This window comes from Agromyces molybdatiresistens, from assembly GCF_052748445.2.
This window is the reverse complement of record NZ_CM188258.1, coordinates 1,020,035-1,927,458: the sequence shown is the minus strand read 5'-3', so window position 1 is coordinate 1,927,458 and position 907,424 is coordinate 1,020,035. Positions and strand designations below refer to the sequence as shown.

Annotated in this window: 839 protein-coding genes, 7 tRNA genes, 3 rRNA genes, 1 other RNA gene, 5 pseudogenes, 1 riboswitch and 1 other annotated feature (2 of these 857 running past the window's edge); of the genes and pseudogenes, 297 read left to right on the top strand and 558 right to left on the bottom strand. The window is 71.9% G+C overall.

Annotation, left to right across the window (positions count from 1 at the left end):
* Nucleotides 1-375, bottom strand: the 5' end (the start) of a protein-coding gene (locus tag ACULK2_RS08905; RefSeq protein ID WP_445969504.1) for an epoxide hydrolase family protein. 828 nt of this gene lie to the left of the window's left edge; only the first 375 of its 1,203 coding nucleotides appear in the window; its start codon is at nt 373-375; its stop codon lies beyond the left edge, outside the window.
* 240 nt (nt 376-615) lie between these two features.
* Between ACULK2_RS08905 and ACULK2_RS08900 the strand changes: the two genes are divergently transcribed.
* From ACULK2_RS08900 to ACULK2_RS08875, 6 genes are all read left to right on the top strand, one after another.
* Nucleotides 616-1,692 (top strand): alpha/beta fold hydrolase, encoded by a 1,077-nt coding sequence (locus ACULK2_RS08900; protein WP_501044982.1) that lies wholly within the window; start codon nt 616-618, stop codon nt 1,690-1,692.
* 40 nt (nt 1,693-1,732) lie between these two features.
* Nucleotides 1,733-2,656 carry an NADP-dependent oxidoreductase gene (locus ACULK2_RS08895; protein WP_445969506.1) on the top strand — a complete coding sequence of 308 codons (924 nt, stop codon included), beginning with the start codon at nt 1,733-1,735 and terminating at the stop codon, nt 2,654-2,656.
* 31 nt (nt 2,657-2,687) lie between these two features.
* Entirely contained in the window at nt 2,688-3,290 is a 603-nt protein-coding gene (locus tag ACULK2_RS08890; RefSeq protein ID WP_445969507.1) for an NADPH-dependent FMN reductase, read from the top strand.
* Between the two features lie 13 nt (nt 3,291-3,303).
* Complete coding sequence (locus tag ACULK2_RS08885; protein WP_445969508.1) at nt 3,304-3,846, top strand: carboxymuconolactone decarboxylase family protein; 543 nt, start codon at nt 3,304-3,306, stop codon at nt 3,844-3,846.
* A gap of 48 nt (nt 3,847-3,894) precedes the next feature.
* Nucleotides 3,895-4,959, top strand: coding sequence for a thioredoxin (locus ACULK2_RS08880; protein ID WP_501044981.1), 1,065 nt, complete (start codon nt 3,895-3,897; stop codon nt 4,957-4,959).
* Between the two features lie 226 nt (nt 4,960-5,185).
* On the top strand, nt 5,186-5,578 hold the full coding sequence (locus ACULK2_RS08875; protein WP_445969510.1) for a hypothetical protein: 393 nt from the start codon (nt 5,186-5,188) through the stop codon (nt 5,576-5,578).
* 288 nt (nt 5,579-5,866) lie between these two features.
* Here ACULK2_RS08875 and ACULK2_RS08870 read toward each other — a convergent pair whose 3' ends face one another.
* Entirely contained in the window at nt 5,867-6,253 is a 387-nt protein-coding gene (locus ACULK2_RS08870) for a sigma-70 family RNA polymerase sigma factor family protein (RefSeq protein WP_445969511.1), read from the bottom strand.
* Nucleotides 6,254-6,410: 157 nt separating this feature from the next.
* Between ACULK2_RS08870 and ACULK2_RS08865 the strand changes: the two genes are divergently transcribed.
* A complete protein-coding gene (locus ACULK2_RS08865; protein WP_445969512.1) occupies nt 6,411-6,656 on the top strand; it encodes an alpha/beta fold hydrolase in 246 nt (81 codons plus the stop codon).
* Between the two features lie 434 nt (nt 6,657-7,090).
* On the opposite strand, the gene ACULK2_RS08860 is transcribed toward ACULK2_RS08865, so the two are convergent.
* Complete coding sequence (locus ACULK2_RS08860) at nt 7,091-7,429, bottom strand: type II toxin-antitoxin system HicB family antitoxin (RefSeq protein ID WP_445969513.1); 339 nt, start codon at nt 7,427-7,429, stop codon at nt 7,091-7,093.
* Complete coding sequence (locus ACULK2_RS08855) at nt 7,426-7,680, bottom strand: toxin HicA (protein ID WP_445969514.1); 255 nt, start codon at nt 7,678-7,680, stop codon at nt 7,426-7,428. The genes ACULK2_RS08860 and ACULK2_RS08855 overlap by 4 nt, the downstream gene beginning before the upstream one ends.
* A 52-nt stretch (nt 7,681-7,732) precedes the next feature.
* On the opposite strand from ACULK2_RS08855, the gene ACULK2_RS08850 reads away from it, so the two are divergent.
* Together ACULK2_RS08850 and ACULK2_RS08845 are read left to right on the top strand one after the other, a co-directional pair.
* The gene (locus tag ACULK2_RS08850; protein ID WP_445969515.1) at nt 7,733-11,791 is read left to right on the top strand and encodes a helix-turn-helix domain-containing protein; all 4,059 of its coding nucleotides are present in this window, start codon (nt 7,733-7,735) and stop codon (nt 11,789-11,791) included.
* A gap of 168 nt (nt 11,792-11,959) precedes the next feature.
* The gene (locus tag ACULK2_RS08845) at nt 11,960-12,481 is read left to right on the top strand and encodes a hypothetical protein (protein WP_445969516.1); all 522 of its coding nucleotides are present in this window, start codon (nt 11,960-11,962) and stop codon (nt 12,479-12,481) included.
* A 603-nt stretch (nt 12,482-13,084) separates the two neighbouring features.
* On the opposite strand, the gene ACULK2_RS08840 is transcribed toward ACULK2_RS08845, so the two are convergent.
* Nucleotides 13,085-13,876, bottom strand: a complete 792-nt coding sequence (locus ACULK2_RS08840; protein WP_445969517.1) for a hypothetical protein — start codon at nt 13,874-13,876, stop codon at nt 13,085-13,087.
* Between the two features lie 112 nt (nt 13,877-13,988).
* Here ACULK2_RS08840 and ACULK2_RS08835 point away from each other — a divergent pair.
* The 5 genes from ACULK2_RS08835 (at nt 13,989) to ACULK2_RS08815 (ending at nt 19,928) form a co-directional block, all read left to right on the top strand.
* Nucleotides 13,989-15,226 (top strand): IS3 family transposase gene (locus tag ACULK2_RS08835; protein WP_445969682.1). Its coding sequence is split into 2 segments (ribosomal slippage): nt 13,989-14,274 and nt 14,274-15,226, totalling 1,239 coding nucleotides; the frame shifts between segments, so codons are not numbered across the junction.
* Nucleotides 14,261-14,376 (top strand) — a sequence feature (AL1L pseudoknot). (Overlaps the previous gene by 116 nt.)
* A 400-nt stretch (nt 15,227-15,626) precedes the next feature.
* Nucleotides 15,627-16,535, top strand: a complete 909-nt coding sequence (locus tag ACULK2_RS08830; protein ID WP_445969518.1) for an ASH domain-containing protein — start codon at nt 15,627-15,629, stop codon at nt 16,533-16,535.
* Nucleotides 16,532-17,677 (top strand): caspase family protein, encoded by a 1,146-nt coding sequence (locus ACULK2_RS08825; RefSeq protein WP_445969519.1) that lies wholly within the window; start codon nt 16,532-16,534, stop codon nt 17,675-17,677. The genes ACULK2_RS08830 and ACULK2_RS08825 overlap by 4 nt, the downstream gene beginning before the upstream one ends.
* On the top strand, nt 17,677-18,753 hold the full coding sequence (locus ACULK2_RS08820) for a hypothetical protein (RefSeq protein ID WP_445969520.1): 1,077 nt from the start codon (nt 17,677-17,679) through the stop codon (nt 18,751-18,753). Before ACULK2_RS08825 ends, ACULK2_RS08820 begins: the two co-directional genes overlap by 1 nt.
* Complete coding sequence (locus ACULK2_RS08815; RefSeq protein ID WP_445969521.1) at nt 18,750-19,928, top strand: MBL fold metallo-hydrolase; 1,179 nt, start codon at nt 18,750-18,752, stop codon at nt 19,926-19,928. Before ACULK2_RS08820 ends, ACULK2_RS08815 begins: the two co-directional genes overlap by 4 nt.
* Before the next feature lie 550 nt (nt 19,929-20,478).
* Here the strand turns inward: ACULK2_RS08815 and ACULK2_RS08810 are convergent.
* From ACULK2_RS08810 to ACULK2_RS08800, 3 genes are all read right to left on the bottom strand, one after another.
* Nucleotides 20,479-20,552: transfer RNA gene (locus tag ACULK2_RS08810), tRNA-Ile, on the bottom strand.
* A gap of 10 nt (nt 20,553-20,562) precedes the next feature.
* Nucleotides 20,563-21,804, bottom strand: coding sequence for a glycosyltransferase (locus tag ACULK2_RS08805; RefSeq protein ID WP_445969522.1), 1,242 nt, complete (start codon nt 21,802-21,804; stop codon nt 20,563-20,565).
* A 196-nt stretch (nt 21,805-22,000) separates the two neighbouring features.
* Nucleotides 22,001-22,918 (bottom strand): DMT family transporter, encoded by a 918-nt coding sequence (locus tag ACULK2_RS08800; protein WP_445969523.1) that lies wholly within the window; start codon nt 22,916-22,918, stop codon nt 22,001-22,003.
* Nucleotides 22,919-22,958: 40 nt separating this feature from the next.
* Between ACULK2_RS08800 and def (ACULK2_RS08795) the strand changes: the two genes are divergently transcribed.
* Nucleotides 22,959-23,525 (top strand): peptide deformylase, encoded by a 567-nt coding sequence (gene def / locus ACULK2_RS08795; RefSeq protein ID WP_445969524.1) that lies wholly within the window; start codon nt 22,959-22,961, stop codon nt 23,523-23,525.
* 19 nt (nt 23,526-23,544) lie between these two features.
* Here def (ACULK2_RS08795) and ACULK2_RS08790 read toward each other — a convergent pair whose 3' ends face one another.
* The 12 genes from ACULK2_RS08790 to dusB all read right to left on the bottom strand — a co-directional run bounded on the left by ACULK2_RS08790 (nt 23,545) and on the right by dusB (nt 37,091).
* Nucleotides 23,545-23,850, bottom strand: coding sequence for an AzlD domain-containing protein (locus ACULK2_RS08790; RefSeq protein WP_445969525.1), 306 nt, complete (start codon nt 23,848-23,850; stop codon nt 23,545-23,547).
* A complete protein-coding gene (locus ACULK2_RS08785) occupies nt 23,847-24,563 on the bottom strand; it encodes an AzlC family ABC transporter permease (protein WP_445969526.1) in 717 nt (238 codons plus the stop codon). The genes ACULK2_RS08790 and ACULK2_RS08785 overlap by 4 nt, the downstream gene beginning before the upstream one ends.
* Nucleotides 24,564-24,675: 112 nt before the next feature.
* Nucleotides 24,676-24,748, bottom strand: a tRNA-Asn gene (locus ACULK2_RS08780).
* 83 nt (nt 24,749-24,831) lie between these two features.
* Complete coding sequence (locus ACULK2_RS08775) at nt 24,832-25,881, bottom strand: D-isomer specific 2-hydroxyacid dehydrogenase family protein (protein WP_445969527.1); 1,050 nt, start codon at nt 25,879-25,881, stop codon at nt 24,832-24,834.
* Nucleotides 25,878-26,741 (bottom strand): ATP-binding cassette domain-containing protein, encoded by an 864-nt coding sequence (locus ACULK2_RS08770; RefSeq protein WP_445969528.1) that lies wholly within the window; start codon nt 26,739-26,741, stop codon nt 25,878-25,880. The genes ACULK2_RS08775 and ACULK2_RS08770 overlap by 4 nt, the downstream gene beginning before the upstream one ends.
* On the bottom strand, nt 26,738-28,432 hold the full coding sequence (locus ACULK2_RS08765; protein WP_445969529.1) for an ABC transporter ATP-binding protein: 1,695 nt from the start codon (nt 28,430-28,432) through the stop codon (nt 26,738-26,740). Before ACULK2_RS08765 ends, ACULK2_RS08770 begins: the two co-directional genes overlap by 4 nt.
* Nucleotides 28,429-29,511, bottom strand: coding sequence for an ABC transporter permease (locus tag ACULK2_RS08760; RefSeq protein WP_445969530.1), 1,083 nt, complete (start codon nt 29,509-29,511; stop codon nt 28,429-28,431). Before ACULK2_RS08760 ends, ACULK2_RS08765 begins: the two co-directional genes overlap by 4 nt.
* A 1-nt stretch (nt 29,512) precedes the next feature.
* Nucleotides 29,513-30,607, bottom strand: a complete 1,095-nt coding sequence (locus tag ACULK2_RS08755) for an ABC transporter permease (RefSeq protein ID WP_445969531.1) — start codon at nt 30,605-30,607, stop codon at nt 29,513-29,515.
* 95 nt (nt 30,608-30,702) lie between these two features.
* The gene (locus ACULK2_RS08750) at nt 30,703-32,334 is read right to left on the bottom strand and encodes an ABC transporter substrate-binding protein (protein ID WP_445969532.1); all 1,632 of its coding nucleotides are present in this window, start codon (nt 32,332-32,334) and stop codon (nt 30,703-30,705) included.
* Between the two features lie 217 nt (nt 32,335-32,551).
* A complete protein-coding gene (dnaG, locus tag ACULK2_RS08745; RefSeq protein WP_445969533.1) occupies nt 32,552-34,624 on the bottom strand; it encodes a DNA primase in 2,073 nt (690 codons plus the stop codon).
* A gap of 48 nt (nt 34,625-34,672) precedes the next feature.
* Nucleotides 34,673-35,932 (bottom strand): deoxyguanosinetriphosphate triphosphohydrolase, encoded by a 1,260-nt coding sequence (locus ACULK2_RS08740; RefSeq protein WP_445969534.1) that lies wholly within the window; start codon nt 35,930-35,932, stop codon nt 34,673-34,675.
* A gap of 4 nt (nt 35,933-35,936) precedes the next feature.
* Nucleotides 35,937-37,091: a tRNA dihydrouridine synthase DusB gene (gene dusB / locus ACULK2_RS08735; protein ID WP_445969535.1), complete on the bottom strand. Its 1,155-nt coding sequence runs from the start codon at nt 37,089-37,091 to the stop codon at nt 35,937-35,939.
* A 93-nt stretch (nt 37,092-37,184) separates the two neighbouring features.
* On the opposite strand from dusB, the gene ACULK2_RS08730 reads away from it, so the two are divergent.
* Nucleotides 37,185-37,670, top strand: a complete 486-nt coding sequence (locus ACULK2_RS08730; RefSeq protein ID WP_445969536.1) for an aminoacyl-tRNA deacylase — start codon at nt 37,185-37,187, stop codon at nt 37,668-37,670.
* Nucleotides 37,671-37,811: 141 nt separating this feature from the next.
* On the opposite strand, the gene ACULK2_RS08725 is transcribed toward ACULK2_RS08730, so the two are convergent.
* The 3 genes from ACULK2_RS08725 to recO all read right to left on the bottom strand — a co-directional run bounded on the left by ACULK2_RS08725 (nt 37,812) and on the right by recO (nt 40,180).
* Nucleotides 37,812-38,477: a DsbA family oxidoreductase gene (locus ACULK2_RS08725; protein ID WP_445969537.1), complete on the bottom strand. Its 666-nt coding sequence runs from the start codon at nt 38,475-38,477 to the stop codon at nt 37,812-37,814.
* 156 nt (nt 38,478-38,633) lie between these two features.
* On the bottom strand, nt 38,634-39,446 hold the full coding sequence (locus ACULK2_RS08720; protein WP_445969538.1) for an isoprenyl transferase: 813 nt from the start codon (nt 39,444-39,446) through the stop codon (nt 38,634-38,636).
* A complete protein-coding gene (gene recO, locus ACULK2_RS08715) occupies nt 39,443-40,180 on the bottom strand; it encodes a DNA repair protein RecO (protein ID WP_445969539.1) in 738 nt (245 codons plus the stop codon). Before recO ends, ACULK2_RS08720 begins: the two co-directional genes overlap by 4 nt.
* Before the next feature lie 151 nt (nt 40,181-40,331).
* On the opposite strand from recO, the gene ACULK2_RS08710 reads away from it, so the two are divergent.
* Both ACULK2_RS08710 and ACULK2_RS08705 read left to right on the top strand, forming a co-directional pair.
* Nucleotides 40,332-41,078: an SDR family oxidoreductase gene (locus ACULK2_RS08710; protein WP_445969540.1), complete on the top strand. Its 747-nt coding sequence runs from the start codon at nt 40,332-40,334 to the stop codon at nt 41,076-41,078.
* A gap of 36 nt (nt 41,079-41,114) precedes the next feature.
* Nucleotides 41,115-41,774, top strand: coding sequence for a trimeric intracellular cation channel family protein (locus ACULK2_RS08705; RefSeq protein ID WP_445969541.1), 660 nt, complete (start codon nt 41,115-41,117; stop codon nt 41,772-41,774).
* A gap of 98 nt (nt 41,775-41,872) precedes the next feature.
* On the opposite strand, the gene leuA is transcribed toward ACULK2_RS08705, so the two are convergent.
* The 5 genes from leuA to ACULK2_RS08680 all read right to left on the bottom strand — a co-directional run bounded on the left by leuA (nt 41,873) and on the right by ACULK2_RS08680 (nt 48,006).
* A complete protein-coding gene (gene leuA / locus ACULK2_RS08700; protein WP_445969542.1) occupies nt 41,873-43,648 on the bottom strand; it encodes a 2-isopropylmalate synthase in 1,776 nt (591 codons plus the stop codon).
* A gap of 243 nt (nt 43,649-43,891) precedes the next feature.
* Nucleotides 43,892-45,292, bottom strand: a complete 1,401-nt coding sequence (locus ACULK2_RS08695) for an ABC transporter permease (RefSeq protein WP_445969543.1) — start codon at nt 45,290-45,292, stop codon at nt 43,892-43,894.
* A complete protein-coding gene (locus tag ACULK2_RS08690) occupies nt 45,289-46,050 on the bottom strand; it encodes an ABC transporter ATP-binding protein (RefSeq protein ID WP_445969544.1) in 762 nt (253 codons plus the stop codon). Before ACULK2_RS08690 ends, ACULK2_RS08695 begins: the two co-directional genes overlap by 4 nt.
* Nucleotides 46,051-46,141: 91 nt before the next feature.
* Entirely contained in the window at nt 46,142-46,810 is a 669-nt protein-coding gene (locus tag ACULK2_RS08685) for a response regulator (protein WP_445969545.1), read from the bottom strand.
* Nucleotides 46,807-48,006 (bottom strand): sensor histidine kinase, encoded by a 1,200-nt coding sequence (locus ACULK2_RS08680; protein WP_445969546.1) that lies wholly within the window; start codon nt 48,004-48,006, stop codon nt 46,807-46,809. Before ACULK2_RS08680 ends, ACULK2_RS08685 begins: the two co-directional genes overlap by 4 nt.
* 217 nt (nt 48,007-48,223) lie before the next feature.
* Here ACULK2_RS08680 and ACULK2_RS08675 point away from each other — a divergent pair, with 217 nt between their 5' ends.
* Nucleotides 48,224-48,814 carry a dihydrofolate reductase family protein gene (locus ACULK2_RS08675; protein ID WP_445969547.1) on the top strand — a complete coding sequence of 197 codons (591 nt, stop codon included), beginning with the start codon at nt 48,224-48,226 and terminating at the stop codon, nt 48,812-48,814.
* Nucleotides 48,815-48,830: 16 nt separating this feature from the next.
* Here ACULK2_RS08675 and era read toward each other — a convergent pair whose 3' ends face one another.
* The 8 genes from era to hrcA form a co-directional block, all read right to left on the bottom strand.
* Nucleotides 48,831-49,724, bottom strand: coding sequence for a GTPase Era (gene era, locus ACULK2_RS08670; protein WP_445969548.1), 894 nt, complete (start codon nt 49,722-49,724; stop codon nt 48,831-48,833).
* A complete protein-coding gene (locus tag ACULK2_RS08665) occupies nt 49,721-51,040 on the bottom strand; it encodes a hemolysin family protein (RefSeq protein ID WP_445969549.1) in 1,320 nt (439 codons plus the stop codon). Before ACULK2_RS08665 ends, era begins: the two co-directional genes overlap by 4 nt.
* Before the next feature lie 2 nt (nt 51,041-51,042).
* Complete coding sequence (ybeY, locus tag ACULK2_RS08660; protein ID WP_445969550.1) at nt 51,043-51,504, bottom strand: rRNA maturation RNase YbeY; 462 nt, start codon at nt 51,502-51,504, stop codon at nt 51,043-51,045.
* Entirely contained in the window at nt 51,501-52,535 is a 1,035-nt protein-coding gene (locus ACULK2_RS08655; protein ID WP_445969683.1) for a PhoH family protein, read from the bottom strand. The genes ybeY and ACULK2_RS08655 overlap by 4 nt, the downstream gene beginning before the upstream one ends.
* A gap of 76 nt (nt 52,536-52,611) precedes the next feature.
* Nucleotides 52,612-52,968, bottom strand: coding sequence for an HIT domain-containing protein (locus tag ACULK2_RS08650; protein WP_445969551.1), 357 nt, complete (start codon nt 52,966-52,968; stop codon nt 52,612-52,614).
* 24 nt (nt 52,969-52,992) lie between these two features.
* Nucleotides 52,993-53,727 (bottom strand): 16S rRNA (uracil(1498)-N(3))-methyltransferase, encoded by a 735-nt coding sequence (locus ACULK2_RS08645; protein ID WP_445969552.1) that lies wholly within the window; start codon nt 53,725-53,727, stop codon nt 52,993-52,995.
* Nucleotides 53,728-53,746: 19 nt separating this feature from the next.
* Nucleotides 53,747-54,850: a molecular chaperone DnaJ gene (gene dnaJ, locus ACULK2_RS08640; RefSeq protein ID WP_445969553.1), complete on the bottom strand. Its 1,104-nt coding sequence runs from the start codon at nt 54,848-54,850 to the stop codon at nt 53,747-53,749.
* A 57-nt stretch (nt 54,851-54,907) separates the two neighbouring features.
* On the bottom strand, nt 54,908-55,927 hold the full coding sequence (gene hrcA / locus ACULK2_RS08635) for a heat-inducible transcriptional repressor HrcA (protein ID WP_445969554.1): 1,020 nt from the start codon (nt 55,925-55,927) through the stop codon (nt 54,908-54,910).
* A gap of 204 nt (nt 55,928-56,131) precedes the next feature.
* On the opposite strand from hrcA, the gene ACULK2_RS08630 reads away from it, so the two are divergent.
* Together ACULK2_RS08630 and ACULK2_RS08625 are read left to right on the top strand one after the other, a co-directional pair.
* Nucleotides 56,132-56,545, top strand: coding sequence for a DUF4870 domain-containing protein (locus ACULK2_RS08630; RefSeq protein ID WP_445969555.1), 414 nt, complete (start codon nt 56,132-56,134; stop codon nt 56,543-56,545).
* Nucleotides 56,546-56,785: 240 nt separating this feature from the next.
* A complete protein-coding gene (locus ACULK2_RS08625) occupies nt 56,786-57,109 on the top strand; it encodes a DUF4870 domain-containing protein (RefSeq protein WP_445969556.1) in 324 nt (107 codons plus the stop codon).
* Nucleotides 57,110-57,112: 3 nt separating this feature from the next.
* Here ACULK2_RS08625 and hemW read toward each other — a convergent pair whose 3' ends face one another.
* Genes hemW through lepA form a run of 3 tightly spaced genes read right to left on the bottom strand, consistent with a single transcriptional unit; the run spans nt 57,113 to nt 60,854 of the window.
* A complete protein-coding gene (gene hemW, locus ACULK2_RS08620; RefSeq protein WP_445969557.1) occupies nt 57,113-58,339 on the bottom strand; it encodes a radical SAM family heme chaperone HemW in 1,227 nt (408 codons plus the stop codon).
* Nucleotides 58,339-58,989, bottom strand: coding sequence for a DUF1990 domain-containing protein (locus tag ACULK2_RS08615; protein ID WP_445969558.1), 651 nt, complete (start codon nt 58,987-58,989; stop codon nt 58,339-58,341). The genes hemW and ACULK2_RS08615 overlap by 1 nt, the downstream gene beginning before the upstream one ends.
* 8 nt (nt 58,990-58,997) lie before the next feature.
* Entirely contained in the window at nt 58,998-60,854 is a 1,857-nt protein-coding gene (gene lepA / locus ACULK2_RS08610; protein WP_445969559.1) for a translation elongation factor 4, read from the bottom strand.
* 79 nt (nt 60,855-60,933) lie between these two features.
* On the opposite strand from lepA, the gene ACULK2_RS08605 reads away from it, so the two are divergent.
* The 4 genes from ACULK2_RS08605 to rpsT all read left to right on the top strand — a co-directional run bounded on the left by ACULK2_RS08605 (nt 60,934) and on the right by rpsT (nt 63,976).
* Complete coding sequence (locus tag ACULK2_RS08605) at nt 60,934-62,160, top strand: sensor histidine kinase (protein ID WP_445969560.1); 1,227 nt, start codon at nt 60,934-60,936, stop codon at nt 62,158-62,160.
* On the top strand, nt 62,157-62,783 hold the full coding sequence (locus ACULK2_RS08600) for a response regulator (protein WP_445969561.1): 627 nt from the start codon (nt 62,157-62,159) through the stop codon (nt 62,781-62,783). Before ACULK2_RS08605 ends, ACULK2_RS08600 begins: the two co-directional genes overlap by 4 nt.
* A gap of 3 nt (nt 62,784-62,786) precedes the next feature.
* A complete protein-coding gene (locus ACULK2_RS08595) occupies nt 62,787-63,551 on the top strand; it encodes an alpha/beta fold hydrolase (protein ID WP_445969562.1) in 765 nt (254 codons plus the stop codon).
* A 164-nt stretch (nt 63,552-63,715) separates the two neighbouring features.
* Nucleotides 63,716-63,976, top strand: coding sequence for a 30S ribosomal protein S20 (gene rpsT / locus ACULK2_RS08590; protein WP_166548528.1), 261 nt, complete (start codon nt 63,716-63,718; stop codon nt 63,974-63,976).
* 106 nt (nt 63,977-64,082) lie between these two features.
* Here the strand turns inward: rpsT and holA are convergent, their stop codons facing one another.
* From holA to ACULK2_RS08575, 3 genes are read right to left on the bottom strand one after another with little or no spacing between them, the layout of a single operon-like run.
* Nucleotides 64,083-65,099 (bottom strand): DNA polymerase III subunit delta, encoded by a 1,017-nt coding sequence (gene holA, locus ACULK2_RS08585; protein ID WP_445969563.1) that lies wholly within the window; start codon nt 65,097-65,099, stop codon nt 64,083-64,085.
* Nucleotides 65,100-65,127: 28 nt separating this feature from the next.
* Entirely contained in the window at nt 65,128-67,542 is a 2,415-nt protein-coding gene (locus ACULK2_RS08580; protein WP_445969564.1) for a ComEC/Rec2 family competence protein, read from the bottom strand.
* On the bottom strand, nt 67,543-67,704 hold the full coding sequence (locus ACULK2_RS08575; protein WP_445969565.1) for a ComEA family DNA-binding protein: 162 nt from the start codon (nt 67,702-67,704) through the stop codon (nt 67,543-67,545).
* On the opposite strand from ACULK2_RS08575, the gene ACULK2_RS08570 reads away from it, so the two are divergent.
* Both ACULK2_RS08570 and ACULK2_RS08565 read left to right on the top strand, forming a co-directional pair.
* Nucleotides 67,691-67,963: a hypothetical protein gene (locus ACULK2_RS08570; RefSeq protein WP_445969566.1), complete on the top strand. Its 273-nt coding sequence runs from the start codon at nt 67,691-67,693 to the stop codon at nt 67,961-67,963. The two genes, ACULK2_RS08575 and ACULK2_RS08570, sit on opposite strands and share 14 nt — an antisense overlap.
* Entirely contained in the window at nt 67,963-69,429 is a 1,467-nt protein-coding gene (locus ACULK2_RS08565; RefSeq protein WP_445969567.1) for a recombinase family protein, read from the top strand. The genes ACULK2_RS08570 and ACULK2_RS08565 overlap by 1 nt, the downstream gene beginning before the upstream one ends.
* A gap of 252 nt (nt 69,430-69,681) precedes the next feature.
* Here ACULK2_RS08565 and ACULK2_RS08560 read toward each other — a convergent pair whose 3' ends face one another.
* From ACULK2_RS08560 to ACULK2_RS08550, 3 genes are all read right to left on the bottom strand, one after another.
* Nucleotides 69,682-70,257, bottom strand: coding sequence for a hypothetical protein (locus ACULK2_RS08560; protein WP_445969568.1), 576 nt, complete (start codon nt 70,255-70,257; stop codon nt 69,682-69,684).
* A 133-nt stretch (nt 70,258-70,390) separates the two neighbouring features.
* On the bottom strand, nt 70,391-71,305 hold the full coding sequence (locus ACULK2_RS08555) for a DUF8370 family protein (RefSeq protein ID WP_445969569.1): 915 nt from the start codon (nt 71,303-71,305) through the stop codon (nt 70,391-70,393).
* 158 nt (nt 71,306-71,463) lie between these two features.
* Nucleotides 71,464-71,868 (bottom strand): hypothetical protein, encoded by a 405-nt coding sequence (locus ACULK2_RS08550; RefSeq protein WP_445969570.1) that lies wholly within the window; start codon nt 71,866-71,868, stop codon nt 71,464-71,466.
* 734 nt (nt 71,869-72,602) lie between these two features.
* Here ACULK2_RS08550 and ACULK2_RS08545 point away from each other — a divergent pair.
* From ACULK2_RS08545 to ACULK2_RS08530, 4 genes are read left to right on the top strand one after another with little or no spacing between them, the layout of a single operon-like run.
* Entirely contained in the window at nt 72,603-72,905 is a 303-nt protein-coding gene (locus tag ACULK2_RS08545) for a hypothetical protein (RefSeq protein WP_445969571.1), read from the top strand.
* Nucleotides 72,902-73,030 (top strand): hypothetical protein, encoded by a 129-nt coding sequence (locus ACULK2_RS08540; protein ID WP_445969572.1) that lies wholly within the window; start codon nt 72,902-72,904, stop codon nt 73,028-73,030. Before ACULK2_RS08545 ends, ACULK2_RS08540 begins: the two co-directional genes overlap by 4 nt.
* On the top strand, nt 73,030-73,299 hold the full coding sequence (locus ACULK2_RS08535) for a hypothetical protein (RefSeq protein ID WP_445969573.1): 270 nt from the start codon (nt 73,030-73,032) through the stop codon (nt 73,297-73,299). The genes ACULK2_RS08540 and ACULK2_RS08535 overlap by 1 nt, the downstream gene beginning before the upstream one ends.
* Nucleotides 73,296-74,129 carry a hypothetical protein gene (locus ACULK2_RS08530; RefSeq protein ID WP_445969574.1) on the top strand — a complete coding sequence of 278 codons (834 nt, stop codon included), beginning with the start codon at nt 73,296-73,298 and terminating at the stop codon, nt 74,127-74,129. The genes ACULK2_RS08535 and ACULK2_RS08530 overlap by 4 nt, the downstream gene beginning before the upstream one ends.
* A gap of 105 nt (nt 74,130-74,234) precedes the next feature.
* Here ACULK2_RS08530 and ACULK2_RS08525 read toward each other — a convergent pair whose 3' ends face one another.
* On the bottom strand, nt 74,235-74,426 hold the full coding sequence (locus ACULK2_RS08525) for a hypothetical protein (protein WP_445969575.1): 192 nt from the start codon (nt 74,424-74,426) through the stop codon (nt 74,235-74,237).
* Nucleotides 74,427-75,350: 924 nt separating this feature from the next.
* On the opposite strand from ACULK2_RS08525, the gene ACULK2_RS08520 reads away from it, so the two are divergent.
* Nucleotides 75,351-76,280: a hypothetical protein gene (locus ACULK2_RS08520; protein ID WP_445969576.1), complete on the top strand. Its 930-nt coding sequence runs from the start codon at nt 75,351-75,353 to the stop codon at nt 76,278-76,280.
* A gap of 8 nt (nt 76,281-76,288) precedes the next feature.
* On the opposite strand, the gene ACULK2_RS08515 is transcribed toward ACULK2_RS08520, so the two are convergent.
* From ACULK2_RS08515 to ACULK2_RS08480, 8 genes are all read right to left on the bottom strand, one after another.
* Nucleotides 76,289-77,179 (bottom strand): AbiTii domain-containing protein, encoded by an 891-nt coding sequence (locus tag ACULK2_RS08515; RefSeq protein WP_445969577.1) that lies wholly within the window; start codon nt 77,177-77,179, stop codon nt 76,289-76,291.
* A gap of 64 nt (nt 77,180-77,243) precedes the next feature.
* Nucleotides 77,244-77,852, bottom strand: coding sequence for an SLBB domain-containing protein (locus tag ACULK2_RS08510; protein ID WP_445969578.1), 609 nt, complete (start codon nt 77,850-77,852; stop codon nt 77,244-77,246).
* 109 nt (nt 77,853-77,961) lie between these two features.
* Nucleotides 77,962-80,535 (bottom strand): leucine--tRNA ligase, encoded by a 2,574-nt coding sequence (gene leuS / locus ACULK2_RS08505; protein ID WP_445969579.1) that lies wholly within the window; start codon nt 80,533-80,535, stop codon nt 77,962-77,964.
* Nucleotides 80,536-80,615: 80 nt separating this feature from the next.
* The gene (gene pabB / locus ACULK2_RS08500; protein ID WP_445969580.1) at nt 80,616-82,148 is read right to left on the bottom strand and encodes an aminodeoxychorismate synthase component I; all 1,533 of its coding nucleotides are present in this window, start codon (nt 82,146-82,148) and stop codon (nt 80,616-80,618) included.
* 9 nt (nt 82,149-82,157) lie between these two features.
* Complete coding sequence (gene cydC, locus ACULK2_RS08495) at nt 82,158-83,924, bottom strand: thiol reductant ABC exporter subunit CydC (protein ID WP_445969581.1); 1,767 nt, start codon at nt 83,922-83,924, stop codon at nt 82,158-82,160.
* The gene (gene cydD, locus ACULK2_RS08490) at nt 83,917-85,563 is read right to left on the bottom strand and encodes a thiol reductant ABC exporter subunit CydD (protein WP_445969582.1); all 1,647 of its coding nucleotides are present in this window, start codon (nt 85,561-85,563) and stop codon (nt 83,917-83,919) included. The genes cydC and cydD overlap by 8 nt, the downstream gene beginning before the upstream one ends.
* 1 nt (nt 85,564) lies before the next feature.
* Nucleotides 85,565-86,569: a cytochrome d ubiquinol oxidase subunit II gene (gene cydB / locus ACULK2_RS08485; RefSeq protein ID WP_445969583.1), complete on the bottom strand. Its 1,005-nt coding sequence runs from the start codon at nt 86,567-86,569 to the stop codon at nt 85,565-85,567.
* A gap of 12 nt (nt 86,570-86,581) precedes the next feature.
* Nucleotides 86,582-87,994 carry a cytochrome ubiquinol oxidase subunit I gene (locus ACULK2_RS08480; protein WP_445969584.1) on the bottom strand — a complete coding sequence of 471 codons (1,413 nt, stop codon included), beginning with the start codon at nt 87,992-87,994 and terminating at the stop codon, nt 86,582-86,584.
* 113 nt (nt 87,995-88,107) lie between these two features.
* Here ACULK2_RS08480 and ACULK2_RS08475 point away from each other — a divergent pair, with 113 nt between their 5' ends.
* The 3 genes from ACULK2_RS08475 to ACULK2_RS08465 all read left to right on the top strand — a co-directional run bounded on the left by ACULK2_RS08475 (nt 88,108) and on the right by ACULK2_RS08465 (nt 90,248).
* Nucleotides 88,108-88,479 carry a BlaI/MecI/CopY family transcriptional regulator gene (locus tag ACULK2_RS08475; protein ID WP_445969585.1) on the top strand — a complete coding sequence of 124 codons (372 nt, stop codon included), beginning with the start codon at nt 88,108-88,110 and terminating at the stop codon, nt 88,477-88,479.
* Between the two features lies 1 nt (nt 88,480).
* Nucleotides 88,481-89,404 (top strand): M56 family metallopeptidase, encoded by a 924-nt coding sequence (locus ACULK2_RS08470; RefSeq protein ID WP_445969586.1) that lies wholly within the window; start codon nt 88,481-88,483, stop codon nt 89,402-89,404.
* 94 nt (nt 89,405-89,498) lie between these two features.
* Nucleotides 89,499-90,248, top strand: a complete 750-nt coding sequence (locus tag ACULK2_RS08465) for a DedA family protein (RefSeq protein WP_445969587.1) — start codon at nt 89,499-89,501, stop codon at nt 90,246-90,248.
* Here ACULK2_RS08465 and ACULK2_RS08460 read toward each other — a convergent pair.
* The 5 genes from ACULK2_RS08460 to ACULK2_RS08440 form a co-directional block, all read right to left on the bottom strand.
* Entirely contained in the window at nt 90,245-91,171 is a 927-nt protein-coding gene (locus tag ACULK2_RS08460) for an ABC transporter substrate-binding protein (RefSeq protein WP_445969588.1), read from the bottom strand. The two genes, ACULK2_RS08465 and ACULK2_RS08460, sit on opposite strands and share 4 nt — an antisense overlap.
* Nucleotides 91,168-91,911 carry an ABC transporter permease gene (locus ACULK2_RS08455; RefSeq protein ID WP_445969589.1) on the bottom strand — a complete coding sequence of 248 codons (744 nt, stop codon included), beginning with the start codon at nt 91,909-91,911 and terminating at the stop codon, nt 91,168-91,170. Before ACULK2_RS08455 ends, ACULK2_RS08460 begins: the two co-directional genes overlap by 4 nt.
* Nucleotides 91,908-92,594 carry an ABC transporter permease gene (locus tag ACULK2_RS08450; protein WP_445969590.1) on the bottom strand — a complete coding sequence of 229 codons (687 nt, stop codon included), beginning with the start codon at nt 92,592-92,594 and terminating at the stop codon, nt 91,908-91,910. The genes ACULK2_RS08455 and ACULK2_RS08450 overlap by 4 nt, the downstream gene beginning before the upstream one ends.
* Complete coding sequence (locus ACULK2_RS08445) at nt 92,591-93,403, bottom strand: ABC transporter ATP-binding protein (protein WP_445969591.1); 813 nt, start codon at nt 93,401-93,403, stop codon at nt 92,591-92,593. The genes ACULK2_RS08450 and ACULK2_RS08445 overlap by 4 nt, the downstream gene beginning before the upstream one ends.
* Nucleotides 93,404-93,506: 103 nt before the next feature.
* Nucleotides 93,507-94,166 (bottom strand): TetR/AcrR family transcriptional regulator, encoded by a 660-nt coding sequence (locus ACULK2_RS08440; RefSeq protein ID WP_445969592.1) that lies wholly within the window; start codon nt 94,164-94,166, stop codon nt 93,507-93,509.
* 108 nt (nt 94,167-94,274) lie between these two features.
* On the opposite strand from ACULK2_RS08440, the gene ACULK2_RS08435 reads away from it, so the two are divergent.
* Entirely contained in the window at nt 94,275-95,333 is a 1,059-nt protein-coding gene (locus ACULK2_RS08435; RefSeq protein ID WP_445969593.1) for an App1 family protein phosphatidate phosphatase, read from the top strand.
* A gap of 27 nt (nt 95,334-95,360) precedes the next feature.
* Here ACULK2_RS08435 and ACULK2_RS08430 read toward each other — a convergent pair whose 3' ends face one another.
* The 24 genes from ACULK2_RS08430 to ACULK2_RS08315 form a co-directional block, all read right to left on the bottom strand.
* Complete coding sequence (locus tag ACULK2_RS08430; protein WP_445969594.1) at nt 95,361-96,416, bottom strand: quinone-dependent dihydroorotate dehydrogenase; 1,056 nt, start codon at nt 96,414-96,416, stop codon at nt 95,361-95,363.
* 44 nt (nt 96,417-96,460) lie between these two features.
* Entirely contained in the window at nt 96,461-96,934 is a 474-nt protein-coding gene (nrdR, locus tag ACULK2_RS08425; protein ID WP_129233566.1) for a transcriptional regulator NrdR, read from the bottom strand.
* 24 nt (nt 96,935-96,958) lie between these two features.
* Nucleotides 96,959-98,272 carry a histidinol dehydrogenase gene (hisD, locus tag ACULK2_RS08420; protein WP_445969595.1) on the bottom strand — a complete coding sequence of 438 codons (1,314 nt, stop codon included), beginning with the start codon at nt 98,270-98,272 and terminating at the stop codon, nt 96,959-96,961.
* 48 nt (nt 98,273-98,320) lie between these two features.
* On the bottom strand, nt 98,321-101,791 hold the full coding sequence (gene dnaE, locus ACULK2_RS08415) for a DNA polymerase III subunit alpha (RefSeq protein ID WP_445969684.1): 3,471 nt from the start codon (nt 101,789-101,791) through the stop codon (nt 98,321-98,323).
* A 131-nt stretch (nt 101,792-101,922) separates the two neighbouring features.
* Nucleotides 101,923-102,843: an RluA family pseudouridine synthase gene (locus tag ACULK2_RS08410; protein ID WP_445969596.1), complete on the bottom strand. Its 921-nt coding sequence runs from the start codon at nt 102,841-102,843 to the stop codon at nt 101,923-101,925.
* Between the two features lies 1 nt (nt 102,844).
* On the bottom strand, nt 102,845-103,453 hold the full coding sequence (lspA, locus tag ACULK2_RS08405) for a signal peptidase II (protein ID WP_445969597.1): 609 nt from the start codon (nt 103,451-103,453) through the stop codon (nt 102,845-102,847).
* Nucleotides 103,443-104,114, bottom strand: a complete 672-nt coding sequence (locus tag ACULK2_RS08400; RefSeq protein ID WP_445969598.1) for a DivIVA domain-containing protein — start codon at nt 104,112-104,114, stop codon at nt 103,443-103,445. Before ACULK2_RS08400 ends, lspA begins: the two co-directional genes overlap by 11 nt.
* A 115-nt stretch (nt 104,115-104,229) precedes the next feature.
* Nucleotides 104,230-104,547, bottom strand: coding sequence for a YggT family protein (locus ACULK2_RS08395; RefSeq protein ID WP_445969599.1), 318 nt, complete (start codon nt 104,545-104,547; stop codon nt 104,230-104,232).
* Between the two features lie 10 nt (nt 104,548-104,557).
* Nucleotides 104,558-105,037, bottom strand: coding sequence for a cell division protein SepF (locus ACULK2_RS08390; protein WP_445969600.1), 480 nt, complete (start codon nt 105,035-105,037; stop codon nt 104,558-104,560).
* Between the two features lie 33 nt (nt 105,038-105,070).
* Nucleotides 105,071-105,742 carry a YggS family pyridoxal phosphate-dependent enzyme gene (locus ACULK2_RS08385; protein WP_445969601.1) on the bottom strand — a complete coding sequence of 224 codons (672 nt, stop codon included), beginning with the start codon at nt 105,740-105,742 and terminating at the stop codon, nt 105,071-105,073.
* Nucleotides 105,743-105,788: 46 nt separating this feature from the next.
* Nucleotides 105,789-106,988 carry a cell division protein FtsZ gene (gene ftsZ / locus ACULK2_RS08380; protein ID WP_445969602.1) on the bottom strand — a complete coding sequence of 400 codons (1,200 nt, stop codon included), beginning with the start codon at nt 106,986-106,988 and terminating at the stop codon, nt 105,789-105,791.
* 149 nt (nt 106,989-107,137) lie between these two features.
* The gene (locus tag ACULK2_RS08375; RefSeq protein ID WP_445969603.1) at nt 107,138-108,028 is read right to left on the bottom strand and encodes a cell division protein FtsQ/DivIB; all 891 of its coding nucleotides are present in this window, start codon (nt 108,026-108,028) and stop codon (nt 107,138-107,140) included.
* A 205-nt stretch (nt 108,029-108,233) separates the two neighbouring features.
* On the bottom strand, nt 108,234-109,640 hold the full coding sequence (gene murC, locus ACULK2_RS08370; RefSeq protein WP_445969604.1) for a UDP-N-acetylmuramate--L-alanine ligase: 1,407 nt from the start codon (nt 109,638-109,640) through the stop codon (nt 108,234-108,236).
* Nucleotides 109,641-109,683: 43 nt separating this feature from the next.
* Entirely contained in the window at nt 109,684-110,784 is a 1,101-nt protein-coding gene (gene murG / locus ACULK2_RS08365) for an undecaprenyldiphospho-muramoylpentapeptide beta-N-acetylglucosaminyltransferase (protein ID WP_445969605.1), read from the bottom strand.
* Nucleotides 110,781-112,028: a putative lipid II flippase FtsW gene (gene ftsW / locus ACULK2_RS08360; protein WP_445969606.1), complete on the bottom strand. Its 1,248-nt coding sequence runs from the start codon at nt 112,026-112,028 to the stop codon at nt 110,781-110,783. The genes murG and ftsW overlap by 4 nt, the downstream gene beginning before the upstream one ends.
* A complete protein-coding gene (gene murD, locus ACULK2_RS08355) occupies nt 111,985-113,541 on the bottom strand; it encodes a UDP-N-acetylmuramoyl-L-alanine--D-glutamate ligase (protein WP_445969607.1) in 1,557 nt (518 codons plus the stop codon). Before murD ends, ftsW begins: the two co-directional genes overlap by 44 nt.
* A complete protein-coding gene (gene mraY, locus ACULK2_RS08350) occupies nt 113,526-114,620 on the bottom strand; it encodes a phospho-N-acetylmuramoyl-pentapeptide-transferase (RefSeq protein ID WP_445969608.1) in 1,095 nt (364 codons plus the stop codon). Before mraY ends, murD begins: the two co-directional genes overlap by 16 nt.
* On the bottom strand, nt 114,617-116,029 hold the full coding sequence (locus tag ACULK2_RS08345) for a UDP-N-acetylmuramoyl-tripeptide--D-alanyl-D-alanine ligase (protein WP_445969685.1): 1,413 nt from the start codon (nt 116,027-116,029) through the stop codon (nt 114,617-114,619). Before ACULK2_RS08345 ends, mraY begins: the two co-directional genes overlap by 4 nt.
* Complete coding sequence (locus tag ACULK2_RS08340; RefSeq protein WP_445969609.1) at nt 116,026-117,570, bottom strand: Mur ligase family protein; 1,545 nt, start codon at nt 117,568-117,570, stop codon at nt 116,026-116,028. The genes ACULK2_RS08345 and ACULK2_RS08340 overlap by 4 nt, the downstream gene beginning before the upstream one ends.
* A 13-nt stretch (nt 117,571-117,583) precedes the next feature.
* Entirely contained in the window at nt 117,584-119,377 is a 1,794-nt protein-coding gene (locus ACULK2_RS08335; RefSeq protein ID WP_445969610.1) for a peptidoglycan D,D-transpeptidase FtsI family protein, read from the bottom strand.
* 50 nt (nt 119,378-119,427) lie between these two features.
* Nucleotides 119,428-120,009 carry a cell division protein FtsL gene (ftsL, locus tag ACULK2_RS08330; protein WP_445969611.1) on the bottom strand — a complete coding sequence of 194 codons (582 nt, stop codon included), beginning with the start codon at nt 120,007-120,009 and terminating at the stop codon, nt 119,428-119,430.
* The gene (gene rsmH / locus ACULK2_RS08325; protein ID WP_445969612.1) at nt 120,006-120,959 is read right to left on the bottom strand and encodes a 16S rRNA (cytosine(1402)-N(4))-methyltransferase RsmH; all 954 of its coding nucleotides are present in this window, start codon (nt 120,957-120,959) and stop codon (nt 120,006-120,008) included. Before rsmH ends, ftsL begins: the two co-directional genes overlap by 4 nt.
* Nucleotides 120,960-121,064: 105 nt before the next feature.
* On the bottom strand, nt 121,065-121,496 hold the full coding sequence (mraZ, locus tag ACULK2_RS08320) for a division/cell wall cluster transcriptional repressor MraZ (RefSeq protein WP_445969613.1): 432 nt from the start codon (nt 121,494-121,496) through the stop codon (nt 121,065-121,067).
* Nucleotides 121,497-121,944: 448 nt separating this feature from the next.
* Nucleotides 121,945-122,331: an SCO2097 family morphological protein gene (locus ACULK2_RS08315; protein WP_445969614.1), complete on the bottom strand. Its 387-nt coding sequence runs from the start codon at nt 122,329-122,331 to the stop codon at nt 121,945-121,947.
* 77 nt (nt 122,332-122,408) lie between these two features.
* Here ACULK2_RS08315 and ACULK2_RS08310 point away from each other — a divergent pair, with 77 nt between their 5' ends.
* On the top strand, nt 122,409-123,521 hold the full coding sequence (locus ACULK2_RS08310; RefSeq protein WP_445969615.1) for a polyprenyl synthetase family protein: 1,113 nt from the start codon (nt 122,409-122,411) through the stop codon (nt 123,519-123,521).
* A gap of 12 nt (nt 123,522-123,533) precedes the next feature.
* On the opposite strand, the gene ACULK2_RS08305 is transcribed toward ACULK2_RS08310, so the two are convergent.
* Nucleotides 123,534-123,818 (bottom strand): Rv2175c family DNA-binding protein, encoded by a 285-nt coding sequence (locus ACULK2_RS08305; protein WP_501044996.1) that lies wholly within the window; start codon nt 123,816-123,818, stop codon nt 123,534-123,536.
* A 188-nt stretch (nt 123,819-124,006) separates the two neighbouring features.
* Between ACULK2_RS08305 and ACULK2_RS08300 the strand changes: the two genes are divergently transcribed.
* Nucleotides 124,007-125,227 (top strand): LysM peptidoglycan-binding domain-containing protein, encoded by a 1,221-nt coding sequence (locus tag ACULK2_RS08300; protein ID WP_445969617.1) that lies wholly within the window; start codon nt 124,007-124,009, stop codon nt 125,225-125,227.
* Nucleotides 125,228-125,351: 124 nt separating this feature from the next.
* A complete protein-coding gene (pknB, locus tag ACULK2_RS08295) occupies nt 125,352-127,232 on the top strand; it encodes a Stk1 family PASTA domain-containing Ser/Thr kinase (RefSeq protein ID WP_445969686.1) in 1,881 nt (626 codons plus the stop codon).
* 133 nt (nt 127,233-127,365) lie between these two features.
* Here pknB and ACULK2_RS08290 read toward each other — a convergent pair whose 3' ends face one another.
* From ACULK2_RS08290 to ACULK2_RS08280, 3 genes are all read right to left on the bottom strand, one after another.
* Nucleotides 127,366-128,736 carry a class II 3-deoxy-7-phosphoheptulonate synthase gene (locus ACULK2_RS08290; protein WP_445969618.1) on the bottom strand — a complete coding sequence of 457 codons (1,371 nt, stop codon included), beginning with the start codon at nt 128,734-128,736 and terminating at the stop codon, nt 127,366-127,368.
* Between the two features lie 99 nt (nt 128,737-128,835).
* Nucleotides 128,836-129,531: a lysophospholipid acyltransferase family protein gene (locus tag ACULK2_RS08285; protein WP_445969619.1), complete on the bottom strand. Its 696-nt coding sequence runs from the start codon at nt 129,529-129,531 to the stop codon at nt 128,836-128,838.
* Nucleotides 129,532-129,581: 50 nt separating this feature from the next.
* Nucleotides 129,582-130,529 (bottom strand): ROK family glucokinase, encoded by a 948-nt coding sequence (locus ACULK2_RS08280; RefSeq protein WP_445969620.1) that lies wholly within the window; start codon nt 130,527-130,529, stop codon nt 129,582-129,584.
* 143 nt (nt 130,530-130,672) lie between these two features.
* Between ACULK2_RS08280 and ACULK2_RS08275 the strand changes: the two genes are divergently transcribed.
* Nucleotides 130,673-132,508, top strand: a complete 1,836-nt coding sequence (locus ACULK2_RS08275) for an AMP-dependent synthetase/ligase (RefSeq protein ID WP_445969621.1) — start codon at nt 130,673-130,675, stop codon at nt 132,506-132,508.
* Between the two features lie 90 nt (nt 132,509-132,598).
* Here ACULK2_RS08275 and def (ACULK2_RS08270) read toward each other — a convergent pair whose 3' ends face one another.
* The 3 genes from def (ACULK2_RS08270) to ACULK2_RS08260 are packed head-to-tail and all read right to left on the bottom strand — an operon-like array spanning nt 132,599 to nt 137,908.
* Nucleotides 132,599-133,090, bottom strand: a complete 492-nt coding sequence (gene def, locus ACULK2_RS08270; RefSeq protein WP_445969622.1) for a peptide deformylase — start codon at nt 133,088-133,090, stop codon at nt 132,599-132,601.
* Nucleotides 133,091-133,103: 13 nt separating this feature from the next.
* Nucleotides 133,104-134,465: a MinD/ParA family ATP-binding protein gene (locus tag ACULK2_RS08265; RefSeq protein WP_445969623.1), complete on the bottom strand. Its 1,362-nt coding sequence runs from the start codon at nt 134,463-134,465 to the stop codon at nt 133,104-133,106.
* 38 nt (nt 134,466-134,503) lie between these two features.
* Nucleotides 134,504-137,908: a pyruvate carboxylase gene (locus ACULK2_RS08260; protein ID WP_445969624.1), complete on the bottom strand. Its 3,405-nt coding sequence runs from the start codon at nt 137,906-137,908 to the stop codon at nt 134,504-134,506.
* Nucleotides 137,909-137,988: 80 nt separating this feature from the next.
* On the opposite strand from ACULK2_RS08260, the gene ACULK2_RS08255 reads away from it, so the two are divergent.
* Nucleotides 137,989-138,831 carry a ParA family protein gene (locus tag ACULK2_RS08255; protein WP_445969625.1) on the top strand — a complete coding sequence of 281 codons (843 nt, stop codon included), beginning with the start codon at nt 137,989-137,991 and terminating at the stop codon, nt 138,829-138,831.
* 103 nt (nt 138,832-138,934) lie between these two features.
* On the opposite strand, the gene ACULK2_RS08250 is transcribed toward ACULK2_RS08255, so the two are convergent.
* From ACULK2_RS08250 to ACULK2_RS08230, 5 genes are all read right to left on the bottom strand, one after another.
* Nucleotides 138,935-139,489: a MerR family transcriptional regulator gene (locus tag ACULK2_RS08250; RefSeq protein WP_445969626.1), complete on the bottom strand. Its 555-nt coding sequence runs from the start codon at nt 139,487-139,489 to the stop codon at nt 138,935-138,937.
* Between the two features lie 110 nt (nt 139,490-139,599).
* Entirely contained in the window at nt 139,600-140,292 is a 693-nt protein-coding gene (ftsR, locus tag ACULK2_RS08245; RefSeq protein WP_445969627.1) for a transcriptional regulator FtsR, read from the bottom strand.
* On the bottom strand, nt 140,289-140,789 hold the full coding sequence (locus tag ACULK2_RS08240) for an FHA domain-containing protein (protein ID WP_445969628.1): 501 nt from the start codon (nt 140,787-140,789) through the stop codon (nt 140,289-140,291). The genes ftsR and ACULK2_RS08240 overlap by 4 nt, the downstream gene beginning before the upstream one ends.
* 17 nt (nt 140,790-140,806) lie before the next feature.
* Nucleotides 140,807-141,427: a CDP-alcohol phosphatidyltransferase family protein gene (locus tag ACULK2_RS08235; protein WP_445969629.1), complete on the bottom strand. Its 621-nt coding sequence runs from the start codon at nt 141,425-141,427 to the stop codon at nt 140,807-140,809.
* Between the two features lie 9 nt (nt 141,428-141,436).
* Complete coding sequence (locus ACULK2_RS08230) at nt 141,437-141,904, bottom strand: NUDIX domain-containing protein (protein WP_445969630.1); 468 nt, start codon at nt 141,902-141,904, stop codon at nt 141,437-141,439.
* Between the two features lie 161 nt (nt 141,905-142,065).
* Between ACULK2_RS08230 and idi the strand changes: the two genes are divergently transcribed.
* The 9 genes from idi to ACULK2_RS08185 are packed head-to-tail and all read left to right on the top strand — an operon-like array spanning nt 142,066 to nt 148,509.
* A complete protein-coding gene (idi, locus tag ACULK2_RS08225) occupies nt 142,066-142,608 on the top strand; it encodes an isopentenyl-diphosphate Delta-isomerase (protein ID WP_445969631.1) in 543 nt (180 codons plus the stop codon).
* On the top strand, nt 142,601-143,647 hold the full coding sequence (locus ACULK2_RS08220) for a polyprenyl synthetase family protein (RefSeq protein WP_445969632.1): 1,047 nt from the start codon (nt 142,601-142,603) through the stop codon (nt 143,645-143,647). The genes idi and ACULK2_RS08220 overlap by 8 nt, the downstream gene beginning before the upstream one ends.
* Nucleotides 143,644-144,567 carry a phytoene/squalene synthase family protein gene (locus ACULK2_RS08215; RefSeq protein WP_445969633.1) on the top strand — a complete coding sequence of 308 codons (924 nt, stop codon included), beginning with the start codon at nt 143,644-143,646 and terminating at the stop codon, nt 144,565-144,567. The genes ACULK2_RS08220 and ACULK2_RS08215 overlap by 4 nt, the downstream gene beginning before the upstream one ends.
* Entirely contained in the window at nt 144,564-146,180 is a 1,617-nt protein-coding gene (crtI, locus tag ACULK2_RS08210; RefSeq protein WP_445969634.1) for a phytoene desaturase family protein, read from the top strand. Before ACULK2_RS08215 ends, crtI begins: the two co-directional genes overlap by 4 nt.
* Entirely contained in the window at nt 146,177-146,536 is a 360-nt protein-coding gene (locus ACULK2_RS08205) for a lycopene cyclase domain-containing protein (protein WP_445969635.1), read from the top strand. Before crtI ends, ACULK2_RS08205 begins: the two co-directional genes overlap by 4 nt.
* Nucleotides 146,533-146,883, top strand: a complete 351-nt coding sequence (locus tag ACULK2_RS08200) for a lycopene cyclase domain-containing protein (protein WP_445969636.1) — start codon at nt 146,533-146,535, stop codon at nt 146,881-146,883. Before ACULK2_RS08205 ends, ACULK2_RS08200 begins: the two co-directional genes overlap by 4 nt.
* Nucleotides 146,880-147,782: a prenyltransferase gene (locus ACULK2_RS08195; RefSeq protein ID WP_445969637.1), complete on the top strand. Its 903-nt coding sequence runs from the start codon at nt 146,880-146,882 to the stop codon at nt 147,780-147,782. The genes ACULK2_RS08200 and ACULK2_RS08195 overlap by 4 nt, the downstream gene beginning before the upstream one ends.
* Before the next feature lie 29 nt (nt 147,783-147,811).
* Nucleotides 147,812-148,183: an RNA-binding S4 domain-containing protein gene (locus tag ACULK2_RS08190; protein ID WP_445969638.1), complete on the top strand. Its 372-nt coding sequence runs from the start codon at nt 147,812-147,814 to the stop codon at nt 148,181-148,183.
* A gap of 35 nt (nt 148,184-148,218) precedes the next feature.
* Nucleotides 148,219-148,509 (top strand): GNAT family N-acetyltransferase, encoded by a 291-nt coding sequence (locus tag ACULK2_RS08185; protein WP_445969639.1) that lies wholly within the window; start codon nt 148,219-148,221, stop codon nt 148,507-148,509.
* A 49-nt stretch (nt 148,510-148,558) separates the two neighbouring features.
* Here the strand turns inward: ACULK2_RS08185 and ACULK2_RS08180 are convergent, their stop codons facing one another.
* Entirely contained in the window at nt 148,559-149,398 is an 840-nt protein-coding gene (locus tag ACULK2_RS08180; protein WP_445969640.1) for an aggregation-promoting factor C-terminal-like domain-containing protein, read from the bottom strand.
* A 170-nt stretch (nt 149,399-149,568) separates the two neighbouring features.
* Here ACULK2_RS08180 and ACULK2_RS08175 point away from each other — a divergent pair, with 170 nt between their 5' ends.
* Both ACULK2_RS08175 and ACULK2_RS08170 read left to right on the top strand, forming a co-directional pair.
* Complete coding sequence (locus tag ACULK2_RS08175) at nt 149,569-149,973, top strand: YchJ family protein (RefSeq protein WP_445969641.1); 405 nt, start codon at nt 149,569-149,571, stop codon at nt 149,971-149,973.
* A 240-nt stretch (nt 149,974-150,213) separates the two neighbouring features.
* On the top strand, nt 150,214-150,858 hold the full coding sequence (locus tag ACULK2_RS08170; protein WP_445969687.1) for a GTP pyrophosphokinase: 645 nt from the start codon (nt 150,214-150,216) through the stop codon (nt 150,856-150,858).
* Nucleotides 150,859-150,861: 3 nt separating this feature from the next.
* Here the strand turns inward: ACULK2_RS08170 and ligD are convergent, their stop codons facing one another.
* From ligD to ACULK2_RS08155, 3 genes are read right to left on the bottom strand one after another with little or no spacing between them, the layout of a single operon-like run.
* Nucleotides 150,862-151,890 carry a non-homologous end-joining DNA ligase gene (gene ligD / locus ACULK2_RS08165; protein WP_445969642.1) on the bottom strand — a complete coding sequence of 343 codons (1,029 nt, stop codon included), beginning with the start codon at nt 151,888-151,890 and terminating at the stop codon, nt 150,862-150,864.
* A 36-nt stretch (nt 151,891-151,926) separates the two neighbouring features.
* Nucleotides 151,927-152,205 (bottom strand): DUF2277 domain-containing protein, encoded by a 279-nt coding sequence (locus ACULK2_RS08160; RefSeq protein ID WP_445969643.1) that lies wholly within the window; start codon nt 152,203-152,205, stop codon nt 151,927-151,929.
* Between the two features lie 10 nt (nt 152,206-152,215).
* Nucleotides 152,216-152,773 (bottom strand): nitroreductase family deazaflavin-dependent oxidoreductase, encoded by a 558-nt coding sequence (locus ACULK2_RS08155; RefSeq protein WP_445969644.1) that lies wholly within the window; start codon nt 152,771-152,773, stop codon nt 152,216-152,218.
* A 156-nt stretch (nt 152,774-152,929) separates the two neighbouring features.
* Between ACULK2_RS08155 and ACULK2_RS08150 the strand changes: the two genes are divergently transcribed.
* The gene (locus tag ACULK2_RS08150) at nt 152,930-153,121 is read left to right on the top strand and encodes a hypothetical protein (RefSeq protein WP_445969645.1); all 192 of its coding nucleotides are present in this window, start codon (nt 152,930-152,932) and stop codon (nt 153,119-153,121) included.
* 56 nt (nt 153,122-153,177) lie between these two features.
* Here ACULK2_RS08150 and ACULK2_RS08145 read toward each other — a convergent pair whose 3' ends face one another.
* From ACULK2_RS08145 to ACULK2_RS08135, 3 genes are all read right to left on the bottom strand, one after another.
* Nucleotides 153,178-154,245, bottom strand: a complete 1,068-nt coding sequence (locus tag ACULK2_RS08145) for a YihY/virulence factor BrkB family protein (RefSeq protein ID WP_445969646.1) — start codon at nt 154,243-154,245, stop codon at nt 153,178-153,180.
* 32 nt (nt 154,246-154,277) lie between these two features.
* Nucleotides 154,278-155,432, bottom strand: a complete 1,155-nt coding sequence (locus ACULK2_RS08140) for an AI-2E family transporter (RefSeq protein WP_445969647.1) — start codon at nt 155,430-155,432, stop codon at nt 154,278-154,280.
* Nucleotides 155,433-155,535: 103 nt separating this feature from the next.
* A complete protein-coding gene (locus ACULK2_RS08135; RefSeq protein ID WP_445969648.1) occupies nt 155,536-156,468 on the bottom strand; it encodes a DMT family transporter in 933 nt (310 codons plus the stop codon).
* Between the two features lie 40 nt (nt 156,469-156,508).
* Between ACULK2_RS08135 and ACULK2_RS08130 the strand changes: the two genes are divergently transcribed.
* Nucleotides 156,509-157,033, top strand: a complete 525-nt coding sequence (locus ACULK2_RS08130) for a MarR family winged helix-turn-helix transcriptional regulator (RefSeq protein ID WP_445969649.1) — start codon at nt 156,509-156,511, stop codon at nt 157,031-157,033.
* Nucleotides 157,034-157,057: 24 nt separating this feature from the next.
* Here ACULK2_RS08130 and ACULK2_RS08125 read toward each other — a convergent pair whose 3' ends face one another.
* From ACULK2_RS08125 to ACULK2_RS08100, 6 genes are all read right to left on the bottom strand, one after another.
* Nucleotides 157,058-157,987, bottom strand: coding sequence for an aggregation-promoting factor C-terminal-like domain-containing protein (locus ACULK2_RS08125; RefSeq protein WP_445969650.1), 930 nt, complete (start codon nt 157,985-157,987; stop codon nt 157,058-157,060).
* A gap of 187 nt (nt 157,988-158,174) precedes the next feature.
* Nucleotides 158,175-158,336 (bottom strand): hypothetical protein, encoded by a 162-nt coding sequence (locus tag ACULK2_RS08120; protein WP_445969651.1) that lies wholly within the window; start codon nt 158,334-158,336, stop codon nt 158,175-158,177.
* A 169-nt stretch (nt 158,337-158,505) separates the two neighbouring features.
* A complete protein-coding gene (locus ACULK2_RS08115; protein ID WP_445969652.1) occupies nt 158,506-160,182 on the bottom strand; it encodes a SulP family inorganic anion transporter in 1,677 nt (558 codons plus the stop codon).
* Nucleotides 160,179-160,619 carry an ArsR/SmtB family transcription factor gene (locus tag ACULK2_RS08110; protein WP_445969653.1) on the bottom strand — a complete coding sequence of 147 codons (441 nt, stop codon included), beginning with the start codon at nt 160,617-160,619 and terminating at the stop codon, nt 160,179-160,181. The genes ACULK2_RS08115 and ACULK2_RS08110 overlap by 4 nt, the downstream gene beginning before the upstream one ends.
* A gap of 54 nt (nt 160,620-160,673) precedes the next feature.
* Complete coding sequence (locus ACULK2_RS08105; protein WP_445969654.1) at nt 160,674-161,261, bottom strand: mismatch-specific DNA-glycosylase; 588 nt, start codon at nt 161,259-161,261, stop codon at nt 160,674-160,676.
* A gap of 13 nt (nt 161,262-161,274) precedes the next feature.
* Nucleotides 161,275-162,129: an NUDIX domain-containing protein gene (locus tag ACULK2_RS08100; RefSeq protein ID WP_445969655.1), complete on the bottom strand. Its 855-nt coding sequence runs from the start codon at nt 162,127-162,129 to the stop codon at nt 161,275-161,277.
* A 122-nt stretch (nt 162,130-162,251) separates the two neighbouring features.
* Here ACULK2_RS08100 and ACULK2_RS08095 point away from each other — a divergent pair, with 122 nt between their 5' ends.
* On the top strand, nt 162,252-162,719 hold the full coding sequence (locus tag ACULK2_RS08095) for a hypothetical protein (RefSeq protein WP_501044980.1): 468 nt from the start codon (nt 162,252-162,254) through the stop codon (nt 162,717-162,719).
* Between the two features lie 54 nt (nt 162,720-162,773).
* On the opposite strand, the pseudogene ACULK2_RS08090 reads toward ACULK2_RS08095, so the two are convergent.
* A pseudogene (locus ACULK2_RS08090) lies at nt 162,774-163,096 on the bottom strand (GyrI-like domain-containing protein); the annotation flags it as partial.
* A 502-nt stretch (nt 163,097-163,598) separates the two neighbouring features.
* A complete protein-coding gene (locus tag ACULK2_RS08085; RefSeq protein ID WP_445969657.1) occupies nt 163,599-163,784 on the bottom strand; it encodes an NUDIX hydrolase in 186 nt (61 codons plus the stop codon).
* Between the two features lie 123 nt (nt 163,785-163,907).
* On the opposite strand from ACULK2_RS08085, the gene ACULK2_RS08080 reads away from it, so the two are divergent.
* Nucleotides 163,908-164,072, top strand: a complete 165-nt coding sequence (locus tag ACULK2_RS08080; RefSeq protein WP_445969658.1) for a hypothetical protein — start codon at nt 163,908-163,910, stop codon at nt 164,070-164,072.
* A gap of 114 nt (nt 164,073-164,186) precedes the next feature.
* Here the strand turns inward: ACULK2_RS08080 and ACULK2_RS08075 are convergent, their stop codons facing one another.
* From ACULK2_RS08075 to ACULK2_RS08055, 5 genes and pseudogenes are all read right to left on the bottom strand, one after another.
* On the bottom strand, nt 164,187-164,687 hold the full coding sequence (locus tag ACULK2_RS08075; RefSeq protein WP_445969659.1) for a hypothetical protein: 501 nt from the start codon (nt 164,685-164,687) through the stop codon (nt 164,187-164,189).
* Between the two features lie 153 nt (nt 164,688-164,840).
* Nucleotides 164,841-164,991 (bottom strand): annotated as a pseudogene (locus ACULK2_RS08070) (AraC family transcriptional regulator); the annotation flags it as partial.
* Between the two features lie 255 nt (nt 164,992-165,246).
* A tRNA-Pro gene (locus tag ACULK2_RS08065) sits at nt 165,247-165,320 on the bottom strand.
* A gap of 113 nt (nt 165,321-165,433) precedes the next feature.
* Nucleotides 165,434-166,090: a hypothetical protein gene (locus ACULK2_RS08060; RefSeq protein ID WP_445969660.1), complete on the bottom strand. Its 657-nt coding sequence runs from the start codon at nt 166,088-166,090 to the stop codon at nt 165,434-165,436.
* Nucleotides 166,087-166,566, bottom strand: coding sequence for a MarR family winged helix-turn-helix transcriptional regulator (locus tag ACULK2_RS08055; protein WP_445969661.1), 480 nt, complete (start codon nt 166,564-166,566; stop codon nt 166,087-166,089). The genes ACULK2_RS08060 and ACULK2_RS08055 overlap by 4 nt, the downstream gene beginning before the upstream one ends.
* 87 nt (nt 166,567-166,653) lie before the next feature.
* On the opposite strand from ACULK2_RS08055, the gene ACULK2_RS08050 reads away from it, so the two are divergent.
* Both ACULK2_RS08050 and ACULK2_RS08045 read left to right on the top strand, forming a co-directional pair.
* Nucleotides 166,654-167,163 (top strand): nitroreductase family deazaflavin-dependent oxidoreductase, encoded by a 510-nt coding sequence (locus ACULK2_RS08050; RefSeq protein ID WP_445969662.1) that lies wholly within the window; start codon nt 166,654-166,656, stop codon nt 167,161-167,163.
* Nucleotides 167,164-167,173: 10 nt separating this feature from the next.
* A complete protein-coding gene (locus ACULK2_RS08045; protein ID WP_445969663.1) occupies nt 167,174-167,809 on the top strand; it encodes a GNAT family N-acetyltransferase in 636 nt (211 codons plus the stop codon).
* 41 nt (nt 167,810-167,850) lie between these two features.
* On the opposite strand, the gene ACULK2_RS08040 is transcribed toward ACULK2_RS08045, so the two are convergent.
* On the bottom strand, nt 167,851-168,789 hold the full coding sequence (locus ACULK2_RS08040; protein ID WP_445969664.1) for a CHAD domain-containing protein: 939 nt from the start codon (nt 168,787-168,789) through the stop codon (nt 167,851-167,853).
* Between the two features lie 80 nt (nt 168,790-168,869).
* On the opposite strand from ACULK2_RS08040, the gene ACULK2_RS08035 reads away from it, so the two are divergent.
* Complete coding sequence (locus tag ACULK2_RS08035; RefSeq protein WP_445969665.1) at nt 168,870-169,667, top strand: YqjF family protein; 798 nt, start codon at nt 168,870-168,872, stop codon at nt 169,665-169,667.
* Here the strand turns inward: ACULK2_RS08035 and ACULK2_RS08030 are convergent.
* The 22 genes from ACULK2_RS08030 to tyrS all read right to left on the bottom strand — a co-directional run bounded on the left by ACULK2_RS08030 (nt 169,639) and on the right by tyrS (nt 195,370).
* Nucleotides 169,639-169,875 carry a DUF167 domain-containing protein gene (locus tag ACULK2_RS08030; protein WP_445969666.1) on the bottom strand — a complete coding sequence of 79 codons (237 nt, stop codon included), beginning with the start codon at nt 169,873-169,875 and terminating at the stop codon, nt 169,639-169,641. The genes ACULK2_RS08035 and ACULK2_RS08030 overlap by 29 nt on opposite strands.
* An 83-nt stretch (nt 169,876-169,958) precedes the next feature.
* Nucleotides 169,959-171,470, bottom strand: a complete 1,512-nt coding sequence (gene der / locus ACULK2_RS08025) for a ribosome biogenesis GTPase Der (RefSeq protein WP_445969667.1) — start codon at nt 171,468-171,470, stop codon at nt 169,959-169,961.
* Nucleotides 171,471-171,523: 53 nt separating this feature from the next.
* A complete protein-coding gene (gene cmk, locus ACULK2_RS08020; RefSeq protein WP_445969668.1) occupies nt 171,524-172,219 on the bottom strand; it encodes a (d)CMP kinase in 696 nt (231 codons plus the stop codon).
* Nucleotides 172,216-173,298: a prephenate dehydrogenase gene (locus ACULK2_RS08015; protein WP_445969669.1), complete on the bottom strand. Its 1,083-nt coding sequence runs from the start codon at nt 173,296-173,298 to the stop codon at nt 172,216-172,218. The genes cmk and ACULK2_RS08015 overlap by 4 nt, the downstream gene beginning before the upstream one ends.
* Nucleotides 173,299-174,048: a pseudouridine synthase gene (locus ACULK2_RS08010; RefSeq protein ID WP_445969688.1), complete on the bottom strand. Its 750-nt coding sequence runs from the start codon at nt 174,046-174,048 to the stop codon at nt 173,299-173,301. It abuts the gene before it with no gap.
* A 64-nt stretch (nt 174,049-174,112) separates the two neighbouring features.
* Entirely contained in the window at nt 174,113-174,859 is a 747-nt protein-coding gene (gene scpB / locus ACULK2_RS08005; protein WP_445969670.1) for an SMC-Scp complex subunit ScpB, read from the bottom strand.
* Entirely contained in the window at nt 174,849-175,748 is a 900-nt protein-coding gene (locus ACULK2_RS08000; RefSeq protein ID WP_445969689.1) for a segregation and condensation protein A, read from the bottom strand. Before ACULK2_RS08000 ends, scpB begins: the two co-directional genes overlap by 11 nt.
* 19 nt (nt 175,749-175,767) lie before the next feature.
* A complete protein-coding gene (locus ACULK2_RS07995; RefSeq protein ID WP_445969671.1) occupies nt 175,768-176,655 on the bottom strand; it encodes a ParA family protein in 888 nt (295 codons plus the stop codon).
* A gap of 45 nt (nt 176,656-176,700) precedes the next feature.
* Nucleotides 176,701-177,606: a site-specific tyrosine recombinase XerD gene (locus tag ACULK2_RS07990; RefSeq protein ID WP_445969672.1), complete on the bottom strand. Its 906-nt coding sequence runs from the start codon at nt 177,604-177,606 to the stop codon at nt 176,701-176,703.
* Complete coding sequence (locus tag ACULK2_RS07985) at nt 177,603-178,289, bottom strand: NUDIX domain-containing protein (protein WP_445969673.1); 687 nt, start codon at nt 178,287-178,289, stop codon at nt 177,603-177,605. Before ACULK2_RS07985 ends, ACULK2_RS07990 begins: the two co-directional genes overlap by 4 nt.
* A gap of 1 nt (nt 178,290) precedes the next feature.
* Nucleotides 178,291-179,952, bottom strand: a complete 1,662-nt coding sequence (gene pyrG, locus ACULK2_RS07980; RefSeq protein ID WP_445969674.1) for a CTP synthase — start codon at nt 179,950-179,952, stop codon at nt 178,291-178,293.
* A gap of 193 nt (nt 179,953-180,145) precedes the next feature.
* A complete protein-coding gene (gene recN, locus ACULK2_RS07975; protein WP_445969675.1) occupies nt 180,146-181,843 on the bottom strand; it encodes a DNA repair protein RecN in 1,698 nt (565 codons plus the stop codon).
* The gene (locus tag ACULK2_RS07970; protein ID WP_445969676.1) at nt 181,836-182,792 is read right to left on the bottom strand and encodes an NAD kinase; all 957 of its coding nucleotides are present in this window, start codon (nt 182,790-182,792) and stop codon (nt 181,836-181,838) included. The genes recN and ACULK2_RS07970 overlap by 8 nt, the downstream gene beginning before the upstream one ends.
* A complete protein-coding gene (locus ACULK2_RS07965; RefSeq protein ID WP_445969677.1) occupies nt 182,747-183,550 on the bottom strand; it encodes a TlyA family RNA methyltransferase in 804 nt (267 codons plus the stop codon). The genes ACULK2_RS07970 and ACULK2_RS07965 overlap by 46 nt, the downstream gene beginning before the upstream one ends.
* A gap of 9 nt (nt 183,551-183,559) precedes the next feature.
* Nucleotides 183,560-183,748 carry a hypothetical protein gene (locus ACULK2_RS07960; protein WP_445969678.1) on the bottom strand — a complete coding sequence of 63 codons (189 nt, stop codon included), beginning with the start codon at nt 183,746-183,748 and terminating at the stop codon, nt 183,560-183,562.
* Nucleotides 183,749-183,865: 117 nt separating this feature from the next.
* On the bottom strand, nt 183,866-184,894 hold the full coding sequence (locus ACULK2_RS07955) for an HAD-IIA family hydrolase (RefSeq protein ID WP_445969679.1): 1,029 nt from the start codon (nt 184,892-184,894) through the stop codon (nt 183,866-183,868).
* Nucleotides 184,891-186,672 (bottom strand): hypothetical protein, encoded by a 1,782-nt coding sequence (locus ACULK2_RS07950; protein WP_501044995.1) that lies wholly within the window; start codon nt 186,670-186,672, stop codon nt 184,891-184,893. The genes ACULK2_RS07955 and ACULK2_RS07950 overlap by 4 nt, the downstream gene beginning before the upstream one ends.
* A 151-nt stretch (nt 186,673-186,823) precedes the next feature.
* Nucleotides 186,824-186,940: ribosomal RNA gene (rrf, locus tag ACULK2_RS07945) — 5S ribosomal RNA — on the bottom strand.
* A gap of 209 nt (nt 186,941-187,149) precedes the next feature.
* Nucleotides 187,150-190,253: ribosomal RNA gene (locus tag ACULK2_RS07940) — 23S ribosomal RNA — on the bottom strand.
* A 473-nt stretch (nt 190,254-190,726) separates the two neighbouring features.
* Nucleotides 190,727-192,260, bottom strand: a 16S ribosomal RNA gene (locus ACULK2_RS07935).
* The 16S, 23S and 5S rRNA genes sit together here, the layout of an rRNA operon.
* 437 nt (nt 192,261-192,697) lie before the next feature.
* Complete coding sequence (locus ACULK2_RS07930) at nt 192,698-194,062, bottom strand: CoA transferase (protein WP_445969076.1); 1,365 nt, start codon at nt 194,060-194,062, stop codon at nt 192,698-192,700.
* Between the two features lie 6 nt (nt 194,063-194,068).
* Nucleotides 194,069-195,370: a tyrosine--tRNA ligase gene (tyrS, locus tag ACULK2_RS07925; protein ID WP_445969077.1), complete on the bottom strand. Its 1,302-nt coding sequence runs from the start codon at nt 195,368-195,370 to the stop codon at nt 194,069-194,071.
* A gap of 135 nt (nt 195,371-195,505) precedes the next feature.
* Here tyrS and ACULK2_RS07920 point away from each other — a divergent pair, with 135 nt between their 5' ends.
* Nucleotides 195,506-196,123: a DNA-binding protein gene (locus tag ACULK2_RS07920; protein WP_445969078.1), complete on the top strand. Its 618-nt coding sequence runs from the start codon at nt 195,506-195,508 to the stop codon at nt 196,121-196,123.
* Nucleotides 196,124-196,267: 144 nt separating this feature from the next.
* Entirely contained in the window at nt 196,268-196,864 is a 597-nt protein-coding gene (locus tag ACULK2_RS07915) for a hypothetical protein (RefSeq protein ID WP_445969079.1), read from the top strand.
* A 33-nt stretch (nt 196,865-196,897) separates the two neighbouring features.
* Here the strand turns inward: ACULK2_RS07915 and ACULK2_RS07910 are convergent, their stop codons facing one another.
* The 18 genes from ACULK2_RS07910 to infC all read right to left on the bottom strand — a co-directional run bounded on the left by ACULK2_RS07910 (nt 196,898) and on the right by infC (nt 214,636).
* A complete protein-coding gene (locus tag ACULK2_RS07910) occupies nt 196,898-197,539 on the bottom strand; it encodes a DNA-3-methyladenine glycosylase (RefSeq protein ID WP_445969080.1) in 642 nt (213 codons plus the stop codon).
* Between the two features lie 32 nt (nt 197,540-197,571).
* Complete coding sequence (argH, locus tag ACULK2_RS07905) at nt 197,572-199,005, bottom strand: argininosuccinate lyase (protein WP_445969081.1); 1,434 nt, start codon at nt 199,003-199,005, stop codon at nt 197,572-197,574.
* A gap of 2 nt (nt 199,006-199,007) precedes the next feature.
* Nucleotides 199,008-199,937, bottom strand: a complete 930-nt coding sequence (gene argF / locus ACULK2_RS07900; protein ID WP_445969082.1) for an ornithine carbamoyltransferase — start codon at nt 199,935-199,937, stop codon at nt 199,008-199,010.
* Between the two features lie 94 nt (nt 199,938-200,031).
* Nucleotides 200,032-201,231, bottom strand: a complete 1,200-nt coding sequence (locus ACULK2_RS07895; protein WP_445969083.1) for an acetylornithine transaminase — start codon at nt 201,229-201,231, stop codon at nt 200,032-200,034.
* On the bottom strand, nt 201,228-202,241 hold the full coding sequence (gene argB / locus ACULK2_RS07890) for an acetylglutamate kinase (RefSeq protein WP_445969441.1): 1,014 nt from the start codon (nt 202,239-202,241) through the stop codon (nt 201,228-201,230). Before argB ends, ACULK2_RS07895 begins: the two co-directional genes overlap by 4 nt.
* A 17-nt stretch (nt 202,242-202,258) precedes the next feature.
* Entirely contained in the window at nt 202,259-203,416 is a 1,158-nt protein-coding gene (gene argJ / locus ACULK2_RS07885) for a bifunctional glutamate N-acetyltransferase/amino-acid acetyltransferase ArgJ (RefSeq protein WP_445969084.1), read from the bottom strand.
* Nucleotides 203,413-204,456, bottom strand: a complete 1,044-nt coding sequence (argC, locus tag ACULK2_RS07880) for an N-acetyl-gamma-glutamyl-phosphate reductase (RefSeq protein WP_445969085.1) — start codon at nt 204,454-204,456, stop codon at nt 203,413-203,415. Before argC ends, argJ begins: the two co-directional genes overlap by 4 nt.
* 263 nt (nt 204,457-204,719) lie before the next feature.
* Nucleotides 204,720-205,133 carry a DUF1801 domain-containing protein gene (locus tag ACULK2_RS07875; protein WP_445969086.1) on the bottom strand — a complete coding sequence of 138 codons (414 nt, stop codon included), beginning with the start codon at nt 205,131-205,133 and terminating at the stop codon, nt 204,720-204,722.
* A 179-nt stretch (nt 205,134-205,312) separates the two neighbouring features.
* Nucleotides 205,313-207,838, bottom strand: a complete 2,526-nt coding sequence (pheT, locus tag ACULK2_RS07870) for a phenylalanine--tRNA ligase subunit beta (protein WP_445969087.1) — start codon at nt 207,836-207,838, stop codon at nt 205,313-205,315.
* Between the two features lie 2 nt (nt 207,839-207,840).
* Nucleotides 207,841-208,881, bottom strand: coding sequence for a phenylalanine--tRNA ligase subunit alpha (gene pheS / locus ACULK2_RS07865; RefSeq protein ID WP_445969088.1), 1,041 nt, complete (start codon nt 208,879-208,881; stop codon nt 207,841-207,843).
* A gap of 41 nt (nt 208,882-208,922) precedes the next feature.
* Nucleotides 208,923-209,831: an amino acid ABC transporter permease gene (locus ACULK2_RS07860; protein ID WP_445969089.1), complete on the bottom strand. Its 909-nt coding sequence runs from the start codon at nt 209,829-209,831 to the stop codon at nt 208,923-208,925.
* Nucleotides 209,828-210,475, bottom strand: a complete 648-nt coding sequence (locus tag ACULK2_RS07855) for an amino acid ABC transporter permease (protein ID WP_445969090.1) — start codon at nt 210,473-210,475, stop codon at nt 209,828-209,830. Before ACULK2_RS07855 ends, ACULK2_RS07860 begins: the two co-directional genes overlap by 4 nt.
* Before the next feature lie 81 nt (nt 210,476-210,556).
* Entirely contained in the window at nt 210,557-211,432 is an 876-nt protein-coding gene (locus ACULK2_RS07850; protein ID WP_445969091.1) for a glutamate ABC transporter substrate-binding protein, read from the bottom strand.
* A gap of 55 nt (nt 211,433-211,487) precedes the next feature.
* Nucleotides 211,488-212,273 carry an amino acid ABC transporter ATP-binding protein gene (locus tag ACULK2_RS07845; RefSeq protein WP_445969092.1) on the bottom strand — a complete coding sequence of 262 codons (786 nt, stop codon included), beginning with the start codon at nt 212,271-212,273 and terminating at the stop codon, nt 211,488-211,490.
* Nucleotides 212,274-212,358: 85 nt separating this feature from the next.
* On the bottom strand, nt 212,359-213,159 hold the full coding sequence (locus ACULK2_RS07840; protein WP_445969093.1) for a TrmH family RNA methyltransferase: 801 nt from the start codon (nt 213,157-213,159) through the stop codon (nt 212,359-212,361).
* Nucleotides 213,160-213,351: 192 nt separating this feature from the next.
* Nucleotides 213,352-213,738, bottom strand: a complete 387-nt coding sequence (rplT, locus tag ACULK2_RS07835; protein WP_430646277.1) for a 50S ribosomal protein L20 — start codon at nt 213,736-213,738, stop codon at nt 213,352-213,354.
* Nucleotides 213,739-213,770: 32 nt separating this feature from the next.
* Nucleotides 213,771-213,965, bottom strand: a complete 195-nt coding sequence (gene rpmI, locus ACULK2_RS07830; protein WP_067949205.1) for a 50S ribosomal protein L35 — start codon at nt 213,963-213,965, stop codon at nt 213,771-213,773.
* Between the two features lie 56 nt (nt 213,966-214,021).
* Nucleotides 214,022-214,636 (bottom strand): translation initiation factor IF-3, encoded by a 615-nt coding sequence (infC, locus tag ACULK2_RS07825; RefSeq protein ID WP_445969442.1) that lies wholly within the window; start codon nt 214,634-214,636, stop codon nt 214,022-214,024.
* Nucleotides 214,637-214,901: 265 nt separating this feature from the next.
* On the opposite strand from infC, the gene ACULK2_RS07820 reads away from it, so the two are divergent.
* Complete coding sequence (locus tag ACULK2_RS07820) at nt 214,902-215,297, top strand: DUF1844 domain-containing protein (protein ID WP_445969094.1); 396 nt, start codon at nt 214,902-214,904, stop codon at nt 215,295-215,297.
* A 37-nt stretch (nt 215,298-215,334) separates the two neighbouring features.
* Here the strand turns inward: ACULK2_RS07820 and ACULK2_RS07815 are convergent, their stop codons facing one another.
* From ACULK2_RS07815 to ACULK2_RS07770, 10 genes and pseudogenes are all read right to left on the bottom strand, one after another.
* Complete coding sequence (locus tag ACULK2_RS07815) at nt 215,335-216,111, bottom strand: DNA-formamidopyrimidine glycosylase family protein (RefSeq protein WP_445969095.1); 777 nt, start codon at nt 216,109-216,111, stop codon at nt 215,335-215,337.
* Nucleotide 216,112: 1 nt separating this feature from the next.
* Nucleotides 216,113-220,798: an Lhr family ATP-dependent helicase gene (locus tag ACULK2_RS07810; protein ID WP_445969096.1), complete on the bottom strand. Its 4,686-nt coding sequence runs from the start codon at nt 220,796-220,798 to the stop codon at nt 216,113-216,115.
* Between the two features lie 63 nt (nt 220,799-220,861).
* Nucleotides 220,862-222,286: a pyridoxal phosphate-dependent decarboxylase family protein gene (locus tag ACULK2_RS07805; RefSeq protein WP_445969097.1), complete on the bottom strand. Its 1,425-nt coding sequence runs from the start codon at nt 222,284-222,286 to the stop codon at nt 220,862-220,864.
* Between the two features lie 64 nt (nt 222,287-222,350).
* Entirely contained in the window at nt 222,351-223,193 is an 843-nt protein-coding gene (locus ACULK2_RS07800; protein WP_445969098.1) for an SseB family protein, read from the bottom strand.
* On the bottom strand, nt 223,177-223,923 hold the full coding sequence (gene priA, locus ACULK2_RS07795) for a bifunctional 1-(5-phosphoribosyl)-5-((5-phosphoribosylamino)methylideneamino)imidazole-4-carboxamide isomerase/phosphoribosylanthranilate isomerase PriA (RefSeq protein ID WP_445969099.1): 747 nt from the start codon (nt 223,921-223,923) through the stop codon (nt 223,177-223,179). The genes ACULK2_RS07800 and priA overlap by 17 nt, the downstream gene beginning before the upstream one ends.
* Before the next feature lie 112 nt (nt 223,924-224,035).
* The gene (gene hisH / locus ACULK2_RS07790) at nt 224,036-224,674 is read right to left on the bottom strand and encodes an imidazole glycerol phosphate synthase subunit HisH (RefSeq protein ID WP_445969100.1); all 639 of its coding nucleotides are present in this window, start codon (nt 224,672-224,674) and stop codon (nt 224,036-224,038) included.
* Nucleotides 224,671-225,285: an imidazoleglycerol-phosphate dehydratase HisB gene (gene hisB, locus ACULK2_RS07785; protein ID WP_445969101.1), complete on the bottom strand. Its 615-nt coding sequence runs from the start codon at nt 225,283-225,285 to the stop codon at nt 224,671-224,673. The genes hisH and hisB overlap by 4 nt, the downstream gene beginning before the upstream one ends.
* A gap of 44 nt (nt 225,286-225,329) precedes the next feature.
* Nucleotides 225,330-226,424 (bottom strand): histidinol-phosphate transaminase, encoded by a 1,095-nt coding sequence (locus ACULK2_RS07780; RefSeq protein ID WP_445969102.1) that lies wholly within the window; start codon nt 226,422-226,424, stop codon nt 225,330-225,332.
* 45 nt (nt 226,425-226,469) lie between these two features.
* Entirely contained in the window at nt 226,470-227,771 is a 1,302-nt protein-coding gene (locus tag ACULK2_RS07775; protein WP_445969103.1) for a Fic family protein, read from the bottom strand.
* 107 nt (nt 227,772-227,878) lie between these two features.
* Nucleotides 227,879-228,101: pseudogene (locus ACULK2_RS07770) on the bottom strand (RNA-binding S4 domain-containing protein); the annotation flags it as partial.
* Nucleotides 228,102-228,229: 128 nt separating this feature from the next.
* Between ACULK2_RS07770 and ACULK2_RS07765 the strand changes: the two are divergent.
* On the top strand, nt 228,230-228,421 hold the full coding sequence (locus ACULK2_RS07765) for a hypothetical protein (protein ID WP_445969104.1): 192 nt from the start codon (nt 228,230-228,232) through the stop codon (nt 228,419-228,421).
* A 250-nt stretch (nt 228,422-228,671) separates the two neighbouring features.
* Here ACULK2_RS07765 and ACULK2_RS07760 read toward each other — a convergent pair whose 3' ends face one another.
* Together ACULK2_RS07760 and ACULK2_RS07755 are read right to left on the bottom strand one after the other, a co-directional pair.
* Entirely contained in the window at nt 228,672-229,265 is a 594-nt protein-coding gene (locus ACULK2_RS07760) for a GNAT family N-acetyltransferase (RefSeq protein WP_445969105.1), read from the bottom strand.
* Nucleotides 229,266-229,586: 321 nt separating this feature from the next.
* A complete protein-coding gene (locus ACULK2_RS07755; protein WP_445969106.1) occupies nt 229,587-229,967 on the bottom strand; it encodes a LysM peptidoglycan-binding domain-containing protein in 381 nt (126 codons plus the stop codon).
* 271 nt (nt 229,968-230,238) lie between these two features.
* Between ACULK2_RS07755 and lexA the strand changes: the two genes are divergently transcribed.
* Entirely contained in the window at nt 230,239-230,916 is a 678-nt protein-coding gene (gene lexA, locus ACULK2_RS07750; RefSeq protein WP_445969443.1) for a transcriptional repressor LexA, read from the top strand.
* Between the two features lie 101 nt (nt 230,917-231,017).
* Here lexA and metE read toward each other — a convergent pair whose 3' ends face one another.
* The 3 genes from metE to hflX form a co-directional block, all read right to left on the bottom strand.
* Nucleotides 231,018-233,357: a 5-methyltetrahydropteroyltriglutamate--homocysteine S-methyltransferase gene (gene metE, locus ACULK2_RS07745; RefSeq protein ID WP_445969107.1), complete on the bottom strand. Its 2,340-nt coding sequence runs from the start codon at nt 233,355-233,357 to the stop codon at nt 231,018-231,020.
* Complete coding sequence (locus ACULK2_RS07740) at nt 233,354-234,346, bottom strand: methylenetetrahydrofolate reductase (protein WP_445969108.1); 993 nt, start codon at nt 234,344-234,346, stop codon at nt 233,354-233,356. The genes metE and ACULK2_RS07740 overlap by 4 nt, the downstream gene beginning before the upstream one ends.
* A gap of 309 nt (nt 234,347-234,655) precedes the next feature.
* Nucleotides 234,656-236,182 (bottom strand): GTPase HflX, encoded by a 1,527-nt coding sequence (gene hflX, locus ACULK2_RS07735; RefSeq protein ID WP_445969109.1) that lies wholly within the window; start codon nt 236,180-236,182, stop codon nt 234,656-234,658.
* A gap of 43 nt (nt 236,183-236,225) precedes the next feature.
* Between hflX and ACULK2_RS07730 the strand changes: the two genes are divergently transcribed.
* Nucleotides 236,226-236,837 carry a class I SAM-dependent methyltransferase gene (locus tag ACULK2_RS07730; protein WP_445969110.1) on the top strand — a complete coding sequence of 204 codons (612 nt, stop codon included), beginning with the start codon at nt 236,226-236,228 and terminating at the stop codon, nt 236,835-236,837.
* A 31-nt stretch (nt 236,838-236,868) separates the two neighbouring features.
* Here the strand turns inward: ACULK2_RS07730 and dapF are convergent, their stop codons facing one another.
* The 16 genes from dapF to ACULK2_RS07650 form a co-directional block, all read right to left on the bottom strand.
* Nucleotides 236,869-237,750, bottom strand: coding sequence for a diaminopimelate epimerase (gene dapF, locus ACULK2_RS07725; RefSeq protein WP_445969111.1), 882 nt, complete (start codon nt 237,748-237,750; stop codon nt 236,869-236,871).
* A 28-nt stretch (nt 237,751-237,778) separates the two neighbouring features.
* On the bottom strand, nt 237,779-238,699 hold the full coding sequence (gene miaA / locus ACULK2_RS07720) for a tRNA (adenosine(37)-N6)-dimethylallyltransferase MiaA (RefSeq protein ID WP_445969112.1): 921 nt from the start codon (nt 238,697-238,699) through the stop codon (nt 237,779-237,781).
* Nucleotide 238,700: 1 nt separating this feature from the next.
* Nucleotides 238,701-240,287: a tRNA (N6-isopentenyl adenosine(37)-C2)-methylthiotransferase MiaB gene (gene miaB, locus ACULK2_RS07715; protein WP_445969444.1), complete on the bottom strand. Its 1,587-nt coding sequence runs from the start codon at nt 240,285-240,287 to the stop codon at nt 238,701-238,703.
* 43 nt (nt 240,288-240,330) lie between these two features.
* A complete protein-coding gene (locus tag ACULK2_RS07710; RefSeq protein WP_501044979.1) occupies nt 240,331-241,086 on the bottom strand; it encodes a RecX family transcriptional regulator in 756 nt (251 codons plus the stop codon).
* Nucleotides 241,087-241,100: 14 nt separating this feature from the next.
* Nucleotides 241,101-242,168 (bottom strand): recombinase RecA, encoded by a 1,068-nt coding sequence (recA, locus tag ACULK2_RS07705; protein ID WP_445969114.1) that lies wholly within the window; start codon nt 242,166-242,168, stop codon nt 241,101-241,103.
* Between the two features lie 281 nt (nt 242,169-242,449).
* Nucleotides 242,450-242,683 (bottom strand): DUF3046 domain-containing protein, encoded by a 234-nt coding sequence (locus ACULK2_RS07700; RefSeq protein ID WP_445969115.1) that lies wholly within the window; start codon nt 242,681-242,683, stop codon nt 242,450-242,452.
* Nucleotides 242,684-242,744: 61 nt separating this feature from the next.
* Nucleotides 242,745-243,059 (bottom strand): helix-turn-helix domain-containing protein, encoded by a 315-nt coding sequence (locus tag ACULK2_RS07695; protein WP_430646256.1) that lies wholly within the window; start codon nt 243,057-243,059, stop codon nt 242,745-242,747.
* 165 nt (nt 243,060-243,224) lie between these two features.
* Nucleotides 243,225-243,794: a CinA family protein gene (locus ACULK2_RS07690; RefSeq protein ID WP_445969116.1), complete on the bottom strand. Its 570-nt coding sequence runs from the start codon at nt 243,792-243,794 to the stop codon at nt 243,225-243,227.
* Nucleotides 243,791-244,393, bottom strand: coding sequence for a CDP-diacylglycerol--glycerol-3-phosphate 3-phosphatidyltransferase (gene pgsA, locus ACULK2_RS07685; RefSeq protein WP_445969117.1), 603 nt, complete (start codon nt 244,391-244,393; stop codon nt 243,791-243,793). Before pgsA ends, ACULK2_RS07690 begins: the two co-directional genes overlap by 4 nt.
* Before the next feature lie 20 nt (nt 244,394-244,413).
* Nucleotides 244,414-247,332: an FtsK/SpoIIIE family DNA translocase gene (locus tag ACULK2_RS07680; protein ID WP_445969118.1), complete on the bottom strand. Its 2,919-nt coding sequence runs from the start codon at nt 247,330-247,332 to the stop codon at nt 244,414-244,416.
* A gap of 110 nt (nt 247,333-247,442) precedes the next feature.
* On the bottom strand, nt 247,443-247,934 hold the full coding sequence (locus tag ACULK2_RS07675; RefSeq protein ID WP_445969119.1) for a GNAT family N-acetyltransferase: 492 nt from the start codon (nt 247,932-247,934) through the stop codon (nt 247,443-247,445).
* A 75-nt stretch (nt 247,935-248,009) separates the two neighbouring features.
* On the bottom strand, nt 248,010-249,686 hold the full coding sequence (locus tag ACULK2_RS07670) for a ribonuclease J (protein WP_445969120.1): 1,677 nt from the start codon (nt 249,684-249,686) through the stop codon (nt 248,010-248,012).
* A gap of 134 nt (nt 249,687-249,820) precedes the next feature.
* Nucleotides 249,821-250,744 carry a 4-hydroxy-tetrahydrodipicolinate synthase gene (gene dapA, locus ACULK2_RS07665; RefSeq protein ID WP_501044994.1) on the bottom strand — a complete coding sequence of 308 codons (924 nt, stop codon included), beginning with the start codon at nt 250,742-250,744 and terminating at the stop codon, nt 249,821-249,823.
* A 238-nt stretch (nt 250,745-250,982) separates the two neighbouring features.
* Nucleotides 250,983-251,348 (bottom strand): DUF559 domain-containing protein, encoded by a 366-nt coding sequence (locus ACULK2_RS07660; protein WP_501044993.1) that lies wholly within the window; start codon nt 251,346-251,348, stop codon nt 250,983-250,985.
* Between the two features lie 777 nt (nt 251,349-252,125).
* On the bottom strand, nt 252,126-252,653 hold the full coding sequence (locus tag ACULK2_RS07655) for a dihydrofolate reductase (protein ID WP_445969123.1): 528 nt from the start codon (nt 252,651-252,653) through the stop codon (nt 252,126-252,128).
* Nucleotides 252,650-253,498 (bottom strand): thymidylate synthase, encoded by an 849-nt coding sequence (locus ACULK2_RS07650; protein ID WP_445969124.1) that lies wholly within the window; start codon nt 253,496-253,498, stop codon nt 252,650-252,652. Before ACULK2_RS07650 ends, ACULK2_RS07655 begins: the two co-directional genes overlap by 4 nt.
* 101 nt (nt 253,499-253,599) lie before the next feature.
* Between ACULK2_RS07650 and ACULK2_RS07645 the strand changes: the two genes are divergently transcribed.
* The 4 genes from ACULK2_RS07645 (at nt 253,600) to ACULK2_RS07630 (ending at nt 256,057) form a co-directional block, all read left to right on the top strand.
* Nucleotides 253,600-254,103 carry a thioredoxin family protein gene (locus ACULK2_RS07645; protein WP_445969125.1) on the top strand — a complete coding sequence of 168 codons (504 nt, stop codon included), beginning with the start codon at nt 253,600-253,602 and terminating at the stop codon, nt 254,101-254,103.
* Nucleotides 254,084-254,635, top strand: a complete 552-nt coding sequence (locus ACULK2_RS07640) for a DUF4395 domain-containing protein (protein WP_445969126.1) — start codon at nt 254,084-254,086, stop codon at nt 254,633-254,635. Before ACULK2_RS07645 ends, ACULK2_RS07640 begins: the two co-directional genes overlap by 20 nt.
* An 88-nt stretch (nt 254,636-254,723) precedes the next feature.
* Nucleotides 254,724-255,149 carry an OsmC family peroxiredoxin gene (locus ACULK2_RS07635; protein WP_445969127.1) on the top strand — a complete coding sequence of 142 codons (426 nt, stop codon included), beginning with the start codon at nt 254,724-254,726 and terminating at the stop codon, nt 255,147-255,149.
* A gap of 2 nt (nt 255,150-255,151) precedes the next feature.
* On the top strand, nt 255,152-256,057 hold the full coding sequence (locus ACULK2_RS07630; RefSeq protein WP_445969128.1) for a TIGR01777 family oxidoreductase: 906 nt from the start codon (nt 255,152-255,154) through the stop codon (nt 256,055-256,057).
* Here ACULK2_RS07630 and ACULK2_RS07625 read toward each other — a convergent pair.
* Nucleotides 256,029-256,472, bottom strand: a complete 444-nt coding sequence (locus ACULK2_RS07625) for a tetratricopeptide repeat protein (protein WP_445969129.1) — start codon at nt 256,470-256,472, stop codon at nt 256,029-256,031. The two genes, ACULK2_RS07630 and ACULK2_RS07625, sit on opposite strands and share 29 nt — an antisense overlap.
* Nucleotides 256,469-257,218 carry a 4-hydroxy-tetrahydrodipicolinate reductase gene (gene dapB / locus ACULK2_RS07620; RefSeq protein ID WP_445969130.1) on the bottom strand — a complete coding sequence of 250 codons (750 nt, stop codon included), beginning with the start codon at nt 257,216-257,218 and terminating at the stop codon, nt 256,469-256,471. Before dapB ends, ACULK2_RS07625 begins: the two co-directional genes overlap by 4 nt.
* A gap of 78 nt (nt 257,219-257,296) precedes the next feature.
* Between dapB and ACULK2_RS07615 the strand changes: the two genes are divergently transcribed.
* Nucleotides 257,297-257,773: a GNAT family N-acetyltransferase gene (locus ACULK2_RS07615; RefSeq protein ID WP_445969131.1), complete on the top strand. Its 477-nt coding sequence runs from the start codon at nt 257,297-257,299 to the stop codon at nt 257,771-257,773.
* 28 nt (nt 257,774-257,801) lie between these two features.
* On the opposite strand, the gene ACULK2_RS07610 is transcribed toward ACULK2_RS07615, so the two are convergent.
* The 3 genes from ACULK2_RS07610 to ACULK2_RS07600 form a co-directional block, all read right to left on the bottom strand.
* Nucleotides 257,802-258,407: a histidine phosphatase family protein gene (locus ACULK2_RS07610; RefSeq protein ID WP_445969132.1), complete on the bottom strand. Its 606-nt coding sequence runs from the start codon at nt 258,405-258,407 to the stop codon at nt 257,802-257,804.
* 27 nt (nt 258,408-258,434) lie between these two features.
* Nucleotides 258,435-259,820, bottom strand: coding sequence for a M16 family metallopeptidase (locus ACULK2_RS07605; protein WP_445969133.1), 1,386 nt, complete (start codon nt 259,818-259,820; stop codon nt 258,435-258,437).
* Nucleotides 259,821-259,935: 115 nt separating this feature from the next.
* Nucleotides 259,936-261,042 (bottom strand): aldo/keto reductase, encoded by a 1,107-nt coding sequence (locus ACULK2_RS07600; protein WP_445969134.1) that lies wholly within the window; start codon nt 261,040-261,042, stop codon nt 259,936-259,938.
* A gap of 219 nt (nt 261,043-261,261) precedes the next feature.
* Between ACULK2_RS07600 and ACULK2_RS07595 the strand changes: the two genes are divergently transcribed.
* Nucleotides 261,262-262,230, top strand: a complete 969-nt coding sequence (locus ACULK2_RS07595) for an ABC transporter ATP-binding protein (protein WP_445969135.1) — start codon at nt 261,262-261,264, stop codon at nt 262,228-262,230.
* Complete coding sequence (locus ACULK2_RS07590) at nt 262,227-263,024, top strand: ABC transporter permease subunit (protein ID WP_445969136.1); 798 nt, start codon at nt 262,227-262,229, stop codon at nt 263,022-263,024. Before ACULK2_RS07595 ends, ACULK2_RS07590 begins: the two co-directional genes overlap by 4 nt.
* Nucleotides 263,025-263,081: 57 nt before the next feature.
* On the opposite strand, the gene ACULK2_RS07585 is transcribed toward ACULK2_RS07590, so the two are convergent.
* The 9 genes from ACULK2_RS07585 to ACULK2_RS07545 all read right to left on the bottom strand — a co-directional run bounded on the left by ACULK2_RS07585 (nt 263,082) and on the right by ACULK2_RS07545 (nt 273,606).
* Nucleotides 263,082-264,557 carry a cytochrome b/b6 domain-containing protein gene (locus tag ACULK2_RS07585; RefSeq protein WP_445969137.1) on the bottom strand — a complete coding sequence of 492 codons (1,476 nt, stop codon included), beginning with the start codon at nt 264,555-264,557 and terminating at the stop codon, nt 263,082-263,084.
* Nucleotides 264,558-264,887: 330 nt separating this feature from the next.
* On the bottom strand, nt 264,888-265,874 hold the full coding sequence (locus tag ACULK2_RS07580; RefSeq protein ID WP_445969138.1) for an electron transfer flavoprotein subunit alpha/FixB family protein: 987 nt from the start codon (nt 265,872-265,874) through the stop codon (nt 264,888-264,890).
* Between the two features lie 10 nt (nt 265,875-265,884).
* Nucleotides 265,885-266,661, bottom strand: coding sequence for an electron transfer flavoprotein subunit beta/FixA family protein (locus tag ACULK2_RS07575; protein ID WP_445969139.1), 777 nt, complete (start codon nt 266,659-266,661; stop codon nt 265,885-265,887).
* Nucleotides 266,662-266,714: 53 nt separating this feature from the next.
* Nucleotides 266,715-267,539, bottom strand: a complete 825-nt coding sequence (locus ACULK2_RS07570) for an HpcH/HpaI aldolase/citrate lyase family protein (protein ID WP_445969140.1) — start codon at nt 267,537-267,539, stop codon at nt 266,715-266,717.
* Nucleotides 267,536-268,057, bottom strand: a complete 522-nt coding sequence (locus ACULK2_RS07565) for a MaoC family dehydratase (RefSeq protein WP_445969141.1) — start codon at nt 268,055-268,057, stop codon at nt 267,536-267,538. Before ACULK2_RS07565 ends, ACULK2_RS07570 begins: the two co-directional genes overlap by 4 nt.
* A gap of 29 nt (nt 268,058-268,086) precedes the next feature.
* Nucleotides 268,087-269,250: an acyl-CoA dehydrogenase family protein gene (locus tag ACULK2_RS07560; RefSeq protein WP_445969142.1), complete on the bottom strand. Its 1,164-nt coding sequence runs from the start codon at nt 269,248-269,250 to the stop codon at nt 268,087-268,089.
* 8 nt (nt 269,251-269,258) lie between these two features.
* Nucleotides 269,259-271,316, bottom strand: a complete 2,058-nt coding sequence (locus tag ACULK2_RS07555; protein WP_445969143.1) for an acetyl/propionyl/methylcrotonyl-CoA carboxylase subunit alpha — start codon at nt 271,314-271,316, stop codon at nt 269,259-269,261.
* Nucleotides 271,317-271,321: 5 nt separating this feature from the next.
* Nucleotides 271,322-272,929 carry a carboxyl transferase domain-containing protein gene (locus ACULK2_RS07550; RefSeq protein WP_445969144.1) on the bottom strand — a complete coding sequence of 536 codons (1,608 nt, stop codon included), beginning with the start codon at nt 272,927-272,929 and terminating at the stop codon, nt 271,322-271,324.
* A gap of 110 nt (nt 272,930-273,039) precedes the next feature.
* Complete coding sequence (locus tag ACULK2_RS07545) at nt 273,040-273,606, bottom strand: TetR/AcrR family transcriptional regulator (protein ID WP_445969145.1); 567 nt, start codon at nt 273,604-273,606, stop codon at nt 273,040-273,042.
* A gap of 57 nt (nt 273,607-273,663) precedes the next feature.
* Between ACULK2_RS07545 and ACULK2_RS07540 the strand changes: the two genes are divergently transcribed.
* The 3 genes from ACULK2_RS07540 to ACULK2_RS07530 all read left to right on the top strand — a co-directional run bounded on the left by ACULK2_RS07540 (nt 273,664) and on the right by ACULK2_RS07530 (nt 275,545).
* Nucleotides 273,664-274,392: an MBL fold metallo-hydrolase gene (locus ACULK2_RS07540; protein WP_445969146.1), complete on the top strand. Its 729-nt coding sequence runs from the start codon at nt 273,664-273,666 to the stop codon at nt 274,390-274,392.
* A gap of 92 nt (nt 274,393-274,484) precedes the next feature.
* Complete coding sequence (locus ACULK2_RS07535) at nt 274,485-275,081, top strand: SACE_7040 family transcriptional regulator (RefSeq protein WP_445969445.1); 597 nt, start codon at nt 274,485-274,487, stop codon at nt 275,079-275,081.
* Nucleotides 275,060-275,545 carry a GNAT family N-acetyltransferase gene (locus tag ACULK2_RS07530; protein ID WP_445969147.1) on the top strand — a complete coding sequence of 162 codons (486 nt, stop codon included), beginning with the start codon at nt 275,060-275,062 and terminating at the stop codon, nt 275,543-275,545. The genes ACULK2_RS07535 and ACULK2_RS07530 overlap by 22 nt, the downstream gene beginning before the upstream one ends.
* Nucleotides 275,546-275,576: 31 nt before the next feature.
* Here the strand turns inward: ACULK2_RS07530 and ACULK2_RS07525 are convergent, their stop codons facing one another.
* The 5 genes from ACULK2_RS07525 to pdhA form a co-directional block, all read right to left on the bottom strand.
* Nucleotides 275,577-275,900 (bottom strand): histone-like nucleoid-structuring protein Lsr2, encoded by a 324-nt coding sequence (locus ACULK2_RS07525; RefSeq protein ID WP_445969148.1) that lies wholly within the window; start codon nt 275,898-275,900, stop codon nt 275,577-275,579.
* A 234-nt stretch (nt 275,901-276,134) separates the two neighbouring features.
* The gene (locus tag ACULK2_RS07520; RefSeq protein ID WP_501044978.1) at nt 276,135-276,443 is read right to left on the bottom strand and encodes a 4a-hydroxytetrahydrobiopterin dehydratase; all 309 of its coding nucleotides are present in this window, start codon (nt 276,441-276,443) and stop codon (nt 276,135-276,137) included.
* A 124-nt stretch (nt 276,444-276,567) separates the two neighbouring features.
* Nucleotides 276,568-278,013 (bottom strand): dihydrolipoamide acetyltransferase family protein, encoded by a 1,446-nt coding sequence (locus tag ACULK2_RS07515; RefSeq protein ID WP_445969446.1) that lies wholly within the window; start codon nt 278,011-278,013, stop codon nt 276,568-276,570.
* Between the two features lie 2 nt (nt 278,014-278,015).
* The gene (locus tag ACULK2_RS07510) at nt 278,016-279,026 is read right to left on the bottom strand and encodes an alpha-ketoacid dehydrogenase subunit beta (RefSeq protein ID WP_445969150.1); all 1,011 of its coding nucleotides are present in this window, start codon (nt 279,024-279,026) and stop codon (nt 278,016-278,018) included.
* A complete protein-coding gene (gene pdhA, locus ACULK2_RS07505; RefSeq protein ID WP_445969151.1) occupies nt 279,023-280,153 on the bottom strand; it encodes a pyruvate dehydrogenase (acetyl-transferring) E1 component subunit alpha in 1,131 nt (376 codons plus the stop codon). Before pdhA ends, ACULK2_RS07510 begins: the two co-directional genes overlap by 4 nt.
* A 166-nt stretch (nt 280,154-280,319) precedes the next feature.
* Here pdhA and ACULK2_RS07500 point away from each other — a divergent pair, with 166 nt between their 5' ends.
* From ACULK2_RS07500 to ACULK2_RS07485, 4 genes are all read left to right on the top strand, one after another.
* Complete coding sequence (locus tag ACULK2_RS07500; protein WP_445969152.1) at nt 280,320-280,778, top strand: Lrp/AsnC family transcriptional regulator; 459 nt, start codon at nt 280,320-280,322, stop codon at nt 280,776-280,778.
* A gap of 75 nt (nt 280,779-280,853) precedes the next feature.
* Complete coding sequence (locus ACULK2_RS07495; protein WP_445969153.1) at nt 280,854-281,510, top strand: ArsR/SmtB family transcription factor; 657 nt, start codon at nt 280,854-280,856, stop codon at nt 281,508-281,510.
* A complete protein-coding gene (locus ACULK2_RS07490) occupies nt 281,507-281,731 on the top strand; it encodes a hypothetical protein (protein ID WP_445969154.1) in 225 nt (74 codons plus the stop codon). Before ACULK2_RS07495 ends, ACULK2_RS07490 begins: the two co-directional genes overlap by 4 nt.
* A gap of 111 nt (nt 281,732-281,842) precedes the next feature.
* A complete protein-coding gene (locus tag ACULK2_RS07485; protein ID WP_445969155.1) occupies nt 281,843-282,709 on the top strand; it encodes an SDR family NAD(P)-dependent oxidoreductase in 867 nt (288 codons plus the stop codon).
* Nucleotides 282,710-282,806: 97 nt separating this feature from the next.
* On the opposite strand, the gene ACULK2_RS07480 is transcribed toward ACULK2_RS07485, so the two are convergent.
* Nucleotides 282,807-285,089, bottom strand: coding sequence for a polyribonucleotide nucleotidyltransferase (locus tag ACULK2_RS07480; protein WP_445969156.1), 2,283 nt, complete (start codon nt 285,087-285,089; stop codon nt 282,807-282,809).
* A gap of 321 nt (nt 285,090-285,410) precedes the next feature.
* Nucleotides 285,411-287,489 carry a glycosyltransferase gene (locus ACULK2_RS07475; RefSeq protein WP_445969157.1) on the bottom strand — a complete coding sequence of 693 codons (2,079 nt, stop codon included), beginning with the start codon at nt 287,487-287,489 and terminating at the stop codon, nt 285,411-285,413.
* Between the two features lie 196 nt (nt 287,490-287,685).
* Between ACULK2_RS07475 and ACULK2_RS07470 the strand changes: the two genes are divergently transcribed.
* Nucleotides 287,686-287,892, top strand: coding sequence for a dodecin family protein (locus tag ACULK2_RS07470; RefSeq protein ID WP_445969158.1), 207 nt, complete (start codon nt 287,686-287,688; stop codon nt 287,890-287,892).
* 75 nt (nt 287,893-287,967) lie between these two features.
* Here ACULK2_RS07470 and ACULK2_RS07465 read toward each other — a convergent pair whose 3' ends face one another.
* The 8 genes from ACULK2_RS07465 to ACULK2_RS07430 all read right to left on the bottom strand — a co-directional run bounded on the left by ACULK2_RS07465 (nt 287,968) and on the right by ACULK2_RS07430 (nt 295,890).
* A complete protein-coding gene (locus tag ACULK2_RS07465) occupies nt 287,968-288,456 on the bottom strand; it encodes a hypothetical protein (RefSeq protein ID WP_445969159.1) in 489 nt (162 codons plus the stop codon).
* Between the two features lie 303 nt (nt 288,457-288,759).
* Nucleotides 288,760-289,389: an FMN reductase gene (locus ACULK2_RS07460; protein ID WP_445969160.1), complete on the bottom strand. Its 630-nt coding sequence runs from the start codon at nt 289,387-289,389 to the stop codon at nt 288,760-288,762.
* Nucleotides 289,386-290,612 (bottom strand): LLM class flavin-dependent oxidoreductase, encoded by a 1,227-nt coding sequence (locus ACULK2_RS07455; protein ID WP_445969161.1) that lies wholly within the window; start codon nt 290,610-290,612, stop codon nt 289,386-289,388. The genes ACULK2_RS07460 and ACULK2_RS07455 overlap by 4 nt, the downstream gene beginning before the upstream one ends.
* A 75-nt stretch (nt 290,613-290,687) precedes the next feature.
* The gene (locus tag ACULK2_RS07450) at nt 290,688-291,455 is read right to left on the bottom strand and encodes a fructosamine kinase family protein (RefSeq protein WP_501044992.1); all 768 of its coding nucleotides are present in this window, start codon (nt 291,453-291,455) and stop codon (nt 290,688-290,690) included.
* 81 nt (nt 291,456-291,536) lie between these two features.
* On the bottom strand, nt 291,537-293,165 hold the full coding sequence (locus tag ACULK2_RS07445) for a M28 family metallopeptidase (RefSeq protein WP_445969163.1): 1,629 nt from the start codon (nt 293,163-293,165) through the stop codon (nt 291,537-291,539).
* Nucleotides 293,166-293,284: 119 nt separating this feature from the next.
* Nucleotides 293,285-293,983, bottom strand: coding sequence for a hypothetical protein (locus ACULK2_RS07440; protein WP_445969164.1), 699 nt, complete (start codon nt 293,981-293,983; stop codon nt 293,285-293,287).
* 50 nt (nt 293,984-294,033) lie between these two features.
* Nucleotides 294,034-294,921: an LLM class flavin-dependent oxidoreductase gene (locus ACULK2_RS07435; RefSeq protein ID WP_445969165.1), complete on the bottom strand. Its 888-nt coding sequence runs from the start codon at nt 294,919-294,921 to the stop codon at nt 294,034-294,036.
* A 9-nt stretch (nt 294,922-294,930) separates the two neighbouring features.
* Nucleotides 294,931-295,890 (bottom strand): EamA family transporter, encoded by a 960-nt coding sequence (locus ACULK2_RS07430; RefSeq protein ID WP_445969166.1) that lies wholly within the window; start codon nt 295,888-295,890, stop codon nt 294,931-294,933.
* Nucleotides 295,891-295,985: 95 nt separating this feature from the next.
* On the opposite strand from ACULK2_RS07430, the gene ACULK2_RS07425 reads away from it, so the two are divergent.
* Nucleotides 295,986-296,540 carry a CGNR zinc finger domain-containing protein gene (locus tag ACULK2_RS07425; protein ID WP_445969167.1) on the top strand — a complete coding sequence of 185 codons (555 nt, stop codon included), beginning with the start codon at nt 295,986-295,988 and terminating at the stop codon, nt 296,538-296,540.
* 16 nt (nt 296,541-296,556) lie between these two features.
* Here ACULK2_RS07425 and ACULK2_RS07420 read toward each other — a convergent pair whose 3' ends face one another.
* Both ACULK2_RS07420 and rpsO read right to left on the bottom strand, forming a co-directional pair.
* Nucleotides 296,557-297,720, bottom strand: coding sequence for a M24 family metallopeptidase (locus ACULK2_RS07420; RefSeq protein ID WP_445969168.1), 1,164 nt, complete (start codon nt 297,718-297,720; stop codon nt 296,557-296,559).
* 241 nt (nt 297,721-297,961) lie between these two features.
* On the bottom strand, nt 297,962-298,231 hold the full coding sequence (gene rpsO / locus ACULK2_RS07415) for a 30S ribosomal protein S15 (protein WP_344374752.1): 270 nt from the start codon (nt 298,229-298,231) through the stop codon (nt 297,962-297,964).
* A 202-nt stretch (nt 298,232-298,433) separates the two neighbouring features.
* On the opposite strand from rpsO, the gene ACULK2_RS07410 reads away from it, so the two are divergent.
* The 5 genes from ACULK2_RS07410 (at nt 298,434) to ACULK2_RS07390 (ending at nt 302,456) form a co-directional block, all read left to right on the top strand.
* Nucleotides 298,434-298,979, top strand: a complete 546-nt coding sequence (locus ACULK2_RS07410; protein ID WP_501044977.1) for a hypothetical protein — start codon at nt 298,434-298,436, stop codon at nt 298,977-298,979.
* A gap of 81 nt (nt 298,980-299,060) precedes the next feature.
* Nucleotides 299,061-299,306, top strand: a complete 246-nt coding sequence (locus ACULK2_RS07405; protein WP_445969170.1) for a hypothetical protein — start codon at nt 299,061-299,063, stop codon at nt 299,304-299,306.
* 87 nt (nt 299,307-299,393) lie between these two features.
* On the top strand, nt 299,394-300,506 hold the full coding sequence (locus ACULK2_RS07400) for an NAD(P)-binding domain-containing protein (RefSeq protein WP_445969171.1): 1,113 nt from the start codon (nt 299,394-299,396) through the stop codon (nt 300,504-300,506).
* A 70-nt stretch (nt 300,507-300,576) separates the two neighbouring features.
* Nucleotides 300,577-300,945 (top strand): DUF488 domain-containing protein, encoded by a 369-nt coding sequence (locus tag ACULK2_RS07395; RefSeq protein ID WP_445969172.1) that lies wholly within the window; start codon nt 300,577-300,579, stop codon nt 300,943-300,945.
* Nucleotides 300,946-301,079: 134 nt separating this feature from the next.
* Nucleotides 301,080-302,456, top strand: a complete 1,377-nt coding sequence (locus tag ACULK2_RS07390) for an HNH endonuclease signature motif containing protein (RefSeq protein WP_445969173.1) — start codon at nt 301,080-301,082, stop codon at nt 302,454-302,456.
* A gap of 66 nt (nt 302,457-302,522) precedes the next feature.
* Here ACULK2_RS07390 and ACULK2_RS07385 read toward each other — a convergent pair whose 3' ends face one another.
* Nucleotides 302,523-303,518 (bottom strand): NAD(P)-dependent alcohol dehydrogenase, encoded by a 996-nt coding sequence (locus ACULK2_RS07385; protein WP_445969174.1) that lies wholly within the window; start codon nt 303,516-303,518, stop codon nt 302,523-302,525.
* 72 nt (nt 303,519-303,590) lie between these two features.
* Between ACULK2_RS07385 and ACULK2_RS07380 the strand changes: the two genes are divergently transcribed.
* Nucleotides 303,591-304,058, top strand: a complete 468-nt coding sequence (locus ACULK2_RS07380; RefSeq protein WP_445969175.1) for a hypothetical protein — start codon at nt 303,591-303,593, stop codon at nt 304,056-304,058.
* A 20-nt stretch (nt 304,059-304,078) separates the two neighbouring features.
* On the opposite strand, the gene ACULK2_RS07375 is transcribed toward ACULK2_RS07380, so the two are convergent.
* Entirely contained in the window at nt 304,079-304,924 is an 846-nt protein-coding gene (locus ACULK2_RS07375; RefSeq protein WP_445969176.1) for a CPBP family intramembrane glutamic endopeptidase, read from the bottom strand.
* A 104-nt stretch (nt 304,925-305,028) separates the two neighbouring features.
* Between ACULK2_RS07375 and ACULK2_RS07370 the strand changes: the two genes are divergently transcribed.
* Both ACULK2_RS07370 and ACULK2_RS07365 read left to right on the top strand, forming a co-directional pair.
* A complete protein-coding gene (locus ACULK2_RS07370) occupies nt 305,029-306,216 on the top strand; it encodes a M4 family metallopeptidase (protein ID WP_445969177.1) in 1,188 nt (395 codons plus the stop codon).
* Between the two features lie 10 nt (nt 306,217-306,226).
* Nucleotides 306,227-306,610, top strand: coding sequence for a protealysin inhibitor emfourin (locus tag ACULK2_RS07365; protein ID WP_445969178.1), 384 nt, complete (start codon nt 306,227-306,229; stop codon nt 306,608-306,610).
* Here ACULK2_RS07365 and ACULK2_RS07360 read toward each other — a convergent pair.
* The 11 genes from ACULK2_RS07360 to ACULK2_RS07310 all read right to left on the bottom strand — a co-directional run bounded on the left by ACULK2_RS07360 (nt 306,579) and on the right by ACULK2_RS07310 (nt 317,338).
* Entirely contained in the window at nt 306,579-307,319 is a 741-nt protein-coding gene (locus tag ACULK2_RS07360; RefSeq protein WP_445969179.1) for a lysoplasmalogenase, read from the bottom strand. The two genes, ACULK2_RS07365 and ACULK2_RS07360, sit on opposite strands and share 32 nt — an antisense overlap.
* Before the next feature lie 12 nt (nt 307,320-307,331).
* Nucleotides 307,332-308,165 (bottom strand): anti-sigma factor, encoded by an 834-nt coding sequence (locus tag ACULK2_RS07355; protein ID WP_445969180.1) that lies wholly within the window; start codon nt 308,163-308,165, stop codon nt 307,332-307,334.
* Nucleotides 308,146-308,814, bottom strand: coding sequence for a sigma-70 family RNA polymerase sigma factor (locus ACULK2_RS07350; protein ID WP_501044976.1), 669 nt, complete (start codon nt 308,812-308,814; stop codon nt 308,146-308,148). Before ACULK2_RS07350 ends, ACULK2_RS07355 begins: the two co-directional genes overlap by 20 nt.
* Nucleotides 308,815-308,861: 47 nt before the next feature.
* A complete protein-coding gene (locus ACULK2_RS07345; protein ID WP_445969182.1) occupies nt 308,862-309,527 on the bottom strand; it encodes a class F sortase in 666 nt (221 codons plus the stop codon).
* 32 nt (nt 309,528-309,559) lie between these two features.
* The gene (locus ACULK2_RS07340) at nt 309,560-310,393 is read right to left on the bottom strand and encodes a DUF4397 domain-containing protein (protein ID WP_445969183.1); all 834 of its coding nucleotides are present in this window, start codon (nt 310,391-310,393) and stop codon (nt 309,560-309,562) included.
* 208 nt (nt 310,394-310,601) lie between these two features.
* On the bottom strand, nt 310,602-310,973 hold the full coding sequence (locus ACULK2_RS07335) for an FKBP-type peptidyl-prolyl cis-trans isomerase (RefSeq protein ID WP_445969184.1): 372 nt from the start codon (nt 310,971-310,973) through the stop codon (nt 310,602-310,604).
* A gap of 245 nt (nt 310,974-311,218) precedes the next feature.
* Nucleotides 311,219-311,638 carry a DUF779 domain-containing protein gene (locus ACULK2_RS07330; RefSeq protein ID WP_445969185.1) on the bottom strand — a complete coding sequence of 140 codons (420 nt, stop codon included), beginning with the start codon at nt 311,636-311,638 and terminating at the stop codon, nt 311,219-311,221.
* Between the two features lie 13 nt (nt 311,639-311,651).
* Nucleotides 311,652-313,175, bottom strand: a complete 1,524-nt coding sequence (gene exaC, locus ACULK2_RS07325; RefSeq protein ID WP_445969186.1) for an acetaldehyde dehydrogenase ExaC — start codon at nt 313,173-313,175, stop codon at nt 311,652-311,654.
* Nucleotides 313,176-313,311: 136 nt separating this feature from the next.
* Nucleotides 313,312-314,595 carry a GAF domain-containing protein gene (locus ACULK2_RS07320; protein ID WP_445969447.1) on the bottom strand — a complete coding sequence of 428 codons (1,284 nt, stop codon included), beginning with the start codon at nt 314,593-314,595 and terminating at the stop codon, nt 313,312-313,314.
* A 94-nt stretch (nt 314,596-314,689) separates the two neighbouring features.
* Nucleotides 314,690-315,877 (bottom strand): PrsW family intramembrane metalloprotease, encoded by a 1,188-nt coding sequence (locus tag ACULK2_RS07315; protein ID WP_445969187.1) that lies wholly within the window; start codon nt 315,875-315,877, stop codon nt 314,690-314,692.
* Between the two features lie 9 nt (nt 315,878-315,886).
* The gene (locus ACULK2_RS07310; RefSeq protein WP_445969188.1) at nt 315,887-317,338 is read right to left on the bottom strand and encodes an FAD-binding oxidoreductase; all 1,452 of its coding nucleotides are present in this window, start codon (nt 317,336-317,338) and stop codon (nt 315,887-315,889) included.
* A 173-nt stretch (nt 317,339-317,511) separates the two neighbouring features.
* Between ACULK2_RS07310 and ACULK2_RS07305 the strand changes: the two genes are divergently transcribed.
* Nucleotides 317,512-319,020: an AlkA N-terminal domain-containing protein gene (locus tag ACULK2_RS07305; RefSeq protein WP_501044991.1), complete on the top strand. Its 1,509-nt coding sequence runs from the start codon at nt 317,512-317,514 to the stop codon at nt 319,018-319,020.
* Nucleotides 319,021-319,091: 71 nt separating this feature from the next.
* Entirely contained in the window at nt 319,092-319,967 is an 876-nt protein-coding gene (locus ACULK2_RS07300; RefSeq protein ID WP_445969190.1) for a fumarylacetoacetate hydrolase family protein, read from the top strand.
* 103 nt (nt 319,968-320,070) lie between these two features.
* On the opposite strand, the gene ACULK2_RS07295 is transcribed toward ACULK2_RS07300, so the two are convergent.
* From ACULK2_RS07295 to ACULK2_RS07250, 10 genes are all read right to left on the bottom strand, one after another.
* Nucleotides 320,071-321,582 (bottom strand): aspartate ammonia-lyase, encoded by a 1,512-nt coding sequence (locus tag ACULK2_RS07295; RefSeq protein WP_445969191.1) that lies wholly within the window; start codon nt 321,580-321,582, stop codon nt 320,071-320,073.
* A gap of 219 nt (nt 321,583-321,801) precedes the next feature.
* A complete protein-coding gene (locus tag ACULK2_RS07290) occupies nt 321,802-323,181 on the bottom strand; it encodes an adenylate/guanylate cyclase domain-containing protein (protein ID WP_445969192.1) in 1,380 nt (459 codons plus the stop codon).
* Nucleotides 323,182-323,308: 127 nt separating this feature from the next.
* Complete coding sequence (locus ACULK2_RS07285; protein ID WP_445969193.1) at nt 323,309-323,599, bottom strand: hypothetical protein; 291 nt, start codon at nt 323,597-323,599, stop codon at nt 323,309-323,311.
* Nucleotides 323,600-323,767: 168 nt separating this feature from the next.
* Nucleotides 323,768-325,264, bottom strand: coding sequence for an NCS2 family permease (locus ACULK2_RS07280; RefSeq protein ID WP_445969194.1), 1,497 nt, complete (start codon nt 325,262-325,264; stop codon nt 323,768-323,770).
* A 102-nt stretch (nt 325,265-325,366) separates the two neighbouring features.
* Nucleotides 325,367-325,705, bottom strand: a complete 339-nt coding sequence (locus ACULK2_RS07275; protein WP_445969195.1) for a peptidase — start codon at nt 325,703-325,705, stop codon at nt 325,367-325,369.
* On the bottom strand, nt 325,702-326,880 hold the full coding sequence (locus tag ACULK2_RS07270) for an inorganic phosphate transporter (RefSeq protein WP_445969196.1): 1,179 nt from the start codon (nt 326,878-326,880) through the stop codon (nt 325,702-325,704). Before ACULK2_RS07270 ends, ACULK2_RS07275 begins: the two co-directional genes overlap by 4 nt.
* Before the next feature lie 91 nt (nt 326,881-326,971).
* A complete protein-coding gene (locus ACULK2_RS07265; protein ID WP_445969197.1) occupies nt 326,972-327,478 on the bottom strand; it encodes an 8-oxo-dGTP diphosphatase in 507 nt (168 codons plus the stop codon).
* Between the two features lie 31 nt (nt 327,479-327,509).
* Entirely contained in the window at nt 327,510-328,541 is a 1,032-nt protein-coding gene (locus ACULK2_RS07260; RefSeq protein ID WP_445969198.1) for a 6-phosphofructokinase, read from the bottom strand.
* 154 nt (nt 328,542-328,695) lie between these two features.
* Nucleotides 328,696-330,819, bottom strand: coding sequence for a DEAD/DEAH box helicase (locus ACULK2_RS07255; RefSeq protein ID WP_445969199.1), 2,124 nt, complete (start codon nt 330,817-330,819; stop codon nt 328,696-328,698).
* Between the two features lie 223 nt (nt 330,820-331,042).
* On the bottom strand, nt 331,043-331,774 hold the full coding sequence (locus ACULK2_RS07250; RefSeq protein ID WP_445969200.1) for a ZIP family metal transporter: 732 nt from the start codon (nt 331,772-331,774) through the stop codon (nt 331,043-331,045).
* Between the two features lie 96 nt (nt 331,775-331,870).
* Here ACULK2_RS07250 and ACULK2_RS07245 point away from each other — a divergent pair, with 96 nt between their 5' ends.
* A complete protein-coding gene (locus ACULK2_RS07245) occupies nt 331,871-332,083 on the top strand; it encodes a hypothetical protein (RefSeq protein WP_155051787.1) in 213 nt (70 codons plus the stop codon).
* Nucleotides 332,084-332,092: 9 nt separating this feature from the next.
* Here ACULK2_RS07245 and ACULK2_RS07240 read toward each other — a convergent pair whose 3' ends face one another.
* Nucleotides 332,093-334,075 (bottom strand): DUF2207 domain-containing protein, encoded by a 1,983-nt coding sequence (locus ACULK2_RS07240; RefSeq protein WP_445969201.1) that lies wholly within the window; start codon nt 334,073-334,075, stop codon nt 332,093-332,095.
* A 139-nt stretch (nt 334,076-334,214) separates the two neighbouring features.
* On the opposite strand from ACULK2_RS07240, the gene ACULK2_RS07235 reads away from it, so the two are divergent.
* Together ACULK2_RS07235 and ACULK2_RS07230 are read left to right on the top strand one after the other, a co-directional pair.
* Entirely contained in the window at nt 334,215-334,493 is a 279-nt protein-coding gene (locus tag ACULK2_RS07235) for a metal-sensitive transcriptional regulator (protein ID WP_353828857.1), read from the top strand.
* 7 nt (nt 334,494-334,500) lie between these two features.
* Nucleotides 334,501-335,052 carry an O-acetyl-ADP-ribose deacetylase gene (locus ACULK2_RS07230; protein ID WP_445969202.1) on the top strand — a complete coding sequence of 184 codons (552 nt, stop codon included), beginning with the start codon at nt 334,501-334,503 and terminating at the stop codon, nt 335,050-335,052.
* A gap of 37 nt (nt 335,053-335,089) precedes the next feature.
* Here the strand turns inward: ACULK2_RS07230 and ACULK2_RS07225 are convergent, their stop codons facing one another.
* From ACULK2_RS07225 to ACULK2_RS07190, 8 genes are all read right to left on the bottom strand, one after another.
* Nucleotides 335,090-336,052, bottom strand: a complete 963-nt coding sequence (locus ACULK2_RS07225; protein ID WP_445969203.1) for a glycerophosphodiester phosphodiesterase — start codon at nt 336,050-336,052, stop codon at nt 335,090-335,092.
* Between the two features lie 78 nt (nt 336,053-336,130).
* On the bottom strand, nt 336,131-337,630 hold the full coding sequence (locus ACULK2_RS07220) for an SDR family oxidoreductase (RefSeq protein ID WP_445969204.1): 1,500 nt from the start codon (nt 337,628-337,630) through the stop codon (nt 336,131-336,133).
* A gap of 76 nt (nt 337,631-337,706) precedes the next feature.
* The gene (locus ACULK2_RS07215; RefSeq protein ID WP_445969205.1) at nt 337,707-337,946 is read right to left on the bottom strand and encodes a hypothetical protein; all 240 of its coding nucleotides are present in this window, start codon (nt 337,944-337,946) and stop codon (nt 337,707-337,709) included.
* Between the two features lie 10 nt (nt 337,947-337,956).
* Entirely contained in the window at nt 337,957-338,817 is an 861-nt protein-coding gene (locus tag ACULK2_RS07210; protein WP_445969206.1) for an aldehyde dehydrogenase family protein, read from the bottom strand.
* The gene (locus tag ACULK2_RS07205) at nt 338,814-340,376 is read right to left on the bottom strand and encodes an aldehyde dehydrogenase family protein (protein WP_445969207.1); all 1,563 of its coding nucleotides are present in this window, start codon (nt 340,374-340,376) and stop codon (nt 338,814-338,816) included. The genes ACULK2_RS07210 and ACULK2_RS07205 overlap by 4 nt, the downstream gene beginning before the upstream one ends.
* A gap of 20 nt (nt 340,377-340,396) precedes the next feature.
* Complete coding sequence (deoC, locus tag ACULK2_RS07200) at nt 340,397-341,404, bottom strand: deoxyribose-phosphate aldolase (RefSeq protein WP_445969208.1); 1,008 nt, start codon at nt 341,402-341,404, stop codon at nt 340,397-340,399.
* A gap of 33 nt (nt 341,405-341,437) precedes the next feature.
* On the bottom strand, nt 341,438-342,382 hold the full coding sequence (locus tag ACULK2_RS07195) for a sugar-binding transcriptional regulator (protein ID WP_445969209.1): 945 nt from the start codon (nt 342,380-342,382) through the stop codon (nt 341,438-341,440).
* Nucleotides 342,383-342,500: 118 nt separating this feature from the next.
* Entirely contained in the window at nt 342,501-343,730 is a 1,230-nt protein-coding gene (locus tag ACULK2_RS07190) for an MFS transporter (protein ID WP_445969210.1), read from the bottom strand.
* 170 nt (nt 343,731-343,900) lie between these two features.
* Here ACULK2_RS07190 and ACULK2_RS07185 point away from each other — a divergent pair, with 170 nt between their 5' ends.
* Nucleotides 343,901-344,578: a hypothetical protein gene (locus ACULK2_RS07185; RefSeq protein WP_445969211.1), complete on the top strand. Its 678-nt coding sequence runs from the start codon at nt 343,901-343,903 to the stop codon at nt 344,576-344,578.
* Between the two features lie 47 nt (nt 344,579-344,625).
* On the opposite strand, the gene ACULK2_RS07180 is transcribed toward ACULK2_RS07185, so the two are convergent.
* The 4 genes from ACULK2_RS07180 to truB are packed head-to-tail and all read right to left on the bottom strand — an operon-like array spanning nt 344,626 to nt 347,337.
* Nucleotides 344,626-345,555: a bifunctional riboflavin kinase/FAD synthetase gene (locus tag ACULK2_RS07180; RefSeq protein ID WP_445969212.1), complete on the bottom strand. Its 930-nt coding sequence runs from the start codon at nt 345,553-345,555 to the stop codon at nt 344,626-344,628.
* Nucleotides 345,552-346,040 (bottom strand): hypothetical protein, encoded by a 489-nt coding sequence (locus tag ACULK2_RS07175; RefSeq protein WP_445969213.1) that lies wholly within the window; start codon nt 346,038-346,040, stop codon nt 345,552-345,554. Before ACULK2_RS07175 ends, ACULK2_RS07180 begins: the two co-directional genes overlap by 4 nt.
* A 26-nt stretch (nt 346,041-346,066) precedes the next feature.
* A complete protein-coding gene (locus ACULK2_RS07170; protein WP_445969214.1) occupies nt 346,067-346,435 on the bottom strand; it encodes a hypothetical protein in 369 nt (122 codons plus the stop codon).
* Nucleotides 346,432-347,337, bottom strand: a complete 906-nt coding sequence (gene truB / locus ACULK2_RS07165; RefSeq protein ID WP_445969215.1) for a tRNA pseudouridine(55) synthase TruB — start codon at nt 347,335-347,337, stop codon at nt 346,432-346,434. Before truB ends, ACULK2_RS07170 begins: the two co-directional genes overlap by 4 nt.
* Nucleotides 347,338-347,396: 59 nt before the next feature.
* On the opposite strand from truB, the gene ACULK2_RS07160 reads away from it, so the two are divergent.
* A complete protein-coding gene (locus ACULK2_RS07160) occupies nt 347,397-348,401 on the top strand; it encodes a ketopantoate reductase family protein (protein WP_445969216.1) in 1,005 nt (334 codons plus the stop codon).
* Between the two features lie 73 nt (nt 348,402-348,474).
* On the top strand, nt 348,475-349,551 hold the full coding sequence (locus ACULK2_RS07155; RefSeq protein WP_445969217.1) for a hypothetical protein: 1,077 nt from the start codon (nt 348,475-348,477) through the stop codon (nt 349,549-349,551).
* A 35-nt stretch (nt 349,552-349,586) separates the two neighbouring features.
* Here ACULK2_RS07155 and ACULK2_RS07150 read toward each other — a convergent pair whose 3' ends face one another.
* Nucleotides 349,587-350,255 carry a nucleoside/nucleotide kinase family protein gene (locus ACULK2_RS07150; RefSeq protein WP_445969218.1) on the bottom strand — a complete coding sequence of 223 codons (669 nt, stop codon included), beginning with the start codon at nt 350,253-350,255 and terminating at the stop codon, nt 349,587-349,589.
* Between the two features lie 116 nt (nt 350,256-350,371).
* Here ACULK2_RS07150 and ACULK2_RS07145 point away from each other — a divergent pair, with 116 nt between their 5' ends.
* Entirely contained in the window at nt 350,372-351,280 is a 909-nt protein-coding gene (locus ACULK2_RS07145) for an iron-sulfur binding domain-containing protein (RefSeq protein WP_445969219.1), read from the top strand.
* A gap of 67 nt (nt 351,281-351,347) precedes the next feature.
* Here the strand turns inward: ACULK2_RS07145 and ACULK2_RS07140 are convergent, their stop codons facing one another.
* The 4 genes from ACULK2_RS07140 to ACULK2_RS07125 form a co-directional block, all read right to left on the bottom strand.
* Nucleotides 351,348-352,025 carry a hypothetical protein gene (locus ACULK2_RS07140; protein ID WP_445969220.1) on the bottom strand — a complete coding sequence of 226 codons (678 nt, stop codon included), beginning with the start codon at nt 352,023-352,025 and terminating at the stop codon, nt 351,348-351,350.
* A gap of 112 nt (nt 352,026-352,137) precedes the next feature.
* A complete protein-coding gene (locus tag ACULK2_RS07135) occupies nt 352,138-353,538 on the bottom strand; it encodes an adenylate/guanylate cyclase domain-containing protein (protein ID WP_445969221.1) in 1,401 nt (466 codons plus the stop codon).
* Nucleotides 353,535-355,337 (bottom strand): NAD(P)/FAD-dependent oxidoreductase, encoded by a 1,803-nt coding sequence (locus tag ACULK2_RS07130; protein ID WP_445969222.1) that lies wholly within the window; start codon nt 355,335-355,337, stop codon nt 353,535-353,537. Before ACULK2_RS07130 ends, ACULK2_RS07135 begins: the two co-directional genes overlap by 4 nt.
* Before the next feature lie 202 nt (nt 355,338-355,539).
* Nucleotides 355,540-356,910 carry an MFS transporter gene (locus ACULK2_RS07125; protein WP_445969223.1) on the bottom strand — a complete coding sequence of 457 codons (1,371 nt, stop codon included), beginning with the start codon at nt 356,908-356,910 and terminating at the stop codon, nt 355,540-355,542.
* Nucleotides 356,911-357,033: 123 nt separating this feature from the next.
* On the opposite strand from ACULK2_RS07125, the gene ACULK2_RS07120 reads away from it, so the two are divergent.
* Complete coding sequence (locus ACULK2_RS07120; RefSeq protein WP_445969224.1) at nt 357,034-357,963, top strand: LysR family transcriptional regulator; 930 nt, start codon at nt 357,034-357,036, stop codon at nt 357,961-357,963.
* Nucleotides 357,964-358,023: 60 nt separating this feature from the next.
* Here the strand turns inward: ACULK2_RS07120 and rbfA are convergent, their stop codons facing one another.
* From rbfA to nusA, 4 genes are all read right to left on the bottom strand, one after another.
* A complete protein-coding gene (gene rbfA / locus ACULK2_RS07115; protein WP_445969225.1) occupies nt 358,024-358,482 on the bottom strand; it encodes a 30S ribosome-binding factor RbfA in 459 nt (152 codons plus the stop codon).
* Nucleotides 358,483-358,612: 130 nt separating this feature from the next.
* Nucleotides 358,613-361,447, bottom strand: coding sequence for a translation initiation factor IF-2 (gene infB, locus ACULK2_RS07110; protein ID WP_501044975.1), 2,835 nt, complete (start codon nt 361,445-361,447; stop codon nt 358,613-358,615).
* A gap of 44 nt (nt 361,448-361,491) precedes the next feature.
* Nucleotides 361,492-361,737 (bottom strand): YlxR family protein, encoded by a 246-nt coding sequence (locus tag ACULK2_RS07105; protein WP_445969227.1) that lies wholly within the window; start codon nt 361,735-361,737, stop codon nt 361,492-361,494.
* A gap of 54 nt (nt 361,738-361,791) precedes the next feature.
* Complete coding sequence (nusA, locus tag ACULK2_RS07100; RefSeq protein ID WP_445969228.1) at nt 361,792-362,790, bottom strand: transcription termination factor NusA; 999 nt, start codon at nt 362,788-362,790, stop codon at nt 361,792-361,794.
* 176 nt (nt 362,791-362,966) lie between these two features.
* Between nusA and ACULK2_RS07095 the strand changes: the two genes are divergently transcribed.
* Both ACULK2_RS07095 and ACULK2_RS07090 read left to right on the top strand, forming a co-directional pair.
* Nucleotides 362,967-364,097, top strand: coding sequence for a glycosyltransferase (locus ACULK2_RS07095; protein ID WP_445969229.1), 1,131 nt, complete (start codon nt 362,967-362,969; stop codon nt 364,095-364,097).
* 71 nt (nt 364,098-364,168) lie between these two features.
* Complete coding sequence (locus tag ACULK2_RS07090; protein WP_445969230.1) at nt 364,169-365,674, top strand: alanine/glycine:cation symporter family protein; 1,506 nt, start codon at nt 364,169-364,171, stop codon at nt 365,672-365,674.
* A gap of 78 nt (nt 365,675-365,752) precedes the next feature.
* Here the strand turns inward: ACULK2_RS07090 and ACULK2_RS07085 are convergent, their stop codons facing one another.
* Nucleotides 365,753-367,801, bottom strand: a complete 2,049-nt coding sequence (locus tag ACULK2_RS07085) for a PhoX family protein (RefSeq protein WP_445969231.1) — start codon at nt 367,799-367,801, stop codon at nt 365,753-365,755.
* A 288-nt stretch (nt 367,802-368,089) separates the two neighbouring features.
* Between ACULK2_RS07085 and ACULK2_RS07080 the strand changes: the two genes are divergently transcribed.
* The gene (locus ACULK2_RS07080) at nt 368,090-368,896 is read left to right on the top strand and encodes a DUF1206 domain-containing protein (protein WP_445969232.1); all 807 of its coding nucleotides are present in this window, start codon (nt 368,090-368,092) and stop codon (nt 368,894-368,896) included.
* 71 nt (nt 368,897-368,967) lie between these two features.
* Here ACULK2_RS07080 and ACULK2_RS07075 read toward each other — a convergent pair whose 3' ends face one another.
* The 17 genes from ACULK2_RS07075 to ACULK2_RS06995 all read right to left on the bottom strand — a co-directional run bounded on the left by ACULK2_RS07075 (nt 368,968) and on the right by ACULK2_RS06995 (nt 385,677).
* Nucleotides 368,968-370,734, bottom strand: coding sequence for a proline--tRNA ligase (locus tag ACULK2_RS07075; RefSeq protein ID WP_445969233.1), 1,767 nt, complete (start codon nt 370,732-370,734; stop codon nt 368,968-368,970).
* Nucleotides 370,735-370,804: 70 nt separating this feature from the next.
* Nucleotides 370,805-371,020, bottom strand: coding sequence for a hypothetical protein (locus tag ACULK2_RS07070; protein ID WP_445969234.1), 216 nt, complete (start codon nt 371,018-371,020; stop codon nt 370,805-370,807).
* Nucleotides 371,021-371,127: 107 nt separating this feature from the next.
* A complete protein-coding gene (gene ispG, locus ACULK2_RS07065; protein ID WP_445969448.1) occupies nt 371,128-372,258 on the bottom strand; it encodes a flavodoxin-dependent (E)-4-hydroxy-3-methylbut-2-enyl-diphosphate synthase in 1,131 nt (376 codons plus the stop codon).
* Nucleotides 372,259-372,364: 106 nt separating this feature from the next.
* Nucleotides 372,365-373,408 (bottom strand): YihY/virulence factor BrkB family protein, encoded by a 1,044-nt coding sequence (locus ACULK2_RS07060; RefSeq protein WP_445969235.1) that lies wholly within the window; start codon nt 373,406-373,408, stop codon nt 372,365-372,367.
* Nucleotides 373,409-373,549: 141 nt separating this feature from the next.
* Nucleotides 373,550-374,284, bottom strand: coding sequence for a hypothetical protein (locus ACULK2_RS07055; RefSeq protein WP_445969236.1), 735 nt, complete (start codon nt 374,282-374,284; stop codon nt 373,550-373,552).
* A 106-nt stretch (nt 374,285-374,390) separates the two neighbouring features.
* The gene (locus ACULK2_RS07050) at nt 374,391-375,470 is read right to left on the bottom strand and encodes an alpha/beta fold hydrolase (protein ID WP_445969237.1); all 1,080 of its coding nucleotides are present in this window, start codon (nt 375,468-375,470) and stop codon (nt 374,391-374,393) included.
* A gap of 45 nt (nt 375,471-375,515) precedes the next feature.
* Nucleotides 375,516-376,172, bottom strand: coding sequence for a CoA transferase subunit B (locus tag ACULK2_RS07045; RefSeq protein ID WP_445969238.1), 657 nt, complete (start codon nt 376,170-376,172; stop codon nt 375,516-375,518).
* A gap of 1 nt (nt 376,173) precedes the next feature.
* Complete coding sequence (locus tag ACULK2_RS07040; RefSeq protein WP_445969239.1) at nt 376,174-376,965, bottom strand: CoA transferase subunit A; 792 nt, start codon at nt 376,963-376,965, stop codon at nt 376,174-376,176.
* Between the two features lie 33 nt (nt 376,966-376,998).
* Complete coding sequence (locus ACULK2_RS07035; RefSeq protein WP_445969240.1) at nt 376,999-377,940, bottom strand: alpha/beta fold hydrolase; 942 nt, start codon at nt 377,938-377,940, stop codon at nt 376,999-377,001.
* Nucleotides 377,937-378,719: a 3-hydroxybutyrate dehydrogenase gene (locus ACULK2_RS07030; protein WP_445969241.1), complete on the bottom strand. Its 783-nt coding sequence runs from the start codon at nt 378,717-378,719 to the stop codon at nt 377,937-377,939. Before ACULK2_RS07030 ends, ACULK2_RS07035 begins: the two co-directional genes overlap by 4 nt.
* Nucleotides 378,716-379,378 (bottom strand): TetR/AcrR family transcriptional regulator, encoded by a 663-nt coding sequence (locus ACULK2_RS07025; protein ID WP_445969242.1) that lies wholly within the window; start codon nt 379,376-379,378, stop codon nt 378,716-378,718. Before ACULK2_RS07025 ends, ACULK2_RS07030 begins: the two co-directional genes overlap by 4 nt.
* Nucleotides 379,375-380,994 (bottom strand): class I adenylate-forming enzyme family protein, encoded by a 1,620-nt coding sequence (locus tag ACULK2_RS07020; protein ID WP_445969243.1) that lies wholly within the window; start codon nt 380,992-380,994, stop codon nt 379,375-379,377. Before ACULK2_RS07020 ends, ACULK2_RS07025 begins: the two co-directional genes overlap by 4 nt.
* On the bottom strand, nt 380,987-382,078 hold the full coding sequence (locus ACULK2_RS07015) for a branched-chain amino acid ABC transporter permease (protein ID WP_445969244.1): 1,092 nt from the start codon (nt 382,076-382,078) through the stop codon (nt 380,987-380,989). The genes ACULK2_RS07020 and ACULK2_RS07015 overlap by 8 nt, the downstream gene beginning before the upstream one ends.
* A complete protein-coding gene (locus ACULK2_RS07010) occupies nt 382,075-382,950 on the bottom strand; it encodes a branched-chain amino acid ABC transporter permease (RefSeq protein WP_445969245.1) in 876 nt (291 codons plus the stop codon). The genes ACULK2_RS07015 and ACULK2_RS07010 overlap by 4 nt, the downstream gene beginning before the upstream one ends.
* A complete protein-coding gene (locus tag ACULK2_RS07005; protein ID WP_445969246.1) occupies nt 382,950-383,678 on the bottom strand; it encodes an ABC transporter ATP-binding protein in 729 nt (242 codons plus the stop codon). Before ACULK2_RS07005 ends, ACULK2_RS07010 begins: the two co-directional genes overlap by 1 nt.
* On the bottom strand, nt 383,675-384,430 hold the full coding sequence (locus tag ACULK2_RS07000; protein WP_445969247.1) for an ABC transporter ATP-binding protein: 756 nt from the start codon (nt 384,428-384,430) through the stop codon (nt 383,675-383,677). Before ACULK2_RS07000 ends, ACULK2_RS07005 begins: the two co-directional genes overlap by 4 nt.
* Before the next feature lie 50 nt (nt 384,431-384,480).
* A complete protein-coding gene (locus tag ACULK2_RS06995; RefSeq protein ID WP_445969248.1) occupies nt 384,481-385,677 on the bottom strand; it encodes a substrate-binding domain-containing protein in 1,197 nt (398 codons plus the stop codon).
* A 153-nt stretch (nt 385,678-385,830) separates the two neighbouring features.
* On the opposite strand from ACULK2_RS06995, the gene ACULK2_RS06990 reads away from it, so the two are divergent.
* On the top strand, nt 385,831-387,015 hold the full coding sequence (locus tag ACULK2_RS06990) for an acetyl-CoA C-acetyltransferase (protein ID WP_445969249.1): 1,185 nt from the start codon (nt 385,831-385,833) through the stop codon (nt 387,013-387,015).
* 90 nt (nt 387,016-387,105) lie between these two features.
* Nucleotides 387,106-388,410, top strand: a complete 1,305-nt coding sequence (locus ACULK2_RS06985) for a low temperature requirement protein A (protein WP_445969250.1) — start codon at nt 387,106-387,108, stop codon at nt 388,408-388,410.
* 144 nt (nt 388,411-388,554) lie between these two features.
* On the opposite strand, the gene ACULK2_RS06980 is transcribed toward ACULK2_RS06985, so the two are convergent.
* The 6 genes from ACULK2_RS06980 to ACULK2_RS06955 form a co-directional block, all read right to left on the bottom strand.
* Nucleotides 388,555-388,845, bottom strand: coding sequence for an SHOCT domain-containing protein (locus ACULK2_RS06980; RefSeq protein ID WP_445969251.1), 291 nt, complete (start codon nt 388,843-388,845; stop codon nt 388,555-388,557).
* Between the two features lie 135 nt (nt 388,846-388,980).
* On the bottom strand, nt 388,981-389,643 hold the full coding sequence (locus ACULK2_RS06975; RefSeq protein WP_445969252.1) for a response regulator: 663 nt from the start codon (nt 389,641-389,643) through the stop codon (nt 388,981-388,983).
* Nucleotides 389,640-390,818: a sensor histidine kinase gene (locus ACULK2_RS06970; protein ID WP_445969253.1), complete on the bottom strand. Its 1,179-nt coding sequence runs from the start codon at nt 390,816-390,818 to the stop codon at nt 389,640-389,642. Before ACULK2_RS06970 ends, ACULK2_RS06975 begins: the two co-directional genes overlap by 4 nt.
* 185 nt (nt 390,819-391,003) lie before the next feature.
* Nucleotides 391,004-392,329, bottom strand: coding sequence for a M50 family metallopeptidase (locus ACULK2_RS06965; RefSeq protein WP_445969254.1), 1,326 nt, complete (start codon nt 392,327-392,329; stop codon nt 391,004-391,006).
* 135 nt (nt 392,330-392,464) lie between these two features.
* Complete coding sequence (dxr, locus tag ACULK2_RS06960) at nt 392,465-393,550, bottom strand: 1-deoxy-D-xylulose-5-phosphate reductoisomerase (RefSeq protein WP_445969255.1); 1,086 nt, start codon at nt 393,548-393,550, stop codon at nt 392,465-392,467.
* Between the two features lie 24 nt (nt 393,551-393,574).
* Complete coding sequence (locus ACULK2_RS06955) at nt 393,575-394,216, bottom strand: 4'-phosphopantetheinyl transferase family protein (RefSeq protein ID WP_445969256.1); 642 nt, start codon at nt 394,214-394,216, stop codon at nt 393,575-393,577.
* 85 nt (nt 394,217-394,301) lie between these two features.
* Here ACULK2_RS06955 and ACULK2_RS06950 point away from each other — a divergent pair, with 85 nt between their 5' ends.
* A complete protein-coding gene (locus ACULK2_RS06950; protein ID WP_445969257.1) occupies nt 394,302-395,063 on the top strand; it encodes a lysophospholipid acyltransferase family protein in 762 nt (253 codons plus the stop codon).
* An 85-nt stretch (nt 395,064-395,148) separates the two neighbouring features.
* Nucleotides 395,149-396,063 carry a hypothetical protein gene (locus ACULK2_RS06945; protein ID WP_445969258.1) on the top strand — a complete coding sequence of 305 codons (915 nt, stop codon included), beginning with the start codon at nt 395,149-395,151 and terminating at the stop codon, nt 396,061-396,063.
* A gap of 50 nt (nt 396,064-396,113) precedes the next feature.
* Here ACULK2_RS06945 and ACULK2_RS06940 read toward each other — a convergent pair whose 3' ends face one another.
* Nucleotides 396,114-396,593 carry an OsmC family protein gene (locus ACULK2_RS06940; RefSeq protein WP_445969259.1) on the bottom strand — a complete coding sequence of 160 codons (480 nt, stop codon included), beginning with the start codon at nt 396,591-396,593 and terminating at the stop codon, nt 396,114-396,116.
* 115 nt (nt 396,594-396,708) lie between these two features.
* Between ACULK2_RS06940 and gabT the strand changes: the two genes are divergently transcribed.
* On the top strand, nt 396,709-398,094 hold the full coding sequence (gene gabT / locus ACULK2_RS06935) for a 4-aminobutyrate--2-oxoglutarate transaminase (RefSeq protein ID WP_445969260.1): 1,386 nt from the start codon (nt 396,709-396,711) through the stop codon (nt 398,092-398,094).
* 3 nt (nt 398,095-398,097) lie between these two features.
* Nucleotides 398,098-399,087 (top strand): asparaginase, encoded by a 990-nt coding sequence (locus ACULK2_RS06930; RefSeq protein WP_445969261.1) that lies wholly within the window; start codon nt 398,098-398,100, stop codon nt 399,085-399,087.
* Nucleotides 399,088-399,183: 96 nt separating this feature from the next.
* Here the strand turns inward: ACULK2_RS06930 and ACULK2_RS06925 are convergent, their stop codons facing one another.
* The 14 genes from ACULK2_RS06925 to ACULK2_RS06860 all read right to left on the bottom strand — a co-directional run bounded on the left by ACULK2_RS06925 (nt 399,184) and on the right by ACULK2_RS06860 (nt 422,723).
* Nucleotides 399,184-399,987 carry an ABC transporter permease gene (locus tag ACULK2_RS06925; RefSeq protein ID WP_445969449.1) on the bottom strand — a complete coding sequence of 268 codons (804 nt, stop codon included), beginning with the start codon at nt 399,985-399,987 and terminating at the stop codon, nt 399,184-399,186.
* A gap of 95 nt (nt 399,988-400,082) precedes the next feature.
* A complete protein-coding gene (locus ACULK2_RS06920; protein ID WP_445969262.1) occupies nt 400,083-400,994 on the bottom strand; it encodes an ABC transporter permease in 912 nt (303 codons plus the stop codon).
* A gap of 3 nt (nt 400,995-400,997) precedes the next feature.
* The gene (locus ACULK2_RS06915) at nt 400,998-402,197 is read right to left on the bottom strand and encodes an ABC transporter ATP-binding protein (protein WP_445969263.1); all 1,200 of its coding nucleotides are present in this window, start codon (nt 402,195-402,197) and stop codon (nt 400,998-401,000) included.
* The gene (locus tag ACULK2_RS06910) at nt 402,197-403,432 is read right to left on the bottom strand and encodes an ABC transporter substrate-binding protein (RefSeq protein ID WP_445969264.1); all 1,236 of its coding nucleotides are present in this window, start codon (nt 403,430-403,432) and stop codon (nt 402,197-402,199) included. The genes ACULK2_RS06915 and ACULK2_RS06910 overlap by 1 nt, the downstream gene beginning before the upstream one ends.
* Nucleotides 403,433-403,531: 99 nt before the next feature.
* Nucleotides 403,532-406,549 (bottom strand): FtsK/SpoIIIE domain-containing protein, encoded by a 3,018-nt coding sequence (locus ACULK2_RS06905; RefSeq protein WP_445969265.1) that lies wholly within the window; start codon nt 406,547-406,549, stop codon nt 403,532-403,534.
* Between the two features lie 102 nt (nt 406,550-406,651).
* Nucleotides 406,652-407,230 carry an FHA domain-containing protein gene (locus ACULK2_RS06900; protein WP_445969266.1) on the bottom strand — a complete coding sequence of 193 codons (579 nt, stop codon included), beginning with the start codon at nt 407,228-407,230 and terminating at the stop codon, nt 406,652-406,654.
* A complete protein-coding gene (locus ACULK2_RS06895; RefSeq protein WP_445969267.1) occupies nt 407,227-409,566 on the bottom strand; it encodes a transglutaminase TgpA family protein in 2,340 nt (779 codons plus the stop codon). Before ACULK2_RS06895 ends, ACULK2_RS06900 begins: the two co-directional genes overlap by 4 nt.
* Nucleotides 409,563-410,897: a DUF58 domain-containing protein gene (locus ACULK2_RS06890; RefSeq protein ID WP_445969268.1), complete on the bottom strand. Its 1,335-nt coding sequence runs from the start codon at nt 410,895-410,897 to the stop codon at nt 409,563-409,565. The genes ACULK2_RS06895 and ACULK2_RS06890 overlap by 4 nt, the downstream gene beginning before the upstream one ends.
* The gene (locus ACULK2_RS06885; RefSeq protein ID WP_445969269.1) at nt 410,894-411,865 is read right to left on the bottom strand and encodes an AAA family ATPase; all 972 of its coding nucleotides are present in this window, start codon (nt 411,863-411,865) and stop codon (nt 410,894-410,896) included. The genes ACULK2_RS06890 and ACULK2_RS06885 overlap by 4 nt, the downstream gene beginning before the upstream one ends.
* A 19-nt stretch (nt 411,866-411,884) precedes the next feature.
* Entirely contained in the window at nt 411,885-417,752 is a 5,868-nt protein-coding gene (locus ACULK2_RS06880) for an Ig-like domain-containing protein (protein ID WP_445969270.1), read from the bottom strand.
* A complete protein-coding gene (locus ACULK2_RS06875) occupies nt 417,749-419,224 on the bottom strand; it encodes a serine/threonine-protein kinase (protein ID WP_445969271.1) in 1,476 nt (491 codons plus the stop codon). The genes ACULK2_RS06880 and ACULK2_RS06875 overlap by 4 nt, the downstream gene beginning before the upstream one ends.
* Before the next feature lie 34 nt (nt 419,225-419,258).
* Nucleotides 419,259-420,065, bottom strand: a complete 807-nt coding sequence (locus ACULK2_RS06870) for a PP2C family protein-serine/threonine phosphatase (RefSeq protein WP_445969272.1) — start codon at nt 420,063-420,065, stop codon at nt 419,259-419,261.
* A 25-nt stretch (nt 420,066-420,090) separates the two neighbouring features.
* Entirely contained in the window at nt 420,091-421,263 is a 1,173-nt protein-coding gene (locus tag ACULK2_RS06865) for an FHA domain-containing protein (RefSeq protein WP_445969273.1), read from the bottom strand.
* Between the two features lie 29 nt (nt 421,264-421,292).
* On the bottom strand, nt 421,293-422,723 hold the full coding sequence (locus ACULK2_RS06860; RefSeq protein WP_445969274.1) for an aminobutyraldehyde dehydrogenase: 1,431 nt from the start codon (nt 422,721-422,723) through the stop codon (nt 421,293-421,295).
* A 197-nt stretch (nt 422,724-422,920) separates the two neighbouring features.
* On the opposite strand from ACULK2_RS06860, the gene ACULK2_RS06855 reads away from it, so the two are divergent.
* The gene (locus tag ACULK2_RS06855; protein WP_430646097.1) at nt 422,921-423,403 is read left to right on the top strand and encodes an Lrp/AsnC family transcriptional regulator; all 483 of its coding nucleotides are present in this window, start codon (nt 422,921-422,923) and stop codon (nt 423,401-423,403) included.
* 28 nt (nt 423,404-423,431) lie between these two features.
* Complete coding sequence (locus ACULK2_RS06850; RefSeq protein WP_445969275.1) at nt 423,432-424,847, top strand: aspartate aminotransferase family protein; 1,416 nt, start codon at nt 423,432-423,434, stop codon at nt 424,845-424,847.
* A gap of 198 nt (nt 424,848-425,045) precedes the next feature.
* On the opposite strand, the gene ACULK2_RS06845 is transcribed toward ACULK2_RS06850, so the two are convergent.
* Nucleotides 425,046-426,287, bottom strand: coding sequence for a DUF4192 family protein (locus ACULK2_RS06845; RefSeq protein WP_445969276.1), 1,242 nt, complete (start codon nt 426,285-426,287; stop codon nt 425,046-425,048).
* Between the two features lie 198 nt (nt 426,288-426,485).
* On the opposite strand from ACULK2_RS06845, the gene ACULK2_RS06840 reads away from it, so the two are divergent.
* A complete protein-coding gene (locus ACULK2_RS06840; RefSeq protein WP_445969277.1) occupies nt 426,486-426,977 on the top strand; it encodes a methylated-DNA--[protein]-cysteine S-methyltransferase in 492 nt (163 codons plus the stop codon).
* On the top strand, nt 426,974-427,615 hold the full coding sequence (locus ACULK2_RS06835) for a DNA-3-methyladenine glycosylase I (protein ID WP_445969278.1): 642 nt from the start codon (nt 426,974-426,976) through the stop codon (nt 427,613-427,615). Before ACULK2_RS06840 ends, ACULK2_RS06835 begins: the two co-directional genes overlap by 4 nt.
* 111 nt (nt 427,616-427,726) lie before the next feature.
* Here ACULK2_RS06835 and ACULK2_RS06830 read toward each other — a convergent pair whose 3' ends face one another.
* The 15 genes from ACULK2_RS06830 to ACULK2_RS06760 form a co-directional block, all read right to left on the bottom strand.
* Nucleotides 427,727-428,485 carry a YaaA family protein gene (locus ACULK2_RS06830; protein ID WP_445969279.1) on the bottom strand — a complete coding sequence of 253 codons (759 nt, stop codon included), beginning with the start codon at nt 428,483-428,485 and terminating at the stop codon, nt 427,727-427,729.
* Nucleotides 428,485-429,057: a P-loop nucleotide/nucleoside kinase family protein gene (locus ACULK2_RS06825; protein ID WP_445969280.1), complete on the bottom strand. Its 573-nt coding sequence runs from the start codon at nt 429,055-429,057 to the stop codon at nt 428,485-428,487. The genes ACULK2_RS06830 and ACULK2_RS06825 overlap by 1 nt, the downstream gene beginning before the upstream one ends.
* Before the next feature lie 10 nt (nt 429,058-429,067).
* Nucleotides 429,068-429,328, bottom strand: a complete 261-nt coding sequence (locus ACULK2_RS06820) for a F0F1 ATP synthase subunit epsilon (RefSeq protein ID WP_445969281.1) — start codon at nt 429,326-429,328, stop codon at nt 429,068-429,070.
* 2 nt (nt 429,329-429,330) lie between these two features.
* Entirely contained in the window at nt 429,331-430,788 is a 1,458-nt protein-coding gene (gene atpD / locus ACULK2_RS06815) for a F0F1 ATP synthase subunit beta (protein WP_445969282.1), read from the bottom strand.
* A 27-nt stretch (nt 430,789-430,815) separates the two neighbouring features.
* Entirely contained in the window at nt 430,816-431,724 is a 909-nt protein-coding gene (locus ACULK2_RS06810) for a F0F1 ATP synthase subunit gamma (protein ID WP_445969283.1), read from the bottom strand.
* A gap of 92 nt (nt 431,725-431,816) precedes the next feature.
* A complete protein-coding gene (atpA, locus tag ACULK2_RS06805; RefSeq protein ID WP_445969284.1) occupies nt 431,817-433,454 on the bottom strand; it encodes a F0F1 ATP synthase subunit alpha in 1,638 nt (545 codons plus the stop codon).
* A gap of 97 nt (nt 433,455-433,551) precedes the next feature.
* Nucleotides 433,552-434,343, bottom strand: coding sequence for a F0F1 ATP synthase subunit delta (locus ACULK2_RS06800; RefSeq protein WP_445969285.1), 792 nt, complete (start codon nt 434,341-434,343; stop codon nt 433,552-433,554).
* Nucleotides 434,344-434,346: 3 nt separating this feature from the next.
* A complete protein-coding gene (locus tag ACULK2_RS06795) occupies nt 434,347-434,910 on the bottom strand; it encodes a F0F1 ATP synthase subunit B (RefSeq protein WP_445969286.1) in 564 nt (187 codons plus the stop codon).
* Nucleotides 434,911-434,938: 28 nt separating this feature from the next.
* A complete protein-coding gene (atpE, locus tag ACULK2_RS06790; protein WP_022888426.1) occupies nt 434,939-435,172 on the bottom strand; it encodes an ATP synthase F0 subunit C in 234 nt (77 codons plus the stop codon).
* 45 nt (nt 435,173-435,217) lie between these two features.
* Nucleotides 435,218-436,015 (bottom strand): F0F1 ATP synthase subunit A, encoded by a 798-nt coding sequence (atpB, locus tag ACULK2_RS06785; RefSeq protein ID WP_445969287.1) that lies wholly within the window; start codon nt 436,013-436,015, stop codon nt 435,218-435,220.
* A 253-nt stretch (nt 436,016-436,268) separates the two neighbouring features.
* Nucleotides 436,269-436,748, bottom strand: coding sequence for a Cg1360 family ATP-synthase-associated protein (locus ACULK2_RS06780; protein ID WP_445969288.1), 480 nt, complete (start codon nt 436,746-436,748; stop codon nt 436,269-436,271).
* Complete coding sequence (locus ACULK2_RS06775; protein WP_445969289.1) at nt 436,745-438,091, bottom strand: MraY family glycosyltransferase; 1,347 nt, start codon at nt 438,089-438,091, stop codon at nt 436,745-436,747. The genes ACULK2_RS06780 and ACULK2_RS06775 overlap by 4 nt, the downstream gene beginning before the upstream one ends.
* On the bottom strand, nt 438,088-438,996 hold the full coding sequence (locus ACULK2_RS06770; RefSeq protein ID WP_445969290.1) for an L-threonylcarbamoyladenylate synthase: 909 nt from the start codon (nt 438,994-438,996) through the stop codon (nt 438,088-438,090). Before ACULK2_RS06770 ends, ACULK2_RS06775 begins: the two co-directional genes overlap by 4 nt.
* 101 nt (nt 438,997-439,097) lie before the next feature.
* Nucleotides 439,098-439,919, bottom strand: a complete 822-nt coding sequence (locus ACULK2_RS06765; protein ID WP_445969291.1) for an ABC transporter permease — start codon at nt 439,917-439,919, stop codon at nt 439,098-439,100.
* Nucleotides 439,916-440,839 (bottom strand): ATP-binding cassette domain-containing protein, encoded by a 924-nt coding sequence (locus tag ACULK2_RS06760; RefSeq protein ID WP_445969292.1) that lies wholly within the window; start codon nt 440,837-440,839, stop codon nt 439,916-439,918. Before ACULK2_RS06760 ends, ACULK2_RS06765 begins: the two co-directional genes overlap by 4 nt.
* 107 nt (nt 440,840-440,946) lie before the next feature.
* On the opposite strand from ACULK2_RS06760, the gene ACULK2_RS06755 reads away from it, so the two are divergent.
* Nucleotides 440,947-441,873, top strand: coding sequence for a TetR/AcrR family transcriptional regulator (locus ACULK2_RS06755; RefSeq protein ID WP_445969293.1), 927 nt, complete (start codon nt 440,947-440,949; stop codon nt 441,871-441,873).
* 25 nt (nt 441,874-441,898) lie between these two features.
* Here the strand turns inward: ACULK2_RS06755 and prmC are convergent, their stop codons facing one another.
* Nucleotides 441,899-442,783 carry a peptide chain release factor N(5)-glutamine methyltransferase gene (gene prmC / locus ACULK2_RS06750; RefSeq protein WP_445969294.1) on the bottom strand — a complete coding sequence of 295 codons (885 nt, stop codon included), beginning with the start codon at nt 442,781-442,783 and terminating at the stop codon, nt 441,899-441,901.
* Between the two features lie 90 nt (nt 442,784-442,873).
* Between prmC and cysK the strand changes: the two genes are divergently transcribed.
* Both cysK and epsC read left to right on the top strand, forming a co-directional pair.
* Nucleotides 442,874-443,809, top strand: a complete 936-nt coding sequence (cysK, locus tag ACULK2_RS06745) for a cysteine synthase A (RefSeq protein ID WP_445969295.1) — start codon at nt 442,874-442,876, stop codon at nt 443,807-443,809.
* A gap of 29 nt (nt 443,810-443,838) precedes the next feature.
* Complete coding sequence (gene epsC, locus ACULK2_RS06740) at nt 443,839-444,432, top strand: serine O-acetyltransferase EpsC (RefSeq protein ID WP_445969296.1); 594 nt, start codon at nt 443,839-443,841, stop codon at nt 444,430-444,432.
* A 40-nt stretch (nt 444,433-444,472) separates the two neighbouring features.
* On the opposite strand, the gene ACULK2_RS06735 is transcribed toward epsC, so the two are convergent.
* The 9 genes from ACULK2_RS06735 to ACULK2_RS06695 all read right to left on the bottom strand — a co-directional run bounded on the left by ACULK2_RS06735 (nt 444,473) and on the right by ACULK2_RS06695 (nt 455,975).
* Nucleotides 444,473-444,967 carry a GNAT family N-acetyltransferase gene (locus tag ACULK2_RS06735; protein ID WP_445969297.1) on the bottom strand — a complete coding sequence of 165 codons (495 nt, stop codon included), beginning with the start codon at nt 444,965-444,967 and terminating at the stop codon, nt 444,473-444,475.
* Nucleotides 444,964-446,040 (bottom strand): peptide chain release factor 1, encoded by a 1,077-nt coding sequence (gene prfA, locus ACULK2_RS06730; RefSeq protein WP_445969298.1) that lies wholly within the window; start codon nt 446,038-446,040, stop codon nt 444,964-444,966. The genes ACULK2_RS06735 and prfA overlap by 4 nt, the downstream gene beginning before the upstream one ends.
* 3 nt (nt 446,041-446,043) lie before the next feature.
* Complete coding sequence (gene rho, locus ACULK2_RS06725; protein ID WP_445969450.1) at nt 446,044-448,179, bottom strand: transcription termination factor Rho; 2,136 nt, start codon at nt 448,177-448,179, stop codon at nt 446,044-446,046.
* A 329-nt stretch (nt 448,180-448,508) separates the two neighbouring features.
* Nucleotides 448,509-449,480: a homoserine kinase gene (thrB, locus tag ACULK2_RS06720; protein WP_445969299.1), complete on the bottom strand. Its 972-nt coding sequence runs from the start codon at nt 449,478-449,480 to the stop codon at nt 448,509-448,511.
* The gene (gene thrC, locus ACULK2_RS06715; RefSeq protein ID WP_445969300.1) at nt 449,477-450,574 is read right to left on the bottom strand and encodes a threonine synthase; all 1,098 of its coding nucleotides are present in this window, start codon (nt 450,572-450,574) and stop codon (nt 449,477-449,479) included. The genes thrB and thrC overlap by 4 nt, the downstream gene beginning before the upstream one ends.
* Nucleotides 450,571-451,881, bottom strand: coding sequence for a homoserine dehydrogenase (locus tag ACULK2_RS06710; protein WP_445969301.1), 1,311 nt, complete (start codon nt 451,879-451,881; stop codon nt 450,571-450,573). The genes thrC and ACULK2_RS06710 overlap by 4 nt, the downstream gene beginning before the upstream one ends.
* The gene (gene lysA / locus ACULK2_RS06705) at nt 451,878-453,293 is read right to left on the bottom strand and encodes a diaminopimelate decarboxylase (RefSeq protein WP_445969302.1); all 1,416 of its coding nucleotides are present in this window, start codon (nt 453,291-453,293) and stop codon (nt 451,878-451,880) included. The genes ACULK2_RS06710 and lysA overlap by 4 nt, the downstream gene beginning before the upstream one ends.
* A 194-nt stretch (nt 453,294-453,487) precedes the next feature.
* Nucleotides 453,488-454,291 (bottom strand): LmeA family phospholipid-binding protein, encoded by an 804-nt coding sequence (locus ACULK2_RS06700; protein WP_445969303.1) that lies wholly within the window; start codon nt 454,289-454,291, stop codon nt 453,488-453,490.
* A 10-nt stretch (nt 454,292-454,301) separates the two neighbouring features.
* Nucleotides 454,302-455,975, bottom strand: coding sequence for an arginine--tRNA ligase (locus ACULK2_RS06695; RefSeq protein WP_445969304.1), 1,674 nt, complete (start codon nt 455,973-455,975; stop codon nt 454,302-454,304).
* A gap of 39 nt (nt 455,976-456,014) precedes the next feature.
* On the opposite strand from ACULK2_RS06695, the gene ACULK2_RS06690 reads away from it, so the two are divergent.
* The 8 genes from ACULK2_RS06690 (at nt 456,015) to ACULK2_RS06655 (ending at nt 463,489) form a co-directional block, all read left to right on the top strand.
* Nucleotides 456,015-456,647 carry an iron ABC transporter ATP-binding protein gene (locus ACULK2_RS06690; protein WP_445969305.1) on the top strand — a complete coding sequence of 211 codons (633 nt, stop codon included), beginning with the start codon at nt 456,015-456,017 and terminating at the stop codon, nt 456,645-456,647.
* An 84-nt stretch (nt 456,648-456,731) separates the two neighbouring features.
* Nucleotides 456,732-456,804: transfer RNA gene (locus ACULK2_RS06685), tRNA-Arg, on the top strand.
* A gap of 215 nt (nt 456,805-457,019) precedes the next feature.
* On the top strand, nt 457,020-459,014 hold the full coding sequence (locus tag ACULK2_RS06680) for a TPM domain-containing protein (protein WP_445969306.1): 1,995 nt from the start codon (nt 457,020-457,022) through the stop codon (nt 459,012-459,014).
* A 112-nt stretch (nt 459,015-459,126) separates the two neighbouring features.
* On the top strand, nt 459,127-459,864 hold the full coding sequence (locus ACULK2_RS06675) for a PspA/IM30 family protein (RefSeq protein ID WP_445969307.1): 738 nt from the start codon (nt 459,127-459,129) through the stop codon (nt 459,862-459,864).
* Between the two features lie 83 nt (nt 459,865-459,947).
* Nucleotides 459,948-460,553, top strand: a complete 606-nt coding sequence (locus ACULK2_RS06670; protein ID WP_445969308.1) for a DnaJ domain-containing protein — start codon at nt 459,948-459,950, stop codon at nt 460,551-460,553.
* Between the two features lie 88 nt (nt 460,554-460,641).
* Nucleotides 460,642-461,484 carry an arginase family protein gene (locus ACULK2_RS06665; protein ID WP_445969309.1) on the top strand — a complete coding sequence of 281 codons (843 nt, stop codon included), beginning with the start codon at nt 460,642-460,644 and terminating at the stop codon, nt 461,482-461,484.
* A gap of 134 nt (nt 461,485-461,618) precedes the next feature.
* A complete protein-coding gene (locus ACULK2_RS06660) occupies nt 461,619-463,076 on the top strand; it encodes a dihydrolipoyl dehydrogenase family protein (RefSeq protein ID WP_445969310.1) in 1,458 nt (485 codons plus the stop codon).
* Complete coding sequence (locus ACULK2_RS06655; protein ID WP_445969311.1) at nt 463,073-463,489, top strand: Fe-S oxidoreductase; 417 nt, start codon at nt 463,073-463,075, stop codon at nt 463,487-463,489. Before ACULK2_RS06660 ends, ACULK2_RS06655 begins: the two co-directional genes overlap by 4 nt.
* A gap of 65 nt (nt 463,490-463,554) precedes the next feature.
* Here the strand turns inward: ACULK2_RS06655 and ACULK2_RS06650 are convergent, their stop codons facing one another.
* From ACULK2_RS06650 to ACULK2_RS06595, 12 genes are all read right to left on the bottom strand, one after another.
* A complete protein-coding gene (locus tag ACULK2_RS06650) occupies nt 463,555-464,583 on the bottom strand; it encodes an iron-siderophore ABC transporter substrate-binding protein (RefSeq protein ID WP_445969312.1) in 1,029 nt (342 codons plus the stop codon).
* Nucleotides 464,584-464,656: 73 nt separating this feature from the next.
* Nucleotides 464,657-465,526 (bottom strand): ABC transporter ATP-binding protein, encoded by an 870-nt coding sequence (locus tag ACULK2_RS06645; protein WP_445969313.1) that lies wholly within the window; start codon nt 465,524-465,526, stop codon nt 464,657-464,659.
* On the bottom strand, nt 465,523-466,605 hold the full coding sequence (locus ACULK2_RS06640; RefSeq protein ID WP_445969314.1) for a FecCD family ABC transporter permease: 1,083 nt from the start codon (nt 466,603-466,605) through the stop codon (nt 465,523-465,525). Before ACULK2_RS06640 ends, ACULK2_RS06645 begins: the two co-directional genes overlap by 4 nt.
* Nucleotides 466,605-467,633, bottom strand: a complete 1,029-nt coding sequence (locus ACULK2_RS06635) for a FecCD family ABC transporter permease (protein WP_445969315.1) — start codon at nt 467,631-467,633, stop codon at nt 466,605-466,607. The genes ACULK2_RS06640 and ACULK2_RS06635 overlap by 1 nt, the downstream gene beginning before the upstream one ends.
* 71 nt (nt 467,634-467,704) lie before the next feature.
* Entirely contained in the window at nt 467,705-468,595 is an 891-nt protein-coding gene (locus tag ACULK2_RS06630; RefSeq protein WP_445969316.1) for a siderophore-interacting protein, read from the bottom strand.
* Between the two features lie 164 nt (nt 468,596-468,759).
* A complete protein-coding gene (locus ACULK2_RS06625) occupies nt 468,760-470,196 on the bottom strand; it encodes an amidase (protein ID WP_445969317.1) in 1,437 nt (478 codons plus the stop codon).
* Nucleotides 470,197-470,243: 47 nt separating this feature from the next.
* Nucleotides 470,244-470,822 (bottom strand): GNAT family N-acetyltransferase, encoded by a 579-nt coding sequence (locus ACULK2_RS06620; protein WP_445969318.1) that lies wholly within the window; start codon nt 470,820-470,822, stop codon nt 470,244-470,246.
* Between the two features lie 68 nt (nt 470,823-470,890).
* Nucleotides 470,891-471,583: a uracil-DNA glycosylase gene (locus tag ACULK2_RS06615; RefSeq protein WP_445969319.1), complete on the bottom strand. Its 693-nt coding sequence runs from the start codon at nt 471,581-471,583 to the stop codon at nt 470,891-470,893.
* Entirely contained in the window at nt 471,583-472,308 is a 726-nt protein-coding gene (locus tag ACULK2_RS06610; RefSeq protein WP_445969320.1) for a Type 1 glutamine amidotransferase-like domain-containing protein, read from the bottom strand. The genes ACULK2_RS06615 and ACULK2_RS06610 overlap by 1 nt, the downstream gene beginning before the upstream one ends.
* On the bottom strand, nt 472,305-472,832 hold the full coding sequence (locus tag ACULK2_RS06605) for a phosphoribosyltransferase (RefSeq protein ID WP_445969321.1): 528 nt from the start codon (nt 472,830-472,832) through the stop codon (nt 472,305-472,307). The genes ACULK2_RS06610 and ACULK2_RS06605 overlap by 4 nt, the downstream gene beginning before the upstream one ends.
* A gap of 9 nt (nt 472,833-472,841) precedes the next feature.
* Complete coding sequence (locus tag ACULK2_RS06600; protein WP_445969322.1) at nt 472,842-473,651, bottom strand: potassium channel family protein; 810 nt, start codon at nt 473,649-473,651, stop codon at nt 472,842-472,844.
* Entirely contained in the window at nt 473,648-474,436 is a 789-nt protein-coding gene (locus ACULK2_RS06595; RefSeq protein ID WP_445969323.1) for an SDR family NAD(P)-dependent oxidoreductase, read from the bottom strand. Before ACULK2_RS06595 ends, ACULK2_RS06600 begins: the two co-directional genes overlap by 4 nt.
* A gap of 64 nt (nt 474,437-474,500) precedes the next feature.
* Here ACULK2_RS06595 and ACULK2_RS06590 point away from each other — a divergent pair, with 64 nt between their 5' ends.
* The 6 genes from ACULK2_RS06590 (at nt 474,501) to ACULK2_RS06565 (ending at nt 481,713) form a co-directional block, all read left to right on the top strand.
* The gene (locus ACULK2_RS06590; protein WP_445969324.1) at nt 474,501-475,715 is read left to right on the top strand and encodes an acyltransferase family protein; all 1,215 of its coding nucleotides are present in this window, start codon (nt 474,501-474,503) and stop codon (nt 475,713-475,715) included.
* 96 nt (nt 475,716-475,811) lie between these two features.
* Nucleotides 475,812-477,137, top strand: a complete 1,326-nt coding sequence (locus ACULK2_RS06585; RefSeq protein WP_445969325.1) for a bifunctional o-acetylhomoserine/o-acetylserine sulfhydrylase — start codon at nt 475,812-475,814, stop codon at nt 477,135-477,137.
* A 119-nt stretch (nt 477,138-477,256) separates the two neighbouring features.
* The gene (gene metX / locus ACULK2_RS06580; protein ID WP_445969326.1) at nt 477,257-478,465 is read left to right on the top strand and encodes a homoserine O-acetyltransferase MetX; all 1,209 of its coding nucleotides are present in this window, start codon (nt 477,257-477,259) and stop codon (nt 478,463-478,465) included.
* A 134-nt stretch (nt 478,466-478,599) separates the two neighbouring features.
* On the top strand, nt 478,600-479,757 hold the full coding sequence (locus tag ACULK2_RS06575; protein WP_445969327.1) for a sensor histidine kinase: 1,158 nt from the start codon (nt 478,600-478,602) through the stop codon (nt 479,755-479,757).
* Nucleotides 479,754-481,058: a hypothetical protein gene (locus tag ACULK2_RS06570; RefSeq protein WP_445969328.1), complete on the top strand. Its 1,305-nt coding sequence runs from the start codon at nt 479,754-479,756 to the stop codon at nt 481,056-481,058. The genes ACULK2_RS06575 and ACULK2_RS06570 overlap by 4 nt, the downstream gene beginning before the upstream one ends.
* Before the next feature lie 16 nt (nt 481,059-481,074).
* Nucleotides 481,075-481,713, top strand: coding sequence for a response regulator (locus tag ACULK2_RS06565; protein ID WP_445969451.1), 639 nt, complete (start codon nt 481,075-481,077; stop codon nt 481,711-481,713).
* Nucleotides 481,714-481,738: 25 nt separating this feature from the next.
* Here ACULK2_RS06565 and ACULK2_RS06560 read toward each other — a convergent pair whose 3' ends face one another.
* The 4 genes from ACULK2_RS06560 to ACULK2_RS06545 form a co-directional block, all read right to left on the bottom strand.
* Nucleotides 481,739-483,013, bottom strand: a complete 1,275-nt coding sequence (locus ACULK2_RS06560; RefSeq protein WP_445969329.1) for an MFS transporter — start codon at nt 483,011-483,013, stop codon at nt 481,739-481,741.
* 128 nt (nt 483,014-483,141) lie between these two features.
* The gene (locus tag ACULK2_RS06555; RefSeq protein ID WP_445969330.1) at nt 483,142-483,450 is read right to left on the bottom strand and encodes a thiamine-binding protein; all 309 of its coding nucleotides are present in this window, start codon (nt 483,448-483,450) and stop codon (nt 483,142-483,144) included.
* A gap of 44 nt (nt 483,451-483,494) precedes the next feature.
* Nucleotides 483,495-484,763: a glycosyltransferase 87 family protein gene (locus ACULK2_RS06550; RefSeq protein ID WP_445969331.1), complete on the bottom strand. Its 1,269-nt coding sequence runs from the start codon at nt 484,761-484,763 to the stop codon at nt 483,495-483,497.
* 36 nt (nt 484,764-484,799) lie between these two features.
* Entirely contained in the window at nt 484,800-485,651 is an 852-nt protein-coding gene (locus ACULK2_RS06545; protein ID WP_445969332.1) for an ADP-dependent NAD(P)H-hydrate dehydratase, read from the bottom strand.
* Nucleotides 485,652-485,675: 24 nt separating this feature from the next.
* On the opposite strand from ACULK2_RS06545, the gene ACULK2_RS06540 reads away from it, so the two are divergent.
* Together ACULK2_RS06540 and ACULK2_RS06535 are read left to right on the top strand one after the other, a co-directional pair.
* Nucleotides 485,676-486,320, top strand: a complete 645-nt coding sequence (locus ACULK2_RS06540) for an HAD family hydrolase (RefSeq protein WP_445969333.1) — start codon at nt 485,676-485,678, stop codon at nt 486,318-486,320.
* Between the two features lie 56 nt (nt 486,321-486,376).
* Nucleotides 486,377-487,477 (top strand): NADH:flavin oxidoreductase/NADH oxidase, encoded by a 1,101-nt coding sequence (locus ACULK2_RS06535; RefSeq protein ID WP_445969452.1) that lies wholly within the window; start codon nt 486,377-486,379, stop codon nt 487,475-487,477.
* 27 nt (nt 487,478-487,504) lie between these two features.
* On the opposite strand, the gene ACULK2_RS06530 is transcribed toward ACULK2_RS06535, so the two are convergent.
* From ACULK2_RS06530 to guaB1, 4 genes are all read right to left on the bottom strand, one after another.
* The gene (locus tag ACULK2_RS06530; protein WP_445969334.1) at nt 487,505-487,927 is read right to left on the bottom strand and encodes a VOC family protein; all 423 of its coding nucleotides are present in this window, start codon (nt 487,925-487,927) and stop codon (nt 487,505-487,507) included.
* A gap of 58 nt (nt 487,928-487,985) precedes the next feature.
* A complete protein-coding gene (locus ACULK2_RS06525; protein WP_445969335.1) occupies nt 487,986-489,023 on the bottom strand; it encodes a hemolysin family protein in 1,038 nt (345 codons plus the stop codon).
* Complete coding sequence (locus tag ACULK2_RS06520) at nt 489,020-490,381, bottom strand: hemolysin family protein (protein ID WP_445969336.1); 1,362 nt, start codon at nt 490,379-490,381, stop codon at nt 489,020-489,022. The genes ACULK2_RS06525 and ACULK2_RS06520 overlap by 4 nt, the downstream gene beginning before the upstream one ends.
* Nucleotides 490,382-490,519: 138 nt before the next feature.
* On the bottom strand, nt 490,520-491,959 hold the full coding sequence (guaB1, locus tag ACULK2_RS06515; protein ID WP_445969337.1) for a GMP reductase: 1,440 nt from the start codon (nt 491,957-491,959) through the stop codon (nt 490,520-490,522).
* 260 nt (nt 491,960-492,219) lie between these two features.
* On the opposite strand from guaB1, the gene ACULK2_RS06510 reads away from it, so the two are divergent.
* On the top strand, nt 492,220-496,059 hold the full coding sequence (locus ACULK2_RS06510) for a multifunctional oxoglutarate decarboxylase/oxoglutarate dehydrogenase thiamine pyrophosphate-binding subunit/dihydrolipoyllysine-residue succinyltransferase subunit (protein WP_445969338.1): 3,840 nt from the start codon (nt 492,220-492,222) through the stop codon (nt 496,057-496,059).
* Nucleotides 496,060-496,152: 93 nt separating this feature from the next.
* On the opposite strand, the gene ACULK2_RS06505 is transcribed toward ACULK2_RS06510, so the two are convergent.
* From ACULK2_RS06505 to ACULK2_RS06495, 3 genes are all read right to left on the bottom strand, one after another.
* Nucleotides 496,153-498,495, bottom strand: coding sequence for an MMPL family transporter (locus ACULK2_RS06505; protein ID WP_445969339.1), 2,343 nt, complete (start codon nt 498,493-498,495; stop codon nt 496,153-496,155).
* 138 nt (nt 498,496-498,633) lie between these two features.
* The gene (locus tag ACULK2_RS06500; protein ID WP_445969340.1) at nt 498,634-498,891 is read right to left on the bottom strand and encodes a zf-HC2 domain-containing protein; all 258 of its coding nucleotides are present in this window, start codon (nt 498,889-498,891) and stop codon (nt 498,634-498,636) included.
* The gene (locus ACULK2_RS06495) at nt 498,888-499,547 is read right to left on the bottom strand and encodes a sigma-70 family RNA polymerase sigma factor (RefSeq protein WP_445969341.1); all 660 of its coding nucleotides are present in this window, start codon (nt 499,545-499,547) and stop codon (nt 498,888-498,890) included. Before ACULK2_RS06495 ends, ACULK2_RS06500 begins: the two co-directional genes overlap by 4 nt.
* Before the next feature lie 107 nt (nt 499,548-499,654).
* Here ACULK2_RS06495 and aroA point away from each other — a divergent pair, with 107 nt between their 5' ends.
* The 3 genes from aroA (at nt 499,655) to bcp (ending at nt 502,643) form a co-directional block, all read left to right on the top strand.
* On the top strand, nt 499,655-501,025 hold the full coding sequence (gene aroA / locus ACULK2_RS06490) for a 3-phosphoshikimate 1-carboxyvinyltransferase (RefSeq protein WP_445969342.1): 1,371 nt from the start codon (nt 499,655-499,657) through the stop codon (nt 501,023-501,025).
* Entirely contained in the window at nt 501,022-502,062 is a 1,041-nt protein-coding gene (rsgA, locus tag ACULK2_RS06485) for a ribosome small subunit-dependent GTPase A (protein WP_445969343.1), read from the top strand. The genes aroA and rsgA overlap by 4 nt, the downstream gene beginning before the upstream one ends.
* A gap of 104 nt (nt 502,063-502,166) precedes the next feature.
* The gene (gene bcp, locus ACULK2_RS06480) at nt 502,167-502,643 is read left to right on the top strand and encodes a thioredoxin-dependent thiol peroxidase (protein ID WP_445969344.1); all 477 of its coding nucleotides are present in this window, start codon (nt 502,167-502,169) and stop codon (nt 502,641-502,643) included.
* Nucleotides 502,644-502,740: 97 nt separating this feature from the next.
* Here bcp and ACULK2_RS06475 read toward each other — a convergent pair whose 3' ends face one another.
* Nucleotides 502,741-503,154: a hypothetical protein gene (locus ACULK2_RS06475; protein ID WP_445969345.1), complete on the bottom strand. Its 414-nt coding sequence runs from the start codon at nt 503,152-503,154 to the stop codon at nt 502,741-502,743.
* 196 nt (nt 503,155-503,350) lie between these two features.
* On the opposite strand from ACULK2_RS06475, the gene ACULK2_RS06470 reads away from it, so the two are divergent.
* Complete coding sequence (locus ACULK2_RS06470) at nt 503,351-503,599, top strand: WhiB family transcriptional regulator (RefSeq protein WP_055859573.1); 249 nt, start codon at nt 503,351-503,353, stop codon at nt 503,597-503,599.
* 144 nt (nt 503,600-503,743) lie between these two features.
* Here the strand turns inward: ACULK2_RS06470 and ACULK2_RS06465 are convergent, their stop codons facing one another.
* Genes ACULK2_RS06465 through ACULK2_RS06455 form a run of 3 tightly spaced genes read right to left on the bottom strand, consistent with a single transcriptional unit; the run spans nt 503,744 to nt 507,168 of the window.
* On the bottom strand, nt 503,744-505,237 hold the full coding sequence (locus tag ACULK2_RS06465) for a sensor histidine kinase (RefSeq protein WP_445969346.1): 1,494 nt from the start codon (nt 505,235-505,237) through the stop codon (nt 503,744-503,746).
* Between the two features lie 30 nt (nt 505,238-505,267).
* Entirely contained in the window at nt 505,268-506,536 is a 1,269-nt protein-coding gene (locus tag ACULK2_RS06460; protein ID WP_445969347.1) for a CpaE/TadZ family protein, read from the bottom strand.
* The gene (locus tag ACULK2_RS06455) at nt 506,536-507,168 is read right to left on the bottom strand and encodes a hypothetical protein (RefSeq protein WP_445969348.1); all 633 of its coding nucleotides are present in this window, start codon (nt 507,166-507,168) and stop codon (nt 506,536-506,538) included. Before ACULK2_RS06455 ends, ACULK2_RS06460 begins: the two co-directional genes overlap by 1 nt.
* Before the next feature lie 124 nt (nt 507,169-507,292).
* Between ACULK2_RS06455 and ACULK2_RS06450 the strand changes: the two genes are divergently transcribed.
* A complete protein-coding gene (locus tag ACULK2_RS06450) occupies nt 507,293-507,586 on the top strand; it encodes a helix-turn-helix domain-containing protein (RefSeq protein ID WP_445969349.1) in 294 nt (97 codons plus the stop codon).
* Nucleotides 507,587-507,592: 6 nt separating this feature from the next.
* Here the strand turns inward: ACULK2_RS06450 and ACULK2_RS06445 are convergent, their stop codons facing one another.
* Nucleotides 507,593-508,174, bottom strand: coding sequence for a hypothetical protein (locus ACULK2_RS06445; RefSeq protein WP_445969350.1), 582 nt, complete (start codon nt 508,172-508,174; stop codon nt 507,593-507,595).
* A 173-nt stretch (nt 508,175-508,347) separates the two neighbouring features.
* On the opposite strand from ACULK2_RS06445, the gene ACULK2_RS06440 reads away from it, so the two are divergent.
* The gene (locus ACULK2_RS06440) at nt 508,348-508,797 is read left to right on the top strand and encodes an Rv3235 family protein (RefSeq protein WP_445969351.1); all 450 of its coding nucleotides are present in this window, start codon (nt 508,348-508,350) and stop codon (nt 508,795-508,797) included.
* A gap of 50 nt (nt 508,798-508,847) precedes the next feature.
* Complete coding sequence (locus ACULK2_RS06435; protein WP_445969352.1) at nt 508,848-510,191, top strand: adenylate/guanylate cyclase domain-containing protein; 1,344 nt, start codon at nt 508,848-508,850, stop codon at nt 510,189-510,191.
* Between the two features lie 9 nt (nt 510,192-510,200).
* Here the strand turns inward: ACULK2_RS06435 and secA are convergent, their stop codons facing one another.
* The 6 genes from secA to mtrA form a co-directional block, all read right to left on the bottom strand.
* Nucleotides 510,201-513,005: a preprotein translocase subunit SecA gene (gene secA, locus ACULK2_RS06430; protein WP_445969353.1), complete on the bottom strand. Its 2,805-nt coding sequence runs from the start codon at nt 513,003-513,005 to the stop codon at nt 510,201-510,203.
* A gap of 182 nt (nt 513,006-513,187) precedes the next feature.
* Complete coding sequence (gene hpf, locus ACULK2_RS06425; protein ID WP_445969354.1) at nt 513,188-513,895, bottom strand: ribosome hibernation-promoting factor, HPF/YfiA family; 708 nt, start codon at nt 513,893-513,895, stop codon at nt 513,188-513,190.
* A gap of 105 nt (nt 513,896-514,000) precedes the next feature.
* Entirely contained in the window at nt 514,001-514,693 is a 693-nt protein-coding gene (locus ACULK2_RS06420; protein ID WP_445969355.1) for a ComF family protein, read from the bottom strand.
* A 100-nt stretch (nt 514,694-514,793) separates the two neighbouring features.
* Nucleotides 514,794-516,494 (bottom strand): LpqB family beta-propeller domain-containing protein, encoded by a 1,701-nt coding sequence (locus ACULK2_RS06415; RefSeq protein ID WP_445969356.1) that lies wholly within the window; start codon nt 516,492-516,494, stop codon nt 514,794-514,796.
* Nucleotides 516,487-518,187 (bottom strand): MtrAB system histidine kinase MtrB, encoded by a 1,701-nt coding sequence (gene mtrB / locus ACULK2_RS06410; RefSeq protein ID WP_445969357.1) that lies wholly within the window; start codon nt 518,185-518,187, stop codon nt 516,487-516,489. The genes ACULK2_RS06415 and mtrB overlap by 8 nt, the downstream gene beginning before the upstream one ends.
* Nucleotides 518,188-518,200: 13 nt before the next feature.
* Nucleotides 518,201-518,881, bottom strand: coding sequence for an MtrAB system response regulator MtrA (gene mtrA / locus ACULK2_RS06405; protein WP_445969358.1), 681 nt, complete (start codon nt 518,879-518,881; stop codon nt 518,201-518,203).
* Nucleotides 518,882-519,212: 331 nt separating this feature from the next.
* Here mtrA and ACULK2_RS06400 point away from each other — a divergent pair, with 331 nt between their 5' ends.
* From ACULK2_RS06400 to ACULK2_RS06380, 5 genes are read left to right on the top strand one after another with little or no spacing between them, the layout of a single operon-like run.
* On the top strand, nt 519,213-520,229 hold the full coding sequence (locus ACULK2_RS06400) for a DUF7847 domain-containing protein (RefSeq protein ID WP_445969359.1): 1,017 nt from the start codon (nt 519,213-519,215) through the stop codon (nt 520,227-520,229).
* A gap of 1 nt (nt 520,230) precedes the next feature.
* Nucleotides 520,231-520,905, top strand: coding sequence for a DUF4129 domain-containing protein (locus tag ACULK2_RS06395; protein WP_445969360.1), 675 nt, complete (start codon nt 520,231-520,233; stop codon nt 520,903-520,905).
* Nucleotides 520,902-522,233: a DUF4350 domain-containing protein gene (locus ACULK2_RS06390; protein WP_445969361.1), complete on the top strand. Its 1,332-nt coding sequence runs from the start codon at nt 520,902-520,904 to the stop codon at nt 522,231-522,233. Before ACULK2_RS06395 ends, ACULK2_RS06390 begins: the two co-directional genes overlap by 4 nt.
* The gene (locus tag ACULK2_RS06385; RefSeq protein ID WP_445969362.1) at nt 522,230-523,213 is read left to right on the top strand and encodes an AAA family ATPase; all 984 of its coding nucleotides are present in this window, start codon (nt 522,230-522,232) and stop codon (nt 523,211-523,213) included. The genes ACULK2_RS06390 and ACULK2_RS06385 overlap by 4 nt, the downstream gene beginning before the upstream one ends.
* A gap of 2 nt (nt 523,214-523,215) precedes the next feature.
* On the top strand, nt 523,216-524,550 hold the full coding sequence (locus ACULK2_RS06380; protein ID WP_445969363.1) for a DUF58 domain-containing protein: 1,335 nt from the start codon (nt 523,216-523,218) through the stop codon (nt 524,548-524,550).
* Nucleotides 524,551-524,598: 48 nt separating this feature from the next.
* Here ACULK2_RS06380 and ACULK2_RS06375 read toward each other — a convergent pair whose 3' ends face one another.
* Nucleotides 524,599-525,594, bottom strand: coding sequence for a stage II sporulation protein M (locus tag ACULK2_RS06375; RefSeq protein ID WP_445969364.1), 996 nt, complete (start codon nt 525,592-525,594; stop codon nt 524,599-524,601).
* 17 nt (nt 525,595-525,611) lie between these two features.
* Here ACULK2_RS06375 and ACULK2_RS06370 point away from each other — a divergent pair, with 17 nt between their 5' ends.
* Nucleotides 525,612-526,454, top strand: coding sequence for an RDD family protein (locus tag ACULK2_RS06370; RefSeq protein ID WP_445969365.1), 843 nt, complete (start codon nt 525,612-525,614; stop codon nt 526,452-526,454).
* A gap of 78 nt (nt 526,455-526,532) precedes the next feature.
* Here ACULK2_RS06370 and ahcY read toward each other — a convergent pair whose 3' ends face one another.
* Genes ahcY through ACULK2_RS06355 form a run of 3 tightly spaced genes read right to left on the bottom strand, consistent with a single transcriptional unit; the run spans nt 526,533 to nt 529,701 of the window.
* Nucleotides 526,533-528,020 (bottom strand): adenosylhomocysteinase, encoded by a 1,488-nt coding sequence (gene ahcY / locus ACULK2_RS06365; RefSeq protein ID WP_445969366.1) that lies wholly within the window; start codon nt 528,018-528,020, stop codon nt 526,533-526,535.
* A gap of 35 nt (nt 528,021-528,055) precedes the next feature.
* Nucleotides 528,056-529,489, bottom strand: a complete 1,434-nt coding sequence (locus ACULK2_RS06360; protein WP_445969367.1) for a phosphomannomutase/phosphoglucomutase — start codon at nt 529,487-529,489, stop codon at nt 528,056-528,058.
* Entirely contained in the window at nt 529,486-529,701 is a 216-nt protein-coding gene (locus ACULK2_RS06355; RefSeq protein WP_154345184.1) for a DUF3499 family protein, read from the bottom strand. The genes ACULK2_RS06360 and ACULK2_RS06355 overlap by 4 nt, the downstream gene beginning before the upstream one ends.
* Before the next feature lie 45 nt (nt 529,702-529,746).
* Between ACULK2_RS06355 and ACULK2_RS06350 the strand changes: the two genes are divergently transcribed.
* Entirely contained in the window at nt 529,747-530,190 is a 444-nt protein-coding gene (locus ACULK2_RS06350; protein ID WP_445969368.1) for a hypothetical protein, read from the top strand.
* A 60-nt stretch (nt 530,191-530,250) separates the two neighbouring features.
* Here ACULK2_RS06350 and ACULK2_RS06345 read toward each other — a convergent pair whose 3' ends face one another.
* The 5 genes from ACULK2_RS06345 to ACULK2_RS06325 form a co-directional block, all read right to left on the bottom strand.
* Nucleotides 530,251-531,672, bottom strand: coding sequence for a DUF5719 family protein (locus ACULK2_RS06345; protein ID WP_445969369.1), 1,422 nt, complete (start codon nt 531,670-531,672; stop codon nt 530,251-530,253).
* Nucleotide 531,673: 1 nt separating this feature from the next.
* Nucleotides 531,674-534,769 carry a glycosyltransferase gene (locus tag ACULK2_RS06340; RefSeq protein ID WP_445969370.1) on the bottom strand — a complete coding sequence of 1,032 codons (3,096 nt, stop codon included), beginning with the start codon at nt 534,767-534,769 and terminating at the stop codon, nt 531,674-531,676.
* 101 nt (nt 534,770-534,870) lie between these two features.
* Complete coding sequence (locus ACULK2_RS06335; RefSeq protein WP_445969371.1) at nt 534,871-535,191, bottom strand: WhiB family transcriptional regulator; 321 nt, start codon at nt 535,189-535,191, stop codon at nt 534,871-534,873.
* Nucleotides 535,192-535,355: 164 nt separating this feature from the next.
* Nucleotides 535,356-536,324, bottom strand: coding sequence for a UDP-glucose 4-epimerase GalE (gene galE / locus ACULK2_RS06330; RefSeq protein WP_445969372.1), 969 nt, complete (start codon nt 536,322-536,324; stop codon nt 535,356-535,358).
* A gap of 54 nt (nt 536,325-536,378) precedes the next feature.
* Nucleotides 536,379-536,528, bottom strand: a complete 150-nt coding sequence (locus ACULK2_RS06325) for a hypothetical protein (RefSeq protein WP_155051933.1) — start codon at nt 536,526-536,528, stop codon at nt 536,379-536,381.
* Between the two features lie 121 nt (nt 536,529-536,649).
* On the opposite strand from ACULK2_RS06325, the gene ACULK2_RS06320 reads away from it, so the two are divergent.
* Nucleotides 536,650-537,606, top strand: a complete 957-nt coding sequence (locus ACULK2_RS06320) for a GlxA family transcriptional regulator (protein ID WP_445969373.1) — start codon at nt 536,650-536,652, stop codon at nt 537,604-537,606.
* Between the two features lie 73 nt (nt 537,607-537,679).
* On the opposite strand, the gene manA is transcribed toward ACULK2_RS06320, so the two are convergent.
* Nucleotides 537,680-538,924, bottom strand: coding sequence for a mannose-6-phosphate isomerase, class I (gene manA, locus ACULK2_RS06315; RefSeq protein WP_445969374.1), 1,245 nt, complete (start codon nt 538,922-538,924; stop codon nt 537,680-537,682).
* Nucleotides 538,925-539,053: 129 nt separating this feature from the next.
* Between manA and ACULK2_RS06310 the strand changes: the two genes are divergently transcribed.
* The 3 genes from ACULK2_RS06310 to ACULK2_RS06300 all read left to right on the top strand — a co-directional run bounded on the left by ACULK2_RS06310 (nt 539,054) and on the right by ACULK2_RS06300 (nt 542,949).
* Complete coding sequence (locus ACULK2_RS06310; RefSeq protein ID WP_445969375.1) at nt 539,054-540,232, top strand: acyl-CoA dehydrogenase family protein; 1,179 nt, start codon at nt 539,054-539,056, stop codon at nt 540,230-540,232.
* Nucleotides 540,233-540,316: 84 nt separating this feature from the next.
* Entirely contained in the window at nt 540,317-541,681 is a 1,365-nt protein-coding gene (locus tag ACULK2_RS06305) for an O-antigen ligase family protein (RefSeq protein WP_445969376.1), read from the top strand.
* Nucleotides 541,678-542,949, top strand: a complete 1,272-nt coding sequence (locus ACULK2_RS06300; RefSeq protein ID WP_445969377.1) for an O-antigen ligase family protein — start codon at nt 541,678-541,680, stop codon at nt 542,947-542,949. The genes ACULK2_RS06305 and ACULK2_RS06300 overlap by 4 nt, the downstream gene beginning before the upstream one ends.
* 63 nt (nt 542,950-543,012) lie before the next feature.
* On the opposite strand, the gene ACULK2_RS06295 is transcribed toward ACULK2_RS06300, so the two are convergent.
* Both ACULK2_RS06295 and ACULK2_RS06290 read right to left on the bottom strand, forming a co-directional pair.
* Nucleotides 543,013-544,050, bottom strand: coding sequence for a glycosyltransferase family 2 protein (locus ACULK2_RS06295; RefSeq protein WP_445969378.1), 1,038 nt, complete (start codon nt 544,048-544,050; stop codon nt 543,013-543,015).
* Complete coding sequence (locus ACULK2_RS06290; protein ID WP_445969379.1) at nt 544,047-545,219, bottom strand: glycosyltransferase family 2 protein; 1,173 nt, start codon at nt 545,217-545,219, stop codon at nt 544,047-544,049. The genes ACULK2_RS06295 and ACULK2_RS06290 overlap by 4 nt, the downstream gene beginning before the upstream one ends.
* Before the next feature lie 56 nt (nt 545,220-545,275).
* Here ACULK2_RS06290 and ACULK2_RS06285 point away from each other — a divergent pair, with 56 nt between their 5' ends.
* The 3 genes from ACULK2_RS06285 to ACULK2_RS06275 are packed head-to-tail and all read left to right on the top strand — an operon-like array spanning nt 545,276 to nt 548,471.
* The gene (locus tag ACULK2_RS06285; protein ID WP_445969380.1) at nt 545,276-546,154 is read left to right on the top strand and encodes a glycosyltransferase family 2 protein; all 879 of its coding nucleotides are present in this window, start codon (nt 545,276-545,278) and stop codon (nt 546,152-546,154) included.
* Complete coding sequence (locus ACULK2_RS06280) at nt 546,151-547,389, top strand: hypothetical protein (RefSeq protein WP_445969381.1); 1,239 nt, start codon at nt 546,151-546,153, stop codon at nt 547,387-547,389. The genes ACULK2_RS06285 and ACULK2_RS06280 overlap by 4 nt, the downstream gene beginning before the upstream one ends.
* Nucleotides 547,386-548,471: a glycosyltransferase family 4 protein gene (locus ACULK2_RS06275; RefSeq protein WP_445969382.1), complete on the top strand. Its 1,086-nt coding sequence runs from the start codon at nt 547,386-547,388 to the stop codon at nt 548,469-548,471. Before ACULK2_RS06280 ends, ACULK2_RS06275 begins: the two co-directional genes overlap by 4 nt.
* Before the next feature lie 53 nt (nt 548,472-548,524).
* Here ACULK2_RS06275 and ACULK2_RS06270 read toward each other — a convergent pair whose 3' ends face one another.
* From ACULK2_RS06270 to ACULK2_RS06250, 5 genes are read right to left on the bottom strand one after another with little or no spacing between them, the layout of a single operon-like run.
* Nucleotides 548,525-549,718, bottom strand: coding sequence for a glycosyltransferase family 4 protein (locus ACULK2_RS06270; protein WP_445969383.1), 1,194 nt, complete (start codon nt 549,716-549,718; stop codon nt 548,525-548,527).
* Nucleotides 549,715-551,298 (bottom strand): DUF2142 domain-containing protein, encoded by a 1,584-nt coding sequence (locus ACULK2_RS06265; protein WP_445969384.1) that lies wholly within the window; start codon nt 551,296-551,298, stop codon nt 549,715-549,717. The genes ACULK2_RS06270 and ACULK2_RS06265 overlap by 4 nt, the downstream gene beginning before the upstream one ends.
* A 10-nt stretch (nt 551,299-551,308) precedes the next feature.
* Entirely contained in the window at nt 551,309-553,393 is a 2,085-nt protein-coding gene (locus tag ACULK2_RS06260) for an acyltransferase family protein (RefSeq protein WP_445969385.1), read from the bottom strand.
* A 47-nt stretch (nt 553,394-553,440) separates the two neighbouring features.
* Nucleotides 553,441-555,495, bottom strand: a complete 2,055-nt coding sequence (locus ACULK2_RS06255) for a LasA N-terminal domain-containing protein (RefSeq protein WP_445969386.1) — start codon at nt 555,493-555,495, stop codon at nt 553,441-553,443.
* Nucleotides 555,495-555,926 carry a hypothetical protein gene (locus ACULK2_RS06250; RefSeq protein ID WP_445969387.1) on the bottom strand — a complete coding sequence of 144 codons (432 nt, stop codon included), beginning with the start codon at nt 555,924-555,926 and terminating at the stop codon, nt 555,495-555,497. The genes ACULK2_RS06255 and ACULK2_RS06250 overlap by 1 nt, the downstream gene beginning before the upstream one ends.
* A gap of 183 nt (nt 555,927-556,109) precedes the next feature.
* Here ACULK2_RS06250 and ACULK2_RS06245 point away from each other — a divergent pair, with 183 nt between their 5' ends.
* From ACULK2_RS06245 to ACULK2_RS06235, 3 genes are read left to right on the top strand one after another with little or no spacing between them, the layout of a single operon-like run.
* Entirely contained in the window at nt 556,110-557,627 is a 1,518-nt protein-coding gene (locus ACULK2_RS06245; protein ID WP_445969388.1) for a hypothetical protein, read from the top strand.
* Between the two features lie 43 nt (nt 557,628-557,670).
* Nucleotides 557,671-558,612 (top strand): glycosyltransferase, encoded by a 942-nt coding sequence (locus ACULK2_RS06240; protein WP_445969389.1) that lies wholly within the window; start codon nt 557,671-557,673, stop codon nt 558,610-558,612.
* A 1-nt stretch (nt 558,613) separates the two neighbouring features.
* Complete coding sequence (locus ACULK2_RS06235; protein WP_445969390.1) at nt 558,614-559,534, top strand: NAD-dependent epimerase/dehydratase family protein; 921 nt, start codon at nt 558,614-558,616, stop codon at nt 559,532-559,534.
* A 7-nt stretch (nt 559,535-559,541) separates the two neighbouring features.
* On the opposite strand, the gene ACULK2_RS06230 is transcribed toward ACULK2_RS06235, so the two are convergent.
* Nucleotides 559,542-560,732: a glycosyltransferase gene (locus ACULK2_RS06230; protein ID WP_445969391.1), complete on the bottom strand. Its 1,191-nt coding sequence runs from the start codon at nt 560,730-560,732 to the stop codon at nt 559,542-559,544.
* A gap of 112 nt (nt 560,733-560,844) precedes the next feature.
* Between ACULK2_RS06230 and ACULK2_RS06225 the strand changes: the two genes are divergently transcribed.
* The 6 genes from ACULK2_RS06225 to ACULK2_RS06200 all read left to right on the top strand — a co-directional run bounded on the left by ACULK2_RS06225 (nt 560,845) and on the right by ACULK2_RS06200 (nt 567,176).
* Nucleotides 560,845-561,828, top strand: coding sequence for a lysylphosphatidylglycerol synthase domain-containing protein (locus ACULK2_RS06225; RefSeq protein ID WP_445969392.1), 984 nt, complete (start codon nt 560,845-560,847; stop codon nt 561,826-561,828).
* Nucleotides 561,829-562,136: 308 nt separating this feature from the next.
* Entirely contained in the window at nt 562,137-563,222 is a 1,086-nt protein-coding gene (locus tag ACULK2_RS06220; protein ID WP_445969393.1) for a glycosyltransferase family protein, read from the top strand.
* Between the two features lie 12 nt (nt 563,223-563,234).
* Nucleotides 563,235-564,152 (top strand): ABC transporter permease, encoded by a 918-nt coding sequence (locus tag ACULK2_RS06215; protein WP_445969394.1) that lies wholly within the window; start codon nt 563,235-563,237, stop codon nt 564,150-564,152.
* Between the two features lie 11 nt (nt 564,153-564,163).
* Complete coding sequence (locus ACULK2_RS06210) at nt 564,164-565,060, top strand: glycosyltransferase (protein WP_445969395.1); 897 nt, start codon at nt 564,164-564,166, stop codon at nt 565,058-565,060.
* 56 nt (nt 565,061-565,116) lie between these two features.
* Nucleotides 565,117-566,346 (top strand): ABC transporter ATP-binding protein, encoded by a 1,230-nt coding sequence (locus ACULK2_RS06205; RefSeq protein ID WP_445969396.1) that lies wholly within the window; start codon nt 565,117-565,119, stop codon nt 566,344-566,346.
* A 5-nt stretch (nt 566,347-566,351) separates the two neighbouring features.
* Complete coding sequence (locus ACULK2_RS06200) at nt 566,352-567,176, top strand: hypothetical protein (RefSeq protein ID WP_445969397.1); 825 nt, start codon at nt 566,352-566,354, stop codon at nt 567,174-567,176.
* Nucleotides 567,177-567,183: 7 nt separating this feature from the next.
* On the opposite strand, the gene rfbA is transcribed toward ACULK2_RS06200, so the two are convergent.
* Entirely contained in the window at nt 567,184-568,053 is an 870-nt protein-coding gene (gene rfbA / locus ACULK2_RS06195) for a glucose-1-phosphate thymidylyltransferase RfbA (protein WP_445969398.1), read from the bottom strand.
* Between the two features lie 3 nt (nt 568,054-568,056).
* Nucleotides 568,057-568,668 (bottom strand): dTDP-4-dehydrorhamnose 3,5-epimerase family protein, encoded by a 612-nt coding sequence (locus ACULK2_RS06190; RefSeq protein ID WP_445969399.1) that lies wholly within the window; start codon nt 568,666-568,668, stop codon nt 568,057-568,059.
* A gap of 137 nt (nt 568,669-568,805) precedes the next feature.
* On the opposite strand from ACULK2_RS06190, the gene rfbB reads away from it, so the two are divergent.
* Together rfbB and rfbD are read left to right on the top strand one after the other, a co-directional pair.
* Nucleotides 568,806-569,804: a dTDP-glucose 4,6-dehydratase gene (gene rfbB / locus ACULK2_RS06185; protein ID WP_445969400.1), complete on the top strand. Its 999-nt coding sequence runs from the start codon at nt 568,806-568,808 to the stop codon at nt 569,802-569,804.
* A 2-nt stretch (nt 569,805-569,806) separates the two neighbouring features.
* Nucleotides 569,807-570,655, top strand: a complete 849-nt coding sequence (gene rfbD / locus ACULK2_RS06180; RefSeq protein WP_445969401.1) for a dTDP-4-dehydrorhamnose reductase — start codon at nt 569,807-569,809, stop codon at nt 570,653-570,655.
* Between the two features lie 62 nt (nt 570,656-570,717).
* Here rfbD and ACULK2_RS06175 read toward each other — a convergent pair whose 3' ends face one another.
* Both ACULK2_RS06175 and ACULK2_RS06170 read right to left on the bottom strand, forming a co-directional pair.
* Nucleotides 570,718-572,235, bottom strand: a complete 1,518-nt coding sequence (locus ACULK2_RS06175) for a glycosyltransferase family 2 protein (protein ID WP_445969402.1) — start codon at nt 572,233-572,235, stop codon at nt 570,718-570,720.
* Nucleotides 572,232-572,516: a hypothetical protein gene (locus tag ACULK2_RS06170; protein WP_445969403.1), complete on the bottom strand. Its 285-nt coding sequence runs from the start codon at nt 572,514-572,516 to the stop codon at nt 572,232-572,234. Before ACULK2_RS06170 ends, ACULK2_RS06175 begins: the two co-directional genes overlap by 4 nt.
* A 43-nt stretch (nt 572,517-572,559) precedes the next feature.
* On the opposite strand from ACULK2_RS06170, the gene ACULK2_RS06165 reads away from it, so the two are divergent.
* Both ACULK2_RS06165 and ACULK2_RS06160 read left to right on the top strand, forming a co-directional pair.
* Complete coding sequence (locus ACULK2_RS06165) at nt 572,560-573,540, top strand: glycosyltransferase (protein WP_445969404.1); 981 nt, start codon at nt 572,560-572,562, stop codon at nt 573,538-573,540.
* Between the two features lie 116 nt (nt 573,541-573,656).
* The gene (locus tag ACULK2_RS06160) at nt 573,657-574,793 is read left to right on the top strand and encodes a glycosyltransferase (protein ID WP_445969405.1); all 1,137 of its coding nucleotides are present in this window, start codon (nt 573,657-573,659) and stop codon (nt 574,791-574,793) included.
* 91 nt (nt 574,794-574,884) lie between these two features.
* Here the strand turns inward: ACULK2_RS06160 and ACULK2_RS06155 are convergent, their stop codons facing one another.
* The 3 genes from ACULK2_RS06155 to ACULK2_RS06145 all read right to left on the bottom strand — a co-directional run bounded on the left by ACULK2_RS06155 (nt 574,885) and on the right by ACULK2_RS06145 (nt 577,945).
* The gene (locus ACULK2_RS06155) at nt 574,885-576,249 is read right to left on the bottom strand and encodes an LCP family protein (RefSeq protein WP_445969406.1); all 1,365 of its coding nucleotides are present in this window, start codon (nt 576,247-576,249) and stop codon (nt 574,885-574,887) included.
* Entirely contained in the window at nt 576,246-576,713 is a 468-nt protein-coding gene (purE, locus tag ACULK2_RS06150; protein ID WP_445969453.1) for a 5-(carboxyamino)imidazole ribonucleotide mutase, read from the bottom strand. Before purE ends, ACULK2_RS06155 begins: the two co-directional genes overlap by 4 nt.
* Nucleotides 576,714-576,802: 89 nt before the next feature.
* Nucleotides 576,803-577,945, bottom strand: coding sequence for a 5-(carboxyamino)imidazole ribonucleotide synthase (locus ACULK2_RS06145; protein ID WP_445969454.1), 1,143 nt, complete (start codon nt 577,943-577,945; stop codon nt 576,803-576,805).
* Nucleotides 577,946-578,010: 65 nt separating this feature from the next.
* Here ACULK2_RS06145 and ACULK2_RS06140 point away from each other — a divergent pair, with 65 nt between their 5' ends.
* On the top strand, nt 578,011-578,637 hold the full coding sequence (locus ACULK2_RS06140; RefSeq protein ID WP_445969407.1) for a GtrA family protein: 627 nt from the start codon (nt 578,011-578,013) through the stop codon (nt 578,635-578,637).
* Here ACULK2_RS06140 and ACULK2_RS06135 read toward each other — a convergent pair.
* From ACULK2_RS06135 to ACULK2_RS06125, 3 genes are all read right to left on the bottom strand, one after another.
* Complete coding sequence (locus ACULK2_RS06135; protein ID WP_445969408.1) at nt 578,604-579,458, bottom strand: DarT ssDNA thymidine ADP-ribosyltransferase family protein; 855 nt, start codon at nt 579,456-579,458, stop codon at nt 578,604-578,606. The two genes, ACULK2_RS06140 and ACULK2_RS06135, sit on opposite strands and share 34 nt — an antisense overlap.
* 95 nt (nt 579,459-579,553) lie before the next feature.
* Nucleotides 579,554-580,114: a PH domain-containing protein gene (locus ACULK2_RS06130; RefSeq protein ID WP_445969409.1), complete on the bottom strand. Its 561-nt coding sequence runs from the start codon at nt 580,112-580,114 to the stop codon at nt 579,554-579,556.
* 7 nt (nt 580,115-580,121) lie between these two features.
* Nucleotides 580,122-580,961: a biotin--[acetyl-CoA-carboxylase] ligase gene (locus ACULK2_RS06125; RefSeq protein ID WP_445969410.1), complete on the bottom strand. Its 840-nt coding sequence runs from the start codon at nt 580,959-580,961 to the stop codon at nt 580,122-580,124.
* Between the two features lie 113 nt (nt 580,962-581,074).
* On the opposite strand from ACULK2_RS06125, the gene ACULK2_RS06120 reads away from it, so the two are divergent.
* On the top strand, nt 581,075-582,700 hold the full coding sequence (locus ACULK2_RS06120) for an acyl-CoA carboxylase subunit beta (RefSeq protein WP_445969411.1): 1,626 nt from the start codon (nt 581,075-581,077) through the stop codon (nt 582,698-582,700).
* Between the two features lie 8 nt (nt 582,701-582,708).
* Entirely contained in the window at nt 582,709-582,939 is a 231-nt protein-coding gene (locus ACULK2_RS06115; RefSeq protein ID WP_445969412.1) for an acyl-CoA carboxylase subunit epsilon, read from the top strand.
* Nucleotides 582,940-583,258: 319 nt separating this feature from the next.
* On the opposite strand, the gene ACULK2_RS06110 is transcribed toward ACULK2_RS06115, so the two are convergent.
* The 4 genes from ACULK2_RS06110 to ACULK2_RS06095 all read right to left on the bottom strand — a co-directional run bounded on the left by ACULK2_RS06110 (nt 583,259) and on the right by ACULK2_RS06095 (nt 587,542).
* Complete coding sequence (locus ACULK2_RS06110; protein ID WP_445969413.1) at nt 583,259-584,269, bottom strand: DUF8320 family protein; 1,011 nt, start codon at nt 584,267-584,269, stop codon at nt 583,259-583,261.
* A complete protein-coding gene (locus ACULK2_RS06105; RefSeq protein WP_445969414.1) occupies nt 584,266-585,501 on the bottom strand; it encodes a sensor histidine kinase in 1,236 nt (411 codons plus the stop codon). The genes ACULK2_RS06110 and ACULK2_RS06105 overlap by 4 nt, the downstream gene beginning before the upstream one ends.
* The gene (locus ACULK2_RS06100; RefSeq protein WP_445969415.1) at nt 585,488-586,195 is read right to left on the bottom strand and encodes a response regulator transcription factor; all 708 of its coding nucleotides are present in this window, start codon (nt 586,193-586,195) and stop codon (nt 585,488-585,490) included. The genes ACULK2_RS06105 and ACULK2_RS06100 overlap by 14 nt, the downstream gene beginning before the upstream one ends.
* 75 nt (nt 586,196-586,270) lie before the next feature.
* Nucleotides 586,271-587,542 (bottom strand): class I SAM-dependent RNA methyltransferase, encoded by a 1,272-nt coding sequence (locus ACULK2_RS06095; protein WP_445969416.1) that lies wholly within the window; start codon nt 587,540-587,542, stop codon nt 586,271-586,273.
* Between the two features lie 206 nt (nt 587,543-587,748).
* Here ACULK2_RS06095 and ACULK2_RS06090 point away from each other — a divergent pair, with 206 nt between their 5' ends.
* Nucleotides 587,749-588,393 carry a Maf family protein gene (locus ACULK2_RS06090; protein WP_445969417.1) on the top strand — a complete coding sequence of 215 codons (645 nt, stop codon included), beginning with the start codon at nt 587,749-587,751 and terminating at the stop codon, nt 588,391-588,393.
* Between the two features lie 135 nt (nt 588,394-588,528).
* Nucleotides 588,529-590,298 carry an acetyl/propionyl/methylcrotonyl-CoA carboxylase subunit alpha gene (locus tag ACULK2_RS06085; protein ID WP_445969418.1) on the top strand — a complete coding sequence of 590 codons (1,770 nt, stop codon included), beginning with the start codon at nt 588,529-588,531 and terminating at the stop codon, nt 590,296-590,298.
* A gap of 161 nt (nt 590,299-590,459) precedes the next feature.
* Here the strand turns inward: ACULK2_RS06085 and ACULK2_RS06080 are convergent, their stop codons facing one another.
* Nucleotides 590,460-591,890, bottom strand: coding sequence for an NAD(P)H-quinone dehydrogenase (locus ACULK2_RS06080; RefSeq protein ID WP_445969419.1), 1,431 nt, complete (start codon nt 591,888-591,890; stop codon nt 590,460-590,462).
* Nucleotides 591,891-592,060: 170 nt separating this feature from the next.
* Between ACULK2_RS06080 and ACULK2_RS06075 the strand changes: the two genes are divergently transcribed.
* Both ACULK2_RS06075 and ACULK2_RS06070 read left to right on the top strand, forming a co-directional pair.
* Complete coding sequence (locus ACULK2_RS06075; RefSeq protein WP_445969420.1) at nt 592,061-592,888, top strand: purine-nucleoside phosphorylase; 828 nt, start codon at nt 592,061-592,063, stop codon at nt 592,886-592,888.
* Nucleotides 592,889-593,000: 112 nt separating this feature from the next.
* On the top strand, nt 593,001-594,746 hold the full coding sequence (locus ACULK2_RS06070) for a phospho-sugar mutase (RefSeq protein ID WP_445969421.1): 1,746 nt from the start codon (nt 593,001-593,003) through the stop codon (nt 594,744-594,746).
* Nucleotides 594,747-594,801: 55 nt separating this feature from the next.
* On the opposite strand, the gene ACULK2_RS06065 is transcribed toward ACULK2_RS06070, so the two are convergent.
* From ACULK2_RS06065 to ACULK2_RS06015, 11 genes are all read right to left on the bottom strand, one after another.
* Nucleotides 594,802-595,086 carry a PTS sugar transporter subunit IIB gene (locus ACULK2_RS06065; protein WP_155051976.1) on the bottom strand — a complete coding sequence of 95 codons (285 nt, stop codon included), beginning with the start codon at nt 595,084-595,086 and terminating at the stop codon, nt 594,802-594,804.
* Complete coding sequence (locus tag ACULK2_RS06060) at nt 595,083-595,571, bottom strand: PTS sugar transporter subunit IIA (protein ID WP_445969422.1); 489 nt, start codon at nt 595,569-595,571, stop codon at nt 595,083-595,085. Before ACULK2_RS06060 ends, ACULK2_RS06065 begins: the two co-directional genes overlap by 4 nt.
* Nucleotides 595,572-595,673: 102 nt before the next feature.
* Nucleotides 595,674-596,795, bottom strand: coding sequence for an adenosine deaminase (locus ACULK2_RS06055; protein WP_445969423.1), 1,122 nt, complete (start codon nt 596,793-596,795; stop codon nt 595,674-595,676).
* A gap of 92 nt (nt 596,796-596,887) precedes the next feature.
* On the bottom strand, nt 596,888-598,189 hold the full coding sequence (locus ACULK2_RS06050) for a thymidine phosphorylase (protein WP_445969424.1): 1,302 nt from the start codon (nt 598,187-598,189) through the stop codon (nt 596,888-596,890).
* A complete protein-coding gene (locus tag ACULK2_RS06045; RefSeq protein ID WP_445969425.1) occupies nt 598,186-598,605 on the bottom strand; it encodes a cytidine deaminase in 420 nt (139 codons plus the stop codon). The genes ACULK2_RS06050 and ACULK2_RS06045 overlap by 4 nt, the downstream gene beginning before the upstream one ends.
* A 16-nt stretch (nt 598,606-598,621) precedes the next feature.
* A complete protein-coding gene (locus ACULK2_RS06040) occupies nt 598,622-599,935 on the bottom strand; it encodes an ABC transporter permease (RefSeq protein ID WP_445969426.1) in 1,314 nt (437 codons plus the stop codon).
* Nucleotides 599,932-601,236: an ABC transporter permease gene (locus ACULK2_RS06035; protein WP_445969427.1), complete on the bottom strand. Its 1,305-nt coding sequence runs from the start codon at nt 601,234-601,236 to the stop codon at nt 599,932-599,934. Before ACULK2_RS06035 ends, ACULK2_RS06040 begins: the two co-directional genes overlap by 4 nt.
* Nucleotides 601,233-602,774 (bottom strand): ABC transporter ATP-binding protein, encoded by a 1,542-nt coding sequence (locus tag ACULK2_RS06030; RefSeq protein WP_445969428.1) that lies wholly within the window; start codon nt 602,772-602,774, stop codon nt 601,233-601,235. The genes ACULK2_RS06035 and ACULK2_RS06030 overlap by 4 nt, the downstream gene beginning before the upstream one ends.
* 164 nt (nt 602,775-602,938) lie before the next feature.
* Nucleotides 602,939-604,036, bottom strand: coding sequence for a BMP family lipoprotein (locus ACULK2_RS06025; protein ID WP_445969429.1), 1,098 nt, complete (start codon nt 604,034-604,036; stop codon nt 602,939-602,941).
* Between the two features lie 171 nt (nt 604,037-604,207).
* Nucleotides 604,208-605,266 (bottom strand): BMP family lipoprotein, encoded by a 1,059-nt coding sequence (locus ACULK2_RS06020; RefSeq protein ID WP_445969430.1) that lies wholly within the window; start codon nt 605,264-605,266, stop codon nt 604,208-604,210.
* 22 nt (nt 605,267-605,288) lie between these two features.
* Nucleotides 605,289-606,407, bottom strand: coding sequence for a mannose-1-phosphate guanylyltransferase (locus ACULK2_RS06015; protein WP_445969431.1), 1,119 nt, complete (start codon nt 606,405-606,407; stop codon nt 605,289-605,291).
* Between the two features lie 158 nt (nt 606,408-606,565).
* Here ACULK2_RS06015 and sdhC point away from each other — a divergent pair, with 158 nt between their 5' ends.
* From sdhC to ACULK2_RS05975, 8 genes are all read left to right on the top strand, one after another.
* The gene (gene sdhC, locus ACULK2_RS06010; protein WP_445969432.1) at nt 606,566-606,988 is read left to right on the top strand and encodes a succinate dehydrogenase, cytochrome b556 subunit; all 423 of its coding nucleotides are present in this window, start codon (nt 606,566-606,568) and stop codon (nt 606,986-606,988) included.
* 10 nt (nt 606,989-606,998) lie between these two features.
* The gene (locus tag ACULK2_RS06005) at nt 606,999-607,445 is read left to right on the top strand and encodes a succinate dehydrogenase hydrophobic membrane anchor subunit (protein WP_445969433.1); all 447 of its coding nucleotides are present in this window, start codon (nt 606,999-607,001) and stop codon (nt 607,443-607,445) included.
* A 7-nt stretch (nt 607,446-607,452) separates the two neighbouring features.
* Entirely contained in the window at nt 607,453-609,276 is a 1,824-nt protein-coding gene (gene sdhA, locus ACULK2_RS06000) for a succinate dehydrogenase flavoprotein subunit (protein WP_445969434.1), read from the top strand.
* A gap of 1 nt (nt 609,277) precedes the next feature.
* Nucleotides 609,278-610,036 (top strand): succinate dehydrogenase iron-sulfur subunit, encoded by a 759-nt coding sequence (locus tag ACULK2_RS05995; RefSeq protein WP_445969435.1) that lies wholly within the window; start codon nt 609,278-609,280, stop codon nt 610,034-610,036.
* 207 nt (nt 610,037-610,243) lie between these two features.
* Nucleotides 610,244-611,614 (top strand): YihY/virulence factor BrkB family protein, encoded by a 1,371-nt coding sequence (locus tag ACULK2_RS05990; RefSeq protein WP_445969436.1) that lies wholly within the window; start codon nt 610,244-610,246, stop codon nt 611,612-611,614.
* Nucleotides 611,615-611,624: 10 nt separating this feature from the next.
* Nucleotides 611,625-612,461, top strand: coding sequence for an exodeoxyribonuclease III (locus tag ACULK2_RS05985; protein ID WP_445969437.1), 837 nt, complete (start codon nt 611,625-611,627; stop codon nt 612,459-612,461).
* Between the two features lie 23 nt (nt 612,462-612,484).
* Nucleotides 612,485-613,495: a tryptophan--tRNA ligase gene (trpS, locus tag ACULK2_RS05980; protein ID WP_445969438.1), complete on the top strand. Its 1,011-nt coding sequence runs from the start codon at nt 612,485-612,487 to the stop codon at nt 613,493-613,495.
* Nucleotides 613,492-614,310 carry an HAD family hydrolase gene (locus ACULK2_RS05975; protein WP_445969439.1) on the top strand — a complete coding sequence of 273 codons (819 nt, stop codon included), beginning with the start codon at nt 613,492-613,494 and terminating at the stop codon, nt 614,308-614,310. Before trpS ends, ACULK2_RS05975 begins: the two co-directional genes overlap by 4 nt.
* Nucleotides 614,311-614,375: 65 nt before the next feature.
* Here the strand turns inward: ACULK2_RS05975 and glpK are convergent, their stop codons facing one another.
* From glpK to ACULK2_RS05960, 3 genes are all read right to left on the bottom strand, one after another.
* Nucleotides 614,376-615,890 (bottom strand): glycerol kinase GlpK, encoded by a 1,515-nt coding sequence (gene glpK, locus ACULK2_RS05970; RefSeq protein WP_501044974.1) that lies wholly within the window; start codon nt 615,888-615,890, stop codon nt 614,376-614,378.
* A 60-nt stretch (nt 615,891-615,950) separates the two neighbouring features.
* Nucleotides 615,951-616,676, bottom strand: a complete 726-nt coding sequence (locus ACULK2_RS05965; RefSeq protein ID WP_501044990.1) for an aquaporin — start codon at nt 616,674-616,676, stop codon at nt 615,951-615,953.
* A 239-nt stretch (nt 616,677-616,915) separates the two neighbouring features.
* Nucleotides 616,916-618,664, bottom strand: coding sequence for a glycerol-3-phosphate dehydrogenase/oxidase (locus ACULK2_RS05960; protein WP_445970332.1), 1,749 nt, complete (start codon nt 618,662-618,664; stop codon nt 616,916-616,918).
* Between the two features lie 121 nt (nt 618,665-618,785).
* On the opposite strand from ACULK2_RS05960, the gene ACULK2_RS05955 reads away from it, so the two are divergent.
* From ACULK2_RS05955 to ribH, 6 genes are all read left to right on the top strand, one after another.
* Complete coding sequence (locus ACULK2_RS05955; RefSeq protein WP_445970334.1) at nt 618,786-619,811, top strand: sugar-binding transcriptional regulator; 1,026 nt, start codon at nt 618,786-618,788, stop codon at nt 619,809-619,811.
* 93 nt (nt 619,812-619,904) lie between these two features.
* The gene (locus ACULK2_RS05950; RefSeq protein WP_445970331.1) at nt 619,905-621,212 is read left to right on the top strand and encodes a hypothetical protein; all 1,308 of its coding nucleotides are present in this window, start codon (nt 619,905-619,907) and stop codon (nt 621,210-621,212) included.
* A gap of 135 nt (nt 621,213-621,347) precedes the next feature.
* Nucleotides 621,348-621,493, top strand: a riboswitch (FMN riboswitch).
* Nucleotides 621,494-621,569: 76 nt separating this feature from the next.
* On the top strand, nt 621,570-622,634 hold the full coding sequence (ribD, locus tag ACULK2_RS05945; RefSeq protein WP_445970330.1) for a bifunctional diaminohydroxyphosphoribosylaminopyrimidine deaminase/5-amino-6-(5-phosphoribosylamino)uracil reductase RibD: 1,065 nt from the start codon (nt 621,570-621,572) through the stop codon (nt 622,632-622,634).
* 5 nt (nt 622,635-622,639) lie between these two features.
* A complete protein-coding gene (locus ACULK2_RS05940; RefSeq protein ID WP_445970329.1) occupies nt 622,640-623,341 on the top strand; it encodes a riboflavin synthase in 702 nt (233 codons plus the stop codon).
* The gene (gene ribA / locus ACULK2_RS05935) at nt 623,338-624,639 is read left to right on the top strand and encodes a GTP cyclohydrolase II (RefSeq protein ID WP_445970328.1); all 1,302 of its coding nucleotides are present in this window, start codon (nt 623,338-623,340) and stop codon (nt 624,637-624,639) included. Before ACULK2_RS05940 ends, ribA begins: the two co-directional genes overlap by 4 nt.
* Complete coding sequence (gene ribH, locus ACULK2_RS05930) at nt 624,636-625,106, top strand: 6,7-dimethyl-8-ribityllumazine synthase (protein WP_445970327.1); 471 nt, start codon at nt 624,636-624,638, stop codon at nt 625,104-625,106. The genes ribA and ribH overlap by 4 nt, the downstream gene beginning before the upstream one ends.
* A 15-nt stretch (nt 625,107-625,121) precedes the next feature.
* Here ribH and ACULK2_RS05925 read toward each other — a convergent pair whose 3' ends face one another.
* Entirely contained in the window at nt 625,122-627,845 is a 2,724-nt protein-coding gene (locus tag ACULK2_RS05925) for an AMP-binding protein (protein WP_501044973.1), read from the bottom strand.
* 333 nt (nt 627,846-628,178) lie between these two features.
* On the opposite strand from ACULK2_RS05925, the gene ACULK2_RS05920 reads away from it, so the two are divergent.
* Complete coding sequence (locus ACULK2_RS05920; RefSeq protein WP_445970325.1) at nt 628,179-629,678, top strand: MFS transporter; 1,500 nt, start codon at nt 628,179-628,181, stop codon at nt 629,676-629,678.
* A gap of 205 nt (nt 629,679-629,883) precedes the next feature.
* Nucleotides 629,884-630,309 carry a four-helix bundle copper-binding protein gene (locus ACULK2_RS05915; RefSeq protein ID WP_445970324.1) on the top strand — a complete coding sequence of 142 codons (426 nt, stop codon included), beginning with the start codon at nt 629,884-629,886 and terminating at the stop codon, nt 630,307-630,309.
* Between the two features lie 10 nt (nt 630,310-630,319).
* On the opposite strand, the gene ACULK2_RS05910 is transcribed toward ACULK2_RS05915, so the two are convergent.
* From ACULK2_RS05910 to ACULK2_RS05895, 4 genes are all read right to left on the bottom strand, one after another.
* On the bottom strand, nt 630,320-630,670 hold the full coding sequence (locus ACULK2_RS05910) for a hypothetical protein (RefSeq protein WP_445970323.1): 351 nt from the start codon (nt 630,668-630,670) through the stop codon (nt 630,320-630,322).
* A gap of 95 nt (nt 630,671-630,765) precedes the next feature.
* On the bottom strand, nt 630,766-631,590 hold the full coding sequence (locus ACULK2_RS05905; protein ID WP_445970322.1) for an ABC transporter permease: 825 nt from the start codon (nt 631,588-631,590) through the stop codon (nt 630,766-630,768).
* Nucleotides 631,587-632,483 carry an ABC transporter permease gene (locus tag ACULK2_RS05900; protein WP_445970321.1) on the bottom strand — a complete coding sequence of 299 codons (897 nt, stop codon included), beginning with the start codon at nt 632,481-632,483 and terminating at the stop codon, nt 631,587-631,589. The genes ACULK2_RS05905 and ACULK2_RS05900 overlap by 4 nt, the downstream gene beginning before the upstream one ends.
* Complete coding sequence (locus ACULK2_RS05895) at nt 632,480-633,406, bottom strand: ABC transporter ATP-binding protein (RefSeq protein ID WP_445970320.1); 927 nt, start codon at nt 633,404-633,406, stop codon at nt 632,480-632,482. The genes ACULK2_RS05900 and ACULK2_RS05895 overlap by 4 nt, the downstream gene beginning before the upstream one ends.
* Before the next feature lie 43 nt (nt 633,407-633,449).
* Between ACULK2_RS05895 and ACULK2_RS05890 the strand changes: the two genes are divergently transcribed.
* The 6 genes from ACULK2_RS05890 to ACULK2_RS05865 all read left to right on the top strand — a co-directional run bounded on the left by ACULK2_RS05890 (nt 633,450) and on the right by ACULK2_RS05865 (nt 639,155).
* A complete protein-coding gene (locus tag ACULK2_RS05890; RefSeq protein ID WP_445970319.1) occupies nt 633,450-634,370 on the top strand; it encodes a pseudouridine-5'-phosphate glycosidase in 921 nt (306 codons plus the stop codon).
* Nucleotides 634,354-635,286: a carbohydrate kinase family protein gene (locus ACULK2_RS05885; protein ID WP_445970318.1), complete on the top strand. Its 933-nt coding sequence runs from the start codon at nt 634,354-634,356 to the stop codon at nt 635,284-635,286. Before ACULK2_RS05890 ends, ACULK2_RS05885 begins: the two co-directional genes overlap by 17 nt.
* A gap of 32 nt (nt 635,287-635,318) precedes the next feature.
* A complete protein-coding gene (locus ACULK2_RS05880) occupies nt 635,319-635,546 on the top strand; it encodes a hypothetical protein (protein WP_445970317.1) in 228 nt (75 codons plus the stop codon).
* An 88-nt stretch (nt 635,547-635,634) separates the two neighbouring features.
* Nucleotides 635,635-637,692: an ABC transporter ATP-binding protein gene (locus ACULK2_RS05875; protein ID WP_445970316.1), complete on the top strand. Its 2,058-nt coding sequence runs from the start codon at nt 635,635-635,637 to the stop codon at nt 637,690-637,692.
* A 141-nt stretch (nt 637,693-637,833) separates the two neighbouring features.
* On the top strand, nt 637,834-638,637 hold the full coding sequence (locus ACULK2_RS05870) for a hypothetical protein (protein ID WP_445970315.1): 804 nt from the start codon (nt 637,834-637,836) through the stop codon (nt 638,635-638,637).
* A gap of 47 nt (nt 638,638-638,684) precedes the next feature.
* Nucleotides 638,685-639,155 (top strand): 2'-5' RNA ligase family protein, encoded by a 471-nt coding sequence (locus ACULK2_RS05865; protein WP_445970314.1) that lies wholly within the window; start codon nt 638,685-638,687, stop codon nt 639,153-639,155.
* 19 nt (nt 639,156-639,174) lie between these two features.
* Here the strand turns inward: ACULK2_RS05865 and ACULK2_RS05860 are convergent, their stop codons facing one another.
* Both ACULK2_RS05860 and ACULK2_RS05855 read right to left on the bottom strand, forming a co-directional pair.
* Nucleotides 639,175-639,363, bottom strand: a complete 189-nt coding sequence (locus ACULK2_RS05860) for a hypothetical protein (protein WP_445970313.1) — start codon at nt 639,361-639,363, stop codon at nt 639,175-639,177.
* 9 nt (nt 639,364-639,372) lie between these two features.
* Complete coding sequence (locus ACULK2_RS05855; protein WP_445970312.1) at nt 639,373-639,771, bottom strand: DUF1622 domain-containing protein; 399 nt, start codon at nt 639,769-639,771, stop codon at nt 639,373-639,375.
* Between the two features lie 149 nt (nt 639,772-639,920).
* Between ACULK2_RS05855 and ACULK2_RS05850 the strand changes: the two genes are divergently transcribed.
* On the top strand, nt 639,921-640,433 hold the full coding sequence (locus ACULK2_RS05850; RefSeq protein ID WP_445970311.1) for a CHRD domain-containing protein: 513 nt from the start codon (nt 639,921-639,923) through the stop codon (nt 640,431-640,433).
* Between the two features lie 188 nt (nt 640,434-640,621).
* Here ACULK2_RS05850 and ACULK2_RS05845 read toward each other — a convergent pair whose 3' ends face one another.
* Nucleotides 640,622-642,490 (bottom strand): phosphoenolpyruvate carboxykinase (GTP), encoded by a 1,869-nt coding sequence (locus ACULK2_RS05845; RefSeq protein WP_445970310.1) that lies wholly within the window; start codon nt 642,488-642,490, stop codon nt 640,622-640,624.
* Between the two features lie 128 nt (nt 642,491-642,618).
* On the opposite strand from ACULK2_RS05845, the gene ACULK2_RS05840 reads away from it, so the two are divergent.
* From ACULK2_RS05840 to ACULK2_RS05830, 3 genes are all read left to right on the top strand, one after another.
* On the top strand, nt 642,619-644,061 hold the full coding sequence (locus tag ACULK2_RS05840; RefSeq protein WP_445970309.1) for a helix-turn-helix domain-containing protein: 1,443 nt from the start codon (nt 642,619-642,621) through the stop codon (nt 644,059-644,061).
* Nucleotides 644,062-644,131: 70 nt separating this feature from the next.
* Nucleotides 644,132-644,473, top strand: a complete 342-nt coding sequence (locus tag ACULK2_RS05835) for a PadR family transcriptional regulator (RefSeq protein WP_445970308.1) — start codon at nt 644,132-644,134, stop codon at nt 644,471-644,473.
* Entirely contained in the window at nt 644,470-645,459 is a 990-nt protein-coding gene (locus ACULK2_RS05830; protein ID WP_445970307.1) for a permease prefix domain 1-containing protein, read from the top strand. The genes ACULK2_RS05835 and ACULK2_RS05830 overlap by 4 nt, the downstream gene beginning before the upstream one ends.
* A gap of 16 nt (nt 645,460-645,475) precedes the next feature.
* Here the strand turns inward: ACULK2_RS05830 and ACULK2_RS05825 are convergent, their stop codons facing one another.
* Nucleotides 645,476-645,898: a nuclear transport factor 2 family protein gene (locus tag ACULK2_RS05825; protein ID WP_445970306.1), complete on the bottom strand. Its 423-nt coding sequence runs from the start codon at nt 645,896-645,898 to the stop codon at nt 645,476-645,478.
* Nucleotides 645,899-645,991: 93 nt separating this feature from the next.
* Between ACULK2_RS05825 and ACULK2_RS05820 the strand changes: the two genes are divergently transcribed.
* The gene (locus ACULK2_RS05820; protein ID WP_445970305.1) at nt 645,992-646,813 is read left to right on the top strand and encodes an SDR family NAD(P)-dependent oxidoreductase; all 822 of its coding nucleotides are present in this window, start codon (nt 645,992-645,994) and stop codon (nt 646,811-646,813) included.
* A 107-nt stretch (nt 646,814-646,920) separates the two neighbouring features.
* Here ACULK2_RS05820 and ACULK2_RS05815 read toward each other — a convergent pair whose 3' ends face one another.
* The 4 genes from ACULK2_RS05815 to ACULK2_RS05800 all read right to left on the bottom strand — a co-directional run bounded on the left by ACULK2_RS05815 (nt 646,921) and on the right by ACULK2_RS05800 (nt 651,096).
* A complete protein-coding gene (locus ACULK2_RS05815) occupies nt 646,921-647,709 on the bottom strand; it encodes an SDR family NAD(P)-dependent oxidoreductase (RefSeq protein WP_445970304.1) in 789 nt (262 codons plus the stop codon).
* A 96-nt stretch (nt 647,710-647,805) separates the two neighbouring features.
* Nucleotides 647,806-648,981, bottom strand: a complete 1,176-nt coding sequence (locus tag ACULK2_RS05810) for a thiolase family protein (RefSeq protein WP_445970303.1) — start codon at nt 648,979-648,981, stop codon at nt 647,806-647,808.
* A gap of 96 nt (nt 648,982-649,077) precedes the next feature.
* Complete coding sequence (locus ACULK2_RS05805) at nt 649,078-650,610, bottom strand: glyceraldehyde-3-phosphate dehydrogenase (protein WP_445970302.1); 1,533 nt, start codon at nt 650,608-650,610, stop codon at nt 649,078-649,080.
* Nucleotides 650,611-650,793: 183 nt separating this feature from the next.
* Complete coding sequence (locus tag ACULK2_RS05800) at nt 650,794-651,096, bottom strand: hypothetical protein (protein WP_445970301.1); 303 nt, start codon at nt 651,094-651,096, stop codon at nt 650,794-650,796.
* Between the two features lie 220 nt (nt 651,097-651,316).
* Between ACULK2_RS05800 and ACULK2_RS05795 the strand changes: the two genes are divergently transcribed.
* From ACULK2_RS05795 to ACULK2_RS05755, 9 genes are all read left to right on the top strand, one after another.
* Entirely contained in the window at nt 651,317-652,984 is a 1,668-nt protein-coding gene (locus ACULK2_RS05795) for a thiamine pyrophosphate-binding protein (protein ID WP_445970300.1), read from the top strand.
* 553 nt (nt 652,985-653,537) lie between these two features.
* Nucleotides 653,538-654,290, top strand: coding sequence for a phosphotransferase (locus ACULK2_RS05790; RefSeq protein ID WP_445970299.1), 753 nt, complete (start codon nt 653,538-653,540; stop codon nt 654,288-654,290).
* 185 nt (nt 654,291-654,475) lie between these two features.
* Complete coding sequence (hpaH, locus tag ACULK2_RS05785; RefSeq protein WP_445970298.1) at nt 654,476-655,261, top strand: 2-oxo-hept-4-ene-1,7-dioate hydratase; 786 nt, start codon at nt 654,476-654,478, stop codon at nt 655,259-655,261.
* A complete protein-coding gene (locus ACULK2_RS05780; protein ID WP_445970297.1) occupies nt 655,246-656,130 on the top strand; it encodes an aldolase/citrate lyase family protein in 885 nt (294 codons plus the stop codon). The genes hpaH and ACULK2_RS05780 overlap by 16 nt, the downstream gene beginning before the upstream one ends.
* A 79-nt stretch (nt 656,131-656,209) precedes the next feature.
* Nucleotides 656,210-657,787: a fumarylacetoacetate hydrolase family protein gene (locus tag ACULK2_RS05775; RefSeq protein ID WP_445970296.1), complete on the top strand. Its 1,578-nt coding sequence runs from the start codon at nt 656,210-656,212 to the stop codon at nt 657,785-657,787.
* Nucleotides 657,784-658,473 carry a GntR family transcriptional regulator gene (locus ACULK2_RS05770; RefSeq protein WP_445970295.1) on the top strand — a complete coding sequence of 230 codons (690 nt, stop codon included), beginning with the start codon at nt 657,784-657,786 and terminating at the stop codon, nt 658,471-658,473. The genes ACULK2_RS05775 and ACULK2_RS05770 overlap by 4 nt, the downstream gene beginning before the upstream one ends.
* A gap of 71 nt (nt 658,474-658,544) precedes the next feature.
* Complete coding sequence (hpaE, locus tag ACULK2_RS05765; RefSeq protein ID WP_445970294.1) at nt 658,545-660,038, top strand: 5-carboxymethyl-2-hydroxymuconate semialdehyde dehydrogenase; 1,494 nt, start codon at nt 658,545-658,547, stop codon at nt 660,036-660,038.
* 66 nt (nt 660,039-660,104) lie between these two features.
* Nucleotides 660,105-661,229, top strand: a complete 1,125-nt coding sequence (gene hpaD / locus ACULK2_RS05760) for a 3,4-dihydroxyphenylacetate 2,3-dioxygenase (RefSeq protein ID WP_445970293.1) — start codon at nt 660,105-660,107, stop codon at nt 661,227-661,229.
* A 262-nt stretch (nt 661,230-661,491) separates the two neighbouring features.
* Nucleotides 661,492-661,656: a hypothetical protein gene (locus ACULK2_RS05755; protein ID WP_445970292.1), complete on the top strand. Its 165-nt coding sequence runs from the start codon at nt 661,492-661,494 to the stop codon at nt 661,654-661,656.
* A 36-nt stretch (nt 661,657-661,692) separates the two neighbouring features.
* Here ACULK2_RS05755 and ACULK2_RS05750 read toward each other — a convergent pair whose 3' ends face one another.
* From ACULK2_RS05750 to ACULK2_RS05725, 6 genes are all read right to left on the bottom strand, one after another.
* Nucleotides 661,693-662,286, bottom strand: a complete 594-nt coding sequence (locus tag ACULK2_RS05750; protein WP_445970291.1) for a MarR family winged helix-turn-helix transcriptional regulator — start codon at nt 662,284-662,286, stop codon at nt 661,693-661,695.
* Nucleotides 662,287-662,311: 25 nt separating this feature from the next.
* The gene (locus ACULK2_RS05745; RefSeq protein WP_445970290.1) at nt 662,312-663,082 is read right to left on the bottom strand and encodes an alpha/beta fold hydrolase; all 771 of its coding nucleotides are present in this window, start codon (nt 663,080-663,082) and stop codon (nt 662,312-662,314) included.
* Nucleotides 663,079-663,744: an isochorismatase family protein gene (locus tag ACULK2_RS05740; protein ID WP_445970289.1), complete on the bottom strand. Its 666-nt coding sequence runs from the start codon at nt 663,742-663,744 to the stop codon at nt 663,079-663,081. The genes ACULK2_RS05745 and ACULK2_RS05740 overlap by 4 nt, the downstream gene beginning before the upstream one ends.
* 95 nt (nt 663,745-663,839) lie before the next feature.
* On the bottom strand, nt 663,840-665,438 hold the full coding sequence (locus ACULK2_RS05735; RefSeq protein ID WP_445970288.1) for a D-alanyl-D-alanine carboxypeptidase/D-alanyl-D-alanine-endopeptidase: 1,599 nt from the start codon (nt 665,436-665,438) through the stop codon (nt 663,840-663,842).
* A gap of 72 nt (nt 665,439-665,510) precedes the next feature.
* On the bottom strand, nt 665,511-666,476 hold the full coding sequence (locus ACULK2_RS05730; RefSeq protein WP_501044972.1) for a M20/M25/M40 family metallo-hydrolase: 966 nt from the start codon (nt 666,474-666,476) through the stop codon (nt 665,511-665,513).
* A 269-nt stretch (nt 666,477-666,745) separates the two neighbouring features.
* Nucleotides 666,746-667,735 (bottom strand): Gfo/Idh/MocA family protein, encoded by a 990-nt coding sequence (locus ACULK2_RS05725; protein ID WP_445970287.1) that lies wholly within the window; start codon nt 667,733-667,735, stop codon nt 666,746-666,748.
* A gap of 101 nt (nt 667,736-667,836) precedes the next feature.
* On the opposite strand from ACULK2_RS05725, the gene ACULK2_RS05720 reads away from it, so the two are divergent.
* Both ACULK2_RS05720 and ACULK2_RS05715 read left to right on the top strand, forming a co-directional pair.
* A complete protein-coding gene (locus ACULK2_RS05720) occupies nt 667,837-668,655 on the top strand; it encodes an SGNH/GDSL hydrolase family protein (protein WP_445970286.1) in 819 nt (272 codons plus the stop codon).
* 10 nt (nt 668,656-668,665) lie between these two features.
* Complete coding sequence (locus ACULK2_RS05715) at nt 668,666-669,580, top strand: SGNH/GDSL hydrolase family protein (RefSeq protein ID WP_445970285.1); 915 nt, start codon at nt 668,666-668,668, stop codon at nt 669,578-669,580.
* Nucleotides 669,581-669,683: 103 nt separating this feature from the next.
* On the opposite strand, the gene ACULK2_RS05710 is transcribed toward ACULK2_RS05715, so the two are convergent.
* A complete protein-coding gene (locus ACULK2_RS05710) occupies nt 669,684-670,418 on the bottom strand; it encodes a hypothetical protein (RefSeq protein ID WP_445970284.1) in 735 nt (244 codons plus the stop codon).
* Nucleotides 670,419-670,589: 171 nt separating this feature from the next.
* Here ACULK2_RS05710 and ACULK2_RS05705 point away from each other — a divergent pair, with 171 nt between their 5' ends.
* Both ACULK2_RS05705 and ACULK2_RS05700 read left to right on the top strand, forming a co-directional pair.
* Complete coding sequence (locus tag ACULK2_RS05705; RefSeq protein WP_445970283.1) at nt 670,590-671,744, top strand: sensor histidine kinase; 1,155 nt, start codon at nt 670,590-670,592, stop codon at nt 671,742-671,744.
* On the top strand, nt 671,741-672,436 hold the full coding sequence (locus ACULK2_RS05700) for a response regulator (protein WP_445970282.1): 696 nt from the start codon (nt 671,741-671,743) through the stop codon (nt 672,434-672,436). The genes ACULK2_RS05705 and ACULK2_RS05700 overlap by 4 nt, the downstream gene beginning before the upstream one ends.
* Before the next feature lie 32 nt (nt 672,437-672,468).
* On the opposite strand, the gene ACULK2_RS05695 is transcribed toward ACULK2_RS05700, so the two are convergent.
* Entirely contained in the window at nt 672,469-673,035 is a 567-nt protein-coding gene (locus ACULK2_RS05695; protein WP_445970281.1) for an ArsR/SmtB family transcription factor, read from the bottom strand.
* Nucleotides 673,036-673,102: 67 nt separating this feature from the next.
* On the opposite strand from ACULK2_RS05695, the gene ACULK2_RS05690 reads away from it, so the two are divergent.
* On the top strand, nt 673,103-673,672 hold the full coding sequence (locus ACULK2_RS05690) for a dienelactone hydrolase family protein (RefSeq protein ID WP_445970280.1): 570 nt from the start codon (nt 673,103-673,105) through the stop codon (nt 673,670-673,672).
* An 85-nt stretch (nt 673,673-673,757) separates the two neighbouring features.
* Here ACULK2_RS05690 and ACULK2_RS05685 read toward each other — a convergent pair.
* From ACULK2_RS05685 to topA, 5 genes are all read right to left on the bottom strand, one after another.
* Nucleotides 673,758-673,830, bottom strand: a tRNA-Thr gene (locus tag ACULK2_RS05685).
* Between the two features lie 130 nt (nt 673,831-673,960).
* Nucleotides 673,961-675,490: an alpha/beta hydrolase gene (locus tag ACULK2_RS05680; protein ID WP_445970279.1), complete on the bottom strand. Its 1,530-nt coding sequence runs from the start codon at nt 675,488-675,490 to the stop codon at nt 673,961-673,963.
* Nucleotides 675,487-676,662, bottom strand: a complete 1,176-nt coding sequence (locus tag ACULK2_RS05675) for a DNA polymerase III subunit delta' (RefSeq protein ID WP_445970278.1) — start codon at nt 676,660-676,662, stop codon at nt 675,487-675,489. Before ACULK2_RS05675 ends, ACULK2_RS05680 begins: the two co-directional genes overlap by 4 nt.
* A gap of 89 nt (nt 676,663-676,751) precedes the next feature.
* Nucleotides 676,752-677,372, bottom strand: coding sequence for a dTMP kinase (gene tmk / locus ACULK2_RS05670; protein WP_445970277.1), 621 nt, complete (start codon nt 677,370-677,372; stop codon nt 676,752-676,754).
* Nucleotides 677,369-680,188: a type I DNA topoisomerase gene (gene topA / locus ACULK2_RS05665; RefSeq protein ID WP_445970276.1), complete on the bottom strand. Its 2,820-nt coding sequence runs from the start codon at nt 680,186-680,188 to the stop codon at nt 677,369-677,371. The genes tmk and topA overlap by 4 nt, the downstream gene beginning before the upstream one ends.
* 197 nt (nt 680,189-680,385) lie before the next feature.
* On the opposite strand from topA, the gene ACULK2_RS05660 reads away from it, so the two are divergent.
* Complete coding sequence (locus ACULK2_RS05660; protein ID WP_430645855.1) at nt 680,386-680,619, top strand: hypothetical protein; 234 nt, start codon at nt 680,386-680,388, stop codon at nt 680,617-680,619.
* 133 nt (nt 680,620-680,752) lie between these two features.
* On the opposite strand, the gene prpB is transcribed toward ACULK2_RS05660, so the two are convergent.
* From prpB to ACULK2_RS05620, 8 genes are all read right to left on the bottom strand, one after another.
* On the bottom strand, nt 680,753-681,652 hold the full coding sequence (gene prpB, locus ACULK2_RS05655; protein WP_445970275.1) for a methylisocitrate lyase: 900 nt from the start codon (nt 681,650-681,652) through the stop codon (nt 680,753-680,755).
* 13 nt (nt 681,653-681,665) lie between these two features.
* Complete coding sequence (locus tag ACULK2_RS05650) at nt 681,666-683,204, bottom strand: MmgE/PrpD family protein (protein ID WP_501044971.1); 1,539 nt, start codon at nt 683,202-683,204, stop codon at nt 681,666-681,668.
* Between the two features lie 107 nt (nt 683,205-683,311).
* Entirely contained in the window at nt 683,312-683,995 is a 684-nt protein-coding gene (locus ACULK2_RS05645) for a GntR family transcriptional regulator (protein ID WP_445970376.1), read from the bottom strand.
* Nucleotides 683,996-684,192: 197 nt separating this feature from the next.
* On the bottom strand, nt 684,193-684,636 hold the full coding sequence (locus ACULK2_RS05640; protein ID WP_501044970.1) for an Rv3654c family TadE-like protein: 444 nt from the start codon (nt 684,634-684,636) through the stop codon (nt 684,193-684,195).
* Nucleotides 684,633-684,941: a TadE family type IV pilus minor pilin gene (locus ACULK2_RS05635; protein WP_445970378.1), complete on the bottom strand. Its 309-nt coding sequence runs from the start codon at nt 684,939-684,941 to the stop codon at nt 684,633-684,635. Before ACULK2_RS05635 ends, ACULK2_RS05640 begins: the two co-directional genes overlap by 4 nt.
* 16 nt (nt 684,942-684,957) lie before the next feature.
* On the bottom strand, nt 684,958-685,248 hold the full coding sequence (locus ACULK2_RS05630; protein WP_445970379.1) for a DUF4244 domain-containing protein: 291 nt from the start codon (nt 685,246-685,248) through the stop codon (nt 684,958-684,960).
* 58 nt (nt 685,249-685,306) lie between these two features.
* Entirely contained in the window at nt 685,307-686,338 is a 1,032-nt protein-coding gene (locus ACULK2_RS05625) for a type II secretion system F family protein (RefSeq protein ID WP_445970380.1), read from the bottom strand.
* Between the two features lie 17 nt (nt 686,339-686,355).
* Complete coding sequence (locus ACULK2_RS05620) at nt 686,356-687,594, bottom strand: TadA family conjugal transfer-associated ATPase (RefSeq protein WP_445970381.1); 1,239 nt, start codon at nt 687,592-687,594, stop codon at nt 686,356-686,358.
* A gap of 586 nt (nt 687,595-688,180) precedes the next feature.
* On the opposite strand from ACULK2_RS05620, the gene acs reads away from it, so the two are divergent.
* On the top strand, nt 688,181-690,136 hold the full coding sequence (gene acs / locus ACULK2_RS05615) for an acetate--CoA ligase (protein ID WP_445970382.1): 1,956 nt from the start codon (nt 688,181-688,183) through the stop codon (nt 690,134-690,136).
* 131 nt (nt 690,137-690,267) lie between these two features.
* Here acs and ACULK2_RS05610 read toward each other — a convergent pair whose 3' ends face one another.
* The 3 genes from ACULK2_RS05610 to sp36 all read right to left on the bottom strand — a co-directional run bounded on the left by ACULK2_RS05610 (nt 690,268) and on the right by sp36 (nt 692,394).
* A complete protein-coding gene (locus ACULK2_RS05610) occupies nt 690,268-691,203 on the bottom strand; it encodes a DUF559 domain-containing protein (protein WP_501044969.1) in 936 nt (311 codons plus the stop codon).
* A gap of 487 nt (nt 691,204-691,690) precedes the next feature.
* Entirely contained in the window at nt 691,691-692,167 is a 477-nt protein-coding gene (locus ACULK2_RS05605; protein ID WP_445970335.1) for a RidA family protein, read from the bottom strand.
* Nucleotides 692,167-692,394, bottom strand: coding sequence for a Sp36 family protein (gene sp36 / locus ACULK2_RS05600; protein WP_445970336.1), 228 nt, complete (start codon nt 692,392-692,394; stop codon nt 692,167-692,169). The genes ACULK2_RS05605 and sp36 overlap by 1 nt, the downstream gene beginning before the upstream one ends.
* A 134-nt stretch (nt 692,395-692,528) precedes the next feature.
* Between sp36 and ACULK2_RS05595 the strand changes: the two genes are divergently transcribed.
* From ACULK2_RS05595 to ACULK2_RS05585, 3 genes are all read left to right on the top strand, one after another.
* Nucleotides 692,529-695,111, top strand: a complete 2,583-nt coding sequence (locus tag ACULK2_RS05595; protein WP_445970337.1) for a transglycosylase domain-containing protein — start codon at nt 692,529-692,531, stop codon at nt 695,109-695,111.
* Nucleotides 695,108-696,085 carry a metallophosphoesterase gene (locus ACULK2_RS05590; RefSeq protein ID WP_445970338.1) on the top strand — a complete coding sequence of 326 codons (978 nt, stop codon included), beginning with the start codon at nt 695,108-695,110 and terminating at the stop codon, nt 696,083-696,085. Before ACULK2_RS05595 ends, ACULK2_RS05590 begins: the two co-directional genes overlap by 4 nt.
* Before the next feature lie 112 nt (nt 696,086-696,197).
* Nucleotides 696,198-696,274, top strand: a tRNA-Pro gene (locus ACULK2_RS05585).
* Nucleotides 696,275-696,379: 105 nt separating this feature from the next.
* Here ACULK2_RS05585 and ACULK2_RS05580 read toward each other — a convergent pair.
* From ACULK2_RS05580 to ACULK2_RS05540, 9 genes are all read right to left on the bottom strand, one after another.
* Nucleotides 696,380-697,483 carry a DUF418 domain-containing protein gene (locus tag ACULK2_RS05580; protein ID WP_445970339.1) on the bottom strand — a complete coding sequence of 368 codons (1,104 nt, stop codon included), beginning with the start codon at nt 697,481-697,483 and terminating at the stop codon, nt 696,380-696,382.
* 21 nt (nt 697,484-697,504) lie between these two features.
* A complete protein-coding gene (locus tag ACULK2_RS05575; RefSeq protein WP_445970340.1) occupies nt 697,505-698,806 on the bottom strand; it encodes a UDP-glucose dehydrogenase family protein in 1,302 nt (433 codons plus the stop codon).
* Between the two features lie 164 nt (nt 698,807-698,970).
* Nucleotides 698,971-700,800 (bottom strand): DUF4012 domain-containing protein, encoded by a 1,830-nt coding sequence (locus ACULK2_RS05570; protein WP_445970341.1) that lies wholly within the window; start codon nt 700,798-700,800, stop codon nt 698,971-698,973.
* A gap of 67 nt (nt 700,801-700,867) precedes the next feature.
* Nucleotides 700,868-702,346, bottom strand: a complete 1,479-nt coding sequence (locus tag ACULK2_RS05565) for a sugar transferase (protein ID WP_445970342.1) — start codon at nt 702,344-702,346, stop codon at nt 700,868-700,870.
* 174 nt (nt 702,347-702,520) lie between these two features.
* Complete coding sequence (locus ACULK2_RS05560) at nt 702,521-703,138, bottom strand: thymidine kinase (protein ID WP_445970343.1); 618 nt, start codon at nt 703,136-703,138, stop codon at nt 702,521-702,523.
* Nucleotides 703,139-703,831, bottom strand: a complete 693-nt coding sequence (locus tag ACULK2_RS05555) for a response regulator transcription factor (RefSeq protein WP_445970344.1) — start codon at nt 703,829-703,831, stop codon at nt 703,139-703,141.
* Nucleotides 703,821-704,948 carry a hypothetical protein gene (locus tag ACULK2_RS05550; protein ID WP_445970345.1) on the bottom strand — a complete coding sequence of 376 codons (1,128 nt, stop codon included), beginning with the start codon at nt 704,946-704,948 and terminating at the stop codon, nt 703,821-703,823. The genes ACULK2_RS05555 and ACULK2_RS05550 overlap by 11 nt, the downstream gene beginning before the upstream one ends.
* A gap of 8 nt (nt 704,949-704,956) precedes the next feature.
* Nucleotides 704,957-706,318, bottom strand: a complete 1,362-nt coding sequence (locus ACULK2_RS05545; protein WP_445970346.1) for a sensor histidine kinase — start codon at nt 706,316-706,318, stop codon at nt 704,957-704,959.
* Nucleotides 706,319-706,459: 141 nt separating this feature from the next.
* Entirely contained in the window at nt 706,460-707,599 is a 1,140-nt protein-coding gene (locus ACULK2_RS05540; protein ID WP_445970357.1) for an Rv2578c family radical SAM protein, read from the bottom strand.
* A 102-nt stretch (nt 707,600-707,701) separates the two neighbouring features.
* Between ACULK2_RS05540 and ACULK2_RS05535 the strand changes: the two genes are divergently transcribed.
* Nucleotides 707,702-708,241, top strand: coding sequence for a VanZ family protein (locus ACULK2_RS05535; RefSeq protein ID WP_445970347.1), 540 nt, complete (start codon nt 707,702-707,704; stop codon nt 708,239-708,241).
* Between the two features lie 10 nt (nt 708,242-708,251).
* On the opposite strand, the gene ACULK2_RS05530 is transcribed toward ACULK2_RS05535, so the two are convergent.
* The 3 genes from ACULK2_RS05530 to ACULK2_RS05520 form a co-directional block, all read right to left on the bottom strand.
* Nucleotides 708,252-710,069, bottom strand: coding sequence for an ATP-binding cassette domain-containing protein (locus tag ACULK2_RS05530; protein WP_445970348.1), 1,818 nt, complete (start codon nt 710,067-710,069; stop codon nt 708,252-708,254).
* Nucleotides 710,070-710,392: 323 nt separating this feature from the next.
* Nucleotides 710,393-711,823, bottom strand: coding sequence for a malate:quinone oxidoreductase (locus ACULK2_RS05525; protein WP_501044989.1), 1,431 nt, complete (start codon nt 711,821-711,823; stop codon nt 710,393-710,395).
* 221 nt (nt 711,824-712,044) lie between these two features.
* Nucleotides 712,045-712,464 (bottom strand): hypothetical protein, encoded by a 420-nt coding sequence (locus ACULK2_RS05520; RefSeq protein ID WP_445970350.1) that lies wholly within the window; start codon nt 712,462-712,464, stop codon nt 712,045-712,047.
* A gap of 89 nt (nt 712,465-712,553) precedes the next feature.
* On the opposite strand from ACULK2_RS05520, the gene ACULK2_RS05515 reads away from it, so the two are divergent.
* The gene (locus tag ACULK2_RS05515) at nt 712,554-713,177 is read left to right on the top strand and encodes a MerR family transcriptional regulator (protein ID WP_445970351.1); all 624 of its coding nucleotides are present in this window, start codon (nt 712,554-712,556) and stop codon (nt 713,175-713,177) included.
* Between the two features lie 128 nt (nt 713,178-713,305).
* On the opposite strand, the gene ACULK2_RS05510 is transcribed toward ACULK2_RS05515, so the two are convergent.
* Nucleotides 713,306-714,367 (bottom strand): aspartate-semialdehyde dehydrogenase, encoded by a 1,062-nt coding sequence (locus ACULK2_RS05510; RefSeq protein WP_445970352.1) that lies wholly within the window; start codon nt 714,365-714,367, stop codon nt 713,306-713,308.
* Between the two features lie 256 nt (nt 714,368-714,623).
* Entirely contained in the window at nt 714,624-715,898 is a 1,275-nt protein-coding gene (locus tag ACULK2_RS05505) for an aspartate kinase (RefSeq protein WP_445970353.1), read from the bottom strand.
* A gap of 119 nt (nt 715,899-716,017) precedes the next feature.
* Between ACULK2_RS05505 and ACULK2_RS05500 the strand changes: the two genes are divergently transcribed.
* Entirely contained in the window at nt 716,018-716,539 is a 522-nt protein-coding gene (locus ACULK2_RS05500; protein WP_445970354.1) for a hypothetical protein, read from the top strand.
* On the opposite strand, the gene ACULK2_RS05495 is transcribed toward ACULK2_RS05500, so the two are convergent.
* From ACULK2_RS05495 to ACULK2_RS05480, 4 genes are all read right to left on the bottom strand, one after another.
* A complete protein-coding gene (locus ACULK2_RS05495; RefSeq protein WP_445970355.1) occupies nt 716,540-716,893 on the bottom strand; it encodes a nuclear transport factor 2 family protein in 354 nt (117 codons plus the stop codon).
* A 62-nt stretch (nt 716,894-716,955) separates the two neighbouring features.
* A complete protein-coding gene (gene recR, locus ACULK2_RS05490) occupies nt 716,956-717,552 on the bottom strand; it encodes a recombination mediator RecR (protein WP_438855482.1) in 597 nt (198 codons plus the stop codon).
* Nucleotides 717,553-717,555: 3 nt separating this feature from the next.
* On the bottom strand, nt 717,556-720,003 hold the full coding sequence (locus ACULK2_RS05485) for a DNA polymerase III subunit gamma and tau (RefSeq protein ID WP_445970356.1): 2,448 nt from the start codon (nt 720,001-720,003) through the stop codon (nt 717,556-717,558).
* 137 nt (nt 720,004-720,140) lie between these two features.
* Nucleotides 720,141-725,144 (bottom strand): carboxypeptidase regulatory-like domain-containing protein, encoded by a 5,004-nt coding sequence (locus tag ACULK2_RS05480; protein ID WP_501044968.1) that lies wholly within the window; start codon nt 725,142-725,144, stop codon nt 720,141-720,143.
* A gap of 245 nt (nt 725,145-725,389) precedes the next feature.
* Here ACULK2_RS05480 and ACULK2_RS05475 point away from each other — a divergent pair, with 245 nt between their 5' ends.
* Nucleotides 725,390-725,764, top strand: coding sequence for a TraR/DksA family transcriptional regulator (locus ACULK2_RS05475; protein WP_445970214.1), 375 nt, complete (start codon nt 725,390-725,392; stop codon nt 725,762-725,764).
* Between the two features lie 7 nt (nt 725,765-725,771).
* On the opposite strand, the gene ACULK2_RS05470 is transcribed toward ACULK2_RS05475, so the two are convergent.
* The 4 genes from ACULK2_RS05470 to pta form a co-directional block, all read right to left on the bottom strand.
* A complete protein-coding gene (locus ACULK2_RS05470; protein WP_445970215.1) occupies nt 725,772-727,280 on the bottom strand; it encodes an MFS transporter in 1,509 nt (502 codons plus the stop codon).
* Nucleotides 727,277-727,870 carry a helix-turn-helix domain-containing protein gene (locus ACULK2_RS05465; RefSeq protein WP_445970216.1) on the bottom strand — a complete coding sequence of 198 codons (594 nt, stop codon included), beginning with the start codon at nt 727,868-727,870 and terminating at the stop codon, nt 727,277-727,279. Before ACULK2_RS05465 ends, ACULK2_RS05470 begins: the two co-directional genes overlap by 4 nt.
* A 178-nt stretch (nt 727,871-728,048) precedes the next feature.
* Nucleotides 728,049-729,248 (bottom strand): acetate/propionate family kinase, encoded by a 1,200-nt coding sequence (locus ACULK2_RS05460; protein ID WP_445970217.1) that lies wholly within the window; start codon nt 729,246-729,248, stop codon nt 728,049-728,051.
* Nucleotides 729,245-731,377: a phosphate acetyltransferase gene (gene pta, locus ACULK2_RS05455; protein WP_445970218.1), complete on the bottom strand. Its 2,133-nt coding sequence runs from the start codon at nt 731,375-731,377 to the stop codon at nt 729,245-729,247. The genes ACULK2_RS05460 and pta overlap by 4 nt, the downstream gene beginning before the upstream one ends.
* A 149-nt stretch (nt 731,378-731,526) precedes the next feature.
* Here pta and ACULK2_RS05450 point away from each other — a divergent pair, with 149 nt between their 5' ends.
* The 7 genes from ACULK2_RS05450 to ACULK2_RS05420 all read left to right on the top strand — a co-directional run bounded on the left by ACULK2_RS05450 (nt 731,527) and on the right by ACULK2_RS05420 (nt 736,557).
* Complete coding sequence (locus tag ACULK2_RS05450; protein ID WP_445970219.1) at nt 731,527-732,918, top strand: flavin-containing monooxygenase; 1,392 nt, start codon at nt 731,527-731,529, stop codon at nt 732,916-732,918.
* A complete protein-coding gene (locus tag ACULK2_RS05445; protein WP_445970220.1) occupies nt 732,915-733,874 on the top strand; it encodes a bile acid:sodium symporter family protein in 960 nt (319 codons plus the stop codon). The genes ACULK2_RS05450 and ACULK2_RS05445 overlap by 4 nt, the downstream gene beginning before the upstream one ends.
* Nucleotides 733,871-734,833 carry an NAD-dependent epimerase/dehydratase family protein gene (locus ACULK2_RS05440; RefSeq protein ID WP_445970221.1) on the top strand — a complete coding sequence of 321 codons (963 nt, stop codon included), beginning with the start codon at nt 733,871-733,873 and terminating at the stop codon, nt 734,831-734,833. Before ACULK2_RS05445 ends, ACULK2_RS05440 begins: the two co-directional genes overlap by 4 nt.
* A 6-nt stretch (nt 734,834-734,839) precedes the next feature.
* Nucleotides 734,840-734,936, top strand: an RNA gene (gene ffs, locus ACULK2_RS05435) — signal recognition particle sRNA small type.
* Nucleotides 734,934-735,021: transfer RNA gene (locus ACULK2_RS05430), tRNA-Ser, on the top strand. The genes ffs and ACULK2_RS05430 overlap by 3 nt, the downstream gene beginning before the upstream one ends.
* 267 nt (nt 735,022-735,288) lie before the next feature.
* Complete coding sequence (locus tag ACULK2_RS05425) at nt 735,289-735,870, top strand: hypothetical protein (RefSeq protein ID WP_445970222.1); 582 nt, start codon at nt 735,289-735,291, stop codon at nt 735,868-735,870.
* Nucleotides 735,871-736,056: 186 nt separating this feature from the next.
* Nucleotides 736,057-736,557, top strand: a complete 501-nt coding sequence (locus ACULK2_RS05420; RefSeq protein WP_445970223.1) for a hypothetical protein — start codon at nt 736,057-736,059, stop codon at nt 736,555-736,557.
* Nucleotides 736,558-736,584: 27 nt separating this feature from the next.
* Here the strand turns inward: ACULK2_RS05420 and ACULK2_RS05415 are convergent, their stop codons facing one another.
* Both ACULK2_RS05415 and ACULK2_RS05410 read right to left on the bottom strand, forming a co-directional pair.
* Nucleotides 736,585-737,244, bottom strand: a complete 660-nt coding sequence (locus ACULK2_RS05415) for a GNAT family N-acetyltransferase (protein WP_445970224.1) — start codon at nt 737,242-737,244, stop codon at nt 736,585-736,587.
* Complete coding sequence (locus ACULK2_RS05410; protein WP_445970225.1) at nt 737,241-739,145, bottom strand: helicase HerA-like domain-containing protein; 1,905 nt, start codon at nt 739,143-739,145, stop codon at nt 737,241-737,243. Before ACULK2_RS05410 ends, ACULK2_RS05415 begins: the two co-directional genes overlap by 4 nt.
* A 49-nt stretch (nt 739,146-739,194) precedes the next feature.
* Between ACULK2_RS05410 and ACULK2_RS05405 the strand changes: the two genes are divergently transcribed.
* Nucleotides 739,195-740,046 (top strand): aminoglycoside phosphotransferase family protein, encoded by an 852-nt coding sequence (locus ACULK2_RS05405; protein ID WP_445970226.1) that lies wholly within the window; start codon nt 739,195-739,197, stop codon nt 740,044-740,046.
* Between the two features lie 13 nt (nt 740,047-740,059).
* Here the strand turns inward: ACULK2_RS05405 and ACULK2_RS05400 are convergent, their stop codons facing one another.
* Entirely contained in the window at nt 740,060-740,485 is a 426-nt protein-coding gene (locus ACULK2_RS05400; protein WP_445970227.1) for a rhodanese-like domain-containing protein, read from the bottom strand.
* 44 nt (nt 740,486-740,529) lie between these two features.
* Here ACULK2_RS05400 and trxA point away from each other — a divergent pair, with 44 nt between their 5' ends.
* From trxA to ACULK2_RS05380, 4 genes are read left to right on the top strand one after another with little or no spacing between them, the layout of a single operon-like run.
* Nucleotides 740,530-740,910 (top strand): thioredoxin, encoded by a 381-nt coding sequence (trxA, locus tag ACULK2_RS05395; RefSeq protein WP_445970228.1) that lies wholly within the window; start codon nt 740,530-740,532, stop codon nt 740,908-740,910.
* A complete protein-coding gene (locus ACULK2_RS05390; RefSeq protein ID WP_445970229.1) occupies nt 740,907-741,182 on the top strand; it encodes a YgaP-like transmembrane domain in 276 nt (91 codons plus the stop codon). Before trxA ends, ACULK2_RS05390 begins: the two co-directional genes overlap by 4 nt.
* Nucleotides 741,183-741,242: 60 nt before the next feature.
* Entirely contained in the window at nt 741,243-742,124 is an 882-nt protein-coding gene (locus tag ACULK2_RS05385; RefSeq protein ID WP_445970230.1) for an endonuclease/exonuclease/phosphatase family protein, read from the top strand.
* Nucleotides 742,124-742,762, top strand: a complete 639-nt coding sequence (locus tag ACULK2_RS05380) for a DUF2238 domain-containing protein (RefSeq protein WP_445970231.1) — start codon at nt 742,124-742,126, stop codon at nt 742,760-742,762. Before ACULK2_RS05385 ends, ACULK2_RS05380 begins: the two co-directional genes overlap by 1 nt.
* A gap of 2 nt (nt 742,763-742,764) precedes the next feature.
* On the opposite strand, the gene menC is transcribed toward ACULK2_RS05380, so the two are convergent.
* From menC to ACULK2_RS05335, 9 genes are all read right to left on the bottom strand, one after another.
* A complete protein-coding gene (menC, locus tag ACULK2_RS05375) occupies nt 742,765-744,063 on the bottom strand; it encodes an o-succinylbenzoate synthase (protein WP_445970232.1) in 1,299 nt (432 codons plus the stop codon).
* A gap of 70 nt (nt 744,064-744,133) precedes the next feature.
* Entirely contained in the window at nt 744,134-745,756 is a 1,623-nt protein-coding gene (locus ACULK2_RS05370; protein ID WP_445970233.1) for a LuxR C-terminal-related transcriptional regulator, read from the bottom strand.
* 73 nt (nt 745,757-745,829) lie between these two features.
* A complete protein-coding gene (locus ACULK2_RS05365; protein ID WP_445970234.1) occupies nt 745,830-748,037 on the bottom strand; it encodes an alpha/beta hydrolase-fold protein in 2,208 nt (735 codons plus the stop codon).
* Between the two features lie 180 nt (nt 748,038-748,217).
* Nucleotides 748,218-749,255, bottom strand: coding sequence for a LacI family DNA-binding transcriptional regulator (locus ACULK2_RS05360; protein WP_445970235.1), 1,038 nt, complete (start codon nt 749,253-749,255; stop codon nt 748,218-748,220).
* Nucleotides 749,256-749,330: 75 nt separating this feature from the next.
* Entirely contained in the window at nt 749,331-750,719 is a 1,389-nt protein-coding gene (locus tag ACULK2_RS05355) for a glycoside hydrolase family 5 protein (RefSeq protein ID WP_445970236.1), read from the bottom strand.
* Entirely contained in the window at nt 750,716-752,227 is a 1,512-nt protein-coding gene (gene arfA, locus ACULK2_RS05350) for an arabinosylfuranosidase ArfA (RefSeq protein WP_445970237.1), read from the bottom strand. The genes ACULK2_RS05355 and arfA overlap by 4 nt, the downstream gene beginning before the upstream one ends.
* A 58-nt stretch (nt 752,228-752,285) precedes the next feature.
* Nucleotides 752,286-753,167, bottom strand: a complete 882-nt coding sequence (locus tag ACULK2_RS05345; protein ID WP_445970238.1) for a carbohydrate ABC transporter permease — start codon at nt 753,165-753,167, stop codon at nt 752,286-752,288.
* A complete protein-coding gene (locus ACULK2_RS05340; protein ID WP_445970239.1) occupies nt 753,164-754,105 on the bottom strand; it encodes a carbohydrate ABC transporter permease in 942 nt (313 codons plus the stop codon). The genes ACULK2_RS05345 and ACULK2_RS05340 overlap by 4 nt, the downstream gene beginning before the upstream one ends.
* Before the next feature lie 80 nt (nt 754,106-754,185).
* Entirely contained in the window at nt 754,186-755,529 is a 1,344-nt protein-coding gene (locus ACULK2_RS05335) for an ABC transporter substrate-binding protein (protein WP_445970240.1), read from the bottom strand.
* A 234-nt stretch (nt 755,530-755,763) separates the two neighbouring features.
* Between ACULK2_RS05335 and ACULK2_RS05330 the strand changes: the two genes are divergently transcribed.
* From ACULK2_RS05330 to ACULK2_RS05320, 3 genes are all read left to right on the top strand, one after another.
* Nucleotides 755,764-757,080 (top strand): fumarylacetoacetate hydrolase family protein, encoded by a 1,317-nt coding sequence (locus tag ACULK2_RS05330; protein WP_445970241.1) that lies wholly within the window; start codon nt 755,764-755,766, stop codon nt 757,078-757,080.
* A complete protein-coding gene (locus ACULK2_RS05325; protein ID WP_445970242.1) occupies nt 757,077-758,789 on the top strand; it encodes an IlvD/Edd family dehydratase in 1,713 nt (570 codons plus the stop codon). Before ACULK2_RS05330 ends, ACULK2_RS05325 begins: the two co-directional genes overlap by 4 nt.
* Nucleotides 758,790-758,921: 132 nt before the next feature.
* Nucleotides 758,922-760,019, top strand: coding sequence for a LacI family DNA-binding transcriptional regulator (locus tag ACULK2_RS05320; protein WP_445970243.1), 1,098 nt, complete (start codon nt 758,922-758,924; stop codon nt 760,017-760,019).
* On the opposite strand, the gene ACULK2_RS05315 is transcribed toward ACULK2_RS05320, so the two are convergent.
* The 9 genes from ACULK2_RS05315 to aceB all read right to left on the bottom strand — a co-directional run bounded on the left by ACULK2_RS05315 (nt 759,947) and on the right by aceB (nt 769,461).
* Nucleotides 759,947-760,801 (bottom strand): hypothetical protein, encoded by an 855-nt coding sequence (locus ACULK2_RS05315; protein WP_445970244.1) that lies wholly within the window; start codon nt 760,799-760,801, stop codon nt 759,947-759,949. The genes ACULK2_RS05320 and ACULK2_RS05315 overlap by 73 nt on opposite strands.
* Nucleotides 760,802-761,099: 298 nt before the next feature.
* Nucleotides 761,100-762,377: a saccharopine dehydrogenase family protein gene (locus ACULK2_RS05310; RefSeq protein ID WP_445970245.1), complete on the bottom strand. Its 1,278-nt coding sequence runs from the start codon at nt 762,375-762,377 to the stop codon at nt 761,100-761,102.
* A 55-nt stretch (nt 762,378-762,432) separates the two neighbouring features.
* Nucleotides 762,433-763,332: a factor-independent urate hydroxylase gene (pucL, locus tag ACULK2_RS05305; protein ID WP_445970246.1), complete on the bottom strand. Its 900-nt coding sequence runs from the start codon at nt 763,330-763,332 to the stop codon at nt 762,433-762,435.
* A 2-nt stretch (nt 763,333-763,334) separates the two neighbouring features.
* On the bottom strand, nt 763,335-763,697 hold the full coding sequence (uraH, locus tag ACULK2_RS05300; protein WP_445970247.1) for a hydroxyisourate hydrolase: 363 nt from the start codon (nt 763,695-763,697) through the stop codon (nt 763,335-763,337).
* Nucleotides 763,694-764,188, bottom strand: a complete 495-nt coding sequence (gene uraD, locus ACULK2_RS05295; protein WP_445970248.1) for a 2-oxo-4-hydroxy-4-carboxy-5-ureidoimidazoline decarboxylase — start codon at nt 764,186-764,188, stop codon at nt 763,694-763,696. The genes uraH and uraD overlap by 4 nt, the downstream gene beginning before the upstream one ends.
* A complete protein-coding gene (gene allB / locus ACULK2_RS05290) occupies nt 764,178-765,638 on the bottom strand; it encodes an allantoinase AllB (protein ID WP_445970273.1) in 1,461 nt (486 codons plus the stop codon). The genes uraD and allB overlap by 11 nt, the downstream gene beginning before the upstream one ends.
* A gap of 74 nt (nt 765,639-765,712) precedes the next feature.
* Nucleotides 765,713-766,567 carry a bifunctional allantoicase/(S)-ureidoglycine aminohydrolase gene (locus ACULK2_RS05285; protein WP_445970249.1) on the bottom strand — a complete coding sequence of 285 codons (855 nt, stop codon included), beginning with the start codon at nt 766,565-766,567 and terminating at the stop codon, nt 765,713-765,715.
* Nucleotides 766,564-767,859, bottom strand: coding sequence for a DUF6986 family protein (locus ACULK2_RS05280; protein ID WP_445970250.1), 1,296 nt, complete (start codon nt 767,857-767,859; stop codon nt 766,564-766,566). The genes ACULK2_RS05285 and ACULK2_RS05280 overlap by 4 nt, the downstream gene beginning before the upstream one ends.
* Nucleotides 767,860-767,862: 3 nt before the next feature.
* Nucleotides 767,863-769,461, bottom strand: coding sequence for a malate synthase A (gene aceB, locus ACULK2_RS05275; protein ID WP_445970251.1), 1,599 nt, complete (start codon nt 769,459-769,461; stop codon nt 767,863-767,865).
* A gap of 157 nt (nt 769,462-769,618) precedes the next feature.
* Here aceB and ACULK2_RS05270 point away from each other — a divergent pair, with 157 nt between their 5' ends.
* The 3 genes from ACULK2_RS05270 to xdhC are packed head-to-tail and all read left to right on the top strand — an operon-like array spanning nt 769,619 to nt 774,574.
* Entirely contained in the window at nt 769,619-771,187 is a 1,569-nt protein-coding gene (locus ACULK2_RS05270; protein ID WP_445970252.1) for a xanthine dehydrogenase small subunit, read from the top strand.
* Nucleotides 771,184-773,703, top strand: a complete 2,520-nt coding sequence (xdhB, locus tag ACULK2_RS05265; RefSeq protein WP_445970253.1) for a xanthine dehydrogenase molybdopterin binding subunit — start codon at nt 771,184-771,186, stop codon at nt 773,701-773,703. The genes ACULK2_RS05270 and xdhB overlap by 4 nt, the downstream gene beginning before the upstream one ends.
* A gap of 13 nt (nt 773,704-773,716) precedes the next feature.
* Entirely contained in the window at nt 773,717-774,574 is an 858-nt protein-coding gene (xdhC, locus tag ACULK2_RS05260; RefSeq protein ID WP_445970254.1) for a xanthine dehydrogenase accessory protein XdhC, read from the top strand.
* A 37-nt stretch (nt 774,575-774,611) separates the two neighbouring features.
* Here xdhC and ACULK2_RS05255 read toward each other — a convergent pair whose 3' ends face one another.
* The 3 genes from ACULK2_RS05255 to ACULK2_RS05245 all read right to left on the bottom strand — a co-directional run bounded on the left by ACULK2_RS05255 (nt 774,612) and on the right by ACULK2_RS05245 (nt 778,302).
* On the bottom strand, nt 774,612-775,439 hold the full coding sequence (locus ACULK2_RS05255) for a phosphatase PAP2 family protein (RefSeq protein WP_445970255.1): 828 nt from the start codon (nt 775,437-775,439) through the stop codon (nt 774,612-774,614).
* Nucleotides 775,440-775,579: 140 nt separating this feature from the next.
* Complete coding sequence (locus ACULK2_RS05250; protein WP_445970256.1) at nt 775,580-776,851, bottom strand: multidrug effflux MFS transporter; 1,272 nt, start codon at nt 776,849-776,851, stop codon at nt 775,580-775,582.
* A gap of 251 nt (nt 776,852-777,102) precedes the next feature.
* Nucleotides 777,103-778,302, bottom strand: coding sequence for an ROK family protein (locus ACULK2_RS05245; RefSeq protein ID WP_445970257.1), 1,200 nt, complete (start codon nt 778,300-778,302; stop codon nt 777,103-777,105).
* A gap of 135 nt (nt 778,303-778,437) precedes the next feature.
* On the opposite strand from ACULK2_RS05245, the gene ACULK2_RS05240 reads away from it, so the two are divergent.
* The 6 genes from ACULK2_RS05240 to ACULK2_RS05215 all read left to right on the top strand — a co-directional run bounded on the left by ACULK2_RS05240 (nt 778,438) and on the right by ACULK2_RS05215 (nt 785,084).
* The gene (locus ACULK2_RS05240) at nt 778,438-779,733 is read left to right on the top strand and encodes an extracellular solute-binding protein (RefSeq protein WP_445970258.1); all 1,296 of its coding nucleotides are present in this window, start codon (nt 778,438-778,440) and stop codon (nt 779,731-779,733) included.
* 7 nt (nt 779,734-779,740) lie between these two features.
* The gene (locus ACULK2_RS05235) at nt 779,741-780,775 is read left to right on the top strand and encodes a carbohydrate ABC transporter permease (RefSeq protein ID WP_445970259.1); all 1,035 of its coding nucleotides are present in this window, start codon (nt 779,741-779,743) and stop codon (nt 780,773-780,775) included.
* Nucleotides 780,772-781,662, top strand: coding sequence for a carbohydrate ABC transporter permease (locus ACULK2_RS05230; protein WP_445970260.1), 891 nt, complete (start codon nt 780,772-780,774; stop codon nt 781,660-781,662). Before ACULK2_RS05235 ends, ACULK2_RS05230 begins: the two co-directional genes overlap by 4 nt.
* On the top strand, nt 781,659-784,118 hold the full coding sequence (locus ACULK2_RS05225) for a beta-xylosidase/alpha-l-arabinosidase (protein WP_445970261.1): 2,460 nt from the start codon (nt 781,659-781,661) through the stop codon (nt 784,116-784,118). The genes ACULK2_RS05230 and ACULK2_RS05225 overlap by 4 nt, the downstream gene beginning before the upstream one ends.
* 79 nt (nt 784,119-784,197) lie before the next feature.
* Complete coding sequence (locus ACULK2_RS05220; protein ID WP_445970262.1) at nt 784,198-784,602, top strand: RidA family protein; 405 nt, start codon at nt 784,198-784,200, stop codon at nt 784,600-784,602.
* Complete coding sequence (locus tag ACULK2_RS05215; protein ID WP_445970263.1) at nt 784,599-785,084, top strand: SRPBCC family protein; 486 nt, start codon at nt 784,599-784,601, stop codon at nt 785,082-785,084. The genes ACULK2_RS05220 and ACULK2_RS05215 overlap by 4 nt, the downstream gene beginning before the upstream one ends.
* Before the next feature lie 3 nt (nt 785,085-785,087).
* Here ACULK2_RS05215 and ACULK2_RS05210 read toward each other — a convergent pair whose 3' ends face one another.
* The gene (locus tag ACULK2_RS05210) at nt 785,088-785,594 is read right to left on the bottom strand and encodes a MarR family winged helix-turn-helix transcriptional regulator (RefSeq protein WP_445970264.1); all 507 of its coding nucleotides are present in this window, start codon (nt 785,592-785,594) and stop codon (nt 785,088-785,090) included.
* A gap of 163 nt (nt 785,595-785,757) precedes the next feature.
* Between ACULK2_RS05210 and ACULK2_RS05205 the strand changes: the two genes are divergently transcribed.
* Nucleotides 785,758-787,014: an MFS transporter gene (locus tag ACULK2_RS05205; RefSeq protein ID WP_445970274.1), complete on the top strand. Its 1,257-nt coding sequence runs from the start codon at nt 785,758-785,760 to the stop codon at nt 787,012-787,014.
* A gap of 12 nt (nt 787,015-787,026) precedes the next feature.
* On the opposite strand, the gene ACULK2_RS05200 is transcribed toward ACULK2_RS05205, so the two are convergent.
* Together ACULK2_RS05200 and ACULK2_RS05195 are read right to left on the bottom strand one after the other, a co-directional pair.
* Nucleotides 787,027-787,194: a hypothetical protein gene (locus ACULK2_RS05200; protein WP_445970265.1), complete on the bottom strand. Its 168-nt coding sequence runs from the start codon at nt 787,192-787,194 to the stop codon at nt 787,027-787,029.
* A gap of 187 nt (nt 787,195-787,381) precedes the next feature.
* Complete coding sequence (locus ACULK2_RS05195) at nt 787,382-788,080, bottom strand: hypothetical protein (RefSeq protein WP_445970266.1); 699 nt, start codon at nt 788,078-788,080, stop codon at nt 787,382-787,384.
* 171 nt (nt 788,081-788,251) lie between these two features.
* On the opposite strand from ACULK2_RS05195, the gene ACULK2_RS05190 reads away from it, so the two are divergent.
* Both ACULK2_RS05190 and ACULK2_RS05185 read left to right on the top strand, forming a co-directional pair.
* Nucleotides 788,252-789,397: a sensor histidine kinase gene (locus tag ACULK2_RS05190; protein WP_445970267.1), complete on the top strand. Its 1,146-nt coding sequence runs from the start codon at nt 788,252-788,254 to the stop codon at nt 789,395-789,397.
* Nucleotides 789,394-790,131 carry a response regulator gene (locus ACULK2_RS05185; protein WP_445970268.1) on the top strand — a complete coding sequence of 246 codons (738 nt, stop codon included), beginning with the start codon at nt 789,394-789,396 and terminating at the stop codon, nt 790,129-790,131. Before ACULK2_RS05190 ends, ACULK2_RS05185 begins: the two co-directional genes overlap by 4 nt.
* 6 nt (nt 790,132-790,137) lie before the next feature.
* On the opposite strand, the gene ACULK2_RS05180 is transcribed toward ACULK2_RS05185, so the two are convergent.
* Entirely contained in the window at nt 790,138-791,175 is a 1,038-nt protein-coding gene (locus tag ACULK2_RS05180) for a LacI family DNA-binding transcriptional regulator (protein WP_445970269.1), read from the bottom strand.
* 126 nt (nt 791,176-791,301) lie between these two features.
* Between ACULK2_RS05180 and xylA the strand changes: the two genes are divergently transcribed.
* The 3 genes from xylA (at nt 791,302) to ACULK2_RS05165 (ending at nt 794,491) form a co-directional block, all read left to right on the top strand.
* Nucleotides 791,302-792,492 (top strand): xylose isomerase, encoded by a 1,191-nt coding sequence (gene xylA, locus ACULK2_RS05175; protein WP_445970270.1) that lies wholly within the window; start codon nt 791,302-791,304, stop codon nt 792,490-792,492.
* Between the two features lie 17 nt (nt 792,493-792,509).
* Entirely contained in the window at nt 792,510-793,922 is a 1,413-nt protein-coding gene (gene xylB / locus ACULK2_RS05170; protein ID WP_445970271.1) for a xylulokinase, read from the top strand.
* 302 nt (nt 793,923-794,224) lie between these two features.
* Nucleotides 794,225-794,491, top strand: a complete 267-nt coding sequence (locus ACULK2_RS05165; RefSeq protein WP_445970272.1) for a hypothetical protein — start codon at nt 794,225-794,227, stop codon at nt 794,489-794,491.
* A gap of 108 nt (nt 794,492-794,599) precedes the next feature.
* On the opposite strand, the gene ACULK2_RS05160 is transcribed toward ACULK2_RS05165, so the two are convergent.
* From ACULK2_RS05160 to ACULK2_RS05145, 4 genes are all read right to left on the bottom strand, one after another.
* Entirely contained in the window at nt 794,600-795,697 is a 1,098-nt protein-coding gene (locus ACULK2_RS05160) for a glycerate kinase (protein ID WP_445970358.1), read from the bottom strand.
* Nucleotides 795,694-796,443 carry a ThuA domain-containing protein gene (locus tag ACULK2_RS05155; RefSeq protein ID WP_445970359.1) on the bottom strand — a complete coding sequence of 250 codons (750 nt, stop codon included), beginning with the start codon at nt 796,441-796,443 and terminating at the stop codon, nt 795,694-795,696. Before ACULK2_RS05155 ends, ACULK2_RS05160 begins: the two co-directional genes overlap by 4 nt.
* 34 nt (nt 796,444-796,477) lie before the next feature.
* Entirely contained in the window at nt 796,478-798,511 is a 2,034-nt protein-coding gene (locus ACULK2_RS05150) for a beta-galactosidase (protein ID WP_445970360.1), read from the bottom strand.
* A gap of 127 nt (nt 798,512-798,638) precedes the next feature.
* Nucleotides 798,639-799,931 carry an ABC transporter substrate-binding protein gene (locus tag ACULK2_RS05145; RefSeq protein ID WP_445970361.1) on the bottom strand — a complete coding sequence of 431 codons (1,293 nt, stop codon included), beginning with the start codon at nt 799,929-799,931 and terminating at the stop codon, nt 798,639-798,641.
* Between the two features lie 326 nt (nt 799,932-800,257).
* Between ACULK2_RS05145 and ACULK2_RS05140 the strand changes: the two genes are divergently transcribed.
* Together ACULK2_RS05140 and ACULK2_RS05135 are read left to right on the top strand one after the other, a co-directional pair.
* Nucleotides 800,258-801,568 (top strand): cellulase-like family protein, encoded by a 1,311-nt coding sequence (locus ACULK2_RS05140; RefSeq protein ID WP_445970362.1) that lies wholly within the window; start codon nt 800,258-800,260, stop codon nt 801,566-801,568.
* Complete coding sequence (locus ACULK2_RS05135; protein WP_445970363.1) at nt 801,565-803,961, top strand: beta-galactosidase; 2,397 nt, start codon at nt 801,565-801,567, stop codon at nt 803,959-803,961. Before ACULK2_RS05140 ends, ACULK2_RS05135 begins: the two co-directional genes overlap by 4 nt.
* A gap of 47 nt (nt 803,962-804,008) precedes the next feature.
* Here the strand turns inward: ACULK2_RS05135 and ACULK2_RS05130 are convergent, their stop codons facing one another.
* From ACULK2_RS05130 to ACULK2_RS05085, 10 genes and pseudogenes are all read right to left on the bottom strand, one after another.
* Nucleotides 804,009-805,220 (bottom strand): alpha-L-fucosidase, encoded by a 1,212-nt coding sequence (locus ACULK2_RS05130; protein WP_445970364.1) that lies wholly within the window; start codon nt 805,218-805,220, stop codon nt 804,009-804,011.
* Nucleotides 805,217-805,945, bottom strand: coding sequence for a hypothetical protein (locus ACULK2_RS05125; RefSeq protein WP_445970365.1), 729 nt, complete (start codon nt 805,943-805,945; stop codon nt 805,217-805,219). Before ACULK2_RS05125 ends, ACULK2_RS05130 begins: the two co-directional genes overlap by 4 nt.
* Before the next feature lie 10 nt (nt 805,946-805,955).
* Complete coding sequence (locus ACULK2_RS05120) at nt 805,956-806,879, bottom strand: carbohydrate ABC transporter permease (RefSeq protein ID WP_445970366.1); 924 nt, start codon at nt 806,877-806,879, stop codon at nt 805,956-805,958.
* Nucleotides 806,876-807,871: a carbohydrate ABC transporter permease gene (locus ACULK2_RS05115; RefSeq protein ID WP_445970367.1), complete on the bottom strand. Its 996-nt coding sequence runs from the start codon at nt 807,869-807,871 to the stop codon at nt 806,876-806,878. Before ACULK2_RS05115 ends, ACULK2_RS05120 begins: the two co-directional genes overlap by 4 nt.
* A gap of 69 nt (nt 807,872-807,940) precedes the next feature.
* On the bottom strand, nt 807,941-809,245 hold the full coding sequence (locus ACULK2_RS05110; protein ID WP_445970368.1) for an ABC transporter substrate-binding protein: 1,305 nt from the start codon (nt 809,243-809,245) through the stop codon (nt 807,941-807,943).
* Nucleotides 809,246-809,360: 115 nt separating this feature from the next.
* Nucleotides 809,361-810,392 carry a glycoside hydrolase family protein gene (locus ACULK2_RS05105; RefSeq protein ID WP_445970369.1) on the bottom strand — a complete coding sequence of 344 codons (1,032 nt, stop codon included), beginning with the start codon at nt 810,390-810,392 and terminating at the stop codon, nt 809,361-809,363.
* A complete protein-coding gene (locus ACULK2_RS05100; RefSeq protein ID WP_445970370.1) occupies nt 810,389-811,495 on the bottom strand; it encodes a Gfo/Idh/MocA family protein in 1,107 nt (368 codons plus the stop codon). The genes ACULK2_RS05105 and ACULK2_RS05100 overlap by 4 nt, the downstream gene beginning before the upstream one ends.
* A complete protein-coding gene (locus ACULK2_RS05095; protein ID WP_445970371.1) occupies nt 811,492-812,232 on the bottom strand; it encodes a cupin domain-containing protein in 741 nt (246 codons plus the stop codon). Before ACULK2_RS05095 ends, ACULK2_RS05100 begins: the two co-directional genes overlap by 4 nt.
* Entirely contained in the window at nt 812,229-813,215 is a 987-nt protein-coding gene (locus ACULK2_RS05090) for a DUF6807 domain-containing protein (protein ID WP_445970372.1), read from the bottom strand. Before ACULK2_RS05090 ends, ACULK2_RS05095 begins: the two co-directional genes overlap by 4 nt.
* 469 nt (nt 813,216-813,684) lie before the next feature.
* A pseudogene (locus ACULK2_RS05085) lies at nt 813,685-814,068 on the bottom strand (bleomycin resistance protein); the annotation flags it as partial.
* A gap of 198 nt (nt 814,069-814,266) precedes the next feature.
* Here ACULK2_RS05085 and ACULK2_RS05080 point away from each other — a divergent pair.
* Nucleotides 814,267-814,971: a 4a-hydroxytetrahydrobiopterin dehydratase gene (locus ACULK2_RS05080; RefSeq protein WP_445970373.1), complete on the top strand. Its 705-nt coding sequence runs from the start codon at nt 814,267-814,269 to the stop codon at nt 814,969-814,971.
* 159 nt (nt 814,972-815,130) lie between these two features.
* On the opposite strand, the gene ACULK2_RS05075 is transcribed toward ACULK2_RS05080, so the two are convergent.
* Together ACULK2_RS05075 and ACULK2_RS05070 are read right to left on the bottom strand one after the other, a co-directional pair.
* Nucleotides 815,131-816,228, bottom strand: coding sequence for a M24 family metallopeptidase (locus ACULK2_RS05075; protein ID WP_501044967.1), 1,098 nt, complete (start codon nt 816,226-816,228; stop codon nt 815,131-815,133).
* Nucleotides 816,225-817,253 carry a substrate-binding domain-containing protein gene (locus tag ACULK2_RS05070; protein ID WP_501044966.1) on the bottom strand — a complete coding sequence of 343 codons (1,029 nt, stop codon included), beginning with the start codon at nt 817,251-817,253 and terminating at the stop codon, nt 816,225-816,227. The genes ACULK2_RS05075 and ACULK2_RS05070 overlap by 4 nt, the downstream gene beginning before the upstream one ends.
* Nucleotides 817,254-817,454: 201 nt before the next feature.
* On the opposite strand from ACULK2_RS05070, the gene ACULK2_RS05065 reads away from it, so the two are divergent.
* From ACULK2_RS05065 to ACULK2_RS05045, 5 genes are read left to right on the top strand one after another with little or no spacing between them, the layout of a single operon-like run.
* Nucleotides 817,455-818,510: an NAD-dependent epimerase/dehydratase family protein gene (locus ACULK2_RS05065; protein WP_445968654.1), complete on the top strand. Its 1,056-nt coding sequence runs from the start codon at nt 817,455-817,457 to the stop codon at nt 818,508-818,510.
* Nucleotides 818,507-819,505, top strand: coding sequence for a 5-dehydro-4-deoxyglucarate dehydratase (locus ACULK2_RS05060; RefSeq protein ID WP_445968655.1), 999 nt, complete (start codon nt 818,507-818,509; stop codon nt 819,503-819,505). The genes ACULK2_RS05065 and ACULK2_RS05060 overlap by 4 nt, the downstream gene beginning before the upstream one ends.
* Nucleotides 819,502-820,614 (top strand): mandelate racemase/muconate lactonizing enzyme family protein, encoded by a 1,113-nt coding sequence (locus tag ACULK2_RS05055; protein WP_445968656.1) that lies wholly within the window; start codon nt 819,502-819,504, stop codon nt 820,612-820,614. Before ACULK2_RS05060 ends, ACULK2_RS05055 begins: the two co-directional genes overlap by 4 nt.
* Complete coding sequence (locus tag ACULK2_RS05050; protein ID WP_445968657.1) at nt 820,611-822,128, top strand: aldehyde dehydrogenase (NADP(+)); 1,518 nt, start codon at nt 820,611-820,613, stop codon at nt 822,126-822,128. Before ACULK2_RS05055 ends, ACULK2_RS05050 begins: the two co-directional genes overlap by 4 nt.
* 8 nt (nt 822,129-822,136) lie before the next feature.
* Complete coding sequence (locus ACULK2_RS05045) at nt 822,137-823,327, top strand: MFS transporter (RefSeq protein WP_445968658.1); 1,191 nt, start codon at nt 822,137-822,139, stop codon at nt 823,325-823,327.
* Between the two features lie 84 nt (nt 823,328-823,411).
* Here ACULK2_RS05045 and ACULK2_RS05040 read toward each other — a convergent pair whose 3' ends face one another.
* Together ACULK2_RS05040 and ACULK2_RS05035 are read right to left on the bottom strand one after the other, a co-directional pair.
* A complete protein-coding gene (locus ACULK2_RS05040; RefSeq protein ID WP_445968659.1) occupies nt 823,412-824,485 on the bottom strand; it encodes a DUF2510 domain-containing protein in 1,074 nt (357 codons plus the stop codon).
* Between the two features lie 66 nt (nt 824,486-824,551).
* A complete protein-coding gene (locus ACULK2_RS05035) occupies nt 824,552-825,898 on the bottom strand; it encodes a Gfo/Idh/MocA family protein (protein ID WP_445968660.1) in 1,347 nt (448 codons plus the stop codon).
* Nucleotides 825,899-826,151: 253 nt separating this feature from the next.
* On the opposite strand from ACULK2_RS05035, the gene ACULK2_RS05030 reads away from it, so the two are divergent.
* The 5 genes and pseudogenes from ACULK2_RS05030 to ACULK2_RS05010 form a co-directional block, all read left to right on the top strand.
* Nucleotides 826,152-827,195 carry a LacI family DNA-binding transcriptional regulator gene (locus tag ACULK2_RS05030; RefSeq protein ID WP_445968661.1) on the top strand — a complete coding sequence of 348 codons (1,044 nt, stop codon included), beginning with the start codon at nt 826,152-826,154 and terminating at the stop codon, nt 827,193-827,195.
* A 521-nt stretch (nt 827,196-827,716) separates the two neighbouring features.
* Nucleotides 827,717-828,904, top strand: a complete 1,188-nt coding sequence (locus tag ACULK2_RS05025; RefSeq protein ID WP_445969067.1) for a Gfo/Idh/MocA family protein — start codon at nt 827,717-827,719, stop codon at nt 828,902-828,904.
* Nucleotides 828,905-828,906: 2 nt separating this feature from the next.
* Entirely contained in the window at nt 828,907-830,163 is a 1,257-nt protein-coding gene (locus tag ACULK2_RS05020; RefSeq protein ID WP_445968662.1) for a DUF993 family protein, read from the top strand.
* Entirely contained in the window at nt 830,160-831,050 is an 891-nt protein-coding gene (locus ACULK2_RS05015; RefSeq protein ID WP_445968663.1) for a sugar phosphate isomerase/epimerase family protein, read from the top strand. Before ACULK2_RS05020 ends, ACULK2_RS05015 begins: the two co-directional genes overlap by 4 nt.
* Before the next feature lie 106 nt (nt 831,051-831,156).
* Nucleotides 831,157-831,507 (top strand): annotated as a pseudogene (locus ACULK2_RS05010) (alpha-L-arabinofuranosidase family protein); the annotation flags it as partial.
* A 174-nt stretch (nt 831,508-831,681) separates the two neighbouring features.
* Here the strand turns inward: ACULK2_RS05010 and ACULK2_RS05005 are convergent.
* Nucleotides 831,682-833,451: an ABC transporter ATP-binding protein gene (locus tag ACULK2_RS05005; protein WP_445968664.1), complete on the bottom strand. Its 1,770-nt coding sequence runs from the start codon at nt 833,449-833,451 to the stop codon at nt 831,682-831,684.
* A gap of 203 nt (nt 833,452-833,654) precedes the next feature.
* Between ACULK2_RS05005 and ACULK2_RS05000 the strand changes: the two genes are divergently transcribed.
* The 4 genes from ACULK2_RS05000 to ACULK2_RS04985 all read left to right on the top strand — a co-directional run bounded on the left by ACULK2_RS05000 (nt 833,655) and on the right by ACULK2_RS04985 (nt 838,415).
* On the top strand, nt 833,655-834,716 hold the full coding sequence (locus ACULK2_RS05000) for a sugar ABC transporter substrate-binding protein (protein WP_445968665.1): 1,062 nt from the start codon (nt 833,655-833,657) through the stop codon (nt 834,714-834,716).
* 145 nt (nt 834,717-834,861) lie between these two features.
* Nucleotides 834,862-835,614, top strand: coding sequence for an ATP-binding cassette domain-containing protein (locus ACULK2_RS04995; RefSeq protein ID WP_445968666.1), 753 nt, complete (start codon nt 834,862-834,864; stop codon nt 835,612-835,614).
* Nucleotides 835,611-836,903 (top strand): sugar ABC transporter permease, encoded by a 1,293-nt coding sequence (locus ACULK2_RS04990; RefSeq protein WP_445968667.1) that lies wholly within the window; start codon nt 835,611-835,613, stop codon nt 836,901-836,903. Before ACULK2_RS04995 ends, ACULK2_RS04990 begins: the two co-directional genes overlap by 4 nt.
* A gap of 75 nt (nt 836,904-836,978) precedes the next feature.
* A complete protein-coding gene (locus tag ACULK2_RS04985) occupies nt 836,979-838,415 on the top strand; it encodes a GNAT family N-acetyltransferase (RefSeq protein ID WP_445968668.1) in 1,437 nt (478 codons plus the stop codon).
* 18 nt (nt 838,416-838,433) lie between these two features.
* Here the strand turns inward: ACULK2_RS04985 and ACULK2_RS04980 are convergent, their stop codons facing one another.
* From ACULK2_RS04980 to ACULK2_RS04965, 4 genes are all read right to left on the bottom strand, one after another.
* Nucleotides 838,434-839,567, bottom strand: a complete 1,134-nt coding sequence (locus ACULK2_RS04980; protein ID WP_445968669.1) for an AI-2E family transporter — start codon at nt 839,565-839,567, stop codon at nt 838,434-838,436.
* A 75-nt stretch (nt 839,568-839,642) separates the two neighbouring features.
* Complete coding sequence (locus ACULK2_RS04975; protein ID WP_445968670.1) at nt 839,643-840,746, bottom strand: serine/threonine-protein kinase; 1,104 nt, start codon at nt 840,744-840,746, stop codon at nt 839,643-839,645.
* A gap of 331 nt (nt 840,747-841,077) precedes the next feature.
* A complete protein-coding gene (locus ACULK2_RS04970; RefSeq protein ID WP_501044965.1) occupies nt 841,078-841,635 on the bottom strand; it encodes a MarR family transcriptional regulator in 558 nt (185 codons plus the stop codon).
* Between the two features lie 82 nt (nt 841,636-841,717).
* Nucleotides 841,718-842,434: an NUDIX hydrolase gene (locus ACULK2_RS04965; RefSeq protein ID WP_445968672.1), complete on the bottom strand. Its 717-nt coding sequence runs from the start codon at nt 842,432-842,434 to the stop codon at nt 841,718-841,720.
* 36 nt (nt 842,435-842,470) lie between these two features.
* Between ACULK2_RS04965 and ACULK2_RS04960 the strand changes: the two genes are divergently transcribed.
* Nucleotides 842,471-843,292 (top strand): MBL fold metallo-hydrolase, encoded by an 822-nt coding sequence (locus ACULK2_RS04960; protein ID WP_445968673.1) that lies wholly within the window; start codon nt 842,471-842,473, stop codon nt 843,290-843,292.
* A gap of 12 nt (nt 843,293-843,304) precedes the next feature.
* Here the strand turns inward: ACULK2_RS04960 and ACULK2_RS04955 are convergent, their stop codons facing one another.
* From ACULK2_RS04955 to ACULK2_RS04940, 4 genes are all read right to left on the bottom strand, one after another.
* Nucleotides 843,305-844,114 carry a TerC family protein gene (locus ACULK2_RS04955; RefSeq protein ID WP_445968674.1) on the bottom strand — a complete coding sequence of 270 codons (810 nt, stop codon included), beginning with the start codon at nt 844,112-844,114 and terminating at the stop codon, nt 843,305-843,307.
* A gap of 53 nt (nt 844,115-844,167) precedes the next feature.
* Nucleotides 844,168-845,730: a lipase maturation factor family protein gene (locus ACULK2_RS04950; RefSeq protein WP_445968675.1), complete on the bottom strand. Its 1,563-nt coding sequence runs from the start codon at nt 845,728-845,730 to the stop codon at nt 844,168-844,170.
* A 48-nt stretch (nt 845,731-845,778) separates the two neighbouring features.
* Nucleotides 845,779-846,096, bottom strand: coding sequence for a hypothetical protein (locus tag ACULK2_RS04945; RefSeq protein ID WP_445968676.1), 318 nt, complete (start codon nt 846,094-846,096; stop codon nt 845,779-845,781).
* Between the two features lie 174 nt (nt 846,097-846,270).
* Nucleotides 846,271-846,846: an NADPH-dependent F420 reductase gene (locus tag ACULK2_RS04940; RefSeq protein ID WP_445968677.1), complete on the bottom strand. Its 576-nt coding sequence runs from the start codon at nt 846,844-846,846 to the stop codon at nt 846,271-846,273.
* A 111-nt stretch (nt 846,847-846,957) separates the two neighbouring features.
* On the opposite strand from ACULK2_RS04940, the gene ACULK2_RS04935 reads away from it, so the two are divergent.
* Both ACULK2_RS04935 and ACULK2_RS04930 read left to right on the top strand, forming a co-directional pair.
* The gene (locus ACULK2_RS04935; RefSeq protein WP_445968678.1) at nt 846,958-847,479 is read left to right on the top strand and encodes a MarR family winged helix-turn-helix transcriptional regulator; all 522 of its coding nucleotides are present in this window, start codon (nt 846,958-846,960) and stop codon (nt 847,477-847,479) included.
* Nucleotides 847,480-847,641: 162 nt separating this feature from the next.
* Entirely contained in the window at nt 847,642-848,859 is a 1,218-nt protein-coding gene (locus ACULK2_RS04930) for a hypothetical protein (protein WP_445968679.1), read from the top strand.
* A 26-nt stretch (nt 848,860-848,885) separates the two neighbouring features.
* On the opposite strand, the gene ACULK2_RS04925 is transcribed toward ACULK2_RS04930, so the two are convergent.
* Nucleotides 848,886-852,698, bottom strand: coding sequence for an adenylate/guanylate cyclase domain-containing protein (locus ACULK2_RS04925; RefSeq protein WP_445968680.1), 3,813 nt, complete (start codon nt 852,696-852,698; stop codon nt 848,886-848,888).
* A 149-nt stretch (nt 852,699-852,847) separates the two neighbouring features.
* Here ACULK2_RS04925 and ACULK2_RS04920 point away from each other — a divergent pair, with 149 nt between their 5' ends.
* Together ACULK2_RS04920 and ACULK2_RS04915 are read left to right on the top strand one after the other, a co-directional pair.
* Entirely contained in the window at nt 852,848-853,471 is a 624-nt protein-coding gene (locus ACULK2_RS04920) for a ClpP family protease (protein WP_445968681.1), read from the top strand.
* On the top strand, nt 853,468-854,094 hold the full coding sequence (locus ACULK2_RS04915) for a ClpP family protease (RefSeq protein WP_445968682.1): 627 nt from the start codon (nt 853,468-853,470) through the stop codon (nt 854,092-854,094). The genes ACULK2_RS04920 and ACULK2_RS04915 overlap by 4 nt, the downstream gene beginning before the upstream one ends.
* Here ACULK2_RS04915 and ACULK2_RS04910 read toward each other — a convergent pair.
* The 8 genes from ACULK2_RS04910 to ACULK2_RS04875 all read right to left on the bottom strand — a co-directional run bounded on the left by ACULK2_RS04910 (nt 854,076) and on the right by ACULK2_RS04875 (nt 863,422).
* On the bottom strand, nt 854,076-854,543 hold the full coding sequence (locus tag ACULK2_RS04910) for a helix-turn-helix domain-containing protein (RefSeq protein ID WP_445968683.1): 468 nt from the start codon (nt 854,541-854,543) through the stop codon (nt 854,076-854,078). The genes ACULK2_RS04915 and ACULK2_RS04910 overlap by 19 nt on opposite strands.
* 111 nt (nt 854,544-854,654) lie before the next feature.
* Entirely contained in the window at nt 854,655-854,957 is a 303-nt protein-coding gene (locus tag ACULK2_RS04905) for a DUF1540 domain-containing protein (RefSeq protein WP_445968684.1), read from the bottom strand.
* 95 nt (nt 854,958-855,052) lie between these two features.
* Nucleotides 855,053-855,808 (bottom strand): hypothetical protein, encoded by a 756-nt coding sequence (locus ACULK2_RS04900; protein WP_445968685.1) that lies wholly within the window; start codon nt 855,806-855,808, stop codon nt 855,053-855,055.
* A gap of 86 nt (nt 855,809-855,894) precedes the next feature.
* Nucleotides 855,895-858,081, bottom strand: a complete 2,187-nt coding sequence (locus tag ACULK2_RS04895) for an alpha-galactosidase (RefSeq protein ID WP_445968686.1) — start codon at nt 858,079-858,081, stop codon at nt 855,895-855,897.
* A 9-nt stretch (nt 858,082-858,090) separates the two neighbouring features.
* Entirely contained in the window at nt 858,091-859,422 is a 1,332-nt protein-coding gene (locus tag ACULK2_RS04890) for an ABC transporter substrate-binding protein (protein WP_445968687.1), read from the bottom strand.
* Nucleotides 859,423-859,470: 48 nt separating this feature from the next.
* Nucleotides 859,471-860,409 (bottom strand): carbohydrate ABC transporter permease, encoded by a 939-nt coding sequence (locus tag ACULK2_RS04885; RefSeq protein ID WP_445968688.1) that lies wholly within the window; start codon nt 860,407-860,409, stop codon nt 859,471-859,473.
* The gene (locus ACULK2_RS04880) at nt 860,406-861,356 is read right to left on the bottom strand and encodes a carbohydrate ABC transporter permease (RefSeq protein WP_445968689.1); all 951 of its coding nucleotides are present in this window, start codon (nt 861,354-861,356) and stop codon (nt 860,406-860,408) included. Before ACULK2_RS04880 ends, ACULK2_RS04885 begins: the two co-directional genes overlap by 4 nt.
* On the bottom strand, nt 861,353-863,422 hold the full coding sequence (locus ACULK2_RS04875) for a beta-galactosidase (RefSeq protein ID WP_445968690.1): 2,070 nt from the start codon (nt 863,420-863,422) through the stop codon (nt 861,353-861,355). The genes ACULK2_RS04880 and ACULK2_RS04875 overlap by 4 nt, the downstream gene beginning before the upstream one ends.
* A 142-nt stretch (nt 863,423-863,564) precedes the next feature.
* Between ACULK2_RS04875 and ACULK2_RS04870 the strand changes: the two genes are divergently transcribed.
* Nucleotides 863,565-864,587: a LacI family DNA-binding transcriptional regulator gene (locus tag ACULK2_RS04870; RefSeq protein WP_445968691.1), complete on the top strand. Its 1,023-nt coding sequence runs from the start codon at nt 863,565-863,567 to the stop codon at nt 864,585-864,587.
* A gap of 36 nt (nt 864,588-864,623) precedes the next feature.
* Here ACULK2_RS04870 and ACULK2_RS04865 read toward each other — a convergent pair whose 3' ends face one another.
* Nucleotides 864,624-865,457 carry a helix-turn-helix domain-containing protein gene (locus ACULK2_RS04865; RefSeq protein WP_445968692.1) on the bottom strand — a complete coding sequence of 278 codons (834 nt, stop codon included), beginning with the start codon at nt 865,455-865,457 and terminating at the stop codon, nt 864,624-864,626.
* 93 nt (nt 865,458-865,550) lie between these two features.
* Between ACULK2_RS04865 and ACULK2_RS04860 the strand changes: the two genes are divergently transcribed.
* Entirely contained in the window at nt 865,551-866,492 is a 942-nt protein-coding gene (locus ACULK2_RS04860; protein ID WP_445968693.1) for a phytanoyl-CoA dioxygenase family protein, read from the top strand.
* Between the two features lie 27 nt (nt 866,493-866,519).
* Here the strand turns inward: ACULK2_RS04860 and ACULK2_RS04855 are convergent, their stop codons facing one another.
* Nucleotides 866,520-867,161 (bottom strand): SDR family oxidoreductase, encoded by a 642-nt coding sequence (locus ACULK2_RS04855; RefSeq protein ID WP_445968694.1) that lies wholly within the window; start codon nt 867,159-867,161, stop codon nt 866,520-866,522.
* 279 nt (nt 867,162-867,440) lie between these two features.
* Here ACULK2_RS04855 and ACULK2_RS04850 point away from each other — a divergent pair, with 279 nt between their 5' ends.
* Entirely contained in the window at nt 867,441-867,920 is a 480-nt protein-coding gene (locus tag ACULK2_RS04850; RefSeq protein ID WP_445968695.1) for an NUDIX hydrolase, read from the top strand.
* 25 nt (nt 867,921-867,945) lie between these two features.
* Here ACULK2_RS04850 and ACULK2_RS04845 read toward each other — a convergent pair whose 3' ends face one another.
* Genes ACULK2_RS04845 through ACULK2_RS04835 form a run of 3 tightly spaced genes read right to left on the bottom strand, consistent with a single transcriptional unit; the run spans nt 867,946 to nt 870,364 of the window.
* A complete protein-coding gene (locus tag ACULK2_RS04845) occupies nt 867,946-868,761 on the bottom strand; it encodes a nitroreductase family protein (protein ID WP_445968696.1) in 816 nt (271 codons plus the stop codon).
* 5 nt (nt 868,762-868,766) lie between these two features.
* Nucleotides 868,767-869,162, bottom strand: a complete 396-nt coding sequence (locus tag ACULK2_RS04840; protein ID WP_445968697.1) for a hypothetical protein — start codon at nt 869,160-869,162, stop codon at nt 868,767-868,769.
* Nucleotides 869,159-870,364 (bottom strand): AI-2E family transporter, encoded by a 1,206-nt coding sequence (locus tag ACULK2_RS04835; RefSeq protein ID WP_445968698.1) that lies wholly within the window; start codon nt 870,362-870,364, stop codon nt 869,159-869,161. The genes ACULK2_RS04840 and ACULK2_RS04835 overlap by 4 nt, the downstream gene beginning before the upstream one ends.
* A 201-nt stretch (nt 870,365-870,565) precedes the next feature.
* Here ACULK2_RS04835 and ACULK2_RS04830 point away from each other — a divergent pair, with 201 nt between their 5' ends.
* Complete coding sequence (locus ACULK2_RS04830) at nt 870,566-870,937, top strand: VOC family protein (RefSeq protein WP_445968699.1); 372 nt, start codon at nt 870,566-870,568, stop codon at nt 870,935-870,937.
* Nucleotides 870,938-870,949: 12 nt separating this feature from the next.
* A complete protein-coding gene (locus ACULK2_RS04825; protein WP_445968700.1) occupies nt 870,950-872,014 on the top strand; it encodes a PHP domain-containing protein in 1,065 nt (354 codons plus the stop codon).
* A 45-nt stretch (nt 872,015-872,059) separates the two neighbouring features.
* Here ACULK2_RS04825 and ACULK2_RS04820 read toward each other — a convergent pair whose 3' ends face one another.
* Together ACULK2_RS04820 and ACULK2_RS04815 are read right to left on the bottom strand one after the other, a co-directional pair.
* Nucleotides 872,060-872,254, bottom strand: coding sequence for a hypothetical protein (locus tag ACULK2_RS04820; protein WP_445968701.1), 195 nt, complete (start codon nt 872,252-872,254; stop codon nt 872,060-872,062).
* 40 nt (nt 872,255-872,294) lie between these two features.
* Nucleotides 872,295-873,236 (bottom strand): cytochrome b/b6 domain-containing protein, encoded by a 942-nt coding sequence (locus ACULK2_RS04815; RefSeq protein WP_445968702.1) that lies wholly within the window; start codon nt 873,234-873,236, stop codon nt 872,295-872,297.
* Between the two features lie 216 nt (nt 873,237-873,452).
* On the opposite strand from ACULK2_RS04815, the gene ACULK2_RS04810 reads away from it, so the two are divergent.
* Together ACULK2_RS04810 and ACULK2_RS04805 are read left to right on the top strand one after the other, a co-directional pair.
* A complete protein-coding gene (locus tag ACULK2_RS04810; RefSeq protein ID WP_445968703.1) occupies nt 873,453-874,214 on the top strand; it encodes an EI24 domain-containing protein in 762 nt (253 codons plus the stop codon).
* Between the two features lie 27 nt (nt 874,215-874,241).
* The gene (locus ACULK2_RS04805; protein WP_445968704.1) at nt 874,242-875,624 is read left to right on the top strand and encodes an MFS transporter; all 1,383 of its coding nucleotides are present in this window, start codon (nt 874,242-874,244) and stop codon (nt 875,622-875,624) included.
* 239 nt (nt 875,625-875,863) lie between these two features.
* Here the strand turns inward: ACULK2_RS04805 and ACULK2_RS04800 are convergent, their stop codons facing one another.
* Both ACULK2_RS04800 and ACULK2_RS04795 read right to left on the bottom strand, forming a co-directional pair.
* The gene (locus tag ACULK2_RS04800) at nt 875,864-876,583 is read right to left on the bottom strand and encodes an NAD-dependent deacylase (protein WP_445968705.1); all 720 of its coding nucleotides are present in this window, start codon (nt 876,581-876,583) and stop codon (nt 875,864-875,866) included.
* On the bottom strand, nt 876,580-877,188 hold the full coding sequence (locus ACULK2_RS04795) for a class I SAM-dependent methyltransferase (protein ID WP_445968706.1): 609 nt from the start codon (nt 877,186-877,188) through the stop codon (nt 876,580-876,582). Before ACULK2_RS04795 ends, ACULK2_RS04800 begins: the two co-directional genes overlap by 4 nt.
* Before the next feature lie 80 nt (nt 877,189-877,268).
* Here ACULK2_RS04795 and ACULK2_RS04790 point away from each other — a divergent pair, with 80 nt between their 5' ends.
* Nucleotides 877,269-878,009: a maleylpyruvate isomerase N-terminal domain-containing protein gene (locus ACULK2_RS04790; protein WP_445968707.1), complete on the top strand. Its 741-nt coding sequence runs from the start codon at nt 877,269-877,271 to the stop codon at nt 878,007-878,009.
* 116 nt (nt 878,010-878,125) lie between these two features.
* On the top strand, nt 878,126-879,391 hold the full coding sequence (locus ACULK2_RS04785) for an endonuclease/exonuclease/phosphatase family protein (RefSeq protein ID WP_445968708.1): 1,266 nt from the start codon (nt 878,126-878,128) through the stop codon (nt 879,389-879,391).
* 168 nt (nt 879,392-879,559) lie between these two features.
* On the opposite strand, the gene ACULK2_RS04780 is transcribed toward ACULK2_RS04785, so the two are convergent.
* The 4 genes from ACULK2_RS04780 to ACULK2_RS04765 form a co-directional block, all read right to left on the bottom strand.
* Nucleotides 879,560-881,251, bottom strand: coding sequence for a glycoside hydrolase family 13 protein (locus tag ACULK2_RS04780; RefSeq protein WP_445968709.1), 1,692 nt, complete (start codon nt 881,249-881,251; stop codon nt 879,560-879,562).
* 76 nt (nt 881,252-881,327) lie between these two features.
* Nucleotides 881,328-882,254: a carbohydrate ABC transporter permease gene (locus ACULK2_RS04775; protein WP_445968710.1), complete on the bottom strand. Its 927-nt coding sequence runs from the start codon at nt 882,252-882,254 to the stop codon at nt 881,328-881,330.
* Nucleotides 882,254-883,219 (bottom strand): carbohydrate ABC transporter permease, encoded by a 966-nt coding sequence (locus tag ACULK2_RS04770; RefSeq protein WP_445968711.1) that lies wholly within the window; start codon nt 883,217-883,219, stop codon nt 882,254-882,256. Before ACULK2_RS04770 ends, ACULK2_RS04775 begins: the two co-directional genes overlap by 1 nt.
* A 26-nt stretch (nt 883,220-883,245) precedes the next feature.
* Entirely contained in the window at nt 883,246-884,538 is a 1,293-nt protein-coding gene (locus tag ACULK2_RS04765) for an ABC transporter substrate-binding protein (protein ID WP_445968712.1), read from the bottom strand.
* A 129-nt stretch (nt 884,539-884,667) separates the two neighbouring features.
* Between ACULK2_RS04765 and ACULK2_RS04760 the strand changes: the two genes are divergently transcribed.
* Nucleotides 884,668-885,912 carry an ROK family protein gene (locus ACULK2_RS04760; RefSeq protein ID WP_445968713.1) on the top strand — a complete coding sequence of 415 codons (1,245 nt, stop codon included), beginning with the start codon at nt 884,668-884,670 and terminating at the stop codon, nt 885,910-885,912.
* A 35-nt stretch (nt 885,913-885,947) separates the two neighbouring features.
* On the opposite strand, the gene ACULK2_RS04755 is transcribed toward ACULK2_RS04760, so the two are convergent.
* On the bottom strand, nt 885,948-886,544 hold the full coding sequence (locus tag ACULK2_RS04755) for a TetR/AcrR family transcriptional regulator (protein WP_445968714.1): 597 nt from the start codon (nt 886,542-886,544) through the stop codon (nt 885,948-885,950).
* 139 nt (nt 886,545-886,683) lie between these two features.
* Between ACULK2_RS04755 and ACULK2_RS04750 the strand changes: the two genes are divergently transcribed.
* Entirely contained in the window at nt 886,684-887,517 is an 834-nt protein-coding gene (locus ACULK2_RS04750; protein ID WP_445968715.1) for an alpha/beta hydrolase, read from the top strand.
* Nucleotides 887,518-887,566: 49 nt separating this feature from the next.
* Here ACULK2_RS04750 and ACULK2_RS04745 read toward each other — a convergent pair whose 3' ends face one another.
* Entirely contained in the window at nt 887,567-888,118 is a 552-nt protein-coding gene (locus tag ACULK2_RS04745) for a hypothetical protein (protein WP_445968716.1), read from the bottom strand.
* 102 nt (nt 888,119-888,220) lie between these two features.
* Nucleotides 888,221-888,865, bottom strand: a complete 645-nt coding sequence (locus ACULK2_RS04740) for a histidine phosphatase family protein (protein ID WP_445968717.1) — start codon at nt 888,863-888,865, stop codon at nt 888,221-888,223.
* Between the two features lie 120 nt (nt 888,866-888,985).
* On the opposite strand from ACULK2_RS04740, the gene ACULK2_RS04735 reads away from it, so the two are divergent.
* A complete protein-coding gene (locus ACULK2_RS04735) occupies nt 888,986-889,603 on the top strand; it encodes a dihydrofolate reductase family protein (RefSeq protein WP_445968718.1) in 618 nt (205 codons plus the stop codon).
* A 12-nt stretch (nt 889,604-889,615) separates the two neighbouring features.
* On the opposite strand, the gene ACULK2_RS04730 is transcribed toward ACULK2_RS04735, so the two are convergent.
* The 7 genes from ACULK2_RS04730 to ACULK2_RS04700 all read right to left on the bottom strand — a co-directional run bounded on the left by ACULK2_RS04730 (nt 889,616) and on the right by ACULK2_RS04700 (nt 898,064).
* Nucleotides 889,616-890,077 carry a VOC family protein gene (locus ACULK2_RS04730; RefSeq protein WP_445968719.1) on the bottom strand — a complete coding sequence of 154 codons (462 nt, stop codon included), beginning with the start codon at nt 890,075-890,077 and terminating at the stop codon, nt 889,616-889,618.
* The gene (locus tag ACULK2_RS04725) at nt 890,074-891,618 is read right to left on the bottom strand and encodes an ATP-dependent DNA ligase (RefSeq protein WP_445968720.1); all 1,545 of its coding nucleotides are present in this window, start codon (nt 891,616-891,618) and stop codon (nt 890,074-890,076) included. The genes ACULK2_RS04730 and ACULK2_RS04725 overlap by 4 nt, the downstream gene beginning before the upstream one ends.
* A 73-nt stretch (nt 891,619-891,691) precedes the next feature.
* Nucleotides 891,692-891,979 carry a hypothetical protein gene (locus tag ACULK2_RS04720; RefSeq protein WP_445968721.1) on the bottom strand — a complete coding sequence of 96 codons (288 nt, stop codon included), beginning with the start codon at nt 891,977-891,979 and terminating at the stop codon, nt 891,692-891,694.
* A gap of 92 nt (nt 891,980-892,071) precedes the next feature.
* Complete coding sequence (locus ACULK2_RS04715) at nt 892,072-893,274, bottom strand: HupE/UreJ family protein (protein ID WP_445968722.1); 1,203 nt, start codon at nt 893,272-893,274, stop codon at nt 892,072-892,074.
* Nucleotides 893,271-896,801, bottom strand: a complete 3,531-nt coding sequence (locus ACULK2_RS04710; RefSeq protein WP_445968723.1) for a metallophosphoesterase — start codon at nt 896,799-896,801, stop codon at nt 893,271-893,273. The genes ACULK2_RS04715 and ACULK2_RS04710 overlap by 4 nt, the downstream gene beginning before the upstream one ends.
* Before the next feature lie 240 nt (nt 896,802-897,041).
* Nucleotides 897,042-897,521 carry a peptidase associated/transthyretin-like domain-containing protein gene (locus ACULK2_RS04705; RefSeq protein WP_445968724.1) on the bottom strand — a complete coding sequence of 160 codons (480 nt, stop codon included), beginning with the start codon at nt 897,519-897,521 and terminating at the stop codon, nt 897,042-897,044.
* Between the two features lie 108 nt (nt 897,522-897,629).
* Nucleotides 897,630-898,064, bottom strand: a complete 435-nt coding sequence (locus ACULK2_RS04700; RefSeq protein ID WP_445968725.1) for a VOC family protein — start codon at nt 898,062-898,064, stop codon at nt 897,630-897,632.
* Between the two features lie 119 nt (nt 898,065-898,183).
* Between ACULK2_RS04700 and ACULK2_RS04695 the strand changes: the two genes are divergently transcribed.
* From ACULK2_RS04695 to ACULK2_RS04655, 9 genes are all read left to right on the top strand, one after another.
* Nucleotides 898,184-898,669, top strand: coding sequence for a DUF3806 domain-containing protein (locus tag ACULK2_RS04695; protein WP_445968726.1), 486 nt, complete (start codon nt 898,184-898,186; stop codon nt 898,667-898,669).
* Between the two features lie 117 nt (nt 898,670-898,786).
* A complete protein-coding gene (locus ACULK2_RS04690; RefSeq protein WP_445968727.1) occupies nt 898,787-899,512 on the top strand; it encodes a hemerythrin domain-containing protein in 726 nt (241 codons plus the stop codon).
* A gap of 49 nt (nt 899,513-899,561) precedes the next feature.
* Nucleotides 899,562-900,269, top strand: a complete 708-nt coding sequence (locus ACULK2_RS04685) for a GntR family transcriptional regulator (protein WP_445968728.1) — start codon at nt 899,562-899,564, stop codon at nt 900,267-900,269.
* A 9-nt stretch (nt 900,270-900,278) separates the two neighbouring features.
* Nucleotides 900,279-901,301, top strand: coding sequence for a 1-aminocyclopropane-1-carboxylate deaminase (locus tag ACULK2_RS04680; protein ID WP_445968729.1), 1,023 nt, complete (start codon nt 900,279-900,281; stop codon nt 901,299-901,301).
* A 144-nt stretch (nt 901,302-901,445) separates the two neighbouring features.
* On the top strand, nt 901,446-901,763 hold the full coding sequence (locus ACULK2_RS04675) for a hypothetical protein (RefSeq protein WP_445968730.1): 318 nt from the start codon (nt 901,446-901,448) through the stop codon (nt 901,761-901,763).
* A 43-nt stretch (nt 901,764-901,806) separates the two neighbouring features.
* Complete coding sequence (locus ACULK2_RS04670; RefSeq protein ID WP_445968731.1) at nt 901,807-902,223, top strand: hypothetical protein; 417 nt, start codon at nt 901,807-901,809, stop codon at nt 902,221-902,223.
* 62 nt (nt 902,224-902,285) lie between these two features.
* Nucleotides 902,286-903,167, top strand: coding sequence for a 3-methyladenine DNA glycosylase (locus ACULK2_RS04665; RefSeq protein WP_445968732.1), 882 nt, complete (start codon nt 902,286-902,288; stop codon nt 903,165-903,167).
* Between the two features lie 103 nt (nt 903,168-903,270).
* Entirely contained in the window at nt 903,271-904,119 is an 849-nt protein-coding gene (locus tag ACULK2_RS04660) for a VOC family protein (RefSeq protein ID WP_445968733.1), read from the top strand.
* Nucleotides 904,120-904,122: 3 nt separating this feature from the next.
* The gene (locus ACULK2_RS04655) at nt 904,123-905,076 is read left to right on the top strand and encodes an NAD(P)/FAD-dependent oxidoreductase (RefSeq protein ID WP_445968734.1); all 954 of its coding nucleotides are present in this window, start codon (nt 904,123-904,125) and stop codon (nt 905,074-905,076) included.
* Between the two features lie 18 nt (nt 905,077-905,094).
* On the opposite strand, the gene ACULK2_RS04650 is transcribed toward ACULK2_RS04655, so the two are convergent.
* Entirely contained in the window at nt 905,095-905,265 is a 171-nt protein-coding gene (locus tag ACULK2_RS04650; RefSeq protein ID WP_445968735.1) for a hypothetical protein, read from the bottom strand.
* A 157-nt stretch (nt 905,266-905,422) separates the two neighbouring features.
* Between ACULK2_RS04650 and ACULK2_RS04645 the strand changes: the two genes are divergently transcribed.
* Complete coding sequence (locus tag ACULK2_RS04645) at nt 905,423-906,202, top strand: DUF2306 domain-containing protein (RefSeq protein ID WP_445968736.1); 780 nt, start codon at nt 905,423-905,425, stop codon at nt 906,200-906,202.
* Nucleotides 906,203-906,240: 38 nt separating this feature from the next.
* On the opposite strand, the gene ACULK2_RS04640 is transcribed toward ACULK2_RS04645, so the two are convergent.
* Both ACULK2_RS04640 and ACULK2_RS04635 read right to left on the bottom strand, forming a co-directional pair.
* Nucleotides 906,241-906,720 carry a GNAT family N-acetyltransferase gene (locus ACULK2_RS04640; protein ID WP_445968737.1) on the bottom strand — a complete coding sequence of 160 codons (480 nt, stop codon included), beginning with the start codon at nt 906,718-906,720 and terminating at the stop codon, nt 906,241-906,243.
* Nucleotides 906,721-906,806: 86 nt separating this feature from the next.
* On the bottom strand, nt 906,807-907,424 hold the 3' portion of the coding sequence (locus ACULK2_RS04635; protein ID WP_445968738.1) for a hypothetical protein. It continues 1,746 nt past the right edge of the window; 618 of the gene's 2,364 nt are visible here — the last part of the coding sequence; its start codon lies off the right edge, out of view; the stop codon is at nt 906,807-906,809.

Below are 907,424 nucleotides of genomic sequence, written 5' to 3'. Positions count from 1 at the left end.
GTCGGTCAATGGGCCGATCGTCTCCAGCATCTCGATCACCGACCCGGGCCAGCCGTGCGTCATGATGAGCGGAAGGGCGTTCTGGTGCCGGGATCTGACGTGGATGAAGTGGATCTCGACCCCGTCGATCTCGGTTGTGAACTGGGGTAGCGCGTTGAGGCGAGCCTCGCATCGACGCCAGTCGTACTCTTCGGACCAGTACTGAGCGAGCGCCTGTGCCGTCGACAGCTGCACGCCCTGCGCGCGGTCCGGAACGAGCTCCTTCGTGGGCCAGCGCGTCGCAGCGACGCGCTGGCGAAGGTCGTCGATCTGCTCGTCCGCGATGTCGATGTGGAACGGGCGGATCCCGGTGGGGGCTTCGATGATCGTGCTCATGACGACGTCTCCCTTCGTGAGACCTGATGAGGATGGTGACACCGCCGAGCCTGCTCCCGCCCCATCCCCCATCGCACCCGTGAATGCCACGGGTGACTCACTGGTGTCGGCACCGAGCCCGGCGCCAGTGCCTCGACCAGTGGCACTCACGGGTGCGAGCTGCCGTGCACTGGGTAGACCTTGGACGTGCCGACTCTCGGCAGGGAACTCACGATCCGTTCGCACGGAAAGGGGACCGCCATGTCCATCACTCACCGAGGTCACGCCGCCCCCGACCTGCCGACGAACGGCGGCGATCAGCTGCTGTCACGCCGGGGCCTCGTGGGTGGTGCGGCGGTCGCGGCCGGCATGGCGATCCTCGCAGGCTCATCATCCGCGGCATCCGCGGCGAAGGGAGGATCGACCGGGTCAGTGTCCGACGCCCCGGACCTGCCCAAGGGGTTCACCGCCACGTTCGAGGATCGATTCGTGCAGGCCAACGGAGTCCGGCAGCACGCAGTCGTCGGCGGCGATGGTCCCCCACTGCTGCTGGTCCACGGGTGGCCGGAGAACTGGTACGCGTGGCGATTCCTGATGCCCACGCTGGCCCATGACTTCACCGTCATCGCCGTCGATCAGCGCGGGATCGGGCTGACCTCCACTCCGGCCGTCGGCTACGACTCGGCGACCCTTGCCGACGACCTCGCCGCGTTGATGGAAGAACTCGGCCACGAGCGGTTCTCGTTGGTCGGACACGACACCGGCTACATCATCGCGTACGCGCTCGCCGCGGACCATCGAGACCGCGTGGAGCGCATGGCTGTCGCCGAGATCCCCGGCCCTCCCGGCGTCGAGCATCCCGAGATCCCTGCACCGCCGCTCTTCGTGCCCGACTTCCTCAACAACCGGCTGTGGCATATCCCGTTCAACCGCGTCGACGACGAACTCATCGTCAACATGGTCCGCAGCAACGCCGAGGAGTTCTATCGGTACGAGTTCGCCATCCAGGGCGGCGGAGAAACGCTTCCCGATCCCACGATCAAGTACTACGTCGACCTCTACAACCGCAGCAAGGATGCCCTTCGCGCGAGTTTCGGGCTGTACCGAGCTTGGGACGCCACTCTGGAGCAGAATCGCCAGCGCCAGCACGACAAGCTGACCATCCCGGTCCTCGGGATCGGTGGCGCGAACAGCTGGGGCCCGGCGGCGGCAGAGGGCATCAGGCCGGCAGCGACCAACGTCGAGACCGCCGTGATCCCGGACACCGGTCACTGGGTCGCAGAGCAGGCACCCGAGCAGATGCTGGAGCTCCTGTCTGCCTTCCTCAAGGGCGCATGACGCCGTATCCGTAGGACTGGCCGGAGCGAGGAGTTGCGTCATGAAAGCCATCACCGTGGCCGAGTCGGGGCTCGGCGTGGAGGCCATGACCTGGACCGACATCGACTATCCGCACGCTGCAGAGAACGACGTCATCGTCGGCGTTCATGCCGCGGGTTTCACACGCGGTGAACTGACGTGGCCGGGCACCTGGATCGACCGCGCCGGCCATGATCGTGCCCCCAGCGTCCCAGGTCACGAACTGGCGGGGGTGGTCGTCGAGCTCGGGTACGGCACCACGGGACTCACCGTCGGCCAGCGGGTGTTCGGCCTCACGGACTGGACTCGCAACGGGTCCCTGGCCGAGTATGCCGCCGTGGAAGCGCGCAACCTCGCACCACTTCCGGCCGGCGTCGATTTCGTCACCGCGGCCGCCCTGCCCATCTCGGGACTCACCGCATGGCAGGGGCTCTTCGACCACGGCCACCTGGAGACCGGTCAGTCGGTTCTCATCCACGGAGCAGCCGGAGGCGTCGGATCGACCGCAGTCCAAATCGCTCGCGATGCCGGCGCGCGGGTCGTGGGCACGGGCCGCGCGGGAGACCGGGAATCCGTCCTCGAGCTCGGAGCGGACGAGTTCGTGGACCTGCAGTCCGACCGACTCGAGGAACGCGATCAGGTCGATGTCGTCTTCGACGTGATCGGCGGTGAGGTCTTCGAACGTTCGCTCGATGTCCTCCGGCCCGGAGGCAGGATCGTGACCATCGCCGGCCCGCCGCCGCGACAGCCCGAGGACGGTCAGGCGATCTTCTTCGTCGTCGAGCCGGATCGTTCCCGTCTCGCCGATCTGGCACATCGGCTCCAGCTGGGGCGCATCAGGCCGATCGTCGGAAGCGTGCGGCCCCTTGCCGAGTCCGCGGCCGCCTTCGCGTCCGGCGTGCGCGTCCGGGGTAGGACGATCATCTCGGTCGCCGAGAGCGACTGAATGCCGCCATGACGGAAAGGGAACCACGCTCATGCACACACACAAGATCGGATACTTCGTCGGAAGCCTGTCGAGCACGTCGATCAACCGAACGCTCTCGAAGGCGCTGCTCGAGCTCGCACCCGACGATCTGGAGTTCACCGAGATCGCGATACGCGACCTGCCGCTGTACAGCCAGGACTTCGATGCGGACTTCCCGCCGCCCGCTCGAGCACTCAAGGAGGCGATCGAGGCATCTGACGGCATCCTCTTCATCTCGCCGGAGTTCAACCGCTCGATCCCGGGAGCGTTGAAGAACGCCATCGACTGGGGTTCGCGCCCGTGGGGATCGAACTCCTTCGCCATGAAGCCGACCGGCATCATCGGAGCTTCGCCCGGCGGCATCGGAACCGCAGTCATGCAGGCGTCGATGCGAAGCGTGCTGAGCTTCCTCGATGCCCCCCAATTGAATGCGCCCGAGGCATACATCACGTTCCGCGACGACGTGTTCGGCAGCGACGGTGAGGTTCGCGACGAGGCCACGGCGAAGTTCCTTCGTCACTTCATGGAGGAGTACGACGCATTCGTGCAACGGGTACTCGCCGTCACGGCGCCGGGGCACATCGGCGACGAACTCCCCGAGATCCGGCGTTGAGCGTCCGACGCTCATGACGACGACGTCGCCACCGCCCTCGGCCGCTGAGCCGGACCGGGAATCCCGGTCCGAGATTCGGTTCGTGAACACGCGCTTCGATCCCGACCTCACGCCGTTCCACGCCATCGCGATGGAGATGGCCGCGAGGTTCGGGTACTCGGCCGCGTTGTCGTTGGATCCACGGCTTGCCGAGTTGCTGCGGCTTCGCGTGGCCCAGCTCGATCCGTGCTCGTACTGCCTGATCCTGCACAGCCGGGTAGCGGACCAGCTGGGTATCCCGGCCGAGGTCGTCGCGCACCTGAGCGGATGGCGCGAGAGTGCCATGTTCTCGCCGGCCGAGAGGGTCGCGCTCGCCTACTGCGAGGGTCTCACGACGTACGACATCGCACGGTTCTCGGAACTGCACGACGCGCTCCGGGCACATTTCGACGAGCAGGAGGTCGCCGAGATCGCCGCGGTGATCATCAACATGAACGTCTGGACTCGGCTCAAGCTCGCCCAGGGCGCCATCCCCACTGCGGGCGAGGCGTCGCATCCTTCGAGCCCTTCTGCTTGACCGACCAACTTCTCCTGGAGGTGTCCCATGCACGATGAGCGGAATCCGATGAACGACACACGTGCCACGACGACATCGGAAGAGCCGGCGCGAACCGGCATCATCCGTTCCATCGCCCACTGGTTGGCAGACGACGACGGCGTACTCCCGGATGAGGGGCGCCTCGCACCATTCGATGGGGCGACCGCGTGGCTCAACTCCGAGCCGCTGACACCAGAGGGACTTCGCGGGAGAGTGGTCCTCGTCGATTTCTGGACCTACACCTGTGTCAATTGGCTCCGCACGCTCCCCTACGTCCGGGCATGGGCATCGAAGTACGAAGAGGCGGGCCTGACCATCGTGGGTGTGCACACGCCCGAGTTCGGCTTCGAGAGCGACCTCGACAACGTGGTCGCGCAGACCCGCAACCTGGGCGTCGAGTACCCCGTTGCGGTCGACAGCGGCTACCGGGTGTGGGGCGCCTTCGCGAACCGGTTCTGGCCGGCGGTCTACATCGCCGACGCGGATGGGCGTATCCGGCACCACCACTTCGGCGAGGGCGAGTACGCGCAGACCGAGATGGTCATCCAACGCCTCCTCCTCGACGCCGGGGCACAGGATGTCGACCTGGACCTGGTGGCGGTCGAGTTTCGCGGACTCGAGGTCGCAGCTGACTGGCGGGCGCTGCGATCACCCGAGACGTACCTCGGGTACCTCCAGAGCAGTGGCTTCGCGTCGGAGGGAAGAGCGCCGCTCGACCTGCCGTACGCGTACAGGGTGGCCCCCGTGCTGCCGCTCAACTCGTGGGACCTGTCGGGGAACTGGACCGTCGCCCGGCACGCGGCCGGCTCGAACGCACCCGGCGCACGGATCGCGTTCCAGTTCCACGCCCGCGACCTCAACCTCGTCATGGGACCACGCGCCAGAGGCGCTGCCATACCGTTCCGCGTCACCCTCGACGGCCGGGCCGTGGCCGACGCCCACGGTTCCGACGTGGACGCCGACGGCCGCGGCATCGTCCGCGATCAGAACACGTACCAGCTCATCCGCCAGCCCGGTCCGATCACGGACCGCAGGTTCGAGATCGAATTCCTCGAGACCGGAGCAGAGGTCTACTGCTTCACGTTCGGCTGATCACGGCCGGGCACGAGCACTGCGAGAACCCGCGATCATCCGCACGCATCTGGTCAGTCAGTCGCACGGATCGTGCGAAACGAGAGAGGAGCACCTGATGGGTCTACTGGAACGCATCTTCGGTCGGAAGGTCGAACTCGAACCCGAGCCTGCACCTGCACCTGCACCTGCACCTGCCGGCATCCCGCACCCAGACGCCGCAGCCGTCGAACGATACGAGCAACTGTTGCGCACCGCGCCACAGGACGTCCTCGAGCAGGCGCATGTCGAAGCATTCGAACGACTCACCCCCACCCAGCTCGACCTGCTCTACGAACGGCTCACCGCAACAGCAACCACGGACGACGAACGACCAGCCGACGCCCGCCCCGAGAGCCTCGCCCGATCGGCGGCCAGAGCTGAACGGCGCCGACCCGGCACCATCACCCAGACGCTCGACGAGACACAGGAGCGAGCAACGACGAACGCGGTGGTGGGATACTCCATCCTCGACGCCGTCATCTGGTACTCGCTCGCCTCCGTCGCCTGGAGCACCTGGAGCCCTCCTCCCGATGACCTCACGGACGCGCCCGCGACCGACGAGTTCGACGCCGGCGGCGGGTTCGACCTCGGCTTCTGATCACGGAACCATCCCGATGCTGAGGTGCGCGCGGACCACGGCGGGCATGGCCACGCGCTCCCGCGGGGTGCGACTTCAACGGGCCCGACAGCTGGACGTCAGACCGGGTCGAAACCATGGTCGAGGGAGCCGCCATTCGCCAGGGCATTCGAAGCCGAAATCAAGCCGCAAGGATGTCACAGGTTCGAATCCCGTATTCCGGATCGAGTCCTTTCGCGGCGATTCCGCCGGCATCAGCCCGCATGCGAGCTCGATGCGCTCGACTGCCGCCTGAGATCGCCCATCCCGTCAGACCTCCCTCCAGTGCCGCAGCTTCTCCGGACGCAAGCGGATCCACACCACGCTGATGAGCCCGCGTGTGAAGTCGAGAGTCATCGCAGCGATCGTCTCGCCGTCTCGGCTGAGCGTGAGCCCGGCCTGAGCGTTGACCGCGCGCTCGTCGATGATGAGGCCCGGCTTGGCCGCCATGCCGTGCATGAGCAGGGCGATCGCCTCGTAGACGCCGTGGACGACTCTGACCCTGGGCTGATCCCGATCACCGGCATCGACCACCACGGCGACCCCGGGATCCAGCAGCGCGGCGAGTCGTTCGCCGTCACCGCATTCGGCCGCGCGGCGGAACACATGCACCGCTCTGTGGTGCAGAGGGCGGTGCAACCAGTCGAGCACGCTCATGGTCTTCCCTTCGAGCCTCGGCCCAATGTCGAGGACCCTGTACATAGGACACGACGGGCGACCGTCCTGTGACATCGGATCCGGGTCGTGAAGTCCGTCGATCCCACGACATGGACGGCAGGCAGGACCGAAGACCATCAGGGCTGGGATATCGCGGATGAACGCAGTCGTTCGGATCCTGATCGGCGACAAGGACCTCGCACCCGGACCCCTGGTTGCAGCCGAACTGGTCAAGCTCTTCCATCGAGCCCTCGTCACCGTGCTGCCAGGCAGTACACACTTCCCGTGGGTCGATCAGCCAAGCGCGTTCACAGCGGCCGTCGCGGCCGCACTCACGACCGCCCCTGCGAACGCCTCGGCCGGTCTGTTATCAGAGGTCGAAAGCCGATCCTCTTCCGGATGATCTGCGCCGATTGAACGCGTACGGGGGGGTGAGGCAGTCCTGATGGGTCAGGGCGGTGATCAAGGCCCGACCTAGGATGTTGGGAAAAGCCCAGATCAAATTGTGAAAACAAAATGTAGGGCGGACGGGACTTGAACCCGTGACCGATGGAACTACCCGGCCCGAGCTCGTAGTCTCGGCCCGGGACGGGACATCTCGAACATTCTCGGCTTGATCAGTAATTCCTTGCCGCGATCATGATCGTCGAGTCTCGATGATACCCGTTGACCTCGAGGATCCTCGGTGCATCTCGAGTCAAAAGTGCTGGATAAACGTGCGCGGATCAAGTCATCGCTCGGCCTGCCAGATCGGCGCGCTCGGTGTGGTCGTCCCCCGCCCCCCTCGAGGCGGATCGTGACACCGGCCGCACGCTGCACCGACCAGCTGCGCAGCGGTCAGGTGAGCTTGCTAATTACCCAACGATTGAGTGAAACCCTGTTGCGCTGGGCTTCCAATGCGAGCCTCCGATGAAGGGACGGGTCGACTCGTAAGTTGAGCCGCCCAGAGTAACTGGCGTCGGCAAGTGGTTCAGGGACGGGTTCTCCGCTTTCGATCAGGTCATCGATCACTGTTTCGAGAAGTTGCTCCATCCCGCGGAGCGCTTCGGCTTGACCTGAGGCGAGCCAGGAAAGCGACGGGAACTCTGCGACGGTAGCAACGAACTCGCCATCCTCCGGCGACCAGGACACGACGTACTGATAGTGCTCGACGTTCGGTCGCGTAGCGGTGTTCACCGTTCCTCCTTCAGCTTGTCGATCGCCTTCACGAGCTGCTTCACTTGGTACTCCTTGGCAGAGCCTCCGCCACCGGCCTGCAGATTGATGCGCGGGTCACCCTGCCACGGCATCTTGAAGATCGCAACATGGCTCCCCTGACCCGATCGGGGCGCCCCGAAGTGGTGCTCTGCCAGTGCGACTGCTTCCGTGAAACTGAGTGAACCAGGCGTCCGGCGAGCTTTCGCTTCGATCTTCTCGATGCTCGGCATACGTTCCTGCCTATCAATATGGTGCCACTATTGGCACCAGTAATCAACATGGATGGCCACGCTCGTCGCCCGTTCCTTCGTCGCGCCCATCCTCGGACGAGGCGGCGGTGGCAACAAGTCCACAATACACACAATCTGCTACGCTGTTGGCATGAACGGTGAATCGGGCCTCCCGGAGTTTCTTTCCGTAGGCGAGACTGCGCGACTGCTTGGCGTCCACGAGAACACAGTCCGCAACTGGGTCAAGTCAGGAGCGCTTCTCACCGCACGTCTACCCGGCGCAAAACAGCACCGCTTCGCACGTGATGAAGTTCTGCGACTGCTGCGCGAGCGCGGAGAGTCGGCGTCCTCGGTTGGGCCGCAACTTCGCACGGACGGCCCGGAACTCGTCACGGCGATCGAACTCGATGGGTGGGCCGCTCGTAGCGACGCGAAGACGGTATTTCCTGATTTGATGCGTAGGCTGCTCGCCAACACGCCAGGCGTAACCAATATCAGGATTCGAGCTCACGAAGGTGTCGCGGCACCCGAGTGGGATGGCACAGCTACGTCCAGCGGGAGCAGTTTTCTCCCCGCGGGTGAGCTCCGATTCGAGTTCGGGACCGACCTCAACCCGAAGGGCAAGGCGCAGAAGGACTACGACAAGCGCGTCACCGGATCGACGCGTGCCGACGAGGTCTTCGTCTTCTGCACTCCCCGCAATTGGGCCAACGGTGCGACCTGGGCAACGGATCGAGCGGCAGAAGGCGAGTTCGGGGGGGTCGAAACCATAGATGCGCACGTCCTCGAAGGATGGCTCCGCGCAGTTCCCTCGGTTCACTACTGGATCTCGGAACGCCTTGGCTTCCTTCCGCGGGATGCGCGTTCTCTCGAACGGTGGTGGGACTCGTTCCAGGGGCGCATCACACTCGAGCTCCCGCGCGCCTTCTTCCTCGCGGGGCGGGCAAAGCAGGCGGAGGAACTCACCGCGGCACTCACGGCCGCAGAGGGCTTGGGTTCGTCGATCGCAGTGAAAGCCGCCTGGCCCGATGATGCGCTGGCATTCGTAGTTGCCGCTCTGGCTCCGAGCATTGCGCTCACGAGCAGAGCGGTCGTCGTTACTGCGGCGGAGGCCTGGCATCGCTTGGTTGAGAGCAAGGAACCCCTGATACTCATCCCCCTCCTCACGGAGACCCCGGACCTGAAGGCCGCCCTCGATCTCGGGCACCGCGTCATCCTCATCGCCGGGGGCGACGTCGTCGTGCGAGGCGACCAGAACATCGATCTCCCTAAGGTGGACCGCGTTGCGGCGCGCGAGATCGTCAGGAGTCTCGATGTCGACGCGCACAAGGCCGAGCGAATCGTAGCCCTCGCACGACGGAGCATGCCGGCACTCTTCAGGTACCTCGCGCGAGACGTTCGTCTTCAGAAGCCGGACTGGGCTCGCGACCCGGACATGACAGCGATCCTGGCGCCGCTTGCGCTCGTCGGCTCTTGGGGCGTCTACGACGGTGACAGGTCAATCCTCGAGATGATGACGGGCTCGAGCCTCGAGAAGGTCGAACGGCTGCTCCGGTCGCTCGCGGATCGGCCCGAAGCCCCGTTCGTCAAGTCCGGAGGGCGCTGGAGGCTCGCGGACCCGCAGGAGGCCGCATACCTGCTGTTCGGCGATCTCAGCGACAGCGAACTCGACCGATGGCAGGACACCATCATGCAAGTCCTACTCGACGCGGACCCCTTCGCCGGCATGGATAGCGTCGCGCGCCTCACCGCCAGTGCGACCGGCACTGCACCTACCTACTCAGAGACCCTCAAGAAGCATCTCGGGCACAGTCTGGCCCTCGCCGGCGCCGCATCGGACGACCTGCCACCGGACCTTCAGCTGCAGGCTCGGGTGAACCGAATCGTACGAACGCTGCTCGAACGAGCAAGCGAGGACGAGTCTGGCACGACGTGGGCCTTGCTTGCACCATCACTTCCTGCGTTGGCCGAGGCCGCCCCGGAGATCTTCCAAGATGCCGTCGAACATGACCTCGAGCGGCCGAATCCCCTCTTGCGGACGCTGTTTAGAGACGAAACCGACGGAGGCATGTTCGGCTCCAGCTCTCCTCACCCCAACCTCCTCTGGGCGCTCGAGAGCCTCACGTGGTCACCGGAACACTTCGGACGGTCGACCAGTCTCCTTTCAGGTCTCGCCGCGATCGACCCGGGCGGCCGACTCAGCAATCGACCGATCGCGAGTCTGGAACGCGCCGTCCTGGGGTGGATCCCGCACAGCGGCGGAAGCGTCGACGACAAGCTCGCTGTCATCGACCGCGCACTCCAGCGGGTTCCGGACGTCGGCTGGAAGGTCATCCTCGGGGTCTGGCCGAGCAGCCACGCTACCGCCTTCGAGCCGCACATCCCGATGTTCCGGGATTGGTCACCCGTGAAGTCGAACGTCACGTACGCAGAATGGGGACGTTACATCCATGGTCTTGTGGCTCTCGCCATCGATGCCGCCGGCGATCGCGCGGACCGTTGGGAGGAGCTGATCCCTGGCGTCGACAACCTTGCCAAGCCCGATCGCGACAAAGTCCTCGAGATATTCCGCGAGCGCATCGCCAGCGCCGCATGGAACGAAGACGAGCGATACAGACTCTGGGAATCGCTGACTGCAGAAGCCGATCGGCATGAGAAGTACCCTGACGCGGATTGGGCCATGTCCACAGAGGACATCGCTGTTTACCGCGAAGTCGCCGCCGAACTTGCACCGACGACGGATCCGCGGCGGTACTCCAACCTGTTCAGTTGGCGCGCCGTCGTGCCTGGCAGAAAGCTCGGCGACGAAGGCTACGACGAGGACCTTCTGAAGCTACAGCGATCGGCGATCACGGAGGTACTGGCCCAGGGCATGGCGGCAGCCGAAGAGCTCGTGCTCGACGTTGATCTGCCAATGGTCGTCGGACGCCGTATCGCTGAGGTGCCTTCCGTCAGTGACAGCAGTGTCCTCGGCTGGCTCTCCAGCGACGAGTCAAAACTTCGGGAGGCGGCAATGGACTTCGTGAACTACCGCGTAGAAAATGAGGGCGGCGTCGATCGAATGATGGCCATGCTCGCGAACCCAGAAGCTACCGCCCCGGGGGCTCGGGAACTCATGGCTGCGATCCCCACGACAAGGCCGTACTGGGAAGCGGTCGCCGGGCTGGGAGGTGATCTGGAGGCTGCGTACTGGCGACGCGTATCCCACTACCGATTCGCGGCCGAGGACCGCGCCGACGGCGCGCGCTTGCTGCTCGAGCACGGGCGCCCTTGGGCTGCCGTCGGGCTCCTGTGCGACATGGTGATGCAACAGCAGGCGCCCGCGCTGGAGCTGCTCAAGTCCACCTTGACCGCCCTCATCACGGTATCGACTCCTATCGAAGACCCGTCCATGACCTCGTTCTACATCGGCACGCTCCTCGAGTACATGGAACGCGAGCTCCCCGACGACGGGGATCTCCCGCTCTACGAATTCGCGTTCTTCGACCTGGTCCACGATCACCAACCGTCCGGCGCGCTCTACCGCTGGCTCTGCGCAGATCCCGACCAATTTGTGGATCTCGTCAGCCGTGTGTACCGGGCCGACAACGAACCGAAGCGCGAACTGTCTCCCGGCGAGCAGACGATGGGACGCCTCGCCTGGAGTGTGCTTCACGAGTGGGACGTGCTGCCTGGCCTCCGCAAGGACGGAATCGTCGATGGGGCTCATCTGACTGACTGGGTCCGCCGGGCACGCCTTGCGTTCAGCGATAGTGGACGCGGCTCCATCGGCGACGAGCAGATCGGTCAGGTGCTTGCTGCCAGCCCGACCGGCCCTGACGGTGTGTGGCCCGTCGAAGAGGTACGTGAACTCGTCGAGAGCATCGGCAATGCGCGCATCGATACCGGCCTTCACATCGGAAAGACCAACAAGCGTGGCGTCACGTCGCGAGACGTCTACGACGGAGGCGAACAGGAGCGAGAACTCGAGCAGCATTACCGAGAGATGGCCAGCAAAATCGCGACGAGGTGGCCGCGGACCGCGCGAGTACTCCGTGGCATCGCTGACAGCTATCAAGCCGAGGCACGACGGAACGACGCCGAGGCCGAGTGGCGCGGCGACGATGGCTGATCCGACACGCGCCAGCGAAAGAGGACGATGCAACGGGCCCGTTCCGACGATCCGGGACCCTGTACACGACCTAAGGCACCGTGAACCTCACCGTCAACTCCGCCCGGGCAACAGGGCGAGGCTCGTTGGTAGCGTGTCCTAAAGTGTGTTCTCTCCAACGGAGCGGGTATGTCCTTCGCGGATCAGTGGGCTAAGCCAGACCTCGGCGACGAGCTCCTAGTCGCATTGGGCGCTGTCGCGTATTGGTCGGGCAGGCTCGAGGAGCGACTGTTTTGGCTCGCCGCGTCACTCCTTGATCCTTGGTACAGCGGCTTCGACGATCCAGACGAGCGAGCGCTCGCTGCCACGAGGGGCCTTGGCTTCGACGCACTTCGACAGCTCGTGATCCGCGTTCTCGATGTAGAGGGCCGAGACTCGCACCCGGAGCTCCGCAGAACTCTTCGAGACGCTGAGACCCTCATGAAGGAACGGAATCGCGTTGTTCACGGAGAGTGGTGGCCCTACGAGGAGGAAGAACGTCCGATCATCACGCACCGCAATTGGCGTTCCGTCGGGCTAAGTGACGTTCGGGTCGAAGACCTCCGTGACCTTGCAAACAAACTTGCGGCAGTGACAGATCGGGTCGAACTCGCGCAATCGGAAGGACATCCCAAGACCAGAGGCGGAACGTCCGGAGGCCTTAGTCAATGAGACTCGCGATGCCACTTCGGTGCCGCGGGCAAAATGCAATGAGCCCTTCAGCGCTGCCGGACGAGAATTCGGCGACCGATCACCATGCCAATCGAGACCGTGCCAGATGGCTCGAACGCGATTCATGGACACACCCTCGAGAATAAGCGACGCTCGGAAAAGACCTGATCAAGAGGCTTTTCGTAGGGCGGACGGGACTTGAACCCGTGACCGATGGAACTACCCGGACCGGGTCCGCCGTCTCGGCCCGGGCCGGGATGCCTCGAACAATATCGACGTGATCAGGATTCTCTTGCCGCGACTTTGGCTATCGAACCTCAACTCTACCCATCCACCTCGGCGGCCTTCGAGGCATCTCGGGTCAAAAGTGCTGGATAAACGTGCGCGGTTCAAGTCGTCGGTCGGGCCAGTGAGAATGAGCTCGATCACGGCCTGTCGCTGGTCGAGCAGGTCGACGCGTACCGGCACGACTACAATCACGTCCGACTGCATGAAGCGATCGCGTGGAAGCGGTCCGCCGACGTCCACGCGGGCCTGGCCAGCCCGACCATCCCCAACTTCGAAATCGAAGAACCCTAGCCAAGTGGCTGACGCGGGACATGATTACCGACGCAGAGACGCCGCAGCGTCGGGCTGGACGTATCCTCGGATTAGAGCAACGAGACGATCCCTTGCCTCCAGCAGACCGCGGTCGTAGATGCCGACACCCCTGATCCACTCGATATCCGCACCGAACAACGAAGTCAGATCCGGATAGTGACTGTCGAGATCTGCCGCCGCTCCGATGGCATCATCCACGATCTTCTCGGTTGTCCGGCGCATCTCTGACATGAGTCGGATAACTGCATCGCGGATGTCCGTCGGAAGAAGAGGATCCGCTGCAGTCTTTCCGAGTTGCTTCATCACCAACTCTTGCTGCGGCGAGAGCACGAGGTCGACCCACGGTTGCGCGAGGAACTCCGCTTTGCCTGGCCTCCTGTACGTCGGGTCGTCGCCGTCCAAGACCCGCTCGAGCCAGGCAAATGCACCGATCTGCGCAAGGCCATCGGCGTCCCGATCCTTGAGGCGTTCTTCCAGGCCCTGATTCAACCCACCGAGTACGTGCGTGCCCCACGACCAAATCAGAAGCCACCAAGTCAATTCCTCGGTGTCGCTGATCCCGAGTCCTTTCCTCAACTCGGCGGTCCCATTGCCGTATGTGGCGCCGGTCAAGGACGTCAAGAGATCCAGTTGGCGTTTGTATACCTCTGCCCTGTGCGGTTGAAAGAACGTCCGTCTGGCGTGTAGGTACGTGAGGATTGTCAGCAGTCCAATGACGCATGACAATACGATCTGGACCCAATCCGTCAGTTCTAGGTTCGCGAAGATGTCATCTTCGTCCAGCGCGGTGACCATGGCCCATGCTGGCATGAATCTTGCTCTGATGTCCTCGCGTCGGCGACGCTCGAAAACTGCTCACTGATTCGGCCTGGGTTTCGTTCCGTCCTCTAATTCAGGATGGATGACGATGCCGAAGAAGTTTGAACCCGAGATGCGTGAGCGGGCGTTGCGGATGCTCGCTGAGGCGATGCCGGCGCATGTGAACAAGAGCGCCGCGGTGCGGCACGTTGCTGACCTGCTCGGGATGAGTCCTGAGACGCTGCGGACCTGGGCGCGGCGGGTCGAGGTCGATGAGGGACGTGTCGCGGGCACTCCGACGGATGTGCTGGAGGAGAATCGTCGCCTCAAGCGGGAGGTCGCCGAGCTCCGCAAGGCGAACGAGATCTTGAAGGCGGCGAGCGTGTTTTTCGCCAAGGAACTCGACCATCCCACGACGAAGTGATCCGGTTCATCGACGAGCATCGGGATCAGTTCGGGGTCAAGGCCATCTGCCGGGTGCTGCGCCCGGCGATCCGTGGGTTCCTCACCGCCCGCGGCTACCGCGCCGCGAAGACCCGCATCCCCTCGGCCCGGGCGTTGCGTGATGAGCTGCTGGTGCCCGAGGTCGCGCGGCTGCATGCGGAGAACTACGGCGTGTATGGGCGGCGCAAGATGCACGCCTTGCTGCGCCGGCAGGGCTGGGCGGTCGGCCGGGACCAGACCGAGCGGCTGATGAGGTTGGCCGGTGTCCGCGGCGTGCGACGCTCGAAGAAGGTATTCACGACCAAGAGCGATCCCGCGGTCGAGAAGCCGAAGGATCTCGTGCAGCGACGCTTCACCGCGCCTGGGCCGCGGCAGCTGTGGGTGGCCGATGTCACCTACGTTGCCACCTGGTCCGGGTTCGCGTACGTCGCGTTCGTGACCGATGTGTACTCGCGCCGGATCGTCGGCTGGAACGTCGCCGCGACCTTGAAGGCCGACATCCTGCCGTTGCAGGCGCTGAACATGGCCGCGTGGGCCGCCGGCGGGAACCTCGACGGGCTGGTCCATCACGCCGATCACGGGTCGGACTACCTCGCTGTGGTGTACACCGACCGGATCGTCGAGCTCGGCGCGCAACCGTCCACCGGAACCGTCGGCGACTCGTACGACAATGCCCTCGCCGAGGCTGTCAACGGGCTCTACAAGACTGAGCCGATCCGCCGTCAGGGACCGTGGCGGACCGTCGAGCAGGTCGAACTCGCCACCCTCGAGTACGTGTGGTGGTGGAACAACCAGCGCCTGCACGGCGAACTCGACCTGCGCACCCCGATCGAGGTTGAGCAGGCCTACTACGCTGACCAAGAATCAGGCCTGGCGGCGACCGCCGGACAGGGAAACCGATAGGAACGAAACCCAGGCCGAATCATTGTCCAGGCATGGGTGACCGACCTTCCTGCGCGGCTGCCCGACGAGGACCGGCGTCGGTCGAAGCGGCCACGACCGGGGCAATGGCCTCAGCGGAACGTTCTTCGGCGTCTCGACCGTGCTCCTCGACGACGGCGACACGTCGACGGGTTCGTCTGCAGCCCGTCGGTTTCCGGGTCGTGCTCGAAACATTGCGGCCGAGCCGGCGGCGCCTCACGTGCTGCCTGTCTGACAGGTCTTGCGCGGTCTCTACGAGGATCGAGACACGGCGTCGTGGACACAACGCTCGAATCAATATCCATCCAGCTATTGCGGGCGTACCGCAATAGCGGTACGAAAGGCATCGAGTCAGTCTTGTGAGGATTCGTTCGCCATCCCGATGGAACTGGAGGGCGGTGACGCAATGACGCGTGGTATTGCTGGGCTGCGGCCCGGATGGATTCTGTTCATTCTGGGACTGCAGTTTGCAGTCCTGCTCGCGCTGTTGGTCGTGTCATTCCTTGATCTCTCATGGTTCCCCTCAACCGGCGCGGTGATCGGTGGAGTGTTCCCGTGGATCGTTCCATGGGCTGCGGCTCTGGGCGGCGCGAGTCACGCGATGTACTCAGTGAGCTATCACTGGAAGAATTTTCGTCGATCAACGCCATTACAGCGCCGACAGGCCGAGCGCCAGGGGTGGGAGTGGAACGCCTTCTACCTCGTCCGCGTGCTACTGGGCTGCGTGTTCGGCACCGTGGCGGCGCTCATTGTGGTGTGGGTGACGAAGTCGATCGACGTCGGTCTGACTGCTGAGCAGGGCATCTCGACGTCCGGAAAGATCGTGCTGTTCGTTATCGCTTTCGTCGTGGGCTTCCAGCAGGATTACTTCAAGGAGCTGCTGAAGCGCGTGGCGGCCATTCTTCTGACGAAACCCGAGACTGGACCCGGAAGCGGAAAGGTCTCGCCTGATCAACCGCCACTGCTTGAGATTCGCGGTGACCTGCAGTTCGGTGACGTTGACGAGCGCACGCGGGTCACACGAGATGTCAATGTGGCGAATCTCAGCGATGCCGAGCTCAGTGATCTCTCGGTTGTCATCGCCGACCCGTCGCGCGGGTTCAGCGTCACCCCAGACACGATCCCGTCTCTGCCGGCGCGTGCCGCGGCAGCGGTGACGGTGACCTTCGCGCCAACTACCAGAGGCCGCAGATCGACAAAGCTCTCGGTCATCCACGATGGTGACACCCTCGACTACCTTCCGATCGAAGGAAGCGGACGCAGAGCCACTGCAACCGGGGGCAAGTCATGAAGCTCGACTTCGCGGTGGATGCTGCGGCCGCACAGAGAACGCACGCTCTTGTGATCGGAGTGAGCAAGTACCCGTTTCTCGATGGCCCAGACCAGACGGACTTCGGCGCGGAGTTCGGGATGACCGAGCTCAGCAGTGCGGCATCCTCGGCGGCCGACGTCGCCTCGTGGCTGATCTCGGAGTACGACAGCGATGCGCCTTTGGCCACACTGCGGATCCTGCTCTCGCCGGCCGACGGCGAGACGATCGGTGGAACGATCGCGGCGCACCTCGCGTCGCCTTGCCCCGCGACGCGCAGTGCGGTCGACGAGGAGATGGAGGGATTCGTCGAAGATTGCCGAGACCCCGATGCCGTCGCTTTTGTCTATGTGGTAGGGCATGGAATCCAGTTCACGAAACGAGGCGCTGTGCTTCTCCTGGAGGACGTTGCCCGGACCCGGGTACAGGAGTTGAGAGGGGCCCTTGACGTAGCCGGCTGCTTCGAGGCCTTTGATGGGCCGGAGTTCGCGTCGACGCAATTCTGGTTCTTCGACGCCTGCCGCGAAAGGCTGCAAAGTCCCAACCTCGAGACGCTCGCCGGCGCGTATGCGCTCTCCATCCCAAGCGGCTACGCCGCATCTTCAACCCTGTACCTCGGCTCATCGACTCGTGAAGCGGCATTCTCTGTCCCCGACGATCGGTCGATATTCAGCAGAGCGTTGCTTGAAGCGTTCCGCGGCGCCGGCGCGGACGGTCCGACCGACCTGACAACCGACGACTGGTGGGTGACTACCACCAAACTGCTCGACGCGGTTCGACCGGCGGTGAGGCGCCTTGCCGCACAGTACGCTGCTGAACAGAACGTCGAAGTGGTCGGGCTCAGTGCACGCACCCGAATCCACCGCCTCAAGGGTGTCCCACAGGTGCCGGTCCGACTCACGGTCGACCCGGAGGCCGCCGGCGGCACCTCCGTGCTGTCTCTGCTGTTCAACGCGACCGAACCACGCGTCACCGACAGTGCGACGTGGCCATTCGAGTCGACGATGCCGGCAGGCTACTACAAGATCAAGGTCACGACACAGTCGCCGTACCACGACTTCGACAAGCTGCATCGGCTGGAGCCTCCGGGATTCGACGGCTCATTGCGACTTGGGGGTGCGTAGTGGGTGATGCGGCCGCCCCGGTCGAGCTCGGTCAGCTGTCAGTTGAGATAACGAGCGAGTCCTACCTACTCGCGTCCAACCTGCCGATCGAGGTGCGAGACGCGAGGGAACGCTTGGTCGGCCAAGGCCATGGTTCGATCGATATCAGGGTGCGCCCTGGGATCTATCGAATCGTGGCCACCCTGCCTGACGGCGGACGAGCAGACGAACTCGTCGAGGTGCAAGGACCCGAAGGGTTCCATGTGCACTTCGGGAAGGAACCGGTGTCGGACGCGACGCGCGAGACTGCCGGCGCCGGAGAAGACTCTCCAATGTTCTACCTAGACACTTCTCCAGGTGATGAGCCAAGCTGGCCCGCGGAGCTCGTCTACACCAAGGGAGCCAGCGCACGCGTCCTCCAAGGCTCGTGGCTCTTTCAGCCCGATGATCTCGATGACCCGCTGACCGATGCTCCGCACTGCGCGTTCCGAATCGGCGAAACGACCGTCACGGCATCCCTTCCCATCAATCCCGTCGGGTGGTTCCCGACGGACACCTGCATCGTTACGCCGGTCGACGACGGAGGCGTCCGCCTCGACGTCCGGTTCGCGCGGCAGCGCCTAGTTGCCTCCAATCTCGAGGGTCAGCTTCGGTCGGGTGCTTATGCGTCGCCGACATCGTTTCTCGACTCGGCGGCGGGGCTGCTTCTAGATAAGTACCGGGATCCGACAGCCGCCGCACTGGGTGGACTGACCTTGCATCGACTGGGGCGACTCCGCGAACGCGAAGAGTGGGTTGCGAACCTCGCGAGGGACTTCGCCTGGCTGGCGGACGGACGCGTCCTCGAGATCGCGCTACACGCGCAGGATGAGGACGAATACGAACGTGCCCGCTGGCTTGACCGGCTGCTCGAGGTGGCCAAAATGCGCCCGATGTTCGCGGACGGTTATGCGCTCCTGCTCGACCTGCTCCGGCGTTGGCCCGACGGCTCGGGCGAAGCCTCGCGAGCAGAAGCCGTCGCCGACATCACGAGCCGGATCGTCGGCGTCGACTGGAACGCTATCGCGCTGACCGAATACGCGGTCGATCAAGCATGAGCATCGAGCTGAGGTTTCTGCCGGCGCAAGCAGGCGATGCCATCTGGATCCGCTGGACAGACGACGATGGGACTCGTCGCCAGATCCTCGTGGACATGGGGCAGGGCGCGACCGGCAAACGCATCCGCCAAGAGGTCGCTGAGCTACATGAGACGGAACGCCACTTCGACCTGCTCGTAATCACCCACGTCGACGCCGACCACATCGGCGGCGCAATCACCGGAATCGCGGAGACGGTCCCCCTAGACGGATGGACGTTCGACGACACGTGGTTCAACGGTTGGCCGCACATGCTGGGCTTCGCCGCCCCGCGCAATCCCCCCCTTGAGGCGCAAGGACCGGTCCAAGGCGAGGTCCTGGCGAAGTGGCTCGGCGATAGCCCGTGGAACGAGGAGTTCCACCGCAAAGCCGTCGAGCGCACAACGCCTCTGCAGACCTCCGCGTGCGGGGACGTTCTCATCACCGTCATCGGCCCCCCTCATCGTCGGCTCGAGCGGTTCAAGACGACGTGGGCCGAAAAGGTGAACGAAGCCGTCGACAAGGCGCGGCTGCCCCAGTCCGACCGACGCGACGCCACCAACGCTGTCCCTCAGGGCGGACGGCGCCGACCAGTCGCGCCGGTGATCGCCGACGACAGGCAACTTGACCAGCTGGCAGACCGGAACCGCGCGGAGGACACCGCCCCCGCCAACGGCTGCAGCATCTGCCTGGTGCTCGAGTGGAACAACCAGCGCGTGCTCCTGACGGGTGACGCCTGGCCGACGGACGTTTGCGAGGGTCTCGACGTGTACGCGGCTGAGCGGCATCTTCAGTCACCCCTAGATTTCGCCCTCGTGAAGCTCCCCCATCACGGCAGCCAAAACAACGTGTCGGATGAGCTGCTCGACCGCATACGCTGCAGCGAATGGGTCATCTCGACCAGCGGGTCGATCTACTACCACCCCGATGCCCCAGCCATCGCGCGACTGCTGCGCTCCCGCCGCCGACCGCGGCCTCGCGTGCACTTCAACGTACCCAGCGAGTTCAACCAGTGGTGGTCCTCTCCGCCCCTCGGTCAGCCCGAGGACTGGACGAAGCGATTCAACTACTCAACGACGACCGGCACCGCTGCTGACGGGCTGACGTGCACCGTGTTTGCCGACGGCTCCGTGACGACCAGCGGCGAGACCTCCTAAGAACGAGCGGACGGCACCCGGTGGCCGCGGCAGGCAATCGGCACCTGCGGTTGCCGCCAAAATGTTCATGCAGAGCGGATGTTGCCGCTGGAAAGCCGCCGGAGCACGCAGATCGATCGCCTCCGGCCGCGAGAAGATCTCATACGATGCAGAGTGCTTCGCGCTGATTCGGGTTCACATCGGAAAGCTGGACGTTCGGGCAGATGGCGATCCCCACCCTCATACGGGTCGCGAGCGCAATCGCAGTTAACGAGCAGGTACGGACCGGCCAGAAGGCCGTCGGCGAGTCCGGCATCGACGGCGGCGGCAGCAAATTGAGTTCGCCGCTAACGACGTGCCGCCTCGAGTGCCGTGGAAGGTGACATGCCGGGCCTTCCCTTTACAGCACGCGAACGGACGTCGCCCTCAAGACAGCCCGAGCTCACTCAAGACGCAACCAACTCAACCGCCTACATCTCCAGCACGCTCGAACACAGTTCGAGTGCGCTTGCACTTGCCGCGAAGAAGAGCGGATGGTGGGTGCAAGAATCCCTGATCAAGTGCGGTTTTGTAGGGCGGACGGGACTTGAACCCGTGACCGATGGATTATGAGTCCACTGCTCTAACCGGCTGAGCTACCGCCCCTGGAGCGATCTCAGTCGGGCAGGATGACCGGGATCGACTCGGTGACCGGATCGGTCACGCGCTCACCACGATACAGACTCTCGAACGTGTCGAGCGTGCGGGTGATGTCGTGCGCCTTGATGAGCTTGAGCGACTGCGACTTCATCGCGTTGTACTCCTCGGGCGAGGCCTCGAGGACCGTGCGGAGCTTCGCGGCGAGGTCCTCGGCGCTGCCCGGCTCGAAGAGGTAGCCGTTCTCGCCATCGTGGACGAGGTGCGGAAGCGCCATCGCGTTCGCCGCGACGACCGGGAGGGCCGAGGCCATGGCCTCCATGGTGACGATGCTCTGCAGTTCGGCGATCGAGGGCATGGCGAGTACCGATGCCCGGTGGTACGCCTCGCGCAGCTCCTCGTCGGTGACGTAGCCCGTGAAGTTCACGCGGTCGGCGATGCCGAGCTCGACCGCGAGGTGCTCGAGGTTCCGCTTCTGGTCGCCACCGCCGACGATGTCGACCTTCGCGTCGAGCTCGGCCGGCAGGAGCTTCACGGCGCGCAGCAGCACGTCGATCTGCTTCTCACCCGTGACCCGGCCGACGAACACGATCCGGTTCTCGGTGCGCGGCTCCCAGTTCGGCGAGTACTTGTGCGCGTCGATGCCGCACGAGATGGCGTGCACGCCGCGAAGGCCCGTGTACCGCTCGAGGAAGTCGGCGGCCCGGCGCGTCGGCGTCGTGACCGACTCCGCTCGGCCGAACGTGCGACGCGCCGCCTTCCAGGCGAGCCCGACGGCCCAGTCCTGCCACGCCTTGGGGATCAGCGTGAACTCGAGCATGTTCTCGGGCATGAAATGGTTGGTGCCCACGATCCGGATGCCGCGCTTCGCGGCCTCGATCGACAGGCCTCGGCCGACGACGATGTGCGACTGGAAGTGCACGACGTCGGGCTTCACCTCGTCGAGGATGCGCGCGCTGTTCTGCTTGATCCGCCACGGCAGGGCGAAGCGCAGCCAGTCGTGCGGGTACCAGCGCCAGCTGAGCAGGCGGTGCGCGGTGACCTCCTGGCCCTCGTGCACCTCCTTCCACGTGCCGTGCTTGCGGCTCGCGGCGGGGGCGACGACGTGCACGTCGTGACCGCGCTCGACGAGACCGGCGGCGAGCCGCTCGGCGAAGCGGGCGGCGCCGTTGACGTCGGGCGCGAAGGTGTCGGCGCCGATCAGGATCCGGAGCGGGCGCTCCGGGCCGGGTTCGGCGGACACGCTCGGTGAGTCGGACACGTGGTGCTGTACCTCGCTGTTCGTGGAACGGGGTGGTCGGCCCGGGACGAGGCCGCAGGATCAAGGGGACGGGCCGCGTGGGCTGGATCCATCCGACCCTAGTCTACGAGAGGGTCCTCCGCAGCGCTGATCTCGCGCGCCCGATCCTGCTCGGATGAGCAGGTGCGATGTGCCGGCGGTGCGGGGCGTGCGTCGGTCAGAGCCTCGTCTGCGGATGGTTCTTGGCGAGCAGGAACACACCCCAGACCGCGACGGCGCCCGTGACGGCGAACGTGACCATCGCCCACGGCGGCGCCTGCGACGCCTCCCCGAGCACGATGATGCCGATGAGCACCGCGACCATGGGGTCGACGACGGTGAGGCCGGCGATGACCAGGTCGGGCGGGCCACTGGCGTAGGCGTTCTGCACGAAGTACGCGCCCAGGGCGGTCGCCAGGAGCAGCGCGATCACGCAGACCAGGGTCAGCCAGTCGAACTCGCCCTGGTCGATCCGAGAGAGCACGACCTTGGCGAGGGTGGCCACGAAGCCGTACAGCACGCCGGCCATGAGCACGTAGAAGATCGCACGGATCCGGCGGCGGAACAGGGCGAACGTCACCGCGGCGGCGGCGAGCACGACGGCGAGGACGATGAGGATCGTGATGAGCTGGCGAGCCATGACCGGCCTGTCGACGGCGGTGAACGCCGCCACGCCCACGAACACGAACACCCCGCCGACGCACATCACGATCGCGGTGATCGACTTGGAGTTGAGCTTCACCTTGTTGATGCGCGAGTTCAGGATCGACGTGATGACGAGCGCGAGCGCGCCGAGCGGCTGCACGACGATGAGCGGTGCGAAGTAGAGACTCGCGAGCTGGAACACGATCGCGAGCCCGAGCATGAGGGTGCCGAGCACCCACGAGGGCCGCGCGAGCAGCAGCGCGAGCTGCTTGCCGTTCAGGCCCTTGCCGAGCGTGTCGGCCGTGTTCGCCTCGACCTTGACCACGCCGCGGTGCTGGAACTGCGCCCCGAGGGACAGGAAGACGGCGCCGACGAGCGCGAGCGGGATGCCGATGAACTGCGTCGGATCGAGTGGAATCAGCTCGGTGAGCTCGCTGAGGTCCGGATCCACCCCTCGACCCTACCGGCTCCGCCGTCGATATCCTTGGCGAATGGCCGTGCTCCCGATCCGAATCACGGGCGACCCCGTGCTCCATGCTCCGGCATCGCCGGTCGAGACCATCGACGACGAGATCCGCATGCTCGTGCGCGACATGTTCGAGACGATGGATGCCGCGCCTGGCGTCGGCCTCGCCGGCCCCCAGGTCGGGGTGCCGCTGCGCCTGTTCACCTACGGCTGGACCGACGAGGACGACCGTCCGTGGCGCGGCGTGGCGATCAACCCCGAACTGTGGATCTCGCCGCCGGTGCCCGGCATGCCCGACGAGGACGACGAGTCCGAGGGATGCCTCTCGTTCCCCGGCGAGCGGTTCGCACTCCGACGCGCGGAGCGCGCCATCCTTCGCGCCACCGACCTCGAGGGCGAACCCTTCGAGATCGTCGCCGACGGATGGCTCGCCCGCATCTTCCAACACGAGTACGACCACCTCGACGGCGTGCTCTACATGGACCGGCTCGACGACCACGACCAGCGCATCGTGCAGAAGATCACGCGCAAGCGCGGCTGGGGCCGGCCGGGCTCGAGCTGGATGCCGGGCGTCGAGGACCTCGAGGCGTGAGCCGCGGCATCCGCCCGGCTCAGACGAAGAGGCGGATGCCGGCAGCCACCGCCGCGGCCACCGCGACCACGACGATGAAGGGCGTGCGTACCGCGTAGAGCGCCGCGGCGACCACCAGCGCCGGCACGCGCGCGTCGACGACGAGCGTCTGGCCGACCGCGAGGGTCTGCACGGCGATCAGCGCCGCCAGGAGCGCGACGGTGAGCAGGTCGGCGATGCGTGCCGGTCGCTCGCGCTCGAGGAAGGACGCGGGGACGAGATGACCCGTGAGCTTCAACGCGAGCGTCGCCGCGGTCGCCAGGAGGATCACGTGCCATACGGTCATCGGGCCGCCTCCCGCCTGCGGAACAGGTCGAACCAGCCGACGACGAGCGCGACGACGGCGGCCACGAGAACGGGCAGGCCCGGCGTGAGGACCGGCGTCGTGATCGTCGCGACGACGGCCGCGAGCACCGCGGTCGCCCCCGCCTGGACGCGCTTCAGCCGCGGCCAGAGCAGCCCGAGGAACGCGGCGGCGGCCGCGGCGTCGAGCCCGTAGGCGCGCGTGTCGCCGAGTGCGTCGCCGATGAGGGCTCCGAGGAGCGTCGTGAGGTTCCACCCGACGAAGATCGCGACGCCGGTCACCCAGAAGCCGACGCGGGCCGCGCGCTCGTTCGTCTGAGCCAGCGCGACCGCCGTCGACTCGTCGATCGTGAGCCACGCCGCGGCGAGCCGATGCGCCAGTCCGGGCTCGCCGACGACCGGGCTCATGCGCATGCCGTAGACCACGTTCCGCACGCCGAGCAGGGCCGCCGCGGCGATCGCCGAGCCGCCCGCCGCGACGCCGCCCGAGCCGACGACCCCGACGAGCGCGAACTGCGACCCGCCCGTGAACATCACGAGACTGAGGAAGCAGGTCTGCCAGACGTCGAGGCCCGACGCCACGGACAGCGCGCCGAACGAGACGCCGTACGCCGCGGTCGCGAGCCCCACCGCGATGCCGTCGCGTCGGGCCCCGCGGATCGAGGCGTCGACGTCGGATTCGGGCACGGGTCCCATTCGACCCGCACGTGCGGGTGCGCGCAAATCGGCGCCGAGTGGGATCCGGCCGACCGCGCGCCGCACCGGCGGAGACGAGAACGGCCCGGACGGAGGGTCCGGGCCGGGGAAGCTCCCCCACTTGGACTCGAACCAAGAACCTATCGGTTAACAGCCGATTGCTCTGCCAATTGAGCTATGGAGGATCACGCTGGGCGCAGAGATACTGTAGCAAAGCGAGCGCCGGACTCCCAATCCGAGCCGGGCTCGGCTCGCTCTTCTCGCGACCTCAGTATCCCGCGTCGAGATCGACGCGTCCCTCGAACGCGGAGCGGCCGACGAACGCAGCGACATTGGCCATGATCCGGCTCGCGAAGAGCGGCGCGGTCATCGCCTCGGTGTCGGCCACGTGCGGCGTGACGAGGCAGTTCGGCGCGTTCCAGAGCGGATGCCCCGGCGGCAGCGGTTCCGGATCCGTGACGTCGAGTCCGGCGCCGCCGAGCCGCCCCGACTCGAGCGCGTCGAGCAGCGCATCGGTGTCCACCAGTCCCCCACGAGCGACGTTCACGAGCACGGCACCCAGCGGCATCGCGGCCAGCTCGTCCGCGCCGATCAGCCCGCGCGTCTCGTCCGTCAGCGCGGCGACGACGAAGGCGATCTCCGCGGTGCCGAGCACGTCGGCCAGACGGTCCGTGGTCACGGTCCGCGCGGCGCCGGGCACCGCGGCATCCGCTCGCCTCACGACGGTGGCCCGCACGCGGAACGGTTCGAGCAGCCGCAGGAGCTCGACCGCGATGCCGCCGGCGCCCACGATGACGACCTCGCTGCCGTAGAGGCTGCGACCCCGCTCGTCGACCTCCCACGAGTCCGCGCGCACGCGTCGCGGGAACTCGCGCAGCACCGCGAGCGCGAGTGCGAGCGCGTGCTCGGCGACGGGTTGCGCGTAGGCGCCCTTGGCGCTCGTCCAGACGCGACCGTCACCTCGATGCCGTCGGAGCAGGCCGGCGAACGCGTCGACGCCCGCCCACGGCAGCTGCACCCAGGAGATCGACGGGTGCTCGGCGAGCACGGACTCGAGGCCGCCCTCGCCGGAGGAGCTGGTCCAGATCAGGCCGCGCGTGGCCGCCGAGAGCGGGGCGACACGGCCGCCGCCGGCGACGACGGCGTCCCGGAAGGCCTCATGGGCCCCGCGGGCCTCGTGGGCCTCGGGCAGGATCGCGATCGGGCCGGCCTCCGGTCGCGCGTCCGTCGATGCCGCCGCACCCGCAGCACCCGCGTCGGGGCCGGGCGCGCCCGCCACCGGCTCGTGCCGCGGGCGCCCGCCGTCGGCTGCGGTCACCGCGCGCCGTCGGACACGTCGTCGGTGGCGGCGTGCCCGTCGTCGATCGCGCCCGCGAGCGCCTTGACGTACGGATGCAGCGGGTCGTGCAGGACATCCTCCATGGTGCCGTCGGCGACGAGCTCGCCGCGATCGAGCACCGCGATCCGGTCGGCCACCCGGCGCAGCACCGGCAGATCGTGCGAGATCACGATCGCCGAGAACGTCTGGCCGTCCCGCAACTCGATGAGGAGCCCCGCCACCGCGTCGCGCACGGTCAGGTCGATGCCGGCGGTCGGCTGGTCGGCGATGAGGAGCTTCGGGCCGAGCACCAGCGCACGTGCGAGCGCAACGCGCTGCCGCTGCCCGCCGCTCAGCTCGTACGGGAACTTCTCGAGCATCCCGAGCGGGAGCCGGACCGAGTCGAGCATCGTCGCCACGCGCGTCGCGAGCGCCGCGCGGTTGTAGCGGTGATCACGCTCGAGGATCGGCTCGCCGATGATCTCCGCGATGGTCCGATCCGCGGGCAGCCGCGCCGCGGCATCCTGTGCGAGGTACCCGACGTGGAAGCGCAGCGCATTCAGCTTGCGACGGGAGACGCCGCGGAGCGGCGTGCCGAGCACCAGCGCCTCGCCCCCCGTGATGACCGGCCGGACCTCGCCGCTCGCGAGCGTCGGCTCGAACGCGGCACCGGAGAGCACGCGCGCGAGCGTCGAGGCGCCGCTCCCGGCGGACCCGATCAGGCCGACGACCTCGCCCGGCGCGACCCGGAGATTCACGCCGTGCAGCGCGACGTGCGCGGCACTCGGCCCGCGCCCCGGGTACTCGACCGACAGGTCGCTGACGACGACCGGATAGCCGTGCGCAGCGTCGGGGCTCATCGTACGGCCTCCTCGCGCAGCCGCCGGAGCTGCTCGCGCCGCTCCGCCTGCGCGACCGGGTCCGGCACGGGCAGTGAGGCGAGCAGCCGCTGCGTGTACGGGTCCTCGGGCGAGCCGAGCACCTCGGCGCCGGTGCCCTCCTCGACGAGCCGGCCCCGGTAGAGCACCGCGATGCGGTCGGCGAGCAGGTCGACGACCGCGAGGTCGTGGCTGATGAACAACGACGCGAACCCGAACTCGCGCTGCAGCTCGGAGAACAGCTCGAGCACGCGCGCCTGGACCGACACGTCGAGCGCCGAGGTCGGCTCGTCGGCGATGAGCAGCTCGGGCTCGAGCGCGATGGCGCGGGCGAGGCTCGCGCGCTGCCGCTGCCCGCCCGAGAGCTCGTGCGGGTACCGGTCGCCGTACGACGCCGGCAGCTGCACGGCCTCGAGCAGCTCGTCGACGCGCGGGCGCGCGTCGCGCGCGTCGACCGCCCGGTCGTGGATGACGAGCGGCTCGGCCACGCACTCGGCGATCGTGAGCAGGGGGTTGAAGCTCGACGCGGGATCCTGGAACACGAAGCCGATGCGGCTGCGCGCCGGACGGAACCGCCGCTCGCGGATGCCGAGCATCTCGTGGCCGAGCACCTGGAGCGAGCCGCCGGTGACCTTCGTCAGGCCGGCGATCGCGCGACCGATGGTGGTCTTGCCCGATCCGGACTCGCCGACCAGTCCCAGCACCTCGCCGGGGCGGATCACGAGGTCGACGCCGTCGACGGCACGGAAGGACGGTCGGCCGAACCGGCCCGGGTACTCGATCTCGAGCCCGCGCGCCTCGACGACCGGGCTCTGCTCGACCCAGTCGGCCGGTCGGGCGGCGGCGCGCTCGGCGGCGCGCGCGACCCCGTGCCCGACGTACGGCACCGCGGCGAGCAGCGCCTTGGTGTAGTCGTCCTTCGGATCGGCGAACAGCTCGCGCGCGGTCGCCTCCTCGACGACCCGGCCCTGGTACATCACGGCGACCCGGTCGGCGAGGTCCGCGACGACGCCCATGTTGTGCGTGATGAGCACGATCGCGGTGCCGAACTCGTCGCGCACGCGCCGCAGCAGGTCGAGGATCTCGGCCTGCACCGTCACGTCGAGTGCGGTCGTCGGCTCGTCCGCCACGATGAGGCCGGGCTCGAGCACGAGGGCCATGGCGATGACGATGCGCTGCTTCTGCCCGCCCGAGAACTGGTGCGGGTAGTAGTCGACGCGATGCTCGGGGTCGGGGATGCCCACCCGGCCCAGGATCTCGATCGCCCGCGTCCGAGCCTCCGCCTTCGAGACCTGGCCGTGCGCGCGCAGGCCCTCCATGATCTGCCAGCCGACCGTGAACACCGGGTTGAGCGCCGTCGACGGCTCCTGGAAGACCATCGCGACATCGGTGCCGCGGATGCCTCGGAGCTCCGCTCCGCTCAGCGACACCACGTCCTGCTCGGTCGTGCCGTCGCGGTTCGACAGCACGACCGCGCCGCCGGTCGTCGCGGTCTCGGGGAGCAGGCCGAGGATCGTCTTCGCCGTCACGGTCTTCCCCGAGCCGGACTCGCCCACGATCGCGAGCACCTCGCCGCGTTCGACGGAGAGGCTCACGTCGTCGACGGCCTTGACCGCACCGGCATCCGTCGAGAACGAGACGCCGAGGTTCCTGATGTCGACCACCGTGCTCATGGCTTGACCTCGATTCCGTGTTCGTCGAACGTCTCGCCGTCCTCGAGGCCCGCGAGCCCTCCCGGACCGGCGATGAGGGTGCCGCCGGGCACCACCGAGGTCTCGGCGACCTCGCCCGCCGCCTGGGCGACGCGCCGCCGGCCGCGCAGGCGCGGGTCGGCGAGGTCGTTCAGGCTCTCGCCGACCAGCGTGATCCCGAGCACGGTGAACACGATCGCGAGACCCGGGAACAGCGCCGTCCACCAGATGCCGCTCGTCACGTCGGACAGCGCCTTGTTGAGGTCGTACCCCCATTCGGCGGCCGCCGTCGGTTCGATGCCGAACCCGAGGAAGCCGAGGCCGGCGAGCGTGAGGATCGCCTCCGAGGAGTTCAGCGTGAAGATGAGCGGCAGCGTGCGGGTGGCGTTCCGCAGGATGTGGCGGAAGATGATGCGCGGGTTCGACGCGCCGAGCACCTTCGCCGACTCGACGAACGCCTCCGACTTCATGCGGACGGTCTCCGCGCGGATGACGCGGAAGTACTGCGGGATGAACACCACGGTGATCGAGATCGCCGCGGCGAGGATGCCGCCCCAGAGGCTCGACTGTCCGCCTGAGATGACGATGGCCATCACGATCGCGAGCAGCAGCGACGGGAACGCGTAGATCGCATCGGAGAGGACGACGAGCACGCGGTCGAGCCATCCGCCGAGGTACCCGGAGACGAGGCCGAGGAACACGCCCGCGAAGATCGAGAGCGTCACGGCCACGATGATCACGAGCAGGGCCGTCTGGGTGCCCCAGATCACGCGCGAGAGCACGTCGTAGCCGCCGACGGTCGTGCCGAGCAGGTGCTCCGCCGACGGCGGCTGCTGTGCCCCGAAGGGGCCGTCCGGGCCGCGGAGCTGGTTGTAGCCGTAGGGCGCGATCAGGGGCGCGAAGATCGCCGTGAGCACGAAGATGCCGGTGATCACGAGGCCGGCGACGAGCATCCCCCGCTGGAGCCCGACGCTCTGCCGCAGCTGGTGGACGACGGGGATCCGGTCGCGCCAGCGGTGGCCCGGGCGTGCCGTCGCGGGAGTGGTGACGATCTCGGACATGTCAGTACCTCACCCTCGGGTCGATGAGCGCCGCGAGGATGTCGACGATGAAGTTGGTGATCGCGACGATGACCGCCAGCAGGACGACGATGCCCTGGACGGCGACGAAGTCGCGAGCCTGGAGGTACTCAGCGAGCTGGAAGCCGAGGCCCTTCCACTCGAAGGTGGTCTCGGTGAGGACCGCGCCGCCGAGCAGCAGCGCGATCTGCAGGCCGATCACCGTGATGATCGGGATGAGGGCCGGGCGGTACGCGTGGGTGCGCACGAGCCGGAACTCGCTGACGCCGCGCGACCGGGCCGCATCGACGTAGTCCGTCGCGAGCGTGCCGATCACGTTCGTCCGCACGAGGCGCAGGAACACGCCGGCCGTGAGCATGCCGAGCGCGAGCGCGGGGAGGACGGCGTGCGCGAGCACGTCGCCGAGCACGGCCGGATTGCCCGTGCGGATCGCGTCGATCGTGTAGAGGCCCGTCGGGTTCGGAAGCAGTTGCATCTGCAGCTCGGCGCTCGTCGACGCGCGCCCGGCGACCGGGAGCCAATCGAGCCAGACCGCGAACACGAGCTTCAGGAGCATGCCCGCGAAGAACACCGGGGTCGCGTAGCAGAGGATCGCGAACACGCGGAGGAACGCGTCCTGGCCGCGGTCGCGGAAGTACGCGGCGACCATGCCGAGGGGGATGCCGACGATGAAGGCCACGATGAGCGAGTAGAAGACGAGTTCGAGCGTGGCCGTGCCGTAGGTGAGCAGCACCTCCACCACGGGGCGGTTGTCGCTGATCGTCGTGCCGAAGTCGCCGGTGAAGACCTGGCCGAGGTACTCGACGTACTGCACGATGACCGGCCGATCGTAGCCGGCGGCCTGGATGCGCTCGGCGAGCTGCGCGGCGGTCAGCCGGTCGCCGAGGGCGGCCGTGATCGGATCGCCCGTCGCGCGCATCGCGACGAAGACGATCGTCACGAGGATGAAGACGGTGGGGATGATGAGCAGGGCGCGGACCAGGATGTATCGCCCGAGTCCACCCCCCGCAGGTCGTGAGGTGCGCCGGGTGGGCGCGATGCCGCCGGAGGAAGGCGGCGCGGTCGCCGTTGAAGCCATGTTCGCCATTCTGGACTCGAATGCGGGCGGCCCGCTCCGTGAGAAGCGGGCCGCCCGTTCCTGTTCGTGTACGAGACTCTAGTGCCCCGCCGGGATCACCCCTTCGAGATGGCTCCGTAGCGGAACTTGAACGACGCGTCGAGCGTGTTCTCGGTGCCCTCGACGTCGGAGCCGACGACGGCGACCTGCGCGCCCTGGAGGTACGGCACCGTCGACAGGTCGGCGGCCACCTTCTCCTGGATCTCCTCGATGAGCGCGGTGCGGGCGCCCTCGTCCTCGGTCACCGACTGCTCGAGGATGAGGTCGTTGACCTCCTGGTTCGAGTAGTGGTTGCCGAGGAAGTTCTCGTTGAGGAAGAACGGGCTGAGGTAGTTGTCGGCGTCGGAGTAGTCCGGGAACCAGCCGAGCTGGTACGCCGGGTAGACGTCGGCCGTGCGGTCCTTCGAGTACTGCACCCACTCGGTGGTCTGCAGGTTGACGGTGAAGAGACCGGATGCCTCGAGCTGGTCCTTGATCAGGGCGTACTCGTCACCCGAGGACGGGCCGTAGTGGTCGTTCGAGTACTGCAGGTTCAGCTCGACGGGGACCTCGACGCCGGCGTCCTCGAGGGTCTGCGTCGCCTTGTCGACATCGGCACCGCCGTCGCCGTCGCCGTAGAGCTCCTTGAGCGGCTGGATGGCGCCCGTGAGCCCGTCCGGCACGTAGGAGTAGAGCGGCGTGTAGGTGCCCTTGTAGACTTGGTCGGCGATCTCCTCGCGGTCGATGAGGTCGGCCACCGCCTGGCGGACCGCGAGCGCCTTGGCCTCGTCGGCCTCAGGGGTCTCGGCGCCGTACGGCTGCGTGTTGAAGTTGAACACGACGTAGCGGATCTCGCCACCGGGGCCCTCGACGACCTTGACGGCGTCGTTCCCGCGGAGGTCGTCGATGTCGGTCGCGGAGAGGCTCCGGAACGCGACGTCGATGTTGCCCTCCTGCACGTCGAGCTTCATGTTCGACGCGTCGGCGTAGTACTTGACGTTCACGACGTCGGTCGCCGGGGCGCCGAGGATGCCCTGGTAGTCCGGGTTCGCCTTGTAGGCGACGAGGTTGTTGAAGTCGTAGCTCGTGATCGTGTACTGGCCGGCGAACGCCTCGCCGTCGACGATCTCTTCGTCGGGGGTGAGCTCGTCGGCCGCGAAGACCTCCTCGTCCACGATCGGGCCCGCCGGGCTCGAGAGGATCTGCGGGAAGATCTGGTCGTTCTCGCTCTTCAGTGTGAACACGACGGTCGTGTCGTCGGGCGTCTCGATCGAGTCGAGGTTGTAGAGCAGGGCCGACGGCCCGTTCTCGTCGGCGATCGCGACCTGGCGGTCGAAGCTGAACTTCACGTCGGAGCTGGTGAGCTCGTTGCCGTTGGCGAACGTGAGGCCCGACTTCAGCGTGACGGTGTACTCGGTCGGCGAGGTGAACTCGGCCGACTCCGCGATGTCGGGCTCGACGTCGGACGTGCCGTAGGGCGAGTTCATCAGGAACGGGAACACCTGGTTCATGACCGCGAAGGAGCCGTTGTCGTACGAGCCCGCGGGGTCGAGGGTGGTGACCTTGTCGGTGGTGCCGATGGTCAGCGTGCCACCGGCGGTGTCCTCGTCGCCGCCCCCTGCGGAGCAGCCCGCGAGCGCGAGCGCCGCGGCGGAGAAGCCCGCCGCGAGCGCGAGACCGCGCCGGCGGTTCGTGGATGCGGATGCCATATCCGTCTACCTCTTCCTGTCAGTGAACGCGCGCGGGTTCGCCGCGTCGCGATCGTGTATCTCTCAGGGATAGCACCCGCTGCCCGTGACTGCGCCCCGAGCGGGGGCCACCACGGCCCGAATGTGATCGATCTGCAACCTTGCCGCCCCGAGTACGTGGACACGATGAGCAGTCCTCGGATCCGATCGCCGTCGATCCGCCCTGCCCGGCCGGCTGTCAGTCGCCGCGCAGCGCCCGCCGCTCGCCCTCGATGTCGACGAGCGCGCGCTGGATCATCGCGTAGGTCGCCGTGTCGGCCCGGTCGGTGCGCTGCAGCCGGCCGAGCAGCTCCTGCTTCTGCCGCAGCAGCTCGCGGTCGACGAGCGCACCCACGACGCCTCGCACGTACGCCGTGAGCTCGGCTCCGTCGCGCTGGGGCACCGGGAGCACCGCGAGCTGCTGCACGATCGATGCGAACGGCGGCGGGACCTCGCCGATGACGCGGTCGACGGTGACCGTGCGGGTCGCGACGGCGGATGCCGCGGCATCCGGTGAGTCGCCCGAGGCGAGGGATGCCGCGGCGAGCACCGAGGCGATCCCGTCGCGCACCACCGCGAGCGTGCCGTTGCCGAACCGGCAGTCGACGCCATGGCGCAGCAGCTCGTCGCCGACCAGCTCGGGGTACTGCAGCATCACCTGGAGCGCGTCGCGCTCCAGTCGCGTCGCCGGATCGTTCGGCAGCATCGTGATCGAGAAGGGCCGATCGGATGCTGCGGGCTCGCCGCCATCGAAGGCCGGCGCGCGGGCATCGCCGACAGGCGGTCCAGGGGCGGGACCGTCGGCACGACCCGGCGGTCCCCCGTCCTGGCCGCCGGTCCCACGCGACCCGCCGGACTCGCCCTGCCGGCCGCGCGCCTCGGGTCGACGGTCGCCATGAGACCGGTCGCCACGTCGCTCGCGCTCGCCTTCGCGGCCGCGCTCGCCGTCGCGCGCCCGGGCGCCCGCCGACCGCACGGCGCGCCCGACCTCGTCGAGCTCCATGCCGAGCATGCGCGCGAGCTCGCGCGTGTATCCGGGCCGGAGCGCGGGATCGCGGATGTCCGCCACGACGGGTGCGGCGGCCCGCAGTGCGGCGACGCGCCCCTCGACGGTCTCGAGGTCGAACCGGGCGAGCGTCGTGCGGATCACGAACTCGAACATCGGCGTCCTCGTCTCGACGAGCGAGCGCACCGCGGCGTCGCCGCGCGCGAGGCGCAGGTCGCACGGGTCGAGCCCGTCTGGTGCGACCGCGACGAAGGTCTGCGCCGCGAAGCGGCGCTCCTCGGCGAATGCGCGCATCGCGGCCTTCTGCCCTGCGGCGTCTCCGTCGAAGGTGAAGACGACCTCGCCGACGCCGGAGTCGTCGCCGAGCACGCGCCGGAGCACCTTGATGTGGTCGACGCCGAACGAGGTACCGCACGTCGCGATCGCGGTCGTGACGCCGGCGAGGTGGCAGGCCATGACGTCGGTGTAGCCCTCGACGACGACCACGCGGTGCGACTTCGCGATCTCGCGCTTGGCCAGGTCGAGCCCGTAGAGCACCTGCGCCTTGTGGTACACGGCGGTCTCGGGGGTGTTCAGGTACTTGGGGCCCGGGTCGTCGTCGAGCAGCTTCCGGGCGCCGAATCCGACGGTCTGGCCCGTGACGTCCCGGATCGGCCAGATGAGCCGGCCGCGGAACCGGTCGTACACGCCGCGGTCGCCCTGCGAGACGAGGCCCGAGGCCGCGAGCTCCTCGGTCGTGAAGCCCTTGCCCCGCAGGTGCCTGGTGAGCGTCTCCCAGCTCTTCGGCGCGAAGCCGACCCCGAAGTGGCGGGCGGCCTCGGCGTCGAAGCCGCGCTCGCCGAGGAACCGGCGTCCGACCTCGGCCTCGGGCGTGCCGAGCTGCTCGAGGAAGAACTCCTCGGCGGCGCGGTTCGCGGCGAGCAGCCGGGCGCGATTGCCAGCGCCCTCGGCCGGCCCGCCGTCCTCGTAGTGCAGCTCGAAGCCGATGCGGCCCGCCAGCCGTTCGACGGCCTCGGTGAAGGTCACGTGGTCCATGCGCTGCAGGAACGTGTATACGTCGCCCGATTCGCCGCACCCGAAGCAGTGGTAGAAGCCGAGCTGGGGCCGGACGTGGAAGCTCGGGCTGCGCTCGTCGTGGAAGGGGCAGAGGCCCTTCATCGAGCCGACGCCGGCCGACTTCAGCGACACGTGCTCGCCGACGATGTCGGCGATGTTCGTGCGGGCCTTGACCTCTTCGACATCGCTCTGTCGAATGCGGCCCGCCATGTCGTCAATCCTATTCCGCGGATGCCGCCAGGCGGCCCCGCACGCACATCACTGCTGCACGAGCCGTTCGTACCAGCTCAGGGCGGACTGGTCGGTGAGGCTCGCGACCTGGTCGACGACGACGCGGCGGCGCGCCGCGTCATCCGTCGCCGATCGCCAGTCCTCGGCGAATCCGGCGTCGAGGTGGGTCTCTCCTGTCTCCCAGAGCACATCGGCGAGGGAGGCGAGCACCTCCCGCTGCTGCGAGTAGATCGGCTGGCGCGTGTTCCTCGACATCACGAACGCGGCGACGATGCCCTTGAGCACGGCGATCTCGGCCTGGATCGACCGCGGAACGACGACGTCGGCGTCGAACCGGATGAGGCTCGCGACCGGGTTATGCGCTCGGGTGGCCTCGGTCGCGGCGTGCGCGAACCGGCCGATGAGCTGGCTCGTGAGGTTCTTCAGCGCCGCCTGGTCGCGGCGGCTGCCCGTCCACTCGGAGATCCACACGTCGAGCGAGTCGAGGCGGTCGAAGGCGGCGATCAGCTCGTCATGGCCGAACGCGCCGCCGATCCACTCGACCATCGCGTCGACGAGCTCGTCGTGGTCGACGCGGCGGCCGAGCGCGGCCACATCGATGTACCCGCCGACGATCGCATCCTCGAAGTCGTGCACCGAGTAGGCGATGTCGTCGGAGAGGTCCATGACCTGCGCCTCGATGCAGAGCCGGCGTTCGGGCGCGCCGCGGCGCATCCACTCGAACACGGCGAGGTCGTCGGCGTAGAAGCCGAACTTCGTCCGGCCGCTGGGGTCGCCGACTCCCGAGACCTCGGGCCAGGGGTACTTGCAGCTCGCGTCGAGGCTCGCGCGCGTGAGGTTGAGCCCGACCGAGCGCCCGTCGGTCGAGAACACCTTCGGCTCGAGGCGCGTGAGGATGCGAAGGGTCTGCGCGTTGCCCTCGAAGCCGCCGATCTCGGCCGCCCAGGCGTTCATGGCCCTCTCGCCGTTGTGGCCGAACGGCGGATGGCCGAGGTCGTGCGCAAGGCAGGCGGTGTCGACGACGTCGGGGTCGAGGCCGATGCTCGTCGCGAGTTCGCGCCCGACCTGTGCGACCTCGAGCGAGTGCGTGAGCCGGTTGCGCGCGAAGTCGAGCCCGGACGTCGGGCTCAGCACCTGCGTCTTCGCGGCGAGCCGTCGCAGCGCGCTCGAGTGCAGCAGGCGCGCGCGGTCGCGGGCGAAGTCGCTGCGGCGCCGGTTCTCGTGCTGCTCGGGCAGGAAGCGCTCGGCGTCGGCCTCGTCGTAGCCGCCGAAGAGTCGGTCGCGCACGCGATCAGCCGCCGCTCGTGTCGAGCTCGGCGTCGACGAGGGTCGCCCGGTCGTGACCCGCGAGGTCCTGCGAGTCGAGCCAGCCGTCGGGCAGCGCGGGGTTCTTGGGCGTGCCCGCGCGGCCGCGCGGACCCTCGGCGCCCTCGCCCGGGTACGGCGTCGACCAGTCGAGCGTGCCGAGCAGGTCGTCGAGTTGCGCGAGCGACTCGACGGTCGCGAGCTTCGCACGCAGGTCGCCGCCGACCGGGTAGCCCTTGAAGTACCACGCGACGTGCTTGCGGATGTCGCGGCAGCCCCGTTCCTCGCTGTCGAAGAACTCGGTGAGCAGCTCGGCGTGCCGCCGGAACGTGCGCGCCACCTCGCCGAGCGTCGGCTCGGCCTTGGCCTGCTCGCCGCGGAAGGCTGCGGCGAGGTCGCCGAAGAGCCACGGCCGCCCGAGGCATCCGCGCCCGACCACGACGCCGTCGCAGCCGGTCTCGTCGACCATGCGGAGCGCGTCGTCGGCGGACCAGATGTCGCCGTTGCCGAGCACGGGAACGCTCGTCACGGTCTCCTTCAGCTTCGCGATCGCGGACCAGTCGGCGTGGCCCGAGTAGAACTCCGACGCGGTGCGGGCGTGGAGCGCGATCGACGCGACGCCCGCATCCTCGGCGATGCGCCCGGCCTCGAGGTAGGTGAGATGGTCGGCATCGATGCCCTTGCGCATCTTCACCGTGAGCGGCACGTCGCCCGCGGCCTTCACCGCGCCCTCCACGATGTCGCGGAACAGGCCGGATTTCCACGGCAGCGCCGCTCCCCCGCCCTTGCGCGTGACCTTCGGCACGGGGCATCCGAAGTTCAGGTCGATGTGATCGGCGCGATCCTCGGCGACGAGCATCGTGACGGCCTCGGCGACGGTCTTCGGGTCGACGCCGTACAACTGGATGGAACGGGGCGTCTCGGACTCATGGTGCGTGATGAGGCGCATCGACTCGGGCGTGCGTTCGACGAGCGCGCGGCTCGTGATCATCTCGGAGACGTAGAGGCCGGCGCCGAACTCGCGGCAGAGCCGGCGGAACGCCGTGTTCGTGATGCCCGCCATGGGCGCGAGCACGACCGGCACCTCGAGGTCGAGGCCGCCGATCGTGAGCGGGCGGGCGGGGGTCGTGGTCGTTGGCATCGTCATCGATTCTCCCAGACGGCGGGACCGATCGGCCCGGCGGCGCGGCGCCGGCGCATAGGATGCGGGCATGACGGCAGTGGGGAGGACGGCATGACGCGCTTCGCCGGGTTGAACGGGGTCGAGCGGGTGCAGGCGGATGCCGCGGCACGCGGCCTCGACGTCGAGGTGATCGAGCGCCCCGCCGCGCGCAGCCTCGAAGAGGCCGCCGAACTCCTCGGCATCGAGCCCCGCGACATCGTCAAGTCGCTCGTCGTCAAGCGCAGCGACGACACCTACGTGTTCGCGCTCGTTCCCGGTGGCCGCAAGATCAGCTGGCCGAAGCTGCGCGCCCTGCTCTCGGTGAACAAGCTGCAGCTGCCGGACGCCTCGCTCGCGCTCGCCGCGACCGGCTACGAACGCGGCACGATCACCCCGCTCGGCTCGACCGTCGACTGGCCGGTGGTCGCCGACGAGACCCTCGTCGGCCGCCGCGTCTCGATGGGCGCCGGGGAGCACGGCCGCAGCCTGTTCGTCGACGCCGACGCGCTCATCCGTGCGCTCGACGCGACCGTCGCCGACATCAGCGACCCCGAGTAGCCCGTACCGAGCGCGACGCCCGCAGCGTGCGCTACTCCGACGCCGGAAGCACGCAGGCGTCGCCCTCGCAGACGGCGGCCTCCGGGTCCCCGGCGATCATCGTGAACGGCGCGGGCGTGGCATCCGTCGCCTGATCGCGGCTCACGCCGCGGCCCCCTCGCGCTCGCCGGCGACCTGGGCGAGCACGTTCGAGAACACCTCCGCGGGCTGCGCGCCCGAGACACCGTACCTGCCCTCGAACACGAAGAACGGCACGCCCTGGATGCCATAGGCGCGCGCCTGCGCGATGTCGGCCTGCACGTCGTCGGCGTAGCGGCCCGACTCGAGCGCCTCGCGCGCCTCGGCGCCGTCGATGCCGAGCTCCTCAGCCCAGCCGACGAGCTCGTCGATGCGGTTCACGCGGCCGCCCTCGGTGAAGTAGGCCCTGAGCAGGCGCTCCTTCATCTCTTGCTGCTTCCCGTGCGCCTTCGCCAGGTGCAGCAGCTCGTGGCCCTTCAGGGTCTTCATGTGCGCGACCGTCTCGAAGTGGTACTCGAGACCCGCCGCCGCGGCGACGCCGGTCACGTGCTCGAGCATCTGCTCGACGCGGTCGAGCGGCAGGCCCTTGGCCTTCGAGAGGTACTCGGTCGTCGAGCCCTCGAAGTCGAGCGGGGTGTCGGGCGAGAGCTCGAACGAGTGGTACTCGATCTCCACGTCGGGCGCGTCGTCGCCGAGCGCGGCGATCCCGGCTTCGAGGTGGCGCTTGCCGATGTAGCACCAGGGGCACGCGATGTCGGACCAGATGTCGATCTTGATGGGGGAACTCACGGTGTATGCGAACGGATGCTTCACCCTGCGTATTCCGCATCGTTTCCGCGGATACACGATCGGGCGCGCCGAGACTCGCTCCGCGAAGGCGGCGCGCCCGATCCCATGTCCGCAATGCGGGACGGGAGTGCGCCGAGGCGGCAGCGCCCCCGCAGGTCAGGGTGCCGCGGCGGTCGGCGCATCGACCGCCCCGCCGAAGCGGCGGTTGCGCGAAGCGTAGAGCTCGATTGCCTTCCACAGTTCGACGCGCGAGAAGTCGGGCCAGAGCGTGTCGAGGAAGACCATCTCTGCGTACGCCGACTGCCAGAGCAGGAAGTTCGACGTGCGCTGCTCCCCCGAACTGCGGACGAACAGGTCGACGTCGGGCATGTCGGGGACGTAGAGATGCCGCTCGATGAGCTTCTCCGAGACGGCGGACGGGCGGATCCGGCCCGCCGCGGCATCCTCGGCGATCGCGCGGACCGCGTCGACGAGCTCGTTGCGGCCGCCGTAGTTCACGCACATCGTGAACTGGAGGCCCGTGTTTCCCGCGGTCAGGCGCTCGGCGACCTGCAGCTCGTCGATGACCGACTTCCAGAGCCTGGGCCGGCGGCCGGCCCACCTGATGCGCACGTTCCACTCGTTGAGCTGGTCGCGCCGGCGGTGCAGGACATCGCGGTTGTACCCCATCAGGAAGCGCACCTCCTCGGGCGAGCGCTTCCAGTTCTCGGTCGAGAACGCGTACACCGACAGGTGCGTCACGCCCGCCTGGATGGCGCCCGCGACGACGTCGAGCAGCACCTCCTCGCCCGCCTTGTGGCCTTCGATGCGGGTGAGGCCCTGGCGGTTCGCCCAGCGGCCGTTGCCGTCCATGACGATCGCGACGTGCCCGGGCACCGAGCCCTTGGGGAACGCGGGCGGGGTGAGGCCGGTCCAGTCGAGCGGTCGGTAGGGAACCGCGTCCTTGTGGGTGTAGGGCTTGGGGGTCACTCTGGGGCCGTTCCTCGGGAGACGTGGGAGAGGGAGCGCAGGCCGCGCTCGAGATGCCATTGGGCGTACGCGGCGACGATACCGCTCGCCTGGGCGCGGTCGCGCTGCGACGACGCCTCGGCGATCCCCCAGTCGCCGGCGAGCAGGGCGCCCAGCAGGTGCACGGTGGTCGCCGCGATCCGCGGGCTGCCGGGCGGCGCGCACGCCTCGCAGACGACGCCGCCGAGCTGCACGACGACCGCCGTGTGGGGCCCGGGGGTGCCGCACCGCGAGCAGTCCTCGAAGCTCGGCGCCCAGCCGGCGATCGCGAGCGCCCGCAGCAGGTAGGAGTCGAGCGTCAGGTCGGGCCCGTGCTCCCGCCGCGAGAGCGAGCGGAGCGCGCCCACGAGCAGCAGGTACTGCTGCAGCGACCCCTCGGCCTCGGTGAGCCGGTCGGCGGCCTCGACCATCGCGTTCGCGGCCGTATAGGCGGCGTAGTCCTGGCTGATCTCGGCGCCGTACGCACCGATCGACTCGGCCTGGGTGATCACGTCCAGGGTGCGGCCCTCGTAGAGCTGCAGGTCGGCGACCATGAACGGCTCGAGCCGCGAGCCGAACTTCGACGCCGTGCGCCGGACGCCGCGCGCTACCGCGCGTATCTTGCCGTGGCGGCGCGTGAGCAGCGTGACGATCCGGTCGGCCTCGCCGAGCTTGTGGGTGCGCAGCACGACGGCGTCATCTCGATACACGGGCACCCGTCGATTCTCCCACCGACCGACGGCGCCGGGCCCGTGCGCGCGCCGCCCTGCCGGAGCCCGGCCCGGTCCCACTCCGAACCCGGGGGGCGACGGATGCCGCGTGGCGGACGCGGCGCGCACGCCTCCGCCGGGACGGCAGAATGGTCGGGTGACCACGTCGTCCGCACCCGTACTCGTCACCGGCGGCACCGGCACGCTCGGCAGCGCCGTGGTGCGTCGGCTCGCGGCCCGCGGCGACGACGTGCGCGTGCTCAGCCGATCCGGCGCGCCCGGGACCCTGCGCGGCGACCTCGAGACCGGCGAGGGCCTCGAGGCCGCGCTCGAGGGCGTCGGCGCCGTGATGCACCTGGCCACGACGAGTCGCGACGACACCGAGATCACCCGGCGCCTCGTCCGGGCGTCCGAGCACGAGGGCCGGCCGCGGATCCTGTACTCGTCGATCGTCGGCATCGACCGCATCCCGCTCGCCTACTACGGCGGCAAGCGCGCCTCGGAGCGGATCATCGCGGAGTCGCGCCTGCGCTGGACCACGCTCCGGGCGACCCAGTTCCACGACTTCGTGGCGACCCTCTTCCGCGTGCAGCGCTTCTCCCCCGTGGTGTTCGCACCCGCGTTCTCGTTCCAGCCGATCTCGGTCGAGGACGTCGCGTCACGGCTCATCGAGCTCCTCGACGACGACGTGCTCGGCATCGCTCCCGACATCGGCGGGCCCGAGGTGCGCACCGCGCGCGACCTCGCCCGGGCCTGGCTCGCCGCGCGCGGCTCGCACCGCCCCACGGCCGCGTTCCGACTTCCGGGCACGCGGTTCGGGGCGTTCCGATCGGGCGCGAACCTCGTGCCGGGCGAGCCGTACGGGACGGTGACCTTCGAGGAGCACCTCGCCCGCGCGCGCTGACCGGAGCCGCGGCATCCGTCGTGGTAGAACCGGTGCATGACGGTCGCGCCCTTCACGATCCCGCTCTGGGCCGACCTCGCGGCGGTCGGCATCGGCGCCCTGCAGGGTGCGATGTTCGCCTCGCGGATCAAGGAGCACCGCATCGACCTGCTCGGCGTCGCGCTCATCGGCATCATCGTCGGGCTCGGCGGAGGTATCCTGCGCGACCTGCTGCTGAACCAGCTTCCGGCGGCGATGCGGAGCAACTGGTACCTCGTCGTCGCCACGGCGGCGGCGCTCGTCGGCATGCTGCTCATCCGGCTGTTCGACCGGCTGAACTCCCTGATCATCGCGCTCGATGCCGTCACGATCGGCCTGTTCGCCGCGATCGGCACCACGAAGGCGCTCGCGTACGGCGTTCCCGAGGTGCCCGCGATCTTCGTCGGCGTGGTCTCGGCGGTCGGCGGCTCGATCCTCCGCGACGTGACACTCAACCTGCCCATCGCGCTCATGCACGTCGGCTCGCTCTACGCCGTCGCCGCAGGCGTCGGCACGGCGCTCCTCGTGATGATGGTGTTCGTCGGCGCGAACATCCTCGTCGCGGCGATCACGTGCGTGATCGTGACGACCGTCATCCGGCTGCTGTCCGTGAGGTTCGGGTGGAGCCTGCCCGAGCAGCGCGCGATCGGCAGCTGGCGTGTGTGGCGCCGCGCCTGATCCCGGCCGGAGACGTCCGCGTCGCGCGTCGCGCCGACGGCGCCGCGTGATCGCCGGCGGGCGAGGACGGATGCCGCATCCGCCCGCGCACGGCTGGATCAGGCCAGGGCGGGCTCCTGGGCCTCCTCGCGCACGCGCACCGCGCGGAGCGCGCGGTTCACGGCCGACACGACGGCCTTGAGCGACGCCGTCGAGATGTCGGCGTCGATGCCGACGCCCCACAGCGTGCGACCCCCGACCTGGCACTCGACGTAGGCCGCGGCGATCGCGTCGCCGCCGGCCGACATGGCGTGCTCGCTGTAGTCGAGCACCCGGACGTCGACGCCCTCGGCCGCGAGCACCGAGAGGAACGCCGCGACCGGCCCGTTGCCGGAGCCGTCGGCGTCGACGCGCTCGTCGCCGTCGCGGAGGCCGACGCGCACGCGCACCTCGCCGGTCAGGTCGCTCTCGCTGCGCATCGACAGGAGCTCGAACCGGCCCCACTTCTCGTCGGGACGCTCCTGCGGCGCCGGCAGGTACTCGTCAGTGAAGATCGACCAGATCTGGTCGCTCGTGACCTCGCCGCCCTCGGCATCGGTCTTCGCCTGCACGACGCCGGAGAACTCGATCTGGAGTCGGCGCGGCAGGTCGAGCGAGTGGTCGGTCTTCAGCAGGTACGCGACGCCGCCCTTGCCCGACTGCGAGTTCACGCGGATCACGGCCTCGTAGTTGCGACCGATGTCCTTCGGGTCGACGGGCAGGTACGGGACGGCCCAGACCAGGTCGTCGACCGAGACGCCGCGGTCGGAGGCCCTGGCCTCCATGGCCTCGAAGCCCTTCTTGATCGCATCCTGGTGCGAGCCGGAGAACGCGGTGTAGACGAGGTCGCCCGCCCACGGGCTGCGCTCGGGCACGGGCAGCTGGTTGCAGTACTCGGCGGTGCGCTTGACCTCGTCCATGTCGGACAGGTCGACCTGCGGGTCGATGCCCTGCGTGAACAGGTTCATCGCGAGGGCGACGAGGTCGACGTTGCCGGTGCGCTCGCCGTTGCCGAAGAGGCAGCCCTCGATGCGGTCGGCGCCGGCCATGTAGCCGAGTTCGGCCGCCGCGATCGCGGTGCCGCGGTCGTTGTGCGGGTGCAGCGAGAGGAGCACGTTCTCGCGGTGGGCCAGGTGGCGCGACATCCACTCGATCGAGTCGGCGTAGACGTTGGGGGTCGCCATCTCGACCGTCGCGGGCAGGTTGATGATGACCTTCCGCTCGGGGGTGGGCTCGAGGATCTCGAGGACCCGGTTGCAGACGTCGACCGCGAACTCGAGCTCGGTGCCGGTGTAGCTCTCGGGCGAGTACTCGTAGTAGACGGTCGTGCCGGGCACGGTCGCCTCCATCTCGCGGCACTTCCGCGCGCCGTGCAGGGCGATGTCGATGATGCCCTGCCGGTCGGTGCGGAACACGACCTCGCGCTGCAGCACGCTCGTCGAGTTGTAGAGGTGCACGATCGCCTGCTTCGCGCCGCGGATCGACTCGTACGTGCGCTCGATGAGGTGGTCGCGCGCCTGCGTCAGCACCTGGATCGTCACGTCGTCGGGGATCGCGCCCTCGTCGATGAGGCTGCGCACGAAGTCGAAGTCGGTCTGGCTGGCGCTCGGGAAGCCGACCTCGATCTCCTTGTAGCCCATCTTCACGAGCAGGTCGAACATGATGCGCTTGCGCTCGGGGCTCATCGGGTCGATGAGCGCCTGGTTCCCGTCGCGCAGGTCGACCGCGCACCAGCGCGGGGCCCGCTCGATGCGCTGAGACGGCCACGTCCGATCCGGCAGGTCGACGCGGATCTGCTCGTGGAACGGGCGATACCGATGGACGGGCATCGGGGACGGCTTCTGATGGTTCTGCATGGGGTGCTCTTCTCGCTCTTCCGGGTTTTCAGCCGACGACGAACTCCGCAGCGAGGGAGGCCTGTGAACTAGGACTCGCTGCGGCAGCTAAGGAGAAGCAGGCCGTGAAGCACGGACCTAGGCTAACACCGCCCGCGCGGTCGGGCGCAACCATGACGACGGATGCCGCGGGCGGTCCGGGCACGCCGGTGGCGGGTGCCGCCCCCCATGGCCCGGCACCCGCCACGCGTCATCCGCTCGGCCTCACTCGATCGCGAGCGCCGCGACCGGCGAGACCGACGTCGCGCGGCGCGACGGCGCGATCGAGGCGACGAGGGTGAGCACCCCGGCGGCCACGACCAGCACGCCGACCACGCCCCACGGGATCGACGGCAGGATGACGAGCGGCTCGCCCTGGACGCTGCCGAGCATCGCCTGGGCACCCGCCCACCCGTAGAACATGCCGAGCACGAGGCCGGTGACCGTCGCGGCGGCGGTGAGCGCGGCCGCCTCGGCGAGCACCATCGTGCGCAGCTGCCGCTGCTCGAAGCCCAGCGCGCGGAGGAGGCCGAGCTCGCGGGTGCGCTGCAGCACGCTGAGGGAGAGGGTGTTCACGAGTCCGACGGCCGCGATGAGCGCGCTGAACCCGATGAGGACGCCGAACACGGCGACGGTCGCGGACACCATCTGCTCGAGCGCGGCCCGGAGCTCGGGCCGGTCGTCCGTCGCGGAGAGGAGCAGGTCGCGGTACGACTCCATGGCGACGGCGAACATCGTGACGAGGGTCACGCCGATGACCAGCCCGATCGTCATGCGCGAGCTCCGTTCGGGGTGGCGCACGGCGTTCTCGGCCGCGAGCCGGGCCGACGGCGATGCGCCGAGTGTCCGGCCGACCATCCGCAGGATCGGCGGCATGATCACGTGCGCGCCGAGCACGATGCCGGTGAAGGACAGCACGCCTCCGGCGAGCCCGACGAGCACGCCGAGCGGCGTGACGAGGCCGAGCGCGACGCCCGCGAGGAGCAGCAGCGTGCCGATGATCGCGAGCGTGACCGCGGTCGCGGTGCGCCCGCGCCGCGATGCGAGCTCGTCCTGGGAGCGCGCCGCCGAGTTGCCGAGCGCCTCCGAGGGGCGCACCGCGAGCACACGCCGGGAGCCCGCCCATGCGGCGAGCCACGTGGTCAGGATCGCGGCGATCGCCGGCGGGAGCACGGCCGGGTCGGCCCACGCGTGGTCGGTCCTCGGCAGTACGTCGGCCGCGGCCGCCCACTCGGCGAGCCCGATCGCGACGAGCGTGCCGATGACGAGTCCGAGCACGGCGCCGATCGCGCCGATCGCGAGCCCCTCACGGGCGATCGCGCCGCGCTGCGCGCGGGCGGTCGAGCCGAGGAGGCGCAGCAGGGCGATCTGGCGAGTCCGGCCGGCCACGACCGTCGCGACGGTGTTCGCCGTCACGACCCCGCTGACGTACACCGCGATGACGATGAACACCCAGGCGATGATCGCGAGCATCAGCGCGACCGTGCCGCTCGACCCGGTGACGTCGTCGGCGCGCATCGCCGAGCCGAGGTAGCCGGTGACCTGCAGGAGCGCCACGCCGAAGGTCGAGGCGAGCGTCGCGACGACCAGTGTCGGACCGTGCTCGGTGCGGAGCCGGGTCGTCATGCGGCACGCTCCATCGAGAGCATGTAGGTCGCGATCTCCTCCGCGCCGGTGCGCTGCGCGTCGCGGACGATCCGCCCGTCGGCGAGGAAGAGGATCCGGTCGGCGTGACTCGCCGCGATCGGATCGTGCGTGACCATCGCGATCGACTGCCCGCGATCGCGGCTCGCATCGGCGAGGAGCGCGAGCACCTCCCGGCCGGTCCGCGAGTCGAGGTTGCCGGTCGGCTCGTCAGCGAAGACGAGGTCGGGGCGGGTCGCGAGCGCCCGCGCGATCGCGACCCGCTGCTGCTGCCCGCCCGACAGCTCGTGCGGCCGGTGCCGGAGCCGGTCGGCGAGTCCGAGGCGATCGATCAGCGCGTCGATCTCGGCGCGCTCCTCCCGGTTCGGGCGGCGCCCGTCGAGCTCGAACGGCAGCAGGATGTTGCCCTCGACGTCGAGCGTCGGCACGAGGTTGAACGCCTGGAAGACGAATCCGACGCGCCGCCGCCGGAGCACGGTGAGCGCGCCGTCCGGGAGCTCGGTGATGTCGGTGTCGCCGAGCCAGACCCGGCCGCCGGTCGGCGAGTCGAGTCCCGCCATGATGTGCATGAGCGTCGACTTGCCCGAACCCGAGGGGCCCATGATGGCGGTGAACTCGCCGCGGCGCAGGCCGAGCGAGACGTTCTCGAGTGCGGTGACGGTGCCGGCGCCCGAGCCGTAGCGCTTGCCGAGGCCGGCGACGCGGGCGACGAGTCCGAGGTCTGAGGGTTGGATCTCCATGTCCGCGACGCTACGGAGGTGGCCGGAGCGTCCGCGTCCGCCGGACGTCGCGCCCTCGTCATCCGCTCGGATGATGCTGGACCGGCGCGCCTCAGCCGCTCGGCAGGTCGTGCTCGTAGGCGAAGACCACGAGCTGCACGCGGTCGCGCAGCCCGAGCTTGCCGAGCACGCGGCTGAGGTGCGTCTTGACCGTCGCCTCGCTGAGGAACTCGGCCGCCGCGATCTCCGCGTTCGAGAGGCCCTTCGCGGCGAGCGCGAAGATCTCGCGCTCGCGGGCCGTGAGGTCGTCCCAGGCGGCGGGCGCGGGGCGACGGCCGCTCCCCGGTGACGCGTGCGCGATGAGGGCGCGCGTCGCGTTCGCCGCGATGACGGCGTTGCCTCGGTGCACGGTCCGGATGGCGGCCAGCAGGAACTCGGGATCCGCGTCCTTCAGGACGAACCCGCTCGCACCGGCGCGGATCGCACGCGCGGCGTTCTCGTCGAGGTCGAACGTGGTCAGCACGAGGATGCGCGGCGGCTCCCGGCCCTCGCGCTCGGCGTCGGCGAGGATGCGCTCGGTCGCCGCGATGCCGTCGAGCTGCGGCATCCGCACGTCCATCAGCATCACGTCGGGCCGGCTGCGCTCGGCGAGGGCGATCGCCGCGCGACCGTCGGCGGCGTCGCCGGCGAACACGAGGTCGGGTTGCGACTCGACGAGCATGCGGATACCGGCCCGGAAGAGCGCCTGGTCGTCGACGAGGGCGACGCGGATGCCGCTCATGCGGCCGCCTGCGCCGGGATCCGGGCCGTGATGCGGAAGCGTCCGTCGCCGTGGAGGTCGGCGGCGAACGTGCCGCCTGCGAGCTCGGCCCGCTCGCGCATGCCTGGGATGCCGTGGCGGGGGCCGGGCGTCGCGTCGTGGATCGGCGCGCCGTCCGCGGCATCCGCGACCGCGTTCTCGACCTGTACGGCGACGCCGCCGGGGCTCCAGTCGAGCGTCAGGTGGACCGGCGCCGTGGTGTCGCCGTGCCGGAGCGCGTTCGTGAGGCCCTCCTGCACGATCCGGTACACGGCGATCTGGTGGCCCGCGCCGAGCGGCACCGGCTCGCCGCGGTCGGTTCGCCGGACATCGAGCCCGGCGGCACGCACCTGCTCGAGGAGGTCGTCGAGGTCGTCGAGCGCGGGCTGGGGCGACTCGCCCTCGCGGTGCCTGAGCTCGCCGAGGAGGAGCCGTACGTCGCCGAGCGCCCCGCGTGCGACACCCGAGATCGTCTCGAGCGCCTCGACGGCCGCCGCGGGCCGGGTGGGCGCGGCGAATCTCGCGCCGTCGGCCTGCGCGATCACGACGGCGAGCGAGTGCGCGACGACGTCGTGCATGTCGCGCGCGATGCGGGAGCGCTCCTGCTCGACCACGTACCGGTACTCCGCATGCTCGCGCTCCCTCCGATCGAGCTCGGCTCGCCGGCGTTGGTCGCGGGAGTCGCGGACGGTCCGCACGAGCAGCCCGATGGTCCAGGCGAGCACGAGCCCCGCCAGCGCGGCGCCGAACAGGAGACCGGCCCACATCAGCCGGCCGAGCGCGTCGGCGGTCGGCGCGACGCCGGAGCCGTTCACGATCGGCATGACCACGGACAGGTACGCGGAGACCAGCACCGCGCCCGCGCCCGCCGAACCGAGCCCCCACCAGCGCACCGCCAGGGAACCGTGCGCGGAGGTGGAGTACACGACCGCGAACACGGCGGCATCCGCCGGCTGCAGCTCGCGCAGCATGAGCATCTGCGCGCACGCCGCGACCCAGGCCACGACCAGTGCCGCGCCGGGCGCCACGCGGCGGAGCACGAGCGCGGCCGAGAACAGCACCGCCACCACGAGGTCGGGCCAGCCGCCCACCAGCGCGTACAGCGCACACACCGCGAAGAACAGCGCGGCGAGGATGCCGTCGACGATGAGCGTGGTCCGCTGGCTCGAGATGCTCACCGACCCACGGTACGCCCCGGGTGGAGCCCAGCCGACGTCAGGCGACGGGAATCATCCTGCAGGCTGACGCTCGGGCGAGGGCGACCGCGCCCGTTCGCCGCGAGCGTGCGGTTCACCCGCCCGGCCGGCGGCGGCCCCCGTCAATTCGATCGATCGATCGCTGGATGGTCGAGGACCCACGCGCTACCGTGGGGGCACGCACAGCAGAGGAGCACCCGTGGGCAAGGTGGTGATGTACGCCTCGGTGTCCGTCGACGGCTTCATCGCGGACGAGCACGACCAGCCCGGACCGCTGTTCGACTGGTTGCTCGGCGGCGACGTCCCGTTGGACGACAGCGGCGTGCTGCGGGTGTCGCAGGCCTCCTACGACTACGTCAGGCCGTACTGGGACGGGGTCGGCGTGACCGTCGCCGGCCGCCACGTGTTCGATCTGACGGACGGCTGGGACGGGACGCCTCCGAGCGGCGTCGACCACGTGGTCGTCGTGACCCACCGGCCGGCGCCCGACGGCTGGAACCCCGATGCGCCGTTCCACTTCGTCGACGGCATCGAGGCCGCCGTAGCCACGGCGCAGCAGCTCGCGGGCGATCGCATCGTCGAGGTCGCCGCCGGCGACGTCGGCGGCCAGGCGCTCGCCGCCGGCCTGGTCGACGAGGTGCGCATGGACGTCGTCCCCGTCGTCTTCGGGTCCGGCACCCGCTACTTCGGGTCGGTCGACGCGCAGCACCTGTTGGAGGATCCCGACGTGGTGATCCGGGGCGAGCGGGTGCTCCACGTGCGCTATCGCGTGCGCCGCCGATCGAGCTGAGCGGCCGCGCGGAGGATCAGAACCCGAGCCGACCGAGCTGCTTGGGATCGCGCTGCCAGTCCTTCGCGACCTTGACGTGGAGGGCGAGGTACACCCTGCGGCCGAGCAGCGCCTCGATCTCGGCGCGCGCCCGCTCGCCGACCTCGCGGAGGCGCGAACCGCCCTTGCCGATGATGATGCCCTTCTGGCTGTCGCGCTCGACGTACAGGTTGGCGTAGATCTCCAGCAGGTCCTTGCCGTCGCGTTCGATCATGTCGTCGACCGTGACGGCGATCGAGTGCGGCAGCTCGTCGGAGACGCCCTCGAGCGCGGCCTCGCGCACGTACTCGGCGATCCGCTCGGCCGTGTCCTCGTCGGTCGTGGTCTCGGCCGGGTAGAGCGGATGCTCCGACTCCGGCATGAGCTGCAGCAGCTCGTCGACCAGCACGTCGAGCTGCTCGCCCTTCGGCGCGGACACCGGGATGATCGCGTCCCACTCGCGCAGCTGCGAGACCGCGAGCAGCTGCTCGGCGACCTTGGCCTTGCCCGTGGCATCCGTCTTGGTCACGATCGCGACCTTCTTCGCACGCGGGTACTGCTCGAGCTGGTCGTTGATGTAGCGGTCGCCGGGGCCGATCGCCTCGTTGGCCGGCACGCAGAAGCCGATCACGTCGACGTCGCCCAGCGTGGTCTGCACGAGCGAGTTCAGGCGCTCGCCGAGGAGCGTGCGCGGGCGGTGCAGGCCCGGTGTGTCGACGACGATCAGCTGGCCGTGGTCGCGGTGCACGATGCCCCGGATGGCGCGTCGCGTCGTCTGCGGCTTCGAGCTCGTGATCGCGACCTTCTCGCCGACCAGGGCGTTGGTGAGCGTGGACTTGCCGACGTTCGGACGGCCCACGAAGGAGACGAATCCGGCGCGGTACTCGGTCATCGGTGCATCTCCTCGTGGGTGGCCGGCTCCTCGTCGGCGAATGCCGCGCGGACGTCGATCAGGGCCTGGTCGGCCTCGACGAGGATCGTCGCGATGCGCTTGCGACGACCCTCCGTGCGCTCGGCCTCGAGCAGCAGCCCGCTGACGCTCGCGCGGTCGCCTCGGACCGGGAGTCGGCCGAGCTCCTTGGCGAGCAGGCCGCCCACCGAGTCGACGTCCTCGTCCTCGAGGTCGAGGCCGAACAGCTCGCCGAGCTCGTCGACGGCCAGGCGCGCGTTCACCCGGAATCGCCCCCCGCCGAGGTCCTCGACCTGGGCCGCCTCGCGGTCGTACTCGTCGGAGATGTCGCCGACGAGTTCCTCGATCAGGTCCTCGAGCGTGACGAGGCCCGCGATGCCGCCGTACTCGTCGACGACGATCGCGAGGTGGTTCGACTCGAGCTGCATCTGGCGGAGCAGCGCATCGGCGCGCATCGACTCCGGCACGAACGCCGCCGGGCGCGCGAGATCCGAGACGGTCAGCGTCGCCGCGTCGAGCGGGCGCTCGAAGCCGAGCCGGGCGAGGTCGCGCAGGTAGAGCACGCCGACGATGTCGTCCACCTCGCGGTCGATGACCGGGATGCGCGAGTAGCCCTCCTTGAGGAACAGCGCCATCGCCTGCGGCAGGTGCGCGGTCGACTCGATCGTGACCATGTCGGTGCGCGGCACCATGACCTCGCGCACGAGCGTGTCGCTGAACTCGAACACCGAGTGGATGAGCTCGCGGTCGGCCTGCTCCAGCACCTCGAGCTCGGTGGCCTCGTCGACCATGCTGAGCAGCTGCTCCTCGCTCGAGACGCCCGCGAAGCGGATCCGGCCGGGCGTCACGCGGTTGCCGAGGGAGACGAGCGCGTTCGCGAAGGGGCCGAGCAGCACGCGCACGAAGCGGACGAGCGGGGCGGAGAGCCGCAGCACCGTGCCCGGGTGGGCGCGTCCCACGCTCCGGGGGCTCGCGCCCACCAGCACGAACGAGACCGCCGTCATCACCGCGGCGGAGACGAGCAGGACCAGCCACACCTCGTCGATGAAGAACGTGAAGGCGAGCGTGACGAGCACGGCCGCGGTCGTCTCCGCGAGGATGCGCATGAAGTTCACCGCGTTGACGTGGGCGCCGGTGTCCTCCGCGATCGCGAGCAGTGAGCGGCGGGCACGCGCGCCGATCGCGAGGTCGACGAGGTCGGCGCGCGAGGTCACGCCGATCGCGGAGTCGACGGCGGCCATGAGGCCGCCGAATCCGACGAGGACGAGGGCGGCCGCGAGGAAGAGCCAGGGCAGCATGGTCAGCGGCGGCGCTCCTGCATCGAGAAGCCGACGAGGATGTCGCGCTGGATCCCGAACATCTCCTTCTCCTCGTCGGGTTCGGCGTGGTCGAAGCCGAGCAGGTGGAGGATGCCGTGCGTCGTGAGCAGCAGCAGCTCGTCGAGCAGGGCGTGCCCGGCGGCCCTCGCCTGCGTCTCGGCGACCTGCGGGCAGAGCACGACGTCGCCGAGGAGACCGGGCGGCGCCGGTTCGTCGGCGGTGCCGGGGCGCAGCTCGTCCATCGGGAAGCTCAGCACGTCGGTGGGGCCGGGCTCGTCCATCCACTGGACGTGAAGCTGCTCCATCGCGCCCTCGTCGACGAGGACGATCGCGAGCTCGGCGTCGGCGTGCACGTGCATCGTGTCGAGCGCGTAGACCGCGAGGCGCTGGAGCGCCGACTCGTCGACCTCGATGGACGACTCGTTGTTGATCTCGATGCTCACGGCTGCCTCTTCCTCGGAAGGTGGTCACGGGGGCCCGGCGCGCTGCGCCGCTCGGCGCCGCGGCGCTCGGCGCGGTTGGCGAACTCGCGCGCCTGCTCCCGCTCGTATCGCTGCGCCTGCGAGCGCTGGTCGTACTCGGTGTACGCGTCGACGATCCGGCCGACCAGCGTGTGGCGGACGACGTCGTCGCTCGTGAGCCGCGCGAAGTGGATGTCCTCGACGCCGTCGAGGATCCGCGTGACGAGGCGGAGCCCGCTCGACCCGCCCGGCAGGTCGACCTGCGTGATATCGCCGGTCACGACCATCTTCGAGCCGAAGCCGAGCCGCGTGAGGAACATCTTCATCTGCTCGGGCGTCGTGTTCTGCGCCTCGTCGAGCACCACGAACGAGTCGTTGAGCGTGCGGCCGCGCATGTACGCCAGCGGCGCCACCTCGACCGTGCCGGTCGCCAGCAGCTTCGGCACGACCTCGGGGTCCATCATCTCGTTCAATGCGTCGTAGAGCGGACGCAGGTACGGGTCGATCTTCTCGGTGAGGGTGCCCGGCAGGAATCCGAGCCGCTCCCCCGCCTCGACGGCGGGTCGGGTGAGGATGATCCGGTTGACCTCCTTGCGCTGGAGCGCCTGGACGGCCTTCGCCATCGCGAGGTAGGTCTTTCCCGTGCCGGCCGGTCCGATGCCGAACACGATGGTGTGCTCGTCGATCGCGTCGACGTAGGCGCGCTGGCCCTCGGTCTTCGGCCGGATGGACTTGCCCCGGCTGGAGACGATGACCTGGCCGAGCTGTTCCGACGGTCGGGCATTCGGATCGGCGTCGAGCATGCGGGCGGAGCTCCTCACTTCGATGGGTGTCGGGTCGCCGCCGCCGCGGACGAGCTCCAGGAGCTCCTCGACGAGGCGGCGGACGCGCAGGCGGTCCTCCGCCTCTCCGCGGATGGCGATCTCGTTGCCGCGCACGTGCACGTCGACCCCGGGATACTCCCGTTCGATCGTCGTGAGGAGGCGGTCCTGCGGCCCGAGGAGCCGCACCATGGCGATGCCGTCGATCTGCAGTCGCTCCTCGTCGGAGCGGGTCTCGGATCCGGTGAGCGGGAGGTCCCCCGCGTCGTCAGCCGCCAAGCGATCCCTCCCTGAGGCCGCCCGCCAGGACGTGGGCGTGCACGTGGAACACGGTCTGGCCGGCCTCCGGGCCGGTGTTGAAGACGAGGCGGAACTCCCCGTCGGCGAGCTCGTCGGCGATGCCCTTGGCCACGGAGACGAGCTCGGCGAGCAGCTCGGGATCGTCGGCGGCGAGTTCGACGACGTCGCGGTGCCGACCGTCGCGCGGCGTCACGATCACGTGGACCGGCGCCTGCGGTGCGATGTCGTGGAACGCGATCACGCGGTCGGTCTCGGCGACCATCCTCGCGGGGATCTCGCCCGCGGCGATGCGCTCGAAGACCGTGGGCTCCACCGTTCCGCTCATCCCTCCATCGTAGCGACGGATGGCTCACCACCGCCCGAGCGCGACCGACAGCACGGCGATCGCGGCGGGGCCGGCGGTCGAGGTGCGCAGCACCGGGTCGCCGAGCCGCACGGGCTCGGCGCCCGCCTCGTGCAGCCGGTCGATCTCCGCAGGGTCCATCCCGCCCTCGGGCCCCACGACGAGCGCGAGGTCGCGACCGTCGGAGCGGATGGCGGTGAGGGGGGTCTCCGCGCCGGGCACGAGCAGCAGCATCCGCTCGCCCCGCAGCCGCGCGGTCAGCTCCCGGGTCGACGTCACGGGCTCGACCACCGGGATGCGCGAGCGGAGGGACTGCTTCACGGCCTCCCGGACGATGCTCGCCCAGCGGGCGCGGCCCTTCTCGGCCTTCGGCCCCTCCCAGCGCGACACCGAGCGCGTCGCCGACCAGGGCACGATCCGGTCGACGCCGAGCTCGGTCGCCGCCTGGACGGCGAGCTCGTCGCGGTCGCCCTTCGCGAGCGCCTGCACGAGCGTGATCCGAGGCGAGGCCTCGGGCTCGTCCGAGACGGTCTCGACCTCGATCTCGAGCCGGCGCGGTTCGGCGGCGGTCACCGGTCCGCGCACCACGCGCCCCCGGCCGTCGCCGATCGACACGACCTCGCCGACGCGCAGCCGCGACACGGTCACCGCGTGCCTGGCCTCGTCGCCGCCGAGTTCGATCGCGTCGCCCGGCGCCGTCGAGGCGAGCTCGAGCGTCTCGTCGAGGTAGAGGTGGCTCATCGCGGCATCCGCCCGGTGCTCAGCCCAGGAACCGGTCGCGCAGGCGTGCGAACAGGCCCTGCTGGAAGTGCCCGAGCTGCGGCGGCTGCGCCTTGCGCTGCTTGGCCAGCTGCTCGACGAGCTCCCGCTCCCTGTGGCTGAGCTTGGTCGGGGTGACCACGTGCACCGCGACCTTGAGGTCGCCGCGGCCGCTGCCGCGCAGGTGCGTGATGCCGCGGTCCTTCACCGTCAGGATCTCGCCCGACTGCACGCCGGGCTTCAGCTCGAGGTCGACGTCGCCGTCGAGCGCCGCCACCTTCGTGGAGGTGCCGAGCACGGCATCCGTCATCTGCACCTCGAGCGTGCAGAGCAGGTCGTCGCCGTTGCGGCTGAACACCTCGTGGTTCCTCACCTTGATCTCGAGGTACAGGTCGCCGTTCGGCCCGCCGGCGGGGCCCGCCTCGCCGGAACCCGGCATCTGCAGTCGCACGCCCGTGTCGACGCCCGCGGGCACGTCGATCGGGACCGTGCGGCGCGCACGCACCCGCCCCTGCCCCTGGCAGGTCACGCACGGGGTCGCGATGATGGTGCCGTAGCCGCGGCACGATCCGCACGGGCTCGAGGTCATCACGTTGCCGAGCAGCGAGCGCACCGCGCGCTGGATGTGGCCGCTGCCGCCGCAGATGTCGCATCTGACGGGCGAGGTGCCGGGCTTGCAGCACGAGCCGTGGCACGTCTCGCACACGACGGCCGTGTCGACCTCGAGGTCGCGGTGCGTGCCGAAGATCACGTCGTCGAGCCCGACCTCCAGCCGGATCAGCGCGTCCTGGCCGCGCTCGCGGCGGGACCGCGGGCCGCGGCTCGTCTGCCCCGCGCCGAAGAACGTCTCGAAGATGTCGCCGAACCCGCCGAATCCGCCGCCGGCACCGCCGAACCCGGCCTGGCCGCCGAGGTCGTACTGCTGGCGCTGCTTGGGGTCGGAGAGCACGTCGTACGCGTGCGTGACCTCCTTGAACCGCTCGGACGCCTCGGCGCCGGGGTTCACGTCGGGGTGGAGCTCGCGTGCGAGCCGGCGGTACGCCTTCTTGATCTCGTCCGGGGAGGCGTCGCGTGCGACGCCGAGGACCTCGTAGTGGTCGGCCACGTGAGGCGGGTTCCTTTCGATTGCCGGTGACGGATGCCGCGGGGCGGCCCGTGCGGTTCAGCTCTCGCCGAGCGTGCGGGAGAGGTAGCGGGCGACCGCGCGGACCGCGGCCATGCTCTGGGAGTAGTCCATGCGCGTGGGTCCCACGACGCCGAGCCGCGACACGTCGCGGCCGGGGACGGCGAAGGACGTCGACACCACCGAGGTGTCGCCGAGCCCGTATGCGGCGTTCTCGCGGCCGATGCGCACGGCGATGCCGTCGTCGGCGGCCATCTCGCCGAAGAGCCGGAGGATGACGACCTGCTCCTCGATGGCCTCCATGACGCCGAGGATGTTGCCGGCGAAGTCCTGCTCGGTGCGCACGAGGTTCGCGGCGCCGGCGACGACGAGCCGGTCGGAGCGTGTGATCTTCGCCTGGTCGGCGAGGGTCGCCGCGAGCGTGTGGAGGACCTCGGCGTGCGCCCGGTCGGCGTGCTCGGTCTCGGCGGACAGGGCCGTCGCGGCATCCGCCATCGTGAGGCCGGCCGCGACCTCGTTCAGGCGGTCGCGCAGCCGCGCGAGCGTCGACTCGTCGACCGGCTGGTCGAGTTCCGCGAGGCGCTGCTCCACCTGGCCGCTGTCGGAGATGAGGATGCACAGCACGCGCGTCGGCGCGAGCGAGACGAGTTCGACGTGGCGCACGCGCGCCCGCGCGAAGCTCGGGTACTGAACCACGGCGAGCTGGCGCGTCAGCTGCGAGACGAGGCGGACCGTGCGGCCGAGCAGCTCGTCGAGGTCGTTCGACTCCCCGAGGAAGGTCTCGATCGCGTGCCGCTGCGTCGCCGAGAGGGGTCGGATGTCGGCGAGCCGGTCGACGAACACCCGGTAGCCCTTGTCGGTGGGGATCCGGCCCGACGAGGTGTGCGGCGCCGCGATGAGCTCCTCCTCCTCGAGCAGGGCCATGTCGTTGCGGATCGTCGCCGCGGAGACGCCGAAGTGGTGGCGTTCGACGATCGTCTTCGAGCCGACCGGCTCGCGGGACTCGACGTAGTCCTGCACGATCGCGCGGAGCACGGCGAGACTGCGCTCGGAGACCATGATCCTCGCTTCCCTCGACCGACCGGACCCGGACGACGCGTGCTTGGCACTCCGCCCACGTGACTGCTAATCATATCGCGAGATTCAGGGGCTGCACCGTTGCCGGTCGGTCCGCCGCGCCGATAGCGTGTCCATCGTCCCGCACCCCCGACGGCCGCGTCCGGCCGCGACGCGTGCGCTTCCCCTCATCGAAAGGCTCCCGCCATGACCGACTCCAACCTCCCTCCGCAGGATCCGAACGCCGCCCCGCAGCCGGCGCCCGCCGCACCGCTCTCGCACGAGCAGGACGTGCAGTGGGGTTCGTTCGCGCACCTCGGCGGCATCCTCGGCATCCTGCCGTCGCTCATCATCTGGCTCGTCTTCAAGGACCGCGGTGCGTTCACGAACACCGAGGGCAAGGAGGCGCTGAACTTCCAGATCACGCTGGTGCTCGCCACCATCGCGCTCTGGGTGCTGACGACCATCATCACCGTCGTGACCTTCGGGTTCGGCGCGTTCATCGCCGTCCTCACGTACATCCCGTGGATCCTCGGCGTGGTCTTCTCGATCATCGCGTTCCTGCAGGCGAAGGACGGCAACCACTACCGCTACCCCTTCGCGCTGCGTCTCATCAAGTAGTCGCGACGAGCCTCCGACGCGCCGGTCGAACGTCCCTCGACCGGCGCGTCGTCCTGTGCCAGCATGAGGGGACGTCCCCTGTCCGGGCGCGACCACAGAGGAGCACGCATCATGTCCGACGCACCACCTCCCACCCCGCCCACGCCGCCCGCAGGCGGCCCGCCGCCGCCCCCACCGCCCGGCTCGACTCCTCCGCCGCCGCCGGGCGCTCCCGGCCCCGGCCCCGAGCAGAACGTCGCGATGAGCCCTCAGGACCAGCGGCTGTGGGCGACCCTCATCCACATCGGCGGCATCTTCTTCTCGTTCGTGCCGGCCCTCGTCGGCTACCTGGTGCTGCGCGACCGCGGACAGTTCGTCCGCGATCACTCGGCGACCGCGCTGAACTTCCAGATCACGATGCTCATCGCCAACGTGGTGGCCGGCATCCTCTGGGTGGTCGTCATCGGCATCTTCCTGTCGATCGCCGTCTGGATCGTCACGATCGTGTTCAGCATCATCGCGGCGGTCAAGGCGAATCAGGGCGAACCGTACGTCTACCCGGTCGCGATCAAGTTCGTCAGCTAGAGGTCAGTCCTCCAACAGTCGTCGAACGACGGCGTCCGCCAGCAACCGCCCTCGCCGGGTGAGCGTCAGCCGCCCGGCGAGGGCGGTTCGCGCGTCCACGAGCCCATCTGCGATGAGCCCCGCCACGCCGTGGCGGCCGCCGGAATGCAGGCTCGAGACGTCGATCCCCTCGCGGATGCGGGTCGCGAGGAGCACGCGCTCGGTCTCACGGGCGGGCGCGTCGAGCGTTTCGCGCCCGACCGCCGGCGAGACGCCGGCCGCGAGGCGCTCCGCGTAGGCTGCGGGGTGCTTGGCGTTCCACCAGCGCACGCCGCCGACGTGGCTGTGCGCGCCCGGTCCGACGCCCCACCAGTCGTCCCCGCGCCAGTAGCCCAGGTTGTGGCGCGATCGGTGCGAGGCATCCGTCGCCCAGTTCGACACCTCGTACCACTCGTATCCGGCCTGCGCGAGCGCCTCGTCGGCGAGCTCGTACATGTCGGCGGCGAGGTCGTCGTCGATGGCGGCGAGCTCGCCACGTCGAATGCGTCGTGCGAGCTGCGTGCCGTCCTCAACGATGAGCGAGTAGGCGCTCACGTGGTCGGGACGCTCGGCGAGCACGGCGTCGAGGCTCGTCCGCCAGTCGGCGAGCGACTCCCCCGGCGTGCCGTAGATGAGGTCGAGGCTCACGTCGAGCCCGGCGTCGCGCGCCCAGCCGACCACGAGCGGAATGCGCGCCGGATCGTGGGTGCGGTCGAGCGCGGCGAGCACGTGCGGGACCGCCGACTGCATGCCGAACGAGACGCGCGTGAACCCGCCGTCGGCGAGCCTCCTCAGGTCGTCGGCGTCGACGGAGTCGGGGTTGGCCTCGGTCGTCACCTCGGCACGCTCGGCGAGGCCGAACGCATCGCGGACGGCCGCGAGCATCCGCACCAGGTCGGCGGCGGGCAGCAGCGTCGGCGTGCCGCCGCCGAAGAAGACCGTCGAGGCGGGCCGATCCGGGACACCGGATCTCGCGAGCACGTCGCGCGCGAACCGGACCTCGGCCGCGGCCTGATCGGCGAAGTCCTCCCGGCGCGCGCCGCGGAGCTCCCCGGAGGTGTACGTGTTGAAGTCGCAGTAGCCGCATCGCACCCGGCAGAACGGCACGTGCAGGTAGACGCCGAGGGCGCGGGAGGCGGCATCCGTCGTCGCGCTCTCGGGGAGCAGTCCGTCGGCCGGCGCCGGATCGCCGAGCGGGAGCGGCCCCGCCATCAGACCGGGAACGCGGGGTGCAGGGCGCGCAGCTCGCGCCTGGTCAGCTCGCGGCGCCGGCGGCGCACGAGCGGACCGAACACGCGGCGCACGCCGCCGTTCGGCTCGAACGCCGAACGGATCGTGAGCCACACCGAGTCGTCGTCGCGATGCTCGAGGATGAACGACTCCTCGCCGTTCTCCGACGCGTCACCGGTCGTGCCGTAGGCGAAGCCGATCCGGTTCGGCTCGTCGACGACGTACACGACGAGCACGGGCGTGGATCGCGTGCGGAGGCGGCCGCGGCGCTGCAGCGTCGCCGTCATCCCCGCACTGATGTACGGCGTGCCATCGGGACCGAAGCGCTGCTCGACGCGCGGCGCCGGCTGCTCGGCGAGCGGTGCACCGGCCTCGTCGTACGCGATCCCGGTGTACTGCGCGCCGGTGCCCGGTGCGGCGTCCGCGACCGTGAAACCCGCGCCCTGCTGGATGCCCCACGTCATGAGCGCGTCGGCCGACGATTCGAAGCGCTCACGCCCGGACCCGAGCCGGACCGAGTCCTCGGACGGCGTGAACCCCTCCGGCGGATAGCGCAGCAGGTCGGGGTCGAGCGTCGCGCCGATCGCGCCGTAGGTGACGGACTGGTCGGTGAAGGTGCGTCGACGGGTCATCGTTCCCCCTACTTCTTGGCGTCCTTCTTCTCGGTCTCCCCGCTCAGGGCGGCGATGAACGCCTCCTGGGGGACCTCGACGCGGCCGACCATCTTCATGCGCTTCTTGCCCTCCTTCTGCTTCTCGAGGAGCTTGCGCTTGCGCGAGATGTCGCCGCCGTAGCACTTCGCCAGCACGTCCTTGCGCATCGCCCGGATCGACTCGCGGGCGATGATGCGGGCGCCGATCGCCGCCTGGATCGGCACCTCGAACTGCTGGCGCGGGATGAGCTCGCGGAGGCGCCCCGTCATGAGGACCCCGTACGCGTACGCCTTGTCGCGGTGCACGATCGCGCTGAATGCATCGACCTGCTCGCCCTGCAGCAGGATGTCGACCTTCACGAGGTCGGCGGCCTGGTCGCCCGCGGGCTCGTAGTCGAGCGAGGCGTAGCCGGCGGTCTTCGACTTCAGGTTGTCGAAGAAGTCGAAGACGATCTCGCCGAGCGGCATGTTGTAGCGGATCTCGACCCGGTCCTCGCCGAGGTACTCCATGCCGAGCAGGGTGCCGCGGCGCGACTGGCAGAGCTCCATGATCGTGCCGACGTAGTCCTTCGGCGCGAGGATGGCGGCCTTCACGATGGGCTCGCGCACCTCGGCGATCTTGCCGCCGGTCGGGAACTCGCTCGGGTTGGTGACGGTGACGGTCTTCCGGTCCTCGGTGGTGACCTCGTAGACGACGGACGGCGCCGTGTTGATGATGTCGAGTCCGAACTCGCGCCGCAGTCGCTCGGTGACGATCTCGAGGTGCAGCAGCCCGAGGAAGCCCGCACGGAACCCGAAGCCGAGGGCGACCGAGGTCTCGGGCTCGTAGACCAGCGCGGCATCGGACAGCTTCAGCTTGTCGAGCGCCTCGCGAAGCTCGGGGTAGTCGCTGCCGTCGATCGGGTACAGGCCGGAGAACACCATCGGCAGCGGCTCCGTGTAGCCGGGGAGCGGCTCGGCCGCGGGCTTCACCGCGGTCGTCACGGTGTCGCCGACCTTCGACTGGCGCACGTCCTTCACGCCGGTGATGAGGTAGCCCACCTCGCCGACGCTGAGGCCGTTCGTGGGCGTCGGCTCCGGCGCGCTCACGCCGATCTCGAGGATCTCGTGCGTCGCCTTCGTCGACATCATCTGGATCCGCTCGCGCGGGTTCAGCCGGCCGTCGACCATGCGGACGTAGGTGACCACGCCGCGGTAGCTGTCGTACACGGAGTCGAAGATCATCGCCCGCGCCGGGGCGTCCGCATTCCCCGTCGGCGCCGGGATGCGCTCGACCACGCGATCGAGCAGGTCCTCGACGCCCATGCCGGTCTTGCCCGACACGCGGAGCACGTCGTCGGGCGATCCGCCGATGAGGTCGGCGAGCTCGCGTGCGTACTTCTCGGGCTCGGCCGCGGGCAGGTCGATCTTGTTCAGCACCGGGATGATCTCGAGGTCGTTCTCGAGCGCCAGGTAGAGATTGGCGAGGGTCTGCGCCTCGATGCCCTGCGCGGCATCCACCAGCAGGATCGCGCCCTCGCACGCGGCGAGGGAGCGGGAGACCTCGTAGCTGAAGTCGACGTGGCCCGGGGTGTCGATCATGTTGAGCGCGTACCCGGTGCCGCCGAGCTCCCAGGGCATGCGCACGGCCTGGCTCTTGATCGTGATGCCGCGCTCGCGCTCGATGTCCATGCGGTCGAGGTACTGCGCGCGCATGTCGCGGTCGGCGACGACGCCGGTGATCTGCAGCATGCGGTCGGCCAGCGTCGACTTGCCATGGTCGATGTGCGCGATGATGCAGAAGTTGCGGATCAGCGCGGGATCGGTGGCGGCGGGCACCGGTGGGTGGGCGGCTCTCGGAGACATCCTGTCGATTCTCCCATGCGGGCGATCGCACTTTCGACGGATGCCTCCCGAGGGGCGCCGGACTACGCTGAAACGCACCATGACCGTGCTCGATGCCCCACTCGTCGGACGGGTGCAGCCGTCGGCGCTCCGTCCCGTGTTCACGTCGCTCCGCGTGGGCCTCCACGTCCTCGTCGTCGGCCTCACGGTCTTCGTCCTCGCCCGGGCGGTGATCCTCGGCGGCGAGCAGGTCGTCGCGATCTCGATCCTCTCGATCGCCTTCATCGGCGCCTACCTCGTCGGCGTCGTGAGCGCGCACCAGGTGGTGACGCCGTGGATGCGCGCGGCGTGGCTGATCATCCTGCTCGGGCTGTGGCTCGGGCTCAGCGCGCTGACCCCGGACGCCGCGTTCCTGGCCTTCCCGCTGTTCTTCCTCGAACTGCACGTCCTCCCCGCCCGCTGGGCGGTCCCGCTCGTCGCCGTGACCTTCCTCATCAGCGTCTGGAGCTCGACGTCGCAGCTCGGGTTCGAGGTGGGCAGCGTGGTGGGCCCCCTCATCTCAGCGGGCGTCGCCGTGATCATCGGGCTGGGGTACCGCGCGATGGCGGTCGAGACGCGCGAGCGCCAGTCGCTCATCATCGACCTGCTCGCGACCCGCGAGGAACTCGCTGCGGCGAGCCGCGAGGCCGGCACGCTCGCCGAACGCGAGCGCATCGCCCGCGAGATCCACGACACCGTGGCGCAGGGGCTCTCGAGCATCCAGATGCTGCTGCACGCCGCCGAGCGCGACATCGCCGACGAGGGCACGCGCGACAAGCTGCGCCTCGCCCGCGAGACGGCCGCCGACAACCTGCAGGAGACGCGTCGGTTCATCCGCGAGCTCACGCCGCCCGCGCTCGACGAGCAGACGCTGCCCGGCGCGCTCCGCCGGCTGGCGGAGGCCACCAACGAGCAGGCGACGCAGTCGGGCACGCGAACCCGCATCGCGTTCTCGATGAGCGGCGTCCCCGTCGCGCTGCCGATGTCGATCGAGGCGACGCTGCTGCGCATCGCGCAGGGATCGCTCTCGAACGTGGTCAAGCACTCCGACGCGGGCCGGGCCGAACTCACCCTCAGCTACCTCGGCGACGAGGTCGCGCTCGACGTGGTCGACGACGGCGTCGGGTTCGACCCGTCGGTGCTCTCGGGCGCCGACGAGTCCGCGCCGTCCTTCGGGCTCCGCGCCATCCGCCGCCGTGCGGAGAGCCTCGGCGGCACGGTCGACGTCGAGTCGACGCCGGGTGGCGGTACAGCGCTCTCCGTGCGGATCCCGGTGGTGCCGGCATGATCCGGCTCCTGTTGAGCGACGACCACCCGGTCGTGCGCGCCGGCATGCGCGCCCTGCTCGAGGCCGAGGACGACCTGCACGTCGTCGGCGAGGCGTCGAGCGCCGAGGAGGCCGTCCGTCTCGCCGCCGAACCCGGCATCGACCTCGTGCTCATGGACCTGCAGTTCCCCGGCGCCCTGCAGGGCGTGGACGCCACCCGCCGCATCCGCTCGCAGGCGGACGCGCCGCGCGTGCTCGTGCTGACGAACTACGACACCGACGCCGACATCCTCGGCGCCATCGAGGCGGGTGCCAGCGGCTACCTCCTGAAGGACGCGCCGCCCGGCGAGCTCGTCGCGGCGATCCGCGCGGCCGCCGCGGGCGAGTCGGCGCTCGCGCCGGCCGTCGCCTCCCGGCTCGACGAGTCCCAGCGCGGCGGCGACCAGCGCCTGACCGTCCGGGAGGCCGAGGTGCTCGCGCTCGTCGCGGCCGGACGGACGAACCGCGAGATCGGCCAGTCGCTGTTCCTCAGCGAGGCGACCGTGAAATCCCACCTCGTGCACATCTTCACCAAGCTCGGCGTGGGTTCCCGCACGGCCGCGGTCGCGCGGGCGCGCGAGCTCGGGGCCATCCGGGCGGGCTGACGGATGCCGCGCGCGCGAGTGGTCCTCGTCCACGGCATCCGCACGTCGGCGACGATGTGGCGCGGCCAGGTGACGCGTCTCGCGCGCCACGACCTGGAGGTCGTCCCGGTCGACCTCCCGGGGCACGGCGCGCGCCTCGGCGACCCCTTCACGATCGACGACGCCGTGGCGACCATCGGCGCGGCGCTCGGCGAGCCGGTGCCCGGCGTGCCGCGACTGCTCGTCGGCCTGAGCCTCGGCGGGTACCTGTCGATCGAGTTCGCGGCGCGGCATCCGCATGGCCTCGAGGGCCTCGTCGCCGCCTCGTGCGGGACCCGGCCGCGCGGCGTCGGCCTGCACGGCTACCTGCGCCTCTCCGACGCGATCGGACGCCTCCCCGACCGGGGCCGGGCCCTCAACGACCGGATGGCGCGGCTCTTCCTGCCCGCCTCGGCCGTCGACGACATCATCGCCGGCGGCGTCGCCCTCGACGTGATGCGCCCCGCGATCAGGGCGGTCGGCGAACTCGACCTCGAGTCGTCGATCGCGGCGATCGAGGTGCCGATCTGGTTCGTCAACGGGAGCCTCGACCACTTCCGGTTCGAGGAGAAGCGGATGCTCCGCGCCGCTGCCGACGGACGGCTCGTGCACGTCGAGGGCGCCACCCACCTCGTGAGCCTCGCCCGGCCGGACGCCTTCGCCGCGGCGGTGCTCGGCGCCGTGGCCGAGCTGGAGCTGCGGGAGCTGCGTCGCGGGGTCGGTCCGGACCGGGCGACCGCACGATCCTGACTCCCGCATCGCGACGCGCCTCGCGCTTTGGCACCGCCGTGTCGATGCTGGTATCGTTGCCTGTTGGCTTGCGTGTGGGTCCCACCCCGCACGATGCGCCGCGACGGCCCCTCTACCGATTGCGGCAACTCCGGTACCCGCAGAACACACGAAAGACGAACCACGTGGCAAACATCAAGTCGCAGATCAAGCGCATCCGCACCAACCTGAAGGCGCAGGAGCGCAACAAGGCCGTGAAGAGCGAGCTCAAGACCGTCATCACCGCCACCCGCAAGGCCATCGCCGAGGGCGACAAGGAGAAGGCCACCGCTGCCCTCCGCGTCGCGAACCGCAAGCTCGACAAGGCCGCGAGCAAGGGCGTCATCCACAAGAACCAGGCCGCGAACCGCAAGTCGGCCATCGCGAAGCAGGTCGCCGCGCTCTGACCCGAGTGTCGTTCGAGGGCCCCGCACCGGGAGGTGCGGGGCCTTCGTCGTTTCCGGCGCGGGTGGTGGAGCGGACCGGGGAGCGACCCGGTCCGACCCGAGCGGGTCAGGCGAGCGCGCGCCCGCGTGCGGCGATGATGCCGACGAGTCGCTCGAGGGCGAACACCGGGTCGCGCTCGGCGCCCTTCACGGCGGCGTCGGCGGCGGCCAGCGCCTGCACGGCGACGCCGAGCCCCTCGTCGCTCCAGCCGCCGAGGTCGCGGCGGGCGCGGTCGACCTGCCACGGCGCCAGGCCGAGCGCCGACGCGGGCGCGCCTCGCGAGCCTGCAACCTTCGCCATCGTCCGGATCTTCATCGCGAAGGCCGCGACGATCGGCACCGGGTCGGCCCCGGAGTCGAGCGCGTGGCGGAGCGCGATCAGCGCATCGCCGTGACGGCCGGCGATCGCGGCGTCGGCGACCTCGAACGCGTTGGTCTCGACGCGGCCGCCGTAGTACGTGCGGACGGCCGCCTCGTCGATGTCGCCCGCGGCGTCGGCGATGAGCTGGCGACACGCCGCGGCGAGTTCGCCGAGGTCGTCGCTGAACGCGCCGACGAGCGCGCGGAGCGCGGCCGGCGCGATCCGCCGGCCCGCGAGCCGGAACTCGGCGGCGGCGAAGTCCTGCTTGTCGGCGTCGCGCTTGAGCTCGGCGCAGGCCACCTCGATGCCGTCTCCCTCACCGCCGCGGACGGCGTCGAGGAGCTTCTTGCCGCGGTTGCCGCCGCGGTGACGGAGCACGACGGTCGTGCCCTCGGCGGGTGCGGAGAGGTACTCGAGTGCGTCGAGCAGGAACTCGTCGCTCGACTTCTCGACGCCGGTGACCCGGATCAGGCGCGGCTCGCCGAACAGCGACGGGCTCGCGAGCGTCAGGAGCGTGCCCCGGGTGTAGCCGTCGGCCTCGAGGTCGCTCACCTCGAGCGCCGGGTCGTCGGCGCGGAGCGTCTCGCGCAGCATGGTGAGCGCGCGCTCGGCGAGCACATCCTCACCGCCCGAGACGAGCACGATCGGCGCGGGCCGAACCTCGCTCCATCCCAGCTGCGGGATCGCGGTCTTCGACCTGCCGGTGCCCGAGCGTGCCGCCACGGCTCTCCTTCCGTCGTGCCCGTCCAGTCTACGGAGGCCCGCCGACACCCAGCGCCCGCTCGGTCCACAGTTCGAACCCGCCCGGCACGGCCCGGAGCGCCGACGCCCCCGAGGCGTCGCTGCGGACCGGCGTCGTGCGCGCCTCCTCGAGCAGTCCGAGCAGCGACGAGGTCGGGTGCCCGTACCCGTTGTCCGCGCCGACGCCGATGAGCCCGACCGGGGCCGCGAGCTCCCCGTAGAGCTCGGCGCTCTGGTCGGCGCTGCCGTGGTGCGCGACCTTCACGAGGTCGACCGCTCCGAGCTCCGTCGCGCGCCGCATCGCATCCTGCGCGTCGCGGCCGAGGTCGCCGAGGAAGACCGCCCGGTAGTCGGGGGTCACGAGGTCGAGCACGACGCTCGCGTCGTTGCCCGGCACGGCGCCGGCGCGCGGCCACACGACCCGCCATCGCGCGTCGCCGAGCGTTCCGGTGGCGCCCGTCGCGACCTCGGTGTGCGCCGCCCCGCCGTCGACGAGCGGGGCGAGCGCCCGCGCGGAGCGCGTCCCGTCGAGCGGGCCGTGCAGCACGGCGTCCACGCGCCCGGCGAGCGCCGACGTGCCCGTCACGTGGTCGGCGTCCCAGTGCGTGAGGACGAGGAGATCGATGCGGTCGACGCCCGCGCCCACCAGGCAGCGGTCGAGCGCCGCCGGATCCGGGCCGGCATCGACCAGGAGCGTCGCGCCACCGGTCCGCACGAGCACGGCGTCGCCCTGTCCGACGTCGCACTGCCAGACGTCCCAGTCCGCGGGCCGTGCCGCACTCGCGAACAGCGGCGGGCCGGCCGCGAGGCCGAGCGGGACGCCGAGGCTCAGGCAGAGGATGACGGCAGCGACGCCCCGGATCGTCCGCGCGCCGTGGCCGCCACGCGGGCGGGCACCGAACGCGACCACGAGACCGGCGCCGATCGCGATCGCCGCGAGCAGTGCGCCGGGCAGGTCGGGCGGCCACGGCACGCCGGTGAGCGGCATCCGCTCGACGCCGCGGGCCAGGAGCGCGATCCACGATGCCGGAAGCCAGGCCACCTGCAGCGCGGCGAGCCCGGCCGACGGAAGCACCGGCAGGAGCAGGCACCCGATGAGCCCGGCCATCGTCGCGATCGGCGCCGCCGGCGCCGCGAGCAGGTTTGCGGGCACCCCGTACACCGGGATGATCGGCTCGAGCACGACGAGCACTGGCTGGCAGGCGAGCTGCGCGGCGAGCGGGATCGCGACGACCGCGGCGAGCGGCCGCGGCATCCATCGCGAGAGCAGGCGCGAGAGCGGGCCGGACAGGAGTACGAGGCCCGCCGTGGCGCACGCGGACAGAGCGAATCCCGCGTCCGCCGAGTACCAGGGATCGAGCGCGAGGAGCGCGATCACTGCGAGGCCCAGTGCGGGCACCCCGCCCGCCGCCCGCGCGGTCGCGCACGCGACGAGCACGACGACGGCCATCGCCGAGGCCCGTACGACGCTCGCCTCCGGGGTCACGAGCGCGACGAACCCGGCGAGCGTCGCGAGCGCCGCGATCACGCGGGCCGCGCGCGGCAGGCCCGAGAGCCCCGCGGCCCAGAACGTCGCGGCCGTGATGATCGCGCAGTTCGCGCCCGACACGGCGGTGAGGTGCGTGAGGGACGCGGTCGTCATCGCGCCGTGCAGGTCCTCGGTGACACGCGAGGTGTCGCCGATCGCGAGTCCCGGCACGAGCGCGCCGCCGTCGCCGCCGAGACGGGCGGATGCCTCGGCGAGCCGCTCGCGGAGCGGATGCGTCCAGGCGAGCCAGGGCGGGGCCGGCGACGCCTCGGCGATCGCACTCGCGTTCAATCGGAAGGCGGCGCGGGAGGCGGCGGGGAGCTCGGACAGCCGGCCCTCGACCACGACGGTCGATCCGAATCCGAGCGCGTCGCCGGTGTCGGGGAACGAGAGGTCGAGCCGGACGGCCCCGCCGTCGACGGCGACCGACCGGGCCTGCGTCGACGTGCCCGTCAGCTCGACCAGGGTGGCGGCTGCGCGGAGGCGGCCCTCGCCCGACCAGGCCGCGGGGCTCGCACGACGCGGCGCGGCGTCGAGCCGCACGGTCGCCCGGACGACCTCGCGCGAGGCCGCCGCGGCGACGACGACGCCGGGCTCACGCCGCTCGATCGCGACCCAGGCAGACGTCGCGACCAGCCCGCACGCGGTCGCCGCGAGCAGCAGCCCCGCGACCGCCGACCGCCTGTAGGCCCGCGCACGGCAGCCCGCCGTCACGTCGGTGCCGCGGGGCCCCGCGCGCCGGAGCACCGCGGCGACGAGCGCGGCACCGGCGATTGCCCAGCACACGGCCGGGACGGCCCACGAGGGGATGCCGGCGTCGGGTGCGGTCGTCGAGACCCAACCGGCGAACCATGCCGCGGCGGCGGGCGCGAGCAGTCGGAGATCGTGACCGCGCACTCAGAGGCTCACGAGGTCGACGAGGCCCGAGTACACGGCGTCCCCGATGCCGGCCACCTCCATCAGCTGCGACACCTCGGTGAACGGCCCGTTCGCCTCGCGCCAGTCGATGATGCGCTGCGCGAGGGCAAAACTGTAAAATTGACATATGGCAGTCCTCAATAAGTACCCACTGTCGCCCCTGGTCTACCTGGTGGTCGAACCGACGTCCGACGGGCGCTACAAGATCTTCGCCTCGTTGTCGACGAAGGCGGCGGCTGAGCGTGTCCTTGAGTCCTACCGCCGGGCTGATCGATTGCACGGCAGCCACTACGGGGCGGACAATTGGTTCGTTCAGGTAACACGACTCCCGAGCGTTCGAGCGGCCATCGAAGAGGGCTACATCGTCCCGGGCGGCAAGATCGAATGGGCTGCCGACTGATGTCGGATCAAGTGCCCGCTGCGATCTACGCCCGAATCTCGAAGGACCGCGAGGGTGCCGGTCTTGGTGTCGAACGGCAGGAAGCGGACTGCAGGCTGCTCGCGGACCGGCTCGGGTGGGACGTGGTAGCTGTCTACGTCGACAACGACATCAGCGCCTATTCGGGCGCTCCGCGACCGCAGTATCGGGCGATGCTCGACGCGATCCGCGGTGGCGAGGTCCGCGGCGTGATCGCGTGGCACACCGACCGCCTGCACCGCCGACCGGTCGAGCTTGAGGAGTTCATCACGCTCGCGGAGACGCACAATCTCGCCGTGCAGACGGTAAAGGCTGGCGACCTCAACCTGTCAACAGCGAGCGGCCGCATGGTCGCGCGCATGCTCGGCGCAGCCGCTCGCGCCGAGGTCGACAACACGCGCGACCGGATCAAGCGAAGCCGCGAGCAGATGGCCGGCGCCGGGAAGTATCGCGGCGGCCAACGCCCCTTCGGCTATGAGAAGGACGGCGTGACGGTGCGCGCCGGAGAAGCGGCAGCCGTGCTCGACGCCGCGCGAGCCGTGCTCGCCGGGCGTTCGCTGCGCTCGATCGCGCACGAGTGGAACGAGCGCGGATTGAAGACGTCCAAGGGCCGGGAGTGGAACGTGAACCGTCTTCGCGACGTGCTCATGCGCCCAAGGAATGCTGGCATCCTCGCGCACGGTCTGCCGGGCAAGCCGAAGGGATCGACAGGCACAGGGCGCACGCACGACTACGAAGAGGTCGGCAAGGCCGCGTGGCCTGCCATCGTGCCCGAGGAGGAGTGGCGAGCCCTCGTGGCGCTCTTCCTCGATCCCGCACGGCGCAAGCATGCGGGCACTCAGGCACACTGGCTCGGCTCGGGTATCTATCGGTGCGGCATCGATGGATGCGGCGCAGTGCTGCGTCCGCAGGGCCACGGCGGCACGGGATCATCGAAGGGCTCGCACGGCGGGCGTGCGAGGAAGTACCACTACCGCTGCTCGGCGGCGAACCACCTCACCATTTCGTGCGAGCCGACCGACGAGTACGTCCGCGGCAGGGTTTCAGAGCTCGTGCGCGACCCCGACGTGATCGCGAGGCTGCACCCAAGCGACCCCCGCATCGCGGCGGATCGGACCGAACGCACCGTCCTGGCTGCGCGTCTCGCGCAATTCGAGGAGGACTACAGCGCGGGAAGGATCCCCGCGTCGCTGTGGCAGAAGTCCACTGCGAAGGTGGCGGCGGAACTCGCCGAGGTCGACGCCCGCCTTTCTCGCGCGGTGCAGCGCTCGACAGCCTCTCCGATCCTCCGCTCTTCCGACCCGGGACAGGCTTTTCTCGACGCGCCCATCGACATTCAGCGCGCCGTTGTGGCTGCCCTGTACCGCATAGACGTGCTTCCTCGCGTGGAAATCAAGCGTGTGTGGACGCCGGAGCGGCTGCGGTTGTCACGCATTGCGGAGGCCTAACGCTACGCATAACCGGAGGCCTTGCCATGGATCCGGCGAGTTCGATGTCGGGAACGCTTTGCGCCATCCATTGGCATCTATCCACGGTCTTGCCGCTTGCTCACATGAGCCTTCGCTCGCATGGAAGGATCGCTAGATGCTCGACGACTTGGCCCCCACAGAGCCCGATTGCCCGTCGTGCGGCACACGCTGCGTCAGCGGTCCCTCGGGAAGGAATCGGTGCCGCAACTGTCGGGTGTCGGTTCTACCACTTCAGGACAGCGTTATGTCGGCGAGTGTCTTGGGCACGCCGAGCCGAGCGACAATATCCGCGCCCTGCTTCACCAGCACCTGATCGCCCAGATTGCCGCTGAGCCATCCGGAGAAGGTCTCGAGCGTGGTTTGCGCCCATGTGCGGGGCGGAGACATGATGCTGTCTAGTTCATCATCCCCAAGGGCACCGGGCCCTCCGCTTTCGTCAATCGTGTGCATGGCCACCGACCACAGCCATACGCCTTGTTGGTACTGCAGCGCCAACCAGTCGCCCGCCAGCACTTCCTTACCTGAGGAGGCTCGAAACACCGCCACGCTGCCGCGCAGGTCTCGAAGGGTGTCCCGCATCGGCTCGGCTACACCGTTCATCGTCACCATTCGCGACAACACACGAAGGATCTCGGATCCGGCGGCCAGGCGACGTTCGATAGCGTGGCTCCGCTCGGCGGCCACACGCTCGTTGCGGGCAAGGTAGATCGCGATGGAGGTCGGGATCAGGATGCCCAGTGCAGGCAGCAGGACATCCTTGATGACGTCCCACCAGTTAACCGACTCGAGCCACTCAACGAAGTCCATGCGGCGATTCTGGCCCATGCATGCCGCATAAGCAGTGCCACAACGCGTCGACGATGCCAAGTCCGCTGCGCACGGGCCTCTGAAAGACGGAACGGGGTGCCGCCGCGCAGCGCACGGCGACACCCTCCAGAACCTAGGCCGCCTCTTCCTCGTCGCGGATCCCGGCTTCGAAGCGGGCGTCCACGAACGCCTTGAACGCGCGGATGAGATCCTGTTCGGTCTCGATGGCGCGCTTGGTGACGCGGAGGATGGTCCCACGCCCGCGCTCGAGCCCGGGCTGCACCTTCAGCTTGTCCTTCGGGGTCTTCAGGAGCTTCCCATCCGACGTGACCACGGCTTGCTCGAGCTGCGCGAAGGACAGGACCGTGGTCTCGTAGTACCGGGTCGCCGACATGAGGAGCGTCGGACGCGCCCAGCCCTTCGGGACGAGCAGAAGGGGCTTCCCGTTGGCCACCGGGAGGGTGAACTCCTCGACGTCCCATTCGCGCAGGACCGGGTTCCAAACCTGCCGACGATACGACTTGGTCGTGTGGCCCGCAGACGAGAACTCGGGGTAAGTCGCCAGCATCTCCTCCGTGAACCGGGCGAGCGGTGCGAACACGATGCGCGTGGTCACGTCAGACGTGATGTCCCGGTCGATGCCCTTGACGAAGAGAGGCAGATCTTCGAGTTGCCGCAGGGCACCGATGCGAACGAGGGCCTCCACGTCCCCGGTCACGGTGTTCCAGATCCACTCGCCGACCACCTCGGCACCCCCATGTCCGCGGAACCCCTCCTCGGACATTCCGAGGCGCGTCTCCCACGGCTCGACGAAGTGCTGGAGCAGATCCTTGCCACGACGGTGGAACGACGGCCCACCGATCACGCAAGACGTCACCTCGTGCAGGAAGGTGTCCATGCACTCGACGGCTGCCGCCGCGTACGGGTTCGGACCGCGGAGCAGCCTGATGGCGTGGGGGTCCAGGTAGAGGGGGTTGTCGGCGGTGACGTCGACATCCACGAACGGCACGGGTCCAGTGATCCCGTAGTAGCTGGTGATGACCCTCATGGGGTACCTCATTTCTCTCAAGTGGTGGCCCTTGGGAGAAGCAGAGGCTGGATGTCTCAGGAAACTTCTGTACGCTGAGGTGACTAGGCAAGTCAACCGCCGCGCCTTCGGGCCGGCTCTGGCCTGATACCGCGCCAACGGTGTCAGGCCAGAAGTCTTTAATTGTCCGGAGCGTCATGCTCCTCTCGCTTGGCACGGTTGCCAACGACCTCGGCACTGGGCCCGTTCAGATCGACCCACAGCATCCCGTCCCGCTCGATGGGCTTGTACCTTCGGCTGACGGTGGTGTCGATGTCGTAGTACTGCGTGAAGGCCGTGGCCGACATGATCATCTGCCCGGTGTCGCGGTTCGACGCCGGTCGGATCTGGTACGCGTGGGGCTCTTGTGAAGGACGGAGCGCGATGATGTTTTCCTCGCGGTCGAACAGCAACTCCACGGACTCGGCCTCGCCGATCAGCTTGTGCGCCGCCTTGTTGATCGAGAAGATGCCGCGCTTCTGAATGGTCACGCTCGGCGCCTTGGCGAGCGGCGCCATGCGCTTGTCGAAGACCTCGAATCCCATTTGGGCCTCCTTCCGTGACGTGAACGGCCTGTACCTCTCATTGTACACCCTGCCGCTGCGACCCAGGCGTCTAAGTTATTGAAATTCACGATCACGACCCCGTGGATCCACAGGATCCCGTGGATCCGGCGGATCCAACGGCTCCCTGCCTGGCCGGGCCAACGTGACACCAACGTGTCATGTCATGACACCCAGGTAACGCCCCATGGCACCCAGGTGACATGAAGGGGATACGAAAAGTGCTTCGGTTCCATCCAAAATCTTGGTACTTCACAGGGTTTCTCTGCGTGACACAGTGTCGGTGGGTTCCGATAGCGCGAGCGAACGCAAGCTAAAGAATTTATGCGCTGAAGCAAGCAATCCGCACAGACGGGCGAGGCACGCATCGCGCGTGCGACCCGCGGTGAGAAACAGGCACGAGGCGAAGATGGTCATGTGCCGCTTCGTGCGTGCCTTGCATGATGTTGAGACGCAACATGGAAACCGGGCCTTGCAAGGTACGTACGAAGCGGCACATGACCATCTGCGAACCTTCAATCTCCACTTGAAACATGAGATAATCGAAAGGTGGATGAAGCCCGTACCGGGCTGAGTCCACTCCCCCCGGGGTGATGCCGTCAGTGCGCTCGGGACCAGGGACACGACGTGCATGACAGCATCGACCCGCCTAGCGGTCGCTCTCAGATCGGCACGAGAACGACGGATACGAAACCTCTCTCTTGAGGAGTATCCGCATGTCCCCGTCCATCCCTAGTCCCCTCCCCCGTCGGTTCGGCACGTTCGAACAGCTCGCCAAGCAGGAAGGCACCAGCGAGCGGACCGTCCGCAATCAGGCTGGCAAGGGCTACTTCCCCGTCTACAAGCGCCCTGGCACTCGCGGCTATCTCGTGGACCTCGACGAGGCAGCCGAAGCCCTCGCCAAACTGCCGCCGACAGCAGTGCGTCGTGGCTTTGGCACGCTCGGGCCGGAAGCGAAGATCGTCAACCTCCCTGCTCGGGCCGAGATCGTCCGCCCCACCGACGGCGGCGACCGATGAGCGCGCAGCCGATGACGCCGTTCGAGTTGGGCCAGCGGGACGCCCAGAACGACGTCCCGCTCACCGACGCCCAGTCCACGCGGGTGGCCGTGCTTCTGAGCCTCGCGAGTGAGAAGGCACGCTGATGGTCGGTCAGGACGAGTGGCGCACAGCGCGGCGGTATCGCTGTCAGTGGTGCGGCGAGCCGTTCCATGCCAACAAGGGCGGCAAGAAGCTCTTCTGCGGCAATCCCTGCCGGGCTGCATTCAACAGCCACCGGCACAAGCGGCTCCGCGAGTTGCAGGAGGCCGCCTCCAACAAGGCGATGACGCCGCGGAAGATCGTGGCCGGACTCGCCGCCCTGCACGTCCAGCCCGCACTGTGGGACGAGACGATGACGGAGGCGACATCATGAGCGCGGCGCTGGAGGCGGTGGAGACAGCACTGATCGAGTGGGCCGTGAACCTCAGTCGGCTGAGCAAGCCGCTCAAGGCCCAGATGGTGGTTGACGCGTGGATCGCTGGCCTTAGAGAGGCCGGCGTGAAGGCCGACAACGCCAGGGCGTGGAGCCGCGGGACCAAATGGCCGAAGAAGCTGCCCCTCGTTATCGAGATGCCTTGCCCGTACGAGCACCGAACGCCGGACCGGCACGACTTCGCGAAGGTCTGGCTTCTCGTGGAAGACGACGGCTGGATCAGTCTCGACCCCGAGTCGCCGTGCGTGGAGTGCTCACAGAGCGGACTCGAGCGGTGGCTGCTGACGTGCCCGAGATGCTTGGTCGGAGAGGAGAGCCTGGAACATTGGACGCCCCACGATCTCGGACCCGACGTGGCGATCTCGGACGAGGGAGACGAGTTCGAGGGCGGCAGCTACTCGCCGCTTTCCTTTGTCATCCGGCAGTTCGAGCAGCTGAGCCTGCTTGCCACGGCCAAGTGGTGGGTAGAGCACACCGCCGAGGCGAGCGAGGAGTACGGCGACGTCCCGCTGCACCGCCGTCAGGACGCGATCGAGAGCCGCGTGGAGTGGGCTCGCAGGATGCTCGCACAGGCACCGCCGCGGAAGGCGCGGAGCTCGCCCGGGGCGCCCGCGGAAGGCTGGACGCAGCAGAGCACCCGGACGTGGCTGGACCAGCACGACATCGCCGACGCGCTGACCTCACGCGGCGCCTGGGAACGAGCGAAGGCGATCGCCGGGCATCCGCCCAAGAACGCGATCGAGGCCGCTCGACGCCGCAGCGAGTCGTGAGCCGCCCGGTCCGGTCCTGACCTGTCCCGTCCTGACCTGTGCACCCGAAGGGTGCACGTCAGGACAGGACGGGCAGGACGGGACGGGACTGGGCGGCGGGCTCGACTAGACGCGGGGCGCGAGCGAGAACGCCCCCGATGCGACGAGGGCGTCGACCTGTCGCAGGTGCGCGTCGCGGATATCGCGCTGGCGCGGCGTAAGGTCGGCCTGCACCGTACGGATGTGCTGGACGGCTGACACGATCGGGTTGGCGCTGGCCTGACCATACCGGTGCTGGGCGTGCGGCTCGTGCTCCATTGAGTGACCTCTCCTTGTAGCTGCACTACATCTTCCAGATGCATCCGTAGTACGCTTCTTAATATACGCCTCCGGGCGTCGCTGCTGGCAGTAGGGCCGGGCCGAGAGATTGGACCGCCCCTCATGCCCTCTGTCGAACCGACCGCCAGCGTGTTCCGCTCAGCGCCCGCCAGAGCCGTCCCGGATCTCCGTGGTACTCGTGTAGCACCCGAAGCCGCGCGCCTGTCCACGGCTGCGCAGTGGCGCGCAGGGCCTGCGGAGGGGCCGACGCCGCCGAGTCCTGCGCTCGACGCGAGGGCAGCTCAGCGCCGGGCGCTCGACCTCGCGCTGCAGGTGCGTTGCCCCGACCGGCTGCATTGGCAGGCCCAGGTCGGCGTGCCGTGTACGCCGCCGGACGCCGCCCACGAATGGGGCTGGGTCTGCCTAGCCCGCATCGAGCATGAGGTGACCACCCGTGCCAAGCGCGAACGCACTGCGGCCGAGCGCCGCGCGCGTGCTGTCCGGCGGCGCTGGCTCGCTCGTCGGGCCGCGCGGCGATCGGCGGAGCGGGCGCGCATCGCGGCGCTGATCCACGAGGCGGCACAGCGATGAGGTACGAGCCGAGCCCGTGGGAGGTGGCGCAGGACGCTCGAAATCGTGCCCAAGCCATCCGACGCGAGGCGGCGACCCGCTGGGATCCGCCTCCCCCGCCGGAGCCTCCGACTTCCAAGCCGCTGCCGAAACCGAACCTGAAGCCGAGGCGGAAGCCCGAGCCGCCGCCTCCCCTGCCTCCGCCCGCGCCCACGATCCCCGAGGGGTCGGTGATCCTGTCGCGCGAGGAGTACCAGGCCGTGAAGGCCCTCATGCGGGCGGTGCCGGAACTGAACACCGAGACCCGTGCGCGCCGCCACCGCGGCCGCACCCAGCGATTCTGAGCGAGGAGCCATGACCAACACCGTCCCCATGACGATCACGACCACCGTGCCCCTCGGGGCCGATGACCTCGCCTGCCTCGCGTGCGGCCAGGCCGTGGCGCCGCCGCACGCCGAGCGGGTCGATTTCGACGGCTGGCACTGGGCGGCGCTGGACGACCCCAGGCCGCGCGCTCCTCAGACCGTCACCCTGACCCGCTGCGAACACTGCCGCGAGGTGCACGACCGCGCCGCGAGCCTGCTCGACGCGCACCCGCGAGTGCAGGCCCAGATGGGCAGCCGCAGCGTGGGCACGCACCGCGTCGAGGCCGCACTCAACGCGCTCGACGCGCTGAAGCGGAACCTCCCGATCCATACCGACGGAAGCCTGAGGCTGCTCGTGGAACACATGACCGCGGCCGGTGTTGCCGCCCGATGGGCTGCCCGGTACTCGCCCGTACGGACAAAGGACGCGAACGAGGGCGAAGCTCCCTCGCAGCCCTGGGGCCATGTCACCGACTGGCAGTGGCACGACCTCCGCAAGGCGTTCGCAGGGCTGCTCAACGCCCGCGTGGAGCGCCCGCTGCCCTACTCGCCGCCGATCGGGGGCGGGTGCATGCTCTGCGGCGTCGAGACCGTTTCAGCGCTCCCGTCGCAGGCGGCCGGCCTGTGGACTCCAGCCACGGCCAGCCCCACTGCAATCGGTGGACGACCGTCGCCAGAACTCCTCGCGGGCTACCTCTGCCCGACCTGCGAGCGAGCGCACGAGGAGATCGGCGCGATCGGACCGACCACGATGGAGCGCAGCATCATGCTCCACTTCGACGTGCGCCGCCGTTCCCTGACCGCCACGGAGCTCGTCGGGCTCGTCGGCTGGCTCGCCTCCGGCCTGGACGAGCCGAACGAGCGCCCCTGGCAGCACGTGCCAAACCTGCCGGAGATCCTCCCCGTGCTGGCTGGGTGAGAAATGCCCTACCCGAGACCGAGGAACGCCTTGCCGAGTTCCACGAGCGTTCCCGCGACGACGTCGGACGACAGACTCCCTGCGACCGTGATTGCACCGGCGCGCACCTTGTCGATGAAGCCTCTTGTGCGCGGAGCATCAACGTTCGACTCAGCCTGCAGTGCGGCGACGAACTCCTGCGCGTCGGACGCGGATATGCCAAGGGCGGACAGCTCGCGCTTCAACCCCTCAGTGTCACCCTTCTGGATCTTCGATCGTTGGGTGATGTGAGAGCCTGTCGCGACGTTGGTACCGTCGCCCGTGATGTTGTTGGTGATGTAGTAGACCGCAGCGGCTAGAGCCGGCTCGCTCTCGACGGTAGGTCCGCCGACGGCTCCTGCCTCGGGGAATTGAGCTTGAAGCTCGAGCGCGAACTCCAGGGCCTTCGAACGGACAATGTCGATCACCCCGCGAAGGCTCTGACGTGTGATGACCTGCTCGGCGGAGAAGAGGTCGTGCATCTCGATTCGATAGACGCCTGACGCCTCGTATCGGCCAACCGCGTTCGGCGGCCAACTGAGGGTGGGGTCGTTCTCGCCCTCCGCAAGGCCCTGGAGCTCCAGCAACGGCTGCCGCAGTTCTACCGTCCAGTACTTGGCTAGGTCGTTTGGCCTACTGATCAGCGGCTGCTGAATGAAGCTTCGCATGGGTCCAGCGAACGTCCCGAGGACGTTCGTATTCATCACTCGGTACTCAGGAAGGTCGGCGGATTGTGGGTACCCAGCCAGTTCCTGTTTGACCCATTGAACGACTTCAGCTGCACCCAGCCGATGCGCCACCACCTGAACCTTGCGCAGCAAGTCTGTTGCCGGGATTGAGGAGTTCGTCGCGGCGTCGATGATGTCGTCGAGTAGGGTCATTCCGACAAGGTACAGGGACGGCGAGAGAACCCAGAAACTTCCAAAATCCCTGATCAGAAATATGTCAATTGCTAGGTTTCGAGAGCGCCGGGCCGATCCGCGGCAGCGTGTCGAGCGCCGCGACATCCGCTCGGTTGATGCTGATCCGGTCGCTCGCGCCGCCGGACGCTCCGGACCCGGCGCCGCCGGCCGACTCGGCGCTCGGCGGCGGCACCTCGCCCTCGCGGGGCACGACGATCTGCTCGCCGTCGACGAGCGGGCGCGCGAGGTTCACCCCGCCCGGATCGGCGTCGGCCGCGAGGCCGCCGGCCGCGGCGACGGCGTCGACGACGCGCGCACCGCTCACGAGCTCGACGATCCCCGGCTCGGCCACCGCGCCGAGCACGTGGACGAGGATCGTGGGCGCCGCGACCGACGATGCGGGGCCCGAGGCATCCTCGTCGATCGCTCCCCCGCCGATCCCGCCCGCCGCGGTCTCGACGTCGCCCGAGCGGATGACATCGCCCTGGGCTCCCCCACCGCCCGCACCGAACGAGAGCACCGCCGACACGGCGACCGCGGCCACGAACAGTACGACGGCGGCGCCGACGGCGACGCGCGAACGCGGGCGCGCCCGTGCTCCCGTGAGCGGGGCGAGGGGGTCGGGCGGCTCCGCGCGGCGTTCGTCGGTCACGACGCGACGCTACGTCGCGACGTCGGCGGTGCTGCCGGTCGCAGGGGCGCGCGTCACCCGAGCGGCCCAGCCTCCATCCTGTGGAGGACGGCTCGGCGACCGGACGCGACTAGCCGCGCGTGGCGATGTTGACGAGCTTCGGCGCGCGCACGATCACGTTGACGATCTCGCGCTCGCCGACCGACCGGGCCACCGCCGCAGACGCGCGAGCAAGCGTCTCGAGCTCGTCGGCGCCGATCTTCGGCGAGACCTCGAGCCGGTCGCGCACCTTGCCGTCGACCTGCACGATCGCCGTGACCGACTCCTCGACGAGGAGCGCCGGGTCGGCCTTGCGCCACACGACGTTCGCCACCGTGGGCTCGTAGCCGAGCCGCTCCCACATGTCCTCGGCGGTGAACGGCGCGAACAGGTCGAGGATCATCGCGGTGACCTCGGCCGCCTCGCGGACCGCCGCATCACCCGCCCCGGGGCCGGAATCGATCGCCTTGCGGGTCGCGTTCACGAGCTCCATGAGTCGCGCCACGATGACGTTGAACTTGAACGACTCGGCGAGCCCGGGCGCGTCCGCGAGCAGCCGGTGCGTGACACGCCGCAGTGCGGCATCGCCCGACTTCCACTCGACGTCCGGACTCGAGCTGACCTCGCCCGCGATGCGCCAGGCGCGCGCGAGGAACTTCGCGGCGCCGACCGGCGAGACGTCCGCCCAGTCGATGTCGTCCTCCGGCGGGCCCGCGAAGGCCATCGTGACCCGCAGCGCGTCTGCGCCGTGCGCCGAGAGCTCGGACGCGAACTCCACCAGGTTGCCCTTGGACTTCGACATCTTGGTGCCGTCCATGATGACCATGCCCTGGTTGAGCAGCGACGTGAACGGCTCGGTGAAGCCGAGGTAGCCGAGGTCGAAGAGCACCTTCGTCACGAAGCGCGAGTAGAGCAGGTGCAGGATGGCATGCTCGACGCCGCCGACGTACTGGTCGACGGGCATCCACTTCTCGGCCTCGGCCGGATCGAACGCCTTCGTGTCGTCGTTCGGGTCCAGGTAGCGCAGGTAGTACCACGAGCTGTCGACGAACGTGTCCATCGTGTCCGAGTCGCGCCGCGCCTCGCGTCCGCACTGCGGGCACGTGACACGCGCCCACTCCTCGGCCGCGCCGAGCGGGCTCGCACCCTTCGGGCTGAGATCCAGCCCCGCGGCATCCGGGAGACGCACCGGCAGGTCGGCCTCGGGGACCGGCACCTCGCCGCAGTGCTCGCAGTGGATGATCGGGATCGGCGTGCCCCAGTAGCGCTGGCGCGAGATCAGCCAGTCGCGCAGGCGGAAGTTCTTCGCGGCACGGCCGACGCCGCGCTCCTCGAGGATCTCGATCGCGCGCCGGATCGCGTTGGACTTGCTGAGGCCGTTGAGCGGGCCCGAGTTCATCAGGCGTCCCTCGCCGGCCAGCGCCGTGCCGGTGCTCGCCGGGTCGAGCGCGGGCAGGTCGTCGAGCGGCAACGGCACGCCGTGCTCGTCGACCGGGATCACGGGGATCACGCCGGTGACGGGCGCGTTCGTGTCGACCACGACCCGCACCGGCAGCTCGAAGGCGCGAGCGAAGTCGAGGTCGCGCTGGTCGTGCGCGGGGACCGCCATGATGGCACCGTGCCCGTAGTCGGCGAGCACGTAGTCGGCCGCCCAGATCGGCAGTCGCTCCCCGTTCAGCGGGTTGGTCGCGTAGCGCTCGAGGAAGACGCCGGTCTTCGGCCGGTCGGTCGACAGCCGGTCGATGTCGCTCTCGGCGCGCACCGAGTCGAGGTAGTCCTCGAAGCGCGTGCGCACCTCGTCGGAGGCGCCCGCCGCGAGCTCCTCGGCCAACGCGGAATCGGGCGCGACGACCATGAAGGTCGCGCCGTAGAGCGTGTCGGGCCGCGTCGTGAACACCGTGACCGGCTCGTCACGGCCCTCGATCGCGAAATCGACGTCGGCGCCCGACGAGCGGCCGATCCAGTTGCGCTGCATGGTCAGGACCTTGTTCGGCCACTTGCCCTCGAGCTGGTTGAGGTCGTCGAGCAGGCGGTCGGCGTAGTCGGTGACCCGGAAGTACCACTGCGTCAGCGCCTTCTTCGTCACGAGGAACCCGCAGCGCTCGCAGTGCCCGTCGACGACCTGCTCGTTGGCGAGCACGGTGAGGTCGTTCGGGCACCAGTTGACCTGGCCGTCCTTGCGGTACGCGATGCCCTTCTCGTAGAGCTTCAGGAACAGCCACTGGTTCCACTTGTAGTACTCGGGGTCGCTCGTGTGGAGCTCCCGCGTCCAGTCGAACGACGGCGCGTACTGCTTGAACGACCGCTTCTGCTGCTCGATGTTGGCGTAGGTCCACGCCTTCGGGTCTGCGCCGCGCTTGATGGCCGCGTTCTCGGCGGGCAGGCCGAACGAGTCCCAGCCGATGGGGTGGAGCACGTCGAAGCCCTGGTGCCGCCAGTACCGCGCGGCGGCGTCGCCGAAGCCGAACGCCTCGGCGTGGCCCATGTGGAGGTCGCCGGACGGGTACGGGAACATGTCGAGGATGTACTTGCGGGGTCGCGTGTCCCCGGGCCGGGCCGCGCGGAACGGCGCGAGCTCCTCCCACACCGGAAGCCACTTCGCCTGGATCGTCGCGAAGTCGTAGATGCCTGCCTCGGCCTGGGTGGTGTCCTGCTCGTGTGCCACGTGACTCTCAATCGTGATGCGCGGGGGGTCGGGCGGAGCCCGGGATGCGGGCGCGCGCGACGGGCGCCCGGGCATCAAGCCTACTCAATGGCCGGAGGCGTGCGACGGGCGTTCGCGCCCGGCGCAGCAGCGGACGGGGATGCGGCGGGAGACGTCGACGGCCCGCCCGTCCACGCGTCCGGCGCCTCGCCGCCGAGCACCGCGATGAGCGCGCGGGCCTTGATGCGCGTCTCCTCGACCTCCTCGTCAGGGTCGGAGAGCGCCGTGATGCCGCCGCCGGTTCCGATCGACGCGCCCGCCGGGGTGAGCACGATCGAGCGGATCACCATGGCGAGGTCGGCGGTCCCGTCGGCCCCGAGGCATCCGAACGCCCCGGAGTACACCCCGCGCGGCCCGCGCTCGAGGCCGTGCAGGATCGTCATCGCCGACAGCTTCGGCGCGCCCGTCATCGAACCGGCGGGGAACGCCGAGCGCACGGCGTCGAGTGCGGTGAGCGGATGCCTCAGCCGCGCCGTGACCGTCGAGACCAACTGGTGCACGTGCGGGTACTCCTCCACCTCGAGCAGGTGCGGCACCCGGACGCTGCCGAGCTCGGCGATGCGGCCGAGGTCGTTGCGCATGAGGTCGACGATCATGAGGTTCTCGGCGCGCTCCTTCTCGCTCGCGTGCAGCTCGGCGCGGAGCGCGGCATCGGTCGCCGGATCGGCCGAGCGCGGCCGGGTGCCCTTCATCGGCTTCGTCGCGACCGTGCCGTCGGGTTCCACGAGCAGGAACTGCTCGGGCGACGCGCTCAGCAGTGCCACGTCGTCGACGCGGACGAAGCCGCCGTGGTGGCTCGGGCTCGAGGCGCGCAGGGCGAGATACGCGGCGACCGGATCGGGCCGCACGTCGACGTCGACGCGATTGGTGAGGCAGAGCTGGTACGCGTCTCCGCGCGTGATGGCCGCCTGGCACTCGCCGATCATGCGCCGGTACTCGTCGGGGTGGTGGCGCCACCGCGTGCGGGCGGGCGGTGCGGGCGCCGCGTCGGCCGGTCCGGCCGGTGCAGCGCTGACGGATGCCGCGGCTCCAGCGTCCGCGGCCGGAAGACGGCGGATGGCGGCCGCCGTGCGATCCGCCCACGCATCGGTCGCGTCGGTCGTCCCGGTCGCGCCGTGCCCTCCGTCGTGTCCCTCGATCCACTCGAGCCGCACGCGTCGCGACCCGTGCTCGAACACCACCACCCGATCCGCCCAGAAGAACGCGACCTCGGGCGTCTCCGGTCGCGCGGCCGGCACGCCGAGCGCCCGCGCGCCGAACTCGTACCCGAACCAGCCGTGCCATCCGACCGCCGCGCGCTCGGCATGGTGCGCGACCGTCTCGGGAGTCGCAACGGGGAGCGTCGCACCGAGTTCGGCCCGAAGGGCGTCGTGCACGGCGTCCGGGTCCGCCGACGAGTCGGCGACGACCAGCGCGGCCGAGTCGGTCGCGACCGCGATCACGCTGCGGCCGACGGTCGCGTCGATTCCCCCGTCGAGCCAGGCCACGCGGGGCGCGCCGGCCGCGAGGGCGAGGAACACGTCGGCCGGATCGCGCCACTCGGGCAGCACGAGACTCCGGATCCGGCGGGGCATCCCCTCAGCCTATGACGGTCGCGATCCGACCGTGACCTCCCGGTCGACGAGCCCATCGGGGGCGCCGGTGTGCGAGATGAGGACGACCGACCGCTCGCCGTCCGCGGCGGCGAGGAGGTCGCGCAGGAGCGCGTCGGCCAGTTCCGGATCGACGCTCGCCGTCGGCTCGTCGAGCACGAGCACCGGGAAGTCCGCCAGCATCGCGCGGGCGAGCGCGATCCGCTGCGCCTGGCCGCCGGAGACGAGGTCGCCGCGCTCGCCGACGCGTGCGTCGAGGCCGCCGCGCTCGGCCGCCCATTCGGAGAGGCCGACGCGCTCGAGCACGTCGAGCAGTTCGGCATCGGTCGCGGTGTCCCGCGCGAAGACCAGGTTCTGCCGGAGGTCCTCGTCGAAGAGCCACGGCCGCTGCTCCACGAGGCCCACCATGCGCCGCACCTCGCGGGGGTCGAGGTCGCGCGCCTCGACCCCGTCGAGCCGGTACGAGCCGCCGTACTCCAGGAACCGCACGAGCACGTGCGCGAGCGTCGTCTTGCCCGATCCGGACGGTCCCGACACGAGCACCCGCTCCCCCGGGGCCAGGTCGAGGTCGAGCGGCGCGAGGGCATGGCCGGACTGCTCCGCGCCATCCGGCGCCGTCTCGTCCCCGCCGATCGCCGGCCACCGCGCGCTCGCGGCCCGGAGCCGGACCGACGGGACGCGCCGTTCGGGCGAACCCGCGGTCTGCGCGGTGGACCGCCCGGCCCCGGGGGACGACTCCTGCGAGAGGTCGGCGCGACCGGTCGGCGACGTCGGCGTGGACACCACGGGGATCTCGTCGGGCACGCGCGCGGGCACCGCTTCGGCGACGCGCCGTGCGCTCGCCCGGACCACCCGGAGCGAGCCCACCGCGACGGGGATCGCCGCGGCGACCTCGGCGATCGCGAGCGGCACCAGGCAGAGGACCGCGAACGTCGGGCCGTCGATCCGCCCGCCCTCGAGGAGCGGCTGCGCGGCGCCGAGGCTCGCGGCCGCCGCGAAGGCGCCGACTGCGCCCATGGCGGCCGCTGCGAGCCCGACCGCCGACGCCCGCGCCCGCGTCGCGCGTTCGAGCCGCGCGCCGAGGCGACGGATGCGGGCGCGCCCGGCCTCGGCCTCGTCGAACGCGACGAGCACGTCGAGCGCGTGCACGTGCTCGACGATCGCCGCCTGGAGGTCCCCGCGGAGCGGCGCGAGTCGCTCGTCGGCCCGGGCGGCGAGGATCGACTGCGCGAACGTGGCGGCCCCGACGCCCACCACCAGGACCAGGCCGACGGCCAGGGCCGTCGGGGGCGCGAGCCAGGCGAGTCCCGCCAACGCCGCGACGAGGACGACCACGGCACTCGCGACCGGCTGCACGATGCGCAGGCTCACGTTCTGCAGTTCGTCGACGTCGCCGACGAAGCGCGCCAGCAGGTCGCCGCGACGAGCGGAGACGAGCCCGTCGGGCGCGTGCGGCAGCATCCGCTCGAACACCCCGACCCGGATCTCCGCGAGCTGGCGGAACGCCGCGTCGTGCCCCGCGAGGCGCTCGAGGTAGCGGAACACGGCGCGCCCGAGCGCGAACGCGCGGACGCCGACGACGCCGAGCTGCAGGAAGAGGACCGGGGGCTGCTCCGCGGCACGGGCGATGAGCCACGCGCTCGCCGCGAGCAGGGCCACGCTCGAGAGCCCGGCGAGGACGCCGAGGAGCACCGACGGCAGCAGTCGACGGATCGGCGGGATGGCCCGCCGGAGCACGGAACGGGTCGGGTCAGGCACGGACGACCTCCCGCATCGCCACCACGCGGTCGGCGGCGTCGGCGAGCGCCCCGCGATGCGTCGTCACGAGGACGATCCGGCCCGTTCGTGCGAGTGCGACGAGCGCCGCGGCCATGGCCCGCTCCCGCTCCGGGTCGAGCGCCGACGTCGGCTCGTCGAGGAGGATGAGCGGGGCGTCGGCCGCGAGGGCGCGATGCACGGCACGCGCGACCGCCACGCGTTGGGCCTGCCCTCCCGAGAGCCCCGCGCCGGCGGGCCCGAGCCGCATCGCCGGGTCGACGTCGACCTGGCCGACGAGGAGGGCGCGCTCGAGCAGCGACGGATCGGCCCCGGCCGTGCCGAGTCGCACGTTCTCCGCCACGGTGCCCTCGAGCAGCTGCGGGCTCTGGCCGGCCCACGCGACGAGGTGCCGGGTGCCGTCGCCGAGCGCGGCGCCGTCGAGTTCGAGGACGCCGCTCCGGTCCGCGAAGCCGAGCACGGCGGCGAACACCGAGGACTTGCCCGAGCCGCTCGCGCCCGTCAGGGCCACGAGCTCGCCGCGCGCGGCGTCGAGGTCGAGTGGTGCGGTGACCGGGCGGCCGTCCCTGACGACGACGAGGTCGCGGGCTCGCAGGCCGGCGGCTTCCGGCGTGGCGCCGTTCCCGGTGACGGATGCCTCGGCATCCGTGCTCGCCCGGGCCTCGTCGTCGGCGTCGGCGGCGTCCAGCAGGTCGAGTGCGTCGCGCGACGCCTCGAGCCCGGCGGTCGCGGCGTGGAAGGCCGCACCCACGTTCCGGATCGGGAGGAAGACCTCGGGCGCGAGGACCAGCACGAAGAGGCCCGGCGCGAACGACATGTCGCCGGCGACGAGTCGGAGTCCGATCGAGACCGCGACGAGCGCGACCGAGAGGCTCCCCGCGAGTTCGAGCGTGAATCCCGACAGGAACGTGACGCGGAGGACCTTCATGGTGCTCGAGCGATACCCGTCGGTCACGGTGCGGATGCGACGCGACTGGCGTTCCGCGCGACCGAACACCATCAGGGTCGAGAGGCCGCCGAGCACCTCGAGGAAGCCCCGGGAGAGCGCCTGCAGCCGGTCCCACTGCCGGCGCTGGACCACCTCGGTCGCCATGCCGATGAGGGCCATGAACACCGGGATGAGCGGGAGGACGATGACGAGGATCAGCCCCGACACCCAGTCGGCCGCCCAGGCCGCGGCCACGAGCACGGGCGTCGCGACGGCGGTGAGCACGAGCTGGGGCAGGTAGCGCCCGAAGTACTCGTCCAGTGCGTCGAGACCGGGACCGAGCAGCGTGGCAGCGCGAGCGGTCGTCACGTCCCGGCGACCGCTCCGGTCCTCGAGGCGCGCGAGGAGCGCGTCCCGGAGCTCCGATTTCACGCGCATCGCGCCGGCGGATCCGAGCCACTCCCACAACCAGCCCGAGAGCGCGCGAACGGATGCCGCGGCCAGGAGCACCCACACGACTGCGGCCGCATCGCCCGCCACGTCGGCCTCGATGAGGCCGACGACGAGCGTCGACAGCGCCCACGCGAAGGCGACCGTCGCCCCGGCCTGGACGAGCGCGAGCGCGCCGCCTGCGACCATGAAGCCGCGAGCGGCGCGCGAGCGCCGGAGCAGTCGGGGATCGAGCGGGCGCACGTCAGTGCGCGGCGGCGTCGATCGACTGCCGGGTGACGCGCTTCCGGAACACCCAGTAGGTCCAGCCCTGGTACGCGAGGATCAGCGGCAGGAAGATGAGCGCCGTCCAGCTCATCACGGTCAGCGTGTACGGCGTGCTCGACGCGTTCTCGATCGTCAGGCTGTTCGCCGGGTCGTTCGAGGCGGGCATGACCTCGGGGAACAGCGCGGCGAAGAGCGCGAGCACCGCGGTGCCGATCGTCACGGCCATGAGCGCGAAGGCGAGCCGCTCGGACCCGCGTCCGTTGGCGATCCACGAGCCGATCAGGGCGAGCGCGGCGACCGCCGCGAGAGCCCAGAACCAGGCCGTGCCGTGCGCGAGACCGGTCCAGACGAGGAACAGCGCGGCGATCACGATCGTCACGAGGCCCGCCCGCGTCGCGAGACGGCGCGCCCGTCGGCGGATGTCCCCGTCGGTCTTCAGGGCGACGAACACCACGCCGTGCGTGAAGAACAGCAGCAGCGTCGTCAGCCCGCCGAGCAGGGCGTACGGGTTCAGCAGGTCGAACAGCGTGCCCGTGTAGTTGTGGTCCGCGTCCAGCGGCACGCCCTGCACGATGTTCGCGAACGCCACGCCCCAGAGGAGTGCGGGGACCGCCGAGCCGACGATGATCATCCAGTCGAATCGCCGCTTCCACTCGAGCTCGGGCCGCTGGTGGCGGTACTCGAACGAGACGCCGCGCGCGATCAGCGCGAGCAGGATGAGCAGGAGCGCGAGGTAGAACCCCGAGAACAGCGTCGCGTACCACTCGGGGAAGGCCGCGAACAGGGCCGCGCCGGCGACGATGACCCACGTCTCGTTGAGGTCCCAGACCGGGCCGATGGTGTTGATGAGCACGCGACGATCGGTGTCGTCCTTCCCGAGGAAGGGCAGCGACATCCCGACGCCGAAGTCGAAGCCGTCGAGCACGAAGTAGCCGACGAAGAAGAAGGCGACGATCCAGAACCAGAGCACTGCGAGATCCATGTCCGTCTCCTCCTAGTAGACCGTTGCAGCGTGTTCGACCTCGCCCGTCTCCGGGTCGGGCGGGGCGATCTCGGGCGGGCCCTTCCGGACGGCCCGGATGATCAGCTTCACCTCGACGACGGCGAGGATGCCGTAGATCAGCGTGAAGGCGGTGAGCGAGATGAGCACCTCGAGGCCCGTGACGTTCGGAGAGACCGCCGATTCGGTGGGCAGCAGGCTGAACACGATCCAGGGCTGCCGGCCCATCTCGGTGAAGACCCAGCCCACGATCATCGCGGCGAGCGAGAGCGGGAAGCTCCAGACGGCGACGGTCCAGATCCAGCGCTGCCGCGGCATCCGGCCCTTGCGGGTCAGCCAGAGCCCGACGGCCGCGATCAGCACGTGGAGCATGCCGAGGCCGATCATCCAGCGGAAGGCCCAGTAGGTGACCCAGATGATCGGGGCGTAGTCGCCGGGGCCGTAGAGCTCGGTGTACTCCGCCTGCAGGTCGTTGATGCCCTCGACGCAGCCGTCGAGGGAATGCGTCGAGAGCAACGAGAGCAGGTACGGCACGCGGATGGAGAACAGCTCGCTGCTGCCGTCGGGCGTGCCCAGCGTGAACAGCGAGAACGAGGCATCCGCGCCGCACACGGTGTCGTAGGTCGCTTCGGCGGCCGCCATCTTCATGGGCTGCGTGGCGACCATCGCGAGGCTCAGCTGGTCGCCGAAGAACGTGGTGAGCGCACCGGCGACGAGCATGCCCCAGAGCCCGAACTTCAGCGCCGGGCGCATGGTGTCGAGGTGCTGGTTGCGCGCCAGGTGCCACGCGGCCGCGCTGATGATGAGCCCCGAACTCACCATGAAGCAGGCCGCGATCGTGTGCGGGAAGGCGGCGAGGGCGACCGGGTTCGTGAGGAGCGCCCAGATGTCGACGAGCTCGGCACGCCCGCGCTCGGCGTTCATCTCGTACCCGACCGGATTCTGCATGAACGCGTTGGCGGCGATGATGAAGTACGCCGACAGGATGGTGCCGATCGCCGTCGCCCAGATCGTGGCGAGGTGCAGCTTCTGCGGCAGCCGGTTCCAGCCGAAGATCCAGAGGCCGATGAACGTGGCCTCGAGGAAGAAGGCGAGCAGGCCCTCGAGCGCCAGCGGCGCGCCGAACACGTCGCCGACGAAGCGCGAGTACTCCGACCAGTTCATGCCGAACTGGAACTCCTGCACAATGCCCGTGACGACGCCCATCGCGAAGTTGATCAGGAAGATCGTGCCGAAGAAGCGCGTGATGCGCAGGAACTCGACCTTGCCGGTGCGGACCCACGCGGTCTGGAAGATCGCCGCGGAGGTCGCGAGCCCGATGGTGATCGGGACGAAGAGGAAGTGATAGACCGTCGTGAGACCGAACTGCCACCTGGCGAGCAGCAGCGGATCGAGCAACTCGTTCACTTGCGGGGGCCCCTTTCGTGGGAACGATCGCCGACGCGATTCTTCTACCGAGCGTAGAGCATCTTTTCTACGCCATGTAGAACCGATGGGCTCTTGCGCGGTATCCTCGAGATATGGCAGGCCTCGGAGAGTTGGAGCGTTCCGTCATGGAGCAGCTCTGGGTGACCGATTCCGCGCTCACCGCCAACGAGCTGCGCGATCGGCTGGCACTCGTGTCCGCGCCGGGCAGGGCCCCCGCGACCACGACGGTGCTCACGGTCCTCTCCCGCCTCGAGCGCAAGGGCTTCGTCGGCAGGAGCCGCGACACCAGGCCGCACCGGTACGCGCCCCTGCTCTCCCGCGCCGAGCACACCGCCGAGCTCATGCACGAGGTGCTCTCCGCATCCTCCGATCGCGACGCCGCGCTCGCGCGCTTCGTCGGCACGGTGAGCGACGGCGAGGCGAACACGCTTCGGCGTCTGCTCGACGACCTCGTGCGCCACTGACGTGATCGCCGCCGCCGTGGCGCTCGGCGCCCTCGCGCTGGCGCTCGCTTGGCCGGTTCCCGTCGCGCTCGCCGGGGCGAAGTGGCCGAGCCGCTCCCCCGCAACGGCGCTCGCGCTCTGGCAGGGCATCGCGCTCGGTGGCGGCCTGGCCATGATCGGCTCGCTCCTCGTGTTCGCCGCAGCGCCCGGCGGCTCGCTCCTCGGCGCCGCGACCGACCTCGTCCCGGCCGTCTTCGCCGGCCCGATCCCCGACGCCTACGCGGTCGTGCAGATCGCCGCGTTCACGCTCGCCGTCGGCCTCGCGGTGCACCTCGCCCTCAACCTCCTCACGACGGCGGTCCGCGCGGAACGCGCGAGACGCCGCCTGCACCAGCTCGTGGACCTCCTCGCCGAACCCGCCGACTCCTCAGGCGCCCGCGTGCTCTCGCACCCGGTCCCGGTCGCCTACTGCATCCCCGGCATCCGGACCGCCACGGTCGTCACCGACGGCCTCGTCGAACTGCTCGACGAGGCAGAGCTCCGTTCGGTGCTCGCCCACGAACGCGCCCACCTCGACCAGCTCCACCATCTCGTCCTGCTCTCGTTCCGCGCCTGGCACGCGGCATTGCCGTGGTTCCCGATCGCCAATCGCGCGGAACGGGCCGTGGCGGTGCTGACCGAGATGCTCGCCGACGACGCCGCGCGTCGTCGGGCGGGCACCGACCCGCTTCGCCGTGCCCTCGAGCGCCTGGGCGCGGTCGCCGAGCCCGGGCCCTACGCCGACGCCGGCGGCATCGCGCCCGACGCCGAGATGCTCGAGGCGCGCCTGGACCGGCTCTCGACGGCCGTGCGGCCGCTGCCCGGAGCGGCCCGCGGCGCCGGGTGGGCGGCGGCCGCGGCACTCGTCGCGATCCCGCTCGGCACGCTCGCGGCCGTCGCGGTCTGAACCGGGCACGGGCGCTGCGCGCCGGCGTGCCATCCTGCGGCACGGGGTGGGAGGGCCGCCGCACGACGCACGGTCACCGCATAGGCTCGTTCCCGTGAACGAGCTGCTCGACGGCATCCTCGACACCGTGGCGAGTGTCGACCCCGTGCTGCGCACGCTCCTCGCGACGCTCGGGGTCATGCTCGAGACCTCGGTGCTGATCGGCCTCATCGTGCCCGGTGACACCATCGTCATCGTCGCGGCGACCGCCGTCGAGACGCCGACCGGGTTCTTCGCCCTGGCGTTCGGCATCATCATCGGCGCGCTCATCGGCGAGAGCATCGGCTTCGCGCTCGGCCGCTGGTTCGGGCCGCACATCGAGCACTCGCGCCTCGGCCGTCGCATCGGCGCCCACAACTGGCGTCGCGCCAAGCGCTACCTCGCTCGCCGTGGCGGACCTGCCGTGTTCATCTCGCGTTTCCTGCCCGTGCTGCACTCGCTCGTGCCGCTGACCGTCGGCATGAGCGACATGTCGTACCGCCGGTTCCTCGCATGGACGGTCCCGGCGTGCGTGATCTGGTCGTTCGCCTACGTGAGCGTCGGCTCCGCCGCCGCCGAGGGCTACCGCGAGCTCAGCGACGAGCTCCACTGGGCGGGCTACCTGTTCGTCGGCGCGATCATCCTGTTCCTCGCGCTGGCCTGGGCGGGGAAGAAGGTGCTCCTCCGCCTCGAGGCGCGCCACATGACCGATGCCGCCGCACCGACCGTGCATCCGGCGGTCCCGCCGCACATCGCGCCCTCGGACCGACGCGAGGGGCCGGCCGCCGAAGCGACCGACCCCTCGCCCGAGGATCCCCCGGCTTAGAAGAGGGACTGCTCGGCGAGCCAGTCGCTCGCGATCTGCTCCGCCGACTGCTGCTCGTTCACGCTCAGCGAGTTGAGCGCCACGAGATCCTCCGCGGTGAGCGCAGCGCTCACGGTGTCGATGATCTCCGCGATCTCGTCGGTGACCTTCTCGCTCACGACCGGAACCACGTTCGACGCGAGGAAGAGCCCTTCGGGATCCTCGAGCGTCACGAGGTCGTTCGCGGCGATGTTCGGGTCGGCGCTGTAGATGTTCACCATCTGGACCTGGTCGTCGACGAGCGCCTTGAGGGTGAGCGGCCCGCCGCTGTCCTCGATCGGCGTGAACGCGACGTCGACGCCGTAGACCTCCTTCAGGCCCTCTGGCCCGTACGGCCGGGTCTCGAGCTCGGAGTTGCCGCCGAGCGTGATCGACGCGTCCACGTCGGCCAGGTCGGCGAGGCTCGTGACGCCGTACTCGTCGGAGAACGCCTGCGTCACGTTGTACGAGTCCTGGTCGGTCGCGGGCGACTGCTCGAGCACGCGCAGCCCCTCGGGCAGCGAGGTCGAGAGCTCCTCGTAGACGTCGTCGCTCGTCGTCGCCGTCGTGTCGGGCACGTAGTACTGGAGCAGGTTGCCCGTGTACTCCGGGAACACGTCGATGGCGCCGGACTCGATCTCGGGGATGTACACCTCGCGCTGCCCGATGCGGAACTGCCGGTCGACCGTGTACCCGTTCTCCTCCAGCGCCTGGGCGTAGATCTCGGCGATGATCTCGTTCGAGTAGTAGTCCTGCGAGCCGACGACGATGGTCTCGCCCGTCGACTCGCCGTCACCCGATCCGCTGTCGAGCGGATCGCCCGATGCACACCCTGCCAGGGCCACTGTCGCCCCGACCGCGGCCGCTGCCAGAGCAACGAGCCGGCCTTTTCCTGCTGTGATCATTCTCGATTCCCTTCGGTGTCGGGTTGCCCCGTGGCCGCTCGCGACCGGGCCGGTCGCGAACGGAGCTCTGCGGCCCGCGTCACCCGGACGCCGGCGGGGACGACGACGCGCTGCGCGAGCGCGAAGCATCCGTCGATGACGAGTGCGAGCAGGATCACGAGGATCGATCCGCCCAGCATCTCGCCGTAGTCTCGGGTCTTCAGGCCGGCGAAGATGAAGCGACCGAGCCCCTCGTCGGCGATGTACGCCGCGAGCGTCGCGGTCGCGATGATCTGGAGCGTCGCCGAGCGGATGCCGCCGACGACGATCGGCATCCCGAGCGGCAGCTCGACCTTGCCCACGACCTGCAGTTCGCGCATGCCCATGGCGCGCGCGGCGTCGATCGTGCGACGGTCGACCGCCTCGAATCCCGCGTAGGCCCCGGCGAGGAGCGGCGGGATGGCGAGGATCACGAGCGCGATGACCGGCGCCGCGAGGCCGATCCCGATCCAGATGCCGAAGAGCGTGAGCACGCCGAGCGTCGGGAGCGCTCGGAGCCCTCCCGAGACCATCACGGCCGGCTCGCGGCCTCGGCCCGTGTGGCCCACGAGTGCGCCGATCGGCAGGGCGATGGCCGAGGCGATCACGAGCACGAGGGCCGAGACCCAGAGGTGCTCCCAGATGCGCTGCGGGATGCTGCCGGGCCCGGTCCAGTTGGCCGGGTCGCCGAGCCAGGCGAACGCGTCGAGGAAGAGGTTCATGCCGCCCCCTCGGTGACGCGACGCCCGGGCGCGGCCCGGCCGTTCGCCCGGCTGGGCCGGGTCCACGGCATCAGCAGGCGGCCGAGGAGCACGCTCAACGCGTCGAGGCCGAGCGCGAGCACGATGGTCGCGACGATGCCCGTGATGATCTCGATCTGGATGCCTCTCTGGAAGCCGTCGGTGAAGAGGCTGCCGAGGCTCTGCACGCCGATGACCGCGCCGACGGTCGCGAGGCTCACAGTGCTGACGATCACGACGCGCAGGCCCGAGAGGAGCACCGGCCCGGCGAGCGGGAGTTCCACGCCCCAGAACCGTCCCGCCGCGGAGTACCCCACGGCGGTGGCCGACTGCCGGATGTCGCGCTCGACCGAGTCGAAGGCGTCGGCGGACGTGCGGACGATGACCGCGATGCCGTAGAGCGTCAGTGCGATGACGAGGTTCACCGGCGAGCGGAGGCTGAGCCCCGTGAAGGCCGGCAGCGCGATGAACAGCGCCAGCGACGGGATGGCGTACAGCAGTCCGCAGATGGACAGCAGCACGCCCCTCGACCACCGGTACCGGTGGGCGAGCCATCCGATCGGCACGGAGACCACGAAGCTCAGTATGATCGCGGGCACCGACAGGGCCAGGTGGACGAGCATGAGCTCACCGACCAGGTCGAGGTTCGACCAGAGCCAGTTCACGAGGCCAGGACCCCTGCCGCCCTGCCGTCCGCGTCGACGACGACCCGGCGCCCGTCGACCTCGGTCACGTGGAGGGCGCGTTTCCCCCGGTCGGCGCCGACGAAGTCCGCGACGAACTCGTCCGCCGGGTGCGCGAGGATCTCCGCGGGCGACGCGGCCTGCGAGATCAGGCCGCCCTGCTGCATGATCACGACCTGGTCGCCCAGCAGGAACGCCTCGTCGATGTCGTGCGTGACGAAGACGACCGTCTTGTCGAGCTCGCCCTGGAGACGCAGCAGCTCCTGCTGCAGTTCGGCACGGACGATCGGGTCGACGGCACCGAACGGCTCGTCCATCAGCAGGATGTTCGGGTCCACGGCGAGCCCGCGGGCGACGCCGACGCGCTGCTGCTGCCCGCCCGAGAGCTGCGCGGGGTACTTGTCGGCGAGCGAGCGATCGAGTCCGACCGTGTCGAGCAGCTCGAGCGCGCGGGCGTGGGCCGCCCGCCTGGATTCACCGCGGAGCAACGGGACGGTGGCGACGTTGTCGATCACCTTCCGGTGCGGCAGCAGGCCGGAGTTCTGCATGACGTACCCGATGCCACGGCGCAGCTTCACCGGGTCGACGGTCGCGACATCCGTCCCGTCGATGAGCACCTGTCCGGAGGTCGGGTCGACCATGCGGTTGATCATTCGCAGGAGGGTCGTCTTCCCGGAACCGGAGGACCCGACGAGCACCGTGGTCTTGTGCGGCGGGATGACGATGTCGACGTCGTGCACGGCGACGGTGCCGTCGGGGAACTGCTTGGTGACGCCGCGGAACTCGATCATGCTGCCTCTCCGTCGGTCCCGGGCGCCGTCCGGCGCCGCATCACAAGCCAAACACCTCCGTCGCGGCGGGGCAACGGTGTCCGCGGCGGTTCCCCGCGGATCGTCAGGCAGCGGACGATTCGGCGAGCCGGTCGGCGAGCTCCCGGTCGAGGTAGTCCCGCACGACGCGGTGGGCCTCGACGAGGTAGCGCTCGTCGCCGGCGGCGTCGCGCACGAACGCACGGTGGATGAGCGTCGCCCCGATCTCGAGTGCGACGCCGAGCCGCAACCGGACCTCGGCGTCGTCGTTCACGCCGAACTCGTGCTCGAGGAGCTTCGCCACGCGGTGCGCGATCTCGGGCTCGCCGTCGACGTCGGATGCCTCGCGGGGCGCCGCGTACACGACGGCGAAGCCGGGCTCCTCGCGGTAGAGCGCCGTGCACACGTCGAGTGCCACGTCGATCACATCCCACCACGCGGCCAGTTCGGCCCGCTCCACGGCCTCGGCGAGGCGCTCGCGGTACCGGCGCACGCTCCGCTCGCGGAGCGCGTGGAGGACGGCGACGCGATCCGGGAAGTACCGGTAGACCGTGCCGATCGAGGCGCCGGCACGCTCGGCGACCATCTGGGTGGTCAACCGCTCGAATCCGAGCTCGTCGACGATCTCGGCGGCGGCATCCAGCAGTGCGTCGAGCCGCTGGGAGCTGCGTCGCTGCGTGGGCTCGGTTCGCACCGAGCGCCTCCGCCCGTGATCGGCCCCCAGGATCAGGTCGATGTTCGGCACGGGTCCTCCTTGTTCGCCGCCCCACTCTACCCGGCTCCGAGCGGAAGTCCCGCCTTCGGGGGCCGGTGCGTTTCGCATCCGTTCGCAGGTCCATGAAAGACTGGCCCGATGCCGGTGAGTTCCCCCGACCCGGCCGGTCCCCGGCTTCGGCCGACCCGGCACGGCGCAGCGCGCGTCGAGGACTGGATCCACGACGTCCGCGAGCGCTGGGCGCGCAGCCGCGGTCATGTGCCGACCGTCGTCCCCTACACCGGCTACGGCTCGACCGAGTGGGTGCGGGTGCTCTGCCGGGTGCTGCTGTCCAAGCCCATCCGGCCCGACGAGACCTCGCGACGACGACGTCGCCGCCGTGAGCAGGGCATCCGCGGGTGGCGGAGCTTCACGAGCGTGCCGGTCGGCGACGTGCCGGTCACCATCGAGGTCGGCGGCCAGCGCATCGAGGTGCTCGCCGACCGCGGCGGCGTCGTGGACACGAAGGTCCCGGTCCGCCTCGAACCCGGGTGGACCCATGTGATCATCAGCACCCACGGCGCCGAGCCCGTGGAGGCGCCGATCCTCGTGGTCGGGCCCGACATCGACTTCGGCGTCCTCTCCGACGTCGATGACACCGTGATGGTCACCGCGCTCCCGCGACCGTTCGTGGCCGCGTGGAACACGTTCGTGCTCGACGAGCACGCGCGCAGCCCGACCCCGGGCATGGCGGTCCTGTACGAGCGCCTCGCGCGACGCCACCCCGGCTCCCCCGTCGTCTACCTCTCCACGGGCGCATGGAACGTCGCTCCCACGCTCACCCGATTCCTCTCGCGCAACCTCTACCCCGCCGGTCCCCTGCTCCTCACGGACTGGGGGCCGACGCACGATCGGTGGTTCCGGAGCGGCCGCGAGCACAAGAGCGACAACCTCCGCCGACTGGCGGAGGAGTTCCCGCACATCCGGTGGCTCCTGATCGGCGACGACGGCCAGCACGACGAAGACCTCTACGCCGCGTTCGCCGCCGAGCATCCCGACCAGGTCGCCGCGGTCGCGATCCGCGAGCTCTCGCCGGGCGAGGCGGTCCTCGCCGGCGGGCGCTCGAAGTCGGAGCAGCACGGCGCCGACGTCCCCTGGGTCTCCGCGAGCGACGGCGCCACCCTCGCCGACCGTCTCAGCGACGTCGGCATGCTCTGACCTCCTGCCCGGCGAGGCGGGTGAGGATCAGGCGACGGATGCCGCGGCGCGCCGTTCGCGGCCGAGGCGCTCGAGCCCCCGGTTGACCTGGCGGGCCCACAGCGGTCCGCGGTAGATGAACGCCGTGTAGCCCTGCACGAGCGTCGCGCCCGCGTCGAGGCGCTCCTGCACGTCCTCCGCCGTCTCGACGCCGCCGACCGAGACCACGCAGAGTTCGGCCGGCACGTGCTCGCGGATGAGTCTCAACACGGCGAGCGAGCGAGCGGCGAGCGGTGCGCCGGAGAGCCCGCCCGCGCCGATCGCCTCGACCTCGGCCGCCGGCGTGGCGAGCCCGTCGCGCGAGATCGTCGTGTTGGTGGCGATGACGCCGTCGAGGCCGAGCCGAACCACGAGCTCGCAGATCCGGACGACCTCGGCATCCTCGAGGTCGGGCGCGATCTTCACGAGGAGCGGCGTGCGGCCCGCGGCCGCACGCACGGCCTCGAGGAGCGGTGCGAGCGAGTCGAGCTCCTGCAGGCCGCGCAGGCCCGGGGTGTTCGGCGAGCTGACGTTGACGACGAGGTAGTCGGCGTGCGGCGCGAGCACCTTGGTGCTCCGCACGTAGTCCTCGGTGGCCTGCTCGACCGGCGTCACGCGGCTCTTGCCGATGTTGACGCCCAGCACCGGCCGGTGCCGCAGGCGCGACAGTCGCGAGATGCGGCCGGCCGCGGCATCCGCACCGCCGTTGTTGAACCCCATGCGGTTGACGAGGGCGCGATCCGCGACCAGGCGGAACAGTCGAGGCCGGTCGTTCCCCGGCTGCGGCAGCGCGGTGATCGTGCCGACCTCGACGTGGCCGAAGCCGAGGTTGCCGAGGCCGCGTACGCCGAGCGCATCCTTGTCGAAGCCCGCAGCGACGCCGAACGGCGACGGGAAGCGCAGCCCCAACGCGTCCACGGCGAGCTCGGGCGCGGGCCCCGTGACGCGCTCGACGAGGCGGCCGATGCCGAACGTCGGGAGGGCGCGGATGACGCGGAACGCGAGGTGGTGGGCGCGCTCCGGGTCCATGCGCGAGAAGCCGAGGGAGAAGAGGATGCGATACATGCCTGGATCAGGCTACCGGAGCACCGTCGACCCGCCCGACGGGGTCACTCGGCAGGACGCGCCGGCAACCGACCGTGCTCCTCGCGCAGCGCCTCGATCGCGCTCTCGAAGTCGTCGAGCGACTCGAACGCCTGGTACACGCTCGCGAAGCGGAGGTACGCGACCTCGTCGAGCTCTCGGAGCGGCGGCAGGATCGCCAGGCCGATGTCGTTCGCCTCGATCTGGGATGCGCCCGTCGACCGGATCGTCTCCTCGACCTTCTGCGCGAGCACCGCGAGGTCGGAGTCGGTCACGGGCCGACCCTGGCACGCCTTCTTGACGCCGAGCACGACCTTCTCCCGGCTGAACGGCTCGATGACGCCCGACCGCTTGATGACCGCGAGGCTCGCCGTCTCGGTCGTCGAGAACCGGCGGCCGCACTCGGGGCACTGACGGCGACGCCGGATCGAGAGGCCGTCGTCGCTCGTCCTCGAGTCGATGACGCGGGAATCGGGGTGGCGGCAGAAGGGGCAGTACATGGTGCTCCCAGCGTAGCGGCGGGATCAGGCCCGCTCGCCGAAGCGAGCCGTGACCGCCTCGCCGTGGGCCGGCAGGTCCTCCTCCTCGGAGAGCGTGGCGATCACGGGCGCGACCTCGCGCAGGGCCTGCCTGTCGTACCTGACGACCTGCTGCGGGCGCAGGAAGGTCGCGGCCGAGAGTCCGGCCGCGTACCGCGCCTGACCACCCGTCGGGAGCACGTGGTTCGAGCCCGCCGCGTAGTCGCCGAGGCTCACGGGCGAGTACGGCCCGACGAAGATCGCCCCGGCGTTGTCGATGCGGGCGAGCACCGCGTCGTCGTCGCGCACCTGGATTTCGAGGTGCTCGGCGCCGAAGGCGTTCGCGAAGTCCGCCGCCTGCTCGAGGTCGTCGACGAGCACCACGGCCGACTGGGTGCCCTCGAGCGCCGCCCGGATGCGCTCGGAGTGCCGGGTCTCGGTCGCCCGGATCGCCAGGCGCTCGAGCACCCGCTCCGCGAACGCGCTCGAATCGGTCACGAGGACGGCCGCGGCCAGTTCGTCGTGCTCGGCCTGGCTGACGAGGTCGGATGCCACGAAGTCGGCGTCGGCCGCATCGTCGGCGATCACGAGGATGTCGGTGGGCCCGGCCTCGGCGTCGATGCCCGTCACGCCCTGAACGACGCGCTTGGCGGCGGCGACGAACACGTTGCCCGGTCCGGTGACGCGCTGCACGGGTTCGAGCCCGAGGTCGGGCACGCCGTACGCGAACGCGCCGATGGCGCCGGCACCGCCCATCGCGTAGACCTCGTCGATGCCGAGCAGCCCGGCGACGCCAGCGATCGTCGGGTGGACGCGGCCGCCGTGGGCCGCTTGCGCCGGCGAGGCGAGGGCGATCGACCTGACGCCGGCCACCTGCGCCGGGACGACGTTCATGACGACGCTCGAGGGGTACACGGCCTTGCCGCCCGGGACGTAGAGTCCGACACGGCCCACCGGCTGCCACCGCTGCTCGACGACCGCACCCGTGGCGAGCACCGTGCGCTCGGCCGCGGGCACCTGCGCGGCGCTCGCGGCGCGCACCCGCTCGATCGTCGACTCGACGGCGCGGCGCACGTCGGGGCGGAGGGCGTCGCGCGCGGCCGCGAGTTCGTCGGCGCCCACCCGCACGGCCGTGGGCCGCACGCGGTCGAAGCGCTCGGCCTGGTCGAGCAGCGCCGCCTCGCCGCGTGCCCGGACGTCGTCGATGAGCGCGCGCGCGGGCTCGAGGGCAGCAGCGACATCGGTCGCCGCCCGCGGGACGAGCGCGAGCAGTTCGGACGGAGACGGACGGGTGCCGCGGAGGTCGATCGTGCGAAGCATGGTGCGCTCAGCGTAGCGAGCCGAGCATCGATGGCGCTGGGAGCGAGGTCACGTGAGGCAGTTCGGGCCGAGCAGGCTCTTCAGCTCGCCGTAGAAGTCGGCGCTCACCGCGACCGGGTACGGGAGTTCGAACACCCGCGCGGTGCGGCCCTTCGTGAGCTTCAGCCGGACCTCGGTGTCGCCCCGGTGCCGGATGAGCACGTCGCCGAGCGCCGTGATCGTGTCGGTCGTGGCGCGCACGTCGGGCAGGGAGATCACGACCGGCCCCGTGCCGTCGTCCTGACCGACCTCGGGCTCGAACACGCTGTACGCATGCAGGTTCATGCCGTCGTCGCGCAGGCTGACCCTGCCACGCACGACGACGATCGAGTCGCCCTTCAGCGCCGGTGCGAACTCCTGGTAGGCCTTGCCCATGAACATGACGGTGATCTCGCCCGAGAAGTCCTCGACCTGGATCATGCCGTACTGGTTGCCCGACTGGCGTGCGACGCGGTGCTGCACGCTGGTGACGAGACCGGCGATCGTGGCGACGTCGCCGTCCTGCGTGGCATCCGAGCTCATCAGGTCGGTGATGGTCGTCGAGGCATGCTTCGCGAGCGTCGCCTCGAGCCCCGCGAGCGGGTGGTCGGAGACGTAGAGCCCGAGCATCTCGCGCTCGAAGGCGAGCTTGTCGCGCTTGGCCCATTCGGGCCGGTCGGGCACGGGCGACGGGGCCGACTCCTTCTCGTGGTCCTCGAAGAGGCTGTCGAAGTCGAAGCCCACGTCGCCGTTCTCCTCCGCCCGCTTCTCCTTCACGGCCGCCTCGACGGCGCCCTCGTGGATCTCGACGAGCGCGCGACGCGTGTGCCCCAGCGAGTCGAACGCACCGGCCTTCACGAGCGATTCGACCGTGCGCTTGTTCGCGACCTGCGTGGGCACCTTCTTCAGGAAGTCGTGGAAGGTCTCGAAGCGGCCCTTCGCATCGCGCGCGGCCCGGATCGCGTCGACCACGTTGAAGCCGACGTTGCGGACCGCGCCGAGGCCGAAGCGGATGTCGTCGCCGACGGCGGCGAAATACCCGATCGACTCGTTCACGTCGGGCGGCAGCACCTTGATGCCCATGCGGCGGCACTCGTTGAGGTAGAGGGCGAGCTTGTCGCGCGCGTCGCCGACGCTCGTGAGGAGGGCGGCCATGTACTCCGCCGGGTAGTGCGCCTTGAGGTAGGCGGTCCAGTAGCTGAGCACGCCGTAGGCGGCCGAGTGGGCTTTGTTGAACGCGTAGTCGGAGAAGGGCAGCAGGATGTCCCACAGCGTCTTGATCGCTGCATCCGAGTAGCCGTTGGCCTTCATGCCGCCCGAGAAGCCCTCGTACTGCTTGTCGAGCTCCGACTTCTTCTTCTTGCCCATCGCGCGGCGCAGGATGTCGGCCTGGCCGAGGCTGAAGCCCGCGACCTTCTGCGCGATGGCCATGACCTGCTCCTGGTAGATGATGAGGCCGTAGCTGGTGTCGAGGATGTCGCGCAGCGGCTCCTCGAGTTCGGGGTGGATCGGCGTGATCGGCTGGAGCCCGTTCTTGCGGAGCGCGTAGTTGATGTGCGAGTTCGCGCCCATGGGGCCGGGGCGGTAGAGCGCGATGACGGCCGAGATGTCCTCGAAGTTGTCGGGCTTCATCTGGCGGAGGAGCGAGCGCATCGGCCCGCCGTCGAGCTGGAACACGCCGAGCGTGTCGCCGCGCGACAGCAGCGCGTACGCCTCGGGATCGTCGAGCGCCAGGTCTTCGAGCACGGGCCGGAAGCCGCGGTTCGCCTCGATGTTGTCGAGCGCGTCATCGATGATCGTGAGGTTCCTCAGGCCGAGGAAGTCCATCTTGATCAGGCCGAGCGACTCGCACGCCGGATAGTCGAACTGCGTGACGATCTGGCCGTCCTGCTCCCGCTTCATGATCGGGATGATGTCGATGAGCGGCTCGCTCGACATGATGACGCCCGCTGCGTGCACGCCCCACTGGCGCTTGAGGTTCTCGAGCCCGAGCGCCGTCTCGAAGACCGTCTTGGCCTCGGCATCCGTCTCGATGAGGGCGCGGATGTCGCCGGCCTCCTTGTACCGCGGGTGCTCCGTGTCGAGGATGCCCGAGAGCGGGATGTCCTTGCCCATGACCGCCGGCGGCATCGCCTTGGTGAGCTTCTCCCCCATGCCGAACGGGAATCCGAGCACGCGGCTCGAGTCCTTCAGGGCCTGCTTGGCCTTGATCGTGCCGTAGGTGACGATCTGCGCGACGCGCTCGTCGCCGTACTTGTCGGTCACGTACTTGATGACCTCGCCGCGCCGACGCTCGTCGAAGTCGACGTCGAAGTCGGGCATCGAGACGCGGTCGGGGTTCAGGAACCGCTCGAAGATGAGGCCGTGCTGGAGCGGGTCGAGGTCGGTGATGCGCATCGCGTACGCCGCCATCGATCCCGCACCCGAACCGCGACCGGGGCCGACCCTGATGCCGTTGTCCTTCGACCAGTTGATGAAGTCGGCGACGACGAGGAAGTAGCCCGGGAACCCCATCTGCGAGATGACGCCCACCTCGTAGTCGGCCTGCCGGCGCACCTCGTCGGGGATCCCGCCCGGGTACCGGTCGTGCAGGCCCCTCTCGACCTCCTTGACGAACCAGCTCTGCTCGTCCTCCCCGGCGGGCACCGGGTAGCGGGGCATGTAGTTCGCGCTCGTGTTGAACTGCACGTCGCAGCGCTCGGCGATGAGGAGCGTGTTGTCGCACGCCTCGGGGTGGTCGCGGAAGAGGTGCCGCATCTCGGCGGCCGACTTGAGGTAGAACTCGTCGGCGTCGAACTTGAACCGGTTCGGGTCGTCGAGCGTCGACCCCGACTGCACGCAGAGCAGCGCCGCGTGGCTCTTCGCGTCGTGCGCGTGCGTGTAGTGCAGGTCGTTCGTGGCGACGAGCGGCAGGTCGAGCTCCCTCGCGAGCCGCAGCAGGTCGTCCATGATGCGCTTCTCGATGCCGAGCCCGTGGTCCATGATCTCGGCGAAGAAGTTCTCCCTGCCGAAGATGTCGCGGAACTCGGCCGCCGCCTGCACCGCTTCGTCGTACTGACCGAGCCGGAGCCGCGTCTGCACCTCGCCGGACGGACAGCCGGTCGTCGCGATGAGGCCCTTCGCGTAGGTCTGCAGCAGCTCGCGGTCCATGCGGGGCTTGAAGTAGTAGCCCTCGATGGAGGCGCGACTGGAGAGCCGGAAGAGGTTGTGCATGCCCTCCGTGGTCTCGGAGAGGAGCGTCATGTGCGTGTACGCGCCGGCCCCCGAGACGTCGTCGCCGCCCCCGTTGCCCCAGCGCACCCGCGTCTTGTCGCTGCGATGCGTGCCGGGCGTGAGATAGGCCTCGGTACCGATGATGGGCTTCACCCCGGCATCCGTCGCCTGCTTCCAGAAGTCGTAGGCGCCGAAGACGTTGCCGTGGTCGGTCATGGCCACGGCGGGCATGCCCTCGGCCGCGGCGGCCTTCATCAGCTCGCCGACCCGGGCCGCTCCGTCGAGCATCGAGTACTCGGAGTGGACATGCAGGTGGACGAAGGAATCGGCGGCCACAGGGCTCCTCATCGGTGGTGCTTCGGGGGTGCTCACAGTGTATTCCGGGCCCCGGACGTCGCGTCCTTCGAATCGCCGCTCGGTCAGTCGCCGCCGAGCACGTCGAGCGCGTGCCGGAGGTCGGCCGGGTACGGGGACTCGTACGTCGACCACTCCCCGGACCCGGGATGGACGAATGAGAGCTGTCTCGCGTGCAGCCACTGCCGGGTCAGCCCGAGACGTGCGCTCAGCGTCGGGTCGGCGCCGTACATCGTGTCGCCCGCGCACGGATGCCGCTGGGCGGACATGTGCACGCGGATCTGGTGCGTCCGGCCGGTCTCGAGGTGGATCTCGAGCAGCGAGGCGTACGGGAACGCCTCGATCGTCTCGTAGTGGGTGATCGCGTGCTTGCCGTCGGTCGTGACCGCGAACTTCCACTCCGAGCGCGGGTGCCGCCCGACGGGCGCGTCGATCGTGCCCGCGAGGGGGTCGGGGTGGCCCTGGACGACGGCGTGGTAGATCTTCTCGACCTCGCGATCGTGGAACGCGCGCTTGAGCGCCGTGTAGGCCGCCTCGGACTTCGCGACCACCATGAGCCCGCTCGTGCCCGCGTCGAGTCGGTGCACGACGCCCTGCCGTTCGGGTGCCCCCGAGGTCGAGATCCGGTAGCCGGATGCCGCGAGGGCGCCGACCACCGTCGGTCCCTCCCATCCGAGCGACGGGTGCGCCGCGACGCCCGCCGGCTTGTCGACGACGACGATGTGCTCGTCGTCGTGGACGATGCCGAGGTCGGGAACCGCGATGGGCTCGACCTCGAGCGTGCGCGGCGGTGCCCAGCTCAGCTCGAGCCAGGCGCCCGCGCGAAGCCGGTCGGACTTGTCGACCGGGCGGCCGTCGAGGGTGACGCCGCCGGATTCCGCGATCTCGGCCGCCTGCGTGCGCGAGAAGCCCAGGAGCTTGGCGAGCCCGGCGTCCACGCGGACGCCCTCGAGCCCGTCCGGGACGGGCAGCGCGCGATGCTCCACGTCAGGACTCGCGGGCGAGCTCGGCGGGTGCGCCGCCGCCGCGGGCCTCGCGGCCGGGATCGACCGCCGGCTCGGCGGCTTCGGCGCCACCGTCGCGCGCCGGGCGCGAACCGTCGAGGCCGATGCCGCGGATCGTGAGGATCATGAACAGGATCATGCTCGACACGATCGCGATGTCGGCGACGTTGTAGATCGCCGGCAGCATCCACGGCGTGGAGATGAAGTCGATCACGTGCCCGATGCCGAAGCCGGGCTCGCGGAACAGGCGGTCGGTGAGGTTGCCGAGCACGCCGCCGAGCAGCAGGCCGAACACGAGCGCCCAGGCGATCGAGCGGATGCGGCCGGCGAACCAGATGATGAAGGTGATCACGCCTGCCGCGAGGATCGTGAACACCCAGGTCATGCCGCTCGCGAACGAGAAGGCCGCACCGGGGTTCCGGACGAACTGCCAGTGCAGCACGTCGCCGAGGACCTGCACGATCTCGCCCTCGGCGAGCGTCGTGACGACGACGTGCTTGCTGACCTGGTCGACGGCGTACACCGTGATCGCGACGCCGACCAGGATCAGCAGTGCGGTGACGCGGAGCCTGGCCCCCCGCTCAGCCGCCAAAGCCCTGGAAGGTCGGTGCGGGCTGCTCGCCGGACACGGTCTGGCCGCCGAAGCCGGCACCGCCGACCTGGACCGGCTGCGCCGTGTCGAGGTCGCGCAGCTGGCCCTCGATGTAGCTCTTCAGCTTGGCGCGGTAGTCGCGCTCGAACACGCGGAGCTCGTCGACGCGCTTCTCGAGCGCGACACGCTCCTGGTCGAGGATCCCCATCTGCGCACGCTGCTTCGCCTCGGCCTCGGCCACGATCCGTGCGGCGGTGGCGTGTCCCTCGGCGATGAGCGCATCGCGCTTCTCGACGCCCTCGCGGACATGCTCCTCGTGGAGGCGACGCGCGAGCTGGAGCAGGTTGGTGGTGCTCGTCTGCTCGTCGATCTCGGACTGCGGCACGGCCGTCTGCGTCGGCACGGCGACCGTCGGGGCGGACGTGACGGGCTCCGCGTAGGTGGGCACGGGAGCGGCCGCTGCGGGGGCTCCGGTTCCCTCGGCGGCGCGCGACTCGGCGGCACTGAGGCGCTGACGCAGCTCCTCGTTCTCCTGGTTCAGCCGGCGCAGCTCGACCACCACCTCGTCGAGGAAGTCGTCGACCTCGTCCTGGTCGTAGCCCTCCCGGAACTTCGTCGCCTGGAAGCGCTTGTTGACCACATCTTCCGGAGTTAGCGCCATGGCTTCCCATCCCTCGAATCTGTCGAACTGTCGATCACGTTCAGCTAACGGTAGCAAAGAGAACCTGAGTGAGGCAGTGCGCCGCCCCCACGGCGCGCCCCGCCCGGGCTCGTGCTCAGGCGGCGGCGGCGGAGCCGGCGGCGAGCCACGACACGACGGTCATGGCGATGATCACCACGAGCATCGCCACGCTCCAGCCGAGGTCCAGGGCGACCTGTCCGAGCCGGATCGGCGGGATGAGTCGACGGAAGAATCGCACGAGCGGATCCGTGACCGTGTAGACGGCTTCGACGAGCACCAGCACGACGCCTCGCGGCCGCCACGACCGGTTGAAGGTCCGCACCAGGTCGAGGACGAACCGCGCCCACATCACGAAGAAGTAGATGAGCAGGAGGGTGTAGACGAGGTTCCAGACGACGGCGAGTGCGCTCACGTCCGGGAGTCTACGCGTGCGTGAAGAAGGAGGCGTCCACGTCGCCGTCGGCCTCGCCGGCCTCGCCGGAGACGACCACGTGCGCCGGCGAGAGCAGGAACACCTTGCTCGTCACGCGCTCGATCTTGCCGTACAGGCCCTGCGAGAGACCGCTCGCGAAGTCGATCAGGCGACGCGCGTCGGCGTCGGACATCTGGGACAGGTTGATGATGACCGGGACGCCCTCGCGGAACGACTCGGCGATCACCTGGGCATCTCGATACTGGCGCGGGTGCACCGTGAGGATCTCGTTCATCTCCGCCTGCGGTGGTGTCGGTTGCACGTGGTGCTTTCGGAGGGGGGTGACGGCGGCTCCGCCCTTCGGTGCCGTCGCGGGCGCGGCGTGCACGACGGGCGCGGGCGCGGCCGTCGCCGCCGTGGTGGGCTCCGGCTCGAGCTCCTCGTCGGCGAGTCCCAGGTAGACCATGGTCTTCTTGAGCGGGTTCGACATCGCTGCCTCCGTCAGTGGTTCCGTGTTTCGAGGCTAGCCTCGGGCCGGCCGGTTCCCCGTGATTGCCGTGCCGATGCGAAGGTGTGTCGCGCCCTCGAGGATCGCGTCGGCGTAGTCGTGGGACATCCCCATCGAGAGCGCCGTCGCCTCGGGGGCGACGGCGCGGATGCGCTCGGAGAGCGCCCGCACCCGTGCGAACGCCGGACGTGCGGGTTCGTCGAGCGGCGCCACGGCCATGAGGCCGAGCAGCCTGATGCCGGGCGTGGCGAGCACCCGCTCCACCATCGGGTCGAGTGCGTCGGGAGCGACGCCGCCGCGATGGGGATCGTCGGTGAGGTTGACCTGGATGAATCCGTCGACCTCGACCTCCTCCGAGCCCAGCGCGTCCACGAGCGACTCGCGGTCGATCGAGTGGATGACCGACGCGTACGCCCGCACCTGGCGCGCCTTCTTGCTCTGCAGCTGCCCGACGAAGTGCCATCGGACGTCCAGGTCCGCAAGGGCTCGGGCCTTCGCCTGCGCCTCCTGGTGCCGGTTCTCGCCGATGTCGCGCACGCCGAGGCTCACGAGCTCTCGGATGAGCGACTCCGGGTGGAACTTGGTCACCACGATCGTGGTGACCTCGGCGGGGTCGCGGCCGGCCGCGCGGGCCGCATCCGCGACGCCGGCCCGGACCGCTTCGAGGCGCCCCTCGAGCCCGCTCACGCGACGCCGCCCCACGGGTCCGGGCGGCGCCGCGGCGCGCGGACGATCACTTCAGGAAATCGGGGATGTCGAGGTCGTCCGAGTCGTCGCCGAACGCGGGGTCGGACACGATCTGGTCGGCCGTCGTGCTCGCCTCGCCCCAGTTCGCGGTCTCCACGAGCTCCTCGATGTCGATCTCGGTGATGCCCTCGACCGTGTCGCCGCCGAGTACGCCTCCGGCGGCACCCCCGGCGGCCCCTGCGCCGACGGCGGCCGGCACCGCGCTCGGCTGCCGGACCTCCGCGGGCCTCGGCGTCGGATCGCCGCCGTCGAACCCGGCGGCGATGACGGTGACCCGAACCTCGTCGCCGAGGGTGTCGTCGATGACCGCGCCGAAGATGATGTTGGCCTCTGGATGGACGGCCTCCTGCACGAGCCTCGCCGCGTCGTTGATCTCGAAGATGCCGAGGTTCGAGCCGCCCTGGATCGAGAGCAGCACGCCGTGCGCCCCGTCGATGGAGGCCTCGAGCAGCGGACTCGCGACGGCGAGCTCGGCCGCCTTGATCGCCCGATCCGCTCCCCTCGAGGATCCGATGCCCATGAGCGCCGATCCCGCCCCCTGCATGACCGACTTCACGTCGGCGAAGTCCAGGTTGATCAGGCCGGGCGTGGTGATGAGGTCGGTGATGCCCTGGACACCGGCCAGGAGCACCTGGTCTGCCGTGGCGAACGCCTCGAGCATCGAGATGCCGCGATCGCTGATCTCGAGGAGGCGGTCGTTCGGCACCACGATGAGGGTGTCCACCTCCTCCTTGAGTCGGGCGACGCCCTGCTCGGCCTGGGTCTGGCGCCGCTTGCCCTCGAAGCTGAAGGGCTTGGTCACGACGCCGATGGTCAGCGCGCCGATCGACTTCGCGATCCGCGCCACCACCGGGGCTCCGCCGGTTCCGGTGCCACCGCCCTCGCCGGCCGTCACGAAGACCATGTCGGCACCCGCGAGCGCCTCCTCGATCTCCTCCGCGTGGTCCTCCGCTGCGCGCCGGCCGACCTCGGGATCCGCGCCCGCCCCGAGGCCGCGCGTCAGGTCCCGGCCGACGTCGAGCTTGACGTCGGCGTCGGACATGAGCAATGCCTGGGCGTCGGTGTTGATCGCGATGAACTCGACGCCGCGAAGGCCGAGTTCGATCATGCGGTTGACGGCGTTGACGCCGCCACCGCCGATGCCGACGACCTTGATGACGGCGAGGTAGTTCTGGTTTGTCGACATGTCCGGCCCTCTCTGCGAACTCTGAACCCTGAACCTCTACTCGAAGGTTAAAGTTTTGCCGAGTATGCAATTCCTGAGTCGAACGTAGGCGGCAGCGACGCGCCGCCCGCACGGCGGCCCCGGCGTGTCGCGATCCGAGGCGTTCGGGATCACCCGGTGACCGGGTTGAGCGGCGCGGAGACGTCGTACCGGCCCACCTGATCGGGCGGCACCGCCGCCATGAGGTCCTGCAGCACGGACGTCTTCAGCGCCGCCTCGTCCGGGCTCCCCCAGATCACGGTCGCACCGCTCTCCAGCTCGAACCTGACGTCGTCCGACGACGCCGCCGACGCGGTCGAGATCGCGCCGCGCAGGTCGGCCGGCAGGCTCCGGAGCGCGCGGCCGGCGGCGAGGAACGCCGGATCGTCGACGCCCCCCTCGACCTCGATCATCGGGAGCTCGTCGGGCTGCGCGTCCAGGCGCTCGACGACCACCCCCGCGGCATCGACCGAGACGAGACCGCCGGACGTGTCGATGACGCCGACCGGTGTGCGCTCCACGATCCGCACGACGAGCGTGCCGGGCGGGACGGTCTCGGTCGAGTACGTCTCGATGAGCGGGAACTGCGAGAGCGCGCGCTGCACCTCGTCGGGGGCGATGAGGGGCAGGGGCGTGCCCACCCGGTCGGCGAAGGCGGCCCGGACCTCGGCCGCGGCGATGCGCGAGGCACCTTCGACGCGCACCTCGCGGAGTGCCATGAGCGGCGAGTAGGCGATCGCGACGGCCGCCGCCGCGAGTCCGACCACCGATGCCAGCACGGTGATCCACGTGGCGCGGCGCAGTCGACTCCGCTTCGTGAACCGGCGCACCTCCTGCCGCTCGTATCTGCGCCGGGCCCGTTCAGCGGCGGCGAGGCCGCGCCGTGCCGCGCGATCGTCGCGAGCGGGCCGGGCCGCGCCATCCGACGGCGGCTCGTCGACCGTCCTCGCCTCCAGGTCGACCGTCCTCGCCTCCAGGAGGCTCGCTACGCCGTCGACCGGCAGCGGGATCGGCTCCGTCACGTTCCGATCGTGCTCGACGGCGACCCTCCCGCCCGTCGCCCCCGGGCGCGATCGAGACTCATGCGTCGTCGCGACGGGTGCCGAAGCGGCCGACGACCTCAGCGACGCTCCGGCCCCGTCGGCCGTCTCCTGCCGGCCGGTCGACGTCGTCGCGCGTGCGGGCCGGGCCCCGTCGAATCCCTGCGGCCGCTTCACCGATCCCCGATCAGTCGTTCCGCTCGCGCTCGAGCGATCCGAGCAGCTGGGGCACGATCCGGTACACGTCGCCGCAGCCGAGCGTGATCACGAAGTCCCCGGGTCGCGCGATGCGCGCGGTGTGGTCGGCGGCCTCCTGCCAGTCGGCGATGAACGCCACCTTCTCCGGCTGCTCGAAGCGCTGGCTGACGAGGGCGCCCGTGACACCCGGCTCCGGGTCCTCACGAGCTCCGTAGACGTCGAGCACGACGGTCTCGTCGGCGTAGCGCTCGAGGACCTCCGCGAACTCCTTCGCGAAGAGCCTCGTCCGGCTGTACAGGTGCGGCTGGTGGACCGCGATGATGCGTCCGTCTCCCACGACCGTCCGCGCCGCCGCGAGCGCCGCGGCGACCTCGGTCGGATGGTGCGCGTAGTCGTCGTAGACGCTCACGCCGTCCACGACGCCGTGGAGTTCGAACCGTCGGCCGGTGCCCGCGAACCGCGAGATGCCCTCGAGCGATGCGGCCGGCTCGAAGCCGAGGCCGACGAGCACGGCGAAGGCGCCCGCGGCGTTGATCGCGTTGTGCCGGCCCGGGATCCGCAGCGTCGCGCGGTACGTCTCCCCCGCATGGTCCACGGCGAACGACACGGGGCCGTCGGTCTCGATCGAGTGCACGCGCACGGTGGCATCCGCCGCCTCGCCGAAGGTGAGCACCCGATCGTGCGAGAGCCGCTCGCGCACGCGGGTCGCCCCGGTGTCGTCTGACGAGATGACCACGAACTCGTCCGCGCGGTCGGCGAAGTCGACGAAGGCCTGCTCGAAGGCGTCGAGCGAACCGTAGTGGTCGAGGTGGTCGGGGTCGACGTTCGTGATGAGCGCGACCGACGTGTCGTACAGCAGGAAGGATCCGTCGGACTCGTCGGCCTCGACGACGAACAGCTCCCCCGAGCCGGATGCCGCGCTGACGCCGAGCTCCTCGATGACGCCGCCGTTGACGAAGCTCGGGTCCTCGCCGAGCGCGAGGAGTCCGGTGATGATCATGCCGGTCGAGGTGGTCTTACCGTGCGCACCCGCGACCGAGACGAGACGCTGCCCCGCGATGACGGACGCCAGCGCCTGCGACCGGTGCAGCACCGGCAGGCCGCGCTCGAGCGCGAGCCGGTACTCCGGGTTGTCCTGCCAGAGCGCGCCCGTCACCACGACGGTGTCGACGTCGTCGGGCAGGTTCTCGGCCGCATGGCCGATCGCGATGCTCGCGCCGAGGTCGCGCAGCGCCTGGACGTTGTCGGAGTCGCGGACGTCGGAGCCGGTGACGCGGTGGCCCGCGCCGAGGGCGAGCCGCGCGATGCCGCTCATGCCCGAACCGCCGATGCCGACGAAGTGCACGGCGCCGAGGTCGGCGGGGATCTCGATGGAGGGGTCGGGCTTGATCGTCACGGTGTCGCGATGCTTCCTGGAGAGGGGTTCGGTCGATTCAACGTTACGCGCCCGCGGCGCGGGCGCCGCCGTCGGGGTGCAGCGCGCCGTCGACGAGGGCGATCATGCGGTCGGTGCCGTCGAGGGCTCCGACGGATGCCGCGGCTCGCGCCATCCGTTCGAGGCGGTCCCGATCGGCGAGCAGGGGCACGAGTTCGGGTGCGACCCATTCCGGCAGGAAATCGGCGTCGTCGACGAGGATGCCGCCGCCGGCCGCGACGACGCCCGCCGCGTTGAAGCGCTGCTCGCCGTTGCCCACGGGGTAGGGGACGTAGACGGCGGGGATCCCGAGCGCCGAGAGCTCGCTCACGGTGGCGGCGCCGGCGCGGGAGACCGCCGCGTCGGCGATCGCGAGCGCGAGGTCCATGCGGTCGGCGTACTCGATCATGCGGAAGTCGGCGATGCCGGGGTCGACGACCTCGGACTTCGCCCCGGTGACGTGCAGCACCTGCCATCCGGTGCCCGTGAGCGCGTCGGCGCTGTCGACCGTTGTGCGGTTGATGCGGCGGGCCCCGAGCGAGCCGCCGGTCACGAGCAGGACCGGCCTGGCCGGATCGAGCCCGAAGAGCTCGGCGGCCTCGGCGCGGCGGGCCGGGCGGTCGAGGGTCTCGATCTCGCGGCGCAGCGGCATCCCGACGACCTCCGCACGCGGGAGCGGCGTGCCCTCGAACGCGACCCCGACCCGGGCCGCGAAGCGCGCGCCCAGCCGGTTCGCCAATCCCGGCCGAGCGTTCGCCTCGTGGATGGCGACGGGGACGCCCGCGCCCCGCGCCGCGAGGTAGGCGGGCGTCGCGACGTAGCCGCCGAACCCGACCACCACGTCGACCCCGCGCGCGGCGATCATCTCGCGCACGTCGGCGATCGAGCGGCGGAACCGGGACGGGAAGCGCAGCGCCGACCCGTTCGGCCGCCGCGGGAAGGGGACCTTCTCGATCGTGAGCAGTTCGTAGCCGCGAGCGGGCACGAGTCGCGACTCGAGCCCCTCGGCCGTGCCGAGCACGAGCACGACGGCCCCGGGGTCGCGCTCGCGGATGCGGTCGGCGACGGCGAGCAGGGGGTTCACGTGGCCGGCGGTGCCGCCGCCGGCGAGGAGGTAGGTGGTCATCGCGTCCGGGTCGCCTTCGACGTGCGTCGTGCGGTCGCCCTCGTCGTGGCGCGCGCGGGCGCGCCCGGGTCGCGGGCGACGGAGAGCACGACGCCGATCGCGAAGAGCGTGGTGAGCAGGGCGGTGCCGCCGGCCGACACGAGCGGAAGCGGGACACCGAGGACGGGGAAGACGCCGAGCACGACACCGATATTGACACACGCCTGCCCGACGACCCACACGAGGACGGCTGCCGACACGGTTCGGCCGAACGGCGTCGTCGCCGACCGCATGACCCGCGCGAGCGCGATCGCGAGGACGACGAAGAGGCCGATGACGACGACCGCGCCGATCAGTCCGAGCTCCTCGCCGATGATCGCGAAGATGAAGTCGTTGTCGGCCGCGGGCAGCCACGACCACTTCGCGGCGGAGTTGCCGAGTCCGACGCCGAAGATGCCGCCGTTCGCCATCGCGAAGGTCCCGTGCTGGATCTGCCAGCAGTCGCCGAGGTTGTACTTCGCGCAGTCCTCCTCGAGGAACGCGGTGATCCGGCGCATCCGGCTCTCGCTCGAGACCGCGACGAGCGCGAACGCCGTGGCGCCGAAGAGGACGGGCACGGCGAGCAGCCGGAGCGGCACGCCGATGAGGAACAGCGTGCCGATGAGCATCGCCGCCATGACCATGACCGTGCCGAGGTCGCCGCCGAGGAGCACCAGCCCGATCGCCCCGCCGCCGACCAGCAGGATGGGCATGATCCCCTTGCCGAAGTCGCCGAGGTGGCCCTGCTTCTTGGTCACGATGAGCCCGAGCCACAGCACGAGGGCGACCTTGATGAGCTCGGACGGCTGGAACTGCACCGCGCCGAAGCGCAGCCAGTTGGTGTTGCCGCCGACCTCGACGCCGAGCGGCGTCGCGACGACGAGCAGCTGGAGCACGCACGACACGCCGAGCACGAGCCAGGCGATCCGCATCCAGAAGCCCTCGGGCATCCGGCCCGCGAGCAGCATCACCGGCACGCCGATCAGGGCGTAGGTCGCCTGCTGCGCCGCCCGGGAGGTGAAGTCGCCGTCGTTCGCGAGCGCCGACTCGACCTGGGAGGACGAGAGCACCATCACGAGTCCGAGGACGACCAGGAAGAGCACCGTGCCGAGCAGCAGGAAGTAGTCCTTCGACTCGGGCCGGAACGCACCGAGCCGGATCCGGGCCGCGAGCCCGGTCGGCTCAGTCCCCCTGGCCGGTCGGGTCGTCCGAGGCGGGCTGGTCATGCCCCTCCCCTCCGAGCCGGTCGCGGACGGCGTCGTGGAAGCGCCGGCCGCGGTCGGCGTAGTCCGCGAACTGGTCCATCGATGCCGCCGCGGGCGCGAGGAGCACGGTGTCCCCCTCCTCTGCGACCGAGGCCGCGAGGGCGACCGCGTCGGGCATCACGCTCTCAGTGTCATCCGCGACGACTTCGAAGAGGGGCAGTGCCGGCGCGTGTCGGCGGAACGCCCCGACGAGCGCCGTCCGGTCGGCACCGATCACGACCGCCGCGCGCAGTCGCGGCGCGTGGCGGCGCACGAGCTCGTCGGCGTCGACGCCCTTGAGCAGTCCGCCGACGATCCAGACGACGGGGCTGAAGGCCCGGAGCGACGCCTCGGCCGCGTGCGGGTTGGTCGCCTTGGAATCGTCGATCCAGCGGATGCCGCCGACGGTCGCGACCGTCTCGATGCGGTGCGCGTCCAGCCGGAACCCCGCGAGCGCGTCGTGGATCGCGGTCACGGGCACGTCGATCGACCGGGCGAGGGCCGCGGCCGCGAGGATGTTCGCCACCACGTGCGGCACGGCGAGGCCCAGCGGCTCGAGCTCCTCGAGCGTCGTGAGCTCCAGGGCGGCGGTCCGTCGGTCATCGAGGAACGCGCGGTCGCAGAGGATCCCGTCGACCACGCCGAAGTCGCTCAGGCCGGGCGTGTCGAGGCCGAATCCGATCGCGCGGGCGCCCTCCTCGACCTCGGCATCCTCGACCATGGAGCGGGTGGCCTCGTCGGCGCGGTTGTAGACGCACGCCACCTTCGTGTTGGCGTAGACCTTCGCCTTCGCATCGCGGTAGGCCCCGGGCGAACCGTGCCAGTCGTAGTGGTCGTCGGCCAGGTTCAGGCACACGCTCGCGACCGGATGGATCGCGCCCGGCCCCGTCGTCGGCAGGTGGTGCAGCTGGAAGCTCGAGAGCTCGACCACGAGCACGTCGTAGCCGAGCGGATCGCGCACGGCGTCGAGCACCGGCACCCCGATGTTCCCGCACGGCGCGACACGCGCTCCGCCGCCGGCGATGAGCGTCGCGGCCAGCTGCACGGTCGTGGTCTTGCCGTTCGTCCCGGTGACGAGCATCCACTCGGACGCCCTGACCTTGTCGCGCACGCGCCACGCGAGCTCGATGTCGCCCCAGACCGGCACCCGGGCTTCCGCGGCCCAGCGCAGCATCGGGTGGTCGGGTCGGAACCCCGGCGAGACCACGATGAGCTCGGGGGCGGATGTCGCGAGCTCGTCGGGCACGCGGTCGAGCGGATGCACGACGAACCCGACCCCGATCACGTCGAGGATCCGTGCGCGCTCGTCGTCGGGCGTCGCCGCGTAGACGGTCACCCGGGAGCCGAGCTCGGCGAGCGTGTCGGCGACGGCGAAGCCCGTCACGCCGAGACCGAGCACGGCGACGCGGAGGCCCCGCCACCCCTCGGAGTGCCAGCTGGTCAGCGCGTCCACGCGTGCGGCGCCGGCCGCGGCATCCGTCACCGCTGGAGCCACTCGAAGTAGAAGGCGCCGACGCCCGCCGCGACGAACAGGCCGCCGATGATCCAGAACCGCACCACGATCGTGACCTCGGCCCACCCCTTGAGCTCGAAGTGGTGGTGGATCGGGCTCATGAGGAAGATGCGCTTGCCGCCCGTGACCTTGAAGTACGCGCGCTGCACGATCACCGAGCCGGCCTCGATGACGAACAGGCCGCCGATGATGAGCAGCAGCAGCTCGGTCTGGCTCGTGACCGCGAGCGCGGCGAGGGCGCCGCCGAGCGCGAGCGAGCCCGTGTCGCCCATGTAGATGTGCGCGGGATTGGTGTTCCACCACAGGAACCCGACGACGGCGCCGACGATCGCGGTGGCCACGATCGCCAGGTCGAGCGGATCGCGCACGTCGTAGCTTCGGTACAGGTCGCTGGGGTTCAGGTTCTCGCTGAACCGCGACTGGTTGAACTGCCAGAAGCCGATGATGATGAACGAGCCGATCGCCAGGATCGACGCGCCCGACGCGAGCCCGTCGAGCCCGTCGGTGACGTTCACGCCGTTCGACGCAGCCGCGGTGATGAGCACGATCCAGACGACGTAGGCGATGATCCCGACGACGGTGCCGAGCACCATGAAGTCGAGCGGCAGGTCGCGGATGAACGAGATCTTCGTCGAGGCGGGCGTCGCCCCCTCCTCGTTCGGGAACTGCAGGGCGAGCAGCGCGAACACGGCCGCGACGAGCGTCTGGCCGGCGATCTTCGCCCAGCCGCCGAGGCCCAGGCTCTGCTTCTTGCGCGTCTTCAGGAAGTCGTCGAGGAACCCGACGAGGCCGAGGCCGACCATCATGAACAGCACGAGCAGCCCGGAGGCCGTCGGTCCGTCCCCCACGAGCGTCGTGGCGACGAAATACCCGAACAGCGTGCCGAGGATGAAGATGATGCCGCCCATCGTGGGCGTGCCGCGCTTGACGTGGTGCGTCTTCGGACCGTCATCGCGGATGAACTGGCCCCACCCGAGTCGCGTGAACAGCCGGATGAACAGCGGCGTCAGGAAGAGGGTGAACGAGAGCGACAGGGCTCCGGCGGTCAGAAGTGCTCTCACGCGAACCATTCTCCCAGTCGGTCGCCGACGTGGCGGAGGCCCGCCGAGTTCGACGATTTCACGAGCACGGTGTCCCCCGGCCGGGCGGTCCGGGTCACGAGCTCGAACGCCTCGTCGGCGGTGTCGACGTACGCCGACTCCCCGTCCCACGAGCCCTCGTTGATGGCGGTGATGTGCAGGCGCCTGGCGCCCTCGCCCACGACGACGAGCTGCGAGATCCCGAGCCGGACGGCCAGCAGGCCGATGCGGTCGTGCTCCTCCCCGGAGAACTCGCCGAGCTCGCTCATCTCGCCGAGCACCGCGATCGTGCGGGCGTCGGGGCGCCTGACCTGGGCGAGCGTCTTCAGGGCGGCCGCCATCGAGTCGGGGCTCGCGTTGTACGCGTCGTTGATGACCGTGATGTCGTCGCGTCCGCCCATGACCTGCATGCGCCACTGCTCGGCGAGCGTGACGCGCTCGAGCCCCGCGACGATGGTGGCGAGCGGCACGCCGAGTTCGAGGGCGGCGGATGTCGCGGCCAGCGCGTTCATGACATGGTGCTCGCCGAGCACCGCGAACCGCACGCGGGCGGACTCGCCGCCCGGCACGGCGATGGTGAACTCGGTGCCCTGCGGGTGCACGACGATATCGGCGGCCCGGACGTCGGCACGGTCGCCGAGACCGAACCACACGACTCGGGCGGCGGTCCGCTCGGCCATGGGGACCACGCGCGGGTCGTCGGCGTTCAGCACCGCGACATCCGTCGCGAGGAGGTCGGTGACCATCTCGGACTTGGCCTCGACGGTCCGCTCGATCCCGCCGAACTCGCCGGCGTGCGCGAGTCCGACCTTCAGGACGATGCCGACGTCGGGCCGCGCCATCCGGATCAGTCGGGCGATCTCGCCGACGCCCGACGCGCCCATCTCGGCGACCAGGAACTCCGTGTCGTCGGTCAGCTCGAGCATGGTCGTCGGCGCGCCGACCTCGTTGTTGTAGCTCTTGCGCGCGGCGACCGTCGGTCCGACCTGCTCCAGCACGGTGCGCAGCAGGTTCTTCGTCGTCGTCTTGCCGTTGGAACCCGTGACGCCCACGATCTTCAGTCGGCCCAGGGCGCGCACGCGCGCGACGACCTCGGTGGCGAGCGCGCCGAGCGCGTCGACCGAGTCGGCGACGACGATCTGCGGGACGGCGAGGTCGAGCGGGTGCTCGACGATGAGGAGCGCCGCCCCCTGCTCGACCGCCGCGGGTGCGAACCGATGTCCGTCGTCGGACTCGCCGCGCTTGGCGACGAAGATCCCGCCGGGCTCGACCTCGCGCGAGTCGGTCGTCACCGCCCCCACGACGACCGTGTCGGCCGCGGTCTCCGTGCCACCGGCCTCGAACCGCCCCGAGGTCGCCGCGGCGATCTCGGCCATGGTCAGCGCGATCATCCGAGCCACCCCGCTTCCTGCAGTGCGAGCCGGGCGTCGTCCCTGGCCGAGTACGGATGCTTCACTCCCGCGACCTCCTGGTAGTCCTCGTGTCCCGGTCCGGCGTACAGGATCGCGTCACCCTCGCCGACGAGCGAGAGCGCGTGCCGGAAGGCGGCGCGCTGGTCGGCGATCTCGTGGATCTCGCGATCCGGGACAGCAGCCCGGGCTCCGTCGATGAGGGCGGCGCGGATGGCCGCCGGGTCCTCCCAGCGGGGATGGAAGTCGGTGATGACGAGCACGTCGGCGCCGCGTGCGGCGATCGCGCCCATGTCGGCGCGCTTCGTGGTGTCGCGATCGCCGTCGGCGCCGAAGACCATGACGACGCGACCGTCCGTCGTGCGCCGGATCGCCTCGAGCGCCTGCGCGAAGGCGTCGGGCGTGTGGCCGTAGTCGATGTAGACGACCGGGCCGCGCTCGCCCGAGACGCGCTCGGTGCGGCCGGGGATGTACGCGTCGATCCCATGGTCGGCGACGGCCGCGGCGATCAGGCCGAGGTCGTGGCCGGCCTCGACGAGCATGACGATCGCGAGCGCCGCGTTCGCCGCGTTGTAGCGGCCGATGAGCGGGATGCCGGTCTCCAACGAGCGCCCGTCGGGCCCCTCGAGCCGGAAGGTCGTGCGCTTCGGCGTCTCCTCGAGCACCGCAAGGCGCCAGTCCGCGTCGACACCGGGTTCCGTGGCGAGCGTCGCGACGGGGATGCGGGACTCCGCGACGAGTCGCTCGCCCCACTCGGAGTCGACGATGACGACGCCCCGGCGCGCGCGCTCCGGCGTGAACAGCTCGCGCTTGGCCTCGAAGTACTCGAGCATCGACGCGTAGTCGTCGAGGTGGTCGTGGGAGAGGTTCGTGAAGCCCACGACGTCGAACACGATGCCGTCGACGCGGTGCCGGCTGAGCGCCTGCGCGGAGACCTCGATCCCCACCGCTCGGACGTCGACCTCGCGCATGCGCGCGAGCAGAGCGTGCAGCTCGCTCGCCTCGGGCGTGGTGAGCGAGCTCGTCACCGCCTCGTCGCCGATGCGTCGCTCGGCCGTCGACGTGAGTCCCGCGACGACCCCGAGCTGGCGGAGGATCGCGAAGAGCAGGTAGACGACGCTCGTCTTGCCGTTGGTTCCGGTCACGCCGAACAGCGTCGCGGGGTTCTCGGCCGTGCGGTGGATCCAGGCCGCCACATCGCCGAGCGCGGCGCGCGCGTCCGGGGTCACGAGCACGGGCAGGCCCGAGTCGCCCGCGCGCTCCGCGCCCGCGGCATCCGTCAGCAGGGCGACCGCACCGTTCGCCGCCGCCTGGGCGGCGTAGTCGGCGCCGTGCGCGTGGCGACCGGGGACGCCCACGTAGAGGTCGCCGCCGTGCACCGTGCCCGAGGCGATCGCGACGCCGGTCACGTCGAGGTCGTCGATCCCGCCGCGCACCTCGAATCCGAACGCTTCCGCGAGGCCGCGGAGCGATCGGGGACTCGGGTGCTGCGGCCGGAGTGCCGTGGGAGGCGATCCGGTCACGAACCCAACTTTCTCACCAGGTTGCTGGCAATTCGGGCGCCTGGGCGCCGGACGGAACGGTCCGATACTTCTTCAGCACCTGGCTCATCACCTGTTGGAAGACGGGAGCCGATGCGGCGGACGAGTTCATCTTAACGGGGTTCATGATGCTGACCGAAACGACGAACTCGGGGTCGTCCGCCGGTGCGAAGCCGGACACCGAGACGAGGTAGCCCGCCTGGTAGCCGCCGTTGCCGTCCGGAACCTGCGCCGTGCCGGTCTTCGCGGCGACCCGGTAGCCCGGGATCTCCCACTGGTCGGCGAGCCAGCCGTTGAGGTACACCTGCTCGAGCATCCGGCTCGTGTCGTCGGCGGCCTGCTCCGACACCACGCGGCGCCCCTCGTCGGACGCGACTTCGGTCAGGGTGCCGTCGTCCTGCCGGCATCCCTCGACGAGCGTCACCGGCATCCGCACGCCGCCGTTGGCCAGCGTCTGGTATGCGCTCGTGATCTGGATCGCCGTCGTCGTGAGGCCCTGGCCGAACATGGTCGCGTACTTGGTCTGGTTGTCCCACGCGTCGGGTCCGCCGTGGAGGTCGCCCGGCTCCTCGCCCGCGAATCCGACCTCGGACACGGCTCCGAGGCCGAAGTCGAGCATGTCCTGGTACCGGCGCTCGTCGCTGACCTTCTCGCCGAACATCGACATGGCGGTGTTGGAGGAGTCGATGAGCATGCCCGTCATGGTGTAGTTCGTCGGCCCGTGGTAGTGGCTGTCGTTGATGTTCGCACCGTTGGGCGGGAGATACCGGTAGTCGGCCGTGACCCCGCTCGTCGGGGATCCCTCGCCGGCGTCGATGACGGATGCCGAGGTGAGCGCCTTGAACGTCGAACCCGGCTCGAACGGCGCCGAAAAGGCGCGCGAGCCGCGATCGTCGGCCTCGACGGCGCTCGGCGAGTTCGGGTCGACCGTGGGCACGTCGGCGACCGCGAGGAGCCTGCCGGTCTTCGCCTCCATGACGGTGACGGTCGCCCAGTCGGCGCCGGTCTCGGCGACACGCGCCGCGGCGATCCGCTGCACGAAGTACTGCAGGTCGGCGTCGATCGTGAGCTGGAGGTCGCCGCCGTCGTGCGCCGGCTCGTTGACGACCTCGGAACCCGGGATCGCGACCCAGTCCTTGAGGCTGTGCAGCCAGGTCATCTCGCCGTCCTCGCTCGCGAGGCACGCGTTCTCCGAGTACTCCAGGCCCGCTCCGGCCTCGCCCTCGTCGGTGACGAAGCCCAGCAGGTTGCCTGCGACGGCGCCGTTCGGGTACCGGCGGCTCGGCACCTCGTCCGAGTAGACGAACGGGATGCCCAGCGCCTTGACGCGCTCGTAGGTCTCCGTGTCGACCCGCTTCGCGACGTACGAGAAGTCCGCGTCGGGATCGGCGGCGAGCTCGTCCTCGATCTGGGCCCGGAGGTCGGCGCCCGGTCGCCCGATCGCCTCGCCGAGTTCGGCGAGGGCCTCGTCGAGCGTGACGTCGATCTGCTTCCCGTCCTCGCCCTGCCGCTCGAACGTCTGGGTGGCCATCGCCTGCTTGGGCGAGATCGTGATGTGGTATCGCATGACGCTCTCCGCGAGCACCGTGCCGTTCGCATCGACGATCGCGCCGCGCTCTCCGTAGATCACCCGGGTCTCCGAGCGCACATCCTCGGAGGCCTCGTTCAACTCGGCGGCGCGCACCACCTGGATGTCCACGAGCCGGATGACGAACCAGCCGACGATGAGCACCAGCGCGAGCCCTGCGGCGACGATGCGGCGCATCGGATGGCGGCTCACTCGGTTCATCGGCTGGTTCGCTCCGTCCGGTCTCGGGTCGTGGTCTGGGTGGAGCGACGTCAGTGCGTCGCGGGCGTCGGCAGGCCTCCGGTGAGCGCCGGCGGAGCGGCCGGTGCGCCGTCCGCAGGCGTCGCGGGCTTGCCGCCTCCCTTCTCCTTCGCAGTCTCCCCCGCGGCCTGCTCGGTCACGAGCGGCACGCCGTCGATGAGCGCATTGGGCACGAGCGCGGCGGACGATGTCGCAGTGCCGGCGGCGGCCGTGGGGTCGCCGACCACCGCCCCGTCGGACAGGCGGAGGTAGACGGGTGCGCCGTTCGGGACCATGCCGAGCGCCTCCGCGTTCGCCGCCAGGAACTGCGGCGACTCGAGGCGGTCCAGGTCGTCGGAGAGCTTCTGCTGTTCACGCTGCAGCTGAGCCTGACGGAGGAGCTGCTCGTCCATCTCGTACGCCCCCTGAGTCATGGCGATGGACAGGAGCAGCTGGACGACCGCGATCGCCCCGATGGAGGCGAGCGCGACCACGGCGTAGGCGAGCCTCGGTCGCGCACGCCTCGCACCCGGCTCGGGCGCCGGGCGGAGCCGCGGCGCCGCCGCGGGAGCCCGACGCCTGGCGGGTCGGGTCTGGGCCGGCAGTGCACTCACGACGGCCTCCTCACTCGTTCTGCGGCGCGCAGCCGCACCGGCTTCGCACGCGGGTTCTCCGCCTGCTCGGACTCGCTCGCGAGCTCGGCCCCCCTGACGAGGAGCCGGAACTGCGGGCGGTGCTCCGGAAGCTCCACCGGCAGCCCCGCGGGTGCCGTGGATGTGGATGCCGCGGCGAGGACGCGCTTGACGAGCCGGTCCTCGAGCGACTGGTAGGACAGCACGACGATGCGGCCGCCCACGGCGACGAGGTCGAGCGCGGCGGGCAGGGCCCGCTCGAGCACCGAGAGCTCCTCGTTGACCTCGATCCGCAGGGCCTGGAACACGCGCTTGGCCGGGTGGCCGGCCCGCTGCACCGCGGCGGGGGTGGCGTCGTGCAGCACCTCGACGAGTCGCCCCGACCGGGTGATCGGAGCGTCGGCGCGCGCCCGTACGATCGCCCGGGCGTACCGAGCGGCGAGCTTCTCCTCGCCGTAGTCGCGGAAGATCCGCCGCAGGTCGTCCTCCGAGTACTCGGCGATGACGTCCGCGGCGGTCCGTCCGCGCGTCGAGTCCATGCGCATGTCGAGCGGCGCGTCCTTGGAGTACGCGAAGCCCCGTTCGGCCCGATCGAGCTGGAGCGACGAGACGCCCAGGTCGAAGAGGATCGCATCGACCTCGTCGAACCCCTCGCCGCGGACCGCCTCGGCGATGCCGTCGTAGACCGTGTGCACGAACCGTGCGCGGTCGCCGAACCCGGCGAGTCGCTCCCTCGCGATCCCGATCGCGTCGGTGTCGCGGTCGAGGCCGATCGCGGTCGCGTTCGGGAACCGTTCGAGCACGGCCCGCGAATGACCGCCCATGCCGAGGGTCGCGTCGACGTACACGGCGCCGTCGCGCTCGAGCGCGGGTGCCAGGAGTTCGAGCGTGCGCTCGAGCATCACCGGCGTGTGGATCCGTTCGATGTCCATGAAATCTCCCTCGTTCCCGGGCCTCCGGGTCCCGATCCCCATCCGTTCGTCCTGCTGCGGGGAAGTGCAGCAGGCTCGCACGGCTGGGAGTCGGGGCCCGGAGACTCAGAAGAGTCCGGGGATCACCTCCTCCGCCGTCTCTGCGAAGGCCGCCTCCTGCTCGGCGAGGTACGTCTGCCACGCCGTCGCATCCCAGATCTCCACCCGGCTCCCCGCGCCGATGACCGTGAGGTCCCGGTCGAGCCCCGCGTACGCGCGGAGGTTGGCGGGGATGGTGACCCGATGCTGCTTGTCGGGGGTCTCCGCGGAGGCCCCGGAGAGGAAGACGCGCATGTAGTCGCGCGCCTGCTTGCTCGTGACGGGGGCTTGGCGGATCTTGTCGCTCATGTCCTCGAACTCCCGCGCGCTGAACACGTAGATGCAGCGCTCCTGACCTCGCGTGAGCACGAGGCCGTTCGACAACTCATCCCGGAACTTCGCCGGAAGAATGACGCGACCCTTCTCGTCGAGCTTCGGTTCGTAGCTTCCGAGGAACATCCCGTCACCCCCATCCTCCGGCCAGGAACCAGGTGCGATCCCCACTTTACTCCACTCCCCTCCACGAAACAACGACATTGCTCCGCTTCCGACCCTTTCGGCTCAGTGCAGGCCCGGATTCTCAGGGAACTCCGAGGTGGAGGGAAGTGGATGGCACGTGGCGTGCCGACGGCGGTGATCGCGCGGTTTCATGGCGCAGGCGGGGGGTCCTGGCACGCCGACGACGCCGGAGCGACGCAGGTCACGGGACCGACCCGTGCGCCGCCTCGCGTGCGCCGGCGCGGTGGTGGGAAGTGGAGGGAGGCGGGGCCGAGCGGGCCAAGGGCTGGCCCGCGTCCCGCGGTGGCGCGCCGTCGGCGCATGCGGAGGATCGCACGAGAAACGGGCCGATCGGAGATCGGCCCGTCAGTCGGTGCTGGTCAGTCGGTCGCGCTCGACCGCGAGGGCGTCAGTCGCGACCCTCCTGGCGACGGTCCCAACGCTCGTTGAGCCGGTCCATGAACCCCGCCTGCGGCTTGGCGGTCCTCGTCGACCCGCCGCCGGTCGGCATCGAGGTCGCCGTGGCCCCGCGTCGCTTGGACGGCGTGATCGCCACGAGGACGCCGACGAACATCAGCGCGAAGCCGAGCACGCCCACGACGGTGAGCTGGGAGGCCACGCCGCCGATCAGCGCGCCGGCGCCGGCGACGGCGAGGAGGACGCCGAGCACGATGGCCCGGTAGTTGGGGCGCCCGCGCCCGCCACCTCCGACGGTCGCGACGAAGTCGGCGTCGTTCTTGTAGAGGTTCCGCTCCATCTCCTCGAGAAGGCGTTGCTCCTGCTCCGAAAGCGGCATCTCATTCCCCTCAGTTCTCGGGACCGACGCTTCGTGACGCTCATTCTAGTCCTCCGCGCCCTCGCTAGGCTAGGCGCGTGGCCCATGCTCCCCGACTCGTCGATGCAGTGAACGAACGCCTCGAGGAGTTCCTCGCCGACCGTGCTTCCATTCTCCACTCCATCAGCGACGACCTCGACCCGCTCGCCGCATTCTCGAAGCGCTTTCTCAGCGGCGGCAAGCGGTTCCGAGCGCGGTTCTGCAGCCTCGGGTTCGACGCCGTGCGCGGGCCCGCGCGCGATCGCAGCGGGGCAGAAGCGACCGCCGAGCGATACGCCGTGGTCTCGGCATCGGCGGCGCTCGAGGTCTTCCATGCCGCCGCCCTGGTCCACGACGACCTGATCGACCACTCCGACACCCGGCGCGGCGCACCGGCGGCGCACCGCGTGTACGAGGCGCAGCATCGCGACGGCTCCTGGTCCGGCAGCGCGGAGGACTACGGCAGCGCGACCGCGATCCTGCTCGGCGACCTGCTGCTCGGGTGGAGCGACGAACTCCTCGACGAAGGCCTCGCCGCCCTGCGCGACGCGACCGCGGCGCGCGATGCGCGCCTCGAGTTCAACCGCATGCGCACCGAGGTCACGGTCGGCCAGTACCTCGACATCCTCGAGGAGCGGGCGTGGCTCACGCGTGCGGAGGCCGAGCAGCGCGCTCGCGCCGAGCGGGTCGTCGTCCACAAGTCCGCCCGCTACAGCATCGAGGCCCCGCTCGCCATCGGCGGCGCGATCGCAGGCGGTTCGCCGCGTCAGCTCGAGGCCCTCCGGGCGTTCGGGCTCCCGCTCGGGATCGCGTTCCAGCTCCGTGACGACCTGCTCGGGGTCTACGGCGACCCCGCGGTCACCGGCAAGCCCGCCGGCGACGACCTCCGCGAGGGCAAGCGGACCGTGCTCGTCGCGATCGCCCGTGAGCGACTCGCTCCCGGCCAGCGCCGGCTGCTCGACGAACTGCTCGGCGATCCGCAGCTCGACACCGACCAGATCCGGATGCTCCAGGACACGATCCGCGACTGCGGCGCCGTCGACGAGGTGGAGGCCGTCATCGCCGGGAACACCGTGCTCGCCATGGAGGCGCTCGAGTCGCCCGACCTCGACCCTGAGGCCGCGCGTGACCTGGCCGGCCTCGCGCGCGCCGTCACGCGCCGCGAGAGCTGACGGGCCGCCGAGTCAGGCGAGCGCCTGGGCGATCCGACGGACCTCGGCCTTGCGTCCCGCGCGGAGTGCGGCGATCGGCGTCGTCCCGAGGCTGTCCTCCTCGGCGAGGAACCAGTCGAGCGCCTCCTCGTCGGAGAAGCCCGCATCCGCCAGGACGATGGCGGTGCCGTGGAGCTCAGGCAACGGAGCGTCGTCCCGGAGGAAGGACGCGGGCACCTTCAGCACCCCGTCGATGCGTGCGCCGAGCAGGTGTCGATCGTCGATCAGGCGCCGGATCCGGCCGGGACTCTGCCCCATCCGTTCGACCAGCTCGGGGATGGTCAGCCACTCGGTCTGCTCGACGTCCGTCACAGGTCAAGACTGCCACGGCCCCGACCATCGTCGGAAGCCGCTCCATCCGCGCGTCGCGACGCGCGTGGATGAGTTTGACTCGCATTGCCCGCCGTGAGACCGTGACGGCATCCGCGATCCTGCGGAGGGGGAACATGAGGCAGCACTCGGGGACCAGGCCCGACGGGGAGGTCGGAGCGGGAGCCGGACACCGGACGCCCGCGTTCCGGCGCACGGGCGTCCGCCGTCTCCTCACGATCCCGATCGCCGTCGTCGGCGCGATCGCCGTGACGCTCGGCATCGCCCAGCCGGCCGAAGGCGCGCCGCAGTCGGTGAAGCGCCAGCCGAAGGCGAAGGAGACGCCCGGAGCGCCGATCCCGAGCCAGGCGGCACCGGCGTCGACGATCCCCCGCGAGGTGCTGGTCAAGCAGGGCGACACGGTCAGCGCGATCGCCGCACGATACGGGATCTCCACGGCGGAAGTGCTCGCCGAGAACGGCCTGAGCTGGTCGAGCCTGATCTTCCCCGGGCAGCGGCTCGCGCTCCCGGGCGGGACGCCGGCCGCGGCGCCCGAGCCGGAGGCCTCCATCGCGCGTCACATCGTCGCACCCGGCGACACCATGATCGCGATCGCGGCCGAGTACGGGCTCGACGTCGGCGTCGTGCTCAGCGCGAACGGACTCGGTCGCTCCAGTCCGATCTTCCCGGGGCAGGCCATCACCATCCCCGGGTCCGGCCACGCCGCGGCATCCGTCGACCCACCCTCCGCGGCGACGCCGGCCACGGAGATGACGCACGTCGTCGCCGAGGGCGACACGCTCATCGGGATCGGCGAACGCCACGGCGTCGGCCTCGACCACCTGCTCGAGCTCAACGGGCTCACGGCCGCGAGCATCATCCGCCCGGGGCAGCGCATCGTGGTCCGCGCCGCGGTCGTCGAGGCGACGAGCGTCGCCGCGCTCGAGGTGCGCCTCGACGACGAGATGCGCGCGAACGCCCGGATCATCGTGGACGTCGGCCGAGCGCTCGGCGTCCCCGATCGCGGCATCGTCATCGCGCTGGCGACCGCGGCCCAGGAGTCGGGGCTGCGCAACCTCGGCCACGGCGATCGCGATTCGCTCGGTCTCTTCCAGCAGCGTCCGAGCCAGGGCTGGGGCACTCCCGAGCAGGTCCTCGACCCGGTTCGCTCGGCGACCGCGTTCTACGGCGGGCCGACGACGCCGAACGACGGGCGCACGCCCGGCCTCCTCGACGTCGACGGCTGGGCAGGGATGTCGGTGACGGATGCCGCGCAGGCCGTGCAGCACAGCGCGCATCCGAAGCACTACGCCAGGTGGGAGGCATCCGCTCGCCGCTGGCTCGACGAACTCGGCTGACCGGAGTCGGCGACCGTTCGTCACGATGCCGTTTCGTTTCGCCGCGGTCCCGGCGTTTGTTCACGAAACGGCATATGCCGCTTCGTACACTCGTACGGTGACCACCGCGCCACCCGCCGACCCGATGATCGGCCGTCTCGTCGACGGCCGGTATCAGGTGCGCTCGCGCATCGCGCGCGGCGGCATGGCGACGGTCTACCTCGCGACCGACCTCCGCCTCGAGCGACGGGTCGCGATCAAGATCATGCACGGCCACCTGGCCGACGACAACACGTTCAAGACCCGGTTCGTCCAGGAGGCGCGCTCGGCCGCCCGGCTGGCACATCCGAACGTCGTCAACGTGTTCGACCAGGGCCAGGACGCCGACATGGCGTACCTCGTCATGGAGTACCTGCCCGGAATCACCCTGCGCGACCTCCTGAAGGACTACAGGCGGCTGACGCCCGAGCAGACCATCGACATCCTCGATGCGGTCCTGTCCGGCCTCGCCGCCGCCCACAAGGCCGGCATCGTGCACCGCGATCTCAAGCCCGAGAACGTGCTGCTCGCCGACGACGGGCGCATCAAGCTCGGCGACTTCGGCCTCGCGCGGGCCGCGAGCGCGAACACCGGGACCGGCCAGGCACTCCTCGGCACGATCGCGTACCTCTCCCCCGAACTCGTCACGCGCGGCCTCGCGGACGCGCGGAGCGACATCTACGCGCTCGGCATCATGGCGTACGAGATGCTGACCGGCGAGCAGCCCTACGTCGGCGAGGCGCCGATGCAGATCGCCTACCAGCACGCCAACGAGTCCGTGCCCGCGCCGAGCACGCGCGCCCCGTCCGTCCCGCCCGAGCTCGACGCGCTCGTACTGTGGGCGACCTCGCGCGATCCCGACCAGCGCCCGGCCGACGCCAGGGTCATGCTCGAGCGCCTGCGCGAGATCGAGCCCGCGCTCCGGCCCGCGCAGACGCACACGGGAATGCAGGACACGCTGGTCATCAGCGGCGCGGCGGGGGCCCCGACCGCGGAGACCCGGGTGCTCGCGCCCGGCGGCGCCGCGCTCACCGCGACGGCCGAGGAGGCCGATGACGACACGGCGGCACTGGAGCGGTCCGCGAACCGTCGCCGCAACCGCGGCTACTGGCTGCTCGCGCTCGTGCTGCTCGTGACCGGTCTGTCGGTCGGCACCGGCTGGTACTTCGGCGCCGGTCCGGGTGCGCTCGCGAGCATCCCGGAGACCGCCGCGATGCTGCCCCAGAACGCGACCCAGACCCTCGAGGACGCCGGCTTCGCCGTCGAACCGGTGGACCGCAACGATCCCGTCGTCCCGATCGGCCAGGTCATCGGCACGGATCCGCCGGCCGGCGACCTGGCGCGCCGCGGGTCGACGGTCGAGATGTTCGTCTCGACCGGGCCGCAGATGCTGGCGGTCCCCGACGTGGTCGGTCAACCCGAGTCCGACGCCCGCGCGCAGTTGTCCGACTTCACCGTCGGCGAGGCGAGCACGAAGCAGTTCTCCGCCGAGGTCGAATCGGGGCTCGTCATCGCCGTGCTCGCCGCCGACGGCTCGCCCGTCGGTACGGAGTACGCCGAGCTCGGGGAGCTGTCCCTCGTCGTGTCGGCAGGCCCGGTCCCGCCGGTCGAGGGTCTCGCGATCGGCGAAGCGCAGACGCGCCTCGATGGCGTCGGGCTGAAGGTCGAGTTCGCCGACCCGCAGTTCTCCGACGACGTCGCAGTCGACGTCGTCATCACCGCCGAATGGCTCGACGACCCGATGAACCCGGGTGACACCGTTCGGCTGACCGTGTCCAAGGGGCCGGCCCCGGTCGAGGTGCCGAACGTGGTCGGCAAGACCATGTCCGACGCGATCGCGGAGCTCGAGGCGGCCGGCTTCTCGGTCGCATACGAGCTGCCCGACCTCTTCCTGCCGCTCGCGACCGTGAAGGAGCAGGCGCCGGCCGCCGCCGAACTCGCACCGCGGGGCAGCAGCGTGCGCATCGTCGGCTCGCTCACACTCTGAGGTCGGAGTCGTCCGATCCGACCGCGAGGTCTCGGGCAGTGAAGCCGCACGCGCACCACGACGCGAGGCCGGACACCGGAGGGCGGCCGCGGCATCCGCTGCCACGACCGCCCGTCGACGGTGGTCCACGCGATCAGCGCGCGGCGAGCTCCTCCGCGACCAGGAACGCGAGTTCGAGCGACTGCATGTGGTTCAGGCGCGGGTCGCACAGCGACTCGTAGCGCGTCGCGAGGGTGGCCTCGTCGATGTGCTCGGAACCGCCGAGGCACTCCGTCACGTCGTCGCCGGTGAGCTCGACGTGGATGCCGCCCGGGTGGGTGCCCGCGGCTCGGTGCGCCTCGAAGAAGCCCGCGACCTCGTCCATGACGTCGTCGAAGCGGCGCGTCTTGTAGCCCGTCGGCGTCGTGATGCCGTTGCCGTGCATCGGATCGGTGACCCACAGCGGGTTCGCGTCGCTGCGCTTGATCGCCTCGAGCAGGGGCGGCAGCGCCTCGCGGATCCTGCCTGCGCCCATGCGGGTGATGAAGGTGAGCCGGCCCGGCTCGCGGTGCGGGTCGAGCTTCTCGACGAGCTCCATCATGGTCTCGGGCGTCGTGGCGGGGCCGAGCTTCACGCCGATCGGGTTGCGCACGCGCGACAGGAAGTCGACGTGGGCGCCGTCGAGCTCGCGGGTGCGCTCGCCGATCCAGATGAAGTGGGCCGACGTGTTGTACGGCGTCCCGGTGCGGGAGTCGATGCGGGTCATCGGGCGCTCGTAGTCCATGAGCAGGCCCTCGTGGCCCGTGTAGAACTCGGTCCGTCGCAGCTCGTCGAAGTCGGCGCCGCAGGCGTCCATGAACTTGACCGCGCGATCGATCTCGCGCGCGAGCTTCTCGTACCGCGCGTTCGCCGGGTTCGCCGCGAAACCCTGGTTCCAGGCGTGCACCTGTCGGAGGTCGGCGAAGCCGCCCTGCGTGAACGCTCGGATCAGGTTCAGCGTCGATGCCGCCATGTGGTAGCCCTGCAGCAGGCGCGACGGGTCGGCCGTGCGCGACTCGGGGGTGAAGTCGTACCCGTTGACGATGTCGCCCCGGTAGGCGGGCAGCGTGACGCCGCCGCGAGTCTCGGTGTCGCTCGAGCGGGGCTTGGCGAACTGACCCGCCATCCGGCCCATCTTCACGACCGGCATCGACGCGCCGTACGTGAGCACGACCGCCATCTGCAGCACGGTCTTCACCCGGTTGCGGATCTGGTCGGCCGTGGCTCCGGCGAAGGTCTCGGCGCAGTCGCCGCCCTGGAGCAGGAACGCCTCGCCGCGCGAGGCGGCCGCGAGGCGGTCGCGGAGCATGTCCACCTCGCCCGCGAACACCAGCGGGGGCAGCGTCGCGAGCTCGGCGGACACCGCGTGCGCGGCCTCGGCGTCGGGCCAGGTCGGCTGCTGCTTGATCGGCAGCGTCCGCCAATAGTCGAGGCCGGCAATCACGGATGGATCTGCATTCACGACCGGCTCGACGAGCTGTACCACTGGACTGTCCTGAGGGTTCGGGCGCACGCGGCGCTGAACGGAAACGGGCGCCGCACGTCGCGACGCCGTGGCTCCAGCCTACCGCGGCAGGACGCCGGGTTACCGCGAGGGCGTCTGGGCCGCCCGCTGCTCTCGGAGGGTGCTCGCGTAGACGTCGACGTACTCCTGGTCGCTGAGCGCGCGCAGGTCGTAGACGAGCTCGTCCGTCACGGAGCGGAGCACGAACCGGTCGCCCTCCATGCCGTGGAACCGGGAGAAGTCGAGCGGCTCGCCGAAGACGATGCCGACGCGACGCACCTTCGGCAGGCGGGTGCCGATCGGCATGATCTCGGCGGTGCCGATCATCGCCACGGGCACGACCGGGACACCGGCCTCGAGCACCATGCGGGCGACGCCGGTCCGCCCCCGGTAGAGCTTGCCGTCCGGGCTGCGCGTGCCCTCGGGGTAGATGCCCAGGATGCGCCCCTCGCCGAGCACGCGGAGGCCCGTGTTGAGGGAGGCTTCGGACGCCTTGCCGCCCGACCGGTCGATCGGCAGCTGGCCGGCCGCCTGGAAGAACACCCGCGTCGCCCAGCCCTTGAGGCCCTTGCCCGTGAAGTACTCGCTCTTGGCGAGGAACACGACCGGTCGGTCGACGATGAGGGGCAGGAAGATCGAGTCGATGAAGGAGAGGTGATTCGACGCGAGGATGACCGGTCCGTCCTTCGGCACCCGCTCGAGCCCGACGACCCACGGTCGGAAGATCGAGAGGAGCAGCGGCCCCACCACGATGTGCTTCATGATCCAGTAGAACACGCTGGTCCTCCGTCTCGTCCCGCTGCCCGGCAAGCCTATCGCCGCAGGCGTCAGGCGTGCTCCTCGACCCAGACCCGCGCGAGGTCGGCCGCGCCGACCACGCCGGCGTCGTTGACCAGCTCGGCGATCACGAAGTCCGGCTCGGGGTGGTATCCGCGGGCGGGGAGGTGCTCGAGGTACGCCTCGCGGATCGGCGCGAGCAGGAGCTCACCCGCGACGGCGACGCCGCCGCCGAACACGAACCGCTGCGGGTCGAGGATCGCGGACAGGCTCGCCGACGCCTCGCCGAGCCAACGGCCGAGCTGTCGGAGCGCGGCGACCGCACCCGGATCCTCGGCGGCGATCAGTCCGCCGACGATCGTGCCGTCGAGCGCGCCGTGCTCCTCCCTGGCTCGCGCGAGGCTCTGCCCGATCCCGCCCGCATCGGCGATCTCGTCGGCCATCCGCATGAGCGCGCGCCCCGAGCCGTACTGCTCGAGGCATCCGTGCTGGCCGCAGCCGCATGCGACGCCGTTCGGCACCAATCGGAGGTGGCCGAGTTCGGCGCCCGCGCCGAACCCGCCGCGGAAGAGCCGATCGCCCGCGACGATGGCGCCGCCCACGCCGGTGCCGATCGTCAGCATGACCATGTCGCTGACCATCCGGCCGGCGCCGAACCGGAACTCGGCCCAGCCGGCGGCGTTGGCGTCGTTCTCGACGACGACGTTGCCTCCGACGCGCGCCTCGAGCTTCTCGCGGAACGGCTCGTTCCGCCAGTCGATGTTGGGGGCGTAGTACACGGTCGACTGCGCGGCGTCGATGAAGCCCGCCGCCGCCACGCCGACGGCGTCGATGCGCTCGCCTCCGGCGAGCTCCCCGATCATCGCGACGACGGCGTCCTCGAGCGCGACCGTGTCGACGGGGGTCGGGACCCGTGCGGAACGGACGATGCCGCCGAGTTCGTCGACCACTGCGCCGGCGATCTTCGTGCCGCCGATGTCGATGCCGATCGCATGCACGTCGAACGCCTTTCGCCGGGGGTGCGTGGGTGTGAAGCGGCCGGGTCGAGCCCGCGCCGCACCGACTAGAGTGTAGTCAACCCACTGCCGTGGTCGTGCGACCCCGAACCCCGTACGACCCTCCCGGTGCCGAAGGAGCTACCGTGATCGAGTTCACCACCGCGCCCCTGGTCCCCGCCGACCCCGACGCGAACACCACCGACCTCCTGGTCGAACGGGTCAGGGCCACGCCCGATTCCGTCCTGTTCTCGCTGCCGACCGCCGAGGGCGGGTGGAGCCCGGTCACCACCCGTGAGTTCCACGCGCAGGTGGTCGCCCTCGCGAAAGGCCTCGTCGCTGCGGGCATCCAGCCGGGCGACAAGATCGGCCTCATGAGCAAGACGCGCTACGAGTGGACGCTCATCGACTTCGCCGCCTGGTTCGCCGGAGCGGTCCTCGTTCCCGTCTACGAGACCAGCTCGCCCGCGCAGGTGCGCTGGAACCTCGGGGACTCCGGCGCGATCGCGGTCATCCTGGAGACGGCCGATCACTTCGCACGCTTCGACGAGGTCCATCCCGACCTCCCCGCCATCCGCAACGTGTGGCAGATCGACCTGGGCGACCTCGACAAGCTCGCCGCATCGGGATCGGACATCCCCGACGACGAGATCGAGCGCCGTCGCAACCTCGCCGTCGGCTCCGACATCGCCACGCTCATCTACACGTCGGGATCGACGGGCAAGCCCAAGGGCTGCGTCCTCACCCACGCGAACTTCGTCGAGCTCTGCCGCAACTCGGCGGTCGCGCTGGAGGAGGTCGTGCTCGACCCGAACGGCGCCTCGACGCTGCTGTTCATCACCACGGCGCACATCTTCGCGCGGTTCATCTCGGTGCTCTGCGTACACGCGGGCGTGCGGGTCGGACACCAGCCCGACACCAAGCAGCTCCTCCCCTCGCTCGGCAGCTTCAAGCCGACCTTCCTCCTCGCCGTCCCGCGCGTGTTCGAGAAGGTCTACAACGTGTCCGAGCAGAAGGCCGAGGCCGGCGGCAAGGGCAAGATCTTCCACGCCGCCGCCGAGACCGCGGTCGCCTACTCGACGGCGCTCGAGTCGGGCGGCCGGGTCCCCCTCGGCCTGAAGCTCAGGTTCGCGCTCTTCGACCGGCTGGTCTTCTCCAAGCTGCGCGCCGCGATGGGCGGCAACGTGAAGTACGCCGTGTCCGGTTCGGCGCCGCTCGGCCCGCGCCTCGGCCACTTCTACCACGCCCTCGGCATCACCATCCTCGAGGGCTACGGCCTCACGGAGACGACCGCGCCGGCGACGGTGAACCTGGCCACGAAGTCGAAGATCGGCACCGTCGGCCCCGCCCTGCCGGGCGTCTCGGTGCGCACCGCCGATGACGGCGAGATCCAGGTCAAGGGCATCAACGTCTTCAAGGAGTACTGGAAGAACCCCGAGGCGACGGCAGAGACCTTCGACGGCGAGTGGTTCAAGACCGGCGACATCGGTCAGTTCGACGCCGACGGCTTCCTCACGATCACCGGCCGCAAGAAGGAGATCATCGTCACGGCCGGCGGCAAGAACGTCGCGCCGGCCGCGCTCGAGGACCCGATCCGCGCGAACCCGCTCGTCGGGCAGGTCGTCGTGGTCGGCGACCAGAAGCCGTTCATCTCGGCCCTCGTGACGCTCGACCCCGAGATGCTGCCCGTGTGGCTGAACAACCACCACGAGGACGCGGGGATGTCGGTCGATGAGGCTGCGAAGAACCCCGCCGTCCTGGCCGAGGTCCAGCGCGCGATCGATGCCGCGAACGAGCATGTCTCGCGCGCCGAGTCGATCCGCAAGTTCGTGATCCTGCCCACGGAGTTCACGGAGGACAGCGGACACCTCACGCCGAAGATGAGCATCAAGCGCAACGTCATCCTCGATGACTTCTCGGCCGAGATCGACGGTCTCTACTCCGGCGCCCCGGCGACCGAGGGCCACTCGATCATCAGCTGATCCGTCTCCTCACGAACGGATGCCCCGCGGCTCGTGCCGCGGGGCATCCGTGGTTTCCGGGGAGCGCGTCGCCGCGACGATGCGGACGGGTCAGAACCAGTCCGACTCGCGGACGGCCCGCATGGCCGCGCGGCGTTCGTCCTTCTCCAACCGGTCGAGGTAGAGCATGCCGTCGAGATGATCGGTCTCGTGCTGCAGCGCCTGGGCCATGAGCCCCTCGCCGGCGAGCTCGATCTCGTTGCCCTCGAGGTCGATCCCGCGAACGCGGGCGAACGGGTGCCGCGGGGTCTTGTGCCAGAGACCGGGGACCGAGAGGCATCCCTCGTCCACGAGCTCGGGATCGCCGGTGACCTCGACGAGGACGGGATTGATGATGTACCCGATCTCGCCGTCGACGTTGTAGCTGAAGACGCGCAGGTTCACCCCGATCTGGGGCGCGGCGACGCCCGCGCGACCCGGGAGCCGGACGCTGTCCACGAGGTCCTCGACGAGGGATCGGACACGGTCGTCGACGAGGTCGACGGGGCTCGAGACGGTCTTCAGGACGGGGTCGCCGAACAGGCGAATGGGTCGTTCCGGCAATGGTGCTCCGTGTTCAGTGCCCGCGTTCGACGGGCAGGCCTTCCACCACGAGGGCGGCGAGTTCGCGGGCCGAGTGCTGGGTGACCGGGCGAAGGTCGCTCCAGTTCACCACCGAGCCCGCCGCGAGCTGGGGATCGTACGGGATCCGTACGATCTCGCGCACGCGAGACTGGAAGTGGGCCTCGATCTCGTCGACCTTGACGAGGTGGGTGCCCTGCGTGGCCAGGTTGATCGCGACGACGGCGTTGCGGACGAGCTCGCCGTACCCGTTCGCCTCGAGCCACGTGAGCGTCTCGCTCGCCAGCCGTGCCTCGTCGACGCTGCCTCCGGAGACCACCACGATCGAATCGGCGCGCTGCAGCGTGGCCCGCATGACCGAGTGCACGATGCCGGTGCCGCAGTCGGTGAGGACGAGCGAGTAGTAGCGTGCCGCGAGGCCGGCGACGACGTTGTAGTCGTTGTCGTCGAACGCCTCGGACAGCGACGGGTCGGTGTCGGACGCGAGGATGTCGAGGCGCGTCTCGTCGCGCGAGACGAATCGCGAGAAGTCGGTGTACCCGCCGATCGACGACGCCTTCGCGACGACGTCGCGCACCGTCTCGCGGGTCTGCCGGTCGACGCGCTCCGCGAGCGTGCCGCGATCGGGGTTCGCGTCGATCGCGATGATCCGATCGTCGCGCGCGTCTGCGAGAGCCATGCCGAGCAGCGCGGTCACCGTCGTCTTGCCGACGCCGCCCTTGCGGGTGAGCACCGGCACGAACCGCGCACCACCCTCGAACCGGCGGCGGATGCGCTCGCTCATCTCCCGGTGTGCGCGCACCTTGGCCGAGTCGCCCAGGTTGACCAGGTGGAACGTCGCCTCGTAGAGGAACCGGTTCATGCCGCCCTGCGGCGCCGGGCGAGTCGTGCGGTTCAGGTCGATCAGGCGGTCGGCGGTGAGCGACTCGGCCGTCTCGGGCACCTCGGCGGGCGCGACGGCGCTCTCGCCGTCCGCGACGATCGCGACGTGCGCTCCCGTGTCGGTCGTGACGCGCTCCCGCCGGAGCCGTGCGCCGTCTGCCGCGAGCAGTGCCCCGTACGGGGACGGGTCGCGCCGCGCGGCGGACCTGTGGCCTGCACCGGCCAGCGCGGGCACGACGTCGACCGACGTCCGTCCGGTCGTCACCGCGGTCAGGTCGCCGGGATCGACCGCGACGTCGTCGATCGCCACGGCCACCTCGTCCTCCGGCATGACCCGCGCCGGCGAGGGCGGGAGGTCGACGCGCACGTCGACGTCGTCGGCCGCGTGCGCACCGCCCGACCGTGCCCGATCGGCCGTCGTGCGGGAGACGGAGCGGCGCTCGCCGCGATCCTGGTCGTCCTCGTGCTCTGCCACCGATTTCCCCTCCTCATCAGTGCGGAACAGTCCCGAGTCTAGCCCGGGCGCACGACGACGAGCAGATCACCCGCCTCCACCTGCTGGGTCTTCGGGATCGCGACGCGCTCGACGACGCCGGCCACCGGCGACGTGATCGCCGCCTCCATCTTCATCGCCTCGATGGATGCCACGGCCTGGCCGGCCTCGATCTCGGCGCCCGCCTCGACCTGCAGCGTCACCACGCCGGAGAACGGCGCGGCGATGTGCCCGGGCTGGGAGGCATCCGCCTTCTCGGCCACACGGGATTCGACCGTGATGCTCCGATCGCGGACGAACACCGGCCGGAGCTGGCCGTTCAGGATGGTCATGACCGTGCGCATGCCCTTGTCGTCGGCCTCGCCGATCGCCTCGAGACCCGCGTAGAGCCGCACGCCCCGGTCGATCTCCACGACGTGCTCGGACCCGGGCCGGAGGCCGTAGAGGTAGTCGACGGTGTCGACGACCGAGAGGTCGCCGAAGAGCTCGCGGATCTGCTCGAACTGGCGGGTCGGCGCCGGGAAGAGCAGCGAGTTCAGCAGCGCCTGGCGCTCGACGCCCGGCTCCGCGAGTCCGCGACGCTGCGCGTGCGTGAGCTCCGTGACGCCGACGCGCACGTCGCGACCCGCGAGCACCTTGGAGCGGAACGGCTCCGGCCAGCCTCCGGGCAGGTCGCCGAGCTCGCCGGCCATGAAGCCGATGACCGAGTCGGGCACGTCGTACTTCTCCGGGTTGGCGGCGAAGTCGGCGGGGTCGGCCTTCACCGCCGCGAGGTGCAGAGCGAGGTCGCCGACGACCTTCGACGACGGCGTGACCTTCGGCACGCGGCCGAGGATCTCGTTCGCCGCGGCGTACATGTCCTCGATGAGCTCGAAGTCGTCCGCGAGGCCGAGCGCGATGGCCTGCTGCCGGAGGTTCGAGAGCTGCCCGCCGGGGATCTCGTGGTGGTAGACCCGGCCGGTGGGACCGGGCAGGCCCGACTCGAACGGACGGTAGATGCGGCGCACGGCCTCCCAGTACGGCTCGAGGTCCGAGACCGCGTCGAGCGAGATACCCGTGTCGCGCTCGGTGTGGGCGAGGGCCGCCACCAGCGCCGACGCGGAGGGCTGGCTGGTCGTGCCCGCCATCGGGGCGCTGGCGACGTCGACCGCGTCGACCCCGGCCCGGCTCGCCGCGAGCAGCGTCGCGAGCTGCCCGCCGGCCGTGTCGTGCGTGTGCAGGTGGACCGGCAGGTCGAAGCGCTCGCGGAGCGCCGCGACGAGCTTCTCGGCGGCCGAGGGGCGCAGCAGTCCCGCCATGTCCTTGATCGCCAGCACGTGGGCGCCCGCGTCGACGATCTGCTCGGCGAGGCGGAGGTAGTAGTCGAGCGTGTAGAGGTCCTCCCGCGGGTCGAGCAGGTCGCCCGTGTAGCAGACGGCGACCTCGGCGATCGGCGTGTCCGCGGCGAGCACGGCCTCGATCGCAGGGCGCATCTGCGAGACGTCGTTCAGCGCGTCGAAGATCCGGAAGATGTCGACACCGGTCGCCGCGGCCTCCTGGACGAAGGCGTCGGTGACCTCGGTCGGGTACGGCGTGTAGCCGACCGTGTTGCGTCCGCGCAGGAGCATCTGGATGTTGATGTTCGGCAGCGACTCGCGCAGCGCGGCGAGCCGCTCCCACGGGTCCTCGCCGAGGAAGCGGAGCGCCACGTCGTACGTCGCCCCGCCCCACGCCTCGACCGAGAGGAGCTCGGGCGTCATACGCGAGACGTACGGTGCGACCGCGACGAGGTCCCGCGTGCGGACGCGGGTGGCGAGGAGCGACTGGTGCGCGTCGCGGAACGTGGTCTCGGTGACGGCGAGCGGGGTCTGCGCGCGGAGCGCCGCGGCGAAGCCGGTCGGACCGAGCTCGAGCAGCCGCTGCCGGGAGCCCGCCGGAGCGGGCGCCGCGAGGTCGATCTCCGGGAGCTTCTCGGTCGGCGCCACCGTCGTGGGCGCAGGACCGTTCGGCTGGTTGACCGTGACGTCGGCGAGCCAGTTGAGGATCTTGGTTCCGCGGTCCTTCGAGACGCGGCCCCGTACGAGCTGCGGCCGCTCGTCGATGAACGAGGTGCTGAGGTCGCCCGCGATGAAGTGCGGGTCGTCCATGACCGCCTGCAGGAACGGGATGTTCGTCGACACGCCGCGGATGCGGAACTCGGCGAGGGCGCGCTTCGCGCGCGTCACGGCCTGCTGGTAGTCGCGCCCGCGGCAGATGAGCTTGGCGAGCATCGAGTCGAAGTGCGGGCTGATCTGCGCACCCGGGTTCACGGTGCCGCCGTCGAGGCGGATGCCCGCGCCGCCCGGCGAGCGGTACGTCGTGATCTTGCCCGTGTCCGGCCGGAAGTTGGCGGTCGGGTCCTCGGTCGTGATGCGGCACTGCAGGGCCGCACCGCGGAGGTGGATGCGGTCCTGGGTCAGGCCGAGGTCGTCGAGGTGCTCCCCTGCGGCGATGCGGATCTGCGCGACCACGAGGTCGACGTCGGTGACCTCCTCGGTGACGGTGTGCTCGACCTGGATGCGCGGGTTCATCTCGATGAACACGTGCTGGCCCGCGCGCTCCCCCGCCGTGTCGAGGAGGAACTCGACCGTTCCCGCGTTGACGTAGCCGATGGACTTCGCGAACGCGACGGCGTCGCGGTACAACGCCTCCCGGATCTCGTCGGAGAGGTTCGGCGCCGGCGCGATCTCGACCACTTTCTGGTGGCGGCGCTGCACCGAGCAGTCGCGCTCGAACAGGTGCACGGTCTCACCCGCGCCATCCGCCAGCACCTGGACCTCGATGTGCCGGGGGCGGAGGACGGCCTGCTCGAGGAACATCGTCGGGTCGCCGAAGGCGCTGTCGGCCTCGCGCATCGCCTCCTCGAGCGAGCGACGGAGGTCCTCCTTGCGGTCGACGCGGCGCATGCCGCGCCCGCCGCCGCCCGCGACGGCCTTCGCGAAGATCGGGAAGCCGATCTCGTCGGCCTGCCCGAGGAGCGCCTCGACGTCGGTCGATGGCTCGGTCGACCTCAGCACCGGCACGCCCGCGGCGATCGCCTGCTGCTTGGCCGTCACCTTGTTCCCGGCCATCTCGAGCACACGCGTCGGCGGACCGATGAACGTGATGCCCGCGTCGGCCGCGGCCTGGGCCAGTTCGGGGTTCTCGGAGAGGAAGCCGTAGCCCGGGTAGATCGCGTCCGCTCCGCATTCCCTCGCGACGCGGATGATCTCCGACACGTCGAGGTAGGCGCGCACCGGATGTCCCGGCTCGCCGATCTGGTAGGCCTCGTCCGCCTTCAGCCGGTGCAGCGAATTGCGGTCCTCATACGGAAAGACGGCGACGGTCTTCGCACCGAGCTCGACGGCGGCGCGGAACGCCCGGATGGCGATCTCACCGCGATTGGCGACCAGGATCTTCGAGAACATGCAGGCCTTTCCGGATGGGGGCTTCTCCGCACAGCGAACATTTAGGTATCGCCGTGCGAGTAACGGTAACGTATTCGCTCGTGCACGTTCTCTCGGTCAGTTCCCTGAAGGGCGGCGTCGGAAAGACGACCGTCACCCTCGGACTGGCGTCGGCCGCCTTCGCGCGCGGCGTGCGCACCCTGGTCGTCGACCTCGACCCGCAGTCCGACGTCTCCACCGGCATGGACATCCAGGTGTCCGGTCACCTGAACGTCGCCGACGTCCTCGCGTCGCCGAAGGAGAAGATCGTCCGCTCGGCGATCGCTCCGAGCGGTTGGACGAGGTCGAACCCGCAGTCGACCATCGACGTCATGATCGGCAGCCCGTCGGCCATCAACTACGACGGTCCGCACCCGTCGATCCGCGACATCTGGAAGCTCGAGGAGGCGCTCGCCAACGTCGAGTCCGACTACGAGCTCGTCCTCATCGACTGCGCGCCGTCGCTGAACGCCCTGACGCGCACCGCGTGGGCTGCGAGCGACCGCGTCGCCGTCGTCACCGAGCCGGGGCTGTTCTCCGTGGCGGCGGCCGACCGCGCGCTCCGTGCGATCGAGGAGATCCGCCGCGGCCTCTCGCCGCGACTGCAGCCGCTCGGCATCATCGTGAACCGCGCGCGCGTGCAGTCCCTCGAGCACCAGTTCCGCATCAAGGAGCTGCGCGACATGTTCGGCCCGCTCGTGCTCAGCCCGCAGCTGCCGGAACGCACCTCGCTGCAGCAGGCCCAGGGCGCGGCGAAGCCGCTGCACATGTGGCCCGGCGAGAGCGCCGAGGAGATGTCGAACCACTTCGACCAGCTCCTGGAGCGCGTGTTGCGCACGGCGCGGATCGGCGACTTCGCCCAGTCCGGACCCCCGCAGATGGAGCTCGACGCGCCGCAGCGCTGAGCCCCGGATCGGGCGTCACGGAACGTCACCTTCGGCCGCGATCGCTCCTCGGCGTTCGGACGAGGTTCTCCCACCGCGTGCGGACGCGGCGACGTCGGACGCCTCAGGAGATGCGACGCGACGCGCGGGCGCGACGCGCGGCGAGTTCGTCGACCTCGTCGGCCCGCTGGGTGTCGAGCTCGACCAGCGTCGATTCGACCTCCCGCAGCACCTTGCCGACCGCGATGCCGAACACGCCCTGCCCGCGATTGACGAGGTCGATGACCTCGTCGTCGGACGTGCACAGGTACACACTGGCACCGTCGCTCATGAGCGTCGTCTGGGCGAGGTCGTCGATTCCCGCCTCGCGGAGCTGCGTCACCGCGATCCGGATCTGCTGCAGGGAGATCCCCGTGTCGAGCAGTCGCTTCACGAGCTTGAGGACGAGGATGTCGCGGAACCCGTAGAGGCGCTGCGACCCCGAACCGGCGGCACCGCGGACCGTGGGCTCGACGAGCTCCGTCCGAGCCCAGTAGTCGAGCTGGCGATAGCTGATGCCCGCCGCACGAGCCGCGACCGCACCGCGATATCCCGTGCCGTCGTCGTGCTCCGGCAGGCCGTCGGTGAAGAGCAGTCCGAGGTCGTATCGTGTTCGTTCGCTCCGATCGAGCTCGCTCATCCGATCGCCCCTCCACTCTCGTCGTCGCCGCGGCGGCGCGCAGTCAACGCTACCCACGCCGACGACCGGAGTCGAGGACATCGGGCCGAACGTCACGGCGTGTCGCCGGCTCAGCGCACCTGGCGGTCGAGGACCTCGCGCAGCACGGCCGCGTGCACGACGGCGAGTCGGTCGCCGAGTTCGCGCGCGCGCTCGGCGCTGCGGGCGCGACCGGCCGGATCCTGCCGGCGCTCCGGCGCGATCGCACGCCCCACCAGTTCGGCCTGGCGGTCGGCGGCGGCGCGGAGTCCGCGCAGGTGCCGCGGTTCGATGCCGCTGGTTCGCAGGGCGGCCAACGCCGTGAGCAGGTCGCGCGTCTCGGGGCCGTACACCTCGGCCGGACGGATGAGCGACGCGCTGATCGCCTCGTCGAGCAGCGTCGCGTCGGCGCCGGTCTCGCGCAGGAGCTCCTCACGCGAGAAGCGGGCGGCGGTCGCGCGGAACGCCGCGGCGTCGACGACGCCAGGCAATGCGGGCGTCCGCCCCGCGTCGATCTCCTCGAGGTGCGCGCGGATGACCTTGAGCGGCAGGTAGTGGTCGCGCTGCATCGCGAGCACCACGGTGATCCGCTCGATGTCGGCGGGCGAGAACTTGCGGTACCCCGCCGCCGTGCGGGCCGGAGTGACGAGACCCTGCTCCTCGAGGAAGCGCAGCTTCGACGGGGTCAGTTCCGGGAACTCCGGCTGGAGCTTCGCCAGGACCTGGCCGATGCCGAGCAGCGGTGAGGCGTGAGCCGGACGCCGCGCCGCGGCGCCCTCGCTCACCCGGTGCCCGTCGCCGCGAGATCGTGCCGCGAGGCGTAGAAGGTGAGGCGGTACTTGCCGATCTGGACCTCGGCGCCGTCGCTGAGCAGGGCGGTCTCGATGCGGATGCCGTCGAAGTACGTGCCGTTCAGCGAGTTGAGGTCGCGGACCTCGAAGGCGGTGCCGTGACGCAGGAACTCGGCGTGCTTGCGCGAGACGGTGACGTCGTCGAGGAAGATGTCCGCGTCGGGATGGCGACCCACCGACGTGACCTCGGTGTCGAGGAGGAAGCGCGCGCCGACATTCGGGCCGCGGCGCACGATGAGGAGCGCGGAACCCGACGGCAACGCCGCGATCGCCTCCTGCTCCGCAGCGCTCACGTCGGCGTCGAGCGCGCTCAGCTGCGCCGCCGCCTCGCGGCTGAACCCCATCGTCGTGTCGTTCGGCTGGTCGACGCGATGCGCCGACGTCTCAGCCGACGGCTCGCGCTCCTCGCCGTTCGCACCGGCCTGGGTCATGTCGGAATCCGCCACCGCTAACCTCCCGGCTCAAGCGTATCGGATGCGGGTGGCCCGGATGCCCGCGTCTCGCGGACGACACGCGCCGTCTCGATCGCGTAGATGATCCCGGCCCACCAGTAGAGGAACGCGCCCCAGATCGTGACCGCCCACCCGAACGGCTCGCTGACGGGCTGCAGGGCGGGGAAGGCCAGCCCCAGCATGATGATCGGCAGGCCCGTGAACAGCGCGAAGGTCGCGGCCTTGCCGAGCTGGTGGACCGGGAGCGGGCCGTACCCGTGGTTCGCGAGCACGACCCCGAGGATCACGAGGAAGAGATCCCGCGCGACGATGACCACGACGATCCACCATGGGACCAGGTCGTTGGCCGCGAGGCCGATGAGCGCCGCGAAGATGTAGAGGCGGTCGGCAGCGGGGTCCAGCAGTTGTCCCAGCCGCGTCACCTGGTCGAACCGGCGCGCGAGGAATCCGTCGAGCAGGTCGCTGACGCTTGCGACGACGAGCACGACGAGCGCGGGAACGTACTCGCCGACGACGACGAGCACGAGGAAGACCGGCACGAGCAGCAGTCGGAGCATGCTGAGGAGGTTCGGCACGGTCCAGACCCGATCCGACACCCCCGTGCTCTTCTCGGCCACGGCTCGATCCTATCCAGCCGACTGGCCCAGCAGCCGGGCGCGCAACGCCGGCCACGCCTCGGCGAAGCGCGGATGCAGCGGCAGCGCGTCGACCACCGGGATGGGGGTCCACTGCAACGCGATGCTCTCACGGTCGGCCAGGCGAGGTTCGAAGCGCACGACCGCATCGGCGACGACCGTCGTGTACGACCAGAAGCCGAGGTCGAGCACGGTCTCGAACCGTGCGGCGACGACGCCCGGCGGCATCCCCGTCTCCTCGGTCGCCTCGCGGACGGCGGCGTCGAGCGCGGACTCGTCGCGATGGCGTGCCCCGCCGGGAATGCCCCAGGTGCCGCCGAAGTGGCTCCATGCGGCGCGATGCTGGAGCAGCACCGCCCCGTCCGGATCCACGATCAGCAGGCCCGCGGCCCCGTACCGGCCCCAGTACCGGATTCCCCCCGGTCCCTCCGCCCAGCCGTCGCCGCTCTCGCCCGTCACCCGTCCAGCATGACGCACGGCAGGTCGCACGCGGCAGCCGACCGACCCTCCGTCCACCGCGCGGTCCAACTTTCGGTTGTTCCGCCGGCCTCCGCGTCGCTGCTAGCTTCGGGGACACGAACCGGGCTCGGACGCATCGCCCACCGGACGAGGAGGCGCACATGAACCACACGACCGAGAGCGTCGAGGACGAGGTGGTCCTGCTCGACGAGTCGGGGACGCCCATCGGCCGGGCCCCGAAGAGCGCCGCGCACGGACCGGACACCGCCCTGCACCTCGCCTTCTCCTGCCACATCGTCAATCCGATCGGCGAGGTGCTCGTCACCCGCCGCGCGGTCACCAAGCAGACCTGGGCCGGCGTGTGGACGAACTCGTTCTGCGGGCACCCCAAGCCGGCCGAGCCGCTGCTGCACGCGGTGCGCCGCCGAGCCGACTTCGAACTCGGGCTCGAACTCGACACGGTCGAGCTCGCGCTGCCCCTCTTCCGGTACCGTGCGACGGACGCGAACGGCATCGTCGAGAACGAGGTGTGCCCGGTCTACCTCGCCACCGCGTCCGGCGATCCCGACCCGAACCCGCGGGAGGTCGCCGAGTACCGCTGGGTCGAACCGCGTTCGCTCGCGACCGCCGTCGCCGCCGCACCGTGGGCGTTCAGCCCGTGGCTCGTGCTGCAGGCGCAGGAGTTGGAGCTCTTCCGTGCCTGAGCTGCTCGACGCCGCGATCGACGACGAACTCCGCAGGTTCTTCGCCGACGCACGCGGCCGGGCCGGCGCGTACGGCAGCCACTACACGGCGCTGTGGGAGTCGATCGAACTGCAGAGCTCAGGCGGCAAGCGCATCCGGCCCCGGCTGGTCTGGGCCGCGTATCGGGGCTTCGGCGGCTCCGAGCGCGAGCTCGCCACGCGCGTCGCGCTCGCGTTCGAGCTGCTGCACACGGCGTTCCTCATCCACGACGATCTCATCGATCGCGACACCGTGCGGCGGGGAGCTCCGAACGTGGCCGGCCGGTTCGCGGCCCGCGCCGAGGCCCTCGGCGGAGATGCCCGTACGGGTGAGGTCTGGGCCGCGACGGCCGCCGTGCTCGCCGGCGACCTCGCGCTCAGCCGCGCCCACCGCGAGCTCGCGATGCTGCCGGTGGAGCGGGCGCGTCGCGAGTCGCTGCTCGACATCCTGGACCGCGCGGTCTTCGTGTCCGCCGCCGGCGAGCTCGCGGACGTGGTCTCCTCGCTCGGCGACTCGACCCCCGTCCTCGAGGGCGTCCTCGCGACGCTCGAGCAGAAGACGGCCGTGTACTCCTTCGAGGCGCCGCTCGCGGCGGGCGCCGTGCTCGCGGGCGCGCCGGAGGACGCGGTGGACGCCCTCTGCCGGTTCGGCCGGCTCGCGGGGGTCGCGTTCCAGATCGTCGACGACGTGCTCGGCGTCTTCGGCGACCCGGTCGTGACCGGGAAGTCCGCCTCGGCCGACCTGCGCGAGGGGAAGCGGACGGCGTTGATCGCGCACGCCGCGACGACGCCGTCCTGGCCGGCGATCCGGGCACGCCTCGGGGATCCGTCGCTCGACGACGAGACGGCGGCCGGCCTCCGCGAGGAGCTGCGCGCGTGCGGCGCGCTCGACGCGGCCCTGACCCTCGCGCACGAGCACGTCACGCTCGCCCGCTACGAACTCGACGCGGCCGACCTGCCGGTCGGGCTCCGGGCCGAGCTCTGCGACTTCGCGCAGCGCGCGACGGAGCGGGCGCGATGACCGGGCGGCAGGAGCCCACGCTCCTCGAGCGGTACGCGGAGGCCGCGGCGGCGAGCTCCGCGACCGTGATCGCGCACTACTCGACGTCGTTCGGCGCGGCCGCCCGACTGCTCGACGCCGACTCGCGCCGCCGCATCCGATCGGTCTACGCGCTGGTCCGGATCGCCGACGAGATCGTCGACGGCGCGGCGGCCGAGGCCGGGCTCCCGCTGGCCGAGCAGGTCGAGGTCCTCGACGGTCTCGAGGCGGAGACCGAGCGCGCGATGGCGCGCGGCTACTCCGCGAACCTCGTGGTGCACGCGTTCGCCGCGGTCGCCCGGGAGACCGGGTTCGGCGCAGAGCTCACGCGGCCGTTCTTCGCCTCGATGCGCCGCGACCTCGACCCCGCGCCGTTCGCGCCCGAGGAGATCGGCCCGTACATCCACGGCTCCGCGGAGGTCGTCGGGCTCATGTGCCTCGCGACCTTCCTCGCCGGAGAGCGACCCGCGGCGGGCGGCTCCCCCACGGCTGCGCCCTCGGTGGATCCCGCTCGCAGAGCGCGCCTCGAGCGCGGGGCGATCCACCTCGGCGCCGCCTTCCAGAAGATCAACTTCCTCAGGGACCTCGCCGTCGATTGGCGCACGCTCGGCCGAAACTACTTCCCCGGCGTCGACCCCGACGCCTTCACCGAAGCGGACAAGACCACGATCCTCGACGACATCGACCACGACCTCGCGATCGCGGGTGCCGCGCTGCCCGAGCTGCCGCGCCGCGCGCGGAGCGCGGTCGCCGCTGCGCACGGGCTCTTCGCGAGCCTCTCGGCGCGGTGCCGCGCCACTCCGGCCGAGGAGATCATCGCGACCAGGATCCGGGTCCCCGACGGTGAGAAGCTCGCCATCGCCGTACGCTCGGCACTCGTCACGGGAGGGAGCCGACGATGATCGGCACGTCGGAACGCATCGTCGTCATCGGAGGCGGCATCGCCGGGCTCGCCTCGGCGGCGCTGCTCGCGCGCGACGGCCATCGGGTCACCCTGCTGGAGGGCCGCGACGAGCTCGGCGGACGCGCCGGCAGCTGGTCGAGCGGCGGGTTCCGCTTCGACACGGGACCCTCCTGGTACCTGATGCCCGAGGTCTTCGACCACTTCTTCCGCCTCTTCGGCACCAGCGCGGCCGCGGAGCTCGACCTCGTCCGGCTGGACCCCGGCTACCGGGTCTGGGCCGACGGCCACGACAGCCCGCTCGACGTGCAGCCGACCCGCGCCGAGAACGTCGCGCTGTTCGAGTCGATCGAGCCCGGCGCGGGGGCGGCGCTCGAGCGCTACCTGGACTCTGCGGAGTCCACCTACGACGTCGCACGGCGGCGCTTCCTCTACACGAACTTCGACGACCCGCGCTCGCTGCTCTCCGGCGAGGTGCTCCGGCAGGCGGGGCGGCTGGCCTCGCTGCTGACGACGCCGCTGGAGCGCTTCGCCGCCCGCTCGGTGACGGATCGTCGCCTGCAGCAGGTGCTGGGCTACCCCGCCGTCTTCCTCGGCTCGTCGCCCGACGCGACGCCCGCGATGTACCACCTGATGAGCCATATGGACCTCGAGCAGGGCGTCTTCTATCCGCGGGGCGGCTTCGCGGAGCTGATCGAGCGGATCACCGCGATCGCGGTCGCGGCAGGGGTCGACATCGTCACGGGAGCGCGCGTCGAGGCGATCGAGCTCACCTCCGGCGGTGCGCGACCGGCGGTCGCGGGGGCGCGCTTCCGCACCGCGTCGGGCCGCAGCGTCGTCGCGCCGGCGCACCGGGTCGTCTCCGCGGCCGACCTCCACCACACCGAGACCGAGCTGCTCCCACGGCACGCGCAGACCTATCCCGAGGCCTGGTGGCGCAGGCGCACCTCCGGCCCGGGCGCGGTGCTCGCGATGCTCGGCATCCGCGGCGAGGTGCCGGGGCTCGCCCACCACACGCTGTTCTTCACCGAGGACTGGCACGCGAACTTCGGCGCGATCTTCGGTTCCGACCCCCACGTGCCCGATCCCGCCTCGTTCTACGTCTGCATGCCGAGCGCGACGGATGACTCGGTCGCGCCGGCCGGGGACACGAACCTGTTCATCCTGGTGCCGGTGCCCGCCGACACGGCCATCGGACGCGGCGGCGACGACGGGACGGGCGACCGGCTCGTCGAGGAGACGGCCGACCGCGCCATCCGTCGCATCGCCGAGGTGTCGGGACTTCCCGACCTCGCCGAGCGCATCGTCGTCCGCCGCACGGTCGGACCCGCGGACTTCGCGGCCGAGCTGAACTCCTGGCAGGGCGGGGCCCTCGGCCCGGCGCACACGCTGCGGCAGTCCGCCTTCCTCCGCGGCACCAACCGGTCGCGGCGCGTGGACGGGCTGTACTACGCGGGCGGATCGTCGGTGCCCGGCATCGGCCTTCCGATGTGCCTGATCAGCGCCGAGAACGTGCTCAAGCGCGTCCGCGGCGACCGGTCGTCGGGTCCGATCGACGAACCGCCGATCGCCGGCGAGCGTACGACGGCCGATCCCACGACCACCGTCGCATGACGGGGTTCGCCTACCTCGCGGCGCTCGTCGTCGTGATCGGATGCATGGCGCTCATCGACGCGCGGTGGCGGCTGGTCTTCTGGCGCGCCCCGCTCGCGGCGGGCGCGACGATCGCAATCGGGCTCGTCTTCTTCCTGCTGTGGGATGCGGCGGGGATCGTCTCCGGCGTGTTCTTCCGCGGCACGTCGGCGATCGTGACCGGGATCGAGCTCGCACCAGAGCTGCCGTTGGAGGAGCCGGTGTTCCTGGCCTTCCTCTGCTACCTCACGCTCGTCCTCGTGCTCGGTGCAGAGCGTATCCTCGAAGCGCGCGAGCGCCGGTCCGCGCACGCGGCGGGACGGGAGGACCGGAGTTGACCTACCTGCTCATCAGCCTGCCGTTCGTGTTGGTCGCCGTCGTGGCGGCCTGGGCGGCGAGGCCGCGGACGACCGCGGCGGGGCGCCGGCGTCTCATCGCGACCTCGATCGCCGCGGGCGTGCTCGTCGTGCTCACGGCCGTGTTCGACTCGGTGATCGTCGCCACCGGCATCGTGGCGTACGACGACGGCCGTCGCTCGGGCCTGACCGTCGGGCTCGCACCCGTCGAGGACTTCCTGTACCCGCTCGCCGGCGTGCTGCTCCTGCCCGCCGTGTGGACGCTCATCACACGACAGACGGAGCCCGCGACGCGGCACGACCGCACCGACGGGGGCGGGGACCGATGAGCGCGGCGGCGACCCGCGACGGACTCGCGCACCGCGCCGGGCAGGTCCTGCTCTCGTCGCGGCCCGTGAGCTGGATCAACACGGCGTTCCCATTCGCAGCCGCCTACGTGCTGACGACCGGTCGGGTGGACGCGCTGCTCGTCGTCGGGACGCTCTTCTTCCTCGTGCCGTACAACCTGCTCATGTACGGCGTGAACGACGTCTTCGACTACGAGTCCGACCTGCGGAATCCGCGGAAGGGCGGTGCGGAGGGGGCGCTGCTCGACCCGAGCCTGCATCGCACGGTGGTCTGGGCGGGCCTGATCAGCGCCGCACCGCTCGTGGCGGCCATGCTCTGGCTCGGCGGAACGGACGAGCCGTGGTCGTGGCTCGTCCTCGCGATCAGCCTCTTCGCCGTCTTCGCGTACTCGGTGCCCGGCCTGCGGTTCAAGGAGCGGCCGGTGCTCGACTCGGTCACCTCGAGCACGCACTTCACGAGCCCCGCGGTCTACGGCCTCGCGGTCGCGGGCGCCGAGTTCACCTGGCCGCTCGTCGCACTGCTCCTGGCGTTCTTCTGCTGGGGCATGGCGAGCCATGCGTTCGGCGCCGTGCAGGACGTCGTGCCCGACCGGGAGGCCGGGATCGCGTCGATCGCGACGGCCCTCGGCGCCGCGACGACCGTGCGGATCGCACTCGTCCTCTGGACGGCGGCCGGGCTGCTGATGCTCGCGACCGAGTGGCCGGGCCCGCTGGCGGCCCTGCTCGTCGGCCCCTACCTCTGGGCGGCGTGGCCGTACCGATCGGTGACGGATGCCGCATCCGGCGCATCGAACCGAGGCTGGCGTCACTTCATCCTCATCAACTACGTCGTGGGCTTCCTCGTGACGCTGCTGATGATCTGGTGGGCGCTGATCCGCTGACGGGTCCGCGCCCGCCATAGGCTGGTGGGATGGCGGAGCTCGACTCGGCGCGCGTGGATGCGTGGTTGTGGGCGGTCCGTGTGTGCAAGACCCGGTCGGCGGCGACGTCCGCATGCCGTGCCGGTCACGTGCGCGTCAACGGCGAGCGCGCGAAGGCGGCGCAGCCGGTCCGGCCCGGCGACGAGGTTCGCGTGCGCCTGCACGGCTTCGACCGGATCCTGATCGTGCGTCGTCCGATCGTGAAACGGGTCTCGGCCGAGCTCGCCGCGGCGGCCGCCGAGGACCGCACCCCGGCACCACCGCCACGCGAGGCCGCGGCATCCGTGCCCCTGCGCGATCGCGGCGCCGGGCGGCCGACGAAGCGCGAACGTCGGGATCTCGATCGGCTGCGCGGTCGATGACGCGCGAGGAGGTCGCCGGGCGTACCCTTGGGCGCGTGAAGGACCTCGTCCACGAACCCGCACTGCGACGGTACGTACTCCGCGTCGACGGGCAGGTCGCGAGCGTGCTCGACTACCGCGAACTCGGCGACTCGGTCGCCTTCGTCCGGACCTTCACTAATCCGCCCTACCGCGGCAGCGGCCTCGCGGCCGAGGTGGTGCGATTCGCGGTCGACGACGTCGAGGCGAACTCGACGCACCGGATCGTGCCGAGCTGCTGGTACGTCGAGCACTGGTTCGACCGGCATCCCGACCGGCGCGCCCTGCTGGACCCGCGGACGACGTGAGCCGCCGATCCCGCAGGATCAGCGGCTCACCGGCGCCGTCGCGCCCGGGTCAGTACCAGTTCAGCGACTGCGAGTGACCCCACGCGGCGCACGGGCTGCCGTAGCCGCGGGCGATGTAATCGAGCCCCCACTTGATCTGGGTCGCCGCGTTCGTGCGCCAGTCGGCGCCGGCCGTGGCGAGCTTCTCGGCGGGCCACGCCTGGACGATGCCGTAGGCCCCGCTCGAGGAGTTCACGGCCTGGTAGTTCCAGCCGGATTCCTTGGTCCAGAGCTGCACGAGGCACTGGAACTCGCTCTCTCCCCAGCCGTACTGCGACGCGGCCATCGCCCGCGCGGTCTGCTTGGCCCCCTCGGGAGTGTTCGCGCGGGCGAGCGCCTCGGCGGCCTCTCGCTCGGCGACCGCGCGGTCGTGGGCCGCTGCGGCATCCGCGGCCTTCCGGATCTCGGCTCGGGTCGACGTCGTGAGTTCGCGGACCTCGTCGAGGGGCAGCGTCTCGTAGTCGCCGAGCGTGGCCACCGACGACGCGAGGGTGTCGGCGTCGATCTTGCCCGCGACGTCCGAGAGCGTGTCCTCGGCGACGGTGAGCGTGTCCGCTGCAGCCGCGTGCACCTTGGCCTGCGCGATGCCGGCGTAGGCGCCGAGCTGCTCGCCCGCGAGCCCGGTGGACTCGCTGAGGGCGGCGGTCTCTGCGACGCGCTGCGCGGCGAGCGACGAGTTGACGGTGAGGCCGGTGCCCGCGACGGCGCCGACCGCGACGAGCGCGCCGGCCAGCAGGAGCCGACGGCGGCGGCCGGTGCGGTCGCGGCGCGCGGCGCGCCGGGTCGCGGCGTCGGTGCGGAACGGTGCGGTCTCGGTGGGGGCAGGCGTGATCGAATCGGAAGTCTGCATGTCGTTTGGGGGGCTCGGATCCGGTGGTCGGGGGCCTTCCGAGCGAAGGCATGGACGGGCACGGGCTCGATGGCCCGGCGCACAAGTCCTCCACCATGCACCATGATTCTGAATGGATCCTCGACTTCAGCTGGGCAGACCATGACCGCGGGTGCGCGAGACTGGAGGTCATGGAGCCGCCCCGCACGTTCGAGACGCCGTCGTCCGGTGACCGCTGCCCCTGCGGAAGCGGGCACGTCCACGGCGAGTGCTGCGGCCCGCTGCTGGCCGGCGGCTCCGCGCCGACGGCCGTCCAGCTGATGCGCTCGAGGTACACGGCGTTCGTGGTCGGCGACGTCGCGCACCTGCTGGCCACGTGGCATCCGTCGACCAGGCCGCACGCGCTGGAACTCGAACCGCGCGTGCGCTGGCGCTCGCTCGAGATCGTCCGCACCGAGCGCGGCGGCCCCCTCGACCGCGAGGGGATCGTGGAGTTCGCGGCCCGGTACACGGCCGGCGCAGAGCGCGGGGTGCAGCGCGAGACGAGCCGGTTCGTGCGTGGGGACCGCTGGCTGTACGTGGGCGCCGTCGGCTGAGACGACCTGACGCAGCCGGACGGACCGCGCGAGCGCGGCAGCGTGCATCCACCGGGCGCGCACGGTGCGCTCACCGCGAACGCATCGACGCCGCTGGGTGAACGCCGAGGTTCGCCGCATAGCGTTGCCACCGTGACGCCGCTCGACGGAACCCCGCCAGCCCGCCCCGTTCCACAGCCGATGCTGACCGACCGGGCGCAACGCACGCTCGACACCATCGACGGCCAGACCCTCGACGAGATGCGCGCGCTCCGCGACGACACCGAGCGGTTCATGCTGCGCTACAAGTTCGGCATGGACGAGGTGATCACCAAGCTCTCGATCCTGCGCGAGGAGTTCAGCCAGGCGCATGCGTACAACCCGATCGAGCACATCTCGAGTCGACTGAAGAGCCTCGACAGCGTCATCGACAAGATGCGCCGGAAGGGCATCGACCCGTCGTTCGACGCGATCCGCGCGACGATCACCGACATCGCCGGCGTCCGGGTGACGTGCAGCTTCGTCTCCGACGCCTACCGGATCGCGGAGCTCCTCACTGCGCAGGAGGACGTCCGCGTCCTCAAGGTCAAGGACTACATCGCCGAGCCGAAGTCGAACGGCTACCAGAGCCTGCACCTCATCGTCGAGGTGCCGGTCTTCCTCTCGACGGGTGCGCACCCGGTCGCCGTCGAGGTGCAGATCCGCACGATCGCGATGGACTTCTGGGCCAGCCTCGAGCACAAGATCTACTACAAGTTCGACCGGCAGGTCCCGGCCGGACTCCTGGACCGACTGACGGATGCCGCCCGCACCGCGGCCGAACTCGACACGCGCATGGAGCGGCTGCACCGCGAGGTGCACGGGCAACCGCCGCACGCGCGCGGCGCGCTGCGAACCGAGGTCTGAGCGTCAGTCGGCGTCGGGCTTGCGGGCCCGGCTCGGCTGCACGCGCGTCGGCTCCCCGGGCATCTTCGGGAAGTCGGGCGGGAACGGCAGCTCGCCGAGTCCGTCGCCGAGATCGCGCTGCCACCACTCGAGGAGCGTGTCGATCCGACCCGGTGACTCGTGCATCGTCGCCCATGGGTCGCCGCGCTCGGCGAGTCGACCGGGCAGTGTCCGCACCGTGAACGCAGCCGGGTCGGCACCCTCGAGCTCCTCCCACTCGAGCGGGCAGGAGACGGCCGCGGTCGGCAGGGCGCGGGGACTGTACGCGCCCGCCATCGTGCGGTCGCGATTGGCCTGGTTGAAGTCGAGGAAGATGCGTTCGCCCCGCTCCTCCTTCCACCACGCGGTGGTCACCTCGCCGGGCATCCGCCGTTCGAGTTCACGCGAGAGCGCGATGACCGCGTGGCGCACGTCGAGGAACTCGTGCTCGGGCTCGATCGGCGCGAACACGTGGATGCCGCGATTCCCCGAGGTCTTGACGAAGCCGGTCAGGCCGGCCTCGGCCAGCAGCTCGCGCAGCGCGAACGCGGCGGGCACGGTCTCGGCGAACCCGGTGCCGGGCTGCGGGTCGAGGTCGACGCGCAGCTGGTCCGGCAGGTCGGGTGCGCCTGCGCGCGAGGCCCACGGGTGGAAGACGATGGTGTTCATCTGGGCGGCCCAGACGGCACCCGCCGGTTCGTCGATGACGAGCTGCGGATGGCTCCGCCCGCTGGGGTACGTGACCGTCACGTCGCGCATCCACTCGGGCGCGCCCTTCGGCGGGTTCTTCGAGAAGAACGACTCCCCGCCGATGCCGTCGCGGAACCGCTCGAGCGAGACCGGGCGTTCGCCGTTGGCCGCCACGAACGCCTCGCCGACGGCGATGAAGTACTCGGCGAGCTCGAGCTTGGTGATGCCCGCATCGGGCCACACCACCCGCTCGGGGCTGGAGACCCGCACGACGCGCACGCCGTCGGGTCCGTCGATCTCGAGGGTCGTCGCGTCGCGAGCCATGCCAGCGACGCTACCGCGCTCCCCCGACGACGGTGCTCATGCGCCCGCCGTGGCGTAGCGCTGGGCCGCGCGGGCGCGGGCCTTCTCGGCCTCGATCTCGCGGTTCTTCGGCGGGGCCGAGGTGACGAGGTGGTCGAGCAGGTGCTGCGTGACGTGCGCGATCTCCTCGATCGCCTCGTCGAACGCCGCCTGGTTGGCCTTCGACGGGTGCGTCGACCCGCTGACCTTGCGGACGTACTGCAGCGCCGCGGCGCGGACCTCGTCGGTCGTGGCGGCCGGTTCGAAGTTGTGGAGGGTTCGGATGTTCCTGCACATGCGGTGCAGCCTAATCCGGGTCGGACGACGCGTCGAGGGGTCCGTCGGCGGCCGCTCCCGCATCACCGGGCGGGTGCGCCTCCTCGGCGATCGGCTGCAGCAGGAACAGCCGGACCACCCGACCGGAGTCGCGTTCGTATCCGCGGTAGCCGGGCCACTGGGCCTCGATGCGCGCCCACGCGGCATCCCGGTCGGCCGCCGCGATGCGGCTCGCACGAACCCGCAGCGTCCGGTCGCGCACGGTGATCCACGCGTCGGGATGCGCGATCAGGTTGTAGGTCCAGCCCGGATGGCGGTCGCGAGCGAAGCTCGTGCCCGCGACGATCGCCCGGCCACGGCCGTCGGGCGTGTACATCAGGTGGACGTCGCGTCCGTACCCGGTCCGGGCGCCGATCGTGTGCAGGACGAGCGAGGGCACGAGGAGCGAGGCGAGCTGCAGTCGCCCGCCGCTCAGGGCACCGAGCAGCGCCTCGATCGGCGGCAGGAGCACCGGCGCGACGAATCGGAACAGCCGGGTGCGCGTGACCGGCGCGACGAGGGTTCGGGTCAACTGCAGGACGGACGGCACGCGACCAGTGTGGCGTGCGGCGCCCGGCGCGCGCCACCGGTGCGCTACCCGGGCGGGGAGCGAGCGTCAATCCCCTGCCGGCCGGCGACGGAGCTGCCTAGCGTGGAGCCGTCCGCCGGCCGAGGCGGACCGCCGATCGGAGAAGGAGGGCGAATCATGGCCGCACGAGTGCCGCACGACCCCACGGAAGGCGAGTACACCGACTCCGACCTGCCGCTGGACGCGGAGGTTCCCAAGGACGCCGATGCCGTCGACGACGGTGACTGGGGCACGGACGATGATGACGCGGTCGTCATCGAGGAGGTCGAGGTCGTCGAGATCGACCGCGATCCCGGCCCGAGCCGCTGAGCCGGTCCGGCCCGGCCGCGTCGGATCGGCTCAGCGGCACCGGCCCGGTGCCGGCGTCAGCGCCGGTCGCGCGCGGCCGGGTCGGCCACGCCGGGCAGCGCGTCGCGCGCCGCGGCGACCTCGGCCGCGGCATCCGCCGCCCGTCGTTCGGCGCGCTTGAGGCGCCGCAGCGCCATCGAGGTGGCCCCGTACCGTGCCGCGACGCGGTCGCGCTCCTCCTCGACGCCGGTGATGACGTAGGCGCTCGCGATGAGCACGACCTGACTGGACAGGTTCAGCCAGATGAGCAGCGCGATGAGCGAGCCGAAGGACGCGAGCAGGGGGTTGCTCGTCGCCCCGCCGACGAAGAGGCCCGACAGCACCTGGAGCACGGTGAGGCCCGCTCCGCCGATGAGCGATCCCGACCAGAGCGCCCGCGCACTCGGCCGCAGGCCGGCGAGCAGCCGGAACAGCCCGGCGATGACCACGGTGTCGATCGCGAACGCGACGACGACGGAGAAGGTCCTCGAGCCGGTGTCGGCGAGCGCGCCGCCGAACGGGCGGCCCAGCCAGCCCACGACCGCGTCGAGCGCCCCGGTGCCGACGACCGTGACGGCGGCGCCCGCGACGAGGAGGCCGCCGAACCCGATCGCGATCGCGAGGTCCCGCAGCAGCTGCCAGAGGAAGAAGGTGTCGTCGTCGGGGCGGCCGGCGAGCTGGCGCAGTGCGATGCGGAGGGAGCGGATGGCGCCGATCGCCGCCCCGACGACGCCGACGAGTGCGATCGCGCCGGCGATGCTGAGCGTGAGCGGTTGGATGAGCGCGTCGGGGTCGATCACGGCGCCTTCGCCGATGAGCCCGGGGATGACCCCGCTCACCGTCGCGACGATCGCCTCGATCGCGTCGGGGTTGCCGGCGAGCCAGATGCCGGCGACTGCGAAGCCGAGGAACGTGCCGGCGAAGACGGAGAACAGCGTCCGGTAGGTGATGCTGTCGGCCAGCATCGCCCCGTGCTGTTCCTGGTACAGCAGGAACGCACGCGCCGGCTTGGTGCTGAGCGCCCACTGCACCGCGCGCTCGATCCGTTCGCGGATGCCGCCGCCCGTGGTCGCCGCTCCGCCCTGCTCCCCCGCCTGCTCGCTCATCCCGTCAGGCTAACGGCCGCCCGGCGACGGGGTCAGGGCCTTGACCGGCGCTCCTCGCGACGACGCTCGGAGCGCGACGCCCGGTCCGCCTTCCGTTCGGCGGCCATCTCGGCGGCGATGAGCTTCGTCTCGTCGAGGTCTCCCGTCGCCGGCCGCCACCACCTGAGTGCCGGGTCCGCATCGAGCAGCACGGTCCGGACGAGCAGCGTCAGCGGCACGGCCAGGATCGCACCGAAGGGACCGAGCACGAGCGCCCAGAACAGCACGGAGACGAAGGTGATCGTCTCGCTGAGCCGCACCGCCCCGCCGACCACCTTCGGCTGCACGATCGACTGGACCACGGCGTTCACGAGGCCGTAGACCACGATGACCGCGACGACCGTCGGCCACCCGCCGGAGAGGAACCCGAACACGAGGGGTGGCACGATCGCGATGAAGTAGCCGATGTTCGGGATGAAGCTGCAGATGAACGAGAGCAGGCCCCAGAGCAGCGCGCCGGGAACCTGGAGCACGAGCAGCGCGATCCAGTTCAGGACGCCCTGCGCCACGCCGAGCGCCGTGGTGACGACCATGTAGCGGCGCACGTTCGCCGTGTAGGCGACGAGCGCGTCCACGAGCGCGGGGCGACGCGGGTGGATCTGCCTGAGGATCGCGGGGCTGTACGCGGCATCCATGGCCATCAGGATCAGCAGGGTCAGCACGACCACGAGGGAGAAGACGATGCCTGCGACGCCGCCGAGCAGCGCCGTGACGAGCTCGATCGCGCGCGAGGGCTCGAGGCCGTCGACGATGACCTGGGCCTGTTCCGCACCGATGCCGAGCTGCTCCAATCGGTCGCCGAGGTTCGCCGCAGCCGCCTGGATCTCCGGAGCGTACTGGGGCAGCAGCGTCGTGAACTGCGCGAGGGCGACGATCAGGGCGGTGACGAAGCCCGCGAGCAGCGCGAAGACGGCGAGGATGGCGCTCCCGGTCGCGAGGCCGCTCGGGACTCCTCGTCGCTCGAGGCCGCGGCGGACCGGGTGCGCGCAGATCGTGAGCACGAGGGCGAAGAAGACGGGGGTGACGACCGTCCGCGAGGCGGCCAGCCCGAACACGACGACCACTGCGCCGGCGAGCCCGAGCAGGATGGCGACGGCACGCGGGATCCCGTTCGCCGCCCCGGTGACGGCCGCATCATCGGCGAGCACGGCTCCGGACGGCGTCGGTGCCGGACTCCGGTGCCACCAGCCGCGACCCATCGACTCCCCGATCCGCCTCCCGGTCGGGCCGGGCCGGCTTCTGGTGCGCAGGCTAGCAGTCGCCGGTTGCGGGCGTGAGGATCTCCGGCATCGCCGCGCCGCGGCGGCGCGTGCTGGCACGAGCCCGTCGCAGCAGCCGCCCGACGACGGGCTGGCCGAGCGCGATTCCGAGTGCGACGAGCGCGAGGCCGGTGATCTGGGCGGTGCCCAGCCGCTCGCCGGCGATGAGCGTGCCGAGGAGCACGCCGGTCACCGGGTTCAGCAGGCCGGCGAGTCCGACCGTCCCGGCGGGCAGGTGGGCGAGGCCCGCGAACCACGCGACGAACGCGATCGCCGTCGCGACGAGCGCGACGTAGCCGAACGCGACGGACTCGGCGAGGCCGACCGCGGGAGGCGCACCCTCGACGAGGACCGCCGCGGGGATCAGGAGCAGACCGCCGGCGATCAACTGCCACGAGGTCAGCGAGAGCAACCCGGTGTCGTCCTTCCAGCGCTTGGCGAGGATGTACCCGAGCGAGGACAGCAGCATCGCCGCGACCGAGGCGAGGACGCCGAGCGGATCGACTGCGCCGGCGTCGCCCGCGAGCAGCAGGACCACGCCGACGAGCCCGATGCCCGCGCCGACGAGCGGCACGAGCCGGAGCCGTTCGCCCGCCAGCAGCCAGGCGAGCACCATCATCACGGCGGGCGAGGTCGCCATGACGGTGGACGCGAGGCTCGTCGGCAGGAGCTGGGCGACGACGTAGATGAGCGCGAAGAACACGCCGACGTTGAGCGTTCCGAGCACGGCGGAGCGCCACCACCACGGGCCGCGCGGCCGCCGTGGCCGGAGCGCGAGGAGCAGCAGCCCGGCGGGCAGCGCACGCAGCACCGCGCCCCAGAGCGGCGCATCGGCGGGGAGGTGCTCGCGGGTGACGAAGTACGTGCTCCCCCACGCGATCGGTGCGATCGCGGTGATCAGCACCCAGCGCAATTTCGTTTCCATGGAAGACACTATACCTTCCGTGGAAGATAGAATCGGCTCCATGACGACCCGATCGGATGCCGCGGGCGACCACGTGTCGCGCATCATGGCCGAATGGCGCCGCGAGCGCCCCGACCTCGACGTCTCACCGCAGGGCGTCATCGGGCGCCTCCACCGGCTCGCGAACGCGCTGACCGAGGAACTCGTCGCCGTCTACTCGCGCTTCGGGCTCTCCGAGGGCGAGTTCGACGTCCTCGCGACGCTCCGCCGCGCCGGCGCGCCGTACGAGCGCACGCCAGGCGACCTCGCGGCATCCACGATGGTCACGAGCGGCGCCGTGACCAAGCGGGTCGACCGACTCGAGGAGCGGGGCCTCGTCTCGCGCCGGGCGAGCGAGACCGACGGCCGCGGCCGGGTGATCGCGCTGACGCCCGCGGGGCGCGACCTCATCGACGAGGTCATGACCGCCCACATGACGAACGAGCACCGCCTGCTCGCGGCGATCGACGCCGACGAACGAGCGGTGCTCGAACGAGTGCTCACCCGATGGCTCACGGCGTTCGAGACGCCGCCGGCCACCGGGTGAGCGGGACCGGATCCGGCCCGGCGGTCAGTACCAGCCGACCGACACCGAGTGCGACCACGCGCCGCACGGCGTGCCGTAGCGACCGGCGATGTAGCCGAGGCCCCAGGTGATCTGGGTGGACGCGCTCGTCGCCCAGTCGGCGCCGGCGGTCGACATCTTCGAACCGGGGAGCGCCTGCGGGATGCCGTACGCGCCGCTCGACGGGTTCTGGGCGTAGACGTTCCAGCCCGACTCCTTGTTCCAGAGGTCGACGAGGCAGCCGAACTGGTCGGAACCCCAGCCGTACATCGACGCCATGAGGTCGCGGGCGATCGCCTGAGCGCCGCTCGGGTTCGCCGGACCGCTCGGGTACGACGGCGCCGCGGCGGCGGTCTCCTGCTCGGCGGCGGCGGCCTCGGCGGCGGCCTTCTCGGCCGCGACCTTCTCGGCGGCGGCCTTCGCGGCGGCGGCCTTCTCGGCCGCCTTCTTGTCGAACTCGGCCACCTTCGCGGTCACCTGGTCGACCTTCTCGGAGGCGAGGTTCGCGAGCTCGAAGACGCGCTCGGGGGCAAGGTAGGTGTAGTCGTCGAGGCTCGCGACGGTCGAGGCGAGCTCGGCGGCATCCGCCTTGCCCTTCGCCTTCGCGATGGTCGCGTCGGCGGCCTTCAGCGTGTCCTCGGCGGTCTTGACCGCGTGCGCCGCGAGCAGGCCGCCCGCAGCGTCCAGCTGGTCGATGCCGCGGTCGGAGCCCTCAGTGATCAGGGCCGTCTCGGCGACGCGCTGCTCCTGGTCGGCGACGGCCGACTGGACGGCGAAGCCCGAGCCGACGAGGGCGCCGACCGTGACGACCGCGCCGGAGGCGATCCACGCGGCGCGCTGGTTGCGGCGGGTGCGACGGATCCGGGCGCGCGTCGCGTCGAGGGTCTCGTCGGGGGTGGTCGGGGTGGTACTGGGGGAACTGTTCTGGTTGCGCATAGATCTCACGGGCGACGCGCGAGGTGCTGGCCTCGGGCGTCGCGGTTCTCGTCTCGGTGCTGGGGAAAAGGGGGGTCGCCGCGGCGAAGTCGCCAGTCTGCACACCGTTCCTCCACGAGTCGTGCCTGTTCCCTGTGAAAGTCATCCGAACAGTCGACGGAAACTCACGTCCGTGGGAGCGGGATCCTCACCGTTCCGCGTGCGAGAAATCCGGGTAGCCCTGCCACTCTCCGGGGCCGTGCGAACGCACGAAGGCGTGGTGCACGCGCTCGCATGCGCCGCGCAGCGTCGTGCCCCATCCGAGGAGCCGTCCCTCGAACTCCGCGCGGTACCGGACCTCGCCGCCCACGCGCACGATGCTGACCCGGCCGTACTCGCGGCCGAGCGAGTCGACGAGTCGCCACCGCCCCGGTTCGGGTTCGTCGGCGGCGAGGATCGGATGCCAGGTGGCCAGTGATGCTCCCTCCAGAGCGCCCCGGCCGGCGTGACTCGATCGTACGTCGCACCGACCGCCGCCGTCACATCGCGGCGGACGCCCGATGCACGTGGCTTCGCGCGTGCGCGACCGCGCTCGGCAGGTCGTCGAACAGGTGGTTGCGGTGCCGGAGCGAGTCGATGACGCCCACCCGGCGTGCGAGCTCGAGATGGCGGGCCTGGATGCCCTTCACGAGCACGGTGACGCCCCGGCGCTCGAGCGCCTGGACCAGTTCGGTGATCACCTGCGCGCCCGTGGCATCGAGGATCTGGAGCTGCGACATCCGGATGATGACGACGTCGACGTCTCGCATCGCGCCGACGCGCTCGAGCATGCGCTCGGCCGCGCCGAAGAAGAGCGCCCCCTCGAGGCGGAACAGCGCGACGCGCTCGTCGCCCGACTCGGCGGGCCCCGGAAGCTCCTCGCGGTGGACGCCGCTCGAACGCGCGAGCGCACGCAACGCGAGGAACGCCGCGACCGCGATGCCGACGAGCACGGCGGTGATGAGGTCGACGCTCACGGTGATGATCGCCGTCGCGATGAACACGATCGCGTCGGCCCGGGTCGAACCCACGACCGAGCGGACCGTCGCGACGGAGATCATCCGCGTGGCGGTGACCATGAGCACCCCCGCGAGCGCGGCGAGCGGGATGGATGCGACGACGGACGACCCGACCGCGACGATCGAGGCGAGCAGCACGGCGTGGACGATGGCCGACAGCCGCGTCCGGCCATTGGTCCGCACGTTCACGGCGGTGCGGGCGATGGCGCCGGTGGCGGGCATGCCGCCGAACAGGGCCGATGCGATCGAGGCGAGCCCCTGGCCGACGAGTTCGCGATCGGCGTCGTACGGCCCGGTGTCGGAGATGGATGCCGCGACCCGCGCCGAGAGGAGGGACTCGATCGCGGCGAGCGCCGCGACGGTCGCCGCGGGGAGCACGAGCGCGCCGAGCGCGCCGGGCGAGAGCGAGGGCAGCGTCGGCGCCGGGAGCCCGCTCGGCAACGGCCCGATGGTCGCGACGGGGATGCCGGCCAGCACGGCGACGACCGTGACGACGATGATCGCGACGATGGAGCCGGGCACGAGCGGGTGGATGCGCGGCGCGGCGAGCATGATCGCGGCGACCGTCGCGACGACGGCGAGCGACCACGCGACATCCGGCCACGATGCGGCGAGCACGGCGTCGATCGACCCGACGACGGCGTTGGCGCCCTCGGTCGCGGGCACGCCGACCGCGGCCGGCACCTGCTGGAGGAAGATGATGACCGCGATCCCGAGCGTGAACCCCTCGATGACCGGCCACGGGATGAACGTCACGGCGCGGCCGAGGCGCAGCACGCCGGCGACGAGGACCATCGCCCCCGCCATCAGCCCGACGATCGCGAGCGCGCCGGGGCCGTGCGCGGCGATGATCGGCGCGAGCACGACGACCATGGCGCCGGTCGGCCCGGAGACCTGCACGTTCGAGCCGCCGAAGACGGCCGCGACGACGCCGGCGACGATCGCGGTGACGAGGCCGCTCGCGGCACCGGCGCCCGAGCTCACGCCGAACGCGAGGGCGAGCGGCAGCGCGACGATGCCGACCGTGACGCCGGCGACCAGGTCGCCCCGCCAGGTGCGGCGGAGGTCGCGGTAGTCCGCGACGCCGGGCAGCAGCGACCGGATGCCGCGTGCGGCGCGCTGCGCGGCCGTCCGCGTGCGCTCGCCCTCGGCCGTCACGACCGCGCCCCCGCTCCGGGCGGGACGGACGTGGTCGGGGCCGGACGCGCCGAGGCATCCGTCGCCGCGTCGGCCTGCTCGGGGAGCACCGGGAGGCCCGCCTGCACGGCGAGCTGCCGCTCGGTGGCCTGCAGGATCTCGCCGAGCAACGCGCGGGCGACGCGGAGCAGGTCGGCGACCTGCGGATACGCGAGCCGGTACGAGACCTGGTTCCCACGGCGCTCGGCGGTCACGAGACCGTAGTTGCGGAGCACCGCGAGGTGCTGCGAGAGGTGGGAGGCCTCGAGGCCGGTGGCCTCGAGCAGCGCGGACACCGGCGTCTCGTCGACGGGGTCGGCCGCGAGCACCTCGAGCACGCGCACGCGCAACGGGTGCGCGAGGCCCTTGAAGAGGTTGGCCTTGACCTCGTAGAGCGGCCGGCTGGCATCGGTGAGCATGCTGGCTCCTTCATGGATTGATGGATCCATCAATCCATTATGCGCCCGGCGAGATCACTCCGAGTTCGAGGGACCCCGTGCGATGACCTCCGCGGCGAGCGCGGGCTCGGCGTACGCCCGTGCGAGGTCGGCGACGGTGGCGTGCGCGTTCAGTCCGCTGGGATTCGGCACGACCCAGAGTTCGGCGCCCCCGATCGTCTCCTCCTGCCGGCCGGCGCGCGCCTTCGGGCGGTCGAAGCCCAGGCGGTAGGCGGTGATGCCCACGACGGCGACGACCCGCGGACGCCACCGGGCCACGTCGCGCTCGAGGCGGGCGGCGCCCTCCCGGAGCTCGACCCGGTCGAGTTCGTCGGCGCGAGCGGTCGCGCGGTGCACGAGGTTGGTGATGCCGATCCCGGCGTCGAGGAACATGCGGCGGTCCGCCTCGCTCAGGCCGTTCGCGTAGCCGGGCAGCCGCGGCAGGATTCCGGCCGCGACGAGCGCCGGATGGAACCGATTGCCGGGGTGCGCGAAGTGCGTGCCCGTCGCCGCGGTCCAGAGCCCCGGGTTGATGCCGACGAACACGAGTCGAGGGTGCTCGGGCATGAGGTCGTCGACGCTCGCACCGCGGTACGACTCGAGTTCGGCGCGCGTGAATCCCATCCGTGGCTCCCCCTCACCCCGGTTCGACGGATGTCTCGGCTCGTCGTTGCACGGCCCGCAGCATGCGTCGTGTCGCAGCGGAGTGCAGGCCCATCCGCATCAGCAGCGTTCGGTACAGCGCGCCGCGCCATCCGGGGAAGTCGGCGCGCGTCTGCGCGCGCAGCCGGCAGCGATCGGGTCGGTCCGGCCCGCCCGGACCGACCGGTTCGATCCGGAAGACGAGTTCGTAGTCGGAGAACCGGTGGCGACCCGCGAGGACCAGGCGTTCGAGCGGTTCGGCCGCGATCACGTGGAAGCCGGGGACGGCCGCGCCGGGCTCCGGCATCGGCGGCCCGATGACGGCGACGTCGTCGGCGCCCAGCACGCGCGCGAACCGAGCGGATGCCGCGTGCGCGACGACCTCGGCGAGCGCGTTCCAGACCGCGCGCCGGCTCGCAGCCGCCTCGACCTCGTGCTCGTCGACGTACGGCAGCGGGTCGAGGATCCCGGCGCGGCGCAGGTGATCGAGCAGGTGCGTGGTGAGCCGGACGCGGTAGAGGTCGCCGGGCGCGAACCAGCGCGCGTCGGCGGCGTCGTCGGCCGCGGCGAGCGCGCCGCCGACGACGGCGGCCTCGAAGTCACGGATCTCGAACTCGCGGCCGTCACCGGTCGGAAGTCGCAGGCTCCACAGCTCCCGCCTCACCGTGACCCGCAGTCCGGTCTCCTCGAGGACCTCGCGGGCCGCGGCATCCGCGAAGGACTCCCCCGGTTCCAGCCGGCCGCCCGGCACCGACCAGCGGCCCCGCTGGGGAGCCGCACGGCGCCGGACGAGCAGCACGCGCCCGTCGGCATCCGTGATCACGGCTCCCGCAGCCGGCACGACGTCCATCCCCTCACGATACGGTCCGGTGCAGGATCGCCCCCGGACTGGGGGCGTAGGGGCGTTGCCGCGCACCGCGCGGCGGTGCTGAGATGTGCACAACTGATAGATCCTCACCATAGGGGGACCAGATGCATCGATCCGCCGTTCTCGCCACCGCCGTCGCCACCGCGGCGCTCCTCGCCCCGGCAGCGCCTGCGGTCGCTGACCCTCCCACCTCCGAACGAATCACGTTCGGGGGCACGGTTCCCGACGAGTACCTGACCGAGGCGTGCGGGGTGGACGTCACCGTCACGTACAGCGGGGTCCGAATCCTGCGTTCGTTCGGTGACGAGGGGAACCTCCGTGCCGTCGACACGGTGAACATCTCGCTCATCGCGACCTCCGAGTACGGCAGCTACCGCTTCCGAGACGTGGGCGCCGACGTGGTGAAGGAGTCGCCGGGCGGCACCCTCACCGTGAGCATCGTCGGGCAGCTGCCGTTCGACTACGCCGGCGTGCTGACCATCGACCTCGACACCGGCGAGCTCGTCAGGGAACCGCGATTCCGGGGCGACTGGCAGACCGAGCGCGCCTGCGACGCCCTCACCGCGGACTGAGTCGTCCACCCCGGGCGCTCTGCAGAGGATTTCACGCAACGACGGTCCGGCGCGCTACGCGGGCTCCACGGGCATCCACAGCTCGGTGGTCGCCGTGCTGAAGTCGTCGGCGCGCTCGAGCACGGCGACGATCGAGGGTCCGGGGCGGAGGCGCCACGGGTCTGGACGGGAACCAGTCGGCGGCCGTCGCCGCCCCGGTCGCCTGCAGTGCGGCCGGGTGAGGGCCCCGAGCTGCGGAACACGACCCAGGTTCCCGGTTCGACCTCGATCCGCTCGAGATCGTCGGGCACGGGCGTCGTCTCGTCGAGTGCCACCCCGTGCAGGTAGGTGAGCTCGCTCCCCTCGGCAGCCTCGGGCTCGACGTCGACGGTGACCTGGAACCTGAGTTCGGTTGCGATCGAAGGGGGCCCCGGGACGGTGGCCGCGCGCTTGTCCTTTCAGCGCGGTCACCGTCCCCATGACCCCGGAAGTCCAAGGCGCTGGATCATGCGACGAATCGCGGATCCAGTACTCGCCGCTCGAAGTCACACGGTGATAGCCAGCCGCCGCGAGGAGTTCAGGGCAACGGGCCGCATCGACGTTCAGTAAGGTCGCCAGCACTGACGGCGTCCACTCGACCGGGTTTGTCACGCGCACCCACTTGATCAAGGTCTCATCGGGCGCTCCCACCCGCAGTGGAGGATGCCGTCCTCAGGTCGCTTCGCCTGGTCTCAAAGGGGAACCTCGGCCACGCGCGCATCGTCGGCGTCGGCCTCCCGTGTGGCACCACCGCGAGCATCCGGGGCCCCTCTACCTCCCGCCCGCGTGACACACGACAAGACCCCCACCCGGTCCATCTGACCGAAGGGGTCTTGCGGCGTTTCGGCGGATGCCGCATGCCTAGGGCGACTCGAAGAGCGCGCTGAGCGGCAGGACGATGAGCCGCAGCAAGGCGCGCCCGATCAGCGTCTCGATCCGACCGACCTCAGTATCGGCGCTCGCAAGGGGAGCCGCACGGCGCCGGACGAGCAGCACGCGCCCGTCGGCATCCGTGATCACGGCTCCCGCAGCCGGCACGACGTCCATCCCCTCACGATAGGACGGCCATGACTCGTGCCGGGACCTTCGAGGCGAAGCGAGCCCGAATCCCTGGAGCTACGTGCCGCCGGCTCTCACCACCCGCCCCGGATTGAGCGTATGGTGAGGGGCATGTGGACGGTTCTCCTCATCCTGCTCGTGGCGTGGGTGGTGCTGTCGATCGTGGGGTTCGTGTTCGAGGGCCTGCTCTGGTTGGCCATCATCGGAATCGTGCTGTTCGTCGGCACCGTGATCTTCGGGGTGCTCCGGCAGCGCGCGAAGCGCACGAAGGCCTAGGAACCCCGACTCTTCGCCAGGACGGCTGAGCGCATCACGCGCCGCCCACGGAGTGACTCGTGGCACTGACGGGCCGGCAGGAGCGGTCAAGCGGTTGCGCCTCGGAGCCCGTGGTCACGGACGGGGGGAAGTACCGTGACCGCCTTCATCCGTCCAACCGTCGATCTGGACGCGATCGGACGTCGCGCGAGCTTCCTGCCCTGAGCCCACTCCGGGATCGATGTCGCCGGAGGTCGAGAAGGTGACGGACTCGGCGAGGGCGACCACCGCCGCAGTGCGGATGGTCTCGCTCGCGGCCGCATCCCGGAACCGGAGTTCCGAGGCGTCCTCACGAGCGCGCACCACCGCACTGATCTCGGCGAGCCGGTCCGCGAGTACCCTCGCGAGCCCGCCACGCAGTTCCTCAAGGTTCGTGTTCGCGATCTCCAGTCGGCGATCCGAGATCGTCACCTCGACGGTGGGGTAGCCGGCGTTCGCAAGGAACTCCCGGGTCTCGCTTCCCAAGATCCCCGCCACTTCGTCCCGCTCGGGACGGCGTGTGAACACGGCCTCCACCGTGTACCGGTCCGGGGCGTCATCGGTCATCAGCGCAGCAGGCAGCGAACCGACCAGCACCGACCCCAGGCCCAGCGTCGCGGCATCAGAGCCGCTCGTTCGTGTCTGTGTCTCCATGACCCGACGTTACGCCCCGAACATGTGCGCCTCACAGGTTCGACGGAGACCGCGAGCATCACCGCGATGTCCGGGGGTCGAGTGGTTGCGGCGGGACTACGCGGGCTCCACGGGCATCCACAGCTCGGTGGTCGCCGTGCTGAAGTCGTCGGCGCGCTCGAGCACGGCGACGATCGAGGGTCCGGGGCGGAGGCGCCACGGGTCTGGACGGGAACCAGTCGGCGGCCGTCGCCGCCCCGGGCGACCTCCGCGGCCGCGACCGTCATGCGCCGACGACGGATGTACTCCGACAGCGGCATGCCCGCGAGCGAGGAGAACATCCGTCGCAGGTGGTGATCGGTCGAGTTCGACGATCACGCTGGCTCCCTTCGCCTTCGAGCCTGCCTGAATGCCGCGAGCTGCACCCGATCGTTCCGGTCCGATTCGGTCGGCGGCGTTCTGACACCCACCCCGGAAACGACGAAACCCCGGTGGAATCGACGATCCCACCGGGGCGAATCGGTCGGGCTGACAGGATTTGAACCTGCGACCCCTTGACCCCCAGTCAAGTGCGCTACCAAGCTGCGCCACAGCCCGATGCCCTCAGCGTCTCCGTCGAAGGCAACTCGACCATCATAGCGGCATCCGGAGGGGTGCTCGTGACGGCGCACGACGCACGCGCACGTCGGTGCCCCTCCTGCCGAGGCGACTCAGATGTGCCGCCGCACCGCCGCCATGAAGCCGTCGACGTCGTCGACCCAGATCCGCACCTCGTCGACCACCTGCTCGCCGCCCTTCGGCGCCGACCCGGGCAGGCGCACGAGCGTGGGCCGCTCGAGCTCGATCAGCACTGCGGTCTCGTTCTGCATCCGGAGCGACAGCGTGCGCGTGCCATCCGCCTCGGTGACCTTCGGCGTCCTGGGTTCGTCGATACGGCGAGCGCGGGCGACCGAGGCGATGTCGTCCCACGCGAGCAGCACGTCGGTCTCGAGCCCCTCGCGCACCCGGATGCCCTCCGGACCCACGGTGTGGGGCCGCATGAGGTACGCGGCGAGCAGCCCGATCATCCAGGTGAGACCCCAGATGCCCGCGATGAGCACGATGATGCGCACGACCGGCCATCGGTGCACGATCAGGTCGAGGATCGGGATCTCGACGGCCGAGAGCACGATGAAGATCCACAGGATCGTGATGACGGGCGCGTGATATCCGAACCCCGCGGCGCCCCGCGCGATGGCCGGACGCCTGGTGATGAGCCGCCCGATGCTCGCGTAGATCCGCAGTTCCAGCCTCAGGGCGCGGAGGGCGAAGCGGCCGGCGCGACGGGCGACGGATGGTGCCGGCGCGCGCCGCACGTCGGCGGTCATCGGTCGGCTCCGGCCGACCGGGCGGCCGTTCGGCCGGCTTCCGCTGCGGAGACGAGGTCGTGCAGTCGCTCGGCGATCGCATCGATGCCCCGCAGGAGCGCCTCACGGTCGGACGGCGCGACGGCGCCGAGCAGTACGTCGGAGAGTTCGGCGTGGTCGCGCTGCATCTCGCGCATCAGTTCGGCGGCCGACGGTGTGAGCGACACCAGGAAGGCCCGTCGGTCGCCCGGGTGCGGTTCCCGCGTCACGTATCCGGCCGCCTCGAGCGCGTCGACCAGGCCGGTGATGTTCCGGGGGCTGACCTCGAGGCGGGTGGCGAGCGCGTGCTGGGTGGATGGGCCTTCATGCGCCAGGTCCCAGAGCACGCGCGTGCGGGCCACCGTGAGGGAACTGCCGGCGAACTCACGAGCGAGATCGCGCTGGAAGAGATCGCTGATCTCGAGGAGTCGGTCGAGCACGGTCACCGGTGCGGTCATATCGTGATCTTACTTCACTATCACCGGACTGCACGAACTCCGCGGTGCAGCAACGTGAACCGGCACGGCGGCACCTAGTCTGGCCGCATGGCGATGACGAAGCCCGGTCCCCTGCTCGCCTGGATCTACCGCGCCCCGTCTGCGCTCTACCGTGCACGCCTCGGATGGCTCATGGGCGGCCGCTTCCTCATGCTCACCGCCCGCGGGCGCTCGAGCGGCGTCGCGCGACGGACGGTGCTCGAGGTCGTGAAGCGAGCGCCCGGATCGGCGGCCGCTCCCCCGACGCTGTGGGTCGTCGCGAGCCGGGGTCCTCGCACGGACTGGTACCGGAACGCGCTCGCACACCCGGGCGTGCGCGTCGACTGGCGGTCGCAGCGGTTCGACGCCCGCGCGGTCGACCTCGACGAGGCCGACCGCGCCGAATTGCTCGCCGACTACCAGCAGCGCCACCCCGGGGCCGCGGCGATGCTCGGGAAGGCGGCACTCGGCGAGCCCTTCACGGCCGACCCCGGTGACCTGAGCCGCCTCGCGCAGGACCTCCGCGCGCTCCGGCTCGAGCCCAGACCCCCGTCGACGGATGTCGCAGGCTCCCGCTAGCGTCGCCTCCATGGTCGACACCGTTCCGTCCCAGGGCGAATCCGACGATTCCGCCGGCACGCCGCTCCGCGTCGTCTCGGCGTCGACGGTGCCGTTCGCCGACGTGGAGGCCGTGTTCGGTACGCGGGGCGATCCCGCGACGTGCTGGTGCCAGTGGTACAAGCTGCGCGGCGCCGAGTTCGAGCGAGCCGGGCGCGACGAGCTCAGGGGGCGGCTCGCCGAGCAGCTGGCAGCCCCGGGCACGGGCCCCGGCCTCATCGCCTACGACGGCGACACCCCGGTCGGCTGGTGCGCCGTCGAGCCCCGCAACCGACTCGACCGACTCCGGCACAGCCCCGTCGCATCCGTCTCGCCCGTCGGCGACTTCGACGACCCGACCGTCTGGGCGGTCACCTGCTTCGTCGTGCCTCGCGCCTACCGGCGCCGGGGCGTGGGTCGCGCCCTGGCGGCTGCGGCCGTCGAGACCGCGCGCGAGCACGGCGCGTCGCTGCTCGAGGCGTACGCGGTCGACCCGGCCGCTCGGTCGAAGCCACCCGCGGCCGACCTTTTCCCCGGCACCGTGTCGATGTTCGAGGCCGCGGGCTTCGCCGAGGTGGCGCGGCCCAAGCCGCACCGTGTGGTCATGCAGCATCCGCTCGACGGCTGACGCGCGTCCTCGGAGGAGTCGGTGCATCGCTCGCGACGACGTCAGGTCGGCCGGTCCGCGCGCCAGGCCGCCACGGCCTTCCTGAGATCCGCGACCTCGTCGGGCAGCTCGGCGAGGTGTGCGGCGGCGCGCGCATCGGCGTCCTCGGCGAGCTGACGCAGCGCCTCGGCGGGCGCGCCGGCGTGCGCGGCATGCGCGGCCGCGCGTCGGAGGTGTTCGGCGAACAGGAGTTCGTCGCGATGGTCGCCGAGCACGTCGTGGATGTCGTCGCCCGAGTCCGCGAGGTCCGCCGCCCGTTCGCCGAACAGCTCGACCGGCGGCTCGGTCAGCGCCTCGGCGGCGTAGCGGAGCCGACGGGACGCCTTGCGGAGGTCGTGCAGCTCGTCGAGCGTCGGCTCGTCCGGCAGGCGCCGCGCCCGCCTGTCGGCGCGCTTCGCCTCACGGTCGAGCAGCCGCCCGAGCTCCGGCGCGGCATCGCGACGGGCCCGCGGGGTGAACGGCGGGTCGGCCAGCACCCGATCGAGCTCGTCGAGACGCTCCGCTGCGCGCGGCAACCCCTGTCGCTCGACGAAGCGTGCGTGGGCTCGGTCGTGCGCGACCTGTTCATCATCCACGAGGATGCCGCGGATGCGGTCGCGCTCCTCCTCGGTCGTGAACCGCTCGGCGTCGTCGGCGTCGGCGATGGCCGCCTGGGCGACCTGCACGCGCACCTCGAGGTCGCGGACGGTGCCGAGCTCGTGGCCGAGTTCGCGCAGCCGCCGCCGGAGCCCCGTGACGACCGCCTCGTCGAGCACCGGCCCGTACGCCGCGAGGACGCTGCGCAGCCGGCGCACGGTGGTGCGGAGCTGGTGCAGCGCGTCCGGCTCGTCCGCGAGCGCAGCGGGCAGGAAGCCATGGAACCGATCTCGGACGGCGGTGAGCGCCAGGACGACGACCGTCCCGGCATCGTCCGCTCCGGACTCGTCGCGATCGGCCCCCACGGGTCCATCGTCGACGGTGTCGTCGCGGCGCGTCAACCGCGCCCTACCGGCGCCAGCATGCGGCGCGCGATGATGGCCTCGTGAAGGGACTGCCGTTCGAGGCACCGCCGCTGCCCGGTCGCATCGTCGTCGAGCAGCGCTGGCGCGACCTCGTCTTCCTGCACTGGCGGGTTCCTCCCGGGCGCGTCGCTCCGCTGCTGCCCGCGGGGACCCGGCCCGACGTCGTGGACGGCGCGACCTGGGTCGGACTCATCCCGTTCGTGCTGGCCGACACCCGCTTCCCGCCGCTGCCGCCCGTGCACCGCCTCGGCACGTTCGTCGAGGTGAACGTGCGACTCTACTCGGTCGACCGCCACGGCAACCGCGGGGTGGTCTTCCGGACCCTCGAGGCGGGTCGGCTGCTCCCCGTCATCGCGGCGCGCGTCGCGTTCGGCCTGCCGTACCACTGGGCGAGCTCACGGGTCGTGCACCGGGTGGATGCCTCGGGCCACGAGCTCGACTTCCGGAGTCGTCGCCACGGCGTGGGCGGTCCGTCGACGCGGATCCGCGCCCGCCTCGGCGCACCCCTCCGGCCGGACGCCCCCGACGCGGAGCTCGCGCGCTTCCTCACCGCCCGATGGGGATTCCACGAGCAGTACCTCGGCCGGACGGTGTGGGCGCGCAACGCGCACGAGCCGTGGCCGCTCCTTCGTGCGGAGCTGCTCGAGCTCGACGACGAACTCCTCGAGACGTCGGGCTTCGGCGACCTCGCGGCTCGCCCGCCGGACTCCGTGCTCGCGTCCACTGGGGTCGCGACGGCCTTCAGCAGGCCGCGCCCGATCGAGGCGCTCGCGTGGCGCCTCCAACCGGTCACACGCCGTCGACCCGCACCCGCTTGATCCGCGCGGAGTGCCCGCGGAGGATCTCCACGTCGCCCGTGCGCACGCCGAAGTGCGCAGCGATGGCCGCCACGACGCCCGCGTTCGCGGCCCCGTCGACCGCGCGCTCGCGCACGTGCACCGTGACGGATGCCGCGGGGTCGTCGGGCGTCGCCTCGACGAGGGGTCCTCGGCGACTGCCCGGCTTCACGCGCACGGTCAGTTCCACGGCGCGCCGATCGGTCGCGGCAAGCGTCGTGCCCGTCGTCGAGGCATCCGCTGCACCACCGCTCGGCCCGTCGTCGACCGCGGCTACGCGCGCTGGCGACGCTCGCGGACGCGCATGTTGAGCTGGATCGGCGTGCCGACGAACCCGTAGATCTCACGCAGACGCCGCTGGATGAACCGGCGGTAGCCCGGGTCGAGGAACCCGGTCGTGAAGAGCACGAACGTCGGCGGGCGCGTCGACGCCTGCGTGCCGAACAGGATGCGCGGCTGCTTGCCGCCACGCAACGGGTGCGGGTGCGCCTGCACGAGTTCCGTGAGGAACGCGTTGAACTTGCCCGTCGGAATGCGGGTGTCCCACGACTCGAGCGCGGCCTCCAGGGCGGGGACGAGCTTCTCGAGGTGGCGGCCGGTCTTCGCGGAGATGTTCACGCGCGGCGCCCATGCGACGTGGTGCAGGTCCTGCTCGATCTCGCGCTCGAGGTAGCGGCGCCGGTCGTCATCGAGGAGGTCCCACTTGTTGTACGCGAGCACGAGCGCGCGGCCCGACTCGAGCACGAGGTCGATGATGCGGACGTCCTGCTCGGAGATCGGCTGCGAGACATCCAGCAGCACGACCGCGACCTCGGCCTTCTCGAGGGCGGCCTGGGTGCGGAGTGACGCGTAGAAGTCGGCACCCTGCTGCAGGTGCACGCGGCGACGGATGCCGGCGGTGTCGACGAAGCGCCAGACCTTGCCGCCGAGCTCGATCTGCTCGTCGACCGGGTCACGCGTCGTGCCGGCGAGGTCGTTGACGACGACGCGCTCCTCGCGTGCGGCCTTGTTGAGCAGGCTCGACTTGCCGACGTTCGGGCGGCCGAGGATCGCGACTCGGCGAGGACCGCCGAACTCGTCCTTCGCGACGGCCGAGACCTGCGGGAGGACCTTGAACACCTCGTCGAGCATGTCGGCGACGCCCCGGCCGTGCAGTGCGGAGACGGGGTACGGCTCGCCGAGACCCAGGTTCCAGAGCGCGGCGGCCTCGGGCTCCTGGCGCGCGTCGTCGACCTTGTTCGCGACGAGGAACACGGGCTTCTTCGTCTTGCGGAGCAGCCGCACGACGTGTTCGTCGGTCGCGGTCGCGCCGACCGTGGCGTCGACCACGAAGAGCACGACGTCGGACAGGTCGATGGCGACCTCCGCCTGGGCGGCCACCGAGGCGTCGATGCCCCTCGCGTCGGGCTCCCACCCGCCGGTGTCGACGAGCGTGAAGCGGCGATCGAGCCACTCGCCCTTGTACGAGACGCGGTCGCGGGTGACGCCGGGCGTGTCCTCGACGACCGCCTCGCGGCGACCGAGGATGCGGTTCACGAGCGCCGACTTGCCGACGTTCGGTCGACCGACGATCGCGATGACCGGCAGCGCCGGGAGATACCGGATACCCTCCTCGCCCTCCTCGGAGAGCTCGAGGAGGTCGAGGTCCTCGTCCTCCAGGTCGTAGTCCTCGAGGCCGGATCGGAGGGCGGCGGCGCGCTGCTCGGCGAGGTCGTCGTCGGTGGCGGCGAGGCGCTCGGCGAGGTCGTCGTCGGGGGCGTCGAACTCGTCGTCGCGATCGGTCATGGCAACTCCTGGGTGGTCTCGGGGCCGTGCGCCCGAGCGCACAACCTGTCTATTCAACCAGTTCGAACCTGAGCATCCCGGATGACGGCGAGCACCGCCTCGACGGTCTCGTCGAAGTCGAGGTCGGTCGAGTCGACCGTGACGACGCCCTCGGCGGCGTTCATGAAGTCCACGACCTTCGAGTCGGCCGCATCGCGCGCGCGCAGCTGCCGGCCGGTGGCCGCCGCCGAATGGCCGACGAGCTCGGCCGAGCGACGGGCCGTGCGCACCTCCTCGGACGCGGTGAGCAGGATGCGCACGGGCGCGTCCGGCGCGACGACGGTCGTGATGTCGCGGCCCTCGACCACGATCCCCTCGCGCCCCTCGGCCGCCATGACGGCCCGGAACAGCTCGATCAGGTGCGCGCGCACCTCGGGCACGCGCGCCACGTGGCTCACGATGCCCGAGATGCCGGGCTCGCGGATCGCCTGCGTGACATCGGTCGCACCGACGTGCACGGCGTAGCCGGTGGGGTCGGTGCCGATCCGGTAGTCGAACGAGTCGAGGCACGAGACGACGGATGCCGCGTCCGCCGTGTCGACGCCGGACGCCGTCGCGTGCCAGGCGAGCGCCCGGTATGCGGCGCCCGTGTCGAGGAAGCCCCAGCCGAGCCGACGGGCGACCTCCTTCGAGACGCTCGACTTGCCGCTTCCGGCGGGGCCGTCGATGGCGACGACGACGGGGTGGACGGGGGCGTGCTGCATGGTCATCCTGCGATCCGCCAGCCGCGTGCGGCCAGCTCGGTGGTCAGTCGGTCGGCGGCCTCGGGCACCACCTGCACCTCGGCGAGGCCGACCTGGCGGCCCGGCGAGTGCTCGAGGCGGAGGTCCTCGAGGTTCACGCCGATCTCCCCGATCTCGGCGAGGAGGCGGGCGAGCTGCCCGGGGCGGTCGTCGATCATGACGACGATCGTCGTGAACCGCTTGTCGGTGCCGTGCTTGCCGGGCAGTCGTGCGACGCCGGTGTTCCCGCCGGCGAGCTCCTCCGCGACGCGACGGCGCGCGCCCGGCGCGACCGGGTCGGCGAGCGCATCGATGAAGCGATCGAGGTCCTCGCGGTAGGCCACGAGGATGTCGCGGACGGGTGACGCGTTCGCACCGAGGATCTGCACCCAGAGGTCGGGATCGCTGGCGGCCACGCGGGTCACGTCGCGCACGCCCTGTCCGGCGAGGCCCAGAGCCGCGTTCGGCGCGTCGATGAACCGCCGCGCCATGATGCTCGAAACGACCTGCGGCACGTGCGAGATGAGCGCGACGCCGGCGTCGTGCTCCTCCGGCGTCATCTCGACGAGCGTCGCCCCCAGGTCGAGGATGAGGTCATCGATCGCGCTCGCGCGCCGGTAGCTGATCTCGTCGTGCGCGGCCACCACCCACGGCCGACCGGCGAAGAGGTCGGCCCGCGCGGCGAGGGGTCCCCCGCGCTCGCGACCGGCGAGCGGGTGCGAGCCGACGTACCGCGAGACGTCGGCGCCCGCGGCCTCGAGATCGGCGAGGATGCCGGCCTTGACGCTCGCGACATCCGTCACGATCGCCTCGGCGAATGCGGCGAGCTCGGCCGCGACGACGGTGGCCGTGACATCCGGCGGCACGGCGACCACGATGAGCTGCGGCGCGTCGTCGGGCTCTGCCGGACGACCCGCACCGAGGTCGACGGCGATCGCGACGTGCGTGGGCGAGGCGTCGGCGAGGATCACGTCGATGCCGCGCGCACGCAGTCCGAGCGCGACGCTCGTGCCGAGCAGGCCGGCGCCGACCACGCGCACCGGTCCGATGAGCCGTGACTCGACCACCTACCCGTTCCCCTTCCGCTCGGCGTCCGCCGCGCGCACGATGGTGAGCAGCTGGCCGAGTTCGACTCTAGTCAACTCGCGCACCGCACCCGACTTCAGGGTTCCGAGGTGCAGCGGCCCGAACTGGCGGCGCACGAGCTCGACGACCGGGTGCCCGACGGCCTCGAGCATCCGGCGCACGATCCGATTGCGCCCCGAGTGCAGCGTGACCTCGACCATGGTGTGCCGCTGGTCTCCCCGGGCCTGCAGGATCTTGGCGCGGTCGGCGTGGATGGGACCGTCCTCGAGATCGACGCCGCGCTTGAGTCGCTGCAGCGTCTGCGGCGTCATCCGCCCGGCCACCTTCGCGATGTAGGTCTTCTCGACGCCGAACGACGGGTGCGCGAGCACGTGCGCGAGCTCGCCGTCGTTGGTGAGCAGGAGCAGCCCGCTCGTGTCGCCGTCGAGTCGGCCGACGTTGAACACTCGGACGTCGAGCGGGTCGGTGAACTGCCGGAGGTCGGGCCGGCCCTGCTCGTCGCGCATGGTCGAGACGACGCCGCGCGGCTTGTTCAGCATGAAGTAGCGCTTGTCCTGGTCGAGCTGGATCGCGGTGCCGTCCACCGCGACCTTGTCGGTGAGCGGGTCGATGCGCCGGCCGAGCTCGGTGACGACCCGACCGTTCACCTCGATGCGCCCCTCGACGATGAGGTTCTCGACGACGCGGCGGCTCGCGACGCCGGCCGCGGCGAGCACCTTCTGCAGGCGCACACCCTCGGGGGCGTCGTCCCCGCGCTCGGCGCCCCGGCGCTCCGCGTCCCTTCTTCCGCTCGGGTCAGACGAGGTCACGTTCGAATCCCTCCTGGCCGCCGTCGAGCAGCGGCGAGATCGGCGGCAGGTCGTCGAGCGACGCGATGCCGAGGTTCGTGAGCAGCAGGTCGGTGGTGCCGTACAGGATCGCGCCGGTCTCCTCGTCGGTGTCGACCTCGGTGATGAGGCCGCGGCCGTACAGGGTCCGGACGACCGAGTCGACGTTCACGGCCCGGATCGACGCGATCGACGAACGCGAGATCGGCTGCTTGTAGGCGATGACGGCGAGCGTCTCGAGCGCGGCCTGCGACAGCTTCGTCGAGGTCTGCGCGAGCACGGCGTCGGTGATGAGCGCGTCGTACTCGGTGCGCGCATAGAATCGCCAGCCGCCGCCCACCTCGCGCAGTTCGAAGGCGCGACGGATGCCTCCGGCCACCGGCTGCTCCCCCGTGTCCGTGCGCGGCTCGCCCGAGGGCGCTCCGCCGTCGTAGTCCGCGACGAGACGCGCGAGCGACGCCTTGACCTCCGCGATCGGACGCGCGACGGCGGCCGCGAGGTGCACGAGCCCCTGCGGTTCGTCGGCGATGAACAGCAGCGCCTCGATCGCGCGGTCGAGGTCGAGGCGCGGCTGCCCGGGAACGTCGAGCGGGGTCGAGATCGAGACCTCGGGGCCGGTGGCCGCCGTGTCCGCGGCGGCGGCTGCCGCGGCATCCGTGCTCACGTCGTCGCGCGCCGGCAGGGCGGCATCCGTTTCGCTCGGGTCATTCGTCATAGTCGGCTCCCAGGCTGTCCAGTCGGTCGTCGGACCAGTTCTCGTTCGCCGCCCAGCGCAGCGTCAGTTCCCCGAGCGGTTCGAGCTGCTCGAACCCGATCGCGGAGTGCCGATACAGCTCGAGCACGGCGAGGAACCGCGCGACGACGACGCCGGGCCGGTCGACGCCCGCGATGAGCCGACGGAACGTCACCGGCTCGCCGCGGCGGAGCACCGCCACGACGTGCGCGGCCTGTTCGCGGATCGAGACGAGCGGCGCGTGCAGGTGGTCGAGGCCGACCGTCGGCAGCTCGCGCGGGGTGAGGGCGAGCGTCGCCAGCGCGGCGAAGTCGTCGGGCCCGAGCGTCCAGCGGAGCTCGGGGGCACGCTGTCGGAACCGCTCCTCGAGCTTCACGGAGCGTGCGTGGCGCAGCGACTCGACCGCGATGCGCCCGCCGAACCAGCGCGCAGCCTCCTTGAAGGCCCGGTACTGCAGCAGCCGGGCGAAGAGCAGGTCGCGCGCCTCGAGGAGCGCGACGTCCTCGGCGTCGACGAGCTCGCCCTGCGGGAGCAGCCCGGCCACCTTGAGGTCGAGCAGGGTCGCCGCGACGACGAGGAACTCGCTCGCGCGGTCGAGGTCCTCGTCGGTCTCGATCGCGCGCAGGTAGGAGATGAACTCGTCGGTCACCGCCGACAGCGACACCTCGGTGATGTCGAGCTCGTGCTTGGCGATGAGCGAGAGCAGCAGGTCGAACGGGCCCTCGAAGTTCGCGAGCGCGACGCGGAAGCCCGGCTCGGTGCCGTCGCCCGGCGATGCTGCAGCGCCGCCATGCGAGGCGGGCGCATCGGCGGGCGGATCCGGCGGCGCGGCACCCTCGGGCGCCTCGCCCGTCCCATCCGCCGGGGTGATCGTCGCCGCCGCCCTCGGCTCAGGCGACCGCGCCACGGTCGACCAGCTCCCTCGCGAGCTGACGGTACGCCCGCGAGGCGGGGTGGTCGGGCGCGAACTCGGTGATCGGCGTCGCGGCGACGGTGGCATCCGGGAACTTCACCGTTCGCGTGATCACGGTCTCGAGCACCCGGTCGTCGAACGCGTCGACGACGCGCTCGAGCACCTCACGGGAGTGCAGCGTGCGCGCGTCGTACATCGTCGCCAGGATCCCGTCGAGCGTGATCGCCGGGTTCAGCCGGTCGCGCACCTTGTCGATCGTCTCGATGAGCAGCGCCACGCCGCGCAGCGCGAAGTACTCGCATTCGAGCGGGATGACCACGCCGTGGCTCGCGGTGAGCGCGTTGACGGTGAGCAGGCCGAGCGAGGGCTGGCAGTCGATCAGGATCACGTCGTAGTCGGCCGACACCTTGCGGAGCACGCCCGCGAGGATCTGCTCGCGCGCGACCTCGGTGACGAGGTGAACCTCGGCGGCGGACAGGTCGATGTTGGCCGGGATCACGTCGAGCCCCTCGACGCCGGTGCGCTGGATCGCGTCGGACGGCGAGACGTTCCGCGACAGCAGCAGGTCGTAGATCGTGGGCACGTCGTGCGTCGGCACCCCGAGGCCGGCCGACAGGGCGCCCTGCGGGTCGAAGTCGACGGCGAGCACGCGACGACCGTACTCGGCGAGCGCCGCGCCCAGGTTGATGGTCGTCGTCGTCTTGCCGACGCCGCCCTTCTGGTTGCAGAGCGCGATGATGCGGGCGGGTCCGTGCGAGCGCAGGGGGGTGGGCTCGGGGAACTCGCGCAGCGGGCGACCGGTGGGACCGAGGTCCGACGACTCCAGCGTGGCGGTGCCGTCCGCCGGGTCGTGTTCGTAGGTCACGGTGCGGCTCTCTCTCCCCGTCGATTCCGGAATGCTTGGTCGATTCTAACGAGCACGAGGGTGGGCGACCGTGTACATCTCACGGAGTGTATCGGCCGTGACCAGCGTGTAGATCTGGGTGGTGGCGACCGAGGCGTGCCCGAGGAGCTCCTGGACGACCCGGACGTCGGCTCCGCCCGCGAGCAGGTGCGTCGCGAACGAGTGCCGCAGCGTGTGCGGCGAGACGGATGCCGCGATCCCGGCCCGCTCCGCGGCATCCTGCAGCACCTGCCACACGGCCTGTCGCGACATCCGCCTGCCGCGGACGCCGAGGAAGAGCGCGGGGGTCGCACTCCCGCGCGCGGAGAGCACCGGCCGGGCACGCACGAGGTACGCGTCGAGCGCGGCCTGCGCGTAGCTGCCGACCGGCACGATGCGCTCAATGCCGCCCTTGCCGAAGAGCCGCACGACGTCCTCGTCGACGAGGTCGTCCACGTTGAGCGCCGTCGCCTCGGAGACGCGCGCGCCGGTCGCGTAGAGCAGTTCGAGGAGCGCCGTGTCGCGCAGTGCGGTCACCTCGTCGCCGACGCCCGCCGCCTCGATGATCGCGGCGACGTCCTCGACCGGGATCGCCTTGGGCAGCCGCATCGGCAGCTTCGGCGGGCGCAGGTCCTTCGCCGGGTCGGTCGGCGTTCGCCCCTCCTCGGCGAGGAAGCGATGCAGCCCACGCACCGCGGAGAGCACGCGTGCGATCGACGAGACCGCGAGCGTCGGCTCGCGCTCGGCGCCGAGGTAGCGGACGAACCCGGGCAGGTCCGTCTCGGCGACGGCCTCGGGGCCGGCGAGGCCCGCGCGATCGAGCCAGTCCGCGTAGATCGCGAGGTCGCGCCGGTACGACGCCAGGCTGTTGCGCGCGAGTCCCCGTTCCACGGTCAGGTGCCGCAGGTAGTCGTCGACCGCGCGCGAGCTCACCCGGCGTCCGGCCTCTGGCTCGGGTGCGCCGGCCACGACGCGTCGGCGGATGCGAGCGTCGCCCAGCCGCGGGCCCGTGCCGCGGAGGCCGCGAGCACGCCGACCGTCAACGACGGATTGCCGACGTGCCGTGCGAGGACGGCGTCGACGCAGTCGTCGAGCGCGACCCACCGCAGCTCCATGTCGGCCTCCTCGTCCTCGCGGGCATGCGCCTCCGGCGCCGCCGCCAGCCCGCGCGCGAGGAAGATGCGGATCGCCTCGTCGCTCCCGCCCGGCGTCGTGAAGTAGTCGGCGAGCACGGCCCAGTCGGATGCCACGAGGTCGGCCTCCTCCGCGAGTTCGCGCCGGGCCGCCTCGAGGGGCGGTTCGTGGGCGACGTCGAGGAGGCCCGCCGGGATCTCCCAGTCGCGGGCGCGGACGGGCTGGCGGTACTGCTTGATGACGAGGACCCGATCGTCGTCGTCGATCGCGAGGATCGCGACGGCACCCGGGTGCGCGACGTACTCGCGCACGATCCGGGCGCCCTCGGGCCCGTACTCCAGGGTGTCGCGGCGCACGTCCCAGATCCGGCCCTCGAACACGGTCTCGCGCTCGAGGACCGGGAGGTCGACGTACTCGTCGACGAGCTCCGCTCCGGTCCGGACGGCGGTGCGGTCCGCCGTCCGGCCGACCTCGTCCGTCACGTCAGGCGCTCTCGACGTCGTCGAAGAGCAGGCTCGCCTGGCGCCGCTCGAGCGCCGCGCCGACCAGGCCCCGGAACAGCGGGTGCGCGTCGTTCGGGCGGCTGCGCAGCTCGGGGTGCGCCTGCGTGGCGACGTAGAACGGGTGCACGTCGCGCGGGAGCTCGACGAACTCGACGAGGTGGCGGCTCGGCGACATCCCGGAGAAGACCAGTCCCGCCTCCGCGATGCGGTCGCGGTAGGCGTTGTTCACCTCGTACCGGTGGCGGTGCCGCTCGGACACCTCGTTCGCGCCGTAGAGCTCGGCGACGATCGACCCCTCGTCGAGTGCGGCGGGGTAGAGCCCGAGGCGCATCGTGCCGCCGAGGTCGCCGCCGGCGATGATCTCGACCTGCTCCTCCATGGTCGCGATGACCGGAAACTCGGTGTCCGGGTCGAACTCGCTCGACGACGCTCCGGGCAGTCCGGCGACGTTCCGCGAGTACTCGATCACCATGCACTGCAGGCCGAGGCAGAGACCGAGCGTCGGGATGCCGTTCTCGCGCGCGAAGTGCAGCGCTCCGAGCTTGCCCTCGATGCCGCGCACGCCGAACCCGCCGGGCACGCAGATGCCGTCGAGGTGCGACAGCTTCTCCTTCGCGCCCTCGGGGGTGCGGCACGCGTCGGAGGGGATCCACTCGATGTTGACCTTGGTGTCGTTCGCGAACCCGCCGGCGCGGAGCGCCTCCGTGACCGAGAGGTACGCGTCGGGCAGGTCGATGTACTTGCCGACGAGTCCGATGGTGACCTCGTGCGCCGGATCGTGCACCACGCGGAGCAGGTCGGCCCACGCCGACCAGTCGACGTCCGCGGCCCTGTCGTCGAGGCCGAGGGCCTCGATCAGGTACGCGTCGAGGCCCTGCTCGTGCAGCATGGTGGGGATGTCGTAGATCGAGGGCACGTCGACGGCGTTGACCACGGCCGCCTCGTCGACGTCGCACATGAGCGCGATCTTGCGCTTGTTCGCCTCGGTGACCGGGCGGTCGCTGCGGAGCACGAGCGCGTCGGGCTGGATGCCGATGGAGCGGAGCGCGGCGACCGAGTGCTGGGTGGGCTTGGTCTTCTGCTCCCCGGAGGCGCCCATGAACGGCACGAGCGAGACGTGGACGAAGAAGACGTTCTTGCGGCCGAGTTCGTGCCGCACCTGGCGCGCGGACTCGATGAACGGCTGCGACTCGATGTCGCCGACCGTGCCGCCGATCTCGGTGATGATGACGTCGGGCTTGGGCGACTCGCTCGCCTGGAGGCGCATGCGGCGCTTGATCTCGTCGGTGATGTGCGGAATCACCTGGACGGTGTCGCCGAGGTACTCGCCGCGGCGCTCCTTGGCGATCACGGTCGAGTAGATCTGGCCGGTCGTGACGTTGGCGGCCTGCGACAGGTTGATGTCGAGGAACCGCTCGTAGTGGCCGATGTCGAGGTCGGTCTCGGCGCCGTCGTCGGTGACGAAGACCTCGCCGTGCTGGAACGGGTTCATGGTGCCCGGGTCGACGTTGAGGTACGGATCGAGCTTCTGCATCACCACCCGCAGGCCCCGAGCCGTGAGCAGGTTGCCGAGGCTTGCCGCCGTCAGGCCCTTGCCCAGAGAGGAAACGACACCACCGGTCACGAAGATGTGCTTGGTCACGCCGTTCGTGAGTTCAGGGTTCGAAATGTCTGCGCCGCGATCATCCACCACGGGCTTATAGCCTATCCGACTCCCGGCTGGGAATGGCCCGAACCCGTCCCGAATCGACGACGACGGATGTCGCGTCCCGCGGATCGACGCGGGAATCGGGCTCCGATCCGCCGCGGAGTGGGCACCGGCCCGGGCGTGTCGCTCAGGCCGCGTCGGCCTCGGCGATCTCGAGCAGTTCGCGCGCATGCGCGAGACCCGACTCCGAGTCGGCGAGTCCGGAGAGCAACCGTGCCATCTCGGCCTCGCGCTCCGGACCCTCGAGCTGCCGCACGCTCGAAGCGGTGACGCGCCCGTCGGTGCCCTTGACCACGCTCAGGTGGTTCGACGCGAACGCCGCGACCTGGGCGAGGTGCGTCACCACGATGACCTGGGAGCGCTCGGCGAGCCGGGCGAGGCGGCGGCCGATCTCGATCGCCGCGGCGCCGCCGACGCCCGCGTCGACCTCGTCGAAGACGAACGTCGGCACGGGATCGGCGCCCGCGATGACGACCTCGATCGCGAGCATCACCCGCGACAGCTCGCCGCCCGAAGCGCCCTTCGCCACGGGCCGGGGTTCGGTGCCCGGGTGCGGTCGGAGGAGGATCGAGACCTGATCGCGGCCGTGCGAGGTGGGCTCGCCGAGCGGCTCGACGGTGACGGTCAGTTCGGCGTCGGGCATCGCGAGCGCGGCGAGCTCGGCCGTCACCGCGGTTGCGAGGCGTGATGCCGCATCGGACCGGATGGCGCTGATGCGGTCGGCGAGCGCGTCGACCTCGGCGGCGCGCTGCTCGACCGCTCGCTCGAGCACCTCGATCCGGTCGTCGTCGCCGTCGAGTTCGACGAGCCGGAGCCCGCCGTCGTGGCGGAACGCGAGCGCCGCCTCGATGCTCCCGTGCCGTCGCGCGAGGCTCGCGAGGACGGCGCGACGTTCTTGCACGGCTTCGAGTTCCGCCGCGCCGTCGGCGTCGAGTCCGGCCAAGTACCCGGAGAGCTCGGTCGCCGCATCCGCGAGGGCGAAGCCTGCGCTCGCGACCGCCTCGGCGATCGGAGCGAGCGCCGCGTCGTGGGCGACCACGCGATCGACGTGCCGCCGCGCGGACTCGACGAGCGTGATGGCGTCGGGCGTGTCGTCGCCGGCAGCCTCGGCGGAGATGAGCTCCCGCGCCTGCGCCGCGGCGAGGCGGAGGTCCTCGAGGTTCGTCAGTCGATCGGCGCGCTCCTGCAGCGCCTCGTCTTCGCCGGGCTGCGGATCGGCCCGCTCGAGTTCGTCGAGCGCGACGCGCAGCTCGTCGCCCTCGCGGAGCCGCTCGTCGTGGTGCTCCCGCAGCGAGCGGAGTTCGTCGGCCTCGGCGCGCCACGCGCGGTAGGCGGCGCGGTAGTCGGCGAGCACGTCCGCGAGCCCGGGCCCGGCGAACCGGTCGAGTGCCTCGCGCTGCGCGGTGGCCGATCGGAGCCGCTGCTGGTCGGCCTGGCCGTGCACGACGACGAGGTGGTCGGCCAGCTCCGCGAGCACGCCCACCGGTGCGCTGCGGCCGCCGACGATCGCCCGGCTGCGCCCCTCGGCGGAGACGGAACGGCCGAGGAGCAGCTCGCCGGCGTCGATCTCGCCGCCCGCGTCGGCCACGCGCTCGGCGACGGGTGCCGGGTCGTCGAGCAGCCAGCGACCCTCGACCCACGCCTGCTTCGCGCCCGATCGGACGGTACCGGCGTCGGACCGCGCCCCGAGCAGCAGCCCGAGCGCGGTGACGACCATGGTCTTGCCCGCCCCCGTCTCGCCCGTCACCGCGGTGAAGCCGGGACCGAGCGGCAGGGTCGCCTCGGCGATGACCCCGAGGTCGCGGATTCCGAGTTCCTCAATCACCGGCGACCGGCCCCCTCCATCCCGTCACGGGAAGCTGGAACTTGTTCACGAGCCGGTCGGTGAACGGCGCCTGGTGCAGCCTCGCGAGGCGCACGGGCACCGAGGACCGCCGGACGATGACGCGCGCGCCCGGCGGGAGCTCGAACATCCGCCTTCCGTCGCACCAGATCACCGCGGCGGCCTCGGTGCGCTGCAGGACCTCGACCGCGAGCGACGAGTCGGGGCCGACGACGAGCGGGCGCGCGAAGAGCGCGTGCGCGCTGAGCGGGACGAGCAGCAGCGCCTCGACGGCCGGCCAGACGACCGGGCCGCCGGCGGAGAAGGAGTACGCCGTGGAACCGGTCGGCGTCGACATGACGACGCCGTCGCACCCGAAGGACGACAACGGTCGGCGATCGACCTCGATGACGACCTCGAGCATGCGCTCGCGCTCGGCCTTCTCGACGGTGGCCTCGTTCAGCGCCCACCCCTCGTAGACGACCTCGTCGCGGACCTTGGCGCGCACGGAGAGCGTCATGCGCTCCTCCACCGTGTAGTCGCGCGCGAGCGCGCGCCCCACGGTGTAGCCGAGGTCGTCGCGTTCGCTCTCCGCGAGGAAGCCGACGTGGCCGAGGTTGACGCCGAGCAGCGGAACCGGGTGGTCGCGCGTGAGCTCGGCCGCACGGAGGATCGTGCCGTCGCCGCCGAGGACGATGACCAGCTCGATCTGCGTCGGGGACACCTCTTCGAAGCGCTTGACCATGCCCTCGAGCTCGGGCAGCGCCGTCATCACGTCGTGCCATTGCTCGGCGGCCACGACGGGCACTGCACCGGCTGCGACGAGCTGACCGCATACGTCGGCCGTCGCATCGAGGGCGGACGACCGACCGGTGTGGGAAACCACGAGGAAATGCCGTGCATCGCTCACGCCGTGACGCCTCCCGTCGCTCGTCGGACCTGACTGGACCATTCTGACGGATCGGCGCCGCGCGTCGGGCTGAGGAGGACCAGGACCTCGCGATTCCCATGCGTTCCGGCGATCGGGGAGGACAGGACGCCGGCTGTGCGCAGGCCGAGGTCGTGCGCCGCCCAGAGTACGTTCATGACGGCGTCGCCGCGCGCCGCAGGGTCGCGCACCACGCCCTCGCGGGTGCCGCTGCGACCGACCTCGAACTGCGGCTTCACGAGCAGCACGAACTCGGCGTCCGGGGCCGCGGTCGCTCGGAGCGCCGGCAGGACGGTGGTGAGAGAGATGAAGGAGAGGTCGGCGGTCACGAGGCTCGGCGGGTCGTCCACGCCTGTCAGCCGGGCGAGCCCGGGTGCGTCGAGGTGTCGAACGTTGCAGCCCTCGACGAGCACGAGGCCCTGCAGGCCGTGCAGCTCCGGGGCGAGCTGGCCGTGCCCGACGTCGACCGCCAGCACCGTCGCCGCCCCCCGCTCGAGCAGCACCTGCGTGAACCCGCCCGTGGAGGCGCCGGCGTCGAGCACGATGCGCCCGTCGGGCCGGACCTCGAAGGCGTCGAGCGCCGCGATGAGCTTGTGCGCGGCGCGGCTCACGTAGTGGTCGGCGGCCGCGACCTCGATGGCCGCGTCATCCTTCACGCGATGCGAGGCCTTCGTGATCGGCTCGCCGTCGACCCGCACGACGCCGTCGGCGATGAGCGTTGCGGCGTGCGTTCGAGACCTCGCGAGTCCTCGCGCCGCGAGCGCCGCGTCGAGTCGCTGCATCGACACCGATCAGCCCGCGGAGCGAGTGGGATCGGATCGCTCGAGCTCGCGTCGAAGCTGCTCCGCCAGCGCGTCGAAGCCGGCGGACCGCTCCTCGAGCGGTGACGCCTCGATCGCCGAGAGCGCATCGGCGGCCTCGGCCGCGAGATCGACCGGCGCCTCCACCGGATCGTCGGTGTCGAGATCTCCTGTGCTCACGGCTCCACGCTACCCGCTGCCGCCGTCATCGCGGTGCCCCCGCAGGCGCGTCACCGAGCGCGGTTCCGGCCCGCGGCGCTCGGCGACCGACGGCGCGGCACCGACGACGCCCGGCGATCAGCGGTACAGACGTTCCGGCACGTCGAGCGCGTGGATCGCCGTTCCGCACTCCCAGATCGCCGTGCAGGCGGCTCGCAGCAGGTCGAGCGGATCGCCGTCGCGTTCGACGACCACTCGCCGTCCGTCGACCCGGACCTCGGCACCGCCGACGCGCACGGCCCCGCGCCGGCGCTCGGTCTCCGGATACGGCTCGTGGAGCTGCCGCAGGTCGGACACGATGAAATCCGGTCGGCTCGCGGCATCCGCAGCCAGCACCTGCTTCGCACGATCGATTCCCGTGAGCACGACGAGCGACGCGATGCCGGCGCGGTTCGCGCCGCGGATGTCCGTGTCGAGGCGATCGCCGATCATCAGCGGGCGCTGTGCATCGAAACGCTCGCGCGCCTCGTCGAAGATCGGCGTCTCGGGCTTCCCGGCGACGTCGGGGAATCGGCCCGCAGCGGTGTGCACCGCCGACACGAGGGTGCCGTTGCCGGGCGCGATGCCGCGCTCCACCGGGATGGTCCAGTCCATGTTCGTCGCGATCCACGGGATGCCGCCGGGCTCGCCCGGACCGCCGTGCGCGTTCAGCGCGAACGCGGCCTCGGCGAGCTGACGCCAGCCGACATCGGGATGGAAGCCCTGCATGACTGCGTCGGGAGCGTCATCGGCCGAGCGCGTGACACGGTATCCGCCGCGCTCGAGCTCGGTGACGATGCCGTCTCCCCCGACGACGAGCACGAGGGCGCCGGGAGCGACGGATGCCGCGAGCAGCCGCATCGCGGCCTGCGGCGAGGTCACGACATCGCGCGGCGTCGGGGACAGCCCGAGCGACCACAGGTGCGCGGCGACCTGCTCGTCGCTGCGCGACGCGTTGTTCGTGATGTACGCAACCGGCACCGACTCGGCGACCCGGTTGAGGCTCTCCACCGCGTGCGGAACGGCGTGCGGCCCTGCATAGACGACGCCGTCGAGGTCGGCGAAGACCGCGTCGATACCGTCGAGCGGGGTCGCCGAGGATCGCCGCGCTCCGAAGAGCGGGCTCATGCCCGGTCGGCGTCCGGACGGGCGGCCGGCTCGTCGTCGAGGTGGGCGGTCTCCTCCAGGATCGCGGCGACCTCGGGCTCGATCGCGTCAGCGGGGTCGGATGCCTCGTCGACGTCCGCTTCGAGCCCGCCGGCGGGCTCGGTCTCGCCCTCTGGAGCACTTGGCGCGTCGTCTGCGGCGGTATCCGCCTCCTCCGCGTCATCCGCCACGGGGTGGGCGATCGCGATCGGCTCTTCGTCCGTCTCGAGCTCGAAGACCTCGATGAAGTCCGGGCGCGCGCCTTCGAGCGCGGCCTCGGCGCGGTCTGAGAGGGCACGCCAGTGCGCGGCATCCGAGGTGCGGCCGAGTTCCTCGAGCACCTCCGCGTACGCGGCGAAGAGCGCAGGACTGTACGAGAACGCGCGGTCGGAGTCGAGCTGCGGCACCTCGAGCTCGGCGAGGGCGAGCTCGGGCTGCTCGAGGTCGAGACGCGCACCGGACATCGCGATCGCGAGCGCGGCCTGCACTGCGGCCGGCAACGTCGAGCGGTCGACGGACCGGCCGAGCTCGAGCGCGCGGTCCGGGCGCCCGACGCCGCGCTCGCTGTCGACCATGAGGGCGATCTGATCGTCGTTCCCCGAGATCCGACGGTAGGTGCGGAGCTCGCGGAGCGCGAGTGCGAAGTCACCGGTCGCATAGGCCGTGATCGCGAGCGTCTCGCGGACGACGGGGATGCGGCCCGCTCGACGTGAGGCCGAGAGCGCATGCCGATGCGCGAGCGCCGGGTCGTCCTCGAGCGCCTCGGATGCCGCGACCAGGTGTCGTGCCACCCACTCCGCGTTCTCCTTGGAGAGGGTCTTCAGTTCGGCACGCGCCGCCGGGTCGAGGTCCTTCGGCGTGATGCGCTCGGCGATCGGCGGATCGTCGTGCCGCGGACGGACGGCGAGTTCCGCCGCACCGTGCGTGGCCTGCCGCGGGGCGCGCTCGCGGTCGGTCGAACGCTGCGCCGGACGGCCGGCGACGCGACCGCCGGTGCGGTGCTCGCGCGACCCGCCGGGCCGACCCGTGCGACGCTCGTCATGGCCCGTTCGATCGTCGCGTGCGCCGTACCGGCGCTCGCCGTCGCCCCGGGGCGTGTGCCGCCGCTCGCCGCCACGATCGTCACGAGAACCGGACGAACGCTGACCCCCACGATCATCGCGAGAGCCGTACTTCCGCTCGCCGCCGCGATCGTCACGAGAACCGGACGAACGCTGACCGCCACGGTCATCACGCGAACCATACGAACGCTGACCGCCACGGTCGTCGCGAGAACCGTACGAACGCTGACCCCCACGATCATCGCGAGAGCCGTACTTCCGCTCCCCGCCGCGATCGTCACGAGAACCATACGAACGCTGACCCCCACGATCATCGCGAGAGCCGTACTTCCGCTCCCCGCCGCGATCGTCACGAGAACCGGACGAACGCTGACCGCCACGGTCATCACGCGAACCATACGAACGCTGACCGCCACGGTCATCGCGAGAACCGTACGAACGCTGACCCCCACGATCATCGCGCGAGCCGTACTTCCGCTCCCCGCCGCGATCATCACGCGAACCGTACGAACGCTCCCCACCGCGATCATCACGCGAACCATACGAACGCTGACCCCCACGGTCATCACGCGACCCGTAGGAACGACCGCCGTCACGCGGGCCGTCGGGTCGACGATCGTTCGATCGACCGCCCTGCGACGGGCGCCCTCCGCGGCGTTCGTCGTCTCGGTCCTTCCGGCGGTCGCCGGGTTCGTGCATGGAATCGCTCACGGGTGCTTCCTGTCGTCCTGCCTGGGAGTCCTGCGGACTCAACCGTACTCGCGGGCCGCTGCGCGAAGCCCGTTAACGCGAAATGGCCACCCGGCAGCGTTCGCTGTTGAACGCTGTGGGTGGCCATTCCTGAATGAATGTCCGGCGGTGTCCTACTCTCCCACAGGGTCGCCCCTGCAGTACCATCGGCGCTGCGAGTCTTAGCTTCCGGGTTCGGAATGTGTCCGGGCGTTTCCCTCGCGCTATGGCCGCCGAAACTCTGGTACCAACGGTGTTCCACCCGGGGGTGGGTGTTGGTGGTCTCGGTGCACCCCGCGCTTCACTCCCGGGCCCGTGGTGTTCGGGGTGGGTGTGATGGGGGTGTCAGTGTGGAGTTGTGTGTGTTTCCGTCTGCTGGGAACCACAGAGTGGACGCGAGTCACCTTGGCCACGCACCACCGCCTTGAAAACGTGGTGTGTGTGGTGATTGTCAAGTTGTCGGCGTATTAGTACCAGTCAGCTGCACACCTTGCGGTGCTTCCACATCTGGCCTATCAACCCAGTCGTCTGGCTGGGAGCCTCTCCCCCCGAAGGGGATGGAAATCTCATCTTGAGGCCGGCTTCCCGCTTAGATGCTTTCAGCGGTTATCCATCCCGAACGTAGCTAACCAGCGGTGCTCCTGGCGGAACAACTGGCACACCAGAGGTTCGTCCAACCCGGTCCTCTCGTACTAGGGTCAGATCCTCTCAAATTTCCTGCGCGCGCAGAGGATAGGGACCGAACTGTCTCACGACGTTCTAAACCCAGCTCGCGTACCGCTTTAATGGGCGAACAGCCCAACCCTTGGGACCTACTCCAGCCCCAGGATGCGACGAGCCGACATCGAGGTGCCAAACCATGCCGTCGATATGGACTCTTGGGCAAGATCAGCCTGTTATCCCCGAGGTACCTTTTATCCGTTGAGCGACAGCGCTTCCACAAGCCACTGCCGGATCACTAGTCCCGACTTTCGTCCCTGCTCGACCTGTCAGTCTCGCAGTCAAGCTCCCTTGTGCACTTACACTCGCCACCTGATTGCCAACCAGGTTGAGGGAACCTTTGGGCGCCTCCGTTACTCTTTGGGAGGCAACCGCCCCAGTTAAACTACCCACCAGGCACTGTCCCTGAACCGGATCACGGTTCGAAGTTAGATATCCAGAGTGACCAGAGTGGTATTTCAACAATGACTCCACGAACACTGGCGTGCCCGCTTCACCGTCTCCCACCTATCCTACACAAGCCACACCGAACACCAATACCAAGCTGTAGTAAAGGTCACGGGGTCTTTCCGTCCTTCTGCGCGTAACGAGCATCTTTACTCGTACTGCAATTTCGCCGAGTTCGCGGTTGAGACAGCTGGGAAGTCGTTACGCCATTCGTGCAGGTCGGAACTTACCCGACAAGGAATTTCGCTACCTTAGGATGGTTATAGTTACCACCGCCGTTTACTGGGGCTTAAATTCTCAGCTTCGCTCCGAAGAGCTGACCGGTCCTCTTAACCTTCCAGCACCGGGCAGGCGTCAGTCCGTATACATCGTCTTGCGACTTGGCACGGACCTGTGTTTTTAGTAAACAGTCGCTTCCCACTGGTCTCTGCGGCCGTCAACGCTCCAGGAGCAAGTCCCTTCACGAATCGGGCCCCCCTTCTCCCGAAGTTACGGGGGCATTTTGCCGAGTTCCTTAACCACGATTCTCTCGATCTCCTCGGTATTCTCTACCTGACCACCTGAGTCGGTTTGGGGTACGGGCGGCTGGAACCTCGCGTCGATGCTTTTCTCGGCAGCATAGGATCACCCACTTTTCATCCGCATCACGTCTCAGCCTGTACGAGTCGCGGATTTGCCTACGACTCGGCCTACACGCTTGCCCCGGGACAACCATCGCCCGGGCTGGGCTACCTTCCTGCGTCACACCTGTTATCACGCTCACTCCACCAGATGGGGTCGCACGCCGCCACCAGGATCCGTCCCGAAGGACATCACCAGGTCTTGGGATGCTTAGCACTCCTGATCTCGTGTGGGCGGTTCTTCGCCGGTACGGGAATATCAACCCGTTGTCCATCGACTACGCCTGTCGGCCTCGCCTTAGGTCCCGACTTACCCAGGGCAGATTAGCTTGACCCTGGAACCCTTGGTCTTCCGGAGGACGGGTTTCTCACCCGTCTTTCGCTACTCATGCCTGCATTCTCACTCGTGTGCCGTCCACGGCTGGTTTCCACCGCCGCTTCACCCGGCACACGACGCTCTCCTACCCATCACCACGACTGGACCACGAAGGCCTATCGATATGCGGCAATGCCACGACTTCGGTGGCGTGCTTGAGCCCCGTTACATTGTCGGCGCGGAATCACTTGACCAGTGAGCTATTACGCACTCTTTCAAGGGTGGCTGCTTCTAAGCCAACCTCCTGGTTGTCTGTGCAACTCCACATCCTTTCCCACTTAGCACGCGCTTAGGGACCTTAGTCGGTGGTCTGGGTTGTTTCCCTCTCGACGATGAAGCTTATCCCCCACCGTCTCACTGCTGCGCTCTCACTTACCGGCATTCGGAGTTTGGCTGACGTCAGTAACCTGTTGAGGCCCATCGGCCATCCAGTAGCTCTACCTCCGGCAAGAAACACGCAACGCTGCACCTAAATGCATTTCGGAGAGAACCAGCTATCACGAAGTTTGATTGGCCTTTCACCCCTATCCACAGCTCATCCCCTCAGTTTTCAACCTAAGTGGGTTCGGTCCTCCACGACGTCTTACCGTCGCTTCAACCTGGCCATGGATAGATCACTTCGCTTCGGGTCTAGAACCTGCGACTAAAACGCCCTATTCAGACTCGCTTTCGCTACGGCTACCCCACACGGGTTAACCTCGCCACAGATCACTAACTCGCAGGCTCATTCTTCAAAAGGCACGCCGTCACCCCAACAAGGAGGCTCCGACGGTTTGTAAGCAAACGGTTTCAGGTACTATTTCACTCCCCTCCCGGGGTACTTTTCACCTTTCCCTCACGGTACTTGTCCGCTATCGGTCATCTGGGAGTATTTAGGCTTATCAGGTGGTCCTGACAGATTCACACGGGATTTCTCGGGCCCCGTGCTACTTGGGATCCCCCTCCGGGCCGCCAGGCATTTCGACTACGGGACTCACACCCACTCCGGTCCGGCATTCAAACCGATTCGTCTATACCTGACGCGTCACCGCGGCCGACCGGCAGATCGACCAGAGAGGTCCCACAACCCCGACCATGCAACCCCTGCCGGGTATCACACATGACCGGTTTAGCCTCATCCGCTTTCGCTCGCCACTACTCACGGAATCACGGTTGTTTTCTCTTCCTGTGGGTACTGAGATGTTTCACTTCCCCACGTTCCCTCTACCCGCCCTATACATTCAGGCGGGAGTCACCAGGTCACCCGAAGGGCCTGGCGGGGTTTCCCCATTCGGAAATCCTCGGCTCACAGCTCGTTTATCAGCTCCCCGAGGCTTATCGCAGATTACGACGTCCTTCTTCGGCTCCAGATGCCAAGGCATCCACCGTTTGCTCTTAGAAACTTGAAATCACATGAGTTCGATCGAATTCGTGCACCCGAACCCGAAGGCCCGGATGCGAAATTGACCAGTGAATACGCCAACCGGGCACCCCGAAAGGCACCCAACCGGCGACTCACCTTGTGACCCAACGTCCGAAGACATTGAATCTAAGATGCTCGCGTCCACTATGTAGTTCTCAACAGACGGCCAGAACCCCCACCCCCACCAGCAACCGCCGGCTTCGATGAAGGCCTGAAGGGAAACCATCCCCACCCCGCACCCCGAAGGGCACCAGGCCGTGTCCGGTCCCTCAGGACCCAACAGCGTGCACGCACCAACCCCGCCGACCCCCACCGTTCCAACCACCCCGAAGGACGGCGTACTAGGTCAAGACCCTTGCAGCTGATGCCTATGTCAATGTTCCACCCATGAGCTACCGGCGAGCACGAACGGCTCGATCCGGCGCCTGGAAGGCCCGAAAGCCTCCAGATGCTCCTTAGAAAGGAGGTGATCCAGCCGCACCTTCCGGTACGGCTACCTTGTTACGACTTAGTCCTAATCACCGATCCCACCTTCGACGGCTCCCTCCACAAGGGTTAGGCCACCGGCTTCGGGTGTTACCGACTTTCATGACTTGACGGGCGGTGTGTACAAGGCCCGGGAACGTATTCACCGCAGCGTTGCTGATCTGCGATTACTAGCGACTCCGACTTCATGAGGTCGAGTTGCAGACCTCAATCCGAACTGAGACCGGCTTTTTGGGATTCGCTCCGCCTTACGACATCGCAGCCCTTTGTACCGGCCATTGTAGCATGCGTGAAGCCCAAGACATAAGGGGCATGATGATTTGACGTCATCCCCACCTTCCTCCGAGTTGACCCCGGCAGTCTCACATGAGTCCCCACCATAACGTGCTGGCAACATGCGACGAGGGTTGCGCTCGTTGCGGGACTTAACCCAACATCTCACGACACGAGCTGACGACAACCATGCACCACCTGTAACCGAGTGTCCAAAGAGTTCCACATTTCTGCGGCGTTCTCGGTCATGTCAAGCCTTGGTAAGGTTCTTCGCGTTGCATCGAATTAATCCGCATGCTCCGCCGCTTGTGCGGGCCCCCGTCAATTCCTTTGAGTTTTAGCCTTGCGGCCGTACTCCCCAGGCGGGGCGCTTAATGCGTTAGCTACGACACGGAAACCGTGGAAAGGTCCCCACATCTAGCGCCCAACGTTTACGGCGTGGACTACCAGGGTATCTAATCCTGTTCGCTCCCCACGCTTTCGCTCCTCAGCGTCAGTAAGTGCCCAGAGACCTGCCTTCGCCATCGGTGTTCCTCCTGATATCTGCGCATTCCACCGCTACACCAGGAATTCCAGTCTCCCCTACACCACTCAAGTCTGCCCGTACCCACTGCAGGCCCGAGGTTGAGCCTCGGGATTTCACAGCAGACGCGACAAACCGCCTACGAGCTCTTTACGCCCAATAATTCCGGACAACGCTCGGACCCTACGTATTACCGCGGCTGCTGGCACGTAGTTAGCCGGTCCTTTTTCTGCAAGTACCGTCAAGAAACCCGAAGGCCCCCCTTCTTCCTTACTAAAAGCGGTTTACAACCCGAAGGCCGTCATCCCGCACGCGGCGTTGCTGCATCAGGCTTGCGCCCATTGTGCAATATTCCCCACTGCTGCCTCCCGTAGGAGTCTGGGCCGTGTCTCAGTCCCAGTGTGGCCGGTCACCCTCTCAGGCCGGCTACCCGTCGACGCCTTGGTGAGCCATTACCTCACCAACAAGCTGATAGGCCGCGAGTCCATCCCAAACCGAAAAAACTTTCCACCCCAAGCGATGCCGCTCAAGGTCCTATCCGGTATTAGCTCCGATTTCTCGGGGTTATCCCAGAGTCCAGGGCAGGTTACTCACGTGTTACTCACCCGTTCGCCACTAATCCACCCAGCAAGCTGGGCTTCATCGTTCGACTTGCATGTGTTAAGCACGCCGCCAGCGTTCGTCCTGAGCCAGGATCAAACTCTCCAAAAAAAATGGTTCAACCAACCCCGAAAGGCCAGTCAAGTTCAATCACTGACAGAGAAACAACTGACAAAAAAACATCAAATTGTCCATCAATCAAAGGAAACCCGTCCCCCACCAAAAGGCAGAAAACACGGGGTTCAAAAAATTGGCATTGAACATAGTGCACGCTGTTGAGTTCTCAAGGAACGGACGCACCCGCTTCGCGGTCGCCGATGGCGACCGATCATCCGGGGCGATGTTCGTCAATCCACCCGGCGATCCCGTGGGACCTGCTCCGGATGCTTCGAACCCGGGACCCTGCACGAGGATCGGGGATTCGGGATCGTGCCGCTTGAGGAGGCGAAGCTTCTCGCTTCACTCGCTCCTGTGGGGCAACGAATGAATACTTTACGGAGATCCGGGTGGCGCTGCAACTCGGTGCCACATCCCGGGCGTGTCGCGCTTCAGACCGCCCAAGACGGCCGGTCGGCGCCCCACCGATGCGGCGCCCGGGACCATTCCACGGGCCCGCTCGGCGAAGCGATCGCCGGGGCCGCGATCCGTTGCGCGCCCGTCTGGCCGGACAGGGTCACGGCGTGCGAATCGCGCGCGGCGTCATCCAGTCCGGTCGGCCGCGGCTCCGCGGACCGCGGCAATCCCAGCAGCTCTGCGGCGGTGCGCCGGAGCGACAGCCGCGCCAGCCATGTCCCGCCCGGCGCGACCCGGCGACGGAGCAGCGTGGTGATCGCGGCGGCGAGCAGGTATCCGCTCGCGTGGTCGAGCGCCTGTGCGGGCAGCGCTCCGGGCGCATCCGGCTCTCCCTCGAGGAGGGCGATCCCCGATGAGGCCTGGACGAGACTGTCGAATCCGCCCCGTTCCCCCGCCCGGTCGCCGAAGCCCCACGCGGACAACTGCCCGATCACGAGCCCGGGGTGGCGCTCCGCGAGTGCCGCCGGGTCGAGACCGAGTCGCGCGAGCGCGGCGGGGCGATAGCCGAGCACGACGGCGTCGGCCCCGGCGAGCAGGTCCTCGAGGTCCGCGGCGCCGGCGGCCGTCCGCACGTCGAGCAGCGCCGACCGCTTGCCCGGTCCGCCCTCCAGGTGCTGCCACTCGAGTTCGGCCGGCGCCGGCGGGTCGATGCGCAGCACGTCCGCGCCCAGCAGGGCGAGCGTCCGCGTGGCGACCGGCCCGGCGATGACCCGCGTGAGGTCCACGACCCGGATGCCCCCGAGCGGGAGCTCGGGAACGGGCGAAGGGTCGGGAGCCGGTGCGGCGTCGCCGAGCCGCGAGATCTCGATGAGCGGGCGTCGCCTCAGCTCGTGGTCCGCACGCAGATCCTCCGCGGCCACCACCACGCACATGCCGCCGGCGCCGGTCACCGCCTCGGCGAGCTCGGCTGCCGACCGCCTCGCCACTGCGGCATCGATCGCCGCGGCATCCGCCTGCTCGTCGACGCCCAGCACGCGCCGAAGCGCGGCGGCGTGATGCGGGTAGTTGCCGTGCGTGCGCACCCATCCGTCTCGCGCACGGCGGAACCCCGAGAGCGGTGACCACACCGCCGGTGCCGCACCGTCGAACCGCGCGACGCGTTCGCTCTGGAAGGCGGTCGCGATCCGCGGCCCGTCGAGCCGCAGGGACCCCGGCCCCGCGACATCGGCCCAGGCGGCCGCGGTCGCGGCGGCGACGGATGCCGCGGCGAGCGACGACACGTCGAGCCGCGCCGGCAGCGGGACCTCGGGCAGCGGCGCGAGCACCTCGAGCTCGGCGGCGTCGCGACCGAGTTCCGCCCACACTCGCGCGAGGAGTCCATCCGCCGCCTCGCGCGTCATCGTCGACTACCGGACGAACACGCCCGCGAGCGTCTTCTTGCCGCGACGGAGCACCGCCATGCCGCCGCCGTCGACCCGGGCGCCGATCACGGCCGCCTCGTCGTCGATCCGCACGTTGTCGACCGAGACGCCGCCCTGCGCGATCGCGCGGCGCCCCTCGCTGAGACTCGCCACGAGGCCGGTGTCGACGAGCACCTGCACGACCGTGGCATCCGCCGTCGTCTCGGTGTGCGGCAGCTCGCGGAGCGCGGCTTCGAGGGTGGCGCGGTCGAGCCCGTCGAGCTCGCCCTGGCCGAAGAGCGCCTGGGAGGCGGCGACGACGGACGCCGTGGCATCCGCGCCGTGGACCAGCGTCGTCACCTCGTGCGCGAGCACCTTCTGCGCCTCTCGGCGGAACGGCTCGCTCGCGACCTTCTCGGCGAGTTCCTCGATGCGCGCGCGGCTCAGGAAGGTGAAGACCTTGAGTCGGCTGATCACGTCGGCGTCGTCGGTGTTGAGCCAGAACTGGTAGAAGCGGTACGGGCTGCACATGTCGGCGTCGAGCCAGATCGCGTTGCCCTCGCTCTTGCCGAACTTGGTGCCGTCGGAGTTGGTGATGAGCGGCGTGCCGATCGCGTGCACGTGGACGCCCTCGACGCGGTGGATGAGGTCGGTGCCGCTCGTGAGGTTGCCCCACTGGTCGCTGCCGCCGGTCTGCAGCCTGCAGTCGTACTGGCGGAACAGCTCGAGGTAGTCGAAGCCCTGCAGGATCTGGTAGCTGAACTCGGTGTAGCTGATGCCCGCGTCGGAGTTGAGACGCGAGGCGACGGCGTCCTTCTTCAGCATGGTGCCGACGCGGTAGTGCTTGCCGATGTCGCGGAGGAAGTCGATCGCGGAGAGGCCTGCGGTCCAGTCGAGGTTGTTCACCATGCGGACCGCGTTCTCGCCCTCGGCGGAGAGGAAGCGCCGCACCTGCGCGTCGAGGCGGCCGACCCATTCGGCGACCGTCTCCTTGGTGTTCAGCGTGCGCTCTGCGGTGGGGCGCGGATCGCCGATGAGACCCGTCGATCCGCCGACCAGGCCGAGGGGCTTGTGGCCGGCGAGCTGGATGCGGCGGAGCGTGAGGATCTGCACCAGGTTGCCGAGGTGGAGGCTCGGAGCGGTCGGGTCGAACCCGCAGTAGTAGGTGATCGGCTCGCCGGCCAGGAGTTCCTTCAGCGCGGCCTCGTCGGTCGAGACGTGGACGAGCCCGCGCCAGCGGAGCTCCTCCCAGACGTCGTCGAACGACGGGTCGTTCTGCTGCGTGGCGAGGATCGCGGGGTCTGACACGAGTGCAAGGGTAGCAGCGGCGATCATTCCAGCCTGTGAAGCCTGGGAGCTTGATCGCAGTTGATCAATGCTGTATCCTTCATCTCGAGGGATCAAGATCTCGCCCTTCACCGGGCGGATGCCGAAGGAGCCACGATGTACGTCGTCACCGCCGACCAGGTGGGAAGCCGCACCGACGTCGATCGGTCCGCGGCCATGCAGCGGGAACTCCAACAGCGATTCGGCGAGCGCCTCGAGCTCCCCGTCGACCAGACGGCGGGCGATGAGCTGCAGGTGCTCACGGGCGACGCCGAGACCGCGACCGACCTCGTGCTCCATCTCGCCCGCGACGGGCACTGGAGCATCGGGCTCGGGGTCGGCGACGTGCGCGAGCCGCTCCCCGATGCCGTCCGCAAGGCGACCGGCGGCGCCTTCTTCGCCGCGCGAGAGGCCGTCGACGCGGCCAAGCGCGCCGAGGCGCGTTTCGCATTGCGCGCGGAGGATCCCCAGGCCGGGCTGCTTCCCGCGAGCGAGGTCGAGGCGATCCTCCGACTGCTGCTGCTCCTCCGCGACCGGCGCACCCCGCAGGGATGGGAGGCGGTCGACCTCGTGCGATCGGGTCGCACCCAGAAGCACGCCGCCGAGCTCCTGGGCATCTCGGATGCCGCGGTGAGCCAGCGCCTGCGGACCGCGATGTGGTCGGCCGACGACGACGCCCGACCCGCGGTCGTGCGGTTGATCGCCTCCCTCGACGGGCACGACACGGGCAGCTGATCGGCCGGCGCATCCGTCTGCCGCCGACGGTCCGGGACGCGCCCGGCCGTCTCCCCCGCACGTCCGGGGCCGTCGCTATGCTCGACCCGACCCCCGGGCCACCCGGACCCGAACCCGGCCCGAACCCGGGAGAGCGGAGGACCAGTGAACGTCGTCGGTGCGATGTCGGCCGTCGGATGGGCGGTGATCGTCGTCGCGCTGGGCGCCTCGGCGGTGTTCTCCGTCCTGGCGTACCTGCGCCCCCGACCCATCCACCTGTGGCCGGCGGCGGGGGCCCTGGCGCTCGCGATCGTCGCCGCCTCGACCGTGCCCGACGACGTGCCCATGGTCGCGGCACCGCTCGTCGGCCTCCTCGGCATGGTGATCGCCGTGTTCGGCGGCAGCCCCGCCGCAGCGACCGCCCTGCAGATGGCGATGGGGTCCAGCACGCCGCCCGGCGCGCACGGCGGCATCCTCGTCGCGGTCCGCTCCGACGAGGCGATCGCGGCGGGCGTCGCGCCGGTCCGCCGCGAGGTGCTGCGGGGCGGCCTCACGATCGGCGTGCTCGAGCGGCTCGCCGCCGCGGGCACGATCATCGCGGGCTTCCCCGAGGGGCTCGCGATCGTCGTGGCAGTGAAGGGCGTGGGTCGTTTCACCGAACTCGAGGCACCCGAGGCCCGCGAGCGGTTCATCATCGGCACGTTCGCGAGCCTCATCTGGGCGTGCGCCGCGGCGCTCGCCGTGCACGTCTCGATCCGCTGAGTCGCCGCCCGGGCGGCCGCGCTCCCCCGGCGGTCAGTGCGACTTCGGATGGCGCCGGTAGGCCGAGACGCCCGGATCGCCCGGCAGCCAGAACCGCCACGGGTACGCCTCCGCGCCGCCGGCGCCGCTGATGCCCGTGCGCGGACCCGTCGCATGCGCGAGCGGTCCCGCCGGGACCTCGAGCGCGAACGGCGGCGCGAGCAGGTCCGAGCCGTTCGCGGCGAGCGGCACGCCGAGCGCCTGCGCGAGGCGTGCCGGCCCACGTGCGAGGTCGCGATCCGTGGAACGCGGGCGCCGCGACCGCGCCAGGTCGAGCCCGTCGACGACGGTGCCCCCGCGGAGCAGGACGCCTGCGGACGTGCCGGGCACGCCCGCGACGATGTTGATGCACACGTGCATGCCGTACGTGAAATACGCGTAGAGGTGCCCGCCGTCGCCGAACATGACCGCGTTACGCGCGGTCCGTCCGCGGAACGCGTGCGATCCCGGGTCGACGCCGACGCCGCGGTAGGCCTCGACCTCCGACAGGCGCACGGCGACCCGGCCCTCATCGGCGTCGAACGCGAGCACCGCGCCGAGCAGCCGCGGCGCGAGCTCGACGGGGTCGCGACGGAACCACGCGCGATCGGGGCGCACGAGCTCCGCGCGCTCCGCGTGCGCCGCCGGCCGCGGCATCCGCCCGCTCGTTCCCATCGCCGGGTCCTGGCTCAGTCGTCCCCGCCGGGCAGGAACGACACGAGGTGGCGCACCCGGTCGGCGAGCGCCGCGAACTGCGTCTCTACCCGAGCCGGCGCGGTGCCGCCGATGCCGTCGCGGCTCGCGACCGATCCCTCGATCGTGAGCACCTCGCGGACCTCGGGCGCGAGGTGCGGGGAGATCGCCGCGAGCGCGGCGTCGTCGACCTCGTGCAGCTCGAGCCCGTGCTCCTCGGCGTACCGGACGAGCGCGCCGGTGATCTCGTGCGCGTCCCGGAACGCCACGCGTCGCTTCACGAGCCACTCGGCGACATCCGTCGCCAGCGAGAACCCGGCCGGTGCGAGCTCGGCCATCCGCTCGGTGTGGAACGTCAGCGTCGCGACCATGCCGGTGAAGGCCGGCAGCAGCACCTCGAGCGTCTCGACGGAGTCGAAGACGGGCTCCTTGTCCTCCTGCAGGTCGCGGTTGTACGCGAGCGGCAGCGCCTTCAGGGTCGCGAGCAGTCCCGTGAGGTTGCCGATGAGCCGGCCGGACTTGCCGCGTGCGAGCTCGGCGATGTCGGGGTTCTTCTTCTGCGGCATGATCGACGACCCGGTCGAGTAGGCGTCGTCGAGGGTGACGAAGCCGAACTCGCGCGTGTTCCAGAGGATGATCTCCTCCGAGATGCGGGAGAGGTCGATGCCGATCATCGCGGCGACGAACGCGAACTCGGCGACGACGTCGCGGCTCGCGGTGCCGTCGATCGAGTTCTCGGCCGGGCGCGCCAGCCCGAGGTCGCTGGCGACGGATGCCGCGTCGAGGCCGAGCGTCGACCCGGCGAGCGCGCCGCCGCCGTAGGGCGAGACGTCCGCGCGCTTCATCCAGTCGACGAGCCGCTCGAGGTCGCGCGAGAGCGCCCAGCCGTGCGCGAGCAGGTGGTGCGCGAGGAGCACGGGCTGCGCGTGCTGCAGGTGCGTGCGACCGGGCATGATCGCGTCGCGGTGCGCGTCGGCCTGGGAGGCGAGCGCGTCGATGAGGTGGACCAGCTCGCGGCCGATCGTGGCGGCGTGGTCCTTCAGGTAGAGGCGGACGAGCGTCGCGATCTGGTCGTTGCGGCTGCGGCCGGCGCGCAGCTTGCCGCCGAGCTCGGGGCCGACCTCGGCGATGAGGGCCGCCTCGAGCGCACCGTGCACGTCTTCATCGGACTCGGCGGCGACGAGCTCGCCCGAGACGGACTTCGCCTCGAGGGCGTCGAGGCCGACGAGCATGCGCGTGAGCTCCTCGGTGTCGAGGTACCCGGCCGCGGCGAGCGCGCGAGCGTGCGCGCGCGAACCGGCGAGATCGTAGGGCGCGAGCTGCCAGTCGAACTGCGTCGACTTCGACAGCCGCTGCAGTTCGGGTGCCGGCCCGCCGGCGAAGCGGGCGCCCCAGAGCGAGCCCTCGTTGGTGCCGTGCTGCTCGGTCATGCTCACGCGTCCTTCCTGGCGAGGAGCCACACGAGCAGCGCCTTCTGCGCGTGCAGGCGATTCTCCGCCTCGTCCCAGATGATCGACTGCGGTCCGTCGATGACGTCTGCGGCGACCTCGTACCCCCGGTCGGCGGGCAGGCAGTGCATGAAGACGGCGTCGGGCTTCGCGAGCGACATCAGCTCGGCGTCGACCGTGTACGCGCCGAACGTGGCGACGCGGTGCGCCTTCTCGTCCTCCTTGCCCATCGACACCCACGTGTCGGTGACGATCACGTCGGCGCCGGCGGCGGCCTCCGCCGCGTCGGTGTGGAGCGCGACCGATCCCCCGGTCCCGGCGGCGATGCGGTCGGCGTCGGCGATGACGGATGCCGCGGGGGCGAACTCCTCGGGCGAGGCGACCCGCACGTGCATGCCGGCGGTCGCACCCGCGAGCACGTACGACTGCGCCATGTTCGACGCCCCGTCGCCGAGGAACGCGACCGTGAGGCCCGCCAGCTCGCCCTTGTGCTCGCGGATCGTCAGCAGGTCGGCGAGCAGCTGGCACGGGTGGAAGTCGTCGGACAGGGCGTTCACGACCGGGACGGTGGTCCCCGCGGCCATCTCGTCGAGCCCGGACTGCGCGTACGTGCGCCACACGATGGCCGACACCATCCGCTCGAGCACGCGCGCCGTGTCCGACGGCGTCTCCTTGCCGCCGAGCTGGCTGTTCGCGGTGGAGATGACGAGGGGCGAGCCGCCGAGGTCGGCGATGCCGACGGCGAAGGAGACGCGCGTGCGGGTCGAGGACTTGTCGAAGATGACGGCGACGGTCTGCGGGCCGGCGAGCGGCGTCTCGGCCCAGCGGTCGGCCTTGAGACGGACCGCCAGGTCGAGGATCTCGGCCTGCTCGGCGGGGGTGATGTCGTCGTCGCGGAGGAAGTGGCGGGTCATGCGTGCTCCGTTCTGCGCGGGGCGGGCGGGGTGGTCTGGGTGGTCTGCGTGCGTCGGATGGTCGGCATGATGCGGGTGCCTGGTCGGTGGACGATCACCGGGTCGCGGCGACCGCGTCGAGCGCGCGGCGGAACCGGTCGGTGAACTCGTCGAGCTCGGCATCGCCGATCGTGAGCGGCGGGGCGATGCGGATCGTGGAGTCGTTCGCGGCGTTCACGATGAGTCCCGCCTGCATCGACGCGGCGGAGACGTCGGTTGCGACCGGCCCGGTGAGGGCGACCCCTGCGAGCAGTCCGCGCCCGCGCATCCCGGCGACCAGCGGGGAGCCGAGGCCGAGCACGCGCTCCCGCAGCTCGTGGCCGCGGCGCGCGGCGTTCTCGACGAGCCCGGCGCGCTCGATCTCGGCGAGGACCGCGTCGGCGACCGCCGTCGAGAGCGGGTTGCCGCCGTAGGTCGAGCCGTGCTGGCCTCGGGAGAAGAGGTCGGAGGCGTGCCCGAAGGTGATGAGCCCACCGATCGGGATGCCGCCGCCGATGCCCTTCGCGACGGTGATCGCGTCGGGCAGGATGCCCGCGTGCTGGAATGCGAACCACTCGCCCGTCCGCCCGGCACCCGTCTGCACCTCGTCGATGATCAGGAGCGCGCCGTGCCGCCGCGTGAGGTCGCGGGCCGCCTGCAGGTAGCCGTCGGGCAGCTCGAGCACGCCCGCCTCGCCCTTGATGGGCTCGAGGATCAGCGCCGCGACCGACTCGTCGATCTCGGCTTCGAGCGCCTCGAGCGTCGACGGGATGTGCGCCACTCCGCCGGGCAGCGGTTCGAACGCGTCGCGCATCGCGGGCTTGCCGGTCAGCGCGAGCGAGCCCATGGTCCGGCCGTGGAACGCGTCGACGAGGGCGAGCACGCGCGTACGCGCACCGCCCGAGTTGTTGAGGCGCGCGAGCTTGAACGCGGCCTCGTTCGCCTCCGCGCCGGAGTTGCCGAACCAGACGCGCCCGGCCTCGCCCGCCCCGGAGAGACGTGCGAGCCGATCCGCGAGCGCGAGTGCCGGGTCGGTGGCGAAGTAGTTCGACACATGGGCGAGGGTGCCCGCCTGCCGCGAGACCGCCTCGACGAACACGGGGTGGGCGTGCCCGAGCGAGTTCACCGCGATTCCGGCGAGGAAGTCGAGGTACCAGGTCCCCGCGTCATCCTGCACCCAGGCGCCCTCACCGCGGACGAGCTTCGCGAGCGGCGTCCCGAGCGTCTTCATCATGCGGCGCGAGTAGTGCGCGCGCCAGTCGTTCGCTCCGGTCACGAGGTCGCCCCCGCGGAGCGGCCCGACGCGGCATCCGTCGTCGGGTCGGCGGCAGCGCTCGTCGCAGCGGCGGGCACCACCTCGGTGCCGATGCCCTGCCGGGTGAAGATCTCGAGCAGGATCGAGTGGGGCACGCGTCCGTCGATGATCGCGGCCTTCGGCACGCCGCCCGCGACGGCCTCGAGGCACGCCGTCATCTTCGGGATCATGCCCGACTCGAGCGACGGCAGCAGCGCCTCGAGCTCGGGCACGTCGATCTCGGAGACGAGGGAGTCGCGGTTCGGCCAGTCGCGGTAGAGGCCGGCGACGTCGGTCAGGATGACGAGCTTCGCGGCACCGAGCGCCACGGCGAGCGACGCCGCAGCGGAGTCGGCGTTCACGTTGAGCGACTGGCCGGGATGGTCCAGGTCGGGCGCGATCGACGACACGACCGGGATGCGTCCGGCGTCCACCTGCGCGTGCACCGCCTCGGGATCGACTCCGACGACATCGCCGACCAGTCCGAGGTCGACCTCGACGCCGTCGACGATCGCGCCGCGGCGGCGTCCACGGAAGAGCCCCGCGTCCTCGCCGGAGAGGCCGGCGGCGAGCGGGCCGTGCTCGTTGATGAGGCTGACGAGCTCGCGGTTCACCTGGCCCGACAGCACCATCCGCACGACGTCCATCGTCTCGGGGGTCGTGACGCGGTAGCCGCCACGGAACTCGCTCGCGATGCCGAGCCGGTCGAGCATCGACGAGATCTGCGGACCGCCTCCGTGCACGACCACGGGCCGGATGCCGGCGAACCTGAGGTAGACCATGTCCTCCGCGAACGCGCGCTGGAGCTCGGGGCTCACCATGGCGTTGCCGCCGAACTTCACGACGATGGTCTCGCCGTGGAACCGCTTCAGCCACGGCAGCGCCTCGATGAGCGTGCCGGCCTTGCGTGCGGCGGCCGCGGCGTCGGCGCGCGCGTCGGCATCGGAGTCGGTCGGCGCGGACGTCGCGGGCACGGCGGCGTCGGGGGTCATCTGCTCCTCGCTCATGCTCAGCTCGAGTACGCGCTGTTCTCGTGCACGTAGTCGTGCGTCAGGTCGTTCGTCCAGATCGTGGCGGATGCCTCGCCCGCGTGCAGCTCCACGAGCACGTGCGTCGCGCGCGGGGTGAGATCGACGTCGTCGCGCGGACGGTCGGGCCGGCCGGCGTGGCAGACACGGACCCCGTTCATGGTCACGTCGACGAGGTACGGGTCGAAGGGCGCCGAGGTGGTGCCGATCGCGGCGAGAACGCGCCCCCAGTTCGGATCGTTGCCGAAGACGGCCGCCTTGAAGAGGTTGTTGCGAGCGACGGAGCGTCCCACCTCGACCGCGTCCTCCTCGGTGACCGCGCCGCGCACCTCGATCGCGATGTCGTGGCTCGCACCCTCGGCGTCCGCCTGCAGTTGCAACGCGAGATCGCGGCACGCGGTCGTGAGCGCCTCCGCGAACGTCTCCGGGTCGGGCTCGACGCCCGACGCGCCGGACGCGAGCAGCGTGACCTGGTCGTTCGTCGACATGCAGCCGTCGGAATCGAGGCGGTCGAACGTGACCCGTGCGGCCTGCCGGAGGGCCGCGTCGAGGCCGGCAGACTCGACGACCGCGTCGGTCGTGAGCACGACGAGCATCGTCGCGAGCCCGGGGGCGAGCATGCCCGCACCCTTCGCCATGCCGCCGATGCGCCATCCGTCGACGACGACCTCGACGGTCTTCGGCTTCGTGTCGGTCGTCATGATGGCGCGCGCCGCGTCGGCGCCTGCGGCGTCGTCGCCCGCGAGGCGGTTCGCCGCGGACAGCACGCCCTCCTCGAGCACCTCGCCGTCGAGCTGATCGCCGATGAGCCCGGTCGAGCAGACGAGCACGTCTCCCGCCGAGACGCCCAGGGCGGATGCCGCGGCCTCCGCCGTGCGGTGCGTGACCTGGAACCCCTCGGGGCCCGTGAAGCAGTTCGCGCCGCCCGAGTTGAGCACGATGGCGGCGACCGTGCCGTCCTGGATGACCTGCTCGGACCACAGGACGGGGTTCGCCTTCGCGCGGTTCGAGGTGAAGACCGCGGCGGCCGCCTTCGATGGGCCGCGATTGACGACCACGGCGAGGTCGAGCGCGCCGGACCGTTTGATGCCGGCCGCGATGCCCGCCGCGTCGAATCCCTGGGGTGCGGTCACGCTCATGGTGCGACTCCGTTCACGGGCAGGCCGGTCGCCTCCGCGAGGCTGAGGGCGATGTTGGCGGACTGGATGGCGGCGCCGGCGGTGCCCTTCACCAGGTTGTCGACCGCGGTGACGACGACGACGCGACCGGCCGCCTCGTCGACCGCGAGGCCGATGAGCGCGGTGTTCGCGCCGAGCACGTCGGCGGTGCGAGGGAACTGCCCCTTCGGGAGGACCTGGACGAAGGGCTCCCCCGCGTACGCGTCCTCCCAGGCCGCACGGACGGCCGCGGCATCCGTTCCCGGTACCACCCGGGCGGTCGAGGTCGCGAGGATGCCGCGCGACATCGGCACGATCACGGGCGTGAACGAGATCGTCGGCGCGGCCGCGCCCGCCCAGCGCAGCGCCTGCTGGATCTCGGGGATGTGCCGATGCGTGCCGCCGACGGCATACGGGTTCGCGGAACCGAGGATCTCGGAGCCGAGGAGATGCGCCTTCAGCGCCCGCCCGGCGCCCGACGGACCGACCGCGAGCACCGACACGAGGTCGGCATCCTCGATGACGCCGGCGCGGATGCCCGGCGCGAGCGAGAGCGCGACCGTCGAGGCGTTGCAGCCCGGCGCGGCGATGCGCCTCGTGCGAGCCAGCCGGGTGCGCTGCGTGCCCGACATGCGCGGCAGTTCGGGCACGCCGTATTCCCACGCGCCGTGGAAGTCGCCGCCGTAGAACGCCGCCCAGTCGCCGGCGTCCTCGAGCCGGTGGTCGGCGCCGCAGTCGATGACGAGCGTGTCCGCGGGGAGCTGTGCGGCGATCGCGCCCGACGCGCCGTGCGGGAGCGCGAGGAACACGACGTCGTGGCCGGCGAGGGTATCGGCCGAGGTCTCCTTGAGCGTGAGGTGCGTGTAGCTGCGCAGGTGCGGCTGGACCGCGGTGAGGGGCTGGCCCGCGTTCGAGTGCGCGGTCACGGTCCGCACGTCGAACTCGGGATGATCGGCGAGGAGCCGCAGCAGCTCGCCGCCCGCATAGCCGGACGCGCCGGAGACGGCGACGGTAAACGTCATGGAATCCACCTTATGGGCTGATCGGTCGGGGGTGACGGCTCCGGCGACGCCCAGGGCGGCAGGCTCAGGCCGCCGCGGGAGTCGCCTGGATTCGGCGCTCGCCCCGACGTCGGCCGCGCAGCACGACGGCACGCAGGACGCGTGCGACGTCGGCGGGCCGGGCGGTGGACATGCAGCGACCCTAGTCCCGCGGGTCCGCCCGACGCAAAACGATGACGCGCCCGTGGAACGCATGGCGCCGTGGAACGATGGCGCCCGACGGGTCAGAGGTCGTCGCCGCGCGTCCGCACCCAGGCGCGGTCGACGAGCGACTCCAGCACGCCGAGGTCGATCGTCGAGAGACGGCCGACCCAGAGGCATCCGGCCCCGACCTTGACCGAGCCGAGCCGGTCGATGAGCTCGTCCGCCCCCGGCGTCTGCAGGCCGTACAGCGAGATCGATGCCTTGCGCGGCGAGAAGCCGACGACCGGCGTATCGCCCTCGCGTCCCGAGTCGTAGCGGTAGTGGTGCAGGCCGTATCCGACGATCGACGGCCCCCACATGACCGCATCGGTGTCGGTCACGCGGTCGAACAGCTCGCGGAGGACGAAGCCGTCCTCCCGCCGACCCGCGGGCTCGACCGCGCCGAGGAACTCCGACACCGAGGCCCCCGTGGGGACCGTCTTCGCTTCGGCCATGGGGCCAGCGTACGCCTGGCCGAACGGTCCCGCCCGGCGGATCCCGGCGCGGCGCCGCCGGTCCTCCATCGAACGACCGGCCCGCGTCGGAACCTCGACGACCCGCGTCACGCGCGACGCCCCGGCGAGGCATCGGATCGGATGCGTCGCCGGGGCGTCGATGTCAGGTGCCGGCCCCGCTACTCACGGATGGTCGCGCCGAGACGCTCCCCCGCGAGCGCCGCGCCGGCGAGCTTGGCGTCGCTCGCCTCCGCGGCCGTCAGCGTGCGGTCCCCGGCGCGGAAGCGCAGGGCGAACGTGAGGCTCTTGGAACCCGCCGGCACGCCCTGCCCCCGGTAGTCGTCGACGAGCCGCAGGTGCTCGAGGAGTGCGCCGGCACCCTCGCGGACGGCGTCCGCGACGGCCGCGGCGGGCACGTCGTCGGCGACCACGAGCGAGAGGTCCTGCGTGGCGGCGGGCAGCGTGCCGATGGGCTCGGCCTGGACGGCGTCGCCCGCGAGCGCGATGATCGCGTCGAGGTCGACCTCGGCGACCGCGACCACGCGGGGCAGGTCGGCCTCGGCGGTGAGCTTCGGGCGCAGCTCGCCCGCGTAGCCGACGAGCTGCCCGGCGACGCGGACCTCGGCGGTCCGGCCGGGGTGCATCGCCTGGTGCGCTCCCTGCGCGAACTCGACCTCGGCTCCCGCAGCGTGCGCGATGCGGCGGACGGCGTCGAGCGCATCGGCGATGCCCGCCGTCTCGGCGGCACGGCCCGGCTGCTTCGACTGCACGTCGCCCGCGAGCAGGACCCCGACGTGACGGGGTTGCGCGGGGATGCCGGCGTTCAGCTCGGCGAGCGTGTCGTCGGAGGGCCGCTCCCAGCCGACCGGGAGCTCGGCCGAGCCGTACGCGCGACCCGCCTCCGGCAGGAACACGAGGCCGAGCTCGTAGACGTCGAGGTCGGTGAAGCCCCGCGAGAGGTTGCGGCGCGCGACGCCCATGAGGCCCGGGATGAGCGAGCGACGCAGGAACGGCACCGTCGCGTCCAGCGCGTTCGCGAGCTTCACGCTCGCCACGGGCGAGCCGTCGGCCGACCCGTATACGGCGTTCTCGGCCTCGCTGACGAACGGGAACGCGAGCACCTCGATCCCCCCGGCGGCCGCGAGCGCGTCGGCGACGCCGCGACGAACGCGCTGCGAACGCGTCAGCCCCCGCCCGGGCGGGGCGACCGGCAGCACCGACGGGATGCGGTCGTAGCCCAGCAGGCGCGCGACCTCCTCCGCGAGGTCGACGTTCGCCGTGAGGTCGGGGCGCCACGACGGCGGGACGACCTCGAAGCCGTCCTCGACGCGCGTGACCGCGCCGCCGATCTCGGCGAGCGCATCGTGCACCTCGTCGGCCGTGTACTCGACGCCGATGAGCCCCGTGACGAAGCCGTCGGGGAGGCGGATGGCCTCGCGCGCGGGCGCCTCGTGGATGAGCGAGCCGTGCTCGTCGACGGTGCCGCCCGCGAGGTCGACGAGGAGCTGCGCGACGCGCGCCGCGGCCGCACCGGCGACCGCCGGGTCGACACCGCGCTCGAACCGCTTGGACGCCTCGCTCGGCAACTTGTGCCGGCGCGCGGTGCGGGCGATCGAGACGGGGTCGAAGTTCGCGGCCTCGATGAGCACGTTCGTCGTCGTGTCGCCGATCTCGGTGTCGGCGCCGCCCATGACGCCCGCGAGGCCGATGGCGCCGCGGTCGTCGGTGATGAGCAGGTCCTCCGCGTGGAGCGTGCGCACCTTGCCGTCGAGCGTCTCGAGGGTCTCCCCCTCGGCCGCGCGTCGCACGACGATCCCGCCCTGCAGCCGATCGAGGTCGTAGCCGTGGATCGGCTGGCCGAGCTCGAGCATGACGTAGTTGGTGATGTCGACCGGCAGCGACAGCGAGCGGATGCCGGCGAGCTTCAGCCGCGCGACCATCCACGCCGGCGTGGGCCGGGCCGGGTCGATGCCCCGCACGATGCGCGTCGCGAAGACGCTCGCGCCGACGCGGCCACGGATGGGCGCCTCGTCGCGGACCGCGACGGGGAACGCGTCGGCCGACGCATCCGCCGCAGCCACCTGCTGGGCGGGGTCGCGGTAGACCGCGCCGGTCGCGTGCGCGTACTCGCGGGCGACGCCGCGGATCGAGAACGCGTACCCGCGGTCGGGCGTCACGTTGATCTCGACCGCCGCGTCGTCGAGGCCGAGCAGCGCGATCGCGTCGGTGCCGACGGGCGCGTCGATGCCGAGGGTCGACAGGCGCAGGATGCCGTCGTGGTCCTCGCCGAGGCCGAGTTCCTTCGCCGAGGCGATCATGCCGTCGGACACGTGCCCGTAGGTCTTGCGCGCCGCGATTGGGAACGGCCCGGGAAGCACCGATCCGGGCAGGGTCACCACGACCTTGTCGCCGGCGAAGAAGTTCCGGGCACCGCACACGATGCCGTGCACGGCGTCGCCGCCGTCGGCGGCCTGCTCGCCGTCGGGCGCCACGCGCACCTGGCACCAGCGGATGGTCTTGCCGTTGGACTGCGGCTCCTCGACGAACTCGAGGACCTCGCCGACCACGATCGGGCCCTGGAGGTCGAACGTGTGCACGTCCTCCTCCTCGAGCCCGACGCGCACGAGGGCGGCGTGCACGTCCTCGAGGGACGTGCCCGGCGGGAGATCGACGTACTCGGCGAGCCAGCTGAGCGGCACTCGCATGCTTAGACCACCATTCCGAACTGCTGTGAGAAGCGGATGTCGCCCTCGGCCATGTCGCGCATGTCCTGGACGTCGTTGCGGAGCATGAGCCCGCGCTCGATGCCCATGCCGAAGGCGAAGCCCGTGTGGACCTCGGGGTCGATTCCCGCGGCGCGGAGCACGTTGGGGTGCACCATGCCGCAGCCGCCCCATTCGATCCAGCGTGGGCCGTCCTTGAAGGTCGGGTGCCAGAAGTCGAGCTCGGCCGACGGCTCGGTGAACGGGAAGAAGCTCGGGCGCAGCCGCACCTTCGCCTCCTCGCCGAAGATCGACTTCACGAAGTGGTCGAGCGTGCCGCGCAGATGCGCCATGGTCAGGCCCTTGTCGACGGCGAGGCCCTCGAACTGCATGAACACGGGCAGGTGCGTGGCGTCGAACTCGTCGGTGCGGTAGACGCGACCCGGTGCGAGCACGTAGATCGGCACCTCGCGCTCGAGCATCGAGCGCACCTGCACGGGGCTCGTGTGCGTGCGCATGACGAGGTGCGCCTCGGGCGGGTCGACGAAGAACGTGTCCTGCATCGCGCGCGCGGGGTGGTCGGCGTCGAAGTTCAGCGCGTCGAAGTTGAACCACTCGCTCTCGACCTCGGGACCCTCGGCGATCTCCCAGCCCATGCCCGTGAAGACGTCGCAGACGCGGTCCTGCAGCAGGGCGAGCGGATGGCGCGCCCCGGGGGTGAATCGCGACGGCAGCGCCGTGACATCCACCGCCTCGGCGGCGAGTTGGGCCTCGGCCTCGGCCTCGAGGATCTCGGCCTCGCGCGCGGCGAACGCCTGGTTCACGCGCCCGCGGGCGGAGCCGACGAGCTTGCCGAGGGCGGCCTTCTGGTCGTTGGGGACGTCGCGCAGCGACGCGTTCAGCCGCGCGAGGGCCGACTTCTCGCCGGTGTGCTCGGTGCGGACGGCCTTGAGCGCGGCGGAGTCGTCGGCGACCGCGATCGCGGCGAGGGCCGCATCGACGGCGGCCGCGACGGCCGGTTCGGAGATCTGGAGGGGCTCGGACACGAGAGTCGAGTCTAGTCGCGGGCGGCGAGCGCCCGTGAGCGCTAGATCGAACCCTGACCCATCTGCCGCGACTCGGCGTTCGCCTTGGCGATCCCCTTGAGCAGCTCCTCGTTCTCCTCGTCGGGGTTCAGCGGCTTCTGCCCGGTTCGCCGCGCCGTGCGCTTGGCGACCCACCGTGCGAACCACGACAGCGACAGGTTCATCGCCAGGTAGAGCACGAGCGTGACGATGAAGAACGAGAACAGGTAGTAGTTGCCGTAGAAGCTCGCGAGCTGGTTCATGTTGACCCGCAGCAGCTCGACGTACCCGACGATGTAGCCGAGCGACGTGTCCTTCAGGAGCACGACGAGCTGGGCGATGATGATCGGCAGCATCTGGCGGAACGCCTGCGGGAACTCGATCAGCATCTTCGACTGCATGGGGCGCATGCCGAGGCTCAGCCCCGCCTCGCGCTGCCCTCTCGGGAGCGAGGCGAGACCGGCGCGCAGCGCCTCTCCGATGAGGGCGCCGTTGTAGAGCGTGAGAGCGGCGACCACCGCCCAGAACGAGCCGGTGTTGAGCACGAGCAGGATGAACAGCATCATCAGCAGCACGGGCATGCCGCGGACGAACTCGAGCACCACGGCCGTGGGGATCCGGATCCACGCGGCCTGGGCGCTGCGCAGGAGCGAGAAGACGATGCCGAGGGCGACGGCGAGCACCGCGGCCGTCAGCGCGGCGCGCAGCGTGCCCCAGACGCCCGCGACGAAGATGTAGCGCCACACCGTCGGGTCGGCGAAGATGTCCCACCGCGACGGGTCGAAGTACCCGGGGAGGTCGCCTCGGGGAGCGTTCAGCGTGAAGAACACCCATGCGAGCCCGCCGAGGATGGCGAGCCCGCCCGCGATCGAGGCGATCAGCGAGTTGCGCCGGGCGACCGGACCCGGGGCGTCGAAGAGCACGTTCGTCATCGCTGCACCACCCAACGTCGTTCGAGTCGGGCCGCGAGGAGTCCGAGCGGCACCGTGATGAGCAGGTAGAAGGCGGCGACGCCGAGCAGGACCGGGATCACCTCGTCGCCGCGCGCGTTCGCGACGGTGCGACCGACGGCGAACAGCTCCACGACGAAGAAGCCGCCGGCGACCGACGTGTTCTTCGTCAGCGCGATGAAGACGTTGATGAGCGGCGGGATCGTCATCCGGAACGCCTGCGGCAGGACGATGAGCCCGACGGTCTGCGAGAAGCCGAAGCCGACGCTGCGAGCCGCCTCGGCCTGGCCGACCGGGACGCCGTTGACGCCGGAGCGCAGGGCCTCGGCGACGAACGGGGACGTGTAGACCGAGAGGCCGATGATCGCCGCCGTCACGTAGTCGAGGCGCGAGCCGAGCTGCGGGAGCACGAACGCGCAGAAGAAGAGCACGAGCGTGAGCGGGGTGTTCCGCACGAGCTCCGTGTAGACCGTCGCGAACCAGCGGAGCGACGGCACCGGCGAGATGCGCATGGCGGCGATGAGCGTGCCGATCACGAGAGCGGCGATTCCCGAGACCACCAGCAGGAGGACGGTCGTGCCGAAGCCCTGCAGATAGAGCGGGAAGTTGTCGAGGACCGCGTCCACGCGCTTCCTTCCTGTGGTGTGTGGCCGGCGTGCCGAGCCGGGAGGTCCGGACGCCGAGCGGCGCCCGGACCTCCGATCGGATCAGTACCGGTCGACGGCCGGCGGCTCGCGGAACTCGAGCACGCTGCCCGCGGTGTCCTCCCAGGCGGCCTCGTACGAGCCGTCCTCGTATGACTGCTCGAGGACGTCGTTGATGAAGGCCCGGAACTCGTCGTCGCCCTTCATGACGCCGATGCCGTAGGGCTCGGCGGTGAACGGCTCACCGACGACCTTGAACTCACCCGGGTTCTGGTCGACGAGACCGGCGAGGATCACGTTGTCGGTCGACACCGCGACGGCCTGGCCGCTGCGGAGCGGCTCGAGGCAGTTGCTGTAGGTGTCCGTCTCGATGACCTCGGCGCCGAGCTCCTTGAGGTTCGCGGCGGGGGTCGATCCCGTCACCGAGCAGACGGGCTGCCCGACGAGGTCGTCCTCGCTCGTGATGTCCTCGTTGTCGGCGAGGACGAGGATCGACTGACCGGCCTCGAAGTAGGGTCCGGCGAAGTCGACGACCTCCTTGCGCTCGTCGTTGATCGTGTACGTCGCGACGACGAAGTCGACCTGGCCGTTCTCGATGAACGGCTCGCGGTTGGCCGAGACCGTCTCGACCCACTCGATGTCCTCGGGGGCGATGCCGAGCTCGCCGGCGATGATCTTCGCGATCTCGACGTCGAAGCCGACCGGCACGCCGTCGGGGCCGACCAGGCCGAAGAGGGGCTGGTCGAACTTGGTGCCGACGGTGACGGTGCCCGCCTCGGCGAGCTCGGCCATCGTCGTGCCCTCCTCGAACTCGGGGGCCTCCTCGACCGTGGTGTCGTCACCCTCGTCGCCGGGCGTGCCGGCGTCGCCGGCACAGCCGGCGAACAGGAGCGCGGTCGCGGCCGCCGCGGCGACCAGGGCGATTCTGCTGCGTCTCATGTCGTGCCTCATCTCTCGTGTCGTTCGGGTCCCCGCCGCTCGTGGCCGCGGAGGTCTAGTGGGCGAGGATCTTCGACAGGAAGTCCTTCGCGCGGTCGGTCTTGGGGTGGTCGAAGAACTCGGCCGGCACGGCCTCCTCGACGATGGCGCCGTCGGCCATGAACAGCACGCGGTCGGCGGCCTTGCGGGCGAAGCCCATCTCGTGGGTCACGACGATCATCGTCATGCCCTGCTCGGCGAGGCCGACCATGACGTCGAGGACCTCGTTGATCATCTCGGGGTCGAGTGCGCTCGTCGGCTCGTCCATGAGGATGAGCTTCGGGTTCATCGCGAGCGACCGGGCGATCGCGACGCGCTGCTGCTGGCCGCCCGAGAGCTGCGCCGGCATCTTCTTCGCCTGGTCCGCCACGCCGACGCGCTCGAGGAGCTCCATGGCCTTCGCGTCGGCGTCCTTGCGCGACATCCGCTTCACCCTGATGGGCGCGAGCGTGACGTTCTCGAGCACGGTCTTGTGCGCGAACAGGTTGAACGACTGGAACACCATGCCGACGTCGGCACGGAGCTTCGCGAGCTCCGCGCCCTCCTCGGGCAGGACGGCGCCGTCGATCGTGATGCTGCCCGAGTCGATGGTCTCGAGCCGGTTGATGGCGCGGCACAGCGTCGACTTGCCCGAGCCCGACGGCCCGATGACCACGACGACCTCGCCGCGGTTGACGACCGTGTTGATGTCGTTCAGCACGTGCAGGTCGCCGAAGTGCTTCTCGACGTGGTCGATCACGACCAGGGGTTCACCCCGGCGGACCGAGATGTTCGACGTGCGTGGAGCGGTGTCGGCCGGCATACCCCTCAAACTAGGGCCCGAGGGCCCTTCCCGGCCACCGCCCGAGCGGGGGGTTTACCGTTCCGTTACCTCGACGGGTGCGAGATCAGTCGCGGTGCGCGAAGGCGCTCTCGTAGAGGCAGACGGATGCCGCGGTCGCGAGGTTCATCGACTCGGCGTGTCCGTAGATCGGCACCGTGACGACCCGGTCGGCGAGAGCGAGCTTGTCGTCGGGCAGGCCCCTGGCCTCGTTGCCGAAGAGCCATGCGGTCGGCCGCGCGAGCACGCCGTCGCGCCGAGCGTCGAGCAGGTCCTCGCCCTTCACGTCGGCCGCGAGGATCGTGAGGCCCGCCTCGCGGGCGCGGGCGAGCACGTCCTCGAGCTCGGCGCCGACGGCGACCGGCAGGTGGAAGATCGAGCCCGTCGACGAACGCACGACCTTGGGGTTGTAGAGGTCGACCGCGCGACCGGTGAAGACGACGGCGTCGGCCCCGGCGGCATCCGCCGCCCGGACGATGGTGCCCGCGTTGCCCGGGTCGCGGACCTCCTCGAGGATCGCGACGAGCTTCGGCCGCGTCGCGAAGACGTCCTTCACGGCGGTCGGGAACTGGTGGCAGACGGCGACGAAGCCCTGCGGCGTGACCGTGTCGGCCATCGCGTTCAGCACTTCCTCCGTCACGTACTCGACGTCGACGCCCGCGTCGATCGCCGTGTCGCCGATGTCGGAGTAGCGCTCGAGCGCGGTCGGGGTCGCGTACAGCTCGACCACGAGCTGCGGGCGGAAGGTCAGCGCCTCGGCGACCGCCTGCGGCCCCTCGAGGAGGAACATGCCCGTCTCGACGCGCGCGGGTTTCTTCGCGAGCTTCGCGACGGCCCGTACGCGCGGGGACCTCGGGTTCTCCAGCACGCCTCAAGCCTACCGACGGATGTCGCGGTGCCCGCGATGCCCCGCCGTTCGCGCCGTTCGGCACGGAGCGGCGGCATCCGCCCGCTCGCGCCTTCCGGCCCGGCGGGATCCGTTCGCCTCGCGGCCACATGGCCCGGGTGCGACGAACGGCCCGGCACCACGAGGGTGCCGGGCCGTTCGGGAGAAGCGAGCTTACGCCGCGTTCTTCGGAGCGTTGACGTCGCTCGGGAGCGCCTTCTTGGCAGCCTCGACGAGGCCCGTGAAGGTGGCCGGCTCGTTGACCGCGAGGTCGGCGAGGATGCGGCGGTCGACCTCGATGCCCGCGAGGCCGAGGCCCTGGATGAGGCGGTTGTACGTGATGCCGTTCTGGCGCGCAGCGGCGTTGATCCGCTGGATCCAGAGGCGACGGAAGTCGCCCTTCTTCTTGCGGCGGTCGTTGTACGAGTAGACGAGCGAGTGGGTGACCTGCTCCTTCGCCTTGCGGTAGAGGCGCGACCGCTGACCGCGGTAGCCCTCGGCGCGCTCGAGGATGACCCGACGCTTCTTGTGCGCGTTGACTGCGCGCTTGACTCTTGCCATGACTCTGTCTCTTCCTTACCGGGTCTCGTCGCTCAGCGACCGAGCAGCTTCTTGATGACCTTGGTGTCGGGCGCCGAGGCGACCTTGTCCTGGTTCAGGCGGCGGGTGCGCACCGAGGACTTGCCCTCGAGGTTGTGGCGCATACCGGCCTGCTGCTTCTTGATCTTGCCGCTGCCGGTGACCTTGAAGCGCTTCTTGGACCCGGAGTGGGTCTTCTGCTTCGGCATCTCTCGTCTCTCTCCTTGGTTCTGCCGCCACCGGGGTGGCGGACGTGGTGCCTGGCCTAGGCCTCGGGGGCCTCGGCCGTCTGCGGCGCATCGTCCGCGGATTCCGCCGGACGCTGCTTGGCCGCAGCACGCTGTGCATTCGCCTCGGCCTTGGCCTCGGACTTGTTCTTGAGGGGCGCGATCACCATGACCATGTTGCGACCGTCGATGGTCGGGTTGTGCTCGACCGTGCCGAACTCGGCGACGTCCTCCGCGAAGCGCTGGAGGAGGCGCACGCCCATCTCGGGACGCGACTGCTCGCGACCGCGGAACAGGATCATGGCCTTGACCTTGTCGCCGGACTTCAGGAAGCCGACGGCGCGCTTCATCTTGGTCTCGTAATCGTGCTTGTCGATCTTGAGGCGGAACCGAACCTCCTTGAGGATCGTGTTCGCCTGGTTGCGCCGGGCTTCCTTCGCCTTCTGCGCAGCCTCGTACTTGTACTTGCCGTAGTCCATGATCTTGACGACCGGCGGACGGGAGTTCGGCGCGACTTCGACGAGATCGAGGTCGGCCTCCTGCGCGAGCCGCAGTGCCACCTCGATCTTCACGACGCCGACCTGCTCTCCGCCAGGGCCCACGAGGCGGACCTCGGGGACGCGGATACGGTCATTGGTACGCGGATCGCTGATGCGAGTCTCCTCTACTCGAACGGTGTTCCAGCCCTTCGGGAGACGGATGCCGCCCGAAGACGAGAGCGGAAATCCACGCGATGACGCCCCGCGGAATTCCACCGCGGGCTCATGCGGCACCCTTGCTCCTCCCCCGCGAGCGGGGAAGGGGAGTGCGAACGACCCGGTAACCTTGATGAAGCGGTATGCGCGGGTGGGAGTCTCTCCACTTTCGTACCGGGGACTGGCCCCGGAGCCCGCAGTAGTCTAGCAGAGGAATCCCCCGGTGAGCGACACTTCGCCCGAGCCCACGCGTGCGCCCGAGCACGACCACCCCGAAGCAGGGACCGAGCAGACGGTCGCCGACGCCACGCGCGACATCGCCGAGGTCCCCGCCGTCGAGGTCATCACGACGGCGGCCGTGCACCTCATGAGCGCCGCCGCGGTCAAGGTCGGCCTCGCCGACGACCCGGAGTCGCAGACCGACCTCGACGAGGCGCGGAAGCTCATCAACGCCCTCGCCGGGCTCATCACGGCCGGCGCTCCCGAGATCAGCGACATGCACGCCCGGTCGCTCCGCGACGGCCTGCGCTCGCTCCAGCTCGCGTTCCGCGAGGCGTCGTCGATCCCCGACGACCTCGGCAAGGGTCCGGGTGAGAAGTGGACGGGGCCCGTCTCCTAGGCCCGGCTCGACCGCCGGCCGCGCCTCGCGCCGACCCTCACCGCTGGCAGTGCGGGCACCAGTAGGTGTCGCGCAGCTCCACGTCGTTGCGGCCGAACCGGCCGTACTCGATGCGCGTGCCGCAGCGGCGGCACGGCTCGCCGGCGCGCCCGTACACCCAGAGCCGCCGTCCGGGCCGCGTGTCGCCCGTGGTGGTCCGTTCGAGGCGGTCCCGGTTGGCGTGGATGACGCGGCGCGCCAGGTCGATCGCCGGGGCGAGGTCGACCTCGCCGATCGGACGGTGGGGCCGGATGCCGCGCAGGAAGCAGACCTCGTTGACGAGCACGTTGCCGAGTCCCGCGAGGTTCCGCTGGTCGGCGAGCGCCACGACCGACGGGACGTCGGGGTCCCTGGCGAGACGGTGCGCCGCTTCGAGGGCGTCCCAGTCGGGGCCGAGCAGGTCGGGGCCGAGGTAGGCGAGCCGATCGGCCTCCTCGGCAGCCGGGAACACCTCGACGAGCCCGAGGTCGAAGCCGACGGCCGTGACATCCGTCGTCTCGACGATCGCGCGGGCACGGTGCGCCGGCCGCGGCCAGCGCTGGCCGGTCCGCAGCACGCGCCACTCCCCCTCCATCTTGAGGTGGGTGTGCAGCACGCGGTCACCGATGCGCATGAGCAGGTGCTTGCCTCGGCTGCCGACGGATCGGATCGCCTCGCCGTCGAAGTCGACCGTCGCGTACGACGGCACCCGGAGGTCGCTGCGGACGACCGCGCGACCGGCGAGCGCGTCGTCGAGCCGGCGCGCGACGCGGAAGACGGTGTCGCCCTCGGGCATCTCAGCCCCTCGCCTCGAAGCGGAGGCCCTGGGGGGTCTCGCGGAACCCGGCGCCGCGGAGCGGAGCGTCGAGCGCCGACCCGAACACGGGTGCGCCGTTCACGGTCTCCACGCGGAACCGCGCCCCGCGGGCCCGGGCCAGCGCCTCGGCGAGCGCCGTCGCGGCCTGCGCGAGCACGCCGTCGCCGTCGGTGAACACGAGCGCGGTGCGTCCACCGCGTTCGAGGTAGAACACCGCCTCGCCGTCGACGATCGCGACGACGGCGCCCGCCTTGCGCGCGGGCCGATGGGTGAGCTCGACGATCGGCTCGGGCCAGTCGAGGGCCGCGCCGAACGGGTTCGCGGGGTCGGTCGCGGCGAGCGCGACGGCGCCGCCCTGCGGCGCCTGGCGGACCCGGTCGACCGCGGCGCTCGTGGCGAACTGCGCGCCGCCCTGCCCGTCGATGAAGTAGCCGCGCCGCACGCGCCCGGTCTCCTCGAACCCGGCGAGCGTGCGGTACGCGAGGGCGAAGCCGCCGAGGTGGTCCTCCGCGACGACCGAACCGCGGGTGACGATGCCGTAGCGCTCGAGCAGCGTCTCGCCGAGCGCGTGCGCGCGGGGCGTCGCCGCGTCGCTCGGGACGGGGAGCACCGACCAGCGCCCGGCCGCGCGCGGCGGCGCCGAACGCGGCGAGCGGGCGCCCTCCGCCGCGGCGGCCGCCTGGGCGAGGACCCGGCGGGACACCGCGCGCCCGCGGATGCGGGCGCGGGGGGCGCTCGCGCGCGTCTTGTGCGCTCCGCCGCCGAGCAGCAGCCCGCGGACGGGCGCGAAGGTGTCGTTGGTCACGAGGCCCGCCCACGCGAGCCGCCAGAGCGCGTCGAGCACCGGCGCGTCCTCGGTCGCGCCCACGGATTCGGCGAGCTGCCGGAAGAAGTACGCGCCGCCGCCGCCGAGCACCGCGAGCAGCTCGGTCTCGATCGCGTCGAGCGGCTGGTCGACCGGTGCGGGCATGGTGAGCTTCACGGTGTCGGCGAGGTGCAGGCTGATCCAGCCGTCGTCGCCGGCGAGCGCACCCTGGCCGGCCCAGAGCACCTCGCCGCTCGCCGTCAGCTCGTCGAGCAACTCGGGCCGGTAGTCGCCGACCCGGGCGGGCAGCACGAGCGACTCCCACGCGGAGGCGGGGATGCGCACGCCCTCGAGCTGCTCGATGACCGCGGCGACGCCGTCCACGCCTCTGAGCCGCCCGCCGACGTGCTGCCAGTCGGGCAGGAAGCGGGCGTACTCGCGCGGCGCCACGGGCTCGACCTCCTCGCGGAGTGCCGCGAGGGACCGGCGGCGCAGCCGCCGCAGCACCTCGGCGTCGCACCATTCCGCGCCGCTGCCGTGCGGCAGGAAGGCCCCCTCGACGAGGCGCCGCTCGCCGGCGAGCCGCGCGAGCGCGGTGTGCGCGATCGCGGTGCCGATGCCGAACCGCTCGGCCACGGTGCCGGTCGTGAACGGGCCGTGCGTCCGCGCGTACCGGCTCACGAGGTCGCCGAGCGGGTCGCGCACGGCCTCGCCGAACGCGTCGGGAAGGCCCGGTGGTATCGGTACGCCGAGCGCGTCCCGCAGCCGGCTCAGATCCTCCACCGCCGCGACCCACTCGGTCCCGGCGAACCGCACGCGGGCGGCCCTGCGCGCGGCGGCCAGGGCGTCGACGGATGCCGCGGCATCCGTCGCCTCGTCGATACGGTCGCCGATCTCGGCGACCGTGAGCGGTCCGAGCTCGCGGAGCAGGTCGGCCACGCCCTCCTCGCCGCGCGCGAGCCGGTCGGGATGCCGGCGCTGCAGCATCCGCTCGATCTCCTCGACGACGGCCGGGTCGAGGAGCTCGCGGAGCTCGACCGTGCCGAGCAGTTCGGCGAGCAGGCCCGGGTCGAGCGAGAGCGCGGCGGCGCGCCGCTCGGCCAGTGGGGCGTCGCCCTCGTACATGAACGCGCCGACGTAGCCGAAGAGCAGGCTCGCGGCGAACGGGCTCGCGGTCTCGGTCGCGACGTCCACGAAGCGGATGCGCCGGCCCCGGATGCGCTCCGCGAGGGCGGTGAGCGCCGGGAGGTCGTAGACGTCCTGCAGGCATTCGCGCACCGCCTCGAGGACGATCGGGAAGTCGGGGTAGTCGCGGGCGACCTCGAGCAGCTGCGACGCCTTCTGCCGTTGTTGCCAGAGCGGCGAACGGCGGCCCGGGTTCTGCCGCGGGAGCAGCAGCGCCCGCGCCGCGCACTCGCGGAAGCGCGACGCGAACAGCGCCGAGTCGCCGACGCGCTCGGTGGCGAGCTGGGCGAGCTCCTCTGGGTCGAACTCGAACAGCTCGCTGCCGGGCGGTTCGTCGGCGGTGTCGGGGATGCGCAGCACGATGCCGTCGTCGCTCGCGACCGCGTGCGCCTCGACGCCGAGTCGCTCCTGGACGCGCGCATCCACCGCGAGGGCCCACGGCGCGTGGACGCGCATGCCGTACGGCGAGTGGAGCACGATGCGCCAATCGCCCAGCTCGTCGCGGAAGCGCTCGACGACCAGGTGCTCGGCATCGGGGACGACGCGCGTCGCCTCGCGCTGGTCGGCGATGAAGCGAACGAGGTTGGCGCCGGCACGGTCGTCGAGGCCCGCGGCGACGGTGCGCGCGAGTGCGGTCGGCTCGTCGGCCGCGGCGAGCTCGCCGATGAACGACCCGATCGCGGCGCCGAGCTCGGCAGGACGGCCGATGCCGTCGCCCTTCCAGAACGGCAGCCGCCCCGGTTCGCCGAACGCCGGGGAGACGAGCACGCGGTCGTGCGTGATCTCCTGGATGCGCCAGCTCGTCGCGCCGAGCGCGAACACGTCGCCGACGCGCGATTCGTACACCATCTCCTCGTCGAGCTCGCCGACGCGTCGCCCGGGGCCGGCGTCGCCGATCATGAACACGCCGAAGAGCCCGCGGTCGGGGATCGTGCCGCCGCTCGTGACCGCGAGTCGCTGGGCACCGCGCCGGCCGGTGATCGTGCCCGCGTCGCGGTCCCAGACGATGCGGGGCCGCAGTTCCCCGAATCGATCGGAGGGATACCGGCCCGCGAGCAGGTCGAGCGTCGCGTCGAACGCCGATCGCGGCAGCGTGCCGAAGGGGGCCGCGCGGCGCACGACGTCGAACCAGTGCTCCACGTCCCACTCGTCGATCGCGGCGGCCGCGACGGTCTGCTGCGCGAGGACGTCGAGCGGGTTCGCGGGGATCCGCATCGGCTCGATCGCGCCCTCGATCATGCGCTCGGCGACGACCGCGGAGTGCAGCAGGTCGGCGCGGTGCTTCGGGAACATCAGCCCCTTCGACACCTCGCCGACCTGGTGGCCGGCGCGGCCGATGCGCTGCAGGCCGCTCGCGACCGACGGCGGCGACTCGACCTGCATCACGAGGTCGACCGCGCCCATGTCGATGCCGAGCTCGAGGCTCGAGGTCGCGACGACGCACTTCAGGCGGCCGGCCTTCAGGTCGGCCTCGACGAGCGCACGCTCCTCCTTGCTCACCGAGCCGTGGTGGGAACGCGCGATGATCGGCTCGGCGCCGGCGGTGATGCCCGACGCGCCGGGGAGTTCCGCCGGCGGTCGGCGTCCGGCCGGCGCGGCAGCGGGCGGGTCAGTGCGTGCGCCGACGGATGCCTCGGCCGCCGCCTGCACGCCGGCGCCGACGATCGCGACCTCGTCGGCCGTTCCCGGGTGGGTCTCCGACGCTGCGGAGGATTCCCCCGGCTCCCCCGCCGCGTCGACCTCGTCGGCCGGCGCCGTGCGCTCGGCCCACAGCTCGTTGAGCCGCGCGGTCAACCGCTCCGCCAGTCGGCGCGAGTTCGCGAACACGATCGTCGAGCGGTGCGCGAGCACCTCGTCGAGGATGGCCTCCTCGACGTGCGGCCACACCGAGCCGCCGGCGTCGCCCGAGAGGTCGCCGAGGTCGTCGACCGGCACCGTGACCCGCAGGTCGAACCGCTTGCCCGACGGCGGCGCGACGATCGAGACCGGCCGGGTGCCGGCGAGGAACCGCGCCACCTCTTCGTGCGGTCGGACCGTCGCGGAGAGGCCGATGCGCTGCACGGGCCGCGCCACGAGCTCGTCGAGCCGTTCGAGCGAGAGCGCGAGGTGCGCGCCGCGCTTGGTGCCCGCCAGCGCATGGATCTCGTCGACGATGATCGTCTCCACGCCCGCGAGCGTCTCGCGCGCCTGCGAGGTCAGCATGAGGAACAGCGATTCGGGCGTCGTGATGAGGATGTCCGGCGGGCGCTTGACGAGCGCGCGCCGGTCGGTGGGCGACGTGTCGCCGGAGCGGACGCCGACCGTGACCTCGGGCACCTCGACGCCGAGCGCGGCGGCGGTGCGGGCGATCCCCACGAGCGGCGCCCGGAGGTTCCGCTCCACGTCGACGCCGAGGGCCTTGAGCGGCGAGAGGTAGAGCACGCGCGTGGCGCGGGGAACGGCATCCGTCACCTCGCCCGTCGTCGCGTCGACGGCCGGAGCCTCGTGGTGCAGGCGGTCGATGGCCGACAGGAACGCGGCGAGCGTCTTGCCCGAGCCCGTGGGTGCGACCACGAGCGCGTGCTCCCCCGCCGCGATGGCGCGCCACGCGGCATCCTGCACGGGCGTCGGCTCATGGAAGGACTCGGTGAACCACGCCCGCGTCGCGGGCGCGAACGAGTCGATGGCCCCGGTCATCCCCCCATTCAAGCGGATGCCGCCGACATCGGGGCCGGCTGTTCGACGACGCTCGGCGACTGCTCAGTCGCCCGTCGCCCGCAGCTCGCCGAGCACGCGGGCGACCCCGGCGACCGTGCGGCGCGCCTGGGCGGCATCCGTGCCCCAATTGCTCACGGAGAAGCGCACGACCGCCCGGTCGTGCCAGCGCGACGTCATCGCGAGCACCTCGCCGTCCGCCCACAGGGCGGCGCTCAGGGCCTCGGTCGCGGCGTCGTCCTCGAGCGCGACGCAGACCTGGGTGAAGACGACCTCGTTCAGCACCTCGACGCCGGGAAGCTGCGCGAGCCCGTCGGCGATGATCCGCGCCGATCCCGCGAGCCGGTCGATGAGCTCGGCGACGCCCTCGCGGCCCAGGTGCCGCAGGACCGCCCAGGTCGGCACGCCGCGCGCGCGACGCGAGAGCTCCGCGACCTTCTCGTGCGGGTCGGCGCCGACGTCCGTCGCCTGGAGGTAGCTCGCCTGCATGCTGAGCGCACGTCGCATCGCCGCCCCGTCGCGCACGATCGCGACACCGCAGTCGTACGGCACGCTCAGGGTCTTGTGCGCGTCGGTCGACCAGGAGTCGGCATCGGCGACGCCCGCCGCCAGGTGCGCGAGGTGCGGGGATGCCGCGGCCCACACCCCGAACGCGCCGTCGACGTGCACCCACGCGCCCGCCTCGTGCGCGATCCGGCACGCCTCGGCGAACGGGTCGAACGCGCCCGAGTGGATGTTGCCGGCCTGCAGCGCGACGATCGCCGGCCCCTCGCCGCGCGCGAGCTCCGCCTCGAGTGCGTCCGGCCGGATGCGCCCCTGGTCGTCGCACGCGACCACGGTCGGCGCGCCGAGGCCGAGGTAGCGCGCCGCGAGGTCCATGGTGCCGTGCCGCTCGGCGCCCGCGAGCCACCGGATGCGCGGCGAGCCGCTGAGACCCTGCTCCTCGACGGCCCAGCCCACGCGCCGCAGCACCTCGTCGCGCGCCGCGGCGAGGCACGCGAACTGCGCGGTGGTCGCCCCCGTCGCGAAGCCCACGTCGCTTCCGGCCGGGAGGCCGAGCAGGTCGAGCAGCCAGGAGGACGCGATCTCCTCGGCGGCGACCATGCCCGGGGAGATGATCCCGAGCCCGGCGTTCTGGTCCCATGCGGAGACGAGCCAGTCCGCGGCGAGCGCGACCGGCTGGGTGCCGCCGATCACCCAGCCGTAGAACCTCGGCGAACCGATGGCGATGAGCCCGGGCTCCGCGCCCTCGGCGAGGAGGTCGATGACCGCGTCCGCGGGCTCGCCGCGTTGCGGCAGTCCGCGCCCGAGCACGTCCATGACCTCCTCGACGCCCGCCCGCGGCGGGATCGGCCGTTCGGCGACCGTCTCGAGCCAGGCGGCGGCGCGCCGATGCGCCCGGTCCAGCAGGGCGCCGTCGAGCGGTCGCAGGTCGGGGGCCGGGTCGGCTCCCGATGGTTCGTCCGTCATCATCCACCACGGATTCCGCGCATCGACACGCAGTCCCGATCCTGCTCCCGCCGGGTCGCCCGGGTCAACGGCCGGGCGCGTCCGCGTCCCCCGCCACGAGCTTCACCGCGAGCGAGTCGACACCCGTGGCGATGGCGTCGTCGGCGGCCCAGCGTCGCGCGAGGCGCGCGGTCGTCGCATCCAGCTCGGCCCGGGTCAGGCCCGCGATCAGCCGCAGGCGCACGACGAGCTCGGGGCCCTGCAGTCGCGCGTCGGGATCGCCCGCCACGAGCTCGACGCCGAGCACCGCGAGCTCGCCGCCGATCGAGCGCTCGAACGCGCCTCGCACCGCAGCCGATTCCACGGGCGGATACCACGCCTGCTGCTGGGCGACGGCCCACACGGCCGGCCGGCGGAGGACGAACTCGGTCGGCGAGCCCGGATCGAGCACGACGAGCTCGGTGCCGTCGTCGGCGGCCGCGAGCGCGACCCGCACGCCGTCGGCGGGCACCGGCCGCGCCACCGGGTTCCACCGGTTCATCGCCTCGACCGACCCGAACACGGGCAGCACGCGGCGGCCGTCCGGACCCTCGACCGTGACGATCGAGAGCTCCTGGCTCTTGTCGACGGCGTGGCCGTGCGCGCCGACCTCGGTCCCGCCGTCGCCGAGTTCGGCGAGGAGCGGGATCAGCAGGCGGGCCGAGCCGAACGCCGCGACGACATCCGCCTGCCCGCCGTCACCGGCGCGGAAGCTCGCCAGCGCGGCACCGAGCGCCTCGGGCATGCGGCCGTCATCGGCCGCGTGCGGGTTGGCCACGAAGGACCGGCCCGCCCAGGGGCGGCCCGCGGAGTCCGCCGCGGGGTCAGTGGACCGGCCCGCCCAGGGGCGGCCCGCGGAGTCCGCCGCGGGGTCAGTGGGATGCGACATCCAGCGCCTCGGGCAGCGTGAACGCGCCCGCGTAGAGGGCCTTGCCGATGATCGCGCCCTCGAGTCCGTTCGGCACGAGCTGGCGGAGCGCGGCGATGTCGTCGAGGCTGGAGACGCCGCCCGACGCGATGACGGGGCGGCGGGTGCGCTCCATGATCTGTCGCAGCAGCTCGATGTTCGGTCCCTGAAGCGTGCCGTCCTTCGTGACGTCGGTCACGACGTAGCGGGCGGTGCCGGCCTCCTCGAGGCGGTCCATGACCTGCCAGAGGTCGCCGCCGTCCTTCGTCCAGCCGCGCGCCGCGAGCGTGGTGCCGCGCACGTCGAGGCCGATCGCGATCGCCTCGCCGTACTGCGCGATGACGGATGCCGCCCACTCCGGGTTCTCGAGCGCCGCGGTGCCGAGGTTGATGCGCTTCGCGCCGATCTCGAGCGCGTTCTCGAGCGATCGGTCGTCGCGGATGCCGCCGGAGAGCTCGACGTTCACGCCGCGGACCTGCCGGATGACCTTCTTCAGGATCCCGGCGTTCGAACCGCGCCCGAACGCCGCGTCGAGGTCGACGAGGTGGATCCACTCGGCCCCCTGGTCCGCCCAGTCCCCCGCCGCGTCGACGGGGTCGCCGTAGTTCGTCTCGGTCCCCGCCTCGCCCTGCGTCAGGCGAACCGCCTTGCCTCCCGCCACGTCGACTGCCGGAAGCAGTACCAGGCGGGGGGTCTTGTTGAACTCACTCATCACTGTCCTCGAATCGGATGCCGCGAACACGCGGCCTCGGCACAGTCACAGCATCCTAGTCCGCACCGGAAGGCCGTGACGCATCGAAGGTCTCGGGAGGTCGCGACCGGCGTCAGCCGAGCGATCCGATCCAGTTCGAGAGCAGGCGGATCCCGGCCTCGGACGACTTCTCCGGGTGGAACTGGGTGGCCGAGAGCGGGCCGTTCTCGACGGCGGCGAGGAACCGCCCGCCGTGCTCGGCCCAGGTCAGCCTCGGCTGCGGGAACGGCGGGATGACGTCGAGGTGCCACCCCTGCGCCGCGTACGAGTGCACGAAGTAGAACCGCTCCTCGTCGAGACCCTCGAACAGCACCGAGCCCGGGTCGGGCTGCACGGTGTTCCAGCCCATGTGGGGCAGCACGTCGCTCGGCAGCTCGGTGACGACGCCGGGCCACTCCCCGAGTCCCTCGGTGTCGACGCCGCGCTCGACGCCGTGCTCGAACATGACCTGCATGCCCACGCAGATGCCGAGCACGGGGCGGCCGCCGGCGAGCCGCCGGTCGATGAGTTCGTCGCCGCGCACCGAGCGGAGCCCGGCCATGACCGCCGCGAACGCGCCGACGCCGGGGACGACGAGGCCGTCGGCCTCCATGATCGCCCGGCGGTCGGCGGTGAGCTCGACCTCGGCGCCGGCGCGCTCGAGCGCCTTCACGGCCGAGTGGACGTTGCCGGATCCGTAGTCGAGGACGGCGACGCGCCGGGTCGCGGTCACAGCGCGCCCTTCGTCGACGGGATGCCGCTGACGAGCGGGTCGAGCGCCTTCGCCTGCCGGAACGCGCGGGCGAACGCCTTGAACTCGGCCTCGGCGATGTGGTGCGGATCGCGCCCTCCGCGGACGTCGACGTGCACGGTCAGCCCCGCGTTGAACGCGATCGCCTCGAACACGTGCCGGACCATCGAGCCCGTGAAGTGACCGCCGATCAGGTGGAACTCGAACCCTGCGGGCTCGCCGGTGTGCACGAGGTAGGGACGACCCGAGATGTCGACGACGGCCTGCGCGAGCGCCTCGTCGAGCGGCACGAGCGCATCGCCGTACCGCGAGATGCCGCGCTTGTCGCCGAGCGCCTCGCGGATGGCCTGTCCGAGCACGATCCCCACGTCTTCGACCGTGTGGTGCACGTCGATCTCGATGTCGCCCTTCGCCCGGACCGTGAGGTCAGTGAGCGAGTGCTTCGCGAACGCGGTGAGCAGGTGGTCGTAGAACGGCACGCTCGTCTCGATGTCGCTCGTGCCGGTGCCGTCGAGGTCGATCGACAGGTCGATGCTCGACTCGCTGGTCTCGCGCTGCACGCGCGCGATGCGCGTGGGGCGGTCGGTGCTCATGGGGTCATCCTATTCGGGGTCGTGTTCGAGGATTCCGGCCTGGATCAGGAGTTCGCGGCGGCCGGCGTCGCGAACGCGGCCATGGCCTCGAGGAAGGCGGTGGTCTCGGCCTCCGTGCCGGCGGTGACGCGCAGGCAGCCGGGCAGGCCGATCTCGCGGATCAGGATGCCGCGTTCGAGGAGCGCCTCGAACACGGCGTGCGGGTCGTCGACGCCGCCGAAGAGCACGAAGTTCGAGCCGCTCCGATACGGACGGAATCCGAGCGCGGCGAGCTCGCGCGTGATCCGGTCGCGCTGCGCGCGGATCTCGTCGACCATCGCCAGCATCTCGCCGGAGTGCGCGAGCGCGCCGAGCGCCGCCGCCTGCGTGAGGGCGGACAGGTGGTACGGCAGCCGCACGAGGCGCAGGGCGTCGACGACCGCCGGGTCGGCGGCGAGATAGCCCACGCGGGCGCCGGCGAACGCGAAGGCCTTGCTCATCGTGCGCGACACGAGCAGCCGCGGCCGCCCGTCGAGGATCGTGAGTGCGCTCGGCGTGCCCGGGTCGGCGAACTCCTGGTACGCCTCGTCGACGACGACCACGCCGCGTGCGGCGTCGGCCACCGCGGCGATGGTCTCGAGCGACAGGGGCGTGCCCGTCGGATTGTTCGGCGAGCACAGCAGCACGATGTCGGGATCGTGGCGTTCGATCGCGGCGACCGCGGTCGCGGGCGAGAGCTCGAAGTCGGCGTCGCGGTCGGCGGCGATCCACCCGGTACCGGTGCCCGACGCGAGCAGTCCGTACATCGAGTAGGTCGGCCCGAAGCCGAGCGCGGTCCGTCCGGGCCCACCGAAGGCCTGGAGCACGTGCTGCAGCACCTCGTTGGAGCCGTTGGCGGCCCAGAGCTGCTCGGGCACCAGGCCGTGGCCGAGGTACCGGGCGAGCGCCGTGCGGAGCTCGGTGAACTCGCGATCCGGGTAGCGGTTCAGGCCGATGATCGCGGCCGCGACGCGTGCGACGATGTCGTGCGCCACGTCCTCCGGGATGGGATGCGTGTTCTCGTTGACGTTGAGGGCGACCGGTACGAGCTTCTGAGGGGCTCCGTACGGGGTCTTGCCGCGGAGGTCGTCGCGGATGGGCAGGTCGTCGAGACTCGTCACCGATCAATGCTATCCGCGGCGACATCCGTGTTTCGGCGTACGCCCCTACGGTCGCAGCGCGCCGAGCTGCCGGACAGCAGGCACCGGCGGCCCACGCCGGGGTCGGCCGTGCCCCGTGTCTCCTGCTCCGACGCGGTTGCTGCGCTCGGTCAGGCTGACCAGCGCCAGGTACCGGTCGGCCGTCCAGCAGATCAGCTTCCCCTTCTGGTTCTTCGTGCGACCGAGGATGCCCGCATCGGCGAGCTGCGTGAGCGCGCGATGGGCGGCGGCCGCCGACACCTCGTGCAGGGCGGCCACCCTTTCGATGGTCAGGACCGGCTCGGTGGCCAGCGCGCTCAGGATCTTCACCACCACGGCATCGCTCCGCGGACTCGCGGGCGTGATGCCCTGCTCTGCGCGGAAGCGGATCAGGTTCTCGCGCACCTCACCGTCGAGCGTTGCGATGTCTTCGGCAAGCCTGACGGCGTTGCCCGCGGCCAGCTCGGCCGCCTCTGCGAAGCTGATGACCCACTCGTCCAGACGCGATGGGATCTCCCGGTACGCGCTGAGCCCTGCGATGTAGCGATCCGTGTCGCCGGCGAACACCGTGCTGATGGGGATGAGCGTGTTCCGGAGTGCATCGGCACGACGAAGCACGGTATGGATCAATGCCCGGCCAGTTCGGCCGTTGCCGTCGACGAAGGGGTGGATCGTCTCGAACTGCGCGTGCGCGATCGCCGCGCGCACGACGGGGTTCCCCGAGGTCGCCGTGACGAAGCCCGCGAGGTCGTCGACCAGGCGGCGCACCTCGGTCTCGGGCGGTGGAACGAAGTCCGCGCGGAGCGGGCTCCATCCCGGGCCGCCGACCCAGTTCTGCTCCGTCCGCAGGCCGGGCTCGAGCCTGGGCTCGATGAGGTGCTGCAGGCGCTCGATGTCCGCCGTCGTGACGTCGGGGGCGCGCTCGCGGTCGCCCAGTTCAGCGATCGCCTCTTCGGTCGCGCGCACGTTCGCGACGACGTCGAGCGCCACGCGCGTGCTGAGTCCGCTGCCTGCGCGGTGATCGAGAAGCTCGGCGATGGCGAGCTTCTTCGGGCTGATGCTGTTCCCCTCGATCCACGACGAGGAGATGCTCTCCGAACGGATCAGCAGATGGTTCAGGTAGCCGCCTCGGTCGCCGATGCGCTCATCGGCGCGAGCAAGCACGGCGACCGCATCCTCCGAGGCCGCTTGCGCCACCCGGCTGAGGGCCGGCAGCTCCTCGCCGAGTTCGTCGGGGACGTAGGCCCGGTACCGGCCCGGAGCGCGGTCCTTTCGGCCGAGGTGCGTGATGTCCTCCGGGTTCCAGAGCAGATCGACGTAGTGGGCCATGGGGTGTCTCCTGACGTCGATCGCGGAGTACGTATATTTACTTTATAGCATCTAACCTCAATTTCGTGTGAAGGTCGCATCGCTTGCGCGCGAGGACCCATCCACGGGCAGACGCGAACGATGCGTCCATCGAAGCTGACGACGTCGCCGAGCTGCAGCTGCCGTCCGCGTCGTCGATCAACCTCACCGTTCACGGCCACATGGCCGTTGAGGATGGCCTCCTTCACGTCTCCGCCGGAGTCGAGGAGCCCTCCCGAACTTCACGAACTGCCCGAGGCGGATGACTTCCCCACCGATCGGGACGTCGTCGATCGGAGCCGGCTTCGTCATCCCCGAATGCTGGTCCGCGGTCAGCCGGTCGCCAGTGCAACGCGGACGATCCGAACGGCCACGGGTGCACGGACGATCCCTCAGCGAGACCGCGGTGCTAGCTTGACCGGAAGCGGAATGGAGCATCGATGGAGATCGTCATCATCGCAGTCGTGGTCGGGATCGCACTCCTGGGCGGGCTCGTTCGGATCCTGACGGTCCGGGACCGTCGCAACTCCCAAGGGTCGGATCACGCTGCGGACGCATCGCACGCGGAAGCGAAGGCCCGTGGCTACGGTGCCGGTGCTGCCCGGGATGCCGGGTCGGGCGCAATCCCCTGATCGACGTCGAGGCCTGGGGCATCGACCACGATTCCCGATTCCTCAACGAGCCTGACGCTCAGCGATCATCGGCGACCGCACTCGGTCGAGCACGGATGGAACGTGGCGCCGCGCAGTCCTGCTGAACGAATCGTCGCGACCAGATCGCGATGGACGAGGGCGTCTCGGCGGCCAGGTCACTGCGACATGGACACGGGACGAGCGGACCATGGGCGGCTGGTTGCTGTTCCCTGCCCGTGCGAACGCGGCGTCAGCCCCGAGCCGGTGGGACCGTCTTGCGCATCACGGTCTTGCTCTTGCCGATATGGCGCTCGAACGTGAATCCCGCCTTCTCGAACATGGCCCTCGTGCCGTTGTGGAGGAACGAGGACGACGTCCTCGTGCCGGGGGCGAGCTCGTTGGGGAACGAGACCACCTCGCCTCCGCCGGCCTGCGCGATCATCTCGAGCGCGCCATCCAGCGCCTCCCGTGCGACTCCCGAACGTCGATGGTCGCGGTCGACGAAGAAGCACGTGATCCGCCACGGCGCCGGGCTGGTCTCGCCCGCGTCGTACTGCTTACGGTGGTAGATGTTCGGCAGTTCGACCGGACTGCCGTACTCGCACCAGGCGATCGCGTCGTCGCCGTCGAAGACGAGCGCGGCGTGCGCAATGCCCTCCGCCACGAGTCGCCGCTTGAACGTGGGCCGGTCGTATTCGCTCTTGGCGGTGTGCTCCGTGTCGTCGTGGAAGTACGAGCAGTAGCACCCGCCCCACACCCCGTTGTGCTTCTGCGCGAGCGCCAACCACGCCGGGAAGGTCTCGGGAGTGAGTGGCTTGATCACGTGCGACGTCGTTGCGCCCATATCACCGGCCCCATGTGTCGGGCCAACGCGGCGATGTCGATGCGGAGGATCGCCCGCCGCGCGTGCCATGCCGTCATCCTGCCAGCATCACCGATCGATGTCACGGCTCTCATCGCCCACCCGAAGACCGGTCGAACGTCACGCAACCGGCGCCGGAGCAAGCACGAACGCGGAACGCGGAACGCGAGGCGACGGCGCGGCGCTGTTCGCAGACGACCTGCCCGGCTCGCTGCCCTCTTGAGCCCCGTCAAGAGTGACACCGCACCGCTCGGCGAATCGTGACCGTTCGTCTCCAGGGCGGTTCGCCCGCATGCTCGGCCCTTACTCGCCCGCCGGAAGCACCAGCTGCTGGCCGGGCTGCACCACGGCGTCGTCGAGCCCGTTCAGGCGCATGATCTCGAAGATGACGTCGCGCGGGTCGGCCGATGGGGCGATGGACTCGGCGATGGCCCAGAGGGTGTCGCCGGCGCCGACCTCGATCGTCTCGAACGCCACCACGGTTCGGCCGTCGTCGATCCCGGCGACCGCGCCGCCGCTCGAGAGCACGCCCACCAGCACGCCGAGCGCGATGGGCAGTGCGGCCAGGGCGGTGACCACGACCCGACCGCGCCGGGTGAGCCTCAGTCGGGTGCGCGCCGTCGACGAACCGAACGCGGGCATCGTCTGAGCCGCACCCGCGGCCCCCATCACCACTGCACTCATTCCGCACCTCCCGTGGCTCCAGCCCCGCATCCGGCCCTCGGCCGGGAGGGCCGGATACGAAGCTGTGTTCCGAATATATCTTCGAAGATTCGACGCCGCAAGCACCGGAAGTGGGATTTCCGGGGCCGGATTCCGCGACACACTCGAACGGATGTTTGTCGCGCGCGTGCGAGGCGGATACAGTTTCGAATGTCCGACGACAGTCGAACATCGACCACCGACATCCGGGCCGACGCGGTCCCGACGAGAGGCGAGGCACGTGAGCATCGACATCGACCAGGCACGCGGCGCGAGCGGCCGGTCGCGTCGGCGCAAGACGCTGAGCCCGAAGCAGCTCGCGATCCTCGAGGCCATCCGCGCGTCGGTCGCCGACCGCGGCTACCCGCCGAGCATGCGCGAGATCGGCGACGCCGTCGGCCTCTCCTCGCTCTCGAGCGTCACGCACCAGCTGAACCAGCTCGAACTCGCCGGCTACCTGCGACGCGACCCGAACCGCCCCCGCGCGCTCGAGATCCTCATCGACCTTCCTGGCACCGAGAACCGCTCGCCCTCGGTCGAGCCGGCACCGGTCGGCGACGCCGCCATGGTCCCGATGGTCGGGCGCATCGCGGCCGGCGTGCCGATCACCGCCGAGCAGCAGGTCGAGGAGGTCTTCCCGCTCCCCCGCCAGCTCGTCGGCAAGGGCGAGCTGTTCATCCTCAAGGTCGTCGGCGACTCCATGATCGACGCGGCCATCTGCGACGGCGACTGGGTCGTCGTCCGTTCCCAGAAGACCGCGGAGAACGGCGAGATCGTCGCCGCGATGCTCGACGGCGAGGCGACGGTCAAGGTCTTCCGCCAGCGCGACGGCCACACCTGGCTGCTCCCCCGCAACTCCGCGTTCGAGCCGATCCTCGGCGACGAGTCCGAGGTGCTCGGCAAAGTCGTCGCGGTCCTCCGCACCGTCTGACGGACGGCCCGGCACTCAGCGCCCGGCAGCGACCGAAGCCGGAGACGACGAGGGCGGATGTCGCGGGCTCACCCCCGCGGCATCCGCCCTCGGTCCTCGGGTCAGGCCGTCGCGACCGCGACCCCTTCGCGCACGGAGCGCGTGGCCTCGACGATGTTCGCGAGCGAGGCGACCGTCTCGTCGTAGCCGCGGGTCTTCAGGCCGCAGTCGGGGTTCACCCAGAGTCGTCCGGCGGGCACGCCGTCGACCGCGCGCTCGAGGAGCGAACGCACCTCCTCGACGCTCGGCACGCGCGGCGAGTGGATGTCGTAGACGCCCGGGCCGACGCCGTGGTCGAAGCCGCTCGCGGCAAGGTCGCCCACGACCTCCATGCGGCTGCGCGCCGCCTCGATCGAGGTCACGTCGGCGTCGAGCTCGCGGATCGCGTCGATGACGACGCCGAACTCCGAGTAGCAGAGGTGCGTGTGCACCTGCGTCGCGGGCGCCGCGCCGCCGGTGGCGAGGCGGAACGAGCCGACCGACCAGTCGAGGTACGCCGGCTGGTCGGCGCGCTTCAGCGGAAGCAGCTCGCGGAGCGCGGGCTCGTCGACCTGGATGACGCGGATGCCCGCCGTCTCGAGGTCGCGGATCTCGTCGCGGAGCGCGAGCGCCACCTGCCGCGCGGTGTCGCCGAGCGGCTGGTCGTCACGCACGAACGACCACGCGAGGATCGTGACGGGCCCCGTGAGCATGCCCTTGACGGGCTTCTCCGAGAGCGACTGGGCGTACTCCGACCACTCGACCGTCATCGGCGCGGGCCGCGACACGTCGCCCCAGAGGATCGACGGCCGCGTGCAGCGCGAGCCGTACGACTGCACCCAGCCGTGCTGCGTGACCGCGAAGCCGTCGAGGAGCTCGGCGAAGTACTGCACCATGTCGTTGCGCTCGGGCTCGCCGTGCACGAGTACGTCGAGGCCGAGGTCCTCCTGCAGGCGGATGACGCGGGCGATCTCCTCGCGCATCAGCTCGCGGTACGAGGCATCCGTCAGCTCGCCCTTCACGAGGCGAGCGCGGGCGCGCCGGATCTCGGCCGTCTGCGGGAACGAGCCGATCGTCGTGGTGGGCAGGGCCGGCAGCGCGAGGTCCTCCTGCGCGGCCACCCGCTCGTCGTAGGCGGCGCGCGCGAACGCGCTCGCGTCGAGTGCGGCGAGGCGGTCGCGCACCGCGGGCACGCGCACGCCCGGCGCCGCCTCGCGGTCGGCCAGGGCAGCGGATGCCGCGTCGAGCTCGGCCTCGATGGCGTCGCGCCCCTCAGCAAGACCGCGCGCGAGCGCCGCGACCTGCTCGACCTTCTGGTCCGCGAACGCGAGCCAGCTCACGAGGCGCGGGTCGAGCGCGGTCTCCTCCGTCACGTCGTGCGGGACGTGCAGCAGCGAGGTCGAGGTCGACACGGCCACCGACCCCGAGAACGAGCGGAGCGCCTCGGCGCGCGCGAACGCGTGCGCGAGGTCGCCGCGCCAGATGTTGTGGCCGTCGACGACGCCCGCGACGAGCGTGGTTGCCGCGAGCGCCTCCTCGGTGACGGGGTCGAGCTGCTCGGGCACATCGCCGCGCACGAGGTCGAGCCCGATCGCCTCGACGGGGGCGGCCGCGAGCGCCGGCAGCGCGTCGCCGAGGTCGCCGTACGGCGCCGCGACTAAGATCGCGGGGCGCGCGTCGGAGGCGCCGAGCGCGTCGTAGGCGGCGGCGACCGCCTCCAGCACGCGATCGCGCGGCTCGTCGAGGCTCTCGCTCACGAGGCCCGGCTCGTCGAGCTGCACCCATTCGGCGCCCGCCCCGGCGAGCTCGGCGAGCAGCGTGCGGTAGACGGGCACGAGGTCCGCGAGGCGGTCGAGCGGACGGAACCCGTCGGGCGCGCCATCCGCCGCCTTCGACAGCAGCAGGAACGTGACCGGGCCGACGAGCACGGGGCGCGTCGTGAAGCCGGCCTCGCGCGCCTCGCGCACCTGCGCGACGAGCGCGTCGGCGTGCGGCGCGAACGCGGTGTCGGGGCCGATCTCGGGGACCAGGTAGTGGTAGTTCGAGTCGAACCACTTGGTCATCTCGAGGGGCGCGTCGGCGCCCTCGCCGCGCGCGACGGTGAAGTATCCGGCGAGGTCGAGCCGGCCGTCGGCGTCGAGCAGGCGCTCGAACCGGGTCGGGATCGCACCGACCGCGACGGCGGCGTCGAGCACCTGGTCGTAGTACGAGAAGCTCTCGGGGATCGCCGAGTCGGTGCGGCCGAGGCCGAGCCCGGCGAGTCGCTCGCGGGTCGCGGCGCGGAGACCGGCGGCGGTGCGCTCGAGCTCGGCGGCGTCGATCCGGCCGGCCCAGAACGACTCGACGGCGTGCTTGAGCTCGCGGCGCCGGCCGATGCGCGGGTAGCCGAGGATCGTTCCGGTGGGGAAGGCGGGTGCGGTCATCGTTCTCTCGTGTTCCTCTCGGTGCCCGCATGGACGGGCGCGTCGGCGAGGTCGAGCCGGTCCAGGACGGAGAGCACGGCCTCGTGGCGGTTGAAGGTGTACAGGTGGAGCCCGGGTGCGCCGCCCGCGAGGACGGCGGCGGCGAGGTTCGCGGCGTACTCGACGCCGAGCCCGAACTGCGCCTCGGAATCCGGCTCGATCTCGAGGTCGATCGCGAGCTCGGCGGGCGCGGGTACGCCGGTGAGCTGCTCGAGGCGGGCGAGACGCCCGGACGTCGTGACGGGCATGATCCCCGGCAGGATCGGGATCGTCACCCCGCCGGCCCGCGCACGCTGCACGAACGACAGGTAGTCGTCGGCGTGCCAGAAGAGCTGCGTGATCGCGAGGTTGGCACCGGCGACCTCCTTGGCGAGCAGCACGTCGACGTCCTGGTTGGAGCCGCGCGAACGGGGGTGACCGCTGGGGAACGCCGCGACGGCGACGCGCTCCGGGCGCGGGCGCTCGCGGATCGCGGTGACGCCCGGCATCCCCGGGATGTGGGACTGCCCGAACGGCTCGCGCTCTTCCTGCACCCGATGGATCAGCTGCACGAGCTCGGCGGCGCTGTGCAGGTCGCCGATCGCGTCCTCCGCATCGGCGGCACCCGCGGGCGGGTCGCCGCGGAGCGCCAGGAAGCTCGTGATGCCCGCGTCGAGGAACTCTCGCACGAGGCGGTTCGCCTCGGCGTGACTCGACCCGACGCAGGTGAGGTGCGCCATGGGCTCGACGCTCGTGTGCTCGAGCATGTACCGGAGCACGGTCAGCGAACGGTCGCGGCTCGACCCACCCGCGCCGAACGTCACCGAGATGAACGCGGGGTCGACCTCGGCGAGCCGGTCGATGGTGCGGCCGAGCGCGATCGCCGCGGCATCCGTTCTCGGCGGGAACAGCTCGAACGAGATCGGCACGCGCGGCCGGGCGGCGTCGCCGTCGGGCTCGGTTCCGGTCATGTCGCTCCAGGTGGCGAGCGGTTCCGGGGTGGTCGAGTGCACGGCACGCCGCGCCCGACCGGCCGGAACGGCAGGTGGGTCTCGCGGGCGGGTGCCGGGCTCGGCGGTCGCTCCAGGCGGGCGGCATCCGGCCGCTCGCCACGATCAGGTGCGACGATACGCCGGGTCCGCAGCATCCGCTCCCGGTGTTACGACGAGTGACTCCGGCGGCGATTCGCACCGCCGTCCTGCGCGATGCGGCGCGACGAGCGCGACGAGAGCGACGAGCGCGACGAGAGCGACGAGCGCGACGAGCGCGACGAGCGGATGCTACGCCACGGCCTGCGCGCGGAACTCCTCGAGCTGCGCGGCCTGCTCGGGCGACGCGAGCGCGCGGATGCGCGTGCCGTCCTCGACGTACTCTGTCGAGAGCACGCGGCCGCTCTCGTGCAGGGCGGAGATGACGTCGCCGCGCTCGTACGGCACGAGCAGGTCGACCTCGACCGCGGGGTCGGGCAGCATGCGGCCGATCGCGGCGAGCACCTCGGCGACGCCCTCGCCCGTGCGAGCGGAGGCGAACACGGCGTTCGGCTCGAGGCCCTGCAGGACCAGGCGGTCCTCCGGCGTGACGAGGTCGGCCTTGTTGAAGACGACGAGCTCGGGGATGTCGCGGGCGCCGACCTCGCCGATGACGTCGCGCACGGTCGCGATCTGCTGGGCGGGGTCGGGATGCGCCGCATCGACGACGTGCACGATGAGGTCGGCATCGCCGACCTCCTCGAGCGTGGACCGGAACGCCTCGACGAGCTGGTGCGGGAGGTTCCGCACGAAGCCGACGGTGTCGGCGATCGTGTAGACGCGCCCGTCGGCCGTCGTGTTGCGGCGGACGGTCGCATCGAGCGTCGCGAAGAGCGCGTTCTCGACGAGCACGCCGGCGCCCGTGATGCGGTTCAGCAGGCTCGACTTGCCCGCGTTCGTGTACCCCGCGATCGCGACCGACGGCACCGCGTTGCGCTTGCGGTTCGCGCGCTTGGCGTCGCGCGCGGGCTTCATGCCGGTGATCTGGCGGCGCAGCTTCGCCATGCGCGAGTGGATGCGCCGGCGGTCGAGCTCGATCTTCGTCTCACCGGGGCCACGCGAGCCCATTCCGGCGCCCGCCCCGCCCACCTGGCCACCGGCCTGTCGGGACATCGACTCGCCCCAGCCGCGCAGGCGCGGGAGCAGGTACTCGAGCTGGGCGAGCTCGACCTGCGCCTTGCCCTCGCGGCTCTTGGCGTGCTGGCTGAAGATGTCGAGGATCACCGCGGTCCGGTCGATGACCTTGACCTTGACCGCGTCCTCGAGCGCGCGCCGCTGGCTCGGCGCCAACTCGGTGTCGGCGACGACCGTGTCCGCGCCGAGCGCGGCGATCACGTGGCGGAGCTCCTCGGTCTTGCCGCGGCCGAGGTAGGTCGACGGGTCGGGGTGCGGACGTCGCTGCAGCACGCCGTCGAGCACGCGGGCGCCCGCGGTCTCGGCGAGGGCGGCGAGCTCGCGAAGCGAGTTCTCCGCGTCCTCCAGCGAGCCCTGCGGGTAGACGCCGATGAGCACGACGTTCTCGAGGCGCAGCTGCCGGTACTCGACCTCGGTGACGTCCTCGAGCTCGGTCGAGAGGCCGCCGACGCGGCGCAGGGCCGCACGCGCCTCGCGGTCGTACTGCTCGCCGTCGAAGTCGTCGCCGGCGGGCCGGGCGAGGCCGTCGCGCTGGATCGACGAGGCGTCGGAGGCCCCGAATCGGGACACTCCCGCTCGGGCGTCGGCGCTGCGGAGCACGCGCTCGACCGCGTCGTCGTGGGTCTCGGGTGCCGCGTCGTTCATTCCGTCCAGCCTACTTCCGTTCGCCTGCGATAGGTTTCCCGATATGCCGCAGGAGCACTACTTCTCGTCCAAGCCCGCCGATCGGTCGGCGCTCCGGACCGTCCGGGTGCGACTCGCCGGCCGCGACGTCGAGGTGGAGACCGCCGGCGGCGTCTTCAGCCCCGACCACGTCGACCTCGGCACGCGGGTCCTGCTCGACGAGGTCCCCGACGCACCTGCGAGCGGTCACCTGCTCGACCTCGGCGCCGGGTGGGGTCCCATCGCACTCACGCTCGGGCTCGAGTCCCCCGAGGCCACGGTGTGGGCGGTCGACGTGAACGAGCGGGCGCTCGACCTCGTACGCCGCAACGCGCAGCGCCTGGGGCTCCCCAACGTCAACGCGGTCGAGCCCTCCGATGTTCCCGAGGAGGTCCGGTTCGCCGTCATCTGGTCGAACCCGCCCATCCGGATCGGCAAGGCGGAGCTGCATGCGCTGCTGCGGCAGTGGCTCCCCCGGCTGGAGGTCGGGGCGACCGCGTGGCTCGTCGTGCAGAAGAACCTCGGCGCCGACAGCCTCCAGCGGTGGCTGGCCGACGAGTTCGGCGACAGATGGCGCATCGACCGCGCGAGCACGTCGAAGGGCTTCCGCGTCCTCACGGTGACGCGCGAGGCCTGAGGTCCGACGCGCGCCCGCGCGCCCACGCCCGTCAGGGCAGGCTGAGCACGCCGTCGAAGACGAGCTCCCCCGGGCCGGTGAGCAGCACGTGCTCGCCGTCGGGCCGCTGCTCCATGCGGACGCCGAGCACCCCGCCGGGGACCTGCACGACCCAGACCTCGGGCGCACCCTCGCCGGCCCAGTGCCGCACCGCGAGCGCCGCGGCGACGGCGCCGGTGCCGCACGAGAGCGTCTCGCCCGATCCACGTTCGTGCACGCGCATCCGGATGCGTCCGCGCGCGTTCTCCACGAGCGGCTCGGCGGGCACCACGAACTCGACGTTGGCGCCGGCCTGCGGCACCGGGTCGAGGATCGGCAGGTAGGTCAGGTCGAGGCCGTCGAGCTCGTCGTCGTCGGCGAGGGCCACCACGACGTGCGGGTTGCCGACGTCGATCCCGAGTCCGGGACGGGCGACGCCGAGGTTCTTCGCACGCACGAGCGGTTCGCCGCCGTCGAGGCGCCACACGCCGAGGTCGGCCTCGAACCCGGCGCCGGTCGCCCGCACCCGGCGCACGCCCGCGCGCGTGCCGATCGCGATCCACTCGTCGCCCTCCGGCGCGAGCAGGCCCTGGTCGATGAGGTACCGCACGAAGACGCGGATGCCGTTGCCGCACATCTCCGAGAGGCTGCCGTCGGCGTTCCAGTAGTCCATGAACCATGTCGCCTGCGGGTCCTCCGCGAGCGCCGCACCTCCGTCGGCGAGGCGCTCCGATCGGACCGCCCGGATCAGCCCGTCGGCACCGACGCCGAAGCGCCGGTCGCACACCGCGGCGATCTGCGTCGGCGAGAGCTCGTGCTCGCCCTCCGGGTCGCTGAACAGCACGAAGTCGTTGCCCGTGCCCTGGCCCTTGGTGAAGCGCAGATCGAACGCCATCGCACCAGTCTAGGGAGCGCGGCGGGCCTCAGACGCCGTCGGCCCGGCGCGCGATCTCGGCCCCGACGGCCTCGGGGTCGAGGGCGTCGACGACGGATGCCGCGGCGTACCGCTTGAACCACCCGACCTGCCGTCTGGCGTAGGTGCGCGTCAGCGCCTGCGTCTCCGCGATCGCGTCGACCTCCGACATCCGCCCATGCAGCTCGGCGAGCGCCTGCGCGTAGCCGATGGCCTTGCGGGCGGTGACGCCGCGCTCCAGGCCCGCCGGGATGAGCCCGCGCACCTCGTCGAGCAGTCCGTCGGCCCACATGCCCGCGGCGCGGGCGTCGAGCCGCGGCACGAGCTCGGCGCGCTCGACCCGCAGGTGCACGATGCGGTGGGGCCGCCACGGCACGGGTTCCTCCGGGAGGCGCGCGGCCTTCGGCTCGCCGGTGAGCTCGATGACCTCGAGCGCGCGGACGATCCGGCGCCCGTTCTGCGCGTCGACGCTCGCGGCGGTCTCCGCGTCGAGCTCGCGGAGGCGACGGTGCATGAGGCCCGGGCCGACCTCCTCGAGCTCGGCCTCGAGGCGGGCACGGATGGCGACATCCGTACCCGGGAACCGGAGGTCGTGGATCACGCTCGAGACGTAGAGGCCGGAACCGCCCGTGAGGAGCGCGACGCCGCCGCGGCCGGCGATGTCGGTGATGACCTCCCGGGCCTCGGCCTGGTACGCGGCGACGGATGCCTCGTCGGTGACGTCGAGCACGTCGAGGAGGTGGTGCGGCACGCCCTCCCGTTCGTCGACCGGCAGCTTCGCCGTGCCGATGTCCATGCCGCGGTAGAGCTGCATGGCGTCGGCGTTCACCACCTCGGCGACACCGCCGTGCGCGGCGATCGCATGCGCGAGGTCGAGCGCGAAGCGCGACTTGCCGGTCCCCGTGGCGCCGACGATCGCGATCAGTGACACGTCAGCGCTGGCCGTCGGCGGGGTCGTAGATCGGCATGGTGCCGACGCCCGGGCTCGTGAGCGGCTCGCCGCCGACGCGCAGCGAGGGCAGGCCGAGCGAGACGCGACCGGGGGCGGATGCCGCGGCACCCGGCGCGGCGGGGACGCCGCAGCTCTCGGCCTGCGCACGATCCCACGCGTCGCCCGCCCGTGTGCGGCGGATGCGGAGGGGCGCGCCGTCGATCGAGTCGGCGAGCAGGTGGAAGGGCGCGGCCTGCGTGATCTCGACCGAGACCACGTCGCCCGGACGGGGCAGGTCGGAGCCCTCGGGCACCTCGAAGTGCACGAGCCGGCTGTCTTCCGCGCGCCCGCTCAGGCGGTGCGTCTCAGCGTCCTTCTTGCCCTCGCCCGTCGAGACCAGCACCTCGACGGCCGTACCGACGAGCTTCTGGTTCTCCTCCCACGAGATGCGCTCCTGCAGGGCGATGAGGCGCTCGTAGCGCTCCTGCACGACCTCCTTCGACACCTGGTCGGCCATGGTCGCCGCCGGTGTGCCCGGTCGGATGGAGTACTGGAAGGTGAAGGCCGAGGCGAATCGCGCGGCCTCGACGACACGCAGCGTCTCCTGGAAGTCCTCCTCGGTCTCACCGGGGAAGCCGACGATGATGTCGGTCGAGATCGCCGCGTTCGGGATCTTCGCGCGCACGCGGTCGAGGATGCCGAGGAACCTCTCGGACCGGTAGGACCGGCGCATGGCCTTGAGGATCCGGTCGGAGCCGGACTGCAACGGCATGTGGAGCTGGGGCATGACGTTCGGCGTCTCGGCCATGGCGTCGATGACGTCGTCGGTGAACGCGGCGGGGTGCGGGCTCGTGAAGCGGATGCGCTCGAGCCCGTCGATGCCGCCCGCCGCGCGGAGCAGCTTGCCGAACGCCTGCCGGTCGCCGAACTCGACGCCGTAGGAGTTCACGTTCTGGCCGAGCAGCGTCACCTCGACGGCGCCGTCGTCGACCAGGGCCTGCACCTCGGCGAGGATGTCACCGGGCCGGCGGTCCTTCTCCTTGCCGCGGAGCGCGGGCACGATGCAGAAGGTGCACGTGTTGTTGCAGCCGACCGAGATCGACACCCACCCGGAGTAGGTGGAGTCGCGCTTGGTGGGCAGGGTCGAGGGGAACACCTCGAGCGCGTCGAGGATCTCGAGCTGCGCCTCGTCGTTGTGGCGGGCTCGTTCGAGCAGGCTCGGCAGCGAGCCCATGTTGTGCGTGCCGAAGACGACGTCGACCCACGGCGCCTTCTCGAGGATGACGTTCTTGTCCTTCTGCGCGAGGCACCCGCCGACGGCGATCTGCATTCCCGCGTGGCGGCGCTTGACGCCCGCCAGGTGGCCGAGGTTGCCGTACAGCTTGTTGTCGGCGTTCTCGCGCACCGCGCACGTGTTGATCACGACGATGTCGGGCTCGACGCCGTCGGCGGGCACGTATCCCGCCGCCTCGAGGGAACCGCTGAGGCGCTCGGAGTCGTGCACGTTCATCTGGCACCCGAAGGTGCGGACCTCGTAGGTGCGGGGCGCGTGCGGATCGGCGGCGACGGGCTCCGCAGTCGCGGGCATCGCCTCGTGAATGGTGCTCATGATCGCACCAGTCTACGATCCGTCACTCGGCGTCTTCGCCGTCGAGCGCGGCCGCCACCGCGCGACGGACGAGCTCGCTGCCGTACCCCCGCCGCATGAGGAAGGCCGAGAGTCGGCGCTCCGCGACCCGGCGGTCGAGCCCGCCGAGTTGCCGAGCACGGCGCTCGGCGATCAGGAGCGCATGCTCGAACTCGACGTCGGGGTCGAGCGTGTCGACCGCCTCGCGGGCGAGCTCGTCGTCGATGCCGCGGCGGCCGAGCTCGTGCAGCAGAGCGCCGCTCCCCCGGCCGCGACGAGCCCCGTGGCTGTGCACGAGCTGCTCGGCGAGCCGGCGATCGTCGAGGTACCCGAGTCGCTCGTAGCGCTCGATCCATTCCTCGACCTCTGCCTCGTCGAGACCGTGCTCGACCAGGATGCGGCGCACCTCGGAGACGGACAGCGACGAGCGGCGCAGCCGCGACACGATCAACCGGTCGATGCGGTCGTCTCGCTCGAGGCCGGTCTCGTCGGCGGCGTCGAGCGGGTCGGCCGCCGCGCGCGCGCCTGCACGGCCGCGCGCGGCGGCCGACCGCCGCGGACCACCCCGCTCCTCCGCCCGTGCGGGTGGGTCGAGGGACTCGCGCGCCCCCTCCGAAGACGGATGCGACCGGGTCGGTGCGCTGCGCGTCGCCTGCGGCGGATCGGCCCTGCGTCGGGGGGCGCCGTCGGGCTCTCCCGACGGCGCCACCCACGGCAGGTAGGTGACCGGCGCGAGTCGCTCGTTCCCCTGATCGGTCATGCGGACCCGCCGGCTCAGGCGCCCTTGCGCTTCGCCGCGAGCGACTCGACGTTCGACGGCGCCGCGGCCGCCGGTGCGCCGACGGCTTGGCCGATTCCGAGCTTCGCGAGGATCTTCTTCTCGATGTCGGCCGCGATGTCGGGGTTCTGGATGAGGAAGTTGCGGGCGTTCTCCTTGCCCTGCCCGAGCTGGTCGCCGTCGTATGTGTACCAGGCTCCGGACTTCTTCACGATCGCCTGGTCGACGCCGTAGTCGATGAGGCTGCCCTCACGCGAGATGCCCACGCCGTACAGGATGTCGAACTCGGCCTGCTTGAACGGCGGCGCCATCTTGTTCTTGACCACCTTCACGCGCGTTCGGTTGCCGACCGCCTCGCTGCCGTCCTTCAGGGTCTCGATGCGCCGGATGTCGAGGCGCACCGACGCGTAGAACTTCAGCGCCTTGCCGCCCGCGGTCGTCTCTGGGCTGCCGAAGAACACGCCGATCTTCTCGCGGAGCTGGTTGATGAAGATCGCCGTCGTCTTGGTCTGGTTGAGGCCACCGGTGAGCTTGCGGAGCGCCTGCGACATGAGTCGAGCTTGGAGGCCGACGTGCGAGTCGCCCATCTCGCCCTCGATCTCGGCACGGGGCACGAGCGCGGCGACGGAGTCGATGACGACGAGGTCGATCGAGCCCGAGCGGATCAGCATGTCGGCGATCTCGAGCGCCTGCTCACCCGTGTCGGGCTGCGAGACGAGCAGCGAGTCGATGTCGACGCCGAGCTTCTTGGCGTAGTCGGGGTCGAGCGCGTGCTCCGCGTCGATGAACGCCGCGATGCCGCCCGCGCGCTGCACGTTGGCGATCGCGTGGAGCGTCAGGGTCGTCTTGCCCGAGGACTCGGGGCCGTAGATCTCGATGATGCGGCCGCGCGGGAGGCCGCCGACGCCGAGCGCGACGTCGAGGGCGATGGAACCGGTGGGGATGATCTCGACCGGCGCGCGCTCCTCGCTGCCGAGGCGCATCACCGAACCCTTGCCGAACTGGCGATCGATCTGGGCGAGTGCGGTCTCGAGGGCCTTCTCGCGGTCTGCGGGTGATGGCATCGGTGCTCCTTCGTGGTGGTGACGGCTGCCTCTAGGCTGTCGTTCCGCATACCAGGCCGTGACCCGGCACGTCTCGCGACAAGGCGGTTGCGGTGTGTTCCGACGCCTCCGACCGTACGGCCGGCCACCGACATCCGCGGCCCGAGGGCCCCGGCTGTGGATGGATGCGTCATCCCTCCCGTTGTTGAGGAGCCTAACGCCTCACCCGAACGGATGTTCGATGCATGCTGCGGCGTGTCGAACACGCCTTCGGAGCGATCGTCGGCGCCGACGAGCGGCGCTCAGCGCGACCGTCCGCCCGGGTCAGGCAGACCCACGCCGTGCCGGCGCTCCTCCGGGACATCCGTCGCCGCGCACAGCGCGAACCACACGTCGCGCGGCGCGACACCCGCCGCGAGCGCCTCGCGCGCCGTGCGGTTGCCGAGGTCGACGAGCACGAGGTCGTTGACCACCACATCGCCGTACCCGGGGCCGAACTCCTGCTCGACGGCGAGGGCGAACTCACTGCGCTTCACGAGAGGACCTCCGGACGTGCGAACGGCCGGTCCGAAGACCGGCCGCCGCTGCGAATCTGTGTCAGCGGACCATCATGTCCGCGTCGAACTCCGCAACCAGCTCGTCGGGGAGGCTGTCGGGCACCGAGGGGGTGTTGAGCCCCTCGAGCACCGCGATGCGGTCGCCGACCTCGTGCATGATCACGGAGATGGGAGTGTCGAGCGCGTCCGCGACGGACGCGAGGATCTCGCTCGAGGCCTCCTTCTGGCCGCGCTCCACCTCGCTGAGGTAGCCGAGCGCGACGCTCGCCTTGCTGGCGACCTGGCGGAGGGTCCGGCCCTTCTGCAGGCGGAAGTCCCTCAGCACGTCGCCGATCTCCTGTCGAACCAGAACCATCGGAACCTCCCTCGTCTCACCTGCGACCCCCGACCGGAGCCGGTGCGGGGAGGTCAGTCTAGCGCCTCATCCCGTTCACCGAGCCTACCCGTGGTCACTGGTGTTTTGCTCTGAACCCGACAGCTGTAACAGGGTCTTCACACGGCGTATTCCCGGCCCCTCGCCTCATGCCGAGACGGATGCCGCGTCGAGCGCGTCCAGTTCCGCCAGGGTCTCCTCGAGCGCGCGCGCGACCGCCGCTCGACGCACCGCGGCGCGATCGCCCGGCACGTGGAGCTCGACGGCGCGCGCTCCGCGCGCCGACGCCACCCCGACGTAGACCAGCCCGGGCCGGCGGCCGTCCTGCGGGTCGGGCCCCGCCACGCCGGTCGTCGCGATCCCGAGGTCGGCGCCGCGCCCGCCGACGGCGCACCGCGCTCGGATGCCCTCGGCGAGTTGCCGGGCGACCTCGGGGTCGACGGGACCGCGTTCGGCGAGCAGCCGATCGTCGACCCCGACCAGCACGTGCTTCAGCTCGGTCGCGTATGCGACGATGCCGCCGAGCAGCGCGTTCGAGGCCCCGGGGACGTCGACGATCGTGGCCGAGAGCAGACCGCCGGTGAGCGACTCGGCGCACGCGACCGTGCGACCGCCCGCGCGGAGCCGGGTGACCAGACGGTCGGCGAGGTCCGCGAGGTCTGCGGGGTGGGCCGCGTCCGTGCCGGCGTCGCCCGGAGGCATCCGCTCGTCGCTCACCGGGACTCGGCCCGGTGCTCGCGCGCGAGGCGGATCGCGTCGCGCACGTACAGCAGGCCCGACCACACCGTGAGCACGAGCGCCGCCGCCATGAACGCCCAGTTGACCCAGTAGATCCAGTCGCCGAGGAACGTCCAGAGCGGCGTCAGGAAGAGCGAGATCGCGATGGCCTGGGTGAAGGTCTTCGCCTTGCCGCCCGACGACGCCGGCACGACGGTGCCGCGACGGAGTTCGACGAGGCGCCACACCGTGATGCCGACCTCGCGCACGACGATGAGGATCGTGACCCACCACCAGAGCTCGCCGAGGATCGAGAGGCACACGAGTGCGCCGCTCGTCAGGAGCTTGTCGGCGATCGGGTCGAGGATCTTGCCGAGGTCGGTGACCAGACCGCGCGAGCGCGCGATGTGGCCGTCGACCCAGTCGGTCGAGATCGCGACGACGAAGATGACCGCCGCCCACCACCGCATCGGTCCGTCGGCCCCGCCGTCGGCCAGCAGCAGCCAGAAGAAGATCGGCGCCATGACGATGCGGACGATCGTGATCGCGTTCGGCAGGTTCCAGTTCGACGAACGGCCGCGGCCGTCGGATGCGGTCATGGGTTCAGCCTAGCCGTCGGTCAGTCGCGGCCAGTGAGGCCCCAGGCGTCCTCGTCGCCGTCGGCCTCGACCTCCTCCAGCCCCTCGGGGATGCGCCCGACCGGGTCGTCGTAGCGGTCGTCGACGTCGGCGGCGGGCCCACCCGATGCGGACGGCGCTCCGGGGGCCGCGGCGGGCGCGGTCGGAGCGGGCGCAGGGGGCGGGGCGGATGCCGCGGGCGCGGCCGGCGCCGCCGGCTCCTCGCCGCGCAGCTTCGCTAGCACTCCAGGCAACTGCTCGGGCGTCACGAGCACGTCGCGCGCCTTCGAACCCTCGGACGGGCCCACGATCTCACGCGACTCGAGGAGGTCCATGAGGCGGCCCGCCTTGGCGAAGCCGACTCGGAGCTTGCGCTGCAGCATCGACGTCGAGCCGAACTGGGTCGAGACCACGAGCTCGGCCGCCGCGAGCAGCAACTCGAGGTCGTCGCCGATATCGGAGTCGATCTCCTTCTTCTCGACGGCCGCCTCGACGTCCTTGCGATACTCGGGGCGGGCCTGCCGGGTCACGTGCTTCACGACACGGTCGATCTCGGTCTCGGTGACCCAGGCACCCTGCACGCGGATCGGCTTCGACGCACCCATCGGCAGGAAGAGCGCGTCACCCTGGCCGATGAGCTTGTCGGCACCCGGCTGATCCAGGATGACGCGCGAGTCCGTGACGCTCGTCACCGCGAACGCGAGCCGCGACGGCACGTTCGCCTTGATGAGGCCGGTGACGACATCGACCGAGGGCCGCTGCGTCGCGAGCACGAGGTGGATGCCCGACGCGCGCGCGAGCTGGGTGATGCGCACGATCGAGTCCTCGACATCGCGTGGGGCGACCATCATGAGGTCGGCGAGCTCGTCGACCACGACGAGCAGGTACGGGTACGGCTTGAGCTTGCGCTCGCTGCCCGCGGGCAGCTTGATCTCGTCGCCCACCACGGCCGCGTTGAAGTCGTCGATGTGGCGGAACCCGAACGACGCGAGGTCGTCGTACCGCATGTCCATCTCCTTCACGACCCACTGCAGCGCCTCGGCCGCCTTCTTCGGGTTCGTGATGATGGGGGTGATGAGGTGCGGCACGCCCGCGTACGGCGCGAGCTCCACGCGCTTCGGGTCGATGAGCACCATCCGCACCTCGGACGGCTTCGCGCGCATGAGCAGGCTCGTGATCATCGAGTTCACGAAGCTCGACTTGCCCGAGCCGGTCGATCCGGCGACGAGCAGGTGCGGCATCTTCGCGAGGTTCGCGACGACGTAGCCGCCGCCCACGTCCTTGCCGACACCGATCGTCATCGGGTGCTTCGCGTTCACCGCGGCGCCCGACCGCAGCACGTCGCCGAGCGTGACCGTCTCGCGGTCGGCGTTCGGGATCTCGACGCCGATCGCGCTCTTGCCCGGGATCGGCGAGAGGATGCGAACCTCGTTCGACGCGACCGCGTACGAGAGGTTCTTCGACAGGGCGGTGACGCGCTCGACCTTCACACCCGGCCCGAGCTCGATCTCGTACTGCGTCACGGTCGGACCGCGCGAGAAGCCCGTGACCTTCGCGTCGACGCCGAACTGCTCGAGCACGCCCGTGATCTGCCGTACGACCTCGTCGTTGACCGCGGACCGGGTCTTGGCGGGTGCGCCCGCCGCGAGCGTGGACGACGAGGGCAGGTGGTAGGGCCGTTCCGGCAGCTCGGCGGCGCCCTCGTCGACGGATGCCGCGGCCTCGCCGCCCGGGACGGCGGCGCCCGCCGCGCCGGGCACGAGTGCGGCCCCGGCGGGAGCGATGACCTCGGTCGCTCCGGCGTCGTCGCCCCGCAGGCCCGTGCCGGCCCCGGCGACCTCGCCGGTGAACCGCTGCAGCGCGGACTCGGCGCGCTCGAGGTCGTCGATCACGCCCGCACCGTACGGGTCGACCGGTCGTACGCCCTCGAGCGGCGTCTCGAAGCTCCCCGCCGCGGAGCCCTCGCCGAAGACCTCGGTGATGCCGTCGGCACCCGCGTCGGCGAAGTCGGGGTCCTCCTCGCGGTTCGACGCGTTGCGACGCCACCACGGCAGCATGCCGCCGGACGGCGCCTCCTCGTCGTCGACGCCGTCGAGCTCGACCTGCTGCGAGCGGTCGGCCTTCGATTTCCGCTTCGACCCGGCCTCGGCCGACGCGGTGGTCGCTGTCGCGGCATCCGCTTCGCCCTCGACGGCGCCGAAGAGCCACGCGTACAGCTCGCGGAAGCGCTGCGGGATGCGGTTGGGCGGCGTCTTGGTCAGGATCAGCAGCGACAGCAGCACGAGCGCGATCAGGACGATCGCCGCGCCGACCTCCGTGATGAGCAGGATCAGCGGCTGCGCGAGCATCCAGCCGAGGATGCCGCCGGCTCCGGCGAGCACGGGCATGCCCTCGCTCGGCGACGGCTGCCCGCCGAAGAGGTGGCAGAGCCCGGAGACGGTGATGAGCAGCATCCCGAGCCCGATGCCGATGCGCGTGTTGTCGTGCACCGAGCTCGGGTGGCGGAAGAGCCAGACGGCGAACATGAGCATCACGACGGGCAGCGCGAACGCGACGCGGCCGAACAGGCCGCCGAAGGTGTAGGCGTCGAGGGTCTGCGCAACGGGGTCGTTGATGAAGAACCACTCGACGATCGCACCGGAGAGCGCGAGGAGGACGAGGAAGAACGGCAGGCCGTCGCGGCGCTCCTCCTTCGCGAGCGTCTCGGGGCCGAGCGCGCGCGCGGCGCCACCGGTCAGGTGTGCGAGCCCCATCCACGCGCGGACGATGACGCCCGGTCCGTCGGACTTCTGGGGCGCGCTGCGCGCCGAGCGCGTCGACGTACGCTGCGCCGGCAGCTTCTTCGTGGGCGCGGTGCGCGTCGACGAGCCGCGCCCGGACGCGCCGGAGGCGCGACCGTTCGACCTGGTGCTCGTAGCCATGGGTTCCACGTTACGGCCCGCCGACGACGCGCGGCGGCAGGCCGGACGAGTGTCGGCGCAGTCGATGCGCCCGCGCGGCCCGGATCGTGGCCGATCGCGCCCGAGGCGGCTCAGCGGAGCAGCCGGACCATCGTGTCGCGCCCGTCGGCCGAGGCGACGACGGTGAAGCCCTCCGACCGGTACAGGTCGTGCGCGAAGTTGCCCCGCTCGACGGAGAGCGCGAGCCGCGCGTACCCGCCCGCGCGCGCGTCCTCGGCGAGCGCGCGCAGCAGCGACCGGCCGAGTCCCTGCGCCCGCCACATCGGCCGCACGCCGATGATGAGCTCGGGCACGCCGGCCGCGACGAAGCCCATCGACGGCCGGTCGGCGCCGAACAGCCGGTACCAGGCCGCGCCGACGGGGCGGCCCTCCGGGTCGACCGCGACGACGCCGCGGTCGGCGGGGCGCTGCCAGCCGGAGATGTAGGCGGCGTGCCGCGCATCGGCGAGCACCACCGGACGCGGGCGCGTGGCATCCGCTCGCCAGTTCGCCGCCTCGACGACCATGTCGGCGAGGAAGCCGCCGTCCGCGGGGAGCGCGGACCTGATGGTGAAGGCCGCCATGACCGGAGGGTACGCGCGCCCTGTTACGGCGGTGTTTCCGGGTGACGGATGCCGCGGCATCCGTCACCCGATCGCCTACGCCTCGATGACGAGCGGCACGAGCATCGGGCGGCGGCGGAGGCGCCGGTTCACCCAGCTGCCGACCGTGCGGCGCACCGTCTGCTGCAGCGCGTGCGGATCGCGCACGCCGTGATGCGCGGCATCGGCGAGCGCGGCGACGATCTTCGGCTTGACGTCCTCGAACACCGCGTCGTCCTCGGCGAAGCCGCGGGCGTGGATCTCGGGGCCGACGATGACGCGGCCGGTCGAGGCGTCCACCACCACGATCACCGAGATGAAGCCCTCCTCGCCGAGGATCCGGCGGTCCTTGAGGTCGGCATCGGTGATCTCGCCGACCGTCGAGCCGTCGACGTAGACGAACCCGAGGTCGAGCTGGCCGGCCACCGTCACCGTTCCGTCGCGGAGGTCGAGCACGGTTCCGTTCTCCGCGAGGAAGGTGCGGTCGGCTGGGATGCCGGTGTCCTGCGCGAGTCGTGCGTTCGCGACGAGGTGCCGGTACTCGCCGTGCACGGGGAGCACGTTCCGCGGCTGCAGGATGTTGTAGCAGTACAGCAGTTCGCCCGCGGCCGCGTGGCCGGAGACGTGCACCTTCGCGTTGCCCTTGTGCACGACGTTCGCGCCGAGCTTCGTGAGGCCGTCGATCACGCGGTACACCGCGTTCTCGTTGCCCGGGATCAGGCTCGACGCGAGGATCACCGTGTCGCCCTCGCCGATCTCGATCTGGTGGTCGCGGTTCGCCATGCGACTGAGCACGGCCATCGGCTCGCCCTGCGAGCCCGTTGACATGTACACGATCCGGTCGTCGGGGATGTCGCCGGCCTTCTTGAAGTCGACGAGCACGCCCTCGGGCACGTCGAGGTACCCGAGGTCGGCGGCGATCGTCATGTTGCGCACCATGCTGCGGCCGAGGAGCGCGACGCGGCGCTCGTTCTGGTGCGCCGCGTGGAGCACCTGCTGCACGCGGTGCACGTGGCTGGAGAAGCTCGCCACGATGACGCGCCGCGGCGAGCGCGCGATGACCTCGTCGAGCACCGGGCCGATCGCCCGCTCGAGCGGGGTGAATCCCGGCACGTCGGCATTCGTCGAGTCGACGAGGAACAGGTCGACGCCCTCCTGGCCGAGCCGGGCGAACTCCCGCAGGTCGGTGAGCCGGCCGTCGAGCGGCAGCTGGTCCATCTTGAAGTCGCCCGTGGCGAGCACCGTGCCCGCATCGGTCCGGATCGCGACGGCGAGCGCGTCGGGGATCGAGTGGTTGACGGCGACGAACTCGAGCTGGAACGGCCCGAGCTGCTCGCTCTGCCCCTCCTTCACCGTGAGGCTGTACGGCGCGATGCGGTGCTCCTTGAGCTTCGCCTCGACGAGGGCGAGCGTGAGCTGCGAGCCCACGAGCGGGATGTCGGCGCGCAGCTTCAGCAGGTACGGCACGGCGCCGATGTGGTCCTCGTGCCCGTGCGTGAGCACCACGGCGACCACGTCGTCGAGGCGCTCCCTGAGGAAGCCGAAGTCGGGCAGGATCAGGTCGACGCCCGGCTGGTGCTCCTCGGGGAACAGCACGCCGCAGTCGACGATCAGCAGCTTGCCGTCGATCTCGAAGCAGGTCATGTTGCGGCCGACCTCGCCGAGGCCGCCGACCGGGATGACGCGGAGCGTCCCCGGCTCGAGCGGTGCGGGGTCGATGATCTCGTCGGGCATGCGCCCTCCTCACGTTGCGGTGTTCAGTTCGGTGCGACCCTCGTGGTCGCGGATGTCTCGGTTCGGGTGTCCCGTCGGGTGCTCGTCGCTTCGCGGCCCACCGTGCGGCGCGTGCGGCGCGGCATCCGTCGCCCTCAGCGCGTCGTTCCGGCCACCTTCGGCAGCGCGCCGCCCGCGGCGGCGTTGCGGTCGGGTCGGAAGTTGTGGAAGTCGACGCCCGGAATGCCCTGGACGAGGTCGATCTCGTCCTCGATGAGGGCGGCCTCCCACTCCTCGGGGCCGACCAGGGGCAGGCGCACGCGCGGGCTGCCGATGCGGCCGAGCCCGTGCAGGATGTACTTCGCCGCGACCGTGCCCGGGACGTGCGTCATGACGGCCCGAACGAGCGGCTCGAGTCGTTGGTGCTCGGCGGTCGCGGCCTTCAGGTCGCCGCGGTTCACGGCGTCGACGATGGCGCGGTACGGCGCGGGCGCGATGTTCGCCGTCACGCCGATGAGGCCCGTCGCGCCGATCGCGAGGTGCGGCAGCACGTTGGCGTCGTCGCCCGAGAAGTACATGAGGTCGGTCTGGTTGAGCACCCGGCTGACCTCGCTGAAGTCGCCCTTGGCGTCCTTGATGGCCAGGATGTTCGGGTGCTTGGCGAGGCGCAGGATCGTCTCGTACCTGATCGGAACGCCCGTGCGGCCCGGGATGTCGTAGAGGATCACGGGCAGGTCGGTGGCATCGGCGACCAGGCGGAAGTGCGTGAGGATGCCGGCCTGCGTCGGCTTGTTGTAGTACGGCGTGACGATCATGATGCCGTCGGCACCGGCCTGCTCGCTGTGCCGGTAGAGCTCGATGGCGTGCGCGGTCTCGTTCGAGCCGCCGCCCGTGATGACCTTCGCGCGCCCCGCGGCGACGTCCTTGCCCACCTCGACGAGGCGGATCTTCTCGGGGTCGGTGAGCGTCGAGGTCTCGCCCGTGGTGCCCGTGACGACGATGCCGTCGGCGCCTGCGGTGATGACGTCGTCGATGTGCTTCTCGACTGCGGGCCAATCGACCTCGCCGTCCGCCGTCATCGGCGTGACGAGCGCGACGAGCACCTGTCCGAAGGGGTTTTCCGCAGTCACGCGCTCAAGGCTATCGTCCCGCGGCGCGCCGGGCCGATTTCGTGTCGCCGTCACCCCTCCCGCGCCGCGACCCGCGAGACCGCTCCGGCAGACGACACGCGGGCCGAACGGATGCCGCGGCGGCGCGCCGCGCCCGGCTGCCGGACTCGCGGCACCGCCATGTGCCGGCCGGGATATCGCGCAGGTGTCATCGATGACCCGCGGACCCATCGAGTCGGCGGCCGGCGGCCGTCCGGTGCACCTGTCGATCGCAGGCTGCGAGTATTGCCGATTCGACGGTTTCCCAGTCGTGGAGGATGAGCGCCGAGTCGAATCGGAGCGTCACGAACCCGAGGCTCATCGCGATGGCATCGCGGACAAGGTCGCGATGGCGGTGATCGCCGCCGTGCGTGGCGCCGTCGGCCTCGAGGATCAGGCAGTCGCCGATGACGAGGTCGACGATGCCGACTCCCGCGATGCGGACCTGGCTTCTGGTCGTGAGCCCGCAGGGCCGCAGTCGGAGCCGGATGAGCGATTCCAGACCGCTGTCGGCGTCGTCCCTCGCGAAGTCCACCAACCCGACGAGTGCCCGCGGCACGACGGCTCGCAGACGCGCACGCTCGTCCTGTCCGACGAGGCCCTGCCGGAGCGCCGACTCGAGCGCTGCGAAGAACGCTTCACCGCCACGACAGCGGCCGAGCTGGACCAGGCAGTGGAGGATACCGACGCGCGCGAGTTCAGGCTCGTCGACCGCATCATCCCGGTGGAGGATGCAGCAACCCAGGTCGTTCGCGCCGGTCGGCCCCCGGTGACGGACCGCGTGTCGATCGGGATCCACCCACGTGTGGAGCGGCTCGGCGTCCCCCGCGTCGAGGGTCCAGAGGCCCCGGTCACGCGCCGCCGTCGCGCACGCGATCCGTCCGCCGTGGCCGAGCGCCTCGAGCACCCCGCCCGCGGTGGAGGGCAGTGCGTACAGCCCGATGCGTGGCTGGAGCAGGGCTCCCGAGCGCGCGGCGTGTGCGAGCTCGCGCTTCGTGGCGCCGTCGGCGCGCAGCTCGGCAGTGCGCGCGACGCCGCCCCGACGTAGGACGGCAGCGACGACGGGCCGTGTGGTCACCACACCACCGAACCGCTGCGGCGGCTTCACCGCCCGCCCCGGAGAAGGATCGGTGGACGGATGCGGACGCACACCGCGTGTGGAGAACCCGTGGGCCGACTCGTGCGGCGGCTCTGCGCGTGCCGAATCACCGGCTCCGAGCCGTCCGGTCCGGCACGTCGTCGATACGGAACCGCGTGTCGGCGTCGCGACCGGTCCTTCGGGGCCCCGGAATGGCGGGAGGGTGAGGGCGGGTCAGCGCTCGAGGGTGAGGAAGCGGTGGCGGATGCCGGAGCTCGAGGCGTGCCATCCGTCGGCGGGGTCGACGGCGACCGCGTGCCAGCCGCCCCGGTCGGGCGCGAAGGTGTCGCCGTCGACGTCGAGGTCGAGCTCGGTCACGACGAGTCGGTCGGCGAGACCGATCGTGCGGGCGAAGAGCTCGGCGCCGCCGATGACCCAGATGCGATTCTCGGCGTCGGATGCGGCGAGCGCGAGCGCCTCGTCGACGGAGCCCGCACGCACGGCGCCGTCGGCGTGCCAGTCGGCCTGCCGGGTCACGACGATGTTGGCGCGTCCGGGCAGGGGGCGGAATCGCGGCGGCAGCGACTCCCAGGTGCGGCGGCCCATCACCACGGGCGCGCCGTGCGTGGTGCGCTTGAAGTGCGCGAGGTCCTCCGGGACGTGCCACGGCATGCCGCCGCCGGCGCCGATCACGCCGCCGTGCGCCTCCGCCCAGATCAGGCCGATCCGCGGGACGCCCGCGTCGTCGAACGGGTCGCTCATACGGCCACGGCGGCGCGGATCGCGGGGTGGTGCTGGTACCCGACGACCTCGAAGTCCTCGAAGCGGTAGTCGTCGATCGAGTCGGGCCGGCGCGCGATGCGCAGGGTCGGGTACGGGAAGGGCTCCCGCTCGAGCTGGAGCCGCACCTGCTCGACGTGGTTGTCGTAGATGTGGCAGTCGCCGCCGGTCCAGACGAAGTCGCCGACCTCGAGCCCGGTCTGCTGGGCGACCATGTGGGTGAGCAGCGCGTACGAGGCGATGTTGAACGGCACGCCGAGGAAGAGATCCGCGCTGCGCTGGTACAGCTGGCACGAGAGCCGGCCGTCCGCGACGTGGAACTGGAAGAGCGCGTGGCACGGCGCGAGCGCCATGTCGGGGATGTCGGCCGGGTTCCAGGCCGAGACGACCAGCCGACGCGAATCGGGGTTCGTGCGGATCTGCTCGATCACCTGCGCGACCTGGTCGATCTGCTCGCCCGACGGGGTCGGCCAGCTGCGCCACTGCACGCCGTAGACGGGACCGAGGTCCCCCGAGGCATCCGCCCATTCGTCCCAGATGCTGACGCCGTGCTCCTGAAGCCAGCCGACGTTCGAGTCGCCCCGGAGGAACCAGAGCAGCTCGTACGCGATCGACGTGAAGTGCACCCGCTTCGTCGTCACGAGCGGGAAGCCCTGCGACAGGTCGAAGCGGATCTGGCGGCCGAAGATGCTCCGGGTGCCGGTCCCCGTGCGGTCGGATTTCGGCGTGCCGTGTTCGAGCACGTCGCGGAGCAGGTCTTCGTACGGTGTCGGGATCGCGCTGGCCACGGCGTCAAGGCTACGCCGCCACTGGCGGCGGGCGGGCATGACAGGCGGGCGGATGTCGCGGCCGCGCCCCGTACGCGGGCTCCGTCACCCGGCGTCACACGGCGTGACCGCACCGGCGCCGCCCACGTAGCCTGCGGAACATGGAGCTCGCGCCCGCCCTCGTCGTCGGCATCGGCCTGCCCGCGGTCGCGCTCGTGATCGGCCTCGTGTGGCGTGCTCGCGACGGGCGCGTGCACCGCGTCGGCAGGGAGCCCGGCGTCCCGGCGGCCGCCGCCTCGGCCATCCGACCGGGCTCGTCGCCCGCGCGATCCGACGCGGAGCGCCTCGAGCTCGACGGCGACGCGCTCGGCGCGGAGGCCACGCTCGTGCAGTTCTCGACCGAGTTCTGCAGTCGCTGCCCGGGAACCGCCCGAGCCCTCGTCGAGCTCGCGTCGGAGTACGACGGCGTGCGCCACGTCGACATCGACCTCACGCACCGGGCCGACCTGGCGGACGCGTTCCGCGTGACCCAGACGCCGACGGTGCTCCTCCTCGACGCCCACGGCCGATCGGTCGCCCGCGTCGCCGGCGTGCCCCGCATCGACGAGCTCCGCGACGAGCTCGACACCACCACCGGGAGGTCCCGTGTCCGCCACCCCGCCTGAGTCCCCCTCGCCCGGGTCCCCCTCGCCCGGCTCCCCCTCGCCCCGGTCCCCCGCGTCCGCGCCCGCCGCGGGCGGTGCGCCCGCGCGCCGCCCCGGCATCGACCCGCGCGGCCCGCGCTTCTCCGCCGCGATCACCGCGGTGCTGCTGCTCGCCGTCGTCGTGCTCGCCGTCGGCGGGCTCGAGCAGGCGGCCCTGGTGCTGCTCACCGCGCTCGCCGCGCTCTTCGCCTGGGGCGCGGCCGCCGGAGTGGCCAGGCACCCGTTCGGCATCGTCTTCCGCCACCTCGTCCGCCCGCGGCTCGCGCCGCCGCCGGAACTCGAGGACCCGCGCCCGCCGACCTTCGCCCAACTCGTCGGCTTCGTCGTGACGGCCGTCGGGGTCGTCCTCGGGTTCCTCGGCGTACCGGCCGCGGTGCCGATCGCCGCCGCCGCGGCGTTCGTCGCCGCCTTCCTCAATGCGGCGTTCGGCTACTGCCTCGGATGCCGGCTGTACCTGGTGCTCGTGCGAGCCCGGGTGATCCGGACCGCCTGACCGGCGCGGGCGACGCGCACCCGACCGTGACTGCCGCACGCGGCATCCGCTCGATAGGCTGGGACCCCGGCTCGAGGAGGAGGACCCATTGGCACTGACGAGCGAAGCGACCACGGTCTGGACGGGAAGCCTGTTCGAGGGGTCGGGCACGACGCGCCTCGACTCGTCGAGGCGGGGCGAGTTCGACGTCGACTGGAAGGCGCGCACCGAGGGCGAAGCCGGGACCACCAACCCCGAGGAACTGCTCGGCGCCGCCCACTCCGCGTGCTTCTCGATGGCCCTGTCGAACATCCTCGCGAAGGCCGGTCACACGCCCGAGAGCATCCAGACGACCGCGGCCGTCACGTTCCAGCCCGGTGAGGGCGTCACCGGCAGCCACCTGCTGGTGAGCGCGCGGGTGCCCGGGATCACCGAGGCCGAGTTCGAGGCCTTCGCCGACGATGCGAAGGAGAACTGCCCGATCTCGAAGGCGCTCACCGGCATCCCGATCACGATCGAGGCGGAGCTCGCGTAGCGGTGCGGGTCCTCGTCGCCGGCGCGTCCGGATTCATCGGCACGACGGTCAGGGACCGCCTGGTCGCCGACGGGCATGACGTGGTGCGCCTCGTGCGCCGGCGGGCGCACGCGGCCGACGAGGTGAGCTGGTCGCCGTCGTCGGGCATCATCGACTTCACGGTCATGGATCGCGTCGACGCCGTGCTGAACCTCTCCGGCGCGTCGCTCGCACGGCTGCCGTGGACGCGCCGCTACCGCGACGAGATCCTCGAGTCGAGGGTCTCCGCCACCCGGACGCTCGCCGACGCGATGCGCAAGGCGCGCACCCCGCCGGCGATCTTCCTCAGCGCCTCCGCCGTCGGCTACTACGGCGACCGGCCCGGCGAGCTGCTCACCGAGCACTCGGCGGCGGGCACGGGCTTCCTCTCCGAGGTCGTGACGCGCTGGGAGGCGGCCGCTCAGCTGGCACCGCACGAGACGCGCACCGTCGTCTTCCGCACGGGCATCGTCGTCGGCCGCGGCGGGGCGATGCAGCGTCTCCGTGCGCTCACCTCGTTCGGCGTCTCGGGGCGCCTCGGCACCGGCGGCCAGCACTGGCCGTGGATCGCGCTGGAGGACGAGGTCGAGGCGATCGTCCACCTGCTCGACTCGCACGTGTCGGGGCCGGTGAACCTGGTCGGGCCGACGCCCGCGACGGCCGACCGGGTGATGGGCGCGCTCGCCGAGCGGATGCACCGGCCGTACGTGATCCCCGTGCCCGAGAAGCTGCTGGAGGCGGCGCTCGGCAGGGCCGCCGACGACCTGCTGCTCTCGAGCCAGAAGGTGCGACCGCAGCGACTCATCGACGACGGCTACCGGTTCCGTCACCCGACCGTCGAGTCGGCGATCGACGGGATGCTCAACCCCGAGCCCGCTCCAGTTCGATAGCGCGACGCACCGCGCGGCGCGCGCGTCGGCGATCGCCCGCCGCATCGTACGCGAGTCCGAGCCGGAGCCATGCCCGCCACGAGTCGGGTTCGGCCTCGACCGCCTCGCGGAACGCGGGGAACGCGGCATCCGCTTCACCGCGCTCGGGACGACCGCTCGGGCGTACCGCGATGCCGAGGTCGAGCGCACCCTCCGCCTCGAGTCGTTCCACGAGCCGCTGCGAGCGGATCCCGAACGCGAGTTCGCGCCAGATCGCCCATGCCGCGATGATCGGCAGGACGATGAGGGCGACCCCCATCGCGACCGCGACGGGCTCGCCCGTGAGCACGAACTGCACGGCGCGCCATCCGACGAGCGCGACGTAGAGCGCCAGCAGCGCCGCCATCACGACGGCGCCGACCTTCGCGCCGCTCATCGGTCGCCGGGGAGCTCGAGTCCGAGCAGCGCGTCGAGCCCGACGGTGACCCCCTCGGAGGATGCCGCGCGGCGCAGTGCCAGCAGGATGCCCGCCTCGTAGGCCGTCGGCGCGATGGTCGAGTGGGTGATCTGCAGGCTCTCGCCCGGCGCGCCGAGCATGACGCGCTGGTCGGCGAGGATGCCGTCCATCCGGAGGCTGTGGATCGGGACGCCCGAGACGAGCTGCCCCCGCGCACGCTGGTCGGCGTGCGGCGCCGAGACCGGCCCGAGCTCGCCGCGAGCGGCCGCGATGAGCTCCGCGGTGCGCACGGCGGTGCCCGAGGGCGAGTCGACCTTGCCCGCGTGGTGGGCCTCGACGATCTCGATCGAGTCGAAGTGACGCGCGGCGAACGCCGCGAACGCCGACCCGAGCACGCTGCCGATCGAGAAGTTCGGGACGAAGATCACGCCCGACGCGGCATCCGCCTCGCGCAGGCGGGTCTCGATCTCGGCGATGCGCTCGCGCGACCAGCCCGACGTGCCGACGACGACCGAAGCACCCGCCTCGATGGCGGCCTCGACGATCGCGGCGCTCGCGGCGGGGTGCGTGACGTCGAGCACGACGTCGGCACCCGCGAGCTCGTCGAGGCTCGATGACGAGTCGAGCCCGGCGTGGAGCTCGAGGTCGTCGGCCTCGTCGATCAGTCGGGTCGCGAGGCGCCCCATCTTCCCCGTCGCGCCAGCGACCGCCACCGTGATCGTCACGACGTTCACCCTAGCAACCGCCGCGAAGGCGACCGGGTGACCGACGGATGCCGCGCGCACCCGCCGTAGGCTTGGCGCATGCTCCGCTTCCGCGACGCCGCCGTGACCGACCCCGACGCGAACCGGATGATCGGCGAGTACTTCGCCGAGCGCGCGGCGGGTTTCCCGCCCGAGCAGGGCGAGTACCGCCCGACCTGGCCGGTCGATGCGCAGTTCACGCCGCCGGCGGGCGTCTTCATCGTCGTCGAGGACGAGGCGGGCGAGGCGGTCGGATGCGGCGGGGTGCGTCGGATCCCGGCCTCGCCCGACGGACGCATGCGATACGAGGTGAAGCACCTCTGGCTCGCCCCCGCAGCCCGCGGTCGTGGCGGCGGCCGCGCCCTCCTCGGGGAGCTCGAACGCCGCGCCGTCGCGTTCGGCGCCGAGGAGCTCGTGCTCGACACGAACGCGAGCCTGGCCGCCGCCGGCGGCCTCTACGCCGCGAGCGGCTACGTCGGGATCGAGCCGTACAACGACAACCCGAACGCGACGAACTGGTACGGCAAGCGGGTCTGATCGGCCGCACCGCGGCGGCCGCTCGCGGTCAGAGCCCGTACGGCTCCGGGAGCCCGGTCCGGAGCTCCGGCGGCAGGTGCGCGAGGTCGTTGTGCACGACGAGGTTCCAGGGCCGGCCGGGCGCGCGCTGCGTGAGCACGGTCAGGCCGCAGTTGGCCTGGTTGATGGTCGCCCAGCGCCACTCGGGCGCGCCGAGCACCTCGCGCACGAACCATCCGATCACGAAATTGTGCGTGATGAGCAGGTCGTGGCGGTCCTCGCGGTGCGAGCGGAGGAACTCGGCGTTCGCGTCGGCCATCTGGGCGCGCCCCGCCTCGAAGTCGAGCTCGGTGAACGAGCCGAAGAACGGGGCGTAGGCGGTGGGCGTCTCCTCCGCAGGGCCGGACGGCACGCAGTCGAAGAGCAGCGGCGAGGGCTCGGGCTTCAGCGCGGGCAGCTTCGACGCGATGATGTCGGCGGTCTCGGCGGCGCGCTGCAGCGGCGAGTGGTAGGCGGCGTCGAACGGGATGCCGCCGAGTCGCTCGGCGAGCAGTTCGGCCTGGCGGCGGCCTCGCGGGGAGAGCGGTCCGTCGGGGAGGCCGTGCTCGGCGTCGAGCTGCTCGCCGTGGCGGACGAGGTAGAGGTGGTGGGGCACGTCGTGTCCTGTGGTCGGGCGTCGTCGCTAGGCGACGTCGGATCGGGCATCGGGCTGGTCGACGATCGAGCGGAAGGCGTGCTCGTCGACCGGGCCGACCGCGACGAGCGAGAACGGCCGTGCGGCCAGCTCCCCCGCGAGCGCTCGGACGTCGTCGGCGGTGACGCGTCCGACGCGGCGCAGTGCCTCGTCGAGGTCGGCGAATTCCCCCAGTGCGAGCTCGGCTCGGCCGAGTCGCGACATCCGCGTGTCGGAGTCCTCGAGCGCGAGCGCCGAGGCGCCGCCGAGGTAGCCGATCGCGCGGGTGAGCTCGTCATCGGTGACGCCGTGGTGCGCGAGCCGCTCGAGCTCGGTGCGCATGAGCGCGGCCACGGTCGCGGCGTTCTTCGGCGCGCATCCGGCGTACATGCCGAACACCCCCGCGTCGGAGTACCCCGGTGCGAACGAGTAGACGGCGTAGGCGAGGCCGCGGCGTTCCCGGATCTGCTGGAACAGCCGCGACGACATTCCGCCGCCGAAGACGGTGTTGAGCACGCTCAGCGCGGCGCGTCGCTCGTCGGTCGCGACGAGCCCCGGCACGCCGAGCACGAGGTTCACCTGCTCGCCCGGCCGCTCGACCACGGCGAGCGGCGCGCGACCGTCGACGAGGGCGAGCTCGGACGTGCGTCGGTCGACCGGCGCGGCCGCGACCGTGAGATCCCACCCGGCCGACTCGAGCGCCGCGGTGAGCCGCGCCACGAGGTCGTCGTGGTCGACCGCACCGGCTGCGGTGACGACGAGGTCGCGCGGGCGGTAGTTCGCGCGGTAGTGCTCGAGCACGGCGTCGCGGGTGGCCGCGCCGATCGTCGTCGCATCGCCGCCGATCGGCCGGGCCAGCGGATGGGTGCCGAGCACGGATTCGAAGAAGCGCTCGTTCGCGACATCCGCCGGGTCGTCGCCGGCCATCGCGAGCTCTTCGAGGATGACGCCGCGCTCGCTCTCGAAGTCCTCGGGATCGAGCACGGACGAGGTGAACATGTCGGCGAGCACCTCGACCGCCATCGGCACGTCCTTGTCTTGCACCTTGGCGTAGTAGCAGGTGTACTCCTTGGCCGTGACGGCGTTGTGCTCGCCGCCGACGGCGTCGAAGGAGATCGCGATGTCGAGGGCGCTCCGGGTCTCGGTGCCCTTGAACAGCAGGTGCTCGAGGAAGTGCGTGGAACCGAACGTCGCGGGGTGGCCGCTCTCGGAGGGGTGCTCGTCGCGCGAGCCGACCGCGACCCAGAAGCCGATCGTGGCGCTCCGGCTGCCCGGGACCTGCTCGGTGAGCACGCGGATGCCGGACGGGAGGACCGAACGGCGGACGTGCGTGTCGCCTGCGGCGCGGAAGGAGAGTTCGGGCTCACCAAGCGGGAGTTCGACGGCGCCGTTCACGCCACCAGCCTATGTCACCCGATCGCGGGTCGAGCCCGACCGGCGTCCGGCGCGGCGGCCGGCGCCGCAGCCCGTGCGGCGGCCTGCGCGGCGGCCTGCGCGGAGCGCTCGAGTCCTACGCCGACGCCCGGTCGAGCTCGACGAGCTCGGAACGGTGGAGCTCGAGCGAACTCGCGGCCAGCAGCGCGTCGACCTGCTCCGGCCGGCTCACGCCCGCGATCGGCGCGACCACCGTCGGCCGGGCGAGCAGCCAGGCGATCGCGACGGACGCGGGCACCGTGCCGTGCGCGGCGGCGACCTCGTCGAGCACGCGGAGCACGCGCAGGCCCCGACGCCCCAGGTGGCGGCGCTGCCGCTCGCCTCGAGCGTCGCGGCGCACGTCGGCGCGTCGCCTGACGCCGCCGCCGAGGAACCCGTCGGCGAGCGCGAAGTACGGCAGGACCGGCAGGTCCTGTGCGTGGGCGACGAGTTCCGTGGCTCCCTCGAACCCGCGGCGCTCCATCAGGTTGTACCTCGTGGTCAGCGCCTGGAAGCGGGGCAGGCCGTTGGCGGCGAGCACGCGGGCCTCGATGAGTCGTTCGGGCGAGAGATCGGATGCGCCGACCGCGAGCACCTTCCCGGAGGCGATGAGCGCGTCGACCGCGCCGAGGCTCTCCTCGAGCGGCACGGCGGGGTCGTCGCCGTGGATGCAGAGCAGGTCGATGCGATCGGTGCCGAGCCGTTCGAGCGAGGCGTCGACCGCCCGTGAGATCGCGGCGGGCGCGAGGCCCGCGTGATCGGGGTGGCGACCGACCTTCGTGACGATCCGCACGCGGTCGCGCGTGTGCCGTGCACCCAGCCATTCGCCGATGATGGTCTCGCTCCGGCCCGCGGCGTAACTGTCGGCGGTGTCGATGAGGCCGCCCCCGAGGGCGACGAACCGGTCGAGGATCTCGGCGCCCTCCCCGGTGTCGATGGTGGATCCGAACGTGCTCGTCCCGAGGACGAGCGGGTGCGCGTGGAATCCGGTCTCGCCGATGGCGATGCGACGGGGGACCGTGATCGGCCCCGACTCGGCGTTCGTCGCGATCTCCTCGGTCGCGGGCCCGCTGCCCCGCGGTGACGGCTCGTCGGAGCGTCCCGGCGCCTCGACGCTCGTGGGAACCCCTGTGCCGTGCTCTTCGATGACGGCAGGCGGTCCCCCGGCACGTCTGCCTCCATGCAGTGCGTGTCGTCCGCTCACGCGATCCTCCTCCCCAGGATTGCAGACGAGCGTATGTCAGGAACGAACCGGGTGGTTGAACATGACGACGAAGCGTTACGAAACCGTTGGTGAACGGACGGTGACGGACTTCGGCCGGCAGTGGGTGCGCGTGTCCCACGCCGGGACGTCCGACCCTTCCGGCCCCGCTCGACCCACGCCTAGTGTGCTGCCCATGCGTTCAGTGCCCGGACGGCGACGATGACCGAACCCGCCGTCAGTGCGCGCGCCCTCGTCAAGCGCTACGGCGCCACCGTCGCGCTGCACGGGCTCGATCTCGACATCCCGCGCGGCAGCGTGTTCGGGATGATCGGTCCGAACGGCGCCGGCAAGACCACGACGATGCGCCTGCTGCTCGACATCATCCGCCCGACCGGCGGCGAGCTCTCGGTGCTCGGCACCTCGCCGCGCCAGGGCGGCGCCGCGCTGCGCCGACGAATCGGCTACCTGCCCGGCGAGTTGCACCTCGGCGCGCGTGTGAAGGGCCGCGATCTCCTGAACCACTACGCCGAGATCTCGGGGCCGGTGCGGAGGGGCGCCGTCGACGACCTCGCCGACCGGCTCGGGGTCGACCTCGGCCGACCCGTGCGCAGCCTCTCCAAGGGCAACAAGCAGAAGGTCGGGCTGATCCAGGCGTTCATGCACGAACCCGAGCTGCTCGTGCTCGACGAGCCGACGAGCGGCCTCGACCCGCTCGTGCAGCAGGAGTTCCACGTGATGCTGCACGAAGCGCGCGCCAACGGGCAGACCGTGTTCCTCAGCTCGCACGTGCTCAGCGAGGTGCAGCAGACCGCGCACGAGATCGCGATCCTGAAGGGGGGCCGCATCGTCGAGCGGGCCACGGTCGCCGCGCTCCGCGAGAACGCGGTCCGTCACGTGAAGCTCGTGGTGGCCGAGGCGGATGCCGCGACCGCGCGCACCACGCTCGACGCCCTCGCCGGCGTGGCCGACGTGGCATCCGTCCCCAACGGGCCGGGAACGGTGGCCCTGTCCGCGCGGCTCGACTCGCACGTCGACGCGTTCCTGAAGGCGGTTTCCCACCTCTCGGTCGTCGACCTGACGATCGAGGAGCCCGACCTCGAGGAGATGGTGCTCGCCTACTACGGCACGGACGTGTCCGGGGCGACGCCCGACGACTCGGCCGACGACGGTTCGGAGCGAGCACGATGAGCCGGCCGCTGCCGCTGTTCCGACGGTCGATCGTCGACGGCTGGCGTGGGCTCGTCGGATGGAGCATCGGCCTCGCGGCCGCACTGTCGCTCTACCTCCCGATCTACCCGTCGTTCGGCGGGCAGGGTGAGATGCAGGCGCTGCTCGACTCGCTTCCGCCTGAGCTCATCAAGGCGCTGAACTACGACCAGATCGCCACCGGCGCGGGGTATGCGCAGGCCACGTTCTACGGCCTCATCGGCTTCGCCCTGGGCACGATCGCGGCCGTCGGCTGGGGCACCGAGGCGATCGCGGAGGACGAGGAGAACGGCCAGCTCGAGCTGACGCTCGCGCATGGCGTGATCCGCGGGCAGGTGCTCGCCGAGCGTGCCGCCGCCGTGCTCGTGAAGCTCGCGTGGCTCGCGGTGATCGCCGCCCTCGCCGTTCTCGTGCTCAACGGCCCATCCGAACTGGACATCGAGTTCGGACCGCTCATGGCGATCAGCGTGGCCTGGTTCGGCCTCATCGGACTCAGCGCGGCCGCGGCCATCGGGGTGGGCGCGATGACCGGACGGCGGACCTGGGCCGTCAGCGCGGGCACGGGCGTCGCGGTCCTCTCCTACGCGCTGAACGCGCTCGGCAACCAGAGCGAGGACCTCGCGTGGCTCAAGGACTGGTCGCCGTACGCGTGGGCGTATCGCGACGCACCGCTGCAGGACGGCTGGAGCCCCGCGCTCTGGTGGAACCTGGGCGCGATCGCGGTGCTGCTCCTCCTCGGCTGGCTGGTGTTCCGGCGCCGTGACATCGCGGTGTGACCGACGGATGCGAGCGCTCCCCCGCCGGCGTGCTCGACCGAACGCGCCGTCCGATGCCTACCGACCGACCCGGCCGAACAGTCCGGCGATCGGTGCGAGCACCGTCGGGCGGGCGGCGATCCAGGCTGCCGCGATCACGACGATCGAGGCGACGAAGATCCAGAAGCCCAGCCATCCGCCGTCGTCCTGCGCCGCGTACATGTGGTTGAGGTTGCGCAGCGCGCCGGTCAGGAAGACCAGCGTGACGTGCACCACGATGAACGCGACGAAGTACAGCATGACCGGGAAGTGCACGGCCCGCGCCCACTCCACCGGGTAGATCCGGTTGAGCGTCGTGGCGTCCTTCGGCCACAGCCCGGACATCCGCACGCCGGTGATCGCGGCGAGGGGCGCGGCGATGAAGATCGTCGTGAAGTACGCGAGCACCTGCAGGCTGTTGTAGTTGACCCAGCCGTCCTCGAGCGGCCAGTCGAGCGACAGGTACTGCAGCAGCGCCGAGATCGAGTTGGGGATGACCTCCCAGCTCGTCGGCACGACGCGCATCCACTGACCCGTCGCGAACAGGAGGACGACGAAGACGAGGCCGTTCACCAGCCACAGGATGTCCAGGGACTGGTGGAACCACAGCGTGAGGCTGATCTTCCGGTTCGGCGACCAGCGCGGGGTCCAGTACGCCGGCGGGCGCCGCTCGGTGCGCACCTGCAGGCCCGAGCGGATGATCAGGACGATGAGGAAGACGTTGAAGAAGTGCTGCCAGCCGAGCCAGGCCGGGAATCCGACGGGCGCACCGTCGGGCAGCGGCGTCTCGCCGGGGTAGGTCTCGAGGAAATCCTCCATGACGTCCAGCCCGAGGAACCATCTTGTGAGCTGGACCACGATGGTCGCGGCGCCGATGATCGCGAGGACGCCGACGACGGAGGCCCCGACCCACTGCCTCGCGGTCAGCCGGCCGAGGCGTTCCGGGCCCGACTGCGAGCCGGAGCTCGGCTCGGGGGCGGGTGCGGTGGGTGCGGTGGGTGCGGTGGGTGCGGCCGGTGCGGTGCGCGCGGCCGCCTCCGCGCGCGCGGCGGGCCGGGTGGGTGCGTCGGGCTCCGCCGCCTCGGCGACCCCGGGGGGCGGAGCGATCGGGCGGGGCATCGCGGGCGTCGGTGCGATCGGTTCGGCAGATGACGTGGATGCCGCGGCCGGAGCCATGCGCTCGGTCTCGGCCGGCGAGGCGGATGCCGCTGCCGCCGGCGCGGTGCGCTCGGTCTCGGCCTGCGAGGCGGATGCCACGACCGGCGCGGTGGGCCGGGCGACCGGTGCGACCGCCTCCGGCGGCCAGGGGTCTCCCCCGGCGACCCGCGGAAGCCCGCGGCGAAGCCCGGTGCCGGCCGCCGTCGCCGGGGCGGCCGGCGCAGGTTGCGGCGGCGTCGCCGTCGCCGGGGCCGGCGTCGTCACGGTGACCGGCTCGGCGGCGGGCTCCGTGCGGGCGACGGGCGACGGAGCGGCCGCGACCGTCGTCTCCTCGAGGCTCGCCGTCTCATGCGTCACGCCGCCCTCGGGCCACGGTCCGCCGCCCCGCACGCGCGGCAGCCCCCTTCGAAGGCGAGGACCCGACGACGAGCCGGCGGAGGGGGCCGCGTCGACGACCGCCGTCGTCGGTACCCCCCTCGCCGTCGCCGGTGCCGCCGGGACCGGTGCCGCCGGGACCGGTGCCGCTGCCGCCGCCGCCGCGACCGGTGCCGCGGTTGCCGACGATTCCGCGGGCGCCTCGACCGAGTCGGCGGCGACTTCGCCCGCCGCTTCGCCGGCGGGCGGCCAGGGCTCACCGCCGTGACGGCGCGGCAGTCCCCTTCGCAGGTTCGCAACGGCGGCCACGGGTCACCGCTTCCGCTCGGCCAGGGCGCCGATCAGCTGCGGGACCACGGTGAAGACGTCGCCGACCACGCCGAAGTCGGCGATCTCGAAGATCGGCGCCTCCGGATCCTTGTTGACGGCCACGATCGTCTTGGCGGTCTGCATGCCGGCGCGATGTTGGATCGCACCCGAGATGCCGAGCGCGATGTACAGCTGCGGCGTGACCGAGACGCCCGTCTGGCCGACCTGGTGGCTCGCCGGGATGTAGCCCGCATCGACGGCCGCGCGCGACGCGCCGATCGCGGCACCCAGCGCGTCGGCGAGTTCCTCGACGAGTGCGAACTTCTCGGCCGAGCCGAGGCCGCGACCGCCGGACACGACCCGCTTCGCTCCCCGGAGCTCGGGCCGGCTCGACGTTTCGGTCACGGGTTCGACCGACTCGATGGCGGCCGACGCCGCGCCCGAAGCCGGCACCTCGAGCGAGTCGAGCACGACGGGTCGCGCGTCGGCCCGGGCGTCGATCGCACCCTGCCGCACGGTGATGACGAGCGGCCCGAACGTCGCCGCGGAGTCCACGTCGTACGCGCCCCCGTACACGGAGTGGTGGGCGAGCACGCCCTCGTCGTCGCGTGAGACGCCGATCGCGTCCGCGGCGATGGGGGCGCTCGCGCGGACGGCGAATCGTCCGGCGATGTCGCGGCCGTCGATGGAGTTCGAGATGAGCACCGCGTCGGGCGACACGACCGCCGCGGCGGCGGCGAGCGCGTCGACGTGCGGGACCGTGAGCTCGGACCGCGTCGACGCCGTCTCGGCGGCGAGCACGCGCTCGGACCCGAGAGCCGCGGCCTGCTCGGCGAGCGACTGCGCCTGGCCGGGTGCGGTGACGACGAGGGCCACGGCCGTGCCGATCCCGGCGGCGGCGCCGAGCAGGGCGGCCGCGCTCGGCGCGAGCTCGCCGTTCGGCGTCGCCTCGAGGACGACGAGGATCGAATCTGCGGGATAGTCGGTCATGTTCGTCCTCTCAGACCAGCCGGTTCTCGATCAGGAACTCGGCGATCCTCGTGCCGGCATCGCCCTCGTCGGTGATCTTGGTGCCCGCCGTGCGCGGCGGCTTCTCGGCGACGGAGGTCATGATCGACCAGGAGACGGAGAGATCGTCGGGTTCGATGCCCAGGTCGGCCGCGCTCAGCGTCTCGAACGGCTTCTTCTTGGCGGCCATGATGCCCTTGAAGTTCGGGAATCGCGCGTCGGGGAGCGCCTCGGTGATCGAGATGACCGCCGGCAGCGGCGCGCTCACGCGCATGACACCGCCTTCGGTGTTCCGTGTTCCCGACAGGGATCCGTCGGCGATCTCCACCGAGGAGAGGGCGGTCGCGTTCGGCACCTCGAGCAGCTCCGCGAGCATCGCGGGGATCACGCCGCCGCCGCCGTCGGTCGAGAGGTTGCCGGTGATGACGAGGTCGAATCCGGTTCGTCGGATCGCGGCGGCCAGCGTGCGCGCGGTCAGGCCGAGGTCTGCCGCGGCCAGGCCCGGGTCGGCGATGTGGACGGCCGATGCGGCTCCCATCGCCAGTCCCTTGCGGATCGTCGTCGCGGCGCTCTCCGGCGCCATGGACATGACGACGACCTCGGTGTCGGGGTGCGCGTCGGCGTGCGCGAGCGCGACCTCGAGCGCGCGCTCGCCGATCTCGTCGAGCACGGCCTCGCTCGCGGCGCGATCGGCGAGTCCGGTCTCGAGGTCGAGCGTGCGCTCCCCCCACGTGTCGGGGACCTCCTTCACGAGGACGATGATCTTCATCGGGCCCGAATCCTTTCCCTGGGCGGTGAGCCGGGTCGCTCACCGGAATCCTGTCAGTCGCGTCGCGCCCGCCGCACGACCGCCTCGGCCTGCCGGAGGAGCGGCGCATCGACCATCTCCCCCCGGAAGGCGAACACGCCGTCGCGCTCGCGCCCGGCGGCCTCGGCGAGCAGCGCGTCCGCCCACTCCAGCCGCTCGGGGCTGGGCGCGTATGCCGCCCTGACGACCTCGGCCTGACGCGGATGCACGCACGCCGTGGCGGCGAAGCCGAGCGCGGCCGCGTCCTCGGCCTCGGCTCGGAGGCCGTCGGCGTCGGCGAGGTCGAGGTGGACCGCGTCGATCGCCGCCACGCCGTGCGCGCCCGCCGCCAGCAGCACCTGGGACCTGGCGTGCCGGGCGACGTCGCGGTACCGACCGTCGGCGAAGCGGCTGGAGCCGCCGCCGAGCGAGGCGACGAGGTCCTCCGCTCCCCACATGAGGGCGGAGACGATCGGCACCGACGCGACGTCGGGCGCCGCGAGCACGCCTCGCGCGGTCTCGCACAGTGCGATCACGTCGAAGTCCTCGAGGGCCACGAGGTCGGCCGTGCCCTCGCATTTCGCGAGCATGACGGTGCGGTAGGAGGTGCGCCGCAGCGCTGCGAGGTCGTCGGCGAGGTGCGGCGTCGACGCCGGGTTCACGCGCACGATGACCCGCGCGGGGTCGAGCGGGTTCGCCACGAGCGACTCGCGCGCCGCCGACTTCGCGACCTCGGCCACGGCGTCCTCGAGGTCGAGGATCACCGCGTCGGCGCGCTCCAGGGCCTTGGCGTATCGGTCGGGTCGGTCGGCCGGGCAGAACAGCAGCGCGGGACCGAAGGGGAACGGCGGGTGCGTCATCCGCTCGCCTCGCCGTTCACGGCCGTCTGCCGCTCGCCCGCCTCCCGGGTCCAGACGAGCATCGTGCGCGACGCCGTCGCGACCACGTCGCCGTCCTGGTTGCGGGCCGTGTGGCCGAGCACCACGACGCCCTCGCCGGGACGCGACGACGACAGCCGCTTCGACTCGACGACGCTCTCGCCGTAGAGGGTGTCGCCCACGAACACCGGGTTCGGGAACGCGACCGCGCCGAATCCGAGGTTCGCGACGAGCGTGCCCTGGGTGAGCTGCCCTACGGACTGGCCCACCAGGGTCGAGAGCGTGAAGAGCGAGTTCACCAGGATGCGTCCGAACGGCTGCCGCGCCGACCACGCCGCGTCGAGGTGCAGCGGCTGCGGGTTCATCGTCAGCGTGGTGAAGAGCACGTTGTCGGCCTCCGTCACCGTGCGGCCGGGACGGTGCAGGTAGCGCACGCCCTCCTCGAACTCCTCGAACCAGAGTCCACGCTGCACGACCTCGCGCATCGATGCGTCCGTCATGCTGCTCCCTCCTTCGGGACCGCGTCGCCCTAGCCGGCGAGCCCGAGCTCGCGGGCGATGACCATGAGCTGCACCTCGTTCGTGCCCTCGCCGATCTCGAGGATCTTCGAGTCACGGTAGTGCCTTGCGACGGTCGTCTCGTTCATGAAGCCCATGCCGCCGAAGATCTGGGTCGCGTCGCGCGCGTTCAGCATGGCGGCGTCGCTCGAGACGAGCTTCGCGATCGCGGCCTCCTTCTTGAACGGAAGCCCCGCGTCGGCCCGGCGCGCCGCGTCGTGCCAGGCGAGGCGGGCGGTGTGCACACGGGCCTGCATCCCGGCGATGGTGAACGCGATGTACTGGTGGCTCGCGATGGGCACGCCGAAGACGTTGCGGGTCTTCGCGTAGGCGAGGGCCTCGTCGAGGCACCCCTGCGCGGCGCCCGTCGCGAGGGCGGCGATCGCGATGCGGCCCTCGTCGAGCGCGCGGAGGAAGTTGGCGAAGCCGCGCCCGCGTTCGCCGAGCAGGTTGGCAGCCGGGACCCGGACGTCCTCGAAGGTCAGGGGGTGCGTGTCGGAGGCGCGCCATCCGGACTTGTCGTACCCCGGCCCCACCGTGAACCCGGGCGTGCCGTTCGGCACGATGATCGTGGAGAGCTCCTTCGACACCGAGCCATCCGGGCGCGTCCGCTCGCCCGTCACCGCCGTGACCGTGACGAACGACGTGATCGGCGTGCCCGAGTTGGTGATGAACTGCTTCGAGCCGTTGACGACCCACTCGTCGCCGTCGAGCACGGCCGTGGTCCGGGTCGCGCCGGCGTCGGACCCGGCCTCGGGCTCGGTCAGGCCGAAGCCGGCGAGCGCCCGCCCCGCCACGAGGTCGGGGAGGAACTCGGCCTTCTGCTCGTCGGTGCCGTGGCGGTAGATCGGCATCGCGCCGAGGCCGACGCCGGCCTCGAGCGTGATCGCGATCGACTGGTCGACGCGGGCGAGCGCCTCGATCGCGAGGCACAGCGCCATGTAGTCGCCGCCCTGGCCGCCGACCTCCTCGGGGAACGGCAGGCCGAACAGCCCGAGCTCGCCCATCTGGGCGACGACGTCCATCGACAGCTCGTGCGTGCGGTCGGCCTCGTAGGCCTGCGGGGCGACGACGGTGTCCGCGAACTCGCAGACCATGTCGTACAGCTGCTGTTCCTCGTCGGTCAGGTCGTGCATGGTGCTCCTCATTCCTGGTGGGATGCGTTCGGGACGGCGGCCTCGTGGGCGCCGTCGTGGGGTCGGTCGTCGGATGCTGCGGGGCCCGCCTCGGCCGCGTCGGCCGCGGGCTCGATGCGCGCGACGACCTGGTCGCGCGCCACCTGCTCGCCGACGGCGACCCGGATGCGGGCGACGCCCGCGACGGTCGCGGTCACGCGGTGCTCCATCTTCATCGCCTCGATCGCGAGCACCGCCCGACCGGCCTCGACGTGATCGCCGTCGGCGACGAGGACGGCCGTCACGCTCCCGGGCATGGGCGCGCGCAGGTCGGGGTCGGCGCTGCCGCCGCGCTCGAGGAGGGCGAGCCGCGCCTCGAGCGCCGCGCGCCGGTCGGGCCGGGGGAACGAGCCCGTCCGGCCGTCGAGGTGCACCCACACGGCGCCGTCCGCTGCGGTCGCGACGGTCGCGCGATCGAGGTCGGTCACCCCGTCGGATGCCGCGGGCGCACCGCCCGCCCCGATCCGCCAGCCGCGCGCACTCCGCCAGGCGCGATCGACGGCCGCGGCCGAGCGGGCGTCGCGCTCGCGCGCGGCGCGGGCGACGTCCGCGAGGGGGTCGGCCGCGGCACCCGAGTGGGAGCCGCCGGCCAGCGTACCGGCCGTCGAGCCGGGCGCGACGTGGGCAGCGGCATCCGCCGACCCCGCCTCGGGCAGGCGATCGATGAGCCCGGTGTCGAGGCGTCCGGCGCGAACGTCGGGGTGCGAGACGAGGGTGCGGAGGAACGCGACGTTCGTCTCGACGCCGAGGAGCACCGTCCCGGCGAGCGCGGCGTCGAGCCGGTCGAGTGCCTCGGCGCGGTCGGCGCCCTGCGCGATGACCTTCGCGATCATCGGGTCGTAGTCGGCGGTGACGCGCTGCCCCTCGCGGATCCCGGCGTCCACGCGCACGCCCTGACCCGACGGCGCCCGCCACGCCAGCACGTCGCCCGTCGAGGGCAGGAACCCGCGCTCGGGGCTCTCGGCGTAGACGCGCGCCTCGATCGCGTGGCCGGTCATGCGCACGTCGTCCTGCGCGATCGCGAGCGGCTCCCCCGCGGCGATGCGGAGCTGCTGCTCGACGAGGTCGATGCCCGTGACGAGCTCGGTGACCGGGTGCTCGACCTGGAGCCGGGTGTTCATCTCGATGAAGAAGAACTCGTCGGGCGCGGCATCCGACACGAGGAACTCGACCGTGCCCGCACCCAGGTAGTCGACGCTGCGGGCCGCGTCGCACGCGGCCGCCCCGATGCGCGCCCGGGTGTCGGCGTCGAGGAGCGGCGAGGGCGCCTCCTCGACGACCTTCTGGTGGCGGCGCTGCAGCGAGCACTCGCGTTCCCCCAGGTGGATGACGGTGCCGTGCGCGTCGGCGAGCACCTGCACCTCGATGTGGCGGGGGCGCTCGACGAAGCGCTCGAGCAGGAGCGTGTCGTCGCCGAAGGCGGCTCGCGCGACGCGGCGGGCGGCGGGCAGCGCGTGCTCGAGTTCGCCCTGGTCGCGCGCCACCTGCATGCCCTTGCCGCCGCCGCCGGCCGAGGGCTTCACCAGGATCGGGAAGCCGATGAGCGGCGCGGCGTCGAGCAGCTCGTCGTCGGTCGCGTCGGGCTCGCTGACGCCGGGCACGACCGGCACGCCCGAGGCCTCGACGTGCCGCTTGGCGCGGATCTTGTCGCCCATGACCTCGAGCGCGAGCTCGCCCGGCCCGACGAACACGATGCCGGCCTCGGCGCACGCCCGGCCGAACGCGGCGTTCTCTGAGAGGAACCCGTAGCCCGGGTGGATCGCCTGCGCTCCGGTGTCGAGCGCGGCGCGCACGATGCGCTCGGGGTCGAGGTAGCTCTCGGCGGCCGCGGCCGGGCCGATGCGAACGGCCTCGTCGGCGAGCGCGACGTGCGGCGCATCTGCGTCGGCGTCGGAGTACACCGCGATCGCGCGGATGCCGAGGCGCTTGAGGGTGCGGATGACGCGCACCGCGATCTCACCGCGGTTGGCGACGAGGACGCGGTCGAACGGTCGCCGCGCTGTGGACGGGGTGGTGGTGTCGGTCATCCGGGTCACATCCTGAACAGGCCGAAGCGGGGCTCGGGCAGCGGCGTGCGGCTCGCGAGCTCGAGCGCGAGCGCGAGGACGGTGCGGGTGTCGCCGGGGGCGATCACGCCGTCGTCCCACAGCCGCGACGTCGAGTGGTAGGGACTGCCCTGCGACTCGTACTGGTCGCGCACGGGCGCCTTGAACGCCTCCTCGGCCTCGGCCGACCACTCCTCGCCGCGGACGGCCAGCTGGTCGCGCTTGACCGTCGAGAGCACGGATGCCGCCTGCTCGCCGCCCATCACCGAGATGCGCGCGTTCGGCCACATCCAGAGGAACCGCGGCGAGTAGGCGCGGCCGCACATCGAGTAGTTGCCGGCGCCGAAGGAGCCGCCGATGACGACCGTGAACTTCGGCACGCGCGTCGTGGCGACCGCGGTCACCATCTTCGCGCCGTGCTTGGCGATGCCGCCGGCCTCGGCGTCGCGGCCCACCATGAAGCCCGAGATGTTCTGCAGGAAGACGAGCGGGATGCCGCGCTGGTCGCACAGCTCGATGAAGTGGGCGCCCTTCATCGCCGACTCGCTGAACAGCACGCCGTTGTTTGCGACGATGCCGACCGGGTGGCCGTCGATCCACGCGAAGCCCGTGACGAGCGTGTCGCCGTACTCGCGCTTGAACTCGTGGAACTCGCTGCCGTCGACGAGCCTCGCGATGACCTCCCGCACGTCGTACGGCTGCTGCACGTCGACCGGCACGACCGACGTCAGCGTCGCCGGGTCGACGGCGGGCTCGCGGGGCTCCCGCACGGCCCAGGCCCGCTCGGGCGGCGGCGGCAGCGTGGTGACGATGTCGCGGACGAGCTCGAGCGCGTGCTCGTCGTCCTCCGCGAGGTGGTCGGTGACGCCCGAGGTGCGGGCGTGCAGGTCGCCGCCGCCGAGCTCCTCCGGGGTGACGACCTCGCCGATCGCGGCCTTCACGAGGGGCGGGCCGCCCAGGAAGATGGTGCCCTGGTCGCGCACGATCACGGTCTCGTCGCTCATCGCGGGCACGTAGGCGCCGCCCGCGGTGCACGAGCCCATGACCGCGGCGATCTGCGGGATGCGCCGGGCGGACAGGTTCGCCTGGTTGTAGAAGATGCGGCCGAAGTGGTCGCGGTCGGGGAAGACCTCGTCCTGCTTCGGCAGGAACGCGCCGCCCGAGTCGACGAGGTAGACGCATGGGAGGCGGTTCTCGAGGGCGACCTCCTGCGCGCGGAGGTGCTTCTTGACCGTCATCGGGTAGTACGTGCCGCCCTTGACCGTGGCGTCGTTGCAGACCACCATGACGGGCCGGCCGTGCACGAGGCCGACGCCGGCGATGACCCCGGCGGCGGGAGTGTCGTCGTCGTAGAGGTCGCCCGCGGCGAGCGGCGCGAGCTCGAGGAACGGGCTGCCCTCGTCGAGGAGGCGCTCGACCCGGTCGCGCGGCAGCAGCTTGCCGCGCGCGACGTGACGGTCGCGGGATGCCTCGGGCCCGCCGAGCGCGGCAGCGGCCAGCCGCGACCGCAGGTCGGCGGCCAGGTCGGCGTGGGCCGCGGCGTTCGCGCGTGCGGCATCGGACGCCGTGTCGATCACGCTCGTGATGGTGTGCATCCGCTCCCGTTCCGCCTCTCCGTCGTGGCGTGCGAGCGAGCGCTTCGGTGAACGCTCGCTAACCGGGTTTCATGTTAGCGACCATTCACCGAGTTGTGCAAGCGGGCTCGTCACTCCGACGCGCCGAGACCCCGGACGAGATGGTCGAGCCCATAGGCCCATGCGTCGTCGACCGAGCCGCCGAGACGGAACGCGCCGGCGAGTTCCATGCTCGTGAAGCCGTGGAGCCACGCCGTCAGCGTGCGCGCCGACTCGAGCGCCCGAGCGTCGCCCGAGAGCCGCCGACCGACCTCGAGCACGGCCTCGCTCGCACGAGCCATCGCCGAACCGCGCGCCCGCGCCCCCTCGGGCAGCGGACCGAAGATCAGGCCGTAGCCGTGCGGGTGGTCGCGCGCGAACCGGCGAGCGGATGCCGCGAGCGCGCGCGCCGCGTCGGCCGCTTCGTCGCGGCCGACGATCGCCTCGTTCATCAGCTCGCCGAGCTCGATCGCGACGTCCTCCGCGACGAGCCGCACGAGCGCGTCGCGGTCGCGGAGGTGCTTGTAGAGCGACGGCGCGCGCACGCCGAGCGCGGCGGCGACCGCCTGCATCGTCAGTCCGTGCTGACCCTCGCGCTCGAGGATCGCGCGAGCGACGGCGCGCAGGGCCTCCGGGGTGACTTTCGCGGGTGTCGGCATCGTCCCTCCTCGCCAGACTATTGACAGTAGCCATCATAGCTAGGTATCATAGCCATCATGCAACTCTCACCCGGACTCCGACGCGTCGGCAACGAGATCGTCGCGTCCTACCTCTTCATCGACGACCGCGGCGTCACCATCGTCGACGCCGGGCTTCGCGGCCACTACGGCGACCTCATCGACGAGCTGACCGATGCTGGCCTCACGATCGACGACGTGCGCGCCGTCATCCTCACCCACGGCGACACCGACCACCTCGGCTTCGCCGAGCGCCTCCGGCGCGACCACGGCGTGCCCGTGTACGTCCACGTCGCCGACCTCGACCGCGCGAAGGGCGGCGACAAGCCGGCCACCGCGTTCGGCCGCGGCATCCGCCCCTGGCCCGTCGTGCGGTTCTTCGGGTACGCACTCGGCAAGGGCGGCGCGAAGACCGAGTACCTGACCGACGCGCAGACGCTCGAGGGCGGCGAACGGCTCGACGGACTTCCCGGCTCGCCCGAGATCATCGCGATGCCCGGCCACTCCCCCGGCAGCATCGCGGTGCTCTCCCGCCGACTCGACGCGATCGCCGTGGGCGACGCGCTCACGACCCGCCATGTGCTCACCGGCCGCCGCGGACCGCAGCCGGCACCGTTCACCGATGCGCCCGACACCGCGCTCGACTCGCTCGAACGACTCGCGGCGAGCGAGGCCACATGGGTGCTGCCCGGCCACGGCACGCCGTGGAACCGGGGTGCGGCCGAGGCCGTGCGGCTCGTCCGGGCGGCGTCCGCCCCGACCGGTTGAGCCGACGCACACGGCCGCCGCCAGCGCCGGCGGTTGCCCGCAGGGGGCATGTCGGTTAGTGTTCATTCACCGAATGCCCGCGGAGGTGCACCCTGACCGAGACGCTCACCGAGCGCGGCCGAGCCAAGGCCGACCGTCGCGCCGCGCTGCTCGCCGCAGCCGCGCGGCTGTTCGCCGAGCGCGGCTACCCGGGCGTCACGCTGGAGGAGCTCGGCCAGGCCGCCGGCGTCTCCGGACCGGCCGTCTACCGGCACTTCCCCGGCAAGGCCGCGGTCCTCGCAGCGATCCTGGTCGACGCGAGCCGGGGGCTCCTCGAGGGCGGGCACCGCACGGTCGAGGAGGCCGTGACGCCCGACGACGCGCTCCGCGCGCTCATCCGCTTCCACGTCGACTTCGCGCTCGCGAACGCCGACGTCATCCGCGTGCAGGACCGCGACCTCGACAGCCTCGGCGACGCCGATGCGCACGAGGTCCGGCGGCTGCAGCGCTCCTACGTCGAACTGTGGGTGGGCGTCCTCGCCCGCCTGAGGCCCGACCGGGCCGAATCCGAGTTGCGCATCCGGGCCCACGCCGCCTTCGGACTGATCAACTCGACCCCCCACAGCGCCCGCATCCATGGGCGCCGACCCGCGGACAGAGTCGTCCGCAGCATCCTGGAGGACATGGCATGGTCGAGCCTCACGTCGTGACCCTGCGCGCGACCCGCGCCGGCGACCGCGACGAGCTGTTCCGCATCCAACTCGATCCCGAGGCGAACCGCATGGCGGCCTTCACGGCGAAGGATCCGTCGGATCGCGCCGCGTACGACGCCCACGTCGCCCGATTCTCGGAGCGCGACGACTACGACGCGCGAACCGTGCGCTGCGACGGCCGCATCGTCGGCAGCGTCGCGCGCTGGATCGACGCCGACACGGGCATGCCCGAGATCACCTACTGGATCGATCGCGAGCACTGGGGACGCGGCATCGCGACGCGCGCCCTGCGGCTCTTCCTCGACACGCAGCCGCGCCCCGTGCGGGCACGTGCCGCGGCCGACAACGCGGCATCCGTCACCGTGCTCGCCAAGCTCGGATTCGTCGAGGTCGGCCGCGACCGCGACTACGCCAACGCCCGCGGCGAGGAGATCGAGGAGATCGTCTTCGTCCTCAGGTGAGCGGATGCCGCGTGCGTGGCGTCGTCGGACCTCACCGGTTGCGGTAGAGCTCCATCAGCGGCGCGGGAATGCGTCCGCGGTCGGACACCTGGTGCCCGTTCGAGCGCAGCCACTCGCGCGCGTCCTTCGTGTCGCCGCCTGCGGAGGATGCTCCGCGACGACGCGTCGTTCCGCCGCGCACGGCGGTCTTCCGGGCCGCGCCGATGTAGGGCGCGAGCGCCGACTCGAGCTTGTCGATGTTCGCCGACGAGAGGTCGATCGAGTACTGGTCGCCGTCGAAGGCGAACGACACGGTCCGGTCGGCGTCGCTGCCGTCGAGATCGTCGATGAGCGTCTCGACCACGCGCTTTGCCATTGTGCACTTCCATTTCTGCGGTGGGTTCCGCGGATCCTCTGGGAACGGGGTATTCCGAGCATAAAGACGAATCCATTGGAAATGCGCATATTCCCGACGAATGTGGAGAATTCGTCGACGACTCGATCTTTCACGAATTCGCACTGCCGGGCCCTCCACTCGTATTCGAGTATCAGACGCAATGTCCTCGCGGCCGCGGATACGCCCTCGGTCGCGTGCGGCCCGAGCGCGGGATCATCCGGCCGTCGCGCCCTGCTGGGCTGCGATCTCGCCGATCCGTCGCGCCAGCGCGACGTCCCTCGCCGTGACGCCTCCGACATCGTGGGAGACGAGGTCGAATTCGATGCGACCCCATCCGAGGCGGACTTCCGGATGGTGATTCATCGCATCCGCCTCGATCGCGACGACATCGAGCAGGTGAACCGCGGCAGCGAAATCCGCGGTTCGGAATTCGCCGACCAGGCGTTCTCCATCGTGACGGAATCCGGTGCCCGCGAGGTCGGCGGCGACGTCCTCACGAGAGAGTGGCGTGTGTTGATCCATGTGGATCATGGTCCTCGCCCGCCCGACGACCCGCCACCCGGGAATCGGGAAGCGGAGGGACCCCCGCCCTTCCGTCGTGTCGCGGCGCGACGCGCCGGCCGGGGCGGAGGTTCCTCCTGTCCGGTCAGGCCATCGTGAGCGCGAGCCCCGGATCGCGGAGGATCCGGCCGACGTCCGCGAGGAAGCGCGACCCCTGCTCGCCGTCGACCAGGCGGTGGTCGAACGAGAGCGAGAGCGTCATCACGTCACGCAGCGCGATCTCGCCGCGGTGCTCCCACGGCGTGCGGCGCACCGCGCCCATCGCGAGGATCGCCGCCTCGCCCGGGTTGAGGATCGGCGTGCCCGCGTCGATCCCGAACACCCCGATGTTGGTGATCGAGATCGTGCCGCCCGAGAGGTCGGCGGGTGCGGTCCTCCCGGAGCGCGCCGTGTCGGCGAGCGCCGCGATCGCGTCGGCGAGCTCGATGAGCGTCATGCGCTCGGCGCCCTTGACGTTCGGCACGACGAGACCGCGCTCGGTCGCTGCGGCGATGCCGAGGTTCACGCTGCCGAAGCGCACGATCTCCTGCGCCTCCTCGTCCCAGCGCGAGTTCACCTCGGGCGTGCGGCCCGCGGCGATGCAGAGCGCCTTGGCCACGACCGTGAGCGGCGTGACCTTGTGGCCCGCGTACGCACGGTCGGCGCGGATGCCGGCGAGCAGTTCCATCGTCGCGGTGACGTCGACCGTGAGGAACTCGGTCACGTGCGGCGCCGTGAAGGCGCTCCGCACCATCGCGGCGGCGGTGTGCTTGCGCACGCCCCGAATGGGGATCCGGGTCTCCGGGGGCAGCGCCGCACCGGCCCGGGGCGCGGCCGAGGCGGCCGGCGTCGTCTCCGGCGCGGAGGTCGGGGCCTCGGATGCCGCGGCCTCGACGTCTGACCGGGTGATGAGCCCGCGCTCGCCGGTGCCCACGAGCTGCTCGAGGTCGACGCCGAGGTCTCGCGCGAGCTTGCGCACGGGCGGGGTCGATCGCGGGCGCTCGGCGCGCCCCGCGTCATCCGCCCCGCCGCCGGAGCCGTCGGGGCGGGTCGCGGTATCGGGCTCGATGCGGTCGTGCTCGGGCGGTGCGGGCACCAGGTCCTCGCGGAGCGCGGCGGAGCCGAGCCGGCGGGCGCGACGCTTCGGACCGCGCTCGGCGCCGGCGCCGTAGCCGACGAGCGTCGGCTCGCGCACCTCGGCCGCCTCCGATGCGGCGGGCGCGGCGGCCCGCTCCTCCTCGGCGGCCGTCGCCTGCGATGGCGCCGCAGCCGCGGCATCCGTCGCCGAAGCGCCCTCGATGCCGGCCGCATCGCCGCCGGTGTCGCACGAGAACAGCTTCTCGCCGACGTTCACGGTCTCGCCCTCCGCGGCGTGCAGCGCGGTCACGGTGCCCTCGAACGGCGACGGCAGCTCGACGACGGCCTTGGCGGTCTCGACGTCGGCGATGATCTGGTTCAATTCGACGTGGTCGCCGACCTTGACGCGCCAGGCGACGATCTCGGACTCGGTGAGTCCCTCGCCGAGGTCGGGCAGTGCGAAGTCGCGGATCATGCTCACGCCTCCACCTCGCTCAACGAGTTCGGCCGTCCGAGCGCGCGGTCGACGCCGTCGAGGATCCGGTCGAGGTCGGGCAGGTGGTACTGCTCGAGCTTGGCGGGCGGGTACGGGATGTCGTGCCCGGTCACCCGCACGGGCGCGGCCTCGAGGTACTCGAAGCAGCGTTCGGTGATGGATGCCGCGATCTCCGCGCCCACACCGCCCTGCTCGCCGGCCTCGTGCGCGACGACGAGCCGGCCGGTGCGGCGCACCGACGCCTCGATCGTGGCGTAGTCGACGGGCGCGAGCGAGCGCAGGTCGATGACCTCGATCGACACGTCCTCCTCCGCGGCGGCGGTCGCGGCATCCCTGGCCGTCTGGACGAGGGCCCCGTACGTCACCAGCGTGACCTCGTTCCCCGATGCCACGGTGGTGGCCACGCCCATCGGGCGCGCGTCGGCGAGGCTCGCATCGAGGTCGACCTCGCCCTTGACGTGGTAGCGGCGCTTCGGCTCGAGGAACACGACGGGATCGTCGCTCGCGATCGCCTGGCGGATCATGACGTAGGCGTCGGCCGGGTTCGAGCACGCGACGACCCGAAGGCCGGCGGTGTGCGTGAAGTACGCCTCGGGCGACTCCGAGTGGTGCTCGGCCGCGCCGATGCCGCCGCCGAACGGGATGCGGATGACGATCGGCATGTTCACGGTGCCGCGCGAGCGGTAGTGCAGCTTCGCGACCTGCGTGACGATCTGGTCGAAGCTCGGGTAGACGAACCCGTCGAACTGGATCTCGACGACGGGCCGGAAGCCGCGGTAGGCGAGGCCGACCGCGGTGCCCATGATGCCCGCCTCGGAGAGCGGCGTGTCGACGACCCGGTGCTCGCCGAACTCGGCCTTGAGCCCGTCGGTGATGCGGAACACGCCGCCGAGCGTGCCGATGTCCTCGCCGAGGAGCACGACCTTGTCGTCGTCGGCGAGCGCGCGGCGGAGGCCCTCGTTGATGGCCTTGCCGAAGGTGATCGTCGTCATCGCGCACCCGCCTCGGTCTCGTCGCCGAACATGGCGAGGTAGCGCGCGAAGCGCTCCCGCTGCCGCTCGAGGTGGCTGTTGGGCTCCGCGTAGACGTGGTCGAACACGCTCATGGGCTCCGGGTCGGGGATCGCGGTGAGGCCGGAGCGGAGCTCCGCGGCGGCACGGTCGGCGGCCGCCTTCGCGTCGGCATCGACCGCGTCGATGTCGGCACCGGATGCGGCGAGGAACGCGTGCAGGCGCGTGATCGGGTCGCGTTCGCGCCACTCGGCGAGCTCGTCGTCGCTGCGGTAGCGCTTGGGGTCGTCGGCCGTCGTGTGGGGGCCCATCCGGTAGGTCACGGCCTCGATGAACGCCGGCCCCTCGCCGCGGCGGGCGCGCTCGAGCGCCCAGCGCGTGACGGCGAGCACCGCGAGCACGTCGTTGCCGTCGACGCGGATGCCGGGCATGCCGAACCCGTCGGCGCGGCGTGCGAGCGGCTGCTTGGACTGCAGGCCGACCGGCTCGGAGATTGCCCAGCCGTTGTTCTGGCAGAAGAAGACGACGGGGGCGTCGAAGGTGGAGGCGAACACGAGCGCCTCGTTCACGTCGCCCTCGCTGGTCGCGCCGTCGCCGAAGTAGGCGACGGATGCCGCGCTCGACCCCTCCCACCTGGCGCCCATGGCCCAGCCGACGGCGTGCAGGGACTGGGCGCCGATGATGATCTGCGGGATCGCCATGCGCTTCTCGAACGGGTTCCAGCCGGATGCCGCGGACCCGCGCCACACGCTGAGCAGCTCGTCCGGGCGGACGCCGCGCAGCCACGCCACCGCGTGCTCGCGATAGCTCGAGAACACGAAGTCGTCGTCGTGCAGTGCTCGGGCCGAGCCGATCTGGGCGGCCTCCTGGCCGGCGAGCGGCGGCCAGAGGCCGAGCTCGCCCTGGCGCTGCAACGCGGTGGCCTCGGCGTCGAGCCGTCGGATCACGACCATGTCGCGGTGCAGATCGATGAGGGCATCGATGTCGACGTCGGCGACCCACGGATCGAAGTCGGCGTTCGCGTGGCGGTGGCCGGTCGCGTCGAGGAGTCGGACGAGGTCGTCGGGGCGGGTGAGCAGCCCGGTCGCCTCTCGGTCGGAAGGGGTCATCGTCGAACCTCCGTGTCGGCTCGGCCGCTTCGTGGGCAGCGTCGCACCGGCGCCGATGCCGGGTACTCGCAGCGTACGACGATCTTGCATTCGGCTCAAGCAACCTCGATTCACTTGAGCATGTTGCATGGTGCGGGGGCCCATCCCGGTGCTATCGTCTGGCGCTATGACCGGTTACGACGCCGTCGACCGCGCGCTGCTCAGCGCCCTCGCCGCCGACCCGCGGGCGACCGTGGTGGCCCTCGCCGAACGGCTCCGGCTGAGCCGGAACACGGTCCAGGCGAGGATGGCACGGCTCGAGGCCTCCGGGGCCTTCCTCTCGTTCGAGCGGAGCATCGATCCCGCCCCGCTCGGCTACCCGCTCGAGGCGTTCGTCGCCGTGCACGCGCGGCAGAAGGTGCTCTCCGAGGTCGTGGCGGCGCTCGCCGAGATCCCGGAGGTGATCCAGGCGCACGGCCTCTCGGGCCAGATCGACCTCCTCGTGCGCGTGGTCTGCCGTGATGCGCACGACCTGTTCCGCATCGACGAGGAGATCCTCGCGATCGAGGGCGTCGAGCGCACCGAGACCTCGCTGGCGATGGGCGAGCTCATCCCCTTCCGGCTCGCGCCGCTGCTGCATCGCTGAGGCTCGCCGGGATCGCAAAGAAGTCTCTGCAAAGAAACCCTTGCAAAGCAATCTTTGCAGAGCTATCTTTGCATCATGGACGAGCAGACGAACGACCTCGAATCGTGGCCGAGCAGCACGCGGCACCCCGGCATCGACCACGTGCTCTCCTCCGAGAGCCTCAAGAGCCTCGCGCACCCGCTGCGCGTGCAGATCTACGACGAGCTCTCGACGTACGGCCCGTTCACCGCGAGCGGGCTCGCCGAGCGCCTCGGCGAGTCGAGCGGTGCGACGAGTTACCACCTGCGCCAGCTCGCGAAGGCCGGCCTCGTGCAGGAGGTCGAGGGCCGCGGCACCGGCCGCGAGCGGTGGTGGGAGCGACGACCGGGTTCCATCGCCATCCCCGACGCCCGCAGCCTGCCGCAGGGCAGCGCGGAACGGCTCGCGGTCAAGCTGGTCGAGGACGAGTGGTTCCGTTCACGCGAGCAGAACTTCCGCGAGTTCCTGACGAGCGGAGAGGAGGTGTTCGGCACCGAGTGGCTGGACATCGCGACCTCCGACACCATCAACCTCAAGCTCACGCCCGACCAGCTGCACGGCCTCGTCACCGACATCGACCTCGTGCTGAAGAAGTACATCGACGCCTACAAGGCGACTCCCTCGCCGGGGTCGCGCCCCGTGCAGATCCACGTCAACGCCTTCCCGCTCGTGCGCGGGCAGGCTCCCGACACCGACGGAACGGAACGGACATGAACACGCTCACCGTCTCCCCCGCGTCCTCGCCCGCGTCCGGCGGGCTCGCCGACCTGGCCGTGCGGGCGGGACTCGCGCTCGCCCGGTGGGGGCGCCGCCGCACCATCCGACGCACCGATCGCGAGCGGATGCTGCGGGCCCTCGCCGAGCGATCGGCGTCGCGCGACGCCGCCGACGAGAACGCACGCATCCACGCGGCCGGCCGCCTCATGCTCATGTAGCGGACGAAGCCACCGGCCCGAGCGGCGCCCGCGATCGCGTGCGCCGCTCGGGTTTGGATCGGCGCGATCGCCGTGTCAGGGTGGACTGCCCGAACCCCGCGAAGGAGCACCATGGCACGCCGACGACCCCTGCACCTCGACGGACGACTCGCCGTCGTCACCGGCGCCGGGAGCGGGATGGGCCGGGCGTCCGCCGAGCTGCTCGCCACGCGCGGGTGCGCGCTCGCCCTCGTGGACCGCGACGCGGCCGCGCTCGACGAACTCGCGGACACGCTGCGTGCCCGCGGCACCGCCGCGAGCACGCACGTGGTCGACCTCGCCGACCTCGGCGCAGTCGCCTCGCTCCCCGACGCGGTCGCCGCCGCGCACGAGGGCGTCCCGAGCATCCTCCTGAACTGCGCGGGCGTGTCGATGCTCGGCAGCTTCGAGCAGGCCACGCTCGAGGAGTTCCGCTGGGTCGTCGACATCAACCTCTGGGGCACGGTCGCGATTGCCAAGGCCTTCCTCCCTGCCCTCACGGCGGCCGGCGATGCGCACATCGCGAACGTCTCGAGCCTCTACGGCCTCGCCGCTCCGGCCGGGCGCGTGCCCTACGTCACGTCGAAGTTCGCCGTCCGCGGGTTCACCGACGCACTCCGCCACGAGCTCGAGACGACGGATGTCTCGGTCTCGGCGATCTACCCGGGCGGCGTGCAGACCGGCATCATCCACCACGCGCGGGTCGCGGCCGCCGTCGCGCCGGGCGCCGCGGTGCGCGCTGCCGACGCGCAGGCGGCGCTCTACCGGACGACCCCGGACCAGGCCGCCGAGCGCATCGTCGACGGCATCGTCCGGCGTCGCCCGCGCGTCTTCATCGGTCGGGATTCACGGCTCAGCGACCTGGCCACTCGTGTCGCGCCGGTCGGCTACTGGAGCGTCATGCGCGGCATCGTCGCGGCGGCCGCCGACACGCGCAGCGCCGCCGACACCCGCGCATAGCGCGCGGCCACGGGCACCCACCGGGGACCGCCTCCCGGCGACGACGGACGCCCGCCCCGACGAGGTCGGGACGGGCGTCCGGTGGCGGGATCGAGCGTTACGCGTCGACGCCCTCGGCAGGAGCCTCGGCGTGCTCGCCGGTCGCGGCGCGGCCGTTGGTGTCGGCCTCCTCCGCGATGACGGGCGCGAGCGAGAGCTTGCCGCGGTCGTCGATCTTGGTGATCTCGACGAGGATCTTCTGGCCGACGCCGAGAACGTCGTCGACGTTCTCCACGCGCTTGCCGCCGGCGAGCTTGCGCACCTCGGAGATGTGCAGCAGGCCGTCCTTGCCGGGCAGCAGCGAGATGAAGGCGCCGAAGGCGGCGATCTTCACGACGGTGCCGAGGAACTGCTCGCCGACCTCGGGGTTGGTCGGGTTCGCGATGGCGTTCACCGCGGCACGGGCGGCTTCGGCCGTCGGGCCGTCGGTCGCGCCGATGTAGACGGTGCCGTCCTCCTCGATCGAGATCTCGGCGCCGGTGTCGTCCTGGATGCCGTTGATCGTCTTGCCCTTGGGGCCGATGAGCTCGCCGATCTTGTCGACCGGGATCTGCACGCTGATGACGCGCGGCGCGGTGGGCGCCATCTCGTCGGGGCCGTCGATGGCGGCGTTCAGCACCTGCAGGATCGTGGTGCGCGCCTCCTTCGCCTGGGTCAGCGCGCCCGCGAGCACGGAGGCGGGGATGCCGTCGAGCTTCGTGTCGAGCTGGATCGCCGTGACGAACTCCGACGTGCCGGCGACCTTGAAGTCCATGTCGCCGAGCGCGTCCTCCGCACCGAGGATGTCGGTGAGGGCCGCGTAGCGGGTCTCACCGTCGACGGTGTCGGAGATGAGGCCCATCGCGATGCCCGCGACCGGCGCCTTGAGCGGCACGCCCGCGTTCAGCAGCGACAGCGTGGACGCGCAGACCGAGCCCATCGAGGTCGAGCCGTTCGAGCCGAGCGCCTCTGACACCTGTCGGATGGCGTAGGGGAACTCCTCGCGGGTCGGCAGCACCGGCACGAGCGCACGCTCGGCGAGCGCGCCGTGGCCGATCTCGCGGCGCTTCGGCGACCCCACACGACCCGTCTCACCCGTCGAGTAGGGCGGGAAGTTGTAGTTGTGCATGTAGCGCTTCTTGGTGACCGGGCTCAGCGAGTCGATCTGCTGCTCCATCTTCAGCATGTTCAGCGTGGTGACGCCCAGGATCTGGGTCTCGCCGCGCTGGAAGATGGCGGAGCCGTGCACGCGCGGGATGACCTGCACCTCGGCGTCGAGCGGGCGGATGTCGGCCAGGCCGCGCCCGTCGATGCGGACGCCCTCGGCGAGGACGCGCGAGCGCACGACGTGCTTGGTCACCGACTTGTACGCGGCCGAGACCTCGCCGTTGGCCGACTCGGGGAGCTCCCCGGCCTCGACCTTGGCGGCGACGGCCTCCTTGACGCGCGCCTTGAGCGCGTCGTCGGCGTCCTGTCGCTCGACCTTGCCGGCGATCTGGTAGATGCCCTTGAGCTCCTCGAGGGCGAGCTCCTCGACGGCGGACTTCGTCGCGTCCTGGTAGGGCGGGAAGGTCGGGTAGTCGGCGGTGGGCTTGGCGGCGGTCTTCGCGACCTGCTGCTGCGCCTCGACGAGCTGCTTGATGAACGGCTTGGAGGCCTCGATGCCCTGCGCGATGACGGTCTCGTCGGGCTTGACGGCGCCGGCCTGCACGAGGTTCCACGCGTTGTCGGTGGCCTCGGCCTCGATCATCATGATCGCGACATCCTCGGAGCCGTCGGCCTCGGTCACGACGCGACCCGCGACGACCATGCTGAACACGGCGTCCTCGAGCTGCGAGTGCTTCGGGAAGGCGACCCACTGGCCGTCGATGAGGGCGACGCGGACGCCGCCGACCGGGCCGGAGAACGGCAGGCCGGACAGCTGCGTCGAGAGCGAGGCGCTGTTGATCGCGAGCACGTCGTAGAGCTCGTCGGGCTCGATCGCGAGCACGGTCACGACGACCTGGACCTCGTTGCGGAGGCCCTCGACGAACGAGGGGCGGAGCGGCCGGTCGATCAGGCGGCAGGTGAGGATCGCCTCGGTCGAGGGACGACCCTCGCGACGGAAGAACGAGCCGGGGATCCGGCCCGCGGCGTACATGCGCTCCTCGACGTCGATCGTGAGCGGGAAGAAGTCGAAGTGCTCCTTCGGCTGCTTCGACACCGACGTGGCCGAGAGCAGCATGGTCTCGTCGTCGAGGTAGGCGACCGCCGACCCCTGCGCCTGCTGCGCGAGGCGACCGGTCTCGAAGCGGATGGTGCGGCTGCCGAACCGACCGTTGTCGATGACGGTTTCGGCGAACGTGATTTCAGGACCTTCCAAGAGGTCTCTCTCCTTTGTTTCGGCTCGCACGCCCGTGTGGCGCGCGAGGTGAACAAGGAGCAGGGAACAGGCAGATCTCAGCGCGTCTTCTGACCCGCCAGCGCTGGCCACCAGTAGAAGTCCACCAAGCTCCCGCTTGGTAAGCCACCACAGGGGACCAGCTTCCTGCCGGCCTGCTCCGAAGCACCCATCGGAGGGTGCGAGCTCATGTTGAATTGAGCGGATGCCGCACGGGCATCCTCGCCGAGCCTACCAGTACGGCGTGTCGCGACCTAGCGGGCGGACGGCGGCAGGCCGGGCGGATGCCGCGGGCACGCCCGATCACGCGCGGATTCCTCGCCCTGCGCGCTCGTCCTCACGACCCGGGAGGTGCACGAGCGCGTCGTGCTTGGCGACGCGGCCGTCGCCCGCCGTGCGGCCGCGCAGCCGCCGTCCCGCCCAGGGCACCGCGTGGCGGCGGAGCCACTCGGCGTCCGGCAGCGGCGGCGCGTCGGGCTCGTCGGCGTCGCCGTGCAGCACCGCGTCGAGCCCGGCGAGTGCCGCGGCATCCGGCACGCCCAGGACGTCGGCGGCTGCATATGCGAGCGCACGGTGCCCCGACGAGTTCAGGTGCACCCGATCCTCCGCCCACATGCCTCGCGCCGTGAGCCCGCTGTGCGCGGAGGCGTCGAGGAGCATGGCGCCGGCCGCGTCGGCGCGCGTCGCGAGCCGGTCGGCGAACCGCTCGAACGCGACGCGCACCGAGCCGAGCCGCGCGTGCGCGGGCAGGAACGGGGTGACGACGAGCACGTCGCACCCGCCCGCCCTGAGACCGTCGACCGCGTCCCCCACGCGATCGGCGAGCATCTCGGCGCGCGCACGCACGCGGACGAGGTCGTTGCCGCCGATCAGGACGGTCACCAGGTCGGCTCGGAGCTCGGCGGCGCGGGGAAGCTGCGCGTCGACGGCATCCGCGACCCGCCGGCTTCGGACGGCGAGATTCGCGTACCCGATGCCGTCGCCGGACTGGGCGAGGAGCATCGCGAGCCGGTCCGCCCAGCCGCGGTACTCCCCCGCGACCATCCGCGAGGAGTCGCAGAGTCCCTCGGTGACGGAGTCGCCGACGGCGACGTACCGCTGCCACGCGGGGCGGGCCGGGTGCGCCGGCGGCTCGCGCCGCGCCATCCGCTCGTCGCCCCCACCGGCGGCCACGCGCTCATCGGGCCCGCTCGCGAGCTCGGCCGCGGTCGGCGGTCGGAGTCGCTCGGCCACCGAGACCCCCGTGCCGGCGGCGCCGCCGGGCAGAGCCATGCGGTGCAGCCGTCGCGCGTGCTCGTAGTGGCCCAGCAGCTCGTCGCCGAGCGCGGACCAGCTGCGTCCGGCGACGCCCTCGCGCGCGGCGCGACCGAACGCGCGTCGCTTGGCGTCGTCGCCCGCGAGGTCGCGCACGCGTCCCACGAGCTCGTCGAGGTCGCCGGGCCGATAGAGCCAGCCGTCCCGACTCGAGCTGACGAGGTCGAGGGGTCCGCCGCGGCCGGTCGCCACGACGGGCACGCCGCTCGCGAGCGCCTCCTGCACGGTCTGGCAGAAGGTCTCGCTCTCCCCCGGGTGCACGAACACGTCGAGGCTCGCCATCGCCTCGGCGAGCGCATCGCCGCCGAGGAAGCCCGTGAACGCGGCGTCCGGCAGCATCGCCTCGAGGGCCGGGCGCGACGGGCCGTCGCCGATCACCACGAGCCGCACGCCCTCCATCGCCGCCACGGCGCGGAGGTCCTCCACCTGCTTCTCGGGCGCGAGCCGGCCGACGTAGCCGACGAGCACCTCGTCGTCGGCGGCGTACCGGCGACGCCACTGCGCCGAGCGCCGCTCGGGGCGGAACCGTTCCGTGTCGACGCCGCGCGCCCAGCGCCGCATCCGCTGGACGCCGTAGCCCTCGAGCTGCGCGATCGCGGCCGACGACGGCGCCAGGGTGAGGGTCGCCCGACGGTGCAGCCGGCCGACGTGGGTGGCGAGCATCGGCGCGGCTCCCGGGACGCGGTATCGCTCGGCGTAGGCCGGCACATCCGTCTGGTAGACGGCGACGCTCGGCGCGCCGACCCGCTCGGCCGCGACGACGCCCTGCCAGCCGAGCACGAACGGCGAGGCCAGGTGGACCACGTCGGGTGCGAAGTCGGCGAGCGTCGCGGCGAGCCGGCGCGAGCCGGCGAAGGTCACGCGGACCTCCGGGTAGCCGGGCATCGGCATCGAGCGGAGCAACTCCGTGCGAGCGCCGTGCAGGCCGTGGTCGACCGGGCCGGAACGGGGGGCGACGACGAGCGCCTCGTGGCCCCGCCGCTCGAGGTGGCCGAGCACCTGCAGCAGGGAATGCGTGACGCCGTTCATGTGCGGGAGGAACGACTCGGCGAGCAGTGCGACTCTCACGCGGCCAGCATGGGGCCGCCAGCCCGGGCGACGCGAGCCGCGACGCCGCCGTCCGCCGAGGGTTCACCGAGCCGACGGACGCCGTTCGCGCACCGGTCGCGAACGGGTCAACCCCTCGCGGCGCCGCCCGGGCAGGCGCATGATGGGAGCCGGACGCATGCTCCGGTGCGTCCGGAATCGTTCGAGGGGGAACGACATGTCATCGGTCGCACGAGTCACCACCATCACCGCCTTCTCCGAGACGAGCTTCGAGGACGCGGTCCAGGTCGGCATCGCCCGATCCGTCGAGACGCTGCGCGGGGTCAAGGGCGCCTGGGTGAAGGAGCAGAAGGTCAAGGTCGAGGGCGGCAGCGTCGTCGAGTGGTCCGTCACGCTCGAGGTCACGTTCGTGCTCGACGAGTGACCCGGGCGCGGCGCACCGCCACGGCGCGGGGCGGACGGCTGCTGCCGTCCGCCCCGCGCTTCGCGTGTGCGCCGCTCAGGGCGCGCTGAAGGTGCCCTTCAGTGCGATGAACGCGCCGCTGTCGAGGTCCTCGACCGTCACGTTCGACCAGACGACGGAGAACAGCGTCGCCGTCTGTCCGGGCGGGCAGTCGAGTGCCACGTCGGCGGGCGTCGGCATGAGCGTCAGCGAACCGACGATGTTGCCGTTCTTGGCGGCCTCGAACTCTCCGCTCTCGGAGACCCGCGAGTCGATGGTCGTCTTCTTGGGATCGGACGGCACGTTGTTGCCGCCGTTGACGCACGAGTACGTGGCGCTGAGGTCCGCGCTCGCGACGACCGTCTCGACGGAACCGGACTCGAGTCCGGCCTCCTTGAAGTCGACGACGAGGTTCACGCCGTCGAGGTGCGCGGAGGTGGCGTTCTTGATGAAGTGCGGGCTGCCGGCCATGGCGGGCCCGGCCGCGCCGACCAGCACGAGCGCGGCGGCCGCGCCGAGCGCGGCGAGTGCACGACGGATGGACATGATGTTCTTCTCTCGGGTTGCGATCTCTGTGGCAGCGGTTGCGACCGCGGCTCGCGCGCGTCGGTTGACCCGGTAGGGCGAGAGAAGAGGCGTGTGCGGCCGAAGCCGCGCTCCCGCGGTCGACGCTACTCCGGGAGCCGCGCGGCGGATACCCCCTGAATGAGGGATTCTCATGTTTGTGGATGAGGGCCCCGCCGTGCACCGCAGCCCGAGCGTGCGAGGACGCGAGAGGCGGATGCCGCGGCGGGAACACGTCCCGTCGCGGCATCCGCTCGTCTGCGCCGGCGTCGCCGGCGTCGCCGCCTACTCCCCTGTCAGTCCGCCCAGCAGGTGGCCCATCGGGCGGTCGAGTGCGAACGGGTCGCTCACGAGGTCGCTGCGGTCGGTGCGCTCGACGAGGTCGGCGAACTCGCGGGCGCCGCGGAAGACCCGGTCGGGCAGGGAACGCACGCCGTCGCCGCTGCCGCCCCAGTCGCTGGTCGCGGCGAACACGCCGGTCGTGACCGGGATCGCGTGCAGGTAGGTGAACAGCGGGCGGATCGCGTAGTCGATCGCGAGCGAGTGGCGCGGCGTGCCGCCCGTGGCGCCGATGAGCACCGGGAGGTCGGTGAGCGCCTGCGGGTCGATCACGTCGATGAACGACTTGAACAGGCCCGCGTAGCTCGTCGTGAAGATCGGCGTGACGACGATGAGGCCGTCGGCCGACGCGACCGCGTCGAGCGCCTCCTGCAGCCTCGGCGGCGCGAAGCCCATGAGCAGGTGGTTCGTGATGTCGTGCGCGAGGTCCCGCAGCTCGAACACCTGCGCCTCGACCTCGACGCCGCGCTCCTGCAGGAGCCCCGTGCTGTCGGCGAGGAGCCGGTCGGCGAGCTGTCGGCTCGAGCTCGGCGTGGACAGGCCCGCCGAGATGACGACGATCCTCCTGGCGGTCATCGCGCACCCGCCGTCCGGGTAGCGGCCGGGCCGAAGGCCGAGCCGGTCGAGGCGCCCACGGTCTCACTCGGCGCGTCCTGGTAGGGCGATCCCATGGTCAGGTTGTCGCCGCGGTTCGCCTTCGGGGTCGCCTGGCGCGGCTCGCCGTCGCCGTACTTCGCCTTCACGAGCGCGGCGTGCGTCGGCGCGTCGGGCACGTCGGCCGGGCGGTCCTTCGCGAACTCGCGACGGAGCACCGGGACGACCTCCTCGCCGAGAAGGTCGAGCTGCTCGAGGACGGTCTTCAGCGGCAGGCCCGCGTGGTCGATGAGCCACAGCTGGCGCTGGTAGTCGCCGACGTAGTCGCGGAAGCCGAGCGTGCGGTCGATGACCTCCTGCGGGCTGCCGACGGTGAGCGGCGTCTGCTGCGTGAAGTCCTCCATGCTCGGCCCGTGCCCGTAGACGGGCGCGTTGTCGAAGTACGGCCGGAACTCGTTCACCGCGTCCTGGGAGTTCTTCCGCATGAAGACCTGGCCGCCGAGCCCGACGATCGCCTGCGCGGCGGTGCCGTGGCCGTGGTGCTCGTAGCGCTGGCGGTACAGGGCGATCATGCGCTGCGTGTGGGATGCCGGCCAGAAGATGTGGTTGGCGAAGAAGCCGTCGCCGTAGAAGGCGGCCTGCTCGGCGACCTCCGGCGTGCGGATCGAGCCGTGCCACACGAACGGCGGCACGCCGTCGAGGGGGCGCGGGGTCGCGGTGAAGCCCTGCAGCGGCGTGCGGAACGTGCCCTCCCAGTCGACGACGTCCTCGCGCCACAGGCGGTGCAGGAGCTCGTAGCTCTCGATCGCGATGGGCAGGCCCTGGCGGATGTCCTTGCCGAACCACGGGTAGACCGGGCCGGTGTTGCCGCGGCCGAGCATGAGGTCGGCGCGGCCGCCCGAGACGTGCTGGAGCATCGCGTAGTCCTCGGCGAGCTTCACCGGGTCGTTGGTGGTGATGAGCGTCGTGGCCGTCGAGAGCTGCAGGGTGCGCGTCCGGCCGGCGATGTAGGCGAGCGTCGTGGTGGGCGACGAGGACCAGAACGGCGGATTGTGGTGCTCACCGAGCGCGAAGACGTCGAGACCGACCTCCTCCGCGTGCGTGGCGATGGTCAGCGTCGCCTGGATCCGCTCGGCCTCGCTCGGGGTGCGGCCGGTGGTGGGGTCCTGCGTGATGTCGCTGACGGTGAAGATTCCGAACTGCATGTCGCCCTCCTGGGCTCCGACTTCTGGTGTTCCATGCTTTTGCATGCAAGTGGGTGAACGGATGCCACGGCGGAACTATTCCCGCGCTGCCGAGAGCAGGTCCAGGACCGCCCGCGCGGCCTCGGCGAGCGCCACGCCGTACCCGCGGCCGTGCCCGGCGGCGTGCACCGCGAGCGGATGGAGCTGGTGCAGCGGGACGCGTTCACGCCACCCCTCGCGAAGCGGGGCGACGCGGTCGTACCCGGCGAGCACGTCGTCGAGGAACGGGCACCCGAACAGCGCGAGCATCGCGAGGTCGGTCTCGCGATGGCCGCCGTGCGCGGCGGGGTCGATGAGCACGACGCCGTCGGCGGCCCAGAGCACATTGCCGTTCCACAGGTCGCCGTGAAGCCGTGCGGGCGGCTCGTCGTCGTCGAAGGCGCCGGCCGCGATCGCCTCGCATGCCCGCTCGACGAGCGCCGCCTCGTCGGCGGTCAGGTGGCCGGCGTCCACCGCGACGGGCACGAAGGGGCGCACGCGATCGCGCGCGTAGAACGCACCCCACGATGCCTCGCCGGCCGCGGGCATCTCGCGCCGGCCGATGTAGAGGGGGCCGCGCCATCCGTCGGGACGGGCGCCGAACGCCGAGGCGCCCGCCGCGTGCGTGCGGGCGAGCGCCGCGCCGAACGCGTCTGCGGCGACGCGCGCCGGGCGCGTCTCCGCGACGCGTTCGAGCTCGATCCGGCCCGGCCCGACGCCGACGACGGCGGCGACCCGCGCCGCGCCCGCCGCGGCGAGCCACGCGAGTCCGGCCGCCTCCGCCTCGAAGAACCGAGGAGGGGCGTCATCCCGTCGCTTCACGATGGTCTGCACGCGACCAGTCTCGCGCACGAGCGCAGGGCCCGCCGCTCGCGCGACGGGCCCCGCTGGTCGTTCGGATTCCGACTACTCGGTCTCGTGCGGACCGTGGTGGTGGCCGTCCTCACCGACGAGGTCGGGGTCGAGGCCGCCGGCGTTGCCGCCGATGGTGCCCTCGGGCCCGGCCGGCGCCGGCAGGGTCAGGCCGCCGGGCACCTTCACGCCCTCGACGCCGTTGACCGACTCGGTCGAGTACGAGTAGGCGAGCACCGCGAGCGCGATCGCGTCGACGTTCACGTCGAGTGCGTGCTCGTTGACGTTGTCGATCGTGTCGCACGCCTGGTGGTAGCACTGGTCGTACGACTCGCCGGCCACGCCGCCCCAGATCGCCGCCTGCTCCTCGGTCTTGACGACCTCGGCACCCGTGAAGAGCCCGCCGGCGGGGATTCCGACGCGGATGAACGCGTCGTAGTCGCTGCGCCCGCTGAACTGCGCGTCGTCGTACGGCTCGCCGACCGACGTGTAGTAGCTCTCGAAGAGCTTCTCGATCTCGATCGAGCCGTCGGGGATCGGCACGCCCGCGGGAGCGAGCCAACCGGACTCGTCACCGTCGTACACCATGAAGATGTAGTTGGGCGAGGCGACCATGTCGAAGTTCAGGTACAGCGCGATGCGGTCCTGCTCCTCCTGGCTGAGCTCGGCGACGTACTCCTCCGAACCGATGAGGCCCGATTCCTCGGCACCCCACCAGGCGAGGCGGATCGTGTTCTGCGGCTCGAGCTTCGAGAGGTTCTCGGCGAGCTCGAGGAGCGACGCGGACCCGCTGCCGTTGTCGTTGATGCCCGGTCCGGCCTGGACCGAGTCGAGGTGGGCGCCCGCCATCACGACGTTGTCGTCGTTCACGCCGGTCTTCTCGGCGATGACGTTCTTCTGCGGGCGCGACTCGGGCGCCGGCACGAAGATGTTCGCGGTCGAGCCGGCCTGGGACAGGGCGACGCCCTGCTCGTAGCTCGCACCGACGACGGGGATGTCGACGATGTCGGAGCCGCCGAGCGTGCCGACGATGAGGTCGTTGCGGGCATCGGTCGCGTCGTTGCCCTGGTTGAAGATGATCACGCCCGCTGCACCCGCAGCCTCGGCGTTGAGGGCCTTGTCGGCGAACGGGCAGGTGCCGCGTTGGATGAGTGCGATGGTTCCCGCGGTGAAGCCGGCGAAGTCGGCCGCCTCGCACCCGCTCGTGCTCGTGTTCCCGAGTCCGAGCTGCAGGTCCACGGGGGTCACGGCGGCGGTCACGTCGCCCGCACCGCTGCCCGTGAACGGACCGGTCTCGTACTCCGCACTGACCGGGGTGAGCTGCGTGAGCGTCGAGGGTCCGACGTAGGTGTACGGGAACTCGTCGATCGACACGTCCCAACCGGCGGCCTCGAGGACCTCGACCACGTAGTCGACGCTCGCCTCGTAGCCCGAGGTGCCGGCCGCGCGGTTGTCGTCGTTGTCGTCGGCGATCGCCTGCAGCGCTTCGAGGTGCTCCATCGCACCGTCGGCGTCGACGCACTCCATGAGCTTCGCGATCGTGTTGTTGTTCTTGTTGTCGCACGACTTGCCGCCCGGCGCGGCGAGCGCGGCACCCGCTGGCACCAGGGCGAGGGCCGCGATGGTCGACGCGCTGGTTGCGAGTACGGCCGCGCGGCGGGAAAGCCTCGTAGTTCGATACATCGTCTCTCCTTCTCGGGGGCGTCCTCGTCGACGCCCTCCAGCGAGAGACTACGTGGCCCGCAATCGGGGGCAACAGTCTTGACTTCGGTACGACCTCCGACTATGTGTGCGACGAATCCTCAGGAACCGGCGGGGCCGGAGGGCTCGTCGCCGGCGCCGCCCGGGCCGCCTGCACCTCGCTCGCCGCGAACGGCCTCCAGCCCGCTGAGGTCGAGGTCGACCCGGTACGGCCGCCCGATCCCCTCGATCGCGGCCGGGACCCGCACGTATGCATTCCGGGTGACCGCCAGGTCGTCGAGCAGGTCGCGCCAGCGCGCGTCGGCCGCGTCGCCGAGGAAGCCCGCGTGCCGCGGTCGGTCGCCGCCGACGAGCTGCACGCCGGTGCGGTACTTCGGCGACAGCCATCGCCGGGCGCGCGGGACGAGGATCGCGTGCTGGGCGGCGCCGCCGTGGAGTCGGGCGAGGTCGATCGCCGGCTGGTGCCGGTGCACGTCGACGACGGGCACCACGGTGCGGATCGCGGCCTTCGACGCCGTCGACGCCGTCGGCGCGATTGCGCCGCGCGGCGGCGTCGCGTCGACGATGCGGATGCCGTCGAGGCTCTTCAGGTCGCCCATCGGGTCGGGATTGCGCATGCGCCGTTCGCGGACGAACGCGACGACGCCCCACGCGACGGTCAGGACGATCGCGACGACGAGCACCACGAGCCATCCGCCGCTCTCGGGCCGGATCAGGCCGGTGAGGAGGAGCAGGCCGACGAGGACGACGTACGGGAGCGGCTCCCAATGGAGCGGGGAGACGAAACGGGGCGCGGGCACCCCGACAGGCTACCGGGCGCGGGCCCGTGGCCCGCCACGCTCGGTGAGCGTCAGCGCAGGCCGCGGAGCCGCGACCCGACCTCCTCGAGCACGGCCTCGCTTCCGGCGTAGAGGCCGTGCTCGCGCGGTCGGTGCGCGACGACGTCGGTGAAGCCGAGCTCCCGGGCGCGGCCGACGGCCTCCTCGAAGGCGGCGACGCTCGTCATCGAGTAGCGCGAGTCGCCGTCGAGCGAGAGCACCCGGTCGAACTCGTCGGGTTCGCGGCCCTCTGCCGCGAGCGCCTCGTCCAGTCGCGCGGAGAGGTCGGCGAGGCCGACCCACCACGCGGCATCCGAGTCGGCCGCGCCGCCGGTCGTCACCCAGCCCGAGCCGTGGCGTGCGGCGAGTCGCATCGCCCGTGGTCCGTTCGCGGCCATGAGGAACGGCATGCGCGGCTCCTGCGCGGGCTCGCCGACCATTCGGGCCGCGACCGCGGAGTAGCGATCGCCCGAATAGGAGATGCCCTCACCGGAACCGCGCTCGAAGCGCAGCAGCGCGTCGAGCGCCTCGGTGAACTCGCGGAAGCGCTCGTGCCGCTCGCGGGCGGTGAGCTCGGACTGGCCGAGCACGTACGCGTCGAAACCGGTGCCGCCCGATCCGAGGCCGAGGATCAGGCGCCCGCCGGAGACCTGGTCGAGCGTCGCAGCGTCCTTCGCGAAGGGCACCGGATGCCGGAAGTTCGGGCTCGCGACGAACGTCCCGAGCCGGATCCGCTCGGTGACCATGGCCGCGGCCGTGAGCGTGGGGACCGTGGCATGCCATCGCTCGCCCGCGAGTCCGCGCCACGACAGGTGGTCGTAGGTCCACGCGTGGTCGAAGCCGAGGTCCTCGGCCTGGCGCCAGAGCCGGCCCGCCTCGGGCCAGTCGTACTGGGGCAGGATGACGAGGCCGAATCGCATGGGCCGAGCCTACGCGTGCGTCGAGACGGGGAGCGGCTCGGGAGCGGCCTCGGCTGCCGCGTCGCGCGGCCTCCGCTCGAGCTTGACGAGCACGATGCCGCCGAGGATGAGCCCGCCGCCGAGGATCTGCAGGGGGCCGAGCGCCTCGCCGAGCAGCACCCAGCCGACGATGCCCGCGAAGATCACCTCGGAGAGCCCGAGGAAGGACGACAGTCGCGAACCGAGCAGGCGGATGGCGGCGATGCCGGCCGAGTACGCGAACGCCGTCGACACGGCGCCGACCGTGAGGAGCGGCACCCACCACGGCGCGGTTCCGCCCAGGAAGTCGACGTCGACGAGCGCAGCGTCCATCGGCATGAGGCCGAGGAGCCCGGCGACCCCGAGCGCGGCCGCACCCACGACGAAGCCGGCGGCGATGAGCGCGACGGGCGGCAGCTGCTCGGTCGCGCGCTCGCCGATGGCGTAGTAGACGCAGACGCCGACCATGGCGATCGCCGCGAACGCGAGGCCGATCGGATCGAGGTCGCCCCCGCCTGGCCCGATCACGAGCCAGAGGCCGGCGAGCGCGAGCGCGGAGCCGCCGAGGACGATGAGCTGCGGCATCCGCCTGCTCGTCGCCCAGGCGAAGAGGACGAGCGCGATCGGTGCGAGGTACTCGATGAGGAGCGTCATCGACACCGGGATGCGCTCCAGCGAGGCGTAGAAGGCGAACTGCACGCCCGCGACCGCGACGATGCCGTAGATCAGGATGGTCCAGCGCGCGCGCCAGAACGGCCGGAGGTCGAAGCGCAGCGCGATGAGCGCGGGGACCACGAGCAGCGCGGCCGCGATCGAGATGCGGGCGAGGACCGCCGCGCCCGGCGACCAGCCCGCCTCGAGCAGCGGCTTGACGAACACGCCGCCCGCGCCGAAGGCCAGCCCGGCAGCGAGCCCGAGCGCGATGCCGACGATCCCCCGAGATGCACGCACGGCCGCCCTCCTCCACGATTCCGCACGCCGTCGGCCCGGTCAGGACCGAACGTCGTTATGCTCGTGACAGTAGCCGAGCTGATGTCAGGAGTCAAATGATTTTCACCGATGACACGGTCGCGGCCCTCGGATTCATGGCCGCGGTCGCCGACACGGTGCCCGGGGCGTCCGAGTCGGGCGAGGACGAACTCGCCACGACGACCGAACTGGCTGGCCTCCTTGACCACTGGGGATTCTCCGGGCGCCGCGACGGCGATGCGCGCGAGCTCGACGAGGTCCGCGCGGTCCGCGATCGGCTGCGCGAGATCTGGACGCTCGAGCGCGACCCGATGGTGGACGCGGTCAACGCAATCCTCGAGGAGTCGCACGCGATCCCCCGGCTCGTCCGCCACGACGGGCTCGACTGGCACATCCACGCCGTGTCGCAGGAGCGCCCGCTCGCCGAGCGCATGCTCGTCGAGGCCGCCATGGCCCTCGTCGACGTCATCCGAGCCGACGGCATCGACCGGCTCGCGCGATGCCAGGCCGACGACTGCTCGGGCGTGTTCGTCGACCTCTCCAAGAATGCGTCGAAGCGCTACTGCAGCACCCGGTGCGGCAACCGGATGGCGACGCGCGCGTACCGCGCCCGCAGCGCGGAATCGGACTGACCGGCGGTGGCCGGCCTCAGTGCACGATGGCCATCTCGTGCGGGGTCGAGTTCAGCCGCCGTCCGCCGTCGGCCGTGACCGTGACGATGTCCTCGATGCGCACCCCGAAACGACCCGGCAGGTACACGCCGGGCTCGATCGAGAAGCACATGCCCGGCTCCAGCGGCGTCCGCTCGCCCTCGACCATGTAGGGCGGCTCGTGGGTCGTCAGGCCGATGCCATGACCGACGCGGTGGATGAAGTACTCGCCGTAGCCCGCCTCGGCGATGACCGCCCGGGCGACCCGGTCGATCTCCTGGCACGGCACGCCCGGACGAACGGCCTCGAAGCCGGCCTGCTGCGCGCGGACGACGAGCTCGTGCACGGCGCGCTCCTCATCCGTCGGCTCGCCCACGTGCACGGTGCGGGTCGTGTCGGACCCGTACCCGTGCTTCAGGCCGCCGAAGTCGAGCACGACCATGTCGCCCTCCTCGATGACGCGGTCGCCCTGCTCGTGATGCGGGTTCGCTCCGTTCGGCCCCGAGCCGACGACCGTGAAGTCGACCTGCGAGTGGCCGTGGGCGACGAGCCCGGCCGCGAGGTCGGCGGCGACCTCGGCCTCGGTACGGCCGGCGAAGCGAACGCCGAGGATCTCCCCGTAGGCGGCGTCGGCGGCGGCGCCGGCAGCGGCGAGGCGTTCGAGCTCATCGGCGTCCTTCACCGCACGGAGCATCGGCAGCGCCGTGGTCATCGAGACGTACGAGGTGGCGGCGAGCCGGCCCTGGAGGCCGAGCAGGTGCATCGCCCAGGCGGAGTCCGACATCGCGTACCGCCCCGGTTCGAGCAGCGGCGCGGCCGTCTCGTAGGGGTCGTCGCCGTCCATCCAGTCGACGAGACGCAGGATCGGCGCGGCGGTCGCCCGCTCGGCGTCGGGCCGCTCGAGCTTCGGCACGACGAGCGCCGGCTCGCCGTCGACCGGGATCACGAGCATCGTCAGGCGCTCGGTGATCGCCACGGGCAGGTAGCCCGTGAGGTAGCGGAGGTCCGGGCCCGGGGTGACGACGAGTCCGGCGAGCCCTTCGGCGGCCGCGGACTGCGCGGCGCGGCGCATGCGCGCGGCGTAGTCGTCGGCGGTGAACGGCGCCGGGGCTCGCTCGGCGGCGGTTTCGGGGCCGGCGGGCGGTATCGTCGGCTCGGTCATCGCAGTCTCCTCCCGGCGCGCGTCGACGGTGCGCGCCGGGTGGAGGCTAGCCCGCCGGAGGGCCCGTCCGCCGGGTCTTCCGACCCGCGCGCGCCGCTCGAGCGATCTGGTCGACGCGCCACGGGTGGCGCGCCGCGCGCGCCGCGCGCATGACGAAGGCCCCCGGCGGGCTCGTGGTGAGCCGGCGGGGGGCCTTCGCAAGAAGTTCGCGGTGTCGTCGAGAGCCGCGCGGGTGATGCGCTTAGCGGCGCAGCCCGAGACGCTCGATCAGCGAGCGGTAGCGGTTGATGTCGACGTCGGCGAGGTAGCCGAGCAGACGACGACGCTGACCCACGAGGAGCAGCAGGCCACGACGCGAGTGGTGGTCGTGCTTGTGCTCCTTGAGGTGCTCGGTGAGGTCCTTGATCCGCTTGGTGAGGATCGCGATCTGGACCTCGGGGGATCCAGTGTCACCGGGGTGAGTCGCGTACTCGTCGATGATCGCCTTCTTGATGTCTGCATCCAGTGCCATAGATGGGGATCCCTTCTCCTCGTTGCGCGCTGCCCGGGGCCTTGTGCCTGGGCTCTCTTGATGCGCGGCCGTTTCACGGCAACCTCAAGAGTCTAGCAGAGCGGATGCCGCTCGCTCGTCCCCAGCGGGGAGCACGGGGTCACGGCGCAACGAGTCGAGCCTTCCTCAGGTCTAGGCTGAGGGACGACGGGGAAGTCCGATCATGGCCGGTCAACAGGATCGAGCAGAGCTCGAAGCGCGGGTGTGTTCCCGCGCCGGGGCGGAGGATCCGCGTATCGAACGCGCGGACCCGGTCACCGGCCGGATCGTGTTCGTCACCGAGAGCGAGTGGCGGCTCCTCGAACTCGACCGACGCACGTCGCGCCCGAGCCGTCCGTTCGCAGCGGCGCCTGTCACCTCTCGCGCGGCCGACCGGTCCGCCCCGGCGCCGGGGCCGGAGGCGACGCCGCAGGCGACGCCGATGCGGCAGGCGGCCCGCCCGCGATCCCGGGAACCGCGCAGCCGGCGCAGCGCCGGCGTCACCGTGCTCGTCATCGCGGCGGCCGGGTTGGCCGTGGCGGTCGGCCCATCGCTCGGCCTGCCCGGTGGCTCGTCGACCCCGACCGCGCCCGCGGTGACGGTGCGGATCGTTCCCGCGGCTCCGCACGCCGGGGGCGCGATCGCCGGGACCGCCGATCGAGGGCGCGGGCTCGGCACGATGGCCGCGTTCCGCGACCCGGACCTCGTCCCGAAGGTGCGGGACGCCTGACTCGACGCTGCATACCCGTCGGCGCGCTCCGCGCTCGTCCTCGGCGCCAGCGGCCCGATCGCCGGCCTCGCGGTGTACGCGGTGTCGAAGCCGAACGGGGTCGCCTGCCTGATCGCACGCATGGGGACCGCCGGCGCGGCGGCGCAGTGCGTCGACCTCCGGATGCTCGCGTCGGACGGCCTGCTGCTCCGGACGCGCATCCCCGCCGAACTCGTCGTCGACGGCGAGCTCGGCGAGGGCATCGCCGCGCGGGCCGCCGACACCGACCTGCTCGCCGCCGAATGGCGCGCGGACGGGAGCTTCGTCGTCGCGCTCATCCCTGACTGAGCCGTGCGCGGCCGCTTCGGCGTCCGGGACGGTCGCAGGAATACACGGGATGTCAACGCGGTTCCGACCTGCGTGGATGCAGTGCCGATGAACGCCGTGCCCGTGGGCGCGGTTCGAGTCGACGTCGCGGTGATCGGCGCGGGGCAGGCCGGGCTCTCGGCCGCGCATCACCTCCGTCGGCGCGGCTTCGTGCCGATCGGTCTCGGGCAAGCGGAGACCGACACCTTCGTCCTGCTCGACGCGAACCCCGCGCCCGGCGGCGCCTGGCAGCACCGCTGGGCGTCGCTGCGCATGGGGACGGTGAACGGCATCCACGAGCTGCCCGGTCACCCGGTGCCTCCCGCCGACCCGGCCGCACCGAGCCGCGAGGTGCTGCCGCCCTACTTCGCCGAGTACGAGCGCCGGTTCGACCTCGACGTGCAGCGACCGGTTCACGTGCGGGGCGTGCGCCGTGCCGACGACGACCCGCACGGCCGGCTCCTCGTCGAGACGGATCGCGGCACCTGGGCGGCGCGGTACGTCATCAACGCGACCGGTACGTGGACGCGCCCGTTCCGCCCGTACTACCCCGGCGTCGACCGCTTCCACCGCCGGCAGCTGCACGTCGCCGACTACGTCTCGGCCGATGAGTTCGCCGGTCAGCGGGTCATCATCGTCGGCGCGGGCGTCTCCGCGGTGCAACTGCTCGACGAGATCTCGCACGTCGCCGAGACGACGTGGATGACCCGCCGCGAGCCGGACTGGATCGACGAGGACTTCGACCTGGCCGCACGCAGCGCCGCGATCGCCGGCGTCGAGGCGCGGGTCCGTGACGGCCTCCCGCCCGGCAGCGTGATCGCGGTGACCGGCATGCACTGGACGCCGTGGGCTCGCGCCGCCGATGCGCGTGGCGTGCTGGTGCGACATCCGATGTTCGCCTCGATCGAGGAGGACGGCGTCCGCATGCCCGACGGGTCGTTCCGGCCGGCCGACGTGATCCTCTGGGCGACCGGGTTCCGCCCGGCGCTCGACCACCTCGCGCCGCTCGGCCTTCGGACGCGCGCCGGCGGCTTCCGGGTGGCCGACACCCGGTCGCTCGACGACCCGCGCCTGTTCCTCATCGGGTACGGACCGTCGCAGTCGACCGTCGGCGCGAACCGCGCAGGGCGGGCGGCCGTGCAGCAGATCGTGCTCGAGCGGCGGGCGGCGGTCGCGGCGTGAACCGCGGGCGACCCGGATCGCCCGGGCCCGCCCGTTGCCGATGACCTCCGGCCCGGAGCACACTGGCCGCATGGCCATCGCGATCAAGCGCGTCTACGACGACCCCGCGGCATCCGACGGCGTGCGCGTGCTCGTCGACCGGCTCTGGCCGCGCGGTATCTCGAAGGAGCGCGCCGAGCTCGACGAGTGGGCGAAGGATGCCGCGCCCTCACCCGAGCTGCGGACCGAGTGGCACCACGCCGACGCCGATCGGTTCGACGAGTTCGCCGCACGGTACCGGTCCGAGCTCGACGGGAACCCCGCGGCGCGGGCGCTGCTGGACCTCGCGGGCGGGCACGCGCGGGTGACCCTGCTGTACGGCGCGCGGGATGCCATCCGCAATCACGCGGCGGTACTGCGCGACTGGCTCGGCGAGCACGGCGCTGCGGTCGAGCGCTGAGGGCGGATGGCTCGGGACGCGACCCTGCAGGACGGATGAGCCTCGTCCACCACTCCGAACGACGTGCAGGAATCCTTCTCTGACCTGCGATTCCGACGCCGATCGATGTCGGTGGGTCCTGCTTGGATGGACCCATGCCAGCGATCCTCGACCTCCCCGCCGACGCTGCGCTCGAGTTCGAGCTGGCATCGATCGCCGAGTTCGAGCGCCTGATGCGACGCCTTCACGCCGACCGGTTTCGGGCGGTGCAGCGGGCCCGCGAGCTGGCCGTCGAGGCGTGCGGCGTCGGGCCGTCGAGTCCGGCGCGCGATCGCGACATGGCGACCCGGTCGTTCGTGGCAGAGCTCGCGACGACGCTCGGGCAGCACGAGGCATCCGCTGCCCGGCTCGTGGCCGACGCCGAGCGCCTGACCGGCCCCCGCAGCGCGACGCTCGACGCGCTCGAGAAGGGCGAGGTCGCGCCGACGCAGGTGAGCTCGGTGCTCGAATTCACCCGCGGGCTGCCGACGCAGGTCGCCGACTCGGTCGAGGGTGTCGCGCTCGACGCGGCATCCGCTGCGATCACCCACGGGGTCGTGTCGACGAACGCCGACGTCCGGCGCCGCATGCGGCGCGTCCGCGAACGGCTGCACCCCGAGCCGTTCGTCGATCGTCGTGCTCGTGCCGCGGCCGAACGGCGGGTCACCGTCGAGGCGGCCGACGACGGCATGGCGTGGCTCGGCATCTTCCTCGAGGCCGAACGCGCGGTCGCGATCGAGCGTCGACTCGACGTGCTCGCGGCGCGCGAGGCGTCCGGAGACCCGCGCACGAGGGCGCAGCGCGCGGCCGACCTCGCTTCAGACCTCCTGCTCTCCGGCGCGCTCGCCGACGACGAGCGCTTCGGCGACCTCGCCGCCGGTCCGACCGGCGCGGTCCAGCCGCGCCTCCACGTCACGGTGCCGGTGCTCACGCTGCTCGGGCTCGATGATGAGCCTGCCGACCTCGAGGGCTACGGTCCGATCGACGCCGAGACCGCCCGCATCATCGCGGCGCACGCACCGTCCATGCGCCGCATCCTCGTCGACCCCGAGACCGGTGCGACCCTCAGCTACGGCCGCGACCACTACCGCGCGCCGGCCGGCCTCGACGGGTTCGTGCGCGTGCGCGACGGGCAGTGCCGCTTTCCGGGCTGCTCCCGTCGCGCAGAGCGCGCCGACCTCGACCACACCACCGCCTGGGAGCACGGCGGTCGCACCGACGCGTGCAACCTCGCCGCCCTCTGCCGACACCACCACCGCCTGAAGCACGAGGGCGGATGGCGCGTGGTGCAGGAGGTGGGCGGTGTCATGCGATGGACGTCACCCGTGGGTCACGTGCTGCGGACGATGCCCGAGCGCAGGTTCGAACCGGTCGAGGCCGGTGAGGGGCTCGATCCACCCGAGCCGTCCGTACCGGATTCGCGGGCGGACGCCGACATCGGCGACGACCTCGGGCCGCCTCTCGAGTACGAACTCGAGCCCGCCCCCTTCTGAATCACCCGAAGGTCGACGCGGTCGACCTCTGGTCGGCGGGCGGCGACTCACCTTGCGTGCACCCGGTCACGGCGCGATCAGGAGCTTCCCCCTCACGGTCCCCGCGCCGATGCGCGCCAGCGCCTCGGGCACGCGCTCGAGCGGCAGCACCTCGTCGATCACGGGGGCGAGGGCGCGGGATGCCGCGAGCGCGCCGAGCTCGTCGAGGCCGCCGTTCGGCTTCGCTGAGAGCAGTCGGAACGTGCGCCCTCCGCCATCGGGGCGTCCGGCCGTCGCCGCCACCCGCGCGATCGTGCCCAGCCGCCCCCCGACGATGACGAACCGACCTCCGGGCCGAAGCGCTCGGCGGTACTCGGCGAGCGGTCGACCCGCGACGAGGTCGACGATCACGTCGAAGCGGCCGGCATTCGACTCGGCCGCCCGTCTCGCCTCGGTGAACAGCGCGTCCGCGGCATCCGCCTCGACCGCCTCGGTCGCGCCCAGCTCTCGAAGCAGGTCGAGCTTCGCGGCCCGATCGACCGCGACCACCTCGGTCGCACCGAGATGCCGGGCGAGCTGGACCGCGATCGTGCCCGCACCGCCACCGGCGCCGATGATGAGCACGCGCTCGCCCGCCCGAAGCGCCGCCACGTCGACGAGCGATTGCCACGCCAGTCCGCCCGCCTGCGGGATCGCCGCCGCCGCGACCGGATCGAGGCCCGCCGGCCGACGGCGAAGGGCAGCGGCATCCGTGGCGACGAACTCGGCGAACCCGCCCCAGCCCGCCGCCGAGAGGTCACCCCAGACCGCGTCGCCGAAGCGGAAGCCGACAGACCCGTCTCCGCCCGGGCCGACCGCGACGACCTCTCCCGAGACATCCGCCCCCAGCACCGGATGCGACGGCCTGCGCGGCGCGACGATCCGTGCGAAGACCCCACCCCGGAGCAGGTCCCAGTCCCATGAGTTGACCGACGACGCCACGACCCTCACGAGCACCTGCCCCGCGCGGGGAATCGGGGCCGGCGCCTCGACGAGCCGCAAGCGGTCGGGACCGCCGTACCGCTCGTACCGCACCGCACGCATGGCGCGAGCCTAGCCGTGCGACCATTGATGGAGGTGCTCCCGATCGAGGGACTCCGAAGGGTCGCGATCCTGATGGCCGACGTACGACGGACGATCGCCGAGCAAGCGGGCTACCCGCCGCGCCGGGTCACGGCGGCCGTGCTCGCCATCGGCGCGATCGCGCTCGGGGCGATCGCCGTCGTCGCGATCGGCGAGGCCGTCTCACGGGCGACCATGTCGATCTCGCCGGTCGAGGCGATCGTCGTCGGCGAGCGCACGGAGGAACGACTCGTCGCCGATCGGCGCGGCAGCCGGTACGCGCCGTTCCGGTACGTGAGCGTCGAACTGCCCGACGGGACCACCGCCGAGGTGCGGAGCGACGACCTCGCCGTCGGGGCGGATGCCGAGGTCTACCGAAGCGATGCGGGGGCCGTGTTCGAGACGCCGCCCGACGCACCCGGCCCGATCGAGTGGACGGTCTGCGTGTCGGCCGCCGCCGCTGCGCTGGCGCTTGGAACGGCCTCGGTGCGCACCATGTCGCCGGCGCGGCGGCAGGCATGAACCGAGGACGGCGCGTCCGTCTACCCCGCCGGCACCAGCGGGAAGATCGCCGGCCAGCCGTTGTGCGCGTACACGATCACGCAGAACACGACCGCGTCGAAGAGCAGGTGCACGACGAGCACGTAGGTCAGCGACTTGGTGAGCTTGAACGTGTAGCCCTGGATCAGCGCGAACGGGATCGTCAGCAGCGGGCCCCACGCCTGGTAGCCCAGCTCCCACAGGAACGAGACGAACACGACCGACTGCAGGAGATTCGCCTGCCACGTGGGGAAGTGCCGCCGCAGCAACGTGAACACCGTGCAGATGAAGAACAGCTCGTCCCACGTGCCGACGGCGTTCACGCCGACGAAGAGGCGCGCGATCTCGTTCGGCTCGGTGACGGTCGGCCAGTTCTGGTAGACGCCCGAGGTGATGAAGTAGAAGGGCAGGATGAGCCATCCGGCGAGCGTCACGAAGATCAGGTAGAGCCACTGCGTGCGCGTCCACCGCCGGCCGGTGCGCCACGGGAAGCGGATGACGCGCTCGCGGTACACGAACCGCGAGATGAGGAACGGCACGGCGACCGCGAGGCCGAGCACCACCGCGAAGCGCACGATCGCCTCGTCGGTCAGTTCGGCCTCGAGCGAGATGGTCGAGATGATCCCCTGCCCGATCGCGATGAGCGCGAGATCGGGCAGCAGGCGCTCGGTGCGGCCCGACCGATCGACGAGCCAGGCGATCAGCACGCCGACGACGAGCATCGCGTAGCCCGCGGGGCGCAGCTGGAACCCGAACAGGAGCACCGCGGCCGAGCAGACGAGCGCAGCGGGGATCAGCGCGATCGGGTGGGTGCGCACCTCGGAGGGGGCGGCGACGGCGGCGGTCACCCCTCAAGCTTCGCACGGGCGTCCGACGCGCCGCTCGACGTGGCGCCCGACCGCGACCCGGCGGGGCGTCCGACGCTGTCGGCGGACCGTGCCAGCATCGACGCATGACCCGGATGCCGCAGCCGCCCGCTCCGCGCGAGTCCCACCGTCGCGCGGGCATCGTCCCTCCGTACCTGCTGCTGCGGATCGCCGCGGCGCCCGAGTACTTCGACGTCGCCGCCGAGGCCGCACGCCGCTCGCTGCTGCGCGACGAGCCGATGCGCGAGCTGCGCGTCGAGGGCGCGCATCCGGGGCTGCTGCCGCACGAGCACACCCGGTCGTCGACGCTCGAGCGCGAGGCGGCCCGCGCGCGCGGCGCGGAAGGGGGCGTGGAGGCCGGCGCGGAAGCCGGTGCGGAGCCGGGCATCGAGGCCCCCGCCGAGCCCTCCCCCGACCGCCGCATCTCCGATGCCGAGCACGCCGAGTCCCTGCCGGGGCGCCTGGTCCGCGCCGAGGGGCAGCCGCCGACCGGCGACGGCGCCGCCGACCAGGCCTACGACGGCCTCGGCGAGGTGTATGCGCTGTTCCAGCGGGTCTACGGCCGCGACGCGATCGACGGCGAGGGTGCTGTGCTCGAGGCGACCGTGCACTTCGGCGACCGCTACGACAACGCCTTCTGGGACGGCGAGCGGATGGTGTTCGGCGACGGCGACGGCGAGGTGTTCCGCGGGTTCACGCAGTCGCTCAGCGTCATCGGGCACGAGCTCGCGCACGGCGTGACCGAGTACACCGCGCGCCTGCGGTACCGGAACCAGTCGGGGGCGTTGAACGAGCACGTCTCCGACGTGTTCGGCGCACTCACCGAGCAGTACGCGATGGGACAGGATGCCGAAGCCGCGACCTGGCTCATCGGCGAGGGCATCTTCACCGGGCTCGTGCAGGGCCGGGCCCTCCGCTCGATGCTCGAGCCCGGCACCGCCTACGACGACGACGTCCTCGGGCGCGACCCGCAGCCGGCGCACTTCCGCGACTACGTCGAGACGGATGCCGACAACGGCGGCGTGCACCTGAACTCCGGGATCCCGAATCGCGCGTTCGCACTCGCGGCCGTCGAACTCGGCGGGTTCGCGTGGGAGCACGTCGGGCGCGTCTGGTACGACGCGCTCACGGGCGGCACGCTCAGGCCGAACGACGGCTTCGCGGTGTTCGCGGCCACGACGCTGGCTGCCGCACGCGACCGATACGGCGACGAGTCGCGCGAGGCCGCAGCCGTCGCATCGGGCTGGAGCACCGTCGGCGTCGAACCGGAGTAGCATCCGGACCATGGAGGTCGAGGTTACCCGGAGCGGCGGCCTCGCGGGACTGCGGCTCACGTGGACCGTGGAGGTCGAGAACCAACCCGATCCCGAGGAGTGGGTGCTCCTCGTCGAACGTCTGCCCTGGAGCGAGACGCCGCCCGCACCGCCCGAACCCGATCGGTACGTGTACCGGATCCGGTGCGAGCCGCACGAGGCGACGCTCGCCGAACGGCAGGTGCAGGGACCGTGGCGCGACCTCGTCGACCGGGTTCGCGACGCCGCCGAGCCGTCGCGCGGGCGAAGCGGAGTGGACGGGCGACGCGCACCTGCGCCCGCCGGGCGCGAGCAGGAGCCGACGAGCGGCCCCTCGGCACCGCCTACCGACCCGGAGCGCCGACCCGACGCGTGAGCACGCCCAGCGCGATGAGGCCCTGCGCCGCGAGGTAGGTCGACATCACGACGAGGTCGTGCAGGGCGAACTCGTACCCCGGCAGGAACCGCCCGAGTGCCAGCACCGAGTCGGAGACCACGAAGAGCGCGCCCCCGAGGGCGATGAGGCCGCCGAGGCCCCCGGCGAGCGCCGCCATCGTGCCGAGCACCAGCCCGTAGACCGCGACCGGAGCGAGCAGGCCGCCCAGCCCCGGGGCGAGGAGCGCGAGGAACCCGGCGAACCACGCGGCGTAGACGAGCGTCCACCACGGCAGGCGGCGCCCGACGGCGGGCAGCCGCAGGAAGAGCACGACGTACGCCACGTGCGCCGCGAGGAAGGAGAGCAGGCCCGCCACGAACCATCCGTCGCCCGACCCGGTCAGCAGCGCATCGCCGCCCCACGAGAGCGCGATCGCCGCGACGAGCAGCCAGGCGGTCGACCTCACCCGCGGGCGTGCGAGCACCACCGCGACGACGAGCGCGGGCATGAGCAGCACCTTGGTCGCCGTCACGGCGACGCCGCCCAGCTCGCCGAGCAGCACCACGAGGTGCACCACGCTCAGCACCACGTACGGCGCGAACGCGATGAGCAGGCGCCGGCGGTCCGCGTGAGCCGGCGGCTCGGGCAGGCGAGGGTCCGGGCCGCTGATGGACGCGGCGGAGGGGCTCGCAGCAGCGGAGGCGGTCACGATGGGTTCACGTCACGCCGCACTGAGCTCCCCCCGGACGATCGAGTCGCCGGAGTGCGCCGGGTCGCCGTCGACCGGTTCGGCCGAGACGTCGACGAGCGGGTACTCGTCGAGGTCGATGCCGGCGGGAACCGCGAGGCGCGCCGAATCGCCGTCCATGAGGCCGAGGCTCACGAGCCCCGACGCGTCGGCTCGGATGAGCCAGACCTCGCGGACCTCGCCGGACGGCACGTCGGTCGCGAGGTCGACGAGGATCGTGCGCTCCCCTGCGGGGTCCTCCTCGACCGTCGCCGTTCCGGCCGCGTCGTCCCACCCGGGGAACGCGTCGAGCTCGGCGGTCGCGAGGACGGTGCTCCTGCCCGCGTCGATCCCGTCGCCGACCCCGCCGGTGAGCGCGACGCCGATGCCCACGCCTGCGACGAGGCCCACGACGGCCGCCGCGGCAGCGATCGCCCACCGGGCCCGCCGACGCGAGGGCCCGCTCGACGCCGCCGCTGTCGTGCGCGGCCGGCGCGGTGCGACATGCCGCTGCAGGGGCAGCTCGCTGCGCCCGTCGGACGAGCCGGGCGACGCGGTTCCCCCCGGCACCGCATCGCGCGCTGCGAGCGGGTCGGCCGCGAGCTCCGGAGCGAGTCCGAGCTCATCGTGGATCCGCGACCATACCGACGACGGCGGGGACTCGAGGTCCGCGTCCGGCACATCGCGGCCGAGCTCGACCGTCCGGGCGAGCGCCGCGTAGTCGGCGGCGCACGTCGCGCACGACGACAGGTGGTCGCGGACGGCGCCGTCGGGCTCGTCCCCGTCGAGGGCCAGCACGGCGAGCTCCTCAGGCTCGATGTGGTCCATCCTCCACCTCCCATCGTGATCTCAGTCGGTTCAGGCTCCGCCGGACGTGGCTCTTGACCGTTCCGATCGGCAGGTCGAGTGCTTCGGCGATCTGCGAGTGGCTGAGCTGGTCGTAGAAGGCCAGCTGCATGACCCGTCGCGGGACGGGCTCCAGCCGGCCCAGCTCCTCGGCCACCATCGCGCGCTCGGCGAGGTCGTCGTCGACGGCGGTCGAGGCGACGGATGCCTCGGCGACGAGGCTCTCCTCCAGGCGACGGGCGCGGGAGCGGGCCTCGTGCGCGTCGGCGATGCGGTGCTTGGTGATGCCGACGATCCAGGCGCTCAGCGTCGACCGCGATGCATCGAACGTCGCGCGGCCTCGCCACGCGGCGAGATAGACCTGCTGGGTCACGTCTTCGGCATCGGTGCGGTCGCCGAGCGAACGGAGTGCCAGGCGGAACACGAGGGGCGACCAGCGCGCATAGGCCTCGCGGAGGGCGCGCTCGTCACCTTCGGAGAACGCGTCCGCGAGTGCGCGGTCGTCGAGGGTGTCGAAGGCGATCGGGCTCACCGTGCGGCGCTCACCTCTTCGTCGGCTCGGTCGGGGCCGCACATCGATCATGACGAGCGGCGGTGCCGCCATCGTCGACTGCGGCGTGGCCATCAGCATATCGAGCCTCCCTCCTCGTTCGCGTCCCGTCACGTCGGAACGGCACGTCAGATCGGCACGGCGGTGACGACGAGGTTGCTGAGGTACCGCCTCGCCTCGTAGTCGAACTCGCCGCCGCACGTGACGAGGGTCAGCCGGGGCGACCCCGACCGATCGAACGCGGCATCCCAGTCGACGTCGGCCTTCTCGATGACCTGCGTCGACTCGATCGCGTAGGCGTGCCGAGTGCCCGCGGCATCCGTCACGAAGACCTGCGTGCCCGCGGCCGCGTCCTTCAGCCTCGCGAACGGCAGGACGCGGTACTCGAGCGAGTCGACGTGCGCCGCGATCACCGTCGAGCCGGTCTCGGATGCCGGTGCCGGCCCCCACCGGTACCAGGCGGCGAGGGCGGGGTCGTCGAAGAGTCCCATGCGGCCCTCGGCGTCGAGCCCGACCGGTCGGATCGACATGTCGATGCCGAGGTCGGGGACCTCGATGCGGACGGGTGCGGGTGCCTGGGCCGCCCGGTTCTCCTCGAGCGAGGCGGAGCGTCGCGGAACTTCGGGAAGCGCAGAGGCCGGTGCCGCGGCGGCGGGCCGGGCGTCCGGGGGCGCGGACCCCGTGGGCGGCGAGGTCGCGACGGCCGATGGCGCGGCGCCGCCCGAGGACGGCGCCGCGACGCACCCGGCCAGGAGGCCGATCACGGCGGAGGCCGCGACCAGGGACCCGAACACCCCGGCCGCGACCTCCTTCCCCCGCATTCGGATCAGCGCTCCGCCTTCGACGCGGACACCACGCGGGTGGCACCCGCGGTGATCGCGATCGCGGCGAGGATGCCGACGCCCACGAGCGTCCACATTCCCAACTGCTGCTCGGGGGAGTTGGTGGCCACGAGGCCCGCAGCGCCGGCCGGCACGCCGTCCGGGCTGGAGTGCATGCCGGTCACGGTCTGCACGGCGAGCTCGAGGTTGTCGTCGTCGAGGCTGCCCCAGGCGTAGACGACGGTCAGCGTGCCCTCGGCGACGTCGACGGGAGCCGGCCCGATGACCGGGTCGGTGGTGCCCGCCGCGGCGACCGAGGCCTCGACGGTCCCGGCCGGCAGGTCGAGCGTCTGCTCGTTCGGGTTCTCGAGACCCGAGATGACGGCCTCGCCGCCGGCGAGCACGTCGACGGCAGGAGCCGCGGCCACGTGCCGGACGGTCAGCCGGCCCTCGCCCGCCGCGATCTCCGACACGTCGTTCGTGAAGAGGTTCGTGGTGGGGTTGCCCTCGGCGTCGAGGTTGGCGACGGCGGTGTAGTTCCCACCGGCTTCGAGCGGCAGGTCGACGGGCCCGATGGCGGGCTCCGACGCGTCCGCGGCATCCGAGGCGGTGATCGCGACGGTGTAGGTGCCTGCGGGCAGCTCGAGCGGTCCGGCGAGGTCGCCGGGCTCGAAGTCGTCGAGCGTGAGCTCGTCGTTCACGTACACGTCGACGGTGAGGCCCGGCACGCCGTGCAGCACGGAGAGCATGGCCGCGTCCTCTGCGGCGTTGGCGGGTGCGAGCCCGCCGAGCGCGATGAGCGCTCCGGCGCCGATGCCGGCGGCGACGATCTTCTTCATGGTGTCCTCCTGGTCGTTCCCGCCTCGGCGGGGTCCCGCGTTCGCGGGGCGGAAGTTGCCTGACACCACTTCCTTCCGACCCAGGGCGCCGATCGGATGCACATGCATGAAGATTCCGGGTGGAGATCCGGCGACCGGCACGCCCGGCGCGACGACGGCCGACGCCCCTCGCGGGTGCGCCGGCCGTCGTGCCGTGCGTGGGCTCGGGTCAGCTGACGCCGAGCAGGTCGATCACGAAGATCAGGGTCTTGCCCGAGAGCGGGTGCCCGCCGCCGGCGGGGCCGTAGGCCTGCTGCGGCGGGACGGTCAGCTTGCGGCGACCGCCGACCTTCATGCCGGGGATGCCCTCCTGCCAGCCGGCGATGAGCGCCTGCAGCGGGAAGTTGATCGACTGGCCGCGGCTCCACGACGAGTCGAACTCCTCGCCCGAGTCGTACTCGACGCCGAGGTAGTGCACGTCGACCGTCGAGCCGGGCGCGGCCTCGGGACCGTCGCCGACGACGATGTCCTCGATGACGAGCTCGGCGGGGGCCGGACCCTCGGGAGCCTCGACCTCGGGCTTGCTGTTCGTATCAGTCATGGGTCCATCCAAACGGATGGCGCGTGCCCGTTCAATCCGGGACACCCGTCCACACGGGTCTTGTGCTGACGGCGAACACGTTGCAGGCTGGCACCCTAAGAGCTCGTCGCCCCGGAGTGCTGTCGGCTGAGGCCACACCGCGGGGCGACGAGTTTCTTCATGTGCGGAGCCCGTCGAGGACCGCAGGTGAAGAACGGGGCAGGCGGGCCGGACGCCGCCCCGAGGCGTGGGGTCGGTGGGGCGACTCAGCCCTCCATGAGACGCGATCGGATGAGGAACCGGACGCCTTCCGGTGCCTCGAGCGAGAACCCGCTCCCCCGGCCCGGCACGACGTCGACCGTCAGGTGCGTGTGCCGCCAGTACCCGAACTGCTCCGCCGACATCCAGAACGGCACGACCCGCTCCGAGCCGAGGTCGAGCTCTCCGAGCAGCACGTCGGCCGCACTCGTGACGAAGTCGCCCGCCGGGTAGCACATGGGGGCGCTGCCGTCGCAGCATCCGCCCGACTGGTGGAACATCAACGGCCCGTGCTTCGCCCACAGCGTCGCGAGCAGGACGCTCGCCGCGGGGGTGAGCTCCACCCGCGGCGAGACGTCGCCCTCGACCGTGACCGTCGCGACCACGCGTGCGGCGAGCGCCGCGACATCCGTCGTCTCGATCGTCATGGCCCGCCGCCGATCAGAAGAACCCGAGCGGGTTCTCGCTGTAGCTGACCAGGAGGTTCTTGGTCTGCTGGTAGTGCGACAGCGCCTCCTTGTTGTTCTCGCGGCCGATGCCGGAGGACTTGTAGCCGCCGAACGCCGCGCCTGCCGGGTACGCGTGGTAGTTGTTCACCCACACGCGGCCGGCCTGGATGTCGCGGCCCGCCCGGTACGCCTCGTTGCCGTTCCGGCTCCAGACGCCCGCGCCGAGGCCGTAGAGCGTGTCGTTGGCGATGCGGATCGCGTCGTCGTAGTCCCGGAAGCTCGTGACCGCGACGACCGGACCGAAGATCTCCTCCTGGAAGAGCCGCATGCGGTTCTCGCCCTCGAAGATCGTCGGCGCGACGTAGAAGCCATCGCTGAGGTCGCCGCCGAGGTCGACGCGCTCGCCGCCGAGCAGCAGCTTCGCGCCCTCCTGCTTGCCGATGTCGATGTAGCTCAGGATCTTCTCGAGCTGGTCGTTCGACGCCTGCGCGCCGACCTGCGTCTCGGTGTCGAGGGGGTTGCCCTGGCGCGCGAGCTTCGTGCGCTCGATCGCGTCGTCGAGGAACGTGTCGTAGATCGACCTCTGGATGAGCGAGCGGCTCGGGCAGGTGCAGACCTCGCCCTGGTTGAACGCGAAGAGGCTGAAGCCCTCGAGCGCCTTGTCGTAGAACGAGTCGCGGCGGTCGGCCACCGACTCGAACACGATGTTCGGGCTCTTGCCGCCGAGCTCGACCGTCGAGGGGATGATGTTCGCCGACGCGTACTGGAGGATGAGCCGGCCCGTCGTCGTCTCGCCCGTGAAGGCGATCTTGCGGATGCGGTTCGACGACGCGAGCGGCTTGCCCGCCTCCACGCCGAAGCCGTTGACGACGTTCAGGACGCCGGCCGGCAGCAGGTCGGCGATGAGCTCGACGAGCACGAGGATCGACACCGGCGTCTGCTCGGCGGGCTTCAGCACGACCGCGTTGCCCGCGGCGAGCGCCGGAGCGAGCTTCCAGACCGCCATCAGCAGCGGGAAGTTCCACGGGATGATCTGGCCGACGACGCCCAGCGGCTCGTCGAAGTGGTAGGCGACGGTGTCCTCGTCGAGCTGCGTGAAGCTGCCCTCCTGCGCACGGATGAGGCTCGCGAAGTACCGGAAGTGGTCGCTCGCGAGCGGCAGGTCGGCGTTCAGCGGCTCCCGGATCGACTTGCCGTTGTCCCAGGTCTCTGCGACCGCGAGGAGCTCGCGGTTCGCATCGATCCGGTCGGCGATGGCGTTCAGGACGGCGGCACGGTGCGTGGTGCTCGTGCGGCCCCACGCCGGCGCCGCCTTGTGCGCGGCATCGAGCGCCGCATCGATGTCGGCGGCGGTGCCGCGGGCGACCTCCGCGAACGGCTTGCCGTTCACCGGCGAGATGTCGTCGAAGTAGGCGCCCTCGACGGGCTTCACCCACTCGCCGCCGATGAAGTGCTCGTAGCGCGGCTTGAACTGGATCAGTGCGCCGGCGGTGCCGGGCGCGGCGTACACGGTCATCGTGTCTCCTCGTGACGTCGTCGTCATGCCCTCGGAGTGGGGCGATCGTCACGGTAGGCGCGGCGGGGTTGCGACCCGGTTGCCCGAGGGTTGCAGTCGGGTTGCACTGCGGATCACGGATGCCGCGGGCGGCGCCTCAGCGCAGCGCCGCGTCGATCCGCTCGAGGTGCGCGACGACCGATGCGCGGCGAGGCGAGCGCGGCGGGAGCACCTCGAGCAGTGCCCTCCACAGCTCGGCGTCGTAGCGGTGTTCGTCGCGCTCGGCGAATGCCGCGAGCAGCTCGGGCGAGGCGTCGGCGATCATCGACTCGCGGAGCCGGCCCGCGAGCTCGTCGCGCAGCTCGACGATGCCCGGTGCGACCGAGGACGGGAGGATCGGCCCGGGGTACTGCTCGACGGCCTTTCGGAGGGCGCCCTGGCCCACGAGCCTCGCGACCCTTGCAGCGTCGACGTCGAGGTCGCGGGCGAGACGGTAGGGGCGCGACTCGAGCGCCGGTTCGCCTGCGGCCTCGAGCACGCGTCGGAGGCGGGTGATCTCGGCGCGGAGGGTCACCGGCGAGGCCTCCCCCTCGTAGAGCAGCGTCGCGAGTCGTTCGGCGCCGATGCCGTTCGGGTGCCATGCGAGCAGGGTCAGGATCTCGGCGTGACGGGGGCCGAGCTCGCGCGCGCCGAGCCGCGGTCGCTGCGCGCCGAGCACGGTGAGCGGCGTCCGCACGGCGGGCACTGCCCGCATGCGCGAGCGGCGGATGGTCGCGTGCACGCTCGACTCGAGGTTCGCGATCCGCAGCTCGGCCTCGACCGCGGCGACGGTCGCCGAGACGAGCGAGAGCGTGTGCGGCGCGACCGCGAGGTCGGTGCCGGTGATGTCGATGACCCCGAGCAGTGCGCCCGTCGCGGGGTCGTGCACGGGCGCGGCGGTGCAGCTCCACGGGTGGACGATGCGGTTGTAGTGCTCGGCGCCGCGGATCTGCACGGCGCGATCGAGCTGCAGGGCGGTGCCCGGTGCACTCGTGCCGATGCTCGACTCGGACCAGTCGGCTCCCGCGACGAAGAGCATGTCCTCCGCGCGGCGGCGCAGGTGCGCGTCGCCCTCGACGAACAGCAGCCGCCCCTGCGCGTCGCCGACGGCGACCACGAGCCCGGCGTCCTCCGTTCCGTCGACGAGGAGCCGCCGGATCACCGGCATCACGGGTGCGAGCGCGTGGGCGGCCCGGTACGCACGGAACTCGTCTTCGTCGAGTTCGATCCGCGGCAGGGCACGATCCGGATCGATGGCCCCGCGGATGGCGCGCTCCCACGACTCGCGGACGACCGGGCGGAGGCTGAGGGGCACGACACCGGTCGCGATGGCGTCCTGCTGGGCGCGCAGCAGGCGCTCGCGCAGGGCGCCGGGGTCGCCCTGCGGCACCTCGTTCGGCATGGGCACGCCGTCTCCGATCGCCGTCGATCACCTCACGGTTGCGGCAAGCATAGACCGGCCGGCCCGCAGTCGTGCCGGCGTACGTCCTCCCGGGTCAGGCGGAGATCGCGGCGCGGTCGCGGGACACGGCCTCGAGGAGGGCCTGCTCGTCGGCGTGCCGGCGAACGTCGGCGCGACCGGTGGCGATGATGTTGCGCGTGAACGCCAGCCGTGTGGCATCCGCGATGAACCGCTGGACCTGTGCCGTGCGCGGCGGCTGCTGCGCACGAGCCCAGGCGAGTGCGGCCCGTCGGCCCGGCCAGCTCGAGAGCCCGTCGACCTCGTCCTGGCTGAACCACCCCGCCGCCGCGTACTCCGAGAGTCGCCTGCGCGTCACGCGTTGCTCCTCGCGCCGGAGGACCACGGTCACGACGATCGCGGCGATGAAGATCGGCACCTGCACGGTGAAGTAGAGCGCGAAGGCGTCGGCGAAGGCGAGCGAGCCGTTCCAGAACGCGTGCAGCAGGATGGCGGCGACGAGGCCCACCAGGAACCAGGCGATGACGCCCGCCCTCCGCCCGCGCCGGGCGGCGAAGCCGATCGCGACGCCCGTGCAGGCCGTGAAGAGCACGTGCGCGAAGGGCGAGAACAGCCCGCGGATGATGAAGGTCGTGCCGAGCTCGCCCGCACCGCCCTCGATGAGGGCGACGCCGAAGTAGAGGATGTTCTCGGTGAAGGCGAAGCCCGCGGCGACCGTCGCACCGTAGACGAGCCCGTCGACCGGGCCGTCGAAGTGCGACCGGGCGAGCAGGAAGATGAGGAGCACGCCGGCGCCCTTCGCGATCTCCTCGACGATGGGCGCCTGCACGACCGCCTGCAGGGCCTCGTCGGTCGTGGCGCCGTCCGGCGAGCTGAACGCGGCGAACAGTTGGACGCCGAGGTCGACGATGAGCGCGATCGCGACCGAGACCGCCGCACCCCAGAGGAACGCGAGCCAGAGGGCCCAGCGCGGCTCGGGCTCCCAGCGGTCGATCCAGCGCACCGCGAACAGCACGATCGCGAGCGGCACGAGTGCGACGAGCGTGCCGACGGCGACCACCGAGGCGCCGAGCGAGACGGCGAGGTAGCCCGCGACCAGCAGGGCGACGAGCCCGGCGACGGCGATCAGCGCGACGATCGCGGCGCCCGCGCCCGCGCCGGACCGCGGGCGGGCGGGTGCCCGGTGCGCGAACGCCGGATCGGCCGGCAGCGGCCCACCGGTGTTGATGTGCCGGTACGGGTCGGGAGGCGGCGTCAGGCTCACGCGGGAAGCCTAGCGAGCACCGCCGTCGCCCGGCGGGAACATCACGCCGGGGTTCAGGATCCCGGCCGGGTCGAACACCGCCTTGATGCGCCGCTGCAGGTCGACCGAGGCCTCCCCCAGCTCCTCGGCCAGCCAGCGGCGCTTCAGCACGCCGACGCCGTGCTCGCCGGTCAGCGTTCCGCCGAGCCGCACCGCGGCGCGGAAGAGCTCGTCGGCCGCCTCCCAGACGTGCTCGGGCACCTCGTCGCCCTCGAACACGAAGTTCGGGTGGAGGTTGCCGTCGCCGGCGTGCGCGAGCGTCGGGATCTCGACTCCGTAGCGGGCGCCGATCCGCGCGACCTCGCGGAACATCTCCGGCAGCCGCGAACGCGGCACGGCGACGTCCTCGATCAGCACGTTGCCCCGCGACGCGAGCGCGGGGTGCATGGCGCGGCGGATGTCGAGGAGGCGATCGCCGGTCGCGGCATCCGTCGACCTGGTCACGCGGCCGCCCGCCTCGGCGAACACGCGGGCGACGGCCTCGGCCTCGGCCTCGGCGTCGCCCGCGTCGCATTGCGCGAGCAGGAACGTCTCGCCCGGCGCGAAGTCGGCGAGCGGGGTTCCCGCGAGCGCCTCGGCGCCGAGGTGCTCGGCGACCCGCGCGAGCCCGACGGGGTCGATGAGCTCGAGGATGGCGGGTCGCACGCGCGCCGCCGCGACGCCGCCGACCGCGACGCCGGCCGACTCGACGTCGGGGAAGGCCGCGGCCACGGTCTCGATCGGACCGGCGACGACGGGCCGCAGCCGCAGGGTCGCCTCGACGATCACGCCGAGCGTGCCCTCCGAGCCCGTGAGGAGCGCCGTGAGGTCGTACCCCGTGACGCCCTTCACGGTGCGGTGCCCGGTGCGGAGCAGCGAGCCGTCGGCGAGGACCACCGCCAGTCCGAGCACGCTCTCGCGCGTGACGCCGTACTTCGCGCAGAGCAGGCCGCCGGCGTTCGTCGCGATGTTGCCGCCGATGGACGAGATCGCCCGGCTCGCCGGGTCGGGGGCGTACCAGAGCCCGCGCTCGCGCGCGACGCGGTCGAGGTCGCCGTTCAGCACGCCCGGCTCGACGACCGCGACCTCGTCGACGTCGTCGATCTCGAGGATGCGGTCCATGCGCGAGAGGTCGAGCACGATCGAGCCGGGACTGGAGAGCCCGCCGCCCGCGAGTCCGGTTCCGGCGCCGCGCGGCACGACCGGGGTGCCCGATGCCGTCGCGATGCGCATGAGCTCCTGCACGTCCTCGACGGATGCGGCGTGCACGAGCGCGAGCGGCGGCGCGTCGCTGCGCCATCCGGAGCGGTCCTCGCGGACCGCGTCGAGGGCGGGACCGTCGAACGCGACCCGGTCGCCGAGGGCGTCGGCGAGGCGGGCGCGCAGCTCCGCGGTCGACGGATCGCGCAGGTCGGCGGCGGGCGAGGGCGCATCGTCGGGCATGGAGTCCAGCGTAGCGACGCAGCCATGTCCGATTCCCGCTATGCGAGAGCGCGCTCGGATGCGACGCTGGATGGGTGACCACCACCGCCGCCGCCCCGTCCCGCACTGCGCCGCGCCGCGGCCTGCGTGCCGATCCGCTCGCCGACCCGGTCTTCGCGGAGAAGTACCGCGCCATGCTCGCGCGCGACGCCCGCTTCGACGGCCAGTTCATCACGGGAGTGCACTCGACGGGCATCTACTGCCGGCCGAGCTGCCCGGCGGCGCCCCCGAAGCCGACGAACGTCACCTTCTACCGCACGGCGGCCGCCGCGCACGAAGCGGGCCTCCGCGCGTGCAAGCGGTGCCTGCCGGACGCCGTGCCCGGCTCGCCGGAGTGGGACCTCGACGACGACCTCGCCGCCCGGGCGATGCGGCTCATCGCCGACGGCGTCGTCGAACGCGAGGGCGTGCCCGGGCTCGCCCGGCGACTCGGCTACACCCCGCGCCACCTCACGCGCGTGCTCACGGCCGAGCTCGGCGCGGGCCCGCTCGCCCTCGCGCGCGCGCACCGCGCGCAGACCGCGCGGGCGCTCCTCACGTCGACGTCGATGCGCGTCTCGGACGTCGCGTTCGCGGCCGGCTTCGGCAGCATCCGGCAGTTCAACGACACCGTGCGCGCGGTGTACGAGCGCAGCCCGCTCGAACTGCGCGCCTCCGCCCGCGCCCGGCGCGGCCGGCTCGCCGGAACGGCGCCGGCGACCGCGCCGGTGCCCAGCTCCGCCGACGGTGCGGCGGATGCCGCGGAGCCCGGTCCCGACGGGGCCGGCGTCGTCCGGCTCCGGCTGCCGGCCCGTCCCCCGTTCGACGCCGCGGGCGTGTTCGCGTGGCTCGCCACGCGCGCGCTCGACGGCGTCGAGGTCGCCGCGCCCGATCGCTACGAGCGCACGCTCGCCTTGCCGACCGGGCCGTCGCTCGTCCGTCTCGCGTCGGTCGAGGACGGCGCCGCGCTCGACGTCGAGGCGCACCTCGCGAGCCTCGCCGACCTCGCCCCGCTCGTCGCCCGGGTCCGGCGCCTGTTCGACCTCGACGCCGACGCCGAGGCGATCGACGCGGCGCTCGCGGCGGACCCCGTGCTCGCGCCCGCGGTCGCGGCCACCCCCGGCATCCGGATGCCCGGCAGCCTCGACCCGCACGAACTCGTGGTCAGGGCGCTCGTCGGCCAGCAGGTCTCGGTCGCGGCCGCGCGCACCGCGCTCACCCGGCTCGCCGCCGACCTCGGCGACCGCGTCGAGCTCGGCGGCCGGACGCGCACCCTGTTCCCCGACGCGTCGGCGATCGCCGAACACGGCGCCGAGGTGCTTCGCGGCCCGGCCGCCCGGATCAGGGCGATCGTCGACGTCTGCGGCCGGCTCGCGTCCGGCGACCTCGTCGTCGCCCCCGAGCGCGAGCGCGGCGAGCTGCGCGCCGACCTGCTCGCGGTGCCCGGCATCGGGCCGTGGACGGCGGGGTACCTCGCGATGCGCGTCACGCGCGAGCCCGACGAGCTCCTCGTCTCCGACCTCGCACTCCGGAACGGGGCCGCGCGGCTCGGCCTGCCGTCCGACGCGAAGACGCTCGCGTCGCGGGGTGCCGCCTGGGCGCCGTGGCGGAGCTACGCATCGATGCACCTGTGGCGAGCCGCGGCATCCGCCTTGTCGACGTGACGGAGCATCCCGCCGACTTCGTTGTACGTTCTGCACAGCGGCCGCGCGGACCCGGCCGATAGCCTAGACGGGTGAAGTTCGCACACCTCCGAGTCGAAGGCCAGACGACCCCCCGACTCGCGGTGGTCCACGACGAACTGGCGATCTTCCTCGACGACGTGATGCCGGACGCCCCGCGCGACCTGCAGGACCTCATCGAGCGGGGCCCCGAGGAGCTGGCCGGCGTGCGCGCCGCGGTCGACGCGGCGGTCGAGTCCGGCGCACCCGGCACGCCCGTCGCCGGCCTCCGGCACGACTCCGCCGTGCTGCGACCCGCGCAGATCCTCGCGATCGGGGCGAACTACGCCGCCCACGCGTCCGAGCTGAAGCTCCGCTCCGAGTCGGCGATGACGATCTTCTCGCTCTGGCCGAACTCGCTCGCCGCGCACGGCGCGACGACCACCTGGGCGGGCGACGTCGCGACCCAGGTCGACTACGAGGCCGAGCTCGGCGTCATCATCGGCACGCCCGCACGCCATGTCTCCCCGCAGGACGCGCTCGACCACGTCTGGGGCTACACGGTCGTGAACGACATCACGGCGCGCGACATCCAGTTCAGCGAGGCGCAGTGGTCGCGGTGCAAGTCGTTCGACGGGTTCACGCCGACCGGTCCCGTGGTCGTGACGGCCGACGAGATCGCCGACCCTCAGGACCTCTGGCTCACCACGAACCTCGACGGCCACATCCTGCAGGACGCCTCGACCAACGAGATGGTCCGCAGCGTCGCCGAGATCATCTCCTACCTCTCGAAGACCGCGACCCTGCCGGCCGGCACGCTCATCTCGACGGGCAGCCCGGGCGGCGCGGGCTACTCCCGCAACCCGCAGGTGTTCCTCCACGACGGCTCGACCGTCACCGTGAGCATCGAGGGCATCGGCTCGCTCACGACGCACTGCCGCGTGATCTAGCCGCGCACGGGCGAGCCGGGCGCCGGGCCCGGCACGACGACGAGGGCGGCGGATGCCGCGTGGCATCCGCCGCCCTCGGGGTCGCCGCGAGGGGTCGCCGGCCTCAGTCGCTCGGCTCGCCCTTCAGCTCGACCACGTTGATCGCCTGCGTGATCGGGTGCACGCCGGACAGGCGCGACGGCAGCAGCTGCCGGGTCACGTCCTCGCGGGTCATGAGGCCCGCCTCGACGACGAGGTCGGCCACCGGCCGACCGGTCGCGAGCGCGGCCTTGGCGAGCTTCGCCGCCTCGGTGTACCCGATGAACGGGATGAGCGCGGTGATCACGCCGACGCTCGACGCCACCTGCGCCTCGAGGTGCTCGGTGTTCGCCGTGATGCCGTCGACGCAGTTCACGCGGAGGGTCCAGCAGGCCTGCCGCATCCACGTGATCGACTGCAGCAGCGAGTGCGCGATGACGGGCTCGAACGCGTTGAGCTGGAGCTGGCCGTTCTCGGCGGCCATCATCACCGTGACATCCGCCCCGGCGACCGCGTAGGCGACCTGGCTGACCGCCTCGGGGATGACCGGGTTCACCTTGCCCGGCATGATGCTCGAGCCGGCCTGCTTCGGCGGCAGGTGGATCTCGCCGAGTCCCGCCTGCGGGCCGGACGAGAGCAGGCGGAGGTCGTTGCAGATCTTCGAGAGCTTGATCGCGCTGCGCTTCAGCGCGCTCGAGAAGGTCATGAAGACGCCCGTGTCGCTCGTCGCCTCGACGAGGTCGGGCGCGGTCTCGAGCCGCTGGCCCGTGATCTCGCTCAGGTGGCGCACGACCGAGGCCGCATAGCCCGGGTCGGCGGTGATGCCCGTGCCGACCGCCGTGCCGCCGAGGTTCACCTCGGAGAGCAGCTTGATCGTCTCGCGGAGCCGGGCGATGTCCTCGCCGAGCGTCGTGGCGAAGCCGTGGAACTCCTGGCCGAGGGTCATCGGCACCGCGTCCTGCAGCTGCGTGCGGCCGACCTTGAGCACCTCGTGGAACTCGCGGCCCTTCCGGCCGAACGAGATGCGCAGCAGGTCGAGCTCGGTGAGCATCGTCGTGAGCGAAGCGGTCATCGCGAGCTTCAGCGCGGTCGGGTAGGTGTCGTTCGTCGACTGGCTGCGGTTGACGTCGTCGATGGGGTGGATGAGGTCGTAGCGCGCCTTCGGCTGGCCCGCGATCTCGAGGGCGACGTTCGCGATCACCTCGTTCGCGTTCATGTTCGTCGACGTGCCCGCGCCGCCCTGGATGACGCCGACCACGAACTGGTCGTGGAACTCGCCGTCGATGATGCGCTGGCACGCCTCGTCGATCCACGCCTGCTTGCGCGGTTCGAGCGCGCCGAGCTCCTTGTTCGCGCGGCACGCCGCCTGCTTCACCTGCGCGAGCGCGACCACGAGCTCCGGGTAGACGGAGATCGGGCGCTTGGAGATCGGGAAGTTCTGGAGCGCGCGCATCGTGTGCACGCCCCAGTAGGCGTCTGCCGGGACCTCGACGGGCCCGAGCGAGTCGGTCTCGGTCCGGGTCTCGGTCGTCTTCGTGGGGATCACCTGGTCCTCCGATCGGACGCTCTCGACGGTACTGGGATGCGGTCGGGTCATCGACACTTCGGCTCCATCGCCTTCAGGGGACACGCGCGGGATCACCGCGCTCGGTACGTGTCCGAGCCTACTCGCGGGCCCACGGCGATTCCCGCTGCGGCGTGTACGATCCGTGCGCGTCCGCTGTACACGGCGTCCGATTCGTGCGCGCCGCAGCTCGCGGACGCATCGATCGCGCCGGCCCGTCGACTCGCCCGCCGCCCGGACGCGCCCCGGCGGTCAGCCGAGCCCGGACACCCGGAACAGTCGCCACTCGCCGGGCACGCCGCGCAGCTCGTGCACCCCGCGGTCCTCGAACACGATGCCGGAGCCGACCACGAGGTCCTTCACGGTGCCCGACGACAGCACCGTGCCCGCGCCGGCGAGCGACATGACCCTCGAGGCCAGGTGCACCGCGATGCCGGCGACCTCGTCCCCTTGGAACTCCACCTCGCCGCTGTGCAGTCCGGCGCGGATCTCGATGCCCAGCGAGCGCACCGCCGAGGCGATCTCCCAGGCGCAGCGGACCGCGCGCGCCGGACCGTCGAAGAGCGCGAGGACGCCGTCTCCGGTCGACGAGACGTGCGTGCCCCGGTACCGCTCGATGCGCGACCGCACGATGTCGTCGTGGGCGACCTTGAGGTCGAGCCAGCGCTGATCGCCGAGCCGCGCGGCGAGGTCGGTCGACCCGACGATGTCGGTGAACAGCACGGTGGCGAGCACCCGATCGTCGGCGGGCGGCGGGCGTTCGCCGGTGAGGAACTCCTCGACCTCGTCGAGCAGGCGGTCCGACTCGACGAACGGCGGATACCACGCCGCTCCGGGCAGCTCGACGAGCCGCGCGCCGGGGATGTGCTCGGCGAGATACCGTCCCATGGCGACCCGGTAGTGCCGGTTCTCCGCCTTGTGCAGCACGAGCGTCGGCACCGAGATGCTCGGGAGCACCGACCGCACGTCCAGCTGCAGGACCCACTCGTACATGCGCGTCGCGGCGGACGGCGACGCAGACAGGCGCATGTACCGGCCGACCCACCGGAGCAGCTGCTCGTCGTCCGCGACATCCGGCGCCGTCAGCTGCAGGACGACGCCGGTGCCCCAGTTGCGGCGCCACAGCCCGAGCAGGAGCTCCGCCGTCGGCTCCGGGATGCCGATCGGGTAGTCCGGCGCGCGCAGCAGCCGCGCGAAGGTGTTCACGAGCACCAGTGCGTCGCAGCGCTGCGGATGGCTCGCCGCGAGCATCATCGCCATCGGCCCGCCCTCCGCATCTCCGAGCAGCGTCGCGGACGGCGAGCCGACGGCGTCGAGCACGGCCCGGGCGTCGTCCATCCAGTGCTCCAGGGTCGGCAGGGCGCCCATCGCCACCGGATCCGAGAGGCCGGCGCCGCGCTTGTCGAAGCAGATCACCCGCGAGAACCGCGCGAGCCGCTCGAGGTAGCGCGCCATCGACGGGTGCTCCCACATCACCTCGATGTTGCTCGCCCAGTTGCCGATGAACAGCAGGTCGCGCGGCCCCCGGCCGAACACCTGGTAGGCGACGGAACCGTCCTCGGTCTCCGCGTAGCGGGGTTCGGGCGCACCCGCCCCCCACGCCGACGCCCGCTGCCCGTGATCCGAGTCCATCGCTCCCCCAGCGTCAGGGTAGCCCCGCGCGCGGGCGCGACGCATGCGCGGACGCGGACGAGGCCCTCGACCTGCGGGTCGAGGGCCTCGCGCGTCGCGGCGGCGGCGCGGGATCCGGTCGGCGGGATCAGACGAACGCGAGCGGCGCCAGCGGCAGCAGCAGCAGGCCGAAGGCCAGGAACGCGAGGGTCGCGATGACGACGCCGGCGAGCATCACGCCGTTCAGCACGATGCCCCAGATCGCCATGGTCCGCGCCGACGGCTCGCGGCGCAGCGCGAGGATGCCGAGCACGAGACCGGCGACGGGCACCACGAGGGTGAAGCCGGCGACGAGCGAGACGAGGCCGAGCACGAGGCTCGAGACGGCGAACCCGCGCGTCTCGACGTCGGTCGCCGGTGCGGGGGTGAAGGTGGTCATGGGTCGGATCTCCTTGTCCATCGGGATGATCCGAGGCTACGGATGCCGCGGACGCGAGGACATGGGGCGAACCCCCGGATCGGCGGGGCGGCTGACGCCCCGTGGCGGGCGGTCGTGAGCGCCGCCGGGCGGGTCGGCCGTCCGGGCGGGGTCGGCCGTCCGGGCGGGTCAGCCGCCGAGCAGCGCCTCGACGGGACCGCGGGCGAAGTAGAGCAGGAACCCGGCCGCGACGACCCACAGCAGGGGGCTGATCTCCTTCCCCTTACCCGCGAACGTGCGCACGACGACCCAGCTGACGAAGCCCGCGCCGATGCCGTTCGCGATCGAGTACGTCAGCGGCATCACGGTCACCGTGAGGAAGACCGGCAGCAGCACGCTGAACTCGGAGAGGTCGACGTCGCGGATCTGCGCCATCATGAGCGCACCGACGATGACCAGGGCGGCCGCGGCGACCTCGGACGGCACGACCGAGGTCAGCGGGGTGAGGAACATCGCGAGGAGGAACAGCCCGCCGGTGACGAGGTTCGCCAGGCCCGTGCGGGCACCCTCGCCGATGCCCGAGCCGGACTCGATGAACACCGTGTTCGATGAGCTCGACGTGAACCCGCCGGCGACCGCGCCGACGCCCTCGACGACGAGCGCCGACCGCAGGCGCGGGAACTCGCCCTTCGCGTCGGCGAGCCCGGCCTCCTTCGAGAGGCCCGTCATCGTGCCGAGCGCGTCGAAGAAGTTCGTGAACACGAGCGTGATGACGAGCATGAGCGCGGCGAGCACGCCGATCCGCTCGAAGCTGCCGAAGCTCACCTGGCCGACGAGCGAGAGGTCGGGCAGGCTCACCCACTGCGCGGGCAGCTCGGGCACCGACAGGCCCCAGCCCTGCGGGTTCACGGCGCCGTCGGCACCGACCTTCGGCCCGAGGTCGAGGATCGCCTCGAGCACGAGCGCGAGCGTCGTGCCCGAGAGCAGGCCGATGAGGATGCCGCCCTTCACCCGCAGCGCGACGAGCACGCCCGTGACGAGCAGCGTGATCACGAAGACGAGCACGGGCACCGTCGCGAGCGATCCGTCGATGCCGAGGCCGACGGGCGGGGAGGCCACGCCGGTCGCGGTCACGAAGCCCGCGTCGACAAACCCGATGAACGCGATGAAGAGGCCGATGCCGACCGTGATCGCGAGCTTCAGCGGCATGGGGACGGCCTCGAAGATGAGGCGGCGCAGGCCCGTGACCGCGAGCAGCACGATGATGAGGCCGTTGACGAGCACGAGGCCCATCGCCTCGGGCCAGGTCACCTGGCCGACGACCGAGACGGCGAGGAAGGAGTTGATGCCGAGGCCCGCGGCGAAGGCGAACGGCAGTCGGGCCACGACGCCGAAGAGGATCGTCATCACGCCCGCGGTGAGCGCGGTCACCGCGGCGACCTGCCCGAAGCCCAGGCTCTCGCCCGCGACATCCGTACCGCCCGACAGGATGATGGGGTTCAGGATGACGATGTAGGCCATCGTGACGAAGGTCACGACGCCGCCGCGGATCTCGGCGGGGATCGTGGAACCGCGGCGCGTGATCTCGAAGTAGCGGTCGAACGCGTTCCCCGGTGCGCGTCGCGCGTCGGCGGTGGAGTCGAGCGCCGGCTCGGTCGTCGTCTCGGTCTCGGGTCGGGAGGTCATGTCGTCCAGTGTTTCGTCAGGTGCGCGCACCGCGCACGTCGGTCGGGAATCCGCTCGCTCGAGCGGGACGGGACGACGGTGGCCCGACGACGGAGGGGCGGCTCAGCCGCCGCCGTGCAGCGCGGGCACGATGAGGTAGATGCCGTAGAGCACGGCGATCCCGCTCAACGCGAAGCAGGCCCAGGCGCCGACGACCGCCATCCGCTTCTGGCCGTCGGTCAGCGGGCTCTTCCGGGCCGCCTTCTCGGCGCGCCTGGCGGCCTTCGCCGCCTCTTCCGGCGAGATCACGGTGATGGCGTCGGTGAACTCGGCCGGAGCGACGACCGGCGTACGGCCGCCGATCGTGAGCAGGCGGATGCCGAGGGCGTACGCGCTGACGACGACGCTCGCGCCGACGAGCGAGGCGACGAGCACGATCACGAACGAGAACCAGTCGATCACGAGGTCACCTTCCGCTTCGGCTTGGGATTGCGCTTGATCTTCACGGCCAGACCAGAGTCGGCCACCTCGCTGAGGACGTTCCGGTGCGACACCTCGTCGCGTCGCGACCACATGAAGATCCCGCCGATGATCACCGCTGCCGCGACGGCGTCGATCAGCACGCCCACCACGCCCATCGTGGCCACGACCGCAGCGAGCGCGCCGACACCGCCCGCGGCCGGCAGGGTGAGGATCCAGCCGATGCCGATGCGGCCGGCCGTGCGCCAGCGCACGGTCGATCCGCGCCGGCCGAGTCCGGAGCCGATGACCGAGCCCGACGCGACCTGCGTCGTCGAGAGGGCGAAGCCGAGATGGCTCGAGGCGAGGATGGTGGCGGCCGTCGCGGTCTCCGACGCGAAACCCTGCGCGGGCTTGACGTCGGTGAGGCCCGTGCCGAGGGTCTTGATGATGCGCCAACCGCCCATGTACGTTCCGAGCGCGATCGCGATCGCGCACGTGACGACGACCCACGTCTCGGGGCCCGAGCCGACCGGCTGCGCGCCGACCGAGATGAGCGTCAGCGTGATGACGCCCATGGTCTTCTGCGCGTCGTTCGTTCCGTGCGCGAGGGCGACGAGCGAGCTGGAGAAGATCTGCGCGTGCCGGAACCCGTCGCGACCGTCGGGCTTGCCGTCGTAACGGCGGGTGATCGCGTAGGCGAGCTTCGTCGCCGTGAACGCGACCAATCCCGCCGTCAGCGGGGCGAGCAGCGCCGGGAGGATGATCTTCGACATCACCACGCCGCCGTCGATGGCCTGGAGGCCGAAGCCCACGAGAGCGGCGCCGATCAGCCCGCCGAACAGGGCGTGGCTCGACGACGACGGCAGTCCGAGCAGCCACGTCACCATGTTCCAGGTGATGGCGCCGATGAGGCCGGCGAAGATGAGTTCCGGCGTGATGAACACGCCGTCCTCTCCCTCGCGGATGAGGCCGCCCGAGATGGTCTTCGCCACCTCGGTCGAGAGGAAGGCGCCGATCAGGTTCAGGATCGCGGCGAGCGCCACGGCGACCTTCGGCCGCAGCGCGCCCGTGGCGATGGGCGTCGCCATCGCGTTCGCGGTGTCGTGGAAGCCGTTCGTGAAGTCGAAGAAGAGCGCCAGTGCGATCACCAGCACGACGATGAGGGTGAGATCCACCGGCGTCTTTCTGTCGTCGGCGGACCGGAGTTCGCCGGATGTTCACGGAAGGTGGGTTGCGGATTTCGGCGAGCGCCGAGCCCCGACGATCCTACGCGACGTCATCCTGCTCATCCACCACGGTCGCGAGGTCCTCGCCGAAGACGTAGGTCCGGCGAACCCTCCCGCCCGCGAGCACCCCGGGAAGCCAGCGGCGCGCATCGTCCCACATCTCGGAGAGCGGCACCTCGTCGAGGCCGAACCACTCCGGGTCGAGCTCGTCGGACGGCGCCGGGAGGCCCGCGAACTCGCGCACGACGAACACGTTCGAGACCTGGCTCCACGCCTGACGGTGCGGGAAGAGATAGGTCAGGCGGCCCCGCGATTCGAGGTCGGCGGGCGCGACGACGAGCCCCGACTCCTCCTCGACCTCGCGCACGGCCGCGTCGAGCGCCGATTCGCCTGGCTCGAGCTTGCCGCCGAGTCCGACGTAGTTGCCCGCGCCCAGGCCGTGCTTCTTCCGGCCGAGGAGGACCTCGGTCCGTCCGCCCGCCTCGCGCAGCACGTAGCAGACGCAGACCTCGGGCAGCGCCATCCGCTCGCCCGTCGCTGCACTCATCGCCCGCTCGCCGCGCCGCCGCCGCCCCGGCTCAGCCGAAGAGGATCCGGGCCTCGTCGTAGCGGGACTGCGGCACGACGTTGAGGCCGCCCGTCGCCTCGGCGATCGAGACCCGCGCGATGTCGGTGCCGCGGAGGGTGACCATGCTGCCCCACGCGCGGTCGACCGCGGCGTCGACCGCCGCCATGCCGAGGCGCGTCGCGAGCACGCGGTCGTACGCCGACGGCGCCCCGCCGCGCTGGATGTGGCCGAGCACCGTGTGCCGCGACTCGATGCCCGTGCGCTCCTCGATCATCGGCGCGAGCTTCTCGGCGATGCCCCCGAGGCGCGGCCGGTTGAACGCGTCGAGGCCGAGGTGCGAGTGCGCCTCCTCCATCGTGTCGAGCTTGAAGCCCTCGGCGACCACGATGAGCGGCGCGCGGCCGCGGTCGCGGACCGATTCGACGTACTCGCAGATCTCGTCGATGCCCATGGGCTGCTCGGGGATCAGGATCGCATGCGCGCCGCCGGCCATGCCGGAGTGCAGCGCGATCCAGCCGACGTGGCGGCCCATGACCTCGAGCACGATCGCGCGGTTGTGGGACTCGGCGGTCGTGCGGAGTCGGTCGATCGCCTCGGTCGCGATCTCGACGGCCGTGTCGAAGCCGAACGAGTAGTCGGTCGCGGCAAGGTCGTTGTCGATCGTCTTCGGCACGCCGATGACGGGGATGCCGCCTTCGTCGACCAGGCGCCGGGCCGCCGTGAGCGTGCCCTCGCCGCCGATCGCGACGATCGCGTCGATCCCCTCCTCATCGAGCATGCGACGGATGTTCTCGGGTCCGCCCTGCTCGCCCTCGAACGGGTTCGTGCGGCTCGAGCCGAGGATCGTGCCGCCCTGCTTCGAGAGGCCGCGCACGTCGTGGCGGGTGATCGGGATGATGTCGCGCTCGACGACGCCGCGCCAGCCCCAGCGGAACCCGACGAACTCCGCATCGTGCGAGATGACGCCCTTCAGCACGGACCCGCGGATGACCGCGTTCAGTCCGGGGCAGTCGCCGCCGCTCGTCAGAATGCCGATCTTCATGCCTGATGACTCCTCATGAGGTGGATCGTTCGCGGGGGTGCCGCATCATCGAGGCGCGAACGTCACGGAGTCTAGCGGGGCGCGCGGCATCCGGTCGCGTCGTGACCGACCGCCCTCGGCGGCCGGGTCGGCGAGCGGATGCCGCGGCCCGGCGCTACAGGGCGCCGTCGAGCGCCTGCCGGAGCAGGTGCTGCAGCGCGTCGAGCTGCACCGAGTCGGCCGAGCCGGGCTCGACGTCGCTGCCGTCGAGGGCGCGGAGCGCGAGTCCCTGCTTCTGGTCGATGAGCTCGGCGATGCGCGCGTCGACGGTGTGCGCGGCGATGATGCGCCACGCGGTCACGGGCTCGTCCTGGCCGATGCGGTGCACCCGGTCGATCGCCTGCGTCTGCTCGGCCGCGGTCCAGCTGAGCTCGGCGAGCACGACGTTCGAGGCCGACTGCAGGTTCACGCCGACGCCCGCCGCAGTGAGCGAGCACACCGCGATCGAGACGTCCGACTCGGTGTTGAACGCGTCGATCGCCTGCTGGCGCGCCACGGCGGTCTGGTCGCCGCGGATCGACACCGTGCGCAGCTCCCTCGCCGCGAAGGCGGCCTCGGCCTGGTCCATGACGTCGATGTGCTTGGCGAAGAAGACGACCTTGCCCGCCGAGCGCGCGAGCTGCGCGGCATAGTCGGCGGCAAGGCCCGCCTTCGCCTGCCCGATGCGCCGGACCATCGTGAAGACGTTCTCGCTGGACTTCGAGGACTTCGACTCCTCGAGCTCGGACAGGGCGACGGCGCGGATGTACTGGTCGCGCTCGACCTCGTCGAGGTCGCCGACGCGGAGCTTGCGCGACTCCACGAGTGCTCGGAAGCGGTTCGCGAGCCGATTGCCGAGCTCGCGCTCGGCCGCGCGGATCGAGCGGCCCAGCTCGTCGTCGAGCTCCACGTGGAGGTCGGCGATGCGCTTGTCGGGCAGGTCGGCGGCGACGTCGACCTTGCGGCGGCGCACGATGCCGAGGTCGATCACGGTGCGGCGCGCCTCGGCGTAGAACCCGGGCTCGGCGGGCGTGAGACCCGTCTCCTCGAGCTTGCCGAGGAGCTCGGGCGACGGCTTGTCGCCGACGATCCAGCCGAGGAACTGCCAGATCGCGCGGAAGTCGTCGACGTCGTTGATGAGCGGCGTGCCGGTGAGCGCCAGCAGCAGCGGGTCGCCGCCCGGCGTGTTCGACCGGATGCGCTCGGCGAGCGCGAGCACGTTGCGCGAGCGCTGCGACTGCAGGTTCTTGATGAAGTGCGCCTCGTCGACGACCATGCCCTTGAAGCCCATGGTCGACAGCCAGGCCATGTGCCGGTCGAGGATGTCGTAGTTCACGACGACGACGTCGGCGAACGCGTCGACGGTGTCGCCGTCGCCGTGGATGACGGTGGCGCGGCGGTGCGGCGTCCAGCGCTCGACCTCGCGGGCCCAGTTCATCTTCACGACGTTCGGCACGACCGCGAGCAGCGGGTAGGCGTCGGCGACGGATGCCGCGAGCACCGACTGCGCGGTTTTGCCGAGGCCCGGCTCGTCGGCGAGCAGGAACGTGCGGTGGCCCTCGCGCGCGGACTCGATGAAGCGCGCCTGGTGGGGCATCAGCTCGAGTCCGCGCGGGGCGAGACGGTCCACCTTCGGCGCCTCGGGCAGGTCCATTGATGCCGCCTGGCCGCCGGAGCCCGACTCGAACGACTTGAACAGCGGGCCGAGCAGCTCCCAGTTGGCGAGGCGCCGGACGGGGACGACGTGGTGGTCGGCGCGGCTGAAGTCGGGTGGGAGGAACGGGTTCGCGAGCTGTCGGGACTTCACCGACGGCGGGATCACCTGGTTCACGGCGAGTTCGGGCGCGGGAGCCGGCTCGCGGACGATGATCAGCTCGTCCTCGCTGAGCTCGGCGCCCGACTCGAGCAGCCAGTCGCGACGGAACCGCTGCGCGACCGTGGAGATCGACGCATCCGGTTCGAGGAGCGTGATGAGGCTCGTGTCGCGGGCCGCGGTCTTCGCGAGGATCTGCGCGATGCCGTCGAGGCGCTTCAGCAGCTCCGCCCGCGCGCCGTCGGCGAGCTCGCCGTCGGCTTTGACGCGGGCGCGCTCCTCGCGCATGAGCAGCGCGATGACCTGGAACTTGGTGCGGTTCGTGGGGCCCAGCTTGTTCTTCTGGGCCTTCTGCTCGACCTCGCGGACCTTGCGCGCGAGGATCGGGATGATGGGCGCGTCGTCGTCACGCGAACGCGTGCGCTGTCGCTGCCTCGTCTGGGCCAATGGTCCTCCCCTGTCTGGGCCCGATGCGATCCGGCGCTCGTGACCACGGGCAGGTGGTCGGCACCGGCCGACGGGATCGGACAACGAGGCCGTCGCGGTGCGCCGGATCCGAAGAGGCCGAGCATGGCGGAGCGAGTTCCCCCAGCCGTCGGTCCGTGGATGGATCCGTCGAGCGCCTCGCCCATTCTACGCGCCGTAGTGGTGCCGGCGCGAATGCGACGGCTCAGGTGACCTGATGCAGCGCGAAGCTGAGCAGGAAGCCCAGGGTCGCGAGGAGGCCCGTGAGTCGATGCTGGACCCGGAACGCCTCGGGGATCATGGTGTCGCAGACCATGGCGAGCATGGCCCCGGCGGCGAACGAGGTGATCGCAGCGGTCATCGGGCCGCTCGCGTCGGCGAGCAGCAGGAAGCCGCCGAGCGAGGCGAGGGCGCACGCGAGCGCGATACCAGACCAGAGGAGCAGCGTCTGGCGTGCCGAGCGTCCCGATGCCTTGAGTTCGGCGGTCGAGCTGAGCCCCTCGGGGACGTTCGAGATGACGATGGCCGCAAGCACGGGGATGCTGACCCCGGAGCCGCCGAGCATGCTGAGCCCCAGCACGGCCGATTCGGGGATGCCGTCGAGCAGTGCGCCCACCGCGATGCCCGTCCCGGTGCCGGGATCCTCGCCGGTTCCCCGGCGGTTCCGCTGGTCGAACCGGTCGAGCAGGTGGTTCGCCAGGACGTAGAGCACCGCGCCGAGGCCGAACCCGAGGACCGTGGGCCAGAAGCCGCCCTCGTCCTGCGCCTCGAGCACGAGGTCGAACGCGAGCGCCGAGATGAGGACCCCGGATCCGAACGCCAGGGTGGCGGCCACGACGCCACGCGGAACGTCGACGACCCATGCGATGATCGCCCCGACGAGCAGGGCGCCGCCTGCGGCGAGTCCGGCGAGCGCCGCCCAGATCCATTCGGGCATGGCGGGAGCCTACGCTCGACGCCGCACCGGAACGGCGACGCACGCGGCGGGACCTCGGCCCTGTCGAGGCACGGCGTCCACGGCTACGCTCGTGGCATGGACGAGTCGACGGGGGTCGGCGGAGGCATCGCCGACGATCACGAGTTCCAGGTCGCCCAGGACGGCGAGCTTCCGCCCGCGCCGGAGCCCGACGAGGACGAGGACGAGCGTCCGGTCGGCGAGGATTCCGACGACGACGTGGTGGGCATCGACGCCGAACGCCGCGTCGTCCTTCCGGACGAGCGCGCTCCCGCCGCCGACGAGGAGTGAGCGCCCGGGTCAGACCCCGCCGCCGCCACCACCGCCGCCACCGCCGCCGGACGACCCGCCGCCGCTCGAGCCGCCCGACGACGAGCTGGAGGACGACCCCGACCAGCTCGTGCTCGACGCGCTGCTGAACGAGCTCACGCCCGCCGCGAAGTAGGCGGCGTTGAATCCGCTGCGGCCGGAGTACCAGTCCGGCTCGCGGCCCTGCGCGGCGTACAGATCCGCGAGCTCGCGGCTCCATTCGCGCTCGAGGCCGAACAGCACCGAGTAGGGCAGGAGCTGCTCGTGCAGCCGCAGCACCTGCTCGGCGTCGATCGAGCCGGTCGCGGGTGCGGGGCGGTCGAAGGCCACGGCGCCGGGCGGCGGGGGCGGGAGCTGCGCCGACACCCGGAGCGGCGAACGCTCGGCGCCGGTCGGCGACTGCAGCATGCGCAGGCGGTCGGCCTCGGCGAGCCGGATGTACTCGCGGAGGCCCTCGAGGTGGTCGCGCGCGGCTCGGCCGCGCTCGGAGAGCGGGCGCACGACGGCGACGACGCCGAGGGTCGCGATCGAGGCGAGGATGCCGAGCAGGATCGCGAGCCAGGGCCATCCGCCGCCCATCCGATCGTCGATGGCCATGATCCCGAAGATGCCGGCGAGGGTCGCGCCGCCGATCGCGAGCGCGGCGAGGAGGACGCGCAGCCCGCGGGCGGGCCGGCGGCGATAGCCCTCGCGTTCGACCCGCGAGTGCACCGAGGCCCGGAGCTTCGCGAGGCGCGGACCGAGCGAGGTGTCGCGGGACCTGAGGTCGCGTCGGGCGCCGACGATCGCGACCGGGCCGAAGAGGGCGCCGAGCACGCGCGACGCGTCGCGGTCGGCGCCGGTCGCCGGGGCGGCGAGCTCGACCGCGTACTTCCGGGGCTTCGTCTCCACGACGCGGACCCGCCGCGCCACGGCCTCGCCGAGCAGCGTCGCCGTGATGCCCTTCGACGGCGCGCGAACGAGGTCGGCCGCCTCCATCAGGGTGACGCCGTCAGGCGGCTCGTACTCGGCGACGACGATGCCCCGGCCCGGGTGGTCGCGCCAGCGGGTGGCGCGGACGACGATCGCGGCGATCGCGGCGCCGACCGCGACCAGCGCACCGAACGCGGAGGCCATCGCCGCGGGCGAGGACGTGAACCGCTCGTCGCGCGGCTCGAACGTGCCCGGTGCGAACGCGAGCGCGACCGTGAGGTTCTGGTAGGGCCCGAGGGCCACCGCCTCGGCCGACACGACCGGCTGCGCCGCCTGGTCGGCCGCGAGGCTCTCGCACGGCGTCGACGAGCCCTCGTAGCCGCGATAGCAGGCGACGTCGCCGGTGAACGCGTCGACGAGTCCGGGGTCGAGGCGCACCTCGGCCCTGACGACGCCGAACGGCTGGCGCCATCCGGTGCCGTTGACGTCCCAGTAGAACTCCTGGACGTCGAGGTCGTCGGGATCGAAGGTGACGTTCCGCTGGTCGTAGGTGATGACGTACGTCTGCTCGCCGTGCACGAAGTCGTCGGCGGCGATCGTCACGAGCTCGAACTCGCCGTCCTCGCTCCGCTCGGTCTCGAACGAGCGCGCCGCGCCGTCCTGGTCGAACACCGACCGGACGCGGACGTCGGTCGGGTGCCCGTCGTACGTTCGCGGGATCGCGCGGCGGATGCCGCGGTTCTGGTCGTACTCGGGGAAGACGGCGACCAGCGTCTCGGTGGTCCGGAGCGTCGAGTGCCCGCCCTCGTCGCGGCCCAGCTCGTAGACGGCCTCGAAGCTCGCGAACGAGAAGTCGTCGACGTCGGCCGGGACGGCCTGCACGGGCCGCACGGCACGGGACGCGGAAGCGACCGGATCGCCCGGCGGCAGGGCCAGCGCGGCCGCCGCGGGTCCGGCCGCGAACGCCAGCGCGACGAGTGCGCCGAGTGCGGCGAGCACGTGGCGGCGCTCGCCCTCGCGGCGCAGGGCTTGGCGGCGCAGGGCCGGGCGCGGGGACGACATGCGATCACGGTAGCGAACCGACCCGCGCCGCGTCACCCGTCGCCCGGCCCGGCCGGCCCGGCCGGGCCGGACGATGCTCGCGACGGACGGCTCGGATCGATACGGCCCCGGGTATCGCGCCCGGGCGTATCCTGACGGGGTGATCGAGGACATCAAGAAGCGGGCGCTGCATCGGACGAAGATCATCGAGGGCCAGCTGCGGGGCATCGAGAAGATGATCGAGAACGAGGACTACTGCGTGGACATCATCACGCTCTCGCTCGCGGTCCAGAAGTCGCTCGGCTCGCTGAACAAGCTGCTCGTCGAGAACCACCTCCGCACGCACGTCTCGCACATGTACGAGCAGGGCGGCGACCAGCGCGAGGAGGCCGTGGCAGAGCTCGTGCGCATCTTCGAGCTCTCCAACAACCGGGGCTGACCGCCGGATGCCGCGCATCGAGCTCCTCCGCGGCGACCTCACCCTCGAGCGGGTCGACGCGATCGTGAACGCGGCGAACCCGTCGCTCCTCGGCGGGGGCGGCGTCGACGGCGCCATCCACCGGGCCGGCGGGCCCGAGATCCTCGCCGAGTGCCGCCGCCTGCGCGCGACGGCCCTGCCCGACGGCCTGCCGACGGGCGAGGCCGTCGCGACGACCGGCGGCCGGCTCTCGGCGCGGTGGGTCGTGCACACCGTGGGCCCCGTGTGGCCCGGCGAGGGCCCCGAGGCCGCGCGCCGACGGGCGCTCCTCGAGAACGCCTACCGCAACTCGCTCGGGCTCGCGGCCCGGCTCGGTGCGGCATCCGTCGCCCTGCCCGCCGTCTCGGCCGGGGTCTACGGCTGGTCGGCCGACGACGCCGCCGAGGTCGCCGTCGCGACCGCCGCCGCGGCGCCCGACGCTCCCGCGCTCGTCCGATTCGTGCTGCTCTCCGAGCGCATGCACGCGACGTTCGCGGATGCCGCGGCTCGCCTCGGCGCCGACGTGGTCGTGATCGACTGACCCGGAGCACGCGCGCATCCCGCCGCTGCGCGGGGCATCAGGTGCCCGGCGCCGTCGAGGCGATCCACGCGTCGAGGTCGCTCGGCTGGTCGGTGATGATGCCGTCGACGCCGAGCGCGCTGACCTCCTGCCAGCGGTCCTGGCTGTTCAACGTGTAGCAGAGCACCGCGATGCCGGCGGCGTGCGCGGCGTCGATCGCCTCGGGCGCGGCGGTGACGGATGCCGCGGTGGTGCCGAACCCGATCAGCCCGAGCTGCTCGGCGAGCGGGACCGGGTCGGCCGGGAGCTCGCGGATGAGCATGATCCGGGGGGTCGTCGGCGACACGCGCCGGATCGACTGGAGCGTCTCGATGCTGAAGCTCTGCAGGACGACCCGGCCGCGGAGCCCGTGGCGTTCGACGAGGTCGAGCACGATCCGCACCTCGTCGGCCGCCCAGTCCGCCTTGAGCTCGACGAGCGCACGCGCCTCGTCCCGCTCGGCGAGTGCGGCGAGGAACGCGTCGAGCGTGGGGATGCGCTCCCCCGCCCACTCCTCGGAGTACCACGCGCCGGCGTCGATGCGCTCGAGGCGTTCGTGGTCGATCTCCTCGACGCGCAGGTCGCGGCCGGCGATGCGCTCGAGGTCGGTGTCGTGGAACAGCACGGGGACGCCGTCGCGCGTCAGCCGCACGTCGGTCTCGACGTAGGCGAGCTCGTCCATCGCGAGCTCGAGCGAGGGCATCGTGTTCTCGGGCGCCTGGGAGCGGTCGCCTCGATGACCGATGATGGCCGCCGCGTCGCCCGGTTGGCGCAGTGCGCCGAAGACGTCGATGGCGTACACGTCGTTCGGCGTCGACACGCCCCAGAGCGTGGCCGCCATCGCGACCATGCCGGTGACCGCGAGCGGGATGCGCACGAGCGGGCGAGGCGGACGGCCGATGGCGGGGCGGGTGACCTGCTGGGCGCGGGCGCGAGCGGGGGCCGCGGTCGCCGGGTCGACCGCGTCTCGGGTGGGACGCACGAAGGGGGCCTTTCCACGACCCGCGCCGCGTTGCGCGGGACCGTGCAGGTCACCCTAGCAAACGCCGTTACCGTTTCGTTACTTTTTTTCCGCGGCCACCACGTGCCCGGATGCGCCGGTGGTGACGGATGCCTCGGCCTCGGCCGTGATCCGATTGGCCATGCCCGCGAACACGATCCCGTGGAAGGGGAAGACGGCCCACCAGTACAGCCGGCCCGCGAGCCCCTTCGGGAAGTACACGGCGCGCTGCCGGTAGCGCGAGCCCGCGGCATCCGGTTCGGCGGACATCTCGAGCCACGCGCGGCCGGGCACGCGCATCTCGGCCCTGAGCCGCAGGAACCGCGGCCGGTCGATGCGCTCCACGCGCCAGAAGTCGACGGCGTCGCCCGGATGCAGGGTGTCCGGATCGCGGCGACCCCGTCGCAGCCCCACGCCGCCGAACAGCTTGTCGATCCAGCCCCGCACCGCCCAGGCGAGCGGGAAGGAGTACCAGCCGTTCTCGCCGCCGACGCCCTCGATCACGCCCCACAGCGCCTCCACCGGCGCCGTCGACGTGCGCTCGCGGTGATCGGTGTAGACCGTGTGGCCCGACCAGTCGGGATCGCTCGGCAGCGGGTCGCTCGGAGCACCGGCCACCTCGGCGTTCCGCCAGCTCGTCTCGACCTCGCCGACGCGCTCGCGCTCGAGCGCGAGGCGCACGGCCCGGCGATAGGGCGTGAGACCTTCCGGTGGCGGCGGGATGACCTCGTCGATGTCGTGCTCGCGCATGACGCAGTCGAACTGGAGCGACTCGATGATCGGCACCGCGATGCGCCGCGGGATCGGCGTCACGAGGTTCACCCACTGGCCCGCCAGCCAGGGCGTGAGCACCGGCAGCGCCGCGATCGGCCGCTGCCTGAGGCCCGCCTCGACGGCGTAGCCGTTCATGAGCTGGCCGTAGCGGAAGACGTCCGGCCCGCCGATGTCGAACGACCGGTTCACCTCGGGCGGCACCTCGGCCGCGCGGATCAGGTAGTGCAGCACGTCGCGCACCGCGATCGGCTGGATGAAGTTGCGGACCCACCTCGGCGCCGGCATGTACGGCAGGACCTCGGTCAGGTGCCGGATCATCTCGAAGGACGTCGAGCCCGAGCCGATCACGACACCCGCCTGCAGCACGATCGTCGGCACCCCGGAGCCGAGCAGGATCTCCCCCACCTGCACGCGCGAGCGCAGGTGCCGCGACAGCGGTCCGCTCGCGGGGTGCAGCCCGCCCAGGTACACGATGCGCCGCACGCCGTTCCGGCGCGCGGCGCGGGCCATGGTCCGGGCGATCGCGAGTTCGGTCTCCTCGAAGTCGCCGCGACCGCCCATCGAGTGCACGAGGTAGTAGACGACGTCGACGCCGCGCGTGGCCCGCTCGACCGCCGCGGCGTCCGTCAGGTCGCCCTCGACGACCTCGACGTCGGCCGCCCACGGGACGTCGCGGAGCCGCTCCGGCCGCCGCACGACGACCCGGACGTCGTGACCCGCCTCGACGAGGCGCGGCACGAGCCGACCACCGATGTAGCCGGTCGCCCCGGTCACCAGGACGCGCATGGACGACCCTCCCCTCGTCGGGCGCCGCTCGCCGCGTGCGGCCGGTCGCGCGTGGCTGGTCGTGCGCCGCACGGCGTCAGCCGTGCTCGTTCCCCCGACGATAGTTCCCGCTCGCGCGAGCGAGGAGGTGCTGCACCTGTGAATCGTCCGCACGTTGGAGCGCGGCCACGAGCTTCGCCGCGGAGCGGCCGCCCACCGTCATGACGGGGCGGCCGCCGCGGAGCACGATCACCGCGCCGTGCCCGGTCACCCGGTAGTCGAACGGATCGATGACGAGTCGCCCGCGCTCGTCGGAAGCCCCATCGCGTCCGGACATGTGCGGCCGCCTACCGCAGGCTCTTCGTGTGCCAGACCGTCTTGGTCTCCGTGAACGCGGCGATCCGGTCGAGCGTCGGCGCCGCGGCATCCGGTCCGGACTCCGGACGGAGCACGCGCTTCAGCGTGTCGGCCGCTGCGATCTCGAGGTCGACCCAGTCGAGCTCTCCCGCGCCGACGAGGTCGAGCGCGTTGACGTCGGCGTGGCTCGCGAGCCACGGGGCGATCTCGGCGGGCGAGCCCGTCAGCACGTTGACGACGCCCTTCGGCACGTCGCTCGTGGCGAGCACCTCGGCGAGGCTGATCGCCGAGAGCGGGAACCGCTCGCTCGCCACGACGACGACCGCGTTGCCGGCGACGAGCGCCGGCGCGATCGCGGAGACCAGGCCGACGAGCGAGGAGTCCTGGGGCGCCACGATCGCGACGACGCCGGTCGGCTCGGGCACGGAGATGTTGAAGTACGGCCCGGCGACCGGGTTGGCGTTGCCGGCCACCTGGGCGAACTTGTCGGCCCACCCGGCGTACCAGACCCAACGGTCGACGGCCTCGTCGACCTGTGCGCCCGCCTGGGCACGGCTGAGGCCCTCGGCCTCCTCGATCTCCGCGGCGAACTGGGCACGACGACCCTCGAGCAGCTCGGCGATGCGGTACAGCACCTGGCCGCGGTTGTACGCGGTCGCGCCCGCCCACCCGGCGACCGCGCCGCGCGCGGCCACGACCGCGTCGCGCGCGTCCTTCCGGGACGCCTTCGCGGCGTTGGCGAGGAACCCGCCGTCGGCGGACCGAACCTCGTAGGTGCGACCCGACTCGCTGCGCGGGAACGCGCCGCCGATGAACAGCTTGTACGTCTTGGGCACGGCGAGGCGACTCACTTCGCGGCTCCCTTCTTCGCGGGGCGGGCAGGTCGGCGGGTGCGGCGGGCCGGCTTCTCGTCGGCGGATGCCGCGGCGGCGGCCTCCACGGCGCGCGGCGCGCTGCGTCCGGTCGACGTGACCGACGCGGGCGCGAGGTACGCGCCGAGTCCGTGCCGGCCGCCCTCGCGGCCGTAGCCGGACTCCTTGTAGCCGCCGAACGGGCTCGCCGGGTCGAACCGGTTGAAGGTGTTGGCCCAGACCACGCCGGCGCGCAGCTGGTCGGCGACGGCGAGGATGCGGCTGCCCTTGTCGGTCCAGATGCCCGCCGAGAGGCCGTAGGGCGTGTTGTTCGCCTTCGCGATGGCCTCCTGCGGGGTGCGGAACGTGAGCACCGAGAGGACCGGGCCGAAGATCTCCTCACGAGCGATGCGGTTGGAGGTCTGCACGTTCGTGAAGATCGTCGGCGCGTACCAGAACCCGTTCTCGGGGATCTCGCACGGCGCGCTCCAGCGGTCGGCGCCCTCGGCGACGCCCGCGTCGGAGAGCTCGCGGATGCGCTCGAGCTGCTCGCGCGAGTTGATCGCGCCGATGTCGGTGTTCTTGTCGAGCGGGTCGCCGAGGCGCAGCGTCGACAGCCGGGACTTCAATCGCTCGACCACCTCGTCGTGGACGGACTCCTGGACGAGGAGCCGGCTGCCCGCGCAGCACACGTGCCCCTGGTTGAAGAAGATGCCGTTGACGATGCCCTCGATCGCCTGGTCGATGGGGGCGTCGTCGAAGACGATGTTCGCGGCCTTGCCGCCGAGCTCGAGGGTCACCTTCTTGTGCGTGCCAGCGACCTGCTTCGCGATCGCACGGCCGACGGCGGTCGAGCCGGTGAACGCGACCTTGTCGACGTCGTCGTGGCCGACGAGGGCGGCGCCGGTGTCGCCCGCACCCGTGAGGATGTTCACGACGCCCGGCGGCAGGTCGGCCTGCTGCACGATCTCGGCGAAGATGAGCGCGGTCAGCGGCGTCGTCTCGGCCGGCTTCAGCACGACCGTGTTGCCCGCGGCGAGCGCCGGCGCGATCTTCCACGCGAGCATGAGCAGCGGGAAGTTCCACGGGATGACCTGCGCGGCGACGCCGAGCGCGCGCGGGTTCGCCCCGAGGCCCGCGTAGTCGAGCTTGTCGGCCCAGCCGGCGTAGTAGAAGAACCACGCGGCGACGAGCGGCACGTCGACGTCGCGGGACTCCTTGATCGGCTTGCCGTTGTCGAGCGATTCGGCCACGGCGAGCTCGCGGGCGCGCTCCTGGATCAGGCGCGCGATGCGGAAGAGGTACTTGCCGCGGTCGCGGCCGGTCATCCGCGACCAGACGCGGTCGTGCGCGCGGCGCGCGGCGGCGACGGCGTCGTCGACGTCGGCGGCGTTCGCGTTGGCGATCGTCGCGATCCGCTCCTCGCTCGCGGGCGAGATCGACGGGAACGGGGTGCCGCGGCCGTCGACGAACTCGCCGTCGATGAAGAGGCCGTAGCTGTCGCGGAGCGAGAGGATCGCCCGCGACTCGGGAGCGGGTGCGTATTCGAGGAAGCTCATGATTTCGTGGTGCTCTCGTCCTAGTCGATCGTCACGTAGTCGGCGCCGGAGTAGTGGCCGGTCGCCATCTTCTGCCGCTGCAGCAGCACGTCGTTCAGCAGGCTGGAGGCGCCGAACCGGAACAGGTGCGGCTGGAGCCACTCCTCGCCGACGGTCTCGGCGACCGTGACGAGGTACCTGATGGCGTCCTTGGAGGCGCGGATGCCGCCAGCGGGCTTCACGCCGATGCGCTGCCCGGTCATGAGGTGCCAGTCGCGCACGACCTCCAGCATCAGGAGCGTGACGGGCAGCGTCGCGGCGGGCTGGACCTTGCCGGTCGAGGTCTTGATGAAGTCCCCGCCGGCGAGGATCGACAGCCACGAGGCGCGGCGGACGTTGTCGTAGGTGACGAGCTCGCCGGTCTCGAGGATCACCTTGAGCGAGGCGCTCGTGCCGTCGGCCCGGCGGCACGCCTCCTTGACCGCGGCGATCTGGTCGAAGACCTGCCCGTAGCGACCCGCGAGGAACGCACCGCGGTCGATGACCATGTCGATCTCGTCGGCGCCGTTCGCGACCGCCTCGGCCGTGTCGGCGAGCTTGATCTCGAGCGAGGACCGACCGGAGGGGAACGCGGTCGCGACCGCGGCGACGGAGATGAGGCCGTCGTCGGGGTCGCCGTGCGCCGAGCCGAGGGCGTCGACCGCGTACGGGACCATGTCGCCGTACACGCAGACGGCCGCGACGCGCGGGGTCGTGGCATCCGCCGGGTCGGGGTTCACGGCCTTGGCCACGAGCGAACGCACCTTGCCGGGCGTGTCGGCGCCCTCCAGCGTCGTGAGGTCGATGAGCGAGATGATCCGGTCGAGCGCCCACTTCTTGGACGTCGTCTTGATCGAGCGCGTGCCGAGGCCCGCGGCGCGCTGTTCGAGGCCGACGGCGTCGACGCCGGCGATGCCGTGGAGGTACCTGCGGAGCGTGGCGTCGTCGGGCTCGCCGCCGAGGACGGCGAGCGCGCGCTCGCGCGCGGTGACGAGGGAGGTGCCGGACATGGTGGGTGACCTGTCTTTCGTGGTGCGGCCGGATCAGCCGTCGAGGAGGTGGAGTGCGGTCGCCTCGTCGGTGACGAGGACGGAGCAGAGGCCGGAACGCACGACCGCGTCGGTGACGGCGTGCTTGCTCCGCCCCGCGATCACGGCGATGCGGAGGTGTCCGTCGCGGAGCTGGTCGAGCGTGAGCCCGACCGTCCGGGCGTCGAGGGCGGGGTCGACGATGTTGCCCTCGGAGTCGATGTAGCGGCCGACGACGTCGCCGACGGCGCCCTTCTGCACGAGCAGGTCGACGTCGGCCTCGGTGAGGTAGCCGCTCTCGATGTGGACCGAGGTGTGGTCGGCCGGCCCGGCGCTGAACAGGTACGCGTCGGCGGACCGGGCGAGGTCGATGACGCCCGCGACGACGCGATCGGACTCGATCGCCTCCTTCGTCGCGAGGTGCTCGAGGATGGCGGGGCTCGGCAGGAGGGTGGCGCTGCCGCCGCCCTTCTGCGCGATGGCGACCGCGGTGGCCGCGGCAGTGCCGGCGCGGCGGTTGAGGCTCACCCCGCCGTTGATCTGCACGACGTTGACACCCGTCGCCCAGCCGTTGCGGAGGTGCTGCGAGATCTCGAAGAGCGTGCGGCCCCAGCTCACGCCGAGCGTGCGGGGCACGGGCCGGAGCGCGGTCAGGTAGTCGGCCGCGGCCTGCGCGGTGCGCGACTGCAGCTCGTCCGGCGAGGCGACGCCGGCCGAGGAGACGACGATCGCGTCCTCCAGGCCGCGCTCCTCGCGCAGGCGCCGCTCGATGGGCAGGCGCCTGGCCCGGGGGTGCAGGATCTCGATGCGGATGAAGCCGCGCTGCTTCGCCTGGGCGAGCAGTCGCCCGACCTTCCAGCGCGTCAGGCGCAGGGCCTGGCCGATCTCGTCCTGCGTCTTGTTCTCTTCGTAGTAGAGCTCCGCCGCGCGGATCGAGAGGAGTTCGTCGGTCTCGTCCATTCGTCTCCTTCCGCCTCATCCAGCGTAGGCACGCCCTCGCGCATCGGCAACACTCGCGTGCACTTCTGCTCATATGAGCAACGAGCAGCGGATGGCGCGCCCGGATGCGGCGCGGATCTCACCGCACGGCGGCTCGGCGCGCATGCTCGTCCTCGAGGGTGCCGGCACGCGCGACGACGAGCCCTGCGACGAGCGCCGGGACGGCGGTCGCGAGCAGCAGCACGATGGGGGCCGTCCACTCCCCCGTGGCCTCGTGCAGGATCCCGACCGCGACCGGCCCGAGGGCGACGAGGACGTAGCCGACCGACTGGGAGAACCCGCTCAGCGCGACGGAACCGGCGTGCGTCCGCGTTCGCCGGTTCACGAGCACGAGGGAGAGCGGGAAGAGCAGTGGCCCGATGCCGGCGAGCGCGACCCAGAGCCAGGTGAGCACGTCCGGCGCGACGAGCAGGCCCGCCCACCCCGCCGCGAGGGCGGCCGCGGCGATCCCGACCATGGCCCGCACCCGCGCCGGTCGCGTGGCGAGCGGGGGGACGACGAGCGACGCCGGCAGGCCCATCGCGGCGTACAGGGCCACCAGCACGCCGGCGGCGGCCGCGCTCGTGCCCGCGACGTCCGCGAGCATCGTCGGGAGCCACGCGAAGACCGCGTACGCGTTGAAGCCGGCCACCGCGAACATGATGGCGAGCGCCCACGCCATCGGCGACCGGAACGCGTGACGCAGCATGCCGGGCTCGGCCTCCTCCGGGAGCTCGCCCGGCGTCCGTCGACGTGGATGCACGAGCAGCGCCGCCCAGGGCACGAGCGCGACGAGCGCCACGGCCGCCCACGTCTCGAGGGACGTGCGCCATCCGGCGGCCTCGGACACGGGCACGGCGACGAGCGGCGGCACGAACGTGCTCACCGACATGGCCGTCACGTACAGGGCGGTCACGAGCCCGATGCGGTCCGGGAAGTAGCGCTTGACCAGCGGCGGCAGCAGGACGTTGCCGACGCCGATCGCGGCGAACGTGACGGCGCTGGCGGCGAAGAGCCACCAGGACGAGCCCGCGATGCCGCGCGCGGCGCTGCCGAGCACGAGGGCGACCAGCGCGCCGAGGAGCACCGGCTCGAGGCCCGCGCGACGCGTGAGCACGGGCGTCGCGATGCCGAACAGCGCGTAGCAGAGCGGCGGCAGCATGCCGAGCAGGCCCACCATCGCGGTGGAGACCGCGAAGTCCTCCTCGATGAGGCCGAGGATCGGCGAGAGCGAGGCGACGGCCGTCCGCAGGTTGAACGCCACGAGCAGGATGCCGAGGAGCGCCAGGGTGCGACCGTGCCAGAGGGGCCTCGTCGTCTCCGGACTCACCAGCCGAGTCTAGGCCGCACGCATGGCCCGCCGTCCGGCCCCGTGCGGGCGAAGCCGCGGTCGCCACCCGGTCAGGCCGACGCGCGCTCGATCGCCTCGGCGACGTCGGCGCCCGCCCCTCGGCATGCGCGGGCGGGGCCGCTCGGGCGGCACGCGTCTAGGCTGGTCGCGTGGCCGACCTCTCGCGCTATCTGCCGCTCAGCCGTCGCCCCGACGTCGACGAGTCCGGGGTGACCGCCGATCGGCGCACCGAGACCGCCGAGGTGCTCCGGGCCCTGGCCGGCGCGCTGCGCCGGGGTGGCGACGCGCTCTGGGCGACGACGACCGAGCGCGCCGGATGGCGCGTGGCGGATGTCGCCGCGGAACTCGCGACTGGCTTCGACCGCTCGCGCACGCGTCGCGCGGTCGAGGCGGCCGAGCGGTTCGTGCGGGGCGGCGAGGCACGGCGGCTCGAGGAACTCGAGCCGCTCGCGTCGCCGGCCGCCGCCGCCGACGTGTTCGAGGGGCGAGCCGACGAGGTCGTCGCGCGCCGGCGCCCGACCGGCATCCTCGACCTCGACGACGCCGTCGTCGCCGCGCTCCTCGTGGGCGGCGCCTCGGGCGCCGACCTGCCGATCCCCGGGAGGGCGTCGGGGGCCGTCGCGCTGCGGCGAGCCGCGGCGGCCCCGACCGAGATCCGCGCGGTGATCGCCGGGCACGCGCTGCGGGCGACGGATGCCGGGTGGGAGTTCGGGCACGGCAGCCCGCTCGTCGACACCGCGAACGGCCTGCTCCGCTTCCTCACCGGCATCGGCACGGTGGCCCCGCATCCGCCGACCGGCGACGAGCGCGCGACCACCGGGGCCTGAGGGCGCGACCGGGCCAGTCGGCGGGCACCTGCCGCCCGGGCGGACGGTCAGCCGAGGAGCACGCGGGCCCGGTCGACGTCGCGACCCATCTGCACGACGAGCGCCTCGATGCCGTCGAACTTCTCCATGCCGCGGATGCGGTGCGCGAACTCGACCCCGACGAGGTGGTCGTAGAGGTCGAGGTCGCGGTCGAGCACGTACGCCTCGACCTGCTTCTTCGGCACGCCCTCGAAGGTCGGGTTGTCGCCGACCGAGATCGCGGCCGGGTACCGGGTGCCGCCGTCGATGAGCCACCCCGCGTAGACGCCGTCGCCGGGGATGAAGCCCTCGGAGTCGAGCGCGAGGTTCGCGGTCGGGTAGCCGAGCTCGCGCCCGCGCTTGAAGCCGTGCACGACGATCCCGCTGACCGTCGGCGTGTGCCCGAGCAGTTCGGCGGCGTGCTCGACCTCGCCGGCCTCGAGGAGCTGCCGGATCCACGTCGACGACACGCGACGGCCGCCCTCGGGGACGACGTCCTCGACGACGACGACCTCGAACCCGTGCTCCTCGCCCTGGCGACGGAGCATCTCGACGTCGCCCTCGTTGCCCGCGCCGTAGCGGAAGTCGTGGCCGACGAGCAGGACCCGCGCGTCGAGCGCCTCGATGAGGAACCGGCGAACGAACGCGTCGGCGCTGTGCGACGCGAGCGCGCCGTCGTAGTGCAGCAGGACCGTGGCGTCCAGGCCGGTCGTGGCGAGCAGTTCGAGCTTCTGCCGCGTGCTGACGAGCTGCGGCGGGCAACGGTCGGGCGCGTGGAACGCGGCCGGATGCCGGTCGAACGTGACCGCGACGGCCGCGAGGTGCCGGGCCTCGGCGATCTCGCGGAGCTTCGCGATGACGGCCCGGTGCCCCTGGTGCACGCCGTCGAACTTGCCGATCGTGACGGCGGAGGGGCCGTAGTGCGCGGGAACCGCCTCGATCCCCGCGAACGTCCTCACGCGCGTCCCTCCGCGTCGACCGCGGTCGGCGCGACGGTTCCGTCGGCGTGCGCCGCGGCATCCTGCACCGGATGGCGCGCGAGCCACCACATGCCGAGCGGCGGCAGCACCAGCGGGATGAAGAGGTAGCCGCGCCCGAACCACGACCACACGGTGTCGTGCGGGAAGAGGTCGGGGCGGAGCACGCTCAGGAGGCCCACCACGATCACCCCGGTGAACTCGAACACGATCGTCGCCCACGCGATGCGGTACCAGGTGCGCCCCGGGAGCACGAGCGCGACGGTCGCGAGGATGTAGACGACGGCGGCGAGCGCGGAGAGCGAGTAGGCGAGGGGCGCCTCGTCGAACTTCTCGACGATCTGCACGAGCGAACGCCCGGTCGCCGCGAGGGCGAGCACGCCGTACACGGCGACGAGCACCCGGCCGGTGCCGCTGAGTCGCCCGCGGCGACGCGCGTCGGCAGGGGCGGTGGATGTCTCGTTCATGTCGTCCGATTCTCCCAGACCGGGCCTCACGCCTGCTGCACGGTCCATATCTGCAGCATGCGGTAGACCATGACGGCGACCGCGAGCGCCGCGACGCCGCACACGACGGTCGCCCAGCGGCCCCGGTCGACGAGCGCCCAGAACGCCGCGGCGGGCGGCACCAGCACGGCGCTGACGAGGTACACCCAGAACTCGAGCAGGCTGCCGGTGGGCGGATTGCCCGCCGCCGGGGCGACGAGCGCGACGACGACCTGGCCGATCAGCAGCAGCTCCACGAGCGCGAGCGAGCCGAGGACGAGGTCGTTCGGCACCCGCCCGGCGAGGCCGAGCACGATGCACAGGAGCCCGGCGACGACCGCCACCGCGACCTGCACGAAGGCGAACCACTCGATCATGCGCCCTCCTCGGCGGGGAACCCGGTGACGACCTTGAGCTGCGGGCCTCGTCGCTCGACGATCGCGACGAGCACGTCGCCCGGTCCGACGGCGGCGAACGGGGTGCCACCGGGGAGCTCGGCCGTCGCGGCCGGCGCGTCGATGCGCTTGCCGTGGCGGAGGTCGCGCACCGCGTCGGCGCCGATCTCGACGGACGGCAGCGCGCGCCGCGCGGCGTCGGCGGGGGCCAGGCGCGCCGCGGCGACGTCGAGCCCCTCGAGCGCGCCGGCCTCGGCGACGTCGAACCGCCCGATGCGCGTGCGGCGGAGGGCGGTCAGGTGGCCGCCGACGCCGAGCGCGGCGCCGAGGTCGCGTGCGAGCGCGCGCACGTAGGTGCCCGACGAACAGGCGACGCGCACGTCGAGGTCGAGCCATCCGTCGCCCTCGCGCAGGGCGAGCAGATCGAACGCCGAGACCGTCACGGTGCGCGCCGCGAGCGCCACCTCCTCGCCGTCGCGCACGCGCTGGTACGCGCGCCTGCCGTCGACCTTGACGGCGCTGACGGCGCTCGGCACCTGGTCGATCGTGCCCGTGAGCTCGGCCATGCCGGCCTCGACGGCGCTCCGCGAGACGGCGGCGACGGCGACGGCGGACGCCGCGGGCAGCGCCTCGCCCTCGGCGTCGTCGGTCGTCGTGCCCCAGCCGAGGCGCACGGTCGCGAGGTACTCCTTGTCGAGGCCGACGAGGTGATGCAGGAGCCTGGTGGACGTCTCGACGCCGAGGAGGAGCAGGCCCGTCGCCATCGGGTCGAGCGTGCCGGCATGGCCGACCTTGCGGGTCCCGGCGAGGCGACGCACGCGGGCGACGACGTCGTGGCTGGTCATCCCCTGCGGCTTGTCGACGAGGAGGATGCCGCTGTTCACGCCGTACAGGCTAACAGCGCCGAGGGGCCGGGCCCGCCCGGTCGCCCTACGCTGGTGCGGTGAGGATCGGCATCATCGGCGCGGGCGCGCTCGGCGGCACGTTCGCCGCGCTGCTCGCGCGCGCGGGGCACGACGTGGAGGTGACGGCCCGCGGCGCGGGCCTCGAGGCGATCCGCGACGGCGGCATCCGGCTCTCGGGCGGATACGGCGACGCGCACGTCCACCCTGCGGCCGGCGAACGCCTGACCGAGCGGCCCGACCTGGTGCTCGTGTGCACCAAGGCGCAGGATGCCGCGGCGGCGATCGTCGCGAACGGCGCCGCGATCGACGGGGTGCCCGTCGTCGTCGTGCAGAACGGCCTCGACGGCGTCGCGACCGCCGAGCGGCTGCTCCCCCGCTCGTCGTGCATGGGGATGCTCTCGATCATCGCCGCGAACTACACCGAGCCCGGCGCGGTGCGGGTGACGACGACCGCGGCGAGCTACCTCGGGCGCGGCGACGGCCCGCCCGACGAGGAGGTGCGGCGCATCGCGGCCATGCTCTCCGAGGCCGTCCCGATCGTCGCCGTGTCGGACTTCCGCGGCGCGCAGTGGACGAAGCTCGTCGTCAACATGCTGAACGCGGTGCCCGCGATCGTCGGCCGGAGCGTGCAGGAGGTCATCGACGACCCGGCGCTCCGCCGCGTCGTCGCGGCATCGATGCGCGAGTGCGTGCGCGTGGGCGTGGCCCGCGGCATCCGCTTCGGCTCGTTGCAGGGGCTGGGGAACCGGCGCCTGCGCCTCTTCGCCCGCCTCCCGCTGTGGGCCGGCCAGCTGCTGCCGTGGTCGATGCGCGTCCGCATGGGTTCGGTGCCGAACCTCGGGTCGACGCAGCAGAGCCTTCGCCGCGGGCAGCCGACCGAGGTCGACTTCCTGAACGGCGCGGTCGTGCGGGAGGCGGATGCCGCGGGGCTCGGCGCGCCGGTCAACCGCGCCCTCGTCGCGCTCGTGCACGAGGTCGAGGCGTCCGGCTCGTCGTTGCCCCCGGAGCGGGTCGTCGCGGTCCTGCGGACGGACGGCGCGTAGCGGCGCGTCGGCGGGCCGACGCGGATAGGGTGCACCTGCATCCGACCCGACCGACCGACCGAAGCGAGCCGACGTGGAACCCTACGAGAACGTCCCCGCGACCGAAGCGACCGACACGACCGAAGCGACCGAAGCGACCGAGCCCGGCCGGGGCCGCGCGGCCTCCGACCGCGGTGGGACGGCCTCCCGTCCCGTCCGGTGGTGGCTCTGCCTGCTGGTCGGCGCGGCCGCAGCGGTCGTGGGGCTGCTGCCGTGGCTGGTCGGGGGCATGCGGCTCCCGCTCCAGAACCTCTGGGCGACGGACGACCTGCCCGACGCGTACCCGCTCGTGCTCCTGCCGTTCAGCCAGTACTTCCTCTCGACGATCGCGGCGCTGCTCATCGTGGGCGCCGCGTTCGCCGGCATCGCCGCACGGGCCACGCGGCCGCTCCAGCGGCGCTTCGGCGTCGCCTGGGTGCTCGTCGGGCTCCTCGTCGTGCAGGTGACGGCGATCGTGCAGACGACGGTCGCCGTCCGCGACGGCCTCCAGGACCGATTCGAGTCCGACCTCTACCTCGCGGCCCTCGTCGCCGTCGCGGTGCTCGCGAACCTCATCGGCGCGTTCGTGATGATCCTCATCGCTGCCGCGCCGCGCGCCGGCGCCGTCATCGGCCTCGCGATCGCCGCGGTGCCGTCCTCGACCTGGCTCGGCGGGCTGCTCATCCCCGAGCCCGCGTTCGCCGGGCCGGAGGCGGGACCCGCGCTCTTCGTGCTGCGCTGGCTGCCCGCCGTGCTCGTGGGCGCCGCGATCGCGTGGGGCGGCCTCGGCACGGTCGGGCGCGTCATCGCGGCCGCCGTGGCGCTGGTCGTCCTCTGGATCGGTCCCGCGCTCATCACCGCGGTCACGTACGCGGCCGGGAGCCGCGTGCTGCTCCGCGAGCCCGAGGGACTGCTCGACGCCGCGCTCGGCGTGTTCCGTTCCGCGGTCACCATGCCCGAACTCGTGGTGCCGCCGCTCGTCGTCGCGGTCGTGGTCGCCGCGGCAGGGCTCGTCCTGCGCCGGCTCGTGCGGCGAGGTCGCCGGGAGGGCCGGTCGGGCACGGAACCCGGCGCCACGCCGCCATACGACGAGGCCGCGGCATCCGGATCCGGCTCGGCGCCGGCCGGCTGAGCGCCGCGGGCGCGGCGGACTGCAGGCCCGGGTCGTCAGTCGCCGTCGTGCCGGGTGCCCGCCGCCTCGGCCCACGCCTCGTCGGCGGGGCCGTCATCGCTGCCGGCGCCGCCGGCGGTGCCGCGCCGCGGGTGGGCCGGATCCGCGAGGTCGATGACGATCGACGCGACCTCGCGCGGATCGCGCGACGCGTACGCGATGCGGTCCGCGGCATCCGTCGGCTCGCCGTCGACCGCGAGTGCGACGTCCCACCGCTCGCGCAGCCGCTCGCGCAGCAGGAAGCGCCCGTCGAGCACGAGGATGGCGTCGGCGGGGCCGGTGCGCCACTTCGGCTCGACCCACGAATCCCGCGCGAGGTCGAACCCGCGCGTGACGAACGCGGTGGACCCCGCCATCAGGAACGGCTCGACGAGCGTCCGTTCGAGCAGCGACTCGTCGATGCCGTAGCGCCAGTAGCGCTCGGGGGTGTCGGGCCCGTACTCGGCCTGCGCCTCGCGCGACCGGTGGAAATCCTCGACGCTCGCGCGGAACACGGCGAGATCGCGCTCGCGCAGCACGTCGGCGAAGTCGTCGCCCAGCGCGGTCTTGCCGCTGCGGAGCGGCCCGTCGATGGCGACGATCACCCGCCCCCGGCCGGTGCGGGCGAGGAACTCGTCGGCGACTCCACGGAGGAACGCCACCCGAGGCGTGGTGACCAGGCGCATGCTCCGAGCGTACGTCGGCGGGCTCGGCCGCGTCGACCGGCGGCTGGCGATCGCGCGAGGGCGGGCCGTCCCCGCACGACGGGCGGCGGCGGCCCGCGCCGACGTACGCTGGACGGATGCCGACCCTCGCGCCGCACGCGGAGTCAGCGCCCGAGGGCGCGATCGCCGACGCCGTCAACCGATGGTTCGCGCACGCCGCGCGCCCACTCCCCTGGCGGGCCGCCGACATCTCCCCCTGGGCGGTGCTCGTCAGCGAGTTCATGCTGCAGCAGACGCAGGTCGCCCGCGTGCAGCCGCGGTGGGAGGAGTGGATGCGGCGCTGGCCGACGCCGGCGGACCTCGCCGCAGCGCCGCCGGCGGAGGCGGTCCGACTGTGGGACCGGCTCGGCTACCCTCGCCGGGCCCTGTGGCTGCACCGCGCGGCCACCGAGATCGTCGAACGGCACGGCGGTGAGGTGCCGCGCGACCTCGATTCGCTCCTCGCGCTGCAGGGCGTCGGCCCGTACACCGCTCGCGCGATCGCCGCCTTCGCGTTCGCAGAACGCCACCCCGTCGTCGACACGAACACCCGGCGGGTCATCGCGCGCGCGGTGGACGGGGTCGCGGAGGCCGGCCCGCCCGCGACCGTACGGGAACTGGCGTCGATGTCGGCGCTCCTGCCCGACGATCCCGCTGCGGCCCGCACGTTCAACGCCGGGGCGATGGAACTCGGCGCCACGGTGTGCACCGCCCGTGCGCCGCACTGCGACGAGTGCCCGATCGCCGCAGTCTGCGCATGGCGCGCGGCCGGCCACCCCGCCTACGACGGTCCGCGCCGCACGCGGCAGGCCCGATTCGAGGGCAGCGACCGGCAGGCCCGCGGAATGGTGATGCGCGAGCTCCGCAGCGCCCACCGGCCGGTTCCGAGGGACGAGCTCGCCGACGTCGTCACCGACCCGGAGCGCCTCGCCCGCGCGATCGACGGCCTCGTCGCCGACGGACTCGCGGTCCGCGTCGACGGCGGGTTCGCCCTGCCGGAGTCCTGACCGCGGAGCGGTTCGCTCCGGATCGGCCCGGCTCGGACGTGCGGGACGCCTCCGCGTGCGGAGTCGGTCAGGCGAGCTCGTTCGCTCCGTCGGCGGTGGCGATCGGCGGATACCCCATCGAGGCCGCCCATTCGGTCCATCCGGTCGGAACCCAGGACTGCGCGGCGAACTGCGGATGCTGCGGATGACGGGTGCCGGCCCACAGCAGGAAGACGAGCTCGGACCAGTGGCTCACCATCCGCCACGTGACGGGTCCGCCGGTCGAGCGCCCCTGCAGCACGAGGACGTTGAACTCCTCGATCTGCATGAGATCGATGCTGTCCCAGGTCCATCGGTGGATGCCGGTCTGCGTCTGCAGGTAGAAGCCGCGATTGGTCACGGTGATGCCCCCGCCGAACTCGGGCCGCCAGGTCACGCGTGCGTCGGCCAGAGCCCTCGCGCGCCGGTTGGCGTTGGCGATCGCCGAGCCGGCGATGCTGCCGGCCGCGAGTGCCCATCCCCCCGGGCCCGTCCCGAAGGCGATGGTCGAACTGTGCACGTAGCTCCCGTCGCCGTCGGCCCGCATGGCGTCCACCTGCACGGGCCCAGCGACGAATGCCAGCTCATCCGGGTCGATCGCGAAGGACGTCGGCACCCGGTACTCGGGCACCCGCTGGTGTCGCAGGTCGTCGAAGATGTGGATCGTCCGCCACATCGCCGAGTCTGAATCCGTCCAGTGACGCGTCGGTCGTCCCCGTGCCCCCATGCGGAGACTCTATCCACGCACCGGGGCCGGATCGTACCCCGGCGGTGTGCGACGGGGATGCGAACGGCGCTCGGATCGGGCGCACCCGACCTTCTCCGGCGCCGACGAGGATTCACGGTTCGTCGAGGCCGACGAGCTCGAACGCCTCGACGGGCGCGGTGCGCCCCTTCACGGTGAGCGCGCCGAGCGGGCGCAGGGTCGCCGAGCCGCCCAGTCGCCGGGCCGTGCCGGCGCCGATGGCGACCCCGCCGACGGGCGCGGTCCCCTCGAGCCTGGAGGCGACGTTCACGGTGTCGCCGATGACGGTGTACGTGCGACCGCCGCCCGTGCCGAGGATGCCGACGTTCGCCACGCCGGAGTTCACGCCGACGCGGAACCGCGGCCAGTCCGGATGGGCCGCCTGCACCGTCGCCGCCGCCGCCTGCAGCGCGAGCGCCGCGCCTGCCGCGCGTCGGGCATGCGGCGCCTCGCCCGCGGCATCCTCGAAGACGACCATGACCGCATCGCCGATCAGCCGGTCGACCCGGCCCCCGAAACGCTCCACGAGCGGGGGGATCACGTCCGTGAAGTACGCGTTGAGCGTCGCGGTGACCTCGGCCGGATCGTGGCCCTCCGAGAAGTGCGTGAAGCCCGCGAGGTCGGCGAACAGCACCGACACCTCGCGTTCGCCGGCCGCGGTGTCGCGCGTGTAGAGCCCCGCCCAGCGCTCCTCCCTCCACGACCGCTGCGCCGCGATCACGATCACGACGAAGGCCGCGAGCATGAGCACGTGCCACTCCCACCACGAGAGGTGCCAGTTGCGACCGAAGACGACCGCGATCTCGGCCTCGGCGAGGAGCGTGAAGGCCGAGGCGAACGCGAGCGGCAGCGGCGAGGCGGCGTGCCGCGGCATCCGGAGGTATCTGACGACCGCGACGGTGTAGCAGGCGAGGCCGACGACGGCGAGCAGCACGAAGGGGATCGTCATCCGCTCCGGCGGCGCGGCCGCGAGCGGCCCGACCTCGAGGAGCGAGACGACGCCCCAGACGAGCATCGCCGCGACGAGTCCGGTCACCAGCCACGGCGCGAGCCGGAGCACCCGCGCGCCGTGCTCCCCGTCGAGGTCGGCGCTCGACCACGCCGCGAACCCCGCCGCGACGGTGAGGCCGACCGGCGTCGCCAGCTGGAAGCCGGTGTTGCTGCCCGACAGGAGCACGCCCGGCGTCGCGAGCGCGTGCAACGCGAGGAATCCGGCGGCGGCGAGGAAGGACAGCGACACCAGCACCAGGCGCGCGTCGCGCCGCAGCCGGGCCGCAGCGGCGACCGCCCATGCGAGCGCCGCGTTGATCGCGCCCGCCGCGAGCACGAGCCAGAAGTGGGTCGGCTGGTGCTCCCACTCGAGGTCGAGTGCGGGTCGGGCGATGAGCAGCGCGAGCCCGGCGAGCGGGATCGCGAGGAGCACGATCGTCCAGGCGATGCGTCCGGGGGTCGGCGGCGGTGCCGCCGGACCGGTGCCGGGCGCCGGCTCGGTCACGACTTCGGCGCCTCCGCGCCCCGCCGCATCGTCGCGGGGGCTGCGCCGGCGTCCGCACCCGCATCCGATGCGGGTCCGACCCCGAGCGTCGCCGCCGCCGCCGGCTCCTCCGTGCCCGTCTCGACCTCGGCGAGCCGCCGGTGGACGGACGACACGACGACCGACCCCTCGCCGACCGCCGACGCGACGCGCTTGATCGAGCCGCGACGCGCGTCGCCCACGGCGAACACGCCCGGCACGCTCGTCTCATGCGGGAACGGCTCGCGCTCGAGCGGCCACTTCGCCCGCTCGCCCTCGGCGACGACCTCGGGCCCGGTGAGCACGTACCCCCAGCGGTCGCGCAGGATCTCGGGCGGCAGCCATTCGGTGCGTGGCGCCGCGCCGATCAGCACGAAGAGCCCGCCGCACTCCTCGACACGTTCCTCGCCGGTGTCGCGATCGCGCACCCTGATGCGCTCCAGCACGCCGTTGCCGCCACCGCCGACGACCTCGGCGCGCGTGCGCACCGCGACCCCCTGCGCGTCGAGCTGGTCGATGAGGTACTGGGACATGCTGGCCGCGAGGCCGGAGCCGCGGACGAGCACGGTGACGGAGGCCGCGTACCGCGAGAGGTGCAGCGCCGCCTGCCCGGCGGAGTTGCCGCCGCCGATGATCGTGACCCGGCGACCGGCCATGCCCTGCGCCTCGATCGCCGACGCGCCGTAGTAGACGCCGGCGCCTTCGAAGGGCTTCAACTCCTCGACGTCGAGGCGTCGGTACGACACCCCGGTGGCCAGCACGATCGACGAGCAGCGGATGCAGTCCTCCGGGGCGACGCGCACGCGGAAGCCCTCGCCGTCCCGTTCGATGCCGACGGCCTCGCGGGCGTGCGCGAAGCGCGCGCCGAAGACCCAGGCCTGCTGGTACGCGCGCTGCGCGAGCTCCGAGCCCGAGATCCCACGCGAGAACCCCAGGTAGTTCCGGATCAGGGAGCTCGATCCCGCCTGCCCGCCGATCGACTCGCGTTCGACGACGAGCACGTCCAGTCCCTCGGAGGCCGCGTACACCGCCGCCGCGAGCCCGCCCGGGCCCGCCCCGACGACGACCACGTCGGCCTCGCCGTCGAGCGTCGTCGTGAGCCCGTACGCCGCGGCGAGTTCGGCGTTGCCGGGGTCGCGCAGCATGCGGCCGTCGATCAGCAGCACGACGGGGACGTCCGGCACCTCGTCCTCGACGCCGATCGCCGCCAGCCGCTCGCGTGCCGCCTCCGAATCGGGCTCGAGCCACTCGTGCGGCACGCCTCCGCGGGCGAGGAGGCTCCGCAGCTCGTGCGTGCGCGGCATCCCCGCCTTTCCGATCACCGCGACCTCTCTGGGCCGCAGGCCGATCGAGCGCTCCCACTCGAGCAGGAACTCCGTGATCGTGCGGTGGAAGTACTCGTCGGGCGAGTGCCACGGCCGGATGACGTAGTACTCGAGCTCGGCGGCGGCCATCAGCGAGAGGATCTCCTCGCGGACGGCCGCATCGCCCCATTGGCCCCACTCGATGAGGCGTCCGCGCCGGACGTCGGGGAACCAGCGCCGAGCGCGCGAGAACACGGTCCGCCCGTCGAGGTCGCCCGCGCGGTCGGCGAGGATCAGCGCGAGCTGGCCCCCCTCCCCGGCGAGTGACTCGATGCGCTCGGCGGCCTCCTGCTCGTCGTGCGCGGCGACGACCTCGTAGTCGACGCGGTAGCGGCGCTCGAGCTCCGTGACGACGGAGGTTCGCGCGCCGGGATCCCGTGCGACCACGAGGATGACCGGCCGTGCGGCACTCGACATGCGCTCTCCTCCCGCCGGCATGCGGCGATCACCTCTCCGGGTCATCGACCGGGTAGCGTCGACGCCCGCAGTGTACCGCCCGCTCCCTCGCCCTGACAGGGCCGTCGGACCGGTCGCGTGCTGCGCGGGCGAGCGGATGCCCCGGGGCGTCGGCCCCGGGGCATCCGCTCCGGTCCCGGCCGCTCGGACGGCCGGACCCGTTTCAGCCGACGGTCGCGGCCGACTCCGTCCGTGCGCGGTCGGCGGCGTCCACGTCGCGCAGGTCGAGCCCGCGGGTCTCGCGAGCCGCCGCGACCGCGACGAGCGTGATGGCGCACGCGATCGCGACGTAGATCGCGATCGGAACGCTCGAGCCGTACCGGCCGAGCAGGCTCGTGGCGATGATCGGCGCCAGCGACCCGGCGAAGATCGAGGTCACCTGGTAGCCCAGCGAGACGCCCGAGTACCGCATGCGCGTCGGGAACATCTCGGCCATGATCGCCGGCTGCGCGGCGTACATGAGCGCGTGGAACACCAGTCCGAGCGAGATGGCCGCCCAGATGACGATCGGGTTCGCCGTGTCCATCAGCGGGAACGCGAAGAACGCCCACGTCGCGCCGAGGATCGCGCCGGTCGCGTAGACCGGCTTCCGGCCGAAGCGGTCGGAGAGGTTGCCCGCGACGGGGATCACCACGAAGTGCACGAGGTGCGCGGCGACGAGGATCAGCAGCGTGTTCGCCGTGCTCGCCTCGACCACCTTCGTCAGATACACGATCGAGAACGTGACGACGACGTAGTAGAGGATGTTCTCCGCGACGCGGAGGCCCATCGCGGTGACGACGCCGCGCGGGTAGCGCTTGATGACCTCGAGGACGCCGTAGCTCGTCGCCTTCGCCGCGTCGCGCTCGGCCTGCATCTCGAGGAAGATCGGCGCATCGGTGACCTTGGTGCGGATGTACCACCCGATCAGCACGATGACCGCGGAGAGCCAGAACGCCACGCGCCAGCCCCAGCTGAGGAAGGCCTCGTCCGACAGCGTCGAGCTCAGCACGAAGAGCACGAGCGTGGCCAGCAGGTTGCCCACCGGGACGGCGGCCTGGGGCCAGCTCGCCCAGAAGCCGCGGCGCTCCGACGGGCTGTGCTCGGCGACGAGGAGCACCGCGCCGCCCCACTCGCCGCCGAGCGCGAAGCCCTGCAGGAATCGCAGGAGCACCAGGAGCGCCGGGGCCGCGAGGCCGATCTGGGCGTAGGTCGGGAGGCAGCCGATGAGGAAGGTCGCGACGCCGATGAGGATGATGCTGAACTGCAGCATCGACTTGCGGCCGTACTTGTCGCCGAGGTGGCCGAACACGATCCCGCCGAGCGGCCGGGCGATGAATCCGACCGCGTAGGTCAGGAAGGCGGCGATGATGCCGGCGAACGGGTCGTCGGACGGCGGGAAGAACGCCGTGCCGAACACGAGGGTGGCGGCGGTGGCGTAGAGGAAGAACTCGTACCACTCGACGACGGTGCCGGCCATCGACGCGGTGACGACGCGGCGGAGGCCCGACGTCGTGGGGCTCGCGGCGGCGTCCCGTGCGGGTGCCTGGGTCATTCGATGCTCCTTTGCATGGAACGGGAGGGGGTGACGCGGCTCGCGTCATCGCCCGAGTCTGGCGTGCATTCTTCTGCAGACCAATGCCGAGATCCGCGACCGCGATGTGCGAAACTGCAGATCGTGCCATCCGCCCCGCCGCGCCGCTCGCCGAGCGCCGACGACCTCATCGTGCTGCTCGCCGTCGCCCGCGAGGGGCGGTTCACGAGTGCCGCCGAGCGGCTCGGCCTGAATCACACGACCATCGCCCGGCGCATCGACGCGCTCGAGCAGGCGCTCGGGGGTCACGTGCTCTCCCGCGGCGCCGCCGGCTGGGTCCTCACGCCGCTCGGGGAGCATGCGCTGGCCGCCGCCGAGGACGTCGAGCGGGCGATGCGACGGCTCTCCCCCGACGACGCGCCGGCCCTCGCCGGCATCGTGCGGCTCTCGGCGACCGACGGGTTCAGCGGGTTCATCGCGGCACCCGCCATGGCGGCGCTTCGCGAGCGTCATCCGGATGTCTCGCTCGAGATCGTCACGGCGCAGCGCCGCGCCGCGCAGCAGCGCGTCGGCGTCGACCTCGAGGTCGTGGTCGGCCGGCCCCACGTGCAGCGCGCCGAGGCGATCCACCTCGGCGACTACGTGCTCGGCCTGTACGCCAGCCGCGCCCTGCTCGCGCGCGACGGCGTGCCGTCATCGACGGCCGACCTCGAGGGCGCGCCACTGGTGTACTTCATCGAGTCGATGCTGCAGGTCGACGCGCTCGACGAGGCGCGCCGCTCGACGCGCGGCATGGTCGACGCGGTCGCGAGCACCAACGTGTACGTGCACGTTGCCGCGACGCGGGCCGGGGCCGGGTACGGACTGCTCCCGGCGTTCCTCGCGGACGCGCACGACGACCTGGTCAGGCTCCTGCCCGACGAGGTCGAGGAGCGCCTGCCCTACTGGCTCGTGTGCCGGCCGGAGGCGCTGCGCCAGCCGACGGCGGTCGCGTTCATCGCCGCGCTCCGGGCGCGGATGGCCGAGGCGCGCGAGGCGCTGCTCGGCAGCGTCGGCGCACCGACGGCCGGGTAGCGCCGACGGCGCCCACCCGCCGGTGGTCGAGCCCGCGGACAGCGCGTGTCGAGACCCCGATCAGGCGGACTCGGTCGCCTGCTCGTCGTCCTCGTCGAACTCGCGCGGCTTGACGTACGGGTCGGCGTCGCCGGCGTACTGCGCCGACGCCGCCACCGCGGACGTCTCCGCGTCGCGCTCGCGCGCCTCGCGGAGGAGTTCCTCGATGTGCTGCGCGTTCTCCGGGATCGCGTCGGCGATGAACTCGAGCGTCGGGGTCAGTCGGGCCGTGATGTTGCGGCCGACCTCGGTCCGCAGCATCCCCGTGGCGGCCTTGAGCGCGAGCGCCGAGTCGCGGCGCTCCTCGTCGGTGCCGTACACCGTGTAGAAGATGCTCGCGTGCTGCAGGTCGCCCGTGACGCGGACGTCGGTGATCGTGACGAACCCGAGGCGCGGGTCGCGGAGCCCCTTGTCGAGGCGTCGCGCGACGATCTCCTTGATGCGGTCGGCCATCTTCCTGGCCCGCTGCGGATCGGCCATGATGGCCTGCCTTTCCGTTCCGCCCCGGATGCCGCTGCTGCGGGCTCGGCCGGGGACGGTTCCTTCGGTTCTGGTGGAGGGGTCGGGGCCCCGCTCATCGTGTCGACGAACAGGGCCCCGCACCGAGGGCCTAGGCCCGCGGCTTCTCGCGCATCTCGATGGTCTCGATCTCGTCGCCGACCTGGATGTCGTTGTACTTGCCGAGGCCGATGCCCGCCTCGAAGTCCGTGCGGACCTCGGTGACGTCGTCCTTGAACCGGCGGAGCGATTCGATCGCGAGGTTGTCGCCGACCACGACGCCGTCGCGGATGACGCGCGCCTTCGCGTTGCGCGTGATCGTTCCCGACCGCACGATGACACCGGCGATGTTGCCGAACTTCGAGGAGCGGAACACCTCGCGGATCTCGGCGACACCCGACTGCACCTCTTCGAACTCGGGCTTGAGCATGCCCTTGAGCGAGTTCTCGATGTCGTCGATCGCGTTGTAGATGACGTTGTAGAAGCGGACGTCCACGCCCTCGCGGGCGGCGCGCTCGCGCGCCTTCACGTCGGGGCGGACGTTGAACCCGATCACGATCGCGTTGTCGATCGTGGCGAGGTCGATGTCGCTCTCGGTGACGGCGCCCACACCGCGGTGGAGGATGCGCAGCTGCACCGAGTCGTCGACCTCGATCTTCATGAGCGATTCCTCGAGCGCCTCGACGGCACCCGACACGTCGCCCTTGATGATGAGGTTGAGCGCCTCGACCTTGCCCTCCTCGAGCGCACGGGTGAAGTCCTCGAGCGAGATGCGCTTGCGGGCCTTCGCCAGCTGGGCGTTCCGCTCGGCGGCCTCGCGCTTCTCGGCGATCTGGCGGGCCGTGCGGTCCTCCTCGGTCACGAGGAAGGTGTCGCCCGCACGCGGGACGCTCGAGAGGCCCTGCACCTGGACGGGACGCGACGGCGTCGCGGCGACCACGGGGTCGCCGTTCTCGTCGGCCATGGCACGCACGCGACCGTAGGCCGTGCCGGCGACGATCGCGTCGCCGACCTTCAGCGTTCCGGACTGGATCAGCACGGTCGCGACGGCGCCGCGACCCTTGTCGAGCTTCGCCTCGATGGCCACGCCGCGCGCGTCCTTGTCGGGGTTGGCTCGCAGGTCGAGTCCGGCGTCGGCGGTCAGCAGGACCGCGTCGAGCAGGTCCTGGATGCCGATGTTCTCGCGCGCCGACACGTCGACGAACATGACGTCGCCGCCGTACTCCTCGGCCACGAGGCCGAACTCGGTGAGCTGCTGGCGCACCTTCTGGGGGTTGGCGTCGGGCTTGTCGATCTTGTTCACCGCGACCACGATCGGCACGTTCGCCGACTGCGCGTGGTTCAGCGCCTCGACCGTCTGCGGCATGATGCCGTCGTCGGCCGCGACCACGAGGATCGCGATGTCGGTCACCTGCGCACCACGGGCACGCATGGCGGTGAACGCCTCGTGGCCCGGGGTGTCGATGAAGGTGATGGCGCGGTCCAGCCCCTCGTGCTCGGTGTGCACCTGGTACGCACCGATGTGCTGGGTGATGCCACCGGCCTCGCCGGCGACCACGTTCGCACTGCGGATCGCGTCGAGCAGTCGCGTCTTGCCGTGGTCGACGTGGCCCATGACGGTCACGACCGGCGGACGCGGTGCGAGCTCCTCGTCCGACTCGTCCTCGAGCTCCTGGTCGAGGTCGATGTCGAAGCCCTCGAGGAGCTCCCGGTCCTCGTCCTCCGGGGAGACGACCTGGATCTTGTAGCCGAGCTCGGCGCCGAGCACCTCGAAGGTGGCCTCGTCGAGCGACTCGGTCGCCGTGGCCATCTCACCGAGGTGGAAGAGCACCGTGACGAGCGAACCGGGGTTCGCGTCGATCTTGTCGGCGAAGTCCGAGATCGAGGCGCCGCGGCGCAGGCGGATGACGGTGTTGCCGTCGCCGCGCGGGACGCTCACGCCGCCGAGCGACGGGGCCTCCCGCATCTCGAATTCCTGCCGCTTCGTCCGCTTGGACTTGCGGGCCTTGCTCTTGCCGCCGCCGCGACCGAACGCGCCGGCGGTACCGCCGCCGGGACCGCGACCGCGACCGCCGCCGCCCGCGGGACGCGGGCCGCCGAAGCCGCCGCCGGGCGCCCCGCCCGGACGGAAGCCGCCGCCGGCGCCGCCGCCGGGACGCGCGCCGCCACCGCCGCCGGGACGCTGGAAGCCTCCCGGACGACCGCCGCCGGCGCCGCCACCGGGACGCGGCGCGCCGGGGCGCGGCGAACCGGGACGAGGAGGCTGCGGCCGCGGGATGTTGCCCGGGCTCGGGCGCTGGCCCATGCCCTGCGAGCTCGAGAACGGGTTGTTGCCCGGACGCGGCTGGCTCGGGCGCTGGCCCATGCCCTGCGAGCTCGAGTAGGGGTTGTTGCCGGGGCGCGGCGCGCCGGGGCGCGGGCCGCCCGGACGCGGAGCGCTCTGGCCGGGCTTCGGCGAGCCGGGGCGCGCGACGTCGGCGGGCTTGGGCGCGCCGGGCTTGGGCGCGGAGCTCGGGCGAGGAGCCGACGGTGCGGCGGCCTCAGCCGGAGCAGCCGGTGCGGCCTTCTCGGACGCGGCCTTCTCGGCGGCCGCAGCGGCCGCCTTCCTCTCGGCCTCGGCCTGGCGCTCGGCGACGCTCATCGGGGCGTCGCCCTGCGGCGCGGCCGCGGGCTTCGGCGCCGGCTTGGGACCGGGCTTGGCCCCGGCGGGCTTGGGTGCCGCCGCTGGGGCCGTGTTCGCCGCGGCGCCCTCGAGGGCGGCCCGCAGGCGACGTGCGACGGGGGGTTCGATCGAGGACGACGGGCCCTTGACGTATTCGCCCATCTCCTTCAGCTTCTCGAGCGCGACCTTGCTGTCGACGCCGAGCTCGCTGGCGATCTCGTGTACGCGTGGTTTGGCAGCCACTTCTCTCCTGTTCCGGGTCCACCCCGAAACAGGGGGGACCATCAATGACGGACGGGTCTCATTTCGAGCCGCTCATGAGTTGTCCATTAGCCGTTCAGCCTGTTCTCCAGATCGGATGTGTCCAGCTCGCCGGTCACGCGGAGCGCGCGCCCGAAGGCGCGGCGTCGCTGGGCGAGTCGGAGGCACTCGAGCCTCGGATGGAGCCACGCGCCTCGCCCCGGGAGCACCGCCGACGTATCGGCGACGACTCGGGATTGCTGGGCGACGACCCTCAGAAGCGAGGACCGCGGGGCGCGCGAACGGCATCCGATGCACGTTCTGACGGGTTCCATCCTACACCTCCGGCCTGTGCGTCTCCGGACAACCCCCGGGAACGCGGCCGAGCGTCACGCCTGGTCGAGGATCGAGTCCGGCTGGATGTCGATCTTCGCGCCCGTGAGCTTCGCGGCGAGACGGGCGTTCTGGCCCTCCTTGCCGATGGCGAGCGACAGCTGGTAGTCGGGCACCAGCGCACGCACGGCGCGGGTGTTCTCGTCGATCACGTAGGCACTGGTGACCTTGGCCGGCGACAGCGCCGAGGCGACGAAGGTCGAGAGATCCTCGTTCCAGTCGACGATGTCGATCTTCTCGCTGCCGAGCTCGGCGGTCACCGCACGCACGCGCTGGCCGAGCTCGCCGATGCACGCGCCCTTCGCGTTCACCCCCGGCTGGTTCGCGCGGACCGCGATCTTCGTGCGGTGACCCGCCTCGCGCGCGAGCGACACGATCTCGACGACGCCGGAGGCGATCTCGGGCACCTCGAGGGCGAAGAGCTTCCGGACGAGCGCGGGGTGCGTCCGCGAGACCGTGATCGACGGCCCCTTCGCGCCCTTGGCGACGCTCGTGACGTAGACGCGGATCCGCTGGCCGTGGGGGTACTCCTCGCCGGGCACCTGCTCCTCGGGCGGCAGGATGGCCTCGACCGTGCCGAGGTCGATGTGCACCATCCGCGGGTTCGGGCCCTGCTGGATGATGCCGGCGACGATGTCGCCCTCGCGGCCGCGGAACTCGCCGAGGACGGCGTCGTCGGCGATGTCCCGGAGGCGCTGGTTGATGACCTGCTTCGCGGCGAACGCCGCGATGCGGCCGAAGTCGCTCGGGGAGTCCTCGGCCTCGCCGATGACGTTCCCCTCCTCGTCGTACTCGGGCACGTAGATCGACACGTGCCCGGTCTTGCGATCGAGGTGCGCACGGGCGCCCTTCGGGTTCGCGTGCCCGTGCTGGGCTGGGTTGGTGTGCTTGAGGTAGGCCATCAGGATCGCCTGCTCGATGATCTGCACCAGTTCGTCGAACGGGATCTCCTTCTCGCGCTCCATCATGCGGAGCACGCTGAGGTCGATGTCCATTCCGGCCTCCTCTATTCAGCTCTCATCCGCCTCCCCTCGAGGGCGGAACACTCAAGAGTAGCGGATGGCGTGACCCACCGTCATTCGAGGGTGGCATCCGCCGCGGCCCCCGTTGACAGGGCCGCCGCAGGTCGGGTGTCATGGGCTGACCCGCCGGCCGTCGGAAGGGATCCACCATGCCGGACATCGCGATCGTCACCGTCGACGCGGGCGGCAACGTGCCTCCCGCACTGCGCCTCGCGGACGAGCTCGCGAGTCGCGGTCACGGCGTGACCGTTCACGGCCACCGGCGGCAGGCCGATCGCGTGGCGGAGGCGGGGCACCGCTTCCGACCGCTGGAGTCGATCGGATTCTGGGACTCCAGCGGACCGCGCAGTATGACCCGGGCCGCGCGCGAGGCCGGTCGGCTCGCCGCCGATCCGTCGCTCGAACGCGAGGCGGCCGACGTGCTCGCGCGAGACGACCTGGCGGTGATCGACTGCCTGATGCCGACGGCGATCCGCGGCGCGCGCACGGCCGGGGTGCCCACCGCGGCGCTCTTCCACACGTACCTGTCGTTCTGGGAGCGCGCCTATCGGCTCGGACCGGCGGGCACGCTCGCCCGACTCCGCGGCGTCGACCCCCTCGACGAGTGGCGGCGGGCGGACCTGCGGCTCGTCGTCTCCGACCGCGAGCTCGACCCGGCGTCGACCGGATCCTCCCCTGCGGCGTCGGGCGATGCCGCCTGGGTGGGGGCGATCGAGACGGGGACGCCCGCCCGTCCGGACCCGGGCCCCCCGCTCATCGTGGTCAGCCTGTCGACCACGTGGTTCCCGGGCCAGACGGATGCCTACCAGCGCATCGCGACGGCGCTCGGCGCGCTGCCCGTCCGCGCCGTCCTGACCCTGGGCGGGCTCCGGCCGGATCGGGACCTCCGCACGCCGTCGAACGTCGAGATCCGGGACCGGGCCGACCACGGCGAGCTCTTCGCGCGTGCCTCGCTCCTGATCGGGCACGGCGGGCACTCGACGACGTTCCGCGCACTGGCCCACGGCGTGCCGGTCCTGGTGCTGCCGATGCATCCGCTGCTCGACCAGCCGGCGGTCGGCCGCAGCATCGAACGCGCCGGGGTCGGCGGGGTGCTCCCCCGCTTCGCGCGCGCCGATCGCATCGCCGCCGCAACCACCCGGCTCCTCGCCGACGCCGACCTGCGCCGGCGTGCGCAGGTGCTCGGCGAGCGGCTGCGGGCGACGGATGCCGCGACCTCCGCCGCCGACGCGGTCGAGCGGCTCGTGGTCGCGCGTCGATCGGGCTCCGCCACCACCTGAGGGACGCCCGTCGACCACGCCGAACCGCCGATTTCCCGAGGTTCGCTCGCGTCGCCTGCCATGCTGTGCGGATGGACGCGCTCAACGACCTCGTGCTCGCCGCGGGCGACATGCTCTGGACCTGGATCGTGCTGCCCGTGGTGGTGCTGCTCGGCCTCTACTTCACGGTGCGCTCGGGCGTCGTGCAGTTCCGCCTCATCCCCGAGATGTTCCGGACCCTCACCGACAGGACGCCGCGCGACGAGTCCGGCGAACCGCAGTCGGTGTCGGCGTTCCAGGCGTTCACGATCTCCGCGGCCTCGCGCGTCGGCGTCGGCAACATCGCCGGCGTCGGCACGGCGATCGCGATCGGCGGACCGGGTGCCATCTTCTGGATGTGGCTCATGGCCTTCATCGGCGGCGCCTCCGCGTTCGTCGAGTCCAGCCTCGGCCAGCTCTTCAAGGTCCGCGACAAGGACGGCTTCCGCGGCGGGCCGGCGTACTACATCGAGCGCGGGCTCAAGGCCCGCTGGGCCGGCATCCTGTTCGCCGTCATCCTCATCGTCTGCTTCCCGTTCGCGTTCTCGTCGCTGCAGGCGAACACGATCAGCGCCTCGCTGACGGGCGCGGTCGCGCCCGACGGCGGCGGCGAGTGGATCGCCTGGGTCGCCGGGGCCGTGCTCGCGGTGCTCACCGGCCTCGTCGTCTTCGGCGGCGTCCGCCGCATCGCGCACGTGACCCAGGCGGTCGTGCCGCTCATGGCGCTCATCTACCTGCTCGTCGGCCTCATCATCGTCGCCCTGAACATCACGCGACTGCCCGAGGTGTTCGCCTCCATCTTCACCGAGGCGTTCGGGTTCAACGAGGTGGTCGGAGCGACGCTCGGCACGATCATCCTGACGGGCGTCAAGCGCGGCATGTTCTCGAACGAGGCGGGCCTCGGCTCGGCGCCCAACGCGGGCGCGAGCGCGGCGGTCACGCATCCCGTCAAGCAGGGCCTCGTGCAGACGCTCGGCGTCTACTTCGACACCTTCCTCGTCTGCTCGATCACGGCGTTCATCATCCTGGTCTCGAACCCCGACCTCGCGAGCGCGGAGCGCGGGATCGGCCTCACGCAGGATGCGATGGTCGCCAATCTCGGGCCCTGGGCGAGCATCCTGCTCACGATCGTCGTGTTCCTGCTCGCGTTCAGCTCGATCCTCGGCAACTACTACTACGGGGAGTCGAACATCGAGTTCATCTCCCCGAAGCCCTGGCTGCTCACCACGTACCGGTCGCTCGTCGTCGTCGCGATCTTCGTCGGCTCGGTCGCGGCATCCGACCTCGTCTGGAACACCGCCGACGGGGTGATGGGCCTCATGGCGCTCGTCAACCTCATCGCGATCGCTCTGCTGTCGGGCGTGGCATTCCGATTGCTGCGCGACTACACGCATCAGCGGCGTCAGGGCCGCGACCCCGTGTTCACCCGCGACCTGCTCCCGGATGTCTCGGGCATCGAGTGCTGGGTCGACGAACGCTCGGTCACGGGCCCCATCGATGTCGCGACGGCGAAGCGCCAGGCGTCGAAGCACCGGGACCACGTGCACCACGAGGAGTAGCGGCGCGCGACGCGCACGCGGCGAAGGGCGGTGACGGATGCCGCGTGGCATCCGTCACCGCCTGCGCGACCGGCCGGCTCAGCCCTGCCAGACCTGCACGACGGACGGCCGCGGCGCGGCGACCTTGTCGCCGGAGTGCTGCTGGACGTAGTCGGGGAAGAGCGAGGTCTGCGCCCCGACGGCGCCGTTCTCGCCCGGGTGCTGGACCGCGACGAACACGAGGCCCTCACGGTCGTGGATCACGGGGCCGCAGGTCTCGGCCTCCCGCGGCACGGCGAGGAACTGCTGCACGTTGCCGCGCTGGTCGCCCTCGAGCGGCACGCGGAACAGGCCGTCGTTGTAGCCGATCGTGCTCGGCTGGCCGTCGGTCGAGATCCAGAGGTTGCCCTCGGAGTCGAACGCGACGTTGTCGGGGCACGAGATCGGCGACACGAGTTCCTTCGGGAAGCCGGCGAAGTAGGTGTACCCGGTCACCGCGGGGTCGCCGCAGAGGAGCAGGATGCTCCAGCCGAACGTCTCACCGGCCTGGCCGGCCGTCTCGGTCATCTCCACGACGTGGCCGAAGCGGTTGCCCGTGATCGGGTTGACCTCGTCGACGGCGGGGCCGCCGACCATGGCGCGGTTGGAGTTGTTCGTGAGCGCGAGGTACACCTTGCCGGTCAGCGGGTTCGGCTCGACGTCCTCCGGGCGGTCCATCTTGGTGGCCCCCACGAGATCGGCGGCGAGGCGGGTGTAGACGAGGACCTGCTCGGTGGTCATGCCCGGGACGACGCTCTCGCCGCCGCGCGTGAGCGCGATCCACTCGCCGACGCCGTCGAACGCGCCGTCACCCGGGAGCTCGCCCGAGCCGGTGATCTCGGCCGCGGGCGAGTTGCCCGAGAACTTCGCGACGAACAGGTCGCCCTCGCTCAGGAGTCGCATGTTCCGCTTGCGCGCCGCGGTCGAGGTCGCCGCGGTGTAGCGACCCTTCGACACGAACTTGTAGAGGTAGTCGTTGCGCTCGTCGTCGCCCATGTAGGCCACGACGCGGCCGTCCTCGGCGACGGTGACGTTGGCGCCCTCGTGCTTGAAGCGCCCCATCGCGGTGTGCTTCAGCGGCGTCGACGTCGGGTCGCTCGGGTCGATCTCCACGATGTAGCCGAAGCGGTTCGGCTCGTTCACGTATCCGGGGTCGTGCGCGTCGAAGCGTGCGTCGTACCGCTCCCAGCCGGTCTCGGTCGAGGTCGTCGATCGGCTGCTGTAGCGGCGCTGCTCGGCGGTGTCGGCGGCCCAGGCGAAGTAGCCGTTGAAGTTCTCCTCGCCGGAGAGCACGGTGCCCCACGGCGTGGTGCCGCCGGCGCAGTTGCCGAGCGTGCCCTTCACCCACCGCCCCTCGGGGTCGGCGGCGGTCTTCACGAGGTCGGAGCCCGCGGCGGGCCCGGTCAGCTCGAAGGTGGTCTCGACGGTCACGCGGCGGTTGCGCCTGCCGTCGACGACGTACGTCCACGGGTCGCCGACGCGCTCGCGCTTCAGCTCGACGACGGCCATGCCCATCGCGGCCTTGAAGACCTCGCTGCGCGCCCGCAGCTCGTCGGGGTCGGTCGTCGGGGCGAACATCAGCTCCGGGTTCACGTACTCGTGGTTGGTCACGAGCACGCCGGTCTTCCCGCTCGGGTCGGCGATGATGTCGAGGTAGTCGTTGTTGTAGCCGAACTGCCCGGCCTGCGCCGCGGCGGTCTGGTGGTCGAAGTCGAATGCCGGGACCGACGAGAACAGCGGGTCGCCCCAGCGGATGATCGGCTGCCAGCGGTAGCCGGCGGGCACCGTGAAGTCGTCGACGTAGCGACCGACGGGCGCGATCGGGTCGAAGCCGAGGCCCGCGGCGCCGGGCTTCGCCGCGAACGCCGGGCCGACGTTCCCGCCGCCCGCGGCGCCGCCGAAGACCAGGCCGATGGCGCCGGCGACACCGAGGCCGAGCACCGAGCGGCGCGAGATGGCCTGCGAGGCGATGTCGCGGAAGTGCGCGTTCGCGGAGGTGTTGCACTCCGGGCCGAGGCACGCGTCGGCGCACTTCAGGCGGCAGGTCACCGGCGAGCGCTTGCCGATCGCGTGCGAGACGGGGGTCAGGCGGAGTTCGGGGATGGTCATGGATGCTCCTCGTTCAGTGCGCGGCGGCCCGCCCGTCGGGCCGGAGGGTCGCGCCGAGCCTGTCGGTGCCGGATGACCCGCGCCCGACGCCACGGCATCGCCCGGGTGAACGCGCGGCGACCGATCCGGGAACCGACCCGCGGTCCGCGCGGCGCCGGATCCCGCTGTGCTCGATGCCCGGTGCGACGCCGCCCGCGCCCGCGCCCGCGGATACCACCGCGCGACGGCCGTGCGCAAGCGGGAACGGGGGCCTCGCTCGCTACACCGCGGCATCGCTACGCTGCGAGCATGATGACCGATACCGGCAAGGCCGCGGCCGACGCGGCACAGAACTCCAAGGCATTCCGCACCGCCGCACGCATCGGATACGTCGTGCTCGGCATCGTCCACATCGTGATCGGCGGCATCGCGATCTCGGTGGCCCAGGGGGCCGGTGGCGAGGCCGACCAGGGCGGGGCCATGCAGCAGCTCGCCAGCCTGCCCTTCGGGCTCGTCCTGCTCTGGGTGATCGCGATCGGACTGTTCGCACTCGCGATCTGGCAGGTGACGGAGGCGTTCCTCGTCCGCGACCCCGACACGAAGAAGAAGTGGGGCTACCGGGTCAAGTACGTCGGCACCGCGATCGCCTACATCTCGATCGGCATCACGGCGATCGTCTATGCGCGCGGAGGCAGTTCGAACTCCGACCAGTCGACGCAGAGCCTCAGCGCCCAGCTCCTCGCGACGCCGGGCGGCGTCTTCCTCCTCGTCCTCATCGGGCTCATCGTGATCGGCGTCGGCGTGGCGTTCGTCTACCGCGGCGCGACGAAGCGGTTCGAGAAGCACCTCGCGCTCCCGGCGGGCACGGCGCGCAAGGGCATCGTGACCTTCGGCACCGTCGGCTACATCGCCAAGGGCATCGCGATCGGCGTGGTCGGCGTGCTGTTCGTCGTCGCCTCGCTGACGCACGACGCCGAGAAGGCCGGCGGGCTCGATGCCGCGCTGAAGAGCCTCGCCGAGCTGCCCTTCGGCACGATCATCCTCTGGCTCGTCGGCGCCGGTCTCATCATCTACGGCGTCTTCTGCTTCGCGCGCGCGCGATACGCGCGCATGTAGGCGGATGCCGCATGCACGAGGGCCGGTACGGATCATCCGTACCGGCCCTCGTCACGTCGGGATCGAGGGCCTCAGCTGCCGAGCGCCTCGCGGACGCCGTCGATCGGCACGCTCGTGCGCTCGCCCGTGGCACGATCCCAGACCTCGACCACGCCGTCGGCGACGCCGCGCCCCGCGATCACGATCTTCGGCACGCCGATGAGCTCGGCGTCGGCGAACTTCACGCCCGGCGACAGCTTCGGGCGGTCGTCGAAGAGCACCTCGAACCGCGCCGCCTCGAGGTCGGCCACGACCCGCTCGGCGGCCTCGAAGGCCGCGGCGTCCTTGCCGGTCGCGAGCACGTGCACGTCGAACGGGGCGACGGACTCGGGCCACACGAGCCCCTTGTCGTCGTTGTGCAGCTCGGCGATGATCGCGAGGATGCGCGTCACGCCGATGCCGTAGGACCCCATCGTGACGGTCGCGAGCTTGCCGTTCTCGTCGAGCACCTTGAGGCCGAGCGCCTCGGCGTACTTGCGGCCGAGCTGGAACACGTGGCCGATCTCCATGCCGCGGGCGAGCTCGACCGGCCCCGAGCCATCCGGTGCCGGGTCGCCCTCGCGCACGCTCGCGGCCTCGATGGTGCCGTCGGCGACGAAGTCGCGGCCGGCGACGAGCCCGAAGACGTGCTTCTCGTCGAGGTTGGCTCCGGTGATCCACTCGGTGCCGTCGACGATCCGCGGGTCGACGAGGAAGCGGATGCCGGTCGAGGACTCGGCGCCGAGCACGGGGCCCTCGGGCGACCACGGTCCGATGTAGCCCTTCACGAGGCCGGGGTGCTTGGCGAAGTCCTCGTCGGTCGCCGGCTCGACCTCGGCGGGCGCGAACGCCACCTCGACGCGCTTCGCGTCGACCTCGCGGTCGCCGGGGATGCCGACGACCACGATCTCGCGCGTGTGGTCGGGGTGGGTGAGCGCGAGCACGACGTTCTTCAGCGTGTCGGCCGCGGTCCAGTCGCGACCGTCGGGGCGCGGGTACTCGAGGTTCGCGAGGTCGACGAGGGTCGCGATGGTCGGGGTGTTCGGCGAGTCGAGGATCTCGGCCGACGGCAGCCCGTCGAACGGGATCGGCTCGGGCGCCACGGTCGTGAACGCCTCGACGTTGGCCGCGTAGCCGCCCGCCGAGCGAACGAACGTGTCCTCGCCGACCGGCGTCGGGTGCAGGAACTCCTCGCTCTTCGAGCCGCCCATGGCGCCGGCATCCGCCTTCACGATGACGTAGTCGAGGCCGAGCCGGGTGAAGATGCGCTCGTAGGCGTCGCGCTGGGCCTGGTAGCTCGCGTCGAGCCCCGCGTCGCTCACGTCGAACGAGTAGGCGTCCTTCATCGTGAACTCGCGACCGCGCAGGAGGCCGGCCCGCGGCCGCGCCTCGTCGCGGTACTTGTCCTGGATCTGGTAGATCGTGAGCGGCAGTTCCTTGTACGAGGAGTAGAGGTCCTTCACGAGCAGCGTGAAGACCTCCTCGTGCGTGGGCGCGAGCAGGTAGTCGGCGTCCTTGCGGTCCTTCAGGCGGAACAGGGCGTCGCCGTACTCGGTCCAACGGCCGGTCTGCTCGTAGGGCTCGCGCGGCAGCAGCGCGGGGAAGTGCACCTCGTGCGCCCCCGCGCGCTCCATCTCCTCGCGGACGACGCGCTCGATCTTCGCCTTGACGCGCAGGCCGAGCGGCAGCCACGCGAACACCCCAGGCGCCTGGCGGCGGATGTAGCCGGCGCGCACGAGCAGCTTGTGGCTCGCGACCTCGGCGTCGGCCGGGTCTTCGCGGAGCGTGCGGAGGAAGAAGTTCGTCAGGCGTGTGGGCACCCGAAGATTCTACTGACGAGCGGATGCCGCCTCCGCGCGCCGTTCGGACTCCCGGCGCTGCGCCGCGCGGTCACACGTTCCCGTCGAGGTCCTCCTCGTCCTCCATCGCGAACTCGTTCAGCTCGGACTCCGCCGCATCGGCCTCGTCGGCGTCGGTGCCGGCATCACCGGCACCGCCCGCGCCTCCCTCCGCCACGGCGTCGTGGCCGACGCCCTCATCGAGCGTGCCGGTGCCGTCGGGGTAGCCCGCTTCGTCCGGGTACTCGTACTGCTTCTCGCCGCTCATCGTCTCCCCCTCCGTCGGCGCCGCTCGGGACGCCCGTGGCGGCCAGACTACGTGCGCCGGACGGGTGCGGACAGGGCTTGCGGCATCCGCCGCCGGGCATCCCTCGCCTAGGAGGTGACGACCGTCGGCGCGCCGACCGGCGCGTCGGCGCCCATCTCATCGGCGATGCGGTTCGCCTCGTCGATGAGCGTCTGCACGATCTCGGCCTCGGGCACCGTCTTGATGACCTCGCCCTTGACGAAGATCTGCCCCTTGCCGTTGCCCGATGCGACACCGAGGTCGGCCTCGCGCGCCTCGCCGGGCCCGTTCACGACGCAGCCCATCACGGCGACGCGGAGCGGCACGCTCATGCCCTCGAGCCCGTCGGTCACGTCGTTGGCGAGCTTGTACACGTCGACCTGCGCACGGCCGCACGACGGGCACGAGACGATCTCGAGCTTGCGCTCGCGGAGGTTCAGCGACTGCAGGATCTGCAGGCCGACCTTGACCTCCTCGACGGGCGGGGCCGACAGCGAGACGCGGATGGTGTCGCCGATGCCCTCGCCGAGGAGGATGCCGAAGGCGGTCGCCGACTTGATCGTGCCCTGGAAGGCCGGGCCGGCCTCGGTGACGCCGAGGTGCAGCGGCCAGTCGCCGCGCTCGGCGAGCATGCGGTACGCCTTCACCATGACGATGGGGTCGTTGTGCTTGACCGAGATCTTGAAGTCGTGGAAGTCGTGCTCCTCAAAGAGGCTCGCCTCCCAGACGGCCGACTCGACGAGCGCCTCGGGGGTCGCCTTGCCGTACTTCTGCAGCAGTCGCGGGTCGAGCGAGCCGGCATTGACGCCGATGCGGATCGAGACCCCGGCCTCCCTCGCGCGACGCGCGATCTCGCCGACCTGGTCGTCGAACTTGCGGATGTTGCCCGGGTTCACGCGGACCGCCGCGCATCCGGCGTCGATCGCCGCGTAGACGTAGTTCGGCTGGAAGTGGATGTCGGCGATGACCGGGATCTGGCTCTTCTTCGCGATGATCGGCAGGGCCTCGGCGTCGTCGCGGCTCGGCACCGCGACGCGCACGATGTCGCAGCCGGACGCGGTGAGCTCTGCGATCTGCTGGAGGGTGGCGTTGATGTTCGGCGTCGGGGTCGTGGTCATCGACTGCACGCTCACGGGTGCGTCGCCTCCAACGAGCACCTTGCCCACCTTGATCTGCCGGGACTTGCGCCGGGGCGCGAGGACTTCGGGGACCTTGGGCATTCCGAGATTCACTGCAGGCACGGTCTCGAGTCTACGGCGGCGCCGCTGGGCGGCACCTCCATCGAACGGATGTCTCGCGGTCGCGCAGTCCCGCCCGGCGACGCTCTCAGCCGACGGCGTCGTCGTCGCCCGGGGTGTCGGCCTCCCGCCGGATAGCGCGCCCGAGCCGGCGGTCGCGCCATTCCGCCTCCTCCGTGCTCTCGAGCCGGCTGGTCTCGCGGCGGGGCAGGTTCATCCGCTCCTCGGCGGGGATGCCCGCCTGGAGTTGACGCGCACGCTCCAGTTCGGCGTTGAACTCCGCACCGAGCAGCAACGCGCTGTTCGAGATCCAGAGCCACAGCAGGAAGACCACGATGCCGGCGAGCGAGCCGTAGGTGCGGTCGTAGTTGGAGAAGTTCGCGACGTAGAGCGCGAACCCGGCCGAGGCGATGACGAGCAGGGCGATCGCGAGCAGTGCGCCGAGGCTGATCCAGCGGAAGCGAGGTTGCCGCACGTTCGGCGTCGCCTGGTACAGCAAGGCGACGACGAGCACGACCACGAAGGCGAGCAGCGGCCACTTGGCGACCTCCCACACCGTGCGGACGGATTCGCCGAGTCCCAGCAGCGAGCCGAGGGCGTCCGTCACCGGTCCGGAGACGACGAGGATCGCGGCGACGATCGCGACGAGCAGGATCGCGGCGACGGTGAGGAGCAGCTGGTACGGGCGCAGCTTCCAGAACGGCCGCCCCTCCTCGACCTCGTAGATCCTGTTCATCGCGCGCGTGAAGGCTGCGATGTAGCCCGACGCCGACCAGAGGGCGATCGCGAGACCCGTGACGAAGCCGATACCGGCCGCCCGGGACCCGGCGAAGGTCCGCAGCGGCTCGGCGACGACGTCGAGGGCCGCACCCGGGGAGACCTGCTGCGCGAGGTCGAGCAGTTCGCGGATCGCCCGTCCGTCCTGCCCGATGAGCGCGAGCAGCGAGGTGACGGCGAGCAGACCCGGGAACAGCGCCAGCGTGCCCCAGAAGGTCAGGGCCGAGGCCGTGTCCACGCACTCGTCGTCGATGAACTCCCGGATGGTCCGACGCGCCACGTACCTCCACGCGCGCGGCGTGATCTCGGTGAGCCTGGCGGGCTTGCGCGGGTCGCGCGGATCCACCGGTTGCATGGCACCCCCCTCGGTCGGCGGTCCGACCCATCCTGCCCGGCGTCGGCCGCATCGCGCGAGGGGTGGCGCGCCGACGGCCCGCCACTGCGACCGGCGCCGCGACGTCCGGTCGCCGGCCCTCGCCGCCGAGGCGGGGCGCTCTCAGGCGCAGGCGTCCTCGAAGACCGGCATCGGCGCGCTGACCGACCCGATCGCCGCTTCGTCGGTGGTCGGATCGAACTCGACACTGACCTTCATCGTCGTGCCCGTGACCTGCGAATGACGATCCGGGACCTCGACGAAGTCCAGATAGGGACCGGAGCAGCCAGAGGCCACCGTGTGGATGTCGGGCTCCGCGATGAGCTCCGCCCAGGCGTCGCCGACGTGCCGACCGTCCGATGTGGCGAGGTCGATGCCGGACGCCTCCGCTGCGACGAGCCGCACCATGAACTCCGGTCGCGCGAGGGAGCGTTCGGTGTCGGCCCATTCGTCGACGTATCGCTGCTCCCACAGCTCGATGCCCTCCCAGCGGTGGACGGTCGTGGGCGGGAAGTGGCCGCTGCCCGGGAATTCCTCGGTCGTCGCCTCCTCCTCGAGGAGCGACGTGAGCGTCACGACCGCGTCGGCACTCGGTGCCAGGTAGTCCACGCCCACGACGACGGCCCCATCGGCATCGCGGAGCTCGAGGGATTCGGGCCGGATGACGGCGGCGACGACGGTCGTCAGCGGCTCCGGCTCGGCGGCCGGTTCCGTCGAGGCGGTCGGCTCCGGCGTCGGGGACGTCACCGTGATCGGGCCGACGGCGCATCCGCCCAGCATGAGCCCGACGACGACGACGGGCATGGCGAGCACCGCACGAAGGCTGGATCGACGGGCGAGGGGGTGGGTTCGGGACATCTTGGCTCCTGTCGGATGCGTGGCGGGGAACCGTTCACCGAGTATGGCAGCGGAGGCACGCCCACCAGCGCACCCCCGCGTCACGAAACGGTATCGACCCTCCGGATCAGGCGGCCGCGGTGCTCTCGCCGTCGAGCTGCGCGATGAGCTCGGCGACGAATCGCTCGGGCTCCTCGAGCAGTGGCGAGTGGCCGGATGCCGCGAACACCGCCTCGCGGTACGACCCGCCGCGTTCGGCGTAGCGCTCGAGCACCGCCCGTGTCTGCGCGATCATCGGCTGCGGCGGGGCCACCTCGGCGCCCGGCCATCCCGGGATGACGCCGAGCGCACCGAGGTTGTTGAGGTCGAACAACGACGTGTCGGAGACGATGACGTCGTTCGCGCCGCGGATCCAGAGGATCGGAGGCTTCGCGGGGAGGTCGACGATGCCGCTCACATCGAAGCGGGTCGGCGCCATCGTGTTCAGCACGCCACGGTCGCCCGGCGCGAACCCCGGCCAGTTCTCCGAGGCCCGCGAGTCGCCCGGGTAGTTGCCCTCGCCGATCGCGGTCGTGAGCATCGACTCGACCCAGAGGTCGTCGTGCTCGGAGGTGAAGCCGGGCGTCACGTACGTGCCCAGGTAGACCGAGCGCGGCGACGACGGTGCGTCGGCACTGCGGTCGCCGTCGCGCAGCCGGGCGATGAAGTCGGGGTTCGCTCCCCCGCCGCCCGAGCCGGCCGCGTCCGCCGTGAGCAGCTCTCCCGTGGCATCCGTCGCCCCGAAGCCGTAGGGCGAGACGGGGTTCACGAGCGTGACGGACGCCACGGACAGCTCGTGCTCGAGCAGCGCCTGCAGCACGACGCCGCCGCCCATGCTCCAGCCCACGAGGTGGACGTCGGCGAGGCCGACCTCGGCGATCGCCGACGCGAGGTCCTCGGCGAAGTCGCCGAGACCGCGCGCGGCGTCGACGGGGAGCACCTCGCTGCCGCCGAAGCCGCGGAGGTCCACGGCGAGCGCGCGCACGTCTCCCGGGAGCGCGAGCATCGTGGGCTGCCAGAACAGCGATGACGACACGTTTCCGTGGACGAACAGCACGGTGCGTGCCGCGCCGGCCGCCGCATCGGCGGGCCGTTCGAGCACCTGGGCGGTGTAGCGCGGCGTGGTCACCGAGAGTGCGGTGATGCCGGGGAGGATGGTGTCGACCATGACGGATCCTTTCGCGGGGTGGGTCTCGAGAGGGCCCTGGCGGGCCTACTCGACCGCCGGGGCTGCGACGGCGCCGGTGTCGAGCGGGGGCTGCGTCTTCTGCACGACCTCGTCGACGGTGACGCCGGGGGCGACCTCGACGAGCCTCAGGCCGTCGGGCGTCACATCGATGACCGCGAGGTCGGTGATGATCCGGTCGACGACGCCCCTGCCGGTCAGCGGCAGCGAGCACGAGTCGACGATCTTCGGCGAGCCGTCCTTGGCGACGTGCTCCATCAGCACGATGCGGCGGCGGGCGCCGTGCACGAGGTCCATCGCGCCGCCGGGGCCCTTGACCATCTTGCCGGGGATCATCCAGTTCGCCAGGTCGCCGTCCTTCGACACCTGCATGGCGCCGAGGATGGCCGCGTCGACCTTGCCGCCGCGGATCATGCCGAAGCTCGTGGCCGAGTCGAAGTACGCCGCACCGGGCAGGACCGTGACGGTCTCCTTGCCGGCGTTGATGAGGTCGGGGTCGACCTGGTCCTCGGTCGGGTACGGGCCGACGCCGAGGATGCCGTTCTCGGATTGCAGCACGACCGTCACCCCGTCGGGCACGTAGTTCGGCACGAGCGTCGGCAGGCCGATGCCGAGGTTCACGTACGAACCGTCGGCGAGCTCCTTCGCCGCGCGCGCGGCCATCTCCAGCCTGGTGAGCGCCATCTCAGTTCCCCTCCGCCGTCTCGTCGACCTGTCGCACGGTGCGCCGTTCGATCCGCTTCTCCACGTCCCGGCCGACCTCGACGATCCGGTCGACGAAGATGCCGGGCAGGTGCACCAGGTCCGGGTCGATCTCGCCGGGCTCGACGAGCTCCTCGACCTCGGCGATGCAGATCCGGCCGGCCATCGCCGCGAGCGGCGAGAAGTTCCGGGCCGACTTGTCGAAGACGAGGTTGCCGTGCCGGTCGCCCTTCAGCGCGTGCACGAGCGCGAAGTCGGTCGTGATGGCCTCCTCGAGCACGAACTCGTGCTCCTCGCCGCGCACCTGGAACGACTGCACGGGCTTGGGCTTCGAGGCGACCGCGATCGACCCGTCGGCGGCGTACTTCTGCGGCAGCCCGCCCTCTGCGACCTGCGTGCCGACGCCGGTCTGCGTGAAGAACGCGGCGATGCCCGCGCCGCCGGCACGCAGCTTCTCGGCGAGCGTGCCCTGCGGCGTCAGCTCGAGCTCGAGCTCGCCCGAGAGGTACTGCCGCTCGAACTCCTTGTTCTCGCCGACGTACGACGAGGTCATCTTGCGGATCAGCCCTGCGCCGAGCAGCACGCCGAGCCCCCAGTCGTCGACCCCGCAGTTGTTCGAGACGACCGACAGGTCGCCGACCTTCCGTTCGAGCAGTGCGTCGATCAGCACCATGGGGATGCCGCAGAGCCCGAACCCGCCCACGGCGAGCGACGCGCCGTCCGGGATGTCGGCGACCGCCTCAGCGGCCGATCCGACGGTCTTGTCCAGTGTCATCGTGTGACCTCCTCGTCAGCGACGGTGTTCGTGTCAGCGATGTCCGACGGATGCCGCGGCATCCGCCACGGCGAGCCGCGGCGCGAGCACCGCGGCGACCTGCGCGGCACCCGCATCCGTCATGACGATCGTGTAGTGGTTGAGCCCCGCGACCTCGGTGACGCGGAGCGCCGGCATCCGTTCTGCGAACGCCGCCACCCGTTCGCGAGGGTACAGGGCCTCCGGCTGGTCGAGGAGTCCTCGCTCGGCGCGGAGGAAGTCGACGGGCGCGGGCAGCGCGAGCAGGTCGTCCTCGTAGCCGTCGCTGCCGTCGAGCTCGAGCACGTTCTGCCCGACGGCCTCGGCGACCGACGAGGAGCGCAACTCCGGCTCGGCACCGACGAGGTCGTAGGCGACGTAGTCGGCGACGCGCTCGTCCCACGCGGGGCCGATCGCCGGGTGCGCCCTCCAGAAGTCGGCGTAGGCGTCGCCGTCGGCGAAGCGCATCTCGAGCCGGGCGATCGCCGGGCCGAGCACGGCCGCGGCGACCTCCTCGGGCGGCAGCCCGTCGGGGTGCGGGATCGGCAGCCCGCCGTCGACGAGCACCACGCCCGCCACGCGGTCGGGGTGCGCCGCCGCGAGCCGCACTGAGACGAACGCGCCCATCGAGTGGCCGACGACGAACGCGCGGTCGATGCCGAGCGCGTCGAGCAGTCGGACCTGATCGTCGGCATGGTCGCGGAGCGACCACGGACCGGGCAGGTGGGCCGAACGCCCGCGCCCGCGGAGGTCGGATGCCACGATCCGGCGCCCAGGCAGGGCGTCGGCGACGTGATGCCAGGCCCGGTGACTCGCGGTGATGCCGTGGACGGCGAGGAGCGGGGTGCCCGCGGCATCCGGTCGCCACTGGCCGCCCGCGAGCTCGCCGCCCCGCACGGGCGCGGAGCACGGGACGGGCGACGCGTGTCCGGCGGTGCCCGCCGCGGGGCCGGTCATCGGGCGCTCCATCCGCCGTCCATGGTGTAGCTCGCGCCGGTCACCATGCGGGCGTCGTCGCTCGCCAGCCACCCCACGAGGCTCGCGACCTCGACCGGCTCGACGAGTCGCTTGATGGCGGACTCCGTGAGCATGACCTTCTCGACGACGTCGGCCTCGGGGATCCCGTGCACCCTCGCCTGGTCGGCGATCTGCCGCTCGACGAGCGGCGTGCGCACGTAACCGGGGTTCACGCAGTTCGACGTGACACCGTGCGGGCCGCCCTCGAGCGCCGTGACCTTGGAGAGCCCCTCGAGGCCGTGCTTGGCCGAGACGTAGGCGGACTTGTACGGCGAGGCGCGCAGTCCGTGCACGCTCGAGAGGTTGATGACGCGCCCCCAGCCGCGCTCGTACATGCCGGGCAGCACCGCACGGATGAGCAGGAACGGCGCCTCGAGCATGATGCGGAGGATCAACGAGAACCGCTCGGGCTCGAACTCCTCGATCGGGCGCACGTGCTGGATGCCCGCGTTGTTGACCAGGATGTCGGCCTCGAGGCCGAGGTCCGCGAGCGCGGCCGTGTCGCCGAGGTCGACCTGCCAGGCCTCGCCGCCGATGCGATCCGCCGCCGCGGACGCCGCCTCGCCGTCGAGGTCGGCGATCGTGACGTGCGCGCCGGCCGCGGCGAACGCCTCCGCGCACGCGAGGCCGATGCCGCTCGCTCCCCCGGTGACGATCGCCCGCCGTCCGGCCAGTGCGGTCGATCCGGTCGGTGCCGTCGACCCGGTCGGTGCCGTCATGAGTCCTCCCCTTCGCTGCGGCGGTCGCCCCGTCCGAGGGCGCCGCCGATGAATCGCATCATCTCGTCGAGCACGTGCTCGGGCACCGCGTCGGTGCCCGACGCGGTCGGGTCGGCGTCATCGCCGGGCCCACCCTCGCCGTTGCCCCAGAGCACCCATCGCATGCCGATCATCTCCCCGATGCCCATGAGCGCCCACGCGGCCACGGTCGGGTCGATGTCCGAGATCTCGCCGCCCTCCTGCGCCTGCTTGAGCCCGTCGATGTAGCCCTCGACGATGCGCGTGTAGTGCAGGCGCAGCGCCCCCGGCGAGACGAACTCCGCCTCGCGGATCACCCGGTAGAGCGCCGGATGCTCGGCCGTGAACCGGAAGAACGCCGCGAAGCCCTCGCGCTCGGCCTCGAGGCGCGTGCGGGCACCTGCGGCGCCCGCGCTCATCGCCTGCCGCACCCGGTGGTTGAGGTCCTCGACGAGCTCGTCGAAGACGTCGAGCTTGGAGTCGAAGTACAGGTAGAACGTGCCCTGCCCGACGCCCGCGCGCTCGGTGATGCGCGAGACGGACGACTCGGTGTAGCCGTGCTCGGCGAACACGTGCTCGGCGGCCTCGAGGATCCGCCGGCGGGTCTGCTCGCCGCGCGCGGTGCGGGGCGCGGCGCTCATGCGCGGGCTCCGTCCGCCTGGCCGGAACCGGCGCCGGCACTCGCGCCGGCGACCGCGCCGCCCGCGCGGGGCGCGACGGCGTCGCGCGACTCCGCCACCGCCCGCGCCGCGAGCACCCGCCGGAGCGTCTTCGCCGCGGTGGATCGCGGGATCTCGTCGATGAAGCGGATGTCGCGCGGGACCTTGTAGCCCGCGAGCGAGCCCCTCGCGAACTCGGCGAGCTCGGCGGCATCCGTGATCGCACCGGGCCGGAGCACCACCCACGCCGAGCCCACCTCGCCCCAGCGCTCGTCGGGCACGCCGACGACCGCGACGTCGGCGACCGCGGGGTGCGCGATGAGGACCGACTCGACCTCCGCGGGCGACACGCCCTCGCCGCCCGAGATGTAGACGTCGGTCAGCCGGTCGACGATCGTGAAGTAGCCGTCGGCGTCGCGGCGCACGAGGTCGCCCGTGTGCAGTCGGCCGGTGCGGAGCGCCGCGGCCGTGGCATCCGGGTCGCGGAAGTAGCCCGCGAAGACGCCCGGACCCGAGACCAGGAGCTCGCCCTCGGCGGCGCCCTCGAGCAGTTCGCCGGTCGCCGGATCGGCGACCTCGACGTCGACGTGGGCGTACGGCAGGCCGGCCGAGCCGACGCGCTCGCGCGCCTCCCGGTCGGGCAGGCAGAGCACGTTCGGCGACGCCTCGGTGAGGCCGTAGCCCTGGGTCAGCGCGACGCCCCGGGCGTGCCAGGTGCGCAGCAGCGCCGGCGGCATCGGGGCGCCGCCCACGACCGCGTGGCCGAGGCTCGACAGGTCGGTGTGCGCGAAGTCGGGGTGCTGCGCGAGGAAGAGGTAGTTGGCGGGAACGCCCATCATGGTCGTGATGCCGTGCTCGGCGACGAGCCGCAGTACACGGCCCGGGTCGAACGTGCGCTCGAGCACCACGGTCGCGCCGGACCACCAGGCCAGCAGGGGCTGGATGTTCCAGCCGCCCACGTGGAACTGCGGCATGACCGAGAGCACCACGTCGTGCTCGGCGATCGCGATCGTCTTCGACAGCGACAGGTTCGTCCAGAAGCAGTTCGCGTGCGTGAGCATCGCGCCCTTGGGGCGGGAGGTCGTGCCCGACGTGAACACGATGAGCAGGGTGTCGTCGTCGCGCACCTCGGTGCGGGTCGCGGGCGCCTCGCCACGGGCGCCCGGGTGCGGCACGCGCTGCTCGACGCCGTGCGCGCCGAGCGGGGCGACCGGGATGCGCCGGGCGAGCCGCCCCAGCGTCGCCCGCGAGAGCGTCTGAAACTCGTCCTCGACGAGCAGCAGCACCGGGTCGGCAATCTCGAGCTGCTCGGAGAGCTCGCGCGGCGACAGGCGCCACGACAGCGGCACGAGCACGAGCCCGGCCTTCGCGCAGGCGAAGAAGAGCACGACGTGGTCGGCGCTGTTGCCCGTGATCGTGGCGACGCGGTCGCCGATCGCGAACCCGGCCGCCCGGAACGCCGCGGCGAGCCGTGCGGCGCGCTCGTCGAGCTCGCGGTAGGTCAGCGCCACGCCCCGGTCGTCGACCGCGACCGCGTCGGGGGCGGTGCGGGCTCGGTCCGAGGTCCAGCGCCCCAGCGTGCAGGGCCCGTCAGGCATCGACGGCCTCCTCCGGCTCGATGGAGCGGTCCTGCCGGCGACCCGTGGCGATGCGCGCCGGCAGCCCGGCGATGCCCCCCGGAAGGAACAGCACCACGAGCACGAACAGGGTGCCCAGGATGAAGAGCGGCTCGGACAGCGGAATCCGGAGGAGGTCGGGCAGGGCGGCGATCGCGTCCGACCCGGCGAGCGCCGTCAGGCGCTGGTCGAGCAGTGTGTAGACGATACCGCCCACGATCGCGCCCCAGCGTGCGCCCGCGCCGCCGAGCACGACGATGACGAGCAGCGTGAGCGTGAAGTCGGCCGTCGCGATGCGCGGCGCCGCCCCGGACTGCAGGAGCAGGTAGCCCATGCCCGCGACCGAGGCGAGCACCGATGCGGCGGCGAAGACCAGGAGCTTGACGTCGTAGGGCCGGATGCCGATGACGCGCACGCGCAGCTCGTTCTCGCGGATCGCCTCGGCGACGTGGCCCGCGCGGCTCCTCTCGACCCAGAGCACGATCAGGTAGACGAGCACGAGGATGCCGAGCGCGACCCAGTAGAGGTTGCGCGTGTCGACGACCCCGACGAGCGCCGGCGGCACGTGCGTGGTGTCGAGGGCGAGGCCCTCGTCGCCGCCGGTCGCACTGCCGGGGTTGCGGCGGATCAGCACCGACCCCGCCTGGGCGAACGCGAGGGTCACCATCGCGAACGAGATTCCCGTGACCCGGAGCGCGAGAGCGCCGACCGTCGCGGCGAGCACGAAGCCGAGCACGAGCGTCACGGCGATCGCCACCGTGAAGACGAGCGCGCTCGGCCACTCGGCCGGACCGAACGCCTCGAGGGTCATCGCGAGCCCGTAGGCGCCCGCGGCGAAGAACAGCGCGTGGCCGAACGAGAGGAGGCCGGCGAGGCCGAACATCATCCGGTAGGTGAGCGCGAGCGCGGCGATGAGCAGCGCGAAGGCGAGCAGCTGCAGCGTGCCCGGAGTGTAGGTCGGGCCGGGCAGCACGCCGGGGATGTCGATCGCGAGGAGCGGCAGGACGGCGAGGGCGACGACGAGCAGGATGCCGCCGATCAGCAGGCGGAGCGACTTGGCGGTCATGCGGCCTTCCCCATGAGTCCACGCGGGCGGATGAGCAGCACGGCGGCCAGGAGCACGACGACCACGAGGTCGCCGGTGCCGCCGAGGAAGAAGTTCGCGAACTGCTGCAGCACCGCCACGAGCACCGAGGCGATCGCGGCCCCCGTCAGCGAGCCGAGCCCGCCGATCACCGTGACGATGAACGCGAAGATGAGCAGCACCGAGCCGAGGTGGGCCGAGACGTAGCCGTAGTACACCGAGGCGAGGACGCCGCCGAGGCCTGCAGCCGCGCCGCCGATCGCGAAGACGAGCGTGAACGAGCGACGCACGTCGATGCCGAGGGCGGTGACCATGTGCCGGTTCTCGACGCCGGCGCGGATGATGAGCCCGTACCGGGTCCTCTTCAGGAAGACCACGATCCCGCCGAGCACCAGCGCGGCGCACGCGATGAGCACGAACCGGTCGTTCGGGATCCGCGCACCGAGGATCTCGGTGGTCTGCGTGAGCCACGCGGGCCGGTCGGTGTAGATCGGATCGGTGCCCCAGATGCCCTCGAAGAGGGCGACCGCGGCGAGCGAGATGCCGACCGTGACGAGCGCCTGCTCGATGTGCCGCTCGTAGAGCCTGCGGATGATGAGCACCTCGGTGAGCACCGCGACGGTCGCGCCGACGAGGATGCCGACGAGCGCCGAGATCGCGAGGCCGGTCCAGGTGCCGTCGGAGATCCGGCGCCCGGCCTCCCAGCCGAGGAACGCGGCGATGGTCAGGAAGGCGCCGTGCGCGAAGTTCAGCACGCCCATGAGGCCGTAGATGAGCGAGAGCCCGCTCGCGACGAGGAAGTACAGTGCGCCGAGCCCGAGGCCCGTGACGACGAGGAGGATCAGCGTGTCCATCAGGCGGCCTCCCGTTCGTCGTGCACGCCGAGGTATCGCTGCACGCGGTCGTGGTCGTCGAGGAGTTCCTCGGCGGTGCCGGTGAACACGACGCGGCCGGAGGAGAGCACCACCACGCGCTCGGCGAGGCGGCGGACGACGAGCAGGTTCTGCTCGACGAGGAGGATCGGGGCGGTGCGCGCGGCCTCGGCGAGCGCATCGGCGACCTCGTCGACGATGCGCGGGGCGAGACCCTTGGTCGGCTCGTCCACCAGCAGGAGCCGGTTGTCGTTGACGAGCGCGCGGGCCAGCGAGACCATCTGCTGCTGGCCGCCCGAGAGGGTGCCCGCTCGCTGCTCGCGCCGCGCCTCGATGTCGGGGAAGAGGGAGGCCACGAGCTCGCGCCGCGGAGCGCGGTCGCGCTCGGCGAGGCGCAGGTTCTCGGCGACGGTGAGCGAGCCGAAGACCTCGCGGTCCTCGGGCACGTAGGCGACGCCGCGCTGCACGATGCGGTGGGTCGGCATCCGGTCGATGCGCTCGCCCGCGAGGCGGACCTCGCCGGTGCGGTCGATGAGTCCGAGGATCGCCTTGATGGTCGACGTCTTGCCGACGCCGTTCCGGCCGAGGAGCGCCGTGACCCCGGTGGCCGGGACGTCGAACGAGACGTCCTCGACGACCTGCTGGCCGCCGATGCGGCCGGTGAGGTTGCGGACGCTGAGGATGGACTCGCCGGCGACGGGCGCGCTCATGCGGCGGTCCCGAGGTAGGCGGACTGGACGGTGGGGTTCGCCATGACGGCCTCCGGGGAATCTGCGGCGAGGAGCTCGCCGTGGTGCATGACGGCGACCCGGTCGGCGAGGCCGAGGACGACGTCCATGTGGTGCTCGACCATGAGCACGGTGCGCCCGCCGCGGTGGAGCCCGCGGACCACCTCGGTGAGCGCGGGGACGTCGGCCGAGCCGACGCCCGCCATGGGCTCGTCGAGGAGGATCACGCGGGGCTCCATCGCGATGAGCATCGCGATCTCGACCTTCCGCTTCTCGCCGTGCGACAGCCCCGAGGCGCCGGCGTCGGCCCGATGGGCCATGCCGACCTCCTCGAGCGCCGCGAGGGCGCGCCGGGTCGCGGCATCCGTGCGTCGGGGGGTCCGGAACACGGATGCCGCGCGGCCCTCGCGCGCCTGGGCGGCCAGCCGCACGTTCTCGAGGACGTCGAGCGCCGGGAAGAGGCTCGAGGTCTGGAACGTGCGGCCGAGGCCGGCCGCGGCGCGTCGGTGCACGGGGTGAGCGGTCACGTCGGCGCCCGCGAGACGCACGGCGCCCTCGGTGGGCCGGAGGACGCCGGAGACGACGTTGAAGAGCGTCGTCTTGCCGGCGCCGTTCGGGCCGATGACGCCGAGCATCTCGCCCTCGGGCACGGCGAGCGACACGTCCTTGAGGAGGTGCGCCCCGCCGATGCGGAGGGTGACGTGCTCGAGCTCGAGCGCCGCGTGGTCGGTCATGATCGCGAGTGCTTTCCGTTGCAGGTCGGGACGGGACGGTTGGGCCGGGGTCAGCCGGCGACCGGCGGGGCGACGGTCTCGGCGTCGACGGTCTCGATGAGCTCCGGCGCCCATCCGTCGGCGCCTTCGACGAGCTTGACCTGGTACATCGGCTGGATGAGGGCGTGGTCCTCCTCGCGCACGGTCACCTCGCCCTTGACCGACTCGAAGGTCCACCCCTCGAGCGCGTCGATCATGGCGTCGACGTCGTCGCCGCCCTCGCGGACGGCCTGCACGATCATCTGAGCGGCCACGAAGCCGTCGACCGAGAACAGGTCGGGCACGGCGCCCGCCTCCTCGAGGCCGGCGATCATCGCCTCCTCGATCTCGGTGCCCGCGGCGCCGCCGAAGTAGTGGTTGAGGAACGAGATGTTCCCCGATGCGTCGCCGTAGGCCTGGTAGGTGGCCACGTCCCCGAGGCCGGTGACGACGGGCGCGGCGTCGAACACGCCCTGCTGCTGCAGCGCGGTCCACATCGCGCCCGAGGACGCGCCCGCCCAGGCGACGAAGATCAGGTCGGGCTGCGCGTCGAGCAGCTGCTGCGCGAACGGGGTGAACTCGGTCGCGTCCTCGGCGACGAGCACGCCCTGCACCTCGGCGCCCTGGCCGCCGAGCACGGCCTCGACGCCCGCGAGGTTGCCCTGGCCGAACGCCGTGTCCTGTGCGAACACGACGACCTTCTTGCCGTCGGGGTCGCCGATGAACGTTCCGGCGGTCGCGACGTCCTGGTAGGTCTGGCGGCCGGAGCGGAAGGTGTAGTCGTTGACGCCGGTGATGGCGTCGGCGGCGGCCGGGCCCGAGATGTAGAGGATCTCGTTCTGCTCGGCCTGCTCGGCGAGCGAGGTCGCGATGCCCGAGACGACGGTGCCCGCGAGCACCTTCGTGCCCTGCCCGATGAGGTCCTTGGCCTTGGCGACCGCCGTGTCGGGGTTGCCCTGGTCGTCCTCCCACGTGATGTCGAGCTCGCGGCCGTCGACCTCGCCGGTGCCCTCCGTCGCGTAGTCGAGGCCGGCCTCGAAGCCGGCGGTGTAGGCCTCGCCGTAGGCGGCCAGCGGTCCGGTCTGGGACGTGATCATGCCGATCGCGACGGGAGCGGCGTCCGCGCCGTCCGCGTCGCCTCCCCCGGAGGTGGTCGGTGCGCAGCCGGCCAGGGTGATCGCCGCGGCGGCGACGAGCGCCGGCGCGAGGTACTTCGGTGTAACTCGCATGCTGTGAGCCTCTCTGAGTGACGACGGTGTCGCGAAACCTGACAGGTGGTTCAGGTCTCAGGAACGTACACTAGAGTCGAACGCGCACGACGCGCAACCCGAACCGGTGCGCCCACCCCGTGCACCGACCAGAGACGAAGGAGTCCCACCGTCATGAGCTTCCCCGACGTCGTCATCGTCGCCGGCGCCCGCACGCCGTTCGGCCGCATCGCCGGCAACCTCGGCAGCCGAACCGCCGTCGAACTCGGCACCGTCGCCATTCGCGGCGCCCTCGAGAAGGCCGGGGTCTCCCCCGACGACGTCGACGCCGTGATCATGGGCCAGGTGCTGCAGGCGGGCGCCGGCCAGAACCCGGCGAAGCAGTCCGCCGTGGCCGCAGGCATCCCGTGGCGTGTGCCCGCGATCACCCTGAACAAGGTGTGCCTGTCGGGCCTCGTTGCCGTGACGGATGCCGCGCGGCTGATCCGGCTCGGCGAGGCCGAGGTCGTCGTCGCCGGCGGCCAGGAGTCGATGACGAACGCGCCGCACGTGCTCCCCGGGTCGCGGAAGGGACACCTGTACGGGTCGGTGGAGCTCCTCGACACGACCGCTCACGACGGCCTCACCGACGCGTTCGACCACGAGTCGATGGGCGCCTCGACCGAGCGCTTCAACGAGCGCTACGGCCTCGGTCGCACCGAGCAGGACGAGATCGCGGCCGGATCCCACGTGCGCGCGGGCCGGGCGCAGGCCGACGGGCTCTTCGACGACGAGATCGTTCCGGTCGAGATCCCGCAGCGCAAGGGCGACCCCGTCGTCGTCACGACCGACGAGGGCGTCCGCCCTGACTCGACCCCCGAGACGCTCGGCAGGCTGCGTCCCGCCTTCGCCGAGGGCGGCGCGATCACGGCGGGCAACTCCTCGCCGATCTCCGACGGTGCCGCGGCCGTCGTCGTCACCAGCCGCGCCTGGGCCGAGGAGCGCGGCCTGCCGTGGCTGGCGCTCGTCGGCGCATCCGGCCAGGTCGCCGGGCCCGACAACTCGCTGCACTCCCAGCCGTCCAACGCCATCGCCGCCGCGCTCGACCGGGCCGGATGGCAGGCGGGCGACCTCGACGTGGTCGAGATCAACGAGGCGTTCGCGGCGGTGTCGCTGCAGTCCATGAAGGACCTCTCGCTCGACCCGGAGAAGGTCAACATCCACGGCGGCGCGATCGCGCTCGGGCACCCGATCGGCGCCTCCGGCGCCCGTCTCGCGCTCCACGCGGCGCGCGAGCTCGCGCAGCGCGGCGGGGGGAGGGCCGCGGTCGCCCTCTGCGGCGGCGGCGGCCAGGGCGAGGCGCTGCTGCTCTCGCGCTGATCCGCACGCCACGCGGGCGGTGCCGCGCGCGTCGGGGCTGATGCAGAATGTCAGCACGACGCGGGCGCCCGCCCGCCGCGAGGGGAAGCGATGAGCGAGACGACCACGGACGACGCAGGCCACGCGACATCCGCACCGGCACGCCTCGACCACCGCCTGCGCCGGATGACGGGCCGCGACCCGGCTGAGCCGCATCGCAGCGCCACGCCGCTCGAGCTGTTCTTCGACCTCGTCTTCGTGGCCGCCTTCAGCGCAGCCGGGAGCCAGACCGCGCACCTGCTCGAACTCGGGCACTTCGCGGCCGCCACCGCGGGCTTCGTGTTCGCGGTCTTCGCCATCGCCTGGGCCTGGATCAACTTCACCTGGCTCGCATCGGCGTACGACAACGACGACGTGTTCTTCCGCGTCGCGACCATGGTCGTGATGATCGGCGTCATCGTGCTCGCCCTCGGGCTGCCGCAGGCGTTCCACTCGATCGACGAGGGCGGCGAGCTCGAGAACGGCGTCGTGGTGATCGGCTACGTCATCATGCGCGTGGCGGTCGTCGCGCTCTGGCTCCGTGCCGCCCGGCACGACCCGCCGCGGCGGCGCACCGCGCTGACCTACGCGGCGCTCGTCTCGACGGCCCAGGTGGGCTGGATCCTGCTGCTCCTGGTCAATCCGCCGCTGTCGACCGCCTTCGTCGTCTGGGGCCTGCTGGTCGCGTTCGAGATGGCCGGCCCGATGATCGCCGAGCGCGCGGGTCGCCGCACGCCGTGGCATCCGCATCACGTCGCCGAGCGCTACGGCCTGCTCGTCATCATCACGCTCGGCGAGATCGTGCTCGGCACCATCCTCGCCATCAGCGCGGTGGTCGAGGAGCAGGGCTGGGACGTCGAGGCCGTGCTCGTCACGGTCGGCGGCACCATGCTCGCCTTCGGGCTCTGGTGGGTGTACTTCATCATGCCGTCGGGCGCGGTGCTGGCACGGCACCGCGAGCGGGGCTTCCGGTGGGGCTACGGCCACCTCGTGATCTTCGGCTCGCTCGCCGCGACCGGCGCGGGTCTGCACGTCGCGGCCTACGTCATCGAGGGCCAGGCGCACATCGACGACACGACCGCCCTGCTCACGGTCGTGCTGCCGGTGGCCGTGTTCTCCACCGCGCTCTTCACGATCTACACGGCGTTGCTGGAGGAGTTCGACCCGTTCCACATCCTGCTCTTCGTCGGCAGCCTGCTGCCGCTCATCGGCGCGGTCATGGCCGTCTCCGCGGGCGCGAGCATCGGCACGGGCATCGTGATCACGTCGCTCTCGCCGATCGTCGTGGTCGTCGGGTACGAGACGATCGGCCACCGGCACCAGGCCGACGCGCTCGCGCGCGCCCTCGCCGAGCAACCACGCACTCCCCGTGCATGAGGATCCGCATCACGGGGCCGCTCGGCGGCCCGTGAGGCGGATGCTCCTGCGAGCGTGGACACGAGCGGATGCCGCGGGCACGAGCCCCGCGGCATCCGCTCGAGCGGGTCGCCGGCGGGCGTCGCGAGCGAACGCCGGGAACCGCTAGCCGTTCGGCCGGTTGGCGCGCAGCACCTCGAGGCGCGCGCGGTACTCCGTCTCGTCGATGTCGCCCTGCGCGAAGCGCTCGGCGAGCGTCGACTCCGCGGACGCCGCTCGCGCCCAGGGCGGGCCGTCCGCGCCGCCCCACGCACGACGGCGGCGCGTGACCAGGAAGACGACGAGCCCGATCACGAGGATCCAGAGGATCGGGACGAACAGGAACGCCCATCCGAATCCGGCGCCCCACGGGCCGGCGTGGGCGGCCGCGGATGCGGCGGCGAGGGTGGTGAGCATGTCGGGACTCCTCATTCGTGCGACCCCGGTGCGGGCCGTCGATCACAGCCTCGCCGGGGCGGCGGCATCCGCACATCCGCCCGGGGGCGGCTCTCGGACTACTCCGGCGGGAGCACGGCCGGCGTGCGAGTCGCGTCACTGCCACCCGGGCGCGACGAGGCCCGTCTCGTACGCCACCACGACGAGCTGCACCCGATCGCGCGCGTGCAGCTTCGACATGATGCGCGAGACGTGGGTCTTCGCGGTCAGCGGGCTGAGCACCAGCCGTTCGGCGATCTCGTCGTTCGTGAGGCCGTGGCCCACGAGGCGCAGCACCTCGCGCTCGCGGTCGGTGAGCGCCGCGAGGCGGTCGGCGCCCGGCGCCTCGCGGAGGCCCACGGCCATCCGCTCGAGCAGGCGCCGCGTCACCCCGGGCGAGAGGAGCGCGTCGCCGTCCGCGACCACGCGGACCGCCCGGATGAGGTCGACCGGCTCCGTGTCCTTCACGAGGAATCCGCTGGCTCCCGCCCTGACGGCCCGGGCGACGTAGTCGTCGAGCTCGAAGGTCGTGACGACCACGACGTGCACGCCCGCGAGCGCCGGATCGGCGGCGATCTGCTCGGTCGCCCAGAGGCCGTCGCCGCCCGGCATGCGGATGTCCATGAGCACGACGTCGACCGGCTCCGAGCGCACGAGTGCGAGCAGCTGCTCCCCCGTCGACGCCTCGCCGACGACGGCGACGTCGGGCTCGGCCTCGAGCAGCGCACGGAACCCGGCGCGGACCAGCACCTGGTCGTCGGCGAGCGCGACGCGGATCACGCGCCGGCTCCCCACGGCAGCCGGGCGGTCACACGCGTACCGCCGCGCGGCGACCGGTCGACGTCGACCGTGCCGCCGAGCAGCGCCGCACGCTCGCGCATTCCGAGGATGCCGCTGCCCTCTTCGGCGCCCTGTGCACCGCGCCCGTCGTCGTCGACCGTGAGCAGCAGGTCGTCGCCGAGCCGCTCGACGACCACGACCGCGTGCGACGCCTCGGCGTGCCGAACGACGTTGGTGAGGGCCTCCTGGGCGATGCGGTAGGCCGCGAACTGCACGGCGCGGCCCGGCGCGGCATCCAGGCGGTCGACCAGCTCGGCCTCGAAACCCGGCGCCGCCACCCCTGCGACGAGGCGTGGCAGCTCGGCCAGGTCGGCCTGCGGCACCAGCGGCGCCCCGGCCTCGCCGTCCGCACCGCCCCGGATGACGCCCAGGACGCTCCGCACCTCCTCCAGGGCGGTCTTCGAGGTCGCCTTCACGTTCTCGAGCGCGCTCCGCGCCTGACCGGGATCGCGGTCCATGAGGTGCAGGCCGACGCTCGCCTGCACGTTGATCTGCGAGAGCGCGTGCCCGATGACGTCGTGCAGTTCGCGGGCGATCCGGACCCGCTCGATCTCTTCGGCGGACTGCCGCCTGCGGGCCGCGTCGGCGCGGTACGCCGCCGCACGCTCGCGCCGAACGCGGACGAACGACCCGATGCCGAAGCAGGCCGCGAGCAGCAGCGTCGTGGCGGCGATGCGGATCGGATGCCACGTGGGGCCGAGGCTCGAGGCGAGCACGATCGCCGCGACCCACCCGGCCACGACCGAGACGATCGCCCACGCGAGTGCGCCGCGTGCGACCGCGAGCACGATGGCGAACGCGAGCGCGACGTACGGCGGTCCGACGTCGGGCGGTGCGAGCAGGTCGGCGAGCGCGAGCGCCGTGACCACCGCGACGGTCGGTCCCGGCGCACGCCGCGCGCCGAGCAACGCGAGCGGACCGGCGAGCGCGAGGCCGACGTGCAGCAGCTCGAGACTCGTGGGCAGACGCATCCAGACCGCGATCGCGATGGCGGCCGGGACCTGCACGATCGCGCTGACGAGCACCGGGGCCACGAGGACGAACGTCGGCGAGGGCCGGAAGCGTTCGGGTCGTCCGCCCCACGGGGCGGCGCCGTCCCAGGTCGGCGCGGGCATCTCCCGATCGTATCGCCGGGCCGGTCGGCGGGGATCGAGCCGAGGATGCGACCCGGCATACTCCCCCGGGAGTACGCGAGAGGCGACCGCGCGTGCATGAGGATCCGCCGGATGCCGTGCGCCGCGGCGCCATGCGTCGGATTCCCATGCGGCGGGCTCGGCCGGGCGGGCGCGCCCGCCGCAGCTCAGAGCACGCTGATGGGCTTCACGATGTCGGCGTAGATGAGCAGCGCGCTCATCCCGCCGAGCACGATCACCATGGCGAACGTGAGCGGCATGAGCTTCGCGAGGTCGACGGGCCCGGGGTCGGGCCGGTTGCGCAGCTTCGCCCAGCCGCGGCGGATCGCCTCCCAGAGGGCGCCCGCGATGTGGCCGCCGTCGAGCGGCAGCAGCGGGATCAGGTTGAAGACGAAGAGGGCGACGTTGAGCGAGGCCAGGATGCCGACGAGTCCCGCCGCGCGAGAGGCGATCGGCACCTCGTCGAGGCTCGTGATCTCGCCCGCGATGCGGCCGACCCCGACGACCGAGATCGGGCCGTTCGGGTCGCGCTCGTCCGGTCCGAACGCGGCGTTCGCGACATCGACCAGCCGCTGCGGGAGGTTGACGATGATGCCGGCGACCGCCTGCACGTTCTCGCCGACCATCGGCAGCACGGCGGTGGCCGGCTGGCGCACGGTCTCGGTGGCGGGGCCGATGCCGACGAACCCGACCTCGACGGTGAGCTCCTCCCCCGAGGCATCCGTCACGACCCGGCCCTGCTCGTCGATGACGTACCGCTCGCTGAGCATGGGGGTGACCGCGAGCGTCACCTCCTCGCCGTCGCGCAGGACGACGACCGCGATCTCGTCGCCGGGGTGCTCCCGGATGATCGCCGTGGACTGGGCCCACGTCTCGATCGGCTCGCCCTCGATGGCGACGAGCGTGTCGCCGGGCTGGATGCCGGCCTCGGCGCCGGGCGCGGCCGGGTCGCCGGCCTCGCACGTCTGCCGCTCGCTCGTGGCGGGCAGCGCGCACTCCGAGACCGACCCGATCGTGGTCGAGGCCTGCGCGACGCCGAAGCCCATGAGGAGCACCCCGAAGAGCACGATCGCCAGCACGAGGTTCATGAACGGGCCGCCGAACATGACGATGATCCGCTTCCACACCGGCAGTCGGTAGAAGGCACGGTGCTCGTCGCCGGGCGTGATCGACTCCGCACTCGAGTCGCGCGCGTCCTGCACGAGGGTGCGGAAGAAGCCCGTGCTGTCCTCCTTGGCGTGCCCGTCCTTTCCGGGCGGGAACATCCCGATCATGGCGATGTACCCGCCGAGCGGGATCGCCTTGACGCCGTACTCGGTCTCGCCCTTCCGGCGCGACCAGATCGTCGGCCCGAAGCCGATCATGTACTGCGTGACCTTGACGCCGAACAGCTTCGCCGGGACCAGGTGGCCGATCTCGTGCAGGCCGATCGAGACGGCGAGGCCGACGACGATGATGGCGACGCCGATCACGAACAGGAGCACGGATTCCACCCCGTCATCGTAGGGGCGATCCCTTGGTGCGCGCTGTCCGCCGACTGTGAGCGGATGCCGCGGGGTCGACGCCGCCGTCACGGGGCCGCCGTCACGGGATGCCGCATCGCCCGCGGCGCCGGCGCCCCGTCGCGACTACGAGCGCGCGATCCGCAGGTCGGCCGCGCGCCGCGCCATCCGTTCCGCCTCGGCGAGCGACTCCACCGTGAGCGCGCCGGAGGGCGCCTCGTGCGCGTCGACGACGGCTCGCACGGTGTCGACGATCTCGGTGAATCCGATCCGGCGCGCGTGGAAGGCCGCGACCGCCTGCTCGTTCGCGGCGTTGAACACCGCGGGGTACTCGCCGCCCGCGCGGCCCACCTGCTTGGCGAGCTTCACCGCCGGGAACGCGGCCTCGTCGAGCGGTTCGAAGGTCCACTGCTGGGCGCTCGTCCAGTCGAGCGGCTTTCCGGCCGCGGCGACCCGGTTCGGCCAGTCGAGGCCGAGCGAGATCGGCAGGCGCATGTCGGGCGGCGACGCCTGGGCGATCGTCGAGCCGTCGACGAACTCGACCATCGAGTGCACGATCGACTGCGGGTGCACGACGACGTCGATGCGGTCGTAGTCGACGTCGAACAGCAGGTGCGCCTCGATGACCTCGAGGCCCTTGTTCACGAGCGTCGCGGAGTTCGTCGTGACGACGAGGCCCATGTCCCAGGTGGGATGGGCCAGCGCGTCCGCCGGCGTGACGTCGGCGAGCTCCTCGCGGCGCCGGCCGCGGAACGGCCCGCCCGACGCCGTGAGCACGAGCCGGCGCACCTCGTCGTGCGTGCCGGAGCGCAGCGCCTGCGCGATCGCCGAGTGCTCCGAGTCGACGGGGACGATCTGCCCGGGCGCGGCGAGCCGCGTCACGAGGTCGCCGCCGACGATGAGCGACTCCTTGTTCGCCAGCGCGAGCGTCATGCCCCGTTCCAGCGTCGCGATCGTCGGGCCGAGGCCCACCGAGCCGGTGATGCCGTTCAGCACGACGTCGGCGTCGACGCTCCTGACGAGCTGCACGGCCTCGTCGACGCCGACGGCCGTGTTCTCGACGCCGAACTCCTCGGCCTGCCGCTCGAGCTCCGCGCGGTTCGACCCGACGCCGAGGCCGACCACGTCGAAGCGACGGGGGTTGGCCCGGATGACGTCGAGCGCCTGCGTGCCGATGGAACCGGTGGACCCGAGGATGATGACGCTGCGCACACGGCCACTCTAGGACGAGCGCGCTCAGCGACGAGGGAGCAGGGCGACGGATGCCGCGACGCGGCCGGGCACCGCGACGTCCATGAGCCGCACCTCCTCCCAGCGCGATCCGAGCTCCGGGACGCTCCGCGTGATGCGCCCGTCGCCGTGGTCGTCGCCGGGCATGGTGACGGCGATCCGCGAGGGCTCGAAGACGTCGAGGTGGCCGACCGCTCGGAGCAGCGCGGCCTTGCGCGCCCAGACCTGCGCGCGCACGAGCGCACGCGCCGACGGATCGAGCTCATCCAGCCGTTCGCGTTCCTCCGGGTGGAGCGCGGCGGCGTCCAGCGCCGGCGCGGGCTCGGACGCCGCGGCCTCGACGCCGACCCCGAGCGGATGCCTCGTCCCGACCGCCGCGACGACCACGCCCGCGTCCGTCGCGGCGTCGGCGAACCACGAACCGCCCGACGGCGTCGTCGGGTATCGGACGACCGGGCTGCCGTGCCGGACCCCGCAGGCCGGGCACGCGTGATCGAGCTCGACGTCGTCCGCGGGCACGCCGGCGGACGCCGCGAGGTGGGCACGCAGCACCGCGTCGACGCCGGCGCCGCGGCGAACACCGGGCGCGACCATGACGCGCGCCCCGGTGCCCTCCAACTCGACGACCTCGGCCGATGCGATGTCCATGCGCCCATGATGGCGCACTCGGGGCCGGCGGTGCTCTCTGCGCCATATTCCGGGCCTCGCATACGGCCTGACGTAGCGTCGGAGGGTGAGTGAGATCGAGGCCGACGCCGTCCCAGCCCCCCGGTCCAAGCCGGGGCCCGTCTACGGGCTCGTCCGGGGCATCCTGCGACCGCTCGTCCGCATGATCTACCGTCCGACCATCACGGGCGCCGAGCACGTCCCACCGACCGGCCCGGTCATCCTCGCCTCGAACCACCTGTCGTTCGTCGACAGCATCGTGATCCCGCTCGCCGCGCCGCGACCCGTGCAGTTCCTCGCGAAGTCCCACTACTTCACCGGCACGGGCGTCAAGGGGTGGCTCTCCCGCACGTTCTTCACCGCGATCGGCGCGGTGAGCGTGGATCGCGGGGCCGGCGCCCAGGCGCAGGCGGCCCTCGACCAGGGACGCCGGATCCTCGAGTCGGGCAGCGCATTCGCCCTCTATCCGGAGGGCACGCGCTCCCTCGACGGCCGGCTGTACCGCGGCCGCACCGGCATCGCCTGGCTCGCGCTCACGACGGGCGCGGTCGTCGTGCCCGTCGGCCTCATCGGCACGCAGGAGATCCAGCCGGTCGGCTCGTCGATGCCGCGGGTGCGGCCGGTCACGGTCCGGTTCGGCGAGGCGCTCGACCTCAGCCGTCACGGCGCCGCCACGTCGGGCCGCTCGCGGCGGGCCGCGACGGACGAGATCATGGCCGCGATCCACGCGCTCACCGGCCAGGAGCTCGCGAACGCCTACAACGAGGCGCCGCCGCAGGGCACGCTCGCGAAGCTCGCCGACCGCGTCGCGCCGCGCGAACGCGTCTGACCTCGCTCGCTCTGTCGACGGCACGACGCGCCGGATCCGCCGCGTTCCCAGCGACCCGTTGGCCTGCCCCGGTATCGTCGGCGCGATGAGGACGAGCTCCCGCGCGTGGATCGCCGCCGTCGCGGCATCCGCTGCCCTGTTGCTGGCCGGGTGCGTGCCGACCGCGGGGATCGAGCGCGACCCGACCTCCGCCGACCGGCGCATCCCCTCGACGGAGCGGTTCGACCCGGGCTTCATCGTCAGCGACGACGCCTTCTACGACTCGGCCGCGATGACGGTGCGCGACATCCAGGTCTTCCTCGAGTCGCGGGACTGCCGGCCGGTCGACGGCGTGGCGTGCCTCGCGGACTACACCGAGGACGTGGAGCCGATCGCCGCGGCCGGCCCTCGGCACTGCACGGCCGTGCGCGGCGGCCCGGCGCTCCCGGCGAGCCGCATCATCAGCGACGTCGCCGCCGCCTGCGGCGTGAGCCCGCGGACGCTCCTGGTGCTCCTGCAGAAGGAGCAGTCGCTGCTCACGCGGCCGAGCGCTCGCGGCTACGAGCGCGCCACCGGGTACGGCTGCCCGGACACCGCCGACTGCGACGCGCGCTACTTCGGCTTCTCCAACCAGGTGTACCGGGCTGCGTGGCAGTTCCGGCAGTACACGGCGGAGCCCGAGCGGAAGTTCCGGATCGGGACGGTCGAGGTCGGGTTCCACCCGGATGCCGCGTGCGGCGCCTCTGCGGTCCGCATCCGCAACCAGGCCACCGCGAACCTCTACAACTACACGCCGTACCAGCCGAACGAGAGCGTGCTCGCCGACCCGACGGGCGGGGACGACTGCTCCGCCTACGGCAACCTCAACTTCTGGCGCATCTGGCATCGCTGGTTCGGCGACCCGCGCGACGAGCGCCTCCCCGAGTACTTCCCGCCGTGCTCGCGCCTCGTCGGGGGGTACCCGTGCCCCGCGCCGGCGCCGCCCGGCTCGGCGCTCGCACCGGCGCAGGCGCTGCCCTGAGCGGGTGACCGCCCGGCCGGTCCCGCGCGCTCCCGCGCCCGTCCGGCGGTTCAGGCGCCGCGGACCAGCGTCGTCGGTTCGTGGCGGACCGGGAACGCGACGGAGGCCGCGATGAAGCACTTCTCGGATGCCTCGTGGTGCAGCGATTCGGCGAGCTCGCGCATCGACGGCTCGGCGACCGTGACCCGCGGCCGGAGCAGGGCCTCGACGAGACGCCCGCCGCCGCGGCCGTCCTCACGCAGGATCGCGGTCGCGGCATCCTCGTAGCCCACCACGACCACGCCGTGGTTCACGGCGACGTGCAGGTAGGAGAGCATGTGGCACTCGCTCAACGCGGCGAGCACGAGTTCCTCAGGGTTCCAGCGCTCCCGGTCGCCGTGGAAGGCCCGGTCGCTCGAGCCCGCGATCTCGTGCAGCTTGCCGGCCGCGCGCACGGCGTGCTGCCGCCCGTACGAGCGGTACGAGGACGTGCCCTCGCCGCGGTCGCCCTGCCATTCGAGCTCGATCGCGTACCGGTGCTCCCCGAGCATGGTGTCTCCCTCCTGAGGCGGCGGGTGCCGGCCCCATCCCGGATCCGCGCCGTCGTCGATCCTGCACCCACCCGCCGACGTCCGACGCGAGACCCGGGGATAAGCTGGTCCGATCATGACTGACACCTGGATCCCCGTCGAATCCGCGTCCGCCGAGACGGCCGAGCAGGCCGCCGTCCCGCAGGAGCGACGGATCGTCACCGCCATCCCCGGTCCGCGCTCGCAGGAGCTCCAGGCGCGACGGAACGCCGTCGTGTCGGCGGGCGTCTCGAGCGTCCTGCCCGTCTACATCGAGCGCGCGCACGGCGCGGTCCTCGAGGACGTCGACGGCAACCGGTTCCTCGACTTCGGCGCCGGCATCGGCGTGACCACGGCCGGCCACACGCCCACGCGCGTCGTCGAGGCCGCCGTCGCCCAGTCGCGCGACGTCCTGCACACGCTCTTCACCATCACGCCGTACGAGGAGTACGTGCGTGTCGCCGAACTGCTCGCCGCGCACACGCCCGGCGACTTCCCCAAGAAGTCCGTGCTCGTGAACTCGGGCGCCGAGGCGGTCGAGAACGGCGTGAAGATCGCCCGCAAGCACACCGGCCGCCGCGCGGTCGCGGTGCTCGACCACGCCTACCACGGGCGCACGAACCTCACCATGGCGATGAACTACAAGGCGATGCCGTACGCCACGGGCTTCGGCCCGCTCGCGGGCGACGTCTACCACGCCCCGAGCTCCTACCCGTTCCGCGACGGGCTGACCGGTCCCGAGGCGGCGGCCCGCACGATCGGCTACCTCGACAAGGTCATCGGCGCATCCGACCTGGCCTGTCTCGTGGTCGAGCCGATCCAGGGCGAGGGCGGGTTCATGGTCTACGCCGACGGCTACCTGCCCGCGCTGCAGGAGTGGTGCACCGCCAACGGCGTCGTGATGATCGCCGACGAGATCCAGTCCGGGATGGCGCGCACCGGTGCGTACTACGCGTCAGAGCACTTCGGCTGGACCCCCGACCTCGTGCTCACGGCCAAGGGCATCGCGGCGGGCTTCCCGCTCGCCGCCGTGACCGGTCGAGCCGAGATCATGGACTCCTCGCACCCCGGCGGCCTCGGCGGCACCTTCGGCGGCAACCCCGTCGCGTGCGCGGCCGCGATCGCGGTCTTCGAGGCCATCGAGGAGGAGGGCCTGCTCGACGAGGCGCGTCGCATCGAGTCGACGCTCACCGCTGGCCTCGAGCGCCTCCGGGCGAAGTACGACGTCATCGGCGACATCCGCGGGCGGGGCGCGATGATCGCGATCGAGCTCGTCGAGTCCGGCACCGCCGACACGACGAAGGCGCCGAACGCCGCGGCGGTCTCCGCGATCGTCGCGTTCGCCGCCCAGCAGGGCGTGCTGTTCCTGAGCGCCGGCACGTGGGGCAACGTGCTCCGCTTCCTGCCGAGCCTCCGCATGACCGACGAACTCATCGCGGACGCGCTCGGCGTCCTCGACGACGCGTTCGCCGCGCTCAGCTGACCCATGGGCGAGACCTTCGCGGCATCGGCCGCCGCCCAGCTCGCCGTCGTCGAACGCGGCGGCTTCGTCGAGTCACGTCACGTCGGATCGGCCGTGGTCCTGGGGCCGGAGGGCGAGGTGGTGCGCGAGCTCGGCGACACCACCGCGCCGGTGCTCCCGCGTTCGAGCATGAAGCCGTTCCAGGCGCTCGCCGTGATGACCTCCGGCGTGACCCTCCGCGGCGAGGACGCGGCCATCGCCACCGCCAGCCACAGCGGCACCCCGCAGCACGTCGCGCTCGTGCGCGGACTGCTCGCCCGGGCCGGACTGCCCGCCTCGGCGCTGCAATGCCCGGCCGAGTACCCGACCGACCGCGCCTCCCGCGACGAGCTCGTGCGCGGCGGTTCCCGGCCCGAATCGATCACGATGAACTGCTCGGGCAAGCACGCCGCCATGCTGCTCGCCTGCCACGCGAACGGGTGGCCGCTCGAGGACTACCTGGATCCCGAGCATCCGCTGCAGAAGCGCATCCTCGACGTCCTCGAGCGGCTCACCGGCGCACGGCCGTCCGCCAGCGTCACCGACGGCTGCGGCGCGCCCGTCCACGCCGTCGGGCTCACCGCCCTCGCCCGCGGCGTCCAGAAGATCGCGTCGTCGTCGCCCTCGTCGCCGTTCGCGCTGTTCCGGGAGGCCGCGGCGCTCACCGATGGGGTCCGCACGAACGGCTGGGCGATCGCCGGGCCGGGCCGGCCCGACTCGGTCTCGATCGACCGGCTCGGCGTGTTCTCGAAGTTCGGCGCCGAGGGCGTCCAGGTGATGACCGCGCCCGACGGCACGACGGTCGCACTGAAGATGCTCGACGGCTCGCCGCGGGCGTCGGCCATCGTCGCCGCACGGCTGCTCGTGGGCGGGGGCGCGCTCGAGGCCTCGGCGGTCGACGCCGTCGAGCCCGAGCTCGGGCTCGACGTGCTCGGGGGCGGGCGCGTCGTCGGACGCATCCGCGCCACGGTCTAGCCCGCGCGCCCTCGGCGGCGCCGCCGTCTGCGCCGCCCACGCCCCGTCGGGGCCGCGACCCATGCGGGTCGCCGCCCCGACGCGGGCGTGCCTCGCTCAGCCCATCTGCGCGGCGAGCCGTTTCGCGCGCGCCGCACGCGAGATCTGCGCGACGACCACGAGCGCGAGCGCGACGATGAACACGGCGGACGCGATCACGTTGGCCTCCGCGGGGATGCCACGGGACGCCGAGATGTAGATGTACTTCGGGAACGTCGTCACCGAACCGGAGTTGAAGTTGGTGATGATGAAGTCGTCGAAGCTCAGGGCGAACGACAGCAGCGCGGCCGCCATGATGCCCGGAGTCAGCAACGGGAACGTGATGCGCCAGAACACCTCGCGGGGCGATCCGTACAGGTCGCGTCCCGCCTCCTCCAGCGCGGGGTCGAGGCTCGCAACACGCGCCTTGACCGTCACGACGACGAAGCTGATGCAGAACATCGTGTGCGCCAGGATGATCGTCAGCATGTCCTTGGGAACGCCGACAGCCAGGAACTGGGCTGCGAGGCCCGCACCGAGGACCACCTCGGGCGTCGCCATCGGCAGGAACAGCAGCAGGCTGGTCGCCGAGCGGGCGCGGAACCGGTAGCGCACCAGGGCGATGGCGATCATCGTGCCGAGCGTCGTCGCGATCACCGTCGACACGAGGCCGATGACGATGCTGTTCGCGAACGCCTCGCAGACCGCGCCGCCCTCGACGTTGCAGACGTTCAGCCACTTGTCGAAGGTGAACCCGCGCCAGGAGATGTTCGACTTCAGCGAGTCGTTGAACGAGAACACGAAGGTGTACGCGATCGGGATCAGGAGGAAGATGAACGCGAGCGTCACGTAGACCGGCAGGAGCCAGTCGCCGAGCCCGATCCGCCGCCGCCGCGGCCGCTGCGGTCCTCGCCGGTCCTCGAGCTCCTCGCTCTCGGTGAGGCCGCCGAGGACTGCCGCCGCCTGGACTTCGCCGCTCACAGCAGGTCCTCCGTTCCGGATCGCTTCACGTACACGCCGACGAGCACGAGGATCGCCGCCATCAGGATGATCGAGAGCGCCGCCGCCGCCGGGTAGTTCAGCAGCACGAGGAAGTTCGCCTCGATCACGTTGCCCATCATCTGGGTGTCCGGACCCCCGAGGAAGTCACGGCTGGCATTGACGTAGTCGCCGGCCGCCGGGATGAACGTCAGCAGCGTGCCCGCGACGATGCCGGGCATCGAGAGCGGGATGGTGACCTTCCGGAACACCGTGAACGAGTTCGCGTAGAGGTCGCTGCCGGCCTCGAGGTACCGGGTGTCCAGTCGCTCGAGCGTCGTGTAGAGCGGCAGGGTCATGAAGGGGATGAAGTTGTACGTCAGGCCGAAGACCACCGCGAACGGGGTGCCTGCGAAGTACGCGTCCGGCGCGAGCAGCGAGAGCGCCTTCAGCGACGTGATGATGAGCGACTCGTCCGACAGGATCTGCTTCCACGCGAGCGTGCGCAGCAGGAAGCTGATGAAGAACGGGGCGATCACGAGCACGAGCAGCAGGCCCTGCAGAAGCGGCCGGCGTCGCGCCTTGACGCCGATGAAGTACGCGATCGGGTAGCTGAACAGGAGCGCGAACACCGTCGCCAGCAGGGCGTAGCCGAACGAGCGCAGGATGTGCGGCCAGTAGTCCTGGACGACCGCGACGTAGTTCTGCCAGTTGAATGCGTAGTCGTACACGCCGATGTCGCCGAACTCGCTCGGCGCCTGCAGCGACGTCAGGATCAGCGAGATGAGCGGTGTGAGGAAGAACAGGACGAGATAGAGGATGCCTGGCAGGAGGAGGAAGAGCGCGATGGGGCTCTTCCTCCGCGTCACCTGGGGCTGCGCCTCCGCCGTCGCGAATGCTGCGAAGGCCATGGCTCAGCTGCCCTCGAGCTCCGTGATGAGCGCCTCCCGGCGCTGCACCGCGATGGACTGCGTGTCGGCGTCGGCCGGGAAGCGCGACGACTCGTCGGGCTCGTCCGACAGGCCGAACCCGTGCTCGACGTCCCAGCTGAGCCACACCTCCGAGCCCTCGTGGGCGACTGGGCCGAACGTCATGTTCTGGGCGAAGACCGAGAGGGTGCCGACGCCCGGCACCGCGACGATGTACTCGGTGCTCACACCGGCGAACGAGACGTCGATGACGCGCCCGGGCCCGAGCAGCGTGCGACTCGCGACCTCCGCGGGCTGTTCCGGGTGGAGCGTGACCTTCTCGGGGCGGACGCCCACGGTGACGAGGCCCTGGTGACGCTGCGCGCGCGCCGTCGGGACCGTGATGCGGTGACCGCCCGCGTCGACGGTGATCGCCGTCGAGGTCGTGCCGACGACGTCGCCCGTGAACAGGTTCGACTTGCCGAGGAAGTTCGCCACGAACGCCGTGCGGGGCAGTTCGTAGAGTTCCTCCGGCGCGCCCATCTGCTCGATCGCGCCCTTGTTCATCACGGCGACGGTGTCGGCCATGGTCATGGCCTCCTCCTGGTCGTGCGTGACGTGGAGGAAGGTCAGCCCGACCTCCTCCTGGATCGTCTTGAGCTCGAGCTGCATCTGGCGGCGCAGCTTGAGGTCGAGTGCGCCGAGCGGCTCGTCCAGCAGGAGCAGTGCGGGCCGGTTGACGATCGCGCGCGCGAGCGCGACGCGCTGCTGCTGCCCGCCCGAGAGCTGTGCCGGACGTCGCTGTGCGAGATGGTCGAGCTCGACGAGCTTCAGGGCCTCGTGCGCGCGGGTCTGGGCATCGGCGATCCGCCGTCGCTTCAGCCCGAACGAGACGTTGTCGATGATCGACATGTGCGGGAACAGCGCGTAGCTCTGGAACACCGTGTTGACCGGGCGTTGGTGCGCCTTCGTGTCGGTGACGTCCGTGCCTCCGATGAGGATCCGTCCGGCGGTCGGCTCCTCGAGTCCGGCGACGAGTCGCAGAGTGGTGGTCTTGCCGCAGCCCGACGGTCCGAGCAGGGCGAAGAACGACCCGGCCGGGATGGTGAGGTCGAGCTCCTCGATCGCGGTGAAGCCGGGGAATCGCTTCTGGATGCCGACCAGTTCGAGGTCGGCGCCGCTCTCGGCGAATTCGCGGATCGCCATCACGATCCCAGGAGGATCTGCTGGAACTGCGCCTGGTACTTCTGCTCCTCGGCGCCGGAGAGCGCGCGGAAGATGAACGCGTTCGAGAGCGTCTCCTCGTTGGGGAAGATCAGCTGGTTCTCGGCGAGCTCGGGGTCGATCGCGACCGCGGCCTCCTGCGCCCCGACGACCGGCGTGATGTAGTTCACCCACGCGGCGACCTCGGCCGCGACCTCGGGCTCGTAGTAGTAGTTGATGAGCGTCTCGGCGTTGGTCTTGCGCGGCGAGCCGATCGGGATCAGGAAGTTGTCGTTCCAGAGCGTGCCGCCCGCGGTGGGGATCGCGAACTGCCACTTGTCGCCCGCCTCCGCGTTCAGGACCGTGATGTCGCCCGACCAGCAGATGGCGGCGAGCGTGTCCTCGCTCTTCAGGTCCTCGAGGTACGAGTTGCCCTTGATGTTGCGGATCTGGCCGTTCGCGACCTGCTCGTCGAGGATCTCGATCGCCGCGTCGAACTCGGCGTCGCCCCAGTCGGGGCTCGAGATGTCCACGCCGTTCTGCAGCATCAGGAGGCCCATGGTGTCGCGCATCTCGGAGAGCACGCCGACGCGGCCCTTCAGCTCGGAGTTCCAGAGGTCCTCGACGGTCTCGAGGCCGCCGGGCACCTTCTCGGTGTTCCAGCAGATCCCGGCGAAGCCGCCCTGCCACGGGAGCGAGTGCGCCCGCCCCTCGTCGAAGCTCGGGTTCGCGAGCGCCGGGGCGAGGTTGGCGATGTTCGGGATGTTCCCGTGGTCGAGCTCCTGCGTGTACCCGAGGCGGATCCAGCGCGAGACCATCCAGTCGGTGAGGCACACGGTGTCGGCGCCGATGTCCTGGCCGAGCGCGAGCTGGTCCTTGACCTTGCCGTAGTACGTGTTGTTGTCGTCGACGGCGACCTCGTAGTTGACCTCGATGCCGGTCTCCTCGGTGAAACGGACGAGGGTGGGGTAGGCGCCGGAGTCGTCCTCGTCGATGTAGGCGGCCCAGTTCGCCCAGTTCAGGGTCTTGTCGGTGTCGGAGACGTCGGCGGCGGCCGTGGGCCTGGCCTGGCCTCCGCCCGTCGAACAGGCGGCGAGGGCGAGGGCCGAGGCGCCGGCGCCCGCGCCGGCGAGCAGGCCGCGGCGCGTCAGCTGCGCCTGGCGGGCCTGCGCCACGAGGGCGCGGACGATGGGGTCCTGGGGAAGGGGACGGCTGCTCACGAGGTCTCCAATCGACATGCATGCGCGTGCAGGGGTGCGAAGATACTGACACACTGCGTGGGCGAAGTCAGCAGATGATGTCCGAATCGTTAATTTCTGCGAACATCGCGCACGGATTCAGTGCCCATCGGGGTCCGGAACACTCGGAATCCGTCGTTCAGGGCCGCTCCACGACGCGCGTTCCGCGTCGCCGCCGACCGGGATGACCCAGCACTGGTCCCGGTCCTCGTCGAGCAGCGGCGGCAGGCCGGTCCCGCGCGCCAGCGCCCGGTGCTCGGCCGCTCCGCCGTGGACCACCAGCTCGGCGCGGGAGCGGGCCGATGCGGCGAGGCTCCAGTTGGCGGCCCACGCGTCGGCGTCCCCGACGACCGCGGTCGCCGCGGCATCCGCGCCGTGGTCGAGCGCGGACTGCGCGAGCCGCCACGCGTCGGGCCCGTCCGCGAGGCGGATGACCTCCGCGTGCGGCGCGTGGCGGGCGATCGCATCCGCATCGACCGCCGCCGTGGCGGAGCAGATCGCGACCACGCCGCGGGCGCCCATGCGCCAGGGCGGCGCCTCGCGGCGCGCGGCGACCGATGCCGCGCGCTCGGCGTGGAGGAACTGGGCGCGGCGCCCACGCCACTGGCCGCTCCCGGGAGGGCCGTCGACGCGATGAAGCGCACCGTCGCCGCCGGCGTGGACCAGGTCGGCACGACTCGGATGGCGCAGCAGGACGAGGGTCGTCGCCGCATCGCGGACGGCCGAGGAGATCGCCGACGACCGGGCGGCCGAGAGCGCCACCGCCGGTCCCCCGTCACGCCCCAGGCGCAGGATGTCCTCCAATGCCGCGATCGCCGCCAGGCGGTGGTCGTCGGGCCAGCCCGCGAAGCGGGTGTCGACGTCGTCCACGGCGAACAGCCGCACGGACGAGCCGGCTCCGGCGCGGATCGCCGTGAGGGCGTCCCACACACGGCTGCGCGGGCCGTCGAGCCGGAGGACGGCGTTCGGTCCGTCCCGCCGGGCGACCTGCGCGGCGACGGCCTCGAGGAGGGCGGTCCGCCCCGAACCGGACGCGCCGAGCACCAGCAGTGCTCCGTCGACCTCGGGATTCCAGCGCGCAGCCGTGCGGCGCTGGTGGTCGGGCTCGTCGACGACGCCGAGCACGATCGTGCGCTCCGGCCGTAGCTCCCCTGCCCGGGAACGGGCCGGCGAGGCGCCGCCGTCATCCGCCGAGACCGAGTCCGCCTCGGCGCCGGGCGACGAGGAGACCGCGAGCACCGCCTCCAATCCGTCGAGCCCGATCCGTTCGGGGAGCGGGTCGAGCCACGGCCGTCGCGGCGGCGCGGTGGCGGCGTGGCGCGTCGTGAGGGCGTCGATCGTCTCGCGACCTGCGAGCGCCGACTGGAATTCCACCACCCGCCCGTCCCCACGATCGACGACGGCGCGTCCCGGCCGGCGGGCGTCGAGGGCGGCCGCTCGGTCGCTGCCCACCACCGCGATGCTGTCGGAACGATCGAGCACCCGGAGCGACACGCGGATGCCGCAGTTGGCGCTGACCTGCTCGCGGACCACCCCGTTCGGTCGCTGCGCGGCCAGGACGAGGTGCACCCCGAGCGAGCGCCCCCTGGCGGCAACGTCGGCGACCACGGCGCCGAGCCCCGCGAAGCGTTCGATCATCGCCTGGAACTCGTCGACGACGACCACCAGACGCGGAAGCACGACGCTGTCTGCGAGATCGGCGATCCGCCGCGCCCCGGCGGCCGCGAGCACGCGCTCACGATGCCGGAGCTCCGCCCGGATGCTCGCGACCGCGCGCTCGGCCTCCTCCTCGTCGAGGTCGGTCACGAGCCCGGCGACGTGCGGGAGACGGCGAACGGGCTCGAACGCGGCCCCGCCCTTGAAGTCGACCAGCAGGAAGGCCACCCGGTCGGGCGGGTATCGCGCCGCGAGCGCGGTGATCCACGCCACCAGCAGCTCGCTCTTCCCGCTGCCTGACGTCCCGGCGACGAGCGCGTGCGGGCCGGCGACGAGGTCGATCTCGACCGGCCCGCCGCGACCGCCGCCGACCGCGACGGCGAGCGTCGACCGGTCGGCCGGCCCGGACTCCGCCGCGAGGAGATCGGAGAGCGCGACCGCCTCGGGGATGCCGGCAGCCCCCGCGCCGAGCCCGATCCGCCGAGCGAGGCGGGCGAGCCGCGCCGCCGAGGCGCCGGCTTCGGCCTCCGAGACGAGTTCCGGCCGGACGGCGGCGGCTTCGTCCCCGTGCCGCCGCACGAGCGCGGCGCGCGGCGCCGACACCTCGACGATCGTCCGGATGCCGGGCGGAAGCGCGCCGTGATCCGTGGCGATCGCGAACACGACCGCGGGGGGCATCGACCCGTCGTCCCCCATGCTCGCCGCTTCGTCGCCGGTGTCGCCCGGACTTCGGATCGCGTCGACCAGGCGGAGGACGCCGGCCCCCGGCCCGGTCGCGCCATGCGGCAGCGCACCGAGCCACTCCCACGCCGCGCCGCCGGGACCGTCGATGCGCGCGGACGCCGGGTGCGCCGCAGCGGCGCACTGCAGGATCGCGGTGCGCGCGACGGCCCGCGCGAGCGCGGGCGCGCCGACGAACCCGATCCCGCCGCCGATCGCCACCCGCACCGGTGCCCCGTCGAGCCGGGAGGCGGCCGCGACGACCGCCTCCGCGTCCGGGTCGTCGCCCGCATCGCCCTCGATCGTCACACCGCTCGGGACCGCGCCCGTGCCGATCACCACGAGCTCCGGCAGGCCCGGCAGCCAGGCCGGCGCGGCAGTGACCGCGAGCGCGGCCGCCGAGGGCGTGGCACGCCACGCGGCCGCGCGCTCGAGCGCATGCCGGCGGTCGACCTCGGACGCCAGCCGCGCCAGGTGCTCGTCGCGATCCCGGCGCGCCTCGCGGCGTGCGCGGCGAGCGGTCCGGCGCGCGTCGAGCACCGCAGCGACCGCGACGAGCGGACCGAGGGCCGCGAAGGCGAGCGAGAGCACCGAGCCGGTGAGCGCCCAGATCGCGATCGCCCCGGCGACGGGTGCCGCGGAGGCGATCCAGGGGAACGCGGCCCGCGGGGGTTCCGGCGGTGCCGGTGGGAGGCGCAGCCCGGGGAGGCGCTCCAGGGTCGTCGCAGCGGCATCCGTCATGTGGGAAGCCCAGCACGCGCCGTCGGCGCCGTCACGCCGGCGGGCGGACCGTGTGCGGGCGCCCCGGTTCCGGCCCGACGTGCAGGACGGGTCGCGCGGGTCTCAGGCGACCGTGAAGGCCTGTTCGCCGATCTCGACCCGGCTGCCCCGCGGCACGAGGACGCGGCGACCCGGCTCGCAGCGCACGCCGGTCTCGCCGGGGCGGCGGACGACCGTGCCGTTCGCCGAGAAGCGATCCGCGACCCAGAGGCCGCCGTCGTGTTCGCCGAACTCGAGGTGCGTCTTGGAGACCGAGAGCCCTCGGTCGACGATCTGCACGAGGTGATCGAAGGACTCACCGGGTTCCGCGAGCGGCCGGCGCCCGACGAGCCCGGTGCCCCGCACCGAGACGACCTCGCCCGTCGTGAAGGTGAGCACGAAGCGGGCGGATGGCGCCGCCTCGCCGACGCCGGGAGGGGTCGCGGGTTCCGGTTCCGGCGCGGACTCGGTCTCCACGACCGGCGCCGCCCCGGTGATCGGGACGCTCAGCACGCCGGAGTCGGAGCGATGGATGACGTAGGTGTCGCCCGGCCGCGGGTCGAGCGGTCGCCGGGACTCGGGCGTCGCCGACGTCGAGCTTCCGCACTCGCCGCAGAACATCGCCCCGTCGGGCAACGTCGCACCGCAGATCCGGCAGTTCACGTCCCGGCTCCCTTCCGGGTGCCAGCGTACCCGCCGAGCGAGCCGAGCGAGATCCGGGCGCGCGCACGCTCTCGCCACGGCCTCGGTTCGTCCATCCGGCGCTGCAGCTCGTCGACCGCCGACCAGACCCGATCATCGTCGCCGTCACCGGGACCGTCGGGGCCGAAGACGGCGCGATCGACGACCGAGGCGAGCACGGCCGGTCCCAGTCCCCCCACCACGGCGGCCTGCTCGGCCCGCGTCGCGGTCGGGGTCATCGGGTAGCCGTAGTCGGCCGCCTGGTCGGCGAACTCCGCCCAGCCGCCCTCGATCCGCTCGACCGGGGTGGGCGCGCGGCGGCGCAACCTCCGGCGCCGCGCCTTCGCCGCGAGGATGGCCAGGAACGGGCTGGCGAGGAGTGCGAGCGCGGCGAGCACGATGCCCGCGACTCGGAGCACGGCGAGCAGCGCCTCGAGCCAGACGCTCCCCTCGTCGGCGTCCTCCGAACCGGAATCCGGTTCCGAAGCGAGGTCGTCGACCGGAGTCGGGTCCTCGGGGGGCGGCAGGGCCGACTGCGGGCGGGAGACCACCGTCGGTTCGTCGGGCTGACGCTCCGGGATCGGCCGGATCTCCGGGTTCGGGTCGACCTGGATCCAGGCGCCGTCGTCGGCCTGCACCTCGACCCAGACCTGCAGGTCGGCACCGCGCATGACCCGCGCGGCGGAGGGCGGGCCGTCGTCGTCGTCATCGCCCGCCGGCAGGTAACCGACGACCACCCGCGCGGGGAAGCCGATCTCCCGGGCGAGGAGCGCGGCCGCCACGGCGTACTGCTCGCCGTCGCCGACCATGGGCTTCGCGATGGCGAGCTCGCTGATCCGGTCGAGCGAGTGCCCGGATCGGCTCGGCGCCTCGTCCTCGCCGCCGTGGCTCACGTACCCCTCGCGCTGGAACCCCTGGATGACCGCGGCCAGGCGGACGCCGGGCTCGTCGGACGAGCGCGTCCAACGGTCGAGCAGGCGCACGAGGGCGTCGGGCGGATCGGGCGAATCGGGCAGGATGGCGCCGCCCGGTCGGAGCGCGGCGAGGTCGACCGGCTCCACCCACGCGACCGATTCCGCCCGGTACGCATCACCGTCGCGCAGGCCCGAGCGCACGGCCGCCGTTCCCGTCACGTCGTTGTAGGTGAAGCCGTCCTCGAGCGCCCCCGCCGTCGACCCGATGAACCCGATCTGCTCCAGGCGGCCGACGCCCGGCAGCCACACGTCGTGGTAGCCCGACACCGTGACCTGCAGGGTCACCGGCTCGCCGGGCGTCCCGGACTGGTCGAGCCGGTACGGCAGCCGGGTGAACTGGCCGGATGCCGCGGACCGATCGCTCCCGCCGACCGAGTAGACGACGCCGTCGTACGTGTCGAGCGTCGCGACCCGGAGCCCGACCCCGGCGGGCAGGCCCGTCACCGTGAGCATCTCCTCGTCGGCGACCTCCGGGGCGAACGCGGCTCGGAAGGCCGCGAGCGGGCTGTCGTAGTCGCTCGGTTCGAACGGCGGGCGGAGTTCGGCGCGAAGCACGTCGCGCGTGCCCGGGGGCACGACGAGCGTGGCCGCCGTCGCGCCGACGAGGGCCACGGCCACCACCAGGGTCGCTCCGACGATCCGGCGGATGTCCCCGAGCACCGACTCGACCGGGCGCTCCAGCACGGTGACCCGCCGCCTCGCGACGGCGATGCGCACGAGCCAGGCGACCGAGGCGATGAGGAATGCGACGCCCGCCTCGAACGCGACGTCGTCGTGCACCACGCCGAGCACGATCCCGGCGACGAGCAGCACGGCCGGCGGCAGGAGTGCGGCGGACGGCCACCGCGTGCGGAGCGCGATCGTCACCGACGTCGCGGTCGCGACCAGCCCGAGCAGGAACGGGGGGACGAGGAGCGCCTGGTAGGACCCGACGGGGACGGAGATCGTCACGAGCTGCTTCCACGACAACGCAGTCGCCGCGACGAGTTCGACGAGGCCCTCCGCGGTCGGCAGGAAGGTCGCGTAGGCGGCGGTCGGGACCGCGACCGGCACGCCGAGCACGAGGTACGTCGCGACGATCGCGGTCGCGACCGCCCAGGACGCCCAGCCGAGGATCGCGCCGGCGAGCCCGATCGCCGCCCCGGCGAGGATCGACGCGGCGGCCGCGACGACGAACGCGCCGCTCTCGTAGACCGGCCACCACGGGATCATCGCCGCGGCCGAGACCACGACGAGCAGCACCGTGCTGATGGCGGCGGAGACGAGCGCCGAGCCAGCGAGTCGAGGCCGCGGACGCATCCAGGCCGGACGGCCCGTCCCGCGCTGCGTCGACGGCGCGCTCATGCGACCGAGGCCGTTCTCGCGAGCAGGGCCGTGAGGTCCTCCAGGTAGCCGACGCCGTACACCGAGAGGCCGCCGACCGAGCGGGCGTTCGCCTCGCCCTCGGTCGTGCAGCGCACCGCGACCGCCTCGATCCCGAGGGGCAGTCGCGAGGCGGCCTGGCGGAGGTCGGCGACGCCGCGACGTCCACCGGTGACGACGAACGCCAGCGACACCCCGGCGATCGACTCGGCTGCCGCGCGCGCCGTGTCGGCCAGCGTGGCCGCGCGTTCGTCGACCGCGACGACGCACAGCGCGTCGAGGAGCCGATCGCGCGAGGCCGTCGGCAGTTCGCGCAACGCCCCGAGGCCGCGCCGGGCCTCCGTCGACGTCCGCTGCCGTTCGTGACCGGAGACCACGAAGGCGAGGCTCCGTGCATCGCGGATGGCGCGGGCGCCGATCGACGCGGCGACGCTGACGGCGAGCTCGAAGTCGTCCTCGTCCTCGTACGCGTCGGCGGCGAGGTCCAGCATCACCATCAGCCGGCTCCGCCGGGTCTCCTCGAACTGCCGCACCATGAAGGTGCCGGTCTTGGCCGAGCTGCGCCAGTGGATGTACCGCCGGTCGTCGCCCGGCTGGTACTCGCGCAGCGCATGGAAGGCGATGTCGCTCGACGTGAGGTCGCGCGTCGGCGAGCCCTCGAGGTCGCGCAGGTAGCCCGTGCTGAGCGCCGACACCGCGATCGTGCGGGGGTGCACGTGCAGCATCCGCACGTCGGACCAGACGATCTCGCGACGCATGAGCCCGACCGGGTCGGCGCGCACCGTGCGCGCCGGGCCCACGGGCACGATGCCGCGGCGCTCGGTGGGGATGTCGACGCGCTCGTCGAACGTCCCGCCCCGCGGGAGCGGAGGCACGATCCGGGAGATCACGCGACGGCCGACGGGCAGTTCGAGCCGGGCCCCGGTGAACCGCCGTCGCCCCGGATTGCGGGCCACGAGATGCGCCTCGGCCGACTCGCCGACGGCCACCCGCGGAATCGGGAGGGCGAGATCGATCTGCCCGGCGCCCCGGCCGGCGAGCCAGGCGGACGCGACGGCCAGGAGGAACACCAGGCCCCAGCCGACGACGGCGAGCTCGAGCCATCCGTACACGTACGCGACGACCAGCGCGACGACGGCCGCTGCGAGCACGCTCCAGCCCAGCGGGGTCACGACGCCGCGCGCCGCACGGGTCCACCGCTCGACGACGGACACCGCGGTGCGCACCGCCACGACGACGCGCGCGATCGACACCGCGAGCAGGCCCTGCTTCGCGGCCTCCTCCGGAATCGTCGAGCGGGTCTCGAAGGTCACCCGGCCTGCCTCGCAGAGGGCGGCGGCGTCTCGATGAGCACCTGCGCGATCATGTTCGACGCCGTGACGCCGTCGAACTCGGCCTCGGGGTCGAGGATCAGCCGGTGGGCGAGCACGGGCTCGGCGAGCGCCTTGACGTCGTCGGGCACCACGTAGTGCCTGCCGCGCCCGGCCGCGTGCGTCTTCGCAGCCCGAACGAGCGCGAGCGCGCCGCGCACGCTCACGCCGAGCCGCACCTCGGTGGCGCTCCGGGTCGCGTCCACCAGCCGCGACACGTAGTCGTTGATCGTGGGATCGACGTACACCGTGCGCGCCATCGCGGCCATCTCGACGATCTCGGACGCGTCGAGGCGCGCCTCGACCCGGTGGTCGTGGGCGCGCTGGTCGGTCCCCTCGAGGATCCGGATCGTCGATGCGTGGTCGGGGTAGCCGATGGAGGTCCGCAGGAGGAACCGGTCGAGCTGCGCTTCGGGCAGCCGGTACGTGCCGGCCTGCTCGACGGGGTTCTGCGTGGCGATGACCATGAACGGCTGGTCGACGCGATGCGTCTGCCCGTCGACCGTGACCTGTCCCTCCTCCATCACCTCGAGGAGCGCGGACTGGGTCTTCGGGCTGGCGCGGTTGATCTCGTCGGCGAGGACGATGTTGGCGAAGACCGGCCCCGGATGGAACTCGAACGCGCCGGTGCGCTGGTCGTACACCGACACGCCGGTGATGTCGCCCGGAAGCAGGTCGGGCGTGAACTGGACGCGGTTGCTGGTGCCGGCGACCGACTGCGCCATCGCGCGGGCGAGCGAGGTCTTGCCCGTGCCCGGGACGTCCTCGAGAAGCAGGTGGCCCTCGCTGAGCAGCGCCGTGAACGCGAGGCGGATCACGCGATTCTTGCCGAGCAGGATCTCCTCGACCGCGCCGACCAGCCGGTCGAGGTTCGACGCGAACCGGTTCGCGTCCTCGGGCGTCATCGTCATCGGTGCTCCTCGGTGGGCTTCATCGGGACTCGAACCTCGCGGTCACGCCCGCGACCTCAACATCCAACCAGACCCGCTCGCCCGGTTTCGCGCCGTCGACCCGGCAGGAGGTCGCGGACTGGGCCTGCCTGCCGACGCGGTCGCCGTCGGCGCCGCAGCGGTACGCAGCAGGAAGCCCGTTGTTGGCCGGCGCGGCCGTCCAGCTCCAGGTGCCGGTCGCCTCGTCGTACGCGCGCCCTGGCAGCGCGAAGGTGAGCGTGGGCGACTCCTCGGCCGGGAACGTCTGCGACCAGGGGCCGCAGGTGCCCCACACCGAGCACGATCGCACCTGGAAGCGCGCCGTCTGGCCGAAGGGTCGATTGAGGAGTTGGCGCAGCCATCCCGAACCCGAGAAGTCCCTGGGCGAACCGACGTGTGCGCCGTTCGCGTCCACGGCCACGATCTGGAACCGCCGGGGGTTCCCGTCGACGTCGTCGATGTAGCGGTCCCACGTCTCGGCGTTCAGCCAGGCCATCCCGCTCGCGACGCCCGTGATCGCCCCGGGCGCCGGCCGCACGACGGTCGAGGCGACCTCGGTGGCGACGCACCCGGCACGGTTCCAGCCCCAGACGACGAAGCCGTAGCGTGCGGCCTCGACGTTCGTCCCGGTGAACTCCACGCTCGCCGCACCCGGGCCGACGCCGACCATCTCGGCGACGCTGCCGCCGACGGCGGGCGCCACGACCGAGCCGGGCGCCGGGCGCGTCACCGTGCAGGCCTGCGCGCCGCCGGGCACGGCGGTCTCGCCCTCGACGAGCCGCTGGACGAAGTACCCGCCGATGGCGTCGCCGTTGCCGCCGAACGGCGACCAGGAGACGACGACGGTGCCGGCCGCGGAATCGGCGGCGACCGAGATGGAGCCGGCGACCGGCACGCCGAACGGCGTCCCGGTCGTGCTCGCCTCGGTCCACGCTGCGAGGGCGGGGAGCGCTCCGTTGCGGGCGCTGACGGTCACCGTCACCGAACTGCCGTTGGCGAGTTCCTGCGACGGGAGCGAGCACAGCGAGGCGGTGCAGGCGCGCCCGGCGTCCACCTCGGTCGGCGAACCGGCGACCCAGACGACGTACCTCGTGACCGGGCTGCCGGACCCCGTCGGCACGGGCTGCCATTCGACGCGGAGGCGACCGTCGAGCGGAGCCGCGCGCAGGCCGGCGGGCGCGGCCGGGATCACGTCGGACCACACGGGTTCGGCGAGCTCGACCGGTTCGCCGAGGCCGATCCCGTTGCGGGCCTGGATCCGGACGACGACCGCGGCACCCGGCCCGTTGCCGAGCGTCGGAACGGTGCAGGTCGTGGCCGCGCATTCCGATGCGGCGAGCTCCTCGCGTCCGTCCGGATCGAGCAGGCTGATGCGATACCCCTCGATCGGCGAGTTGTTGGCGGCCCCAGCGCCGAAGGCGACATCCAGTTCGCCGTCCCGGAACGCCGTGAGGCGCGCGTCGGTGACCGGGTCCGGACGGTCCTGAACGGAGATCGTCACGGTCCCCCAGGCGTAACGGCTGGAGTCGTTCGTCGCGTCGGCGACCTGGTACTGCAGCGTGGTGTTCACCGGCTCGGCGCCCGCGGCGACCGTGACCGACAGCCGGGACCGGTCCTCGCTGGGCACGACGGTGACGCCCGTGGGCAGGTTGTCGGCGCCGAGGCCGCGGACGCGCAGGACCCGGAGCGGCGTCCCGGGGAACGGGTTGCCGGCCGCGTCGTTGTCGAGCACGTCGACCGAGGTCGTGAGGCCGCGCGGCGCCACGGCGACGTCCGGGGCGGGCTGGGCGATGGGGCGCGTGGACGGCACGACGCGGAGCTCGATCCGGCCCGGCGTGCCCTCGACGCCTCCGGCCGCGACACCCACGGTGATCCAGGACCGCGTGCCCTGCGGGGTGCCCTCCTCGGCGCGAACCCGGAGTTCCGCACCGTCGAGCGCGATCGCGAACCCGTCGGGCACGTCACCCACGACGCGGTACTCGAGTTCCTCGTCCCCGTCGGGCGAGTTCGTCAGCCGCACGAGGTCGATCGGCTTCTCCTGGCCGGGCTCGAAGTCGATCACACCGCCGGTGAACGCGGGAGGCTGCCCGTCCTCGGGCCGCACCTCGATCGGGATCACGATCGTGCCCGTGCGCCCCTCCGGATCGTCGGCCGATTCGCCGTCGGTCACCGTGAACGAGATGGAGGCGGGTCCGAAGTACCCCTCCTCGCTCCGGAAGCGCACGGTGTCGGCATCGACGACGAGGTCGTCGTCGTCCGCGTGCGACGCGCGCACGGTGGCCGAATCGGTCAGCCGCACCGGTCGACCGGAGGCCGCGACCACGTAGTCCTCGAGGTCGAGCTCGATCTCCTCGCCCGTGGTCACGACGACCTCCGGCGCGTCCCGGCGCAGCTGCGGGAGCGCGTCGTCGCGACCGGGCACCCAGATGAACGCGTACGCGCGCAGGTCGGGATCGTCCGGGTGGGCGACCGAGTAGGGCACGATGCGCCGCTGGTCCTGCACCTCGATGCGCACCGTCCCGCCCGACACGCGGGCGCCCTCGGAGTACCCGGGTTCGAGCGCGACGTCGGCGTCGGCGGCATCCGCGTCGGCGATGAAGACGTCCTCGAGCACCTCGACCTCGACCTCGTCGCGATCGAGCACGTCGGTGAGACTCAGGACCACATCGGCCGCCTCGGGCCGGGTGAGCGGGGCGTCCGGGTCCGCGACGACCCGGAGGTAGCTCGACGCGGTCGCCTGGCGCTCGTTCTCGATCGTGTAGATCGCGCCGTACTCGCCGGCGACGTCCGGGACGTCGAGGATCACGACGTCGTCGTCGACGGCGACGGCCGTCGCCGCCGTGGTCGCCTCGACGCCGGTCAGGCGCAGTGCCGAGCCGTCGGGGTCCGTGTCGTTCTCGAGCACGCGCACCGCGACCGTCCGTCCGGGACGCACGGTGATCTCGTCCTCGATGGCCACCGGATGGCGCGCCCCCTCGAGCCCGGGCGCGACGCCGACGCGCACGGTGCCCGAGGCGCGTGCTCCGAGGGCGTCCACGACCGCGTAGGCGAACGTGTCGGTGCCCGCCGAGTAGTCGCCCGCCTGGTACTCGAGCCAGTCCGCCCCCAGGTCGACGACCGTGCCGAGCTCCGGGTTGGATTCCTGCCCGATGAGCTGCACGGAGTCCCCGTCGGGATCGATGCCGCCGAGCGGGATCGGGATGCGCGCGGTGCCGCCCGAGAGGACCCGCGCGGTGGCGGTTCGGGGCACGGGCGCGGTGTTGGTCTCGGGTTCGGCCTCCCGCACGGTGATGCGCACCGTCGCCGTGCCGAACTGCCCGTCGGGTCCCTCCACGCGGTAGACCGCCTCGAACTCGCCCGGGCGGTCCGGGGCGTAGTAGCGCAGGCGCTGCCCCGAGGTGAACAGGAGACCCTCCTCGGGCTGCTCGACGAGGTCGGCGGCCAGCACGAGCCGGTCCCCGTCCGGATGCTCGTCGTTGTCGAGCACCGGGATGTCGATCACGTCGCCCGTGCGCGCCGATGCCGTGTCCGGCACGGCGACGGGCGGCTGGAACTGGTCGGGGTCCGGGACCTCGACGACGGTGACCGTGCCCTCCGCATCCGCCAGGCCGTTGCTCACCCGGTAGCCGAACGTGGTCGACCCCGTCGCGAGCGGCTGGGTGAGCGTGACGCGCAGCACCCGATGCTCGATCACCTCGATGCGCACGCCGCCGTCCGCGGTCTCCGCGCCGAGGCCCGTGATGATGAGCAGGCCGCCGGTGGGATCGATGTCGGTCGCGAGGACGTCGACCTCCATCGGCTGCCCGGGTCGCAGGAACGCCGTGTGGGGCACCGTGATCGGCGTCGTGTCGCGCTCCGGCGGTGCCGAGACCTCGACGCGGACGAGCCCGGTGGCCGTCCGGCCCTCGTCCGTCACGGTGTACTCGAGGTAGTGCGTGCGCACCTCGTCCGTCCGGAAGCGGAACGTCCCGGCGTCGAAGTCGGGGGTGATCACCGCCGCGGGCTTGGACGGCACGGCCGTCAGGCGAGGCATCCCCGCCCCGCCGCGCACGTGCCGGAGCGGCTCGAGTTCGATCTCCTCGCCGGCGGTCGCGAGCGCGACGAAGGACTCGGCGACGAGCTCGGCCTCGCCTGCGGCGCGGACCTCCACGCGCATCGCGCCGACGCCGTCGTCGCGCCCGTCGGAGACCACGAGCGACACGGTGCGCGACGGGCCCTCGCCCCGCTCGTCGAACACCACGACGCCGTCGGCGGTGGACGACACCCGGTCCGGCTCGTCGACGCCCGCCCGACGGAGGAACACCGGATCGCCGTCGGGATCGACCCACTCGCCGAGCACCGCGGTCGTGACCCGGCCGCCCTTCTCGACGACGGCGCGCGTCTCGCGCACCTGGAGCGGCGCCTCGTTCTCCTCCTGCGGCCGGACCGTGACCGTCACGACGGCGCGAGCGCTGCCGCCTCGGCCGTCGTCGATGGTGTAGCCGAACTCGAACGTCCCCGAGGCGTCCTCGCCGAGCGTCAGCTGCACCTGCTGACGATTCGCGACGAGGTCGAGGGTTGCACCCTCGGGCAGTTCGCCGTCGACGGACGACACGACGAGGACGTCGCCGTTGGCGTCGTAGTCGTCGAGGAGGACGGGGAGCAGCGTGGAGCGGCCCGGCCGTGCACCGAACTCGTCGTCGACGGCGACGGGCGGCACCTGCGCCTTCTCGATCGTGGGCTTCGCGTCGGGGTCGTTCTGCTCGACCTCCTCGTCGTCGCGCTCGACGGCGAGGAGGTCGTCCCAGTTGTCGATTAGGCCGTAGTCGGTGGATGCCGCCCAGCTCGCACCGCTCACGCGGTCGTTCAGCACGAGGACGTCGCCGTTGTCGCGGAAGTCCAGGGCGAGCGCACCGTCGGGTCCGGCGAGCGGGAGCAGGGGGTCCGCCGGGCCCGCCCCGCACGCGCGCCAGGCGGTGCCGTCGCCCCACGCCGCGTGGCGGCATCCGTCGTGGGACACGGGCGCGGCGGGTTGCCCGCTCCGCCCCTCCACGAGGCGCCGTGCCGTCGAGCCGTCGAACGGGATCTCGATCAGCCCACGTCGCGTCGCGACGAGCACGGCGTCACCGGCGAGCTGCGGTCGCTGCAGCACCGGGTCGTCGCTCGCGACGTCCACCCCGGGGAGCACTGAGGGCTCGCCGCCCTCGAACCGGATCAGCCCACCGCCCTCGTCGAGCACGACCCATCGTCCGCCGACCGAGGTGATCTGCGCGGTCGCCTCCTCCTCGAGCGGCTCGAGCTGCCAGGTCGCCTCGGTCCGATCGGGCTCCGCGGCGGACAGGCGCGACACCAGGCCCGTGCTCGGGGTGAACGCGAGGATACGGCCGGCCTCGTCGACGGAGATCGCGGTTCCCGCACCGAACGACGCCGCCGGGTCGGTGTCGGCGACGAACGCGCCGAACTCCTCGAGCTTGGTCACCCAGAGATCGCCCCCGGCCGTGATCACGACGAGGTCGCCGGCGAGCGCGAGTTCGGCGTCGCCGGGCACCGCGACGGTGTCGGTCACCGACGACGTGGTCGGGTCGACGACGGCGACGCTGGCGCGGTCGCGGTCGAGCACGAGCACGGTCGCGCCGCGCTGCACCACCTCGGGCCTGGTCCCCCCGGTGTCGACCATCGCGTTGAGCTCGTGGACCGCGGTGTTGGCGCGCCCCACGGTCTGCAGCTCGTCGTTGGCGACCCACACCGAGGCGTCGCCGAGGTCGACCCGCTGGGCGGTGTACCCGCCGGATGCCACGGCGATCCCGGTCACCAGGGCGACCACCGCAACGACGGAGGCGCCGGTCACGAGCGCCGAGCGGCGCCGCGACCACACGTCCCGCACGTTCATCGCGGCACCTCGTCGACCTCGGCGCAGCGTTCGACGCTCGGTTCACCGGTCTGGCCGTCGCGCCAGACGCTCACCGTCGCGCAGATCGTGCCCGGCTCCTCGAGGCTGAGCGCGTACTGGGCCGTGCGCTGAGGAGCGGACGTCTCGCCGCCGACCGTGACGATGTAGGCGTCGCCCTGGCGCAGTCCCGGGTCGTCCCACGAGAACTCCACCGACGCACCGTCGGTGCGCGCCCGGACGTCGGCCACGACGGGGATGTTCCCAGCGGTCCCGGCGACGGTGAGCAGGCCCGCGACGACGAGGCCGATGAACACGGCGGCCGCGATCGCGACGCCGAGGATGAGTCGTCCGGTGGGCGGAGGCGTGCTGCGCCCGCGCCCGGACAGAGATCCCCGGGAGCGCGAGTCGACCGTGCGCGACGCCGGCCGGGCGGATCCCGCGGCACGGCGTCGACGTGACCGCGCCGACCCGGTCCCGACGCTCGTGCCCGCGCCGATGCGGGTCCGCTCGTCGAGGTCGACGGCCGTCGCGAGGGCCCAGTCGTCCATGGCGACCTCGAGCGGAGTCTGCGGGAGGGCCAGCTCCTCCTCGACCGCCTGAAGGTCGCGGATGAACTCGAGCGCCCCGGCCTGCCGGTCCGCCGGCCGCTTGGACATGGCGCGCGCGAGGACGACCTCGAGGCTGCGCGGCACGTCGGGGCGGCCCGTGGGCGGGACCTTCGCCTTCTCGATGCGTCCGACGAGCGCCACGGTGCCGTTGTCGCCGCCGGGGACCTCGAACGGACTGCGTCCGGCGAGCAGCGAGTACACGGTCGCACCGAGCGACCACACCTCGCTCGCGACGGTGCCGGCGACCTCCTCGAGGAGCACCTCGGGCGCCGACCACGGGACGGAGAGCCCGACCGCGTCGCTCGCCTCCGCCTGTCCGAGGGTCGCCGCGATGCCGAAGTCGGCGAGCACGGGGTGTCCGTACGCGGTGGTCAGGATGTTCGAGGGCTTGATGTCCCGGTGCAGCACGCCCTGGCGGTGCGCGGTCTCGACGGCGCTCGCGATCCGGACTCCGATCGAGAGGACCTCGGCGAGCGGGAGCTGCACGGCACGGTAGCGCTGGCCGAGCGTGGCGGAGCAGTACTCCATCACGAGGTAGGGGCGGCCGTCGGCGGCGACGCTCGCCTGGTACACCGTGAGGATCGACGGATGGCTCGACAGCTGCGCCATCAGGTTGGCCTCGGCCTGGAACATCTGCCGCACCTCGTCGTTGACGACCTCGGCGAGGAGCACCTTCACGGCGACGAGTCGCCGCGGCATGTTCTGCTCGTAGAGGAAGACGTCGGCGAAGCCGCCCGAGCCGAGCACGCGGATGAACGAGAACCCGGGCAGCGTGGGCGGAGTGGACGGCAGTCGCCTCGACACGATCCTCCCAGCGGCTCGGATGCGATGGGTCCGGTGCGCGCCGGCGGGCGGCACGGGCATCACCCTGATTCTAGGGTCGGCGTCGGCCGCCCGATCAGCCCGCGTCGGCGGATGTGGAGGGGCGGACGACGCGCAGCACGTCGACGACGACGACCGTGACGTTGTCGCGGCCCCCGTTGCCCACGGCCGCCTCGACGAGTTGCCGGACCGCCTGTTCGGGCGAGCGGCCGGAGATGAGGAAGTGGCGGATGCCGTATGAGGTGAGTTCCTTCGTCAGGCCGTCGGAGCACACGAGGACGCGCATGCCCTCCTCGAGCGGGATCGCCCGGTAGTCGGGGATCGGCGCCTCGTGGAATCCCACCGCCCGCGTGATCACGTTCGAGTGCGGGTGGGTGTCCGCCTCGTCACGCGTGATCTGCCCGGCGTCGACCAGCTCCTGCACGATCGAGTGGTCGACCGTGAGCTGCTCGAGCACGCCGCCCACGAGCCGGTACACGCGGGAGTCGCCGATGTTGAAGACGATCCACGCCGGCTCGTCGCCGATCACGGCGAGCGCGACACCGGTCACCGTCGTCCCGCTGCCCTCGTCGGTCACGCCGGCGCCGCGGCCCATGTCGCGCACGGCCAGCTTCAGCGCGCCGTCGATGTCGGTCGTGCCGACCGCGGGCTTGCCGCCGTGCTCGGCGAGCCGCGTGACGACCGCCGCGCTGGCGAAGTCGCCCGCCGCGTGCCCGCCCATGCCGTCCGCGACGGCGAAGAGCGGCGCCTGCGCCACGAAGCTGTCCTCGTTCACCGCGCGCCGCAGGCCCGTGTCGGTCGCGGCCGCCCACGCGAGCGTCACCTCGGTGCCGTCGGGCAACGCGACCGTGTGGCGGCTGTTGCCGTTGCCGATCTGCGTCACCCGGTCCCCCACAGTCCGTTCGTGGTCATGCGTCGACGCTCCCGAGCGCGGGGAGGATCTCGACGATGGTATCCCCTCCGAGCTGCAGGCTCGTGCCCGGCGTCACGACCAGCGACTCGCCGGAGCGGAGCCGCCGCCGGCCGGTGGCGGTCCGCACGACCGTGCCGTTCGTCGACCGGAGGTCGGCTGCGATGAGGCGGCCGCCCTCCATCCTGAGCTCGAGGTGCGTCGCCGAGACGACGCCGCCCGGCGAGTGGACGCGCACGAGCGCGACCGGCCCGTTCGTCACCCGCGGCGGACTGGGCATGCGGCCGATGAGCACGGGGACGGACACGTCGCCGATCTCGCCCCCGACGATCCGGTATCGCGGCGTCGACGCCGCCTCGTCGAGAGCACCCGATCCGCCAGCCCCGGCCGGCGTGCCCGGCGAGGCGCCGTCGCCCGCTCCGGGTGCTCGGGCGGATGCCGCGGCATCCGCCCGCTCGTCGGCCTCGCGGGCGGCGGCGATCTGCGCCCGCGCCGCAGCGGTGAGCACGGTGTCGGCGTCGGCGGCGTCGCCGCGCAGGTAGCGGATCGTGCGATCGTCGACGACCGCCATCGGGGCCGTCGGGAGCCCGGAGGTCGGCGAACGCCGGTCGCGCCCCGCTCGCGACGGGCGCGCCGACCTGGTGTCGCCGTCGGGATCCAGGGCCTCGGAGTCCGGCCGGACGGGCACGTCGCGCCACGACCATTCGACCGCCGCCGCGCGGAACGCGGCACGCCCGGCGTCCACGGGCGTCCCTCGGAGGCCGGCCAGCCGCACCTCGTCGAGGCGCGAGTCCGCGCCGGCGATGCGGAGCCGCGTCACGGCCGTGAACTCCGCGAGGTGCCAGGGCGTGATCCCCCGCGAGTCGAGTCGCCGCGCACCCCCAGGCGAGGCCAGGTCGATGACGGCGTCGCCGCGCACGACGGCGGTGATCGGGTCGCCGGAGACCGGCCACCAGACGAGCGCGAAGTGCTCGACGCCGGACGCGCCCATGGGGATCCCGGCCACGAGGTGTTCGAGTTGGAGGTCCTCACCGGCCGCCGATTCGGCGAGTCGGGTCAGCACCCGGTCGTGGGCCGGCGCGAGGATCGCCGCGATGAAGCGCGCGCCGACCACGACGTCCCATTCGGGGGCTCCGGGTTCGTCCCGGCGGCGCACCGCACCATCGACCATGTGCTCCAGTCTGGCACTGCCCGGCGCGATCAGCCGAGGTGGCTCATCACGTGCTTCAGGCGCGTGTAGTCCTCGAAGCCGTACTGCGAGAGGTCCTTGCCGTAGCCGGAGTGCTTGAATCCGCCGTGCGGCATGTCGGAGACGAACGGGATGTGCGTGTTGATCCACACGCAGCCGAAGTCGAGGTGCTTGGCGAACCGCATCGCGCGGCCGTGGTCGCGGGTCCACACCGACGCGGCGAGGGCGTAGTCGACGCCGTTCGCCATGGCGAGCGCCTCACGCTCCTCGCGGAAGGACTGCACGGTGAGCACGGGGCCGAATATCTCGCGCTGCACGGCCTCGTCGTCCTGGCGGAGCCCGGTGACGACGGTCGCCTCCCAGAAGTAGCCGCGGTCGCCCTGGCGGCGACCTCCCGTGGCGAGCTCGGCGTGGTCGGGCAGTCGGTCGATGAACCCCGAGACGTTCGCGAGCTGCGTCGGGTTGTTCAGCGGGCCGTAGAAGACGCCGGCCTCACGGGGTCCACCCGTGCGGGCGTTGGTGCGCGCCCGGTCGACGAGGATGGCGACGAGCTCGTCGTGCACCGACTCGTGCACGAGCACGCGGGTCGCCGCCGTGCAGTCCTGTCCGGCGTTGAAGTACGCGGCCGAGACGATGCCGTCGGCCGCGGTCTCGAGGTCGACGTCGTCGAACACGATCGCGGGCGCCTTCCCGCCGAGCTCGAGGTGGACGCGCTTGAGGTCGGATGCCGCGGCTCGCGCGACCTCCATGCCCGCGCGCACGGAGCCGGTGATGGCCACCATCTCCGGGGTCGCGTGCTGCAGCAGGGCGGCGCCGGTGCCCCGGTCTCCGGTGACGACGTTGAGGACGCCCTCGGGAAGGAACTCGGCGGCGACCTCGGCGAGCTTCAGCGTCGCGAGCGGGGTCGTGTCCGAGGGCTTCAGGACCACGGTGTTGCCGGCGGCGATCGCCGGGGCGACCTTCCAGACGGCCATGTTCAGCGGGTAGTTCCACGGCGCGACCTGGCCGATGACGCCGATCGGCTCACGTCGGACGAACGACGTGTGGTCGGCGAGGTACTCCCCGGCCGAGCGTCCCTCGAGGTTCCGGGCGGCGCCGGCGAAGAACCGGAGTTGATCCACCGACTGGAGGATCTCGTCGGCCACGAGGCTCGCGCGCGGCTTGCCGGTGTCCTGCGACTCGAGGTCGGCGAACTCCTCTGCGCGCTCCTCCATCGCGTCCGCGATCCGGAAGAGCGCCAGCTGGCGCTCGGCGGGCGTCGTCTCGCCCCACTGCTCGAACGCCGAGGCAGCGGCGGAGTAGGCGGCGTCGATGTCCGCCACGGTGGAGATCGGGGCTCGCGCGTAGACCTCCTCGGTCGCGGGGTCGACGAGGTCGAGTGCTTCCTCGCCGCGGGCGTCGACGTACGCGCCGCCGATGAAGTTGCGCAGGAGTTCGGACACGGGGGTTCCTCCGTCGGGTGTCGATGGTCGCCCGGTCGGACCGCGGGCGCGCCGGACCGCATCGGGCGCGGGTGCCGACCATGCTCGCATACCGACGCATCGAACGGAAGGGCTCGAACGATGGAATCCGAAGTGATCACGGCTTGAATCGACGGAATCGCTTGTGATTCTGTAGATGCACTGTCATGATCGGACGCATGACGAACGGGAACCGCCCGACCAGCCAACGGCCGGTGCAACTCGACGACGTCTCCAAGGCGATCATCGAGCAGCTCCAGGCCGACGGCCGGCGTTCCTACGCGGACATCGGCAAGGCGGTCGGCCTCAGCGAGGCCGCCGTCCGCCAGCGCGTCCAGCGGCTCACCGAGGCCGGCGTGATGCAGATCGTGGCGGTGACCGATCCGATGCAGCTCGGCTTCACTCGGCAGGCGATGATCGGCATCCGCGCGACCGGCGACACGCGCAGGCTCGCGGAGGAGCTCGCAGCCATCGCGGAGATCGACTACGTCGTGCTCACCGCGGGCAGCTTCGACCTCATGGCCGAGGTGGTCTGCGAGGACGACGACCAGCTCATCACGCTCCTGAACTCGCGCATCCGCAACCTCGACGGTGTCCAGGCCACGGAGACGTTCGTCTACCTGAAGCTGCAGAAGCAGTTCTACAACTGGGGCACCCGCTGAAGGCGGGCATGCCCGGAAGGAGTTCCCGATGACCACCCTCGACGCGGCACCGCGCCTCGGCACCGCCGGTTTCGACGACGCGGCGCTGCAGCAGAAGGCGAAGGACCATCTCTGGATGCACTTCGCGCGGCAGTCGACGATGGAGGAGCACGGCGTCCCGATCATCACGCGCGGCGAGGGACACCACGTCTTCGACGCGCAGGGTCGCAAGTACTTCGACGGGCTCTCGGGCCTCTTCGTCGTGAACGCCGGACACGGGCGCCGACGTCTCGCCGAGGTCGCGGCCAAGCAGGCGGAGGAACTCGCGTTCTTCCCCATCTGGAGCTATGCGCACCCGGCGGCCATCGAGCTCGCGGACCGCCTCGCCGACTACGCACCCGGCGACCTCAACCGCGTGTTCTTCTCCACCGGCGGCGGCGAGGCCGTCGAGACGGCGTTCAAGCTCGCCAAGTACTACTGGAAGCTCCGCGGCATCCCGACCAAGCACAAGGTCATCTCCCGCGCGGTCGCCTATCACGGCACCCCGCAGGGCGCACTCGCGATCACCGGCATCCCCGCGATGAAGCAGATGTTCGAGCCGATCACGCCCGGTGGCTTCCGCGTGCCGAACACCAACTTCTACCGCGCCGCGGAGATGGGCGGCCCGACCGACGACATCGAGGCCTTCGGCCTGTGGGCTGCCGACCGGATCGAGGAGATGATCCTCTTCGAGGGCCCCGAGACCGTAGCGGCCGTGTTCCTCGAGCCGATCCAGAACTCCGGCGGATGCTTCCCGCCGCCGCCCGGCTACTTCCAGCGCGTCCGCGAGATCTGCGACAGGTACGACGTGCTCATGGTCTCCGACGAGGTCATCGCGGCGTTCGGCCGCATCGGCCACATGTTCGCGTGCGACGCGTACGGCTACGTGCCGGACATGATCACGTGCGCGAAGGCGATGACCTCGGGCTACTCCCCCATCGGCGCGACGATCGTGTCCGAGAAGATCTACGAGCCGTTCAAGACCGGCACGACGAGCTTCTACCACGGGTACACCTTCGGCGGTCACCCGGTGTCGGCCGCCGTCGCCCTCGAGAACCTCGACATCTTCGAGGAGGAGCGACTGAACGAGCGCGTCCGCGAGAACTCGCCGCTGTTCCGTGCCGAGCTCGAGAAGCTGCTGGACATCCCGATCGTCGGCGACGTCCGCGGCGACGGCTATTTCTTCGGGATCGAGCTCGTCAAGGACAAGGCCACGCGCGAGACGTTCGACGACGACGAGTCGGAGCGCCTGCTCCGCGGATTCCTCTCGAAGGCGCTCTTCGACGCCGGGCTGTACTGTCGCGCCGACGACCGTGGCGACCCCGTCATCCAGCTCGCTCCGCCGCTCACGATCGGCCCGGCCGAGTTCCGCGAGATCGAGCAGATCCTCCGCGGCGTCCTCACCGAGGCGGCCAACCGGCTCTGAGCGCTCGCTGCCGCAGCAGCCTGACGGATGCGGCGGCAGCGCTCGCCCGTGACGCGCCCGGGCCTCGGCGGCCCGGGCGCTCGCCGCCCGCCGGATCGCGCGGCCGTGGCACGAGCGCGCGACGGCGAGCTCGATGGCAGCTCGGCGTCGAGGCCGCTGCGGCCCGGAAGCCGCCCGTGCCCGACCCCGGACGCCGACTCATGCGGAATCGTCGACCAGGGCCGAGGCGGACCCCGGGAGCGGGGTCGAGAACGCCCATTCCGGCAGCTCGCCGAGCCCGAAGAAGCGATGAAGCAGGCCGGCCATCGTATGCTCCGGCGTCTCCGCCAGCGCGAGGTCGACGAGCGCGCCGGCGGCGGACGCACCGCCGAGGGCCCACGACAGCCAGGCCGCGACGCAGAGGGAGCCCGTGCGACGACCGACGGCGGCGTTGCCGATCGCCGTGGCGATCGCGTCGAGCACCGCGCGGACCCGATCGGCGTCGGGTCGGATCGCGGACCGCCCGAGCATGAGGCGGGACAGGAAGGCGTCGACCGTCTCCTCCTCGTCGGGCCCCGGCAGGCGCGCCGCCGGAGCCTCGTTCGCCGGCGCGCCCGCGGGTTCGCCGCGACGACGATCGACCGCGTCCTCCGCGCAGTCGAGCGCGAGTTCGCCGACGAGCGGTCCGAAGGCCGCCTGGAGCATGATGGCGTCGCGGATCGGCGGACGCTCCGCGAGCTCGAGCAGCCACGCGAGCTCCTCCGCGCTGCGGTCGCCGCGGCCCGCGGCGAGGCGTTCGACGAGCGCCACCGGGTCGACGGCATCGCCGAGCACGTGCTCCAGCCGGTCCAGCGCGAGTTCCCCCGAGGCGCCCGACGGCGCGTCCGCGCCGCCCTGACCGACGTCGAGCCCGCCGCGCAACTCGCGGATTCGTCCGGCGAGCTCCTCGGTGGCCTCCGGGATCCGCACGAGGTGGGTGGCGGAGTCGGCGAGCCCGGCGGCCCGATCGATCACCTCGGCCGGCGCCGCGAGCAGGACGGTGCTCGCCTCGATGAGGTCGAGCGGCCGACCATCGTCCGGCAGGTCCTCGTCGAAGACCGATCCCCAGCCGTTCGGTGCCACGGCCAGCGCGTCGCGCACCCGGAAGCCCGCCTCCTCCGCCCGCCGCACCACGGCGTCGAGCACATCACGATGCGGCACCTCGGACCCGCGGAACGGCCGCTCGCCGTACGCGATCGGCACGACGGCATCGATCCTCGGGATGCGGCAGAGGGTCCCGAGCATCGCCGTCGCGGCGGCATCCTCGTGCGCGGCGTCCGGGAGGTCGATCCGGAGCACGCCGGCCGTGCGGGCGCCCTCGAAGGCGACGCACACGAGTGATCGGACCGGTGTGTACCCGGCGAGGACGGGGACGAGGGCGAGGAAGTCGTGCGCGGCACCGGCGCGGATGATGGTCGTCATGCGGGCAGCCTGCTCGGTCCCCATCGCCTGTGGAGGGCCCGTCCCCGGTTCCGCGACGGTCGTCCGCCTCCTCGCCGTGTGGAGGAGGGCTCGTCCTCGCGACGCGGACTCGTCCTCCACATCCGTCGTCGCCGGGCGGGTCCGTGCAGTGTCCGATTCCCGCTAGTCGATGACGGACGGCGCGCCTATCCTCGAACCATGACCTCCCCGTACCTCATCCGGTTCACCAGCCCGATCAGGCGGATCGAACTCCGGGCCGACGAGTCCGAACTCACCTCGCTCACCATCGAGCGCGACGGTTCCCTGCCGCACGACGACCTTCCGGAGCGCCCCTCACCGTTGCTCGTGTCCGCACGGGATCAGCTCGAGGAGTACTTCGCCGGCCGGCGAACGAGCTTCGACCTGCCCCTCCGACTCGAGGGCACGCCGTTCCAGCGGGCGGTGTGGGCCGAGCTCCAGCGCCTGGGCTGGGGCGAGGCCACCTCGTACGGCGCGCTCGCGGCCGCGGTCGGACGCCCGGGCTCGGCTCGCGCGATCGGCGGCGCCGTCGGGGCGAATCCGATGCCGATCATCGTCGGGTGCCACCGCGTGCTCGCCTCCGACGGCAGGATCACGGGGTATTCCGGCGGCGAGGGCGTCCCGACCAAGCTCTGGCTGCTCGGGCACGAGCAGATCGGGTTCGCGGCGTGACCACGCCGACACGACCCGATGTGGTCGTCGGAGAAGACGGGATCGCGCGGTGCGCCTGGGGTGCCGCCGACCCCGAGTACCGGCGTTACCACGACGAGGAGTGGGGCACACCCCAGCACGATTCCCGGGTGCTGTTCGAGAAGCTCTGCCTCGAGGGGTTCCAGGCCGGCCTGTCGTGGATCACGATCCTCCGCCGTCGCCCGGCCTTCCGCAAGGCGTTCCACGGGTTCGACCCCGTCCTCGTCGCCGAGATGACCGAGGCCGACGTCGAGCGACTCCTCGGCGACGCGAGCATCATCCGCCATCGCGGCAAGATCGAGGCCACCATCTCGAATGCGCGGGCCGCGCTCGCGCTCGACGTGTCGCTCGACGAACTGCTCTGGGGATTCGCACCGGCACCGCGCCCGAACCCGCCCGTGAGCTTCACCGAAGTCCCGGCGACGACCTCCGAATCCACGGCACTCAGTCGGCACCTCCGCGCCCTCGGCTTCCGCTTCGTGGGCCCGACCACGATGTACGCGCTGATGCAGGCCATGGGCATGGTCGACGATCACCTCGCCGGTTGCCATAGGTCCGGCGCGGCCGGAGACGCTCGCACCGACGCGACGTCCGCCGCGGCGGCCGCGTCGAGCGCCTGATCGGCCGGACCGGCGCCGGGCGACGATGGAGGTCGGGCGCGAGCCGGTGCGCGACGGGTCGCTCCTCGGGACACGCGACGCGAAGCGGCGAATCCGAGCAGCCGTCGGCGGTCAGGCCACGAGTTCGAGCTCGGCGGGCGCCGACGCCCGCTCGGCGCCGAGTTCGAGCCGGAATCCGGCGCTCGTCGACCAGTCGAGCAGGTCGTCACGCGTCTCGAGCGCCGGCCCGCTCTCGAGCAGCGCCCGCGTGAACAGCCCCTTGGCGCGCTTGTTGAAGTGGTTCAGGGCACGACGGCGCCCGCCGGCGTCGATCGAGACGACCCGGATGAACACCGAGTCGGGACGGACCGGGGCCGGTCCGAGCTCCACGTAGCCCTCGGAGCGGAGGTCGACGATGAGCCCGGTACGCTCGGCGAGCTCCGCACGGATCGGTTCACGCCAGTGCGCCTTGAGGCGCAGCCCGGGCAGGCGCGAGTCGTGCGAGAGCCGGTACGCGGGAATCGGGTCTCCAGCACCGAGGAGGCCGAAGAGCGCCGAGTGCACGGCGAGGTGCCCGGCGGCATAGGCACGGGCCGCCGAATCGAGGGAGGGGGCGTCCAAAGCGTCGTACAGGACTCCGGTGTACCGGTCGAGCGCCGGCATGGTCGGCGACGTCGCGAGGCTCCGATTCCGATCGACCTCAGCCGCCTGCCGCGGACCGAGCTTCAACGCCCGCATCATCGCATCGCCACGCCCGGCGAGCTCGATCGTCGCGCGGATCGTCTCCGTGCGAGCCTCGCCGAGCGACGCGAACGAGAGTGCGCCGAGCGACAGCGCGACCGGTTCGCCCCCGTCCCGCTTCGTCTCGGAGGGCGGCAGCAGGAGCAGCACTACGCGGCGATGAAGGCCAGAGCGGCCTCGACGTTCGCGCCGAGCGGCTCGACGCTGTCGATGGTCACTCGCGGCAGGGCCGACGACGGACCGGTCCACGGCGCATACCCGTCGAGGCTCTGCTCGACCGCCCGCCAGGTCGTCTCGTCGAGGTGCGGCAGGTTGCGCTCGCGCTTCTCCAGTCGCTCCTTGTGCAACGACGCGTCGGAGCAGACGACCTCGATGACCCGGAGGCGGACCTCGGCGCGTTCCGCAAGGTCGCGCCACTGCAGGCGAGCCGACTCCGCTGCGTTCACGGCGTCGACGATCACCGTCCGCCCGGAGTCGAGCTCCTTCTCCGCGATCTGCTCGGCCACGAGATATGCGGCGAGGCCCGTCGGCTGGTCGGCGTCGATTCCCGCCCGCAGGATGGCGGACTCGATGGGATCGACCGACACGACCGTGGCGCCGAGCCGGGCGCCGACGATCTCTCCGATCGTCGACTTGCCCGCGCCCGGCAACCCGGCCATGACGATGAGCTGGGTGACGCTGAGGTCACCGAACTGGCGGTCGAACGGCTGCTCCCCCTGCATCCGTGCGTCCTCAGGCGAGTGCGGCGCGCGAGGCGACCACCTGGACGGCGTCGGACTGCACGGAGAGGAATCCGTCCTCGGCGTTCGCGGTGATCTTCTCACCACCGGGCAGGGTGACGCGCACCTCGCCGCCGGCGAGGATCGCGAGCATCGGCTCGTGACCCGGCAGGATGCCGATCTCGCCTTCGACCGTGCGCGCCACCACCATGGCCGCCTCGCCCGACCAGATCTCCTGGTCGGCCGAGACGACGCTCACGTTGAGGGCGGCCATGCTCAGCCGTTCTCCTTCTGGATCCGCGCCCAGTTCTCCTCGACGTCGGAGATCGGGCCGACATTGAAGAATGCCTGCTCGGCGACGTGGTCGAAGTCGCCACGGGCGATCGCGTCGAACGACTCGATGGTGTCCTTGAGCGGAACCGTCGAACCCTCGACACCGGTGAACTTCTTCGCCATGTAGGTGTTCTGCGAGAGGAACTGCTGGATACGGCGCGCGCGCGACACCGTGATCTTGTCCTCCTCGGAGAGCTCGTCGACACCGAGGATTGCGATGATCTCCTGCAGTTCCTTGTTCTTCTGCAGGATCTGCTTGACCGTGGTCGCGACGCGGTAGTGGTCCTCGCCCAGGTAGCGCGGGTCCAGGATGCGCGACGTCGAGGTCAGCGGGTCCACCGCCGGGTAGAGACCCCTCGACGCGATCTCGCGCGAAAGCTCGGTCGTGGCGTCGAGGTGCGCGAACGTCGTGGCCGGTGCCGGGTCGGTGTAGTCGTCGGCGGGGACGTAGATCGCCTGCAGCGAGGTGATCGAGTGACCGCGGGTCGAGGTGATGCGCTCCTGGAGGATGCCCATCTCGTCGGCGAGGTTCGGCTGGTAACCCACCGCGGAGGGCATGCGACCGAGCAGCGTCGACACCTCGGAGCCCGCCTGCGTGAAACGGAAGATGTTGTCGATGAAGAGGAGCACGTCCTGCTTCTGCACGTCGCGGAAGTACTCCGCCATGGTGAGCGCCGAGAGCGCCACGCGAAGACGGGTCCCGGGCGGCTCGTCCATCTGGCCGAAGACGAGCGCCGTCTTGTCGAAGACACCCGCCTCCTCCATCTCGTGGATGAGGTCGTTGCCCTCACGGGTGCGCTCGCCGACGCCGGCGAACACCGACACACCGCCGTGGTCCTGCGCCACGCGCTGGATCATCTCCTGGATGAGGACGGTCTTGCCGACGCCCGCACCGCCGAAGAGGCCGATCTTGCCGCCCTGAACGTACGGCGTGAGGAGGTCGATGACCTTGATGCCGGTCTCGAACAGCTGGGTCTTGGACTCGAGCTGGTCGAACTTCGGGGGCTTGCGGTGGATCGGCCAGCGCTCGGTGATCTCGATCTGCTCGCCCGGCTCGGCATTCAGCACCTCGCCGATGACGTTGAAGACCTTGCCCTTGGTCACGTCGCCGACGGGGACCGAGATCGCCTCGCCGGTGTCGCGCACCTCCTGGCCGCGGACGAGCCCGTCGGTCGGCTTCAGTGCGATCGCGCGCACGACGTCGTCGCCGAGGTGCTGAGCGACCTCGAGCGTCAACTCCGACGTCTGGTCGCCGATCGTGATGGTCGTCTTCAGCGCGTTGTAGATCTCGGGGATCGAGTCGTGCGGGAACTCGATGTCGACGACGGGGCCGGTGACGCGCGCGATGCGGCCGACGGTGCCCGTCGTGTCCTGGACTGGCGCGGTAGCGGTGTCAGTCATGTTCTCTTCCTTCTGGATGAATCTTGGCTACTTGGAGGAGGAGAGCGCGTCGGCTCCACCCACGATTTCAGCGATCTGCTGCGTGATCTCGGACTGGCGGGCCTCGTTGGCCAGGCGCGTGTAGTCGATGATCAGCTTGTCGGCGTTGTCGGTGGCCGACTTCATGGCCTTCTGCGTCGCCGCGTGCTTCGCGGCGGCGGACTGCAGCATGGCGTTGAAGATCCGGCTCTCGATGTACACCGGGAGCAGTCCGTCGAGGACCGTCTCGGCGTCGGGTTCGAACTCGTAGAGCGGGAAGACCTCGGCCCTGCCGGACGGCTCGGCCTCCTCCTCCGCCTCGACGACCTCGAGCGGCAGCAGTCGCGTGACGACCGGCACCTGCGTGATGCGGCTGACGAACCGGTTGTAGACGATGTGGATCTCGTCGACCCCGCCGTCCGCGCTGTCCCGGAGGAAGGCCTCCAGCACCGCGTCCGCGACCTCCTGGGCGGTCGTGAACTCGGGGTTGTCGGTTCCGCCGATCCAGCTGCGCTCGTAGTCACGGCGTCGGAACGAGAAGTACCCGACGGACTTGCGGCCGATGAGGAAGTACACGACCTCCTTGCCCTGGCTGCGGAGCAGCTCGGCGAGCTCCTCCGATTCGCGCAGGACCTGCGAGTTGAACGCGCCCGCGAGGCCGCGATCCGAGGTGAAGATCACGATGGCCGCGCGATCGACCCGCTCCGGCTCGGTCGTGAGCACGTGCGAGACGTTCGAGTAGCTCGCCACCGCCGAGACCGCGCGCGTGATCGCGTCGGAGTACGGCGTCGACGCGGCGACGCGCGCCTGCGCCTTCGCGATCCGCGAGGCGGAGATGAGCTCCATCGCTCGCGTGATCTTCTTGGTCGTCTGCGCCGACTTGATCTTCTGGCGGTAGACCCGAAGCTGCGCTCCCATGTTTCTCCTGTGTCCTGGCTTCCTGTTCCTGAGGCTCCCGGTGCGGCCGTGAGGCCGATGTCCCCGAGAGCCTCAGGGAACGGCGGAAACGACTAGCGACGACCCTTGACGATCTTCTCCTGGCCGACCTCTTCCTCGTCGATGGCCTCGAACTTCTCGCTGCCGACCGAGGCGAGCGGCTTGCCCTCGCCGGTCTGGAACTCCAGCTTGAAGTTGTCGACCTCCGACTCGAGGGTCGCGGCGGTCTCGTCCGAGAGCACGTTGGTCTCGCGGAGGTCCGAGAGCACCGACGTGTTGCGGCCGAGGTAGTCGAGGAACTCGCGCTCGAAGCGCAGGATGTCCTCGACGGGCACCTCGTCGAGCTTGCCGTTGGTGCCGGCCCAGATCGAGACGACCTGCTCCTCGACGGGATACGGCGAGTACTGGGGCTGCTTGAGCAGCTCGGTCAGGCGCGCGCCGCGCGCGAGCTGCCGACGGCTGGTCGCGTCGAGGTCGGACGCGAACATCGCGAACGCCTCGAGCGACCGGTACTGCGCGAGCTCGAGCTTCAGCGTGCCCGACACCTTCTTGATCGACTTCACCTGCGCGTCGCCGCCGACTCGCGAGACCGAGATGCCGACGTCGACCGCCGGGCGCTGGTTCGAGTTGAACAGGTCGGACTGGAGGAAGATCTGGCCGTCGGTGATCGAGATCACGTTGGTGGGGATGTAGGCCGAGACGTCGTTCGCCTTGGTCTCGATGATCGGCAGGCCGGTCATCGAACCCGCGCCGAGCTCGTCGGACAGCTTGGCGCAACGCTCGAGGAGCCGCGAGTGCAGGTAGAACACGTCGCCCGGGTACGCCTCGCGGCCCGGCGGACGGCGCAGGAGCAGCGAAACGGCGCGGTAGGCCTCGGCCTGCTTCGACAGGTCGTCGAAGATGATCAGGACGTGCTTGCCGTCGTACATCCAGTGCTGGCCGATGGCCGAGCCGGTGTAGGGCGCGAGGTACTTGAAGCCGGCGGGGTCGGAGGCCGGGGCCGCGACGATGGTGGTGTACTCCATCGCGCCCGCGTCCTCCAGCGCGCCCTTCACGGACGCGATGGTCGAGCCCTTCTGCCCGATCGCGACGTAGATGCAGCGCACCTGCTTGGTCGGGTCGCCGGACTCCCAGTTCGCCTTCTGGTTGATGATCGTGTCGATCGCGATCGCCGTCTTGCCCGTCTGGCGGTCGCCGATGATGAGCTGGCGCTGGCCGCGGCCGACGGGGATCATGGCGTCGATCGCCTTGATGCCGGTCTGGAGCGGCTCGTGCACCGACTTGCGCTGCATGACGCCCGGCGCCTGGAGCTCGAGCGCGCGACGACCCTCGGTCGCGACCTCGCCGAGGCCGTCGATCGGGTTGCCGAGCGGGTCGACGACGCGGCCGAGGTAGCCCTCGCCGACCGGCACGGAGAGGACCTCGCCGGTGCGGGTCACCTCCATGCCCTCCTCGATGCCGGTGAACTCGCCGAGCACGACGACACCGATCTCGTCCTCGTCGAGGTTGAGCGCGAGGCCGAGCGTGCCGTCCGCGAACTTGACGAGCTCGTTCGCCATGACCGAGGGCAGGCCCTCGACATGGGCGATGCCGTCGGCCGCGTCGGTCACGTATCCGACCTCGGTCTTCTGCGCCGCGCCCGGCTCGTAGTCGCGGGCGAACTCCGAGAGAGCCGAACGGATCTCGTCGGGGCTGATGGAGAGTTCTGCCATTGCCATTTCCTTTTCTGAAGGGCCGGGCCCTGATCTGCACTCCTGGTGCAGCTACTGGTATGTCGCGGCGCGGGACGCCGGTCGTTGTCGTCCGGCGTCAGCCGGCGAGCTTCAGCCTCAGGTCGCTGAGGCGGCTGGCGACGCTGCCGTCGATGACGTCGTCGCCGAGCTGGACCCGCACGCCGCCGAGGACCGAGGGGTCCACGATGGCGTCGAAGCGGATGCGTCGGCCGGCCTTGGCTCCGAGCGTGCGCTCGAGGCGGGCGACCTGCTCATCGGTCAGGGGCACGGCCGACGTCACCGTCGCGACGTCGAACCCGCGCTGGTCGGCGAGGACGGATGCCGCACCGCGGAGCATCTCGCCGATGCGGCGACCGCGGGGCGATTGCACGAGGTGGCGGACGATCAGCGTCGTCGCCGGCGCGGCCTTCGAGCTCAGGAGTCGATCGACGAGCGCGACCTTCGCCGCGGACGAGCCGAGCTTGGACCCGAGGGCGAGCTCGAGCTCGGCGTCGGAGGCGACGGTGCGCTGGAATGCGTACAGCTCGCCGTCGACCTCGACCTCGCCCGCCGCGTCTGCGGCGACGCGGAGCCCGAGCTCCTCGAGTCCGTCGAGGAAGTCGGCCGCCGACGACCACCGCTGGGCGGCGGCGCTCACGAGGAGCGACGCCGCGGCCGGGGACACCTTGCCGCCGAAGACGCGCTCGACGAGCTCGGCCTTCTGGGCGCGGTCGGCCTCGTTGTCGGTGAGTGCGGTCCGAAGCTGCGGCGTGGCCGCGATGACCCGAGTCGCGGCGAGGAGGTCGCCGGCCACCGGGAGCTCGGCCCGGCCGAGCCCCGCGAGCTCGGCTCGCGTGCCGGCCAGGGCCTCTCTCGTAGCGCTGCCCATGGGTTACTTCGTCCCCCCTGCGGCGGCCTGCTCGGACGCCTCGAGGTCGGCGAGGAAGCGGTCGACCACGGCCTTGGCCCTGGCGTCGTCGGAGAGCGTCTCGCCGACGACGCCCGAAGCGAGGTCGATGGCGATGGTGCCGACCTCGGACCGGAGCGACACGAGCGCCGACTGGCGCTCCGCCTCGATCTGCGCCTGGGCGCCGGCGTTGATGCGGGCGGCCTCGGAGGACGCCTGCTCCTTCGCCTCTGCGACGATCTTCTTGCCGTCCTCGCGAGCCGTCTCGCGGATCTTGCCCGCCTCGGCACGCGCGTCGGCGAGCTGGGCGGTGTACTCCTCGAGGGCGGCCTCGGCCTTGCGCTGGGCCTCGTCGGCCTTCGCGATGTTGCCCTCGATCGCCTCGGCCCGCTCGTCGAGCAGCTTCTGCATGCGCGGCAGCGCGTACAGCCAGAAGAAGACGAGGATGACGGCGAAGCAGACCGCCGACCAGACGATGTCGTACGTCGCCGGAAGGACCGGGTTCTGCGTCTCGCCCTCGGTTGCAGCTCTCAGCACTGCGTGAAGCACGTTGGCCTCCTCAGTTGGGACGGGACGATCAGACGAAGATGAAGTAGGTCGCGATACCGATGAAGGCGAGCGCCTCGGTGAAGGCGATGCCGATCCACATCAGGACCTGGAGGCGGCCGGCGAGCTCGGGCTGGCGAGCCACGCCCTCGATGGTCTTGCCGACGACGATGCCCACGCCGATGGCCGGGCCGATGGCGGCGAGGCCGTAGCCGACCGTTGCGATGTTGCCGTTGATCTCAGCGAGAACGGTGGTTGCGTCCACGTTGGGGTTTCCTTTCTTGGGGTTTCTTCGGGCGGGCGCCCTGGCTCAGTGCTCCTCCGCCACCGCGAGCTGGATGTAGACCGCGGTGAGGAGCGTGAAGACGTAGGCCTGCAGGACGGCGACGAGGATCTCGAACAGCGTGAACACGAAGCCGAAGGCCAGCGTTCCGACGCCGAGCAGGGTGTACCAGCCGCCGAGGTTGAAGATGAAGAACTGCGTCGCCGCGAAGAAGAGCACGAGCAGCAGGTGGCCGACGATCATGTTCATCATGAGTCGCAGCGTCAGCGTGACGGGGCGGATGACGAACGTCGAGATGAGCTCGATCGGCGTGACGATGATGTACACCGGCCACGGCACGCCCGAGGGGAAGAGCGAGTTCTTGAAGAAGTTCTTGGGACTCTGCTTGATGCCGGCGTAGATGAACGTGACGTACGACACGATCGCGAGCACGAGCGGGACGCCGATGACCGACGTTCCGGCGATGTTCAGGCCGGGGATGATGCCGGTGATGTTCATGAACAGCACCATGAAGAAGATCGACGTGAGGATCGGCAGGAACCGCTTGCCGTCCTTCTTGCCGAGCAGGTCGTCCGCCACGTTCACGCGGATGAAGTCGAGGCCCATCTCGACGATGCTCTGGAATCGGCCCGGGACGATGCGCATCCTGCGCGTGCCGAGCCAGAAGACCAGGAGCACCGCGGCCACGGCCACGAAGCGCACCAGCATGATGCGGTTGATCTCGAACGGCGTGCCCTCGAACAGGAGGGCGGCGGGGAAGAACTCCTCGATCGACGGCCCGTGGAACTCACCATCATCGGTTGCAGTCGGAACCAGCAGGTTCACAGCGTTAGCTAGCAGCGCTATCTCCTGTTTCGGGGCGTGGAGCTGGGCTCTCGCGTCGACGAACATGGAAACGGTCCGGAACCCATGCCTGAGCAGGGCGGAACCGTGGGGGATCGCCCCTACTGTAGCAAGACTTCGGCGCTCCGCCGAATCGCCACAGGTTGTAGAAGTCGGCGCCGACCGGGGAGCATGCCGATCGGCGCATGCCACGTCCCCGGAGACGCGGACGCCGCCCCGTGGGGCGGCGTCCGGGTCAGTCGTCGGAGGGCGGCGGCGGCAGTTGCGCGTCGCTCGCGTACGGGAGCCGGGACCGCGCGACGACGAGGACGTCGACGACGAGCGACCCGATCACGCCGGCCACGATCGCCAGGAAGAGCACCACCGGGTCGAGCCAGTCGACCCCGCGCAGCAGGACGACGAGCACGATGAAGACGATGAACTTCAGCAGCCACCCGCCGAGCACGATCCCGAAGAACGCGCCGACGAAGAGGTCGGAGCCGGCGAACCGGTTGGCGAGCAGGATGCTCGCGCCGGTGATCCCCATGAACACCACGGCGAGGAGCGTGCCGAGCAGTGCGCTGACGAGCCCCTCGGTGCCCGCGAAGACGAAGCCGAGGATGCCGCCCACGACGGCGATCCCGCCGGCGATGGCCGCGCCCCAGAGCAGGGCGCGCCGGAGCACCGGATTCGAGGTCGGCGTGCGGTCGGCGGGATCGCGGGGTGCGGTGCTCATCGGGCTCCTGTGGGGTGCTCGCCCGGATCCGGGCGGTCGGGGACGTGGCTGGGGTCCGGCTCGGCGCGGGACCCCGCGACGGAGTGGGGGTCGGGCGCGAGGGTGGTGGCGGGAACGGGCTGCGGCTCGGGCGCGGCGAGCTCGTCGAGCCCGGCCGTCGAGGGTGCGCCCGCGGCATCCGCCTCCGCCGCCACGGTCTGGCGCTTGCGCCGGCCGAGGGGCGCGAGGGTGAGCGCCGCGAGGACGACGAAGCCGACCCCGATGAACAGGAAGGCCCAGCCGGAGTCCACGCCGAAGTAGACGGGCAGGACGAAGGCGAGCAGGCAGCCGAACGAGGCCACGGCCGTCCAGCCGTAGAAGATGAGGACGGCGTGCAGGTGCGAGTGTCCCATGTCGAGCAGGCGATGGTGGAGGTGCTTGCGATCGGCCGCGAACGGCGACTTGCCCGCGCGCAGGCGTCGCACGACCGCGAGGCCGAAGTCGAGCAGCGGGATGAGCAGGACCGCGAACGGGATGATGATCGGGATGAAGGCCGGGAACAGCTCGTCGGTGCCGAGCTGGGAGGGGTCGACCTGCCCCGTGACCGCGATCGCGGAGGTCGCCATGAGCAGGCCGACGAGGAGCGCTCCCGCGTCGCCCATGAAGAGCTTCGCGCGGTGCCAGTTGAGCGGGAGGAAGCCGGCGCACGCGCCGACGACCACGACCGCGAGCAGCGACGCGAGGTTGAAGTAGTTCGTCGGCGACGTCTGCTGCACGAGCAGGTAGGAGTACAGGAAGAACACGCCGCTCGAGATGAGGGCGACGCCCGCGACGAGCCCGTCGAGGCCGTCGATGAAGTTGATCGCGTTCATGACCAGCACGATCGTGAACACCGTGACGAGGGCGCTCATCCACGACGACCCCACGGTGATGCCGCCGTCGGGGGCGCCGATGGGCAGGGAGACGATCGACACGCCCTGCCAGGCGATGACGCCGGCCGCGATGAACTGGCCCGCGAGCTTGGTGAGCCAGTCGAGGTCCCAGATGTCGTCGGCGACGCCGATCGCGACGATGAGTCCCGCCGCGAGGAGGATCGCGAGCACCTGGAACGGGTCCTGGAACACGATCTGGAGGTTCGCGAAGCGCGCGATGCCGAGCGAGGAGATCCAGGCCGCCGCCGCGAATCCGACGAGGACTCCGAGGAACATCGCGATGCCGCCGAGCCGCGGGGTCGGGCGGGTGTGCACGTCGCGCTCGCGGATCTTCGGGTAGAGCCGGTACTTCAGGCTCAGCTTCCAGACCACGACCGAACCGGCGAACGTGACGACCGCCGTGACGAGCGCGAGCAGGACGAAGAGGGTCATGACGCGGCGGGATCCGTCCGCTCGTCCGATGGGGCGACGGATGCCGCGGGCGCAGCGTCGTCGTCGGCAGTCGCCGCGGCGTCGTCGGACGTCGTCGCGTCGGCGTCGTCGGACGTCGCCGCGCCGTCGTCGTCGGAACTCGTCGCGCCATCGTCGGATGCCGCCGCGAGGTCGTCGTCGGATGCCGCGCCGCCGGCCTCGGTGACCGCCTCCGCCTCGAGCAGCTCCTCCCCCACGACCTCGGCGATCCGCTCGCGGGAGATCACGCCGGCGCGCACGATCCGGAGCACACCCGTGCCGTCGACGGCCAGGCCGGTCGCGTCGACGATCGTCGACGACGTGTCGCCGGGGCGCTCGCCGATCGCCTCGTACGCGACGCCGGCCGCGCCGCCGTCGAGGTAGACCGACACCCGGTCGCCGAGCATGTCGGCCGCCTCCTCGGCGGTCGTCGCCGACGGCAGGCCCGACAGGTTCGCCGACGACACCGCCAGCGGGCCGGTCTCCGAGAGGAGTTCGAGCGCGATGCGGTGGTCGGGCATGCGGAGGGCGACGGTGCCGCGGGTCTCCCCCAGGTCCCACTGCAGCGACGGCTGCGCGCGCAGGATCACGGTGAGGCCGCCGGGCCAGAACTCGGCGACGAGCGCACGCACGGCGTCGGGCACCTCGGCCGCGAGGGCGTCGAGCGTCGGGATGCCCGGCACGAGCACGGGCGGCGGCGACGTGCGCTCGCGACCCTTCGCATCGAGCAGGCGCTGCACGGCCGTCGCGCTGAACGCGTCGGCGGCGACGCCGTAGACGGTGTCGGTGGGGATGACGACGAGCTCGCCGCTGCCGATGGCGCGACGGGCCAGGCGCATGCCGGCGAGGAGCTCGGACTCGACCGAGCAGTCGTGGATGAGTGTCATGACCGCTCGATTCTAGACGTGGCCGAGTGCCGGTGGCTGGGCGACGCGGATGCCGCGTGCCCGGCGCGGCACGCGGCATCCGTCGTCGACGCCTCGTCGTCTCAACGACGACCCGCCCTGCGCCGGAAGAGCCGGCCGCCCCACACGGCGGCGATCACGACGAGCAGGACGCACCAGCCGACCGCCAGCCACGCGGAGCTCCCCATGGGCGTGCCCATCAGGAGGCTCCGGATCGCCTCGATGACCGGCGTGATGGGCTGGTGCTCCGCGAACCACGCGAGCCAGCCGGGCAGCGTCTCGACGGGCACGAACGCGCTCGAGAGGTACGGGAGGAAGAGGAGGACGAACCCGTAGGCGCTCGCGGCCTCGGGGCTCGACGCGGCGAGGCCGATCGCGGCGAAGAGCGACGTGATCGCGAGGATGTAGAGCGCGACGAGCGCGAGCGAGCCCACCCATTCGAGCGGACCGGCCGTCGGCCGGAAGCCGACGAGCAGGGCGACCCCGATCACGACGCCCGTGGCGAAGAGGTTCCGCATGAGGCTCGCCACGACGTGCCCGGTGAGCACCGCCCCCGCCCGCAGGGGCATGGTGCGGAACCGGTCGATGATGCCGGTCGTCATGTCCCTGGCGACGTAGAGCGCCGTCGAGCTCGCGCCGAATCCCGCGCAGAGCAGGATGATGCCGGGCACGACGTAGTCGACGTAGCCGCCCGACGGGTCGAGCGCACCGCCGAACACGTAGGTGAACAGCAGCATGAGCATGGTCGGCAGGATCACGGCCATGAGGAGCGCCTCGGTGTCGCGCAGCGAGTGCGTGACGCTCCGGTGGATGAAGACGGCCTCGGCGACGAGTCCGGACGGACGGCCCCGGACGGCCTCCGTCGTCCGGGCGGGCGGGCGGTCCGTCCCGGCGACCGCGGTCACGATCGGGCCTCCGATCCGACGAGGGCGCCGTCCGCGCCCGGCGACGGCGCGGGCGAGGTGATGGCGAGGAACACGTCGTCGAGGCTCGGGCGGCGGATGGCGACCCTGGCGCCGTCGACGGCGGATGCCGCGAGCCGATCGAGTTCGTCGATCGCGGCGCGGAGCCCGTGGACGGTGCCGTCGGTCGGCAGCTCCGCGAGGATCCGGTCGTCGGGACCGACGAGTTCGACGGCCTCGCCGCCGACGCGCGACTTCAGTTCCGACGCGGTCCCCTCCGCGACGATCCGGCCGCGGTCGAGCACGGCGATCCGGTCGGCGAGGCGATCGGCCTCCTCGAGGTACTGCGTGGTGAGGAAGACCGTCGTCCCGGCGTCGGCGATCTCGCCGACGATGCGCCAGAGCTCCTGCCGGCTGCGCGTGTCGAGCCCGGTCGTCGGTTCGTCGAGGAACACGACGGGAGCGGGCACGACGAGGCTCAGGGCGAGGTCGAGCCGACGGCGCATGCCGCCGGACCACGTCGAGGTCCGCCGCCGCCCGGCGCCGGCCAGGTCGAACCGGTCGAGCAGTTCGTCCGCCCGCCTCCGGGCATCGCGGGCGCCGAGGCCGGAGAGGCGGGCGAGCATCACGAGGTTCTCGCGGCCCGTGAGGATCTCGTCGACCGCGGCGGACTGGCCGGTGAGGCTGATGCGCGCACGCACGCCCTCCGGGTCGGCGAGCACGTCGCATCCGGCCACCCGCGCGCTCCCCGCATCGGGACGGACGAGCGTCGTCAGGATGTCGATGGTCGTCGTCTTCCCGGCGCCGTTCGGCCCGAGCAGGGCGAACACGGTGCCGGGGGCGACGGCCAGCTCGAGCCCGACGAGGACGTCGGTGGAGCCGAACCGCTTGGCGAGGCCCCGGGTCTCGATCGCGAGCGTCATGGAGAACACCTCCTGTGTACTGGATACACTGTGTACGTCGTCCACAGCGGTTTAAGTAATACACAGTTCTACACTGGACGCAAGCACCGCCCGCCGATTGGAGCCGGATGAGCACCGACGCACCTGCCGAGCCCGAGCTGCCGCGCGGCGTCGCCCTCGCGTGGGGTGTCGCCGCCAACCCGCAGCGCGGTCCGAAGCGCGAGATGAGCATCGAGCGCATCGTCGACGCCGCCGTCGAGATCGCCGACGCGGAGGGGCTCGCCGCGGTGTCGATGAGCCGGGTGGCGCAGTCCCTCGGGTACACGACCATGTCGCTCTACCGGTACGTCACCGCGAAGGACGACCTGCTCGTTCTCATGCAGGAGCAGGGCACCGGCCTTCCGCCGGAGCCCGATCCCGACCTCGAGCCGTCCGACTGGCGCGGCCGCCTTCGGGCGATCGCGCACGCCGAGGTCGAGGTGCACCGGCGCCACCCGTGGCTGCTCGACGTGGCCATCCAGGGCACGCCCGTGACGCCCAACAACCTCGCCTGGATGGACGCGATGCTCGACGCGCTCTCCGGCACCCCGCTCGACGAGCACGAGCGGGTCGCGACCATCCTCCTCGTGACCGGCCAGGTGCGATGGCAGAGCACCATCGAGCACTCCTACGACGTCGCTTCGCGCGAGGCCGGCGTCGAACCGCAGGCGATCGACGACGGCCGATCGGCGATCCTCGACGCGTTCGTCACCGCGGAGGAGTTCCCGGCCCTGCGGCGCGCGGTCGACGCCGGGGTGTTCGCCGCCGTCGACGACGATCCGTTCGGCTTCGGGCTCGAACGCGTGCTCGACGGCATCGCCGAGCACCTCGCACGGCGCGCCGACGGAGCCTCACCCGTGCCGCCCGCTCCACCCGCCGATCCGCCCGAGGTCTCCGGCGACAAGCGGGTCCGTGAAGCGCGCAAGGCCGTGCGCGAGGCCGAGCGCCGCCTGCGCGATGCGCGGAAGGCCGAGCGGCTCGCGCTCCGCGAGGCGCGCTCGCGCCTCGACGGCTAGCGCCCGGCCGGCGGATGCCGCGGCGTCAGCGTCGCGCGGTCGTCACGCGGTCGCGCCCGGTGAGGTCGCGGTGGTGGGCCACGGCGTGCCATCCGTCGCCCCGAAGGATCGCCGCGATCTCGGCCGACTGCGTCTCGCCGTGCTCCAGCAGGAGCGCGCCGCCCGGATGCAGCATCGCCCGCCCCCGCCGGGACAGCACGCGCACGACGTCGAGGCCGTCGGGCCCGCCGTAGAGCGCGTGCTCGGGGTCGTGCAGGCGCACCTCGGGATCGCGCGGGATCGCGTCGTCTGGGATGTACGGCGGGTTCGAGGCCACGACCGCGACGCGGCCCTCGAGCTCGGGCAGGGCCTCGGCGAGGTCGCCGAAGACGAGCTCGAGGTTGGCGGCCGCGACCTCGTCGACGTTCCGGCGCGTCCACGGGAAGGCCTCGGGTGAGTTCTCGACGGCCCAGACCCGGGCGTGCGGCACCTCGGTCGCCATCGACAGCGCGATCGCGCCGCTGCCCGAACCGAGGTCGAGGCCGATCGGCTCGGGCTCGGCGGCGGCCCGCAGCGCGTCGATCGCGAGCTGCGCGAGCAGCTCGGTCTCCGGCCGCGGCACGAAGACCCCCGGCCCGACGGCGAGGTCCAGCGAGCGGAACGCGGCGCGGCCGGTCAGGTGCTGCAGCGGCTCGCGACGGGCACGTCGCGCGACGAGGGCGTCGAGTTCCGCGGCATCCGTCGCCGACAGCCGGTCCCCGATCACGAGGCGCGCGTGCACGCCGCCCCGGGAGAGGCCGAGCACGTGGCCGAGGAGCAGGTCGGCGTCGACCTCCGCGTCGGCGATGCCGGCCGCCTGCAGCGCACGCACGGTCTCGTCGCGCGCCTCGCGCAGTGGGCGTTCGGCGGGCTCGTCGGGCGTCGCATTCACGCAATGGAATGTAACCCACTCCCGGCGCGTACCCGCCCTCCGTATGCTGGTGCGCGGCACGACGCCGCCGTCACGAGAGGGAACGAGATCATGGCCCAGGTCTACGAGAACATCACCGACGTCTTCGGGCGCACCCCGCTCGTCAAGCTCAACCGGGTGACGGATGGCGCGGGCGCCACCGTGCTCGCCAAGCTGGAGTTCTACAACCCGTCGGCCAGCGTCAAGGACCGCCTCGGCATCGGCATCGTCGACGCCGCCGAGGCCGACGGCTCGCTGAAGCCCGGCGGCACCATCGTCGAGGGCACGAGCGGCAACACCGGCATCGCGCTCGCGATGATCGGCGCCGCGCGCGGCTACCGGGTGGTCATCGCGATGCCCGAGACCATGTCGAAGGAGCGCCGCGCGCTGCTCCGCGCCTACGGGGCCGAGCTGGTGCTCACCCCGGGTTCGGAGGGCATGAAGGGCGCCGTCGCGCGCGCCGAGCAGATCGCCGCCGAGACCCCCGGCGCGGTGCTCGCGCGCCAGTTCGAGAACCAGGCGAACGTCGACATCCACCGCCGCACCACCGCCGAGGAGGTCTGGGCCGACACCGACGGCGGCGTCGACATCTTCGTCTCCGGCATCGGCACGGGCGGCACGCTCTCCGGTGTCGGCCAGGTGCTGAAGGAGCGCAAGCCCGAGGTGAGGATCGTCGGCGTCGAGCCGCTGGAGTCGCCGATCCTGAACGGCGGCCAGCCCGGCCCGCACAAGATCCAGGGCATCGGCGCGAACTTCGTCCCCGCGATCCTCGACCGCGACGTCTACGACGAGATCATCGACGTGAACATCGACCAGGCCGTCGCGGTCGCACGCCGCCTCGGCGTCGAGGAGGGCATCCTCGGCGGCATCTCGTCGGGCGCGACCGTGCACGCGGCGACGCAGCTCGCGCAGCGCCCCGAGAACGCCGGCAAGACCATCGTCGTGATCCTGGCCAGCTACGGCGAGCGGTACCTCTCGACGGTGCTCTACGAGGGCCTGCTCGACTGAGCGCCCGCGCCATCTGGTTGACTGGGTCGGTGGGAATCCTCGGCAGGCTCAGTGAAGACGTCGCGACCGCCCGTTCCCACGATCCCGCCGCGCGCAACCGGCTGGAGATCGTCCTCGCGTACTCCGGCCTGCACGCGATCTGGTCCTACCGGCTCGCGCACCGGATGTGGCAGGTGCGGCCGCTCCGGCTGCCGGCGCGGGTCGTGTCCCAGCTCACGCGCTTCCTCACTGGGGTCGAGATCCACCCGGGCGCCACGATCGGACGGCGCTTCTTCATCGACCACGGCATGGGCGTCGTGATCGGCGAGACCGCGATCGTCGGCGACGACGTGATGCTGTACCACGGCGTCACGCTCGGCGGGAAGGCGCCGCGGGGCGCGCCCCGCGGCGCGAAGCGCCACCCCACGCTCGGCGACGGCGTCACCGTCGGCGCGGGCGCCAAGGTGCTCGGCGACATCGAGATCGGCACGGGCAGCGCGATCGGCGCCAACGCGGTCGTCACGCGGGGCGCTCCCCCGCACTCGCTGCTCGTCGGCATCCCCGCCGTCGCGAAGCCGCTGTCGCCCGCCACCGCGGATGCGGCCCGCGGCATGCACGACTGGCACGTCGACTTCCACATCTGAACGGCGGATGCCGCGGCATCCGCTCGGACGCGGCACCCGCTCAGATCGGCAGGAACATGACGTGGAGGCCGACGCGACCGTGCCGCGGCGACCGGAACGCGCCCGGCACCGTTCCGACGATCTCGAAGCCGAGCGACGTCCAGAGGTGGACGGCGGCGTGGTTCGACGCGACGACCGCGTTGAACTGGATGCCCTCGAACCCCTGGCGGCGATGCCAGTCGATGACGTACTCGCCGAGCCGCCGACCGATGCCGGCACCACGAGCCGCGCGGTCGACCATGAACGACGCGGTCCCGATGTGGTCCCCATGACCCGGGCGGTTGGGGCCCATCTTGGCCGTGCCCACGATCGCGCCGTGGAGCTCCGCCACGACGGTCAGGCCCGGTGCTCGCTCCATCCAGAGCTCGCGCGCCTCGTCCGACGTCGACGACGGCGGGTACGCGTACGTCTCGCCCTCGGACACGACCTGCTCGAAGATCGGATGGATCGCCTCCCAGTCCAGCAGGGTCGCGGGGCGGACGACGATCTCGGTCACTCGTCGCCGATCGCGGCGAGCCGCGCCTCCTCGTCGGCCCGGATGGCCGACTCGACCACCGGGTCGAGCGCGCCGTTCATGACCTGGTCGAGGTTGTACGCCTTGTAGCCGGTGCGGTGGTCGGCGATGCGGTTCTCGGGGAAGTTGTACGTGCGGATGCGCTCGGAACGGTCCATGGTGCGGATCTGCGACTTGCGCGCATCGGAGGCCGCCGCGGCGATCTCCTCCTGCTGGCGTGCGAGGAGGCGGGCCCGGAGCACGCGCATCGCCGCCTCCCGGTTCTGCAGCTGCGACTTCTCGTTCTGCATCGCCACGACGATCCCCGTCGGCACGTGCGTGATGCGGACCGCCGAGTCGGTCGTGTTCACCGACTGGCCGCCCGGGCCCGACGAGCGGTACACGTCGATCTTGAGGTCGTTCTGGTTGATCTCGACCTCCTCGGGCTCGTCGACCTCGGGGAAGACGAGCACGCCGGTCGTCGACGTGTGGATCCGGCCCTGCGTCTCGGTGACGGGGACGCGCTGGACGCGGTGCACGCCGCCCTCGTACTTCAGGTGGGCCCACACGCCCTGCGACGGGTCGGAGGCGTTCGACTTGATCGCGACCTGCACGTTCTTGTAGCCGCCCAGGTCGGACTCGTCGGACTCGAGCAGCTCCGTCTTCCAGCCCTTCGACTGGGCGTACTGGATGTACATGCGGAGCAGGTCGGCGGCGAAGAGGGCGCTCTCGGCGCCGCCCTCGCCGCCCTTGATCTCCATGATCACGTCGCGGCCGTCGTCGGGATCGCGCGGGATGAGGAGCCGTCGGAGCTTCTCCTGCGACTCCGCGAGGCGCTCCTCGAGCCCGGGGACCTCCTCGGCGAACGCGGCGTCCTCCCTGGCGAGCTCACGCGCTGCCTCGACGTCCTCCTGCGCCTGCCGCCACGCGTCGTTCGCGGCGACGATCCGGCTCAGCTCGGCGTAACGCCGGTTGACCTTCCTCGCTCGCGCGGCGTCGGCGTGCAGCGCCGGGTCCGCCAGCTCCTCCTGGAGCGCGGTGTGCTCGGCGATCAGCGCCCGGACCGACTCGAACATCGATCAGCGGTGATCGGACTCGTGGCCGTGCCCGTGTCCGTTCCCGTTGCCGCCCACCGGCGCCGACTTCTGCATGAGGAGCAGGAACTCGGTGTTCGACTGCGTCTCGCGCAGGCGCCCGAGCACGGCCTCGAGGGCCTGCTGCGGCTCGAGCCCGGCGAGGGCGCGACGGAGCTTCCAGGTGATCTTGACCTCGTCGGGCGAGAGCAGCATCTCCTCGCGACGCGTCGACGACGCGTTGACGTCGACCGCCGGGAAGATGCGCTTGTCGGCGAGCTGGCGCGACAGGCGCAGCTCGGAGTTGCCGGTGCCCTTGAACTCCTCGAAGATCACCTCGTCCATCTTCGAGCCGGTCTCGACGAGCGCGGTGGCGAGGATCGTCAGCGAGCCGCCGTTCTCGATGTTGCGCGCCGCGCCGAAGAAGCGCTTCGGCGGATAGAGCGCCGACGCATCGACGCCGCCCGACAGCACGCGGCCCGATGCCGGAGCGGCCAGGTTGTAGGCACGGCCGAGGCGCGTGATCGAGTCGAGGAGCACGACCACGTCGTGGCCGAGCTCGACGAGCCGCTTCGCGCGCTCGATCGCGAGCTCGGCGACCGTGGTGTGGTCCTCCGCCGGACGGTCGAAGGTCGAGGCGATGACCTCGCCCTTCACCGTGCGCTGCATGTCGGTGACCTCCTCCGGGCGCTCGTCGACGAGCACGACCATGAGGTGGACCTCGGGGTTGTTGATCGCGATCGCGTTCGCGATCTGCTGCAGCACGATCGTCTTGCCGGCCTTCGGTGGCGCGACGATGAGGCCACGCTGCCCCTTGCCGATCGGCGCGACGAGGTCGATGATGCGCTGCGTGAGCTTCGTGGGCTCGGTCTCGAGGCGCAGACGGTCCTGCGGGTAGAGCGGCGTCAGCTTCTGGAAGTCGACGCGCGCGGCGGCCTCGTCGGCCGTCTGGCCGTTGACCGAGTCGATCTTGACCAGGGCGTTGTACTTCTGGCGGCTGCTGCCCTCGCCCTCGCGCGGCTGCTTGATCGAGCCGACGACCGCGTCGCCCTTGCGCAGGTGGTACTTCTTCACCTGGCCGAGCGACACGTAGACGTCGCTCGGACCGGGGAGGTACCCGGTCGTGCGCACGAACGCGTAGTTGTCGAGCACGTCGAGGATGCCAGCGATCGGGATGAGCACGTCGTCGTCGAGGATCTCGGGCTCGACCTCGTCGCCCTGCCCCTGGCCGCGACGCTTGCGGTCGCGGTAGCGGTTGCGGCGGCCGCCGCCCTCGCCGTCGGCCTGCTGCTGGTCGCCGCGCTGCTCGCCACGGCCCTGCTGGCCGCGGCCGCCCTGCTGGTCCTTGCCCTTGTCGGCGTCGGCACCCTGACGGCCCTTGTCGGACTCCGCCTGGCGGCCGGAGTCGCCCTCGGCCTGCTCGTCGGCCTTGCGACCGCCCTGCTGCTCGGGCTTCTGCGTCTCGCCGCGGTCGGCGCCGCCGCGTCGGCCGCGGTTGCGGCTGCGACCCTGGCGCTGCTCCTGGGCGGGCTGCTCGCCCTTGCCCTCGGACTCGGCCCGGCCGGCGTCGTCGGACTCGCCCTGGCGACCGGCGGCGGTCGCGGCGGCGAGCTGCTCGCGCACTGCGGCGCGGGCGGCCTCGCGGGCGTCGTCGTCGGACGCGCCGGCGGCCGCGGGCGCCTCGGCGGCCTTCTCGTCGGCGCCCTGCGTCTCGGCGTCCGTCACCTCGACGGTGGGTGCGTCGGCGGGCACGAGGTCGACGCCGGCGGTGCCGGCGTTCGCGTGGGCCGCTGCGGCGGTGGCGCTGGTCGCGCGTCGCGGCTGGCGGCCGCGGCGGACGGGCTCGGCGGGCGCCTCGGCAACGAGCGCCTCGGCGACGGGAGCCTCGGTGGTCGGTGCGTCGGCGAGCGGGGCGGATGCCTCGACCGGCTCGGCTGCCTCGGCCGGCGCTGCTGCGGCCTCCGCCGGCGCCTCGGTGGCGGCGGGCGGCTCGACGGCGGGCGCGACGACGTCGTCGGCCTCGGCGGTCGCGGTGCCGTCGGTGTGGGCGGAGATCAACTCCACGAGTTCTCCTTTTCGGCGCTTGGAGGCGCCCGCGATGCCGAGCGAGGAGGCGAGCTCCTGGAGTTCGGCGACCTTCATGGTCGACAGGCGGGCGGCGTCCACGCGCTCTGCGTGGTCGGTTCCGTTGGTCACTGGGATTTGTCCTTTCCCCTGGCCAGGCACTTGGGGTTGGCCAGGAGAGCTGATCGCGGCACGTCGCAGACGTGCGCACGAGGCGCAGATCTGCGCGATGGCGAAAGCATGAGATGCCGGGAATCGCACCGAACGGCGACGACGCGAGTGGTGCAGCGCGTACCGGGTGCGGGCTTCAGTCTAGCACTCGGCGATGCGCCCTCCGACCACGCGCCACGCCGCGACGGGCTCGTCCCGACCGGCATCCCGGGGCGGGATGCCGGTCGGCGCGACGGTCAGTCGTCGGCCGCCGGGGTCACGGTCGCCCCGAGGAAGTCGACGGCGAGCGGCAGCGCCTGCCACGCGGTCTCCGCCGTCTCCTCGACGAGGCGTGCGGCGTCCGCGCGCTCGGCCGGGTCGCTGGCGAGCACCAGGATCGAGGGCCCCGCGCCCGACACGACGGCGGGATGCCCCGCCCCGCGCAGGCGCCGGATGAGCCGGTCGGTCTCGGGCATGGCCTCGGCACGGTAGTTCTGGTGCAGCTTGTCCTCGGTCGCCGCGAGGAGCAGCTCCGGGCTCTGGATGAGCGCGGCGACGAGCAGCGCCGAGCGGGAGACGTTGAAGACGGCGTCCTCGTGGGGCACCGACTGCGGCTGGAGGCTCCGGGCGAGGGCGGTCGACATCTCGTGCTCGGGGACGAGGACGAGCGGAGACACGCCCCGGTGCACCATGAGCTTCTTGTGCCGCGGACCCTCGGGCGTGACCCACGCGATCGTGAGGCCGCCGAACAGCGCGGGGGCGACGTTGTCGGGGTGGCCCTCGAGCTCGGTGGCGAGCTCGAGCAGCTCGTCGGGCGAGACCTCGACCTCCGGGGCGAGCAGCCCCTTGGCCGCCATCACGCCGGCCACGATCGCCGCACCCGACGAGCCGAGGCCACGACCGTGCGGGATCGAGTTGTGCGCGACGAGCCGGAGTGCTGGCAGGTCGCGACCGAAGCGCGCGAACGCGTGCGCCATGGCACGCACGACGAGGTGCGACGCGTCGAGCGGCACGTCGCCCTCGCCGACGCCGTGGACCTCGATCTCGAGCCCCGTGCCGATGACCTCGATCTCGAGCTCGTCGTACCGGGCGAGCGCGAGTCCGAGCGTGTCGAAGCCGGGACCGAGGTTCGCCGAGGTCGCGGGGACCTTGACGTGCACCTTCCGCCCGAGGAGGTCGCCGGCGCCGGCCGTCGCCTGCGTCGCCGCCTCCGCGGCGGCCGCGCTCATGCGCCGAGCCCCAGCACCTCTGCGACGTGCGCCGTGTCGGCCGGCACGACGATCGGCGCGACCTCGGAGCCGTCGGGTCGGCGAAGCGCCCACTGCGGGTCCTTGAGGCCGTGCCCCGTGACCGTGAGCACGACCCTCGCTCCGGCGGGGACCTGCCCCGCCTCGGCCCGTTCGAGCAGGCCGGCGACGCTGATCGCGGACGCCGGCTCGACGAAGACGCCGACCTCGGCGGAGAGGATGCGCTGCGCCTCGAGGATCTTGTCGTCCTCGATCGCGCCGAAGTAGCCGTCGGTCAGGTCGCGCGCCTCGAGCGCGAGGTGCCACGACGCCGGATTGCCGATGCGGATGGCGCTCGCGATGGTCTCGGGGTTGCGCACGGGCTCGCCGCGCACGAGCGGCGCCGAACCGGCCGCCTGGAAGCCGAACATGCGCGGGAGCCTGGTGGCGTTGCCCGCCTCGATGTCCTCGCGGTAGCCGCGCGTGTACGCCGTGTAGTTTCCGGCGTTGCCGACGGGGATGAAATGCAGGTCGGGGGCGTCGCCGAGCACCTCGACGACCTCGAACGCCGCGGTCTTCTGCCCCTCGATGCGGTCGTTGTTCACCGAGTTCACCAGGTGCACGGGATAGTTCTCGGCGAGGTCGCGCGCGATGTCGAGGCAGTCGTCGAAGTTGCCCTGGATCTGGATCAGCTGCGCGTCGTGGGCGATCGCCTGGCTGAGCTTGCCCATCGCGATCTTGCCCTCGGGCACGAGCACCGCCGCCTTGATGCCCGCGTGCGTGGCGTACGCCGCGGCCGAGGCCGACGTGTTGCCGGTCGACGCGCAGATCACGACCTCCGCGCCACGCTCGACGGCCTTCGTGACGGCCATCGTCATGCCGCGGTCCTTGAACGAACCGGTCGGGTTCATGCCCTCGAACTTGACCCAGACGTCGGCGCCGGTGCGGCGCGAGAGCGCGGGCGCGGGCAGGAGCGGCGTGCCGCCCTCGCCGAGGGTCACGACGGGGGTCGCGTCGGTCACGTCGAGGCGATCGGCGTACTCCCGGATGACGCCGCGCCATTGGCGCGACGGCGCCTTCGTTGCCTGGTGGTTCACTCTGCTCCTTCGACTCGGATGACGGATGCGACGGAGGTCACGACCGGGCTGTCGGCGAGCGCGGCGACCGTCTCGGCGAGCGCGGACTCACGCGCCTCGTGGGTGCCGATCACCAGCGTAGCCCGGCCGTTCTCGTCGTTGATGGTCTGTTCGAGCTCGCCGACGGAGACGCCGTGGTCGGCGAACACGTGCGCGATGGTCGCGAGCACGCCCGGCTGGTCGGCGGCCTCGATCGTGATGGCGTAGCGGGTCGTGATGCGGCCGATGTCGAGCACGGGCAGCTCCGCGTGCGTCGACTCCGCCGTGCCCGGTCCGCCGAGCACGTGCCGGCGCGCGATCGCGACGAGGTCGCCGAGCACGGCCGAGGCGGTCTGCACGCCGCCGGCGCCCGCGCCGTAGAACATGAGGGGGCCCGCCGCGGCGGCCTCGACGAAGACGGCGTTGTTCGCGCCGTGCACGGCGGCGAGCGGATGGCTCCGGTGCACCATCGCCGGGTAGACGCGGGCCGAGACGCCCTCCTCCCCCGTCTCGGGGTCGGCGAGGCGCTCGCAGATCGCGAGGAGCTTCACGACGTAGCCGGCGCGCTTGGCCGACTCGACCTGCGCGGCGGTGACGCCCGTGATGCCCTCGCGGTGCACCGCGGAGACGGGGACGCTCGTGTGGAAGGCGAGGCTCGCGAGGATCGCGGCCTTCTGCGCGGCGTCGTAGCCGCCGATGTCGGCGGTCGGATCGGCCTCGGCGTAGCCGAGTTCGGTCGCGGTCGCGAGGGCGTCCTCGAGCGAGGCGCCCGTGGTGTCCATCCGGTCGAGGATGAAGTTCGTCGTGCCGTTCACGATGCCGAGGATCCGGTCGATGCGGTCCCCGGCGAGGCTGTCGCGCAGCGGCCGGATGATCGGGATGGCGCCGCCGACGGCGGCCTCGTACGACAGCTGCGCACCGACCTGCTCGGCGGCGGCGAAGAGCTCGGGCCCGTGGGTCGCCAGCAGCGCTTTGTTCCCCGAGACGACGTCGGCTCCGGAGGAGATCGCCGTGAGGATCAGCGAGCGCGCGGGTTCGAGCCCGCCCATGAGCTCGATCACGATGTCGGCGCCGAGGATCAGCGACTCGGCGTCGGTCGTGAGCAGCTCGCGCGGCAGGTCCACGTCGCGCGCGGCGTCGACGTCGCGGACCGCGATGCCCACGAGCTCGATCCTGGCGCCGATGCGACTGGCGAGCTCGTCGCCCTGCTCGAGCAGCAGCCGGGCGACCTGCGAGCCCACCGAGCCGGCGCCGAGCAGCGCCACGCGGATGGAACGGTATTCGATCATGCGGTGACTCCATGTGCGTCATCGTCGTGGTCGGAGAGTCCGGCGTCGCGAGCGAGGAGGTCCTCCTCGGTCTCGCCGCGCACGATCACGCGTGCGGCGCCGCCGGAGACGGCCACGACCGGCGGTCGGGGCACGTGGTTGTAGTTCGAGGCCAGCGACCAGCAGTAGGCGCCGGTCGCGGCGACCGCGAGCAGGTCGCCCGGCGCGACGTCGTGGGGCACCCAGTCGTGGTCCACGACGATGTCGCCCGACTCGCAGTGCTTGCCGACGACGCGGACGAGCGCGGCCGGCTCGCCCGAGGTCCGCGACGCGAGCCGCGCGGTGTACGACGCGCCGTACATCGCGGTGCGGATGTTGTCGCTCATGCCGCCGTCGACCGAGACGTAGTGCCGCCACCCCTCGTCGGTCGGCACGGGCTTGACGGTGCCGACCGTGTAGAGGGTCACCCCGGCCGGACCGATGATCGAGCGGCCGGGTTCGAATGCGAGCCGCGGCACCGGCACGCCGAGTCGTGCACAGGTCTCCGCGACCGCGCGGGCGATGCCGTCGGCGATCTCCTCGATCGGCGCGGGCTCGTCGGCCTCGGTGTAGGCGATGCCGAACCCGCCGCCGAGGTTCAGCTCGGGCACGGGTGCAGCCGCCGACAGCTCGGCGTGCACGGCGAGCAGGCGTTCGGCCGACTCCGCGAAGCCCGCGGCGTCGAAGATCTGCGATCCGATGTGGCAGTGCAGTCCGACGAAGTCGAGCGAGTCGTGCGAGCGGATGTCCCCGACCACGCGCACCGCGTCGGCGAGCGCGATGCCGAACTTCTGGTCCTCGTGCGCGGTCGCCAGGAACTCGTGCGTCGACGCGTGCACGCCGGAGTTCACGCGGAGGCGGACCCGCTGAGTCCGGCCGGCGCGAGCCGCGGCATCCGCCACTCGCCGGACCTCGAGCTCGCTGTCGATGATGATCGTGCCGACGCCCGCGGCCACGGCCCGCTCGATCTCGCGCACCGACTTGTTGTTGCCGTGGAACCCGATACGGGCCGGCTCGGCTCCGGCCGCGAGCGCGACGGCGAGCTCGCCTCCGGTCGCGACGTCGATCGACAGGCCCTCCGAGGTCATCCAGCGCACGATCGCGCCGGAGAGGAACGCCTTGCCCGCGTAGTAGACGGTGGCCGAGGTGCCGACGGATGCCGCGGCGCGCTCGAACGCGGCGCGGGTGCGGGCCGCACGGGAGCGCGCCACCTGCTCGTCGACGACGTAGAGCGGCGTGCCGAACCGCTCGGCGAGGGTCTCGGCGTCGACACCGCCGACGACGAGGCGTCCGTCGACGTCGCGGTGCGCGCCCTCGGGCCAGACCTTCGGATCGAGCGCGTTCGGGTCCGCGGGCGCGCCGCGCAGCGCAGGGACGGAAGCGCTGGATGACACGGGGAACCCTCACGGACGATGGAACGACGGATCGCTCGGACGGCGAGCGAACCCGGATCGGTTCCTGAAGCCTCGGTGCGGACCGCCCTTGTGGGGCGGCGTACCGCGAGTCTACCGACGCCCGCCGCGCCGGCCGAATCGGCGACGACACCCGACGACGCGCGCGACGACGGCGCGGTCGGCGGGCCGCCGGCTCAGCCGCACGTGCCCGTCGTGGCGAGCGTCTCCTCCGCCAACGGCAGCCCGCTCGCCTCGAGCCGGACCGTCACGAGGTCGGGCTCGACGACGATGCCGGACACGTCCACGCCCTCGGGCAGCCGGTCGGCGACGCAGATCGGGAACGGGTCGCCGCCGAGGATCCGATCGACGAGGCCGGAGGCGTCGATGCTGCCGCCCGCCGCATCGATCTCGGCCGCGACCGGGTGCAGGAGGACGCGGTCGCCCGCGGCCTCCGGCTCGGCGGTCACGGAGAAGCCGATGGGGAGCCCGAGGAAGGTGATCTCGCCGTCGTAGGCGACGGTGCCCTCGCCGAGCTCGAGCCCGCCGGGGATGCCCTGGGCGGCGGCGATCTCGTCGACGGCCGCGCCATCGACGGACGCCTCGGCCTCGCCCCGCTCGAGGGTCCCGCCCTCGGCGAGCGGCACGCCGTACGCCGTCACGGTCACGTCGACCGGGACCCCGTACACGTCGAGGTCGGGGGCGGTCGCGACCATCTCGTCCATGCTGCCGGTCATCGCCTGCCACAGCGCGGAGACGCCGCGGATCTCGACCTCGACCTCGCCTTCGACGCCCTCGGGCAGCGACTGCTCGATCGAATCGGCGACGTTGCGCTCGGCGATCCCGCGGCCCACGGTCTCGACGACCACGAGCAGCGCGGCGACCACGGCGAGCAGGACGAGCACCACGACGCCGGCCTTCCCGTCCGAACGGCGCCGCGCCGCGGCATCCGCCCCCCTCACCGGGTCGACGGGCACGGTCTCGGCATCGCGCGGAGTCATGCAGGCGACGCTACATGCGCTCGGGCGCGGAGACGCCGAGGAGGTCGAGCCCGTTGCGGATCACCTGGCCGGTCGCGTCGTTGAGCCAGAGCCGCGTGCGGTGCAGGTCGGTGACCGGCTCGTCTCCGAGCGGCAGGACGCGGCAGTTGTCGTACCAGCGGTGGTACAGGCCGGCGAGCTCCTCGAGGTAGCGCGCGACGCGGTGCGGCTCGCGCAGCTCGGCGGCGCGCGCGACGATCCGCGGGAACTCCTGCAGCGCGCCGAGGAGCGCCGACTCGGTCTCGTGCTCGAGCAGCTCCGGCGCGAACGCCGTGCGGTCGACGCCCGCCTCCGCGACGTTGCGCGCGAGCTGCGTGGTGCGCGCATGCACGTACTGCACGTAGAACACGGGGTTGTCGTTGCCGCGGCGCTGGAGCACCTCGGGGTCGATCGCGAGGGGCGAGTCGGCCGGGTACCGCGCGAGCGTGTAGCGCAGCGCGTCGGTGCCGAGCCAGGCCTGCAGGTCGTCGAGCTCGATGATGTTGCCCGCGCGCTTGGAGAGCTTCGCTCCGTTGATGCTCACGAGCTGGCCGATGAGCACCTCGATGTCGCGCTCGGGGTCGTCTCCGGCGGCGCCCGCGAGCGCCTTCAGGCGGTGCACGTAGCCGTGGTGGTCGGCGCCCAGGAGGTACACCTTGTGCTCGAACCCGCGGTCGCCCTTGTCGAGGTAGTACGCGGCATCCGCGGCGAAGTACGTGTAGACGCCGTTCGCGCGACGGATCACCCGGTCCTTGTCGTCGCCGAAGTCGGTCGTGCGCACCCACACCGCACCGCCCTCGTCGAAGACGTGGCCCTGGGCCCTGAGGCGCTCGACCGCGGCGTCGATCGCGGAGACCCCGTCGTCGTCCTTCGCGTGGAGCGCGCGCTCGCTCGTCCACACGTCGAAGTGGACGTTGAAGCGCTCGAGCGAGGCGCGGATCTCTGCGAGCTGGAGCTCGTACGCGATCTCGCGCGCGGTGTGCAGGGCGACCTCGTCGTCGAGCTCGAGCAGGTGCGGCTCGCGCTCGAGCACGCGTGCAGCGAGGTCGGCGATGTACTGTCCCGGGTAGCCGTTCTCGGGCGTCGGCTCGCCCTTGGCGGCCGCGATGACCGAGGCGCCGAAGTTGTCCATCTGGTTGCCGGCGTCGTTGATGTAGTACTCGTTCGCGACGCTCGCCCCGGCGGCGCGAAGCACGCGGCCGATCGAATCCCCGAGCGCAGCCCAGCGCGTGTGGCCGATGTGCAGCGGACCCGTCGGGTTCGCCGAGACGAACTCGAGGTTGATCACGCGGCCGGCGAGCGAGTCGCCGCGGCCGTACGCCGCGCCCGCCTCGACGATGGTCTTCGCGAGCGCGCCCGCGGCCGCGGCGTCGAGCCGGATGTTGATGAAGCCCGGGCCGGCGACCTCGGCGCTCGCGACGCCGTCGACCTCGGCGAGCCCGGCGGCGAGCTCGGCCGCGATCTCGCGCGGGTTCGCACCGAGCGGCTTCGCGATGCGCAGGGCGATGCTCGAGGCCCAGTCGCCGTGCTCGCGGAGCTTGGGGCGCTCGAGCGTCACCGCCTCGGGCGCGAGGCTCGCTTCGACCTCGGACCCCGCCTCGCGTCGTCGTGCGACCAGGGCGATCACGAGGTCGTACAGGGCACGCGAGAGGTCGGCGGGAGTCACTCGAAGATCCTACCGGTCGGCGTTGCTATCGTTTCCCGCATGCCCCGCCCGAACGCCCCCCGCCCCCGCCTCCGCCCGGCCGCGCTCGCGCTCACCGGGGCGACCGCGCTGACGCTGCTCCTGTCCGCGTGCACCGACCCCTCGGCGGGGCCGACGGAGACGACCGCGCCGCCCGCCGCGACCGGGTCCTCGGCGGCGACGGCGCCCGCCCAGCCGACCGTCGAACCCGAGCCGACCGAGGAGCCGATCCCGTTCGAGGCGGCGTGCGACGAGATCCTCACGGCCGACCAGGTGTACGCGTTCAACCCGAACTACGGCACGGCTCCCGACTACTCGCCGTCGGCGACGACGATCACGGAGGTCGTGGACGCGTCCGGCACCGCGTGCGGCTGGAGCAACCAGACGAGCGGGGAGGTCATCGAGGTCGGCGTGGCCACGCTGCCCGAGCACGCCTACGAACTGCAGGTGGGCGACGCGGCGATGGGTTCGAACGCCGTGCCGACGTACGGCACGCCGCCCCAGGTCGAGGGCTTCTTCCGCCAGTCCGGCGGCGCCGGGCAGGCGCAGGTGTTCACCGACGGCTACTGGATCGTGATCGAGTCGCCCGCGCTGCTCGAGCCCGGTGACGCCCAGACCCTCGTCGCCGACGTCATCGCGAACGTCGCCGGCTGAGTCGTTCCCGGACGACGGGCGGTTCCCGACGGCTCCGCGCGTGCGCCGGGGACTCCGGTCAGGTGGTAATGTCTCCTGCTGTGCGCCTCCGTAGCTCAGGGGATAGAGCGCCGGTTTCCGGTACCGTAGGTCGGGGGTTCGAATCCCTCCGGGGGCACGTCGTGAAGAGCCCGGTCCACTCAGCCAGCTGAGGGTCCGGGCTCGTTCCGTCTCCGCGTCCGAGTCGCTCCCATCGCCGCCGTCGGGGTCGCGCGCCGGCCGGCGCACCGCCCGGTCGGGCCGTCGGCTGGGCGTCCGCCCGGAGACGTGGACGCCCGTCGGAACGCCCCAATAGACTCCAGACATCGGCTCCGAGGGGAAGGGCACTGTCGCATGCGGTCGGTTCGCGGGGGTTCGATCGCGTTCGCGTTGCTCGTGGGACTGGCCCTGATCCAGGCGCCCGTCGCCGCGCTGGCGGAGGAGCCCGTCGAGTTCGGCCCGAGCCCCGTCGTCGACACGGTGGGAGCGCTCACCGCCGCCGAGACCGCCGAGGTCGAGGCGGCGATCGACGACGCCGCCGACCGCAGCGGACGGCAGCTCTTCGTGGCGTACGTGAGCGAGTTCGAGAACCCTGCTGACGCGGGCACCTGGGCGACCCAGACCGCGAACGACAACAACATGGGCAGCGAGGACTACCTGCTCGCGGTCGCGATCGACGGTCGCGCGTACCACCTGTCCGCCGCCGAGGACGCGTCGCTGTCCGCAGACGAGGTCGATCGGATCGCCGTCAGGGAGATCGAGCCCCACCTCCGCGACGGCGACTGGGCGGCCGCGGCGATCGCGGGTGCCGAGGCCATCGGCGGCGGCGGCTCCGGCGGCGGGATCGGATGGCTCTGGATCCTGCTGCTCGTCGGTGCGGCCGTCGCCGTGGTGGTGGCCGTCGTGCTCGCCCGCCGACGCTCCCGCGACCGGGCCGCGGGCGACGCGGCCGGTCCGGCGGCGGTGCCGGTCGAGGAACTCCGACGGCAGGTCGGCAGCGCGCTCATCGCCGCCGACGACGCGCTGAAGACCAGCGAGGAGGAGCTCGGCTTCGCCGTCGCGTCCTACGGCGAGGAGGCGACGTCCGGATTCCGCGAGGCGCTCACCGCCGCGCGGCAGAAGGTGCGCGAGGCGTTCGGCGTGCAGCAGCGACTCGACGACCACGAGCCCGAGACCGAGGCGCAGCAGCGCGAGTGGTACGCGGACATCCTCCGTCTGACCGGCGAGGCCGAGGGGCTCCTCGACGCGCAGGCCGAGCACTTCGACGCGCTGCGCGCCCTCGAGCAGAACGCGCCGCAGGCGCTCGCCCGCGTCGAGGAGGCGATCCGCTCGGCCGAGGCGGCCGTCGGACCCGCCGCCGCGCGCCTGCAGGCCCTGTCGTCGCAGTACGCGCCGGCAGCACTGGCCGCCGTCGCCGACAACCCGGAGCAGGCCCGGGCGCGCATCGGCTTCGCGCGCGACTCGGCGTCGGAGGCGTCAGCGGCGATCGGCCGCGACGACCCGGGCGCCGCCGCCGTCGACATCCGGGCCGCCGAGGAGGCGGCCGACCAGGCCCGCCTGCTCGCCGCCGCGGTGGAACGCCTCGCGACCGATCTCGCCGAGGGCGACCGGGCCGTCGCAGCGGGCGTCGACGACCTCGAGTCCGACGTTCGCACCGCCCGCGGAATGCCCGACACGGCGCTCGGACCGCTCGCCGACCGGGTCGAGGCCGAGGCGACCGGGCTGCGCGATGAGCTCGCCCGCGCCGGGCGCTCCCCGCTCGACCTCCGGGCGCGGCTCGACGACGTCAACCGGGAGATCGACGCCGCCATCCAGGGCGCCCGCGACGCCGCCGTGCAGGCGCAGCGCACCCGCGCCGACCTCGACCGCACCCTGCTGGCCGCGCGCTCGCGCGTGCAGGCCGCCGAGGACTACCTGGTCGCACGGCGCGGCGCGATCGGCGCCGAGGCCCGGACCCGGCTCGCCGAGGCCGGCCGGCTCGTCGTCGAGGCGCAGTCGCTCGCCGCGGCGGACCCCGCTCGCGCGCTCGGCGTCGCGCAGCGCGCGGACCAGCTCGCCGGGCAGGCGATGTCGCTCGCCCAGCAGGACGTCGGCGGATTCGGCGGTGCGTCCGCGGGTGGGTTCGGAGCGCCGACCGGCCGCGGAGCGGGTGGCGGCGAGTTGTTCGGGGCGGTTCTCGGCGGCATCCTCATCGACTCGATGCTCGGTGGCGGGCGAGGCGGCGGCGGCTTCGGCGGCGGGCGCTCCTCAGGCGGATTCGGCGGCGGCTTCGGCGGCGGACGCCGGTCGCCCGGCAGCTTCGGCGGGTCCGCGACGCGCTCGAGACGTGGGAGCGGAGGCCGCTTCTGACGCCGCGCACGACCAGCGGGCCCGTCGCGACACGGCCGGAGAGCCCGACGCCGACCCGCCCGATCCCGACCAGCACGACCACGTACGATCACCACACCGGAAGGACACCACGATGACCAAGCAGTCCATCTTCGGACGCATCTCGCAGCTCCTGCGAGCCAACGTCAACGCGCTCATCGACCAGGCCGAGGACCCGGAGGTCATGCTCGACCAGATGGTCCGCGACTTCACCAACTCCATCGCCGACGCCGAGGCCGCGATCGCCGAGACCATCGGCAACCTGCGCCTGCTCGAGGACGACCACCGGGAGGACGTGAACGCCGCGCGCGAGTGGGGCGACAAGGCCCTCGCCGCGAGCCGGAAGGCCGACGAGCTCCGGACCACCGGCGACACCGCGGGCGCCGACAAGTTCGACAACCTCGCGAAGGTCGCGCTGAGCCGTCAGATCTCCTCGGAGAACGAGGCGCGCGCGGCCGAGCCGCAGATCGCGGCGCAGACCGAGGTGGTCGAGAAGCTCAAGTCGGGCCTGAACGGCATGAAGCAGAAGCTCGTCGAGCTCAAGAACAAGCGCAGCGAGCTCGTCGCCCGCTCGAAGACCGCCGCGGCGCAGCAGCAGGTGCACGAAGCCGTCAAGTCGATCGACATCCTCGACCCGACGAGCGAGCTCGGCCGCTTCGAGGACAAGGTCCGCCGCGAGGAGGCCAAGGCCCGTGGGCAGGCCGAGCTCGCCGCGTCGAGCATCGACGCGCAGTTCAACGAACTCGAGGACCTCGGCGAGCTCACCGAGGTCGAGGCGCGGCTCGCCGCCCTGAAGTCCGGTGGCGCCCAGGGGCAGATCGCCGGGTCCTGAACCGGGCGGATGCCGCGGGAGCTCCCCGCGGCATCCGCACCCGCTCCGGCCCGACGTGCCGGCGTGCGAGGGAGGTGCGTCGGGTGACCCCTGACGAGGCGGCGGAGCTCCTCGGCGTGGACCGTGCGGCCGGCCAGGCCGATCTGGACCGCGCGTACCGACGACTGGCACGCGAACTGCACCCCGATCGCTTCGTCGGCGCCCCGGAGTCCGACGTGCGCCTCGCGAGCGCGCGCTTCGTCGAGGTCACCCGGGCGTATCGCCTGCTGTCGGCGGACCGCGCCGCCGACGCCGAGGGCACCGGCACCGGCACCGGACCCGTCGTGGTCGGGCGCCCGCCCGGGGCCGGCCCGCGGACGGCGCCGGTGCGCCCGTTCAGTCCCCGCCTCTTCGCGACCTGGGCCGCGGTGCTCCTCGTCGGCGTCGCCCTGTCGGCCTCGGCCGGGCCGATCCTCTCGCCGATCGACCTCTGGGGACGCCTCGGCCTGCTCGTCGTCGCCGCGCTCGCGACCGGGCTGACCCGCCGCAGGTCGGCCTGGTGGGCGACCCTCGCGCTGCTCGGCCTGAGCGGGATCGCGGTCATCGCCTCCACGACGATCGCCTCGCTCGTCGGGCTCGGGCTCATGGGCATCGCCTCGGTCGGGCTGGCCGTCCAGGCCGGACTCGTCCGCTTCCCCGACCAGGGCTGAGCCCGCTGGGTCGGCCGCGACCCGGAACCGGTCCGGGTCGAGGGACGCGGCTCGCGCGGCGATGCCCGCGAGGAACATACTGGGAACCATGCCGGCCGCCTTCGTCGTCGTCCCCGAGTGGCAGGGCTCCGTCTCCGCGCGCGCGATGAGCCACGCGGACGGGGCGCACGCCATCAGCGGGGACCTCCCCTCCGCCGCCACCGTCGTCGTCGACGTGCCCGTCGAGGCGGGCGACGCGCTCGGCACGGGCGTGCAGCGGTACAGCGCCCTGCGGCGCGTGGGCGAGCGCATGCGCGAGGCCATGCGGGGCCTCGGCCGAACGCCGATCGCCGTCGGCGGCGACTGCGGGATCGCGCTGACGTCGGTGGCGAACGCGGTGGCGGGCGACGCCGACTCGCTGGCCGTGCTCTGGCTCGACGCGCATCCCGACCTGAACACGCCCGAGACGAGCCCGTCGGGGGCGTTCAACGGCATGGTGCTCCGCGCGATCGTCGGCGAGGGCGCCGACGGGCTCGCACTCGTCGACGGCGAGCGGATCGCGCCCTCCCGTCTCGTGCTCGGCGGCGTGCGCGCCCTCGACGCGGGCGAGCAGGCGTTCATCGACGAGCACGGTGTCACGATGGTCGGCGTCGAGCGCTTCGGTGAGGCGGAGGCGATCGTCGAGGCCGTCCTCGCGACCGGTGCGACGCGCGTGTACGTCCACATCGACCTCGACGTGCTCGACCCGTCCGCGATCGCCGGACTCTCGTACCCGCTCCCCTTCGGGGCCGATCCGGACGACCTGGTCGCGCTCGTCCGCGCCGTCGTCGGCCGGATGCCGCTCGCCGGTGCGTCGATCGCCGGCTTCGCGCCGTCCTCCCCCGATTCGGCGCTCGACGACCTGCCGACGATCCTGCGGCTGATCGGCGCACTCGCCTCGGGCGCATCCTGAGCCGGCCGCCCCGGGTCCCGGCGAGTGCGGGTGACACGCGCGCCGCGTGGCCGAATCCATGGCCCCGGAGGCCCTCGGCTGCCTAGGCTGGCGGTGGCCGGTCGGCGCATCCCCCGGCCGAGGAGGGAGTGCGCATGGCCAGGGAGTTCGACGTCATCGTCCTGGGGGCCGGACCGGTCGGCGAGAACGTCGTGGATCGCGCCCGCGCCGCGGGCCTCGAGGTCGCCGTCGTCGAGCACGAGCTCGTCGGCGGCGAATGCTCGTACTGGGCGTGCGTGCCCTCGAAGACGCTGCTGCGGAGCGGGTCCGTCCTGCGCGCCGCACGCCGCGTCCCGGGTGCGGCAGACGCCGTGACCGGCGAGGTGGATGTCGCTGCGACGCTCGCACGGCGCGACTACTGGGTCTCGGACTGGGACGACCACGGTGCGGTCGGATGGCTCGCGAGCGTCGGCGCCGACCTCATCCGCGGGCACGGCCGCCTCGACGGTGTACGACGCGTGGTCGTCACCCCGACGGACGGGGGCGACGAGGAGGTGCTCGTCGCGCGGCACGCCGTCGCGGTGTGCACGGGCTCGGAGCCGGTCGTGCCCGGCGTGCCCGGGCTCGCCGAGGCGCGCCCGTGGCTCAGCCGCGACGCGACGGGCGCCCGAGCCGTGCCGGGTCGGCTCGCGATCATCGGCGGCGGGGTCGTGGCCACCGAGATGGCGACGCTCTACGCCGGCTTCGGCACCGAGACGACCATGCTCGTGCGGCGCGGGCTCCTGGGCACCATGGAGCCGTTCGCCGGCGATGCCGTCGCGACCGGCCTGCGGGCGCTCGGAGTCGACCTGCGCGTCGGCGTGAGCCCGGTCCGCGTCGCCCGCGACGGCGAGGGTGCGGTCGTCATCGAGCTCGACGACGGGTCGACGGTCACGGCCGACGAGGTGCTCGTCGCCACCGGCCGGCGACCCCGGACGACGGGCATCGGCGTCGAGACGGTCGGGCTCGAGCCCGGCGCGTCGATCGAGGTGGACGACACGCTCGTCGCGACCGCCGCCGGCGCGGCATCCGGAGCCGACGCACCCTGGCTCTACGCGGTCGGCGACGTGACCGGTCGCGCCTCGTTCACGCACCAGGGCAAGTACCAGGCACGGGCGGCGGGCGACGTCATCGCCGCGCGCGCCCTCGGTCGCCGGGTCGACGGGGGCCGGTTCGGCGTGCACGCCGCCACGGCGGATGCGGTCGCCGTGCCGAGCGTCGTGTTCTCCGATCCGGAGATCGCCTCGGTCGGACTCACGACGCGGCAGGCCGCGGACCGCGGGCTCGGGGTGCGGACGCCGGAGGTCGCGTTCTCGAGCGTGACCGGGGCGGGCATCGTCGCGGAGGGCTACGAGGGGCGTGCGCGGCTCGTCATCGACGACGCGCGCGACGTCGTGGTGGGCGCGACCTTCGTGGGGCAGGATGTCGCCGAGCTCATCCACCAGGCCACGATCGCGATCGTGGGCGAGGTGCCGATCCGGCGACTGTGGCACGCGGTCCCCGCGTTCCCGACGATGAGCGAGGTCTGGTTGCGGCTGCTCGAGGCCGACGGGCGCCCGGAGGCGCAGGCATGAGCCGGATGGTGCGCGTGCGCCTCACCGACTCCCCGATCAGCCTCGCCGGGTACTGGTGGGCGACCGCGGTCGGGTTCGCGTGGGGGTTCCTGTGGAGCCGCGGCCGGGTGGAGGTGCGCCGCGGGCTCATCGTGTTCCGCGGAATGCCGCGCTGGACGTTCGGTCGCGGCGGGTCGTGCGTCGGGGGCTGCTACCTGACCGACCGGAACGACTCCGACACCGTGCTGGGGCACGAGGTCGTCCATCGGGAGCAGTGGCGGACCTACGGGCTGCTCTTCCCGGTCCTGTACTGGATGTCGGGCCGGAACCCGCTCACGAACCGGTTCGAGATCGAGGCCGGGCTCGAGGCGGGCGGCTACCTGCCGAAGCCCGGGGCGCGTCGTCGACGTCCCGGCGGGGAGGCGACGCGCTGAGACGGTCGACGGCGGGCCGGGTCCCATGTGGGGAGCCGACCCGCCGTCGCAGCCTCAGCGGAACGTCACTGCTCGACGACGCCGGCGAGCGCCTCGACGAGTGCCGGCAGGCCGCCCGCCCAGTCGAAGCTCAGCGCGGTGGGGGGCGAGACCGACGAGACGGTCACCGGGTCGTAGACCTGCGCGACCTTGCCCGCGGCGACCGCGGGGATCGCCTGCAGCTCCGGCTTGACGAGGAAGGCGTCCGCCTCCTCCTTCGTGTTGTGGTAACTCACGATCACGTCGGCCTCGAGCTGATCGAGCTGCTCGTAGCTCAGCTCGTAGAAGAAGCCGCCGTCGCTCGTGTCGAGCTCGGAGACGCTCGGGGCGACCTCCAGACCGAGCTCGGTGAGGACCTCGATGCGCGAGTCGGCTGCGGTGTAGACGTAGACGAAGCCGTCGCCGTCCCAGACGCCCGCGAAGGTCGTGCCCGCGAACTCGGGGTGCTCGGCGGCCTGGTCGGCCAGGCCGTCCGCGATGCCGGCGAGGACCGCGTCGCCCTCGTCGGCTCGGCCGAGTGATTCGGCGGTGACCTCGATGGTCTGGTCCCACGGGGTGGTCCAGGGCGCCTCGGGGTAGGCGACGACCGGGGCGATCTCGGAGAGCGTGTCGTACTGCTCCTGCGTGATGCCCGAGTAGGGCGCGAGGATCAGGTCGGGCTCGGCCTCGATGAACTCCTCGTAGGGGATCGTGGCGCCGCCCTCGGGGTCCGGGATGAGCGCGGGCAGCTCCTCGCCGGCCTCCTCGTACGCGGCCTCGACCCACGGCAGGTAGTTGCCCTCGCCGACGGTCCACGCCTGCTCGGCGATGGCGACCGGGTAGACGCCGACCGCGATCGCGGCCTCGGTGGAGCCCCAGCCCCACGTGGCCACGCGCTCGGGTGCCTCCTCGATGACGGTGTCGCCGAAGGCGTGCGTCATCGTGATCGGGAAGCCCTCGGCGGCGGTTGCGGCGCCCTCCTCGGTGGATTCGGCGGCGGTGCCCGAGCAGGCGGAGAGGGCGAGCGCGGTGACGGCGGCGCCGGCCACGGTGATCAGGGAACGTCGAAGACGCACGGATGCTCCTTGGATGAAAGGGGGTAGATAAGGAAAGGCTAACCTAAGTCAGCACGGGTCGCACACCGACGCGTCACGCGCGGTCATCGGTGGCGAGCGCGCCGCCCTCCGCCTCGCCGAGCGAGTGGAATCGGCCGATCGGCACCACGAGCGGCGTGCCGGAGACCGGGTCGGGGATGACGCTCGCCTCGAGCCCGAACGCGTCGTGCACCGAATCCGCGGTCAGCACCGTCGACGGGTCGCCCTCGGCGACGATCCGGCCCGACGACATGACCACGAGGTGATCGGCGTAGCGGGCCGCGAGGTTCAGTTCGTGCAGGACCATCACGACCGTCGTGCCGCGCTCGCGGTTGAGCGAGGTGAGCAGGTCGAGCAGCTCGAGCTGGTGCGTCACGTCGAGGAACGTCGTCGGCTCGTCGAGCAGCACGATGTCGGTCTGCTGGGCGAGCACCATCGCGATCCACACGCGCTGGCGCTGACCGCCCGAGAGCTCCTCGACCGGGCGGTCCGCGAGGTCGGCGACCCCCGTCGCCGCGAGGGCCTCCGCGACGACCCGGTCGTCATCGCTCGAGTGCCGGCCGAACCAGCCCTGATGGGGGAAGCGACCACGTGCGACGAGGTCGGCGACCCGCACGCCGTCGGGAGCGATGGAGGACTGGGGCAGGACGCCGACCCGGCGTGCGAGGTCGCGACGCGGCATCCGCGAGGCGTCGCGCCCGTCGAGCAGCAGCCGGCCCGCCTCGAGCGGCTGGAGGCGTGCGAGGCCGCGGAGCAGGGTCGACTTGCCGCAGGCGTTCGGGCCGACGACGGCCGTGATCCGGCCGGGCGGGATCGCGAGGTCGAGACCATCGATCACCCGGCGTCCGTCGTAGCCGAGGCTCACGGCCTCGGCGACGAGGCCGACGCCGTTCGCAGGGGCGACGGGAGCGGGAAGCGAGCTCATGCGCGGGTCCTCTCGGTGCGGGCGAGCAGCCACAGCAGGTACGGGGCGCCGATGAGCCCGGTCACGATGCCGAGCGGCGCCGTGAAGCCGGGGAGCGCGAACTGGCCGATGACGTCGGCGCCGAGCGTGAGCGCCGCGCCGAGGACCGCGGCGGCGGTCACCGCCGCTCCCCCGCCCCCGACGAGCCGACGCGCGACCGCGGGTGCGATGAGGGCGACGAACGCGACGGGGCCGGCGACCGAGGTGGCCAGGGCCACGAGCGCGACGGCCACGACGAGCAGCCCCACGCGCGCGGCATCCGCCCGCACGCCGAGGGCGCGCGCGTGGTCGTCGCCGAGCGCGAGCGGACGGAGGGCATCGGTCAGCACCGCGAGCGCGAGCGCGCACGCGGCCACGCCCACCGCGAGCACCGCGAGGGCCTCACCGCGGACGTCGGCGACGCTGCCGATCGTCCAGTGCAGGGCCGTCTGCGCCTGCCGCACCTCGGAGCGCGCGAGCAGCCAGGCCACGGTCGAGCCGCAGAGGTACGCCATGCCGACGCCCACCAGGACGAACCGGACGCCGTGGAGCCCCTGCCGCCAGGCGGCCAGCCAGATGACGAGCGCGACCGCCAGGCCGCCGGCGAACGCGGACCCGGCCACGAGCGCACCCGTCGCCCCGAGGCCGAGGATCGCCCAGACCGCGCCGAGGCTCGCACCCGCGGAGATGCCGAGGATGTCGGGGCTCGCGAGCGGGTTGCGGAGGGTCGACTGGAACACCGCACCCGCGAGGCCGAACGCCGCGCCGACGAGCAGCGCCGCCAGGATCCGCGGCAGGCGCAGCTCGAGCACCACGAACTGCTCGATCCGCCCGCCGCCGCCGAACAGGACGGCGACGACCCGATCGGGTGTGACGCCGGCCGCCCCGAACGACAGGGCGGCGAACCCGATCGCGGCGGCCACGACGACGACGGCGGCCACGATCAGCGCGTGGCGACGTCGGTGCGCCCGGCGGACGGCTCCGATGCTCGCGGCTCCGGGCGCGTGGGCGTCCGCGGCCGCCGCCCCGGCCCGCGCGTCGACGGTCGCTGCGGCGCGCATCAGAGCCCGGCCACCCGTCGGCTGCGTGCGATCGCGACGAGCACGGGCGCACCGAGGAACGCGGCGACGACCCCTGCCTCGAGCTCGGAGTTCGGCACGACGAGCCGTCCGATGACGTCGGCCGCGAGCAGCATGATCGGGCCGAGGAGCATCGCGAGCGCCGTGATCCAGCGGTAGTCGCTGCCGACGAGACGGCGCGCGGCGTGCGGAACGACGAGCCCGACGAGCGCGATGGGACCCGCGAGCGCGACGGCGGTGCCGCAGAGCAGCACGAGGGCGAGCCCGGATGCCGCGCGCGTGACGCCGACGCGCTGGCCCAGTGCGCTCGCGACGTCGTCGCCGAGGGCGAGGAGGTTCAGCCGGTGCGCGAGCGCCACGGCGAGCACGGTCCCGACGAGGAGGAACGGCCAGAGCGATGCGACCGTGGAGAGGTCGCGCCCCGTCAGCGACCCGACGGCCCAGAACCGGTACTGGTTGAAGGCCTCGGTGTCGCGGATGAGGACGAGCGCGATGAGGGGCGTGAGCAGCGCGGTGAGCGCGGCGCCGACGAGGGCGAGCCGCACGGGCTGCGCGCCGCCGATCGCGAAGACGACCGCGGCGGCGAGCGTCGCACCGGCGAAGGCGAACCAGATGAACCCGAGTGGGTCGGTGATGCCGAGCAGCGAGATGCAGAGCACGACGGCGAGCGACGCGCCGGAGTTGATGCCGAGCAGGCCGGGGTCGGCGATCGGGTTGCGCGTGACGCCCTGGATCACGGTGCCCGCCAGTCCGAGCGCGAGCCCGGCCGCGAGGCCGATCACCGTCCGCGGGATGCGCAGCTGGACGACGACCGCCTGGTCGGCGTCGGCGAGGTCGGGCGCGACGAGCGCCTGCCAGACCTCGCCCGGGTCGATCGTGCGCACGCCGAGCGCGAGGCTCGCGGCCACGACGAGCAGCAGTACGGCGGCCGCGCCGGCGAGCACGAGCAGGCCGCGGACGGCGCGGGGTCGCCGGCGCCGGGCGGCGGAGTCCGCCGCGTCGGCGGCCACCCGGCCCGCCGCGGTTCCCCCATCGGGGCGGCGTGTCGCCGAGCGCGCTGGCACGACGGACGGTGCCGCGCTCACGCCAGTTCGGCGCGGCCCCGCCGCCAGTAGCCCATGAATGCGACCTGGCGGCGGTCGAGGCCCGCCTCGCGCACGAGGAAGCGCCGGAGCGCGGTGATGACGGATGCCTCGCCGGCGAGCCAGGCGTAGCAGTCGCCGTCGAGGCTCGTGCCCTCGGGCACGTCCCACAGGATGCCGTCGGCGTCGGCCGCGGACTCGAGCTCGGCGAGCGTTCGGCGGGCGGACTCGGCGGCGGCCGACACCGGGTCGGCGCAGTCGCGGAGCCAGCAGGTGCGAGCCACCCAGTCGCGCACCGCGGGGATGAGCCGCTCGCCGTGCGAGTGCGCCTCGGCGCGGGGAAGCCAGCGCACCTCGACGCCCGCGGGAGCGGCGACCTCGAGCACGTCGTCGGCGCTGGGGATCTCGATGATCGCGGCGCCCTCGGCGTCCGCGGGCAGCGACTCGACGATCGCGCAGATCGCGGGGGCGGCCGTCTCGTCGCCGGCGAGCAGCACGGTGTCGACCGCACCGGGACGCCAGTCGATGCCGATCGTGCGGCCCTCGCTCAGCTCGTCGGGTCCGACGAGCACGATCTCGTCGCCCACCGTCGCGCGGGTCGCCCAGGCCGAGCCGGGACCGGTGTCGCCGTGCGCGACGAAGTCGACGTCGACCTCGCGGGACTCGGGGCGCACGGCTCGGATCGTGTACGTGCGGAACGGGTTGCGGTGTTCGGCGGGCAGCTCGCGCCAGGCCGAGTACCAGTCCTCGCCGTCGGGGAACCGGGCGAAGCCGGACTCGGGGAGCGGGAGGACCACCTTCACCCGCTGGTCGAAGCCCGCGGTGCCGAACTCGGCGAGCTCGTCGCCGGCGAAGGTCACGCGCGTGAAGTGCGGGGACAGCCGCCGCACGCGTGAGACGCTCGCGCGGAAGCCGCGATACGCGGGTCGCGGACGTGCGGGCGCGGTTTCGGCGACTGAGGTAAGCATTACCTAAGTCTTGCATACCGGTCGGGCCGGATGACACCAAGGGTCGCCGTCGCCGGCGGATCGGACGCGGCGCTCCGCGGCATCCGTCACCAGACCGGCGGGCGGCGACGGCCGCGACGGGCGGCCCGCTCGAGCTGCGCCGCCAGGGCGAACAGCGTCGCCTCGCCGCCGGGTCGGCCGATGAGCTGGACGCCCATCGGCAGGCCGGCCTCGGTGTCGTGCACCGGCAGCGTCAGCGCGGGCAGCCCGGCCACGTTCACGAACGACGTGTACGGCGTGAACCGCACCTGCTGCGCGAAGTTCTCCTCGGCGTCCTCGGCGTCGTACCAGCCGACCGGCCGGGGGGTCAGGGCGAGCGCCGGCGTGAGGACCACGTCGACCTCCGAGAACCGCGCGATCGTGCGTCGCTCGAAGCCCGCCAGCCAGCCCAGCGCCTCGGCGAGCTCGCCCGCGGTCCGCTCACGGCCGCGCGCCACGAGCCAGCGCGTGAGCGGTTCGAGCCGTTCCGCGGACTCCCCGGGGACCGCGATCCCCGCCGCCCCCGCCTGCCAGAGCGTGCGGAACGCGGCCGGATAGCCGGGCTCCGGCGCGGCGGGGAGTTCGTCCACGCCGTGGCCCATCCGGTCGAGCAGCGAGATCGCCCGGTCGAGGGCGTCCCGCGCCTCCTGGTCGAGGCGGATGTCGGCGAAGTCGTCCCACGGCGTGTCGAGCATCACGCCGACCTGCACGCGCCCCTCTCCGCGGATCGCGGCGCCGAGGAACGGGCCGTCCTCCCCCGGCGCGCGCAGGGCGAACGGATGCCGCGCCGGGTAGCCGCGCGGCGCGATCAGGCCGTCGAGCAGGAGTGCCGCATCGGCGACCGTCCGTGCGAGGGGACCGACCACCCCGAGCCCGCCGAGACGGTCGATGCCCGACCCCGCCGGCACGCGCCCACGCGACGGCTTCACGCCGACGAGGCCGCACGAGGCGGCCGGGATGCGGATCGACCCGCCGCCGTCGCTGCCCGGAGCGAACGGCAGCATCCCGGCGGCGACCGCGGCCGCCGCGCCGCCGCTCGAGCCGCCCGCGCCCAGCGAGACCTGCCACGGGTTCCTGGCCGGCCGGCCGGAGAGGGGCTCGGTGTACGACGGCAGCCCGAACTCGGGCGTCGCCGTCTTGCCGAGGCTCACCGCACCCGCGGCATCCACCGCCTCGACCATGTCGTCCGACTCCTCGGCGACGTGACCCGCGTACGCCCGCGACCCGAACCCGGTCGCGACGCCCGCACGCGGGTGCAGGTCCTTGTCCGCGAGCGGCATGCCCCAGAGCGGGGCCGCGTGCGCGACGTCGCGCGCGACGACCCGGGCACGCTCGAGCGCGGCCTCCGGCGTCACGTGCGCGAAGGCGCCGACCTCCGGATCCAGGCGCTCGATCCGGGCGAGGAAGTGCTCGGCCGCCTCGACGGGGGTCACCTCGCCGCGCTGGAGCAGCTGGTGCAGTTCCAGGGCGGTGAACTCGTGCAGGTCCTCATGCAGGTCGGCCACCCCACGAGCCTACGCAGGCGCCGCGGCGGCGGCCCCGCGGCATCCGCTCACTTCAGCGTCTTCTGCAGCAGTACCGTGCCGAGCCAGCGGTCGAACTTGAAGCCGACCCGGCCCATCCGCCCGATCTCGTGGAAGCCGAACCGCTCGTGCAGCGCGATCGACGCCTCGGCGCCCTGGTCGGCGATGACCGCGATCATCTCCTTCAAGCCCGCCTCGCGCGACGCGTCGATGAGCGCGCCGAGCAGGGCCTTCCCGAGCCCCTTGCCGGATGCCGCGGGGCCGAGGTAGATCGAGTTCTCGACCGTGTACCGGTAGGCGCGCTTCTGCTTCCACGGCGAGACGAGCGCGTAGCCGAGGAGTTGCCCGGTCGGCGACTCGGCCACGAGGAACGGCATGCCGAGCCGGTTCAGATAGGAGTACTTCTGCTTCCACTCGCGAAGGCTCATGGCGTCCTCGTCGAAGGTGACCGTCGAGTTCGCGACGTAGTAGTTGTAGATCTCGCGGACGGCGGGCAGGTCGGCCGGGCGCGCGGGCCGGATCTCGAAGGCGAACGGCGTCTCGGGCGCCTCGGGTTTGCGCAGGTGGCGCGGCAGCGTCCGGCGGGCCTGGTATTCCTCCTCGAGCATCCCGTCATGCTACGCGCGCCACGTTGCGAACGGATGACACGGGGGCGCGGCTTCCCGGCGCGGTCGGCTCAGGCGGGGATCGCCCACTCGACGGGGGCCCCGCCCTGCGCCACGAGGAGCTCGTTGGCGCGGCTGAAGGGGCGCGAACCGAAGAAGCCGCGGCTCGCCGAGAGCGGGCTGGGGTGCGCCGACTCGATGCGCGGCACATCGCCGAGCAGCGGTGCGAGCGACTGCGCGTCGCGGCCCCACAGCACCGCGACGAGCGGCCCGCCGCGGGCGACCAGGGTGCGGATCGCGTGGTCGGTCACGCCCTCCCAGCCCATCCCGCGATGCGATGCGGGCTCGCCCGGCCGGACGGTGAGGACCCGGTTCAGCAGCATCACGCCGTGGGTGCTCCACGCGCCCAGGTCGCCGTGCGCGGCCGGCGGGACACCGAGGTCGTCGGAGAGCTCGCGGTAGATGTTCGCCAGGCTCCGCGGGAGCGGCCGGACGTGCCGCTCGACGGCGAAGGAGAGGCCGATCGGATGGCCCGGCGTCGGGTAGGGGTCCTGCCCCACGATGAGCACGCGCACGTCGGGCACCGGCTGTCGGAAGGCGCGCAGGACCGCGTCGCCCGCCGGCAGGTACCCGCGACCCTCGGCGACCTCGGTGCGCAGCAGGTCGCCGAGGCGCGCGATCTCGCCCGCGACCGGCGCGAGCGCCTCGGCCCAGGTCGCATCGATGAGCCCCGCCTCGGCGAGTTCGGGGAGCGTCCGGCCCATCAGGCTCCGATCGTGGAGACGAGCACACCCTGCTCGGACGGGAGGACGCGCCACACGCTGCCCGCCCCCTCGACCCGGAGGCCGCCGTCGCCCACGATCAGCGCCGTGCGCTCGTCGATGCCGAGACCGCCGGCGACGAGCCCGGACTCGACGGCCGCGACGAGGCGGGAGAGCATGCCGCGCTCGGCGACGTGCACCTCGATGGCCACGTCGACCAGCCCGATGCCGTCCTCGATCTCGAGCTCCACGCCGGGCTCGTCCGGGTCCTCCGGTGAGACGCGCACGCCGCCGATGCGCGAACCGCTCCCGAACGACCCCTCCGCGGCGATCATCGCGCCGGCGGAGACGCCGAGGTAGGGCACGCCGCCGGCGACCAGCCGACGCAGCTCGCCGAACACCGGCTCGAGTCCGGCGCGCACATCTTCGACGACACCGCCGCCGACGGCGACGCCGTCGACGTCCGCGATCGCGGCGAGTCCGATCGGCTCGCCGGGTCGCCCCGCGGTGGGCGCGACCTCGATCTCGTCGCCGCTCCCGGCCCCGGCGAGCAGGTCCGCGAGCGCCGCGGCCTTCTCCTCCGCCTCGGGATGCAGTGAGATGACGGCGATGCGCGGACGCTCGCGATGGGCGACACGCGCCCGCAGCACGGCCTCGGCGACGAACGGCGCGAACAGCGCGGCATCCGACCGGGTCGTCGCGCCGCCTCCGACGAGGTGCACGCTCATCGGTCCGCCCCCGCCGCGGCGGCCGGTTCGACGGGCGGCAGCGCCGACCACGGGAACACGATCCAGTCGTCGGTGCGACGGTAGTCGTAGTCGGGCGCGAGCACCGTGTGCGACTTCGTGTAGAGGGTCGCGGTGCGGACCTCGGCGCCCGCGTCGGAGAGCAGGTCGACGACCTTGCGGAGGGTGCGGCCCGAATCGGAGACGTCGTCGACGAGGAGCACGCGGCGTCCCGCCAGGGCCGGCGCGTCGAGCATCGGCGGATGCAGCACGGGCTCGGGCAACCGCTCGTCGACGCCCGTGTAGAACTCGACGTTGATGGAGCCGCACGACTTCGTGCCGAGCGCGTAGGCGATCGCCCCGGCGAGCAGCAGTCCGCCACGGGCGATCGCGATCACCACGTCGGGGCGGAATCCGGAGCCGAGGACGTCCGTGGCGAGCGTCCGCGCGGCCTCCGCGAAGTCGTCCCAGGAGAGGATCTCGCGCCGGGTGGCGTCGGCGGCGGCGTCATTCGCGTCGAACGTCATGTCCCAAGGCTAGTCGGAGCCGCGCTCCGGCCCGGGTTCGGCGGCGCCGGGCTCCGGCGGCGCGGCCGACTCGTCGCGCAGGCCGTCGGCCGGCGCGCCCGTCGCGTCGCTCAGGAGCCCGGCGCGCTCGGCGAGCGGCGCATCAGCGGGCCCGCCGGCACTGCGGCGAAGCGTCGCGAGCCGCTCGTTCAGCACCGACACCAGCGCCGCCGATGCCGTCCCGAGGATCGCCACACCGCCCGCCATGAGCAGGACCGCGTAGAGGCGCCCGAGGGTGGTGACGGGGTACGTGTCGCCGTACCCGACGGTGGCGAGGGTCACGCAAGCCCACCAGAGGGCGTCCCCGAACGTCACGATCGTGGCGCCCGGCGCGTCCCGCTCGACGTGGTAGGTCACGAGCGCGATGAAGAACACGAACACGAACGCGTAGGTCAGCGCCTCCGAGACGAATCGCGCGCGGATGGCACTCGTGGTGCGGCGCTCGAGCGCGGGCAGGTGCCGCACGAGCGAGACCACGCGGAGCGCGCGGAACAGCGGGAGCACCGCGGAGAGCACCTCGATGGGGTGCCGCCAGGTCCACGACCACCGCCGGCCGCGAGGGGTCAACGCGATCTGCACGACCACGTCGGTCACGAAGGCGAGCCAGCCGGCTGCGAGGAGGACGAGGAGGATCGCCCGGAGCCAGGTCGGCGCGTCGATCCAGAGCACGTAGACGACGTACGACAGCACGAACAGCACGCCGGCGACCGCCAGCGGTCGCGACGTGGCGTGCACCCAGTGCTCGCGGCGCGCCTCGTCGCCGGGCATGGGCGGCGTCACGAGGCCTCCGCCCCTCGGAGCCGGAGTTCGCCCTTGGCGAGACGGTGCGGCGCCGCCTGCGCGACGGGCTTGACCACGATGAGATCGAGGTCGACGTGGCGCGGCTTGGCGACCGCGTCGACGATGACGCCCGCGACGTCCTCGGCCACGAGCGGCTCGGGCACGTCGTCGTACACGGCGTCGGCCCGCTCCCGGTCGCCGCCGAAGCGGACCAGCGCGAACTCGTCGGTCCGCACCATGCCGGGGGCGACCTCGATCACGCGGATCGGCTCGCCGTTCAGCTCGAGGCGCAGCACCTCGGTCACGGCGTGCGCCGCGAACTTCGCCGCGTTGTACCCGCCTCCGCCGACGTACGCGACGTGCCCGGCGATCGAGGTGACGTTCACGATGTCGGCCACGCCCCGGCCGGCCGCCCCGCGGCGGAGCGACGGGAGCAGCGCGCTCGTGACGCGCTTCAGGCCGAGCACGTTGACCTCGAGCATCCACGACCAGTCGTCGAGGTCGGAGTCCTCGACCGACGCGAGCCCCTTCGCACCGCCCGCGTTGTTCACGAGCGCGTGCACGCCGCCGGTGGCGGCCAGGTGCTCGGCGAGCGCCGCGACCTCCGCATCGCTCGTCACGTCGGCCGTGAACGGCTCGGCACCGGTCTCGTCGGCGAGGGCGGCGAGCCGATCGGCGCGGCGGGCGACGGCGACGACGTGCCATCCCGCTGCCGCGAGTCCGCGGACCGTCGCGGCACCGATCCCCGAACTCGCTCCCGTGACGACTGCGCGCAACTGGTCCATGCCGACATTCTGCACGAGCACGGTGCCGCCGTGCGGGCCCGGCGGCGTGCGGGAGAATGGGCGGATGGAGCCGACGACCCTGCCACGCACCCCTCGGCAGCCGCACCGCAAGCGTCGTGTGCCGCTCTGGGACAACGCCAGATGGATCGCGATCACGCTCGTCGTGATCGGCCACGGGATCCTGCCGCTCATCGCCGAGGACGACGCGGCGTACAGCGTCTACCTCTTCATCTACTCGTTCCACGTCGCCGTCTTCGTCACCGTCTCGGGGTACTTCGCGAAGTCCGGCCCGCCGAACGCGCGCGCGATGCGGCAGGTGCTCACCGACATCGTCTTCCCGTACTTCATCTTCGAGACGATCTGGACGTTCGTCCGCTTCGCCCTGGGCGGCGCCTTCGAGCTCGACTACACGACGGCGTCATGGACCCTCTGGTTCCTCATCGCCCTCGCGATCTGGCGCATCGCGCTGCCGTACCTGGTGCTGCTGCGGTACCCGCTGCTCATCGCGATCGCGATCTCGATCGGCGCGGGGTACGCGGTCGAGATCGACTCCACGCTCGCGCTCACGCGCACGTTCGGCATGTTCCCCTTCTTCGTCTTCGGCTGGAAGCTGCGCCAGTGGCGGATCACCGATCGCTGGCTCGACCTGACGACCGCCGTGACCTGGCGGTGGCGCGCCGGCGCGATCGCCCTGTTCGCGGTGCTCCTCGTCGCGCTGCCGATGGCCATCGAGACCTGGCGCGACCTGCGGCTGCGCCGCTTCATGCTCTACGACGAGTCGTACGAGGCGATCGGCTACGACGAACCCTGGTCGGGGGCCATCCGGCTTTTCCTGCTCCTGCTCGCGATGCTCCTCGCGGTCGCCTTCCTCATCCTGATGCCCCGCCGGACCACGCCGTTCACCGCGTTCGGCGGCGCGACGATGTACATCTACCTGCTGCACTCCTTCGTGCTGTTCCCGCTCAGGGAGACGCCGATCCTCGAGGGCCGGCAGCCGTGGTGGGTGCTCCCGGCCATGATCGTGTTCTGCGTCGGGGTGTCGGTCGTGCTCTCCCTCAAGCCCGTCCGGCGGGTGTTCCGGCCGCTCGTCGAGCCGCGGGCGCGGTGGCTGTTCCGCCCCGAGCCGACGACGGCGACCGGAACGCTCGTGCTCCCGGCCGAGGCCCTGCCGCCGCTCCCGGGCGGATCGTCACCGGATTCGCGGATGGACGCGCCCGGCCCGGACGCGCCGCCCGACGCCGGTCGCGCGCCGGATGCGAAGCCCGACGCGCGCGAATGACGTCGTGTTGCGGCATCCGTTGAGCGCATGACGGCGCGGACGTACCGTGGGCGACGGACGCGACGGAAGCCGCGCCGCCATCCTGAAGGAGTCCACATGGCCGACCACACCGCCGACTGGCGTTTCGAGACCAAGCAGGTGCACTCGGGCGCCGCACCCGATCCGGTGACCAAGGCCCGCGCGACGCCGATCTACCAGACCACGTCCTACGTCTTCGACTCGGCCGAGCACGCGCAGAACCTCTTCGCGCTCGCCGAGTTCGGCAACATCTACACGCGCATCATGAACCCGACCCAGGCGGTCGTCGAAGAGCGTCTCGCCGCGCTCGAGGGCGGCAGCGGGGCGCTCCTCGTCGCGTCCGGCCAGGCGGCGGAGACGTTCGCGGTGCTGAACATCGCTCAGGCGGGCGACCACATCGTCTCGTCGTCGTCGATCTACGGCGGCACGTACAACCTGTTCAAGTACACGCTCGCCAAGCTCGGCATCGAGACCACGTTCGTCGAGAACCAGGACGACGCCGACGAGTGGCGCCGCGCGGTCCGGCCGAACACCAAGCTGTTCTTCGCCGAGACGATCGGCAACCCGAAGATCAACGTGCTCGACATCGCGCTCGTCTCGGGTGTCGCCCACGACGCGGGCATCCCGCTCATCGTCGACAACACGATCGCGACGCCGTACCTCATCCGCCCCTTCGAGCACGGCGCCGACATCGTCATCCACTCGGCGACGAAGTTCCTCGGCGGCCACGGCACCGTCATCGGCGGCGTCATCGTCGACGGCGGCCGGTTCGAATGGTCGAAGAACGTCGAGAAGTTCCCCGGCCTCACCGAGCCCGACCCGTCGTACCACGGCGCGAGCTACACCGCCGCCGTCGGCGACCCGCTCGCCTTCATCATCAAGGCGCGCGTGCAGCTGCTGCGCGACCTCGGCTCGTCGATCGCGCCGGCGAGCGCGTGGCAGCTCATCCAGGGCATCGAGACGCTCTCGCTCCGCGTCGAGCGGCACGTGCAGAACGCGCAGGAGATCGCGGAGTGGCTCGACTCGCACCCCGACGTGGCGCACGTCAACTACTCGGGCCTGCCGTCGAGCCCCTGGTACGCGGCGGCGAACCGGTACGCACCGAAGGGCGTCGGCGCGGTGCTCTCGTTCGAGCTCAAGGGCGGCGTCGACGCCGGCCGGGCGCTCGTCGACGGCCTGTCGCTGTTCAGCCACCTCGCCAACATCGGCGACGTGCGATCGCTCGTCATCCACCCGGCGTCGACGACGCACTCGCAGCTCACGCCCGAGCAGCAGCTGACGAGCGGCGTCACGCCGGGCCTCGTCCGACTCTCGGTCGGCATCGAGAACATCGACGACCTCAAGGCCGACCTCGAGGCGGGTCTCGCCGCCGCGCGCCGCGCGACCGAGGCCGCCCGCGTGTAGCCGCCCGTTCCGTCGTTCGACACGGATGCCGCGTCCCGCGAGGACCGCGGCATCCGTCGTCTCCGCCGGCCCGGCGTAACAGTGCCGCGCGGCCCGACCGCGTCGGGGAGAATCGGAGCATGGACTGGCAGACGACCTCGGAGACGGTGCCCGCGAGCGTCGTGCCCGAGGCGCGCGCCGCCCACCAGCTCGCCGGTCGTGCGCCCGCGACGGGCGCCTGGCGCGAGGGCGACCCGGTCGGCGACCGGCGCTTCGCGCGGATCGGCGCGATCGAGCTGGAGTCCGGCCAGGTCCTGCCGGACGTCCGCATCGCGTACGAGACCTGGGGCACCCTCTCCCCCACGCGCGACAATGCGATCCTCGTGCTGCACGCGCTCACCGGCGACAGCCACGTGCTCGGCGCCGCCGGCCCGGCGCACGCGAGCGCGGGGTGGTGGCCCGGCGTCGTCGGCCCGGGTCGCGCGATCGACACGGACCGCTGGTTCGTGGTCGCCCCGAACGTGCTCGGCGGATGCCAGGGCTCCACCGGTCCGGCCTCGGTCGCGCCCGACGGCGTCGAGTGGGGCGCGAGGTTCCCCTTCGTCACGATCCGCGACCAGGTCGCCGCCCAGGTGGCGTTCGCGCGGGAGGTCGGCATCGATCGCTTCGCCGCGGTCGTCGGCGGTTCGATGGGCGCCATGCACGTGCTGGAGTGGGCGCTGATGGCGCCGGACGCGGTCGAGCGGATCGCGGTCCTCGCGGCGCCCGCGGCGACGACGGCCGACCAGATCGCGCTGAACTCCGTCCAGCTCGAGGCGGTCCGCAGCGACCCGGCGTTCCGCGGCGGCGCGTACTACGACGCACCCGACGGCGACGGGCCGACCCGAGGGCTCGCGCTCGCGCGACGCATGGCGATGCTGAACTACCGCACGCCGGTCGAGCTCAACCAGCGCTTCGAGCGCAGCTGGCAGTCCGGTCTCGACCCGCTCGGCGGGGGCGGCCGGTTCGCGGTCGAGTCGTACCTCGACTTCCACGGCAACAGGTTCACGCGGCGCTTCGACGCGAACAGCTATCTCGCCCTGACCGAGGCGATGAACTCCCACGACGTGGGCCGCGGAAGGGGCGGCGTCGCCGCGGCGCTCGACCGCATCGAGGCGGCCACGCTCGTGCTCGGCATCGACAGCGATCGCTACTTCTCGCTCGAGGGCCAGCGCGAGATCGCCGCGGGGGTGCGCACCACGATCCACGGCGACGAGCCCGTCGTGCTCGCCTCCGAGTACGGCCACGACGCCTTCCTCATCGAGGACGACGCCGTGGGCGCCGAGATCGCGAGGCTCCTCTCGGCCTGACGTTCGCCCGACCGCACCGGACGGCGCGCCCCGGTTTCGGGCCCTCTGTCCCGCATCCGGGGGACGTTCTGAGTTATCTTCAAGAGGAGCGCGACATCCCGAGCGCGCGATGATGCGGTCAGGCAGGGGGTGGCATGCGGCGCATCGACAAGGAACGCGACCGGCTGCTGCGCCGGCTCGCGCGCGTCGGCGGGCTCACGGGTGCCGCGATCACGCTGGCCTGCATCGTCGTCCCCGGTGCGCTCGCGCCCGCCAGGTTCGCGCTCGCAGCGGCGCTCGTCGTCGGCATCGCCGTCCTCATCGGGCTGGCGACCACCCGCGGCGCGACCTCCGCGACGGTCGGCGCGATGGCCGCGGGGACCCTGCTCCTGCTCGTGATCGGCCTCGACGCGACGATCGATCCGGCGGGGGCGACCGCGATGGCGGCCACCGGCGCGCTCACGACGGCCGCGCTCGCCATCCCCCTCGTGGTGCGACCGGCGGGGCCGGCGCTGATCCTCGGCTCCGCGGCGGCGATCCTCGTCGCGTTGGCCGCCGCCGCGGCATCCGGTGCCGACATGCGCCTCGTCGTCGTCGCCACGGTCGCCGGCTGGGCGGCGTGCGTGATCGTGGGGATCTGGCTCGCCCGCGCCATCCAGCGCGCGGCCGAGCGGATCGACGAGGTGGGTCGCGCGCACGAGGCGGAACGCCTGGCGAGCGAGTCGGAGGCGCAGCAGCGCCAGGACGCGCGGGTGCTGCACGACACCGTGCTCGCCACGCTCAGCCTGCTCGCGCACTCCGGCGTGGGCGTCGGCGCCGGGTCCCTCCGCCAGCAGGCCGGAGACGACGCGCGGCTGCTCAAGCAGTTGCGGCTCGGCGCGCCGCTCGACAACGGGTCGAGCGCGATCTTCTCGCCGGAATCGTCCGACGACGGGCTCGGCGCCACCTTCGAGTCCGTGCGGCAGCGGTTCGCGCGGATGGGCCTCGACGTCAACTGGCACGGCGCCAACCATCTGGTCCTGCCGCGCGACGCGCTCGACGCGCTGCTCGGCGCGCTGGGCGAATGCCTCGAGAACGTCCGCAGGCACGCCGGCGTGTCCGTCGCGGACGTCACCGTGACCGACGACGAGCGCACGGTGCGGGCGATGGTGACCGACCAGGGCGCCGGATTCGAGCCCGCCGCGGTCGACCCGGCACGCCTCGGGTTCGCCGAGTCGGTCGTCGGCCGGTTGCACGCCGTCGGCGGTCGTGCCCGCGTCTTCAGCTCGCCCGGATCCGGGACGACCGTGATGCTGGAGGTGCCGAAGCCGTGAACCCGTTCCGCCGTGCCTCCGACGAGGCGTCACCCGACACGACGCACGAGATCCAGTTCGACCGCCCCAGCCGCTCGGCGCGCGCCGCCGAGGACATCCGCAGCGCCCACGGCGGACGCCGTCTCGCCGTCGGCATCACCGCGGCGGCGGGGGTCATCGTGCTCGGCCACTTCGCGCACGCCATCGGCCTCGTCTTCGTCTTCCCACCCGGCAGGGGTTCCGGCCCCGCGTGGATCGCGTTCGCGGTCGTCGCGGCGGCCACGGTCGTCGCCACGCGCGGCCTCACGCGCGTGGCCGACTGGACCCACGTGCTGATCGTCATCGCGCTGGGCGTGCCCATCGCGCTCGACCTCGCGGCAACGGCGAACCTCCTGCACCTCGGCGTCACGCCGACGGCCGCACCGGCCGCAGCGGCGCTCCTCCTTCCGGTCGCCGCGCTCCGCGAGACGCGCACTCCGGTCGCGGTGTCCGCCGTCATCGCCGGCATCCTCGCCGTCGCCGCGCTCCTCCAGGCGCAGACCGCCGAATCGTGGACGGTCGCCGGGCTCGCGGTCGCGGCCACCGCGGTCGTCCCGGTGGTGCTCGTCGCCTTGGGCGTGCGGGGGTTCCGCCGGCTCGTCGGCCGGGAGCTCGACCTGTCGCTCGTGCAGTCGACCGTCGCGACCCCGCGCTCGGCGGTCGGCATGCGGGCCTCGGAGGAACTCGCGGAACTGGACTACGACGCCGAGGCGCTGCTCGAGGACGTGGGCTCGGGGCGCATCTCCATCCCCCTGCCGACGGCCGCCGCCGAGCAGGCCGGACGCCTCGCCGCGGGGCTCCGCATCCGACTCATCGAGGGCCGCACCGACACGTGGCTGCGGCACGCCGTCACCGAGTCCGCGTACCTCAGCCGCCGCGTGAGCATCGAGGACCCGCAGGGGCTCGCGGGGCTGCTCTCCCCCGGACAGCGCGAGGGGCTCCTCCTCGCCCTCTGGCTGGTCGCCGGCCAGCGCCGCCGCAAGGCGTCGGAACCGCCGCTGGAGGTCCGCGTGCGATGCCGCGAGTGCCACGCCGGAGAGGTCGGCGACGGCGACGACGAGCCCATGCAACGCGGCGAGGGTGCGTCCGTGGCGATCGATCTCGATGTTTCCGGACTCACGGCGCGCCGCGTCGATGCGGCGACCTGGGATGCACTCGCTAATGTCGGAGTACACGAGGTCATCCCGGGCTCGGAGGGGTTCCGGGTCGAGATCGAGTGCCGGATCGACCCCGCGGTCCGGAATCCGGCGCAGCCCAGCGCCGTCAACCCGAGGGGAGCCTGACGTGCCCGAACCTGGAATGCCCCCGATACGGCTCGCCGTCGTCGACGACCACCGCATGCTGCTCGGCGCCCTCACCGAGTGGCTCCGCGGCGCCACCGACGACGTCGACCTGCTCGCCGCAGTGCCGTCCTGGTCCGAACTGCTCGCGCATCCGGAGTTCCCGGTGGACGTCGTGCTGCTCGACCTCGACCTGCGCGACAACATCCCGATCTCCATCAAGCTCTCCACGCTGAAGTCGGCCGGGGTGCGCACGATGCTGATGAGCACGTACTCGGAGCCGGCCGTGGTCCGCGAGGCGCTCGGCGCGGGAGCGCTCGGCTACCTCGTGAAGTCCGAGCCGGTCGAGACGATCGTCGAGGCGATCCGCGCGGCCCGCAACGGCGAGCAGTACCTCTCGCAGGAGCTCGAGGACGCGCTGCAGTCCGACGGTGCCGCTCCGCGCCTCAGCGCGCAGGAGCGCCGCGTGATGGCGCTCTACGGCGCGGGGCAGCCGGTGAAGGCCGTCGCGTTCCAGCTCGGGATCTCGGAGGAGACCGCGAAGAGCTACCTCAAGCGCATCCGGGAGAAGTACCGCCTCGCGGGCCACGACGTCGGCACGAAGGTCGCGCTCCGCAAGCGCGCGATCGCCGACGGCATCCTGCTGCAGTCCGAGTAGCCGAGGGGCGAGCGCCGCTTCCGCGTCAGTCCCCGACCGGGCGGAATGCGCCGGTGACCGACGGCAGCGGGATGCCGCGGCGCTGTCGCGCCCGGTCGAGCGCGAACGTGCCGATCGCGAGGATGATCCCCGCGCCGGTGAGGAGCAGGCCCACCCACACGGGAGCGACGTACCCGAGGCCGTCCGCGATGACGATCCCGCCGAGGATCGCGCCCAGGCTGTTGCCGATGTTCAGCGCCGAGTGGTTCAGGGCGGCGGCGATCGACTGGCTGTCGCGCGCGACGTCCATGAGCCGAGCCTGGATCGTGGGCGAGAGCGCCGCGGCTGACGCGCCCACGAGGAACACCCCGACGCCGAGCCCGACGGGATGCTGCGCCGTGAGGCCCAGCAGGACGAGCGCGCCGGCGAGGATGCCGAAGAACAGGTACATCGAGCGCCGGACGCTCCAGTCCGCCAGGCGACCCCCGACGAGGTTGCCGATCGTCATGCCGAGCCCGAAGACCACGAGCACGAGCGGCACCGCGCCCTCCGGCAGCCCCGTGACCTCGGTCGCGAGCGGCGCGACGTAACTGTAGACGGCGAACAGTCCGCCGAAGCCGATGGCGCCGATGGCGAGCGCGAACCAGGCCTGTGCGCGCGTGAAGATGCGCAGTTCCCGCTTCATGGTCGCCCCGGCGTCGCCGGCCTGCCACGGCACCGCGACGGCGACCGCGAGGAAGGTGGCGGCGAAGATGCCGGCGACCGCGAGGTAGGCGATCCGCCAGCCGGCCTGCTGCCCGAGCCAGGTGATCAACGGCACGCCGACGACGTTGGCGATGGTGAGCCCCGAGAGCACGAGCGCGACGCCGCGCGCTCGCTTGCCCGGGCCCATCAGGCTCGCCGCGACGAGCGATGCGATGCCGAAGTACGCGCCGTGCGGCAGCGCGGCGAGGAAGCGCGCGGCCACGACGAGCTCGAAGGTGGGCAGCAGGGCCGACGCGACCGTGCCGATGCTGAACGCGGCGAGCAGCGCGAGGAGGAGCCGCTTGCGCGGCCAGCGGGCCGCTGCGGCGGCGATGGTCGGGGCCCCGACCACGACACCGAGCGCATACGCGGAGATGATCCAGCCGGCGGCGGCGTTCGCGGCATCCGTCGACTCGGCGGCCAGGCCGGGCAGCAGGTCGGCCGCCATGTCGGGCAGGAGGCCCATCGCCACGAACTCGGTCGCGCCGATGCCGAAGCCCCCCATCGCGAGGGCGAGGAGGGCGAAACGGATGCGGGCCGGCGACAGCGTCGTCGGCCCGTGGTTCTCTGGCGTCACCGACCGATCATCGCATGGATCGAATCGATTCGACAACCTCGGGTCGCAACCTCGCGTCACGGGCCCGCACCCGCCCGGGCTCGATCCCCCGAGGGGATCGGGACGGCCCCGACCGCCGGCCGGCGGCCTCAGCCGTCGTTCTCGATGGCGGCCTCGAGTCGATCGACCTTCGCGTCGAGCTCACCGGTCCATCCCGGCCGGATGTCGGCCTTCAGCACGAGCGAGACCCGCGAGCCGAAGTCCGCCACGGCGTCGCACGCGTCCTTCACGACGGCCATGACCTCCTCCCACTCGCCCTCGATCTCGGTGAACATCGAGGTCGTGCGGTTCGGCAGGCCGGAGTCGCGGACGATGCGGACCGCCGCCGCGACCGCGTCGTGCACCGACCCGTCGCTCCGTCCCGTTCCACTCGGTGCGACCGAGAACGCCACCAGCATGCGAGTCCCTCCCCGGGGTCGACGGCGCTCCTCGGCGCCCGAACTCACGGCGCCGCGCGCGGGCGCCGATCGCTCCCAGCCTGCCACACCGCGTGCAGCGCCCACCCGAGCAGGACGAACAGCAGCACGATCTTCACCGTGAGCAGGAGCACGAACCCAGGATTCGCGATGAGCAGCCAGCCGTACCAGTACGGGTAGATGACGTGCGTGACGACCGCGATCGCCGCGGCGAGCGAGGCCGGGGCGAGGAAACGCGCTCCCCCGAGCGCGAGTCCGAGCACGACGGGAGCGGCGAGCCAGGTGACGAACTGCGGCGATCCCACCTTGTTCGCGAGCATGAGCACGGTCGTGAACGCCAGCGCGAGCGGCGGCAGCAGCGCGACCACCGCGGCGCCGCGCCGGGCGGCGCGCGTGCCGGCGACGAGGACGGCGGCGACCCCGAGGAGCATGAGCGGGGTCGTGAGCGCCGCCGCGACATCCGCCCCGGGGCCCTCGACCTGGAAGGTGAGGATGCCGCGGTCGTACGCGATCGTCGCATCGTCGCTCCCGGCCACGATCCACCAGAGCCAGGCCACCGCGAGCGGCGCCTCGACCTGCAGCCCGCGGCCGGCCTGCTCGGCGACGAACCCGAACGCGTTCACGCCCGACCCGGCGAGCAGGCTCACGCCCAGGATCGCGATCGACAGCGACGCGGCGACGGTGAACACCTCGAACCGGCGCCGCAGGGACACCAGCAGCGCCGCGACGAGGGCCGCCGGCCACACCTTGATCCAGGTCGCGACCGTGAGGAGCACCGCCGCCACGCGCGGCCGTCCGGCGGCCCAGAGCAGCCCGACCATCGCGAAGGGCACGGTCACGGCGTCGATGCGGCCGAGCGCGATCGGCCCGAGCAGCGCGAGGAACGCGAGCCACCACCACGCCGCCGCGCGGCGCCGTCGGGAGAGCCTGCCACGACCGAGCAGGACCGAGAACGCGATGGCATCGAGCACCGAGACCATCACGAGCCAGGTCTGCCCGTACCAGGCCGAACCGAACGCGAGGGCGGCCGTCATCGGCGCGAACGCGAGGATCGGGTACACCCACGGGGTGTCGATGCCCATGCGCAGGAAGCCGAGCTGCGCGGTCTCCGCCCAGACCCGGTACACCGCGGTCACGTCGCCGAGCGGCCAGCCGGGTGCGTAGAGGTTGAGCAGGACGAGTCCGACGTGCACCATCGCGAACGCCGCCCAGAGCGCCGCTCGGCCGCCGAGGCGAGCACGCCGGCGGCGGCGCGCCGCCGAACGGGATCCCCCGACCTCGGTGCGGGACTCCACGATGGCTTCCGGGCCCGACCCGCCTGCGCCGCCCGCTCAGCCCCGCAGCAGACCGCCGACGACGGCCGGCACCGCGTGCGCGACGTCGAGCGCGGTCACGGGGCCGCCGTCCCAGACGTCGCTCGCCCGGCGCGCGGCCTCGGAGTGGATGAACCCGGCCGTCGCCGCGAGGTGCGTGATCGCCGAGGCATCCCGTGCCAGGCGCTCGTGGTGCGTGGCGGCGAGCGCGCCGATGATCCCGCCGAGGACGTCGCCCGTGCCCGCGCTCGCGAGCCAGTGCGTCGACGCCGTCACCGTGAGCCGGGTGCCCTCTGGGTCGCACACGTGCGTGACCGCGCCCTTGAGCAGCACGGCCACCTGGAGCCGGTGCGCGGTCTGCTCGGCCCATCGGGCCGGGTCGGCGTCGATCTCCTCGACCGTGCACGCAATGTCGCGGTCGTGCAGCAGCTTCGCGAGCTCGCGGCTGTGCGGCGTGATGACGGTCGGGCCGACGTGCGTGCCGACCAGGTCCAGGCCGCCTGCATCGAGGACCGTCGGGAGCCCGGACGCGAGCGCGTGCTGCAGCTCGCCGGCCAGCATGAACGAGCGGTTGGCGGAGTCCATGCCCGAGCCGAGCAGCCACGCCTGCACGCGGCCCGCGACCGCGACCGTCTCCGGGCGCGCCGCGAGGACCGCCTGGCGCACGGCCCGCGGACCGGTGAAGCGCACCATGCCGACGCCGGTGCGGTGGGCGGCCTCGACCCCGAGCACCGCCGCGCCCGGGTAGTCGGACGACCCGGTGATGACCCCGAGCACCCCGCGACGGTACTTGTCGTCCGCCGCGCCGGGAGCGCTCAGCCACTCGGATGCGTCGTCGGCGGTCCACTCGCGCCACGTGCCGGTTCCCATGGATCCAACGATAGGTTGATGGGCATGCCCGCGACCAACCCCGCGCCGATCGCCCTGTCGCCACGAGTGGTGGTGTTCGACTACGGCGAGGTCATCTCGCGCTCGCCGTCCGACGAGGATCGCGCCGCGCTCCTCGCGCGCGCGGGCATCGCCCCCGACGGCGCCGAGGCGTTCTGGAGCGCGTACTGGGCGCACCGCGACGAGCTCGACCGCGGCACCATGCCGATCGCCGAGTACTGGTCGCGCGTGGCCGACGACCTCGGGCTCGCGTGGTCCGACGTGGACATCCACGAGCTGTGGGCGGTCGACCACCGCAGCTGGCTCAGCGTCGATCCCGACACGCTCGCCGTGCTGCACGCGCTCCGCGCGGGCGGGACCCGGCTCGCGCTGCTCTCCAACGCCGGCGCCGACTTCGGCGGGTGGCTCCGCCACGGCTCGTTCGCGCCGCTGTTCGAGGCCGTGTTCGTCAGCGGCGAACTGAAGATGGTCAAGCCCGAGGCCGGGATCTTCGCCCACGTGATGCACGAGCTCGGGATCTCGCCCGAGCAGCTCCTCTTCGTCGACAACACGTCGGCGAATGTCGCCGGCGCCGTGGCCGTCGGCGGCACCGGGCATGTGTTCACGGATGCCGCGGCCCTCGAGTCGTGGCTTCGGGAGGTCGCCGCGTGAGCCCCGAGGACCTGCGCGTGTCCGACGCGCCCGACTCGACCGCCGCCGATGCGACCCTGCACGGCCCGGCGCTGTTCCGCCCGATCCGGATCCGCGACCTCGAGATCCGCAACCGCATCTGGGTGCCGCCGCTCTGCCAGTACTCCGTCACCGAGCGCGACGGCGTCCCGCACGACTGGCACCTCGTGCACCTCGGCTCGATGGCGGCCGGGGGCGCCGGACTCGTCATCGCCGAGGCGACGGCCGTGAGCCCCGATGGTCGCATCTCGGACCACGACACCGGCATCTGGAACGACGCGCAGGCGGAGGCGTGGGCGCGCATCACGCGATTCATCCGCTCGCAGGGCGCCGCCTCGGGCATCCAGCTGGCGCACGCGGGCCGCAAGGCGTCGGTCTGGCCGGAGACGGTCCGGAGGTCCGGCTCGCAGCCGCTCGAGGAGGGCGGCTGGATCACGGTCGCGCCCTCCGCGATCGCGTTCGACGGTCTCCGCGCGCCGGTGGCCCTCGACGAGGCCGCGATCCTCGCGATCATCGAGGACTTCCGCGCGGCCGCACGACGCGCGGTCGACGCGGGGTTCGACGTCGTCGAGGTCCACGCCGCGCACGGCTACCTGGTCCACCAGTTCCTGTCCCCGTTGTCCAACCTGCGCGACGATTCGTGGGGCGGCGACCTCGCGGGGAGGGCGAGGCTCCTCCTCGAGATCGTGCGCACGGTCCGCGCCGAGATCGGCGAGCGGATGCCGCTGTTCGTCCGCTTCTCGGCGACGGACTGGGCGCCCGGCGGCTGGGATGAGGAGCAGACCTCGACGGTGGCCGGCTGGGCCGCCGAGGCCGGCGCCGACTTCTTCGACATCTCGACGGGCGGGCTCGTCCGCGACGTGCGGATCCCGGTCGGGCCGTCCTACCAGGCCGCGCACGCGGAGTTCGTGCGCGGCCGGGCGGGCGTGTCCGTGTCCGCCGTCGGCCGGATCACGACGCCCGAGCAGGCCGAGCGGCTCGTCGCCTCCGGCGCGGCCGACGCGGTGATGTTCGGCAAGGCGATGATGCGCGACCCGCACCTGGCGCTCCGCGCCGCGGACGCCCTCGGTGCGGACGCCGCCCCGTGGCCGCCGCAGTATCGCCGGGCGCGACCCGAGGTCAACGACGGCGAGTTCTGACGCGCCCGCGCGGCCGGTCGGAAGCGATCAGGCGGACGCCGCGGCGAGCATCTGCCGCGCCTGCTCGAGCGTGACGGACTTCGGCTGGGCGAGCGAGATGATGTTGCCCTCGCTGTCGTCGAACCATGCGCCGCGTTCGCCCTCCATGTCGACCACCCCGTCCTCGGTCTTCAGGCCGGGCAGGTCGTAGTCGTGGAAGACCACGCCCTTCTCCCGGAGCGCCGCCATGTCGCGATCGAGGTCGTCGGTCATGATGCCGAGCGCCGTGGCCTTGTTGGTCCCGGCGAACTCCGACTCGTAGACGAGCACGACCCCGCCGCCGATGACGTAGGTCGCCCCGCCCATGTCGGTGGACGCCGGGTCCAGGCCGAACGTGTCGTGCCAGAAACGCTGCGCCCGCTCGAGGTCGGACGCCGCGAGCACCGCCGTCACCATCGAATTCTCGAACATGAGACCACCTCACCTCTCTCGGACGCGGGAAGTCTACGCCGAGCCGGACGCGGCCGCCTCACCCCCTCCGGGTGGCATCCTGCACCTCGCCGACGAGCTCCTCGATGATGTCCTCGAGGAACACCACCCCGGTCGTGCGGCCCTCCTCGTCGAACGCCCGGGCCAGGTGCGTGCCGAGTCGGCGCATGGTCGCGAGGGCGTCCTCGAGGTCGGTGCCGGCGAAGATCGACACGACGCGGCGGACGCGCTTCGCGGGGATGGGATCGTCGAACTCGTCGTCGTCGAGGTCGATGACGTCCTTCAGGTGCACGTAGCCGACGGGCTCACCGTCGTCGCCCGCGAGCACGTAGCGCGAGAAGCCGCGGCGCGCGACCGCCCGCTCGACGTCGCCCGGCGTGGCATCCGCAGGCAGGCAGACCAGCTCGGCCATGGGCACGGCGACGTCGCGCACCTTCTTCGTCGTGAACTCGAACGCCGCCGTGAGCGTCCCGCTCGCATCCTCGAGCACACCCTCCCGCCTCGACTGGACGACGATCGTCTGGACCTCCTCGAGCGTGTAGGTCGAGGTCGCCTCGTTCTTCGGCTGGACGCCGAAGAGCCGCAGCACGCCGTTCGCGGTCGCGTTCAGCGCGACGATCACCGGCCGGAAGATCCGCGCCGTGAACACGAGCGGCGGCGCGAGCAGCAGCACGGCCCGGTCGGGCAGCGAGAAGGACAGGTTCTTCGGCACCATCTCGCCCAGGACCACGTGCAGGTACGACACGAGCAGCAGCGCGATCACGAAGGCGATCGTCGACACCACCTCGGGCGACCACCCGGTCAGTTCGAGCGGGATCTCGAGGAGGTGGTGGATCGCCGGCTCGGAGACGGTCAGGATCAGCAGCGAGCAGATCGTGATGCCGAGCTGGCTCATCGCGAGCATCAGCGTCGCGTGCTCCATGGCCCAGAGCGCGGTCCTGGCGCTCCGGCTGCCCTGCTCGGCGAGCGGCTCGATCTGCGAGCGCCGTGCGGAGATCACCGCGAACTCGGCACCGACGAAGAAGGCGTTGCCGAGCAGCAGCACGAACAGCCAGGCGAGGCCGGCCCAGTCGCTCATCGCTCGACCTCCTTCCGCGCGCCGGAGGCCGAGGCGTCGGCATCGTCGGCGTCCGCCTGCGTCGGCACGGTCGCGGGAGAGAACTGGACCCGGTCGATGCGTCGACCGTCGAGGCGCTGCACCCGGAACGTGCCGCCCTCGACCTCGACCTCGTCGCCGACCAGGGGCAGGCGGCCGAGGGTCGCCATCACGTAGCCCGCGACGGTCTCGTACGCGCCGTCCTCGGGCACCCGGATGCCCGTGCGATCGAGCAGCTCGTCGGGCCGCAGGATGCCGGGGAAGCTCACGAACTCGCCGCGCCGGACGACGCCCGCGCGCGTGCGGTCGTGCTCGTCCGACACCTCGCCGACGAGCTCCTCCACCAGGTCCTCGAGGGTCGCGACGCCCGCCGTGCCGCCGTACTCGTCGACGACGACGGCCATCTGGTATCCGCGGCCGCGGAGTTCGCCGAGGAGCGCGTCGAGCTTGATGGTCTCCGGCACCCGCAGTGCGTCGGACTGCAGCGCCGACGCCGGCACGACGTCGCGCTTCTCGCGCGGGACGGCGACCGCCTGCTTGACGTGCACGATGCCGACGACGTCGTCGAGGTCCTCGTCGTACACGGGGAACCGGCTGAAGCCGGTCTGCCGAGCGAGTTCGAGCACGGCCTCGGTGGGCTCGGTGCGCTGCACCGCCGCGACGCGCGGCCGCGGCGTCATCACGTCGGACGCGTCGTGCTCGGAGAAGCGCAGGGTGCGCCCGAGCAGCGTCGCGGTGTCCTGCTCGAGGAGGCCCGCGCTCGCCGAGCGTCGCACCAGGCTCGAGAGCTCCTCGGCCGAGCGGGCGCCCGAGAGCTCCTCCTTCGGCTCGATGCCGACGAGGCGCAGCAGCCGGTTGGCGCTGCCGTTCAGCACGGCGATCGCCGGCCGGAACACCCACGTGAACGCGGTCTGGAAGGGCATGACGACCTTCGCCGTCTGCCGGGGCAGCGCGAGCGCGAAGTTCTTCGGCACGAGCTCGCCGATGATCATCGACAGCAGCGTCGCCACGACGACCGCCGTGATCGCCCCGACCGGGCGGACGAACGCCGGCGGCACGCCGATGGAGGTCAACGGCCCGGCGAGCAGCGTCGAGATCGCCGGCTCCATCGTGTAGCCCGTGAGGAGCGTCGTCAGCGTGATGCCGAGCTGCGCGCTCGAGAGATGCGTCGAGGTGATCTTCAAGCCCTCGATGGTGAGCCCGAGACGGGTCTCACCCTTGGCGCGCCGAGCCTCGAGGTCGGCGCGGTCGAGGTTCACGAGCGCGAACTCGCTGGCGACGAAGAGGCCCGTGCCGATCGTGAGGAGGAGTCCGATGCCGAGGAGTACCCACTCAGACATCCGCACCTCCCCGCGCGGTCACGGGCGAGGGTCTATGGCAGGGCGAGGTCGCAGAGGGGGGGTCGTCCATGGTCGACCCAGTATATCGGCGGATGTCGCGAGCTCCCCGAGCCGCGACGTCAACGTCGGCCGTCGGCGCTACCAGCTGACCGGCAACGCCTTGCCCTCCTCGTAGCCCGCGGCCGATTGGATGCCGACGAGCGCGCGCTCGCGGAACTCCGGCACGCTCCGGGCGCCCGCGTAGGTGAACGAGCTCCGGACGCCCGAGGTGATCATGTCGAGCAGGTCCTCGAGCGACGGCCGGAGCGGGTCGAGGTAGATCGCCGACGACGAGATCCCCTCCGCGAAGAGCTCCTTGCGGGCGAGCTCGTACGCCGAGAGCCGGCCGAAGCGCTCCTTGACGGCCTTGGTCGACGCCATCCCCCAGCTCTCCTTGTAGACGCGGCCGTCGGGGTCGCGGCGGAGCGTCCCCGGGGCCTCGATCGTGCCGGCGAACCACGAGCCGATCATGACGGATGCCGCGCCCGCGGCGAGCGCGAGGGCGACATCGCGCGGGTATCGCACACCCCCGTCGGCCCAGACCGCCGCGCCGTGCTCGCGTGCCGCCTCGGAGGTCTCGAGCACCGCGGAGAACTGCGGGCGCCCGACCGCCGTCATCATGCGCGTGGTGCACATGGCGCCCGGCCCGACGCCGACCTTCAGCACGTCGGCGCCCGCCTCCACGAGGTCGGCGACGGCGTCGGCGGTGACGATGTTGCCGGCGACGACCGGGATGCCGAGGCCCGCGGCCTTCACGGTGCGGACGGCGCGGATCATGCCCTCCTGGTGACCGTGCGCGGTGTCGACCACGAGCATGTCGACGCCCGCCGCGGCGAGCGCGCGCGCCTTGGCCTCGACGTCGCCGTTGATCCCGATCGCCGCCGCGACGCGGAGGCGGCCCGAGGCATCCGTGTTGGGCTCGGAGACGGTGCCGCGCAGAGCGCTGCGCCGGCTCAGGGTGCCGATCACCCGACCGTGCTCGAGGATCGGCGCGAAGTCGATGCCGGCGTCGACCATGAGGTCGAACGCGCGTCGCGGGGTGTCCACGTCCTCGGCGTCGAGCGACGGGATCGCGCCGTGCACGAGGTCGCCGAGCCGCGCGTCGGGCAGCGCCGTCGCGAGGCGCGTCGCGGGGATCGTGCCCGCGTACGCGCCGTCGTCGTCGTGGAGCACGATGCCGTGCCCCTCGACCGGCGGCAGCACCTCGAGCGCATCGGCCACGGTGCGGTCGGCGGAGAACGCATGCGGCACGTCGAAGCGGGCCGGTCGCGACTTGACCCAGCGGATCGCCTCGTCGAGCTCCTGCAGGGGGAGGTCCTGCGGCAGCACGCCGATTCCGCCGCGGCGGGCGAGCGTCGCGGCGAGCCGCGGTCCGGTCACCGAGTTCATGTTCGCCGAGACGATCGGGATGCTCGCTCCCGACCCGTCGTCGGGCGCGAGCGAGACGTCGAGCCGACTCGTCACGCCCGAGCGGCTCGGCACCAGGAAGACATCGGAGTACGTGAGGTCGTGCCGGGGCGTCGTGCGATAGAACTCCATGCCCTCAGGCTATGCCGCGGCGGCCGTCGGCGCGGCGGCATGCGCCCGCCCACGAGTGCGCGCTGGGAGGATGCTGCGACCGCGGTCGGCCCCGGCCGCACGGTGCCGAGGTCCGTCGGAAGGGGTTTAGGCTTGTGTGGGCGTTCCGTGTCGTGCTGCGCGCGCCACGCCTCAGGTGAGCATCCATCAACGGAGAGAGTGGGCGAAAGGCTGTGTCGAGCCAATTGACCGGGTCGGGATCCGACGAGACCACGTCGGCGATGTTCGGAGCCAACGAGTGGCTCGTGGACGAGATGTACGAGCGGTTCCTCGCCGACCCCAGTTCGGTCGATGAGACCTGGCGCGAGGTGCTCGAGCACTATCGCCAGGTGCGCACCGGCGAGACGGCCCCGGCGCCCGCGGGCCCGCCGGCGATGCCGGATGAGGCGGCGCTCCATCGCGCCGCGAGCGAGCAGGCGGATGGCGCACCCGCGTCCGGCGCACCGGCCCCCGCTGCAGAGGCGCCGCCCGCCGAGACAACCGAGGCAGCCCCCGAGGAGCCGCGCTCCGAGGCCGCCGCTCCGACCGGCGAGGCGCCGTCGACGCCGCAGCCGGCCGCCGCCGACCAGCCCCCGGCATCCCCCCAGGCCGCGGCCACCGCCCCGAACGCCGTCATCGGCCAGGCGCCCGCCGCCCGGACCACCTCGATCGCCCCGCGCACCGCGCCGGTGCCGGCCGACGTCCCCGTGACCAGCCCCCAGCAGCAGGCCGAGGCCGGCGAGCGACAGGACGAGGTGGTCCCGCTCAAGGGTCTGCCGAAGACCCTCGCGGCCAACATGGACGCCTCGCTCACAGTGCCCACCGCGACCAGCGTCCGCACGGTCCCGGCGAAGCTCATGATCGACAACCGGATCGTGATCAACAACCACCTCCGGCGCACGCGCGGCGGAAAGGTCTCCTTCACCCACCTCATCGGCTGGGCGCTGATCCAGGCGCTGAAGGAGTTCCCGAGCCAGAACGTCTACTACTCCGACGTCGAGGGCAAGCCCGCCCTGGTGAAGCCCGCGCACATCGGCCTCGGCATCGCCATCGACATCCCGAAGCCCGACGGCACCCGCGCCCTCCTCGTGCCCGCCATCAAGCGCGCCGAGACGATGACCTTCAACGAGTACCTCGCCGCCTACGAGGACCTCGTCTCGCGCGCCCGCAAGAACAAGCTGACGGCCGACGACTTCTCGGGCGCGACGATCTCGCTCACGAACCCCGGCGGCATCGGCACCGTGCACTCGGTTCCGCGGCTCATGAAGGGCCAGGGGTGCATCATCGGCGCCGGCGCCCTGGAGTACCCGGCCGAGTTCCAGGGGTCGAGCGAGAAGACGCTCGCGAACCTCGCGATCGGCAAGACCATCACGCTCACCTCGACGTACGACCACCGCGTGATCCAGGGCGCCGGGTCGGGCGAGTTCCTGAAGAAGGTCCACGAGCTCCTGATCGGAGAGCGCAACTTCTACCAGGACCTCTTCGCGGCGCTGCGCCTGCCCTACGAGCCCATCAAGTGGAACGAGGACATCTCCGTCGACATCGCCAGCGCGATCGACAAGACCGCCCGCGTCCAGGAGCTCATCAACTCCTTCCGCGTGCGGGGCCACATGATGGCCGACATCGACCCGCTCGAGTACGTCCAGCGCTCGCACCCCGACCTCGACATCGAGAGCCACGGGCTCACCTTCTGGGACCTCGACCGCGAGTTCGTCACCGGCGGATTCGGCGACAAGCGCACCGCGCTCCTCCGCGACATCCTCGGCGTCCTCCGCGACTCGTACTGCCGCACGATCGGCATCGAGTACATGCACATCCAGGACCCGGTGCAGCGGCGGTGGATCCAGCACCAGGTCGAGCGCAAGTACGAGAAGCCCACGCACGACGAGCAGATGCGCATCCTCGGCAAGCTCAACGAGGCGGAGGCGTTCGAGACCTTCCTCCAGACCAAGTACGTCGGCCAGAAGCGCTTCAGCCTCGAGGGCGGCGAGTCGATGATCGCCCTCCTCGACGAGGTGCTCCAGGGCGCCGCGAAGGAGGGTCTCGACGAGGTCGCCATCGGCATGGCGCACCGCGGCCGCCTCAACGTGCTGACGAACATCGCCGGGAAGACCTACGGCCAGGTGTTCCGCGAGTTCGAGGGCACGCAGGACTCGAAGTCCTTCTCCGGCTCGGGCGACGTCAAGTACCACCTCGGCACGGAGGGCACCTTCACCGCCGACGACGGGCAGCAGGTCCCGGTCTCGCTCGCCGCGAACCCGTCGCACCTCGAGGCCGTCGACGGCGTGCTCGAGGGCATCGTCCGCGCGAAGCAGGACCGCAAGCCGGTCGGCACCTACTCGGTGCTCCCGATCCTCGTGCACGGCGACGCGGCGATGGCCGGACAGGGCGTCGTGGTCGAGACCATGCAGATGTCGCAGCTGCGCGCCTACCGCACGGGCGGCACCATCCACCTCGTCGTGAACAACCAGGTCGGCTTCACCACCGTGCCCGGCGACGCGCGCTCGTCGATCTACTCGACCGACGTCGCCAAGGCGGTCCAGGCACCGATCTTCCACGTGAACGGCGACGACCCCGAGGCCGTGGTCCGCGTCGCGGAGCTCGCCTTCCGCTACCGCCAGGAGTTCAAGCGCGACGTCGTCATCGACCTCGTCTGCTACCGCCGCCGCGGCCACAACGAGGGCGACGACCCCTCGATGACGCAGCCGCTCATGTACAACCTCATCGAGGCCAAGCGCTCGGTCCGCAAGCTCTACACCGAGGCGCTCGTCGGCCGCGGCGACATCACCGAAGAGGAGTACGAGGAGGCGCACCGCGACTTCCAGGACCGCCTCGAGCGGGCCTTCGCCGAGACGCACGCCGCGCAGACCGGGTCGATCCCGATCGTCGGCGGCGAGGCCCACGATGCCGAGCCCGTCTCCGGCGAGCTGGAGACGACCGGAGTCTCGACCGAGGTCGTGCACGCCATCGGCGACGCGTTCAACAACAAGCCCGAGGGCTTCACGGTCCACCCGAAGATCCAGCAGCTGCTCGCGAAGCGGCACGACATGAGCCGCAACGGCAACATCGACTGGGGCTTCGGCGAGCTGCTCGCCCTGGGCTCGCTGCTCCTCGAGGGCACCCCCGTCCGGCTCGTCGGCCAGGACGCTCGTCGCGGCACGTTCGTGCAGCGTCACGCGGTCCTGCACGATCGCGTGAACGGCCAGGAGTGGCTGCCGCTGCAGTACCTCGGCGACCAGCAGGCGCGGTTCTGGATCTACGACTCGCTGCTCAGCGAGTACGCGGCGATGGGCTTCGAGTACGGCTACTCGGTCGAACGGGCCGACGCGCTCGTGATGTGGGAGGCGCAGTTCGGCGACTTCGCCAACGGCGCCCAGACGATCATCGACGAGTTCATCTCGTCGGCCGAGCAGAAGTGGGGCCAGCGCTCGAGCGTCGTGCTCCTGCTCCCCCACGGCTACGAGGGCCAGGGCCCCGACCACTCGAGCGCCCGCATCGAGCGCTACCTGCAGATGTGCGCCGAGAACAATATGACCGTCGCCCGACCCTCGACGCCCGCGTCGTACTTCCACCTGCTGCGTCGGCAGGCCTACCAGCGGCCACGACGCCCGCTCGTGGTCTTCACCCCGAAGGCGATGCTGCGCCTGCGCGGCGCCACGAGCGAGGTGGCCGACTTCACACAGGGCCGGTTCGAACCGGTGCTCGACGACGCGCGCATCGCCGACAAGGGCGCCGTCAAGCGAGTCGTCTTCATGGCCGGCAAGCTCTACTACGACCTGCTCGCCGAGCTCGAGAAGAACCCGAACCCCGAGGTGGCGCTCGTGCGCCTCGAGCAGTACTACCCGCTTCCCGCCGCCGAGCTGAAGGCCGTGGCCGACTCGTACCCGAACGCCGACCTGGTGTGGGCGCAGGACGAGCCCGAGAACCAGGGCGCGTGGCCGTTCTTCATCATCGAGACGAACAAGCTCGGCCCGCGCGAGGTTCGCCTCGTCGCCCGCGCCGCGGCGGCCTCGCCGGCGACCGGCTCCGCGAAGCGGCACGCCGCCGAGCAGGCCGACCTCATCAAGCGCGCGCTCTACTAGGCGCGCGCCGCTCCCGACGGAACGGCACGAGCGGATGCCCCCTCCCCGGAGGCATCCGCTCGTGCCGTTGGTCCGCGCGGGATCGCCCGGGCGTCAGCGCGCCGGAGCGGCGACGCGGTCGGCGGACTCGTCCGGCGCCCCTGGATCCGAGACCTCGGCGTCCGGCACCGGCCCCGCGGCATCCGTGGGCGCCGCGTGCACCCCGCGCCGGCGCTCCTCCCGCGAGAGGCGGCTCGGCCACCAGATCGCCCGGCCGATGTCGTAGGAGACCGCCGGCACGAGCAGCGTTCGCACGAGGAACGTGTCGAGCAGGACGCCGAACGCCACGATGAACGAGATCTGCGCGAGGAAGAGGATCGGAAGCACGCCGAGCGCTGCGAAGGTCGCGGCGAGCACCAGGCCCGCCGAGGTGATCACGCCGCCGGTGAGCCGGAGCCCGCGGAGGATGCCCTCGCGCGTTCCGTGGCGGGCGGCCTCCTCCCGCACGCGGGTCATGAGGAAGATGTTGTAGTCGACGCCGAGCGCCACGAGGAACACGAAGCCGAACAGCGGCACCGACGGGTCGGCGCCCGGGAACCCGAACACGAACTCGAACACGAGCGCCGAGACGCCGAGCGCGGCGGCGAACGAGAGCACGACGCTCGCGATGAGGATGAGCGGCGCGACGATCGCGCGGAGCAGCAGCATCAGGATCACGAGGATCGCGAGCAGCACGAGCGGGATGATGAGCCGCTGGTCGGCGACCGCGGCCTCGTTCGTGTCGAGCGCGACCGCGGTCGGCCCGCCGACGAGCACGCCCTCGCCCACCTCGTCGAGGCCCTCGCGGAGCTCGACGACGGTGGCCTCGGCCTCGGCCGAGTCGGCCGGGTCCTCGAGCGTGGCCTGCAGCAGCACGTCGCCGTCGACGACGGTCGGCTCCGGGGCCGGCGTGCCCGGCGGGCCGAAGGCCTCGACGCCGTCCTCCGTCACCGGCGCCGTTCCCGCCGGCGAGTCGGCCGACAGCACGGCGACGGATGCCACGCCCGGCGTCGCCAGGGCGATGTCGGCCATCTCCTGCAGGTCGTCCTCGGGTCCGATGATCACCGCGGGCGTGCCGGAGCCGCCCGGGAAGTGCTCGCTGACGAGCTCCTGGCCGTCGCGGGCCTGCGACTCGCCGAGCACGAACTCGCTCGACGGCACGCCGTCGGCGTCGAGCCGGACGAGTCCCAGCGCCATGACGCCGAGGAGCAGCGTCGAGAGGATCCACACCGTGCGCGGGCGTCCGGACACGAGACGGCCGACGGCCCCCCAGAGGCCGCGGGGCGCGACCTCGTCGGGCGCCCCCGCCGCCGCGTGGCGGCCGTGCTCGGCGTCCGCGGCGACGGCCGCGACCCGCGGCATGCGGCGCGGCCAGAACGCCACGCGCCCGGCCCAGAGCAGGAGCGCAGGGAGGAGCGTGAGCGCCGCGAGCAGGGCGAACACGATGCCGATCGCCGCGACCGGGCCGAGGATCTTGTTCGAGTTCAGCTCGGACGCGAGCAGGATCAGCAGTCCGACGATGACGGTCCCCGCGGAGGCGGCGATCGGCTCCCACGATCCCTTCAGCGCCGCCCACGTGGCATCCCACTTCGCCTCGTGCTGCGCGAGCGCCTCGCGGTAGCGGGCGATGTACAGCAGGGCGTAGTCCGTGGCCGCGCCGATGACGAGGATGAAGAGGATCCCCTGCGTCTGGCCGGAGAGGAGCAGCAGGTCGGCCTCGGCCAGCTGCACGACCGTGAACACCGACGCCGTGAGCGCCGTGACGCTCGTGAAGAGCACGATGAGCGGCAGCAGCGGCGATCGGTACACGATCACGAGGATCACGAGGACCGCGAGGAGCGCGACGGCGAGGAGCAGGCCGTCGATGCCGGCGAACGCCGCCGAGAGGTCGGCGATGAAGCCCGCCGGACCGGTGACCGCGGCGGTCGTGCCCGCGACGGGCGCCTCCTCGAGGAGCCCGCGTACGGCCTCGACCGTCGCACCGGACCCCTCCTCGCCCTCGCCGGGCGCGATCGAGGCGACGAACTGGGCCGCCTGGCCGTCCTCGGACGGGATGACGGGCGACGTCTCGTCCGCGACCACGCCCTCGATGTCGACGACCTCGTCGCGGAGGTCCTCGATGTCGGCGAGTTGGGCGTCGGTGAGGTCCGATCCGTCGTCGGAGGCGACGATCACGATCGCCGGCACGTTCTCGGAGTCCCGGAAGCCGTCCTGGAGCTCGTTCACCTCCGTCGCCTCGGCCGATGCGGGCAGGAACGACGCCTGGTCGTTCTGCTGGACGTCGGAGAGCCCGCCGAAGGCGGCGCCTCCGGCGCCGAACAGCCCGAACCAGACGAGGATCAGGACCGCGGGGATCAGGACGCGGAGCCAGGTGGGGACGCGACCCCCGGGACGTTTCGCGGGCACATGCTCGTTCATCGTGCTCGACGCTACGTGGGCGCCTCGGCGAAGCGCGTCCATCGAAAGTTCGGAACGCGGGGATGGCGCGCGGCGCGGCAACCCGGGAGGATCAGGCCGCGGGCGGCCGGGCGCACCCGTCCGCCGGCCGCGCCGTCGTCAGTCGGCCAGGACGTCGTGCCCGGACTGGAAGGCCCGGATGCGCGTCAGCACGACGGTGCGCAGTTCCTCCGGGGCGCTCTCGCGGCACGCGCGCTGCACGACCTCGGTGATCGCGACGCCCACGCGCAGCTCGTTCCGGCAGTCGTCGCAGTTCGCGACGTGCTCGCGGATGTCGGCGGCATCCTCGCTGCGCAGCTCGTTGTGCAGGTACTCCTCGAGTTCGGCCTTCGCCTTGTCGCAGCCGCAGTCGGTCATTTCGCGCTCCTGGAAGATCGGGCCGCCGGCTGCGTCGCGGCGAAGCCGCGCTCGCTGGCGTAGTCGGCGAGGGACTCGCGGAGCATCCGCCTGCCGCGGTGCAGGCGACTCATCACGGTCCCGATCGGGGTGTTCATCATGTCGGCGATCTCCTGGTAGGAGAATCCCTCGACGTCGGCGAAGTAGACGGCGAGCCGGAAGTCCTCGGGCAGCGCCTGCAGCGCGTCCTTCACGGCCGAGTCCGGCAGGTGGTCGATCGCCTCGGCCTCGGCCGATCGGCTGGAGGACGCGGTCGTCGACTCGGCGCCGCCGAGCTGCCAGTCCTCCAGCTCGTCGATCGTCCCCTGGTAGGGCTCGCGCTGCTTCTTGCGGTAGCTGTTGATGAAGGTGTTCGTCAGGATCCGGTACAGCCACGCCTTGAGGTTCGTGCCCTGCGTGAAGGACGCGAACGCGGCGTACGCCTTGACGAACGTCTCCTGCACCAGGTCCTGCGCGTCGGCCGGGTTCTTGGTCATGCGCAGGGCGGCCGCGTAGAGCTGGTCGATGAACGGCAGCGCCTGCTCCTCGAACAGGGAACCGAGGTCGCGCTGGTCGTCGTCGGAAGGTGCCTCATCGGGCCGGGTCTCGCCGGCCGGGGTGGCGGAGTCGTCGCTCATCAGGGGCCATCCTAGATCGTCGGTCTCCGAGACGACCGCACGATCGAGTACCGCGAGTGACACGCACCGACTCCTTCCTGCTCACCGGACGCTACTGTTGGTAACCGATGCAGATCTCGAGGTATTCCGCGCCGGAGTTCGATCCGTACGGCGACAACCGCCAGACCGAGACGGATGACGGATGGCGCGCGCCCGTCGCATCCGCTCCGCTCTCGGCGTCGCTCGCCCTGCCGGGCTCGAAGTCGCTCACGAACCGCGAGCTCGTCCTCGCCGCCCTCGCCGACGGGCCGTCGACGCTCCGCGCACCGCTCTGGTCGCGCGACAGCGAGCTCATGGTCGAGGGGTTGCGCGCGCTCGGCGTGGGCTTCGAGCGGATGCCGGGCGCCGGGGGGTTCGGCGACGACCTCCGGGTGACGCCCGCCGAGGAGCTATTCGGCTCGACCACGATCGACTGCGGCCTCGCGGGGACGGTCATGCGCTTCCTGCCTCCCGTGGCGGCCCTCGCGCTCGGGCCGACGACGTTCGACGGCGACGCCTCCGCGTACCGGCGGCCGATGCGCGGGGTCATCGAGGGCCTGCGCGGCGTCGGCGTCGACCTCGACGACGACGGACGCTGGGCGCTGCCGTTCACCGTCCACGGCACCGGCCGCGTCGAGGGCGGCGAGCTGACGATCGACGCCTCAGCCTCGAGCCAGTTCGTGTCCGGGCTGCTGCTGTCCGCTGCCCGCTTCGAGCGCGGGCTCGACCTGACGCACTCCGGCGAGCGGCTGCCGAGCCTGCCGCACATCGAGATGACGATCGAGACGCTCGCCCGGCGCGGCGTCGAGGTCGAGCAGCCGTCGGTCGGCCGCTGGCGCGTGGCGCCCGGCCCCATCGCGGCGCGCGACGTCGACATCGAGCCCGACCTCTCGAACGCCGCGCCGTTCCTCGTGGCGGCGCTCGTGGCGGGCGGCTCCGTGACGATCTCCGGCTGGCCGGCCGAGACGACGCAGGTCGGCGCGCAGCTCGAGAGCCTCCTCCCCCGGTTCGGAGCGCGGGTCGAGCACGAGGGCGACCGACTGACCGTGCACGCGCCGACGCCGGCGAGCGGCGGGAGCCGCGGCATCCGGGGCGTCGACCTCGACCTGTCGGAGGCGGGCGAGCTCGTGCCGAACCTCGTCGCGCTCGCGGCGTTCGCCGACGGCCCGAGCACGATCACGGGCATCGGGCACATCCGTCACCACGAGACCGACCGCCTCGCGGCGCTCGCAGCCGAGCTGAACGGCCTCGGCGGGCGGGTGACCGAACTCGAGGACGGCCTGCGGATCGAACCCGCGCCGCTCCACGGCGGCGGATGGCGGGCCCACGAGGACCACCGCATGGCCACCACGGGCGCGATCGTCGGGCTCGCGGTCGACGGCGTCGTCGTCGACGACATCGGATCGACCTCGAAGACCCTCCCGCAGTTCACCGAGCTCTGGGAGCGGATGCTCGGATGAGCTGGTGGGACACGGACGACGAGGACGAGGAGTACGAGGAGTACGACGAGGCCGACGTCCGGGTCCGCCCCAACCGCCGGGGCAGCCGCCCGCGCACGAAGGTCCGACCCGAGCACGCCGACGCCGAGATCGGCATCGTGCTCGGCGTCGACCGCGGCCGCTACACCGTGCTCGTCGACGACGGCGAGCCGGACGAGCGCGAGATCACCGCGGCCCGGGCGAGCGAGCTGCGCCGCAAGTCGGTCGTCACCGGCGACCGCGTCGACCTCGTCGGCGACACCAGCGGAGACGAGGGCACGCTCGCGCGCATCGTGCGCATCCGGGAGCGCACCACGCTGCTGCGCCGCAGCGCCGACGACACCGACGCCGTGGAACGCATCATCGTCGCCAACGCCGACCAGATGCTCATCGTCATCGCCGCGACGAACCCCGAGCCGCGCGTGCGACTCGTCGATCGCTACCTCGTGGCCGCGTTCGACGCCGGCATCGCGCCGCTCGTCTGCGTCACGAAGACCGACCTCGCCGACCCGGCCCCGTTCCTCGCCAACTTCGCCGGGCTCGACCTCCCGGTGATCCTCAGCCGCGCCGACGCGATGCCGCTCGACGAGATCGCCGAGCGCCTCGTCGGCCACCGCACCGTGTTCGTCGGGCACTCCGGCGTCGGCAAGTCGACGCTCGTGAACGCCCTCGTGCCCGAGGCCAGGCGGGCGACCGGGCACGTGAACGTCGTCACCGGTCGAGGGCGGCACACGTCGTCATCGACCGTCTCGCTGCGGCTCGAGCACGACGGCCGCACCGGATGGGTCATCGACACCCCCGGCGTCCGCTCGTTCGGGCTCGGGCACGTCGACCCCGCGAACATCCTCGGCGCGTTCGCCGACCTCGCGCGAATCGCCGAGGACTGCCCGCGCGGATGCACGCACCTGCCCGACTCCCCCGACTGCGCGATCGTGGAGGCCGTCGAGGCCGGCGAGCTCGGCGAATCGGGGCGCGTGCGGCTCGACTCGCTCCAGCGTCTGCTCGCGACGTTCGCGTGAACGCGTCTCTCCGGCCGCGCGCTCCGGGAGGGCCGGCCGTGACGGGAGGATGCGACGCGCGACGCGCGGCACGCGGCATCCGTCGCCCTGCCTACGATTGAGGCATGACCGACGTTCGACTCGCCGCCGGCGACCTCGCGCCCGACTTCACGCTCCCCGACCAGGACGGCTCGCCCGTCACGCTGTCCTCGCTCCGCGGGCAGAAGGTCGTGCTCTACTTCTACCCCGCCGCGATGACGCCCGGTTGCACGACGGAGGCGTGCGACTTCCGCGACCACCTCAACTCGTTCGCGGGCGCCGGCGTTCGCGTCGTCGGCGTCTCGAAGGACGAGGTCGGCAGGCTCAAGGAGTTCGCCGAACGCGACGGGCTGAACTTCCCGCTGCTCTCGGACACCGACCTCGCGGTGCAGCAGGCGTACGGCGCCTGGGGCGAGAAGCAGCTCTACGGCAAGACCGTGACCGGCTCCATCCGCTCGACGTTCGTCATCGACGAGGAGGGCCGCATCGAGAGGCCCATGTACAACGTGAAGGCGACGGGGCACGTCGCACGGATCCGCCGCGAGCTCGGGATCGACGGCTGAGCCGCCCCGTCACCCGCTCCGCCTCGGGCGGTCGTCGCGATGCGGCGGCCGCCCGACGCGTTCCCGGCGCGGGGCGCGCGGGCGACGGGCCGATCGGTCAGCCGGCCCGCGCGTCCTCGGGCCGCGCGTAGAGCTCGCGCACCGGCGGCCACAGCAGCAGGCCGATCACCGTGATCGCGGGCACGAGCAGCAGCCAGCCGACGTCGGGCCGGGCGAACAGGCCCTGGAACGCGCCGACGGCGATCGAGACCTGCAGCACCTGCCAGACGATGGCCGACGCGCGCGACCAGGGCGCGCGACGAGCGGATGCCACGGCCGTCGCCGCGACCCACGCGGCCGCGATCGCGACCAGCACGACGAGCGCGACGGCCGTCGCGAACGAGGACGGCTGCAGCACGAGCAGGTCGACGACGAGCCACCCGAGGACGGCGATGAGCGCCCCCGCCTCCGCGAACAGCAGCGCGACGACGGTCACGAAGGCGGCCCGCACGCCGCCGGGATTCACAGACATCTCCCGAAGAGCACTCTTGATTCGATTCCCTCGCTATGCGACCATTTATGAGGCCGAATTGATGCTCACAGGGACGTGAGCCGATCGCTTCCCACGATCCTACTTCCCGAGATTCGGCTTTCCCCCTGCAGCACCGCCGGTTCCCGGCTGCGCACGCGTGCGTCCGCTGCGAACCGATGAAACAAGGAGCATCTACATGGATTGGCGCGATAAAGCCGCCTGCCTCACCGCTGACCCGGAACTCTTCTTCCCCGTCGGCAACACCGGTCCGGCCGTCGACCAGATCGAGAAGGCCAAGGCGGTCTGCGCCCGATGCACCGTCACCGAGATCTGCCTGCAGTACGCCCTCGAGACCGGCCAGGACTCGGGCGTGTGGGGCGGTCTCAGCGAGGATGAGCGCCGCGCCCTGAAGCGCCGGGCCGCCCGCGCACGTCGCGCCGGCTAGACCGGCGCGCACGGCGCGTCCCGGATCCGTCGCCCCCAGTCCTCTCGCACGGAACCGAGCTCCCAGGGGCGCGCGACCTCCCCGCAGCACCCGGACCGGACGGCACCCGCGATCGAGCGGGTGCCGTCCGCATGTCCGGGGATGTCAGGCCTTCGTGATCCAGCGCAGCGGCACCTCGATGGTGACCTCGGTCCCGCTGCCGACCACCGTGTGCCAGTCGATCGTCCCGCCGAGCTCGCCTTGGATCAGCGTGCGGACGATCTGCGTGCCGAGGCCCTCGCCGACCTTGCCCTCCGGCAAGCCCGAGCCGCTGTCGCGCACCTGCACGCTGAGCGCGGTCTCGGAACGCTCGGCGAAGACCTCGACGTCGCCCTCCTGACCGGCCAGCCCGTGCTCGACGGCGTTCGTGACGAGCTCGGTGAGCGCGAGCGCGAGCGGCGTCGCGTACTCGCTCGGCAGGACGCCGAACGTGCCCGACTTCTTCGGGTGCGCGGTGGTGTTGTGCGCAGCGGCGACCTCGGCCACGAGCAGCAGCGCCCGGTCGAAGACCTCGTCGAAGTCCACGTTCTGCGTGAGCCCCTCGGAGAGCGTGTCGTGCACGACCGCGATCGCACCGACGCGCCGCATGGCCTGCGTGAGCGCGTCGCGCGCCTCGTCGGAGTGCGTGCGGCGCGCCTGGATCCGCAGCAGCGACGCCACGGTCTGCAGGTTGTTCTTGACGCGGTGGTGGATCTCGCGGATCGTCGCGTCCTTCGTGATGAGCTCCTGCTCCTGATGGCGGAGCTCGGTCACGTCGCGCGTGAGGACGATCGCGCCGGTGCGCTCGCCGCGGCGACGGATGGGGATGGCGCGGATCGACACGGTCACTCCGCGCGACTCGACGTCGGTGCGCCACGGCGCCCGCCCGGTGACGACGAGCGGGAGCGACTCGTCGACGTCGAGCTTGCCGCTGAGCAGACGCGTGGCGACGTCGGCGAGCGACTGCCCCTCGAGCTCGTCGTCGAAGCCCATGCGGTTGAACGCCGAGAGCGCGTTCGGGCTCGCGAACGTGGTCACGCCGTCGACGTCGAGGCGGATCAGCCCGTCCGACGCGCGGGGGGCGCCACGGCGCGGCCCGGTCGGCGCGCCGAGGTCGGGGAAGTCGCCGGAGGCGATCATCTGGAACAACTCCCCCGCGCAGTCGTTGAAGGTGAGCTCCTGCCGGCTCGGGGTGCGCGTCGAGCCCAGGTTGGTGTGCCGGGTGATGACGGCAACCGGTTCGGGCGCGAGCGCGGTGCCGGTCACCGAGAGGCGGCGCATCACGGGGATCGCGCGCACGCGCGTCGGCATCTCCTCGTACCAGTCGGGTGCCGAGGACTCCTGGATCTCGCGCGTGCCGAAGGCCTGCGAGACGAGGTCGCGCCACTCGCTGCGGATGCCCTGCCCGACGAAGTCGCGGTAGAACAGCGTCGCCGCGCTCGACGGTCGCGAGTGGGCGACGGCGACGAAGCCGTGGTCACCGGACGGAACCCAGAGCACGATGTCGGCGAAGGCGAGGTCGGCGAGCAGTTGCAGGTCGCCGACGAGCATGTGCAGCCAGTCGACGTCGGCCTGGCTGCTGCGCCCCTGGGCGAGGACGAGGTCACTGAGGGTCGACACGGGTCAAGCGTACCCACCCGGGCCGACGGCTCAGGCCGGGGCCGGGCTCCGGCGGAGCGCGCCGAACGGGCTGCGCCTGCGGCGCGGCTGCGCCTCGGTCGGGAGCAGGCGCTCGTCGACGTACGAACGCAGCGTCGCGCGCAGCGGGGATCGCGGTGCCGCGTCGCGGAGCGTCCGCGCGGTGAGGATCGCCGCGTCGGTCGCCCGGCCGTCGTGAGGGAGCAGCACCGCGTCTGCGAGCCCGGCGAAGCGGCGGAGCGTCTGGCGCACCTGCGCGTGCGCGTCGATCCCCAGCGCGCTCGTGCGCACGCGGTTCACCACGACGTCGATGCGATCCGGATCGACGTGCTCGACGAGTTCGGCGTGACCCCGGAGAAGCCGGGACAGCCCGACGGGGTCGGCGAGCCCGACCGCGACGACCCGGTCGGCCGCCGCGAGCGACGCGAACGTGGCGGCGTTCCGGCGCGGTGCGAACGGATCGCTCGTGAGCTCCTCGTCGCGCTCGAGGCTGAAGCCGGTGTCGATCACGACGAACTCGAACCGCGTACGCATGAAGCGCAGCGCCTCGGCGACGCGTTCCTGCGAGAGCTCGGGCCATCGGTTCGGCCCCACGAGCCCGGTGAAGACGTCGAACGACGCCCGCGGCGAGGAGTACCGCTGCGCGATGCGCTCGAGCTCGACGCGGTCGAGCGCGCCGGACCCCGCGAGCCGGCATGCCGAGGCGAAGCCGGGCGCCTCGTCGAGCAGCCCGAGCGCCGGAGCGATCGCCCCGCCGTACGGATCGGCGTCGACGAGCGCGACCAGGTGCCCGGCGCCGGCGAGCTCGGCGGCCACGGCGATGGCCGTGGTCGTCCGTCCGGGCGCGCCGGCCGGACCCCACACCGCGATCACGCCGTCGTTCTCGGCGCCGCGCCGCGGCGCATCGGTCGCGCCGGCGTCGTCGCCGACCCGCGACGGAACGGGCGGTCCGCCGACGAGCAGGGCCTCGAGCTCGGCGGGATCGGCCGCGGCGTCGAGCACCTCGTGCAGGCCGATGCGGTTCGCCTCCGCCCGCTCGCGATCCGAACCGGCGAGGGCGATGATGCGGATGCCGCGCTCGTCGCACGCGGCGAGGAGCTCGGCGTCGAGGGTCGCGGGGCCGGCGCCGACCACGACGACGTCTGGGCCGAGCACATCCAGGCAGTCGATCACGTCGCGCCGGCCGACCACGCGCGCGACGATGGTGTGGCCCGCCTCGACGAGGTCGGCGAGGATCCGGTCCTCGACGGAGGGGTCGAGCGCGAGTGCGAGCCGTGCCATCAGCCCGTGCCCGACATGGTCGCGGGAACGAGGTCGATCGCGTCGCCCGAGGCGAGGGCCTCGAGGACCGCGGCGGTCTTCGCGCGCGGGATGAGCAGTTCGACGCTCGGCCCGTCGCCGGCGATCATGCCCTCGGGTTCGAGGACGGCCGCCACCTCCGCGCCGGCCACGAGCACGGCCGGCGGTTCGAACAGGCCGCGCTCGAGCTCGCCCGCCGCCCAGACGTCGACGAACGCACCCGCAGCGATCTCGCGGGCGAGCGGGCCGCGGCTCGGCACGACGACCGTGGCGTTCGCGACCGTTCCCGCGTCGTCGACGGATGCCGCGGGCACGAGTTCGCCGCCGCGCACCGTCCGGGTCACGACGACGCCCTCCTCGGGCACGTCGGCTGGAGCGAGGTATCCGTCGGCGAGCGCACCGAGCCGCGCCGACTCGACCCGGAGGTCGGCGACGGTCACGCGGGAGCCCGCCGTGACGGTCGATGGTGCGACGAGCACCTCGGTCGTGTCGTCGAGCGCCTCGACGACCGCCCAGACGCCGACCGTCGAACCGACCACCAGCGCGAGCCCGAGCAGCAGTCGGGGGTCGGCCCGCCGTCGTTCCCGGCCGCTCCGCGTCGGACGTTCCGGCATCGCTGATCCTCTCCCGGTCGCAACAGGACGGCGACCGCCACCCATCGTCCCCGGAGTCCGAGAGGACGCCGTGAAGTTATCCACACGGGACCCGGTCCGTCCGGCACGCGCCGATACTTGAGGCATGGTCCACCACGCTGCGGAAGAGCCGCTCGGCCGCTTCCTCACCATCGCCGACGCGGCGGAGGTGCTCGCGGTCGACGTCGAGACCGTGCACGAACTCGTCATGTCGGGCGAGCTGCCGGCGATCCGCGTCGGCGACCGCGGACCGTGGCGCATCGAGCGCACCCAGCTCGAGGTGTTCATCGACCTCCGCTACGAGTCGACCCGGCGCGAGGTGGCGTTCAACGAGGGCGAGTTCGCCAACGTCATCGAGTTCTCGGGCGCCCGCGGCGCCGGGCTGCGCCCGGTCGACTGACGCGCGTCAGGTCGTGGTGACGAGCACGATCCGGTCGAGCGGCACCAGGCGATAGCCGCGCACCTCCCGCTCACGGCGCGGTGCCCCGGGGTCGTGCAGCGCGAGGTCGAGATGGTCGGCGGCGACCCGGTCGATCGTGCCGTGGCAACGTCCGTCGAGGGTTCGCAGTTCGACCCCGGCTCGGCGGCGCCCGAGGTCGCGGAGCGCGAAGGCGAGGCCGATGCGCTCGACGAGGCCGGTCGGTGCGGGCTGCGGACGGAGGCTCTCCTCCAGCTGCCGGCGGCCGGCCATCACCGCGGCGACCGCCGCCACCGGGACCAAGCAGTGGACGCCGGCCGGCACCGACGGGACGACGCCGCCGATCCAGTCGCGCCCGAACGCCGTCGGCCGCAGCTGCAGGGTGGAGTCGTCGACGAGCTCGAGGCGCACGGCTCCGCCCTCACCCGCCGCCATCGCCGCGATGCGGTCCCGCAGCTTCAGTCGAGCGACGCGCACGCGCTCGGACTCGACCGAGATCGCACGCTCCTCCTCGCGCCGATCGTGGTCGAGCTGCGTCTCGAGGTCGTCGAACAGCCGGTCCCATCGCACGCGTCGACGGTATCCCCGACGTCCCGCGCCGGACCCGGTTCTCCACAGGAGGCGATTTCCCTTGACACCCGCGCGGCCGCGCCTCTAGCGTTCGATCAAGACATCCGGGCCCCCCGAAGAGGGGGCACGACGAGTCGGACCCCCGCCGATCGCCCCGCCCTACTGGAGCCGTCATGACCGCACGCCAGCCCGGCGCGCCTCGCAGCGCCGCGATCCATGGAACGAGTGCCCGCCGCCTCGACCTCGACGAGTACTTCGCCCGGCAGCGGGCGGGGCGCCACGAGCTTCCCGACCCGGAGCCCGTGCTCCGAAACCTCACGCACTGCGTGATCGAAGTGCTCGCCGGCGCCCGCGACCTCGAGCAGCTCGCGCGGTGGGTGACCGACGACGTGTACCGCAACCTGTCGAAGCGGGTCGTCCTCGCGGCCCGGGCGCGGCGCGTGAAGGGCCTCGTCCCGCAGCGGCCCGCGTTCACGGTCGGCCGGGTCCACCTCAGCGAACCGGCGGACGGGATCGTCGAGGCCGTGATCATGGTGCACCAGCGCGCACGCTCGCGCGCGGTCGCCATCCGTCTCGAAGGGCTCGATCAGCGCTGGCGCGCGAGCGTCATCAGCGTGCTCTGAGTGCCCCGACGCCCTCCCGTCGCACCGGCGCCATCCAATAGGCTCGTGCGATGGAGCGCACTCCGGCGCAGGCAGGACGTCGCTCCCGGCTGCTCGCCTCGGTGGCATCCGTCGGGTTCGCCATCGCAGACGACGACGACGACCGCCGCAGCATGGAGAAGTCCGTCCTGACCTTCACCGCCGTCTTCACCTCGGTGGTCGTGACGCCGTGGACGGTCTTCTGCTACGCCGTCGGCCGTCCGGTCGCGGCCGCGATCCCGACGACCTATGTGGTCCTGACCGTCCTCGGCCTGCTGCTGCTCCGACGGACCCGATCGGACGTCTGGCTGCGGGGCTCGCAGCTGACGATGTTCCTGCTGCTTCCGCCGCTCGTGCACGTCGCACTCGGCGGGTTCGTGCAGTCGAGCGCCGTCATCCTGTTCTCCGTCGCTGCGCCGGTGGGCGCCCTCTCGTTCACGCGCGTCGCGCGGCCGCGGGTCGTGTTCGTCGTGTTCACCCTCATCGTCGTGGCGATGGTCCCGCTCGAACCGATCCTGCGTGCCGCCGTGCCGCCACTCGATCCCGTGGTCGTCACGGTGTTCTTCGCGGTGAACATCGTCTCGGTCTCGACGATCATGTTCGTCGCGATGGCCTCGTACGTGCGATCGCGCGACCGGCTCGCCGCCGCGCTCGCCGACGAGCGCGACCGCACCGATCGACTCCTCCGCAACGTGCTCCCCGACGCGATCGCCGACCGTCTCGTCGCCGGCGAGCGACCGATCGCCGACCGCTACGACCGCGTCGGCGTGCTCATCGCCGACATCGTCGAGTTCACGAGCCTGTCGGAATCCGTCTCGGCCGCCGACCTCGTCCACGACCTCAACGACCTGCTGCGCGACTTCGACGCCCTCGCCGGGCGCCTCGGCGTGACGAAGGTCAAGACGATCGGCGACGCCTACCTCGCGATCAGCGGCGGCCCGTCCGGCGCCGCCGACCTCGCGGCGCTCGCCGACCTGGCGCTCGGGCTCCGCGACATCGCGTCGACGCACGCGATCGGCGGGCGCAGCGGCATCCGCCTGCGCGTCGGCATCGACGTCGGGCCGGTGGTGGCGGGCGTCATCGGCGACTCCCGGTTCCTCTGGGACGTCTACGGCGCGACCGTGAACACGGCGAGTCGCATGCAGTCGACCGCGCCGCCGGGTGCCGTCCAGATGACCGACCGCGTCGCCGCGGAGCTCGGCGCCGTGTTCGAGATCACCGAGCGCGGCGTGGTCGAGGTCAAAGGCCTGGGCCCGGTGCACACGTCGTTCCTCGAGCGTCGCCGAACGACCGGGTCGGCGACCGCCCCGACGGCTGACGGCCCTTCAGGGCCGGACACGCCAACGGCCCGGGAGAACCCGGGCCGTTCACGATGATCGTGCGGGTCAGCGACCCCGGCGCTCCTGGGCCCGGCGCTCCTGGCGGTTCATGGGCCCGGCATCGCCCTCCTGCCGCTGGCCGAACGCCCCCCGCGCGGCCGGCGCCTGAGGCTGCTGCTGCTGGTCGCCCGACTGCTGCTGCGCGACCGCGCGACGAGCGCGCTGGGTCGCCGCCTGCTGCAACTGGCCGCGCTGGTTGCGGACCTCGACGCCGCCCGAGTCGCTCGGGGCGGTATAGCTGAGCTTCTCGGCGGGAGCCGTCGGCCGCTGCAGCCCCTTCGCCTCGATGCGCGGGCCGGCGACGCCCTCCTGCGCGGCGACCTCGACCTCGAGGTTGAACAGGAAGCCGACGGTCTCCTCGCGGATCTGCCCCATCATCTGCTGGAACATCGCGTAGCCCTCGCGCTGGTACTCGACCAGCGGATCCCGCTGGGCCATGGCGCGCAGGCCGATGCCGTCCTTGAGGTAGTCCATCTCGTAGAGGTGGTCGCGCCAGCGACGGTCGATGACGGAGAGCACGACGCGGCGCTCGAGCTCGCGCATCGCCGGGCTGCCGAGCTGCTGCTCGCGCCGCTCGTACGCCAGCTTGGCGTCGGAGAGGATCTCGCGCCGCACGAAGTCGCGGTTCACGCGACCCTTCTCGCCGGCCTCGGCGACGACCTCGTCGATCGTGATGCCGATCGGGTAGAGAGTCTTGAGCTCGGCCCACAGGGCGTCGAAGTCCCACTCGTCGGGGCTGCTCGCCGCGGTGTGCTCGTCGAGCACCTCGTCGATGACCTGCTCGAGGAAGCTCTGCACGCGGTCGTGCAGGTCGTCGCCCTCGAGGATGTGGCGACGGTCGGAGTAGATCGCCTCGCGCTGCCGGTTCAGCACGTCGTCGTACTTCAGGACGTTCTTGCGGATCTCGGCGTTGCGGGCCTCGACCTGCGACTGCGCCGAGCGGATGGCGCGCGTGACGACCTTCGACTCGATGGCGACGTCGTCGGGCACACCGCGCGACATCAGGCTCTCGGCCGCGCCCGCGTTGAACAGGCGCATGAGGTCGTCGGTGAGCGACAGGTAGAAACGGCTCTCGCCGGGGTCGCCCTGACGGCCGGAACGTCCGCGCAGCTGATTGTCGATGCGGCGCGACTCGTGGCGCTCGGTGCCGAGGACGTACAGGCCGCCCGCGCTGAGCACCTTCTCGGCCTCGGTGGCGGTCTCGGCCTTGATCCTCTCGAAGACCTCGTCCCACGCGGCCTCGTACTCCTCGGGCGTGTCGACCGGGCTGAGGCCGCGCTCGTGCATCTTCTGCACGGCGATGAACTCGGCATTGCCGCCGAGCATGATGTCGGTGCCGCGGCCGGCCATGTTCGTCGCGACGGTGACCGCGCCGTAGCGGCCGGCCTGCGCGACGATCGCGGCCTCGCGCGCGTGGTTCTTCGCGTTCAGCACCTCGTGCCTGACGCCCTTCTTCGCGAGGAGGCGCGAGAGGTACTCGCTCTTCTCGACGCTCGTCGTGCCGACGAGAACGGGCTGGCCCTTCTTGTGCCGGTCGACGATGTCCTCCACGACCTGCGCGAACTTCGACTCCTCGTTCTTGTAGACGAGGTCGGGCTGGTCGATGCGGACCATGGGCTTGTTCGTCGGGATCGCGACCACGCCGAGCCTGTAGGTCGACATGAACTCGGCCGCCTCGGTCTCGGCGGTACCGGTCATGCCGGCGAGCTTGTCGTAGAGGCGGAAGTAGTTCTGCAGCGTGACGGTCGCGAGGGTCTGGTTCTCGGCCTTGACCTGCACGCCCTCCTTCGCCTCGATCGCCTGGTGGATGCCCTCGTTGTAGCGGCGGCCGACCAGGATGCGGCCGGTGTGCTCGTCGACGATGAGCACCTCGCCGTTCATGACGACGTAGTCCTTGTCCTTCTTGAACAGGGCCTTCGCCTTGATCGAGTTGTTCAGGAAGGAGATGAGCGGCGTGTTCGCCGACTCGTAGAGGTTGTCGATGCCGAGGTAGTCCTCGACCTTCTCGATGCCGGGCTCGAGCACACCGACGGTCCGCTTCTTCTCGTCGACCTCGTAGTCCTCGCCGGGCACGAGGCGCTTGGCGAGGTTCGCGAACTCCGTGAACCAGCGGTTGGCCTCGCCCGAGGCGGGGCCGGAGATGATGAGCGGCGTGCGCGCCTCGTCGATGAGGATCGAGTCGACCTCGTCGACGATCGCGAAGTAGTGGCCGCGCTGCACCATGTCGGCCGCCTGCCAGGCCATGTTGTCGCGCAGGTAGTCGAAGCCGAACTCGTTGTTGGTGCCGTACGTGATGTCGGCGGCGTACTGCTCGCGTCGCACCGCGGGGGTCTGGCCCGCCACGATGCATCCGGTCGTCATGCCGAGCGCGCGGAAGACGCGCCCCATCAGCTCGGACTGGTAGCTCGCGAGGAAGTCGTTGACCGTGACGATGTGCACGCCTCGGCTCGTCAGTGCGTTGAGGTAGGCGGCGGTCGTCGCGACCAGCGTCTTGCCCTCACCGGTCTTCATCTCGGCGATGTTGCCGAGGTGCAGCGCGGCGCCGCCCATGAGCTGGACGTCGAAGTGCCGGAGGCCGAGCGTGCGACGGCTCGCCTCGCGCACGGCGGCGAACGCCTCCGGCAGGAGGTCGTCGAGCGACTCGCCGTTGCCGTAGCGCTCGCGCAGCTCCACGGTCTCGTGCTTGAGCTCCTCGTCGCTGAGGGCACGGAAGTCGTCTTCGAGGGCGTTGGTCGCGGCGGCGTAGTTCTCGAGCCGCTTGATGGTGCGGCCCTCGCCGACGCGGAGGACCTTTTCCAGAATCGAAGCCACGAACTGCTCTCCAGTGTTGTCGTTCAGGCGTGCGACGTCGGGGTGGGGCACCCGCGCACGCCGGAGGATCCGCCTGTGCAGACGGTCATCATAGCCATGCTACTGGGCAGCGCACTGGACGACGGCCCCGACCGGACGCAGCGGGCGTCGGGCCGGGGCCGTCGGAGCGGAGCGGGAGACGGTCAGGCGATGGTGCGCGCCAGCCCCAGTGCCTCGGCCGCTTCGGCCTGGTCGGCCTGCGCGTGCTCGTCGAGCGAGATCACGCCGTAGTCCCAGCCCTTCCGGCAGTAGACGACGCTCGGACGATGGGTCTCGGAATCGATGAAGAGGTAGAAGTCGTGGCCGACGAGCTCCATGTGGTACAGGGCGTCGTCGACGGTCATCGGCGTCGCCGCGAAGACCTTGCGGCGGATCACCACGGGCGAGTAGTCCTCGTCCTCCTCGGCCGCGGGCTCCTCGCCCACGATCGGGATGTTGCCGGTGCGGACCTTCTCGAGGATCTCGACGTCGGCGGCCTGCACGCCCGTGCCGGCGAATCCCACGTCGGTCGCCTCGCGGAGCGAGGTGGGGCGGCGACTGCCGCGATGCACCTTGCGACGGTCCTTCGCGCGGCGGATGCGCTCGAGGAGCCTCCCGAGCGCGACGTCGAACGCCGCGTACTTGTCGGCCCCGTCGGCCTCGGCACGGACCACCGGCCCCTTGCCGACGAGGGTGAGCTCGACCCGGTCGAGGCCGGCGTTGTTGCCGTTCTTCTCGTTGTGACGGCTGACCTTGATGTCGAGCGAGATCGCTCGGTCGGACAGGTTCGCGACCTTCTCGGCCTTCTCGGCCACGTAGGCGCGGAATCGATCGGTCACTTCCAGGTTTCGTCCGACGATGTTCAGTTCCATGTCAACCTCCATCCACCGGCGCGTCACCCGGTTCTGAAGGGGTGGTTCGACCACGCCTGTCCTGACACCGTAGCCCCCGAGGTGCCGGATGTCACGGGTCGATGTTCACCCGTCCGCAACCGTACGGCTGATTCGCAGCGGGGTCTGGGCGAGCACCGAGATTGCGTCCACCAGCCCCCCGGCGGCGTGGATCGCGCGCGAGGCGTCGGCGAGGGTCGACCCGGTCGTGACGACGTCGTCGACGAGCACGAAGCGTCGCCCGTCGAGGCCGCGCCGGGCCGCGAACGACCCGGCGGAGTTGGTGCGACGCGCCTCGCGGCCGAGCGCCGCCTGATCGGCGCGGGCGTGCGCACGGAGCACGTCGACCGGCGCGAATCCGGCGTGCCGGACGAGCAGGCGCACGGGATGATACCCGCGCGTGCGTCGCCCGGCGGAGGTCGACGGCACGACCGCGATCTCGCGCGGCTCTCCGCCGTCGAGGTCGGCCGCGGCCGCCGCGAGCGCCTGGCGGAGGGACGATCCCAGGGCGCGCGCGACATCCGTCCTCCCCTCGTCCTTGAAGGCCCGGATGACGCGAGCCGCCGTCCCCGCGTACTCGACCGCCGACCACGCGACGATGCCGGCGTGCGGGCGCTCGACGCGGGCCGGGCGCGGTGCGAGCTCGGCGCGGCATCCGTCGCAGAGAGCGCGGTCGGGCGCGCCGCAGCCGGCGCAGGAGACCGGCAGGAGGAGCGCGAGGGCGTCGAGCACGGCGTCGCGGACCCGATCGGACCGGTCGGATGCATCGAGGCTCACCATCCCGGCAGGATGCCGCGCGGCGGCGCGCCCCGGCGGCCTCCGGTCGCCGTGGGCAGCGAGCCCGTCGGACGTCCCACCGGTGGAGGACGGGTCGCGGCCGTCAGCCGGTCTGCTGGGTGGCGAGGAAGCGGAGGTCGCGCGCCTGCACCTGCCATCCGACGCCCGCACCCGTCGCGAGGTCGCCGTCCGAGGTGAGGATGCGGAGGTCGCGCAGGCTGTTGGCGCCGTCGAGCTGGATGCCCGACTCCGGGCCGTCGCGGGACTCGGCTGGGGTGCCGAGCTCCTGCACGGTGAGCCGGGTCTCCCCCGGCGCGGTCTGCGTCAGCGTGCCGACCGTCCGGGAGTCGAGCCACGCGACATCCAGGGGCGTGCCGCCGGAGGCCCCGAGCTCGAGCGTCACGGGGCCGAGCTCGACGGGCGCGCCGTCGTCGCCGCGGACGACCGACGCGGCGACGAGCCGTGTGCGCGACCCGTCGACGAGCAGCGCGACCAGGCGCGTGCCGTCGCGGCTGAGCTGGAGCGACACGATGCGATCGGCGTTCCACGGCACCGCGAGCTGACCGCTCGCGCCCTCCGGCGTGAACCAGGCGAGTTCGTCCGGCGCGTCGGCCGGCACCGACCAGACCACCCCGTCGACGTCGAGCGCGGGCGTGATGAGACCGTCGCGGGGATCCAGGAGCACGGACTCGGCGCCCTCCGGCACGAGGTGCACGCCGTCCTCCGCGAGCACCGCCGCGGCGGCGGCCCCCGACCCGAGCGCGGCGCCCGACGGGCCGAGCGCCACGACCCGGTCGGAGATGCCGTCGATGGGCGCCACCTGGTCGCCGGACGATGAGAGGTAGCCGAAGCGCTCGCCGTCGTAGACGACCGGGCGCGGATCGACGCGGAGCGTGCGCTCCGGCAGGTCGGTGGCATCCGGCGCGCTGAGCGGGACGCCGTTCAGCGTGAGGGACACGTCGTCGACGTTGCGGACGCTCGCGAGGCTCTGCTCGAGCTGGTACTGCATGAGCTGGATGGTCCGCAGGTTGTCGAAGGCGGCGCCGGCCAGGTCGATGGTCGCCGTCCCGCCCGTCACCGGAACGGTGGACTGCGCGAGCTCCACGTCCTCGGGGAACGCCGAGGCCACCCCAGGCGCGAGCCACTCCACGGGGCCGTCGAGGAGCGCGCGCACGATGCTCGTCTGGATCGAGTCTCGCCCGGCGAACCATCGCACGTCGGGCACGATGTACCGGAACTGCGGATCGAAGAACGCGAGGCTGTAGTCGCGGTAGACCAGCCCGAAGCTCGTCTCGTCGATGAGCACTCCGGGCGGCGCCAGCGAGATCCGCCACTGTCCGTCCTCGTCCTGCTCGAAGCGGTACTCGAGCTGCACGGGCTCGGTCGAGCCGGCCGCGATGTACTGGCCGTTCCCGGAGAGGCTCGCCTGCGGGACGACGCGCATGCGGATCAGGTCGTCGCCCAGCTGGGTGTACGAGCGGTCGGCGAGCACGTCGATGGACAGCGCGGCATCCGATTCCCACTCGTCGGCGAAGTCCGGTGTCAGGAACTGCCGGGCGATCTCGTAGTTGCCGCTGGGGCTCGCGGCGGCGTCGATGAAGCCCTCGAGGATCTGCTGCTGGGTCGCGTCCTCGCGGGGGCCGCGCGGGAGGATGTCGACGTCGACCGGCTGCTCGGTCGCCTCGGGGTCTCCCTGGTGCACGGTCCCGCTCGTCGGGATGGAGGCGCATCCGGCGAACGCGGCCGCGACGACGGCGGCGGCGATCGCCAGTCGCACGAGGCGGCGGGCGGCGGGTCTAGGCATCGCGGGCCTCCTGGGTGACGACCCCGTCCGTGACGTGCGGACGGGCGTGGTGCGGCACGGTCGCGCCGGCTCCCGGTGCATCGGGACCGGTCGCGTCGGGATCCGCCGGTTCGAGCGGGAGGGCCGGGATCAGCTCCGTGGCCCCGTCGCGGACGCGGGGCAGGATCAGGCGGAAGACCGTGCCGCGCCCCTCGCGCGACCACACGTCGAGCGTGCCGCCGTGCGCGACGGCGTCCTCCAGCGAGATGGCGAGGCCCAGGCCGGTGCCGCCGATGGTACGGCGACGGCTCGGGTCGGCGCGCCAGAAGCGGTCGAAGACGCGCTCGACCGCCTCCTCGGACATGCCGAGGCCGTAGTCGCGCACCGAGAGCGCGACCGTGGTGGCGTTGGAGTCGACCGACACGACGATGGGCCGCCCCTCGCCGTGCTCGATCGCGTTCCCGATCAGGTTGCGCACGATGCGGCGGATGCGTCGGGGATCGACCTCCGCGTCGAGGTGCCCGCCCGGCGCCTCGAGTCGGAGCTCGCTGCCGCGCTCGAGCGCGAGCGAGTGCATGGACTCGATCGACTCGCCCGCGAGGTTCACGAGGTTCGTCGGCTCGGTCTCCAGCTCGACCGAGCCCGCGTCGTACCGGCTGATCTCGAGGAGGTCCGCGAGCAGGTTCTCGAACCGCTCGGTCTGCGTCTTCAGGAGCTCGGCGGTGCGAGCGGTGGCGGGCGGGAACTCGTCGCGCTGGGCGTAGAGCACCTCGCCGGCGAGGCGGATGGTCGTGAGCGGCGTGCGCAGCTCGTGCGAGACGTCGCTCACGAACCGCTGCTGCATCACCGACAGCTCGGCCAGTTCGCGGATCCGGGCCTGCAGGGTGTCGGCCATGCCGTTGAACGACTCCGCGAGCGCCGCGAGCTCGTCCTCGCCCTTGGCCGGGAGCCGCACCCCGAGGTCGCCCGCGGCCAGCCGCCGGCTCGTCGCGGAGACCGCCAGGATGGGGTCGATCACCCAGCGGACCACCACGAGCGTGATGGCGCTGAGCAGCGCGATCAGCGCGATCGCGCCGATCATGCCCGTGAGCTGCACGAAGGCGAGCGTCTGGGCGGCATCGGCGAGGTCGTAGCCGATGTAGAGCTCGTAGCGCCCGGCTCCGCCCGGCATCACCAGGTCGGTGCCGACCACGATGCCCGGGACCGCGTCGTCGCCGCCGCCCAGCTCCACCGACTGCCAGTACTGGGTCTCCGGGTTCTCCTGCACGAGCTCGCGCAGTTCGGGTGAGATCCTGCCGCCCAGATCGGGGCTCAGGAAGTCGGACGGCGCGAGCGCGACCGGTGTCGTCCCCGGCGCCCGGAAGAGGGCGATGTCGGCGCTGCCTGAGACGCCGATGACCGTCTCGATCGCGGAGTACGTGACGGCCTGCACGGTGGCGCGGTCGACCGCGTCGGAGGCGTCGAGGACGCCCTGTGCCGCTGCGGCGGCGGTCGACGAGGACGCGAGGACGCGCTCGACCTGAGCCTGGAAGAGGTTCGATGCGACCGTGAACGAGATCGTGAAGCCGATGACGAGGATGGCGAGGCTCGACAGGCCGAGCGTGATGAGGACCGTGCGGAACTGCAGCGAGCGCCGCCAGAGCGTGGCGAAGCGTCGCACGCGCCCGCGGAGCCACCCGGTGGCGCGTTGCGCCGGACCCGCCGCGGTGGACATGGCGCGGTCCGCCTCAGGTCGTGGCGCCGGCGCGGTAGCCCACGCCGCGGACCGTCGTCACGATCCGCGGGTTGTCGGGGTCGTGCTCGACCTTCGCGCGGAGCCGCTGCACGTGGACGTTCACGAGCCGTGTGTCGGCCTTGTAGTGATAGCCCCAGACCTGCTCGAGCAGCATCTCGCGCGTGAAGACCTGCTGGGGCTTGGAGGCGAGGGTGAGGAGCAGGTCGAACTCGAGCGGCGTGAGGTTGATGCGCTGGTCGCCCCGACGGACCTCGTGGCCCGCCGCGTCGATCTCGAGGTCGCCGACCGTGATGGTGTCGACCGCCGACTCCGGCGTCGGGCGGAGGCGCGTCCGGATGCGCGCGACGAGCTCCTTCGGATTGAAGGGCTTCACCATGTAGTCGTCGGCGCCCGACTCGAGGCCCTTGACGACGTCGGCGGTGTCGCTCTTCGCCGTGAGCATGATGATCGGCGTCCCGCTCTCGGCCCGGATCCTGCCGCACACCTCGATGCCGTCCATGCCCGGGAGCATGAGGTCGAGGAGGACCAGGTCGGGCTTGGCGTCCCGGAACGCCGCGAGCGCCCCTCCGCCGTCCGCGCAGAAGACCGGGTCGAACCCCTCGGTGCGCAGCACGATCCCGATCATCTCGGCGAGGGCGGTGTCGTCGTCGACGACGAGTACGCGAGGCGTCATGCGTTCGTTTCTCCGTGGGTTCCGGCGGTCGGGCCGGGCGGCAGTCCAGTGGCACCAGCGTAGCCGTTCGGCGGCTCGGGTCGGCCGTGGGCGGCCTGTGGCAGCATTGGGACATCCCCGCGGAAGGAGCACGACGCACGTGTCGGATCAGCAGTGGCATCCTCCGGCCCCACCGGCGAGCGCCGGATACGGGCCGCCTCCGCTCCCACCAGGGGCGTCGATGCCGCCTCCCCCTCCCGGGTCCGCGCCTCCGCCTCCCGGCGCCGGGTACGGTGCGCCGGCCGGGGGGTGGACGCCGCCGCCGAAGCCCGGCCTCCTGCCGCTGCGGCCGATGGGGTTCGGCACGCTGCTGTGGGCGCCGTTCCGCACCCTCCGGCGCAATCCCGCTCCGGTCTTCGGCACCGGTCTGGTCGTGCAGCTCGCGTCCGCCGTCGCGACGGCGGCCGTCTTCGTTCCCTTCCTCGTCCTGGCGATCGGGCGCATCGAGTCGGCCAGCGCCGACGACCTCGACGCGGTCCTGTCGGGAACGATCGGATGGCTCATCCTCCTGGCCCTCGTGCCCATCGCGGTCGGCGTGGTCGCGGGAGCCTTCCTGCAGGGCGTCATGGTCGTCGAGGTCGCGAGCGGCACGCTCGGCGAGAAGCTCGGATTCGGTGCCCTCTGGCGACGCGCCGCGGGCCGGATCGGTCCGCTCATCGGCTGGACGCTGCTCGTCAGCGTCGTCGTGCTCGCCGTCGTCGCCCTCGTCGTCGGCATCATCGTCGTCACCGCCCTCATCGCGCCGGACCCCGTGACCGTCCTCGGCGTCGTGCTCGTCGTCCTGCTCCTGCTGGCCGGCATCGCCGTGCTCGGCGCCTGGCTCGGGACGAAGCTCGCGCTCGTGCCGAGCGTCATCGTGCTCGAGCGGGCCGGCATCGCGCAGTCGGTCCGGCGGTCGTGGCAGCTCACGACGGGGTACTTCTGGCGGACCTTCGGGCTCATCCTGCTCGTCGGGCTCATCGTCTCCACGGTCGCGCAGACCGTCGTGCAGGTCCCGACGCTCGGCGGCACCATCCTCGCCGTCATCCTCGACCCGACGGCAGGTGCGACCTACGAGGCGATCACGATCTCCACGACGGTCATCAGCACCGTGCTGTCGATCCTCATCGGGGCGATCGTCGCGGTCGTGCAGGCGGGGCTCATCGCCGTCATCTACATCGACCTGCGCATGCGCTCGGAGGGGCTCGACCTCGAGCTCGAGCGGCACGTCGAGGCCAGGGAGTCGGGACTGCCGCCGGCGGATCCGTTCGCGCCGCCTCCGACGGGCGCGGCCGCCCCTGCGGGCGACGCCGCCCCGACGTGGCCCTGACGTGAGGGCGACGGTGCTCGCGCACTTCGTGCCGCCGCTCGACCCGGACGCGCCCGAGGCGCGCCGGTGGGTCGTCGACGAGCTCGCGAAGCCCGAGTACCGCGCCGCCGAGCCGACGCTCTTCGACCTCGCGGCGCAGGCGGTTCGCGACTGGATCGCGAGTCTCTTCAGCGGCGCGACGGGGTTGCCGGTGCCCGCCCTCGCGCTGGTGGCCGTGCTCGTCGTCGCCGGCCTCGTCGGCCTCGGCCTGCTGGTGTTCGGGCTCCCGCGGCTCCGGCGCCGCGCCCCCTCGCCCGTCCCCCTCTTCGACGACGGCGACGTGCGGGATGCTTCGGCCCTCCGTCGCGCGGCGGAGCGCGCCGCGGCATCCGGCGACTGGCGTCTCGCCGTCGAGGAACGGTTCCGCGCGCTGGTCCGGTCGCTCGTCGAACGCGAGGTCGTGAGGGTGCACCCCGGCACCACCGCGCACGGCATGGCACGAGCGGCATCCGCACCGTTCCCCGCGTACGGCCCGGCCCTCGAGCACGCGGCCGATTCGTTCGACGGCGTGCGCTACCTCGGGCACGACGGCGACGCGGGCACCTACGCCGAGATCGCCGCGCTCGACGTCGGGCTCGAGGCGACGAGGCCGCTCGAGGAGACCGCGACCGCGCGCGCGGTCGGAGCCGACGCATGAACGGCGTGCGCGAGGCCGCGCCGTCCGCGACGGCCGCCGATCCGGGTCGCGCCGCCGCCCCCGCGATCACACCGGGCGTTCGGGGCGCGCTCCGCCGCGGCCGCACCTGGATCGTCGTCGCCGTCGCACTCCTCGCCGGCGCACTCGTCCTCGTCGTGCTGCAGGGGGCCGTACGGGGGCCCGGCGCCCCCCTCGCGGCCGACAATCCCGCGCCCGCCGGAGCGCAGGCGCTCGCCCGGGTGCTCGTCGACCGCGGCGTGGAGGTGCAGCAGGTGCGGAGCCTCGACGCCGCGCTGGCCGCCGCACGCGGCGGGGCGACCGTGTTCCTGCACGACGATCTCGGCGTGCTCGATCGGGAGCGGATCGCGGAACTCGCCGCGACCGCCGAGACGATCGTCGTCGCGCGCCCCGACTTCGCCGCGCTCGAGGTCCTGGCGCCGGGCGTCCGGTTCGCGGGCGCCGCCGAGGGCGCCCCCGAGCCCGCGTCGTGCGACCTCGCCGCGGCGGAGCGCGCGGAGACGCTGTCGGGCGGGCAGCAGCTGCTCTCGATCGGAGACGACGCGGACGCCTCCGGGTTCACCGGCTGCTTCGCCTCGGGCGACGGATTCGCCGTCGTGACCGGCCCCTCACCCGACGGGGCCGACATCGTCCTCGTGGGCGCCGTCACCCCGTTCGCGAACGAGACGATCGACCGGGCGGGCAACGCCGCCCTCGCGATCGGCCTCCTCGGCACGCGCGACGAGCTCGTCTGGTACCTGCCGGGCCCGGGCGATGCGGATGCGGCGGATGCGCCGACCCTCGCCGAGCTGACGCCCGGCTGGGTGAGCCCGGTGCTCGTCCTCCTCGTCGTCGTGACGATCGCGGCGGGCGTCCAGCGGGGCCGGCGATTCGGCCCGCTCGTCGTCGAGGACCTGCCCGTGCACGTGCGGGCGTCCGAGACCGGGGAGGGCCGCGCTCGGCTCTACGCGCGGAGCGCCGCACGCGGCCGCTCGCTCGACCAGCTGCGGATCGGCACGATCCGACGGCTCGCCGCCGTGCTGCGCCTGCCCCGATCCGCTGAGGTCGACGCGGTCGTCGCGGCGATCGCCGACACGACCGGCCGGCCCGCGGCATCCGTTCGCGCCCTGCTCGTCGACGCCGAGCCCCGGGGCGACCGCGACCTCGTCGACCTCGCGCGGGGCCTCGCCGAGCTCGAGCGCGCCGTGCACTCCTCGATCGAGCCGCACGCGGCATCCGGCGCACCGCACCGGACCGGAGCCGGCCCGGGTGGACCGCACCCGATCGGAGCGGACCCGACAGGAATGGACCCGACAGGAAGGCGACCATGAACGACCCGATCACCGACGACGTGCCCACCGACGCGCAGCTGCGCAGCGCGCTCGATCGGGTGCGCACTGAGGTGGGCAAGGCCGTCGTCGGCCAGGACGGCGCCGTGACCGGCCTCATCATCGCGCTGCTCGCCGACGGCCACGTGCTGCTCGAGGGCGTGCCGGGCGTCGCCAAGACGCTGCTGGTGCGCACGCTCAGCCGCACCCTCCGCCTCGAGACGCGTCGCGTGCAGTTCACGCCCGACCTCATGCCGGGCGACGTCACCGGCTCGCTCGCGTACGACCCGCGCACCGGCGAGTTCGCGTTCCGCGAGGGGCCGGTGTTCACGAACCTGCTGCTGGCCGACGAGATCAACCGCACGCCCCCGAAGACGCAGTCGGCCCTCCTCGAGGCCATGGAGGAGCGCCAGGTCTCCGCCGACGGCGTCACGAGGCCCCTGCCCGTGCCCTTCCTCGTCGCGGCGACGCAGAACCCCATCGAGTACGAGGGCACCTACGCGCTGCCCGAGGCGCAGCTCGACCGATTCCTGCTGAAGCTCGTGCTCGACGTGCCCGAGCGGGAGGCGGAGGTCGCGATGCTCCGCCGCCACGCCGACGGCTTCGACCCGCACGACCTCGCCGCGGCCGGCGTCGAGCCGGTATTCGGCGCGGCCGACCTCGTCGCCGCGCGGGCCGCCGTGCGGCGCGTCGGCGTCGAGGACGACGTCCTCGCCTACGTCGTCGACCTCGCCCGCGCGACCCGGCGCAGCCCGTCGATGCGGCTCGGCGTCAGCCCCCGCGCCGTCGCCGGCCTCCTCGCCGCCGCGAAGGCGTGGGCCTGGCTGACCGGCGTCGAGAAGGTCACGCCCGACCACGTGCAGGCCATGCTGCTCCCGGCCTGGCGGCATCGCGTGCAGCTCCGGCCCGAGGCCGAGCTCGAGGGCGTCTCGGTCGACCAGGTGCTGCGGTCCGTCGTGCAGCAGGTCCAGGTCCCGCTCTGACGATGGCGCTCACCGGTCGATTCAGCGTGCTCGTCGCCCTCGGCGTCGTGCCCGTGGTGGTGCTCGGCGCCGACGCGGGCGCGGCCTGGGCGACCCTCGTGGGCTGGCTCCTCGTCGCGACGGGGCTCGGGGCGATCGACCTCTCGCTCGCGGCGTCGCCGCGCCGGGTCGCGATCGATCGCGAGCTCCCGCCCCGGCTTCGCCTCGGAGAGACCGCGCGGTCCGAGGTGGTCGTGCGCAACCTCGGGCGCCGGATGCTGCGCGCCGAGGTGCGCGACGGATGGCCCCCGTCCGCCGGCGTGCACGGCCGGAATCGTGCACGGGTCGACGTCCCCGCCGGCGAGGGACGCCGGGTGACGCAGGCCCTCACGCCGACCCGCCGCGGCGACCGCCTCACCGCGGCGGTGACCGTCCGGTCGCACGGACCGCTCGGGCTGTGGGCGCGGCAGGCGACGCTGGCCGCTCCGGGTCGACTCCGCGTCCTGCCGCCCTTCCACTCGCGGGCGCACCTGCCGTCGCGGCTCACCCGACTGCGCGAGCTCGACGGCCGCACGCCGATCCTCGTCCGCGGGCAGGGCACCGAGTTCGACTCGCTCCGCGAATACGTGCGCGGCGACGACGTGCGCTCGATCGACTGGCGCGCGACGGCCCGCCGCTCCGACCCGGAGTCGCCGGGGTCGGCGAAGCTCATGGTCCGGACCTGGCGGCCCGAGCGGGATCGGCGCATCGTCATCGTCGTCGACACCTCCCGCACCGCGGCCGCACGGATCGGCGACGAGCCGCGCCTCGACACCGCCTACGAGGCGGCACTGCTCCTCGCCGCGCTCGCCTCGCACGCCGGCGACCGCGTCGACCTGCTGCTGTGGGACCGTCGCCTGCGGGGGCGCGTGCACGGTGCGAGCGGCGCCGAGCTCCTGGCCCGGATGGTCGACACGATGGCGACCGTCGACGCCGAGCTCATCGAGGCCGACTGGGCGGGCGTGCCCGCGCAGGTCCGCGGCGTCACGAGCCGCCGCGCGCTCGTCGTCCTCCTCACCGCCGCCGACTCCCCGGGCAGCGCCCGCGGTCTCCTGTCGGTGCTGCCGCAGTTGACCGCGCGGCACCGCGTGGTCGTGGCCTCCGTCGCCGACCCGACGCTCGAGGCCGACGTGTCGCGCCGCGACGAGCTCGCGGACGTCTATCGCGCGGCGGCCGCGGAACGCACCCGGCTCGACGCGGACCGCGTCGCCGCGGCGGTGAGCCGTCTCGGCGCGACGACGGTCACCGCCGGCCCGGCCGATCTCCCGCCGGCACTCGCCGACCGGTACCTCGAGCTCAAGGCCGCCGGGCAGCTCTGAGCGGATGCCGCACTCCGGGCCGAGACGCGAGCACGCGTCGCCCGCCGCTCAGCCGGCGGTCGCCCGCCGCGCGCCGGCGTCGAACTCGGCGAGGTCGCCCGTCTCGCCCGCGCGCGCCGCACGCCGGCCGAGCACCAGCATCGCGAAGAGCAGCAGCCCGAGTGCGAGCGCGCCGATCCCGATCTTCACGGGCCACGGCCACGGCGCGGGCGTGACGAACCCCTCGATGACGCCCGCGACGAAGAGGAAGAACACGAGCCCGATCGCGACCGAGAACAGTGCGCGGGCGTCCTCCGCGACGGCCGCGCCCCGCGTGCGGGGGCCGGGCGCGACCCAGGCCCAGAAGATCCTGAGGCCGGCCGCGGCCGCCACGAACACGCAGGTCAGCTCGAGCAGCCCGTGCGGGGCGATGTAGAGGAAGAACGTGTCGGCCTCGTCGTATGCGAACATGATCGCCGCCGTCAGGCCGAGGTTCTGGGCGTTCTGCAGGATCACCCACGGAACCCAGACGCCCGTGATGCCGAAGGCCACGCACTGCGCGGCGATCCACGCGTTGTTGGTCCACACCGACCCGGCGAACGACGCCGCCGGGTTCTCGGAGTAGTACGCGACGAAGCCCTCTTCAGCGATCTGCCGCAGCTCCTCCTCGCTGCCGAGGTTCGCGAGAACGCGCGGGTCGGCGAGCACCCACGCCGCGTAGAGCGCCGACACGACGACGGTCGCGACCGCGACCGCGAGCGTCAGCCAGCGGATGCGGTGGAGCGCCGCCGGCAGGCCGACGAGTGCGAAGTGCGAGAGCTGGCGCAGCGGGTTCTCTGCGACGCCCGTGAACCGCAGCCGGGCTCGCGACAGGCTCAGCGACAGCCGCTCTCCGAGCGCCGTGGAGCCGGCCGTCGCCTGCACGAGCGAGAGGTCGGCTGCGGCGGACTGGTACCGCTCGATGAGCTCGTCGGCCTCGGCGCCCGTCGGGCGGGACCTGCGCGAGAGCGCGTCGAGTCGCTCCCAGTCGTCGTGGCGGGCGGTCGCGAGGGCGTCGAGGTCCATCTGCTTGAATACTAGCCATGCCCGCCGACGCCGCCCCCGCGCGGACCGCGACCGTCATCGACGACGAGGCCGTGCTCACCGGTGAGGCGGTCGCCCTCGACCTCAGGCCGGCGAGCGCCGTCATGCGCGCCGGCGGCGCCGCGATCGACGTGATCCTCACGATCGTCCTGGGCCTGCTCGTCCTCCTCGCGATCTCCGGGCTCGAGCTCGACGAGGCGGCGTTCCGCGCCGTCGGCATCGCGCTGCTGGTCTCGCTGCTCGTGGCCCTCCCGACCGCCGTCGAGACGGCCTCCCGCGGTCGATCGCTCGGCAAGCTCGCGATGGGCATCCGCGTGGTCCGCGACGACGGCGGGTCGATCGGCTTCCGGCATGCGCTCATCCGCGCGCTCACCGGCGTGCTCGAGATCTGGCTCACGTTCGGCGGGCTCGCGGTCCTCGTCGGCTTCCTGAACCCCGACTCCAAGCGCCTCGGCGACCTCCTCGCCGGGACGCACGGACAGGTCGAGCGCGTGCGCGCCTACGCCCCGGCGGCGTTCGTCGTCCCCGAGCCGCTCGTCGCCTGGGCGGTCGTCGCCGACGTCGGCCGGCTGCCCGACCCGCTCGCGAGGCGCGTCGCCGCGTTCCTGCGCAACGCCGCGCAGCTCGCACCGGAGAGCCGGATCCGCGTCGGCGCATCGCTCGCCGCCGAGGTCGCACCGTACGTCTCGCCGGTCCCGCAGGTCGAACCGGAGATGTTCCTCGCCGGGGTCGCGGCCCTGCGGCGCGAGCGCGACCTCGCCGCCCTCGCCCTCGTCGACGAGCGCATGCGCGCACTCGAGCCGGTGCTCGACTCGCGGCCCAACGGGTTCCCCGAACGCTGAGACGGCGCACCGAGCTGCGCCCCGAGACGACGGATGCCGCAGGCACGACGTGCGCCCGCGGCATCCGACCCACCGGGTTCAGTACCGGTAGTGGTCGACCTTGTACGGACCTTCGACGGGCACGCCGATGTAGGCGGCCTGCTCGGGCGTGAGCACCGTGAGCTCCACGCCGAGCGCATCGAGATGGAGACGCGCGACCTTCTCGTCGAGGTGCTTCGGCAGCACGTAGACGCCGACGGGGTACGCGTCGGGGCGGGTCCAGAGTTCGAGCTGCGCGAGCACCTGGTTGGCGAACGAGTTCGACATCACGAACGACGGGTGGCCGGTCGCGTTGCCGAGGTTCATCAGCCGCCCCTCGGAGAGCACGAGGATGCTGCACCCGGTCGGCAGGCGCCACTCGTGCACCTGCGGCTTGATCTCGACCCTCTCGGCGCCCTCGAGCGACTCGAGCGCGGCCATGTCGATCTCGTTGTCGAAGTGGCCGACGTTCGCGACCACGGCCAGGTGCTTCAGGCCGAGCAGGTGCTCGAGTCGCACGACGTCCTTGTTGCCGGTGCCCGTGACGAGGATGTCGACCTGGTCGACGACCGACTCGAGCCGGGCGACCTGATAGCCGTCCATCGCGGCCTGCAGCGCGTTGATCGGGTCGATCTCGGAGACGATGACGCGGGCACCCTGGCCGCGGAGCGCCTCGGCCGCGCCCTTGCCCACGTCGCCGTAACCCGCGACGAACGCGACCTTGCCGCCCATGAGCACGTCGGTCGCGCGATTGAGCCCGTCGGGCAGCGAGTGGCGGATGCCGTACTTGTTGTCGAACTTCGACTTCGTGACCGAGTCGTTGACGTTGATCGCGGGGAACAGCAGCTCCCCCGCGGCGTGCAGCTCGTAGAGGCGGTGCACGCCGGTCGTGGTCTCCTCGGTCACGCCCTGCAGCTCGGCGGCGATGCGCGTCCAGCGGTCGGGGCTCGCCTGGATCGAGCGGCGGAGCGTGTCGAGCACGACGCGGTACTCGGGCGTCGCGTCGCGGGCCGTCGCCGGCACCGACCCGGCCGCCTCGAACTCGCGCCCGCGGTGCACGAGCAGCGTCGCGTCGCCGCCGTCGTCGAGGATCATGTTCGGGCCGATCCAGTCGGCGCCCGCGGCGGCCGCCTCGGCCGACCAGTCGAAGATGCGGTCGGTGCACCACCAGTACTCCTCGAGCGTCTCGCCCTTCCAGGCGAAGACGGGCACGCCCTTCGGCTCGTCGACCGTGCCGTCGGGGCCGACGACGACGGCGGCAGCCGCCTCGTCCTGCGTGGAGAAGATGTTGCAGCTCGCCCAGCGCACGTCGGCGCCGAGCGCCGTGAGCGTCTCGATGAGCACGGCCGTCTGGACGGTCATGTGCAGGCTGCCCGCGATGCGGGCGCCCGCGAGCGGCTTCGACTCGCCGTACTCGGCGCGGAGTGCCATCAGCCCCGGCATCTCGTTCTCCGCGAGGCGGAGCTGGTGCCGGCCCGCCTCGGCGAGCGAGAGGTCGGCGACCTTGAAGGGCAGTGCGGATGTCGCGGTGGGCGTGACGAGGGTCATGGCGTCCATTCTCGCAGGCCCCCGAGCCGCGCCGCTCAGGCGCGGATGAGGGCGAGCACCTCGTCGCGGATCGCCGTCATCGTCGCGACGTCCTCGCCCTCGACGTTGAGCCGCAGAAGCGGCTCGGTGTTCGAGGGGCGCACGTTGAACCACCAGAACGGCTCGTCCTCCGCGGTGATGCCCGTCGCGGTCAGCCCGTCGAGCTCGTCGAACTCGACCCGGCCCGTGAACGCCTCGACGATGCGGGTGTACGCCGCCGGCACGTCGGCGACGGTCGAGTTGATCTCGCCCGACAGCGCGTACGGCGTGAAGCGGTCCGCGAGCGTCGACAGCGGCTCGGGCTGCGAGCCGAACTCGGCGAGCAGGTGCATCGCGGCGAGCATGCCGTTGTCGGCGCCCCAGAAGTCGCGGAAGTAGTAGTGCGCCGAGTGCTCGCCGCCGAAGACCGCGCCGGTCTCCTTCATGCGGTCCTTGATGAGCGAGTGGCCGACGCGCGTGCGCACGGGGACGGCGCCGACGGCCTCGATCGTCTCGGGCACGAAGCGCGAGGTGATGAGGTTGTGGATGACGGTCGGCTCGGCCTCGCCGAGCGCGCGCACCCGCATGATCTCGCGGAGGGCCACGATCGCGGCGACGGCCGACGGGTCGACGGCCTCGCCGCGCTCGTCGACCACGAAGCAGCGGTCGGCGTCGCCGTCGAACGCGAGCCCGAGGTCGGCGCCGTGCTCTCGCACTGCGCGCTGCAGGTCGACGAGGTTGGCCGGGTCGAGCGGGTTGGCCTCGTGGTTCGGGAAGGTGCCGTCGAGCTCGAAGTACAGCGGCACGATCTCGAGCGGCAGCGCCGGGAGCCCGGCGGCCTCGCCGAGCACGGCGGGGACGGTGAGGCCCCCCATGCCGTTGCCGGCGTCGACGACGACCTTCAGGGGCCGGATGCCGCCGAGCTCGACGAGCGTGCGGAGGTGGCGCGCGTAGTCGGCGAGCACATCGGCGTGCTCGACCCGGCCGGGCTGCGGCACGCTCGCGATGCCGCGCTCGAGGTGGGCGGCGGCGCGGTCGCGGATGGCGGCGAGCCCCGTGTCGAGCGAGATGCCCTGCGCGCCGGCGCGGGAGAACTTGATGCCGTTGTACGCGGCCGGATTGTGGCTCGCGGTGAACATGGCCGCCGGCGCGTCGAGCGACCCCGACGCGAAGTAGCTCTCGTCGGTCGAGCAGAGCCCGATGGCGACGACGTCGGCGCCGCGCGCCGCGGCCCCGCGGCCGAACGCCTCGGCGAATCCCGGGGACGAGTCGCGCATGTCGTGGCCGACGACCACCCGGTCGCCCGCCGCGCCGACCTCGTCGACGAACGCGGCGCCGAGCGCCTCGACGACCTCGGCCGTGAGCGCGTCGCCGACGATGCCGCGGACGTCGTAGGCCTTCACGATCGTTTCGAGGCGCGCGCGAGCGCCCGGGTTCGCGGGGGGATTCATGCGGTGAACCCTACCTCACCGAGGGTCACGTGCCGGATGATCTGCCACCCGCGCGGAGCGGACGTGCGGTCGGCGTGCCGGGCGCACAGGTCGTACGAGTGCGGCTCGCGCGTGAACGACAGCGGCCCGAGCACGGCCAGCGAGTCGGCGTAGTCGTACGTCAGGGTCGCGACCGCCTCGGCGGTGCATGCGGTGCGCGAACAACGTCTCATGGCGACCCCAGCGTAGCGATCCGACCGGCCGCTACGATGGAGGTCATGCCCCGTTCCCGTCGTGTCGCCGCGACATCGGCCTCGCCGAGGCGCCTCCCGCGCGACCGCCACGGCCGCGGCATGCGCTCGCCCGTGACCGGCCCGCACCTCCCGCCGCTGCGCACCCGGATCGACGAGTTCGACGTCACGCTCGCCTCGACGGCGGCGTACCTGCGCGGACTCTGGCCCGAACTCGAGGGCGTCTCGTTCCAGGTCGCCGATGCGCCGGCCGAGGCGATCCACGACGACCACGTCGACCGCTGGCGGGTGTACCACGACGAGCGCCGGATCGTCTTCTTCCGCCTGCCGATCGTGCGGTTCCTGCGCACGCAGGAGGGCGAGGAGAAGGACGAGAAGCTGCTCGTCGAGAGCTGCGTCTTCCGGGCGGTGGCCGACTTCCTGGGACGGGACCCGTGGGAGCTCGCACCGGGACGCTACCGCCACCTCTGATCCGCACGAACCCGCCGGGTCGGCGGGACGGCGACGAGGCGGGTGCCGCGTCGGCCCCGCCTACTGGGGGAAGACGCGAACCGGGCTGGCCAGCGGCCCCGGCGGCGCGATCGGCATCGCCGCGATCCGCTCGTCGCCGCCGAAGGTCACCGCGCCGTGGAGCCCCTCGACGCCGTCGAGGATCACGCGATCGCCGGCCTGCACCGCGACGGATGCCGCGCCGCCGGCGGGTACGGTGACGGAGCGCTCCTCCCCATCCGCGGTGACGGTCGCGGTGACGTCCGCCTCTTCGGGATTCGCCAGTCGCAGGGTCGCGCCGGGTCCGTCGGGGATCGCGACCGCGGCGCGCTCGAGCAGCGCGCCCGTCGCCACCGACCAGGCGAGGTCGGCGAGGATCGGGTCGTCGCCCTCGGTGAGGACGGTCGACCGGGCCGACGCGACGATCGGCGCATCGGCGTCGACGACGAGGGTGTAGGCGCCGGGGTCCAGCGTGCCGAGCGGCAGGTCGGGGACCTGCCCGGGCGCCAGCGTGACCTCGACCTCCGAGACGACCGTGCCGGCGTCGTCGCGGATCTCGACGACGGCGGCCGCCTCCGCGGCATCCGGAGCGTAGAGGCGCAGGGCCGGGAAGTCGTCTCCCTCGGCGTGGTCGTCATCGGGCGCGACGCCGCCTTCGCCGGAGACGACGACGCCGGGCACGACCTGCCGGGTCGCGGGCGCGGCGGCCGGGGTCGAGAGTTCCACGCCCGCGGGATCGAGCCCCAGCACGACCGAGTGCTGCAGCGCGGCGGCGATCGGCGCACCGGTGCTGGTGACGTGGACGACGGGTGCCCGCACGTTCGGGGCGAGCCCGGCGAGCGACACGATCCGCTGGCTCGCCGGCGGGACGACGATGCCGAGCCCGGACGGCGCCTCGACCGTACCGGTCTCGCCGACCACGCGCACGTCCACCGTGGAGGAGACCTCGCCGGGGTTGGAGAGCAGGACGAGGCCCGACCGCCCCACGTCGGTCGCACCCGCGACGAGCCACGAGTCCGCCGACGGCTCGACGCACGCGGCCGCGGCGAGCCCGCGGAGCGATTCGGAGTCGGCCTCCTGCGACTGCGCGCCCGCGAGCATGCCGGCGAGGACCGTGCCGGGTTCGGCCGAGATCGCCGTCGGGCCGCCGTTCGCGCCCGCCGCGGCGTCGTCGGGCGCATCGATCATCACCTGGTCGATGGCCGCGTCCTGGGGATCGGATGCGATCGCGAGGTCGGCGGAGCCGACGGACCTCGCAGCGGCGGCCGACGACGAATCGTCGGCGAGGGAGAGCAGCGGGCCGGGGCACACCTGGAGCTGGCGGCTCTCCGCGGGCTGCACGTCCGTCGACGGCGGTTCGGCGACGAACTCGGGCAGGGGCAGGGCGGATGCCGCGAACACCGCGCCGGCCGCGAGGCCGCCGACGGCCAGGACCGCCGCGCCCAGTGCGACTCCCCGGATCACCTCACGCGTCCTCGGCACGTCGGTCCCCTTCGCTCTCATCGGCGGGCTGCGCGGGAGCGGCGACCCGCGCGGGTGCCGGCTCCTCGGCCGGTCGCTCGTCGGTCGGACGCTCGTCGGTCGGACGCTCGTCGGTCGGGGCCGCCTCGGTCGGACCTCCGTCGGGCACTGCCTCGTCGGTCGCCGGGCGGCCGGTCGCGAGCTCGCCGGTGGGCGAGGCGTCGGCCATCGGCTCGCCCGTGCCCGCTCGGGCATCCGCCGGCGCATCCGGCCGACGCCCGTCGCCGCGCCGTCGACGCCGCACCGAGGGCGGCCTGCGGTCGGGCTCGCGCCCGCCGCCCGTCGGGATGGAGAGGAGCAGCGCCGCGCCGATGACGACCAGCTGCCCCGCCACGACCCATCCGGCCACCGGGCCCGCATCGGGGATGCGTGCACCGGGCGCATCGGCCTCTGCGCCGACGAAGCGCCAGATCGCGCCGAAGTCCGTCTCGCCGATCGCGACGACCTGCGGGTTCCCGTCGAGCGCGGCACGTGCGCGCTGCTCGACCGCCACCGCGGCGCTGTCATCGGGGTCGGCCGGGCCGAGGAGCACGAACGAGAGCCCGAACTCCTCGACCGCGGCGGTCGCGTCGTAGCCGCTTCGCGCGGCGAGGTTGCCGGCGAGGGTCGCGATCGCCTCGGTGGTCTCGGTGAGCTCGCGCTGCGTCGACGCGAGGGTGGACTGCTGGTCGAGCGTCGTGCCCGTCCCGCGCTCGACGGTGGCGCGGATGCCGCCGTCCGCACTCGGACGCATCCGGAGCGTGCCGACCCGCGGGTCGGAGGCGGCCTCGGCCTCGACGAACGCCGGCAGGGTGCGCTCGGGCGCCGGCCCGACGGTCGTCTGTCCGAGTGCGAGGGCGATCACCGTCGGACCGACGGCGGTCACGGCGAGGAGGACGACCACCGTCGCGGCCGTCGCGGCGCCGCGGCGCACGGTGCTCAGCGTGAGCACCGCCGCGGCCAGCAGTCCGAGCCACATGAGGCTGATGCCGGAACCGGCCCACACCGGCACCGTGCGCTCCCCCGCGAACGCGACGTGGAGGAGCGTCGCGCCGACCGCCGTCGCGAAGCCGACCGCGGCGAGCGCCAGCGCGAGCAGGCCCCCGCGCAGGCGAGGCGAGGCGACGACCGCGATCGCCGCGAGCGCGAGCGGCGCGAGCAGCACGGCGAGCACGACGGGCGGCGGCACGAACTCGGCGACGAGCCCGCCGAGCACCTCCTCCCAGCGCCCCCACGTGCCCGAGGCCTGGCCGAGGGCGACCTGGAGGGCGACCGGCTCGGCGCCCGGCTGGGGCACGCCGGGGTCGGCGAGGAGCGAGAGCTGCGCCCCCCGGTCGACCTGCTGCACCACGAGCGGCAGGGCGAGGGCGAGCGCGGGCAGCGGGATGCCCGCGAGCCGCACGGCGGCGCGCCCGCTGAGCGGAAGGGCGACGAGCCAGGCCAGCACGAGTGCCGGTGCGAGCACCGGCGCGCAGGCGATGATCGCCGCGAAGACGAGCGACGCGGCCGCCGCGGCCGCCCATGAGGTCGCCGCCGCGAACATCAGCACGGCGAGCCAGGGCAGCAGCACGTGCACGAGCACCGCGGCCGGCCGCCCCGCGGCGAGCGCATCGAGGAGCGGAGGCGCGACGGCCCAGGCGAGCCCGCCGAGGACTCGGAGCGATGCGCGATCGGTCAGCCGGGATGCCGCGAACCATCCGCCGAGTCCCGACAGCGGGATGGCGAGGATCCAGAGCCCGAGGAGCGCGGCCGACGGGTTCCAGAACGCCGCACTGCCGAGCCCGGCGAGGACGCCCGCGAACGGGTCCGCCGCGCCGGCGAACCCACCGCCCACGTCGCGCCAGCCCGCAGCGGCATTCCGCCAGAGCGTCGCCACGTCCTCGGAGAGCGGGAGCAGCCCGCCCCCGGAGATCCCGCCGGACGCCACGAGCGGTGCGAACACGATGACCGCGAGCGCGGAGGTCGCGAGCAGCACCCATCCGCCGCCGGTCTGCAGGAACTGCAGGTCGTCGACACGGCCGCGGGCACGCTGGCGGCGCGCCTCAGCGGCCAGCTGTCGTCGCACGCGCACCTCGTCGGTCCGGATACGGAGTGGAGCGAGCGCGGACCACTTGACGGTCTTCACCCGCGCGATCGCGCGTCGCGACCGGATGACCCGCTGCGGGGTGACCATGACCCCGATCGCGGCGGCGAACTCGCCGGGGATCGCTCCCGGGGTCTTCATGAGGAGGTGCCGGAGCGAGCGGAGCACGGCGAGCGGCAGCAGCGCGAGCCAGTGCAGGGGCGCGATCACCGCGTGGGCGTCGACGAGGCGACGGTGCAGCCACGCGCTCCGCGCGTCGCGGGCGCGGCGTCGCGCAGCGCGGCCGCCGGGCTCGGAGCCGGGGCCCGCGACACCGGAATCGGCGAACCGGAGCACGGCGGAGGGCACCGCGATCACGCGGTGACCGGCGAGCCTGGCACGCATGCCGAGGTCGAGCCCGTCGTCGACGACGGGCAGCGCCGGGTCGAACCCGCCCAGGTGACGCCACACGGCGTGCCGGACGAGCATGCCGACGGGATCCGCTCCGAGCACGTCGGAGAGGTCGTCGTGCTGCCCCTGGTCGAGCTCGCCGCCGACGATCGGCATGCTGCGACCACCGCGGGTCACCGAGCGGCCGAATCGGACGATCCGTCGGGGATCGTCCCACTCGACGAGCTTCGGGGCGGCGATCGCCGCCGTGCGCGCGTTCTCGAGGCCGGCGACGAGCGATTCCAGCGCGGTCGGGTCCGGTGCGGCATCCTCGCTCAGGAGCCAGATGGCGTCGCGTTCGTCCGTCGGCTCGGGGAGCGTCCGCTCGACCGTGGCCACCGCCTCGCCGAACGGCAGCGGCGCGCCGAGCGAGACGACGTGCGCGGGTCGCAACGCCTCGACCAGGCGCCGGGTGGCGTCGTCGGACTCCATGAGGACGACGGCGAGGTCGTCGGGCCGACGCGTCTGCGACTGCAGCGCGTCCAGCGTGGTGCGGAGCCGGTCGCCGCCGTGCTGCACGACGAGGACGGCGGTGACTCTGGGGAACATCGGGGACAGCCTAGGCGGCCGCTCCCGCGCCATCCGTCATCGCAGCGGGCGTGCCGTCAGCGCGAACCCCCGCGCTCGCGGCACGCCCGCGATCGGATCCCTCAGCCGGCCTGGCGACGGAGCTTGCGGCGCTCGCGCTCCGACAGCCCGCCCCAGATGCCGAACCGTTCGTCGTTCGACAGCGCGTACTCGAGGCATTCGGACCGGACCTCGCAGCCCGTGCAGATCCGTTTCGCGTCGCGCGTGGAACCGCCCTTCTCCGGGAAGAACGCCTCCGGATCGGTCTGCGCGCACAGCGCGTCGCTCTGCCACGCCAATTGGTTGTCGTCGTCTGCGACCCCGCGAACCCCCGGCACGCCGAGCCGCACAGGGTCGACGAACCAATCCTCAGGTACCCCAGAACGATATTCAGGCTTGCCCATATCGTCTCCCACCCAGTTGTACCGACATCCCCGAGGGGTGTGTCTCACCAATTACATCGGTGTAATTCGGTGGAGTCAAGTCGCAGACGGAGAACCCTCAATACCTCCTCGAGGCTTCGCGGCGCCCGCGACACGCTGGGCGCGTGTCCGAGTCGTGATCGCGGTCAGCCGACGGATGCCGCGCGGCGGGCGGACCACGCGCTGGCGACCATCTCGCCGAGGCTGTGCCGCATGCGCCAGTCGAGGTCGCGCGCGGCCAGTTCGCCCGAGGCGACGATCCGCGCCGGGTCGCCGGCGCGGCGAGGCCCGATGTCGGGCGAGAAGTCGATGCCCGTCACGCGGGCGACCTCGCGCATGATCTCGCCGACCGAGACGCCGTCGCCGGATCCGAGGTTGTACACGGGCTCGATCGGCTCGCCGTCGTCGAGGCGGCGCGCTGCCGCCACGTGCGCCTCGGCGAGGTCGGCCACGTGGATGTAGTCGCGCACGCACGTGCCGTCGGGCGTCGGGTAGTCGTCGCCGTTGACGCGGGGCGTCCGGCCGTCGATCAACGCGTCGAAGACGAGCGGGAAGAGGTTGTGGGGGCTCGGGTCGAAGACCTCGTCGGTGCCGGAGCCCACCACGTTGAAGTACCGGAGCGACGTGTGCCGCAGCTCGGTCGCCCGGGCCTGGTCGGCGAGCAACCACTCGCCGATCAGCTTGGACTCGCCGTAGGGCGACTCGGGACGCTTGGCCGTCTCCTCGGTCACGAGGTCGACGTCGGGCGTGCCGTAGACGGCCGCGCTCGAGGAGAACACGATCCGGTGGACCCCGCTCGCCTCCATCGCGCCGAGGAGCCGCGCGGTGCCGGTCACGTTCTGCTCGTAGGCGTGCAGGGGGCGCTGCACCGAGACGCCGGCGTACTTGAAGCCGGCGAGGTGGACGACGCCGCGCACGCCGTGCGCCTGCATCGTGTCCTCCAGGAGCGCGCCGTCGAGGATCGAGCCGTGCACGAACGGCGAGCCCTCCGGCACGAACGTCCTCCGTCCAGAGGAGAGGTCGTCGACGACGACCGTGTCGATGCCCCGGGCCCGGAACGCGCGCACCACGTGCGCTCCGATGTAGCCCGCTCCCCCGGTGACCAGCCAGCTCATGTCCCGCCTTCCGCCGCCGGAGCCTCCGGCGTCGTGACGATGCTAGCGGTCGGGTCAGGCGCGGCGGAGCGGGGCCCGGTCGACGTGACGCACGCGGTCGCGGATCTCCGGGCGGCCGTAGCCGTCCGAGTCGAGGCGGAGCAGCGTCGCGACGACGCCCCACACGGCGAGGCCGGCGAAGATCAGCAGCACGATGATGTCCATGGCAGGAATTCTGCGCCTTGCAAGATCCTGCCGACAGTGGCAGACTCGCCAGTGATCGACACATTCCTGCCAGTCTGGGCGACCGCGACCCGCCGTGCCCCGCTGGTCCAGAGGAGGATCCGTGCTCCACTCCATCGCCTGCATCGCCGTCCCGCAGATGGCGCCCTTCGAGTTCGGGGTCATCTGCGAGGTGTTCGGCATCGACCGGTCCGAGCAGGGCGGCCCGACCTTCGACTTCCACGTCGTCGCCGCCGAACCCGGGCCGATCCCGACGAAGCTCGGGTTCGACGTCGTGGTGCACGAGGGCCTCGCCGCGGCCGAGACCGCCGACCTCGTCGCCGTCCCCGCGTCGCTCATCGACGAGCCCGCGCACCCCGAGGTGCTCCGTGTCATCCGCGACGCCGTCGACCGCGGCGCCTGGGTCCTGAGCGTCTGCTCCGGCGCCTTCACGCTCGGCCGCGCGGGTGTGCTCGACGGCCGGCGCGCGACCACGCACTGGATGTACACCGACCGCATGGCCGAGATGTTCCCCGACACCGAGGTCGACCCCGACGTGCTCTTCGTGCAGGACGGCAGGGTCGTCACCGGCGCCGGCACCGCGGCCGGCATCGACGCCGCGCTGCACATCGTGCGCACCGAGCTCGGCGCGAGCGCGGCGAACATCGTCGCCCGCCGCATGGTCGTCCCGCCGCAGCGCGACGGCGGGCAGTCGCAGTTCATCCAGACCCCCGTGGTCGACGCGCGGAGCGACTCGTTCGCACTCGTCACCGAGTGGATGCTGGAGCACCTCGACGAGGACCTCACGGTCGACCGCCTCGCCCGGAAGGCGCTCATGTCGCCCCGGACCTTCGCGCGGAAGTTCCGCGCCGAGACCGGCACGACCCCGAACGCGTGGCTCAACCGCCAGCGGCTGCTCCGGGCGCAGCAGCTGCTGGAGGAGACCGACTTCACGCTCGAGGAGATCGCCCGCGAGACGGGCTTCGGCGCCGCGGCCGTGATGCGCCACCACTTCGTGAAGACGCTGCAGACGACGCCGACGCAGTACCGCCGGGTCTTCGGGCCGCGGCAGGCGGGCTGACGGCGAGCGGATGCCGCGGCATCCGCCCGCACCATCGACGCCCGGGATGGGGCGAGCGCTCAGCGCCCGCCGCTCAGGCCTCCGATGCCGGAACCGTCGCGACCCACGCGATGCCGTCGCCGGCGAACGCGAGTGACGCCTCGTCGGGCGAGACGAAGGCGGCCTCGCCGCGCGCGATGGCGATCGAGCCGTGGGCGCCGGCGACCTCGACCCCGTCGCCCTCGGCGAGCACGATCGCCGGCCCCGCGAGCGCGACGCGCGCCGCGGCATCCGCCCCCTCGACGCGGAAGAGCGTGAAGTCGGGCACGCTCGGACGGTACTCGAGCACGCCGGGAGCCGCTTCGATCGGCGGGAGCAGCGGCGGCTCGATGGGCGTGAAGTCGAGCACCTCGAGCAGCTCGGGGACGTCGATGTGCTTCGGCGTCAGCCCGCCGCGCAGCACGTTGTCACTCGCGGTCATGAGCTCGATGCCGAGCCCGGCGAGGTAGGCGTGGATGTTGCCGGCGTCGAGGAAGAGCGCCTCGCCCCGGCGGAGGTCGACCCGGTTGAGGAGCAGCGAGATCACGATGCCCGGGTCGCCGGGGTACTCCTCGGCGAGGTCGAGCACGGTCCGGAACGACGCCGCGTACGGCGAGCCGAGTGCCTGCTCGCTCGCGGCGAGGGCGACCACGCGTTCGATGAGCCACGCCGCCTCGCCGCTGTCCCCTCCGCGGCCGTCGAGGAGGAGCCAGGCGACCGTCTCGCGCAGCGCATCGGGCCCCTCGAGCCGAGAGGCCAGCAGGTCGATGGCGCCGGGCTGCGGCTCGGGGGACGCGGCATCCGCTGCTCTGAGCGCCTCGACGACGCCGGCGACCTCGTCGAGCGGCCGGAAGCCGGAGAGCGCCTCGAAGCGCTCGCTGACCGCGACGATGAGCTCGGGCTTGGCGAACGGGTCCTTGTAGTTGCGGTCGAAGGCGTCGATCGGCACGCCCTCGGCCTCCTCGCGGCCGTAGCCGACCCGGGCCTGGTCGGGCGTCGGGTGCGCCTGCAACGAGAGCGGGCGCGCGGCGGCGAGCACCTTGAGGAGGAACGGGAGGCGGGCGCCCTCGCGGGCGTGACCGTGGCCGAGGGCGAGCGTCGGATTGGCCGCGATGAGCTCGGCGAGGTCGGCCGCGCCCGCGGCATCCGGCTGCACGACCTCGGCGGGCGAGCCCGCGTGCGCGCCGAGCCAGAGCTCGGCCTCGGGCGATCCCGTCGGCTGCACCCCTCGGAACTCGGCGATCGCGGTGTGGGAACCCCACGCATAGTCTCTGGGCGTGTTGCGGATCGCGACAAACATGCGGAGCGGGGTCCTTTCACCGTTTGGCCCCAAACTACCAAGCGCTGCGTGCGACCCGGGCCGGCTGCCTAGGCTCGGCCCGTCCGCCGGGGAACCCGCGGCGGACGTGTCCACGAACAAGGAGCAGTCATGTCCTTCGAGCCGCTCGCGAGCGACTTCTACTCGTACGCGTCCCTGCTGACCGACCGCGAGCGCGAGTCGCTCACGGCTCTCCGCACCTGGCTCGAGCGCGACGTCCGCCCCATCGTCAACGGCCACTGGGAGCGCGCCGAGTTCCCGATGGAGGTGGTCAAGCCCCTCGCGGAGCACGATGTGCTCTCGTTCGCCTGGGACGAGGCGAAGCCGTTCGAGAACTCGGCCGTGTTCCGCGGATTCGTCGCGCTCGAGCTCGCGCGCGTCGACGCCTCGGTCGGCACGTTCGTCGGCGTGCAGAACGGCCTCGCCACGGGCTCGATCTCGATCGCGGGTTCCGAGGAGCAGCGCCGCGAGTGGATCCCTCGGCTCGCCTCGGGCGAGGTCATCGGCGCGTTCGGCCTGACCGAGCCGCTCTCGGGCTCCGACTCCGCGCGAGGCCTCCGCACCACCGCCCGCCGAGACGGCGACGAGTGGGTGCTGAACGGCGAGAAGCGCTGGATCGGCAATGCGACGTTCTCGGACATCACGATCATCTGGGCGAAGGACGAGGCCGACGGCCAGGTCAAGGGCTTCATCGTGCCCACCTCGACGCCCGGCTACGCCGCGACCAGGATCGAGGGCAAGATCAGCCTCCGGATGGTGCAGAACGCCGACATCACGCTCACCGACGTGCGCGTGCCCGAGTCGCTCCGCCTGCAGAACGCGGACTCGTTCCGCGCCACCGCCGCGGTGCTCCGCCAGACCCGTGCCGAGGTCGCCTGGGCGGCCGTCGGGACCGCGATCGGCGCCTACGAGGCCGCGGTCCGCTACGCCACGAAGCGCGAGCAGTTCGGCAAGCCCATCGCCTCGCACCAGTTGATCCAGGACCTGCTCGTCAAGTGCCTCGGCAACATCACCGCCTCGCTCGGCATGGTCGTCCGCGTCTCGCAGATGCTCGACGCCGGCGAGCAGCGCGACGAGCACTCGGCGCTCGCCAAGGCGTTCGCGACCACCGCGATGCGCGAGACCGTCGCCTGGGCCCGCGAGGCCTGCGGCGGCAACGGCATCGTGCTCGACTACGACGTCGCGCGGTTCTTCGCCGACGCCGAGGCGCTCTACTCCTACGAGGGCACGCGCGAGATGAACACCCTGATCGTCGGCCGGGCGATCACGGGCGAAGCGGCGTTCGTCTGAGCGACGACCGGTGACGGATGGCGCGGCGCCGGCGGGCACGGCGGCACCCGATCCGCGCCGCCCCACCGCGCTACCCTTGTGCCCATGACCCACGGACGACGGCAGATGCTCGAGAGCGCGTTCGCCACGTTCGTGTTCTTCACCGCCTTCGCCGGCCAGTTCTGGCGCAACCTGCTCGGCTGGTGGGGCTTCGGCGCGGTCGTCGCCGTCGTGCTGATCGGTTCGATCTGGCTGTGGGCGTCGAGGCGACCAGCGCTGAGCTGGCGGAGGACGCCGAAGTCGACGCTGTTCTTCCTCGGCATCGCGACGCTCTCGCTCGCCTGGTCGCACTATCCCGGCGGCACGGCCCTCGGGCTCGCGATCCTCTTCGTCACCACGATCGCCGCGCTCTCGCTCACCCTCTCGCTCGGCTGGCACGGCGTGCTCCGCGCCGTCGGCAGCGCCCTCAAGTGGGTGCTCGCGCTGTCGCTCGTGTTCGAGTCGTGGGTCGCGGTCGTCGTGCGCGAGCCGCTGCTGCCGAACTTCCCCGACTTCGACGCCTCGGCCGATGACCTGCCCATGGCCTTCTTCTGGTCGCGGGCCATGCTGTTCGACGGCGGCCCCATCGAGGGCATCGTCGGCAACCGCAACCTCCTCGGCATGGCGGCGCTGATCGCGGCGATCCTGTTCGCGGCCCTGCTCGCGAGCGGCGGCATGCGCCGCGCCCAGGGCATCGGGTGGCTGGTCGTGAGCGGGGTCGTCCTGCTGCTCACGCGCTCGTCCACCGTCGTGCTCGTGGGCGCGCTGGTGCTGGCGGCGTTCGGCTTCGCCATGTGGGCGCGTCGGATCGGCCCGGACCGGCGGCGCATCGTCTACGCCTCGGCTGCGGCCGCGCTCGCGGCATCCGTCGCCCTGCTGGCCGTCCTGTGGACCACGCTGCTCGACCTGCTCGGCAAGAGCGAGGATCTCACCGGCCGACTCGACATCTGGGAAGCCGTGATCGGCCTCGCAGCCGAGCGCCCGCTGCTCGGCTGGGGGTACATCGGCTACTGGCAGCCCTGGGTCGAGCCGTTCGACGGCCTCGCCGTCCGGAACGGGGTCGAGTACCTCCAGGCGCACAACGCCTGGCTGGACGTCTGGATGCAGCTCGGTTTCGTCGGAGTCCTCGCCTTCGCCTCGATCGGGATCGGCGCGCTCTGGCGGTCCTGGTTCCTGGCCGTCGACCAGCCGAGGGACGACCGCGGTCACCCGGTCGGGTTCTCCGCGGTCGCGCTCATCCCGCTGCTCGTCCTCGTCGCCCTGATCGGGCAGTCCCTGGCCGAGAGCCGATTGCTCATCGAATCGGGCTGGATGCTGCTCATCGCCATCGCGTGGGGCACGAAGCGCCGGCAGTGGTCACCGGAGCCGCTCCCCGCCATGACGCCGACCCGTTCGCCGAGCCGCCGGTCGCGCCCGGAGGTGCCCCGGTGAGGTCCGCCCTTCGCGAGTTCGCCGGTTCGGCGCGCTTCGCGCAGGCGGTCACGCTCATGTCCGTCGGACTGGCGTTCTCGACGCACGCGGTGCGCGCCCTGGTCGGCTGGCCAGGGCTCATCGCCGCCATCGCCACGCTCATCGTGCTCGCCGGCTTCTCGCTCGTCGCGCGCTGGCGGGCCGTCGAGTGGTACGGCATCCTCCCGCTCACCATCCTGGTCTTCGTCGGGTGGTGCGGCGCCTCGGTGATCTGGAGCGACACGCCCGGCCTCACGGTGCTGGGCGTCGGCTACCTGGTCGCGTTCGGCGTGCTCGGCGTGTACGTCGCGCTGATGCGCGACACGATCCAGATCGTGCGCGCCTTCGGCGACGTGCTGCGGGTGCTGCTCGGCGTCTCCCTCGCCCTCGAGGTGCTCTCCGGCATCCTCATCGACCTGCCGATCGCCTTCCTCGGCATCCAGGGCAACCTCGCCGGACTGGGCCCGCTCCAGGGCATGTTCGGATCCCGGAACATGCTCGGGTTCGTCGCGCTCATCGCGCTCATCACCTTCATCATCGAGTGGCGCACTCGGAGCGTGCGCCCGGGGCGGGCGATCGCCTCGGTCGTGCTCGCGAGCGCGCTGCTCCTGCTCTCCGGCTCCCCCACGACGCTCGTCGCCCTCGGCGTGACGCTCGTCGCGCTCGCTGCCCTGTTCGGCCTCCGCCGGGTCCCAGCGGAGACGAGGTGGCGCTGGCAGCTCGCGCTGCTGGTCGCGGTGGTCGCCATGATCGTCGTCGGCTGGATCACGCGCATCAGGATCATCGAGCTGCTCGATGCGCGCGGCGAGTTCGACGTGCGCCTCGACGTGTGGCGCGAGGTCTCCCGCTACCTCGCCGTGAACCCGCTGCAGGGCTGGGGCTGGGTCGGGCGGTGGCCGGAGGCCGCGCCCTACGTCTGGGTCGAACGCGGCGTGGGACGCGACCACTCGTCGGCGCTCAGCGCGTACATCGACGCGTACTTCCAGGTCGGCGTGATCGGAGCACTGCTCTTCGCGGGCCTCGTGGGCGTCGCGCTCGTACGGGCGTGGCTGCTCGCCTCGTCGCGGCGCAGCGTCGTCTACCTGTGGCCGGCGCTCGCGCTCGTCGCCGTCGCCGTCACGAGCTTCGCCGAGACCTTCGCGCTCGTCGAGGGCGGGTGGATGCTGCTCGTCGTCTGCGCGGTCAAGGCGGCGAGGGACATGAGCTGGCGGGACGCGCTCGTCGGAGCGGCGTCGCCGAGCCTCGCCTGAGCGGCGGGCGGCGCGGCCGGAGGCCGGAACGCGGGCATCGGCCGCTCGCAGTGCGAGTCGTGATCAGACCGGCTGGACGAGGTCGCGAAGCACGTCCTGCGCGCCGAGTCCGTAGCGCGTGTACCGGCCCGTCCGCCATTCGCGCAGGACCGGCCCGATCCTCCGCACGCGCGAGGCGGGCAGTGCGTCGCGCGCCGTCTCGTGCGCGAGCTTGTCGGCGGTGACCGTCGCGACGAACTCGGGAGCGACGACGCGGGCACGTCCGGCGATTCCCGGCAGCCGCTCCGCGAGCGCGGAGGCCCGGGCGAGGAGCCGGGTGTTGCGCTCCGAGCGTGGCGCGCGGAGACGGTCGATGCGTCCGCTCCAGCCGAGCGCCGTCACGCCGATCTGGTTCGCGCCGTGCTGCCGGTAGCCGATGAGGCGCTCGGGCAGGACGCCGATCCCGCCGGAGACCGAGGCGACGATCGCCAGCCATTCGTCGTGGACCCAACTCGACGGGAACGGCGCCGCGAGGTCGACCAGCTCGCGACGGAGCATCACGGTGGCGCCCGTCACGAGGTTCCGGCGGAGCAGTTCGTCGAACGCCCCCGGCCCGTCGACCGCGGTCCGCCCCGACTCGTCGATCCCGAGCGTGGCGAACAGGGACTCGGGCATCGGCGCGCCGCCGGCGTCCACGAGATCGGCGTCGCTCGCCACCAGGCGCAGCCCCGGTCGTTTCCGGAAGGCCTCGAGCGCGACCGCGATCCGGTCGGGGCGCCACACGTCGTCCTGGTCGGCGAGCGCCACGACGTCACCGGTCGCCGCGCGCAGCGCGTGCTCGAAGTTGCCGGTGACCCCCAGCGGGCGGGCGTTGCGGAGCACCGTCAGCTCGACCGAGCCGCCCGAGTCGCGGAACTCCTCCACCGTTCGCTCGACGATCCCGACCGTGTCGTCGGTCGACGCGTCGTCGCTCACGACGATCTCGTCCACCGGCCGCGACTGGCCGAGGATGGTACGGATCTGCTCCCCGACGAATCGGGCGCCGTTGTGCGTTCCGATCGCCACCGACACCCGGACCGGTCGCGACGACGCCCCGGACGCGGCATCCGCCCTGCTGCTCATTCCCTGCGGAGCCCGACCTTGAGGACGCCGAGGAACATGCCCGCCATGATGGTCTGCGAACCGAGCATCATGAAGAGCGCCGCGAGCACCGCGGTGCGCACCGTGGGACCGGGGTCGAGCGGGCCGAAGCCGGATGCCGCCCACGAGGCGAACTGCCAGATCGCGATGCCGAGGCCGACGAGGAACAGCGCGAGCCCGGCGAGCGCGCCGCTCTCGAGGCTGATCCGCCGCTCGAGCCGGTCGAAGTTGCGCGATCTCGGGATGCGGAAGCCCTCGTGCTGCGCGTAGATCTTCGTGAGGATCGCGAACAGCACCGACTGGTACCCGACGACCGTGAGCGCGGCGAGGTACACCTGGCTCGACTGGTCGAAGCCGACGTCGCCGAAGACGACCGGGCCGAAGGTGAGCGCGAGCGTGCCGAGGAGTCCGAGGAAGAACGCGACCGCGCCGGGGATCAGGAAGAGCCAGCGCGGGCTGAAGATGAGGAGGAACCGGAGGTGCCGCCATCCGTCCCGCCAGCTCCGGAGGTGCGGCGGCCTGCTGCGGCCGTCCTTGTCGAGCGTCGTGGGCACCTCGGTCACCCGGAGCCCGCCGAGGGTCGACTTCACGACGACCTCGCTCGCGAACTCCATGCCCGTCGTCTGGAGGTGCAGGTCGAGCATCGACTGGCGGTGGAATCCGCGCAGCCCGCAGTGGAAGTCGCCGATCGGAGACCGGAAGAGGACGCGGCCGATGAAGGACAGCACCGGATTGCCGAGGTACTTGTGCAAGGGCGGCATCGCGCCCTCCGCGATGCCGCCCCGGAACCGGTTGCCCATGACGAGCTGGTCGCCGGCGCGGAGCCGTTCGACGAACGCGTCGAGGTTCGAGAAGTCGTAGCTGTCGTCGGCGTCGCCCATGATGACGTAGGTTCCGCGGGCGGCCTCGATGCCGCCGAGCAGCGCGCTGCCGTAGCCCTTCGCGGGCACGTCGACGACTCGGGCGCCGTGCGCGCGGGCGATCTCCTGCGACCCGTCGGTGGAGCCGTTGTCGGCGATCACGACCTCACCGGCGACACCGCTGCGCGCCAGGTAGCCGTTCGCCTTGTCGATGCAGGTGGCGAGCGTCTCCGCCTCGTTCAAGCACGGCATCACGATCGAGAGCTCGATCGTGTCGGTCGCAGCGGGCATGTCGCAGTCGGTCCTGTCGTGGTTGAGGGCGAGTTCATCGTACAGAATGAGACATCGTGGAACTCGGACTGGTGGTCTCGACGCTCGGCCGCGTCGAGCCGCTGCGACGCCTCCTCGACTCGCTGTCGGGGCGGCTCGCGCAGGGCGACGAGCTCGTCGTCGTCGCGCAGCGCAACCTCGCCGAGGTCGAGGCGATGGTGGCCGGGTTCGACGCGGGATCGGGTCGCGCGATCGTGACGACGAGCGAGCCCGGCGCCGCGCGCGGGCGCAACCACGGCGTGGCGCGGCTGCAGGGCGTCGACCCGCTGCTGGTGTTCCCCAATGACACGACGTGGTTCCCGGCGGGCACGCTCGAGGCGCTGCGGGCGCTGCCGGATGCCACGCGGCTGGCGGCGATGACCGTCGTCGACGAGCACGGACCGAAGTTCGCGCTGCCGGCGGCGGGCACGCCGTTCGATCGGTGGAACGCGTGGAGCGTCATCGAGATGGGGCTGCTCGTCCGGCGGAGCCTGTTCGACGCCGTCGGCGGCTTCGACCCCGACCTCGGCACCGGAGCCCCGTCGCCGTGGCAGGCGGGCGAGGCGACCGACCTGCTGCTGCGGATCGCCGACCGGGCTCCATGGGCGACGGCGGAGATCGAATGGCTGCCCGCGTCGGTGCGCGTCGGCGGCGTCGCCGACGCGCACGGACTCGCCGCCCCCGAGCGCCGCCGGAAGCTCCGGGCCTACGGACGCGGCCTCGGTCGCGTCGTCACGCGCTGGAGCTACCCGTGGCCGTGGCGGGTGGCGTTCGTCGGCGGCGGTCTCGTGTTCGGGCTCCGCCACGGGGCCGACTACGCCGTGGCCGACGGGTGGTGGGTCTTCCTCGGCCGGCTCGAGGGCGCGGTCGGGCGCACCTTCGGCGGTGCCGCGGCGGTCGAGGCGGTGCGCCGATGAGCCTCGAGTCCCCCGCGCCGATGCGACTGCGCCGCGCGACCATGAGCGCCATCACGCTGCTCGGCGGCGTGTCGCTCGCCGTGATCCCGGCGGCGACCGTCTCGATCGCCTCGCGCCTCTTCACGACGGCCGAGCAGGGCGTGATCGCGGTGGCGGTCACCGTCGCGACCTTCGCCGGGCAGCTCGCCTTCGCCGTCATCGTGGAGTCGCGGCTCAGCTCGGCCGGCACGGAACGACGCGTGGTCTTCCCGCTCTGGCTCGCCGCGGCATCCGTCGTCGCCGGCATCGCCGTCATCGCCACCGGACCGAACGTCGTCTCGCTCTGCATCGGGCTGCCCGTGCTCGTCGCCGCGCTCGAGGTCGGCCGCGGCGTCTCGGTCGCCGAGCGGCTCGATCGCCGGGAGATCTGGGCATCGATCCTCGTCGGCGTCGGAGCGCTCGCCGGCGTGCTCGCCGGGTTCGCCGGCCAGGCCTGGGCGCTCGCTCCGCTGGTCGCGGGCATCGTCGCGGCGACCGTCGTGCGCTGCCTGCCGGTCGAGCACCGGGCGAGCCGTCCCGAGCCCCGCGTGATGGGCTGGGTGATCGCCGACACCGCGATCACCGGGTCGGTGTCCCCGCTGCTCAACTCGATGATCCTCGCGTTCCTCGGCCCGAACGAGGCCGTGCTGTTCGCGGCGATCTCGACCGTGTCGGGCCTGCTCGCGATCCCGCTGAACTTCATGCGACTGCGACTGCTGAAGGAGCACTCCGGACTCGACATCGCGGTGTCCGGCGCCGCGGTCGTCGCGGCGGTCGCGGCGCTGCTGGTCGCCGAGTGGCTCGGGTTCTTCGGCCTCCTCTTCGGCGAGGCGTGGACGACCTCGGCGACGCTCCTGCCGCTCCTCGTCGCGTGCGCCTGGCGGGCGGCGTCCCTCGCGACCACGATCCCGTTCGCCGCGCTCCGCCGCCGCGGCGAGGTGCGGCTCGTCACCGGACTGCGCGCCCTCGTCTCGGCGATCACCTTCGGGCTGGCCGCCCTGGCGCTCGCCACCGGGTCGCTCGCCGCGGTCTTCGCGGGGCTGCTCGTCGCCGAGCTCGTCTCGGCGGTGATCTACGAGGCGGCGAGGCGTCGCCGGGTCGCGGTGGAGCGGGCCGGGGCGGAAGGCGTGACGGATGCCGCGGGGCGGGCGGCCACGGACGGTGCGACGGCGGTGCGGCACGCCGGCGACCGACCCCATGATGGTGCGCCGTCGTGACCCGGATCCTCGTCGACCTCCTCTTCCACACCGGCCGCAAGGGCGGCATGGAGTCCTACGTCCGGCAGCTCTACCCACGGCTCGGGGCGCTGGCGCCCGAGCTCGAGCTGATCGGGCTCGCCTCGACCGAACTCGCCGCCACCGGCGCACCGTGGTTCCCCGGCCGGCTCGTGCCGTCGGGGATCTCGGGTGAGAACCGCGTGGCGTGGGCGCGAGGCGAACTCCTCGAGGTCTCCCGACGTGCCGCACGCGTCGGCGCGGACCTCGTCCATGCTCCCGCCAATCTCGGGCCGGTCCGGACCCGGGTGCCCATGGTCCTGACGATCCACGACCTGCTGCCCTTCCGGCACCCGGAGTACGTGCCCGGCCCGTACGCACCGGTGCTGCGCGGCATGATCCGCGGCGCCGCGCGCGCCGCGCGGCGGGTGCTCACCGTGAGCGAATCGTCGGCGGACGATGCGACGACGCTCCTCGGCGTGGACCCGGGCCGCATCGACGTGGTCCCGCTCGCGGGCGGTTCCGCGGCCGCGCCGGCCGACGCGGATCGATCGAGCGACCTGGTCCTCGCCATCGGCAATCGCATGCCGCACAAGAACTTCGCAGCACTGCTCGAGGCGATCGCGCTCATCCCCGCCGATCGACGCCCGCGCGTGGTGGTGACCGGCAGCCACGACGACGACCCGCTGGCGCCCGAGGTGCGTCGGCTCGGCCTCGCCGACCGGGTCCGACTCGAAGGCTGGGTTGCGCCCGACGAGCTCGAACGGCTCTACGCGGAGGCGGCGCTCTTCGTCTTCCCGACCCGGTTCGAGGGCTTCGGGCTGCCGCTCGTCGAGGCCATGTCGCGCGGGGTCCCGGTCGTGGCATCCGACCTCCCGGTGCTTCGCGAGGTGGGCGGCGTCGCCGCCCGATGGATCGACCCGGACGACCACGACGTGCTCGCCCGCACGATCGAGTCGCTGCTGTCGGATCCGGAGGAGCGCGAGCGGATGTCACGGGCCGGTCGCGCACGCGCGGCGCAGTTCTCGTGGGAGCGCACCGCGCACGGCACGCTGGAGTCGTTCGAGCGAGCGCTGGCCGGCTGAGGGGCGGAGGCCGTGACCTCGGCGCGTCGCCGTCGCGGCAGCGCCGGACCTCGTCAGCGCCGTGCGCGCTCCGTCCGTCGGAGGAGGTCGTCCACGGAGACCGCGAGGTTCCGGGCCGCGCGCTCGCGCGTGAACCACTCGGCCGTCGATCGACGCAGCGCGTCGCCGCCCTCGACCGCCGCGCGGATCGCGGCGCCGAGCACCTCGGCCGAGGCATCCGTCGCCACCACCCCGTTGACCCCGGGTTCGACGAGATCGACCGAGGCGTTGTCCTCGGCGGCGACGACCACCGAGGGCACGCCGAGCGCCGCCGCCTCCGCGACGACGAGCCCGAACCCCTCTCGGGCGGAGGGATTCACGAGAGCGGCGGCACCAGAGACGACCGCGTCGAGGTCGTCGTCGCCGAGGCGGCCGAGGAAGTGCACCGAGTCGGCGACGCCGACCGCGTCCGCCGCGGCGCGCACCCGCTCGGTCTCCGGGCCGGTGCCGACCACACGCGCCTCCAGCCCGGGAATCGCGCGACGCGCGACGGCGAGCGCCGGCGGCAGGGCCTCGAGGCGCTTGTCGGCGATGTGACGGCCGACGAAGACGACGTACGGCGCGGCGTCCTCCGCTCCGCCGGGCGCACGGTCCGACGCCGCCCCCGCCGATCCCCGCTCTCGAGGCGGCCCTGCGAGGTCGAGCAGACCGAGGACGATCGGGTCGGCCCCGGGCAGCGCCGCCTGCAGGCGCGTGCGCGTGAAGCCGCTGTTGACGAGGCGGATGTCGCCGACGCGGACGGCCGCCCACTGGAGCACCGCTGCGATCGTCCCCGTCACCGCGCCCGCGTACGCCCGCCACTTCCGACCGGTCCACACCTCGAGCCAGTCGACGGCGATCACGACCGGCCGGCCGAACAGGGCGGCGCGCACGGCGAAGACGTTGAGCACCGGAAGCGCTGCGACGACCACCAGGTCGACGTCGCGCCGGTGCCGCAGGAAGTGTCGGAACAGGCCGAACGCGAACGCCAGCGCGCTCCGCGTCGTTCGCACTCCCGCCGCGTCGTGGATCTCGCCGCGCCAGACGGACACGAGATCGAACGGCACCGCAGGCGGCGCCGACGGCGGCCACTGCGCGCGTGTCACGTAGGTGACGTGCTCGCCGCGCGCGACGAACTCCTCGGCCATGCGTCGGTAGACCCGCTCACCTCCACCGGTGTTCACCGGGAAGATGCAGTCGTACGCGATCGCGACCCGCAGCGCGCTCATGCGGCATCCGGCCGACCGGCGGGCACCGGCACGGGCTCGACCGCACCGATCGCCCCCGCGGCCCGGACGCCGAGGCGGCCGATGAAGACCCCCCACCCGACCGAGACGATGGCGTACAGGCCCACCAGCAGCATCCAGCCGCCGGGCGGCTGCCACTCGGGCGCGAGCACCATCTCGGTGATCCGGTCGTCGAGACCGACCACGTAGCGGTACATGACGAACAGGAACGCGTACGCGCCGAACGCCGAGAGCAGGATCGCGCCGAGCCACGTGTACCGCACCGACATCGCCGCGACCCGCGCGGCGTGGGGCGACGAGAGGAGCCAGCCGACGAGGATGAGCGCACCGAGGTACAGGAAGAGCCCGTACCGGCCCTGCCAGATGATCCCCGTCTGCCCGACCGACCGTGCCTGGACGAACACGGGAACGAGCACGCACGCGGCGATCGCGACCGCGATCACCACCGCCGAGCGCCGGTCGGCCGAACCGACGGCGAGGAACACGATCGCAGCGGCGACCGCGACCACCGCCCACAGCGACCAGGCGGGGAGGATCGCGTCGAGCCATCCGAACTCGCCGATCGACTGCTGCAGCAGCTCGTCGGTGAGGCGCAGCATGTAGACGACGCCCTCGGCGAAGCCCGCGCCGACGAGCGGTGCGTCGCCCTCGCGCGCCTGGCTCGAGAGGCTTCCGCCGACGAACGTCCAGGCCAGCGAGAAGAACCCGAACACGGCGATGACGCTCAGCCAGACGTAGCTGCGCGCCGTCGTGAAGAGTCGTCGCACCGGCGCCCAGCCGACGGTGAGCGCGGCGAGCCCGACGATGACGACGAGCCAGAGCGGCCCGAGCGCGCGTGCCGTGACGAGCGCCGTGGATGCCGCGGCGGTGACGATCCACAGCCAGGTCCGCGTGGAATGCACGGCCTCGCCGTCGTCGCCGTGCGCCTCGAAGAGGCGGAGCACCGCCATCCAGAGCGCGACGGATGCCGCGATCTCGAGTCCGTTCGGATTGACCGAGCCCATGAGGTACACGCAGAGCGGCAGTCCCGCGAACGAGAGCGCGAGCGGCATCCAGCGTCGACGCGGGCTCGCCAGGGCCATCTGGAAGGCGGCGCCGACGAAGAGCGCGCCGATGAGCGCGCTCACGATGCGCATCGCGATGAGCCCGGCCTCGCCGCCGAGGAACAGCGACGGCCATCCGACGAGCGCGTAGTAGACGGGGTTGTACGCCCCGGTCCACGTGTTGAACCAGTCCTGACCGCTCTCGTCGCCGAGAGCCACCCCGCAGTCCGCGGATCGGTTCTCGTCGCCGACGTAGCAGAGGATCCTCGGGTCGTACCGGAAGTCGTCGGGGAGCTGCACGACGAGGTGCATGACGCCCTCGACCTCCTCGCCGATGAGCTGCCCGTGCGCCTGCGCGATCGCCTTGGTGGCGTGCGCGTTCTCGTCGGGCGAGGAGAACGCGGGGGATGCGAAGGCCCAGAGGATGCCGAGGAGGGCCGTCAGCGCGAAGCCGATGAGCCCGGCCCGGTTCGCTGCGGAGCGAACGCGTCGTCCGTCCGGTCGTGCGGTCTCGTCCACGAGTCCCTCATCACCCCACGATGTCGATCATCTCTCGTTCAAGATACGGGGTGAGCGTCCTGGCCCACGTGGATGTGATGTGCCGCGAGTCGCGGTAGACCAGGACATTCCCGATCACCGGGGAGCAGACCGCGTCGGTGCAGTACAACTCGGTGAGGTCGATCACCGTCGCGTTGGGGACGAGCTCGGCAGCCTCGGCCTGCCCGTCGAAGTGCTCGAGCGCCTCGGCGCGCGGTCGCGAGCAGAGTTCGCCCGCCCGCAGCCCGTGCTCGGCCACGCACTCGATCGTCCCCGACGTCATGCCCGGATTGTCCCTGATCGCGATGATCGGCACCTCCGGCAACGACGACCATGCCTCGACCAGCCCGTCGACGGTGGCGGATTCGACCGTCTCGCCCGGAGGCGGGACGACGATGTTGTCCCCCGATGAGTGGGTGACGACGAGGGCGTCGGGCGGGTCGGCGAGGATCCGATCGGCGACCGACTCGCGCCACTGCAGGCATCCGTTCCGATGGCGCTCCGAGATCGCCGCCTGCTCCGCCGTGGTGAGATAGCACCCCGCCGTGCCTGCGACGTCGATGCGCCAGCCCTGCGCCTCCCCGATCGCGCGATACGCCGCGATCAGCTGGTTGTTGTGCGAGTCGCCGACCGCGAGCAGGCGCTTGGTGTAGCCCGCGGGTTCGGCCACCGTGCACATCATCGGCTCGCGGGGATTCGCCATTCCCCAGCATTCGGGCCGGTTGTCGTCGTCCTGATCGGCGATCGTCGGATCCGGGACGAGCAGGCCCGCGAGGTCCGGGTTCTCGCACGGCTGCAGGTCGGGGTCCACCGCGGCCGCGCCGAGGCAGTCGGGAGGATCCGCGACGACGGCGGAGATGAGCTGCGTCCGTCGCTGATCGCGGTCCTCGAGGACGACGAGGTTCGTCACGCACAGCGCCACGACTCCCGCCATGCCGAGTGCACTCCACGCCGCGACGGTCGCCGAGCGCCGCCGGCCGCCGAGGAGCCGCGGTGAGAATCGGACCGGCTCTTCGATGAAGCGGGTCGAGGCCCAGGCGAGGCCGAGCGATGCGACCAGGATGAGGACCTTGTCGGTCGTGGACAGGGGCGCACCCGTTGCATACGGGACGAGCACGATGAGCGGCCAGTGCCAGAGGTAGACCGCGTAGGAGATGTGACCGAGCGTCGCGACCGGCCACCAGCTCCCTGCACGCGCGACGACCGACTCGCGCCCCGCCCACAGGACCAGGATCGCGCCGAGGACCGGAACGGCGGCCAGGAATCCCGGGAACGGGGTGTCGGACGCGAACAGGATGCATGACAGCGCGATGAGCGCGATGCCGATCAACGGAAGGAACTGCCGTGCCCGGCGCCCCGCTTCCAGCGTGACGAACGCGAGGAGGGCGCCGGCGCCGAACTCCCAGCCACGGGTGAAGGTGGAGAAGTACGCGACCGTCGGGTCAGCAGCGGTGAGCGCGATGGAGTATGCGAGCGATGCGACGGTGAGCACTGCGAGGACCACCCCGATCGCCCGCCGCAGCCGCGCCGAGGGACCTCGTATCGCGAGGACGACGACGACCAGCAGGATCGGAAGGATGATGTAGAACTGCTCCTCGACGGAGAGCGTCCAGAAGTGCTGGGTGGGCGACGGAGCATTGTCCGAAGCGTGGTAGTCGACGGAGTCGGCGGCGAGCACCCAGTTCTCGGCGTACAGCGCGGACGCGACCACCTCGCCGAGGAACTGCCGCCAGCGCACCTCCGGGACGAAGGCCACGACCGCGATCGCGATCACCGCGAGCACGGTCAGTGCCGCCGGCAGCAGCCGTTTCGCCCGCCTCGCCCAGAATCTGCCGACGTGGACCGTGCCGGTCTGACCGATCTCGCGCAGAAGGTGGGACGTGATGAGGAAGCCGCTGATGACGAAGAAGACGTCGACCCCGACATAGCCTCCCGGAAGCCGCAGCGGCCACAGGTGGAACAGCAGCACGGAGCCGACGGCGACGGCCCGTAGGGCCTGGATGTCGGGACGCAGCTCACCGCGGGGTCGTCCGACGACCACGGCCGCTGCTCCTGACCGAGGGGCGGTCGAGGTCACTGGCACAGTGTAGCCAGTTCAGCGGGACGGGCCGAACGGCGCCCTCATCAGGGAACGGTCACGCTCCGGCATCCGGCCGAGATGGTCGAGCCCGGCGCGACCGCGTCGAGGACGTAGACGCAGATCGAGTGCGCCCCCGGCGCCAGCCCGGTCAGTTCGGCGCGGTACGCGTGGTCATCGCCGATTCCCGGGAACGTGGCGCTCAATCCCGGCTTCGGAAGGTCGGCCGTCACCGCCGTCCTCCCGACGCCGTCGACGTAGACGTGCACTCGAACGGGATCGATCGTGTCCGGATCGAACGCCCAACCCCGGACGAACGCCTGCCCGTCCACCGGTCCGCCCGCTGCCTCGTCGATGAGTCCGACCGGGGATCCACCGGGCATCGCGACATCCGTGCAACCGATGGCCGCAGTGCGACCGCCGCCCACGTTGAGTGCGTAGGCGCAGACGCGATGCGTCCCGGGGGCGACTCCGACGATGCGGGCCGAGAAGCCGTGATTCGTCCCGTAGCCGGTCGCGACCGCTTCGTCGCGTTCGAGGTCTGCGGCGACGGAGGCCGCGCCGGCGCCGTCGATGTAGACGTGCACGCGGATCGGGTCCACGGTGTCCGGGTCGTACGCCCATCCGGACACCTCGACGATGCCGATGCCCGGGCTGCCGGCACTCTCGATCGCGCCCCGCGGTGATCCGGTCGGCATCGACACCGTTCGGCAGCCGAGACGCGTGTTCGAACCGGAACCGACATCGATGGCGTAGATGCAGACGGCGTGCTCGCCCGGGCCCATCCCCGCGATCGTCGTCGCGAAGCCGTGGGCGTCCCCGAAGTCGGGTTCGGCCGAATCCAGTCCTTCCTTCACCCGGTCCGCGGAGATCGACGCGCGCCCCACGCCGTCGACGTACACGTGCACTCGGATCGGACTGGTGGTGTCCGGATCGATCGCCCACCCGCGAACGTTGATCTCGCCAGGCGCGGAGGACACCTCATCGATGATGCCGAACGGCGAACCGGGCGGATGCACGAGCACCCGCACGCAGCGAAGCAGCCGATTGGATCCCTCTCCGACGTTGATCCCCCACGCGCAGACCGTCCTCACACCCGGGTCGATGCCGCGGAGCCTGACGGCGAATCCGTCGTCGCGACCGTCGGAGGTCGCCTGGTCCGCGGTCAACGACGCCGCGCCGACGCCGTCCACGTAGACGTGCACGCGGATCGGCGAGGTCGTGTTCGGATCGGATGCGGTGCCCGCGACGTCGACCGCCCGATATCCGCCTGCGACGCGCGACACATCGCCGGACGGCGAGACCTCCCCCTTGGTCGAGCCGAACCAGTCCGTGAACAGCCTCCAGAAGTTCCGGTTGCCGTAGCTCGAGCACGAGTCCCCCGTGCCGTACAACTTCGCCAGGGCCGCGGCGTTGGGCGTGTAGGGGGTGTACAGGTAGAGGCCGGCCGTCGCCTGGTTCTTGATGTACACCGTCTTCGTGCCGCACGACGCGTTCGGATGGTAGAGGATCGTGTTGCTGCGACCGGCCTCGTAGGCTCTCCCCGAGGGGGCCGCGGCATAGCGCTTGAACTGCAGCGCCGCTGCGTAGACCTGGTTGAACAACCCGTAGTACGCGCTGTCGCAGTCGGCGGTGTCGGGGCATCCGTATCCCGTCGCGCTGCGATACTGCCGTTCCGTCGGCGAGGAATCGGTGACCAGACTCTGCTCCTTCTCGAGGAGCACGATCAGGGACCTCGGATTGATGCCGCACGCCCGCGCGACGTCGTAGATGATCTGGGCGGCACGCTGGCCCGTCTTGCCGGAGTACGCTGCGCACCGGCCGGACTCCCCCGGCTTGCTGCCCGTGTTGGTCACGTAGTCCTTCAAGCACGCCGGCCCGGTCGTGGCGGAGCACGCCGGAACGCGCGCGTTCAGGAACGATTGGATCGCGGACACGCTCATCGTGGACGAGTCGTAGAAGACCTGGTCGCTGATGATCATCCCCGGATCGAAGTCGGCGGGGTCCGCGGCGGACGCGGACTGGACCGGGCCGACGCCGAGGCCGGCGGTTCCGATCGAGAGCAGCACTGCGGTGATCACGATCAGGGCGGCGCGTCGCATCACGGGACCTCGACCTTCGCTTCGGCGGAACGTTGCGCCCCGTAGGCGAGCACGATGGTCCACTCGCCGGGGCCGAGCTCGTCGGAGGGGACGTACACCGTCCCGCAGTCCAGGCTGGACGGTCCGGGTTCGGGCGTCGTCTCACGCGTCAGCTCGACGCCGTCATGGGCGAACCGGAACACGCACACCGTGTTCGCATCGACCGTCCCGCCGACCAGGCCCGAGACGATGAGCTCGGAGGACGGCTCGTTCCACGTCGCCTGGGTGAGGACGGGCGCGGGCGCGGACGGCGCGTCGGTCGGGTCGGGGGTGCCCGTCGCCGTCGTCGCGGCAGGCGTGGGCGGAGTCTCGGTCGGCGACGGCGTCGTGCAGGCGCTCACGCCGAGCACGAGAGTGCCGATGAGGGGAATCGTCCAGCCATGCACGGGCACGTCCACCCTCCCCCTGAGAACCAACGACGACCGTCATGCTACGCAGAGGAGGCGTTCGGACGCCCGATCCCGACGGCGGGTCCGCACATGCGACGGCATCGGCGCGAGGATCGAGTCCGTCGGGGCGGGTGTTCGTGGATACTTGTCTGGGTCTCACCGCACCCCAGACAGATCAGGAGCACGATGTCCGCCACGTCGACCGCCGCGCCGCCGCGCACACCGATCGGAGGACGGATCCGCGACGCACTGGGCTCGCGATGGACACTGTGGGGCACCGTCGCACTCGCCTTCGTCAGCGCGATGGCGATCGCGCTGAGCGCCGACTACTTCCTGCTCTACGACGAGTTCTACCACGTCGGGATCATCCGGCTCATGGCCGAGCAGGGCACGCCGTTCCTGACGGACACGGACGCGGTCCGCGGCCTGGGGGACGTCGAACGGTACGGGTCCTACCTGTACCACTTCGTGATGAGCTGGCCGTACGCGGTCGCCAGCTCGCTCGGCTGGAGCGAGTACGCGACCATCCTGCTGCTCCGGGTGCTCACCGTGCTCATGGCGGTCGGGTCCATCCCCGTGTTCGCTGCAGCACTCCGTCGGATCGGCGTCGGACCGGCGACGGCCAACACCGCGATGCTCGCATTCTCCAGCCTTCCCGTGCTCTCGTTCATCGCCGCGACCGTCAACTACGATGCGATGCTCCTCCTCGCGAGCGCGACCTTCAGCCTCCTGATCGCTCGCGCCGCCACGGAGCGGCCGCTCCGGCTCACCACCGTGGTCCTGCTCATCGCGGTGGGCGGATTGGGGTCCCTGACGAAGTACACCTTCCTCCCCGTCTTCGTGAGCGGCATCGCCGGGCTTGTGATCCTGCTGCTGATCCGGGGGCGCGCGGCGGGGTGGTCGTCGGTCATCGAACGTCCCCGCTCCGACCTGCTCCGCTCCGCGGGCTTCTGGGCGGCGCTGGCCGTCGCGGTCGTCGCCGTCGGCCTGTTCATCGAGCGCTACGTCGGCAACCTGCTCGCATTCGGAAACCCGTCCCCGGACTGCGCGACGGTCCACGACGCCGAATACTGCGAGGACTACGGACCGTGGCGGCGCAATGAGGAACTGGACGCGAACCACCCCGACTCGCCGATCAGACCGGGTTCGATGTGGGTGTTCTTCGCGCGCTCGTGGGCGAACATCATCTTCAGCACGCTCGACGTCGTCGGAGGCGAGACCTCGCAGGGCATCCGCACGGCGGGCGACCTGAGCACATACGGGTGGTTCGCACTCGTCGGCACCGTCATCGCACTGTTCCTGATCGTGCTGCTCCTGCCGAGGATCCTGCGCAACGGCGCGGCAGTGATCCTGGCGGCGACCGCCACCACCTACCTGTTCGCGCTCTTCTGGCTGAACTACGGGGACTTCCGCTCCTTCGGCATCCCGATCGGCATCCAGTCCCGATACGTCCTGCAGTTCGTCCCTCTGCTGCTCGCAGCCGCGGGGGTCGGACTGAGCCGGACGCTCTCCGCGCTCCAGCGGCATCCGCTGCCTTGGAAGATCGGGTCCGTCGTCGTGATCATCCTCGCCGGACTCCAAGGCGGGTGGGCGCTCAGCTACCTCGTGTCGTACCAACCGACGTGGTTCCACCCGGAGAGCCCGATCGGGGCGATCCTCCCCGCGCTGCAGCGGGTCGCCGGGCTCGTCGTCCTCACCGGATGACGTCGGCCATAATTGACTGTTCCCCACCCAGACAGAGAGCCCCATGAAGGTATTCGTCCAGATCCCCTGCCTGAACGAGGAGGAGACCCTCCCCGCAGTGCTGAAGTCCATCCCCCGCGAGATCCCCGGCGTCGACGAGGTCGAGATCCTCGTGATCGACGACGGGTCCACTGATCGGACGGTGGAGGTCGCGAAGGAGCTCGGAGTCACCCACTTCGTCCGTCACGCCCGCAACATGGGGCTGGCGCGGTCGTTCGCCGACGGGGTCGACTACGCGCTGCTGCACGGCGCCGACATCGTGGTCAACACCGACGGCGACAACCAGTACCCCCAGGAGCGGATCTCCGACCTGGTCCAGCCCATCATCGAGCGCCGGGCCGAGGTGGTGGTCGCCGACCGCCAGACGCAGAAGGTCGAGCACTTCTCGCGGTTCAAGAAGGTCATGCAGCGCTTCGGGAGCTGGGTCGTGAACAAGGCCGCCGGCACGGACCTCCCGGATGCGGCGAGCGGCTTCCGGGCGTACTCCAAGGAGTCGTTGATCCGGCTGAACGTCGTCACGAGGTTCAGCTACACGATGGAGACGATCATCCAGGCCGGCTACAAGCGCCTCGCGATCACGAGCGTCCCGATCGAGACCAACCCGAAGACCCGCGAGTCGCGACTCTTCAAGAACATCTGGCAGCACATGGCGCTGTCGGGCTCCGCGATCGTCCGGGCCTACCTGATGTACCGCCCGTACATCGTGTTCGCCACGCTCGGCGCCATCCTCGCGGTCCTCGCACTCATCCCGTTCGTCCGGTACCTGACGCTGCTCGCACTCGAGGTCCAGGGCGACCACATCCAGTCGCTCCTCATCGGCGCCATCCTCGCGACCGGCGCCCTGCTCTCGTTCGCGCTCGGAGTCATCGCCGACCTGACGAGGATCAATCGGTCCCTCAGCGAGGATTCGCTCGACCTCCTCAAGCGGCAACGGTACGGTCGCTAGCGTGCGGGCGCTCGTCGTCGGGGCGAACGGTTTCCTCGGCTCCCACCTGGTCGATGCCCTCGCCTCGGCCGGGCACGACGTGACCGCGTTCGACCGGTTCAGCACCGATCGCCGCGCGTTCGACTCCGACGTACCGGCGGTGCGAGGCGACTTCGCCGACACCGAGGCGGTCGCACGCGCGGTGGCCGGGCACGACCGCGTGTTCCACTTCGTGTCCTCGACGACCCCCGCGACGGCCGGGAGCGACCCGGTCCTGGATGTGCGCGGGAACGTGATCCCCTCCATCGCCCTGCTGCAGGCCTGCGCCGACGAGGGCGTCGAGCGCGTGTACTTCGCCTCGTCCGGCGGCGCCGTCTACGGCGATCTCGGGGCGTCGCCGGTCGACGAGGAGATGTCACCGCACCCCGTCTCGCCGTACGGCATCGGGAAGCTCACCGTCGAGTCGTACCTCGGATACTTCGCACGGACGGCGGGACTCTCCTCGGTCGCGCTGCGGATCTCGAACCCGTACGGCCCGAGGCAGCGCGCGACCCACGGCCAGGGCCTCATCCCGATCGCCCTCCGCGCGATCGCCGCAGGCGAACCCGTGCTGCGGTTCGGCGACGGCTCGATGGTCCGCGACTACCTGTACGTCGACGATGCCATCCGCATGATCCTCTCGATCGTCGAAGCGGAGCCCGCGCACCTCGTCTACAACATCGGCAGCGGCCACGGAACCAGCGTCAACGAGGTCATCGCCGGCCTCTCCGCGGTGACCGGCATCGAGCCGCGCGTCGAGCAGCGGGACCAGCCGCCCACGTTCGTCCAGGCATCCGTGCTCGACATCTCCCGGTTCGCCGGCGAGTTCGGCCGACCCGAGCTCACGCCGCTCCGGGAGGGTCTCGAGCAGACCTGGAGAGCGCTGCGCGACCGAGCGGCCTGAGCCGCGCTCAGCGCGCGTCGACGCCCGACACGACGCCCAGGAGCTCCCGGTACCGGGCGCCGACGGCATCCGCCGAATACTCCTCGGCCGTCTCCCGGGCCCCCGCTCCCAGTCGACGTCGCCGTTCCGGGTCCGCGATCAGCGCGTCGAGTGCCGCGGTGAGCTGCTCGGTGCTGCCCGGAGCCACCAGCACGCCGTTCGCGCCGTCCTGGACGGCCTCGTTGATTCCGGGGACGTCGGAGGCGACGACGGCGCAGCCGGCCGCCATGGCCTCCAGCAACGCGACCGGAAGGCCGTCCTTGTCTCCCGATGCGGCGAGCACGGACGGGAACACCGCCAGGTCGCACGCCGCGTACCTCCGCACGAGTTCCGAGCGACCGAGTTGCCCCGCGAACGTGACGTCGAGGCCGCGCGCACGGGATTCGAGCGACGACCGCAACGGACCGTCGCCGACCACGGTGAGCGAGACCGCCGAGTCCGTCCCGAGTGCGCGGACCGAGTCCAGGAGGACCTCCAGCCCCTTCTTCTCGACGAGGCGGCCGACGAAGAGGATCCTCGTCCGGCCCGGCTCGGCCGGGGTCGGAGGCACTGCCTGGACTGCCGAGAGGTCGGCTCCCATCGGGAGGATCCGGACCGAGTCGGGCGCCGCGCCCAGTCGGATCACGCGCTCGCGCATCTCGGCGTTCATCACCGTGACGGCGGCCGCCCAGCGGATCACCCACGACTTCAGCGCTCGCAGCGGACGCGCGTTCAGCGCATAGAGGTCGCCGCCGAGCGTCGTCAGGAGCGCAGGCGTGCGTCGCAGGGCGAGTCGGGCGACGATGCCCTGCGGGATGATCCAATGGACGTGGGCGACGTCCGGTCGCCATTCGCGAGCCGCCCGGCGGGTGGCGAGGAACTGGGCGACGAAGAACGGGATGACCTGCAACCACCGGGACCGCTTCTCGCGGAGGTTCTCGATGATGGCGCCGTCGGCCAGGTCCTCCCATCGACGCGGGAAGTAGCCGTATCGACGGACCTCGAGCGGGCCGAGCCGTTCGCGCCCGGGAGCGCCGGGCACGCGTGGCACGACCACCATGACCTCGAAGTGCTCGGCTTCTCGCTCGGCGAGGTCCCGGACGAACGCCGGGGTGCCGTCCGCGGCGTGCGCGGGGAACGTGGACGCGAGGACGAGCAGCCGCGGCTTCTGGCCTGCCATGTACGGGACCTCCAAATGTCTCGACCATCGCGTTCCGCCGGATGGCCCCAGACAGTCTACGGATGGGGACGCTGTACGAATCCGCAGCGCGCATCCGGGATAATCGGTCCGGATGAGCACCATGTCCCGTTATCGCAAGCCGCTGCAGTACGCATTCGCCGTGGTCGCGCTCGGCGCGATCGTCTGGATCGTCGCGGCCAACTGGGATGCCTTCTCGACCGCGGTGCTCGGCATGGATCCGTGGTGGCTGGCGGGCTCGCTGCTCGCCGGCGCCCTCGGCGTCGTCTGCTCGATGTTCGCCTGGAGGTCCATCGTGATCGCCTTCGGCCACCGAGTGACTCGCGCCGACGCCTCCCGGATCATCTTCATCTCGCAGATCGGCAAGTACATCCCGGGGGGTGTCTGGCCGATCGTCGCGGGCACCGCGCTGGGGATCCGCGCCGGCATCCCGGGACCGATCACCGCCGCAACGATCCTCGTGCAGCTCCTCGTGAGCGTCGCCACCGGTTCGGTGGCATCGATCGGCGTCCTCTTCGCCTTCCCGCAGCTCCAGCAGTTCGCCTGGTTGATCTGGGCGGCGGCAGCACTCGGCGTGCTCCTGCTGCTGCCGCCGGTGATGAAGCGATGGCTGCGCTGGGGCTTCCGTCTGATCCGGCGGACGTCGACGCTTCCGGAATCGATCGGCACGGCCCCGCTCGGCGCCGCGACCCTGTGGTCGTTCGCGAGCTGGGCGGCATTCGGAGTCCACCTGTGGTGCGTGGTCTCGGCGACGGTGGGGCCGGACCCCGAGCTCATCCTGCTCGCCGTCTCGGCCTTCGCGTTCGCCTGGGTCGTCGGCTTCCTGTTCATCATCGCCCCGGCCGGAGCCGGAGTCCGGGAACTGGTCCTCGGCGTCGTGCTCGCGTCGAGCGTCGGCTCCGCCGCCCTGCTCGGCATCGTGATCGTGAGCCGGATGATGCTGCTCGTGGTCGATCTCGCGATGTTCGGCGGGGCACTCGTCTCCGCCCGACGCGCCGCCGGCGGCGATCCGGCAGCGCTTCCCGGTGGCCCGAGCCCTGCCGGTCCCGGCGATCCGGTCCCCTCGCCGGCGGACTAGCACGCCGCCATCCGGAACGGCCGAGGTTCGCCCTGCTCGACGGGGTATGGAAGGATCGAGTACCCGCCCCGCACACCCGAGAGCCCTGAATGTCCCCGATCCGCACGGAATCATCCGCGCCAGGCGTCGAGGGGGTCATCGCCGACCACCTCGCCATCTGCGACGGTGCGCGGACCGACGGCCCCCGAGGAACCGTCGTCTTCTGCGTCTCCACCGACGACCCAGCCGAAGGCAAAGGCGACCTCTTCGTCGCTCTCGGCCTCGCTCGAGCGCTCAACCGCACGGGCTGGGGCGTCCGTCTCTGGCCCATGTCCCGGTGGAACGAGCCGCTTCCCGTCGCCGACGTCGCCGTCAGCATGATCGAATCGTTCGTGCCGGGCGGTGTCGCCGCCCGGACGGTCCTCGTCGGGTGGGTCCGGAACTGGACCGAGCGATGGGCGGGACTGCCGTTCCTCGGGGCGTTCGACGGCTTCCTGGCCTCCTCGTCGGCGACGGCCGAGCAGTTGCGCGAACGCTATGACGGCCCGGTGGGCGTGATGCCGATCGGCGTCGACACCGAGCTCTTCGATGCATCCGTGTCCGGATCGCGACCGTCTGACATCGTCACGACGGCGAACTTCTGGGGCGCCGAGCGCGAGCTCCAGAGCGCGATCGGGCCGGTCGCCGCGCGCCACCGGGTCGACTGGTACGGGCAGAACGCCGAGCACCTCGTCCTCCCGCAGGGCATCGTGCATCGTGGGTCCGTGCCGTTCGAGGAGCTCCCCTCGGTGTACGGTTCGGCCAAGCTCGTCCTCGACGACCTGATCCGACCGGCCAAGGCGTTCGGGAATCACAACAGCCGGCTCTTCGAGGCGCTGGCGTGCGGCGCGATCCCGATCACCAACACCGATTCCGGGTTGGCCGAGCTCGGCCTCTCCGACGTGCCCTCGTACGGCGACGGCGCACCGCTCGTCGAAATCGTCGACCGACTGCTCGACGACGATGCGGCACGGGTCGCGCTCGCCGAACGACTCCGCGCGATCGTGCGCGAACGTCATTCCTACGCCGCCCGCGCCTCGTTCTTCGAGGCGTTCCTCGAACCGATCCGAGCCGTCCCACGGCGGGTCCGGCCCGACTGGCTCGGCTGGGCGGCGCAGCTCCGGGAGTCCCTTCGCACCGCGGAGTTCGCGCTCGACGAGACCAGGTCGGGGTTGCATGCCGAGCAGCAGCGTTCCAGGAGGCTCTCGTCCGAACTCGACGAGACCCACGCCCGCCTCAACGAGATCGCGACGCGCCTGCACGCCATCGAGACGCACCCCGTCTACCGGACGATGTCGAAGGCCGCCCGCGTCGCACGCTCCCTCCCCCGCCCCGCAGGGGGGGACGCGCAGAATGGACCGAAGTCGAGCGAATAGACTCTCCTCGTCATGAGTACCTCCTCCGATGCCGCCGCGATCCGCGCTGCTCGATTCCGCACCCTCGCCGACCTCCCGATGGAGGAGACCGCGACGGACGGCGGCGGCTACAACCTCCTCGGCTCGCTGAAGGAGATCTTCGGCCGACGCGAGATGCTCGGCCTGATGATCCGGCGCGACCTGAAGGCCCGATACAAGGACTCGTCACTGGGCTTCTTCTGGTCGCTCGTCCGGCCGCTCACGCAGCTGGCGATCTACTACGTCGTCCTCGGTCAGTTCCTCGGCGCGGCGCGGAACATCACCGACTTCGCCATCTACGTCTTCACCGGCCTGACCGCATACACGCTGTTCAGTGAGATCGTTCTCGGCGGAGCGGGGTCGATCGTCGGCAACGCCGGCCTGGTGAAGAAGATCTACCTTCCGCGCGAGATCTTCCCGCTCGCCTCGATCGGGTCGGCGATCTTCAACTTCACGATCCAGCTCGGCATCCTGCTGCTGGCCACACTCCTGCTCGGAGCGTTCCCCCTCCACGCCGAGCTCGCCTACTTCATTCCGTCGCTCGCGATCCTCCTGGTCTTCGGCGCCGGCCTGGCGCTGCTCCTCGCGGCCCTGAACGTCTTCCTCCGCGATATCCAGTACCTCATCGAGGTCGTCGTCATGCTGCTGATGTGGGCGTCGCCGATCGTCTACAGCTGGGAGATGGTCAAGGACATCGTGCAGCCCTGGGTCCTGGACCTCTACACCAACAACCCGATCACGCTCGCCGTCCTCGGATTCCAGAAGGCGTTCTGGACGGCCGGTGCGGACGCCTCGTTCCCGGACGACCTTCTGCTGCGCCAGGGGATCGCGATCCTCGTCGGCCTCGTCGGCCTCGTCGCCGCTCACGCAGTGTTCAACCGCATGCAGGGCGACTTCGCCCAGGCGCTCTAGGTGCGGCGGCCGTGACCCGCGCACACGTGACCACGATCGTCGTGGCGTACAACTCCAGCAGCGTCCTGCCGAGCCTGCTCGCCTCGCTCACCCAGGCAGCGACGGAGGACGTCGATCTCGACGTGGTGGTCGTCGACAACGACAGCCGAGACCGGGAGGCGAGCCGGAGGATCACCGAGGGTACCGGGGCGAGGTTCCTCGCGCTCGACCGGAACGTCGGCTACGGCGGCGGGGTGAATGCCGGTGCCGGCGTCGTGGCCGGATCCGACGGGTACCTCCTGGTGTGCAACGCCGACCTCCGCTTCGAAGCGGGATCCATCGACGAGCTGGTCCGGTTCGCCGAGCACCACCCCGAGGTCGGCGCGTTCGGCCCCGCGATCCTCAACGAGGACGGCACGGTCTACCCGTCCGCACGCCGGACGCCGACGCTGCGCGAGGGGATCGGCCATGCCCTGCTCGGCGGGATCGCCCCGAGCAACCCGTGGTCGCGCCGGTATCGCGAGGAGTCCGTGAGCGTCGATCGCCCGCGGCCCGCGGGCTGGCTCTCCGGAGCCTGCCTGCTCATCCGGACCGAGCTGTTCCACCGGCTCGGCGGATTCGACGAGAGCTACTTCATGTACTTCGAGGACGTCGATCTCGGCGACCGCGTCCGCGCGACCGGCCAGGCGAACATGTACGTCCCGGCCGCCCGCGTGACCCACCTCGGCGCGCATTCCACGAGCGAGGTGTCGACCCGCATGCTCGCGGTGCACCACGACAGCGCCTACCGGTACCTGTCACGTCGCTACCCCGCGTGGTGGCAGGCGCCGATCCGATGGGCGCTCCGGGCGGGCCTCTGGATCCGCCTCAAGTGGGTCACGCGTCGCAGGCGTTCCTTCGCCGGCGCCGGACGAACGGCGCACCCCTGACCACCTCACGCGTCACCACCACCAACACCACCCACGCAGAAACGGAGCGACTCCGAATGGCCAGCACTGGTTCGGTCAGCCCGGCCGCGCAGACTCCGGCGCCCGAGGTGATCAGCCTCACGGACATATCCAAGCGCTTCGTCATCCGCAAGGACAACTCGCTGAAGGAGCGCCTCGTCACGCTCGGGCGGGCCGGGCGCCGGCATCGGGAGGAGTTCTGGGCCCTCCGCGGTCTCTCCGCGGACCTGTCCGCCGGACAGACCGTGGCGCTCATCGGCCACAACGGCTCCGGCAAGAGCACGCTGCTGAAGATCATCGGCGGCATCATCGAGCCGACACGGGGTACTGTGCGCCGCCGTGGGCGGATCGCGGCCCTGCTCGAGCTCGGTGCGGGATTCCACCCCGATCTCACCGGTCGCGAGAACGTGTTCCTCAACGCGTCGATCCTCGGCATGTCGCAGGCGGAGACCGAGGCGAAGTTCGACGACATCGTCGCGTTCTCCGGGATCGGCGAGTTCATCGACACGCAGGTCAAGTTCTACTCGTCGGGCATGTACGTCAGACTCGCGTTCGCGGTCGCCGTGCACACCGACCCCGACATCCTCCTCGTCGACGAGGTGCTCGCCGTCGGCGACGAGGCCTTCCAGCGGAAGTGCCTGGACACCATCAAGCGCTTCCAGACCGAGGGGCGCACGATCATCCTGGTGACGCACTCGATGGGCCAGGTCTCGGAGCTGGCGGATCGCGTCATCCTGCTCCATCACGGCGAGGTGATCCAAGACGGCGATCCGAACACCGCCATCGCCGCGTTCCGCGACCTGCTGGAGGGCGAGCGCCGCGAGCAGGAACGCGACGCACCGAGCAACCCGGTGCTCGAGAACGGTCGCGTCCTCACCGCGGCCGTCCACGTCGACGGGCGTGCCGATGGCGAACCGTTCGAGCCCGGCGACGACGTCGTGATCACCACGACGCTCGAGCACACGACCGGCATCGCCGAGTGGGTCTGCGCCGTGCAGATCGACAACGTCATGGGTCAACCCGTCTGGGGCACCACCACGCGTCGCGTCGGACTCGAGCTCGCGCCGCTCGAGGGCACGCGGACGCTCTCGCTCACCGTCGACGACGCGAAGTTCGCCGGCGGCAAGTACTTCGTGAACGTCTCGCTCATGGACTTCGCCGGCCGCCACCTGCACGACCTCGTGCAGGCGGCGAGCTTCAACGTCGCCGAGCAGCCGGATGCCGCGGGCTCGATGTACGCGCGTCCCCGCTTCACGGTCGTCGATTGAGCGCGATGAGCCGGATGCGGCGGCTCACCGCACGAGTCACGCGACGTATCGAGCGCGCCCGACGGACCCTCCTCCTCCGGCGCACCGAGGCCGGGCGCTTCGGCATGCGCACGCTGGCCGGCGAGTCGACCCCCGAGTCGCTGCCGGTCGTGATGGCGCTCTGGTCGCGGCCGGAACGAGCGAGAGAGATCCTCGCCGAGCTTTCTGCGCAGGAGGGCTCGCCTCCGCTCCGGCTGTGCTGGTGGAACAACGCTCCGCAGCACGATCATGCGTACCGGTCGGCCGTCGACGCCCTCCCCGGCATCGGCGCGCTCGCCGGCGTCGAGTTCCGATCGAGCCGAGTGAACATCGGCGGACTCGCGCGGTTCCTCGTGATCCGACGCCTTCGCCGGCAGGGGTACTCCGGTCCGGTCGTCCTCCTCGACGATGACCAGGTGATCGGCACGGACTTCATCGCGCGGCTCACGGCCGGGTACGCTCCGCGTTCGGTGCGTGGCGTGTACGCCTTCCGCCAGCACGGATCCTATTGGTCGCGCGAGCCGATCGAGGACGGCGACGCCGCGACGTACGTCGGAACCGGCGGCTGCGTCGTCGACGCGGAGATCGTCGACGACCCCGAGTTCTTCAGCGCGATACCGGACCGGTACCGGTTCATCGAGGACCAGTGGATGAGCTTCCGCGCGCGTACCCGTGGATGGACGCTGGCGAAGACCGAAGCGCCGTTCGAGTTCGTGCTCGACGAGCGCAACCAGTACCACGGGCTCATCGACCGCAAGGACGAGTTCTTCACGTACCTCTACGACTCGCGGCCCGACCTCCGCCCGAACTGACGGCGCGTCAGGACTCGGTCGCGAGCAGGTGCTTCAGGTACTGCCCGTAGCCGCTCTTGACCAGCGGGGCGGCGAGTTCGCCGAGGCGCGAATCGTCGATCCAGCCGGCCCGCCAGGCGATCTCCTCGATGCAGCCGATCTTGAAGCCCTGCCGGTCCTCGATGACGCGCACGTACTCGGACGCCTGCATCATCGACTCGAATGTCCCGGTGTCGAGCCAGGCGGTGCCGCGGTCGAGCACCTGCACGTTGAGCTTGCCGGCCTCGAGGTAGCGCTCGTTGACCGTCGAGATCTCGAGTTCGCCGCGCGCACTCGGCTCGATCGTCTTCGCGATCGCGACCACGTCGTTGTCGTAGAAGTACAGGCCGGGAACGGCGTAGTTGCTCCTCGGCTCCGCCGGCTTCTCCTCGATGGAGAGCGCGGTGAAGTCCTCGTCGAACTCGACGACGCCGTACGCGGTGGGGTCGCTGACCTGGTAGGCGAAGATGACGGCGCCGTCGATGTCGTTGTGCTGCCGCAGCGCCGAGCCGAGGCCGGTCCCGTGGAAGATGTTGTCGCCGAGGACGAGCGCCACGGACTCGTCGCCGATGAACTCCTCCCCGATGATGAAGGCCTGCGCCAGGCCGTCCGGGGACGGCTGCACCGCGTACTCGAGGCGGATCCCGAGATCGGAACCGTCGCCGAGAAGGGCCTTGAACTGCGCGTTGTACTCGGGCGTCGTGATGATGAGGATCTCGTTGATACCCGCCATCATCAGCGTCGACAGCGGGTAGTAGATCATCGGCTTGTCGTAGATGGGCATGAGCTGCTTCGAGATGCCCTTGGTGATCGGCCAGAGCCGCGTGCCGGATCCACCGGCGAGGATGATGCCGCGCATCGTTCAGTTCCCCTTGGAGTTCAGCGAGTCGTAGAAGGCGCGAGCGGCCTCCCAGGTGGGCAGCAGTCCGGATGCCGCGGCCTCGGCGAGGCTCGGAGCCTCGGTGTCCTTCGGCGAGAGGAGCAGGTCGCCCGAATCGAGCGTGAAGTCGAGTCCGATCTCCGGGTCGAGGGGGTTCACGCCGTGCTCGCGCGGTGCGTTGAACGGCGCGCTCACGAGGTAGCTCACGGTCGCGTCGTCGCTCAGCGCGACGAAGCAGTGCCCGAGGCCCTCGGCGATGTAGATCGCCCGCCGGTCCTGCTCGTCGAGCAGCACGGAGTCCCACTGACCGAACGTCGGCGAACCCACGCGGATGTCGATCACGAAATCGAGTACCGCGCCACGGGTCGCCGTGACGTACTTGGCCTGGCTCGGCGGGATGTCGGCGAAGTGGATGCCGCGCACGACACCTCGCCTCGAGACCGACGTGTTGGCCTGGGCCAGCGAGAGCGGGTGCCCGACGACCTCTTCGAGGCGGTCGAACCGGTACCACTCGAGGAAGACCCCGCGGTCGTCGCCGAACTGCTTCGGGGTGATCTCGTAGCTGTCGGGGATCTTCAGTTCGCGGATCTGCACCCCGGAAGTCTACCCAAGGTGCTGTCGGCCTCAGGCCGTCACGTGGACGGACTCGGACACGGTCGCGAATGCGGAAAGCCCCATGGGCGGAGACGCGATCGATCCCCGGCCCGGATGCGCTCGGTAGGATGAAGCGCGTGTCAAGACTTCTCGTGACCGGCGGTGCCGGCTTCATCGGCTCGAACTTCGTCCACTACGTGCTCGCGAACACCGATCACTCGGTGACCGTGCTCGACAAGCTCACCTACGCCGGCAACCTCGCCTCCCTCGACGGACTCCCCGAGGACCGGTTCCGGTTCGTCAAGGGCGACATCTGCGACGCCGCGCTGGTCGACGAGCTCTTCGCCGAGCACGACGCCGTGGTGCACTACGCCGCCGAGAGCCACAACGACAACTCGCTGGCGAACCCGCGACCGTTCCTCGACACGAACATCATCGGCACCTACACGCTGCTCGAGGCCGCGCGGAAGCACGACATCCGCTTCCACCACATCTCGACGGACGAGGTCTACGGCGACCTCGAGCTCGACGACCCGGCGAAGTTCACCGAGCAGACCCCGTACAACCCGTCCAGCCCCTACTCCTCGACCAAGGCCGGCAGCGACCTCCTGGTCCGCGCATGGGTGCGCTCGTTCGGCGTGAAGGCGACCATCTCGAACTGCTCGAACAACTACGGCCCGTACCAGCACGTCGAGAAGTTCATTCCCCGCCAGATCACGAACGTCCTCCGCGGCGAGCGCCCGAAGCTCTACGGCAAGGGCGAGAACGTCCGCGACTGGATCCATGCGAACGACCACTCGTCCGCGGTGCTCACGATCCTCGAGAAGGGCGTCATCGGCGAGACCTACCTGATCGGCGCCGACGGCGAGCGGAACAACAAGGACGTCGTCGAACTGATCCTGACGACCCTCGGGAAGCCGGCCGACGCGTACGACCACGTGGTCGACCGTCCGGGCCACGACCTGCGCTACGCCATCGACTCGACGCGCCTGCGCACCGAGCTCGGCTGGGAGCCGCGATTCTCCGACTTCGAGTCGGGCCTCGCCGACACGATCGCGTGGTATCGCGACAATGAGGCGTGGTGGGCCCCGCAGAAGGACGAGACCGAGGCGAAGTACAAGGCGCAGGGGCAGTAGTCGTGCGGGTGCTCATCACCGGCGCGAACGGGATGCTCGGACGCGACCTGCAGTCGGCGCTCGCGGACCGGCAGGTCACCGCGCTCGGCCGTGCCGACCTCGACGTCACGGATGCCGCCGCGGTCGCCGAGGCGGTCGCCGGGCACGACGTGGTCGTCAACTGCGCCGCGTACACGAAGGTCGACGACGCCGAGGCGCACGAGGAGCAGGCCTACGCGGTGAACGCGACGGGCACCGGGAACCTCGCCGCGGCGTGCGCAGCGACGGGGGCGCGCCTCGTGACCATCTCGACCGACTACGTGTTCGACGGGAACGCGACCGAGCCGTACGCGGAGGACCTCCCCCGCGACCCGATCAACGCCTACGGCCGCACCAAGGCCGCCGGCGAGGAACTCGCACTCGCCGCGCACCCGGACGGCACCTACGTGGTGCGCACGGCCTGGCTCTACGGCGCGAACGGACCGAACTTCGCGCAGACCATGCTCAACCTCGCGAAGTCGAAGGACACGTGGTCCGTCGTCGACGACCAGCTCGGCCAGCCCACGTGGACGGCCGACCTCGCCGAGCAGATCGTCCGGCTCGTCGACTCCGACGCTCCCGCCGGCATCTACCACGGCACGAACTCGGGTCGGGCGACCTGGTACGAGTTCGCGCGAGCGGTGCTCGAGGAGTCGGGTCTCGACCCGGAGCGGATCACGCCGACCGACAGCTCGTCGTTCGTCCGCCCGGCGCCGCGCCCGTCGTACTCGGTTCTGGGCCACGACAGGTGGGCCGCATCCGGCATCGCCGAGATGCGTCCGTGGCGCGAGGCCCTCGCCGAGGCCGTCCGGGCGGGCGCGCTCATCGCCTGAGTCGGACGCGTCGGCGCCGCGACATCCGCTGCTGTGCTCGCGGATGCCGCGGCGCCGCTGCGTCAGAGCAAGCGCGAGTAGAGCTCGACCTGCATCCGTCGCCCCCACCGCGCCTGCAGGGTGGAGATGTCCGTGTCGAGGATCTTCGGGTCGCGCGTCTTCGATTCGAAGTGGTACAGACGCGCCCACGGGGTGAACACCGCTGACCGGCCGGTCGCCCGGATCTTCATGTTGAGGTCGACGTCGTTGTAGTTCCCGGGGAACGCGAGGCTGAAGCCCCCCACCTCGAGGAAGACGTCGCGCCGGACCAGCGCGCAGGCCGCCGTCACGCCGGAGACCTCGTGGTCGACGCTCAGCGACTTGATCGAGTCGTCACGGCCGCCCTCCCAGCCGAAGGCGGCGTGCCCGGCGACGCCGCCGGTGTACACCTGCCCGGAGTGCTGCAGCGTGCTGTCCTCGAAGTAGAGCTGCGCGCCCACGATGCCGACGCCCGGTTGCCGTGCGAGTCCGACCATGGTCTCGAGCCAGTCCGGCGTCACGATCTCGACGTCGTCGTTCAACAGCATGAGGAACTCGCCGCGAGCCGCTGCGGCTCCGCGATTCATCTTGCCGCTGAAGTTGAACGGAGCGTCCCACAGGACGAGACGGAGTCGATCACCGCAGATGCGCTCGAGCTCGTCGACGACCTCACGTGGCGTCTCCGCGTCGGCGACGACGACGACCTCGATGTTGCCGTAGCTCGAGCCCTCGACCACACCTCGGACCGCCTCGACCACGAGCACCCGCTCCGCTCCGCCGATCTGCGCGCTGCTCCCCCGTGTGGGGATCACGACGGAGACGAGCGGCTCGTCGTCGAGCGCGTATCGCACGCGCCGCAGGAAGGGCTCGACGTCGTCGACGTCGGCGCTGATGCCCCGTGCGCGGAGCTCGTGTTCCACGACGCGCCGCTGCGCCTCCGACGTTCCGGCGTAGTCGTCGTGCGCGAGGTCCTCGATGGCCAGGATGTCCGGAAGCAAGGCGATCCGCTCGCTCGCCCGGTCGAGCCGCAGCACGAGGTCGAGCACCTGCGCACGGCGCGCCTCACCACGGATCCCGCCGAGACGGCGCAGTGCACCCATCCGGATGGCGACGACCGGTCCGAGATAGTCGTTGCCCAGGAGGCGCAGCGGCGAGAACAACGGACGCATGAGCGGCGCACCGCTCTCGGTCGTCGAATCGCCGTAGACCGCCTGCACCTCCGGGTACCGCGCGAGGAATCCGTCCACCTTGGCGATCGCGTCCGGCGTGATGCGACCGGCGCGGACGATGACGAGCGCTTCGGCGGAGGAGGCCGCGAGGAGGCCGTCGAGCACCGCGGCACCCGCCTCGGTCACCGAAGCGCCGGTCGCTCGCGCCACGTCGTCGAGCTCCGAGCGCGCCGCCTCGTCGATGCCGTCGTGGGCCACGAGCCGCACCGACACCGGAGCCACGCCCGCCGCCAGGACCGCGTCGAGAGCGCGGCGCGCCTCGCCACCCGCAAGGCCGGCAGCATCGATCCAGACGTCGTACCGGTCGCCGAAGGCCGGCTGCGCGTCGCTCATCCGAGGATCCGCCGCTTGACGACCTTCGCCGCGCGGATCGGCAGCGTGACCAACCGGCCGGCGCGCCAGGTCATCGACGAACGCATGGCCGCCAGGTTGCGCTCGACGGCGATGGTCTCGGACGGACCGAGGAGGCCGGTGGACTGCAGTTCGGCGACCTGCTGTTCGAGCCCGATCACGCGGTCGAGGAGCTCGAGGTGCTGTTCAGCCGCCCGCTCCTCGGGGGTGAGGCCGGTGTCGGGCCTCCCCGCTGACCAATTCGATTCAGGGACGGCGCTCACGCTCGATATCTTCCTTCCGGCGGGTGGAACGTAAGCTAGCCTAATGCCCCGTTCGCGACCGCCCCGAGCACCACTGGCGACGGTCACCGCGTCACCCACGACGACCGCGACGGCGCGCGTCGTGGCCGTGGTCCCGACGTTCCATCCCGATGACCGGGTCGTCGACAACCTGCGCTCGCTCGCGTCGCAGGTCGACGAGCTCATCGTCGTCGACGACGGAACCGGCCCGGCGGCCGACGTCGTCCTCCGGAGGATCGGCGACGAGATCTCGAACAGCCGCAGCATCCGCCTCGACCGGAACTCGGGCATCGCCCGGGCGCTCAACGTGGGCGTCCGAGCGGCGCTGGAGGACGGCGCCGACTTCGTCGTGAACACCGACCAGGACACCGACCTGCCCGGCGGGTACATCGCGTCGTGCCTCGACACCTTCGCTCGCGCGAACCGCGTCACCCGGGTCGGGATCGTCTGCACCGACCGGGTGAACGGCCAGCCGTCCATCCCGACCTGGTACTCGCCGGAGGGCATCGGGCTCGTGCCCGAGGCGATCCAATCCGGCTTCGTCATCTCGCGGGAATGCCTCGAGACCGCCGGCCTGTTCGACGAGCGTCTCGTCATCGACTGCGTCGACACGGAGTACTGCCTGCGCGTTCGGGACCGCGGGTTCCGCATCGCGATCGCAGAGGACACCGACATCGCGCATGCGCTCGGCGAGATGGTGCCGTTCCGGCCCTTCGGACTCACCCTCGCCCACCGCGACGGCGGGCACCTGTACCAGTACCACTCCCCGTTCCGCCAGTACTACATCATCCGCAACAACATCGATCTGGTGTTCCGGAACTTCCTCCGGCGCAGGCGGTGGACCCTCGCCGTCGTCAAGCGCCAGATCGGGCCCACCTTCGATGCGATCGTCAGCGGGCCGAAGCGCACGAAGCACCTCGTCGCGACGGTCGTCGGCGGCGTGCACGGCCTGCTGCGCGTCCGCGGTCCGATTCCCGCCGGCCTGCTGCGCTACCTGCGCGGCTGACCCGAATCGGGTGCCTGTGCACGGTCGCGTCGCGCTCCGAGCCGCGGCGGCTAGTCTTGGGGCCGTCGCGTGCCCGACCCCGGCGGCATGCTCGAACCAGTCGTAGGAGGCCCGAGGTGACCACGACCCTCCGCCTGATCGTCGACCAGATCGTCGCGCCGGTCCCCGGCGCCGTCGGCCGGTACACGCGCGACCTCGGCCGGGCGCTCATCGCTGCGACCCCACCGGGCTGCGAGGTCGAGGGCGTCGTCTCGTCGTCGCCGCCCGACGACTACGCACGTCTCGAGACGGAACTGCCGGGCATGTCCGCCCTCTACAAGTCGTCGCTCGCGCGTCGCGAGCTGGCTGCGGCGTGGCAGTTCGGTCTCACCACGTCGCCGGGCGGCGGGATGATCCACGGCACCAGCCTCTTCGCCCCGCTCCGCAAGCACGACGCCACGGCCGGCGACCAGACCGTCGTCACGGTCCACGACGTAGTCGCCTGGACCCACCCCGAGGCGCTGAGTTCCGCCTCGGTCGCCTGGCAGAAGGGCATGCTGAAGCGGGCGCGCAGGCATGCCGACGCCGTGGTCGTCCCCACGCACGCGCTCGCCGACCGGCTCTCGATGATCGCCGACTTCGGCGACCGGATCCGGGTCGTCGGCACGGCGCCTCGATCGGGACTGGAGGTCGGACCGGATGCGCAGGCGCGGGCGGTGCAGCTCGGCCTGCCCGGCGCGTACCTCGTCGTCTCGGGAACGCTCGAGCCCCGCAAGGGACTGGTGGACGTGCTGACGGCCCTCGGTCGTCGCGGCGTCCCCGAGATCCCGCTCGTCGTCGTCGGGCCCGAGAGCTGGGGCGACCAGCACCTCGCCCAGACGGCCGACGAGCTCGGTGTCGACGCACGGCGCATCCTCCGCTTCGACGACCTCGCGCCCGAGGACCTGGCGGTCGTCATCGCCGGCGCCACCGCCTACCTCGCTCCGGCACGTGACGACGACTCCGGCACCGAGCTCATCGAGGCGTTCTCGCTCGGCGCGCCGGTGATCCACTCGGACACCCCTGCGTACGTCGAGGTCTCGGCCGGCGGCGGGCTCACCGTGCCGATCGGCGTGGGCGACGGGTTCGCCGATCGCCTCGCCGCGGCGATCACGCGCGTCGTCGAGGACCGCGAGGCGGCGAACCGGCTCGCGATCTCCGGACACGACCGCGCCCGCGCCTACGACTGGCGCGACTCCGCGGAGCGGATCTGGCACCTCCACGCCGACCTCTGACGCGGCATCGGATCCTCGGCCGGGGTCCGCCGGCGGTCCGGCGCCCGACGGCGGCGCATTCAGCTTCACGCGCCGTCCGACGAACGGCGGCTCAGCCCTCCTCCGGCTCCGCGGTCGGAGGCACGAGCGCATCCTGGACCATCTGCCTGACCAGCTCGTAGTCGGGGTCCAGCGGGTCGATGCCGTTGTCGGGCACGAGCGGCACGTCGACGATCGGCAGCTCCTTCGTCTTCCCCGCGAGGTCGACGAAGTACCCGAGCATCGACTGCGGGACATCCGTCTTCACGACCTGGGACCCGGCCGCGGCGACGTCCTGGAACTTCGAGAGCACGTTCGCGGCGTTGAACTGCGCGAGCACGGCCTCCTGGAGCTGCAGCTGCCGGGCCATGCGGTCGTAGTCGCTCGTGCCGTGCCGCGAGCGCGCGTACCAGAGCGCGTGGTAGCCGTCGAGGTGCTGCTCGCCCGCCGGGATCCACTCGGCGACCGTGGTGAAGGTCTCGTCCGCGTGGATCGGCACGTCGTGCGGGACGTCGATCGTGACCCCGCCGAGCGCGTCGATGAGCTGCTGGAAGCCGGCCATGTCGATGAGCACGTAGTACTGGATGGTGAGGCCCGTGATGCCCTCGGCGGCGTCGCGCATCGCCTCGATCCCCGGCTCACTGCCCTCGGCGACGGCGTCGGGATAGAGCTCGGGGCTCTTCAGCTCGACCTCGGTGTAGATCGAGTTGAGCTGGCAGACGTCGACGTCGCAGACGCCGTTGGCGCCGTATCCGTCAGGGTAGGTCGCGCGGAGCGGCGACGACTCGTCGAACGGCACGTTCGTGAGGTCGCGCGGAAGCCCGATGGTGACCGCCTGGCCGGTCTCGGAATCCACGCTCACGACGCGGATGCTGTCCGGCCGCAGCCCTTCGCGATCCGGTCCGGCGTCTCCCCCGAGCAGGAGGATGTTGTAGCGCCCGTCGACGGGCGGCTCGCTGGGGCCGGCGACGAAGACCGATGAGAGGAAGCCGCTCGCGGTCGTCGCGACGTAGGCCCCGTAGGCCGCGGCGCCGGATGCCACCGTCATGACCACGATCGCCAGGCCCGCGATACCGGCGCGCGCCGAGGGGACGGCCTTCACGAGCCGGACGAGACGGAGCGTGTCGAATGTCAGCACCACCCAGAGCACCGCGTAGAACACGGCAGCGACGGCGACGACCCAGAGCACGACGCTGTTCGACGCGAGCGTGTAGACGATCGCGGGCGACACCAGCCAGGTGACGAGCGCGACCACGAGCAGCACCCAGAGGACGAGGGTCGCCCCGAGCCCGAACCGGCCGAGACGGCGGTTGCCGGCGAGCGCCTGGGCCGAGCCCGGGATCAGGATGTTGAGGCCGACGAGCCACCACCCGCGCCGCGTCATGAGCGGGCGCGAGGCGGCGTCCGGGTAGCGGATCGGACTGTCGGCGAGGCTCATCGGGACGACTTCAGCCGTTCGTTCTTCTCCTCGACGAGCGCCGCCAGCGAGGCGGCATACTCGGCGAGGGCGTCGCGGAGGGCGTCATCGGACGTGGCGAGGATCTTGACGGCGACCAGCCCGGCGTTCCTGGCCCCGCCGATCGACACGGTCGCGACGGGCACGCCGGCGGGCATCTGCACGATCGAGAGCAGCGAGTCGAGCCCGTCGAGCCGCGACAGCGGCACGGGCACGCCGACGACGGGGAGGGTCGTCACGGACGCGAGCATGCCCGGCAGGTGCGCGGCCCCGCCGGCGCCGGCGATGATGACGCGGATGCCGCGGCCCGCGGCCTCCTTGCCGTACGCGATCATCTTCTCGGGCGTGCGGTGCGCGGAGACCACCTCGACCTCGTGCGGCACGCCGAACTCGTCGAGCAGGTCGGACGCGTCCTTCATCACGGACCAGTCGGAGTCGGAGCCCATGACGACGCCGACGAGCGGGGTGGTGGGGTTGCCTGCGATCACTCGATCGATAGTAGGGCCAGCGGCTGCGAGTTCCCCGCAGCCGCGCGCTAGTCCTGCAGCGCCGCCGCGGCCGCGCGCGCCTCGTACACCGCGTCGTCGAGGTCGTCGCCGATCACGGTCACGTGCCCGACCTTGCGGCCGGGACGCGGGGCCTTGCCGTAGTTGTGGATCTTGGCCGTCGGGTGCGCGGCGAGCGCCTCCGCGTAGCGGTCGGTGAGCGTGCCCTCGGCGGGCCCGCCGAGCAGGTTCACCATGACCGACCAGTCGGCGTGGCACCCGGTGCCGCCGAGCGGCAGGTCGAGCACCGCGCGGAGGTGCTGCTCGAACTGCCCCGTGGTGGCGCCGTCCATGCTCCAGTGCCCGGAGTTGTGCGGCCGCATGGCGAGTTCGTTGACGAGCACGCGATCGTCGGTGGTCTCGAACATCTCCACGGCGAGGACGCCCGTGACGCCGAGGCCCTCGGCGATCGCGACGGCGACGTCGGCCGCGACATCCGCGAGCCGGCCCGCGGAGTGCGGAGCGGGTGCGATGACCTCGCTGCACACGCCGCCGACCTGGACGGTCTCGACGAGCGGCCACGCGACGACCTCGCCCGACGGGCGGCGGGCGACGAGCTGGGCGAGTTCGCGCCGGAAGTCGACGAGCTCCTCGACGAGCAGGGCGCCGTCCCGGCCGTCCTCGGCGATCGCGGCGAACCACTCGGCCACCTCGGCGGCGGCGCGCACGACGCGGACGCCCTTGCCGTCGTAGCCGCCGCGCGGGGTCTTCACGACGGCCGAGCCGCCGTGCTCGGCGATGAACGCGTCGAGCTCCTCCGGGGTCGACACGCGCGCCCAGTCGGGCACCGGCAGGCCGAGTTCGGAGAGCCGTTCGCGCATGAGCAGCTTGTCCTGCGCGAAGCGCAGTGCGTCGGGGCCGGGGTGCACCGCGATCCCGGCGTCGACGAGGGCGCGGAGCACGTCCTGCGGGACGTGCTCGTGGTCGAAGGTCACCACGTCGACCTCGCGGGCGAACGGCAGCACCGCGTCGAGGTCGGTGTAGTCGCCGACCCGGTCGGCCGCGAGCCCCGCCGCCATGCCGTCGGCCTCCGCGAGCACCCGAAGCTCGACGCCGAGCTCGATCGCCGCGGGGATCATCATGCGGGCGAGCTGCCCTGCGCCGATCACTCCGACTCGCACCTGACGCACCATCCGTTCCCACGGCGCCGATCGCCGCGACATCCCAGTCTAGGGCGACCGATCGTTAGGATCGGGGGATGCCAGAGTCCCTCCGCGCCCTCGCGTCCCGGGCATGGCACGGGTTCCTCGCGTACCTCGTGAAGTTCGGCGTGGTCGGGCTCATCGGTCTCGTGATCGACGTCGCGCTCTTCAACGCGCTGCGCGTCGGCGTGTTCGGCACCGACACGTGGGCGCAGAGCGCGATCGGCGCGAAGACCATCTCGACGAGCGTCGCGATCGTGTTCAACTGGCTCGGCAACCGCTACTGGACCTTCCGCCGCCACCGCCGGCGGCACGTCCTGCGCGAGTTCGCCGAGTACCTCGTCGTCTCGCTCGGCGGCATGGCGATCTCGCTGCTCTGCCTCTGGATCAGCCACCACCTGCTCGGGTTCACCAGCCTGCTCGCCGACAACATCTCGACGAACGTCGTCGGCCTCGCGCTCGGCACCGCGTTCCGGTTCCTGCTGTACCGCTACTGGGTCTACGGTCACCACCGCAGCGACGGGCTCTCGAACCTCGCCCGGGTCGAGGAGGCGCAGCGCGCCCTCTTCGAGCAGCCGCCGCTCGAGCCGTCGCCGATCGGCGACACGCCCGCCGGACGGACGCCGGACGCCGGGACCGCAGGCCCGGTTCAGTCCGCCGAGCCGAGGAACCAGGGCGGGTAGACGGCCACCCGCGTCTTCGCGCCGACCGCCTGCAGCGCGGCCCGCACGCGGTCGCGCACGCGGTCGTTGGACACCGCGATGAGGGCGATCCGCTCGAGCGGGACGCTGCCGCGGACGAGGAGTTCGCCCGTGCGGAGGCCCTCTCCCTCGTCGGCGAGGGTGAGCCGCACCACGGCCCGCGAGACCGCGGCCCAGTCCGCCGCGAGGTCGGCGCCGCCGACCGCGGCATCGGTCGCGCTGACGACGACCTCGCCGGGCGTCTCGCGCCGTGCGCCGGCGGCGGCCGCCACCGACGACACCAGGATGACGTGGTCGGCCGCGGCGCGCTCGACCGCCTCGGGAGCGAGCCGCGGATCGGGCGTCCCGGTGCGGATGGCATCCCAGACGTGCGCGTCGGTGCTGAGCAGGAACGGCACGTACTCGGCGACGGTCGCGTCGGCGCCGGGCACGGTCGCCGTGCGACGGTACTCGCGCGCGGCGGGTGCGGCGACGTCGACGGCCGGCGCAGCCGGCGGGTCGCCCGCGTCGGCGAGCAGCGCGCCGGCGCCGAGGATCCGCCCGAGGTTCTCGATGTGCGTGACGTGGTAGATGCGCGTGGCGGCGACGTCGATCGGCGGCGTGGAGGCGCTGCTCCTCCCGCGGGCGGGGCGAGCGGATGCCGCGGGCGCAGCCTCGCGCAGCGTGGCACGTTCGCGCGGCGTGCTCCGGCCCGTCGTCGATCGCGTCGTGCGGGTGGGCTTCGGTGCGACCGCGGGCTCGGGAGGCGGCGAGCAGATCGCGCAGAGGCCCTCGTCGAATCCGTGGATGCATTCCTCGCCCAAGTGCGGTGTCGCCTTTCGTCCCGAACGGCCCGACCGGGTGCGCGGGCCGCGGACCAGCGTACGCGCTCCGTCTCCGCGCCCGGTGCACGGGACGCTCAGCGACCGCCCCACGTGACGGTGTCGGCGGACGCGAACGCCGCGGGCCTCGCGGCCGGCCCGACGGCGGGACCGCCGAGGGCGTGCGCCTCGGCCATGAGCTCGTGCAGCGCGGCCTGCACCGCGAGCGGCCCCGGGACGTCCCGGAGCACCACCGCCACCTCGTGCCCCGTCTCGAGGCGCACGTCGCCGGAGCCCGCCGTCCGCTGCAGCCACGAGCGGGTGACCTGCACGTCGTACCCGGACCGGTGCCAGAGCTCCCGCCGGACCCGCACGAACAGGCCGCGGCGCACGATGACGCGTCGCGTGGTGATGGTGGTCCGCGAACTCAGCCAGCCGAGGTACGGCAGCAGCGCCCCGAGCACCACGACGAGCGCGCCGGCGACGATCGCGGCCAGCCGGGGCCAGCCCTCGTCGAGCCAGGGCACGGCGTAGGCGGTGACGCCCGCGACGGCGATCAGGAGCAGTGCGGGCAGGACGAGGATGCGACCGTGCCGACGCAGTCGCGCCACGACCCGCTCCGAACCCTCGGGTCCGGGAACCTCGGACGTCTCCCCCATAGGCCCATTAATACCTCAGGTGCGTGACGTCCCCCGCGGCGACAGCCTGCTCGTCGCCGTTCTCGTCGTCGCGGACGACCAGCCGCCCGTCGCCGTCGATGCGCAGCGCCGACCCGATGAGCTCGGCGCCCCCCGGCAGCTCGATGCGCACATCCTGCCCGAGCGTCCCGCAGAGCGCGGACACGCGGTCCGCGACGCCGCTCGCGACCGGGTCGCCGCCGGCCGCGGTGAACGCCTCGACGAGCGCGAGCAGCCGTTCGAGGTAGTCGGCGAGCACGGCATCGGCGTCGGGCCGGACGCCGGTCGCGAGCAGGAGCGAGGTCGAGGTGAGCGTCGGCAGGTCGTGCTCGTCGAGCGTGAGGTTCAGGCCCGCGCCGATCACGACGGCGCCGTCCGCGACGAGCTCCGAGAGGATGCCGCACACCTTGAACCCCGACACGAGCACGTCGTTGGGCCACTTGAGCCACGCCTCGACGCCGCCGGTGCCGTCCTCCTCACCGCCGCGGTCGACGGATGCCGCGGCGAGCGCACCGCGGACCGCCTCGGTCATCGCGGCGCCGGCGATGAGCGGCAGCCAGCCGAGCGCGTCGGGCGGCAGCGGCGGCCCGGTCAGGTTGGCGGGGCGGACCAGCACGCTGATCGCGAGCGTCTTGCCGGTCGGCGCGAGCCAGGTGCGCCCCAGTCGTCCGCGGCCGTGCGTCTGGTCGTCGGTCACGACGGTCGCGCCGTGGCGCCAGCCCGCGGCATCCGCCCCGGTGACCGCCTCGCGGAGGACGTCGTTCGTCGACCCGGTCGAATCGAGCCACTCGAACCTCGGCACCGTCCGCCGCGATCGCTCCCAGTCCATCCGACCTCCCCTTCCGTCGAGGATCAGGGTAGTGTCCGCCGACGCGGCGGCGGTGGCGATCACCACCATGCACCCGCGCCTTTTTGTGGGGATCCCTCAACGAAGCGGGCCGGATGGGCGCCGGTAGAGTGAACGGCGTGACCGAATCGACGACCGACGGCCCCGACCTCTTCACCACCGCGGGCAAGCTCGCCGACCTCAAGCAGCGCTACCACGAGGCCGTGACGGCCTCGGGCGAGGCGGCCATCGAGAAGCAGCACGCCAAGGGCAAGATGACCGCGCGCGAGCGCATCGACGAGCTCCTCGACCCGGGCTCGTTCGTCGAGCTCGACGAGTTCGTGCGGCACCGCACGCACGCGTTCGGCATGGACGCGAAGCGCCCGTACGGCGACGCCGTCGTCACCGGCCTCGGCACGATCCACGGTCGCCCGGTCGCGGTGTACTCGCAGGACTTCACGATCTTCGGCGGCTCGCTCGGCGAGGTCGCCGGCGAGAAGATCATCAAGGTCATGGAGCACGCGCTGAAGACCGGCGTGCCCATCATCGGCATCCTCGACTCGGGCGGCGCCCGCATCCAGGAGGGCGTGGTGGCGCTCGGCAAGTACGGCGAGATCTTCCGCCGCAACACCGCCGCCTCCGGCGTCATCCCGCAGATCTCGATCGTCTGCGGCCCGGCCGCCGGCGGCGCGGTGTACTCGCCCGCACTCACCGACTTCGTGATCATGGTCGACAAGACGAGCCAGATGTTCGTCACCGGCCCCGATGTGATCAAGACCGTCACCGGCGAGGACGTGGGGATGGAGGAGCTCGGCGGCGCGCTCACGCACAACACGATCTCGGGCGTGGCGCACTACCTGGCCAGCGACGAGTCCGACGCGCTCGACTACGCCCGCACGCTCGTCTCGTTCCTGCCCGACAACAACATGTCGGAGGCACCCGTCTACGAGGCCGAGGTCGAACTCGAGATCACCGACGACGATCGCAGGCTCAACGCGATCATCCCCGACTCGCCGAACCAGCCGTACGACATGCACGCGATCATCGAGGGCATCGTCGACCACGGCGACTTCCTCGAGGTGCAGCCGCTGTTCGCCCCGAACATCGTCGTCGGCTTCGCGCGGGTCGAGGGCCGCTCGGTCGGCATCATCGCGAACCAGCCGAGCCAGATGGCCGGCACGCTGAACATCGCCGCAGGCGAGAAGGCCTCGCGCTTCGTGCGGTTCTGCGACGCGTTCTCGATCCCGATCCTCACGCTCGTCGACGTGCCCGGGTACCTGCCCGGCACCGACCAGGAATGGACGGGCGTCATCCGCCGCGGCGCGAAGCTGCTCTACGCCTACGCCGAGGCGACCGTCCCGCTCGTCACGGTCATCACTCGCAAGGCGTACGGCGGCGCGTACATCGTGATGGGCTCGAAGCAGCTCGGCGCCGACATCAACCTGGCCTGGCCGACCGCCGAGATCGCCGTCATGGGCGGGCAGGGCGCGGTCAACATCCTGTACCGCGGCGAGATCAAGCGCGCCGAGGAGGCCGGCGAGGACGTCGCGGCCGTGCGCACCAAGCTCGCCAACGAGTACACGTACAACGTGGCCTCCCCGTTCCTCGCCGCCGAGCGCGGCGAGCTCGACGGCGTGATCGAGCCGGCGGCGACGCGCGTGTCGGTCACGAAGGCGCTGCGCGCGCTCCGCACCAAGCGGGCGAGCCTGCCGCCGAAGAAGCACGGCAACATCCCGCTCTAGGAGGCACGATGACCAGCGCATCCCCCGAGGGCGACGACGAGGCCCTCGACCTCAGGTTCCTCACGCGCGACGTGACGCCCGAGGAGGCCGCCGCCGTGACGGCGGTCCTCGTCCGGACGGTCCGCGAGGCGCAGTCCGGCGATGAGCCCGCCCCGCGCAACGACTGGTCCCACCCTCGGAACGCCCTCCGACCGCGCATCGAGGTCGGCCACGGGCGCTGGGCCGGCTCCGCGCGCTGAGCGGTCGGGCGCCCGCCCGCGACACCGACGTCCCCCGTTCCGGGGCCGGATGCCTCGTGAGCTCCACGATCGTCGGCGGATGTGTCCCCCATGTCCCCCGAAATGCTGACTTCGCACGGCCCGGCGAATCCGTACCATGGACGTACGCACTCCATCGGAGTCGTATCCGTCACCGGCTGGGTAACCGGTGGCGCTCTGGGGGCGAGTCAGGGCGATATTCGGGTTGTCGCCGTGACTCGGGCTTGCTGGGGGGTCGGTAGGGGCCGACCCCCCGCTTCCATGTCCGGGGACGTTCCGGAACGCGACCGGCGGAACCCGCTCAGCCCGCGCGCGGGATCTCGAGCCAGAGCTCGACCTCGGCGTCCTCCGACTCGACCGTCTCGCCGTTGCCGCCGCTCAGCCCGACGACGGTGACCGCGACGGGCGAACCCTCGGCCGCCGTCCGCGCGATGATCCGGTCCGCATTGGTCGCGTCGACGACCTCGGCAAGCTGCGACAGGATCCGATCGCGCTCCGCCTCGTCCAGGTCGTCGATCCCGCCCTCGTCGAGCAGCGTCACCGTGGCACCCCGGTCCCGCGCGTTCCGCACGGCTGCGCGCACCGCGTCGGTGAGCAGCATCCGGCCCCGGATCTCGTCCCGGATCGCGGCCTCGAGCGTGCGGCACTCGGCACGCTCTCCATCGCTCAGCGCGTGCCCCGCGTCGGCGATGCGCCGCAGCATGGGCGAGGCGAGCCGCTGGGTCTGCGCGAGCCGCATCCGTCCCTCGAAGAGGTGCGCGTCCTGCGCGGCCTGCCACGCGGCCGCCTCGCGCTCGGCCTGCGCGTACCGTCGGGTCGCGCGGGCGGCTCCGGCCAGCGCCGCGGACAGCATGTGGGCGATGCCCACCCAGACGAGGCTGCCGATGACGCCGAGCTCGCCGAGGGCGAGGGGCCCGGCCCACACGACCGTCTGCACGGCGAGCACGATGACCCCGACCCACGCGACGACCAGTTGCCGGCGAGCGGCGGCGATCGTCATCAGCGTCCCCACCGCGGCGACGTACCAGGTCGCGTAGCCGTTGTCGGCCGCGGGGTCGAGCTGGCTCGTGACGAGCACGGGGAGGACGATCGCGACCGCGAGGTCGAGCGCGGCGAGCCAGTCGGGCATGCGCGCCCGCCGTGCGGGCCACAGGCTGAAGACGGTCGCGATCGCGTAGAGCGCGAGGGCCACGATGATCGGCCACGGCGAGGCCGCGACCTCCGTCGACAGCGACGACACGCCGAGCACGACGTGGTAGCCCGAGAACATCGCGGCGAGCGCCATGAGCAGCCAGCGCGGAACGGAGATCATGCGCCGCCCGCCTCCACCCCGGCCGGCCACGCGAGCGTCACCGTCGTCCCCTCGCCGGGAACCGACTCGATCCGCGCAGACCCGCCCTCGTTCGCCATCCGCTCCTCGATCGAGACCCGGAGCCCGAGGCGGCTCGCGGGAACCGTCGCCGGGTCGAAGCCGGCACCGTTGTCGACGACGCGGATGACGCATCCGCCCGCCCCGACGCCTCGGACCTCGAGCTCGCGGCGCACCCGCCCGATCGGGCCGTCGGCGTGCTGGACGCTGTTCACCATCGCCTGCATCGCGGCCGACGAGAGTGCGTCGATCGCCTCGACCGGCAGCTCGACGCCGACCGTGTCCTCGATGCGCACGATGAACGGGGCCGAGAACCCGGCGACGCCGCTGCGGAGTCGGCGCGTGAGGACCGTGAGCGCGACCCGGTCGTCGAGGCCGGGCACCTCGACGGCCGCTTCGTCCAGACGCCGCACCGCGTCGACCGCCATGCGCGCGGCGAGCGTGCGCTCGGCAGGAGTGCGGGACGCCGCGGCCGACAGCAGGGTCGTCAGGACGCTGTCGTGCACGAGCGCGTCGATCTTGACGCGTTCGATCTCGGTCGCATGCCGGCGTGCGACGGCGTCGTAGCGTTCGAGGGCGGCCTCCTGGGCCGCATCCACCGCGATCGCGGCCTGCCGGAGCATCGTGATGATGACGAGCACGACGATGCCGAGGATGACCGCGTACATCGTGTCGAGCACGGCGATGAGCGCATCGGCTCCGCCGCCCGACGGGCTCAGTCGCACGACGCCGTACACCGCCGGAACGGCGCTCGTGTAGGCGGCCGCCGGCGTCACGGGCAGCGCGATCACGGCCGCGGTCGTCGCCACGTTGCAGAGGTAGTACAGCCACGGCGTGCCGCCCGCCATCGCCGCGGTGTCCACCACCAGGAACGGCCAGGCGAGGAGCGAGATCACGTAGATGCCGGCGAAGGCGAGCGCCGCGGCCCGCACGGCGACGCGCGTGAACGTCGCGGCGGCGAGCGCGGCGATCGCACCGTAGACCAGGGCCATCATGGCCACGCCGGCGCCGTCGGCGAGGTAGGCCGACTGCTCGACCGCGGAGGGCACGGTCTGCGCGCCGAACACGAGGCCGAACGCGCCGAGCGCGCGACCGGCCACGGTCTCGACCTGTGCACGGCTCACCGCCGCACGGCGTGGGACGAGCCGGCTCGCCCGCCAGTCAGCGGCGGGCATCCCCGCCCGCCTCGGCATCGAGCCCCGGAAGGATGCCGTCCTCCACCGCCCTGCGCAGGAGATCGACCTTCGTGGGGGCGGGTCGGCCCACCTCCACGTACTTCGCCCGGATGCGGTCGAGGTACTCGCGCGCCGTCGAGTGCGCGATCCCCAGCTGCTGGGCGACGAGCTTCAGCGGCAGGCCCGAGGCGTAGAGGTGCAGGACGTCGTGCTCACGTCGCCCGAGCTGGGCCCTCGCGAACTCGCGGTCGGCCTCGATCGCGCTCGCCCACTCCACGTTGTTCAGCGCCTCACCGCGCGCGACCGTCGCGATGGCGGCGATCACCGCCGCCGTCGGCGAGGATTTCGGGATGACGCCGGCGGCGCCGGCCGCGAGGGCCTCGCGCACCGCGGCGACCCGGTCGGCGATGCTGTGCACGAGCACCTGGCTGCCCGTCGCGAGGACCGCCCGGACGTTGTCGGTCACCGTCGACCCGTCGCCGAGCGAGAGGTCGAGGAGCACGACCTTCGGCGGATCGACCGCCGGGTCGTCGAACGCGGCGAGCAGCGTCGGCACGTCGGCCGTGTCGGCGACCACCGCGTAGCCGGCGTCGCGACACGCGGCGCGGAGTCCGAGGCGGACCGCCTCGTGGTCGTCGACGATCGCCACCGTCGTGGTGGCCGTCTTCGCGGTCCCGCTCGTCTGCGCCGTCACGCCCGCTCCCCCGTCACGCCGTCCTCCCTGTCGTGCGGATGCCTCCCCGGCCACGCCGTCGGACTCCCGCCGTCATCACACGATAGCCGTCAACCGGGCGACGGCCTCGACATGGTGCGTGTTCGGGAAGAGGTCGAACGCCTCGAGCGTCTCGAGCTCGTAGCCATGCGCCCGGAACGTCGCGACGTCGCGCGCGAGCGCGACCGGATCGCACGCGACGTAGACGACCTGCGCCGGCCCGAGCTCCGCCAGCCGGTCGACGACCGCGCGCCCCGCGCCGGCACGCGGCGGGTCGAGCACCACGGTGGCGCCGCGCAGGCCGCGGGCCGCGGCATCCGTCTCCTCGGCCAATCGGTCCAGGTACCGGTCGACGCGGTCGGAGACCGCGCGAGCGCCGACCCAGTCGGCGAGGTTCGAGCCTGCGTGCTCGGTCGCGCGGGCGTCGGCCTCGACGGTCGTGATGCGGGTGGACGGGCCGAACCGGTCGCCCACCGCGGCGGCGAGCAGGCCGACGCCGCCGTAGAGGTCCTGGTTGTCCGCGCCGGGGTCGAATCGGTCGGGGTCGATCGCGCGCTGCACGGCTCGGGTGAGGGTCGCGGCGGCGCCGCGATGCACCTGCCAGAAGCCGCCGCGGTCGAGCGTGAACTCGCGATCGCCGACGCGCTCGACGACGGTCGGCGGATGCTCCGGCCGGCGCTCGCCTGCGGCGCGGACGATGAGCTCGGCCACGCCCGTGGAAGTCGCGACGAGGTCGATCGCGGTGGCGTGGTCGAGGTCGCGGCCCGCAGCTGCTCGCACTCCGGCGCCGGCGATCGGCGCGATCGCCTCGAGCTCCGCGACCGCGAGCGGCAGCGACGCGACGCGGACGATCCGATGGCTGCGGGCCGCGTACGGACCGACGGCCCCGTCGGCGTCGACGTGCAGGCGCACCCGCGTGCGCCATCCGGTACCGGCCGCGGCGTCGACGCCCGGCGCGAGCTCGGCGTCGACCGCACGGACCTCCACGTCGCGCTCGACGCCTCCCATCCGCGCGAGGGCGTCGCGCAGCACGTCGGCCTTCAACTCGCGCTGCCGGCGCATGAGGACGTGCCCGAACTCGGCGCCGCCCGCGCGGTCCTCGGGTGCGCGGTCGACGGACGCCTCGGCCCACACGTGCGCGCGGCGGTCGGGCGACGCCTCGAGCACCTCGAGCGTCTCCGCCCGCCAGAAGCGGTCGCGACCGGCATCCGTCACCTGCACCCGCACGCGCTCGCCCGGGATCGCGTCGGCGACGAAGACGACGCGGCCCTCGTGGTGGGCGATCGCGACGCCGCCGTGCGCGATCCGCTCGACGTCGAGCTCGAGCATCGGCCCGGGCCGGGCGGGACGTGCGGGGGCTGAGCGCCGCGCACCCGCGGAGCCGTTTCGGCGCGAGGGGCGGCGACGGGATTGGGCCATCGTCCGAGCATCGCACACCGACCCGTGCGCGCGCCGGAAGCAGGCGCCGTCGCCGGTGCGTTCGGCGATGCCGCGAGGGGCGCGGCATCGCGCGCGCCACCCGGCAGGATGGAGGCATGCGCCTCTACCTCGCCTCGACCTCGCCCGCCCGTCGCCAGCTGCTGCGGCAGGCCGGGATCGAGCCGGCGCTCGTGGCCCCGGGCGTCGACGAGGAGGCGGCGGTCGCGGCGCACGAGGCGGAGCACGGCCCGCTGGCCCCGCACGACCTCGTGCAACTGCTCGCTCGGCTCAAGGCCGAGGCGATCGTCGGGCGCGACGTCGACGGTGCGCCGATCGACGGCCTGATCCTCGGCGGCGACTCCGCGTTCCTGGTCGACGGGGTGCTGCATGGGAAGCCCCACCGCCCCGAGGTCGCGCGCGAACGCTGGGCGCAGCAGAACGGACGTTCGGGCGTGCTCTGGTCGGGCCACTGGGTCATCGACCACCGCGGCGGCGCCGTGCGCGGCGCGATCGGCCGTGGCGCCTCGGCGACGGTCTCGTTCGCCCGGCTCGACGACGACGAGATCGACGCCTACATCGCGTCGGGCGAGCCGCTCGCCGTGGCCGGGGCGTTCACGGTCGACAGCCTCGGCGGACCGTTCATCCGATCCGTCGACGGTGATCCGTCGACCGTCGTCGGACTCTCGCTGTCGACGCTGCGCGACCTCGTCCGCGAGCTCGGCGTCGACTGGATCGACCTCTGGGACCTCGGCGCACGCTGAGCCCGACGTCGTGCGACCGGCTGCATCACCGCGGCCGCGGCATCCGATTCGTTGTGCCCCACCGAAACACCTGCGCGCCTTTTTTGTGCGCACCGCCCAAAGGCGGCTGGGAATCCGCCAATAGGCTTGGTCATCATGCGTCGCATCACCAAGGTCCTCATCGCCAATCGCGGCGAGATCGCCGTCCGCGTCATCCGCGCCGCCCGCGACTCCGGGCTCGCCTCCGTCGCCGTCTACGCCGACCAGGATCGCGACGCGCGCCACGTCAAGCTCGCCGACGAGGCCTATGCGCTCGACGGGTCGACGAGCGCCGACACCTACCTCGTGATCGACAAGCTCCTCTCGGTCGCGCGCCGCTCGGGCGCCGACGCCGTGCACCCCGGCTACGGCTTCCTGGCCGAGAACCCCGACTTCGCCCGCGCCGTCATCGACGCCGGCCTCATCTGGATCGGGCCCTCGCCCGAGGCCATCGAGCGCCTCGGCGACAAGGTCTCCGCCCGGCACGTCGCCGAGAAGGTGGGCGCGCCGCTCGCACCCGGCACCCTGAACCCCGTAGCGGATGCCGCGGAGGTCCTCGAGTTCGTCGACGTGCACGGCCTGCCCGTCGCGATCAAGGCCGCGTTCGGCGGCGGCGGTCGCGGCCTCAAGGTCGCGCGCTCGCGCGACGAGGTGGCCGAGCTGTTCGAGTCCGCGACCCGCGAGGCCGTCGCCGCGTTCGGCCGCGGCGAGTGCTTCGTCGAGAAGTACCTCGACAAGCCGCGCCACGTCGAGACCCAGTGCCTCGCCGACGAACACGGAAACGTCGTCGTCGTCTCGACGCGCGACTGCTCGCTCCAGCGCCGCCACCAGAAGCTCGTCGAGGAAGCGCCGGCGCCCTTCCTCACCGAGGAGCAGAACCGCCTGCTCTACGAGTCGTCCAAGGCCATCCTCCGCGAGGTGGGCTACGTCGGCGCGGGCACCTGCGAGTTCCTCATCGGGCAGGACGGCACCGTCTCGTTCCTCGAGGTGAACACGCGCCTCCAGGTCGAGCACCCCGTCTCCGAGGAGGTCACCGGGCTCGACCTCGTGCGCGAGCAGTTCCGGCTCGCGGAGGGCGGCGTCCTCGACTACCCCGACCCCGTCACGACGGGTCACTCGTTCGAGTTCCGCATCAACGGCGAGGACCCGGGCCGCAACTTCCTGCCGGCCCCCGGACCGATCCACCAGCTCCGCTTCCCCGGCGGCCCCGGCGTGCGCGTCGACTCCGGCGTCACGAGCGGCGACGAGATCTCGGGCGCGTTCGACTCGCTGCTCGCGAAGCTCATCGTCACCGGCGCGACCCGGAAGGACGCGCTCGAGCGCGCCCGGCGCGCCCTCGACGAGTTCGACGTCGCCGGGCTGCCGACCGTGCTCCCCTTCCACCGCGACATCGTCCGCAACGCGGCGTTCGCGCCCGATGGGGACGAACCGTTCTCGGTCTACACGCGCTGGATCGAGACCGAGTACGACAACCGGCTCGAGCCGTGGACGGGCGAGCTCGCCGAGACCAAGGGCCCCGGCGCACGCACGAGTCTCGTCGTCGAGGTCGACGGCCGCCGCATCGAGGTGTCGATGCCGAAGCGCCTCGCCGGCGCCCCGTCGTCGAACGGCTCGCTCGGCCCGGCGCCGCGCCGCCGTGCCGCGCACCACGCGGTCGACACCTCCACCGGCGACGCCGTGACCGCGCCGATGCAGGCCACCGTCGTCAAGGTCGCGGTCGCCCAGGGCGACAAGGTCGTCAAGGGCGACCTGGTGCTCGTGCTCGAGGCGATGAAGATGGAGCAGCCCATCGTCGCCCACAAGGACGGCATCGTCGGCCTCGTCAACGCCGAGCCCGGCACCACCGTCTCGAGCGGCCACCTCCTGCTCTCGATCGCCGACGCCTAGGGCGTGACGCTCCTCTCAGGAGTCTCCGGCGCGTCGCCGTTTCTCAGGGCATGTCATGAGAGACGCGCATCCGGGGGCCGGGCTCCTGAGAACGGTGCGGGCCGACCGACGATCGGCATGGCCGGATCTGTTCGCGAAACGGCAGCAGCAACGACCGCGGGTCAGCGGACGACGTGCAGGGCGCGGGCCGCATCGGTGAGGGAACCCGTCAGCGACGGGTAGACCGGGAAGGCCTCGGCGAACTGGTCGACCGTGAGGCGGTGCTCGACCGCGAGGGCGAGCGGGAAGATCAGTTCCGAGGCCTTCGGCGCGACGATGACGCCGCCGATGATCGCCCCCGACCCGGCCGAGGCGAACAGCTTCACGAACCCGTCGCGGATCCCCATCATCTTCGCGCGCGGGTTCGACGACAGCGGCAGCTTGTAGACCGTGCCCGGCACGACGCCCTCGTCGATCTCCTTCTCGGTCCAGCCGACGGTCGCGATCTCGGGCTGCGTGAAGATGTTCGAGGTGATGTTGCGGTTCTCCGGCGGGTTCACGATGTCGCCCATCGCGTGGAACACCGCCGTGCGGCCCTGCATCGACGCGACCGACGCGAGCGGCAGGAAGGTCGTGCAGTCGCCTGCCGCGTAGATGTTCGGCATCGACGTCCGCGCGACCCGGTTCACCCGGATGTGCCCCGACTCGGCGAGCTGCACGCCCGCCTCCTCGAGCCCGATCTCGGCCGTGTTCGGCACCGACCCGACGGCCATGAGGCAGTGCGAGCCGCGGACCTCCCTGCCGTCGGTCAGCGTCGCGACGACGCCGTCGCCGTCGACCACGACCGAATCGGCACGCGACTTCGAGAGCACCTTCATGCCGTTGCGCTTGAACACCTTCTCGATGACCGTCGCCGCATCGGCGTCCTCGCCGGGCAGCACGTGCTCGCGGCTGGAGATCAGCGTGACCTTGGCGCCGAGCGCCCGGTAGGCCGACGCGAACTCGGCCCCGGTGACGCCGGAGCCGACGACGATGAGATGTTCGGGCACCTGCTTCAGCGTGTAGAGCTGCGTCCACGTGAGGATCCGCTCGCCGTCGGGCACGGCCGACGGCAGCACGCGCGGCGTCGCGCCCGTCGAGATCACGAGCGTGTCGGCCTCGATGCGGTCGAAGTCGGTCCCGCCCTTGGCGGTCGCGACGATGACGGCGTTCGGGCCGTCGAGCCGCCCCTCGCCCTGCACGAGGTTGACACCGGCCTCCAGCAGGTTCGAGCGCATGTCCTCCGACTGCTGCGCCGCGAGCCCGAGCAGGCGCTTGTTCACGGCCTGGAGGTTGATCGCGACATCCGGCTTCACGGCCTTCGCGTCGCCGTCGCGCGCGAAGAACTGCACGCCGAGGTCGGCGGCCTCCTTCACCGCGTTCGACGCCTCGGCGGTGGCGATGAGCGACTTCGAGGGGACGACGTCGGTGAGCACGGCCGATCCGCCGACGCCCGCACGCTCGATGAGGGTGACCTCGGCGCCGAGCTGGGCGGCCGCGAGCGCGGCTTCGTACCCGCCCGGTCCACCTCCGAGTACGGCGATCCTCTGGGTGCGCTCGAAGGTGGTGTGCATGGCCACCATTCTCGCGTACGCGCGGGCGGCGGCGCGAACGCGGGCCGGCGGCTCGTGCAGCAGAGCGCGCGGGCGCGCGAACGCGGGCCGGCGGGCGGACGGCTCGCGCAGACGAGCACGCCGGCGCGCACGCCGTGCCGCGGCATCCGCCCCTTGCGTACGATGAGGGGATGCAGCAGCAGAACCCGCTCGACGACCCCACCGCCGACCCGTTCGCCGTCGCACGCGACGCGGCCGCCCGCATCGCGGAGCTCACCGGCGTCGAGCGTCACGATCTCGCACTGACGCTCGGATCGGGCTGGGGCGCCGCGGCCGAGCTCATCGGCGAGACGACCCACACGATCCCGGCGAGCGAGGTCCCCGGCTTCTCGAAGCCGGCGCTCGAGGGCCACGTCGGCACGCTCCGCTCGGTCGCGCTGGCCGACGGGCGACGGGCGCTCGTGATCGGCGCGCGCACCCACTACTACGAGGGCCACGGCGTGCGCCGGGTCGTGCACTCCGTCCGCACCGCGGCGGCGGCCGGCGCCACGACGATGATCCTCACGAACGGCGCGGGCGGCATCAAGGAGCACTGGACGCCGGGCACCCCGGTGCTCATCAGCGACCACATCAACCTCACCGCCGACTCGCCGCTCGAGGGCGCGACCTTCGTCGACCTCACCGACCTGTACTCCGCGCGCCTCCGCGGTATCGCCAAGGGCATCGACCCGTCGCTCGACGAGGGCGTGTACGTGCAGTTCCGCGGGCCGCACTACGAGACGCCCGCCGAGGTGCAGATGGCGAAGGCCATCGGCGGTCACATCGTCGGCATGTCGACCGCCCTCGAGGCGATCGCAGCCCGCCAGGCGGGAATGGAGGTGCTCGGCATGTCGCTCATCACCAACCTGGCGGCGGGGATCCAGGCCACGCCGCTCAGCCACGAGGAGGTCATCGAGGCCGGCCGCACCGCCGAGGCCGCGATCTCCGACCTGCTCGCCAAGGTCGTCGCGGCGATCTGACCGGCGCCCGCGGCCGGCGGGCGCGCATCGCGACCCGCCGACCGCAGCACGACGACTCCACGTCCCGCGCGGCTGGCCAGGCGGCCGCCGCATTCGAGAGAGAAGGCAACGGATGCCGCAGCTCACCGACGCCGACCGCATCACCCTCGCCGAGGCGTGGATCGCGCAGGATCCCGACCCGGAGACGAGGGACGAGCTCACCGCGATCGTGGCGCGCGTCCGCGAGGGGGATGCCGCGGCATCCGCCGACCTCGCAGACCGCTTCGATGCCCGACTGGCCTTCGGGACCGCGGGACTCCGCGGCGAGATCGCCGCGGGGCCGAACCGCATGAACCGCGTGCTCGTGTCGCAGGGCGCCGCGGGCCTCGCCGCCCACCTCCTCGAGCGGACGACGGACGGCGCGGCGCCGAGCGTCGTCGTCGGCTACGACGGTCGGCGCAACTCGGAGGTGTTCGCGCGCGACGTCGCCGAGGTCATGGCCGGGGCGGGCGTGCGCGCCGTCCTGCTCCCCCGCCTGCTGCCGACGCCGGTGCTCGCGTTCGCCGTCCGCCACCTCGACACGAGCGCGGGCGTGATGATCACCGCCTCGCACAACCCGCCGAACGACAACGGCATGAAGGTCTACCTCGGGGGCGCCGACGAGGGCTCGCAGATCGTCGCCCCGGCCGACGCCGAGATCGCCGCGCAGATCGATCGCGTGGCCGCGGAGACAGCTGTGCCGGAGCTCCCGCGCGGGCCGTTCGAGACGGCCGACGAGGGCGTGGTCGATGCGTACGTGACCGCGACGGCGGCCGTGGCCTCCGCTCCCGCCGCGCAGCCGCGGGTGGTCTACACGGCCATGCACGGCGTCGGGTGGGAGACGATGCGCCGCGTCCTGGAGACGGCCGGCTTCGACGCACCGGCACTGGTCGCCGAGCAGATCGAACCGGACGGCCGCTTCCCGACCGTCGCGTTCCCGAACCCCGAGGAACCCGGCGCGATGGACCTGTCGTTCGAGGCCGCTCGCGCGGCCGGCGCCGATCTCGTCATCGCGAACGACCCGGACGCCGACCGGCTCGCGATCGCGATCCCCGACGCGGCCGATCCCGCCGGCTTCCGCCGCCTCACCGGCAACGAGGTCGGGCTGCTCCTCGGCTGGCAGGTCGCCGAGCAGGTCGCGGCGGGTGCGGCCGCCGCGCCCGCGGCAGGGGCGACGGATGCCGCGGCTCCCGGCGAGGCCGGCGGCTCGGCCGGCACGCTCGCGTGCTCGATCGTCTCCTCCCCCGGCCTCGAGGCGATCGCCCGCGCGCACGGACTCGACTTCCGGGCGACGCTGACCGGCTTCAAGTGGATCTCCCGCGCGCCCGGCCTCGTGTTCGGCTTCGAGGAGGCGCTCGGGTACCTCGTCAACCCCGGCACGGTCCGCGACAAGGACGGCATCTCCGCGGCCGTCGCGTTCCTCTCGCTCACCGCCCGCCTCGCGGCCGACGGCCGCACGATCGCCGACCGCCTGGACGAACTCGCGGTGCGCTTCGGGAGCTTCGACTCGACGCAGGTCTCCATCCGGGTGACCGACCTGTCGCGCATCGCGAACGTCATGGCGCGGCTGCGCGCCGAGCCGCCCACCGAGGTCGGCGGCATCCGGGTCGAGCGCATCGACGACCTCGCCGCCGGCGTCGACGGGTACCCGCCGTCCGACGTGCTCCGACTGGTGCTCGAGGGCGGCGCACGCGTGATGGTGCGGCCGAGCGGCACCGAGCCGAAGCTCAAGGTCTACATCGACGCGGCCTCGACGGAGGGCACGCTCGAGGAGCGGCGCGCCGCGGCATCCGATGCCGTGTCGCGCCTCGAGTCGGGCATGCGGGCGCTCGTCGACTGATCCGCGCCGGCTCGGACGCTCGACGCCCGAGCCGGCGCATGGCGGCGGTCCGCGCTCACCCGAGCGAGGCGTCGAGCTTCCGCCCGATCTCCTCGACGTCGAAGTAGTTCTCGACCTCGATGATCTCCGCCCAGGTCCGGCCGAGTGCCTCGCGCACCCGGTCGGCGAGCTCCGTCGAGGTGAGTACGACCTGGGCGTCGGCGGCCGCTTCCCGGACGCCGGCGAGGTCGCTCGCCGTCACGTCTGCCGTGAGCCCGAGCCGGTCGAGTGCGCGCTCGGCGTTGCCCTTGAGGATGGCGGAGGTGCCGACGCCGACGCCGCACACGGCGACGATCCTCATGAGGGGGTCTCCGCGGCATCCGTCGCCGGCCTCGTCTCGCCCCCGGACGCGGGCAGGACCGCGTGCACCTCGGCTGACGTCGACGCACGCGCGAGGCGCTCGATCGCGTCGCGCTCGTTGAAGACGTTCGCGAGGTCGGCGACGCTCCCGACGTGCTCCTCGGCAGTGGAGACGGCGAGCCCGAGGACGACCCGGACGGGATCGTTGTGCGGGTGCCCGAAGGCGACGGGCTCGGCGAGGGTCACGACCGAGAGGCCGCTCCGGCGCACGTCGGGACCCGGCCGTGCGTGCGCGAGTGCGAGGCCGGGTGCGATGACGATGTACGCGCCGAACTCGTCGAGGACCTCGATCATGCGATCGGTGTATCCCGGCACGGTGGCTCCGGACCGGGCGAGCGCGTGCCCGGCCTCGCGAACGGCGGCGCGCCAGTCCGCGACCTCGGCGCGGAGCACGATCGCATCGTCGGGAAGCGGAGGAAGGGTCATCGATGTCCGTTCGGCGGGTGGTCCTGGGTGCGGTGCTCGGTTCGACGTCGCGGAAGCCGCGTGGCCCGGGCCCGAGTCGTACGAGAACGGGCCCGGCGCGACTCAGGCTTCGTCGAAGCCGTCCTGGATCTGCTCGACGAGGTCCTCGCGGTCGTCGAGCGGGAGGAACGCCGCGGCGGCGGCGTTGAGCTGGAAGACCTCGAAGTCATCGAGGTCGTAGCCGAACGCGTCGGAGAGCAGCGCGAGTTCGCGCGTGAGCGTCGTGCCGGACTGCAGGCGATTGTCGGTGTTCACGGTGACCCGGAACCCGAGCTGGTAGAGCAGGTCGAACGGGTGGTCGACGAGCTCCTCGCCCCATGCCGCGATGGCACCGGTCTGCAGGTTCGACGACGGGCTCGTCTCGAGGGCGATCTCGCGATCGCGGACCCACTGCGCGACGGGACCGAGCGAGACGTAGGTGTTCTCGTCGTCCTGGCGCTCGATCGTGAGGTCCTCGGCGAGGCGGACGCCGTGGCCGAGGCGGAGCGCCCGACCGTCGAGGAGCGCGCTCCGGATGGACTCGAGCCCGTCCGCCTCGCCCGCGTGGACCGTGACCGGCATGAAGCGGGTCGCGAGGAAGTCGAAGGCGGTGCGGTGACGGCTCGGCGGGAAGCCCGCCTCCGCGCCCGCGATGTCGAAGCCGACGACGCCGCGATCACGGTGGCGCACCGCGAGCTCGGCGATCTCGAGGCCGCGGTCGGCGTGCCGCATCGCCGTGATGAGCTGACCGACGCGGATGCGCCCGCCCTGGCGCCGAACGTCGTCGACGCCCTCCTCGAGGCCGCCCTGCACGGCCTCGACGGCCTCGTCGAGCGACAGGCCGCGCGTGAGGTGCTGCTCGGGCGCCCATCGGATCTCGCCGTAGATCACGCCGTCCTCGGCGAGGTCGTTCACGAACTCCCGCGCGACGCGGGCGAGGCCGGCGCTCGTCTGCATGACCGCGGTGGTCACGTCGAACGTCTTCAGGTACTCCACGAGGGAGCCCGAGTCGGCCTGTTCGGCGAACCAGCGGCCGAGGTCGTCGGCCTCCGTCGCGGGGAGCTCGAACCCGATCTCGTCGGCGAGCTCGAGGACGGTCTGCGGCCGCAGCCCGCCGTCGAGGTGATCGTGCAGCGAGATCTTCGGCAGCGACCGGATGTCGGTGCCGTCCCCCTCGATCCGGTATTCGGTCGCGTGCGTGTCCACCCCACCACGATAGCGGCGGGGCGCCTCGCCGACGCAGGGAAATCCCTGCGTACGACGGCGCGCGGCGCAACGGACCTGCTCGAGGCCCCCGACTACCGGCCGATGCGCTCCGCGATGAGCGGCCCGCCGTCCTGCACGGCGGACCCCGGATCGCCGATCTCCCAGGCACCCTCCACGGCCTCGAGCGCGCGCGCGAACCGCGCCGGCTCGTCGGCGCGCAGGGTGAAGAGTGGCTCGCCCGCGCGTACGGTGTCGCCCGGCTTCGCATGCAGGTCGATCCCCGCCGCATGCTGCACCGGGTCCTCCTTGCGGGCGCGCCCGGCGCCGAGGCGCCACGCGGCGATGCCGAACGGCAGCGCCTCCTGGCGCACCACCACGCCGTCGCGATCGGCGGTCACGACGTGCTGTTCCCTGGCGACCGGCAGCGCCGCGTCGGGATCGCCGCCCTGCGCCCGGATCGAGGCGCGCCACGTGTCCATCGCGCGGCCGTCGTCGAGCGCCGCCTCGACATCGGCGTCGGTGACGCCCGCGAGCTCCAGCATCTCCCGCGCCAGCGCGACGGTCAGTTCGCGGATGTCGGCGGGTCCGCCGCCGGCGAGGACCTCGACCGATTCGCGGACCTCGTTCGCGTTGCCGATCGTGAGTCCGAGCGGCACGTTCATGTTGGTCAGGAGTGCCGAGGTGGCGACCCCCGCGTCCTCGCCGAGCTCGACCATGGTCCGTGCGAGTTCGCGCGACCGCTCGATGTCCTGGAGGAAAGCGCCGGACCCGAACTTCACGTCGAGGACGAGCGCCCCGGTCCCCTCCGCGATCTTCTTCGACATGATGGACGACGCGATCAGCGGGATCGCCTCGACGGTGCCGGTGATGTCGCGCAGCGCGTAGAGCTTCTTGTCGGCCGGTGCGAGCCCGGACCCGGCGGCGCAGATCACGCCGCCGACGTCGCGCAGCTGGGCGAACATCTCCTCGTTGGTGAGCTCGGCCCGCCACCCGGGGATCGACTCGAGCTTGTCGAGCGTGCCGCCCGTGTGGCCGAGACCGCGACCCGAGAGCTGCGGCACCGCGACGCCGAACGACGCGACGAGCGGCATCAGCGGCAGCGTGATCTTGTCGCCGACGCCGCCGGTCGAGTGCTTGTCGGTCGTCGGCTTCCCGAGGTCCGAGAAGTCCATCCGCTCACCCGACGCGATCATCGCCATCGTCATGTCGCGGATCTCACGACGCGTCATCCCGTTCAGGAAGATCGCCATCGTTATCGCCGACATCTGCTCGTCCGCGACGTAGCCGCGCGTGTACGCGTCCACGAGCCAGTCGATCTGATCGGTCGAGAGTTCGCCGCGGTCGCGCTTGGTGCGGATCAGGTCGACGACGTCGAAGGCCTCGACGGCGCTCATGCGCCCTCTCCCCGGTACTCTGCGAGCTGCCGGGGACCGAACGCGTCGGGGAGCACCTCGTCGATGGTCTTCAGGCCCGAGACGGTCTCGAGGACCATCCCCTCCGCCGAGTGCTCGTAGAGGAGCTGACGGCAGCGCCCGCACGGCATGAGCACGTTGCCGTGCCCGTCCACGCAGGTGAACGCGGTGAGCTTGCCGCCGCCGGACATGACGAGCGCCGACACGAGCGAGCACTCGGCGCAGAGCGTCACGCCGTACGAGGCGTTCTCGACGTTGCACCCGCTCACCACTCGGCCGTCGTCGGCGATGGCGGCCGCGCCCACGGGGAACTGCGAGTACGGGACGTAGGCCTTCGCCATCGCCTCTCGGGCGATCTCGCGCAGGTGGTCCCAGTCGATCGACTGCTGGTCGGTCATGGGTGATGCTCCTCGGTCAGGACTTGATGTACGGCTTGCCGGCCGCGGCCGGACCGCGCACCTTGCCGACGAACCCGGCGACGGCGAGGATCGTGACGACGTACGGCAGCATGAGCATGAACTCGCTCGGGACGGGCGCGCCGATCACGGAGAGCGTGTTCTGCAGGTTCGACGCGAAGCCGAACAGCAGCGCCGCGAGGGTCGCGCGAACCGGATCCCACTGGCCGAAGATGACCGCCGCGAGGGCGATGAAGCCGGCACCGGCCGTCATCTCCTTGTTGAACGCGCCGACCGCGCCGAGCGTGAAGAACGCGCCGCCGAATCCGGCGATGGCGCCGGCGAGCGAGACGTTCCAGAACCGGGTGCGGGCGACGTTGATGCCCACGGTGTCGGCCGCGGTCGGGTGCTCGCCGACCGACCGGAGACGCAGTCCCCAGCGCGTGTGGAAGAGCCCGACGTAGACGAGCACGACGATGACGTACATCGCGTACACGATGAGCGTCTGCCGGAAGAACATCGGCCCGATGAGCGGGATCTCCGAGAGGATCGGGATCGGGATGCGCTGCAGGCGCGGCGGCGAGTTGAGCAGGGCGGCGTTCGGGGCGAGCACCTGGGAGAACAGGAAGCTGGTCAGGCCGATCACGAGCACGTTGAGCACCACGCCGACGATGACCTGCTCGACGAAGTACTTGATCGCGAACGCCGCGAGCACGAACGCGACCAGCACGCCGGCGACCGCCGCGGCGGCCAGGCCGACGATCGGGCCGAGCCACTGCTGGCCGATGACCGAGGCCACGATGGCGGAGGTGAAGGCGCCCGCGAGCAACTGCCCCTCGATGGCGATGTTGATCACGCCGACGCGCTCGCTGATCACGCCGCACAGTGCGCCGAAGATCAGCGGCACGGAGAGGCTCAGCGCCCCGGCGAGCAGGCCGGGCAGCGGGATCACCGGCGTCCGAGCCCCGGCAGCGGCCCACGTGAGGAAGGCGATCAGGCCGATGACCGCGAAGATCACGACCACCCACAGCGGCACCGGCCGCTTGGCGCGCACAAGTGCGGCGGCGGCCACGGTGATCGCCGTGAGCAGGGCGATGCAGGTCCACGTCGTGACCGGACCGCTCAGCGTCACCTCGGGGATCTGGATGGCGTCGTTGCCCGACGAGATGCGGAAGGTCGCATCGCCGGTGTGACGTGTCGTGAGGAAGAGCAGCGCGAGCAGCGCGGTGATCACGGCGAACGCGATCGGCGCCTTCCAGCTGACGACGATCGTGCTGTCGAGCGCGCGCGCCGCGGGCGTCGAGGTGGCGTGGTGCTGGCTGGGAGCGGTCACTTCGCCGCCACCTCCTCCTTGGGCGCGGTGCGCGTTCGCTTCTTGGGCTTCGACCCGGGCTGCGGCAGGCGGAAGATGGCCCGCACCAGCGGCGGGGCCGCGATGAAGAGCACGATCAGCGACTGCACGACGAGGACGATGTCGATCGGGACGCCCTCGGCGGCCTGCATGGAGAAGCCGCCGGCCTTGAAGGCGCCGAACAGGACACCCGCCGCGAGGATGCCCCACGGGTTCGACCCGCCGAGCAGGGCGACCGTGATCGCGTCGAAGCCGATGCCCGCGTCGATGCCGGAGGAGAAGCCCGTCGTCACCGTGCCGAGCACCTGGTGGACGCCGGCGAGGCCGACGAGCGCACCCGAGATGAGCATCGCGTAGATGTACATCGCGTTGACGTTGATGCCGGCGACGCGTGCGGCCTTCGGGTTCAGCCCGACGGCCCGGAACCGGAAGCCGAGCGCCGAGCGGTCGAGGATCCACCACACGAGGAACACGCATGCGATCGACAGGATGAAGCCGAAGTGCAGGTTGAAACCCGCGAAGAGGTCGGGGAAGATCGCCGTGTCCTTCATGGGCGGCGTCTTCGGGTTGTTCGAGCCCGGCGCCTGGAGCAGCCCGGGCGTGCGCAGCATCCACGCGACCAGGTACAGCGCGACGTAGTTGAGCATGATCGTCACGATCACCTCATGGGCGCCGGTGCGCGCCTTCAGCGCGCCCGCGATGCCGGCCCACAGCGCGCCGGCGACGACGCCCGCGATCGTGGCCACGATCATGTGGATCGGGAACGGCAGGTCGAACGAGAACGCGACCCATCCGGCGGCCGATGCCGCGAGCAGCATCTGGCCGCGACCACCGATGTTGAACATGCCGACCCGGAACGCGAGGCCGACGCCGAGCCCGGCCGCGATGAGCGGCGTGGCGAAGTTCAGCGTCTCGGTCAGGGGCCGGATCCCCGAGGCGAAGTCCGGTCGGCGGAAGTTGTAGACCGCACCCTGGAACAGCGCCGAGTAGGCGCCGGCGACCGAGTCCCAGATCGCCGCGAACGTGTCGCCCGGGCGGGCGAAGAAGTAGCCGGATGCCGCCTGGACGCGCTCGTCGGTGAACGCGATCATGATCGCGCCGACGGCGAGGGCGAGCAGGACGGCGAGCACCGAGATGATGGCGTTGCCGGTGACGATCTCGCGGAACGCCTGGCGCCAGCGCGATGGCTCCTCGGGCTCGGGCTCCTCCACGATGACGGGCTCGTCGGGCGGGACCTGCGCGCCCGTCTCCAGCGCGACGTCGGGGTCGTTGCGGTCGCTCATGCGGCGGCTCCTTCGGGGGTGGGGGCGCCGCCTGGCGCCGCCGGGCTCTCGCCGGCCATCATCAGGCCGAGCACCTCACGGGGCGTGTCGCCGGGCACGATCCCCACGACCCTGCCGCGGTACATGACCATGATCCGGTCGGCCAGGGCCGTGACCTCGTCGAGCTCGGTCGACACCACGACCACGGGGACCCCGGCGTCGCGCGTCTCGACGATGCGCTTGTGGATGAACTCGATCGACCCCACGTCGACGCCGCGCGTCGGCTGCGCGGCGACGAGGAGGTTCAGGTCGCGGCTGAGCTCGCGGGCGAGCACGACCTTCTGCTGGTTGCCGCCGGAGAGCCGACCCGCCTTGGTGTCGATGCCGGGGGTGCGGACGTCGAACTCGGCGACCTTCTCCCTGGCGAACTCGGCCAGGAAGCCGCGCTGGACGTTCCCGGCCCTGACGAAGGGCTCGCCGCCGGCGCGGTCGAGCATCAGGTTCTCCGCGACCGAGAACTCGCCGACGAGGCCGTCCTCGGTCCGATCCTCGGGCACGAACCCGACGCCGGCCTCGAGGATGCGCCGTACCGAGTGGCGCGTCACGTCCTGGCCGTCGACTCGGATGGAGCCCTGCACCCGGGGTTGGAGCCCGACGAGCGCCTCGGTGAGCTCGGTCTGGCCGTTGCCCTGGACGCCCGCGACGGCGAGGATCTCGCCGCGCCGCACGGAGAAGCTCACGTCGTTCACGACGAGCTGGCCGATCGGGTCGATCACCGTGAGGTTCTCGACCTGCAGGGCCTCCTCGCCGAGGTCCGGCTCCTCCTTCTGCACCGTCAGCTCGACCGCGCGGCCGACCATGAGCGAAGCGAGTTCGGCGTTGGTCGCCGTCGGTTCCGCCTCGCCGACGACCTTGCCGAGCCGGACGACGGTGATGCGGTCGGCGACCTCGCGGACCTCGCGGAGCTTGTGCGTGATGAACACGATCGACGCCCCGGACTCCTTGAGCTGGCGCATGATGCCCATGAGCTCGTCCGTCTCCTGGGGCGTGAGCACGGCCGTCGGCTCGTCGAACACGAGCACGCGCGCGTCGCGCGAGAGGGCCTTGATGATCTCGACCCGCTGCTGCACGCCGACCGGCAGGTCGTCGACGAGCGCGTCGGGATCGACGTCGAAGCCGAAGCGCTCGCTGATCTCGCGGACCTTGCGCCGCGCGGCGGCGAGGTCGATGAGTCCGCCGGTCCGGGTCTCCTCGTGACCGAGCATCACGTTCTCCGCGACGGTGAACACCGGGATGAGCATGAAGTGCTGGTGGACCATGCCGATGCCCGCGCGCATTGCGTCGCCGGGGCCCTCGAAGTGCTGCAGCTTGTCGTCGAGGAGGATCTCGCCCTCGTCCGCCCGGTACAGCCCGTAGAGGACGTTCATCAGCGTCGACTTGCCGGCCCCGTTCTCTCCGAGGAGGCAGTGGATCTCCCCCGCCTCGACGGTGAGGTCGATGTGGTCGTTCGCCACCAGGGAACCGAACTTCTTCGTGATTCCTCGGAGTTCGAGTTTCATGCCACCGATCCTAATGATCGCGCCCGGATTCTCAGCGGTCGTGCGCCGAAGTGCGCCGATGAGCGTTGCGAGCTGCTCAGATGTTGGAGGGCGTGCTCAACAGCGCCCGGGAATGCCGGAGGGAGGCCGGTACCCGACCGGCCTCCCTCCGTGATCCGGTCGGCTCAGCCGGCCAGGTAGGACTCGACGGTGATGTCGCCGTCGATGATCATCTGCCGGAGCTCGTCGAGCTTCGACGACAGGTCGGCCGGAACCGCGTCCTCGAAGTCGTGGAACGGCGCGAGGCCGACGCCCTCGTTCTCGAGCGTGCCGATGAACGGCTCCGCGTCGAACTCGCCGTTGCCGGCGGCGACGATCGCGTCCTCGACGCCCACGTCGATGCCCTTGCGGATCGAGGTGAGGAGCAGGTCGCCGACCGACGGGTCGGTCTCGTACACGTCGGCGTCGACGCCGAGCAGCATGATGTCGCGGCCGGAGTCGCGGATCGCCGCGGCACCCGACTGGTAGATCGGGCCGCCGACGGGCAGGAGCACGTCGATGTTCTGGTCGATGAGGCCCTGCGCGACCTGACGAGCGGTGTCGTTGGCCTCGAAGCCGCCGGTGAACGAGCCGTCCTGCGCCTCGCGGTCCCAGCCGAGCACCTGGACGTCGGCGCCGTTCTCCTCGTTGTAGTACTCGACGCCCTGGGCGAAGCCGTCCATGAAGATCGACACGGTCGGGATGTTGATGCCGCCGTAGGTGCCGACGGCGCCGGTCTCGCTCATGCCGGCCGAGAGGTAGCCGGCGAGGAACGCCGCCTGCGCGGTGTCGAAGATGATCGGCTTGATGTTCTCGGCGTCGGTCGTGCCGTCGAAGTCCTGGTCGACGGTGTCGTCGATCGAGACGTACTCCAGGTCGGGGTTCGCGGTCGCCGACTCGAGGGCGGCCGGCGCGAGCAGGAAGCCGACGGTGACGATCGTGTTGCAGCCCTGGTCGACGAGGCTCTGCAGGTTCGAGGCGTAGTCGGTCTCGGCCGCCGACTCGACGAGCGTCGGCTCGACGCCGAGCTCCTCGGAGGCGCGCTCGAGGCCCTCGCGGCCCAGCTGGTTGAACGACTTGTCGTCGAAGCCACCGGCGTCGGAGACCATGCAGGGCAGGTAGTCGAGCGCCTCGCCGCCGTCGCCTTCGGTCTCCTCGGGAGCCGACGCGCAGCCTGCGAGGAGCGCGACCGCGCCGATGGTCGCGAGGCCGCCGACAGCGGCCTTCTTGAACGTGAACGTCACAGTGTCCTCCAAAAGACAGTGCACCCCGAACGGTCTCGGGGACCGTGAGGTCACGTTACCCAATGTTTCGACCGGCGCCATGGGCCGTCCGACCCGGACCGGGCAAAGGTTATGAAGCCGCGACATTCTGCTCATATGAGCAGGATCCGGGCTCCCCCGAGCAGGGGACACTCAGGGTGCGGAGGGCGACTCCACGACGAGCTCGCCGGCGATGATCGCCTGCCGCAGGCCGTCGATCTCGCCCTGCAGACCGGGCGTCACGAGCGACTCGAGATCGTGGTACGGGGCGATCTCGACGCCGCCGTTCTCGAGCGTGCCCACATAGGGCTCGTTCGTGAACGAGCCGGCCTGCACGGCCTCGACGATGTCGACCATCGCCTGCTGCGTGTTCTTCAGGACGCTCGTGAGCACGACCGGACGGAACTCGGCCGGCAGGGTCTCGTAGCCGTCGCTGTCGACCCAGATCACCGAGACGCCCCCGGCCTCGACCGCCGCGGCCGCAGCCCCCTCGCCGACCTGGCCGGCGACCGGAAGGATGACGTCGGCTCCCTGGCCGATGAAGCCCTCGGCGAGGACCTTCCCCTTGTTGATGTCCTCGAAGTCGCCGGTGAAGGAGCCGTCCTGCTCCTCCTTGCTCCAGCCGAGCGCGCGCACGTCGGCGCCGTGCAGCTCGTTGTACCTCGCGACGCCGTCGACGAAGCCGTCCATGAACAGCGTCACCGGTGGCTGGTTGCCGCCGCCGAACGTGGCGACGACGCCCGTCCGGGAGACGCCGGCGGCGAGGTAGCCGGCGAGGAAGGACGCCTGCGCGGTGTCGAAGACGACCGGCTTGACGTTCTCGGCGTCGACCGTCTCGTCGACGATGGCGAAGGAGACGTCGGGATTCGCCTCGGCTTCGGCGAGGGTCGACTCGGCGAGCTCCCAGCCGACGGTCACGACGAGCCCGCATCCGGAATCGACCGCCTGCCGCACGTTCGGCGCCAGGTCGGTCTCGCTCGTCGACACGAGCGCCTCGGCCTCGACGCCGAGCTCGTCCTCGGCCCGCTGCAGGCCCTCCCAGCTCGACTGGTTGAACGAGCGGTCCTCGAGCCCTCCCGAGTTGGTGACCATGCGGACGCACCCGGCGGCATCCGCGTCGTCCCCGCCCTCGGGCGCTGGCGCACAGCCCGCGAGCAGCAGGGATGCCGCGGCGAGCGCGGTACCGAACGTGACGACCCGTCGCAGCGACATCCGCCCGACCACCCTTCCGTGCCTACAGCACGTCGCTCGATCCGCCGAGGCGCAGCGCGTCCACGACGGCCTTCACCCGTTGCGCGTGCTCGCTCGTGGTCACGAGCAGCGCATCGGGCGTGTCGACGACCACGATGTCCTTCACGCCGATCAGGCTGATCACCCGGTCGGCTCGGCTCACGACGATACCGCTCGAGGCGTCGGAGAGGACACGCGCGTGCTCTCCGAGGATCGCCAGCTCGCCGGAGCGGCCCGCGGTGTTGAGTTTCGCGAGCGAGGCGAAGTCGCCGACGTCGTCCCACTGGAAGTGGGCCCGGACCACGGCGAGCCGACCGCGCTCGGCGGCGGGTTCGGCGATCGAGTAGTCGATCGCGATCTTCTCGAGCCTCGGCCAGATGCGGTCGACGGCGGGACCGCGTGCCTCCGAGTCGTCCCATGCCTCGGCGAGCTCGAGGAGGCCCGCGTGCAGGTCGGGCTTCGTCAGCGCCAGCTCCTCGAGCAGGCGGTCGGCCCGGGCGATGAACATGCCCGCGTTCCAGAGGTGGCGCCCGCCCTCGAGGTACCGGCGCGCCGTCTCGAGATCGGGCTTCTCCACGAAACTCGACACGGCGGTGACCTCACGCGTGCCCGGGATGTCGAGGGCGTCGCCGCACTCGATGTAGCCGAACCCCACGGCGGGCTCGGTCGGCGTGATGCCGATGGTCGTGATGTAGCCCGCGTCCGCGGCGGCCACCGCCGACGTGACGGCGTCGCGGAAGAGCGCCGTCCCCGAGATGACGTGGTCGGCCGCGAACGAGCCGATGATCACATCCGGCTCGCGTCGTTCGAGGATCGCGGCCGCCAGGCCGATGGCCGCGGTCGAGTCGCGCGGCTCGCTCTCGAGGACGACGTTCTCGTCGGAGAGCTCGGGCAGCTGGGCCTCGACGGCCGCGCGATGCGCGCGCCCGGTGACGATCATGATGCGCTGCTCGCCGGAGAGCGGGACGAGCCGGTCCCAGGTGTCGCGGAGCAGCGTCTGCCCCGAGCCGGTGAGGTCGTGCAGGAACTTCGGCGCGTCGGCGCGCGAGAGCGGCCAGAGCCGGGATCCCACACCACCGGCGGGGATGACGCTGTAGAAGCGGTCGAGGGGAGCCTGTCGCATCCGATCAGGATAGCCGCGGGCCGCGAGGGACAGCCGAGGGCCGGAGCCTCGACACCACGGCGACCGGAGCACCTCCGCGGGCGCACTAGACTCGGACGCGGGCCATCGGTCCCGTCATGCCCGCAGACGGGCGACGCACACCGCCAGGAGGGACGTCCATGTCAGCTACGACGACACGGACCCCGATCGCACCCGAGAAGCCGGCGAAGCAGAAGCCGGGCGGCACGCTCTATCGCGGCCGAGAGGGCATGTGGTCGTGGGTGCTGCACCGCATCACCGGGGTGGCGATCTTCTTCTTCCTCCTCGTGCACATCCTCGACACCGCGCTCGTGCGCGTGAGCCCCGAGGCCTACAACGCCGTCATCGGCACGTACCAGACGCCGATCATGGGCCTCGGCGAGGTCGCGCTCGTCGGCGCGATCGTGTTCCACGCGTTCAACGGCCTTCGCGTCATCCTCGTCGACTTCTGGTCGTGGGCGACCCGGAACCAGAAGGTCCTCTTCTACGTCGTGATCGCCCTCTGGGTCGTGACGATGCTCGCCTTCGTGCCCCGGCACCTCATGAACGTCTTCAGCCACTAGGAGCGCAGAGATGACCGTCATCGAATCCCCGCGCACCCCCGCTCGACCCGCCCCCAAGCGCGGCGTCAACCTCGAGAAGTGGGGCTGGATCTACATGCGCGCCTCGGGCGTGGTGCTGATCGTCCTGGTCTTCGGGCACCTCTTCGTCAACCTGATGGTCGGCGAGGGCGTCAAGGCCATCGACTTCGGCTTCGTGGGCGGCAAGTGGGCCGACCCGTTCTGGCAGTGGTGGGACGTGCTGATGCTGTGGCTCGCACTCATCCACGGCGCCAACGGCATGCGGACCATCGTCAACGACTACACGAACCCCGGGGGCGTGCAGCGGATCCTGAAGGGCGCACTGCTCGTCTCGACCGTGGTGCTGCTCGTCCTCGGCACCCTCGTCGTGTTCACCTTCGACCCGTGCCCCGCAGGCTCGCCCGCCGAGCTGCTCCCCTCGTTCTGCCCCGCCGCATAGGAGACACGTGACCAGCGAGAACCACGTCGAGACGACGGTCGTCGACGGCGTCCACCACCACCAGTACGACATCGTGATCGTCGGCGCCGGCGGCGCCGGCATGCGGGCGGCGATCGAGGCCGGACCCGGCGCGAAGACCGCGGTCATCTCGAAGCTGTACCCGACGCGCTCCCACACGGGTGCGGCCCAGGGCGGCATGGCCGCCGCGCTCGCGAACGTCGAGGAGGACAGCTGGGAGTGGCACACCTTCGACACGATCAAGGGCGGCGACTACCTGGTCGACCAGGACGCCGCCGAGATCCTCGCGAAGGAGGCCATCGACGCGGTCATCGACCTCGAGAACATGGGCCTGCCGTTCAACCGGACGCCCGAGGGCAAGATCGACCAGCGGCGGTTCGGCGGCCACACCCGCGACCACGGCAAGGCGCCGGTCCGTCGAGCGTGCTACGCGGCCGACCGCACGGGCCACATGATCCTGCAGACGCTGTTCCAGAACTGCGTCAAGCTCGGCATCGAGTTCTACAACGAGTTCTACGCGCTCGACCTGATCATGACCGAGGTCGACGCCGGCGATGGCACGACCAGCCGGCAGCCGTCGGGCATCGTCGCGTACGAGCTCGCCACGGGCGAGCTCCACGTCTTCCAGGCCAAGGCGGTCGTCTTCGCGACCGGCGGCTTCGGCAAGATCTACAAGACGACCTCGAACGCGCACACCCTCACCGGTGACGGCGTCGGCATCATCTGGCGCAAGGGCCTGCCGCTGGAGGACATGGAGTTCTTCCAGTTCCACCCGACCGGCCTCGCGGGCCTCGGCATCCTCCTCACCGAGGGCGCCCGCGGTGAGGGTGCCATCCTCCGCAACGCCTCGGGCGAGCGGTTCATGGAGCGCTACGCCCCCACCATCAAGGACCTCGCGCCCCGCGACATCGTCGCCCGCTGCATGGTCCAGGAGGTCGCGGAGGGCCGCGGCGCCGGCCCCGACAAGGACTACGTCCTGCTCGACTGCACCCACCTCGGCGCCGAGGTGCTGGAGACCAAGCTCCCCGACATCACCGAGTTCGCGCGCACGTACCTCGGCGTCGACCCGGTGTACGAGCCGGTCCCCGTGATGCCGACCGCGCACTACGCGATGGGCGGAATCCCGACCAACGTGAAGGCCGAGGTGCTGAGCGACAACACCACGGTCGTCCCCGGCCTCTACGCCGCGGGCGAGTGCGCCTGCGTGTCGGTGCACGGCTCGAATCGCCTCGGCACCAACTCGCTGCTCGACATCAACGTCTTCGGCAAGCGCGCCGGCCGCAACGCGGTCGAGTACGTCAACTCGGGCGTCGACTTCACCCCGCTGCCCGAGGATCCGGCCGGCGACATCCGCCGCATGCTCGAGACCCTCCGCGACTCGAACGGCACCGAGCGGATCGCCGCGATCCGCAAGGAACTGCAGGACGAGATGGACAAGGGCGCGCAGGTGTTCCGCACGAGCGAGTCCCTCGACCACGTCGCCGAGGTCATCGCGGGCCTCCGCGACCGATACCGGAACATCGCCGTGCAGGACAAGGGCAAGCGGTTCAACACCGACCTGCTCGAAGCCGTCGAGCTCGGCTTCCTCCTCGACCTCGCCGAGGTCGTCGTGGCCTCCGCCCGCAACCGCGAGGAGAGCCGGGGCGGCCACATGCGCGACGACTTCCCGAACCGCGACGACGAGAGGTTCATGCAGCACACGATGGCCTACCTGTCGGGCGACGCGCACTCGTCGGTCGCGTCCGACCACATCCGGCTCGACTGGAAGCCGGTGACCATCACCCGATACCAGCCGATGGAGAGGAAGTACTGACGTGACGACCGCCACGCTCGAGACGACGTCGACGGATGCCGCGACGAAGTCGTTCACCGTCACGTTCCTGATCCGCCGCTTCGACCCCGACGTCGACACCGAGCCGCGCTGGCAGGACTTCGATGTCGAGATGTACGCGACCGACCGCGTGCTCGACGCGCTGCACAAGATCAAGTGGGAGCAGGACGGCTCGCTGACCTTCCGCCGGTCGTGCGCGCACGGCATCTGCGGGTCCGATGCGATGCGCATCAACGGCCGCAACCGCCTGGCGTGCAAGACGCTCATCAAGGACCTCGACATCTCGAAGCCCATCTACGTCGAGGCGATCAAGGGCCTTCCGCTCGAGAAGGACCTCGTGGTCGACATGGAGCCCTTCTTCGCCAGCTACCGCGAGGTGCAGCCGTTCCTCCAGGCGTCCACCGCTCCCGAGCCCGGCAAGGAGCGCATCCAGGACGTCGCGTCGCGCGCCCGGTTCGACGACACGACCAAGTGCATCCTGTGCGCCGCGTGCACCTCGTCGTGCCCGGTGTTCTGGACCGACGGGCAGTACTTCGGCCCGGCCGCGATCGTGAACGCGCACCGCTTCATCTTCGACTCGCGCGACGACGAGGCGAAGGTGCGCCTCGACATCCTGAACGACAAGGAGGGCGTGTGGCGTTGCCGCACGACCTTCAACTGCACCGACGCGTGCCCCCGCGGCATCGAGGTGACCAAGGCGATCGCCGAGGTCAAGCAGGCCATCCTCCGCGGCACGCCCTGACGCGATCGGGGACCATGACGAGACGGAGGGGCCGGTGCGCGAGCACCGGCCCTCCGTCGTTCCGGGCGGATGCCGCGTGCGCGCCGATCCTCGGCGGCATCCGCTCGCTAGGGTGATCGTGTGAGCGATCGCGGACGGGGACGCGGCGGGGGTTCCGCGCGGCCGGGCGGCGCTGCGCCGGCCGGGCCGGGCTCCGGCACCGCGCCCATGTCCGAGACGTCCGCGAGCGGGGAACCGCCGAACGGGAAGCGGCCGAACGGGAAGCCGAGCGACGGGAGAGCGCCGACCGGGCTGCGGGTCGACGAGGAGCCGGCCCCCGGAGCACCGCCCGCCGGGAAGCCGGCGACCGGCAAGCCGCCGACCGAGCGCGTGCGCGAGCGGTTCGAGGCGGCGAGCGCGCCGATCCTCGAGCGCTTCGACGAGCCCATCACGCGCATGGAACGCCTGACGCAGCGCGTCATGGCCCTCTTCCCCGTGCGCGTCTGGCGCCACTTCCTGCAGCGGAACGGCTTCCTGCTCACGGCGGGCATGAGCTACCAGTCGCTGTTCGCGGTCTTCGCGGCGGTGTACATCGTGTTCGCCGTCGCGGGCATCTGGCTGCTCGGGGACACGGAGACGCTGAACGCGCTCCTGCTGCTCATCAACACCTATGCCCCCGGCCTGGTCGGTCCGAACGGCGTGATCAGCACCGAGGACCTGCAGGAGGCGGCGACGGCGAGCACGAGCCTGTTCGGCTGGACGGGCGCCGTCGCCCTCGGCGGCCTGATCTGGACCGCCATCGGCTGGGTGACGTACGCCCGCATGGCGGTGCGCAGCATCTTCCTGCTGCCCAAGGACGACCGCGCCTACCTCTACCTCAAGGCGCGCGACTTCGCCGCGGCGTTCATGTTCGGCCTTGCCATCCTCATCGCCGCAGTCCTGTCGATCGTCGCCACGGGCTTCCTCGACTGGCTCTTCGGCCTGTTGGGGGTGGACCTCACGGTGGAGTCGCCGGTCGTGCGGGTCGGCCTCCAGTTCGGCGCCATCCTCGTCGTGTTCGTCATCGACACGCTCGCACTCGCGGTCATGTTCCGCTTCCTGTCGGGGGCGGAGATGCCGTGGCGCCGGATGTGGACCGGTTCGCTGCTCGGTTCGGCGGCCCTCAGCGTGCTCCAGCTGCTCGGAGGCTGGGTGCTGTCGTGGGCCGGCAGCAATCCGCTGCTCGCGACCTTCACGGTGATCGTCGCGCTGCTCCTGTGGTTCCGCATCGCGAGCATCATCATCCTGGTCGCCGCCGCGTGGATCGCGGTCGAGGCGTGGGACCGGAACGAGTCGCTCCGCCGCGTGACTGCGGCGGAGCTCGAGGCGGAGCGACGCCAACGCGAGTACGACGCGCTGCTCACGGCCGCGCGCGTGCGCGTCCGTGAGGCGCGGACGGCGGCCGAGACCGCCCGATGGTACGAGCGGGTGCCCGCGGGCCGTCGACTGGCGAAGGCCAGGCGCGACCTCGACGAGCTCGAGGCGTCCGCCCCGCCCCCGCCCCCGCCGGCCAAGCCCAGGTGGCTGAACGGGAACGGCCGTGGGGGTGGCCTCGCCTAGGATCGTAGGCATGCCCTCCGCCTCCCCGCTCCGGATCGTCAGCGCCAACGTGAACGGGGTCAGGGCGGCGTTCCGCCGCGGCATGGGCGACTGGCTCGCCGCGCGCGACGTCGACATCCTCGCGATGCAGGAGGTGCGCGCGTCCACCGACGACCTCGCGGCACTGCTCGGCGACGAGTGGAGCATCCTGCACGACCCCGCGACCGCGAAGGGCCGCGCGGGCGTCGCGATCGCGAGCCGATCGGGTGCGCGCATCCACCGGGTCGAGCTCGGCACCGCCGACCACGACACGGCCGGGCGTTGGCTCGAGGCCGACTACGAGGTGAACGACCGCATCGTCACCGTGGTCAGCTGCTACGTGCCGTCCGGCGAGGCCGAGACGCCGAAGCAGGTCGACAAGTACCGCTTCCTCGATGCGATGAGCGAGCGGATGTCGGAACTCGCGTCGCACGAGCTGGCCGTGGTCGTCGGCGACCTGAACGTGGGCCACCGCACCCTCGACATCAAGAACTGGAAGGGCAACGTGAAGCGCGCCGGGTTCCTGCCCGAGGAGCGCGCGTACTTCGACCGCTTCATGGGCGCCGAGGGCGAGGAGGGCTACAACGCCGGCGCCGGCCTCGGCTGGATCGACCTGGGCCGGCGCTCCGCCGGCGAGGCCCCCGGCCCCTACACGTGGTGGTCGTGGCGCGGGAAGGCGTTCGACAACGACAGCGGATGGCGCATCGACTACCAGCTCGCGACCCCGGCGCTCGCCGACGCGATGGTCTCGTACGCCGTCGATCGCGCCGACGCCTACGACGAGCGATGGTCCGACCACGCTCCCGTCGTCGTCGACTACGCCATCTGAGACCGAAGGACCCCCACACCACGATGAACACCGCACGCCCCGTCGTCTTCTCCGGCATGCAGCCGTCGGGCGACTCGCTCCACCTCGGCAACTACCTCGGCGCCCTGGTGAACTGGGTCGCGCTGCAGGACGACCACGACCCGATCTACTGCGTCGTCGACCTCCACGCGATCACCGTGCAGCAGGAGCCGGCGACGCTCCGCGAGGCCACCCGGCGCACGGCCGCCCAGTACCTCGCCGCTGGGGTCGACCCTGCACGCTCGACGCTGTTCGTGCAGTCGCACGTGCCCGCGCACACCGAGCTCGCGTGGGTGCTCGGCACGCTCACCGGCTTCGGCGAGGCGGGCCGGATGACGCAGTTCAAGGACAAGTCGGCGCGCTACGGCTCGGAGTCCACGACGGTCGGGCTCTTCACCTACCCGGTGCTGATGGCAGCCGACATCCTCCTCTACGGGACGCACCTCGTGCCCGTCGGCGACGACCAGCGCCAGCACCTCGAGCTCACGCGCGACCTCGCCGGGCGTTTCAACTCGCGCTACGGCGACACGTTCGTCGTGCCGGAGGCGATGATCCCGAAGGAGTCGGCCCGCATCTACGACCTCCAGGAGCCGACCGCCAAGATGTCGAAGTCGGCGGCGAGCCCCAACGGACTCATCAACCTCATGGACGATCCGAAGGTGATCGCCAAGCGCATCCGCAGCGCCGTGACCGACACCGAGCGCGACATCCGCTACGACCCGCAGGCGAAGCCCGGCATCGCGAACCTGCTCGACATCTACGCGACCGTGACGGGGCGCTCGATCCCCGCGCTCGAGGCGGAGTACGACGGCAGGGGCTACGGCGACCTGAAGAAGGACCTCGCCGAGGTGGTCGTCGAGCGCGTCGCACCGATCCGCGAGCGCACGCTCGAGCTCATGCAGGACCCGGCCGAGCTCGACCGGTTGCTGGCGATCGGCGCCGAGAAGGCGTCGGAGCGAGCCGAGCGGACGCTCGCGACGGTGTACGACCGGGTCGGGTTCCTGCGCCGCTCGTGACCCCCGCCGAGTCGCACGGCCGACCGCCGCACGGCGCCGATGCGCCTCGCGGCGGTCGGCCGGTCGTGCTGTTCGACCTCGACGACACGCTCATGGCGCACCGGGAGGCCGTCGCGGCGGGCATCGTGCTGCACCTCCGCGAACGCGGGTACCCGGCCGACGAGGGTGCGATGGTCGAGGCGCGGGAACTCTGGCACGAACTCGAGGAGCGCCACTACCACGCGTACCTCGCCGGCGAGCTGACGTTCGAGGAGCAGCGGCGGGCCCGCGCGGCCGAGTTCGCGCTCGCCCACGGCGACGCGCTCGACGGCGACGCCGCGGGTGCGTGGTTCGCCCGCTACTTCGAGCGCTACCGCGAGTCGTGGGCCCTGCACGACGACGTCATGCCCGCATTCGAGGCGCTCGAGTCGGCGCTGCCCGGCGTGCGGTTCGGCATCATCACGAACGGCGAGGCCGACTTCCAGCTCGCCAAGCTCGTGCGGCTCGGGCTCGAGGTCGGGCATCCGGGGCGGATCGAGCACCTCGTGGCATCCGGCGCCGAAGGGGTGACCAAGCCCGACCACCGCATCTTCGAGGTCGCGGTGGCGCGCTTCGCGGCCGACGGTGGCGTCACCCGCGCCGCGTACGTCGGCGACCGGCTGCGCACGGATGCGATCGGCGCGGTCGAGGCGGGCCTGGTCGGCGTGTGGCTCAACCGGTCGGGCGAGCGGCCCGCTGAGCCCGAGGCGACGGATGCCGCAGCGGCGGGCGTGCTCGAGATCCGCACGCTGGCCGAGCTCGCGCCCCTGCTCGCGGGCCGCATGGTGGTCGAGTAGCGCCGCGGGCGCGGAAACGGGCCGGGCGCCTTCCCGCGCGCCCGGCCCGTGTCATCCCGCCCGCCTCAGCGGACGTCGTCGTCGACCCAGTCGAGGGTCTTGGTGACGGCCTTCTTCCAGTTGCGCACGAGGCGCGCCTGCTCGGCGTCGTCCATCGACGGCTCCCAGCGGCGGTCCTCCTGCCAGTTCTCAGCAAGGTCATCCAGATTGCCCCAGAAGCCGACCGCGAGGCCTGCCGCGTAGGCGGCGCCGAGCGCGGTCGTCTCGGCGACGACCGGGCGGACGACGGGCACGCCGAGGATGTCGGCCTGGAACTGCAGCAGCGTGTCGTTGGCCGTCGCGCCGCCGTCGACGCGCAGTTCCGTGAGGTCGATCCCCGCATCGGCGTTCACGGCTTCCACGACGTCGCGCGTCTGGAACGCGATCGCCTCGAGTGCCGCCCGCGCGATGTGCCCCTTGTTCACGTAGCGGGTCAGGCCCACGAGCGCACCGCGTGCGTCCGGACGCCAGTACGGGGCGAAGAGCCCCGAGAAGGCGGGCACGAAGTACGCGCCGCCGTTGTCCTCGACGGTCTTCGCGAGCTCCTCGACCTCGGGGGCCGACGAGATGAGCCCGAGGTTGTCGCGCAGCCACTGCACGAGCGATCCGGTCACCGCGATCGAGCCCTCGAGCGCGTAGTGCACCGGCTGGTCGCCGAGCTTGTAGCCGACGGTCGTGAGCAGCCCGTTCTTCGAGTGGACGATCTCCTCGCCCGTGTTGAAGATGAGGAAGTTGCCCGTGCCGTAGGTGTTCTTCGCCTCGCCGGCGTCGAACGCCGCCTGGCCGAAGGTCGCGGCCTGCTGGTCGCCGAGGATGCCCGCGACGGGGACCTCGCGGAGCAGGCTCGAGGATTCCACCGTGCCGTAGACCTCGGAGGAGGACCGGATCTCGGGCATCATCGAGCGCGGCACGCCGAACGCCTCGAGGATGTCGTCCCGCCAGGAGAGCGACTCGAGGTCCATGAACATCGTGCGGCTCGCATTGGTGACATCCGTCGCGTGCACGCCGCCGTCGACCCCGCCGGTGAGGTTCCAGAGGACCCAGGTGTCGGTGGTGCCGAACATCAGGTCGCCGGCCTCGGCCTTCTCACGCGCGCCGTCGACGTTCTCGAGGATCCACACGATCTTGGTGCCCGAGAAGTAGGTCGCGAGCGGGAGACCGACGTCCTGCTTGAAGCGTTCGACGCCGCCGTCGGCCGCGAGGCGGTCGACGATGGGCTGGGTCCGGGTGTCCTGCCAGACGATCGCGTTGTACACGGGCTCGCCGGTGTTGCGGTCCCAGACCACCGCGGTCTCGCGCTGGTTGGTGATGCCGACCGCGGCGATGTCGTGGCGGGTGAGGTCGGCCTTGCCGAGGGCCTGGCCGATCACCTCGCGGGTGTTGTTCCAGATCTCCTTCGGGTCGTGTTCGACCCAGCCGGCCTTGGGGAAGATCTGCTCGTGCTCGAGCTGCCCGGTCGAGACGATCGAACCGGCCTTGTCGAAGATGATCGCGCGTGACGAGGTCGTGCCCTGGTCGATCGCGAGGATGTAGTCGGCCATCTGAGAACTCCGTTGCTGTCAGTGGGTGATGGGATGAAGGGGGTTCGGGATGCGTCGGCCTCAGCCGAGCACGGGGAGCGCGACGAGCGCGGCCCATCCGGCGAGCACGCCGCCGATGATGGGGCCGACGATCGGGACCCAGGAGTAGGACCAGTCGCTGCCGCCCTTGCCGGCGATCGGGAGGATGGCGTGCGCGATGCGAGGTCCGAGGTCACGGGCCGGGTTGATCGCGTAGCCGGTCGGGCCACCCAGGGAGGCGCCGATCCCGATGACCAGGAGGGCGACGGGCAGGGCGCCGAGCGCCGCGAGACCGGAGGCGTCGCCGTTGCGGCCGAAGCCGATGACGACGAAGACCAGCACGAACGTGCCGATGATCTCGGTCACGAGGTTCCATCCGTACGAGCGGATGGCGGGACCGGTCGAGAACACCGCGAGCTTGGTCGCCGCCTGCGGCTCCTCGTCGAAGTGCTGCTTGTATCCGAGCCAGACGATGATCGCGCCGAGGATCGCGCCGATCAGCTGCGCGGCGATGAACGTCAGGACGCTGACGATCGTGACGGGCACGGTGGTCCCGAACGCCGGGTTGCCGAACTCGGTCGCGCCGTTGGCGACGAGTCCGAGCGTGACGGCCGGGTTGATGTGCGCGCCCGATGCGTAGGCGACGATGACACCGGCGAAGACCGCGAGGCCCCAGCCGATGTTGACCATGAGGAACCCGCCGTTGTAGCCCTTGTTCTTCGCCAGGGCGACGTTCGCGACGACGCCGCAGCCGAGCAGCACGAGCATGGCGGTGCCGACGAGTTCCGAGAGGAACAGCACTCCGAGATTGTCCACGTTGACCTTTCTGGGTAGGACCCGGCGGCCCGGGGGCGGACCGCCGCTCTGGGCCGCGATCGAGCGGCCCCGATGAAACGTACTCGCGGAATCCGCCGGTCAGCGGGCGTTCCGCGTGCACATCCGTGCAGATTCGCGTGCCGCGGGCCGAGGCGAGCCGAGACCGACCGCGCCGCGACCCCGGGCGCGACTCACGCCGTGACGGGCGACTCGAGCGTCACGCCGTGGCGTTCGGCGAGCACGCGGCGTGTCGATTCGACCTCGTCGCGGCGCCGCACGTCCGTCCAGCCGAGCACCTCGCCCACGACGTCGGCGAGCTCGACGAGCAGGCCGGTGGTCACCGCGCCGGTGAACGCGAGGCTCGTGCGGCGGAGCACGACGTCGAGCAGGTGCACGACGCGCTCGTGGGCCGCGAGCCAGGCGATCTCCTCGCGTGAGTAGGCGGGCGCGTCGGCGAGCGGCGTCTCCGTCGCATCCTCGACCGCCTCGATGATCTGCTCGCCGCGCGTGCCGTAGCGCTCGAGCAGCACCTCCGCCCGCTCTCGGCCCACGCCGTCGCCGTGCCCGACGATCCACACCAGGCGCTCGGCATCGGTCACCGGGAAGCCGGCGCCGCCGCCGATCGGCAGGCCCTTCGTCGACCTGGCGCGCTCGCGGCCGAGGAGTCCGAGGACCTCGTCGGAGAGGTGCTCGGCCAGGGCGCGGAACGTCGTCCACTTGCCGCCGACGAGACTCAGCAGGGTCGTGCCGGGGCGCTCCGCGACATCCGCCCGCTCGATGCGGTAGTCACGGCTCACGAAGCCGGGCTGGGTGTCGTCGTGACGCGGCAGTGGCCGTACGCCGGAGAAGCGGAACACGATCTGCGAGCGGTCGACCGCGATGCCCGGGAAGACGTGCGCGACGAGGTCGAAGAAGTAGTCGACCTCCTCCTCGGTGCAGATCGCGGGCTCGCGCATGTCGTGCTCGAGGTCGGTCGTGCCGACCATGACGCGCCCCTTGAGCGGGTAGATGAGCACGATGCGGCCGTCCTCGTGCTCGAAGAAGATCTCGCGCCCGCCGGTGGCGGCGAGCAGTTCGTCGTTCTCGAGCACGATGTGCGAGCCCTTGGTGCCGCCCATGAAGCGCGTGTCGCGGCCGAGCTGTTCGTTGGTGAGGTCGGTCCAGGGGCCGGACGTGTTCACGACGACATCGGCGGCGAGGTCGAACTCCTCGCCAGTGAGCCCGTCGCGGACGCGGACGCCCTCGGCGCCGAGCCCGACGGCCTCGAGCGCGTTCGCCGCTCGGGCGTGCGGACCGGCCGCCAGGCCGTCGAAGAGCACGTCGAGCGCGAGGCGCTCGGGGTCGTGCATGCTCGCGTCGTAGTAGGTCACGGTGTACTTCAGATCGGGGTTCAGTTCCGGCAGTTCGGCGAGCGACTTCCTCGCGCCGAGGAAGCGGTGGCGGGGCACCGAGCCGCCGTCGCGCGAGAACGCGTCGTAGATCGTGAGGCCGGCCTTGATGAGAGCGGCACCGCGCTCGGCGGGCCTGCCCTGCCGGTGCGTGAGGAAGCGCAGCGGCGCCGAGAGGATGCCGGAGAAGGTCGAGAAGATGGGCACGGTCGTTCGCAGGGGCTTCACGTAATGCGGCGCGATCCGAAGGAGGCCGTTGCGCTCCTGGACCGACTCCTGCACGAGCCGGAACTCGCCGTTCTCGAGGTAGCGGATGCCGCCGTGGATCATATGGCTCGAGGCGGCGGAGGCGCCCGAGACGAAGTCGTCGCGCTCGACGAGCACGACGTCGACGCCCTGCAGCGCGAGATCGCGGAAGGTCGCGATGCCGTTGATGCCGCCGCCGATGATGACGACCTCGGCGGTCGGCCGGGCGCGCAGCGCGGCGATCTCGGCACGGGTGCCGGGGGCGGGCATGGGGCGGTTCGTCGTCGGCGACGTGGTGCGCGACATCGCTGTCCTTTCGAGCTGGTCACGCCGGGTTGCGTGGACTGCCCGGCTGTGGATGAATACATCGTGACAGCGATGAACATGCTTGCAAGCCGAATGAACAAACGTGCAGTTGGAGGATCCGATGGTCGTGACGGATGCCGCGGGGCCGAGCGCAGGGCATGAACTGCCGACCGGCAAGACCAGGGACGCGCTGCGCGCGGCCCACCTGTACTACCTGCAGGACCTCACGATGGACGCCATCGCGAAGGAGCTGCACACCTCGCGATCCTCGGTCTCGCGCCTGTTGAGCCACGCCCGCGCGACCGGCCTCGTCGAGATCTCGATCCACTCGCCGCTCGACCTGCCGAGCCGGCTCGAGCAGGAGATCCTCGAGCGCCACGAGGTCGCGGCGCACGTCGTCCCGGTGCCGGACCACGCGAGCGACGTCGACCGGCTCGAGCGCGTCGCCCTCTCCGCTGCACGGATTCTCAGCCGGTTCATCGACTCGAACCAGACGATCGGCGTCGCGTGGGGGTCCACGATGAGCGCGATGAGCCGCCACCTCGCGCCCAAGGCGACGCACAACTCGGAGATCGTGCAGCTGAACGGCGCTGGCAACCTCCGCACCACCGGCATCCTCTACGCCTCGGAGCTGCTGCGGCGCTTCGGCGACGCGTTCGGTGCGCGCGTGCAGCAGTTCCCGGTGCCGGCGTTCTTCGACGATCCCGCGACCAAGCAGGCGTTCTGGCGCGAGCGCAGCACGCGCCGCCTGCTCGACCTGCAGGCGTCGATGGACGTCGCGATCTTCGGCATCGGCTCCCCCTTCGCCGAGGTGCCGAGCCACGTCTACCAGGGCGGCTACCTGGAGCGCGCCGACTACGAGGCGCTCTCGCGCGTCGGCGTCGTCGGCGACGTCGCGACGGTCTTCTACCGGGCGGACGGCACGACCGACGGCATCGAGCTGAATGCGCGGGCGACGGGGCCCGACTTCGCGGTGCTGCGCCGCGCGCCGCGGCGGATCTGCGTCGTCTCGGGGCAGGCGAAGCTGCCCGGACTGACGGGCGCCCTCGCCGCGGGTCTGATCACCGACCTCATCGTCGACGAGGGCACCGCGCGCCGTCTGGTCGAGGATCGTCCCGCCGACGTCGGGCGCTCCACCGGAGGCTGAGCACAACGCGACGGAATCGTGACCCCGTCCGCGCGCTCGTCGCGGTAGGTTGGCCCTCGCGCCCACTCGCGCGGGCGCGCGCGAGAGGACCTGATGCACGACGCCGACCAGCCGACCGTCACTGGAGCGGACGCGCCGGAGCAGACCGCGCCGGACGGAACCGCGCCCGGCGGCGTCGGGTTCGGCGGCTTCCCCGCGGGTGCCGACCGAACGACGCTGGCCGAGCAGCCAGTCGAGTTCGTCATGGTCCCGCCGGAGCCGCGGGCGCCGCGGCGCGACCGGCGCATGGGCGGCGTCGCCGCCGCGGCCGTCGTCGCCGGCGTCGTCGCGGCCTGGGCGGTCGGCCACCAGGTCGTGGCGACCGTGGTCCACGCCGAGGTGTGGCCCGCCTGGGTCGCCGCCGACACCGCCTACGACGAGGCCGCCGCCGACTACCGGGAGACCGCCGAGCGCGCGCAGAGCGCGATCGACCGCGGCGACGCCCTCGTCGCGATCGCCGTGGGCGAGCTCGTCGCGGACGAGGATCGCGCGAACCTGGAGGCGAGCATCTCCGCGGCGGGCGAGGCCATCGCCGATCGCCCGGCGAGCCCGGGCATCGCCGAGCTCGACGCGCCCTCGACGTTCGCGCCCGCATGGGAACGGTACGCCGACGTGGTGGAGATGATCGGCCTCATCCCCTCGCGCGAGGCGGCGTCCGCCCGGTACGAGGCGGCCCGCGATCGCGTCGCCGAGGGCAGCCTCGCGATCGCCGACGCGACCGAGGCCATCGTGGCGGGCGCCGAGGCGCGCACCGCGGCCGCGATCGAGGAGAACCCCTCAGCGACCGTCGCGTCGCGCGTCGCCGTCGAGGACGCCGTCGCGGCGCTGCGGCACTCCCCCGGCGTCTCGTCGGGCGACACCACCCGGTACGCCGATCTCGCCGCCGCGGTCGACGAGCTGCGCGCGTCGCACGCGGCCGAGGAGGCGGAGCGCGTCGAGTTCCCGGTGCGGGCCGAGATCGAGGACTTCGCCCGGTCGGTCGCGTTCGGCGTCCCGTTCGACGTCGAGTGGGCCTACGAGGTCGGCGGCTACGCCAGCGACGGGTACTACTCGGGCACGGCGGAATTCTTCGAGGACGGAGACGGCGAGGGCTGGGGGCTCATCTCCCTGACGCACAGCATCGAGGACGCGTGGTCGTGGGACGAGAACGCGAAGGCCGTCGTCGTGCACGAGGTCGGGCACGTGCAGGTCATGCGCGAGGCCTGCGCGACGATCTTCACGGGGGCCGAGTTCGGCGGCGACCACGAGGTCTGGGCGACGGCGTGGGCCATCGGTATGGGCTACGACCTGCCCGGCGCGGGCATCGAGGCGTACGGTCGACCGACCGACGCCCAGATCGCGGCGGCGAGCGCCTGCCGCTGAGCATCCTCCGTCCCGGCGCCGAGCGAGCGCCGATCCGGCGAGGACCGCCGGCGGACCCGACCTTCGCACCGCCCGTCGCGGCGGCGAGCCCGGGAATACCTGCCGCATCGGGGCGTTGACCTAGAATCGAACACGTAACGTGCTCCGGGGTCGGTGCAAGTCCGAACCGGCGGTGAAAGTCCGCGAGCCGCGAGCGCGTGACCATCCGGTCGCGCGCGGGCGGTTGATCCGGTGGAACTCCGGGACCGACGGTGAAAGTCCGGATGGGAGGCAGCACGTGTCGGCGACGCCATGCGCGTCGTCGACCGGTCCGGCGTTGCCCGGGCGCCCCGGAGCCTGGAAGGCAGGCGACAGGCGATGACCACGGCCACGCGAGCGGCGACGGATGCCGCGACGATGCGTCGGGCGCTGGAGCTCGCGGAGCGCGGTCCGGCGCGGGGCGTGAACCCCCGGGTCGGCTGCGTCATCCTCTCCCCCGACGGCGACGTGCTCGCCGAGGGATGGCACCGCGGCGCGGGCACCGCGCACGCCGAGGTCGACGCGCTGTCGAAGCTCGCCCCCGGCGCCGCGCGCGGCGCCACGGCCGTCGTCACGCTCGAGCCGTGCAACCACGTCGGCCGCACCGGCCCATGCGCGCAGGCGCTCCTCGACGCCGAGGTCGCGCGCGTGGTCTACGCGGTCGACGATCCGGGTCGCCATTCCGCGGGCGGAGCCCGCACGCTGCGCGACGCGGGCGTCGAGGTCGCCGGCGGCGTGCTCGCCGACGAGGTCGAGGCGTTCCTCGAGGACTGGCTCTTCGCCACCCGCGAGCGGCGCCCCCGTGTCACGCTGAAATGGGCCTCGAGTCTCGACGGACGAGTGGCCGCCGCCGATGGGACGAGCCGCTGGATCACCGGCGCCGAGGCGCGGGCCGACGTGCACCGCCGCCGGGCGACCGCGGACGCGATCGCGGTCGGCACGGGCACCGTGCTCGCCGACGACCCGGCGCTCACCGCGCGCGACGACGACGGCGCATTGCTCGACGACCAGCCCGTCCCGGTGGTGTTCGGCCGGCGCGCGATCCCCGCCGACGCGGCGGTCCTGCGCCATCCGCTCGAGCCCGTCGTGCTGGCCGGCACCGCGCTCGCCGACGACCTCGAGGAACTCCAGCGCCGCGGCATCCGCTCGCTGTTCGTCGAGGGAGGTCCGACGCTCGCGAGCGCGTTCCTCGCGGCCGGACTGGCCGACGACCTCCTCGTCTACCTCGCGCCCGCCGTCATCGGCGGCCCGCGCACGGCGATCGGCGACATCGGCGTCGCGACGATCGCCGACACCCGACGCTTCCACATCACCGACCTGGTGCGACTCGGCGAGGACCTCCTCGTCGTCGCGCGGCCCCGTACGGCCGGGCACCGGGAGTCCATCACCCGAGAGAGGGACTGACTGACATGTTCACCGGAATCATCGAGGAGCTCGGCGAAGTGACGCGCGTCGAGCCCGCCGCCGACGTCATGCGCGTGACCGTCCGAGGACCGAAGGTCGTCGAGGGCGTCCGCCACGGCGACTCGATCGCGGTCTCGGGCGTGTGCCTCACCGTCGTCGACGCCGACGCCGAGTCGTTCACGGCCGACGTCATGGCGCAGACCCTGGCGATGTCGACGCTCGACACGGTCGAGGCCGGGCGACGGGTCAACCTCGAGCGCGCGGCGCTCGTCGGCGACCGCCTCGGCGGCCACATCGTGCAGGGGCACGTCGACGGCACCGCCGAGGTGCTCGAGATCGTACCGGGAGACGCCTGGCGCGTCGTGCGGTTCTCGCTCCCGGCGGGCCTCGCCGCCCTCGTGGTCGACAAGGGCTCGATCGCGGTCGACGGCGTCTCGCTCACCGTGAGTGGGCTCGGCGACGAACCCGCGGGGTCGTGGTTCGAGGTGTCGCTCATCCCCGAGACGCTCGCCGCGACGACGCTCGGCGCGCTCGAGCCGGGCGACCGGGTCAACCTGGAGACCGACGTGCTCGCGCGTCACGTGCAGCGGATGCTGCGCCTCGACGCGCACCACGCCCTGCCCTCGTCGCTCGCCGAGCCGAGCGGTCCGGGCTTCGAGGTGCGCGCCGACGAGCCCGCCTCCTCCACGATCGGAGGCGGCCGATGAGCCTCGCCACGATCCCCGACGTGCTCGACGCGCTGCGCGCGGGCAAGCCCGTCATCGTCGCCGACGACGAGGCCCGCGAGAACGAGGGCGACGCCATCATGGCCGCCGAGTTCGCGACGCGCGAATGGATCGCGTGGATGGTGCGCAACACGAGCGGCTACCTCTGCGCGCCCATGCCGAACGCGTTCGCCGATCGGCTCGGGCTCCCGCTCATGGTCGAGCGCAACGAGGACGCGCGCGGCACGGCGTACACGATCTCGGTGGACGCCTCCGACCGCACCTCGACGGGCATCTCGGCGTCGGATCGCGCGCACACGCTGCGCGTGCTCGCCGACCCCGAGTCGACGCCCGACCGCCTGATCCGCCCCGGGCACATCCTGCCGCTCCGCGCGGTGGACGGCGGCGTGCGCGAGCGCGCGGGCCACACCGAGGCCGCGGTCGACCTCATGCGCCTCGCCGGGCTCTCACCGGTCGGCGTCATCGGCGAGCTCGTCGCCGATGACGGCGAGATGATGCGCCTGCCAGGGCTCATCGAGCTCGGCGAACGGGAGGGGCTGCCGGTGACGACCGTCGCGGCGCTCATCGACTGGCTCCGCGAGCAGCACGGCGGGCAGGATCTCGCGGCAGGCGAGACGCCCGCGCCGATCGACGAGTCGCCGCGGGTGCAGTTCGAGGTCGAGACGAACCTGCCGACCATGCACGGCACCTTCCGCGTCCGCGCCTACCGCGACCGCAACACCGGCGCCGACCACCTCGCGATCATCGCCGGCGACCCCGCGTCCGACCCCGCCGGCGCGATCGCGCGCGTGCACTCGGAGTGCCTGACCGGCGAGGCGATCGGTTCGCTGAAGTGCGAGTGCGGGCCGCAGCTCGACACCGCGCTCTCGACGATCGCCGAGCACGGCGGCGTCGTGGTGTACCTCCGCGGACACGAGGGACGCGGCATCGGCCTCATCAACAAGCTCCGCGCCTACCGCCTCCAGGAGGGCGGCCTCGACACGCTCGACGCGAACCTCGCACTCGGCCTGCCGATCGACGCGCGCGACTACTCGGCGGCGAGCGCCATCCTCGACGACCTCGGCGTCGACCGGGTGCGGTTGCTCACCAACAACCCCGAGAAGGTGCACCAGCTCGAGGCCCACGGCATCCGCATCGCGGACCGCCTCCCGCTCGTGGTCGGCGTCGGTTCGGTCAACGCGGGCTACCTCGAGACCAAGCGCACCCGCATGGGGCACTCCATCGACGACCAGCAGCTGATCGAGGCTGCGGACGAACTCCTGAAGGGACACGCATCATGAGCGGAGCAGGATCACCCGATCTCGACGTCGACGGCGAAGGCCTCACGGTCGTCATCGTCGCGGGCAGCTGGCACGACGAGATCACCGACGGGCTCATCGCCGGCGCGACGCGCACGCTCGAGTCGGCGGGCGCGTCGTACGAGCTCGTCCGCGTGCCGGGCAGCTTCGAGCTGCCCGTGGCGTCGAAGGCCGCCCTCGAGGCGGGCGCCGACGCGGTCGTGGCGCTCGGCGTCATCATCCGCGGCGGCACCCCGCACTTCGAGTACGTCTCGTCGGCCGCGACCGACGGGCTCACGCGCGTCGCGCTCGACACGGGCAAGCCAGTCGGCTTCGGCGTGCTGACCCTCGACGACGAGCAGCAGGGCCTCGACCGGGCCGGCCTGCCGGGCTCGAAGGAGGATAAGGGCCGCGAGGCGGCCGAGGCCGCGATCGCGACCGCGAACATCCTGCGAGCGCTGCGCGGCTGAGCCCGGCCATCCCGCTCACGCCGCCGGGCGCGAGCCTCGGCGTCGGCGGGCGCCGAACCATCCGGTCGCCCGACCCCAGGCCCACCATGCGGCGAGGCCCACGGCGAACGACGCGACGATCGCGAGGGGCGGCGAAACCTCCTCGATGGGCGGGTACACCTGCCAGTGGGTGAGGTAGACGAACATCGAGGCGGATGCCACGGTGCCGAGCGTTCCCGCGAGGAACGCCGGGACCGGCAGGCTCGTCGCCCAGGTCAGCAGGGCGAGCCCGGCGATCACGATCCACTCCCGGACCGGATCGCCGAAGAAGCCCGGCACGGTCACGAGCACGATCGCGCTCGCGGCCAGCCGCCGCGGCAGTGTGGTGGACCGGGCGACGACCCACCCGAGCGCGACGAGCCACACGATGGCCGGCAGCGCGTAGCGCAGGGGCGACGACGGAGCGATGCCGCCGGACACGACGTAGCGCACCGCGAGGGCGATGCCGAGCACGACCAGCGCGAAGGCGTACGGGAAGCGCCGCTCGACACGCAGGACGCCCGGGATCGCGAAGAGGGTGGCGAGGCCCACGATCGACCAGACGAGCGCCTCGAGGAACCAGAACTGCCACTGCTCGGTCCACGCCGTGGCGCCGGGGACGAGCCAGTTCGACAGCAGCACGGTCGCGGGGTCGTAGGTGCGGGCGATGAGCGCGACGCCGCCGATCCACAGCACGGCGGGAACGGCGATCAGGGTCGCGCTGCGGAGCAGGCCCCGGACGCGGCGCCGCCGGTCGGATCGCTCGGGCCGTCCGGCCACCGTCGTCGCGGGACCGGTCAGGCGGAAGCGCGCGAGGTTGAACCCCGCGACCGCCAGCAGGAGATGCGCCCCGCCCTTCAGCTGCACGACATCGGCGTGCGTGGCGACGATGAGCACGATCGCGACCGCACGCAGGACGACCGACGTCTCGAGTCGGGCGATGCGGCGTCGCGGGCGCGACGCGACCTCCGCCGGGTCCGGGCCCGGCGTGGCGGTCGTCGGCGCCACGGGCGCCGGGGACTCGGGTACCGCACCGGGCAGGGTGGCAGCCGCGCTCAGCGCCCGGATGCTCCGGCTCGGCCAGTCGGCCGGGAGGGCGCCGATCCGCTCCTCGAGGCGCAGCGCGAGCTCGACGTAGTTCAGCGAGTCTCCGTCGAGCGAGGCGAAGCTGTCGTCCGCCGTCGCGTCGGGCCGGCCGAGGAGTCCGGCGTACAGGTCGCGAAGGGCGTCGACGGATGCGGCGGAGCGAACCGACGCGTCGGCGTCGACGTCGGAGGAGCCGGATGCGTCCGTGCCGGCCGCACCCGTCGCCGAGCGCGCGCCCGCGGCATCCGTCGCCGCAAGCAGAGCCGCATGCGCGCGCAGCGCCGCGTGGTCGGGCTTGCCGTTCGCGGTGCGGGGGAACTGGGCGATCGCGTGCACGTCGAAGGCATGGGCCGGCAGGCCCGCGTGCCGCGCGACGGACGCGCGCGCGGCATCGGCGAACCGATCGTGCGTCGCGAACACGACGAGCCGCTCGCCGTGCGCGACCGCGCGCGCCTCGAGGCCGTCGTCGGCGAGCAGCCGCTCGATCCGGTCGAGGTCGAGCCGCAGCCCGTAGCTCTTCACGAACCGGCTGAGCCGTCCGGTGATCTCCATGAGCCCGTCGGCACGCCGTCGGGCGAGGTCGCCGGTGCGCAGTTCGACGAGCTCGGGTCCGCGCGCGAGGTCGGCCGGGGTCTCGGCGTAGCCCATCATCACGTTCGGGCCCGAGTAGACGAGCTCGCCCTCGCCGGGCGCGGCGCCGCCGACGGAGTCGTCGATGCGGAACGACCCGCCGGGGATCGGCACGCCGATCGCACCCGCGGCCGACTCGGCGAGCGCGGGCGGCAGGTAGGCCATGCGCGCCGTCGCCTCGGTCTGGCCGTACATCACGAAGAGGTCGAACCCGCGGGCGCTGCCGAGCTGCGCGAGTGCGCGGACCCGCTCGGGCGCCAGGCGGCCGCCGGCCTGCGTCACGTACCGGAGGTCGGGCAGGTCGCGCTCGGCGAAGTCGGTCGTCTCGAGGAGCTCGAAGGTGAACGGGACGCCCGCGAACGACGTCGCGCCGAGCGATGCGAAGTCGCCCCAGAACGCCGGCTCGACGACCGACCGGTCAGTGAGGAGCAGGCTGGCCCCCGCCACGAGGTGGCTGTTCACCACCGAGAGCCCGTAGCAGTAGCCGAGGGGCAGTGTCGTCGCGGCGCGATCGTCGGGCGTGAGCCCGAGGTACTCGGCGATGCTCCGCGCGTTCGCGGTCACGTTCGTGCGCGACAGCCGCACGAGCTTCGGCGAACCGGTCGATCCGGAGGTGCTCGCGAGCAGCGCGAGCTCGGGATGCAGGGCGTGCGGCGCGCCCGCGGAGACATCCGTCAGCTCGAACCCGGAGCCGTCGGCGCGCACGACGATGTCGGGGGCGTACCGGCCGGCGAGGGCGTCGAGCGCAGCGCCGTCGATGCCCGCGGGGAGCAACAGCACCGGGTGCCCGGCGACGAGTGCGGCGAGGTAGGTCACGACGGCGTCGACGGTGTTCGCACCCGCGAGGAAGACCAGTCGGCGGCCCTCGCCGAGTGCGCTGCGGCGATCCTCGATCCGGTCCCGGAGCTCCCGGTAGTCCACGATCGAGGCGGGCGTCACGAGCGCCGGCGCCGACGGGTCGCCGCCGAGCAGGTCGAGCGAGGGCTCGGTCCTGGTCAGCAGCATGGGCATGGGATGTCCGGTTCCTGGATTCGGCTTCCGCCGGGTCGGTGAAGGTGAGGCTTACCTTACTCGACGACGAGAGGCACTCGAAATCCGCGACGCTCCGTGACGCGCGCGTCGCGACCTCCGCTCGACGAGGTCGTCGGGCGGACGCGACCACCGCTCGTCGCATCTGCGCCGCCGTTCGTCGCATCCGGTTCGCGACGCCGCTGCGCGCGCCCGTAGGGTGTCGAGGTTGCCACAAGCAGCGGATCCATCGACGCCCGCGGTGCGGCGCCCGATCGACGCGCCCCGCGAGGGTCTCGCACTCCATCGATCGGAAGCTCCCGTACCGCAATGACCGCAACCCACTCCCCCGTCGACGCCTCGGCCACGACCCCCGCCGCACCGGTGAACTCGCGCGGCCGCGTCATCCTCGCCAGCCTCGTCGGCACCACGATCGAGTTCTACGACTTCTACGCGTACGCGACGGCCGCCGTCCTCGTGTTCCCGATCCTCTTCTTCCCGACGGGCGACCAGACCACCGCGCTCCTCGCATCGTTCGGCGTCTTCGGCGCCGCGATGATCGCCCGGCCGATCGGCGCGATCGTGTTCGGCCACTTCGGCGACAAGCACGGCCGCAAGGCCACGCTCGTCGCGTCGCTCCTCGTCATGGGCATCGCGACCTTCCTCATCGGCCTGCTGCCCACCTACGAGCAGATCGGATGGTTCGCGGCGCTGCTGCTGCTCGTCCTCCGGCTCGCCCAGGGCTTCGCGCTCGGCGGCGAGTGGTCGGGCGCCGCGCTCGTCGCGACCGAGAACGCCCCGGCCGGCAAGCGCGCCTGGTACGGCACGTTCCCGCAGCTCGGCGCGCCGCTCGGCTTCATCATCGCCAACGGCCTCTTCCTCGGGATCAACCTCGCCGCGCCGTCGCGCGAGTGGTTCTTCGAGTGGGGATGGCGCGTGCCGTTCCTCTTCTCGGCCGTCATGGTGATCGTCGGCCTCTGGGTGCGCCTCCGACTCGTCGAGTCGAGCGCGTTCACGAAGGCCAGCGCGAAGGGCGCGATCCGCAAGCTGCCGCTCGGCACGGTGTTCCGGCACAACTGGCGAGAGCTCGTCCTCGGCACGTTCTTCATGCTCGCGACCTACGTGCTCTTCTACCTGATGACGAACTTCACGCTCTCGTACGGCACGAAGGCGGCCGACCTCGAGACCGCGAGCGCCGCCGCGCAGGCCGCCGCCGAGGCATCCGGAACCGACTTCGACGCGAGCGCGTTCGCCGCGCAGTTCTACCCCGGCCTCGGCTTCGGCTACGCGGACTTCGTGACCATGCAGATCATCGGCGTCGTGTTCTTCGGCGTCTTCACGCTCCTGTCCGGTCCGATCGCCGACGCCATCGGCCGCCGGCGCCTGCTCATCTGGGTCACCTCGGCCATCATCGTGTTCGGCCTCACGTTCAACCTGTTCCTGCTGCCGCAGCTCGACCCGAAGTTCACCGGCGCACTCACGCAGGCCTTCCTCGTGTTCGGGTTCATGCTCATGGGCGCGACGTTCGGCCCGATGGGCGCGTTGCTGCCCGAACTGTTCCCGACGAACGTCCGCTACACGGGCTCGGCGATCGCGTACAACGTCGCGTCGATCCTCGGCGCCGCCGTCGCCCCGCTCATCGCGGTCGCCCTCTGGGCCGCCGCGGGAGGCGAGCCGTGGCCGGTCGGGATCTACCTCTCCGCGATGGGCGTGCTCACGCTCGTCTCGCTCCTCGTCTCGAAGGAGACCAAGGACGTCGACTACGAGGCGGCCGGCGTTCCGGCAGAGGGCCGGCTCGCCGAGGGCGAGGTCGAGGCCGCGTCGCTCTAGCGACGCGCGTCGCGCACCGACCGATCAGGGCGGATGCCACGGGCTCGACGGGCCCGCGGCATCCGCCCTGTTGCATGCTCATGACGGTCGGCACGACCCCCTTCTCGGCGGGGTGGGCGCGGCGTAGCATTCGGCTCGACAGGGTCGGCCGGGTCCCAATGCCGGCAGCACCGACACCCGGCCCCCTGGGACGGCGAGGTGCGGGATGAACATGATGATGGACATGATGAAGGGTGCGATGTCGGCGTCGGACATGCCCATGAAGGACATGGACATGTCGATGATGCAGGATGCGATCGAGGCCCTGTCCGCCTGTATGCAGGCGTGCGTCATGTGCGCCGACGCCGATGCGGGCGAGGGCATGGGGCGCTGCGCCGCGATGTGCTCGAACTGCGCCGACGTCTGCGACACGATGATGCGGATGATGCTCCGCACCACCGGCTACGACACGCAGGTCATGATGTCGATGATGGAGGCCTGCGTCACGATGTGCCGCGCCTGCTCGGCCGAGTGCATGATGCACGCCGAGATGAGCGAGCACTGCCGCATGTGCGCCATGGCCTGCGACCAGGCCGTGATGGCCATGGAGAAGATGATGGGCGCGATGAAGGGGATGATGCCCGCGAGCTGACGACCGCAGCTCAGACGGCGGCGACGCTGAACCGCTCGTCACCGCGCGCGAGCACGCCGTAGACGGGGTGCAGCGCCACCGGGTCGCCGACCGCGATCTCGCCGCGCAGCGCGCCGTGGTGCCAGACCCGGTGCACGTCGCCGTCGAGGTCGAGGAGTTCGACGAACCCGTCGGCCCCCGCCGCCGACACCACGGCGTCGACCCAGCGGCTCGCGGCGATCCGCGAGAGCCGGTCCTGCATGGGGTGCAGGCCGTGACCTGGCCGGTCGCTCGCGCACGCCTCGCCCTCGACGCAGCCGCGCATGCCCATCGCGAGGCCCGTGCGGGACTCGGCGGCGGCGTGCGGGTTGTGCGGCGACATGGCGTGGCTCCTCGGTGGTCGATCGGTGCAGGCGACGATACGCCCGGGCCGAGCGGATGTCGCCGGGCACCGTCACACGCGGCAACAGTCCGTGCTCAGTCGAGGAAGAGCGCGCGCAGTCGTCTCGTCGTGAGGAACATGCCGATCACGACCATCACGACGTAGTAGCCGACGTGGACGAGGAGCTCGACGCCGACCGCGCCCGTCGTGAGCCCGCGGACGAGCTCGACGCCGTGCCAGAGCGGCAACGCCTGGATGAGCCACTGGATCGGCTCGGGGTAGACGGTGAGCGGGTAGAACGTCGCCGAGAACAGGAACATCGGCAGCATCACGAAGTCGATCCACTCCATCTGCTGGAACGACTTCAGGTAGCTCGTGACCGCCATGCCGACGCTCGCGAACCCGAACGCGATGAGCAGCACGGCGGGGAACGCGAGGAGCGCCCACCAGGAGAGGGCGAGCCCGAGCACCTGCATGACGACCATGAAGCCGGCGGCGTAGAGCCCGCCGCGCAGCAGCGCGAGCGAGATCTCGCCGAGGGCGACGTCGAGCGGACCGAGCGACGTGGCGAGCATGCCCTCGTAGAGCTTCGCGAACCGGATCTTGAAGAAGACGTTCCAGGTCGAGTCGTAGATCGCGCCGTTCATCGCGGCGACCGCGAGCAGCGCCGGTGCGATGAACGCCGCGTACTCGACCTCCCGGCCGTCGACCGTCACCGTCCCGACGAGGGCGCCGAGCCCGATGCCGAGCGAGAGCAGGTAGAAGATCGGCTCGAACAGGCCGCTCAGCATCACGAGCCAGTTCGTGGAGCGCGTCGCGCGCCATCCGCGGTACATCACGGCGCGGGCGTTGCCCGCGTACAGCGCGCCGACCCCGCGTCGCGCGGTGCGGTGCTCGAGGGCGTGGTCGACGAGGCTCATGCGGTGAGCCTCCGGACGGCGATGCGCCGAGACATCAGCCAGCCGAAGACGAACATGGCCACGAGCACGATGACGTGCAGCACCGTGAGCCAGATCGGCTCGGCGTGACCGAAGGTGACGACGCGAGCGAGTTCGGTACCGTGCCACAGCGGTGAGATCCAGCCGATCCACTGGAGGAACCACGGCAGCTCGGACAGCGGGAAGAACGTGCCCGAGAACAGCGTCAGGGGCACGACGACGAGGCGCTGCACCATGGCGAGCTGCCCCGTGTCCTCGCGGATCGTGGAGGCGTACGCCATCAGCAGCGTGCCGAACGCCATGCCGGTGAGCGTCGCGACGCCGATCGCGATCCACCCGGTCGGCGACGGCACGGCGCCGAACAGCAGCATGTAGCCGAAGTAGACGATCATCGTCGCGGCGACCCGCGCGACGACCGAGATGACGAGCCCGTCGACGATCTGGCCGGGACTGATCGGCGCAGCGTGCATGCCGCTGAACGTCGGATTCCATTTGTAGCCGAGCAGCACGGGGTAGGAGAGCTCGATGGTCGCGGTCATGAGGCCTGCACTGCAGAGCAGGGCGGGTGCGACGTAGACGAGGTAGCCGACGCCCTGCGCCTCGAGGCCCAGGTTCCGGTCGACGAGCGTGGCGAGGCCGACGCCCATCGCGTACAGGTAGACGAGCGGTTCGCCGAACGCGGTCGCGAGGATGGTCTGCCCGTACGACCGCATGACGCGCAGCCGGTGCTCGGCCACGTACCAGGCGCCGAAGCGGCGCGGGCGGGCTCCACCGGCGAGGGCGCGACGGGCGTCGGGGGTCGGGTCGTCGGACGGCCCGGATGATTCCCGAGACGTGGCTCCGCCGCTCCTCGACCACCCGCGAGCAGTGCTCATTCGACGAGGCTCCGCCCAGTGAGGCGGAGGAAGACGTCCTCCAGGCTCGAGCGGCGGACCAGGCTCGTGACCGGGTGCAGGCCCGCGTCGGCGATGCGCTCGAGCTCGGCCTCGCCGTCGGGCGTGTAGACGAGGATGCGGTCGGGCAGCACCTCGATCCGGTCGCCCGTGCCCGCGAGGACGCGCGCCACCTCCTCGTTGCGATCCGAGCCGAAGCGAAGCTCGAGCACCTCGCGCGACGAGTACCGGCGGATGAGCCCGGCCGGCGTGCCCTCGGCCATGATCCGCCCGTGGTCGACGACGACGAGCCGGTCGCACAGCTGCTCGGCCTCGTCCATGTAGTGGGTCGTGACCACCAGCGTCTTGCCCTGCTCCTTGAGCCGGAACAGGCGGTCCCACAGGATGTGCCGCGCCTGCGGGTCGAGCCCCGTCGTCGGCTCGTCGAGCAGCAGGATGCGGGGGTCGTTGATCAGGCCGCGCGCGATCGTCAGCCGGCGCTTCATGCCGCCCGAGAGCGCGTCGACCTTGGCGGCGCCGCGATCCTCGAGCTGTGCGAAGCGCAGCAGCTCGTCGGCGCGCTCGGCCACCACCCGGCGCGGCAGCCCGAAGTAGCGGCCGTACACCAGGAGGTTCTCGCGCACGCGCAGCTCGGTGTCGAGGTTGTCGGCCTGCGGCACGACGCCGAGCTGCGAGCGGATGTCGGGGCCGTGACGGTCGGGATCGAGACCGAGGATCGACAGGTCGCCGCCGGTGCGCGCCGAGACCGCGCCGATCATGCGCATCGTCGTCGACTTTCCCGCACCGTTCGGTCCGAGCAGCCCGAACGACTCTCCGGGCGCGACCTCGAAGGAGAGCCCGTCGACCGCGGCGAACTCCCCGTAGCGCTTGACGAGGTCTCGGGCGACGATCACGGGCTGCGGCACGGTTCCCCACCCTAGCCGCGGGCGCCGACATAGCATGGGCGCCATGCAGCCCGCTCCGCCGCCCGGCGTCCGCATCGCCGACCGCATCAGGGAGGCCGTCGCCGACGGGCGCCCGGTGCTCGCGCTCGAGTCCACGATCCTGACGCACGGCCTCCCCCGGCCCCGGAACCTCGAGGTCGGCCTCGAGGCCGAGGCGATGGTGCGCGAGGCGGGCGTGGAGCCGGCGACGATCGGCGTGGTCGGCGGCGTTCCCGTCGTCGGGCTCGACGACGGCGACATCCGGCACCTCTGCTCCGCCGACGCCGTGGTGAAGGCGAGCACCCGCGACCTGCCCGTCGCCCGGGCGCAGGGGCTCGACGCCGGCACGACGGTCGCGGCCACCGCGTGGCTCGCGCATCGCGCCGGCATCCGGGTGTTCTCGACCGGCGGGCTCGGCGGGGTCCACCGCGGCGCGGCCGAGACGTTCGACGAGTCGGCCGACCTGCCCATGCTGGCGGTGACGCCGATCACCCTCGTGAGCGCCGGAGTCAAGTCGATCCTCGACATCGGAGCGACGCTCGAGCGCATGGAGACGCTCGGCATCCCCGTGCTCGGGTACCGCACCGAGCGCTATCCGGGGTTCTACGTCAGCGATTCCGGGTTCCCCGTGCCCGCACGCGTCGAGTCGGCGGCCGAGGCCGCCGCCGTCGCGCGAGCGCGCGACGCGCTGGGCCTCGACGCGGCGGTGCTCGTCGCGAACCCGGTCGCGGCCGACGCGCAACTCGATCCCGTCGTCCACGACCGCGTGCTCGCCGAGGCGTTGCGTGCCGCGGATGCCGCGGGCGTCACCGGGCACGACACGACGCCGTTCCTGCTCGACTTCGTGCAGCGGGCGACGGGCGGCCGCAGCCTCGAGGTGAACCTCGCCGTGTACTTCGGCAACGCGCGGCTCGGAGCGGAGATCGCGCGTGAGCTCGCCGCCTGAGCCGGCGGGCGCGGGCCGCACCGGCATGGGAGCCGGCGACGGGGGCGTCCTCGTCGTCGTCGGCGACCTGCTCGAAGACGTCGTCGTGTGGGCGACCGAGCCGATCCGCGCGGCGACCGACTCCGCCGCGCAGGTGTTCAGGTCCCGCGGGGGCAGCGCGGCGAATGTCGCGGCGCACGCCGCGGCACGCGTCGCCACGCGGTTCATCGGCCGGGTCGGCGACGACGGCGCGGGCCGCACGCTGGTCTCGGCCCTCGAGGCGAGCAGCGTCGACGTGCGCGTGCAGCGTGCGGGAAGAACGGGCGCCGTCGTCCTCATCGTGGCGCCCGACGGCGAGCGGACGATGTTCCCCGACCGTGCCGCGGCCGCCGAACTCGACGCGGTCGACCCCGCATGGCTCGACGGCGTCACGTGGCTGCACGTCCCGAGCTACGGCTTCGAGCACGAACCCATGCGCGGCGAGATCCGTCGCCTCGTCGCGCTCGCGCGCGAGCGCGGTGCGCGGGTCTCGATCGACACGTCGTCGACGGGGCTGCTCGAGACGATCGGCGTCGAGCGGGTGGGCGGATGGCTCGCCGATCTGCGGCCCGACGTGCTGTTCGCGAACGAGACGGAGGGCGTGCTCCTCGGGGTCGCCGACGGCGGAGCGGTCGCCGCATCGGTCGCCGATCGGGTCGTCGTCAAGCACGGACCGCAACCGACCGAGGTGTTCGAGGGCGGTTCCCTCGTCGCGCGCGTCCCCGTCGCCCCCGTCGCCGACGTGCGCGACCTGACCGGCGCGGGCGACGCGTTCGCGGCCGGGTACCTCGCGGCGGCGATGGGCGGGGCGGATGCCGCGGCGAGCTGCCTGGCCGGACACGCCGCCGCGGCATCCGTCATCGCCTCGCCCGGCGGCGACGCCGTCAACACGGATTGACACGCCGGAGGCTGTCAACTACGGTTGACGACATGGACGACGGCACCCTGAAGACCGCCATCGCCGCGGCCGACGGCGACGACCCGTACCGCGCGCTCCGCGGCATCCACGCCGCGCGCATCGCGCTGAACCGCGACCTCGACCGCGCCGAGGCGCTCGCCGTGCGACGCGCCCGCGCCGCCGGATCGAGCTGGCAGCTCATCGCGCACGCGCTCGAGGTCAGCAGGCAGGCTGTCCACAAGAAGTACGGACGGGCCTGAGCTCCCAGCCTCGCGACGTATGCTGCAATGCGGCCCGCGAATCCCCCGACGACGGATGCCGCCGCCGCGCGCCGCGAAGGAAGACCTCATGAGCGACATCGAGACCACACCCGGCACCAGGGCCGCAGCCCGTGCCGCCGAGCGCGCGGCCGAGCGAGCCGCCCGCACCGGCGGCATCCCGCTCATCGGGCGCCGAGACGCGAACCCGAAGCAGGCGACCGACGACGCCGCGGGCGACGCCGGAGCCCGGCCCGCCGATGCCGCGGACCCGCGCCCGGCGCGCCGCAGCCCGTTCGGTCGCCGCGGCGAGACGCCACCCGGCCCGCGCGCGACCTTCCGCCAGCTGCTGCCGTTCATCTTCGAGCACCGCCCGGTGCTCATCGTCGTCGCGGCGCTCTCGATCGTCGGCGCGATCGCGAGCCTCGCGCAGCCGCTGCTCGTCGGCCGCGTCATCACGATCGTCGAGGCCGGCGACCCGCTCGACGGGCTCGTCTGGGCGCTCGTCGCGCTCGTCGTCGTGAGCGCGATCATCACGGGCTACCAGCACTACCTGCTGCAGCGCACGGGCGAGGGCGTCGTGCTCTCGAGCCGCCGCCGCCTCATCGCGAAGATCCTGCACCTACCCATCGCCGAGTTCGACACCCGCCGCACGGGCGACCTCGTCTCGCGAGTCGGCAGCGACACGACCATGCTCCGAGCCGTGCTCACGCAGGGCCTCGTCGAGGCGGTCGGCGGCGCGGTCACGTTCGTCGGCGCGCTCATCGCGATGCTCATCATCGACCCCGTGCTCCTCGGGCTGACCGTGCTCGTCATCGCGATCGCGATCACGACCGTGACGCTGCTCTCCTCGCGCGTGCGCGAGGCGTCGCACGCGGCGCAGGCGAAGGTCGGCGACGTCGCGGCATCCGTCGAACGCGCGATCACCTCGGTGCGCACCATCCGGGCCGCCGGCGCCACGGAGCGCGAGGTGCGCGACGTCGAGGCCGAGGCCGAGGGCGCGTGGAGGATGGGCGTGAAGGTCGCGCACATCTCGGCCCTCATCGTGCCCATCGCGGGCATCGCCATGCAGGTGTCGTTCCTCGTCGTGCTCGGCGTCGGCGGCTTCCGGGTCGCGTCGGGCGCGATCTCGATCGCCGACCTCGTCACCTTCATCCTGTTCCTCTTCATGATGATCCTGCCGCTCGGCCAGGCGTTCGGCGCGATCAGCTCGGTCAACCAGGCGCTCGGCGCGCTCGGCCGCATCCAGGAGATCCTCGACCTCCCCGACGAGGACGCGCACGACCGGCAGCTCGCCGCGCGCGCCGTCATGGTCGGGCCGGCGAACGAGGGCCTGCTGCCGGATGCCCCCGCCGTCGAGTTCGACGACGTGCACTTCGCGTACGCGCTCACGCGCCCCTCCGACCCCGCCGACCCCGGCAACGACTCGCCCGACGAGCACCTGCCCGAGCCCGACGTCACCGAGCGCCAGCCCGTGCTGCGCGGCGTCTCGTTCCGGGTGCCCCGGGGGCAGCGCATCGCGCTCGTCGGCCCGTCCGGCGCCGGAAAGTCGACGATCCTCGCGCTCATCGAACGCTTCTACGACCCGAGCGTCGGCACCGTGCGGCTCGGCGGTCTCGACGTTCGCGCGCTCGAGCGTTCCGAGCTCCGCGCCCAGATCGGGTACGTCGAGCAGGACGCGCCCGTGCTCGCCGGCACGATCCGCGACAACCTCAAGCTCGGCAGCCCCGACGCGACCGACGCCGAGTGCGTGCACGTGCTGCACGCCGTGAACCTCGGCTCGGTGCTCGAGCGCGACCCCGCCGGACTCGACGCGCAGGTCGGCGAGAACGGCATCATGCTCTCGGGCGGCGAGCGCCAGCGCCTCGCGATCGCGCGCGCGCTGCTCGCCGCACCGCCGATCCTGCTGCTCGACGAGTCGACGTCGTCGCTCGACGGCGTGAACGAGCGCATGATGCGCGAGGCGATCGATGCGGTCGCCGCCGGCCGCACGCTCATCGTCATCGCCCACCGGCTCTCGACGGTCGTCGACTCCGACCGGATCGTCGTCGTCGAGGAGGGCCGGGTCATCGGCGAGGGCACGCACAAGGAGCTCGTCGAGACCGTGCCGCTCTACCGCGAGCTCGCGGAGCACCAGCTGCTCGTCTGAGCCGCAGCACGCCGCCGAGTTTCAGGGTTCTCCCCCACCCCGCCCCGGGGCCTGCGCGGATGCCGCGACCCCTCCGACGTCCATAACGTGACCTCCATCGGATTCCCGGCGCGCCTGCGCCATCCACCCCGGAGGACCATCATGACCTTGCTCGACGCCCCCAGGACCGCTGCCCGCGGCGCGACGACCGTGCGCGACCTCGCCGCCGTGCTCTCCGCGCCCGCCGCAGATGTCGCCGAGGAGGCCCTCGCCTCGCCCGAGCCCTCGTTCGACGCGCTCCGTGCCCGCCTGCAGTCGTGGCTGCGCGAATGGGACACCCAGCGCCTGCCCGCCTTCGAGCAGGCGCGCTCGATCGCCCCCGCCGGCGATCGCCCCAGCTCGCTCCGCGCCGCGCCCACGCGCACCGACGGCGCCGTGCGCCTGACCGCGAGCCTCTACGACCCGCCGAGCCGCGGCGGCGACCCGCTCGCCTGGACCCGCAACTGGGTCACCGCGGTCGTGCTGCCCACGGCGCCCGTCGACGGCCGCGTGTTCTACCGCTTCCGCGTCGGGAGCCGGCTCGTGCTCGACGGCCGCGCCGAGACCGCGCTCGTCTCGACGAGCGTGCACGTCGGAGTCGTTCCGGATGCCGCGAGCGGAAGCCCGTTCGACGTGCCGGGCTTCGCGACCCCGACCGTCCGGCCGCTGGTCGGCGTCGCGGCCCGCGAGGACGTCGACGCGCAGGCCGAGCAGGACATCGAGGGCTCGATCGCGGTGCGCGCGGGCGACTCGCCCGTCATCGGCATCGTCGTCGGCGCCGACATCGTGTTCCGCGACGGCTGGATGCGCCTGCACGAGGGATCCGGGCTGTGGGTCGGCGCCGCCGACCGCGGCCCGACGGGCTCGGTCGAGGTGCGCTTCGCGCCCGACGCCCTGCTCGACCTCTTCGGCGAGGCCGGCGTCTGAATCTGGAGGCGTCTCGCACGGCGTCCCGTGCGGCGTACGCTCGCCGCATGGGACGCTTCGCCGTGGTGCTGCCGCTCGAGCCGCTCACGGCCGGCGCGTCGTTCCCGGTCTCCGCGTGGCCGCTGCACGTCACGGTCGTCGAGCCCTTCGAGACGCGGCACGACGCGACGTGGGTCGCCGACCTCATGGGGCCCGTGCTGCGGGGACGGCGGGCGATCGAGGCCGCGTCGTTCGATCGCGCGATGTTCGGCCGCCGCCGCGACGTGCCCGTCACGCTCGTCCGCGACGACGGGCCGCTCGGCGCGATGCGCACGAGGCTGCTCGGCGCACTCCGCGAGGCCGACGTCGACGTCGCACGTGCACGCCTCGACTACCGTCCGCACGTGACGGACACGTCGCTCGGGTCGATGCCCACGGGCCGCAGGGTCATGCTCGAGCAGACGGCGCTGGTCGACCTGCGCCCGCCCAAGGGGCGCGCCATGCGCACGGTCGCGGCGGTCTGGCCCCTCGAGGCCTGATCGTGCGCATCCGGCGAACCTAGGCGGGTCCGCCGTGGTTCCATTCCCGCAGTTCCGGGTCGTCCCGTCGCCGCTTCGTCTCCTCGTCGTCCCAGAGGTCCGGCCCCTCGGTGCCCGCCGAGCGGTCACGCCGGATCCGCGTCGCGAGCACCACCCCGAGGACGGCCAGCGCGGCGAGGATGCCGATCGCGATCCACACCCACTCCATGACGGCACGCTACTCCCGAGGCACCGCCCCGGCAACGGCCTCGGGCAGAGGCTCCTCGTCCTCGCCCTGCGCGCGGGCCTTCTGCCACGGCCAGCGGCCCGAGATCTCGACCTCGAGCGACCAGCTGAGGAAGGTCCGGATGACGACGATGAGCGCGAGCACGCCCACGGACTCGAGCGTCGGCTCGACGGCGACCGTGCGGATGATGTCCGCCGCGACGAGCAGCTCGAGCCCGATGAGGATGCCGCGGCCGAGCACCCGACGGAACCGCGCGTAGACGGGGCCCGCGTGCGTGAGGCGGCGGATCGCCGCATCCACCATCGCCACGATCACGCCGACGACGATCGCGATGACGCCGACGACGTCGATGACCTCGCCGACCTGCGTGATGACCGCGCCGAATTCCATGGTCCCTCCGCGGTCACGGTATCGCCGGGCGGCGGCGCGATGCCGCAGGCGGGGCGCGTGGCGGGGGCTTTCGGCTGCGCCGTCCGAGGACGAGAATGCGAGCATCGGCCGACGCCGATGCCGGTCGATTCCTGCTGAGGGGACCGATGATGAACGCAACCCGAATCCTGGCCGTTGCGGCGCTGGCCGTCGCCGCGACGATGATGCCCATCGCAGCCCAGGCGGACGACTCGACCTACACCGCGCAACTCAGCGCGGCGAACGAGGTGCCGCCCAACGACTCGCTCGCACGCGGCGCGACGATCTTCAAGCTGTCGCCGGACGGCACCGAGCTCGAGTACCGCCTCATCGTCGCGAACCTCGAGAACCCGGTGGCCGCGCACATCCACCTCGCCCCGTCGACCGAGAACGGACCGGTCGTGGCGTTCCTGTACGGCCCGGTGCCGGCGGGCGGCGGAAAGACGAGCGGCGTCATCGCGACGGGCACCATCACGGCGGCGGACCTGATCGGCCCTCTGGCGGGTGCCTCGCTCAGCGACCTGGTCGACGCGCTCGATTCCGGCGGCGCGTACGTCAACGTCCACACGAACGACGGCGAGGAGCCGGTCACCAACGAGCCGGGCGACATCCCCGGGGGCGAGATCCGCGGCCAGATCCACTGAGCGGTCCGGAGCGGTCGGTCGACGCGCGCGCGACCGGAGCGCGGGCAACGAGAACGGCGACGGATGCCGCGGGCGTGACGCGCCTTCCCGTGCACGTCGCGCCCGCGGCATCCGTCGCCCTGCGCCCCTGAGGCGCGGTACCGCCGGTCGTCGCCCACCCCTGAGCGACGACCGGCGGGAAGGGCCCGCTACGCCACCTGCTGCTGCAGGTGGTAGCGGAGGCTGGAGAGCTCGGCCTTGAGCGCCGCGGGGACCCGGTCGCCGAACAGGCCGAAGTACTCCTCGGTGAGGTCGCATTCGGCGAGCCAGGTCTTCGGGTCGACCTCGAAGAGCTGCTCGAGCGCGTCGTCGGAGATCTCGATGCCGTCGAGGTCGAGCGAACCGGCGGCCGGCAGGTTGCCGATCGGGGTCTCGTCGGCCTCGGCGGTGCCCTCGATGCGGCCGACGATCCACTCGATCACGCGGGAGTTCTCGCCGAACCCGGGCCAGAGGAACTTCCCGTCGTGGCCCTTGCGGAACCAGTTGACCTGGAAGATCTTCGGCGCGTTCGTGCCGAGCACACGGCCCATCTTGACCCAGTGGCCCCAGTAGTCGGCCATGTTGTAGCCGCAGAACGGGAGCATGGCGAAGGGGTCGCGACGCAGCTCGCCGACCGTGCCCTCGGCCGCGGCCGTCTGCTCGGACGAGATCGTCGCGCCCATGAAGACGCCGTGCTTCCAGCTCCGCGCCTCGGCGACGAGCGGGACGTTCGTCGCGCGGCGGCCGCCGAAGAGGATCGCGTCGATCGGCACGCCGTCGTGGGCGTCCCAGTCGTCGGAGATCTGCGGGCACTGCGCCGCGGCGACCGTGAAGCGCGAGTTGGGATGCGCGGCCGGGCGACCCGACGCGGGCGTCCACGGGTTGCCCTCCCAGTCCGTGAGCTCGGCGGGCACCGTGTCGGTCAGGCCCTCCCACCAGACGTCGCCGTCGGGTCGGAGAGCGACGTTCGTGAAGATGGTGTTGCCCCAGAGGGTCTGCACGGCGGTCGGGTTCGTCGTCTCGCCGGTGCCGGGTGCGACGCCGAAGAAGCCGGCCTCGGGGTTGATCGCGTAGAGGCGGCCGTCTTCGCCGGGACGCATCCAGGCGATGTCGTCGCCGATCGTCTCGACCTTCCAGCCGGGGATCGTCGGGCGCAGCATCGCGAGGTTCGTCTTGCCGCAGGCCGAGGGGAACGCGGCCGCGATGTGGTAGGCCTTGCCCTCGGGCGAGGTGACCTTGATGAGCAGCATGTGCTCGGCCAGCCATCCCTCGTCGCGGGCCATCACGCTCGCGATGCGGAGCGCGAACGCCTTCTTCGCGAGGAGGGCGTTGCCGCCGTAGCCCGAACCGTACGACCAGATCTCGCGCGAATCCGGGAACTGCACGATGTACTTGGTCTCGTTGCAGGGCCACTCGACGTCGTCGCGGCGGTGGCCGACGCCGTCGACCAGCGGGTAGCCGAGCGAGTGGATGGTGCGCACCCACGGCTCGCCGGTCTCGATCAGGCGGTACACCTGCTCTCCCATGCGGGTCATGATGCCCATCGAGAGCACGACGTAGGGCGAGTCGGTGATCTCCACCCCGAGCTGGCTGATCTCGCCGCCGAGCGGACCCATCGAGAACGGTACGACGTACATCGTGCGGCCCTTCATCGAGCCCGTGAAGACGCCGACGAGTTCCTCGCGCATCGCGTGCGGGTCGCGCCAGTTGTTCGTCGGTCCCGCGTCCTCCTCGTAGGTGGAGCAGATGAACGTGCGGTCCTCGACGCGCGCGACGTCCGACGGGTCGGTGCGGGCGAGGTAGCTGTTGGGGCGCCATTCCGGGTTGAGCTTGATGAGCTTGCCCTCGGCGATGAGCTGGCGCGTGAGCTGGTCGGCCTCCTGCTTGGAGCCGTCGCACCAGACGATGTCGTCGGGCTGGGTGATCGCGGCGATCTCCGCGACCCAGGCGCGCAGCGCCGGGTCGCTCGTGCCATGGCGGCGGTCCTCCGCGTCCGAGGCGGATCCGGAGGCGTTGACCGAGAAGTCGGAGATGGTCATCGTCGTCCTTTCGAGGAGTCTGGAGTGCCGCCGTGATCGGTGGCGTGTTTCCAGTCTGAGCGAGGATGAGACATCCATACCGACCATTCGGATGTTAAGAATCCGTGATCTTTCGATAATCTGAAGGCATGAAGCTCGGCAGCCCGGACCTGGCCACGCTCGGTCACCGCATCAGGCACTACCGCACCGACCTCGGGCTCACGCTCGACCAACTCGGCGATCGCGTCGGCCTCGCGGGCAGCCAGCTCTCACTCATCGAGAACGGCAAGCGGGAGCCCAAGCTCTCGACGCTCGACGCGCTCGCGTCGGCGCTCGAGGTGGACCTCGCCGATCTGCTCTCACGGGAGGCGCCGAGCCGGCGCGCCGAACTCGAGCTCGAGCTCGGCCGGGCGCAGTCGAGTCCGCTGTACGCCGCCCTCGGGCTTCCGCACGTGAGGCCGACCCGCGGCATGAGCGACGAGTCGCTCGAGGCGATCGTCGGCCTGCACCATGAGCTGCAGCGGCGAGCGAGCGAGGCGATCGCCACGCCGGAGGAGGCACGGCGGGCGAACACCGAGCTGCGCGAGCGCATGCGCGCCCGCGACAACTACCTTCCCGACATCGAGCGGCTCGCCGAGGAGCAGGTGCGGGCGTCCGGGCACCGGCAGGGCGCGCTCACCCACCGCGAGGTGAGCGTGATGGCCGAGCGGCTCGGCTTCCAGCTCATCTACGTCAACGACCTGCCCGACTCGACCCGCTCCATCACCGACCTGGCCAATGGCCGCATCTACCTGCCGCCCGCCTCGATCCCCGGCGGGCACGGCCTGCGCTCGATGGCGCTGCAGGCGATGGCGCACCGCCTCCTCGGCCATCAGCCGCCGGCGAGCTACGACGAGTTCCTCTGGCAGCGCCTCGAGATCAACTACTTCGCCGCCGCGTGCCTGATGCCGCAGGAGGCATCCGTCGCCTTCCTGCAGGACGCGAAGAAGGACAAGCGCCTCGCGATCGAGGACTTCCGCGACGCGTTCGGCGTGACGCACGAGGCCGCCGCGCTGCGGTTCACCAACCTCGCGACGAGCCAGCTCGACATGACCGTGCACTTCCTGCGCGTCAACGGCGACGGCGCGCTGCTCAAGGGCTACGAGAACGACGGCCTGCCATTGCCGACGGACGTGACGGGTTCGATCGAGGGTCAGTGGGTGTGCAAGAAGTGGAGCGCACGCACCGCGTTCGAGCACACCAATCGGACCACCGAGAACTACCAGTACACCGACACGCCTGTCGGCACGTTCTGGTGCGCGACGCAGACCGGGCGAACGGATGCCACGGAGTTCTCGATCACCGTGGGCGTGCCGTTCAATCAGGCGAAGTGGTTCCGCGGGCGCGAGACGACGCTGCGGTCCGTCTCCCACTGCCCCGACGAGTCGTGCTGCCGACGCGCGCCAGACGGCCTCGCCGAGCGGTGGGCCGGCCAGGCCTGGCCGAGTGCGCGCCTGCACGCCCACGTGCTCTCGCCGCTGCCCTCGGGCACCTTCCCCGGCGTCGACGATGCCGAGGTCTACGCCTTCCTCGAGGCCCACGCCGGCGAGTAGTTCTTCGACGGGCGCATGCACATGCATGCGTCTGTTGCAATAGTGTGTGTCGCACTGTACAGTGCTCAACATGAGCACGGATGACACGACGGCCGGCCACCTGCAGGAATTGCGGCGCGGCACGGTCGTGCTCGGCTGCCTCGTCCGGCTGCGCGACCCCGACTACGGATACGCCCTGCTCGAGTCGCTGAACCGCATCGGCATCACGGTCGACGCGAACACGCTCTACCCGCTGCTCCGGCGACTCGAGAAGCAGGGCCTCCTCACGAGCGAGTGGAACACCGAGGAGGCCCGACCTCGGAAGTTCTACCGCACCAGCCCGGCTGGCGAGCAGCTCGCCGGCGTCCTCACCGCCGATTGGAAGAACATCGACCGGGCACTTGCCCGGCTCACCTCGGGAGACGAATCATGACCACCCCCGCAACGACACTCACCGACCGCTACGTCTGGGCCGCGGCCCGCACCCTTCCCGAAGCGCAACGCGAGGAGTTCGGCCGCGAGCTGCGCGAGCGCATCGGCGACGAGGTCGACGCGCGCCGCGAGTCCGGCACCGCGACCGACGACGCCGAGTTCTCGGTCCTCGTCGAGCTCGGCGATCCGGCGGCGCTCGCGGCGAAGTACCTCGACCGCCCCCTGCAGCTCATCGGACCGCGGTACTACCTCACCTGGAAGCGTCTCGTGACGATGCTCCTCGCGATCGTGCTGCCGATCTCCGTCGGGGCCGTCCTCCTCGCGCAGGCGCTCGCGGGAGCGTCGATCGGCGAGATGTTCGCGAGCGCCTTCAGCGTCGCCTTCTCCCTCGCCGTGCACCTCGCGTTCTGGCCGACGCTCGTCTTCGCCATCATCGAGCGCAATCCGGGCGCCGGTCCGGTCGACCGCTGGACGCCCGAGCACCTCCCGGCCCTCCCCGACGACGACGGCCGCGCCGGGCGCCTCGGCGACCTCATCGCATCGCTGGCGTTCCTCACGCTGTTCGCGGTGCTCATCATCTGGCAGGGCTCGGGCGCCCCCATCCTCAACCCGCTCGGCGAATCGATCCCGTTCCTCGACCCCGACCTGTGGTCGTTCTGGATCCCGTGGTTCCTCGTCCTGATCGGCCTCGAGATGGTGTTCGCCGCGGCGATCTACGCCTGGGGATGGAACTGGTGGCTCGCTGCCCTGAACCTGCTGCTCAACGTCGCGTTCGCCGTGCCGGCGCTGTGGCTCTTCACGACCGGGCAGCTCGTCAACCCCGAGTTCCTCGACGCCGTGGGGTGGCCGTGGGGCGAGGCGGGCGGCGTGGCGACGACGATCATCGTGATCGCCGTGATCGCCGTCACCGTCTGGGACGTCGTCGACGGCGTGATCAAGACCGTCCGCCGCCGCGGCGGCTCTGCGCTCGCCATCGGCCGGATCTAGCCGGTTCGCCCCGCCGTCACCCGCGTGACGGCGGGGCGGGCTCGACGCCGTTCCAGAGTTCGTCGAAGGCGATGCTGTCGAAGAGCGCGAGCCCGTCGACGACCAGGCCGTCGCGGAGTCGCATGACCCACACGTAGGTGTTGGCGTACTCGGTCCCGGCGATCGTGGTCCCCGCACCGTCCCACACGACCGAGACGGTGTCGCCGTCGGCGTGCACGCCGCGGATCCGCACGGGCCGGAACGGCGCGTCCGACGGGAACCGCCGTGCGAACGGCTCGAGCACCTGCGCCTGGAACGCGGCGGCGCTCGGATACGTGCCGGCCGCCGCCGACCTCCCGGCGATCTCCCACGTCATCTCGGGCGCGAAGATGCGTGACACGTGGCCATTGCCGTTCTCCCAGTCGCCGAACGCCGTCTGGATGATCTCCCGATTCCCCATGCTCCCCTCCTGGGCCTAGGGTATGAGCCGACCGCCCGCGGGCGCGAGCCTCCGGGCGCGGTCGGGGTGACGGACGACGACACGGGGGCTGGGATGCGTGCGCTGCAGGGAACGGTGGTCGTGACGGGCGCGACGAGCGGCATCGGGCTCGCGACCGCGCGGCGCGTCGCGGGTCGCGTCCACCGCGTGGTCGTGCAGGGCCCCGAACCGGTCGAGCAGGTCGGGGCGCTCGTCGCGGATCTCCGACGCGAGGGGGCCGACGTCCGGTACGTCGCGTGCGACTTCGGCCGACTGTCATCCGTCGTCGAGGGCGCCGCCGCGATCGCGACCGCGGCCGACGGGCCGATCGACGGCCTCGTGAACAACGCCGGCGTCCCCGGCGCCGACGTCCGACGCGTCACGGCCGACGGCCACGAGCGCACCCTCCAGGTGAACTACCTCGGGATGGTGCTGCTCACGGCGCACCTGCAGACGGCGCTCACCGATGCCGCGCGGGTGGTCAACCTCGGCTCCGCGACGCACGAGATGGCGTCGCTCGACCTGGACGACATCGAGCTCGAGCGCGGATACTCGAACGTGCGCGCCTACGCCCGCTCGAAGCTCGCGATCATCATGTACACGCGATGGCTCACCCGCCGCCTTCCCGGCCGGGCGACCGCGGTCAGCCTCAGCCCCGGCGTGATCAGCACCGACCTGCTTCACGCGATGTTCGGCGCGTCGGGTGCATCGGTCGGGCATGGCGCGGCGAACGTGATCGAGGCGTTGACGACGGATGCCGCGGGCGGCGAGTACTACGACGACGGCCGACTCGTCGAGCCGAGTGCCGAGGCGCGCGACGACCGTGAGACCGACGCGCTCATGCGCTGGACGGCGCGAGCGCTCGCGGAGCACGCCGACGCGGCATCCTTCGCCTGAGGCGGGGCCGAGCCGGGCCTGCGCCCGCAGCCGCAGCCGCAGACCAAGGGGCGGATGCCGCGGCATCGCGCCGCGACATCCGCGCACTCATTGCGGCACGCCGTGGCCTACTTCGGCTGCATCCGGATCGCACCGTCGAGGCGGATCGTCTCGCCGTTGAGCATGGGGTTCGCGACGATCGAGCGCACGAGCGCCGCGTACTCGGTCGGGTGCCCGAGGCGCGACGGGTGCGGCACCTGCTGCTCGAGCGATTCCCGCACGTCGTCGGGCATGCCGGCCATCATCGGCGTCTCGAAGATGCCGGGCGCGATCGTCACGACGCGGATGAGCAGCTTCGAGAGGTCGCGCGCGATGGGCAGCGTCATCCCGGCGACGCCCGCCTTCGAGGCCGAGTAGGCGGCCTGGCCGATCTGCCCGTCGAACGCGGCGACCGAGGCGGTGTTCACGATCACGCCGCGCTCCAGGGTCGCGGGGCCGCCGTCCAGGCTCGCCGAGACCGGTTCGGTCTCGGCCATGGCGGCGGCGGCGAGCCGGATCACGTTGAACGTGCCGACGAGGTTCACCCGGATGGTGCGCTCGAACGCGTCGAGCGGCGCCGGGCCGTCGCGGCCGACCGTGCGGTTCGCGGTCACGATGCCCGCGCAGTTCACCGCGACGCGCAAGGGTGCGAGCGCGGATGCCGCGGCGACCGCCTCGGCGACCTGCGCCTCATCGGCCACGTCGGCCGGCACGAACCGGGCTCGCTCGCCGAGCTCGGCCGCGGCCTCGTCGCCGCGGGGACCGGGCAGGTCGACGAGCACGACGTGCGCTCCGCCGTCGACGAGGGCCCGGGCGGTCGCACGGCCGAGGCCGGACGCGCCGCCCGTGACGATCGCGGATGCTCCGCTCAGTTCCATGGGGGTCCTTCCGTGATTGGGGGCTGATTCGGGGGTGGATGTCCACGCGTGCGAGCAGGCGGCACGCACGGGTCGCCGCCGAGGCGCCGAGGCGGTTCAGACGCGCTCGACGACGTACGCGTTGGCCATGCCGCCGCCTTCGCACATCGTCTGCAGTCCGTAGCGTCCGCCGGTCGCCTCGAGCTGGTTCACGAGCGTCGTGAGCAGGCGGGTGCCGCTCGAGCCGAGCGCGTGGCCGAGGGCGATGGCGCCGCCGCGCGGGTTGAGCTTGCCCGGCTCCGCCCCGGTCTCTGCGAGCCACGCGAGCGGCACCGACGCGAACGCCTCGTTGACCTCGTACGCGTCGATGTCGTCGTGCGCGAGGCCCGCGCGCTCGAGCACCTTCGCCGTCGCCGGGATCACGCCGGTGAGCATGTAGAGCGGGTCGCTGCCGACGACCGAGAACGCCCGGAAACGGGCGCGCGGCGTGAGGCCCAGCTTCTCGGCGGCGTCGGCGCTCATGATGAGCGCCGCGGAGGCGCCGTCGGTCAGGGGCGACGAGTTGCCCGGCGTGATGCGCCAGTCGAGGTCGGGGAAGCGCTCGGCGAGCGCGTCGGTGCGGAACGCCGGGTTGAGCCCCGCGAGCGATTCGACCGACGTGCCGGGCCGCACGGTCTCGTCGACGAGCCGGTCGACGCCGGCGACGGGCACGACCTCGGTCGCGAAGGCCCCGGACTCCCCCGCCGCGGCCGCGAGTTCGTGCGATCGCGCGGCGAACGCGTCGAGGTCGTCGCGCGAGAATCCCCACTTCGCCGCGATGAGCTCGGCCGAGACGCCCTGCCCGACGAGCCCCTCGGGGTAGCGGGCCTTCAGGCGCGGGCCGTACGGGTCGGCGCCGGCGGCGCTCGAGCCGAGCGGGACGCGGCTCATCGACTCGACGCCGCACGCGATCACGATGTCGGCCTGGCCGGCGAGGATCGCCTGCGCCGCGAACGTCGCGGCCTGCTGGCTCGACCCGCACTGCCGGTCGATGGTCGTGCCCGGCACGTGCTCGGGGAAACCGGCGGCGAGCACGGCGTTGCGCGTGATGTTGTACGACTGCTCCGCGACCTGGCTGACGCACCCGCCGATGACGTCGTCGATGGTGGCCGGGTCGAGGTCGTTGCGGTCGACGATCGCGGTGAGCACGCCCGCGAGGAGGTCCACGGGGTGGACTCCGCTCAGCATGCCTCCGGGCTTGCCGCGCCCCACGGGCGTACGGACGACGTCGACGATGACGGCTTCGCTGCTCATACTCCCAGCCTAGGTCGCCGTGCGGGCAGGCGGGCCCCCTCCGCCGCGGCCGCGGGGCGGGGCGCCGTGGTGCGGCACCCGCCCCGCGGCATCCGCTCAGCCGACCTCGGCGACCTCTGGCACGGCCGCCGCCGCGACCTGCTCGATGCGCACGGGCTCGCGCTCGGGGAGCACGACGGGGTGCGTGCCCGCCATGGCCTCGATCACGCGAACGACCTGACAGGAGTAGCCGTACTCGTTGTCGTACCAGACGTAGAGCACGACGTCGGTGCCGTCGGCGATCGTGGCGAGGCCGTCGACGATGCCGGCGCGGTGGCTGCCGACGAAGTCCGTCGAGACGACCTCGGCCGACTCGATGTAGTCGACCTGCTGGCGCAGCGGCGAGGTGAGCGAGACCTTGCGGAGGTACGCGTTCAGCGTCGCCTTGTCGGTCGGGCGTTCGAGCTGCAGGTTCAGGATGGCGAGGCTCACGTCGGGCGTCGGCACGCGGATGGCGCTGCCGGTGAGCTTGCCCTCGAGGGCGGGCAGTGCCTTCGAGACCGCCTTCGCGGCGCCGGTCTCGGCGATGACCATGTTGAGCACCGCCGAGCGTCCGCGGCGGTCGCCCTTGTGGAAGTTGTCGATGAGGTTCTGGTCGTTGGTGAACGAGTGCACGGTCTCGACGTGGCCGCGGACGATGCCGTACGCCTCCTCGACCGCCGCGAGCACCGGCGTGATCGCGTTCGTGGTGCACGAGGCCGCGGAGAGGATACGGTCGCCGGACTCGATGTCGGCGTGGTTGATGCCGTGCACGATGTTCTTGATCGCGCCCTTGCCCGGGGCGGTGAGCAGCACCCGGGCGACGCCCGTCGACTCGAGGTGGCGGCTGAGGCCCGCCTCGTCGCGCCAGCGGCCGGTGTTGTCGACGACGATCGCGTCGGAGATGCCGTAGGCGGTGTAGTCGATCGTGCCGGGGTCGTCGGAGTAGATGACCTGGATGAGCGTGCCGTTCGCGAGGATGGTGTTCGCCTCCTCGTCGACCGTGATCGTGCCCTGGAAGGGACCGTGCACCGAGTCGCGGCGGAGCAGGCTCGCGCGCTTCTGCAGGTCGTTCTCGGCGCCCTTGCGGACGACGATCGCGCGGAGGCGCAGGCCCTGGCCGCCGCCGGCGTGCGCGATGAGGATGCGGGCGAGCAGCCGCCCGATGCGCCCGAAGCCGTAGAGCACGACGTCGGTTCCGGATGCCGCGGGGTCGGCGTCGCTGTCGGCGTCGGCGTCGGCCGACGCGTCGACGAGCACGGGTGCGAGCTCGGAGCGGAGGAAGTCGACGAGGTCGGTTCCGGCCGGGGCGGCGTGGAAGCGCGAGACGAGCCGGGCGACGTCGATCGACGCGGGGCCGGGGCCGATCTCGGTGAGCGCCTCGAGCACGCGCATGGTGTCGGCGAGGTCGAGCTCGACGTCGCCGGCCTGCCGGGCGAAGCGATGCGCCTTCAGCAGTTCGACCGCCGAGCGGTTGATGAGCCGCCGGCCGTGGATCGAGGTGACGACCCCGTGCCGGCGGTACAACCCGCCGATGAGCGGGATCATGCGCTCGGCGAGCTCCTCTCGGGCGATCCAATCCTCACGGCGGGCGTCGAACTCGTGGCTCACGACTCTTCCTTCCAGCCGCGGGTCGGACCTCGTCGGCCTGTTCGGGTCGCGCCGGGGGTGGGCAGCGTCGACCACGGGGTTGTCCAAGGGGATGCTCGAATGATACCGGGCGCCGGGTCGCGTGACGGCTGTACACGACGTCCGGTGACGTGGGCGACGGATGCCGCGGCGGCGAGCCGCAGCTCAGGCGGCGACGTCGTCGACGAGGGCGATGTCGTAGTGGGCGACGCGCTGCGGCACGCCGTCGAAGGCGACGGCGCGCGCGTCGGAGGCGAGGTACTCGGTCTCGCGCGCGCGGAACGCGTCGGCGTCGCCGGGCGCGCTCACGGCCCAGACGAACTGGTTCGCCTCGCGGACGCCGTAGGCGAACTCGATGGTGAAGCCGGCTGCAGGGCGCACGCGCGGCATCCACTCGTTCCACCACGCCACGAAGGCGTCGTATTCGCCGTCGACGAGGGTGTACCGGCGCAGCTGGATGGTCTTCACCCGAGCCATCCTGCCGCACCGCGGTCGATCATGACGCCGCGCGGCGTCGGCGCACGCGGCCGCTGGCTATACTCGCTCTCGTCCAGGCGCCCGCCGCAGCCCATCGCGAACGGCCGGCGCCGGCGCTCGAAAAATGGGCGCGAAGCGTCAGGCCGCACCGGCCGGCCCCCGCGAGACACATACGGAACCGCCATCCGTCATCGTCTCGAAAGGCTTCGCCATGCCCACCGTCTCCGCGCACGTCGCCCGCACCCTGGCCGCCCACGTCGACCACGTCTTCGGCGTCATGGGCAACGGCAACGCCTGGTTCCTCGACGCGCTCGAACGCGAGACCGACGCGACCTTCACCGCGGTCCGCCACGAGGTCGGCGGGGTCGTCGCCGCCGATGCGCACTTCCGAGCCTCGAAGCGCATCGCCGCGGCGACCGCGACCTACGGCGCCGGCTTCACGAACACGATCACCGCGCTCGCGGAGGCCGTGCAGGCGCAGGTGCCGCTCGTGCTCGTCGTCGGCGACGAGCCGACCTCGGGCCGCCGGCCGTGGGGCGTCGACCAGATCGCGCTCGCGTCGGGCGTCGGCGCCCGCACGTACACCGTCGGGCGAACGGATGCCGCGGCCACGACGGTCATCGCCATCGAGCACGCCCTCGCCTACCGCGTGCCGACGGTGCTCGCGATCCCCTACGACGTCGCCGCGCTCGAGGCGGGGCGCGTGCCGGAGACGCCCGCGCCGAGCCTGCCCGCTCCCCTCGCCCCGCGCGGCGCGTTCGCGGAAGGATCGATCGCGGCGCTCGCCCGCACCCTCGCCGGGGCGAGCCGCCCGGTGCTCATCGCCGGCCGCGGCGCGTGGCTCGCGGGCGCGGGCGAGGTGCTCGGCGAGCTCGCCGCGGCGACCGGCGCCGTCACGGCGACGACCGCGCTCGGCCGCGGCCTCTTCCCCGACGAGCGCTTCGATCTCGGGGTGACCGGCGGCTTCGGCGCCGAGGGCGCCATGGAGCTGATCCGCGAGGCCGACGTCGCGGTTGTGTTCGGCGCCTCGCTCAACCAGTTCACGATGCGCTTCGGCGACCTCTTCGCGCCGGGCACGCACGTCGCCCAGGTCGATGTCGCGCCCGCCGCGACGCACCCGCACGTCGGCACGTACGTGCGCGGCGACGCCGCCCTCGTGGCCCGGCGACTCTTCGACGAGCTCGCCGCGCTCGGCGCCGAGCCGTCGGGCTGGCGCGAGTCGCTCGAGATCGCACCGCTCCGCGCGAACGACCCCGGCGTCGGCATCGTCGCCGAGGACGGCCGGCTCGACCCGCGCTCGGTCGCGGCCCGCCTCGCCGAACTACTGCCCGAGGACCGCGTCGTCGTCTCCGACGGCGGGCACTTCATCGGGTGGGCGAACATGTACTGGCCCGTGGCGTCCCCCGACCGCATGATGATGGTCGGCACGGCGTTCCAGTCGATCGGGCTCGGCTTCCCGAGCGTGCCCGGCGCCGCAGCGGCGAAGCCCGACGCGACGATCGTGCTCACGACAGGTGACGGCGGGGGCCTCATGGCGATCGCCGACCTGGAGTCCGCCGTCCGCACGGCGGGCGGCCGCGGCATCGCCGTGGTCTGGAACGACACCGCCTACGGCGCCGAGGTGCACCTCTACGGCCGCAAGGGGCTCGCCGAGCCGCCCATGCGCATCCCCGAGGTCGACTTCGCGGGCCTCGCGACGGCGGTCGGCGCCGAGGGGGTCGTCGTGCGCGACGTCGCCGACCTCGACCGGCTCGCCGCGTGGACGGACGAGCCCGTCGGACAGCGCCGGTTCCTGCTCCTCGACTGCCGCATCTCCGATCGGGTCGTGGCGCCGTACCAGGAGGAGATCGTTCGCGTGAACTCCGCGCCTCAGGCCTGAGCGGCGCCCTGGCAGCGGATGCCTCGCATGACGTTCCGGCGTCCCACGGCCCACGCTGCGTCGATGCTGACGCTCTGCTCGCTCGACGCCGCGGCCGACCTTCTGGTGATCGGGATCGCGATCCTGCCGCGTGTGCGCAGCGGGCCATCTCGCCGGCACCGAGCATCACGATCGTCTGGTCGAGCTCAGCGCGGCCATTCCGGGCGAGCGCTGGCTTCTCACCGTGGGCGCATAGACACTCGCCTGCGGGCTGTTGGTGCTCATGCTCGGGCTGGATTCGTCGCCCGACCCTGAACCGCAAGGCGACTGCCGCAGTCTCGGGCTCGCGATGAGGGATCGCCCGTGCACCTGGGAGAGGAGCTCGTTCGTCGACGTCGACCCGGATGTAGAGTCCGCCGCTTCCTTCACTGAAGCGCCCGTCGGTCGGGTGCTCGAACAGGGAACGAAAGAGCGGAGAGCAGTGATCCGTCTTCGGGCGTTCGCTCATGGATCGTCTCTGCACTCGACCGGAGTGGGCGCGTGGCAGCGTCCAGGCCAACGCTAGCGTCGAGTCATGGACGAGGAGCTGCAGCTCGAGGGCGGCAATGCGAGCGGCGAAGTCGTTCGTGTGGGCTCGACGGTGCGCAAGCCGTGGACCCGAGCCAGCGGCAGCGTCCACGCGTTCATGGAAGCCGTTCGAGCGCACGGCGTTGACGCGCCCGCGCCGTTGGGCCGTGACGAGCAGGGCCGCCAGGTCATCGAGTTCGTTCCGGGGCGACTGGCGATGCACGCGAACCTGTCGCGAACCGACCTCCATCGAGTCGGCGCAATCGTGCGGACCATCCACGATGCCAGCGTCGACTTCGTTCCGGCCTCCGACGCGGTCTGGCAGACCGCCATTCCGGCTCCGGGCGCCGAGCTGGTCTGTCACAACGATCTTGCGCCGTGGAACCTGATCATCGGTGACCGGTGGGTGTTCATCGACTGGGACGCGGCCGCGCCCAGCACCCGGCTCTGGGACCTCGCCTACGCAGCCCAGGCGTTCGCTCTCTCAGACGTCACGCGACCGCCGCACGACGCCGCCGATGACCTCGCCGCCTTCGTCGACGGCTACGACGCGGACATCACGCTTCGGGACGAGCTGCCATCGGCGATGCATCGCCGGGCTACTGCGATGCTCGACCTGCTGCGCTCCGGACACGAAACCGGCCGCGAACCCTGGGCATCGATGTTCGCAGACGGCCACGGCGACCACTGGGCGGCCGTGACCAAGTACGTCGCCGGCAATCAGCCCGTCTGGTCCGCCGCACTCAACACGACTCGCTAGCGGATGGTGTCCGCTCTCGCACAGTCTCTCCGTGTGCTCAGGACGCACGCGTACTCATCACAGCAGCCGCGGCCGAGCTCGAATCTTCCTCTGCCGCGAAGCATACATCGTATATGATCTGAGATACCCCGCCGACGCGACGCCGGATACGATCGGCGTGACGCTCACGACGAAGTGGAGACCAGGTGCCAGACCCGTCACGCATCCGCGAGATCGCCGACGAACTGTTCGCAGCAGACCGCGACCGCACCACCGTCCCCCTCCTCACCGCGCGCAACCCCGGCATGACCGTGGAGGACGCGTACGCGGTGCAGCGCGAGTGGGCCGAGCGACGTCGCTCGGCCGGCGCGAGGCTCGTCGGCCGCAAGATCGGCCTGACCTCGAAGGTGATGCAGGTCGCGACCGGCATCACCGAACCCGACTACGGCGTGATCTTCGACGACATGGTCTACGAGTCGGGCTCGGTCATCGAGTTCGACCGCTTCTCGAACGTCCGCATCGAGGTCGAGCTCGCCTTCGTCCTCGGCACGGACCTCGAGGGGCCCGACTGCACGATCTTCGACGTGCTCCGCGCGACGGAGTACGTCGTGCCCGCGCTCGAGGTGCTGAACTCCCACATCGAGCTCGAGGGCCGCACCATCGTCGACACCATCAGCGACAACGCCGCGATGGGCGCGATGGTCGTCGGCGGGCGCCCGGTGAAGGTCGACGACGTCGACCTCCGCTGGGTCGGTGCGCTGCTCTCCCGGAACGAGACGATCGAGGAGTCCGGCGTCGCGGGCGCGGTGCTCGGCCACCCCGCGATGGGTGTCGCGTGGCTCGCGAACAAGCTCGCCCAGCACGGCCAGTCGCTCGGCGCGGGCGAGATCATCCTCGCCGGCAGCTTCACCCGGCCCATGTGGGTCGAACGCGGCGACACCGTGCACGCCGACTACCACGACCTCGGGAGCATCTCGTGCCGATTCGCCTGACCCTGCCGCCCACGTTCGCCTCGCGCATGGACGAGGCCGACCGCCCGCAGGTCGGCATGTGGGTGTGCTCGGGGAGCCCCCTCGTCGCCGAGATCGCGGCGGGCAGCGGACTCGACTGGGTGCTCATCGACGGCGAGCACTCCCCCAACGGACTCGAGTCGATCCTCGCGCAGCTCCAGGCCGTCGCCGCCTATCCGGTCGCGCCGGTGGTGCGCGTGCCGTTCGGCGACACGGTGATCATCAAGCAGTTCCTCGACCTCGGCGTGCAGAACCTGCTCGTGCCGATGGTCGACTCCGCCGAGCAGGCCGCGGAGATCGTGCGCGCGGTGCGGTATCCCACCGGCGGCGTGCGCGGCGTGGGCTCGTCGCTCGCGCGCGCCTCCCGCTGGAACCGCGTCGAGAACTACCTGGCGGATGCCTCGTCGACGATCAGCCTCCTCGTGCAGATCGAGTCGGCCGCCGCGGTGGCCGCCGTCGACGCGATCGCCGCAACGCCCGGCGTCGACGGGCTCTTCGTGGGCCCCGCTGATCTCGCCGCGTCGATGGGGCACCTGGGCCAGCAGTCGCACCCCGAGGTCGTCGAGGCGGTGCTCGCGTCGATCCGCGCGGGTGTCGCGGCGGGCGTGCCCGTGGGCGTCAACGCCTTCGTGCCCGCCGACGCCGAGCGCTACCTCGACGCGGGCGCGTCATTCGTCGCGGTGGGGGCGGATGTCGCGCTGCTCGCGCGGGCGTCGGAGGCACTCGCCGACCGCTTCATCGGCAGGACAGGGACTGCGGATGCCTCGGGGCAGGCCGGCGACGGAATCGGCCGAGCGCAGGACGGCTCGACCGGCACGAGCGCCGGTTCCGCCGAACGTCCGAGCTACTGAGCGGACGCGGCATCCGTCCGCCTTGCCGCGTCTGGGGGGGATCATATATGATTTCGAATATCAGCAGACGAGGGAGTCCATGACCGCCATCGCGAAGCCCGGCAAGATCATCGCCGTGCACCTCAACTACCCGTCGCGCGCGGCCCAGCGGGGGCGCACTCCCGGGCAGCCGAGCTACTTCCTGAAGCCGCAGAGCTCGCTCGGCGAGTCTGGCGGAACGGTCGAGCGACCCGCGGGCACCGAACTCCTCGCCTTCGAGGGCGAGATCGCGCTCGTCATCGGCGAGCCGGCCCGCCACGTCTCCCCTGCCGCCGGGTGGTCCCACGTCGCCGCCGTCACGGCCGCGAACGACTTCGGCCTCTACGACCTCCGCGCGGCCGACAAGGGGTCGAACGTCCGGTCCAAGGGCGGCGACGGCTTCACGCCGCTCGGGCCGGACGCGATCCCGGTCGACGGGATCGGCCCGGGCGACTGGCGCGTGCGCACCTGGGTCAACGGCGCGCTCGTGCAGCAGGACACCTCCGACACTCTCCTCTTCGACTTCGGCCGGCTCGTCGCCGACCTGTCGCAGCACTTCACGCTCGAGACCGGCGACGTGATCCTCACCGGTACGCCGGCCGGGTCGTCGGTCGTCGTCCCCGGCGACGTCGTCGAGGTCGAGGTCGACGCGCCAGGTGCGCCGGGCGCCCCGACGACCGGTCGCCTCGTCACGACCGTGACGCAGGGCGAGGTCGCGTTCGGCGATTTCGGCTCGAAGCCCGCCGTCGACGACCTCCAGCGCGTCGAGGCGTGGGGCTCCGAGGCGGAGCACGCGGCCGCGGTCGCCGCCGGCCGCGCGACGCCGCTCACCTCGCCCGCCCCCGACGAGGGCCGGTCGGATGCCGCGGAGCCGCCGTTCGAGCTCACGGACGAGCTGCGCGCACAGCTCTCCTCCGCGGCCGTCGCGACGCTCTCCGTCTCGCTCCGCAAGCGCGGCTACCACGACATCTTCATCGAGGGGGTGTTCGCCAACCACCCGGGCGACCGCATCGTCGGCCGGGCGCGAACGCTCCGCTTCATCCCGGCACGACCCGACCTGTTCGCCTCGCATGGCGGCGGCTACAACGCGCAGAAGCGCGCGTTCGACTCGGTCGGCGCCGGTGAGGTGCTCGTCGTCGACGCCCGCGGCGAGCGCGGCACGGGCACCGTGGGCGACGTCCTCGCGCTCCGTGCCAAGGTGCGCGGCGCGGCCGGCATCGTCACCGACGGCGGCGTGCGCGACTTCGACGCGGTCGCCGAGATCGGCATCCCCGTCTTCTCGCAGGGCCCGCACGCGAGCGTGCTCGGCCGCCGGCACGTACCGTGGGAGACCGACGTCACCATCGCCTGCGGCGGCGCCGCGGTGCAGCCGGGCGACGTCATCGTGGGCGACGGCGACGGCGTGATCGTCATCCCGCCGCACCTCGTCGCCGAGGTCGCGGCCGAGGCCGCCGAGCAGGACGCGGCCGACGCCTGGGTCGCCGGGCGCGTGGCCGAGGGCGAGCCGGTCGACGGGCTGTTCCCCATGAACCGCGAGTGGCGCGAACGGTACGAGCGCGAGCGGGATGCCGCGGCATCCGTCGCCCCGACCGACGCCGACACGGCGGCCCGCGCGGCCGCCGCCGAGGAGCCGCGATGAGCGTCGAGAGCAAGTCCCAGCAGGCGTACCGCTACATCCGGGAGCGCATCGACGACGGCCGCTACGTGCCGGGCTACCGGCTCGTGCTCGCGCAGATCGCCGGCGAGCTCGACGTCTCCGTGGTGCCGGTGCGCGAGGCCATCCGCCGCCTCGAGGCCGAGGGGTTCGTGACGTTCCAGAAGAACGTGGGCGCGCAGGTCGCGCTCATCAAGGAGACCGAGTACCTGCACACCATGCAGACGCTCGCGCTCGTGGAGGGCTTCGCGACCTCGCTCACGGCGCCCTACCTCGGCCCTGAGCAGCTCGCGCGGGCGCGGGCGATCAACGACGAGATGCGGCGCACGCTCGAGGACTTCGAACCGCACCGCTTCACCGAGCTCAACCTCGAGTTCCACGCCGTGCTCTTCGAGGGCTGCCCGAACCCGCACGTGCTCGACCTCGTGCACCGCGGCTGGAACCGGATGCGGGTGCTCCGCGACTCGTCGTTCAGCTTCGTCCCGGGCCGGGCGCGTGCGTCCGTCGAGGAGCACGAGCGCATCGTCGCGCTCATCGAGCAGGGCGCCGATGCGCTCGAGATCGAGCTCGCCGCGCGGGAGCACCGCACCGCGACGCTCGACGCCGTGCTCGCGTACCAGGCGACGCACAAGCCCGCGGGCGCACCGACGCCGGTGGACGCGACCGCCTGACCACCGACGCCGCACGGCACCCAGACCACCGCAGACTTCCCGACCACCCGGACCACCGGAAGGAAACCCGCATGACGCACCACATCCCCGAGGGCCTGCCCGACCGCGTCCGTCACTACATCGACGGCGTATTCGTCGACTCCATCGGCGGCGAGACCTTCGACGTGCTCGACCCCGTGTCGAACGAGACCTACGTGCAGGCCGCGGCCGGCCAGCAGGCCGACGTCGACCGCGCGGTCGCCGCGGCCCGCCGCGCGTTCACCGGCGGCCCCTGGCCGAAGATGCTGCCGCGCGAGCGCTCGCGCGTGCTGCACCGCATCGCCGACCTCGTGGAGTCGCGCGACGCGCGCCTCGCCGAGCTCGAGACGTTCGACACTGGCCTCCCGATCACGCAGGCCCTCGGCCAGGCGCGTCGCGCGGCCGAGAACTTCCGCTTCTTCGCCGACCTGATCGTGGCGCAGGCCGACGACACGTACAAGGTGCCCGGGCGCCAGATCAACTACGTCAATCGCAAGCCGATCGGCGTCGCCGGCCTCATCACCCCCTGGAACACCCCGTTCATGCTCGAGTCGTGGAAGCTCGCCCCGGCGATCGCCACGGGGAACACGGTCGTGCTGAAGCCCGCCGAGTTCACGCCGCTGTCGGCGAGCCTCTGGGCCGAGATCTTCGAGGAGGCGGGCCTCCCGCAGGGCGTCTTCAACCTCGTCAACGGGCTCGGCGAGGAGGCCGGCGACGCGCTGGTGAAGCATCCGGACGTCCCGCTCATCTCCTTCACGGGCGAGAGCCGCACCGGGCAGATCATCTTCGGAAACGCGGCGCCGTTCCTCAAGGGCCTCTCGATGGAGCTCGGCGGCAAGAGCCCCGCGGTGGTCTTCGCCGACGCCGACCTCGACGCCGCCGTCGACGCGACGATCTTCGGCGTCTTCTCGCTGAACGGCGAGCGCTGCACGGCCGGCTCGCGCATCCTCGTCGAGCGCGCGATCTACGACGAGTTCGTGGAGAAGTACGCCGCGCAGGCGAAGCGCGTCGTCGTCGGCGACCCGCACGACCCGAAGACCGAGGTCGGCGCGCTCGTGCACCCCGAGCACTACGACAAGGTCATGAGCTACGTCGAGATCGGCAAGGCCGAGGGCCGACTGGTCGCCGGTGGCGGCCGCCCGGAGGGCCTCGAGACCGGCAACTACGTCGCCCCGACGGTGTTCGCGGATGTCGCGAAGGACGCCCGGATCTTCCAGGAGGAGATCTTCGGCCCGGTCGTCGCGATCACCCCGTTCGACTCCGACGAGGAGGCGCTCGAGCTCGCGAACGGCGTGAAGTACGGCCTCGCCGCGTACATCTGGACCAACGACCTGAAGCGTGCGCACAACTTCGCGCAGGCCGTCGAGGCGGGCATGGTGTGGCTGAACTCGAACAACGTGCGCGACCTGCGCACGCCGTTCGGCGGCGTGAAGGCCTCCGGCCTCGGGCACGAGGGCGGCTACCGCTCGATCGACTTCTACACCGACCAGCAGGCGGTGCACATCACCCTCGGGGCGGTCCACAACCCCACCTTCGGCAAGGCCTGACCCCTCCACCATCGATGCAAGGACGCTGACATGACCCACCGCACCCCGCCATCGCACCGTGATGGCATGACCCCCACCTCCTCGGGCTTCTTCGTGAGCCAGGAGGCCCCGATCCACTCCGCGAACCCGATCCCGACGCCGACGGCGCCGGCCCCCGACATCCTGCGCTGCGCCTACATGGAGCTCGTGGTCACCGACCTCGAGGCCAGCCGGAACTTCTACGTCGACGTGCTCGGCCTCACCGTGACCGAGGAGGACGAGGGCACGGTCTACCTGCGCTCGCTCGAGGAGTTCATCCACCACAACCTCGTGCTGCGGAAGGGCCCGGTCGCGGCGGTCGCCGCATTCAGCTACCGGGTGCGCACGCCGGAGGACCTCGACAAGGCGGTCGCCTTCTACACCGAGCTCGGATGCCGCGTCGAGCGCCGCACGGAGGGCTGGACGAAGGGCATCGGCGAGTCCGTGCGCGTCGAGGACCCGCTCGGCTTCCCGTACGAGTTCTTCCACGACGTCGAGCACGTCGAGCGGCTCGCCTGGCGCTACGACCTCTACACCCCGGGCGCCCTGGTGCGCCTCGACCACTTCAACCAGGTGACGCCCGACGTGCCGCGCGCGGTCGGGTTCATGCAGGACCTGGGATTCCGCGTGACCGAGGACATCCAGGACGAGGAGGGCACGGTCTACGCCGCGTGGATGCGCCGGAAGCCGACCGTGCACGACACCGCCATGACCGGCGGCGACGGCCCTCGCATGCACCACGTCGCGTTCTCCACGCACGAGAAGCACAACATCCTCGCCATCTGCGACAAGCTCGGCGCGCTCCGCATGTCGGACGCCATCGAGCGGGGCCCCGGCCGCCACGGCGTCTCGAACGCCTTCTACCTCTACCTCCGGGACCCGGACGGCCACCGCGTCGAGATCTACACGCAGGACTACTACACGGGCGACCCCGACAACCCCGTGGTGACCTGGGACGTGCACGACAACCAGCGCCGCGACTGGTGGGGCAACCCGGTCGTGCCGTCCTGGTACACCGAGGCCTCGCTGGTGCTCGACCTCGACGGCCACCCGAAACCCGTGGTCGCGCGCACCGACGACTCCGAGATGGCCGTGACGATCGGCGCCGACGGCTTCTCGTACACGCGCAAGGGCGACGAGCAGAAGGGCTTCAAGCTCGGCAACACGCTCTGAGCGGCACCTCGGCTCGCCCGGGAAATCCGCGTGATTCCGCCTCAGGCGCGCGAACAATAGCGGATTCCACGAAACTCCGAAATGGCTGGACGTACGGTGCATGGCGGCGGGATGCTTGACCCGTGATCGCGCATCAGGGAACGACCGCTTCGCGGGCGATCACGACCGGGGGGATCGACCCCGGGGGGCACCCGCCTCCCGGGGCCCACGTTCCCGAACGCCGTGCACGCACGGCGTCATCGCCCATCAGAAAGGCACTTCCGTGAACATCCTGCTCATCATCGTCGGAATCATCGCCGTCATCCTGCTCTTCACCGGCGGCTTCGTGGAGTCGCTGAACTTCCTCCTCTGGGTGGGCATCATCCTGCTCGTGCTGGCCGTGATCGTCTGGCTCGTCCGGATGCTCACCGGCAGCCGGAAGGTCTGATCGCCGCCGCCGGGTCGTCCTGACGTGATCCGGCGATCACGCCCCGGTGGGGCTCGACTCGCCGCCGGCACCCGATGGGTGCCCGGCGGCGTCGTCGTCTCCGGCACTGTCGTCGCCCGCGTCCTCGTGCGGGTCGACGAGCTCCATCGCCTCGATCATGCCCGCGAGGAATCGCGCGACCACACCGAGCTCGTCGGGGGCGAGGCCGTCGGCGACCTCGATCATCGCCCGGTGCATGCGCCCGAGCGTCGCACGGACCTCGGCATCGCTGCCGGTCGTGCTCGCCACGACGAGCGAACGGCGGTCGGTCGGGTGCGGTCGGCGGACCAGGTGGCCGCTGCGCTCCAGACGATCGATGAGCACCGTGGTGGAGGCGGTGGAGATGCCGAGCAGCTTCGCGAGCATGCCGGGAGTCAGCACCTCGCCCTCCCGCTCGGCGCGCAGCACGTACCGGAGTGCGAGGAGGTCGGTCTCGCCCATGCCCATCGAGTCGCGCGTCCGTCGGCGCATCTCCTGGTCGGCCGCGCGATAGCGGCGCAGGAGGTTCAGGACGTCGACGCTGCCGAGCCGCGTGCCGTCGGGCCCGTACCAGTAGCCGCTCGACTCGAATCCGCTGGCACGACTGGACACCCTGACACCCTAGCCGCCGGACCGCTCAGACGAGGAAGTCGATCGCCGCGTCCTTGAAGGTGCGCGATGTGAGCGTCGAGACGTGGTCGCGGCCCGGGATCGTCACGAGGTCGCTCCCCCAATCCAGGGCGAGCTGCTGCACCCCGCGGGGTACCGGGTCCTCCTCACCGGCGACGAAGAGCACGGGGATGCCGCCCGGGATCGCGAGCGGCGCACCGCGGACGCCCGCGATGCACGCGAGGAGGGCCTCGCGGTCGGCGCCCGCGCGGATCGCCGGGCCGAGCACCTGCGCGATCACGGGGTTGCGCGGCGGAGTGCCGTCGTGGAGGTACGCGCCGGCGTCCTCGACGTCCCACGTCGCGAAGAGTTCGGTCGGCCCCGCGCCGCCGACGACGACGCGCCGCACGCGGTCGGGCGCGAGCTCGCACAGCGCGGAGATCACGCGGTTGCCCATCGAGTAGCCGACCGCGTCGCACCGCGCCGCAGCGGCCGAGTCGAGCACCGCCACGAGGTCGGCGCCGAGCCGGTCGGGTGCGTACGCGTCGGCCGTGACGGGCTTGTCACTCGCGCCATGGCCTCGCAGGTCGGTCGTGATCACGCGTCGCCCGGACTCGACGAGCGTGCGCACCCAGCCCGTGCCGTCCCAGGTGACGGCCGAGGTCGACGCGAAGCCGTGCACGAGGAGCACGGGCGGGCGACCACCCTCCGCGTCGTCGCCGTGCACGCGGTAGGCGATGAGGGTTCCGTCGGGCGATTCGGCATGCAGCACCGGCGCGGCGGATGCCTCGGGGATCACGCGCGGCCCGCCTCGTCGTCGCCCGGCTCGGCCGGGGCATCCGCACCCTCGGCCTCGTCGCGCTCGACGACCTCGCCCGGCGGGAGCTCGGCCGAGTCGACAATCGCGGCTCCGGCATGGCCGAGCTCGGCGATCGCGGCCTCGGAGCTCTCGGCAGCGACGCCCGCGATGAGGTCGCGGAGCACGCGCACGTGACGTCCGTGCTCGATCGCGTCGAGCGCGCTCGCGCGCACGCAGTAGTCGGTCGCGATGCCCGCGACGTCGACGTCGGTGACGCCGTGCCGCTCGAGCACCTCGGCGATCGACGTGCCTTCGTCGTCCGTGCCCTCGAAGATCGAGTAGGCGGGCACGCCCTGTCCCTTGCGGATGTGCACGTCGACGCGGGCCGTGTCGAGCGCGGGGTGGTACTCGGCGCCCGGCGTTCCGGCCATGCAGTGCTTCGGCCACGAGGTCACGAAGTCGGGCGCGGCGGCGAAGTGCCCGCCGTTGTCGTCGTCGGGGTTGTGCCAGTCACGGGAGGCCACGACGAGGTCGTAGCGTTCGCCGTGCTCGGCGAGATACTCGGTGATGCCGGCGGCGACCGCGGCACCCCCGTCGACGCCGAGCGCGCCGCCCTCGGTGAAGTCGTTCTGCACGTCGATGATGAACAGGGCCCGACTCATGACCGGCTCCTTCGCTCCTCGGGTCTCGGGCTGGGCTCGTCCTGCCCGCCGTCTCCATTCTGTCGCGATTCGCGGATGCCGCGGCGGGCCCTCCGTCACTCGTTCGAGAGTTCGTCCCCGCAGCGGTGGAAGCCGGTCGTCAGCGTGTCGATCGCGACCTTCGCATCGGCCGTGATCTGCGAGACGTCGCCGAGGGCGTAGATCGCGAAGGTGAGGGTCGTGCCGTCCTGGGCGTGGATGATGCCCGCGAGCGTGTAGCCCGTGTCGATCCAGCCGGTCTTGGCGAACACCGAGCCGTGCGCGACCGTGTTGTCGCCGGCGAACCGGTCGGCGTACGAGAGCGAGCCGCGCACGCCTGCGACCGGCAGCCCGTCGCGGATGACGCCGAGGTTCCCCTCGCGGGCCTCGACCTTCGCGAAGAGCCGCGTGAGGTAGGCGGGCGGCACCGTGCTGTCGGGTGAGAGCCCGGAGCCGTCGACGACGTGGATGCCGCCGCGCGCGACGCCGTACGTCTCGAGCGCCTGCCGAACGGCCGGGTCGATCGCCTCGAACGTGTTGCCGGTGCCGACCTCGATCGCCACCTGCCGGGCGAGCATCTCGGCGACCGTGTTGTCGGAGACGACGAGCGACTTGTCGACGAGCTGCGCGACGGTCGGCGACCAGACGCGGCCGAGTTCGGTCGCGCCCGCAGGAGCGGTCCCGCGCTCGACGACGGCGATGCCTCCGAGCTCGGCCGCGAACGCGTCGCCCGCCCGGCCCACGGCGTCCGCGCCGCGGCGCGACGTGTTCGCGTACGGGTCGTCGCGGTCGCCGTCGACCATGAGCGCCGTGATCTCCGGCATGTAGCCGAGTTCGCGCTCGGTGGGCGCCCAGCTGGCGTGCCAGGTCTCGCCGCCGAAGTAGGACGAGTCCAGGACGAGCTTCGTGAGCGGCGGGTTGGACGGGTCGGCGCTCCACGCATCTCGGACCTGGCGCGCGAGGTCGTCGAGGTGCGCCGCCCCGGGGTAGACCGTCTCGTTCCCCGTCGCGGTGCGCGACAGGGTCAGGTCGCCTCCGCCGACGAGCACGACCGAACCCGGCTCGGAGCCCTTCACGACGGTCGTCGCGAACCGGTCGTCCGGTGCGAACACGGCGAGCGCTGCCGCCGCGGTCACGACCTTCATGACGCTCGCCGTGCGCGAGGCCGTGAGGCCGCCGCGGTCGTAGAGCACCTCGCCGGTATCGGCGTTCATGACCTGCGCCTGCAGGTTCGCCAGGCGCGGGTCGGCCGCGAGGCCGGCGACCGAGCAGGTGCGAACGCGCGCGGCGGGTTCCGGAGTCGGGGTCGCGGTGGGCGTCGGCGTGGGGGTCGCGGTCGGGGTCGGCGTCGCGCTGGCCGACGCGACCGGCGTCGGCTCGCCGCTCGGCATCGTCGCGGCGAACGCGACGGCCGTGCCGAGGAGTCCGACGGCGGCGACGCCGGCGACGGCCGCGAGCATGCGGTGCTCGGCGATCAGAGAGCGGATGCCGCGCGGCCGGCGTCCAGCGGACGCATCCGCGTCGGTCGGCACGGTCGACGGTCCGGGTTCGCCGGCGTCGGTCGACGCCTGCGACGCGGCAGGAGCGTCCGATGCCGTCGCCTTCGCGGGGTCGCCCGGCGACCGGGGCTCCCCCGGTTCGTGCGCCGCGCCCGCGGCATCCGTCTCGTCGCTCACCCGGGCATTGTACGGAGGCCGCCCGGACGAGTCCCGAGTGCCGGTCGCGGCGGCCTCCGGCCGGCGACGCCGTCAGGGCTTGGCGCGACCACCGCCCGGCGCGCCGCAGAAGTCCCTGATGACACGACCGATCACGTTCGTGAGCGTCTCGAGCGATGCGCCCGAGACCCACTCCTCGTCGGCGTGCGCGCCGCCGCCGATCGGCCCGACGAGCACGGCTGGAATGCCGGCGTCGGCGATCAGGCCGGCGTCGGTCCACCACGGATCGCCGCGGTGGACGGTGGGTCGGCCCGTGACCTCCTCGACCGCGCCGATCACCGCTCGGACGATCGCGGCGCCCGCATCGGTCGCCATCGCGGGCCGCGCCACCAGCCGGACGATGCGGGCCGGCGCAGACGCGGCGAGCACCCGCTCGAGTTCGGCGCCGGGATCGGACTCGCCGGGCAGGGTGCGCCGCTCGACGACGAGCACGCAGCGATCGGCGACCGTGGCGGCGTCCGTCCCACCCTCGATGGTGGCGACCCGCACGCTCCCGGTGCCGAGCAGCGGATGCCGCGGCCTCTCGTCGAGCTCGCCGGCGAGCGCTCGGAGGGCGACGAGACCGTCGACGGCGCGGTCGATCGCGTCGACGCCGAGCTCGGGCTGGGAACCGTGCGCCGCGACGCCCTCGTACTCGATGCGGAACCAGGCGAAGCCGCGGTGCGCGAGGGTGACCTCCAGGTCGGTCGGCTCGAGCACGACGGCGCCGTCGGGGCGGCCGCCTGCTCCGAACCCGCGGGCGTCGGTCTCGATCTCGGCGAGGAGCTCCTCCATGCCGATCGAGGCGAACTCCTCGTCGGCGGCGAAGGCGAGGACGACGTCGCCGTCGGGTTCGGGCGCGGTCGCGGCGGCGACCATCGCGGCGGCGAGGCCGCCGGCCATGTCGTACGCGCCGCGGCCGACGATGCGATCGGCGGCGGCGTCGGCCGCGACATCCGTTCTCGTGGGGTCGGCCGGGGCCGCCACGACGCCGTCGGCCGAACGACCCGCACCGCCCACGGTGTCGAGGTGACCGGCCAGCAGCAGCGTGCGCCCGCCGCCTCCGCCCCGTCGGCGCGCGAGGACGCTCGGGCGCTCGGGATCCGCACCGACGAGTCGGACCGCCAGGCCGTGCGCCGCGAGCCAGGCGGCGACGACCTCGGCGAGCTCACGCTCCCCCGCGCCGCCCGGGACGAGCGAGGGGTTGCTCGCGTCGATCGCGACGAGCCGTCGCGTCAGCGCGACGACGTCGCTGCGCGAGACCCCGGCCGCTCTCCCGTTCGCGGCGCTCAGTCCTCCCCCGGGTACCGCAGCCCGATCTCGGCGCGGATGCGGTCGAGCGTGCCCATGATCGCGACCGACTCCTCGGTGGGCAGGATGTCGCCGCCGTCGAGTCGGCCGTCGGCGACGAGCTGCTCGAGCGCGGCCGCCTGGTAGTGCATGCCGCGGCCGTTCACGTCCGACGTGAACTCCTCGAGCACGGCGTCATCGTGCCCGATGACGCGGAAGCTCGTCGGCGTGTACCAGACCCCGTCGATCTCGATGCGCGCCGCTGTGCCGAGGATCAGCGCCCGATTCGGCCCGCGGGAGTCGCTCGCCGAGAACGTCGAGGCGATGCGGCCCTCGACGTATCCGAACTGCACCGCGACCTGGGCGTCGACGCCGGTCTCCTTGAAGATCGCCGTGGACTGGATGACGGCGGGCTCGCCGAACAGGTCCCACGCGAACGAGACCGGGTAGATGCCGAGGTCGAGCAGCGCCCCGCCGCCGAGCTCGAGCGAGTTCAGGCGGTGCGCCGGGTCGTCCGAGAGCTTCTGCGTGTGGTCGGCGATCATCGAGCGCACCTCGCCGAGCGTGCCGGCGGCGATGATCTCGCGGATGCGGACCATGTGCGGCAGGTACCGGGTCCACATCGCCTCGAGCGCGAGCACGCCGTGGGCACGGGCGGCATCGGCGACGACGCGAGCCTCGGGCTCGTTGAGCGTGAACGGCTTCTCGATGAGCACGTGCTTGCCGGCCTCGATCGCGGCGAGCGCCGAGGCCGCGTGCCACGGATGCGGCGTGGCGACGTAGATCGCGTCGACGTCCGGGTCCGCGACCAGTTCGGCATAGCTGCCGTACGCGGCCGGGATCCCGAACTCGTCCGCGAACGCCCTGGCGGACTCGAGCGAGCGCGACCCGGCGGCGCGCACGTCGAAGCCGTTCCGCACGAGGTCGGAGGTGAAGAGGCGGGCGATGCCGCCGGTCGCGAGGATGCCCCATCGCAGTCGTGCCGTCATGCGCGCCAGCCTAGCGGGGGCGTGGGTTCCGGAGGGCCGGGCCCGGTTGACACCCGTTCTGGGACCTGCGGATCGCTCAGGTTCCGCACTACGGTTCGGCCATGTCGGCACATTCGAACCGAAGGAGCCGCATCGTCGGCTCGATCGCCGGGGCCAGCGTCGCCCTCGTCGCCGTGTTCCTCGGCGCCGCACCATCCGCGCTCGCCGCACCGCCCGAACCCGTGAACAAGTACGTCTCGCTCGGCGACTCGTACGCCGCCGGCCAGGGCGCCGGCATCCCGCTCGACGCGTGCCTTCGGTCCACGGCCGCCTACCCCGTACTGCTCGATGCCGAGCCGCGCACGAACCTGCTCCGCCAGGCGGCCTGCAGCGGGGCGACGGTCTCGGATGTCGCCGACACGCAGCTGTCGCAGGTGAACCGCGGCACGACCCTGGTGACCATCACGGTCGGCGGGAACGACCTCGGCGTGGGCGAGATCCTCGCGATCTGCGCGCCGGATCCGGAGTCGCTCGCGTGTGCGACGGCCATCGTCGAAGCGCAGCAGGTCCTGGCCTCCGGAGTCATCGGGCAGGAGCTCGCCGAGCTGCTGCTCGCCATCGCCGAACGCTCGCCTCGGGCGCACATCGTGGTGACCGACTACCCGGTGCCGTTCGTCGCCGGGTGGAGCACGCTGACCGACACCGTCAACGGCGCGACGCTCGCGCTCGACGGCCAGATCGCCGCGGCGGCGGGCGCGGCGGCCGCCGCGGGCGCCGACGTCGAGTACACGAGCCTCGCGTTCGCGTACCTCGGCCATCAGGTGGGCGATGTCGACCCGTGGCTCGGCGCCGACGTGAACGACCCGCTGACGTTCCTGCACCCGACCGCGGTCGGGCAGGGCGTGTACCGGGACGCCGTCCTCGTCGCGCTGACGAGCTAGGCGGCCCGCCATGTCCCGTGTGACCGGACGGGTCGCCGTCGACTCGTCCCGCGACGGACGTCGCATCGCCCTGCTCGCGGCCGCGATCCTCGCAGCCATCGGCGTGATCCTCGGCGCCACCGCCATCGCACCTGCGGAGGCGGCATCCGCTGCCGTCATCGCCGGCAAGCCCGACAAGCCGGGCAAGCCCGGCGGTGGCGGGAGCGGCGGCGGCACGACCGAGCTCGAATACGCCGCTCTCGGGGACTCGTTCGCAGCCGGCGTCGGTGCGAACAGCTACCTCGAGCGGACCTGCTACACGAGCTCGAAGAGCTACCCGAAGCTGCTCGACGCCGACACGGACAAGAAGCTCGTCGTCTTCCCTGCCTGCTCGGGCACGGACACGGCCGACGTGCTCGCGCGCCAGATCGGCGCGATTCCCACAACGGCGAAGCTCGTGACGGTCACGGTCGGCGGCAACGACGTCGGCTTCGCCGACGTGATGCAGAACTGCTTCGTGCTGCCGAACTCGTCGTGCTCGTCGAAGATCGCCGCCGGCGCCGCGATCGCGGCATCGCCGGAGTTCACCGCCGACGTCATCGCCGTGGTCGACGGCATCCAGGCGAGGGCACCGGGCGCGAAGGTGATCGTCGCCGGCTACCCGCTGCTGTTCTGGGAGAACAGCTCGGGCGCGAACCCGAAGTACGCGTGGGGCAACGAGGTGAACGACGAGACGGTCGACCTGAACAACGTGATCGAGGCGGCCACGGCCTCCGCGGGCGGCGTGTTCGTGGACGTCGAGGACGACTTCGCCGGCCACGGCATCGGCAGCTCCAGCCCGTGGATCAACGACTGGAACTGGCTCAGCAGCACGAACAGCTTCCACCCCACCGCGGCGGGCTACGTCGCGTACGCGGCGGCGATCCGGACCGTCCCGATCCCGTAGCCTCCACAGCACGACGCCGAGGAGCCCGGGCGGCACGCCCGGGCTCCTCGCCGTTCCGCGCGCGGCGCCGTTCGGGGCGGGCCGCGGCGGCCCGGTCCTGCGCTCAGGCCTGCGTCGCGGCGGCGCCGGCCTGCGGAGTGGCGACACCCTGGTGCGCCGGCGCCTCGAGCATCGTCGTCCACGCCCGCGACCCGCCGCGGAACACCGCCACGGCGGCACCCGTGAACGCGATGACGCCCAGCACGAGCGACGTGTACGTGATCCATTCGCCCGACAGGAAGTTCGGGAGCACGAACTCGACCACGACCCAGGCGAGCATGGCGATCGCGACCCAGACTGGCGCGACCGCGGAGCGGAGCAGCGCGACCGCGACGAGCACCGCCCCGAGCACGGTCCCAGCGAGCCCCGCCAGGAGGAACGGCACGAAGTCGCCGCCCTGCGTGGTGGCGAAGGCGGCCTCGGCGGCGTCGAGGTCGCCCGATTCCACGGCGTACCGCGCCATCCCGAGCGTGACGAGGCTCGCCCCGCCGTAGGCGGCGTGCCCGAATGCACCGAGCCCGCTGAAGGCGGCGCCGAGCGTGGCGAGCAGAGGCGAGCGATGGCTCGTCGCGTGGGCGAGCCCGATCAGGCCGATCGCCCAGAAGACCTGCGACCAGAGGAACACCTGCAGGCCGATCGGTGCGAGCGCCGAACCCGCGAGGAGCTCGACGTACTCCGTCGGGTCGTCGGGGAACTCGGGCTGCAGCAGGAGCCCGCCGCCGGACATCAGGATCGCGACGACGAGCGAGCCGGCGACGAGGCTGCGGCGGACGGATGGCAGGGCGCGGTGCGTGGACATGGACGGATCCTCTCCTTCGGGCCGCGGTCCCTCCGCGGCGTCGACCCGAAGCTAGGGGCGCGGCGGCATCGCGGTCATCGATCGGTCGGACCGTGTCGATCACCCGAAGTCGACCCGCCGATCACCGGCGGATGATTCCCTCCGCACCATCCGGCCCGCTAGCCTGCGGTCGTGGACCGCCGCACACGCTGGCATCTCGCGCAGGACGTCGCCGTCGCCGCGCTCGTCGCGGCGCTCGGCCTCGCGGAGGTGTGGGTGCCGTTCGACTCCGTCCAGGGCACGGGCTCGCCCGTCGTGGCCTCGATCGCCATCCTCATCTGCGCCGCGCCGCTCACGGTGCGCCGGATGTTCCCGATCGTCCTGGTCGGCATCCCGCTGACCTGGGTCGTCTGCTTCGTCGCGACCTCGGGCGACATGCTGGTCCTGTTCTTCGGCAGCTTCCTGCCGGTGGCGCTCGCCCTGTACTCGGGCGCGCGCCATGGCAGCGTCCGCATCTCGGCGATCGTCTGCGGCTCGGTGTTCGCGACCGTGCTCCTCGCCGATCTCTTCGTCCCCGAGCTGCAGGGGCCGAGCGAGCAGTTCTTCCATTGGGGCGTCCTGCTCACGATCTTCCTCGTCGGCATCGGCATGCGCGCCTCCGAACGACGGGCGGTGGATGCCGCGGTGCGGGCGGCCGCGGCGGAGGCCGACGCGCGGCAGGCGGCACTCCGTGCGGTCGCGGAGGAACGCGCTCGGATCGCCCGCGAGCTGCACGACATCCTCGGCCACTCGATGAGCGTGATGGTCGTGCAGGCGGGGGCCGCGGCCGAGGTCGTGGACGCCGATCCCGTCGCGGCGCGCACCGCGATGGAGGCGATCCGCACGACGGGCAGCGATGCCCTGGCCGAGGTCCGGCGCGTCGTCGAGCTGCTGCGCGAGGATGATCATGACAGCCTGGCGCCGCAACCCGGGATCGCCCGCATCCCTGAGCTCGTCGACCAGGCGCGCGCCGCCGGGCTCGACGTCGACTTCCGGATGCCGGAGGACGCGGGTGACGTGTCCGCCGGACGCCAGCTCGCCGTCTACCGCGTCGTCCAGGAGGCCCTGACGAACGTCCGTCGGCACGCTCGGGCGGCCTCTGCGTCGGTCGCCATCGACCGCACGACGGACCGGATCGACATCACCGTGAGCGACGACGGCGATGCCCTTGCCGTGGAGCGGCCTGCCGGGCACGGCCTCCTCGGCATGCGCGAGCGCGTCGCACTCTACGGCGGCACCTTCGAGGCGGGGCCGGGGCCGAGCGGATGGCGCGTGCACGCATCGCTGCCGACCGGAGCGACGTCGTGAGCACCGCCGGGGACGTCGGCGGCGCGGATGCGACCCGCGTGCTCCTCGTCGACGACCAGGAGCTCGTGCGCGTCGGGTTCCGCCTGATCCTCGAGCGCGCCGGCCTGGAGGTCGTCGGCGAGGCCGCCGACGGTGCTGCGGGGGTGGCCGCGGCCGCCGAGCTCCAACCGGACGTCGTGCTGATGGACATCCGGATGCCCGTCATGGACGGCATCGAGGCGACACGCCGCATCCTCGATGCCGACGCCTCGCGTCGCGTGCTCGCACTCACCACGTTCGACCTCGACGAGATCGTGTTCGCGGCCGTGCGGGCCGGGGCATCCGGATTCCTCCTGAAGGACGTGCCGCCCGCGGACCTCGTGCACGCGGTCCGCGTCGTCGCGCGCGGTGAGGCGATGCTGGCGCCCGCCCTGACGGCGCGTCTCCTCGAACGCTTCGCCGCCGCGCCGCCCCCCGACGCCGCGCTCCCGCCGGACCTGCACCTCACGGAGCGCGAGGTCGAGATCATCCGGCTGATCTCGAGGGGACATTCCAACGCCGAGATCGGCGCCGAACTCTTCCTCAGCGAATCCACCGTGAAGACCTACGTGTCGCGCCTGCTCGCCAAGCTGGGCGCGCACGACCGCGTGCAGATCGCGATCCTCGCGTACGAGTCTGGCCTCGTGCGGCCGGGCGACCGCGCCGCGCCCTGAGCGTCGGACGCCGGTTCGCGCCTCGTCGTGGTTCATCCGTCCGCATGCGGCAGGCTCGGGTGGTCGGTCGGGTAGATGCCGACCGCGAACCCGTACACGGTCTCGCCCGACCGGGGCATCCGGTCGAACTCGTCGACGAGCGCGGCCATCCGCTCCCAGAACTGCGACGCCTGATCGCCGGAGATGCGGGCATGCCGGATGAATCCCTCCAACGTGCCCTGCTCGAAGGCCATCGCCGACTCGCGTGCCGCGACCTCGAAGTCGTTGAAGTCTCGCGGCATGACGACGCCGGCCGTCGACGGCTCCGCCGCCACGTGGAACATGCGCGCCGTGCGGCCGTAGAAGCGCTCCTCGATCGCGCGCACCTTGCGGGTGCGCACCACGGTCAGCAGGCCGTTCCTGGCGAGCACGTCGACGTGGTGCGCGACGGTGCTCTTGGGGCGACCGACGGCGACCGCGAGCTCGGTGACCGTCGCCGCCCGCTCATGGAGGAGCTGCAGGATCGTCGTGCGGAGCGGATGGGCGATCGCCTGCACCTGCGCCGGCTCGGTCAGCGCCATGCGATCGGCGAGCTCGTAGTCCGGGGGGTTGTCCTCCATAGGCGATCAGACTAGCATCGCCGATTGTTCGAATAATATGGATCAATTGACGAGGAGCGCCACTGACATGGCCGACGTGCTGCTGTACCACCACATCCAGGGCCTCACCGACGGGGTGCGCGTCTTCGCCGACGAGCTCCGAGAATCAGGGCATACCGTGCATGCGCCCGACCTCTTCGACGGCCGCACCTTCGGCAGCCTCGAGGAGGGGTTCGCGTTCGTACGCGAACAGGGTTTCGACACGATCCGCGGACGCGGAACCGCCGTGGCCGACGAGCTCGGGTCCGGACTCGTCTACGCCGGGTTCTCCTTCGGCGTGATGATCGCCCAGCAACTCGCGCAGACCCGACCCGGCGCGCGCGGGGCGTTGCTCATGTACTCCTGCATCCCGGTCTCCGAGTTCGGGGAGGCGTGGCCCGAGGGCGTGCCCGTGCAGGTCCACGGGAAGGAGGGCGACGAGTTCTTCGAGGAGGACCTGCCGGCCGCACGCGAACTCGTCGCCTCCACGCCGGAGGCGGAGCTGTTCATCTACCCGGGCGACCAGCACCTGTTCGGCGACTCGTCGCTCGACGCGTACGACCCCGAGGCATCCGCGCTGCTGATGCAACGGGTACGGGCGTTCCTCGCGACGATCTGACCAGCGGGCCCGCGCCCCGCGCGAGGGCCGGCGCACGACCGGAACGAGCGAAGGGCCCGGACATCGTCCGGGCCCTTCGTGCCGGAGCCGCCTGTGGGAATCGAACCCACGACCTATTCATTACGAGTGAATCGCTCTGCCGACTGAGCTAAGGCGGCGTGGCATCCGTTGCGAGACGCACCGGACGGCACGAGAGACCATGTTAGCGGGTTTTCGGAGTGCTGATGACCACTCGAGCCCCCTGCGCGATCCGCACAGCGCGCCGGGTCGGAGCGCGGTGAACCGTCGTCAGCACTCCGGATCCGACGCGGGCACCGTGCCGTCGATGAAGAAGCTCTCGACGGTGTCGTCGACGCAGGCGTTCGACTTCCGGTACGCAGTGTGCCCCTCGCCGTCGTAGCTGACGAGGAAGCCGGAATCGAGCTGCTCCGCGAGCGCCACGGCCCACTGGTACGGCGTGGCGGGATCACCGGTCGTGCCGATCACCATGATCGGCGCCGCGCCCTCGGCCGCGATGGCCTCACGGTCGCCCTCGCTCGTGACGGGCCACTGCGCGCACCCGATGTCGCCGTACCCGAAGTACGGTCCGATGATCGGCGCCGCCTGCGCGAGTTCCTCGGCGTCGGCGCGCATCTTCGCCGGGTCGTCGTCGTACGTGTAGTCGAGGCAGTTCACGGCGCGGAACGCCTCGGTCGAGTTGTCGCGGTACGTGCCGTCGGGCTCGCGGCCGTTGTAGAGGTCGGCGAATGCGAGCGCCGTGTCGGCCTCGCCGAACATCACCGACTCGAACATGTCACTGAGGTACGGCCAGCTCTCGGCGCTGTAGAGCGGGTAGATGATGGCCGTCACGAGCGCGTCGGCGCCGAGCATGCGGCCGTCGCTGCCGCGGAGCGGGCTCTCCGAGACGGAGGCCAACAGGCGTGAGACCTCGTCGGCCGCGTCGTCGACCGACCCGGAGAACGGGCACTCCTCGCCCGTGAGGCAGTCCGCGAGGTAGGCCTTCAGGGCGTCCTCGAACCCGACCGACTGGGCGATGTTGACCTCCTGGTTGGAGGTCGTCGGGTCGATGGCGCCGTCGAGCACGAGCCGCCCGGTCTTCTCGGGGTAGAGCCCGGCGTACGTCGCGCCGAGGAAGCTGCCGTAGGAGTAGCCGAGGTAGTTCAGCCGGTCATCGCCGAGGATGGCGCGGAGCAGGTCGAGGTCGTGTGCGGCGCTGACGGTGTCGACGTTGCCGAGGAGTTCCCCGGTCTCGTCGGCGCACGCCTGCCCGAACTGCCGGTTGGCCTCGGTCACCTCGGCGATCCACTCGTCGCTGCCGCGCTCCGCGGGGACGATGCCGTAGAGGAACTCGTCCATGCGGGCGGCATCGACGCACGTGACCGGGCTCGACCGACCGACGCCGCGCGGGTCGAAGCCCACCACGTCGAACCGCTCCTGCAGCGGAGCGCCGACGGCGTAGTCGATCGACTCCGCGATGAAGTCGAAGCCGGATCCGCCGGGGCCGCCCGGATTCACGAGCAGCGAACCGATCTTCTGCCCGCTCGCCGGCTTCCGCACGAGCGCGAGCTCGATCTCGCCCTCCCCCGGATCGCTCCAATCGAGCGGCGCCGTCGCCGTGGCGCACATCAGGTCGTCGCAGCGCTCCCACTCGAGGACCTGCGAGTAGTACGGCTCGAGCTCGGCCGCGACCGATTCGCCGGTGGGCTCGGAGAGCTCGGTCCCGCCGCCGAGGAACGACGGCACGCTGCACCCGGTGAACAGCAGCACGGATGCCGCCACCGCGGCCGCAGCGGCGATCGGCCGGCGTCGGGGGCTCACGAGCGCACCTCTCGCGACGGCTCCGGCCGGCGGATCGCGGCGACGAGCATCGCCTCGAGGGCGAGCGTGGGCTGGACGTTGGCGTCGATACGGATGCGGGCCTCCTGGATCGCGTCGAGCGTCGCGAGCGTCTGCGCCGGCGTCGCGGATGCCGCCGCGCGGCCGATGTCGCCGGCGATCTCGAGGTTCACGAGCTCGACCCCCGCGCCGAGCTGGGTGATGAGGATGTCGCGGAACAGCGATGCGAGGTCGACGAGGATCCGGTCGATCCCGTCGCGCAGGCTGCGGGTCGCGCGGCGCTTCTGGTCCTCCTCGAGGGCGCGCAGCTGAGAGCGCAGTGCGGCCGGCACGGCCTGACCGGGCGAGACGCCCAGCGAGCGAAGGGTGTGCTCGCGCTCCTCGGCATCGCGCAGCTCGGTGATCGCCTTCGCGTCGTCGCCGGCGATCTCGATGAGCCGCGCCGCCGTGAGCACGGCGCCGGGCGTTGAGCGGACGTGCAACGCCAGGCGGAGCGTCTCGTCGCGGCGGTCGCGCGCGTCGGCGCTCGTGGCGAGCCGGTGCGCCATCCCGATGTGGCTCTGCGCCGCGCGCGCCGCGCGCTCGGCCAGCTCGGCGTCGACTCCGTCACGCCGCACGAGCAGGTCGGCGACCGCGGCGATGCCCGGCACCTGCAGGCGCACCGACCGCACGCGCGAACGGATCGTGGGGATCAGGTCGGCCTCGCTCGGGGCGCACAGGATCCAGACGGTCCGCTCCGGCGGCTCCTCGAGCTCCTTGAGCAGCACGTTCGAGGTCTGCTCGGTCATGCGGTCGGCGTCCTCGACGACGATCACGCGGTGGTGGCCGACGGACGGCGCGTAGTGCGAGCGCTCGACGATCTTGCGCACGTCGGCGACCTTGATGATGACGCCCTCGGTCGCGAGGACATGCAGGTCGGGATGGCTGCGCGCCGCGACCTGCGCGTGCGTCGTCGGGTCGCCGTCGGGGCTGGCGGAGAGCAGCGCCTCGGCGAACGCGTACGCGAGGTTCGAACGGCCCGAGCCGGGCGGCCCGGTGATGAGCCACGAGTGCGTCATGTCGGCGGAGACCCGCGTCTCGGCGGCCGCCGCCGCGGCCGCTCGCAGCACGTCGATCGCGGCATCCTGCCCCGTCAGGTCGCTCCACACGGTCACGACCCCACGCTACCTTCGACCGCGGACAGCGGCGCTGTGAGGCCGCTGACCATCGACCGAGCGGATGCCGCGCGGCGAGCGGGCTCCGCTCACGCGAGCGGCTCGATCCGAGCCCGGATCCGGGCATGGATGTCGTCGACCGGCATCGTCGCGTCGACGACCACGAAGCGGTCGGGCTCCGCGTCGGCGAGCGCGAGGTACGCCTCGCGGACGCGGGCGTGGAACTCCCCCGCCTCGGCCTCGAGCCGGTCGTACCTGGTCCGCGCTCCGTCGAGCCGGCGGCGCGCGACCTCCCACGGCAGGTCGAGGAGGATCGTGAGGTCCGGCGCGAGCCCCTCGGTCGCCCATTCCGAGATCGACCGGACCTCCGCGGCGTCGAGCACGCGGCCCGCCCCCTGGTACGCGACCGACGAGTCGATGTAGCGGTCCTGCACGACGACCTCGCCGCGTGCGAGCGCCGGACGAACGACCGTGGCGATGTGGTGCGCCCGGTCGGCGGCGTAGAGCAGCGCCTCGGCGCGCGGCGCGACGTCGCCGCGGTGGTGCAGCACGATCTCGCGCACCTCGACGCCGACGTCGGTACCGCCGGGCTCGCGCGTGCGCACGACCGTGCGGCCCGCGGCCGTGAACCAACGCTCGAGCATCTCCGCCTGGGTGGTCTTGCCCGATCCGTCGCCGCCCTCGAGGGTGAGGAACAGCCCGCGGGTCACGAGCTCTTCTTCGCCGTGCGGGTGGTCGTGCGCTTGGCGGGCGCCTTGGCGGTCGACTTCGCGGCGGTCGTGCGCTTCCCGCGCGCGGGCGCCGGGCCCTTGTCGCGCTTGATCTGCAGCAGCTCGACGGCGCGCTCGAACGTGATGTCCTCCACGGACTCCGCACGCGGGATCGTCGCGTTGGTCGTGCCGTCCGTCACGTAGGGACCGAACCGGCCGTCCTTCACCTTGATCGGCTTGCCGCTCACCGGATCCTCGGCGAACTCCTTCAGGGCGCTCGATGCCCGCCGCGCGCCGTACTTCGGCTGTGCGAAGAGCTCCTGCGCGCCGGCGAGGTCGACGTCGAAGATCGCGTCCTCGCTGGGCAGCGTGCGGGTGTCGGCGCCCTTCTTGAGGTACGGCCCGTACCGACCGTTCTGCGCGGTGATCTCGTCGCCCGACTCCGGGTCGAGGCCGACGACGCGCGGCAGGTCGAGCAGCTGCAGCGCGGTGGCGAGGTCGACCTCCTCGATCTGCATGCTCTTGAACAGCGAGGCGGTGCGCGGCTTGGGCGCGGGGGCCTTCTTCGCACCGCGCTTCGCCGCCTTCCCCGACTGGCTCTGCGGCGCTTCGACGACCTCGCCGGTCGACGGGTCGACGGATGCCGCGGCATCCGGCTGCGCCTCGGGCTCGGGCTCGACCTCGGTCACGTACGGGCCGAACCGGCCGTCCTTCACGACGACCTGCTTGCCGTTGTCGGGGTTGACGCCCAGGACGCGGTCGGTCTGCACCGGCGCGTCGATGAGCTCCTGCGCCTTCTCGGCCGTGAGCTCGTCGGGTGCGAGCCCCTCCGGGAGGTTCACGCGACGCGGCGGCGCGTCGGCGGCCGCCTCGGCGTCGACGACCTCGAGGTAGGGCCCGTAGCGGCCGATGCGGAGCGTCACGCCCGGGCCGATCGCGATCGAGTTGATCTCGCGCGCGTCGATGTCGCCGAGGTTGTCGACGACCTGGCGGAGGCCCGTGTGGCGATCGCTGCCGAAGTAGAACTCGTTGAGCCAGTCGACGCGGTCGGCCTCGCCGGATGCGATCCGGTCGAGGTCGTCCTCCATCTCGGCCGTGAAGTCGTACTCGACCAGGTCGCCGAAGTGCTCCTCGAGCAGGCGCACGACCGAGAACGCGACCCAGCTCGGGACGAGGGCCTGCCCGCGCTGCGTGACGTAGCCGCGGTCGATGATCGTCGAGATGATCGACGCGAACGTCGACGGTCGGCCGATGCCGAGCTCCTCGAGGCGCTTCACGAGGCTCGCCTCGGTGTACCGCGGCGGCGGGCTGGTCTCGTGGCCCTTGGCCTCGAGCTCCGCGAGCCCGACGGCCTCCCCCTCGGCGAGCTGCGGCAGCTTCGCCTCGCCCGGCGCCTCGTCGGCGTTGCGCTCCTCGTCGCGGCTCTCCTCGTACGCGGCGAGGAAGCCGCGGAAGGTGATCACGGTGCCGCTCGCCGTGAACTCGGCGGTCGTGCCCGCGACGGCGGTCGTCGGCGACTCGGGCGCCGCGGCATCGGTCGCGGTCGGGCCGACCTCGATCGTGACCGTCGCCGTCTGCCCCTTGGCGTCGGCCATCTGCGAGGCGACCGTGCGCTTCCAGATGAGGTCGTACAGCTTGAACTCGCTGCCACGCAGCACGTTCTGCAGCTCGGCGGGCGTGCGGAACACCTCGCCCGACGGCCGGATGGCCTCGTGCGCCTCCTGCGCGTTCTTCGACTTGGAGGCGTACGCGCGGGGCTTCTCGGGCACGCTGTCGGCGCCGTACAGCTTCACGGCCTGCGTGCGCGCAGCCTGGACCGCCTGCTGCGAGAGCGACACCGAGTCGGTGCGCATATAGGTGATGTAGCCGTTCTCGTAGAGCGACTGCGCGACGCGCATCGTGTCGCGCGCCGAGAGGCGGAGCTTGCGGGCCGACTCCTGCTGGAGCGTCGAGGTGGTGAACGGCGCGGCGGGGCGGCGCGAGTAGGGCTTCGACTCGACCTTGCCGACGCGACGCGCGACGCTGTCGTCGCGCAGCGCAGCGGCGAGCGACTGCGCGGTCGCCTCGTCGAGCACGACCGCCTTGCCGGTGAGCCGACCGGCGTCGTCGAAGTCGCGGCCGGTGGCGATGCGCTCGCCGCCGACGCGCACGAGTCGCGCCTCGAACGACGAGGTCTCCTTCGTGAACGTGCCGATCAGGTCCCAGTACGAGGCCGCGACGAACGCGAGGCGCTCGCGCTCGCGGTCGACGACGAGCCGGGTCGCGGCCGACTGCACGCGACCGGCGGACAGGCCCGGGCCGACCTTTCGCCAGAGCACCGGCGAGACCTCGTAGCCGTACAGGCGGTCGAGGATGCGGCGGGTCTCCTGCGCGTCGACGAGCGCGGTGTCGAGCTCGCGCGTCTGGTCCTTCGCCTTGAGGATCGCGTCCTTCGTGATCTCGTGGAAGACCATGCGGCGCACGGGCACCTTGGGCTTGAGCTCCTGCAGCAGGTGCCACGCGATGGCCTCGCCCTCGCGGTCCTCATCGGTGGCGAGCAGGAGTTCGTCGGCACCCTTCAGCGCCCGCTTCAGTTCGGCGACGGTCTTCTTCTTCGCGTCGGAGACGACGTAGTACGGCTCGAACCCGTTCTCGACGTCGACGGAGAACTTGCCGAGGGAGCCCTTCTTCAACTCGGGCGGCAGGTTCTTCGGCTCGACGAGGTCGCGGATGTGCCCGACCGACGAGAGCACCTCGTAGTCGTCGCCGAGATACGCGGCGATCGACCGCATCTTCGTCGGCGACTCCACGATCACGAGCTTCTTCGCGCCAGACACCGGACTCCTCTTGCTGTTGGACGGGAACGAGGGACGCACATCATCGCCGCGCCCCCGAGCGGTGTGCCATCGGCCGGCGCAGGACGCCGACATGGCACACCATACACATATCGGCCGTGAGGAGACCCCTCATGGAACGAAGCGACGAGAGGAGGAAAGGCCCTTGCGGCGGTGGGGGACGAGTGGAGAATGGCGGCATGGACACGTCATCCGGCACGTACACCGCAAAGCTGATCGACGGGCCTCTCGAGGGGAAGACGGTCTCGACCGGCTTCCTCGACACCGGCGATCCGCAACCCCGGATCAGCTTCCCCGGCGACGGCGGCAAGCACTACGTCTACTCCCGCGGGGCGGGGCTCGAGTTCGAATCCCCGGGCGACGACCGCCCTTCGGCCGTCGAGTACCGCTTCATCGAGACCGTCTTCGACTGAGTCGGGTGCCGAGGCGTGGCGCACCACGATGGTCCGCCACGCCTCGCATTCGCGTGCGACGCCACGCCACGTGCCGCTCGTCGACGGCACGTCAGCGCGCCGGTCGTGTCGTGCCCCCGGTCGTCGCCGCGTCTCAGCGCGCGACCGTGAAGTTGAAGATGGACGTGTCGAAGCGGTTGTAGCCCTCGTAGTCGATGAGCTCGTAGAGGTCGGCCCGGTGCTGCATCTCGGGCAGGAGACCGGTGAGGGCACCGGCATCCGCCAGCTCGTCCAGGCCCCGGTCGGCGGCGCCCATCGCGAGGCGCAGGAGCGAGACCGGCCAGATCACGAGGTTCATGCCCACGTCGGCGAGCTGCTGCACCGTGAACAGGTCGCTCTTGCCGAACTCGGTCATGTTCGCCAGCAGCGGCACGTCGACGGCCGCGCGCATGGCCGCGAACTCCTCGAGCGAGCGCATCGCCTCCGGGAAGATCGCGTCGGCGCCCGCGTCGACGAGCGCCTTCGCGCGGTCGATCGCGGCGTCGAGGCCGTCGACCGCGGCGATGTCGGTGCGCGCCATGACGAGGAAGTTCGGATCGCGCCTGGCGTCGACCGCGGCTCGGATGCGCTGCAGCGCGGTGTGCTCGTCGACGACCTGCTTGCCGTCGAGATGGCCGCACCGCTTCGGGTTGACCTGGTCCTCGATGTGCAGGCCCGCGAGGCCCGCGTCCTCCATCTCCTGGACGGTACGGGCGACGTTCATGGGCTCGCCGAAGCCGGTGTCGGCGTCGACGATGGCCGGCAGCTCCGTCATCCGCGCGATCTGCTTGGCCCGGCCGGCGACCTCGGTGAGCGTCGTCAGGCCGATGTCGGGCAGGCCGAGGTCGGCGGAGAGCACCGCGCCGGAGATGTAGACCCCGTCGAAGCCCTTGCGCTCGATGAGGCGCGCGGAGAGCGGGTTGAATGCGCCCGGGAAGCGGAGGAGCTCACCGCTCGCGAGGCGCTCGCGGAAGCCGGCGCGCTTGTCCGCCGGGGTGGTCTGTGCGTACAACATGGTCCTGTTCCTCCTAGAAGATGCCGCGCGGGGTCTCGAACTGGGCGAGCACGCCGGGCGCGGCGACGATCGTGAGGCCGCCGAGGTCGTCGGGGCCGAGTTCCGGCAGGCGCTGGGCGACGTCGAGGAAGCGCTCGATCTCGGCTGCCTCGAGCACGCCGTCGGCGAGCGTGCGGAACTTCTCGACGTACTGCTCGCGGCCGAACGGCCGGGCGCCGAGCGGGTGCGCGTCGGCGACCGCGATCTCGTCGACGATGGTCTCGCCGCCGTCGAGCGTGATCTCGACGCGGCCGCCGAACGCCTTCTCGGCGATGTCGAGCGAGTGGTAGCGGCGCGTCCACTCCGGGTCCTCGACCGTGGTGACCTTGCGCCAGAGCTCGACCGTGTCAGGGCGCGTGGCGCGCGCGGGCGCGTAGGAGTCGACGTGGTGCCACGCGCCGTCCTGCAGCGCGACGGTGAAGATGTACGGGATCGAGTGGTCGAGCGTCTCGCGTGACGCGGTCGGGTCGTACTTCTGCGGGTCGTTCGCCCCGGAGCCGATCACGTGGTGCGTGTGGTGCGAGGTGTGGATGACGACGCTCGCGATCTTCGACGGGTCGGCCGTGAGCTCGGGGTGCTCGCGGTTGAGCTTGCGGGCGAGGTCGATGAGCGCCTGCGCCTGGTACTCGGCCGAGTGCTCCTTCGTGTAGGTGTCGAGGATGGCGCGCTTCGCCTCCCCCGCCTCGGGCAGTGGCACGTCGTACGCGGCATCCGGGCCGTCGAGGAGCCAGGCGATCACGCCGTCCTCGCCCTCGTAGATCGGCACCGGGCTGGTCTGGCCGCGCATGGCGCGGTCGACGGCCTCGACCGCCATCTTGCCGGCGAACGCCGGGGCGTGGGCCTTCCACGTCGAGATCTCGCCCTTCCGCGACTGCCGCGTGGCGGTGGTCGTGTGCAGCGCCTGGCCGACGGCCTGGAAGACCGTCTCGGGGTCGAGGCCGAGGAGCGTGCCGATGCCCGCCGCGGCCGACGGGCCGAGGTGGGCGACGTGGTCGATCTTGTGCGCGTGCAGCGAGATCGACCTCGCGAGGTCGACCTGGATCTCGTACCCGGTCGCGATGCCCCGGACGACGTCGCGGCCGGTCAGGCCGCGACGCGACGCGAGGTGCTGGGCGACCGCCACGATCGGCGGGATGTTGTCGCCGGGGTGCGAGTACTCGGCCGCGAGGAACGTGTCGTGGAAGTCGAGCTCGCGCACCGCGACGCCGTTCGCCCATGCGGCCCACTCGGGGCTCGTGCGGCGCGCGGGCTCGAGCCCAAACACGGTCGCGCCGTCGCCGCCGACCGACACCGGGTGCGCGGTCGCCTGCGACCGTGCGGCGATGACCGGCCCGCGGGTGAGGGATGCCGCGGCGACCGCTGCGTTGTCGATGACGCGGTTCACGACCATCTCGGCGACTTCGTCGGTCACCTCGACCGGGTCGGCGGCGACCTCGGCGATCTTCCAGGCGAGCTGGTCGGGGCGGGCGAGGTTCTCCTCGCTGCGGTGGACGCGCACGTGGTGCTGCTGCACGGTTCGGCCTTTCGGTTCGGTGGTGGTCTCGTCGGGTCTCTGGTCGCCGTGGGTTCCGGAGGTCGCGGCCGGGCCGATCGTCTGGACCGGGCGGGCGGATGACTCGTTCAGGCCACGCGCGACCTGTCGCCGGTTTCCGCCGGCGGTGAGGCCTCGTCGTCGGAGGCGCCGGAGAGCGCGTTGGTGAGGCTGCGGTGGAGGTGGACGTGCGTGGCGTGCGAGGCGAGCTCGGGGTCGCCCGCGAGGATCGCCTCGACGATGAGCTCGTGCTCGGCGGCCGCGGCGCGGAGTCGCTCGGGGTTGTGCCGCGACAGGCGACGGATGCGGGCGGAGTGCAGATGCACGCTCCGCAGCGCGCTGCCGAGGAACGGGTTGCCGGCCGCCTCGTCGATCGCTCGATCGAGGTCGTCGACGATCTCGAAGTACCGGGTGAGGCCGGCCTCGCCCTCGGCCAGGAGGCGGGGCGCATCGTGGAGGCGGTCGCGGATCGCGAGGAAGGGAGGCTCCGCTCGCCGTCGCGCCGCGAGCCCCGCGGCACAGGCCTCGAGCGCCTCGCGGAGTTCGTAGAGCGCCACGATGTCCTCGCGCGAGATCTCCGTCACGATCGAGCCCCGGCCGGTCGCCTCGACGAGGCCGTCGGCGGCGAGGCGTCGGAGCGCTTCGCGCACCGGCGTGCGGCTGACGCCGAGGCGGACCGACTGCTCGACCTCCTGCAGCACGGCGCCCGGTCCGAGCACGCCGTCGAGGATCTCGTGGCGGATGGCCTCGTACGCCCGTTCACCGGCCCGCATGCGGCTCCTCCCGTGTTCGACAGCTGCGTCTCATGTATACACTGATGCGCTTCACGCCGCAATGATCCGAGAAATTCTCTGCGCCTAGCCCACCTTATGTATACATATGCGTTGGGACGGACGCCGCAGCACGCCGTCCCGCAGTGGCTGCCGGCGCTGCCTGCGAGTCGCCCGGTGCGAGCGCCCCGATCACAGGGTCACCCGGACCACCCCGGCGGCCCGGCGCGAGCGGAGGCCGACGTACGGAGGGGCCCGCCCGCGACGACGACCGAGACGATCGCGACCGGCCCGTCGATCGAGCACTCGACGAGGACCGCCCCGTGACGAGACGCGAGGTCTGCCGCCAGCGTGCACGGGTCGCCCACCACGGCACCGCTCATCGCATCGGCCGCGGCGAGCGCCGAGGCGTCAGCCGCATTCGCCGCCTGCTGCGCCGCGACCGACGCGCCGAGCACGCCGACCACCGCGACCGCGAGCGCAACCACGGCCCCGAGGATCGCGACCGTGACGACGGTCGCAGCGCCGGACTCGTCCGCACGCCATCCTCGGGGCGTCGCGCTGCTCGCCCGGCGCGCGAAGCCCCTCGCCCGGCGGTGCGAGAACGAGCGCCTGACGCTTCGCGCGACACGCGGGCGCCTCACAGTCCGCCCCGCATCGCACACGACTCGGCGCGCAGTTCGAGCGCCGCGAGCAGCGCGCCGGGGCTCGCCGTGAGGCTCGCGCAGACGAACGCGCCGTCCTCGGAGACCGCGAGCCGCGCACCCCCGACGTGCCGCGCGGCGATGCCGGCCGCCTCGTCGACCGACTCGCCCCGGCCGAGCGCACGAGCGGCGTCGGCCGCCGCATCCGCCAGTCGCACCTGCAGCGCGACCGCATGGACCGACGCCAGGGACGCCGCGAGCACGAGGGCGATCGCGGGCAGCGCGACGGCGAACTCCGCCGTCACGCTGCCGCGTTCGGCGTCACCCGACCGTGAGCGCATTCCGCACGAGGTCGGTGAGGATGCCGCGGACCTCGTCGCCACGGAGGATCACGACGAGGAGCCCGGCGAAGCCGACGGCCGCCATGGTCGCGACGGCGTACTCGGCGGTGGCGGCGCCGCGCTCGCGTCCGAGACGACGCGCGAACGCGACGAGGCGCCGGCGCGCCGCGCCGGTTCGCCTGGGCGACTGCTCGGTGACGGCCGCGCCGGCGGCGTCGACCCCATCGGCGCTCACGGCGCCGGATCGGCCGGCAGGCGATGACTGGTGCATGCGGTTCTCCTTCTCTCTGCCGCGCGTGGCGGCGACGGTGGCACGAGTCGGGTCGTCGTCATCCGGCACCGCCGAGGGTGCCTGTGACGACGGAGATCATGAGCGGCGCGACACCGAGCAGCACGAAGGCGGGAAGCACGCAGCATCCGAGCGGGATCATGAGGCGCACGCCCAGCGCCGCGGCGCGGGCCGCTCCCTCGGTCCGCGCCGCGCCCTGGACGCGAGCCGCCTCGGCGCGGAGCAGCTCCGCGACGGGTGCTCCGGCGCGCTCGGCGAGGGCGACGACGGATGCCGCGGACCCGGGCGCCGCGACCCCCGGCACATGCCTCGACAGGGCCTCCCGCACCATCCGCTCGGCCCTCGCGACCGAGGCACCGCTCGACATCGCCATCGCGAGCAGTTCCAGTTCGAGGCCCGCGGCGGGTCGCGCGACCTCGGCACGGCGGATGAGCGCCCGGTTCCACCGGGCACCGCCCCACAGCAGCGCACCGCCCACGATGAGGCAGGCCAAGCCGAGCGGGCCGCCGAAGAGCACGCCGAAGGTGTCGAACCCGAGCAGTGCGCCGAAGGCGACGGCGATGACCGGCAGCGCCGCGACCAGCCGGGCGCTCGCCGCCGGCCCCGCGAGCAGCGCGGCCGCCTCCCGTCGGAGCTGCGCCTCGTCGCGCAGGGTCGCGGCGAGCATGGTGAGGCAGCGCGCGAGCGGCGCACCCGAGGCATCCGCCACCGCCCACGCGGCGGCGAGCACCGACCACGCCGGTACGGCGGAGGGATGTTCCTCCAGCGCGGTCCCGAGCGCCTCTGCGACCGGGAGTCCGGCGGCGGCCGCATGCGCCGCCTCGGCGATCACGGCGCCGTCCGTCGCCCCGGCCGGCGACGGATCCCGAGTCGCACCGGCTCTCGTCGACGCGGCCGGCGAAGTGGGCAGGACCACCGCGGGATCCGCGACGAGGGCGCCCCACGCCGTCGCGGGCGCGAGGCCGGCCGAGAGGAGCGCGGCCAGGCGCTCCGCGATCCCCGCGACGAGATCGATGCCGACCGAGTCGTCACGACGCGTGCGTCCGGCCACCCTGGCGAGAGGTCGGAGCATCGACGGGACCCGACGGCTCAACATGCCGCCACCTCCAGGCGGCCGTCGACGAGCGCGAGAGCGCCGACCTCCGCGACCCGACGTCGTCCGTCGAGGCGGTCGAGGTGGACGACGAGGTCGAACGCGCTGACCGCCTGCCTGGCGACCGCCCCGGCGGACATGCCGGCCGTCGCGCCGAGTGCCTCGAGCCGCGCGGGAACGTCGGCGAGGGAGTTCGCGTGCAGCGTTCCCGCGCCGCCGTCGTGCCCGGTGTTCAGTGCAGCGAGGAGGTCGCGCAACTCGGGTCCGCGGCACTCCCCCACCACGAGCCGATCGGGCCGCATGCGGAGCGCCTCGCGCAGCAACGCGTCGAGCCCGACGCGGCCCGCGCCCTCGAGGTTCGCCTGCCGCGCCTCCAGCGACACCACGTGGGGATGCGCGGGCCGGAGCTCCGCGACGTCCTCGAGCAGCACGATCCGGTCGCCCGGCGGCGCCTCGGCGAGCAGGGCGCCGAGGAGGGTCGTCTTCCCCGTGCCCCCTGCACCGGTGATGAGGAGGTTGCGTCGGTCTGCCACCGCGTCGCGGAGGCGGCGTTCCTGAGCGGGATCGAACATGCCCGCGCGCGCCAGCGCGTCGAGGCTCGACCCCGCCGCACGGGGGACGCGGATCGACAGGAGCGTTCCCGAGGCCGAGAGGGGAGGCAGGACGGCGTGCACCCGGATGCCCTCGCCGAGCCGGACATCGACCGCCGGCGTCGCCTCGTCGATGTGCCGTCCTCCTCGCGCGACGAGATGCACGGCGAGTGCCCGGACCTCCGCCTCGTCGGCACGCCACTCGGGTCGATGCTCGGGGCCCGCGCCGCGATCGAGCCAGAGACCCTGCGAGCCGTTCACGAAGAGGTCGGTCACGCGCGCGTCTGCGGCGAACGGGGCGAGCGGTCCGAGCGGCGCGACATCGAGCGACGCAATCGGCGCCGGCCCGTCGATCCCGAGCGCTCGGGCGTCCGTCGCGGCCCCGAACGCCCCGACCTCGCCGCCTCGGGCCGCGACCGCGACGCCCGCCGCACCGCGCCCACCCGGCTCACCGGCGACATCCGAGTCGCGCCCGACATCCGTCACGCCCGCGTCGCCTGATGCGCTTGCGGCATCCGCCCGCCGCCGGGTGGCGGCCTGCTTCCCCGGGCCGGCGCCGGTGGAACCCGAGCCGCGTCCACGCGGTGCCCACTCGGGCGCGGCGTCGGTCTCCCACGAGGGCACCGCGACGAACGGGACGGACATGGGCACGACGCTAGGCGCGCGGACTCGGCGCACGGCCCCGGGGGACCGCCGGAAACGGGACGAGCTCTCCACCACGCCGTTGTGGAGGAGAGCTCGTGCGGTCGACGTACGAACGCCGCGTTAAAAGAAGGGGGCGGCACCCATTGGGGGGAACAGGTGCCGCCTCGGCAGCGCACTGATTGGGGGGAATCGCATGCGCTGCAGGCCTCGAATCGAAGTCGTTCGGGCGTACATCAGTGTATGGGCTGGAGATCCATGCGCAAGTACTTTTTGTCCTCATTTGTGCGGACACACAGAAATCTCGTCGAGATCCTCCAGCCGGATGGCGGTCGACGACAGAAAACGTCGGCGAATCGACGATCCGCGATCGATTCCGACCTCGGGGATGTCGCGATCCGTCGGCAGAGCGCTCGATCGGCGGACCGATCCCCCGATGCGCCCCCTCGCGCGAGCCCCACGATACGCCCGCCCGGCACCCGAGCGCGAGCGACACACGCAGCGAAACATCGGGCGGCGGGCGCTATGGTGCTGTGTGGGGCAGGCGACCCGTCATCTGAATACTTCGCGAAGGAGCGATCGCACCACTATGAACGCGCAGATCGATCACGCGCTCGAGGAGATCCGGCGCTTCCGCCCGAGTCCCGAGTTCGCCGCCCAGGCCGTCGCCGACGAGGGCCTCTACGACGCCGCTCGTACCGACCGGCTCGAGTTCTGGGCCGACCAGGCCCGCACGCTGCTCCAGTGGGAGAAGCCGTTCACCCGGACCCTCGACTGGTCGAACCCGCCGTTCGCGAAGTGGTTCGACGACGGCGAGCTCAACGTCGCCGTCAACTGCCTCGACCGCCACGTCGCGGCCGGCCTCGGCGACCGCGTCGCCATCCACTGGGAGGGCGAGCCCGGCGACTCCCGCGACATCACCTACGCCGAGCTCACCGACGAGGTCAAGCGCGCGGCGAACACGCTGAGCGACCTCGGAGTGGGCGAGCAGGATCGCGTCGCGATCTACCTCCCGATGATCCCCGAGGCCGTCGTGGCGATGCTCGCCTGCGCGCGCATCGGCGCCATCCACTCGGTCGTCTTCGGCGGGTTCAGCGCCGACAGCCTTGCTTCCCGCATCGACGACGCCGAGGCATCCGTCGTCATCACGGCGGACGGCGGCTACCGCAAGGGTCGCGTCTTCCCGCTGAAGCCCGTGGTCGACGAGGCTCTCGGCAAGGCCGAGGGCGGCACCGTGCGCAACGTGCTCGTCGTCAAGCGCGGCGAGAACGAGGTCGACTGGAACGCCGATCGCGACCTCTGGTGGCACGAGACCGTCGCGACCGCGTCGAGCGAGCACGAGGCCAAGGGGTTCGAGGCCGAGCACCCACTGTTCATCCTCTACACGTCGGGCACGACCGGGAAGCCGAAGGGCATCCTGCACACGTCGGGCGGCTACCTCACGCAGGCGGCGTTCACCCACAGGAACGTGTTCGACCTGCACCCCGAGCGCGACGTCTACTGGTGCACCGCCGACGTCGGCTGGATCACCGGCCACTCGTACGTCGTCTACGGCCCGCTCGCGAACGGAGCGACGCAGGTGCTCTACGAGGGCACCCCCGACACGCCGCACCCCGGCCGCTGGTGGGAGATCGTCGAGAAGTACGGCGTCACGATCCTCTACACGGCGCCCACCGCCATCCGCTCGTTCATGAAGCTCGGCCGGCAGATCCCGCACGAGTTCAACCTGCGCACGCTGCGCCTGCTCGGCTCGGTCGGCGAGCCGATCAACCCCGAGGCCTGGATCTGGTACCGCCACGTGATCGGCGGCGGCTCCATCCCCGTGGTCGACACCTGGTGGCAGACCGAGACCGGCGCGATCATGATCTCGGCGCTCCCGGGCGTGACCGACCTGAAGCCGGGCTCGGCGCAGGTGCCGGTGCCCGGCATCTCGATCGACATCCTCGACGACGACGGCACCGCGGTCGAGGGCGAGGGCGGCGGGCTGCTCGTCGCGACCGAGCCGTGGCCGTCGATGCTGCGCGGAATCTGGGGCGACCCCGAGCGGTTCAAGGAGACGTACTGGGAGAAGTTCGGCGACAAGTACTTCGCCGGCGACGGCGCGCGCCGCGACGAGGACGGCGACATCTGGCTGCTCGGCCGCGTCGACGACGTCATGAACGTCTCGGGCCACCGCCTCTCGACCGCCGAGATCGAGTCGTCGCTCGTCGCCCACCCCTGGACGGCCGAGGCCGCCGTGGTCGGCGCGTCCGACGAGACCACGGGCCAGGCGGTCGTCGCGTTCGTCATCCTGAAGGCCAGCCAGGTCTCGCACGTGACCGACCCGTTCGAGGCGAGCGAGGAGCTGCGCAGGCACGTCGCGACCCAGATCGGCGCGATCGCCCGCCCCCGTCAGGTGTTCATCGTCAACGAGTTGCCGAAGACCCGATCGGGCAAGATCATGCGGCGTCTGCTGCGCGACCTCGCCGAGGGCCGCGAGGTGGGCGACACCACGACCCTCGCCGACACCTCGATCATGGAGGTCATCAGCGCCCAGGTGCGCTGACGCCCCGGACGACCGGATGCCGCGGCCGGACGTTCCGGCCGCGGCATCCGTCGTTCGGGGTGGGCTGTGAGGCGGCCGACCGCTGCCGTGCCGCCCGCGGGCCGTTCACAGGAGAATCCGCGATACGCAGGTCAGTACCGCCCGGGACCTCCTGCAATTCGAAGTATCTCCTGGGAAGTCGGTCGGAGGTCAACCGGCCCGGACCACAGGTGCAGCCGCAGGGCGACAGCTGAGAGGATCTGCCGCTCCGTCGCTTCCCAGTGGTGCATCACATCGGGGGTTCCGAACCGGAGGACGGTGAAGCCCTGCAGCGCCAGCCGAACGTCCTCGACGCGATCTCGCTGCCGCTGCTCTTTCGTCGAATGGAATGCGTCTCCATCGAACTGGAGGATGAGCCGTTCACCGACGAGCCCGTCGACCTCGTGTCCGTCCACCCGGACCTGCGGCACCATCCTCACCCCACGCCGCGCAAGTCGAAGTCGCGGCAACGTCTCGAGGCCGCTGTCGGCGCGAGAGTCGGATGCGGCGACCGCGTCTGCGAACCGTCCGCCCACCTTCGCCGCCAGTCGCAGCAGCTCCGACCTGCGGATCTTCTTCGTGTTGAGCGCGGAGTCGATGACCGCCACCGCGTTCTCGTGCGGTTGGCATCGGGCGATCGCGGCGAGGACGTTCTCCAACGGGTCGATCGCCATCCGGTTGGAGACCTCGACGATCGGCGCCGACCAGTGCACCGTCTCCGCGACGGGGCCGGACTGCGGTCGAGAACTCAGGTTGAGACGGCTCGCAGTCGATGGTGCCGAGACGTGGAAGCTGCCGTCGTCGATCCGCCAGAGCTTCAGGTGCGCGGCAGCGGAGAGGCAGCTCAACCGGCCGCCGATGCGAACGGCCCGGATCAGGGCAGGATCGCACCCCGAGGTCGCGACCCAGTCGCGGCGCACGGGTACGAGGGTCCCCCGTCGGATCGACGCCCGGACGGCGTCCCGGCGGACGCCGGCTTCATAGAGATCCGCTCGGTGCGCGATGCCCCCGAATCGTTCGACGAGGGCGTGCGGTGCGATTCGCGTCATGCGACGATCGTCGCGACTCCACGCGCGGGCGCGGCGCTCGTTCGGGCGTGCGTTCGCAGCGCGGCGCGGCCGGGCGGTGTGCAGGACGAGACGGCTTCCGTCCAGGGCGCCAGCGCAGCGACATCCGATCCACCCGGCGCTGTTCACCGGATGCCCGTCGATCTACAGGCCGAATCCGCGGGGACCGTCGTGCGAATCGCGGATTCTCCTGTATCCGGTGGGGCGGCGGCACCCGCCCGGCCCGGTTCTGTTGACCGGAGTTCCGCCGATCTACAGGACGGTTCCGCGGAAACCGTCCTGCAGATCGCGGATTCTCCTGTAACCGGTGGGGTCCCGTGACTGAGGGCGGGGCGGGGACGGCGCCGCGAGGCGCCCCGGAGCCCGGCGGGCCCGACGCGCCCGCAGGCCCGGCGGGCCCGACGCGCCCGCAGGCCCGGCGGGCCCGACGCGCCCGCAGGCCCGGCGGGCCCGCCGCGGCCGCCGGGGGTTACGCGAACTCGACGACGAGCTCGACCTCGACCGGGGCGTCGAGCGGGAGCACCGCGACGCCGACCGCCGAGCGGGCGTGACGGCCGGCGTCCGCGAAGACCTCGCCGAGGAACTCGGACGCGCCGTTGACGACGCCCGGCTGGCCGGTGAAGGCGGGATCGGATGCCACGAAGCCGACGACCTTCACCACGCGGGTCACGCGGTCGAGCGAGCCGAGAACGGACTTCACGGCGGCGAGGGCGTTCAGCGCGCAGAGGCGCGCGTACTCCGCGGCGTCGGCGGCGGGCACGAGGCCCGCGCCGTCGCCGACCTTGCCGGTGGCGGGCAGGGCGCCCGCGACGAACGGCAGCTGGCCGGACGTGTAGAGCAGGTTGCCCGTCACGACGGCCGGCACGTACGCGGCCACGGGGGCGGCGACGTCCGGGAGCTCGATGCCGAGCTCGGCGAGGCGGGCCTCGACGGAGACGGCGGCCATCAGGCGTCGCCCTCGAACTGCTTGGCGGCCTGCGCGGCGGCGGCCTTTCCGGCGGATGCCGCGACCGACGATTCCCCGCCGACGGGGCGCTTCAGGTACGCGACGAGGCCGCCCTCGGGGCCCTGCACGACCTGCACGAGCTCCCACCCCTCGGAGCCCCAGTTGTTGAGGATCGCGGCGGTGTTGTGGATGAGCAGCGGGGTGGTGATGTACTCCCAGGCGGGCATGGCGACTCCTCGATGTCGGAACGGGCGGCTATCCTGAGGCTCAGCCGGCCGTGGGCGCTGCGGCCCTGCGGCATGCCGGATTTTGCCAGCCTTCCTCAGTTAGGCTCCACTCTATGTCTGCCCAAAATCGAACGATGAGCGATGCCGCCGCGGGAGTCCTCGGCTTCGTCGGCATGAGCGCGCTCGCCGGCATCCTCGTGACTGCCGCGGTGACCCCTGCGCTCGCCGTCACGGGCATGGCCGCGAACAACAGCATCAACATGTTCGAGAACCTCCCGGCGTACCTCAAGGTCGGCGAGCTCTCCGAGAAGACGGACATCTACGCCACCCGCTCCGACGGTTCCGTGGCACACCTCGCGTCGTTCTTCGACGAGAACCGCGAGGAGGTCCCGTGGGATGCGATCAGCCAGTACGCGAAGGATGCCGCGATCGCCGGTGAGGACCCGCGGTTCTACGAGCACGGCGGCATCGACATCCAGGGCACGGTCCGCGGTGCGGTGAGCACCGTCACCGGTCGCGACGTCCAGGGCGGATCGTCGATCACGCAGCAGTACGTCAAGAACGTGCTCATCAACAACGGCGTGAACGCGGCGCAGACCGAGGAGGAGAAGGACGCGGCGTACGCCGAGGCCACCGAGGTCTCCGCCGAGCGCAAGCTCAAGGAGATGCGCTACGCCATCGCGCTCGAGAAGGAGTCCACGAAGGACGAGATCCTCCTCGGCTACCTCAACATCGCCGCCTTCGGCGGTCGCGTGTACGGCATCGAATCGGCGGCCCAGTACTACTTCGGGGCCCACGCGAAGGACCTGACGCTCGCCCAGGCCGCGAGCCTGATCGCGATCGTGAACCACCCCGAGAAGTTCCGCCTCGACCGCCCCGACAGCGAGACGAACGGGGCCGCCACCGTCGTCGACGGTGAGACCGTGCCGTACGCGGCGAACAAGCAGCGACGCGATTACATCATCGGCGAGATGCTCGAGTACGGGAAGATCACGCAGGAGGAGCACGACGCGGCGATCGCCGAGCCCGTCGCCCCCAAGATCACCGAGCCGAGCACCGGCTGCCAGACGGCCGAGGGCTCCGCGTACTTCTGCGACTACGTCGCGAACGTGATCCGGAACCAGTACGACGACCCCGAGACGGAAGACGTCAACGAGGGCTCCGTCCTGCTGCAGCAGCGCGGCCTCCAAGTCTACACGACCCTCGACCTCGACCTCCAGAACCGTGCCGAGACGGCGATCGCGGAGAACATCCCGTTCAGCGACCCCCGGTTCGACGTCGGTTCGGTGGCCGTGAGCGTGGAGCCGGGCACGGGCCGGATCCTCGCGATGGCGCAGAACAAGAAGTACTCGGCCGACCCCGAAGTGCTCGCGAGCAGCAACGAGTACTCGGCGGTCAACTACAGCACCGACCAGGACTACGGCGGGTCGAGCGGCTTCCAGCCGGGTTCGACCTACAAGGTGTGGACCCTCGCCGAGTGGCTGAACGAGGGCCACTCGCTGCTCGAGTCGTTCAACGGCTCGAAGCGGGCGTTCACCAGCTTCACGAACTCGTGCGAGGGCGACTTCGTCGGCTCGTACGAGCCCAACAACGACGACTCGACGACCGCGAACAACGCCGTCGACGCGACGAAGTACTCGGTGAACTCGAGCTTCATGGCCATGGCGCAGCAGATGGACCTCTGCAACATCAAGAAGACCGCCCAGGCGTTCGGCATGCACCGCGCCGACGGCGGCGACCTCACGATGTACCCCTCCGATGTGCTCGGCACGCAGGAGATCGCCCCGCTGACGATGGCGGCCGGTTTCGCCGGAGTCGCCAACGACGGCAAGACGTGCACCCCCGTCGCCATCGACAAGATCGTCGCCTCCGACGGTGAGGAGATCGCACCGCCGAAGACGACCTGCACCCAGTCGGTGACGGCGGACGTCGCGCACGCGATGCAGTACGCGATGGCGCAGACCTTCGCCGGCGGCACCGCGTCGCAGTCCGAGACCTACACGGGCGTGCCGCACATCGGCAAGACCGGTACGACCGACTACGCGTTCGACACGTGGATGAACGGCGCCAGCAAGGAGGTCGCCACGGCGGTCTGGGTGGGCAACGTGACCGGCGGCGACAACCGTACGAGCCTGCGCTCGATCGACTTCGCGAGCGGCTACGGCGCCTCGGCCCGGCACCGCATCTGGAGTGCGATCATGACGGTCGCCGACAACAAGTACGGCGGCGGGCCGTTCACCGAGCCGAAGGCCGAGTTCTTCAAGCAGGTCCTCGTCACCATCCCGGATGTCACGGGGCTGAGCGTCGACGCGGCCAAGCAGGCGATCGAGGCGGCGGGCTTCCAGTTCGAGCAGGGCCCCGAAGTCGACAGCGACCAGCCGAAGGGCATGGTCGCGGGCACCGACCCGTCCGGTCAGGCCGGCCGCGGCTCGCTCGTCCGCGTCCTCATCAGCAACGGCAAGGTCACGGGTGTCCCCGACGTCCGGGGGATGGACCGCGGATCGGCCGAATCGACGCTGAGGGACGCGGGCTTCAAGGTGCAGGTCCGCGAGGAGGACACGACGGATCCGACGCAGGATGGCGTCGTGATCTCGCAGGACCCTGACGCGGGAGCATCGGCGAAGTCCGGCGATCGCGTGACGATCGTCGTCGGAAAGCTGAGCGCAGAGGGGCCGGATCTTCCCGGCGGCAATGATGGCGGGAGCAACGACGGGTGAGTCCCCGAGCCTCGAGCGCCGCCACGCGGATCGCCTCAGCGGTCGGCGTGGCGGCGCTCGCCGCACTGGCGTGGGGCAGCCTCGTCGAGCGCACGCGCTGGACACTGCGTCGCGTCGACGTGCCGGTGCTCCCGGCCGGTTCCGCGCCGATCCGCGTGCTGCACGTCTCCGACCTGCACATGGCGCCCTGGCAGACCGGCAAGCAGGAATGGGTCGCGTCGCTCGCAGCGCTGGAGCCCGACCTGATCGTCAACACCGGTGACAACCTCGGACACGAGCGCGGGATCGAGGGAATCCGGCGGGCGTTCGCGGCGTTCCGCGGCGTGCCCGGCGTGTTCGTCAACGGCTCGAACGACTACTTCGCCCCGGTGCTGAAGAACCCGTTCGCGTACTTCGGCGGGCCTTCGCGTCAGGTGGCCCGGGCGAAGCGACTCGACACGGCGACATTGCACGAGTACTTCGCCGAACTCGGCTGGACCGACGTCGACAACGCCGCCACGAGCCTCGACCTTCGCGGAACGCACCTCGAGTTCTTCGGCGTCGACGACCCGCACCGCGGGTACGATCGGCTCGACCTCATCACGGCGGCCATCGACGACCTGCGGTCGGAGGACCCGCTCGGCGACGAGGCGTGGCCGGATCGCTCCACCCCGGTCACGCGGAGGCCCACGGTGACCATCGGCGTCACGCACGCGCCGTATCAGCGCGTGCTGAACTCGTTCGTCACGCACGGCGCACAGCTGATCCTCGCCGGCCACACGCACGGCGGCCAGGTCTGCCTGCCCGGCTACGGCGCGCTCGTCGCGAACTGCGACATCCCCCGCGCCCAGGCGAGCGGCCTGAGCGTCTGGCGGCACGGACTGCGCTCGGCGTTCCTCAATGTCTCCGCCGGTCTCGGCACGTCGATCTACGCCCCCGTGCGCTTCGCGTGCCCGCCCGAGGCGACCCTGCTCACGCTGACCGCAGCGCGCTGACTGCGGCGCAGTGATGGTGTCGCGACCCGCGCCGCCACGGGCCCGCCCCGCGAACGACCGTGGTCGGAGCCGCCGGAATTATCGGCTATCCTTGTTGAGGCCCACGGGCCATCGGGGTGTGGCGCAGCTTGGTAGCGCGCTTCGTTCGGGACGAAGAGGTCGCAGGTTCAAATCCTGTCACCCCGACCATGTGGAAGCCCCTCCTCCGGGAGGGGCTTCCGCCGTTTCCGGCTGGTGGAACGGATGCCGCGGGGCGGCGTCGGCCGTCGGGTGCAGCTCGCGGCATCCGACCGGTCAGCCCGACGCCTCCGCGCGATCGCGCCCGCTCGCGGCCCTCAGCAGCATCTCCAGCGGCCCGCGCCCGACGTACCGCCGCCAGAGCCAGGCGAACAGCATCGAACCCGCGATGAGCCCGATGAGCAGCTCCCACGAGTCATCCACCGGCACGCCACCCGCTCCCTCCCGCTTGGACAGGGACAGCACGACGAGCTGCCCCGTGTAGATCGTGAGCGGCATCGTGCCCGTGGCGGTGATCGGTGACAGCAGCGTCGTCGAGACCCGGCGCACGGGCGACGTCGCGATCGCCGTGAGTGCGATGACGAGCGCGAGCACGGCGAGCCCCACTCCGACGTTCCCGACGGTCTCGAGCGAGGCGCGCGCGGGGATCATCCAGTCCGCCGACGGGTCGGCGCCGAGCACCTGGTTCCCGGGCAGCGCCGCCGCGAGCGGGAGACACACGACCGCCGCGAGCGTGCCGCCGAGCGCGTACCGGGCGACGGTGGGGCGCGACGCGACATCCGCTCGGGCCAGTGCGAGCCCGATGAGCATGACCGGAACCCAGATGATCACCGGGTAGGAACCGGTGAGGAACCAGTCGACGACGATGCCGAGGTCGCCGGCGGCAGCGACCTGGATCCCCTGGTCCCGCTCGGCCAGAGCGACCAGCGCGGGCGCGATCGCGAGTGCCGCGGCCCCGATCACCAGCGCCACCCGCGCGGGGATGAACAGCAGCGGCAGCATGGCGAGGAAGGCGATGCCGTAGACGTCGAGGATCACGATCACGAGCGGCTGCAGGAACACGATGACGAACAGCCCGAGAGCGAGGAGGATGACCGCTCGGATCGCGATCTGCCGCCGCAGTTCGGCGCGTTCACCGGTGCGCGGTCGGGTGCCGCCGGTGATCAGCCCCAATCCGACGCCGGCGGTCAGCGCGAACAGCAGGCGCGGGCGCTCGTCCGCGAACGCGATGAGCTCGCCGACCTCAGCGGATGGCACGACCGGCGCGACGTGCGCCACGAACATGCCGATGAGGGCGATGCCGCGCGCGGCATCCACTCCGGTGATGCGCGATGCCGGGCTGCGACGTGCCGCGCTGCGGGATGCGGCGTCGTCCGGCATGGCGGCCTCGGGCGGCGCTCGCTACGGGCGGCCGAGGCCGTGGTAGGTCCACCCCGCGGCCCGCCAGCCCGTCGGGTCGAGCACGTTGCGACCGTCGATCACGGCCGGATTGGCGACCAGGCCGGCGACGGCGGCCGGGTCGAGCTCGCGGTACTCACCCCACTCGGTCACGAGCACCACGAGGTCGGCGCCACGGAGCGCCTCCTCGGTGGACGCTTCGTAGGCGAGCTGCGGATGGCGCAGGCGCGCGTTCTCGATGCCCTCGGGGTCGGTGGCGACGACGTCGGCTCCGAGGCCCTTGAGCTGCACGGCCACGTCGAGCGCAGGCGAGTCGCGCACGTCGTCGGAGTCGGGCTTGAACGTGACACCGAGCACGGCGACGCGGCGCTCGTTGACCGAGCCGCCCAGGGCCTCGACCGCGAGGTCGACGACGCGCTGGCGGCGACGGAGGTTGATCGCGTCGACCTCCTTCAGGAAGGCGACCGACTCACCGCGACCGAGCTCCTCGGCGCGCGCCGAGAACGCGCGGATGTCCTTCGGCAGGCAGCCGCCGCCGAAGCCGACGCCGGCGTTCAAGAAGCGGCGGCCGATCCGCGCGTCGTGGCCGATCGCATCGGCGAGCTGCGTGACATCCGCACCGGTCGCTTCGGCGATCTCGGCCATCGCATTGATGAAGCTGATCTTGGTCGCGAGGAACGCGTTCGCGGAGACCTTGACGAGTTCGGCGGTCGCGTAATCGGTGACGATGCGGGGGGTGCCCGCGTCGAGAGCGGCGCGATAGATCTCGTCGAGCGTCGAGGCGGCCGCGTCGTCGGCCACGCCGTAGACGAGGCGGTCGGGCTCGATCGTGTCCTTCACGGCGAAGCCCTCGCGGAGGAACTCGGGATTCCAGGCGAGGCTCGCGTGCGGGGCGACCTCGGCGAGCCGCTCCGCGAGGCGGGACGCGGTCCCGACGGGCACCGTGCTCTTGCCGACGACGAGCGCGCCGTCGCCGAGGTACGGGATCAGCTCCTCGAACGCCGCGTCGACATACGTGAGGTCGGCCGCATGGGTGCCGGCGGCCTGCGGGGTGCCGACCGCCAGGAAGTGGACCTCCGCGCCCGCGGCATCCGCCATGTCGGTGCTGAAGCGCAGCCGGCCGGATGCGGTCGCCGAGGTGAGGATCTCAGGCAGGCCGGGCTCGAAGAACGGCGGGCGCCCCGCGGCGAGTTCGCCGATCTTCCGCTCGTCGACGTCGATGCCGACCACGTCGTGGCCGAGCTCCGCCATGGCGGACGCGTGCACGGCGCCGAGGTAGCCGCAGCCGATGACCGAGATCTTCATGGGGTCCTTCCGGTGTTGGACCGCGCCCGCAGCGAGCAACCGCTCGGGGAGCGCGGCCGTGTCATGCCTGCACTCGACGACTCGCGCACGAGACGGAGTGCCTTCTCAGGGTAGTCGCTCCGGGCCCGGTGGACGGCCTCGGGCCGGGTTCAGCCTCAGGGCGCTCAGCCGCAGGGCGCCTCGACGACCTCGACGCCGGTGCGATTGATCATCGGCGTCGCACGCACCTCGACCGCCGCGTCATCGGGCGTGCCCGCGAACGTCGCCCGCACCACCGCGGTCTGGCCGTTCACCATGTCGACCGTGTACTTCTCCGCCGGGCGACCCAGGTCGGTCACCGACGGGCCCGTCGTCGTGCCGTTCGCCGGGTTCGGGACGGCCACCTCGGTGGTCGACCCGCCCACGGGCCCGTAGAGGAAGACCTCGGTGCGGTACGCGCCGGGCTCGCGCGAGTCGATGTACTCGGGCAGGGAGTACTGCAGCTCGGGCGGGATGTCCATGCGCAACGTCACCTCGACCGTGTACGTCGGGGCGTCGGGCGTGCACGTGTCGGTCGTCACCTTCGCGGCGGTGTGCAGGTAGGTGTCGATCTTCGAGATCGAGCGGTCGCGGAAGTACACCCCGAGCACGGTGGCGCCGAGGTTCGTCTGCGGCAGGGTGCCGTCGAGCCGCGAGCCCGCGAAGAGCTCCTGCGTGGGCTCGTTCTCGGTCCACATCATCAGGCTGCCCGAATTGGTCACGTCGATGAGCGCCTGCGCCATCTGCCAGATGTCGTATTCACCGGCCATCATCTTGTCGAACATGGCGGCGGACGCCGCGGCGAAGTACGCGTCGGACTCGGCGCCGCCCTCCGGGTAGCGGAAGTAGATCTCGTTGAGCAGCTTCGACACGACGTTGTCGCTCGTGAGCTGCTCGCCGCCGGGCAGGGTGACCGGTCCGGTCACTTCGAGGATCCGGGACACGGCGATCGGGTCGGTCATGACGACCGTGTTCGGCGTGATGCCAAGGTCGCGATCCCAGCGCGCTCGGAGGAGTGCCGCGGCCGTCGGGAAGTCGGGCCGGCTCGTGGTCGCGTTGATCTCGGTCCGGATGATGTCGTCGTAGAGCTGATCGGCGCTCTCGTCGAGCTCGATGGCGATCGGCGCCTGCGTGTCGAGTTCGGTGCTCGAGACCTGCCGGTCGATCTTCACGGTGCCGTTGTCGACGCTGAGGAGCGTCTGGGCGGCCGGGCCGCCGCCGAGCGGCATCGCCTCGGCGTTGTTCTCGAAGGCGAGCAGCACGGTCTGCGGACCGTCGATGCCGAGCATCGCACCCGCGCCGGCCAGCGCCGCGCTGATGCCGGGCAGGGTCTCCTGCGCGCTCGCGACCACCTCGTCGAACTGGGTCACCGCGTCGGAGACCTGGGGGATCGTCGCATCGGTGTCGATGCCGGCGAGGTCCTCCTCGAGCCGGTCGAGGATGGACTGGGCGTCGGCCGCGATCTCGGTGGCCTGTCGCATCGGTTCGAGGTCGAGCGCGCCGCTCTCGTCGCGTGAGATGCCGAACGAGCCGACGAGCCCGCTCGCGGGCTGCACCACCTGCTCGGAGACGTCGTCGACGCCCTCGGCGATGATGCGGACGGCGCGGACGTTCTCCCCGACCCCGGGCACGAGCTCGGCCATCCGCCATACCGGGTTCGCAGTGGGCGCCGCGGCACTGGACGCCGCGACGGAGAGCTCGTCGGCGATGGGCTGCAGCTCCGCGACGTTCCGCTCGTCGGCGGCCTTCTGGAACGCGACGACCTGGGCGCGAGCGGTCTCGAGGTCGTCGCGCACCGCGAGCGCGCTCGTCGCGAGCCACCACGCCGCGAGGCCGCCACCGACGATGAGCAGCACGAGCAGCGGCCAGAAGATCGAGTGGAAGAGGATACGACCACGGCGGCGGCGCCGGCGGCTGCCACCGCCGGAGCTGCGGTGCTGTCGCTCCGGTGCGAGCACGAAGTCAGGGGTCGTCACGATGCCCCATCGTAGACGCGGCTCGCCGGGAGACGACCCCGAGCGGGGTCACGATCCGGACACGCCATCAGTAGGCGCCCTGTGCCCGGAGCACCGCCCGCCCGGTGCGGTAGATGATGATGACGTCGCCGGTCAGCGACCAGTTCTCGACGTAGTAGAGATCGAGGCGCACGCTGTCGTCCCACGAGAGGTCGGAGCGGCCCTGCGTCTGCCAGAGGCCGGTGATGCCCGGCCGCACGAGCAGGCGGCGGCGCGCCCAGTCGTCGTAGCGCTCCACCTCGGCCGCGAGCGGCGGCCGCGGCCCGACGAGCGACATCTCGCCGCGCAGCACGTTCACGAACTGGGGCAGCTCGTCGAGGCTGTAGCGGCGGAGGATGGCGCCGATGCGGGTCACGCGCGGGTCGGAGCGCATCTTGAAGAGCACGCCGTTGCCGTCGGTGCGGTCGAGCAGGGTCGGCAGCTGCGCCTCGGCGTCGACGACCATCGACCGGAACTTCAGCATGCGGAAGCGTTCGCCGTTCAGTCCGACGCGCTCCTGCGAGTAGATCGCCGGCCCGTCGCTGTCGCGCCGGATGAGGACCGCGATCGTGAGGAACACGGGACTGAGGATCACGAGGGCGATGACGGAGACGATGACGTCGAAGGCCCGCTTCGCCGCGTACTTGCGACCGGTGAACTCGGGATAGTCGACCTGGATGAGCGGGAGGCCGGCGACGGGTCGAGCGTGGATGCGCGGACCCGCGACATCCGTCATGGCCGGAGCAACGATGAGGTTCGTGGAGGTCGCCTCGAGCTGCCAGCCCAGCTCGCGCATGCCGCGCGGGTCGATCGTGTCGGCGCCGGTGAAGACGACGGTGTCGGCGCGGGCGTCGCGCAGCGCGACGTCGATCGCGTCGTACGCCCCGAGGACGGGGATGCCCGGTGCGAGCTCATGGGACGCCTCGCCGTGCTCGGTGACGGCGCCGACGATGAGGATCCCGGAGATGCCGTCGCGCGCGATCTGCTGGGCCACGTGCACCGACTTCTGCCGCTCGCCCATCAGGATGGCGCGGTGCAGGAACCGACCGGCGGCCCGCTGCCGCAGCAGCCACTTGCGCCACGCCCAGCGCCCCGTGACGAGCAGCGCGAGCCCGAGCGGGAAGGCGACGAGCACGTACGCGCGACCGACTTCGGAACGCAGCAGGAATGCGCCGATCGCAAGCACCGCGAAGACGCGGATGCTGGCGTCGGCGATACGTCGATACTCGGCCGTCCCCGCACCGATGATCGTCCGATCGCGGGTCGCGAAGATCGACAGGGACACGAACCAGCCCGCGGCGAGGATGGCGGAGACGAGCGCGTAGCTCAGCAGGTAGTCGGCGTCGCCGTCGAGGCCGGGGATGCGCAGCGACGTGCCGGTCGTGCCGAACCGGATGAACTGCGATCCGTACACCGCGAACACGATGACGATGAGGTCGGTCACGAGCAGCCGGCGCGCGTAGGCGCGCTGCCACTCGGCGACCACCTCCGCCGGACTCGTCTCGGTGGGCTGCCGCGTGAGGGTCATGCACCACCTCCGCCGCCGTGACTCGAGGGGCCCGATTCCGACCCCCGAGCACCCGCCGTTCGGGTCGGCGGGCATGGACAGGTTATCCCCGGATGTCCTCATATCGGAGGACCGGGTCGAAAGTGCCCCCCGAACTGGGGAGAACCACCCGAGCGGCGATGTCGCGACGGCCGATCAGCCGTGGCGGCCGCGCAGCCGCCCGCCGCTCTCCTGCAGGTAGCACACGCCGCAGAGCGACTCGTAGGCGACCTCGACGCCGTCGATCGCCACCTGGTCGCCGTCGAAGACGTACCGGTCGCCGATGCGGCGCCCGTTGAAGATCGCCTTCCGTCCGCAGCGGCAGATCGTCTTCAGTTCCTCCAGGCTGTGCGCGACCTCCAGGAGGCGACGGCTGCCCTCGAACGCGACGGTCTGGAAGTCGGTGCGGATGCCGTAGGCGAGCACGGGGATGTCGTCCAGCAGCGCGATGCGCAGCAGGTCGTCGACCTGCTCCCCGCTCAGGAACTGCGCCTCGTCGACGAGGAGGCAGCTGACGTCGCGGCCGTGCTCCTCGATCACCGGCGTGCGGTGCCGCTGGAACACGTCGAGCACCTGGTCCTCGGGAGCGATCGTGAAGTCGGCTTCGCGCACGACGCCGAGCCGCGAGACGATGTCGCGGTCGCCCTTCGTGTCGATCGCGGGCTTCGCGAGCAGCACGCGGTGACCGCGTTCCTCGTAGTTGAATGCGGCCTGCAGCAGTGCGGTCGACTTGCCGGAGTTCATCGCGCCGTAGCGGAAGTAGAGCTTCGCCATCTACTCGAGCATCCCGTCCTCCGCCGCTCGGCGGATCAGTTCGGCTCGGCGGCCCGCTGGCCGGCCGACCTTCGCGTACTTGTCGCGCGCCCGGCGCAGATACGTCTTCGCCGTCTCGTAGCCGACCTCCATCGCCGCGGCGACGTCGGCCGTCGACAGGCCCTGGACGTAGAGTGCCACGGCGCGCCGCTCGGCGGCGCTCAGGGCGGCATCGGATGGCGCAGCCACACCGCCGATCGGCTCGTCGCCGCGGATCGTCAGCGTCGCTCCGCGACCGCCCTGCAGGGCGCGACGCGCGAGCCCGACGACCTCGCCGAGCGGCAGCGTCTTGGGCACGAACCCGTCGGCGCCGGCGGCGAGGCATCGCTCGCGCGATTCCGCGTCGTCGAGTGCCGTGACCACGACGACCGACGCGCCGGCCGCGCGGCACGCGCGGATGCGCGACTCGATCGAGACCGAGTCGCCGAGCTGCAGGTCCATGAGCACGAGGTCGACCGGGAAGTCGGGGTGCCGGATGAGGTCGAGCCACTGCGTCGTGCGGATCGCCACGTCGAGGTCTGGCGCGTGCTCGGCGATCCACGCGGCCAGTCCGTCGACGATGAGCGCATGGTCGTCGAGGATGGCGACGCGCACCGTCTCCTCGGCGTCGGAATCGCCTCGGGGCCCATCGGGCGCGTCGGTGTCAGGCGTCATAGCGGAACTCCACCCGGACATTCTCTCGCGACAGCTCGAGCTCGCCGCGCACGCCCGCGGATCGCGCCGCCGCGACGAACCGCTCGAGGTCGCGACGCGCCGGCGCGGACCCGGCCACGACCGCGTCGACCGTGACGCGCGCGTGCCCGTCGTCCGCCCGGACCGACACCCGGATGGACTCGGCACGGTCGTCGCCGGACAACCACGACAGCAGCGCGGTCAGGGCCGGGCGCTGGTCGCTCGGCAGTCGCGACGCGGTCGCGCCCGGGTCGTCGACGGTGATGCGGATGTCGCGCGCCGCGTCGAGCGAGGAGGCGAGGTCGTCGAGCCAGGTCGACTCGATCCCGGCCTTCAGCGCGCGGCGGAGCATGTCCGCGAGCTCGCGCGCCCGATCGGCGTCGGCGACCTCGATGCGGTCGGCGGCCGCGACGTGCGCGAGGAACGGCAGGACCTCGCGGCCGAGGACCGAGACCCGACCCTGCTGCACCGACCGGACGATGCCCTCCCGGAGACGCCCGTCGCGCTCGAGCGCCGTCGCGTTCGCCTGCCGCTGCCACTCGAGGCTGGCGCCGACGATGGTCGCCGAGTAGGCCGCTGCCGCCGCCGAGAGCGCCAGGACGGCGACCGAGTTCACGGTGACGAGCACCGCGGCGGGCACGTCGAGCGCGCTGGAGTCCGCCGTCCCGATGGCGAGGATCGCGAGCACGGCCGCGGCCACCGCGCCGGCGAGCAGGAGCGAGATCCACGTGCAGAACGGCGCGAGGGACAGGATGAGCATGCCGACCACGAGCGGGCCGTAGTCGTCGTAGAGGTACCGGTCCGCCCCGACGGTGCTGAGGTACTCGGCGACGGCGCCCGCGACCGCGAGCGCCACGACGTACCAGAGCCGGTCGACGGTGAACGGCGCACTGGTGGCCCGCACCGAGACGGATGCCACGATGCCCGCGACGGCGACGAGGATGATGCCGAGCGCCGCAGCGATCGGCGAGCCGACCTCGTCCCAGTGCCACGCGGTCAGCGCGACCGATGCGCCCACGGCGAGCACTGCGCCGATCGGGACGAGCGGCGCTGCGGCGACGCCGCCGATCGGGTCGACCTCCTGCTGGGTCAGTCGCATCGTGCCGATCATGCGCCGCCCTTCGGGACCGACAGCATGACGGTCGTGCCGACGCCGGGCCTCGACCAGATGCGGGCGCGACCGCCCTCCTGCTCGACGCGTCCGCGGATCGAGGTCTTGAGTCCGATGCGATCCTCCGGGACGTGGTCCGGGTCGAAACCCCGACCGCTGTCGACGATGACGACGGTGACCTCGCCGTCGCTCGGCCCGATCGCGAGTTCGACATCCTCGACGCCGGCGTGACGCGCGACGTTCACGAGGCACTGCGAGACGGCGGCCTCGAGCGCCGCGCGACGCTGGGGGCCGATGAGCGCGAGCGCATCAGGGGAGCCCGAGAGGTTCACGGTGAGGCCGGCGGCGCTCGCCATCGCGAGGGCCTCACCCAGGCCGTGGGATGACGCGGCGCGGACGCTGCCCCGGCGGTGCGCGCCGTCCGTCATCGTCGAGGCGCTCGCGCGCGCGGCGGAACGCGCGTCGGCCGCGCCGCCCGTCCCGCCCGAGCGCAGCGCATCGGTCGAGCCGGATGAACCGCCGGCCGCGGCATCCGTCGCCGCGTCGGCGGGCCCCGCGACATCCACCTGCTCGGAATGCTCGGACGCCCAGTCGCGGCCGACGATGAGGGTCAGGTCGTGACGGATGGCGGCGCGCAGACGTTCGTCGACCGGCCCGGACCCGGCCGCCGCGATGGCGACGAGGTGGCTGAGCGCGGTGTCGTGCAGCCGGGCGATGGCTCGCAGCTCGTAGTCGTGCCGGATCACCAGCTCGCGCGTCTGCTGGCTCGCCCGGTGCAGGGCGGTCTCACGGCGGCCGTCGCTGCGCGTCAGCGAGTCGAACACGCGCGCGACGATGACGAGGCCGAGTGCGGCGGCGGCCGCCGCGTTCGGGGCCCAGGCTCCGCCGGCGATCGCTGCGCCGAGCAGGCTCGCCGCCTCGCCGAGGCCCCAGCCGAGGGCGGCCCACGTGATCGCGATGCGCGACCCGACGCCCGCGCCGCCGACGAGCAGCAACGCCACGCGCGGCATCGCCAGGACGGCGTTGTTCGTGGTCTCGAATCCGTTGCCGGGCTGCATGACGAGCGCGGTGATGCCGAACACGACCGCCGTGCCGCCGAGCAGGTAGGTCACGGTGAGCGTCACGGACGGGTTCAGCGTCACCAGTGCGTAGAGCAGCGCCTGCACGACGATCAGCACGGTCGCGACGACGGCCGCCCGCCGGTCTGAGATCCCGTCGGGGCCGGAACCGATCACGACCGATGCGATGGCGACCATGAGCGCGGTCGCGAGGCACACCGCGCCCGCGGCATGGCCGGCACTCGCGAGCGCCCGGCTGAGGGACGCGCGCGCGAGGTGCTCGGGCAGGCCGAGGGTCATTCGTGCTCCGATCCGGCCGTGCGGGGGAAACACGGCGCTGGCCGGATTATCGCATTCACCCCCGCCTGGGCCGAAGTCCGGCTCGGGAGCAGACCACGTCCCGATCGAGCGCGTTCGGCTGCGGCGCTGACGGCCCGGCCGTCAGAAGAGCATCGCCGGGGCCGCATCGGCGAGCGCGGCGGCATCCGCCACCTCACTTCGCCGCCGCGGCGCGAACCTCTCCGGCCCGGTCGCACCGGGCTGTCGATCGGTCGCACCGGCTGCACCGTTCCCCGTCGCTCCGATCGCGGCGGAGGACTGCACGCTGCCCGTCACCACGTCCTCCCGGCCGCGCTCCATCCGGTGCGCACGCATGAGGGGGCGGATGCGGGCGGCGAGCCACTCGCGGTACGCCTTCGGCGCGTAGGCGGCGGAGCCCGGGAACATCGCGCGGTACTGGGGAACGAGCTCGGCATGCTCGCGCTCGAGCCACGCGAAGAACCACGGCTTGACCGAGCCGCGCAGGTGCAGCGCCGAGTAGATGACGCTCGTCGCTCCCGCGGCCTTCGCCCGCCGGAGCGCGTCGTCGAGGTGCGCCCGCGTGTCGGTGAGGTACGGGAGGATCGGCATCAGGAACACGGTGCAGTCGAAGCCGGCGTCGCGCACGGCGGTCACGGTCGCCAGGCGCGCGGCGGTCGTCGGCGTGCCGGGCTCGATCGACCGCTGCAGCTCGTCGTCATACACTGCGATCGACATCGCGAGGTCGATCGGCACGTGCTCGCGTGCGCTCGCGAGCAGCGGCAGGTCGCGGCGCAGCAGGCTCCCCTTCGTGAGCACGCTGAACGGCGTGCCGCTGCCGGCGAGCGCGTCGATGACGCCGGGCATGAGCGCGTAGCGCCCCTCGGCGCGCTGGTAGGGGTCGGTGTTGGTGCCGAGCGCGACGGGCTCGTGCCGCCAGGATGGGCGCGCGAGTTCTCGCCTGAGCACGTCGGCGACGTTCACCTTCACGATGAGCTGGCGGTCGAAGTCGTCGCCGGGCCCGAGGTCGAGGTACTCGTGGGTGGGCCGGGCGAAGCAGTACACGCAGGCGTGACTGCAGCCGCGGTAGGGGTTGATGGTCCACCCGAACGGCACGTACGACCGGCCGGGGACCTTGTTCAACGCCGACTTGGCGAGGACCTCGTGGAAGGTGAGGCCGGCGAACTCGGGAGTCTGCACCGACCGGACGAGGTTGTCGAGACGGGCGAGGCCCGGCAGCGTGCCCTGCTGCTCGACGCCGATCTCCTGGCCGTTCCACCGCATGCCTTCATTCGAACACATGTTCGAATCGGTGGCAAGCCGACGCACGGGGCGCCGACACCTCCGCGCAACGCCCCCGCAACGCCGCCGAGCTACGCTGTGGCGATGCCACGGACCCCCGACGCCGAGCGCTCGCGGCGCGCCGGCGTGTCCGACGGGCCGTCGGGACGAGCGCTGGCGTGGCGCCGCCTGGTGCTCATGGTCCTGGGCATCGCGTACGGGATCGGCCTGTGGACGGTGCTCTTCTGGCCGGTGCACGTGGACGGCGAGGGCGGGCTCATCCGGGTCGACGGGATCATCGACGTCCTCGCGGGCATGGGCATGCCCGCCGGGATCCGCTACTCGCTCGTGCAGTCGGGGCTGAACGCCGTGCTGTTCCTTCCGTTCGGCGCGCTCTGGGCGGCCTGGTTCCGTCGACCGCGGTTCCACCTCGTGATCTCGGCGACGCTGCTCGCGTCCGGCGTGAGCCTCGCGGCCGAGTTCGCGCAGCGCGCGTTCCTGCCCGACCGCACGTTCGACCTCCGCGACGTCGTCGCCAACGGCGTCGGCGCCGGCATCGGGGCGCTGGTCGTGGTCCTCGCGGTGCGACCCGCGCGCGTCGCGGCCGGGGTGCCCGACCGCATCCCCGGCCGCGAGCGCGTGTAGATCCGACTCGTCATGCGGCGCGCGCCCGCGCATCGAGCGCGAACTCCTCCCCCGCCCAGCGGCGCCGGAGCCAGCGGTCGTGGCTGGCGACCACGACCGCGCCCGGGAATCCGCCGAGGGCCTCCTCGAGGTCGACCGCGAGCGCGAGCGAGAGGTGGTTCGTCGGCTCGTCGAGCAGGAACACGTGCGGCGGCGACGCGATGACGAGCGCGAGCGCGAGCCGACGCTGCTGCCCGACCGAGAGCCGCCCGACGGGCCGGTCGAGGTCGCGCGGCGCGACGAGGCCCAGCCCGGCGAGCGGAACGCGCTCGGCGCGCCGGTCCCCCAGCGCCAGCTCGTAGATCGCGCGCGGCGAGGCATCCGGATCGGCGAATCGCACGTCCTGTTCGAGGAGCCCGACCCGCAGGCCGCGGCGACGATGCACCACGCCCCGATCGGGCGCGAGCCGCCCGGCGAGCACCGAGAGGAGCGTCGACTTGCCCGCGCCGTTCGCGCCCGTGACGAGCAGCCGCGTCGCCGACGACACCCGCAGCGCGGGCACGTCGAGCCGGCCGGCGACCGACACGTCGGCGAGCTGCAGCAGCAACCCCGGGGCATCCGACGGCGCGTGCGCCCCCGCCGGGATGCCCGCGAACGCCAGCGGCACCGGCGGGCGCGCGACCTGAGTGCGCTCGAGTTCGGCGAGCCGCACCTGCGCGTTGCGCACCCGCCGCGAGACCGCCTGCGCCACGTTCTCGCCCTTGAAGTGCGTGATGAACCGGTCGTTGTCGCTCGGACCCCGTCCGGGTGCGACGCTCCGGGCGGTCTCGGCGACGGCGATGCGCAGGCGCTTCAACTCCCCCTGCTCGTCGTCGTACTGCCGCCGCCAGCGCGCGAGCTCGTCGTCGCGGACGCCGAGGTACTCGCTGAACGAGCCGCCGAAGACCGTGCCGACGGATGCCGCGAGCACCGCCTCGCGTCCCCGACCGCCAGGCGCACGGCCGGCCTGCCGGGCGAGGGCGGTGGCTCCGGAACGCCCGGGATCCAGGTCGAGCAGCCCGGTCGCGACGCGGTCGAGGAACTCCCGGTCATGGCTCGCGAACACCACCGGCCCGCGCCACGCGCGGAGCCGGTCCTCGAGGAACGCGGCCGCGTCGTCGTCGAGGTGGTTCGTCGGCTCGTCGAGCAGCAGGGCCTCGGGCGCCGCCAGCAGCAGCGCCGCGAGCGCGAACCGGCTGCGCTGGCCGCCCGAGAGCTCGTCGATCCGGCGGCTCCGGCCGAGGCCGGTCAGGCCGAGGCCGTCGAGCACCTCGTCGCGTCGCCGCTCCACCGACCAGACGTCGGCCCGCTCGGCGGCCTCGAGCGCGCGGGCGTAGCGGTCTGCCGCGGCCGTCGCGCCGCCGGCGGAGGCCGTCGCGCCGTCGGCGGCAGCCTGCTCGCCGGGCTCATCTGGCGCACCGGTCTCACCGGGGGCGCCGGGCGCGCTGTCGGAGCCTGCCGCGAGCCCCGCCGCCGCGTCGTCGAACTCGCGCTCGATCGCTCGCACCTCGGCGATCGCCGCCTCGAGCACGTCGTCGACGCGGTCGTCCGGGGCGAACGGCAGTTCCTGCAGGAGCAGGCCGGTTCGCGCAGGCCGCGCGATCCGGCCCTGCACGATCGCCCCCGGCAGGGACGCATCGGCGAGCAGGCGGAGGAGCGTGGACTTCCCGGCGCCGTTCTCGCCGATGAGCCCGAGGCGCTGCCCGGGCGGCACGGCGAAGCCGAGGTCGGCGAACACGCGCCGATCCCCGAAGGCGACCGACACCCCGTCGGCGCGGAGGTGGGAGGAGTGGGAATGGGTGACCGTCATGCGGAAGGGATCCCTTCGCGAGGTGCCCCCGGGCCGCCGGCGTCCGCCCGCACGCAGCGGCGAGCACGGGCGACACGTCGACCGGCCGGTCGTCGCGCGTGAGCGGCGACGACGGCCCGGGAGCGGAGGTGGATCCCGCCGGGCATCTGCCGTCGTCGAGGCGCGCGCGACCACGGTCGCGATCAGTGCTGGAGCGCACACCCCGATGTCGACGGCGCCTCAGGCGCGGGACGGTGGGATGTACTCACTTCATAGCGTCGTCGAGGTTAGCAGACGCCGGCGAACCTGGGAAGGGCGGATGCCGCGGCATCCGCTCGTCGGGATCAGGCGGTGAGCTGCAGCGCCGCCGCGGTCCGGGCGAGCGAGGCCGCGGCGACATCCGGATCGTCGGACAGCGTCGTGCCGTACGACGGGATCATCTCGCGGATCTTCGGCTCCCATTCGCCGATGCGGTCGGGGAAGCACTTGCGCATGACCTCGAGCATGATCGGCACGGCGGTCGACGCGCCCGGCGAGGCGCCGAGGAGTCCGGCGATCGAGCCGTCCGCCCCCGAGATGACCTCGGTGCCGAACTGCAGCACGCCGCCCTTCTTCGGGTCCTTCTTCATGACCTGCACGCGCTGGCCGGCCGTGATGAGCTCCCAGTCCTCGGACTTCGCGGTCGGCATGAACTCGCGGAGCGCCTTCATCTTCTGGTCCCGCGACGCGAGCAGCTCGGAGACGAGGTACTTCACGAGGTCGAAGTTGCGCAGTCCCACCTGGAGCATGGGAATGAGGTTGTGCAGGCGGATGGAGAACGGCAGGTCGAACCAGGTGCTCGTCTTGAGGAACTTCGGCGTGAAGCCCGCGTACGGGCCGAAGAGCAGCGAGGTCTCGCCGTCGACGACGCGCGTGTCGAGGTGCGGCACCGACATCGGCGGGGCGCCCACGGCGGCCTTGCCGTAGACCTTCGCCTGGTGCTGCGCGACGATCTTCGGGTTCGTGGTGCGGAGGAACTGCCCGGAGATCGGGAAGCCGCCGTAGCCCTTGATCTCGGGGATGCCGGAGTGCTGGAGGAGCGAGAGGGCGCCGCCGCCCGCGCCGACGAACACGAACCGCGCACGCACGGTCTCGGGGGTGTTGCCGACGAGGTTGCGGATCTTCAGCTTCCAGGTGCCGTCCTTCTGGCGCTTCAGCCAGGTCACCTGGTGGTCGGTGCGGATCTCGGCGCCGCGCGACTCGATGTCGCGGAGCAGCTGCACGGTGAGGGCGCCGTAGTCGACGTCGGTACCCGACTCGATGCGGGTCGCGGCGATCTTCGCCTTCGGATTCCGCTTCTTGGCGAGCAGCGGCGCCCACTCGGCGATGGTGCCCAGGTCCTCGGAGTACTCCATGCCGGCGAACAGCGGCTCGCCCTCGAGTGCGTCGACGCGCTTCTTCAGGTACTCGATGTTGGACCTGCCACGCACGAACGTCATGTGCGGCGTGGAGTTGATGAAGCTGTTCGGCTCGGGCAACGCGCCCGATTCGACCAGATGCGCCCAGTACTGGCGGCTGACCTGGAACTGCTCGTTGATCGAGACCGCCTTCTCGGCGCTCACGGTTCCGTCGGCCGCCTCGGGCATGTAGTTCAGCTCGCAGAGCGCGGCGTGGCCGGTGCCCGCGTTGTTCCACGGGTTCGAGGACTCCTGTGCGACGCGGCCGAGGCGCTCGTAGACGCGGATGCTCCAGTCGGGCTGCAGTCGCGAGATCAGGGAGCCGAGCGTGGCGCTCATGATGCCCCCGCCGATCAGGACGACGTCGACGGTTTCCTCGGAATTCACGCGTTCCAGTGTATGGGCGCTCGGATGGACGCGATGACCAGCCCGTTCGTCGCGACCGGCCGTCATGTCCAGCGGAGGCCGGTGCGGATGTGCGCGCTGACCAGCGGTCGCGCGGTCCCCGCGGGCCGGGCGGCTTCGGCGGGCCGCGTACGCCCGACCGCCGCGCGTCGCGGTCAGAGCGCCTGCACGCCGCCCGCGATGATCCCCACCCCGGCGGTGACGAGGCCGGCCGCGAGCGAGGCGGCGCCGATCCAGAGCAGCAGGATGGCGCGGCCCGGCGCCTGCGGGTCACGCCCGAGCACGGAGAGGAAGAAGCCCGCCGGCATGAGGATCGCCGCGACCGGAACGCCGAGCCGGGCGACCCACAGCCAGCCATCGGCCAGCGCCGCAGACGGCAGCACGGCGAGGATCGCGACCGAGAGCACGATGAGGACGGCGGCGTGCGCGTGCCCGGCACGGAAGAACGACTGCTGCAGCGGATTCGCAGGCGCCAGGCCGCGGACGACGCGGGTGAGGAACCATCCGCCGCTCTCGACGGTCACGAGCGCGAGCAGGAGTGCTCCGATGAGGATGAGGTCGATCGGCGACGGCATGGCGCGCCCTTCCGTTGGTCCGGAGATGATTGGATAGTTGTGCTCTCCAATACTAGAGAGTGGCACTATCCAATGCAAGGAGCTCCGGTATGCGCATCTCGGGCCTGGCCGACGCCTCGGGCGTCGCCGTCGCGACGATCAAGTTCTACCTGCGAGAGGGGCTCCTGCACCCCGGCGCGGCGACCTCCGCGACCCGGGCGACCTACGACGGGTCGCACGTGCGCCGGCTGCGGCTCATCCGGGCGCTGACCGGACCGGTCGGGCTCAGCGTCCAGCAGGCGCGCACCATCCTGACCCTGATCGACGCACCCGGTGACGACCTGTACGCGACGCTCGGCCGTGCGGTCGGCGCACTGCCTCCGAGCGTGCTCCCCGCACCCGCCGGCGACCCGGACCCCTATCCGCGCGCCCGAGCCGCGCTGCAGGCGCTCGGGCAGGTGTACGACCCCCGCTTCCCCGCCGTCGCGCAGCTCGAGACCGCGCTCGCGTCCGCCGAGGACGCGGGGCTGCCGATCAGCGGCGAGCGGCTGCTCGCGTACGGCCGCTCGCTTCGCGAGCTCGCGGAGTACGACGTCGAGCGGATGCCGCCGGAGCCGCGCGCCGCGGTCGAGTACACCGTGCTCGGCACGGCGCTCTACGAACCCGTGATCCTGGCGCTGCGCCGACTCGCGCACCAGGACGTCGCGGCGGCCCGGCTCGACCTCGGGGGGTGATGGCGGCCGCGCCATCCGCCCTCGCACCATGGCGAGCCATGCCGCGGTGTCGACGTCGCTCCACGTCGGTCCGGACAGCACGAGACCCGGCCGTCATCACGACGACCGGGTCTCGGGAGCGGGTGGGGTCAGACCGACGCTGACGCCGGCAGCTTCGCGGCGACGAGCTCTGCGATCTGCACCGCGTTCAGCGCGGCACCCTTGCGCAGGTTGTCGTTCGAGACGAACAGCACGAGACCCTTGCCCTCGGGCGCCGACTGGTCCCGGCGGATGCGGCCGACGTAGCTCGGGTCGGTGCCCGCGGCCTGCAGCGGCGTGGGGATGTCGCTGAGCGCGACGCCCGGGGCATCCGCCAGCAGCTCGGTCGCGCGCTCGGGCGTGATGTCGTTCGCGAACTCGGCGTGGATCGAGAGCGAGTGGCCCGTGAAGACGGGGACGCGCACGCACGTGCCCGCGACGCGCAGGCCGGGCAGCTCGAGGATCTTGCGGCTCTCGTTGCGGAGCTTCTTCTCCTCGTCGGTCTCGAGGTCGCCGTCGTCGACGATCGAGCCGGCGAGCGGGATCACGTCGAACGCGATCGGACGCGGGAACTTCTGCGGCTCGGGCATGCTGACCGCGCCGCCGTCGTGGACGAGGCCGATCGCGTCCTGCTCGACGGCCGCCTTCGCCTGCTCGAGCAGCTCCTCGCCGCCGGCGAGGCCCGCGCCCGAGACGGCCTGGTACGTCGAGACCATCAGGCGCTCGAGGCCCGCCTCGTCGTGCAGCACCTTCAGCACCGGCATCGCGGCCATGGTCGTGCAGTTCGGGTTCGCGATGATGCCCTTCTTCGCCTCGTCGATGGCGTGCGGGTTCACCTCGCTGACGACGAGCGGGACCTCCGGGTCCATGCGCCAGCCGCTCGAGTTGTCGATCACCGTGACGCCGGCCGCCGCGAAGCGAGGGGCCTGCGCCTTCGACAGCGTCGCGCCCGCGGAGAAGATCGCGATGTCGAGGCCCGTGGGGTCGGCGGTCGAGGCGTCCTCGACGACGATCTCCTCGCCCTTGAACTGCAGCGTCGTGCCCGCCGAACGGGCCGACGCGAAGTAGCGGATGGACGCGACCGGGAAGTCGCGCTCCTCGAGGAGGCGGCGCACGACCGCGCCGACCTGTCCGGTGGCGCCGACGACGCCGATGTTCACTCCAGTGCTCATGTGCTCGTTCCTCATCGGTGGTTCTTGATCAAGTCTGCAGGACGACGGCTGGAATGTCGGACGGAAGCCGGTCCGATCGTCCGACGTTGGCGCGATCGTCATGCAGATCCGGCAGGATGTCGCGGCGGTGCGACATGTGGCGGGCAGCGGTGCGACGCAGGGCGGGCTCCGGTGCGACGGTCGGCGGTGCGAGTGGCCCGGCGCGGGGCGGATGGCGCGTGCTCGGAGCGCCGCGACATCCGCCCGGTTCGGCGGCTCAGCGACCCGTGCCGGCGTAGACGACCGCGTCGTCGTCGCCGTCGAGGTCGAACGCCGTGTGCACGGCGCGAGCCGCCGCGTTGACGCTGTCGGCGCGCGTGACCACCGAGATGCGGATCTCGGAGGTCGAGATCATCTCGATGTTGATGCCCGCCTCGTAGAGCGCCTCGAACAGCTTCGCCGAGATGCCGGCCGCCGATCGCATCGCGGCGCCGACGAGCGAGAGCTTGCCGATCTGGTCGTCGTACTGCAGCGACTCGAAGCCGAGCGCCTCCTGGGCGGCGGAGAGCGCCTTCAGCGCCTTCTCGCCGTCGGACTTCGGCACGGTGAACGAGATGTCGGTGCGGCCGGTCGCGGCCGCCGAGACGTTCTGCACGATCATGTCGACGTTCGCGTCGGTGCCGGCGACGATCTTGAAGATCTTCGCCGCGGCGCCCGGGACGTCGGGGACGCCCACGACGGTGATCTTCACCTGCGACAGGTCGACCGCGACGCCGGCGATGACGGACTCTTCCACAGCTTCTCCTTCGGGAAGACGCTCGGGGTCGTAGACGATCGTCCCCTCGCTGTTGTTGAACGACGAGCGCACGTGCAGCGTGACGCCGTGGCGCCGCGCGTACTCGACGGCGCGGATGTGGAGCACCTTGGCGCCCGAACCGGCGAGCTCGAGCATCTCCTCGCTCGTGATGCGGTCGAGCTTGTGCGCGCGCCTGACGACGCGCGGGTCGGACGTGAAGACGCCGTCGACGTCGGTGTAGATCTCGCACACGTCGGCGTCGAGGGCGGCGGCGAGCGCCACGGCCGTGGTGTCGCTGCCGCCGCGGCCGAGCGTGGTGATGTCGCGCGACTCGCGGCTGAAGCCCTGGAACCCGGCGACGATGACGACCGCTCCCTCGTCGAGCGCCTCGCGCAGGCGCACCGGAGTCACCTCGACGATGCGCGCGGCGCCGTGCGTGGCATCCGTGATCATGCCGGCCTGGCTGCCCGTGAACGAACGCGCGTCGTGGCCGAGCGCCTTGATCGCCATCGCGAGCAGCGCCATCGAGATGCGCTCGCCGGAGCTCAGCAGCATGTCGAGCTCGCGCGGTGCCTGGATCGGGGTGACCTCGCCCGCGAGGTCCATGAGCTCGTCGGTCGTGTCGCCCATCGCGGAGACCGCGACGACCACGTCGTTGCCGGCCTTGCGGGTCTCGACGATGCGCTTCGCGACCCGCTTGATGCTCTCCGCGTCGGCGACGGACGATCCGCCGTATTTCTGCACGATCAAGCTCACGTGGGCGCTCCCGGGGGTGTCTGGGGCCGGGGAAACGTTCACCCGGCGCCGGAACGTCCATCATACGGCGGCGTGCATACGCGACCCGCCATGTGACGACTCCGGACTAGAGTGCCGACATGGCCCCGACGCTCGAGCCGTGGACGGATTTCAACGTGGCGATGGTCGGCGCCACGGCGGCGCTCGCGGGTCTGCTCATCGTCGCGATGTCGGTGAACATCCGCGAGATCATGTCGTCGCGTGCACTGCCGGCTCGGGCCGGCGCCTCCGTCGCCACGCTCGTGCTCGCGCTCGTCGCGTGCGCGGTGGGCCTGGTGCCCGGACAGTCGGCCATCGCGTACGGCATCGAACTCCTCGTCGCCACCGTGGTCGCCGCCGGGTTCCAGGTCGCCGCCGTGCGTGCCATCCTCGTCGAGGGGTACGGGTCGCCCGTGGCCCGGACGCTGCGCGGCGTCGTCGGGATGCTTCCGGTCGCGGCCTTCGCCCTCGGAGCGGTGCTCGTGCTGGTCGGGGCCGGCTCGACGGACGCCGACGCGAGCACGATCGCGGTCGGGCTGGCGGTCGTCGCCTTCGGGGCCCTGCTCGCGATCGTCGTGGCCATCGTCATGGCGTGGGTCGTGCTCGTCGAGGTCCTGCGCTGACTAGCGGTCGCGCTCCATGTACCACTCGGTGAATCGCGTGGCGCGACCGTCCGGCGCCAGCCGGACGACCCAGAGATTGTCGTAGAGCTTGGCCGCCGGGTAGTCGGTGCGGCCCTGCACGACGACGAGGTCGCCGGTCTCGGTCAGCACCTCCCAGTCGAAGTGCCAGTCGCCCGGCTCGTCGCGCGAGTCGAGCCATCCGGCGATGATCGCCTCACGGCCGCGGAGCGCGTCCGGGTCGTCAGGGCTGAACTCGTAGACCGCGTCATCGGTGAAGAGGGCGGCGATGTCGTCGGCGTCGTTCGATCGCCACGCCCGGACGTAGCCGGCGACCCACTCGGTTCCTGCGCTCATGGGGTCCGTTCTACTGGCACCGGCCGACATCGTCAACGGATGGCGCACGGCGATCGATCACGTCACCCGACGACGCGGCGGCCCTCGAAGGCGCGGCCGAGGGTGACCTCGTCGGCGTACTCGAGGTCGCCCCCGACGGGCAGACCGGAGGCGAGGCGGGTCACACGGATCTCGAGCGTCGTGAGGAGGCGGCTGAGGTAGGTCGCGGTCGCCTCGCCCTCCAGGTTGGGGTCGGTGGCGATGATCACCTCGGAGACGGTGCCGTCGGCGAGCCGCTGCATGAGCTGGCGGATGCGGAGCTCGTCGGGGCCGATGCCGTCGATCGGGCTGATCGCGCCGCCGAGCACGTGGTAGAGCCCGCGGAACTCGCGCGTGCGCTCGATGGCGACGACGTCCTTCGCCTCTTCCACGACGCAGATGAGGCTCGCGTCGCGGCGCGGGTCACGGCAGATCGAACAGGTCGACTGCTCGGCGACGTTGCCGCAGATCTCGCAGAACTTCACCTTGTCGCGCACCTCGGTGAGGATCTCGGCGAGCCGCGAGACGTCGAACTGCTCGGTCTGCACGATGTGGAACGCGATGCGCTGCGCCGACTTCGGCCCGATGCCGGGGAGGCGACCCAATTCGTCGATGAGTTCCTGGACGATGCCCTCGTACACGCGCTACCCCCGCTCGCCGAATCGGGCCTGCGGCGCCTCGACCTCTTCGAGGAACGTCGCGCCCAGCAGGTCGCGCACCACGGCCTCGCCATAGCGCTGGATGGCGGGGGCGGACCCTGCGGGCGCGGCCTGCTGGCCACGCGAAGCGGACCGGGCCGGCCGGAGAGCCGGCGCTCGACCTGCCGGAGCCTCGTTGCTCGCCGGCTCCGGCCCCGGCGCGAAGTCGGGCTCGGGCTCGAGGGGCGGCGCGTCGGCGTCGTCGAGCGGCGGGACCTCGTCGTCGGCGATGACGGGGGCGGCCCGGGCCGGCGCCGGTCGCTCCGCGACCGCGGGACGCTCGGCGACGGCGGTGCGCGACACTGACCGCGATGCGGGCGCGGAGGCCGCGGCGCCGTCGTTCGTGGACTCCGGCGTCGTCGGATCGGAGGCCGGGATGGCGACGGTCGCCCAGGAGTCGACCGTCGAAGCGCCCATCGAACGATCGGCAGAACCCGAGGCGGACGCCGGGGCCGTTGCCGCAGACGCCGAACCGCCATTCGAGCCCGCGGGAGACGCGGGTGCCGCCGCCGGCGCCGATGCTGCCGGACCTCCGGCGGGCGTCGTGGATCCGGATGACACGGGCGGAGACGGGACTCGACCGCCGTCGCCTTCGGACTGCGCCGCGGGGGTTGGAGCCGCGGGTCCGCGGTCGGGTCCGCCGCCGGCGGAGACGACCCGCGCGAGGAACTTCACGCGCACCCCGAGCACCTCATTGATCGCCGCGCGGAGGAGGTCGCCGACGCTCTGTCCTGGCGGACCGGAGCGGAAGCTGCCCATGTCGGACTCGCTGGGGAACCCGAGGACCAGCACGTCGCCCTCGCGGTACTCGAGCACCTGTGCCGTGAAGGCGACCATCCACGCGCTGCGCTTCGTGCGCTGCAGCGATGAGAGCACCTCGGGCCAGGCGTCGCGCATCTGCTCGACCGTCACCGGGCCGACCGGTCGGGCAGGAGACGGTGCCGGGGTCGAGGGCGCCGGGGTCGCGGCAGCATGAGGCGCGGAGGACGTCGAGGCCGCCGTCGCGGGGGCTGCCCGGGTGGCAGCCGCGGGCTCCGACGGCGTCTCCCACTTCGGCGGCGCCGCCGGCGCACTGCCTCCGGTCGGGCGGTGCTCGGCGGGAGCCGCCGTCGCGGCGGGAGCAGCGGCCGCCGCGGACTCCCGCGTCGGCGCGTCGGCACGTGGAGCTGCGGCAGCACGCAGGGCCGGCTCGGGAGAACCGACGGCGGGCGAGTCGCCCGCGGCATCCGTCACCCCGACGCGGCGCTCGAGCCGTTCGACGCGCGCGAGGGCGCCGCGCTCGGTCTCGTCGCTCGACGGCACGAGCACGCGCGCGAGCATGAGCTCGAGGTGCAGGCGCGGAGAGGTCGCGCCCGTCATCTCGGTGAGGGTCTGGTTGACGAGGTCGGCCACGCGCGAGAGCTCGGCGGCGCCGAACACCGACGCCTGCGTCGCCATGCGGGCGAGCTCGTCGGCCGGGACGCCGCGCAGCACTGCGGCCGCCGCCTCCGGAGTCGTCGCGGCGACGACGATGAGGTCACGCAGGCGCTCGAGCAGGTCTTCGACGAAGCGCCGAGGGTCTTGACCGGTCTGCATGACGCGGTCGGCTGCGGCGAACGCCCGGGCCGCGTCGGCGGCGCCGATCGCCTCGACCACGTCGTCGAGCAATGCGCCGTGCGTATAGCCGAGCAGTGCGACCGCGCGCTCGTAGCCGACGGTCGTGCCCTCGGAGCCGGCGATGAGCTGGTCGAGCAGCGACAGCGTGTCTCGCGGCGAACCGCCGCCTGCCCGCACGACGAGCGAGAGCACGCCGGGCTCGACCTGCACGCCCTCCTCGTCGCAGAGCTTCTGGACGTAGTCGAGCATCGGAGCCGGCGGCACGAGCCGGAACGGGTAGTGGTGCGTGCGCGAACGGATGGTGCCGAGCACCTTGTCGGGCTCGGTCGTCGCGAAGATGAACTTCACGTGCTCGGGCGGCTCCTCCACGAGCTTCAGCAGGGCGTTGAAGCCCTGCGGGGTCACCATGTGCGCCTCGTCGAGGATGAAGATCTTGTACCGATCGCGGGCCGGGGCGAAGACCGCACGCTCACGCAGGTCGCGAGCGTCGTCGACGCCGTTGTGGCTCGCCGCGTCGATCTCGACGACATCGAGCGACCCACCGCCGGCACGCGACAGCTCGACGCAGCTCGGGCACGTGCCGCACGGGGTGTCGGTCGGCCCCTCGGCGCAGTTCAGGCAGCGCGCGAGGATGCGCGCCGAGGTCGTCTTGCCGCAGCCGCGCGGCCCGGAGAAGAGGTACGCGTGGTTCACGCGGTCGGTGCGGAGCGCCGTCATGAGCGGCTCGGTGACCTGGGACTGGCCGATCATCTCGGCGAACGTCTCGGGCCGATAGCGGCGATAGAGGGCGGTGACCACTCGTCAATGGTAGTCGCGGCGTCCGACACGGGTATCGGCGTTCGCGCGGCGAGCAAGCGCCCGAGGGCGCGATCCGACAGCGACCGGGCCGGATCACCGATCCGGCCCGGTCGTGTTCGCCTGCGCCGTCGACGGCTCTAGTCGAGGAACGCCTCGAGCTGCGCAGAAAGGGCCGCCGAGATCACGGCCTCACCGCCCAGCATCACGATCCTGCCCGGCTTCAACCGCTCCAGCTCCGCCGCGGTCTCGCTCGGCACTCCACGACTCACCAGCAGCACCGGCGCGCCATCCGCACCGGCCACCGGCGCACCCGCGAGCGCGTCGGGGAAGCCCAGACCGCTCGCAACATACGCCACCGGCACACCCTCATCGAAGTTCGCCGCCGAGATGTTCGCCGCCGTCGCATACCTGGTCTCACCCCAGAGCCGCTCCACCGGGCCATCCGTGTAGCCACCGAGCTGCGCAGCCACGGCCGCCGAGATCACGGCCTCACCGCCCAGGATCACGATCCTGCCCGGCTTCAACCGCTCCAGCTCCGCCGCGGTCTCACTCGGCACTCCACGACTCACCAGCAGCACCGGCGCGCCATCCGCACCGGCCACCGGCGCACCCGCGAGCGCGTCGGGGAAGCCCAGACCGCTCGCAACATACGCCACCGGCACACCCTCATCGAAGTTCGCCGCCGAGATGTTCGCCGCCGTCGCATACCTGGTCTCACCCCAGAGCCGCTCCACCGGGCCATCCGTGTAGCCACCGAGCTGCGCAGCCACGGCCGCCGAGATCACGGCCTCACCGCCCAGGATCACGATCCTGCCCGGCTTCAACCGCTCCAGCTCCGCCGCGGTCTCACTCGGCACTCCACGACTCACCAGCAGCACCGGCGCGCCATCCGCACCGGCCACCGGCGCACCCGCGAGCGCGTCGGGGAAGCCCAGACCGCTCGCAACATACGCCACCGGCACACCCTCATCGAAGTTCGCCGCCGAGATGTTCGCCGCCGTCGCATACCTGGTCTCACCCCAGAGCCGCTCCACGACCGGATCGATGGCCGCCTCCGGGGTGACGGGCTCGCTCGGCTCCGATTCCGGCGAGTCGCCGACCGCGTTCGTCGCCGTCACCACGAAGGTGTACGCCGTCCCGTTCACGAGCCCGTGCACCGACGCGCTCGTCGCCCCGGCGGCGACGTCGGCCGTCGCGCCTCCCGGCGATGCGGTCACCCGGTATCCGGTGATCGGCAATCCACCGTCGGATGCAGGCGCAGACCAGGACACCTCGGCGACACCATCGCCGGCCACCGCGGTGACACCGGTCGGGGCATCCGGCGCGCTGGTCGGCACCCCCGGAGTCGTGAACGGAGTGCGGGACGAGGGTTCGCCCGAGCCGACGGAATTGCGCGCGGTCACCTCGACCTCGTAGTCGGCCTCCGGATCCAGGCCGCCGATCGTCTGCTGCGTGACCACTCCCAATTCGAGGGTGCGAAGTGCGACATCGGAACCCGCCTCGAAGAGGCGGACGGTGTACCCGCTGATCGGAGCCCCGTTGTCGGCCGGTGGGATCCAGCTCACGGTCGCACCGCTGCTCGTGACGTCGTCGACGCTCGGTGCTGCAGGAGCGGCGGGCGCGGTCGGTGCGGCGAGGACCGTCAACGTCGCCGGGTCGGACTCCAGCGTCGCCCCATCCTGCGCGAACAGCGCGCGATACTCGTACCCGTCGAGTGCCGGTTCCGCGGTGAACGAGAACCGGACGCCCGTGGCACCGGCGGACTCCCAGTCTCCGCCGGGCGCTCGCTGCTGCCACTCGACGGTCGGCACGGGAGTACCCGACGCGGCGGCTCGCAACTCGACCCAGTCGCCGTCCGTCGCCTCCGTGTCATGCGGGTGCAGCGTCACCGCGAACTCCGTGGTGAGCGTCTGCTCCGGCTCGAGTGATGTCTCGCCGTCCGCCAGCGGATCCGCCGTCAACGCGATGTCGGCCACTGCGCCCGTGGCCGTTGTCACCAGGTCTGCGGCGTCGAGGCTCGCCTTGCCGTCGTACCAGGTCGTGCGGTGCCCGGCCTCGCGGACGTAGACGGCGTATTCACCTGCGGGGACCGCTGGGAAGCGGAACGCGCCGTTCTCATCCGCGTAGACCTCGATGTCGAGCAGGCGCCCGACCGTGGGTTCCGCACCGAACACCTCGGCGACGAAGCCCATGAACGCCTCGACCGGGGTCGGCGGAACCGCGAGTCCGACCTCGGCCCACGGGATCGGAGCACCCTCCGGGTCGGTCACGGTTCCGGTGATGACCGACCCCAACGAGAGTGCTGCATCGATGCCGACGACGGGTTCGGTTCCGATCGTGACCTCGGCAGCCGAGTCGAGCGAAGGCTGGTCGTCGTACCACTCGGCGACGTAGAGCCCGCCGTAGTTCCTGAACTCGACGCGATAGCTTCCGGCGAGAACGCCGTGCACCGTGAATCGGCCGTCCGACCCGGTGGAGCCGGAATACTGCCAGTCGCCGTCCTCATCGACCAGGTCGACGGACACGTTCGAGAGCGGGACCCCGTTGTTCGCCGAGATGACTCGGCCGGAGACGCTCGCGCCCTTGCTCAGCCCGATCTCGAGACCTGAGGTACCCGACTCCGGAACGTCGACGTCGAGGGTGGTCCTCAGGTAGTCGTCGAACTCGGCGTCTGCCGACACGGAGACGAGGCCGGCATCATCGACCGCCAGATCGAACTGGCCGACCGTGTCGCCGTAGCTCCAGCCGTCCGACGACAGCCATCCGATGCCGGTCTCGCGACTCCACCTGACGTTCGGACCCGATACCGCGGAACCCGTGGCCGAATCGAAGACGCGACCACTGACCGGGATGCCGGGCTCCACCTCGAAATCGAGGACGACGGGCTCGGACCCTCCCTCCGGGATCTCGACAGTGGTCCGAACGACCCTCGTCGCTCGACCATCCCAATCCCGAGCCTGCACGACGAGCGTGTACGAACCGGGCTCGACGCCAGAGATGGCATATCGACCGGAGTCGATCCAGTCATCCGCGACCCATTCGTCCGTCTCGTCCAGCAGACTGACCCGCCCTGAGAGGAGGAGGTCGGGTTCACCCTTCAGCGAGACCGTCCCCGTCAGCTGCGCCTGAGCGCTGAGGTCGAATGCGATGTCGGAGACGTGGTCACCGGCGCTGAGCACGATGTCGGACGTCTCCGCCCAAATGCTGCCGGCGCTGGCGGAGACCCGCCACGTTCCCGCGGCGAGACCGGGGAGCGCCCATTCGACCAGTCCACCGGGCTCCTCGGTGAAGACCGAGATCGACATGCTCTCGGCGGCGCCGGTGTTCTCCCATGCGTACAGCCAGGCGGCGGTCTCGCCGTCTGGCAGCTTCAGGGTCCCGCTGACCGTCGCGCCGCGCGCCACGACGAAGTCGGCGACCGACGTCGCATCGGCCCCGAGACTGATCGCCGTGGCGTCGTCGCGCGTTCCAGATCCACCGAACCAGCGCGACGCGACGAGCGGGCTACCGCCCGAGACCGCGAGTGCGTAGTTGTTGGCATTCAACTCGTCGAGTTCGTAGGACCCCGTCGCATCGGTCGTCGCCTCGGCGATCGGCGAGTACTGGTCGTTCGCCGCGAAGGCACGGACGACCGCACCCTCGACCGGCGTGCCGTCCTCGAGCTCGACCGTTCCCGTGATCGACGCACCCTTCAGGGCGACGAAGTCGATGCTGTCGATCTCCTCCCCTTCGGACAGTTCGATCACGGTGGCGTCGTCCTGCGACGTGACCCCGTCGAAGTACTGGAGGAGTCCGCCCCAGCCGCCCTGCTCCATCGCGAAGGTGTACGAGCCGGCGGGCAGGCCGGTGAACGTGAAGGTGCCGTCGTAGGTCACAGCGGCCATCGGCTGCTGGACTCCGTCGCGATACGCGGTGACCACATCGCCGATCCGCGGTGTGCCATCGAGGTTCGTGGACGTCCCCGTGACGGTCGCTCCGCGATACACCACGGCGTCGTACCCGCCCAGACTCGGAGTGGACTCCGTGACGACGATCGGGTCCGCGTTCTGGTAGTCCGTCGCGCCATCCCAGTACGTCGCCGGACCGTACGGCAACGAGAAGCTCAGCCGATAGGAGTTCGGTTGGATGCCGCCGAGGATGTAGGTGCCGTCGGGGCCGGTGGTGGTCCAGTGGTGCTGCCCGTCGGGGCCCACGGGTCCGAGGCTCACCTGAGCGCCGGCGACGGGTACTCCGTCGGGGTCGACCACGGTTCCCGTGATCGATCGTCCGGACAGGTCGAGCGAGAAGTCGACATCCGAAACGGCGGTTCCGGCAACCCCGACCGGCCCCTCCCCGGTCACCGGAAGGACGAGGGTGGCGTGCGACCCCACACTCGCCGTGATGGCGAACTCGCCGTCGGCCAGGACGATCGACCAGGGGTTCGCGCCGTTCCCGATCCGGAGGATCTCCTCGCGGTAGGAGTAGTCCGTGCCGTACGGGGCGATGAGGAGTCGTGCCTCGGTGGTCGCGCCCGACGGGAGGCCGGCGACCGTGATCGTGCCGCCGACATCATGGCCCTGCCGAAGCTGGATGTCTCCGAGGTCGACAAACCCGGGAACGGGCTCGAACCGGCGCATGGTCTCGTAGCCGTCGACGAGCGTCCCATCGGCCGTCAGGAAGCCGCCGACCAGTCCGAGCGCTTCGGCGTCTCCGACCTGGACGGGGAAGTCCCATTCCGTGGTCACCGGCATCGTGAACGAGCCATCGCCTGCCGTCACGGCGGTCGCCATGGGCGACTCGTGATACGTGTATCCGGCATGGACCTCGACGCCCGCCACCGGCTGACCGATCAGGTCGACGATCGTCCCGGTGAGGGTGACCGTCGCCGGCGCGGCCTGCGCTGCCTCTCCGGCTTCCGTTCGACTGACCGGCATCGTGGCGATCTGCACCCCGGTCAGGTCATCCGCCGTGGGCTCGGCCGCCACGGTCGGCAGGGCGACGGCATGGCCGCCGGCGGTCGCCGGTTCCGCGGCGACCGCACCGGGAACAGCCGTCAACGTGAGCGCGGCGGCGACCGTCGCCGCCAGGAGCGTCCGCCATCCCCGCCTCGGCGGACGAGCCGCCTCCTGGTCTCTCGAACCGACACCGCGCCACTCCACCATGCCTACCCCTTGCACACGTCAGCGGCCCCGAGTCGAGGCCGCCCGAGCAGGCTATCGAAACGGAGACCGTCCTCACATGCACCCGTTCTGGGGGAGCGCTTTCCTCCTCGGGCTGTGGCAGGCTTCGCCCGCGCAGGGCCGTTCGACCCGGCCGCGAAGTCGGCGGGACGGCATAGGATCGGGAGACCGCACCGGCGCGGCGGCGGCATCCGTTCGCCCCGGTGCACGAAGACGGAGGTGGTCACGTGACGACGGGGGTCCGCACAGCCGAGCAGCTCGAGCGGTTCCGGGAGCTCCTGCTCGCGGAACGGCGCGAGGCCGAAGAGCGCCTCGCCGAGCAGAGCGAGGGCATCAGCGCGGTCCGCGAGGCGAGATCCGACACGTCGGTCGACGACGAGCACGACCCCGACGGCCCGACGATGAGCCAGGAGTGGTCGCAGCGCACCGCGGTGCTGCACGACGTCGAGCACGAACTCGCCGACATCGACCAGGCGCTCGCCCGCATCGACGACGGCACCTACGGCGTCTGCGAACGCTGCGGCGAGAAGATCACCGTCGCCCGCCTCGAGGCGCGGCCGACCGCGACGCGCTGCATCGACTGCGCGCGGCTCCTGCACTGACGCACGCTCAGCGCCCGGTTTCGACCGACGGCTCCGGTACCGCGGCATTCGGCACCGCGGCGTCCGCGACCGCTCCGGGCGAGTCCGCATCCGCGGTCTCGACGTCGCGGTCGACGACGGATGTCGCGTCCCGCGCGCCCGCAACCGGCGCCCCTCCCCGTGCACCGGACAACCCGTCGAACGCGCGCAGCACGAGCGGACTCGCCCCGAGCACGGCGTAGAGCAGGGCGGCGCCCGTCACGACCGGCACGAACCCGAAGGCGTCGACCGCCGCGCCGGCCGCGAACGCGCCGATCGGCATGGACGCCGCCACCCCCGACGTGATCGCACCGAACACGCGCGCCCGCATGCCGTCGGGGACGACCCCGAACAGCGCGGTCGAGATCATCGGATTGAGTGCACCGGCCGCGAGGCCCGACAGCGCGAGGATCACGAACAGGATCTCGATCGGCACGCCCAGCGCCATCGCCGCGTACGGTGGCGCGCCCGCGAGCACGAAGCACGCGGCGAACATGAGCCGCCCCGACGCGCGGTGCCCGATGAGCCCGAACACGGCCGAGCCGGTCAGGGCGCCCGCCGCGAAGCATCCGATCATGAAGCCCAGCGCCGCCGGATCGCCGAGCACCTGCGACGCGTACACCGGCTTCAGCACCGTCATGCCCGCCGCGTCGATCGCGTTCGTCAGCGTCACGAGCAGCACGACGGCGAGCGCGAGCGGGGTCTTCGCGATGAAGCGGATGCCGGCGACGAAGCCGGCCGCGCTCTCCGCGGCGGCGCCGGAGCGGTCGGCGTCGCGGGCTGCATCGTCCGCCTCCGCGTCGCGGACCGCCTGACCGACCGGGTGATCGTGCGCGTCACCGCCGGCGTCCGCGTCCGCCGCGATTCCGGATGCCTCGGCGGCGGCGGGCGCGTCCGACCCGACGAGCCCGGCGAGCCGGGCCCGGGCGGGCACAAGCAGCGCGACGAGGATCGCGGAGATCGCGAAGCCCGCGGCATCCGCAAGCAGCGCCGTCATCGGACCGGACAGGGCGACGAGGGCGCCCGCGGTGCCCGCACCGACCATGGTCGCGGTGCGCTGCACGGCCGACTGGGCGCCTGCGGCGCGGGCGAGCGGTGTGCGCGCGAGCGCCGCGAGGTCGGGCATGAGCACCGTCTTCGCGGTGTCGCCCGGCGGGTCGAGCAGGCCGCCGAGGAACACGAGCGCGAGCAGGACCGGGAAGGAGAGGAGGCCCGCGGCGTCGAGCAGCGGGATGGCGACGACGGTGAGGCCGCTCGCGACATCCGCGGCGATGCTCGACGCCCGGTAGCCGAACCTGTCGACGAGCACGCCGCCGAGCGCACCGCCGATCACCAGCGGCACGGTCGCGAAGACGCCCGCGACCCCCGCGGCGAGCGGCGAGCCGGTCTGCTGGAGCACGATGAGCGGCACGGCGACGATCGCGATCGCGTTCCCGCCGAGCGAGAACAGCTGCGCGGCGAACAGCGCGACGAGCGGCAGCCGGCGACGCGGGCTCACGCGCCGCTCCTCGGGAAGACGTGGGTCATCCACCGCACGATGCGCGTGCCCTCCGCCGGCTCGCCGCGCCGCGCCCACCACTTGTCGCGCACGGCGGCCAGGTCGGCCGACAGCTCGCGGAACTCCTCGAGCGTGAGGTGCGCGGCGCCGTCGGACGAGTCGGACGGCTCGATCCACTCCGGCTCGAGCTCGGCCTCGGCGTCGAGCGCCGCGAGCAGTTCGCGGTGGTACCCCTCGAGCACGGTGCGGCGCAGGGCCTCGGATGCCGCGTGCCGCGCCGGATCGTCGAGGAACTCGAGCGTGTCCCAGCTCGTCATCTCATGCGCGGCTCGCCACCAGCGTTCCCGTCGGTCGCGGGCGAGCTCTGGTGCCTCCTCGACGAAGCCGTGCTTGGCGAGCGTCGCGACGTGGTAGCTGATCGAGCCGGCCGACTCCCCCGTCTGATCGGCGATCATGCCGACGGTGGCGGGTCCGTCCATGCGGAGGATGCCGATGATCCGCAACCGCATGGGGTGCGCCATCGCGCGCATGGGGCCGGGGTCGTGCAGGCGCACGTTCGAGTCGACGGACGGTCGTTCGGCATCGGTCATGCGGCCAGCATAGATCCACAAGACCTCTTGTACAAGACTTCTTGTATGTATCCCCTGGCGGATATCCGATCCGCCGCGCCGCCCACTCGGACTCGCCGACGGGGTGGTGATCGTGTATCCGCGGAATCGGACGACGGGCGACCGCCGGGGAGACCGGCCCCCGCGGCGACGCAGCGGGTCAGCGCGCGACGACCTCGAGCGTCTGCCGGGCGATCTCGAGCTCCTCGTTCGTCGGCACCACGAGCACCGCGGTGCGGGAGTCGTCCGTCGAGATCCGTCGCGCCTCACCGGAGCGCTCCGCGTTGCGCGCGGCATCCACCTCGACGCCGAAGCCCTCGAGGCCGGCGAGCGACCTCGCGCGCACGTCAGCCGAGTTCTCCCCGACGCCGGCGGTGAACACGATCGCGTCGACCCGGCCGAGCTGCGCCGCGTAGGCACCCACGTAGGCGCGGATGCGGTGCGCGTACACCTCGAGCGCGACGCGCGCGCGTTCGTCACCGGATGCCGCGGCCTCGGTCAGGTCGCGCATGTCGCCGTGCCCGCCGAGGCCGAGCATGCCGCTCCGCTTGTTGAGCAGGTCGTCGACCTCGTCGACGCCGAGCCCGGCGCGACGCTGCAGGTGCAGCACGACGGCCGGGTCGAGATCGCCCGAGCGCGTGCCCATCGCGAGGCCCTCGAGCGGGGTCATGCCCATGCTCGTCTCGACGGAGCGCCCGCCGTCGACCGCGCACGCCGAGGCGCCGTTGCCGAGGTGCAGCACGATGAGCTTGAGCTCCTCGACCGGGCGACCGAGGTGGGCCGCCGCCGCTCGCGACACGAACCGGTGCGACGTGCCGTGGAACCCGTACCGCCGGATTCGATGCTTCTCGGCGAGGTCGCGGTCGAGCGCGTACAGGTACGCCTCGGGCGGCATCGTCTGGTGGAACGCGGTGTCGAAGACGGCGACGTGCGGCACCGAAGGGAAGGCCTGCTCGGCGGCGACGATGCCGGCGAGGTTCGCGGGGTTGTGCAGCGGCGCGAGCACCGAGAGCTCGTCGATGTTGATCTTCACGAGCTCGGTGATGACGGTCGGCTCGAAGAAGCGAGCGCCGCCCTGGACCACGCGGTGCCCGACCGCGACGGGCGCGTGCTCCTCGAGCGACGGGCCGTGGTCGGCGAACGCCCGGAGCATCCACGCGAAGGCCTCGTGGTGGTCGGCGACCGGGACGTCCTCGCGGAAGGCCTCGCCCGCGGCATCCGTGTGGGTGGCGCGGCCGGCGCCCGCGCCGATGCGCTCGACGAGACCGGAGGCGAGCGGATGCCCGGCCTCGACGTCGACCAGCTGGTACTTCAGGGAGGACGAGCCGGAGTTGACGACGAGGACGGTGCTGCCGGTCACGACGCCGCCTGGATCGCCGTGATCGCCACCGTGTTCACGATGTCCTGCACGAGGGCACCGCGGGAGAGGTCGTTCACGGGCTTGTTGAGCCCCTGCAGCACCGGCCCGATCGCGACCGCCCCCGCCGAGCGCTGCACCGCCTTGTACGTGTTGTTCCCCGTGTTGAGGTCGGGGAACACGAACACCGTCGCGCGGCCCGCGACCGACGAGCCGGGCAGCTTCGTGCGCGCCACCGCGGCATCGGCTGCCGCGTCGTACTGGATCGGCCCCTCGACGGGCAGGTCCGGCGCGCGCTCGCGCACGAGCTCGGTCGCGCGGCGCACCTTGTCGACATCCGCCCCCGAACCGGACTCGCCGGTCGAGTACGACAGCATCGCCACGCGCGGCTCGATGCCGAACTGCACCGCGGTCTGCGCCGACGAGATCGCGATGTCGGCGAGCTGCTCCGCCGTGGGATCGGGCACGACCGCGCAGTCGCCGTAGACGAGCACACGGTCGGCGAGCGCCATGAGGAAGACGCTCGAGACGACGTCGACGTCGGTCTTCGTCTTGATGATCTCGAACGCCGGGCGGATCGTGTGCGCCGTCGTGTGCATCGCCCCCGAGACCATGCCGTCGGCAAGGCCCAGCTCGACCATCATCGTGCCGAAGTACGAGACGTCCTGCACGGTGTCGCGGGCCTGCTCGAGGGTGATGCCCTTGTGCGCGCGGCGCCGCTGGTACTCGTCGGCGAACCGGTACACGAGCACGTGGTCGTGGTTCGACAGCACCGTGGCCTTCGAGATGTCGAGGCCGAGGCCGATCGCGCGCGAGCGGATCTCGATCTCCTCGCCGAGGATCGTGAGGTCGGCGACGTCGCGCGCGAGCAGGGTCGCCGCGGCGCGCAGGATCCGATCGTCGTACCCCTCGGGCAGCACGATGTGCTTGCGGGCGTCGCGCGCGCGGGCGAGCAGCTCGTACTCGAACATGAGCGGAGTGACGACGTCGGTGCGCGCCACGTCGAGCCGGTCGAGCAGCTCGGCCTCGTCCACGTGCTTCTCGAAGAGGGCGAGGGCCGTGTCGCGCTTGCGCTGCGACTCGGCGGCGAGCTTGCCGCGCGTCTGCGTGATCGCGAGCGCGGTGTCGTAGCTGCTCAGCTGGGTCCGGATGATCGGCAGGCCCGACTTCAGGCCCTCGATGAGGCGTTCCACCGTCTCGGAGACGGGGAACCCGCCGTTCAGGACGATGCCCGCGATCGAGGGGAAGGTCGCCGACGCATGCGCCGTGAGCACGCCGAGCAGCACCTCGCTGCGATCGCCAGGCACGACGACGACGGCAGCCTCGGTGAGCCAGGCGAGCACGTTCTCCATCGACATCGCCGCGACGACGACGCCGAGCGCCTCGCGCTCGAGCAGTTCGGGATCGCCCGCGTACAGCTCGCCGCCCACGGCGTGCATGACCGACCGCATCGAGGGTGCCACGAGGTACTGGTCCTCCGGGATGGCCCAGACCGAGACGGATGCCGCCGGCGCGCCGGCTGCGCCCGACGCAGCGCGCACCGCCTCGACGACGTCGTCGAGCCGGTCGGGGTCCGCACGGTTCGCCACGACGCCGAGCAGGGTCGCGTGCTCGCGCTCGAGCTCCTCGACCGCGAGCTCGGTGAGCTGGGCGAGCTCGTCGGGCGTTCGGGCGTCCGTGTACCCGAGCCGCTCGCTCGCGCCCCGCCCCTGGGTGACGCGGCCTCCGACCACGAGGAGCACCGGTGCACCGAGGTTCGCCGCGATGCGCGCGTTGAAGGCCAGCTCGGTCGGGCTGCCGACATCCGTGTAGTCGGAGCCGATCACGACGACCACGTCGCACCGCGACTCGACCGCCTTGAATCGACGCACGATCGTGGCGAGCGCGGCCTCGGGGTCGGCGTGCACGTCCTCGTAGGTGACGCCGATCGCATCGTCGTAGCCGAGCTCGATGACGCCGTCGTGCGCGAGCAGCAGCTCGAGCACGTAGTCGCGCTCCTCGGTGGAGCGCGCGATGGGGCGGAAGACGCCCACCCGGGTCGCGCGTCGGCTCAACGTGTCCAGCGTTCCGAGGGCCACGGTCGACTTGCCGGTGTTCCCCTCGGCGGAGCAGATGTAGATGCTGTGCGCCACCCGGCCAGCCTAGCGAGGCGCCCGCGGCGGGCGCTGGGCGGGCGCTGGGGGCGCCCTGGGTTCCGGAACCCGAGCGGTGTTCGCCTATGCTGTTCGCACCCGACGCGGCGTCGGCCCCGACGATGTCGCCCACGCACCAGGAACCACCCGTGAACCCCATCGCCCTCATCGGAGCGGGCCCATCAGGTCTCGCCGGTGCCCGCGCGCTCAGCCGCGCAGGCATCCCCTTCATCGCCTTCGAGGCCGGCCCCGACGTGGGCGGCCTCTGGAACATCGACAACCCGCGCTCGACGATGTACGAGTCCGCGCACCTCATCTCCTCGCGCACGACGACCGAGTTCGCGGAGTTCCCCATGGACTCGACGGCCGACTACCCCGGCCACCGCGAGCTGCACCGCTACTTCCGCGACTACGCCGACGCGTACGGACTGCGCGAGCACATCCGCTTCGACACGAGGGTCACCGCGGTCGAACCGGTCGACGGCGACGCGACCGGGGCGAGCGGATGGCGCGTGACCGCCGTCTCCGCCGACGGCACGACGAGCACGACCGAGCACCCTGCGGTGATCCTCGCCAACGGCACGCTCGCCGAGCCCAACGTCCCGACGTTCCGCGGCGAGTTCGCGGGCGAGCTCGTGCACACGAGCGCGTACACGAGCCCGAAGGTGTTCGAGGGCAAGCGCGTCCTCATCATCGGCGCCGGGAACTCGGGGTGCGACATCGCGGTCGACGCGGTGCATCACGCGGCATCCGTCGACCTCTCGGTGCGCCGCGGCTACTACTTCGTGCCCCGCTACCTGTTCGGGCGCCCGTCGGACACGCTGAACCAGGGCCGCCCGCTGCCGGCGCGCATCAAGCAGTTCGTCGACACGCGCGTGCTGCGCGCCTTCACGGGCGACCCGGTCCGCTTCGGCTTCCCGAAGCCCGACTACCGGATCTACGAGTCGCACCCGATCGTGAACACGCTCATCCTGAACCACCTCGGCCAGGGCGACCTGCGGGTCGTCGGCGACATCGACCGGTTCGACGGCTCGACGGTGCATTTCGCCGACGGCAGCGCCGCCGACTACGACCTCGTCATGCTCGCGACCGGGTACAGGCTCGACTACCCGTTCGTCGACCGCGCTCACCTGAACTGGACGACCGCGGCCCCCGAGCTCTACCTCAACGTCTTCCCGCCGAGCTTCAACGGGCTGTTCGTGCTCGGCATGATCGAGGCCTCCGGCATCGGATGGCAGGGCCGCTACGAGCAGGCCGAGCTCATCGCCGCGTACCTCGCGGCTCTGCGCGACGACCCGGATGCCGCGTCCCGCTTCCGCGCCGGTGCTGCGAAGCCGTGGCCCGACCTCACGGGCGGGTACCGCTACCTCGGGCTCGACCGCATGTCGTACTACGTCAACAAGGACGCCTACCGGCGGACCGTGAAGCGGCTGCTGCGGACGCTGCCGTCGCCCGCGGCATCCGGTGCCCCCGAACCCTCCGATTCACCGGCGGCCGCCGTCCGCCCGGCCCGCAGCCCGAAGGCGGGGACCCGCGCGTGAACATCGACGACGTCGTCCTGAACTTCGCGCCCGGATCGATGATCGCGCTCAACGTCGTGCTCGGCTTCATCATGTTCGGCATCGCGCTCGACACCTCGCCCGCCGACTTCCGCGCCGTCGCGCGCGCGCCGAAGGCCATGGTCATCGCGCTGCTCGCGCAGATCGTGCTCCTGCCCGCGGTGACGTTCGGGTTGACCCTGCTGCTCGACGTGCAGGCGTCGGTCGCGCTCGGCATGCTGCTCGTCGCCGCGTGCCCGCCCGGCAACATCTCGCAGGTGCTCACCTACCGGGCCCGCGGCAACGTCGCGCTCTCGGTCTCGATGACCGCGGTCGCGAACGTGCTGTACATCTTCGTGCTGCCGCTCAGCATCGCGTTCTGGGGCAGCATCCACCCCAAGGCGTCGGAGCTCGTCAGTGCCGTGAGCCTCGACGGCTGGCAGATGCTGCTCGACATCTTCCTCATCATCGGGCTGCCCTTCATCGCGGGCTTCGTCATCCGCGCCGTGTGGCCGCGCTTCGCGGCGCGCGTGCAGCCGTACGCGCGGTGGATCAGCCTGCTCGCCCTCGTCGGCTTCATCGTCGCCGCGCTCGTCGGCAACTGGGCGATCTTCATGGCGTACATCGGCGTCGTGCTCCTCGCGGTGTTCCTGCACGACGCGATCGCGCTCGGCCTCGGCTACGCGAGCGCGCGCATCGGCGGGCTCGGCGTGCGCGACCGGAAGGCGATCACGTTCGAGGTCGGCATCCGCAACGCGGGCCTCGGCCTCGGCCTCGTGTTCTCGTTCTTCGGCGGGATCGGCGGCATGGCCGTCGTCGCCGGATGGTGGGGTATCTGGGACATCATCGCGGGCCTCGTGCTCGCGACGCTCTGGGCGCGACGCACCGGGCGAGCGGATGCCGCGGCCGACGCCGGGGCCCTGGATGCCGGTGCCGCCGCCGAGGAGCCGAAGGCGTGAGCCGCCGCATCCTCGTCACCGGCGGCAGTGGATTCCTCGGCTCGAGCGCGGTCCGGGCCCTCGCCGGGAACCCGGAGGTCGAGCTCGTCGTCTCCGGCGACGTGCGGCCGCCCGCGACATCCGTGCCCGAGGGCGTCGTCGTCGAGCCGTGCGACGTGACGGATGCCGCGGCCGTCGCCGCCGTCGTCGGACGCCACGCGATCGACACCGTCGTGCACCTCGCAGCCATCGTGAACCCCGGCGGGCTGAGCGAGGACGTGGAGTACCGCGTCGACGTCGACGGCACCCGCAACGTGCTCGACGCGGCCGTCGCACACGGCGTGCGCCGCATCGTCGTCTCGTCGTCCGGGGCCGCCTACGGATACCACGCCGACAACCCCGAGTGGCTCACCGAGGACGACCCGATCCGCGGCAACGAGGAGTTCAGCTACTCGAGACACAAGCGACTCGTCGAGGAGATGCTCGCCGACCGCCGCGTGCAGAACCCGGAGCTCGGCCAGGTCGTGCTGCGGATCGGCACGATCCTCGGACCGACCGTCGCGAACCAGATCACGGCGCTGTGGGACGGCCGGCGCGTCCTGCGGATCGCGGGCTCCGAGAGCCCGTTCGTGTTCGTCTGGGTCGACGACGTCGTGGGCGCGATCGTCCGCGGCGCGACGGGTGAGGTCACCGGCGTCTTCAACGTCGCCGGCGACGGCAGGGTCACGGTGACCGAGATCGCCGAGGCGCTCGACAAGCCGACCGTGACGGTGCCGCCGACGCTGCTCACCGCGGTGCTGCGCATCGCGCACGCCCTGCGTCTCACGGTGCACGGGCCGGAGCGCGTCGGCTTCCTGCGCTACCGGCCCGTGCTCGACAACACGCGCCTCAAGCGCGACCTCGGCTACACACCGCGGCGCACGAGCCGCGAGGCCTTCGACGACTACCTCGCGGTTCGAAGCGCGCGCTCACTCGGGTAGACTGTCCGAGGCTCCTCACGTGGCGCCATCCAGGCCAACTCCCCCAGGGCGGAAACGCAGCAAGGGTAACCGGGCTCTGGCGGGTGCGTGAGGGGTCCCTGGAGGATTCGCCTAGTGGCCTATGGCGCACGCTTGGAAAGCGTGTTGGGTGAAAGCCCTCGGGGGTTCGAATCCCCCATCCTCCGCCATGCGAACAGGCGCCGTGCCCGAAGGGTGCGGCGCCTGTTCGCATTCTGATGGACGCTGCGAATCGAGGAGGAGGGAGGGCGGAGCCCGACCGACGGGGTCCCCCATCCTCCGCGCTTCGAACCCCGGGTCCACGACCCGGGGTTCGGCCGTTTCCGCCCCCGAACGGGCGTCGCCGCGTGCGCGCCGATGCGGGATGATGCCGCCAGCCCGGACTCCGCTGCGCGATGACGCAGGTCCTGCGTCACGCGCCTCAGGAAGGGGACTCCGTGTCAGCATCCAGCCCGCTCCACCGCCGCGGCCTCATCGCCGCCGTCTCCGCCGCCGCGCTCGCGGCATCGGTGCTCGCCGCCGTGCCCGCGACGGCACGCCCGCTCGAGAACGTGATGTTCGATGAGATGGACTCGTTCACGGACACGGACTTCTGCGGCGCGGGATTGACGGTGGAGGTCGATTCGACGTCGAAGGTCCACATCCTGTTCAACTCCCGCAAGCCGGGTGCGGCGCCGTACTTCAAGGCGAACGTCGTGGCCGACACCGTCTACACCGGACCTGGCGGCGTCGTCACCGAGCACGTGCGCATCGTGGACAAGGACCTGAGGATCACGGACAACGGCGATGGCACCATGACGATCCTCGTCCTCGCGACCGGCAATGCGGCCGTGTACGACGAGAGCGGCACGGCCATCGCACGCAATCCCGGACAGGTCAGTTACGAGGTCCTGGTCGACTACGGCGACGACATCGCCGATCCCTCGGATGACGAGTTCCTGGAGTTCCTCGGGGAAGTGAAGGGTTCGACCGGCCGTTCGGACGACTTCTGCGCCGCCGTGCTGCCCATCCTCGGGTGAGCACGACACGCGCGCCGAGCGCAAGTCCCCCTTAATGCGGAATAGCGGCATCGGAACCGACGGCAGAAGATGGTTTCGATGTCAGTGGCAACGGTGAGAACGGGATACGGGGACGCAGGGGACTCCCGCACCGGCCAGGCAGGGGGCAGGGGTCTCAGGGTGCTCACCCTGAGACCCCGTCGCTCCTTGACCCGGTCCGTCGGGCTTCCGGTGCTCGCCCTCCTGGTCCCCGTGCTGCTGACCGTGCTCTGGCTGGTGTCGCCGCTCGGCACCGCAGCCATGGGCCTCACCGCGGCCGCGATCGTCGTCCTGTCCGCGCTCGGCGCCGCCGCGTACATCGGCTACCAGCGCGCCGAGGTCGCCGTGAGTCCGCACGGTGTCGTCGAGCGCGGGTTCCTCGGACGGATCAACAGCGTGGCGCGTCGCGAGATGGCCGGTGTCCTCCGCCTCGAGACGTACCGCGGCGACACGCTCGAGACCGTCCAGCAGCTGTTCATCGTCGACGAGGACGGGAAGTGCCTCTTCCGCATGCGCGGGACCTTCTGGGACGACCGGTCGCTCGATGCGATCGCCGGCCTGCTCGACCTCGATGAGGAGATCCGCACGGAGCCGGTGACGATGGGCGAGCTGCGGGCGTCCGACCCGCACCTGCTCTACTGGTTCGAAGGGCGCGGCCTGCCCTCCTGAGCAGGGCCGATCGGCCGCGAGCGGCGCTCAGCGCGTCGCGATGCCGAACCGAGGCGCGTCAGGCGTGCTCGACGGGAGCTCGTGGAACCCGAGCCGCTCGTAGAACGCCCGTGCGCCGACGTTCGCCGGATCGATCCCCAGGTGCAGGGCGGGCACGCCGCGATCGGCGAGCGTCGTGCGGACCGTGTCGACGAGCCGACGGCCGAGCCCGCGGCCCTGCAGGTCGGGCAGGAGGTCGATGTGCAGGTGCGCGGGGTACGCGTCGAGCTCGGGGATCCGCATCCGCTCGGGGTCGCCGCCGTCGGCGACGAGCTGCGCCTCGGTGTACGCGGGGCGGTGCACCGTGGGCGGCCCTGCGACCGGGTGCCGTTCCCGGAACCCCGGCGCCCACTCGCGCGCGTACCAGTCGATGAAGCCGGCCGTGTCGGCGACGCCGAGCACGTAGCCGCCGACCCGACCGTCGTCGCCCTCGACGACGAACGCGAGGTCGGGCGCGTAGACGACGTACGGGAGCGCGTACACCTCCGGCATCAGCGCGTCGTCGCGGTACACGCCCGTGGCGTCGGCGCCGCCCGCGGCCGTGAGCAGGCAGATCCGGGCGACGGCATCGCGATCCTCCGGACGGTAGGGGCGGATGACCGGTCCCGGTCCCCCGGCCCCCGACGCCCGCCGCGCGGCATCCGTCATCTGCGCTTCGCCATGCCGAAGAGGCCGGTCAGGACCTGCGTGATCACCTTCTGCGTGGACTTCGAGCCGAGCACCTCCTCGAGCGCGGAGCGCTGGGGGGTACGTGAGCGCGAGGCGCCCGACGTCTTCTTCAGGAGCCGGTCGTACTCGGCCTGCGCCTTCTTCTCCGCCTTCGCCTGGTCGGCCTCGATCTTGGCCTGCATCTTCGCGTACTCGGCATCGGCCTTCGCCTGCGCCTCGGCGGCCTCGGCCGCGTCGGCGGCGGCCGCGGCGTCCGCCATGCGCGTGGTCAGCAACTCGTGTGCGGATTCGCGGTCGATCGCGGTGCCGTACGTCGCCGAGAGGGGGGATGCCGCGACAACGGCGTCGATGGCGGCATCCGGGCTCGGCGACATCGACGCCTGCGGCGCCCGCAGGCGGGTCCAGGCCACGGGACTCGGGGCGCCCTTCTCGTTCATGACCGTCACGATCGCCTCGCCCGTGCCGAGCACGGTGAGCGTCTCCTCGAGGTCGTAGCCCGACTTCGGGTACGTCGAGACCGTCGCGCGCAGCGCCTTGGCGTCGTCGGGCGTGAACGCGCGCAGCTGGTGCTGCACGCGCGAGCCGAGCTGCGCGAGCACGTCGCCCGGCACGTCCTTCGGGGTCTGCGTGACGAAGAAGACCCCGACGCCCTTCGAGCGGATGAGCCGCACGGTCTGCACGACCTGCGCGAGGAAGTCCTTCGACGCGCCGTTGAAGAGCAGGTGCGCCTCGTCGAAGAAGAACACGAGCTTGGGCCGGTCGAGGTCGCCGACCTCGGGGAGCCCGCCGTAGAGGTCGGCGAGCAGCCACATGAGGAACGTGGAGTACAGCGCGGGCTTGTCGGCGACGCCCGGCACCTCGAGGAGGCTGATCACCCCGCGACCGTCGGCGGCCGTGCGGAGGAACTCGGCCGTGTCGATCTCGGGCTCGCCGAAGAACACGTCGGCGCCCTGGTCGGCGAAGGCGATGAGTTCGCGCAGGATGACGCCGACCGTCGCCTTCGACAGCCCGCCGAGTCCCTCGAGCTCGCCCTTGCCCTCGTCGCTGACGAGGTAGGCCAGGACCGCGCGCAGGTCGTCGAGGTCGAGGAGCGCGAGCCCGTTCCTGTTGGCGTAGTGGAAGACGAGGCCGAGGCTCGATTCCTGCGTCTCGTTCAGGCCGAGCACCTTGCCGAGCAGCAGCGGGCCGAAGCCCGAGATCGTCGCGCGGATCGGCACACCGCGGCCCACTCCCCCGAGCGAGAAGAACTCGGTCGGGAAGCTCGCCGCCTCCCACGCCTGTCCGATGCCGTCGGTGCGCTTCAGCAGCTTCTCGCTGCTCGTGCCGGGCGTCGCGACGCCCGACAGGTCGCCCTTGATGTCGGCTGCGAACACCGCGACCCCGGCCGCCGCGAGCTGCTCGGCGAGCACCTGCAGCGTGCGGGTCTTGCCCGTGCCGGTCGCGCCGGCGACGAGGCCATGTCGGTTCGTCATGGCGAGCGGGATCCGCACCGGTACGTCGGGCATCGCCTCGCCGTTCACGAGCGCGCCCATCTCGAGGGCCGGGCCCTCGAAGGCGTAGCCCGCGCGGATGCGGTCGACCTCGTCGGCCTCGAGCGGGCCGGCTGGGGCGTCGGCCGACGTGGGCGGGGCGGCAGGGGTGGGCACGGCGGATGTCGCGGGGGCGGCCGATGCGCGGGGGGCTTCCGGCGCGGCATCCGTCGCGGCCTTCGATTCAGGAACGGACGCGGCATCCGTCGCGGCCTCGGCCGCCGCCTTCGCGAGCGCGGCCGCCTCCTCCGCCTTGCGGATCGCCTCCGCCGCCTGTTCCTGCAGCGCCGCCGCCGCCGCCGCGGCGGCCTCGGCCGCCTCCTGTGCCCGCTTCACCGCGTCGTCCGACATGGGGCCGATCCTAACGGCGCCACGTGCCCGGCACGGGGATACTGGGCGAGTGAGCGATCTCGGACCCGTCGACCCCGGGAGAGCGGACGAGGCGGCGTGGCTGCGTCGCTGGCGGCTGCGGCCCGACGGTGATCCGGCGACCACGACGACGAGTCGCCTGCTCCCGGTCCGCACCGAGGACGGCGAACTCGCGGTGCTGAAGATCGCACACGAGTCCGAGGAGGCCAGAGGCTCCGCACTCCTCACAGCGCTCGAGGGGCACGGCGCCGTGCGCGTGCTCCGGCGCGATCACCGGGCGCTGCTCATCGAACGCGCGACCGGCACCCGCGACCTCGTCGCCATGGTCCGTGCGGGCGAGGACGACGCGGCGACCCGCATCATCTGCGAAGTCGGCGCGCTGCTGCACGCCGAGACCGATCGCGTACTCGGGCTCGACGAGCCGCCCGCGCTGACCCCGCTCGAGGACTGGTTCGGGCAGCTCTTCGCGCACGCCGACCGGCTCGGCCCGCTGCACCGCGCGGGCGCCGACCTCGCCCGCCGGCTGATCGACGACGACCACGAGCCGGTCGTGCTGCACGGCGACCTGCACCACGGCAACGTGCTCGACTTCGGCGAGCGCGGCTGGCTCGCGATCGACCCGAAGGCGCTCCTCGGCGACGCCGAGTTCGACGCGTGCAACCTGCTCTGCAATCCGTCGCACGAGCGCGCGCTCCTGCCGGGCCGGCTCGCGCGTCAGTTCGCGGTGGTGGTCGATGCGACCGGCTTCGCCCCCCGACGCCTGCGCGACTGGCTCGTCGCGTGGAGCGCGCTGTCGTCGACCTGGTTCGAGCTCGACGGACGCCCCGAGCGCGCCGCGACCGCCGAGCGCATCGGCGAGGCGGCGGCCGGGCTCGCCACCTGAGCCGGACGGCGCGCTACCGGACGATCGGCAGTCCCGTGGCATCCGCCGCCTGCTGCATCGAGCCGCCGTCGGTGACGTCGAGGCCGGCCTCCTCCATGAGCTGCGTCGCCTGGGCGGAGCGGTTGCCCGACTTGCAGTAGACGACGTAGTCGCCCTCGGCGTCGAGCGTCGGGATCTCGGCGGCCAGCCGGCCCGAGGTGAGGTCGAGGTTGACGGCGCCGTCGAGGTGTCCGGCGGCGTACTCGGCGGGTGTGCGGACGTCGACGACGACCGTGTCGGCGCCGAGTTCGATGGGCTCGGTCGAGGCGCATCCGGTGAGGGCGAGCGCGGCTGCGCCGACGGCCGCGGCGAGCACGGCGCGGATGCCGCGGGCGGGTCGGACGGCTCTGATGGAACGGGTCGCCGGGGTGCCCGCGGAGGGGCTGGTCGTGGTCTGCATGACGTGAATAATACCCCAGGGGTATCATCTGGTAGAATCGGGGCATGGCCTCCGTGAACATCACCAACGACACGATCGAGTCGACCATCAAGGACAACGACATCGTGCTCCTCGACTTCTGGGCGGAGTGGTGCGGTCCGTGCCGCATGTTCGGCCCCATCTTCGAGCGCGCCTCCGAGCAGCACACCGACGTCGTGTTCGGCAAGGTCGACACCGAGGCCGAGCAGGCCCTGGCCGCCGGCTTCCGGATCACCTCGATCCCGACGCTCGTCGTCTTCCGCGAGGGGATCATCGTCTTCGCCCAGCCCGGCGCGCTGAACGGCGCCCAGCTCGAGCAGGTCATCGAGGGCACCAAGGCCCTCGACATGGACGACGTACGCCGCCAGCTCGCCGAGCAGCAGGCAGCTGCCGCCGCACAGGCGTGAACCGCGTCGTCCGCTCGCTCGCCTCGCGCTCCTGCGCGGTGAGCCGGGGCGAGCGCGTCCTGCGCGGCGTCATCGCGACGTTCCTCGCCGCGTTCGCGGCATCCAGCGTCGACAACCTCTGGTGCGCGATCCCCGCGAGCGTGTGCGCCGCGTTCCTCGCGATCGGGGCCGTCACCGGGTGGTGCCCGACCGACCTGTTCTCCCGCGCCGCCGTCGAGACCGAGCCGAACGGGCTCGGCTACCCGGAGGCGCGACGCGAACTGCTCGGCTGACCGACCCGCCGGGACCGGTGCGCTCCGGCCCGCGACCCGAGCCGGGCGTACGCTGGGCGCATGATGACGGACGAGCCGCTCATCGGCCCGGTCGAAGCGCCCGACCTCCACGTCATGTCGTTCAACATCCGGCGGCGGATGCCGCGGAACCGACCGGGCAGCCCCGACCGGTGGGCGGTGCGCAAGCCCCTGGTCCGGCGGCTCCTCGCCTCCGAGCGGCCGACCGTGCTCGGCGTCCAGGAGGCGCTCGACGAGCAGGTCGAGGTGGTCGCCGACGCGCTCGGGGGAAGCCACCGCTGGGTGGGCACGGGGCGGGACCCGGGCGGGCACGGCGAGGCCTGCCCCGTCTACTACGACGACGAGCGCCTCGAGCTCACCGACTGGCGGCAGCTCGCCCTCTCGGCGACGCCCGACCGGCACGGTTCGCGGACCTGGGGCAACCTCACGCGTCGGCTCGTCGTCTCCGCCGAGTTCACCGATCGCCGGACCGGCGGCCGGCTCCACGTCTTCAACACGCACCTCGACCACCTGTCCCGCCGCTCGCGGCTGCAGTCGGCGCTGATGATCGCCGGGCTCGCGCACACCGCGCACCTCGAGGAGCCCGGTGCCGCGATCGTCGTCACGGGCGACTTCAACGCCGACGAGCGGTCGGCCGTGCATCGCCGGCTCACGGGCGACGGCGTGCTGCGCGACGCCTGGGACGCCGCAGAGGAGCGGCTCACGCCCGAGTGGGGTACGTTCTCGAACTACGGGCCACGTCGTCGGGGCGGTCGGCGCATCGACCTGATCCTCGTCGGCGGCGCCGCCGAGGTCACCCACGCGGGTATCAACGCCGCGCGATTCGAGGGGCGCGCGGCATCCGACCACGAACCCGTGCAGGCGGTGCTGCGGCACCGGCAGCACGACGACACGGCCCCGGGCCGGGAGGAGGAGCGACGCTGATGCGGAGCCTGTGGAACGCGCTCACGCGACGGGCCGACGGCCCGGCCGAGATCACGGCCGACGTCATCCGGCTGATCGGGCTGCTCTGCATCCCCATCGCGGCGATCGGGTGGGGGCCCCTCGGCGGCGTGAGCCTCGCCTTCGCCACAGGCGGGATGGTGCTCCCGCGCGCGCTGCGGCTCCGCCCCGGCTTCGACATCGCCTTCGGCATCGTCACCCTCGTCGCCGTGTGGAGCAGTGTCACCGACCTCTACGTCACGGTGAAGTGGTGGGACCTCCCCGTGCACTTCGCCCTGAACGGGCTCGTCGCGGCCGTCGGCTACCTGCTCCTGGTGCACTTCCGCATCGTCGCCGACGAGCAGTCGCTCCCGCGCCCGGTGCTCTCCACGGCCATCGTCACGACCGCGCTCGGGCTGACCTTCGGCGTGTTCTGGGAGATGTTCGAGTGGTTCGGCAAGCACTTCATCGACGGCGACATCTACGTCGGCTACACCGACTCGATCGGCGACCTGCTGCTCGGCGGCATCGGCTCGCTGCTCGCCGGGCTCATGATGCCGATCATCAGCGCCCACCGCCGGAGCGAGTCCGAGCCGCAGGACGATCCCTCTCCGGCGCGGCGGAGCGTCAACGACGCCTGACCTCAGTGGCGCCCGATCGTGACGGGCGGACCCGCCGCCCAGTCGCGCACGAGCTCCTCGCGCACCGCGACACCCGTGCCCGCGGCATCCGGAACCCTGAGCTGCCCCCGGTGCTCGCCCGTGCCGAGCACGAACGGCTCGGTGACGTCCTCGGCGAAGTAGCGCCCGGACGCCGATGTGTCGCCCGGCAGGACGAAGCCGGGCAGTGCGGCGATCGCCACGTTGGCGGCGCGACCCACGCCCGTCTCGAGCATGCCGCCGCACCACACGGGCACCTCGCGCGCCCGGCACGCGTCGTGCACGCGCAGGGCCTCGAGGAACCCGCCCATTCGACCCGGCTTGATGTTCACGATGCTCGTCGCGCCTCGCTCGATCGCGTCGACCGCGGTCGTGACGTCGAGGATCGACTCGTCGAGGCAGACGGGCGTCTCGGCGGCCTGCGCGAGTCGCACGTGCGTCGCGAGGTCCGCCTCGGCGAACGGCTGCTCGATGAGCAGCAGGTCGAACGGGTCGAGGCTCGCGAGCAGCGGGATGTCGTCGGCCGTGTACGCCGTGTTCGCGTCGACCTGCAGGAGCGCGTCGCGGCCGATGAGCTCCCGCACCGCGGCGACGGGCACGAGGTCCCAGCCGGGCTTGATCTTGAGCTTGATGCGCCGGTACCCCTCCTCGAGGTAGCCGGTCACCTCGTCCAGCAGCTCCTCGAGCGTGGGGGCGATGCCCACCGAGACGCCGCAGTCCACCCAGTCGCGCACCGCACCGAAGCAGGCGGCCATCGACCGGCCCTGGGCGCGCAGCTCGGCATCGAGCACGGCCGCTTCGAGCGCACCCTTCGCCATGCGATGGCCGGCGACGAACGACAGCGTCGGGGCGACGGATGCCGCGAGCGGCACGCTCGCGATCGATGCGGCAGCGCCCCCGCGTGCACCGGCCGCCCCCTCAGCGGCGGCGCCGACGTGCTGCTCGCGGTCGTCGACCCAGATCCCGGTCTCATGCGCGGGATCCTCGATGAGCACGCCGCTCACGTGCCCGTCGTCGACGACCTGCGACCCCGGGGCGGCGAGCAGCGCGGGCGCGAGGTAGCGCTCGATCACGGATGCCGCGCCGTCGACGTACTCCCCCGAGTAGAACGGGTCGCGGCCCGCGACGCACTCGCCCCACCCGTCGCCCCGGTCGGTGCGGACGTGCAGGAGCAGCACCTCGCGCGCCGTCTCGCGGCCGAACGAGGTCTCGAACGGGCGCACGAGCGGGACCTCGAGGCGGTGCAGCTCGATCGCCTCGATCGTGGGCGTGGTCGTCGTCATCGGGGCTCCGTTCGATCGGCGGACGAGTCAAGTCTGGCGCACCACGGCGGTCGGCCGGGCGGGTCCGGGCTCAGCGGACGGCCGCTCGCTCCTCCCACCACCGGGCCGCCGCGGCCGTTCGCGAGCGCACGCCGAGCTTGAGGTAGATGTTCCCGAGGTGCCGACCGACCGTCCTCGCGCTGATGACGAGCTGCTCGGCGATGTCGGCGTTGCTCGCACCTCGCGCGACGAGTTCGAGCACTTCCCGCTCGCGGGCGGTGAGCGGCCCGTCGTCCTGATCCGCCGGCAGGAGGATCTCGAGATCCGCGCGGGCGCCGAGGCGATCGAACAGCGAAGCGGCCTCCGCCCTGAGGTGTTCGGCCTGTCCGGCGTCTCCGCCGCGCTCCTGGGCGGCTGCGAGCCAGGCGAGGACGCGCGCGTGCTCGCAGCGCAGCCCGAGCCGACGGAAGTACGCGTCGACGGACCGCAGTGCGGCGACGGACGCCGGAGCGTCGCCCTCGGCGAGCGCGATCATGCCGTCCGCGTGCTCCGCCCAGGCCCGGAATCCCGGACTGTCGTACGCGTCGGCGAGCCGGTGCAGCTCGTCGCGGAACGCGTCGGCCTCGGTGGTGCGACCGTTCGCCAACGCCACCTCCACGGCTGTGCGCAGCAATCGCGACCGCCCGAGCGGGTCCCTCGCGTCGAGGGCGGCCGTCACGAGCCGCCACGCGCGCGCCCGGTCTCCCTCTCCCAGGACCAGGAGGGCGGCGCCCGGCATCGGATCGATCCCGTGTTCGACGGCCATCCCGTACGCCTGGCGCGCTCCCGCGGCGTCCCCTCGCAGTCGTCGGAGCTCTCCGAGCTGGTACCAGCCCTCGCCCGCGACCCAGGGATTGACGCGGGTGAGGCGGTCGCACACGTCGACGAGCGCGTCCTCGACGTCCTCCCAGTCACCGGCGGCCGAACGCAGCTCGAGCCGGTGGACCCTGCAGACGCCGGCGTAGATCGCGTCGCTGCCGATGCGATGGCACCACTGCTCGGTCGCCCGCGTCCAGTCGGACATGCGCCGGTAGTCCGCGAGCTCGTGACAGAGGTCGATCGTGTTGCAGAAGACCTCTCCGCCCCACTCCGGCTCGACCTCCTCGGAGAGCACTCGGAGCATCGCCTCGTCGAGCTGTTCGAAGCCCCGTGCGGTCCGGCCCGTGCGCACGTCGAAGACGCCCGAGACGGCGAGGTTCAGCGTCACGACCGCGGGGTCGGGCACGCGTCTCGCGAGGTCGCGAAGCCGGTCGAGACCCGCGGAGGACCATTCGTCCGAGCCCTCGAGCATCGCGAACGTCAGCTCCAGGGTGACGAGGTACGCGTGGAGGACGCCCTCGGGGCGGTCGGCCAAGAGCGCCTGCGCCCGGCGCATCCACGCGACTCCGACCGTGAGGTCCCCGGTGATCTGACGCAGCAGTGCGACCCGCAGTGCGGTCGCCGCTGCGTCGTCCACGCGGCGGGCGTCACGGAACCCGACGAACGCCTCCTCGGCGCGGGAGATGCACTCGGGCAACCGGGCGAGCCACCACGCGCTCCGGCTCCAGCAGGCGAGGTCGTCCGGTCCCAGGCGCCCCGCGGCGTGGACGTGCTCGTACGCGGTGATCGCCGCCTGCCAATCGCGGTTCGCGTACGCCTGTCGGGCATCATCCAGCCCGTGACGCGCCTCGGGCATGCCTGCATGGTACTCCCCGCCGCGGTCGCGGGGGTGCCTCGACGGCCGACGGCCGCCGAGGCACCCTCCGACGTCACTGCGCGTCGTGGAACAGGCGCGGAGCGAAGTCGATCAGGTTCTTCTGCCAGGGGTCCCAACCGTGCGGCCCGGGGGTGATCCCGTCGAATTCGAACTCGATCCCCGCCGCCTCCATCTGCGCCATGGACGCGATCGCGCTCGGGTAGACGAAGTCCGTGATGTCCCCGATGTACATCCGGAGCAGGTCGGTGCCCTCGTTGATCGCGGCGACGTCGATTCCCGACGTGGACCCGAACCCGGCGGAGAACAACCCGATGTACGCGAACGCACCCGGATTCGCCTTCACCATTCCGGCCGTTCGGGCGCCGCCGGCGGAGAGACCCGCCATCGCACGTTCCGCCGGCTCGGTGCTGATGTGGTACGTCGCTTCCGCGGCGGGGAGGAGGCTCCCGAGGACCTCCGCGTTGAAGTTCGACACGTTGCCGTTCGGCATCACGACGACCATCGGCTCGGCGTCGCCGTCACGGGTCAGGTTGTCGAGGATCTGCTTGGCGCGACCCACCTCGACCCAGTCCGTCCAGCTCTGCCCGCCGCCGTGGTTGAGCACGAAGAGCGGATAGGGTTCGGCTCGGTCGGGGTCGTAGCCCGGCGGCGTCCACACGTACGCGCTCCGCTGCTGGTTCACCACCGCGCTCTGGTAGGTGAGCACGTCGAGCGTTCCGCCCTCGCCCGGCGGGACGTCCGCGAGCAGTCGCGACTCCTCACCGGGGATGAAGAACGTGCTCCACGCGGGCTCGGAGGTGACCTTCGTCGGATTCGACGTGTCCTTGACCGACACCCGGTCCACGATCAACCGGTAGTAGTACGACCACGGGTCGAGCGGGCCGACGGTCGCCCGCCAGCGGTCGCCGACCTTGTTCGCCTCGACACGCACCCAGCTGCCGCCCGGGCCCCAGTTCGCCCAGACGGAGACGAAGTCGGCGTCCGCGAAGTCGGTCGTCGTCTCGAAGGTCACGAACCCGTCCTCGGTGATCCACGGCGTCGGGGTCGTGCCCGCGGCCGGCGGGTCGAAGCGCTCCTCGAGCGCCGTGTGCCCCTCGCTGAACCCGGGGTCGCCGGTCTCCTTCTTCCCGTGGAACAGGCGCGGCGCGAAGTCGACCAGGTTCTCCTGCCATGCGTTCCAGTTGTGCCCGTTGTCGGGGTTCACTCCGTCGAACTGGTATCGGAGGCCGAGCTCGTCGAACTGCCGCATCGACTCGTAGGCGTCGTTGTAGGCGATGTCGGTCTTGTTGCCGACGTAGAGGCGGAACAGGGTGGTGAGGTCGTTGAGCTCTCCAACGGGCACATCCCTGATGTCGCCGAAGCGGCTCGGGCCCGCGCCGAAGACGCCGACGTAGGCGAACTCGCCCGGGTGGTCGCGCATGACCCGGAAGGCCTGAACGCCGCCCAGGGAAAGCCCGGCGAGGGCGCGATCCTTCTTGGCGTTCGAGACGTGGTAGGCGTCCCGGACCGCAGGAATGAGGTTGTCGAGCAACTCGGTGGTGAAGTCGGAGACGTTCCCGTCGCCCATCACGACCACCATGTCCGCGAGCGCTCCGGAGAGGCTCAGGTTGTCGAGGATCTGCTCGGCTCGACCCACCTCGATCCAGTCCCGGTAGCCCTGGCCGCCGCCGTGCTGGAGGTAGAGCACGGGGTACGGCTGGCCCTTCGTGTCATAGCCGGGCGGTGTCCACACCAGTGCCGAGCGTTCCTCGTCGGCGACGTCGCTGTGGTACCTGAGCGTCTCGATCGTCCCGGCTTCCTCGGGAGCGTCGGCGAGGAGCGCCGCCGACTCGCCGGAGACGAAGAACGTGCTCCACTCCGGCTCGGAGGCGACCGAGGCCGGGTTCGTCGGATCCTTGATGACCTTCGAGTCGTCGCCGGTGACCTGGTAGTAGTACAGGCCCGGCTCGAGCGGACCGTACGTCGTCGACCAGTTCGCGCCGCTCCGCGTGAGACCGATCTGACCCCAGTTGGCGGATGGCGCGACGTTCCCCTCGACCACCACCTGCGAGACGGGCCCGACCGCGGCCTCGATCGCCGCGTTGGGGATGGTGATGCGCACGTAGCCGCCATCGAGCTGCGTGAGCCATGGATCCTCAGCCGCCGCGGGCTGGGTCGCGATGAGCGCGCTCGCCGCGACTGCTGCTGCCGCGAATACCGACGCCGATCGGCGTCGACGCGACAGGCGTCGAGGGCGACGCTCCGTTGTCGTGATCTCCATCGAGACTTCTTCCTCTCACTTCCGCCCCGCGTTCGGGACGTGCGCGGACTTGCACGAAGCGGCCAACCTGATCGGCTGGCCGAGTGAGGGGTCGGACCCACGGCGCCGTACTCGACCGTATTCATTTACAACGTCGTAAATCGGTCCCCGCGTTCATGCTGTCCGCGACGCGGGGCGATGTCAAGAGTCGATTTCCAACGTTGTAGACGGGTCGCGCGGCGGGGCCGTCGAATCGCGCAGGATGAGGGTCGCGGCAAGATCGAGCCGCGTGGGCTCGAGCGCGCGCTGGTCGTCGAGGCGAAGCGCCAGCCGCGTCGCCGCGAGCCCGAGTTCGCGGAGCGGTTGATGGACCGTCGTGAGCCTCGGCGACGAGGAGGTCGAGACGGGCTGGTCGTCGTAGCCGACGAGCGAGAGGTCCTCGGGGATGCGGAGACCTGCGGCGCGAGCGGCGTTCAGGATGCCGAGCGCCTGGAGGTCGCCGCCGGCGAGGATCGCGGTGGGCGGGTGGGAGGAGCGGAGCAGCTCGTGCGCCACGCGCTCGCCGGCCGGGGCGTCGAGCTCCTCGAACCGCGCCCACCCCTCGGGCACGGCCAGCCCGGCCAGGCGCATCGCCGACCGGAAGCCGTCGAGGCGGGCGTGCGACCCCACCACGCCGTCGGGTCCACTGACCGCCGCGATACGCCGGTGCCCGAGGTCGATCAGGTGGCGCGTCGCCGTGACGGCCGCCGACCAGTGCGCGACCCCGATCGCGGGCACGGACGGGTCCGCCGCATCGGCCGGTTCGAGTACCACGACCGGGATGTCGCGAGACCGGAACGCCTCCCTGACCTCTGCCACGACCCCCGAGTAGACGATCACGGCGGCGGGGCGGCGCTCGAGCACCGCATCCAGCCAGGGCTCGTCGCCCGCGCTCCCGTACGCATTCCCGCTGACGGTGAGGGTCAGTGAATGCCCTGAGGAGACGGCCGCCTCACGCACGCCGTCGATCACCTCGATCGAGAGCGGGCTGTGCAGGTCAGGAAGCACCAGCTCCACCGCCCTGCTCCGCCGACCGCTCCCCCGACGTCGGTAGCCGCTGCGGCGGAGGAGGTCCTCGACGCGTGCCCGCGTGGCCGGAGCGACATCGGCGTGACCGTTCAACACCTTGGAGATCGTGGTGAGCGAGACGCCGGCCCTCGCGGCCAGGGATGCCAGCGTGATGCGCGACTCATCGGCCATTCGCCCACCTCCGCGGCGACCCGACCGACCGCCCGCGCCCCGGCCACGTGAGCGATGGCGAGGGGCGCATGCGCATCACCCGCGTTCGGATGCGCGAGCGAGGATGGCGGCGAGCGGCTCCCGCACGCGACTCGCCTCGAACGCGAACGCGTCCGCGAGTCGTTCCGCCTCCACCGGCCCGACGCCCTCGAAGGCACGGGCGAAATCGTCGACCATCGCCTCCGCCAGCATCACGTGCCGGATGTGGCCGTGGATCCAGCGCCGCGCCCCCCACGGATACGGCTGGAAGTCGGGGAACTCGGTCCGGAACAGCTCCTCGATCGGCTCCAGGACGTGTCGCACGCCCTCGTCGGTGGAGCCCCAGGAGTCCACCCCCAGTCGGGCCTTCTTCTCGAGCACCGGCGCGATGCGCCGGACGTACGGCGAGTCCTCGTCGGCGTGCACGAGCCCCTGCAGCCCGATGTCCTTGTAGGTCCACAGCGCCCAACTCGCGTCGTAGCGCGAATAGATCTCCAGCTGATCCTCCAGCAGCCGGTACCGCTGGGCGTCGCGCTCGGGATCGCCCGTGTACACCGGCCCGAACTCGCCGATCCAGATCGGCGTCCCGGTCTCGCGCATGTACGCGGTGCGCTCGAGGAAGGTCTCCTCGACGACGTCGCGATCGACGTGACGGCCCCGGCTCACGCCGGGATACGGTCCGCCGTCCACGAACCCCGGCAGCGCGTAGTCGTGCGCCGTGTAGACGCAGTTCGGCAGGGGATCGCCCAGCTGGTCGAACTGGGTCGAGTACCGATTCCCGTCGAGGAACAGGATGTGGTGCGGGTCGACGGCTCGAATCGCCGCCACGAGTCGCCGGTAGAAGGGCCCGATCGCCTCGCCGTGGGCGTCGGCGGGCTCGTTGACCGGGTTGTACCCGGCGACCCATGGGTTGTCGCGGTAGTGCTCGGCGAGGTGCTCCCAGAGGTTCACGACGCGGTCCTGGAACTGGCGCTGACTCCAGAAGTGCGCCCACTGCGTGGGGTTGTCGCTGTGCCAGTGCTGGTTCTGGGCGCCGGGGAGGGCGTGCAGGTCGAGGATGGTGTAGATCCCATGTCGTGCGCACGCGTCGACGACGGAGTCCAGCAGTCGGAATCCCTCCGGCTTGATGACGAAGGGCGCGTCGTCGTCCTCGAAGTGCCGGTAGTTGAACGGCACGCGCACCGAGTTGAGGCCGAGGCTCCGGAGGAACGCGGCATCCGCGTCGGTGAAGAACGCCGAGAGGAACCTCTCGAAGAACCGCCGGTATCCGTCCTCGCCGAGCACGCGCCGCAAGGCGCGCCGCTGCTGGGACTCCGTCGCGGGGTATCCGGTGATGAAGTTCTCCATGTTCATCCAACCGCCGAGCCCCATGCCCCTCAGGACCACCGGAGTGCCTCCCGACAGGATGCGCGTCCCCTCGACGCGCAGTGTCGTCGCCGCGCTCATGCCAGCGTCAGCGCGGACCAGGAGACGGGCGGCAGCGTCACCGTCACCGCTCCCGCGGTCGCTCGGGTCGACTCGTTCTCCCGCAGGCGGACCCGGTCCTGGTCCGAGAGGCTGTTCACCGCATGGATGTCCTCGTCGTGCAGCGTGCGGAACGAGCGCACCGACACGTCGCCCAGGATGCTCGTGTCGATCTCCAGCGTGACCTCCTCGTCGAGGCTGCGGTTCACCAGGAAGACCGCCGTATCGCCCGATTCCGGGTCGTGCGTCGCGACGGCGTCCACGATGGGCACGTCCCCGTACAGGGCGGTCGAGTACGTCGGACAGTCGAGCTTGAGCTCGAGGGTCACGCCGCTCGCGAGTGCCGAAGTGACGGAGAACGGGAAGAACGTGGTCTGCCGCCACGCCGGACCACCGGGTTCGGTCATGATCGGGGCGATGACGTTGACCAGCTGCGCCAGCGAGGCCGACGTCACGCGATCGGCGTGACGGATGAGCGAGATGAGGAGACTTCCGAAGACGACCGCGTCCACGACGGAGTAGACGTCCTCGAGCAGGCGGGGCGCGACCGGCCAGTCGTGCACGTCCGTGATCCTGTCGACCTCGTCGTACCGCGACAGGTACCAGACGTTCCACTCGTCGAACGAGATGAACATCGTCTTGTCGCTGCCGCGGACCGCCTTCACGTGATCGGCGGTCGCCACGACGGAGTCGATGAACCGATCCATGTCGACCCCGGATGCGAGGAAGCTGCCGTAGTCGTCGTTCTTCGGCTCGTAGTAGGCGTGGCAGGAGATGTAGTCGACGTCGTCGTACGCCTCCTCGAGCACGGCGCGCTCCCACGCCCCGAAGGTCGGCATGTGCGCGCTCGAACTCCCGCAGGCCACGAGTTCGAGACCGGGGTCGATCTGACGCATCGCCCGCGCCGTCTTCGAGGCCAACCGTCCGTACTCCTCGGCGGACCCGTGGCCGAGCTGCCAGGGGCCGTCCATCTCGTTTCCGAGGCACCACATCCGGATGTCGTGAGGCTCCGCGGTGCCGTTGGCCACACGTCGGTCGCTCAGCGCGGTGCCGGAGCGGATGTTGGCGTACTCGAGGACGTCGAGCGCCTCCTGGACGCCTCGCGTGCCGAGGTTGACGGCGTACATGAGGTCGCTGCCCACCTTGCGCAACCAGGAGGCGAACTCGTCGAGCCCGACCTCGTTGGTCTCGGTCGAATGCCAGGCGAGGTCGAGCCGTCGGGGGCGCTCGTCGCGCGGACCCACCCCGTCCTCCCAGCGGTAGCCGGAGACGAAGTTGCCCCCCGGGTACCGGATGGTCGACACCCCCAGCTCGCGCACGAGTTCGATGACGTCGGTCCGATAGCCGTCCTGGTCGGCGCTCGGGTGCCCCGGCTCGTAGATGCCGTCGTACACGCATCGACCGAGGTGCTCGACGAACGAGCCGAACAGCCGGCGTTGGACCGGGCCGACCACGAAGTGCGGGTCGATGGTGAGATGTGCTCGCTTCATGTTCCTCATTGCCTGTCGTGGACGTGGACTGCGGGCGACGTGGGTCGGCCCCCGATGATCACTTGAGACTTCCGATCGAGAGCCCGCCCTGCCAGTACTTCTGCAGCGTCAGGAAGGCGATGACCAACGGGATCACCGAGACGAGCGATCCCAGGATGATGATGCTCCACAGGCTCTCCCCGCCCGCGGCGCCGTAGGTCGACGCCGTCGCCTGCCAGAGTCCGATCCCGACGGTGACCGGGAAGAGGCGGTTGTCCGACAGCATCGCGAGCGGCAGGAAGTAGTTGTTCCACGAGGCCACGACGGAGAGGAGCAGCACGGTGACGATCGCGGGCCGGAGCATCGGAAGCGCGACCTGCAGGAAGACGCGGAGCTCCCCGGCACCATCGACGCGGGCGGCGTCGATGAGTTCGTCCGGAACCGCGTCCCGCGCGTAGACGCACATGAGGTAGACCCCGAACGGATTGAGCAGCGTCGGCAGGATGACCGCCCAGACGGTGTTCGTGATGCCCGCCTGGGCGAAGAGGACGAAGGTCGGGATGACGAGGGCCGTCGCCGGCACCATGACCGCCCCGAGCAGGACGGCGAATCCGAGGCGCCGACCGGCGAACCGGTACTTCGCGAAGCCCCAGCCGGCGAGGACGGCGAGTGCGGTCGCTCCGACTCCGCCCACGATCGCGTACATCGCCGAGTTGAGCAGCCATCGGACGTAGATGCCGCCGCCGTACGTGAACAGCTGCGAGAGGTTGCCGAGGTAGTCGATGTCCTCCGCGAACCAGAGCGCGCTGCCGCCCCCGAACAATCCGGCCGAGGTCTTCGAGCTGTTCACCACGACCCACCAGAAGGGGACGAGGAAGTAGACCATCAGGATGCCGAGCACGACCTGGAGCGGGATGTAGCGCGTGCGACGGGGCGACCGGCGAGTGATGGTGGCGCTCATGAGAGGAAGCTCCCCCGCTTGCGGGTCGTGAACAGGAAGATGTAGACGCAGATGAAGACGACGGCGCCGAGTGCGAACGAGATGGCGGAGCCGTAGTTGTAGTTCGCCAGCGTGAAGGCCTGCTGGTATGCGTACATGTTCGGCGTGAAGTCGTCCGGAATCGCCCCGGCCGCCAGTTGCTGCAGGATCTTGGGTTCATTGAAGAACTGCAGGGTGCCGATCAGCGCGAACACCAGGATGAGGACCAGCGCCGGTGCGACCAGCGGGATCTTGATCCGGAGGACGATCTGCCACTGCGAGGCACCATCGATGCGAGCCGCTTCGTACAGGGTCGGATCGATCCCCTGCAGCGCGGCGTAGAGGATGATCATGTAGTAGCCGGCCCACTGCCACGTCACGATATTGAGCAGACCGTAGAAGATCAGGTCACGGCTGAGGAGATCAGGTCCCGTGGCCCCGAACGCCTGGAAGAAGTCCGCGATGGGACCGAAGTTCCTGCTGTACAGGAAGCCCCACATCAGCGCGCCGATCACTGCGGGGATCGCGTAGGGCAGGAAGATCATCAGTCTCGAGAACCGCGCGAACGACGTCGTCACCACGTCGAGGATGAGCGCGATCGCGAGTGAGATCGCCATCTGCAGCGGGATCAGCACCACGGAGAAGGTGATCACGAACCAGACGCCGTCGAGGAAGCTGGGATCGGTGAACGCCTTGGCGTAGTTGCCGAAGAGGACGAACCGCGTCCCTCCGACGATCGACTTCTGGAAGAGGCTCAGGTAGAGCGCGTACAGGAGGGGCGCGATGAGGAACGCGAGGAAGACGACGGCGAACGGGCCGACGAAGGCCCACCCGGTGAGATTGCGGCGGACGTGGGTCCTCCGGCGCGAGGGTCGGGCGCGCGGCGGAGCGGCGGCCTCTTCGATGAGATCGACAGTCATGGGAAATGCTCCGGATCAGGTGGGAGTGAACTGAAGGCGGCGGGCCGGCCCGCAGAGCGAACCGGCCCGCGACGCTCACGTCATTCGACCGTGAACCCCTGTTCGGTCGCATAGGCGACGACATCCTCCTGGAGCGCGTCCGCTGCTTCGGACCCGCTGACGGATCCTTCATTGATGGCAGCGATCTGCTCGGTGAACGCCGAGTAGTAGTACTGGCCGATCGGCGTGTAGGTCATGCCCGTGTAGGCGTTGGCCGCCGGGACGTACACCTCCTTGTTCGCCTGCTGACCGTCGAAGAACGGAACCTCGTAGTCCTGGAACGCCGAGTCCTCGAGCACGTTGACGTTGAGGGGGAAGATGATCTGGTTCCGCCAGCCGTCCTCGAGCGATGCGTCGTCGGCGTAGACCCCGAACGCGACCTTCGCCGCGAGCTCCGGGTCGTCGGCCTGGGTGGTCACCGAGAAGGCGGAGCCGCCCCAGTTCACCGACACCGGGTTGTCCGGGTCCCACTGCGGCAGCGGAGCGGTCGCCCACACACCCGCGTCCGCACCCTCGCCGACTCCTGCGCCCTGCAGGTAGCCCGGCGCCCATGCGGCGGAGATGTAGGTCGCGTACTCGCCGCCGATCACCCCGGAGATGTACTCGGGTGTGAACTGGTCCTGCTTGCCGACCAGGCCCTTCGAGGCGAGTCCTGCCCAATAGTCGAGCACCTCCTTCGACGCGTCGTCGTTGAGGTTGACGCCCATGTTCTCGGGCGACGCCGAATCGTACGTGAACGGCTGCGCACCGTTCTGGTACTGCAGCGCCATCATGACGGCCGGGACGTTGGCACCGAGGTCGCCGAAGAAGGGGCCCCCGGCGTCCTTCACGGTCTGAGCGGCGGCTTCATACTCCTCCCAGGTGGTCGGCGGCGTGATGCCGTACTGCTCGAATATGTCCTTGCGGTAGATCATCGCCATCGGCCCACCGTCGACCGGGGCGCCGAACACGCCGTCGCCGACCGAGACGTCCTTCCAGGCGCCGTCGCTGAAGTTCTCCGCGACGTCCTCGTAGCCGAGGTCGTTGAGTTCCACGAGAGCGTTCTGGGCCTGGAAGGTCGGGATGCGGTCCGCCTCGAGCATGACCACGTCGGGCGCCCCGCTGCCCGCGGAGATCGCCGTCTGGAACTTGTCGTACTCGTCTCCACCGGCACCGGCGTTGGTCCAGCAGACCTGGACCTCGTCGTTCTGCTCGTTGAAGTTGTCGACGACGAGTTCCATGTTGGGGTACCAGGCCCACATCGTCACGACGGGCAGGTCGCCCTTGGGGATCGTGTTCGTGCAATTGGCGTCGTCGTTGCCGTTGTCGTCGCCGGGGGTGCAGGCGGTGAGCGAGCCCGCGAGCGCAAGCGTGGCGGCTGCGGCCAGGAGGTGCTTCGTGTTCACTGGGGTGCCTTTCGGAAAGCGTGGACATCTTCGTCGGTGCTCTACCCAGATGCGGATACGGACCGGACCGTCGCGCGAGCCCGGCTGGGAGGTTACGATCTGGATATACAACGTTGTACTTCCAACGTTGCACAGAGCCTGCTCCCTTCGTCGGAAGTTGTCAAGGGGGTGGCCGAAACTTCCGGACCGAGGAAGTCGGCGCGCCTGTGCCGTTCGACCAGCAAAGGAGCAGATGTGAGCTCGAGTACCGCGTATGCGGCCTCCGGGATACTCCCTGTCGACGTCGAGGACGCGGTGCTGACCGCCCGCATCGACGATCCGGAACGTGCTGCACCCGTCGTCGCGGTGGTGCGCCACGACCGCCTCATCGACGTCTCGTCGATCGCGACGACGGTTTCGGACCTCCTCGAGATCGAGGCCGCACCGGCGGTGCTCGCACACGCGGATGCGACGGGGCGCTCCTGGCCGATCTCCGACGTCATCCGCGCCTCCCTCGAACGGGATGCCACTCGTCCACGGCTGCTGGCCCCGATCGACCTGCAGGTCGTCAAGGCGTGCGGGGTCACCTTCGTCGACTCGCTGCTCGAGCGGGTCATCGAGGAGCGGGCCGGCGGTGACCGGGCCGCGGCGGCTGACCTCCGCGAGCGTGTCTCCGCCTCGATCGGAGGTGGGATCGCGGGCATCCGGCCCGGCTCGACCGACGCCCTGGCGCTCAAGCGTGCCCTCCTCGCCGAGGGACTCTGGTCGCAGTACCTGGAGGTGGGCATCGGACCCGACCCGGAGGTGTTCACGAAGGCGCCGGTCCTCTCCTCCGTGGGCTTCGGCGCCCACGTCGGCGTGCGGAGCGAGTCGAAGTGGAACAATCCCGAGCCCGAACTGGTGCTGGTCATGGACTCACGTGGTGTGCCGGTCGCGGCCACGCTCGGCAACGACGTCAACCTGCGTGACATCGAGGGACGCAGCGCCCTGCTCCTCGGTGCCGCGAAGGACAACAACGCCTCCTGCGCCGTGGGGCCGTTCCTCCGGCTCTTCGACGAACGGTTCGACCTCGAACGGCTGCGCACCGAGACGATCGCGTTGCGGGTCGAGGGTGACGACGGCTTCCTGCTCGAGGGGACGAATGCACTGGATCGGATCAGCCGGCCCTTCGAGGAGCTGATCGCCGCGACGTCCGGCGCGCACCACCGGTACCCGGACGGCTTCGCACTGTTCACCGGCACGCTGTTCGCGCCGGTGCAGGATCGCGGCGAGGCGGGGCGGGGTTTCACGCACCACGTGGGCGACCGGGTCGCCATATCGAGTCCCGCCCTCGGATCCCTGGTGAACACCGTCGGAATCAGCGAGGAGCTCGAACCATGGACGTTCGGCATCCGCGCGCTCATGGGCGCGATCGCGGCGGACTCGACCCGGGCGGCCACTGCGGTCGAAGGGCCCGAGACCCCTTCGGACGAGCGAACGAGCGTTGCGAGGCGACGGGCGGCAGCGAATCCTCGCGGCCACGCGGGGGCGCCTCGATACGGATCCGACCGGACGGAGCAGGTGGAGCGATGAACGAACGACGCAGTTCGCAGTGGTACGGCGGGGACGACCGCAACGCCTATCTCCATCGCGCGTGGATGCGGCGCGGGGTTCCGTCCGACGCGTTCGACCGGCCCCAGATCGCGATCGCGAACACCGCGTCGGATCTGACGCCGTGCAATTCGCACCTCGACGAGGTCGCGCAGAGCGTGAAGCTCGGCATCTCGGAAGCGGGCGGGGTCCCGTTGAACCTGCCGGTGGTCTCGCTCGGTGAGACCCAGGTGCGGCCGACCGCGATGCTGTGGCGGAACATGGCGGCGATGGCGATCGAGGAGATGCTGCGCGCGAACCCGATCGACGGCGTGGTGCTGCTCGGGGGCTGCGACAAGACCATCCCGTCGCTGCTGATGGCCGCCGCGTCGGTCGACCTCCCCGCTGTCGTCGTCCCGGGCGGGCCGATGCTGAACGGCACGTTCCGCGGCGTGCCGCTGGGGTGCGGCACCGACGTGTGGAAGCTCAGCGAGGAGGTCCGCGCGGGCACCCTGTCGGCGAAGCTGTTCGCCCGCTCGGAATCGTCCATGATCCGCAGCCGCGGCCACTGCAACACCATGGGAACCGCGTCGACCATGGGGCTGCTCGCCGAGGCGCTGGGCACCACCGTCCCGGGCATCGCGGGCACGCCCGCCCCCGACAGCAGGCTGCTCGAGGGCGCGCACGAGACCGGCCGGCTGATCGTCGAGATGGTCGCCCAGGGGCGCACACCCAGCACGACCATCACGGCGGCGTCCTTCCACAACGCGATCGTCACCCTCGCCGCGATCGGCGGCTCGACGAACGCGGTCGTGCACCTGCTCGCCATCGCCGGCCGCCTCGGGATCGAGCTCACCCTCGACGACTTCGACCGGATCGCCGCCGAGGTGCCCCTGCTCGTCAACCTGCAACCGGCAGGCCGGTACCTGATGGAGGACTTCTTCCGCGCCGGCGGCCTGCTCGCCGTGCTCGACCAGGTCCGCGACCTGCTCGATCCGACCGCGATCACCGTCACCGGGCGCCCGCTCGTCGAGTACCTGGACGACCAGCAGATCTGGGACGCCGACGTCATCGCGCCGCGGACCCGGCCGCTGCTCGACGGTGCCGGCATCGCGGTCCTGCGCGGCAACCTCGCCCCGACGGGCGCGATCATCAAGCCCGCCGCAGCAACCCCCGCGCTGCTCGAGCACCGCGGCCGGGCGGTCGTGTTCGATTCCGTCGAGGACCTGCACGCCCGCATCGACGACCCCGACCTGGACGTGGACGCGTCCTCGGTGCTGGTCCTCCGAGGCTGCGGGCCTCGCGGCTACCCCGGCATGCCCGAGGTCGCGAACATGCCGTTGCCGCAGAAGCTCCTCCAGCAGGGCGTGCGCGACATGGTCCGCATCTGCGACGGCCGCATGAGCGGCACCGCCTACGGCACCGTCGTGCTCCACGTCACCCCGGAAGCGGCAGCCGGCGGTCCGCTCGGACTCGTGCAGGACGGGGACGAGATCCTGCTCGACGTGCGCGGCCGCCGGCTCGAGCTGCTGGTCCCGGACGAGGAGCTGCAGCGGCGCCGCGTCCCCGGAGCCACCTCCGACGCCTTCGCGGCACCGGCGCGCGGCTGGGAGAGACTCTACGTCGACCACGTCCTCCAAGCCGACACCGGCGCCGATCTGGACTTCCTGACCGGTGCATCGGGGCCCGACGTCGCCCGGGAATCCCACTGATCCGCGTGCGACGAACGCCGGCCCGGTGACGCACTCCGCGCCCGGTCCGTGGTCAGGACAGCGCACGCACCGCCGCCGATCCGGCGCCGCTGCTGGGGTACAGTGGCGGCGGGAGCGTGAGGAGGGACGGGCATGGGGGCCACGCTGCACGATGTCGCGCGAGCGGCCGGCGTCTCCATCAAGACGGTCTCGAATGTGGTCCACGACTACCCGCACGTCAGACCGGAGACGCGCGAGCGGGTGCGCAACGCCATCCGCGAGCTCGGGTACCGACCCAACGTCTCGGCACGCGGGCTGCGTTCGGGACGCACCGGAGTGATCGGCCTGGCCGTCCCAGCCCTTCGGGAGAACTACTTCGCCGAACTGGCCGACGCCGTCATCAGGGCCGCCGATCGTCGCGGCCGCAGCGTACTGATCGAGCAGACGAACGGCGACCGCGAGAAGGAGCTGGCCTCGCTCGGCGGCGGGAAGCTGCACCTCACCGACGGACTCCTGTTCAGCCCCGTCAGCCTCGGTCAGGCCGATGCCGAGGCACTCGACGTGCCGATCCCGCTCGTGCTCCTGGGCGAACGGATCTTCGGCGGTCCGACGGACCACGTGACGATGCACAACACCTCGTCCGCACGTGCCGCCGTGGAGCACCTGCTCGGTCTCGGGCGCACCCGCATCGCCCTGATCGGAGCGCCGACGTCGGATGCCGACGCGAGCTCCGGGTCACTCCGCCTGGACGGCTATCGACAGGCCCTCGACGCAGCAGGGATCGCCGAGGACCCGGATCTGATCCGGGTCGCCGAGCCGTGGAACCGCGAGACGGGCGCGCACGCCACCTGGCGCTTGATCGACGAACAGGTGCCGTTCGATGCGGTGTTCGCGCTCAACGACACCCTCGGACTCGGTGTGCTGCGGGCGCTCGGCGAAGCGGGCGTCCGCGTTCCTGAAGACGTGGCCGTCATCGGCTTCGACAACATCGACGAATCGCGGTTCTCGGTCCCCTCGATGTCGAGCGTGGATCCCGGTCGGGACGAGATCGCCGAGATCGCCGTCGAGCTGCTGCTCGAGCGGATCATGGAGAAGGCCGAGGAGCGGCGCCCGCCTCGTCAGATCAAGCCGGACTTCCGGATCGTCGAGCGCGAGTCCACCGGTGGAGTGGAACCGCCTCACGCCTCGCTCGTCGACGACGCGTCGACGTCGACGGGCGCCCGATCGGGGTCGTCGGCGGTGAAGGCGTAGTCGCCGTTCGCATCGAGCTCGGGGCGGAGCCGTCCGTCGGCGAGCGCGGCGAAGGCCTCGCGCGAGGCGTCGCGGAGTGCCTCAGCAGTCTCGGGCGCGGCCGAGCGGACGGCCTCGAAGTCGGCCACGAGCGGCAGGCCGCCCTCCGCGTGCCATACCGGCTGCGGCATCCGCTCGAGTGCGCGCGTCGCGCGCGGTGAGGTGAGACGCCAGCGCACCTCGAAGCGGTCGCTGCGGTCGCCGCCCGAGATCGCGTCGCGCAGCTCGCCGTAGAAGTCGGGGTGGTACGCGGCCACCTCGGCGCCGAGCCGGACGAGGTTCATGCGCGCGTTGCGGCGGATGAGCGGGTCGTACGTCCAGCGGATCTCCTCGACGCCGTGGTCGAGGCAGATCGCGCGCTGCCGGAGCTTCAGCGCGACGCCGATGCCGCGGCCTCGCGCGACCGGATCGACGGCGTTCATGTGCGAGTGCACGTGGAGGCCGCCGTCCCAGCCGAGGAAGCCCAGTGCCGCCCCGAGCGGCGGGTCGGCGGGATCGGCGAGCTCCCCCGCGGCATCCGCACGGTCGGCCGCGGGCACGGCCACGAGCACGGTGTTGCCGGCGTGCGCGATCGCCTTCAGGGATGCCAGGTCGACCGTGCGGCCGACGCCCCACGTCGCGTCGAAGCGCGCGAGCGCGCCCGCGAGCTCGTCGGCGCGGGCCTCACGCGTGACGACGCCGGCGCGGCGGTCCTCCTCGTCGGCGAGCGCGTGCGCGCGGGCGAGCGTCGCGGCATCCGTCATGCTCGGGACCCTACCGCGTGCCGGCGCCGAGCCCGTCCGCCCGCGCCCCGCCCCATCCGAGTACGGTTTGTGCGATGGAGTGCCTTCGAACAGGGACTCCACCGCAGAAACCGTACTCGGTGGGGTGGGCGCGGGCGGGCGGGGCGGATGGCGCGGGGCGGATGGCGCGGGGCGGCCGAGGCGCGGGCGGGCGGGGCGGATGGCGCGGGGCGGATGGCGCGGGGCGGGGCGGCCGAGGCGCGGGCGCGGGGCGGGCGGGGCGTGGGGCGGATGGCGCGGGCGCGGGCGCGGGGCGGGCTCAGCGCGCCAGGCGGTCCTCCATGCCCCACGGCTGGCCGTAGCCGCCGTCGGCCTCGGCCTTCGCCATGAGGTCGAGGAACGGCTGCGCGTCGAACGCCTCGGGGCCGAGCACGCCGCGTCCCTCCCAGGCGCCCGTCGCGAGCAGCTCGAGCGCGATGACCGGGTTCAGCGCGGTCTGCCAGACCACGCACTGCGCCTCGTACTCGCGCATCGTCCACTCGTTGTCGCTCACGTGGTAGAGGTACACCTCGCGGGGCTCGCCGTCTGTTCCGCGTCCGGTCACCCAGAGGCCGGCGCAGGTCTTGCCGGTCATGCGCGGGCCGATCGTGGCGGGGTCGGGCAGTGCCGCCGCGACGACGTCGCGCGGGGCGACCTCGACCGGGCCGTTCGCGCTGCGCACGCGGATCGGCGTCGTCGAGTCGAGACCCAGCAGGTGCAGGGTCTTCAGGACGTTGATGAACTCGTCGCCGAGGCCGTACTTGAAGGTGACGCGCTTCGCGTCGACCCAGCGCGGCATGAGGAGCACCTCCTCGTGCTCGACGTTCACGCACTCGACCGGGCCGATGCCCTCGGGGAACTCGAACACCTCGGGTTCGCTGAACGGCGGGGTCGTGTACCAGCCGCGGTCCTGCTCCCACACGACCGGCGGGTTCAGGCACTCCTCGATGGTGGTCCAGATCGAGAACGACGGCGCGAAGATCTCGTTGCCGGCGTCGTCGCGCACGACGAGGTTGGCGCCGTCGCGCGTGCCGAGTTCGTCGATCTCGCTGAACAGGTGGTCGGCGGCGTATCGCGCGAACACGTCGGAGAGCCCGGGCTCGACACCCATGCCGACGAGCGCGAGGCGACCCGCCTTCTCCCAGTCGTCGGCCTGCGCGAACTGGTCGTCGCCGAGCTTCACGCCGGTCTCGGTGCAGGGGTCGGTCGGGTGCGGCTCCGACAGGCTCATGGCCATGTCGAGGTAGTCGGCGCCCGCGGCGAGCGCGCCGCGGAAGATCGACGGCACGAACTTCGGCTCGATCGCGTTCATGACGTGGGTCGCGCCGTGCTCGCGGGCGACGGATGCCACGACCTCGGGATCGCCCGCATCGACCTGCGCCGAGGTGAATCGAGCCGCCACGGCGTCGCCGTGCCTCGCGGCGATCCAGTCGACCGTGCGGCGGGCGCGGGACTCGTCGTAGTCGCTCACGACGAGGAGTTCGAAGAAGTCGCGGCGGGCGGCGATCTTGGCGATCGCATCGCCGACGCCCCCCGCACCGATGAGGAGGATTCGCATGATCGGTACGGTAGCCGCCGGCGCAGCAATTGTCCAGTTGGATAATTACTGCGGGTCAGCAGAACCCGGCGATGCCGTCCCACGCGGCCGGCGGCGAGACCACGCCCTCGCGCACCACCGCGGCCTCGATGAGCCCGTACGGACGGTCGGCGGCGTGGAAGACCTCGTTCGGGTTGTCGAGCCCGAAGGGCGAGAGATCGACCGCGAAGTGGTGCTTGTTCGGCATCGAGAAGCGGATCTCCGCGATCTCCGCGTGCTCCTCGAGCACGCGCCGGCCCATGCCGTAGAGCGTCGACTGCAGGCCGGGCGAGTACGGCTCGGCGAACGCCTCGAGGAGCAGCGAGCGTACGCTCGCGTACGCCGCGTCGTAGTCGACGTCGGCGCGTGCGTAGCGCCAGCGCGCGGTGACGTCCGTCGCGAGGATGCGGTCGCGGGTCTCGGCCAACGTCGTGTAGCGGTCGCGCGGGTACGCCTCGAAGCCCGATCCGGTCGTGCGCAGCACGGTGAGGCCCGTGAGCCCCGCGAGCACGTGCCGTTCCCCGCGGTCGGCCACGACCACGGCCGTGCGCACCTCCTGGCCGCTCCGCACGAAGGCGTGGTCGTGCTCGGCGCCACCCACCTCCATGCGCTGCCACGCGTACCGATCGGCCGCCCAGCGGCCGCCCGTCACCCACTCGAACGACGAGACGAAGTGGTCGGCGAGGCGCAGCAGGAACGCCTCGGGCGAGCCGACGCCGTCGCGCGCGAACGCGAAGATGGTGTTCTTCTGCGTGTCGGTCGGCACGATGTGGGCGTTGTCGCCCTCGACGTGCGCCGCGGCGAAGTCGCCGCGCAGCTGCGAGGTCACGTTGAGGTCGTCGATCTCGTGGCGGGCGCGATCGCGCGTGACCTTCACGACGCGCACCTCGGCCTTGCCGTACTGGTTCGCGCCGAGGACGATGGCGGGCTCGGACATGGTCAGCTCCCTCGGTAGGTGGAGTAGGCGAACGGGCTGAGCAGCAGCGGCGCGTGCACGTGCCGGCCGTCGGCGGCGACCCGGACGGTGAGCACCACCTCGGGGTAGAACGAGTCGGTGCCGCGTGCGGCGAAGTACGCCGCGGTGTCGAAGCGCAGGCGGTACTCCCCCGCGGGCAGCGTCTCGGGACCGATGCGCGAGACGCGGCCGTCGGCGTCGGTGACGGCGGCGTCGAGCTCGCGCCATCCGTCGCCCTCCCGCACGGAGAGCTCGACGCCGACCCCCTCGGCGGGGCGCCCCGAGGTGGCGTCGAGGACGTGCGTGGTGATGCGCGACCGCTTCGGCGCGGCGCCCTGGCTGCTCATGCGAGGAGTCCCTTCAGTCGGAGGACGGCGATCTGGCGGAGCTGGTCGGCGACGACGGGCGCCTCCTCCTCCGGCGTGTGCCGGAGTCGGAGGGTGAGCGCGTCGAGGATCTCGCGCGAGGACCGCCCGGCGGCGCGGATGAGGAACACGCGGCCGAACCGCTCCTCGTACGCGCGGTTGCCCTCGGCGAGCGCGGCCGCGACGGCCGTGTCGGCCGGGTCGACGCCGGCCTGCTCGGCGCGCGACATCGCGGCCTGCGCGCTCGCTCCCGTCGGTCGGTCGCCGATGCGCGGATGGCGCGCGAGGGCGCCGTCGACCTCGGCCTCGGTGAGCGGCTCGGCCGCGGTCCCGGCCCGCGCGAGGACGTCGTCGACCGAGGCGTACGGGCGGCCGTCGGCGATCTCCGCGCACCAGCGGTCGACGTCGAGGCAGGGCCGGAGGAACCCGATCGCGTCGTCGCGATCGGCCCGGTTGAACGCGTCAAGCGACATCGCCCTGACCACCCTCCGATCCTGCCCGGCGCAGCAGGCGGCCGCGCGCCACCGCGCCGTCGGCGAGGTCGATCGGCTCGCCCGCGAGGTAGGTCGCCCGCACCGCACCCACGAGCTCGCGGCCGTCGTACGGTGTGATCGGGTGCCGGTGCTGCAGCGCCGCGGCATCCACCGTGAACGCCTCGTCGGGTGCCAGGATCGCGAGATCGGCATCCGAACCCTCGGCGATCGCGCCCTTCCCGCTCAGTCCGATCAGGCGCGCCGGCGCCGCGCTCATCCACTCGACGACCCGCTCCAGGCGGATGCCGCGGCCGCGCGCCTCCGTCCAGACGACGGGCAGCCCGAGCTGGAGCGAGGCGATGCCGCCCCACGCCTCGGCGAAGTCGCCGTCGCCCGCGAGCTTCAGCGCGGCCGGGGCCGGCGAGTGATCGGAGACGATCGTGTCGATCACGCCCGCCGCGAGGCCGCGCCACAGTGCGTCTCGGTTCGCGGCGCCCCGGATCGGCGGGCAGCACTTGAACGCCGTGCCGCCCTCCGGGACCTCGTCGGCGGTCAGCGCGAGGTAGTGCGGGCAGGTCTCGACGGTGAGTCGCACGCCGTCGGCCCGCGCGCGGGCGATCGCGCCGAGCGCGCCGGCCGAGCTGAGGTGCAGGATGTGCGCGCGCGCGCCGGTGCGACGTGCCGCATCGATCACGGCCGCGATCGCGTCGCCCTCCGCGGCGTCCGGTCGTGAGGCGAGGAAGTCCGCGTAGGCGCGCCCGTGCGCGTGCGGCGCCGCGTCGATCACGGCGGCGTCCTCGGCGTGCACGATGACGAGCGGGTCGGCGGCCGCACCGGAACCTGCGCCCCGCCCGGCGACCGCGTCGTGCCGCCCGTTCGCGACGACCGCCATCGCTCGCTCGAGCTCGTCGGCCGACACCGGCGGGAACTCCGGGACCCCGGAGTCGAGGAGGAAGCACTTGAACCCGAACACGCCCGCCTCGGCGAGCGGCAGCAGGTCGGCCTCGTTGCCCGGCACGATGCCGCCCCAGAACCCGACGTCGACCGCGACCCGCCCCTCCGCCGCGCGCCGCTTGGCCTCGAGGGCGGCCACCGAGGTCGTCGGCGGGATGCTGTTGAGCGGCATGTCCACGATCGTCGTGACGCCGCCCGCGGCCGCGGCACGGGTCGCGCTCGCGAACCCCTCCCATTCGGTGCGGCCCGGCTCGTTGACGTGCACGTGGGTGTCGACGAGCCCGGGGACGAGTACCTCGTCGTCGGCGAGCCGCACCCGGAGCGCCCCGTCGAGTCGCGCTCCCGGCCCCGCGATCCGCGCGATCCGCCCGTCGCGGACTCCGACCTCCGCGGGCACGAAGGCACCGTCGACGAGCACCCGATCGCCCGCGAGCACGAGGTCGAAGGCGACGGATGCCGCGGTTCGGCCGGTCGCGGACGGGCCGCCCCGCGGCATCCGCCCGCTCGGGCCCGGCGCTGCCGCAGCCGCCGCACCGGTCGCGGAGGCGGCGCCCCGCGTCATCCGCCCGCTCATCCGCGCCGACTCGCCGCCCGGCCGGCGCCGCCGTCGTCACCGGTCAGGCGCACCTGCCGGTTGACGTCCTTGTACAGCAGGTACCGGAACGGGCCCGGGCCGCCCGCGTAGCAGGCCTGCGGGCAGAAGGCGCGCAGCCACATGAAGTCGCCGGCCTCGACCTCGACCCAGTCGCCGTTCAGGCGGTAGACGCCCTTGCCCTCGAGCACGTACAACCCGTGCTCCATGACGTGCGTCTCGGCGAACGGGATCGAACCGCCCGGCCGGAACGTGACGATGTTCACGTGCATGTCGTGCGCGAGGTCGTCGGGGTCGACGAAGCGCGTGGTCGCCCAGGCGCCGTCGGTGCCGGGCATCGGCTGCGGCTCGACGGCGGCGTCGCTCGTGACGAACGACGCGGGCGCGTCGATGCCGGACGCCCGCTCGTAGGCCTTGCGGATCCAGTGGAAGGACGCGGGCGCCTCGCCCTCGTTCGCGATCGACCACGCCGCGCCGGCGGCGAGGTACGCGTACCCGCCCGGGCCGAGGTCGTGCCGCGCACCCTCGAGGTCGAGCGTCAGCTCGCCCGACGTGACGAAGAGCACCGCCTCGACGCCCTCCTCCGCCTCCGGCCGCGACGCACCGCCGCCCGGCGCGATCTCGACGATGAGCTGCGCGAAGGTCGTCGAGAACCCGGCGATCGGCCGAGCGAGGATCCACGAACGCGTGCGAGTGAACCCCGGGAGGTTGCTCGTGACGATGTCGCGCAGCACGCCCTTCGGGACGACCGTGTACGCCTCGGTCACGATCGCGCGATCGGTGAGCAGCTCGGTCTGCGCGGGCAGTCCGCCCGGCGGGGTGTAGTAGCTCATGCGTCCTCCTCGTCCGCGGCGCTCGTCGCCCGCACCCTGCTCGCGGAGCGCCGCGGGCTCGCGAGTCCGGCCAGCGCCGCCGTGTCGAGTCCGGCGTCGGCCGCGACCTCCTCGGGCGTGAGCGCCCCGCACTGCACGCCGCGGTGCACGAAGCCGGCGAGCGCGCGCACCGTCGCCGGCTCGTCGAGCACCGCGCCCGCGGTCCGGTCGTGCACGTGCCGGAGCCGCGCCGCCGCCTCGGGATAGCCGTCGCGGAAGTACCCGTACGTCGCGACGAACCGCGTCGGCAGCTGCGCGGCGTGCAGGTCCCAGCCCTGCGCGAACCCGCGCTCGAGCGACCGGCGCACGAGCCGGGCGTGCCGCCGCCACGCCTCGCCCGCGCGGTCGCCGATCGGGAGCACGTTCGACGACCCGTCGGACAGCCGGATGCCGGTGCCGGCCACCGCGAGCTGCATGACGGCCTTCGCGTGGTCCGCGGCCGGGTGCTCGAGCGACTGGTGCGGCGCGGCGATGCCGAGCGCGGCGGTGTAGTCGTACGTGCCGAAGTGCAGGCCGGCGACGCGGCCGGAGCCGGCGTGGGCGATCCGCGCGAGCGGCGCGAGGCCGTCGGGGCCGAGCACGACCTGGGGCGTCTCGACCTGCACCTCGAACCGGAGCCGGCCGCCCGGCAGCCCGTGTACGCGTTCGAGGGCGGCCAGGGCATCGGCCATCGCCTCGACCTGCGCGAGCGTCGAGACCTTCGGCAGGGTGAGGGCGAGCCCGTCGGGCAGGGCGCCGCGGTCGACGAGCGCGGTCACGAAGAGGTCGAGCGAGCGGATGCCGCGGGCCCGCGTCGCCGCCTCGAACGACTTGACGCGGATGCCGATGAAGGGCGGCGCGACGCCCTCGTCGATCGCCGAGACGACGTGCTCGGCCGCGCGCGCGACGTCGGCGTCCTCGGTCTCGTCGCCGCGGGCGCCGTAGCCGTCCTCGAAGTCGATGCGGAGGTCTTCGATGGGCTCGATCGCGAGCTTGCGCTCGACGAGCGGGGCCACGGCCGCCGCGACCGCGGGGGCGACGCCGACATCCACCGCGAGGGCCTCGACGCCCCCCGCCGAGGCGGCCGAAGCGAGCGCCGCCGCGCCCCACACCGCGGCCAGCCCGGGCGTGAACGCGTCGCCCGGGACGTAGACCGTGTGCACGGGCTGACGCGTTCCGTCGTCGCCCGGGTACGCTGCCGCGAGCAGCCGGTCGGTCTCGGCCAGCCTCTCGTCGATCGACGCGAGGGCGGCGGTGGACAGCGAGGTGCGCACGGCTCAGTCCAGCAGCTCGTACGCGGGCAGCGTGAGGAAGTCGACGTAGTCGTCGGAGAGGACGAGGTCGGCGACGAGGCGCGCCGCCGGTTCGAAGTACGCCGCGAAGAGATCCGGCGGGACGTCGGCGCGAAGCGCCGCGACCTCCTCGTCGAGCACCTCGCGCACGAGCTCGCGCGTCAGCGTGCGGCCGGTGTCGGCGAGGACCACGCCGTGCCTGAGCTGCTGCCACACCTGCGACCGCGAGATCTCGGCGGTGGCTGCGTCCTCCATGAGGCTGTGCAGCGCGACCGCGCCGTTACCGCCGAGCCAGGCCGCGGTGTACGCCACGCCGACGGAGAGGTTGGTGCGGAGCCCCGCTTCGGTGACCGCGCCGCCGGCCGACGCGACGTCGAGCAGCTCGGCGGCCGTGACCGCCACGTCGGGGCGCTGCCGGTCGAGCTGGTTCGGGCGGTCGCCGAGCACGCCGTCGAACACCTCGCGGCAGACCGCGACCAGGTCGGGATGCGCGACCCACGAGCCGTCGAACCCGTCGCCCGCCTCCCGGGTCTTGTCGGCGCGGACCTTCTCGAACGCGACCGCGGTGGCCTCGGGGTCGGCCCGGTTCGGCACGAACGCGGCCATGCCGCCCATCGCGACGGCCCCGCGCCGGTGGCAGGTCTTCACGAGCAGCTCGGTGTAGGCGCGCATGAACGGCGCCGTCATCGACACCGACGCCCGGTCGGGCACGACGAACTCCGGCCCGGCGTCGCGGAACACCTTGATGATGCTGAAGAGGTAGTCCCAGCGACCGGCGTTGAGGCCCGACGCGTGGTCGCGCAGTTCGTACAGGATCTCGTCCATCTCGAACGCGGCCGGGATCGTCTCGATCAGCACCGTCGCGCGCACCGTGCCGGGCGGGATGCCGAACCGCTCCTCGGCGAACGCGAACACCTCGTTCCAGAGGCGCGCCTCGAGCCGGCTCTCGAGCTTGGGCAGGTAGTAGTACGGGCCCGCACCGGCGTCGATGAGCGTCCGGGCGGTGTGCGCGAAGTGCAGCCCGAAGTCGACGAGCGACCCGGATGCGCGCTCGCCGTCGACGAGCACGTGCTTCTCGGGCAGGTGCCAGCCGCGCGGGCGCGTGACCACCGTCGGGCGCCGGAGGTCGTCGCGCAGCGCGTAGGCCCTGCCCTCGGGCGAGGTCCACGCGAGCGTGCCGTGCGCCGCATCGCGGAGGTTGCGCACGCTGTCGACGACGTTCCGCCAGGTCGGGCTCGAGGCGTCCTCCAGGTCGGCGAGCCAGACCCTGGCCCCCGAGTTCAACGCGTTGATCGCCATCTTCGCCGGCGACGCCGGGCCGGTGATCTCGACACGTCGATCGGCGAGCGCGGGCGGAGGCGCCGGAACCCGCCAGCCGCCTTCGCGCACGTCGCGGGTCTCGGCGAGGAAGTCGAGCGGCTCGCCGCGCGCGATCCGCGCACGGCGCGCGGCGCGGGCCGCGAGCAGCTCGCGCCGACGGGCGTCGAACCGGTGGTGCAGCTCCTCGACGAACGCGAGCGCGTCCTCCGTGAGGATGTCGTCGTCGGCCGCCGGGCCGCCGGCGAACACGATCTCGATGGTCATGCGGCTGCCGCTCCCTTCCGCTCCGATGCGGGTGGTGCTCGTGACCTCGCCCTCATCTTCGCGCAGAAGCGCAACGGCCGGAACCGCGATGCTCGCATGCGCGGGAGGGCGGCCCGCACCCGCGCGCGGCGTAGACTCCGGAACGAGGGAGCCATGCATGGACATCGTCGTCACCGTGAACGGCCGGCCGCGAGATGCCTCGGGCATCGCGGCCCGGACGACCGCGCTCGATTGGCTGCGCTCGATCGGCCTGACGGGCGCGAAGGAGGGCTGCGCCGAGGGTGAGTGCGGGGCCTGCGCGGTGCTCGTCGCGACGCCCGCCGACGGCGGCGGCACCGACTGGACGGCCGTCAACGCGTGCCTCACGCCCGCTGCCGCGCTCGACGGCCAGGAGGTCGTCACCGCCGAGGGCCTCGGCACGCCCGATCGGATGCATCCCGTGCAGGCGGCCCTCGCCGCCGCGGGCGGATCGCAGTGCGGGTACTGCACGCCCGGGTTCGCCTGCAGCATGGCCGCCGAGTTCTACCGGCCGAGAAGCGGTGCGGATGCCGCGGGCACGGCCTCCGGCGGTCGTGACCCGGGTTCGACTGCCGGTGCGGATGCCGCGGCATCCGCTCGCACGGGCGCCGACGACGGCAACGGGGCCGCCGTCGACGTCCCCGCCCTCGATGCCGCCGCCCTCGACGGCTCCGAGCCGTTCGACCTGCACGCGCTGAGCGGCAACCTCTGCCGGTGCACGGGCTATCGCCCCATCCGCGACGCCGCGGCATCCCTCGCCCGGCCCGCGGCGGACGACCCGCTCGCGGAGCGTCGCCGACGCCCCGCCCCCGCCGCGCGCGCCACGCGCATCGGCACCGAGGGCGGATGGTTCGTCCGCCCCGGCACGCTCCACGAGGCGCTCGCGCTGCTGCGCGACGAGCCCGAGGCGGTCGCGATCGCCGGCTGCACCGACTGGGGCGTCGAGGCGAACCTGCGCGGTCGCCGCGCGCCGCTCCTGGTCGCGATCGACCGGCTCGACGAACTCCGCGCATACGCGGACGACGACCGGGGCCTCGAACTCGGCGCCGCGCTGACGCTCACCGAGATCGAGCGCCGGCTCGACGGCCGCCTGCCGCTGCTCGCCGAGCTGTTCCCGCAGTTCGCCTCGCCGCTGATCCGCAACCGCGCGACCCTCGGCGGCAACCTCGGCACGGCCTCCCCGATCGGCGACGCGCCGCCCGCCCTGCTCGCGCTGGAGGCACGGCTCGTGTTCGTCTCGGCCGACGGCGAGCGCGAGGTCGACCTCGCCGAGTGCTTCACCGGCTACCGGCAGACGGTCCGCGAGCGGGGAGAGCTCATCCGCTCCATCCGCATCCCGCGGCCCACGGCGAACCTCACGGCGTTCCACAAGGTCGCCAAGCGCCGGTACGACGACATCTCGAGCGTCGCGGTCGCGTTCGCGATCGACCTCGACGAGGAACGCGGCACGGTCACGTCCGCCCGCATCGGCCTCGGCGGCGTCGCCGCGACGCCGATCCGCGCGCGCGCCACCGAGGCGATGCTCACCGGTCGCGAGTGGAGCGCGGACGCCGTGCGCGAGGCCGCGGCCGTCCTCGGCGGCGAGGGCACGCCGATGTCCGACCACCGGGCGAGCGCGGAGTACCGCGCGGCGATGCTCGGGCAGTCGCTGCTCCGGCTGTACCGGACCACGACCCGCGACGAGGTCCGCGAGGAGGTGCCGGCATGAGCGGGCTCGCCGACCGGCCCGACGGCGCCGTCGTGGGCACGGCCGTCGCCCACGAGAGCGCCCGGCTGCACGCGACCGGCACCGCGGTCTACACCGACGACCTCGCCGCGACGCGGCGCGACGTGCTCACCGCGTGGCCCGTGCAGTCGACGCACGTCCACGCGGGCGTGGAACTCGACGTCTCCCCCGCGCTCGCGGTGCCCGGCGTGGTCCACGTGCTCACGGCCGCCGACGTGCCCGGCGTCAACGACGGCGGCGCGAAGGGCGACGAACCGCTCTTCCCCGACGAGGCGCAGTACCACGGCCACGCCCTCGCCTGGGTCCTGGGCGAGACCGCCGAGGCGGCGAGGATCGGCGCCGCCGCCGTCGAGGTCGCGTACGAGGACCTCCCCTCGATCGTGACGGTCGAGGAGGCGATCGCCGCCGGTTCGTTCCAGGGCGCGTCGCCCACCGTGCGGCGCGGCGACGCGGCATCCGCCCTCGCCTCGGCGCCGCACGTCTTCGAGGGGACGAGCGTCGTCGGCGGGCAGGAGCACTTCTACCTCGAGACGCACGCGTCGTTCGCGCACGTCGACTCCGAGGGGCAGGTGTTCGTCGAGTCGAGCACGCAGCACCCGTCGGAGACGCAGGAGATCGTGGCGCACGTGCTCGGCGTGCCGAAGCACCGGGTGACCGTGCAGTCGCTCCGCCTCGGCGGCGGCTTCGGCGGCAAGGAGATGCAGCCGCACGGGCTCGCGGCGGTCGCCGCGCTCGGTGCGGTGCGCACAGGCCGGGCCGTGCGCGTGCGCCTGACCCGCGCACAGGACACGACGATGACCGGCAAGCGGCACCCGTTCCACGCGACGTGGCGCGCCGGGTTCGACGACGACGGGCGCATCCTCGCCCTCGAGGCGACACTCACGTCGAACGGCGGGTGGAGCCTGGACCTCTCCGAGCCCGTGCTGGCCCGGGCGCTCTGCCATCTCGACAACGCCTACTGGATCCCGGACGTCACGGCGCACGGCCGCATCGCGCGCACGAACATCACGTCGCAGACGGCGTTCCGCGGGTTCGGCGGGCCGCAGGGCATGTTCGTGATCGAGGACGTGCTGGGCCGGGTCGCCCCGCTCCTCGGGATCGACGCGACGACGCTGCGCGAACGCAACCTCTACCGGCCGGGGCAGACCACGCCCTACGGCATGGAGGTGCGGCACGCGGAGCGGCTCGGCACCGCCTGGCGGCGGGTGCTCGACGAGGCGGATGTCGCGGCGCGCCGCACCGCGATCGACGCCGCGAACGCGGCCGATCCCGACGTCAAGCGCGGCCTCGCGATCACGCCCGTGAAGTTCGGCATCTCGTTCACGTTCACGGCCTACAACCAGGCCGGCGCGCTCGTGCACGTCTACTCCGACGGCTCGGTGCTCGTGAACCACGGCGGCACCGAGCTCGGGCAGGGCCTGCACACCAAGATGCTGCAGGTCGCCGCCACGGCGCTCGGGGTGCCGCTCGCGCAGGTGCGGCTCGCGCCGACGCGCACCGACAAGGTGCCGAACACGTCGGCGACGGCGGCATCCGCGGGCGCCGACCTCAACGGCGGGGCGGTGAAGGACGCCTGCGAGCAGATCCGGTCGCGCATGACGCCGGTCGCGGCGCGCCTGCTCGGCGTGGCCGAGGACGCGGTGCGATTCGCGGACGGGCGGGTGCACGCCGTCGCCGGCGGGGGCGCGAGCGACGGCGACGACGCGGGCGGTGCGGCCGCCGCGGCATCCGTCGCCTTCGCCGACGTGGCGGCCGCCGCCTACGCCGATCGCGTGCAGCTGTTCGCTGCGGGGTTCTACCGGACCGAGGGACTCGGCTGGGATCCGGCGACGATGACCGGCACGCCGTTCAAGTACTTCGCCTACGGGGTCGCGGCGAGCGAGGTCGAGGTCGACGGGTTCACCGGCGCGACGCGCATCCGCCGCGTCGACATCGTGCACGACGTCGGCGACTCGCTCTCCCCGCTCATCGACCTCGGCCAGGTCGAGGGCGGCTTCATGCAGGGCGTCGGCTGGCTGACGCTCGAGGAGCTCCGGTGGGACGACTCCGACGGTCCGGGCCGCGGCCGCCTGCTGACGCCCTCGGCGAGCACCTACAAGCTGCCGAGCTTCTCGGAGCTGCCCGACGAGTTCACCGTGCACTTCCTCGAGCGCGCGCACGAGGACGGCGCGGTCTACGGCTCGAAGGCGGTCGGCGAACCGCCCCTCATGCTCGCGTTCAGCGTGCGCGAGGCGATCCGCGACGCCGTCGCGGCGTTCGGCCCGGCCGGGCACTCGGTCGAGCTCGGCGCGCCGTCGACGCCCGAGGCCGTGTTCTGGGCGATCGAGGCGGCGCGGGCGGCCGCGAACCGGGTCCCCGCCGAGACGGCGGCGGATGGCGCGGGGGCCACCGCCGAGAGCGTCCCGAGCGGCGCACGCGGCGCGGAGCGGACGAACGGCACCCCGGCGGGCGCGGTGTCCGCCGGAGCCGGGACCCGGCACCTGACCGCCGGGCACTGACGGACGGGCACCGATGGACTGGGTCGACGCCGTGCAGCGGCTCCGGGCGGAGCGGACTCCGGGCGTGCTCGTCACGCTCGCCATGGTGCGCGGTCACGCCCCGCGCAACGGCGGCGCGAAGATGGTCGTCGCGCCGGACGCGGTCGTCGGGACCGTCGGCGGCGGCAACCTCGAGCAGACCGCGCTCACCCGGGCACGGGAGATGCTCGGCGCCGGCGCCGCCGAGCCCGAGCTGCTGACGCTCACCCTGAGCGACCGGGCCGCCGTCGACTACGGCGTGCAGTGCTGCGGAGGAGAGGTCACGATGCTGCTCGAGCCCCTGCCGGTCGTGCCGGCCGTCGCGATCTTCGGCCTGGGGCACGTCGGCCTCGAGCTCGCCCGGATCCTCGCGCGGCATCCGCTCGAGCTCGACCTGGTCGACTCGCGCGAGGCCATGCTGGCGCCCGAGCGGGTCGGCGAGCCGCGCGTCGCCGGGGTGCCCGGTGGATCCGGGCCGTTCGCCGACGCGGTCGCGACGATCCGCATGCACCGCGTTCCGGTGCCCGAGGCGGCGCTCGCCGACCTGCCGACCGGCGCGCACGTGCTCGTGATGACGCACGACCACGCCGAGGACCTCGCGATCTGCGACACCGCCCTCCGGACGCCCGGGCTCGGCTCGATCGGCCTCATCGGCTCGCGATCGAAGTGGGCGCGCTTCCGCACGCAGCTCGCCTCCGCCGGACACGACGACGCGGCGCTCGCCCGGATCGAGACCCCGATCGGGATCGACGGCATCCACTCGAAGGAGCCCGCCGCGATCGCCGTGAGCGTCGCCGCCGAGCTCCTGCAGCGCATCGAGCGGTTGGCGCCCGCGCGCGCCGGCGACGGCTGACGCGCTCCCCGCGGGGGCAGGCTCCGGGCGACGGTGCTCAGGCGCGGGGGCGGGCGGGCGGGGTCACGTGCGACTGCGCGAACGCGCGGTTGCGCTCGGCGATGATCGCGGACCGGGCGAGGCGTTCGCGCTCGAGCTTCTGGGCGAAGAGCGTCCAGACGAGGAGGGCGGCACCGGCTCCGACGAGCGCGCCGCCGATCGTGTCGGTGACCCAGTGCGCGCCGAGGTAGGTGCGGCTGATCGCCATGAGGAGCGTGTAGATCCCGCCGGCCACCCAGACCCAGGTCCGCGGCCAGATGATGCCGAGCGTGACGGCGATGGTCGCGGCGTTCGCCACGTGCCCCGACGGGAACGAGCCGAAGTCGGAGATCACGAGGATGTCCTCCGGCCGGGCACGTCCGAACAGGTTCTTCAGGACCTGCACGACCAGCGCGCTCGCCGCCGAGGCGACCACGAAGTACAGCGCGGCCCACGGCCTGCGGAGCACGAGCAGGACCACCGCGATGGTGATCGGCACGACGAATACGCCCATGATGCCGCCGCCGAGGGCATCCATGCCGAACGCGAAGACGTCGCCGATCGGGCCGCGGAGGGTGAAGACGTCCTCCGCCCACTCCTCGTCGACCTCGAACAGCGTCTCGGCGCGCAGGAGGATGATGAGGCCGAGCACCACGGCGATGACGACCGAGGCGATCCCCGCTGCGAACGGGACGAACCGCCCCACGTGCTCGGTGCGCTCCTCGCGCGCCTCGGGTTCGAGGCTCTCCCCCGTCGCGGTCTGCGGACCGCGTTCGGTCACCTCCTCCGGGCTCTCGTCTCCGGAGGACTCGGTCCGGACGGCGTCGTGGCTGGCGGGTTCGCTCATGGAGACACGCTAATCGCGGCGACGCGGCGCGGCGCGGTACCGGGACCGCGTGCCCCGGACCGCTCCCGTCCCGGGACCCGACGCCGTGGGACGAGCGGATGCCGCGGCCGGCGGCTCGCGGCATCCGCTCGTCTCGCCGGTCAGTCGGTGAGCGCGGGCACCGTCTTCGGGCGGACGAGGAACCACACCGAGGCGATCGCGACCACGGCCGCGCCGAGCATGAACGCGGCCATCGGGACGGCGCTGTCGACGCCGAACAGGCCGAGGAGCGGCGAGATCATGCCCGCGAGGCCGAAGTTCAGCGCACCGAGCAGCGACGCGGCGGTGCCGGCCTCCGCGCCGTGGTGCGCGAGCGCGAGGACCTGCACGGCGGGGAAGGTGAACCCGCACGCGAGGATGTAGATCCACAGCGGGATCGCCGTGCCCCAGAACCCGGCGCCCGACGAGTCGAGCACGATGATCGCGATCGCCATCGCGGCATGCACGATCGTCGTGCCCGCGAGCACGTACTGCGGCGGGATCGGCCCGCGGATCAGGCGCGACGACGTCTGCACGCCGATGATCACGCCGACGGAGTTGACCGCGAAGAGGAGCCCGTACTCCTGCGGGGTGAAGGCGTACACCTGCTGGAACAGGAACGACGACGTCGTCAGGTAGGCGAACAGGCCGGTGAACGTCATGCCGCCGATGATCGCGGCGCCGAGGTAGACGCGGTCGCGGAAGAGCGCGCGGTAGCGCTCGCGCATCGACGAGTGGCCTGCGACGTGACGGCGCGACTCGGGCAGCGTCTCGACGATCAGGAACCCGACCGCGAGCACGACGGCGACGCCGTAGCCGGCGAGCACCCAGAACACGCCGCGCCAGTCCATGAAGGCGAGCAGCTGCGACCCGATGACCGGCGCGAGTACCGGTGCCAGGCCGTTGACGAGCGCGAGGCGCGAGAGCATGCGCACGAGCGGCTTGCCGCCGAACAGGTCGCGGACCATGGCCATCGCGACGACGCCGCCCGCGGCCGCGCCGAAGCCCTGCATGAGGCGGAAGAACGCGAGCCAGGCGATGTCGGGCGCGAGCGCCGCGGCGACCGACGCCACGATGTGGAGCGCGGTCGCGAGGATGAGCGGCAGGCGGCGACCGACCTTGTCGCTCCAGGGGCCGACGATGAGCTGGCCGAGGCCGAACCCGATCATGGTGCCCGTGAGCGTGATCTGCACGGCCGCGGGGCCGACGCCGAACTCGGACTCGAGCGCCGGGAAGGCCGGCAGGTACAGGTCGACCGTGAACGGACCGAGCGCGGTGAGCGCGCCGAGCACCAGGACGTAGACGAGCCGCTGGCGTCGGCTCAGCAGGTCGCCGGGGTGGCGGGCAGCGGTGTAGTCGTCCGGGCGGACGATGGGGATGGAGGCGGTGGACATGGCGGTTCCCGAGGCGTGCTGGAGTGGCGGTCGTGCGGAGGCGGCTGCGCTGGCGCACGCCGTCGGGCGCCGGGCGAACAGGAACGGCGCCCCGTGGGGCGCCGCCGGGAGCGATCTCGGCCGGTGCGGCCTCGAATCGATTCGACTGAGGTTCGATTCTAGCGGGACGGCCCCCCGGTCACGCAAGCCGAGGCCGCACCGGCGCGTGGATCGGGGCGCGACGGGCGGACCGACGGCGGCGCGCGGGCGACTCAGCGGGCGACCGAGAGCGGGTCGTCGAGCAGCCTCGCGAAGGCGAGTTCGGCGGCGCCGATCATCAGGCGGTCCTCACCCAGCGCTGCCACCACGACCTCGACGTCCTCCATCGCGGCGGGCATCGCCTGGGCCGCCACGGCGGTGCGCAGCGCGTCGGGATCCTGCTCCGCGAGCGTGGCGAGGAACCCGCCGAGGATCACGAGGGACGGGTTCAGCACGTTCACGGCGTTCGCGAGCGCGGTCGCGAGGATCCGGCGCTGCCGGTCGAGCTCGGCGGCGATCGCCGGGTCGCCCGTTCCGAGGGCCGAGCGGATGGCTCCGGCGAGCGTCGGCTCGTCGGCCGAGCGCAGCCCGACGGTCTCGAGCAGCCGGGCGCGACCGACCTCGTCCTCGAGCACGCCGCCGTCGGCCCGACGGTCGTCCGTCGTGGCGATGCCCGGCCGGTTCTGCCCGAACTCGCCCGCGTAGCCGCTGTGACCGCCCACGGCGCGGCCGTGCACGACGAGCCCGCCGCCGATGCCGCTCGCGCCGCCGTTGAGGTACACGAGGTCGTCGACGCCGCGCCCCGCACCGAACAGGTGCTCGGCGAGCGCGCCGAGGCTCGCGTCGTTGCCGACCGTGGTCGGCAGGCCGGTGGCCTCCTCGACGAACTCGCGCACCGGCGCGTCGCGCCACTCGAGGTGCGGCGCGAATCGCACGAGCCCGTCCGACGTGCGCACGAGCCCGGGTACGGCGAGGCCCACGCCGGCGAACCTGGCGTGGGCGAGGTCGCCGTCGCGCCAGCGCCGGATCGCGTCGGCGACGAGCAGCGCGGTGCGCTCGGGACTCACGAGGTCGTCGACCTCGATGCGTTCGCGCGCGTCGATGCGGCCGCCCAGTCCGACGGCGGCGATCGTCACGGCGTCGACCTCCGGGTTCACCGCCACCGCCACCACGCCGGGATGCGGCGCGATGACCGGCGAGGGGCGGCCGACGCGGTTCGTGGGATCGGGTGCCCGCTCCTCCACCAGGCCGAGGTCGACGAGCTCCCCGGAAAGCGAGGCGACGGTCGATCGGTTGAGCCCCGTGAGCGAGGTGATGCGCGCGCGCGACAGGGGCCCCTCGAGATGGGCGAGCCCGAGGATCCTCGCGAGATTCCGGCGGTGCACCCCGTCGAAACTTCCGGAGCTTGCGGTGCGATCGGTCACGCGCCCCACTCTAGGTTCGCCGAGCCCCGAACGGATGTCGCCCCGCCGAATATGTTGCGCTTGACCGCATATCGTCTGCGGCGTATATTCGACACGTCCAGATCACTTTCGACGTAGCAGTCGAAAATTTCGAGAGGTTCAATGATGAACAGACGCAGCATCGGCAGGATCGCGGCGGCCGGAACCGCCGCACTCCTCACGGCCGGCGCTCTCGCGGCGTGCAGCGCGGGAGACTCGCAGAGCGACGGAGGAGACGTCGCAATGACGCTCTGGCACAACGCCTCGACGGGACCGGGGAAGGAATTCTGGGACACGACGGTCGCCGATTTCGAAGCCGACAACCCCGGGGTCACGATCGACGTCCAGGCGATCCAGAACGAAGACCTCGACGGCAAGCTCCAGACCGCGCTCAATGCCGGTGACGCACCGGACGTCTTCCTCCAGCGCGGTGGCGGCAAGATGGCGGCGATGGTCGAGGCGGGCCAGCTCAAGGACCTCACCGACAGCATCGCCGGGGCGGCCGCCGAGGAGATCCCGGAAGCCGCGTACTCGGCCAACACCCTCGACGGCAAGATCTACGCGATGCCCGTCGCAGTGCTTCCCGGCGGCATGTTCTACAGCCAGGACCTGTTCGACGAGGCCGGCATCACCGAGAACCCCACCACGATGGACGAGTTCGACGACGCCGTCTCGAAGCTGAAGGACGCGGGGATCGCGCCGGTCGCGCTCGGCGCGAAGGACGCCTGGCCGGCCGCGCACTGGTACTACTGGTTCGCTCTCCGCGAGTGCAGCCCGGACACGCTCGCCAAGGCCGCTGACGAACGCGACTTCAGCGACGAATGCTGGATCCGCGCCGGCGAGGACCTCCAGGACTTCGCCGCGACCGAGCCCTTCAACCAGGGCTTCCTCACGACGTCGGCCCAGCAGGGCGCCGGCAGTTCTGCCGGTCTCGTCGCGAACCACGAGGCCTCGATGGAACTCATGGGCGCGTGGGACCCGGGTGTGATCGCCTCGCTGACGCCCGACCAGCAGCCGCTCCCCGACCTGGCCTGGTTCCCCTTCCCCGAGGTCGAGGGCGGCGACGGTGAGCCCGGCTCGATGATGGGTGGCGTGGACGGGTACTCGTGCTCGGTGGACGCCCCCGACGCGTGCGTCGACTTCCTCAACTACATCGGCACCGCCGACGTGCAGAAGGCCTACTACGAGGCGTTCAACGCACCGCCCGTGAACACGGTCGCCCAGGAGGCCGTCACGGAGCCCTACCTCCAGGCGATCCTCGAGGCGTACAACGCGGCGCCGTATGCATCGCAGTGGCTCGACACGGTCTACGGGCAGAACGTCGGCAACGCGCTGAACGTCGCGGTCGTCGACATGCTCGCCGGCAGCGGCTCGCCGGAGCAGATCATCGAGGCCGTCGACGCGGCCGCCGCCAAGGAGTGATCCGGCGATGACCGCTCGCGTGGACTCTGCGACGGAGATCGACGTGCCGGCAGGGCCCGCGCACCACGACGGGGGCGCCGCCCAGGCGGCGCCCCCGTCCCCCCGGCGGCGCCGCGGGGTCGGCTGGGGCGCCAGGCTCGAGATCGCCCTGCTCGTCGGACCGGCACTGATCGTGTTCCTCGGCCTGGTGATCTTCCCGGTCGTCATGGCCGCGTACTACGGCTTCTTCAGCTGGAAGGGCTATGGACCGCCCACCGACTTCATCGGATTCCGGAACTACGTCACCATCATCCAGGACACCGCCTTCCAGGAGGCGGTGCTGCACAACGGCACCATCGTGGTGCTGTCGCTGCTGCTGCAGGGGCCGGCCGCGTTCCTGCTCGCCCTGCTCCTGAATCGCCGGATGCGCGGCCAGTCGATCATCCGGGTCCTCATCTTCGTCCCGTACGTGATCGCCGAGGTCGTCGTCGGCACCGGCTGGAGCCTCATGCTCCAGACCAACGGCGCGGTCAACGACCTGCTCGAGAAGGCGGGCCTGGGCTTCCTCGCCCAGGACTGGCTGAGCAATCCCGACCTCGCGATCTGGACGCTGATGGGCATCATCACCTGGAAGTACATCGGCTTCGCCGTCATCCTCTTCCTGGCGGGCCTGCAGGGCATCCCGGAGGAGCTCAACGAGGCCGCCGCGATCGACGGTGCGACGTTCTGGCAGATCCAGCGCCACATCACGCTGCCGCTCATGGGGCCGACGCTCCGGATCTGGGCCTTCCTGTCGATCATCGGATCACTCCAGTTGTTCGACCTCGTGTACATCATCTGGGGCCAGTACGTCGCCTCGACCGCCGGCACCTCCACCATGGCGACGTACATGGTGGCCGAAGGCAGGAATGCCGGCAACTTCGGGTACGGCAACGCCGTGGCCGTCGTGCTGTTCGTCATCTCGCTCGTGGTGGCACTCGTCTACCAGCGATTCGTCCTCCGACGCGACACCGAAGGCGCGATCACCGGAGATCAGAAGAAGAAGGGCCGGTTCCACGGATGACCGCCTATCCCGAGACCGCCGCCGCGGTGATTCCACTGGACCGACGGAGCCGGGGACCCAGGTCGTCCGGGCTGCGGGCCGCGAGCCCGATCGTGTATCTCGTCGCGCTGATCGTGATCGGCCTGATGCTCGCGCCGATCGCCTACATCATCGTCGGCGGCTTCCGCACGAACTCGCAGATCACCGTCGACCCGTCGGGGATGCCGGACCCGTGGGTCTTCGCGAACTACCTCGATGTGTTGACCGGCGAGGTGTTCTGGCGACAGGTGCTGAACTCCGCGATCGTCGGCATCGCCACGACGCTCGGCGTCATCGTGCTCGGCCTCATGGCGAGCTTCGTCCTGGCCCGGTACCGTTTCGCCGGGCGGGGGGCGCTCTACGCCCTCTTCGCCGCCGGCTTGATGTTCCCGCTGACGGTGGCGATCACGCCGCTCTACATCGTCGTCCGCTCGCTCGGCCTGATGAACTCCCTCGGTGGCGTCATCCTGCCGCAGGTCGCGTTCGCGCTCCCGGCCACGATCATCATCCTGGTGCCGTTCCTTCGTGCGATCCCCGAGGAGATCCAGGAGGCCGCCGCGATCGACGGCTGCAGCCGACTGGGCTTCTTCTGGCGGATGGTGCTCCCGCTCTCGATCCCGGGCGTGGTGACCGTCGGCATCCTCGCGTTCATCGGAAGCTGGAACAGCTACCTCCTCCCCTTGTTCATCCTCAACGACCAGGCGGCGTTCACGTTGCCCCTCGGCGTGCAGGCGTTCTCCTCGGAGTACTCGGTCGACACGGCCAAGGTGCTCGCGTTCACGTCCCTGTCGATGATCCCCGCGCTCATCTTCTTCAGCGTGTTCGAGCGTCGGATCGTCGGCGGCCTCACCGGGGCGGTGAAGGGATGACCGCGCTCGACGGCTCGACCCCGTTCGGCGGAGCGACCGCGCGGGGCGGCACCCTGCAGGCGCCGGATGCCGCGTGGCGCGACGCGTCCCGACCGATCGACGAGCGCGTGGCCGCGCTCATGTCGGAGATGACGCTCGACGAGAAGCTCGCGCAGCTGTACGGCGTGTGGGTCGGCGCGGCCGACGACGGCGGCGGCGACGTCGCCCCGCACCAGCACGACCTGAACGACGACGTCGACCTCGACGCGCTGCTCCCCTCCGGCCTCGGCCAGGTGACGCGCCCGTTCGGCACGGCTCCGGTCGACGCGGCGGTCGGCGCGCTCTCGCTCGCGCGCATGCAGCAGCGCATCGCCGGGGCCAACCGGCTCGGCATCCCGGCGCTCGCGCACGACGAGTGCCTCGCGGGCTTCGCCGCCTGGGGCGCCACGGCGTACCCGGTCCCGCTGTCATGGGGCGCGTCGTTCGACCCGCTGCTCGTCGAGCGGATGGCGCGCCGCATCGGCGCCGACATGCGCGCCGTCGGCGTGCACCAGGGCCTCGCACCCGTGCTCGACGTCGTCCGCGACGCGCGCTGGGGCCGCGTCGAGGAGACCATCGGCGAGGACCCGTACCTCGTCGGAGCGGTCGGCACGGCGTACGTGCGCGGGCTCGAGGCATCCGGCGTCGTCGCGACGCTGAAGCACTTCGTCGGGTACTCGGCCTCGAGGGCCGGGCGCAACCTCGCACCCGTGTCGATCGGGCCCCGCGAACTCGGCGACGTGCTGCTGCCGCCGTTCGAGATGGCGATCCGCGAGGGCGGGGCGCGCAGCGTCATGAACTCGTACTCCGACCTCGACGGCGTGCCGTCGGCCGCCGACCGCTGGCTGCTCACCGAGCTCCTCCGCGAGACGTGGGGCTTCGACGGCACGGTCGTCGCGGACTACTTCGCGGTGGCGTTCCTGAAGCTGCTGCACGGCGTCGCCGACACGTGGGCGGATGCCGCGGCCGCGGCGCTCGAGGCCGGCATCGACGTCGAGCTGCCGACGGTCAAGGCGTTCGGCGAGCCGCTGCGCGCGGCCGTGGCGGCGGGCGCGGTGCCGGTGTCGCTCGTCGACACCGCGCTGCAGCGCGTCCTGCGGCAGAAGGCCGAGCTCGGCCTGCTCGACGCCGACTGGTCGCCGGTGCCGCCCGCGCTCGCGGGCCTCGGACTCGCCGACGCCGACCTCGCGGACGCCGACGCGGCGCACGCCGACCGGTTGCGCGGACGCATCGACCTCGACTCCGCCGCCAACCGCGCGCTCGCGCGCGAACTCGCCGAACGCGCGGTCGTGCTCGTCAGGAACGACGGCACCCTGCCGGTCGATCCCGCCGGCGCGGCCTCGCCGCCCGTGGTCGCGGTGATCGGGCCGAACGCCGACGACCCGTATGCGATGCTCGGCTGCTACTCCTTCCCCACGCACGTCGTGACGCAGCATCCGGGCGTCGAGATGGGCATCCGCATCCCGACGCTGCTCGCGGCGCTCCGCGCGGAGTTCCCCGGCAGCGAGGTCCGGCACGCGGTCGGCACGAGCGTGGACGGCGGCGAGACCGACGGGTTGGACGAGGCGGTCGCGCTCGCGGCATCCGCGGACCTCGTCGTGCTCGCGCTCGGCGACCGCGCCGGGCTCTTCGGCCGCGGAACCAGCGGCGAGGGCTGCGACGCCGAGACGCTCGCGCTGCCGGGCGCGCAGCAGGCGCTCGTCGACGCGGTGCTCGACACCGGGACGCCGACCGTGCTGGCGCTGCTGGCGGGACGCCCGTACGCGCTCGGGCGCGCGACCTCCGAGGCTGCGGGCATCGTGCAGGCCTTCTTCGCGGGCGAGGAGGGTGCCGGTGCGATAGCCGGCGTGCTGAGCGGCCGCGTGAACCCGAGCGGACGCCTGCCCGTGTCGATCCCGGCGACGCCGGGCGCCCAGCCGACGACCTATCTCGCGCCGCCGCTCGCGCGGGCGAGCGACGTGTCGAACATCGACCCGACGCCGGCCTTCCCCTTCGGTCACGGGCTCGGCTACTCGAGCTTCGAGTGGGCGGCGTTCACGGGAGGCGAGTCGTCGATCGCGACGGACGGCGCGGTCACGGTGCGCCTGCGCGTGCGGAACGCGGGCGATCGTGCGGGGGCCGAGGTCGTGCAGCTCTACCTGCACGACCCGGTCGCATCGGTCGTACGACCCGTGCAACGGCTCGTGGGCTTCGCCCGGGTCGAGCTCGAGCCGGGCGCCGCGGCCGACGTGCGCTTCACGGTGCCGGCCGATCTCGCATCGTTCACCTCGCGCACGGGCGAGCGCATCGTCGAGCCGGGCGGGATCGTGCTCTCCGCGGGCCGCTCGAGCGGCGACCTGGTGGACGCGCATCCGGTGCGCCTCGAGGGGCCGGTCCGCGTCGTCGACCACCGCCGTGCGCTGCACGCCGCGGTGTCGATCGAGCGGGTCGACGGGTGAGCATCTCCTCGGCCACGGGTCGGCCGGCGGCATGTCGGTCGGGTGGGGCAGACTCGGAGCGACCCGAGAGGAGCCTGCCATGACCCACGTCACGCCGGTCGATCCCGACGAGCTTCCGACCAGTCCGGCCTTCGCGCAGGGGATGATCGCCCCGGCGGGCCCGCTGCTCTTCGTGGGCGGGCAGAACGGCATCGACGCGTCGGGAACGCTGCTCAGGGGTCTCCGCGCGCAGACCGAGCAGGCGCTGCGCAACGTGCTCGCCGTGCTCGCCGCGGCGGGCACGGGGCCCGAGCACGTCGTGAAGCTCACCATCCACCTGGCGCCCGGCATCGATCCCGCCGACGGCTTCGCCGCGAGCGCGGCGGTGTGGGGCGCGCACCGCACCGCCGTGACCGTCCTCATGGTCGCCCCTGCCCGCCCGGGCGCGCTGGTCGAGGTCGACGCCATCGCCGCGATCCCGAGCGCCGAGGCGGTCGATCGATGACCGCCTCACCGGGCGGATCGGTCGGGGCGCGCGCCGTCCTGCGGGAGGAGTTCGAGCTCCCGCTCACCCGACGCGCGGCGTTCCGGCTGTTCACGGCCCGCGGCGAGGAACTGTGGGTACCGGGCTGGGTCCCGAGCTTCTTCGTCGGCGACCCCGACGACCTCGAGGTCGGCACGGTCTGGCAGACCCGCGACGACCGCGATCGCCTGACGACGTGGATCGTGCTCGACTGCGAGCCGGGCCGCGGCGTGCGCTACGCGCGCGTGGCCGAGCGGTGGACGGCCGGCACCGTGACGGTCGAGCTCGACGACGTCGAGGGCGGAACCCGCGTACGCGTCGGGTACGACCTCACCGCCACGACGACGGATGCCGCGGCGGACCTCGCGCGCTTCGCCGACGGGTACGCGGCGTACATCGCCGAGTGGCGCAGCGCGATCCTCGATCACCTGGCCTCGGGCGGCGCGATGCCCGACCCCGTCTGAGATTCAGGCGTCGACGTCGTCGAGCCGGGCGATCACGACCTCGAGCAGGCGGGCGAGCTCGCCGCGCTCGGCGTCGCCGAGGTCCTGCAGCACGTCGGACTCGACCACGTCGGAGCCGCGGATCGCGAGGCTGAAGAACTCCCAGCCGGGTTCGGTGAGCTTCACGAGGATGCGCGTGCGGTTCTCGGCGTCGGGAGTGCGCTCCACGAAGCCGCGCTCGACGAGCTTGTCGAGCCGGTGGGTCATCGATGACGGCGCAACGTTCGTGAGGTCGGCGAGCTGGCTCGGGGTGAGCGCTCCGCCGTCCTTCGCGAGCGTCGCGACCACCGCCCATTCGCCCGCCGTGATGCCGAGGTCGGCGAGTTGCCGCGCGTACCACTGGTCGAGCTTCCGCGAGAGGCCCTGCACGGCCGTGATCACGCGCTGCACCGACTCCTCGCCACCCGCGGCGACGTAGGCCGCGACGGCCCTGCGGTGCTGCTCGGCCGCACTCGGCCCGCGTCTCGCCATGCGGGAATTCTCGCACACCGCTTTCGGTTGCTAAGATTTCGACATCGAAGTATTCGACACCGAAGCCGTGGATGGCGAGGGTGTCGCCGCGGCGACCGGCCGCGGCATCCGTCATCGATCGCTCCGCGATCGACCACGCGAAAGGAGTGCGCCCGTGCGCGCGATGCTGCTCGTCCTCGCCTCGAGCATCGGTTCCCTGGGATGGGGCGGGATCCTGCCCTACCAGTACGCCTATGCCGCCGAGACGAGGGGCTGGGGCGCACTCGTCGCGGCGGGCGCGGCCTCGCTCTTCTCGGTCGGAGCGCTCGTGGCCGCGCCCCTCGCGGGCCGGCTCAGCGACCGGTTCCCGCCCGTGCGGGTCGCCGTCGCCGCCCAGCTGATCGGCGCCGCCGCCGCGGCCTCGCTCATCGTCGCCGACGAGCCCGGCGCGTTCCTCGCGGGCATGCTCGTGTTCGGCATGGGCCTCTCGGCCGCCGCTCCCGCGAAGCAGGTGCTGGCGCTGCAGTGGTCCTCGAGCGACGACCGCCGCAAGGTCTTCGCCTACAAGTTCACGGGCGAGGCGCTCGGCATGGCCGCGGGGGCGTTCATCGCCGGGCTCCTGGTCGACCTCGACCGTCACGACGGCCTCGACGTCGGCTTCCTCATGGCGGCGGCGGGATTCGCCGTGTCATCCGCCATCATCTGGCTGGCCGGCCGGGGCGCCGTCGTGCCCACCGAGTTCGCGGCCGACCCGACCGGCTCGATCCGCGCCGTCGAGGCGCGCTCGCGCGGCATCCTGCGCATCATCTTCGCCACCCCGGCCCTCCGCTGGACCGCGATCGTGACGATCACCCTCGCGCTCGGCTTCTACGCGCAGTTCGAGGCGGGCCTGCCCGCCTACGGCATCACCGTGCTGGGCGTCGACCCGACCGTGATCGGCACTGCGGCGGCCGTGAACTGCCTCGTGATCGTCGCGATCCAGGTGGTCATGGTGCGTCTCACTGCCAAGCGCAGCGCGCCCGTGCTGCTCATGGGCGTCGGTGCGATCTGGGTGATCGCGTGGCTCGGGCTCTCGGCGGCGCAACTGGCCCCCGGCCTCGCCGCGGCGATCTTCGTCATGACCTACGGCGTCTTCGCGGTCGGCGAGACGATCTACAGCCCCGTGCTGAACCCGCTCACGGCGTCGCTCGCGCCCAAGGGCATGGTCGGCCAGACGCTCGGCACCATGGCGGCGCTGCAGACGGCGTTCACCGCGGCCGGTCCGCTCGTCGCGGGCGTGCTGCTCGGCGCCGGACTCGTCGACGGATTCCTGTGGATGCACCTCGGCGTGAGCGTGCTCGCCGTGTTCGCCGCCTGGCGCGTGCACCGCGCGCTCGTCGCGTCGCGCCGAGCGGCGGAGCCGCCGCTCACCCGGCCGATCCCGGTCGCGGGCGCGGCCTGACGACAGCGACCGCTACGACGCCCCGCGCAGCCCGGTGATCCGGATCACCGGCTCGCGGAGGCCGTCGTCGGTCTCCTCGAAACCGCGATCGAAGGCGAGGTCCGAGACGTCGTAGCGCTTCGCGAGCTTCGCGCGGATCGCCGCCTCGTCGCCCTCGGCGCCGATCTCCCTCGGGTGCACGACCTCGACGTCGAGTACGCGCCCGTCGCCGGCCGTGACCGCGATCGACCAGCCCGAGTTCTGGACGGTGTCGCTCAGGTGCGGCCGTGCGACCGCGTGCAGTGTGTTCTCCCCTATGGCTCGACTCTACGTCGACCCGTCCTCCGCCGGCAGGGCGCCCCGGGTCGATCCGGGGCGCCGCCAGGCGTCAGGCGGCGGATGCCGCGGCCGCGCGCCGCGCGACCGACTCCGCCGCGATCGCCCACCCCCACATGAGCGGAAGCATCGCGCTGCCCATCGAGGTGACCTCGGTGATGACGAAGAAGAACGGCAGCATCGCGATCAGCAGCCACGCGGTCGCGCGCGGTCGGAACCCGCGCCGAAGGAGCACGATGCCGAGGGGGATGCCGCCGAGGCCGATGACCGCGAACGCGATGAGCCCGACCAGGAAGAACGCGTCCGTCCACGGCGTGTAGTAGTCGCCGGCGAGCGCGAGCGCCAGGAGTCCGTACGCGCCGAGCTGGACCGACCACAGCACCCGCTCGCCGCCGACCGGCCGGCGATCGCGGTACGCGAGGGCCGCTGCGGCGAGGAAGGCGAGGGCCACCGGGAGCCAGATCTTGCCGTAGGTCCAGTAGACGAGCGTCGGGTCGCCCCAGTCGAGCAGCGGCCGCAGCGCGTCCTGAGCCGGCACGGCCCACGAAGCGAGCAGCGGCGACTCGAGGTCCTCGGGGTGCGCGGCGACGCGGCTCAGCGCGTGCAGCTGGCCCGCGACCGTGCCGAACGCCGCCATCGCCCAGGCGATGACGGCGATCAGGCGGGCGCGCCGGGCCGAGACGGTCGGGGCGGCGGGGTCGGGCGTGGCGGGGGCTGCGTCGCGTGCGACGGTCGTGGTGCGGTCGCTCATGGTCGATCTCCTTCGATGCCGGTTCGGTGAGGTGCGGTCGCTGCCGACGGTAGGGGCGAGCGGATGCCGCGGCGTCGCGCCCGGGCACGAATCGGGTGGACCTCGGGACGATCCGGCGCATCCTCCCGCGGGAGGATGCCCCGGGGGCGCCGACGGGCGTAGCATCCCCACGTGCAGGCGAGGATCCGGGCATTCGACATCGCGGTCGCCGCGGTCGTGTTCGTGATCGCGCAGCTCGAGGTCTGGGCGGACGTGGGCTCGCTGAATGCCCCCGGCCCGGCGTGGGCCCGTGCGCTCGCGTTCGGCCTCGCCGCGGGGCTCCTCGTGCTGCGGAGGCGGCATCCGCTCGGCACCCTCGCCGGCGTCGCCGGCGTCCTCGCGCTCGAGTTCGCGGTGTTCGGCGCGCCGGAGGGCTACTCGGTGCTGCTCGCCCCGCTCGTCGCGGTGTACACGGTCGGCCGCCTGACGCCCATGCCTCGTTCGCTGTGGGGTCTTGCGCTCGGAGCGGGCCTCTGGGCGGTGTGGGCCTGGTCCGATCCGCTCAACGCGACCCTCGAGGACCGCGTCTTCGCGCTCGTCTGGCTCGCGCCATGGGTGATCGGCTGGCTCGTCGGCGCCCTCGTGCGCACGACGGTCCAGGTTCGCGAGCAGCGGCGGGCGGCGACCCTGCAGCGGGAGTCGCGGGCGATCGCCGAGGAGCGCAACCGCATCGCACGGGAGCTGCACGACATCGTCGGGCACAGCCTCTCGGTGATGACCGTGCAGGCCGCGGCGGTCCGTCGTCGCCTGGCTCCCGAGCAGGAGGTCGAGCGGACGGCGCTCGAATCGGTCGAATCCGTCGGTCGTGAGGCGCTCGGCGAGATGAGACGCCTCGTCGGCGTGCTGCGCACCGACGAAGCCGCCGACCGAGCGCCGGCGCCGGGACTGGGCGACCTCGATCGACTCGCCGAGCGCGTCACCGCTGCCGGGCTCCCGGTGTCGGTCTCGGTCACGGGCGAGGCGCGCGAACTCCCGGCCGCGCTCGACGTGACCGCGTACCGGCTCCTGCAGGAGGGCCTGACGAACGCGCTGCGCCACGCGGAGGGAGCCACCGGGGCGCGCGTCGACGTCGACTACGGCGACACCGCACTCCGGCTCCGGGTGCGCGACGACGGCGCCGGGCCCGACATGGCGGCGGCCACCCGCTCGGACTCGGGCGGAAGTGGCCTCGCCGGCCTGCGCGAGCGCGTGGCGCTGTACGGCGGCTCGCTCCACGTCCGGCCGCACGAGGGCGGTGGGTGCGAACTCTCCGCCGAGTTGCCGTGGGAGGCCGCATGAGCGAGGCCGAGCCGGAGCCGCGTCCGGGGCCGGAGGCGGCATCGATCGGCGGCGCCATCCGCGTGCTCGTCGTCGACGACCAGGCGCTCGTGCGCACCGGATTCCGCATGATCCTCGAGATCGAGCCCGATATCGAGGTCGTCGGCGAGGTCGCCGACGGCGAGCAGGCGGTCGAGGCGGTGCGCGACCTCACCCCGGACGTCGTCCTGATGGACGTGCGGATGCCGCGAACCGACGGCATCGAGGCGACACGCCGGATCATCGCCGAGCACGGCCCGGCCGTGCGTGTCGTGATGCTCACGACGTTCGACCTCGACGAGTACGTCTACGACGCGCTGCACGCGGGCGCGAGCGGGTTCCTGCTGAAGGACGTGCAGGCCGAACTGCTCGTCGCCGGCATCCGCGCCGTGCACGACGGCGACGCCCTGCTCGCACCGACCGTGACCCGGCGCATGATCGAGAACTTCGTGGGCCGACCGCGACCGGGCGCGGCGTCCGCCCCCTCGGACCTCGTCGCGTCGCTCACCGAGCGCGAGCGCGAGGTGCTCGCGCTCATCGCCCGGGGGCGCACGAACGGCGAGATCGCGGCGGACCTCTTCATCTCGGAGACGACGGTGAAGACGCACGTCGGGCGGCTGCTCGCCAAGCTCGGCGCGCGCGATCGGGTGCACGCGGTGATCATCGCGTACGAGGCCGGCCTCGCCCGCAGCGATGGGGAGTCCGCGACCCGGTGATCCGGCTCAGGCCGGCGGCGCCGTGCTGTCGCGCACGACGAGACTCGTCGCGAGATCCATGCGCGGCGTCGCTGCGCCCGCCTCGAGCGGGTCCTCGGCGAGGCGGATGGCGAGCCGGGCCGCCTCCTCGCCCATGCGACGGAGCGGCTGGTGGACGGTCGTGAGCTTCGGCGTCAGCCAGCGGGCGAGCGGGATGTCGTCGTAGCCGACGACCGACAGGTCCTCCGGGACCCGGATGCCGCGCTCGCGCGCCGCCTCGAGGACACCGAGGGCCTGCATGTCGCTGCCGGCGAAGATCGCGGTCGGGCGCTCGGATGCCGGTGCGTCGAGCAGTTCGCGTGCGCGATCACGTCCTCCGGAGACGTGGAAGTCGCCGAAGCGGATCCGGTCCTCGTCGATCGGGAGCCCCGCCGAGTTCATCGCCGACCGGTAGCCGTCGATGCGCGCGAGCGAGCACATCATGTCGGCCGGTCCGGTGATCGCCGCGATGCGCCGGTGGCCGAGCTCGATGAGGTGCCGCGTCGCGGCGAGGCCGCCCGACCAGTTCGCCGACCCCACCGACGGCACGTCGGGCGAGGGGTCGCCCGCCGGATCCACGATGACGAAGGGAATGGCACGTGAGTTCAGCTGCTCGTGGTGCTCGGGGGCCAGGTCGCTGAAGACGAGCACCACGCCGACCGGGCGGCGCCGCATCACGCCCTCCACCCAGTCGGGGTCGGGCGAGTGCCGGGTGCCGCTGACGGTGAGGACGACGCTCAGCCCGTGCTCCTTGGCGACGGATTCGACGCCGTCGATGACCTCCATCGACCAGATCGGGTCGAGCTCGTGGAAGACGAGCTCGATGAGCTCGGCCCGCGCCTCCGAGCGGCCACCGCCCCGGCGCCGGTAGCCACGCTCGGCGAGCACGTGCTCGACGCGGGCACGGGTCGTTGCCGCGACGTCCGACCGTCCGTTCAGGACCTTCGAGATCGTGGCGAGCGACACGCCCGCCTCGGCGGCGATGTCGGCGAGCGTGACGCGCTCGGGCGCGGCATCCGTTGTCATGTTTCGAATTCTAGCCGCGAAAGTTTCTGGACGTCGGCATCACGCCGCCGAGTTGCGCGGCGAATGCCACGGGGTTATGTTTATCTTGCCAACAAATCATCGATGACGCTGAAAGGCGGATCACCCATGGCCAGCGCGCCCACCCGCGACGACAAGTTCTCCTTCGGCCTCTGGACCGTGGGCTACAACGGCACCGACCCCTTCGGCGGCCCGACCCGCAGCGCGCTCGACGTCGTGCACGTCGTCGAGCAGCTCGCCGAACTCGGCGCCTACGGCCTCACCTTCCACGACGACGACCTCTTCGCCTTCGGCTCGTCCGACGCTGAGCGCCAGAAGCAGATCGACCGGCTGAAGGACGTGCTCGCCGACACCGGCCTCATCGTGCCGATGGTCACGACGAACCTCTTCTCGGCGCCCGTGTTCAAGGACGGCGGCTTCACCTCGAACGACCGCCAGGTGCGCCGCTTCGCGCTCCGCAAGGTGTTCCGCCAGCTCGACCTCGGCGCCGAGCTCGGCGCGAAGACCTTCGTCATGTGGGGCGGCCGCGAAGGCGCAGAGTACGACTCGGCCAAGGACATCCGCGCCGCCCTCGAGCGCTACCGCGAGGCCGTGAACCTGCTCGGCGACTACGTGACCGACAAGGGCTACGACATCCGCTTCGCCATCGAGCCGAAGCCGAACGAGCCGCGCGGCGACATCCTGCTGCCGACCCTCGGCCACGCCATCGCGTTCATCGACTCGCTCGAGCGCCCCGAGCTCGTCGGCCTCAACCCCGAGGTCGGGCACGAGCAGATGGCGGGCCTCAACTTCGCCGCCGGCATCGCGCAGGCGCTCTACCACGGCAAGCTCTTCCACATCGACCTCAACGGCCAGCGCGGCATCAAGTACGACCAGGACCTCGTGTTCGGGCACGGCGACCTGCACAACGCCTTCGCGCTCGTCGACCTCCTGGAGAACGGCGGGCCCGGCGGCGTTCCGGCCTACGACGGCCCCCGCCACTTCGACTACAAGCCGTCGCGCACCGAGGACGAGACCGGCGTGTGGGACTCGGCCGCCGCGAACATGCGCACCTACCTGCTCCTCAAGGAGCGGGCCGCGGCGTTCCGCGCCGACCCCGAGGTGCAGGAGGCGCTCGCCGCGGCGAAGGTCGGCGAGCTCGCGCAGCCGACCCTCGGCGAGGGCGAGACCTACGACGACTTCCTCGCCGACCGCTCGGCGTTCGAGGACTTCGACGCGGACGCGTACCTCGGCGGCAAGGGCTTCGGATTCGTGCGCCTGCAGCAGCTCGCGACCGAGCACCTGCTCGGCGCGCGCTGAGGGCCGGCGGGACCGCGATGGCGCTCGTCGCCGGCGTCGACTCGTCGACGCAGTCGTGCAAGGTCGTGATCCGGGATGCCGCGACCGGCGCGCTCGTGCGCTCCGGCCGCGCTCCACATCCCGACGGCACCGAGGTCGACCCCGCCGCATGGTGGGGTGCACTCCTCACGGCGGTGGCGGATGCGGGCGGGTTCGACGGCGTCGAGGCGATCTCGGTCGGCGGGCAGCAGCACGGCATGGTCGTGCTCGACGACGAGGGCCGCGTCATCCGCGACGCCCTGCTGTGGAACGACACCCGGTCGGCGCAGGCGGCGCGCGACCTCATCGACGAGGTCGGTGCGGCCGCGTACGCGGAGCGCACGGGCGTCGTTCCGGTCGCGTCGTTCACCGCGACGAAGCTCCGCTGGCTGCGCGACGCCGAACCGGATGCCGCGGCGCGCGTCGCGGCGGTGGCGCTCCCACATGACTGGCTGACGTGGCGCCTGCGCGGCTACGGGCCCGCCGGCGAGTCGCCGCTCGGACCGGTGCTCGATGAGCTCACGACGGACCGCTCCGACGCGTCGGGCACCGCGTACTGGGGCGCCGACGGCTACGACCGCGAACTCCTCGTGCGCGCGCTCGGGCACGACGCGATCCTCCCGCGCGTGCTCGGGCCGGGTGAGGCCGCGGGGCGCACGCCCGACGGCATCCTCGTCGGACCCGGGGCCGGCGACAACGCGGCGGCAGCGCTGGGGCTCGACGCCGCGCCCGGCGACGTGGTCGTCTCCATCGGCACGAGCGGCACGGTCTTCGCGGTGACGGATGCCGCCGTCGCCGACGCCTCGGGGACCGTCGCCGGGTTCGCCGACGCGTCCGGGTCGTGGCTGCCGCTCATCGCGACGCTCAACGCCGCGCAGGTGCTCGACGCCGTCGCGCGCACGCTCGACGTGGACCACGAGGAGCTCGGCCGGCTCGCCCTCGACGCCTCGCCGGGGGCGGGCGGTGCGGTGCTCGTGCCGTACTTCGCGGGCGAACGGACCCCGAACCTCCCGGATGCCACGGCCTCCCTGACCGGCCTGACGCTCGCGAACACGACCCGCGCGAACCTCGCGCGCGCCGCCGTCGAGGGCATGCTCTGCGGGCTCGCCGACGGCCTCGACGCGGTCCGCGGCCAGGGCGTCACGGCCGCGCGGGTGCTGCTCATCGGCGGGGCCGCGCAGAACCCCGCCGTGCGGGCGATCGCGGCCCAGGTGTTCGACGCGCCGGTCGTGGCGCCCGAGCCGGGCGAGTACGTCGCCGACGGTGCCGCGCGCCAGGCGGCGTGGGCGCTGACGGGCGAGCGCCCCGCGTGGCCCGTCGCCGTCGCCGCCGAACTCGCGACGGACACCCGCCCGCTCATCCGCGAGCAGTACGCGGCGGCCGCCGCCGGGGTCCGCGCGAACCTCCGCTGAGCTCCGGCGCGGCCGGCGGAGGGGGTGGAGCCCGTCGCCGGCCCGCCGGCCCCGCCCGCCCCGCCGGTCCCACCACTGGGCCCGGGCCGCGCGTGCGTGCACGTCCGACGAGCGTGTTCGCCTGCGCGATCGCGCTCGTCGGACGTCGACGCACTCGGGAGGACGGCCTCCGCACGGGGTGTCCTCGCCGCTTCGGCAGGCGTCGGCGGGCGCGGTCCCTGTGCATCCTCGGCGTCGCCGCCTAGCATGGCGAGTGGGTGTCGCCGCTGGCGACGCCCGGCCGACGAGGCAGGAGGATGACGATGTCCGAATCCGATGAGGTCCGGCGACCCGATCCCGACGATGTCGAGGGGACGTACACCGAGGTCGACGGCGAGGCCCCGCAGCCGCGCGGCGTCGAGGGCGAGTACACCCGCAGGGACGACGTCGCCGACGACGAGAGCGTCGTCGGCGGCTACACGTCGACGGAGGAGCACCCCGAGACCCACGATGCGAGCGAGGAGCACGGCGACTACGCCCGGTCCGAGAAGGCGCACCCCAAGCCGCATCCCGGTCCGCACCGGGTGTGACGCTCCGGCGCGGCCGGTGACCCGCGGGTCACCGGCCGCGCGGCTCGCCGGCCGTGGTTCCGTCCGACCGGCCGACCGGCCGAACCATCCCGATGACGCGCGCGCTCGTCAGCCGAGCGAGCGCGCCAGGTGCGCGCCCGCCGCCTCGAGCCACCGCAGCGGTTCGGCCATGGCGGCCGCTCCTCCGCCGGCGAGCTCGGTGAGCGAGGCGGATGCCGCGAACCGCGACGCGTCCGCGTCGATCGCACCCGCCACGAGCGCGACGCGCGCGCCCGCGGCATCCGCTCGCGCCGCGACCTCGGTCGGCACCTTGCCCGCAGCCGACTGGCCGTCGAACCGGCCCTCGCCGGTGACCACGACGGACGCCCCGTCGAGCGCGTCGGCCAGCCCGATCGCCTCGGCGACCGCGCCGGCGCCGCCGGCCATGCGCGCACCCCAGACGAGCAGGCCGAACCCGGCCCCGCCGGCGGCACCCGCACCGGCCGCGTCCGCGAACGCGGCCCGATCGGGCAGTGCGCGCACCAGCCGGGCGAGGTTCCGTTCCATCGGCTCGACCTGATCGGGCGTCGCGCCCTTCTGGGGGCCGAAGATCGCCGCCGCACCGAACGGTCCGAAGAGCGGGTTGGTGACGTCGCTGAGGATCGCCGCGCCATCCGCGGGCCGGTCACGCAGGCCCGACAGGTCGGCCCTCGCGATCGCGCCGAGTCCGCGGTTGCCGTTCGGCACCGGCCGGCCGTCGGCGTCGAGGAACCGTGCGCCCAGCGCGGCGAGCGCGCCGGCCCCGCCGTCGGTCGACGAGCTGCCGCCGATCGCCAGCAGCAACCGGGTCGCACCGTCGTCGAGCGCCGCGGCGATCGCCTGCCCGAAGCCGACCGTGTGCGCGTCGAGCGGGCGCAGCGGGTCGAGCAGCGTGATGCCGCTGGCCAGGGCGAGCTCGACGAGTGCACCGCCACCGGGCAGGCGCAGCCACGCCGCATCCACGGGTCGATCGTCGGGCCCACGGACGGTGACGGGCACGCGCTCCGCGCCGGGCACCGCCGCGGCGAACGCGTCGAGCGTGCCCTCGCCGCCGTCGGCCATCGGCTTCAGGACGAGCTCGTCGTCCGGCGCGACGGAGCGCCACCCGTGCGCGAGCGCCTCGGCCGCATCGGCCGCGGTCGCGGTGCCCTTGAACGAGTCGGGTGCGAGGACGACGCGGCGGCTCACGCGGCGCCGCCGGACTGCGGGATGGGCTGGTCGGCACGGCTGGGTGCGGGCACGCGCGAGAGCCACTCGAGCGCGTTCGCGAGGAGCGACCGGTGCCCGGCGGAGTCGTACGACCGGCGGTCGTGGCCGAGCGCGTCGTAGACGAGCCGTGAGCGCCCGATCTCCCGAGCCCAGATGATCGGGTGGCGGATGCCGTCCTCCTCGTGCTCGCCGATGGGTTCGATCACGTCGTGCAGCACGAGACCGCTGTACCGCTCGTCCTCGAGCACGAAGTCCTCGAGGCCCTCGCGGACGGGGTGGTTGCCCACGAGGTGCACGTGCGCCTCCCCGAACGGCGGATGCCACGACACGTCGTGCTCCCAGCGCCCGCCGATCGCGCGGTCGAACGCGGCGTAGTCGCGCAGGCTCGAGGCGCCTGAGTGCATGACGAGGATCCCGATCCCGCGCTCGAGCGCGGCATCGAGGGCGACCGGGTCGACGGTCGGCGCCGCAGCGGCGGACGCTCGGCCGGCTGCGGACGCCTCGCGGTCGCCGTTGTCGGCCCCGGGGCCGTCGGGGTCCCCCGCGTTCACGACGAGCAGCCGCACCTCGTCCCCGAGCGAGGCGAGCGCGGCGTCGACGTCATCGCGTAGGTCCACGTCGTACCCGGCGCCGGCGGCCAGCTCGGCGAGCCGGGCGCTCGTCTCGGGGTACGGATGCCACGGGTCGGCGTACCGCCCCGCCCCGCTCAGGATCACCGCACGCATGGGAACCTCCTCGTCCGGCTGCATCGTACGGCGCTCAGTCGGCGACCACCATGGCCCAGTCGAACGCGGCGAGCCCGACCCGTTCGACGCGGGTTCCGGTCACGGCGTCGGTCCCGACGACGTCGACGGATGCCGCCGGGCCGCCGTGGTTCACGACCGTGACGAGCCGCCCGCGGCGGGCGACCTCGACGTGCTCCGGGAGCCCGGCGATGACGGGTTCGACGCCGGTCGCGGAGACCACGTGGTCCACGACGGACTGCACGCCCGCCTCGTCGGGGACGGTCGCGAGGTAGCGCGCGGTTCCGCCCGCCGCGCCGGCCGTGCGCGTCGTGAGCGCGGGGTCGCCGGCGCGCCGACCCGCGGTGAACGCCGCCTCGACGCGGGCATCACCGTCCACGAGGCGGACCTCCTCGGCGAGGAGCGTCCCCGTCCCGGCGAGCGCCGCGCGCCCGCCATCCGCCGCGCCACGGCCGTCGGCAGCGAACGGCGCGATCCGCTCGCCCGGCGTTCCCTCCGCGGCATCCGGCGCCACGAGCGCCCCGAAGTCCTCGATGCGGATGCCGCAGAGCGGGCCCAGCTGCGTCGCGAAGCCGCCGTCACGGAACCGGTCGACCTCGTCCACGACGTCGCTGAACGGCCCGACGAGCAGGTGACCGCCGCCCTCGACGAACGACGTGAGCGCGGCGGCATCCGCCTCGCGCACCAGGTAGAGGAGCGGGGCGATCGCGACGTCGTACCCCTCGCCGACCCGGGCGGCCGGCACGATGTCGACCTGCACGTGGCGGCGGTGGAGCGCGCGGTACCAGCGCTGGATCACCGCGAGGTAGTCGAGCGCGTTCTGCGGGTGGTCGGATGCCTCGACGGCCCACCAGTTCTCCCAGTCGAAGACCAGCGCGACGCGGGCGTCCCGAGCGGTCTCGTCGCCGCTCGGCAGTTCGGGCAGTGCGGCGAGCGTCTCGCCGAGCGCGACGACCTCGCGCCATGTGCGCGTCTCGGTGCCGGCGTGGGGCAGCATCGCGGAGTGGAACTTCTCGGCGCCTGCGCGCGACTGGCGCCACTGGAAGAAGAGGATGCCGTCGGCCCCGCGGCCGATCGCCTGCGCGCTGAGCGCGGCCATCTGCCCCGGCGCCTTCGGCGCGTTCGCCGGGCGCCAGTTCAGCGCGTTCGTCGCCTGCTCCATGAGGATCCACGGCACGTCGGGCTTCAGCGACCGCACGAGGTCGCGCTGGAAGGCCGCGGCGCGGAACGACTCGGGATCGTTCGGGTCGGGGTAGCAGTCGTCGCTGACGACATCCATGTGCTGCGCCCACTCGGCGTAGTTCGCCGGCTTGAACGCGCCCATGAAGTTCGTCGTGATCGGCTGCGTCGCGCCGGCCGCCCTGATGATCTCGCGCTCCAGCAGGTAGCACTCGAGCAGCATGTCGCTCGTGAACCGGCGGAAGTCGAGCTCCTGGCCGGGGTTGCGCGAGTACGGCGCCTTGCGGGGCGGGAGGACCTCGTCGAAGGACCGGTAGCGCTGCGACCAGAAGTCCGTGCCCCACGCCTCGTTCAGGGCCTGGATGTCTCCGTGGCGCTCCGCGAGCCAGCGGCGGAACGCGTCGCGCGCGGCATCCGAGTAGTCGGCGTTCAGGTGGCAGCCGTACTCGTTGTTCACGTGCCACATGACCACGGCGGGGTGCTGCGCGTACCGCTCGGCGATCGCGGTCACGAGTTCGCCTGCGAGGCGCCGGTACACCGGGGACGACGGGGCGAACTGCTGCCGGCTCCCGGGCCAGTAGGTGGCCCCGTCCTCGTCCTGCGGCAGCATCTCGGGGTAGGCGGCCGTGGCCCAGGGCGGCGGCGATGCGGTCGCGGTCGCGAGGTCGACCGCGATCCCGCCCTCGTGGAGGAGGTCGATGACCCGGTCGAGCCACTCGAAGTCGAACTCGCCCTCGCGCGGCTGGATCCTCGACCAGGCGAAGATGCCGAGGCTGACCATCGTGACGCCGGCCTCGCGCATGCGCGCGATGTCGTCGGGCCAGATGTCCTCCGGCCACTGCTCGGGGTTGTAGTCGGCGCCGTAGTGCACGTGGGCTCCTCGCGATGTCGTGGGTCTCGTCGGGGAATCATGCCGCCGGGGGTCGCTTCGCGACATCCGCTCGCCCTCGTCGGGTTCGCGTCGTCGCGGAACGACCCCCGCGGCACGGTGCGGCGGGTCAGCCCAGGATCACGCCCGCCTCCTGGAAGAACTGCTCGACCGCCTGGTCGACCGTGATCGCGCCGAGGCCGATCGACTTGCCGAGGTCCCAGAACGTCTGCTCGAGCGAGCCGTAGCCCACGACCGGCACGGGCGGGGCGTCGCCGATGCGGTCCGCGACCGAGTCGAGGTAGTCGGCGACCTGCGCGTCGACGCCCTCGAGGGTGGTGCCGGCGAGCTTCGTCTCCGAGGCCGGGAAGCCGAGCGTGGTGCCGAAGACCTCGCCGGCCTCCTCGCTGTTCACCACGAAGTCGAGCCAGAGCGCCGCGGCCTCGGGGTGCTCGGTGTCGGCCGAGATCGCCACCTGCAGGCCCGCCTGCCGGTAGAGGTCCTCGCCGCCGGCCTCGTCGACAGGCGGGGCCACGATGGTCACGGACTCGGCGCCCGAGTCAGCGAGGTAGCCGCCGAGGAAGTTGCTCCAGCTCGCCTCGCTCGCGGTGCGATTCGAGCCGAAGCCCGAGATCGGGGAGATCTCCTCGAGCTGCTGCTGCGGGATCGCGACGCCGTCGCGCGCGTCGGAGCCCGAGTTCCAGAAGTCGCGGAGCTCGTCCTCGGTGAAGCCGAGCTCGCCGTCCTCCGTGTAGAGGTTGCCGCCCTGCGCCCGCAGCACGTTCTCGAAGGTCTGGATGCGCTGGGTCATGTCGGTGCCGCCGTACACCTCGCCGCCGGTCGCCTCGGTCAGCTCGTTCATCCACTCGGTGTACTCCTCGTACGACGTGCCGCCCTCGTACGGCTCGACGCCCGCGTCGGCGATGAGCTTGTCGTTGAGGAAGACCGCCCAGGCCGAATAGCCCGTCGGGAGCGAGTACTGGGTGCCCTCGAGCTGGCCGGTCTGCTTGAGGCCGTCGTCGAACGCGTCGAAGTCGATGTAGTCGCCGACCGTCTCGAGGTCGAGCAGCAGGCCCGGCTCGGCGTACTCGCGGAGGTACGAGTCGGAGAACTGCCACACGTCGGGCAGGCCGCCGCCGGCGGCCTCGGTCTTGCGCTTCTCCCAGTACGAGGGGAAGTCGGTGAAGGTGCCGTCGATCGTGATGTCGGGGTGCTCGGCCTCGAACGCCTCGATGAGCCGGCCGTAGCGATCGGCGCGGTCGTCGTTGCCCCACCAGGTGAAGTTCAGCGTCACCGCCTCGTCGGGGTCGTACTCGCCGCCGCCGGCGTCGCCGCCGCCCGCGCAGCCGGTCATGGCGAGGGCTGCAGCCCCCGTGATCGCCGCTGCGGCCAGCCGGTGCCGGCGGTGCTTCCTCGTGAACATCGTCGTCCTCCGTGCTGGGGGTGTGGGGGTGGGCGCTGCTTCCGTGGACTCCTTGGGAAAGCGCTTCCCCGCACTGTAGCGTGCACCGTTCCCGTCGTCAACAGCGGAGCGAACGTGCCTGATCCGTCAGGACGCGAGCGCGGCGCCGCGGCCGGATCGTGGTTCGCCCCTGCATCGTCCGTCATCGACCATGGGCGGGGACGCCCCGACCCGCCTACGCTCACTGGTGTGAGTTCCCTGCACGGTCGCATCCAGCTGCCGGATCCCGCGTCGGCGGGCCGAGCCGACCTCGCCGCCGCCGGCCGACGCGGGGAGGTGAGCGCGGCGTGAGCGGTCGCTACCTCGGAACGCCGCTCGGCGGACGTCCGGACCCCGGCCTGACCGGCATCGTCCCCGAACACCTGCCGGATCGGCTGGCGATCTGCCTCTGGGACTTCTCCTGGATCACGCGAGCCGGCCGCGGCGAGCCGTTCGCGGACCTCGATCGTGCCATGGCGGAGACCGTCGACCGCGGCTACAACGCGGTCCGGATCTGCGCCGCTCCCCTGCTGGTCGCCGGCACGCTCGGGCTCGACGCGCTCGCACGCGACCTCGAGGTCGAGGGCCTCGGCTCCGCCCCGACGGGCGGGTACTACGGCCGGCGGACTCGCTGGTACGACGCACCGGGCGGGTACCGCCTCGACGTGCGCGCCCGCCTCTTCGAGCTCGTCGAGACGGCGATGCGGCACGGCGTTCGCGTCATCCTCTCCAGCTGGGAGTACCAGCAGACGCCCGCGTTCGCCGCTGATCCCGCGTGGTTCCGGGCGATCGATGCGGTGCCGCTCGACGAGCGCGACCAGGCGCTCGGCGACGCCTTCGATCGGCTCCTCGCCGAGCTCGAGTACGCCGGCCTCGGCGACGCGATCGCGTTCACCGAGCTGCACAACGAGTTCGACTTCTCGATCCTGCCGCCGATCGAACGCGGCGCCGAGGCGGTGCTCGGGTGGCTCGGCTCGCGCCATCCGGGCCGGCTGTTCACCGTGAGCTACGGCAAGCCGCCGCACCTGGCGATGCATCGCGTCTCCCGGGCGCTCGACGTCGCGCAGTTCCACGTGTATTCCTACGGCGTGCTCGACGCGCTGCAGCAGCGCATCGACATCCGCTCAGAGGGCACGGAGGGCTTCCCGAACGCCGATCTGCGCGCACTCCTCCGGGACGACGCACCGACGTTCGACGAGTACGGCCGGCCCGCCGATTGGAAACTCGACGCGACGGTGGTCACCGACCGGATGATCTACGGGTACGACTGGATCGACCCCGTGAAGTGGGACGGCTGGCTCTCCGAGCACCTCGAGCCCTACCGCGAGGTCATGCGGCGCGAGGTCGAGTCGCGGGTGATCGCCGTCGCCGAGTGGGCCAGGTGGCGCGAGGTGCCCGCCGTGATCGGCGAGGGCTGGGTCGGCTACACGCCGCGCGACGGCGGCTTCGAGGAGACCGGCTTCGGGCTCGAGCTCGCCGAGCACGGGATCCGCACCGCGCTCGCGAACGGCGTGTGGGGCGTCGTCGCCTGCTCGAACGCCGCGCCGCACCATCCGATGTGGGCCGACGTCGACTGGCAGCGCCGGATGACCGGGCTCGTCGCCGAGGCGGGCCGGTGACCGAGCGGATGCCGCTGCGCCTCGCCGCAGGCGAGCCGCGGTCGCCGCTCGCCCGGCCGCCGATGTCGAACGAACGCGACCGCCACGATCGCGTCGCACTCACGAACCGCCACGTCGAGGTCGACGGCCGGCCCGCGATCCCCGTCTCCGGCGAGCTGCACTACTCGCGCGTGCCGCGGGCGCACTGGCGCGAGCGGCTGCAGCTCATGCGCTCGGGCGGCGTCACGGTGGTCTCGACGTACGTCATCTGGATCCATCACGAGCCCGTCCGCGGCACCGTGGGGTTCTACGACGGGCTCGATCTCGCGGCGTTCGTGCGACTCGCCGCCGAGGTCGGGCTGGACGTGGTCGTCCGCATCGGGCCGTGGTGCCACGGCGAGGTCCGCGGCGGCGGCTTCCCCGACTGGGTGTCCGCGGCATCCGTCGCCCATCGCACCGACGACCCCGCCTACCTCGAGCTGGTGCGCGGATGGTTCGGGGCGATCGGCCGCGAACTGGCCCCGCTCTGCGGGCCTGACTCGCCGATCGTGGGCATCCAGGTCGAGAACGAGCTCATCGACCGGCCGGGGCACCTCGCGACGCTCGTCGACCTCGCCCGCGGGGCGGGGCTCTCGGCACCGATCTGGACGGCGACCGCGTGGGACGACGCCCGGCTGCCGGCCGACGTCGTGATGCCGGTGTTCGGCGGGTACGCCGACGGGTTCTGGGTCGACGCGGATGCGCCGTGGCCGTCGAGCTTCCGCGCGCACGTCCGGTTCTCGCACGACTGGGACGACCCGGGCATCGGGGCCGACGTGCGCGGGGCTCGGGAGGACGGGGCGGTCCCCGCCGACGGCGACGCCGCCCGCGCGTCCGACGGCGACGCCGCCCGGACGCCCGACGGCGACGCCGTCGACACCCCGCGCCGCGGCGCCGCGGCATCCGCCGACTTCCCCATCGCCACGTGCGAGCTCGGCGGCGGCATGGCGGCCGCGTACCACCGCCGACCACTGCCGACCGCGCTCGACCTCGCGACCGTCGCGAACGCCAAGCTCGGGTCGGGCTCGAACTGGCAGGGCTACTACATGTACGCCGGCGGGCTGAACCCCGGCGACGACCTGCAGGAGTCGCTCGCGACGGGCTACCCGAACGACCTGCCGCGATTCGACTACGACTTCCACGCGCCGATCGGCGCAGCGGGCCTGCTCGCACCGAGCCACGCGGCGCTGCGGATCCAGCACGCCGCCATCGCCGCCTTCGGCGACCGGCTCGCCCCGATGCCGTCGCGCCTGCCGGAGCGAATGCCCCGGGGCGACGACGATCGGGACACGCTCCGCTGGGCGGTCAGGTCCGAGGGCGATGCGGGCTTCCTGTTCATCGGCCACCACCAGCCCTTCGACGAGCTCGAGGCGGTGGACGGCGTGCGGTTCGAGATCGAGCTCGCCTCCCGCTCGACCGTCGTGCCCTCGGCCGCGCGGCCGCCGCTGACGATCCCGGCCGGCACCGTGGCGCGCTGGCCGCTCGGGCTGGCGCTCGGCGGCGCGGTCGTCGAGTGGGCGACCGCGTCGGTGCTGACGATGCTCGAGGCCGGACCCGCCGACGACGCGCCGACGCTCGTGCTCCTCGCGGAGGCGGGCATTCCGGCGACGCTCTCGGCGCGACCTGAGGGCGCGAGCATGCCGATGGTCCTCGACGCGAGCGCCGACGACCGCCCGAGCCTCCATCGTCTCCGCGACGACCGCACCGCCCTCGACGTGCTCATCCTGCCCGCCGCCTGGGCGGACGAGGTGTGGGTGCTCGACGCCCCGTCGGGTGAGCGGATGCTGCTGCGCTCGCGCTCCCCGCTCTGGGTCGACGGCGGCGTGCTCGCCGCCCGATCCGACCGCCCGCCCGTCGTCGGGCGCTACCGTCCGACCGACGGCGGCTTCACGGAGGTCGCCTTCGACGGGATGGAGGCGGAGCGCCTCCCGGTGCGGCACACCGTGGTCGTCCGGTGGGACCCGATCCGGACCCGCGCGGCCTTCGGCGGCGAACCCGCGCGCCGGGCGGCTCCGACCGCCGACGACCTCGACCGGCTCGCGGTGCGGATCCCGCTCGCGGGCCTCGGCGGGCCCGAGACCGGCGTCATGCGGACGCTCCTCGTGGAGTGGGCGGGCGACGTCGCGACGCTCGAGGTCGACGGCCGCACGGTCGCGGACCGCTTCTGGGACGGCACGCCCTGGCTCGTCGACCTCGATGCCGCCCGCGTGGATTCCGGCTCCGCGGTGGAGCTCCGCATCCTCCAGCTCCACCCCGACGCCGAGATGCACCTCCCCGCGGCCGCCGCGGCCCGCCGCCGCGCCCACGAGGGCCCGCTCGGCTCGCTCGACCGACTCGCCGGCCTCCGCTCGACCGTCTGGCGCGCCATCCGCTGACGCACGTCACGCGAACACGAGCAGCGTCTCGATTCGAGTGGGCCCGGTCAGGCGGGCAGCGGCACCACGAGCACCGGCGAGCCGTCGGCGGCGCGAGCCGCGGCATCCGGTCCGTCGGCCACCACGACGACGCGCTCGGGCGTCCGCCAGGCGCGCCACCACGGCGCATCCGTCACGTCGACCTCGACCTCGCCCTCGGCGAGCATCGAGCGGTCGAGCGTGTGCGGCTTGACGGCCGTGAGCCACGGTGCGACGCCCTCGAGCGTGCGGCGCTGCACCTCGGGCAGGCGACCGGACGCCTCGGGGCCGACGTTGAGCAGCAACCGCCCGCCGCGCGCGACGACGTCGGCCCAGAGCCGGGCGAGCTCGCGCGGCGACAGGGTGAGCGCGGCGTCCTCCACCCGGTTGAACCCGAAGGAGAAGCCGAGGCCCCGGCAGTGCTCCCAGCCGACGGATGCCTCGTGGTGGCTGTCGTGGTCGTACTCGCTCGTGCGGTAGTCCCACACGTCGGCGCCCCACCTGTCGTTCACGATGCCGTCCGGCACGACCGCGCGATAGTGCCCGAGCAACGCGTCGACCGAGTGGGGGCCCGGTCGCTTCGCGGCATCCGGCCAGTCGATGTCGTTCCAGATGAGGTCGGGGCGGAAGCGATCGATCAGGTCGGTCACGTGCCGGTGGGCGTAGGCGGCGTAGGCGGCGTCCGTCGGGCGGATCCTCGCCACGTCCTCGCTCGAGCGGAGCGGCGGCAGGTCGGCGAACGCCCAGTCCAGCCCGCCCGAGTAGTAGACGCCGAAGCGCAGGCCTTCGCCGCGCACGGCCTCGGCGAGGGGCGCGACGAGGTCCCGACCGGGGCCGCGCGCCACGGTCGTCAGGTCGCCCGAGCCGGGCGCATCCCAGAGCGCGAGGCCGTCGTGGTGCTTGGTCGTCGGGACGACGTAGTCGGCGCCGATCGACGCGAACAGGCGCGCCCAGTCGGCGGGGTCGTACGCCTCGGCGCGCCACTCGTCGAGGAAGGCCTCGTACGGCCGGCCCCCGTGCTCGCGGGCGTGGTGCAGCGCCGCGGGCGATCCCTCGAGCCGGATCGTGTTCGCGTACCACTCGGCGTAGGCGTTGTGCGCGAACCACTCGTCGTCGGGCACCGCGCCGAGTGCTCCGGTCGGCTCGGCCCAGGCGGGCACCGAGTAGGCGCCCCAGTGCACGAAGATACCGAGGCTCGCGTCGCGCGCCCACTGCGGCAGCGGCCGCCCCGACGCATTCACTCGGCGCCGTCGGAGGTCTCGGCGCCCCGCTCGTCGCGCCCGCCGCCGTCTGCGCCGGTGTCGCCGCGCCCGCGCCGCCGCGGCCGCTCGGGCACGGCGACGATCGCGAGCGCCACGCATCCGAGCGCCGGCACGATGAGCGGGAACAACTGCCAGGTCACGACGACCGCGAACACGGCCGATGCCACGAGGTATGCGGCCCCGACCGGGTCGCCGGTCACCGAGCGCGGCGCGGCGCGCAGGGCACCGAGCCAGCCGAGCCGCGGCGTCCAGAGTCCGGCGGCCGTGAACAGCGCGAGCGCGACGGCGGCGAGGCCGAGCCATCCGACCGCCGCGACGACCGGGCCGCCGGGCAGCGCGCCGCTGTTCGCGAGGTCGATGTCGAGCAGCAGCACCAGCACGAGCACGACGGATGCCGCGCCCACGCCGATCCCGCCGACCAGACCCGCTCGGAGGTCGCTCCAGAACATCCCGAGCCGCGAGTCCTCCGCGAGGAGGTACCGCCGCAGGTGCCGCACCCCCGCCGCGAGCGCGGCGGGCAGCGTGACGACCGGGATCGAGACGAGCGCGACGAGGACGCCCACGAGCAGGACCTCGCCGAGCAGCCCGAACGCGCTCGTCGCACCCGGGAAGCGCGCGGGGGCCGCGCCCGAGCGGACCGGGCCGGAGCCCGACCGCTCGGCGCGACGCGCGGCGCGATCCGTGCGACCGCCTGCCCGAGACATCCGTTCGCTCCTAGCCCTTGAGTCCTTGGGTGGCGACGCCGTCGACGAGGAAGCGCTGGAAGACGATGAAGAAGATGAGGATCGGCAGCAGGGCCAGGAACGACACCGCGACCGTCGCGCCGTAGTCCGACGTGGAGGTCTGGTCGTTGTAGAGGCGCAGCGCCACCGGCAGCGGGTACTCCTCGGGACTGTTGATGTAGAGCAGGGGCCCGAGGAAGTCGTTCCACGTCCAGATGAACGTGAAGATCGCGCTGGTGATCAGGGCGGGCTTGATCAGCGGGAGGATGATCGAGAAGAACGTGCGCCAGTGGCCGGCGCCGTCGATGCGGGCCGCCTCGTCCATGTCGCGCGGGATGTTGCGGATGAACTGCACGATCAGGAACACGAAGAACGCCTCGGTCGCGAGGAACTTCGGCAGGATCAGCGGCCAGTACGTGTCCACGAGCTCGAGCTTCTGGAACATGATGTACTGCGGGATGATCACGACGTGGAACGGCAGCAGGAGCGTGCCGATCATCGCCGCGAACAGGATCCCGACGCCCTTGAACTGGACGCGGGCGAACGCGTAGGCGGCGAGCGCCGACGAGAACAGGGTGCCGATCACGGCCATCACGGCGATGAAGGTCGAGTTCGCGAAGAACCGCCACAGCGGCACGCCCGCGATGCCCTCGAGCACCTTGAAGTAGTTGTCGATCGTGGGGTTGTCGGGGATCAGGCCCGGGTTCTGGCCGAACTCGCTGGAGGGCTTGAACGTCGCGACGAACAACCACACCAGGGGGTAGAGCACGATCGCGGTCAGGGCGGCCAGCACGACGAACCAGATGATCGTGTTGATCGTCTTGCGCTTGATGCGGCTCCGGCCGTTGTCGCCGCGCTCCTGGAGCTCGACCTCGAGGAACTCGGCCCGGGGCTGCTCGATGGTGGAGGTGCTCATCGGTTGTCTCCCGCGTAGTGGACCCACGACTTCTGGGTCTTGAAGAGGATGGCGGCGATGATCGCGACGACGATCACGAGGACCCACGCCATCGCGGCCGCGTAGCCCATCTGCAGGTCGGCGAAGCCGCGCTTGTAGAGGTAGACGGTGTAGAAGTTCGTCATGCCGGCCGGTCCGCCGGACCCGTTGGAGATGATGTACGCCGACGCGAACACCTGGAACGCGTTGATCAGCTCCAGGAGCAGGTTGAAGAAGATGACGCTCGAGAGCATCGGGAACGTCACCGACCGGAACTTTCGGATCGGGCCCGCCCCGTCGACCTCGGCCGCCTCGTAGAGCTCCTTGGGCACCTGCTTCAGGCCGGCGAGGAAGATCACCATCGGGGCGCCGAACTGCCACACGGCGAGCAGGATCATCATCGGCAGCACCAGGGCGACGTTCCCCACCCAGCCGCCGATCTCGATCCCGAAGAACGAGAGCGTGTTGTCGACCGGGCCGTCGGTGGAGAACATCGCGCGCCACACGATCGCGACCGAGACCGACGCGCCGATCAGCGACGGGGCGTAGAACGAGGACCGGAAGAACGTGGACCCGCGGTCGCGGTAGTTCAGCAGCATCGCCACCGCGAGCGCCGCGGCCAGCTTGATCGGGGTGCCGACCAGCACGTAGACGAGGGTGATCTGCACCGACTGGATGTACTGCGGGTCCTCCGTGAACATGCGCACGAAGTTGTCCAGGCCGACCCACTCGGGTTCGGTGAACAGGTTGTACTTCGTGAACGCGAGGTACAGCGAGTAGATCATCGGCCCGAGGGTCAGGCCGAGGAAGCCGATCATCCACGGGAGGAGGAAGGTGTAGCCCGTCGCCGTCTCGCGGCGGTTGCGGAGCTTGAGTCCGTGCCGCGTCGGGGTGTCGGGGCCGCGACGGCCGAGGAGGCGCGGGCGGCCTTCCTTGTCGGCCGTGACGATCGCTCTCGTCAGGGTGGTGCTCATGGTCTCTCTCCCGGGTTCCGTGCCGAGGGTACTCGGGTCCGGGCCGTGCGGCCCGGACCCGGGCGATCCCTACTGGTTGAGGACGACGTCCATCTCCGCGAAGAACTGCTCCACGGCCTCGTCCACGGTGAGGGTGCCGAAGCCGAGCTCGGTGCCGAGCAGGCGGAACTTCTCCTCGAGGGTGCCGTAGCCGACGATCGGCACGGGCGGGGCGTCGCCGAGGCGGTCGGCGATGGACTCCTCGTAGTCGGCGATCTGCTGACCGAGCGGGTCGAGTTCCGCGCCCTCGAGCTGGGTCTCCGACGCAGGGATGCCTCGGTTGGTACCGAAGGCCTCGCCGACCTCGGGCGCGTTCACGAGGTAGTTCAGGAGCGTCGCGGCCGCCTCCGGGTGTTCCGTGGTGGAGGCGATGGAGTGCAGCATGGACGGCTTGAGGTAGAGGTCCTGCGCACCCTCCTCGGTCACCGGCGGAGCGACGAGGCCGAGTTCGGTGAAGCCCTCGCCGAGGTTGCCCAGGTAGCCGGCGCCGAAGTTGTCCCACGTCAGCTCACTCGCCGTGAGCGCGGAGTCGAAGCCCGAGAGCGGGTAGGTCTCCTCCAGGCGCTGCTGGGTGATCACGGTGCCGTCCTCGCGGATCTCGGAGCCCTGCTCCCAGAACGCGGCGAGGTCCTCCTCGGTGAAGTTGGGTTCGCCCTCCTCGGTGAAGAGGTCCTCGCCCTTGGCGCGCTGCTGCACCTCGAAGTTCTGGATGCGGCCGGTCCAGTCCGTGCCGCCCCAGAGGTCGCCGCCTCCGGCCTCGGTCACCTCGGCCATCCAGTCGTTGTAGTCCTCCCAGCTTCCGCCGGCGAACTCGTCGACGCCGGCCTCCTCGAGCAGCTTCGGGTTGGTGTACATGCCCCAGGCGTTCGTGGAGGTCGGGATGCCGGTGGTCTCGCCGTTCACGACGCCGATGCCGAGGATGTTCTCGCTCAGCGGCTCGGTGTCGATGATGTTGCCGAGATACGGCTCGAGGTCGAGGAGCAGGCCGTTCTCGGAGTACTGGCGCAGGTACGAGTAGTCGAACTGCATGACGTCGGGCAGTCCGCCACCGGCGGCCTCGGTCTGGCGCTTCTCCCAGAATTCGGGGAAGCCCAGGAAGGAGGAGTTGACCGTGATGTTCGGGTACTCCTCGTTGAACGCCGCGATCGCCTGCTCGTACATCTCGGCGCGGACGTCGTTGCCCCAGAAGGCGAAGTTGAGCGTGACCTCCTCGTCGGGGTCGTAGGTCGCCGCGGGCTCGTCGCCTCCGCCGGCGCAGCCCGTGAGCACGAGCGCCGCGCTGGCTGTGGCCGCGACGGCGGCGAGCGCCGCGCGGCGGGTACGGATCTTGAACATCGTTGTCCTCCCGGAAACGTCTCTGTCTGCCTGGTGCAATGCGCTGCGCTGGGAAAGCGCTTCCCCAAATGTAGCCCCATCGGCCCGCCGGGTCAATGCGGAGCGGAAAATCGTTTCAATCCGTGATCGAACCGAGATGCGCCGGCGCATCCCGATCGCACGTCAGCACGCCGTCGGCGACCGCGAGCGGCGCCGCGAAGATCGCACTGCGGCGCGCGGCCGCGGCATCCGTCGACCCCAGCTCCGAGCCGTCCCATTCCGGGTGGGTGAAGTAGAACAGGGTGGCTCGGCCGTCCTCGACGACGACGTCGCCGTGTCGCCCGAAGGTCGCGTCGCCGCGCCGCGCGCCCGGCTCGCCGAGGATCACGTCGTCCGGCCCGCCCTGCCGCTCCCAGTGGACGGCGTCGGCCGAGCGGTGCACGCCCATGCCGCGCCACTCGTCGACGAGCAGCCACCACCAGCCGCCGAGCTCGAACACGTTCGGACCCTCGTGCGGACGCCCCCCGATCGCCCGACCCTCGACGCGCCACGATCCGGGCGCGAGATCGGGGCTCGCCGCGACCCGGGTGGTCGAGTGGTCCGCCTCGTCCTTGACCCACATCCGCCACAGGCCGTCGGGGCACGGCGCGACGCACGCGTCGATGACGCGATCGGAGCCCAGCGGCACCTCGCCGACGAGACGCCAGTGCGCGAGGTCGTCGCTCGCGTACTCGACGATCCGGCGCGCGTGCCCCTCCCACCGGTCCGGGACGCCGTCGATCACCGTGAGGTACATGCGGTAGCGCTCGCCGTCGAAGATCACCTCGGGCGCCCAGTGCGTCTCACGCCATCCGGCGGCCGGGTCGCCGAGCTGCAGGTCGTCGAGCGTGCCCGCGTAGCCCCAGTGCTCGCCGTCGATCGAGCGTGCGACGCCGATGCGGCTGCCGTGCACCCAGGCGACGCCGGGCTCGTCGACCGCCGCGCGGCGCTGGGTGTAGAGCATCCACCACTCCCCCGTGAGGTGGTGCCGGATCACCGAGGGGTCGGTCGCGCCGTCGTGGACGGGGTCGTGGAACAGGGCGTCGTCGTCGGGCGGTTCGACGAAGGCCGCGGATGCCTCGGGGCCGACCGAGGCGACGTCGCCCTCGACGCGCGCGCCCCCGATCATCTCCGGAGATCCGTGACCGGGCTCTCGAGGCTCCGCATCCGTTCGGCGTCGTCGCGCAGCGCCTCCCGCGTGACGGTCCGCCCGCTCGTCGCCGACGAGTAGATCGCCGTGACGATCTCGAACGAGCGCGCCGGGTCGGTCGCGGTCGACGGCAGCGGCGCGCCCGAACGGAGCGCGGCGTAGATGTCGCGCACGAGCGGGTCGTGGCCGCTCGGCTCCTCGTCGGCCGGCAGCTCGGCCCAGCCGTCGACGACCGCCGGGTCGACGCCCGGCGCCGGCGTGATGCGCCAGTGCTCGTGCCCGTGGCCGTAGAGGTGGTCGACGGTCACGGTCGCGAGTTCGGTGTCGATGCGGATCGAGCTCGTCTCTCGCGGCGAGAGGGCGCTCGTGATCACCGAGGCGACGACGCCGTTCTCGAACGCGATCGTCGCGGTCGAGACGTCCTCCATCTCGGTCTCGCGCGCGAGCTTCCACAGCTGGCCGTTCACGCTCGTCCAGTCGCCGACCAGCCACGCGAGCAGGTCGATCTGGTGGATGCCGAGCCCGAGCGTCGGCCCGCCCCCCTCGGTCGCCCATCTGCCGCGCCACGGCACCGCGAAGTAGGCCGGGTCGCGGTACCAGAGCGTCTGGCAGGTGGCGACGAGCGGGCGCCCGAGCGCGCCCGACTCGAGCAGCCGCTTGACATGGGCCGCGGCCGTGCCGGTGCGCTGCTGGAACACGACGGCCAGGCGCCGGTCGTTGCGGGACGCGGCATCCGTCATCGCATCGAGTTCGTCCAGCGAGAGCGCGGCGGGCTTCTCGCAGACGACGTGCACGCCGGCGTCGAGCGCGGCGATGGCCTGCCCGGCGTGCACGCCGGGCGGGGTGCAGACGTGCAGCACGTCGACGCCGCCGGCCGCGAGCAGCTCGTCGAGCGAATCGGCGACGGCGGGGCGGCCCCACCGGTCGGCGAACGCCTGCGCGCGGGAGAGGTCGCGGTCGATCACCGCGACGAGATCGCCGTCGGGCGTGGCCCGCAGCGCCTGCGCGTGCGCGTCGGCGATCGCGCCGGTGCCGACGATCACGGCGCGGAGCGGGGTGGTCGGGCGGTCTGGGGTCGTCATCGTTCTCCCTGTCGGTGGTCGTTCGTCGTGTCGTAGCGCTGCAGTCGCCCGCACATGCCGAAGGCGGGGGCGACGGAAGCCTCGGCCACGCGCGCCTCGGCGAGGCCCGGGTCGCCCGAGCTCTCGAGCGCGTCGAGGCGGCGACCGGTCTCACGGGCGACGGCGAGCGCGCCGGCCCCCCAGCGCGCGCGCCACTCAGGGACACGGGGGCGCACGAGGGCCGCCGCGCGGGCGTGGAGGCGTGCGAGGCGATCGGGGTCGACGGCACCGTCGTCGCCGAAGAGCGCGAGGTGGCCGGCGACGGCGAGGTCGCGGCGCCCGTGCGCGGCGGCGAGCCGGTCGCCGTCGGATGCCTCGGGGCCGGGCAGCGCCGCGGCATCCGCGTACCGCTCGGGGTCCGCGAGCACGTCGTCGGGGAAGGTCATGACCGCGTCGCCCGCCTCGGGGAGCCCGGCGTTCTGCATGATGACGCGGACCTCGAGACCGCCGTCGTTGATCGCGCGGTGGATCACGCCGGGCGCGAACCAGACCAGGTCGCCGGGCGCGAGCGAGCGTTCGGCGAAGGCGCCCCCGCCGTCGATGGTGTGCAGTCGGCCACGGCCTGCGACGACGAGGTACGCCTCGGCCGAGACGAGGTGCAGGTGCGGGGTGCCGCCGGCGAGCCCGTCGGGCGCGACGCCGTCGTACACCTCGAGGGCGCTCACCGAGGTCGCGCCGGGGAACACGGGCTCGGTCACGGCGCGCCCCCGCTGCCCGCGGTCGCGGTCGCGGGGCCGAGCAGCGCGGGCAGCCGCTCGGCAGCTCGCGCTGCGAGCCCGGCCGCGCGCTCGGGGTCGGACGCGCCGTCCGCGATCACGACGCCATAGCGGAGGGCCATGGTCGCGCCGGGCTCGATCACGTGCTCCTCGCTGAAGAACGGTGCGGGGCACAGGCACGCGAACTCCTCGCTGCGCGCGAACCACTGCGGCGGGTGCTGCACGTTGCCCGGGTCGTCGACCATCACGATCGTCGAGGCCGTGCTCGTCTCGTCGTGGCGGCCGGTGAAACCCATCCACGGCGCGCGCGTGCCGCGCAGCTCGTCGCCGCCGGCGACGCCCGGGGCCAGCACCTGCCCGCCCATGAACGAGCGCGGGCCACGCCAGAAGAGCCCGCCGTAGCCCGCGTTCTCGCGGCCGCGGGTCGTGGGCGAGCCGATCGGGATCGCGCGGCCGGTCGTGTTCGTGAGCGCGGTCGCGAAGCCGAGCAGCCAGGCGTCGTCACCGAGAACGGATGCAGCGAGCGTGCGCTCCTCCGCGAAGATCGTCTCGCCGGCCTGGGTGACCCAGCCGAGCCGCTCGCGCACGCGGACGCCGTCGTCGTCGGTGCGGCCGCCGGCCGCGGCATCCGTCGTCTCGTCGTCGTCGACCTCGAACGCGACGTGACGCTGCTCGCCGTTGTTCGGCAGCTGCACGTAGCCCTCGCCGCGGACGAACGTCGGCCCGCCCCAGAAGTTCTCGTCGCCGACGACCGGGAGCGACCAGGCGATGCCCTTGTGCCAGACGTGGTCGTGGGGGCGATAGAGGCTCACGGTCTCGCCCGCGAGCGTGCGGATCGGGCTGAGGTACGGGCGCGGCGACTCGAAGGTCGGGTGGTCGGGGCGGAAGACGTACTCGGCGAGGACGTCGTCGCCCGCACGGATCGTGAGGCGGTCGTCGTCGCGGTCGATGCGGAGGTCGGGCATCGGGCTCCTTCTGGGTCGTCGTCGATCCGTGATGCGGTGCGCGCGGCTGGCTCCGGCCCTCGCCCGCGCAGGTGGGAAAGCGCTATCCCAGCCTACACCGTCACCCCTGTCCGCGCACCAGCGGCTGCAGCCTCGCGGGCGCCGGGAACTCGAGCGCGAAGAACCGGCGAGGCGCCCCGACGCCGATCGCGCCCCAGTCCTCCCTCTTGACGCGGATGCCGCGGGGCGACGCCTCGGTGATGCGCACGCGCAGCCGCTCGCCGGACTCGAGTTCGAGCTCGTACGGATCGCCCAGGTAGCCGATGCCGAGCGCTTCGAGCGCCTCTTCCGCGGCGAGCCAGTCGAGCGCCGAGGTCCGCGGACGCCCGAGCAGGTCGATCACGACGAACCCCTCTCCGGCCGGCTCCATCCACCCGAGCAGCTCGCCGTCGACGCCGCGCCGATGCTCGATCCAGTCCGGATCCACGGAACCGGCCGCAGACCGCTCCTCGATCAGCGTCAGCAGGTTGCCGTCGGGGTCGACGAGGTGACCGGCCCTGAGCCCCCACTCCTGCGGGCGCACCTCGTGGAGCCGCGGGAACCCGGTGTCGGCGATCGGCACGCCCGCCGCGACGATGCATGCCGCCAGCTCGTCGACGTCGCCCACGCGGAGGGTGCACCGGCTCGCGCTCGCCGCCGGGTCGAGGCCGGGCGCCGGGAAGAACTCGAGCTGGACGTCGCCGCGCCGCAGGATCATCCAGCCGTCGTCACGGAAGCTCCTCGCGAAGCCGATGCGCGAGTAGAAGGCCTCGGTCGCGTCGAGGTCGCTCGACGGCAGGTTCGGGACGGCACGATCACGGACGGCGTCGGACATCTTCGCATTGTGCCGCGGAACCGCGTCGACGGCCATCCGGGACCGCGCAGCTCAGGAGGCAGGCGTTCGCGCGACCGGAGCTCTTCGCGGTCGAGACCCGACCCGTCGGCGGCCGCGAGCGAAGAGGGTGGACGCGACGCCCCGCCGGTGGCACGATCGGCCGTGTCGCCACCGGCGAGGACGGAGAGGTTCCCGAACATGGACATGCTGCGAGGCGAGCAGATCGCCGCCGCCCACCTGACGGACTGGCGCAAGCTCGCGCAGGGGCTCCATGCGCGCTACCTGGTCGACGACTTCGGGACCGCCGCGCGGTTCGTCGCGGCCGTGGGCGAGGCGGGCGATGCGCTCGGACACCACCCGATCGTGGCGATCGGCAGCGGGTACGTCGACCTCGAATCGGTCAGCGCGGACGCCGTCTACCGCGACGACGAGGGCACCGAGCACATCGTCGAATGGGTCACCCGGCAGGACGTCGACCTCGCGCGACGGATCACCGAGATCGCCGCCGCCCACGGCCTCGACGCCGACCCGAGCTCGGTCAGCGAGGTCGAGCTCGGACTGGACACCGTGACGTCGGCGACCATCGCCCCGGTGTGGGCCGCGCTGCTGACCGGGAACGCCGAGGCCCGGGGCCACGGGTCCCCCAGCGACGAGATCCGCGACGCCACCGGGCGGGTGCCGAACCTCTGGTTCGGGGAGGCCGACGGGGACCCTGCCACGCGGCAGCGATTCCACCTCGAGGTGTACGTGGCGCCCGAGGCGCTCGAGCAGCGGATCGCCGCCGCCGTCGCCGCGGGTGGAACCGTCGTCGATGACAGCGACGCCCCGTCGCTCACAGTGATCGCCGACCAGGACGGCAACACCGGAGTCATCTGCATCGATGCGGCCGCGGCAGGCGGCTGAGTCGTCGGTTCGGATCGTCGACGCTTCGACGACGAGCGCGACGGGGCCTCGCGTCGGATGGCGATGGCCGGTGCCGATGCACGGATACTCGGATACCGCGATCCCGGGGAGCGGCCGCTGCGCGGCTCGGGCACCGGGGTGTCGTCAGGACCCGGACCCTCAGCGCGACGTCGGCGCGTGCCGCGCCAGCTCGCCCGGCCGATCGCGACCCGCCACGCGAACCGCCGGCCACCGCGGGTCGACCGTCAGCACCTCGACGCCCCCCGGCCCGACGAGCACCGTGTCCTCGACCTTCGCGCCCGGCGCCGTCGGGTTCCACGCGAACGCCTGGCCGGGTTGCACGACGGCGGCGATGCCGGGCACGGCGCGCGGGTCGCGGCCGGCGTAGCCGGCCGCGCCGCCCTGGTGGTGCCGGGTCCATTCGTGCGCGTCGAAGCCGTGCGAACGGTAGGCGGCGGTGCCGGCCGCGAAGACCTCGCCGAGCGTCGCGCCGGGCACGCTGGCATCGAGGAACGCGGCCTCGACGTCGAGGATGCGGCGCGTGGCATCCGCTTCGGCCGCGTCGGCAGGGGCGAACCGCACCCAGCGCGTGGCGTTCGCGATGAGGCCGTGTCGGCGGCCGCAGACGACGAGCATCGCGCGGTCGCCGAGCGGCGAGCCGGCGGGCAGCGGATGCCGGTGGCCGATCCGCGTACGCCCGGCGACGAGGGTCACCAGCGGATCGATCCCGCGCGCGGCGAGGTCGCCCGCGAGGCGCCCGGCCACCGCGGTCTCGGGGTCGTCGGGCGACGCGGCGAGCGCGGCATCCGTCATCACCTCGGCGACCTCGCGGCAGAGCACGCGGTAGCGGTCGAGCTCGGCGGGCAGCAGCGACGCGCGGGCCGAGCGGAGGTCGGCTGCGGCAGCCGCCTCGTCGAGGGTGCCCGCCGTGCCATCGGGCGGCACGAGCGGCTCGTGCCACGGCACCCGGACCACCTCGAGGTCGGACGGGTCTCCCACTTCCTCGTCGAGCATGCGGTCGGCCTCGTTCGCGAACACGTACAGCGTGTCGCCGGCGGGCCGCACGACGACCGCCGCGATCGGGTCGCCGGCGAGCGACACGTGCGTGCGCGCGCCGTCGAGGTACCACGACACCGCGGAGTGCGAGCGCAGCACGAGCGCCGACGCGCCTCTCCGGTCGAGCAGGTCGAGCACGCGGGCGCGCTTGGCCGCGCGATCGGTGCCGAGCCCGGATGCCACGGGCGCGGGCCCGTTCACGACGACGGCCCGACCGTCGCCGGCGCCGCCGTGCTCTCGCGGGCCTCGAGCCGCGGCCGGTAGAGGACCGTGTGCTCGACGGGCCCGCCGGCGATGAGTGTGCGCAGCCGCGCCCACACCTGCGCGCCGATCTCGGTGCGCGGCACCGACATGCTCGTGAGGCGCGGCGTCGCGTACCGCGCCATCGGCACGTCGTCGAAGCCCGCGACCGACAGCTCGGCCGGGACGTCGACACCGAGCTCGCGGAGCCGCGTGAGCAGGCCCAGCGCGACGAGGTCGTTGAACGCGAGCACCGCGGTCACGCCCGATCGGTGCGCGTCGACGACCTCCTCAGCCACGGCCTCGCCGTCCTGCGGTCGCGACCCGCCGCCGATGCGGTCGATCCGCACGCCGGGGTGCATCGCGAGCGCCTCGTCGACCCCGCGCAGGCGCTCGGCGTTCGACGCGCTCGTCTCCGGGCCGGAGACGTAGGCGAGGTGCCGGTGCCCGAGCCCGACGAGATGGTCGACGAGGTCGCGGATGCCCCGGACGTAGTCGACGCCCACGATCGGCACGGCGAGGTCGGGCAGCGGGCGGTTCACGACCACGACGGGCGCCACGCGCTCGACGAGCCGGCGCAGCTTCGCCTCCGGCATGCGCGGCGCGCACAGCACGAGCGCGTCGCACCGGTGGCGCGCCTCGACGGCCGTGGTCTCCTCGTCGTCGACGCGCTCGGCGGTGTCGGCGACGAGCACGCGGTAGCCGTCGGCGGCGGCCGCGAGGCTCAGGCCCTTGAGGATGCCCTGGAACAGCGGGTTCTCGAGGTCGGGCACGACCATCGCGACCGTCGTGTTGCGTCCGCTGACGAGGCTGCGCGCCGTGGCGCTCGGCGCGTACCCGAGCGATGCGATCGACGCCTGCACGCGCCGCACGATGTCGGGGTCGACGCTCGCCCTGCCGTTCAGCACGCGCGACACCGATGCCGGCGACACTCCGGCGTGCGCGGCGACGTCCGAGATCGTCACTCCCCTGCTGCGGTCGCCCATGCGTCCCCTTCCGGATGCCGCGGCGCGCGTTGCGCGACGCTCGCGCCGCGGTTCGAGCCGTGGCGTGCCCTTTCGGCCGGCACGCGGGTGCGGGCCGGGAAATCGGTTCCTCAGTCTAGCGATCGAGTTGCCCGAGTCATCATGCCTCGCTTAGGCTGTCGTCGAGAAATCGGTTTCTCAGCATCGTGAAACGGAGCCTGGATGCGCGTCGTCGTCACCGGATCGTCCGGCCGCCTCGGCCGTTCGCTCGCGACCGGGCTCGCCGCAGCCGGCCACGAGGTGGTCGGCCTCGATCGCGCCCCGGTCGGCCTCGAGGGCGTCTCGGAACGGACCGTCGACCTCTCCGCGCCCGGCGCAGCAGCCGAGGCGCTCGACGAGCTCCGACCCGACGCGCTCGTGCACCTCGCGGGGATCGCCGTGCCGTTCAGCGCGCCCGAGCGCGACATCCTGCTCACGAACGCGGCGCTCGCGCACGACGTCCTCGCGGCCGCGGCATCCGCTCGGGTGGGTCGCGCGCTCGCAGCGTCGAGCCCGACGCCGATCGGGTACTCCTCCCCCGCTTGGCGGGCCGCGGCGGTGCCGATCGACGAGACCCACCCCCTGGAGCCGGCGAACGCGTACGCGCTCTCGAAGGTCGTCATCGAGGAGAGCGTGCGGATGTTCGCGCGCACCGCGCCCGGCGCGTACGGCTTCTTCCGTCCCTGCTACGTGATCTCGCCCGAGGAGTGGGCGGGTGCACCGACCCAGCAGGGCCACACCGTCGCCGAACGGCTCGCCGACCCCGCGCTCGCCGCGGTGAGCCTCTTCAACTACGTCGACGCGCGCGACGTCGCCGGGTTCGTCGACGCCTGGCTCGCCGCGCCCTCCGACGCGATCGACGGCGAGGGCTTCTTCGTCGGTGCGGCCGACGCGATGACCGAACGCCCTGTCGCCGAGCTGTGGCGCGAGTACGCGCCCGGCCTCGGACCCGCCGCCGACGCGCTCACCGGCACGGCCCCGGTGTTCTCGATCGCGAAGGCGCACGACCGCCTCGGCTGGGCCCCCGCGCGCGACTGGCGCACCGAGCTCGCCGCCACGGCGCCCGCCACCCCCGCACCCGTGCCGTCACCCGCGACCACCACGGCCGCGAGTGCGCGATCCATCGACGGGCGCGCACCCGACGCCCCGCGCTCTCGTCGCGAGACCGCCCGTTCGGCCGAAGGCGCGGGAGCGAGCCCGACGGCCACGAACACCACCACCGGAACGAGGACCGCATGACCAGCCCCGACCGACGCCTCGACTTCGACGGCGTGCTCTTCTTCCCCGTCACCCCGTTCGACGGGGAAGGGCGCGTCGACCTCGACGTGCTCGGCGAGCACCTCGAGACGCGACTGCCGTTCGGCCCGGGCGGCGTCTTCCCGGCGTGCGGCACGGGCGAGTTCCACGCGCTCTCGGCGCGCGAGGCGATCGACGTCGTGCGCGCGAGCGTCGACGTGGTCGCCGGGCGCGTTCCCGTCATCGCCGGCGCCGGCGGGCCGCTCGGCCATGCGATCGAGCTCGCGCGCGGGGCGGCCGACGCCGGCGCCGACGGCCTCCTGCTGCTGCCGCCCTACCTCGTCTCGGGCACCACCGACGGACTCGTCGCCTGGGTCGAGGCGGTCGCCGCGGCATCCGACCTGCCCGTGATCGTCTACCACCGCGGCACGGCCCGCTACACGGCCGACGCCGTCACGCGCCTCGCCGCCCACCCGAAGGTGGTCGGCTTCAAGGACGGCACGGGCGACATCGGCCTCGCGCAGGAGATCGTCCTCGCGGCCGAGGCCGCCGGCCGCGTCGACTGGGCCTTCTTCAACGGCCTGCTCACGGCCGAGCTCAGCCAGGGCGCCTATCGCGGCATCGGCATCCCGCTGTACTCGTCGGCCGCGTTCGCGATGATCCCCGAACTCGCCGGGCTGCACTACCGCGCCTACGTCGGCGGCGACGAGACGACGCGGATGTCGCTGCTGCGCGAGTTCTACACGCCGCTCGTGCGCCTGCGCGACGAGACGCCGGGTTTCGGGGTGTCGCTCATCAAGGCGGGGCTGCGCCTGCGCGGCCTGCCGGTCGGCTCGGTGCGCCCGCCGCTCGTCGATCCGACGCCCGAGCAGGAGCAGCGGCTCGCCGCGATCCTCGACTGCGGGCTCGCGCTCGCCGAGCTCGGTGGGGCGCGACCGGAGGGTGCGACGTGCCCGTCGGGCGAGCGAGCGGATGCCACGGAGGCGTCCGCCCGGTGACCGCCACCATCGCGCGCATCGCGACGCGCCCGATCCGCATCCCGCTGCTCCGCCCGTGGGGACCGGACGTGCGCGACCTCTCGGTGATCGAGGTCGCGGTCGAGGACTCCGACGGCGCCGTCGGCTGGGGCTTCTCGTGGACGCCGACGATCGGCGCCGCGGCGGTTCGCGCGCACCTCGACCACGACATCCGCGAGTTCGCGCTCGGACGCGAGGCCGAGGCATCCGGCCTCTGGGAGCCGATGTGGAGGCACCTGCACGAGGGCGGCAGCGGCGGCATCACGACGATCGCGATGGCGGGCCTCGACCTCGCGCTGTGGGACCTCGCCGGCCGGCGCGCCGGGCGGACGCTGACCGACCTGATCGGCCGCCGCCACGAGACCGCGACCGTCTACGGCAGCGGCGTGAACCTGCACTACCCGCTCGACGAGCTCGTCGCCCAGGCAGGGCGCTGGGTGGAGTCCGGCTTCGGGGCCGTCAAGGTCAAGGTCGGCAGCCCCGATCTCGAGCGCGACGTCGAGCGCATCGCCGCCGTGCGCGATTTGCTCGGTCCCGACCGCGCGCTCATGATCGACGCCAACCAGCGCTGGAGCCTCGAGCAGGCCGAGCGTGCGATCGGCGAGCTGGCCGCGTTCGACCTCGCCTGGATCGAGGAGCCGCTGCGCGCCGACGACCTGCCCGCGCACGTCGAGCTGCGCCGGCGCATCGAGGTGCCCGTCGCGCTCGGCGAGAACCTGCACACCCGCCACCGCTTCGCCGAGTTCATCGACGCCGGGGCGGTCGACCTCGTCCAGCCGAACGCGGTGCGCGTGGGCGGCATCACGCCGTTCCTCCGCATCGCGCACCTCGCCGCCGATCGCGGCGTCGGCCTCGCGCCGCACCTGCTGCTCGAGCTCTCGGCGCAGCTCGCGCTCGCGCTGCCCGGCGAGCACCTCGTCGAGTCCGTCGAGGACGCCTCGTTCGAGGCGCTCGGCGCACTCGCCACCCCGTCGCCCGTCGCCGTCTCCGGCGCCACGGCGTCCACGACCGGGCAGCCCGGCCTCGGCGTACGCTTTTCGGACGAGCCGACGGATGCCGCGGCATCCGTCCCACCCACGGAGGACAAGTGACCGAGACCGCCGCCCCCGACCTCACCGCAGCCGCGACCGCAGGCGCCGCGCCGCGCGACACGACGCGCGAGGAGCTCGACGCGGTCGCCGCGGCCGCCCGCCGCGCGTTCGCCGTCACGGTCGCCTCGACCGCCGCCGAGCGCGCGACCTGGATCCGCGCCGCGGCCGACGCGCTCGACGGCGCCGGCGACGAGCTCGTGCCGATCGCCGACGGGGAGACGCACCTCGGCACCGCGCGCCTGGCCGGCGAGGTCGCCCGCACGACGGCGCAGCTGCGCCTGTTCGCCGACGCGATCCTCGAGGGCTCGTACCTCGAGGCGACCGTCGACCACCCCGACGCCGCGACGATCCCGCCGCGACCGGACCTGCGCCGCATGCTGCGCCCGCTCGGCCCGGTCGCCGTGTTCGGGGCATCGAACTTCCCGTTCGCGTTCTCGGTCGCGGGCGGCGACACGGCCTCGGCGCTCGCGGCCGGCTGCCCGGTGATCGTGAAGGGCCACCCCGCGCACGCGCGCCTGTCCGCGCGGACGGCCGAGATCGTCGCCGACGCGCTCGTCGGCGCCGGCGCACCCGAGGGGATCTTCGCGCACGTCACTGGCCACGAGACCGGCGTCGCGCTCGTGCAGCACCCGGAGATCCGTGCCGTCGGGTTCACGGGCTCGCTCGGCGGCGGACGCGCGCTCTTCGACCTCGCGCAGCAGCGCCCGGACCCGATCCCGTTCTACGGCGAACTCAGCGCCGTCAACCCGGTGCTCATCACGCCCGCCGCGATCGCGGCGCGCGCCGACGAGCTCGCCGCCGGCCTCGCGGGCTCGTTCACGCTCGGCGTCGGTCAGTTCTGCACGAACCCGGGCGTGGTGCTCGTCCCGGCGGGTTCGGGCTTCGGCGAGCGCGTGCGCGCGGCGCTCGATGCGGCATCCGCCGACCCGATGCCGATGCTGACCGACCGCATCGCCGCGGCCTTCGCGTCGGGCGTCGCCGGGCTCGCCGGGCGCGACGACGTCGAGGTGGTCGCGGGCGACCCGACCGCGCAGCAGGCCGGCGCCGGCTCTCCCGTCGTCCTGCGCACCACGACCGCGGCCGTGATCGCGGACCCGGACGCGCTGTTCCACGAGTGCTTCGGGCCGTCGACGCTGATCGTCGAGTACGCGGACGTCGCCGACGCCCTCGCCGCCGTGCGGTCCGTCGGCGGCAGCCTCACCGCCACGGTGCACGCCGAACCGGGGGAAGAGCTCGCGCCGATCGTCGAGGTCCTCTCGGAGGTCGCCGGCCGCGTGCTCTTCGCGGGGTGGCCGACCGGCGTCGCCGTGAGCTGGGCCCAGCAGCACGGCGGGCCGTGGCCGTCGACCACCTCGATCCACACGTCCGTCGGCGTGAGCGCGCTCCGCAGGTTCCTCCGGCCCATCGCCTACCAGGACGCACCGGATGCCGCGCTGCCGCCCGAGCTGCGCGACGGGAACCCGCTCGGGATCCCGCGGCGGGTCGACGGGGCGCTCCGACTCCCGACCCGCTAGGCCGCCGCGTGGGCGTCGCCTCCTACCTCGTCGCCGCGACCCCGCCCCGGCTCGCCGTCGGCGGGATCACGATCGCGATCCCGGTGCTCGCGGTCGAGCAGGGCGTCGGCGTCGCGGTCGGCGGGCTGCTGGCATCCGCCGCCCTCGGACCGAGCATCGTCGCGGCGCCGATCGCCGGCGCGATGCTCGACCGCAGCCGCCGACCCGGCGCGCTCGTCGCGGGCGCGAGCCTCGTGATCGCCGCCGCCTACGCGTTCGCGGCCTTCCTCGGCCCGGTGCCGGCATGGGCCGTCGCGATCGCACTCGTCGTCGCGGGCATCGTCACGCCGTTCGTCTTCGGCGGGCTGTCGAGCTTCGTGACCGAGGGGATCCCCGACGAGCGGCGGGCCTACGCGATCGACGCGCTCGCGTACAACCTCGGCGCGGTCGCGGGGCCGGCCGTGGTCGCCGCCGCCGCGGCGCTCGGGTCGGCGCGCATCGCGACGATCGTGATGGCGGCGAGCGCGCTCGCGGGCGCGCTCGGCACGGTGCCGCTGCGTCTGCACCCGGCCGCGGCCTCCCCGCACGAGCGGCCGTCGTTCCTCGGCACGATCGCCGCGGGATTCCGGCACATCGCGACGCACCGCCCGCTCGCGGTCATCACGTGGAGCGGCACGCTCAGCCAGTTCGGCTCGGGCGGGCTCGCGATCGCCGCGGTCGCGCTGTCGGTGGCGCGCAGCGGCGACGCCGGCGAGGGCGCCATCATCGTGACCTCGTTCGCGATCGGCGGCCTCGTCGGCGCGCTGTGGAACTCGCGCCGCCCGCCCCGCCGGTCGCCCGAGTGGGTCATGGGCTGGGGCTTCGCCGCGACCGGGCTCTGCACGATCGTGGCCGCGTTCGACCTCGGCCCGGCGTGGGCGATCGCCGCGATCGGCGCCTCAGGGCTGTTCACCGCGCCGAGCGCCGCCGCCATGCTGCTCATCCGCAAGCAGCAGAGCCCGCCCGCGCTGCGCTCGCAGGTCTTCACGGTCGGCGCGGGCCTTCGCGCCGCGGCCGCCGCCGCGGGCGCCGCGGTCGCGGGGCTCGCGGCCGGCGTCGGCGCCGAGACGCTCATCATCGCGATCGGCGTCGTCTGGATCGCCTCCGGCGCGATGCTCCTCGCGTATCCCGCGGGCGCACCCGCCATCGACGGCATCGAGCAGGCCGCCTCCGGGTCGTGACGACCGTCGATGCGCGTTGGGAACGCTCGACACCCGCATCAGGTGTCCGCACGTTCGCAAGTCGAACCGGATCCGCGAGGGCTCCTATTGCGGCTCGTTGGTGAAGATCACGTCCTCGTACTCGAACGACGGCGCCGTCTGCATCGTGAGCGACTCGGCGTCGGCGACCGACCACGCCTCGCTCCACGTGATCGACGATCCGGGCAGGATCGCCGTGGTCGGCGGGATGCCGACCTGGCCTCCCTCGGCGCCGACGTCGAAGATCCGCGTCGCCTCGGTGCCGCCCGAGGCGAGCTGCGAGAACACGACCGGCTGCACGTTCTCGGCGGAGTCGTTCGTGATCGTGAGCGTGAAGACGAGGTTCTCGGCCTGGTCGGCGCCGGCCGACAGGTCTGACGGGGTGAACGACTCGGGCTCCGAGACCGTCATCGAGACGCCGTTGCTCCACACCATGGTCTCGCCGAACTCGAGCACCTGGCCCTCACCGGCCTCCGCCCCGGGCTCCTCGCTCGCCGGTGCCGTGGGTTCGCCGAACTCCTCCTCGAGCTGCCGGTCGATCTCGTCCTGGATGACGCCGGAGTCGACGATCTGGCCGAACACGCCGAACGCGACGACGGCGAACACGACCGCGCCGACGATCCCGCCGACCACCGAGACGACGAGTCCCGTGATCGCCGGCCACTTCCGGCCCTTCATGAAGAGCGCCACGATCGCCAGCACGAACGCGATCGGCAGCAGGATGAACCCGACGACCTGCACGAACGGGATGCACGCGAACACGAAGCCGACCGCGGCCACGACGAGCGCGATGATGCCGAGCACGTTCGTGCCCTCCGGCTCGTGCGGCGGCGCGCCGCCGGCACCCGGTCCTCCGGCGTACCCGGCGTACGCCGCCTGCCCCTCGTAGCCCGCCGGAGGGGCGCCGCCCGCCCCGGTCGGTCCGCTCGTCGGAAGCCCTGCGAAGGGCGTGGTCTCGGCGTAGGGCGACGCGGCCGGTGCCGCCTCGCCGCCGATCGCCGCGGTGTCGTACGGACGTGTCTCGGCGGTCGCACCGGGGAGCGGCGCCGTGTGCTCGGTCCACTGCGAACCGTCCCAGTACCGTTGCTGTCCGCGCCCGTCGTCGTACCACCCCGCAGGCGCGCTCGTCGGATCGCTCATGCCCGCGATGATCCCAGCGGAACGAGGCATCCGCCCGGGTACTAAGCCCCGCGGACCTGCGGCGTGTCAGACGCCGAGATCGAGCTCCGCGATGCGCACCGGCTCGCCCGTCTCGAGCGACCGGTTCCCGGCGATCCCGACCGAGACCGCGCGCACGCCGTCGGCGTAGCCGGCCACCCGGCCGAGTGGCGCGTCATCCGTCACCCGGTCGAAGAGGTGCTGCAGGAGGTAGGCGTCGCCGCCGCCGTGGCTGCCGATGCCCTCGGGGATCGGCACGACCTCGGCGCCCTCCCAGTGCCGCTGCAGCACGAGCCGTTCGGAGTCGGGGCGCACCTCGTCGACCGGCGAGTGGTCGGGGTGCATGCTCGGGTCGACGACGACCCGGCCGTCCTCCCCGATCAGCACGGCGCCGCGCTCGACGACCTCCAGCTCGGCTCGCCCCTCGGTGCCGTTCACCGTGACGCGGTAGCCCTCCCACGGCGCGTGCGCGTTCAGGGAGTAGCTGAGGGTCGCGCCGGAGTCGTAGTCGACGAGCGCCGCGAGGTTGTCCTCGATCGTGATCCCCTCGTCGAACACGTCGCGGTCGCGCAGGTAGCCGTCGTGGTGCTCCTGGTCGAGGTAGAGCTCCTTGAGGCGCGCGTCGGCGGCGAGGTCGAGCGCGAAGGGGTCGGATGCCCCGGCGCCGGTGCCGCGAGCGGGACGCTCGCCGAGGCCGCGCGCCGCGGCGTTCTCGGCGCCGTAGAAACGCAGGCCGCCGCTCGCGAACACGCGCACGGGCGCCGCGCCGATCCACCAGTTCACGAGGTCGAAGTGGTGCGACGCCTTGTGGATGAACAGGCCGCCCGAGTTCGCCTTGTCGCGGTGCCAGCGGCGGAAGTAGTCGGCGCCGTGCACCGTGTCGAGCGCCCACTCGAAGTGCACGCTGGTCACCTGCCCGATGCGTCCCTCGGCGATCACGCGGCGCAGCGTGGAGTTGCGGGGGCTGTACCGGTAGTTGAACGTCGTGATGACCTCGCGGCCCGTCTCGCGGATGGCCGCCCCGATGCGGCGCACGCTCTCGGCGTCGATCGTCAGCGGCTTCTCGACGACGACGTCGGCGCCGGCGCGCAGCGCGCGCACGATGTAGTCGGCGTGCGTGACGTCGGGCGTCGTGATGACGACGCGGTCCAGGCGCTCGTCCTCGATCATGCGCTCGATGTCGCTCACGGCGTGGCGAGCGGGCGCCGGATGCCCCGCGGCGACCACTTCGCGCTCGTGGACGTCGAGCCGGCCCGGGTTCACGTCGGACCACGCGACGAGCTCGGCGACATCCGGAACGCGCTCGGCGCCGAGCACGGTGCCGCTCATCGCGCCGATGTACATGCCCGCGCGGCTGCCCGCCCCGATGAGTCCGTACCGTTCCCGCTGCGCCATCGCCGTCTGCTCCTCGCCGTCGTGCCGCTCCCGCCCCCGTTCCGGGCGACGTCGGCTGGAAATCGATTCCTCTCGCGCTCCCATCGCGCCGTGGCATCCGCCCGAATCATCTGGGAAAGCGCTATCTCACTACGGTAGCATCGAGGGTGCGGATGACGCACGGATGCGCGGCACCGCGGCATCCGTCGCCCTCGGCGATACCATGGGGCCGCCCGCGAGAGCCGCGCCCCGAGCCTCACGACCAGGAGGACGCATGACCGACGACGCCGTCGACACCCGGCGGACCGCGCCGGCGACCTTGCACGACGTCGCCCGCGAGGCGGGCGTCTCCCTCGCCACCGCTTCGCGCTCGCTGAACGGCAGCACCCGCAAGGTCAACGAGGAGTACCGCCAGCGCGTGCTCGCGGCCGCCGCGAAGCTGGACTACTCCCCCAACCTCTCGGCGCAGGCCGTGGCGCGCGGCACGACGACGACCGTGGCGCTCCTCGTCGCCGACATCGCCGACCCCTACTTCTCGCAGATCGCCGCGGGCGTGGTCCGCGAAGCCGACCGCGAGCGGCTCATCGTCACGATGGCCGCGACCGACCGCGACACCGAGCGCGAGCTCGACCTCGTCCGCACGCTCCGCGGCCAGCGCCCGCGCGTGATGATCCTCGCCGCCTCGCGCCGCGAGGACGACCCGAACAACGAGGCACTCGAGGCCGAGCTGCGCGCGTTCGAGTCGAACGGCGGGCGCGTGGCGTTCGTCAGCAGCGCCGCCGGGCCGTTCCGCGCCGTGCAGCTCGACAACCGCGCCGGCGCCGAGGCGCTCGCGCGCGAGCTGATCGGGATCGGCTACCGCCGGTTCGCCGCCGTCACGGGCGCCGAGGGCATCCGCACCGCCGACGAACGCCTCGCGGGGTTCCGCGCCGGGCTCGAGGCCGGCGGCGGCACGCTCGATCGCGTCGTGCGCCCCGCGTTCACGCGCGACGGCGGCTACGACGGCATGACGCAGCTCCTCGAGGACGGGCTCGACGGCATCGAGCTCGTCTTCGCCGGCAACGACGTCATGGCCGTCGGCGCGATGTCCGCCATCCGCGACGCGGGGCTCACCCCCGGCGTGGATGTCGCCGTCGCGGGCTTCGACGACGTGCCCACGGTGCGCGACGTCACCCCGCCCCTCACGACCGTCCGCATCCCGCTCGAGGAGGTCGGCCGCCGGGCGCTCCGGCTCGCGCTCGACGAGGTGGGCGAGGTCGACGAGTCCCCGGTGCACACCGAGGTCGTGCTGCGCGAGTCGACGCCGCGCCGCGGCTGAGCGCGGCGCGGCTGCGCCCGGCGCGGCTGCGCCCGGCACGGCCTCGCCCGGCACGGCCTCGCCCCGCGAGCGGCTCGCGAAAGCAGGACGAGCCGCTCGATGCCGCCGCATCCGGCACCATGACCCGCCTCGTCCTGCGAACTCGACCAGCCCGAGCCGTCCGCTCCGCCCCACCGCGGCCGCCCGATCGCCGCCCGCCCGCGAGCGGCTCGCGAAAGCAGGACGAGCCGCTCGATGCCGCCGCATCCGGCACCATGACCCGCCTCATCCTGCGAACCCGCCCGCGCCATCCGCTCGCCCCCGCCAGGACGCCCCTGCTGCAGACGGCGCGCGAGCGACCCGCGCGGCTGCCCGCGTCGCGGATGTTGCGCGAACCGCACACCGTGTCCTACACTCGGGTAAACGCTTTCCCGCAGCGGCGCGGCGGCCACGCTCCACCTCGACGGCCCGTCTCCCGCTCCCGGCACCGAAGAGGAACCACCGTGGCAGACGAGACCACCCCGCAGACCATCGGCATCATCATGAACGGCGTCTCCGGCCGCATGGGGTACCGGCAGCACCTGGTGCGCTCCATCCTCGCGATCCGCGAGCAGGGCGGCGTGCTCCTCGCCGACGGCGAGACGCGCGTGCAGGTCGAGCCGATCCTCGTCGGCCGCAGCGAGAAGAAGCTCGCCGACCTCGCCGCCAAGCACGGCATCGAGCACTGGACGACGAACCTCGACGAGGCGCTCGCCGACCCGCGCTGGCAGATCTACTCCGACTTCCTCGTCACGAAGGCCCGTGCCGCGGCGATCACGAAGGCGATCGCGGCCGGCAAGGCGATCTACACCGAGAAGCCGACCGCCGAGAGCTTCGAGGAGGCGCTCGAGCTCGCCAGGCTCGCCACCGCCGCCGGCGTCAAGAACGGCGTCGTGCACGACAAGCTCTACCTGCCCGGCCTGCAGAAGCTGAAGCGCCTCATCGACTCGGGCTTCTTCGGTCGCATCCTCAGCGTCCGCGGCGAGTTCGGCTACTGGGTGTTCGAGGGCGACTGGCAGCCGGCGCAGCGCCCGAGCTGGAACTACCGCGCCGAGGACGGCGGCGGCATCATCGTCGACATGTTCCCGCATTGGAACTACGTGCTCGAGAACCTCTTCGGCCGCGTCGAGTCGGTCTACGCGAAGGCGGCCACCGAGATCCCCGAGCGCGTCGACGAGCACGGCGAGACCTACCGGGCGACGGCGGATGACGCGGCCTACGCGATCTTCGAGCTCGAGGGCGGCATCACGGCGCAGCTGAACTCCAGCTGGACCACCCGCGTGAACCGCGACGAGCTCGTCGAGTTCCAGGTCGACGGAACGCACGGCTCGGCCGTCGTGGGGCTCTTCGGCTGCAAGATCCAGCCGCGAAACGCGACCCCGAAGCCCGTGTGGAACCCCGACCTCGCCGACGAGCACGACTACGCGGGCGACTGGATCGAGAGCCCCGGCAACCGGGAGTTCCAGAACGGCTTCAAGGAGCAGTGGGAGGAGTTCATCCGCCACGTCGTCGAGGACGCCCCGAACGAGTTCGACTTCCTCGCCGGTGCCCGCGGCGTGCTCCTCGCCGAGGAGGGCCTGCGCTCGAACGCCGAAGGGCGTCGGATCGAGATCCCGCCCGTTTCGCTCGACGCTCCCGTCGAGACGGTCGACGTGCCGGGCGACGCGTCCGAGCTGACGGGGGCGCGCTGACGATGACCACGCTCACGCTGCTGGGGACGGATGGCGCGACCCGCGCCGTTGCGCTGAACCCGCCGCCCGCCTTCGCCAAGCCGCGCACGCCCCTGCAGACGCGCGTCGCCTACGCCGCCGCGCACGTCGTGCCGAAGGCCCACGCCGACAACACGCCTGGGCAGCCGGCCGAGATCGACTGGGACGCGACGCTGGCCTTCCGCCACCACGTGTGGTCGTGGGGTCTCGGCGTCGCCGACGCCATGGACACCGCGCAGCGCAACATGGGCCTCGACGCCGCCGCGACGCGCGAGCTCATCTCCCGCAGCGCCGCCGAGGCGGCGTCCGCGGGCGGACGCCTCGTGGTCGGCGTCAACACCGACCACGTCGACGACGCGGCCATCTCGCTCGAGCAGGTCGTCGACGCCTACGTCGAGCAGCTGCACCATGCGGAGGACGCCGGCGCCGGCGCCGTGCTGATGGCCAGCCGGCACCTCGCGCGCGCCGCGCAGAACGCCGACGACTACCGCCGCGTCTACCGCGAGGTGCTGTCGAAGGCGGGCGCGCCGGTCGTGCTGCACTGGCTCGGCACCGCGTTCGACCCGGCGCTCGAGGGCTACTTCGGGTCGACCGACACTGATGCGGCGTCCGCGACGCTCCTCCAGATCATCGAGGCGAATCGCGACCGGGTGCTGGGCGTCAAGATGAGCCTGCTCGACGCCGACGCCGAGATCGCCGTGCGGCGCCGACTGCCGGAATCCGCACGCATGTTCACGGGCGACGACTTCCACTACGTCGGCCTCATCGAGGGCGACGCCGAGGGGCACTCCGACGCGCTGCTCGGCGCGTTCGCGGCCCTCGCACCGAACGCGTCCGCCGCGATCCAGGCGCTCGACGCGAACGACCTCGACGCCTACCGTGCCATCCTCGGCCCGACCGAGGAGCTCTCGCGCCAGGTCTTCGCCGCGCCCACCTACTACTACAAGACGGGCGTCGCCTTCCTGTCGTGGCTGAACGGCCACCAGGCCGCGTTCCAGATGGTCGGCGGCCTGCACGCCGCGCGCAGCCTGCCGCATCTCTCGCGCATCGTCGAACTCGCGAACCGCTCGGGTGCACTCGAGCGCCCCGAGCTCGCGGCGGCCCGCTGGCACGAGCTGCTCACGATCAACGGCGTCGACGTCTCGGCGAAGACGGATGGCGCGGCCGCCCGCTCCGCGCACGCGGACGCCGGCGAGGCGCGAACGGCCGACGCGACGCCCTCCGAGGCGGTCCCCGCATGAACGCCCACCCTCGGCTCTCGCTGAACCAGGCGACCATCAAGCACGCGTCGCTGCAGGAGGCGCTCGACGTGACCGCCGCGGGCGGGTACCGGGCCATCGGGCTGTGGCGCGAGCCCGTCCACGAGGTCGGCCTCTCCGAGGCATCCGCTCGCCTCGCCGACTCGGGGCTGCGCTTCACGAGCCTCTGCCGCGGCGGCTTCTTCACGATGCCCGAAGGCCCCGAGCGGCGCGCGTCGATCGACGACAACCGGCGTGCGATCGAGGAGACCGCGACACTCGCCGCCGCCGGCGCACCCGGGTCGATGGCCGTGCTGGTGCTCGTCGCCGGCGGCATCCCGCACGGCTCGAACGACCTCGCCGGTGCGCGCGCCCGGGTCGCCGACGCGCTCGCCGAGCTGGTTCCGGATGCCGCCGCCGCCGGCGTGCAGCTCTCGATCGAGCCCTTGCACCCGATGTACGTCTCCGACCGTGCGGTGGTGTCGACCCTGAAGCAGGCGCTCGACCTCGCCGCGCCGTTCGCGCCCGAGGTCGTCGGCGTCGAGGTCGACACGTTCCACGTCTGGTGGGATCCGGAGGTCCTCCTGCAGGTCGCGCGCGCCGGCCGCGAGGGCCGCATCGCGAGCTACCAGGTCTGCGACTGGGCCGCGCCGCTCCCCGCCGACGTGCTGCTCGGCCGGCACTACCCGGGCGACGGCGTGATCGACTTCGCGGCGTTCACGCGCGCGGTCGAGGCGACGGGCTACGACCGCGACATCGAGGTCGAGCTCTTCAACGCCGACATCTGGGCGACGCCGTACGCCGACGTGGTCGCCCGCACCGCGGCATCCTTCGACGCCGTCGTCGCGCCCCATCTCACGGCCGCGCCCGCCGAGATCCCCTCGCGCTGACCCGGCTCGGCCCGCGCCTCCGCCGAGTGTCCACGCGAACGGTCCGCCTCCACTTGACGGGCGACCGTTCGTGGGCACTCGCGTTTCCGACCGCAGTGAGAGAGCCATGACGCAGACCGCCCGCATCACCGTCCACCCCTCGTTCGTCGTCGGCGAGATCGACCGCCGCATCTTCGGTTCGTTCGTCGAGCACCTCGGCCGCGCCGTCTACACCGGCGTCTTCGAGCCGGGCCATCCGACGGCCGATGCCGACGGGTTCCGCGAGGACGTCATCGCCCTCACCCGCGGGCTCGGCACGACCCTCGTGCGCTACCCCGGCGGCAACTTCGTCTCGAACCACGTCTGGGAGGACGGCGTCGGCCCGGTCGACGAGCGACCCAGGCGCATCGACCTCGCGTGGCGCACGATCGAGCCGAACACGTTCGGCACCGACGAGTTCGTGCGCTTCACCGCCCGCGTCGCGTAGCCCGCCGCGCGACGTCATCGGGCCCGCCGCCGAACCTCGAGCCGCGCCGAATCGCCACCTGCGGTCGTGTCGCCCCGTGCCACGCGATCGAATCGCCACCTGCGGTCGGGTCGCCCGCGCGGATGCGACCGCAGGTGGCATTTCGCGCGTCGTCCGGGCGGTGCGCTACGCCGACTGCACCCGGTGCAGCTCCGCGTACCGCCCGCCGCGCACGACGAGCTCGTCGTGCGACCCGACCTCGACGACGCGCCCGCGTTCGAGCACGACGATCCGGTCGGCCGAACGGATCGTCGAGAGCCGGTGCGCGACGACGAGCGTCGTGCGGCCGCGCATCAGCCGGCCGAGCGCATCGCGCACCTTCGCCTCCGAGGCGGGGTCGAGCGCGCTCGTCGCCTCGTCGAGCAGCAGTACGCGCGGGTCGCGCACGAGCGCCCGCGCGATCGAGAGCCGCTGGCGCTGGCCGCCCGACAGACGTGCGCCGCGTTCGCCGACGACGGTGTCCCAGCCGTCGGGTTGCGCCTCGACGATCTCGAGCGCGTTCGCGTCGCGCAGGGCGGCGAGCACGCGGTCGTCGGGAACCTCGCCGAGCCCGTAGACGATGTTGTCGCGGATCGTGCCCTCGAAGAGCACGGACTCCTGCGGCACGACCGACACGAAGCGGCGGAACGTGCGGAGGTCGAGCTCCTCCATGTCGACCCCGTCGAGCAGGACGCGGCCGCGGGTCGGCCGCAGGAACCCGAGCACGAGGTTCAGGAGCGTCGACTTGCCCGATCCCGACGAGCCGACGAACGCGACGGTCTCCCCCGGCCGGATGTCGAGGTCGACCCCGTCGAGCGCGGGCGGCTCGCCGAACTCGTACCGCACCTCGGCCTCCTCGAGGCGGATGCCGCCGACCACCCGCTCGACGGCGCGCTTGCCCTCGTTGAACTCGAGGTCGGGTTCCTGCAGCACCTCGGCGATCGAGCGGATCGACTCGGTCCCGCGCGCGATGATCGGCAGCAGCATCAGCAGCCCGGTCGCGGCCGACGTGAGCAGCGCGAAGTAGGAGCTCAGCAGCACCACCTGCCCGGCCGTGATGGGCAGCCATCCGGCGATGGAGATCCAGGCTGCGAGCACGAGGCATCCGACGCCCAGGAGCTGCAGCGTGACCCACGACAGCGACGCGAAGCGGCCGTTGAGCAGGTCGAGGCGGAGCCCCGCCGAACGAACGCCCTCGGCACCGGTCGCGACACGATCGACCGCGACGCGCTCGAGTCCGTGCGCCCTCGTGATCGGCAGCAGTGTCGCCATCTCGCCGACCCGCGCCGAGAACTGCTCGACCTCGAGCCGGAAGCGCTCGTTCCGCACGCGGCTGCGCCGGTTCAGGATGGCGCGGAGCAGCACCGCGAGCGGGATGGCGAGCGCGTACACGGGCAGGAACTGCGGGACGTTGATCGCCGTCATGACGATCGCGCCGGTGAGCACCATGGTCGCCGAGAGGAGCGGATGCGCCGTCTGCTGGAGCATGACCTCGATGTTCTCGACGTCGCGCACGACCTTGGTCTGCACGATCGCGGAGTTCGACCGGGTGTGGAAGCCGATCGAGAGCGACTGCAGCCGCGCGGCGAGCGCGTTGCGCAGGTCGCGTCCGATGTCGCGCACGGCGCCCATGAAGAGCTTCGTGTACATCACGTGGTTGGGGTAGTTCTGCAGGAGCGCGACGATCGCCACGCCCGCCCAGAGCGCGAGCTCCCGGAGCGGCCCGCCGGCGACGACCACGTCGATGATCTCGGCGGTGACGGCGGGCATGAGCCAGAGCGGCGTGTCCTTCAGTGCGAAGAAGACGACGGATGCCGCCACCCGCCGCCGGTGCATGCCGAGCAGTCGCAGTACCGAGCGGGCCGGCCGTCGACCGTCGATCGCGTGGTCGATCTGGGAAAGCGCTTGCCCATGCATGGGTCCATTCTGCCCCCGATGGGCGGCCGGCGCCATCGCGCAGTCGTTCGCCGACTCTGCGCATGGGAGCGCTCTCTCCCGTTACGGAAGCGTTATGCGGGTTTGTTGGCGAGTCCGCCAAACAGGAGGAATATGACGGATGCCTCCGCCGACGATGACGGGGGAACCCGGAGGGGTCGACCTCACCTGCAAGGGGGAGAGACATGAGAACCAGATCCATGGTCTCCGTCGCCGCAGTCGCCGGGGTCTCGGCGCTGCTGCTGGCGGGCTGCGCGAGCGGCGACTCGGGCGGCGACGAGGGCGGCGAGGCCGCGGCCCGCGCCTGCGTCATCCTGCCCGACGCGGCGTCATCGCCGCGCTGGGAGAACTTCGACCGGAAGTACCTCGAGGAGGGCCTGTCGGAGGCCGGCTTCGAGACCGACATCCAGAACGCCCAGGGCGACACCAACAAGTACGCGACGATCGCCGACCAGCAGCTCAGCAAGGGCTGCGGCGTGATGCTGCTCGTCGACTACAACGGTGCCGGCGCCGCCGTCGCCGAGAAGGCGTCGGCCGAGGGCATCCCGGTCATCGCGTACGACCGGTCCATCGAGGGCGCCGACTACTACGTGTCGTTCGACAACGTCGAGGTCGGGCGGCTCGAGGGCCAGTCGATCCTCGACGGGCTCGAGGCCGCGGGCAAGGACCCGGCCGAGGCCGTCGTCGTGTACATGGGCGGCGACCCGTCCGACAACAACGCCGCGATGTTCAAGGAGGGCGCGGTCGAGGTGATGGAGGCCGCCGGGATCACGCCGGCCGCCGAACCGCCCGGCGTGTGGGACGGCGACAAGTCGGCGACGAACTTCGAGCAGGCGCTGACCTCGCTCGACGGCAAGGTCGACGCGGTGTGGGTCGCCAACGACACCAACGCCGCGGGCGTGATCACGGTGCTCGACAAGAACAACCTCGTCGTGCCGGTGTCCGGTCAGGACGCGTCGATCGCGGGCCTGCAGAACGTGCTGCTCGGCAAGCAGACCGCGACGGTGTACAAGCCGGTCGCGCTCGAGGCCGAGGCCGCGGTCGAGCTCGCGGTGCAGCTGCTGAACGGCGAGACCCCGGAGGATCCCGGCCTGGAGGACCCGTACGGCACGCCGTACTTCGCGGTCACCCCGCAGCTGGTCGGACCGGAAGAGGTCATCACGGTCGTCGAGGCCGGCGACGCCGACCCGGCCGAGCTCTGCCAGGGCGAGGTCGAGGCCAAGTGCGCCGAGTACGGCATCGAGTGACGATGCCTCACGGCCGGCGATAGCCGGCGCCCACCCATCCGTCCCGGGTCGCGGCATCCCGCCGCGACCCGGGACCGATTCCCTCTCCCGTCCGCGCGCGGCACGTGCCACGCTGGGGGCGACGACGACGTCGGAAGGAACGAGCATGGACGTGCCACTGATCGAACTGAACGGGGTGGTGAAGAGCTTCGGCCCGGTGAGCGTGCTCAAGGGCGTCGCACTGAAGGCCTATCCGGGCAAGGTGACCGCGCTGGTCGGCGACAACGGCGCCGGCAAGTCGACGCTCATCAAGGGTCTCGCCGGCGTGCAGCCCTACGACGGCGGCGAGGTGCGGTTCGACGGCGCGCCGGTCTCGCTGCATCACCCGCGCGACGCGTCCCGGCTCGGCATCGAGGTCGTGTACCAGGACCTCGCCCTGTGCGACAACCTCGACATCGTGCAGAACATGTTCCTCGGCCGCGAGGAGACCGAGTTCGGCACGTTCGACGAGGGCCGCATGGAGAAGGAGGCCTCCGACACGCTCCGCTCGCTCTCGGTGCGGACGGTCAAGTCGGTGCGGCAGAAGGTCTCGAGCCTGTCCGGCGGGCAGCGGCAGACGGTCGCGATCGCCCGCGCGGTGCTGAAGAAGGCGCGCCTGGTGATCCTCGACGAGCCGACCGCGGCGCTCGGCGTCGCCCAGACCGAGCAGGTCCTGCACCTGGTCCGCCGCTTGGCCGACCAGGGCGTCGCGGTGATCCTGATCAGCCACAACCTCGCCGACGTGTTCGAGGTGGCCGACCACATCGACGTCCTCTACCTGGGCCAGATGGTCGCCCATCTCGACGCCGCCCAGACCTCCCGCGACGACGTCGTCGGGTACATCACCGGCACGAAGGTCCAGCAGGGAGCGATCTCATGAGCACGCCGCGGGCACCGCAGACCACCGGCCCGGCACCGGACACGAGCGTGAACGACGTCAACGACCTGATCGGCTCCGGCCAGGAGGGCACGATCGGCGACCAGGTCCGCGGCTACCTCCAGCGGATCCAGCACGGCGACATGGGCGCCCTGCCGGCCGTCGCGGGCCTCGTCGTCCTCACCATCCTGTTCAGCTTCCTCAGCCCCTTCTTCCTCACCGAACGCAACTTCGCCAACCTCCTCACCCAGGCCGCGACGCTCGTGATGCTCGGCATGGCGCTCGTGTTCGTGCTCCTCCTCGGCGAGATCGACCTGTCCGCCGGCGTCACGAGCGGCATGACGATGGCGCTGTTCATCGTGCTCGTGAACGTGCACGCCGTCGCGTGGCCGCTGGCGCTCGCGATCGCGTTCGCCGCCGGCATCTTCACCGGCGTCCTCATCGGGTTCTTCGTCGCCAGGGTCGGCATCCCATCGTTCGTGGTCACCCTGGGCCTGTTCCTCGGGTACCAGGGCCTGACCCTCATGATCATCGGCTCCGGCGGCCTCTATCGCGTCCAGATCCCCGAGATCCGCGACATCCAGAACTCGAACATGCCCGTCTGGGCCGGGTGGGTCATGCTCGCCGTGATCCTCGTCGTGTCCGCCGCGATGTCGTTCTGGGACCGCGCCCGGCGCACCCGCGCCGGCGTTCCGAACCGCACCATCTCGCTCGTGTGGATCAAGCTCGGCGTGATCGCCGTCATCGGCGGCGCCGCGATCGCCGTCCTCAGCCGCAACCGCGGGCAGTCGGTCGGCGTCGTCGAGGGCGTCCCGATCGTCGTGCCGATCGTGCTGGTCATCCTCTGGATCGGCACCTTCGTGCTGGACCGCACCCGGTTCGGCCGGTACCTCTACGCCATCGGCGGCAACGCCGAAGCGGCCAGGCGCTCGGGCGTCAAGGTGATGCTGATCCGCTGGTCGGCGTTCATCGTCTGCTCGACCCTCGCCGTCGTCTCCGGGCTGTTCTCGATCAGCAAGGTCGGATCGATCGATGCCGCCGCGGGACGTGAGATCGTGCTCTCCGGCGTCGCCGCGGCCGTCGTCGGCGGCGTGAGCCTCTTCGGCGGACGAGGCCGACTGCTGCACGCGGCGATCGGCGCACTCGTCATCGCCGTGATCACCAACGGGCTCGGCCTGCTCAACCTGCCGGCCGGCGTCAACCTCATGGTCACCGGCGGCGTCCTCATCCTCGCCGCGACCGTCGACGCCGTCTCCCGGGTCCGCGCCGGGGGATCCCTCATGCGCACCTGACGACCCGCCGATGCGAGCCCGATCGCCGGGGCGACTCCGAGCAGACCCTCGGAGGAGCCTCGGTAGGCTGGATCGGTGTCGTTCGAACCGCGCTCCATCCCCGTCGATCCCGAGGCCCAGTCCGCGCTCACTGCGAAGGGGCTCGAGTACCGCCTGATCGATGCGGGCGACCTCGCGGCGCTCGACGGCTGGATCGACGCCGACCACCGCGGATTCCACCACGCCCGACCGCGCGAGGTCACGCGCGAGTACGAGCGGCGGGTGATGGGCGAGCGCCGGCTGCACGGCGTGTTCGACGCCGCCGTGCCCGACCCGCTCGTCCCGGTCGCGACGGTCTCGAGCTGGCCCACGGGGCTCAGCGTGCCCGGGGGCCGGAGCGTGGACGGCTGGGCCGTGAGCTCGGTCACCGTCTCCCCCACGCACCGCCGCCGCGGGATCGCCCGGGCGATGATGGAGGCCGAGCTCCGCTCGGCGAAGCATGCGGGCGCCGCGGTGGCGATGCTCACCGTCACCGAAGCGACGATCTACGGCCGCTACGGGTACGCGCCCGCGGCGCGGGCGACGACGCTCGAGATCGACCGCCGCCGTGCGCGGTGGATCGGACCGACCGCGCCCGGTCGCGTCCACTTCGTCGAACCGGCCTCGCTCCGTGACGCGGCCGCAGCGATCTCACGCCGCGCGGTGTCGCGCACGCCCGGCGAGATCGACCGGTGGGCGGGCCTGCTCGACAGGATGCTCGGCCTCGTCGACCCGGAGTCCGACGCCTCGCGTGCACTCCGCGCCATCCGCTACGACGACGAGCACGGCCAGCCCCAGGGCTTCGCGACCTTCCGCGTCACGCGCGAGCCGAACGAGCCGGGCTGGGCCGAGTTCGACGTGCTCGCCGCCGCCACCGACGACGCCGAGCGCTCGCTGTGGCGCGTGCTCGTCGAGCAGGACTTCGTCTCCGGCGTCCGCGGCCGGCTGCGCTCGGCCGACGAGCCGATCGAGTGGCTGCTCGAGGACCCGCGCGCCGTCTCGGTGCGCGAGACCAGCGACCACCTGTGGGTGCGCATCGTCGACGCGGCCGCCGCGCTGGGCGCTCGCCGCTACGGCGCCGCCGGCGAGCTCGTGCTCGACATCGACGACCCGCTCGGCTACGCCTCCGGGAGGTACACGCTGCTCGCGTCGGCCGACGGGCGTGCGGTCGTGCACGTGCCGCGCGGTGACGGCCAGCCGGATGCCGCGGGCGCGAACTCGACGACCGCGAGCGCCGCACCGAAGCGCGAGCGTTCCCGAGCCCGTGCCGCCGCCGGCGCCGAGGCGTCCGGGTCGCGCCCGGCCGCTCGCGCGGCCGAGCCGCGGTCGCTGCAGCTCGACGTGCGGGATCTCGCGTCCATCTACCTCGGCGGGGTACGGCCGTCGGTGCTGGCGCGTGCAGGGCGCATCACCGCATCCTCGAACGGCGCGCTCGAACTCGCGGACCGCATGTTCGCCTCGACGCGCGCGCCGCACCTCAGCATCTGGTTCTGACGGACCGGATCGCGACCGTCAGGCGGCGTCCTGCCGCGGGAAGATGACCTTCTCGACGATGATGATGAGCGACGCCGCCACCGGAATGGCGACGAGCGCTCCGAGCACACCGCCGAGCGTTCCGCCAGCCACCGCGGCGATGACGACGAGCGCTCCCGGCACCGCCACGGCGCGGCTCATGATCCGCGGGCTCAGCACGTACGCCTCGAGCTGCATGTAGACCAGGTAGTAGATGGCGGCCGCGAGGCCCGTCGCGGGCGACGCGGTGAGGCTCACGAGCGTGACGATCACCGCGCCCGTGAGCGTGCCGACGAGGGGCACGAGCGAGCACAGGAACGCGATGAAGGCCAGGAAGATCGGTGCCGGGGCCCCGATGATCGTCAGGAAGACCAGGCTCAGCACGCCGTTGATCGACGCGAGGCCCACCTGCCCGATCACGTATCGTCCGACCGAACCGGTGACCTCCTGCGAGACGTCCACGAATCCGTTGCGCGAGGAGGCCGGCACGAAGCGCGCCGCGTAGCGCTTCATCGAGTCGAGCGAGGCGAGGAAGTAGAGCGTGAGGATGAGGACGATCGTCGCCCCGGTGAACCCGCCGGCGATGCCGGCGCCGACGGCGAGGAGGCCGCCGGTGAGCGCGCCGATGTTGTCCGGGTTCCCGAACCAGTCGCCGATCGAGGCGATGCCGTCCTCGATCCAGGTGCTGCTGCCCGTGATCGACCCGATCCAGGCGACGAGGTCGCTCTGCTTCACGTCGTCGACGATCTGGTCCCAGTTGGTGACCAACTCGGTGATCTGCGTGACGACGAGCGGCACGATGGTCGCGACCAGTCCGACGAAGAGCCCGATGACGACGGCGAACACGATGAGGATCGCGACCCACCGCGGCATCCCCCGACGTTGCAGCCAGCTGACGATCGGATCCAGGCCGAGCGAGAGGAACAGCGCGAGGGCGATGTAGAGGATGACGGTGCTGAGCTGCCCGACGATCCCTCCGACGAAGAGCGCGACGAGCACGCCGAGCGCGCCGACGAAGCCGATCCGGAATGCGCGCACGCGCACCTCCGGTGCGCTCGGGTCCTGGTCGGCGGTCACCTCGGCCTGAACGGCCGGCTCGGGCTTGTCGATGGCCCCCGCCACACGTCTCCACATGGCTGCGACGCTAGCCCCGCCGGCCGTGCGCACGACGTCGGCGCGCCGCGCCGATCGTGCGCACGATGATGCGCACTAGCCGATGAGCCCGGTGCTCGCCGCGATCCCGACGGCGATCGCGATGCCGATGCCGACCACGCCGAGCACGATGCCGGCGAGGCCCGCCACCCGTCGACGGCGGTCGGTTGCGGCGGCGGCCTCGCTGTTCGCCCGCGCCCAGATCGGGAGGCGGCCCTTCCGCTCCTGGGCCTGCAGCAGCATGAGGCGGATGAGATCGCGCATCGTGCTCGCCACGTCGTGCGCGTTGGGGCGCACGGCGGGGTCGTCGGCCGTCATCGCGCCGAGGATCGAGCGCCATTCGGCGCTGAGGTCGTCCGGGATCTCGGGCGGTCGGTGCAGGCGCGCGAGCGCGGCCTCGATCGGCGTGCCCGTGTACTCGCGCTCGCCCTTCAGCGCCTCGAGCAGCACCAGCCCGAGCGAGTAGATGTCGGTGGCCGCCGTGACCTCTTCGCCGCGAGCCTGCTCGGGCGAGATGTAGGCGGCGGTGCCCATGATCGTGCCGTGGCCCGTGAGCCTCGTCCCGTCGACGAACTGCGCGACGCCGAAGTCGGCGAGGCGCGTCATGAGCGTATATCCGAAGGTGGGCACGTCGCTGACGAGGATGTTCTCGGGCTTGATGTCGCGGTGGATGACCCCGCGACCGTGCACGTAGCTCAGCACGTCGGCGACCTGCGCGCCGACGTCGGCGACCTGTCGCGGCTTCATCGGACCCTCCGCGACGCGGTGGGCGAGCGAGAGCCCGTCGACGAGTTCCATGACGAGGTATCGTCGCTCGATGCCGGCGTGCATGAGCCGGCCCGCGTCGTGCACGGGGACGAGGCCGACGTGGGTCAGCCCGCTGAGGAGGTTGATCTCCCGCTCGCGACGCTGCTGGTCGGCGACCGTCTCCTCGCCCTCGCGGAACAGCTTGACTGCGACGTGGCGGCCGAGCTCGTTGTCCCGCGCGCGGTACACGTCGGCCATGCCGCCCGAGCCGATGTGCTCCAGGAACTCGTATCTCGGACCGGGGTCGACGAACTCGTCGCCATCGCCCGTCATCGGCGCCGCGGCAGTGGGGCCGGTTCGCTCAGGTGCTCCCGCGCCGGGGACGACGGGCATGGCGGACGGGTCGGTTCGCACGCTCGGATCGGCGTAGCGCGCCCGACCGGGGTCGGTGCGGGTGGTCGGATCGGTCCATCGCGTCGGGTCGGTGCGGACACCGACTCCCGGCATCCCGGCCGGTCCGGGGCCTGCGCCCGAGGGCGGACCATCCATGTGGTTCGACCCGTGCATCGCGGCCTCTTCTCCTCGGCGACGTGCCGAATCATCTGCTGTGTGGGAGTTTCGCTAGTTTATCTAACTAGCATCTTGCCAGACAACTCCTCTCGAGAAGTATCAGCCGCCGCACCGGGCGCAACAACTCCGGCGCGTGGGGTTGACAGAACGGTCCGCGCGGCGCACAGCGCCGGGATCAGGCGCCCGAGGCGGAGCGCGCGGACTCGATCGTCGTGACCGGCGCGGCCGGCGCCTCATGGCCCTCCGCGTCCCGGACGCTGTCGACCGCATCGCGCATCGAGCCCAGGAAGTCGAGCACCACCACCGCCTCATCCGGCCCGAGGCCCTCGGCGACCTCGATCATCCTGCGGTGCATGTCGCCGAGCGTCGCGCGCACCTCGTCGTCGCTCGCGATCGTCGGGGCGATGACGAGCGCACGGCGATCCGTCGGATGCGGGCGCCGCTCGACGTGCCCGCTGCGCACCAGGCGATCGATCAGCACGGTCGTCGACGCCGACGAGATGCCGAGATGCGCGGCGAGATCCTTCGGGCTCACCGAACGCCCCTCCCCCTCGCGCTTCAGCAGGTAGCGGATGGCGAGGAGGTCGGTCTCCCCCATGCGCATCGCGGATCGCGTGCGCCGTCGCATCGCCGCCTCGGCTGCGCGATAATCGCGCAGCGCGTTCAGGACCGCAACCCCCCTGCGGGTGCGATCGGCGGAATACCAGTACCCCGAAGATCGCTCGTCAGACATCCAACCGATACTACACGAACTCGTTACTAGATCATCTAGCGATCGGTCTCGCCCGACCTCACCGGTCGGGGCCGGGCACCGATCAGAACGAGTGCAGGTACACCCAGGGCAGCCGGTCCATCATCAGGCGGTGTCGAGGGCCGTCGGCGTCGGGCCCCTCATCGGGCACCGCCCGGTGATCGCGGTCGTCGGTGTGGAAGTGCTCGTCCTCCTGCCAGTACAACGTCGTCCGGTCGGAGTCGAACCGCCCGACGAAGGCGCGCAGCTCGTGCGCGTCGAGCGCGCCGAGCGCCGCCTCGACCGTACTCGCCTGCCGGAGTCCGTGCAGCGTCACCCACGTCGGCGGGAAGAGCGTCATCGCCCCGTCGGCATGATGCTCGAGCGCCTCGGTCGGCGTCAGCCACTCCGCCTGCACGAACTCGGCGGTGGCGAGCCGGAGCTCGCCCTCCGGGGCGCGCGCCGCGAAGAAGCGCGTCCGCATGCGCTTGGGCACGCCCTTCGGCGGATGCCACAGGGCGAACTCCACGAGGTCGTCGACCGCGAGCTCGAGCCCGACCTCCTCGAACGTCTCCCGCACGGCGGCGCGTCGTGCCGCCGCGTCCGAGTCGACGGGATCGCCCGCGGCGTCCGCCTCGTCGACCGCACCGCCCGGGAAGACCCACGCACCGGCGAACGATCCGCGGTCGTGCGGCCGCTCGCCGAGGAGCACCTCGACGCCGCGCGGGCCCTGCCGCAGCAGCACCACGGTGGCCGCCGACCCGTCGGTCGGGTCGCCGTCGGCGTCGACGTCGGAATGCATGCGGAACAGGATACGCCGGTGGCTACACTTCGGAGCATGGCCGAGACCGCCGACGCTCCCCTCCTCCCCGACGGCGTGACCCTCGTGCGCGCGCCGAATCCGGGCCCGATGACCCTGGACGGCACCAACTCGTGGATCCTCCGCGCCGGGGGCGCGGAGGCATCGGTCGTCGTCGACCCGGGGCCGACGGATGCCGCGCACCTCGAGCGCCTCGCCGAGGGCCGCGTCGGACTGGTCCTCATCACGCACCGCCATCCGGACCACACCGACGCGGTCGACGCGTTCGCCGAGCTCACCGCCGCACCCGTTCGCGCGATCTCCCCGGAATGGTGCCGAGGCACGGAGCCGCTCGGCGACGGGGAGGTCATCGAGGCGGGTGGCTTCCGCCTGGAGATCCTCGCGACCCCCGGCCACACGGCGGACTCGATGTGCGTCGCCCTCCGCCGTGGCGACGCCCCCGACGACGCGGCGCCCCTCGCCGTCCTGACCGGCGACTCGGTGCTCGGCCGGGGCACGTCGATCATCGCCCACCCCGACGGCGCGCTCGGCCCCTACCTCGCCTCGCTCGACCGGCTGCTCACGATCGGGATCGCCGCCGCGGAGCGATCGGGGCCGGTCGTGGTGCTCCCCGGCCACGGCCCGGTGCTGCCCGACCTCGCCGCCATCTGCGACGCCTACCTCGCGCACCGCGCCGACCGGCTCGACCAGGTCCGCGCCGCCCTCGCGCGCCTCGGCGCCGACGCGACCGCCGAGGCCGTCACCGACGCCGTCTACGCCGACGTCGACCCCGCCGTGCGGGGCGCGGCCGAGGCGTCCGTGCGGGCGCAGCTCGAGTTCCTGCGCGCCCCTCGCGCCTGACCGCGCCCGCGCTCAGCGCCCCGCGGGTTCGTGGTCGAGCGCCGTGCCGGTGTCGTCGACGTACTGCTGGTGCAGGTGCACCGGCTCCGCCGGCTTCTCGCCCGCGCGCTTGCGCTTGCGCGCCGCAGCCGCGAGGTTCAGCGCCTCGACGAAGATCGCGAAGGCCATCGGCACGTAGATGAGCGCCTTGTCGATCTTGACCCCGAACCCGTCGGCCACGAGGAAGACGCCGATGAGCAGCAGGAACGACAGCGCGAGCATCTTCACCGTGGGGTGGCGGTTCACGAACGCGAAGATGTAGCGCGCGGCGAACAGCATGATGCCGAACGAGAGCACGACGACCGTGATGATCACGATCATGTTCTCGGTCATGCCGACCGCGGTGATGACGGAGTCGAGCGAGAACACGATGTCGAGCGCGAGGATCTGCGCGATCACGGCACCGAACGTCGCCGTCCCCGCGCCCGTCGTGTGCTCCTCGTCGCCCTCCAGCTTGTGGTGGATCTCGCTGACGGCCTTGTAGACGAGGAAGATGCCGCCCGCGATGAGGATCAGGTCGCGGCCCGAGAAGCCCATCCCCCAGATGGTGAACAGCTCCTCCTTCAGCGTGATGATCCAGCCGGCCGCGAACACGAGGCCGATGCGCATGAGCATCGCCAGCGTCAGGCCGAGGTTGCGCGCCCGCGCCTGCTGCTCGACCGGCAGCTTCGCGGCGAGGATGGAGATGAAGATGACGTTGTCGACGCCGAGCACGACTTCGAGCACGAACAGGGTCAGGAACACGGCCAGCAGGTCGGGCGTGAACTCGAGGGAGAAGTCCATTCGGCCATTCTCCCCGACTCGGGGCCGAATTCATGCCGTGCGACGCATGGGGATCAGTCGAGGTCGGCGCGATCGGCGTCCGGAGCGAGCGAGATCGGCGGGATCGCCGTGCCGAGCGGGTGCCGCACCCACACCCGTCCGGACCGCCGGTGCTCGTCGCGGGTGCTGAACCGGTAGAGCTCGGTGCGGGCGCGCACCGCCCGCGGCCGCCGACCGTCGAAGGGGTCCCGTGCGAGCAGCTCGAGGGTCGCGGCATCCGCCTCGAGGAGGCGCTCGAGGAAGCGGAGGAACCAGGGCTCCTCGATGCGCCCGAGCGGCAGGAACCACATGAGCCAGTCGAGCCGCAGGTGGTAGGGCGCGAACTGCCTCGGGATGCGGCGGGGGTCGCCCGGCTTGCCCTTGAACGCGTACTCGATCCACTCGGCGGCCGGGTCGAGCGGGTCGCCTGCGGTCCCCTCGACGACGACCTCGACACGCTGCCGGGTGACCGAGCCGAACGCGCCGTAGGCGTTGACGAGCATGTACCGGTCGAAGCTCGCGTTCATCAGCTGGCGCTTCGAGAAGAGGTTCATCAGCGGATGCCGGCTGAGCCAGAGGATGAGCGCGGTGACGAGGAGCACGATCGCGATCCACCACGGCGGGCTCGCGGCATCCGTCGGCGCCTCGATCGCCTCGATGGGCAGCCACGGGATGAGCCACTGCACCGCGTCGTCCCCCACCGCGCCGAAGGCGAGCACGATGGTGATCCAGTTGAGCCACGCGAAGTTGCCCGTGACGACGAGCCAGAGCTGGGTGGCGATGATCACGACGGCGGCGATCGTGCGCACGGGCTGCGGCGCGAACAGCAGGAACGGCACGACCAGCTGCGCGAAGTGATTGCCGACCACCTCGACCCGGTGGAACCACTTCGGCAGGAGGTGGGCCTGTCGACTGAGCGGCCCGGGCATGGGCTGCGTCTCGTGGTGGTAGTACAGCGCGGTGAGGTCGCGCCAGGCGCGGTCGCCGCGGATCTTGATCATGCCCGCCCCGAACTCCAGCCGGAAGACGAGCCACCAGACGAGCACGACGGTCGGCAGCGGCGGCGGCACCTCGCGAGACCCGAGGAAGGCGACGAGGAACCCGGCCTCGCAGAGCAGCATCTCCCAGCCGAACCCGTAGAACGTCTGGCCGACGCTCACGATCGAGAGGTACAGCGCCCACATCGCCAGGAACGCGAGCATGGGCAGCCAGGGCGGCCCCAGCTGCGGCAGGCCCACGACGACGGATGCCGCGAGCAGCATGCCGACCGCGCAGACCGCGACGAGCCGGGCGTCGGTGTACCCCCAGCGGCGGAAGAGCGTCGGACCGAGGTAGCCGCGTCGACGGGTGCGGGCGAGTCGGCCGACCCGCTCGCCGGCCCGTTCCGCGCGCTCGCGCGCGCGCCGCTCGGCGTCGCCGACCGCGCGCAGCAGTGCGGGAACGGGGAGGAGTCCGTGCTCGCCGAGCAGCGGGCGGAACTGGTTCAGCGTCGAGAGGAAGGCGACGAGGAAGAGCGCCGCGATGCCGCGCTGGAGCACGTCCCGCGCGAGGTCGGCATCGCGAGCGTCGAACCAGGCGAACCAGGCGGTCCAGTCCACGCCCACACGCTATCCGCGGACCCGTCACCGACCCGGGCCGAACGGCCCTCACGCGGGCGGATTCGCGGGGTCGACCGTCTCCACGGTCTCCTCTTCGACCTCGTTGTCGGCCTCGAGGTCGTTCGCATCCGGTGCGGGCTCGGCCCCGGTGTCGCCCACCCCGCCTGCGGCGGTCCGCTCGGCATCGCGCGCCTCTCGCTCGGCGGTCTCCTCGCTCGGGAACGCGTCCCCGTGGCCGCCCGTCGCATCGGTCGCGAGACCGACGGTGTTGATCATCCCGGTGAGATTCGGCGTCTCGGCGTTCAGGTCGCCGGCAGGACCGAGCCGGTCCTGTTCCTCCCATGGGTTCAGCGGGTCGCTGCTCATGTCATCACTCCTCCGGGTTCGGTGCTCGGGCACGCGTGGGGAATCCGCGGTCCGTCCTCATCCACGTTCCTCCGGGACACGACGCGAGTCAACGGGTTGCACCGGCGCGTTCGGGAGCGCATGCGACGGCGCCCCGGACCGAGGATCCGGGGCGCCGATCGATCGCTCCTCAGGTCACGCCACGAGCGCGACGCCGGCGTTCCAGCCGACCTTCTCCTGGACGGCGAGCGTGAGCTGCAGGAAGCCGACCGACTCCAGCTCGCGGGCACGCGACAGGGCGCCGGCGTCGACGGCGTTCACACCGCCGGCGCGGACGATGTCGATGAGCGCCTGCTTGGCGAGCTCGTCGTCGCCGGCGACGAGGACGGTGGTGGGCTGCGCACCGCCGACGGTCCTTGCGGCGAGCGTTGCGGCGAAGTTGGTGTTGAACGCCTTCAGCACGCGCGACTCCGGCAGCGCCGCGGCGATCACGCCGGCCGCGGAACCGTCGGCCGGGACGACCAGCGAGTCGAAGGTCTCGAAGTCCAGCGGGTTGGTGATGTCGACGACGACCTTGCCCGCGAGCTGCTCGCGGTGGGCCTCGATGATGCCGCCGACCGCGGGGTACGGAACCGCGAGGACGACGATGTCGCCCGTGATCGGCTCGGCCGTGTCACGGCCCACGTACTCGACGGTGTGACCTCCGGCCGCCACGATGCCGCCGATGGCGGTGCCCATGTTGCCGTTCCCGATGATGCTGACGGTCGTCATGATGTCCTTCCCGCGTCTTCCGCGTATTGGTTGTCGGAACAACTTGTTGCGACAACCAACACCGTAGGCGAATTCAGTTGTCGTGTCAACCAAGTGTGCGAGAATGGCGGCATGACGGATGGCACGCGCTGGCTCGACACCGAGGAATCGGCCGCCTGGGTGCGGTTGGTCGCACTCACCGAGCTGCTCCCGGGCGTGCTCGACCAGCAGCTCCTGCACGATGTGCAGCTCACCCACTTCGAGTACGCCGCACTCATGGCGCTGGCGGGCGCGCCCGACCGGACGATGCGGATGACCGCGCTCGCCTCACGGACGAACGCGACCCTGCCCCGGCTCTCCCACGTCGCGCGCCGGCTCGAGGAGCGCGGGCTCATCCGGCGCTTCCCCTGCCCGACCGATCGCCGCGCCACGAACGCGACGATCACCGACGCGGGGGTCGAGCTCATCGACGAGGCCGCCCCGGGCCACGTCGAGACCGTCCGCCAGTACGTGCTCGACGCGCTGTCGCCCGACCAGCTCCGCCAGCTCTACGAGATCGCCGGGGCCGTGCTCGGCCGGCTCGACCCCGACGAGCGCCTGACCGCGACGGCCTGCCAGTTCAGTGAGGGGCCGGCGATCGCCCGCGCGGGCTGACGCGCGGCGACCCGGCGTGCCGACTCCTCCGAAGGTCACGATCGGCGCCGCACCCCCTATACGCGGGTCGTGGCGGAATCGACGCGTCGATACCATGAGCCAACTCGTGACCTGAGGGAGGCATCCGCCCGCCCAGATCACCTGCGCTCCAGGAGGCCCAGGATGAACACGGCTCGATCAATCGCACTCTTCACCGCGGTATCCGCGGCGCTCGCCGTCGGCATCGGAGCCACGGCGCTGAGCGCCATCGGGACGGGCGAGGAGACCCTCCGCCTGCATCTCGGCAGCGACTCCAGCGAATTCGTCTACAGCAACGCGGGCGACCCGATCACGCAGCCGATCGGCCCCCCGAAGAACTGCCTGATCACGGAGGAGGGCCCGCTCGCCTCGCTCGACGGGAGCGACCGGGGACCGGGTCTGAAGGACGGCTCGCTCGGCATCAAGACGGGCGGCTCCACCGGAGTGCCGTGTGCACGGGTGGACAGCACCGAGTTCCTCGAGGTGGGCCTCGAGGGCGTGCCGAACGCGGTACGCGCCTCCCTCGACCTGGAGCTCAAGGGCGCCGTGCGGGCTGACATCGTGGTGTCGCTCGGTGGTGCGACGGTCGACACCTTCCAGGTCCGCGCGGGTTCCGGCATCGTTCCGGGCGAGGGCGTGGACGGGACGTCGACCGTGCCCTACACCGCGACGGCGACGGCGGCCCAGCCCGTGGTCAACTGCCGGAACGCCTCGGATTCCGGCCCGGACTCGGGACCCAACGACAACTGCTATGTCACGATCGACCCCGGTGCCGAGTTCGATGCGGTCACCCTGCGGCCGTTGAGCGGCGAGGTCTCGCTCGAGGGCAGCTGGGACTTCGGCAACGACCCCGCGTTCGACACGATCTTCGTCCTCACGGGCTACAGCGGCGAGCTCGGCTGCACCCCGGAGAACGGCACGGCGACGATCGAAGAAGGCAACGTCTACGGCACCTTCACGCGCCTCGAGAACCCGAGCGGCTCCGAATGCGTGCTGAAGCCGTACACGCTCAGTGTGGACGTCGAAGCCGAGACCCTCAGCTTCGTGCCGGTCGACGTCGACCCGCCGCAGCTGGCGGCCTACAAGGGCACGGTCGGCTTCGCTCCGAGGCTCTCGTCCAACCCCGTCACCAACCAGCTCGAGTACGACCAGGACGACGACGGGCCGCTCGGGTTCGAGTTCATGCCGTGGTGCGAAGGAGACCCGTTCGCGACGCCGGACTCGCCCGGATCGATCGACACGGGCGTGATCCCCGCCGGGGACACCTGGTGCATCGTCTCGGAGACCACCAAGGTCTACTCGGCGACCCAGGTCCGCACCCTGTGGGACGTGGTCGGCATCGGGGACCCGAAGATGCAGTAGTGCTCGACGCGACGTCGGGACGCGGCTCAGTCGACGTTCCGGAGGACCACGCCGAGCCCGGCGAGCATCTCGTCGGCCTCGGCGCGGACCGCGCGGCGCGCGGTCGGGTCGTCGGTGAGCCGAGCATCGATCAGTCGGAGCATCGCCTCCTCGTACATCAAGCCCTGCTCACGGGCCGTCGCCAACCCGACCCCGACCGCCTCGCGCGCCTCCGCGATGCGGCCGACCGCGGCGAGGGCCTGAGCCCTGGTCCGGGCGAGGGAACTCCCGTACACCTCGGCCTCGTCCCCCGCACCCTCTTCCGTCCGGTCGAGCAGGTCGAGCGCCTCAAGCGGGCGGTCCTCCATCACGAGCCCGTAGGCGATGAGGATCGCCGCCTCGATCGCCGACTGCACCTGCCCGGTGCGAGTCGCCTCGGCGTGGAGCTCGACGAGGTTCTCCAGCGCGCCGTCATCGCAGCGCAGCAGACGCAATCTCGCCAGCTGGATCTCTGCGAAGATCGCGGCGTCGACCCTGCCGTGTGCGCGAAGCACCCGGACCGCGCTGACGAGCACCGGTTCCGCCTCGGCGAACCGACGTTGGCTCACCAGCACCTCTCCGATGTTGGCTCCGCAGGTGGCGGCGCCCGCCTCGTTCCCTGCGCGGAGCGAGGCATCCTGAGCGAGGGTGTAGAAGCGCACCGCATCGTCCCACCGCCCCTGCCAGTACGCCTGTCCGCCCAGGTTGTTGGTCACGACGGCCGTGCCGGGCAGGTCCCCGAGTTCGTCGTAGAGGGCGAGTGCGCGTCCGGCGTAGACGGCCTTCGCCGACTCGCCGACCATCACGTACGAGGCGTCCAGGACCTGGTACGAGCGCGCGAGCGCCTCCCGTTCCCCGGCAGCCTCCGCCTCGGCCATGGCCTGCGCCGCGAGGCGCAGTGCGGCGCGCGGATGCTCCTGGAGCTGCCGGATCTGCGCATTCAGCGCGGTGAGGCGGGCGGTCGCACCCAGCGCCTCGGTGCTCGCGAGGTCCGCGACGAGACGCCGGCCGATCGTCAGGTCGCGATACGCAGCGGAGTACGCTCCGGTGCGCGCCCTCGCTCGTGCGCGCTTCAGCAGGACGTCGGCCGAACGGATGGGATCCTCGCGAACCAGGCGGCCCGCCTGCCGGAAGGCATCGATCGACTCGTCGAAGAGACCCGCGAGTTCGAGCACGTCGCCCAGCGCCTCGGAGACCTCGGCGATCTGGACGGACGGCAGGTCGGGCACGTGACGGGAGGCGCTCAGCGCGCGGCGGAAGAACGTCGCGGCCTCGAGGTTCGCGTAGATCTCCTTCGCGCGCTGTCCGGCGACGCGGGAGGACGCCCACGCCTCCGGCCATCGGTGCGCCTCCGAGTAGTGGATCGACAGGAGTTCGACCTGGCCGGACGGGTGACCGGATGACGCGGCCGCAATCGCGTCGCCCACCTGGGCGTGCAGCTCTCGACGCGTCTTGAACGGCAACCCCGCGTAGGCGACGTCACGGATGAGGCTGTGCTGGAAGTGCACCCATCCACCCGTGTCCACCGAGAGGAAGCCGCCGAGTCGCCGCAGGGTCGTCACCTGCCGACTCGGCTCGGCCACGGTCGTTCCCAGTACAGCGGGGATGTGCTCCTGCCGGAATCCGGCTCCCAGCACGGCGAGCCGGCGCAGGAGGTTGCGATCGGTCGGCGGCAGCCGGTCGATCCGGGCGGCGATGAGCCCCTCGACCGACTGCGGGAGGTAGTCGACTGCGGCGCCCGTGCGCAGCACCTGGAGCAGCTCGAGCAGGAACAGCGGACTGCCCTCGGCGCGTGCGGCGAGCGCGTCGACCTGATTCGACAGCAACGGCGTCCCGGCGGTGGCGCGTTCGATCAGCTCCCTCGCCTGCGCGAGATCGAGCGGGGGCAGCTCGATCTGCGTGACGGCCGGGCTCTCCACGGCGACGAAGCCCTGATCGCCGGGCTGGCGACTGACGATGATCAGCCACGGGACCTCCTCGATCCCGGCGAAGAGCGACGCGAGGAGGTCGCGCGACGCCTCGTCCATCCACTGTCCCTCCTCGATGAGGAAGAGCGTGGGCCCGTCGTTCGTTGCTCTGAGCAGCTCCCCCACGGCGGACCGCGTGCGGGTCGGGCGGAACTGGTCATCGAGCTGGGCGACCTCGGGCGACTCGGGCAGCGCGAGTCCGAGCGGTGTGCCGATGAGGGCCAGCCACGGCAGGAGATCGGGCACACGGCTGCGGACCAGGTCGGTCAGGGCGGCCTCGGTTGCTTCGGCGTCCAGGCCCTCGAGTCCCCACGCCGAGCGGAGGAGCGTACGGAAGGGGAAGTACGGCGTCGCCATCTGGTAGAGCCGGCACTCCGCCGTGATGACCCGTTCGGGCCGGGTCGTCACCAGCAGCTCCTGCAGGAGCCGCGACTTGCCCATGCCGGCACCGGCAGTGACGTCCACCACCCCGCCACGGCCCTCGCGTGCGTCGGCCCATGCGCGGGTGAGGACCGACAGCTGCTCCTCGCGGCCGATCAGCGGCGTGCCGGGAACCTGGTCGCTGCTTCGGCTGCCCTCCGGCTCGCCCAGGGAGTACGCCTGGACGGGCTGCTGCTTGCCCTTGACGGTGAACGGCTCGCAGGTGACGGTCTCGAACGTCGTCCGCGACGCATCGAGCACGTCGTCGGTGACGTAGACCTCGCCCGTCGGCGCCTGGGCCATGATCCGAGCGGCGAGGTTCACCGCATCGCCCATGACCGTGTACGTCCGCCGGTAGGCGGGACCGACCGCGCCCGCGAAGACATGGCCGGAGGTGACTCCGATCCGGAAGGGCAGGTCCCGCGTCGCGCGACCGCGGAGGTCGTGGACCGCGAGCAGCAGCTGCTCCTCGTTGTTGCCCGCGGTGTCCGGAACGCCCGCGGTGAGGATGATCTTGCCGCCGTCGGGCGCGATGTCCGTCGCGAGGAAGGTGACCCCGTGCGCGTCGGCATGGCGCTGGACCTCGGTGACGAGATCGTCGAGGACGCCGGCGGCACCGTCCGGGTCCCGGGCGACGAGCGGGTCGAATCCGGTGTAGTGGAGGAACGCGATGGCCGCCGGGCGGTGCTCGGGGTCGATGGTGCCGCTCTGGAGGGTGCGTCGGAGGCCGAACGGGACGAACTGCCGGAGGTCCACCTCCGGGGACTCGGCCATGAGGAACCCCGACTGCTCGACGTGGGGGCCTCGGCTCAGCAGGCGGCCGGGCCCGCGCACCGCTCCGACGACGGTGCGGGGCAGCAGCGCCGCGGTCTCGGGGCTCACGAGGATCCGCCCCGCGGTGGCCGCTCCCTCCATCTGCACGGTCCGCGTCGCCGCCGGGCCGGCCACGATGAACTCCCGGTGCGAGCCGCCGACGAGGAAGAAGTCGAACGTGCCGCTGTGCACGCCGACCGACATCCGGAGCGAGACGGTGCCGGCGCTCGTCGCGAAGCCGTCGATCTGTCGCAGCTCGGCGCGCATGTCGTGGGCGGCGGCCGCCGCGCGCAGGTGGTGCCCGTCGCCCGTGAAGAGCAGGAGTTGCGCATCGCCGCCGAACTTGAGCAGGTTCGCACCGAACGCGTACGCGGCGGGGAGCAACCGGTCGAAGGTGCCGTCGATGACCTCGGTGACCTCCTCGGCGCCCACGTCGCCGTGCCGGGCCAGGCGCTCCGACATCCGGGTGAAGCCCGAGATGTCGACGAGGACCATCGTCCCCTCGACCGCGCGGTGCAGCCGGCCGGGCGTCTCCTCGTCCCAGTAGCGGACCATGCGCGGCACGTACGGCTGCAGGACGTCGACCGTGTCGGCGTCGGATACGGCCCGGCCGAGATTCACGACGCCCCCTTCGCATCGACGGAAACTCCGGTGGGAGTCACCCTAGTCGCCGCAGCTCGATGCGCTCGCATGCACACGCGCTGCCGACGGCAGCGCTGCCGTGAGCGGCATCCGGCCCACGATGGTGCGCCGCGGCGCAGGCTGGGCGCATGACCGATCGAGAGCGCCCACCAGTCCAGCCCATCGATGCCGAACTCACGCGTCGCCTCTTCCACGAGCGCATCATCGTGCTCGGCGACGAGCTCGACCAGGCCGGCGGCAATCGCATCTGCGCACAACTCGTCGCGCTCGCGGCCGACGACCCGCGCCGCGACATCCGCTTCTGGATCAATTCGCCCGGAGGGTCGGTGCCCGCCATGCTGGCGATCCACGACGTCATGCGCGCCATCCCGAACGACGTCGCGACGATCGCGGTCGGCATGGCTGCGAGCGCCGGGCAGTTCCTCCTCACGGCCGGCACGCCGGGCAAGCGGGCGGCGCTGCCGCACTCGCGGATCCTGCTGCACCAGGGGTCGGCCGGCATCGGCGGGACTGCCGTCGACATCGAGCTGCAGGCCGACGACCTGCGCCATACGCGCGACACCGTGCTCGGCCTCATCGCGCGCTACACCGGGCAGTCCCTCGACCGCGTCCGCGAGGACTCGCTCCGCGACCGCTGGTACACCGCGACGGCGGCCGTCGACTACGGGTTCATCGACCACGTGACGGAGCGGCTCGACGAGCTGTTCCCGCTCGAGCCGCGCGCGGTCGCGGGGCTGGGGGTCCGGGCATGACCTCGTACACGATCCCCTACGTCGTCGAGAAGCGCGGCGGCGTCGAGCGCTCCCTCGACGTGTACAGCCGACTGCTCTCGGAGCGCATCGTCTACCTCGGCACCGAGATCGACGACGGCGTCGCGAACGTGCTCATCGCGCAGTTCCTGCACCTGGCGTCGGAGTCGGCCGAGACGCCCATCAGCCTGTACGTCAACTCCCCCGGCGGCTCGCCGAGCGCCGCGCTCGCGGTCTACGACACCATGCGGCACATCAGGGCGGATGTCGCGACGACGTGCGTGGGACGGGCCGGCGGTCCCGCGGCCGTCCTCCTCGCCGGTGGCGCACCGGGGCGACGTTCGATGCTGCCGCACAGCACGGTGACCCTGCACCAGCCGTCGACGCAGGGTCGCGGCACCGTGCCCGACCTGATCCTGCACGCCGACGAGGTGCTCCGGGTGCGCGCCGAGCTCGAGGCGGCGCTCGCGGCGGACACCGGTCGAAGCCCCGAGGCGATCCGGGTCGACACCGACCGCGACCTCATCCTGCCCGCGCAGGCGGCGGTCGACTACGGCCTCGCCGACCACATGCTCTCGGCACAGGTGGCGGTCGGTGCCGGACCCGGTCAGGCGGCGAGCAGGTAGGCGTTCGCCGGCGCCGCCGCACCGGCCCACGGGGCGATCGCCGGCGCTGCCGGCGCGACGCCCGGCGCCGCCGGCGCCACGGTGAGGTCGAGCACGCGGACGCGTCGGCGCGCCGCCTCGGCCGCGCGGGCGTCGCGCTCGGCCAGGCGCCCCGCCACCCGGCCGACGACGTCGACGAGTCCGAGTCCGAGCGCGTCCGTCACGGCGCCGAGCACCTCGGACGACGCCTCCTTGCGGCCCCGCTCGACCTCGGAGAGGTACTGCGGCGAGACGCCCGCCGTGCGGGCGACCTCCGTGAGGATCCGTTCCTGCTCGAGCCGCTCCTCGCGGAGGACCTCGCCGACGAGGTCGCGCCACAGCGGCCTGGCCCGGCGCGCCGCGCCGTGGTGCTCGTCCGCGCGCGTGCCGGAGTCGGTGCCGGGTGCCGGGAACTCGATCGTCTCGCCCATGCGCCGAGGCTACGCACGCACGCAGGCCGCCGACAGGCCGATCCGCTCACAGCAGAACGGCGCCGGAACCGGGCATCGCCGCCAGGCGGGCCCGCGGCAGGGCCGACGCGCCTACGCCGGCTCGTAGGTGAGGCAGTCCGCGTCGACCGCGCCGGGGCCGACGCGCACGGCGGCGGCCGTGCACTCGAGGGAGTCGTTGTGGATGCACTCGGAGCGCTGGCATGCTCCGACGTGCGTCACGACCTTGTCGAGGCCGCCCTTGGTGCCCAGCGGGATGAACGTCGCGCACTCGGCGTCGCCGACGCTGCCCGCGATGGTGACCGCGGCGGCATGGCAGTGCGAGTGGTCGTTGTAGGAGCAGCCGGCCACCGAGCATTCGGCGACGGCGGGCAGTTCGTCGAGGGTCATGCTCATGGCGACCTCCTGAGGCGGTGTCGGTCCGGCAGGTGCGGCCGATGCTACTCCCGGCCCCTTCCGCCGGCCAGACCCCTGCGGCGTTTCGGCGACGGTCAGAGCAGCCACGGGTCGATGCCGGAATCGTCGGCGCGAGGCGGATCGGCGATCGCCGGCGGCGGCGGCATCCGTCGCCGGGCGGAGGCGATCGCACGTCCCGGCACGACGCCCCTCGGTCCCTCGACCCCGGCGCGGAGCCGCACGAGGTCCGCCGTGCGCGGTCCGGTCGGGACCTCGCGCGGCAGCGAGCCGGCTGCGACGATCCAGCCCGGGAGACCGAGCAGTCCGAGCACTCGCGCGAGCCGCTCGGACTCGAAGACGCTGTCGGGGTCGAGCTCCTCGCCGAGCACGTCGGCCAGCTCGTCCGAGGCATCCGCTCGCCCGACCGCCGCCGCGAAGACGTCGGCGTGCTCGGCGCCGAACGGCTCGGCGAGCACCCCCTCGTCGGCGCCGCGTTCGCGCGAGGGATCGCTCGAGTACCTCCCGAGCACCTCCGGGCCGCGCCAGGCGGCGAGCACGAGCTGGCGGTCGAGGACCACGCGTGCGACCACCACCACCGTGTCGAGCGCCGCGGCGAGCGCCGCGCCGACCTCGAGCACGCCGCTGCGGCCGGTCGCGACGGTGCCGTCGCCGGGATCGCCGATCGCCACGACCCAACCGTCCTCCGGCGGCGCGATCCATCCGGTGAAGCGGATGCCGCGAAGCGCCTCGACGACATGTGCCGCGTCGTCGGCACGAGCGATCACGGCGCCGTAGGTGTCGCCGATCGGCCCCCCTCCGTCGGGCGCACCGCCCGGGATCGCATAGGTCATGGCCGTCCTCCTCAGGATGCGCCGCTCCCGTCGATCGTGGCACGGATCGGACGCGGGGGTTCCGGTGGGCGCCCGTACCGGGGGGATCAGACGGAGACGAGCTCGAGCACGATCGCGTTCTCCGGCGCGAGCAGCGGCATCGGCAGGCCGATCTCGCCGAGGGCGCGTCCGGGGAGCCGCACCGAGCCGGCGTCGAACCACGGCGGGTTCGCATCCTGGATCGTCCGAACGGGCCCGAGGTCGAGCACGCGGACCTCGTACGTCCGGTCGAGGTCGAGTCCTGGCAGCCGCACCACGGGCGGCAGCGCGGCGTGCGCGGTGCCGAGCATCGCGATCGAGAAGACGGCGTGCGAGCCGTCGGATGCCACGACGCCCTGGACGTTCTGCGCCGGGTCGGCGGCATCCGCCCGCACCACGCGGGCCGAGTGCAGCAGGGGGCGCAGGCGCCGGTACTCGGCGATCCACCGCGCGACCGCGACGAGCTCGGCACCGGAGGCCGTCGCGAGGTTCCACTCGATGCCGGCGCTGCCGAACAGCGCCGTCGCGAAGCGGAACGACAGCTCCGCCGTGCGCCCGGTCGTGTGCGCCCGCGCGGCGCCGAGGTGGGCGCCGAGGTACTCGGGCGGCACGACGAGGCTCGTGTACCGGTGGATCCCCTGCCGTTCGAGCGGGTCGTTCGTGTCGCTCGGCCACACCCGGTCGGTGCGCTCGAGGATGCCGAGGTCGACGCGAGCGCCGCCCGACGCGCACGACTCGATCTCGACGCCGGGATGCGCGGCGCGCAGGCGATCGATGAGCGCGTACACCGCGCGGGTCTGCGCGTGCGACGAGCCGCCGAGCAGGTCGCGGTTGTGGTCCCACTTGAGGTACGCGATGTCGTGCTCGGCGAGCAGCGCGTCGAGCCGGGCGAACAGGTGGTCGGCGGCGCCCGGCGCGGTCAGGTCGAGCACCCGCTGGAACCGCCACTCGGGGTCGCCGGACCGGCCCAGCACCCAGTCCGGGCGGGTGCGGGCGACGTCGGAGTCGACGCTCACCATCTCGGGTTCCACCCACAGGCCGAACTCCATGCCCGCCGTGCGAACGCGGTCGACGAGCGGCCCGAGCCCGTCGGGCCAGACACCGGGGTCGACGGTCCAGTCGCCGAGCGCCCGACGGTCGTCGCGGCGCCCGTGGAACCAGCCGTCGTCGAGCACGAAGCGCTCGACGCCGACCCGCTCGGCGGCCGCGATGAGCGGCTCGAGCCGCCCGAGCGACTGGTCGAAGTAGACGGCCTCCCACGTGTTCAGCACGATGGGGCGCGGCCGACCCGCGATGGTCGACCAGGAACGGACCCACGCGTGGAAACGGTCCGAGACGCCGTCGAGTCCGGAGTCGGAGTACGCGGCGACGGTCCACGGGGTCTCGTACGTCTCGCCGGGGGCCAGCAGGATCTCGCCGGGCGCGAGCAGCTCGCCGCCGCCGATCGCCGCGGGGCCGAGCGCCGAGCGTTCCGCCCAGACGTCGGTGTCGCCCGACCACGCGACGTGCAGCGCCCACGCCTCGCCGTGACGGAAGCCCGATCCGGGCGTGGCCGCGACGAGCAGGAAGGCGTCGTCGTGGCCGCCACGGCCGTGCCGCGACTCGCGCGCGTGCACGCCGTGCTCGAACGTGCGGCGGATCGGTCGACGTTCGTGGCTCCAGAGCCCGCTGAAGTCGAGCAGCTCACTCGCGCGCGCGGGCACGGGCAGCACCGCGACGAGCCGACCAACGCCGAGCGGCGAGTCGCCGGCGTTGGTGAGCCGGTGCCGCACGCGCAGCACCCCCTCGGGCGTCAGCTCGAGGCGGATGGCGACGACGACGGATGCCTCGGGGTCGATGAACTCGAACGCGAGCGCGCCGCCCGCGGCATCCGATGCCGACGAAGCCTCGACGACGACCTCGGGGCCGGAGACGGATGCGGCACCTGCGATCTCGACCGAACCGGGCACGAGCTCGAACCGGGGGGCCTGGAGCGCGCGCGCCGCGGCGCCGCCGTCGGCGGCGAGCACGTCGCGGTGCGCCTGCACGCCCGGCCGCCCCGACCAGCCCTCGCCGAGCGTCGGCAGCAGGCTGAGGCGCAACGGCACGTCGATCGACGACGGCGGCACCGCGGGCACGGATGCCGCGGCGAGCGCCTCGAGCGCGGCGGGGTCGAGCGGGCCGAGGTCGCTCCCCCAGTGCAGCACCGCGGGCACGCCCGTGCCGCGGACGTCGACGATGACGCTGACGCCCGCGGCACGGAGGTGATGGATCACGGGGTGAGGCTACTCCGCGACCGGGATGGACTGGGCCTCGAGCGCGTCGATGGTCGACGCCTGGCCCTTCTCGAGCGCCTCACCGAGGGTGCTGCTGCCGGAGGCGGCGGCCTTGAACCCGTCGGAGACGTCGGCGTAGGTCTGCGTCATCGTCGGACCCCAGACGAAGTCGGGGCTGACCTGCGCCGCCGCCTCGGCGAACACGTCGTAGATCGGCTGGCCGCCGTAGAACTCGACGCCCTCGGTGAGGGTCGGCAGTTCGAGGCCCGCCTCGGTCGCCGGGTAGATCGCCGCCGTCTGGTTGAGCGACGTGAGCGCCTCCTCGGAGGTGTTCAGCCACAGCGCGAACTTCGCCGCCTCGTAGAGGTGGTCGGTGCCCTTGAACACGGCGATCGACGAGCCGCCCCAGTTGCCCGCGGCGGCGGCGCCCTCGTTCCACTGCGGTGCGAGCGCGACCGACCAGTTGCCGGCCGTGTCCGGCGCGCCGGAGGAGATGGAGTTGGCACCCCACACCGCCGAGTTCCAGGTCCAGACCTCGCCCGAGTTGTAGGCGTTGTTCCACTCGTCGGTCCATGCCGGGTAGGTCGAGACGAGGTCGTTCTCGATGAGGTCCTGCCAGTACTCGGCGACCGTCATCGATTCGTCGCCCGTGAGCTCGACCGTCCACGCGTCGCCGTCGTTGGCGAACCACTGGCCGCCCGCCTGCCAGACGAAGCCCGCGAACTGGTTGATGTCGGTCTGCGAGAAGTTGGTGATGTAGCCGCCCTGCTCGCGGATCGCGACCGCAGCCTCGCGGTACTGCTCCCACGTGGTCGGGACCTCGATGCCCGCCTGCTCGAACAGGTCGCTGCGGTAGAACAGCGCCATCGGGCCCTGGTCCTGCGGGATGCCGTACACCTCGTCCTCGGTGCCGAGCGTGACCTGGCCCCACGTCCAGTCGAGGAACTGGTCGGACGCGTCGACGACCTCCTCGCACGCGGCGAGGTTCTCGACACCGTCCTGCACGCGGAAGTTCGGCAGTGCGTCGTACTCGATCTGGCCGAGGTCGGGGGCGTTGCCCGCCTCGAGCTGGTTGAAGAAGTTCTGGTACGTGCCGGCGTTGCCGGACGGACCGGTCTGCACCTCGACCTGGATGTCGGGGTTCGCCTCGTTCCAGATCGCGACGGCGTCCTCGATGCCCGGGATCCAGCTGGTGAAGGTGAGCGTGACGTCCTCGCCCGCCGGCTCGCACGACGCGGCGTCGCCGCCCCCGGATCCGGAGTCGCCGGCGGCGCAGCCCGTGAGGGCGAGTGCCGCGGAGGTGAGCAGGGCTGCGGTGACCGCTCGTTTCGTGTGACGCATGGTTTCCTCTTCTCGGTGGTGGTGCCCGGATGCCCCGGGCCGGGGTGTCTACTTCAGCGAGCCGGAGCCGAGGCCCGTGCGCCAGTAGCGCTGAAGCAGCAGGAACGTGATGATCAGCGGGATGATCGAGAGCAGCGAACCGACGAGCACGAAGGTGCGCAGCTCGGGGAACTGGTTGATGGTGGAGTTCCAGGCGTAGAGGCCGAAGGTGACGGGGAACAGCTCCTCGCTGCGCAGCATGATCAGCGGCAGGAAGAAGTTGTTCCAGATGGTCACGAACTGGAACAGGAACACCGTGATGAGCGCGGGGAACATCAGCCGGATCGACACGGTGAAGAACGTGCGCAGCTCTCCCGCACCATCCAGCCGGCTCGCCTCGAGGAGTTCCTCGGGCACGGATGCCTCGGCGAACACGCGCGAGAGGTACACGCCGAACGGGCTCACCACGCTCGGGAGGAACACCGCCCAGAACGTGTCGGTGAGTTGCACCCGGCTGAAGAGCAGGAACAGCGGCAGCGCGAGCGCGGTGGCAGGGACGAGCACGCCGCCGAGCACGACGTTGAAGATCGTCTCGCGGCCCGGGAAGCGGTACTTCGCCAGCGCGTAGCCGCACATCGCCGCGAGGATCGTCGCGACCACGGCGCCGAGACCCGCGTACAGCAGGCTGTTCAGGATCCACTTCAGGTACACGCCGTCGCGGTACGCGAACAGGTTGCCGATGTTCTCGAACAGTCGGAAGTCGGCGAACCACAGCGGGTTGGTGCTGAACAGCTGGCCGCGGTCCTTCGTGGAGGCCACGAAGAGCCACCAGATCGGCACCAGGAAGTACAGCGTGAAGACGGCCATGACGAGCATGGCGCCGGTGCGCGAGAGCAGGCTCTCCCGCGGCCCCGTGCCCACCGAGGGCGTGTCGCCGTGGCGGTCGACGCCGCGGGGGTTGACGGCCTGCACGGCCGAGGTCGCGTCGGGTCCGGTCGCGGTGCTCATGCGTCGGCCCCCTTCCGGCGGGTGAGGCGGAGGAACGTGAACGAGAGGATGAACGTGGCCAGGGCCAGCACCACCGAGAAGGCGGCGGCGAGCGAGACGTTCGGGATCGAGCTCGTGGCGTAGATCGTCATGTTCGGCGTGTACGTGCTCGTCACGGCGGAGCTGAACGACCGGAACGTCTGCGGCTCGGCGAGCAGCTGCAGGGTGCCGATGATCGACAGGACCGCGGTCAGCACGAGCGCGGGGCGAACGAGCGGGATCTTGATCGACCACGCGATGCGGGCCTGTCCGGCGCCGTCGATGCGCGCGGCCTCGTAGATCTCCTGCGGGATCGCCAGCAGCGTGGAGTAGATGATGAGCATGTTGTAGCCGACGAACACCCAGGTGACGACGTTCGCGATCGCCCACAGCACGAAGTCGGCCGACAGCAGGTTCACCTGGCTGGTCAGCGCTTCGAAGGGCGAGAGGTTCGGCGAGTACAGGAAGCCCCACATGATCGCCGCGATGACGCCCGGAACCGCGTACGGCGCGAAGAACGCGAGCCGGAAGAACTTCTTGCCGCGGATGAGCGGCGAGTCGAGCAGGAGAGCGAACAGCAGCGCGAGTCCGAGCATCACCGGAACCTGCACGATGCCGAAGATCAGGACCCGGCCCACGGAGGTCCAGAACGCCTCGTTCTGGAAGACCAGGGCGTACTGCTGGAATCCGCCGAACACCTCGGTCGCCGTGCCGAAGGTGCCCTCGCGCTCGACGACGAGCATCGACTGCCACACCGCGACGGCGATCGGCACGAGGTAGAACAGCACGAACATCAGCGCGAACGGGGCGACGAAGGCGACGATCGCCCACGGGTGCTGCACTCGGCGGCGGCGCGTGGGGCGCCGCCCGCCCGCCTCCTCCTGCGCGGCGAGCCGACCGGCGGTCGGCGTGGTCGCGGATGCACTCATGCCGCGGCCTCCTCTCTGATCACCCGGACTCCGCCGGCGGGCACCACGATGCGCCCGTCGACGTCGGATCCGGTCACGAGTTCGGTGCCGCGCGCGTCGAGCTCGACGGGGTCGGCGCCGTGGTTGACGACGAAGCGCCAGGTGCGCTCGCCGTCGGTGCGGCGCGTGATCTCGACGTCGGCCGAGGCGCCGGGCTCGGATGCCGCGCCGGCGCGCTCGACCGCCCGCCCGACGAGATCGAGCAGGTCGTCGGGCTCGAGCAGGGTGCCGAGGTACCACGCGTCGCCCGCGCCGTCGACGCCGTCGCGGCGGGTCACGGCGGGGCGGCCGGCGGCCGGGCCGTCGGCGAACCGGTCGATGATCGCGGCATCCGTCGTTTCGAGCCGGTCGGCCCAGAGCGATGCGGCCGCGCCCGATTCGAGCGCGATGGGCGTGCCGGGCAGGACCGGCGCGAACTCCTCGACGCGCACGCCGAGCAGGTCGCGCCACGCGCCCGGGTACCCGCCGGGCCGCACGCGGTCGTGCTCGTCGACGATGCCGCTGTAGAAGGTGACGAGGGCGTGCGTGCCGGATGCCACGGCCGCGTCGAGCGCGGCAGCGCCCTCGTCGGACACCAGGTAGAGGCCTGGCACCACGACGAGGCGGTACCCGGTCAGGTCGGCGCCCGGGCGGACCACGTCGACGCTCACGCCGAGGTCGTGCAGGGCGCCGTAGAGCGCGTGCACCTGGTCGAGGTACTCGATCTCGTGCGTCGGCCGGGTCTCGGCATCGGAGGCCCACCACGACTCCCACGAGAACAGGAGCGCGACCTCGGCCCGCACGCGCGTGCCCGCGACCTCGTCGAGCGCGCCGACGATGCGGCCGAGCTCGAGCACCTCGCGCCAGAGCGCCGAATCGGTGCCGGCGTGCGGCAGCAGGGCGGAGTGGAACTTCTCGGAGCCCTGCAGCGACGCGCGCCACTGGAAGAAGCAGACGGCGTCGGCGCCGCGCGCGACGTGGGCGAGCGTGTTGCGCAGCAGCTGGCCGGGCTCCTTGGCGAGGTTGACCGGCTGCCAGTTGACCGACCCGGTCGAGTGCTCCATGAGCAGCCACGGGTCGCCGCCCGCGAGCCCGCGCGTCAGGTCGGCCGCGAAGGCGAGCTCGGTGCGCGGCTCGGCGAGCCGGTGGTCGAGGTAGTGGTCGTTCGCGACGACGTCCATGTCGGCGGCCCAGGTCCAGTAGTCGAGGTTCCGGATGTGGGCGGTGACCATGAAGTTCGTGGTGACCGGGACGGCGCTGCGCCGGCGGATCGCCTCAGCCTCGGCGCGGTAGTGGGCCAGCAGCTCGTCGGACGAGAACCGGTGGAAGTCGAGCATCTGGCCGGGGTTGCGGCTCGAGAGGGTCAGCTTCGGGGTGAGGATCTCGTCCCAGTCGGTGTAGCGCTGGCTCCAGAAGCTCGTGCCCCACGCGCGGTTGAGCTCGTCGATCGTGCCGTGGCGCTCGCGCAGCCAGCGGCGGAAGGCTCGCGTGCTCTCGTCGCAGTGGCAGAGCGCGTTGTGGCAGCCGAGCTCGTTCGACACGTGCCAGACGGCGACGGCCGGGTGCCCGCCGTACCGCTCGGCGACGGCCTCGACGAGTTCCAGCGCGTACCGGCGGAACGTCGGCGAGCTCGGGCACCAGGCCTGGCGGCCTCCGGGGAAGCGGGTCGTACCGTCCTCGACGACGGGGAGGATCTCGGGGTGGCGGGTGGTCAGCCACGGCGGCGGGGACGCCGTGCCGGTGCCGAGGTTGACCCGGATGCCGGCGGCGTGGAGCAGCTCGATCACCTCGTCGAGCGCGGCGAAGTCGTATGCGCCGTCGGGGCCCTGGAGGTCGGCCCAGCCGAAGATGTTGATCGCGACGAGGTCGACGCCGGCCTCGCGCATGAGCACGACGTCCTCGCGCCAGACGGCCGGGTCCCACTGCTCGGGGTTGTAGTCGCACCCGAACGCGATGCCCTGGTGCTGGAAGCGCGGGCGGACGGCGGTGGGGGCAGGCTCGGTCTGCTCCGGCGGGATCGGCGCCAGCGTCGTCGCGTGGTGGTCCACGGTGCTCCCGGGGATCGTCGTTGATTCTGTGAACGTGCACAGATTTGGTCGCGTATTTCCTCGCGGCGATTTCTGTGAACGTACACAGAATGCCATCCCGCCTTCGCCGTGTCAACACCCCGGCGGCAGTACAGTGAGTCGCATGACGACCAGGCCGGCCCGCGCCAAGCGCGCCACCGTGCACGACGTGGCCCTCGAGGCCGGCGTCTCGCGTGGCACCGTGAGCCGGTACGTCAACGGCGAGCGATACGTCTCGGCAGCCGCGCGCACGGCCATCGAGGCCGCCATCGCGAAGGTCGGCTACGTGCCGAACACCGCGGCGCGCAACCTCGTCATGCAGCGGACCCAGGCGGTCGGCTTCATCGTGCACGAGCCGCACTCCCTGTTCGTCGAGGACCCGAACATCGGCGAGATCCTGCTCGGCGCGAACGCCCGGCTCTCCGAAGCCGACCACCAGATGGCCGTGCTCATCGTCGACACCGAGCGCGACACCGACCGCGTCGCCCGCTACCTCTCCGGCGGGCTCGTCGACGGCGTCATCATCGTCTCCGCCCGCGCCGACGACCCCATCACGCGCGTCGTCGAGCGGCTCCAGATGCCTGCGGCCTACGTCGGCCATCCGCCCGGCGCCGCGAGCACGGCATCCTTCGTCGTCATCGACAATCGCGGCGCGGCCCGGTCGATCACGGAACGCCTCGCGGCGACCGGCCGTCGCCGCATGGGCATGATCGCCGCCGCGCTCGACCGCGACTCCGGCGCCGACCGGCTCGCCGGGTTCCGCGAGGCGCTCGGCGACCGGTACGACGACGAGCTCGTCGAACCCGTGCCCCTCTACTCGTACTCGGCGGGCCGCGAGGGCATGCGCCGGCTGCTCGATCGGGCGCCCGACGTCGACGGCGTCTTCGCGGCATCCGATGCGGTCGCCGCCGGTGCACTCGAAACGCTCAAGGAGGCCGGGCGACGCGTGCCCGAGGACGTCGGGGTCGTCGGCTTCGACGACAGCGCCTGGGCCAGGCGCACCACGCCCCGGCTCTCGACCGTGCGGCAGCCGGCCGCCGGGCTCGGCGCGGGCGCGGCCGATCTCGTGCTCGGGCGACTGCGCGGCGAGGACCTGCCCGCCGAGCGGCGCCTCGACTGCGAGATCGTCTGGCGCGAGTCCGCCTGACGGCGGACCGGTCCGGCCGGACGCGATGCGGAAGCGTCAGCCGCGAAGTCGCCGGCGGTAGGCGGCCGGCGGTTCTCCGCAGCGCTCCCGGAACCTGGCGTAGAACTGGCTCTGCGAGCGGAAGCCCGCGGCATGCCCGACCTCCGGCACGCTGAGGGCGGATGTGAGCAGCAGGTGCTGCGCCCGCGCCACCCTGCACTGCGCCACGTACTCCCCGATGGTGATGCCGATCGAGCGGCGGAACACCGTCATCGCGTGCTGCGGGGCGAGGTGCACCTGCCGGGCGACGTCCTCGACACGGAGGTCATCGGCAGCGTGCTCGGAGATCCACGCCGCCATGGCTGCAGCGTCGGTCCGGATGCCGGCGCCGGGGGCGGAAGAGGTCGCCACCCCGCCGTCGGCGGCCGCGATCGCGGTCCGCCTCGCGAATCCCTCCACCTCGGCGCATGCGGCGCGACGGCCCTCGCCGCCCGCGGCGAGCTCCCCCGCCCAGACGTCGACCCGCGAGGCGAGCTCGAGGCCCGCGCGCTCGGCCACGAGGACGAAGCCGCCGCCGAGGAGCCGCCCGACGAGGCCGGAGGGAAGACTCCAGCCGAGCGCGGTGCCGAGCGGCACGGTGAGCCAGGACACGAGGCTTCGCGTGGCATCGGTCACGAGCTGATGCGGCCGCGCCGCCCAGAAGACGGCGAGCGTGCTCGGGGGGATCGACACGAGCCGACCGTCGACGAGGTACTCCAGTGCACCCGCCGAGACGTTGAACTCGAGGTCGTCGTGCCGGTGGGCGACGGTCATCGCCTCGGGGGCGCCGCGCCAGCACGCGAGTCCGAACGACGCTGCCCCAGGAGTGATCGCGGTGCCATCGGTGCGCATGATCCCGGAATCTTCGCACATCCGGCCGGAAGAACTGCATGATCCTCCCGCCTAGCGTGGAACGCGACCACGACCGGAAGGAAGGACAGGACGATGACCGTCGCCGACCCCGCCGCGACTGCGGCATCCGTTGCCACCGCGCACCACCTCTCACCCGAGCAGGTGCGATTCTTCGACGAGCACGGGTATCTCGTGCTCCGCGGCCGCATCCCCGGCCCGACCCTGGCGCGCCTGCAGGCCGCCGCCGACGCCTGGATCGCCGACGGCAGCGCCGTCGCGGAGGGCGAGCCGGCGGCATCCGACTACCAGTGGGCCACGCGCGGCGGCGAGCGGCGCCTGTTCCGCGTCGACTACCTGCACGCCAAGGCGCAGCCCGCATCGCTGGAGCTGCTCGGCAGCCCGGCGGTGCTCGGCATCGCCGAGAGCCTCGCCGGACCCGATTTCGTGCCGACCTACGAATCGCTCGTCTTCAAGGACGAGGGCGACGGCGCCGCGATCGACTGGCACCAGGACGCCGTGCACCCGCGCCGCCACCGCATCTTCAACATCGATGTCTACCTCGATGCCTCGCGTGCCGGCGAGGGTGCGCTGCGCGTCGCCCCCGGCTCCCACCTCGCGCCGGTCGACGTGTGCCGGCTGCAGGAGGAGTACGGCTGGGACGCCCCGGACGTCATCCAGGTCGAGCTCGAGCCGGGCGACGTTCTGGTGCACGACGTCATGGTCGTGCACGGCTCGGAGGCCGTGATCGGCAACCGGCTGCGCCGCACGATCTACTACGAGTTCCGCGCCGCCGAGCAGATCCTCGCCGAGGGCCCGTGGGATGCCGAGTGGGTCGGTCGCCGACTCCGGCTGCTGCCCGTCGCGCTGCGCGAGCACGCCCGCGCGAATCCCGACGAGACGCCGTACGCCTGGCGGATCGACCCGTCGCTGCGTCCCGTGGAGTCGGGAGACGACGACGCGGAGCTGCGCATCGCCCACCTCGTGCACTCGCCGGGGTCGTACTGCAGCGCGGGCAGCGTTCCGTTCAGCGCGTGAGCGGTGCGCGCCGGCCGGAGGCCGACGTCAGCGCAGCGCCTCCGCGATCGGCGTCTCGCCGCGGTTGAACCGGATGGTGCGTCCCACCGTCGCGGGTTCGACCAGCGCGGCGGCGACGGCCTCGGCGACATCCGCCCGGTCGACGTCGGAGCTCTCCTCGCCGGTCACGTCGATGCGCCCGGTGCCGGGGCCGTCGGTGAGGGTCGAGGGTCCGAGGATCGTGTAGTCGAGCCCCGACGCGCGGAGGTGCTCGTCGGCGTCGGCCTTGGCGTCGGCGTAGTGCCGGAACGCGCTGTCGGCCGGCACCCGGTGGTCGACGCGCGAGCCGAAGTACGACACCATCACGTACCGGCCGACGCCGGCCTGCGCCGCGGCATCCATCGACCGCACCGCGGCGTCGTGGTCGACCGCTCGGGTGCGCGCAGGGTCGCCGCCTCCCGCTCCCGCGGACCAGACGATCGCGTCGTGGCCGGCGATGAGCTCGGCGAGCGCCGGCACATCCATCGTCTCGACGTCGGCGACGATCGGCCGCGCCCCCGTCTTCTCGACCTCGACGGACTGATCGGGGTTCCGGATGACCGAGTCGACCTGGTCCCCGCGCTCCCTCAGGATCCGCCCGAGCTGCAACGCGACCCGACCGTGCCCGCCGATGATCAGCACCTTCGCCATGACCAGCCTCCCCCGCCGTTCGACACCCCAACGCTACCGACGTACGGCGCGACGGGCCACCGCCGCGTCGGCACCGTCCGTCCGATGCTGGCGCCCGCGTCCGCCGGAGGGCCAGAATGAAGCCACGGTCACACACGGAGGTGCGCATGTCGGTCGAAACGGTGCTCTGGGGAGCCATCTTCGGGATCATGGCGGTCGGCGGGGTCGGCCTCGCGGCGTGCCTGTGGGTCTTCGCCCGCGCACCCAAGCGCTGACGCGCATCCGCATCGACCCCCGCCGATGACCACGCTGCAGAGCGCGGGCGTACTGCTCTTCCGTCGAACGCCCGGGCTCGAGGTCTTCATCGCCCACATGGGCGGGCCGTACTGGTCGGGGAGGCACGAGCGCGCCTGGTCCATGCCGAAGGGCATCATCGACCACGGCGAGGAACCGCGGGCGGCGGCCTTCCGCGAGTTCGAGGAGGAGGTCGGCATGCCGGCGCCTCGAGCCGACTACGTCGACCTCGGAACGATCCGCGCGTCGTCGGCGAAGGTGCTGCGCGTCTACGCGGCCGAGACGCCGGACTTCGAGGTCGACGAGCTGCGGCCCGGCCTGTTCGAGCTCGAATGGCCGCCCCGATCCGGCGTCACCGCCACGTTCCCCGAGATCGATGAGGCACGGTGGGTCCCGGTCGCCGAGGCGCGCGAGCTCCTCGTGAGAGGGCAGGTCACGGCGCTCGACCGACTCGAACAGCGGCTCGCCACGGGCGGCGACGGGTGACCGCGGCGCGCGGCGGCGGCATCCGTCACCCCGTGCCGGGCCGGAGCACCGGCTCGTCCCACCCCTCCTGCGGCGTCGCGCACGTCTCGCGGAAGACGACCTGCGAGGGCAGCTTGCGCTCGTGGCTGACCCAGTCGATCGCGGGGCGGCGCTGTTCCTCGGGCACGTACCCGAGCCGATAGACGGCCATGAGTTCGAGCTCGTCGGGCACCTGGAGCAGCCGCACGATCTCCTCCCAGCGGCCGGGCACCTCCATCGGGAACGAGATGAACTGGATGCCCATCCCGAGCTCGACCGTCGTGAGCCAGACGTTCTCCATCGCGGCGCCCATGCTGAACACCGAGTAGAACGACGACAGCTGCCCGGGCCGGTACTCGGACCGGTCGAGCATGACGCCCAAGAGCAGCGGCGAGCCGGCGACCAGCTTGCGGTTCTCCTCGCCGAGCGTCCTCGGCACGCCGAAGGTGTTCATGAGCTTCTGCCCGCGCTTCGTGAACACCTGGCTCGTGAAGGGCCGGAGCGCCGCCGGCAGCCGGTCGAACAGCATGCCCGAGCGCTTCTCCTCCATCTCGGCCTGGCTGAAGCGGAAGTAGGGCTTGTACCGCTCGAAGAACGTGCCGTTCGACATGGCCTCGGTCATGCTCTCGCCGGATATCCGGGCGATCGTGTCGACGGTGGCGCGGTCCTCGATGAGCACGAACCGCCACGGCTGGCTGTTCAGCTGCGAGGGTGCCCGGCCGGCGGCCTCGATGAGGATGCGCTGGTGCTCCTCCGAGACGGGATCGGGCAGGAAGGGCCCGTTCGTCGTCCGACGGCGGCGGATCGCCTCGAGCAGTTCCATGCGGGTTACCTCCTGGATCGGATCGCGGCGGCGAACACGAACGGCGCCGCGGTGAGGGCGATGAGCGGATGCCGCCGCGTGCGCGTGCCCGCGTACGGGATGATCGCGAGCGGCACGAACGCCGGGGCGAGCGTCGCGGCGGCGGCGCTCGACGCCTCGCGCGGGCGCCCCCACCACGCCGTCGAGAACGCGGCGGCCGAGAGGGCGAACGTCGTGATGTACAGGGCGTGGTGCACCCAGCGGAAGTCCCGCGTGTCCACGAGGCGCAGCGCGACCGACGCCCCAAGGCCGGCGTTCGCGGCGTAGGCCGCGGCGGTGGCGGTGAACAGGGCCGGCGCGGCATCCGGAACCCCGCGCTCGACGCACGGCCGAACGCGACGAGCCCGCATGCCGCGGCTCACGCGTCCGGCGTCCCGGCGGCCGCGGCGGCCTTGAGCTCCTTCACCCGCCGTCGCCTGAGCTTGAGCTGCTTTCGTTCGTCGATCGACGGGTCCTCGCCGTCCCAGACCTTGACGATGGCCCAGCCGAGGGCGACGAGGGGGACGGCCAGCACGGCGCCGACGATGCCGCCGAGGATCGTGCCGCCGGTGAGCGCGATCAGGATGACCAGGGGGTGCAGCTTCAGCGACTGCGCCATGACGACCGGCTGGAGCAGGTCGCCCTCGAGCTGGTTCACGACGATCACGATCGCGACGACGATCAGGGCGACGACGGGCCCGTTGGCGACGAGGGCGACGAGCGCGGCGAGGATGCCGGCGACGGTCGCGCCGACGAGCGGGATGAAGGCGGTGAGGAACACGATCACGGCGAGGGGCAGCGCCAGGGGCACCTGCAGGATCGCGAGGCCCAGTCCGATGAAGAACGCGTCGACGAAGGCGACGATCGCGGTGCCGCGGATGTACCCGCCGAGCACCTTGACGCTCGTGGTGCCGACCCGGCGGCCGCGCTCGAGCCGCTCGCCGCGGAACGGGCGCATGAAGAACGCCCAGATGCGGTCGCCGTCCTTCAGGAAGAAGAACAGCACCACGAGCATGAGGATGAGCCCGGTCACGAACTCGGTCGCGCGGGAGACGCCGGTGAGCGCGGTCTGGCCGAACTCGGCGCTCGTGACGAAGTCGATGATGGCGTCGCGCGCGTCGTCGATCTGCTGCTGGTCGATCGGGATCGGCAGGTCCTGCACCCAGCCGAGCAGGTCGTCGAAGCCCTCGGTGGCCGACTCGACGAGGCTGTCCCACTGGCCGCGCACCGCGAAGACGATGGCCGTGATGATGCCCCCGAGGACGAGGATGCCGCCGAGCAGCGTGGTCCACGCCGCGAGCATCGGAGACCAGCCCTTGCGGCGCAGCCATGCGACGAGCGGTGCCGCCGCCGAGGCGAGGATGAGCGCGATGAGCACGGGGATGACGAGGAGGCGGACCTGCAGCAGCGCCCACACGGCGAGCGCCCCGAGCGCCGTCACGAGCAGGATCTGCACGCTGCGGATCGCCCACCGCCCGAGGCGGTCGTTCCAGATCGGGCCGCCGGCGCCGCGGCGCACCTCCTCGCCTCCGGAGTCATGCGTCTCGGGATCGTCGGAGTCGTCTCGTCCTCTGCCGAAGATCATGGCTCGACCCTAGGCCGCGCGGGCGCCGCGTCGCAGCCCCCTCGCGGAGTGAGGCCGATGCGCTATTCTTCGCCGCGCCGCCACCCGCTCCACGCTCCGCGCGGCTCCAGGCGCCGCGGAGTCCCTCGCCCGGCGCGTCGACCTGCTCGCGGTCACGACGAGCGGGTTCCGCGGAGGGGTGAACGCGAGCAGACTGGGGCGATGGACCTCGGTGCGTTCTCCGTCAGCCTCGCCGTCAGCGACCTCGCCGCCTCGCGGGAGTTCTACGAACGGCTCGGATTCGAGGCCTTCGGCGGTGACGCCGACCAGGGCTGGCTGATCCTCCGCAACCGCTCGCACGTGATCGGGCTCTTCCAGGGCATGTTCGAGCGCAACATGCTCACCTTCAACCCCGGCTGGGACCAGTCGGCGGCCGAGGTCGATCCGTTCACGGACGTACGCGAGCTGCAGCGGCGTCTGCGCGAGGCCGGCGCCGAGTTCGTCTCGGAGGCCGACGAGAGCGGGACCGGCCCGGCGAGCTTCATCCTCGTCGATCCCGACGGCAACCCGGTCCTCGTCGACCAGCACCGCTGAGGGGCGCCGCGGATGGATCCGGTCCAGGCGTTGGAGGAGATCGCGTCGCTGCTCGAGGTGCAGCTCGCCTCGCCGTTCAAGGCGAAGGCGTTCCGCCGGGCGGCAGGAGTGATCGGCCCGCTCTCCGACGACGAGTTGCGCGCCCGCGTCGCCGATGGACGGCTGAAGCGCACGCCGGGCATCGGCGACTCGAGCCTCGGCGTGATCGTCGAGGCGCTCGACGGGACGGTGCCGACCTACCTCGCCGACCTCCGCGCGAAGGCGGGTGTCGAGTCGGCCACGGGACTTCGCGCGCTGCTGCGCGGCGACCTGCACGCCCACTCGGACTGGTCGGACGGCACGACGAGCATCGCCGCGATGGCGCGCGCCGCGGCATCCGCGGGCCTGGAGTACTTCGCGCTGACCGACCACTCGCCGACGCTGCGCGTCGCGAACGGGCTCTCGCCCGAGCGGCTCGAGTCGCAGCTCGAGATCGTCGCGGCGCTGAACGCCGGACTCGGCGAGCCCGACCGCGACGAGGCCGAGCGCGACGGGCGCGACCGCGGCGACCTGGGGGTGCGCATCCTCACGGGCATCGAGGTCGACATTCTCGAGGACGGCGTTCTCGACCAGCGCCCCGACCTGCTCGACCGGCTCGACGTCGTCGTCGCGAGCGTGCACTCGAAGCTCCGCGCACCGCGCGACGAGATGACCACGCGGATGCTGCGTGCCATCCGCGACCCGCGCATGAACGTGCTCGGGCACTGCACGGGCCGGCTCGTGCAGGGCTCGCGCGGAACGCGCCCGCAGTCGGAGTTCGACGCCGAGGCGGTGTTCGCCGCGTGCGCCGAGCACGACGTCGCCGTCGAGATCAACTCCCGCCCCGAGCGCCAGGACCCGCCCGACGAGCTGATCGCCCTCGCCCTCGACGCGGGCTGCCGGTTCTCGATCGACACCGACGGACACGCGCCCGGCCACTTCGGGTTCCTGGCACTCGGCGCCGCACGCGCCGAGGCCGCGGGCGTGCCGCCCGAGCGCATCGTCACGACGTGGGAGGCCGACCGGCTGGTCGACTGGGCCGGCTCGAAGAAGCGCTAGGCGCGCAGGCGCCGGACGTGGCCGCCCGCCGAGGTGGACCTGGGCCTACCGTTCGACCGCCCGACCGTCGTCGCGACGGCTCACCAGGCGGCGCAGCACGAAGAACACGACGACCGCGACCACCGCGACGATCGCGAGCTTCACGACGAACCACAGCACGCTGAAGACCAGGTCGACGAGGAACCAGGCGATGACGACGGCGGCGATCACGCCGAGGACGGTCCAGACGGTTCGACTCATCCGTCGAGCCTAACCGCCGGGGCGGCGTCCCCGGGAACGGTCAGCCCTGCACGCGCCCCGACCTCGCGGCGATGCGCTTGAGCAGCGGGGGCTTCGCGAGCACCCACGCCAGGACCATGGCGACGACCGACAGCGCGAACACGGCGGCGCCGAGCCAGTCGTCGGCGTCGCGCGCCGCGTACATCTGGTTGAGCTTGCGGAGCGCGCCCGTCGAGAGCACGAGCACGACGTGCACGAACGTGAAGGCGAGGAAGAACAGCATCGTCGGGTAGTGGAGGGCACGCGCCATCCGCTCGCTCTTCGCCGACGCCCAGCGGCCCTCGACGGGCCAGATCGACGACAGGCGCAGGCCCGTGACGAGCGCGAGCGGGGCCGCGACGAACACGACCGCGAAGTAGGCGAGCTGCTGGAGCGCGTTGTAGACGACCCACGAGTCCTCGGTCGGCCAGTCGAGCGACGCGTACTGCAGCGCGGCCGAGATCGCGTTCGGGACCACGGCCCAGTCCGTCGGCACGATGCGCAGCCACTGCCCGGTCGCGAAGAGCAGCACGACGTACGTGATGCCGACGAGCACCCACAGCGCGTCGAGCCAGAGGTGGAACCACAGCCAGATGCCGAGGCGGCGGGGCGCGCGCTTCGTGCGCGGCCAGCGCGTGTTGTCGCGCGTCCAGAAGCCGGGCGGGCGGCGCCTGCCGCGGAGTTCGAGCCCCGTCTTGACGAGCAGCACCAGGAAGAAGGCGTTGAGGAAGTGCTGCCAGCCGAGCCACCACGGGATGCCGACGGGCGTGCCCTCAGGCGGCGGCACGATGCCCGGGTACGTCTCGACGAACGCCTCGACCGCGGGCACCCCGCGGAGCAGCCGGGCGATCACGATCAGCACGGCGAGCGCGACGACGACGATCAGCGTGCCCCACAGCACGCGCGTGCGCTGCGCCCTCCACCATTCGGCGGCGCGGGCGGACGTCGTGGGCGTCGTGGTCATTCGGCGTCGGGTCCTTCTTCGACGGATGCCGGCGGCGGCCGCCGGGCGGGTTCGACCGGGCGGGTCGGCCGCCGGGCGGCGCGCATGCGCGCCGGGCGTGGAACGGATGCCTCCGACGATATCGCCGTCGGCTGGGAGCGCGTGACGCGGCCGCAACACCGCGTCGCACCGTGCGGCTGCCGCCGCGGCATCCGCCACCCGACCTATGCTGGCCCGGTGCTGCACGATCTCGCCGACGGGGCAAGGATGCTGGGACGCGGCTTCGCGTTCTGGCGACGCGACCCCGGCGTGATGCTGCTCGGCCTCGTGCCGGCGGCCATCGTGTTCGCCGGGCTCGCCTGGGGGCTCGTGGCCCTCGGCGTCGGCCTGCCCGGGATCGTCGACTGGGCGACGCCGTTCGCGGACGCGTGGGTGGAGTTCTGGCGCATCGCCTTCCGCACGCTCGTGGCGGTCGTGGTCTTCGCGGGCGCGGCGGTGCTCGCGTTCGTGACGTTCACTGCGCTCACCCTGATCGTCGGCGATCCGTTCTACGAGCGCATCTGGATCGCGGTCGAGACCGATGCCGACGGGAGCCCGCCCGGGGAGGCGCCCGGATTCTGGAGCGGCGTGCGCGGCTCGGTGGTGCTTGTCCTGCAGGGCCTGCTGTCGGCGGTGCTCGTGGGAATCGTGGGCTTCGTGCCGGTGGTCGGGGCCGTGGCGGCGGCGATCCTCGGCGCCGTGCTGACCGGCCGGCTGCTCGCGCGCGAGCTCACGGCGCGCGCGCTCGACGCCCGCGGCATCGCCCCCGAGGCGCGCCGTGCGCTGCTCCGCGCGAATCGCTGGCGCTTCCTCGGCTTCGGCGTCGCGACGCAGCTGTGCTTCCTCGTGCCGTTCGGCGCGATCGCGACCATGCCGGCCGCCGTGGCCGGTGCGACGCTGCTCGCGCGGTCGGCGGTTGACAGGGTCGACGCCCCGCGGGAGGCTCGGCCCGAGTCCTGACGACCGCGACGGGTGAGGGGGTCGCCGATGTCGCCCACCGCCGATGCACCCGCGCGGCACCACGCGCGCTGGGTCCTCGCGGCGCTCTGCACGGGCACGCTGCTGAGCGCCCTGAACTCGGGCATGATCGCGGTGGCGCTGAGCACGCTCCGCCGCGAGTTCGGGGTCGACGTCGCGACCGTGACCTGGGTGATCTCGGTCTACTACCTGACCTCGGCCGTGCTCCAGCCGGTCATGGGCCGTCTCGCGGACCGGTACGGCCCGCGTCGGGTGTTCACCCTCGGGATGTGGACGGTCGCCGTCGCCGGCGCACTCGGGCCGTTCGCCACCGACCTGGTCCTGCTCTGCGCCGTGCGCGTCGTCCTCGCCGTCGGCACGGCGACCGCGTTCCCCTCGGCCGCCGCGATGCTCCGCGCCGTCGCGGCGACGAGCGGCGGGAACGCCACGAGGATGATCGGGCGCATCCAGCTCGTCGACACGACCTCGGCCGCGATCGGTCCCGTCCTCGGCGGTCTCCTCATCGTCGCGTACGGCTGGCCGGCGATCTTCTGGATCAACATCCCGCTCGCGGCCCTCGCGCTCGTGAGCACGGGCATCCTCGCGCCGCGCGACGCCCCGCGTGCCCACGTCCCGCTCCGGCGGACCCTCGCCGAGTCCGACCTTCCCGGGGTCGCGCTGTTCATCGTGACGATCTCCGCCCTGCTCGGCTTCCTGCTCGAGCTGGCCGACGACCCCCCGTGGCTGCTGCTGCCCCTGATCGCCGTCGCCGGCGCGCTCTTCGCCTGGCGGGAGCTCCGCGTCGCGTCGCCGTTCATCGACCTGCGGCTGCTCGCCGCCGACCTGCCGCTCGTGCGCGTCTTCGCCCTGTTCGTCCTCGCGAACCTCGTGTTCTACGGGGCGCTGTTCGGCATCCCCCAGTACCTCGAGGACCACGCGGGATATCGCACCGACGTCATCGGCGTGCTGCTGCTGCCGCTCGCGGCCTTCAACGTCGTCACGGCTCCGCTCGTGGAGCGGCTCATCGACCGCCGAGGGCTCCAGCGCACACTCGTGATCGGGCTGGGCGCGCTGAGCGTCGGCACCGTCGCGCTGCTCGCGCTCGGCTCGTCCACGGCGGCCTGGGTGGTGCTGGCGGCGACGGCCGCCGTCGGCATCCCCTACGTGTTCGTGCTCGTCTCGATCACGCAGTCGCTGTACGTCGCCGCCCCGCGCGAGCACGTCGGCCAGGCGGCGGGCCTGTTCCAGACCTCCCGCAGCCTCGGCTGCATCGGAGCGGCGGTGGTCGTGGGGCTGTCGTTCGCGGGTGGGACCGATCCCGCCGACTGGGCGATCCTCGCCGCCGTCACGATCGCGCTCGCGCTCGCGACGCTCCTGGTCGCGATCGCCTGGCGACCCGATCGCGCGGCCTGAGCGGACGGGCACTCGACCGCGATCTCCCATGCGGGTGCATCCGATCCCGCCCTGCCCGGCGAAGTAGGTGATGAGGGACCGTCATGATCCACGCGTCCGACCCGCGGGCTCGTCCCGGGCGCGACGGGCGACGCATCAGGCTCGGCGCCGGATGCCGCGGCGGCCGCCCACGCACCGCGGCATCCGTCGTCGTTCGACGGCCCGGGGACGTTGCGACCGCGAACCGGGCCGGGCCGGACTCAGCGACGGCGGCCGAGCACCTCGTCGACCCACGCGGGCACGAGCAGGCTCGCCGGCCCGAGCCGGCTCTCGGCGAAGAACGGCGTGATCTCGCTCTCGGCGAGGTTCAGCTCGAGGGTCTCCGCTCCGAACGCCGACGCGGTCAGGACGAACCCGGCGGCCGGGTAGACGGCGCCGGAGGTGCCGATGGCGACGAACGCCTCGCATGCGGCGAGCGCGACGTCGATCTCATCGAGCCCGTACGGCATCTCGCCGAACCAGACGACGTCGGGGCGCAGCATCCGCTCGCCGCAGTTCGCGCACGCCGGGCCGGGGAGGAGATCGCCCGGCGCATCGGACCGAGACTCGCAGGCGACGCAGCGCACGCGGCCGAGCTCGCCGTGCATGTGCAGCACACGGGTCGACCCGGCGCGCTCGTGCAGGTCGTCGATGTTCTGCGTGACGACGAGGAGGTCGTCGCCGAGCTCGCGCTCGAGGCCGGCGAGCGCCGCGTGCGCCGGGTTCGGGGCGACGGATGCCACGGCCCGCCGCCTGGCGTCGTAGAACCGCTGCACGGTGTCGGGGTCGAGTTCGAACGCCTCGGGCGTCGCGACGTCCTCGACCCGGTGGCCCTCCCAGAGTCCGCCCGCGTCGCGGAAGGTCGGCACGCCGCTCTCGGCGGAGATGCCGGCTCCCGTGAGCACGACGATGCGCGGCGTGCCGGCGACTCCCGGGGTCACCCGGCGCCCGCCTCGGGCACGTGCCCGCGGTAGACGAGCACGCGCGTCGGGCCGAACGGGAACGAGGGCACGCGCACGAGCCGCGCCTCGTCGACCTCGAAGCCGGCGTCGGCGAGCGCGGCGCCCGTGTCGCGGTCCCAGTGGCAGCCGTGGCAGAACCGCGTCGAGAACGGCGTGACCACCCGCTGGACGCCGCGCTTCATCGTGCCCGGCGGGGCGGCCACGTGGTCGACGAAGACCACCGTGCCGCCGGGACGGAGCACGCGCCGCACCTCGGCGAGCGCGCTCGCCTGGTCGGTGACGGAGCAGAGCACGTACGTGCCGACGACGGCGTCGACCGCGCCGTCGGGCAGCGGGATGCGCTCGGCCACGGCGTCGAGGGGTTCGGCCTCGTGCCGCCATTCGCGCGCCCGCTGCGCGAGCTCGATGCGACGATCGGCGTCGGGTTCGAGGCCGATCCACTCGACCTCGTGATCGAACGCGCCGAAGTTCTCGCCCTCCCCCGCGCCGATCTCGAGCACGCGACCGCGCACGCGCCCGATCGCCTCGCGTTCGAGGTCGTCGAGGTCGTCGTCGGTGATGAGCGGGGGCCGGGCGGCATCCATCCCGTCATGCGACCACGCCGCCGGCGACGCGTCAAGCGGCGCCGCGTGACCTCGTCGGCCACGCAGGGCAGGATGAGCGCATGAGTGCGATCCGCGACCTGCGCACCGTGACGGAGGCGTTCGCCGGCGAAGCGGGCGCGACCGATCCGGAAGCGCCCGTGCGTTCGAGGATCTGGCCCACCGCGGGCCGGATCGTCGACCACCTCGGCACGATCCAGCGCTGGGCGGCCGAGCAGGTGCGCACGGGCGCGCCGGCCGATCGGCGCGAGTTCCGCCGGCCCGAGGGCGCGGCCCGGGCCGCCTGGTTCCGTGACGGCGGTCGCCGTCTCGTCGACGTGCTCGAGGCGGCCGACCCCGAGCGACCCGTGCCGATCCTCTACGGCGCCGTGGGAACGGTGTCGTTCTGGCATCGACGGATGGCGCACGAGGCCGCCAAGCACCTGTGGGACCTCCGCACGGCCCGGGAGCCGGACCCCCGATTCCCGCCCGAGGTTCCGCCGGCCGGGCGGGCCGACGCGCTCGACGAGTTCGGCGAGGTGTTCATGGCCGAGGCGCGCCGCCGCGGCATCCGGCCCCTGCCGGGGCCGGTCGCCCTGGTCGCCCCGGACACCGGTGACGCCTGGCGGGTGAGCATGGACTGGCGGCTCGGACGCGGGCGGGCAGGCTCGGCATCCGACGCGGTTGCGACCATCACGGCCGACGTCGGCGACCTGGCGCTGCTGCTCTGGGAGCGTGCCGCACCGGAGTCGACGGATCGGTTCCGGGTGGAGGGCGACGCGGCGGCGGCGCAGGCACTCGCGACCACGCCCGTGCACCTCTGAGCGCGTTCGAGCGCCTCCGCTCGTTCGCGCGGGGTTCTTCCGGACGTCACCGGAACGGCCTACCGTTGGCGGCAACGGATCCCGGGAGCATCGATCCCGCCAGCAGAGGAGCTCGCATGTCCACGAGACGACCACGCCCCCGCACCGCCCGCCGCGCTTCGACCGCCGCCGTCGCCGCGGCCGTCGCCCTCGGAGCCGGGGCCCTCGCCGCGCCCGCGCAGGCCGCGCCCGGCGGCGAGCCGGGGCGAGCCGACACCGTCCGCGTCGCGACGTACAACCTGTCGCTCAACCGCAACGCGGAGGGCCAGCTCGTCGAGGACCTGTCGACGGGCGCGAACGCGCAGGCGAAGACCGTCGCCGAGGTCATCCAGCGCGCGAACCCCGACATCGTGCTGCTCAACGAGTTCGACTACGTCGAGGGCGGCCTCGCGGCCGACCTGTTCCGCGACAACTACCTCGAGGTCTCGCAGGGCGGTGCCGACCCGGTCGAGTACCCGTACGCGTTCGTCGCACCGTCGAACACGGGCATCCCGAGCGGCTTCGACCTGAACAACAACGGCGTCGTCGCAGGCGGCGACGATGCGTTCGGCTTCGGGCTCTTCCCCGGCCAGTTCGGGATGGCGGTGCTCTCGAAGCATCCGATCGACACCGACGCGGTGCGCACGTTCCAGCACTTCCTCTGGAAGGACATGCCGGGGGCGCTGCTGCCGGACGACCCGAACACCGCGGCGCCGGCCGACTGGTACTCGCCCGAGGAACTGGAGGTGTTCCGCCTCTCGAGCAAGTCGCACTGGGACGTGCCGGTCGAGGTGGACGGCCGCACGGTGCACGTGCTCGCCTCGCACCCGACGCCGCCGACCTTCGACGGCGCCGAGGATCGCAACGGTCTGCGCAACCACGACGAGATCCGGTTCTGGGCCGACTACGTCTCGCCGGGCGCCGCGTCGCGCTACATCTCCGACGACGAGGGCGCGACGGGCGGCCTGAAGCCAGGCTCGTCGTTCGTGATCCTCGGCGACCAGAACGCCGACCCGCTCGACGGCGACTCGGTGGATGCCGCGATCGACCAGCTGCTCGACCACCCGCGCATCACCGATCCGATGCCCACGTCGGAGGGCGCGGTCGAGGCCGCGCTGCTCCAGGGCGGCGCGAACCTCGCCCACGAGGGCGACCCCGCGCTCGACACGGCCGACTTCAACGACAACCCGGCACCGGGCAACCTGCGCGCCGACTACGTGCTGCCGTCGAAGGACCTCCGCGTCGCCGACGCGGGCGTGTTCTGGCCGGTCTCGTCGGACCCGCTGTCGGCGCTCACCGGCACGTTCCCGTTCCCGTCGAGCGATCACCGCTTGGTCTGGGTCGACGTGCACGTGCGCGGCTGACGCGTTCGGTCGGCCCGTCGCCCGCCCGCGCCCGCCCGCGCCGGATTCCGATGGAGTGCGGTTCCTGGGGTGGAGGTCGGATCATCCGGTACTCGATCGCGGAAACCGCACTCGATCGGGCGCGCGGGCGCGGGCGCGCCCGCGGGCGCGCGGGCGCGGGGCGGGTGGTCAGCGCAGCCAGATGGTGGTCTCCGGGGGGACGACGCCGGGCGTGGGGGGTGCGGGCTCGCTGGAGTGCACGATCTCGCGGTCGGTGAGGGGTGGGGGGAGTTCAGCGGGGGCGGTGCCGAAGTTGGTGACCACGATCCATCCGCTGGGTCGCTGGTAGGCGAGCACGTCGGGGCCGTCGAGGGTCACCCACGCCAGCTTCTCCTCGGCCTGCAGCTCGTGGCGCAGGGCGAGTGCCCGGCGGTACATCGAGAGCGTCGAGCCGGGGTCGGCCTCTTGGACTGAGACGGCGTAGGAGGCGAACCAGTCCGGTTGCGGCAGGTGCGCTGCATCCGTGGGCCCGAACCCGAAGGACGGCGCGTTCGCGGTCCACGGCAGCGGCACCCGGCATCCGTCGCGGCCGACCTCGACGCCCGCGTTGCGGAAGAACGTGGGGTCCTGGCGTGCCGCGTCCGGGATCGCGGGAACCTCCGGCACGCCGAGCTCCTCGCCCTGGTACAGGTACGCGCTGCCGGGCAGTCCCAGGAGGAACAGCGTGGCCGCCCGCGCCCGCCGGAGGCCGCGCTCGACGTCGACCTCGGGCGTCACCCCGCCCGACAGCAACCAGGCCTTGCCGAGGTCGTACTCGACGGTGTGGTCGTCGGGCAGTCCGTACCGGGTCGCGTGGCGGACGACGTCGTGGTTGGAGAACACCCAGGTGTTCGACGAACCGGTCTCGGCGGCGAACACCATGTTCCGGTCCACGATCTCCTGGAACTCGCCCGCGTCGAAGTTCGCCCGCAGCAGGTCGAAGTTGAACGCCTGCCCCAGGCTGGTCGGCGCCGCGTACCGGTGCCGGCGAGTGGGGGCCACCCAGGCCTCGGCGACCGCGATCCGCGGCGGGTCGTACTCGTCGAACACGGCCCGCCACTCGGCGTAGATCTCGTCGAGCTCCTCCCGGTCCCACAACGGGTGCGACCCGTCGCCGGCGAGCTTGGTCGCCTCCAGCTCGGCGTGCGAACGCAGTGGGGCGGTGAGGTCCTTCGCCAGGCCGTGCGCGACATCCACCCGGAACCCGTCGACCCCGCGGTCGGCCCAGAACCGGATGGTGCGGAGGAAGTCGTCGCGCACCTCGCGGTTCGCCCAGTTCAGGTCGGGCTGCTCGGGCGCGAAGAGGTGCAGGTAGAACTGCCCGTCGCCGACGGGCTCCCACGCCGAGCCGCCGAAGATCGACTGCCAGTCGCTCGGCGGCTGCGTGCCGTCCGGGCCCTCGCCGTCACGGAAGATGTACCGCTCGCGTGCTGCGGAGCCGGGAGGCGACGCGAGCGCCTCGCGGAACCACTCGTGCCGGTTCGACGAGTGGTTCGGCACGATATCGGCGATGAGGCGGATGCCGGCGGCATGCAGCGCCGCGATCATCTCGTCGAAGTCGGCCAGGGTGCCCAGCTTGGGGTCGACGTCGCGATAGTCGTCGACGTCGTACCCGCCGTCGGCGAGCGCCGACGGGTAGAACGGCGACAACCACACCGCGTCGACCCCGAGCTCGACCAGGTACGGGATCCGCGAGGTGATCCCCGTCAGGTCGCCGATGCCGTCGCCGTTCGCGTCGGCGAAGCTGCGCGGATAGATCTGGTACACGGCGGCCTGGCGCCACCAGTCGCGGTCGGGGGCGAGCACCCGGTCGGCGTCGAGGTGGGCGAGGAGGTCGGTCATCGGGGTCCCTTCGGGAGTGGTTCGGGGTTCGGGTTCTCGGTGCGCGGTCACGGCACGGTACCGGGTCGGCCTGCGGTCATCCCTTGACCGCGCCCTGCGTCACGCCCTCCATGACCCAGCGCTGGGTGAACAGGTAGACGATGATCGCGGGTGCCATGGCCATGAGGTACGACGCGAACGAGACGTTGTAGTTGTTGCTGAACTGCGTCTGGAAGATCGACTGCACGACGGGCAGGGTCTGCTGTGCGGAGTCGGCGATGATGAGCGACGGCATCATGAAGTCGTTCCACGAGGCGAGGAACGCGAAGATCGCGACCGTCGCGCTCATGGGGGCGAGCAGCGGGAAGATCAACTGGCGGAACGTCTGCCACGTCGTCGCGCCGTCGATCCGGGCGCTCTCCTCGAGTTCGAGCGGGATCGAGCGGAGGAACGCCGTGAACAGCAGGATGCTGAACGACAGCTCGAACATGATCTTCAGGATGATGACGCCCACCGGGTTGGCGAGTCCGACGAGTCCCGTGAGCTGGATCTGCGGGAGCGCGACGACGGGGAACGGCAGGAACAGCGCCGTCAGCAGGTAGAAGAACGACCAGCGGAACAGCCGGTGGTCCCAGTTCCGCACGATCGCGTACGACGCGAGGGCCCCGAGGATCACCGTGCCGACGACGGTGCCGGCGGTGATGAACAGCGAGATCATGAAGGCCACGGGGAAGTTGGTCAGCTCCCACGCCTGCGCGAAGCCCGAGAAGTCGATCGGGTTCGGCAGGGAGAACGCATTGCCGTCGACCGCCTGCGATGTCGACTTCAGCGACATCGAGATCGTGACGTAGAGCGGGAGGAGCACGGTCAGGGCGCAGAGGAGCAGGATGACCAGGGTCGTCCAGTTCGTCCGCTCCTGGCCGACGCGGCCCCGGCGGCGCGGCGCCCGCGTGGCGACGGCCTCGTCGCGCGAGCGCGTGGTCGAGACGGAAGCGGGAAGCCGCTTCGCTGCTGTCTGGGTCATCAGATCGCCGCCCTTCCGCGGGAGATTCGAAGTTGGAGGACCGAGATCGCGACGGCGATGATGAAGAAGATCGTCGCGTTGGCCATCTGGTAGGCGTAGTCGCCGCCGGTGAAGCCCGTGAAGATCGTCATCGCGATACTGCGCGTGGCGGTGCCCGGACCGCCGTTCGTCAGGCCGACGATGACCTCGTACACGTTCAGGTAGTTCTTGAAGCCGATGATGATGTTGATCACCACGTAGCCAGCGACGAGCGGGAGCGTCACCGACCAGAGTCGGCGAGCCGCGCCGGCCCCGTCGATGTCGGCGGCCTCGTACACCTCGCCGGGGATCGAGAGCAGTCCGGCGATGTAGATCAGCAGGGTCGCGGGGATGGACTGCCAGGCGGTCACGATGACGATCGAGACCCACGCGAGGTCGGGATTCGCGAGGATCGACTCCGACAGCCAGGGGATGCCGGCGGCTGCGCCGAACGCCGGCAGCGAGTTCGAGAACAGGAAGTTGAAGACGTAGGCGATCACGATGCCGGAGATCACCATCGGGATCACGAACACCGCCCGAAGCGGCGTCTTCAGCCTGATGCGCGATGTGAGCCCCACCGCGAGCAGGAACGCGATGACGTTCACGAGCAGCACCGTCACGATCGCGAAGCCGAACGTGAAGCCGTAGGAGGCGAGGATCGCCGGGTCGGTGAACACCGCGATGTAGTTCGTGAGCCCGATGAACTGCCACTCGCCGAATCCGATGAAGTTCGTGAACGAGTAGAAGATGCCGAGGACCGCCGGGACGGTGATCGCGAGGGTGAACAGCACGAGCGTGGGGATCAGGAACCAGTAGTAGACCGGGTCGACCCGGGGCCGGCCCCGCTTGTCGTGGGCCGAGCCCGCGAGGTGATCGACCTGGCCGTGCTCGGCCTCGTCGACGAGCGAGCCGGCGGCCGCGGCGGCCGGGGTGATGGATGTGGTCATGGCGTTCGTCCTCTCGAGTCGCCGGGTCAGCCGCGCAGGGCCAGTCGTGCCCAGTCCGCGTCGATCTTGGCGAGCGTCGCGGGGATGTCCGCGCCGGTCGCCATGGCCTGGAGGTAGTTGTCGATCGGGATGGTCAGCGGGATGGAGCGCGAGAGCCCCTGGGTGAACGCTCCGGCGTCGTAGTACTCCTGCATCGGGATGATGCGCTCGTCCGTGACATCCGCCGCCTCGGTCGTCGTGCCGAAGCCCAGGAACGCCGCGTTGTACTCGTCCATCACGTCCTGCTGCATGAGGTACGACACGAATTCGCGCGCGGCCGCCTTCTCGGTGCTGGCCTCGGGGATCCACAGGGCGAGGTCGAGGTTGACCCGGACCGTGAGATCGTCGGGGTCGTCCGACGAGGGCAGCGGGAAGGTGGCGAGCTCGAGGTCGGGGTTCGTCTTCGCGATCTCGCCGAACGCCCACGGGCCCTGCATGTACATGGCGGCCTCGCCGTTCGCGAAGGCGACGTTGCCGTCGCCGTAGCCGCGGCTCTCGGCGTCGTCGTTGGAGTAGTCGGCGAGCTGCGTCATCTTCTCCGAGGGCTCGAGGATCGTCTTCTGGAACGAGACCTCCGAGTCGGGACCGACCTCGGTGCCGAGCTCCTCCATCCGGTCCAGGAACTCGGGCACGTCGATCAGGCCGCCGACGGAGTAGTCGAAGAGACCCTGGCCGAGCGTCCACGGGTCCTTGAACGTGCTGTAGATCGGCGTGATGCCGGCGGCCTCGAGCTCCTCGCACACCGCGATGAGTTCGTCCCAGGTCGTGGGGACCTCGAGGCCGTTCTCCTCGAACATCTCGACGTTGTAGATGACGGATGCCGCGGCGACCGAGTAGGGCAGCACGCTGGTGCGGCCCGGGTAGGTGGCGTACTGGTCCACGAGCTCCTGCACCTCGGGGCGGATGCGGTCGGCCTCGGGCATGTCCGAGAGGTCGGAGAGCGCCCCGCGTTCCATGAACCGCGCCATCTCGTAGTTGTAGTTGAGCAGCCCGACGTCGGGCGGGTTGCCGCGGAGGAACCCGGCCGAGAGGTTCGAGGCGGTGTCGAGCGTGACCCGGACGTCGGACTGCTCCGCGTTGAACTGCTCGACGAGCTCGCGGAAGTACGGGATCGCCTCGGGCTTCGACATGTGGAACGTGATCTCGGAGGTCCCGCCGCCGGCGCCGGCGCAGCCGGACAGTGCGAGCGTGGCCCCGAGGAGGCCCGCCGTCGCGAGCGCGAGTGGAATCCGGCGGCGCCGATCGGCGCGGGAGGTGGGGCGGTCTGGGCGGTGAGGCACCTCGTCGTCTCCTCTGCTTCCGGATCGACCGTGCCGTTGCCCGGCCCGTCGACCCTGACGGAGTAAATATAGAGTGTAGATTTACTTGTTGTCGTAAATAATGACCGAGGGGTACGGAAAGGTCAAGTGGTGGACAGGATCGAATCCGCGACATCGCCGCAGGTGCTGCGGCAGGTGAACGCCCGGCGGGTGTTCGAGCACGCCTGGCGTGCCGGCGCGTTCACCGCGACCGACGCGATGGCGGCCACCGGGCTCACGCGCTCGACCGTCATCGGAGTCTGCGACGAACTGCTCCGACAGGGGTGGCTCGAGGAACTCGACGACGCGCGATCGGTCGGCGCCTACACGAAGGGCCGGCCGGCCCGTCGGTACGCGCTGCGCGAGCGCGCCGCGGTCGTCGTCGGCGTCGACGCGGGCTACGACCACGTGTCGGCGACGGTGGCCGATCTGCGCGGCGCCCCCCTCGGTCGGCACGGGGTCGTCATCCCGGCCCCCGGGCCGGGCCGCGTCGAGCGACTCGCCGACGCGGACCAGCGACGCTCGCTCGCTCGCGTCGCGGTCCGCGGCGCACTCGCGGACGCGGGCGTCGACCCCGCCGAGGTGCTGGCGATCACCGTCGCGGTTCCCGCGCCGGTCGACCGCGACGGCGCCTCACCCGCCGAGGACTGGTTCTGGAGCATCACCAACCCCGGCTACGCGGAGGTGTTCGACGGGGAGGCCCGACTCGTCACGGTCGAGAACGACGCGAACCTCGCCGCGATCGCCGAAGGCTCGACCCCGGAGGGCGGCGGCCGCGACGTCGACTCGTACATCGCGCTCATCGTCGGCGAAGGCATGGGCGCCGGCCTGATGATCGATGGTCGACTCGTGCGCGGGCGTCGCGGCGGTGCCGGCGAACTGCGGTTCCTCGAGCACGTCGAGGGCGTCGGCTCCCCCGAGGGCCTCGCCCTCCTCGCCCGGCGTTGGGCCGTCGAGGCCATTCGCGCCGGCCTGCCCGCAGGCAGCGCACTGGGCCGTGTGGATCCCGCGACGCTCGTCGAGTCCGACATCGGCGATGCGGCCGGCGCCGGTGACACCGTCGCGGTCGCGATCATCGACCGCCTCGCCGACCGCCTGGCACGGATCTGCTTCGTCCTCGGCGACCTGCTCGATGTGGACCGCATCATCATCAGCGGCGCCGCGGCCGAATCGCTCCCGTCGATGGTCGATCGGGCGGCGGCCATCCTCGACGCCAGCGACGATCCGACCGCTCCCGAGCTGCGCACGTCCCGACTCGGCGAACGCTGCGTCACGGCCGGGGCGATCGAGCACGCCCTCGCGCTCGTGCGAGAGCACGCGCTCGACCTCGCGCCCACGACCCGAGGCGCGGCCTGACGCCCTGAGGCGCCTCCGCCTGCGTCGCTGGCGCCCTACGCGCGCGCAGTCACCGCAGGCAACCCCGCGGCGCGGCGAGCGGAGGTCACGAACGCGGGCCGCACGCGCTCCCATCCGTCCAAGTAGCCTCCGACCATCGCGGCGTCGCGCAGCAGGACGAGTTCGCCGGCCGCCGCGACGGGGTCGGGTGCACCGGCCGAGACGAGGAGGTGCTCGAGCGAGGACCGGAACCAGTCGCGGTGCACGGCGACCGTCCGGCGCACGGCGCTCGCGGCATCCGGGTACTCGGCCGCCGCGTTGATGAACGGACAGCCGCGCGTGTGGTGGCGCGCGACGTCGTCGGCGAGCCCCTCGATCACGAGGGACAGGAGTTCGGGCGGCTCACCGCCTGTCGCCTCGGCCGCCTCGAACGCGGCGCGGATGTGCGCGTCCTCGACGCCGAGGTAGGCCTCGACGAGGTCCTCCTTGCTCGGGAAGTGACGGTAGAAGGTGGCGCGGGTGACGCCCGCCTCCCCCACGATCCGGTCGACGCCGACCGAGTGGATGCCCTCACGGTAGAAGAGCTCGCCGGCGGTCGCGAGGAGCCGCTCGCGCGCCGCAGAGGCACGTGTCGGACTCCTTCGTGTTGCCATGACGTAAATGATAGAACGATCTTTCTCTTTTTTCTTGACACACGCTCGGCCCGAGGCGTACATTCTGGGAACACCGGCATGGAAGAACGATCGTTCTCCCTCTCATGGACTCACGAACGGACCCCGAGGAGCAGCAACCATGACCACCACCACCAAGCCACCGATCGTCCTCATCCACGGACTCTGGATGACCCCGAAGAGCTGGAACACCTGGGCCGAGCGCTTCCGCGCGCTCGGCCACGAGGTCATCGCGCCCGGATGGCCCGGCATCGACGACCGCTCGGTCGACGACATCCGCTCGAACCCCGAACCGCTCACGGGCATCGGACTCGCGCAGATCACCGACCACTACGAGCGCATCATCCGGGCGCTGCCCGAGAAGCCGATCATCATGGGCCACTCGTTCGGCGGCGTCATCACGCAGATGCTCGCCGACCGCGGCCTCGGCATCGCGTACGTCGGGGTCACTCCCGGGCAGACCGCCGGCATCACGACGCTGCCCCCGTCGACCCTGCGCACGGGATTCCCGATCCTCTCGAACCCGTTCGACCAGAACGGCGCCAGGCCCATCTCGAAGGGCCACTTCCACTTCACGTTCGGCAACGACCTCAGCCGCGAGGCATCCGATCGCATCTGGGAGGAGTTCGCCGTGAACTCCTACAACCGGGTGTTCTTCGAGGGCGTCGCCGCGACGATCAACGAGAAGGGCGGGGTCACCCACGTCGACTACGCGCGGGCCGACCGCGCTCCCCTGCTCGTGATCTCGGGCGAGATCGACCACGTCGTGCCGCCGGCCATCGGCCGCGCGATCGTGAAGAAGTACCGGAAGACCGGCAGCCCCGCCGTCGTCGACTACAGGGAGTTCCCCGGACGCACCCACCGGATCGTCAGCCAGGACGGCTGGGAGGAAGTCGCCGACTTCGCGCTGACCTGGGCCCTCGAGCACGCGGAGGCGCAGCCCGCCGCGGCGTGAGCCGGCGCGCCGGACATCGCTTCGGTCGCCGCTGCGGCGCCGACGCCGCTCAGGCCGCCCCGGGAAGGCCGGGCCCGCACCGATCGGGCACGGCCGTCACCACGCCCGGCAGCCACTCGCGCACCTCGGGCCACGCGCGCGCCGTCGGCAGCCGCCGGATGAGCCCCGCGAGGGGTGCGTCGCCCGGTTCCCACGGCAGCACTCGGTTCGGGGATGCCGCGGCGACCACGCCGAGCCACCAGTGCATCCACGTGCCGCGCAGCGATTCCGGCTCGAGCACGACGTAGTAGTCGGGCACCCGCAACTCGTGCCGGGCGACCGCGTCGATCACCTGGTCGATCTCGAGCTGCAGGACCCCGAGCGTCGCCCGCTCGTCGTAGAACTCGACCCAGGCGGATGCCACGTGGCCGAGCGGATCGCGATCGTGGACGACGAACGGCGCGTGCGAGGTCGACGACCAGGTCACGACCTCGGCATCGGTGGCATCCGTCATCTCGGCGAACGTCGCGCTCTCGACATTCGCGAGCCCGGCGAGGGATCCGATCGCGGCGGTCGCCTCCTCGCCCACGACGACCAGGGTGGTGCTTCCCGGGGCCTCCATTTCCGGATCATACGCCCGGCGCGGACGCCTTCGGGAGGGGCGTCATCGGCCCGTCGCACGATCGTTCCGAGATCGCAACACGGGCGGGCGGAATCGTGGCGTTCAGGCAGAGCGGAGGGCGCCCAGGTCGTGCGACGCCTCGTCCTCATCGACCGTGACGAGCGGCAGCAGCCACGGCAGCACCTCGTCGAAGTGCGTGCCTCCGACGGTGAGCACCCGCCACGCGGCGTCCGCTCGGTGCAGGTTCGACACCGACAGGTTGTCGAGCTTCGGGTAGGTGCGCGCCTGATGGCCGGACAACTCGCCGAGCACGTGGCGGATCAGCGTGCCGTGCGCGACGGCGAGCACGCGGGCGCCGGGATGATCCACCGCGATGCGCTCCAGGGCGCGGACCCCGCGCGGTCCGACCTCGTAGTCCGGCTCCTTGCCGGGGAACGCGCGACCGGGCCAGCGCTCGTCGATCTGGTCGACCGGGGTCCCCTCGGCGACTCCGAAGTCCTGCTCGACGAGGTCGTCGTACTCGCCGACGACGGGCAGCCCGAGCTGCTCGCCGAGGATCGCCGCGGTCTCGCGCGCTCGGCCGAGCGTGGAACTGACCACGACGTCCCACTCGTCCCGGTCGAGCGACTCCGCGGCCGCCCGGGCCTGCTCGCGACCCGTCGCGTTCAGCGGGATGTCGGTCCGCCCCTGCATCACGCCCCGGAGGTTCCAGTCGGTCTGGCCATGGCGGACGAGGGCGATCTGCATGCATTCCAGCCTAGGCGGAGCCTCCTGAGCGCATGCCGCGTGCGTGCGCTGCGGCGCGGGATGCGACCCCTCGACGCACGACGCGGGTCGGACTACCGTGGCGCCGGGAAGGGAGCGATCATGGGCATCCTGGCCGTCGACCTGTTCATCACCCTCGACGGGGTCTACCAGGCACCGGGAGGCCCCGAGGAGGATCCCTCGGGGAGCTTCGAGTTCGGGGGGTGGCAGGCGCCCTACCTCGACGAGCAGACGGGCCAGGTGATCGGCGCGGGCATCGACCGGCTCGACGCGCTCATGCTGGGCCGGCGCACCTACGACATCTTCGCCGACTACTGGCCGAGGCACACCGACACCCAGGTCGGCGCGAAGTTCGACGCGGTGCCGAAGTTCGTCGCCTCGAACACCCTGACCGATCCCGGCTGGGCCGGCACGACGGTCGTGACGGACGTCGCGGCGGAGGTCCCTGCGATCAAGGAGCGGTTCCGAGAGATCCACGTGGTCGGCAGCGGCGCGCTCGCGCGCAGCCTGCTCGCCGCGGACCTCGTCGACCGGCTCAACCTGTACCTCTACCCGATCGCGTTCGGCAGCGGGAAGCGGCTCTTCGACGAGGGCACGGTGCCGGCGGCGTTCACGCTCGCCGAGCCGCCGATCGCGTTCCCGAAAGGCGCGGTCGCGCTCGTCTACGAGCGCGCGGGCACCCCGGTCACCGGCATCGACATGGACCCCGAGGGGCGCTGACCGCCGCGCGCTTCAGTCGAGTTCCTGGAAGATGGTGAGCTGCAGCCCGGCCGGCCCGCGCACGCGGGCGTTGACCGAGCGCCACGGCGTCTGGCGAGCGGATGCCTCGAGCTCGGCGCCGGCGTCGACGAGCTCGTCGGTCACGGCCGCCGTGTCGTCGACCTCGAACGCCACGCGGATACGGTCGCTCCGGCGGCCGTCGGTCTCGACCCGGTCGATGAAGCGCACCTGCGCCGGATTGGACAGTTCCAGTGTCGCGCGGCCGGCGTCGAGGATCCGCACCTCGGCGCCGCCGTCACCGCTGTACGACTCCTGCTCGGGCATGCCGAGCACGTCGCGGTAGAACGCGAGCGCCACCTCGAAGTCCTCGGCCTCCACCACCAGCCGCAGCTGCCGCACACGCCCGCCGGAGCCCGCGCCTGCGCCCTCGGTGCCCGCGCCGTCGGCGGCCGATCCCCCGGCGCCATCCGTCATGCCGTTCCCCCTTCGTCGCCGCCGCGGAGCAGCGCCCGCAGCGCCTGGATCGTGTCGGCCTCGCCCGGTTCCTTGTCGGGCCGGTAGCCCTTCACCCGCGCGAACCGCAGCGCGATGCCGCCCGGGTACCGGCTCGAGCGCTGCACGCCGTCGATCGCGATCTCGACCACGGTGATCGGCGAGACGAAGACCGTGTTCGCCGTGCGCCGCGTCTCGATCTCGGGGAACCGCTCGGTCTGGAACCGCAGCAGCTCGTCGGTGAGCCCCTTGAAGGTCTTGCCGACCATGACGAACCCGCCGGGCTCGCCGAACTCGCCCTCGGGGTCGCGCGCGCCGAGGTGCAGGTTCGACAGCCAGCCGGTGCGTCGACCCGAGCCCCATTCCGCGGCGAGCACGACGAGGTCGTAGGTCAGCACGGGCTTGACCTTGATCCAGCTCGCACCGCGCCGGCCGGCCGCGTACGGCGAACCGACGCCCTTCACGACGACGCCCTCGTGGCCCGCGGCGAGCGCCTCGCGGGCGACGCGCTCGGCGGTCTCCGCATCCGCCGTCACCTCGCCGGGGATGCGGTGCTCCCCCGCGACGCGTTCGAGCTCGCCGAGGCGCGTCGTGAGCGGCTCGTCGATGAGGTCGCGCCCGTCGACGTGGAGCACGTCGAAGAACCACGGATGCAGCAGCACCTCGCGTGCGGCCTCGGCGCCGAACCGCGACATCGTGTCCTGGAACGGCCTCGGCGCGCCGCCCTCGTCGAGCGCGAGCGTCTCGCCGTCGAGGATGAGCTCGCTCGCCGGGAACCCGCGCACGACCTCGACCACCTCGGGCACGCGGTGCGTGATGTCGGCGAGGTTGCGCGTGAAGACGCGCACGTCGCCACCCGACCGGTGCACCTGGATGCGCGCCCCGTCGAGCTTGAACTCGACGGATGCCTCGCCCACCTGTTCGATCGCGGCGGCCGCGCTCGGCGCCGTGCCGGCGAGCATGGGCAGCACCGGCCGCCCGACCCGGAGCCCGACGGCCTCGAGATCTCCGGGCGCTCCCGTGAGGGCGATGCGCGCCGTCTCGCCGAGGTCGCCGGACAGCATCGCGGCGCGGCGGACGACGTCGCCCGGTCGCTCGGCGGCTCGCGCGATCGCGTCGGTGAGCACCCCCTCGAGCGCACCCGTGCGGAGCTCGCCGAGGATCACGCGCGAGACGAAGTCCTGCTCGCGATCGGTCGCTCGCGCTCCCAGGTCGGCGAGCACGCGCGCCCGCTCGGCGTTCGACCCCGATCCGACCGCGCCGGCGAGGCGCTCGAGCACGTCGTCGACGTCGAGGATCGTGAGCGTGGCCGCATCCGCCGCCTCGCCCATGCCGCCCTGCAGCGTGCGCCACCCGACGCCGACGCGGCCCTGCCGGGGCCTCGCGGTCAGCATGCCGACGGCGGGCACGATCTCGTCGGGCGCGAGCCCCGCGAGCAGGCCGGCGAGCGCGTCGACCTTCGCGAGCCGCGACCGCGTGGACGCGACCCGCTCGACCGTCGTCACGACCTCGTCGAGCAGCACCAGATCATCCTCGCACCGCCCGCCGACATGCGGCGGGCGGTCCGAGGAGCGGCGTGACCCCGTCGAGATCGGCTCAGCAGGTGGTCGCGTCGTTTCCGTCGAGCGAAGCGAGCAGTGAGCCGAGGCCGCCGAGGCCGTCGACCCCGAAGAGCCGCGCGACGTTGCCGAGGCCGAGCCGGGGTTCGTCGAACGAGCTCGAGTGGGTTCCGAGCCCGCCGTCGGATCTGGCAGCCTGTGCCGAGACGACGCCCCAGCAGTTGTCGCCGTCGGCGTGATCCGCGGCGACCGCGGGCGTGGCGAGCGCGAGCGACGCCGTGACGCCGATGACAGCGGCCGCGGCCGCGAGCGATCGAGTGCGCATGATGTACCTCCTGATCGAGGCGGTCGGGTCAGCCGCCGGAGGGGGTTCGTCGCCCGCGCCCGATCGGATTGCCGCCCGCGCGCCCGGGCAGGTCAGACCATCACGCCGGAGATCCCAGCGGTGACGCGCTCCGCGAACCAGAACAACCCGACGGCGGCGACCGCGAAGCCCGCGACGATGGTCGCCGGCCGCCCCGCCCACGTGCGCCGGAGCAGGACGAGCAGCGGGAAGGCGACCGCGATGATGGCGAGCTGCGCGACCTCGATCCCCACGTTGAACGCGATGAGCGCCCAGAGCAGCCCCCACGACCAGGCCTCGTCGACCCCGAGCGCACTCGCGAACCCGAGCCCGTGCAGGAGGCCGAACGCGAACACGACCGGCATCCGCCATCGGCCGGGCAGCTCGCCGCGCCGGTCCGACACGATCGCGGCGACGGCGGCGACCGCGATCGAGAACGCGATGACGGGTTCGACGACCTCGGTCGGCACACCGACGACACCGGATGCCGCGAGGAGGAACGTCACGCTGTGCGCGACCGTGAAGGTCGTCGCGGTGAGGACGAGGCTGCGCAGCGACCGGGCGCCGAGCAGCAGCGCCACGAGGAACAGCACGTGGTCGAGGCCGAAGAGCAGGTGCTCGGCGCCGAGGACGAGGAACTCGCCGACGTGCGGCGCGGTCCCGTCGAGTTCGACGGTCGGCTCCGCCGCCTCGAGCACGGCGCTGCCGGCCGCGCCGTCGAGGTCCCACGAGAGCATGGTCCGCGTGGAGTGCACGAAGCCCTCCTCGTCGGGGAACAGCGCGCTCGACACGGCGAGCGTGCCCGCCTCGTTCCCGCCGCAGTCGTACGCGTAGGTCACGACCGCGAAGGCGCGATCGCTGCGATCCCGGATGCCTCCGGCGCCCACGGGTTCCGCGACGCAGCGCGCTCCGTCGGCCTCGACCACGAATCGTGCGCCGACGTAGTCGTCGACCGAGTCCGCGTACGCGGCGAGCTGGCGCACCTGTTCGTCGGAATCGGTCGCCTCGTAGGCCTCGGCGTACGCCCACGCCGACTTCATGAGGAGGTCGTACTCGAGCTCGAGTTCGGCGGTGATGCGGTCGCCGTCGCGCACGACTTCGGCGTGGGCCGACGTCGTCTCGTCGTGCGCGGCCGCGGGCCATGCGAGCAGGATCGCGCCGACGGCGACGAGCACGACGCCGAGGGCGCCGACGATCCGGGCCGTGAGCGCCGGGACGGCCGCCGCCGCGACCCGGCGAACCGGACCGCGGCGGCGGGATGGAGCGGCTGGGATCACCGGGTCGAGCCCTCACCCGACTCGGCGGTCGCCCCGAGGAACGGGAACCACGGCGAGTTCTCGTTCCAGGTTCCCCGCCGCCCCGCGGCATCCGTCGTCACGAAGACGCTCGGCTCGGAGGTCGACGTGCCGCCGCCCGCCGAGGTCGCGGTGACGATCCAGGCATACGCGGTGTCGGCCTTGAGGCGCGTCCACTCGACCGATGCGACCTCGCCCGAGGGCACGGTCGCCTCGCCGACGACCGCCGACGGCACGAAGACCGCGAGCGAGTCGGTGCGGAGCGTCGTGACGCGGCTGGTCAGGTCGACCGGCAGCACCATCTCGTCCTCGGTGCCGTCGTAGCGGTGACGGTCGTCGTACTCGGTCGCGCCGAACTCGTCGAGCAGCGGCGAGTACGTGTCGACGTGCATGACGCTGCGGTCGACGTCGAAGGAGAGCAGCCGGAGGAAGCTCGCGCCGAAGCGCAGCTGGTCGTCGGGCCGGTAGCCGCCGATCTCGGTGAGGCCGAGCCGGTCGGCGGACACCGTGTAGAACTGGTAGTCCGCGAGCAGTTCGACGACGCCGTGGTCGATCTCGCCCACCTTCGGCTTCACGTTCGTCCCGACGCCGTGCTCGTGCCCGGCGAGGATCAGGAAGACGTTCGGGTTCTGCGTCACGACCGTGTTGTAGAGCATCGAGCCGTCGGGGGCGGAGAACGGCGCGTCACGGCCGTCTGGCTCGGTGCTCGGCGCGAGGTAGTCGTGCGTGAGCAGGATGCCGTTGCGGTCGCCGAACTGCTCGAACACGCCGTTCGCCCACTCCGCCTCCTCGCGCGTCACGCCGTACGAGAGCCCGACCACGACGAAGTCCAGGCCGCCGGCCGAGAACAGGTCGTAGTGGTTCTGGTTGTCGCCCTCGCGCCACGGCCCGCCGTACGCCGCCTGGGTCCACGACGCCGCCGCGGATTCCGAGTTCTCGGGCCCGAAGTAGTCGTTGAAGATCGCATCGGGGCCGTCCTCGGTTCCGGACTGGTTGTCGTGGTTGCCGGCGACGACGCCGCTCGGGATGCCCGCAGCGTCGAGCACGTCGTGCTGCCGCTGGGAGACCTTCCACTCGCCGACGATCTGCTGCCGCATCTCGTCGGTCTGCGGCGCGCGGATGTTGTTCTCGATGAGGTCGCCCGTGTGCGCGACGTACGAGATCCTCCGCTCCTCGGCGTTCCCGGCGATCCAGTCGACGACCCCCGCGTACGCGGACTCCCAGATCGCGCGCTCCTCGGCGGTCTCCTGCTCGACGGCGCCCTCGGAGAGGTACTGCGTGTCGGTGAAGTGCGCGATCGAGAAGTCGACGGCGGCGGGGTCGGTGAACGCGTTCGGGTCGCCGCCCTCGAGATCGTCGGCGAAGGGGTCCTCGCCGGTGACCATCACGTGGACCTGCTGTCCGTCGATGTAGCGCGCGTCGACCGTCGCGGTGAGCACGGTGTCGCCCTCGGCGGCACCGCGGGCGCCGGCGAGCGCGTCCCACGCGTTCGTCTCGAGGTTCCAGGCGCGCAGGGTCGCGACGCGGTCGGGGTCGATCGTGCCCGTCCAGCGGATGACCGGATCCTGGACCTGCCCCTTCACCATGACGTCGAAGCGCTGGTAGGCCACGTCGCGGCCGGCGTCGCTGTCGAGCGTCGCTCCGTCGCCGGGCACGAGTGCCGCGGCATCCGCCTTCTGCTCGCCCTCGACCTGCAGGGTCGTCGGGATGCCCGACGAGGTGCCCTGCCGGACCTGGTTGGGGGTGAGGATCTCGGCCTGCGAGAACGTCGCGGTGACGTCGCCGTCGCCCGGCTCGCCGACCGTCGCGGAGAGCGTGACCGGTCCGGTCACGTCGGCCGTGCCGGAGGCGGGCTCGAGGTCGGCGGGCACGTCGGGGATGCCGGCCGAGGTGAACGCGATCTCGTGCGTCGCCTCGTTGCCGAGTCCGTCGGTCGCGGTGACGGTGAGCACGTGCTCGCCGGCCGGGAGTCCGGGGCCGATCGGGTCGGCGAGGCCGACCGCCGCGCCGTCGAGCGCGACCTCGGGACCGTCGAGGACGCCCGAGGCATCCGCGAGCTGGACGTCGAGCGCGACGGCCTGCGTGATCGTCGATCCGGCCTCGGGGACGCTCGAGGCGATCGCCGGGCCGGTGTTGTCCGTGACGATGCGACGCGTGGCGACCTCGCCCGTCGTCGCGGTCGCGGCGATCACGTGCTCGCCGTCGGCGACGGTCGCGGTGTCGAGGTCGCTGCGAAGGCCGCGGGCCTCGGCGTCGACGTCGAACGTGAAGGTCGCGTCGCGGAGGAGCGTGGCGTTCGTGCCGCAGCTGCCGTCGCCCATGCGGTAGGTGCCCGCGAGGCCGACGCCGGCCGCGGTGCCCGCGGCGGGCGCCAGGGCGACCGACGAGATCACGTAGTCGTCGCGGTTCGCACCGCACGAGGTCTCGTACGTGCCCGAGACGAGCCGGATCGAGTTCGATCCCGGGCGGAGCCACTCGTTCGGGAAGACGACGTGCACGCGCTCGCTGGCGTAGTCGCCGCCGATGTCGTACGTCAGTCCGTTGACCACGACGTAGCTGTGGTAACGCGCCTCGATGGAGTTCGAGGCGACGTCGAAGCTCAGCACCGCGTCGCCCGAGCCGAGCACGGGCTCGGCGCCGATGCCCGCGCCGTCGAGCTCGAGGTCGGCGACCCCGCCGACGCCGTCGGCCGGCCGGGTGGCGAAGACCTGCCGGACCCCGTTGACGATGACCCCGTCGGTCGGCGTGACATGCGGCGCGCCCGCCGGGGCGTTGTTCACCGAGACCTCGCTCGTCGCGGTGCCGCCGGCCTCCGTCGTCGCGACGAGGGTGTGCGCGCCGTTCTCGAGTGCCGTCGTGTCGAGCTCGGCGGCCAGGCCGGTCGTGCCCTGCGGGTCGCCGAGCACGAAGAAGCTCAGGTCGGCGTCGAGCAGCTTGGTGCTCGAGCCGCAGTTCCCGTCGCCGAAGTCGAACGTGTACTCGTTCTCCTCGCCGTCGGCGACCTCGCCGAGCAGCTCGAGACCGACGTTCGAGACGACGAAGTCGTCGTGGTTGGTGCCGCAGCTCGTCTCGATCGTGCCCGTGACGAAGCGGATCGAGTTCTCGCCCTGGACGAGCTCCTCGTTCGGGATCTCGAGCTCGACGCGCTCGTTGACGGCGTCGGCGAGGTCGACGCGGAAGTCGCCGTTGACGAGCACGTGGTTGCCGTAGCGCGCCTCGATCGAGTTCGACCCGACCTCGAAGCTCAGCGTCGAGACGCCGACGGTCTCCGTCGACGCCGTTTCCTCGCCGTCGATCGTGAGGCCGGTGACGCTGTCCCCGGCGGTGACGGGCGTCGCGGCGATCGCGACCGTGCCGTCGAGGTGGGCGCCGCTCTCCGGCGTGAGCGTCGGCGCCGCGACCTCCACCGGCGTCGGCTTCACCGTGGGCGCTCCGCCCACCGGCGCCGCCGTCGCCGGGATCGCCGGCGCGATCGCCAGTCCTGCCCCCACGATTCCGGTGACCGCCATCGCGATCACCCCTGACATCCGCCCGCTTGCACGACTGCGTGTCGTCCGCATTCCCTGGCACCCTCCGTGGTGTCGTTCCGGTCCCCGCGCGCGAGGGCGCGGGCATCTCCGGATGCCACGGTGGCCAGTACGGGTGAACGGGCGACGTGCAGTCGGCGACGCGTCGGAGTCGGAGCGGCGAACGCTTCCCGGGCGCGTGCGACGCGGTCGGGTCGGCGGATCCCGGCCGCTCCGCCCGGCTCAGACGCCGATCGTGAGCGCGGCGCTGTAGCCGGACGAGACCGAGCCCGACATCGACGCGATCTGGTGGATGCCGCCGTCGTCGCCGAAGACGTTGTCGCTCGCGAGGCTCACCTGCGAAGCGTTCCGCACGCTCTGCTCGTACCCGGAGGTCGCGTAGACGAGCGCGTTGACCTCCTCGGGGAGGGCGATCTGCGATGTCTTCACGATCGGGCCCGAGGCCACGGCGTTCGCGACGTCGGAGTACACCTCGAAGTGGATGTGCGGCCAGCGGCCGGTGTAGCACGCCGGAGAGATCGAGGTGAACTGCACCGTGCCGGAGTCGTCGGTCGCCTGCACGCCGCGCAGGTAGTTCACGTCGTCGAGTCCCGGACTGTAGAGCGAGTACCCGCCGTCGCGATCGCCGGGATCGGCGAGCTTCCGGTCATCGCGAGGATCGGCCGTCGTCGCCTCGGTCGTCGGGCTCGCCTCGTGCTCCATCGCGGTCTCCTCGTCTCGTGGCCGGTGTTCGCGACCACGTTGGCGCACGGCCCTGTGGCCTCGCCATGCGGACGCCGTGCGCCGGCGATGACCTGACCGAGGCGAGCGTCAGCCCGTCATCGCGCTGGTGCCGTCGGAGAGCACGGGTGAGATGAGCCCGAACCCGTTGCCGTCGGGGTCGATGAGGTAGCCGACCCGGCCGACGCCCTGCATGTCCTCCGCTGGCATCGTCTCGGTCGCACCGAGCTCGACGGCGCGTCGCATCGTGTCGTCGATGCTGCCGTCGACGCCGATGACGAGGTTGCATCCGTTCACGGGCGCACCGATCCCGGGTGCCGGACCGTCGCGCTGCGTCAGTCCCCCGTTGATGCCCAGACCGGGCTGCTCGTCGACGTTGCCGATCGCCCCCTCGCCGGTGTCGATCGTCCAGTACGGCATGTCGCCGAACTGCGTGAATCGCCAGCCGAACAGGTCGCCGTAGAAGTCGATGAGCCGCTGCGGCTCGGTCGCGTGGATCTCGAAGTGCACGACCAGGTTGGCCATGGTTCCCCCTCGGTTCGAGTGATGTCCGCACCCCTGCGGACGCCGCACACGCTACGCCCGACGGACGACATCCGTCACCGTCGTGCGTCGTCGTCGCCGGTTCGGGAGAGAATCGTCCGGTGGCCCTCTTCTCGCGCCGGACGGCGCCCGTCGACGATGCGCCGCCCGTGCCGCGGCTCGTCGAGATCGGCGAGCCCGAGCGCGACTGGATCGACGCGCACGTCGCACTCGTGGCCGACGCCGGCGCCGACCCCGGCGACCTCGAGCAGCTGCGCGCGCTCTACGAGCGCTGGTCGGCCGGGTGGCGCCGCATCAACCCACCCGAGCGCGACGACCCGATCATCCAGGTGAACGCGCTCGGCACGGCGTTCGGCGAGTACGTCGCGCGCCGCACGGGCCTGTCGTGGCGCCTCGCCGAGCACGACGGCGGACTCGACCTCGCGCTCTACCAGCCGCGCGGCCAGGTGCTCCTGCACCCGATCGGCATCGTCGACGAGCACTGGCGCGCGGAGGAGGCGTCGGGTGCGTTCCTCGTCGACACCGCCGAGCGGCTCACGCACGTCCGGCGGCTCGCGCACCGCGACGGCGGTGCCCGGCGACGCTGAGCACCCCCCCGGACGGGGCTGCCCGGCACTCTTGTCGGCCGACCGTGCGACGGATATCGTCGCGCTCGACGGCGCAGCGCGCATCGACGCAGCGCGATCATCTGGGGGGATGGTCCGATGTCCGACTTCTTCACCATGCAGGCCGGGGAGACCGCCGCTCCCGTTCCCGACGGGCCGGTCCTCTGCCGGGCGACGCCGGCGATGCGCCGCATCCACCGCGTGTTCCTCTGGGCCTACGACGAGGCACCGGGCCTCGTGCGCTCGGCGGCGGAGGGCGATACCGAGCGCTCGCACTACGTCGGCGAGGTGCTCGGCAACTTCGACAAGCTCCTGCACGTGCATCACGAGGGCGAGGACCTCTACATGTACCCGCAGCTCGGCGAGCGCGCACCGGGCTGCGCGCTGCACATCGCGCAGATGCTCGCGCACCACGAGGAGGTCAAGCGGATGCTCGACGAGGTCGCACCCATCCGCGAGCGCTGGCGCGACAGCGCCGACGCCGAACTCGGCGAGCAGCTGGCCGAGGGGTACGAAGGCCTCTCGGCCCTGCTGAAGGTGCACCTGCGCCGTGAGGTGACGGAGATCACGCCCGTGGTCGAGAAGGTGCTCACGCCGGAGGAGCTGGGCATGCTCGCGACCCACGGCGTCGACGCCTTCGAGAAGAAGGTGGTGCTCGCGTACCTCGGCATGATCCTCGCGACGAACCCGCCCGAGGACCAGAGGGAGTTCATCATGGACGTCCCGCTGCCGATCCGCCTGGCGTACCGGCTCGTCGGCAAGCGCCTGTATCGCAGGCAGTACGCGACGCTGTTCCCGGGTCGGGAGATTCCCCAGACCCTGTAGACGGGCGCCCGGCTTGACGGATGCCTCGGCATCCGGTGCAATATATTGCATGCCACTTCCCGCCCGCGTCCCCGCCGAGCGCCCGAAGTCGATGCGCGACCACGCGTACACGCACCTGCGCGACGCGATCGTCTCGGGTGAGCTCGCGCCCGGCGAGCGGCTGCGCGACCCCGAGCTCGAGGCATGGCTCGGCGTGAGCCGGACGCCCATCCGCGAGGCCATCGCGCGGCTCGAGGCCGCGGGCCTCGTGCAGACGCGGCGCGCGAAGCAGACCGTCGTCGCACCGCTCGACACGCGCACCGCCCTCGCCGCCCAGCGCATCGCCGCGGCCCTGCACGCGCTCGCGGTCCGCGAGGCGGTCCCGCAACTCACCAGCGCCGACCTCGAGGCGATGAGCAACGCGAACGCCGCGTTCGCGAAGGCACTGCGCCTCGACGACGTCGATGCGGCGATCGCCGCCGACGACGCGTTCCACGACGTCGCCGTGCGAGCCAGCGCCAACCCGCTCCTGCCGGGGCTGCTCGAGCAGGTCACCCCGCTCCTGCGCCGTCTCGAACGCGCCCGGTTCCGATCGCTCGCCGGTCGCGGATCGGTCGCCGACCACGACCGCATCGTCGAACTCTCCGCGGCCGGCCTCGCCGACGAGGCCGCCGCCGCCACCCTCGACAACTGGTCGACCCTCGGCCGGTTGCTCCACCTCGACGACGACGGCAGTGCCGAGGACGACCCCGCGGCATCCGTCGCCCCCACCCCCTGAAGGAGCACCATGGCCCTCGCCGACTTCCCCCGCCACCGGCTGACCTTCGGGCCGAGTCCGATCCATCCGGTCGATCGCCTGAGCGCCCACCTCGGCGGCGCCCGCGTCTGGATGAAGCGCGAGGACGTGAACTCCGGCCTCGCGTTCGGCGGCAACAAGACCCGGAAGCTCGAGTACCTCGTGCCCGACGCGCTCGCGAAGGGCGCCGACACCCTCGTCTCGATCGGCGGCGTGCAGTCCAACCACACCCGTCAGGTCGCCGCGGTCGCCGCGCACCTCGGCATGAAGGCCGTGCTGGTGCAGGAGCACTGGGTCGACTGGCCGGACTCGGTGAACGACCGGGTCGGGAACATCCTGCTCTCGCGGCTCATGGGCGCCGACGTGCGGCTGTCGCCGGCGGGCTTCAGCATCGGCTTCCGCGACTCGTGGAAGCAGGCGATCGCCGACGTCGAGGCTGCGGGCGGCACGCCCTACGCGATCCCCGCCGGCGCGTCCGACCACCCGCTCGGGGGCCTCGGATTCGCGAACTGGGCCCACGAGGTCGCCGCCCAGGAGGCCGAGCTCGGCGTCTTCTTCGACACCATCGTCGTGTGCTCGGTCACGGGCTCGACGCACGCGGGCATGATCGCCGGCTTCGCCGACCTCGAGCAGAACTTCGGCGGCCGCCCGCGCCGCGTGATCGGCATCGACGCGTCGGCGAAGATCGACGAGACGCGCGACCAGGTGGCGCGCATCGCGCGGAACACGGCCTCGACGATCGGGCTCGGTCGCGACCTGCGGGACGACGAGATCACGGTGCTCGAGGGCTGGGCCGGCGAGTACTACGGCATCCCGGTCGAGTCGACCGACGAGGCGATGCGACTCACGGGCTCGCTCGAGGGCGTCATCCTCGACCCGGTCTACGAGGGCAAGTCGATGGCGGGGCTCATCTCGCTCGTGTCGTCCGGCGAGATCCCGACGGACTCGAACGTCCTCTACGCCCACCTCGGCGGCCAGCCCGCCCTCAACGCCTACAGCGGCCGCTACCACTGAGCGCCCGGCGCTCCGGCCAGGTGAGATGACGCGAATCGCTGCTCGCGCGTCCGCGAGCAGCGATTCGCGTCATCTCGCGGCACCACGGGGCGGCGGGCAGAGGGTGGGGGGCGGATGTCGCGGGCCGGCGCTAGGGTCTGCCACATGGATGCACGCACGCGCGGGCGTGAGCGTCTCGCCGAGGCGGCCGCCGACCTGATCGACCGGCCCGACGTGTCGGTCGGGAGGATGTTCGGCTCCGAGGGGTACTCGGTGCGCGGCAAGCTGTTCGCGTTCGTCGAGCGCGGGGGCGACCTCGTCGTGAAGCTCTCCGAGGAGCGCATCGCCGAGCTCGCGCTGGCGCCGATGGTCATGCGCGGCCGGCCCATGCGCGAGTGGGCGGTGGTCCCGTTCGCGCGCGACGCCGAGTGGGGCGGCATCGCGGCCGAGGCGCTCGGCTTCGTCGACGAGATCACTCCCTGACCGGAGCCTTGTCGCCGCAGAGCGGCGGTGGGAGCATGTGCCCATGCGACTCGTGGGGGCGATCGGACTCGTGCAGCTCGTGTTCGGGCTGTCGGGACTGCGGAAGGCCGTCGCGGAGGGGCGCACCGGCGATGTTCCGGGCTTTCCCGTGCGCCCGGCCGGGGAGGTGCGACGACGGCACTGGCTCGAGGGCACTGAGCTGTCAGCACCGACGGTCATGCTCATCGCACAGGCCGTCGCGAGCCTCGCGCTGCTGTTCTCCCGGCGTCCGCCGGTCGTCGCGGCGCGCGTGCTCGGGGGGCTCGGCGCGATCATGAGCATCGGCTACCCGATCGAGCGCGTGTGGCGCGAGTCGCTCGTCGACCCCGATCCCGAGGTGACGCCGCTGACCGCCGGCGGGTTCCTCCTCGCGTTGAAGATGGCGATACTCGGCTGGTCGACCGGCCGCGGCCCCCGCTGACCTCGCGCCATCGCCCCCGGCGCGTTGCGCCCGCGTCCAGCGTCGCCGCCTATCCTCGACGGGTGACCTCGACCGCTCCCGCCCGCCCTGCCGTCGTGCTCGACGCCGGCGATCGGCAGGAGCGCGAGCGTGCGCATGCCGAGCGGGCCGACGCGCTGACGGCGGGCCACCGGGCGCGCCGGGCGCGCGGCGAGCGCCATCCGATCGAGGACTTCCTCTTCACGTACTACTCGTACTCCCCCGCGCTGCTGCGCCGCTGGCACCCGGGTGCGGGCGTCGAACTGGCGGATGCCGCGGGCACGCCACGCGCCGACTGGCGCTGGTACGAGGCAGGGACGACCGAGCACGGGCTCGTCGTCGACGCCGACGGCATGCGGGCCGAGAAGGGCGCGATGCTCGACATGGTCGAGCGGATGCTGCGGCGCACCGCCGCACGGCCGGGGCGGTTCGGCTGCTTCGGCCTGCACGAGTGGGCGATGGTGTACCGGCAGGGCGTGCACCGCCATCCGGTGCCCCTGCGTCTCGGCCAGGCGGCCACCGACGAGGTCGTCGAGGCGCATGAGCTGCGCTGCACCCACATCGACGCCTTCCGGTTCTTCACGGCGGATGCCACGCCCCGCAACCGCTTCGCGCCGACCCGCGAGTCGCAGCCCGAGCTCGAGCAGCCGGGGTGCCTGCACGCGAACATGGACGTCTACAAGTGGGCGGTCAAGCTCGGCCCGCTGGTGCCGGGCGAGCTGCTGCTCGACGCGTTCGAGCTCGCACGCGACATCCGGTACCTCGACATGCAGGCGTCGCCGTACGACATGGCGCCCTGGGGCGGCGAGCCGGTGCGCATCGAGAGCGCCGACGGCAAGGCCGAGTACGTCCGGCGGCAGCGCGGGTTCGCCGAGCGCGCGAACGCGCTGCGCGGCCGCATCCTCGCGGCGCTTCCCGCCGCCTGAACGCGGGCTGCCGCCCTGTCGCGGCACGGCTCGCGGTGTTAGCATCCGGAAGCGCCGACTTGCTCGGCGGCGCCAGCTCGCCACGCGCCCCACAGGAGGCAGCATGCCCGGATCGGATGATCTCGTCGCCGGAGCCCCGGCGTGGGTCGACCTCACCACGACCGACCTCGACGGAGCGATCGACTTCTACACGCACGTCTTCGGGTGGACGGCCGAGCGGAGCGACGACGAGCGGTACGGCGGCTACACGACGTTCCTCCTCGACGGCAGGCGCGTCGCCGGCGCGGCCGGCCGATCCGACGACGACCCGTCCCCGCCGCACTGGACCGTCTACCTGCTGACCTGGAACGCGGCGGCGACCGGCGAACGGGTGGCCGAGGCCGGCGGCACGGTGCTGTTCGAGCCGATGGACATCCCCGAGATGGGAGTCATGGGGCTCGCGATCGACGCCACCGGCGCCGTCGTGGGCTACTGGCAGCCGGGCGGGCTGCCGGGCTTCGACGTCTACGACGAGCCCGGCTCCGCGACCCGGTTCGAACTCGCGGCGAGCGATTTCGACGCGGCCGAGCGGTTCTACGCGCACGCGTTCCACTGGGACATCGAGCACGGCGAGGGGGAGCCGCGGTACGCCGTCTACCGTCACGCCGGCCGGACGTTCGCGCGGATCCTGGACGCCGCGGAGCTGCTCGGCGGCGAGCTGCCGCCGGCGTGGCACGTCGGCTTCGCGGTCGACGACGTCGAGGCGGCCGTCGCCCGGGCGGTCGCGGCGGGAGGCACGCTCGTGGTGCCGCCGTGGGACGTGCCCGAGGGGCGTCGTGCGGGGCTCGCCGACCCGAGCGGCGCGTACTTCGTCGTCGCGTCGGCGTCGACGGCTGGCGCGGAGACAGCCGCCGCGGCGAAGACCGCTGCGACCACGTCGTCGGCCGCCTCACGGCCCGAGTCGGCCGGGTAGCCCGTGGCCACATGGGATGTCGTGATCGTCGGCGGCGGCAGCGCCGGGCTGTCGGCGGCGCTCATGCTCGGCCGGTCGCGCCGGGGCGTGCTCGTGGTCGACGGCGGTCGGCCGCGCAACGCCCCGGCGCAGCACATGCACGGCGTGCTCGGCCGCGACCACACGTCGCCGCTCGACCTGCTCGCGGCCGGCCGCGCCGAGCTCACGCGCTACGACGTCGCGATCGAGTCGGGCGAGGTCGCGGGCGCGTCGCTCATCGAGACGGATGCCTCCGGCGACGCCGGCGCCCTCTTCGAGGTCGAGCTCGACTCCGGCGAGCGGCACCTGGCCCGCCGGTTGCTCGTCGCCACGGGCCTCCGCGACGAACTGCCCGACATCCCGGGCCTCGCCGACCAGTGGGGGCGCGGTGTCGTGCTGTGCCCGTACTGCGACGGGTGGGAGGTCCGCGACCGGCGGATCGCCGTGATCGCATCGAGCGCGGCGAACGCGCACCAGGCGCAGCTCATGCGACAGCTGTCGGCCGACGTCGTGTTCTGCACGCAGGGTGCGGTGCTCACGCCGTCGGCGCGCGCGGGCCTCGATGCCCGCGGCATCGCGGTCGAGGACCGCAGCGTGACCGAGGTGCTCGCCGATGAGTCCGGCCGGCTCCGCGGCATCCGCCTGGAGGACGGCAGCCAGTGGGAGGCGGACGCGGTCTTCGTGGCGCCCCGGGCCGTGCCGCACGACGACCTGCTCCGGCAGCTCCGCGCCCGGTCGATGCGACAGGGCGGCGCCGACCAGGTGCTCGTCGACGAGGACGGCCGCACGAGCGTGCGCGGGCTGTACGCCGCGGGCAACGTCGTGGGCCCGCGCTCGTCGGTGCCCTGGGCGATGTCGTCGGGCAGCCTCACGGGCGCGGCGATCAACGCCGACCTCGTCGACGAGGACGTTCGCAATGCGCTCGACGCGCGCGGCTGAGGCGAGCCCCGGGCCGACCTAGAAGTCCTCGTGCGCCTCGCGCAGCGTCGCGAGCGCGTCCTCGGTGGCCTGCCAGCCCTGCAGCGCCGACTCGAGCTGGCGCTCGAGCCACGCCGCATCCCTCCGATCGCCGCCCGCCGCGCGCAGCTGCGCGATCCGCTCGGTCGCCGTTCCTGTGAGGTCGTCCATCGCTTCCCTCCGCGATGCGGGCGGGTGGCCGGACGGCCACCGACACGGGCCCGCACGCGAGCCATGATGCCACCCGGCGGCGGCGACGGGCAGCCCTCCGCCGCATCCGGGGGTTCGCCGGATGCCCGCCGTCGAGGGCCGTCGATACCGTCGCGGCATGACCACGACCGAGACCGCCGACACGACGGCGACACCCGCCGCGACCTCCCCGGCTCCACCCGCTCATCGGCCAGGCGCGAACCCGGCACCGCTCGGCGCTCGCATCGGCTGGACCTGGATCCTGCTCTCCTCGCTCGGCATCGCCGCCTTCGCCGTCGTCCCGTACCTGACGTCGTCGTTGCCCGCCCTGGCCGAGTCGGGAGCCGGCGGGCTGGCCGGCCACTACGCAGGGCAGCCGCCGTTCGTCCTCGCGGCGTTCTACGTCCACATCGTCGCGGGCGGCATCGCGCTCGTCGCGAGCCCGTTCCAGTTCTGGCGGGGCCTCCGCGACCGCGCACCGCGCGTGCACCGCTGGACGGGCCGCGTCGCGCTCGCCGCCATCGCGATCGCGGGCGTGGCCGGGCTCGCGCTCGCACCGTTCAGCGCCGCCGGCATCGTCGGGTTGTTCGGCTTCGGCGCGCTCGCCCTGCTGTGGGTGCTGTCCGGTTGGCGCGGCTACCGAGCCATCCGTCGCGGCGACGTCCCGTCGCACCGGGCCTGGATGATGCGCACCTTCGCGCTCACGTATGCCGCGGTCACCCTCCGGATCTGGCTGCCGCTGCTGATGTTCGCACAGGTGCCGTTCGCGCTGGCGGCGACCGGGGCGTTCGATGCGGACGCCGCCTTCGCGAACGCGTACGCGGCGGTGCCGTTCCTCTGCTGGCTGCCGAACCTGGTCGTGGCGGAGTGGCTCATCCGCCGCCGCGGGCTGCCGTCGTACCGGGTCGCCGCGGCCTGACCACGGTCACCACCGCGAGGTGCTGCGCGACCACGGCGTCACCGCTCGAGCTCGAGCGTCATGAACACGCTGTTCGGGTCGAGCATGTAGCCGGCGAACGGGCCGCACTCGCGGAACCCGTACTTCGCGTACAGCGTGCGCGCCGGGCGGAAGAAGTCCTCGGACCCCGTCTCGAGGCTGATGCGCGTGTACCCCCGGCGTTCCGCCTCGGCGAGGACGTGCTCGAGCAGGCGCGCACCGAGGCCGCGGCCGCGAGCCGCGGCATCCGTTCGCATCGACTTCAGCTCGCCGTGGGTCGCGTCCAGCTCCTTGAGCGCGACGCAGCCGAGGAGGCCGTCACCCTCGCCGATCGTCCAGACCGTAACCTCCGGCACCGCGAGCCCGCTGACGTCGAGCGCGTGCACGCTCTCGGGCGGTGAGGTCGCGTGCATGTCGGCGAGGTGGTCCTCGAGCAGGCGGATGACGCGGGGGTCGGCGAGGTCGGCCGGCCGGATGTCGAGGGCGGGGGCGGTGCTCACCGGTCCATTCTCGCTCGGGGATGTTTCCCGGACGTGACGTCAGCGCCCCCGCCCCTCGCGATCCTGACGACGACCCGGCGCGCGGCTCAGCTGACGAGCCGGACCGGGGACTCGGGCGCCGGCGGTTCGGGCTGGCGGGTCTCGGCCTCGAGCCGGGCCATGAGGCCCACGAGGAACCGCTCGACGTCGAGGAGCTCGTCGTCGGTCGGCACCCAGTGCACGGCCGCCGCGACCGACTTCGAGAGGCGCTCGAACTGCTCGGCGAACGTCCCGGTCAGCGCCGGGATCGAGTAGCCCGCGTCGTCGATGAGGTGACGTACCGCGCGCAGTCGATGCTCGCCGCTCAGGCCGCCCTCGTCGGTGCGCAGGCCCGCACGCAGGATGATCGACGCGTCGACGAGGAGCGCGAACTCGTCGGGTTCGAGGCCCAGTTCGGCGCGGAGCGACTCGAGCGACGGGTCCGTCGCGATGCGAGCCGGGTCGAGGATGCCGCGGCGCTCGAGCCGCGGGCGGAGCGCCGCGAAGCGAGCCACCTGCCAGGACGAGCCGATCGGCGGGAGGACGAGCTCGCGCATCTGCGGCTCATGGCCGAGGAGCATGAGCTCGGGGTCGCGCGCCGCCTCGCGCAGGTAGTAGTCGACGTGCCGGGCGTACCGGACGCCGCGGATCGCCTCCTCGATGAGGAGGCTCCGCTCGGCCGGCGT

Bases quoted from the DNA above. Each gene is read 5' to 3' on its own strand.
- ACULK2_RS05060 (WP_445968655.1), top strand. From the start codon at position 818,507: ATGACCAGCCCCGACCGACGCCTCGACTTCGACGGCGTGCTCTTCTTC.
- ACULK2_RS07425 (WP_445969167.1), top strand. From the start codon at position 295,986: ATGATTTTCACCGATGACACGGTCGCGGCCCTCGGATTCATGGCCGCG.
- ACULK2_RS05880 (WP_445970317.1), top strand. From the start codon at position 635,319: ATGGACGACGGCACCCTGAAGACCGCCATCGCCGCGGCCGACGGCGAC.
- ACULK2_RS07335 (WP_445969184.1), bottom strand. From the start codon at position 310,973: ATGACTGATACGAACAGCAAGCCCGAGGTCGAGGCTCCCGAGGGTCCG.
- ACULK2_RS08445 (WP_445969591.1), bottom strand. From the start codon at position 93,403: ATGATCGAGTTCCGCGGCGTCACCAAGCAGTTCCCCGACGGCACCGTC.
- ACULK2_RS06540 (WP_445969333.1), top strand. From the start codon at position 485,676: ATGCCCGCGACCAACCCCGCGCCGATCGCCCTGTCGCCACGAGTGGTG.
- ACULK2_RS06095 (WP_445969416.1), bottom strand. From the start codon at position 587,542: ATGCTCGAGCTCGACGTCGAGCGGATCGCGCACGGCGGCGTCGCGATC.
- mtrB (WP_445969357.1), bottom strand. From the start codon at position 518,187: ATGTCCACCGCGGCGGGTCCGGCGCAACGCGCCACCGGGTGGCTCCGC.
- ACULK2_RS05180 (WP_445970269.1), bottom strand. From the start codon at position 791,175: ATGACAACGGATGCCGCGCCCGAGCGCGTCACGCTCGCCGACATCGCC.
- ribH (WP_445970327.1), top strand. From the start codon at position 624,636: ATGAGCGGAGCAGGATCACCCGATCTCGACGTCGACGGCGAAGGCCTC.
- ACULK2_RS06945 (WP_445969258.1), top strand. From the start codon at position 395,149: ATGAGGACGAGCTCCCGCGCGTGGATCGCCGCCGTCGCGGCATCCGCT.
- ACULK2_RS06045 (WP_445969425.1), bottom strand. From the start codon at position 598,605: ATGACCGACCAGCAGTCGATCGACTGGGACCACCTGCGCGAGATCGCC.
- ACULK2_RS07015 (WP_445969244.1), bottom strand. From the start codon at position 382,078: ATGACCGCCAAGTCGCTCCGCCTGCTGATCGGCGGCATCCTGCTCGTC.
- ACULK2_RS07875 (WP_445969086.1), bottom strand. From the start codon at position 205,133: ATGGCCGAAGCGAAGACGGTCCCCACGGGGGCCTCGGTGTCGGAGTTC.
- ACULK2_RS05795 (WP_445970300.1), top strand. From the start codon at position 651,317: ATGCCCACCGTCTCCGCGCACGTCGCCCGCACCCTGGCCGCCCACGTC.
- ACULK2_RS05865 (WP_445970314.1), top strand. From the start codon at position 638,685: ATGGGACGCTTCGCCGTGGTGCTGCCGCTCGAGCCGCTCACGGCCGGC.
- ACULK2_RS06205 (WP_445969396.1), top strand. From the start codon at position 565,117: ATGGCCAGCACTGGTTCGGTCAGCCCGGCCGCGCAGACTCCGGCGCCC.
- ACULK2_RS06340 (WP_445969370.1), bottom strand. From the start codon at position 534,769: ATGTTCCCCAGAGTCACCGCCGTCCTCGTCGTGCAGCACGGCGGCGAC.
- ACULK2_RS07050 (WP_445969237.1), bottom strand. From the start codon at position 375,470: ATGGTCGACACCATCCTCCCCGGCATCACCGCACTCTCGGTGACCACG.
- ACULK2_RS06125 (WP_445969410.1), bottom strand. From the start codon at position 580,961: ATGGACTGGGAGCGATCGCGGCGGACGGTGCCGAGGTTCGAGTGGCTC.
- deoC (WP_445969208.1), bottom strand. From the start codon at position 341,404: ATGTCCGGCACCTCCCTCGTCACCGCGCGCGAGCGCGCGCTCGCCGTC.
- hemW (WP_445969557.1), bottom strand. From the start codon at position 58,339: ATGGCGGGGCCGCTCCCGCTCGGCGATCCGGCGCCGGCCGACGGACTG.
- ACULK2_RS05000 (WP_445968665.1), top strand. From the start codon at position 833,655: ATGAGAACCAGATCCATGGTCTCCGTCGCCGCAGTCGCCGGGGTCTCG.
- ACULK2_RS06005 (WP_445969433.1), top strand. From the start codon at position 606,999: ATGACCGTCATCGAATCCCCGCGCACCCCCGCTCGACCCGCCCCCAAG.
- ACULK2_RS07320 (WP_445969447.1), bottom strand. From the start codon at position 314,595: ATGCCGAACGAGGTGCCGCAGGGCGACCCCGGCGCCCTGCGCGAGCGC.
- ACULK2_RS06440 (WP_445969351.1), top strand. From the start codon at position 508,348: ATGACCGCACGCCAGCCCGGCGCGCCTCGCAGCGCCGCGATCCATGGA.
- ACULK2_RS08130 (WP_445969649.1), top strand. From the start codon at position 156,509: ATGACGACCCGATCGGATGCCGCGGGCGACCACGTGTCGCGCATCATG.
- ACULK2_RS05220 (WP_445970262.1), top strand. From the start codon at position 784,198: ATGACCCACGTCACGCCGGTCGATCCCGACGAGCTTCCGACCAGTCCG.
- ACULK2_RS04995 (WP_445968666.1), top strand. From the start codon at position 834,862: ATGGACGTGCCACTGATCGAACTGAACGGGGTGGTGAAGAGCTTCGGC.
- ACULK2_RS06585 (WP_445969325.1), top strand. From the start codon at position 475,812: ATGGCCGACCACACCGCCGACTGGCGTTTCGAGACCAAGCAGGTGCAC.
- ACULK2_RS04990 (WP_445968667.1), top strand. From the start codon at position 835,611: ATGAGCACGCCGCGGGCACCGCAGACCACCGGCCCGGCACCGGACACG.
- ACULK2_RS04735 (WP_445968718.1), top strand. From the start codon at position 888,986: ATGGGCATCCTGGCCGTCGACCTGTTCATCACCCTCGACGGGGTCTAC.
- ACULK2_RS06155 (WP_445969406.1), bottom strand. From the start codon at position 576,249: ATGAGCCTCGCCGACAGTCCGATCCGCTACCCGGACGCCGCCTCGCGC.
- ACULK2_RS08525 (WP_445969575.1), bottom strand. From the start codon at position 74,426: ATGGAGCACGAGCCGCACGCCCAGCACCGGTATGGTCAGGCCAGCGCC.
- ACULK2_RS04885 (WP_445968688.1), bottom strand. From the start codon at position 860,409: ATGAGCACCGCGACCGGACCCGACGCGACCTCGGCCGTGCAGGCCGTC.
- ACULK2_RS06310 (WP_445969375.1), top strand. From the start codon at position 539,054: ATGTCCTTCGAGCCGCTCGCGAGCGACTTCTACTCGTACGCGTCCCTG.
- ACULK2_RS07240 (WP_445969201.1), bottom strand. From the start codon at position 334,075: ATGTCGTCCCCGCGCCCGGCCCTGCGCCGCCAAGCCCTGCGCCGCGAG.
- ACULK2_RS07625 (WP_445969129.1), bottom strand. From the start codon at position 256,472: ATGAGCGGCGCGAAGGTCGGCGCCGTCGTGATGGCGGCGCTGCTGGCG.
- ACULK2_RS06415 (WP_445969356.1), bottom strand. From the start codon at position 516,494: ATGCCTAGACCCGCCGCCCGCCGCCTCGTGCGACTGGCGATCGCCGCC.
- ACULK2_RS08170 (WP_445969687.1), top strand. From the start codon at position 150,214: ATGCGCGCGCTCCGCGACGACACCGAGCGGTTCATGCTGCGCTACAAG.
- ACULK2_RS08455 (WP_445969589.1), bottom strand. From the start codon at position 91,911: ATGAACCTCTTCCTCGACGCGTTCGCCTGGCTCGGCGACCCGGCCAAC.
- ACULK2_RS05560 (WP_445970343.1), bottom strand. From the start codon at position 703,138: ATGGCGAAGCTCTACTTCCGCTACGGCGCGATGAACTCCGGCAAGTCG.
- ACULK2_RS05225 (WP_445970261.1), top strand. From the start codon at position 781,659: ATGACCGCGCTCGACGGCTCGACCCCGTTCGGCGGAGCGACCGCGCGG.
- ACULK2_RS06775 (WP_445969289.1), bottom strand. From the start codon at position 438,091: ATGACCCTCTTCGTCCTGCTCGCGCTCGTCACGGCGGTCGTCACGTTC.
- ACULK2_RS04740 (WP_445968717.1), bottom strand. From the start codon at position 888,865: ATGCAGATCGCCCTCGTCCGCCATGGCCAGACCGACTGGAACCTCCGG.
- ACULK2_RS06780 (WP_445969288.1), bottom strand. From the start codon at position 436,748: ATGAGCACCGCACCCCGCGATCCCGCCGACCGCACGCCGACCTCGAAT.
- ACULK2_RS05630 (WP_445970379.1), bottom strand. From the start codon at position 685,248: ATGCACCAGTCATCGCCTGCCGGCCGATCCGGCGCCGTGAGCGCCGAT.
- ACULK2_RS05110 (WP_445970368.1), bottom strand. From the start codon at position 809,245: ATGTTCAAGATCCGTACCCGCCGCGCGGCGCTCGCCGCCGTCGCGGCC.
- ACULK2_RS06370 (WP_445969365.1), top strand. From the start codon at position 525,612: ATGCCCGCCGACGCCGCCCCCGCGCGGACCGCGACCGTCATCGACGAC.
- hpf (WP_445969354.1), bottom strand. From the start codon at position 513,895: ATGGAACTGAACATCGTCGGACGAAACCTGGAAGTGACCGATCGATTC.
- ACULK2_RS06840 (WP_445969277.1), top strand. From the start codon at position 426,486: ATGACCTCCCCGTACCTCATCCGGTTCACCAGCCCGATCAGGCGGATC.
- argF (WP_445969082.1), bottom strand. From the start codon at position 199,937: ATGACCCGCCACTTCCTCCGCGACGACGACATCACCCCCGCCGAGCAG.
- murG (WP_445969605.1), bottom strand. From the start codon at position 110,784: ATGACCACCTACCTCCTCGCCGGCGGCGGCACCGCCGGCCACGTGAAC.
- hpaE (WP_445970294.1), top strand. From the start codon at position 658,545: ATGACGCACCACATCCCCGAGGGCCTGCCCGACCGCGTCCGTCACTAC.
- sp36 (WP_445970336.1), bottom strand. From the start codon at position 692,394: ATGCCCGCCTGGGAGTACATCACCACCCCGCTGCTCATCCACAACACC.
- ACULK2_RS07765 (WP_445969104.1), top strand. From the start codon at position 228,230: ATGGAGATCGTCATCATCGCAGTCGTGGTCGGGATCGCACTCCTGGGC.
- ACULK2_RS06970 (WP_445969253.1), bottom strand. From the start codon at position 390,818: ATGCCCGCGCCGACCTGGGACGGCGCCGCCCCGTGGGGCGGACGACCC.
- ACULK2_RS08085 (WP_445969657.1), bottom strand. From the start codon at position 163,784: ATGGACGTCGTGCCGGCTGCGGGAGCCGTGATCACGGATGCCGACGGG.
- ACULK2_RS04845 (WP_445968696.1), bottom strand. From the start codon at position 868,761: ATGGAACTGCTCGAGGCGATCCGCCGCCGTCGGACGACGAACGGGCCC.
- ACULK2_RS05155 (WP_445970359.1), bottom strand. From the start codon at position 796,443: ATGCGTGCGGTGATCCTGAGCGGGGCGGGGCGGTACGCCGACCCGTGG.
- ACULK2_RS07230 (WP_445969202.1), top strand. From the start codon at position 334,501: ATGCCGCGCATCGAGCTCCTCCGCGGCGACCTCACCCTCGAGCGGGTC.
- prpB (WP_445970275.1), bottom strand. From the start codon at position 681,652: ATGTTGTACGCACAGACCACCCCGGCGGACAAGCGCGCCGGCTTCCGC.
- def (WP_445969524.1), top strand. From the start codon at position 22,959: ATGGCCGTGCTCCCGATCCGAATCACGGGCGACCCCGTGCTCCATGCT.
- ACULK2_RS06810 (WP_445969283.1), bottom strand. From the start codon at position 431,724: ATGGGAGCGCAGCTTCGGGTCTACCGCCAGAAGATCAAGTCGGCGCAG.
- ACULK2_RS05950 (WP_445970331.1), top strand. From the start codon at position 619,905: ATGCACGACGCCGACCAGCCGACCGTCACTGGAGCGGACGCGCCGGAG.
- argH (WP_445969081.1), bottom strand. From the start codon at position 199,005: ATGACCGAGCAGCACGGCACCAACGAGGGCTCGCTCTGGGGCGCCCGC.
- ACULK2_RS05365 (WP_445970234.1), bottom strand. From the start codon at position 748,037: ATGGAGATCACGACAACGGAGCGTCGCCCTCGACGCCTGTCGCGTCGA.
- ACULK2_RS07740 (WP_445969108.1), bottom strand. From the start codon at position 234,346: ATGACCGGAACCGAGCCCGACGGCGACGCCGCCCGGCCGCGCGTGCCG.
- scpB (WP_445969670.1), bottom strand. From the start codon at position 174,859: ATGACGAATGACCCGAGCGAAACGGATGCCGCCCTGCCGGCGCGCGAC.
- ACULK2_RS08100 (WP_445969655.1), bottom strand. From the start codon at position 162,129: ATGGACGTCGTGCCGGCTGCGGGAGCCGTGATCACGGATGCCGACGGG.
- ACULK2_RS07130 (WP_445969222.1), bottom strand. From the start codon at position 355,337: ATGTCGAGTGCCGCACGGCCGGTCATCCTCGTGGTCGCACGGGATCCC.
- ACULK2_RS04720 (WP_445968721.1), bottom strand. From the start codon at position 891,979: ATGCGCACTCGATCGCTCGCGGCCGCGGCCGCTGTCATCGGCGTCACG.
- ACULK2_RS06140 (WP_445969407.1), top strand. From the start codon at position 578,011: ATGCCAGAGTCCCTCCGCGCCCTCGCGTCCCGGGCATGGCACGGGTTC.
- ACULK2_RS05940 (WP_445970329.1), top strand. From the start codon at position 622,640: ATGTTCACCGGAATCATCGAGGAGCTCGGCGAAGTGACGCGCGTCGAG.
- ACULK2_RS07955 (WP_445969679.1), bottom strand. From the start codon at position 184,894: ATGAGCCCGCTCTTCGGAGCGCGGCGATCCTCGGCGACCCCGCTCGAC.
- ACULK2_RS05370 (WP_445970233.1), bottom strand. From the start codon at position 745,756: ATGCCCGAGGCGCGTCACGGGCTGGATGATGCCCGACAGGCGTACGCG.
- dapF (WP_445969111.1), bottom strand. From the start codon at position 237,750: ATGGCGTTCGATCTGCGCTTCACCAAGGGCCAGGGCACGGGCAACGAC.
- ACULK2_RS05105 (WP_445970369.1), bottom strand. From the start codon at position 810,392: ATGATCGGGGGCGCGCGCGTCGAGGGCGACGTCGCCTCGGTCGGCCCC.
- ACULK2_RS05115 (WP_445970367.1), bottom strand. From the start codon at position 807,871: ATGAGCACCACCCTGACGAGAGCGATCGTCACGGCCGACAAGGAAGGC.
- ACULK2_RS06530 (WP_445969334.1), bottom strand. From the start codon at position 487,927: ATGTTCGAGAATTCGATGGTGACGGCGGTGCTCGCGGCGTCCGACCTC.
- ACULK2_RS08535 (WP_445969573.1), top strand. From the start codon at position 73,030: ATGGTCGGTCAGGACGAGTGGCGCACAGCGCGGCGGTATCGCTGTCAG.
- purE (WP_445969453.1), bottom strand. From the start codon at position 576,713: ATGGGCTCCGACTCCGACTGGTCCGTGATGAAGGACGCGTCCGACCTG.
- ACULK2_RS08400 (WP_445969598.1), bottom strand. From the start codon at position 104,114: ATGGCGCTAACTCCGGAAGATGTGGTCAACAAGCGCTTCCAGGCGACG.
- ACULK2_RS06690 (WP_445969305.1), top strand. From the start codon at position 456,015: ATGCCCCGCCCGAACGCCCCCCGCCCCCGCCTCCGCCCGGCCGCGCTC.
- ACULK2_RS05500 (WP_445970354.1), top strand. From the start codon at position 716,018: ATGGCCCCGACGCTCGAGCCGTGGACGGATTTCAACGTGGCGATGGTC.
- aroA (WP_445969342.1), top strand. From the start codon at position 499,655: ATGCAGATCTCGAGGTATTCCGCGCCGGAGTTCGATCCGTACGGCGAC.
- ACULK2_RS08830 (WP_445969518.1), top strand. From the start codon at position 15,627: ATGGAACTGGAGGGCGGTGACGCAATGACGCGTGGTATTGCTGGGCTG.
- ACULK2_RS08595 (WP_445969562.1), top strand. From the start codon at position 62,787: ATGCCGCGCGCGCGAGTGGTCCTCGTCCACGGCATCCGCACGTCGGCG.
- ACULK2_RS08695 (WP_445969543.1), bottom strand. From the start codon at position 45,292: ATGACGACCCGGCTCCGCACCGAGCACGGTCCGACACTGGTCGTCGCG.
- ACULK2_RS07260 (WP_445969198.1), bottom strand. From the start codon at position 328,541: ATGAAGATCGGCATTCTGACGAGCGGCGGCGACTGCCCCGGACTGAAC.
- ACULK2_RS07170 (WP_445969214.1), bottom strand. From the start codon at position 346,435: ATGATCGAGTGGTTCGCCTTCGTGCAGGTCGCGGTGGCGGTCGTCGCC.
- ACULK2_RS08890 (WP_445969507.1), top strand. From the start codon at position 2,688: ATGCACACACACAAGATCGGATACTTCGTCGGAAGCCTGTCGAGCACG.
- ACULK2_RS07470 (WP_445969158.1), top strand. From the start codon at position 287,686: ATGTCATCGGTCGCACGAGTCACCACCATCACCGCCTTCTCCGAGACG.
- ACULK2_RS05195 (WP_445970266.1), bottom strand. From the start codon at position 788,080: ATGAGCGACCGCACCACGACCGTCGCACGCGACGCAGCCCCCGCCACG.
- ACULK2_RS05595 (WP_445970337.1), top strand. From the start codon at position 692,529: ATGAGCGATGCCGCCGCGGGAGTCCTCGGCTTCGTCGGCATGAGCGCG.
- ACULK2_RS08520 (WP_445969576.1), top strand. From the start codon at position 75,351: ATGACCAACACCGTCCCCATGACGATCACGACCACCGTGCCCCTCGGG.
- ACULK2_RS06955 (WP_445969256.1), bottom strand. From the start codon at position 394,216: ATGGACATCGCATCGGCCGAGGTCGTCGAGTTGGAGGGCACCGGGGCG.
- ACULK2_RS05985 (WP_445969437.1), top strand. From the start codon at position 611,625: ATGCCCTCCGCCTCCCCGCTCCGGATCGTCAGCGCCAACGTGAACGGG.
- ACULK2_RS07245 (WP_155051787.1), top strand. From the start codon at position 331,871: ATGGACGAGTCGACGGGGGTCGGCGGAGGCATCGCCGACGATCACGAG.
- ACULK2_RS06375 (WP_445969364.1), bottom strand. From the start codon at position 525,594: ATGGACCTCGACGCCCTCGCGACCGCCCGCCACGACGACTGGGAGCGA.
- ACULK2_RS07530 (WP_445969147.1), top strand. From the start codon at position 275,060: ATGGTCGAGCCTCACGTCGTGACCCTGCGCGCGACCCGCGCCGGCGAC.
- ACULK2_RS06355 (WP_154345184.1), bottom strand. From the start codon at position 529,701: ATGAGACGTTGTTCGCGCACCGCATGCACCGCCGAGGCGGTCGCGACC.
- ACULK2_RS07520 (WP_501044978.1), bottom strand. From the start codon at position 276,443: ATGGATCAACACACGCCACTCTCTCGTGAGGACGTCGCCGCCGACCTC.
- ACULK2_RS08625 (WP_445969556.1), top strand. From the start codon at position 56,786: ATGAGCCCTCAGGACCAGCGGCTGTGGGCGACCCTCATCCACATCGGC.
- ACULK2_RS04890 (WP_445968687.1), bottom strand. From the start codon at position 859,422: ATGCGTCACACGAAACGAGCGGTCACCGCAGCCCTGCTCACCTCCGCG.
- ACULK2_RS05575 (WP_445970340.1), bottom strand. From the start codon at position 698,806: ATGAAGATCTCGGTCATCGGCTGCGGCTACCTCGGCGCCGTGCACGCG.
- ACULK2_RS07045 (WP_445969238.1), bottom strand. From the start codon at position 376,172: ATGGCGCTCACCAGGCTGGAGATGGCCGCGCGCGCGGCGAAGGAGCTC.
- ACULK2_RS08730 (WP_445969536.1), top strand. From the start codon at position 37,185: ATGACGCGCTTCGCCGGGTTGAACGGGGTCGAGCGGGTGCAGGCGGAT.
- ACULK2_RS06620 (WP_445969318.1), bottom strand. From the start codon at position 470,822: ATGCTCGAGGAGGAATACCAGGCCCGCCGGACGCTGCCGCGCCACCTG.
- ACULK2_RS08885 (WP_445969508.1), top strand. From the start codon at position 3,304: ATGACGACGACGTCGCCACCGCCCTCGGCCGCTGAGCCGGACCGGGAA.
- ACULK2_RS06880 (WP_445969270.1), bottom strand. From the start codon at position 417,752: ATGAACGTGCGGGACGTGTGGTCGCGGCGCCGCTCGGCGCTCGTGACC.
- ACULK2_RS05215 (WP_445970263.1), top strand. From the start codon at position 784,599: ATGACCGCCTCACCGGGCGGATCGGTCGGGGCGCGCGCCGTCCTGCGG.
- ahcY (WP_445969366.1), bottom strand. From the start codon at position 528,020: ATGACCCTCGTCACGCCCACCGCGACATCCGCACTGCCCTTCAAGGTC.
- ACULK2_RS07920 (WP_445969078.1), top strand. From the start codon at position 195,506: ATGTACGTCGTCACCGCCGACCAGGTGGGAAGCCGCACCGACGTCGAT.
- xylB (WP_445970271.1), top strand. From the start codon at position 792,510: ATGGCGCTCGTCGCCGGCGTCGACTCGTCGACGCAGTCGTGCAAGGTC.
- ACULK2_RS05695 (WP_445970281.1), bottom strand. From the start codon at position 673,035: ATGGAGGACAACCCCCCGGACTACGAGCTCGCCGATCGCATGGCGCTG.
- prfA (WP_445969298.1), bottom strand. From the start codon at position 446,040: ATGTTCGAGTCGGTCCGGGCGCTGATCGCCGAGCACACCGCGCTCCAG.
- ACULK2_RS05355 (WP_445970236.1), bottom strand. From the start codon at position 750,719: ATGAGCGCGGCGACGACACTGCGCGTCGAGGGGACGCGCATCCTGTCG.
- ACULK2_RS07295 (WP_445969191.1), bottom strand. From the start codon at position 321,582: ATGACCCGACCGCATCCCAGTACCGTCGAGAGCGTCCGATCGGAGGAC.
- ACULK2_RS05380 (WP_445970231.1), top strand. From the start codon at position 742,124: ATGCGGAGCCTGTGGAACGCGCTCACGCGACGGGCCGACGGCCCGGCC.
- ACULK2_RS06035 (WP_445969427.1), bottom strand. From the start codon at position 601,236: ATGAGCGACCGCAACGACCCCGACGTCGCGCTGGAGACGGGCGCGCAG.
- ACULK2_RS06225 (WP_445969392.1), top strand. From the start codon at position 560,845: ATGAGCACCATGTCCCGTTATCGCAAGCCGCTGCAGTACGCATTCGCC.
- ACULK2_RS06940 (WP_445969259.1), bottom strand. From the start codon at position 396,593: ATGCTCGGGGAGCACCGGTACGCGATCGAGCTCGAATGGCAGGGCGAC.
- ACULK2_RS08095 (WP_501044980.1), top strand. From the start codon at position 162,252: ATGCATCGATCCGCCGTTCTCGCCACCGCCGTCGCCACCGCGGCGCTC.
- ACULK2_RS06030 (WP_445969428.1), bottom strand. From the start codon at position 602,774: ATGAAACTCGAACTCCGAGGAATCACGAAGAAGTTCGGTTCCCTGGTG.
- mtrA (WP_445969358.1), bottom strand. From the start codon at position 518,881: ATGACGCCTCGCGTACTCGTCGTCGACGACGACACCGCCCTCGCCGAG.
- ACULK2_RS04650 (WP_445968735.1), bottom strand. From the start codon at position 905,265: ATGGACGACCTCACAGGAACGGCGACCGAGCGGATCGCGCAGCTGCGC.
- ACULK2_RS05315 (WP_445970244.1), bottom strand. From the start codon at position 760,801: ATGACGGATGCCGCGACGCTCGCCCGCGCGCACGCGCTCGCCGACGAG.
- ACULK2_RS08600 (WP_445969561.1), top strand. From the start codon at position 62,157: ATGATCCGGCTCCTGTTGAGCGACGACCACCCGGTCGTGCGCGCCGGC.
- ACULK2_RS07370 (WP_445969177.1), top strand. From the start codon at position 305,029: ATGACCCGGATGCCGCAGCCGCCCGCTCCGCGCGAGTCCCACCGTCGC.
- ACULK2_RS06385 (WP_445969362.1), top strand. From the start codon at position 522,230: ATGAACGACCCGATCACCGACGACGTGCCCACCGACGCGCAGCTGCGC.
- ACULK2_RS04795 (WP_445968706.1), bottom strand. From the start codon at position 877,188: ATGGATGCCGCCCGGCCCCCGCTCATCACCGACGACGACCTCGACGAC.
- ACULK2_RS05920 (WP_445970325.1), top strand. From the start codon at position 628,179: ATGACCGCAACCCACTCCCCCGTCGACGCCTCGGCCACGACCCCCGCC.
- ACULK2_RS05565 (WP_445970342.1), bottom strand. From the start codon at position 702,346: ATGACCCTCACGCGGCAGCCCACCGAGACGAGTCCGGCGGAGGTGGTC.
- ACULK2_RS06800 (WP_445969285.1), bottom strand. From the start codon at position 434,343: ATGGGCAGCGCTACGAGAGAGGCCCTGGCCGGCACGCGAGCCGAGCTC.
- ACULK2_RS08515 (WP_445969577.1), bottom strand. From the start codon at position 77,179: ATGACCCTACTCGACGACATCATCGACGCCGCGACGAACTCCTCAATC.
- ACULK2_RS08850 (WP_445969515.1), top strand. From the start codon at position 7,733: ATGGCCACGCTCGTCGCCCGTTCCTTCGTCGCGCCCATCCTCGGACGA.
- ACULK2_RS05645 (WP_445970376.1), bottom strand. From the start codon at position 683,995: ATGCGGGCCGGTGAACGGGCGTACGAGGCCATCCGCCACGAGATCCTC.
- ACULK2_RS06065 (WP_155051976.1), bottom strand. From the start codon at position 595,086: ATGAGGATCGTCGCCGTGTGCGGCGTCGGCGTCGGCACCTCCGCCATC.
- ACULK2_RS04980 (WP_445968669.1), bottom strand. From the start codon at position 839,567: ATGTGGAGACGTGTGGCGGGGGCCATCGACAAGCCCGAGCCGGCCGTT.
- ACULK2_RS06820 (WP_445969281.1), bottom strand. From the start codon at position 429,328: ATGGCCGCCCTCAACGTGAGCGTCGTCTCGGCCGACCAGGAGATCTGG.
- ACULK2_RS08555 (WP_445969569.1), bottom strand. From the start codon at position 71,305: ATGAGGGTCATCACCAGCTACTACGGGATCACTGGACCCGTGCCGTTC.
- ACULK2_RS06700 (WP_445969303.1), bottom strand. From the start codon at position 454,291: ATGACTCCGCGCGATGCCGAGACCGTGCCCGTCGACCCGGTGAGGGGG.
- ACULK2_RS04770 (WP_445968711.1), bottom strand. From the start codon at position 883,219: ATGACCACATCCATCACCCCGGCCGCCGCGGCCGCCGGCTCGCTCGTC.
- ACULK2_RS04830 (WP_445968699.1), top strand. From the start codon at position 870,566: ATGGACCTCGGTGCGTTCTCCGTCAGCCTCGCCGTCAGCGACCTCGCC.
- ACULK2_RS07340 (WP_445969183.1), bottom strand. From the start codon at position 310,393: ATGAAGAAGATCGTCGCCGCCGGCATCGGCGCCGGAGCGCTCATCGCG.
- ACULK2_RS06390 (WP_445969361.1), top strand. From the start codon at position 520,902: ATGAACGGCGTGCGCGAGGCCGCGCCGTCCGCGACGGCCGCCGATCCG.
- ACULK2_RS06400 (WP_445969359.1), top strand. From the start codon at position 519,213: ATGGGGTTCGGCACGCTGCTGTGGGCGCCGTTCCGCACCCTCCGGCGC.
- hrcA (WP_445969554.1), bottom strand. From the start codon at position 55,927: ATGGTCTCCGAGCGCAGTCTCGCCGTGCTCCGCGCGATCGTGCAGGAC.
- ACULK2_RS07070 (WP_445969234.1), bottom strand. From the start codon at position 371,020: ATGAGCGGCGAGAAGCAGTACGAGTACCCGGACGAAGCGGGCTACCCC.
- ACULK2_RS08145 (WP_445969646.1), bottom strand. From the start codon at position 154,245: ATGAGCGAGCAGGCGGGGGAGCAGGGCGGAGCGGCGACCACGGGCGGC.
- ACULK2_RS06090 (WP_445969417.1), top strand. From the start codon at position 587,749: ATGCGCCTCTACCTCGCCTCGACCTCGCCCGCCCGTCGCCAGCTGCTG.
- ACULK2_RS08045 (WP_445969663.1), top strand. From the start codon at position 167,174: ATGGTCGACACCGTTCCGTCCCAGGGCGAATCCGACGATTCCGCCGGC.
- ACULK2_RS08250 (WP_445969626.1), bottom strand. From the start codon at position 139,489: ATGAGCGAGCTCGATCGGAGCGAACGAACACGATACGACCTCGGACTG.
- argB (WP_445969441.1), bottom strand. From the start codon at position 202,241: ATGACCCCCGACGCCGCCGTGCCCGCGACGTCCGCGCCGACCGACTCC.
- ACULK2_RS07265 (WP_445969197.1), bottom strand. From the start codon at position 327,478: ATGAGTGCAGCGACGGGCGAGCGGATGGCGCTGCCCGAGGTCTGCGTC.
- ACULK2_RS04865 (WP_445968692.1), bottom strand. From the start codon at position 865,457: ATGCGCACCGATGGCACCGCGATCACTCCTGGGGCAGCGTCGTTCGGA.
- ACULK2_RS08550 (WP_445969570.1), bottom strand. From the start codon at position 71,868: ATGGGATTCGAGGTCTTCGACAAGCGCATGGCGCCGCTCGCCAAGGCG.
- ACULK2_RS04775 (WP_445968710.1), bottom strand. From the start codon at position 882,254: ATGACCCAGACAGCAGCGAAGCGGCTTCCCGCTTCCGTCTCGACCACG.
- ACULK2_RS06565 (WP_445969451.1), top strand. From the start codon at position 481,075: ATGCCCCCGATACGGCTCGCCGTCGTCGACGACCACCGCATGCTGCTC.
- ACULK2_RS07420 (WP_445969168.1), bottom strand. From the start codon at position 297,720: ATGACCGAGCCGACGATACCGCCCGCCGGCCCCGAAACCGCCGCCGAG.
- ACULK2_RS05040 (WP_445968659.1), bottom strand. From the start codon at position 824,485: ATGAGCGATCCGACGAGCGCGCCTGCGGGGTGGTACGACGACGGGCGC.
- ACULK2_RS06475 (WP_445969345.1), bottom strand. From the start codon at position 503,154: ATGTCTGTGAATCCCGGCGGCGTGCGGGCCGCCTTCGTGACCGTCGTC.
- ACULK2_RS08050 (WP_445969662.1), top strand. From the start codon at position 166,654: ATGGCGATGACGAAGCCCGGTCCCCTGCTCGCCTGGATCTACCGCGCC.
- ACULK2_RS07355 (WP_445969180.1), bottom strand. From the start codon at position 308,165: ATGGACCACATCGAGCCTGAGGAGCTCGCCGTGCTGGCCCTCGACGGG.
- ACULK2_RS08840 (WP_445969517.1), bottom strand. From the start codon at position 13,876: ATGGTCACCGCGCTGGACGAAGATGACATCTTCGCGAACCTAGAACTG.
- ACULK2_RS08750 (WP_445969532.1), bottom strand. From the start codon at position 32,334: ATGGCATCCGCATCCACGAACCGCCGGCGCGGTCTCGCGCTCGCGGCG.
- ACULK2_RS06665 (WP_445969309.1), top strand. From the start codon at position 460,642: ATGCCGGCCGCCTTCGTCGTCGTCCCCGAGTGGCAGGGCTCCGTCTCC.
- ACULK2_RS06505 (WP_445969339.1), bottom strand. From the start codon at position 498,495: ATGAACGAGCATGTGCCCGCGAAACGTCCCGGGGGTCGCGTCCCCACC.
- ACULK2_RS07800 (WP_445969098.1), bottom strand. From the start codon at position 223,193: ATGTCGCATCCCACTGACCCCGCGGCGGACTCCGCGGGCCGCCCCTGG.
- pknB (WP_445969686.1), top strand. From the start codon at position 125,352: ATGATCGGCCGTCTCGTCGACGGCCGGTATCAGGTGCGCTCGCGCATC.
- ACULK2_RS07910 (WP_445969080.1), bottom strand. From the start codon at position 197,539: ATGCCGCGGCCGGCGGCGCACGCGGAGCGCGCGGAGCTCGTGCGCCCC.
- bcp (WP_445969344.1), top strand. From the start codon at position 502,167: ATGACCGACGTTCGACTCGCCGCCGGCGACCTCGCGCCCGACTTCACG.
- ACULK2_RS06245 (WP_445969388.1), top strand. From the start codon at position 556,110: ATGTCCGCCACGTCGACCGCCGCGCCGCCGCGCACACCGATCGGAGGA.
- ACULK2_RS06105 (WP_445969414.1), bottom strand. From the start codon at position 585,501: ATGCCCGCCGCTGACTGGCGGGCGAGCCGGCTCGTCCCACGCCGTGCG.
- ACULK2_RS04670 (WP_445968731.1), top strand. From the start codon at position 901,807: ATGCGACTCGTGGGGGCGATCGGACTCGTGCAGCTCGTGTTCGGGCTG.
- ACULK2_RS05005 (WP_445968664.1), bottom strand. From the start codon at position 833,451: ATGCATGGGCAAGCGCTTTCCCAGATCGACCACGCGATCGACGGTCGA.
- ACULK2_RS07060 (WP_445969235.1), bottom strand. From the start codon at position 373,408: ATGCAACCGGTGGATCCGCGCGACCCGCGCAAGCCCGCCAGGCTCACC.
- ACULK2_RS04935 (WP_445968678.1), top strand. From the start codon at position 846,958: ATGACGGATGGCACGCGCTGGCTCGACACCGAGGAATCGGCCGCCTGG.
- ACULK2_RS04780 (WP_445968709.1), bottom strand. From the start codon at position 881,251: ATGACCGACCTCCTCGCCCACCTCGACGCCGACCGGGTGCTCGCCCCC.
- ACULK2_RS04900 (WP_445968685.1), bottom strand. From the start codon at position 855,808: ATGACCTATGCGATCCCGGGCGGTGCGCCCGACGGAGGGGGGCCGATC.
- ACULK2_RS04945 (WP_445968676.1), bottom strand. From the start codon at position 846,096: ATGAGCAGCGACCCGCTGAACCCATGGGAGGAACAGGACCGGCTCGGT.
- ACULK2_RS04955 (WP_445968674.1), bottom strand. From the start codon at position 844,114: ATGGACTTCTCCCTCGAGTTCACGCCCGACCTGCTGGCCGTGTTCCTG.
- ACULK2_RS06290 (WP_445969379.1), bottom strand. From the start codon at position 545,219: ATGCCCGCTGCGACCGACACGATCGAGCTCTCGATCGTGATGCCGTGC.
- ACULK2_RS07930 (WP_445969076.1), bottom strand. From the start codon at position 194,062: ATGACGCGCGAGGCGGCGGATGGACTCCTCGCGCGAGTGTGGGCGGAA.
- ACULK2_RS05540 (WP_445970357.1), bottom strand. From the start codon at position 707,599: ATGCGGTGGAACGGCCAGGAGATCGGCGTCGAGCAGCAGGGCACGCTG.
- ACULK2_RS07085 (WP_445969231.1), bottom strand. From the start codon at position 367,801: ATGACCATCCCCGAACTCCGCCTGACCCCCGTCTCGCACGCGATCGGC.
- lepA (WP_445969559.1), bottom strand. From the start codon at position 60,854: ATGTCTCCGAGAGCCGCCCACCCACCGGTGCCCGCCGCCACCGATCCC.
- ACULK2_RS05845 (WP_445970310.1), bottom strand. From the start codon at position 642,490: ATGACCATCTCCGACTTCTCGGTCAACGCCTCCGGATCCGCCTCGGAC.
- ACULK2_RS08880 (WP_501044981.1), top strand. From the start codon at position 3,895: ATGAACGACACACGTGCCACGACGACATCGGAAGAGCCGGCGCGAACC.
- ACULK2_RS05525 (WP_501044989.1), bottom strand. From the start codon at position 711,823: ATGAGCGCCACGCTCGGCTCCCTGATCTCGCGACTGCAGCCCGACTGG.
- ACULK2_RS05870 (WP_445970315.1), top strand. From the start codon at position 637,834: ATGACCTTGCTCGACGCCCCCAGGACCGCTGCCCGCGGCGCGACGACC.
- metX (WP_445969326.1), top strand. From the start codon at position 477,257: ATGGACTGGCAGACGACCTCGGAGACGGTGCCCGCGAGCGTCGTGCCC.
- ACULK2_RS04825 (WP_445968700.1), top strand. From the start codon at position 870,950: ATGGATCCGGTCCAGGCGTTGGAGGAGATCGCGTCGCTGCTCGAGGTG.
- ACULK2_RS04880 (WP_445968689.1), bottom strand. From the start codon at position 861,356: ATGAGTGCATCCGCGACCACGCCGACCGCCGGTCGGCTCGCCGCGCAG.
- ACULK2_RS07540 (WP_445969146.1), top strand. From the start codon at position 273,664: ATGCAACTCTCACCCGGACTCCGACGCGTCGGCAACGAGATCGTCGCG.
- ACULK2_RS08855 (WP_445969514.1), bottom strand. From the start codon at position 7,680: ATGCCGAGCATCGAGAAGATCGAAGCGAAAGCTCGCCGGACGCCTGGT.
- dusB (WP_445969535.1), bottom strand. From the start codon at position 37,091: ATGCCAACGACCACGACCCCCGCCCGCCCGCTCACGATCGGCGGCCTC.
- ACULK2_RS06520 (WP_445969336.1), bottom strand. From the start codon at position 490,381: ATGTCTGAGTGGGTACTCCTCGGCATCGGACTCCTCCTCACGATCGGC.
- ACULK2_RS06050 (WP_445969424.1), bottom strand. From the start codon at position 598,189: ATGAGCGCCGTCGAGGCCTTCGACGTCGTCGACCTGATCCGCACCAAG.
- ACULK2_RS04910 (WP_445968683.1), bottom strand. From the start codon at position 854,543: ATGGGCGAGACGATCGAGTTCCCGGCACCCGGCACCGACTCCGGCACG.
- ACULK2_RS05810 (WP_445970303.1), bottom strand. From the start codon at position 648,981: ATGAGCAGCGAAGCCGTCATCGTCGACGTCGTCCGTACGCCCGTGGGG.
- ACULK2_RS07005 (WP_445969246.1), bottom strand. From the start codon at position 383,678: ATGAGCGCGCCCGTCGCCGGCGAGTCCATCCTCAGCGTCCGCAACCTC.
- ACULK2_RS07020 (WP_445969243.1), bottom strand. From the start codon at position 380,994: ATGCCTGACGGGCCCTGCACGCTGGGGCGCTGGACCTCGGACCGAGCC.
- ACULK2_RS05740 (WP_445970289.1), bottom strand. From the start codon at position 663,744: ATGAGTCGGGCCCTGTTCATCATCGACGTGCAGAACGACTTCACCGAG.
- ACULK2_RS05495 (WP_445970355.1), bottom strand. From the start codon at position 716,893: ATGAGCGCAGGAACCGAGTGGGTCGCCGGCTACGTCCGGGCGTGGCGA.
- ACULK2_RS04920 (WP_445968681.1), top strand. From the start codon at position 852,848: ATGACCGATCGAGAGCGCCCACCAGTCCAGCCCATCGATGCCGAACTC.
- ACULK2_RS07365 (WP_445969178.1), top strand. From the start codon at position 306,227: ATGGAGGTCGAGGTTACCCGGAGCGGCGGCCTCGCGGGACTGCGGCTC.
- ACULK2_RS07090 (WP_445969230.1), top strand. From the start codon at position 364,169: ATGGACGCGCTCAACGACCTCGTGCTCGCCGCGGGCGACATGCTCTGG.
- ACULK2_RS04645 (WP_445968736.1), top strand. From the start codon at position 905,423: ATGACCACGACCGAGACCGCCGACACGACGGCGACACCCGCCGCGACC.
- ACULK2_RS08315 (WP_445969614.1), bottom strand. From the start codon at position 122,331: ATGCCGCTTTCGGAGCAGGAGCAACGCCTTCTCGAGGAGATGGAGCGG.
- ACULK2_RS07680 (WP_445969118.1), bottom strand. From the start codon at position 247,332: ATGGCTACGAGCACCAGGTCGAACGGTCGCGCCTCCGGCGCGTCCGGG.
- ACULK2_RS04940 (WP_445968677.1), bottom strand. From the start codon at position 846,846: ATGACGACCGTCAGCATCATCGGGAACGGCAACATGGGCACCGCCATC.
- ACULK2_RS06675 (WP_445969307.1), top strand. From the start codon at position 459,127: ATGACCAAGCAGTCCATCTTCGGACGCATCTCGCAGCTCCTGCGAGCC.
- metE (WP_445969107.1), bottom strand. From the start codon at position 233,357: ATGACCGCACCCGCCTTCCCCACCGGAACGATCCTCGGCTACCCGCGC.
- ACULK2_RS05530 (WP_445970348.1), bottom strand. From the start codon at position 710,069: ATGACGGTCACCCATTCCCACTCCTCCCACCTCCGCGCCGACGGGGTG.
- rplT (WP_430646277.1), bottom strand. From the start codon at position 213,738: ATGGCAAGAGTCAAGCGCGCAGTCAACGCGCACAAGAAGCGTCGGGTC.
- ACULK2_RS07350 (WP_501044976.1), bottom strand. From the start codon at position 308,814: ATGCTGATGGCCACGCCGCAGTCGACGATGGCGGCACCGCCGCTCGTC.
- ACULK2_RS05345 (WP_445970238.1), bottom strand. From the start codon at position 753,167: ATGAGCGCCACCATCACTCGCCGGTCGCCCCGTCGCACGCGCTACATC.
- ACULK2_RS06085 (WP_445969418.1), top strand. From the start codon at position 588,529: ATGCGTCGCATCACCAAGGTCCTCATCGCCAATCGCGGCGAGATCGCC.
- ACULK2_RS08760 (WP_445969530.1), bottom strand. From the start codon at position 29,511: ATGTCCGAGATCGTCACCACTCCCGCGACGGCACGCCCGGGCCACCGC.
- glpK (WP_501044974.1), bottom strand. From the start codon at position 615,890: ATGGCCGACTACATCCTCGCGATCGACCAGGGCACGACCTCGTCACGC.
- ACULK2_RS05900 (WP_445970321.1), bottom strand. From the start codon at position 632,483: ATGAGCACTGCTCGCGGGTGGTCGAGGAGCGGCGGAGCCACGTCTCGG.
- ACULK2_RS06545 (WP_445969332.1), bottom strand. From the start codon at position 485,651: ATGGGAACCGGCACGTGGCGCGAGTGGACCGCCGACGACGCATCCGAG.
- ACULK2_RS08240 (WP_445969628.1), bottom strand. From the start codon at position 140,789: ATGACCCAGGCCGGTGCGAACGGCGAGGAGCGCGAGCCGTCGGCTGAG.
- ACULK2_RS06255 (WP_445969386.1), bottom strand. From the start codon at position 555,495: ATGCGACGCGCCGCCCTGATCGTGATCACCGCAGTGCTGCTCTCGATC.
- ACULK2_RS07410 (WP_501044977.1), top strand. From the start codon at position 298,434: ATGGCCGGTCAACAGGATCGAGCAGAGCTCGAAGCGCGGGTGTGTTCC.
- ACULK2_RS07205 (WP_445969207.1), bottom strand. From the start codon at position 340,376: ATGAGCTTCCTCGAATACGCACCCGCTCCCGAGTCGCGGGCGATCCTC.
- uraH (WP_445970247.1), bottom strand. From the start codon at position 763,697: ATGAGCAGCCAGGGCGCCGCGCCGAAGCGGTCGCGCATCACCACGCAC.
- ACULK2_RS04850 (WP_445968695.1), top strand. From the start codon at position 867,441: ATGACCACGCTGCAGAGCGCGGGCGTACTGCTCTTCCGTCGAACGCCC.
- ACULK2_RS08770 (WP_445969528.1), bottom strand. From the start codon at position 26,741: ATGAGCCCCGACGCTGCGCACGGCTATCCGGTCGTCGTCAGCGACCTG.
- aceB (WP_445970251.1), bottom strand. From the start codon at position 769,461: ATGACCATCGAGATCGTGTTCGCCGGCGGCCCGGCGGCCGACGACGAC.
- ACULK2_RS08260 (WP_445969624.1), bottom strand. From the start codon at position 137,908: ATGTTCTCGAAGATCCTGGTCGCCAATCGCGGTGAGATCGCCATCCGG.
- ACULK2_RS08080 (WP_445969658.1), top strand. From the start codon at position 163,908: ATGTGGACGGTTCTCCTCATCCTGCTCGTGGCGTGGGTGGTGCTGTCG.
- ACULK2_RS06920 (WP_445969262.1), bottom strand. From the start codon at position 400,994: ATGGCCTTCGCAGCATTCGCGACGGCGGAGGCGCAGCCCCAGGTGACG.
- ACULK2_RS06865 (WP_445969273.1), bottom strand. From the start codon at position 421,263: ATGGTCGATGGTGCGGTGCGCCGCCGGGACGAACCCGGAGCCCCCGAA.
- ACULK2_RS08845 (WP_445969516.1), top strand. From the start codon at position 11,960: ATGTCCTTCGCGGATCAGTGGGCTAAGCCAGACCTCGGCGACGAGCTC.
- ACULK2_RS07390 (WP_445969173.1), top strand. From the start codon at position 301,080: ATGCCAGCGATCCTCGACCTCCCCGCCGACGCTGCGCTCGAGTTCGAG.
- ACULK2_RS07965 (WP_445969677.1), bottom strand. From the start codon at position 183,550: ATGCAGCGACTCGACGCGGCGCTCGCGGCGCGAGGACTCGCGAGGTCT.
- ACULK2_RS05145 (WP_445970361.1), bottom strand. From the start codon at position 799,931: ATGTTCACGAGGAAGCACCGCCGGCACCGGCTGGCCGCAGCGGCGATC.
- ACULK2_RS06060 (WP_445969422.1), bottom strand. From the start codon at position 595,571: ATGACCCTTCCTCCGCTTCCCGACGATGCGATCGTGCTCCGCGCCGAG.
- nrdR (WP_129233566.1), bottom strand. From the start codon at position 96,934: ATGTACTGCCCCTTCTGCCGCCACCCCGATTCCCGCGTCATCGACTCG.
- ACULK2_RS06605 (WP_445969321.1), bottom strand. From the start codon at position 472,832: ATGACGTTCGACGCGAATGACGCCGCCGCCGACGCCACCCGGCGCGAG.
- ACULK2_RS07395 (WP_445969172.1), top strand. From the start codon at position 300,577: ATGGCCATCGCGATCAAGCGCGTCTACGACGACCCCGCGGCATCCGAC.
- ACULK2_RS06710 (WP_445969301.1), bottom strand. From the start codon at position 451,881: ATGATCGAATACCGTTCCATCCGCGTGGCGCTGCTCGGCGCCGGCTCG.
- ACULK2_RS06905 (WP_445969265.1), bottom strand. From the start codon at position 406,549: ATGACGGATGCCGCTGCGACGACCCTGGAGCGCCTCCCCGGGCTGCGC.
- ACULK2_RS07030 (WP_445969241.1), bottom strand. From the start codon at position 378,719: ATGACGGCACCGACCGGGTCGACGGCACCGACCGGATCGACCGCACTG.
- ACULK2_RS08785 (WP_445969526.1), bottom strand. From the start codon at position 24,563: ATGGGACCCGTGCCCGAATCCGACGTCGACGCCTCGATCCGCGGGGCC.
- ACULK2_RS08055 (WP_445969661.1), bottom strand. From the start codon at position 166,566: ATGACCGCACCGGTGACCGTGCTCGACCGACTCCTCGAGATCAGCGAT.
- ACULK2_RS07575 (WP_445969139.1), bottom strand. From the start codon at position 266,661: ATGAAGATCATCGTCCTCGTGAAGGAGGTCCCCGACACGTGGGGGGAG.
- ACULK2_RS08865 (WP_445969512.1), top strand. From the start codon at position 6,411: ATGAACGCAGTCGTTCGGATCCTGATCGGCGACAAGGACCTCGCACCC.
- atpD (WP_445969282.1), bottom strand. From the start codon at position 430,788: ATGACTGACACCGCTACCGCGCCAGTCCAGGACACGACGGGCACCGTC.
- ACULK2_RS07095 (WP_445969229.1), top strand. From the start codon at position 362,967: ATGCCGGACATCGCGATCGTCACCGTCGACGCGGGCGGCAACGTGCCT.
- mraZ (WP_445969613.1), bottom strand. From the start codon at position 121,496: ATGTTCCTCGGAAGCTACGAACCGAAGCTCGACGAGAAGGGTCGCGTC.
- ACULK2_RS08685 (WP_445969545.1), bottom strand. From the start codon at position 46,810: ATGAGCGGCATCCGCGTCGCCCTCGTCGACGACCAGGCGCTCTTCCGG.
- allB (WP_445970273.1), bottom strand. From the start codon at position 765,638: ATGCCGCGGGGCGGCCCGTCCGCGACCGGCCGAACCGCGGCATCCGTC.
- ACULK2_RS08435 (WP_445969593.1), top strand. From the start codon at position 94,275: ATGCCGGTGAGTTCCCCCGACCCGGCCGGTCCCCGGCTTCGGCCGACC.
- ACULK2_RS04685 (WP_445968728.1), top strand. From the start codon at position 899,562: ATGCCACTTCCCGCCCGCGTCCCCGCCGAGCGCCCGAAGTCGATGCGC.
- ACULK2_RS07310 (WP_445969188.1), bottom strand. From the start codon at position 317,338: ATGCCCGACGATGCGCCCTCGCCCGCCGCCGACCTGCGCGATCCGTCG.
- ACULK2_RS07570 (WP_445969140.1), bottom strand. From the start codon at position 267,539: ATGACGCACCCGCCGTTCCCCTTCGGTCCCGCGCTGCTGTTCTGCCCG.
- xdhB (WP_445970253.1), top strand. From the start codon at position 771,184: ATGAGCGGGCTCGCCGACCGGCCCGACGGCGCCGTCGTGGGCACGGCC.
- ACULK2_RS04785 (WP_445968708.1), top strand. From the start codon at position 878,126: ATGTCCACGAGACGACCACGCCCCCGCACCGCCCGCCGCGCTTCGACC.
- ACULK2_RS05555 (WP_445970344.1), bottom strand. From the start codon at position 703,831: ATGACGCCTGACACCGACGCGCCCGATGGGCCCCGAGGCGATTCCGAC.
- ACULK2_RS07595 (WP_445969135.1), top strand. From the start codon at position 261,262: ATGACCGAACCCGCCGTCAGTGCGCGCGCCCTCGTCAAGCGCTACGGC.
- ACULK2_RS08135 (WP_445969648.1), bottom strand. From the start codon at position 156,468: ATGGAAACGAAATTGCGCTGGGTGCTGATCACCGCGATCGCACCGATC.
- ACULK2_RS05855 (WP_445970312.1), bottom strand. From the start codon at position 639,771: ATGGAATTCGGCGCGGTCATCACGCAGGTCGGCGAGGTCATCGACGTC.
- ACULK2_RS06450 (WP_445969349.1), top strand. From the start codon at position 507,293: ATGGTCCACCACGCTGCGGAAGAGCCGCTCGGCCGCTTCCTCACCATC.
- rfbA (WP_445969398.1), bottom strand. From the start codon at position 568,053: ATGCGCGGCATCATCCTCGCCGGTGGATCCGGCACGCGGCTCTGGCCG.
- ACULK2_RS04700 (WP_445968725.1), bottom strand. From the start codon at position 898,064: ATGGCCAACCTGGTCGTGCACTTCGAGATCCACGCGACCGAGCCGCAG.
- ACULK2_RS05035 (WP_445968660.1), bottom strand. From the start codon at position 825,898: ATGGCGCAGCGGGAACGGTACGGACTCATCGGGGCGGGCAGCCGCGCG.
- ACULK2_RS05965 (WP_501044990.1), bottom strand. From the start codon at position 616,676: ATGCTCGTGCTGCTCGGCTGCGGCGTCGTCGCGAACGTCGCCCTGGCG.
- ACULK2_RS07555 (WP_445969143.1), bottom strand. From the start codon at position 271,316: ATGACCGACACCACCACCCCGTCCACAGCGCGGCGACCGTTCGACCGC.
- ACULK2_RS04815 (WP_445968702.1), bottom strand. From the start codon at position 873,236: ATGACCACGACGCCCACGACGTCCGCCCGCGCCGCCGAATGGTGGAGG.
- ACULK2_RS07150 (WP_445969218.1), bottom strand. From the start codon at position 350,255: ATGCGCCTGGTCACCACGCCTCGGGTGGCGTTCCTCCGTGGAGTCGCC.
- ACULK2_RS06500 (WP_445969340.1), bottom strand. From the start codon at position 498,891: ATGACCGACTGCGGCTGCGACAAGGCGAAGGCCGAACTCGAGGAGTAC.
- ACULK2_RS08190 (WP_445969638.1), top strand. From the start codon at position 147,812: ATGGCGGAGCTCGACTCGGCGCGCGTGGATGCGTGGTTGTGGGCGGTC.
- ACULK2_RS05070 (WP_501044966.1), bottom strand. From the start codon at position 817,253: ATGGGCGACCGCAGCAGGGGAGTGACGATCTCGGACGTCGCCGCGCAC.
- ACULK2_RS05990 (WP_445969436.1), top strand. From the start codon at position 610,244: ATGTCCGAGACGTCCGCGAGCGGGGAACCGCCGAACGGGAAGCGGCCG.
- ACULK2_RS05605 (WP_445970335.1), bottom strand. From the start codon at position 692,167: ATGGCCGCCGTCTCCGTCGAGGCCCGCCTCGCCGAGCTCGGCATCGAG.
- xdhC (WP_445970254.1), top strand. From the start codon at position 773,717: ATGGACTGGGTCGACGCCGTGCAGCGGCTCCGGGCGGAGCGGACTCCG.
- ACULK2_RS08705 (WP_445969541.1), top strand. From the start codon at position 41,115: ATGACGGTCGCGCCCTTCACGATCCCGCTCTGGGCCGACCTCGCGGCG.
- ACULK2_RS05015 (WP_445968663.1), top strand. From the start codon at position 830,160: ATGAACGCCCACCCTCGGCTCTCGCTGAACCAGGCGACCATCAAGCAC.
- ACULK2_RS06230 (WP_445969391.1), bottom strand. From the start codon at position 560,732: ATGGCAGGCCAGAAGCCGCGGCTGCTCGTCCTCGCGTCCACGTTCCCC.
- ACULK2_RS05535 (WP_445970347.1), top strand. From the start codon at position 707,702: ATGCCACGGACCCCCGACGCCGAGCGCTCGCGGCGCGCCGGCGTGTCC.
- ACULK2_RS06990 (WP_445969249.1), top strand. From the start codon at position 385,831: ATGAGCTTCCCCGACGTCGTCATCGTCGCCGGCGCCCGCACGCCGTTC.
- ACULK2_RS05925 (WP_501044973.1), bottom strand. From the start codon at position 627,845: ATGCTGCTGACCAGGACCGAGCCCTCGCTCGACCTGCTCGGCGGCGAC.
- ACULK2_RS05480 (WP_501044968.1), bottom strand. From the start codon at position 725,144: ATGGTGGAGTGGCGCGGTGTCGGTTCGAGAGACCAGGAGGCGGCTCGT.
- ACULK2_RS05620 (WP_445970381.1), bottom strand. From the start codon at position 687,594: ATGTCCGTCCCGTTCGTCGCGGTGCCCTCGTGGGAGACCGACGCCGCG.
- ACULK2_RS06525 (WP_445969335.1), bottom strand. From the start codon at position 489,023: ATGAGCGACTGGGCCGGCCTCGCCTGGCTGTTCGTGCTGCTGCTCGGC.
- ACULK2_RS06325 (WP_155051933.1), bottom strand. From the start codon at position 536,528: ATGGACATCATCGTGCTGCTGATCTTCGCCGGCCTCGCCGTGTGGGGC.
- ACULK2_RS05710 (WP_445970284.1), bottom strand. From the start codon at position 670,418: ATGTCCACGCACCGCGCCCTGCCATCCGTCCGCCGCAGCCTCGTCGCC.
- ACULK2_RS06360 (WP_445969367.1), bottom strand. From the start codon at position 529,489: ATGAATCCCCCCGCGAACCCGGGCGCTCGCGCGCGCCTCGAAACGATC.
- ACULK2_RS04755 (WP_445968714.1), bottom strand. From the start codon at position 886,544: ATGGCAACACGAAGGAGTCCGACACGTGCCTCTGCGGCGCGCGAGCGG.
- ACULK2_RS05850 (WP_445970311.1), top strand. From the start codon at position 639,921: ATGAACGCAACCCGAATCCTGGCCGTTGCGGCGCTGGCCGTCGCCGCG.
- ACULK2_RS07950 (WP_501044995.1), bottom strand. From the start codon at position 186,672: ATGCACGAACCCGGCGACCGCCGGAAGGACCGAGACGACGAACGCCGC.
- ACULK2_RS07615 (WP_445969131.1), top strand. From the start codon at position 257,297: ATGCTCCGCTTCCGCGACGCCGCCGTGACCGACCCCGACGCGAACCGG.
- ACULK2_RS07290 (WP_445969192.1), bottom strand. From the start codon at position 323,181: ATGGACTCGGATCACGGGCAGCGGGCGTCGGCGTGGGGGGCGGGTGCG.
- ACULK2_RS06495 (WP_445969341.1), bottom strand. From the start codon at position 499,547: ATGAGCGACGACTCCGCCACCCCGGCCGGCGAGACCCGGCCCGATGAG.
- ACULK2_RS08650 (WP_445969551.1), bottom strand. From the start codon at position 52,968: ATGAGCGGAACGGTGGAGCCCACGGTCTTCGAGCGCATCGCCGCGGGC.
- ACULK2_RS05255 (WP_445970255.1), bottom strand. From the start codon at position 775,439: ATGAGCGAACCCGCCAGCCACGACGCCGTCCGGACCGAGTCCTCCGGA.
- ACULK2_RS06610 (WP_445969320.1), bottom strand. From the start codon at position 472,308: ATGAGCGTGCACCTCGTCGGAGGCGGCGCGACGACCCGGTCGGATGCC.
- ACULK2_RS07970 (WP_445969676.1), bottom strand. From the start codon at position 182,792: ATGGTCCAGTCAGGTCCGACGAGCGACGGGAGGCGTCACGGCGTGAGC.
- ACULK2_RS05725 (WP_445970287.1), bottom strand. From the start codon at position 667,735: ATGACGGCACGACTGCGATGGGGCATCCTCGCGACCGGCGGCATCGCC.
- ACULK2_RS08895 (WP_445969506.1), top strand. From the start codon at position 1,733: ATGAAAGCCATCACCGTGGCCGAGTCGGGGCTCGGCGTGGAGGCCATG.
- ACULK2_RS07650 (WP_445969124.1), bottom strand. From the start codon at position 253,498: ATGCCCGCCCGCCGCCAGTGGCGGCGTAGCCTTGACGCCGTGGCCAGC.
- ACULK2_RS05340 (WP_445970239.1), bottom strand. From the start codon at position 754,105: ATGACTGTCGATCTCATCGAAGAGGCCGCCGCTCCGCCGCGCGCCCGA.
- ACULK2_RS05385 (WP_445970230.1), top strand. From the start codon at position 741,243: ATGATGACGGACGAGCCGCTCATCGGCCCGGTCGAAGCGCCCGACCTC.
- ACULK2_RS05025 (WP_445969067.1), top strand. From the start codon at position 827,717: ATGAACGGCGTCTCCGGCCGCATGGGGTACCGGCAGCACCTGGTGCGC.
- ACULK2_RS07755 (WP_445969106.1), bottom strand. From the start codon at position 229,967: ATGAGTGCAGTGGTGATGGGGGCCGCGGGTGCGGCTCAGACGATGCCC.
- ACULK2_RS04745 (WP_445968716.1), bottom strand. From the start codon at position 888,118: ATGGAGGCCCCGGGAAGCACCACCCTGGTCGTCGTGGGCGAGGAGGCG.
- ACULK2_RS05235 (WP_445970259.1), top strand. From the start codon at position 779,741: ATGACCGCTCGCGTGGACTCTGCGACGGAGATCGACGTGCCGGCAGGG.
- ACULK2_RS07565 (WP_445969141.1), bottom strand. From the start codon at position 268,057: ATGACGGACGCATCGATGCGCGAGGTCGTGCAGCGTGGACTCTGGTTC.
- ACULK2_RS06350 (WP_445969368.1), top strand. From the start codon at position 529,747: ATGCCCCGTTCCCGTCGTGTCGCCGCGACATCGGCCTCGCCGAGGCGC.
- ACULK2_RS07040 (WP_445969239.1), bottom strand. From the start codon at position 376,965: ATGACACTGGACAAGACCGTCGGATCGGCCGCTGAGGCGGTCGCCGAC.
- ligD (WP_445969642.1), bottom strand. From the start codon at position 151,890: ATGGCTCGCGACGCGACGACCCTCGAGATCGACGGACCCGACGGCGTG.
- acs (WP_445970382.1), top strand. From the start codon at position 688,181: ATGAACGCGCAGATCGATCACGCGCTCGAGGAGATCCGGCGCTTCCGC.
- ACULK2_RS05875 (WP_445970316.1), top strand. From the start codon at position 635,635: ATGAGCGACATCGAGACCACACCCGGCACCAGGGCCGCAGCCCGTGCC.
- galE (WP_445969372.1), bottom strand. From the start codon at position 536,324: ATGAGCTGGCTGGTCACCGGGGGAGCGGGCTACATCGGAGCGCACGTG.
- ACULK2_RS06070 (WP_445969421.1), top strand. From the start codon at position 593,001: ATGCCGCAGCTCACCGACGCCGACCGCATCACCCTCGCCGAGGCGTGG.
- ACULK2_RS05100 (WP_445970370.1), bottom strand. From the start codon at position 811,495: ATGACGACCCCAGACCGCCCGACCACCCCGCTCCGCGCCGTGATCGTC.
- ACULK2_RS06015 (WP_445969431.1), bottom strand. From the start codon at position 606,407: ATGCGACAGGCTCCCCTCGACCGCTTCTACAGCGTCATCCCCGCCGGT.
- ACULK2_RS07330 (WP_445969185.1), bottom strand. From the start codon at position 311,638: ATGACGATCGAGACGACGGATGTCGCGGCGCTCGCCGCACGCGTGGTC.
- ACULK2_RS07850 (WP_445969091.1), bottom strand. From the start codon at position 211,432: ATGAGACGCAGCAGAATCGCCCTGGTCGCCGCGGCGGCCGCGACCGCG.
- ACULK2_RS06640 (WP_445969314.1), bottom strand. From the start codon at position 466,605: ATGCGCGCCGCAGCGACCGTCGACGCGCGGGCCGGGGCGGCGGCCGCG.
- ACULK2_RS07810 (WP_445969096.1), bottom strand. From the start codon at position 220,798: ATGACCGGGGCCATCGACTCGTTCGCGCCCGCGACGCGGGCGTGGTTC.
- ACULK2_RS08460 (WP_445969588.1), bottom strand. From the start codon at position 91,171: ATGATCACAGCAGGAAAAGGCCGGCTCGTTGCTCTGGCAGCGGCCGCG.
- ACULK2_RS05285 (WP_445970249.1), bottom strand. From the start codon at position 766,567: ATGAGCTACTACACCCCGCCGGGCGGACTGCCCGCGCAGACCGAGCTG.
- ACULK2_RS05905 (WP_445970322.1), bottom strand. From the start codon at position 631,590: ATGAGCCTCGTCGACCACGCCCTCGAGCACCGCACCGCGCGACGCGGG.
- ACULK2_RS08870 (WP_445969511.1), bottom strand. From the start codon at position 6,253: ATGAGCGTGCTCGACTGGTTGCACCGCCCTCTGCACCACAGAGCGGTG.
- dnaE (WP_445969684.1), bottom strand. From the start codon at position 101,791: ATGCTCGACGGAGCGGCCCGGGTCGGCGAGCTGATGAAGGCCGCCGCG.
- ACULK2_RS07055 (WP_445969236.1), bottom strand. From the start codon at position 374,284: ATGTCCCGAACCCACCCCCTCGCCCGTCGATCCAGCCTTCGTGCGGTG.
- hisD (WP_445969595.1), bottom strand. From the start codon at position 98,272: ATGCTTCGCACGATCGACCTCCGCGGCACCCGTCCGTCTCCGTCCGAA.
- ACULK2_RS05410 (WP_445970225.1), bottom strand. From the start codon at position 739,145: ATGTCGGACGACGCGGTGAAGCGGGCACAGGAGGCGGCCGAGGCCGCC.
- ACULK2_RS08665 (WP_445969549.1), bottom strand. From the start codon at position 51,040: ATGCTGCCCTGGCTCTTCCTCGCGGCCGCCCTCGTCCTCGTCGGATTC.
- ACULK2_RS07385 (WP_445969174.1), bottom strand. From the start codon at position 303,518: ATGCGTGCGGTGCGGTACGAGCGGTACGGCGGTCCCGACCGCTTGCGG.
- ACULK2_RS07545 (WP_445969145.1), bottom strand. From the start codon at position 273,606: ATGCCGACACCCGCGAAAGTCACCCCGGAGGCCCTGCGCGCCGTCGCT.
- ACULK2_RS08105 (WP_445969654.1), bottom strand. From the start codon at position 161,261: ATGGGATTCACGCGCGCCGAACTCGAGTCGTACCGCGGTGCGAGCGTC.
- recA (WP_445969114.1), bottom strand. From the start codon at position 242,168: ATGCCATCACCCGCAGACCGCGAGAAGGCCCTCGAGACCGCACTCGCC.
- ACULK2_RS08560 (WP_445969568.1), bottom strand. From the start codon at position 70,257: ATGGACTTCGTTGAGTGGCTCGAGTCGGTTAACTGGTGGGACGTCATC.
- atpA (WP_445969284.1), bottom strand. From the start codon at position 433,454: ATGGCAGAACTCTCCATCAGCCCCGACGAGATCCGTTCGGCTCTCTCG.
- ACULK2_RS05185 (WP_445970268.1), top strand. From the start codon at position 789,394: ATGAGCGAGGCCGAGCCGGAGCCGCGTCCGGGGCCGGAGGCGGCATCG.
- ACULK2_RS07195 (WP_445969209.1), bottom strand. From the start codon at position 342,382: ATGGACGAGACCGACGAACTCCTCTCGATCCGCGCGGCGGAGCTCTAC.
- ACULK2_RS06020 (WP_445969430.1), bottom strand. From the start codon at position 605,266: ATGTCGCTGCGACGGGTCGTCACGTTCGGTACCGCGCTCGCCGCGGCA.
- ACULK2_RS05090 (WP_445970372.1), bottom strand. From the start codon at position 813,215: ATGCCCGACCTCCGCATCGACCGCGACGACGACCGCCTCACGATCCGT.
- ACULK2_RS07145 (WP_445969219.1), top strand. From the start codon at position 350,372: ATGCCGACCCTCGCGCCGCACGCGGAGTCAGCGCCCGAGGGCGCGATC.
- hflX (WP_445969109.1), bottom strand. From the start codon at position 236,182: ATGAACGACGCGGCACCCGAGACCCACGACGACGCGGTCGAGCGCGTG.
- xylA (WP_445970270.1), top strand. From the start codon at position 791,302: ATGGCCAGCGCGCCCACCCGCGACGACAAGTTCTCCTTCGGCCTCTGG.
- ACULK2_RS05830 (WP_445970307.1), top strand. From the start codon at position 644,470: ATGACCACCCCCGCAACGACACTCACCGACCGCTACGTCTGGGCCGCG.
- ACULK2_RS08205 (WP_445969635.1), top strand. From the start codon at position 146,177: ATGACGGGGTTCGCCTACCTCGCGGCGCTCGTCGTCGTGATCGGATGC.
- ACULK2_RS05890 (WP_445970319.1), top strand. From the start codon at position 633,450: ATGCAGCCCGCTCCGCCGCCCGGCGTCCGCATCGCCGACCGCATCAGG.
- ACULK2_RS07215 (WP_445969205.1), bottom strand. From the start codon at position 337,946: ATGTCCGGACGCGATGGGGCTTCCGACGAGCGCGGGCGACTCGTCATC.
- nusA (WP_445969228.1), bottom strand. From the start codon at position 362,790: ATGGACATCGACCTCAGCGTGCTCCGCATGATGGAGCGCGAGAAGGAG.
- manA (WP_445969374.1), bottom strand. From the start codon at position 538,924: ATGTTTGTCGCGATCCGCAACACGCCCAGAGACTATGCGTGGGGTTCC.
- ACULK2_RS08900 (WP_501044982.1), top strand. From the start codon at position 616: ATGTCCATCACTCACCGAGGTCACGCCGCCCCCGACCTGCCGACGAAC.
- ACULK2_RS07125 (WP_445969223.1), bottom strand. From the start codon at position 356,910: ATGACCCAGGCACCCGCACGGGACGCCGCCGCGAGCCCCACGACGTCG.
- ACULK2_RS07515 (WP_445969446.1), bottom strand. From the start codon at position 278,013: ATGATCCGCGACTTCGCACTGCCCGACCTCGGCGAGGGACTCACCGAG.
- cysK (WP_445969295.1), top strand. From the start codon at position 442,874: ATGGCCCAGGTCTACGAGAACATCACCGACGTCTTCGGGCGCACCCCG.
- ACULK2_RS08475 (WP_445969585.1), top strand. From the start codon at position 88,108: ATGGCAGGCCTCGGAGAGTTGGAGCGTTCCGTCATGGAGCAGCTCTGG.
- ACULK2_RS08430 (WP_445969594.1), bottom strand. From the start codon at position 96,416: ATGTATCGCATCCTCTTCTCCCTCGGCTTCTCGCGCATGGACCCGGAG.
- ACULK2_RS05860 (WP_445970313.1), bottom strand. From the start codon at position 639,363: ATGGAGTGGGTGTGGATCGCGATCGGCATCCTCGCCGCGCTGGCCGTC.
- ACULK2_RS05065 (WP_445968654.1), top strand. From the start codon at position 817,455: ATGCGCGTCGTCGTCACCGGATCGTCCGGCCGCCTCGGCCGTTCGCTC.
- ACULK2_RS07485 (WP_445969155.1), top strand. From the start codon at position 281,843: ATGGCACGCCGACGACCCCTGCACCTCGACGGACGACTCGCCGTCGTC.
- ACULK2_RS05520 (WP_445970350.1), bottom strand. From the start codon at position 712,464: ATGCCGTCGCCGATCGACCTCATCCTCATCGGAGCACTCCTGCTCGCG.
- ACULK2_RS05825 (WP_445970306.1), bottom strand. From the start codon at position 645,898: ATGGGGAATCGGGAGATCATCCAGACGGCGTTCGGCGACTGGGAGAAC.
- ACULK2_RS06420 (WP_445969355.1), bottom strand. From the start codon at position 514,693: ATGGTGAGCCTCGATGCATCCGACCGGTCCGATCGGGTCCGCGACGCC.
- ACULK2_RS06470 (WP_055859573.1), top strand. From the start codon at position 503,351: ATGGATTGGCGCGATAAAGCCGCCTGCCTCACCGCTGACCCGGAACTC.
- ACULK2_RS06215 (WP_445969394.1), top strand. From the start codon at position 563,235: ATGAGTACCTCCTCCGATGCCGCCGCGATCCGCGCTGCTCGATTCCGC.
- ACULK2_RS07560 (WP_445969142.1), bottom strand. From the start codon at position 269,250: ATGCACGACCTGACCGACGAGGAACAGCAGCTGTACGACATGGTCTGC.
- ACULK2_RS07525 (WP_445969148.1), bottom strand. From the start codon at position 275,900: ATGGCAAAGCGCGTGGTCGAGACGCTCATCGACGATCTCGACGGCAGC.
- ACULK2_RS05580 (WP_445970339.1), bottom strand. From the start codon at position 697,483: ATGCCGGACGACGCCGCATCCCGCAGCGCGGCACGTCGCAGCCCGGCA.
- ACULK2_RS08825 (WP_445969519.1), top strand. From the start codon at position 16,532: ATGAAGCTCGACTTCGCGGTGGATGCTGCGGCCGCACAGAGAACGCAC.
- menC (WP_445970232.1), bottom strand. From the start codon at position 744,063: ATGACGACGACCACGCCCACGATCGAGGCGATCGAGCTGCACCGCCTC.
- hisB (WP_445969101.1), bottom strand. From the start codon at position 225,285: ATGAGCACCGACCGCCCCACGCGCATCGCGCGCGTGCAGCGCGAGACC.
- ACULK2_RS06850 (WP_445969275.1), top strand. From the start codon at position 423,432: ATGACCACCCTCGACGCGGCACCGCGCCTCGGCACCGCCGGTTTCGAC.
- ACULK2_RS06575 (WP_445969327.1), top strand. From the start codon at position 478,600: ATGCGGCGCATCGACAAGGAACGCGACCGGCTGCTGCGCCGGCTCGCG.
- ftsW (WP_445969606.1), bottom strand. From the start codon at position 112,028: ATGACCAGCCCGCCTCGGACGACCCGACCGGCCAGGGGGACTGAGCCG.
- ACULK2_RS06555 (WP_445969330.1), bottom strand. From the start codon at position 483,450: ATGCTGGTGGCGTTCTCGGTCGCACCGAGTGGAACGGGACGGAGCGAC.
- argC (WP_445969085.1), bottom strand. From the start codon at position 204,456: ATGACGTTTACCGTCGCCGTCTCCGGCGCGTCCGGCTATGCGGGCGGC.
- ACULK2_RS06460 (WP_445969347.1), bottom strand. From the start codon at position 506,536: ATGGCACGGCTCGCACTCGCGCTCGACCCCTCCGTCGAGGACCGGATC.
- ACULK2_RS04750 (WP_445968715.1), top strand. From the start codon at position 886,684: ATGACCACCACCACCAAGCCACCGATCGTCCTCATCCACGGACTCTGG.
- ACULK2_RS07775 (WP_445969103.1), bottom strand. From the start codon at position 227,771: ATGGCCCACTACGTCGATCTGCTCTGGAACCCGGAGGACATCACGCAC.
- ACULK2_RS05660 (WP_430645855.1), top strand. From the start codon at position 680,386: ATGGACACGTCATCCGGCACGTACACCGCAAAGCTGATCGACGGGCCT.
- pheT (WP_445969087.1), bottom strand. From the start codon at position 207,838: ATGCGAGTGCCGCTCAGCTGGCTCGCCGAGTACGTCGATCTCCCGCCG.
- ACULK2_RS08570 (WP_445969566.1), top strand. From the start codon at position 67,691: ATGGCAGTCCTCAATAAGTACCCACTGTCGCCCCTGGTCTACCTGGTG.
- ACULK2_RS06115 (WP_445969412.1), top strand. From the start codon at position 582,709: ATGACCAGCGCATCCCCCGAGGGCGACGACGAGGCCCTCGACCTCAGG.
- ACULK2_RS08565 (WP_445969567.1), top strand. From the start codon at position 67,963: ATGTCGGATCAAGTGCCCGCTGCGATCTACGCCCGAATCTCGAAGGAC.
- exaC (WP_445969186.1), bottom strand. From the start codon at position 313,175: ATGACCGTGTACGCCGCGCCCGGCACCGCCGGCGCACTGATCCAGTTC.
- pdhA (WP_445969151.1), bottom strand. From the start codon at position 280,153: ATGACCCCTTCCGACCGAGAGGCGACCGGGCTGCTCACCCGCCCCGAC.
- ACULK2_RS06855 (WP_430646097.1), top strand. From the start codon at position 422,921: ATGACGAACGGGAACCGCCCGACCAGCCAACGGCCGGTGCAACTCGAC.
- ribA (WP_445970328.1), top strand. From the start codon at position 623,338: ATGAGCCTCGCCACGATCCCCGACGTGCTCGACGCGCTGCGCGCGGGC.
- ACULK2_RS08195 (WP_445969637.1), top strand. From the start codon at position 146,880: ATGAGCGCGGCGGCGACCCGCGACGGACTCGCGCACCGCGCCGGGCAG.
- ACULK2_RS05955 (WP_445970334.1), top strand. From the start codon at position 618,786: ATGGTCGTGACGGATGCCGCGGGGCCGAGCGCAGGGCATGAACTGCCG.
- ACULK2_RS08110 (WP_445969653.1), bottom strand. From the start codon at position 160,619: ATGCTCACCGATGCCAGCCGGCCGCTCTACGAGGTCAAGGCCAACCTC.
- ACULK2_RS04905 (WP_445968684.1), bottom strand. From the start codon at position 854,957: ATGAGCATGACCCTCGACGAACTGCCCGCCGTCGCCGAATGCTCGGTG.
- ACULK2_RS04860 (WP_445968693.1), top strand. From the start codon at position 865,551: ATGACCGTCGCCGACCCCGCCGCGACTGCGGCATCCGTTGCCACCGCG.
- ACULK2_RS06335 (WP_445969371.1), bottom strand. From the start codon at position 535,191: ATGGGCAAGCCTGAATATCGTTCTGGGGTACCTGAGGATTGGTTCGTC.
- ACULK2_RS07025 (WP_445969242.1), bottom strand. From the start codon at position 379,378: ATGAGCGCCGCGCCCCGCACCGCGCGCGGCGAGCAGACCCGCCGGCGG.
- ACULK2_RS05625 (WP_445970380.1), bottom strand. From the start codon at position 686,338: ATGCTCCGACCTCTCGCCAGGGTGGCCGGACGCACGCGTCGTGACGAC.
- ACULK2_RS04730 (WP_445968719.1), bottom strand. From the start codon at position 890,077: ATGACGGATGGCGCCGGGGGATCGGCCGCCGACGGCGCGGGCACCGAG.
- ACULK2_RS05910 (WP_445970323.1), bottom strand. From the start codon at position 630,670: ATGTCGCCGCACAACCCGCACGCCGCCGCCGAGTCCCGCACGGGCCTC.
- cydB (WP_445969583.1), bottom strand. From the start codon at position 86,569: ATGGATCTCGCAGTGCTCTGGTTCTGGATCGTCGCCTTCTTCTTCGTC.
- ACULK2_RS07815 (WP_445969095.1), bottom strand. From the start codon at position 216,111: ATGCCCGAGGGCGACACCGTCTTCCGCGTCGCGCGCCGGCTCGACGAC.
- ACULK2_RS08645 (WP_445969552.1), bottom strand. From the start codon at position 53,727: ATGAGCCACCTCTACCTCGACGAGACGCTCGAGCTCGCCTCGACGGCG.
- ACULK2_RS07175 (WP_445969213.1), bottom strand. From the start codon at position 346,040: ATGAACGAGACATCCACCGCCCCTGCCGACGCGCGTCGCCGCGGGCGA.
- ACULK2_RS07710 (WP_501044979.1), bottom strand. From the start codon at position 241,086: ATGACCGATCAGGGGAACGAGCGACTCGCGCCGGTCACCTACCTGCCG.
- ACULK2_RS08060 (WP_445969660.1), bottom strand. From the start codon at position 166,090: ATGACCGCCGACGTGCGGCGCGCGCCGGCACCATCCGTCGCCCGTCGC.
- ACULK2_RS07805 (WP_445969097.1), bottom strand. From the start codon at position 222,286: ATGACGGACGAACCATCGGGAGCCGACCCGGCCCCCGACCTGCGACCG.
- ACULK2_RS07105 (WP_445969227.1), bottom strand. From the start codon at position 361,737: ATGGAACCCGTCAGAACGTGCATCGGATGCCGTTCGCGCGCCCCGCGG.
- ACULK2_RS05465 (WP_445970216.1), bottom strand. From the start codon at position 727,870: ATGACCGATGCCGAACGACCGTCCGTCGACTCGAACGTGCGCCTGCAC.
- thrB (WP_445969299.1), bottom strand. From the start codon at position 449,480: ATGAGCGCGGCCGCCGCGGAGGCGGCGACGCAGGCGACGGCCGGCGCC.
- ACULK2_RS05270 (WP_445970252.1), top strand. From the start codon at position 769,619: ATGGACATCGTCGTCACCGTGAACGGCCGGCCGCGAGATGCCTCGGGC.
- ACULK2_RS06220 (WP_445969393.1), top strand. From the start codon at position 562,137: ATGTCCCGGTGGAACGAGCCGCTTCCCGTCGCCGACGTCGCCGTCAGC.
- ACULK2_RS06110 (WP_445969413.1), bottom strand. From the start codon at position 584,269: ATGATCTCCGTTCCGCGCTGGCTGCTCATGGCGCTCGCCGCGATGTTC.
- ACULK2_RS08815 (WP_445969521.1), top strand. From the start codon at position 18,750: ATGAGCATCGAGCTGAGGTTTCTGCCGGCGCAAGCAGGCGATGCCATC.
- ACULK2_RS04705 (WP_445968724.1), bottom strand. From the start codon at position 897,521: ATGGAGCACGAGGCGAGCCCGACGACCGAGGCGACGACGGCCGATCCT.
- ACULK2_RS06435 (WP_445969352.1), top strand. From the start codon at position 508,848: ATGGAGCGCACTCCGGCGCAGGCAGGACGTCGCTCCCGGCTGCTCGCC.
- crtI (WP_445969634.1), top strand. From the start codon at position 144,564: ATGATCGGCACGTCGGAACGCATCGTCGTCATCGGAGGCGGCATCGCC.
- ACULK2_RS05775 (WP_445970296.1), top strand. From the start codon at position 656,210: ATGACCGCCATCGCGAAGCCCGGCAAGATCATCGCCGTGCACCTCAAC.
- trxA (WP_445970228.1), top strand. From the start codon at position 740,530: ATGGCCTCCGTGAACATCACCAACGACACGATCGAGTCGACCATCAAG.
- ACULK2_RS07285 (WP_445969193.1), bottom strand. From the start codon at position 323,599: ATGACCACCTTCACCCCCGCACCGGCGACCGACGTCGAGACGCGCGGG.
- ACULK2_RS06845 (WP_445969276.1), bottom strand. From the start codon at position 426,287: ATGACGACCATCATCCGCGCCGGTGCCGCGCACGACTTCCTCGCCCTC.
- ACULK2_RS05250 (WP_445970256.1), bottom strand. From the start codon at position 776,851: ATGTCCACCGCCTCCATCCCCATCGTCCGCCCGGACGACTACACCGCT.
- ACULK2_RS04855 (WP_445968694.1), bottom strand. From the start codon at position 867,161: ATGGCGAAGGTGCTGATCATCGGCGGGCACGGTCGGGTCGCGTTGCAG.
- ACULK2_RS08765 (WP_445969529.1), bottom strand. From the start codon at position 28,432: ATGAGCACGGTGGTCGACATCAGGAACCTCGGCGTCTCGTTCTCGACG.
- ACULK2_RS05510 (WP_445970352.1), bottom strand. From the start codon at position 714,367: ATGAGCACTGGAGTGAACATCGGCGTCGTCGGCGCCACCGGACAGGTC.
- ACULK2_RS07080 (WP_445969232.1), top strand. From the start codon at position 368,090: ATGATGACCGATACCGGCAAGGCCGCGGCCGACGCGGCACAGAACTCC.
- ACULK2_RS06995 (WP_445969248.1), bottom strand. From the start codon at position 385,677: ATGCGAGTTACACCGAAGTACCTCGCGCCGGCGCTCGTCGCCGCCGCG.
- ACULK2_RS04790 (WP_445968707.1), top strand. From the start codon at position 877,269: ATGAGTGCGATCCGCGACCTGCGCACCGTGACGGAGGCGTTCGCCGGC.
- ACULK2_RS07860 (WP_445969089.1), bottom strand. From the start codon at position 209,831: ATGACGAACGTGCTCTTCGACGCCCCGGGTCCGGTCGCCCGGCGCAAC.
- ACULK2_RS04930 (WP_445968679.1), top strand. From the start codon at position 847,642: ATGAACACGGCTCGATCAATCGCACTCTTCACCGCGGTATCCGCGGCG.
- ACULK2_RS05815 (WP_445970304.1), bottom strand. From the start codon at position 647,709: ATGGAACTGAGCGGAGCATCCGCGATCGTCACGGGCGGCGCGTCCGGC.
- ACULK2_RS08160 (WP_445969643.1), bottom strand. From the start codon at position 152,205: ATGTGCAGGAACATCCGAACCCTCCACAACTTCGAACCGGCCGCCACG.
- ACULK2_RS08150 (WP_445969645.1), top strand. From the start codon at position 152,930: ATGGCCGCACGAGTGCCGCACGACCCCACGGAAGGCGAGTACACCGAC.
- leuA (WP_445969542.1), bottom strand. From the start codon at position 43,648: ATGCAGAACCATCAGAAGCCGTCCCCGATGCCCGTCCATCGGTATCGC.
- ACULK2_RS08530 (WP_445969574.1), top strand. From the start codon at position 73,296: ATGAGCGCGGCGCTGGAGGCGGTGGAGACAGCACTGATCGAGTGGGCC.
- ACULK2_RS05230 (WP_445970260.1), top strand. From the start codon at position 780,772: ATGACCGCCTATCCCGAGACCGCCGCCGCGGTGATTCCACTGGACCGA.
- ACULK2_RS05020 (WP_445968662.1), top strand. From the start codon at position 828,907: ATGACCACGCTCACGCTGCTGGGGACGGATGGCGCGACCCGCGCCGTT.
- ftsZ (WP_445969602.1), bottom strand. From the start codon at position 106,988: ATGTCGACAAACCAGAACTACCTCGCCGTCATCAAGGTCGTCGGCATC.
- ACULK2_RS07590 (WP_445969136.1), top strand. From the start codon at position 262,227: ATGAGCCGGCCGCTGCCGCTGTTCCGACGGTCGATCGTCGACGGCTGG.
- ACULK2_RS08790 (WP_445969525.1), bottom strand. From the start codon at position 23,850: ATGACCGTATGGCACGTGATCCTCCTGGCGACCGCGGCGACGCTCGCG.
- ACULK2_RS05820 (WP_445970305.1), top strand. From the start codon at position 645,992: ATGCGTGCGCTGCAGGGAACGGTGGTCGTGACGGGCGCGACGAGCGGC.
- ACULK2_RS06145 (WP_445969454.1), bottom strand. From the start codon at position 577,945: ATGGTGCGTCAGGTGCGAGTCGGAGTGATCGGCGCAGGGCAGCTCGCC.
- ACULK2_RS05545 (WP_445970346.1), bottom strand. From the start codon at position 706,318: ATGACCCTCGGCCTGCCCGAGCACCTCGCGCGCGCGTCCCTCAGCCGG.
- ACULK2_RS06895 (WP_445969267.1), bottom strand. From the start codon at position 409,566: ATGAGCGCGCCGTCGACGCAGCGCGGGACGGGCCGTCCGGCCTGGATG.
- rho (WP_445969450.1), bottom strand. From the start codon at position 448,179: ATGAAGGTCGCCGAACTCCAGGAGCTCGCCTCCTCGCTCGGCATCGCG.
- ACULK2_RS07510 (WP_445969150.1), bottom strand. From the start codon at position 279,026: ATGACGACGATCACCTTCGGCAAGGCCATCAACGAGGGCCTCCGCCGC.
- ACULK2_RS07220 (WP_445969204.1), bottom strand. From the start codon at position 337,630: ATGCGCGTCCTGGTGACCGGGGCGACCGGCTACATCGGTGGTCGGCTC.
- ACULK2_RS06270 (WP_445969383.1), bottom strand. From the start codon at position 549,718: ATGAGCGCGCTGCGGGTCGCGATCGCGTACGACTGCATCTTCCCGGTG.
- ACULK2_RS06175 (WP_445969402.1), bottom strand. From the start codon at position 572,235: ATGAGCGACGCGCAGCCGGCCTTCGGCGACCGGTACGACGTCTGGATC.
- ACULK2_RS08655 (WP_445969683.1), bottom strand. From the start codon at position 52,535: ATGGTGCGGCTCCTCGGGCCGCAGGACCGCCTCCTCACGACGATCGAA.
- pucL (WP_445970246.1), bottom strand. From the start codon at position 763,332: ATGTCCGAGCCCGCCATCGTCCTCGGCGCGAACCAGTACGGCAAGGCC.
- ACULK2_RS07140 (WP_445969220.1), bottom strand. From the start codon at position 352,025: ATGGGGGCACGGGGACGACCGACGCGTCACTGGACGGATTCAGACTCG.
- ACULK2_RS04805 (WP_445968704.1), top strand. From the start codon at position 874,242: ATGTCGCCCACCGCCGATGCACCCGCGCGGCACCACGCGCGCTGGGTC.
- rsmH (WP_445969612.1), bottom strand. From the start codon at position 120,959: ATGGACATCGAACGGATCCACACGCCGGTGATGCTCGAGCGCACGCTC.
- ACULK2_RS06165 (WP_445969404.1), top strand. From the start codon at position 572,560: ATGCCCCGTTCGCGACCGCCCCGAGCACCACTGGCGACGGTCACCGCG.
- ACULK2_RS06455 (WP_445969348.1), bottom strand. From the start codon at position 507,168: ATGCCGGAACGTCCGACGCGGAGCGGCCGGGAACGACGGCGGGCCGAC.
- ACULK2_RS05240 (WP_445970258.1), top strand. From the start codon at position 778,438: ATGAACAGACGCAGCATCGGCAGGATCGCGGCGGCCGGAACCGCCGCA.
- ACULK2_RS06755 (WP_445969293.1), top strand. From the start codon at position 440,947: ATGAGCACCGACGCACCTGCCGAGCCCGAGCTGCCGCGCGGCGTCGCC.
- ACULK2_RS07760 (WP_445969105.1), bottom strand. From the start codon at position 229,265: ATGGGCGCAACGACGTCGCACGTGATCAAGCCACTCACTCCCGAGACC.
- ACULK2_RS06980 (WP_445969251.1), bottom strand. From the start codon at position 388,845: ATGCTCACCACCCTCGCCGCCGCATCCGCGGCCGCCCACGCCGGCCCG.
- rpsO (WP_344374752.1), bottom strand. From the start codon at position 298,231: ATGGCACTGGATGCAGACATCAAGAAGGCGATCATCGACGAGTACGCG.
- ACULK2_RS05210 (WP_445970264.1), bottom strand. From the start codon at position 785,594: ATGGCGAGACGCGGGCCGAGTGCGGCCGAGCAGCACCGCAGGGCCGTC.
- ACULK2_RS07695 (WP_430646256.1), bottom strand. From the start codon at position 243,059: ATGGTTCTGGTTCGACAGGAGATCGGCGACGTGCTGAGGGACTTCCGC.
- ACULK2_RS04960 (WP_445968673.1), top strand. From the start codon at position 842,471: ATGGCCGAGACCGCCGACGCTCCCCTCCTCCCCGACGGCGTGACCCTC.
- ACULK2_RS04915 (WP_445968682.1), top strand. From the start codon at position 853,468: ATGACCTCGTACACGATCCCCTACGTCGTCGAGAAGCGCGGCGGCGTC.
- ACULK2_RS06655 (WP_445969311.1), top strand. From the start codon at position 463,073: ATGAGCCGGATGGTGCGCGTGCGCCTCACCGACTCCCCGATCAGCCTC.
- ACULK2_RS06295 (WP_445969378.1), bottom strand. From the start codon at position 544,050: ATGAGCAGCAGGGCGGATGCCGCGTCCGGGGCGTCGTCGCGACCGGTC.
- ACULK2_RS04680 (WP_445968729.1), top strand. From the start codon at position 900,279: ATGGCCCTCGCCGACTTCCCCCGCCACCGGCTGACCTTCGGGCCGAGT.
- ACULK2_RS07845 (WP_445969092.1), bottom strand. From the start codon at position 212,273: ATGCCGGCCGACACCGCTCCACGCACGTCGAACATCTCGGTCCGCCGG.
- ACULK2_RS06510 (WP_445969338.1), top strand. From the start codon at position 492,220: ATGTTCGGAGCCAACGAGTGGCTCGTGGACGAGATGTACGAGCGGTTC.
- miaB (WP_445969444.1), bottom strand. From the start codon at position 240,287: ATGCCCGCGACTGCGGAGCCCGTCGCCGCCGATCCGCACGCGCCCCGC.
- ACULK2_RS07730 (WP_445969110.1), top strand. From the start codon at position 236,226: ATGCCGCAGGAGCACTACTTCTCGTCCAAGCCCGCCGATCGGTCGGCG.
- cmk (WP_445969668.1), bottom strand. From the start codon at position 172,219: ATGACCATGCAGCACGCCCCCGTCCACCCCGTCGTCGTCGCCATCGAC.
- ACULK2_RS07010 (WP_445969245.1), bottom strand. From the start codon at position 382,950: ATGGACACGCTGATCCTCCTCGTCGTCACGGGCCTCGGGCTCGGCGCA.
- ACULK2_RS06380 (WP_445969363.1), top strand. From the start codon at position 523,216: ATGGCGCTCACCGGTCGATTCAGCGTGCTCGTCGCCCTCGGCGTCGTG.
- ACULK2_RS06770 (WP_445969290.1), bottom strand. From the start codon at position 438,996: ATGACACTCATCCACGACTGCTCGGTCGAGTCCGAGCTCCTCGCCGGC.
- ACULK2_RS06910 (WP_445969264.1), bottom strand. From the start codon at position 403,432: ATGTCGATTGGAGACCTCGTGAGCAGCCGTCCCCTTCCCCAGGACCCC.
- ACULK2_RS06680 (WP_445969306.1), top strand. From the start codon at position 457,020: ATGCGGTCGGTTCGCGGGGGTTCGATCGCGTTCGCGTTGCTCGTGGGA.
- ACULK2_RS05125 (WP_445970365.1), bottom strand. From the start codon at position 805,945: ATGTCTCGGGCAGGCGGTCGCACGGATCGCGCCGCGCGTCGCGCCGAG.
- ACULK2_RS05360 (WP_445970235.1), bottom strand. From the start codon at position 749,255: ATGGCCGATGAGTCGCGCATCACGCTGGCATCCCTGGCCGCGAGGGCC.
- ACULK2_RS05770 (WP_445970295.1), top strand. From the start codon at position 657,784: ATGAGCGTCGAGAGCAAGTCCCAGCAGGCGTACCGCTACATCCGGGAG.
- ACULK2_RS08390 (WP_445969600.1), bottom strand. From the start codon at position 105,037: ATGTCGAACCCGCTCAAGAAGACCATGGTCTACCTGGGACTCGCCGAC.
- ACULK2_RS05165 (WP_445970272.1), top strand. From the start codon at position 794,225: ATGTCCGAATCCGATGAGGTCCGGCGACCCGATCCCGACGATGTCGAG.
- ACULK2_RS05720 (WP_445970286.1), top strand. From the start codon at position 667,837: ATGTCGGCACATTCGAACCGAAGGAGCCGCATCGTCGGCTCGATCGCC.
- ACULK2_RS07580 (WP_445969138.1), bottom strand. From the start codon at position 265,874: ATGACCGACTATCCCGCAGATTCGATCCTCGTCGTCCTCGAGGCGACG.
- hpaD (WP_445970293.1), top strand. From the start codon at position 660,105: ATGACCCCCACCTCCTCGGGCTTCTTCGTGAGCCAGGAGGCCCCGATC.
- ACULK2_RS08300 (WP_445969617.1), top strand. From the start codon at position 124,007: ATGAGGCAGCACTCGGGGACCAGGCCCGACGGGGAGGTCGGAGCGGGA.
- pgsA (WP_445969117.1), bottom strand. From the start codon at position 244,393: ATGACCGCATCCGACGGCCGCGGCCGTTCGTCGAACTGGAACCTGCCG.
- ACULK2_RS07465 (WP_445969159.1), bottom strand. From the start codon at position 288,456: ATGTCCATCCGTCGTGCACTCGCCGCGCTCGGCGCGGCCGCCGCGCTC.
- ACULK2_RS08755 (WP_445969531.1), bottom strand. From the start codon at position 30,607: ATGGCTTCAACGGCGACCGCGCCGCCTTCCTCCGGCGGCATCGCGCCC.
- ACULK2_RS07305 (WP_501044991.1), top strand. From the start codon at position 317,512: ATGCTCGCGCGCGACGCCCGCTTCGACGGCCAGTTCATCACGGGAGTG.
- ACULK2_RS06985 (WP_445969250.1), top strand. From the start codon at position 387,106: ATGAGCGAGACGACCACGGACGACGCAGGCCACGCGACATCCGCACCG.
- guaB1 (WP_445969337.1), bottom strand. From the start codon at position 491,959: ATGGAGTTCTATCGCACGACGCCCCGGCACGACCTCACGTACTCCGAT.
- ACULK2_RS05610 (WP_501044969.1), bottom strand. From the start codon at position 691,203: ATGACGCGAATCGCACCGCACGCCCTCGTCGAACGATTCGGGGGCATC.
- ACULK2_RS07035 (WP_445969240.1), bottom strand. From the start codon at position 377,940: ATGACCGGCCCCGCGGCGGGCACCGCCGGACACGCGTCGCCCGTCCCG.
- ACULK2_RS06080 (WP_445969419.1), bottom strand. From the start codon at position 591,890: ATGCACACCACCTTCGAGCGCACCCAGAGGATCGCCGTACTCGGAGGT.
- ACULK2_RS06825 (WP_445969280.1), bottom strand. From the start codon at position 429,057: ATGCAGGGGGAGCAGCCGTTCGACCGCCAGTTCGGTGACCTCAGCGTC.
- ACULK2_RS07000 (WP_445969247.1), bottom strand. From the start codon at position 384,430: ATGACCGACCACGCGGCGCTCGAGCTCGAGCACGTCACCCTCCGCATC.
- ACULK2_RS08345 (WP_445969685.1), bottom strand. From the start codon at position 116,029: ATGATCGCGCTGACCATGGCCGAGATCGCCGCGGCGACCTCGGGGCGG.
- ACULK2_RS08540 (WP_445969572.1), top strand. From the start codon at position 72,902: ATGAGCGCGCAGCCGATGACGCCGTTCGAGTTGGGCCAGCGGGACGCC.
- ACULK2_RS08175 (WP_445969641.1), top strand. From the start codon at position 149,569: ATGGAGCCGCCCCGCACGTTCGAGACGCCGTCGTCCGGTGACCGCTGC.
- ACULK2_RS07500 (WP_445969152.1), top strand. From the start codon at position 280,320: ATGACCGGTTACGACGCCGTCGACCGCGCGCTGCTCAGCGCCCTCGCC.
- ACULK2_RS07490 (WP_445969154.1), top strand. From the start codon at position 281,507: ATGAACACGCTCACCGTCTCCCCCGCGTCCTCGCCCGCGTCCGGCGGG.
- ACULK2_RS06885 (WP_445969269.1), bottom strand. From the start codon at position 411,865: ATGACGATGACGCCCGAGGACGCGAACCGGTTCGCGTCGAACCTCGAC.
- ACULK2_RS05690 (WP_445970280.1), top strand. From the start codon at position 673,103: ATGGCCGACGTGCTGCTGTACCACCACATCCAGGGCCTCACCGACGGG.
- ACULK2_RS05030 (WP_445968661.1), top strand. From the start codon at position 826,152: ATGACCGACGACGCCGTCGACACCCGGCGGACCGCGCCGGCGACCTTG.
- ACULK2_RS04870 (WP_445968691.1), top strand. From the start codon at position 863,565: ATGACGACCAGGCCGGCCCGCGCCAAGCGCGCCACCGTGCACGACGTG.
- ACULK2_RS05835 (WP_445970308.1), top strand. From the start codon at position 644,132: ATGAGCACGGATGACACGACGGCCGGCCACCTGCAGGAATTGCGGCGC.
- idi (WP_445969631.1), top strand. From the start codon at position 142,066: ATGAACCACACGACCGAGAGCGTCGAGGACGAGGTGGTCCTGCTCGAC.
- ACULK2_RS06075 (WP_445969420.1), top strand. From the start codon at position 592,061: ATGCAGCAGCAGAACCCGCTCGACGACCCCACCGCCGACCCGTTCGCC.
- ACULK2_RS06915 (WP_445969263.1), bottom strand. From the start codon at position 402,197: ATGGCGATCCGCGAATTCGCCGAGAGCGGCGCCGACCTCGAACTGGTC.
- argJ (WP_445969084.1), bottom strand. From the start codon at position 203,416: ATGAGCGTGACCGCACCCCAGGGATTCGACGCGGCGGGCATCGCGGCC.
- ACULK2_RS04820 (WP_445968701.1), bottom strand. From the start codon at position 872,254: ATGAGTCGAACCGTCTGGACCGTCCTCGGCGTGATCGCCGCCGTCGTC.
- sdhC (WP_445969432.1), top strand. From the start codon at position 606,566: ATGTCAGCTACGACGACACGGACCCCGATCGCACCCGAGAAGCCGGCG.
- ACULK2_RS07675 (WP_445969119.1), bottom strand. From the start codon at position 247,934: ATGGCGGCCTTCACCATCAGGTCCGCGCTCCCCGCGGACGGCGGCTTC.
- ACULK2_RS05205 (WP_445970274.1), top strand. From the start codon at position 785,758: ATGCTGCTCGTCCTCGCCTCGAGCATCGGTTCCCTGGGATGGGGCGGG.
- ACULK2_RS04970 (WP_501044965.1), bottom strand. From the start codon at position 841,635: ATGTCTGACGAGCGATCTTCGGGGTACTGGTATTCCGCCGATCGCACC.
- ACULK2_RS06240 (WP_445969389.1), top strand. From the start codon at position 557,671: ATGAAGGTATTCGTCCAGATCCCCTGCCTGAACGAGGAGGAGACCCTC.
- ACULK2_RS07495 (WP_445969153.1), top strand. From the start codon at position 280,854: ATGGACGAGCAGACGAACGACCTCGAATCGTGGCCGAGCAGCACGCGG.
- gabT (WP_445969260.1), top strand. From the start codon at position 396,709: ATGACTGACACCTGGATCCCCGTCGAATCCGCGTCCGCCGAGACGGCC.
- ACULK2_RS06760 (WP_445969292.1), bottom strand. From the start codon at position 440,839: ATGACGCTCGCGATCGAGACCCGGGGCCTCGCCAAGCGGTTCGGCTCC.
- uraD (WP_445970248.1), bottom strand. From the start codon at position 764,188: ATGTCGCTTGACGCGTTCAACCGGGCCGATCGCGACGACGCGATCGGG.
- ACULK2_RS07400 (WP_445969171.1), top strand. From the start codon at position 299,394: ATGAACGCCGTGCCCGTGGGCGCGGTTCGAGTCGACGTCGCGGTGATC.
- ACULK2_RS04710 (WP_445968723.1), bottom strand. From the start codon at position 896,801: ATGGCGGTCACCGGAATCGTGGGGGCAGGACTGGCGATCGCGCCGGCG.
- ACULK2_RS07460 (WP_445969160.1), bottom strand. From the start codon at position 289,389: ATGACCGCCAGGAGGATCGTCGTCATCTCGGCGGGCCTGTCCACGCCG.
- ACULK2_RS07550 (WP_445969144.1), bottom strand. From the start codon at position 272,929: ATGCACACCATCACGAGCGTGATCGACACGGCGTCCGATGCCGCACGC.
- ACULK2_RS07380 (WP_445969175.1), top strand. From the start codon at position 303,591: ATGGCCGACGTACGACGGACGATCGCCGAGCAAGCGGGCTACCCGCCG.
- ACULK2_RS05790 (WP_445970299.1), top strand. From the start codon at position 653,538: ATGGACGAGGAGCTGCAGCTCGAGGGCGGCAATGCGAGCGGCGAAGTC.
- ACULK2_RS05320 (WP_445970243.1), top strand. From the start codon at position 758,922: ATGGGGGCCACGCTGCACGATGTCGCGCGAGCGGCCGGCGTCTCCATC.
- rsgA (WP_445969343.1), top strand. From the start codon at position 501,022: ATGAGCTGGTGGGACACGGACGACGAGGACGAGGAGTACGAGGAGTAC.
- priA (WP_445969099.1), bottom strand. From the start codon at position 223,923: ATGAGTGAGTTCAACAAGACCCCCCGCCTGGTACTGCTTCCGGCAGTC.
- ACULK2_RS08630 (WP_445969555.1), top strand. From the start codon at position 56,132: ATGACCGACTCCAACCTCCCTCCGCAGGATCCGAACGCCGCCCCGCAG.
- ACULK2_RS04835 (WP_445968698.1), bottom strand. From the start codon at position 870,364: ATGATCTTCGGCAGAGGACGAGACGACTCCGACGATCCCGAGACGCAT.
- ACULK2_RS08180 (WP_445969640.1), bottom strand. From the start codon at position 149,398: ATGCAGACTTCCGATTCGATCACGCCTGCCCCCACCGAGACCGCACCG.
- ACULK2_RS07445 (WP_445969163.1), bottom strand. From the start codon at position 293,165: ATGTATCGAACTACGAGGCTTTCCCGCCGCGCGGCCGTACTCGCAACC.
- dnaG (WP_445969533.1), bottom strand. From the start codon at position 34,624: ATGGCGGGCCGCATTCGACAGAGCGATGTCGAAGAGGTCAAGGCCCGC.
- ACULK2_RS06200 (WP_445969397.1), top strand. From the start codon at position 566,352: ATGAGCCGGATGCGGCGGCTCACCGCACGAGTCACGCGACGTATCGAG.
- ACULK2_RS05080 (WP_445970373.1), top strand. From the start codon at position 814,267: ATGGACATGCTGCGAGGCGAGCAGATCGCCGCCGCCCACCTGACGGAC.
- ACULK2_RS04660 (WP_445968733.1), top strand. From the start codon at position 903,271: ATGCCCGGATCGGATGATCTCGTCGCCGGAGCCCCGGCGTGGGTCGAC.
- ACULK2_RS05715 (WP_445970285.1), top strand. From the start codon at position 668,666: ATGTCCCGTGTGACCGGACGGGTCGCCGTCGACTCGTCCCGCGACGGA.
- ACULK2_RS05415 (WP_445970224.1), bottom strand. From the start codon at position 737,244: ATGACGGATGCCGCGCGGCGGGCGTCGGGGGCCGGGGGACCGGGACCG.
- ACULK2_RS05515 (WP_445970351.1), top strand. From the start codon at position 712,554: ATGCGCATCTCGGGCCTGGCCGACGCCTCGGGCGTCGCCGTCGCGACG.
- ACULK2_RS05310 (WP_445970245.1), bottom strand. From the start codon at position 762,377: ATGCGAATCCTCCTCATCGGTGCGGGGGGCGTCGGCGATGCGATCGCC.
- rpmI (WP_067949205.1), bottom strand. From the start codon at position 213,965: ATGCCGAAGCAGAAGACCCACTCCGGGTCCAAGAAGCGCTTCAAGGTC.
- ACULK2_RS05325 (WP_445970242.1), top strand. From the start codon at position 757,077: ATGAACGAACGACGCAGTTCGCAGTGGTACGGCGGGGACGACCGCAAC.
- dapA (WP_501044994.1), bottom strand. From the start codon at position 250,744: ATGACGGCGGACGGCGAGGTCGATTGGCCCGCAGTCGAGAAGCACATC.
- ACULK2_RS07280 (WP_445969194.1), bottom strand. From the start codon at position 325,264: ATGACCTCCCGACCCGAGACCGAGACGACGACCGAGCCGGCGCTCGAC.
- ACULK2_RS05120 (WP_445970366.1), bottom strand. From the start codon at position 806,879: ATGAGCACCTCCACCATCGAGCAGCCCCGGGCCGAGTTCCTCGAGGTC.
- ACULK2_RS06130 (WP_445969409.1), bottom strand. From the start codon at position 580,114: ATGGGGGAGACGTCCGAGGTTCCCGGACCCGAGGGTTCGGAGCGGGTC.
- ACULK2_RS07655 (WP_445969123.1), bottom strand. From the start codon at position 252,653: ATGAGCGACCCGTTCGACGACGCGGGCGTCCCGCGGATCGGCCTGATC.
- ACULK2_RS07250 (WP_445969200.1), bottom strand. From the start codon at position 331,774: ATGCCCGAATGGATCTGGGCGGCGCTCGCCGGACTCGCCGCAGGCGGC.
- ACULK2_RS08125 (WP_445969650.1), bottom strand. From the start codon at position 157,987: ATGCGCAACCAGAACAGTTCCCCCAGTACCACCCCGACCACCCCCGAC.
- arfA (WP_445970237.1), bottom strand. From the start codon at position 752,227: ATGAAGCGAGCACATCTCACCATCGACCCGCACTTCGTGGTCGGCCCG.
- trpS (WP_445969438.1), top strand. From the start codon at position 612,485: ATGAACACCGCACGCCCCGTCGTCTTCTCCGGCATGCAGCCGTCGGGC.
- ACULK2_RS06595 (WP_445969323.1), bottom strand. From the start codon at position 474,436: ATGGACCAGTTGCGCGCAGTCGTCACGGGAGCGAGTTCGGGGATCGGT.
- ACULK2_RS06875 (WP_445969271.1), bottom strand. From the start codon at position 419,224: ATGCCCGTGCCGCCCGCCGGCGCGCACCGGACCCATCGCATCCGAGCC.
- ACULK2_RS06280 (WP_445969381.1), top strand. From the start codon at position 546,151: ATGAGCCTCGAGTCCCCCGCGCCGATGCGACTGCGCCGCGCGACCATG.
- ACULK2_RS07435 (WP_445969165.1), bottom strand. From the start codon at position 294,921: ATGCGATTCGGCCTCGTCATCCTGCCCCAGTACGACTGGCCCGAGGCG.
- ACULK2_RS06120 (WP_445969411.1), top strand. From the start codon at position 581,075: ATGGGCGCCGGTAGAGTGAACGGCGTGACCGAATCGACGACCGACGGC.
- ACULK2_RS04675 (WP_445968730.1), top strand. From the start codon at position 901,446: ATGGATGCACGCACGCGCGGGCGTGAGCGTCTCGCCGAGGCGGCCGCC.
- ACULK2_RS05400 (WP_445970227.1), bottom strand. From the start codon at position 740,485: ATGCAGACCACGACCAGCCCCTCCGCGGGCACCCCGGCGACCCGTTCC.
- era (WP_445969548.1), bottom strand. From the start codon at position 49,724: ATGACCGAGTACCGCGCCGGATTCGTCTCCTTCGTGGGCCGTCCGAAC.
- ACULK2_RS08605 (WP_445969560.1), top strand. From the start codon at position 60,934: ATGACCGTGCTCGATGCCCCACTCGTCGGACGGGTGCAGCCGTCGGCG.
- ACULK2_RS08690 (WP_445969544.1), bottom strand. From the start codon at position 46,050: ATGGAGATCCAACCCTCAGACCTCGGACTCGTCGCCCGCGTCGCCGGC.
- ACULK2_RS06305 (WP_445969376.1), top strand. From the start codon at position 540,317: ATGACCCACGGACGACGGCAGATGCTCGAGAGCGCGTTCGCCACGTTC.
- ACULK2_RS07670 (WP_445969120.1), bottom strand. From the start codon at position 249,686: ATGCCCGACGAGATCATCGACCCCGCACCGCTCGAGCCGGGGACGCTC.
- ACULK2_RS04690 (WP_445968727.1), top strand. From the start codon at position 898,787: ATGTCCGACTTCTTCACCATGCAGGCCGGGGAGACCGCCGCTCCCGTT.
- ACULK2_RS08615 (WP_445969558.1), bottom strand. From the start codon at position 58,989: ATGACCCGTCGACGCACCTTCACCGACCAGTCCGTCACCTACGGCGCG.
- ACULK2_RS05915 (WP_445970324.1), top strand. From the start codon at position 629,884: ATGAACATGATGATGGACATGATGAAGGGTGCGATGTCGGCGTCGGAC.
- ACULK2_RS06660 (WP_445969310.1), top strand. From the start codon at position 461,619: ATGGCCAGGGAGTTCGACGTCATCGTCCTGGGGGCCGGACCGGTCGGC.
- ACULK2_RS08545 (WP_445969571.1), top strand. From the start codon at position 72,603: ATGTCCCCGTCCATCCCTAGTCCCCTCCCCCGTCGGTTCGGCACGTTC.
- ACULK2_RS06615 (WP_445969319.1), bottom strand. From the start codon at position 471,583: ATGGGCCGGACGCTCCCCGAACTCGCCGAGGCGGGGCTCATCGATGCG.
- rbfA (WP_445969225.1), bottom strand. From the start codon at position 358,482: ATGGCCGATCCGCAGCGGGCCAGGAAGATGGCCGACCGCATCAAGGAG.
- ACULK2_RS06930 (WP_445969261.1), top strand. From the start codon at position 398,098: ATGGGCGAGACCTTCGCGGCATCGGCCGCCGCCCAGCTCGCCGTCGTC.
- ribD (WP_445970330.1), top strand. From the start codon at position 621,570: ATGACCACGGCCACGCGAGCGGCGACGGATGCCGCGACGATGCGTCGG.
- infB (WP_501044975.1), bottom strand. From the start codon at position 361,447: ATGGTCCCCCCTGTTTCGGGGTGGACCCGGAACAGGAGAGAAGTGGCT.
- ACULK2_RS07645 (WP_445969125.1), top strand. From the start codon at position 253,600: ATGGAGCTCGCGCCCGCCCTCGTCGTCGGCATCGGCCTGCCCGCGGTC.
- ACULK2_RS06645 (WP_445969313.1), bottom strand. From the start codon at position 465,526: ATGAGCTCGCTTCCCGCTCCCGTCGCCCCTGCGAACGGCGTCGGCCTC.
- ispG (WP_445969448.1), bottom strand. From the start codon at position 372,258: ATGCCCAAGGTCCCCGAAGTCCTCGCGCCCCGGCGCAAGTCCCGGCAG.
- ACULK2_RS05960 (WP_445970332.1), bottom strand. From the start codon at position 618,664: ATGTCGCGCACCACGTCGCCGACGACGAACCGCCCCATGCCCGCCCCC.
- der (WP_445969667.1), bottom strand. From the start codon at position 171,470: ATGACCGATCGCGACGACGAGTTCGACGCCCCCGACGACGACCTCGCC.
- ACULK2_RS08215 (WP_445969633.1), top strand. From the start codon at position 143,644: ATGACCGGGCGGCAGGAGCCCACGCTCCTCGAGCGGTACGCGGAGGCC.
- ACULK2_RS08335 (WP_445969610.1), bottom strand. From the start codon at position 119,377: ATGAACCGAGTGAGCCGCCATCCGATGCGCCGCATCGTCGCCGCAGGG.
- ACULK2_RS05550 (WP_445970345.1), bottom strand. From the start codon at position 704,948: ATGCGACTGACCCAGCAGGAGGTCGACCCGATCGGCGGCGTCGCCGCA.
- ACULK2_RS05840 (WP_445970309.1), top strand. From the start codon at position 642,619: ATGAAGCTCGGCAGCCCGGACCTGGCCACGCTCGGTCACCGCATCAGG.
- ACULK2_RS06590 (WP_445969324.1), top strand. From the start codon at position 474,501: ATGGAGCCGACGACCCTGCCACGCACCCCTCGGCAGCCGCACCGCAAG.
- ACULK2_RS07455 (WP_445969161.1), bottom strand. From the start codon at position 290,612: ATGCAGTTCGGAATCTTCACCGTCAGCGACATCACGCAGGACCCCACC.
- ACULK2_RS04965 (WP_445968672.1), bottom strand. From the start codon at position 842,434: ATGCATTCCGACGTCGACGCCGACGGCGACCCGACCGACGGGTCGGCG.
- ACULK2_RS08305 (WP_501044996.1), bottom strand. From the start codon at position 123,818: ATGGGGCAGAGTCCCGGCCGGATCCGGCGCCTGATCGACGATCGACAC.
- pabB (WP_445969580.1), bottom strand. From the start codon at position 82,148: ATGCCCCGCCGGATCCGGAGTCTCGTGCTGCCCGAGTGGCGCGATCCG.